The organism is Marinoscillum sp. HNIBRBA16962 (genome assembly GCF_057801515.1).
The window spans coordinates 4,520,697-5,443,442 of sequence record NZ_CM173603.1 but is presented as its reverse complement, the minus strand read 5'-3'; the positions used below and the strand labels follow the sequence as shown (position 1 = coordinate 5,443,442).

At 43.5% G+C, this 922,746-nt stretch carries 761 protein-coding genes, 4 tRNA genes, 2 pseudogenes and 2 riboswitches (2 of these 769 running past the window's edge); of the genes and pseudogenes, 428 read left to right on the top strand and 339 right to left on the bottom strand.

Annotated elements, in window-relative coordinates; translation table 11 throughout:
• Together AC3E9V_RS22610 and AC3E9V_RS22605 are read left to right on the top strand one after the other, a co-directional pair.
• Positions 1-342: the end of a carboxylesterase/lipase family protein gene (locus AC3E9V_RS22610; RefSeq protein ID WP_488750443.1), read on the top strand. It extends 1,224 nt beyond the left edge of the window; 342 of the gene's 1,566 nt are visible here — the last part of the coding sequence; its start codon lies off the left edge, out of view; the stop codon is at positions 340-342.
• A gap of 316 nt (positions 343-658) precedes the next feature.
• Positions 659-1,693: a glycoside hydrolase family 53 protein gene (locus AC3E9V_RS22605; protein WP_488750442.1), complete on the top strand. Its 1,035-nt coding sequence runs from the start codon at positions 659-661 to the stop codon at positions 1,691-1,693.
• A 130-nt stretch (positions 1,694-1,823) separates the two neighbouring features.
• Here AC3E9V_RS22605 and AC3E9V_RS22600 read toward each other — a convergent pair whose 3' ends face one another.
• The gene (locus tag AC3E9V_RS22600) at positions 1,824-5,057 is read right to left on the bottom strand and encodes a glycosyl hydrolase (RefSeq protein ID WP_488750441.1); all 3,234 of its coding nucleotides are present in this window, start codon (positions 5,055-5,057) and stop codon (positions 1,824-1,826) included.
• Positions 5,058-5,654: 597 nt separating this feature from the next.
• Between AC3E9V_RS22600 and AC3E9V_RS22595 the strand changes: the two genes are divergently transcribed.
• From AC3E9V_RS22595 to AC3E9V_RS22560, 8 genes are all read left to right on the top strand, one after another.
• Positions 5,655-8,096, top strand: a complete 2,442-nt coding sequence (locus AC3E9V_RS22595) for a glycoside hydrolase family 2 TIM barrel-domain containing protein (RefSeq protein ID WP_488750440.1) — start codon at positions 5,655-5,657, stop codon at positions 8,094-8,096.
• Positions 8,097-8,257: 161 nt separating this feature from the next.
• Complete coding sequence (locus tag AC3E9V_RS22590) at positions 8,258-10,336, top strand: beta-galactosidase (protein WP_488750439.1); 2,079 nt, start codon at positions 8,258-8,260, stop codon at positions 10,334-10,336.
• Between the two features lie 271 nt (positions 10,337-10,607).
• Positions 10,608-13,601 (top strand): glycoside hydrolase family 2 protein, encoded by a 2,994-nt coding sequence (locus AC3E9V_RS22585; protein ID WP_488750438.1) that lies wholly within the window; start codon positions 10,608-10,610, stop codon positions 13,599-13,601.
• Positions 13,602-13,617: 16 nt separating this feature from the next.
• Positions 13,618-15,009 (top strand): glycoside hydrolase family 88/105 protein, encoded by a 1,392-nt coding sequence (locus AC3E9V_RS22580; RefSeq protein WP_488750437.1) that lies wholly within the window; start codon positions 13,618-13,620, stop codon positions 15,007-15,009.
• A 231-nt stretch (positions 15,010-15,240) separates the two neighbouring features.
• The gene (locus AC3E9V_RS22575; protein ID WP_488750436.1) at positions 15,241-16,572 is read left to right on the top strand and encodes a hypothetical protein; all 1,332 of its coding nucleotides are present in this window, start codon (positions 15,241-15,243) and stop codon (positions 16,570-16,572) included.
• Positions 16,573-16,582: 10 nt separating this feature from the next.
• Positions 16,583-17,587, top strand: coding sequence for a glycoside hydrolase family 43 protein (locus tag AC3E9V_RS22570; protein ID WP_488750435.1), 1,005 nt, complete (start codon positions 16,583-16,585; stop codon positions 17,585-17,587).
• Positions 17,588-17,607: 20 nt separating this feature from the next.
• On the top strand, positions 17,608-18,939 hold the full coding sequence (locus AC3E9V_RS22565; RefSeq protein WP_488750434.1) for a serine hydrolase domain-containing protein: 1,332 nt from the start codon (positions 17,608-17,610) through the stop codon (positions 18,937-18,939).
• Between the two features lie 17 nt (positions 18,940-18,956).
• A complete protein-coding gene (locus tag AC3E9V_RS22560) occupies positions 18,957-19,829 on the top strand; it encodes an alpha/beta hydrolase (protein WP_488750433.1) in 873 nt (290 codons plus the stop codon).
• A gap of 207 nt (positions 19,830-20,036) precedes the next feature.
• Here AC3E9V_RS22560 and AC3E9V_RS22555 read toward each other — a convergent pair whose 3' ends face one another.
• The 3 genes from AC3E9V_RS22555 to AC3E9V_RS22545 all read right to left on the bottom strand — a co-directional run bounded on the left by AC3E9V_RS22555 (position 20,037) and on the right by AC3E9V_RS22545 (position 25,809).
• Positions 20,037-23,345: a DUF5107 domain-containing protein gene (locus AC3E9V_RS22555; protein WP_488750432.1), complete on the bottom strand. Its 3,309-nt coding sequence runs from the start codon at positions 23,343-23,345 to the stop codon at positions 20,037-20,039.
• Positions 23,342-24,733 (bottom strand): sugar porter family MFS transporter, encoded by a 1,392-nt coding sequence (locus AC3E9V_RS22550; protein ID WP_488750431.1) that lies wholly within the window; start codon positions 24,731-24,733, stop codon positions 23,342-23,344. The genes AC3E9V_RS22555 and AC3E9V_RS22550 overlap by 4 nt, the downstream gene beginning before the upstream one ends.
• A 152-nt stretch (positions 24,734-24,885) precedes the next feature.
• On the bottom strand, positions 24,886-25,809 hold the full coding sequence (locus tag AC3E9V_RS22545) for an AraC family transcriptional regulator (protein WP_488750430.1): 924 nt from the start codon (positions 25,807-25,809) through the stop codon (positions 24,886-24,888).
• Between the two features lie 408 nt (positions 25,810-26,217).
• Between AC3E9V_RS22545 and AC3E9V_RS22540 the strand changes: the two genes are divergently transcribed.
• The 4 genes from AC3E9V_RS22540 (at position 26,218) to AC3E9V_RS22525 (ending at position 38,273) form a co-directional block, all read left to right on the top strand.
• Positions 26,218-29,637, top strand: a complete 3,420-nt coding sequence (locus tag AC3E9V_RS22540; protein ID WP_488750429.1) for a VCBS repeat-containing protein — start codon at positions 26,218-26,220, stop codon at positions 29,635-29,637.
• 441 nt (positions 29,638-30,078) lie between these two features.
• A complete protein-coding gene (locus tag AC3E9V_RS22535; RefSeq protein WP_488750428.1) occupies positions 30,079-33,162 on the top strand; it encodes a SusC/RagA family TonB-linked outer membrane protein in 3,084 nt (1,027 codons plus the stop codon).
• 24 nt (positions 33,163-33,186) lie between these two features.
• Positions 33,187-34,698 carry a RagB/SusD family nutrient uptake outer membrane protein gene (locus AC3E9V_RS22530; protein WP_488750427.1) on the top strand — a complete coding sequence of 504 codons (1,512 nt, stop codon included), beginning with the start codon at positions 33,187-33,189 and terminating at the stop codon, positions 34,696-34,698.
• Between the two features lie 218 nt (positions 34,699-34,916).
• Positions 34,917-38,273: a glycoside hydrolase family 2 TIM barrel-domain containing protein gene (locus AC3E9V_RS22525; protein WP_488750426.1), complete on the top strand. Its 3,357-nt coding sequence runs from the start codon at positions 34,917-34,919 to the stop codon at positions 38,271-38,273.
• Between the two features lie 43 nt (positions 38,274-38,316).
• On the opposite strand, the gene AC3E9V_RS22520 is transcribed toward AC3E9V_RS22525, so the two are convergent.
• The 7 genes and pseudogenes from AC3E9V_RS22520 to AC3E9V_RS22490 all read right to left on the bottom strand — a co-directional run bounded on the left by AC3E9V_RS22520 (position 38,317) and on the right by AC3E9V_RS22490 (position 42,830).
• Positions 38,317-38,436 carry a hypothetical protein gene (locus tag AC3E9V_RS22520; RefSeq protein ID WP_488753678.1) on the bottom strand — a complete coding sequence of 40 codons (120 nt, stop codon included), beginning with the start codon at positions 38,434-38,436 and terminating at the stop codon, positions 38,317-38,319.
• A gap of 59 nt (positions 38,437-38,495) precedes the next feature.
• Positions 38,496-38,630, bottom strand: a pseudogene (locus AC3E9V_RS22515) (SDR family NAD(P)-dependent oxidoreductase); the annotation flags it as partial.
• A gap of 133 nt (positions 38,631-38,763) precedes the next feature.
• Complete coding sequence (locus AC3E9V_RS22510) at positions 38,764-39,393, bottom strand: LysE family translocator (RefSeq protein ID WP_488750425.1); 630 nt, start codon at positions 39,391-39,393, stop codon at positions 38,764-38,766.
• Positions 39,394-39,418: 25 nt separating this feature from the next.
• Positions 39,419-39,847, bottom strand: a complete 429-nt coding sequence (locus tag AC3E9V_RS22505) for a MoaF-related domain-containing protein (protein ID WP_488750424.1) — start codon at positions 39,845-39,847, stop codon at positions 39,419-39,421.
• Positions 39,844-40,956 (bottom strand): nuclear transport factor 2 family protein, encoded by a 1,113-nt coding sequence (locus AC3E9V_RS22500; protein WP_488750423.1) that lies wholly within the window; start codon positions 40,954-40,956, stop codon positions 39,844-39,846. The genes AC3E9V_RS22505 and AC3E9V_RS22500 overlap by 4 nt, the downstream gene beginning before the upstream one ends.
• Positions 40,956-41,846, bottom strand: coding sequence for an MBL fold metallo-hydrolase (locus AC3E9V_RS22495; protein WP_488750422.1), 891 nt, complete (start codon positions 41,844-41,846; stop codon positions 40,956-40,958). The genes AC3E9V_RS22500 and AC3E9V_RS22495 overlap by 1 nt, the downstream gene beginning before the upstream one ends.
• Before the next feature lie 399 nt (positions 41,847-42,245).
• The gene (locus tag AC3E9V_RS22490) at positions 42,246-42,830 is read right to left on the bottom strand and encodes a Crp/Fnr family transcriptional regulator (RefSeq protein WP_488750421.1); all 585 of its coding nucleotides are present in this window, start codon (positions 42,828-42,830) and stop codon (positions 42,246-42,248) included.
• Positions 42,831-43,170: 340 nt separating this feature from the next.
• On the opposite strand from AC3E9V_RS22490, the gene AC3E9V_RS22485 reads away from it, so the two are divergent.
• From AC3E9V_RS22485 to AC3E9V_RS22470, 4 genes are all read left to right on the top strand, one after another.
• Positions 43,171-46,188, top strand: coding sequence for a SusC/RagA family TonB-linked outer membrane protein (locus AC3E9V_RS22485; protein ID WP_488750420.1), 3,018 nt, complete (start codon positions 43,171-43,173; stop codon positions 46,186-46,188).
• 34 nt (positions 46,189-46,222) lie between these two features.
• Complete coding sequence (locus tag AC3E9V_RS22480; RefSeq protein ID WP_488750419.1) at positions 46,223-47,815, top strand: RagB/SusD family nutrient uptake outer membrane protein; 1,593 nt, start codon at positions 46,223-46,225, stop codon at positions 47,813-47,815.
• Between the two features lie 59 nt (positions 47,816-47,874).
• Positions 47,875-51,153 (top strand): VCBS repeat-containing protein, encoded by a 3,279-nt coding sequence (locus AC3E9V_RS22475; RefSeq protein ID WP_488750418.1) that lies wholly within the window; start codon positions 47,875-47,877, stop codon positions 51,151-51,153.
• Between the two features lie 116 nt (positions 51,154-51,269).
• Complete coding sequence (locus tag AC3E9V_RS22470; protein ID WP_488750417.1) at positions 51,270-54,137, top strand: DUF8487 domain-containing protein; 2,868 nt, start codon at positions 51,270-51,272, stop codon at positions 54,135-54,137.
• Positions 54,138-54,409: 272 nt separating this feature from the next.
• On the opposite strand, the gene tnpA is transcribed toward AC3E9V_RS22470, so the two are convergent.
• Positions 54,410-54,865: an IS200/IS605 family transposase gene (tnpA, locus tag AC3E9V_RS22465; protein ID WP_488750416.1), complete on the bottom strand. Its 456-nt coding sequence runs from the start codon at positions 54,863-54,865 to the stop codon at positions 54,410-54,412.
• A 610-nt stretch (positions 54,866-55,475) separates the two neighbouring features.
• On the opposite strand from tnpA, the gene AC3E9V_RS22460 reads away from it, so the two are divergent.
• Together AC3E9V_RS22460 and AC3E9V_RS22455 are read left to right on the top strand one after the other, a co-directional pair.
• Positions 55,476-55,793 (top strand): type II toxin-antitoxin system HigB family toxin, encoded by a 318-nt coding sequence (locus AC3E9V_RS22460; protein ID WP_488750415.1) that lies wholly within the window; start codon positions 55,476-55,478, stop codon positions 55,791-55,793.
• The gene (locus tag AC3E9V_RS22455; RefSeq protein WP_488750414.1) at positions 55,790-56,170 is read left to right on the top strand and encodes a helix-turn-helix domain-containing protein; all 381 of its coding nucleotides are present in this window, start codon (positions 55,790-55,792) and stop codon (positions 56,168-56,170) included. The genes AC3E9V_RS22460 and AC3E9V_RS22455 overlap by 4 nt, the downstream gene beginning before the upstream one ends.
• 27 nt (positions 56,171-56,197) lie before the next feature.
• Here AC3E9V_RS22455 and AC3E9V_RS22450 read toward each other — a convergent pair whose 3' ends face one another.
• Positions 56,198-57,499: an MFS transporter gene (locus tag AC3E9V_RS22450; protein WP_488750413.1), complete on the bottom strand. Its 1,302-nt coding sequence runs from the start codon at positions 57,497-57,499 to the stop codon at positions 56,198-56,200.
• A 333-nt stretch (positions 57,500-57,832) separates the two neighbouring features.
• On the opposite strand from AC3E9V_RS22450, the gene AC3E9V_RS22445 reads away from it, so the two are divergent.
• The 8 genes from AC3E9V_RS22445 to AC3E9V_RS22410 all read left to right on the top strand — a co-directional run bounded on the left by AC3E9V_RS22445 (position 57,833) and on the right by AC3E9V_RS22410 (position 70,382).
• Entirely contained in the window at positions 57,833-60,229 is a 2,397-nt protein-coding gene (locus AC3E9V_RS22445; RefSeq protein WP_488750412.1) for a beta-galactosidase, read from the top strand.
• Between the two features lie 22 nt (positions 60,230-60,251).
• On the top strand, positions 60,252-61,319 hold the full coding sequence (locus tag AC3E9V_RS22440; protein ID WP_488750411.1) for an aldose epimerase family protein: 1,068 nt from the start codon (positions 60,252-60,254) through the stop codon (positions 61,317-61,319).
• A complete protein-coding gene (locus tag AC3E9V_RS22435) occupies positions 61,312-61,662 on the top strand; it encodes a hypothetical protein (protein ID WP_488750410.1) in 351 nt (116 codons plus the stop codon). Before AC3E9V_RS22440 ends, AC3E9V_RS22435 begins: the two co-directional genes overlap by 8 nt.
• 127 nt (positions 61,663-61,789) lie before the next feature.
• Positions 61,790-62,401, top strand: coding sequence for a type IV toxin-antitoxin system AbiEi family antitoxin domain-containing protein (locus AC3E9V_RS22430; protein ID WP_488750409.1), 612 nt, complete (start codon positions 61,790-61,792; stop codon positions 62,399-62,401).
• Positions 62,394-63,176, top strand: coding sequence for a nucleotidyl transferase AbiEii/AbiGii toxin family protein (locus AC3E9V_RS22425; protein WP_488750408.1), 783 nt, complete (start codon positions 62,394-62,396; stop codon positions 63,174-63,176). The genes AC3E9V_RS22430 and AC3E9V_RS22425 overlap by 8 nt, the downstream gene beginning before the upstream one ends.
• Positions 63,177-63,417: 241 nt before the next feature.
• Entirely contained in the window at positions 63,418-66,285 is a 2,868-nt protein-coding gene (locus AC3E9V_RS22420) for a DUF8487 domain-containing protein (RefSeq protein WP_488750407.1), read from the top strand.
• Between the two features lie 5 nt (positions 66,286-66,290).
• Positions 66,291-68,753 (top strand): glycoside hydrolase family 2 TIM barrel-domain containing protein, encoded by a 2,463-nt coding sequence (locus AC3E9V_RS22415; protein WP_488750406.1) that lies wholly within the window; start codon positions 66,291-66,293, stop codon positions 68,751-68,753.
• Positions 68,754-68,771: 18 nt separating this feature from the next.
• The gene (locus AC3E9V_RS22410; RefSeq protein WP_488750405.1) at positions 68,772-70,382 is read left to right on the top strand and encodes a family 43 glycosylhydrolase; all 1,611 of its coding nucleotides are present in this window, start codon (positions 68,772-68,774) and stop codon (positions 70,380-70,382) included.
• Between the two features lie 123 nt (positions 70,383-70,505).
• On the opposite strand, the gene AC3E9V_RS22405 is transcribed toward AC3E9V_RS22410, so the two are convergent.
• The 6 genes from AC3E9V_RS22405 to AC3E9V_RS22380 form a co-directional block, all read right to left on the bottom strand.
• Positions 70,506-71,180 (bottom strand): tetratricopeptide repeat protein, encoded by a 675-nt coding sequence (locus AC3E9V_RS22405; RefSeq protein WP_488750404.1) that lies wholly within the window; start codon positions 71,178-71,180, stop codon positions 70,506-70,508.
• A 407-nt stretch (positions 71,181-71,587) separates the two neighbouring features.
• Positions 71,588-72,544, bottom strand: a complete 957-nt coding sequence (locus tag AC3E9V_RS22400) for a YihY/virulence factor BrkB family protein (protein WP_488750403.1) — start codon at positions 72,542-72,544, stop codon at positions 71,588-71,590.
• Entirely contained in the window at positions 72,541-72,948 is a 408-nt protein-coding gene (locus tag AC3E9V_RS22395; protein ID WP_488750402.1) for an acyl-CoA thioesterase, read from the bottom strand. Before AC3E9V_RS22395 ends, AC3E9V_RS22400 begins: the two co-directional genes overlap by 4 nt.
• Positions 72,948-73,982: an endolytic transglycosylase MltG gene (gene mltG, locus AC3E9V_RS22390; protein ID WP_488750401.1), complete on the bottom strand. Its 1,035-nt coding sequence runs from the start codon at positions 73,980-73,982 to the stop codon at positions 72,948-72,950. Before mltG ends, AC3E9V_RS22395 begins: the two co-directional genes overlap by 1 nt.
• 174 nt (positions 73,983-74,156) lie before the next feature.
• Positions 74,157-75,707: a capsule assembly Wzi family protein gene (locus AC3E9V_RS22385; RefSeq protein WP_488750400.1), complete on the bottom strand. Its 1,551-nt coding sequence runs from the start codon at positions 75,705-75,707 to the stop codon at positions 74,157-74,159.
• Positions 75,708-75,888: 181 nt separating this feature from the next.
• Entirely contained in the window at positions 75,889-76,281 is a 393-nt protein-coding gene (locus AC3E9V_RS22380) for a hypothetical protein (RefSeq protein ID WP_488750399.1), read from the bottom strand.
• A 183-nt stretch (positions 76,282-76,464) separates the two neighbouring features.
• On the opposite strand from AC3E9V_RS22380, the gene AC3E9V_RS22375 reads away from it, so the two are divergent.
• Both AC3E9V_RS22375 and AC3E9V_RS22370 read left to right on the top strand, forming a co-directional pair.
• The gene (locus AC3E9V_RS22375; protein ID WP_488750398.1) at positions 76,465-78,081 is read left to right on the top strand and encodes an ATP-binding cassette domain-containing protein; all 1,617 of its coding nucleotides are present in this window, start codon (positions 76,465-76,467) and stop codon (positions 78,079-78,081) included.
• Positions 78,078-78,929 (top strand): glycosyltransferase family A protein, encoded by an 852-nt coding sequence (locus AC3E9V_RS22370; RefSeq protein WP_488750397.1) that lies wholly within the window; start codon positions 78,078-78,080, stop codon positions 78,927-78,929. Before AC3E9V_RS22375 ends, AC3E9V_RS22370 begins: the two co-directional genes overlap by 4 nt.
• Positions 78,930-78,933: 4 nt before the next feature.
• Here AC3E9V_RS22370 and AC3E9V_RS22365 read toward each other — a convergent pair whose 3' ends face one another.
• Positions 78,934-79,779, bottom strand: coding sequence for a glycosyltransferase family 2 protein (locus tag AC3E9V_RS22365; protein ID WP_488750396.1), 846 nt, complete (start codon positions 79,777-79,779; stop codon positions 78,934-78,936).
• A 126-nt stretch (positions 79,780-79,905) separates the two neighbouring features.
• A complete protein-coding gene (locus tag AC3E9V_RS22360) occupies positions 79,906-80,583 on the bottom strand; it encodes a rhamnan synthesis F family protein (protein ID WP_488750395.1) in 678 nt (225 codons plus the stop codon).
• Positions 80,584-80,691: 108 nt separating this feature from the next.
• Here AC3E9V_RS22360 and AC3E9V_RS22355 point away from each other — a divergent pair, with 108 nt between their 5' ends.
• The 4 genes from AC3E9V_RS22355 to AC3E9V_RS22340 all read left to right on the top strand — a co-directional run bounded on the left by AC3E9V_RS22355 (position 80,692) and on the right by AC3E9V_RS22340 (position 83,968).
• Positions 80,692-81,432: a hypothetical protein gene (locus AC3E9V_RS22355; protein ID WP_488750394.1), complete on the top strand. Its 741-nt coding sequence runs from the start codon at positions 80,692-80,694 to the stop codon at positions 81,430-81,432.
• Positions 81,425-82,201, top strand: coding sequence for a rhamnan synthesis F family protein (locus AC3E9V_RS22350; RefSeq protein ID WP_488750393.1), 777 nt, complete (start codon positions 81,425-81,427; stop codon positions 82,199-82,201). The genes AC3E9V_RS22355 and AC3E9V_RS22350 overlap by 8 nt, the downstream gene beginning before the upstream one ends.
• A gap of 66 nt (positions 82,202-82,267) precedes the next feature.
• Positions 82,268-82,699: a four helix bundle protein gene (locus AC3E9V_RS22345; protein WP_488750392.1), complete on the top strand. Its 432-nt coding sequence runs from the start codon at positions 82,268-82,270 to the stop codon at positions 82,697-82,699.
• A gap of 108 nt (positions 82,700-82,807) precedes the next feature.
• The gene (locus AC3E9V_RS22340; protein ID WP_488750391.1) at positions 82,808-83,968 is read left to right on the top strand and encodes a glycoside hydrolase family 99-like domain-containing protein; all 1,161 of its coding nucleotides are present in this window, start codon (positions 82,808-82,810) and stop codon (positions 83,966-83,968) included.
• Here AC3E9V_RS22340 and AC3E9V_RS22335 read toward each other — a convergent pair.
• Both AC3E9V_RS22335 and AC3E9V_RS22330 read right to left on the bottom strand, forming a co-directional pair.
• Positions 83,965-84,837, bottom strand: a complete 873-nt coding sequence (locus tag AC3E9V_RS22335) for a hypothetical protein (RefSeq protein ID WP_488750390.1) — start codon at positions 84,835-84,837, stop codon at positions 83,965-83,967. The two genes, AC3E9V_RS22340 and AC3E9V_RS22335, sit on opposite strands and share 4 nt — an antisense overlap.
• Positions 84,791-85,540 carry a glycosyltransferase family 2 protein gene (locus tag AC3E9V_RS22330; protein WP_488750389.1) on the bottom strand — a complete coding sequence of 250 codons (750 nt, stop codon included), beginning with the start codon at positions 85,538-85,540 and terminating at the stop codon, positions 84,791-84,793. The genes AC3E9V_RS22335 and AC3E9V_RS22330 overlap by 47 nt, the downstream gene beginning before the upstream one ends.
• 45 nt (positions 85,541-85,585) lie before the next feature.
• On the opposite strand from AC3E9V_RS22330, the gene AC3E9V_RS22325 reads away from it, so the two are divergent.
• Together AC3E9V_RS22325 and AC3E9V_RS22320 are read left to right on the top strand one after the other, a co-directional pair.
• Positions 85,586-86,332, top strand: coding sequence for an alpha-1,2-fucosyltransferase (locus AC3E9V_RS22325; protein ID WP_488750388.1), 747 nt, complete (start codon positions 85,586-85,588; stop codon positions 86,330-86,332).
• A 50-nt stretch (positions 86,333-86,382) separates the two neighbouring features.
• Entirely contained in the window at positions 86,383-87,108 is a 726-nt protein-coding gene (locus AC3E9V_RS22320) for a glycosyltransferase family 2 protein (protein ID WP_488750387.1), read from the top strand.
• A 61-nt stretch (positions 87,109-87,169) separates the two neighbouring features.
• Here the strand turns inward: AC3E9V_RS22320 and AC3E9V_RS22315 are convergent, their stop codons facing one another.
• Positions 87,170-87,913, bottom strand: a complete 744-nt coding sequence (locus AC3E9V_RS22315; protein ID WP_488750386.1) for a hypothetical protein — start codon at positions 87,911-87,913, stop codon at positions 87,170-87,172.
• A gap of 105 nt (positions 87,914-88,018) precedes the next feature.
• Between AC3E9V_RS22315 and AC3E9V_RS22310 the strand changes: the two genes are divergently transcribed.
• Complete coding sequence (locus AC3E9V_RS22310) at positions 88,019-88,834, top strand: glycosyltransferase family 92 protein (RefSeq protein WP_488750385.1); 816 nt, start codon at positions 88,019-88,021, stop codon at positions 88,832-88,834.
• A gap of 102 nt (positions 88,835-88,936) precedes the next feature.
• Here AC3E9V_RS22310 and AC3E9V_RS22305 read toward each other — a convergent pair whose 3' ends face one another.
• Complete coding sequence (locus AC3E9V_RS22305; protein WP_488750384.1) at positions 88,937-90,598, bottom strand: sulfatase-like hydrolase/transferase; 1,662 nt, start codon at positions 90,596-90,598, stop codon at positions 88,937-88,939.
• A 164-nt stretch (positions 90,599-90,762) separates the two neighbouring features.
• Complete coding sequence (locus tag AC3E9V_RS22300) at positions 90,763-91,668, bottom strand: stealth conserved region 3 domain-containing protein (protein WP_488750383.1); 906 nt, start codon at positions 91,666-91,668, stop codon at positions 90,763-90,765.
• A 23-nt stretch (positions 91,669-91,691) separates the two neighbouring features.
• Here AC3E9V_RS22300 and AC3E9V_RS22295 point away from each other — a divergent pair, with 23 nt between their 5' ends.
• Positions 91,692-92,288, top strand: coding sequence for a LicD family protein (locus AC3E9V_RS22295; protein ID WP_488750382.1), 597 nt, complete (start codon positions 91,692-91,694; stop codon positions 92,286-92,288).
• On the top strand, positions 92,285-93,076 hold the full coding sequence (locus AC3E9V_RS22290) for a phytanoyl-CoA dioxygenase family protein (protein WP_488750381.1): 792 nt from the start codon (positions 92,285-92,287) through the stop codon (positions 93,074-93,076). The genes AC3E9V_RS22295 and AC3E9V_RS22290 overlap by 4 nt, the downstream gene beginning before the upstream one ends.
• On the opposite strand, the gene AC3E9V_RS22285 is transcribed toward AC3E9V_RS22290, so the two are convergent.
• The gene (locus tag AC3E9V_RS22285; protein ID WP_488750380.1) at positions 93,077-93,793 is read right to left on the bottom strand and encodes a phosphocholine cytidylyltransferase family protein; all 717 of its coding nucleotides are present in this window, start codon (positions 93,791-93,793) and stop codon (positions 93,077-93,079) included.
• Positions 93,786-94,367, bottom strand: a complete 582-nt coding sequence (locus tag AC3E9V_RS22280; protein ID WP_488750379.1) for a class I SAM-dependent methyltransferase — start codon at positions 94,365-94,367, stop codon at positions 93,786-93,788. The genes AC3E9V_RS22285 and AC3E9V_RS22280 overlap by 8 nt, the downstream gene beginning before the upstream one ends.
• Before the next feature lie 61 nt (positions 94,368-94,428).
• Between AC3E9V_RS22280 and aepX the strand changes: the two genes are divergently transcribed.
• From aepX to AC3E9V_RS22265, 3 genes are read left to right on the top strand one after another with little or no spacing between them, the layout of a single operon-like run.
• Entirely contained in the window at positions 94,429-95,721 is a 1,293-nt protein-coding gene (gene aepX / locus AC3E9V_RS22275; RefSeq protein WP_488750378.1) for a phosphoenolpyruvate mutase, read from the top strand.
• Between the two features lies 1 nt (position 95,722).
• Positions 95,723-96,841, top strand: coding sequence for a phosphonopyruvate decarboxylase (aepY, locus tag AC3E9V_RS22270; protein WP_488750377.1), 1,119 nt, complete (start codon positions 95,723-95,725; stop codon positions 96,839-96,841).
• A 1-nt stretch (position 96,842) separates the two neighbouring features.
• Complete coding sequence (locus AC3E9V_RS22265) at positions 96,843-97,952, top strand: 2-aminoethylphosphonate aminotransferase (protein ID WP_488750376.1); 1,110 nt, start codon at positions 96,843-96,845, stop codon at positions 97,950-97,952.
• Here AC3E9V_RS22265 and AC3E9V_RS22260 read toward each other — a convergent pair.
• Positions 97,942-99,048, bottom strand: coding sequence for a glycosyltransferase family 4 protein (locus tag AC3E9V_RS22260; RefSeq protein ID WP_488750375.1), 1,107 nt, complete (start codon positions 99,046-99,048; stop codon positions 97,942-97,944). The two genes, AC3E9V_RS22265 and AC3E9V_RS22260, sit on opposite strands and share 11 nt — an antisense overlap.
• A 95-nt stretch (positions 99,049-99,143) precedes the next feature.
• Here AC3E9V_RS22260 and AC3E9V_RS22255 point away from each other — a divergent pair, with 95 nt between their 5' ends.
• The 4 genes from AC3E9V_RS22255 to AC3E9V_RS22240 all read left to right on the top strand — a co-directional run bounded on the left by AC3E9V_RS22255 (position 99,144) and on the right by AC3E9V_RS22240 (position 102,804).
• On the top strand, positions 99,144-99,827 hold the full coding sequence (locus AC3E9V_RS22255) for a DUF3108 domain-containing protein (protein WP_488750374.1): 684 nt from the start codon (positions 99,144-99,146) through the stop codon (positions 99,825-99,827).
• A 105-nt stretch (positions 99,828-99,932) separates the two neighbouring features.
• Positions 99,933-101,024 carry a phospholipase D-like domain-containing protein gene (locus tag AC3E9V_RS22250; protein ID WP_488750373.1) on the top strand — a complete coding sequence of 364 codons (1,092 nt, stop codon included), beginning with the start codon at positions 99,933-99,935 and terminating at the stop codon, positions 101,022-101,024.
• Between the two features lie 74 nt (positions 101,025-101,098).
• On the top strand, positions 101,099-102,046 hold the full coding sequence (locus AC3E9V_RS22245) for a CDP-alcohol phosphatidyltransferase family protein (RefSeq protein WP_488750372.1): 948 nt from the start codon (positions 101,099-101,101) through the stop codon (positions 102,044-102,046).
• A gap of 29 nt (positions 102,047-102,075) precedes the next feature.
• Positions 102,076-102,804: a phosphocholine cytidylyltransferase family protein gene (locus AC3E9V_RS22240; protein ID WP_488750371.1), complete on the top strand. Its 729-nt coding sequence runs from the start codon at positions 102,076-102,078 to the stop codon at positions 102,802-102,804.
• Here the strand turns inward: AC3E9V_RS22240 and AC3E9V_RS22235 are convergent.
• Positions 102,791-103,846, bottom strand: a complete 1,056-nt coding sequence (locus tag AC3E9V_RS22235) for an inositol-3-phosphate synthase (RefSeq protein ID WP_488750370.1) — start codon at positions 103,844-103,846, stop codon at positions 102,791-102,793. The genes AC3E9V_RS22240 and AC3E9V_RS22235 overlap by 14 nt on opposite strands.
• Before the next feature lie 120 nt (positions 103,847-103,966).
• Between AC3E9V_RS22235 and AC3E9V_RS22230 the strand changes: the two genes are divergently transcribed.
• The 7 genes from AC3E9V_RS22230 (at position 103,967) to AC3E9V_RS22200 (ending at position 111,925) form a co-directional block, all read left to right on the top strand.
• On the top strand, positions 103,967-104,593 hold the full coding sequence (locus tag AC3E9V_RS22230) for an L-threonylcarbamoyladenylate synthase (protein WP_488750369.1): 627 nt from the start codon (positions 103,967-103,969) through the stop codon (positions 104,591-104,593).
• A 1-nt stretch (position 104,594) separates the two neighbouring features.
• Complete coding sequence (locus AC3E9V_RS22225) at positions 104,595-105,233, top strand: WbqC family protein (RefSeq protein ID WP_488750368.1); 639 nt, start codon at positions 104,595-104,597, stop codon at positions 105,231-105,233.
• A 95-nt stretch (positions 105,234-105,328) separates the two neighbouring features.
• Positions 105,329-107,866 carry an ATP-dependent Clp protease ATP-binding subunit gene (locus tag AC3E9V_RS22220; protein WP_488750367.1) on the top strand — a complete coding sequence of 846 codons (2,538 nt, stop codon included), beginning with the start codon at positions 105,329-105,331 and terminating at the stop codon, positions 107,864-107,866.
• Positions 107,867-108,194: 328 nt separating this feature from the next.
• Positions 108,195-108,767 (top strand): hypothetical protein, encoded by a 573-nt coding sequence (locus AC3E9V_RS22215; RefSeq protein ID WP_488750366.1) that lies wholly within the window; start codon positions 108,195-108,197, stop codon positions 108,765-108,767.
• On the top strand, positions 108,764-109,051 hold the full coding sequence (locus tag AC3E9V_RS22210; protein WP_488750365.1) for a winged helix-turn-helix domain-containing protein: 288 nt from the start codon (positions 108,764-108,766) through the stop codon (positions 109,049-109,051). Before AC3E9V_RS22215 ends, AC3E9V_RS22210 begins: the two co-directional genes overlap by 4 nt.
• Positions 109,052-109,106: 55 nt before the next feature.
• A complete protein-coding gene (locus tag AC3E9V_RS22205) occupies positions 109,107-109,832 on the top strand; it encodes a tetratricopeptide repeat protein (RefSeq protein WP_488750364.1) in 726 nt (241 codons plus the stop codon).
• A complete protein-coding gene (locus AC3E9V_RS22200; protein WP_488750363.1) occupies positions 109,829-111,925 on the top strand; it encodes a TonB-dependent receptor in 2,097 nt (698 codons plus the stop codon). The genes AC3E9V_RS22205 and AC3E9V_RS22200 overlap by 4 nt, the downstream gene beginning before the upstream one ends.
• A gap of 4 nt (positions 111,926-111,929) precedes the next feature.
• Here AC3E9V_RS22200 and AC3E9V_RS22195 read toward each other — a convergent pair whose 3' ends face one another.
• Together AC3E9V_RS22195 and fabG are read right to left on the bottom strand one after the other, a co-directional pair.
• Positions 111,930-113,978 (bottom strand): vWA domain-containing protein, encoded by a 2,049-nt coding sequence (locus AC3E9V_RS22195; protein WP_488750362.1) that lies wholly within the window; start codon positions 113,976-113,978, stop codon positions 111,930-111,932.
• Between the two features lie 71 nt (positions 113,979-114,049).
• Complete coding sequence (gene fabG / locus AC3E9V_RS22190; protein WP_488750361.1) at positions 114,050-114,796, bottom strand: 3-oxoacyl-[acyl-carrier-protein] reductase; 747 nt, start codon at positions 114,794-114,796, stop codon at positions 114,050-114,052.
• 200 nt (positions 114,797-114,996) lie between these two features.
• Between fabG and lpdA (AC3E9V_RS22185) the strand changes: the two genes are divergently transcribed.
• The 5 genes from lpdA (AC3E9V_RS22185) to AC3E9V_RS22165 all read left to right on the top strand — a co-directional run bounded on the left by lpdA (AC3E9V_RS22185) (position 114,997) and on the right by AC3E9V_RS22165 (position 128,085).
• A complete protein-coding gene (gene lpdA / locus AC3E9V_RS22185) occupies positions 114,997-116,391 on the top strand; it encodes a dihydrolipoyl dehydrogenase (RefSeq protein ID WP_488750360.1) in 1,395 nt (464 codons plus the stop codon).
• A gap of 162 nt (positions 116,392-116,553) precedes the next feature.
• Complete coding sequence (locus AC3E9V_RS22180) at positions 116,554-118,602, top strand: T9SS type A sorting domain-containing protein (protein ID WP_488750359.1); 2,049 nt, start codon at positions 116,554-116,556, stop codon at positions 118,600-118,602.
• Positions 118,603-118,840: 238 nt separating this feature from the next.
• Complete coding sequence (locus tag AC3E9V_RS22175; RefSeq protein ID WP_488750358.1) at positions 118,841-120,727, top strand: tetratricopeptide repeat-containing sensor histidine kinase; 1,887 nt, start codon at positions 118,841-118,843, stop codon at positions 120,725-120,727.
• Positions 120,724-121,479, top strand: a complete 756-nt coding sequence (locus AC3E9V_RS22170) for a LytR/AlgR family response regulator transcription factor (protein WP_488750357.1) — start codon at positions 120,724-120,726, stop codon at positions 121,477-121,479. Before AC3E9V_RS22175 ends, AC3E9V_RS22170 begins: the two co-directional genes overlap by 4 nt.
• A gap of 120 nt (positions 121,480-121,599) precedes the next feature.
• Positions 121,600-128,085: a LamG-like jellyroll fold domain-containing protein gene (locus AC3E9V_RS22165; RefSeq protein WP_488750356.1), complete on the top strand. Its 6,486-nt coding sequence runs from the start codon at positions 121,600-121,602 to the stop codon at positions 128,083-128,085.
• Between the two features lie 458 nt (positions 128,086-128,543).
• Here AC3E9V_RS22165 and AC3E9V_RS22160 read toward each other — a convergent pair.
• The 6 genes and pseudogenes from AC3E9V_RS22160 to sucD form a co-directional block, all read right to left on the bottom strand.
• A pseudogene (locus AC3E9V_RS22160) lies at positions 128,544-128,699 on the bottom strand (OmpA/MotB family protein); the annotation flags it as partial.
• Positions 128,700-128,793: 94 nt separating this feature from the next.
• The gene (locus AC3E9V_RS22155) at positions 128,794-129,075 is read right to left on the bottom strand and encodes a hypothetical protein (RefSeq protein ID WP_488750355.1); all 282 of its coding nucleotides are present in this window, start codon (positions 129,073-129,075) and stop codon (positions 128,794-128,796) included.
• Between the two features lie 172 nt (positions 129,076-129,247).
• Complete coding sequence (locus tag AC3E9V_RS22150) at positions 129,248-130,219, bottom strand: homoserine O-acetyltransferase family protein (RefSeq protein ID WP_488750354.1); 972 nt, start codon at positions 130,217-130,219, stop codon at positions 129,248-129,250.
• A 7-nt stretch (positions 130,220-130,226) separates the two neighbouring features.
• Positions 130,227-131,552 (bottom strand): O-acetylhomoserine aminocarboxypropyltransferase/cysteine synthase family protein, encoded by a 1,326-nt coding sequence (locus AC3E9V_RS22145; protein WP_488750353.1) that lies wholly within the window; start codon positions 131,550-131,552, stop codon positions 130,227-130,229.
• A 244-nt stretch (positions 131,553-131,796) separates the two neighbouring features.
• Positions 131,797-131,909: riboswitch (SAM riboswitch) on the bottom strand.
• Between the two features lie 62 nt (positions 131,910-131,971).
• Positions 131,972-133,390 carry a S41 family peptidase gene (locus AC3E9V_RS22140; protein ID WP_488750352.1) on the bottom strand — a complete coding sequence of 473 codons (1,419 nt, stop codon included), beginning with the start codon at positions 133,388-133,390 and terminating at the stop codon, positions 131,972-131,974.
• Positions 133,391-133,503: 113 nt separating this feature from the next.
• A complete protein-coding gene (sucD, locus tag AC3E9V_RS22135; RefSeq protein ID WP_488750351.1) occupies positions 133,504-134,376 on the bottom strand; it encodes a succinate--CoA ligase subunit alpha in 873 nt (290 codons plus the stop codon).
• Positions 134,377-134,643: 267 nt separating this feature from the next.
• Between sucD and AC3E9V_RS22130 the strand changes: the two genes are divergently transcribed.
• On the top strand, positions 134,644-135,513 hold the full coding sequence (locus AC3E9V_RS22130; protein WP_488750350.1) for an alpha/beta hydrolase family protein: 870 nt from the start codon (positions 134,644-134,646) through the stop codon (positions 135,511-135,513).
• Here AC3E9V_RS22130 and AC3E9V_RS22125 read toward each other — a convergent pair.
• The 3 genes from AC3E9V_RS22125 to AC3E9V_RS22115 are packed head-to-tail and all read right to left on the bottom strand — an operon-like array spanning position 135,510 to position 137,013.
• Complete coding sequence (locus AC3E9V_RS22125) at positions 135,510-135,995, bottom strand: KdsC family phosphatase (RefSeq protein WP_488750349.1); 486 nt, start codon at positions 135,993-135,995, stop codon at positions 135,510-135,512. The genes AC3E9V_RS22130 and AC3E9V_RS22125 overlap by 4 nt on opposite strands.
• A 5-nt stretch (positions 135,996-136,000) precedes the next feature.
• Positions 136,001-136,780, bottom strand: a complete 780-nt coding sequence (gene kdsA / locus AC3E9V_RS22120; RefSeq protein WP_488750348.1) for a 3-deoxy-8-phosphooctulonate synthase — start codon at positions 136,778-136,780, stop codon at positions 136,001-136,003.
• A 59-nt stretch (positions 136,781-136,839) separates the two neighbouring features.
• Positions 136,840-137,013, bottom strand: coding sequence for a hypothetical protein (locus tag AC3E9V_RS22115; RefSeq protein WP_488750347.1), 174 nt, complete (start codon positions 137,011-137,013; stop codon positions 136,840-136,842).
• A 190-nt stretch (positions 137,014-137,203) separates the two neighbouring features.
• On the opposite strand from AC3E9V_RS22115, the gene AC3E9V_RS22110 reads away from it, so the two are divergent.
• From AC3E9V_RS22110 to AC3E9V_RS22095, 4 genes are all read left to right on the top strand, one after another.
• Complete coding sequence (locus AC3E9V_RS22110) at positions 137,204-138,226, top strand: threonine aldolase family protein (RefSeq protein ID WP_488750346.1); 1,023 nt, start codon at positions 137,204-137,206, stop codon at positions 138,224-138,226.
• 7 nt (positions 138,227-138,233) lie between these two features.
• Positions 138,234-138,626: a hypothetical protein gene (locus tag AC3E9V_RS22105; RefSeq protein ID WP_488750345.1), complete on the top strand. Its 393-nt coding sequence runs from the start codon at positions 138,234-138,236 to the stop codon at positions 138,624-138,626.
• Positions 138,627-138,866: 240 nt separating this feature from the next.
• Positions 138,867-139,187: a hypothetical protein gene (locus AC3E9V_RS22100; protein ID WP_488750344.1), complete on the top strand. Its 321-nt coding sequence runs from the start codon at positions 138,867-138,869 to the stop codon at positions 139,185-139,187.
• A gap of 257 nt (positions 139,188-139,444) precedes the next feature.
• Complete coding sequence (locus AC3E9V_RS22095; protein WP_488750343.1) at positions 139,445-140,551, top strand: DUF2911 domain-containing protein; 1,107 nt, start codon at positions 139,445-139,447, stop codon at positions 140,549-140,551.
• Between the two features lie 384 nt (positions 140,552-140,935).
• Here the strand turns inward: AC3E9V_RS22095 and rfbD are convergent, their stop codons facing one another.
• The gene (rfbD, locus tag AC3E9V_RS22090; protein ID WP_488750342.1) at positions 140,936-141,787 is read right to left on the bottom strand and encodes a dTDP-4-dehydrorhamnose reductase; all 852 of its coding nucleotides are present in this window, start codon (positions 141,785-141,787) and stop codon (positions 140,936-140,938) included.
• On the bottom strand, positions 141,784-142,998 hold the full coding sequence (locus AC3E9V_RS22085) for an NAD(P)-dependent oxidoreductase (RefSeq protein ID WP_488750341.1): 1,215 nt from the start codon (positions 142,996-142,998) through the stop codon (positions 141,784-141,786). The genes rfbD and AC3E9V_RS22085 overlap by 4 nt, the downstream gene beginning before the upstream one ends.
• 53 nt (positions 142,999-143,051) lie before the next feature.
• Between AC3E9V_RS22085 and AC3E9V_RS22080 the strand changes: the two genes are divergently transcribed.
• The gene (locus AC3E9V_RS22080) at positions 143,052-143,624 is read left to right on the top strand and encodes a methyltransferase family protein (protein WP_488750340.1); all 573 of its coding nucleotides are present in this window, start codon (positions 143,052-143,054) and stop codon (positions 143,622-143,624) included.
• Here the strand turns inward: AC3E9V_RS22080 and AC3E9V_RS22075 are convergent.
• The 7 genes from AC3E9V_RS22075 to AC3E9V_RS22045 form a co-directional block, all read right to left on the bottom strand.
• On the bottom strand, positions 143,616-143,840 hold the full coding sequence (locus tag AC3E9V_RS22075; protein ID WP_488750339.1) for a hypothetical protein: 225 nt from the start codon (positions 143,838-143,840) through the stop codon (positions 143,616-143,618). The genes AC3E9V_RS22080 and AC3E9V_RS22075 overlap by 9 nt on opposite strands.
• Positions 143,841-143,858: 18 nt before the next feature.
• Positions 143,859-145,385, bottom strand: a complete 1,527-nt coding sequence (gene gltX, locus AC3E9V_RS22070) for a glutamate--tRNA ligase (protein ID WP_488750338.1) — start codon at positions 145,383-145,385, stop codon at positions 143,859-143,861.
• 138 nt (positions 145,386-145,523) lie between these two features.
• Positions 145,524-145,991 (bottom strand): hypothetical protein, encoded by a 468-nt coding sequence (locus tag AC3E9V_RS22065; protein WP_488750337.1) that lies wholly within the window; start codon positions 145,989-145,991, stop codon positions 145,524-145,526.
• On the bottom strand, positions 145,991-146,368 hold the full coding sequence (locus tag AC3E9V_RS22060) for a RidA family protein (RefSeq protein ID WP_488750336.1): 378 nt from the start codon (positions 146,366-146,368) through the stop codon (positions 145,991-145,993). The genes AC3E9V_RS22065 and AC3E9V_RS22060 overlap by 1 nt, the downstream gene beginning before the upstream one ends.
• Before the next feature lie 74 nt (positions 146,369-146,442).
• A complete protein-coding gene (glmS, locus tag AC3E9V_RS22055) occupies positions 146,443-148,281 on the bottom strand; it encodes a glutamine--fructose-6-phosphate transaminase (isomerizing) (RefSeq protein WP_488750335.1) in 1,839 nt (612 codons plus the stop codon).
• Positions 148,282-148,284: 3 nt separating this feature from the next.
• Positions 148,285-149,649 (bottom strand): DUF4270 family protein, encoded by a 1,365-nt coding sequence (locus AC3E9V_RS22050; protein WP_488750334.1) that lies wholly within the window; start codon positions 149,647-149,649, stop codon positions 148,285-148,287.
• On the bottom strand, positions 149,642-150,454 hold the full coding sequence (locus AC3E9V_RS22045) for a glycogen/starch synthase (protein WP_488750333.1): 813 nt from the start codon (positions 150,452-150,454) through the stop codon (positions 149,642-149,644). The genes AC3E9V_RS22050 and AC3E9V_RS22045 overlap by 8 nt, the downstream gene beginning before the upstream one ends.
• 107 nt (positions 150,455-150,561) lie before the next feature.
• Here AC3E9V_RS22045 and panC point away from each other — a divergent pair, with 107 nt between their 5' ends.
• From panC to AC3E9V_RS22010, 7 genes are all read left to right on the top strand, one after another.
• Complete coding sequence (panC, locus tag AC3E9V_RS22040; protein ID WP_488750332.1) at positions 150,562-151,410, top strand: pantoate--beta-alanine ligase; 849 nt, start codon at positions 150,562-150,564, stop codon at positions 151,408-151,410.
• Positions 151,411-151,417: 7 nt separating this feature from the next.
• Positions 151,418-151,768 (top strand): aspartate 1-decarboxylase, encoded by a 351-nt coding sequence (gene panD, locus AC3E9V_RS22035; RefSeq protein ID WP_488750331.1) that lies wholly within the window; start codon positions 151,418-151,420, stop codon positions 151,766-151,768.
• Between the two features lie 7 nt (positions 151,769-151,775).
• The gene (locus tag AC3E9V_RS22030) at positions 151,776-152,783 is read left to right on the top strand and encodes a lysylphosphatidylglycerol synthase transmembrane domain-containing protein (protein ID WP_488750330.1); all 1,008 of its coding nucleotides are present in this window, start codon (positions 151,776-151,778) and stop codon (positions 152,781-152,783) included.
• On the top strand, positions 152,746-153,234 hold the full coding sequence (gene rfaE2, locus AC3E9V_RS22025; protein WP_488750329.1) for a D-glycero-beta-D-manno-heptose 1-phosphate adenylyltransferase: 489 nt from the start codon (positions 152,746-152,748) through the stop codon (positions 153,232-153,234). Before AC3E9V_RS22030 ends, rfaE2 begins: the two co-directional genes overlap by 38 nt.
• 3 nt (positions 153,235-153,237) lie before the next feature.
• Positions 153,238-153,936 carry a zinc metallopeptidase gene (locus tag AC3E9V_RS22020; protein WP_488750328.1) on the top strand — a complete coding sequence of 233 codons (699 nt, stop codon included), beginning with the start codon at positions 153,238-153,240 and terminating at the stop codon, positions 153,934-153,936.
• Between the two features lie 143 nt (positions 153,937-154,079).
• Positions 154,080-155,219, top strand: a complete 1,140-nt coding sequence (locus AC3E9V_RS22015) for an acyl-CoA dehydrogenase (RefSeq protein WP_488750327.1) — start codon at positions 154,080-154,082, stop codon at positions 155,217-155,219.
• A gap of 124 nt (positions 155,220-155,343) precedes the next feature.
• Positions 155,344-156,258 carry an AraC family transcriptional regulator gene (locus tag AC3E9V_RS22010; protein ID WP_488750326.1) on the top strand — a complete coding sequence of 305 codons (915 nt, stop codon included), beginning with the start codon at positions 155,344-155,346 and terminating at the stop codon, positions 156,256-156,258.
• 7 nt (positions 156,259-156,265) lie between these two features.
• Here AC3E9V_RS22010 and AC3E9V_RS22005 read toward each other — a convergent pair whose 3' ends face one another.
• The 3 genes from AC3E9V_RS22005 to AC3E9V_RS21995 form a co-directional block, all read right to left on the bottom strand.
• Positions 156,266-156,661 (bottom strand): hypothetical protein, encoded by a 396-nt coding sequence (locus AC3E9V_RS22005; RefSeq protein WP_488750325.1) that lies wholly within the window; start codon positions 156,659-156,661, stop codon positions 156,266-156,268.
• Positions 156,654-157,007 (bottom strand): phage holin family protein, encoded by a 354-nt coding sequence (locus AC3E9V_RS22000; RefSeq protein ID WP_488750324.1) that lies wholly within the window; start codon positions 157,005-157,007, stop codon positions 156,654-156,656. The genes AC3E9V_RS22005 and AC3E9V_RS22000 overlap by 8 nt, the downstream gene beginning before the upstream one ends.
• Positions 157,008-157,076: 69 nt before the next feature.
• Positions 157,077-158,201 (bottom strand): Na/Pi symporter, encoded by a 1,125-nt coding sequence (locus AC3E9V_RS21995; protein ID WP_488750323.1) that lies wholly within the window; start codon positions 158,199-158,201, stop codon positions 157,077-157,079.
• A gap of 513 nt (positions 158,202-158,714) precedes the next feature.
• Between AC3E9V_RS21995 and AC3E9V_RS21990 the strand changes: the two genes are divergently transcribed.
• On the top strand, positions 158,715-159,710 hold the full coding sequence (locus tag AC3E9V_RS21990; protein WP_488750322.1) for a hypothetical protein: 996 nt from the start codon (positions 158,715-158,717) through the stop codon (positions 159,708-159,710).
• Positions 159,711-159,834: 124 nt separating this feature from the next.
• Here AC3E9V_RS21990 and AC3E9V_RS21985 read toward each other — a convergent pair whose 3' ends face one another.
• From AC3E9V_RS21985 to AC3E9V_RS21950, 8 genes are all read right to left on the bottom strand, one after another.
• A complete protein-coding gene (locus tag AC3E9V_RS21985) occupies positions 159,835-161,034 on the bottom strand; it encodes a M20 metallopeptidase family protein (protein WP_488750321.1) in 1,200 nt (399 codons plus the stop codon).
• Positions 161,027-161,533, bottom strand: a complete 507-nt coding sequence (locus tag AC3E9V_RS21980) for an SPOR domain-containing protein (RefSeq protein ID WP_488750320.1) — start codon at positions 161,531-161,533, stop codon at positions 161,027-161,029. The genes AC3E9V_RS21985 and AC3E9V_RS21980 overlap by 8 nt, the downstream gene beginning before the upstream one ends.
• Positions 161,512-164,853 (bottom strand): preprotein translocase subunit SecA, encoded by a 3,342-nt coding sequence (gene secA, locus AC3E9V_RS21975; protein ID WP_488750319.1) that lies wholly within the window; start codon positions 164,851-164,853, stop codon positions 161,512-161,514. The genes AC3E9V_RS21980 and secA overlap by 22 nt, the downstream gene beginning before the upstream one ends.
• 44 nt (positions 164,854-164,897) lie before the next feature.
• Positions 164,898-165,674: a diaminopimelate epimerase gene (locus tag AC3E9V_RS21970; RefSeq protein WP_488750318.1), complete on the bottom strand. Its 777-nt coding sequence runs from the start codon at positions 165,672-165,674 to the stop codon at positions 164,898-164,900.
• A 204-nt stretch (positions 165,675-165,878) separates the two neighbouring features.
• Positions 165,879-166,232: a 50S ribosomal protein L19 gene (gene rplS / locus AC3E9V_RS21965; protein ID WP_488750317.1), complete on the bottom strand. Its 354-nt coding sequence runs from the start codon at positions 166,230-166,232 to the stop codon at positions 165,879-165,881.
• Positions 166,233-166,325: 93 nt separating this feature from the next.
• Complete coding sequence (gene trmD, locus AC3E9V_RS21960; RefSeq protein ID WP_488750316.1) at positions 166,326-167,000, bottom strand: tRNA (guanosine(37)-N1)-methyltransferase TrmD; 675 nt, start codon at positions 166,998-167,000, stop codon at positions 166,326-166,328.
• Positions 166,997-167,521 carry a ribosome maturation factor RimM gene (gene rimM / locus AC3E9V_RS21955; protein WP_488750315.1) on the bottom strand — a complete coding sequence of 175 codons (525 nt, stop codon included), beginning with the start codon at positions 167,519-167,521 and terminating at the stop codon, positions 166,997-166,999. Before rimM ends, trmD begins: the two co-directional genes overlap by 4 nt.
• Before the next feature lie 11 nt (positions 167,522-167,532).
• Complete coding sequence (locus AC3E9V_RS21950; protein ID WP_488750314.1) at positions 167,533-168,363, bottom strand: 30S ribosomal protein S16; 831 nt, start codon at positions 168,361-168,363, stop codon at positions 167,533-167,535.
• 200 nt (positions 168,364-168,563) lie between these two features.
• On the opposite strand from AC3E9V_RS21950, the gene AC3E9V_RS21945 reads away from it, so the two are divergent.
• Genes AC3E9V_RS21945 through lpdA (AC3E9V_RS21935) form a run of 3 tightly spaced genes read left to right on the top strand, consistent with a single transcriptional unit; the run spans position 168,564 to position 174,299 of the window.
• The gene (locus AC3E9V_RS21945; RefSeq protein ID WP_488750313.1) at positions 168,564-171,278 is read left to right on the top strand and encodes a 2-oxoglutarate dehydrogenase E1 component; all 2,715 of its coding nucleotides are present in this window, start codon (positions 168,564-168,566) and stop codon (positions 171,276-171,278) included.
• A gap of 11 nt (positions 171,279-171,289) precedes the next feature.
• The gene (gene odhB / locus AC3E9V_RS21940) at positions 171,290-172,849 is read left to right on the top strand and encodes a 2-oxoglutarate dehydrogenase complex dihydrolipoyllysine-residue succinyltransferase (RefSeq protein WP_488750312.1); all 1,560 of its coding nucleotides are present in this window, start codon (positions 171,290-171,292) and stop codon (positions 172,847-172,849) included.
• 52 nt (positions 172,850-172,901) lie between these two features.
• Positions 172,902-174,299, top strand: coding sequence for a dihydrolipoyl dehydrogenase (lpdA, locus tag AC3E9V_RS21935; RefSeq protein WP_488750311.1), 1,398 nt, complete (start codon positions 172,902-172,904; stop codon positions 174,297-174,299).
• 87 nt (positions 174,300-174,386) lie between these two features.
• Here the strand turns inward: lpdA (AC3E9V_RS21935) and AC3E9V_RS21930 are convergent, their stop codons facing one another.
• Positions 174,387-175,196, bottom strand: a complete 810-nt coding sequence (locus AC3E9V_RS21930; RefSeq protein ID WP_488750310.1) for a hypothetical protein — start codon at positions 175,194-175,196, stop codon at positions 174,387-174,389.
• Between the two features lie 52 nt (positions 175,197-175,248).
• On the bottom strand, positions 175,249-175,818 hold the full coding sequence (locus AC3E9V_RS21925; RefSeq protein WP_488750309.1) for a hypothetical protein: 570 nt from the start codon (positions 175,816-175,818) through the stop codon (positions 175,249-175,251).
• 88 nt (positions 175,819-175,906) lie between these two features.
• Here AC3E9V_RS21925 and aspS point away from each other — a divergent pair, with 88 nt between their 5' ends.
• Both aspS and AC3E9V_RS21915 read left to right on the top strand, forming a co-directional pair.
• A complete protein-coding gene (gene aspS / locus AC3E9V_RS21920; protein WP_488750308.1) occupies positions 175,907-177,661 on the top strand; it encodes an aspartate--tRNA ligase in 1,755 nt (584 codons plus the stop codon).
• A gap of 217 nt (positions 177,662-177,878) precedes the next feature.
• Positions 177,879-178,781 carry a glycerophosphodiester phosphodiesterase gene (locus AC3E9V_RS21915; RefSeq protein WP_488750307.1) on the top strand — a complete coding sequence of 301 codons (903 nt, stop codon included), beginning with the start codon at positions 177,879-177,881 and terminating at the stop codon, positions 178,779-178,781.
• Here AC3E9V_RS21915 and AC3E9V_RS21910 read toward each other — a convergent pair.
• Positions 178,776-179,753 (bottom strand): tetratricopeptide repeat protein, encoded by a 978-nt coding sequence (locus AC3E9V_RS21910; RefSeq protein ID WP_488750306.1) that lies wholly within the window; start codon positions 179,751-179,753, stop codon positions 178,776-178,778. The genes AC3E9V_RS21915 and AC3E9V_RS21910 overlap by 6 nt on opposite strands.
• 39 nt (positions 179,754-179,792) lie before the next feature.
• Entirely contained in the window at positions 179,793-181,367 is a 1,575-nt protein-coding gene (locus AC3E9V_RS21905; RefSeq protein WP_488750305.1) for an amidohydrolase family protein, read from the bottom strand.
• A gap of 74 nt (positions 181,368-181,441) precedes the next feature.
• Between AC3E9V_RS21905 and AC3E9V_RS21900 the strand changes: the two genes are divergently transcribed.
• The 3 genes from AC3E9V_RS21900 (at position 181,442) to AC3E9V_RS21890 (ending at position 185,158) form a co-directional block, all read left to right on the top strand.
• Positions 181,442-181,975: a thioredoxin family protein gene (locus AC3E9V_RS21900; protein WP_488750304.1), complete on the top strand. Its 534-nt coding sequence runs from the start codon at positions 181,442-181,444 to the stop codon at positions 181,973-181,975.
• A 75-nt stretch (positions 181,976-182,050) separates the two neighbouring features.
• Positions 182,051-182,869: a 3-methyl-2-oxobutanoate hydroxymethyltransferase gene (gene panB / locus AC3E9V_RS21895; RefSeq protein WP_488750303.1), complete on the top strand. Its 819-nt coding sequence runs from the start codon at positions 182,051-182,053 to the stop codon at positions 182,867-182,869.
• Positions 182,870-182,929: 60 nt separating this feature from the next.
• Positions 182,930-185,158 carry an NADP-dependent isocitrate dehydrogenase gene (locus AC3E9V_RS21890; RefSeq protein WP_488750302.1) on the top strand — a complete coding sequence of 743 codons (2,229 nt, stop codon included), beginning with the start codon at positions 182,930-182,932 and terminating at the stop codon, positions 185,156-185,158.
• A gap of 188 nt (positions 185,159-185,346) precedes the next feature.
• Here AC3E9V_RS21890 and AC3E9V_RS21885 read toward each other — a convergent pair whose 3' ends face one another.
• Positions 185,347-186,216 (bottom strand): hydroxypyruvate isomerase family protein, encoded by an 870-nt coding sequence (locus tag AC3E9V_RS21885; RefSeq protein ID WP_488750301.1) that lies wholly within the window; start codon positions 186,214-186,216, stop codon positions 185,347-185,349.
• A 147-nt stretch (positions 186,217-186,363) separates the two neighbouring features.
• On the opposite strand from AC3E9V_RS21885, the gene AC3E9V_RS21880 reads away from it, so the two are divergent.
• Positions 186,364-188,064: a GMC oxidoreductase gene (locus AC3E9V_RS21880; protein WP_488750300.1), complete on the top strand. Its 1,701-nt coding sequence runs from the start codon at positions 186,364-186,366 to the stop codon at positions 188,062-188,064.
• A gap of 1 nt (position 188,065) precedes the next feature.
• Positions 188,066-188,671 carry a gluconate 2-dehydrogenase subunit 3 family protein gene (locus AC3E9V_RS21875; protein ID WP_488750299.1) on the top strand — a complete coding sequence of 202 codons (606 nt, stop codon included), beginning with the start codon at positions 188,066-188,068 and terminating at the stop codon, positions 188,669-188,671.
• Here the strand turns inward: AC3E9V_RS21875 and AC3E9V_RS21870 are convergent.
• Entirely contained in the window at positions 188,668-189,156 is a 489-nt protein-coding gene (locus AC3E9V_RS21870; RefSeq protein WP_488750298.1) for a hypothetical protein, read from the bottom strand. The two genes, AC3E9V_RS21875 and AC3E9V_RS21870, sit on opposite strands and share 4 nt — an antisense overlap.
• Positions 189,157-189,222: 66 nt before the next feature.
• Between AC3E9V_RS21870 and AC3E9V_RS21865 the strand changes: the two genes are divergently transcribed.
• The 5 genes from AC3E9V_RS21865 (at position 189,223) to AC3E9V_RS21845 (ending at position 193,059) form a co-directional block, all read left to right on the top strand.
• A complete protein-coding gene (locus AC3E9V_RS21865; protein WP_488750297.1) occupies positions 189,223-189,852 on the top strand; it encodes an LON peptidase substrate-binding domain-containing protein in 630 nt (209 codons plus the stop codon).
• Positions 189,853-189,872: 20 nt separating this feature from the next.
• On the top strand, positions 189,873-190,355 hold the full coding sequence (locus AC3E9V_RS21860) for an NADH-quinone oxidoreductase subunit A (protein ID WP_488750296.1): 483 nt from the start codon (positions 189,873-189,875) through the stop codon (positions 190,353-190,355).
• Complete coding sequence (gene nuoB, locus AC3E9V_RS21855) at positions 190,355-190,888, top strand: NADH-quinone oxidoreductase subunit NuoB (RefSeq protein ID WP_488750295.1); 534 nt, start codon at positions 190,355-190,357, stop codon at positions 190,886-190,888. Before AC3E9V_RS21860 ends, nuoB begins: the two co-directional genes overlap by 1 nt.
• Positions 190,889-191,044: 156 nt before the next feature.
• Positions 191,045-191,572 carry an NADH-quinone oxidoreductase subunit C gene (locus AC3E9V_RS21850; RefSeq protein WP_488750294.1) on the top strand — a complete coding sequence of 176 codons (528 nt, stop codon included), beginning with the start codon at positions 191,045-191,047 and terminating at the stop codon, positions 191,570-191,572.
• A 275-nt stretch (positions 191,573-191,847) separates the two neighbouring features.
• Positions 191,848-193,059: an NADH-quinone oxidoreductase subunit D gene (locus AC3E9V_RS21845; protein WP_488750293.1), complete on the top strand. Its 1,212-nt coding sequence runs from the start codon at positions 191,848-191,850 to the stop codon at positions 193,057-193,059.
• A gap of 15 nt (positions 193,060-193,074) precedes the next feature.
• Here AC3E9V_RS21845 and AC3E9V_RS21840 read toward each other — a convergent pair whose 3' ends face one another.
• Both AC3E9V_RS21840 and AC3E9V_RS21835 read right to left on the bottom strand, forming a co-directional pair.
• On the bottom strand, positions 193,075-194,973 hold the full coding sequence (locus AC3E9V_RS21840) for a DUF3857 domain-containing protein (RefSeq protein ID WP_488750292.1): 1,899 nt from the start codon (positions 194,971-194,973) through the stop codon (positions 193,075-193,077).
• Positions 194,974-194,978: 5 nt separating this feature from the next.
• Entirely contained in the window at positions 194,979-196,913 is a 1,935-nt protein-coding gene (locus AC3E9V_RS21835) for a DUF3858 domain-containing protein (protein ID WP_488750291.1), read from the bottom strand.
• A gap of 163 nt (positions 196,914-197,076) precedes the next feature.
• Between AC3E9V_RS21835 and AC3E9V_RS21830 the strand changes: the two genes are divergently transcribed.
• Together AC3E9V_RS21830 and AC3E9V_RS21825 are read left to right on the top strand one after the other, a co-directional pair.
• Positions 197,077-198,576 (top strand): NAD(P)H-hydrate dehydratase, encoded by a 1,500-nt coding sequence (locus AC3E9V_RS21830; protein ID WP_488750290.1) that lies wholly within the window; start codon positions 197,077-197,079, stop codon positions 198,574-198,576.
• A gap of 110 nt (positions 198,577-198,686) precedes the next feature.
• Positions 198,687-199,067 (top strand): T9SS type A sorting domain-containing protein, encoded by a 381-nt coding sequence (locus tag AC3E9V_RS21825; protein ID WP_488750289.1) that lies wholly within the window; start codon positions 198,687-198,689, stop codon positions 199,065-199,067.
• Between the two features lie 354 nt (positions 199,068-199,421).
• On the opposite strand, the gene AC3E9V_RS21820 is transcribed toward AC3E9V_RS21825, so the two are convergent.
• Entirely contained in the window at positions 199,422-202,436 is a 3,015-nt protein-coding gene (locus AC3E9V_RS21820) for a glycosyltransferase family 117 protein (RefSeq protein WP_488750288.1), read from the bottom strand.
• 271 nt (positions 202,437-202,707) lie between these two features.
• Between AC3E9V_RS21820 and AC3E9V_RS21815 the strand changes: the two genes are divergently transcribed.
• Both AC3E9V_RS21815 and AC3E9V_RS21810 read left to right on the top strand, forming a co-directional pair.
• On the top strand, positions 202,708-203,490 hold the full coding sequence (locus AC3E9V_RS21815; protein ID WP_488750287.1) for a hypothetical protein: 783 nt from the start codon (positions 202,708-202,710) through the stop codon (positions 203,488-203,490).
• Between the two features lie 16 nt (positions 203,491-203,506).
• Positions 203,507-204,694, top strand: coding sequence for a hypothetical protein (locus AC3E9V_RS21810; RefSeq protein ID WP_488750286.1), 1,188 nt, complete (start codon positions 203,507-203,509; stop codon positions 204,692-204,694).
• Between the two features lie 100 nt (positions 204,695-204,794).
• On the opposite strand, the gene AC3E9V_RS21805 is transcribed toward AC3E9V_RS21810, so the two are convergent.
• A complete protein-coding gene (locus AC3E9V_RS21805) occupies positions 204,795-205,442 on the bottom strand; it encodes a sulfate ABC transporter permease (protein ID WP_488750285.1) in 648 nt (215 codons plus the stop codon).
• A 160-nt stretch (positions 205,443-205,602) separates the two neighbouring features.
• Between AC3E9V_RS21805 and AC3E9V_RS21800 the strand changes: the two genes are divergently transcribed.
• Positions 205,603-206,778 (top strand): tetratricopeptide repeat protein, encoded by a 1,176-nt coding sequence (locus AC3E9V_RS21800; RefSeq protein ID WP_488750284.1) that lies wholly within the window; start codon positions 205,603-205,605, stop codon positions 206,776-206,778.
• On the opposite strand, the gene AC3E9V_RS21795 is transcribed toward AC3E9V_RS21800, so the two are convergent.
• Positions 206,773-207,894 (bottom strand): glycosyltransferase, encoded by a 1,122-nt coding sequence (locus tag AC3E9V_RS21795; RefSeq protein WP_488750283.1) that lies wholly within the window; start codon positions 207,892-207,894, stop codon positions 206,773-206,775. The genes AC3E9V_RS21800 and AC3E9V_RS21795 overlap by 6 nt on opposite strands.
• A gap of 248 nt (positions 207,895-208,142) precedes the next feature.
• Between AC3E9V_RS21795 and AC3E9V_RS21790 the strand changes: the two genes are divergently transcribed.
• The 11 genes from AC3E9V_RS21790 (at position 208,143) to AC3E9V_RS21740 (ending at position 219,074) form a co-directional block, all read left to right on the top strand.
• Positions 208,143-209,210, top strand: coding sequence for a hypothetical protein (locus AC3E9V_RS21790; protein WP_488750282.1), 1,068 nt, complete (start codon positions 208,143-208,145; stop codon positions 209,208-209,210).
• Positions 209,207-210,037 (top strand): alpha-1,2-fucosyltransferase, encoded by an 831-nt coding sequence (locus AC3E9V_RS21785; RefSeq protein ID WP_488750281.1) that lies wholly within the window; start codon positions 209,207-209,209, stop codon positions 210,035-210,037. The genes AC3E9V_RS21790 and AC3E9V_RS21785 overlap by 4 nt, the downstream gene beginning before the upstream one ends.
• The gene (locus AC3E9V_RS21780) at positions 210,022-210,846 is read left to right on the top strand and encodes a putative nucleotide-diphospho-sugar transferase (RefSeq protein WP_488750280.1); all 825 of its coding nucleotides are present in this window, start codon (positions 210,022-210,024) and stop codon (positions 210,844-210,846) included. Before AC3E9V_RS21785 ends, AC3E9V_RS21780 begins: the two co-directional genes overlap by 16 nt.
• 12 nt (positions 210,847-210,858) lie before the next feature.
• Positions 210,859-211,782 (top strand): nucleotide-diphospho-sugar transferase, encoded by a 924-nt coding sequence (locus tag AC3E9V_RS21775; protein WP_488750279.1) that lies wholly within the window; start codon positions 210,859-210,861, stop codon positions 211,780-211,782.
• Positions 211,772-212,524 (top strand): sulfotransferase family protein, encoded by a 753-nt coding sequence (locus AC3E9V_RS21770; RefSeq protein ID WP_488750278.1) that lies wholly within the window; start codon positions 211,772-211,774, stop codon positions 212,522-212,524. The genes AC3E9V_RS21775 and AC3E9V_RS21770 overlap by 11 nt, the downstream gene beginning before the upstream one ends.
• Entirely contained in the window at positions 212,521-213,750 is a 1,230-nt protein-coding gene (locus AC3E9V_RS21765) for a glycosyltransferase (RefSeq protein ID WP_488750277.1), read from the top strand. The genes AC3E9V_RS21770 and AC3E9V_RS21765 overlap by 4 nt, the downstream gene beginning before the upstream one ends.
• A 97-nt stretch (positions 213,751-213,847) precedes the next feature.
• Complete coding sequence (locus tag AC3E9V_RS21760) at positions 213,848-214,825, top strand: glycosyltransferase family 10 domain-containing protein (protein WP_488750276.1); 978 nt, start codon at positions 213,848-213,850, stop codon at positions 214,823-214,825.
• Positions 214,825-215,976, top strand: coding sequence for a glycosyltransferase family 2 protein (locus tag AC3E9V_RS21755; RefSeq protein WP_488750275.1), 1,152 nt, complete (start codon positions 214,825-214,827; stop codon positions 215,974-215,976). The genes AC3E9V_RS21760 and AC3E9V_RS21755 overlap by 1 nt, the downstream gene beginning before the upstream one ends.
• Positions 215,976-217,040 carry a glycosyltransferase gene (locus AC3E9V_RS21750; protein ID WP_488750274.1) on the top strand — a complete coding sequence of 355 codons (1,065 nt, stop codon included), beginning with the start codon at positions 215,976-215,978 and terminating at the stop codon, positions 217,038-217,040. Before AC3E9V_RS21755 ends, AC3E9V_RS21750 begins: the two co-directional genes overlap by 1 nt.
• Positions 217,033-217,863 carry a glycosyltransferase family 2 protein gene (locus AC3E9V_RS21745; protein WP_488750273.1) on the top strand — a complete coding sequence of 277 codons (831 nt, stop codon included), beginning with the start codon at positions 217,033-217,035 and terminating at the stop codon, positions 217,861-217,863. The genes AC3E9V_RS21750 and AC3E9V_RS21745 overlap by 8 nt, the downstream gene beginning before the upstream one ends.
• Positions 217,860-219,074 carry a glycosyltransferase family protein gene (locus tag AC3E9V_RS21740; protein ID WP_488750272.1) on the top strand — a complete coding sequence of 405 codons (1,215 nt, stop codon included), beginning with the start codon at positions 217,860-217,862 and terminating at the stop codon, positions 219,072-219,074. The genes AC3E9V_RS21745 and AC3E9V_RS21740 overlap by 4 nt, the downstream gene beginning before the upstream one ends.
• Here the strand turns inward: AC3E9V_RS21740 and AC3E9V_RS21735 are convergent.
• Positions 219,071-219,892 carry an FkbM family methyltransferase gene (locus AC3E9V_RS21735; RefSeq protein WP_488750271.1) on the bottom strand — a complete coding sequence of 274 codons (822 nt, stop codon included), beginning with the start codon at positions 219,890-219,892 and terminating at the stop codon, positions 219,071-219,073. The genes AC3E9V_RS21740 and AC3E9V_RS21735 overlap by 4 nt on opposite strands.
• An 89-nt stretch (positions 219,893-219,981) precedes the next feature.
• Between AC3E9V_RS21735 and AC3E9V_RS21730 the strand changes: the two genes are divergently transcribed.
• The 4 genes from AC3E9V_RS21730 to AC3E9V_RS21715 all read left to right on the top strand — a co-directional run bounded on the left by AC3E9V_RS21730 (position 219,982) and on the right by AC3E9V_RS21715 (position 228,364).
• Positions 219,982-221,361 (top strand): lipopolysaccharide biosynthesis protein, encoded by a 1,380-nt coding sequence (locus AC3E9V_RS21730; RefSeq protein ID WP_488750270.1) that lies wholly within the window; start codon positions 219,982-219,984, stop codon positions 221,359-221,361.
• Positions 221,362-221,546: 185 nt separating this feature from the next.
• Positions 221,547-227,261 carry a PKD domain-containing protein gene (locus tag AC3E9V_RS21725; protein ID WP_488750269.1) on the top strand — a complete coding sequence of 1,905 codons (5,715 nt, stop codon included), beginning with the start codon at positions 221,547-221,549 and terminating at the stop codon, positions 227,259-227,261.
• Positions 227,262-227,372: 111 nt separating this feature from the next.
• On the top strand, positions 227,373-227,861 hold the full coding sequence (locus AC3E9V_RS21720) for an Lrp/AsnC family transcriptional regulator (RefSeq protein ID WP_488750268.1): 489 nt from the start codon (positions 227,373-227,375) through the stop codon (positions 227,859-227,861).
• The gene (locus AC3E9V_RS21715; protein WP_488750267.1) at positions 227,858-228,364 is read left to right on the top strand and encodes a phosphoribosyltransferase family protein; all 507 of its coding nucleotides are present in this window, start codon (positions 227,858-227,860) and stop codon (positions 228,362-228,364) included. The genes AC3E9V_RS21720 and AC3E9V_RS21715 overlap by 4 nt, the downstream gene beginning before the upstream one ends.
• A gap of 528 nt (positions 228,365-228,892) precedes the next feature.
• On the opposite strand, the gene AC3E9V_RS21710 is transcribed toward AC3E9V_RS21715, so the two are convergent.
• From AC3E9V_RS21710 to AC3E9V_RS21650, 13 genes are all read right to left on the bottom strand, one after another.
• Entirely contained in the window at positions 228,893-229,948 is a 1,056-nt protein-coding gene (locus AC3E9V_RS21710) for a hypothetical protein (RefSeq protein ID WP_488750266.1), read from the bottom strand.
• On the bottom strand, positions 229,948-231,024 hold the full coding sequence (locus AC3E9V_RS21705) for a glycosyltransferase family protein (RefSeq protein ID WP_488750265.1): 1,077 nt from the start codon (positions 231,022-231,024) through the stop codon (positions 229,948-229,950). The genes AC3E9V_RS21710 and AC3E9V_RS21705 overlap by 1 nt, the downstream gene beginning before the upstream one ends.
• A gap of 102 nt (positions 231,025-231,126) precedes the next feature.
• Positions 231,127-231,402, bottom strand: coding sequence for a type II toxin-antitoxin system HicB family antitoxin (locus tag AC3E9V_RS21700; RefSeq protein WP_488750264.1), 276 nt, complete (start codon positions 231,400-231,402; stop codon positions 231,127-231,129).
• Between the two features lie 275 nt (positions 231,403-231,677).
• On the bottom strand, positions 231,678-233,051 hold the full coding sequence (locus AC3E9V_RS21695) for a sensor histidine kinase (protein ID WP_488750263.1): 1,374 nt from the start codon (positions 233,049-233,051) through the stop codon (positions 231,678-231,680).
• Complete coding sequence (locus AC3E9V_RS21690) at positions 233,041-234,420, bottom strand: sigma-54-dependent transcriptional regulator (protein ID WP_488750262.1); 1,380 nt, start codon at positions 234,418-234,420, stop codon at positions 233,041-233,043. Before AC3E9V_RS21690 ends, AC3E9V_RS21695 begins: the two co-directional genes overlap by 11 nt.
• Before the next feature lie 132 nt (positions 234,421-234,552).
• Positions 234,553-235,995: a TolC family protein gene (locus tag AC3E9V_RS21685; RefSeq protein WP_488750261.1), complete on the bottom strand. Its 1,443-nt coding sequence runs from the start codon at positions 235,993-235,995 to the stop codon at positions 234,553-234,555.
• Positions 235,995-237,344 (bottom strand): HlyD family secretion protein, encoded by a 1,350-nt coding sequence (locus tag AC3E9V_RS21680; protein ID WP_488750260.1) that lies wholly within the window; start codon positions 237,342-237,344, stop codon positions 235,995-235,997. The genes AC3E9V_RS21685 and AC3E9V_RS21680 overlap by 1 nt, the downstream gene beginning before the upstream one ends.
• A gap of 7 nt (positions 237,345-237,351) precedes the next feature.
• On the bottom strand, positions 237,352-239,526 hold the full coding sequence (locus AC3E9V_RS21675) for a peptidase domain-containing ABC transporter (RefSeq protein ID WP_488750259.1): 2,175 nt from the start codon (positions 239,524-239,526) through the stop codon (positions 237,352-237,354).
• Positions 239,523-240,203, bottom strand: a complete 681-nt coding sequence (locus tag AC3E9V_RS21670; RefSeq protein WP_488750258.1) for a TetR/AcrR family transcriptional regulator — start codon at positions 240,201-240,203, stop codon at positions 239,523-239,525. Before AC3E9V_RS21670 ends, AC3E9V_RS21675 begins: the two co-directional genes overlap by 4 nt.
• 260 nt (positions 240,204-240,463) lie before the next feature.
• Positions 240,464-257,845 (bottom strand): T9SS type A sorting domain-containing protein, encoded by a 17,382-nt coding sequence (locus AC3E9V_RS21665; protein WP_488750257.1) that lies wholly within the window; start codon positions 257,843-257,845, stop codon positions 240,464-240,466.
• A 208-nt stretch (positions 257,846-258,053) separates the two neighbouring features.
• Complete coding sequence (locus tag AC3E9V_RS21660) at positions 258,054-259,280, bottom strand: hypothetical protein (RefSeq protein WP_488750256.1); 1,227 nt, start codon at positions 259,278-259,280, stop codon at positions 258,054-258,056.
• A 19-nt stretch (positions 259,281-259,299) separates the two neighbouring features.
• A complete protein-coding gene (locus AC3E9V_RS21655; protein ID WP_488750255.1) occupies positions 259,300-260,283 on the bottom strand; it encodes a PorP/SprF family type IX secretion system membrane protein in 984 nt (327 codons plus the stop codon).
• A gap of 76 nt (positions 260,284-260,359) precedes the next feature.
• On the bottom strand, positions 260,360-267,808 hold the full coding sequence (locus AC3E9V_RS21650) for an Ig-like domain-containing protein (RefSeq protein WP_488750254.1): 7,449 nt from the start codon (positions 267,806-267,808) through the stop codon (positions 260,360-260,362).
• Between the two features lie 456 nt (positions 267,809-268,264).
• Here AC3E9V_RS21650 and AC3E9V_RS21645 point away from each other — a divergent pair, with 456 nt between their 5' ends.
• The 3 genes from AC3E9V_RS21645 (at position 268,265) to AC3E9V_RS21635 (ending at position 271,694) form a co-directional block, all read left to right on the top strand.
• Positions 268,265-269,515: an efflux RND transporter periplasmic adaptor subunit gene (locus AC3E9V_RS21645; RefSeq protein WP_488750253.1), complete on the top strand. Its 1,251-nt coding sequence runs from the start codon at positions 268,265-268,267 to the stop codon at positions 269,513-269,515.
• 28 nt (positions 269,516-269,543) lie between these two features.
• A complete protein-coding gene (locus AC3E9V_RS21640) occupies positions 269,544-270,257 on the top strand; it encodes an ABC transporter ATP-binding protein (protein ID WP_488750252.1) in 714 nt (237 codons plus the stop codon).
• Between the two features lie 90 nt (positions 270,258-270,347).
• A complete protein-coding gene (locus AC3E9V_RS21635) occupies positions 270,348-271,694 on the top strand; it encodes a TolC family protein (protein WP_488750251.1) in 1,347 nt (448 codons plus the stop codon).
• Here the strand turns inward: AC3E9V_RS21635 and AC3E9V_RS21630 are convergent.
• The 4 genes from AC3E9V_RS21630 to rsfS are packed head-to-tail and all read right to left on the bottom strand — an operon-like array spanning position 271,689 to position 275,833.
• Entirely contained in the window at positions 271,689-272,483 is a 795-nt protein-coding gene (locus AC3E9V_RS21630) for a hypothetical protein (RefSeq protein ID WP_488750250.1), read from the bottom strand. The two genes, AC3E9V_RS21635 and AC3E9V_RS21630, sit on opposite strands and share 6 nt — an antisense overlap.
• Positions 272,473-273,237 (bottom strand): UDP-2,3-diacylglucosamine diphosphatase, encoded by a 765-nt coding sequence (locus AC3E9V_RS21625; protein ID WP_488750249.1) that lies wholly within the window; start codon positions 273,235-273,237, stop codon positions 272,473-272,475. Before AC3E9V_RS21625 ends, AC3E9V_RS21630 begins: the two co-directional genes overlap by 11 nt.
• A 58-nt stretch (positions 273,238-273,295) precedes the next feature.
• Positions 273,296-275,410, bottom strand: a complete 2,115-nt coding sequence (gene ftsH / locus AC3E9V_RS21620; protein ID WP_488750248.1) for an ATP-dependent zinc metalloprotease FtsH — start codon at positions 275,408-275,410, stop codon at positions 273,296-273,298.
• A gap of 42 nt (positions 275,411-275,452) precedes the next feature.
• Positions 275,453-275,833 carry a ribosome silencing factor gene (gene rsfS, locus AC3E9V_RS21615; protein WP_488750247.1) on the bottom strand — a complete coding sequence of 127 codons (381 nt, stop codon included), beginning with the start codon at positions 275,831-275,833 and terminating at the stop codon, positions 275,453-275,455.
• 47 nt (positions 275,834-275,880) lie between these two features.
• Between rsfS and AC3E9V_RS21610 the strand changes: the two genes are divergently transcribed.
• The 3 genes from AC3E9V_RS21610 to AC3E9V_RS21600 all read left to right on the top strand — a co-directional run bounded on the left by AC3E9V_RS21610 (position 275,881) and on the right by AC3E9V_RS21600 (position 279,454).
• Entirely contained in the window at positions 275,881-276,642 is a 762-nt protein-coding gene (locus AC3E9V_RS21610) for a biotin--[acetyl-CoA-carboxylase] ligase (RefSeq protein WP_488750246.1), read from the top strand.
• 50 nt (positions 276,643-276,692) lie between these two features.
• Positions 276,693-278,000, top strand: coding sequence for an adenosylhomocysteinase (ahcY, locus tag AC3E9V_RS21605; RefSeq protein ID WP_488750245.1), 1,308 nt, complete (start codon positions 276,693-276,695; stop codon positions 277,998-278,000).
• A gap of 383 nt (positions 278,001-278,383) precedes the next feature.
• A complete protein-coding gene (locus tag AC3E9V_RS21600) occupies positions 278,384-279,454 on the top strand; it encodes a glycosyltransferase family 4 protein (protein ID WP_488750244.1) in 1,071 nt (356 codons plus the stop codon).
• Positions 279,455-279,662: 208 nt separating this feature from the next.
• Here AC3E9V_RS21600 and AC3E9V_RS21595 read toward each other — a convergent pair whose 3' ends face one another.
• Positions 279,663-280,427 carry a glycosyltransferase family 2 protein gene (locus tag AC3E9V_RS21595; RefSeq protein ID WP_488750243.1) on the bottom strand — a complete coding sequence of 255 codons (765 nt, stop codon included), beginning with the start codon at positions 280,425-280,427 and terminating at the stop codon, positions 279,663-279,665.
• 188 nt (positions 280,428-280,615) lie between these two features.
• Here AC3E9V_RS21595 and AC3E9V_RS21590 point away from each other — a divergent pair, with 188 nt between their 5' ends.
• Genes AC3E9V_RS21590 through nadD form a run of 4 tightly spaced genes read left to right on the top strand, consistent with a single transcriptional unit; the run spans position 280,616 to position 282,644 of the window.
• Entirely contained in the window at positions 280,616-281,200 is a 585-nt protein-coding gene (locus AC3E9V_RS21590) for a sigma-70 family RNA polymerase sigma factor (RefSeq protein ID WP_488750242.1), read from the top strand.
• A 41-nt stretch (positions 281,201-281,241) separates the two neighbouring features.
• The gene (rsrA, locus tag AC3E9V_RS21585) at positions 281,242-281,508 is read left to right on the top strand and encodes a mycothiol system anti-sigma-R factor (RefSeq protein ID WP_488750241.1); all 267 of its coding nucleotides are present in this window, start codon (positions 281,242-281,244) and stop codon (positions 281,506-281,508) included.
• 3 nt (positions 281,509-281,511) lie between these two features.
• Complete coding sequence (gene gmk / locus AC3E9V_RS21580; protein ID WP_488750240.1) at positions 281,512-282,075, top strand: guanylate kinase; 564 nt, start codon at positions 281,512-281,514, stop codon at positions 282,073-282,075.
• Positions 282,072-282,644 carry a nicotinate (nicotinamide) nucleotide adenylyltransferase gene (nadD, locus tag AC3E9V_RS21575; RefSeq protein ID WP_488750239.1) on the top strand — a complete coding sequence of 191 codons (573 nt, stop codon included), beginning with the start codon at positions 282,072-282,074 and terminating at the stop codon, positions 282,642-282,644. The genes gmk and nadD overlap by 4 nt, the downstream gene beginning before the upstream one ends.
• 1 nt (position 282,645) lies before the next feature.
• Here nadD and frr read toward each other — a convergent pair whose 3' ends face one another.
• The 3 genes from frr to AC3E9V_RS21560 form a co-directional block, all read right to left on the bottom strand.
• Positions 282,646-283,206, bottom strand: coding sequence for a ribosome recycling factor (gene frr, locus AC3E9V_RS21570; protein ID WP_488750238.1), 561 nt, complete (start codon positions 283,204-283,206; stop codon positions 282,646-282,648).
• A 19-nt stretch (positions 283,207-283,225) separates the two neighbouring features.
• Positions 283,226-283,930, bottom strand: coding sequence for a UMP kinase (pyrH, locus tag AC3E9V_RS21565; RefSeq protein ID WP_488750237.1), 705 nt, complete (start codon positions 283,928-283,930; stop codon positions 283,226-283,228).
• 75 nt (positions 283,931-284,005) lie between these two features.
• Positions 284,006-284,500, bottom strand: a complete 495-nt coding sequence (locus tag AC3E9V_RS21560; protein WP_488750236.1) for an acyl-CoA carboxylase biotin carboxyl carrier protein subunit — start codon at positions 284,498-284,500, stop codon at positions 284,006-284,008.
• Between the two features lie 224 nt (positions 284,501-284,724).
• Between AC3E9V_RS21560 and AC3E9V_RS21555 the strand changes: the two genes are divergently transcribed.
• The 48 genes from AC3E9V_RS21555 to eno all read left to right on the top strand — a co-directional run bounded on the left by AC3E9V_RS21555 (position 284,725) and on the right by eno (position 318,092).
• Positions 284,725-284,807 (top strand) — tRNA-Tyr (locus AC3E9V_RS21555).
• 86 nt (positions 284,808-284,893) lie between these two features.
• Positions 284,894-284,966: transfer RNA gene (locus tag AC3E9V_RS21550), tRNA-Gly, on the top strand.
• 117 nt (positions 284,967-285,083) lie between these two features.
• Positions 285,084-285,155 (top strand) — tRNA-Thr (locus AC3E9V_RS21545).
• A 248-nt stretch (positions 285,156-285,403) separates the two neighbouring features.
• Entirely contained in the window at positions 285,404-286,591 is a 1,188-nt protein-coding gene (gene tuf / locus AC3E9V_RS21540; protein WP_488750235.1) for an elongation factor Tu, read from the top strand.
• Between the two features lie 100 nt (positions 286,592-286,691).
• Positions 286,692-286,764, top strand: a tRNA-Trp gene (locus AC3E9V_RS21535).
• Positions 286,765-286,779: 15 nt separating this feature from the next.
• A complete protein-coding gene (secE, locus tag AC3E9V_RS21530; RefSeq protein WP_488750234.1) occupies positions 286,780-286,971 on the top strand; it encodes a preprotein translocase subunit SecE in 192 nt (63 codons plus the stop codon).
• 3 nt (positions 286,972-286,974) lie between these two features.
• A complete protein-coding gene (nusG, locus tag AC3E9V_RS21525; protein ID WP_488750233.1) occupies positions 286,975-287,532 on the top strand; it encodes a transcription termination/antitermination protein NusG in 558 nt (185 codons plus the stop codon).
• A gap of 4 nt (positions 287,533-287,536) precedes the next feature.
• On the top strand, positions 287,537-287,977 hold the full coding sequence (gene rplK / locus AC3E9V_RS21520; protein ID WP_488750232.1) for a 50S ribosomal protein L11: 441 nt from the start codon (positions 287,537-287,539) through the stop codon (positions 287,975-287,977).
• A 13-nt stretch (positions 287,978-287,990) separates the two neighbouring features.
• The gene (rplA, locus tag AC3E9V_RS21515; RefSeq protein WP_488750231.1) at positions 287,991-288,689 is read left to right on the top strand and encodes a 50S ribosomal protein L1; all 699 of its coding nucleotides are present in this window, start codon (positions 287,991-287,993) and stop codon (positions 288,687-288,689) included.
• 5 nt (positions 288,690-288,694) lie between these two features.
• Entirely contained in the window at positions 288,695-289,222 is a 528-nt protein-coding gene (gene rplJ, locus AC3E9V_RS21510; RefSeq protein WP_488750230.1) for a 50S ribosomal protein L10, read from the top strand.
• Positions 289,223-289,253: 31 nt separating this feature from the next.
• Positions 289,254-289,634: a 50S ribosomal protein L7/L12 gene (gene rplL / locus AC3E9V_RS21505; protein ID WP_488750229.1), complete on the top strand. Its 381-nt coding sequence runs from the start codon at positions 289,254-289,256 to the stop codon at positions 289,632-289,634.
• Positions 289,635-289,760: 126 nt separating this feature from the next.
• Positions 289,761-293,630: a DNA-directed RNA polymerase subunit beta gene (rpoB, locus tag AC3E9V_RS21500; RefSeq protein WP_488750228.1), complete on the top strand. Its 3,870-nt coding sequence runs from the start codon at positions 289,761-289,763 to the stop codon at positions 293,628-293,630.
• Between the two features lie 58 nt (positions 293,631-293,688).
• Positions 293,689-297,993: a DNA-directed RNA polymerase subunit beta' gene (rpoC, locus tag AC3E9V_RS21495; protein ID WP_488750227.1), complete on the top strand. Its 4,305-nt coding sequence runs from the start codon at positions 293,689-293,691 to the stop codon at positions 297,991-297,993.
• Between the two features lies 1 nt (position 297,994).
• A complete protein-coding gene (locus AC3E9V_RS21490; protein WP_488750226.1) occupies positions 297,995-298,327 on the top strand; it encodes a DUF3467 domain-containing protein in 333 nt (110 codons plus the stop codon).
• A gap of 110 nt (positions 298,328-298,437) precedes the next feature.
• Entirely contained in the window at positions 298,438-298,818 is a 381-nt protein-coding gene (gene rpsL, locus AC3E9V_RS21485; protein ID WP_488750225.1) for a 30S ribosomal protein S12, read from the top strand.
• 8 nt (positions 298,819-298,826) lie between these two features.
• A complete protein-coding gene (rpsG, locus tag AC3E9V_RS21480) occupies positions 298,827-299,294 on the top strand; it encodes a 30S ribosomal protein S7 (RefSeq protein WP_488750224.1) in 468 nt (155 codons plus the stop codon).
• Between the two features lie 16 nt (positions 299,295-299,310).
• Positions 299,311-301,416, top strand: a complete 2,106-nt coding sequence (gene fusA, locus AC3E9V_RS21475; protein WP_488750223.1) for an elongation factor G — start codon at positions 299,311-299,313, stop codon at positions 301,414-301,416.
• Positions 301,417-301,428: 12 nt separating this feature from the next.
• On the top strand, positions 301,429-301,734 hold the full coding sequence (gene rpsJ, locus AC3E9V_RS21470; RefSeq protein WP_159585194.1) for a 30S ribosomal protein S10: 306 nt from the start codon (positions 301,429-301,431) through the stop codon (positions 301,732-301,734).
• Between the two features lie 167 nt (positions 301,735-301,901).
• Complete coding sequence (rplC, locus tag AC3E9V_RS21465) at positions 301,902-302,534, top strand: 50S ribosomal protein L3 (RefSeq protein ID WP_488750222.1); 633 nt, start codon at positions 301,902-301,904, stop codon at positions 302,532-302,534.
• A 1-nt stretch (position 302,535) separates the two neighbouring features.
• Positions 302,536-303,162, top strand: coding sequence for a 50S ribosomal protein L4 (gene rplD, locus AC3E9V_RS21460; RefSeq protein WP_488750221.1), 627 nt, complete (start codon positions 302,536-302,538; stop codon positions 303,160-303,162).
• Position 303,163: 1 nt separating this feature from the next.
• Complete coding sequence (gene rplW / locus AC3E9V_RS21455; RefSeq protein ID WP_488750220.1) at positions 303,164-303,451, top strand: 50S ribosomal protein L23; 288 nt, start codon at positions 303,164-303,166, stop codon at positions 303,449-303,451.
• 12 nt (positions 303,452-303,463) lie between these two features.
• Positions 303,464-304,285: a 50S ribosomal protein L2 gene (gene rplB / locus AC3E9V_RS21450; RefSeq protein ID WP_488750219.1), complete on the top strand. Its 822-nt coding sequence runs from the start codon at positions 303,464-303,466 to the stop codon at positions 304,283-304,285.
• Complete coding sequence (gene rpsS, locus AC3E9V_RS21445) at positions 304,285-304,563, top strand: 30S ribosomal protein S19 (protein WP_488750218.1); 279 nt, start codon at positions 304,285-304,287, stop codon at positions 304,561-304,563. The genes rplB and rpsS overlap by 1 nt, the downstream gene beginning before the upstream one ends.
• Positions 304,564-304,567: 4 nt before the next feature.
• Entirely contained in the window at positions 304,568-305,044 is a 477-nt protein-coding gene (rplV, locus tag AC3E9V_RS21440; RefSeq protein WP_488750217.1) for a 50S ribosomal protein L22, read from the top strand.
• 3 nt (positions 305,045-305,047) lie between these two features.
• Positions 305,048-305,791 carry a 30S ribosomal protein S3 gene (rpsC, locus tag AC3E9V_RS21435; RefSeq protein WP_488750216.1) on the top strand — a complete coding sequence of 248 codons (744 nt, stop codon included), beginning with the start codon at positions 305,048-305,050 and terminating at the stop codon, positions 305,789-305,791.
• Between the two features lie 22 nt (positions 305,792-305,813).
• On the top strand, positions 305,814-306,236 hold the full coding sequence (gene rplP / locus AC3E9V_RS21430; RefSeq protein ID WP_488750215.1) for a 50S ribosomal protein L16: 423 nt from the start codon (positions 305,814-305,816) through the stop codon (positions 306,234-306,236).
• Positions 306,233-306,427: a 50S ribosomal protein L29 gene (gene rpmC, locus AC3E9V_RS21425; RefSeq protein WP_488750214.1), complete on the top strand. Its 195-nt coding sequence runs from the start codon at positions 306,233-306,235 to the stop codon at positions 306,425-306,427. The genes rplP and rpmC overlap by 4 nt, the downstream gene beginning before the upstream one ends.
• Before the next feature lie 8 nt (positions 306,428-306,435).
• On the top strand, positions 306,436-306,690 hold the full coding sequence (gene rpsQ, locus AC3E9V_RS21420) for a 30S ribosomal protein S17 (RefSeq protein WP_488750213.1): 255 nt from the start codon (positions 306,436-306,438) through the stop codon (positions 306,688-306,690).
• Between the two features lies 1 nt (position 306,691).
• Positions 306,692-307,060: a 50S ribosomal protein L14 gene (rplN, locus tag AC3E9V_RS21415; protein ID WP_488750212.1), complete on the top strand. Its 369-nt coding sequence runs from the start codon at positions 306,692-306,694 to the stop codon at positions 307,058-307,060.
• 2 nt (positions 307,061-307,062) lie between these two features.
• Complete coding sequence (gene rplX / locus AC3E9V_RS21410; RefSeq protein ID WP_488750211.1) at positions 307,063-307,404, top strand: 50S ribosomal protein L24; 342 nt, start codon at positions 307,063-307,065, stop codon at positions 307,402-307,404.
• Positions 307,397-307,951, top strand: coding sequence for a 50S ribosomal protein L5 (gene rplE, locus AC3E9V_RS21405; protein WP_488750210.1), 555 nt, complete (start codon positions 307,397-307,399; stop codon positions 307,949-307,951). Before rplX ends, rplE begins: the two co-directional genes overlap by 8 nt.
• Positions 307,952-307,959: 8 nt before the next feature.
• Positions 307,960-308,229: a 30S ribosomal protein S14 gene (gene rpsN / locus AC3E9V_RS21400; RefSeq protein WP_488750209.1), complete on the top strand. Its 270-nt coding sequence runs from the start codon at positions 307,960-307,962 to the stop codon at positions 308,227-308,229.
• A gap of 85 nt (positions 308,230-308,314) precedes the next feature.
• Positions 308,315-308,713: a 30S ribosomal protein S8 gene (gene rpsH / locus AC3E9V_RS21395; protein ID WP_488750208.1), complete on the top strand. Its 399-nt coding sequence runs from the start codon at positions 308,315-308,317 to the stop codon at positions 308,711-308,713.
• A 13-nt stretch (positions 308,714-308,726) separates the two neighbouring features.
• Positions 308,727-309,278 (top strand): 50S ribosomal protein L6, encoded by a 552-nt coding sequence (rplF, locus tag AC3E9V_RS21390; protein ID WP_488750207.1) that lies wholly within the window; start codon positions 308,727-308,729, stop codon positions 309,276-309,278.
• A gap of 10 nt (positions 309,279-309,288) precedes the next feature.
• Positions 309,289-309,636: a 50S ribosomal protein L18 gene (gene rplR, locus AC3E9V_RS21385; RefSeq protein WP_488750206.1), complete on the top strand. Its 348-nt coding sequence runs from the start codon at positions 309,289-309,291 to the stop codon at positions 309,634-309,636.
• A gap of 9 nt (positions 309,637-309,645) precedes the next feature.
• On the top strand, positions 309,646-310,164 hold the full coding sequence (rpsE, locus tag AC3E9V_RS21380; protein WP_488750205.1) for a 30S ribosomal protein S5: 519 nt from the start codon (positions 309,646-309,648) through the stop codon (positions 310,162-310,164).
• A 4-nt stretch (positions 310,165-310,168) separates the two neighbouring features.
• Positions 310,169-310,348 carry a 50S ribosomal protein L30 gene (gene rpmD / locus AC3E9V_RS21375; RefSeq protein ID WP_488750204.1) on the top strand — a complete coding sequence of 60 codons (180 nt, stop codon included), beginning with the start codon at positions 310,169-310,171 and terminating at the stop codon, positions 310,346-310,348.
• Between the two features lies 1 nt (position 310,349).
• Positions 310,350-310,799, top strand: a complete 450-nt coding sequence (gene rplO, locus AC3E9V_RS21370; protein ID WP_488750203.1) for a 50S ribosomal protein L15 — start codon at positions 310,350-310,352, stop codon at positions 310,797-310,799.
• 3 nt (positions 310,800-310,802) lie between these two features.
• The gene (gene secY, locus AC3E9V_RS21365) at positions 310,803-312,128 is read left to right on the top strand and encodes a preprotein translocase subunit SecY (RefSeq protein ID WP_488750202.1); all 1,326 of its coding nucleotides are present in this window, start codon (positions 310,803-310,805) and stop codon (positions 312,126-312,128) included.
• Positions 312,128-312,346 carry a translation initiation factor IF-1 gene (gene infA, locus AC3E9V_RS21360; RefSeq protein WP_115868006.1) on the top strand — a complete coding sequence of 73 codons (219 nt, stop codon included), beginning with the start codon at positions 312,128-312,130 and terminating at the stop codon, positions 312,344-312,346. The genes secY and infA overlap by 1 nt, the downstream gene beginning before the upstream one ends.
• A gap of 6 nt (positions 312,347-312,352) precedes the next feature.
• The gene (gene rpmJ / locus AC3E9V_RS21355; protein WP_009034194.1) at positions 312,353-312,469 is read left to right on the top strand and encodes a 50S ribosomal protein L36; all 117 of its coding nucleotides are present in this window, start codon (positions 312,353-312,355) and stop codon (positions 312,467-312,469) included.
• Between the two features lie 3 nt (positions 312,470-312,472).
• Positions 312,473-312,850: a 30S ribosomal protein S13 gene (rpsM, locus tag AC3E9V_RS21350; RefSeq protein WP_488750201.1), complete on the top strand. Its 378-nt coding sequence runs from the start codon at positions 312,473-312,475 to the stop codon at positions 312,848-312,850.
• Between the two features lie 9 nt (positions 312,851-312,859).
• Complete coding sequence (rpsK, locus tag AC3E9V_RS21345; protein ID WP_488750200.1) at positions 312,860-313,252, top strand: 30S ribosomal protein S11; 393 nt, start codon at positions 312,860-312,862, stop codon at positions 313,250-313,252.
• Positions 313,253-313,274: 22 nt separating this feature from the next.
• The gene (gene rpsD / locus AC3E9V_RS21340) at positions 313,275-313,877 is read left to right on the top strand and encodes a 30S ribosomal protein S4 (protein WP_488750199.1); all 603 of its coding nucleotides are present in this window, start codon (positions 313,275-313,277) and stop codon (positions 313,875-313,877) included.
• Between the two features lie 27 nt (positions 313,878-313,904).
• The gene (locus AC3E9V_RS21335; protein ID WP_488750198.1) at positions 313,905-314,894 is read left to right on the top strand and encodes a DNA-directed RNA polymerase subunit alpha; all 990 of its coding nucleotides are present in this window, start codon (positions 313,905-313,907) and stop codon (positions 314,892-314,894) included.
• A 26-nt stretch (positions 314,895-314,920) separates the two neighbouring features.
• Positions 314,921-315,604, top strand: coding sequence for a 50S ribosomal protein L17 (rplQ, locus tag AC3E9V_RS21330; protein ID WP_488750197.1), 684 nt, complete (start codon positions 314,921-314,923; stop codon positions 315,602-315,604).
• Between the two features lie 98 nt (positions 315,605-315,702).
• A complete protein-coding gene (gene carA / locus AC3E9V_RS21325; protein ID WP_488750196.1) occupies positions 315,703-316,812 on the top strand; it encodes a glutamine-hydrolyzing carbamoyl-phosphate synthase small subunit in 1,110 nt (369 codons plus the stop codon).
• Positions 316,809-318,092, top strand: a complete 1,284-nt coding sequence (gene eno, locus AC3E9V_RS21320) for a phosphopyruvate hydratase (RefSeq protein WP_488750195.1) — start codon at positions 316,809-316,811, stop codon at positions 318,090-318,092. Before carA ends, eno begins: the two co-directional genes overlap by 4 nt.
• A 90-nt stretch (positions 318,093-318,182) precedes the next feature.
• Here the strand turns inward: eno and AC3E9V_RS21315 are convergent, their stop codons facing one another.
• Positions 318,183-320,057, bottom strand: coding sequence for a cation:proton antiporter domain-containing protein (locus AC3E9V_RS21315; RefSeq protein ID WP_488750194.1), 1,875 nt, complete (start codon positions 320,055-320,057; stop codon positions 318,183-318,185).
• 821 nt (positions 320,058-320,878) lie between these two features.
• Here AC3E9V_RS21315 and AC3E9V_RS21310 point away from each other — a divergent pair.
• The gene (locus tag AC3E9V_RS21310) at positions 320,879-321,181 is read left to right on the top strand and encodes an FtsB family cell division protein (protein ID WP_488750193.1); all 303 of its coding nucleotides are present in this window, start codon (positions 320,879-320,881) and stop codon (positions 321,179-321,181) included.
• On the top strand, positions 321,178-321,720 hold the full coding sequence (locus AC3E9V_RS21305; RefSeq protein WP_488750192.1) for a hypothetical protein: 543 nt from the start codon (positions 321,178-321,180) through the stop codon (positions 321,718-321,720). The genes AC3E9V_RS21310 and AC3E9V_RS21305 overlap by 4 nt, the downstream gene beginning before the upstream one ends.
• 392 nt (positions 321,721-322,112) lie before the next feature.
• Here the strand turns inward: AC3E9V_RS21305 and AC3E9V_RS21300 are convergent, their stop codons facing one another.
• The 3 genes from AC3E9V_RS21300 to AC3E9V_RS21290 form a co-directional block, all read right to left on the bottom strand.
• Positions 322,113-323,840, bottom strand: coding sequence for an AAA family ATPase (locus tag AC3E9V_RS21300; protein ID WP_488750191.1), 1,728 nt, complete (start codon positions 323,838-323,840; stop codon positions 322,113-322,115).
• A 2-nt stretch (positions 323,841-323,842) separates the two neighbouring features.
• Positions 323,843-324,919, bottom strand: coding sequence for an Ldh family oxidoreductase (locus tag AC3E9V_RS21295; RefSeq protein WP_488750190.1), 1,077 nt, complete (start codon positions 324,917-324,919; stop codon positions 323,843-323,845).
• Positions 324,920-325,044: 125 nt separating this feature from the next.
• Entirely contained in the window at positions 325,045-325,986 is a 942-nt protein-coding gene (locus tag AC3E9V_RS21290; protein ID WP_488750189.1) for a Ppx/GppA phosphatase family protein, read from the bottom strand.
• A 171-nt stretch (positions 325,987-326,157) separates the two neighbouring features.
• Here AC3E9V_RS21290 and AC3E9V_RS21285 point away from each other — a divergent pair, with 171 nt between their 5' ends.
• From AC3E9V_RS21285 to AC3E9V_RS21265, 5 genes are all read left to right on the top strand, one after another.
• On the top strand, positions 326,158-327,744 hold the full coding sequence (locus AC3E9V_RS21285) for an acyl-CoA carboxylase subunit beta (protein ID WP_488750188.1): 1,587 nt from the start codon (positions 326,158-326,160) through the stop codon (positions 327,742-327,744).
• A complete protein-coding gene (locus AC3E9V_RS21280) occupies positions 327,744-328,352 on the top strand; it encodes an SDR family oxidoreductase (protein ID WP_488750187.1) in 609 nt (202 codons plus the stop codon). The genes AC3E9V_RS21285 and AC3E9V_RS21280 overlap by 1 nt, the downstream gene beginning before the upstream one ends.
• Positions 328,353-328,373: 21 nt before the next feature.
• Complete coding sequence (locus AC3E9V_RS21275; RefSeq protein WP_488750186.1) at positions 328,374-329,444, top strand: M42 family metallopeptidase; 1,071 nt, start codon at positions 328,374-328,376, stop codon at positions 329,442-329,444.
• The gene (locus AC3E9V_RS21270; RefSeq protein WP_488750185.1) at positions 329,444-330,175 is read left to right on the top strand and encodes a helical backbone metal receptor; all 732 of its coding nucleotides are present in this window, start codon (positions 329,444-329,446) and stop codon (positions 330,173-330,175) included. The genes AC3E9V_RS21275 and AC3E9V_RS21270 overlap by 1 nt, the downstream gene beginning before the upstream one ends.
• A gap of 104 nt (positions 330,176-330,279) precedes the next feature.
• On the top strand, positions 330,280-330,657 hold the full coding sequence (locus tag AC3E9V_RS21265) for a response regulator (protein ID WP_488750184.1): 378 nt from the start codon (positions 330,280-330,282) through the stop codon (positions 330,655-330,657).
• 223 nt (positions 330,658-330,880) lie between these two features.
• On the opposite strand, the gene AC3E9V_RS21260 is transcribed toward AC3E9V_RS21265, so the two are convergent.
• The 6 genes from AC3E9V_RS21260 to AC3E9V_RS21235 form a co-directional block, all read right to left on the bottom strand.
• Positions 330,881-331,708, bottom strand: coding sequence for a DUF2705 family protein (locus tag AC3E9V_RS21260; RefSeq protein WP_488750183.1), 828 nt, complete (start codon positions 331,706-331,708; stop codon positions 330,881-330,883).
• Complete coding sequence (locus AC3E9V_RS21255) at positions 331,701-332,594, bottom strand: ABC transporter ATP-binding protein (protein WP_488750182.1); 894 nt, start codon at positions 332,592-332,594, stop codon at positions 331,701-331,703. Before AC3E9V_RS21255 ends, AC3E9V_RS21260 begins: the two co-directional genes overlap by 8 nt.
• 15 nt (positions 332,595-332,609) lie before the next feature.
• Positions 332,610-333,104, bottom strand: a complete 495-nt coding sequence (locus tag AC3E9V_RS21250; protein WP_488750181.1) for a hypothetical protein — start codon at positions 333,102-333,104, stop codon at positions 332,610-332,612.
• Between the two features lie 191 nt (positions 333,105-333,295).
• Complete coding sequence (locus tag AC3E9V_RS21245) at positions 333,296-333,817, bottom strand: DUF4252 domain-containing protein (RefSeq protein ID WP_488750180.1); 522 nt, start codon at positions 333,815-333,817, stop codon at positions 333,296-333,298.
• A complete protein-coding gene (locus tag AC3E9V_RS21240; RefSeq protein WP_488750179.1) occupies positions 333,814-334,251 on the bottom strand; it encodes a hypothetical protein in 438 nt (145 codons plus the stop codon). Before AC3E9V_RS21240 ends, AC3E9V_RS21245 begins: the two co-directional genes overlap by 4 nt.
• Positions 334,235-334,744, bottom strand: a complete 510-nt coding sequence (locus AC3E9V_RS21235) for an RNA polymerase sigma factor (RefSeq protein WP_488750178.1) — start codon at positions 334,742-334,744, stop codon at positions 334,235-334,237. Before AC3E9V_RS21235 ends, AC3E9V_RS21240 begins: the two co-directional genes overlap by 17 nt.
• 457 nt (positions 334,745-335,201) lie before the next feature.
• Here AC3E9V_RS21235 and AC3E9V_RS21230 point away from each other — a divergent pair, with 457 nt between their 5' ends.
• From AC3E9V_RS21230 to AC3E9V_RS21215, 4 genes are all read left to right on the top strand, one after another.
• Positions 335,202-335,543: a type II toxin-antitoxin system HigB family toxin gene (locus AC3E9V_RS21230; protein ID WP_488750177.1), complete on the top strand. Its 342-nt coding sequence runs from the start codon at positions 335,202-335,204 to the stop codon at positions 335,541-335,543.
• Between the two features lie 2 nt (positions 335,544-335,545).
• Positions 335,546-336,106: a helix-turn-helix domain-containing protein gene (locus tag AC3E9V_RS21225; protein WP_488750176.1), complete on the top strand. Its 561-nt coding sequence runs from the start codon at positions 335,546-335,548 to the stop codon at positions 336,104-336,106.
• Positions 336,107-336,623: 517 nt separating this feature from the next.
• A complete protein-coding gene (locus AC3E9V_RS21220; protein ID WP_488750175.1) occupies positions 336,624-336,905 on the top strand; it encodes a hypothetical protein in 282 nt (93 codons plus the stop codon).
• 316 nt (positions 336,906-337,221) lie between these two features.
• Positions 337,222-337,647, top strand: coding sequence for a hypothetical protein (locus tag AC3E9V_RS21215; RefSeq protein ID WP_488750174.1), 426 nt, complete (start codon positions 337,222-337,224; stop codon positions 337,645-337,647).
• Here the strand turns inward: AC3E9V_RS21215 and AC3E9V_RS21210 are convergent.
• Positions 337,604-338,086, bottom strand: coding sequence for a hypothetical protein (locus AC3E9V_RS21210; protein WP_488750173.1), 483 nt, complete (start codon positions 338,084-338,086; stop codon positions 337,604-337,606). The genes AC3E9V_RS21215 and AC3E9V_RS21210 overlap by 44 nt on opposite strands.
• Before the next feature lie 112 nt (positions 338,087-338,198).
• Here AC3E9V_RS21210 and AC3E9V_RS21205 point away from each other — a divergent pair, with 112 nt between their 5' ends.
• Both AC3E9V_RS21205 and AC3E9V_RS21200 read left to right on the top strand, forming a co-directional pair.
• Positions 338,199-339,146: a hypothetical protein gene (locus AC3E9V_RS21205; RefSeq protein ID WP_488750172.1), complete on the top strand. Its 948-nt coding sequence runs from the start codon at positions 338,199-338,201 to the stop codon at positions 339,144-339,146.
• A gap of 91 nt (positions 339,147-339,237) precedes the next feature.
• Complete coding sequence (locus AC3E9V_RS21200) at positions 339,238-339,576, top strand: hypothetical protein (protein ID WP_488750171.1); 339 nt, start codon at positions 339,238-339,240, stop codon at positions 339,574-339,576.
• 417 nt (positions 339,577-339,993) lie between these two features.
• Here the strand turns inward: AC3E9V_RS21200 and AC3E9V_RS21195 are convergent, their stop codons facing one another.
• Positions 339,994-340,230 carry a hypothetical protein gene (locus tag AC3E9V_RS21195; protein ID WP_488750170.1) on the bottom strand — a complete coding sequence of 79 codons (237 nt, stop codon included), beginning with the start codon at positions 340,228-340,230 and terminating at the stop codon, positions 339,994-339,996.
• Between the two features lie 654 nt (positions 340,231-340,884).
• Here AC3E9V_RS21195 and AC3E9V_RS21190 point away from each other — a divergent pair.
• Entirely contained in the window at positions 340,885-341,307 is a 423-nt protein-coding gene (locus AC3E9V_RS21190) for a hypothetical protein (RefSeq protein WP_488750169.1), read from the top strand.
• Positions 341,308-341,310: 3 nt separating this feature from the next.
• On the opposite strand, the gene AC3E9V_RS21185 is transcribed toward AC3E9V_RS21190, so the two are convergent.
• Complete coding sequence (locus AC3E9V_RS21185; protein WP_488750168.1) at positions 341,311-343,722, bottom strand: TonB-dependent receptor; 2,412 nt, start codon at positions 343,720-343,722, stop codon at positions 341,311-341,313.
• Positions 343,723-344,166: 444 nt separating this feature from the next.
• Between AC3E9V_RS21185 and AC3E9V_RS21180 the strand changes: the two genes are divergently transcribed.
• Positions 344,167-345,210, top strand: coding sequence for a sensor histidine kinase (locus AC3E9V_RS21180; protein WP_488750167.1), 1,044 nt, complete (start codon positions 344,167-344,169; stop codon positions 345,208-345,210).
• A gap of 18 nt (positions 345,211-345,228) precedes the next feature.
• A complete protein-coding gene (locus tag AC3E9V_RS21175; protein WP_488750166.1) occupies positions 345,229-345,990 on the top strand; it encodes a LytR/AlgR family response regulator transcription factor in 762 nt (253 codons plus the stop codon).
• Here the strand turns inward: AC3E9V_RS21175 and AC3E9V_RS21170 are convergent, their stop codons facing one another.
• From AC3E9V_RS21170 to AC3E9V_RS21145, 6 genes are all read right to left on the bottom strand, one after another.
• The gene (locus AC3E9V_RS21170) at positions 345,991-348,063 is read right to left on the bottom strand and encodes a PrsW family intramembrane metalloprotease (protein ID WP_488750165.1); all 2,073 of its coding nucleotides are present in this window, start codon (positions 348,061-348,063) and stop codon (positions 345,991-345,993) included. It abuts the gene before it with no gap.
• A 433-nt stretch (positions 348,064-348,496) separates the two neighbouring features.
• Positions 348,497-349,267 (bottom strand): 3-ketoacyl-ACP reductase, encoded by a 771-nt coding sequence (locus AC3E9V_RS21165; protein ID WP_488750164.1) that lies wholly within the window; start codon positions 349,265-349,267, stop codon positions 348,497-348,499.
• Positions 349,268-349,352: 85 nt separating this feature from the next.
• Entirely contained in the window at positions 349,353-350,798 is a 1,446-nt protein-coding gene (locus tag AC3E9V_RS21160; protein WP_488750163.1) for an oxidoreductase, read from the bottom strand.
• A gap of 9 nt (positions 350,799-350,807) precedes the next feature.
• Positions 350,808-352,193 (bottom strand): glycosyl hydrolase, encoded by a 1,386-nt coding sequence (locus tag AC3E9V_RS21155; RefSeq protein ID WP_488750162.1) that lies wholly within the window; start codon positions 352,191-352,193, stop codon positions 350,808-350,810.
• Positions 352,190-353,593 (bottom strand): sodium:solute symporter family transporter, encoded by a 1,404-nt coding sequence (locus tag AC3E9V_RS21150; protein WP_488750161.1) that lies wholly within the window; start codon positions 353,591-353,593, stop codon positions 352,190-352,192. The genes AC3E9V_RS21155 and AC3E9V_RS21150 overlap by 4 nt, the downstream gene beginning before the upstream one ends.
• On the bottom strand, positions 353,590-353,799 hold the full coding sequence (locus AC3E9V_RS21145; protein WP_488750160.1) for a hypothetical protein: 210 nt from the start codon (positions 353,797-353,799) through the stop codon (positions 353,590-353,592). Before AC3E9V_RS21145 ends, AC3E9V_RS21150 begins: the two co-directional genes overlap by 4 nt.
• A 467-nt stretch (positions 353,800-354,266) precedes the next feature.
• Here AC3E9V_RS21145 and AC3E9V_RS21140 point away from each other — a divergent pair, with 467 nt between their 5' ends.
• From AC3E9V_RS21140 to AC3E9V_RS21130, 3 genes are read left to right on the top strand one after another with little or no spacing between them, the layout of a single operon-like run.
• A complete protein-coding gene (locus AC3E9V_RS21140) occupies positions 354,267-354,605 on the top strand; it encodes a PadR family transcriptional regulator (protein WP_488750159.1) in 339 nt (112 codons plus the stop codon).
• A complete protein-coding gene (locus AC3E9V_RS21135; protein WP_488750158.1) occupies positions 354,602-357,232 on the top strand; it encodes an ABC transporter permease in 2,631 nt (876 codons plus the stop codon). The genes AC3E9V_RS21140 and AC3E9V_RS21135 overlap by 4 nt, the downstream gene beginning before the upstream one ends.
• A complete protein-coding gene (locus AC3E9V_RS21130) occupies positions 357,225-358,484 on the top strand; it encodes a hypothetical protein (protein WP_488750157.1) in 1,260 nt (419 codons plus the stop codon). Before AC3E9V_RS21135 ends, AC3E9V_RS21130 begins: the two co-directional genes overlap by 8 nt.
• Before the next feature lie 100 nt (positions 358,485-358,584).
• Here the strand turns inward: AC3E9V_RS21130 and AC3E9V_RS21125 are convergent, their stop codons facing one another.
• From AC3E9V_RS21125 to AC3E9V_RS21100, 6 genes are all read right to left on the bottom strand, one after another.
• A complete protein-coding gene (locus tag AC3E9V_RS21125; protein ID WP_488750156.1) occupies positions 358,585-359,217 on the bottom strand; it encodes a hypothetical protein in 633 nt (210 codons plus the stop codon).
• Positions 359,218-359,253: 36 nt separating this feature from the next.
• The gene (locus AC3E9V_RS21120; protein WP_488750155.1) at positions 359,254-360,003 is read right to left on the bottom strand and encodes a MerR family transcriptional regulator; all 750 of its coding nucleotides are present in this window, start codon (positions 360,001-360,003) and stop codon (positions 359,254-359,256) included.
• Positions 360,004-360,075: 72 nt separating this feature from the next.
• Positions 360,076-360,528 carry a GNAT family N-acetyltransferase gene (locus AC3E9V_RS21115; protein ID WP_488750154.1) on the bottom strand — a complete coding sequence of 151 codons (453 nt, stop codon included), beginning with the start codon at positions 360,526-360,528 and terminating at the stop codon, positions 360,076-360,078.
• 8 nt (positions 360,529-360,536) lie between these two features.
• Complete coding sequence (locus AC3E9V_RS21110; RefSeq protein ID WP_488750153.1) at positions 360,537-360,950, bottom strand: hypothetical protein; 414 nt, start codon at positions 360,948-360,950, stop codon at positions 360,537-360,539.
• A 133-nt stretch (positions 360,951-361,083) separates the two neighbouring features.
• A complete protein-coding gene (locus tag AC3E9V_RS21105) occupies positions 361,084-361,449 on the bottom strand; it encodes a hypothetical protein (RefSeq protein WP_488750152.1) in 366 nt (121 codons plus the stop codon).
• Positions 361,450-361,680: 231 nt separating this feature from the next.
• On the bottom strand, positions 361,681-362,016 hold the full coding sequence (locus tag AC3E9V_RS21100) for a single-stranded DNA-binding protein (RefSeq protein ID WP_488750151.1): 336 nt from the start codon (positions 362,014-362,016) through the stop codon (positions 361,681-361,683).
• A 734-nt stretch (positions 362,017-362,750) separates the two neighbouring features.
• On the opposite strand from AC3E9V_RS21100, the gene AC3E9V_RS21095 reads away from it, so the two are divergent.
• Entirely contained in the window at positions 362,751-363,128 is a 378-nt protein-coding gene (locus AC3E9V_RS21095; protein ID WP_488750150.1) for a hypothetical protein, read from the top strand.
• A 30-nt stretch (positions 363,129-363,158) separates the two neighbouring features.
• On the opposite strand, the gene AC3E9V_RS21090 is transcribed toward AC3E9V_RS21095, so the two are convergent.
• The 3 genes from AC3E9V_RS21090 to AC3E9V_RS21080 are packed head-to-tail and all read right to left on the bottom strand — an operon-like array spanning position 363,159 to position 370,414.
• Positions 363,159-365,528, bottom strand: a complete 2,370-nt coding sequence (locus AC3E9V_RS21090; RefSeq protein WP_488750149.1) for an ABC transporter permease — start codon at positions 365,526-365,528, stop codon at positions 363,159-363,161.
• Positions 365,529-365,544: 16 nt separating this feature from the next.
• Entirely contained in the window at positions 365,545-368,004 is a 2,460-nt protein-coding gene (locus AC3E9V_RS21085) for an ABC transporter permease (RefSeq protein WP_488750148.1), read from the bottom strand.
• A gap of 1 nt (position 368,005) precedes the next feature.
• Positions 368,006-370,414, bottom strand: a complete 2,409-nt coding sequence (locus AC3E9V_RS21080) for an ABC transporter permease (RefSeq protein WP_488750147.1) — start codon at positions 370,412-370,414, stop codon at positions 368,006-368,008.
• Positions 370,415-370,530: 116 nt separating this feature from the next.
• Here AC3E9V_RS21080 and AC3E9V_RS21075 point away from each other — a divergent pair, with 116 nt between their 5' ends.
• From AC3E9V_RS21075 to AC3E9V_RS20870, 42 genes are all read left to right on the top strand, one after another.
• Positions 370,531-370,701 (top strand): hypothetical protein, encoded by a 171-nt coding sequence (locus tag AC3E9V_RS21075; protein ID WP_488750146.1) that lies wholly within the window; start codon positions 370,531-370,533, stop codon positions 370,699-370,701.
• 35 nt (positions 370,702-370,736) lie between these two features.
• Positions 370,737-371,111: a four helix bundle protein gene (locus AC3E9V_RS21070; protein ID WP_488750145.1), complete on the top strand. Its 375-nt coding sequence runs from the start codon at positions 370,737-370,739 to the stop codon at positions 371,109-371,111.
• Between the two features lie 343 nt (positions 371,112-371,454).
• Positions 371,455-372,816, top strand: a complete 1,362-nt coding sequence (locus AC3E9V_RS21065) for a sigma-54-dependent transcriptional regulator (RefSeq protein WP_488750144.1) — start codon at positions 371,455-371,457, stop codon at positions 372,814-372,816.
• Positions 372,806-374,170, top strand: coding sequence for a sensor histidine kinase (locus AC3E9V_RS21060; RefSeq protein ID WP_488750143.1), 1,365 nt, complete (start codon positions 372,806-372,808; stop codon positions 374,168-374,170). The genes AC3E9V_RS21065 and AC3E9V_RS21060 overlap by 11 nt, the downstream gene beginning before the upstream one ends.
• Positions 374,171-374,415: 245 nt before the next feature.
• Positions 374,416-374,994, top strand: coding sequence for an RNA polymerase sigma factor (locus tag AC3E9V_RS21055; protein ID WP_488750142.1), 579 nt, complete (start codon positions 374,416-374,418; stop codon positions 374,992-374,994).
• Positions 374,995-375,153: 159 nt separating this feature from the next.
• Positions 375,154-376,179, top strand: coding sequence for a FecR family protein (locus AC3E9V_RS21050; protein WP_488750141.1), 1,026 nt, complete (start codon positions 375,154-375,156; stop codon positions 376,177-376,179).
• Positions 376,180-376,372: 193 nt separating this feature from the next.
• Positions 376,373-379,549 carry a SusC/RagA family TonB-linked outer membrane protein gene (locus AC3E9V_RS21045; protein WP_488750140.1) on the top strand — a complete coding sequence of 1,059 codons (3,177 nt, stop codon included), beginning with the start codon at positions 376,373-376,375 and terminating at the stop codon, positions 379,547-379,549.
• Positions 379,550-379,571: 22 nt separating this feature from the next.
• Entirely contained in the window at positions 379,572-381,101 is a 1,530-nt protein-coding gene (locus tag AC3E9V_RS21040) for a RagB/SusD family nutrient uptake outer membrane protein (protein ID WP_488750139.1), read from the top strand.
• Between the two features lie 90 nt (positions 381,102-381,191).
• Positions 381,192-381,779 carry a hypothetical protein gene (locus AC3E9V_RS21035; protein ID WP_488750138.1) on the top strand — a complete coding sequence of 196 codons (588 nt, stop codon included), beginning with the start codon at positions 381,192-381,194 and terminating at the stop codon, positions 381,777-381,779.
• A gap of 162 nt (positions 381,780-381,941) precedes the next feature.
• A complete protein-coding gene (locus AC3E9V_RS21030; protein ID WP_488750137.1) occupies positions 381,942-385,148 on the top strand; it encodes a VCBS repeat-containing protein in 3,207 nt (1,068 codons plus the stop codon).
• A gap of 5 nt (positions 385,149-385,153) precedes the next feature.
• Complete coding sequence (locus tag AC3E9V_RS21025) at positions 385,154-387,163, top strand: glycoside hydrolase family 127 protein (RefSeq protein ID WP_488750136.1); 2,010 nt, start codon at positions 385,154-385,156, stop codon at positions 387,161-387,163.
• Between the two features lie 20 nt (positions 387,164-387,183).
• On the top strand, positions 387,184-389,529 hold the full coding sequence (locus AC3E9V_RS21020) for a beta-L-arabinofuranosidase domain-containing protein (RefSeq protein ID WP_488750135.1): 2,346 nt from the start codon (positions 387,184-387,186) through the stop codon (positions 389,527-389,529).
• Between the two features lie 106 nt (positions 389,530-389,635).
• Positions 389,636-389,920, top strand: a complete 285-nt coding sequence (locus AC3E9V_RS21015; protein WP_488750134.1) for a type II toxin-antitoxin system TacA family antitoxin — start codon at positions 389,636-389,638, stop codon at positions 389,918-389,920.
• Between the two features lie 3 nt (positions 389,921-389,923).
• Complete coding sequence (locus AC3E9V_RS21010; RefSeq protein WP_488750133.1) at positions 389,924-390,415, top strand: GNAT family N-acetyltransferase; 492 nt, start codon at positions 389,924-389,926, stop codon at positions 390,413-390,415.
• A gap of 319 nt (positions 390,416-390,734) precedes the next feature.
• Positions 390,735-395,168: a hybrid sensor histidine kinase/response regulator transcription factor gene (locus AC3E9V_RS21005; RefSeq protein WP_488750132.1), complete on the top strand. Its 4,434-nt coding sequence runs from the start codon at positions 390,735-390,737 to the stop codon at positions 395,166-395,168.
• 342 nt (positions 395,169-395,510) lie between these two features.
• Positions 395,511-395,654, top strand: coding sequence for a hypothetical protein (locus AC3E9V_RS21000; RefSeq protein ID WP_488750131.1), 144 nt, complete (start codon positions 395,511-395,513; stop codon positions 395,652-395,654).
• 109 nt (positions 395,655-395,763) lie between these two features.
• The gene (locus tag AC3E9V_RS20995) at positions 395,764-397,473 is read left to right on the top strand and encodes a hypothetical protein (RefSeq protein WP_488750130.1); all 1,710 of its coding nucleotides are present in this window, start codon (positions 395,764-395,766) and stop codon (positions 397,471-397,473) included.
• Positions 397,474-397,501: 28 nt separating this feature from the next.
• Positions 397,502-400,684, top strand: coding sequence for a SusC/RagA family TonB-linked outer membrane protein (locus tag AC3E9V_RS20990; RefSeq protein ID WP_488750129.1), 3,183 nt, complete (start codon positions 397,502-397,504; stop codon positions 400,682-400,684).
• Between the two features lie 28 nt (positions 400,685-400,712).
• Entirely contained in the window at positions 400,713-402,467 is a 1,755-nt protein-coding gene (locus AC3E9V_RS20985; protein WP_488750128.1) for a RagB/SusD family nutrient uptake outer membrane protein, read from the top strand.
• 157 nt (positions 402,468-402,624) lie between these two features.
• Positions 402,625-404,253 (top strand): arabinan endo-1,5-alpha-L-arabinosidase, encoded by a 1,629-nt coding sequence (locus AC3E9V_RS20980; protein ID WP_488750127.1) that lies wholly within the window; start codon positions 402,625-402,627, stop codon positions 404,251-404,253.
• Positions 404,254-404,394: 141 nt separating this feature from the next.
• Positions 404,395-406,434, top strand: a complete 2,040-nt coding sequence (locus AC3E9V_RS20975; RefSeq protein WP_488750126.1) for an alpha-L-arabinofuranosidase C-terminal domain-containing protein — start codon at positions 404,395-404,397, stop codon at positions 406,432-406,434.
• A 19-nt stretch (positions 406,435-406,453) separates the two neighbouring features.
• Positions 406,454-408,034, top strand: coding sequence for an alpha-N-arabinofuranosidase (locus tag AC3E9V_RS20970; protein WP_488750125.1), 1,581 nt, complete (start codon positions 406,454-406,456; stop codon positions 408,032-408,034).
• 86 nt (positions 408,035-408,120) lie between these two features.
• Positions 408,121-409,668, top strand: coding sequence for an alpha-N-arabinofuranosidase (locus AC3E9V_RS20965; RefSeq protein WP_488750124.1), 1,548 nt, complete (start codon positions 408,121-408,123; stop codon positions 409,666-409,668).
• A 23-nt stretch (positions 409,669-409,691) separates the two neighbouring features.
• Positions 409,692-411,206: an arabinan endo-1,5-alpha-L-arabinosidase gene (locus AC3E9V_RS20960; RefSeq protein WP_488750123.1), complete on the top strand. Its 1,515-nt coding sequence runs from the start codon at positions 409,692-409,694 to the stop codon at positions 411,204-411,206.
• A gap of 1 nt (position 411,207) precedes the next feature.
• Positions 411,208-412,314 carry an arabinan endo-1,5-alpha-L-arabinosidase gene (locus AC3E9V_RS20955; RefSeq protein ID WP_488750122.1) on the top strand — a complete coding sequence of 369 codons (1,107 nt, stop codon included), beginning with the start codon at positions 411,208-411,210 and terminating at the stop codon, positions 412,312-412,314.
• 30 nt (positions 412,315-412,344) lie between these two features.
• Positions 412,345-412,545, top strand: a complete 201-nt coding sequence (locus AC3E9V_RS20950; RefSeq protein ID WP_488750121.1) for an HTH domain-containing protein — start codon at positions 412,345-412,347, stop codon at positions 412,543-412,545.
• Positions 412,546-412,648: 103 nt separating this feature from the next.
• On the top strand, positions 412,649-414,280 hold the full coding sequence (locus AC3E9V_RS20945; RefSeq protein WP_488750120.1) for a family 43 glycosylhydrolase: 1,632 nt from the start codon (positions 412,649-412,651) through the stop codon (positions 414,278-414,280).
• Between the two features lie 31 nt (positions 414,281-414,311).
• Positions 414,312-415,940, top strand: coding sequence for a family 43 glycosylhydrolase (locus AC3E9V_RS20940; protein WP_488750119.1), 1,629 nt, complete (start codon positions 414,312-414,314; stop codon positions 415,938-415,940).
• Between the two features lie 36 nt (positions 415,941-415,976).
• Positions 415,977-416,102: a hypothetical protein gene (locus tag AC3E9V_RS20935; protein ID WP_488750118.1), complete on the top strand. Its 126-nt coding sequence runs from the start codon at positions 415,977-415,979 to the stop codon at positions 416,100-416,102.
• A 46-nt stretch (positions 416,103-416,148) separates the two neighbouring features.
• Positions 416,149-417,138, top strand: coding sequence for a site-specific tyrosine recombinase/integron integrase (gene xerA, locus AC3E9V_RS20930; protein ID WP_488750117.1), 990 nt, complete (start codon positions 416,149-416,151; stop codon positions 417,136-417,138).
• 69 nt (positions 417,139-417,207) lie between these two features.
• On the top strand, positions 417,208-417,939 hold the full coding sequence (locus AC3E9V_RS20925) for a hypothetical protein (protein ID WP_258105898.1): 732 nt from the start codon (positions 417,208-417,210) through the stop codon (positions 417,937-417,939).
• Between the two features lie 246 nt (positions 417,940-418,185).
• Positions 418,186-418,740, top strand: a complete 555-nt coding sequence (locus AC3E9V_RS20920) for a hypothetical protein (RefSeq protein ID WP_488750116.1) — start codon at positions 418,186-418,188, stop codon at positions 418,738-418,740.
• Positions 418,737-419,822 (top strand): hypothetical protein, encoded by a 1,086-nt coding sequence (locus AC3E9V_RS20915; RefSeq protein WP_488750115.1) that lies wholly within the window; start codon positions 418,737-418,739, stop codon positions 419,820-419,822. Before AC3E9V_RS20920 ends, AC3E9V_RS20915 begins: the two co-directional genes overlap by 4 nt.
• A gap of 139 nt (positions 419,823-419,961) precedes the next feature.
• Positions 419,962-422,196, top strand: a complete 2,235-nt coding sequence (locus AC3E9V_RS20910) for a T9SS type A sorting domain-containing protein (RefSeq protein ID WP_488750114.1) — start codon at positions 419,962-419,964, stop codon at positions 422,194-422,196.
• Between the two features lies 1 nt (position 422,197).
• Positions 422,198-422,518, top strand: coding sequence for a hypothetical protein (locus AC3E9V_RS20905; protein ID WP_488750113.1), 321 nt, complete (start codon positions 422,198-422,200; stop codon positions 422,516-422,518).
• Between the two features lie 177 nt (positions 422,519-422,695).
• Positions 422,696-423,919: a hypothetical protein gene (locus tag AC3E9V_RS20900; protein ID WP_488750112.1), complete on the top strand. Its 1,224-nt coding sequence runs from the start codon at positions 422,696-422,698 to the stop codon at positions 423,917-423,919.
• Between the two features lie 132 nt (positions 423,920-424,051).
• Positions 424,052-424,729 (top strand): hypothetical protein, encoded by a 678-nt coding sequence (locus AC3E9V_RS20895; RefSeq protein WP_488750111.1) that lies wholly within the window; start codon positions 424,052-424,054, stop codon positions 424,727-424,729.
• 285 nt (positions 424,730-425,014) lie between these two features.
• Positions 425,015-425,533, top strand: a complete 519-nt coding sequence (locus AC3E9V_RS20890; RefSeq protein WP_488750110.1) for a HEAT repeat domain-containing protein — start codon at positions 425,015-425,017, stop codon at positions 425,531-425,533.
• A gap of 3 nt (positions 425,534-425,536) precedes the next feature.
• Positions 425,537-426,259: a DNA alkylation repair protein gene (locus AC3E9V_RS20885; protein WP_488750109.1), complete on the top strand. Its 723-nt coding sequence runs from the start codon at positions 425,537-425,539 to the stop codon at positions 426,257-426,259.
• A complete protein-coding gene (locus AC3E9V_RS20880) occupies positions 426,243-427,148 on the top strand; it encodes an SPL family radical SAM protein (protein WP_488750108.1) in 906 nt (301 codons plus the stop codon). Before AC3E9V_RS20885 ends, AC3E9V_RS20880 begins: the two co-directional genes overlap by 17 nt.
• Before the next feature lie 178 nt (positions 427,149-427,326).
• Positions 427,327-428,445: an alpha/beta hydrolase family protein gene (locus AC3E9V_RS20875; protein WP_488750107.1), complete on the top strand. Its 1,119-nt coding sequence runs from the start codon at positions 427,327-427,329 to the stop codon at positions 428,443-428,445.
• Between the two features lie 136 nt (positions 428,446-428,581).
• Complete coding sequence (locus tag AC3E9V_RS20870; RefSeq protein ID WP_488750106.1) at positions 428,582-430,069, top strand: gamma-glutamylcyclotransferase family protein; 1,488 nt, start codon at positions 428,582-428,584, stop codon at positions 430,067-430,069.
• Positions 430,070-430,550: 481 nt separating this feature from the next.
• Here the strand turns inward: AC3E9V_RS20870 and AC3E9V_RS20865 are convergent, their stop codons facing one another.
• Positions 430,551-431,168 (bottom strand): DDE-type integrase/transposase/recombinase, encoded by a 618-nt coding sequence (locus AC3E9V_RS20865; RefSeq protein ID WP_488750105.1) that lies wholly within the window; start codon positions 431,166-431,168, stop codon positions 430,551-430,553.
• A 73-nt stretch (positions 431,169-431,241) separates the two neighbouring features.
• On the opposite strand from AC3E9V_RS20865, the gene AC3E9V_RS20860 reads away from it, so the two are divergent.
• The 11 genes from AC3E9V_RS20860 (at position 431,242) to AC3E9V_RS20810 (ending at position 442,587) form a co-directional block, all read left to right on the top strand.
• Positions 431,242-431,916 carry a DUF4332 domain-containing protein gene (locus tag AC3E9V_RS20860; protein ID WP_488750104.1) on the top strand — a complete coding sequence of 225 codons (675 nt, stop codon included), beginning with the start codon at positions 431,242-431,244 and terminating at the stop codon, positions 431,914-431,916.
• 381 nt (positions 431,917-432,297) lie between these two features.
• Complete coding sequence (locus tag AC3E9V_RS20855) at positions 432,298-433,431, top strand: serine hydrolase domain-containing protein (protein WP_488750103.1); 1,134 nt, start codon at positions 432,298-432,300, stop codon at positions 433,429-433,431.
• 362 nt (positions 433,432-433,793) lie between these two features.
• Complete coding sequence (locus tag AC3E9V_RS20850; protein WP_488750102.1) at positions 433,794-435,920, top strand: SBBP repeat-containing protein; 2,127 nt, start codon at positions 433,794-433,796, stop codon at positions 435,918-435,920.
• Between the two features lie 83 nt (positions 435,921-436,003).
• The gene (locus AC3E9V_RS20845; RefSeq protein WP_488753677.1) at positions 436,004-436,162 is read left to right on the top strand and encodes an ATP-binding protein; all 159 of its coding nucleotides are present in this window, start codon (positions 436,004-436,006) and stop codon (positions 436,160-436,162) included.
• 96 nt (positions 436,163-436,258) lie between these two features.
• A complete protein-coding gene (locus AC3E9V_RS20840; protein WP_488750101.1) occupies positions 436,259-436,996 on the top strand; it encodes a helix-turn-helix domain-containing protein in 738 nt (245 codons plus the stop codon).
• 130 nt (positions 436,997-437,126) lie between these two features.
• Complete coding sequence (locus AC3E9V_RS20835) at positions 437,127-438,065, top strand: NAD(P)-dependent alcohol dehydrogenase (protein WP_488750100.1); 939 nt, start codon at positions 437,127-437,129, stop codon at positions 438,063-438,065.
• A gap of 82 nt (positions 438,066-438,147) precedes the next feature.
• The gene (locus AC3E9V_RS20830; RefSeq protein WP_488750099.1) at positions 438,148-438,924 is read left to right on the top strand and encodes a pirin family protein; all 777 of its coding nucleotides are present in this window, start codon (positions 438,148-438,150) and stop codon (positions 438,922-438,924) included.
• 16 nt (positions 438,925-438,940) lie between these two features.
• Positions 438,941-439,186, top strand: coding sequence for an oxidoreductase (locus AC3E9V_RS20825; protein ID WP_488753676.1), 246 nt, complete (start codon positions 438,941-438,943; stop codon positions 439,184-439,186).
• A gap of 117 nt (positions 439,187-439,303) precedes the next feature.
• Entirely contained in the window at positions 439,304-439,888 is a 585-nt protein-coding gene (locus tag AC3E9V_RS20820; RefSeq protein WP_488750098.1) for a helix-turn-helix domain-containing protein, read from the top strand.
• A gap of 80 nt (positions 439,889-439,968) precedes the next feature.
• On the top strand, positions 439,969-441,636 hold the full coding sequence (locus tag AC3E9V_RS20815; protein ID WP_488750097.1) for a serine hydrolase: 1,668 nt from the start codon (positions 439,969-439,971) through the stop codon (positions 441,634-441,636).
• 300 nt (positions 441,637-441,936) lie between these two features.
• The gene (locus AC3E9V_RS20810; protein ID WP_488750096.1) at positions 441,937-442,587 is read left to right on the top strand and encodes a hypothetical protein; all 651 of its coding nucleotides are present in this window, start codon (positions 441,937-441,939) and stop codon (positions 442,585-442,587) included.
• Positions 442,588-442,732: 145 nt separating this feature from the next.
• Here AC3E9V_RS20810 and AC3E9V_RS20805 read toward each other — a convergent pair whose 3' ends face one another.
• Both AC3E9V_RS20805 and AC3E9V_RS20800 read right to left on the bottom strand, forming a co-directional pair.
• Positions 442,733-444,577 carry a tetratricopeptide repeat protein gene (locus tag AC3E9V_RS20805; protein ID WP_488750095.1) on the bottom strand — a complete coding sequence of 615 codons (1,845 nt, stop codon included), beginning with the start codon at positions 444,575-444,577 and terminating at the stop codon, positions 442,733-442,735.
• A gap of 390 nt (positions 444,578-444,967) precedes the next feature.
• Positions 444,968-445,306, bottom strand: coding sequence for an L-rhamnose mutarotase (locus AC3E9V_RS20800; protein WP_488750094.1), 339 nt, complete (start codon positions 445,304-445,306; stop codon positions 444,968-444,970).
• A gap of 134 nt (positions 445,307-445,440) precedes the next feature.
• Here AC3E9V_RS20800 and AC3E9V_RS20795 point away from each other — a divergent pair, with 134 nt between their 5' ends.
• Both AC3E9V_RS20795 and AC3E9V_RS20790 read left to right on the top strand, forming a co-directional pair.
• Positions 445,441-447,879 (top strand): glycoside hydrolase family 2 TIM barrel-domain containing protein, encoded by a 2,439-nt coding sequence (locus tag AC3E9V_RS20795; RefSeq protein WP_488750093.1) that lies wholly within the window; start codon positions 445,441-445,443, stop codon positions 447,877-447,879.
• A 156-nt stretch (positions 447,880-448,035) separates the two neighbouring features.
• Entirely contained in the window at positions 448,036-449,364 is a 1,329-nt protein-coding gene (locus AC3E9V_RS20790; protein WP_488750092.1) for a hypothetical protein, read from the top strand.
• Positions 449,365-449,449: 85 nt separating this feature from the next.
• On the opposite strand, the gene AC3E9V_RS20785 is transcribed toward AC3E9V_RS20790, so the two are convergent.
• Positions 449,450-451,000, bottom strand: a complete 1,551-nt coding sequence (locus AC3E9V_RS20785) for an IS1182 family transposase (protein WP_488750091.1) — start codon at positions 450,998-451,000, stop codon at positions 449,450-449,452.
• 432 nt (positions 451,001-451,432) lie between these two features.
• On the opposite strand from AC3E9V_RS20785, the gene AC3E9V_RS20780 reads away from it, so the two are divergent.
• The 4 genes from AC3E9V_RS20780 (at position 451,433) to AC3E9V_RS20765 (ending at position 455,654) form a co-directional block, all read left to right on the top strand.
• Positions 451,433-452,182, top strand: a complete 750-nt coding sequence (locus tag AC3E9V_RS20780; RefSeq protein ID WP_488750090.1) for a hypothetical protein — start codon at positions 451,433-451,435, stop codon at positions 452,180-452,182.
• Positions 452,183-452,469: 287 nt separating this feature from the next.
• Positions 452,470-453,816 (top strand): hypothetical protein, encoded by a 1,347-nt coding sequence (locus tag AC3E9V_RS20775; RefSeq protein ID WP_488750089.1) that lies wholly within the window; start codon positions 452,470-452,472, stop codon positions 453,814-453,816.
• Between the two features lie 452 nt (positions 453,817-454,268).
• On the top strand, positions 454,269-455,168 hold the full coding sequence (locus tag AC3E9V_RS20770) for an LEA type 2 family protein (RefSeq protein WP_488750088.1): 900 nt from the start codon (positions 454,269-454,271) through the stop codon (positions 455,166-455,168).
• Between the two features lie 78 nt (positions 455,169-455,246).
• Positions 455,247-455,654 (top strand): hypothetical protein, encoded by a 408-nt coding sequence (locus AC3E9V_RS20765; RefSeq protein WP_488750087.1) that lies wholly within the window; start codon positions 455,247-455,249, stop codon positions 455,652-455,654.
• Positions 455,655-455,895: 241 nt separating this feature from the next.
• On the opposite strand, the gene AC3E9V_RS20760 is transcribed toward AC3E9V_RS20765, so the two are convergent.
• The 4 genes from AC3E9V_RS20760 to AC3E9V_RS20745 all read right to left on the bottom strand — a co-directional run bounded on the left by AC3E9V_RS20760 (position 455,896) and on the right by AC3E9V_RS20745 (position 461,850).
• Positions 455,896-458,790 (bottom strand): glycosyl hydrolase, encoded by a 2,895-nt coding sequence (locus AC3E9V_RS20760; protein ID WP_488750086.1) that lies wholly within the window; start codon positions 458,788-458,790, stop codon positions 455,896-455,898.
• Between the two features lie 416 nt (positions 458,791-459,206).
• The gene (locus AC3E9V_RS20755) at positions 459,207-459,758 is read right to left on the bottom strand and encodes a LutC/YkgG family protein (RefSeq protein ID WP_488750085.1); all 552 of its coding nucleotides are present in this window, start codon (positions 459,756-459,758) and stop codon (positions 459,207-459,209) included.
• The gene (locus AC3E9V_RS20750) at positions 459,755-461,116 is read right to left on the bottom strand and encodes a lactate utilization protein B (RefSeq protein ID WP_488750084.1); all 1,362 of its coding nucleotides are present in this window, start codon (positions 461,114-461,116) and stop codon (positions 459,755-459,757) included. Before AC3E9V_RS20750 ends, AC3E9V_RS20755 begins: the two co-directional genes overlap by 4 nt.
• Positions 461,113-461,850 (bottom strand): (Fe-S)-binding protein, encoded by a 738-nt coding sequence (locus AC3E9V_RS20745; protein ID WP_488753675.1) that lies wholly within the window; start codon positions 461,848-461,850, stop codon positions 461,113-461,115. The genes AC3E9V_RS20750 and AC3E9V_RS20745 overlap by 4 nt, the downstream gene beginning before the upstream one ends.
• Positions 461,851-462,019: 169 nt before the next feature.
• On the opposite strand from AC3E9V_RS20745, the gene AC3E9V_RS20740 reads away from it, so the two are divergent.
• Together AC3E9V_RS20740 and AC3E9V_RS20735 are read left to right on the top strand one after the other, a co-directional pair.
• Positions 462,020-463,183 (top strand): glycoside hydrolase family 88/105 protein, encoded by a 1,164-nt coding sequence (locus AC3E9V_RS20740; RefSeq protein WP_488750083.1) that lies wholly within the window; start codon positions 462,020-462,022, stop codon positions 463,181-463,183.
• A gap of 74 nt (positions 463,184-463,257) precedes the next feature.
• A complete protein-coding gene (locus tag AC3E9V_RS20735) occupies positions 463,258-464,511 on the top strand; it encodes an oligogalacturonate lyase family protein (RefSeq protein ID WP_488750082.1) in 1,254 nt (417 codons plus the stop codon).
• 153 nt (positions 464,512-464,664) lie between these two features.
• On the opposite strand, the gene AC3E9V_RS20730 is transcribed toward AC3E9V_RS20735, so the two are convergent.
• Genes AC3E9V_RS20730 through AC3E9V_RS20720 form a run of 3 tightly spaced genes read right to left on the bottom strand, consistent with a single transcriptional unit; the run spans position 464,665 to position 469,317 of the window.
• A complete protein-coding gene (locus AC3E9V_RS20730; RefSeq protein ID WP_488750081.1) occupies positions 464,665-465,540 on the bottom strand; it encodes an alpha/beta hydrolase in 876 nt (291 codons plus the stop codon).
• 30 nt (positions 465,541-465,570) lie between these two features.
• Positions 465,571-466,881, bottom strand: coding sequence for a rhamnogalacturonan acetylesterase (locus AC3E9V_RS20725; protein ID WP_488750080.1), 1,311 nt, complete (start codon positions 466,879-466,881; stop codon positions 465,571-465,573).
• Positions 466,882-469,317 (bottom strand): glycoside hydrolase family 31 protein, encoded by a 2,436-nt coding sequence (locus tag AC3E9V_RS20720; RefSeq protein WP_488750079.1) that lies wholly within the window; start codon positions 469,315-469,317, stop codon positions 466,882-466,884.
• Between the two features lie 329 nt (positions 469,318-469,646).
• On the opposite strand from AC3E9V_RS20720, the gene AC3E9V_RS20715 reads away from it, so the two are divergent.
• The 13 genes from AC3E9V_RS20715 to AC3E9V_RS20655 all read left to right on the top strand — a co-directional run bounded on the left by AC3E9V_RS20715 (position 469,647) and on the right by AC3E9V_RS20655 (position 487,355).
• Positions 469,647-472,703, top strand: coding sequence for a SusC/RagA family TonB-linked outer membrane protein (locus tag AC3E9V_RS20715; RefSeq protein WP_488750078.1), 3,057 nt, complete (start codon positions 469,647-469,649; stop codon positions 472,701-472,703).
• A 20-nt stretch (positions 472,704-472,723) separates the two neighbouring features.
• Complete coding sequence (locus AC3E9V_RS20710; RefSeq protein ID WP_488750077.1) at positions 472,724-474,400, top strand: RagB/SusD family nutrient uptake outer membrane protein; 1,677 nt, start codon at positions 472,724-472,726, stop codon at positions 474,398-474,400.
• Between the two features lie 85 nt (positions 474,401-474,485).
• The gene (locus AC3E9V_RS20705; RefSeq protein ID WP_488750076.1) at positions 474,486-474,764 is read left to right on the top strand and encodes a hypothetical protein; all 279 of its coding nucleotides are present in this window, start codon (positions 474,486-474,488) and stop codon (positions 474,762-474,764) included.
• A gap of 386 nt (positions 474,765-475,150) precedes the next feature.
• Positions 475,151-478,312: a SusC/RagA family TonB-linked outer membrane protein gene (locus AC3E9V_RS20700; protein WP_488750075.1), complete on the top strand. Its 3,162-nt coding sequence runs from the start codon at positions 475,151-475,153 to the stop codon at positions 478,310-478,312.
• Positions 478,313-478,332: 20 nt separating this feature from the next.
• Positions 478,333-479,838 (top strand): RagB/SusD family nutrient uptake outer membrane protein, encoded by a 1,506-nt coding sequence (locus AC3E9V_RS20695; protein ID WP_488750074.1) that lies wholly within the window; start codon positions 478,333-478,335, stop codon positions 479,836-479,838.
• A gap of 162 nt (positions 479,839-480,000) precedes the next feature.
• Positions 480,001-481,071 carry a glycoside hydrolase family protein gene (locus AC3E9V_RS20690; RefSeq protein WP_488750073.1) on the top strand — a complete coding sequence of 357 codons (1,071 nt, stop codon included), beginning with the start codon at positions 480,001-480,003 and terminating at the stop codon, positions 481,069-481,071.
• 232 nt (positions 481,072-481,303) lie between these two features.
• Positions 481,304-481,531 (top strand): antitoxin, encoded by a 228-nt coding sequence (locus AC3E9V_RS20685; RefSeq protein WP_488750072.1) that lies wholly within the window; start codon positions 481,304-481,306, stop codon positions 481,529-481,531.
• A 77-nt stretch (positions 481,532-481,608) separates the two neighbouring features.
• The gene (locus AC3E9V_RS20680) at positions 481,609-483,738 is read left to right on the top strand and encodes a hypothetical protein (RefSeq protein ID WP_488750071.1); all 2,130 of its coding nucleotides are present in this window, start codon (positions 481,609-481,611) and stop codon (positions 483,736-483,738) included.
• 349 nt (positions 483,739-484,087) lie between these two features.
• The gene (locus tag AC3E9V_RS20675) at positions 484,088-484,990 is read left to right on the top strand and encodes an NAD-dependent epimerase/dehydratase family protein (protein WP_488750070.1); all 903 of its coding nucleotides are present in this window, start codon (positions 484,088-484,090) and stop codon (positions 484,988-484,990) included.
• Positions 484,991-485,098: 108 nt separating this feature from the next.
• The gene (locus AC3E9V_RS20670) at positions 485,099-485,677 is read left to right on the top strand and encodes a helix-turn-helix domain-containing protein (RefSeq protein WP_488753674.1); all 579 of its coding nucleotides are present in this window, start codon (positions 485,099-485,101) and stop codon (positions 485,675-485,677) included.
• 88 nt (positions 485,678-485,765) lie between these two features.
• Positions 485,766-486,791, top strand: a complete 1,026-nt coding sequence (locus AC3E9V_RS20665) for a DUF998 domain-containing protein (protein WP_488750069.1) — start codon at positions 485,766-485,768, stop codon at positions 486,789-486,791.
• 46 nt (positions 486,792-486,837) lie between these two features.
• On the top strand, positions 486,838-487,074 hold the full coding sequence (locus tag AC3E9V_RS20660; protein WP_488750068.1) for a hypothetical protein: 237 nt from the start codon (positions 486,838-486,840) through the stop codon (positions 487,072-487,074).
• Positions 487,059-487,355 (top strand): type II toxin-antitoxin system RelE/ParE family toxin, encoded by a 297-nt coding sequence (locus tag AC3E9V_RS20655; protein ID WP_488750067.1) that lies wholly within the window; start codon positions 487,059-487,061, stop codon positions 487,353-487,355. The genes AC3E9V_RS20660 and AC3E9V_RS20655 overlap by 16 nt, the downstream gene beginning before the upstream one ends.
• Positions 487,356-487,871: 516 nt before the next feature.
• Here the strand turns inward: AC3E9V_RS20655 and AC3E9V_RS20650 are convergent.
• From AC3E9V_RS20650 to AC3E9V_RS20640, 3 genes are all read right to left on the bottom strand, one after another.
• On the bottom strand, positions 487,872-489,284 hold the full coding sequence (locus AC3E9V_RS20650; RefSeq protein ID WP_488750066.1) for an FGGY-family carbohydrate kinase: 1,413 nt from the start codon (positions 489,282-489,284) through the stop codon (positions 487,872-487,874).
• Between the two features lies 1 nt (position 489,285).
• Complete coding sequence (locus tag AC3E9V_RS20645) at positions 489,286-490,560, bottom strand: sugar isomerase (RefSeq protein ID WP_488750065.1); 1,275 nt, start codon at positions 490,558-490,560, stop codon at positions 489,286-489,288.
• Positions 490,561-490,893: 333 nt separating this feature from the next.
• Positions 490,894-492,996 carry a bifunctional aldolase/short-chain dehydrogenase gene (locus tag AC3E9V_RS20640; RefSeq protein ID WP_488750064.1) on the bottom strand — a complete coding sequence of 701 codons (2,103 nt, stop codon included), beginning with the start codon at positions 492,994-492,996 and terminating at the stop codon, positions 490,894-490,896.
• 328 nt (positions 492,997-493,324) lie between these two features.
• On the opposite strand from AC3E9V_RS20640, the gene AC3E9V_RS20635 reads away from it, so the two are divergent.
• The 12 genes from AC3E9V_RS20635 to AC3E9V_RS20580 all read left to right on the top strand — a co-directional run bounded on the left by AC3E9V_RS20635 (position 493,325) and on the right by AC3E9V_RS20580 (position 506,826).
• Positions 493,325-494,362 carry a GntR family transcriptional regulator gene (locus tag AC3E9V_RS20635; protein ID WP_488750063.1) on the top strand — a complete coding sequence of 346 codons (1,038 nt, stop codon included), beginning with the start codon at positions 493,325-493,327 and terminating at the stop codon, positions 494,360-494,362.
• Between the two features lie 112 nt (positions 494,363-494,474).
• Positions 494,475-495,875 carry a purine-cytosine permease family protein gene (locus AC3E9V_RS20630; protein ID WP_488750062.1) on the top strand — a complete coding sequence of 467 codons (1,401 nt, stop codon included), beginning with the start codon at positions 494,475-494,477 and terminating at the stop codon, positions 495,873-495,875.
• A complete protein-coding gene (locus AC3E9V_RS20625) occupies positions 495,872-496,051 on the top strand; it encodes a hypothetical protein (protein ID WP_488750061.1) in 180 nt (59 codons plus the stop codon). Before AC3E9V_RS20630 ends, AC3E9V_RS20625 begins: the two co-directional genes overlap by 4 nt.
• A gap of 253 nt (positions 496,052-496,304) precedes the next feature.
• Positions 496,305-497,699, top strand: a complete 1,395-nt coding sequence (locus tag AC3E9V_RS20620; protein WP_488750060.1) for a Gfo/Idh/MocA family oxidoreductase — start codon at positions 496,305-496,307, stop codon at positions 497,697-497,699.
• Between the two features lie 290 nt (positions 497,700-497,989).
• On the top strand, positions 497,990-499,078 hold the full coding sequence (locus AC3E9V_RS20615; RefSeq protein WP_488750059.1) for a Gfo/Idh/MocA family oxidoreductase: 1,089 nt from the start codon (positions 497,990-497,992) through the stop codon (positions 499,076-499,078).
• A gap of 1,191 nt (positions 499,079-500,269) precedes the next feature.
• Positions 500,270-501,391, top strand: coding sequence for a hypothetical protein (locus tag AC3E9V_RS20610; RefSeq protein WP_488750058.1), 1,122 nt, complete (start codon positions 500,270-500,272; stop codon positions 501,389-501,391).
• Entirely contained in the window at positions 501,391-502,491 is a 1,101-nt protein-coding gene (locus tag AC3E9V_RS20605; RefSeq protein WP_488750057.1) for a S8 family peptidase, read from the top strand. Before AC3E9V_RS20610 ends, AC3E9V_RS20605 begins: the two co-directional genes overlap by 1 nt.
• Positions 502,492-502,497: 6 nt before the next feature.
• On the top strand, positions 502,498-504,960 hold the full coding sequence (locus AC3E9V_RS20600) for a hypothetical protein (protein WP_488750056.1): 2,463 nt from the start codon (positions 502,498-502,500) through the stop codon (positions 504,958-504,960).
• Positions 504,957-505,739, top strand: coding sequence for a hypothetical protein (locus AC3E9V_RS20595; RefSeq protein WP_488750055.1), 783 nt, complete (start codon positions 504,957-504,959; stop codon positions 505,737-505,739). The genes AC3E9V_RS20600 and AC3E9V_RS20595 overlap by 4 nt, the downstream gene beginning before the upstream one ends.
• Positions 505,740-505,943, top strand: a complete 204-nt coding sequence (locus AC3E9V_RS20590) for a hypothetical protein (protein ID WP_488750054.1) — start codon at positions 505,740-505,742, stop codon at positions 505,941-505,943.
• Positions 505,909-506,526 carry a hypothetical protein gene (locus AC3E9V_RS20585; RefSeq protein WP_488750053.1) on the top strand — a complete coding sequence of 206 codons (618 nt, stop codon included), beginning with the start codon at positions 505,909-505,911 and terminating at the stop codon, positions 506,524-506,526. Before AC3E9V_RS20590 ends, AC3E9V_RS20585 begins: the two co-directional genes overlap by 35 nt.
• 12 nt (positions 506,527-506,538) lie before the next feature.
• Positions 506,539-506,826: a hypothetical protein gene (locus AC3E9V_RS20580; RefSeq protein ID WP_488750052.1), complete on the top strand. Its 288-nt coding sequence runs from the start codon at positions 506,539-506,541 to the stop codon at positions 506,824-506,826.
• Positions 506,827-507,716: 890 nt separating this feature from the next.
• On the opposite strand, the gene AC3E9V_RS20575 is transcribed toward AC3E9V_RS20580, so the two are convergent.
• The gene (locus AC3E9V_RS20575) at positions 507,717-507,959 is read right to left on the bottom strand and encodes a hypothetical protein (protein ID WP_488750051.1); all 243 of its coding nucleotides are present in this window, start codon (positions 507,957-507,959) and stop codon (positions 507,717-507,719) included.
• 93 nt (positions 507,960-508,052) lie between these two features.
• Here AC3E9V_RS20575 and AC3E9V_RS20570 point away from each other — a divergent pair, with 93 nt between their 5' ends.
• The 3 genes from AC3E9V_RS20570 (at position 508,053) to AC3E9V_RS20560 (ending at position 512,551) form a co-directional block, all read left to right on the top strand.
• Positions 508,053-508,277, top strand: a complete 225-nt coding sequence (locus tag AC3E9V_RS20570; RefSeq protein ID WP_488750050.1) for a helix-turn-helix domain-containing protein — start codon at positions 508,053-508,055, stop codon at positions 508,275-508,277.
• Positions 508,278-508,602: 325 nt separating this feature from the next.
• Positions 508,603-511,767 carry a KAP family P-loop NTPase fold protein gene (locus tag AC3E9V_RS20565; RefSeq protein WP_488750049.1) on the top strand — a complete coding sequence of 1,055 codons (3,165 nt, stop codon included), beginning with the start codon at positions 508,603-508,605 and terminating at the stop codon, positions 511,765-511,767.
• Positions 511,768-511,891: 124 nt separating this feature from the next.
• Positions 511,892-512,551: a DUF4145 domain-containing protein gene (locus AC3E9V_RS20560; protein WP_488750048.1), complete on the top strand. Its 660-nt coding sequence runs from the start codon at positions 511,892-511,894 to the stop codon at positions 512,549-512,551.
• Positions 512,552-513,004: 453 nt separating this feature from the next.
• On the opposite strand, the gene AC3E9V_RS20555 is transcribed toward AC3E9V_RS20560, so the two are convergent.
• Both AC3E9V_RS20555 and AC3E9V_RS20550 read right to left on the bottom strand, forming a co-directional pair.
• Positions 513,005-515,452: a T9SS type A sorting domain-containing protein gene (locus tag AC3E9V_RS20555; protein ID WP_488750047.1), complete on the bottom strand. Its 2,448-nt coding sequence runs from the start codon at positions 515,450-515,452 to the stop codon at positions 513,005-513,007.
• Positions 515,452-516,390, bottom strand: coding sequence for an MSCRAMM family protein (locus AC3E9V_RS20550; RefSeq protein WP_488750046.1), 939 nt, complete (start codon positions 516,388-516,390; stop codon positions 515,452-515,454). The genes AC3E9V_RS20555 and AC3E9V_RS20550 overlap by 1 nt, the downstream gene beginning before the upstream one ends.
• 630 nt (positions 516,391-517,020) lie before the next feature.
• On the opposite strand from AC3E9V_RS20550, the gene AC3E9V_RS20545 reads away from it, so the two are divergent.
• Positions 517,021-517,911 (top strand): hypothetical protein, encoded by an 891-nt coding sequence (locus tag AC3E9V_RS20545; RefSeq protein WP_488750045.1) that lies wholly within the window; start codon positions 517,021-517,023, stop codon positions 517,909-517,911.
• Positions 517,912-518,038: 127 nt separating this feature from the next.
• On the opposite strand, the gene AC3E9V_RS20540 is transcribed toward AC3E9V_RS20545, so the two are convergent.
• Positions 518,039-518,536: a lipocalin family protein gene (locus AC3E9V_RS20540; protein ID WP_488750044.1), complete on the bottom strand. Its 498-nt coding sequence runs from the start codon at positions 518,534-518,536 to the stop codon at positions 518,039-518,041.
• A 41-nt stretch (positions 518,537-518,577) separates the two neighbouring features.
• Complete coding sequence (locus AC3E9V_RS20535; RefSeq protein ID WP_488750043.1) at positions 518,578-518,985, bottom strand: Dabb family protein; 408 nt, start codon at positions 518,983-518,985, stop codon at positions 518,578-518,580.
• Positions 518,986-519,683: 698 nt separating this feature from the next.
• Here AC3E9V_RS20535 and AC3E9V_RS20530 point away from each other — a divergent pair.
• Both AC3E9V_RS20530 and AC3E9V_RS20525 read left to right on the top strand, forming a co-directional pair.
• Positions 519,684-520,430, top strand: a complete 747-nt coding sequence (locus AC3E9V_RS20530; protein WP_488750042.1) for an OmpA family protein — start codon at positions 519,684-519,686, stop codon at positions 520,428-520,430.
• A gap of 82 nt (positions 520,431-520,512) precedes the next feature.
• Positions 520,513-522,585, top strand: a complete 2,073-nt coding sequence (locus tag AC3E9V_RS20525; protein WP_488750041.1) for a M13 family metallopeptidase — start codon at positions 520,513-520,515, stop codon at positions 522,583-522,585.
• A 276-nt stretch (positions 522,586-522,861) separates the two neighbouring features.
• Here the strand turns inward: AC3E9V_RS20525 and AC3E9V_RS20520 are convergent, their stop codons facing one another.
• The 4 genes from AC3E9V_RS20520 to AC3E9V_RS20505 all read right to left on the bottom strand — a co-directional run bounded on the left by AC3E9V_RS20520 (position 522,862) and on the right by AC3E9V_RS20505 (position 526,519).
• Positions 522,862-523,503, bottom strand: coding sequence for a hypothetical protein (locus tag AC3E9V_RS20520; RefSeq protein ID WP_488750040.1), 642 nt, complete (start codon positions 523,501-523,503; stop codon positions 522,862-522,864).
• A 1-nt stretch (position 523,504) separates the two neighbouring features.
• The gene (locus AC3E9V_RS20515; RefSeq protein ID WP_488750039.1) at positions 523,505-523,708 is read right to left on the bottom strand and encodes a hypothetical protein; all 204 of its coding nucleotides are present in this window, start codon (positions 523,706-523,708) and stop codon (positions 523,505-523,507) included.
• Positions 523,709-524,291: 583 nt separating this feature from the next.
• Positions 524,292-525,245 carry a hypothetical protein gene (locus AC3E9V_RS20510; protein ID WP_488750038.1) on the bottom strand — a complete coding sequence of 318 codons (954 nt, stop codon included), beginning with the start codon at positions 525,243-525,245 and terminating at the stop codon, positions 524,292-524,294.
• Positions 525,246-525,514: 269 nt separating this feature from the next.
• Positions 525,515-526,519, bottom strand: coding sequence for a hypothetical protein (locus AC3E9V_RS20505; protein WP_488750037.1), 1,005 nt, complete (start codon positions 526,517-526,519; stop codon positions 525,515-525,517).
• A gap of 180 nt (positions 526,520-526,699) precedes the next feature.
• Here AC3E9V_RS20505 and AC3E9V_RS20500 point away from each other — a divergent pair, with 180 nt between their 5' ends.
• Positions 526,700-527,338, top strand: a complete 639-nt coding sequence (locus tag AC3E9V_RS20500; RefSeq protein ID WP_488750036.1) for a 2OG-Fe(II) oxygenase — start codon at positions 526,700-526,702, stop codon at positions 527,336-527,338.
• On the opposite strand, the gene msrA is transcribed toward AC3E9V_RS20500, so the two are convergent.
• On the bottom strand, positions 527,339-527,989 hold the full coding sequence (gene msrA, locus AC3E9V_RS20495) for a peptide-methionine (S)-S-oxide reductase MsrA (RefSeq protein WP_488750035.1): 651 nt from the start codon (positions 527,987-527,989) through the stop codon (positions 527,339-527,341).
• Positions 527,990-528,379: 390 nt separating this feature from the next.
• Between msrA and AC3E9V_RS20490 the strand changes: the two genes are divergently transcribed.
• The 5 genes from AC3E9V_RS20490 (at position 528,380) to AC3E9V_RS20470 (ending at position 533,621) form a co-directional block, all read left to right on the top strand.
• On the top strand, positions 528,380-530,530 hold the full coding sequence (locus tag AC3E9V_RS20490; protein WP_488750034.1) for a cadherin domain-containing protein: 2,151 nt from the start codon (positions 528,380-528,382) through the stop codon (positions 530,528-530,530).
• Positions 530,531-530,583: 53 nt separating this feature from the next.
• On the top strand, positions 530,584-531,138 hold the full coding sequence (locus AC3E9V_RS20485) for an RNA polymerase sigma factor (RefSeq protein WP_488750033.1): 555 nt from the start codon (positions 530,584-530,586) through the stop codon (positions 531,136-531,138).
• The gene (locus AC3E9V_RS20480; protein WP_488750032.1) at positions 531,135-532,370 is read left to right on the top strand and encodes a porin family protein; all 1,236 of its coding nucleotides are present in this window, start codon (positions 531,135-531,137) and stop codon (positions 532,368-532,370) included. Before AC3E9V_RS20485 ends, AC3E9V_RS20480 begins: the two co-directional genes overlap by 4 nt.
• A 45-nt stretch (positions 532,371-532,415) precedes the next feature.
• Positions 532,416-533,201 carry a hypothetical protein gene (locus AC3E9V_RS20475; RefSeq protein WP_488750031.1) on the top strand — a complete coding sequence of 262 codons (786 nt, stop codon included), beginning with the start codon at positions 532,416-532,418 and terminating at the stop codon, positions 533,199-533,201.
• A gap of 69 nt (positions 533,202-533,270) precedes the next feature.
• Positions 533,271-533,621, top strand: coding sequence for a DoxX family protein (locus AC3E9V_RS20470; protein WP_488750030.1), 351 nt, complete (start codon positions 533,271-533,273; stop codon positions 533,619-533,621).
• Positions 533,622-533,702: 81 nt separating this feature from the next.
• Here the strand turns inward: AC3E9V_RS20470 and AC3E9V_RS20465 are convergent, their stop codons facing one another.
• On the bottom strand, positions 533,703-535,499 hold the full coding sequence (locus AC3E9V_RS20465; RefSeq protein WP_488750029.1) for a M61 family metallopeptidase: 1,797 nt from the start codon (positions 535,497-535,499) through the stop codon (positions 533,703-533,705).
• A gap of 139 nt (positions 535,500-535,638) precedes the next feature.
• Here AC3E9V_RS20465 and AC3E9V_RS20460 point away from each other — a divergent pair, with 139 nt between their 5' ends.
• A complete protein-coding gene (locus AC3E9V_RS20460) occupies positions 535,639-537,513 on the top strand; it encodes an ABC-F family ATP-binding cassette domain-containing protein (protein WP_488750028.1) in 1,875 nt (624 codons plus the stop codon).
• Between the two features lie 10 nt (positions 537,514-537,523).
• Here the strand turns inward: AC3E9V_RS20460 and AC3E9V_RS20455 are convergent, their stop codons facing one another.
• Positions 537,524-537,946 carry a SiaC family regulatory phosphoprotein gene (locus tag AC3E9V_RS20455; protein WP_488750027.1) on the bottom strand — a complete coding sequence of 141 codons (423 nt, stop codon included), beginning with the start codon at positions 537,944-537,946 and terminating at the stop codon, positions 537,524-537,526.
• Between the two features lie 274 nt (positions 537,947-538,220).
• On the opposite strand from AC3E9V_RS20455, the gene AC3E9V_RS20450 reads away from it, so the two are divergent.
• Positions 538,221-538,691, top strand: coding sequence for a hypothetical protein (locus AC3E9V_RS20450; protein WP_488750026.1), 471 nt, complete (start codon positions 538,221-538,223; stop codon positions 538,689-538,691).
• Between the two features lie 7 nt (positions 538,692-538,698).
• On the opposite strand, the gene AC3E9V_RS20445 is transcribed toward AC3E9V_RS20450, so the two are convergent.
• Positions 538,699-539,613 (bottom strand): sialate O-acetylesterase, encoded by a 915-nt coding sequence (locus AC3E9V_RS20445; RefSeq protein WP_488750025.1) that lies wholly within the window; start codon positions 539,611-539,613, stop codon positions 538,699-538,701.
• Positions 539,610-540,392, bottom strand: a complete 783-nt coding sequence (locus AC3E9V_RS20440; RefSeq protein WP_488750024.1) for a hypothetical protein — start codon at positions 540,390-540,392, stop codon at positions 539,610-539,612. The genes AC3E9V_RS20445 and AC3E9V_RS20440 overlap by 4 nt, the downstream gene beginning before the upstream one ends.
• A gap of 340 nt (positions 540,393-540,732) precedes the next feature.
• Here AC3E9V_RS20440 and AC3E9V_RS20435 point away from each other — a divergent pair, with 340 nt between their 5' ends.
• Complete coding sequence (locus AC3E9V_RS20435; protein ID WP_488750023.1) at positions 540,733-541,494, top strand: DUF6503 family protein; 762 nt, start codon at positions 540,733-540,735, stop codon at positions 541,492-541,494.
• Between the two features lie 5 nt (positions 541,495-541,499).
• Here the strand turns inward: AC3E9V_RS20435 and AC3E9V_RS20430 are convergent, their stop codons facing one another.
• Positions 541,500-542,630, bottom strand: coding sequence for a THUMP domain-containing class I SAM-dependent RNA methyltransferase (locus AC3E9V_RS20430; protein ID WP_488750022.1), 1,131 nt, complete (start codon positions 542,628-542,630; stop codon positions 541,500-541,502).
• A 178-nt stretch (positions 542,631-542,808) separates the two neighbouring features.
• Positions 542,809-543,408: a DUF1684 domain-containing protein gene (locus AC3E9V_RS20425; RefSeq protein WP_488750021.1), complete on the bottom strand. Its 600-nt coding sequence runs from the start codon at positions 543,406-543,408 to the stop codon at positions 542,809-542,811.
• A gap of 31 nt (positions 543,409-543,439) precedes the next feature.
• Between AC3E9V_RS20425 and AC3E9V_RS20420 the strand changes: the two genes are divergently transcribed.
• Positions 543,440-544,621, top strand: coding sequence for a DUF255 domain-containing protein (locus AC3E9V_RS20420; RefSeq protein WP_488750020.1), 1,182 nt, complete (start codon positions 543,440-543,442; stop codon positions 544,619-544,621).
• Positions 544,622-544,841: 220 nt separating this feature from the next.
• Here the strand turns inward: AC3E9V_RS20420 and AC3E9V_RS20415 are convergent, their stop codons facing one another.
• From AC3E9V_RS20415 to AC3E9V_RS20405, 3 genes are read right to left on the bottom strand one after another with little or no spacing between them, the layout of a single operon-like run.
• A complete protein-coding gene (locus AC3E9V_RS20415; protein WP_488750019.1) occupies positions 544,842-545,360 on the bottom strand; it encodes a GNAT family N-acetyltransferase in 519 nt (172 codons plus the stop codon).
• Positions 545,361-545,376: 16 nt separating this feature from the next.
• Complete coding sequence (locus AC3E9V_RS20410) at positions 545,377-546,261, bottom strand: RluA family pseudouridine synthase (protein WP_488750018.1); 885 nt, start codon at positions 546,259-546,261, stop codon at positions 545,377-545,379.
• A complete protein-coding gene (locus AC3E9V_RS20405; protein WP_488750017.1) occupies positions 546,258-546,809 on the bottom strand; it encodes a DUF1572 family protein in 552 nt (183 codons plus the stop codon). The genes AC3E9V_RS20410 and AC3E9V_RS20405 overlap by 4 nt, the downstream gene beginning before the upstream one ends.
• Before the next feature lie 66 nt (positions 546,810-546,875).
• On the opposite strand from AC3E9V_RS20405, the gene AC3E9V_RS20400 reads away from it, so the two are divergent.
• A complete protein-coding gene (locus tag AC3E9V_RS20400; protein WP_488750016.1) occupies positions 546,876-547,466 on the top strand; it encodes a DUF2179 domain-containing protein in 591 nt (196 codons plus the stop codon).
• A 205-nt stretch (positions 547,467-547,671) separates the two neighbouring features.
• Here the strand turns inward: AC3E9V_RS20400 and AC3E9V_RS20395 are convergent, their stop codons facing one another.
• From AC3E9V_RS20395 to AC3E9V_RS20380, 4 genes are all read right to left on the bottom strand, one after another.
• Positions 547,672-548,025, bottom strand: a complete 354-nt coding sequence (locus AC3E9V_RS20395; protein WP_488750015.1) for a hypothetical protein — start codon at positions 548,023-548,025, stop codon at positions 547,672-547,674.
• A gap of 117 nt (positions 548,026-548,142) precedes the next feature.
• Positions 548,143-548,937 carry an SDR family NAD(P)-dependent oxidoreductase gene (locus AC3E9V_RS20390; protein ID WP_488750014.1) on the bottom strand — a complete coding sequence of 265 codons (795 nt, stop codon included), beginning with the start codon at positions 548,935-548,937 and terminating at the stop codon, positions 548,143-548,145.
• A 42-nt stretch (positions 548,938-548,979) separates the two neighbouring features.
• Positions 548,980-549,426: a DinB family protein gene (locus AC3E9V_RS20385; RefSeq protein ID WP_488750013.1), complete on the bottom strand. Its 447-nt coding sequence runs from the start codon at positions 549,424-549,426 to the stop codon at positions 548,980-548,982.
• Positions 549,426-550,565 carry a cystathionine gamma-synthase gene (locus AC3E9V_RS20380; protein WP_488750012.1) on the bottom strand — a complete coding sequence of 380 codons (1,140 nt, stop codon included), beginning with the start codon at positions 550,563-550,565 and terminating at the stop codon, positions 549,426-549,428. The genes AC3E9V_RS20385 and AC3E9V_RS20380 overlap by 1 nt, the downstream gene beginning before the upstream one ends.
• A gap of 217 nt (positions 550,566-550,782) precedes the next feature.
• On the opposite strand from AC3E9V_RS20380, the gene AC3E9V_RS20375 reads away from it, so the two are divergent.
• The 3 genes from AC3E9V_RS20375 to AC3E9V_RS20365 all read left to right on the top strand — a co-directional run bounded on the left by AC3E9V_RS20375 (position 550,783) and on the right by AC3E9V_RS20365 (position 558,539).
• On the top strand, positions 550,783-552,672 hold the full coding sequence (locus tag AC3E9V_RS20375; RefSeq protein WP_488750011.1) for a tetratricopeptide repeat protein: 1,890 nt from the start codon (positions 550,783-550,785) through the stop codon (positions 552,670-552,672).
• Positions 552,669-553,370, top strand: coding sequence for a LytR/AlgR family response regulator transcription factor (locus AC3E9V_RS20370; protein ID WP_488750010.1), 702 nt, complete (start codon positions 552,669-552,671; stop codon positions 553,368-553,370). The genes AC3E9V_RS20375 and AC3E9V_RS20370 overlap by 4 nt, the downstream gene beginning before the upstream one ends.
• Positions 553,371-553,571: 201 nt before the next feature.
• Positions 553,572-558,539 carry an MBG domain-containing protein gene (locus AC3E9V_RS20365; protein WP_488750009.1) on the top strand — a complete coding sequence of 1,656 codons (4,968 nt, stop codon included), beginning with the start codon at positions 553,572-553,574 and terminating at the stop codon, positions 558,537-558,539.
• A gap of 507 nt (positions 558,540-559,046) precedes the next feature.
• Here the strand turns inward: AC3E9V_RS20365 and AC3E9V_RS20360 are convergent.
• The 8 genes from AC3E9V_RS20360 to AC3E9V_RS20325 form a co-directional block, all read right to left on the bottom strand.
• Positions 559,047-560,171: an ABC transporter permease gene (locus tag AC3E9V_RS20360; RefSeq protein ID WP_488750008.1), complete on the bottom strand. Its 1,125-nt coding sequence runs from the start codon at positions 560,169-560,171 to the stop codon at positions 559,047-559,049.
• A complete protein-coding gene (locus AC3E9V_RS20355) occupies positions 560,168-561,274 on the bottom strand; it encodes an ABC transporter permease (protein ID WP_488750007.1) in 1,107 nt (368 codons plus the stop codon). The genes AC3E9V_RS20360 and AC3E9V_RS20355 overlap by 4 nt, the downstream gene beginning before the upstream one ends.
• A gap of 383 nt (positions 561,275-561,657) precedes the next feature.
• A complete protein-coding gene (locus tag AC3E9V_RS20350; RefSeq protein ID WP_488750006.1) occupies positions 561,658-562,410 on the bottom strand; it encodes an ABC transporter ATP-binding protein in 753 nt (250 codons plus the stop codon).
• Positions 562,400-563,317, bottom strand: coding sequence for an ABC transporter ATP-binding protein (locus AC3E9V_RS20345; protein WP_488750005.1), 918 nt, complete (start codon positions 563,315-563,317; stop codon positions 562,400-562,402). Before AC3E9V_RS20345 ends, AC3E9V_RS20350 begins: the two co-directional genes overlap by 11 nt.
• Before the next feature lie 377 nt (positions 563,318-563,694).
• Positions 563,695-564,600 (bottom strand): HlyD family secretion protein, encoded by a 906-nt coding sequence (locus tag AC3E9V_RS20340; RefSeq protein ID WP_488750004.1) that lies wholly within the window; start codon positions 564,598-564,600, stop codon positions 563,695-563,697.
• A 38-nt stretch (positions 564,601-564,638) separates the two neighbouring features.
• Complete coding sequence (locus tag AC3E9V_RS20335) at positions 564,639-565,931, bottom strand: TolC family protein (protein WP_488750003.1); 1,293 nt, start codon at positions 565,929-565,931, stop codon at positions 564,639-564,641.
• Between the two features lie 11 nt (positions 565,932-565,942).
• Entirely contained in the window at positions 565,943-566,542 is a 600-nt protein-coding gene (locus AC3E9V_RS20330) for a TetR/AcrR family transcriptional regulator (protein WP_488750002.1), read from the bottom strand.
• 267 nt (positions 566,543-566,809) lie between these two features.
• Positions 566,810-567,745 carry a glycosyl hydrolase gene (locus AC3E9V_RS20325; protein ID WP_488750001.1) on the bottom strand — a complete coding sequence of 312 codons (936 nt, stop codon included), beginning with the start codon at positions 567,743-567,745 and terminating at the stop codon, positions 566,810-566,812.
• 596 nt (positions 567,746-568,341) lie between these two features.
• On the opposite strand from AC3E9V_RS20325, the gene AC3E9V_RS20320 reads away from it, so the two are divergent.
• Both AC3E9V_RS20320 and AC3E9V_RS20315 read left to right on the top strand, forming a co-directional pair.
• Positions 568,342-568,833, top strand: a complete 492-nt coding sequence (locus AC3E9V_RS20320) for an energy transducer TonB (protein ID WP_488750000.1) — start codon at positions 568,342-568,344, stop codon at positions 568,831-568,833.
• A 92-nt stretch (positions 568,834-568,925) separates the two neighbouring features.
• Positions 568,926-570,203, top strand: coding sequence for a serine hydrolase domain-containing protein (locus AC3E9V_RS20315; RefSeq protein WP_488749999.1), 1,278 nt, complete (start codon positions 568,926-568,928; stop codon positions 570,201-570,203).
• A gap of 50 nt (positions 570,204-570,253) precedes the next feature.
• Here AC3E9V_RS20315 and AC3E9V_RS20310 read toward each other — a convergent pair whose 3' ends face one another.
• The 6 genes from AC3E9V_RS20310 to AC3E9V_RS20285 all read right to left on the bottom strand — a co-directional run bounded on the left by AC3E9V_RS20310 (position 570,254) and on the right by AC3E9V_RS20285 (position 577,623).
• The gene (locus AC3E9V_RS20310) at positions 570,254-572,938 is read right to left on the bottom strand and encodes an ABC transporter permease (protein WP_488749998.1); all 2,685 of its coding nucleotides are present in this window, start codon (positions 572,936-572,938) and stop codon (positions 570,254-570,256) included.
• Positions 572,938-573,276: a PadR family transcriptional regulator gene (locus AC3E9V_RS20305; protein ID WP_488749997.1), complete on the bottom strand. Its 339-nt coding sequence runs from the start codon at positions 573,274-573,276 to the stop codon at positions 572,938-572,940. Before AC3E9V_RS20305 ends, AC3E9V_RS20310 begins: the two co-directional genes overlap by 1 nt.
• 447 nt (positions 573,277-573,723) lie before the next feature.
• The gene (locus tag AC3E9V_RS20300; RefSeq protein ID WP_488749996.1) at positions 573,724-574,449 is read right to left on the bottom strand and encodes a DUF547 domain-containing protein; all 726 of its coding nucleotides are present in this window, start codon (positions 574,447-574,449) and stop codon (positions 573,724-573,726) included.
• 47 nt (positions 574,450-574,496) lie between these two features.
• On the bottom strand, positions 574,497-575,495 hold the full coding sequence (locus AC3E9V_RS20295; protein ID WP_488749995.1) for an ABC transporter ATP-binding protein: 999 nt from the start codon (positions 575,493-575,495) through the stop codon (positions 574,497-574,499).
• On the bottom strand, positions 575,492-576,556 hold the full coding sequence (locus tag AC3E9V_RS20290) for an iron chelate uptake ABC transporter family permease subunit (RefSeq protein WP_488749994.1): 1,065 nt from the start codon (positions 576,554-576,556) through the stop codon (positions 575,492-575,494). The genes AC3E9V_RS20295 and AC3E9V_RS20290 overlap by 4 nt, the downstream gene beginning before the upstream one ends.
• Positions 576,553-577,623: an ABC transporter substrate-binding protein gene (locus tag AC3E9V_RS20285; RefSeq protein ID WP_488749993.1), complete on the bottom strand. Its 1,071-nt coding sequence runs from the start codon at positions 577,621-577,623 to the stop codon at positions 576,553-576,555. The genes AC3E9V_RS20290 and AC3E9V_RS20285 overlap by 4 nt, the downstream gene beginning before the upstream one ends.
• A 54-nt stretch (positions 577,624-577,677) precedes the next feature.
• Positions 577,678-577,901: riboswitch (cobalamin riboswitch) on the top strand.
• A gap of 108 nt (positions 577,902-578,009) precedes the next feature.
• On the opposite strand from AC3E9V_RS20285, the gene AC3E9V_RS20280 reads away from it, so the two are divergent.
• A complete protein-coding gene (locus tag AC3E9V_RS20280; RefSeq protein ID WP_488749992.1) occupies positions 578,010-579,860 on the top strand; it encodes a TonB-dependent receptor in 1,851 nt (616 codons plus the stop codon).
• A gap of 7 nt (positions 579,861-579,867) precedes the next feature.
• Complete coding sequence (locus AC3E9V_RS20275; RefSeq protein WP_488749991.1) at positions 579,868-580,917, top strand: DUF5074 domain-containing protein; 1,050 nt, start codon at positions 579,868-579,870, stop codon at positions 580,915-580,917.
• Here the strand turns inward: AC3E9V_RS20275 and meaB are convergent.
• Positions 580,910-581,893 carry a methylmalonyl Co-A mutase-associated GTPase MeaB gene (gene meaB / locus AC3E9V_RS20270; RefSeq protein WP_488749990.1) on the bottom strand — a complete coding sequence of 328 codons (984 nt, stop codon included), beginning with the start codon at positions 581,891-581,893 and terminating at the stop codon, positions 580,910-580,912. The two genes, AC3E9V_RS20275 and meaB, sit on opposite strands and share 8 nt — an antisense overlap.
• A 141-nt stretch (positions 581,894-582,034) precedes the next feature.
• On the opposite strand from meaB, the gene AC3E9V_RS20265 reads away from it, so the two are divergent.
• Together AC3E9V_RS20265 and AC3E9V_RS20260 are read left to right on the top strand one after the other, a co-directional pair.
• Entirely contained in the window at positions 582,035-583,282 is a 1,248-nt protein-coding gene (locus AC3E9V_RS20265; protein ID WP_488749989.1) for a CHASE2 domain-containing protein, read from the top strand.
• 34 nt (positions 583,283-583,316) lie between these two features.
• A complete protein-coding gene (locus AC3E9V_RS20260; RefSeq protein WP_488749988.1) occupies positions 583,317-584,249 on the top strand; it encodes a hypothetical protein in 933 nt (310 codons plus the stop codon).
• Positions 584,250-584,301: 52 nt separating this feature from the next.
• Here AC3E9V_RS20260 and scpA read toward each other — a convergent pair whose 3' ends face one another.
• Positions 584,302-586,365, bottom strand: a complete 2,064-nt coding sequence (gene scpA / locus AC3E9V_RS20255) for a methylmalonyl-CoA mutase (RefSeq protein ID WP_488749987.1) — start codon at positions 586,363-586,365, stop codon at positions 584,302-584,304.
• A gap of 4 nt (positions 586,366-586,369) precedes the next feature.
• A complete protein-coding gene (locus AC3E9V_RS20250; RefSeq protein ID WP_488749986.1) occupies positions 586,370-587,368 on the bottom strand; it encodes a methylmalonyl-CoA mutase family protein in 999 nt (332 codons plus the stop codon).
• A 325-nt stretch (positions 587,369-587,693) separates the two neighbouring features.
• On the opposite strand from AC3E9V_RS20250, the gene dnaA reads away from it, so the two are divergent.
• Positions 587,694-589,100, top strand: a complete 1,407-nt coding sequence (gene dnaA / locus AC3E9V_RS20245) for a chromosomal replication initiator protein DnaA (RefSeq protein ID WP_488749985.1) — start codon at positions 587,694-587,696, stop codon at positions 589,098-589,100.
• Positions 589,101-589,182: 82 nt separating this feature from the next.
• Here dnaA and AC3E9V_RS20240 read toward each other — a convergent pair whose 3' ends face one another.
• Complete coding sequence (locus tag AC3E9V_RS20240; protein WP_488749984.1) at positions 589,183-590,643, bottom strand: trypsin-like peptidase domain-containing protein; 1,461 nt, start codon at positions 590,641-590,643, stop codon at positions 589,183-589,185.
• Between the two features lie 258 nt (positions 590,644-590,901).
• On the opposite strand from AC3E9V_RS20240, the gene AC3E9V_RS20235 reads away from it, so the two are divergent.
• The 3 genes from AC3E9V_RS20235 to rseP are packed head-to-tail and all read left to right on the top strand — an operon-like array spanning position 590,902 to position 594,870.
• Positions 590,902-592,398: a GH3 auxin-responsive promoter family protein gene (locus AC3E9V_RS20235; protein ID WP_488749983.1), complete on the top strand. Its 1,497-nt coding sequence runs from the start codon at positions 590,902-590,904 to the stop codon at positions 592,396-592,398.
• On the top strand, positions 592,398-593,558 hold the full coding sequence (locus AC3E9V_RS20230) for a 1-deoxy-D-xylulose-5-phosphate reductoisomerase (protein WP_488749982.1): 1,161 nt from the start codon (positions 592,398-592,400) through the stop codon (positions 593,556-593,558). Before AC3E9V_RS20235 ends, AC3E9V_RS20230 begins: the two co-directional genes overlap by 1 nt.
• A gap of 4 nt (positions 593,559-593,562) precedes the next feature.
• Entirely contained in the window at positions 593,563-594,870 is a 1,308-nt protein-coding gene (rseP, locus tag AC3E9V_RS20225; protein ID WP_488749981.1) for an RIP metalloprotease RseP, read from the top strand.
• On the opposite strand, the gene AC3E9V_RS20220 is transcribed toward rseP, so the two are convergent.
• The 3 genes from AC3E9V_RS20220 to AC3E9V_RS20210 form a co-directional block, all read right to left on the bottom strand.
• On the bottom strand, positions 594,867-595,310 hold the full coding sequence (locus AC3E9V_RS20220) for an OmpA family protein (protein WP_488749980.1): 444 nt from the start codon (positions 595,308-595,310) through the stop codon (positions 594,867-594,869). The two genes, rseP and AC3E9V_RS20220, sit on opposite strands and share 4 nt — an antisense overlap.
• Position 595,311: 1 nt before the next feature.
• Positions 595,312-596,847, bottom strand: a complete 1,536-nt coding sequence (locus tag AC3E9V_RS20215; RefSeq protein WP_488749979.1) for a TolB family protein — start codon at positions 596,845-596,847, stop codon at positions 595,312-595,314.
• A gap of 218 nt (positions 596,848-597,065) precedes the next feature.
• Positions 597,066-599,045 (bottom strand): OmpA family protein, encoded by a 1,980-nt coding sequence (locus AC3E9V_RS20210; RefSeq protein WP_488749978.1) that lies wholly within the window; start codon positions 599,043-599,045, stop codon positions 597,066-597,068.
• Positions 599,046-599,362: 317 nt separating this feature from the next.
• On the opposite strand from AC3E9V_RS20210, the gene lon reads away from it, so the two are divergent.
• The 3 genes from lon to hslU are packed head-to-tail and all read left to right on the top strand — an operon-like array spanning position 599,363 to position 604,224.
• A complete protein-coding gene (gene lon, locus AC3E9V_RS20205; protein WP_488749977.1) occupies positions 599,363-601,834 on the top strand; it encodes an endopeptidase La in 2,472 nt (823 codons plus the stop codon).
• 1 nt (position 601,835) lies between these two features.
• A complete protein-coding gene (gene porQ, locus AC3E9V_RS20200) occupies positions 601,836-602,831 on the top strand; it encodes a type IX secretion system protein PorQ (protein WP_488749976.1) in 996 nt (331 codons plus the stop codon).
• Positions 602,832-602,841: 10 nt separating this feature from the next.
• Positions 602,842-604,224, top strand: a complete 1,383-nt coding sequence (hslU, locus tag AC3E9V_RS20195) for an ATP-dependent protease ATPase subunit HslU (RefSeq protein ID WP_488749975.1) — start codon at positions 602,842-602,844, stop codon at positions 604,222-604,224.
• A gap of 514 nt (positions 604,225-604,738) precedes the next feature.
• On the opposite strand, the gene AC3E9V_RS20190 is transcribed toward hslU, so the two are convergent.
• Together AC3E9V_RS20190 and AC3E9V_RS20185 are read right to left on the bottom strand one after the other, a co-directional pair.
• Positions 604,739-605,224 carry a SixA phosphatase family protein gene (locus tag AC3E9V_RS20190; protein WP_488749974.1) on the bottom strand — a complete coding sequence of 162 codons (486 nt, stop codon included), beginning with the start codon at positions 605,222-605,224 and terminating at the stop codon, positions 604,739-604,741.
• Between the two features lie 27 nt (positions 605,225-605,251).
• A complete protein-coding gene (locus AC3E9V_RS20185; protein ID WP_488749973.1) occupies positions 605,252-606,262 on the bottom strand; it encodes a glycosyltransferase family 9 protein in 1,011 nt (336 codons plus the stop codon).
• Between the two features lie 260 nt (positions 606,263-606,522).
• Here AC3E9V_RS20185 and AC3E9V_RS20180 point away from each other — a divergent pair, with 260 nt between their 5' ends.
• The 4 genes from AC3E9V_RS20180 to AC3E9V_RS20165 are packed head-to-tail and all read left to right on the top strand — an operon-like array spanning position 606,523 to position 609,732.
• Complete coding sequence (locus tag AC3E9V_RS20180) at positions 606,523-606,666, top strand: EVE domain-containing protein (RefSeq protein ID WP_488753673.1); 144 nt, start codon at positions 606,523-606,525, stop codon at positions 606,664-606,666.
• A 15-nt stretch (positions 606,667-606,681) separates the two neighbouring features.
• The gene (locus tag AC3E9V_RS20175; RefSeq protein WP_488749972.1) at positions 606,682-608,235 is read left to right on the top strand and encodes a hypothetical protein; all 1,554 of its coding nucleotides are present in this window, start codon (positions 606,682-606,684) and stop codon (positions 608,233-608,235) included.
• Positions 608,236-608,269: 34 nt separating this feature from the next.
• Positions 608,270-608,812, top strand: coding sequence for a bifunctional pyr operon transcriptional regulator/uracil phosphoribosyltransferase PyrR (gene pyrR / locus AC3E9V_RS20170; protein WP_488749971.1), 543 nt, complete (start codon positions 608,270-608,272; stop codon positions 608,810-608,812).
• Positions 608,809-609,732, top strand: coding sequence for an aspartate carbamoyltransferase catalytic subunit (locus tag AC3E9V_RS20165; RefSeq protein ID WP_488749970.1), 924 nt, complete (start codon positions 608,809-608,811; stop codon positions 609,730-609,732). Before pyrR ends, AC3E9V_RS20165 begins: the two co-directional genes overlap by 4 nt.
• A 3-nt stretch (positions 609,733-609,735) precedes the next feature.
• Here the strand turns inward: AC3E9V_RS20165 and AC3E9V_RS20160 are convergent, their stop codons facing one another.
• The 10 genes from AC3E9V_RS20160 to purB form a co-directional block, all read right to left on the bottom strand.
• A complete protein-coding gene (locus tag AC3E9V_RS20160; protein ID WP_488749969.1) occupies positions 609,736-610,029 on the bottom strand; it encodes a HigA family addiction module antitoxin in 294 nt (97 codons plus the stop codon).
• Between the two features lie 58 nt (positions 610,030-610,087).
• Positions 610,088-611,029 carry a hypothetical protein gene (locus AC3E9V_RS20155; protein ID WP_488749968.1) on the bottom strand — a complete coding sequence of 314 codons (942 nt, stop codon included), beginning with the start codon at positions 611,027-611,029 and terminating at the stop codon, positions 610,088-610,090.
• A gap of 89 nt (positions 611,030-611,118) precedes the next feature.
• On the bottom strand, positions 611,119-611,706 hold the full coding sequence (locus tag AC3E9V_RS20150; protein ID WP_488749967.1) for a helix-turn-helix domain-containing protein: 588 nt from the start codon (positions 611,704-611,706) through the stop codon (positions 611,119-611,121).
• Positions 611,707-611,910: 204 nt separating this feature from the next.
• A complete protein-coding gene (locus AC3E9V_RS20145; protein ID WP_488749966.1) occupies positions 611,911-612,111 on the bottom strand; it encodes a DUF899 family protein in 201 nt (66 codons plus the stop codon).
• Positions 612,101-612,331, bottom strand: a complete 231-nt coding sequence (locus tag AC3E9V_RS20140) for a ribbon-helix-helix domain-containing protein (RefSeq protein ID WP_488749965.1) — start codon at positions 612,329-612,331, stop codon at positions 612,101-612,103. The genes AC3E9V_RS20145 and AC3E9V_RS20140 overlap by 11 nt, the downstream gene beginning before the upstream one ends.
• A gap of 95 nt (positions 612,332-612,426) precedes the next feature.
• Positions 612,427-612,861, bottom strand: a complete 435-nt coding sequence (locus AC3E9V_RS20135) for a DUF1330 domain-containing protein (RefSeq protein ID WP_488749964.1) — start codon at positions 612,859-612,861, stop codon at positions 612,427-612,429.
• Between the two features lie 53 nt (positions 612,862-612,914).
• A complete protein-coding gene (locus AC3E9V_RS20130) occupies positions 612,915-613,481 on the bottom strand; it encodes a Crp/Fnr family transcriptional regulator (protein WP_488749963.1) in 567 nt (188 codons plus the stop codon).
• Between the two features lie 95 nt (positions 613,482-613,576).
• Entirely contained in the window at positions 613,577-614,461 is an 885-nt protein-coding gene (locus AC3E9V_RS20125) for a lysophospholipid acyltransferase family protein (protein WP_488749962.1), read from the bottom strand.
• A 78-nt stretch (positions 614,462-614,539) separates the two neighbouring features.
• The gene (locus tag AC3E9V_RS20120; protein ID WP_488749961.1) at positions 614,540-616,396 is read right to left on the bottom strand and encodes a serine hydrolase; all 1,857 of its coding nucleotides are present in this window, start codon (positions 616,394-616,396) and stop codon (positions 614,540-614,542) included.
• 215 nt (positions 616,397-616,611) lie between these two features.
• The gene (gene purB, locus AC3E9V_RS20115) at positions 616,612-617,955 is read right to left on the bottom strand and encodes an adenylosuccinate lyase (RefSeq protein ID WP_488749960.1); all 1,344 of its coding nucleotides are present in this window, start codon (positions 617,953-617,955) and stop codon (positions 616,612-616,614) included.
• Positions 617,956-618,055: 100 nt separating this feature from the next.
• Between purB and AC3E9V_RS20110 the strand changes: the two genes are divergently transcribed.
• Both AC3E9V_RS20110 and AC3E9V_RS20105 read left to right on the top strand, forming a co-directional pair.
• Complete coding sequence (locus AC3E9V_RS20110; protein WP_488749959.1) at positions 618,056-619,165, top strand: 2Fe-2S iron-sulfur cluster-binding protein; 1,110 nt, start codon at positions 618,056-618,058, stop codon at positions 619,163-619,165.
• Positions 619,166-619,283: 118 nt separating this feature from the next.
• Entirely contained in the window at positions 619,284-620,813 is a 1,530-nt protein-coding gene (locus tag AC3E9V_RS20105; protein WP_488749958.1) for an alkaline phosphatase D family protein, read from the top strand.
• A 7-nt stretch (positions 620,814-620,820) separates the two neighbouring features.
• On the opposite strand, the gene AC3E9V_RS20100 is transcribed toward AC3E9V_RS20105, so the two are convergent.
• Genes AC3E9V_RS20100 through AC3E9V_RS20085 form a run of 4 tightly spaced genes read right to left on the bottom strand, consistent with a single transcriptional unit; the run spans position 620,821 to position 623,344 of the window.
• The gene (locus tag AC3E9V_RS20100; RefSeq protein WP_488749957.1) at positions 620,821-620,979 is read right to left on the bottom strand and encodes a type II toxin-antitoxin system antitoxin; all 159 of its coding nucleotides are present in this window, start codon (positions 620,977-620,979) and stop codon (positions 620,821-620,823) included.
• 1 nt (position 620,980) lies between these two features.
• Positions 620,981-621,523: a hypothetical protein gene (locus AC3E9V_RS20095; protein WP_488749956.1), complete on the bottom strand. Its 543-nt coding sequence runs from the start codon at positions 621,521-621,523 to the stop codon at positions 620,981-620,983.
• A gap of 5 nt (positions 621,524-621,528) precedes the next feature.
• Positions 621,529-622,386, bottom strand: a complete 858-nt coding sequence (locus AC3E9V_RS20090; RefSeq protein ID WP_488749955.1) for an SPFH domain-containing protein — start codon at positions 622,384-622,386, stop codon at positions 621,529-621,531.
• Positions 622,387-622,390: 4 nt separating this feature from the next.
• Positions 622,391-623,344, bottom strand: a complete 954-nt coding sequence (locus tag AC3E9V_RS20085) for an alpha/beta hydrolase (RefSeq protein WP_488749954.1) — start codon at positions 623,342-623,344, stop codon at positions 622,391-622,393.
• A 101-nt stretch (positions 623,345-623,445) separates the two neighbouring features.
• On the opposite strand from AC3E9V_RS20085, the gene AC3E9V_RS20080 reads away from it, so the two are divergent.
• On the top strand, positions 623,446-623,931 hold the full coding sequence (locus tag AC3E9V_RS20080) for a hypothetical protein (RefSeq protein ID WP_488749953.1): 486 nt from the start codon (positions 623,446-623,448) through the stop codon (positions 623,929-623,931).
• A gap of 206 nt (positions 623,932-624,137) precedes the next feature.
• Here AC3E9V_RS20080 and AC3E9V_RS20075 read toward each other — a convergent pair whose 3' ends face one another.
• The 3 genes from AC3E9V_RS20075 to AC3E9V_RS20065 are packed head-to-tail and all read right to left on the bottom strand — an operon-like array spanning position 624,138 to position 626,494.
• Entirely contained in the window at positions 624,138-625,238 is a 1,101-nt protein-coding gene (locus AC3E9V_RS20075) for a hypothetical protein (protein ID WP_488749952.1), read from the bottom strand.
• 22 nt (positions 625,239-625,260) lie between these two features.
• Positions 625,261-625,905 (bottom strand): hypothetical protein, encoded by a 645-nt coding sequence (locus tag AC3E9V_RS20070; protein ID WP_488749951.1) that lies wholly within the window; start codon positions 625,903-625,905, stop codon positions 625,261-625,263.
• On the bottom strand, positions 625,895-626,494 hold the full coding sequence (locus tag AC3E9V_RS20065; RefSeq protein WP_488749950.1) for an RNA polymerase sigma factor: 600 nt from the start codon (positions 626,492-626,494) through the stop codon (positions 625,895-625,897). Before AC3E9V_RS20065 ends, AC3E9V_RS20070 begins: the two co-directional genes overlap by 11 nt.
• A gap of 333 nt (positions 626,495-626,827) precedes the next feature.
• Between AC3E9V_RS20065 and AC3E9V_RS20060 the strand changes: the two genes are divergently transcribed.
• The 7 genes from AC3E9V_RS20060 to AC3E9V_RS20030 all read left to right on the top strand — a co-directional run bounded on the left by AC3E9V_RS20060 (position 626,828) and on the right by AC3E9V_RS20030 (position 632,018).
• Positions 626,828-627,040 (top strand): cold-shock protein, encoded by a 213-nt coding sequence (locus AC3E9V_RS20060; RefSeq protein WP_488749949.1) that lies wholly within the window; start codon positions 626,828-626,830, stop codon positions 627,038-627,040.
• Between the two features lie 345 nt (positions 627,041-627,385).
• A complete protein-coding gene (dnaX, locus tag AC3E9V_RS20055; RefSeq protein WP_488749948.1) occupies positions 627,386-628,522 on the top strand; it encodes a DNA polymerase III subunit gamma/tau in 1,137 nt (378 codons plus the stop codon).
• Between the two features lie 206 nt (positions 628,523-628,728).
• Positions 628,729-629,130, top strand: a complete 402-nt coding sequence (locus AC3E9V_RS20050; protein WP_488749947.1) for a DUF8493 domain-containing protein — start codon at positions 628,729-628,731, stop codon at positions 629,128-629,130.
• Between the two features lie 69 nt (positions 629,131-629,199).
• On the top strand, positions 629,200-629,769 hold the full coding sequence (locus tag AC3E9V_RS20045) for a hypothetical protein (RefSeq protein ID WP_488749946.1): 570 nt from the start codon (positions 629,200-629,202) through the stop codon (positions 629,767-629,769).
• A 2-nt stretch (positions 629,770-629,771) separates the two neighbouring features.
• Positions 629,772-630,269: a hypothetical protein gene (locus AC3E9V_RS20040; protein WP_488749945.1), complete on the top strand. Its 498-nt coding sequence runs from the start codon at positions 629,772-629,774 to the stop codon at positions 630,267-630,269.
• A 2-nt stretch (positions 630,270-630,271) separates the two neighbouring features.
• Positions 630,272-630,706: a hypothetical protein gene (locus AC3E9V_RS20035; RefSeq protein WP_488749944.1), complete on the top strand. Its 435-nt coding sequence runs from the start codon at positions 630,272-630,274 to the stop codon at positions 630,704-630,706.
• On the top strand, positions 630,672-632,018 hold the full coding sequence (locus AC3E9V_RS20030) for a hypothetical protein (RefSeq protein ID WP_488749943.1): 1,347 nt from the start codon (positions 630,672-630,674) through the stop codon (positions 632,016-632,018). Before AC3E9V_RS20035 ends, AC3E9V_RS20030 begins: the two co-directional genes overlap by 35 nt.
• Positions 632,019-632,029: 11 nt before the next feature.
• Here AC3E9V_RS20030 and AC3E9V_RS20025 read toward each other — a convergent pair whose 3' ends face one another.
• The 3 genes from AC3E9V_RS20025 to AC3E9V_RS20015 all read right to left on the bottom strand — a co-directional run bounded on the left by AC3E9V_RS20025 (position 632,030) and on the right by AC3E9V_RS20015 (position 636,261).
• Complete coding sequence (locus AC3E9V_RS20025) at positions 632,030-634,255, bottom strand: LysM peptidoglycan-binding domain-containing protein (protein ID WP_488749942.1); 2,226 nt, start codon at positions 634,253-634,255, stop codon at positions 632,030-632,032.
• A complete protein-coding gene (locus AC3E9V_RS20020; protein WP_488749941.1) occupies positions 634,252-634,890 on the bottom strand; it encodes an O-methyltransferase in 639 nt (212 codons plus the stop codon). The genes AC3E9V_RS20025 and AC3E9V_RS20020 overlap by 4 nt, the downstream gene beginning before the upstream one ends.
• A 138-nt stretch (positions 634,891-635,028) precedes the next feature.
• Entirely contained in the window at positions 635,029-636,261 is a 1,233-nt protein-coding gene (locus AC3E9V_RS20015) for a M16 family metallopeptidase (protein WP_488749940.1), read from the bottom strand.
• A 310-nt stretch (positions 636,262-636,571) separates the two neighbouring features.
• On the opposite strand from AC3E9V_RS20015, the gene AC3E9V_RS20010 reads away from it, so the two are divergent.
• A complete protein-coding gene (locus AC3E9V_RS20010; protein WP_488749939.1) occupies positions 636,572-637,399 on the top strand; it encodes a helix-turn-helix domain-containing protein in 828 nt (275 codons plus the stop codon).
• A gap of 128 nt (positions 637,400-637,527) precedes the next feature.
• Here AC3E9V_RS20010 and AC3E9V_RS20005 read toward each other — a convergent pair whose 3' ends face one another.
• The 3 genes from AC3E9V_RS20005 to AC3E9V_RS19995 all read right to left on the bottom strand — a co-directional run bounded on the left by AC3E9V_RS20005 (position 637,528) and on the right by AC3E9V_RS19995 (position 641,164).
• Entirely contained in the window at positions 637,528-638,763 is a 1,236-nt protein-coding gene (locus AC3E9V_RS20005; RefSeq protein ID WP_488749938.1) for an RNA polymerase sigma factor, read from the bottom strand.
• A gap of 488 nt (positions 638,764-639,251) precedes the next feature.
• Positions 639,252-639,596 carry a YciI family protein gene (locus tag AC3E9V_RS20000; RefSeq protein WP_488749937.1) on the bottom strand — a complete coding sequence of 115 codons (345 nt, stop codon included), beginning with the start codon at positions 639,594-639,596 and terminating at the stop codon, positions 639,252-639,254.
• Between the two features lie 104 nt (positions 639,597-639,700).
• Positions 639,701-641,164 (bottom strand): vWA domain-containing protein, encoded by a 1,464-nt coding sequence (locus AC3E9V_RS19995; RefSeq protein ID WP_488749936.1) that lies wholly within the window; start codon positions 641,162-641,164, stop codon positions 639,701-639,703.
• 160 nt (positions 641,165-641,324) lie between these two features.
• Between AC3E9V_RS19995 and AC3E9V_RS19990 the strand changes: the two genes are divergently transcribed.
• Positions 641,325-641,942: a hypothetical protein gene (locus tag AC3E9V_RS19990; RefSeq protein ID WP_488749935.1), complete on the top strand. Its 618-nt coding sequence runs from the start codon at positions 641,325-641,327 to the stop codon at positions 641,940-641,942.
• 248 nt (positions 641,943-642,190) lie between these two features.
• Here AC3E9V_RS19990 and AC3E9V_RS19985 read toward each other — a convergent pair whose 3' ends face one another.
• Positions 642,191-643,660, bottom strand: a complete 1,470-nt coding sequence (locus AC3E9V_RS19985; protein ID WP_488749934.1) for a S8 family serine peptidase — start codon at positions 643,658-643,660, stop codon at positions 642,191-642,193.
• A gap of 23 nt (positions 643,661-643,683) precedes the next feature.
• Here AC3E9V_RS19985 and AC3E9V_RS19980 point away from each other — a divergent pair, with 23 nt between their 5' ends.
• The 5 genes from AC3E9V_RS19980 to murA all read left to right on the top strand — a co-directional run bounded on the left by AC3E9V_RS19980 (position 643,684) and on the right by murA (position 647,881).
• A complete protein-coding gene (locus AC3E9V_RS19980; protein WP_488749933.1) occupies positions 643,684-644,979 on the top strand; it encodes an aminopeptidase P N-terminal domain-containing protein in 1,296 nt (431 codons plus the stop codon).
• A 9-nt stretch (positions 644,980-644,988) separates the two neighbouring features.
• Positions 644,989-645,426 (top strand): GNAT family N-acetyltransferase, encoded by a 438-nt coding sequence (locus tag AC3E9V_RS19975; RefSeq protein ID WP_488749932.1) that lies wholly within the window; start codon positions 644,989-644,991, stop codon positions 645,424-645,426.
• Positions 645,423-645,839 (top strand): RidA family protein, encoded by a 417-nt coding sequence (locus AC3E9V_RS19970; RefSeq protein ID WP_488749931.1) that lies wholly within the window; start codon positions 645,423-645,425, stop codon positions 645,837-645,839. The genes AC3E9V_RS19975 and AC3E9V_RS19970 overlap by 4 nt, the downstream gene beginning before the upstream one ends.
• A gap of 66 nt (positions 645,840-645,905) precedes the next feature.
• Positions 645,906-646,574 (top strand): DUF4290 domain-containing protein, encoded by a 669-nt coding sequence (locus AC3E9V_RS19965; protein WP_488749930.1) that lies wholly within the window; start codon positions 645,906-645,908, stop codon positions 646,572-646,574.
• Positions 646,574-647,881 (top strand): UDP-N-acetylglucosamine 1-carboxyvinyltransferase, encoded by a 1,308-nt coding sequence (murA, locus tag AC3E9V_RS19960; protein WP_488749929.1) that lies wholly within the window; start codon positions 646,574-646,576, stop codon positions 647,879-647,881. Before AC3E9V_RS19965 ends, murA begins: the two co-directional genes overlap by 1 nt.
• Before the next feature lie 94 nt (positions 647,882-647,975).
• Here the strand turns inward: murA and AC3E9V_RS19955 are convergent, their stop codons facing one another.
• Positions 647,976-648,758, bottom strand: coding sequence for an anti-sigma factor (locus AC3E9V_RS19955; protein WP_488749928.1), 783 nt, complete (start codon positions 648,756-648,758; stop codon positions 647,976-647,978).
• A complete protein-coding gene (locus tag AC3E9V_RS19950) occupies positions 648,751-649,296 on the bottom strand; it encodes an RNA polymerase sigma factor (RefSeq protein ID WP_488749927.1) in 546 nt (181 codons plus the stop codon). Before AC3E9V_RS19950 ends, AC3E9V_RS19955 begins: the two co-directional genes overlap by 8 nt.
• A gap of 435 nt (positions 649,297-649,731) precedes the next feature.
• On the opposite strand from AC3E9V_RS19950, the gene AC3E9V_RS19945 reads away from it, so the two are divergent.
• Positions 649,732-650,772 (top strand): glycoside hydrolase family 113, encoded by a 1,041-nt coding sequence (locus AC3E9V_RS19945; protein ID WP_488749926.1) that lies wholly within the window; start codon positions 649,732-649,734, stop codon positions 650,770-650,772.
• On the opposite strand, the gene AC3E9V_RS19940 is transcribed toward AC3E9V_RS19945, so the two are convergent.
• From AC3E9V_RS19940 to AC3E9V_RS19920, 5 genes are all read right to left on the bottom strand, one after another.
• Positions 650,755-651,753, bottom strand: coding sequence for a beta galactosidase jelly roll domain-containing protein (locus AC3E9V_RS19940; RefSeq protein WP_488749925.1), 999 nt, complete (start codon positions 651,751-651,753; stop codon positions 650,755-650,757). The two genes, AC3E9V_RS19945 and AC3E9V_RS19940, sit on opposite strands and share 18 nt — an antisense overlap.
• A 143-nt stretch (positions 651,754-651,896) precedes the next feature.
• The gene (locus AC3E9V_RS19935) at positions 651,897-652,466 is read right to left on the bottom strand and encodes a T9SS type A sorting domain-containing protein (RefSeq protein WP_488749924.1); all 570 of its coding nucleotides are present in this window, start codon (positions 652,464-652,466) and stop codon (positions 651,897-651,899) included.
• A 323-nt stretch (positions 652,467-652,789) separates the two neighbouring features.
• A complete protein-coding gene (locus AC3E9V_RS19930) occupies positions 652,790-653,137 on the bottom strand; it encodes a hypothetical protein (RefSeq protein ID WP_488749923.1) in 348 nt (115 codons plus the stop codon).
• Positions 653,138-653,221: 84 nt separating this feature from the next.
• Entirely contained in the window at positions 653,222-653,911 is a 690-nt protein-coding gene (locus AC3E9V_RS19925) for a response regulator transcription factor (RefSeq protein WP_488749922.1), read from the bottom strand.
• Entirely contained in the window at positions 653,889-655,421 is a 1,533-nt protein-coding gene (locus AC3E9V_RS19920; protein ID WP_488749921.1) for a sensor histidine kinase, read from the bottom strand. The genes AC3E9V_RS19925 and AC3E9V_RS19920 overlap by 23 nt, the downstream gene beginning before the upstream one ends.
• A gap of 126 nt (positions 655,422-655,547) precedes the next feature.
• On the opposite strand from AC3E9V_RS19920, the gene AC3E9V_RS19915 reads away from it, so the two are divergent.
• Positions 655,548-655,841, top strand: a complete 294-nt coding sequence (locus AC3E9V_RS19915; protein ID WP_488749920.1) for a sll1863 family stress response protein — start codon at positions 655,548-655,550, stop codon at positions 655,839-655,841.
• Between the two features lie 84 nt (positions 655,842-655,925).
• Here AC3E9V_RS19915 and AC3E9V_RS19910 read toward each other — a convergent pair whose 3' ends face one another.
• From AC3E9V_RS19910 to xerD, 10 genes are all read right to left on the bottom strand, one after another.
• Positions 655,926-656,789, bottom strand: coding sequence for a nucleoside phosphorylase (locus AC3E9V_RS19910; RefSeq protein WP_488749919.1), 864 nt, complete (start codon positions 656,787-656,789; stop codon positions 655,926-655,928).
• A 20-nt stretch (positions 656,790-656,809) separates the two neighbouring features.
• The gene (trhO, locus tag AC3E9V_RS19905; protein ID WP_488749918.1) at positions 656,810-657,778 is read right to left on the bottom strand and encodes an oxygen-dependent tRNA uridine(34) hydroxylase TrhO; all 969 of its coding nucleotides are present in this window, start codon (positions 657,776-657,778) and stop codon (positions 656,810-656,812) included.
• A 74-nt stretch (positions 657,779-657,852) separates the two neighbouring features.
• A complete protein-coding gene (locus AC3E9V_RS19900; RefSeq protein WP_488749917.1) occupies positions 657,853-658,491 on the bottom strand; it encodes an acetyltransferase in 639 nt (212 codons plus the stop codon).
• A gap of 28 nt (positions 658,492-658,519) precedes the next feature.
• Positions 658,520-659,731: a hypothetical protein gene (locus AC3E9V_RS19895; RefSeq protein ID WP_488749916.1), complete on the bottom strand. Its 1,212-nt coding sequence runs from the start codon at positions 659,729-659,731 to the stop codon at positions 658,520-658,522.
• On the bottom strand, positions 659,728-660,996 hold the full coding sequence (locus AC3E9V_RS19890) for a DUF2851 family protein (RefSeq protein ID WP_488749915.1): 1,269 nt from the start codon (positions 660,994-660,996) through the stop codon (positions 659,728-659,730). The genes AC3E9V_RS19895 and AC3E9V_RS19890 overlap by 4 nt, the downstream gene beginning before the upstream one ends.
• A 46-nt stretch (positions 660,997-661,042) precedes the next feature.
• Positions 661,043-661,861 (bottom strand): orotidine-5'-phosphate decarboxylase, encoded by an 819-nt coding sequence (gene pyrF / locus AC3E9V_RS19885; RefSeq protein ID WP_488749914.1) that lies wholly within the window; start codon positions 661,859-661,861, stop codon positions 661,043-661,045.
• A gap of 102 nt (positions 661,862-661,963) precedes the next feature.
• Positions 661,964-662,593 carry an outer membrane lipoprotein periplasmic chaperone LolA1 gene (gene lolA1 / locus AC3E9V_RS19880; protein WP_488749913.1) on the bottom strand — a complete coding sequence of 210 codons (630 nt, stop codon included), beginning with the start codon at positions 662,591-662,593 and terminating at the stop codon, positions 661,964-661,966.
• Positions 662,594-662,667: 74 nt separating this feature from the next.
• Positions 662,668-665,193, bottom strand: a complete 2,526-nt coding sequence (locus tag AC3E9V_RS19875) for an FtsK/SpoIIIE family DNA translocase (RefSeq protein ID WP_488749912.1) — start codon at positions 665,191-665,193, stop codon at positions 662,668-662,670.
• 43 nt (positions 665,194-665,236) lie between these two features.
• On the bottom strand, positions 665,237-666,265 hold the full coding sequence (locus AC3E9V_RS19870) for a quinone-dependent dihydroorotate dehydrogenase (protein ID WP_488749911.1): 1,029 nt from the start codon (positions 666,263-666,265) through the stop codon (positions 665,237-665,239).
• A gap of 69 nt (positions 666,266-666,334) precedes the next feature.
• The gene (gene xerD / locus AC3E9V_RS19865) at positions 666,335-667,234 is read right to left on the bottom strand and encodes a site-specific tyrosine recombinase XerD (protein ID WP_488749910.1); all 900 of its coding nucleotides are present in this window, start codon (positions 667,232-667,234) and stop codon (positions 666,335-666,337) included.
• Positions 667,235-667,373: 139 nt separating this feature from the next.
• Between xerD and aroQ the strand changes: the two genes are divergently transcribed.
• Complete coding sequence (gene aroQ / locus AC3E9V_RS19860) at positions 667,374-667,793, top strand: type II 3-dehydroquinate dehydratase (RefSeq protein WP_488749909.1); 420 nt, start codon at positions 667,374-667,376, stop codon at positions 667,791-667,793.
• A 64-nt stretch (positions 667,794-667,857) separates the two neighbouring features.
• Complete coding sequence (locus AC3E9V_RS19855; protein WP_488749908.1) at positions 667,858-668,901, top strand: aminotransferase class V-fold PLP-dependent enzyme; 1,044 nt, start codon at positions 667,858-667,860, stop codon at positions 668,899-668,901.
• On the opposite strand, the gene AC3E9V_RS19850 is transcribed toward AC3E9V_RS19855, so the two are convergent.
• Entirely contained in the window at positions 668,898-670,205 is a 1,308-nt protein-coding gene (locus tag AC3E9V_RS19850) for a tetratricopeptide repeat protein (protein ID WP_488749907.1), read from the bottom strand. The two genes, AC3E9V_RS19855 and AC3E9V_RS19850, sit on opposite strands and share 4 nt — an antisense overlap.
• 90 nt (positions 670,206-670,295) lie before the next feature.
• Here AC3E9V_RS19850 and AC3E9V_RS19845 point away from each other — a divergent pair, with 90 nt between their 5' ends.
• Both AC3E9V_RS19845 and rnhA read left to right on the top strand, forming a co-directional pair.
• Positions 670,296-670,865 carry a MarC family protein gene (locus AC3E9V_RS19845; protein ID WP_488749906.1) on the top strand — a complete coding sequence of 190 codons (570 nt, stop codon included), beginning with the start codon at positions 670,296-670,298 and terminating at the stop codon, positions 670,863-670,865.
• Complete coding sequence (rnhA, locus tag AC3E9V_RS19840; protein ID WP_488749905.1) at positions 670,865-671,320, top strand: ribonuclease HI; 456 nt, start codon at positions 670,865-670,867, stop codon at positions 671,318-671,320. The genes AC3E9V_RS19845 and rnhA overlap by 1 nt, the downstream gene beginning before the upstream one ends.
• A 229-nt stretch (positions 671,321-671,549) precedes the next feature.
• On the opposite strand, the gene AC3E9V_RS19835 is transcribed toward rnhA, so the two are convergent.
• Together AC3E9V_RS19835 and vapB are read right to left on the bottom strand one after the other, a co-directional pair.
• Positions 671,550-671,933 carry a type II toxin-antitoxin system VapC family toxin gene (locus AC3E9V_RS19835; protein WP_488749904.1) on the bottom strand — a complete coding sequence of 128 codons (384 nt, stop codon included), beginning with the start codon at positions 671,931-671,933 and terminating at the stop codon, positions 671,550-671,552.
• Positions 671,930-672,136, bottom strand: a complete 207-nt coding sequence (gene vapB, locus AC3E9V_RS19830) for a type II toxin-antitoxin system VapB family antitoxin (protein ID WP_488749903.1) — start codon at positions 672,134-672,136, stop codon at positions 671,930-671,932. Before vapB ends, AC3E9V_RS19835 begins: the two co-directional genes overlap by 4 nt.
• 101 nt (positions 672,137-672,237) lie before the next feature.
• Here vapB and AC3E9V_RS19825 point away from each other — a divergent pair, with 101 nt between their 5' ends.
• Positions 672,238-672,957: a tRNA1(Val) (adenine(37)-N6)-methyltransferase gene (locus AC3E9V_RS19825; RefSeq protein WP_488749902.1), complete on the top strand. Its 720-nt coding sequence runs from the start codon at positions 672,238-672,240 to the stop codon at positions 672,955-672,957.
• Positions 672,958-673,123: 166 nt separating this feature from the next.
• On the opposite strand, the gene AC3E9V_RS19820 is transcribed toward AC3E9V_RS19825, so the two are convergent.
• From AC3E9V_RS19820 to AC3E9V_RS19810, 3 genes are all read right to left on the bottom strand, one after another.
• The gene (locus AC3E9V_RS19820; RefSeq protein ID WP_488749901.1) at positions 673,124-673,285 is read right to left on the bottom strand and encodes a hypothetical protein; all 162 of its coding nucleotides are present in this window, start codon (positions 673,283-673,285) and stop codon (positions 673,124-673,126) included.
• 153 nt (positions 673,286-673,438) lie between these two features.
• Positions 673,439-674,887, bottom strand: coding sequence for a hypothetical protein (locus tag AC3E9V_RS19815; protein WP_488749900.1), 1,449 nt, complete (start codon positions 674,885-674,887; stop codon positions 673,439-673,441).
• A gap of 121 nt (positions 674,888-675,008) precedes the next feature.
• Positions 675,009-676,463, bottom strand: a complete 1,455-nt coding sequence (locus AC3E9V_RS19810; protein WP_488749899.1) for a hypothetical protein — start codon at positions 676,461-676,463, stop codon at positions 675,009-675,011.
• Between the two features lie 178 nt (positions 676,464-676,641).
• Here AC3E9V_RS19810 and AC3E9V_RS19805 point away from each other — a divergent pair, with 178 nt between their 5' ends.
• The 3 genes from AC3E9V_RS19805 (at position 676,642) to AC3E9V_RS19795 (ending at position 680,923) form a co-directional block, all read left to right on the top strand.
• On the top strand, positions 676,642-677,163 hold the full coding sequence (locus AC3E9V_RS19805; protein WP_488749898.1) for an RNA polymerase sigma factor: 522 nt from the start codon (positions 676,642-676,644) through the stop codon (positions 677,161-677,163).
• 314 nt (positions 677,164-677,477) lie between these two features.
• Positions 677,478-678,389 carry a FecR family protein gene (locus tag AC3E9V_RS19800; RefSeq protein ID WP_488749897.1) on the top strand — a complete coding sequence of 304 codons (912 nt, stop codon included), beginning with the start codon at positions 677,478-677,480 and terminating at the stop codon, positions 678,387-678,389.
• Positions 678,386-680,923 carry a TonB-dependent receptor domain-containing protein gene (locus tag AC3E9V_RS19795; RefSeq protein WP_488749896.1) on the top strand — a complete coding sequence of 846 codons (2,538 nt, stop codon included), beginning with the start codon at positions 678,386-678,388 and terminating at the stop codon, positions 680,921-680,923. Before AC3E9V_RS19800 ends, AC3E9V_RS19795 begins: the two co-directional genes overlap by 4 nt.
• Before the next feature lie 571 nt (positions 680,924-681,494).
• On the opposite strand, the gene AC3E9V_RS19790 is transcribed toward AC3E9V_RS19795, so the two are convergent.
• The 4 genes from AC3E9V_RS19790 to AC3E9V_RS19775 all read right to left on the bottom strand — a co-directional run bounded on the left by AC3E9V_RS19790 (position 681,495) and on the right by AC3E9V_RS19775 (position 689,529).
• A complete protein-coding gene (locus tag AC3E9V_RS19790) occupies positions 681,495-683,081 on the bottom strand; it encodes a DUF2147 domain-containing protein (protein WP_488749895.1) in 1,587 nt (528 codons plus the stop codon).
• A gap of 95 nt (positions 683,082-683,176) precedes the next feature.
• Positions 683,177-684,181: a helix-turn-helix domain-containing protein gene (locus AC3E9V_RS19785; protein WP_488749894.1), complete on the bottom strand. Its 1,005-nt coding sequence runs from the start codon at positions 684,179-684,181 to the stop codon at positions 683,177-683,179.
• 355 nt (positions 684,182-684,536) lie between these two features.
• The gene (locus AC3E9V_RS19780) at positions 684,537-687,644 is read right to left on the bottom strand and encodes an ATP-binding protein (RefSeq protein ID WP_488749893.1); all 3,108 of its coding nucleotides are present in this window, start codon (positions 687,642-687,644) and stop codon (positions 684,537-684,539) included.
• A 553-nt stretch (positions 687,645-688,197) separates the two neighbouring features.
• Positions 688,198-689,529: a saccharopine dehydrogenase family protein gene (locus AC3E9V_RS19775; RefSeq protein ID WP_488749892.1), complete on the bottom strand. Its 1,332-nt coding sequence runs from the start codon at positions 689,527-689,529 to the stop codon at positions 688,198-688,200.
• A gap of 456 nt (positions 689,530-689,985) precedes the next feature.
• Here AC3E9V_RS19775 and AC3E9V_RS19770 point away from each other — a divergent pair, with 456 nt between their 5' ends.
• Complete coding sequence (locus tag AC3E9V_RS19770; protein WP_488749891.1) at positions 689,986-690,654, top strand: NYN domain-containing protein; 669 nt, start codon at positions 689,986-689,988, stop codon at positions 690,652-690,654.
• Here the strand turns inward: AC3E9V_RS19770 and AC3E9V_RS19765 are convergent, their stop codons facing one another.
• Genes AC3E9V_RS19765 through ubiE form a run of 3 tightly spaced genes read right to left on the bottom strand, consistent with a single transcriptional unit; the run spans position 690,655 to position 692,854 of the window.
• Positions 690,655-691,413, bottom strand: coding sequence for an SDR family NAD(P)-dependent oxidoreductase (locus AC3E9V_RS19765; protein WP_488749890.1), 759 nt, complete (start codon positions 691,411-691,413; stop codon positions 690,655-690,657).
• On the bottom strand, positions 691,410-692,183 hold the full coding sequence (gene porT, locus AC3E9V_RS19760) for a type IX secretion/gliding motility protein PorT/SprT (RefSeq protein WP_488749889.1): 774 nt from the start codon (positions 692,181-692,183) through the stop codon (positions 691,410-691,412). The genes AC3E9V_RS19765 and porT overlap by 4 nt, the downstream gene beginning before the upstream one ends.
• Positions 692,132-692,854, bottom strand: a complete 723-nt coding sequence (ubiE, locus tag AC3E9V_RS19755) for a bifunctional demethylmenaquinone methyltransferase/2-methoxy-6-polyprenyl-1,4-benzoquinol methylase UbiE (RefSeq protein WP_488749888.1) — start codon at positions 692,852-692,854, stop codon at positions 692,132-692,134. The genes porT and ubiE overlap by 52 nt, the downstream gene beginning before the upstream one ends.
• A 136-nt stretch (positions 692,855-692,990) precedes the next feature.
• On the opposite strand from ubiE, the gene yihA reads away from it, so the two are divergent.
• The 3 genes from yihA to AC3E9V_RS19740 are packed head-to-tail and all read left to right on the top strand — an operon-like array spanning position 692,991 to position 694,558.
• On the top strand, positions 692,991-693,590 hold the full coding sequence (yihA, locus tag AC3E9V_RS19750; RefSeq protein ID WP_488749887.1) for a ribosome biogenesis GTP-binding protein YihA/YsxC: 600 nt from the start codon (positions 692,991-692,993) through the stop codon (positions 693,588-693,590).
• 60 nt (positions 693,591-693,650) lie between these two features.
• Positions 693,651-694,118, top strand: coding sequence for a DUF5606 family protein (locus tag AC3E9V_RS19745; RefSeq protein ID WP_488749886.1), 468 nt, complete (start codon positions 693,651-693,653; stop codon positions 694,116-694,118).
• Positions 694,118-694,558 carry an acyl-CoA thioesterase gene (locus AC3E9V_RS19740; protein ID WP_488749885.1) on the top strand — a complete coding sequence of 147 codons (441 nt, stop codon included), beginning with the start codon at positions 694,118-694,120 and terminating at the stop codon, positions 694,556-694,558. Before AC3E9V_RS19745 ends, AC3E9V_RS19740 begins: the two co-directional genes overlap by 1 nt.
• Before the next feature lie 13 nt (positions 694,559-694,571).
• Here AC3E9V_RS19740 and AC3E9V_RS19735 read toward each other — a convergent pair whose 3' ends face one another.
• From AC3E9V_RS19735 to AC3E9V_RS19725, 3 genes are read right to left on the bottom strand one after another with little or no spacing between them, the layout of a single operon-like run.
• On the bottom strand, positions 694,572-696,428 hold the full coding sequence (locus AC3E9V_RS19735; RefSeq protein WP_488749884.1) for a DUF4974 domain-containing protein: 1,857 nt from the start codon (positions 696,426-696,428) through the stop codon (positions 694,572-694,574).
• Between the two features lie 7 nt (positions 696,429-696,435).
• Positions 696,436-697,416, bottom strand: coding sequence for a FecR family protein (locus tag AC3E9V_RS19730; RefSeq protein ID WP_488749883.1), 981 nt, complete (start codon positions 697,414-697,416; stop codon positions 696,436-696,438).
• A gap of 59 nt (positions 697,417-697,475) precedes the next feature.
• Positions 697,476-698,024 (bottom strand): RNA polymerase sigma-70 factor, encoded by a 549-nt coding sequence (locus tag AC3E9V_RS19725; RefSeq protein ID WP_488749882.1) that lies wholly within the window; start codon positions 698,022-698,024, stop codon positions 697,476-697,478.
• 95 nt (positions 698,025-698,119) lie between these two features.
• On the opposite strand from AC3E9V_RS19725, the gene AC3E9V_RS19720 reads away from it, so the two are divergent.
• Positions 698,120-698,437 (top strand): hypothetical protein, encoded by a 318-nt coding sequence (locus tag AC3E9V_RS19720; protein WP_488749881.1) that lies wholly within the window; start codon positions 698,120-698,122, stop codon positions 698,435-698,437.
• 136 nt (positions 698,438-698,573) lie between these two features.
• On the opposite strand, the gene fbp is transcribed toward AC3E9V_RS19720, so the two are convergent.
• A complete protein-coding gene (fbp, locus tag AC3E9V_RS19715; protein WP_488749880.1) occupies positions 698,574-699,584 on the bottom strand; it encodes a class 1 fructose-bisphosphatase in 1,011 nt (336 codons plus the stop codon).
• Between the two features lie 67 nt (positions 699,585-699,651).
• On the opposite strand from fbp, the gene AC3E9V_RS19710 reads away from it, so the two are divergent.
• Positions 699,652-700,899 carry an aspartate kinase gene (locus AC3E9V_RS19710; protein ID WP_488749879.1) on the top strand — a complete coding sequence of 416 codons (1,248 nt, stop codon included), beginning with the start codon at positions 699,652-699,654 and terminating at the stop codon, positions 700,897-700,899.
• A 335-nt stretch (positions 700,900-701,234) separates the two neighbouring features.
• Here AC3E9V_RS19710 and AC3E9V_RS19705 read toward each other — a convergent pair whose 3' ends face one another.
• From AC3E9V_RS19705 to AC3E9V_RS19690, 4 genes are all read right to left on the bottom strand, one after another.
• Positions 701,235-702,116: a fructosamine kinase family protein gene (locus tag AC3E9V_RS19705; RefSeq protein WP_488749878.1), complete on the bottom strand. Its 882-nt coding sequence runs from the start codon at positions 702,114-702,116 to the stop codon at positions 701,235-701,237.
• 3 nt (positions 702,117-702,119) lie between these two features.
• Positions 702,120-702,590 carry a low molecular weight protein-tyrosine-phosphatase gene (locus tag AC3E9V_RS19700; RefSeq protein ID WP_488749877.1) on the bottom strand — a complete coding sequence of 157 codons (471 nt, stop codon included), beginning with the start codon at positions 702,588-702,590 and terminating at the stop codon, positions 702,120-702,122.
• Positions 702,591-702,726: 136 nt separating this feature from the next.
• Entirely contained in the window at positions 702,727-704,628 is a 1,902-nt protein-coding gene (locus AC3E9V_RS19695; protein ID WP_488749876.1) for a hypothetical protein, read from the bottom strand.
• A gap of 88 nt (positions 704,629-704,716) precedes the next feature.
• Positions 704,717-705,820, bottom strand: coding sequence for a DUF6588 family protein (locus AC3E9V_RS19690; RefSeq protein WP_488749875.1), 1,104 nt, complete (start codon positions 705,818-705,820; stop codon positions 704,717-704,719).
• Between the two features lie 162 nt (positions 705,821-705,982).
• On the opposite strand from AC3E9V_RS19690, the gene AC3E9V_RS19685 reads away from it, so the two are divergent.
• The 4 genes from AC3E9V_RS19685 (at position 705,983) to rsgA (ending at position 709,305) form a co-directional block, all read left to right on the top strand.
• Positions 705,983-706,432: a Fur family transcriptional regulator gene (locus tag AC3E9V_RS19685; RefSeq protein WP_488749874.1), complete on the top strand. Its 450-nt coding sequence runs from the start codon at positions 705,983-705,985 to the stop codon at positions 706,430-706,432.
• A 23-nt stretch (positions 706,433-706,455) separates the two neighbouring features.
• Positions 706,456-707,085 carry a peroxiredoxin gene (locus tag AC3E9V_RS19680; protein ID WP_488749873.1) on the top strand — a complete coding sequence of 210 codons (630 nt, stop codon included), beginning with the start codon at positions 706,456-706,458 and terminating at the stop codon, positions 707,083-707,085.
• Between the two features lie 70 nt (positions 707,086-707,155).
• On the top strand, positions 707,156-708,394 hold the full coding sequence (locus AC3E9V_RS19675; protein ID WP_488749872.1) for a 3-deoxy-D-manno-octulosonic acid transferase: 1,239 nt from the start codon (positions 707,156-707,158) through the stop codon (positions 708,392-708,394).
• On the top strand, positions 708,391-709,305 hold the full coding sequence (gene rsgA / locus AC3E9V_RS19670; protein ID WP_488749871.1) for a ribosome small subunit-dependent GTPase A: 915 nt from the start codon (positions 708,391-708,393) through the stop codon (positions 709,303-709,305). The genes AC3E9V_RS19675 and rsgA overlap by 4 nt, the downstream gene beginning before the upstream one ends.
• Here the strand turns inward: rsgA and AC3E9V_RS19665 are convergent.
• Positions 709,266-710,156 (bottom strand): glycosyltransferase family 2 protein, encoded by an 891-nt coding sequence (locus tag AC3E9V_RS19665; RefSeq protein ID WP_488749870.1) that lies wholly within the window; start codon positions 710,154-710,156, stop codon positions 709,266-709,268. The genes rsgA and AC3E9V_RS19665 overlap by 40 nt on opposite strands.
• On the bottom strand, positions 710,153-710,959 hold the full coding sequence (locus AC3E9V_RS19660) for a sulfotransferase family protein (protein ID WP_488749869.1): 807 nt from the start codon (positions 710,957-710,959) through the stop codon (positions 710,153-710,155). Before AC3E9V_RS19660 ends, AC3E9V_RS19665 begins: the two co-directional genes overlap by 4 nt.
• Before the next feature lie 75 nt (positions 710,960-711,034).
• On the opposite strand from AC3E9V_RS19660, the gene AC3E9V_RS19655 reads away from it, so the two are divergent.
• Positions 711,035-712,219 (top strand): glycosyltransferase, encoded by a 1,185-nt coding sequence (locus tag AC3E9V_RS19655; protein ID WP_488749868.1) that lies wholly within the window; start codon positions 711,035-711,037, stop codon positions 712,217-712,219.
• On the opposite strand, the gene AC3E9V_RS19650 is transcribed toward AC3E9V_RS19655, so the two are convergent.
• The gene (locus tag AC3E9V_RS19650; protein WP_488749867.1) at positions 712,211-713,050 is read right to left on the bottom strand and encodes a GNAT family N-acetyltransferase; all 840 of its coding nucleotides are present in this window, start codon (positions 713,048-713,050) and stop codon (positions 712,211-712,213) included. The genes AC3E9V_RS19655 and AC3E9V_RS19650 overlap by 9 nt on opposite strands.
• A gap of 156 nt (positions 713,051-713,206) precedes the next feature.
• Between AC3E9V_RS19650 and AC3E9V_RS19645 the strand changes: the two genes are divergently transcribed.
• Together AC3E9V_RS19645 and AC3E9V_RS19640 are read left to right on the top strand one after the other, a co-directional pair.
• The gene (locus AC3E9V_RS19645; RefSeq protein ID WP_488749866.1) at positions 713,207-714,331 is read left to right on the top strand and encodes a tetratricopeptide repeat protein; all 1,125 of its coding nucleotides are present in this window, start codon (positions 713,207-713,209) and stop codon (positions 714,329-714,331) included.
• Positions 714,328-714,927, top strand: a complete 600-nt coding sequence (locus tag AC3E9V_RS19640) for an IMPACT family protein (protein WP_488749865.1) — start codon at positions 714,328-714,330, stop codon at positions 714,925-714,927. The genes AC3E9V_RS19645 and AC3E9V_RS19640 overlap by 4 nt, the downstream gene beginning before the upstream one ends.
• A gap of 153 nt (positions 714,928-715,080) precedes the next feature.
• On the opposite strand, the gene AC3E9V_RS19635 is transcribed toward AC3E9V_RS19640, so the two are convergent.
• The 3 genes from AC3E9V_RS19635 to AC3E9V_RS19625 form a co-directional block, all read right to left on the bottom strand.
• Complete coding sequence (locus AC3E9V_RS19635; protein WP_488749864.1) at positions 715,081-715,662, bottom strand: 3'-5' exonuclease; 582 nt, start codon at positions 715,660-715,662, stop codon at positions 715,081-715,083.
• A gap of 1 nt (position 715,663) precedes the next feature.
• Complete coding sequence (nhaC, locus tag AC3E9V_RS19630; RefSeq protein ID WP_488749863.1) at positions 715,664-717,109, bottom strand: Na+/H+ antiporter NhaC; 1,446 nt, start codon at positions 717,107-717,109, stop codon at positions 715,664-715,666.
• A gap of 92 nt (positions 717,110-717,201) precedes the next feature.
• Positions 717,202-718,323: an NAD(P)/FAD-dependent oxidoreductase gene (locus tag AC3E9V_RS19625; protein WP_488749862.1), complete on the bottom strand. Its 1,122-nt coding sequence runs from the start codon at positions 718,321-718,323 to the stop codon at positions 717,202-717,204.
• A gap of 40 nt (positions 718,324-718,363) precedes the next feature.
• Here AC3E9V_RS19625 and AC3E9V_RS19620 point away from each other — a divergent pair, with 40 nt between their 5' ends.
• Positions 718,364-718,840: an Mpo1 family 2-hydroxy fatty acid dioxygenase gene (locus AC3E9V_RS19620; RefSeq protein WP_488749861.1), complete on the top strand. Its 477-nt coding sequence runs from the start codon at positions 718,364-718,366 to the stop codon at positions 718,838-718,840.
• A gap of 8 nt (positions 718,841-718,848) precedes the next feature.
• On the opposite strand, the gene AC3E9V_RS19615 is transcribed toward AC3E9V_RS19620, so the two are convergent.
• Complete coding sequence (locus AC3E9V_RS19615) at positions 718,849-720,126, bottom strand: glycosyltransferase family 4 protein (RefSeq protein WP_488749860.1); 1,278 nt, start codon at positions 720,124-720,126, stop codon at positions 718,849-718,851.
• A 192-nt stretch (positions 720,127-720,318) separates the two neighbouring features.
• A complete protein-coding gene (locus AC3E9V_RS19610; protein WP_488749859.1) occupies positions 720,319-721,956 on the bottom strand; it encodes a VRR-NUC domain-containing protein in 1,638 nt (545 codons plus the stop codon).
• Positions 721,957-722,033: 77 nt separating this feature from the next.
• Between AC3E9V_RS19610 and AC3E9V_RS19605 the strand changes: the two genes are divergently transcribed.
• From AC3E9V_RS19605 to AC3E9V_RS19565, 9 genes are all read left to right on the top strand, one after another.
• Positions 722,034-722,915: a glycosyltransferase family 2 protein gene (locus AC3E9V_RS19605; RefSeq protein ID WP_488749858.1), complete on the top strand. Its 882-nt coding sequence runs from the start codon at positions 722,034-722,036 to the stop codon at positions 722,913-722,915.
• A 247-nt stretch (positions 722,916-723,162) separates the two neighbouring features.
• A complete protein-coding gene (locus AC3E9V_RS19600; protein ID WP_488749857.1) occupies positions 723,163-725,031 on the top strand; it encodes a DUF3857 domain-containing protein in 1,869 nt (622 codons plus the stop codon).
• Positions 725,028-726,998, top strand: coding sequence for a DUF3857 domain-containing protein (locus tag AC3E9V_RS19595; RefSeq protein ID WP_488749856.1), 1,971 nt, complete (start codon positions 725,028-725,030; stop codon positions 726,996-726,998). Before AC3E9V_RS19600 ends, AC3E9V_RS19595 begins: the two co-directional genes overlap by 4 nt.
• A gap of 92 nt (positions 726,999-727,090) precedes the next feature.
• Positions 727,091-727,678, top strand: a complete 588-nt coding sequence (locus AC3E9V_RS19590) for a transposase (protein ID WP_488749855.1) — start codon at positions 727,091-727,093, stop codon at positions 727,676-727,678.
• A gap of 362 nt (positions 727,679-728,040) precedes the next feature.
• Complete coding sequence (locus tag AC3E9V_RS19585; RefSeq protein ID WP_488749854.1) at positions 728,041-729,762, top strand: hypothetical protein; 1,722 nt, start codon at positions 728,041-728,043, stop codon at positions 729,760-729,762.
• A 308-nt stretch (positions 729,763-730,070) separates the two neighbouring features.
• Positions 730,071-730,922 (top strand): sulfurtransferase, encoded by an 852-nt coding sequence (locus AC3E9V_RS19580; RefSeq protein WP_488749853.1) that lies wholly within the window; start codon positions 730,071-730,073, stop codon positions 730,920-730,922.
• Between the two features lie 269 nt (positions 730,923-731,191).
• Positions 731,192-731,965 (top strand): YHYH protein, encoded by a 774-nt coding sequence (locus AC3E9V_RS19575; protein WP_488749852.1) that lies wholly within the window; start codon positions 731,192-731,194, stop codon positions 731,963-731,965.
• Positions 731,962-732,558 carry a toxin-antitoxin system YwqK family antitoxin gene (locus AC3E9V_RS19570; RefSeq protein ID WP_488749851.1) on the top strand — a complete coding sequence of 199 codons (597 nt, stop codon included), beginning with the start codon at positions 731,962-731,964 and terminating at the stop codon, positions 732,556-732,558. The genes AC3E9V_RS19575 and AC3E9V_RS19570 overlap by 4 nt, the downstream gene beginning before the upstream one ends.
• Positions 732,548-733,201, top strand: a complete 654-nt coding sequence (locus tag AC3E9V_RS19565) for an SCO family protein (protein WP_488749850.1) — start codon at positions 732,548-732,550, stop codon at positions 733,199-733,201. Before AC3E9V_RS19570 ends, AC3E9V_RS19565 begins: the two co-directional genes overlap by 11 nt.
• A 5-nt stretch (positions 733,202-733,206) precedes the next feature.
• Here AC3E9V_RS19565 and AC3E9V_RS19560 read toward each other — a convergent pair whose 3' ends face one another.
• Positions 733,207-735,477: an ATP-dependent helicase gene (locus tag AC3E9V_RS19560; RefSeq protein ID WP_488749849.1), complete on the bottom strand. Its 2,271-nt coding sequence runs from the start codon at positions 735,475-735,477 to the stop codon at positions 733,207-733,209.
• A 116-nt stretch (positions 735,478-735,593) separates the two neighbouring features.
• On the opposite strand from AC3E9V_RS19560, the gene AC3E9V_RS19555 reads away from it, so the two are divergent.
• Entirely contained in the window at positions 735,594-736,313 is a 720-nt protein-coding gene (locus AC3E9V_RS19555; protein WP_488749848.1) for an L-type lectin-domain containing protein, read from the top strand.
• A 217-nt stretch (positions 736,314-736,530) separates the two neighbouring features.
• On the top strand, positions 736,531-737,349 hold the full coding sequence (locus AC3E9V_RS19550; RefSeq protein ID WP_488749847.1) for a sulfotransferase domain-containing protein: 819 nt from the start codon (positions 736,531-736,533) through the stop codon (positions 737,347-737,349).
• 3 nt (positions 737,350-737,352) lie between these two features.
• Here AC3E9V_RS19550 and AC3E9V_RS19545 read toward each other — a convergent pair whose 3' ends face one another.
• A complete protein-coding gene (locus AC3E9V_RS19545; RefSeq protein ID WP_488749846.1) occupies positions 737,353-737,889 on the bottom strand; it encodes an LOG family protein in 537 nt (178 codons plus the stop codon).
• A gap of 47 nt (positions 737,890-737,936) precedes the next feature.
• Between AC3E9V_RS19545 and AC3E9V_RS19540 the strand changes: the two genes are divergently transcribed.
• Both AC3E9V_RS19540 and AC3E9V_RS19535 read left to right on the top strand, forming a co-directional pair.
• A complete protein-coding gene (locus AC3E9V_RS19540; protein ID WP_488749845.1) occupies positions 737,937-739,595 on the top strand; it encodes a tetratricopeptide repeat protein in 1,659 nt (552 codons plus the stop codon).
• A 499-nt stretch (positions 739,596-740,094) separates the two neighbouring features.
• Positions 740,095-741,078 (top strand): aldo/keto reductase, encoded by a 984-nt coding sequence (locus AC3E9V_RS19535; protein WP_488749844.1) that lies wholly within the window; start codon positions 740,095-740,097, stop codon positions 741,076-741,078.
• 137 nt (positions 741,079-741,215) lie between these two features.
• Here AC3E9V_RS19535 and AC3E9V_RS19530 read toward each other — a convergent pair whose 3' ends face one another.
• Positions 741,216-742,763 (bottom strand): GNAT family N-acetyltransferase, encoded by a 1,548-nt coding sequence (locus AC3E9V_RS19530; RefSeq protein WP_488749843.1) that lies wholly within the window; start codon positions 742,761-742,763, stop codon positions 741,216-741,218.
• Between the two features lie 118 nt (positions 742,764-742,881).
• Between AC3E9V_RS19530 and AC3E9V_RS19525 the strand changes: the two genes are divergently transcribed.
• A complete protein-coding gene (locus AC3E9V_RS19525; protein WP_488749842.1) occupies positions 742,882-744,255 on the top strand; it encodes a cystathionine beta-synthase in 1,374 nt (457 codons plus the stop codon).
• A gap of 83 nt (positions 744,256-744,338) precedes the next feature.
• Here the strand turns inward: AC3E9V_RS19525 and AC3E9V_RS19520 are convergent, their stop codons facing one another.
• On the bottom strand, positions 744,339-744,731 hold the full coding sequence (locus tag AC3E9V_RS19520) for a response regulator transcription factor (protein ID WP_488749841.1): 393 nt from the start codon (positions 744,729-744,731) through the stop codon (positions 744,339-744,341).
• Positions 744,732-744,783: 52 nt separating this feature from the next.
• Between AC3E9V_RS19520 and AC3E9V_RS19515 the strand changes: the two genes are divergently transcribed.
• Positions 744,784-745,737, top strand: coding sequence for an aldo/keto reductase (locus AC3E9V_RS19515; RefSeq protein WP_488749840.1), 954 nt, complete (start codon positions 744,784-744,786; stop codon positions 745,735-745,737).
• On the opposite strand, the gene AC3E9V_RS19510 is transcribed toward AC3E9V_RS19515, so the two are convergent.
• Positions 745,717-746,418: a pseudouridine synthase gene (locus AC3E9V_RS19510; protein WP_488749839.1), complete on the bottom strand. Its 702-nt coding sequence runs from the start codon at positions 746,416-746,418 to the stop codon at positions 745,717-745,719. The genes AC3E9V_RS19515 and AC3E9V_RS19510 overlap by 21 nt on opposite strands.
• A gap of 110 nt (positions 746,419-746,528) precedes the next feature.
• On the opposite strand from AC3E9V_RS19510, the gene AC3E9V_RS19505 reads away from it, so the two are divergent.
• Positions 746,529-747,128, top strand: coding sequence for a sigma-70 family RNA polymerase sigma factor (locus AC3E9V_RS19505; protein ID WP_488749838.1), 600 nt, complete (start codon positions 746,529-746,531; stop codon positions 747,126-747,128).
• A 115-nt stretch (positions 747,129-747,243) separates the two neighbouring features.
• Positions 747,244-748,023, top strand: coding sequence for an acyl-CoA desaturase (locus AC3E9V_RS19500; RefSeq protein ID WP_488749837.1), 780 nt, complete (start codon positions 747,244-747,246; stop codon positions 748,021-748,023).
• Between the two features lie 90 nt (positions 748,024-748,113).
• Here the strand turns inward: AC3E9V_RS19500 and AC3E9V_RS19495 are convergent, their stop codons facing one another.
• The 3 genes from AC3E9V_RS19495 to AC3E9V_RS19485 form a co-directional block, all read right to left on the bottom strand.
• The gene (locus AC3E9V_RS19495) at positions 748,114-748,665 is read right to left on the bottom strand and encodes a DinB family protein (protein ID WP_488749836.1); all 552 of its coding nucleotides are present in this window, start codon (positions 748,663-748,665) and stop codon (positions 748,114-748,116) included.
• A gap of 174 nt (positions 748,666-748,839) precedes the next feature.
• On the bottom strand, positions 748,840-751,992 hold the full coding sequence (locus AC3E9V_RS19490) for an Ig-like domain-containing protein (protein ID WP_488749835.1): 3,153 nt from the start codon (positions 751,990-751,992) through the stop codon (positions 748,840-748,842).
• A gap of 216 nt (positions 751,993-752,208) precedes the next feature.
• Positions 752,209-752,451 carry a hypothetical protein gene (locus AC3E9V_RS19485; protein ID WP_488749834.1) on the bottom strand — a complete coding sequence of 81 codons (243 nt, stop codon included), beginning with the start codon at positions 752,449-752,451 and terminating at the stop codon, positions 752,209-752,211.
• A 207-nt stretch (positions 752,452-752,658) separates the two neighbouring features.
• Here AC3E9V_RS19485 and AC3E9V_RS19480 point away from each other — a divergent pair, with 207 nt between their 5' ends.
• The gene (locus tag AC3E9V_RS19480) at positions 752,659-753,015 is read left to right on the top strand and encodes a hypothetical protein (RefSeq protein ID WP_488749833.1); all 357 of its coding nucleotides are present in this window, start codon (positions 752,659-752,661) and stop codon (positions 753,013-753,015) included.
• 425 nt (positions 753,016-753,440) lie between these two features.
• On the top strand, positions 753,441-753,584 hold the full coding sequence (locus AC3E9V_RS19475; protein ID WP_488749832.1) for a hypothetical protein: 144 nt from the start codon (positions 753,441-753,443) through the stop codon (positions 753,582-753,584).
• On the opposite strand, the gene AC3E9V_RS19470 is transcribed toward AC3E9V_RS19475, so the two are convergent.
• The 3 genes from AC3E9V_RS19470 to AC3E9V_RS19460 all read right to left on the bottom strand — a co-directional run bounded on the left by AC3E9V_RS19470 (position 753,581) and on the right by AC3E9V_RS19460 (position 755,452).
• Complete coding sequence (locus tag AC3E9V_RS19470) at positions 753,581-754,498, bottom strand: mechanosensitive ion channel family protein (RefSeq protein WP_488749831.1); 918 nt, start codon at positions 754,496-754,498, stop codon at positions 753,581-753,583. The two genes, AC3E9V_RS19475 and AC3E9V_RS19470, sit on opposite strands and share 4 nt — an antisense overlap.
• Positions 754,499-754,552: 54 nt before the next feature.
• On the bottom strand, positions 754,553-754,894 hold the full coding sequence (locus AC3E9V_RS19465; RefSeq protein WP_488749830.1) for an HIRAN domain-containing protein: 342 nt from the start codon (positions 754,892-754,894) through the stop codon (positions 754,553-754,555).
• A 72-nt stretch (positions 754,895-754,966) separates the two neighbouring features.
• Positions 754,967-755,452 carry a hypothetical protein gene (locus AC3E9V_RS19460; protein WP_488749829.1) on the bottom strand — a complete coding sequence of 162 codons (486 nt, stop codon included), beginning with the start codon at positions 755,450-755,452 and terminating at the stop codon, positions 754,967-754,969.
• A 186-nt stretch (positions 755,453-755,638) separates the two neighbouring features.
• On the opposite strand from AC3E9V_RS19460, the gene AC3E9V_RS19455 reads away from it, so the two are divergent.
• The gene (locus tag AC3E9V_RS19455) at positions 755,639-755,770 is read left to right on the top strand and encodes a hypothetical protein (RefSeq protein WP_488749828.1); all 132 of its coding nucleotides are present in this window, start codon (positions 755,639-755,641) and stop codon (positions 755,768-755,770) included.
• Positions 755,771-755,786: 16 nt separating this feature from the next.
• On the opposite strand, the gene AC3E9V_RS19450 is transcribed toward AC3E9V_RS19455, so the two are convergent.
• Together AC3E9V_RS19450 and AC3E9V_RS19445 are read right to left on the bottom strand one after the other, a co-directional pair.
• Complete coding sequence (locus AC3E9V_RS19450) at positions 755,787-758,474, bottom strand: calcium-translocating P-type ATPase, PMCA-type (RefSeq protein ID WP_488749827.1); 2,688 nt, start codon at positions 758,472-758,474, stop codon at positions 755,787-755,789.
• A 263-nt stretch (positions 758,475-758,737) separates the two neighbouring features.
• Positions 758,738-759,115, bottom strand: coding sequence for a SnoaL-like domain-containing protein (locus AC3E9V_RS19445; protein WP_488749826.1), 378 nt, complete (start codon positions 759,113-759,115; stop codon positions 758,738-758,740).
• Positions 759,116-759,427: 312 nt separating this feature from the next.
• Here AC3E9V_RS19445 and AC3E9V_RS19440 point away from each other — a divergent pair, with 312 nt between their 5' ends.
• Entirely contained in the window at positions 759,428-759,625 is a 198-nt protein-coding gene (locus AC3E9V_RS19440) for a hypothetical protein (protein ID WP_488749825.1), read from the top strand.
• Positions 759,626-759,683: 58 nt separating this feature from the next.
• Here AC3E9V_RS19440 and fabF read toward each other — a convergent pair whose 3' ends face one another.
• Positions 759,684-760,931, bottom strand: a complete 1,248-nt coding sequence (gene fabF / locus AC3E9V_RS19435) for a beta-ketoacyl-ACP synthase II (RefSeq protein ID WP_488749824.1) — start codon at positions 760,929-760,931, stop codon at positions 759,684-759,686.
• Positions 760,928-761,482 carry a TetR/AcrR family transcriptional regulator gene (locus AC3E9V_RS19430; RefSeq protein ID WP_488749823.1) on the bottom strand — a complete coding sequence of 185 codons (555 nt, stop codon included), beginning with the start codon at positions 761,480-761,482 and terminating at the stop codon, positions 760,928-760,930. The genes fabF and AC3E9V_RS19430 overlap by 4 nt, the downstream gene beginning before the upstream one ends.
• Before the next feature lie 134 nt (positions 761,483-761,616).
• Here AC3E9V_RS19430 and AC3E9V_RS19425 point away from each other — a divergent pair, with 134 nt between their 5' ends.
• From AC3E9V_RS19425 to AC3E9V_RS19415, 3 genes are all read left to right on the top strand, one after another.
• Positions 761,617-761,913 carry a hypothetical protein gene (locus tag AC3E9V_RS19425; RefSeq protein WP_488749822.1) on the top strand — a complete coding sequence of 99 codons (297 nt, stop codon included), beginning with the start codon at positions 761,617-761,619 and terminating at the stop codon, positions 761,911-761,913.
• Positions 761,914-762,307: 394 nt separating this feature from the next.
• A complete protein-coding gene (locus tag AC3E9V_RS19420; protein WP_488749821.1) occupies positions 762,308-762,850 on the top strand; it encodes a dihydrofolate reductase family protein in 543 nt (180 codons plus the stop codon).
• 124 nt (positions 762,851-762,974) lie between these two features.
• The gene (locus AC3E9V_RS19415; RefSeq protein ID WP_488749820.1) at positions 762,975-763,544 is read left to right on the top strand and encodes a hypothetical protein; all 570 of its coding nucleotides are present in this window, start codon (positions 762,975-762,977) and stop codon (positions 763,542-763,544) included.
• Positions 763,545-763,592: 48 nt separating this feature from the next.
• Here the strand turns inward: AC3E9V_RS19415 and AC3E9V_RS19410 are convergent, their stop codons facing one another.
• The 4 genes from AC3E9V_RS19410 to AC3E9V_RS19395 form a co-directional block, all read right to left on the bottom strand.
• On the bottom strand, positions 763,593-765,026 hold the full coding sequence (locus AC3E9V_RS19410) for an MATE family efflux transporter (RefSeq protein ID WP_488749819.1): 1,434 nt from the start codon (positions 765,024-765,026) through the stop codon (positions 763,593-763,595).
• 209 nt (positions 765,027-765,235) lie between these two features.
• Positions 765,236-766,369: a Fic family protein gene (locus AC3E9V_RS19405; RefSeq protein ID WP_488749818.1), complete on the bottom strand. Its 1,134-nt coding sequence runs from the start codon at positions 766,367-766,369 to the stop codon at positions 765,236-765,238.
• Positions 766,370-766,687: 318 nt separating this feature from the next.
• Positions 766,688-767,779, bottom strand: a complete 1,092-nt coding sequence (locus tag AC3E9V_RS19400) for a cytochrome-c peroxidase (RefSeq protein ID WP_488749817.1) — start codon at positions 767,777-767,779, stop codon at positions 766,688-766,690.
• A gap of 185 nt (positions 767,780-767,964) precedes the next feature.
• Positions 767,965-768,405, bottom strand: coding sequence for a VOC family protein (locus AC3E9V_RS19395; protein WP_488749816.1), 441 nt, complete (start codon positions 768,403-768,405; stop codon positions 767,965-767,967).
• Positions 768,406-768,669: 264 nt separating this feature from the next.
• Here AC3E9V_RS19395 and AC3E9V_RS19390 point away from each other — a divergent pair, with 264 nt between their 5' ends.
• The 3 genes from AC3E9V_RS19390 to AC3E9V_RS19380 are packed head-to-tail and all read left to right on the top strand — an operon-like array spanning position 768,670 to position 770,107.
• A complete protein-coding gene (locus AC3E9V_RS19390; RefSeq protein ID WP_488749815.1) occupies positions 768,670-769,164 on the top strand; it encodes an RNA polymerase sigma factor in 495 nt (164 codons plus the stop codon).
• The gene (locus tag AC3E9V_RS19385; protein WP_488749814.1) at positions 769,145-769,621 is read left to right on the top strand and encodes a hypothetical protein; all 477 of its coding nucleotides are present in this window, start codon (positions 769,145-769,147) and stop codon (positions 769,619-769,621) included. Before AC3E9V_RS19390 ends, AC3E9V_RS19385 begins: the two co-directional genes overlap by 20 nt.
• 12 nt (positions 769,622-769,633) lie before the next feature.
• On the top strand, positions 769,634-770,107 hold the full coding sequence (locus AC3E9V_RS19380; protein WP_488749813.1) for a hypothetical protein: 474 nt from the start codon (positions 769,634-769,636) through the stop codon (positions 770,105-770,107).
• Positions 770,108-770,123: 16 nt separating this feature from the next.
• On the opposite strand, the gene AC3E9V_RS19375 is transcribed toward AC3E9V_RS19380, so the two are convergent.
• Positions 770,124-770,525 (bottom strand): DUF6146 family protein, encoded by a 402-nt coding sequence (locus AC3E9V_RS19375; protein ID WP_488749812.1) that lies wholly within the window; start codon positions 770,523-770,525, stop codon positions 770,124-770,126.
• A gap of 237 nt (positions 770,526-770,762) precedes the next feature.
• Here AC3E9V_RS19375 and AC3E9V_RS19370 point away from each other — a divergent pair, with 237 nt between their 5' ends.
• Positions 770,763-773,309 carry a glycogen/starch/alpha-glucan phosphorylase gene (locus AC3E9V_RS19370; RefSeq protein ID WP_488749811.1) on the top strand — a complete coding sequence of 849 codons (2,547 nt, stop codon included), beginning with the start codon at positions 770,763-770,765 and terminating at the stop codon, positions 773,307-773,309.
• A 43-nt stretch (positions 773,310-773,352) separates the two neighbouring features.
• Here AC3E9V_RS19370 and AC3E9V_RS19365 read toward each other — a convergent pair whose 3' ends face one another.
• Both AC3E9V_RS19365 and AC3E9V_RS19360 read right to left on the bottom strand, forming a co-directional pair.
• The gene (locus tag AC3E9V_RS19365; protein WP_488749810.1) at positions 773,353-773,790 is read right to left on the bottom strand and encodes a GNAT family N-acetyltransferase; all 438 of its coding nucleotides are present in this window, start codon (positions 773,788-773,790) and stop codon (positions 773,353-773,355) included.
• A gap of 194 nt (positions 773,791-773,984) precedes the next feature.
• Positions 773,985-774,170: a hypothetical protein gene (locus tag AC3E9V_RS19360; RefSeq protein WP_488749809.1), complete on the bottom strand. Its 186-nt coding sequence runs from the start codon at positions 774,168-774,170 to the stop codon at positions 773,985-773,987.
• A 154-nt stretch (positions 774,171-774,324) separates the two neighbouring features.
• On the opposite strand from AC3E9V_RS19360, the gene AC3E9V_RS19355 reads away from it, so the two are divergent.
• The 3 genes from AC3E9V_RS19355 (at position 774,325) to AC3E9V_RS19345 (ending at position 776,473) form a co-directional block, all read left to right on the top strand.
• Entirely contained in the window at positions 774,325-775,785 is a 1,461-nt protein-coding gene (locus AC3E9V_RS19355; RefSeq protein ID WP_488749808.1) for a glycoside hydrolase family 130 protein, read from the top strand.
• A gap of 162 nt (positions 775,786-775,947) precedes the next feature.
• On the top strand, positions 775,948-776,220 hold the full coding sequence (locus AC3E9V_RS19350) for a type II toxin-antitoxin system Phd/YefM family antitoxin (RefSeq protein WP_488749807.1): 273 nt from the start codon (positions 775,948-775,950) through the stop codon (positions 776,218-776,220).
• Positions 776,201-776,473 carry a Txe/YoeB family addiction module toxin gene (locus tag AC3E9V_RS19345; RefSeq protein WP_488749806.1) on the top strand — a complete coding sequence of 91 codons (273 nt, stop codon included), beginning with the start codon at positions 776,201-776,203 and terminating at the stop codon, positions 776,471-776,473. The genes AC3E9V_RS19350 and AC3E9V_RS19345 overlap by 20 nt, the downstream gene beginning before the upstream one ends.
• 527 nt (positions 776,474-777,000) lie before the next feature.
• On the opposite strand, the gene AC3E9V_RS19340 is transcribed toward AC3E9V_RS19345, so the two are convergent.
• The 31 genes from AC3E9V_RS19340 to AC3E9V_RS19190 form a co-directional block, all read right to left on the bottom strand.
• Entirely contained in the window at positions 777,001-777,516 is a 516-nt protein-coding gene (locus AC3E9V_RS19340; RefSeq protein WP_488749805.1) for an REP-associated tyrosine transposase, read from the bottom strand.
• 293 nt (positions 777,517-777,809) lie between these two features.
• Positions 777,810-778,400 carry a hypothetical protein gene (locus AC3E9V_RS19335; protein ID WP_488749804.1) on the bottom strand — a complete coding sequence of 197 codons (591 nt, stop codon included), beginning with the start codon at positions 778,398-778,400 and terminating at the stop codon, positions 777,810-777,812.
• Between the two features lie 381 nt (positions 778,401-778,781).
• Complete coding sequence (locus tag AC3E9V_RS19330) at positions 778,782-788,753, bottom strand: BspA family leucine-rich repeat surface protein (protein ID WP_488749803.1); 9,972 nt, start codon at positions 788,751-788,753, stop codon at positions 778,782-778,784.
• Between the two features lie 509 nt (positions 788,754-789,262).
• Positions 789,263-789,853 (bottom strand): transposase, encoded by a 591-nt coding sequence (locus AC3E9V_RS19325; RefSeq protein WP_488749802.1) that lies wholly within the window; start codon positions 789,851-789,853, stop codon positions 789,263-789,265.
• Positions 789,854-789,950: 97 nt separating this feature from the next.
• Positions 789,951-792,608: a response regulator gene (locus tag AC3E9V_RS19320; protein ID WP_488749801.1), complete on the bottom strand. Its 2,658-nt coding sequence runs from the start codon at positions 792,606-792,608 to the stop codon at positions 789,951-789,953.
• Between the two features lie 362 nt (positions 792,609-792,970).
• The gene (locus AC3E9V_RS19315) at positions 792,971-794,002 is read right to left on the bottom strand and encodes a glycosyltransferase family 4 protein (RefSeq protein ID WP_488749800.1); all 1,032 of its coding nucleotides are present in this window, start codon (positions 794,000-794,002) and stop codon (positions 792,971-792,973) included.
• Complete coding sequence (locus AC3E9V_RS19310; RefSeq protein WP_488749799.1) at positions 793,999-796,326, bottom strand: glycosyltransferase family 4 protein; 2,328 nt, start codon at positions 796,324-796,326, stop codon at positions 793,999-794,001. The genes AC3E9V_RS19315 and AC3E9V_RS19310 overlap by 4 nt, the downstream gene beginning before the upstream one ends.
• 10 nt (positions 796,327-796,336) lie before the next feature.
• Positions 796,337-796,543 carry a hypothetical protein gene (locus AC3E9V_RS19305; protein WP_488749798.1) on the bottom strand — a complete coding sequence of 69 codons (207 nt, stop codon included), beginning with the start codon at positions 796,541-796,543 and terminating at the stop codon, positions 796,337-796,339.
• A 329-nt stretch (positions 796,544-796,872) separates the two neighbouring features.
• A complete protein-coding gene (locus AC3E9V_RS19300) occupies positions 796,873-797,091 on the bottom strand; it encodes a hypothetical protein (protein ID WP_488749797.1) in 219 nt (72 codons plus the stop codon).
• Positions 797,092-797,099: 8 nt separating this feature from the next.
• Positions 797,100-797,657 (bottom strand): DUF4142 domain-containing protein, encoded by a 558-nt coding sequence (locus tag AC3E9V_RS19295; protein WP_488749796.1) that lies wholly within the window; start codon positions 797,655-797,657, stop codon positions 797,100-797,102.
• A gap of 451 nt (positions 797,658-798,108) precedes the next feature.
• The gene (locus tag AC3E9V_RS19290) at positions 798,109-798,351 is read right to left on the bottom strand and encodes a hypothetical protein (protein ID WP_488749795.1); all 243 of its coding nucleotides are present in this window, start codon (positions 798,349-798,351) and stop codon (positions 798,109-798,111) included.
• A 52-nt stretch (positions 798,352-798,403) separates the two neighbouring features.
• Positions 798,404-798,847, bottom strand: coding sequence for a sll1863 family stress response protein (locus AC3E9V_RS19285; protein ID WP_488749794.1), 444 nt, complete (start codon positions 798,845-798,847; stop codon positions 798,404-798,406).
• A 92-nt stretch (positions 798,848-798,939) separates the two neighbouring features.
• Positions 798,940-799,371 (bottom strand): response regulator, encoded by a 432-nt coding sequence (locus tag AC3E9V_RS19280; RefSeq protein WP_488749793.1) that lies wholly within the window; start codon positions 799,369-799,371, stop codon positions 798,940-798,942.
• 853 nt (positions 799,372-800,224) lie between these two features.
• A complete protein-coding gene (locus AC3E9V_RS19275) occupies positions 800,225-800,881 on the bottom strand; it encodes a PIG-L family deacetylase (RefSeq protein WP_488749792.1) in 657 nt (218 codons plus the stop codon).
• A 60-nt stretch (positions 800,882-800,941) separates the two neighbouring features.
• Positions 800,942-801,364 carry a PRC-barrel domain-containing protein gene (locus tag AC3E9V_RS19270; RefSeq protein WP_488749791.1) on the bottom strand — a complete coding sequence of 141 codons (423 nt, stop codon included), beginning with the start codon at positions 801,362-801,364 and terminating at the stop codon, positions 800,942-800,944.
• 269 nt (positions 801,365-801,633) lie between these two features.
• Complete coding sequence (locus AC3E9V_RS19265) at positions 801,634-801,858, bottom strand: hypothetical protein (RefSeq protein WP_488749790.1); 225 nt, start codon at positions 801,856-801,858, stop codon at positions 801,634-801,636.
• 26 nt (positions 801,859-801,884) lie between these two features.
• Positions 801,885-802,193 carry a cupin domain-containing protein gene (locus tag AC3E9V_RS19260; protein WP_488749789.1) on the bottom strand — a complete coding sequence of 103 codons (309 nt, stop codon included), beginning with the start codon at positions 802,191-802,193 and terminating at the stop codon, positions 801,885-801,887.
• 494 nt (positions 802,194-802,687) lie between these two features.
• The gene (locus tag AC3E9V_RS19255; protein ID WP_488749788.1) at positions 802,688-802,840 is read right to left on the bottom strand and encodes a lmo0937 family membrane protein; all 153 of its coding nucleotides are present in this window, start codon (positions 802,838-802,840) and stop codon (positions 802,688-802,690) included.
• Between the two features lie 81 nt (positions 802,841-802,921).
• Positions 802,922-803,239, bottom strand: coding sequence for a hypothetical protein (locus AC3E9V_RS19250; RefSeq protein ID WP_488749787.1), 318 nt, complete (start codon positions 803,237-803,239; stop codon positions 802,922-802,924).
• Between the two features lie 147 nt (positions 803,240-803,386).
• The gene (locus tag AC3E9V_RS19245; protein WP_488749786.1) at positions 803,387-804,619 is read right to left on the bottom strand and encodes a cation:proton antiporter domain-containing protein; all 1,233 of its coding nucleotides are present in this window, start codon (positions 804,617-804,619) and stop codon (positions 803,387-803,389) included.
• A gap of 127 nt (positions 804,620-804,746) precedes the next feature.
• A complete protein-coding gene (locus tag AC3E9V_RS19240) occupies positions 804,747-804,914 on the bottom strand; it encodes a lmo0937 family membrane protein (RefSeq protein WP_488749785.1) in 168 nt (55 codons plus the stop codon).
• Positions 804,915-804,932: 18 nt separating this feature from the next.
• Positions 804,933-805,175: a hypothetical protein gene (locus AC3E9V_RS19235; RefSeq protein ID WP_488749784.1), complete on the bottom strand. Its 243-nt coding sequence runs from the start codon at positions 805,173-805,175 to the stop codon at positions 804,933-804,935.
• A gap of 119 nt (positions 805,176-805,294) precedes the next feature.
• Positions 805,295-806,779 carry a B12-binding domain-containing radical SAM protein gene (locus AC3E9V_RS19230; RefSeq protein WP_488749783.1) on the bottom strand — a complete coding sequence of 495 codons (1,485 nt, stop codon included), beginning with the start codon at positions 806,777-806,779 and terminating at the stop codon, positions 805,295-805,297.
• A 380-nt stretch (positions 806,780-807,159) separates the two neighbouring features.
• Positions 807,160-808,131 carry an MlaD family protein gene (locus AC3E9V_RS19225; protein ID WP_488749782.1) on the bottom strand — a complete coding sequence of 324 codons (972 nt, stop codon included), beginning with the start codon at positions 808,129-808,131 and terminating at the stop codon, positions 807,160-807,162.
• Positions 808,132-808,134: 3 nt separating this feature from the next.
• Positions 808,135-808,914 (bottom strand): ABC transporter ATP-binding protein, encoded by a 780-nt coding sequence (locus tag AC3E9V_RS19220; RefSeq protein ID WP_488749781.1) that lies wholly within the window; start codon positions 808,912-808,914, stop codon positions 808,135-808,137.
• Between the two features lies 1 nt (position 808,915).
• Complete coding sequence (locus tag AC3E9V_RS19215; RefSeq protein WP_488749780.1) at positions 808,916-809,710, bottom strand: MlaE family ABC transporter permease; 795 nt, start codon at positions 809,708-809,710, stop codon at positions 808,916-808,918.
• A gap of 166 nt (positions 809,711-809,876) precedes the next feature.
• Positions 809,877-810,029 carry a lmo0937 family membrane protein gene (locus AC3E9V_RS19210; RefSeq protein ID WP_488749779.1) on the bottom strand — a complete coding sequence of 51 codons (153 nt, stop codon included), beginning with the start codon at positions 810,027-810,029 and terminating at the stop codon, positions 809,877-809,879.
• A gap of 39 nt (positions 810,030-810,068) precedes the next feature.
• Positions 810,069-810,509 carry a sll1863 family stress response protein gene (locus tag AC3E9V_RS19205; RefSeq protein WP_488749778.1) on the bottom strand — a complete coding sequence of 147 codons (441 nt, stop codon included), beginning with the start codon at positions 810,507-810,509 and terminating at the stop codon, positions 810,069-810,071.
• A 386-nt stretch (positions 810,510-810,895) separates the two neighbouring features.
• On the bottom strand, positions 810,896-811,180 hold the full coding sequence (locus AC3E9V_RS19200) for a YtxH domain-containing protein (protein ID WP_488749777.1): 285 nt from the start codon (positions 811,178-811,180) through the stop codon (positions 810,896-810,898).
• Positions 811,181-811,923: 743 nt separating this feature from the next.
• The gene (locus tag AC3E9V_RS19195) at positions 811,924-813,441 is read right to left on the bottom strand and encodes an OmpA family protein (RefSeq protein ID WP_488749776.1); all 1,518 of its coding nucleotides are present in this window, start codon (positions 813,439-813,441) and stop codon (positions 811,924-811,926) included.
• 195 nt (positions 813,442-813,636) lie between these two features.
• On the bottom strand, positions 813,637-814,803 hold the full coding sequence (locus tag AC3E9V_RS19190) for a glycosyltransferase family 2 protein (RefSeq protein ID WP_488749775.1): 1,167 nt from the start codon (positions 814,801-814,803) through the stop codon (positions 813,637-813,639).
• A 218-nt stretch (positions 814,804-815,021) separates the two neighbouring features.
• On the opposite strand from AC3E9V_RS19190, the gene AC3E9V_RS19185 reads away from it, so the two are divergent.
• From AC3E9V_RS19185 to AC3E9V_RS19165, 5 genes are all read left to right on the top strand, one after another.
• The gene (locus tag AC3E9V_RS19185) at positions 815,022-817,949 is read left to right on the top strand and encodes a chemotaxis protein CheB (RefSeq protein WP_488749774.1); all 2,928 of its coding nucleotides are present in this window, start codon (positions 815,022-815,024) and stop codon (positions 817,947-817,949) included.
• Positions 817,930-818,481 (top strand): hypothetical protein, encoded by a 552-nt coding sequence (locus tag AC3E9V_RS19180; RefSeq protein ID WP_488749773.1) that lies wholly within the window; start codon positions 817,930-817,932, stop codon positions 818,479-818,481. Before AC3E9V_RS19185 ends, AC3E9V_RS19180 begins: the two co-directional genes overlap by 20 nt.
• 96 nt (positions 818,482-818,577) lie before the next feature.
• Positions 818,578-819,138: a helix-turn-helix domain-containing protein gene (locus AC3E9V_RS19175; protein WP_488749772.1), complete on the top strand. Its 561-nt coding sequence runs from the start codon at positions 818,578-818,580 to the stop codon at positions 819,136-819,138.
• Positions 819,139-819,642: 504 nt separating this feature from the next.
• On the top strand, positions 819,643-820,347 hold the full coding sequence (locus AC3E9V_RS19170) for a hypothetical protein (protein WP_488749771.1): 705 nt from the start codon (positions 819,643-819,645) through the stop codon (positions 820,345-820,347).
• 729 nt (positions 820,348-821,076) lie between these two features.
• Positions 821,077-821,247 carry a hypothetical protein gene (locus tag AC3E9V_RS19165; protein ID WP_488749770.1) on the top strand — a complete coding sequence of 57 codons (171 nt, stop codon included), beginning with the start codon at positions 821,077-821,079 and terminating at the stop codon, positions 821,245-821,247.
• A 186-nt stretch (positions 821,248-821,433) separates the two neighbouring features.
• On the opposite strand, the gene AC3E9V_RS19160 is transcribed toward AC3E9V_RS19165, so the two are convergent.
• From AC3E9V_RS19160 to AC3E9V_RS19140, 5 genes are all read right to left on the bottom strand, one after another.
• Positions 821,434-821,976, bottom strand: a complete 543-nt coding sequence (locus tag AC3E9V_RS19160; RefSeq protein WP_488749769.1) for a hypothetical protein — start codon at positions 821,974-821,976, stop codon at positions 821,434-821,436.
• A 248-nt stretch (positions 821,977-822,224) separates the two neighbouring features.
• On the bottom strand, positions 822,225-822,815 hold the full coding sequence (locus tag AC3E9V_RS19155) for a hypothetical protein (RefSeq protein WP_488749768.1): 591 nt from the start codon (positions 822,813-822,815) through the stop codon (positions 822,225-822,227).
• A gap of 397 nt (positions 822,816-823,212) precedes the next feature.
• Positions 823,213-824,625 carry a hypothetical protein gene (locus AC3E9V_RS19150; protein ID WP_488749767.1) on the bottom strand — a complete coding sequence of 471 codons (1,413 nt, stop codon included), beginning with the start codon at positions 824,623-824,625 and terminating at the stop codon, positions 823,213-823,215.
• A gap of 194 nt (positions 824,626-824,819) precedes the next feature.
• The gene (locus AC3E9V_RS19145) at positions 824,820-825,884 is read right to left on the bottom strand and encodes a DNA-binding response regulator (protein ID WP_488749766.1); all 1,065 of its coding nucleotides are present in this window, start codon (positions 825,882-825,884) and stop codon (positions 824,820-824,822) included.
• 372 nt (positions 825,885-826,256) lie between these two features.
• Positions 826,257-828,614: a sensor histidine kinase gene (locus tag AC3E9V_RS19140; protein WP_488749765.1), complete on the bottom strand. Its 2,358-nt coding sequence runs from the start codon at positions 828,612-828,614 to the stop codon at positions 826,257-826,259.
• Positions 828,615-829,113: 499 nt separating this feature from the next.
• On the opposite strand from AC3E9V_RS19140, the gene AC3E9V_RS19135 reads away from it, so the two are divergent.
• The 8 genes from AC3E9V_RS19135 to AC3E9V_RS19100 all read left to right on the top strand — a co-directional run bounded on the left by AC3E9V_RS19135 (position 829,114) and on the right by AC3E9V_RS19100 (position 847,475).
• On the top strand, positions 829,114-830,289 hold the full coding sequence (locus AC3E9V_RS19135; RefSeq protein ID WP_488749764.1) for a glycosyltransferase family 2 protein: 1,176 nt from the start codon (positions 829,114-829,116) through the stop codon (positions 830,287-830,289).
• Positions 830,279-831,202 carry a glycosyltransferase family 2 protein gene (locus AC3E9V_RS19130; protein WP_488749763.1) on the top strand — a complete coding sequence of 308 codons (924 nt, stop codon included), beginning with the start codon at positions 830,279-830,281 and terminating at the stop codon, positions 831,200-831,202. The genes AC3E9V_RS19135 and AC3E9V_RS19130 overlap by 11 nt, the downstream gene beginning before the upstream one ends.
• Positions 831,199-832,191, top strand: a complete 993-nt coding sequence (locus tag AC3E9V_RS19125) for an NAD-dependent epimerase/dehydratase family protein (protein WP_488749762.1) — start codon at positions 831,199-831,201, stop codon at positions 832,189-832,191. Before AC3E9V_RS19130 ends, AC3E9V_RS19125 begins: the two co-directional genes overlap by 4 nt.
• A 300-nt stretch (positions 832,192-832,491) precedes the next feature.
• On the top strand, positions 832,492-833,418 hold the full coding sequence (locus AC3E9V_RS19120) for an alpha/beta fold hydrolase (protein ID WP_488749761.1): 927 nt from the start codon (positions 832,492-832,494) through the stop codon (positions 833,416-833,418).
• Between the two features lie 174 nt (positions 833,419-833,592).
• On the top strand, positions 833,593-834,546 hold the full coding sequence (locus tag AC3E9V_RS19115) for a glycosyltransferase family 2 protein (RefSeq protein WP_488749760.1): 954 nt from the start codon (positions 833,593-833,595) through the stop codon (positions 834,544-834,546).
• Between the two features lies 1 nt (position 834,547).
• Entirely contained in the window at positions 834,548-835,222 is a 675-nt protein-coding gene (locus AC3E9V_RS19110; protein WP_488749759.1) for an acyltransferase, read from the top strand.
• A gap of 240 nt (positions 835,223-835,462) precedes the next feature.
• On the top strand, positions 835,463-842,824 hold the full coding sequence (locus tag AC3E9V_RS19105) for a tandem-95 repeat protein (protein WP_488749758.1): 7,362 nt from the start codon (positions 835,463-835,465) through the stop codon (positions 842,822-842,824).
• A gap of 355 nt (positions 842,825-843,179) precedes the next feature.
• Positions 843,180-847,475, top strand: a complete 4,296-nt coding sequence (locus AC3E9V_RS19100; protein ID WP_488749757.1) for a T9SS type A sorting domain-containing protein — start codon at positions 843,180-843,182, stop codon at positions 847,473-847,475.
• Positions 847,476-847,694: 219 nt separating this feature from the next.
• On the opposite strand, the gene AC3E9V_RS19095 is transcribed toward AC3E9V_RS19100, so the two are convergent.
• Genes AC3E9V_RS19095 through AC3E9V_RS19075 form a run of 5 tightly spaced genes read right to left on the bottom strand, consistent with a single transcriptional unit; the run spans position 847,695 to position 852,261 of the window.
• On the bottom strand, positions 847,695-848,687 hold the full coding sequence (locus tag AC3E9V_RS19095) for a hypothetical protein (protein ID WP_488749756.1): 993 nt from the start codon (positions 848,685-848,687) through the stop codon (positions 847,695-847,697).
• Positions 848,684-849,310, bottom strand: a complete 627-nt coding sequence (locus AC3E9V_RS19090; protein WP_488749755.1) for an HAD-IB family hydrolase — start codon at positions 849,308-849,310, stop codon at positions 848,684-848,686. Before AC3E9V_RS19090 ends, AC3E9V_RS19095 begins: the two co-directional genes overlap by 4 nt.
• On the bottom strand, positions 849,307-850,053 hold the full coding sequence (locus tag AC3E9V_RS19085; RefSeq protein WP_488749754.1) for an SDR family oxidoreductase: 747 nt from the start codon (positions 850,051-850,053) through the stop codon (positions 849,307-849,309). The genes AC3E9V_RS19090 and AC3E9V_RS19085 overlap by 4 nt, the downstream gene beginning before the upstream one ends.
• Complete coding sequence (locus AC3E9V_RS19080) at positions 850,043-851,392, bottom strand: FAD-binding oxidoreductase (protein WP_488749753.1); 1,350 nt, start codon at positions 851,390-851,392, stop codon at positions 850,043-850,045. The genes AC3E9V_RS19085 and AC3E9V_RS19080 overlap by 11 nt, the downstream gene beginning before the upstream one ends.
• 5 nt (positions 851,393-851,397) lie before the next feature.
• Positions 851,398-852,261, bottom strand: coding sequence for a UbiA prenyltransferase family protein (locus AC3E9V_RS19075; RefSeq protein WP_488749752.1), 864 nt, complete (start codon positions 852,259-852,261; stop codon positions 851,398-851,400).
• A 71-nt stretch (positions 852,262-852,332) separates the two neighbouring features.
• On the opposite strand from AC3E9V_RS19075, the gene AC3E9V_RS19070 reads away from it, so the two are divergent.
• On the top strand, positions 852,333-853,883 hold the full coding sequence (locus AC3E9V_RS19070; protein ID WP_488749751.1) for a hypothetical protein: 1,551 nt from the start codon (positions 852,333-852,335) through the stop codon (positions 853,881-853,883).
• 198 nt (positions 853,884-854,081) lie between these two features.
• Positions 854,082-854,939: a sensor histidine kinase gene (locus tag AC3E9V_RS19065; RefSeq protein WP_488749750.1), complete on the top strand. Its 858-nt coding sequence runs from the start codon at positions 854,082-854,084 to the stop codon at positions 854,937-854,939.
• 72 nt (positions 854,940-855,011) lie between these two features.
• On the opposite strand, the gene AC3E9V_RS19060 is transcribed toward AC3E9V_RS19065, so the two are convergent.
• The 4 genes from AC3E9V_RS19060 to AC3E9V_RS19045 all read right to left on the bottom strand — a co-directional run bounded on the left by AC3E9V_RS19060 (position 855,012) and on the right by AC3E9V_RS19045 (position 860,005).
• Complete coding sequence (locus tag AC3E9V_RS19060) at positions 855,012-856,430, bottom strand: choice-of-anchor Q domain-containing protein (RefSeq protein ID WP_488749749.1); 1,419 nt, start codon at positions 856,428-856,430, stop codon at positions 855,012-855,014.
• A 799-nt stretch (positions 856,431-857,229) separates the two neighbouring features.
• Positions 857,230-858,534, bottom strand: coding sequence for a right-handed parallel beta-helix repeat-containing protein (locus tag AC3E9V_RS19055; protein WP_488749748.1), 1,305 nt, complete (start codon positions 858,532-858,534; stop codon positions 857,230-857,232).
• Between the two features lie 9 nt (positions 858,535-858,543).
• Positions 858,544-859,629 (bottom strand): sugar transferase, encoded by a 1,086-nt coding sequence (locus AC3E9V_RS19050; protein ID WP_488749747.1) that lies wholly within the window; start codon positions 859,627-859,629, stop codon positions 858,544-858,546.
• Positions 859,616-860,005 carry a response regulator gene (locus AC3E9V_RS19045; RefSeq protein WP_488749746.1) on the bottom strand — a complete coding sequence of 130 codons (390 nt, stop codon included), beginning with the start codon at positions 860,003-860,005 and terminating at the stop codon, positions 859,616-859,618. Before AC3E9V_RS19045 ends, AC3E9V_RS19050 begins: the two co-directional genes overlap by 14 nt.
• A 198-nt stretch (positions 860,006-860,203) precedes the next feature.
• Between AC3E9V_RS19045 and AC3E9V_RS19040 the strand changes: the two genes are divergently transcribed.
• A complete protein-coding gene (locus tag AC3E9V_RS19040) occupies positions 860,204-862,528 on the top strand; it encodes an exopolysaccharide transport family protein (protein ID WP_488749745.1) in 2,325 nt (774 codons plus the stop codon).
• A 127-nt stretch (positions 862,529-862,655) separates the two neighbouring features.
• Here the strand turns inward: AC3E9V_RS19040 and AC3E9V_RS19035 are convergent, their stop codons facing one another.
• Positions 862,656-863,567 carry a sulfotransferase family protein gene (locus AC3E9V_RS19035; RefSeq protein ID WP_488749744.1) on the bottom strand — a complete coding sequence of 304 codons (912 nt, stop codon included), beginning with the start codon at positions 863,565-863,567 and terminating at the stop codon, positions 862,656-862,658.
• A gap of 185 nt (positions 863,568-863,752) precedes the next feature.
• On the opposite strand from AC3E9V_RS19035, the gene AC3E9V_RS19030 reads away from it, so the two are divergent.
• The 5 genes from AC3E9V_RS19030 (at position 863,753) to AC3E9V_RS19010 (ending at position 870,282) form a co-directional block, all read left to right on the top strand.
• Positions 863,753-865,087, top strand: coding sequence for a flippase (locus AC3E9V_RS19030; protein WP_488749743.1), 1,335 nt, complete (start codon positions 863,753-863,755; stop codon positions 865,085-865,087).
• A gap of 75 nt (positions 865,088-865,162) precedes the next feature.
• Positions 865,163-866,401: a glycosyltransferase gene (locus AC3E9V_RS19025; RefSeq protein ID WP_488749742.1), complete on the top strand. Its 1,239-nt coding sequence runs from the start codon at positions 865,163-865,165 to the stop codon at positions 866,399-866,401.
• 120 nt (positions 866,402-866,521) lie between these two features.
• Entirely contained in the window at positions 866,522-867,940 is a 1,419-nt protein-coding gene (locus tag AC3E9V_RS19020; RefSeq protein WP_488749741.1) for an O-antigen ligase family protein, read from the top strand.
• A 30-nt stretch (positions 867,941-867,970) separates the two neighbouring features.
• Complete coding sequence (locus AC3E9V_RS19015; RefSeq protein WP_488749740.1) at positions 867,971-868,675, top strand: TolC family protein; 705 nt, start codon at positions 867,971-867,973, stop codon at positions 868,673-868,675.
• 161 nt (positions 868,676-868,836) lie between these two features.
• On the top strand, positions 868,837-870,282 hold the full coding sequence (locus tag AC3E9V_RS19010; protein ID WP_488749739.1) for a M48 family metalloprotease: 1,446 nt from the start codon (positions 868,837-868,839) through the stop codon (positions 870,280-870,282).
• Between the two features lie 128 nt (positions 870,283-870,410).
• Here the strand turns inward: AC3E9V_RS19010 and AC3E9V_RS19005 are convergent, their stop codons facing one another.
• Together AC3E9V_RS19005 and AC3E9V_RS19000 are read right to left on the bottom strand one after the other, a co-directional pair.
• Positions 870,411-871,442 (bottom strand): chemotaxis protein CheB, encoded by a 1,032-nt coding sequence (locus AC3E9V_RS19005; protein WP_488749738.1) that lies wholly within the window; start codon positions 871,440-871,442, stop codon positions 870,411-870,413.
• Positions 871,443-871,507: 65 nt separating this feature from the next.
• Positions 871,508-871,654, bottom strand: coding sequence for a Na+/H+ antiporter NhaA (locus AC3E9V_RS19000; protein ID WP_488749737.1), 147 nt, complete (start codon positions 871,652-871,654; stop codon positions 871,508-871,510).
• A 402-nt stretch (positions 871,655-872,056) separates the two neighbouring features.
• Between AC3E9V_RS19000 and AC3E9V_RS18995 the strand changes: the two genes are divergently transcribed.
• Positions 872,057-872,269, top strand: coding sequence for a hypothetical protein (locus AC3E9V_RS18995; protein WP_488749736.1), 213 nt, complete (start codon positions 872,057-872,059; stop codon positions 872,267-872,269).
• Positions 872,270-872,811: 542 nt separating this feature from the next.
• Here the strand turns inward: AC3E9V_RS18995 and AC3E9V_RS18990 are convergent.
• The 3 genes from AC3E9V_RS18990 to AC3E9V_RS18980 form a co-directional block, all read right to left on the bottom strand.
• Entirely contained in the window at positions 872,812-873,255 is a 444-nt protein-coding gene (locus tag AC3E9V_RS18990) for a hypothetical protein (protein ID WP_488749735.1), read from the bottom strand.
• A gap of 177 nt (positions 873,256-873,432) precedes the next feature.
• The gene (locus AC3E9V_RS18985) at positions 873,433-873,657 is read right to left on the bottom strand and encodes a hypothetical protein (protein WP_488749734.1); all 225 of its coding nucleotides are present in this window, start codon (positions 873,655-873,657) and stop codon (positions 873,433-873,435) included.
• Positions 873,658-874,102: 445 nt separating this feature from the next.
• The gene (locus tag AC3E9V_RS18980) at positions 874,103-874,339 is read right to left on the bottom strand and encodes a hypothetical protein (RefSeq protein ID WP_488749733.1); all 237 of its coding nucleotides are present in this window, start codon (positions 874,337-874,339) and stop codon (positions 874,103-874,105) included.
• Between the two features lie 389 nt (positions 874,340-874,728).
• Here AC3E9V_RS18980 and AC3E9V_RS18975 point away from each other — a divergent pair, with 389 nt between their 5' ends.
• Positions 874,729-874,956, top strand: coding sequence for a hypothetical protein (locus AC3E9V_RS18975; RefSeq protein ID WP_488749732.1), 228 nt, complete (start codon positions 874,729-874,731; stop codon positions 874,954-874,956).
• Positions 874,957-874,959: 3 nt separating this feature from the next.
• On the opposite strand, the gene AC3E9V_RS18970 is transcribed toward AC3E9V_RS18975, so the two are convergent.
• Together AC3E9V_RS18970 and AC3E9V_RS18965 are read right to left on the bottom strand one after the other, a co-directional pair.
• Positions 874,960-875,520 (bottom strand): helix-turn-helix domain-containing protein, encoded by a 561-nt coding sequence (locus AC3E9V_RS18970; protein WP_488749731.1) that lies wholly within the window; start codon positions 875,518-875,520, stop codon positions 874,960-874,962.
• Positions 875,521-875,541: 21 nt separating this feature from the next.
• A complete protein-coding gene (locus AC3E9V_RS18965; protein ID WP_488749730.1) occupies positions 875,542-876,612 on the bottom strand; it encodes a fatty acid desaturase family protein in 1,071 nt (356 codons plus the stop codon).
• 319 nt (positions 876,613-876,931) lie between these two features.
• Between AC3E9V_RS18965 and AC3E9V_RS18960 the strand changes: the two genes are divergently transcribed.
• The 5 genes from AC3E9V_RS18960 (at position 876,932) to chrA (ending at position 882,765) form a co-directional block, all read left to right on the top strand.
• Complete coding sequence (locus AC3E9V_RS18960; RefSeq protein ID WP_488749729.1) at positions 876,932-878,041, top strand: fatty acid desaturase family protein; 1,110 nt, start codon at positions 876,932-876,934, stop codon at positions 878,039-878,041.
• A 23-nt stretch (positions 878,042-878,064) separates the two neighbouring features.
• Positions 878,065-878,646, top strand: a complete 582-nt coding sequence (locus tag AC3E9V_RS18955) for a Crp/Fnr family transcriptional regulator (RefSeq protein WP_488749728.1) — start codon at positions 878,065-878,067, stop codon at positions 878,644-878,646.
• 419 nt (positions 878,647-879,065) lie between these two features.
• Positions 879,066-880,169 (top strand): MBL fold metallo-hydrolase, encoded by a 1,104-nt coding sequence (locus tag AC3E9V_RS18950; protein ID WP_488749727.1) that lies wholly within the window; start codon positions 879,066-879,068, stop codon positions 880,167-880,169.
• A 3-nt stretch (positions 880,170-880,172) separates the two neighbouring features.
• Entirely contained in the window at positions 880,173-881,399 is a 1,227-nt protein-coding gene (locus AC3E9V_RS18945; protein WP_488749726.1) for an MFS transporter, read from the top strand.
• A 226-nt stretch (positions 881,400-881,625) separates the two neighbouring features.
• Positions 881,626-882,765, top strand: coding sequence for a chromate efflux transporter (gene chrA / locus AC3E9V_RS18940; RefSeq protein ID WP_488749725.1), 1,140 nt, complete (start codon positions 881,626-881,628; stop codon positions 882,763-882,765).
• A gap of 85 nt (positions 882,766-882,850) precedes the next feature.
• Here chrA and AC3E9V_RS18935 read toward each other — a convergent pair whose 3' ends face one another.
• From AC3E9V_RS18935 to AC3E9V_RS18895, 9 genes are all read right to left on the bottom strand, one after another.
• The gene (locus AC3E9V_RS18935) at positions 882,851-883,084 is read right to left on the bottom strand and encodes a hypothetical protein (RefSeq protein WP_488749724.1); all 234 of its coding nucleotides are present in this window, start codon (positions 883,082-883,084) and stop codon (positions 882,851-882,853) included.
• Positions 883,085-883,619: 535 nt separating this feature from the next.
• Positions 883,620-885,812, bottom strand: a complete 2,193-nt coding sequence (locus AC3E9V_RS18930; RefSeq protein WP_488749723.1) for an amylo-alpha-1,6-glucosidase — start codon at positions 885,810-885,812, stop codon at positions 883,620-883,622.
• A 6-nt stretch (positions 885,813-885,818) separates the two neighbouring features.
• Positions 885,819-886,901 (bottom strand): glycosyltransferase family 4 protein, encoded by a 1,083-nt coding sequence (locus AC3E9V_RS18925; protein WP_488749722.1) that lies wholly within the window; start codon positions 886,899-886,901, stop codon positions 885,819-885,821.
• Between the two features lie 6 nt (positions 886,902-886,907).
• Entirely contained in the window at positions 886,908-887,120 is a 213-nt protein-coding gene (locus tag AC3E9V_RS18920) for a hypothetical protein (RefSeq protein WP_488749721.1), read from the bottom strand.
• Positions 887,121-887,280: 160 nt separating this feature from the next.
• Entirely contained in the window at positions 887,281-887,529 is a 249-nt protein-coding gene (locus AC3E9V_RS18915) for a hypothetical protein (protein ID WP_488749720.1), read from the bottom strand.
• A gap of 2 nt (positions 887,530-887,531) precedes the next feature.
• On the bottom strand, positions 887,532-887,810 hold the full coding sequence (locus AC3E9V_RS18910) for a DUF2158 domain-containing protein (RefSeq protein ID WP_488749719.1): 279 nt from the start codon (positions 887,808-887,810) through the stop codon (positions 887,532-887,534).
• A gap of 79 nt (positions 887,811-887,889) precedes the next feature.
• Positions 887,890-888,342, bottom strand: coding sequence for an Hsp20/alpha crystallin family protein (locus tag AC3E9V_RS18905; protein ID WP_488749718.1), 453 nt, complete (start codon positions 888,340-888,342; stop codon positions 887,890-887,892).
• A gap of 378 nt (positions 888,343-888,720) precedes the next feature.
• Positions 888,721-889,668 (bottom strand): DnaJ C-terminal domain-containing protein, encoded by a 948-nt coding sequence (locus tag AC3E9V_RS18900; RefSeq protein ID WP_488749717.1) that lies wholly within the window; start codon positions 889,666-889,668, stop codon positions 888,721-888,723.
• A 78-nt stretch (positions 889,669-889,746) separates the two neighbouring features.
• Entirely contained in the window at positions 889,747-891,255 is a 1,509-nt protein-coding gene (locus tag AC3E9V_RS18895; protein ID WP_488749716.1) for a Do family serine endopeptidase, read from the bottom strand.
• 345 nt (positions 891,256-891,600) lie between these two features.
• Here AC3E9V_RS18895 and AC3E9V_RS18890 point away from each other — a divergent pair, with 345 nt between their 5' ends.
• The 16 genes from AC3E9V_RS18890 (at position 891,601) to AC3E9V_RS18815 (ending at position 912,063) form a co-directional block, all read left to right on the top strand.
• On the top strand, positions 891,601-892,767 hold the full coding sequence (locus AC3E9V_RS18890; RefSeq protein WP_488749715.1) for a COG1470 family protein: 1,167 nt from the start codon (positions 891,601-891,603) through the stop codon (positions 892,765-892,767).
• Positions 892,754-893,728, top strand: coding sequence for an ABC transporter ATP-binding protein (locus AC3E9V_RS18885; protein WP_488749714.1), 975 nt, complete (start codon positions 892,754-892,756; stop codon positions 893,726-893,728). Before AC3E9V_RS18890 ends, AC3E9V_RS18885 begins: the two co-directional genes overlap by 14 nt.
• A complete protein-coding gene (locus tag AC3E9V_RS18880) occupies positions 893,721-894,779 on the top strand; it encodes an ABC transporter permease (RefSeq protein ID WP_488749713.1) in 1,059 nt (352 codons plus the stop codon). Before AC3E9V_RS18885 ends, AC3E9V_RS18880 begins: the two co-directional genes overlap by 8 nt.
• A 578-nt stretch (positions 894,780-895,357) precedes the next feature.
• Positions 895,358-895,930 carry an RNA polymerase sigma factor gene (locus AC3E9V_RS18875; protein WP_488749712.1) on the top strand — a complete coding sequence of 191 codons (573 nt, stop codon included), beginning with the start codon at positions 895,358-895,360 and terminating at the stop codon, positions 895,928-895,930.
• A gap of 45 nt (positions 895,931-895,975) precedes the next feature.
• Positions 895,976-896,374 (top strand): hypothetical protein, encoded by a 399-nt coding sequence (locus tag AC3E9V_RS18870; protein ID WP_488749711.1) that lies wholly within the window; start codon positions 895,976-895,978, stop codon positions 896,372-896,374.
• Positions 896,375-896,938: 564 nt separating this feature from the next.
• The gene (locus AC3E9V_RS18865; protein WP_488749710.1) at positions 896,939-899,395 is read left to right on the top strand and encodes a TonB-dependent siderophore receptor; all 2,457 of its coding nucleotides are present in this window, start codon (positions 896,939-896,941) and stop codon (positions 899,393-899,395) included.
• 7 nt (positions 899,396-899,402) lie between these two features.
• Positions 899,403-900,704 (top strand): PepSY-associated TM helix domain-containing protein, encoded by a 1,302-nt coding sequence (locus AC3E9V_RS18860; protein WP_488749709.1) that lies wholly within the window; start codon positions 899,403-899,405, stop codon positions 900,702-900,704.
• 344 nt (positions 900,705-901,048) lie between these two features.
• On the top strand, positions 901,049-902,167 hold the full coding sequence (locus AC3E9V_RS18855; protein ID WP_488749708.1) for a helix-turn-helix domain-containing protein: 1,119 nt from the start codon (positions 901,049-901,051) through the stop codon (positions 902,165-902,167).
• A gap of 67 nt (positions 902,168-902,234) precedes the next feature.
• On the top strand, positions 902,235-902,930 hold the full coding sequence (locus AC3E9V_RS18850) for an ABC transporter ATP-binding protein (protein ID WP_488749707.1): 696 nt from the start codon (positions 902,235-902,237) through the stop codon (positions 902,928-902,930).
• Between the two features lie 3 nt (positions 902,931-902,933).
• Positions 902,934-905,339 carry an FtsX-like permease family protein gene (locus AC3E9V_RS18845; RefSeq protein WP_488749706.1) on the top strand — a complete coding sequence of 802 codons (2,406 nt, stop codon included), beginning with the start codon at positions 902,934-902,936 and terminating at the stop codon, positions 905,337-905,339.
• A gap of 113 nt (positions 905,340-905,452) precedes the next feature.
• Entirely contained in the window at positions 905,453-906,607 is a 1,155-nt protein-coding gene (locus tag AC3E9V_RS18840; protein WP_488749705.1) for a PAS domain-containing sensor histidine kinase, read from the top strand.
• A gap of 177 nt (positions 906,608-906,784) precedes the next feature.
• Positions 906,785-906,943 carry a hypothetical protein gene (locus AC3E9V_RS18835; RefSeq protein WP_488749704.1) on the top strand — a complete coding sequence of 53 codons (159 nt, stop codon included), beginning with the start codon at positions 906,785-906,787 and terminating at the stop codon, positions 906,941-906,943.
• A 292-nt stretch (positions 906,944-907,235) separates the two neighbouring features.
• On the top strand, positions 907,236-908,201 hold the full coding sequence (locus AC3E9V_RS18830; protein ID WP_488749703.1) for a response regulator transcription factor: 966 nt from the start codon (positions 907,236-907,238) through the stop codon (positions 908,199-908,201).
• Positions 908,202-908,421: 220 nt separating this feature from the next.
• The gene (locus AC3E9V_RS18825) at positions 908,422-909,747 is read left to right on the top strand and encodes a glycoside hydrolase family 11 protein (protein ID WP_488749702.1); all 1,326 of its coding nucleotides are present in this window, start codon (positions 908,422-908,424) and stop codon (positions 909,745-909,747) included.
• A gap of 207 nt (positions 909,748-909,954) precedes the next feature.
• Positions 909,955-911,496, top strand: coding sequence for a 3-keto-disaccharide hydrolase (locus AC3E9V_RS18820; RefSeq protein WP_488749701.1), 1,542 nt, complete (start codon positions 909,955-909,957; stop codon positions 911,494-911,496).
• A gap of 234 nt (positions 911,497-911,730) precedes the next feature.
• Positions 911,731-912,063 carry a hypothetical protein gene (locus tag AC3E9V_RS18815; protein ID WP_488749700.1) on the top strand — a complete coding sequence of 111 codons (333 nt, stop codon included), beginning with the start codon at positions 911,731-911,733 and terminating at the stop codon, positions 912,061-912,063.
• A 17-nt stretch (positions 912,064-912,080) separates the two neighbouring features.
• On the opposite strand, the gene AC3E9V_RS18810 is transcribed toward AC3E9V_RS18815, so the two are convergent.
• On the bottom strand, positions 912,081-912,929 hold the full coding sequence (locus tag AC3E9V_RS18810) for a winged helix-turn-helix domain-containing protein (RefSeq protein WP_488749699.1): 849 nt from the start codon (positions 912,927-912,929) through the stop codon (positions 912,081-912,083).
• Between the two features lie 187 nt (positions 912,930-913,116).
• On the opposite strand from AC3E9V_RS18810, the gene AC3E9V_RS18805 reads away from it, so the two are divergent.
• Entirely contained in the window at positions 913,117-916,131 is a 3,015-nt protein-coding gene (locus AC3E9V_RS18805) for a glycosyltransferase family 117 protein (RefSeq protein WP_488749698.1), read from the top strand.
• 3 nt (positions 916,132-916,134) lie between these two features.
• On the opposite strand, the gene AC3E9V_RS18800 is transcribed toward AC3E9V_RS18805, so the two are convergent.
• Entirely contained in the window at positions 916,135-917,409 is a 1,275-nt protein-coding gene (locus AC3E9V_RS18800; protein WP_488749697.1) for an IPT/TIG domain-containing protein, read from the bottom strand.
• 125 nt (positions 917,410-917,534) lie between these two features.
• A complete protein-coding gene (locus tag AC3E9V_RS18795; RefSeq protein ID WP_488749696.1) occupies positions 917,535-918,233 on the bottom strand; it encodes a hypothetical protein in 699 nt (232 codons plus the stop codon).
• Between the two features lie 412 nt (positions 918,234-918,645).
• On the opposite strand from AC3E9V_RS18795, the gene AC3E9V_RS18790 reads away from it, so the two are divergent.
• The 3 genes in view from AC3E9V_RS18790 to AC3E9V_RS18780 are tightly spaced (at most 3 nt apart) and all read left to right on the top strand, a layout consistent with a single transcriptional unit that may run on beyond the window.
• Positions 918,646-920,481 carry a TOL_0244 family TonB-dependent receptor gene (locus AC3E9V_RS18790; RefSeq protein WP_488749695.1) on the top strand — a complete coding sequence of 612 codons (1,836 nt, stop codon included), beginning with the start codon at positions 918,646-918,648 and terminating at the stop codon, positions 920,479-920,481.
• Positions 920,481-921,041, top strand: coding sequence for a TOL_0243 family YfiR-like periplasmic protein (locus tag AC3E9V_RS18785; RefSeq protein ID WP_488749694.1), 561 nt, complete (start codon positions 920,481-920,483; stop codon positions 921,039-921,041). The genes AC3E9V_RS18790 and AC3E9V_RS18785 overlap by 1 nt, the downstream gene beginning before the upstream one ends.
• 3 nt (positions 921,042-921,044) lie before the next feature.
• Positions 921,045-922,746, top strand: partial view of a sensor histidine kinase, YfiR-like protein-associated gene (locus tag AC3E9V_RS18780; protein ID WP_488749693.1) — the 5' portion only. It continues 1,103 nt past the right edge of the window; 1,702 of the gene's 2,805 nt are visible here — the first part of the coding sequence; the start codon lies at positions 921,045-921,047; the stop codon falls past the right edge of the window.

Here is a 922,746-nt window from a genome sequence, read left to right as displayed (position 1 = left end):
TACCCCGAAGATTCTCCAAAGCATGGTATGGGATCACCTCACGGACAGGAGGTCGCTTATGCCTTTATGACGCTGGACACCCTAAAGCCTGACGGTCTCACCCAATCAGATCTGGATCTTTCTGAAACCATGGGTACCTATTGGACCAACTTTGCCAAATATGGCGACCCAAATGGAGAAGGGGTACCGGAATGGCCGCCATTCAGTGATGCGAATCCTGAAGTAATGTATTTAGATGCAGACCCTCATGTGGGGCCTGTTCCGGATGAGAAATCGATGAAAGTCCTGGATGCCTATTTCAAATGGAGACTTACTCCCGAAGGTAAAGCCTGGGCCAACTGATGTTAAGTTGCAGAAATAAACTACATTAAAATGCAGAACAAATAGTTGATTTCCACCTGATTGTCTCTATTGATTATTGGTGCCATTAGGCACTAATCTTTAGAAATCAGGGAGCAACAATTTTCCATCAATTGTTTAACGAAAATCCAACTTGATTTTAAAATGACAAATAATCTTCCAATGCCATTTAGTTAAGCTCCTTTTTGTCCTCCGCCAACTGGCGGAAGGGTGAAGGGGTGTCCGACAAGGGAGAGGAGGTATGAAAATATGCTTAACTAGAATGGCATTAAAATATCAATTAATAACCTCGTTTAAAATGAAATATAAACACTACTTATTCATCGTTTTAATCTTAATGACGGGGCTTCTTCCGACCCAGGCCCAGGATTATGCGATTGGCGCAGACCTTTCATTTTTAAAAATGTCAGAAGACAATGGTTCTGAATTTAAAGAAAATGGAGTAACCAAACCCGGCCTTGAAATTTTCAAAGAACACGGGTATAAGTGGATACGTCTGCGTTTGTTTCATTCACCGGACAGGCTTCCAAACGATCTGGAGTACACCATAGCATTGGCTAAGGAAGCCAAACAAATGGGCTACAAATTTTTGTTGGATTTTCACTACTCTGATACGTGGGCTGATCCCGCCAAGCAATATCTACCTGCGGCATGGGACAGCTTGTCTTATGAGCAACTCGTAGATGAGGTTTACCGGTATACACTGGAAACAATGATCGCATTCAGGGATTCAGCAGTATATCCTGATATGGTACAGGTTGGAAATGAAATCAGCAATGGCTTTTTGTGGCCTCATGGCAAATTACCCGATAACTGGGACAACTTTGCCCAACTCATGCAGGCCGGCATCAACGGTGTTTTGGCAAGTTGTGGTGACCAGCCATGTCCACGATTAATGGTCCATATTGACAGAGGGGGAAATAAAGAGTTTACCAAAAACTGGTACGACACATTTCATACGTATAATATCCGGTACGATATAATCGGTCAGTCGTATTACCCCTGGTGGCATGGTTCATTACTTGATTTGAAGGAAAACATGCATTTTATGGCTACTGAATATAAAAAGGATATCATTTTAGTAGAGGTAGCATATAATTGGGCACCGGCGGAGTATAATGAAAAGGCGCCACCCTTCGAAGAGTCCCCGGAAGGACAAAAAGAGTTCCTGGAGGAGGTTAACCGAATTGTCCTGAACACGCCTGATAACAGAGGCAAAGGCATTTTTTGGTGGGAGCCTGCTGTTGGCCGATGGGGTACCAGGGGCTTCTTTGATAAAGAGGGAAATGTCCTGCCTGTTATTACTGTTTTTGACAAATACACCCGTCATTGACCGGATTGGATGATCAGAACATTTTGTGGAATAATGATGTGCTAAAGTTAGAGAAGTAGGATAGGCATATAGAAAAAAGAGCCCACTAAATCAGCAGGCTCTTTTGTTCTGTTAAAAAATTACTTCTATTCTAATTAATTTTAATGAACCTTTTCATGAGGTTCTGTTGGTCGTTAAACTTCACTTTCAGGAAATAAACCCCCGGAGCTAAGCCTCCTACTTCCACCACATGGTCATCAAGTGAAAAGTGCCCTTTCATATTTTTTCCAGCTAGCGAAAAAATATTCAAGTCTACAACTTCTTCAATTCCCGAAAGGTGTAGCTGATCTTTTACCGGATTAGGGTATACCGTTACCATCACCTTTTCGCCGGAAAGCTCCTCTTCTATTGCTTGTCTTGATGATGAACCTGTACATGTAATTTGATTTTGAGAAGGATCGTATGTCAGGTTACTATGAGTCACATCATCCACGCAAAAGTTGACAGTCACACCCCCTTTGGCCGTGCCGGTCGTTTGGAAATTGACGACTCCATCAGCTCCGGTTACTCCGGATACTGTCTCATTATAAGTACCGCTAAATGTACCATTGACGGTAGCGCCAGCCACCTGACCATCCTGATCATCTGAGATAGATACCTGCGCAGTTCCAACTTTGTTGCCTTTTCCAACATTTGAAGTACTTGTTACAATGGACTCTACGTAAATCAGGCTGGCCGGGCCACCTGATACCGAAACCACCTGCTGATCCGTACCCGTAGCACTTGAATCATCGGTTACAGTGAGGGTTACTGTATAATCACCGCTTGCTGTGTAAGTATGGCCAGTCGTTTGACCGGTCCCAACATTTCCGTCTCCGAAATCCCAGTCGTAGCTCACAATACTACCGTCACTGTCGGAGCTTCCTGAGGCATCAAAATTGGCCGTCAGATCGGTTGTGGTAAAAGTAAAGGAAGCCACAGGGGCAGCATTGTTCTCCGAAGAGCCTACTGTAACATTATAAGTGACACTACTCTGTGCACCACAAACAGTGGTATGAGTAGCTGTAGCAGAACAAGAACTGGTAGGATAAATAACCTGTTCTCGTGAGGAGCCTGATGTACCGCATCCGCTCCAGCTCCATGTTCCGTCAAGTGGTTGAGGTCCGAATCTGATTTCATCTCCGGCATTTACGGTTACATCAGTTGATGCAGTCCAGGAACCTCCGTTTATCTGAAACCAGGGAGTAATGGTTGCAGGTTCGCAATTATTGTAGTAATCCGCAGAATACGCCATTGTAGACACCTGATCCCGGTAGACAACACCGGCAGGTTTCAGAGTGCCATCGTAATTGGTCATTCGTAGGGATTCGTTACAACCATCCCACACATAATACCTTTCGACAAAAGGTGCATCCTCAAGCATGGCGATAAATTCTGCAATAACCTGAGCATTTTCTTCCTCTGATGGTTCATTACCATTGTAGGTCCAGTTACAACCGTTATTAAACTCGGTAATCCATAATGGGCGACCTGTTCTGTTGTGAACCGCTAATAGCTGATCATAAAGCTGCTGTGCTGTGTATCCTGCCCTGTAAAAATGCCATGCCACAAAATCAACACGATAGCCCAGTGCATCACATTGGTCTATAAAATCATAGGTCCAGCTCAATCCTCCGTCTGTGGTGGCAGGTGACCCCAGGCGTAACCCGGATGCCATCATATTTGGCCAGGCAGCAATAGCATCCGCTACTGTACTATATCCATCATCTACGGGATTATCAGGCTCATTATAGCCCAGCGCATGGGTACTGCCAAATTTATCCAGGAAGTTGCCATAGGCATTCCAGTTTGGATTATGTCGCATAGGCACATACTCAACATCCAAAGTGCCATAAGAAGTGTTGTTATAGTCGTAGTGTGAACCGGCATTGAACCTGTCAGCATCTGATGAACTGCCTCTCCAACCTTTTTTGGTCGTCCATCTCCATTGTCTTACCACCACCATGGAGGCCGTATTGGACAAGCCTGTCGGCATGAGGTTTACGATGATGTCTTCATCATCAGCAATATATACCCTACTGGTACCGGTGCCATCTTCATTACTGGCAAATGTGGCCATATACCCTCTTTTTAAAACAAATGACTCAATATTGTCATTCATAGATCCGAGCTCGGTTGTTTTATAGTACTGATTGATCAAAAGATCCATGGAAGAACCACTTTGACTTGCTCCATCAAACACCGTTGCTGCTGCGTAAGTGCTTGAGTGAGCAATAACCATCGCTCCATTCAAATAATTAGTTACTCTGATATTCGTACCTGGTACTGCATCTTCACCATTCGCTTTTATACTTGTTAAATAGGAATTAACAACCTCGGCTGGTCGCATATTTTCAAAATAAACCCAGGCATCGGGAGATGCCAGATCTATAGCGCTATTAATCATCGGGTCTGTAGATGAGGTTAGCGTAACCTGGCCTGTACCTGTCAACTGCATGTTTTCGTCGGTCAGGCTGGTATATGTGGCTGTGTGATTATCATACACCGTTAGACTGGCTTCAAAAATGGCCGCATGAACATCAGCAATTGCCGCTTTCATATCGTCCTCAGTAGCAAGTATGGTCTCGGTAGTTGCCGATTGATCATCTAATACAGCCTGTGCATTCGTAACTGCCGTATTGAGATCTGCATAAACCGTTGACCCTTCTGGTACTGGTTCCGGATTGGCCAGCATAACATTTGCTGAATCTACCAACGCCTGCAATTCCACCTTATCCACAGGCATACTAATCAGCTTAACGTAATCAACGAATACTCTGGCATTTGAAGTAGACCCCGATTGATACGGTCGCATACCTACCTGAATGGTTCCGGTTGTTTCAGTAACTAATCGAAGAGGTACCGTATCTGTATACCAGGAACCCAATGTTGCGGCCGAGTTGAATGCTGATAATACAACATTTCCATCATTGCCAATCCACCCGGTAAGATTTGCCGCAATATCATTAGCTCCCAGAAAAGCGCTGGTTATTTCAATAGTATACCGCCCGGCAGGTAAAGTTACTTGTTGGCTGTAGGCTAAATCAACACCCCATCCGGCAGTTAAACCTATTGCTCCCTGTCCTGATCCCTGAGATCCGTCCGAACCAGAAGCTGGTGTAGTAACACCATTAAAAGTACCATTCCAGCCAAATTCGAAAGTTGCTGCTGCACTCCAGGCACCAGCAGCGGCTACTGACCAGCCGGTTATTGTATGGGCATTGGATGGATCAGTTGTAGCAACTGTTCCACTGTCACCACTGATATAGTTACAGTTGGTATTAAACCCCGCATTTGTTAAATAAAGGTCGGTTACATCATTCTGTGCAAAAGATTCAATTTGCATAAAACATAAAAGCAAAACGATTAAAAATTTGCATCGCTTTAAAAACGTCACGTCCCCAATGGAACTCAGTTTTTTAAGATAGAAATGGATCATATGGTTAAAGATTTGGTTACACATGAGATTTAGTCAATTCACGTCACCAAACACAAAATCAATCGTCACCACTATCAACCCTCCTTATGATTTCATTGAATGGAGATTTATGGTCAACTTTTTAGAAGGTTTAGTTATCAAGACATTCTTTATATATCATTCAATATGAAAAGGGATGTTTTGCGAAAATGATACCGAATCAAGGAAATTTATATCTTGGATTAACATATTTATATTTTTACAATCCTTGATTTGAAAACAGCTCATACGGTTCTTGGCACCAGGGACAAACTTTCAGTCTTAGGGGTTGAATCACCTGACTTCATCAAGTGCATTTGGTCTGGCGAAGCCTCTGGAAGCAAAGCACCTGTTCTCTTCACTCTAAATTATCAAAATGTGGTACCGTTTTTCATAAAATGACACCTATTGGAAAGTTACTTTCATGTACATTTGACATAGAAGATAGCTGCCAGGACGTATGAAGATCTAAATTTGAAAAAACTAATGGAATATAAATATCGATTGTTTTTTTTAGTAACTGCCTTGCTGTTTTCCTGCCCGTCTGTTGCCCAGGTTTCTTTTGGTGAGCCGGTTAACATCAATGATCAATGGAAGTTCGAACTCAATGATGAGGAGGGGGCGCAGGAGGTAGGTTTTGATGATGAAAAATGGCAAACGGTAGACTTACCGCATGACTGGAGCGTAGAGCAGCCTTTAAGTCCCACAAAAGCCAGCGCTATGGGTTATCTTTCGGGAGGCATAGGCTGGTACAGAAAATCCATTAACATTCCTGAAGAAAGGCGGGGAGAAAAGGTGTTTTTATATTTTGAAGGAGTCTATAATCGTAGTGAAGTTTATATCAATGGTCAGCTCTTAGGGAAACGGCCCAATGGATACATCTCCTTTATGTATGATGCCACTCCCTATCTAAAACCGGACGAGGATAATATCATTGCAGTTCGGGTAGACCATAGCCGTGAGGCAGACTCACGATGGTATACCGGATCAGGCATTTACCGGGATGTATGGCTGGTTTATGCCACTCCCGTTCACATCAAACATTGGGGCGTTTTTGCTTATCCCGAAAATGTTGATACCAAGCAGGGAACCCTGAAGATATCGGTTGAGATAAAAAATGAGTCAGAGCAAAACGGCAACCTGATCGTGAGGCATGAACTCGTTTCTCCGAAAGGAAAAGTAGTAGGCAAAAGCGATGATAAACTTTCAGTGCAGGCAGGGCAGGAAGGTAAGGTTTCGCTAGATATAAAAGTAAGAAATCCACAATTGTGGAGTATCGATAGGCCTGACCTTTACCGACTGAAAACATCGTTGCTCAGTGATGGAAAAGTGATTGATGAGACGATCACTACGACCGGTTTCCGATCACTCACGTTCGATCCTGATAAAGGTTTTGCCCTTAATGGAAACCGGATGAAGGTAAAAGGAGTATGTCTTCATCACGATGCAGGGGTGTTAGGCTCGGCTGTACCACGCGAGGTGTGGAAAAGAAGACTTCTCACCTTAAAGGAAATAGGAGTAAATGCCATCCGCACCAGCCATAATCCGCAGGCGCCGGACCTTTATGAGCTGTGTGATGAGCTTGGAATGCTTGTTTTAAATGAAGCCTTTGATGAATGGAAATTTCCGAAACGGAAATGGCTTGAAGGTTGGAATGTTGGCACACCAGGATTTGAGGGCTCTTTTGATTTTTTTGAAGAATGGGCAGAGCAGGACCTTGCGGACATGGTCCGGAGAGACCGCAATCACATTTCCATTTTTGCCTGGAGCATCGGCAATGAAGTAGATTACCCAAATGATCCTTATTCTCACCCCATACTGGATGGCAGTGCAGAAGACGGTTTTACGCAACCCATTTTTGGCGGCTATAAAAAGGATGCGCCGGACGCCATGCAATTGGGGACAATTGCCAAAAAACTGGTAGCCGTAGTGAAAAGCCATGATACTTCCCGCCCCGTTACAGCTGGTTTGGCGGGTGTAGCCATGTCAAATGAAACCGAATATCCTTCCGCATTGGATATTACCGGCTACAATTACACGGAAAAGCGGTATGCGTCTGATCACGAGAAGTATCCCGGGCGAGTGATCTTTGGAAGTGAAAACAGGCACGATATGGGAGCATGGAAAGCGGTGATAGAGAATGATCACATTTTTGGTCAGTTTCTCTGGACAGGAATCGACTACCTGGGAGAGTCGGGAAGGTGGCCATCCAGAGGATTTTATTCCGGGTTACTGGATTTTGGCGGCTTTATTAAGCCACGGGGCTACTTCCGCCAGTCTTTGTGGTCAGCTAAACCAATGGCCTACATAGGTACTTATCCGGCTAGTGCCGCAACAGGAAGGAACAGGCTTTCAATCGATGCATGGCCCATCTGGAATTATGAAGAAGATCAAACCATACGGGTAGTATGTTATACAAATGCAGCCAGGGCAAGACTGGAGTTAAATGGTGAGGTGGTCGGAGAAACCAAAAATTATGATCAGCAAACGGGAGTGATCCATTGGGATATACCTTTCCGCAAGGGAAAACTGGAAGTAATCGGTCTTGATGAAAGTAACAATGAAATAGCACGATACGCCATACAGACTTCACAAGCTCCTCATGCAGTTTCCATTATCAGTGGAGAGAATGCGATTAGCAAAGATGGAGGCCTGGCGCAAATAGTGATCCAGGTAGTAGACGAGAATGGCATTCCTGTGATGCTGTCGGATAATAAAGTTACCTGTCAGATCGATGGGCCTGCAGCGTTGCTTGGTCTTGAAGCCAGCAACAACCGGGATATGAGTGACTACACCGATAATGAACATCGGGTTTATCACGGAAGAATGCTTGCCTACATCAAAGCTACCGGAGAAGAAGGAAAGGTGAATGTGAAGTTTACTTCCCCCTGGCTTGAGCCGGTGGAAATGACTATTGATGTCCGATAACTTCTGTTGTATGTAAAATTCAGTGGTTGCAGAAAAGGTGGCATCTAACTTTCGAAAAACAAAGCTCAATGTCTTAAAATCCGGGTTAGATCGGTAGGGTACATGATAGATCATAGAAATAAAGGCCTTTTATTTACACGATAATTATTTTTTAAGTTTTTATGATAAGAAAACTAATCACCCTGCTATTGCTTTTTCCCTTTTGCAGCAGTTTTGCCCAGCAGCTTGAAAATGCTTTTCCAACAAAACAGCTTACGAGTGTAGGAGCTTACTACTATCCGGAGCATTGGGATGAGAGCCAATGGGACAGGGATCTAAAGAAAATTGCAGAGATGGGCTTTGAATTCACTCATTTCGCTGAATTTGCCTGGGCCCAGCTCGAACCGGAAGAAGGCGTTTACGATTTTGAATGGCTCGATAAAGCCGTTGATCTTGCCGCAAAATATGACCTCAAAGTGATCATGTGTACGTCCACTGCCACACCTCCTGTATGGCTGGTCCGCAAACATCCGGATGTTTTGATTACACGGGAAGACGGCACTACCATGGACCATGGCGCCCGCCAGCACGCTTCTTTTTCTAATAACTACTACCGGGAATATTCCCAGAAAATGATCGCTGAGTTGGCTAAACATTACGGTCAGGATGAGCGGATTATGGGATGGCAACTGGATAATGAACCCCGTCCGTCAGTTGATTATAGCGAGGATGCGCAGGATCGATTCCGGGAATGGTTAAGAGAAAAATACAAGACCATTGATAAATTGAATGAAGCCTGGGGAACGAACTTCTGGAGTGGTACCTACAGTGAATTTTCCGAAATTAACCTCCCCAAACATTCACAATGGGGAATGAACCTTTATCAGCGGTTGGATCACAACCGGTTTTGCAATGAAGAAACAGCAACTTTTCTGGATGAACAAGCCAAAACCATCCGAAAGTATGCATCTGCTGACCAGTGGATAACGACCAACTACATTCCTATGTATGATGCCAGTTTTATTGGAATGAGTAAAGAATTAGACTTCATTACTTATACCCGCTATATGGTTTACGGCGAACACAAAGGGATTGGGCCAAAAGGGTATCGGGTAGGCGAGTATTCCAGGATCGCTATGGCCAATGACTACTTCCGGCCGATTTCACCCATTTATGGGGTGATGGAACTACAGCCGGGACAGGTAAACTGGGGCAGCATCAACTCCCAGCCGCTGCCTGGCGCAGTACGGCTATGGCTATGGCATGTCTTTGCCGGAGGAAGTAAATTCACCTGTACTTACCGGTTTCGAGCGCCAATCTATGGATATGAACAGTATCACTATGGTATCGTCGGACCTGATGGCGTCACCCCCACAGGAGGTGGCCTGGAATATCAACAATTCATCGATGAGGTTCAGCTTTTGCGAAAGAATTATAATCCTGTATCCGAAGATCCGGAAGATTACCTGAAAAGAAGGACAGCCATATTGTACGATCCTGATAATACGGTGGCCATCAATCAGAACAAACAGACCACCGTCTGGAACACCGAAGAGCATGTATTGAAATACTACAAAGCTTTAAAATCCTTTGGAGCTCCGGTCGATTTTATCCGGGATACGATGGATTTCGCTCAATATCCGGTATTGGTACTGCCTGCCTATCAGCAGATGAGCCGGGCTCTGATACAAAAATTGACTGAGTATGTAAAGAATGGGGGTAATCTGGTGATGTCGTGCCGGACAGGCCATCAGGATGAAAGGGGACACTTGTGGGAAGCCAGGCATGCCGAACCTATTTATGAACTCATTGGCGGCGAGATAGAATTTTATGACTTGCTGAGATCATATGATTCCAATGATATAGAATTTGAGGATCAAAGTTTCTCCTGGACGAGCTGGGGAGATGTCTTAAAACCTGAGAAGGACACCAAGACCTGGGGAGTCTATACGGACGATTTCTATGCAGGCAAACCTGCGGTTACCTTCAATCAACTAGGCAAGGGAAGTGTCACTTATGTCGGAGCTGACAGTAAAGAGGGTGATTTGGAATATGCTGTTTTAGAAAAACTCTATAATCAGTTAGGGATCGAAATAGAAAATTACCCGGAAGGGATCATTGTGGAGTATAGAGATGGGTTTGGAATGGCCTTAAACTATTCGGACGAAGAATACAACATGGAACTTTCACCTGAAGAGGAAGTCCTGATCGGCGATCAGCGTATCCCGACAGCCGGAGTGCTTGTTTGGAAAAGGAAATAGCAGTTGGCAGTTGGCAAAAGGTAGTTTATAAAAATGGCAGTTGGCAAAATAGAATAGGATATTGAAACGTGGTTAAAAAACCAAATTAGTAAACTATGGCAGGTAGTTTTCTGAATTTAACAGTTTATCAAAAGGCATTCATATGATTGAAAACCCTGAGAAGTATATGCCCAGGAAGTGATTTATTCTGGCATATTATCGCATTTTGGATTTTGCTAACTGCCAACTTTGATGTTAAAAATATCGCTCTAAACCTAAAATTTAATTTGCTATGAGAATCCAATTCATACTACTATTTACCTGTTTCTTTATTATGGAGGGCATATCACAGGCCAGTCAGGAAGCGCGTAAAAAGTATAATTTCAATTCAGAATGGAAAGTCTACGTTGGCGATCCTGAAGGAGCAGAATCAATCGATTTTGACGACAGCCAGTGGGAAAACGTAACGCTTCCTTACGCCTGGAATGAAGACGAGGCATTTAAAATAGATATCCACCACCTCAGTACCGGGATTGCATGGTATCGCAAAGCATTTACCATACCTGAACACTATAGTGGACAGAAGGTTTTCCTGGAATTTGAAGGCATCAGGCAGGGAGGCGATTTTTATCTTAACGGCAAGTTCATAGGCCATCATGACAATGGCGTCATGGCTTTTGGTTTTGATGTGAGTGAATTGATACAGGTCGGTCCGGAAGAAAACACCATTGCCGTCCGCATCGACAATTCCTGGGACTATCGCGAGCTTCACACCAACACAGAGTACCAGTGGAACAATGATAATTTCAATGCCAACTATGGCGGAATACCCAAAAATGTGTACCTACATGTTTCAGACAGGCTTTACCAAACGCTTCCTCTTTATGCTACACTAGGGACAACCGGGGTATATGTTTATGCCCGGGATTTTGATATTCCCGGAAAGAAAGCGCTGATAACGGCGGAATCGCAGGTGAAAAATGAGCATCTGGAAGCCAAAACGTTTCAATACGAAGTGGAGATACGCGACATGGAGGGGCAGGTCATCAAGGTCATGGAAGGAAACAATGTCACCGTTTCACCCGGAGGGATGGCAACAGCCAGGGCTGAAGCTGAAGTCGAAGGGCTCAACTTCTGGAGCTGGGGATATGGATATTTGTATGATGTATATACCCGGTTAAAGATCGACGGAAAAGTGGTCGACGAGGTAAAGACGCGGACAGGTTTTAGGAAAACGGAATTTGCCGATGGAATGATCAAGCTGAACGACCGGGTGCTCATGATGAAAGGCTATGCCCAGCGTACCAGCAATGAATGGCCTGCCGTGGGCTTGAGTGTGCCTGCCTGGCTGAGTGATTTCAGCAATAAGTTCATGGTGGAAAGCAATGCCAACCTCGTGCGATGGATGCATGTAACACCCTGGAAGCAGGATATAGAATCATGCGATAGGGTAGGCCTTCTACAAGCAATGCCTGCGGGAGATGCAGAAAAGGACATCGGTGGAAGACAATGGGAACAAAGAGTTGAGCTGATGAGAGATGCCATCATCTATAACAGGAATAATCCAAGTATTATTTTTTACGAGGGAGGCAATGAAAATATCAGCGAAACACATATGCAGGACCTTAAAAACATTCGGGATCAGTATGATCCGTATGGAGGCCGGGCGGCTGGTTGTCGTGAAATGCTGGACAGTGAAGTAGCAGAGTACGGTGGGGAGATGTTGTACATCAACAAAAGTGCGGATATACCTATGTGGGCTATGGAATATTCCAGGGATGAGGGATTGAGAAAATACTGGGATGAATACAGCCCACCCTATCACAAAGATGGAGATGGCGGAACAGCCCATAAAAACCTTGACGGAAGCAAAGTAGCCGATGCCAGCCCGTATAACCGCAACCAGGACTCACATGCTATCGAAAATATTATCCGCTGGTACGATTACTGGCGGGAAAGACCCGGTACCGGAAAAAGGGTCAGCTCCGGCGGAGTGAACATCGTCTTTACAGATACCAATACTCATTATCGGGGCGCTGAAAACTACCGGAGAAGTGGTGAAGCCGACCCGATGAGGATTCCAAAAGATGGTTTTTTCGCGCATCAGGTGATGTGGGATGGCTGGGTGGATACCAAAAAACCGGCTACTCATCTCCTGGGGCATTGGAACTATAAGAAGGGAACAGTGAAAGACATATATGCCGTGTCCAGTGCTGAGAAGGTAGAGCTTTTCGTCAATGGTCAGTCGCAGGGTTTCGGTGAGCGGAGTTACCATTTTCTTTTTACGTTCAAAGACATCCAGTGGGAAGCCGGTTCGGTTAAAGCTGTTGGCTATGATGAATCTGGCAAAGTAATCTGCGAGGATGAAAATATCACAGCAGGTGAACCAGTGGCTATTCGCTTAAAATCTATAACGGATCCTAATGGATTCAAAGCTGACGGTTCGGATATGGCGCTAATTGAGGTTGAGGTAGTGGATGAAGGAGGCCGCAGAAATCCTGTTGCTTTTAATAAAATAGATTTTACTTTAGAAGGCCCTGCAGAATGGCGGGGAGGCATTGCCCAGGGGCCGGACAACTACATCCTGGCCAAAAACCTTCCGGTAGAGCTGGGGGTGAACAGAGCCCTGATCCGGTCCACAACAAACGCCGGTAAAATAACCCTTACGGCAAAATCCAAAGGCCTGAAACCTGCATCGATAGAGCTGGAGACCGTTCCCGTAGACGTGAAAGGAGGACTCGCTGAAATGCTTCCCGGAGCAGACCTGCCATCTAATCTGAAAAAGGGACCAACACCATTAACTCCTTCATTTACAATTAGCCGGAATCCGGTTAAGATCGTTTCAGCGACAGCCGGACTAAACAGTGATCAGGCTCACATGAGTTTCGATGACAATGAAATGACCAATTGGTCCAATAATAGCATTGTTGAAAAAGGATGGATAAAATATGATTTTGACTCCACCTATCAGGTAAGCGAGGTGGTCATGAAATTGAATTCCTGGAGGCGCAGAAGCTATCCCGTCGAAATAAAAGTAGATGATAAAGTAGTATTCAAAGGAAAAACCCCGAGAAGCCTGGGCTACGTAACTTTCCCTTTCGAACCTGTCTCAGGTAAAAGCCTTACCGTGAAATTGATAGGGACTGCGATCAATGAAGACGCCTATAACATTGTGGAAATAACCGGGCAGAAAGATTTTGTAAAGGATGGTTTTCGAGAAAAGGAAACGCCTGAAGGCATATTGAGCATTGTTGAAATTGAAGTGTATCAAAAAACTAATCTATAGATTAAAACGATCTGTTATGACCATTAAAAAATACAAGCACCTTTTAGCAACTTTTATGATCGCTGTGTGCACCCTGGCGCAGGCTCAAAAAGCGAATGACGTCAATACACCATTGCACTTGTCAAAGCCGGATTATGAGACTCCCTATGGCATACCCACCGAAGCGTCAGTCATCCGTACGCTGGACAAAGTCCATCAGTACCTGGAAAGCACTACACCACCGGCAATTGTGGATGTAGCGTCAGGAGAGGAGATCACCAATTTCGATCGTTTAAACAGGTCAGCGGAAATTGCCTTTAAGCAGGGTGATTTCAGGCTGGTCAGTTACGAATGGGGGGTTACCTATGCCGGTATGTTACTGGCGTCTCAGCACACCAACGATCCGAAATATGCAAAGTACACGTTTGACAGACTGAACTTGCTGGCGGAGCTTTATCCGCGGTTTGTGGAAATCGAGAAAAAGCAGACCGATTTTCGTCATCCGATGAAGTCCGTTCTGCATCCCGACGCGTTGGATGATGCCGGGGCGGTCTGTGCGGCAATGATCAAGGCAACGCATTCTGGTTTTGAAGGAGATGTTGATCCCATGATCCAAAATTTTATGGATTACATCAGCAATAAACAACTCCGCCTTGAAGACGGGACCCTGGCCAGGAACCGGCCTATGAAAAATTCCCTTTGGCTGGATGATTTGTTTATGAGCGTACCGGCGCTTGCCCAGATGGGTAAATATTCCGGTGAAACCAAATATTATGATGATGCGGTGAAACAGGTATTGCAGTTTTCTGACCGCATGTTTAACCAGGAAAAAGGATTGTACATGCATGCCTATATCATGGATATGGAAGAGCATCCCCAATTTCACTGGGGTAGAGCAAATGGATGGGCCATCATGACCCTGGTGGAGCTGCTGGAGGTATTGCCCGAAGCCCACCCTGGGCGTGAAGAAGTCCTGAAGTATCTGCAAAAACATATTTACGGGCTGTCCCAATATCAATCCGGCCAGGGCTTCTGGCATCAGCTTATCGACAGGAACGACTCCTATCTCGAAACATCTGCAACGGCCATTTTCACCTACTCAATTGCCCGGGCGATAAACCGGGGATATGTTGATGCTAAAGCGTACGGCCCGATGGTTTGCCTGGCCTGGAATGCCGTGGCATCAAAAGTGAATGAGAAGGGGCAGGTGGAAGGAACCTGTGTTGGAACAGGAATGGGCTTTGATGCGGCGTTTTATTACTATCGTCCGGTAAATGTCTATGCAGCACATGGCTATGGTCCTGTTTTGCTGGCAGGTGCAGAGATGATTGCATTGCTGAAGAAAAATTATCCGAAAATGAATGATAGCGCGGTACAGTTTTATTCTGAAGAAATCAATACAGACCAACCTATTTTTGAGGAGAAATGAGAGGATGTTAAATACCAGCGTTCGACTGAAATTGAATATAATCAAAAACATGCATTTAGACGAAATGAGAAAAGATTTTTTCGATTCCTAAAACTACTCGTTCCACGTCGGCCCGACCCCTAAAGGGGTGATCCGAAAGCCCCCTTCAGGGGATTTAGGGGTAGATTTGGCGAATTTTCTTTGAAAACAAAATCTTTTCTCTAACTCCAATAGATGTTAAATAAAAGAAAGATGAAAATCACCCTTAAACTATTGATCATTCAAATCGCCTTTATTGCGATTATTACGCCCGTTCATGGTCAGATCGGTACGCGCTTTCCATCAGAGAGGAAAGTGATCAATGACCCTGTTACGGGTCATAAGCTGATATTTCTGACCAGTACTCCGGCTGGAGATTCGAAGATCTATCCTACCCATAACCAATGGACATCTGATGGAAAATGGGTAGTCTTTCGGTCAGGCAGGGTCAAGGGGGAAGCAATGGCAGTGAATGAGGTGACAGGAGATATTGTTCAGGTTACCGAGGGGGGTTATACAGGGATGCTCTGTGTGGCACGGAAGTCCATGAAACTTTATTTCATGAGAAAACCTTCGGGCGCTTCGAATGAAGATATAGTGGAAGTAATCGAAGTTGATTTGAAAAAACTATTTGAGGATAGCGAATCGGAAAATCTGAAATCCGCCTCAGAATATCAACGTATTTGTGGAAGTACCCCGCCGGAACTTGGCGCCGGTGGAGACATGGCCCTTGATGCAGATGAAGAATGGGTCTGGTTTAGAGCAGGACGTGAGGCTGCCATGAAGCGCCTGCCGGAGGGAACAGAAATTGAAGAAGATTTTGGCCCCAGGAATATGGGCGAAGGCCCCGGAGGTATTGCCGGAATGAATATCAAAACAGGAGAAATAAAATATGTGATTTCTGTGCCGTTCCAGGTAGGTCATATACAAACAAATCCCTGGGTTCCCGGCCAGATTGTCTTTTGTTGGGAAACAGGTGGGAAATCGCCTCAACGAACCTGGATTGTTAATGCTGATGGAACAGGTCTCCGGCCTTTATATCCCGAGGCCCCTTACGAGTGGGTAACCCACGAAGCTGTTATTGGTCCTGAGGAAGTAGCTTTTGCCATCATGGGGCATCGAAAAATACCCGGTACCGACGGTGAGGAAGCACCAGCTACCGGTGTGCATGGTGCAAATCCGGGACAGGAAGCAGCATGGGGCCCCTCCGGAACCAGGGAAAAGCCAACTGGTCTGGGCATCGTCAATATCAAAACAAGGGAAATGATCATCGTCGGCCAGACAAAAGAAGGGAGCGGTCTTTGGCACGTACATGGCTCGTCTGATGTCAGGTATGCGGTTGGAGATGATTTTGACAGAAATATTTACCTCATCGACAGAAAGACAAGAGAGATGATCCTCCTGTCTGCAGGACATAAAGCTACTGCGGCAGATCATCCCCATCCAACTTTTAGTCCTGATGGAACAAAAATCGAGATTCAATCCGCCATGTTATCCGAGGATGGCAGATCCATGAACATTTGTGTTATCCCAATTCCAAAATGAGTTTAAAAGTATGAGTTTCAACAGCATTTTTATAGCAGTAACAATCCTCGTTACTTTTTCCAATCCGGTTTTTTCACAATCCATTGAATTCGACAATCCCATAGCGGAACAACGAGCGGACCCCTGGGTGTATAAAGCAAACGATGGGACTTACTATCTGATTGCTACGGTACCGGAATATGACAGAATAGTGCTACGAAAGGCGAATAGTATAAATGGCCTGAAGGATGCCGAAGAAAAGGTGCTTTGGCGAAAGCATGAAACAGGGGTAATGGGACATCATATATGGGCGCCGGAATTGCACAGGATAGACGGGAAATGGTATATCTATTTTGCCGCGGGGGAAGCGGAGAAAATCTGGAACATCAGGATGTGGACCTTATCTAATTCTTCCGAAGATCCCATGGAAGGAGAGTGGAAAGAAGAAGGGCAGATCAAAACGGATATAGAATCCTTTTCGCTTGATGCGACGACCTTTGAGCACCAGGGAAAACGGTACCTGATATGGGCACAAAACGTAAGAGGAGGAGAAAATGGCACGGCCCTGGTTATATCAGAAATGGAAGATGCCACTACCCTAACTGGTCCGGAGGTAGTGATCACGGAGCCCGAATTTAACTGGGAAAGGGTTAAATACAATGTGAACGAGGGCGCGGCTGTATTAAAGAGGAACGGAAAGATCTTCGTGACCTATTCTGCCAGCGCCACCAATCACAACTACTGTATGGGGCTACTGTGGATCGATGAAAAGGCTGACTTGCTGGAAGCCTCCAACTGGAACAAATCTCCGGGGCCGGTTTTTTATACCAATGAAGAATTAGACCGATATGGTCCTGGTCATAATTCATTTACGACTGCTGAAGATGGAGAAACAGTGGTCATGATCTACCATGCTCGTGATTATAAAGAAATTCAGGGGTATGAATTAGCTGATCCCAACAGAGCCACCCGGGCCAGGGTAGTGCGCTGGACAGACAGCGGATTCCCGGATTTCATGCAAAAGGAAGGAGATTGAATTGTAAATAAAACATGCAGATGAAAACAATATACTTAAGCGCCGTATTGCTAGTTGCCATTTTGGCATCAGGGTGCAATGCGAAAAAGGAGAATTTCGGCGGACCGCAAAATTTAAATCATGAAGTTGATCTGCAGGAAGCAGGTACCACAAAGGAAAAAATCGGTGGTATCGATTCGCTGTTTCAGTCATTAGTTAACGAGCAGAAAGTGAGCAGTGTGGTTGGCTTTGTGGCCAAAGGCGGTAATGTTGTGTACCATAAAGCGTTCGGTTGGAAAGATATCGAAAACAAGGTCCCCGCTACGGTAGATGACTATTACATCCTCTTTTCACAGACCAAAGCAGTTACAACCGTTGCTTTCATGACGCTGGTTGAGCAAGGATTGGTAGCCATCGACGATCCGGTTTCTAAGTATTTCCCTGAAATTCCGGATCAGGTAGTGACGGCTGTCAACGAAGACGGAACCTACGAGACAAGGCCTGTGGCATCACCAATGACCTTTGTTCATTTGATGTCTCACAGTTCGGGACTTGGCGCCGGGCTGGTGAGGGAAATTCGTAGTGCCGAAAGGCAAAACGCTGATACCATAGCAGGTCCTGAAAGTATGAGGCCGGAACAAACTCCAAGCGGTCAGCATAGTTTCGGTGGTGATCCCAATGCAAAATACCTGGAAGACGAAATGCTCGATTTGGTGAAATATCCACTCGGCTTTGATCCGGGAACGGAATGGAGCTACCACGTCAGCACCAATATGCTTGGGTACATGATTGAGCGTATTTCCGGGAAAACGTTACAGGAATATGTGAAAGAAACGGTACTTGAACCCCTCGGAATGGATGAGACGGATTGGTACTATGAACCGGAAGCGCTAAGCCGATTTGTAAAGGCTTATAACTATGTGGACGGAAACCTGGAGCCTGCTTCCAACATGTTTAGCGAAGGAACCATCAGTGAGCAACAGACCTATGCCGAAGGCGCCATCGGACTGAATGGCCCCATTGAAGACTATGCCAAATTCTGCCAGATGATGCTCAACAAAGGGACATTTAATGGACATCAAATCTTAAAACCTGAAACCGTAGAACGGATGACGACCATCAACCGGCTACCTGAAGAAAATGCTGGCGGAGAGGGTTTCCAGTTCGGACTCGGATTTGAGTTGTACAATGAGCAGAAGAAACCGGTTCCCGAAGTATCGAATACAGCATATGCCTGGGGTGGCCTGTATGGCACATCGTATACCATCGATCCTGAGAACGACATGATTGCCTTGGTTTACCTGAATATGCCTCGCCATGAGCCGGTAAATCCTTTGTTCCTCAGTAAAGCGTATGAACTGTTTGAAGAATAGCTTAACCCGTTTAAATCATGAACAATTATAAATACAAGTTGACTTTCGTTTTCGTTCTGACAGCGCTTTGCGTGTCTCACGCTCAACAACCTCAATCCATTTCGCTGTGGCCAGACGGAGCGTCCGGGGCCAAATCCGGGGGTGGTGAAGAGAGCGTGAGGATTTATGAACCGACCGGGGATCATGTGATCTCAAATGTCCACAACCCTTCGGTAACACCTTACCTGCCCTCCAAAGAAAAAGCTACCGGCATTGCGGTTGTCATTGCACCTGGAGGCGGGCACCGTGAAATATGGATCGACCATGAAGGGCATAACGTTGCGAAGAAACTGAGTGAAAACGGAATAGCGGCTTTTATAGTTAAGTATCGCCTGGCAAGAGCTGAAAACTCAACCTATACCATTGAAGATCATTCGGTAAAGGATATGCTCAGAGCCATCAGACTGGTAAGGAGCCGGGCGTCCGAATGGAACATCGATCCGGATAAAATCGGCGTTATGGGATTTTCTGCCGGTGGACAGATTGCCGCTATGGCGGACATTTATGCCGACAGTGGACGTGTGGACGCAGATGGTCAGGTTGAAACATTCAGCAGCAAGCCGAATTTTCAGGCCCTCATTTATCCTGCCTGGGTAAACGAGATCACCCTCTCCGGTCAGTCGTCACCAGCGTTTATCCTGGGTGGATTTCAGGACATGGAGAGCATTTCCACAGGCATGGCCAGGCTCTATTTAAAATTCAAAGAGCAAAACATACCCGCGGAGCTTCACATTTACGCTAATGCTGGCCACGGATTTGGCATTCGCGAAGGAGATTCGGGTCCCAGCTCCAAATGGCCGACTGCTTTGATCGCCTGGCTTTATGAGGTTAATGGGGTCAAAAGCGATTGATTAACATTAGAGCGGCTTTGTCAAGTTATATTGAATGATCATAGCGGAGTACGGGTTTGATACAAATATTCCCCCTTTTTTCATCAAAGGGGGCGATGGGGGTTGTGGAAAAATTTATCAAACCCATACTTCCTTACTGCTTAGCCGCAACTTGAGAAAGTAGAATTAGTCATTTTTCATGAAGGAAGAATAACATTCTTTATGGTTTTACACCACTTGACCTTCAATCACCTTTTTATGGGCAATTGCCCCAAGGTGAGCCTGTTCTATTTCCAAAACCTTGCTTAGCTTGATTTCGGATTCATTGAAGTTTTTCAAACCAAGCTGACCCAGGCCGATCAAGTAAAGACAATGAATTTGATTTCTTTTATTCAGATCGTCTTCCCATATCATCAGGTCAGGCAGTGAAACGGCGAAGTAATCAATCTTAATAGTATCATTTAAGTGTTCCTCGCCATATCTGATCAGTTTTTTAAATTTCATATTGGCCTTCTCGGTTTCATTCAACTGGAGTAATGCCAATCCCTGGTAGAAGATCTTATCCGGGTGTTGATCATTGTAAAAAACAGCAGCGTTTGGTTCATCATTTCCCAGGCTTGCTTTTTTCCAGCATTCTTTTGCTTCGTTAGTTTTGCCCATTTTATTGAGTATAACTCCCATCCAATAGTAGATGTCGTTTTCCTGTGCTCCGTATAGTTTGCCTTCTCCTAAGTTATGAGGGTAGTCTAGGGATTGCTTGATAAAGTCCATTGCCTCATTATATTTTGAGCTTTTCAGCGCTTCCTTTGCAAGAAAAATTAAGGTTGCCACATATTGGCCTGTCACCTTGCCTTCTCCTCCCTCCCAGGGATGGAATTTTCGGTTTTTTAAAAGGTCGAATGCTCTTTCATGGTCGCCCCGAATGTTGTATAAAGCAATCCTCTCCAGGTAAACATCATCCCGGCTTTCAACCAGTTCCGGATGCTTTTCCAGAAATTCTAAACGGCAGGAAATATCTTTATTCATTCGTTTATACAATTGATCCAGCTCCATAAAGATCCGGGCATCCTTTTGATCCAGCGAAAATGCTTTTTCAAGGTGTTCTAATGCTAATTCTTCCTGGTTGAGTTTATTAAAATATCCAAGCGCCAGGTTTCTGAATGCTGTGGGGAATTGAGGATCTATTTTTACCGAATCCTCCCAGCAGGAGATGGCATCCTGGTATTGTTTGGTATAATACCAATAGTTGCCCAGGTAGTAATATGCTTTAGCATCGGAAGCGTTAAGCTTAATGGCCTCTCTTAAAGCAATTACAGATTCTACCTGGTTTGGAAAACAATAGGACGGATCTGCACCAGAAGCTTTTTGAAAATAGTTGAGCGCTTCTTCCTTTTTGTTTAAGCTGGATAAGAACCAACCTATATAATATAATGCCATTGGATAATTGGATTCGGATAGTTTTAATCCTAATTCCAACAATCCAATCCCTTCTTCATAAAACCCGGCGCCAGCGTAATCCAACGCGTATTCTATATAGTTATGGATATTGTTCCGAATAAGGTCTGTAAGCCCCTGTCTGTCTTCTTCAGAATCAGTAATCAGATATTTCTCATATAAAATACCAAAATTAAATGCGTCACCTGAAATAGATTCATCAGCCAATTGTAAAGCCTCAGTGTTTTTATCCAGTTTTCTCAGGGTAATGGTTTTCAGATGCAAGGCTTTTTGATCATGGATATTTCTTGCCAGTGATTTGTTGACATGTTCCAGGGCCAAAGACCAGTTTTTGTTTATGCAATCAATCTGGGCTACTGAAAAGTATGCCGGATTTTGCCAGCCGGCATTCCATGCGGCTTTGTAGAAGTAGTCGTATGCTTCATCAATTCTTCCCTGGTATTTTAAACACAAACCCAGGTTGTACAATGGCTCTCCGTCGTATGGATTAGGGTTTTTTTCTATTAACCTCTCAACTGCTTGCCTAAAGTATTTTTCAGCCTCTTTAAATTTTGCTCGCCTCAGCAACCAAAGCCCCATTGCATTGTTGCTTCGAATATCCTGAGGATCTCTGCGCAAGGCTTCCCCGTAATAATCTACCGGATTGTAGGTAGCATGTCTGTATTGCTCAATGTGCTGACCGGTCAGGAATAATTGTTCAGTCAATTTGATGTCTGATGGTTCTAATGCAGGTTTGGCTGGTTCGGGAATATCACTTCCATTCGGCCCTTCCCATTGCCAGGCGACCAGCTCCGCATTGTTTTTGTCAGAGACAATAACTTTTAATGATTCAATGGAGATGCCATTAGAAAATTCAATTTTTTTGCAGAATGAGTTGCCGGGAGAAGCATCATATCTTTCGTTGAATAATGTGTTTTCCCCACTCATTAACATTACCTGGCAATCCGGATAAATACCAGTTGTATAAGCTTTTATGATGATTGAATTTCTATCTACCTCCATGTTTACCATGGCATTTTTTGTAGCGTTTTTCACTACTCCCAAATCCCGGTACGGCATAAAATACTGGACAAATTCCCGCTGCTCATTGGGCATTATCCACGAAAAATCAGGCTGATTATCCGTATATACGCCACACATCAATTCGATATACGGGCCATCTTCATCGGTAAGGTTTCTATCCCATGCATGACCGAAATCACCATTGCCCCAGGTCCACTGCTTTTTCCCGGGTGACACATGGTGATTGGCAACATGAAGAACTCCTCCCTTGGTGTCATTTTCATATCCACCGACAAAATCATATTTAGAAGCAACCGCCATATAGGAAGTAGGTACCGGAATGTTTTTATATCGTGAAATGTCGGTACCCGGTGAATAGTCAACCTTATAATAGGTTCCTTTCGCGATGGGAAATGTTGAGACATCCCTTTTTCCATGGTCAAATACGGCATTCACATCCGGAGGAAAAACCGACTGATACTCATCATTGACTTTTACTGCAGGGTTTGCCCACCAGAGAAAAGTCTGAGGGAAAGGCGTGCGGTTATACAGCTTCACCTTAATCTCCAGGTATGATCTGTCAGGGTATAGCGTAAAGCCGGCCATCCCTTTCGTACGGAACATTCGTTCCAACTCGCTGCACCAAACCGTAGCGCTTCCGTCCTCATTTTCCTCTAAACAGAAATCTACCGGATCAAATGTGGTGGGACGATGGTGTTGGGGCCAGTTAAACTCAATCCCTCCCGAAATCCAAGGGCCTGTAAGTCCTACAAGGGCGGGTTTTATTACCTGGTTATAATAAACAAAATGCCTTTGCTTGGTCTTATCATAAGCCATTTGTACCCTGCCGCCGATTTCCGGGAGGATCATGATCTTGACAAAATCGTTTTCCAGGTAAACAGCGGTATATTCTTTATCGATTTTTTCGTCATGTATTTTTTCAATGACCGGGTAGGGATACACGGAACCACTGCTTCCCTGGTACACTCGTTTTTCAATGAAAACAGGATTTTTCTCAGGCTCTCCAATTGTGTAAGTGGGAATAACTATTTTCTCTTGCCAGATACTTACTTTTTTCATTTTTCTTGCATTAAGATCTCCTCGATTTCTTCCAGTGTTTTATTCTTCGTTTCGGGCAGTTTTTTAAGGATGAAAATAAACCCAACCAGGCAGATCCCGCTGTAGACCCAGAAGGTGCCCGATGTATTAAGCGTCTTATTAAGATACGGGAATGTCAACACCAAAAGTGAAGATGATATCCAAAGGGCCAGTGTAGAAATTGACATGGCCACACCCCTGATCTTATTGGGGAAGATCTCTGATAATACCACCCATGTTACGGGCGCCAGCGACATGGCATAAACGGCTATGGCTGTAACCACCAGGATTAACATAGGCCACCCGTTAAAATTTATGAAATAAAACCCGCCCAATACGATATAAATAATTGTCAGGCCTCCTGCGCCAATGAGCATCAATTTTTTTCTGCCCAGTTTGTCAACATACCGCATAGCTACAATAGTGAAAACAAGATTTACGCTTCCCGTTAACACGATATTAAAAAACATGTCATTGATAGAATATCCGGCAGATTGAAAAACTTCCTGGGCATAGTTGAATATGATGTTTATCCCGCACCATTGCTGGAAAGATGCCAGGACGATACCGATGATGAGTATGGACAAAAATCTTTTATTTGTGAACTGTTCCTTTGATAACTTTATTCGATCGGATGAAAGCGTTTTTCGTATTCCGGCCAAAGTATTTTCAGCGTAAATTTGACCGCCTATCTTCCTTAAGATTTTTGTTCCCATTTCATCATTTCCCACTTTTAATAAAAACCGCGGGCTTTCAGGAACTAAGAGCATAAAGATGAAAAACAGGAATGCTGGAGCTAATTCTGCCCAAAACATCCACCTCCAGCCGTATTGTCCGTTCCAACTTGTCAATATTTCGTTATTTGAAGATAGCTCGGGGATTTTTTCGGCAATGAGCATGTTGGTTATCTGGGCAGCCAAAATCCCCACGACGATGGTCAATTGATTGATAGAAACAAACATGCCCCTTATTTTAGCCGGGGTCACTTCTGCAATGTACATCGGAGACAGCGTGGATGCTATGCCGATCCCTATCCCTCCGACTATTCTGTAAAGGATAAACATGGAAAAGCCTGTAGCGGCACCTGTCCCGTATGCCGATATGATAAAGAGCACGGATGCGGCAATTAGTAGCTTTTTTCTTCCATAGCGATCCGAAAAAGTGCCTGCAATAATCGCCCCGGCAATACATCCTACCAGCGCACTGCTCATCGCCCATCCTTGCAGTCCCGGACTTTTGGAAATCCCAAAATACAATTCATAGAAAGGTTTTGCTCCGCCGATCACTACCCAGTCATATCCAAAGAGAAACCCTCCCAGAGCTGCCACTGAGCATATCGACAATAAAAAAGTGTAATTATATTCTTTCATGTGAAATACAAAAATAGAAGTAATGATAGCTTTAATACATGGATATTTTTTTTGAATGAATGGATTATAATATGATATACCAGTGTATTGTTGTATTGCTGGTTGCTAACTACCGGAACACCGATTACAGATCATCGATTACCAAATACCCGTTAATGCTTGTACTCTGAACGATATTGGAGCGGTGAAATATTCATTGTTTTTTTAAACAGCCTGGAAAAATACAGCGGGTCTTCATAGCCCAGAGAAAAGCTAATTTCTTTTACGCTCATATCCGTAAAACTCAAATACTGGCAAGCTTTCTGTATTTTGAGGTGATTGAAATAGTGAATGGGTGAGTATCCGGTTTTCTTTTTAAAAAGTGAAAAGAAATGAGAATTGGAGTAGTTAAAATGGCGAGCAATTGCATCCACTTTGAGAGGCTGATCCAGGAGTCCTTTCATGTATTTAATGGAGCGGGTAACAACATCTTCCTCAGCTTTTTCTTTTCCTATTTCTCTGAAATAGTCATTGAAAATGAAGGACCCGATTAGTTGCCATAGAGATATATTTACAAATTCCATGTTACCAGAACTGTACCCATCTTCCAGCACATCCATTAAATTCTCAAATAAATTAACACGTCTTTCTTCAAATGAAATAGATCTTGCGTCAATCGCATTTTTTTTATTGAATTTTCTGAATAAATTTTCAGCTTGTGGACCTGTGAAATGTAGCCAATAAATGCTCCAGGGGTCTTTTTGAACGGCATAATAAGCGTGTCTTACTTCCGGTGGAATGATGTAAAATGAGTTAGGCTTTAGCTCAATTTTAGTATCCATTACATTGATGACACCATGACCTTCCATGCAGTATATCAATATATATTGCTTGCTTCCGTTTTTCCTTTCCCGAAAATGAAATTTGGCATGGGGAAAAAAGCCAATGTCGGTCACATATAATTGATTGATCAGACTGTTTTTTTTTATGGAAGTCAGGATTTTTCGGGGAAGAACGATCATTCGCTGACCAAGGAAACCGGCCTTTAATCTGGCTTCAAAATCGTTATGGTCATTTTGTATGCCTGAGTGAATCATTTTTTGTCATTTATAGCAAGTGCGTGTGCAGAATTCGTGAAAGGAAAATATACCGTAACTTGATTGTATAAATCATACTATTATCCATAAGATCAAAAATTATGTCCATAAACTCAAGTCAAACTAATTGGTACTTTTGAATCGTAGCTAATATAATAAATGAAATATAATAAGTAAAACACCAGCTATTTTCGTGTATTTCGAGAAATTTCTCGTGATACTTGATGATTTCAAAAATACTTGATCTTATGGTTACTTCGAAAATCGAGCAATATGATACAATAACAGAATAGTAGAATAAGCTATAATAAACTATAATAAACATAACCCCGTATCAGGGATCTTTACAGTTTAAGACATTGAGTTTCATAAAAAAAGAATCCTAACTTCACCAAGTCCATGAGATACATGAGGTACATCGAAAGAAAAACTCAACTCCTGACTGCTATTTGTAGTGTGGTGATTTTTTCGAGGTGTACCGACGGCAATGAAGAATTACAGCTTTTTACATTATTACCTTCTACACATACCCAGGTGACTTTTTCAAATCAGCTTCCGGAAAAAGCTGAATTTAACATTGCGGAGTATCTGTATTATTATAACGGAGGGGGAGTGGCAGTAGGTGACGTAAACAATGATGGGCTTAAAGATATTTTTTTTACGGCCAACCTGTTACCTAATAAGCTTTACCTCAACAAGGGAAACTTTGTTTTTGAAGATATTTCCAAAGCCGCGGGAGTAGAAGGAATAGAAGGCTGGTCTACCGGGGTGGCTATGGCAGACGTAAATGGTGATGGCTATCTGGATATCTATGTATCCCAGCTTGCAGGTTATAAGGACTTCCAGGGAAACAATCAATTGTTTATAAATAGTGGTTCATTGGAAGAAGGAAAGGTAAGATTCACCGAAAAGGCAGAAGAATATGGGGTGGACTTTAGCGGTTTTGCTACACAGGCTAGTTTTTTTGATTATGATAACGATGGTGACCTGGATCTTTACCTTCTCAATCACAGTGTCCACCACTCCCGAAACTTTGGCCCTTCAACAAAAAGATATCAGCATGATCCTAAAGCTGGTGATAAACTTTTACGAAATGATCTGAGTGAGAAAGCCGGTCGTTTTGTGGACGTTACGCATGAGGCAGGGATTTACGATAGCCCGATTGGCTACGGACTGGCTGTCATGCCAGGAGACTTTAATAACGACGGGTGTATCGACCTGTTTGTTTCCAATGATTTTCATGAGAACGATTACCTCTACATCAACAATTGTGACGGGACCTTTAAGGAAACCCTGGAACAGTCTATGGGGCACACCAGCCATTCCTCCATGGGCAACGATGTGGCCGACTTTAACAATGACGGCCTGCTGGACATAGTGGTGTTGGATATGCTGCCAGAAAAGGAGGAAATACTCAAGAAGTCCGTTGGCGAGGAGCCTGAGAATGTTTACGATATCAAGATCCGTAACGGATATCATCCACAGCTAGCCAGAAATACACTACAACTCAATCAGGGCAACGGATTGTTTTCGGATATAGCCCCGTTATCGGGGGTTTATGCGACAGACTGGAGTTGGGCCCCTTTGCTATGTGATCTTGATAACGATGGCCATAAGGATATGTACATCACCAATGGCATTGTAAGAAGGCCGAACGATAAGGATTATATCAAATTCAAGTGGCAGCTGGTTTACTCGGAGACTCAAAATAAAAGCGACAAAGAAATCAATGAATTCATTGAGAACAAGCCCGAATTAAGCCCTACGCTAATAGATAAAATGCCGTCGGAGAAAATTCCAAACAAGGTTTATCAAAACAATGGTGATCTTACTTTTACTGATAAAGGTGAGGAATGGGGAATGAACCAACCTGTGTTTTCCAATGGAGTGGCTTATGCTGATCTCGATAATGATGGCGATCTGGACATGGTTATGAACAACATTAATCAGGAGGCATTCATTTACCGGAATAATGCGGACTCCATCACTCAGAATAACTATCTGCAGGTACAACTGATCGGAGCAGGAAAGAACACAAGGGGTATTGGTGCAAAAGTGATCCTCAAGGTGGACGGGCAGTTGTTATACCAGGAGCAAATGCCCGTTAGAGGGTTTCTTTCTACCGTAGATGAAGTTCTTCATTTTGGTGTTGGTAAGCACGAAATGGTTGATACACTGAAAGTCATCTGGCCTGACAGAAAAATGCAAATTCTGACCAATATCCAGTCCGGAAAATTGGTAAAGCTTAATCAAAAGGAAGCCTCACTTGAATATCACTATCCGGTGCCCGAAAAAGAGTCACTTTTTTTTGAGGACATAACCGAAGACTTTGAAATTGATTACCGGCATAAGGAAAATGAATTTGTGGATTACGACTGGCAGTTCCTTATGCCGCATAAGCTGTCCACCGAGGGCCCTAAATTAGCGATAGGTGATGTCAATGGAGACATGCTTGAAGATGTTTACTGCGGTGGGGCAGCTTACCAGGCTGGTCAGCTTTTCTTGCAGAATTTAAGCGGGAAGTTTGTTAAGAGCTACCAGATTGATTTTGAAAGGGATTCATTGCACGAAGATGTTGGGGTGGCGCTTTTTGATGCGGATGGAGATGGGGATCTTGACCTCTATGTGGCCAGCGGTGGAAATGAATGGAGTATTACTTCCGAACACCTTGAAGACCGGCTGTATATCAATGATGGAAAAGGCAATTACCTTAAATCTGCAGGCCAGATACCCAGAGGGTTGATCTCTAACGGTTCTTGTGTCAAACCAGCAGATTTTGACAGAGATGGGGATCTTGACCTTTTTGTGGGTAGTCGCTCAGTGATAAATCATTATGGGATAAGTCCCAAAAGCCATCTTTTGCAAAACAATGGGGAAGGTGTTTTTGAGGATGTAATCGAGGCAGTCGCTCCCCAGCTGACACGTATCGGAATGGTGACCGATGCGGTATGGATTGACATAGATCAGGATCAACTGCAGGATCTTGTCGTGGTGGGAGAGTGGATGCCTGTATCTATATTTAAAAACACCGGAGAGAAACTGACCGAGATCACGAATTCGGCTGGGCTGGCCAAAACCAACGGATGGTGGAATTGTGTCACTGCTGTTGATATGGATGGTGATGGAGATCAGGATCTCATAGTAGGGAATCTGGGATTAAATGCAAAAATAAAGGCTTCTCCAAAGGAGCCGGCTTCCATTTATATCAAGGACTTTGATCACAATAATGCACTGGATCAGATTTTATGTTTTTATAAAGATGGAGTCAGTACACCATTTGCTACTTTAGATGAACTGGTGAAGCAACTTCCATCCTTGCGGAAGAAATTTCCAAGCTATAATGCTTATTCTAAGGTGCAGACCATCAATGATATTTTTACTGACGAACAACTGAAAGGCGCTACAGTCAAAAAGGCGTATACGTTTGAGTCATCATACATTGAAAACCTTGGTGATGGGACCTTTCAAATGCATCCGCTCCCTTTAGAGGCCCAGTTTTCACCGGTATTTAGTATACATCCGGAGGATTTTGATCGGGACCATTATCCAGACCTGCTACTCGGTGGAAATTTTCATGGAGCTACTGTAAATCTTGGGCAATACGACGCTGGTTATGGAGTGATGCTAAAGGGCAATGGTGACGGGAGTTTTGACCTGATTCCTCTCATGGAAAGCGGATGGATGGTAAAAGGTGAGATCAGGGACATTAAGAAGATCAGATTAGCGGATAGAAGTGTACTGCTGTTAGTGAGTTGCAATAATTCGGGTATGAAGATTTTTGAATGGAAGACAGAGGGGTTGCCCAAATCTCGTGTGGATCCATTTTAGTTAGCACATTTTTTACCCTTACGGGTTACTACTATATCAGCCCGACTGATGTCTTACCAGTTGCCTAATTTCTTTAGCCTTCCAGGTGTTTTGGTTTTCATAAGATAGCTGGTTTTATCAGAAATCTAATTAATCAAAAACATGCAGAGCCTCTTCCGGGTAAATCTCTCAATTAAATCATACTATTGTCCATAAATACAAAAAATATGTCCATCCTATTCATCTCACCTATGTGTACTTTTGAATAGGGTCTTTGTGAATTGCATAATTTGATACTTCTATGTGTTTATCGTATTTAATTGATCATCTGATAATGTCACAATAATTATGACTTTTAGAAATATACGGATTGAATTCAGTATTGCAGCGAATAGTTTGGATGTTGTAGTGTGGATAATAGAATAAACCATAATAATATTTAAAGTTTAAAATTTACAGCCTATGAAGAAGAATTATTTACTAATCATTTTTGGTCTCTTTAGTGCGATGACTTTGAGTGCGCAACAAAGAGTTACCGGAACAGTAGCTTCATCAGAAGATGGGTCAGGGTTACCAGGGGTTAGTGTCCTGCAGAAAGGAACGACCAATGGGACTATAACGGATGTGGACGGGAATTACTCTCTCGAGGTACCTGAGGATGCCACGTTGGCATACAGTTCCATAGGGTATCTGTCTCAGGAGATACCCGTAAATGGCCGTTCTGTTATTGATGTAACGATGGAATATGATGTGACGGAGCTTGGAGAAGTTGTAGTAGTGGGATATGGAACGACGACCCGTAAGGATTTAACAACTTCTATATCCAAAGTGGATCCGGCTCAGGTATCAAAAGCAGCCAATGCCAACATAAATGATCTGCTGGTGGGGCGAGCACCAGGTCTGCGGGTAACTCAGGAGAGCGCTCAGCCAGGCGGGAATATCAATCTTACTATAAGAGGGCGGACCGAAGACCCGCTGATAGTAGTTGATGGCGTACTTGTTCCTTATAGCGGACTTGAGCCAGGAGTTAATTTTTCGGAGATTAATAATGTAAACCGTGGTGGGTTGGCCGGTCTGAACCCGAGTGATATTGAATCCATTGAAGTATTAAAAGACGGTGCGGCATCCATGTACGGTATTGGTGCTGCCGGTGGAGTTATTTTGATCACTACCAAGAAAGGGAAAAAAGGCGAGCGGATAAACGTAGGCTATAATGCCAGCCATTCCTTCCAACGCAACTACCCTTATATTGAGCCTCTGGGCCCGGTGGAATACATGCAGCATTTCAACCGGTATACTCAAGACCTGTATTTGTCAGACAGTTCGATGGTTCCATTTGGCCCCAGGCCGGCCGTTGGCGTTCCTATGCCATTTAGCCAGGCAGACATGGATGCCGCAGCTGCGGCGGGAGCCACAGACTGGGTAGATTTTGTTCTTAGAGATGGAAGTGTAGACAACCATTCAGTGAGCATTAGCGGAGGTACTGAAAAGGTCACATATTATTTTTCAGGTAATTACTTCAACCAGGTGGGTACGGTAGAAAACTCAGAGATGAGAAAATTCAATGGGAGAGCGGATCTGTCCTTTCAATTGGCTGATTTTCTGAAAGTAAGTACCAATATCATAGCCAACAGAAACAATTTTCTAAATACGGTTGCCGGTTGGCAGACAGGTGGAGCCGGAGCTAATGGGTTTACCGCCCTGCAAGCTGCTCTTTCCTACCCTACATATTTGCCAGTCAGAGATCCGAATACAGGCGAACTTACACGTTTCCAACTGAGAGGCAATCCCATAGGCTTGCTTGATATGGATGATGAAACGGAGTATAACTCGCTATATGCCAATCTTTCGTTGGACTTTACGATCATACCCGGGAAGTTAACGGCAAAAGTGCTGTATGGGAATAATTATGAAAATTCCCTCCGGAATTTTTTCATTCCTTCCACCACTAACTGGTTTGACGATTACCGTGCCCGGGCTTCCCTGGACTGGAGAAAAAGACAACAGCAAACGATGGAAGCCTATGCCACATTTACAGATGATGTCTCAGACTTCCTTAATGTTAGCGTAGTAGCTGGGGTAGGTCAGTACATCAATGATCAGTTTGGTTTTGGCCTTCAGGCCACAGAGATGCTGGATGCCATTAACACCACCAATGTGGGGGCGGGTCAGGGAGCACCTATAGTGAACTCCGATAAGGACAAAAATAAGAAAAGATCCTATTTTACTCGAGGTACCTTTTCGATCTTGGACCGATACATTTTGTCAGGATCTTATCGTTATGATGGGTACAGTCAGTTTTTCCCGGACCAAAAGTATAACGGGTTTCCAAGTGCTTCTTTGGCATGGAAGGTATCCAATGAGCCGTTTTTCAGTGACTTATCGGTGTTTAACCTGTTGAAACTTCGTGCGAGTATAGGGACGTTGGGCAATGCAAATTATAATGCCTATGGCGCATACACACCGGATGGTGATCAGGTGGGCTTTGACGGAGGCCAAACCACCTTTGTTCCATACCTGATTACCCGGCTGGATAATCCTGATCTTAAGTGGCAGAAAACTGTGAATAAAACCATAGGATTGGACTTTGGTCTTGTCAATAACCGTATTTCCGGATCATTGGATTATTTCAGGGAAGATGTTACGCGTATGCTGGTGGTGGTAAATGCTCCTGCCTTGTCTTTTCTGGGCACCCAGTTTGTAAACGGCCGACATCAGGTGCGTGATGGGATAGAATTTGGGCTTAATGCTGAGCTCATCAGCAATTCTGATTTTACCTGGAATGCTACGGCCAATCTTTATAACTATACCCACAGGTGGGAAGAGCGACATGAAGAGGATGATCTGCGTGCTCATGAAGGGATTAAGGATCCTGTCAATGTGATCTATGCTTTTGAGACCGATGGTATCCTGCAGCTAGGCGAAGAAGCTCCTGCCTGGCAGCCGGAAAATGCTACGGTAGCAGGTTCGCCGATATTTGTTGATCAGAACGCTGATGGTACGATAGATTCTGCTGATGTGAAGAAATTCAATCAGCTACCCAAGCTATCATTGGGCTTTGGTAGTAACTTCAGGTACAAGAATTTTGACCTTTCCATATTCCTTTACGGACAGTTTGGCGCTTACCGCAATAACTTCAGTTTGGGCTGGACGAGTTCCAGGGGAATAATCAATTCCGAATCAGCGGGTACACAGGATATGGATTTGATCTGGAATTCTGAAAATCCTGATGGGACTTTGCCAGGGATTTCCTATCAGGAGTCGACCGTGGCTATAGTGAATGAACTCGGAGTAGGAACCGATGTACGTGTTACCAAGGCCGATTTTGTCAGAGCAAGAAACATTACGCTGGGTTATACTTTTACTTCTCCTGCCGTGAGAAATATAGTCAGTGATCTTAGGGTTTATATTGATTTCCAGAACCCGTTCATTTTCACAAAATACAAAGGGGCGGACCCTGAAGTGGCGGCTCGTGGTGTAAAAGGAGCACCAGCACCTTATCCGATGATAAGGACCTATTCTGTTGGTATCAATGCAAATTTTTAAATAAGGATTTTAAAAAGTATCGCAATGAAAAAGATAATATTTATAGGAGGAATTTTAGTGTTACTCCTTACAGTGTATAGTTGTAAGGAAGGTCTGGAATCTGAGATATTTGGAGAGTTGAATCCTACCACGTTTCCATCGACAGAAAGCGAATATGAACTATATACCATGGAAGTGTATGTGCCATTTTCTGTAAAATGGCCGTACAATGATGGAGGAACAAAGTATCATTTTTTTGGGCTTGAGGAAGGGCATGTCCAGCTATTTGATGCACCCACGGACCTGATGGCCATCTTCACTGACTGGGGAGATGGAGGCGTGTTATGGGATGCGAAGAGCCGGGGCAATTTTGCACCTTTTGTAGGGCAGGGAAGAAACCGTGCTCATTTTGAGAAAGTCCGGTTTATCACCCGTACTACTACGATTATTGGCGACCTTGAGGCAGCTCCAGATGACATTTTCATAAGTGTAGACAAGGGGCAATTGATCGGGGAGGCCCGTCTGGCAAGGGGTTGGGCCATGTTGCTTTTGTTGCAAATGTATGGTCCCGTTCCCGTGATCCTGGATCCGGAGAAGGTCGGTGATGCAGAAGCAGAGGCAAACCTTGTTCGACCTTCCAGAGATGAATATGTAAGTGCAGTTGAAGCTGATCTTCAGTTTGCTGCGGATAACCTGCCGGTGAGCCCGGAACAATACGGAAGGTTTAACAGGGGGCTGGCGCTGACTGTATTGATGCGACTCCACATGAATGAGAAAAACTTTGCAGATGCTGAAACTGCCGGAAGAGCGATCCTGAATATGGGGGTTTACGACCTTGTGGATAATTATGCAAGTCTTTTCAGGGAAGCTACCGACCAGAATAGTGAAACGATCTGGGCGGTCACTAATGACCCATCATCACAGGGTAGAGGTTCAAATGGTAACTTTAATGCTTATCAATACTATTGCCGTCCGAGTAATTATCCCGGCAAAGGAGGCTGGGGAAGGGTCTTCGTAGCTGATTGGGGCTTTTATGATTCCTTTGATCCTGCGGATGAGAGGCGGTCTCTGCTGGTGGACAGTTATATAACCGTCAATGGGGATGGTGATACCACTGTACATGACCGGAACTCGTCTCTGGCAAGAGGTGCTATCTTCGATAAATATCCCCCTGAAGGAGACGGAGCTTATCAGGCTGCTGATGTGGTCATTGCCCGTTATGCGGATGTACTGTTAATGCTTGCTGAGGCGATCAATGAGAATAATGACGGCCCTACAACAGAAGCTGTAGATCTGATCAATGAAGTGCGCGACCGGGCTGGTATAAGCTTGTATGCACTTACAGATTTCTCCTCCAAAGATGAGTTTAATGATGCCATCCTTCAGGAGCGGGCATGGGAACTTTATTTTGAAGGGGTGAGGCTTCCGGACCTGGTCAGGCATGGTGAATGGCCGGATGCGCTTACAGGAGTGCCGGGAAAAACACCTGGACCGCCTACTTTCCCCATTCCTCAATACGCTGTAAATGATGGCGTTGCTCAGAATCCGGAATATTGAAATTGATCTATTGCGGATTCAGTTGAGCTTTAAGTTGTTTATATAGGATTATTTTAGCCCGGATCTGCTGTGGATCCGGGCTATTTTATATAATCTTCAAGGCTCTAAGGACGCTAGAGTCAAGTCAACGTTTAAATGACGGGTAAGGCGGCGGTAGGTTTTAAGATAGGGCGGGATCATTCTTTTGTAGTATCATTCAATAATAATAAATCTTTGTAGTGAAGCACTTTCTCTTTGGTATAACTATTCTCCTCACCTTCACTAATCACCCCCTTCTAAGCCAATCCGGTTCAATTGAAATCCCGGACCACGACTTTTGGCCCAGACCTGAAATTATTCCCATACCAACCAGGATAAGCGATGTTGAAGATCCCGTGATATCCTTAAATGGAACATGGTTTATAAATACAAAGCCTGCTGACCAATATTGGAAAGAAGATATTAACTCAAAGGACTGGAAAGAAGTAATTATTCCTTCATCCATTGAAAAACAGGGAATAAATATCAGAAGAGGCCAGGAATATGCCTATAAAAAGAGCATCACCATCCCACAAGACTTCAAAAACAAAAGGATCATCGTTCGCTTTGAAGGAGTGACCGGCACTGCTAAAGCATGGATCAACGGAAATTTCCTCAAAGAGCACTACGGTGGTTTCAACGTCTGGACATGTGACATCACGGATTATGTAACGCCGGGCCAGGGAGCTTTGCTGACCGTAGGAATAGTGGATGAAGAACGCGAGCTTTCCACCTCGTCATTTAACCATGGTGGCATCATTCGAAGCGTGAAATTGATGGCGGTCCCGCAGAATTATTTTACGAGGTTCAATGTGGAAACGGATCTTGATGATAATTATAAAAATGCGGAAATGAAGGTCTGGATCAGAGTTGCATTTAATGAAGGGAAAAAGGCTAAGGCCAGATTGATTCTAACAGATCCTGCTGGAAATAATGTTGACATGAATGAAAATCAAATCAATCTAACGAAAGAACGGCCGGAAAAAATTACGTCTTTTCATGTCAATGACCCTTTGAAATGGGATGCCGAACACCCCAATCTTTACACACTAAGATTGGAACTAATTGAGAACGCTGAGGTCGTTGAGGTGCTCACCAAAAAAATCGGCTTTAGAGAGGTTGAGATCCAGGGTAGAAAAATGCTGGCTAATGGCCGGGAAGTGAAACTGCGAGGGGCCGGACGATTCGATAGTGATCCTGATTATGGAAAATACCTTTCGGATGAAAAGGCATGGGAAGAAGTGAAGATGTTGAAAGATGCGAATCTCAACTTTGTCCGACCGTCTTGTTACCCCGCCACCAATGCCTACCTTGATGCCTGTGACAGCCTGGGCTTGTACGTTCAGGTGGAGAATTCTGTCACTTTTACGCGGGGTACCCAGAAAGACACTGCACATACAGCACAATACTTGGATCAAATGGCCGAAATGATCGAGGAAGTGAGGAGCCATCCCAGTATTATCATTTATGAATTGGCCAATGAAACCTACTGGGGCATCAACATTACCAAAACCTACGAGTATGCCAGGGCAGAAGACCCTACTCGCCCGGTGATCTATAGCTGGTCCCAGAGTGTGCCTTCGGGGGTGGATTGGCCCTATGAGATCTTTAGTTATCACTATCCGGATTGGGATGCTGATCTGGGCTCACCGGGAGTGGCGGTTTTCAACAGCGAGGCAGTCCGGCCCCTGCCGGAAGGTATGCCCGTGCTCCATGACGAGTTTGCCCACGGATCTTCCTATTATCAGGAGTCTCTGGCCCGTGATCCGGGAATGAGAAATTTTTGGGGCGAGAGCATCAAAGTATTTTGGGAGCGAATGTTTGCGACGGAGGGATGCCTGGGCGGGGCGATGTGGGCCATTGTGGATGAAAATGCATTTGGGTCATGGGCATTTGAGTGGGGAGCCATCGACCTATGGAGGCGCACCCGTCCTGAGTATTGGCATATGAAAAAAGCATATTCACCGGTCAGGATCACTGAAAAAGCATTTGAAAATCCCGGTGCAGGTAATACACTGATCATCCCGATTAAAAACTGGTACGATCACACCAATTTGAATGAACTGGATGTTTCGTGGAAAGTGAGAGATGCTTCTGGCCAGTTGAAAGGGCCAGACATCATGCCTCACACTGAAGGGTCGCTGGAAATTCCCTATACCAATTGGCAGGACGATGACCGGCTGGAATTGACATTCACAGATCAGTATGGTCAATCCATTGATCAGTATCTGCTGGCAATTTCTCCAAGTGAAGTTTCCTTTCCCGGACCCTCTGGCTCAGCTCCAAAGATTAAGCAGAATAAGGACGAAATAACGATTAGCGGAAAAGACTTTGAGATTGTATTTGACAAAAAGAACGGCTTGATAAAGAGCGGGATTTATAACAGTCAGCTCCTTCTAAAAGGAGGGCCATATTTTCACCTAACCGGTGGTGAAGAAACAGGGGAATGGGTTCTGAAAGACATTGAAGTGCGCAAAGAAAAAGATGAGGCGGTCATAAAAATCTCAGGTTTTAATGATCCTGTAGAAATAAACTTTGAAGTAGGGATCGATGGTGCGGGTTTGATCACGACTAACTATGAACTTGTCAGGTTTGGAGTTGATGCTCCGGAACCCAGAAAGAAACCCTGGAACGATCAGGATGCCGGAGGTTTTCAGGAAGTTGGTATTTCCTACTTGTTGACAGCAGATATCAACCAGTTGGAATGGAATAGAAACGGATTGTGGACATATTATCCGGAAGATCATATTGGTAGAAATGCAGGAAACGCAAAGCGGACACATGCAGGAAATGAAAAGGTGTTTGGTGAAAAACCTGAAAGGCCATGGTCTCAGGATGAAAGGGATTTTAGTGTGTTTGGTCAGTACGACATTGGCGGCAGAGGAACGAACGATTTCAGGAGCATGAAAGAATATATCAATGATGCTACTGCGATCAGTTCTAGTGAAAACGTAAGAATAAGAGTAGAGTCCGATGGAACTGAAGCCGTAAGACTGGAAGTTCAGGAAGACAAAAAGAATATCATTACGATGGGCAGTGATGCGATAACATTAAAAGGGAACTGGGCCATTTCTGCGGATAGTATATCCTATTTTGGGTCACAGGAACTGATGAGTACCTCGGAAGGTGATGAAATGACTTTTTCATTTCGGGGAAATGGTTTTGCCTGGATCGGAACAAACGACAGGGGGTTGTCCGCTGCACAGATCTATATTGATGGGAATTTAGTTGAGGAGAATTTGAGCTTTTTCAGCAGAGGAAAATCCCCCAATTCCATTTTATATAGCAAAGAAGGTCTCGAAGCTGGTTTGCATACGGTAAGGATTGTGGCCCAAAAACGATCCTTTGGCCGCACTGAGGAAGATAAGGTAGCCATTCCCGTTGGCGCTTTCAAAATACTGGATGGCAATTCGGGCGGAGAAGTGTTGTTGATCATCAACAATCAATGGAATTACACAAAAATGGGGCTTGGGAATTACATGAAACCTCCGATATACCTGGAGCCTGGTTATAAAAATCAGGTGCGCATGAGAATGATTGGTGAAGTAAAGAGATAAAACTAACGATATTTGAGATTCATTCGATTGGGTAGTTCGGACTTCATTTCAGGTTCAATTCAGTGATTGATTTTTGAACTCTGTTGGGTCCCACTTTTTTCTTAAAAAGTCTTAAAAAGTATGGTGGGTTCTCAAAACCTAAGCTATATGCAGCTTCTGCTATCGTGGTGTTTGTGCTTCTTAATATATTCTTTGCTTCATCAATGAGAAAGAAATGAATACCAATTGGTTAAGTTCGGTTTCTTTCTCAGGGGACCGCATGGTCGCGATAACGTTCCATCCTTTTTGTTGAAAGTGGATGGCCGTTTCTCTGCCAAAGCCTGAAGAGGCTCCTGTAATTAAAATGGTCTGTGTCATATTTTTGTTATTTAGATATGACACAAAATTATTTTAGAGTTATCGCTGGAATCTTATACAGATGTTGGTAAGGCTGATACAATTCAGCGATCGCTATCTGGGAATGAATCCGCATTGTGGGTACAGCATGGACTTATCTCCTTGATATAGCCAACGTGAGCCCTAAGCCCGCCAAAACGCTGACTTTACTCCATTTTGTGATTTTCCAGAACCTTGTGCTATTCACAAACCGGGTTAACCTACCCGACAATAATGAAATGGCTGAAAAAATCGCTACCGCCTGAGCCATAAAAACGACCCCAAGAAATAGCATCTGAAAGGGTACGGCAAATCCCGTCTTACTTACAAACTGGGGAAGAAATGCAATAAAAAATAAGGAGACTTTAGGGTTTAAAACATTCATGAAAAACCCTTTTCTCACCAATTGTAGAAAGCTCCTCTCTTCCCCCTTTCTTTTGACATCAAATCCTGCCATAGGTTTTTTATCCTTGATGGATAGGAATGCCAAATAAAAAAGATATCCGGCCCCCAGATACTTTATGATTGTAAATGCAATGGCAGAGTTTTGAATGATTATTGACAGGCCGGTAGCGGCCGCCACGGTATGGATCAAGATCCCGGAGCATAGACCCAAAGAGATCGCTATTCCGTTCCGATGCCCTCTGGTCAGGCTTTCTGTTAACACGAAAATATTGTCTGGCCCGGGCATGACCGTCAAAAGGACCGATGCCCCAAGAAATGATAGTAAAAGTTCAAACTCCATTGATCCGTTTTTTCAGGCTGTCATTTTATTCTACAAATTCCAGTTTCCCTTCCAGCAAATCCCCACTTCGTTGGCCTCTTTCGCTTTCTTCGTCTTGCCAGCTGCCAAAGCCGGTTACCGTCATTCGGTTTAGGTCGATGACCTGACTTACGGTAAACCCATCCTGCTCAATCCAGCTAAGGAAAAACAAGCCATTTCCCAAGGATTTGCAAGCCATTTTTTCGTCTCCTGTGACCACAATTCCGGTTTTGCTATCGGAGGTTCTCCAATGCAGGGTACTATCATTCACATATTCAGTTTCGGCCGTAAACTCCGGATAGATGATTTTTGCTTTTTTGCCGATCAGTGTACGATCGTGATTGCTGTCCGTTGCTTCACGCTGTTTGGTCTTTTCGGTATTGGAGTTGCAGGAAAAAAAGAGACAGGCAAATACTATCAAACATGCATTTTTCATTGCTGCCCCATTATGTCGTTTATCTCAGTTTCAATACTTTCGTACGGGGCATAACCCTGTTCCAGAACATGGATATCTCCGTTTGCCTCCAATAACAATGTAGGGTAAGATTGTGCATATTGCCTGGCTTTGGTAAAAGTCTCTTGTGTCTTTTTCTTAATGGCCTCTGATCGAAAAAGCGACAGGAAGGCTTCTTCATCCACCCCTAACTGCTGGCAAATGGTAGTATATGTGCTTTCCTGGTTTAGATCTTTTCCATGATAATACCTGGCCTTTTGCACTTCTACCATAAACGGAACGGTTTGATGTTGATCCATTTCTGCCATAGCCATTATGGCCCTCGAGGGTACTTCGCTATTCAGGTTTACTTCTTCGTTCTGAATGAACTGGAAGTATGCCTCTCCAAACGAGGTCCCGGTTCTTTGAGCTATGGCAGCATCATGATTGATAAAATACCGGGCCATTTGCGGGGTTTGTTTTCTGGCGTTTGTGCCACTCCACATTCCACCGGGTAAAATTTCAAAATCGAATTCCTCTTTATAAGCTTGATACAATCTTTCGATCGTTTGATGGTTGCCATAGCACCAGCCACAAAGCGGATCCATTACGTAGATCAATTTCATTTTCGGGGAAGTATTTTTTTTCATTGCTTCTACCACGGTCTTGCTGTCCACAAACTGCTCGAAACTGATAATCTTACCTTCGTTGAGTTTCCAGACATGGGCTACCCTAGCTTCGAAATAGTTGCCTGTTTCTTTATACGTCCCGGAGTAGGTGCCATACGCCACCACTTTGTCTCCCTGGGCCACATAGTCTTCGGGTACAAATTTATAGTCGATCCATTCGCTACCCAACCTGCTGAAAACGTTTTTGGCAATATCTTCAAATCCGGTATACGTTCCGCCATAGGGGAACCCTGTGGCCTCTGTCCAGGTAGCATTTGCAGCCAGGTGCTGTTGGAGGTTCTTACCATTTTCCTCTGAGTTCTTACCCTCATAAGTGCTTTTTATGATTTCGAGATTAGTCATATTTGCATAACGATTGTTACACCCTGCCAATATCCCCAGGAGGAGTATTGGCAGGATGAGTTGTAGATTCAAGCTTTTCATTACCATTTCATTTCCCCGGTATTTACTTTAGCCCCAAGCTGCAGGGCTATCTCAAATGTCAGGTCCGGGTATTTTTCTTTTATCGCACTTATCAATGCTTCGGATGTTTTATTGGTTTTAAGTGCCTCTTCGTAAAACTGAATGTACGCTTTGGTGTGTCTTACGGATGCAAGGTCAAATGCTGCTCCTTCACCCGAATGGGCCGGTATAACTACCTCCGGTTGTAAATCTGTGATTTTATCCAGAATAGCGATCCAGTTTTTGCGTGCTTCGGGGGTTTGCGCGTCAGCCATCCACAGGTGGAAGGTATTGCCAAAGACATTGATGCCACCTACCACAGCTTTGATGGAAGGTATCCAAACAAATGTCTTTTTGGGAAATTCATCCAGCCCCACAATCTCCAGCTTTTGTCCTTCCAGCTCTATGCTGTTGCCTTGCAGGACTTGTGGCAGCACAACATTGGAGGTAATTGCATCACCCAGTCGACCGCCCCATACTTCTAATTTCTTTTGTGCTGTGGCTTTGATATGCTCAATAGTGGCCGGTGTAGCATAGGCTGTTACCCCCGGAAAGTGCTTTTTGAACACTTCCAACCCGAAATAAAAATCAGGGTCTCCGTGGCTTACATAAATGGTCGTAAGTTTTTTGCCTGATTTTTTGATTTGCTGAGCTACGGTTTCGGCATCAGCCAAAGTGAATTGTGCATCGATCAATACCGCATCTGTTTTGCCTGAAACGATTACGGATGCTACTCCAAAACTATTTTCGGATGCGTTGAACACGTCAAGAGTCAACTGGTCTGTTTCGATTTTTTTAAAATCCTGTGCCTGTACTTCCATTTTTACTAAGATTAAAGTTGTAAGAATTGCTAATAAGAAAATTCGTTTCATCTGTATTATTGTTTTAATGATGAAGCAAAGTACGGGCAGGTGTTGCCGAAAAACATTGAACAAGTTCAATAAATGATAATGAACATGATGCCTGGATGCGTAATCTCAATCCAATTATTGCGCAATGGCAATAGGATCAAGGCAGGATACCAAACCACCACTTTCCCACCTTTGAAAACATGAAATAAGCATGATGCTTAACCCATTTATTGAGCAACACCAACTGCGGATGAACAAAATTGGGAAGGCGCACGGCTAGTGCAAACCGCTTATTTTGGAATTTATATACATATGAAATGAGCATAAACCGGAGGCATACCAACCGTGAATGATTAAAGTTCAGGGCCAAAAGCCAAGTGCCAAAGGTCAAGTGCCAATTTTAAACACATGAAAAATGAATTATTTTCTTAAAGAGAGCTTCTTTCTGATCTTGCTTACAAACTCATGGGTGATACCGAGGTAGGCTGCAATCTGGCGGTTGGTTAGCTTCTGTGCAATTTCGGGATAGGTAGAGATAAAATGATCATATCGTTCTTCTGCAGTAAAGCTGTGGTTCCGGATCAATCTGCGCTGGAGGGCGACCAGGGTCTTTTGAGTCATTATTCGAAATAACTTCTCAACCTTTGGCATTTTATCATAGAGACGCTCTTTGTCTGTTTTGCTGATCAGCAGCACTTCACTGTCTTCCAGTGCCTGTATGGACAAATGTGCGGGGGTCTGATTGGTAAAGCTATCTATATCGGTTACCCACCAGTCTTTTTCGGCAAAGTAAAGAACGTGCTCATTTCCTTCTGGATCAATCGTAAACAACCTGAAACATCCCTTCGTGACAAACCCTTCAAACCGGCAAAGCTCCCCTTGTCTAAGCAAAAATTCCTTTTTCGAAATACTTTTAGGTTTAAAATAGCTACAGTATGTCTTCAGTTCTTCAGCTGAAAACGGTACGTGCTTTTTGATATTTTGCTCGAGTAGTTCGTGTGACATTTGGGAAAGTGGTCAGGGATTTTAAAACACGTTGTAAATATAGTTTTGCTGATTTGAAATATTTAGAATGGTGAGCCATACTATTGTCCATAAAAACAAATAATATGTCCATTTCATTCGTTTCGCCAATTTGTACTTTTGAAATGGATGTCTTATAAAACAGGAAAATAATGCCTTAATACATCTTTTCTGATTAATAATTTATTAGATAAGCTCATATATAACTACGATTATTTGAAAATATAGGAGTGAGTTTAGGTAGGGCAATGAGTATTAGGTATTACAGGATAGATAGTAGAATAAACCATGAATCATTTTTAATTATTAAAATGTATAGCCTATGAAGAAGAATTATTTACTAATTATTTTTGGTTTCTTTAGCGTGTTGGCATTGAGTGCACAGCAGCGAGTGACCGGGACAGTGATCTCATCAGAAGATAGGATGGGATTACCTGGCGTTAGTGTTTTGGAAAAAGGGACTACTAATGGGACGATAACCGATAATGACGGAAAATACTCCCTTGAAATACCCCAGGAAAGTACACTGGTTTTTAGCTTTATTGGTTTTGCCACTCTAGAGGTGCCGGTAAACAATCGCTCTGTTATTGATGTCGAAATGGAAGAGGATGTAAAAAGTCTGGATGAGGTTGTCGTGGTTGGGTACGGAACGGTAAAGAAGAGTGATCTCACGGGATCAGTGGTATCAGTTAAAGCTGCTGAGTTTAAGGACATGCCCATTACATCTGTCGATCAGGCTTTACAGGGACGTGCAGCAGGCGTGCAGGTTGTTCAGAGTTCCGCTGCTCCTGGTGGAGGGTTGTCAGTTCGCGTGCGCGGGGCAAACTCCCTGATCAGTGGTAGTGAGCCTCTTTATGTTATTGACGGACTGCCCATCTATCCAGACAACCAGCAATTTGGTACCAACGGATCTCGTCAAGCGAACAACGCGCTGGCTGCCCTGAACCCAGGTGACATTGAATCGATTGAAGTGTTGAAGGATGCATCGGCCACTTCCATCTATGGTTCACGCGGCGCTAATGGTGTTGTGCTTATCACCACAAAAAGGGGAAAGCAAGGTGAAACCTTCGTTAGCTTTGAAAGCTCTTATGCAGTGCAGGACATTTCAAATAGCATAGACGTGTTAAGTGCATCGGATTTTGCTCGGTATCTGAACAAACTTGATGTGAGCCAAGGCGGTGCCCCACGCTATACTGACAGTCAGGTTAATGGTTTTGGACAAGGAACAAATTGGCTTGATGAAATTACGCGAGTTGGTAGCATCTCCACAAATCAGGTCTCCATCACCGGAGGAGATGGGCATAACCGTTTCGCGGTGACCGGGAATTTTCAAGACAACCAGGGGATAATCATCAACACATACTTCAAGCGTTATGGCCTTCGTCTCAACCTTGACAATGATCTGTTTGGAGGACGTGCAACATTTTCAAATAGTTGGGCGTTGACCCGTACAACAGGTAATAGTGTGCCGACTGACCGGGGAGGCCCGGGTGGGATAATAATTACGGCGTTAGGCCTGGATCCTACCGTTCCGGTATATGATGCGACCGGAAACTACAATTATCCTTTATATGACGGCCGGTTCACTATCAACCCTGTGGCGGAAGCCAAAGAAGGTGTCGACAGAGATGGAACAAACCGAATCTTTGGTACCACGGCCTTGACAGTCTCCATTACTGATGATATAAAATTTCGCACGAGTGTGGGACTTGATCTGCTAAACGCAACCAGGAATACGTTTTACAACAGCAAGACACGATTAGGAAGGCAGTTCAATCGCCAACTTGAACGATTTGACCGAAATCTGATTAACGTGCTGAATGAGAATATCCTCACCTACAATAAATCATTCTCTGGTGGTCATAACCTTGAAGTGACGGCTGGCTATACCGTACAACATGAAAACAATTCCTCAGCCCTTCAAAGAGTTAGAGGGCTCGATTCGGATGATTTTGAGTCACTTAATTTTGAGAATGGCACCTCACCGCAGATAGGTGAGTCATCTCGTGTAGAGTGGGCGCTTGAATCATTTCTCGGGCGTGTTAACTATAATTTCAAGGATCGCTATTTGGTGACACTCACAACCCGGCGCGATGGTTCAACTAAGTTTGGGCCCAATAATAAATGGGCCACATTTCCCTCGGTAGCAATTGGATGGCGTCTGGTAAATGAGAACTTCTTTGCAGGTTCAGGGTTGAGCAATGTTTTTGACGATCTTAAAATTCGTGCAAGCTACGGAATCACCGGAAATTCCCAGATCCCGGCCTATCAGTCGACCTCCGACTTGAATCCACGTAACTACGTCTTTAATGGGGAGCTTGTCTCAGGTTATGCGGCAACACGTTTGGCTAACCCTGACCTCAAATGGGAGCAGACCCGGATGATGAATGTTGGGATGGATATGAGTTTTCTAAATAGCCGACTAAACGTCTCCGCCGACTATTTCAGGAACCGGACTACCGATCTGCTCCTCAACGTCTCCATCCCACAAAGTACAGGTTTTGGTACACTGCTACAAAACACCGGTTCACTCACGAACCGTGGCTTTGAACTTGCTGTTAACGCAAAGCCCGTTGTCTCCAGTGGCCTTACCTGGGATATCAATGCAAACATCTCAATTCTTCGGAACAAAATCGAAGACCTTGGAAGCAGCGCACCGTTCTTTGCTGGTAGTCCAAGCGGTCATCTTGGTGTTGATGGAAGTTGGGTTGACGCTGGTTATCCGATAGGGGTATGGAGAGGGTACAATTTTATTGGCATTAGTTCGACCGGCGATCCCATCTATGAAGACCTGGATGGCAATGAAAGCTATTCAGCTGCAGATTATAAGATCATTGGGGATCCCAATCCGGATTTCACGTGGGGCTTCAATTCAACCTTACAGTACAAGGGCTTCGAACTTGCATTCTTCCTGCGTGGCGTGCAAGGATCGGAGGTTCGTAATCTGCAGCAGTCGGAGATTGGTGATGGCGCTCAAAAGATCAATCAAATCAGCAATATCCTGACCGATTCCTGGACACCTGAAAATCCCGGTGCTTCACGGCCTGAAGTCGAAGCTACTCGCGATTTTGCTTCCTACAGACGCTCGTCATTCTTTATTGAAGATGGGTCATTCATACGGCTTCAAAACATCTCACTAGGTTACAATATACCTGTCACCAAGGTTTTGCGAAGTGTACGCGTTTACGTTAGCGCACAAAATCTATTTGTAATTACCGACTATACTGGTTTTGATCCCGAGGTGAATAACCAGGGACAAAATAACCTGAACAGGGGAGACGACTATGATGCTTATCCACGCGCAAGAACATTTACGTTCGGGATAAATGTCGGCTTATAGTAGTGGTTTTAAATTTCTAGCTAAAACATACAATATGAATCTGAATAAAAAAACTGAAACAAAAAGCCTGCAATTCATTCTTGTAGTCTTTCTGATATACCTTGGCGCAGCTTGCACCGATTTGGAAGAAACACCTGATTACATTAACCCCAGTAGTTTTTACAAATCAGCAAACGAACTTGAGCTTGGTGTGAATGCAATCTATGACGACCTTACTATGGGCAATGGGGACTGGTTCAACTTTTTTTACAACCGATATGTGTTTGAATGTATTATAGGTTATCAAATCGGATGGGAAAAGCAGCCTTTGCAGTACAACCTTGGCAATGTAACAGCGCAGGATGACGTGATCGAAGCCTACTGGGGCCAATGCTACCGGTCAATCTATCGGGCGAATGCAATCCTTGAAATAGCCGACGACATAAATGACCCTGCAAATGCTGACAGGATTGCTCGTCTAAAGGGAGAAGCTCATTTCCTTCGTGGCTTTTACTACTATTCCCTACTGAGCTACTTTGACAATGTTCCACTGGTCACGAGTACTTCAGGTGGTCTCGAAAGCCTGCCGTCGAATAGCGGAGGTATTGAGGCGATTATCAATCAGATTTACGAAGACTGCGACGCTGCAATTGACGTTTTGCCAACGTCTTATACAGGAGCCAATCTTGGTCGTGCTACAAGCTGGGCGGCGAAAACACTACTTATGAAAACCCAATTGTGGGACAAGGACTGGGCCGGTGCCAAAGTTACAGCCGAGGATATCATGGGTGGCGGTATTGAACTGTTTGGAGACTTCAGCTTTAATTTTGACATTGACCATGAAAACATGGGGGAACGGATTTTTGAAGGACAAGTTTCAGCGAGCGCCAATGCCAATGAATATAGTAATCATTCCGCGCATTTCAATCCTGAAGATCTTCCAACAAGTTTAGGTGGCGCTGGTTGGAGCTGGTTAAGTGCAAGTCAGGAGTTCAGGGCCTCGTACGATGACAACGATGAACGAATCGCAGGGACATTCATGGAATCATATCCAACCGGTAGAACTGCTCTTAACTCAGCAGGTGAATTCCCAATTGTGCGTTGGAGTGCAGATGCTCCATACAATCTGTCGCGATTTGGCGGTGTCGTTGATCCAAATGCCGACCCGGATGATCCAGCCGAGCTTATATTTGGAAAAGCCTGGTCGGCTAAGATCACTGAGATTAATCCGGGAGGAAGTTGGACCAACACCGAAAAGAACACGGTATACATGCGGTATGCTGATGTATTACTCGGACATTCCGAAGCCTGTAACGAGAGCCAAACCGGTGATCCTTATCTGGGTATTAATGAAGTCAGGGATCGGGCGGGTCTGGCACCCCTCGCCGGTTTATCTCAGGCTGAACTTCGTGATGCAATCGTAGATGAACGGATATACGAGTTTGCTTTCGAGCAAGTCCTGTATCCTGAGCTGCGACGCAAGAGCACATTCGGTGGTACACCCGACTATCTCGGTGATCGGATCAATCGGTTTATTGAAACTTATGGCGTGAGTAGAACACTTAAAGCGAAGGACTATGTGCTGCCAATCCCACTTAAAGAAATATTAGGAAACCCAAATGTGACACAGAATCCCGTGTGGCAATAAAAATAAGAAACGGGGTCGCTTTAGACCCCGTTTCTGTTTAACCTTGAGTTTTTAGCGACATGAAGCATTCAGTTTTTGCAAGCTTAGTGATTGTGGCAGTAACGATGCTGATGTCCTGCCAACATAAGGAAGATCACTTGTTTTCAAATGTCTCGGCAGGCCACTCGGGAATTACCTTTATTAATAGAATAGAAGAGGACTCCCGGTCTAATCTGATCGACTACTACTATGTCTACAATGGCGGTGGTGTCGCCATCGGTGATATTAACAACGATCAATTGCCGGATGTCTATTTCACCGGTAATCAGTCTGGCGACCGCTTATATTTGAATAAAGGCAACTTCTATTTTGAAGACATTACGGAAAGTGCTGGCATTACTGGTGGAGGCTGGAGCACGGGAGTGACGTTGGCTGATATAAATGGCGATGGCCTTTTAGATATTTATGTCTGTAAGTCCGGAAACTATCCTGCAGATGAGAGAGCCAACCGTTTATATATCAACACAGGCAACTTAACTTTCGAAGATCAGGCCGAGATGTTTGGCTTAGCGGATACTTCATACACTAACCAGGCAGCCTTCTTTGACTATGATAAGGATGGGGACCTGGATGTGTACCTGATGACCAGTACCAATACCGTCAGGAATCCTAATATGATCGTGAAGATTCGTACTGACGGCAAAGGGCCATCATGTGACAAGCTATTGCAGAATAACGATGGTAAATTTGTCGATGTGTCTATCGAAGCTGGAATCACCCAGGATGGATTTGGCTTAGGGTTGGCAATTTGCGACCTAAATGATGACGGATGGGAAGACGTCTTAGTCTCCAATGACTTTCTGGCAAATGATCACTTATATATCAATCGAGGAGACGGGACATTCTCAGAGTCGGCTAAGAAATACTTCAAGCACCATAGCCATTTTTCCATGGGAAATGATGTGAGTGATTTCAACAACGACGGACGGTTCGACGTGGTTGTCGTAGACATGCTCCCGGCCGATCATGAGCAGCGAGCACGAATGGCCGGACCCCCGAATCCCAACGTATTTGAAGCCATGAAGCGTGCCGGCTATCATCCACAATATATGCGTAACATGCTATTTGTAAACCTGGGTGTCAACCGCGACCAACCTGTTTTCGCCGAGATTGGTCAGCAGACAGGTATTCATAGTACGGACTGGAGTTGGGCACCTCTCTGGATTGATGCAGATTTGGATGGATGGCAGGACCTGTTTATTACAAATGGATACCTACGCGATATTACAGACATGGATTTCGTTGTCCACAACAATGTGATCGCAGGCTCAGGCGACATGGTGCGAACAAATCAGTCAATGCGAGATCGTGCAAAACAAATGCCTTCAATCCGAAGAAATAATATGTTTTATCGGAATGACAATGGTGGTCTTAAAGACATCTCAACAAGCTGGCTGCCAGACCTCCCATCACTTTCCAACGGGGCAGCATATGCGGACCTGGATAATGATGGTGACCTTGATGTTATTGTCAGTAACATTAATGAAAAACCTTTTGTTCTTCGAAACAACACCAGCGGTAAACACTACGTAAAGGTTAAACTTCTTGGGAAGACACCGAATACAATGGGACTCGGAAGTCGGGTTACCGTTTACGCGGGCGAGATTAGACAGACACGATATTTATCTGTCACTCGTGGATATCAATCGTCTGTAGACTATGTCCTGACCTTTGGTCTTGGTACAACTGAGAAGATTGATTCCGTCGTAGTTACTTGGCCAGATGGAGCTATACAAACTGAAACATCTGTTCAGATAAACAAAACGATTGCCTTAAATCAGCGAGACGCCAAACCAGGAGAGACCGTGATATCTGAGATGCCAACTTTCCTGGAGGACATTACGGGGATGCGCGGCCTTGACTTCTTCCATGAAGAGGAGTTTTATATGGACTACGATGTAGAGTCGTTGTTGCCACACAAGCTGTCTGAACAGGGGCCTTGTCTGGCAGTAGCTGATGTAGACGGCAATGGTCTTGATGATTTCTTTGTGGGAGGCTCGTATCGTCATTCAGGCGTATTGTTCTTGCAAAACGCCGCAGGGAACTTTAAACAACGCCCCCTCATTAACGGGAAGAAGTCGGAGGAAGATGTTGATGCTATATTTTTTGATGCGGACAGTGATGGAGATATGGATTTGTATATCGTAAGCGGATCTAACGAATTTTCTGATGGATCTCCGTACTATCAAGATAGGTTGGGCATTAATGATGGCACTGGTCACTTTTCGTTCGAGAATGACCTGCTGCCGTCCATTAGACATAGTGGGTCTTCTGTCGCGGTAGCTGATTTCGACCATGATGGCGATCTGGACCTCGTTCGCGGTGGTCGGCTCCTACCACTCGGATTTCCACAGCCCGGTATTTCTTATATGCTTCTCAACGACAAGGGAACGTTCAAAGACGTGACGGATAGTCTGGCTCCCGGCCTGAGAAACATCGGCATGGTCACAAGTTTGGTATGGGTTGACTTGGATGGAGATAACTGGGAGGACCTTGTACTGGCTGGCGAATACATGCCTGTTACTGTTTTCCTGAATAAACAAGGTGTGTTGTCGGTGTCTTCCGACACATCCCTGCGTTCAACCGCAGGTCTCTGGTATTCCTTGGCTGCCGTCGATATTGATGCTGATGGCGACATGGACATCGTAGGAGGAAACCTTGGTCTTAACACAAGATATCGTATGGATCAGCAACACCCTATGTCAGTCTATGGCGGTGATTTTGATAATAATGGTGCGTGGGATGCTATTCCGGCATGCTATTTTGGTGATACAGAGTATCCCACTCCGGCACTGTTTGACCTTTTGCGGCAGGTCCCCACGTTCAAACAGCGTTACCAAACTTTCGATGCCTACTCGAGAACTACCCTCAACGAGCTGCTCTCGCCTGTGCAGCACCGCATCGGGTACGTAGCACGTGCTTTCGAACAACGAAGCATGATCCTGGAAAATACCGACCGTGGTTTTGCGTTACGTCCACTTCCCGACATGGTGCAAAGGTCACCAGTGACATCCATCGTCCCGCATGATGTTAACGGCGATGGACACACTGATCTTATCCTTACCGGCAATGACTATGCATCCGAACCCGTGGCAGGCCAATACGATGCTGGCGTAGGTGTCATTCTAATAGGAAATGAGCAGGGCGGATTTGAACTCATCAACCCTGACGTGAGCGGGTTCTGGGCAGATGGCAATACACGCAAGGCAGCCGTGATCCGAACCCCCAAAGGAAAGCTCATCATCGTAACACGGAACAATGGATCGTTGCTTGCCTTTCAGCTCCGAGCAGGAATCTAATGCACGGAAACTTTTCTGCCAAGGTTTGTGCTTCCACGAAACTTTATGTGCAGACAAGGTGGGTCGTGAGGACACGACCCACGGCGGCCAGAAATTTGATCACAATGAGTAGAAGAATGAAAAGATCACTTAAATCCAGTAATGGCGTTCGAATAATAATGCTTGCTTTTTCAGTCATATTCGTCAGCTGCAGCGATCCTGCACCTGTTAACCTGGCTGGCCAATGGCAATACCGTTTGGATGCAAATGAAGTGGGTGAACAGGAAAAATGGTTTTCTCAAAAATTTGAAGAAAATGGCCTGAAGCTTCCTGCAGCCCTTCGAGATCGTAACATTGGCAATACCCCATCGGTGGAAACGCAATGGACCGGTGGCATTTATGACAGCTCCTGGTATTTTACACCGGAAATGGCCAAATATCGAGAAGCAGATCCACCGAAATTTCCTTTCTGGCTGACACCAGCGAAGCGATATGCAGGAAAAGCCTGGTATCAAAAAGAAATATCCATACCGGGAGAATGGAAAGACCAAGATTTAGAGCTATTCCTTGAACGGCCCCATTGGCAAACCAAGGTCTGGTTTGATGATGAATTGGTCGGAAGCCAGAACAGCTTATCCACACCGCACATCTACACCGTCCCTTCAAAACTCGTCACAAAAGGGGAGCATCGTATCACCATCTCAGTGGACAATGCCATCAGGGAAATAGATCCCGGAATCAATTCACATAGCATCTCTGACCACACCCAGGGCAACTGGAATGGGATAGTGGGAGAGATGGAACTTAGACCTCTGGAACGAGTCTCTATCGAGAAAGTACGGATCACTCCGCATGTTCATAAGAATCTCGTTAGCGCTGAAATATTTTTATCCGGTGAAATCGAAAATGGTACGTCTGAGATTACGCTCGAGGCGGTCGGTACTAATCATGAATATCAAGTGGGTCCTGTAACCAGAGAATATCAGATAAGTGATGGAAAGGTTACGGTTCAGCTTGACATGGGAGATGGCTTTAAGACCTGGAGTGAATTTGACCCTAACCTCTACCAGTTGAAAATCTCCTTCAATGGTCCGGAAGGGAATCTGCCAGAACGAACCGAAATGTTTGGCATGCGCGAATTTTCCATCGATCAAAAGCATTTTGAGATCAACGGTATTCCTGTTTTTCTCAGGGGCACAACAGACTGCAGTGTGTTTCCGTTGACAGGCTATCCTCCAACAGACACTCAATCCTGGGAGAGTGTCTTTGAAGTGTGCCGGTCTTTTGGTTTGAACCACGTTCGCTTTCATTCTTATTGTCCACCGGAGGCGGCTTTTGTTGCCGCAGACAAAGCCGGCGTATACTTGCAGGTAGAGGGTCCCAGCTGGGCTAAGTATTCGGTTACATTGGGAGACGGCCTGCCAATTGACCAATATTTAATGGATGAAACCAGACGTATCATTGATACCTATGGCAACCACCCATCATTTGTAATGATGGCTTATGGAAATGAACCCTCGGGCAATTATGTCCCTTATCTCGAAAACTGGGTGGATCACTTCAGGGAATATGATCCGCAGCGTGTTTTTACAGGTGCTTCTACGGGACGTAGTTGGTCGATCATAGAAAACAGTGACTTCATCGTTCGCTCTCCACCACGCGGATTGGAATGGGACAAAAAGCAACCTGAAAGCGAATTTGATTATCATGATAAAACGGAGAATCAAAACCGTCCTTATGTGACCTTCGAAATGGGACAATGGTGTGCGTTTCCGAATTTCAATGAAATAGATAAATATACAGGTTCGTTAAAAGCCCTGAATTTTGAACTTTTTCGGGAAGATCTCGGCGATAATCATATGGGCGATCAGGCCCATGATTTCCTGATGGCATCCGGGAAGTTGCAGGCTTCCTGCTACAAGCAGGAAATTGAGGCCACCTTACGAACTCCCAATCTTGCAGGGTTTCAGTTGCTGAGCCTTAATGATTTTTCCGGCCAGGGAACTGCACTGGTGGGCGTGTTGGATGCCTTTTGGGATGAAAAAGGGTATGTCACTGGAAAGGAGTTCCGGCAATTCTGCAGTGAGGTAGTACCCCTCGTTCGCCTGCCTAAGTACACCTTTTCAAACGCTGAGCAACTGGATGTTACGGTAGAAGTGGCCAATTTCAGTGGTAAAATATTGAAGAATACAATAAGTGAATGGCGGCTTTTGGCGGCCGATAGTTCTGTTGTGCTGTCTGGTAAATTTAATGCGATGGATATTCCTGTGGGACATGGACAGGTTATAGGCAAAATAAAAACGTCCCTTGAGCCAGTGAAAAAAGCTCAAAAACTTGTTCTGGAAGTACGAATAGGTGAATACCTCAATAGCTGGAACATCTGGGTGTATCCTCCACCTCCTGAACGTGTGGACAACGATGGTATTTATATTACCAAAACCATTGATGATAAGGTAAAGCAGATCCTGGAAGAAGGGGGTAAGGTACTGTTAATGACAGCCGGAAATGTTGAAAATGGAAAAGACGTAGTGCAGCATTATACGCCTGCATTCTGGAATACCTCATGGTTCAGGATGCGTCCACCTCATACGACCGGATTATTGATTGACGATAAACATCCTGTTTTTGATCAATTCCCAACCGATTATTACAGTGACCTGCAATGGTGGGAGTTGGCAAACAGGCAACAAGTGATGAATCTTGAATACTTCCCTCCGGAATTCAAGCCCATTATTCAGCCCATTGACACCTGGTTTTTAAACCGAAGGCTGGCAATGCTTTTCGAAGCAAAAGTAGGAGGTGGACGTCTGATGGTTTGCAGTATCGATTTGGATAAGAAAGAAACATCTGGAATTGTATCAAAGCAATTTTACCATAGTCTACTGTCCTATATGACTTCCGAAGACTTCAATCCTGAAAATGAGATTGACCTTTCGACCATTGCGGAGTTATTTGAAGAAAAGGATCGGGAAAAATGGAATTCTTATGTGAATGAGAATCCGTGAGTGTAGTTCTGCTCTTTGTCTCAGGCTTTCAGCCTGTCGTTTCGTGCTTGGGGCGATGCCCCAAGTTAAAGTCTCGTAGCCTTTCAGGCTAACCTCACTCTTTGTCATATCAGACAATTAGTTGGTTTTCGGTTTTAGCCTGAAAGGCTAAGAAAACATAACCTGGAGCGATGCTCCAGGGCGAGAACTGTCCCTCAGTACCTTCACCCTGAAAGGGTGAGACAAATTTCCTCCAGAAGCCCAATGGTGATTGGAGCACTATCGATTTATCATCATTGCCAGAAATATGTCGGGTCATATTCAATGATATCATATTGTGTTACAAATTGCTCAACCTCTTCCTGATATGAAATCTTCCTGTGATGTTCTTTCTGATTAAGAATATATTTTCTTACCACATCGAGTTTTGAGCTGCTCACAGAAAAAGCTCCATAACCTGTTTGCCAGGAAAATTTTGGATTTCCGTGTTCAATTTCTTTGAACCATTTAGAAGATTGCTTTTTTACTTCTTCCACGACTTTAGCAAGGGCATAATTTTTTGATAAACGAAATAAAACATGTACATGGTCAGGAACTGAGTTTATTATCAATGCAGGGCTTTCGTATTTTTTCAAAGTTCCTGCCATATATGAATGCAACCTTTCTTCACATTCCTTTTTAATAAAAGGTTGGCGAAATTTTGTGCCGAAAGTCAGGTGTATATACAGTTGTGAAAGTGATTGTCCCATGGGGTTTTTTGTCTCAGGCTTTCAGCCTGTGGTCGTGCAGTTTTTTTCTTGGGGCGATGCCCCAAGTTGAAACCTCTTAGCCTTTCAGGCTAAACATATATCTATCTCATTTTACTTTGTCCCATTAAACTAAGAAATTTTTGGAAAGAAAATCCTGATAGCGAGGAAACATTAAAAACTTGGTACAAAGTTGCAATGAAAGCTGGATGGAAATTAAGTAATGAAGTGAAATCTCAGCATCGAAATGCCAGTGTTGTTGTAGTCTTTCCCGAAACCACACATGAGTGACCGGAGTTGGTTCACGGTTGATTTCGATTTAGCCTGAAAGGCTAAGAAAACATAACCTGGAGCATCGCTCCAGGGTTAGAACTGCCCCTCAGTACTTCACCCTGAAAGGGTGAGACAGATTTTCCCCGAAAGCTCGATTGTGGTCGGAGACTGTCGGATTATTATTTATCCATAGGAATAAAATCACCGTTCTGCACAAACATAATCATTAACGAGATAATATTGTGATGACTTATAGTCTTAACTTTTGGTCATTAGAAACAAAAAATGCTTGACTTTGTTTTCAATTTGAAAACATTCTTCATACTTTAATATACAGTAAATGAAGAACATTGTATCAAGGAAGAAATTAATGGTTTTTTGGGAAGAAAATCCTGATAGCGAAGGAACATTAAAAACTTGGTACAAAGTTGCAATGAAAGCTGGATGGCAATCAAGTAATGAAGTGAAATCCCAGTATCGAAATGCTAGTGTTGTTGGTAATAATAGAATAGTCTTCAATATATGTGAAAACAAGTATAGATTAATTGTGAAATTCAATTATGAAATGCAATGGTGTTGGATTCGCTTTATTGGCACACATTCCGAATACGATACCGTGCCTGCCGGCAGGCAGGAAATTGATGCCTCAAACATATGAAAACAGAAATAAAACCAATTAGGACTGACACAGACTATGAAAATGCTTTAAAAATGTTGGAGGATATTTTCGATGCTCCTAAAGGAACACCTGAAAATGACCTGGCCGAAGTGTTAGTCACTCTAATTGACAAATATGAATCTGAACATTATCCAATAGATCCCCCGGATCCGATTGAGGCAATTAAAATTAGAATGGCTGAAATGGATTTGCATCAAAAGGATCTGATGAAAATGATTGGGACAAAAAGCAGAGGTATTATTTCAAATATTTTAAACAAAAGAAGGCCTCTAACTCTTCCAATAATCAGGGCACTAGGCCCTAAGTTGGGTTTATCCTTTGATGTGTTAATCAAAGAATATAAAATGGAATTTTAACTCTTTTTAACTCTTTTTACCATAGCATTATCCATCAATGGTGATGCGTTCAATTTTACCAACTAAAAATATATAGCTAAGCGCTCCCGTCACTGTCACACATCCAATGAAAATCAATGCCGGAGAAAAATCTCCTCCTTCAACTAAATATCCAATGACGATGGGGACGATGATTGTCGCCAGACCTCCAATAAAGTTAAACGTGCCACCGGTCAATCCCACTAAGTTTTTAGGAGCCAGTAAAGAGACGAAGACCCATGTGATTGAGGCCAGACCATTTCCAAAAAAGGCCACAGACATAAAAAAGATCACTGCTCCGGGTTGCGTAACATAATTTGCACCAATAATAGCAACAGATAAAAGCAACCCGATTATTACAGGGGCCTTTCTTGCTGCGCCTACGGACACATTTTTCCGTACAAGAAAGTCAGATAGAAAGCCCGAAAACAAAACACCAACAAAGGCACAAAGAAAAGGAACGGAAGCCATAAATCCTGACTGCAGAAAATCCATGTTCTTGTATTCCACAAGATACTTGGGAAACCATGTCAGGAAAAAAATAACCGTCGCACCTACACCAAACTGGCCAATATAAATTCCCCAAAGTTTCCTTTTGGACAAGACAAGCGCAATGTTTTGCCATTTAAACCTTTCACCATCTGCCAGACCCGTAGGTTCCGCTAATCCACCTCCGCGCTCAATGTGTTGTAATTCGGCCTTATTTATTTTTTTATGTTCAGCGGGTGTTCGATAAAAGAAAAACCAGACTATACCCCACGCTATTCCAATAAGTCCTGAGATGATGAAGAGAGCCCGCCATCCAGCATACAATTCAATAGCAGTCAATACGGGCGTGAGAAATGCTAATCCGATAAATTGGCCAGATGTATATAACGCAATGGCGCCAGCTCTTTCGTTATCCGGAAACCAACTCGTCACAATACGATTGTTCATAGGATAAGATGGAGCCTCGAAAGCACCAATCAAAACACGCATGGCAAAAAGGGTAACAAAGCCAGCCACAAAACCCTGGGCAAGCGTAGCCAAAGACCACATAATCAAACATATGGCATACAAATTTCGAATTCCAAACCGATCAGCCATTACACCACCGGGGATTTGAAGTGTGGCATAAGTCCACCCAAAGGCAGAGAAGATGTAGCCCATTTGAATGGTACTTAGGTTAAGCTCTTTGCTGATAAGAGGTCCTACCACCGAGATATTGCTTCGGTCCATGTAATTGATCACTACATTTACAAAAACAGCAGCAAGAACGGAGTATCGGACTTTGGTAGCCCTGGATGTGTCCGTTTTATTCAGGTATAGCATTAGAAAAATTAAAAGTATAAAGTGCTTTACCACTCGGCAACGCTACCATCATTCTGTTACTGCACTTTTTCTGCTAAAATAAATGACTTTATTGGTTGTCAATGGATTCCATAGCATTATCCATTAATGACGTATTAATGTCCATTAAATAATCCTGAAACCTGACATGAAATTGTCGATAATTTATTTCTTTTCGGGAGTAAAAAATGCGTGCGAACGATGGGTGTTGGAAATATTTACTATAGAGTGATTGTATTACTAAATAGGGTGTCCTAAATAGAAAAATCCATAGTGAAAAATTAAGCACGGATTGAAAGTATTGGACTAACAAAAATGAAAAAACTACTTTTTACCTCATGCCTCTGTTTAGCGGCCTTTGCAGCAAGTTTTGGCCAAAGCAACTACTCAATTAATATAGATGTTCCTGAAAAGGAAATTGTAAGGGGTCATTTGGACCTGGGGGGTACTAATCCGGATGGAGATTCGATCGACGTAAACAGTTACTACATTACCTACAATGACAAGCCGTTCTTTCCGGTCATCGGCGAACTTCATTATTCGAGATATCCGGCGCAATATTGGGAGGAATCCATTCAGAAGATGAAGGCCGGCGGGATTAATGTAATCGCCACCTATGTGTTTTGGAACGTTCATGAACGAGAGGAGGGCGTATTCGATTGGTCCGGAAACCTCAACCTGCGCCGTTTTGCCGAGTTATGTAAAAAAAACGATGTATTCCTGATCGTTCGGATGGGCCCTTTTTGCCATGGGGAAATGCGAAACGGAGGCATTCCTGACTGGCTATACGGCCGCACCTTTGAGATCAGGTCAAACGATGAGGAATATTTAGCCTATGTTGACAGGCTGTATGGTGAAATAGGCAGGCAATGTGACGGCTTGCTTTTCAAAGATGGAGGGCCAATAGTGGGCGTTCAGTTGGAAAACGAGTTTCAGCACTCGGCAGCCCCCTGGGAAGTTACCTATCCGGGCGCTAAGAAAGAATATACGGTGGCAAACATCAATGTCAGTGTCACACACGAGCAAATTTCAGAAACCGATGGACGAAATCCTTATGCGGAAATGGGTAAAGATCACATGGCGAAGCTTAAAAATATTGCTATCAAAAACGGCATGGACGTCCCCCTATATACAGCTACCGGATGGGGAAATGCAGCGATTGTTGAAAAAGGAAGCATTCCTGTTACTGCCGGGTATGCCTACCCATTTTGGGCGCCACCAAGTCCTTCTCCATTTTATTTATTTAAAGACATTCACCAGTTTCCGGATTATAGTCCGATAAGCTATGAAGCTGAATTGTATCCATCTATCCCGGCGGAAATAGGCCCGGGAATCCAGGTGAAGTATAGCCGAAGGCCTGTAGTGGATCCCGCAAGTGTATTGCCGCTCATGGTACGTATCATTGGTAGCGGATCCAACGGAATCGGGTACTATATGTATCACGGCGGGTCCACGCCGGTTTTCGATGGCAAGTTTTACAATGAAGACGTTAACGGGATGCCCAAGATCAATTACGATTTTCAGGCTCCGATCGGCCAGTTCGGGCAGACCCGTCCGCACCACAGCAGTTTAAAGACGCTTCATATGTTTTTGGAGGAATATTCGGACGAACTCGCCCCAATGAAGACAGTCCTCCCGAAAGGGAATGAGGAGATTGGCCCTGAGAATACTACGACTTTGCGCTATGCCGTACGGTCACAGGGCGAGAAAGGATTTCTCTTTATGATCAACTTTCAGGACGATGTTGAGATCGCCGATATCAATGAGGTAAGTATTGACGTGAAAACAGGGAATGAGACGATCCGTTTTCCATCCTCCGGTACTTTCGACCTGAAGAAATCTACCTCTGCTATTTTCCCCTTCAACTTGAAGCTGGGCCAGACCGTAATCAAATCGGCAACCGTTCAACCGCTTACCACTTTGCATACCGGCCAGGGAGATTGTTATGTCTTTTACTCAGTGGATGGGATTGCCCCCGAGTTAGTGATTAATGGGGATCCAGACTTGACGGAAATTCAGAATGTCAGGAAAAGTCAAAAAAGCGATCTTACCCTTGTGCGGGGAAAAAATGATGAAGTACTTTCTTTCAAAAACGGCAAGGATCAGTTCCTCATTATTCCGCGTCAAATGGCATTGAATTCCTATAAGATAGATGATCGTCTCATCATATCTGACGGGTTAATTTTGAACGATGAGGATCAAGTGAGTTTGATAACGCGATCCCTCAATTCTACCATGCACATTTATCCGGCTGTCAATAAAAAACCTCAAGTATCATTCGCATTGCTTAGTAGTACAAAGCCTCACTTTAAAGGAGCCTCTTCCTATCAATTGACATTTGAAGACAAGGATCCTCGTGTGACTGTTAAAAAGGTTGCTGATCGAAAGTACTCAGTTGCGACTGAAGGCGGACTTGATGAGCTGAATGATGTCTTTATTGAAATAGATTATGTAGGAGACCGGGGCATGGCTTTTATCGATGGACTTTTGGTTACGGATCATTTTTATCATGAAAAGAAATGGGAGATTGGCTTGAAAAGTTTTATTCCGGAAATGGACGGAAAAGAAATGGTGTTGATCTTTCATCCGCTGTACAGTGATCAGGAGACGCTCATAGATTTCACCCAGCCACCAAAATTTACAGATGGAAAATACCTGGACATTAAAGATATCAATGTGGTCAATGAGTACAAGGCCATTATTTCCTTTTAACCGGGGTAAATCCACATACACAATGTTAACTACAAATACAGTCGATTTGAAGGAGGAGTATTTTGGCTCAATTGATAGTCAACCCATTTATTTGTATACACTCAAGGCCGGTTTCATAACCTTACGGGTGATGAATTATGGTGCAACGATCACCGCGATCGAGATGCCAGACAGAAACTTGCACATGCACAATATTGTCGCAGGGTTCTCTACACTGGACGAATATCTTAAACCACATCCGTACCTGGGTGCGGTAATCGGTCGCTTTGCAAATCGCATAACCCAAGGACAATTCACGCTTGACGGAAACAATTATCAATTGTCAATCAATGATTCCCCGAATCATCTGCATGGTGGCGTCACTGGGTTTGATAAAAAAGTTTGGCATCCTGAGACTCAGACCATAGGCGATGATCATTGCTCACTTTCACTTACCACCTTTTCAAAGGACGGCGAAGAGGGCTATCCGGGCAACCTGAAAGTAACGGTTAAGTTCACGGTAAATGTGCGCAATGAAATTGAAATTGCTTACCATGCCAGTACCGACAAGGCGACACCAGTGAATTTAACCAGCCATTCGTATTTTAATCTTTCAGGATTTTTAAAGCCCACCATCGAAGATCACGAGTTGATGATCAATAGTACTTTTTTTACTGAGAAAAATGAAAATAATACGGCTACCGGAAAACTTCTTTTGTGTGCTGAAACTCCACATGATTTCAGGCAGGCGAAAAAGATCGGCAGGGACATAAAGCAGCTTCATCGGGATCGCGGGTATGATCATAACCATGTGATTGATCATTTTGGACAGGGTGTGCGACCGGTGGCAAAACTGATGGATGCGTTTTCCGGGCGCGTGTTGGAAGTACAAAGTGATATGCCTGGAGTGCAGGTTTATACAGCAAACTGGTGGGATGGATCTTTGACAGGTTCGCAAGGCGTACCCTATAGAAAACATGGGGCAATTGCGCTGGAAACGCAGCGATTTCCCGATTCGCCTAATCATCCCGAGTTCCCAAATTCCATACTGAGGCCTGGTGACGATTTTTCCTCACGGACAATCTACAAGTTTTCATTGCTTAGTGGTTGATATTTTTCCCGAACCAACCATTGAAGAAGTGGCAGGCGGCATACAGATAACGTTCCTGAAAGACCTCTTTTCTGAAGGCTATTTCAAACGGTTGGGGTTGAATGAGAGGCAGCTTAAAGCTGTTGAGTATGTGAAGAAGAATGGAAGTATCAACAATTCGGTTTATCAGCAAATAAATGATGTTGGAAAAACTACTGCTACAGAAGATCTTCAAATGCTAGTAGAAAAGGGGATTTTGAAGCAACAGGTGGTAAAGGAAGAGGAACAAAATATGAGCTTGGATAATTGGCCGGTAATCGGCCAGCAATTGCACAAATTGCACCACGCACCAGTTGCATCATGAGGTGAAGAGAAATTGAAAATGACGGATTGGTGGTTATATAACGGATAAATAGAATTGGCTCAGAAAATCCTTTGCGAACATATTTTATATTAGATAATTGTTATATTTAACAAGTAGTTAATATAAAATGAAGTATCTGGTATTCGAAAAGGCATTTAGGGAGTTCCCCGTATTTTCCATCAGGGATATTCAAAAACGTTTTCCTGATTTTGACAACAGGAGATTGGTGGAGTGGCAACGAAAAGGTTATATCCTAAAGGTAAGAAGAGGATTTTATTGTTTTGAGGAACGTGGAAAGGATGAACGTTTCTTATACTTCACCGCCAATAAAATATATGCTCCTTCTTATGTGTCTTTTGAAAGTGGGCTTGCTTACTACAGCTTCATACCTGAGGGTGTATTCATAACCACATCTTCCACAACCCGTAATACGGCGAGCTATGAAACCCTTGTTGGAAACTTTGTTTACAGGCACCTTAAACCCGTACTTTTTTTCGGGTACAAGCTCATCCGGGATGAAGGGTTTCCTGTGAAAATAGCAGAGCCTGAAAAGGTGATCCTGGATTATTTTTATCTCAATAAACTCAACACCATTGATGAAATGAGAGAATTGCGGCTTAATGAAATACAGATCAAAGAAATCATTGACTTTGAAAAACTGTCGGAGTATCAAAAAGCCTTTGGTTCTAAAACATTGGACAAAAGAATGCGGCAATTTAAAAAAGTGATCAATGCTTAGTTTAGAAGAAATAAAACATCACTATTCGGAATCCTTGCAACGTCACGAACGCTTCATCATTCGGGAATACCTGCAATACAAAATATTGGAAATCATTTTTGAAAGCCCTTATGAAAGCAAGTTAGCATTTCTTGGAGGCACCTGCCTTCGCATTGTTCATGGTAGCCGCAGATTTTCTGAAGACCTTGATTTTGATAACTTCAACCTTTCCGGAGAGGAATTTGACCGAATTACTAAAATTGTTAAAACGGAGTTGGGAAGATTGGGGTATGATGTTGAAATACGAAATGTGAAAAGGAGGGCTTATCATTGCTACATTCGTTTCCCTGAGTTGTTGTATAAAGAAGGCTTGACCAATCACAGGGAAGAGAAGATACTGATTCAGCTTGATACTGAGCCACATGAATTTGATTACAAACCGGATCAACCTTTGCTTAATAAATTTGACGTCTTTACGCAAATTAACGTTGTACCCAAAGGCATACTCCTGGCTCAAAAGTTTTACGCGGTAATCAACCGAAATAGAAATAAAGGGAGAGATTTTTTTGATATTGTATTCTTACTTGGTCAGGGGCAGGTACCTAACTATGAATACCTCCACGCTAAAATTGGGGTACAAACACCGGACGAACTTCGAAAGAGAATTGTAGAGAAATGTACGGAGCTAAACATGAAAGCAATGGCAGCAGATGTAAAGCCGTTTCTATTCGATCTTAAAGACGAGAAAAAAATAACCCTGTTTGCTAAGTACATAGAACAGGTGAAACTGGTGTGAAAATGACGAAAGAATCAATTCCGCCAAAGCGGACCACTGACACCTTAAAAAATCATGAAGTGGGTAAATGAAAATTTCCCTTTGCTATAACAGAGGGATATATATACAACAGCCCCATTCACAGATCATACTATTGTCCATATAAATAAAAAATATGTCCATTTCACCTCACAAACCAAGTGGTAGTTTTGAACCAATGCCTGATTTTTACTAATAAGTCTAACCTCTGATTGATTAGAAAATGAACCGATTAAAAAAATATAAAACCCTGTTGTTTTCGGGGTTAGTGCTTGGGATCCTTTTTATTTCCTGTAAGTCAAACACTAAGAATGAGATAGATCTTAGCGGGGAATGGGCTTTTAAAATGGATTCTCTGGATCAGGGCATAGACCAGGAATGGTTTAAGGCAGAATTTAATGAAACGGTGGGTTTACCCGGTTCGATGAACTCCAATGGGAAGGGATTTGACATCAGCCTCGAAACAAAATGGATCGGGTCAATATTTGATTCATCCTATTTCTATAAACCGGAATACGCCAAATACCGGGAGCCGGGCAATATCAAAGTGCCATTCTGGCTCCAGCCGTTGAAACACTATGTGGGCGCTGCCTGGTATAAAAAAGAAGTGGAGATTCCTGATGATTGGGAAGGGCAACACATCGAACTTTTCCTGGAAAGGTGTCATTGGGAAACGCAGGTCTGGGTGGATGACCAAAGCATCGGATCACAAAATTTATTGGGCTCTCCCCATGCTTATGATCTTTCAAAAGTCATAACGCCCGGAAAGCACACAATCAGCATCAGGGTCGATAACCGGATTAAAGAGGTAAATGTGGGTCAAAATTCTCATAGTATCTCTGATCACACCCAGACGAATTGGAATGGAATTGTTGGAGATCTGTCGCTTCGGAAAAAAGGACCGGTCCATATCGATCGGGTTAAGATTCATCCTGATGTAAAAGGTAAAAAAGCCTGGGTAACAGTGGTTTTCGAAAATCAGACCGATGCAGCCTCGGAGGTGGAGGTTACAGTGTATGCGGTCTCGTATAATGCTCAAGCAAGTCAACAGATATCCTCACATAAAGTGACACTACAACTGGAAGAAGGTGTAACCGAACATACGATTGAATACAGCATGGGGGAGAATCCCCTGCTTTGGGATGAATTTGATCCTAATCTGTACAAACTAAACGTCACAGTCTCGGATACTAAGGGACAAAAGCTTGATACCAGGGAAACCATTTTTGGAATGAGGGAAGTTGAAGTAAAGGATCAACATCTCTATGTGAATGGAAGAAGGGTATTTCTTCGAGGGACATTGGAATGTGCCATATTCCCCAGGACCGGTTTTCCTCCCACAGATAAAAAGGAGTGGGAACGGATCTATACCGTTATCAAAGCACACGGGCTAAACCACGTGAGATTTCATTCCTGGTGCCCTCCGGAGGCGGCATTTGCAGCTGCTGATGAAATGGGGATTTACCTTCAGGCGGAAAATTCCTCCTGGGCAAATTGGGGCACGAGCCTGGGCGATTCTCTTCCCATTGACCAGTTTCTATATAAAGAGACAGCACATAATCTGGAGAATTATGGCAACCACCCTTCATTTTGTTTGATGGCTTATGGCAATGAACCTTACGGAGAGGATCATGTGCAATATCTCGCAAAGTATGTTTCATACTGGAAAGCGAGGGATTCGTCCAGGGTTCATACGTCGGGAGCAGGAAGGCCGGCGATTCCGGAAAATGATTTTCATGTCATTCCTGAGCCAAGGATCCAGTTTTGGGGGGCTGGTTTATCTAGTATCATCAACAGCGAGCCTCCCAACACCCTGTTTGACTTTGAGGAAATTATCGATGACTATGACCGGCCTGTCATATCCCACGAGATAGGCCAGTGGTGCGTATACCCGAATTTTAAAGAGATAGATAAGTATGACGGGGTATTAAGGGCCAGAAATTTTGAGATCTTCAGGGAGACATTGGAAGAAAACAATATGCTGCATTTGGCGGATAGCTTTCTGCTCGCTTCCGGTAAACTTCAGACGCTTTGCTATAAGGCAGACATAGAAGCGGCGCTTCGCACGAAAGGCCAGGCGGGTTTTCAGTTGCTGGATCTCCACGATTTTCCAGGCCAGGGTACTGCCCTGGTGGGCGTACTCGACCCTTTCTGGGACGAAAAAGGGTATGTGACTGCCGCAGAATATAGTCGGTTTTGTAGCGAGACCGTTCCGCTGGTTCGCCTTCCGAAACGAATTTATGTGAATGACGAGACTTTAAAAGCAACCGTGGAAGTGGCCCATTATGGCAAAGAAATGATCCGAAATCCTGATGTCATCTGGACCTTATCAGACACAGACGGGTATACGGTTAAAGAAGGCAAGTTCCAGGTAGATGAAATACCTATTGGAAATGGAACGATAATAGGATCCATAGAAGCAGGGTTGAGCGAAATAAAGGAACCGGAAAAACTAGCGTTGGCCATAAAGATCGGCCAATATGAAAACAGTTGGGATATCTGGGTTTATCCTTCAGCCCAACAAAGAACACCTATAATAGCAGACGATGTAAAAGTGGTCCAACAATTGGATCAAAAAACTGCCGAATTTCTCCAAAATGGGGGCAAAGTCTTACTTACAGTAAAAAAAGGCAGTGTCAAAGATGAAAAAGGAGGAGCTATTGCCGTAGGGTTTTCAAGCATTTTCTGGAATACTGCCTGGACAAATGGTCAGCCCCCTCATACGCTTGGCATTTTATGTAATCCCGACCACCCGGCATTCAATTCGTTTCCAACAGAATACCATAGCAACTGGCAGTGGTGGGACGCTATGACCCATTCAGATGCAATCATCCTTTCTGATTTTGATAAAGATTTAAAACCTATTGTCAGGATAATTGACGATTGGGTGACGAACAGGCCGCTGGGGCTTATCTTTGAAGTTAACGTTGGAAAAGGAAAATTACTGATAAGTGGAATAGATCTTTTGTCGGCTACCGATTCCCGCCCGGAGGCGCGGCAGCTTTTATTTAGTTTGACCAACTACATGAAAAGTGACCGTTTTGATCCGGGAACTTCAACTAATATCGAAATTGTAAAATCCTTATTTTGAGACTAATGAGAAAATATATTTTCACCCTACTCACGCTGGCAATAAGCTCAGCGCTTTTTGCTCAACAAACATCAAGCAGCAGGATTACAACTAATTTTGATCCGGATTGGAAGTTTTTCCTTGGTGATCCTCCTAATGCCAGCCAGGCGAATTTCAATGACGATAATTGGCGATCTCTGGATGTTCCTCACGACTGGAGCATAGAACTGGAAAATGACAAAGACGCCCCGGGAGGTGGAGGCGTTGGTTTTTTTCCTACCGGAATAGGCTGGTACCGCAAAACCTTTGATGTTCCGAAATTCGATCCTGAAAAAAAATATACCATTGAATTTGATGGTGTATACATGAACAGTGAAGTATGGGTCAATGATGTTTATCTTGGTAAATATCCCTATGGATATTCAAGTTTTTCTTACGATCTCACGGGTTTGCTGAAAAATACGAACAATGTTATTGCGGTGCGGGTTGATAATTCACAGCAACCAAACTCCCGGTGGTATACAGGATCAGGCATTTATCGGCATGTTCGATTGATTGCCACAGAAAAGCTTCATTTTGAGAAATGGGGCATATTCTACTACACCAAATCCATTGACAAGGATACGGCTACTTTATACCTCAAAGCATCTGTTATAAACGAAGCTGCAAAAGCAATTCAGGATATAAAAATTCGAAACTCCATCTTGGATAAGAATGGTAGGGAAGTAGCTTCATTAGAGAAACAGGTCAGCGTCAACGCAAAAAGCAACTATACGGTCGAGCAGGAAATGGAAGTTCCGTCCCCAGAATTATGGTCAGTAGAATCCCCGTATCTATACACACTCAAATCAACCATTTCGGTAAATGGAAAAGAGATAGATGGTGTAAACACAAATATGGGAATTCGAACCATTGAGTACCACGTGGACAATGGGTTTCTGCTGAATGGTAAACAGGTGAAGATGAAAGGGGTGAATCTGCACCACGATGGAGGAGCTGTAGGAGCCGCTGTTCCTGAAAGGGTTTGGGAACGTCGCCTTGAGATTTTAAAGGATGGCGGTTGCAACGCCATTCGTACCGCTCATAACCCCATGGCGCCTGAGTTTTATGACCTTTGCGATGAAATGGGCTTCCTGGTGATGGATGAAGCTTTTGATGAGTGGATGCGTGGAAAAAGGCCATTTACCTACCAACTCTATTTTAAGGATTGGTATGAAAAAGATCTGAAGGCTATGGTCTACAGAGACCGAAACCATCCGTCGATAGTGATGTGGAGCATCGGTAATGAAGTGCCTGATCAGTCCAGCGAGGAGGGACCCGATATAGCCCGAACCCTCATCAATATTTGCAAAGAGGCTGACCCCACCCGGTTGGTCACCGCCGGTAATGACCGAATTGTGGCCGATGGTAACCCGGCATCAGAAGAATATCTTGCCGAATTTAAAGATGAAATAGTGGGGTACAACTATCCCGATCGCTGGCACGAACGGCGTGAGCTATATTACCACGAGGATAAATTAAACAATCCCAATCGCCGGGTGGTTGCTACTGAATCGTCAGGTATGGGTGGTTATCGTGGGGTTTATGACTTGGGTGATGACCCGGATAAGGTGAATGCCCGATATGCCTATGGAAGGACAATAGATGTTGAGCAACGCTGGAAATTCACGCTTTTATACGATTATGTGATTGGCGATTTTATGTGGACGGGCATTGACTATTATGGTGAATCGTGGAGGTGGCCTTCGCGTGGCGCATCTTCCGGTTATCTGGATAACTGTGGTTTTAAGAAAGATGGCTACTACTTTTTCAAAAGCATCTGGACAGAAGATCCTACGCTTCATCTTTTGCCTCATTGGAACCTGCCTGTCCGGCAGGCAGGCCTGGAAGGCCGTGAAGGACAGATTGTTCCTGTGATTGCCTATACCAATTGTGATACCGTAGAGCTGTTTTTAAATGGAAAATCTTATGGAGTGAAATACCTGGAGTTTCCCCGAAAAGGGAATGCAGAAAGATGGAATAAACCAGAAGATGGAAAAGTTTATACAACTACCGGGGACTTGCATCTGTCGTGGGATGTGCCCTATGAACCCGGAGAATTGGTGGCGAAGGGCAAAAAGGATGGTAAGGAATATACCTGCCGTGTCGTAACTGCTGGTGAACCTTCCCAAATCCGTCTATCAGTGGATCGTGACATCATCAAAGCCGACCCCACCGATGTGGCACATTTTACAGTAGAGATCCTGGATAAAGATGGAAACTTAGTACAGACCGCTGATAATTTGGTTAAATTCCAGGTGGAGGGGGCTAAAATTATAGGTGTTGAAAGTGGCAACATGCGGGACTTATCATCACCCAAGGGCAAAGAAAGAAAAGCTTTTAATGGTTTGTGCCTGGCAATTGTGCAAGCTGAAAAACCAGGAAAAATTACCGTAAGGGCTCTTTCAGAAGGATTGACCAGCGCTTCTTTAACCATTAAAGCGGAATAAGCTAAAATCTTATAAATCATGAGTACAACACAATGCTCTTTTGCTCTTAAAATTATCACCGGTGTATTTTTATTTGCTATTTCATTAAGCGAGCCTGCATTTGCACAGTCGTTCAACATCAAGAACGATAGTTTTTGGGACACCAAAAACGGAAAACCCATTTATAGTCAGGGAGGTGGTATTTTCAAATTTTCAGACCCGGACACAGGAGAAGAAAAATACTATTGGTACGGTGTGCATTATAAAGGGGCAGAAACATACAGAGAAGACCCTTCCTCTACAAAACGCGGAATTGGCTTTGAGGGCGTATCCTGTTACTCATCTACCGACCTGGTCAATTGGGAGTATGAAGCACATGTACTGACTCCTGACGAGGTGTTCGAGGATGGACGGAGACGGGGGTGGCTTGGGCGCATGGGAGTGGCTTATGTGAAAGAAGCAAACAAATATGTACTTATAATCCAATACAACCGTCGAGTACTTTTTGCTGTTTCCGACTCACATCTGGGCCCTTTTAAATACCAGCATGAGAAGAGCATGATGGATTGGATTGGCACTTCAAATACGGGCGACCAGACCGTATTTACCGATGAGGACACGGGCAAATCGTATCTGGTGTATAGCTACGGACAAGGCCGTCATAAAATTTACATCTCAGAAATAGGTGTGAAAAATGATACCCTTACCCTGCTAAATTATAAGCAGGTTTTTGAGGGCGCAGGGCGCGAGGGCAATTGCATGTTTAAATACAAAGGCAAGTATTACCTGGCAGCATCTCAGCTTTACGGATGGGATGGCTCCCTGGCCTACTATCTCGTTGCAGATGATATCTGGGGGCCTTATCTCCCGGAGAACGATATGCAGGTATTTCCGGGCTGTGAAGATGATTATGCCCATATTTCCCAAACAGGCTTTTTTTATACAGTCCGTGGGAGCAAACAGGAAACGGTCATCTTCTGCGGCGACCGATGGTCTGATTTTGCAGGTAATGGATTAGGGTATAATCAATGGTGCCCCTTGTCATTCGATGGTTACGATCCATACTTTAATTCGCTTAATTCATGGAATCTCAACGAAGAGACCGGTGAATGGGAAGTGGCCGATGACAACAATTGGGTGAAAAACCCCAGCTTTGATGCTGACAGAAAGCCAATGCCCAGTTCGGTAAAACCGGTGCAAACCAGACTCTTGGGGTGGGAGACGACAGTAATCAAAGGAACTGAGATTTCGCTCGATTCACTTTCTCCTGTTTTAAACCACGAAAACACAGAAGAAGAACGTAAGCTGGTGATTGGTGAAAGAAGCATGAATATGAGTGACAGGGTAGACTTTATACGAAAAGTTCATCAAAAGATCGACTCATCTCCTTATGTGACATTTGAAAATGGAAATTATACCCTGACAGCAAAAGTTAAAAACAGCGAGGGATTCAATCAGCTCGAAATGTATGCCAAATCAGGTGAAAAGCGTTTTGATGTAAGCATTAATGATGAAAACGAAACATGGACGACCATCAATATTGAAAATATTGAAGTAAAAAACAATGAAGTTGAGGTAGGCTTCCTTGCTGATGGTAAAGCGGATGCCTATTGCCTGGTTGACGATGTTTCTTTGGTGAAGAGCAAATAACCCATTAACCGGTTGCCGGAAGGAAGAAAAATGCTGGCGGAATGCTTCTTAAGCATCCTTTTGGCTAAAGAAGGACAACACAAACCAGAATCCTGACCTCATTTATTTTAATTGAATAGCCTACTAATTTTTCACCATCACAATCCGGGATCCGTAGCAGTATTTTTCCAAAAAAGATTTGGCCCGGTCATTGCCACGCCTGGCTGACCGGGTGAAATCTGAGCAGGCACGATCCAGTTTATTTTCCATAGCCAGGGATATTCCCCGGTTTAGGAGGGCCTTGTGATTGGAGGGGTCTTCTTCCAGTATTTCAGAGAAAACATCTATGGCGTCCCAGTGATGGTTCAGTTTCATATGACAAACGCCAATGTGGAATTTGGTATTCAAAACATCTATTTTGATATCAGATTTCGGGTTTACTTCCAGGGCTTTTATGTAGGCACCGCTTGAGTTTCTGTAATTCTGTAGTTTGTAAAATACAGCTCCCGTGTAATAGTGATAATTGGCCTGGTTTGGATCTAGTGCAATACTTTTTTTCAACATGTGGTATGCTGAGTCCAACTCTTCCAGATAGAAATGAGCGAGTCCTAATCCATAATAATAGTCAGAGTTTTTAGCGTAGTAAGCTATGGCTTCCTTAAAATTTTTCTTAGCACAGATAAAATCATTCATTTCCAGGCAGAAAGAGCCTTCTCCATAAAGAGCGCTGCTTTTAGATGTTTGGCTGAGATCCACAACCTCCTGTGCATTCAGCTGTATGGTTAAAACGATCAAAATGATGGGTAAAAAGGTCTTCATGGCGGGGATAGTTTTTGGGTTATAAAACAAAAGACTATATATAAGCTCTCGAAAACCTCCTGGAATAAAAAGAATTTTACGATTAAGGAGGCGATTTTATAGATAGACTGCTGAATTGAAGCTTATTGATTATAAAGGAATTTTAACTATTTGACAGTCAGTTGTTTGAAAGTGAATTCCATTCAATACCTAGGAGTTTTTGTGGATTTATCTACCCATGAGTTATTTTAGGCACATTGGTAATTTTTTTTAGTTGAGTAGACAAAATCATATCATTCAAATCAAAATGAATCGAGAAGAAATGAAAAAATCAGTTGTACCAGCCTTTAAATTAACAGGACTCAAACTTGACAAAAAGACTTCCAATTATAGATGGACAGTCAGGTATTGATTGAAGAGTACGTCAATCAGTCCTCATCTAGGTCATATACTTCACTCGACATGGCCCGGTCAATACTGGCATTAAATTCAAAGCCGAGTAACAATATGGCAGACATCAGGTACTGCCAGACCATAAGAGCTATAAGCATCCCGATGGAGCCGTATACTTTATTGTAGGTGCCAAAACTGGCTATGTAGAAGGTGAATCCGAAAGAGACGGCTATGCAAAGGAGTGTAGCGATTACTGACCCCAGAGAGAAGAAGCGCCACTTATCGTGAATAGCAGGTCCCCAATAGTAGATACAAGCTATGGCCAGGTAGAAGGCTACGAAAATCACCAGAAACCGCAGCACAATGATCAGGTAATACAAAAAGTTTTCATTGAGTATGCCAAAATCCAGCAACCAGGAGAGCACAATCTGACCAACCACCAGCAGGAGAATGGACAAAATAAAGGCAAATGCAAGAAAAATGGTGAGCAGCAGGGCAATCCACCTGGTTTTGATAAAAGTACGGTTTTCTACCGTTTTGTAGCTACTGTTAAATGCCTTCATAAGGGAGTTTACACCGTTTGTTGCCAGAAACAAGGCAAATAATACCCCAAACGAGATCAGTCCTTCCCGTCGGATCCGGATAAGGTCAAAGATGGTTTCAGCTGTAGCTTCAAAGATGCTTTTTGGCAATACATCTTCTAAGAAATGCATGATCTCTCCCTGGCTGATGCTGGGAATAAGGGAATGAACAAACGGGATCAGGGCAAACAGGAAAATAATACTGGGGAAGAGCGCCAGGGTAAAATTGAATGCAACACCATAGGCCTTTTCGAAAATCTGATTATCACCAACTTTATCTACAAAAATGATCAGTATCCTGTAAAGAGAGGCCTTACCACCCCTGATTCGGATGGCCTTTAGGAAAGATACCAGCCGAATATACCATCCGGTGTACCGAAGGTGCCTGTGTATGATCGTTCGCTTTCTCAAGAAAAGTAAGGTTCAAGAAGCTCTCCCATTTTTTCAGGTAAACGGGTAGGTCTTCCTGTATCCATTTTTATAAATACGAGTTCTGTTTCTCCACTATTAATCAATTTTCCATCCTGATTGGTAACCTCATAGTGAAATTTTATTCGAGCACGTGGTTTCTCCGGGATACTTACCTTTACCGTCAACAGGTCGTCGTATTTTGCCGGTTGATGGTATTTGACATTGAGCGAAAGTACTGGCATCCCGATGCCTTCAGCTTCCAGGTTTTTGTACGGATAACCAAGTGCGCGAAACGCTTCTACTCTGGCTACTTCAAAGTAGGTCGCATAGTTTCCGTAATATACATAACCCATCTGATCAGTTTCCGCGTAACGGACCCTGATTTTTACATCTTGCTTATACACTATCGATAGATTCGTTCCCGGTTTAGTGCCTGCTGAAATTTACGGGCATTTATATTGTGTTCGCTTAACGTTTTTGCGAACACATGATAACCCGAAAAATCCGACTTAGCACACATATAAAGATAACGATGGTCTTCATAATTCAAAACTGCCTCTATGGCAGTAATGGATGGCATCTTAATCGGACCTGGGGGTAACCCTGCATTTAGGTAGGTGTTGTATGGAGAAGGAAAATCCTTGTCTTTATTCAGAATGCGGCGTATGGTGTACTCCCCCATGGCAAATTTGAGGGTAGGGTCAGCTTGAAGTGGGATGCCACGCTTCAGCCGGTTGATATATAATCCGGCAATGGTCGGAGCCTCGTCCATCTTATTGGTTTCACTGCCTACTATGGAGGCAAGTGTAGCTACTTCTATTGGAGTGAGCCCGGCTTTTTCGGCTTTTTCTTTCCTGGAGTCATCCCAATACGCATCGTATTCTCGCTTCATCCGGTCCAGCAGTTCTTTCGGAGAGATCGTCCAGTAGACCTCATACGTATTGGGAAGAAACATACTGATGAAGGTGAGCGAGTCAAACCCATAACTTTTTGCCACACTATCTGAAAGAAGCAACGGAGCCAACTCCGCAGAGTCTATTGCCAGCCCCTCTGTCAGCTTTGGCGTAAGGTCTTCCAGTTTTCTGGCAGAGTTAAATGTAAGCTTTACAGGTGTTTGGAGGCCTGCCCGCAGCAGGTTGATGGCTTCATTATTACTCATGTTTTCTTTGAGCAGGTACATCCCCGGCTTGATCTGCGTATCAAAATCCTTTAACCTCGCAAGAAAGCTGAAAGAAACCAGATCATTGACGACCCCTTCTTTTACCAATCGGTTCTGAAGCTCTTTAAAGGTGGTTCCTTCAGGGATCGCAAAACGCTGATCTGGTTTATCCACAAGGATATTTGGAGTGAATATTATCTGGTAAGAATAAAATGTAAATGACGAGAGCATGACAGTAAACACGATCATTACTGCAGCTATTATCTTTTTCTTTTTCATTTCGGGAGGTCAAAAATTTGGGCAAAAGTAATGAAGTGTGAAAATTGATGCTTTAAAGTTGAGAATGTTTTGTCTGAGCCTGATCGAACCAAATGACTTCTGATCTCTCTAAAATCTGTTTTAAGATTGATCCGAGAGGACCATATGACTTCTTAACAATTCAAATTACGATATCTAGAATATCCTGCTTTTCACACTAAGGCTAAAATAGTCGTTTATTTCGTCTATGAATGGATCAAAATGCTGATTGAACATTTTACTATGGTACCATTCAATCCCCAGTATAAATTTTTCCAATTCTCTGGAAGCTTTCAATCCAAAAGTATATTCAACGTTATGTACCGTGAGTGCTCTCGATTTTCTGACATAATAATCTTCATTAAATTGGATTCGTTGGCCAAAAACACCAAACTTATACTTCGTGATATTCATCTCAATATTGATTTGGTCACTATTACTTCCAGGCCCTATACCAGCACCAAGCAACTGCCCTTTATTTGTATACCCTTGTCTGTTTATATGGTGTACATAAAAAGTTGGTGCGGGTCTCCATAGGTAGGTGTGATTCTGGGTTAGATTCGTGTGTTCATAGGCTGCTTTAAGAGAAATGTTTTGAGTAATTTGGCTTATTTTTTCGAATCCCAGCGAATATGCTCTCGAATGTTCGGGTTCTACGAGTGTCCACCTAAACCATCCATCACTGCCGAAATCATTTTTTGCAAATTCACCATATGCTCTAAAACCAATTTGAGGGAAATTCCAGTTGATCGTTAGTGATGCTATTTGGTCAAAGGTGTCATTGGTGTTAATGGAATCCCCTCTGACGCCATCATCAAAAATATGAATTGGCGAAACAATATCTTTGGTTTCGAAGTATTGAGCATCTTTATACATAAACCGATGAAATCCAATGGTCAAATTGGGGAAGAAAGCCGGGCTCAGGCTTATGGACAATCCATTCAGATAACGTTTATTGTTAGATTCGATTTGGTCATAATATTTTGATTCATATACTAATCCATAGTAAGCATAGGTTTCCAACCTGAACAGGTTAAACTTTTTGATATGTATTGTAGTGGGAGAAATGCCAAGCCTCAAATGAGGGAAACCAGCTCCCTGATTGCTCATGATGATGGGATTAAAGATGGAGGGGCCAAGGGTGAAATTCTGAGTCGACAAGCTGGTTACAAATGAACCCAGGGTTAATTTAATCTCACTTTGTCCTGGATGAAACTTAGCAAAAGGGCTGCTTCCATATCTTTGAACCCAATCAATACCTCTGTCGAGTTGATATGCATAAGGGGAGAGATTAGCGAAATTTTGAGAGTCAAGAGGGAATCGAGCATTCTGTGAATAATATACTACAGGATGAAAAGTAATACTGAGAGCATTATTTTTATATTGAAAACCGCCATGCAATTCCGTTGTGACTCCTTTTCCTTTCCAGACCGGCCCATCATTATAACCTCGGGGGTATGCGGTATTGACTGAAGTTTTAAAGTAAGGATTTAAAAACTGAAAACCTTTGGTATTCACTTCTTTAATAGAGGCGTAATAGCCTAATTCAAGAGTGTCATTAAGTTTTGAAGGAATGAACCTCTCCCCAGGAATGACTACCTGGGCATTTGAAATTCCTGGTGCGAATAGCACGCCAAATAGTAAACATGCTTTCAGAATAATAGATTGCCGTGAGGGGCTTAAACTTACAATGAGGAATCGGTTCATGAACACAGAGGTATATGGTTTTAGGGTAAGTTAGTTTTTCTTGAAACAGTTAGCAGATGAGAAATTGTATAAGGTGGATTTTCTCACCGGATCCAGATGATATCCTGGATTATGATACGGAATGGGAGGCTGTAAAGCTTAAGTGAAGGGGATTTACGTCTCAAAATTTTTGTTGTATTTTCTATAAATAATAGACCTCTTCAAAAACTTTTCCAATTCTGTTGTCATCTGCTTCATTCCACATAATATCGTATACTTTATCACCTTTCATCATTTCGTACTCGATTTCCCAGTGGACATCCTCCATTCCTTCGTGGTATGGTTCATATCCATTAAACAATCTTACAATAACCTCGTCTTTTTGCGGTGTTAAAACGGATGACAGATCAAACCCCACGAAATCCTTAACATTCGGGTTATGATGGATTACCCCACTATCAAACACAACAGAATCATTAACGATGATTTCAACTCTATTGTCAATTTTAATAAAAGAGATTACATAATTGTTGTCAGAATAGTCTTCCCGAAGAGGGATTAAGACGCTGAATATTTGGAAAAGCCACGCTAACATGTTGGTTCATTTTTAAATGAAACGTAAAATTAACTGAAAATTGTTTCAAGAAAAATTCGGCAAAAGAGGAGAGACTGTGTAGGTCTGGGTTTTATCATAAAATTGCTCTGAACTATGTATGATTTACACTAACCTTGCACCAAGGTATTGTTTATGAATCAGATTTGTTAAAGCAAATTGTAGATGCTCGAGATTGTAAATTTTTTCTTTAAGACATCCTGGAAAGTTATTATCATAACCTCGATTACCTCCGGAATTACTGCAGTTCTCAATCTGCTTGTTATCAGGTATTTAACGGAGATGGTTACTGATGCTGATAATGTAAATGGAGAGACGATTGGTTTAATAATCGTGATGACAGTGGTGTCAGCCATTATTTCTGTTTATATGGGAAAGTATATTACGAAGTACTACTCCTTAAAAGTGACTGATTATCGCAAAATGCTCTCCGAGGAGGTAATCAAGGGGGATTTTCAGAACAATGAGACAAAACTGGGAAATTTCGTGTCAGTTTTATTGTATGAAGTCAATACAATTGGGAATTTTGGCAGGTCTATTTCAGGAGTACTATCAGCATTTTTTCAATTGCTGGTGGTAATCATCTATCTCTTCACTATGTCCTGGCAACTAACGTTATTAATAGTTTCTGTTTTTGCGATCATGAATGTCCTTAACTTCAAGGTGCTACCCATGATGAGGGCAATGGAAAATGATATTTCCAAAAAAAGATATGCGCTTTATTGTAGTTTAGAAAGGTTTGTAAATGGCTTAAAGGATTTGAGTGTACACAGTATGCACGCTAGAAAGTACGTGGATAACTCTGTGCATTTACCAAGTTACAAGCTTGTATTTAGAGAATTAGACCTGTTTGTGTTAAGGTCCAAGATGGAGTCTTTTCGTCACGTAATTGCGATGATTGGTATTACTGCTGCTATCGTAATATTTATTAGTTATTTTGAGATGGAGCAAGAAATGCTCTTTAAGTACCTGACACTTGTTTTGTTTATTGCGCCGTCAGCAGCTACATTATTTAATTTCCTCAAAGACATTAAAGGTGTCCAGAATGCCATGGATCAGGTTCAGGAATTTGATGTAAACATTATGAAAGGTGGAGATACTACCTATCATGATATTGAAATGAAGCCCAATGAAAAGCCACTAATTTCTCTAAAGGATGTAGAATTCTCTTATGGGGCCAGATCTGGCTTTAAACTTGGCCCCATTTCATTTGACATTATGTCCAACGAAATTGTGATCATCAGAGGTAATAATGGGAGTGGGAAATCCACTCTTTTTCGGATTATAGTTGGTTTGTTCTGGCCTGATCGAGGTAAGGTCTATTTTCAGGGAGAACCGCTAACAAAAGAAATATTGCAATCGTATCGGGACTACTTTGGGTGTTATTTTACCGATTCGCCGGTTTTTGATGATTTGACCTATTTGGATCAAGACAAAATATCCCAATGTGCTGATGAGTTGATCCATAAGTTGCAACTCAATGGTAAAATAGCATTCAATAAAATCGGGCATGTTACTACACCTGGCCTTTCTCATGGTCAGAGGGGAAGGCTTAACCTGCTTAGGTTATTGCTTCAGGATAATGATATTTATTTCTTTGATGAATGGGCAGCAAATCAGGATATTCATTTTAAAAGATACTTCTACGAGGAAATAGTGCCTTCACTGAAGGAGAAGGGGAAAACGGTTATTATCATTTCGCATGATGATGCTTTTTACCATGTGGCAGATAGGATTATTAGTTTGAGAAATGGTCAACTTGGAGAACAGGTAAAATCATGATAATCAATAATCTGGATAGTCTGTCTTATTCGGAAAATAGGGCAGTGATCATAAATTACAATACAAAGTTGGTGTCCACCCTGAGCCTCTTTTCTGCTTTGAAGTATTCCGGAATGCCTGTATTGTTGATTGATTGTGAGTCAACTGATGGCAGCTTTTCTCATTTTCAGTCACTGTCAGACCAGTACAATTTTGATTTGGTAAGTGCCCCACTTCGTAACCATGGTCTCACCTTAGATTGGCTGTTTCCTCAAATCAAGTCGGATTTTGTTTTACTGGTAGATTCTGATCTTGAGATTCTGGACAATCAGATTATTGAATTTTTTAAAAAATACACGTCTGATCCAAATGTGTTTGGTGCGGGGTTTATGAATGGGCCGGGGATTCTGGATGCTAAAGAATTTGAAGGTACGCCTATTTACCGGGGGTTATACTTTGAGCGGCCCTGGATGCCCCTCGTTTATTTTAGGACTTCTGCTGTAATGGAGGCATTGTACAGCGAGAGATCATTCACGGAGGTGACGCTGAAGAAGAAATCATTTTGGAAGAGGCTGGTGGGGAAATCGCTCGATAATTATTTGGCAAAGGCTCACCGGGAAATGCTAAATACCCATAAGATCATATTTTACGATACCGGATCATTGATTTATGACTTTCTTAGATATCATAAGCATTACTTTTTCGCCTCGATTCCTGAACCGTTGCATCATTTACACACCAGGCATTTTTTTGGAACCACAAGAAAGGTGGTGAGTAAGAATGACATAAATAATGGTGGAGGTATAGAATCAATTCAGCAAGAGGTAAGGCAAAGGCTTCTTGAGAAGTATGATTATTCTGGATTGTAATGGATTAAATCAATGTTTTTTTGGCAGCTAACTCAGTATCCTCAATATCATTGCATTCACGCTCAAACGTCTCAAAGTACTCAAGGTTTCTCACAAACTCATGAGCCTCCACGTCGGCTGCTCCACGCGTACACTTCACTTCCAAAAACCAACGCTTCGACTGTAGGGCATAGTGATTCAGGTGTAAGTAAGAGGCTTTTAAAAGCTCTTCATTAATGGGTTGATAAAATTTATCTTCTAAGGTTATGGGTGCCCCGGAAGAGTCTTCAATTTTACAATTTTGTTTTACTTCGCAGAAATGAGTATTTAAACGTTTCAGGTATCGCGACTTCACGATCACTTTGCTGGTCATCCTACTGGTGTCAGTCATACCTGGATTTTGTTTTCCCTCATAAAGGCTTCTTTTATTGAAAGATTGAATGATGGAGGATGGTTGAGATTCGTGCCCGGCAGATCCAAACATTTTCCAGGGAATTCTGATAAGCCCAACGGTAGAAGCGCGGGATTTCAAATAATCAGCGACTGACTTGAATCCATTTCTGGCATAGATGAACTCATCAAGGTCGCAAACAAGCAGCCACTCACTTTCTTTCTTTTTTGTCAAAAAATACTTGTTGTATAGCTCCACCTGAGACCACTTTTTATCATCCTGAGCCAAGGTGATTAAGCCTCGGTCAATGTATTGCTGAAGCCTGCTTACAGTGTCATCGGTGCTGCCATTGTCGATCATATAAAAGTGATCAACCCCCTCAGCCAGATAGTGCTCAATCCACTCAGCAATAGCGACAGACTCATTTTTGAATATGCAGACTATCGATAGGAAATGCTTGTACTTCGATTTGAAAAACATAGTGCAAAATATTTTATGAGGGGCTTTCAATCAAAATGTAACACCATTTAGTTAAGCTTGCTTTCTTACATCCTCTCCCTTCACCCTCTCCCGGAGAGGGACAAAAGGAGCTTAACTAAATGGCCTTTAATCAAAATGACTTTGAGTTAGTTCGGGGTTTGTTTCCAGTATTAATTGTTTTAGTTGGTGTGAGTCAATCACAAGACCATATTTCGCAAAGAAAATCAGGTCGGATCTGGTGTATCCACCTACAAGTAGTTTTCTTTTAATCAAGGGGAAGCCAGCCCTGATGAGCTGATGTATTTGAAAAATTGCAGGATTCAGGCCGGGTTTTACTGAATAATCTTTTGACTGAAAATAGCTGCCAAGCTTTAATCCCGCAGCTGAAAAGGAGGTGGAGAGCCCCACTTCATAGGTATTGATGACGGCTGACTTATTACGTATAATTTTATTTTGTTTCAGGTACTCTCTTAGGTGTGTTACGCCCGGACCTTTGAAGGATAAGAAATAGGATTGGATGTGATAGTCCCCCTGGGTTGAATCTAAGAGTCCGGCCATTTGCAGGTCACTTTTTCTAAACCATTCAAAAAACGGGTCAAGTCTGTTAATCAAATAGCAGGAATCATTGGCCAATATAATCTCGTCATATCCGGATACTTCAAATTCTTGCAGGGCCTGATAATACATGCCAAAGTCATACCCCTTATTTTTGACGAACAAAATGCGAATACTGTGGCTATTGAGCCATTCAATTTCGGATGGCAACAGGCTTTTTTTGTTGGTAACAAAAATGACATCATCCACATGTCTCTTTATCTCAAAGAGATAATATTTAATGAATGATGGAATGGTTTTTTGGTTAAAATAACTACAAAAAAGACAGAGCGACATAATGTATAGATCACTGAATAAATGATTACGTCAAAGATTCATATTTTTTTTCATTGTTATGCCGGTAATCATTGGGAAGGGATCACTCAGGCATTATTACCTTTTGTACATTATCAGCGGATCCATTGTACGATGATCGGGGAAGACTTCCATGAAAGGAAACTCCTACAAATCGCCGGGGATTATAATATAGAGCTGGAAATCCGCCGTTTTGCTGATCCCCACACCTATGAGCATGAAGTCATGAAATGGATCAAAAGCCGTGCGACGCTATATCCGGAGGACTGGACGCTTTACTTTCATACTAAAGGAGCTGCTAATCCAACGAATCTTAATGACCGGTGGAGGAGTTTTATGATTGCTCATTTTTTATCTAAATGGAAGACCATCTTGAAAAAGATGATCAAATCCAACCACGATGCTGCGGGGCTCTGGTATGGATTTGATGATGCTGATGAGGAGTTGCAGGGAATTGAATCTAAATTTTTCGCTGGAAATTTTTGGATGGCAAAGAACACTTACCTGGCAGGTTTGCCGGAGTACGACTTGCTCATGGACAAATTCGATGGATCCCGGTACTTGCCTGAACGGTACATAGGATTTGAAAATCCGAGCGTGTTATTCCTTAACCAGCGGTCCGTTTTACCAGTAAAAGGTAAAAACGGAATTCAATGGCAAATAATAAAACAGTGCACTGAGGACAAAGAAACACTAATGAGTTCATTTATATCGAAAATCAAACGAAGGTTCCTCAATGGTTAGGATAAAAGATTTTTTCAGATCGTTCATTGATGCATCCAAAAGTAAACCGATCAGAATCAATGATTTGAATATTGCAGTGGTTATCCACGTGTTCTATACCGATATATTAGGAAGGATTATCGACCTTTTAAAAGACAGTGGATATCACGCAGATTTGCTCATTACATGCCCCTCTTCACTCCAGGGGGAAATAGAGGAGTTAGCTAAATGTCTGAAAGATCAATTTCAAAATATTTCAGTTTTTCCAGTGGAGAATAAAGGACGGGATATTCTGCCGTTTATTAAACTTGGAGAGCAGATCAGCAACTATGATCTGGTATGTAAACTGCATACCAAAAAGAGTGATTACTCTAAAGAACTAAATAACTGGAGTGACTACTTGTATTCCAGGTTGATTGGAAACAGGGAAGTTCTCGAGAGAAATATTTCTTACTTTCTGGAGAATGATAAACTAGGTGTTGTATCACCCGGATGGTTTCCACAGTATCCTGGTAAGAAATATAATTGGGGTTCGAATCGGGAACGTGTCGATGAGTTGATCAGGACACTAAATATTGGTAAACCGGCACCGAATAAAATTACTTTTCCGGCAGGATCAATGCTATGGTTTAGACCATTATCATTGCAGCCTGTATTTTCCAATCAGGAGCTATTCGATCAGTTCGAGGAAGAGAGAGGTCAACTTGATGGCACACTTGCTCATGCTATCGAGCGAATGTTTCACCTGATTGCCGAGCGACAGGGTTACCGGGTTAAAATTCTGGGTTAACTATCAAGCTTGTGTTTGTACTAACTTAGTATCATAAGATTTCAAACCTTAACATAATTAGGTAGAATGTTTTCTTGGAATAATAAACAGTGGCAGGAGCAGTTGGCAGTTAATAAAAGACATATGGATAGTAGAGGATATAAAGATTTAAAAGTTTATCAACTTGCATATAAGCGGGCAATGGAAATTTTCGAAATTTCAAAACCGTTTCCTAAAGAGGAAAAATATTCATTAACTGATCAAATTAGAAGATCATCACGTTCAGTTTCTGTAAATATTGGAGAAGGGTATAGAAAAAGAAAGTATCCGAAACACTTTTCAAGTAAGATGACCGATGCTGATGGAGAATGTACGGAAACACAGATCTGGCTCGATTTTGCAATGGATTGTAAATATATTGATGAAGCCATCAGGAATAAACTTTACAAAGAATATGAGGAAGTAGGACGAATGTTGGGAAGTATGGCCAATAATCCTGATAAATTTTTACCAAAATAACCTGTACCCCCCCTGCCGACTGCTCCTGCCAACTGCTGCTGAGTTGCTTGGTTCTGGCTAGGCGAGGCTAGGTATTTCAGGTGTAGATAATTAACCATTATAAAAAGAATGTTCTCCTTCATTAAAAAGGCTTTCAGTAAAATCAATAAGGCAGATACGGATAAGGGTTTAGAATTGGAAAATCCATTTGAAGCTGAGTTTGAGCCGAGATTATTCGATATCAGCTCAGATCCTGCTCCATCTAAAAAGATTAAAACTGTTGCTTTTCACTTGCCGCAGTTTTATGAGTTTCAAGAGAACAATGAATGGTGGGGCAAAGGGTTCACGGAATGGACGAACGTTACCAAAGCTGAGCCACTTTTCCCTGGGCATTTTCAGCCAAGGTTACCTCATGATGATATTGGGCTTTACAAGCTTGACAATCTTGCTTCGGTTGAGAAGCAAGCCAACCTTGCCCTGGCTGCCGGTATTGACGCATTTTGTTTTTATTATTATTACTTGTCAGGCAAGAAACTACTTCGGAAGCCAGTTGATCTTTTCACTCAAATAGATTCAGAACTTGAATTTTGTTTTTGTTGGGCCAATGAAAACTGGACACGTCGCTGGGATGCAGCGGAACACGAGATGCTCACAAGGCAATTGTATGATGATGACGAGGTGGAAAAGATCATCGAGGATGTCTCCTGCTACATGCGCGAGCCAAACTATCTAAAAGTAGTAGAAAGACCATTTTTGATTCTCTACGAACCAGCAAGGGTTCCGGATTTGGAAAAACTGGTTGCTAAGGTAAGAGAAGGGATCATATCCAGAATTGGTGTTAATCCGTATTTCGGCTATATCTGGAGAGGCGAGAAGAAAAATTTTTATGGTGATCTCTTTGATATCGCTGTATCATTTCCAATCCATTATCCTGGTCAGGAGGCTTTTTATGAGCAAAAGATGAATGGTAAGGTACTTAATAGCTATCCGAAGATGTTGGAAAAATCCATCAAGAGGTCAGGTAAAAGGAGCGACGTACTCAAATGCTGTATTCCGTCATGGGACAATACAGCAAGACTAAAAGATCGATCCAGTGTTTTTTATGGATCTGAACCCAATCTGTTTGGGAAATGGTATGCTCAATGTTTGAAGGGTGCAAAGGAGCATGATCATCCCATGGTGTTTATTAACGCCTGGAATGAATGGGCAGAAGGAAATTATCTGGAGCCCGATCAAACATATGGATATGCGAACCTCAATAGGGTTTGGCAGATTCAAAACAAGGTTTAGTTATCCTTTGCTATCTCCATCATTCTTTTTTTATAATAAGGCTGGTTGGAGATGTATTGCCAGAGTTCCTTGCGATTGAATCTTTGAATTTTTTCCCATTCGGCATTATTTGCCACCATGTGCGGGTTAGAGGTCGATGAATTGATCGATCGTGAATGCTCCAGGTGGTATAAGGTATCCTTGATCCTTTTTACCTTATATCCGAGTTTTTTGTACCGGTAGTACCGCTCAAAATCTTCCGGAGCATACGAGACGAAGTTCTCATTTTCCAGTCCACCTTCTATATAGGCATTGCGTTCAAAAAATTGGCAAAACCCATATTTGGCTGTTTTTTTATTCATATGACCCTTAAACGTTTCAAGGCCAAATCCCGAGCTCAGAAACGCTTCAGTCAGTGCATCATTGGCAAATACCTGAGACTGATACATTCCATCACCATATGGGTATACCAGGTCAGCCTTGCCATTGATGATTAATTCATAAGCTTTTTTGTAAGAGGATAGTGGCAGCAGGACATCACAATCATAATTGACGACTACTGGAGAGGTTGTTTGCAAGATCATATCATTAAGTAATCTTTGTCTGTGAAACGCCGGGCCGGTAGCGTGCTCAAATACGTAGCTTAAGTTTGATTGTGAATTGGCCCTGATATTTTCAATAAAGGGGAGTACCTGTGCTTCAAATTGAGGCTTATTGTCACATTCCTTTATCAAGATATTGGTTTTCAACACCCCTAAGAGATAAGAAAGAGAGGTTCTCAGATTTCTTATTCGATCCGGTGATTCCAGTCTTATTGGGATGATGAAGGTGGCCTGCGACAGGTCAATCCGGCCTGAAGGCAAATGTTTCCTTGTGTTTTTCCAGAACATAATCGAACTCCTTTTTATCCACTTTCCAGCAGCGTTCATTTGTTTTCACTTCAAAATTATAGTCCACGGTCGAAGAGCTTGTTCTCCTTTTGTGCTCTCTGTTAGCAATGAGAATGTCTGGCAATATCCCCGGCATACCATGAGTTAATTGCATCCGATAGTATAATTCAGCATCCACCAGGAGTTTTAGACGATCGTCCATGTAAAGTCCGGCAGAATTGAGGAAGGCCATGCAACTTGGGCTGCCCAGCAGGTTGTTACCAATCAGAAGATTGGTGGTCCATTCCGGAACCATCGGCCTGGTTATCCTCCAGGTGTTTTTTGCATGAGCAAAGCCATGAAACATCCACTTAATATCATGCTGGTGAAAGAAATTGGCAATCTTCTCCAATGCGTCTTTACTGATAAAGAAGTCATCCTGGTACATGATTTTAACAATTTTTCCAGAACTATTTTCTATTGCAAAATTTGTGTTGGCCGCTATCGATCCTCTTTTATGATTATTTCTGAAGTACCTGACGTCAAACTTCTTCTGTCTGTCGCACAATATCCGGATATCATCATTGAGGCTGTGATCAGATATGATTACTTCATAGTCCTTGAATTTTTGAGCCCGAATGGACTTAAATAAGGTTTTCAGGAATGCAACTCCTTTGCCGCTATATTCATAGGTGGGGATACAAATGGAAATTGTTTTGGGCATCTAGACTATTAGGAGCTTTAACTAAAAAATTGTTTATTTCGCAGTATGATCACATTTCCAAAATTAGGTCGAAATGGCCAGTTTGGCAATCAGCTGTTCCAGATTGCCTCCACGATAGGGCTGGCGCGTACGCATGGTTTGGAATATGCTTTTCCTAAGTGGAAAAATCATGACGGAGGTCGGCGATTGTTCAAAGAAGAGATGCAAAAATATTTTGTAAATCGTCTGCCGAGGTTGCCGAGGGGTTTCCGGGCGAAACATGAACTTGACATCCCATGGGGCTATCATGATGTGGCGGTGGAAGATGAAACAAACGTACATGGATACCTGCAGAGCCATCGTTATTTTGAGAACCATGAGGAGGAAGTACGGCATTACTTCAAGTTAAAAAAACTGACACCTGAAATTCCGAAAAAGAATACCGTTGCCATTCACGTTAGACGCGGTGATTATGATGGTGACTATCATCTGTTGCTGGGGCGGGAATACTATCAAAAGGCCATGAAGCACTTTCCCTCTTCTTATAATTTTCTTGTTTTTAGTGATGACATAGTCAAGAGCAGAGAGTTATTGGGTGGCGATTTCGCTTTTGTGAGAAACGGTAGTTTTATGAAAGATTTCTACCTGATGAGTCAATGTGATCATCTTATCACGGCTAATAGTACCTTTTCCTGGTGGGCCGCTTTCCTGGGAAAGAATAAGGAGAAGCAGGTAATTGTGCCGGAAAAGTGGTTTGGTGATAAGGGAGAGACGGAGTCCCCTGATTCCCCTCCAGGTTGGATAAAGATGTAATGTTGTTCACATTTGTCGTGTAAGAGGATTTGGGCTTTTAAAATGATATTGTGTCTGTAAAAATTTTCCTGTACTTCATCAATTGGAACGATTCATTTTATCTTCCCTTCCTTAGAGCACACTATGGCTCCTTTTGTGAAAGAATGGTCATGTACGATAACTATTCCACTGATAATTCTGTCGATTTGGCTCGTTCTCTTGGAATGGAGGTTCGTACTTTCGGGAAACAGGGAGAATTAAACGATGCTGAGTATATACGGGTAAAAGACAATTGTTGGAAGGAAGCAAGAGGTGAAGCTGATTTTGTGATTGTATGTGATGCTGACGAGTTTTTATATCACAAAGACCTTTTGAGGAAACTTCAAGAGTATAAGGAAAATGGAATTACACTACCGCGCACCAAAGGATACGAAATGGTCAGTGAAATTTTGCCTTCGCAGGATATTTTTGATATTACCACTGGATTCAAACAGTCAAAGTTCAGCAAGTCCCTAATTTTTGATCCCAATAAAATTGAGGAGATCAACTATAATTATGGCAGCCACAATCATAAAGCAAGAGGTCTGATCAAGAAAAGTTGGTCCAGGCTTTGGGTTCTTCATTATCGAAACATTGGTGGATTTGAGCGCATTCGAAAACGACATGAAGAATACCAAAAACGTCTATCTCAATTTAATAAAGACATGAGGTTTGGCAAAGAATATCTGATGGATTTGGATGAAAAGTATTCCGTATGGAAAACGATGATAAGAAAATCAAAAGAGATATTGAGGTAGTGTTGGCTCCGGATCACCTGATCGTTTTGATGTTTACCTGAGTAACGCAGGGTGGTAGGTATTACCAAGGCAGGCTATTGATAATTGAGGCACCTGTCTGGTTTTTGAGGAGTTCGATGGAGGTGAGCGCACGAAATCTGTCAGCGCCCTTTTCCAGGCTTTTGAACCAGTTAGCCCGTTGCAACTTTGCTGCATTGACAAATTCCCGTGGGTTGGGATGATTGTTGGGCCCTACGTAATGTTCCACCTCCACCGCATCATCTACCACTGTGACCATCTTTCCCTTCAGGGCCAAATAGGAAAGGTAAACATCCACGCCCCAGCCGATCCTGTTCAACTCCACGTCGATCGGATAGAGTTTTCTAAGGATGCTTGTCCTCACAGCAAAGCAGAACCCGTCTGCAAAAGCAGCCTTACGCAGCCCTCCCGTACCCTTTTGATGCATTTGTGGGTGGTTTGACCCTTCTTTGTTGACACTTGGAGCGTAAATACCAACCCTGGGATCTTCAAATGCATCTTCGAGTCGTTGTAGAAGTTGGTGGGCGTCTTTCACCTTAACATCAGAAGCGACAAAACAGATCACCTTGCACTGATCCTGCATCATACCGATGATCTCGTTGATCATGCCACAATAAAATACATTGGGCAGCAGTTTGTCGAACTGACCTTTTTGATGATTATTCTCGAAATCCGACCCACTATCAACCAGATAGGTTGGGGAAGACAGTCTGAACTCTTCCCCCAGTTTTACTGCATTGTCGTTACAGTTGTAATTAAAAACACCAAATCCAATCGATCTATTCATATTGCTCTCCAAAAGTATAAGGAAATGATTAATTCATTTTTAACGAATTCAAAAGACTAGGACTTATTTTTGAGATTGATATTTTTGATCCCTTTATCCCAGTTCATGAAAAAACATCTACTTTCTACCGTCTCAGTTTTTAAGAATGAAAACGACTACTTACACGAGTGGCTGGAGTATCACCTGATGATGGGAGTGGATCATATGTATCTGTATGATCAGGATGGCGGACTCGATGCAATGGAACTGCTGAGGCCATATGAAAGGGCAGGATTGGTGACACGGCATCCCTGGACGCACTTTGATGGCACAAAATACGACAAAACAACCCAGTTTTGGGAGCGAGACAAAAGCCACATTGCCTATGCGCACTGTGCTAAAAACTATCGCAAGGAGAGTCAGTGGATACAGAAACTGGATATAGACGAGTACCTGGTGCTGAATGATGGAGGCAATAATCTCAAGGAGTGGGTAAAAACATTGGATATCAACAAAATAAAAGGGTATAGGGTCTATCGGTACAACTTTGGTAACAATGGTCACCTGGAAAGACCTCCGGGACTGATCACTGAAAATTACACGCGCAGAGAGGCGGAATATTCGGACTATAAAGACGCCGGAAACGGAGATTTTCTCTCCAACAACAGATACCACTATAATTCACACAAGTGGGGGTATAAATTGGCTAAATCGGGGAAAGTCCTTACCCGGCCGGAAGATGTCAATATTCATATCAATCACTACTACACCAAGTCCTATACAGAGTATAAAAACAGACAAAATGTAATGAGGTCTCGCGATACCTCCCTGGCTGCATTTGAGCGAATGAACGCGGCATGTAACCTGGTAGAAGATGCCGGAATGCTACGCCACAGAGATACTTTGAAGGCACGTATTGACCAGCGCCTCAGCCATTTATAACTTACAATAGATAAACAAAAAGGAATGGTGGGGTAGGAAGATCGGGAAATGGTCAATTACCTATCAAATCTCAATCTAACTTTCATCAGATTCCAGATTTCGCTACTCTTCGGAAGAGCGGATTTCATAAATCTCAGGATTGAAGACTTTATTTTCATTGACCAAATAGCTCCAGGTATCTACAATGTTAAGCAACTCTGATTCTGATACTGGAGAACGCTTACTGGTAGGTGCTATACCCATACTCGGGATGCTCAGATACTTAGTCGGATGATTCCTGTCCAAAGTATAGCTTTGATGGTTAATATCTAACTTTACCCCGGCAGGGCGTACACTTACAGATAGATTTTTTTCAAGGTTAGGAGCAAAAAGGTTTCGTCCCAAAAGCAATCTTGGCACATTATGAGTGAACAGATCGTGCACTGTGGCGTGGATGTCTACCTGACTAGCATGATCGTGGTTTTTTTCACCCTGCGGGACAAGTGTTTCCGGGCCAGCAAATATGGCTCCAATCCAAACCGTTTCATCCGTAGGAAGGCTGGTCGTGTGAAGTTTGTCAAGGTAATTGGCATGATCGCCCGTAATGATGACCAATGAATTTTCGAAAATGTGATGCTCAATGAAAAAGTGGTACAGGTCCACTAAATGTTTATCTATGACCTTCATGCTTGCAAAGTAGTTCTCAGCAGGACTTCCTATGGTATAGAATTGCTTTAGGCTATCATCAGCTATTTGATAGGGATAATGCGGATTTCGCGTCTTTAGGTGAACAAAAAAGGGCTGTTGAGTGGAATCGTATTCATGGACAATCCCCCTCAGTTCATCAAACATCACTTTAGCGGATGCAAATTTTCCCTGGTCTTCATACGTATAATGTCGGTCATAGGTCTTTTGCACCCAGTAACTTTCTTCCTCAAGATCACTTTTGTCTTCCAGTGCATGGGTTAAATACCCATTGGATTTTAGTGCCATGGCTAAGCTTGGCATGATTTTATCCTGATGTGAAAGCAATATCCGGTCCTTGGAATGCGGCCAAATCCCCATAGTCAGTGCAGAGAAACCCTCTACACTTGGAAAGCCATTTGATACCATGTAGGGGTACACAATTCCCTTATTGGCGAATAATTCGAAAGACTTCATCTTGAAATTCGCTTTTGGGTTAAATGTCTGATATTCAGCGGCCCTTAACGATTCTATGACGATCATGATGACGTTTAGCCTGGATGGAGACCGATCATTTGTTGTTATGACTTCCAGGGGATAATTTTCATCTATCAGTTGCTCATTTTCGTCCAATAATAAATCATAGAGATTAACAAAATCCTTCTGGCTGGGCTGGATTTGATCCCAACTTAAATAGTTTCTAATGAAGTTAACTTCAGGAGGATAAATGAGGAACCTTCCTTCTATTAACAACGGCAGACAAAGAAATACCATGGAAGCTAAAAAGATATACAGGAGCCTTTTTGAGGAAAATTCTACCTGTTGCAGGATTGCCTTTCTGGAAAAATAGAAAGCAGTTATCAATACTGCAAGCAATCCTAAAACTCCCAGGATTACAAGAACTGCATGTTCCTTGATTGGCAGCCAAAGTTCATCCGTAAGGAATATATGAAAGCCAGCAAAATGAGCAAGCAATGATGGTGTAAGGTGATCTCCGGCGAGCGCCACTACAATCGGGTCAGCAATAGTCCACATGCTCATCACTATCGTAATCAGGAACAATAGCGAAATGGTACCAAACCTAAATGGTAACTTCCTCAAGAGAAAAAACACTAAATATAAGAGACAGAGCTCACCGGCAAGCCACATTGTAGAGGTAAGAAATTCCCCAAGAAAAAAAGCTGATTGGAAAACGAAGAAAAGTATTATGCTAACAATTACTCTAAACAAATAAAGCGCAAGAAATACTCTGAATAGCGGATCTTTCATTTTTTAATTTCAAAATTAGAAGGGCAATTATAGGTGATTGTTAAGAAGTGTTTCCAGATTTTCACTACTTCCGGATTAGGATTGTCTCTTTGATCATCATTGAGGCAGTAAAATTTGGGTCGTTTGACTTCCAGTTTTCTTAGAGCCTTTTGCTGGAAGGCCAGTTTGTTGGTGATTTTGTGAAAAGTATTTAGTTTGAGTAAATTCGGCAGGTTTATGGGTTTACTGACCGCTTTTTGGTATCTAAGCATGTAGTACCTGTACAATTTATAAGTCATCAAGTCCTGCGGCTGACGAAATTTGTTACTCCGGGTTGTATGTTGCTTTTCTGGAAATAATTTGGTCATGGCTTCCCAAAATCCCTTGTTGATAAATAGAGGGGTGTGTTCTATAATCCCCAGCCCAATGACATCATTTTTACCATCATAGATTCTCCAGCTTAAGTTCTCTCCTAATAAGGTATTAAAAATCCTATACTTTCCATTTGGCATGAAGTCTTCCAGGTTGGTCTGGCTGCCAAATAGGAAGTCATCATTGATATACAGGAAATGATCCGCCAGGTCGGGGATTTTGTGCAGGAAGCTTTCAATACAGTTGGGGTTAAATGTTGGGAGGTATTTTTTATCAATAATTTCGTCATGGTGGACCAGCTTGATCCTGGGGTGGTCAGTATTCAGCCAATCCGGAACCTGTGGGCGAGCGGTTACGATGTAGATATAGCGGTACCAGTCGAGATATTTTTCTACTGAACGCAGGCTATATTTAAGAAACTGGTAAGTGTCGCGGTACCTTTCCGGGTTCACGTCCACAGGGTTGTCGGCATAGCTCATCCATTTTTGAATGTGTCCAACATCTGCCCCATCTACCCATGTATATACCAAATCAACCTCTATCTTCGCCATGTAGTTAATTTATATGCGATAATATGAACCTTTTGCGTGTCAGCCAATACATTCAGCGATTTATCCATGTATATGTCTTTGTGATATTCGGCACCCATCAGGAGCGAAAGATTAAGTTGCTTACAGAACTCTATCAACTCAGTGTGGATTTTCTCAATGAGGTAGGTGAGGAGTACTGGGTTGATTTTGGCACGTTGCTAGGCTATCATCGAGAGAAGGGGATCATCCCTCATGACATTGATGTAGACTTTGGTATGCATGAGAAGTCATATGATAATATCCTGTCCAAAAAGCATCTTTTGTCACCCAAGGTAAAGTTTTATGACTCGTCTCACAGGCATCACGGCCCAAAGCTTTATTTCAGCTATAAGGGGTTTGATGTGGATATATATTTTTATGAAGATCTCGGTGAGGCTGTAAGAAGCTATGAGAATACTAGCTGGCCCAATGAACGCAGGGCCATACCGAAAGATTTGGTCTATCCTTTAACCCCTGTAAACTTTTTAGATAGGAGAAGCTTAATTCCCAATCAACCAAAGGGATACTTAGAATACATTTACGGATATTTGGGGACTGATTCGAAGCGACACCAGGAAACAGGTTTTTGGGAGAAGATATGAGCTTAAGTACTGTACAAAAAGAATTTTGGAGAGACCATTCTTATGTGGTTTTCAAAGGGTTGTTTGCCGACCGTATTAACGAGATCACCAACTGGATAGGAGAGATTGCATCCTGGCCGGAAGACATGTCCAAGTGGCTTTCTTTTTATGAAATGGATGACCCAGCCAAGCTATCAAGAATTGAGAATTTTATCCCTTATCATCCTGAGCTTGCGGAAGTAATCAATGGGCCGGAGGTACTGGCAATAGTAGAAGTGCTCATGGGTGAAAAACCTGTCTTGTACAAAGAGCGCATCAATTTTAAGCCACCGGGAGGAGGCGCCCACGCAGCGCACCAGGATGGTGTGGCTTATGAGAGTGGCGGATTGAGACAGTTTGATCCAAACTCCACTCCTTATATTTCGGTACTGATCAGTGTAGATACTGCGACCAAGACCAACGGTTGTTTTGAGGTGGTAGAGCCATGGTCTACAGATAAGCTGGAAATACTGCCAATGGAAAAGCCTTACGCTCATGCACCGAATTTTTCAAAGATCTCTCAAAAGGTGGAAGATGAACTCAACTGGGTGCAGCTGGAAACCGAGCCTGGAGATGTGATTTTCTTTACAGAAAGACTGCCTCATCGATCCAAAACCAATCGGTCGGATAAGTCCCGAAGAATTCTGTACGGAGTATATAACCCGCTCAAGGAGGGAGATAAGCGAGAACAGTATTACGCTGATAAGCGAGCGAATATTAACGATGCCAGGTACATGGTAGGTAATCCACACGCGCCTAGCAAGCCCTAGTCAGAGCCTAGGCAGTATTTCGTTAATTGCTCTGTTGAGGTGATGTTCATCATCTATTTCGCACCACACCAGGGACTCATCTTTTGTCATTTTGACTTTCGCTGCTTGTTGGTATTTGAGCACAGCAAACTCGTATTTGATTTTCTTCAAGTCATCTTCATTGGTTGTGATTGCAATCAAATCTTTAAAAAAACCCAGAGAAAACCTACTGATGCCCACTAGTTCCCCATTGGCATCATGCCTGGCCGATGGTTCTTGCGACATACCTATTACCTCATTATTTTCGTTGGCTTTTAAGTAAACTTCATCCCCTGAGTTGGTAAACCCACTTGCCAGGAAACTATTGACATACGGAGATTTTTGAATGCTTTCCAGAGCTTGTGAATTATACAACAGGTCTGATTCCAACAATAGGAAGTCCGAATCGATCAAGTCTTTAGCCAGGAATAAGGTATAGTAACTTTCACTAGACGCAAATTCAGCGTTATAATAAAGTTCTATATCGAGTTCATTGGCTATGGCTTCATACAGCTCAGCTTTATAACCTACACCTACAAGGATCCTACGAATGCCGGCATTTTTCAGCAGACGCACACTTCTGGCGATAAGTGTTTCTTCATTAATAGTTACAAATCCTTTCGGGTAGTCATTAGTATATGGCTTTAGACGAGCCCCTCTGCCAGCTGCTAGTATCACCGCTGTGTCTGTTTTAGTCATTTTCAATAATATAGATTTTTCTTGCGATTGGGTAAACCGGGTATATGCTCCTGGGTATGGTTAATTCATCGACTAGTTTCAGGTTCAACTCTTCGAACAGTGCTTTCCATCCAGCGTCAGTCCGGAACCCATTTTCTGACTTGGCCCACGGAGATGTGCCCAGGTGAATTCTCCCCATTACCTTGTCAAAACCATTTTCTATTATATCCTCTCCAATGATCATTTTACCTGATACGACTCTCTTGCATTCTTTTAATAGTTGCACTTGATCATCTGTATGATGTAGCACAAAGAACAACATCAAAGTGTCCACCGAATTGCCTTCAGCAGGAATGTTGATCCCGTCGAATAACTCGAAAGGCAGGTCAAATTCAATTTTATTGACAATGTCAATGGTGCGAATAGTTTTTCCGTTTTCAAAAAGAAATTGAGCGAATCTACCAGTTCCAGTACCAATATCTAGGCAATTTTGTCCGTAATGATCCTTGATCATCGTAAACTTGTGGTGCAGGAAAAAATCGGTCTTTCTTAGGAGTATTTTATGAGACAAAACCTTGAATAGGTTGTAGATCATTCGTGTTTCGATAAGTCGGTTTTTTCACGAAATTAGAATTAATCTTTTTAAAACAAGATACATGAAGCTAGTATATGTGGGAATGGGCACTGACCTCATTCATCACGGCCATATCAATATCATAGAGATTGCCAGGGAGTTGGGAGAAGTGACTGTAGGGTTGCTGTCCGATAGGGCAGTTTCCAAATACAGTCGGATGCCGTTTTTGTCCTATGGTGAAAGAAAGAAAATCCTTGAAAACCTAAAAGGTGTGAAGGAGGTGATTCCTCAGTATGAGTTGGATTATGAGGAAAACCTGCGGAAGCTTAAACCTGATTACGTGGTGCATGGAAGTGATTGGAAGACAGGCCCTCAGCGGCATGTCAGACAAAGAGTGATTGATCTTTTGAAAGAGTGGGGGGGTGAGCTGATAGAGCCTGAATATACACATGGAATTTCATCTACAGGCCTGAGGAACGCCCTAAAGGAGGTTGGTACCACACCAGATATCCGCCGAAGATTACTGAGAAGATTGCTTGATTCCAAAGATATTGTTCGTGTCCTCGAAGCTCACAATGGCATTTCTGCATTGATCGTGGAGGAAACCCGGTTTGAAGCCGAGGGTGAGATCAGGGAGTTTGATGCGATGTGGGTAAGTAGTTTAACTGACTCCACTGCGAAAGGAAAACCTGATACTGAGTATGTAGACAGAACTTCCAGGTTCCAAACGATCAATGACATTCTTGATGTAACAACCAAGCCAATCATATTGGATGGCGACACAGGTGGTATTCCTGAGCACTTTGAATTATTGGTGAAAAATCTGGATCGACTTGGGGTTTCAGCCATCGTTATAGAGGATAAAACAGGCGTAAAGCGAAACTCACTTTTCGGAACTGATGTGGAACAAACCCTGGATAGTATTGAGGGATTCTCGGAAAAGATTTCCAGAGGTAAGAAAGCCCAGATGACGGATGATTTCATGATTTTCGCCCGCCTGGAAAGTTTAATTGCTGAAAAAGGAATGGATGATGCTCTAACCAGAGCCAAGGCCTACATTGAGGCTGGAGCTGATGGGATTATGATCCATAGCCGTCATAAAGATGGGAATGAAATTTTGGAGTTTATGAGGAGATATCAGGAGTTTGAGGTGAAAGTGCCGGTGATCTCAGTGCCTTCGTCTTATAATCAGTTCACCGAAGACGAACTGCAAGCCGCTGGATTCAATATTGTGATCTATGCCAATCACTTGTTGAGAAGTGCATTCCCTGCTATGCAAAACACCGCTCAGTCCATTCTGGAGCATAAGCGGTCATTGGAAGCAGATAAATTCTGCATGTCGATCAAAGAAATTTTGACCATTTTACCGAACTAATATGCTAGATCCCAAAGCTTTTTTGGACCAGGTCAAATCGCAAGGAATCAATTTTAGTACGGGTGTGCCAGATTCCTTGTTAAAAGATTTTTGTGGCTGTATTGCAGATTCTGGTTCAGATATCATTGCAGCGAATGAAGGCGGGGCTATTGCACTGGCTGCAGGTCACCATTTGGCCACCGGGGAGATTCCCTTCGTTTATATGCAAAATTCCGGGTTTGGAAACACCATCAATCCGCTGATGTCCCTGGTAGACCCGGAAGTTTATAGCATCCCCATGCTCATTATGATAGGCTGGCGTGGTGAGCCTGGAGTAAAAGATGAGCCGCAGCATGTGAAGCAGGGTAGGATCAATGAAGCTTTGTTGAGTGCCTTGGAAATACGGTATGATATTTTATCATCTGACATGGAGGAGGCAAAAACTCAACTGGAAACGGCTGTTCATTTCATGCAAACACACAATGCGCCTTATGTACTGCTGGTTAGAAAGGACACCTTTGCGCCGTATAAAATGCAGAATCTTCCTGTGGTGCCTGATTATGAAATGAATCGTGAAGATGCTATCAAAGAAATAATTGATCAGCTTAGCGAAGAAGATATAGTTGTATCTACAACTGGTAAAACGTCAAGGGAGGTGTTCGAAAAAAGAGCCGCCGATCAATCAGGACATCAAAGAGACTTTCTGACAGTAGGCTGTATGGGGCATGCATCACAGATAGCTTTGGGCATCGCTCTGGCCAAGCCGGATAGAAAAATATTTTGCTTGGATGGAGATGGAGCATTCATCATGCATATGGGGAGTGCGGGTATTGTGGCTGACCAAAACCCCAAAAACTACTTTCACATAGTAATCAACAATGGAAGTCACGATTCAGTAGGTGGACAGCCCACAGTTGGATTCGATATGGATTTTGGGAAAATAGCCGAAGGCAGTGGCTATAAAAAATCATTTAGCGTGTCATCCAGATCAGAATTAGCCGAGGCTTGGGAAGATTTCACCTCGGCAGAAGGTCCGGTTTTCCTGGAAATCAGAACAAGAAAAGGAGCCAGAAAGGATTTGGGGAGACCCACCATCAAACCAATAGATAATAAGAAGGATTTCATGAAAAACCTGAGATAATATGTTAGGTAAAATCACACATCAAAAAGCCATCAAGAGGAATATCCTTCTGAATCCGGGGCCTGCTACTACCTCCCAGCGAGTGAAGGAAGCAATGATCGTGGAAGACATCTGTCCTCGTGAAGAAGAATTTGGAAACCTAATGCATGAGATCTGTGATGGGATCCTGGAGATCGGAAATGCTCAGGGATCGCATGAGGTTGGTCTTTTTGTGGCGAGTGGTACGGGTGCTATGGAGGCTACACTGGTTTCAGCTATTGGAGATGAAGATGTGGTGTTGATTTTGACCAATGGAGCTTATGGCCTGAGAATGGAATCAATCTGCAAAAGCTACGGCCTTGAATACGATACGGCCTTTAGTTTTGGAGACTATCCGGAGCCAGCCAAGGTTCGAAAAGCCCTGGAGGGTGGTGAGTTCACGCATTTGGCGATGATCCATCACGAGACTTCTACAGGGATGATGAATCCACTTGAGGAGATTTCCACACTATGCAAGGATCTGGGTGTAAAGCTGATCGTGGATGCTATGAGCTCATACGGTGCTTATCCGATTGATCTACAGAAAACACCAATAGACTATATTTTTTCGTCCAGCAATAAGTGCATTCAGGGAATGGCTGGTTTGTCCTTTGTAGTGTTTCATAAGGACAGGATAGAAGAATTAAAGAAAAATCAGCGGGCTTTTTATTTTGACCTGTACAGCCAGTGGAATAACCTGCAGCAAAAGAACCAACTAAGGTTTACTCCGCCAGTTCAAATCTGTTATGCATTCATGGAGGCCATCAAAGAAACCCTGGATGAGGGATTGAAGGCACGCTGGAAACGCTATCAGGATAACTGGCAGGTACTCTATGATGGATTCAAGGAGCTGGGCTTTCATTTTTATTTGCCCGACGAATACCAATCCAAAATCCTGTTGGCCCTCGATCTCAATAGCAAGCCGGAGTTGGACTTCAATGATTTACATGACTTTCTTTATCAACATCAAATCACAATCTACCCCGGGGTGATTCCCGAAAGCAATACCTTCCGGGTTGCCATCATTGGTGATCTGACTTTGGAGGATGTTCGCTATGTTATAAATAAAATGAGGGAGTACTTTATGGTTTAAACAAGCGATGGTATATTTCCTCAACACTCTTAGCGTGAATTTTCCAGTCGTATTTTTTCACCATTTCCCGTCCATGATCTGACAAAGACTTTAATAGGTGATTAGAATGTATTAATTTCCGGATGCACTGAGTGAGTCCCTTCAAATCTCCCGGTTCAGCAAAGAATTTTTGTTGATCACTTGAAATCACATTTAAATAACCCTTGTTCGCAAATCCTGCAATAGGGGTACCCATGGCCATGGCTTCCAGCAAGACAATGCCAAAGCTCTCTCCAAACAATGCAGGAGCAATATAAAGGTCACTAGTTTTCAATAATCTTAGCTTATCCTCTTCAGACACAAATCCGAGTATCTCTATATCCGTCAGAGCGTGTTCCTTAATAAACTCCTCAGCCATAGCCCGTTGATTACCATCACCGGCAATAACCAGCCGTATATTGTCATTTTGTTCCTTGATCGAGCGGAAACTTTTGAGGGCATAGATCAATCCTTTACGCTCTTCCAGCCGGCCGAGAAAAAGGAGGTTGAATTTTCCATCCTTATACTTTTCAATAGCAGTAACAGGTTTCAGGCATTCTTCCAGGTCTATTCCATTTGGGATTATGGATATCTCTCTCTTCGAGAACCGGTTGATGTATGAAGCTTGTGTCTCACTCACAGAAATGATAGCATCCATCAGTTTGAAGACACCCTTGGCAGCAATAGGCATGATGTTTTTGCCAATAAACTTATTTTTTGGAGTATCATGAAAAGTTGTGACATGTTTGGCCTTGCTAAACCGTCTGATCTGAAATGGGAGCACAGGATTCCAAAACGTGTGGAAGTGGATAATGTCAAATTTTTCTTCCTTAAGGAAGTTTTTGAGAGCCTTACGGTCATCTCCCAGCGCAATGTTGATATCAATTTTGGTGCCTCCCAGGTTTAGACTTCTGTTCGATCCAAAATGATGTACATTGAGTTGACCTGTGTCTGGCAGAGGAGTAATTATCTTTACGTCATGACCACCAAGTATGAGGTATTTAGTCAGGCTTTCAATATGGTTTTTGACACCACCTGGTCTTGAGAAATCATATGGACAAACCTGTGCGATTTTCATTTGGAGGAATTCCTGTTTCTATGGCAAGATTAACAATAATGTGGGTAATTCTGATTGGGAGTTGGTGCGTTAATGCTCAAAATAATAGCCGAAGTTTGAATCATCATTTCGAACCCGGAGAAGAATTCACCTACTCCATGAACTATGGTTGGTTCAATATCGGGAGAGCGGAAGTTTTTATGGACAAAGAAGTTTGGGATATAGGAGGCCGTCCTCATTATTACATTCAATGCCGGGTGCAGACTACAGGATTTTTCGACTTTTTTGCGTCCACAGATATTTGCCTTGAGTCATGGATTGATACGGCTTCTTTAAGACCAGAGGTGTCTTATCGTCATGTTTTCTTTGGGCGCAAGATAGATATCCGTACCGACAAGTATGACTATGCAGACTCCGTTACTATATCAACATTTGTAGAGGATGTTGATCGGCATCAAACCAAAAAGGTCAATTTGTCTGATACCCTGGTTTTGGATTTGCTTAGCACTTATTTAAATCTCAGGGATGTCATTTATCTGCATGAGCCGTCAGACACTACGCTTGTCAAAACACATTTTTCTAATGACATCTACCTTTTTGGGATAGTTCATTCAGGTGTTGTAGGGGATAGTTTGTATAAGTTCGATTTGATATTTCCAGAGTCGGATCAATATAAAAAAGGGAGTAGTGCGTATGTGTTGGCATCAAAGGAGGAGACTATGATTCCTGTGAAAATGGTGATTGAACTAACTCTGGGTAAGTTAATTTTTATACTGAAAAAGCAGCGTTATATCAAGTGATCTGGAGTTGCTTGAGTCTGATGAAGTTTAATCTTCATAGGCACTTTTGTTTTGTGTTAGTGCTTTTGCTTAACCTTGTACGCTTTAAATTAGAATACTTCCTAAATGAAATCTCGAGTCCTGGTCGGTGCACAAGAATTTATGCAAGCTTTATCTGAAAGAGCACAGGAGGCGAAGCATTCTCTTTATGTACAAGCCATGACTTTTGAGGGGGATGCGGCAGGTGAGGAACTAATTGATTTGATGATAGCCAGTCCTGCGAAAGATAAGAGACTCATTGTGGATTCCTTCTCAAAGGTGGTGGTCAGTGATCACTTTGTTTTTGGTCCCAGGTATTTTCTGGATAAATATTTTCGAAACGAGATAAAGAACACCAAGGCACTTATCAAGAAAGCTCGGGAGGCTGGTATTCAGGTGAAATTTACAAACCCTGTTGGTCCACTGATGGTGAAGTACCCACTGAGGAATCATAAAAAGATGATGATCGTGGACGAGGAGGTGTGCTATCTGGGAGGCATTAATTTTAGTGACCATAATTTTGAATGGCACGATATGATGGTAGAGCTTTCGGATAAGGGTATTTCCGGATGTCTCACCGAAGATTTCAGGAAAACCTGGGAAGGAGAGAATCAGTCGGGTTCTCATGACTTTGACGACGCACAGGTTTTCCTTTTAAATGGAATCAAAAGCGAAAACATTTATCAAAAACTTTGGGATAAGCTCAGAAATGCAAAGAAATCAGTGGAAGTGATCTCTCCTTATGTATCAGAACCACTTTTGGGGGTTCTGAAAGAGGTGCCTGCCAGAGGAGTAACCATATCCATTATATCTCCTGAAGAAAACAACAAATCCATCTTTAAGGACCTCATACAGTCTGAGGCACGAAAAGGTTATTTCCAACTATTTCACTACCAGGGGATGTCTCACTTGAAAGCGATCCTGATTGATGGTGAGGAGTTGGTTTTTGGTAGTAGTAACTATGATCTTGTTAGTTATTATTTTGAACAGGAGGTGGTTGTAACTACGCGCAAATCTGAACTGATAAACCAATTTAAGGAGAGGGTTTTGGAATCTATGCTTGCTGAATCCAGGACACCGGATGTTTTGAACAATCCCGGAAGAATTGCACATTTACTGACCAAAGGGCTCCGGATTTTTTGTAGTGTGGCTTCTAATTCTTTGTTAAGACCACATTGATTAAATTCGCGAATTGTAAACAAGCGGGATGAAAAAGGTTTTACGGATATTGATGTTGGGTGATTTCTAAATGTATGTTTGCTAGATTCAGAAAAAGAATTGAAACCGATTTTGATGCAGCTTACCAGTCTATAAAGCTCCCTGAGATTGAAGAGTGGTTTGACATCTATTTCAGCAGATTCTTTGGATATTATCTGGCTATTACCTGTAAGAAGCTACATCTCACACCCAATCAGGTTTCATTGCTAAGTTTATTTACTGGTATCATCGCTGGTTATTTTTTCTACTTTCAGGATCAAGTATTCATGGTGCTAATTGCATGTTTCTTCGTGACCTTTTCAGGACTTCTGGATTCAGCGGATGGACAACTGGCTAGGATGACAGGCAAGTCGAGTGATCTTGGGCGAAAAATAGATGCCATCATAGACACTTTTGTGTTTGTGGCTTGCTACGCAGGTGGAGCTCTCTATTTTTTTCAAACGGATTACAGTTGGTGGATTTTCCTTATTGCAGGTCTTGGAGGGTACCTTCATAGTGCAAAATCAGCAGCTTATGAATATTACAAGACGGAGTTTATCTACTATATCAAAGGTGACAGAAGTCAACGAATACCCTATGTAGAGGAACTGGGAAAGCCTTCGAAGAAATCGGGGATCTGGTATACTATACTTTATTATTTGGAAGTGGATTACCTCCGAAAGCAAGCTATGTTTCACGGAAGAAAGCGTGAGACCAGAGAGCTTTTTGAACAATACGCCTTTGGTGGAGAGGTTGATCATTTCCGGAATCAATACACCAGGGTTAACGAGTCGATAATGACTTGGTGGGCATTGGTTTGTGGTACAAACACCCACAGGACATTGCTGATGATCTGTAGTGTGTTTGGTCGAATGGATATCTACTTTTTTATTTCAATGATTACCTTCCTGCCCATGCTCTGGATAAATTATGAACAAAGACAGAACGACAAAAAGTTAATAGAAGCTATGGAGGGTGCTCCACAGCGAGCTATAACTCACTGATTTCTTCTTTATAATTCGAAATTCCAAAAATGTACTGTATCATCCTTTCAGCTGGCAAAAACTCAAGACTTGATACGGGAATTCCCAAGTCATTATTGGAGATTGACGGGGTTTCCCTGTTGGAAAGGCATATCAGGATCTTTCACCAGGCAGGAGTGGATCATTTTTGTATAGTTACAGGCCACAACCCATCCGGGATCAGGACTTTCGCTCCAGAGCTGGCAGAAAAATATTCAGTGACAATTGATTTGATGCACAATGAGCGCTATGACCTGGAAAATGGCTATTCGGTAAGTTCTGCAAGATCCTGGATAGAAGAAAAGCAAGCAGACTCTTTTTATCTTACGATGGGTGATCACTTCTTTCAGCAGGAGTTGGTTGAAAGTTTTATCCGGAAATCAGGAGATTCATTGAGTATATTACAGCTTGCCGTGGATATCCCAGGACCTGAAAATTCCCATATTGACCTGGAGGACGCAACCAAAGTATCTGCTGACAGTGAAGGCAACATCCGGCACATTGGCAAGAACATTCCTGATTACAATTGCTACGATACCGGGTTGTTTTGCCTGAAGAAAATCGTTTTTGAAGTGCTGGATTCCTGCTTCAGTCATGAGGAATACACCATTTCACACATGGTCCAAAGATTGGCCAAAACCGATGACGCAAAGATTGTGGAAGTGCCAGGTTATTTTTGGAATGACGTGGACAATCCCACAGATCTTAAAAACACGATTAAGCTAATTAAGAACCGCTAACGAACTCGTCAAGTAGAGGGAGTATTTTTGTTTCGGCCATTTTATCTGCAGGTGATTTAAATCCAAATGCCGACACCACCGGTATATTACCAGCCATACCCTTGTCTTTGGCCAGCTTAGCTAGGCGAACCACGTCAATCATGACCCCCGCACTGTTTGGACTGTCCTCCACTTTAAGCTTTAGCTCCAGCTCAAAGTGCTGGTTTCCAAACTGGGTGCCGTTTATATTGATGTAGCAGATCTTGGAATCTTTAAGGTGTGGGACAAAGTCACTTGGCCCGATACGAAGTGCCGGCTCATCCTTACCTTTGAATAAAACATTGACCGCTGATGTTTTTGAAATACGCTTTGACTGAAGCCTGGACTCATCGATCATGTTTTCAAAGTCTGTGTTTCCACCGACGTTAAGTTGATACAGGTCATCAATCTTAAATCCACGGGCCATCAGGCTTTCTACAAGGACCCGGTTGAGGTAAGTAGCTCCAAATTGCGATTTGATATCATCGCCTGCGCATACAAGACCCGCATTCTTGAACTTATCGCTCCACTCAGGTCTGGAGCAGATAAAGACCGGAATCGCGTTTAGAAAACCAACTCCTGCTTTGATAGCTTCTTCAGCATAAAACTTGGCGGCTTCTTCACTACCTACCGGTAAGTAGCAAATGAGAAATTCTGCACCAGTTTCCTTTAAATATGCAGCAATGTCAACTGGGGGCTCTGTATCATCCACCTGGAAGGATTCGGTCATGTGTTTTGCAACTCCATCCAGGACAGGACCTTTGACCACAGGAACGTTGAGGCCTGGGACATCAGAGAACTTTCTTGCACAATTTGGTTGTGTGAAGATGGCTTCAGACAGGTCTTTCCCAACCTTGCGCTTATCTACATCGATGGCTCCAACTACCTGCACATCTCCTATGAGGTATCCACCGATCTCTTTTCTTACAAATCCCGTTCTTTCGTTTTGATTTTTGTAGAACTCAATGCCCTGAATGAATGAGGAGGCACAATTCCCAACTCCTGCAATCGCTACTTTTACCATAGTACTATTGAAAATTAACCGCAAAGTAAATAAAAAAATTAAAGCAACACGGATCAGTCGGGTTATCTACTTTCGTTTGTTATAATTACTTTTGATTTAGAATCAGGGAGTAATCAAAATATGCCAGCAGAATTTATAAAACTATATCCTGAAAACCCGGAAGAGGAGAAGATCCGGAAGATCGCAGAGGTGCTTAGAGACGGTGGTTTAGTGATTTACCCCACTGATACGATTTACGGGTTGGGTTGTGATTTGTTTAATAGTCGGGCTCTTGATCGTCTTCGGTTAGTTAAGGGGATCAAAGGGAAACAACTGGACCTCTCATTTATTTGCTACGATCTGAGCCAGATCTCCGAATATGCACGTCATGTCAGCAATCCTGTTTTCAAGCTCATGAAGAAAGCATTGCCCGGTCCTTTTACATTTATTCTGGAATCCTCAAGCAAAACACCCAAAATATTAAATATCAAAAAGAAAACAGTGGGTATTCGTGTACCGGACAACAATATACCCCGTGAAATAGTACGTGTCCTGGGCAACCCTATTATCACTACCTCAGTACATGATGATGAGATTCACGAGTATGCCACTGATCCTACGCTGATGTACGAGGAGTTTGAAAATCAGGTGGACATTATTGTGGATGGAGGATATGGAGATGTGCAGCCCAGTACGGTTATTGATTGTACAGGAGACATGCCCACCGTGGTCAGGGAAGGCAAAGGAGATATTACACCGTTTCTGTAGCATGCAGACATTGCTGATCGAGCCCCATTATCTGGGGAGTATTGAGTATTTTGTTTTGCTGCGCCAGTTCCGGAACATCCGGCTGGAGGTGAGTGCACATTACACAAAGCAGACTTACAAGAACCGAACGGAGTTTTTGTCAGCAGACGGGAAGCAGCAGCTGTCTGTTCCAGTAAAGTATGGGAACAGAACACCCATAAAAGAGGTAAGAATAGATCATGGATTAAGCTGGTTAAGAGATCATTGGGGAGCGTTTTATTCTGCTTACGGCAAAGCCCCGTTCTATGAATATTTTGCTGATGAATTCAGAGCTGTTTGGGAAAGGAAGCATCGATTTTTGGTAGACCTGAATATGGACATGATGTCATTATGTCTGCATTTATTACAATTTGACAGGTCGTTTTCGTTTACGGATACTTACCAAAAATCGACAAAAAATGACGTTTATGACCTCAGAGAGGAAATACATCCAAAAAAGCCTTTTGAAGAACGGAAAATATATCTACCTTTTCGCTACACACAGATCTTTGGCAACAATTTTGCCCCTAACCTCAGTATTGTTGACCTGCTTATGTGTGAGGGAAATGGTGCCGGTGAGGTGCTACGAAAGTCTACTTCGCAGGCCAGTGAACATTTATGAATTTCCTGGTGTTTTCAAAACTGATCCTCTTACGAGGTTTTGTCTTTAATTACACTTAAATTTACCATTACACTCATTATCATATAATCCATTTTATGGAAGCTAAATTTTCAAACAGAGTAAAAGAAGTAATCTCTCTCAGTCGTGAAGAAGCTTTGCGTTTGGGCCATGATTACATTGGTACTGAGCACTTGCTGTTGGGGATGATCCGCGAAGGTGAGGGAGTAGCTGTCAGTCTGCTGAAAAAACTGGGAGTTTCTCTGGAGGAACTGAGGTCGGCCATTGAGCAAGCCACTAAAGGCACTGCTACCAGCAACGTGAAAAACCTTGCGAATATTCCACTGACCAGACAATCTGAGAAGGTACTGAAAATTACCTATCTGGAAGCAAAAATATTTAAAAGCCAGCTGATAGGAACAGAACATTTGTTACTCTCTATCCTGAGAGATGAGGATAATCTTGCCACCCAGATTCTTGATAAGTTTGATGTGAGCTATGATGTGGTAAAGGAGCTGCTGGAGTATCAGACAGAGAACCCGCTGGCTCAGTCTGATACCGATGATGGAGACGAAGATACAGGAAAGATTTTTGGGGCTTCCTCAGGAGGAGGTAAAGAGACCGGCAAGGGAAGTGAGAAATCACGTACTCCCGTACTCGATAATTTCGGTCGTGATCTGACCAGGCTGGCTGAAGATGATAAGCTGGATCCTATTGTAGGACGAGAGAAAGAAATTGAGCGGGTTGCACAGATATTGAGTAGAAGAAAGAAAAACAACCCCATCCTCATCGGTGAACCCGGTGTGGGTAAAACAGCTATTGCAGAAGGTTTGGCCCTGCGAATTGTGCAGAAAAAAGTTTCCAGGATTCTTTTTGGCAAGCGTGTAGTGACGCTTGATCTTGCTTCGTTGGTAGCCGGCACAAAATACAGGGGACAGTTTGAAGAGCGGATGAAAGCTGTGATGAATGAGATCGAAAAGTCACCGGACGTCATCCTGTTTATAGATGAGCTGCACACCATAGTGGGCGCCGGAGGAGCTTCCGGCTCTTTGGATGCTTCCAATATGTTTAAGCCCGCTCTTGCCAGAGGTGAGATCCAATGCATAGGCGCTACAACACTGGACGAATACAGACAGTATATTGAGAAGGACGGGGCGTTGGCCAGACGTTTCCAGATGGTGATGGTAGATGCTACCACTCCTGAAGAAACCTTAATGATCCTTAATAATATTAAAGATAAGTACCAGGATCACCATCACGTCAATTATACTGATGAAGCTATTGACGCATGTGTAACTCTTTCTGACAGATACATCAGTGACAGATACCTTCCGGACAAAGCCATAGATGTGCTGGATGAAGCCGGGGCTCGTGTGCATATTAACAACATAAATGTACCCAGGCAGGTGGTGGAGTTGGAAGAGCAGATTGAAGAGATCAAGAAAGAAAAAAACCGGGTTGTAAAGAGTCAGAAATACGAAGAGGCGGCACAGCTTCGGGACAAAGAGAAAAAGCTCTTGGCCCAACTGGAGGAAGAGAAAAACAAATGGGAGGAGGAAACCCGGACCAAGCGCTATGAAGTGGGTGAAGAAAATGTAGCTGAAGTCATTGCAATGATGACGGGTATCCCTACCAAGCGGATCGCTCAAAATGAGAGCGTGAAACTTCTGGCTATGAAAGAAGAGCTTGGCAAGAAAGTGATTGGTCAGGACGATGCGATCAAAAAACTTACCAAGGCGATCCAGCGGACCAGAGTAGGATTGAAAGATCCAAGAAAACCAATAGGATCATTCATATTCTTAGGACCGACAGGAGTTGGTAAAACGGAGATGGCCAAGATGCTTTCTACATTCCTCTTCGATAAGGATGATTCCCTTATCCGAATCGATATGAGTGAGTATATGGAAAAATTCTCCGTATCCCGACTTGTAGGAGCGCCTCCGGGATATGTAGGGTATGAAGAAGGTGGCCAGCTTACTGAAAAGGTAAGAAGAAAGCCTTATTCTGTTGTTCTGCTTGATGAGATCGAGAAAGCGCATCCTGATGTGTTTAATATTCTCTTACAGGTGCTGGATGACGGTATTCTTACGGATGGTTTGGGTAGAAGGGTGGACTTCAGAAATACTATCATCATCATGACCTCTAACATCGGTGTCAGAGACCTGAAAGACTTTGGTGCAGGGATTGGTTTTGCCACAGCATCTAAGCGAGATAGTGCAGAAGAAGTGATGAAATCCACGATCCATAATGCTTTGAAGAAAGCATTTAGCCCGGAATTTTTGAACAGACTGGATGATGTGATCGTGTTTAACTCGCTTGAACGACAGCACATACATCAGATCATTGATATTACCCTTGGAAAACTTTTCGCCCGAATCGATACGCTCGGTTACAAGGTGGAGCTTACCAAAAAAGCAAAGGACTTCCTGTCAGACAAAGGATATGACCCTCAGTACGGGGCGCGACCTCTTAACAGAGCCATCCAGAAATACCTGGAAGATCCGGTGGCGGAAGAAATCCTGAAAGGAGAGATCCAGGAAGGTGATACGATAGTCGCTGACTGGGATGGAAAGAAAGATGAGCTTAATCTCAAGCTCAAAAAGAAAAAAGTGAAACAAGAAGATAAAGAGAAATAGGAAAAGGGCCGAACGGCCCTTTTCTTTTTTAGCGGTAATTCAAACAAGATCCTCGAAACTCAGCTTAGTTACCTCATCAAATTTCATTCTCCCAGAATCCCTTAAGCCGGGGATTGTTCTTCATCCGCTGTACCATATGCAAGTAGTTTTCTTGCTGAGGTTTAAAGAAAGGCACACCTTCGCTTTTACTTAAGAATATTTCGATTTTTGGTAGAGTAGAATAGATTTTTGGCTGAGATTCAAAAAAATCTGAAAGAATTGTAACTTTTCAGTTTATAAACCAGTTTATAATATAAACTTATTTATATTCGAATAAATATCTTCTATTATGTCTGAAAAGGAGTTAAATCAAACGGAAAGCCTGAAGTTGATCACAGAGATGATCCACCGGGCTAAGAGTAACTATCAGAAAGGAGGTAGTTTTTATTTCCTGCTATGGGGTTGGGTGGTTATGCTGGCTAACTTTGGCCAATATATTTTGGATGTGTATTTCGACTACCCTTACCATTATATTGTATGGTCGGCCACCATTCCAGCTGCGATAATTTCTGTCGTATATGGTTTCCGCCAGGGTAAAAAAGCCCGGGTAATAAGTCACTACGACCGATTATATGGCCAACTTTGGTTAGCCCTCGGTATTGGGATTGTGATCGTTCTGGTCTTTATGTCCAACCTCTCATTTAATCATGGTGCCATTATCTTGCTTTTTGCTGGTGTGGGAACCTATATGTCCGGTAAGCTACTGAAGTTTAACCCATTGGTGTACGGAGGCCTGGCTTTGGAAATCGCAAGTATCATTAGCTTTAATGTTTCGCCAATTGATCAGACGCTGGTAGGAGGAATAGCAATTTTTGTAGGATATATTATTCCTGGCTACCTTTTAAAAAGACAGGAAAAATGAGCGGTTTCAAACCACTGGACCCCCTTTTACATTCTCAGTTAAGGCTGGCTGTAGTAAGCCTCCTGTTGAGTGTTGAGTCAGCTGAGTTTACTTTTATCAAAGAAAAAACGGAAGCTACTGCAGGTAACCTGAGTGTTCAGTTAGACAAGCTTTCGCATGCCGGGTATATCACAGTGGAGAAATCCTTTAAAGGAAAGAAGCCCGTGACTACCTGTAAAATCACAAAGAAGGGCGTGGAGGCATTTGAGGCATACGTAAATGCGCTCAAAGGATACATCGATTAAGTTTTTTTGATCATTTAGTTTATAAAATAAAGTAGTTTATAAAAACAATAACATTATGAGACGTTTAAGAAAATTATTGACAATCACAGGAGTAGTTATCCTGTTGATGGCTTTTCTGCCAGCTAATGCACAAGGTGATCAGGTCACTTATCAGGCCTATGTTGGCAGCAGCGAAGCGCTGTGGGACCGGGCGATCTCCAGGTCTTTTGAAGATGAATTTAGTAAAGCCATGAGCTACTATGGCCTGCTGAATGGTACCATGACCGAAAAAGATGAAGACCGCTTTGAGGAGTATTATGATCAGACCCTCAATCTGTTTGAAAAGCTTATCGAGGATGGGAAAAGAGTGCCTGAGTCACAGGCCGTACTGTCATCCATTTACGGTTTAGCGATAGCATATGATAGTTGGAAAGGAATGTTTTTGGGGCCTAAAAGCGGTTCATTCATTGAAAATGCGTATGGGGCGGGCTCATATATTCCTCTGGTGCGGAAGCTTTATGCCAGCTCCAAACTCTATACGCCGGAGATGTTTGGGGGAGATATACAAAAAGCGCTCGAGAATTTTGAGGTGGCAGTGGTGCTTTATGAGAGTGAGGGGGATACGGTAAATAACTGGCTCTATCTGGATGCTATTGCTCACCTTGGTATCACCTATAGCAAGGTCGGTAAGCTGGAAAAAGCCATTGAAACCTATGAGAAAGCTTTAGCGATTGAGCCAAAATTTGGCTGGGTAAAGTATGGTTTGCTCCCTTCCGCACAAAAAGCAATTGAGGTGAAATGAAAATTATCACTCTAATTTTCTTTTTTATCATCCATTTACCGGTTTGTGGACAGGTGCTGAAAACCGGTAGTGTTTTGGATGGTGCAACAGGTGAGCCCCTGGTAGGGGCAAACATTTACCTGCTCAGAGATCTCTCCATCGGTACCACTTCGGATCAAAACGGCAGGTTTGTGCTGCAAATGCCTTTAGAAGCTCAAAAAGATTCGGTTCTTATTTCATTTATTGGCTACAATGAGCAGGTTTTGATAAGCTCAAAACTTGATGGGAAAATATTCCTGATGCCGAAGGACCAGGAAATGATGGAGGTTGAAATTGTAGCAGCTCCGTTGATCTCAGAGGAGTTTAAAATGACTAGTATCAATAAGCTGGAAATTTACACCAGTCCTGCTGCTAAAGCTGACCCTTTACTGGCAGTGAATGCTTTGCCTGCTTCTACCACTACTGACGAGTCTGCTGCTATCAGTTTACGTGGCAGCAGTTCCATAGAAACAGGGATATTTTTAAACAATGTACCCATGTATGACGCAGTAAGGTATACGCAACTGAATGGTATTGGAACCTTTAGTTTATTTAATACCTCGCTTGTGCAGGATGTGACTGTTTTTCCAGGCAATCCACCGCTGGAGTTTGGCAATACAACATCAGGGGTTATTTCTATCACGTCAGATGAATCTGAAATCACTGATAATAGTAATTCTCTGATCGTAAGCCCGGCTAACATTGGCTACCAGCGAAATCAGAATCTGGGAAGATTTAGCCTGAAGACATTTACCAACTTTCAGCCTTCTTCAGTACTGAAAGGTCTCAATAGAAATGCGCTTGAGCAGATCAAATCTTTCCAATCGATAGATGCGGGGCTTTATGTATACGGTCCTGTCACGAAAAACCTGACGGTGAAATCTTATAATTATGGGCTCAGGGAGACTTATGTGTATGATTACATTCACCCTACCTTTCGAGGCGATTTTGACCAGAAAAAGAAGCGTGCATTCAATGTGACTAATTTGTTGCTTAAAAGTGAGCTTGGTGTATTTGAATGGAACCAGGGGTACGCTATTAGTGATGCGGACTATACTTACAGTATTTCCGGTTTTTCCGTAAAGAACCAATCGCTTTTTCAGGGGCTTAATTTCTACCGAAGAATGGAGAAGTATCATGTCAAAGCTGGGGTCTCCTTTGATCATCGATCATCAGATGTAGAGGGGAGCTTTTTTGACTATGAATATGCTATCGGTTCAGACTACCCGACTGTGGTTTTCTCTGATGATGTATCTGCTACAACACTTGAGCTCTTTGCTTACTCAAAGTACTACTTGTCAGACCAGTGGATTCTTGGGGGTGGTTTGCGGAAAAACGTGAATGAGCTGAATGAAAGAAATTACTTAAGCAAACAGGCTAATCTTACTTACTTGTTTGACAAAAAATGGAAAGTTATTTTGGGCGCAGGTGAGTACAACAAGCACGGCATATTTGAAAATCAGGGGGAGCTTGTCACCATTAATAGCAGGCAGCTATCTTTTGACCTCTTTTATGAAAGACCAGACTTTAAGGCTTCACTTTCAATATTCAATAAAGCGAACAGATGGAATGACGAAGATAACCGGGGCATAATTGGGGCTGAGTTCTATTTGGAAACCAACATCGGAGATCGTTTTTCAGGAAATGCTTCCTACACCTTTTTGGATGCCGAATCGGATAATTCATTGAATCAGTACGATATCGGATATTTTGTCCGAGGAAACCTGAGCTACAAGCCAGGAGGTTACTGGACCCTATCACTCAATGGAATTTACAGGGAGGGATTGCAGTATTACCCTGTTTCTCAAGCATCTTTTGACAATAGTCTGCAGGTTTATGAGCCGTTTTACATAGAAGATCCTGAGAGGTATCCCGATTACTTTATTCTAAACCTTGCAGTGAGCAAGCTCTTCAGTTTAGGCGATGAGCTTGGGCTGGTAACTTTTGCCTCTGTAAATAATGTTACCGACCATGAGAATGTCAGGAACTACCGCTACAGTTTTGACTACTCCGGTAAAACTTCAGAAGTGTACAGCAGAAGACTTATATATTTTGGTTTTCAGCTTAGCTTTTAAAAACTCAAAAAGCGCCAAGGTATTTCCTGAAAAACCATTCTGTGCTCAGCAGAAACGCAATCAGGAGTATTATCCATAAACTGTTGATCAGTGGAATGTAAGTCTCTGAAGTACGGATAATGTTCTTAAAGTCCTGGTTAATTAGATCATCATCAATCTGACTTCTTTCACTGAAGGGATAAAACTGACCACCTGTATTTTTTGAGAGGGTCCTGAGTAGGTTGTGATTAGCAGTAAGCTCGATGCTTTCCAGCTGAATATCGCGGACGGCAAAAGATCCCCTTTCAGTAAAAGTTTTACCTCCAAGTGAGGTTGTAGCCTCAAAATTGTAAATACCGGTAGGTCTTGTGCCCAGATTAAAGCTGCTGTTTGTTTTGCTGTCTATCATTTCAAAGGATTCTGAGTTGCCCTGCTCGTTAGTTATACTCAGGTGAATGGTATTCCCATAGGCTCTTTCATAGATTTCATCATATACTTCGGTATCCAGGAATATGCGATCGCTCACCCGGTAATCATTGTGTCTGGGTTTTATGATAAACCGGTCCTTATTGGCTTTGATGCTGAGAAACTGGACCGTTTTCAAGACATATTCGTTAAAAAGTTTTGCTTCTTCTTCAGCGCTGGCTTCCTGAAGTCTCCACTGCCAAAAGCCTGTACCTATCTGGACGGCCTGTTTTCTGGTGCCATCATCAAAGAATACCATCATTGGGCGATCGGTGCCAATGGTTCCTACTTGCTGGTAGAACAGAATCTCAGTGGGGCCGGTAACCTCATAGCTTCCGAATGGTACGGACACAGGCGGGTAGTTTTGCATGCGGCTGAGAAGTTCGTTTGAAAGCACAAACTTTGAAAAAGTGGAATTGTAACTGGGTTTTACCAGGTCTTTTTGAGAGGCATTTGGTTTGATACTCAGATAATTTATCTCTCCACCCATACGGCCATAGTTGATCTGGTTTCCGAGAATAAACCATTTACCATTGGAGGCGTATTGGTCAAATGTCTGGTTAGAAAATGCCTGATGTTCGATGATCACATCAAAGTTTTTTGTGGTAGGTGGTTGCTTGCTTACCCCCGGAATGTAGAGTTCTGTTTCATAGTTGGCCGCTTCAGTCAGTACACTTCGAATAGCTTTAATGTCAGGGTGAGGAGCCGGAGCCAGGATCAGGACTTTTTCTTTGCCTTCTATGATATTCACAAAAATATCTTGCTGGTTGTTGTCCGTGGAGGATTCTCCCGCTTTGGTCTGAACTGCAACGGTAAGCCGTTTTAGCCCCGGTGATTCGGCGGGCATATAAAAAGCTGTGTTTTGGTTGGCATTATTTAATGAGATTGTTTTTTGGGTTAACTGTTTTCCTCCTTCCAAAACACGAACATTGACCTGTTCGCCATCATAACCTTTTTGATATAAGTTTACCTGAATTGGATACTGATTGCCCTGGTAGGCTACCCGGTTACTCCTTACATCGCGAATGGCTATATCCTTCGGAGGGATCGTATCACCCACACCCAGTGTATAAACCGGAAATGGATACTGCCGGTAAGCGGGTGACTGGCCCTCATTTACGATACCGTCTGTTGCCAGCACTACTGCCTTAAGGTTTTTGCCCTCATATACATTTTCTATATATCGAAGCTGCTGGTCCAGGTTAGTGGTTTTACCATTGAAGCTTACTGAGTCTTCTGTTTGGCTTAAAAAGACAACTTCGGTCTCATAACTACCGGAGAGCGATTCATTGGTCTGCTCTATCCACCGAGTCAATTCGCCAATAGACTCAGCGCTGTTACGCATAGGAATTGACATGGAGTTATCCACCGCCATCACAACGATCGGTGTTTCTGCCTGATTTTGATTGAACTGAAGGAGTGGGTTAAGAATCAGAAGGACTATCAAAAAGATAGAACTGAACCGTAAAAACCCCATCAGGATGTTAGAGTTTCTGGTCCAGGGCATTCCCTTTTTTGAGTAAAGGAGTACGGAAAGAGCAAGAGCTAGTCCAAAAGCTCCGGCTACCCATCCCGGCGACACATCAAATGAATACCAAGTATTTTCCATATACAATAAGAAGGATCAAAAAGGCCGTTTGTTACTAAACGGCCTTTTTGGTAACACCGTTTAAGATTTTATCAGGTTAGCATGCCGCCATCTACCTGCAGCACTTGTCCGGTGATATAGCTGGACATTTCAGATCCCAGGTAGACGCACGCATCAGCAACATCATCCGGACTACCGCCTCTTTTTAGTGGAATGGCATCCCTCCAGGTTTGAATAGTTTTTTCATCAAGCGCATCTGTCATTTCCGTTTCTATAAACCCGGGAGCAATTGCATTGCAACGGATATTTCTTGAGCCAAGCTCCAGCGCTATGGATTTGGTAAAGCCTATGATTCCGGCTTTAGATGCGGCATAGTTTCCTTGTCCCGGGTTCCCTTTGACACCCACCACAGATGACATATTGATAATGGATCCGCTTCGTTGCTTCATGAATGTTCGCGCTGAGGCTTTTACGGTATTAAAACATGACTTTAGGTTTACATTCATGATCTCATCCCAGTGCTCTTCAGACATTCTCATCAGGAGGTTGTCTCTGGTGATCCCGGCATTGTTTATAAGAATATCTAAAGAACCAAAATCCGATACCACGGAGTTGATCAGTTCTTCGGCAGCTTTAAAGTCCGAAGCGTCAGAACGGTAGCCTTTTGCTTTCACACCAAACTTCTCAAGTTCTTTTTCGAGGGCCTGTCCCTTCTCTACACTGGACAAATAGGTGAAAGCCACGTTGGCTCCATGTTCGGCATATTTCAGGGCTATTGCGCGGCCTATTCCTTTCGATGCGCCAGTGATCAACGCATTTTTTCCTTCGAGTAATTTCATAGTTTATTTAGTTCTCAAATTGATTGAAACGGGCGTGAACTATTTTTTGCCAAATAGGATAAATAGCTCATTTCCGAGTTGTCATTATTAGTGTATTTTCGCGTAAGCTTAAGGGTAAAGCTAATGAGTTCTCTGTCAACTGGACTCATTAACTTGCTGTGCCTTAAATTTGCGGACCAAAACTATTAAAATATAAGAATATGGCATCACAATATGACTTGATAGTAATCGGTAGTGGACCCGGAGGATACGTAGCAGCGATCAGAGCTTCACAATTAGGGATGAAAGTAGGGGTAGTAGAAAAAGCTGAGCTGGGTGGTATCTGTTTGAATTGGGGCTGTATTCCGACCAAAGCATTGCTTAAAAGCGCTCAGGTATTTGAATATATCAATCATGCAAAAGATTATGGTGTGGATGTAAAATCCGCATCAGCTGATTTTGCTGGTATGGTGAAGAGAAGCCGTGATGTGGCAGACAGCAATAGTAAAGGGATCCAATTCCTTTTTAAGAAAAATAAAATCGATGTGATCAATGGCTTTGCCAAGCTGAAGAAAGGCAAGAAAGTGGAAGTCACTGATGACAAAGGCAAGAAGACAGAATATTCACCCAAGAATATCATTGTGGCGACCGGAGCTCGTTCACGGGAACTTCCTGCCCTAAAAATAGATAATGAAAAAATCATAGGCTACCGGAAGGCAATGGTGCTGGAAAAGCAGCCAAAGAAGATGGTAGTTGTGGGGTCAGGTGCCATAGGTGTTGAGTTTGCATATTTTTATAACGCGCTGGGTACGGAAGTTACCATTGTGGAGTTTATGGATCGGGTAGTGCCAGTGGAAGATGAAGAGGTTAGCAAAGCGCTTGAGCGAAATTTCAAGAAAAATGGCATGAAGGTCATGACCAGCAGTGAGGTGACGAAAGTGGATACCAAAGGAAAAGGCTGCAAAGTGACGGTAAAAACCAAGAAAGGTGAGGAGCAGCTGGAATGTGATATAGTGCTTTCCGCTGTAGGTATTACTGCTAACCTGGAGGGCATTGGCCTGGAAGATGTGGGTGTAAAAACAGATAAAGGAAAGGTTGTTGTGGATGATTATTATAAAACCAGCGTAGATGGTGTTTATGCAATCGGTGACATTGTACATGGGCCTGCTCTTGCTCATGTAGCTTCCGCTGAAGGCATTATCTGTGTAGAGAAACTTGCCGGGCAGAATCCTCATCCACTGGATTACAACAATGTACCGGGGTGTACTTACTGCTCACCTGAAATTGCCTCGGTGGGTTATACTGAGAAAGCTGCTAAAGAAGCTGGCTATGAGATCAAAGTGGGTAAATTCCCATTCTCAGCTTCAGGAAAAGCAAAAGCGGCCGGTGCGACTGATGGATTTGTGAAGGTCATATTTGATGCGAAATATGGAGAATGGCTTGGATGCCATATGATCGGTGCCAACGTGACCGAAATAATCGCTGAGGCCGTAGCAGCCAGAAAGCTGGAAACAACCGGGCATGAGATCATTAAATCAGTTCATCCTCACCCTACTATGTCTGAAGCAGTGATGGAAGCTGCTGCAGATGCGTATGGAGAGGTGATACATATGTAAAAAGGCCTTTCTAAGACCTAAATAGATAGAAAACCGGCTTATGCCGGTTTTTTTGTTTAGGGGGGTGGGGTATCCAAAACCCATATGCGTTTTACCACTGAACACTCAAAAGAAGCTTTCATTATTGCGAAACTTCTGATGATTGTAAAACCATAAAGCCCGATGAGGAAACTTATTCAAATTCGCCTGACATTTTTCTTAGCTGTCACAGCTATTTCGCAAAGCTCGCTGGCTGAAACCATTCTTATGTTCGTATCACATGAAGACACCTATTATTCAGAGTACATAGTAATGAAAGGTGCTTTGGAAGCTGCCGGATATACGGTAGAAGTAAGAAGTGCAAGTTCGATGGATTTTTCGATTTATATGGTCCCGTCAAACACGGATATAGAAGAAACGGCCAATACCTTATCGGGAAGCAACTATTCCCAATTTCAACAACAGTTTAATAGTCAGTTTGGGCAGGCCTGGGATGAATCATTGAATGCGATGCCTTCTGCTCTACCTGTAGATGGATCCATTCTGGAAGTGGAAAGTATGGAAAGCTACTCCGGACTTGTTGTAGTAGGAGGTACCGGAGCTCTGGATTTCCGGGTGGATGGGGACTATCCATCACAGGGTGAGGGTGATAGATTGCTGTCTTCAGAAGTGATCCAAAGTGTCGCGGAAAAACTTAATGAGTTAGCGCTTTCTGCATTATCCACTGGTAAGCCAGTCATGGCGCAGTGTCATGGAGCGAGCATTCCAGCTTTCTGGAGAATACCTGGTACATCCGGAGAAGGTGCAGAAGCATTGGGTTTTAGTTTGCTAAAGGGCCAATACGCAACTGGCTTTCCGGAAGAGGGTACGGAATCCACTCTCACGGATTTAAATGTTTCATTTCGATCTACAGACAGAGTCACAGTGACTGGTGCTCATGAGTCTTTTGAGGGATCAGATGCTGCACAATATAAAGTTATAACTACGAGGGATTGGTACCCTCAGACAGTAGCATATGCGGCCAGAACGTTTGTGAATATTTTGGAATCCTACCCGACAGAAACCGAGCTAAATAGTGAAATCCCTGTCCTTGTATTGCACGGGGGAGCTGTAGATGAAGGCAACTGCTCAGCCGGGAACAAAGAAAATGATGTGCCATGCAATTACGGTGGAGGTGATAATCTGCCAGCTGATTATTCAGATCTTGTGTCTTTACTGGAGGCAGGTGGGTTTAATATTTCTGTTACAGATGTAGATCTATCCGATGAGGCAAACCTGCCGTTTGATACGAATGATGAAGAGTCTGTCAGGGCTTACCTGGCGAACTATGATGTCACTATCTTTTTTAAGCATTGGTCTAATTACCTCACTGATGAGCTACAGTTGGCTTTAACAGATTACGTGGATGATGGAAGTGGGCTGATCGGGCTGCATCATGCGCTTTACAATGACATCCACAATGGTCAGTCCAAGGATATTCTGGTTGACCTTTTTGGGGCTGAGTCATCGCAAAGTGGTTGGTCTGCTAATTTGACATCATACCAGGTATACAATACGAGTTACGGTCATTTCATTTCCACGTATCAGGTAGATTATCCTACCTCCTCAGGCGATCCATCAGTTTGGTCTGAAAATGCCCTGCCCAATGGGGCAAGCACCGGGTTTTCAACACTTCCTGTACTGGAGTTGTATGATGAGATTTACAATAACATGGTCTTCAATGCAGGGGTTGAATTTGGCAGAGGAGTAAATCAGATCACCCCATTGTTCTCAAACGGAATGTCCCCTGCCTCCCAGAGTCATACTACTGGTTTTACAAGACTGTACAATGAAAATGGCGATGATCAGACTGGAAAGGTTGTATTCATGCAAATAGGAGAGAGAAGAGAAAATATTAATGGGGAAAGCGTGTTTGGCCAGATTGTTCGAAATGCAGTAATGTGGGCCTCCGGTGACCAGGAAGGTCCTACTAGCGGAGGCAATGAAAATGTTTTGAGCGTTCAGTCTATAAATGGACCAATCAAGGTTTACCCTAATCCTTCATATGACTTTATATCAATACACGGAGATGAGATACATGAGGTAAGGATCTACGATCTTTTGGGAAATCTGTTGAATGCCACTAATGATCATGAGCATATAAGCATAGAACATCTGGATGCAGGAATTTACATAGCCAATATCCATAAACTGGATGGTGAGCATTTCACCAGAAAATTTGTAAAGCAATAGCTATAAAAAGACTAGGGCTGGCCTATCCAACCAGGTAGGTTTTAGAGCTGACCCCAAGGGGGTCGGCTCTTTTTTATACCAGCGTTTCTCGCAAAGGCCTTTAGACTTGAATATTAATATTCCCTAAAGAGTAAGAATGCTTTTGTAGGGTTGTTATACCTCTTTTGATAGGTGGATATGCGATCTATTAGAAACTTTGTTAATTTTAGTTGATAAACTCTTTCTGCTAAAAGAAGCAATGAAACAATTACCAGCCATTTGCGCCTTCTTGTTTTGCGGTTTTTCCCTGATCGCGCAGACTGATAAAGTTGAGGAAATAAAGCAAAAGCTTGAAGGAGCACAGTCAGCTAGCAAACGTGTCGAACTGTTGCTTCGGTTGGCCTCCACCTACGATTCCAAAGATTGGGAACAGTCCGTCATATATGCAAGGCAAGCATTGGATCTGGCAAAGAAAACCGCGCATGATTCACTGCTTTTTGAAAGCTATTTTCGACTTTCCTCCAGCTATCGTGGATTGGGCCACTATGATTCAGCGTTGGTTTTGGGAAAAAAGGCCTTAACTACTGCTTTCAATGACAGGGCGCGTGCAGATGCCTATCATCACCTGGGTGATATTTATGAGCTCTTATCTGAATATGAAAAGTCTCTGAATGCTTTTTTGCAGGCAATTGAGATTAAAAAATCTATGAATGATGACCAAAGCCTGGCCAATACGCTCAATTTGGTGGCCTTTGTATATAAAGGAATGAGCCAATACGAAAAGGCGATCGATGTGCTGAATGAAGCCGGAGATATTTACGAAAAAATGCAGGATGCAACAGGAAAGGCCCGAGTTACCTTTAACATTGGTCTTATGATGATGGAGATGGATAAACATGCTGAATCTATCCCGTACTTTCGCAAAGCTGTTCAGGTTGGCAAGATCACAGAAGAAAACAATCCGTACGTGTACAGTTTGTTTTGCAACAACATGACCAACGCCTTTGCTCATATGCTGGAAGAGGATGTATTATATTATGATTCTGCCGTTTTTTATGGAAAGAAAAACCTAAGACTAAAACAAGCGCTTAAGGACAATCGCGGTATAGCCAACGCACACAATAATCTGGCAGGTGCCTACGACAAAAGCCACGAATATGACGGATCATATTTTCATGCTGGTGAAGCTTTAAAGCTATCCGACAGTCTGGGATTCAAAACCATCAAAAGAAATGCGTTGCGTTACCTTATCAATGCGGCAACTGGTCTGGCCGGACAGAGGGAATTAAATAACTATTTTTCCGACTATATTGAGGTAGTCGAAGATCTGAGTAAAGCTGCACAGTCTGAAATGCTCAACAACATGGCTGCCAAATACGAAACAGAGAAGAAAGAACAACAAATCGCCATGCACCAGGCTGCTTTGACTCAGCAGACAAATCAGCGCAATATGCTTATTGCAGGAATAGTACTTATGCTGCTGATCGTGGGACTGGTATACCGAAGTGAGCGGCTCAAGACACGTAAGAATAAGCAGATCGAGGCCTTATTGAAGGAAATTCATCATCGGGTAAAAAACAACTTGCAGGTGATCTCCAGCCTGCTCAACATGCAGTCGCGAAATGTGGAAGATGAAGGAATGCTGGGAGCTATTCGTGAAGGGCAAAATCGTGTTAAAGCCATGTCGCTTATTCACCAAAAGCTTTATCAGAATGATAATATCACTGAGATTGATTTTCAGGAGTACGCCAGTGAGCTTTCAAAGCAGCTTGCAGCAGTATTTAACCAGTCTCAGCAGAAGATCCAAAGCGAAGTAAAGGGTGATGTCCGGCTGGATATTGATACGGCCATTCCTCTGGGGCTTATTTTAAATGAGCTGATCTCCAATGCCTACAAATATGCTTTTGATGGGAAGGAGGAAGGAACCATTCAGATCATGCTTGATCGAATTGATAAAGGAGAGCTGGAGCTGAAAGTCAAAGATGATGGAAAAGGTATACCAGCTGATTTTGACCTCAAAAAAGTCAAGTCGCTCGGTCTGAAGCTGGTGAATATTTTGACCAAACAGCTAAAAGGTAGCTGGGAATACAGCAACAATAATGGGACGGAGTTTTTAATCAGGTTTAAAGAGGTTGCTGTAGTATGATGAAAGTAAGGATACTGATCGTAGAAGATGAGCTGATCATTGCCGAAGATATGCGGGACATGCTGGAAGACCTTGGTTATGAAGTGGTAGGTGTAACTGGAGATGTGGATGAAGCCAAACGTATTCTTTCAGCAACAAATCCGGACTTGATCATGGTGGACATCACATTAGGGACGGAACAGTTGGGTCTTTCTCTGGCCCTGGATATTACAGAGAAATTCAAAACGCCTTTTATTTTCTGTACCTCGCATGCCGACCCTACTACTATCAGCAAAGCCACCAAACTACACCCCAGCGGATATTTGGTCAAACCATTTGATCAAAATGATCTCTTTTCAGCTATAGAGGTTGCACTGGCCAATTTCTCCAAACACCGAACCCCAACCAAAGTAGAAAGGAAAGAGGAGCCAGCAGAATCCTCAAACATAATCATTAAAGATGCACTTTTCATTAAAGAGGGCCACCTCTACGTGAAGGTGAGGATCAGAGACATTCGGTGGCTAAATCCTGACGGCAATTACACCACTATTCATGAAAAAGATGATAAAAAGCATTTGGTCCGCATGCCACTCAAAGATCTGCACGAGCAGCTGCCTAAAGACAAGTTTTTCCGGACCCATCGGTCTTATGTGGTGAATCTGGATTACCTCGAAGCGATTAACAACCAAACGATCTACATAGAAGACCAACCGATCCCCCTGGGGAAAAACTTCCGGGAAGAGTTACTCATGCAAGTCAGAAAAATGCAGTAGCATATTCGAAAAATCAAATCACCAAAATCCGGTCGTTCATATACACCAATCTGACGTTCGTCCCTCAAAATTGAGATAAAATGAGCTCATTGGTAGCTTGGATGAAAAATTCAAGTTGCCATGGAAAAGACATTAACCTGTAGAATCAATAAAGACTTCAATGGAAAGCGGTCGGTCAAACTGATTATTCTCCTGGTGTCTTTAGTAGGGATCAGTAGTCATCAAGTTTTAGGACAGACCCCTGCTTTGAGCTATACTGCATCTCCTTATGACCTTTCCTACGTAGAATATACGGGTAACAGCTATAACTTTAGTGCGATTGAAAGCACTCCCAGGGATATCGCTTTCAATGCAGATGGCACAAAGCTGTATATTCTCGGTCAGGATGGAGGTGGTTGGGTTCGGCAGTTCAATCTTTCTGCACCCTATGATATTGCCAGCCTTAGCGGACAGTCTACATCCATTTCAATGCTTTCTTATGACCCGGAACCTGAAGGAGTTTCTTTCAATTCTGATGGAAGCAAGTTGTATTACCTGGGGCGTTCCAGCACTAAAGAAGTGTTTCAGTTTCAGGTCAACTGGGGAGATTACAACATTGCCGGAAACCTGACTCCACAGGGTGATCCTTTTTCTTTCTCCTACCTGGAAGAATCTTATCCATCAGACCTCACTTTTAATGAGGAAGGTACCAAAATGTATATCCTGGGCTATGATAAAGACAGTGTAAAGCAATACAGCCTGTCCACGCCCTACATTGTCAATAGCGGGGTGACCGACGATGGGAATGCCCTGTATGTAGGTGATATGGAATTCCATGCGCAGGGGTTGGAATTTAGTGCAGATGGGCAATATTTATACCTGCTGGGGTTTCATCGGGACAGGTTTATTCAATATAAACTCAACGGTCCTTTTGACCTGACCCAGGGATATGAATCCGTAAATCTGAATACCAGCATGGAAGTGCTGGATTACAAACCCATGGGCTTCACATTTGATCATACCGGTGAATATGTGTACCTCCTGGGGGAGGAAACAAAAACCATTTACGAGTATAAGGTAAAACCGGAATTCTCTGAATCCACAAACAATGATGGCTCCGTTTCCGGTGTGTTGCTCATCAAACTTGAAAATGAAACCTTCACCCATATCGGCGGTGTATTGCAACCTGGGGTTGATTATGTTATTCACCAATTACCGGCTGGGCTTGAGCCACAGATTACCGTAGCTGCAGACGGACAATCAGCACAATTGGTACTGAATGGCCAAGCCCAGTTGCATCAACCTGAAGATGATTTTCCGAACCTTCGTATTTCTTTTTTTAACTCTGCTTTTACAGGAGGTGATGCTTCAGTAGTAGCCCAGGCAACTAATGCTTCTACAGGCTCGAATATTAATTTCTTAAAGAATGAAGCTACCACATTTGCTCATGCAACTAATGGAAGCATAAGTCTGCATTGGCCGGGTCATCCGGACCCGAATGTTACTCAATACCAGGTCATGCAATTGATAGAAGGGAGCGATGAAGTAATTGCGAATATAGATCGTACGGATGATGGCTCTGACACCACATTGGTCATTCAGGACCTGGAAAACAATGAGTCTTACCAGTACAGAGTGCTTGCATTGAATGATGCGGATAGTGTCTTCAACTACACCGACATTAATGGTCAATATTTAGGAGGTTACGAAACAGCTATTCCGAATGATGATCTGGGCAATGTAGCCTCCTTTGATGGAGATGAAGACTACATCCGTGTTCAGGATGATCCTTTATTAAAGCAAAACAGGGGCACCGTTGAGTTTTGGATGCGAATGGAAAAGCTACCGGGAGGGGCCAATCAACATTATGCAATAGCCAATAAGCACGATCCGAATGGGAGCAATAACGGTTGGAATTTCTATCATAATCTGGAGGAGTTTGTATTTGTAGTAAGAGACGCTTCCAGTCCCTATAGAATTTTGTCAGGACAAAACCTGATCGACTCTACCTGGCATCATATAGCGTTTACCTATGATTTGACTGGATCTACTCCTTCGGTAGGATACATTGATGGGGATAGTATAGGGGCTATCACACTGGGGACGATCAATATCAGTGCGCAGCCTGTCACGATTGGTCGTAGTTTTGGAACCTGGTGGACGCAGTTTGAAGGACAAATTGATGAGTTTCGGATCTGGGATCATCAGCGCACCGAGGAAGAGATTACCAGCATGATGAGAAACCGGTCGGATGGGTCTGACGAAGGACTGGTGATGGTTTTAAACATGGATGAGCCGGATGGAAGCACTACCGTAAACGATGGTAGTAAAAATAACCTGAACGGCACGGTAACCGGAGATGTGAAATTTTCAGAGAGTACTGATTATTCCCGCAATCCGTTTTTAACTATCCAGGCTATCCCGGACCTGAAAACGGCAACCCCCGTTCTAAATGAATCCATTAACATCCCTAACGAGTACCCGACCAGTATTACGTTTTCACCGGATGGCAATAGAATGTATACGGTGGGTGAACTCACTTTCAAACGAGCCTATCAGTATGAGCTGGATACGGCCTTTGATATTACTTCGGCCAGTAACGCAGGGTCCCTGGACATTGTGCAACCTGGAAGTCCCCAGGGTATTCAGCTTTCTGCCGATGGCAGTAAAATGTATTTGATAACAACCCAGGATTCGATCTATCAATTTGAGCTGTCCACTCATTTTGATATCACCACGGCCGTCTATCAGGGCAATTCTTTTTACCTGGGAAATGAAACAATCGGGGGTTTTGATTTTGTCTTTGGTGACGAAGGTAAAAAGCTGTTCGTCGTAGACTTGCAAAATGTTTATCAGTATTCTTTAGATGTAGCTTATGATATTACCTCTGCTACTTATGACGGCATTTCATTCTGGATAGGTGATGAAGACAATTCAAACAGAGGATTGACTTTTTCGAAGGAAGGCACACGAATGTTTATAGCGGGGACTGGTACGGATCAGATTAACCAGTATGATCTCACCACTCCATTTGATCTTTCAACGGTTACCTTTTCCGGCTCTTCATTTGATGTTTCCGGAGATGGAGATGTGGTAAGAGGATTGGTTTTTAACAACAAAAATGATCAGCTCTATACCATAGCTCAGGATAGCAATAAGGTTTCTGCTTATAATTGGGAGTCTGTTAGTTTTCTGGAGTCAGCTGCGGATGATGGTTCAGTTCAGGGGGGAGCCCGTCTGTTTGCATATGGAGATCTGTTTACCAAAGCTGGAGGTGCCCTTATTTATGGTGTTGATTATACCGTAACCAATTTACCATCTGGGCTTACTCCCACACTGAATGTTTATTCGGGTGGTAGCTATGCCGTTCTGACATTAGGTGGGAATGCCACCAGTCACAAAGCCATCCATAGTATTGATGAGTTACAGTTTTCTTTTGAAAATTCCGCTTTTCAAGGAGATAGTTCGTCATTAGTAGACATTTCAAGTATCGGGGTTGGTATTCAGTTTTCTGGCAGTGATGCACCGGTATTTACTTCGACCAATTCAGTTACAGTAGAAGAAAACAGCACCGGACAACTGCTGGATGTCCAGGCAAATGATGGGGATGGTGGTGTGGAAGATGAGGGGATCACGTATACCCTGGATTCTGGGGATGGAGCTCATTTTACCATCGATGAAAATACCGGAGTGCTTTCGTTTACTAGTAGCCCGGATGCAGAAAACCCACTGGATGCGGATGAAAATAATGTCTATGAAATTACAGTCACTGCTGATGATGGGACTCTTACAAGCAATCAAACCATTACAATAACAGTCACTAATTTGAATGACAACATCCCGGTGATTGAACCCGATCAGGTTTTTTCACTTGATGAAAATTCAGCTGCAAGCACTGTAGTAGGTACGGTGGCAGTAAGTGACGCGGATGCTGGTACAACCTTCTCAGGTTGGAATATAATAGAAGGGGGACCCGGGTTCAAGTTTAGCATAGATGCTGATGGTCAAATCATCCTGGAAGGAACTGTTGACTATGAGGCCACGTCTGGTTACCAGTTTTATGTGGAGGTCAGCGATGGTGAAAACGATGCTTTGTCTGAGGAAATAACCATTGAAATCAATGATCTGAATGAAGACCCTGTGCTCAAAACCCCTCTTCTTGATGTGGAGTTGGATGAAGGGTTTGAAGAATATGGATTTAATATTGCCGGGTTTTTTGAAGATCCGGATGGCGATGAGCTCACCATTTCAGCAGTTTCAAGTGACCCTTCTGTGGGGGATGTTTCAGTAGTAAATGGAGACCTGTTTTTCCATGAAGTAGGAACAGGAAATACCACGATAACAGTTACCGCTGATGATGGCCTGGTGGAGGTCCAAACAGACTTTGCTGTAGTTGTTAATAACCTCAATGATGCCCCGGTAGTCACAGACCCACTTAGCAATCAGGAATTTTTAGTAGGCTTTTCCACCAATACAACCAACCTCGAGTTTGTATTTGATGACCCGGACAATGATGAACTTACCTACAGTGCCGCTTCATCAAATACTTCGGTGGTAACTGTAGAAATCGATGGGACAAGTCTGATCATACATGAGGGAACGAGTACAGGTTCAGCCACTGTGGAGGTCACAGCGACCGACCCTTCTGATAGCAGTGTGACTGAATCTTTCTCAGTTACTGTTTCCGATCAGTCCAAGACCGATCAAACCATTGATTTTCCTCCCATTCCGGACAAAACCTTTGGAGATGAAAGTTTTGATTTGCATGCCTCAGCCAGCTCCGGACTGCCGGTAAGCTTCAGTGTTGTCAGTGGTGATGCGGTGATCCAGGGCAGTACTGTAACGCTTACTGGTACCGGTAGTGTGGTGATCCTTGCCACACAAGCCGGTGATGAAACCTTTAATCCGGCTACTTTTCAGCGAGGGTTTGAAGTAGCCAAAGCTGATCAGTCAATCACGATCGATCCGATTGGTGATAAACTGGTAACTGATCCCGACTTTGATGTAACAGCCAGCACTACTTCCGGTCTGGACCTGACTTACAAAGTGAGTGGGCCAGCCAGTATCTCCGGAACGACAATTTCCTTAAACGGCAGTACAGGAACAGTTACAATTACGGTAAGTCAGGCTGGTAATGACAACTACAATGCGGCCAGTATTACAACAAGCTTTTCGGTCACTGATCCAGGTAAAACCAACCAGACAATCACTTTCGAACCTCTTGAAACCAAAACTTACGGTGGTGCGAATTTTGACCTGACTGCTACAGCCTCTTCAGGACTAGCCGTAAGCTACAGCAGCTCCGATGAGAGTGTTGCGACCATCAGTGGAAGCACCGTCACAATAGTGGGAGCCGGGACTACCACGATCACCGCCTCGCAGGCCGGGGATGCGGATTACAATCCCGCTACCAGCGTGGAGCAAACTTTGACAGTAGATAAAGCTGTTCAATCGATCACTTTTGATGCCATAGCCGATCAGGAATTATTGACTGGCTCAGTGGAATTGACTGCCACAGCATCGTCAGGTCTGGATGTAAGCTTCGTGCTTGATGCAGGTGATGGAAGTATTGAAGGAAATACACTGACCTTCAACAGCATAGGCACTTTCACGGTAACAGCCTCTCAGAGTGGCAACAATAACTATGAAGCAGCAGAGACTATAACCCAAAGCTTTGAAGTGACTGAACAAGTGAAGGAAACCCAGACGATCACCTTTGAGGCTATAGCCGACCAGACGTACGGAGACCAGCTGACACTTACAGCTTCAGCTACCAGTAGTCTGCCTGTGAGCTATGAAGTAACAAGCGGACCAGCTACCCTGTCCGGAGAAGCACTAAGCTTCACAGGGATTGGTACAGTAACCATAGAAGCTACCCAGGCTGGAGATGACAGCTATGAAGCAGCAGCTCCGGTATCACAGAGCTTTAAGGTGTTACCTGCAAGCCTTACGGTAACAGCCGATGACCAGGAAATAGCTTTTGGAGAAGCCCTACCAACGCTTACCTACCAGGTCACAGGCTTTGTGAATGGAGAAGATGCCTCCGTACTAACAACGGAGCCTACTGTAAGCACAGCTGCAACAGCAATAAGTGATGCAGGAACTTATGCCATCACAGTAAGCGGAGGTGAGGCGGCTAACTACAACTTTACCTACACAGAAGGTATCCTGACCATCAGCAAAGCGCAGGCAACCATAACTATCACCGACCTGGAACAGGAAACGGATGGTACCGCAAAGGAGCCAACGGTCATCACAGAACCAGCTGATCTTAACTACACGATCACCTACGATGGATCAGCGGATGCACCTACAAGTGCTGGCACATACGAGGTAGTGGTAACAATAGATGAGGCAAACTATGAGGGTGAACAGACAGCAACCTTCACGCTGACAGAGGCCAGTCCACTGGGAGTAGAGAAAATAATAGTCACAGTCTATCCAAATCCAACCACAGATTATTTGATCGTGATGAGCCAAAAAAGGGAAGATGTATCCATCTATGATCTGGAGGGTAGGCTTCAGCTTACTGGTCAGACTGGAAGACAACTAGATTTGACTCAATTGACTTCAGGGACTTATTTGCTAATAAGTGGCGAGCAAAAGATACGAGTCATCAAAAAATAAACTCAGGCAGCTTGAACCCTAAGTGAACAAGCATAAACCCGGTCTCCAGGAGGTCGGGTTTTTTTAATTTGGCAAGTTTCTGAAAGATGTTGGCAGGATTGTGAATGCCAGCTAACCTACCTTTATCCCAAAGAAACACTGAAATGACTTTGCTTCGAAAGAAAGATAAAACTCACCCTTTGGCTAAATATATCAGTCATTGGAACGCATATAACTCGGAAGTAAGCAGATCTGTTTATCAGTTTTTGTTTAGAACATTTGTGGGCTGGCTGGCCCTCACCACGATTGCTTCCTTTTGGTTATCCTGATAGAGTACCTTTATTTTCCACCGCGATCGAAAAAAGGGCGCTGTTGGGTGCCCTTTTGTTTTACAGTAGTTATGCAATTTGGATTCTATAGGTCAGAAGATCCCGGCAGCAAACTTGGGAATACCTGGATAGCTCTTTAATGAATGCGGTTTAATTTTTGATAAAGACGATTTCGATCCTTCTGTTAAGCTCTCTGTGCTCCTCCGTGTCATTTTTGTAAAGCGGCCGTGTTTCTCCATAGCCTGTGACTTTCATTTTTTCTTCTGCGACACCACGACTTATCAAATAATTATAAACAGTCAAAGCCCTTCTGTATGATTAAAAAACGAATTGCAGATAATGTAAAATAAAAAGGGCACCACATAGATGCCCTTGACCTTTTTTCAATCTGTTTACTAAGCTATTTGCTATTACTTGTTTTTACATTTTTTTTAGCATCGTCTACTAATCCCTTAGCATTTTCGATCAGGTCTTTTGACGTGTTAGCATATTTTTCTACAAGGTTGTTATAGTACCCTTTATACTCAGTAAGCTTTTTATCAAAGACCTTCCTGTTTTTCTTAAGCTCTTTCTCAATTTTTTTGAGCTTTTGCTGGCTTCCTTTTGGGTCAGCATAGTATGCCAATGCCAATCCCGAAGCTACTCCGGTGATAAATGTGAATAATGTTCTTGCGCCACTCATAATATTGTTATTTTAATACTTAAAACCAAATGTTTCTATACTAAACTAACGAGTAGGGTGGGTAATTGTTCGATATCCCGGTTTAGGCAGTTTTCCTGAAAATGGTCTTTTGGGTATTTCGGCGGTATCTGAATCCACTTAGTAAAAGAGCCAGGTCATTGATAACGGCTGATCATGCTAAAATTTTCCTTAAAAGGTTACCGATCTGTTCTGCTTCTATTAAAAATCCGTCATGTCCGTAATCAGAATGAATGGTTTCGAAGGTGGCATTCGGAATGTGCTCGGCAATAAATTTTTGTTCCGATGGCGGGAACAATACATCCGTATCAATGCCTATAACCAGCGCTTTAGATTTGATCCTTTTTAGGGCAGCCTCAGCTGAACCGAAGTTTCGGCCAATATGGTGGCTGTCCATAGCTTTAGAAAGGTAGTAGTAGCTTTCTGCCGTGAATCGCTTTCTTAATTTCTCTCCCTGGTATCGTTGATAAGAGGATGCTGAGAAATGATCCCAGCGGTGATCCACATCCTTTTGGGTTTTATCAAATCCGTTATAGTGCCGGTAAGAAAGCATAGCTATAGCCCGTGCTGTTTCCAGACCTCTGGCTGTATCGATGTTGTCCAGGGCCATTCGCTGAGCTTCGTTAAAAGCAATACCCCAGGGAGAATGAAAGGCATTGGTGGCCAATGGGACGATGTTATCGAATAATTCACCTTCTTGAACTGCCCACTCCAGGAGCTGCTGGCCGCCCATTGACCCGCCAATGCCAAGGAAAATTCTTTTTATACCCAAATGGTCCTTTAGCACCTTGTGCAGTTCGACCATGTCGTGAATGGTTACCAGCGGAAAGTTCCTGTCCTTTGGGCCGGTAGTGCCATAACAGGACCCAAGCATATTGGCACAAACAATGAATTTATCTTTTGGGTCAATGGTGAGCCCTTCTCCAATAAGCTGTGGCCACCACTCAGAAGGGTCACTGTTTGCAGTCAATGCATGGAAAACCCACACTACATTGGTTTTATCCTTGTTGAGTTTACCAATGGTAGTGTACCGAATTTTTACATCCTCAAGCGTGGCTCCGCATTCCAACACTAAAGGTCCGGGAACCTTTAGTGTGGAAGTTTTAGGAGAAATCTGCTTTTCCAAGGTCGTATCAGGAGTTAATGGGGTTGTCTGCATATATTTTTTCAAAAGCTTTTTGAAAGTCTTCTTTGATATCATCGATGTGTTCTATGCCCACAGACACTCGCAACAAATTGGGTAAAACTCCGGCTGTGAGTTGCTCCTCATTGTTGAGCTGCTGATGAGTAGTGGCTGCTGGTTGTATGATCAGTGTCTTTGCATCACCTACGTTAGCCACGTGACTAACCAGTTCCAAATTGTCCACAAGGCTGGTAGCGTGTTCTTTTTCCCCTTTGAGGACAAACGAGAGCACTCCGCCAAAGCCATTTTTCAGGTATTTTTTAGCCAGTTTGTGATAGCTGCTGCTTTCCAGTCCCGGATAGTTTACAGATTCCACCAGCGGATGCTCCTCCAGCCATTGGGCCAGCTCCAGTGCATTATCTACGGTTCGTTGTACCCTGAGCGAAAGTGTTTCAAGTCCCTGCAGAAGCAAGAAACTGTTGAAAGGGCTCAGTGCAGGTCCGAAATCCCGTAACCCTTCTACTCTGGCCCTTATCGCAAAGGCAATATTGGGCAATCCAAGTGGATTTTTTTCACCAAACACATCCCAGAAAACCAGTCCGTGATAACCCTCTGAAGGTTCTGTGAACTGTGGGAACTTACCATTGGCCCAGTTAAATTTTCCGCTATCTACTATCACTCCTCCTATGCTGTTTCCATGCCCGCCTATCCATTTGGTGGCTGAGGAGGTTACTACAGCTGCTCCGTGCTCAATGGGTCTGAAAAGATATCCGGCAGCACCAAAGGTGTTGTCCACAATAAGTGGGATTTCGTACTTATCAGCTAAAGCAGCCAATGCATCAAAATCCGGAACATTAAACCCGGGATTACCGATGGTTTCCAGGTAGAGCGCTTTGGTATTTTCATCAATCAGTTGCTCAAAGGCATCTACAGTGTCACTCTCTGCAAACCGCACATCAACTCCCAGTCGTTTAAACGCAACTTTAAATTGATTGTAAGTGCCGCCATAGAGAAATGAAGTGGAGACAAAATTATCTCCTGCCTGTAAAATATTGTTGAGCGCAATAAACTGCGCCGCCTGACCTGACCCTACAGCCACTGCCGCAACTCCTCCTTCCAGAGCAGCAATACGCTTTTCAAAAACATCATTGGTTGGATTCATGATCCGGGTGTAGATGTTTCCAAACTCTTTCAACGCAAAAAGATTAGCTCCGTGCTCTGAGTTTTTGAAAGTGTATGAGGTGGTTTGATAAATAGGCACGACACGAGCTCCTGTAGCAGGGTCTGCTTCCTGGCCGGCATGTAATTGTAAAGTTTCGAATTTAAGGTCTGACATTGTTGTATATGTTTTAGTGCTGTGAAAAAATGTAAGGGGGCTTTTCTGATCCCGATGGTAACCGTCGGGGCGGGCTGATGCATTCACATGCGTTTGGAATGGCCTGCAGTACTAACAACAGCAACACATACAACAGCAATCCTGATCGCTGATATCAAACTGATCAATAAACTGCTCTGCTTCAGATTCTAAAAATGAAGCGAGTTCCTTGAGGATGCTTTGGATGTTGATTTTCATACTTATCAATTTATATTTCCCAACAGAATATCTATCAGGACAGGAATTAGCACCTTCCCGTTTAGGGTGGGGGTTGCTAGCGCTTCACAGAGCCTGTCTCTCAGCGCTTCTTTATAAATCGATCATTTACCGATTTGAGAAGGCAAACCTAGCACGGAATTTTTTGTTTGCAAAAAGAAATTTTAAAAATCCTTCAAATGGAGATTCTTTGGAAAGGAATTTTTATCCAAAATAAACCGCCTGTTCCATGCTTTTTTATCAATGGACTGCAGGATTGGACTTCTTTCTAAAGTTTCATATTGAGGAATGATACGGGCAGTTTGTACGCCAATTGCACTTAGAGCCGCATTTAAAAGTGGTTCTTCTGTGTCTCCCAGGGGATTGAGAACAAGGAAATTGTCTTCAATGAGAACATTCGGAATAAATCCATCCGGATAATCCTGATTATCCGCATTTACAATTCTCACTATTATTGGTTGAATAGCCCACTCGTTTTCAGGATTATCCTCCTCATTGATGGTGATACTACCTACATCTTTTCCTACCGTGGTGTCACCTACGATGAATACATCCATGTAAGGTTTTAGTGAGTTAATAACCACCTCAGAGGCCGAGGCGCTGCGACCGGAGGTGATGATGTGGACCATATTCCCAATATTGGCCCCTATGTTTTCCGATTTATCGAAGAAGGGAAGGTTCAGAAAATCCTCACCCAGGTCATCATCATTCAGAATAAGGTCCTGTACCTCATCATTGTATTGTTTTTTAAACATCAGGTCTTCGCTGGTGGCGTTTTTTACAATCAGGCTGGAAAGATTTCTTGCGGACAACTCACTTCCTCCGCTATTGAATCTTAAGTCCAGGATGAAATCTGTGATGCCCTGACTTTTAAACTCATTAAATACCATATCTACCTGCTCATCGTATACGGTACTGCCCTGAGATGGGCCGGTGGAAAAGAATGTATAGACCAAGTAGCCTATCTTCTTTCCGGAGATCTCATACACAGTATCGAGCAGGATCGGGTTTTCAGCAAACGTGGTTGGGTTGATAGTTACTGAGCCCTGATCTACAAACTCTTCATTATCAAAATCATACCTTCTGTATTGGGCTGTGTATTCAGCATTTGTTTCTCCTAGCAGCTCTTTATAATTGGAAGTGGTCAATTGTGCGCCATTAATCGTATAGATGATATCTCCACGTTTCATTCCGAGGAGGTCGGCAGGAGCTCCGTCTTTGATATAGGTGAGCTGCATGATCACATTTTCGCTCCCATCTGATTCCAGGTACAGCTTGTATTCAAAGCCAGATTCCAGGCTCACTCCATTGAGAAGGTCTATTAATTCTTCATAGTTATCATGTATAAAAGAAAATCTGTCTTGAGGCACTAAGAGGCTTTTATAGAAAGTTTCCGGGTTAAGGTTTGTGCCTGGTTTTTTTGGCAGGTCGGTGGTCCAATAGTACCAAAAGTCCATTTCGCTGTAAATCCAGTTGTTGACCTTGTCGAATGCCGTTTTGGGCTCGTTATCTTTATTGCAACCCGACCATAAAAGTAAGCTTGCGAATAGGACTATTAATATGGGGTATTTTATGTTTTTCATAATGCTGCTATCTCAACGTTAAAGATATTTAATGATTATTGTTCCCTGCCATTAAATACAAAAAGTCGGCTAAAATAATTTAACCGACTTTTCATTTCTGTATTTTGTCTTCCTTATGCCAGGGCCTTTTTCATGACTTCTCCTATGTCTGCAGGTGATTTCACCACATGCACACCATTTTCAGCCATAATTTTCATTTTAGCTTCTGCTGTGTCATCTTTTCCGCCGATGATAGCTCCGGCATGTCCCATTCTTCGGCCCGGAGGGGCTGTTTGTCCGGCAATAAATCCAACAACCGGCTTTTTATTTCCATTTTCCTTGATCCATTGTGCGGCTTCCGCTTCATAGTTACCGCCTATTTCTCCGATCATTACGATGCCTTTAGTTTCAGGGTCATCCATCAGCAGTTGCACGGCTTCTTTAGTAGATGTTCCGATGATCGGGTCTCCACCTATTCCTATAGCGGTGGTAATACCCAGTCCTGCTTTCACTACCTGATCGGCAGCCTCATATGTCAGCGTTCCTGATTTGGAAACAATTCCTATATTCCCTTTCTTAAAAACAAATCCAGGCATGATGCCAACCTTCGCTTCTTCCGGAGTGATTACTCCCGGGCAGTTAGGACCTACGAGAATGGCACCCCTTTTCTTAGCATACGGCTTGGCCTTCATCATATCTTTTACCGGGATACCTTCTGTGATGGTGATAATCACTTTGATGCCGGCATCCGCAGCTTCCATGATAGCATCCGCAGCAAATGCAGGTGGTACAAAGATGATGGATACGTCTGCTCCTGTTTGGTCTACAGCGTCCTTTACGGTATTGAAAACAGGCTTATCAAGGTGAGTCTGTCCGCCTTTCCCCGGAGTAACACCACCTACTACATTACTACCATACTCGATCATTTGAGAGGCATGAAAGGTACCTTCTGAACCGGTAAACCCCTGCACGATGATCTTGGAATCTTTATTTACTAGAACGCTCATTTCGGACTTGTTTCGTATTGAGTTGCAAAAATATTTGAAATGGACACATTGCCAAACGGATTGCGAATTTAAACCCATTTAAGCTACTTCGGAATAAAGGCTAAATGTTTTTGGGCTTTTGAGTAAGATTTTTCTGAAATGAGCCTGGTTATTCTATCTGATTTTAAATTACAAGGTCAAGATATTAATTGGATTTGAGGATTGTATACATTTGCGACAGCCATGTGTTTAACCGCCTTTCAGTACATCAATTTTTAATGGACAAGCATGCAAAAGGCTGAAGCGATTGAGATTGCTACAGATGACCAGGTAAACATAAGCGCCACGGTGTTTGGCTCTCAGAAGAAAAGTCCCCATTTAATAATTATCGGACCCGCTACAGCTGCCCCTCAGGGATACTACAGACGGTTTGCAGAATATGCCAGCAATTACGACGATTTTGATGTCATTACTTTCGATTACAGGGGTGTTGGAGAGTCACTTCACGATCCCGTGACCATTTGCCAGGCAAAGATGAGTGAATGGGGGGAGTATGATCTAAAAGCTGTCATTGAATGGGCGGACCAAAGGTATGACAAGATTTTTTTGATAGGTCATAGTGTGGCTGGCCAGCTTTTTCCCAAGGCTTCTAATCATGACCGGATTGCTGCAGCTTATTTTGTAGGATCTCAGTCAGCTTATTTTGGGCACTGGAAAGGATTGCCGCTTATTCAGGTAATGATCTTCTGGTTGATCAATATTCCACTCACTACATTTCTTTTTGGCTACATGCCCGGATGGGTAATGGGTGGTAAAGTACCGCTCCCAAGCAGGATAGCATTGGAATGGAGAAAGTGGGGGCTACATCCGCAGGGTGTTTTGCAGGGAAACAGGATTCTGATCAGGGAATTTGAGTCTGTCAAAATACCGTTGCATTTTGTGAATATAGAGGATGATAAGGTACTCGCTCCCGTTGCGGCGACTCAGGCATTAATGCATTGCTATAAAAATGCCAGCACCTCCTATCAGTATATAAGGCCGTCTGATCTTGGGATCAAAAAAATAGGTCATTTCGGTTTTTTCAAAAGCGGATCAGAAAGGAAACTCTGGTCGATGCCTATGCTCTTCTTTACTCAATTTGTGAGAAAGCTGAGCTAAAGAACAAACCGATCAATAAACTCTCTGACCGCTCCTTTTCCTCCGCCTTTGGTGAGGGTAATGTCAGCAAGGTTTTTCACTTGTATGGTGGCATCAACCGGGCAGGCACTAAATCCCACCTTTTCCATAACCTCCAGATCATTTACATCATCACCAATGAAAGCTACTTCTTCATACGTAAGGTTAAGCTCTTTTAGCCACCTGTCTAAAATCTCAAGTTTTGGATCCTGACCGATGTAGATGTACTTCATGCCGAGCATATTGGCCCGGGCGCTGACCATCTCAGTCACCAGGCTGTGACTAATGATGCCCACTTCCATGCCTGACTTCAGCGCCAGTTTTATACCCATGCCATCTTTTACATCAAATTTTTTAAACTGATTGCCGTCTTCCATCATATAAATCCCCCCATCGGTGAGGGTGCCGTCTACATCGAGGATCAGTAGTTTGATCTTTCTAGCTTTTTCTTCCAGTGTTTGCAAAATGCTTATATGTTAAGAGCAGTTCTTATCTTGATTACTTTTTCCAGTATCGGTTTCAGCTTATGCAGCGGCAGCATAGTTGCACCATCGCTCAAAGCTTTAGCCGGGTCAGGATGGGTTTCAATAAAAAGCCCGTCAGCCCCTGTAGCCGCGGCTGACAAAGCCAGGGTTTCTATGAGTTCCGGATTTCCGCCGGTTACCCCTGATGATTGATTGGGTTGTTGTAGGGCGTGTGTACAGTCCATAATCACAGGAATATTGTGTTTTTTTAACCGGGTAATGGAAGTGGCATCCACTACGAGGTTTTCATAACCAAAAGAAAAGCCACGTTCACAGAGCCACACGTTTTGATTTCCTGTAGATCGGACCTTTTCCAGCGGAAACTTCATGGCTTCCGGCGACATAAACTGACCCTTTTTTATATTAATCTGTTTTCCGGTCTGACCGGCAGCAAGCAGTAAATCAGTTTGTCTGCATAAAAATGCCGGTATTTGCAAAATGTCTACAAAGGGGGCCACTTTGTCCGGGTCTTTGCTTTCATGGATATCCGTAAGCGTTTTCACAACAAAAGCCTTCCCCACCTCCTGAATAATCTTCAGCGAATGGTCCTCTTCCAGTCCTGTGAAACTGTTTATACTTGTCCTGTTTGCTTTCAGGTAGCTGGCTTTAAAGACAAACTCTATATCCAGATCATCACACACTTTTTGTACCTCTTCTGCTATTTCAAAGGGGGTGGTATCATTTTCTACCACACATGGGCCGGCGATTAGAAAGAGTTTATCCATAGTCTGAAATGTGTCAGCCTGCCAAAGATAAATGAAAGACTTTGACTTAAAAGTGGACACTAAAGTGTACGGTTGTGAACCAAAAATGTATTTTTTACAGTTATTCCTTTCAGAAACCGAAATGGTACGACTTTTGCCCTGAAAATAGAGCGGTTAAAGAATGTTAATTCCGTAACTCTTTTTTTGGAGAGTAGCGTAACCGTAGCATAGGTAGAATTAGCAAATCTCTTCATATTATGCTAATTAAATTAAGGGGGTCAGAGTAGTAGCTGGCTCCCTTTTTTATTACCTCTATGCAAGCTTAATCACATCCACTCCCATTATTTATGAAAAACATTTATAAACAGCGGATTAAGGGTTCTCAATAAAATTATACCGCTTCGCGTCGGTCCGGATTTCCGGCTAAATCCATATTTTAGTGTCATGGAGTTAAAGCCGATAGATTTAAGAAGTGATACCGTTACCAGGCCCACTAAAGAGATGCTGGAAGCTATGATGGGTGCGGAAGTGGGGGACGATGTGTTTGATAATGATCCCACGGTCAATGCCCTGCAGGAAAAGGTAGCTGACCTATTTGGTATGGAGGCTGCTTTGTATTGCCCGTCTGGCACGATGACCAACCAGATTGCTTTGCGGATATCTACTGAGCCACAGGATGAGGTAATTTGTGACAAGCGATCTCACATTTTCTTGTATGAAGGCGGCGGTCTTGCTTATAACTCCATGCTTTCTCCCAAACTTTTAGATGGGAACCGGGGGCGGATTACTGCAGAGATGGTTAAAGCGAGTATTAACCCCAGGGAGGACATCCACTTTCCCAGAACCAGGCTGGTAGGGCTGGAAAACACGATGAACAAAGGAGGTGGAAGTATATATGATTTAGCCGATATGCGTGAGATCCATAAGGTATGCAAGGAAAACAACCTCAATCTGCACCTGGATGGAGCACGGCTTTTCAATGCATTAGTGGAGACCGGAGAAGATCCAAAGGTATACGGTGAGCTTTTTGATACTATTTCGATCTGTTTTTCGAAAGGGCTTGGTGCCCCGGTAGGGTCAGTATTGCTGAGTAGTGCAGAAAACATAAGAAAAGCCAAACGTGTTCGAAAGGTTTTTGGAGGAGGAATGCGCCAGGCTGGATATCTGGCAGCTGCCTGCATTTATGCATTGGATCATCATGTCGATCGCCTGAAAGAAGATCACAAAAGAGCGAGAATCATAGGAGAGGAAGCAGGAAGGTGTACGGGTGTGAGGGAGGTAATGCCTGTGGATACCAATATTGTTATAGTAGAACTGGAAGCTGCTGCTCAATCATTTTTAGAGAAGTTAAATGCAAAAGGTATTCTGGCGGTGCCTTTCGGACCAACAGCTGTTCGTTTTGTGACCCACCTTAACTTTACAGATGCTCATCTGGAAGAAGTGGTGAATATTTTTAAAAAAATCTAAAGCGAGAATGAAAAACAGAACCCTGTATTTTTTAGGAGTATTGCTTTTAACAAGCTGCTCGGAAAAGCTCAATACTTCAAGATCTGCCGAGGACTTTGAGCAGTTTTATGATCGATTTCATACGGATCGGTCATTTCAGCTGGAGCGTGTGAAGTTTCCGCTGGAAGGCACCTATGAGGATGCTGACGGAGAGATCATCTGGAACAGATCTAACTGGATGATGCATCAGCAAAAGGTTACTGAAATTACCGAGCCCAACTATGATACGGAGATCATCCAAAAAGATCAGCTGGTAATAGATAAAGTCAACCTGAGAGGTTCAGGGTACAATAGTGAACGGCACTTTCGGCTGATAGATGGGAAGTGGTACCTGGTGTATTACGATTCTTCTAACCTATAACTGTTTTCGGATCACCATTCCCACTCCGGCAAAAACCAAAAAAGAGGCTTAAGTAATTGGGTCTAAAGCAGTTATTTTAAATGAACCTGAAGATTCTAAAACGGATTGCTGAGTGGTGATCATGAACGAATAAAATTTTCAGAAAAAAATTAAACCAAAATTTCTTGCAATCGTTTGCAATTAGTACTTTTACACCTCCAGCCTGAGAGTTTTTTACGGACAATTTAAATTTTTAAGATCATGGTATTCACAGAAACAGATAAGCACACGATGCGGATACTTTGCACTTTGGTAAAGCTATCTCAGGATACGGACGCAAGCCCGGATGACATTATAAAAGTAGGACAGCACCTGGGTGTGCCAAAGGATGAGACTGAAGAGTTGTTTGATGAAATTGAAGAGCATGATGTTATGAATCTTTCTTCTTATGAGGAAAAACAAAAATTTGTGAAAAACTGTTTCTCTTATATGGATCGGGGCTTTGACCCTACGAGTTCCGAACTAAAGTTTTATAACCAGGTGCTGGATCACTTGGGGCTGGAAACCGGATCAAATAATTAACCGCTGAATTGAGTGTTTAATACAGCTCAGTTCTGAGTTAAACCATAATTACGCATTAAAGTCAGATGTGTAATAGAGTGCTTCGCAGCGGTTAAAAACAACAATAATCAGCAACAACGTTACCCCAACGAGTAGTCCTCACTAAATGAGGACTACTTTTTTGTGCCCTCTCATGGACGGTATTTGCCGATAACATAAAAAAACCTCGGTGACCGTAGTTCTGATTTGTTTTAGAATAAAATCAAACTATGTGTGACATGATCAAATCAATATCAAAGCCAATTTTTAGTTTGTGCTTTCTTCTGGTTTTTACCGGGGGCATACTTGCACAGGTTACAACTCCACGTCCGAGTCCTTCAGCTACGCTTACTCAAAAAGTTGGGTTAACTGACGTTACCGTGGAGTATTCACGCCCTATAGTGATTCGTGGAAAGAACGATCGTACCGGACAAATATGGGGAGGACAGGTCCCCTGGGGACTTGCCAATAATAATTTTGGGAACCGGCAGCCTATGCCCTGGCGAGCCGGAGCTAACGAAAACACGGTAATATCATTCTCAACACCTGTGATGATCGAAGGGAAGGAACTTGGGGCCGGGAGCTATGGCCTGCATATGATACCTTATGAAGATGGAAAAGTGACCGTTATTTTTTCTGAAAACACTTCCTCCTGGGGTAGCTTTTGGTATGACAAAGAAGAGGATGCATTGCGGATAGATGTAAAAATGGAAGAAGCTCCCTTTACCAATGTGCTTACTTACGACTTTATTGACGTTGGCCAAAACTCAGGAACGCTGGCACTGAAGTGGGAGAAGAAGCAAATACCTTTTGAAATAGCGGTAAGTCAGAATGAGGTTTTGGCAAGTATCCGGGACGAACTGCGAGGTGTGCAGGGATTTGGTTGGCAGGGGCCTTTATCTGCAGCCAGTTACTGTTTGAATAACAACGTCAATCATGATGAAGCCATTCAATGGGCAGACCGGGCGATAGCTGCAAACCGTAGTGGACAGACTTTAGGAGTAAAGGCAGCCCTGCTATTTCAAAAGGGGGACAATGAAAAAGCTGTAGAAGTTGCTGAGGAGGCAAAGGAAATTGCTACCATAAATGAGCTAAATACGTTGGGGTACCAGCTCATGGGAGCCAATCAGATGGAAAAGGCCGAAGAGTATTTTAAACTGAATATTAAACGAAACCCGGAAGTGGCTAACTGCTATGACAGTATGGGTGAATGCTACGTAGCAATGGGTAAAAAAGAAGAGGCTATAAAAATGTTTAAGAAATCACTTTCTATGAACCCTCCTGCCAACGTAAAGGCTAATTCAATTGCGAACCTGAAGAGATTGGGGGTGGAATATTCGGAGTAAAAAAGAATAGAAACTTATAAGAGAAAGCCCCGTTGAACCGGGGTTTCTTTTATTGTTCTCTGAGGTGCTAGTGCCAGTGGCGAAGAAATTTCATCTGGTAAGATCTTTTTACATTCCAACCAGATAACTTATTAAATCCCAGCATTATACCTGATGACTTTTTACTCCCTGACCCCCACTTACCTATGTACCCCTCCCCACTTCAGATATGAACTACTTCGCCAAAAAGAGAAAATGACTCACCTCCGATATGAACTATTTCATCTAAAAGGTGAACTGGTTTGGTGAAAACATGAAATGGGTCACCTCAGATATAAGTTAGTTCAGTAAAAAGTTGAACTAGTTTGGCTTTTATATGAATCGGTTTGGTGAATTGCTTACTGTTCAGAGCTGCGAGAGACACTTCTTCAAACTTTCTCTCCAGTGCGGTATGTTGATCTTAAAGGTTTCCCGGATTTTGGTTTTATCCATCACGGTGTAGGATGGTCTGCTGGCAGGAGTAGGGTATTGAGAAGCAGGGATGGGGTTTACCTCCGTCTTAATATGAGCATACTCAAAAATGGCTGAGGAAAAATCATACCAGGAGGCTACACCCTCATTGCTGTAATGGTAAACTCCGAAAGCGGTACTTTTTTCTGATATTATTTTTAAGATGGTCTCAGCCAGGTCCCTGGCATAAGTAGGAGTGCCGACCTGGTCTGCTATGACATTTAGCTCGGCTCGTTCTTCCCCGAGGCGGAGCATGGTTTTCGCGAAGTTGCCTCCAAAGGTGGAATAAAGCCATGAGGTTCTGATGATAAAGTATTCATCTAAATGCTCCTGTATAGCTTTTTCTCCTTTTAGTTTTGATGTGCCGTAATAGTTTACCGGATTGGTATCCTGATCCTCTTTTAATGGCCGGGATGATAAACCATCAAAGACAAAATCAGTGGATATATGAAATAGTCTGGCATCTGTGCTTTTACAACCTTTAGCTAAGTTCTCACTCCCCAGGACGTTAATTTTATCACAAAGTTCTCTTTCGGTTTCTGCTTTATCTACTGCAGTATAAGCGGCACAGTTGATGCAGTATTCGATTTGATTTTGTCTGAAAAAACGGATCACCTCTTTTTCATTGGTAATATCCAGCTCCCCAACATCAGTAAATATGAAATCCAGATGTTTGGCCTTTTTTGCCAGGGCTTTTAACTCAGAACCTAGTTGACCATTTGATCCTGTAACAAGTATTTTAGTCATTTTCCTTCAGCGTAATCAGTCAGGTAATTATAACGATCAGTTAGTTTGCCGCCTTCCGTAATGGTAGCTCGTCTAATAATATTCTTTTCATCTTTACCTAAGAGATGAGGTAAAATATTGTTTAAGAATTCATTCCCAAAGCTCTCAGATGCATCTCGAGGCAACTCACATGGCAGGTTGTCAACTGCCATTACCGTAAGATTACCTTCATCTGTCAGCGGAGCCTCTACCAGGTCATCCGATGGATTGTAATCATAAATGGGCTCCTCGATTGTGCTGGCCTTTTTAGTAGAGGGGATAGACCCCTCAATATCACAGGTGATGTCTGCAATGATACGGATCTTGAAATCGTCTTTCACGATATCATCACGCTTAAACAGAACCGGTGCATGAGGATCCCAAAAGGCTGCAGCAATGAGGATGTCAGAGACTTTTGCATACTTCAGAAAGTTTCCGTCATATTTTTCGGGAGATTTGTAAAACTCATTGCGACTAAACTCTCCGCCATCTTTTTTTACATGGTAATCGCGGGTGTTGAGCTGAGTGAAAACCGGGTATTCAAATCGTTCATTGACGAAAACTGCCGGAGTGACTTTGCGTATGTTCATGCCATGCAATACTTCCATGGCTCCCTTAGCAACTCTACCTCCCCCGGTTACAGCTATTTTCACGGCAGGAAGTTTCATTTTCTGAAACTCGGTCTTTAGATCTTCCAGATCAAAGCACTGATTAGCTCTCCGCAGGTGAAATAAGTTGTAGCGTTTGCCAAACGTCCATATACCATTATAAGCCCCCACAATACCGGCCCACCGGCCAAATGCAATGACCCTTTTGCCAGCCTCGTCCGTAAGGGTCTCATAGTCTATCAGTCGAATCTTTTTCTTCAGTATTTCCTGGAGAAGCCTTTGGTTGTAGGGTTGTTTTTTGATCGTATGCGAAAAGAAGAAGTAGGTTTTTCCCTCCATCAGGTCAGGAATGGGAACTTCCTTGATGCCCAGGATTACATCACAATCTTCGATGGAATCCACTACCTCGATGCCTTCATTTTCATAATCTTCATCAGAAAAGCATCGGATGTCTGACGATTGTACCACCAACTCAACATTTGTAAATCGTTCTTTTACCTGCTTTGCCTGAAAAGGAGATAAAGCCACCCGGCGGTCCAGAGGTACCTTTCCTTCTTTAATAATGCCGATTTTTACTTTTGTCATGTATTTGGTATTATATTGACGGGCGCAAATTTAGTGTTTTTAACGAGGGAGAAATGAACTATTTGATAATAGCAGGTAGCTGGGCAGTTTATCTTGCACTTCATAGCGTTTTTGCTTCAAATCCGGTGAAGCTTTTCTTTGAGAAAGAGGCAGGGCTGGGCACACAAGGCTATCGGTTTATTTATTCGGTACTCAGTGGTATTGGAGTATTGGGCTTGTTTTTTCTGATGGCCCTCCAGGATTCCAAAGAGCTGTTCCCCTCTTCACAGACAACCCGGTACATAGGAATGGTTTTGGCGGTATGGGGGGTGATAATTGTGGTGGCTTCATTTCGAAAGATATCCGGCCTGGTTTTTCTTGGGTTGAAAAAACAAGAAGGTAAAAAGCTTGACAGAGAAGGTATCCATGAGAAGATCCGTCACCCCATTTACTCGGGAACCATTCTGATTTTTCTTGGTATGCTGCTCTATACCCCCACCGATGTGGTGCTGGTTTCGGTTTTGGTAATCTTTAGTTACCTGCCCATAGGTATTTACTATGAGGAGCAAAAGCTCATAGAAGAATTTGGGCAGGAGTACCTGGACTATAAGAAAGAGGTTCCGGCCCTTATACCCGGATTATTCTGAGCCTTTCTTTTTCTTCTCTTTTTTCAACTCTTCCAGGTCTTCCCGGTCACGGAGCTTTTTATCCTCTACATTCCTGTTTAGAAAGGTATTGATCTCATCGATCTTAATACTAGACCGGATCTCTCCAAAAGAATCGATCCGAATATCAAAACCCTCCAGGTCCTTGTTCACTTTTGGCTTTTGATTGGGGTCGGTATTGTCTTTCTTCTTACTCATAATTCAGTGTAGTTGTACCTACTTTAACTGATTTATCGAGTATTTGATTCGTTCGCTCACCGCTTTTCCTCCCATAATGGAGATAATATCCATAAGATCGGGACCTGACCCCGCTCCTGTGATGGAAAGACGGAGGGCCTGCATATTTTTGCCGGCTTTGATATCGTTTTGCTCCATCAGCGAAAAGAAAAGCTCTTTAGCCTCTTCAGGAGAGATATTTTCTTTTTGAGCGAGTGCATCAGCGTAAATTGATACTGCCTTTTGTGCTTCCTCGTTCCATTTTTTGCTGACTACCTTATCATCATATTCTTTAGGATGGTCAAAGAGATAAAGGGCATTTGGCGCCATTTCATGTGTGAATGTTACCCGTTCTTTTAGCAGGTGAACGATCGATTTTGCCAGGTCCGAAGAGCAATCAATGGAATGATTTGACTTCAGGTCATTTTTCACCACCTCGGCAAGAATATTTGGATCTGTGGATTTCAGGTATTGCTGGTTAAACCACTTAGCTTTCTCAATATCGAATTTGGTGCCTGCCTTGTTTACCCTTTCCATAGAAAAGGAGCTGGTCAGATCCTTCATGGAAAATAATTCCTGCTCCGTGCCCGGGTTCCATCCCAGGAAGGCCAGAAAGTTGATCATAGCATCCGAAAGAAATCCCTCTTCTCTGAATCCGGCAGAGAGCTCCCCGGTCTCCGGATCTTTCCACTCAAGTGGGAAAATGGGAAATCCTGCTTTCTCGGCAGCTCGTTTGCTTAGCTTGCCATTGCCATCCGGCTTCAGGATAAGCGGCAGATGAGCAAACTGGGGCATAGTGTCTTCCCAGCCCAAAAATTTATAAAGCAATACATGGAGTGGGGCGGAAGGGAGCCACTCCTCACCTCTGATCACATGGGTGATCTTCATGAGGTGGTCATCCACAATATTGGCCAGGTGGTAGGTTGGCATCCCATCAGATTTCATCAGCACTTTATCATCCAGGGTGGAGCCATGTACCATTACCCAGCCACGGATCATATCGTTGAGCCGTACCTCTTCTTTGGGCGGTACTTTTATGCGAATGACATAGGGTTCTCCGGCATCCAGCTTAGCTTTTACTTCCTCCTCACTAAGTGTGAGGGAGTTTTTCATGGTCATGCGCACGGCAGAGTTGTACTGCGGTGTGGCAACACCCGCTTCTTTGAGACGCTCACGCATGGTGTCAAGCTCTTCAGCCGTGTCAAAAGCGTAGTAAGCGTTTCCGTCATCCAGTAGTTTTTGAGCATACTGCTGGTATATTTCTTTGCGCTCAGACTGTCGATATGGGCCGTATTCGCCTCCTGTCCACGGGCTTTCATCAGGAGCAATTTTGCACCAATCCAGGGCTTTGCGTATATACTCTTCGGCTCCCTGCACAAACCGGGTCTGGTCTGTATCTTCTATTCTGAGTATAAAGGTTCCGTTATTTTTTTTTGCAAAGAGATAGTTGAACAAGGCCGTTCTTACACCGCCTATGTGCAGAGCTCCCGTTGGGCTGGGAGCAAATCGTACGCGTACGTTATCCATATCTTAATTTTTCCAGTCGTTTGGACCGCAAAACTATCAAATACAAAATACTTTGATCCAGGATAATTGTTTTTAACCCGAATAATACGAATCCACGCCGGGACAAATAATTTCTCCTTTAGAAATTTTTGTCAGGGTTTAATTATCAGGAGACAGAATTTCTTTAAAGGCGTCTACGGTCTCATTCGCTTTTCTATGAAAATTTATATTGAGGATGAGGTAATTCACCAGGGCAACCAGGATGGATATGATGCCACCGGTAGCTGATTTGGAAGACAAAAGGAAGATCAGGCTGATCAAAAGAGCTAAAGCGGTAAAAAAGATGAGATAAAGTGTAGCAGCTGGAAAGAGCTTGAGGTGAAGGAAGATAATGGAACCACGAGAGGTATCTTCTACACTTCCGCAGGTTAAAGGAATTGCATTTTGAGAATAGGTTACTGCCAGAGACAATCGAAAATTATCGTCCTCGATATGACCGTTAAAAACCGGCTGTATGGTTTTTTCTTCACTTGTAACCAATTGTGTTTTGCTCCTGATCCGGTTGAGGACCTCCTTTTTTGAAAAGGAGGACACTAGCGTTTGCTTCACGTAAGGAGCAAGGTTCATCAGATATAGGCAATGCAGCTTATTTCTACATTTACACCTTTCGGGAGTGCGCTGACCTCTACCGTTTCGCGGGCAGGGGGATCTTCTTTGAAGTATGTACCGTAAACTTCGTTGATCTTCGAAAAGTTACCCATATCCTTTACGAAAATGCTGCATTTCAGCACTCTGCTGAATTCGGTTCCCGCTTCTTTTAGAATCAAGCCTAAGTTTTTCATTACCTGGTGGGTTTCTTCTTCAATAGACCCCTGCACCAGGTTTCCGGAAGCCGGATCAATGGCTATCTGTCCGGATACATATAGCGTGTTTCCGTGAATGACTGCCTGGCTGTAAGGTCCTATTGGGGCCGGAGCGTCTTTGGAGTGAATGAGTTTTTTCATAAAAAAGATTTAATCTTCGTGTGCTATTTCTAAATGTGAAAGATACTAAATCCTCCCTGTCTCAAAAAAAGGAGTTACTCCACAGTAACCGATTTAGCCAGATTTCTTGGCTGGTCCACATTACACCCTCGCATCACCGCGATATGATAGGAGAGAAGCTGCAAAGGAATAACTGATACCAATGGCATCAACGCCTCATGTGCAGCAGGTACCTCAATAGTGTAATCAGCCATGTCAGGAATCAGTGCATCACCTTCTGTGACGATGGCGATTACTTTTCCTTTTCTGGATTTAACCTCCTGAATATTGGAAATGATCTTATCGTATGAGCTGTCCCCGGTTGCAATAAAGACAACCGGCATGTTTTCATCAATCAAAGCAATAGGACCGTGTTTCATTTCTGCAGCAGGGTAACCTTCCGCATGGATGTAGGAGATTTCTTTCAGCTTCAGGGCTCCTTCCAGGGCTACCGGGAAATTGTAGCCGCGGCCCAGGTAAAGGAAGTTTGTAGCATCTTTGAAGGTGTATGATATTTCCCTGATCTTTTCATCGCTTTCCAAGGCTTTTTTCACCTTCCCTGGGATACTCTCCAGCTCCACTAGCAGCTCCCGGTATTTTTGATCAGCTATTGTTCCTTTGCGGTCTGCTATTCGCAGGGCAATCATAATTAACACAGTAAGCTGAGCTGTAAACGCCTTTGTAGAAGCCACACCGATCTCAGGCCCGGCATGTAAATATGCCCCCTCATGTGTGGCACGTGAAATAGAAGATCCCACAGTATTTACTACACCAAACACGATAGTTCCCTTTGATTTTGCCAGCTCGATGGCTGCAAGCGTATCAGCTGTTTCCCCGGATTGAGAGATTGCTATAACTATATCGCCTTCTCTGATAACCGGGTTTCGGTAACGAAACTCTGAGGCATACTCCACCTCAACAGGTATGCGACAGATGTCTTCAAAGATATATTCAGCCACCAAACCGGCATGCCAGGAGGTGCCGCATCCCACAATGACGATTTTTTCGGCGTTGACAAGCGCATTTGCATAGTTTCTGATACCACCCAGCAGGAGCCGTCCTTCCTGGGCATTGAGCCTTCCGCGCATGCAGTCTGCGATAGAGGTAGGTTGTTCAAAGATTTCTTTGAGCATAAAATGCTCATAGCCGCTTTTTTCTATCGACTCCAGCTTGAGATCCAGAGTGTGGATCTCGGGTGCCTGAGGCACCTCACCCAGGCTGATGATCTCAAACTTATCCTTATGGATAATGGCGATCTCTTCGTCTTTTAAGTAAACGACCTCATTGGTGTACTCTACGATAGGAGTGGCATCAGAAGCAACGAAAAATTCACCCTTACCAAGGCCCAGAACCATCGGGCTGCCTTTTCGGGCAGCGATGAGTTTCTCCGGCTCATCCTGAGACATAATTACGATGGCATAAGCGCCGATCACTTTTGTGAGGGCTACCCGTACCGCATCTTCCAGACTAAGATCCAGTGTTTTTTTGAGGTCTTCTATAAAGGTGATAAAGACTTCCGTGTCTGTATCACTGGAAAACGAATAGCCTTTTTCGGTCAGCTCTTTTTTTAATGATCCGTAATTTTCGATAATGCCATTATGAATAATGGCCAGTTTCTGGTCATGTGAAAAATGCGGATGAGCATTTCTGTCGCTGGGTTCGCCGTGAGTAGCCCACCGGGTGTGACCAATACCAATGTGGCTGTCAAATTGCTTGTTGGAAGTAATGGCTTCCAGGTCATTAACCTTTCCCTGTTTCTTTTGGATGGTTAAAGAGCCATTTTCAAAGAGGGCTACGCCGGCACTGTCGTATCCACGGTATTCCAGCCTTTTCAGCCCATTGAGCAAAATGGGTAAAGCAGGCTTATTGCCGAGGTAAGCGACTATTCCACACATAATTTATTTTTTGAGTAACGTGTAATAAACAATGACTTTTATTCCGGTCTTTGGTAAAATCGTTTGACCGGTCCCGATTCCTGCCGGGCTGAGGGCTATGAGCTCATTGGTTAGGTAAAGTCCTGTCTCTTCATCCTTGCTATCTCCCAAAACCTGGGAGAAGAGTGTAATATTTCCGGAGTAACTCATGTTATCCGAATTGAAGTTGGTTACAAATAGTGCGTGATTACTTGGATTGGGTGTGGTATATGAGAGTTCTGTGACTAATGCATTATCCCTCAGGTTACCATTTAAGACCGCAGTGGCATCTATGGTGCCGTATTCATCAGAGTCAGGATCATTTTCCGCAAAATAAAACCTCAGCTGATTGACCTGACTGGTATATACTGAATTAGAAGGTGCAGCTTCCAGGATCAACTTAGCTGAGTTGAAGATGAGGTCCTCATCCAGCTCGGAAAGCCCAATCAAGGGAGTCACATCTATTTTTGTATGTACTCCGGCAAGCATATCCAGGTATACGTTTTCAGAAGCAGATGTTTCTGCATAATCGCTTGTAAGTTCGTTTAATATGCTCCCACTTTTGTCACGAGTAATGCTTGTGAATCGTGTAGTGTTATTGAAATCAAACGTGAAGTTGTAAGTAGTATCTGGCTTATCCGGATGCTTCATCTGAATATAAATGGCCGTAGTGTCATCCTGCAGATCAAATAAATAAAGCGCCTGGTTAGACTCGCCTGGTTCCTGGATCAGCGGCTTAAAAAACAGTTGGCTTCTCAGTAGCGAATCTTCAAAATCATCATCAGAGTTGGCTTTTACAAGCAGGTTGAAAAGGGACTGTCCGAAAGCTTCGTTCAATGGCACTGAAATCACTGAATCTATCTCCGGATCAAAAGAAAATGAATGTTCTGCAATGGGCGACCCGGATTTGGAAAGGGTACGCTTTGCCAGGTAGATACCTGTACTGAAAATGGTATCGGCTGCTTCATAGATGGTGATGCTTTCATTGCTGGCAATAGACTGTGCCCTGACAGAAGCTACCTTCATGCGTAGCACCGCAGATTCAAAATCCAGAGAATCTCCCGGGAATGTGCCACCACCCACATTGTACTGGTTGTTTGAGGTAGCCGTAACTTCACCAAAAGTAGCGTCAAAATACCTTCCAAAAACAGTAGAAGTGTATTGGTCAGTTCTAAGACTGTCTATATAAACGGTAGATGTGGGCAGGATGAGTGTGGTGTCTTTTACAATGACATTTTCATCTCCGCGATCCAGTTCCAGTCCGAGCTCTGTAGGGTCATCACAGGCAAAAAAAAACGGGATCAGCAAAAATGCCAATCCCGGTTTAAGAAAGTATGTTAAGTTATCCAACAAGTTCATTGTATAAGTTGTAGTAAGATTCTTCGAAATTTTCATCTTTCTCAATGGTGTCAATACGTTTGTTTTCTGACATTTCGGCCATGAGCTTTTTGAAACTTTCAGTTGATTCTTCATTTGCATTGATTACAGCGTCAGCATATTCCACACCCATTTTTACAAAGCCATCATAATCGGCGGTTTTTAGCGGATGCAGCATACTGTCGTCAATATCGATCATTTTCACTTTGTCAAGCAGGTCTTTACCAAACTTGTGCGTAAACTTATTATTATAAAATGTGAAAACCGTTTTTGACTCCTTAAAAATTGGATCGTTTCTGTACGTGGTTTTTACATACAGAGGAATCAAACTTGTCATCCAGTCATTGCAGTGAATGATATCCGGGGACCAACCCAGTTTTTTCACTGTTTCTAAAACGCCTTTGCAGAAAAATATTGCGCGTTCGTCATTGTCTTCATAAAAATTATCTTCTTTATCGAAAAAGACTGATTTTCGGTGGAAGTAATCTTCATTATCAATGAAATACACCTGAAGCTTCGCATTAGGTATGGAAGCTACCTTAATCACAAGTGGCTTTTCTTCGTCACCAACGGCGATATTGATACCAGACAACCTGACTACTTCGTGAAGCCTGTTTTTTCGCTCATTGATGAGCCCAAACCGCGGCACTAAAATCCTGATCTCCATCCCTCTTTCCTGCATCGCCTGCGGAAGTCTTCTGACAAAATCAGCTACTTCCGTAGTTTTCAGGAAAGGATTGATCTCACTAGCCACATAAAGGATTCTTAAATTTGACATAGATATGCTATTTTATTGAGGATTGTCTAAAATGACCTCAAAATTACCATATTTTTGCCATATAATCAACGTTTTCAATAAGTTAGACAACTTTAATTCCCGAATTGATGCAGGTCATTCATAGCCCCGATGACATTTTCAGGTTTTCTCATGACTTCAGGCTTCAGCAAAAAAGTATTGGTTTAGTGCCAACTATGGGTGCGTTACACGCTGGTCATCTGACGCTCGTTGAGCGCTCGGTGTCTGATAATGATGTAACCATTGTAAGTATTTTTGTAAATCCGCTCCAGTTTAATAACCCGGAAGACCTGGATAATTACCCCAGAGATCTGGAATCTGACCTTTCTTATCTGGAAAAAGCCGGGGTAGACCTGGTCTACGTGCCATCAGAATCAGATATGTATAAAGATAAGCCTTTGGCGACCATTGATTTTGGGGAGGTGGCTTCCAGGCTGGAGGGAAAGTATCGGCCCGGTCACTTTACGGGAGTAGGTGTGGTAGTTTCAAAGCTATTTCATCATTGCAATCCGCACAAGGCTTACTTTGGGTTAAAAGACCTGCAGCAGTACCTTTTAATAGAGCGGATGGTGAATGACCTTTCTTTTCCGGTAAAGGTTATTGGGTTGCCGATAGTCCGGGAGCGGTCAGGTTTGGCTATGTCTTCAAGAAATAAGCGGTTGTCCTCCAATGGGTTAAAGATAGCTGAAAAAATCCATGAAGGATTAGAGCTAGCCAGGATGACCTGGGAAAAGGAAAAGTCCCCGAATGAAACTATATCAGCCGTAATTGATTTCTATAATAGAGTTGAAGGGTTGGAAATAGAGTATTTCCACATAGTAGATCCGGAAACGCTGAAAGATGTTAAGAAAAACCTCTTTCAACCGGTTGCGTTTTGTGTTGCCGGCTATGTAGAGGGTATAAGATTAATTGATAACTTATATTTGCGGCAAGATTGACCTAGAGATGTTTATAGAAGTATTAAAATCGAAAATTCACCGGGTAAAAGTTACGGAAGCGGAGCTACATTATGTAGGGTCTATCGAGATTGATGAAGATCTGATGGATGCTGCTGATATTGTGGTTAATGAAAAAGTGCAGATCGTAAATATCAATAATGGGGAGAGATTGGAAACTTATGTAATCAAAGGTGAAAGAGGCACTGGTAAGATCTGCATCAATGGCCCTGCAGCCCGTAAAGCCCAGGTTGGGGATATTGTGATTATTATTTCTTATTGCTCAATCGAAAAAGAAAAGGCAAAAGATCATAAGCCAGTGGTTATTTTCCCGGATGAAAAAAACCGGGTGACCTCCTGATCAGCCTATGTCTAGAAAGACTTTATCTTTTCTTAAATACCTGATTTCGCTCGCGCTGGCACTTGCACTTCTCTATTTTGCTTTTAGAAATGTTGATTTTAATGCTTTTTGGTTAAAAGCCAGGACGGTTGATTATACCTGGGTAATAGTTTCCATTGCTTTATCCCTGATATCTTATTATGCCCGGGCCTACCGGTGGAATATTTTGCTGAAGCCGCTCGGGTACCAGCACTTAAATGTTCATCGGACTACTTTGGCTATCCTGGTTGGATACCTGGCCAATCTTGCTCTCCCGCGCCTGGGAGAAGTGACCCGGTGCGGGATGCTTAAGCGAAGTGACAATGTGGCCGTATCTACTTCCTTCGGTACGGTGATTACCGAACGCATCATTGACCTGCTCACATTGATTTTGCTGATTATTGTTGTTTTGCTGGCCGAATACGAGCGGTTTGTTGCATTTCTGAAAGGTGCGGTTTCCGGACTGGATCACGTGGAGGGACTTTTCTGGAAAGCCGGATTGTTGTTGGTGGGGTTGGGAGTTTTGGGGGCTTTTTTTCTGTATATCTTAATCAGAAAGAGTGCGAAAGTCCGTGAGTTCTTCCGTCAGCTGATAGAGGGAGTGTTGTCTTTGAGGAAAATTGATAACCTTGCCGGATTTATCATTTCCACAGTGGTGCTGTGGGTAGTTTACTACTTCATGTCTTATGTTATCGTATTCTCGATTCCGGAGACATCAGGCCTTACCTGGATGGTGGGGATAATGTTGCTCGTTACCAGTGGGATTGCTTTGGCGATTCCGGTACAGGGAGGTATCGGTACTTACCATGCCCTGGTTAGCAGTATGTTCGTTTTATATAGTGTAGAACAAACCACGGGTGTATTCCTGGCCACATTATTGCACACCTCGCAGGTGATAGCAATGGCAGTTTTTGGTGGTTCGGCCTTATTGATTTCATTGTTTATTAAACAAAGAGTTCATGAACCCGACGAGGTTGAAGATCCTCACCATGCATGAAGCAGAAGTGCTGATCAAAAAATGGAAGGCAGCAGGTGAAAAAATTGTTTTTACCAATGGCTGTTTTGATATCTTGCACCTCGGTCATGTGGATAACCTGGAGAAGGCCAGAAACCTGGGAGACCGGCTGATTGTTGGAGTAAACTCAGATAATTCTGTGAAGCGAATCAAAGGGGAGTCCAGGCCGTTTTATGATGAAGAGGCCAGAACACGCATGTTAGCTGCTTTGGATTTTGTAGACGCAGTTATTCTCTTTGAAGAAGATACTCCTGAAATGCTAATTAAAATGATTTTACCGGATGTTTTGGTAAAAGGGGGCGACTATAAAACAAGCAACATTGCAGGGGCAAATGTCGTAATTGAAAATGGAGGAAGAGTAGCTACTATAGCGTTATTAAAGGGATATTCAACCACCTCGTTAATTGAAAAAATAACACAAAAAAGGAGTTAGACAATGGGAATATTTGTAATCATTATCGTATTTATGGTCGCGAGCCTGATCGTAAGTACAAGACTTAAAAATAAATTCAAGAAGTATTCAAAAATTTCACTTTCCAGCGGGCTTTCAGGGCGAGAGGTTGCTGAGCTGATGCTTGCTGACAATGGAATTCATGATGTCACTGTCACGTCTGTGGAAGGACAACTGACGGACCACTATAATCCGGCTAATAAGACGGTAAACCTGAGCCCGGATGTGTACCATGGTCGATCTGCAGCTGCAGCGGCTATAGCAGCTCACGAATGCGGCCATGCAGTGCAGCATGCCACGGCGTACAGTTTTCTGGAGTTTAGATCGGCGATGGTGCCTATTCAAAATGTAAGTGCCAGAATAATCAATATCGTCTTTATGATGATGTTTTTTGGAACGCTCGTTCTTCCCCAGGTAATACCAATGAACCTTGCCATTCTGGTAATCATCGGTTGCTATGGAGTTTTCACACTGTTCGCATTTATTACATTGCCGGTAGAGTATGATGCCAGCAATCGGGCATTGGCCTGGGTAGAAAACAGAAATATTGTGACTCCCGAAGAACATGACATGGCTAAAGATGCGCTTAATACAGCGGCTCAAACTTACCTGATTGCCGCCTTGTCATCGTTGGCTATGCTCTTATACTGGGTTATGATATTCTTAGGTGGCAGTGATGATTAATTGTTAGCCAAATAATATTTTATAAAAAGCCTTCTTTTCGAGGGCTTTTTTTGTTTTGAAGTGGTATGCATGCATAACAAAATTCCTTATTTTTGCCTTATATAAACAACTAAACATTAACCCAAGAAGAAAGATTTTACATTATGGAATTCACCTTAACAGAAGAACAGCTGGCGGTAAGGGATGCAGCCAGGGATTTCGCGCAGAAAGAATTGCTGCCCGGGGTAATTGAGCGAGACACGGAACAGAAGTTTCCCAAAGAACAAGTGAAAATGATGGGGGAGCTTGGCTTCCTGGGGATGATGGTGGATCCCAAATATGGGGGAGGTGGAATGGACACCGTTTCCTATGTGCTGGCTATGGAGGAAATATCCAAAGTGGATGCTTCTGCTTCTGTGGTAATGTCGGTGAATAATAGTTTGGTTTGCTGGGGCATCGAAACATTCGGTACGGAGGAGCAGAAACAAAAATATTTGCCTAAGCTGGCTACCGGAAAGGTTACCGGAGGCTTTTGTCTTTCAGAACCGGAGGCCGGTTCAGATGCTACTTCACAGAGAACAACAGCCGAAGACAAAGGTGATCACTACCTGCTCAATGGAACTAAAAACTGGATAACCAATGGTAACACCGGGTCTGTGTTTCTGGTAATGGCCCAAACTGATCCTGAGAAGCGGCATAAAGGCATTAATTGCCTTATTGTGGAGAAGGGTATGGATGGTTTCACAGTAGGAAAGAAGGAGGATAAGCTGGGGATCAGGGGATCCGATACACATTCTCTCATGTTTTCTGATGTGAAAGTGCCTAAGGAGAATCGAATTGGTGAAGATGGGTTTGGGTTCTCATTTGCTATGAAAACACTAAACGGAGGCAGAATAGGTATCGCCTCTCAGGCTCTGGGGATTGCGTCGGGCTCTTTGGAGTTATCCCTCAAATATGCCCAGGAGCGAAAAGCTTTTGGAGTGGAGATTGCCAAACATCAGGCAATCCAGTTTAAGCTGGCCGAAATGGCTACTAAAGTGGAGGCAGCCAGGCTTTTATGCCTGAAAGCGGCTCAGCTGAAAGACAAAAAGCAGGATTATGCTCAGGCGAGTGCAATGGCTAAACTGTATGCTTCACAGGTAGCTATGGAAAACTCAGTGGAGGCTGTTCAGGTCCATGGTGGGTACGGTTATGTGAAAGAGTATCATGTAGAGCGATTCATGAGAGACGCTAAAATCACTCAGATCTATGAAGGCACCAGTGAAATCCAGAAAATTGTAATAGCGCGTGAATTATTGAAATAATATAAGTTCTTTCCTTGGGTTATGGTCGATTAATTTGGATTATTCCAATTAATAATATTAGATTTATACAATATTTCTCTGGATTTGGAGAATAAAATCAGCATCAGACCATACTATAAGACAAGTGGAAGATTATAATAAGATCATTGAGTCGCTTAGTGTCCGGTTTATCAAAGCTAAGAATATTAATATTTTGAAACCGGTCACTATAGAAAACAACTATGATATCGAGAATTCGCTTATTCTGGTTAATAGCGGCTCATTGAAATTTGGTAAAGAAAAAGAAGCGTGTGAAGAGGGAGAGGTGTTTTTTGTGCCCGGAGGGCGCCAGGTATCTATTACCTATGGGACAGATAACCCGGTCAGCCTTTCTAAAGATGACTTTTTGAATAATAAGGAGCTTTATTTCCAGGCATATGCAGAGCAACCTGAGGCAGATGAAAGCTACAGCTATGTATCTTTTGAAGCTAAAGCATTTGATTCGGTGAATTTTTTCGCTTCTTTAGACATTCCTCCATTCAAAATTCAGGATGACGGAAGAATAGGTGAAATAATTCAGGGCATCAATGATGAGGTTGTTGCAAATGCACCGGGAAGAGGCCGCATTGTGAAAGTGATGACCGAACAGCTGGTGGTAGAGCTGATTCGTTATATTCTACGGCAGGGCCTGTTTGTGGAGCAGTTTGCAACTAATAGCACCTACTTCAAGGATCCTCGACTCATAGATATTTTCACCTTCATTAAGGAGAACCTGGGCTCAGACCTTTCTAATAAAGTGTTGGCAAACGTAGCTAATGTATCAGAAGACTATGTGGGCCAGTATTTTAAGATGCTAACAGGCATTAATCCGCAAGACTATATAGAATACCAGCGAATGGAGGAAGCTGTAAATCTCCTGCGTACCTCCAAGAAAAGTATCCGTGAGATCGGTAAAGATGTGGGGTATAAGGATACGGCTTACTTCTGCAGGAGGTTTAAGATGATGTTTGGAATACCGGCAGGAAAAATGAGGAGAAGAGAGTCGCTGATCAACGTCTAGTGTGACACTAGTTTTCCGTTTCATCTTCGTTCTCATCCAGCCTGGAATTCAAAAATGACGCAAGTAGGCTACCGATGAATTTAACCGCCACAAATGCCAGCCGTTCCAAAAGGATGTATTTCAGGTTAAAGCCTGATTTAACATTCGCCTCCGGGGCTTTTTGTTTGTCCGTATCCTGTTTTTGTGAACCTGACCGTTCCACTTCCTCCTCAGAGGAGGAAAGCATTTTGTACAGACCGTATCCGGCTAAAAATACTCCCCCGGTAATTAAGGAAATTTTCAAAACCGTCTTCACCCTTTCCTCCACATTGGTAGAAGCATCCTCTAATTCACTCTTTATGCGTTTCTCCCTTAAGTCTAGTTGACTCTTTTTTTCCTGCCAGGCTTTGGATCTTTCACTCATCGCTTTCATCATTTAATCCTTCCCCAAAACGAATGAACAATGCTTCGAGCCATTGTTGCATTTTACCTGATTTCAATACTATCATTAAAATAATCAGTGTCAGCAGATAAAAACCAGCTACAATCAGATAACCGTAATGGGTGCTTTCCAAAAGATAGTTTAGATATGCTCCTGCTGCCAGTGATAAAAATGTGAACATAAAAAGCCCGATCAGCCCAATCAGCATAAAAACCACGAAGTGTGCCAGCAATCGGGACACCTGGGCTATAATGTCCAGTTTGAGCTTTTCTCCTTTCAGTCGGATATACTCGGTGAGTTTATCTACCAGCTTGTTGATTAAAGACATGTTAGTCAGTTCTTTGTATATGTTGATTCCAATATATACAATCTGATTCAATGTACAGATGTTTCCAATTTATTTGTGAAATGCTTCTATCTGCTTTTTATCGTGACTATACTTTGCGGGGTTGGTAGATTTGCTAAAGTAGATCAGCGTAAATGGTAATATAAAAAAGATTACCAGAATGTAAGCGAAAGCCGTAAGACGATATTTCAATGAAATACTTCCCAGCTTATCCGCCAGGTACAGCGGTAAACGGCTAAGAATTGGTACAGTGAGGAAGATAGTAACGCCCATAAGGTTAAACAGGAAGTGAGCCATCGCCAGGCTGATTGCAGCCTCACTCTTAAACATCGCGGCTATGAGAGCAGTGATGGTTGTGCCAAGATTAGCTCCCATGATAAACTGGAAAGCCCGTTTTAGCTTTACCTGACCTGTTGCTGCCAGTGGAACGATCAGGGAGGTAGTCAGTGAGCTGCTCTGAATGGCTGAAGTCAAAAGAAATCCCCATCCGAAGGACTTAAAGGTATTTTTGAATATAACCGTGTGAAACCGGTCCCGGACACTTCCGACAAGTTTTTTATACAGGATGTTAGAAATAAATTTCACTGTAGCAAAAAGTAAAACGACAGCTATTAGCAGAACTATATAAGGCCCAAACCAGGATATGAGGAGCGAGGCGGTCTCATTGAAAAACCGGTAAATAAAAAAACTATCGGAAATAGGTGTACCTCCTTCGTTAAAGTTAACAAGTGATGCCACCCAGTGACTCAGGTTGGAAAGAAGGCCATACCTGATCTCAAGAGGGAACAGGAGGATTACCGTAAGCAGGTTAAATATGTCATGCACTGTCCCAGAGGCTATTGCTTTCTTAAACTCAGCGCTCTTAGTCACATAGCTCATGGAAACAAGGGTGCTGGTAAGGGTAGTACCCACATTGGCACCCATAATTATAGGGATGGCGTTCTCAAGTGATAATGAACCTGCTGCCACAGCTGCTACAGCCAGTGAGGTGGTAGTGGAGCTGCTTTGTAATATGGCGGTAGAGAGCAACCCAATGAAAAGGGCTATTGAGGGATTGCTTGTGGCATCTACTATGTACTGTGCATAATCTTTTCCGATCAGACCAAAAGCATTACCCAGTAGCTGAATGGCTAATAGAAAAAGAAAAATGGATCCACCTATTATTAATGTATTCAAATAGATAGGTTTGGATCGAGTACCAATTTTGTCCCTCAAATTTTCCAATGCAATCATTTAGCCTGGATAATCCAGGTATTATTTATTGAGAACCATAAACGTACTGATAATCAGCAAATTGACTGTTTTTCATTTACAGAATTTAGTCAAAAATTTTACTGGCTGCATGTTGCATTAACTTACTGTTAGTCAATTCTTTAAGCCAACAGGAACTGTGGTTTATGAATTAAGCAAGTTAGAGATGCCGGTTCTAATAGTCCGCAAATTTATAAAGAACTTTCACACATCTTAAATAAAGGCTATAAAGTGAATATTATCCTTTTTTTCATCAGAAAACGTCAAATTACCTGAATGCCTTCATTTTAAGCGGTCCCTGAGTTGCAGGGTTCTCTTAATGATAAGAATGTATTACCTAAATGTTAACTTTTCTGGTGATCTTTCTTTTCGAAAATAACTAACCTTATTTTGTGGCAAATGTTAGTTCTGTAATGAGTCAATATATACCGGGGCCCCATGAGTGAGATTCAGATCGTAATGTATGTGGGGTTTCTGCTAGCTGCTTATTCGGTGGTTGGAAATGACGTAATCCAGACACTCGGAACCTTCCTTACCTCTAATGAAAAACGCCCCTGGTGGATGCTGGCACTGTTTGCGGGAACGATCCTTACCTTAGTGTTGATATATGGCTGGTATTTCAACAATGGTGATGTAACATACGGGCGGTTGATCGGGGACCCAGACACGAATGGTTTCGATAACCCCAAATACAAAAACCCGGAAGATATCCGCGGGTTCGGGTGGCCATTTCTTATACCGCCTATTATTTTGCTTATCATTACCCGGCTGGGCATCCCTGTCAGCACGTCTTTTTTGATCCTTACATTCTTCAATCCCAAAAACCTGTATGACATGGTGGTGAAATCCATGTCCGGATACCTGGTGGCATTTGGAGTGGCTATTGTTGTCTATGCAATCATAGCTAAATCCCTGGAGAAGAAGTTTTCCAAAACCAGCCCAACGAAAAAAGAACAGCGCTACTGGACCATTGCACAATGGATATCTACCGGCTTTCTCTGGTCGCAGTGGCTTATTCAGGATTTTGCGAATATCTATGTTTACCTGCCAAGGCAAATCAGCATTACAACCCTGGCAGTCACAATTTTTGTCTTTTTGACCTTGATCGCTTTCATTTTTTACACGAAAGGTGGAGCAATCCAGTCCATTGTAAAAGCAAAAACCAATACAACCGATGTTAGGTCCGCTACTTTGATTGACCTGGCGTATGGGCTGGTACTTTACTTCTTTAAAGAATTAAATAATGTGCCGATGAGCACCACCTGGGTATTCATAGGACTCCTGGCAGGCCGGGAGATCGGCATCAAGTATTTTGCTTATGGGGGAGTTAAAAATCCTGTTTTGCTGGATCTGGGGAAGGACCTTGCAAAAGTCTTCTTTGGGTTGGTAGTAAGTATCGGGCTTGTGTTTCTTATTCGCTGGATTACCGTATAGACCACTCCCTGCTGGAGAAAAGTTGAATGGGAGTGAAAGATAAAGCCAGAAATGGAGACCTCTACGTGACAGGATGTAGGGGTTCGTTTTCAACTTCTTAACGACCAGTAATCTCCTTTCTGTACTACTCCATTCTATTCAGCTCCGCCACCGTCAGCCAGGCAAAGAGACCCATTCCAATCTTGAGCGCGGGTTCATCAATGTCAAAGGTAGGTGTGTGGACGCCCGAGTCAATGCCTTTGGCGGTGTTGCGCGTTCCCAGCCGGTAAAAACAAGCATCTACATGATGCGAATAAAAGGCGAAATCTTCACCAGCCAGCCAAAGGTCAAGTTCCTCTACATTTTCTTCTCCCAGGTACTCTTTGGCAGCCTGCATGTTAAGCTCCGTATACTCCGGATGATTTTTGAGATGAGGATAGCCTTTTACCACTTCAAAATCCACTGACGCACCCATGGATTCGGCTATGCCTTCTGCCATTTTTTTCATGCGTACATGGGCATCTGCCCTCCACTCTTCATCATAAGTACGGAATGTACCTTCTACTTTCACTTCATTGGGGATCACATTGGTGGCGCCTTTTGCTTCGACTTTTCCAAAAGAAAGCACTGAAGGAATTTTCGGACTGCAGTTTCGGCTGATTATCTGTTGGAGCGCTACGATTATGTGGCTGGTAATCAGCACAGGGTCTATGGTGTTTTCCGGCATTGCGGCATGCCCTCCTTTACCTCTGACCGTAAAGTATATTTCATCTGCACTGGCCATGTACATGCCTTTCCTAAAACCCACTTTTCCGGAATCAATAAGCGGCATTACATGTTGGCCAAGGATCCTGTTGGGTTTGGGGTTTTCCAGGATCCCTTCATCAATCAGAATGGATGCACCACCGGGCAGCTTTTCCTCTCCCGGCTGAAAGATCACCTTGATGCTTCCTGCAAACTCTGATTTCAGCTCATTCAAAATACGTACTGCACCCAGCAATGAAGAGGTGTGCACGTCATGCCCGCAGGCATGCATTACGCCTTCATTTTTGGACTTATACGGCACATCATTGGCTTCTGTGATAGGCAGTGCATCGATATCCGCCCGCATGGCCACTACCTTGTCACTATTTCCTTTGCCTTTTATGGTAAAGGTAATTCCGGTATTGGCCTTCCGCTCAAGATCAGTGATCCCGATCTTTTTAAGCTCCTGCTCTATAAAATCAGCGGTTTTATATTCATGGAAAGAGAGCTCAGGGTAGCTGTGCAGATGTCTTCGTATAGCTAATGTATCCTCAAAAAATTGTTCCGAAAGTTCTTTAATTCTTGAAATTAGATCAGTCATAGTCTACAACGATTCGCTCGGGGATAAGCAATGCAAGGGGAAATTCTTTTTTGATTTTCGAAAATACTTCGTGGGCTTCAAGTCGGTTGGTGTATTGACCTGCTTTTACCTTATAACTCGGCTGATGATAAGATATCTTTGGATTTAGCGTAGGGTCAACCTGAATAGCCCTGTCCCGGGCCTCATCTGCAGCCTGACGGTCATTTCCTGTATAGATCTGGATGGTATAGCCATCTACGTATTTTTGATCTTTATTTTTTTGGATGATGCGCTGATTGACACTGTCCAGCTCGGTTTTAATATGGTTGTTAAATACCACGGGTTCTGTTGAGGAAACACCTTCACCGACCTCTGGCTCTACCAGCTTTTCATCTTTAAGCTCCGGACGCAAAACAGACAGGTCTTCGCTGTATTCCGTAGCGGAGGTGCTGGTAACAGAGGCTGTTTTACAGCCTGCTAAAATGGCGATACTTAGTATTATGATTCCAGAATAACGCATTTATTGTGTTTTAGATCGTCTTCTATCGTTTTGTACTTCACATCTTTCTTCACCGTGCCATCAGCATATTGCACAGTGACTCGTTGATTTCTGCTGGCTATTTTTGTGGTTTTAGCCGGCTCTACCTTATCTACAGGAGGTCGATTTGCCTGTCCCCGGTTGAGCAGAGAACCACTGTCTTCCTTGGACTCCTTGTAATTGCGTGAAGCGTCACGTTGTTGACGAGCTTCCTGTACCTCATTCGGATCCTGAACGGGGATCTGCGCTTTCATCAGGAAGGAGACGCTCTCTTCATTTACTTTACCAAGGAATGCTTTAAAAAGCTCAAACCCTTCAAACTTGTAAATGATCAAAGGATCTTTTTGTTCATAAACAGCATTTTGGACGGACTGTTTCAGGTCATCCATTTCCCGTAGATGTTCTTTCCAGGTCTGGTCTATGATCGCCAGGGTGATCATTTTTTCCATTTCCCGGATCATTTCCTTACCTGCAGTGTTTACTGATTTTTCGAGGTTTGCAGAAACTCCTATCTGTTTTTTGCCATCAGTAAACGGAACCAGTACATTCTGAACAGTAGCCCCTTTGGCTTTTTGTATTTGTTTCAGAAGAGGTAAAGCCCTCTCAGCTATGAGTTTGTTTTTGTTTTGATAATGTTTGAAAGCTTCCTGGTAGAGTTTTTCAGTTAATTCATTTTCACCAAGCTTATCAAACTCGTCTTTTTCTAGCTGGAAGTCCAGACCCAGTACACTAATGGCATTGAGCTTAAGGCTGTCAAGGTCCAGACCGGCTTTGGCATTGATGGCAATGTCCTCAGTGGTATCGTACATCATGTTCATGATGTCCAGCTCCAGTCGCTCACCGTAAAGAGCATTTTTCCGGCGTTTGTAGATCACCTCCCGCTGAGAGTTCATCACATCATCATATTCCAGCAGTCGTTTTCGGATAGCAAAGTTGTTCTCTTCCACCTTTTTCTGAGCTCGCTCGATAGACTTGGTGATCATGCTGTGCTGGATCACTTCACCTTCCTGAAGTCCAAGCCGGTCCATGATCTTTGCTACGCGATCTGACATGAACAGACGCATCAGGTTATCCTCCAGACTCACATAAAACTGAGAAGACCCGGGATCTCCCTGACGTCCCGAACGACCTCTTAGCTGCCTGTCCACTCGTCGGGATTCATGTCTTTCCGTACCTATGATCGCCAGTCCGCCAGCAGCTTTGGCTTCAGGGGTTAGCTTGATGTCCGTACCTCGTCCCGCCATATTGGTGGCAATGGTCACCGTTCCCGGCTTACCCGCCTCAGCTACCACATCTGCTTCTTTGGCGTGCTGTTTTGCATTGAGTACCTGATGATTGATGTTTTTGATCTTCAGCATGCGGCTCAGGATCTCGGAGATCTCTACGGAGGTGGTACCCACCAGAATTGGTCGTCCTTTTTCCCTGAGTTCTACGATCTCTTCCACCACGGCATTGAACTTCTCGCGGATGGTTTTGTAAACTTTATCATTGCGGTCATCACGGACGATAGGCCGATTGGTAGGGATGACCACTACATCCAGCTTGTAGATATCCCAAAACTCGCCTGCTTCCGTCTCGGCCGTTCCGGTCATACCTGCCAGCTTGTGGTACATCCGGAAGTAGTTTTGGAGGGTGATGGTGGCATAGGTCTGTGTAGCATCCTCCACCTTCACATTTTCTTTTGCCTCGATCGCCTGGTGAAGACCATCAGAGTAACGCCGACCTTCCATTACACGACCTGTTTGCTCATCCACGATTTTCACTTTGTCCTCTACGACGATGTATTCCGTGTCCTTTTCATAAAGGCAGTATGCTCTCAAAAGCTGATTTACACTGTGGATTCGCTGTGCTTTTATGCTGTAGTCCTGGATCACTTCTTCTTTCTTTTTCAGGCGATCACCTTCATCCAGTTCACTATTGTTTTCCAGCTTAGCCACCTCATCACCAATATCCGGCAGTATGAAGAAGCTTGGATCTTCACCTGAGCCGGTGATCAGGTCAATACCTTTCTCCGTGAGGTCAATACTGTTGTGTTTTTCATCGATCGTGAAATACAGTGGCTCATCTGCCTCAGGCATCATCTTTTGATTGTCCTGCAGGTAGTAGTTTTCTGTCTTCTGCAGGATGGCCCTGATGCCCGTTTCACTTAAGAATTTGATCAAAGGCTTATACTTGGGTAATCCACGATAAGCTCTGAAAAGTGGTAAACCACCTTCAGACTCCTTACCTTCCCTGATGAGTTTTTTGGCTTCATTCAGGTAGTCTGAAGCCAGTTTTTTCTGAGCTTCTACCAGTCTGGAGATCCTGGGTTTAAGTTCATAGAATTCATGCTCGTCGCCTTTTGGTACGGGCCCGGAAATGATCAAAGGAGTACGCGCATCATCTACGAGGACAGAATCAACCTCATCGACCATAGCAAAGTGGTGTTTTTGCTGTACCAGCTCTTCAGGGCTCCTGGCCATGTTGTCACGCAGGTAGTCAAAGCCAAATTCATTATTGGTACCATAGATGATATCCGCCTTGTAGGCTGTTTTTCTTTCCGGAGAGTTTGGCTGATGCTTGTCAATGCAGTCTATTTTGAGACCGTGGAATTCAAAAATGGGGGCATTCCATTCCGCATCACGCTTTGCCAGGTAATCGTTAACTGTGACCACATGGACGCCTCTTTCCGCGAGTGCATTTAAGTAGGCCGGGAGTGTGGCCACAAGTGTTTTACCTTCCCCGGTAGCCATTTCGGCTATTTTTCCCTGGTGGAGTACCACACCACCGATCAGCTGTACATCGTAATGGACCATGTTCCACTCTACGTCTGTTCCGGCAGCTTTCCATTTATTAGCCCAGATGGCTTTGTCACCATCTATCTTTATATTTTCTTTTTTGGATGCAAGCTCTTTATCCCACGTATTGGCCGTTACCACCAGCTGTTTGTTTTCAGCTAATCGTCTGGCTGTTTCCTTTACTACTGCAAAGGCGGAGGGAAGTAAGTCCAGGAGGATATCTTCCAGTTCGGTATCCCTGTTTTCTTCCAGTTTATCAATTCTGGAGAAAATATCCTCTTTCTGGTTAATGTCCAGGTCTTCATTTTCATCGATTTGCTGATGCAGAGCAGCAAGCTCATCATCAATGTGCTTAAGTTTCTCTGAGATAATGCCTTTGAGCTCAGCGGTCTTGTTTCGCAGCTCATCATCACTAATCCCGCTTAGCTTAGAAAATTCTTCGTTGATCCGGCCAACGTATGGGTTAATTTGCTTGAGGTCTCTGTCTGCTTTGGTTCCAAAAACCTTTGTTAATACATTAAGCATATATCTATTTCTTAAATTGGGCTTAAAGTTATAATGTAATTCATTTAATAGGTCACCTCGATGGCCCCTTCAAAAACTTTTTTAGCTGGTCCGGCAAGGTAAATATTTTCAAACGTATGATCCGAAATTCTATCAAAGGATACGGTGAGATGACCTCCTTTTGTTTCGATATGGACCGGACTTTCATAATCCATAAAACTGGCTGCCAATGCACAGGCAGTCACACCTGTTCCGCATGAAAGCGTTTCATTTTCCACTCCTCGCTCATAAGTCCTTACTTTGATTCCGTCGGGTCTTTTTTCTATGAAATTGACATTAGTGCCTGCTGGCTTGTATAGGTCGCTATAGCGAATTTCAGCACCGATTTTCACGATATCCGTATCATCTACACTATCTACTACCTGAATGTGGTGTGGGGATCCGGTATTGATAAACAGGTCTCCGTCTAGCTGCTTCACTTCATTTACATCATGTAGGTGAAAGTGATAGGTATCTCCATCAATAAATGCGTCGTGAACTCCGTCTGTCGTTTCAAATGTGGTTTTACCACTTATGATACCCAGGGATTCTGCAAAAGCAATTGCACACCGGCTGCCGTTTCCGCAAAGGCTTTTGCTTCCGTCAGGGTTGAAGTAGATCATCCGAAAGTCCAGGTCCGGGTGGTTTTGGATTAAAATTACCCCATCAGCACCCACACCCATCTTGCGGTCGCATAAAAATGAAATTAATTGACTGTTGTTAACAGGGAAGGATCCGGACCGATCATCGATCATCACAAAATCATTGCCTGTGCCCTGATATTTATGAAAGTGTATTTGCATTTGCGTTCAGCTTTCGTTTTTTGGTTACAAAAACCATACATTCATTCCGGATCGGGAATGATCCTTAAGAAACAGTGCAAAATAATGGATAAATCTGCCAAATAGTCAGGGCATACGGCAAAGATTGTCGGATTAGCAGAAAAAAAGAGCCACCCGGACGAAATGCCTGGGTGGCTCTTTTTAGAAAAATATTTTTATCTGCTATTAAAGCTTTTCTTTGATTCTTGCAGCTTTTCCTTTTCTTCCTCTCAGGTAGAACAGACGAGCTCTTCTTACGCGGCCTTTTCTCAGAAGCTCAATCTTATCAATATTGGGAGAAAGGATAGGAATGATTCGTTCTACCCCGATACCACTGGATATTTTCCTTACAGTAAATGTTTCACCACTTCCACCACGGTTTCTGATTTGAATAACAGTACCCTGAAATTGCTGGATTCGTTCCTTGTTTCCCTCCTTAATTTTATAGTGTACGTTGATTGTATCTCCAGGGCCGAATGCAGGGTATTTATCCTTTACCGCTTTATTTTCTTCCTCTACAAATTTTAATAGCTCGCTCATGTCTTTACTCACTTGAGTGTTTCTCAAAAAGGAGTGCAAATATAGATAAATAATCGAGAATGAAGAATTGACTACTAAGAATTATTCAAGTTTTTATTCCAATAAATCAGGTCTTCTTTTTTTTGTCCGTTTTACTGCCTGATCATGGCGCCATTTATCAATGTTGGCCTCATGGCCTGAGGTGAGTACATCGGGTATTTTCCAGCCTTTGTATTCGGCGGGCCTGGTATATACCGGAGGGGCAAGCAGGTTATCCTGAAATGAATCTGTCAGCGCGGAGGACTCATCATTTAAAACACCCGGAACCAACCGGATCAATGCATCTGAAAGGACCATAGCTGCCAGCTCACCACCGGAAAGCACATAATCACCGATCGTTATTTCCCTTGTGATCAGGTGATCCCTGACTCGTTGATCTACGCCCTTATAATGACCGCAGAGGAGGATCATGTTTTTATTTAACGACAGCTGATTTGCCATGCCCTGGTCCAGCTTTTCACCATCCGGAGTAAGATAGATCACCTCGTCATATTCTCTTTGCTCCTTTAGTTTCCGGATGCACTTGTCTATGGGCTCAATCATGAGGACCATACCGGCACCACCACCGTATGCATAGTCATCCACATTTTTATGTTTATTTGTTGAGTAGTCACGAAGGTTGTGGATGGCAATCTCAACCAAACCCTTTTGCTGAGCCCGTTTGACGATACTCTGATTTAGTGGTCCGTCAAATAACTCAGGTAAGCATGTAATGATATCTAACCTCATTCTTCAAGATATACGTCAAGCAATCCATCGGGAAGCCGGGTAATTACCTTTTTGTTAACCAGGTCCACTTCCAGTATGATCTTATCTTCCAGCGGGATTAAAACTTCTTTTCCGTTACAATTTACCCCTAAAAGCTGATTGTTGGGCAGCTGAAAAATCTCAGATACTGTCCCAATCACCTTTTGATCGTTCAATACCTCAAATCCGATGAGTTCATGGTAGTAATATTTTCCTTTTGGGAGTTTCGGTAGCTTACTGAGTGGAAGGTAAAGGTCTTTTCCGACAAGTTCGCTTGCAGTAGTTACGTCATCTACGTCTTCCAGAACTACCAGCGCCCGGTCACCCTGAAGTTGGATAGCCTCAATAAAAAAAGGAATCAATTTTCCATTGAATTCAATGAAAACTGATTCCATTTCTTTATAAGGGGAAGGATCGTCTACATCGAGGAAAAAAACCAGTTCTCCTCTCAATCCATGAGTCTTGACCACATTACCAAGATGGTAGCAATCATCAAAACCCATTTTCTAGCGAATTATCCCTCTTTCTTTTCTTCGTCTGAAGATTCGTCCTTGGAAGCTTCTTCTTTTTTAGCTTCTTCAGCCTTGGCCTCAGCTTTAGGCTCCTCTTTTTCTTCCTTAGCTTCTTCGGCTTTAGGCTCTTCTTTGGCTTCAGGTTCTTCCTTAGTTTCTTCAGCTTTAGGTTCTTGCTTAGCTTCAGCAGTTGGAGCTTCCTCCTTAGCCTCATCTTTCGGCTCTTCAGCTTTTTCTTCTTTCGGAGCTTCTTCAGTTTGAGTTTCTACTTTAGCTTCTGCCTCGGCTACAGCTTCAGCTCCTTCTTCTTCCAGAGCTTTTTCTTTTTCATCTGCATTTGCTTCGGCTACTTCAGCAGCAAGGGTTTCATCAGCAACTTTCTTTCTCTTGGCGATTGCTTCAGCCCTGGCCTGAGATACTTTCTTCTCAGCTTCAAGTCTTTCTTTCGCCTTAGCTGCTTTGTCTTTGGATAGCTGGTCAACTTTTCCCTGGATCTTGGCTTCTTTCTCATTCAGCCAGTCCTCGAATTTTTTGTCAGCTTCTTCCTGTGTTAAGGCTCCTTTCACCACACCGATCTGCAGGTGTTTTTTCATAAGGATACCTCTGTAAGAAAGGATCGCTCTTACGGTGTCCGTAGGTTGTGCTCCTTTCATAGCCCAGTCAAATGCTCTTTCTTCATTTAGAACAATTGTTGCCGGGTCGGTATTAGGATTGTACGTCCCTAACTTCTCAATAAATCTACCATCTCGTGGTGCTCTTGAGTCTGCCACTACTACATCGTACATGGCTTGCTTTTTGCGTCCTCGACGCGCTAGTCTGATTTTTACAGGCATAAATTGTTTTGTTTATGGAACTCGTCCATTCAAAATTTATTAAAGGACCGCAAAGATAAGGTTAAAATATGTATTTTGAAACCCGGAGATAAAATGTGAGAATTAATATAGATATTTGTTTAAGCGAATATGCGGTTTTCATATTAAATAATTGCGCCATATATTTGTTCCACCAAACAAAAAACAAACGCCCATATATAATGGACAAATATTCTTACATCTCCAATGCCGATGTGGGCTACATCGACGAACTCTATCAGTCTTACAAAAATAATCCCGAAAGTGTAGATGATTCCTGGAAGAAGTTTTTTGAGGGATTTGAATTTTCTCTGAAGAAGTATGGGGAAAACGGCGCTGGTGAAGAGCTTGAGGGTTCCAGGGAGATAAAGGTCAGAAATCTGATCTACGCTCACAGGTCCCGGGCACATTTAAAATCCGACACAAATCCGGTAAGGCAGCGCAGACAACATATGGTTCGCCTTGAGCTGGATAACTTCGGTCTTACTGAGGATGATCTGAATGAGGAATTTGAAGTAGGTAAGGAGATAGGCCTTGGTAAAGCCACATTAAAGGAAATACGCGATCGTCTGGAAAAGGTCTACCTGGGGCATATAGGATATGAGTACAACCACCTTCGTAACTCAGACATTTTTGAATGGATGAAATCCAAGGTGGAGACTGAGGGTGTGGATATCAATCCCGCTACTGATGAGAAGAAAAGAATATTGTCCAAGCTGAATGAAGCAGTGGTATTCGAGAATTTTCTTCACACGAAATTCCTGGGGCAAAAGCGCTTTTCCCTTGAAGGGGGTGAGAATACCATTCCTGCTTTGGATAAGATCATTCGAAAGGCTGCTGAGCTGGATGCTGAGGAGGTTGTTATCGGGATGGCTCACAGAGGACGACTCAATGTGCTGGCTAACATCATGGGGAAAACCTATGAGGAGATATTTTCCGAATTTGAGGGAAATACTGATCCTGACCTGACCATGGGTGATGGTGATGTGAAATATCATTTGGGGTATTCCAGTTATGTCCAGACAAACGGATCAAGAAAGATCTACGTGAAGCTGGCGCCAAACCCTTCCCACCTGGAGGCTGTAGACCCGGTTGTTTTAGGTTATACGCGTGCTCAGATCGATGACGAATACCGTGGGGATGTTCGAAAGGCAGTCCCCATCCTTATCCATGGAGATGCAGCAGTTGCTGGTCAGGGTATTGTGTATGAATGCATTCAAATGTCATTGCTGAGTGGCTACAGGACAGGGGGTACTATACATTTTGTAATCAATAATCAGGTTGGGTTTACTACAGATTATGATGATGCACGGTCAAGCATTTACTGTACTGATCTGGCAAAGATCGTGGATGCGCCGGTTCTTCACGTAAACGGAGATGATCCGGAGGCTGTGGCCTTTGCAGCAAATATGGCCGTGGAATATCGACAGAAATTCAACAAAGACTTTTTTATAGACCTGCTTTGCTACCGGCGACATGGGCATAATGAAAGTGATGAGCCCAAGTTTACTCAGCCTAAACTTTACAATATCATTGCCAAACACCCAAATCCTCGTGACCTGTATGTTAAAACTCTTATAGAGCGGGGAGACATTAGTGAGGAGCGGGCGGACAGTCTGGACAAGGAGTTTAAGAAACAACTTCAGGACAGGCTGGATGAAGTAAAGCAAAAACCGCTGCCATATAAGCCTCAAAAGATTGAAGAAGAATGGCATTTTCTGAGACGTTCCAAACCGGAAGACTTTGATCAGTCACCTGATACCAGTGTGGATGAAAAAGTATATCAGAGCGTGGCAAAAGCTTTAACTACCATGCCAAAAGGGTTTAAACCCCTACGACAGATAGACAAGCTTTTAAAAGAGCGCAAGGCGCATTTCTTTGAAACCGAAGAACTGAGCTGGGCAGATGCAGAGCTTTTGGCTTATGGGTCGGTACTCGCTGAGGGTAAAATTGTGAGGATGTCTGGTCAGGATGTGAAGCGAGGTACTTTTTCTCACCGTCATTCGGTTTTATTTGATTCTAATACCAATGAACCCTATAGTAATCTGAACCATATCCAGGAAAAACAGGAGCCTTTCAGGATCTATAACTCTTTGCTATCCGAGTACGGGGTACTTGGCTTTGAATATGGTTACGCCATGGCTACACCTAATGCTCTCGTGCTGTGGGAAGCACAGTTCGGCGACTTTTCCAATGGTGCCCAGGTGATGATCGATCAGTTCATTACCAGCGCTGAGACCAAGTGGCAACGCATGAACGGCTTAGTGATGTTGCTTCCTCATGGATATGAAGGTCAGGGTCCTGAGCACTCCAGTGCAAGAATGGAGCGCTTCCTCCAGATGACCGCTCAGGAAAATATGGTGATCGCGGACATTACCACACCGGCTAATTTCTTTCACCTGTTGAGAAGGCAGGTTACCTGGGAATTCAGAAAACCGTGTGTGGTCTTTTCTCCCAAGTCTTTATTGAGACATCCTAAAGTGATTTCACCAAAGGCTGAGTTTTTGAAAGGCTCTTTCCAGGAGGTGCTGGATGACGATTATGCAACTAAGAAGAATGTGAAAAAGGTACTCCTCTGTACAGGAAAGGTTTTTTATGATCTTCAGGAAGAGCAGCAAAAGAAAAAGATCAAGGATGTGGCGATCGTTCGTTTGGAGCAGCTGTATCCTTTTCCGAAAAAACAACTGGACAAAATACTGAAGAAATATAGTAACCCTAAATTGGTATGGGTGCAGGAGGAGCCGGAAAATATGGGAGCGTGGGGATTTATGCTTCGTATTTCAAATTTGAACCTGAAGCTGGTGGCCCGAAAAGCGATGGCTTCACCAGCTACGGGATACTCGAAAGTTCACAAGAGTGAGCAAGCAGAAATTGTTAAAAAAGCATTTGAAATATAACTAATCAATTTATGAGCCTTGAAATGAAAGTACCGGCGGTCGGTGAATCGATTACCGAAGTTACTGTGGCACAATGGACTAAAAAGGATGGTGATATCGTGGAAATGGACGAAATCATCTGTGAGTTGGAATCCGACAAGGCCACCTTTGAAGTAACTGCGGAAGCAGCTGGTGAATTACACATAAAAGCTGAAGAAGGTGAGAGTCTGGAAATCGGGGCAGTGCTCTGCGAGATTGATGAGTCAAAGGCGAGTTCCAACGGAAAAGCTGATTCTTCTAAGGAGGACAAAAAGGAAGAAAAATCTGAAGCGAAACCAACAGGAGAAGTGAAGGAAATGCATGTACCTGCTGTAGGTGAATCCATCAATGAAGTAACCATTTCTGCCTGGACTAAGCAAGATGGTGATTTTGTGGAGTTGGATGAGGTAATAGCTGAGATCGAATCAGATAAGGCCACGTTTGAGCTTACGGCAGAGGCCAGTGGTACTTTGAGGATAGAAGCAGAAGAGGGAGCCACATTAGAGATCGGGGCTTTGATCTGTAAAATCGAGGTAGCTGAGGGAGGAAAATCCACTTCTGAGTCTAAACCAGCCGAAGGTAGCTCTTCAGCATCTGCAAGTCCTGATAAGGGATCATCTAAAGAGACATATGCTACAGGTCATGCTTCGCCGGCAGCTGCTAAAATTCTGGAGGAAAAAGGTATATCGCCTGACCAGGTGAAGGGTACTGGCAAGGATGGACGTATCACCAAGGAGGATGCGATGAATGCTGAGAAGCAGGCTCCGAAAAAAGAGGAGAAGAAAGAAACTCCTAAAGAAGAGAAAGCATCCAGGCCTTCTTATGAGGCTCCCGATATCAAATCTGGGGTGAGTCGGGAAGAAAACCGACAAAAAATGACGTCTTTGCGTAAGACCATTTCCAGGCGATTGGTTTCCGTGAAGAATGAAACGGCGATGCTCACCACTTTTAATGAGGTGAATATGCAGCCGATCATGGATATCCGTAAGAAGTACAAAGAATCATTTAAAGAAAAGCATGAGGTAGGACTGGGATTCATGTCCTTCTTCACCAAGGCAGTTTGCATGGCTTTGCAGGATTGGCCGGCTGTTAATGCAGCTATCGATGGAGAAGAGTTGGTTTATCATGATTATTGTGACGTGTCTATTGCTGTATCTACTCCTAAGGGACTTGTGGTGCCGGTGATCAGAAATGCAGAGTCACTGAGGTTTGATCAGGTGGAGAAAGAGGTCATTCGCTTAGCTACCAAGGCCAGAGATGGCAAGCTCAGTATTGAGGAAATGCAAGGCGGTACATTTACCATTACCAATGGTGGAATTTTCGGTTCTATGCTTTCCACTCCGATAATAAATGCTCCTCAGTCTGCCATCCTGGGGATGCATAATATTGTGGAACGTCCGGTAGTGGAGAATGGAGAGATTGTGGTAAGGCCTATTATGTATGTGGCCTTGTCCTATGATCACCGGATAATTGACGGTAGAGAATCTGTAAGCTTCCTGGTGAGGGTGAAAGAGCTTCTGGAGGATCCAACCAGACTTTTACTTGGTGTATAAACAGATCATTCATGTGCTTGCGTTGGATTGCAGGCTTAAAAAATAAACTACAATGGATTACGATGTAACCGTAATAGGCTCAGGGCCCGGTGGATATGTTGCGGCTATTCGAGCTGCTCAGCTTGGATTTAAAACAGCTATTATTGAGAAATATCCTACCCTTGGTGGGACTTGTCTAAATGTGGGGTGCATTCCGTCTAAGGCGCTTCTTGATTCTTCGGAGCATTATCACAGTGCTGAGACCACTTTTAAGGAACATGGGATTGATATCAATAAACCCAGGGTAAACCTGAAGCAGATGATCAGCCGAAAGGCCGAGGTTGTGAAGCAAAATGTAGATGGTATCGCTTTTCTGATGAAGAAAAATAAAATTGATGTGCATCAGGGGGTGGGATCTTTTAAAGACAAGAATACCATCGTTATCAAATCTGATAAGGACGAAAAGACGGTTACCTCCGAAAAGGTGATTATAGCTACCGGCTCTAAACCTGCTTCATTACCCTTTATTGACATTGATAAAAAGCGGGTGATCACGAGTACCGAAGCCCTTGAGTTGAAGGAAGTGCCAAAGCACATGATCGTGATTGGTGGAGGTGTTATCGGTTTGGAGCTGGGGTCAGTCTACGCACGCTTGGGATCTAAGATCACGGTAGTAGAGTATTTGGATAGCCTTATTCCTACTATGGACCGTACGATGGGTAAAGAGCTGCAAAAATCCTTAAAGGGACTTGGTTTTGAAAATCATCTGAGCCATAAGGTGACTGAAGTGAAGAGTACGGCGAAGCAGGTCACAGTAAAAGCTGAAAACCCAAAAGGGGAAACCGTAGAGTTTAAAGGAGATTATTGCCTCGTTTCTATAGGCCGCAGACCTTATACTGAAGGCCTCGGGCTTGAAAATGTAGGAATCGAAACGGACAAACAAGGACGGATCGAGGTAGATGGGCACCTGAAAACCAATGTGGATAATATCTGGGCGATAGGAGATGTAGTGAAAGGCGCAATGCTGGCTCATAAAGCGGAGGAAGAAGGCGTTTTTGTGGCTGAGCAGTTTGCCGGACAAAAGCCACATATCAATTATAACCTGATCCCGGGTGTGGTGTATACCTGGCCCGAGGTAGCAAGTGTTGGGTTTACCGAGGAGCAATTGAAGGAGCAGGGCAGAGCCTATAAAACAGGCAAATTTCCTTATAAAGCACTTGGAAGAGCCCGGGCTTCTATGGACCTGGAAGGGCTTGTGAAAGTACTCGCAGACAAAGAAACCGATGAAATACTGGGCATGCACATCATAGGAGCCAGGGCAGCGGATATGATCGCTGCAGGAGTTACTGCGATGGAATACAGAGCCTCAGCTGAGGATGTGGCACGCATGTCGCATGCACACCCTACCTATATGGAGGCAGTGAAAGAAGCTTGTTTAGCAGCTACTGAAAACAGGCCCATACACATATAAGAGGATGGATCGAGTTTAACCAAAAATTGTTATCCCTGGGAAAATTAAGGAAGAAACCCAATGGATCCAGGCTGGAATCTTAAAAATTTAAAGCCTTAAGCCGGGTATCGATACACACCCAATGTACCAAAAGCCCAATGTATGAACAAAATCGAAGGTTGCTTCGTCAGTGATATGGGTAGAAACAGCCGAGGTTTTGTTTGCTTTCTGGTAAGATAGTTGACATTTCACTACAGCTTTGTCTTCATTTATTTGAACGGAGGTAATTTGTATTTCCTCAAAGTGTACTTCCAGCGTATCAAAATGGCGGCTCAACCACTCTGCGAACTGTTTGCTGGGAATCGTCTCACCCTGATGGGTAATTTCGGAGGATAAAGTAGCGTCTATAAATTCAAAACTTTTCTTTCCCAGCATTTCAAGAAATTCCGTCGCGTACCTTTTAAGGTCTTCTTCATCATTAGGGTGAAACTCCTCGTAAGTTAAGTGTGTAACCATACCAGGAACGTTTATCACCTGGATTTCATGCTCCAAAAGTTCTTCATAAATGAATCGATAGACCTCTTGTTCCGGAACTTCATAAATGACATCCAGGGCCATGTTGTTTTTTGCCAGTAAGTCCAATACCTTTTCAAGAGCTGCTGATAGTTCTCCATCTTTAAGGTTCTCTGGAGAAGGTAGATCAGGATTATTGAGTATGTCTTTGATTTTACGGGTTTCAGGATGCTCGGATGCTTTTTCAAAAGCCATGATGTGATCCAGCCATTGTGATTCTATTTCTGCCGGGATCTTACCTTCTCCGCTAAAAAACTCTGCACCCTTTTCTGCTTTGAGTTTGAGTTTTTTAAGCTCGTTTTCGAACGTTAGCCTGTCTTTTTCCGGGTCATTTTCATTCTTCATAACGAAAAGATAATAAAAAGACTCGTATTTGGAAGTCGCTACAAATATCGCTTTATCCTTTGATCCTCACACTCTCCATCATTTTCTTCACGGTGTCTTTCCATTCAGATCGCATACGGGCTGGGGCAGTAAAGTTGAATAGCAGGACTTTGTTGTTTCGGATGGTGTACATGATGTAGGTGTATTTACTTATGGACTCACGTTCACCGAAAGTACTTTCTTCACCGGTCATTTTGGAGATAAATTCATACACCACAAATTTGCGCCCGCCTATTTCCTGAATATCTTCCTGAATAAATTCCACCTGATCAAACAGGTTTAGTATGTTGGATTTGTGAAAGTCTTTCAGGATCTCATAATCTGAGGCTGCCCAGGTACTGCTGTTTTCATTAATGCCCAGGTCTATTCTTCTGTCCATACTGGTAAACATGGCAATCGGCATCCTGGAAGAAACATACTTGCTGTAAAGTTCTGCCTGATCCATTGGCACAAAAGAACTCGGAATTTCCATGGAAATGTAATTGTTGACCTTTACACGTTCCAGTGGGATTTGGGAATGTGTCTGAGAACTCGCAACCATAATAACAATTAAAAGTATCCAAAGCTTATTGTATGACTTCATCAGGTTTCAGGATTTATTTATTTCAAAGCTAAAACTATTGTTAAATTTGCCGCTGTTTTATCAGGTATTGTAGCGAAAAAATATAAAAATGTTAAGAACTCACACTTGTGGCGAACTACGAAATGAGCACATTGGCCAGGAAGTAACACTTTGCGGATGGGTCCAAAAACTAAGAGATAAAGGCGGAATGGTCTGGATAGATGTTCGCGATAAGTATGGCATCACCCAGCTGATCTTTGAGGAAGGTCAGACAAGTGAGGAGGTGATCTCCCAGGCACGAGAGGTGGGTAGGGAGTTTGTAATATCCGCATCCGGTGCAGTAGTAGAGCGTGTTTCTAAAAATGATAAAATACCAACCGGAGATATTGAAGTAAAGGTAAAATCCCTGTCTGTTCTCAATAAATCCAAGGTTCCTCCATTTATCATCGGAGACGATACTGACGGAGGAGAGGATCTGCGGATGAAATACAGATACCTGGATCTCAGGAGAAATGTGGTCAGGAAAAATCTGGAGATGCGCCATCAACTCCTGCAGAAGACAAGAGCTTATCTTTCTGAGCATCTTTTTACAGAGGTGGAAACACCCTACCTGATAAAATCCACACCTGAGGGAGCCAGGGACTTTGTGGTGCCCTCACGCATGAACCCAAATCAGTTCTATGCGCTACCACAATCCCCCCAGACCTTTAAGCAGCTGCTGATGGTCTCAGGATTTGACAGGTATTTTCAGATTGTAAAATGCTTCAGAGATGAAGATTTGCGAGCAGACCGACAGCCTGAATTTACACAAATAGACTGTGAGATGTCTTTCGTGACCAGGGAAGATATTTTAGAGACTTTTGAAGGCCTCATTCGTCATCTTTACAAAGAAATAAAAGACATTGAGTTAGGAGCACTTCCACATATACCTTACTCTGAGGCGATTTCAAAGTACGGATCTGATAAGCCTGATCTACGGTTTGGCATGGAATTCACAGAGCTGAATGACCTGGCTCAGGGCAAAGGATTTATGGTCTTTGACAGTGTAGAGCTGGTTGTTGGGATCAACGCGGAGGGGTGTGCTGAGTATACCCGAAAACAATTGGATGAGCTTACGGAATTTGTGAAAAAGCCCCAGGTGGGAGCTAAGGGTCTCGTCTATGTAAAATGCAATGAGGACGGAAGCTTTAAAAGCTCTGTTGACAAATTTTTTGATCAGGAAGCATTGAAGGGCTGGGCTCAGAAGTTTGGGGCTAAACCGGGCGACCTGCTTCTGGTCCTTGCCGGCGATACAGCGAAAACCAGAAGGGCGTTGTCTGACCTGAGATTGGAGATGGGATCCAGACTTGGTCTCAGAGATAAAAATAAAGTAGCAGCGGCATGGGTCGTGGACTTCCCATTACTTGAGTGGGATGAAGAGACCGAACGATATCATGCGATGCACCATCCTTTTACGTCCCCAAAAATAGAGGACCTGGATAAGCTTCAGTCTGACCCTGGAAGTGTGCGGGCAAACGCTTATGATATGGTGGTAAATGGTGTTGAGCTCGGTGGTGGCTCCATCAGGATACATGACCGGGAGATCCAGTCACAGATGTTTGACGCATTAGGTTTTACTAAAGAAGAGGCGCAGGCCCAGTTTGGTTTTCTGCTGAGTGCATTTGAATACGGAGCACCACCACATGGAGGTATTGCTTTTGGTTTTGACCGTCTTTGTGCTTTATTCGGCGGTCAGGACAGTATTCGTGATTTCATTGCATTCCCTAAAAATACTTCCGGAAGGGACGTAATGATCGATTCGCCATCAGCCATTGATCAGGATCAATTGCAGGAGCTGCATCTGAAGCTTACCAAGCCGGAATAATGGCTAAAAAAATGCCGGGTGATTATTCAGAAATGATGCGGTATTTTCGTAATTTCATGTGTTCAAAGTTTCCAAAATAAGCGGTTTGCTGCCCAACTTTGATTGCGGCCGGCCAGGCATACCTGGTTGGACTTGGCGTCCCCGTATTCTCAATGTTTGGGTCGGACCGCGTAGGTTGAGCATCATGCTCATTTTATGTAATCATTGCACTAATGAAATGACTAAGAAGTTTCTTATTTATTCCACTCCGTTTATCATTCTCTTTCTCTGCTTTGCAGTGTTTGAACCATGGATCTATCTGCATATTGTTGCCAGTGGAGAGATCGATAAGGATCTAAAAGGGAAAAAGTTTGAGGTGATTGCTCACAAGGGAGCCTCAGGCACTGCGCCTGAAAATACCATAGCTGCTTTCAAAAAAGCCATTGATCTGGGAGTGGATATGATCGAGCTGGATGTCAGGAACACGAAAGATGAGGAGATCATTGTCTTTCATGACGAAACCCTGAACCGAACCACAAACGGTACGGGACTTGTGCACGACCATACATTAGCCGAAATCAAGGAGCTTGATGCCGGATCGTGGTTTGATCCTGCTTTTCGAGATCAGAAAGTACCTACGCTGAAGGAGGCCCTTGATTTTATAAACGGCAGATGCAAGGTTTTGATTGAGATCAAGCATATGGATCATCCTCATTATCATGATTTTGCTGAAAAATTGATTGATGTTATCAGGCAGGAAAAGAATGGTTACGACTGGATTATTTTACAGTCTTATGAGACGGCTTATCTGGAGGCTGCACATGAGTATGATGATCACGTACAAACCAAGAAGCTTATGATTGGAGAGGATTCGGCGCCTTTGATTTCTTTTTATGTAGAGACGAAACTCCACCTTGGCCGGGCAAAGGAAGATGACCGAATGAAAGCACTGAATCCGGAATACCATACTTTATCTACCAGAAGGGTCTTTAGAATGCATGCTCGAGGATTTGAGGTTTACACTTATGCAGTCAACAATAAGGAAGATATGATCAAGATGCTTCATATGGGTGTAGACGGAATTATTACAGATTACCCGGAGAGGCTTATGGAGGTTAAGCGAGAGATTGAAGCGCTATAGGTCTTTCAGAGACAGCAGATCTACCTCCGCAGCAATATATCCAAATGCATCCCATCGGGGACTTACGGTGATGCGAAATAGAATTTCTCGTGCTTTGTCCAGGCTGCCATTGTATGCGTACCAGTTTCCCACACCATATGCGAGGGTCGGCTCCAGGGCTTCTTCTGGCATTCCCTGTTTTGCTTCATTCAGGAGTGTTTCGGCATCATATATGCCCTTATACATCAGCAGACGTTTATGATAGGAAGTGTTTTCGATAATAGTCATATCCCTGCTGATGGGTTTCAGTAGTTCTTTTGCAGCATTATTATTCCCAATTTTTTTGTAGGTCATATAAAACCAATCTGTTGTCGCAACCAGCAGATCATCATTGTCACAAAACTCCATGCATTTTTTGTAAGCAGAAATAGCTTTGTCATAATTGCCTTTCAGGTAGTAAGCCAGCCCCAGATGGTACCAAATATTGAACTTAGTATTGGACAATGGCTTATTCAGGCGGTTAGGTATCCCGTCCGGTTCTGTCTGATTTTCATGAGGTCTGGCATAAAAGGCGGCTCGCTGCAGGTCCTGGATGGCATCATCAAATTTTCTTAGCGTAATGTATCTGTGTCCCCTGTGGCGTAACAGCCGGTACGAATTAGGGAACTTATCCAGGCCAACCGAATAGATCCTGATAGCTTCTTTGTAGTGACCGAGGTAGGCCAGCCTGCGACCATACCAGATAATATTTGCCAGGTTATCAGGTTCCTGTTCGTAATTTGCCTGAGCGGTAGCCAGCTCTCTTTGTCCTTTTTCCTTCACCTCGTCTGACAGGGGAATTTCGTCGAGTACTTTACCAAGCAGGGAAATGACCTTATCAGAATTTTCCACGACCCTTGCCGGAGGTTCAGCTTCATCTTTCCTGGATTGGGTTTCTATACATCCGGAAAGTATGAAAATGAATGAGTTTAAGATTAAAAAATGATGTTTCATCGCCTGGTTACTGATTAATAAATTTATCAAATATTGACGTTAATCCCAATTGGGGTAACCAGGCTGTATGATATCACCTTCTGCCTCTTTGGCTTCTTTCACCATCTCCCTGATGTCTTTGAGCAAAGCCCTGGCATCATAAATGATCCCATCTTTGATGGTATAGCTTACTCCTCCAACGCGGGTTACTTTATTGTCTTCCGTGAGCTTAATTGCCCCGGTTCCGTAAAGAGACTTGAGATTAGCAAGCGGATTCTCTTCCAGTAGTAGTAGATCGGCATATTTTCCAGGCTCCACAGTACCGATTTTATCATCCATCCCCAGGGCTTCGGCTCCCATCAAAGTTGCCGACCGGATAACCTCTAGCGGATGAAAGCCTGCCTCCCGCAAAAGCTCAAGCTCACGGATATAAGCAAAACCAAACAATTGAAAGATATATCCTGAATCAGAGCCGGTAGTGACTCTTCCACCCCGGTTTTTGTATTCGTTTACAAAGGTCATCCAGAGCTGGTAATTTTTCTTCCAGGCCACTTCCTGCTCAGTACCCCAGTAGTGCCAGTAAGATCCGTGAGAGACCTTGCTCGGCTGATAAAATTCCCAGAGAGAGGGGAGTGTATAGTCCTTGTGCCAATCTGCCTGACGGGCGCGCATCAGGTCACGGTTTGCTTCATAGATGTTAAAAGTGGGGTCCAGTGTGAAATCTCGATCGAGTAAGGTATTCATCACCTCATTCCACTTTTCAGAATAGGGCTCAGCAGCCTGCTCCCATAACTTACCTGCTTCTTCAAACCGGTGCTGCTCGTTTTGGTAGTTATAGTCTACCGGGTAATTCTGAACAATACGATCTTCAAACATAGCTTCTGGAAGCCCATACCAATGCTCCATGGTAGTAAGTCCCCATTCGGACGAGTTGAGCACATTAAGCCATGTCACGTTCACTTGTGCATGGTGACAGGCTGATCCCAGACCCAATCTTTTGTTTTCTTCCAGGGCAGCCTTCATGATATCCGGACGAGCTCCAAAAAACTTGATACCATCAGATCCCGCATCTGCATTTTCACGCACCCATTTCACAGCATCTTCAGGAGTATTTATCTCACTACCCATTCCAAATCCTGTATAGGAAACAATGCGCGGAGCTGTAATCTCATTCTCAGCACTTCTTTTTTTATGAGCTAGTGTCCAATCCCTTCCCCTGAAGCTACCTGGCTCACGAATGGTGGTTATGCCGTGTGCCAGCCAGAGTTTAAAAACGTATTCAGCAGGAGTACTTTTGATTGAGCCTATATGACCATGCATGTCTATAAATCCCGGAAGTACGTACATGCCTGCAGCGTCTATTTCTTTAGCTCCGGCTTTTGCCTGGGGTCTTGATGATGAGCTTATCTCTACCCCGGGATGACCAACGGTAGCCACTTTTACGATCTTATTTTTCTCAATGACAATATCCACAGGTCCGATAGGTGGAGCTCCGTTACCGTTGATCAGAGTGGCGCCCCTGATGATCAGTTGGTCAAAAGGTCCTTCACCTTCTGTTCGGCCTGGCGCGGGTGTTTGAGAAAAGACATTTAATGACAGCCCTAAAACAAAAGCAAGAACTAATGAGTATTTCATTTCAGTTGGGTTAATATTGATGAAGTTTTTTAAAGCAAAAAGATAACTGATTTATGGCACTCACACCATCTGGAATGTTACCATTAGGAACAAAAGCACCGGATTTTGAACTCATAGATGTTGTTTCCGGAAAAAAGATAACTCCTCATGAGGTATTGAGAGAAAAGGGGCTGCTGGTGATGTTTATATGCAGGCACTGTCCTTATGTGGTCCATATTCAGGATGAGCTGGCCCGTGTGGTTGATGATTATATGCCAAAAGGTTTTGGAGTCGTGGCAATCTCTTCAAACGATATAGAGAACTACCCTGACGACTCCCCGGAGAATATGATAAAGCAAGCTCACGAGGTGGGTTTTCATTTTCCATATCTGTATGACGAAACTCAGGAGGTAGCCAAAGCTTTTCAGGCTGAGTGCACACCCGATCTGTTCCTTTTTGATCATGAACTCAGTCTGGTCTACAGAGGCCGGTTGGATGAGGCTAGCCCGGGTAATGATAAGCCCGTGAATGGTAAAGATTTAAGGGGAGCATTGGACCTTCTGTTAGCTGGTAAGGCTATACCTGAAGAGCAATATCCGAGCATGGGTTGCAATATCAAATGGAAGTAGGCCAATCCATTTATTATAAGCGGGGATTTTATTAATTTGCGGCTCCTTACACAGGTAAGCACTCCAAAAAGAACTATGAGTAAAGCTCAGGGAAAATTCAGGAAAATAACCACACATCGGCTGCAGGAGATGAAGGCCTCCGGAGAGAAGATCGCGATGCTTACTGCTTATGATTATTCGATGGCCAGAATCCTGGATGGTGCCGGGATTGATGTATTGCTCGTAGGAGATTCCGCTTCCAATGTCATGGCCGGCAATGAGACCACACTGCCCATCACTCTTGATCACATGATCTGGCACGCCACTTCTGTGGTAAAAGCAGTGGACCGTGCACTGGTTGTGGTGGATGTACCATTTGGCAGCTACCAGGGAAATAGCTCAGAGGCTTTGCGTTCCTGTATCCGTATTATGAAGGAGTCAGAAGCGCATGCCGTGAAAATGGAAGGCGGAATTGAAATAAAGGAGAGCATCAGCAGGGTATTGTCTGCGGGCATACCTGTGATGGGACACCTTGGGCTCACCCCTCAGTCCATTTACAAATTTGGTACATATACTGTACGGGCAAAAGAAGAAGAGGAGGCCGAAAAGCTAAAATCCGATGCCCGGTTATTACAGGAAATCGGCTGCTTTGGGATTGTGCTGGAAAAGATCCCCGCTGCTCTGGCTAAGGAAGTGGCAGAGTCCGTAGACATTCCGGTCATAGGTATAGGCGCTGGTGCGGACGTAGATGGTCAGGTTTTGGTCGTTCACGATATGCTTGGCATTACTCAGGATTTTAAACCCCGTTTTTTGCGTCAGTACGCAGATCTAAATAAAATTATTGGTGAGGCTACTACTAATTACATAAACGACATCAAATCCAAAGATTTTCCAAATAAGGAAGAAAGTTATTGATAATTGATAGATAGATTAATCACCACGGCCGGATATGTGGCCTAAATTTTAGACGTAAATATGACAAAACAAGCATCAAAGATCGTTTACACGAAAACGGACGAGGCTCCGGCATTGGCAACCTATTCTCTGCTGCCTATTCTTGAAGCATTTGCAGCTCCTGCCGGAGTTTCATTTGAAACGAAAGATATTTCCCTGGCGGGCCGAATTATCGCCAGCTTTCCTGAGAGATTGACAAATGAACAGCGGATTTCTGATGCTTTAGCAGAACTGGGTGAACTGGCTAAAACGCCGGTAGCCAATATCATCAAATTGCCAAATATCAGTGCTTCTATTCCTCAATTGGTAGCTGCAATTAAGGAGCTCCAGTCTCAGGGCTATGATCTGCCCGATTATCCTGCTGAACCTAAAACCGAGGAGGAAAAAGCGATCAAATCTAAATACGATAAAGTAAAGGGGAGTGCTGTAAACCCGGTATTGAGGGAAGGTAACTCAGACAGAAGGGCACCCAGGGCCGTAAAGGAATATGCTAAGAAAAACCCACACTCTATGGGTGAATGGGCTTCTGATTCCAGGTCTCATGTGGCAAGCATGAGCGAGGGGGATTTTTATGGAAGTGAGAAATCAGTGACTGTAACTAAAGCCGGACACGTCCAAATACAGCATGTAGGCTCTGACGGAAAGAAAACAGTACTCAAAGAAAAGGTAGCTCTGCTGGAGGGAGAAGTGATAGATTCCGCAGTTATGCGAAGAAAAGCTTTGAGGTCTTTTCTTGAAAATGAAGTGGAAGATGCGAAAAAACAGGGAGTTTTATTTTCAGTTCACCTGAAAGCCACTATGATGAAGGTGTCAGACCCGATCATTTTTGGGCATGTGGTTTCAGTCTTCTTTGCACCTGTTTTTGAAAAACATGCCACTACTTTCAGAGAGCTGGGCGTAGATACGACTAATGGACTTGGTGACTTATATTCCAAACTTCAGTCACTGGATGATACAAAGAAAAAAGAGATAGAAGCGGATATTGAGGCATGCTATCAGGAGCGTCCCGAGCTGGCGATGGTTAATTCTGATAAAGGCATTACGAACCTCCATGTACCAAGTGATGTCATCATTGATGCTTCTATGCCGGCAGCTATCCGTACCAGTGGTAAGATGTGGGGACCCGATGGGAATCCCAAAGATGCCAAGGCCGTGATTCCTGACAGATCATATTCAGGGGTCTACCAGGAAGTGATCGATGACTGTAAGAAAAACGGAGCATATGATCCTACCACAATGGGTAGCGTGTCAAATGTAGGCCTGATGGCGCAAAAGGCCGAGGAATACGGTTCTCATGACAAGACTTTTGAAATCCCGGCTGACGGAGCAGTGCAAGTGGTAGATCAGGATGGAAACGTGGTTATGGAGCATCAGGTGGAAGCTGGTGATATCTGGAGAATGTGCCAGGTAAAAGATGCTCCTATTCAGGACTGGGTAAAGCTGGCTGTAAATCGCGCTAAGGAAACCGGGTCTCCGGCAGTGTTTTGGCTGGATAAAAATCGTGCTCATGATGCACAGCTGATAGAAAAGGTAAACAGGTACCTGAAGGATCACGATACTTCTGATATAGAGATCCACATTATGTCTCCTGTGGAGGCCACCCGGTTTTCTGTTGAGCGAATCAGAAAAGGATTGGATACCATATCAGTAACCGGTAATGTTTTGCGAGACTATTTGACAGACCTCTTTCCGATCCTGGAAGTAGGAACGAGCGCCAAAATGCTCTCTATTGTACCGCTTATGAACGGAGGAGGTTTGTTTGAAACGGGTGCCGGAGGGTCTGCTCCCAAACACGTGCAGCAGTTTGTAGAAGAGGGTCACCTAAGGTGGGACTCACTGGGTGAGTTTCTGGCTTTAGCTGCTTCTCTGGAACATATGAGTAATAAAAATGATAATCCACGAGCCAAAATTCTGGCTGAAACATTGGATCAGGCTACAGGTAAGCTTCTGGATAATGGCAAGTCACCATCAAGAAAAGTCAATGAACTGGATAACAGAGGTAGTCATTTTTACCTGGCTCTTTACTGGGCAGAAGCACTGGCTAACCAAACTCAGGACTCAGAGCTGAAAGCGCGGTTTGAGAAAGTGGCTAAGGAGCTTGCAGACAATGAAAAGCAAATAGTAGACGAGCTAAATGGAGCTCAGGGCTCCCCGGTAGATATAGGAGGTTATTACAATCCTACTATAGAAAAAGTAAGTAATGCTATGCGACCTAGCAAAACGCTAAATGATATTATTGCAAGCGTTTAAGAAATAATATTTGCATCAAAGGAGAAAAGGCTGTTCATTTTTTGGCAGCCTTTTCTCTTTTTGATATCTGGCATTTAGCTATTCAACAATTCCATCTGTTGAAATGAATAAATTAAGCTGGAAAATCATTTCTTTATTTGTGAACCTTTCTAGCTATTTTATTAGCCCAGTCAAAAAGTGATGGGCCTTTAAACATCACAGATTTCTACACCTTCTCTCAATGACGCAAAGACATCCTCATTTTTAGGGATAAACTCCTGAGCTACATGACCGGTGAAACCGGTTTCTACAATTGCTTCCATAATTGCCTTGTAATTTAGCTCCTGGGTTTCATCTATTTCATTTCTGCCGGGCACACCGCCTGTATGATAATGTGCGATGTATGGGTGGTATTTACGAATGGTAGCTATGATATCACCTTCCATGATCTGCATATGATAGATATCATAAAGGAGTTTGAAATTTTCATTGCCTACTTTTTCACATAGTTCTACTCCCCAGGGAGTGTGGTCGCACTGATAGTCCGGGTGATTTACCTTGGAGTTCAGGAGCTCCATGCAGATGGTTATATCATATTCAGCTGCTTTCTTCACTACAGGGTCCAGTCCTTTTGCACAATTTTCCAGCCCAACCTTATCGTCCATCCCTCTGCGGTTTCCTGAAAAGCAGATAATGTTTTTCAGACCGGCATCAGCGGCTTTTGGAATCAGATCAAAGTAGTCTTTTTTTAGCTGTTCATGGTTTTCAGGATCATTAAATCCATCAGTAAGACTAAGGGGTACGCAATTGGACATAGCACACGTTAGTCCATATTTCTGCACGACTGGCCACTCATCCGGGTTGAGCAGGTCGATAGAAGAAATGCCTATATCCACAGCTGCTTCACAAAGTTCCTCGAGAGATTTGTCATTATAGCACCACCGGCATACAGAGTGATTTATTTTGTTGCCGACAGTGACCTTTTTATTTTTTTTCTGAGAAAAAGTTGGGATTCCCATAAATCCCATGGCAGTAACCCCCAAAATATTTTTCAAAGCAGCTTTTCGCGTAATTTTCATAGTCTTTTCTTTAGTGAATAACAAAATACTTATTCAATTGTCAATTGGAAACGTTTTCATTAAAAAATCTACAATAAGTGCCCGGAAAGTTGACTTATTATTGTTTAGATTGGAAATTCAAAAAATTTACCCAATGACAATTATTCAATGAACCTCAATACTAAAGCAAAAAATCAAAATACGTACGATGCTATTGTTGTCGGTACAGGAATCAGCGGCGGATGGGCAGCCAAGGAACTTACAGAGAAAGGACTGAAAACGTTGGTGCTGGAGCGAGGCAGAATGGTAGAGCATCTAAAGGACTACCCTACAATGAACAAACATCCCTGGGAGCTACCACATGATGATCAGGTAACTGACAAGGAGATGGAAGATTATAAAGTGCAAAGCAGAACAGGCTATACAATCAAAGAGTCTACGAAGCACTGGTGGGTTAAGGATACGGAGCATCCGTATACTGAAGTGAAACGATTTGACTGGATCAGAGGATATCATGTAGGAGGGAGATCCTTGCTATGGGGGCGTCAGTCTTACCGATTGAGTCCCATGGACTTTGAAGCCAATGGCAAAGAAGGGATTGGTGTAGACTGGCCGATCCGATACGAAGATATGGCACCGTGGTATGACTATGTGGAGTCTCATGCCGGCATTAGCGGCCAGGCAGAAGGACTCCCTCAGCTTCCGGATGGTAAATTCTTACCCCCCATGGATCTCAATTGCCTGGAGACGCATGTGAGAGAAAGCATCGCTAAAAATTATGATGACCGGATCCTTACCATTGGCAGGGTAGCTAACCTTACTCAGAACCATAATGGTCGGTCGCATTGTCACTTCAGGAATTTATGCATGCGTGGATGTCCGTTTGGCGCTTATTTCAGTAGTCAGTCCAGTACGCTGCCTGCAGCTGCGGCCACTGGTAATATGACTTTACGACCAAACTCTATTGTTACGGAAGTGCTTTACAATCCTGAAACACGTAAGGCTTCCGGCGTTCGTGTACAGGATGCGGAGACAGGTGAAACTCAGGAATTTTATTCAAAAATTGTCTTTTTAAATGCCTCAGCATTAGGGTCAACATGGATTCTCATGCATTCAAAAAGTGAGTATTTCCCTGAAGGAATGGGTAATGCTTCTGGTGAGCTTGGTCATAACCTGATGGACCATCACTTTAAAGCAGGAGCTGAAGGTGAATATGAAGGTTTTGAGGATCAATACTATACAGGTAGGCGGGCTAATGGTATTTATGTCCCACGGTTTCGCAACATCGGGGAAAAGCACCCGGATTTTATCAGAGGATACGGCTATCAGGGAGGCGGCAGTCGTGGAAACTGGCGGTCTGCAATCAGGGAGCTGGGAATAGGTGAGGAGCTGAAGGAAGAGATCAAAACACCTGGCCCATGGAGAATGGGACTTATGGGTTTTGGTGAGATGTTGCCTTATCATGACAATAAAGTCTCTCTCAACTACGACATGCTGGATAAGCATGGGTTGCCCACTTTCATTTTTGATTGTGAGTTTAAAGAAAATGAGCTGGAGATGAGAAAGGATATGCAGGCTTCAGCAGCCGAAATGCTGGATAAAGCAGGTCTTAAAAACGTACGTACTTATGATGATATTGGTGGACCGGGACTGGGCATTCATGAGATGGGGACTGCTCGTATGGGGCGTGACCCAAAAACCTCGGTTTTAAACAAATGGAATCAATTACATGAGGTAAAAAATGTTTTTGTGACGGATGGAGCAGCAATGACCTCATCTGCTTGTCAGAATCCGTCCCTCACATATATGGCTTTGACGGCAAGAGCTGCAGATTATGCAGTAAAAGAGTTAAAAAGTAGAAATCTGTAACATGGAAAATATTAAGAGAAGAGAAGCTCTGAGAAGGGCCGCATGGATCATGGGAGGAGCCCTGACAGCTCCTACTGTTGCCGGATTGATAAACGGGTGTACTCCGAGTCCTGAGCTCACATGGAACCCTACGTTCTTTTCTGAGGATCAGGCTAAGCTGGTGATGGAAGTGGCAGAACGAATACTGCCTGAGACGGATACACCCGGAGCAAAGTCTTTAGGCGTTCCTGGCTTTATTGAAGAAATGGTAAGTCTTTGTTATGATCCGGCTGAAAGAACCAGGTTTATGGAAGGACTTGAAGAGTTTTCGAAACTGTGCAAAGAAAATTACGGTGGTCCTTTTGTTGAGTTGGGGAAGGAAGATCAATCAACGGTGCTGACGAAACTCAACCAGGCAATACGAGAAATTGAGACTGTAAGAGGTAAGCCGGGAAGGCTCTCGGGCAGTGAGGGCTTTTTCTGGAAAATGAAGGAGCTGACGCTGGTAGGTTACTACACTACGGAATATGGAGCTACCCAGGCATTACAATATGTGGCTGTGCCTGTGGAATACAATGGGTGTGTACCCATTGAGGAGGCAGGGAATGGAAAGACCTGGGCTACTTAATCAAAGTTCTCAACCAGTTTACAACCTAGTTTTTCGATTATAGGTTTTAATCTTTCTTTGAGCTTATCAGGGTTATCACCGATGAGCTCAAATTTGTTCTCCGGTTCTACCTTAAGAAAAGCAGTATACTCCACAGATTGTGCATTATGTACATGACCACTGTATGAGGTTATTCTCTGGCCCATTTTAACTTTATTGATGAAGATTCTGTCAATCTTTTGATAGGTTGTAACTGTTCCTTTTTTCAGTCCTACTATCCAGTACAGGTCAGCTATTTGCTTTTTATCCGTGTTGATTTCCAATACATAGTAGGAAGACCAGAGTGTAGGGAGTAAAAAAGAAATAAGGATGGCTAGCGGCACGGCATACATTTCGGGTAGTTTTAAAAATGCAGCCATGATGAGCATAAAAACCAGAACGGTTCCGGCCAGCCTGAACTGCCACGGAACAATGCGACCTTGATTTATGCGTATAGGAATTGCCATAGTTTTTGGAAGTGATTTTTTCCAAAACTAATTCAAACTCTATAAAAGTTTTGATGTTATCACAATATGGAAAAGCAATTGGCATTGTTTCCTTTAAATCTTGTGGCATTCCCCGGAGAGAAACTCAATCTCCACATTTTTGAGCCACGCTACAAAAAGCTTGTGAATGATTGCTTGAGGGAAAAAACAACCTTTGGTATCCCTTCTTATGTATTGACTAAAATTGAGTATGGTACAGAGGTGAAAATTGTGGAAGTGACAAAAGCCTATGAGGACGGGAGAATGGATATCAAGACTGAGGGAATTAGGGTATTTAAGGTGAAAGATTACCAAAACCCCTGGGAGAATAAAGAATATGCGGGGGGCGTAGTGGAGCTTGTGAAGCCGAAAGATGAGCCGGACCCACAACTGAACCTTAAAGTGGTGGAGTTGGTCAACATCCTTTTTGAGTGGTTGCACGCAGAAGAGGATATTACTGTACAGGAGGAAAATGTACTCTATGATATCATTCATAAGATCGGTCTAAAGCCGGACGAAGAATATCTGATCTTAAAGATGGAGTCTGAGGTGAAGCGACAGAAATACGTCATTGAACACCTTGAAAAACTGATTCCGGCCCTTGAGAGAGCTGAAAAGGCCAGAGAAAAAATCAGGATGAATGGACACTTCAAGCATTTAGATCCTTTGAAATTCTGAGCATTGTGTAATTTTCAGGCATGATTGAGATATCCGGATTTGGAGTGGCCTTATTGTTTATCATTGGCGGGGTAGGATTTGTATTGATTACCTTGTTAGTTGGTAAAATACTACGGCCGGTAAGACCTAATGAGGAAAAAGAAACGACTTATGAATCGGGTGAAGAACCCGTCAAATCAGCCTGGAATATTTTTAATGTCAGGTTTTATGTGATTGCACTGATTTTTTTACTGTTTGAAACAGAATTGGTTTTTCTTTTTCCATGGGCGACAGTTTTTGCTGATAAAGAGATGAACGCAGGAACGGAAGGCCTCTGGGGGACGTTTTCGCTGGTAGAGACTTTCATTTTTGTGGGTATTTTACTACTGGGGCTGATTTATGTCTGGGCTAATGGCATGCTGGACTGGGCAAAACCCCGTCCCACTGAATCGGATTACAGGTCCAAAATACCTCAGTCTGTTTACGAAAAAGTCAATAAGCGATCCTTTAAACAAGAGAAGTAATGGGGCTATTAGATCAGCAATTTGGACAGGGTGGCATCATAGTTACCAAAGCGGATGATCTGTTAAACTGGGCCAGGCTTTCCAGCCTGTGGCCGATGGGTTTTGGACTGGCTTGTTGCGCTATTGAGATGATGGGTGCTTATGCCTCAGGGTACGATATGGACCGGTTTGGTGTGTTACCCAGGGCTTCTCCCAGACAGTCAGATGTGATGGTAGTAGCGGGTACGGTTACCTTTAAGATGGCTGATCGAGTACGCAGGCTTTATGAGCAGATGGCTGAGCCTCGTTACGTCATTTCCATGGGTAGCTGCTCCAACTGTGGAGGTCCTTACTGGGATCATGGGTATCATGTGGTAAAAGGCGTGGATAAGATCATACCTGTGGATGTGTATGTGCCCGGATGTCCGCCACGGCCGGAAGCCCTGATCGGCGGCTTTATGAAGCTCCAGGAGAAAATCAGAGGTGAGTCATTGATGAAACCTGACGCGCTGGAAAAATTGATGGCAAAACGAAAAGCTAAAGAGACTGCCTGATACTATACCTGATTTGAAAACGAAGATATTTGCCTATTCTGAGATCATTACCGGCTCAGGTAACGAGAAGAGCCGGGATTATTTGAATAAGGAAGTTGGGAACCTGGATCATGAGAGCTTAAGACCTCTCTTAGCATTTTTAAAGATGCATTTACAATGACATTTCAAGATATCAAAGCTTTAGTAGAGGATAATTTACCTGGAGCAGTAGTAGGAGAAGACCTGAATGCCACTCCCAACGCACTACTGATCTCAAAGGATCATATTCATTCGGTCTGTGAGTTTTTGCACGCTCATGAAAAGACATACTTTGATAGCCTTTCATGCCTGACTGGTCTGGATAACGGACCAGAGGCTGATACAATGGAAGTGATCTATAACCTGTACAGCATCCCCTATGACCTGCACCTGATGTTAAAGGTGACTTTAAACAGGTCTGATCCTGAAGTGAAAAGCGTTTCGGATATCTGGCGAACAGCCAACTGGCACGAACGAGAGGCGTATGATTTGCTGGGGATCAGGTTTCCTGATCATCCGGACCCAAGGAGGATTTTGTTGCCTAATGATTGGGAAGGGCATCCGCTGAGAAAGGATTACGAAGAGCAGAAGGAGTATCATGGAATGACCGTGGTATATGATCGGAAAGAAAAGCCGGGAGACTTGGAAAACCTGGAAAGGAATTGAGAATGGTAATTGAAAATTAATAATTGAAAATGAGGAATTTTTAATGTTTAGTTATGAGAAAGGAGGGGAGTACTAATGACTGAGTTTTGCTACAAAGAGTTTATCGGATTCATGCAGTTGATTTGGAGTGGCCTAAGAGCCTTATCCGAAAAATCTCAGCAGGTAAAGTCAAAAGTTGATTTTATTTGTGGTTTCGCTGCAACAAAGAGGTTAGCGGATCTCACCTGAGGCTGTTAAAGTAATTTCTTAATTAACCATTATCAATTATCAATTAATTGGAAATACAATATAAATATCATCCGGATCATCATAAAAACTCAGAACCTACAGTACATACTGCTGCGTCGCTGAAGAGTGGTGAAATGCTCATCAACGTGGGGCCCCAGCATCCATCCACTCATGGGGTGCTTCGCCTGGAGGTTATTTCAGATGGTGAAATCGTAAAGGATGTGATTCCCCATTTAGGATATCTACACCGGTGTTTTGAGAAGCATGCAGAGTCAGTTCCTTATAACCAGGTGATCCCCTATGTAGATCGAATGGATTATGTGGCAGCTATGAACTCTGAGCATGCCTATGCGATAGGAGTGGAACGCATGCTGGGAATTGAGGATAAAATACCGAAACGGGTAGAGTATATCAGGGTATTGGTAGCGGAGTTAAACAGGTTGGCATCCCACTTTATAGCTATCGGTACATATGGAATGGATATTGGCGCTTTTACCCCCTTCCTGTGGATGATGCGTGACCGGGAGCATATTCTGCGTCTTTTAGAATGGGCATCCGGAGCCAGGATGCTCTATAATTATATCTGGATAGGTGGTTTGTTTTATGACTTACCGGTTGGTTTTGAGGAGCGCTGCAAGGAGTTTTCTGCATACCTGAACCCGAAGCTTCAGGATCTGGAGGATCTTTTGATCTCCAACAAGATATTTATAGACCGGACGGCAAAGGTGGGAACACTACCTATGGATCTGGCCATTAACTACGGAGTGACTGGCCCAATGCTTAGAGCTTCAGGTTTGAAGTTTGATTTGAGAAGAGTAGATGGTTACAGCGTTTACCCCGAGTTGGATTTTGAAATCCCGATAGGGAAGGGAGAGCAGGGAGAGACTGGTGACTGCTGGGACCGAACCTGGGTGCGCATGAGGGAATGCCAGGAGTCTGTAAAAATTATAGATCAATGTCTTGAACGACTGACTACTGACCTCAAAAGAACGAGAGACTTTGATCCCCGTGAGGCAGTCCCCAAGAAAATACGGCCAAAAGCGCAGGACCTGTATGTTCGCGCTGAAAACCCCAAAGGTGAATTGGGATTCTTTTTCCGTACGGATGGCAGAGCTGATCAGGCATTCAGGTGCAAAGCCCGCTCCTGCTGCTTTTCTAATCTTTCGGTGATTCCGGAGATCAGTCGTGGATACATGATTGCTGACCTCATTGCCATTGCCGGGTCAATAGATTTTGTGCTAGGCGAGGTGGATCGGTAATTCGATGTAGTCAGATCAGGTTTTACTCACCAATGAAATCCTTTTTTTATCAGCTAGCGAAATGCTTTTGAAAAATTCGTATAGTTCCTGGTAAGTTTCAGCGGCGTACTCCCCTTCATAAAATTCAAACCTACGGACGTAAGCTATGTTACGCTCATCTGTTTTTATGATTGAGGCATAGTACTTTCCAAATTGACTCTCAAAAGTTACAGAATCGAAACTAGCTTCTACCACAACATTTTCAGGCAGCTCAAACTTAATGGTATCATATTCTGCCCAGGAATTGTTGATTAATACAGGTTGGGTCCTGTCATCATTTTTTTCCGGGATAAAAGTGGTTTTGTTTAATATGTTTGGTTGTAGAAAAAAACGATTCCCTGACTTACTTACAATCTTCCTGGCAGCAAGATCAGCTTTTACTTTCGCTGAGGGGATCATCTCTTTGTGATTCGTAAATTCAAAGGCTCTAACAGAAAAAGATGGAATATTAACATTTCGCTCTACCCACTTTTTTTGCTCTTCAGCACTGTAGTTTACATAAAAATCTAAGCCCTGACTTTCATACTCTAAACCCTGATAGTTTAGGAGTACTTCTACATCAGCATTGCCATGTTGATCAAGTTTAAAATCTGCGGAGATTATTTTTTTATTGTTATCCAGTGAATAGCTCGTGGTTTTGACGATGGTTCCTTTATTTCCGTCTATAACCAAAGCTTTTCGGTTACCGGTAAATGTGCCTAGATAACCAAAAGGGTTGGTTTGGTTTGTGCATTCAAGCCACACAGTATCCTGCTCAACAGGTACACATAAGATAATGTGGTTAAACGTATCGTTTGGAAAGTTCTCATTTACAGGGGGAGGAGAATCTCCGGCGCTTATCCATGTATAGTAGGATTTTATCCCAATGTTTTTTAAAAGTGATTGGGTGTAAAAAGTAAGGGCTTTACAGTCTCCATAGCCCACCTCATTTACCACACTGGCAGGAAAAGGCTGGAAGCCGCCTATGCCTAATTGGATACTTACATATCTGGTAGAGTTTTGGACATACTCATACACGGCTTTTACTTTTTCCATATCAGATTTGCCCTCTGTCAGTGATTTTATTTTACTGATTGTTTCATCCGGCAGATCATCTCTTCCGTCATTCAGAAGTGTTTGCCATTTCGCCAGTCCATCCCAGGTAGACATATTACCTTCATAACCGTCATAGTCAAATTTGCCGGGGGCTATTCTTACTGACGGCGCTAAGTCTGTAAAGGAAGGCCCATAAGGTTCTCGTTCAAAAGAGGGCAGATTTTCCATTTTCCAGCTTATTGTAACCAGGTTTTCATTAAATGTACTATCTGTCTTGCCTTCAAATTTGTTGGTGTAATATCTTGGTGCCAGCTCCGTAGGAAACGTAATTTTATAATCACTTTCCGTTACACTGACTTTTTCGTCTGGTAAAAACAGCCAATCCGGTATGGAGTACAGGTATTTAAACTTGACCTCATATTCAAACTCTACGGTATAAGGATAAGTTTCCTGACGCAGATCGGCCCACATTATACGATCATCTTCGTACAGGGAATAACCCGAAACACTGCTTTCATCATGAATATCGGCATTTTTCGCCCTGGTTATCTTATCTCCTTTGCTGTCGTATACCGTAGCCTTAAAAGAAGAAATTTTTCTTAGCTTATCGTAATTCACATTTGGGAGTCCGTAATAATCACCCTCCTTGCTCAATATTGTTATTGCCTGATGTACTTTATATCTCGCTTTGTCCACCTTTCCTATTTCAAATTCACCATGCTTGAAACGCACGACAGCATAGGCTTCTTTTTTAAGATCTTCAGGTATTTGGTCAGCATTAAACTGTCCGTAGACACAAATGGCAAAGGCCATAAAAATGATGGAAATAAATGACTTCATGCTCCTTATTTTCTTTTGAGGACTATTTGTTGGCCCTGTTTCTCTACTAATTGGGCATAAAATTCCTTTAAGTATGGATACTCTTCCGAGAGGTATTCACTTTTTGCAATATTATATTTGCAGGTCACGGATATTTTATTTCCCATCTGAGTAGCCTGATATAATATTGTGCCTCCATTATCTGGCAATGCAATAGAGAAGGGCTGTGGTACTGATTCTATAGCAAGGTCATCACTCACTGTATAAGTATAAACATGACTGATAGTATAGGGGGCACCAAAGTTTACAGGAAATACTCTTTCGTCAGTTTTGAAAGGGTTTTCTGTCAGCCGTCCGGTAGCAATTGGGTTTAGGTATAAAATATCGCCAAGGTCATCAATCAGATCCTCCGCGGTTATAGATAGTTTTTGCTTCAGGGCAACATGATCATCCAGGTCTGTTATTTCATGGCCTTCTATAAGCCACAGATCTTTTCGGTTAGCAAAGTCTTTTTTGTACTTCTCTGACCCATCATCTCCCAGTACCTCATTGAAATCCAGTGCTTCATAGCCACTTCGGACAATTTGTAACTGACCAGTTACCATGGCGTTTTCATCCACATTAAACATACCAAAGTAGGTAATATCGTTTTTGTGAAAAGGAGCTAGGTCAACCCAGCCCGGATTCTCTTCACTTATCACCAACCCCTGGCCATTTGTGCACCTCTTCGGGATTATCCCAAATTTCAGGTTAGGTTCGGAGGCATCCAGCAGGTAATAAGAATCTCCAATGTTGAGTTTGCAGATTGTGTAATTGAACTTACTCGCTATGGGAAACACAGGATGGATCTTTCCATTTTTCCGGGTACTCAATCTCACCGGGTCGGCCGAGAGTCCTGCTTCACGATACATAGCGGTTAAAATAAGGTTGATATCCGAAATGGATCCTTTCCCTTCTTTAAGGACCTTTCGCAATGTTGTATAATCCACATCTCCGTCCTTTTCCAGATGGTCCTGCACATAAGAGAATATACTCCTGGCGAGCGCTTCATCTCCTGAAACAGAATCTTTTATTTGTTGCACTTCACCTTTGACAAAATTAGTATTTTTAATTTTCCCTCCGAAATATTCACTTTCGGCCAGTCCCCGGCTTAATGCATGGTAATTAGAAGGCAGATAATTCTTTACTACCTCTCCGGGAATATTTACATAATCCAGTTCAAATTCTATTTTAGAAATGTAATTTGACCTGGAAGTCATGTAAGGCTCATCTTTAAAGGCAGGTACATTTTCCGCCACGTAGTTGTGACGTTGAAATCTAACATTAGAATTTCCAACATGACCGTTTGTTATATCCACGGTGGCATCACTCAATCGGATAAAGCCTGTTTGCAGACGCTTGTAATGAAAAAATTCAGGAATTTCAAGATGGTACTGGCTATACAATGTAGGGATGGATGACTGGAAGTACCAGGTATTTAAACGGGTCCAGCTACCGTAATTCACCATATATGTGTATTCAATGATGGAACCCTCCTTTACTTTTGGGAAAGTAAAATTCATTACTCCTACGTACTCATTACGATCCTCCTTGTAGATCTGATCTTTAGTGACTTCAGATTCTTCTATTTTCCCGTCTACCATGTTATAGGTAGAAGCCTTTAGTTTTCGCACACGATCTCCTTTATAATAGGGTATTGATATGTCTGCTCTTTCAAATTCCGATTTGTCCAGAATTTTTATTCGACCGTGATAGAGAAACAAAACCTCGTAATTGTGATCTATGGTGGATTCACCATATTCCTGAAGTACAATAGCTCCCGCAGAGGAGTCATACGGGCAATGCGACATCTCAAAATACTTTGTGTCAATTTCTCCGAAATCAAATGGACTTTTCTGAGCATTAAGGCTGTAAGAGAAGACACATAGAACAACTGGCAGGCTAATTAAAACTTTGATCATTTGGTTAGTTGGCTAAGTGAAAAAATGGTTTACAATGTAATATTTAATGAAATAAGTAGCAACTGTTTTTTTAAATTAACGAGTAAAATTGGACTATTTACCACCAACGATATCCCTGATCAGTTGGTAAATACTATGGCAGGGAATACTTAAGCTTTATTTTATGATACCAGTACTTTCAGCAAAGGAGATCAGAGAGGCTGATGAGCATACCATCAAGCATGAACCGATAGCTTCCATTGACCTTATGGAGCGTGCATCCCGTGCGTTCGTCACAAAATTTCTTGAATTGGAACGTCAGGGGGGACCGATATGTGTCTTTGCAGGACGTGGAAATAATGGGGGAGATGCACTGGCCATTGCAAGGATCCTGAAAGCAGCAGGGAAGCGAACAGAGGTTTACTTTCTTGGGAATCCTGAAAAAGCTTCTCCGGATTTTCAGAAAAATTATGAACGCCTCAGTCAGCATTTGACTCTGAACCACATAGCCAACGAATCCAACATTCCCAACCTTGATGCAGACAAGATCGTGATTGAAGGGCTTTTCGGTTCAGGGCTTTCACGGCCTGTGGAGGGCCTTTTTGGGAAAGTCATCGATCAGATAAATGCTTCTGGCGCAACTATCTTTTCTATTGACATTCCATCCGGATTATTTGCTGATCGTTCTATTCCAGCTGGCGCAATCATCGAAGCGGACCACACGATTTCATTTCAGGTGCCAAAGCTTGCGTTCTTTCACCCCTCATCCAGTCGTTTTGTTGGTGATTGGCACATAGTAGATATCGGTTTAGACAAGCAGTTTATAAGCTCTTTGCAACCCCCTTACTTTCTGACAGAGGCGGGTGATATACAATTGCCGGTAAGAAGTAAATTTGATCACAAGGGCAATGCAGGGCGAATGCTACTGATCTCCGGAAGTAAAGGAAAAATTGGTGCAACTGTCCTTTCGGCAAGGGCTGCAATCAGAGCCGGTGCAGGTTTACTCTTTATTCATAGTCCCAGCTGTGCAACGGGTATCTTACAAACTTCCGTACCTGAAGCTATGGTAATAGAGGATGAACATATGGAAGTTATCACTGAGGTGGAGCTGGAAGACTCGTATGATTGTATTGCTATCGGGCCAGGCATTGGGACCAATCAGCTGACCGTAAAAGCTGTCGAGAAGCTGATTCTCAACGCACAAGCTCCGCTAGTATTGGATGCTGATGCCATAAATATTCTCTCTCAAAATTCGAACTTGATCGAGGCATTGCCTGAAGGGAGCATACTTACTCCTCATCCCGGGGAGTTTAGGCGACTAGTCGGTGATTGGGAGGATGATTTCCAAAAGCTTGAGTTATTGAAGTCCTTCTCTAAAAGACACAAAGTAAATGTGGTATTAAAGGGAGCTTACTCGGCCATTTGTAATACGTCTGGTATCATACATTTTAATGGCACTGGGAATCCGGGTATGGCTACCGGAGGAAGTGGCGATGTGCTTACCGGAGTGGCGGGAGCTTTCCTGGGACAAGATATTGAGCCGTTTGAGGCAATTAAATCTGCCGTGTACATTCATGGGGCCGCTGGTGACCTGGCGGTAATCGAGAAAAATGAAATTTCTTTAATTGCTTCTGATATCATTGAAAAAATCCCCTCAGCGATCAAAAACGCACAAAATGGCTGATCTCTTTTTCACAAAATTTGTTAAAAAATGGAGTTAACGAATAATTAATGTAAAAATTTCATGCCTTTGTGCGAACAATTGGTCTTTTTTTGCGTATTTTGTACATAAGTATGAACAATAAACTCATTATATACGCGTTTGCACTTCTTTTTTCCCTGAGCAGTTTTGCTCAGAATGGAGATGGTGAGGATGTGATGGTGAGTGCTGAAAACACGTTCTACAACCAAAAGATCGATCCAAGTAACCGGATCGAGATCTACCCTAACCCTGCTGTTGAGTATGTAATCGTAGAGATTCAAAACAGCACACTTGAGAATACTGAGTTTGAACTGCACAGTATCATCGGGAATGAAATAAAGATCAATGCTGAAGAAATTGGCACTGGTCGATACCGCATTCCGGTAAAAGATTTTGCTACCGGGTATTACTTTCTGGTAGTGAAAGATGAGGTTTCTCGATTTAAGAAAGCTTACAAATTCCTTAAGAATTAATTCTAAAGCTGCTCAATTTAGTTTTTTTGTATTTCTTTTCTTTGTGCCTTTTAGGAGCAAGGGAGATGCATCGTAGTTAGAAAAGCTAAGCTTGATTTCTATACCACAGTTAATACCACCAGTGTTAAATAATTGGAACATGCGTTCGCACTCTTAATGGTTTTGCTGAGTGTCGGTTCCCTCCTGATTTTAAGTTAGAAATTTCATCAAGTTAATTTTTACCCTCCACCCTTACAATGTATTTAGGTAGAAAAGTCACGATACATTTTTCGGATAACGTAAAAGGGATAATAAAAAAAGGCTGCAAAACACGCAGCCCTTAGATCTATAAGCATTCGCCTGGTCTGTAACAACCTACTGACCCTGGAAGGATCTGTAGAATCTGTCAAACATTTCTTCGTACTTTGCCGCGTTTTCTGTGTCTCCCACAGACCTGTAGGCTCTGGTAATAGCATTCAGGATCAGGAGTTTTTGTTGAAGGTCTGATCGATCATAGGCACCTTTAGAAATGTAGTACTCCAACATCTCTACAGCATCCTTGGAGGCTACTTCAGCAATATGATTGGCCAGGTCTTTCATAGGAGTGGTAGACACTTCACTTCCGCCCACCGTATCCTCTGCAACCAGCATTTTATCAAGCTCAAGTAGGATGCCTATTTGCTGTACATTGAAGTAATCAAACGGAATTGACTCATTAGGCATTACTTCAAGTGATTTTACCATCACATCTTTTGCTTTTTCATATTGACCTCCATCCATTAGCGATATAGCCAGGGTATTGAAAGCAGACCTGTGATTCAGGCAGAAGTTTCTATAATCCTCAGAATAATAAACGTCAGGGTTGTCAAGCTCTCTCCACTTATAGTCGTTCATGATGTTATCATACATCACCTCATTATTTACCTGGTATTCCTGAGGATTTGGATTCTGTACCGGCAATAGACGGTAGGCTATACCTTCCTGCACAGCATATTTTCTGATGTCAATGTTTAAAGAAGCCAGGGAGGTGGTGTTAAAGTAAAGCGGACGCTCCCAGTTGCTATTCACGATCAGGTCTATCACAGCAAGGTCATTTTTCTCAAGTCCTCTACCTTTAATACTCCATTGCATACGATTTACCAGACGGTTTTCGAGATTTTCAGGGACGATCCCCAGACTCTTTACCCAGGCAGTATCCACAGCGACGGACATGGTTCTGGAAGGCACAGAATTATAGTAAGATCCGGTACTCAGCGGAATCCTCAGGCCGGAATGCTCTTTTTCAACAGCGTCAAGATATTTTCCGGCATCTATGGCTCCCGTGATTCCCTGGTTTTCCACTACCGGCAGGTAGTCATTATATCCTCCTTGCTGGTAGTTTTTCAATGACAGCTGAAATGGCAGTGGTTCTGACTCGTAAGCATCACGCATCATTTGCGCGATGTACCAATCAGTATTGAAATATGAAAGCACAACTACTCTGACATCCGTTCGGTAACCTTCTACCTCTTGCACATACCAAAGCGGGAATGTGTCATTATCTCCACCGGTGAAAAGCACTGCATTTGGCGCACATGTGTCGAGGTAGTTTTTAGCAGCATCTACTGAAAAATACCGATCCGAACGATCGTGATCGTCCCAGTTTTCTTTTGCCATCACTCCAGGTATAATTAACCCGATGAGTGTTGCGGCAACTGCCACTACTTTTCCATTTTTAACTACTGATTTAAGCAGGTCATAAATTGCCAGCACGCCAAATCCGATCCATATCGCAAACACATAATAAGAGCCGGAATATATATAGTCACGCTCCCTCGGTTCTATTGGGGGCGAGTTCAGGTACAGAACAAGCGCAACTCCTGTAAGAAAAAACAGCAATAATGTAACCGAGAAGTATTTTTTGTCTTTTTTATACTGTATGAATACTCCCAGCAGACCGAGCAGAAGCGGTAGAGAATAATAGATATTTCTACCCTTGTTTTCTTCCAGTGGTGATGGCAACTCTTCAAATGCTCCTCGTATTCCTACCCAATTGGCATCCTGAATGTCCGAAGAACGACCGGAGAAATTCCACATGAAATACCTCATGTACATGTGACCTATCTGGTGCTGGATCATAAAGCTGATATTGTCCACAAAGTTTGGTTTCTCCCCTTGCTTAAGTCCCGTGATCTCACGGTATCTTTTTACATGGTTGGGGTCGGAACTGTACATCCGTGGAAGGATAGTGGTGTGCTTAGGGTCATATACATACTCAATCTTGTAATCTTTCACCACATACTTGTCTTCTCCTCTCATGTATACAGCATCTCCCTGCTTTTGGCTTTGCAGCTCAGCGGTAAAGTACTGGCCGTGAAATAACGGACGACTTCCGTATTGCTCACGCTTCAGATATGAAACGAACGAAAGAATATCTTCCGGGTTGTTTTCGTCTATCGGAGGGTTGTAGCTACTTCTGATAGGTACTAGTGTATAAGAAGAATACCCTATAATAATGAATGTAAAGCAGAGTAAAATGGTATTTAAGGTAAGCTTTTGCTTTTTTACGGAATAGTATAACCCGTAGATCAGAGCTCCCAGGAAAGCCAGCCCAAAGAATATAGCGCCAGATCCGAATGGAAGGCCAAGCCCGTTTACAAAGAAGATCTCAAGGGTGCCGGCGACAGATGGCAGGCCAGGGATAATCCCGATCATAATGAGGATAATAGCTACTCCCGCAGCAGCCATGGTCACAAAAATGCCTCTTTTGGTGATTTTCTCGTTGTATTTGAAATAGATGATAAGCCCCATTGCAGGAATGGTCACGAGGTTCAAAAGGTGAACCCCAATGGAAAGACCCATCATGTAGGCAATGAGTATGATCCATTTATTTCGGTCAGACTCATTTTCAATATTCTCCCACTTAAGGATAGCCCAGAACACAAAAGCTGTGAAGAAGGCTGACATACCGTACACCTCAGCTTCCACGGCGCTAAACCAGAATGAATCAGCGAAGGTGCAGGATAAAGCACCCACAAGACCAGCTCCTAAGATCAAAATAGTTTGTTCCAGGGTTTCTTCGCCTTTCTTGATTTTTAAAACTCTTTTAACGAGGTGGACGATTGACCAGAATAGAAATTGGATAGAAAATGCACTAGCTAGAACACTTATCATCGTCACCCAGTAAGCGACACTTTCCACATCACTACCGGCAAACATTGAAAAGATCCGGCCTATCAACAGGAAAAATGGAGCACCTGGTGGATGTGGTACTTCCAGCTTATACGAACACGCGATAAATTCCCCACAATCCCAGAAACTGGCAGTAGGCTCTATCGTCAGCGTGTATACAACCATCGCTATAAGAAAGGCTATCCAGCCTGTGATCACATTAATTTTTTGAAATCCCATTTTAATTCTTTTGAGTCAACTTGGCGAAATTAGTAATAATGGTTTATAATACTCAGGATAAACTTCTATAACTCTCCATAACTTCCTGCCGTATTGAATTTTATTTTGCGATAACGGATATTTTCCTCAGTCAAATGATAAAAAGTTGTTAAAAAATAAATTTAGTTGTATCGCAACTCATTGATCCGCCTATTTCCTTATTTGAACGATAAAAGGTCAATCGTTTTTCAAATTTATTTATCTTTCTGCTGTAACCATAAAAAGTAATTTAATGAGATTCACCGTTTTCTATCTCCTCTTATTCTTTGCTGTAAGCAATGGCCGGGCTCAAACGTATTCTGTAATCCATGTAAGTGGAAAGATCTATCTCCCAGCAAAAGACACCTATCTGACCCGGGGTTTGAGACTGGATGCTGAAACGAAACTGGATTTTCAATCTGCTGATGCCAAAGCAGCTGTTTTGAGTAGTGACAGGGGGCGCTATGTGATCAGGAAGAACCAAAATTCAACCGGGGGAAGCGATATGAGCTATGTGCTAGCCTCAGTTTTAACACCTGCACGGGGTAGAATGAGTACTAGATCCGGGAGTATAAATAACCTTGTGGATTTTCAGAAAAAGTTTGAAACCCCGAAAGCCTGGCTCAGTGATACGATGAAGGTAGCTGTTTCTTCACAGGCGTATCCCATGGATGATCAAAAGTTCTTTTTTGTGCGATATAAGTATAAAGGGGAAGAGGTAAATAAGAAGCTCAGCTCGATTGACGATACCATTCTATTTATTAAAGGTGATTTTTACACGGTAGATGATGAGCAGGTAGCTCCTGGAGAAGTAAGTGATATGAAGCTTTTTTACTACAATTCTGACGAGCAAACTTCTACATTAATTACTTCTATTGATCTGGTCAACGTGGATCAATCAGAGGTTGTAGGCCTGGCAGAGTCTCTGAGTGAGCTTACCGGCGATAAACTTGTAACCGCTGTACATGAGCTGGTCTCTTCATTGTATGGAGAGTGCAATCCGGAGCAGGTTGAAGCTATTATTCGTAAGGGCTAGTTGAGGAATCTTAAAGTTGAGGAATCTTAAAAAAATAGGGGTAGGACTGGCAGTAGTAGCCAATGTCCTGGCTATGGGTGTGCTGACGTTTTACCTGATGTCCTTACCCTGGCTGGCTGGTGATGAGAAATTTTTAATCTGGTCCACGTCTGCGGTGAAAGTGCAGACTCGCGAGCTTCCGGACCCATCAGAGTTTGCATTCATCAATACCTCCTATGATCTGCAGCTAATAGACCGTTTTGACGAGTTTGGTTTTCCTGTGGGGAATCAGGTAATAACAGACCGTCAAAAGCTGGCTACTTTATTTGAGATTATAAACCGGTCGGAAATACCTCCAAAATATATTCTCTGCGATATTCACTTTGTGGACTCCACGGAGTATGATGATCAGTTGGGAAGTGCTCTGAATGTAGCTCAAAATGTATTGATTTCTGCTCATTTAAATGAGAATGGTGATTTGGAAAAACCCATTTTTGATCAGATGGAATATGGTATTTCTGATTATGTAATTGGAAATATTTTTGAAGGAGTCTATAAGTATCAGCTTTTCTACCATGATTCCCTGGAGCTGACCCCGCTACAGATGCATGAGTACCTTCAGGGAATGGAAGCTGAAAAGAAGGGGTTTTTAGTAGATATTGGAACCTATACCATGCCTAACAATTTCATCATCAATTATCGCCTCCTTCAAAAGGATATACAGGATCAGGAAGCAGGTTTTAATCCAGTAAACCTTGGAGAGTTGCTCTATCTGCCGGATGAATCCATACATGAGTTTGTGGGTGATAAGGTAGTGGTCATTGGAGACTTCTTTGAGAACGACATGCATGAGACTTTGTATGAAATGAGTGCTGGTCCGATCATTTTGTTGAATGCATTTCTATCCATTCAGAATCAGGATGTTTATGTCAATGCTTGGTTTTTTATTCTGTTGGCTCTCTTTTATGGTTATTTAAGCTACATGGTCATCTACGAGGGAGATTTTATAGAGATGCAGATCAAGCGGCGTTTCAAACATTTCAAAGGTATACGATTGGTTGCAGGATTTATGAGCTACCTGATTTTACTCTCACTGTTTTCGATCCTTACTTTTTTCATTTTTGGGGTTCACCTGAATGTATTTTTTCTGGCTTGTGCTTTTTACGTATTGGATCGCATTGTACAGGGGGTTTACAGACTTAAGTGGTCGCGGGGTCTATCCTGAAATTGGATCATGAGTGTAAAGTCAGAGTCAAAACCCGGAGGACAATCATTGCCAGCTGTGTATTTAGCTTTTCATTTTGAAAATCGGCTTCCTGAATAATCTATTTATAAACGATCAGGTAATACACCAACCAAAGGAGAAAAAATAAGATGTAGGAGCTGGAAACGATGTAAACAGAAACTTTTAGCTTCTTATTGCTAAGCCAAAACACGCCTGCTATTAACAATCCCCAGTAAATGATTTCAAAGATATTAAATGCTTTTAAAGGGTAATGCCAGCGTAATGAAAGTGTCTCATAATCAAAGAAATTAATCAGGCTGAGGGGATAAAAAGCCACCACATCGTGATAATTGGGGTCTGTTTCAAATAGGGTAAACCATAATACTTTCAAAAGCTCCGGAATAATAAAAACAACTTCCATGATCATGACCATTTTCCAAAGCTGGGCGTAGGTAACTCGATAGCCAAACATGAAGCAGCCTACCCATAGGATGAAAGCAGTCAGGGTAAATTTCCAGGCCAGAAAGAAAGGTACGCTGAGATATTGGAGTCCGAAGAATAGATTCATGATCCACATCTCCCCGCGGTCCTGCAAAACTTCAAAGGCAGCTATACCATCAATGATAAATGTGCGTTTGATAAAGAAGGAAGCAAAATAAAGCAGACATAACACTATGAAGAAAGCTATGCCATTCTGGTTATACCAATCCTCTATAAAACGTTCTCTACTTCTGATTAACCATTTCATTTTCCAATGACGATTTTACTTTTCTTGTACGGTTTACCTGATCTATTTACGATCTTTGCGCCTCCGAAGCTAACAAAAAAATTGAATGCTCGTTTTGGCATAGATGAAATAAGTGATCGTTTGGAACAATAATTGTCTAAACCTCTGCCGGAGGAAACAAATGCGGAAATATTTTTTTTACATAGTGTTCATTTTAAGCTTTTCTGTGGCCGGAGCCCAGGGGAGCTTACCTAAGGTTCCGATCGATAGTAATTACAGCTTGCTCTCAAATCCATTTATCCAAATGGAGGCCACCCAGGCGATCAATGACATGTACAATTTTAAGTTTGAGCGATCCATGTCTCATTTCAGGTATCTCAAAAACGAGTATGGCTGGCATCCCCTTCCTTATTTTCTGATGGGTTTAAACTACTGGTGGCGTATACTGCCAAACTTTGATAATGAGCAGTACGATGAGAAATTTCTGGCCTACATGGATACCTCTATGTTGCTGGCAGAGCGCATGTATAAGGAGCTGAATACTGTAGAGGGGGCCTTTTTTCTGGCTGCTACGCATGCTTTTCAGGGGCGATTGTATTCAGAACGGAGAGACTGGACCAAAGCTGCTTTTGCGGGAAAGAATGCCATGAACTATCTGGAAGAGTGCAGGGGAAATGGGGACCTGAGTCCGGAGTTGCTTTTTGGAGATGCATTATTCAATTATTACAGGGAATGGGTTCCTGAGAATTATCCGATCCTGAAGCCTTTAATGATGATGTTTCCCGATGGGGATAAGGAGAGAGGCATCCATCAGTTGAAGATTGTGGCGAGAAATGCTTTTTATACAAGGACTGAAGCACAGTATTACCTGATGCGTATTTCTTATTATGAAGAAAATGATCTGATGGGGTCCTTGCAGCTGGGCGAATACCTTCACAAAACCTTCCCGGATAATGCTTACTTTCACCGATTTTATACCCGGCTGCTTTACCAGAGTGGGAGGTACAACGATGCTATTAAAGAAAGTAATTCTATTCTGAACCGTATAGATAGCGCTTATGCCGGATATGAGTACAATTCCGGTCGCTATGCTTCTTTTTTTCTTGGTCACATCAATGAAATCCGCCGTAATTATGAGCCGGCTAAGAAGTACTTTAAGCTTGCCATGGAGTTTGGTGAAGCGGCAGATGCCACGGATATGGGTTATTACATTTATTCAGTCCTTCACCTGGGCCGGATAGCAGAAAAGGAAGACAGGAATGAAGAGGCCAAAGAGTACTATAAGCAGGTAAGAAAACTTACAAAAAGGAAGCACAGCGCTAACCAGGAGGCCCGTGAAAGGCTGAAGGAGTTATGAGAAAAGTCTGAGAAATTTTTCTTTTTGGCTCGCTACCGAATAATTGGTTTCGATCAGTTTTCTTCCGTTTTCCCCCAGTTCTTTTCTGAGGTCCGGATTTAAGATTAGTTTTTTAAGGCTTTTAATCCATTGATCTTTGTTTCCTGCCAGGAAACCCGTTTTCCTGTCAATTATAATTTCAGGGTTCACCCCAACCGGTGATGCTACTGCAGGTTTGCCCAAAGCGAGATATTGGATCAGCTTAAAGCCGCATTTTCCTTTAGCCCATTCATTGTCCTGCAGGGGCATAATGCCTATATCTATTTGATTCAGGTCTTCAATTTCGGATTCTTTATTCCAGGGCACAAACCGGAAATTTTTCAGTGGGAGTTGAGGATCACGGTTAGCAATTACCAAAAACTCAAAATCATGGTCTTTCTCCAGATCTTGCAGTACCGGGATAACTTCATCCAGGTAAAACAGGGTAGAGTGGGAGCCTGTCCAGCCTATCACTGGCTTTTGGCTTTTGGCTTTTGACACCCCCCCTCCTTCCCCCTTTGAGGGATTGAACACCCCCCTGTCTCCCCCCTTGAGGGGGGATAGGGGGGTGTGTATCGCAGTATCTACAACTGTAGTTAAAATCTCTACTTGATCACAGTATCTCCTGGCAAAGTCAGCTAAGTATTCATTTCCGGCTGAAACCTTCCAGCTCCATTTACAGATTGAGCTGATTTTCGAACGCCACTTCAGCCACTTCCAGATAAGATTTTCTTGCTGGTCCGGCAGCCAGATAGCATCGTCAAAGTCATAGATGATCTTTTTCTTGAGGATCCTGGCTATAATCCATTCAAATATTGGAGGCCCTAACGGAGTGGCTTCTCTGTGCAGGAATATGAAATCATACTTTTTTGCTTTGAATAGAATTTTAAACCGCCTCAAAAAACCCTTAAAAACTCCAATTAGCTTATCGGCATTTTTTTTCTTTTGGTAGAGGATTTTCCACTCATCAGCTAAAACAAAGGGGTAGAAGTCCCACATTATGCTATTTTGTTCCATAAATTTGAGAAAGAGCTCAAACCTAAAGCGTTGCGATGGCGCTTCGTTTAGGGGGTATGGAGCAAGAATGAGGATTTTCATCTATGGGTATTAAAGACCTTTTTGTCACGCCAATTTATATTATTCTACTGTCATTTTTGGCGTATTGGGTGAGACCTTATGTGACCACCCGGCAGACCAGAAAGTATTTTTTGCCTGCATTATGGGTGAGATTTTTTGGTGCTATTTCCTTGGGGTTGATCTATCAGTTTTATTACGACGGAGGAGATACTTTCAACTACTTTACCCATGGCAGTCGATGGATCTGGGAGGCTTTTTGGGATAGTCCGGTGAAAGGGTTATCATTATTGTTTTCTTCTGGAGGAGAGCGAGTCCCAGAAACGTTTGAGTTCAGTCAGCACATCTGGTATTTTCGGGACCCTAATTCTTATTTTGTAGTTCGAATAGCTGCTTTTTTTGATCTATTTACTTTTCATACCTATACAGCTACAGCCCTGTTATTTGCAACTTTCAGCTTTAGTGGTATATGGGCATTTTACTTTGGCGTGCAGAAGAAGTATCCATCTAATGCTAAATGGTTGGCCGTTGGAATTTTATTTGTTCCGTCTGTAGTTTTCTGGGGTTCAGGAATTCTAAAAGACACCATTACTTTAGGTGCGTTGGGGTGGTTGACCTGGAGCCTCATCCAGGTAATCGATTTTAAAAAGCGCACAGTAATTTACTGGCTAATAATGCTCTTTTCAGCATGGTTGATATATTCTATCAAGGTCTATATCATTCTCTGTTATGTTCCGATGATCTTCTTATGGATCTATTGGAAGAGGATATTAGCCATAAAGAATTGGTTTTTGAGAGTGTCTGTTGCCCCTGTTTTGCTGCTTCTATTTGGCAGTGTAGGTTTCTTAACCATGAGACAAATTGGAGATACCAATGAAAAGTATGCTTTAGATAACATTGCAGAAAGAGCTGCTATTACTGCTTATGATATCCGGTATGGCTGGGGTGCGAGAACTGGTGGTGAAGGCGGTTATGATCTGGGTGAACTGGATGGAACCTGGCAAAGTATGATTCGACTAATGCCAGCTGCAATTAATGTAAGCCTTTTCAGACCTTACTTGTGGGAGGTTAAGAATCCACTGATGTTATTGTCTGCTTTGGAAAGTTTGGTTGTTCTTGTATTATCAGTTTGGCTACTTATCTATAAAGGGGGCTTTACTAACGTTTTCAAAGATCCTTTTTTAACGTTTTGTTTTTTGTTTGCTTTATTATTTGCATTTGCTGTTGGTGTTAGTACGTTCAACTTTGGGACATTGATGAGGTATAAGATACCTATGGTGCCGTTTTACATGGTTGTGATTTTTTTATGTAGAAAAACTTTAGTTACTGGAGATTCATGATAATTATTCAAGCCAGAGGTGGATTGGGAAATCAAATGTTTCAATACGCTTATGGGCTATCTTTAAAATGTGAGAAAGAAAAGTTATTTGTTATGAGCAGAAATGATCTCACAGAAGTAAAAACTTTTTATTTACCTTATTATTTTCAACTAGATCTGACTCATAGGATAATGACTTCTGGTTCATTTTTGCTTGGAAAAATCTATGATGGTATGATAGCTCGATTGGTACCTCTACTTAAAGTTTGGAATGAAGGAGATCCCTATTCAAATACAAGTAATCTTTTTATCAAAGGGTTTTTCCAGTCTGATATGTATTTTCACTCCTGTAAAGAAAAAGTTTTTAAGGCCTTTGAGGTCAAGCCAAGGATAGTGGATAGGTATTTAGAAAGGTTTGGTAGGCCATCAAATAATTGCGCGGTAATCCACATACGGCGCGGTGACTACAAAGAGTTTGGATCGGAGAATTTAGGTGGTGTTGATGTAACACTTCCAAAAGCATATTACGAAGAAAATATGCAAAGATTGAATGAGATAGGGGTGAAGGAGTTTCTTTTTATAAGTGACGATATCAAGGAGGTACGAAATTTATTTGGTGATAAAAAGGAGTATACTTACAGTAAGGGTTCAGTTATTGATGACTTTTTACATTTAAAATATGCAAAGTTTGCGATAATTTCTAACAGTACCTTTGCTTGGTGGGCCTGTTATCTAAATCAAGTTTCAAATAAGTTAATCATAGCTCCTAAATATTGGTTGGGGTTTAAGGTCGGTAAAGAGTACCCAGAAGGTATAATGACAAAGGAATTTGAATGGAAGGAAGTTTGAGTAAAGGATATCTTTATGTCGCTACGGGTGAAAAATATTTATCAGAGGCTGAGTTTTCTGCTAAATCATTAAAAAGAATTCACTCAGAGGCAAGTGTTTGTTTGGTTACGGATGGAGACTATAAATCCGAAGTATTTGACCAAATGATTAGAGTTCAGTTTGATCAAGATACTGAAATACATTGGAAATCAAAGCTAGTGTTTAAGATCATTGGTATGAGACACTCTCCATATGACTGTACAATGTTTGTTGATACGGATACCTATTTTATTAATCCTGTGGATGAAGTTTTCAGGCTTCTTGATTTTTTTGACGTACTGGCCTGCTTAGATTATTATGATAGAAGTATAGTTCAGGATGAGAAAGGAAATATCCCGGTGTATTCTCCATATAATACTGGGGTCTTGGTTTTTAGGAAAAATAGAAGGGTAGTTGATTTCTTAGTAGATTGGGAAAAGTGTTACCTAGCTAAAATAGAAAGTTATTGGAGTGATCAGCCAGCATTTATGGAGGCATTGTTGTCTCATCAAATTAAAATGTACATACTTCATTCAGTTTACAACTTTAGGTTTTTGTTTAATGTTGGTTTTCTAGAGAAAGAAGCAGTCAAAGTTATTCATGGCAGGGCTTCAGAAAAGGATTTTGAAATAATAGCTGACCGTGTTAATAAAAATCTAGAGCAAAGAGTGTGGGTTGCACCTATGAGAAAGTGCTTTAGTTGGAAGTTAAGAGGATGGTCAAAGTTGATCCGAGTTATTTACTCCTTTTTTCCGGATTCGATCAGAACTTTTTTCCGAAAGTTAATCTAAAGGCTGCACTGCATGAAATCAGTTCCCATACTTCTGTTAATATTTAATCGTCCTGAGAATACTAAGAGGGTGCTAAATCAGATAGTAAAAGCGCAGCCTTCCGTACTTTATGTTTCATCCGACGGTCCAAGAGCGAATCACCCAAAAGATAAGGACAAATGTGAAGAGACAAGGGAGCTAATAAATACATTGGATATAGACTGCCCAGTTAGAAAGCTATTTAGAGCTGATAATTTAGGGTGCGGATTGGCAGTTAGCCAAGGGGTAAGTTGGTTTTTCAAGAATGTTAACGCTGGTATTATTCTTGAGGATGACTGCTTACCGGACCTAACCTTTTTTAGGTTTTGCAGCGAACTTCTTGATCGATTTAAGGATAAGCCAGAAATAATGCATATTTCTGGTCTTAACTTGCAAAGGGGTACGATCAGGGGTAACTCATCCTATTATTTTTCCCGATACCCCTCTATTTGGGGCTGGGCAACTTGGAAGGATCGTTGGGAAAATTATGATTTTGGCATTAGAGATTGGCCAAAGGAAAAGAAATACATAAAAGAATATTTGGAGACTAATAAATATGAGTGGTATTATCATGCTATGAACTTTGAAAGAGCTTTTAATGGTCAGCTGGATACTTGGGATTTCCAATGGGTTTACCAGGCTTTCAAGCATAGATTACTCAACGTTACCCCAAATAAAAATTTGATTTCAAATGTAGGTGTAGGTCCAGATGCTACGCATACTGAGGAAGAAACTGAACAACATTTCTTAGAAATAACACCGATGGAATTTCCACTAGTTCATCCTGAGGAAATTCTTGCAGACTCGGATGCGGATTCCTTCCTTTCAAAACACAAGTTTTCTCCTAAAGGCAGATATTTTAAGACCAAAAACTCTTTTAAGGAAAAGATAAAACTCTTTTTTTCAGGTGAGCAGTAAAGTACTTATTATTACCGGGATGCACAGAAGTGGAACTTCTTTAATTTCTAATTACCTGTTTGAGATGGGTGTTTACATGCATGAACAAAAATTGCTTAAGGGAGATCCCTCAAACCCAAAAGGGTATTTTGAAGACGAAGATTTTGTGGATTTTCATAATGATCTATTATTTGAAAATGGTCGTTTTCCTTTTTTGTCAAAAGGTATAAAAAAGGTTAAGGTTAGTGAAAGGCTAAAGCAACGAACCGTGGGAATAATCAATAAATATGACAAGCAGAAATTATGGGGATTCAAGGATCCTAGAACAAGTCTTTTTTTGAATTACTGGAATGACCAACTATGCTCACAAAAGAGACATTATATATTTCTATTCCGTGATCCATATTCGGTTGCGGATTCTCTCTTGAGACGCAATCCGATTTTTTTTGAGGGGCGTGAGGGACTAACACTTAAATCTTGGCTAATCTACAATGAAAGTATTTTGCGTTTCCTAAAGACTTGCCACTCATTTTTTTTGATCAATATTTATGATTTCATAAAGGACCCTAAGAGATATTTGTTTCATCTAAATGAAAGGTTTGATCTAGGCTTGTCAGGTGCTGTTCCGGATATATTTGAACAACAATACCTTAATTCTCACCCTCAATTGATTAATTCGTCTAGATTTAAAGAATCTTGGTTGCTGAAAAGGAGAATTGCCACTTGTTTTAAACAGTTGACAAATAACTCCTTAAAGCTGTGAAAGTAGTACACATTTCTACGTTGGATTCTGGTGGAGCTGCGAATGCGGCCCTAAATCTCCATAAAGGCTTAATTAAGATAGGTATGGATTCTTCTTTTTTATCCCTTTATAAGAGTAGAAGTGATATACCGAATCATCTTCAGTTTAGATTACGGCAAATGAATATCTTTGATAGGGCCATTAATTCTTTCCGGTACAGAATGAATCTGACCAAAAGAGAAAGACTCCAATCCAAATTTCCAGGTGGCCAAAAGTTTTCAGATTTTCGAAATATTTACCGTGTTGATCAGCATGAAGTTGTCGGAGCAGCTGATATCATCAATCTTCACTGGGTAGCAGATTTTTTAGATTATCCAACATTTTTTGAGAACTTAAGAAAACCTGTTGTTTGGACCTTGCATGATATGTTTCCTTTCTCAGCAGGATACCATTACAGGACAAACATTAGCCTTTCCGAACAAGGACATATTGTGACCGCCTATCAATCTCGTAAAAAGAAAATCATTGGAGACTTTGAATTTCCTATGGAAGTTGTGTCACCGTCTGGATGGTTATTAAAAGAGTCAATGGCTAGTGAAGTCTTAGGAAAATTACCTCATCACCAAATACCTTACGGTATTGATAATAAGGTTTTTAGACCTATCTCTAGAAGTAAGGCGAGAGAGTTTTTTGATATCAAATCAAATGATACTGTATTACTTTTTCTAGCAAATCAAATCGACAATCCATTAAAAGGTTTTGATTTACTAATTTCAGCACTTAAGAAAGTGGATTTCACTCGGATACCAAATACTACTATCTTAATTGTTGGTAAGGCGGGAAAAATAGAAATGGAGAAAATGGATTTGGGTGGAGTTCATATGGTATATACTGGCCATTTGAGTAATGCAGAGGAGCTTTCAAAGGCTTACAATGCAGCAGATTTATTCCTTATGCCAAGTGTTGAGGATAATTTTCCAAATGTAGTATTGGAGTCTCTTTGTTGTGGTCTGCCGGTTATATCATTTGCTGTGGGAGGAATGCTGGATTTGATTGATGATAATTTTAATGGCTTTCTAGTTCCAGAAACTAATTCAAATGTTTTTGCTAGAAACCTACAGAAAATATTAATTCATCAGGAGTGGAAGACTTTGTCAAGGAAGTCGATAGCAGGGGCTTCTAGAGCCGAATATTCCTTAGAAAAACAAGCGGGTAAATATAAGTCAATTTATAAATCTATGATTTAAGTTGTTTTTGATTGATGTCTATGCCTCATTTTGACCACTCATGTCTTCTTGAGAATAAAAAGTAAAAATAGATAACTCGGTTTCTTAACATAAAACATTGAATAAGCCATTGACTGTTAGAATTATTAAAGATTGGGATAAATCGGATGATTTACTCCGGCAAACACCTGAGGGGAGTGGAGTTTGGGGGAATGTAAAATTTACTCTAGAGGATATTTACAATTGTGATATCGTGGTATTCACTAATAGAGTAAAGGAGAATGTAAACATTGAATGTAGAGAGGGCGGCAGATGGTTAATTCAGATGGAACCTCCTACTCCAGCTCATCGATGGTATAGAAGATCAGATAAGTTTTTTGATCATATTGTATCACCGGATAAGAAGATACGTTCTTCAAAACTTATACTTTCTCATGGTGGACTCCCTTGGCATGTGAATCGAACATATGATCAACTTAAGTCCTTGGAAATCCCTCGAAAGGAGAGATTACTTTCAATGATAACAAGTAAGGCTAATGTTACGGATGGCCATGCTTTACGTTTGAAATTGGTAGAGCTTTTGACCGATCGGAGTTACGGAGAATTTGATTTATTTGGCAGAGGGTTCAATGAGGTTGAGGATAAAATGGATGCACTTTACCCATATCGGTATAGCCTCGTAGTTGAAAATAGCTTTTATCCTCACTACTGGACGGAGAAGATAGCTGACTGTTTGCTTTCATTTACAGTTCCGATTTATGTTGGGGCTCCAAATATCTTGGAGTACTTTCCTGGAAAGTCAATAATTCAAGTAGAACCTCGACTTCATAAAATCCTTGAGGCCATTGATAAACTTCCTGAAGATGATTGGTTCAGTCGTTTAGATGACCTTAAAATAGCTAGAGATAAAATTCTAGAAGAGTATCAGTTTTTTCCTTACTTGGCTAGTTTAATGCATAAGTTTTCTCCGACCAACTCTCATTCACATCTTTACCACTTTGAGAAGAACCTGGCACCATGGGAAGGTGGTCATGTAAGTTTTGGTCGGAAAATAGAGTATCAGTTCAGACAACTTTTTGACAAAAAGCCTTTTTGATGATGGAGTCCCTTGCTCTAATACTTGGATATAGAAACCGTGAATTAATTCGTGTTAGAAGGTGCTTAGATTCATTATCATTACAAGATGATCTTGATTTCGAAGTAATATTTATTGATTATGGCAGTAAGCCAGAAATGGCTAGAGAAGTTAAAAAGTTGACGTCTCAATATTCGTTTGTCAATTATTATTATTCATACACAGAAGGTTGGTTTTGGAATAGATCTCATGCTTTAAACACTGGGGTTAAGCTGGCACAAAATGCAAAATATATAATTACAACGGATATTGATCTTATTTTCCCTAAGGGATTTATAAGACAAATAAAGTCTGAACTCTCAGATGATTTAGAGATTCACGCTACAGCTAATAACTTACCAAGGAGGTTCAACAAATGGCAAAAACTTGGGAATTCCTCAAAATCTTACGGGAAGGCAAGAAATAACACTGCATTAGGGCTTGTGCAGGGGGTAAAAAGAAAAGTGTTTGAGACATTAAAGGGATTTGATGAGTATTATTGTATTTGGGGAGCCGAGGATGAGGATCTCAATGAGCGGATGAAGATAAGTGGAATTAAAACAAAGTGGATAGATTTCAAGTCTGGGCCTATTTATCATCAGTGGCATGAGGTAAGTGGCCCTCGATCATTTAATCTTCCTTCCAGATGGCAGGAAGTTTTAGTTACCTACAAAAATATGATGAAGGGCGAAATGGTTAGAAACAAAAGGAGAGATTGGGGTAGGCTTATTACAATAGAAAACAGACCACTACTTAAGTTTTTACAGAAACTAAACGACATAAAGCAAATTGAGCTTCAAAAGTTCCCCGCTTCGATGGCACTTTTGATCATTTCGGATAAACTCAATCAATCCAAAGATGGAGAAATTCTTAGATTTACCTTCAATGACCCTATGTATGAGAAATTTCGACAGTCAAAATTGTTAATGTACATTGAAAGGGTTAACCTATTTCTGGACCGAATGAATTTGCCATTTTTACTGACTAATGATCTAAATTTTTATAAACGCTATCAAAATGTTTTTGATTATCGGGATGTCATTGCATACTACCTACTTGATCGGAGATATAAAATAAAAGATTATTTTCTGAAGTTTCATGAAGGTTATCTTGAATTCATAGTTATGAAATAATGAATCCGGAGAATTCAAATATTTTGTTGGTTTCACCTGAAAACTGGAATCATTTATTTGTTTCAAAACATCATTATGCAATTCACCTAGCTCGTAGAGGATATCGAGTTGTTTTTCTAAACCCTCCTTCAAATAGGTGGGCTTATACAGACTCTGATATTCCCAATTTATCCATTTTAGATTATCCAGGATTTGTGGTTGGTGTAAGGCTAATGCCCAAGATCATAGCAAAAAGATTTGTATCACGAGTCTTTAGAAAAATAATAAAACTCACGGGTATAAATATAAATGTAATATGGCAGTTTGATTCCACTACTTTTTTTGATTTTGAATATCTAGAGAAGAGTATCTATAAAATAATGCATGTGGTCGACCTTAACCAAACACGAAATATTCGGAAACTTGCTGCATCAGCAGATGTATGTTTTTATTGTACGAAGGCAATTGGGGATGTCCTGTCGGCCTATAATGGAAACTGTCATTTCATCAACCATGGATATTCGGAGGTTACACCTGAATCTTTTGTTTTTAATTGGACCCATAAACTCAACATAGGATATGCTGGAAATCTGGATATTAAATACATTGATTGGGGCTTAATGGAAAAGGCAATTGAAAGATATCCAAATATCGGATTCCAGTTTGTTGGTGATTGTTCAGTTCAAAAAGTTAAAGTTTTTTTCAAGCGTTTTCCAAATGTTCATTGGTTGGGAAGAGTTGATCAGGCAAGGTTGCATGCCTTTTACCATCAGGTAGATGCTTTAATGATTTGCTATGATGTAAAAAACTACTTAGATCAATTAGCCAATCCTCATAAGATACTTGAATATTTAAGTAGTGGTAAACCTATTATTGCTACCAAAACTCTTCAATACCAGGATATTGAAAATGAAGTAATACTTCTAGGCGAGAGTGATGAGGATTGGTTAGTTAAATTTGATTTTATGGTTGAACAAATAGATTATCTTTCCAAACCTCAGTTTAAGAACAAAAGGATTCAACTTGCGCTATCTAGCACTTACGACCAGCAAATTGCTAAAATAGAAAACTTAGTTAATGGATAGACCATTAGTATCAATTATTATAGCAGCTTTCAATGCTGAAAGATATGTTGAGGCCGCAATAAACTCCGCACGGAATCAAAATTATGGTAATGTTGAGATAATTGTTGTAAATGATGGAAGTCAAGATAATACACTCCAGATAGTACAAGGTATTTCGGATAGGCGATTAGTGGTAATTTCTAAAGAGAACGGCGGAGTAAGTTCAGCTAGAAACCAGGCTTTAGGAATAATGAGAGGAGAGTTATTTTGTTTTTTGGATGCAGACGATATATTCCTGCCTGATTCTATCAGTTCTCGAGTTGAGCTTTTTAAAAGTGACCCGAACCTTACTTTTGTTGACGGCTCTGTAATTTATACTGATGAAGAGCTACATCCTACTGGAAACCTGTACGAGCCCAAATTTGAGGGGAACCCAAAGGGCCGATTGCTGAGGTTGGACAGGGCTTGCTTATTTGGCCCTACCTGGATGATTAGGAGGGAAAAACAAATTTCTTACGCATTTGATGAAGGCATGAGTCATGCTGAAGACCTGTTCTTTTATTTAAGTATTTGCTTTCAGAAGGAAACAAAATATGCTTACGTTAAAGAGCCAATCCTCTATTATCGACAACATTCTGGATCAGCAATGGCAAATCTAACAGGATTGGAAAACGGATATATTAGGCTACTCAAAAACCTAAGTAGAAGTAAAAATGAAGTTAATAAGTCTCAATTAGCTTTTCTTCGATTAAAGATTATCAAAATTATGTTCTTATCGTATTTGTTTAATGGCAAAGATCCCATCAACGCCGTAAAATGTATCTTTAGAATATCCATTGTATGAAAAATACCCTTGTATTTATTTACAATAGTTTTAAAGACCCTTTATTTCAAAATCTTGTACTATCCTATGTTAAGACCTTATCAATGCAAGCGGGGGGGGAGTTTCATGTAGTTACTTTCGAACAGGCAGCATATAAGGTAAGCCCTTCTGAACAGAAAGAGATTCAGAAAGAGCTGAGAAATCTCAATATCTTTTGGCATCCATTGAAGTTTCATACAGGTAAATTTCTTCTTATAAAAAAAGCATACGATTTTGTAGCCTCCTTTTTTTTTATTGGCTGGCTTAGAGTAAGGTATAAGCTTGGTTTTATCTTTTGCTTTGCTAATGTTTCTGCTAGCATGGGTATCCTGTTAGCAAAAGTTTTTAGAATGAAAATGGTCATTTATTCCTATGAGCCACACAGCGATTTTTTAGTTGAATTAGGTCTTTGGGGAATAAAAAGCATTAAATATAAAGTTCTGAAAAAACTGGAAACATATGCTGGCAGAAACGCTGATTTTGTGATGACAGGGACCATTCATATGGTAAGATATTTGAAAAGGATGAATGCAAAAGGTGAGATTTTCCGAGCACCAACTGCAGTTGACTCTAAAGAATTTTACTTTAGAAAAAAAGGAAGGGTAAGAATAAGGAATAAGTATCAATTAGGAGATAAAAAGGTAGTTATATATGTTGGGAAGTTTGGGGGGTTATACTACCGATCAGAAATCCCCAAACTCTTCAGGGAGCTAAAGAAATATTTTGACAACCTATTTTTTCTCGTCGTAACATCAAATGATCTGGTCGAAATTAATGAGCTTTTTAGTAGGAATTTAGAACCCTCAGATTATTTTGTGACGGGTAATTTAACATATGATGATCTAAAAGACCATCTTAGTGCTGCTGATCTCGGAGTTAGTGGTGTACCTCCTTCTTTATCTCAAAAATATAGATCCCCAACTAAAGTTGCAGAATATCTGCTCTCGGGTCTCCCTTATATTACGACAAAAGGTGTCTCAGAAGACGATTTGGTTGCGACAGAATATGATGTAGGTGTAGTATTACAAAGTTTTGGAAAAATTAAAATTTCTAGCGAAGCACGAAATCGTTTAGCAAGATATTTTTCAGAAGATCCGGATGCTCTTAGAGCGAGATGCAGAAAGGTGGGGTTGGATTATAGATCCAAAAAAAGAATTGATGATATTCTATTAAAAATATATAATCAAAATTAACTGGATGTGAACCAACCTGAAGGAAGATCAACTCTGGGGCTCTTTTCAACACAATCGGAATCAAGAGGATGTGGAAAAATCGAAGCCCAGGACTTTTCAGTTATTCTATCATTTCTTAAAAATGTGAACTCAGCAAACCGTGGGATAGATATCCCATTTCTCTTGTCAATCCCTTCACAATTGTTGGGGTGGATATGCACACAAGTATGATCCTTTAGTAATTTTTTAAATGTCCAATTAATGAACTCAAATACGTCTCTTTTCCACATTTTCTGTAAGTCATGGAATTCAATGATGATGATTCTGAATCTTTTAAGTGTTTCATCGGAAGCATTAAGTATACTCAAATATTCGTATCCCTCAATATCCATTTGGAGCAACAGGTCTGAATCATGGTCAGAAGATGAATCATTAATCCAATTATCCAGTGTTATAAAGTTTTCGGAATTTGCAGGACCGACAAATTTTTTAACAAAATGAAATTTTTTTTCTTGAATTTGAGGAGCGTTAACAGAAGCATCGGCCAAGAAAACTTCCATGCCATATTTACTACACTCTAATTCGAAACCACTGATTTCACCTACTCCAGGAGAAAAACATGCACTTATACCTCCTAGATCATCTGGTACCAGATAACCCCCATCCCGGTTGGGACCTAGACGGATCAATTTATGCTGTGTTTGTATAGGATGAAGACTTTTTATAAGCTCAGAAACTTTTGCTTTTGGCATTAGCCTCTCAATTCCCCTGCCTTTCGAAGCAAGATAGCGCATAATTAACCTGTTAATTTTTCCTGTCACAGCCTTTAATGATAACATGTTTATAGTTCAAAAAAAGCAAATTAACGAAAATGGTGATATGCTTCACAAATCGTCGATACATTTGGTGGACCAAAAAGCATGGTCAAATGATCAAAAAACGAGAGATACGAGAACATATAAGCAACATTTTTAACAAGGGTTCATTTGTTCAGAATGTATCCATTGTTTTCTCTGGGAATGTATTGCATTTTTTAATTCAGTTTGCTGTTACTCCAATTATTAGTCGGCTTTTTGGACCTGAAGCCTATGGTGAATATTCTTATTACAACTTGATCATAACCAACATTCTTTTTATAGGCGGGCTCTCACTTCCAGAGGTTTACTTAATACCTAAAGAAAGGTATAAATTTTTGGCCCTTGGAAAATTTGTGGTTTGTTCAGTTGGTCTGATTACATTTTTGACCCTGATTCTTTATTTCTTTCTTCAACAGGGGGATAAGTTACAGATACCAATTTTATTTCTAATTATCATAGTTCTCAGGTTACTCATAGGCCCAATTAATGCTGTTTTGGGCTCTATGAATACACGGAGGAAACGCTTTAAAAAAAATGTTTTAGTACATATATCTGGGACTGTGCTTTCAAAGGGTAGTGTTATTTTGTCTGGATTACTGGGGTATGTATCTGGATTGGGGTTGCTGTTGGGTGATATGCTCAGAACATTGTATAACCTGTTGGTTCAAGTGGAATTAAAAAATATGCTTCTTTTCAAGAGATACCTCTTTGGTGATAACTGGAGTGAAGTGAAAAATGTGATTAAGGAATACCGAGGCGTAATCACCTATTTGTTTCCCACTCAGATGTTAAATAAATGGACTAGTGATTTTGTGATTTTAGGTATTGGTTTAGCATTTAGTAATGAGATGCTTGGGGTTTATGTCTTTTCAATTACAATTTTGAATATCCCCACAATGTTAATCGAAAATTCGTTGAAACCTGTAATGTTTCAAAAAGCGGTTGAAGTTTATCAAAAAGATCCAAAACAACTTGGAAAATACTTTGTTAAAAGTTTGCAGGTAATTCCTTTTCTAAGTGGTTCTTTGTTGTTTTTTCTAGCAGCATTTTCAAATATTATATTTCCATTAGTTTTTGGTGTGCAGTGGATAGAAGCTGGTCATATAGTGCCTCTTTTGTCCATTCAGTTTTTTGCTTCTGCACTTATAACTCCATATGAAAGTTTTTGGCGTATCCTTAAAAAGGAAAAGACGTTATTGCAAAATAACTTCATTTCATTGGTGCTGAGATTCTCACCATTACTGCTGTTAATTCTTCCAACTACAGATTATAGCTTTTTTATAGTGGCAATAGCAATTGGGTCTGGTGCTGGATATCTCATATTATTGAGTAATCTGTCAGCGATTTTATTAGGCTCGTACAAAAGAAATGTCATACTGGCAACTGCCTTAATCACTCTAACAGTGATATATCTTCTGGTTAATTTAATTTCCACTAATATTTCACTTTGATAACCAGCAATATAGAGAACAATTCGCTCTGACGATTATTTTTATGCTTCCAACGATTAATTTAACTACGTCACTTTATTATTACTCAAATTTGTCAAATTAATTTCAATCAAATTATATCAATTTATTGTATTGAATCGAGTGGTATATGAGGACAATAACATACATAATACAAGTTTTTGAAAGTGGGTAAACTGCTAGTAATATATATCCTTGGTTGGAGTTTTTTATCAGTTTCCAATGCTCAGGACCCTGTTAGTTCATTTACTTTCGGGGAAGCTGATTATTGTCTCAATGAATCCGTAGAGGTTACGAATACATCTGTTGGTGCTACGTCTTACTTATGGGATTTTTGTTTTGAGTCCCTTTCTAATTCACCTTCTTTTTCTAATGTAGGTAGTTTGGGAGTTTCCAGTGCCGAAGGAATAGAGGTTGTTTACTCTGAGGGAAATTGGTATGGGTTCCTTAGCAATCGTGGCAATGGCGAATTAATAAAGTTAAATTTTGGGGAGTCTCTAGATAATACACCTAATAAGGAGGTTGTTAGTTGCTCTGGTGAAACCATCACAGACCTGAACGATATCAGAATAGTTAAGGAAAATGGAAATTGGTATGGTTTGGCAATAGGTTACAAAACCGAAAAAGTTTATCGACTGGTTTTCTCTAATAATTTTGCTAATGCTGTTGTCGAGGATTTAGGGAATTTTGGTAAATCCTGGGTGGATTTGAGAGGAATTGAACTTAAGCAGGATGGAGAAGACTGGATTCTTGGAGTAAGTAGTGATGGTAGCGACTTGGTAAACCTATTAATGTTCCAGGATAGTATTACAAATAATACTATTCAAACCTTGGATATCAGCCATGCTGATATTTCTAGACCCAGAGGGATTGATTTTTTAAAAATTGATGGAAATTGGTATGGCGTTTTAACGTCATTTGGTAATGGCAAAGTGATACTTTTAAACTTTGGTACAAGCTTATTTACCTTACCTGGTATTTCGGAAATTTACAGCACTATAAACCCCACCGACGTTGAGTTTGTCTTTGAGGGATTTAATTACTACGCCTTTGTTATGACCAGAGATAATGGTGTTGATCGGGTTTCTTTTGGGTCAAACATTACGGATAGTAGCGATGATGACGTAGATCCTCTAGGTACCTTTGGAGGCAATTTTACTGAGAACTTTGGAATAAAATTAGTTCAGGATAGTATTACCTGGAGACTATTATCACATGATTATTTTGATGCTTTGTATAAACTTGATTTTCCTCAAGGCTGTGAAGAAATGGGGGATAGCTATTCAACAGATTTTGAACCATTTTTCAGCTACGAGACCGATGGAGATAAGTTGGTTGAGCTAATAGTCCAAGGAGAAAATGGAAATGTATCAAGGTTTTCAAATCAGATTACCATCACTACCGAAATTGCACCCGATGTTGATTTTACCACATCAAATCAATGTATTGAAACAGGAAATATTTTTACATCTATAAATACATCTGATGATATTATATCCTATTCGTGGGATTTTAATAATGATGGATTGGAAGACAGCTCAGATCCAAATCCAATTGTAAGTTTAGCAGATACATATGGACTTACAACGGGGAATCATTTAATTTCTTTAGTAGTTTCGAATGGTTCTTGTAATAGTAGAATTGAGAAGTTGGTGTCAATTTATAATCCCCCAATTAGCTCGTTTGATCCCCCTCTAGAAAATCTGTGTACCAATTCTGAGTTGACATTTACTAACACATCTACATATAGCCTAACAAGTGATATTTCTTGGGAATGGGATTTTGACGGAGATGGATCGATAGATAGTAATGAAGAATCCCCAATCTATATCTTTGATCAACCTGGAGAGTATGAGATTTTTTTAATAGCTACTATTCCTGAGGGTTGTGCAGATACCACGACTCACACTTTAGAAGTCCAAAGTGGTCCTGTTGTAGATTTTTCTTGGGTAAATAACTGTTTTGGGGATTCTGTTAGATTTATAAATAATTCTGAAACAGGAATATATCAGTGGGATTTTGGAGATGGCTCACCTGCTAATTTTGAGATGAACCCACAACACTTATACACAAGCCCAGACACTTTTGATGTAGAACTAAAGATTGATGATGGATCTTGTTTATCTGTTTTACAAAAGCAAATTATTGTGACTGATCAACCCGTTATAGGTCTTAGTTATGAGGAATTTCAGACAGTGAATATTGTCACCCAGTTTGAGGGCTTTGATTTTACAGGGGATGATGATAGCTTAGATTACTGGCAATGGAATTTTGATGGGCTAGGCTTTTCAAATGAAAGAAACACTTCCTTCACATTTATAAATCCAGGAGATTATTCAGTTGAGGTTCAAGCTGAAACTTATCAGGGATGTGTCGTTGATTCTTCCTTTTCAGTGAAAGTTTTCGACGCACAAAAACCCTTGATTTCATTTTCAGTGCCATCTGTTTGTAAAAATGAAAGATTTACTATTCAAAATACAACCAAAAATGCGACTTCATATTTATGGGATTTTTGTTTTGAATCATTTCATACCATTCCTGAAATTTATACCTATAACCCTCAAGAGGATATAAATAGTTCTGAAGGTATTGAAGTAGTTTATCATGATGGTAAGTGGTACGGTTTTGTTTCTTCAAGATCTGATGGCGCAATATGGAGGCTTGACTTTGGTAATTCCCTTAAAAATGAACCGGTTTTTCAAGAAATTACACTAAGTGGTGATTCAATTATTGATTTTGCTGAGATAAGAATGATCGAAGAGGATAGTACATGGTATGGAATTGGTATGGGGTATGATACTGAAAACCTTTACAGGCTGTCCTTTCCAGAAGGTCCTGGAGGTGATGCAATAGTAGAATCGTTAGGGATTCTTGGTGATTGGGATAAGTTGAGAGGGATGGAATTAGTAAGAGACGGAGAGGATTGGTTTCTGTTTATAGCTAGTGATGGAACAAATTTACTTTCTGTTATTTCATTTGAAGGTACAATCACCTCACCACCTGTTTCAGTAAATGACATTTCAAGTCCTCTGATTGACAAGCCTAGAGGAATGGGACTTGTAAAAGAAGGACCCAACTGGTATGGTGTTTTGGCGTCATTTGGTAATTCTAAAACTTTATTACTTGACTTTGGGCCTGAATTAAGGAATACTCCCTCCATTAATGAATTAGCATCAGTAATTAACCCGACTGACGTTGAATTAGTCAAGTATGGCTTAAGTTATTATGCCCAAGTTCTCAGAAGAGATGATGGCATACTACAAATAGATTTTGAAGAATCTATATCTGATAATCTTAACGATCAAATAACGAATTATGGGAATTTTGAAAATGAGATTATTGAGAATTTTGGATTTAAAATGGTTAAGGATAGCACAACATGGCGAATATTAACAACTGATGCTTTAGGTGGTATATTTAGGGTTGATTTTCCAGACGGCTGTACTCAAGAAATTATTTATACAGAATTAGAGCCAATACTTAGCATTGATTCTGCAGGAAAAACTCCATTTGAATTGACTGCCTTTTCCCGAAATCGTAATATCTCCCGATCTACAGGGATTATTGACGTAATGGATAACTCTGCCCCATCCATCTCCTTCACCCCCTCCACAAATCGCTGCATCACCAACCCTGTTGACTTTACTTCCACCAACCCATCAGCTAACATCACCTCCTACTCCTGGGACTTCAATGCTGACGGCATAGAAGACAGCTCTGACCCTAATCCAACCTATCAATTCCCATCGGCCGGAACGTACACTGTAAGACTGGATGTGCAGAGTGATGAGGGCTGCGGAAACTTTGTAGAAGAAGAAATCACAATATACCCGGAACCGCCTGTACCTGTGTTTTCAGTATCAGCTACCACCTATTGTGTGGGAAGCGAGATACTTTTTACCAATGAGACGAATGACTCTGCTTATGATGGGTTGGTGGATTACCATTGGTCGGTTACGGACCTGAGTGACACCACGACAAACGGGGACCTATCTGCTGCATTTGAGACGTCAGGACAGAAAATTATCTCCGTCTACAGCTCCATTCCAGGGTGTGAGTCAGAGGTAACTCGCGACACGATTACAATCCAGGCCTCTCCGAATGTCGATTTTTCTACTACGCCTGTATGCCATGGCGACCTTACCACTTTTACCAATGGTTCTGATACTGGTGACTACTTATGGGATTTTGGAGACGATTTTACCAGCACCACCAGAGACCCTGATCACCTTTATTCAGAACCGGGTACTTACAATGTTACATTAACGGTCACCAATGCCAATGGCTGCTCTACAACCCAACAAAAGCAAGTAGTTGTTTCAGCTTTGCCTGATCCGGGATTTGAGTACACCTTACTATGCGAGGGAGATAGCACGGTACTTCAGGATGTTTCCATCGTTGATAACTCCAATGTGGTGGCCTGGGAGTGGTATGTAGAGGACCAACTGGTGTCACAGGTCCAGAGTCCTGAGGTCACCTTCAGCTCGGAAGGCACCCAGACAGTACGTCTGGTGGTTTACGCAGACAATGGCTGTGAAGCCTCCTATAGTCAATCCGTGCAGGTGCTTGCTATGCCGGATGTGGACTTTGATGCTTCTTTGGCATGCCAGGGTGAAGTCTCCACATTTACAGATGCCACAGCTAATCCCGATCAGATAGCAGGCCGCAGTTGGATGGTGGATGGTGAACTGATAGATGCTACCGGAGAGGAGACTTTGTTCTATGCCTTTGCCGAACCAGGACCTCATGAGGTTACCCTGATCATCGATAACCAGAATTTATGTTCCGGCACCTACACAAGGACGGTGGAGATCCCTGAGCCACCTGGTATGGATGTAGAAATAGACGGCAGTTGTAAAAATGATGTCATTACCGCACGGGACCTGTCCTCGGTTGCAGATGATGAGATTTCATCAAGGAAGTGGTTGCTCGATGGCGTGTTGGTTGGCAATGGAAATCAAATTTTACTACCTGTTACAGATGCTGGCCAGCATGAGGTGGTTTTAGAGGTTGAGACAGCTTTCGGATGCACCTATCAGCTCAGCAGGCTCTTTGAGTCGCATGCGGCACCATTGGTTGATTTTTGGGCTTCTAATGACTATGGTGTGCCGCCTTTTGCTATTTCTTTCACAAACTACACTCAGAATGGTTCAGTGTACCGCTGGTTTGTAGATGATACTGAAGTTTCATCAGCAGCTGAGCCCACACTTTCTTTTACAGAAACAGGTGAGAAGGTCGTCAGGCTGGTGGCTGAGAATGCTAATGGATGTGTAGACAGTGCTTCAATGGCCATTAGTTCCGTACTGCCGGAAATAGATGTCTCACTCAATCAGCTTCAGTTGGTAGATAATGGGGGTGTACAGCAGATCCTCATGAATATCAGTAATCAAAGTAATCTCCCCATTGAGCAAATGCAAGCCACTATCACGCTTGATAATAACCTGACTATTACGGAAAATATTACCAGGAGGATCAATGTGGGACAGGAAACGGTAATTAGTTTGAATTTGGGGCTTCCTGCTCAGCAGAGCAACATCAATTACCTGTGCGTTACCCTTGCAACCACCTATGCCGTAGCAGATAAAAATGCAACCGACAATGAGAATTGTATTAGCATCGAGCCTGATCTGGTTGTAGAGCCCCCATATCCCAATCCGGCTCGGGACCATACCACTTTAAGAGCGGTTTTGCCAACTCAGAGTGATGTAAAGTTAACCGTAATTGACATGACTGGTCAGATTCGGTATGAAACGCTCCTCAGAGACCTTCCTGCCGGCTTAAATGCCTTTACGTACGACCTTTTGAGGCTGGAGGCCGGAACTTATTTCATTAGTATACAATATCAAGGTGGTGCTTACCGTTCCCGGATCATTAAACAATAGCCCCAATTCATAAGGGTTTTTAGCGAATTGATTGTTCTCTGCGAGAGATTATTGGGAAGTAATCAAAATATTTCTATTTATTATTACTTTTGCAGCAAATAAAATTTGGGAATGAAATTAAATTCACTACACTTAAAGTTAGACGAAATTGATAGGAAGATCCTGGAGATTTTGCAGTCAAATGCAAAGATCACCAATGCGCAGCTTTCTAAAGATATCGGACTATCTCCAGCACCAACTTTAGAGCGGGTAAAGAAGCTGGAAAACTCAGGAATCATTAAGAGCTATCATGCCAAGCTGGATACTGAAAAGATCGGCTTGGGTGTCCACACTTTTGTACAGGTTACCCTGAAAGGGCACAACAAAAAGAACATTGACCTTTTCCTTGGCGAGATCAATCAAATTCCGGAAGTGATCGAGTGTCACCACATTACCGGTTCAGGTGACTTTATCCTGAAGATCATTTCTAAGGACATCACCACCTATCAGCGTTTGATGTTGGAGAAGGTCAGTGAGATTGAGGTGGTAGATAGCTTGCAATCTATGGTGATACTATCCACATTTAAGGACAGCAAAGTGATGCCGGTGCCACAATCATGACAACAGTTCAGAATCTGATCCTAAAGGAAGCACAAATCAGGCAGATCATTCGGCGGATAGCTTTTGAGGTCTACGAGAATAACTTTGAAGAGAAACACATCGTTCTGGTTGGAGTCTACGATAAGGGTTATTTGCTGGCGGAGATGCTGCATGCGGAACTGAACGCTATTGTTGAGAAAGCAAAAATTTCTTTAGTCAGGCTGGACATCAATAAGGAAAATCCTCTTTCTTCTGAAGTAAAACTGGATGTGGACCTCAAGGAGCTGAAGGGAAAGACCGTGGTGCTCGTAGATGATGTTTTGAACACAGGCCGTACGATGGCTCACAGCCTCAAAGCCCTTTTAGACACCAGCCTTAAGCGAGTGGAAATTGCCGTTTTGGTAAACAGGAGTCATAAGGCCTTTCCACTTTCAGCTAAATACAAAGGCTACGAGCTATCCACGACTATAGATGAGCATGTGGATGTACGGCTTGGCAAGGATGCGGGTGTTTACCTGTATTAGCCTTTGATCATTGGTAGACTAAGAAGGTAAGCTGTCAGAACCGGGAGGAGAAGTGCGTCTTCTCCGGGGTACGAAAGACAAAGAACGAAACATGAAATGAGCATAAACCTGAGGCATACCGAGACGCGTAGTCCGAGACGCGTAGTCCGAGACGCGTAGTCCAACCTGCCTGCAGTAGCCACTTTCGGACTCTTACGCTAAAGCTTCAGCGCCAGCGTGCAAAGGCAGGCCGTGAATACCTGGCCTGCCGCGCCTCAATGCTCTTAAGTTAAGGTCACTCCAGAATGGAGTCTTTGGTAAAAAGAGCATTCCCGCTTCAATAATTGATAGATTCTATCCGGATGGAATCACTGGAATGACTGATTTGTGAAGTTACAACCTTAACTTAATAGCATTGGGCCGCCCCTAGTTGGCCACAATTAAAATTCCGGGCCAAAAGCCAAAAACCAAAGGCTAAAAGCAAATTTTCAAACACATAAAAGGGGAAGGGATGGTATATAGTAACCTGGACAAAGGCTCATTTATGTTTCAGGGTTCCCGACTTCTCTCTTTATAGATCTCCGGTTTTTTTACCAGCATCTCTAGGCTCAGGGCCACGAGTTCACCCATATTTTTGCAACTAAAAAATTGATCTTCATCATAGAAATCCGCTAAATCTTTTTTTAGCTGATTGACGTTTTCAGAGGTGGATAATGTTTCTTTCTTCATGGCATCCATCAGTGCATTGGTTCTGATCTTTTCCATTTTCACCCGGTTGGCTACCAGTGACCGTTCCTCCCGTTGATATTGCCGCACAGTCTCATGCGTCATGGATTTGATGCCCAGCTGAATGATCGGATTGTTTTGTTTAAAGTACTGAGGCAAATAAACAGACTTTCTCCCTTCATAAGACTGCTGATCAAAGTCGATAGCCCTTAACCTATACTCCACATCTTCAAAATCAGGGGTCACATCAATTACAAAGTTGCTACTGTGCATATCACCCAGAAGACGAATAAAACACCGCTCGTTAAATTTCACAAACTCCTTTGCAAGACGTGTTTGATTGAGGTTGGGGTCATTCAGGTGGTTTTTAATGAACTGCTCTGCAGGGATACCCACAATATGCTCCTCAATTAATGTATTTTTGTGTACCAGGTAGCTGATACGGTTAGGGGATAGCAGGTGCTCCAACTCCAGCCCGTAGATCCGGGAGGCATCGGCATGTTTGATGTAGAAATAATCAAAGTTGTCGTTGATCTTGTTGACTATTCTCACCCGGAAAGGCTGCGTATTTCCATAAGTACAGACATCCACCCGGTCTACAAAAAGATGATCCATAACACCCACATCACCATCCGCTTTCATGATGGAATAGATCTTTTTCAGAGCGAAATAAATGTCTTCCATATCATCTTGAGGGTAGAATACTGTTTCCCACAGGGTATCGTTTCCTTTGCGGTCATACAGTGGTATGGAGTTATCATATCTCAGTAATGAGGAGTAGTCAATGGGTAATTCGATCTCCCGGTCGTATTTGATGAGATACGATCTTAAATGTTCGCTTATTGGGTAGGGGATCTTCTTTTTACTGATCAAAGCCATCAATCTGCAAGTTGTTTTAGAAAGTACTCAGGTGCCTGATCCGCCCATTTTCGAAACCAGGCAGATACATCCTTATAATTCGGAACAAATTCCTGTAGCTTTTCGATCGCAAACCGATCGTTTGAGATTCCAGCTCCGGCTTTTACGGCATCTACCGCATTGCATGCCTGCTCGTAATGCCCCTCCACCGGAACCATGAGCACCGGTTTGCCCAAATACATCGCTTCGCATACTGACTCAAATCCAGCGGTAGTTACGTACCCTTTTGCAGAAGCCATCATCTGAATGAATTTTTTGTCATCTAACTGGTGAAAAGTCAATGTTTTATCTACCATGTGTTCTGTAGGCATATCCTGCTTATCCCAGAAGCAATGTAATGGTTGCTGAGGGTATTTCTGATGAAAGCCTTCTACTTCTTTGCTATAGCCTGGATTAACCATGTATACCAGAAAATAATCTTGATTGGAAATCTCAAGATGCTTGATCTCTTCTCGCAGAAGTGGAGGAACCACAAAGAGCTTCTTTTCAGGGAGGTTGCGAAAAGCCTGAAAAGAAAGAGCCATGACCTTATCTGCTCCGACGCTGGTAATTTTATTTCCGATCCTCATGGCAGCTTTATCAATAGGTCGTTTAGGGGGAAAATCAAACTCAGGATGAGCCGTTAAGTACTGATGTGCAAGACAGATAAATCTGACTTTTGGTCGTTTTGAAAAGTTATACAGCCCTCCCAGAAAATCGTAAAAGTTGATGATCACATCCGGTCTTTGTTCTTTTACAATATCGTCAATCTTATTGATGGATTTTTGATAAACAGGAGCTTTTAGTATTGAGTGCACAACTGTTTGAAAGAGCTTTACGGATTTTTGATCTTTATCCGTTACAAAGTTGGGACTCTCAAGGTGGGAAATCGGGGTGTTGATTTTCCGGGTAAAAAAGGAGGGGAGTTCCCTTCGTTTACTTTTACCAACAATCACATGGCAGATTTCATGGCCTGCATTTTTCAGGATCTGTGCCAGTGAAAGGGCCTGTGTCATGTGGCCTCTGCCTTCTCCCTGTACGATAAAGAGGTATCGCATTTTTGCTTGGAAAGTTAACCCGGAATCTATGAATTTTTCCGCCGGATGAGCCGATATTTAGCAAAATATTACCCCAAACGCAGGGTTCGATCGGTAAGGTTCTTAGTGATTTTCGTGGCTTGTGTTAATTAATTTATCATTTATAGCTTGCTCTACAAACTGATTTAAAGACAACCCTAATTCGACTGATTTATAAGCAGCCTGTTTATGTAAAGTTGGTTTGATCCTAACGTTAAAAGTTCCTTTGTAGGATTTATAAGGCTGCTTATCGAGTGATTCACATATCTCCAGGTAATCCTCTACAGCTTCCTGAAATGATTTTTTTAGTTGATCAACATCTGTTCCTTCAAAAGTTACCAGATCATCGATCCCTTCCAATTTGCCAAAAAACACCTCGTCATCCGTACTACAGTGAACAGTGCCAATAAAATCTTTATATTTTAGTAGGTCTTTATAGTCCCTGGTCTTTGAATTCTTTAATTATATAATCAATCGCGTACATCTTAAGGATATTGCCAGGATGAGGTTTGTGGAGTCTAATAATGTGGTTAGTTGCTCCCCTTACAAATGCTCTCCTGGATACTGCGGTTTTGTCTTTTTTAAGTTGCAAAGATCTTTTTTAGGGGACTACCCATATAGCTAAGCTGGTAATCCTACTGGATAAACTTAAGCGTAAATTCGGTTCCGTCATTCACGACAGATTTCACTGAAATAGAACCTTTGTGGTTACGCATGATCTGCTTGGAAAGACTAAGCCCGATTCCGGAACCACTCTTTTTAGTGGTAAAGAAAGGAATGAAAATCTTTTTGAGTGCTTCTTCTTCTATTCCGGGGCCATTGTCCCTGATGGTGATGAAAGCCCCTTCTTCTTCCCGTACCATAGCTTTGATCTGTAGTACTTTCTCTTCCTCTTTTTCATCATCTTCAGCTAAAGCCTGGATAGCATTTTTCACGATATTGATCAGGACCTGTTCGATCTGTTGCTCATCAATGTGAATGCACAAAGATTCGGGGATATCTATTTCCAGCCTTATCTGAGCCTCTTGAATGTCGTTTTTGAGCAGTGCCAAAACATGGCTCATCATTTCTTTTACACAAACCTTACTCACCTGAGGAAGGGCAATACGGGTCATGTTTCTGAAATCACTGACAAACTTGATCAGATGCTCGCTGCGTTTATGAATGGTGTGTAAAGCAGTGTGAAAATCTTCAACCTGATCGTTAGTTATGGTGTTGATATCCTGTCCGTTAGAAAGCCAGTCTTCCATTTCAGACTCTATGGTGCGCGCCAGGGAGGAGATTGGCGTTACGGAATTCATGATCTCATGTGTAAGTACACGGATCAGGTTTTGCCAGGCTTCCATCTCTTTTTCTTCCAGCTCACTCTGGATGTTTTGCAGGGAAATAAGCTTAAACTCCTTATCACGAAGTGAGAGCTCAATGGCATAAATAGCCAACTGGATCTCATCATCGTTGTTTTTGGCTATTCTGATCAGGTCCCGTCCACCAGTCCTCAGCTCTTTAAGGGTATCCACCAACTGCTCATTCACTACTTTTAGTTGCTTGATGTTTTTCAGGTGTTTGATACCAAGTAATGTTTTAGCTGCATAGTTTACGATCTGGACCTCTCCATTTTTCTCGAAAGTTATAATACCTATTCCCACATGTTGTACGATGGTTTTGAGGTACTGATATTGAGCTTCCTTATCAGCTCGGATTTCACGAAACTTTCGAATAACATTGTTAAACTCCAGATACAGCTCATCAAGGCTTGTTCCGCTTTTTTTATCCGGATAGGTATGTGAAAAGTCATCCCATTTGATACTTTCCAAAAAACCAATGATCTCCCGGTTTGACTTTTCAAGAAAATAGTACAGGTAATAGCTCTGAAGTACTATCAGGAGGAAGATCAGAATTTTCGTAAAGGTGTAGGAATCAGTGTAAAAGAGATTCGTAAATAAGAAAATAGTGATTCCCAAAAGGGCTATACGCCCGATGAGCTGATATCTGAAATTTCTATAACCCATACTTTTCCAGCCTTCTGTACAGCGACGCTCTCGTTAGCCCTAGCTCCTTTGCAGCCTTGGAAATGTTACCATTGTGCTTATTTACTGCTCGCTGGATTACATTTTTTTCTACCTCGTCCAGGTTAAAATTGTCAGATTCTACCGGGGTATTGTTCTCGGGTTTTTGAGCCAGGAAGAAAAAGTCATCCGGATTAAGTGTATCTGTATCGCTCATAATAATAGCTCGCTCTATAGCATGCTGAAGCTCTCGTATATTCCCTGGCCAGCTGTACTTTTGAAGTTTTTTGATAGTGCTGGGAGCGATTTTTTTGATGTTTTTACGATACTTATTACTATACGTATGCATAAAGTGATCAGCGAGAAGAGGGATATCGTCCAATCGATCCCGTAGTGGCGGCAGGTGAATCTCGACTGTATTGACCCTGTATAAGAGGTCTTGCCTGAAGGTGTTGTCAGCTACCATTTCATAGATCGGCATATTCGTCGCACAAATGAGTCGGATGTCTATGGGTACAGACTGGTTGGAGCCGATCCTGGTGATTTCCCTGTTTTGCAAAGCCGTGAGCAGCTTAGACTGGAGGGGCATGCTCAGGTTGCCGATCTCATCCAGAAACAATGAGCCTTTATTAGCCACTTCAAATCGACCGGGACGGTCTTCCTTAGCATCAGTAAAAGAGCCTTTCTTATGACCGAAAAGCTCACTTTCAAACAGGCTTTCGGTAATGGCTCCCATGTCTACACCGATGAACACATTGTCTTTTCTGAGGGATTTTTGATGGATCGCCCGGGCGATGAGTTCCTTCCCCGTGCCGTTTTCACCTAGTATGAGTACATTAGCATCCGTACCCGCCACTTTGTCTATTACTTTGAAGACTTCTTTGATCAGGTCACTTTCACCTATGATGTTTTTAAATGCCAGGTTACTGTCTTCCTGCAGCTGCTTGCTGGTTTGCTTGAGCTGGGTTACCTCTTTGTAAGACTCTTTGAGTTTTGCAGCGCTATTGAGTGTGGCTATGAGCTTTTCATTTTGCCACGGTTTCAGCACAAAGTCCGTAGCGCCGGCTTTTAATGCTTTGACAGCCATCTCCACATCCCCAAAAGCCGTAATCAATACCACCACAGCCTGAGGGTCTTTATCCAGAATCTGTTCCAGCCAGTAAAATCCCTCTTTTCCACTGGTGATATCCTTACTGAAATTCATATCCAGCAGAATGAGGTCATAAGAGTCGTTATTGAGAAGGAAAGGTATCTTCTTTGGGTTTTTCTCGATAAGAACCTCCTTAGCATGCTTTTTCAAAAGCATTTTTGCGGCTAGCAAGACATCTTCATCGTCATCGATGATCAATATTTTTCCTAATTCTTTATCCACGGTTCAGTCTATTTTTTGTCTCTTAATTTCAGAAATAGTGCCAACAGTAAAAATGTGGACTTTCAGTGCTCTAAGCCGGTTATAACTATTTCACGTGTCCGTAAATGTACACTTAAAACAAGAGAAGTGTTCTTATTCGTACAGGTTTTCGTAAGCTAAATTTGGTAAGCCGATGGTATAAGGGAGGGAAGCCTTAAGTTTTTCAAATTTTACCAAGGCATTTAAATATTTCTTTTGTGCTTCGATGTATTTGTCTTGCTGGATATTGAGTTTGAAAAGGTCACTTTCTCCATTTTCCAGGTTAAAAATCTCCGCTTCGAGGAGTCTGCGGTAATTTTCGGCCATAGATTCATATTCGTCTACCAGTACCTGGTTGGTGGTTAATTCAGCATAAGTACTTTGTACAGAGGCTGTAATTTCCTGCTGAAGCTGCACTTTGTCAAAATCTATCTGCTCAATGTAGAGCTGACTCTTCTGCAGCTTTCCTCGTTCTTTTCTCAGAAAAAGGGGAAAGGTGAAGTCTATACCCAGCTTGTAATTATCTTCCCACTGAGGAGCCTCCACTTCATCCCTGCCGAATGGAGCGTCAATCAACGAATAGCGGAGGTTGATTTCCGGCTTCAGGCTTTCCCTGTACCATTGTTGCTCTACGGTTATTTGGTTCTTTTTTGCTTCTAGCTTTTGTACTTCCGGATGGTTAGTTCGTGCCCAGCTATAGAGCTCATGGATTAAAGAATCTGCGGGGACAAGACCTATCTTTTCATCTTCGGTGGGGATTACATTGTTTGTGAGCTCAAGTGGGATATCATCAGGACCCCATAGATGGATTTCCATGGCCAGCTTTGCTTGCGTATAGACGAGTTTCGCCTTTTGAAAGTCAATTTTTCTTGACTGATAGGTGATTTTAGACTGAACCGTGTCCACCACTGCAGCTTCACCAAAACTGTAATCCATTTTTACCCGATCAAAAAGTGTTTCAGCTATACTAACGCTTTGTTGCATAAGCTGATATTCGCGATATGCAAGATACCAGTCCCAGTATGTTTTGATGATCGTGAAAAGGATTTTATTGGTTAGTTTGATTTGTTCGGCCTCTGCCAGATCACCAAAGTATCTCGCCTGTTTTACCAGTGCTCGTCTTTCATCTATGAATAGCCCTTTACCGATAGGCAGACTTACACCTGTGGTGACCTGCCAGTAATCAGCTGAGGAAGAGACATAATTTTCCGGATTCAAATAGGCCCCTTCATTTCTGTACACCTCCACCTTTGGATCCAGGGGAAACCATGTAGGTAGTTTCAGGCTGTTGTGAAACTTACTATAATAGTTTGTGCCTTTAAGGTCTTTTGATGAAAACTGTGAACTAAGCTTAGGGTCAAATGTTCCTTTGGCTGCTCTGAGTTCAGCCTCAGCAAATCCTTGTTGGAGCTGTGCCTGCTTTATGATGGGATGATTTTCCCCAGCTAACGCTAATACATCGCTGATAGATAGAATCTTCATGGAATCACCTGTCTGACCGTGAATGTTAGCAACAAAGACAAACGATGCTAAAACCCATGAAATGTAGATTTTCATCACTTTTTCTTTACGTTTACTCTTTCACCATTTTCATAAATAGCAGGTGGAAATCCATTGAGCTGCCTCCATAGTTCGAACCAGATTGGTACATTATTGAGCATTACCCAGCCTTTTACACCAGACCCCATTCTTACTTCTTCCGGCCAGGGTTCAGCCTCCGGATCGGGTTTTACCAGTATTCGAAACAGACCAGGCTTGCTTTCTACACGATCGATCACCTGCACCACGCCACCGAAAGTCCCAACAGATACATTTGGCCACCCTGAAAACTGTAAAGCCGGCCAGCCATCAAATTCTATTCGTACTTTCCTGCCCTGGTTAATGAAGGGCAGATCCATTGCTTTGATAAACATTTCTGCCGCTTTGTCATTTGTTTCAGGCATAATAGTAGATACTGCTTCCCCTTCCTTTATGATTTCGCCAATACCTGCCTTTAGGGCTTTTACTATATATCCTGACTGTGGAGCGGTGATCTGGTACTGCTCATTTCGGATACTCATGTTGGTATATTCATTTTTCATTTTTGCCAATGACCCTTCAGTATCATAGAGGTCCGCTAAAGTAGCACTGAGATCAGACTGGGCTTTGCTGATTTTGTCGGTGTATTCAGCTTGTAGTCCTGATATGTCTACTGTGGCTATAATAAGCTCTGACCTGGATTGTAAAAACTTATTTTCAGTGGCATTTAGTTTGGCCATGCTCTGCTGAAACTTTGTTTCTATCTCCTGAAACTTTGTTAATGGAATGTTCCCGGCTTCATATCGTTTTTTGTTTCGTTCAAATAGGTTTTTAGCGTTCTGATATTGGATCTTTTCAGCCTCAAAGGCAATGCTGTCACTCTCTAATTTCAAGTGTGTTTGCCTCAGTTTGTTTTGAGCTTGCTGTATTTTGATATTCCTGGCTTCTTTTAAAGCAGCAATTTGCGTTCTAAGTGCATTGCTCTTTTCCTCTTTGGCAATGAGACTCCCTTCTTTAGCTTCAATCTGCTGCACGAGACGTAGCAGAAGGTTTGGGTCAAAAAACTTCTCTTTGACTTCTGAAAGAGAAAGAATGGTATCACCCTTATTCACATATTGTCCTTCCTGTATTTTCCAGTCTTTTATCCTTCCAGCGATTGTGGTTTCTATCGTTTGGGGGCGGTTTTTGGGATTTAAGGCGGTGAGATTGCCTGTTCCGCGAATATTTTGCTGCCAGGGCAGGAAAAGCACAAGGATACTCACGCCAATAATAGCCAAAAGCACCCGGGCCAGCTGTCTGCCCAGTCTTGGTGTTTTCAGGGTTCGTAGCGAGTGATAATCTCCTTCTTCCAGAATATTATCAACCTTATCATCAGATATATTGAGCATCTCCTATCTAATAAATGTTTTTGACGATGTTTTCATTTTTTATTACTTCCTCAAAGGACCCATCTGCTATGATCCTGCCTTCTTCCAGGTACAAAACCCGATCAGCTGCTGCCATGACCAGCGGATCATTGCTGACAACGATCAATGTCCATTTGTTTTCATCGTTTGTCAGCATTTCAATAAGCTTAAGCCGTTCCTGCTTTTGGAAATTATTAAAGAAGTCATTGAGAATGAGCAGAGAGGGGTGTTTTGCCAGACACCTTGCGAGAATAAGCTTATTGATAAAAGAGCTGCTAAATCCTTTGCCGGCACTTAGCAACTCAGTGTTCAGTCCATCTTTTAATCTATAGATATCATCTGCAAGTCCAACTTTTTCTATAGCCTCTATGGCAAGCTCTGCGCTGGCGAATGGTTTCCCCACCAGGATGTTATCGAGGATGGAGCCTTCAAAAATGTCTTCAGTGGAAACATTTTTTCCGATCTTGTCTCTGAGAAATGTACGGTCCAGGTCTTTCAAGCTATAGTTATTGTATGTGATGATGCCTTCATACGCTGTATGAATACCGGATATGATGTTGGTCAGTGTGGTTTTTCCGGAGCCCCCTCGTCCGCTGATGCATATTCGTTCACCAGCATTTATTTTGAGGGTTACATCCTCCAGTGATTTGTATGTATTGTTGGCGTACTCATAGCTGAGCTTTTTCATCTGTACGGAGAGGCCTTTTTCCAGGCTCTCTCTAGGTATATCAATTCCTCCGGTTGGTTCGAGCGGCAGGTCTGTAACATGCGAAATTTTGTCTACAGCTGTTAACATATCGTAGACCACATCCATATACATAATGATCTTTTCTACTGAACCAAGTATCAGAATGATGATTACCTCTGCAGCCACGAACTGTCCGAGTGTAATTTCCCTGCCAACAACCAGTATTGTGCCCAAAATGAGCAAGCCACCGGTTACTACGGTTTTGAATAACAGAACATATGCATACTGACTGATTAACACATTGAAATGGGTGGCCCTGTTTTTCAGGTAGTTATTGACATTATAATCGGTTTTTTTAATGGGAAGCATTGTATTACCCGATAGCTTGAAGGAGTAAAGCGTCCGTGCCATTTCCTCAAGCCAGTAGACTACCTTGTATTTATATTTAGATTCTGTGATGGAGGACTTCAGGCCTTTTGGGCCTGTGAGGTAAAAAATCCCGAATAGAATAGAAACTAAAACCAAACCAAAAAACACAAAAAATGGGTGGTAGAAGGAGAGGAGCAATAACCCAAATAGAATTTGGATAACCCCTGTGGAAAGATCTATCAAGAGCTTGGGCAAACCTTTCTGTAGGGTGAGCACATCAAAAAAGCGATTCATCAGCTCTGGCATGTGCAGGTTTAGTACGGATTCCATACGAATACGAGGTACCCTGAATGCAAACTCAAAAGCAGCTTTAGTAAACACCCGGCGCTGTAAGTACTCTACTATGGTGATTTGGAAAACCTGAAGTACTCCGGTTCCCATAACTGCCACGATTACAAAAGCAATAAGTAGATAAACAGAACTGAAAACAACACCCCCGCTGATTAACTCTACGGCCGCCTGTATCCCCAGAGGCAAGCTCAAACTCAGCAGACCAATAAGCAATGCGTAGACATACACATACATGATGTCCTTTTTCTCTGAGGCCAGGAGTTTGTAAAGTCTTTTGATCGGGGACAGTGCATTTGATCTTTCGGAGGTCCCTGGCTGGTCGCTCACCAGACTCTGATAGTTAAAAACTGAAAGGAATATCACTTCCAAACTATCCGTACAAGCCAGGTCCAGATCATTCAGGTTTTCAGCTACGGATCTTTCTACACGCCTGCTTTTTACTTTGATGATGTGAAATAGTTTTTTCTCTTTTTTGATCAGAACCGGCGCCAACTCATCGTCTTTCGCAAAAACGATCACTGGAGATTCATAGGTCTTCATAAATTCCTTGAATCGCTGCTCAACCAGGTGCTTTTCGAGCATGATCATTCCACAATCGCTACTTGATTCTACCAGGTCTCGAATAAATTCTACAAGCTCATCTCCTTCATACTCTCGATGTGTTTGGTCCAGAGCAGCAAGCGAGTAGCTCTCCAGGTCCATTTTTAGTATATCTGCAGATTCCTGGAGTGTTTTTATGATCTGATGATTATTCATATATCGCTTGATACAGTTTTAAAAACCATTGTTTTCAGAAATTCATAGTTGGCTTCAAATGGGTCATCTTCCCGACTCACTTCAGTTAAAGAAGGCAGGTGGCTTGCGAAAAATATCTGCTGATTTGAAGCTTCCAATGCTGTACTTATCAGGGCATGAGCATACTGAAAGTTGGGATTGATCTTATGGATCATTTGACTGATCGTATCACATAGAGATTTATATCCTCTAAACAAGCCTTCTTTATTATCTGCATCGACCTGTTTGGTCAGATATGTTTTATCCGATTCAGCTATCACAATCCGCTGTAGTGCACTCTCGTTTATATCCGGGAAATTTTCGTCCGGGAGTTTCTTTTCACTGATAATTTTCAGTGCCTTATCGAGCTGTTCCTTTGGGTCCGCCAGGTTATGTGTCTCAAAAGTGATGCGGTATTCAGTCCATGCCCAATACCAGGTAATCAGGTACATTAACAAGCGGTGCTTGTTTTCAAAATACCTGTATACTGAAGCCTCCGTTGATTCAATTTCGTGAGACAATTTTTTGAATGTAAAAGCCTCGAAACCAAGTACGTCTATCAGCATGATGCTGTGCTTTATAATCTTCTTTCCCAGGGGAGTACTCTGAGGGTTTTTCAGGAAGAAATTATCATTAAGCTGTAATTGTAAAACTGTCATTTAAATAAGTATTACTAAAAAATATAATAGTAATACTATCAACGATAACATTCTTTAATTTGTTCAGTATTTCTTTTATTTTTTGCGAAAAATGTTATATTTGATATTCTATTAGTCCTTTTATTTTGAGTTTTTGACCTTTAGGTTCAAGTCGGGAGCGGCTTGAACCTTTTTTTATGTCCTCCTGAACATTCAGTAAAAAGAGAAAGCCATTGATCCGATACCAGATCAATGGCTTTCTTTATTCAGACAGGTAAATCTTACTTGGTGATCATGATCCTGTTTTTAATCACATTATGCTCAGACCGGATCAGGTAGTAGTAGATACCAGATGGCACTTTTCTATTTTCGTTGAAGGGTGCTGTATATCGGGTGCCTTTTTCCACCCATCCGTCAAAGACAGTTTCGACAAGCGACCCGGTCATGTCATAGATCTCTACTCTCACATTTCCTTTTGCCGGGCTCCTGAATGAAATGTTGATCATACTCTCAGACGGGTTAGGAGAAGCAGAGTATTCCCATGACTCTTCGGCGGAGATACTGGTGTTGCTGACTTCTCTGGTAGAAGTACTTTGTACACTAGTCGTAGAAGTAGAAGCATCCAGGGTCACTGAGCATGGAGATATAGTAGAACATCCATTGGTAATATCAGTGACTTCTACACTGATCGAAACTGAGCTTCCACTACTTCCGGCCACATAAGTGAGGGTGTTCGTGTTTTGTCCCGAAGTGATCCCCCACCCATTGTCATTCGGAGAGATGGTCCACTGGTAGCTGTAATCTGCATCGAAAGTCGTACTGATTGTATTACTGGAACCCCCTGCAACAGAAGTATTGTTTTCCACATTCAGGCTGCAGGCAGGCGTGGTCTGGTCAAAGCCTATGGTCACCTCCTGCGGACTGCTTTCACATCCGTTGATGGTGTTTTTGGCAATGACGCTGTAGACTCCCGGGGTGGTGATGGTCACCGGATTTTCCCCTTCGGTAAACCCATCCCATGTGAAGATGGTGTTTGCTGTCGTGGAGCTGGCCGTAAGTATGACTTCCTCGTTTTCACAGGTTATGGTGCTGTGGTTGGCCACCGCTGTGAGGTTAGGTGTGGTCTGGTCAAAGCCTATGGTCACCTCCTGCGGACTGCTTTCACATCCGTTGATGGTGTTTTTGGCAATGACGCTGTAGACTCCCGGGGTGGTGATGGTCACCGGATTTTCCCCTTCGGTAAACCCATCCCATGTGAAGATGGTGTTTGCTGTCGTGGAGCTGGCCGTAAGTATGACTTCCTCGTTTTCACAGGTTATGGTGCTGTGGTTGGCCACCGCTGTGAGGTTAGGTGTGGTCTGGTCAAAGCCTATGGTCACCTCCTGCGGACTGCTTTCACATCCGTTGATGGTGTTTTTGGCAATGACGCTGTAGACTCCCGGGGTGGTGATGGTCACCGGATTTTCCCCTTCGGTAAACCCATCCCATGTGAAGATGGTGTTTGCTGTCGTGGAGCTGGCCGTAAGTATGACTTCCTCGTTTTCACAGGTTATGGTGCTGTGGTTGGCCACCGCTGTGAGGTTAGGTGTGGTCTGGTCAAAGCCTATGGTCACCTCCTGCGGGCTGCTTTCACACCCGTTGATGGTGTTTTTGGCAATGACGCTGTAGACTCCCGGGGTGGTGATGGTCACCGGATTTTCCCCTTCGGTAAACCCATCCCATGTGAAGATGGTGTTTGCTGTCGTGGAGCTGGCCGTAAGTATGACTTCCTCGTTTTCACAGGTTATGGTGCTGTGGTTGGCCACCGCTGTGAGGTTAGGAGTGGTCTGATCAAAGCCTATGGTCACCTCCTGCGGACTGCTTTCACACCCGTTGATGGTGTTTTTGGCAATGACGCTGTATACTCCCGGGGTGGTGATGGTCACCGGATTTTCCCCTTCGGTAAACCCATCCCAGGTGAAGATGGTGTTTGCTGTCGTGGAGCTGGCCGTAAGTATGACTTCCTCGTTTTCACAGGTTATGGTGCTGTGGTTGGCCACCGCTGTGAGGTTAGGTGTGGTCTGGTCAAAGCCTATGGTCACCTCCTGCGGGCTGCTTTCACACCCGTTGATGGTGTTTTTGGCAATGACGCTGTATACTCCCGGGGTGGTGATGGTCACCGGATTTTCCCCTTCGGTAAACCCATCCCATGTGAAGATGGTGTTTGCTGTCGTGGAGCTGGCCGTAAGTATGACTTCCTCGTTTTCACAGGTTATGGTGCTGTGGTTGGCCACCGCTGTGAGGTTAGGAGTGGTCTGGTCAAAGCCTATGGTCACCTCCTGCGGGCTGCTTTCACACCCGTTGATGGTGTTTTTGGCAATGACGCTGTATACTCCCGGGGTGGTGATGGTCACCGGATTTTCCCCTTCGGTAAACCCATCCCATGTGAAGATGGTGTTTGCTGTCGTGGAGCTGGCCGTAAGTATGACTTCCTCGTTTTCACAGGTTATGGTGCTGTGGTTGGCCACCGCTGTGAGGTTAGGTGTGGTCTGGTCAAAGCCTATGGTCACCTCCTGCGGGCTGCTTTCACACCCGTTGATGGTGTTTTTGGCAATGACGCTGTATACTCCCGGGGTGGTGATGGTCACCGGATTTTCCCCTTCGGTAAACCCATCCCATGTGAAGATGGTGTTTGCTGTCGTGGAGCTGGCCGTAAGTATGACTTCCTCGTTTTCACAGGTTATGGTGCTGTGGTTGGCCACCGCTGTGAGGTTAGGTGTGGTCTGGTCAAAGCCTATGGTCACCTCCTGCGGGCTGCTTTCACATCCGTTGATGGTGTTTTTGGCAATGACGCTGTAGACTCCCGGGGTGGTGATGGTCACCGGATTTTCCCCTTCGGTAAACCCATCCCATGTGAAGATGGTGTTTGCTGTCGTGGAGCTGGCCGTAAGTATGACTTCCTCGTTTTCACAGGTTATGGTGCTGTGGTTGGCCACCGCTGTGAGGTTAGGAGTGGTCTGGTCAAAGCCTATGGTCACCTCCTGCGGACTGCTTTCACACCCGTTGATGGTGTTTTTGGCAATGACGCTGTAGACTCCCGGGGTGGTGATGGTCACCGGATTTTCCCCTTCGGTAAACCCATCCCATGTGAAGATGGTGTTTGCTGTCGTGGAGCTGGCCGTAAGTATGACTTCCTCGTTTTCACAGGTTATGGTGCTGTGGTTGGCCACCGCTGTGAGGTTAGGTGTGGTCTGGTCAAAGCCTATGGTCACCTCCTGCGGACTGCTTTCACATCCGTTGATGGTGTTTTTGGCAATGACGCTGTAGACTCCCGGGGTGGTGATGGTCACCGGATTTTCCCCTTCGGTAAACCCATCCCATGTGAAGATGGTGTTTGCTGTCGTGGAGCTGGCCGTAAGTATGACTTCCTCGTTTTCACAGGTTATGGTGCTGTGGTTGGCCACCGCTGTGAGGTTAGGTGTGGTCTGGTCAAAGCCTATGGTCACCTCCTGCGGGCTGCTTTCACACCCGTTGATGGTGTTTTTGGCAATGACGCTGTAGACTCCCGGGGTGGTGATGGTCACCGGATTTTCCCCTTCGGTAAACCCATCCCATGTGAAGATGGTGTTTGCTGTCGTGGAGCTGGCCGTAAGTATGACTTCCTCGTTTTCACAGGTTATGGTGCTGTGGTTGGCCACCGCTGTGAGGTTAGGAGTGGTCTGATCAAAGCCTATGGTCACCTCCTGCGGACTGCTTTCACACCCGTTGATGGTGTTTTTGGCAATGACGCTGTATACTCCCGGGGTGGTGATGGTCACCGGATTTTCCCCTTCGGTAAACCCATCCCAGGTGAAGATGGTGTTTGCTGTCGTGGAGCTGGCCGTAAGTATGACTTCCTCGTTTTCACAGGTTATGGTGCTGTGGTTGGCCACCGCTGTGAGGTTAGGTGTGGTCTGGTCAAAGCCTATGGTCACCTCCTGCGGGCTGCTTTCACACCCGTTGATGGTGTTTTTGGCAATGACGCTGTATACTCCCGGGGTGGTGATGGTCACCGGATTTTCCCCTTCGGTAAACCCATCCCATGTGAAGATGGTGTTTGCTGTCGTGGAGCTGGCCGTAAGTATGACTTCCTCGTTTTCACAGGTTATGGTGCTGTGGTTGGCCACCGCTGTGAGGTTAGGAGTGGTCTGGTCAAAGCCTATGGTCACCTCCTGCGGGCTGCTTTCACACCCGTTGATGGTGTTTTTGGCAATGACGCTGTATACTCCCGGGGTGGTGATGGTCACCGGATTTTCCCCTTCGGTAAACCCATCCCATGTGAAGATGGTGTTTGCTGTCGTGGAGCTGGCCGTAAGTATGACTTCCTCGTTTTCACAGGTTATGGTGCTGTGGTTGGCCACCGCTGTGAGGTTAGGTGTGGTCTGGTCAAAGCCTATGGTCACCTCCTGCGGGCTGCTTTCACACCCGTTGATGGTGTTTTTGGCAATGACGCTGTATACTCCCGGGGTGGTGATGGTCACCGGATTTTCCCCTTCGGTAAACCCATCCCATGTGAAGATGGTGTTTGCTGTCGTGGAGCTGGCCGTAAGTATGACTTCCTCGTTTTCACAGGTTATGGTGCTGTGGTTGGCCACCGCTGTGAGGTTAGGTGTGGTCTGGTCAAAGCCTATGGTCACCTCCTGCGGGCTGCTTTCACATCCGTTGATGGTGTTTTTGGCAATGACGCTGTAGACTCCCGGGGTGGTGATGGTCACCGGATTTTCCCCTTCGGTAAACCCATCCCATGTGAAGATGGTGTTTGCTGTCGTGGAGCTGGCCGTAAGTATGACTTCCTCGTTTTCACAGGTTATGGTGCTGTGGTTGGCCACCGCTGTGAGGTTAGGAGTGGTCTGGTCAAAGCCTATGGTCACCTCCTGCGGACTGCTTTCACACCCGTTGATGGTGTTTTTGGCAATGACGCTGTAGACTCCCGGGGTGGTGATGGTCACCGGATTTTCCCCTTCGGTAAACCCATCCCATGTGAAGATGGTGTTTGCTGTCGTGGAGCTGGCCGTAAGTATGACTTCCTCGTTTTCACAGGTTATGGTGCTGTGGTTGGCCACCGCTGTGAGGTTAGGTGTGGTCTGGTCAAAGCCTATGGTCACCTCCTGCGGACTGCTTTCACATCCGTTGATGGTGTTTTTGGCAATGACGCTGTAGACTCCCGGGGTGGTGATGGTCACCGGATTTTCCCCTTCGGTAAACCCATCCCATGTGAAGATGGTGTTTGCTGTCGTGGAGCTGGCCGTAAGTATGACTTCCTCGTTTTCACAGGTTATGGTGCTGTGGTTGGCCACCGCTGTGAGGTTAGGTGTGGTCTGGTCAAAGCCTATGGTCACCTCCTGCGGGCTGCTTTCACACCCGTTGATGGTGTTTTTGGCAATGACGCTGTAGACTCCCGGGGTGGTGATGGTCACCGGATTTTCCCCTTCGGTAAACCCATCCCATGTGAAGATGGTGTTTGCTGTCGTGGAGCTGGCCGTAAGTATGACTTCCTCGTTTTCACAGGTTATGGTGCTGTGGTTGGCCACCGCTGTGAGGTTAGGAGTGGTCTGATCAAAGCCTATGGTCACCTCCTGCGGACTGCTTTCACACCCGTTGATGGTGTTTTTGGCAATGACGCTGTATACTCCCGGGGTGGTGATGGTCACCGGATTTTCCCCTTCGGTAAACCCATCCCAGGTGAAGATGGTGTTTGCTGTCGTGGAGCTGGCCGTAAGTATGACTTCCTCGTTTTCACAGGTTATGGTGCTGTGGTTGGCCACCGCTGTGAGGTTAGGTGTGGTCTGGTCAAAGCCTATGGTCACCTCCTGCGGGCTGCTTTCACACCCGTTGATGGTGTTTTTGGCAATGACGCTGTATACTCCCGGGGTGGTGATGGTCACCGGATTTTCCCCTTCGGTAAACCCATCCCATGTGAAGATGGTGTTTGCTGTCGTGGAGCTGGCCGTAAGTATGACTTCCTCGTTTTCACAGGTTATGGTGCTGTGGTTGGCCACCGCTGTGAGGTTAGGAGTAGTCTGATCAAAGCCTATGGTCACCTCCTGCGGGCTGCTTTCACATCCGTTGACGGTGTTTTTGGCAACGACGCTGTATACCCCTGGTGTGGTGATGGTCACCGGATTTTCCCCTTCGGTAAACCCATCCCATGTGAAGATGGTGTTTGCTGTCGTGGAGCTGGCCGTAAGTATGACTTCCTCGTTTTCACAGGTTATGGTGCTGTGGTTGGCCACCGCTGTGAGGTTAGGAGTGGTCTGGTCAAAGCCTATGGTCACCTCCTGCGGACTGCTTTCACATCCGTTGATGGTGTTTTTGGCAATGACGCTGTAGACTCCCGGGGTGGTGATGGTCACCGGATTTTCCCCTTCGGTAAACCCATCCCATGTGAAGATGGTGTTTGCTGTCGTGGAGCTGGCCGTAAGTATGACTTCCTCGTTTTCACAGGTTATGGTGCTGTGGTTGGCCACCGCTGTGAGGTTAGGTGTGGTCTGGTCAAAGCCTATGGTCACCTCCTGCGGGCTGCTTTCACACCCGTTGATGGTGTTTTTGGCAATGACGCTGTAGACTCCCGGGGTGGTGATGGTCACCGGATTTTCCCCTTCGGTAAACCCATCCCATGTGAAGATGGTGTTTGCTGTCGTGGAGCTGGCCGTAAGTATGACTTCCTCGTTTTCACAGGTTATGGTGCTGTGGTTGGCCACCGCTGTGAGGTTAGGAGTGGTCTGATCAAAGCCTATGGTCACCTCCTGCGGACTGCTTTCACACCCGTTGATGGTGTTTTTGGCAATGACGCTGTATACTCCCGGGGTGGTGATGGTCACCGGATTTTCCCCTTCGGTAAACCCATCCCAGGTGAAGATGGTGTTTGCTGTCGTGGAGCTGGCCGTAAGTATGACTTCCTCGTTTTCACAGGTTATGGTGCTGTGGTTGGCCACCGCTGTGAGGTTAGGTGTGGTCTGGTCAAAGCCTATGGTCACCTCCTGCGGGCTGCTTTCACACCCGTTGATGGTGTTTTTGGCAATGACGCTGTATACTCCCGGGGTGGTGATGGTCACCGGATTTTCCCCTTCGGTAAACCCATCCCATGTGAAGATGGTGTTTGCTGTCGTGGAGCTGGCCGTAAGTATGACTTCCTCGTTTTCACAGGTTATGGTGCTGTGGTTGGCCACCGCTGTGAGGTTAGGTGTGGTCTGGTCAAAGCCTATGGTCACCTCCTGCGGGCTGCTTTCACACCCGTTGATGGTGTTTTTGGCAATGACGCTGTATACTCCCGGGGTGGTGATGGTCACCGGATTTTCCCCTTCGGTAAACCCATCCCATGTGAAGATGGTGTTTGCTGTCGTGGAGCTGGCCGTAAGTATGACTTCCTCGTTTTCACAGGTTATGGTGCTGTGGTTGGCCACCGCTGTGAGGTTAGGTGTGGTCTGGTCAAAGCCTATGGTCACCTCCTGCGGACTGCTTTCACATCCGTTGATGGTGTTTTTGGCAATGACGCTGTATACTCCCGGGGTGGTGATGGTCACCGGATTTTCCCCTTCGGTAAACCCATCCCATGTGAAGATGGTGTTTGCTGTCGTGGAGCTGGCCGTAAGTATGACTTCCTCGTTTTCACAGGTTATGGTGCTGTGGTTGGCCACCGCTGTGAGGTTAGGTGTGGTCTGGTCAAAGCCTATGGTCACCTCCTGCGGGCTGCTTTCACACCCGTTGATGGTGTTTTTGGCAATGACGCTGTATACTCCCGGGGTGGTGATGGTCACCGGATTTTCCCCTTCGGTAAACCCATCCCATGTGAAGATGGTGTTTGCTGTCGTGGAGCTGGCCGTAAGTATGACTTCCTCGTTTTCACAGGTTATGGTGCTGTGGTTGGCCACCGCTGTGAGGTTAGGTGTGGTCTGGTCAAAGCCTATGGTCACCTCCTGCGGACTGCTTTCACATCCGTTGATGGTGTTTTTGGCAATGACGCTGTAGACTCCCGGGGTGGTGATGGTCACCGGATTTTCCCCTTCGGCAAACCCATCCCATGTGAAGATGGTGTTTGCTGTCGTGGAGCTGGCCGTAAGTATGACTTCCTCGTTTTCACAGGTTATGGTGCTGTGGTTGGCCACCGCTGTGAGGTTAGGTGTGGTCTGGTCAAAGCCTATGGTCACCTCCTGCGGGCTGCTTTCACATCCGTTGACGGTGTTTTTGGCAACGACGCTGTATACCCCTGGTGTGGTGATGGTCACCGGATTTTCCCCTTCGGTAAACCCATCCCATGTGAAGATGGTGTTTGCAGTCGTGGAGCTGGCCGTAAGTATGACTTCCTCGTTTTCACAGGTTATGGTGCTGTGGTTGGCCACCGCTGTGAGGTTAGGAGTAGTCTGATCAAAGCCTATGGTCACCTCCTGCGGACTGCTTTCACATCCGTTGACGGTGTTTTTGGCAATGACGCTGTATACCCCTGGTGTGGTGATGGTCACCGGATTTTCCCCTTCGGTAAACCCATCCCATGTGAAGATGGTGTTTGCAGTCGTGGAGCTGGCCGTGAGAATGACTTCCTCGTTTTCACAGGTTATGGTGCTGTGGTTGGCCACCGCTGTGAGGTTAGGAGTAGTCTGATCAAAGCCTATGGTCACCTCCTGCGGGCTGCTTTCACATCCGTTGACGGTGTTTTTGGCAATGACGCTGTATACCCCTGGTGTGGTGATGGTCACCGGATTTTCCCCTTCGGTAAACCCATCCCATGTGAAGATGGTGTTTGCAGTCGTGGAGCTGGCCGTAAGTATGACTTCCTCGTTTTCACAGGTTATGGTGCTGTGGTTGGCCACCGCTGTGAGGTTAGGAGTAGTCTGATCAAAGCCTATGGTCACCTCCTGCGGACTGCTTTCACATCCGTTGACGGTGTTTTTGGCAATGACGCTGTATACCCCTGGTGTGGTGATGGTCACCGGATTTTCCCCTTCGGTAAACCCATCCCATGTGAAGATGGTGTTTGCAGTCGTGGAGCTGGCCGTGAGAATGACTTCCTCGTTTTCACAGGTTATGGTGCTGTGGTTGGCCACCGCTGTGAGGTTAGGAGTAGTCTGATCAAAGCCTATGGTCACCTCCTGCGGGCTGCTTTCACATCCGTTGACGGTGTTTTTGGCAACGACGCTGTATACCCCTGGTGTGGTGATGGTCACCGGATTTTCCCCTTCGGTAAACCCATCCCATGTGAAGATGGTGTTTGCAGTCGTGGAGCTGGCCGTAAGTATGACTTCCTCGTTTTCACAGGTTATGGTGCTGTGGTTGGCCACCGCTGTGAGGTTAGGAGTGGTCTGGTCAAAGCCTATGGTCACCTCCTGCGGGCTGCTTTCACATCCGTTGACGGTGTTTTTGGCAACGACGCTGTATACCCCTGGTGTGGTGATGGTCACCGGATTTTCCCCTTCGGTAAACCCATCCCATGTGAAGATGGTGTTTGCAGTCGTGGAGCTGGCCGTGAGAATGACTTCCTCGTTTTCACAGGTTATGGTGCTGTGGTTGGCCACCGCTGTGAGGTTAGGAGTAGTCTGATCAAAGCCTATGGTCACCTCCTGCGGGCTGCTTTCACATCCGTTGACGGTGTTTTTGGCAACGACGCTGTATACCCCTGGTGTGGTGATGGTCACCGGATTTTCCCCTTCGGTAAACCCATCCCATGTGAAGATGGTGTTTGCTGTCGTGGAGCTGGCCGTAAGTATGACTTCCTCGTTTTCACAGGTTATGGTGCTGTGGTTGGCCACCGCTGTGAGGTTAGGAGTGGTCTGATCAAAGCCTATGGTCACCTCCTGCGGGCTGCTTTCACATCCGTTGACGGTGTTTTTGGCAACGACGCTGTATACCCCTGGTGTGGTGATGGTCACCGGATTTTCCCCTTCGGTAAACCCATCCCATGTGAAGATGGTGTTTGCTGTCGTGGAGCTGGCCGTAAGTATGACTTCCTCGTTTTCACAGGTTATGGTGCTGTGGTTGGCCACCGCTGTGAGGTTAGGAGTGGTCTGATCAAAGCCTATGGTCACCTCCTGCGGGCTGCTTTCACACCCGTTGATGGTGTTTTTGGCAATGACGCTGTATACTCCCGGGGTGGTGATGGTCACCGGATTTTCCCCTTCGGTAAACCCATCCCATGTGAAGATGGTGTTTGCTGTCGTGGAGCTGGCCGTAAGTATGACTTCCTCGTTTTCACAGGTTATGGTGCTGTGGTTGGCCACCGCTGTGAGGTTAGGTGTGGTCTGGTCAAAGCCTATGGTCACCTCCTGCGGGCTGCTTTCACATCCGTTGATGGTGTTTTTGGCAATGACGCTGTAGACTCCCGGGGTGGTGATGGTCACCGGATTTTCCCCTTCGGTAAACCCATCCCATGTGAAGATGGTGTTTGCTGTCGTGGAGCTGGCCGTAAGTATGACTTCCTCGTTTTCACAGGTTATGGTGCTGTGGTTGGCCACCGCTGTGAGGTTAGGAGTGGTCTGGTCAAAGCCTATGGTCACCTCCTGCGGACTGCTTTCACACCCGTTGATGGTGTTTTTGGCAATGACGCTGTAGACTCCCGGGGTGGTGATGGTCACCGGATTTTCCCCTTCGGTAAACCCATCCCATGTGAAGATGGTGTTTGCTGTCGTGGAGCTGGCCGTAAGTATGACTTCCTCGTTTTCACAGGTTATGGTGCTGTGGTTGGCCACCGCTGTGAGGTTAGGTGTGGTCTGGTCAAAGCCTATGGTCACCTCCTGCGGACTGCTTTCACATCCGTTGATGGTGTTTTTGGCAATGACGCTGTAGACTCCCGGGGTGGTGATGGTCACCGGATTTTCCCCTTCGGTAAACCCATCCCATGTGAAGATGGTGTTTGCTGTCGTGGAGCTGGCCGTAAGTATGACTTCCTCGTTTTCACAGGTTATGGTGCTGTGGTTGGCCACCGCTGTGAGGTTAGGTGTGGTCTGGTCAAAGCCTATGGTCACCTCCTGCGGGCTGCTTTCACACCCGTTGATGGTGTTTTTGGCAATGACGCTGTAGACTCCCGGGGTGGTGATGGTCACCGGATTTTCCCCTTCGGTAAACCCATCCCATGTGAAGATGGTGTTTGCTGTCGTGGAGCTGGCCGTAAGTATGACTTCCTCGTTTTCACAGGTTATGGTGCTGTGGTTGGCCACCGCTGTGAGGTTAGGAGTGGTCTGATCAAAGCCTATGGTCACCTCCTGCGGACTGCTTTCACACCCGTTGATGGTGTTTTTGGCAATGACGCTGTATACTCCCGGGGTGGTGATGGTCACCGGATTTTCCCCTTCGGTAAACCCATCCCAGGTGAAGATGGTGTTTGCTGTCGTGGAGCTGGCCGTAAGTATGACTTCCTCGTTTTCACAGGTTATGGTGCTGTGGTTGGCCACCGCTGTGAGGTTAGGTGTGGTCTGGTCAAAGCCTATGGTCACCTCCTGCGGGCTGCTTTCACACCCGTTGATGGTGTTTTTGGCAATGACGCTGTATACTCCCGGGGTGGTGATGGTCACCGGATTTTCCCCTTCGGTAAACCCATCCCATGTGAAGATGGTGTTTGCTGTCGTGGAGCTGGCCGTAAGTATGACTTCCTCGTTTTCACAGGTTATGGTGCTGTGGTTGGCCACCGCTGTGAGGTTAGGAGTAGTCTGATCAAAGCCTATGGTCACCTCCTGCGGGCTGCTTTCACATCCGTTGACGGTGTTTTTGGCAACGACGCTGTATACCCCTGGTGTGGTGATGGTCACCGGATTTTCCCCTTCGGTAAACCCATCCCATGTGAAGATGGTGTTTGCTGTCGTGGAGCTGGCCGTAAGTATGACTTCCTCGTTTTCACAGGTTATGGTGCTGTGGTTGGCCACCGCTGTGAGGTTAGGAGTGGTCTGGTCAAAGCCTATGGTCACCTCCTGCGGACTGCTTTCACACCCGTTGATGGTGTTTTTGGCAATGACGCTGTAGACTCCCGGTGTGGTGATGGTCACCGGATTTTCCCCTTCGGTAAACCCATCCCATGTGAAGATGGTGTTTGCAGTCGTGGAGCTGGCCGTAAGTATGACTTCCTCGTTTTCACAGGTTATGGTGCTGTGGTTGGCCACCGCTGTGAGGTTAGGAGTAGTCTGATCAAAGCCTATGGTCACCTCCTGCGGGCTGCTTTCACATCCGTTGACGGTGTTTTTGGCAACGACGCTGTATACCCCTGGTGTGGTGATGGTCACCGGATTTTCCCCTTCGGTAAACCCATCCCATGTGAAGATGGTGTTTGCAGTCGTGGAGCTGGCCGTAAGTATGACTTCCTCGTTTTCACAGGTTATGGTGCTGTGGTTGGCCACCGCTGTGAGGTTAGGAGTAGTCTGATCAAAGCCTATGGTCACCTCCTGCGGACTGCTTTCACATCCGTTGACGGTGTTTTTGGCAACGACGCTGTATACCCCTGGTGTGGTGATGGTCACCGGATTTTCCCCTTCGGTAAACCCATCCCATGTGAAGATGGTGTTTGCAGTCGTGGAGCTGGCCGTAAGTATGACTTCCTCGTTTTCACAGGTTATGGTGCTGTGGTTGGCCACCGCTGTGAGGTTGGGAGTGGTGATATTTTCATATACTTCGACAGTAGTATCTGCAACACATCCGTTGAGTGGGTTGGTTACCTCCAATAAGTAAGTTCCACCTGAGGTTATTTCCGGGGAAGATACTGTAGAACTAAAACCTGCTGGGCCGGTCCAATAGAAGGTTGCATCTAATAGGAGGGAAGAAGCATTCAGCGTCACCACTGGATTAGCACAAGTAATAATATCAGGAACGGACACATCCACGTTGGGTGGTAGTGTGTTTTGTTCTACCGTTACATTCGCTTCAGCGCTACAGCTACCGGAGGTTACAGTCAGTGTATAATCACCTGGCGTGTCTACTACTGGGTTTTGTAATGTTGAAACGAACCCCTCCGGGCCTTCCCAACTGTAGGTTGCTCCTGGAGCATCGGAACTACCAGAAAGTGTTACCGAAGTAGCAGCACATGTAATGTCCCCACTCACTGAGGCGGAAAGTGTCATGGCTTCATCGACCGATGTGCCGGTTAGTGTCACATCCTCTACATAATATCGCTCATCATCCCAAGTGTTTCGCAGGCGTATGATTACCTGAAGCGTACTACCGTTAAGGGTAGGAGACAATGCCGTCGCATATCCGGTAGCGGCCGTGTTGGCGTCATCCAGGCCGTAATAATCCTCAAAGAACAGCGTTTCCGTTCCCCCGTCCAGTACATAAGACACTCGAATGTAGTCATCACTATCAAAATCGCCGAGCACCTCACTTCGCAATGAAGCCGAAACAGATACATCTGTCTTGTCTGAAATGTCAATCACCTCAGAGAGCCAGATCCCTTCGTTGGCCGCATCAAAGGAAGCCTTAAATTCATTGTTTTGCACAGAGAAGATGCCCGTGCCCGGGTTTTGGATCGACCAGGCCGTGTTGCCATTGTCAACAATAGTTCCATCTGGATGTGAAAAGTCCTCCACCCAAAAATCACTGGCAGTATCCGTCCCGGCAATTACCTCCACTGACTGGGAGGCTACACATCCATTGACCGGGTTGGTGACAGTAACCGTGTAAGTGCCCGCAGTACTGATTTCTGGATTTTGAGAGGTGCTGGTAAATCCAGCAGGCCCAGTCCATTCGTAAGTTACACCTGCTGTGGAAGACGTAGCGTCGAGTGTGACACTTGAAGTGGTGCAAGACAAGGCTCCAGACACAGAAGCACTCACCCCAGGTTGCAAGGTGTTGGACTCAACCGTCACGCTTGTTTCAGCATTACAGCTGCCTGAACTTACTGTTAATGTATATTCACCAGGCACACTTACCTGCGGGTTTTGGGAGCTTGAAGAATATCCCCCCGGGCCTTCCCAACTGTAGGTTGCTCCTGGGGCATCGGAACTTCCTGAAAGCGTAACAGATGTGGTAGTACATGTCAATGGTCCGCTTACTGATGCAGACGCAGATATGGAACCCGCCGAGCTTCCGGATACGGTCATATTGTCTACAAAATAATATTCATTGCTGCCGGTGGCTCGTGATCTGATGATGACTTGTAGGTTGGAACCACTGAGCGACCCACTCGTTACGGTGGTATATGTGGTGTTGTGACTGTTGATGGCAGCCAGTTTCTCTTTCAACAGTACTTCAGGGCCACCATCGATTTTATAATAGATACGCAGGTAATCCATATAGGTGCCGGAAGCATTCATAACACCCGACCCGTCCACTGCACTTCTTATGCCCATTGATATATGTACATTAGTTTGGCCGGAAATATCAATGCTCTCGGAAGTAAAAGTCCCTTCTCCACTGGTTCCGATAGCGGTGATTCTAAGGGAGTTGTTATTCACGGATATACTTCCAGAACCCGAATTACTGGTTGACCAGGAGGTGCTGCCATTATCAGTTGTAGTTCCATTACTATGTGTAAAATTTTCTTCCCAGAAATTTGTAGAAGAGACACTGATCCCTGTAACGGCCACATTGTCAAGTCGATATATTTCACTACTACCTGTATTGTACTGTCTTACAACTAGCTGGAGTGTACTCCCATTTAATGCCGGGGAGGTGGTGGTTGTCACTGAGAAAGGCCCATCATTATTGTGGTCTATAAAAGGGATCTCGCTCCCTCCGTCCAGGATATAATAAGCCCTGAAATAATCTGAATTGAGGTCCAGACTTCCTTCCCCGAGAACATCCATGGAAATGGTAACATCCGAAAATGCCAAAATATCAATCACTTCAGAAGTCCAAACCGATTCAGACCCGAGATTATTACTTACCAGTTTATTGGAATGTACCCAGGAGCTACCAGAGCCACTATAAGAAAGAGTCCAGGCTGTAGGCCCATTGTCCACCATGTCCCGCTCGTTCAATGCAAACCCTTCTACCCAGATATCTGTCAGGGAACTGCTTGTTCCGGTTACATCAATTGTTTGGGATGACATACAGCCATTGTTTGGATTAGTGGCTGTTACCGTATAAGTGCCCGCTGTGCTGGCCTCTGGATTCTGGGAAGTGCTTGTGAATCCATCGGGTCCGGTCCACTCGTAAGTTACACCTGCTGTGGGGGAGGATGCATTCAGCGTCACACTGGAGGTGATGCAGGACAAGGTTCCTGATGCGGTGGCATCTACCTCAGGTTGCAGGATATCTGCTTCTACCGTTACATTCGCTTCAGCGCTACAGTTACCAGAAGTTACGGTCACTGTATACTCGCCAGGTGTGCCTACTTCAGGGTTTTGTAATGTTGAAGTAAAACCTCCCGGACCAGACCAACTGTAAGTGGCATCTGCGGCATCTGAGCTTCCTGAAAGTGTAACGGATGTAGTGGTGCAGGTTAATGATCCACTTACTGAAGCGGAAACGTACACGATCTCGGCGGTTACTTCCACAGTATCTGTGGCTGTATTTCCATTATTCGGATTTGTAGCAGTTACCACGTAAGTTCCCGCCTCAGTAATTGTGGGGTTTTGCGTAGTTGATGTAAATCCATTGGGTCCCGACCATGACCAGGTAACTCCACTTATGGAAGCTGTTGCTGTCAGGGTCACTTCAGGGTCAGAGCAAGTTATTTCCCCACCTGTAGCGGTAACCAGGAAGGCTTCTCCATTTGACTTGACCAGGATATTGTCAAGCATGTGATGTTCATCTTCCCAGGTATTGAGCATCCGTGCCACTAACTGGATGGTGCTGCCTGATAACCCGTTTTCATAAGCGGTTACAAGGTCACTGGCGGAACCGGTGATTTCTCCGTTAGTAAGCAACGTTTCTGTGCCCCCATCAAGTTTGTAATAAACCCTGATATAATCACTGTTTTCCAGTGCTCCGTAGCTGTATATGTCTGTGGAGATGTCCACACTTTGATGCTGCGATATATCTATCACCTCACTGGTCCAAACAGCTTCTCCTTTGAGGTCCCTTCCCAGTAATCTGGACTGGCGTACATCAAAGTAGCCATTACTACCCATAGAAGTGGCTGATATATCCCTGGACCAGGCAGAACTGCCATTGTCTGAGGTGGCCTGATCACCCAGATCGTTGAATGTCTCATACCATACCAGATCACTGGGCAAGGTGCCTGGTTCACCGGTCACATATACATTATCCAAAGTGTGTTTCTCACCATCAGCACCATTCCTGAAGTGAGCGATGATCTGTAGCTTCTCGCCGGAGATACCTGATGCAGTGGCTGTTACTGGAGAAAAATCGTTGATATTTTTAGCATCATGCAGTGGTATGGGTGGTCCACCATCTACCTGGTAATAAACATTTATCGAGTCGGAAGATTCTAGTTCTCCATCCTCTGCAAGGTCCACCAGCACCCCTACATTTTGATAGTATTTGATATTGATAAGCTCAGAAACCCATAACACTTCGCTGTTTACATGGTGGGCTTCGTATTTGTTATTAATAACTTCAAAATGACCAGAAATACTGGCACCCTGAAGATCCTGGCCCCAACCGGCTTCACCTGCGTGCATGGTGATGCCATCTGGCAAATTATCAAAATCTTCATACCAGATCACATTGAGCAAGCCGTTTGATTTGATCAGGATATTATCCAGTACGTGATGCTCATCTTCCCAGGTATTGAGCATTCGTGCCACCAACTGGATCGTACTGCCTGATAGCCCGTTTCCATAAGCGGTTACAATGTCACTGGCTGAACCAGTGATCTCTCCATTGGTAAGCAATGTTTCTGTTCCTCCGTCGAGTTTGTAGTATAATCTGATGTAATCGCTGCTTTCCAGCGCTCCGTAGCTGTATAGATCTGCAGAGATATCTACACTCTGATGATGAGAGATATCGATAACTTCACTGGTCCACACGGCTTCTCCCTTGAGATCCCATGCCAGTAGCCTGGACTGCCGTATGTCAAATAAACCAGTGCTGCCAACTGAAGTAGCTGATATGTCTCTAGTCCAGGATGAATTGTCATTGTCCACCGTTGTGTTATCCGCCAGGTCATTGAAGGTCTCGTACCATACTACCTGATCACTGGGCCAGGAAACAGATTCTGCGGTGACATTGATGTTGTCAATGGAATGCTTCTCTCCATCAGCACCATTTCTAAAATGAGCAATGATCTGTAATTTTTCTCCGGAGATACCTGATGCTGTGGCAGTCACAGGAGCAAAATCATTCGTATGTTTTGCATTTTGAAGAGGAATAGGTTGCCCTCCATCTACCCGGTAGTATACATTGATAGAGTCTGAAGATTCCAGATCTCCTTCTTCTGCAAGGTCTATTGAAATTCCTACATTCTGGTAGTATTTGATGTTGATGATCTCTGAGACCCACAATACCTCATCGTTTACATGATGAGCTTCATACTTGTTGTTAGTAACCTCAAAATGCCCCGAAACACTGGCGCCCTGAAGGTCCTGGTCCCAGCCTGCTTCACCCGCGTATCTGGTAACACCATCTGGCAGATTATTAAAATCTTCATGCCATATTGTGGTTTGTCCGGTTACGGGAATTGTTTGAAATACCAGGACCGGAATAAATATTGATAAAACATAAAAACGATTCAGGATGCTTGTCTTTAAATAATTTGAAAAGGATAGGATGAGTATCCGGTTCAGAAAAGGCCGGAGTAATCCACTTGCGATAATTGAATTCATCATGTTTCTATTTTGGTGATTAATAAAGTGTGGATCGTTATATCGGTGGGTGGGATATATAACTAATGGTAATAAGTGAGATGGGTATTAGGAGTCATCTATATCACTTACCTAAAGAGTATTTCGTTCTGTCTAATAGTTCATTCTGCTTGTGTTTGGTGGTTTATATTTCTTTAGCTATTCTTTGATATATACACATTGTAGTGGGTATCTATAATCTGGAATATTCTTCCATGTTTCTGATAAAAGCATCGTAATAGCCTATATTTTTAAGTGAGTCCATTACTTTCATAGCATCAGGAAGGGAGAGGTATTCCCCCATGTAAAAGCGGGTCCAACCATCTTTTCCTTCTATTTTATTGATAGCAGAGGTGTCTAATTTGTTGAAATAAGAATGATCAGGTTTTTCCTGCTTTGATAAGGCCAGAATCTGTACTGTATAGACTACTGCATTTTTCTCAGGGCGCTCATTTTTTTCGACCTTCACTTCTTCTACAGGAGTCGGAGGCGCTGGATCCTGCTTTGCAACTAACTCTACAGTATCTTTTTCCGGTTTTTCCTTAATACTGAGGTTAGTTGTATAGATATTCGTTGATTTTCCGTCCTTATTGCTGACAAAAAATGTTTCTCCACCAGGGTAGGTAGACATATATGCTTCGAATCCCGGTGTATTTATAGTGGATCCAAGATTTACCGGAACGGACCAGTTTTCCCAGGTATCATCGAGACGCTTTGTCATAAAAATATCGAAGCTGCCAAATCCACCATGTCCGTTGCTGGAAAAGAACATGGTTTTATGGTCTGCAGAAAGAAAAGGGGACATTTCTACTTCAGCCGTATTAATGTTTTCGTCAAAATGAATAGGTCCGGTCCATCCTTCGCTTGTTTTTAGATATAGGTACAGGTCTTCTTTTCCGTAGGAGTCGGGTCTTGCTGAAGACCATAAAATAACATCTTCATCGGGTGTTACATAGTATCCGCGCAGGTCACTACCATTATCAAATTTAAGGTTAACCTCCCGGGGCTTGTTCCATTTGCTATCTTTAAATACTGAAAACGCTATGCCATAATCCCATCGTAGTGGATTGGAATAAGTGTTTAACAGGTATAAAACGTCATTGTCACGTCCTACGCCAACTGCCACATTGTTTTCAGCTGTGTTAAGTGCGGTGAGGTTAACAGGTAACCCCCACACTCCATTTTCGTCCCTTTCTGTATACCAGATGTCCTGGCCTGCAAGCTGGCCGCCGATATTTCCTTTATAGAATGCTCGTGCAAAATATAAGCCTGTGCTATCCGCACTTAAAAGTGGATAGACCTCTTCTGAATTAGTATTAATAATGTTATCTAACGGCTTTGTATTAGTGAAGACTAATTCCTGTCCAAAAGCTTTTGAAAGCAAAACAACAGAAATCAGAAGTGACTTAACATGCTTCATTTATTGAAAATGATCCTACCTACCAGATCGGAGTGTATTTTTTATGATTAAATAATTGGATACCTAATATGACTTCATGACTGCTATTATCCGGGCCGCCATATTCCATCATTTTATGTTCATAGGCATACCCAAAGTTGTACGTATCGTTTATATTGAAACCGATCATACTTATAAGGGATTTATCGTTGCGATAAGACAGCCCTAAATAGAGATTTTGCATATATCTTGCCCGGACGCCTGCATCAAACAGTATAGGCAATACTTCTGAATACCTGATGTATGCATTAGGTATAACTTCAATTTTCGAGTTTAAATTAAACAGGTAGCCTCCCAGAATATTGTGTAGAATAGTAGGGGAGTACTCCGCTATATTTAAGTTGCCATCGATCAATACATTGGCAAGATTTACTGCTGAATAGCTGATATAAAATCGGTTGGAATAAGCTGAGATGCCTGAATTTAGTTTGAAATAATTGCTCTTGGCCCCGTTTTCGATAAAATCCTGATAGGTATCATCGTTTTGTGGACGCAAGACGTAAACACCGGATAAGTCCACCCGTGTGTTGTAAAAACCAGTAGATATGCCCAGGGACAGGTATATTTTGCTTGAAACCGGGACGTGGATCGCTGCGGACGCCATGGTTTCGAGTTGTTCAAACTCGCCTACTATATCACTGAAAACATAAGCTCCAAAACCAAGTTTTGCTCCTTTGGTGGTGTAAGGGGACATGTCACTGACCCTGACCGAGTTGTATTTATGAGGGTTGGCCTGATTTACCAATACTGAACCAGTCCCGCTGAAAAAATAAGTTCTGGGTGCTCCTTCATAACCTACCCACTGATGTCTCATCCCTGTTCGGATGTCCATGTAGTCATTCGCACCAGTCAGGCCGGGAGCAAACACTGGCATTAACTGAAAGTACTGTCCAATCAACACATTACTCTGCCCATAAGAATGCAATGTGATTAGTAAAAAAAGGGCCGGTAATAGCTTTCTCATGATAATTCGGTTATATGTGTTCCGTCTTTTATTTGTTCATACTCATGGTTTTTCGCGGCAGTGTTTGCTTAACTATTTATAAAAGGATCATTACAAATCCCCTGTGATCTTTAGTAGTACTCTCCCTGAATTCACGAATAAAATAATAGTAAGTGCCAGCAGGGAGCGGTTTCCCATGATACCTTCCATCCCATGGTTTTTCATACCCTTCTGATTCGAAAATCACCTTTCCTCCACGGTCATAGACCACCACCCTGCAGTTCTCTGCCAGATCCAGGTTTAATATTTCCCAGGTGTCATTTTCATGGTCTCCGTTTGGAGTGATAGCTGTAGGGATGACCAGACCTGATTCAGTGTCATGCACGATATTGATCCGGATATCCTTTGATATCATTTCGCCACCTTGATCTTCAGCTTCTACCGTAATAGTATAAGTAGTCTGGTCTGACACGAAGAAGACTTCATTAGTAACCAGTTCATTATTGTTAATTGTAAAATACCTGGTGTCTCCCCCTGTGATCCTGTAGGTGTGATTGTCATCAGCATCTTCATCAACTGGAATAAGTTCTCCAATCAACGTGCCTGCCGGTTTATTTTCGGCGACTTCATTATTGGATAGCAATATATCTGTCAGAGGGTCATTTGCGTCTTCAATGAGGATTTCAAGATCTTTTTCATGGGACAGACCCTCTGAATCCGTCGTGGTGATGGTGATGTCATAGCTGTTTCGGTTCTCATAGTCAAAGCTCACTGCTGATTCCAGCCGATCCCCGTTTAGAACGAAAAAGGAAGCATCAGTACCTGACAGGTTGTAAGTATGGCTGTCTCCCACATCGTCATCTTCGGTATTTAATATTCCAACCAGCGTCCCCGTGGCTTCATTTTCAGCTATAGTATTTTTGGTCATAGAGATATCAGATGGAGCGTTACTTCCGTCGGTTATGGTAATGGTAAATGTTTGGTGAGCACTTGAGTCTACTCCATTATTCGTAGTGCCCCCATCATCTTTCAGGACTACAGTTACTGTTGCACTGCCGGTAATGTCCGGTATTGGAGTAAACGTCAGAGTCCCGGAAGGATCTATAGCTGGCTGGTCAGAGAACAGGTTGTTATTATCATTGGTCAGGGTAAATGTCAGGTTCTGGCTGCTTTCGTTGGCCGGCCCCTTACTCAAAGCTGTTGCCCACCCTGTTACGGTTTGGGGTCCGTCATCTTCGTTAGCAGTCTGGTCAGCTCCTTTTGTAAATGAGGGAGCGTCATTTACTGAGTTTATTGTAATTGTAAAGGTTTCATGGGCGGTTGAATCTATGCCATTGTCTGCTGTCCCCCCATCGTCTTTAAGCACTACATCAATGGTAGCGCTACCAAAAGCATCGGAGGCTGGCGTATAAGCCAGCTCTCCTGATGCATCTATAGTTGGCTGGATTAAGAATAGAGAAGGGTTGTCATTTATTAATATAAAGGTTAATGTCTGGCTGTTTTCGTCATCCGGCCCTTTGCTAAAGTCAGTTGCCCAGTTTGGGATGGTTTGAGCACCATCGTCTTCATTTACTTCATGATCTGTACCTGCAGTAAATGCTGGTGCATCGTTGACCGGATCAACGGTGATAGCAAAGGTGATGTGTGATGTGGAATCTACTCCATTGTTGGTGGTACCCCCATCATCTTTCAGGACCACATTTACGGTGGCACTCCCGTTTGCATTGTTGGCAAGTTCATAGGTTAGAGCCCCTGAAGGGTCAATGTTAGGCTGAACAGCAAACAAACTGTTGTTATCGTTGATAACTGTGAATGTGAGACTCTGGCTATTCTCATTGGCACCTGTACTTAAAGCTGTTGCCCAGCCTGTGATAGTTTGAGGTCCATCATCTTCATTAGCCATTTGATCCGGTCCTTTGGTAAATGAAGGTGCATCGTTAACCGGATTGATGGTAATTGTAAAGGTTTCATGTGCTGTAGAGTCTATTCCGTTGTCCTCCGTACCTCCGTCATCTTTGAGCACTACATCTATGGTAGCACTACCAAAAGCATCGGAGGCTGGTGTATAGGCCAGCTCTCCGGATGCATCTATGGTTGGCTGGATTAAGAAAAGAGAAGGATTGTCATTTATTAGTATAAAGGTCAATGTTTGGCTGCTTTCGTCATCCGGTCCTTTGCTAATGTCAGTTGCCCAGTTTGGAACGGTTTGAGCACCATCGTCTTCATTTACAGTCTGATCAGATCCTATTGTGAAGGAAGGGGGATTGTTAACCGGCCCTACCGAAATGGAGAATGTTTGGTGAGCGGTGGAATCTACACCGTTGTTATCCGTTCCCCCATTGTCTTTTAATACTATATCTACTATGGCGCTTCCATTGACTGAAGCGGCAGGAGTGTAGGTTAGCATTCCTGTTTCATCAATGGTTGGTTGTACAGAAAACAGCCCGTTATTGTTATTGGTCAGTATAAAAGTAAGAGACTGTCCGTCTTCATTCGCTGGCCCTTTACTAATGCCGGTTGCCCAGTTAGCTATGCTTTGAGCTCCGGCACCTTCTTCAAGGGACTGGTCTGGCCCCTTGGTAAATGATGGCGCATCGTTTACCGGGTCTACGGTTATGGTGAATGTCTGGGTGGTGTAAGTGTCGTCTCCACCATCCGTTGTTCCACCATCGTCACTGAGTACCACATCCACGGTAGCTGTTCCTGTGGAGTCACTGGCCGGGGTATAGGTCAGGTTTCCAGCATCATCGATTGCCGGTTGAATGCTGAACAGGTCATTGTTGTCATTGGTCAGAGTAAAGGTGAGGTCCTGAGTGCTTTCATTGTCCGGTCCTTTTCTGATGTCAGTAGCCCAGCTATTGACCGTTTGTGTTCCTGCATCTTCCAGGACCACCTGATCTGCTCCCGGAGTGAATGAGGGTTCATCGTTTACCGGGTCTACGGTTATGGTGAATGTCTGGGTGGTGTAAGTATCGTCTCCACCATCCGTTGTTCCACCATCGTCACTGAGTACCACATCTACGGTAGCTGTTCCTGTGGAGTCACTGGCCGGGGTATAGGTCAGGTTTCCAGCATCATCGATTGCCGGTTGAATGCTGAACAGGTCATTGTTGTCATTGGTCAGAGTAAAGGTGAGGTCCTGAGTGCTTTCATTGTCCGGTCCTTTTCTGATGTCAGTAGCCCAGCTATTGACCGTTTGTGTTCCTGCATCTTCCAGGACCACCTGATCTGCTCCCGGAGTGAATGAGGGTTCATCGTTTACCGGGTCTACGGTTATGGTGAATGTCTGGGTGGTGTAAGTGTCGTCTCCACCATCCGTTGTTCCACCATCGTCACTGAGTACCACATCCACGGTAGCTGTTCCTGTGGAGTCACTGGCCGGGGTATAGGTCAGGTTTCCAGCATCATCGATTGCCGGTTGAATACTGAACAGGTCATTGTTGTCATTGGTCAGAGTAAAGGTGAGGTCCTGAGTGCTTTCATTGTCCGGTCCTTTTCTGATGTCAGTAGCCCAGCTATTGACCGTTTGTGTTCCTGCATCTTCCAGGACCACCTGATCTGCTCCCGGAGTGAATGAGGGTTCATCGTTTACCGGGTCTACGGTTATGGTGAATGTCTGGGTGGTGTAAGTATCGTCTCCACCATCCGTTGTTCCACCATCGTCACTGAGTACCACATCTACGGTAGCTGTTCCTGTGGAGTCACTGGCCGGGGTATAGGTCAGGTTTCCAGCATCATCGATTGCCGGTTGAATGCTGAACAGGTCATTGTTGTCATTGGTCAGAGTAAAGGTGAGGTCCTGAGTGCTTTCATTGTCCGGTCCTTTTCTGATGTCAGTAGCCCAGCTATTGACCGTTTGTGTTCCTGCATCTTCCAGGACCACCTGATCTGCTCCCGGAGTGAATGAGGGTTCATCGTTTACCGGGTCTACGGTTATGGTGAATGTCTGGGTGGTGTAAGTGTCGTCTCCACCATCCGTTGTTCCACCATCGTCACTGAGTACCACATCTACGGTAGCTGTTCCTGTGGAGTCACTGGCCGGGGTATAGGTCAGGTTTCCAGCATCATCGATTGCCGGTTGAATGCTGAAAAGGTCATTGTTGTCGTTGGTCAGAGTAAAGGTGAGGTCCTGAGTGCTTTCATTGTCCGGACCTTTTCTGATGTCAGTAGCCCAGCTATTGACTGTTTGTGCTCCGGCATCTTCCAGGACCACCTGATCTGCTCCCGGGGTGAATGAGGGTTCATCGTTTACCGGGTCTACGGTGATGGTGAATGTCTGGGTGGTGTAAGTGTCGTCTCCACCATCCGTTGTTCCACCATCGTCACTGAGTACCACATCTACGGTAGCTGTTCCTGTGGAGTCACTGGCCGGGGTATAGGTCAGGTTTCCAGCATCATCGATTGCCGGTTGAATGCTGAACAGGTCATTGTTGTCGTTGGTCAGAGTAAAGGTGAGGTCCTGAGTGCTTTCATTGTCCGGACCTTTTCTGATATCAGTAGCCCAGCTATTGACTGTTTGTGTTCCTGCATCTTCCAGGACCACCTGATCTGCTCCCGGAGTGAATGAGGGTTCATCGTTTACCGGGTCTACGGTTATGGTGAATGTCTGGGTGGTGTAAGTGTCGTCTCCACCATCCGTTGTTCCACCATCGTCACTGAGTACCACATCCACGGTAGCTGTTCCTGTGGAGTCACTGGCCGGGGTATAGGTCAGGTTTCCAGCATCATCGATTGCCGGTTGAATGCTGAACAGGTCATTGTTGTCATTGGTCAGAGTAAAGGTGAGGTCCTGAGTGCTTTCATTGTCCGGTCCTTTTCTGATGTCAGTAGCCCAGCTATTGACCGTTTGTGTTCCTGCATCTTCCAGGACCACCTGATCTGCTCCCGGAGTGAATGAGGGTTCATCGTTTACCGGGTCTACGGTGATGGTGAATGTCTGGGTGGTGTAAGTATCGTCTCCACCATCCGTTGTTCCACCATCGTCACTGAGTACCACATCTACGGTAGCTGTTCCTGTGGAGTCACTGGCCGGGGTATAGGTCAGGTTTCCAGCATCATCGATTGCCGGTTGAATGCTGAACAGGTCATTGTTGTCATTGGTCAGAGTAAAGGTGAGGTCCTGAGTGCTTTCATTGTCCGGACCTTTTCTGATGTCAGTAGCCCAGCTATTGACTGTTTGTGTTCCTGCATCTTCCAGGACCACCTGATCTGCTCCCGGAGTGAATGAGGGTTCATCGTTTACCGGGTCTACGGTTATGGTGAATGTCTGGGTGGTGTAAGTGTCGTCTCCACCATCCGTTGTTCCACCATCGTCACTGAGTACCACATCCACGGTAGCTGTTCCTGTGGAGTCACTGGCCGGGGTATAGGTCAGGTTTCCAGCATCATCGATTGCCGGTTGAATGCTGAACAGGTCATTGTTGTCATTGGTCAGAGTAAAGGTGAGGTCCTGAGTGCTTTCATTGTCCGGTCCTTTTCTGATGTCAGTAGCCCAGCTATTGACCGTTTGTGTTCCTGCATCTTCCAGGACCACCTGATCTGCTCCCGGAGTGAATGAGGGTTCATCGTTTACCGGGTCTACGGTTATGGTGAATGTCTGGGTGGTGTAAGTATCGTCTCCACCATCCGTTGTTCCACCATCGTCACTGAGTACCACATCTACGGTAGCTGTTCCTGTGGAGTCACTGGCCGGGGTATAGGTCAGGTTTCCAGCATCATCGATTGCCGGTTGAATGCTGAACAGGTCATTGTTGTCATTGGTCAGAGTAAAGGTGAGGTCCTGAGTGCTTTCATTGTCCGGACCTTTTCTGATGTCAGTAGCCCAGCTATTGACTGTTTGTGTTCCTGCATCTTCCAGGACCACCTGATCTGCTCCCGGAGTGAATGAGGGTTCATCGTTTACCGGGTCTACGGTTATGGTGAATGTCTGGGTGGTGTAAGTGTCGTCTCCACCATCCGTTGTTCCACCATCGTCACTGAGTACCACATCTACGGTAGCTGTTCCTGTGGAGTCACTGGCCGGGGTATAGGTCAGGTTTCCAGCATCATCGATTGCCGGTTGAATGCTGAACAGGTCATTGTTGTCATTGGTCAGAGTAAAGGTGAGGTCCTGAGTGCTTTCATTGTCCGGACCTTTTCTGATGTCAGTAGCCCAGCTATTGACCGTTTGTGTTCCTGCATCTTCCAGGACTACCTGATCGGCTCCCGGGGTGAATGAGGGTTCATCGTTGACCGGGTCTACGGTGATATAAACAAATGCTGTATCGGCAAAGTCGTAGGGGTCCCCTATAACAGTAGTGTCGGCGATGAGGTATTTGATGGTGTCCTGTCCGAAATAGTCAGCATCCGGTGTGTAGGCTATGCTGTCCCTGTTGACCACTGAGGCTGTTCCATGATCTGGTTCAGTAACGATTTCAACTTTCACTTTGCTTGAGTTGGTAACTACATCATTTTGTTTGACTTTGAAATGGGCATCTGTAGCATCCTCAAGGATGAATTTCGTGTCATCATTGGCAGTTACATGCGGGTCGTATGCCACCGGACTGCCCACAGCCTGGGCATTTCGTAGTACAGGGGTATAATTGTATGCGGTAGTATTGTAGTAATCATCCAGGTGAAAGAGGGCAAGAAGATCATCTTCATCACCCCGGAGCTGGATATTCATGTTGTCTGTAATATCTGTAGGGGTCAAGGTTTTTCTCCATAGCCTTACCTCTAAAATTTGTCCGTCAAAGAAGCTTTCGTAAGTTCCGTCATTATTGTAGGCACCAATCACAAATAATGACGGGTTACCATTTTCAGTAGAAAAAGTGTAACCAATATCTGAACCTGAATTAGAATTTACCTCCGCTCCATTTAAATAAACCTTCACTACATCACTGGCTACATCAAAAGTTATGGCCAGGTGATACCAGGTATCAGTGACGATAGACGGTGAAATCATGGTTTTAGAGTTCGAATATGAATTTCGATAGAAAAGTGTATCGTTTTTAAGCCATACTTGATATGCGTGTGTGTTGCTTGTCTTATATTTCCTGTCAATAAGCTGCTTTATACCTGTCGGTCCATCTAGAATTGTATCTGTTTTAAACCATAACTCCAGGGAGGCATTATCAACCCAGGATTTGATTTCAAAATCTAAAGAATCATTGGCGACAAAATAATCATCCACCCCATCAAATTCGATATAGTTGCTTAGTGATGCCTGGGGTGTAGAAGCATCCACATTAGTCGGATCGCTCTCCTGAGGAGTATCATCTGCGTCCACCGCAATTACATAGTAGAAGTAAAAAGTGCCGTTAGTGAGGCCTGTATCGGTATAGAAAGTATCTGATACCGTAGCGATAGGGGTAGGATTAAAATTCGAAGAATCGTTAGGGGCAGAGCGGTATACTTTATAATTGTCAACTCCTGCTGTTGGGCTGGCGGTCCAGAATAATTCATTGGCCTCATCCTGTGAAATCACATACAGATCACCAGGAGGATCTGGCTGAGCCATACCCTGAAAGCCAAACAGGAAAATAATTACAGAAAATAAACATTGCAAATAATACTTTTTTGCAATTGATTTTTTTATCCATAGCCTGCGATATGGATGTAAACCCAAGCATTCCATCTCCTTTGATAGGTAAAAAGTTCTGAAAAATTACGGTGGAGTTGAAAATACGGTGGAGAATAACCCCTTAACAAAAGGGGAAATTTGAATTAAATGTAAGTACATTATAGAAGAAAAAGAAAATTATTGTATTAAAATTTTTAAATTTTTTAGTTGATTAGTCCTATTTTTTCTTCGAATGCGATTTAAATGGCTCATAATTAACTTGTTAGAGCGCATTCCTTTTGCAGGAAAGGAGTTGGTGTGCGATTCCGAACATTAATTTGTACCATTCTGTACAAGCTCATCACTCATCCACCTTTTCATTATTTTTAAGTAATTGATAACCAGTACCTTACAATCATTGGCATCTTAATTGGCACATGGGAATGAGACTAGATAATAACTATGGACCGAAAGATTAAAAAGAAAAAGTGGACGTTTAAGCGTATAGCGACCTGGGGTGGAGCAGGTTTATTTGTACTGTTTGTATTGTACAGCTTCATTTTTGCAGAAGGGGGGTCAAGACTCAACGTAGAAAAAGAGAAGGTTAACATTGCGACGGTAATGAAAGGGGAGTTTCGCGAGTTTATCCCGGTAGATGGAACTGTGCTGCCAATCAAAACAATCAGGCTGGACGCGATAGAGGGTGGTGTGGTAGAACGAAAGTATTATGACGGAGGTATTTTAGTCGACGAGGGAGACAGCATTCTTAAACTATCTAATAATGATCTGCTACAAAATTTTGTACGAGAAGAAACACAGGCTTTTATCCTGATGAATAACCTGGAAAATACAAAACTAAGTCTTAAACGAAATCAGTTTGATCTCAAGCGAGCTTTGGTGGAGTTGGATTACCAGATAGACCAGGCAAAGGATGCTTATGAGCGTGGAAAAGAACTTTTTGCGGAGAAGATCATTTCCGAGCAGGAGTTTTTAAATCTCAAGCGTGAATATGACCGGCTAATCGATGGCAGAAAAATTCAGATCGAATCAGCAAAATTTGACTCGTTAAATGCCCGGTTACAGATAGCACAGGCAGAAGTTACGCTAAAACGGACCAGAGATAACCTGGAGATGATCAAGAAAAACCTGGATAACCTTTATATCAAAGCGCCTATTTCCGGGCGACTTAGTACTGTAGACGTGGAGGTAGGAGAGTCCATATCTCCTGGCCAGAATATAGGACAGATAGATGACTTAAACGGATTTAGAGTAAGGGCACAGATTGATGAGCACTATATCGCAAGGATCTATGAGGGGCTGAAGGGTTCATTTCCTTTTGCCGGGAATGACTATGATCTGGAGATCACAAAAGTATATCCCGAAGTTTCGGGTGGCCTTTTCTCTGTTGACATGTCCTTTACCGGGGAGGTACCTGATGGGATCCGCAGGGGGCAAACTTTACAGATCAGACTGCAGCTTAGTGAAAACATAACTGCGATTCAGATACCCCGAGGTTCTTTTTATCAAACCACCGGAGGCAACTGGATTTTTGTGTTGACCAGTGATGAATCGGAAGCTGTGAGGCGGGAGATAAGACTGGGAAGGCAAAACCCTCGTTTTTATGAAGTTACTGAAGGGTTGCAACCCGGAGAGAAAGTTGTTGTCTCTTCTTACGAAGGATATGATGATAAAGACAAACTAGTATTTAAATAACCAATAGCATACACTAAACAATTATCAAATGGAAAACTCAAAAGCGTTAATCAAAACAGTAGGGTTGAAGAAATTCTACTACACCGATGAGATTGAAACCACAGCTCTGGCAGGCGTGAACCTGGAGGTCAAAGCGGGTGAATTTGTTGCAATCATGGGACCATCCGGTTGCGGTAAGTCTACCCTACTCAACATAATAGGACTATTAGATAATCCCTCAGAAGGGGAGTTTCATTTTACTGATCAGGAGATATCCGGACATTCTGAACGAAAAAGAGCTGAATTAAGAAAAGCCAATATCGGATTCGTATTCCAGAGTTTCAATCTTATCGATGAACTCACTGTGTATGAAAACATTGAGCTTCCTTTGATTTACTTAAAGTACTCTTCCTCAGAGCGAAAAAAGAGAGTTGAAGAGGTGATGGAGCAAATGAAGATCATGCACAGAAGAAATCACTTTCCGCAGCAACTCTCCGGAGGTCAGCAGCAGCGCGTGGCTATTTCGAGGGCGGTCATAGCAAAACCTAAGCTGATACTTGCCGATGAGCCTACCGGTAATCTGGACTCTGCTAATGGCCAGGAAGTAATGAATTTGCTTACCGAACTGAATGAGAATGGTACTACTGTTGTGATGGTGACGCACTCACCGATAGATGCGGAATACGCACATAGGATCATTCACTTATTTGATGGCCAGATCGTATCTGAAAACATCAATGCGAAAGATAACGCTTTAGTTTAACGTTTATTCACTCTCATGTATGCTTGACTTCCTCATTTTGCTTTCAGCAAGTGAGGAGGTCTTACTTACAAAATTCAAAACCTAAAACTCATGAGGACTTTTACAGCCGGTTTATTATTAATCCTGTCTCTGTCTGCTACGGCTCAGGAAGCAGATACCGTAGTACTTACATTGGATGATTGTATCCGGACGGCTCTGGATCGGAATATCCAGCTTAAGCGTGCAAAGAATAATCAGCTTGCCGCAGAATCAAACCGGTTTCAGGCAATCATGAACTTTTTCCCGAGCCTGTCAGCCGGTATTAATTATGATTTTTTCTTTGGTACCTTCTTTGACACAAATGCGGCCCGACAGGTGTCAACAACTACGAAAAGCTCGAACCCAAACTTGTCATCAAATATTGTCTTATTTAATGGTTTTTCTAATCATTATAATCTTTCACAACGTAAGAATGAGTTATTAGCCGCACAGGAAAATGTGAAAAGCACAGAACAATCAGTGGAATCAGCCATTCTTGTTAATTATCTGAATGTTATACTTGATTTGGAAAATATCGAAATTGAGAAAGAGCGAGTGCAATTATTAGAAGCACAATTGGAGCGAGAAAAGAAACGAGAGTCCGTCGGTGTGGGCAGCATGGAGTCTGTTTATAATTTCCAATCCCAGCTAGCCAATCAACGGTTAACTCTTAACAACCTTGAGGTACAATTTAAGCGGGATCACCTGACATTGATTCAGTCAATGCAACTGGATATTACTGAAAATGAATATGAAGTCCAGCCATATGAAATTGACGAAGGTCAGTTGCTGCTGGATATGGGGTCTTTTGATGAACTCCTGGATGAAACTCTGGCATCTAACCCTACTATTGCATCGGCAAAATATTCGCTAGATGCATCCATGTACCAATTGAAAGTGGCAAGAGCTAACAGGCTGCCGACAATCTCGGCATTTGGCCGACTGGGTTCTAATTATTCATCGAATGGTGCAAGAAATCCCAGTACTGGGGAATATGAAGCTGAAGCATCGCTGACCGATCAGCTGGAGTATAATAAGTTTGAATATTTCAACTTCTCATTAAACATACCCATATTCACTCGATACAACACCGGCAATCAAATCCAGCAGGCAAAAGTGTCTTATGCCAATGCCGAGCTGGGTGTGTACGAAGCTGTAAATAATATTACCAACCTTGTCCAGACCGCGTATCTGGATTTAGTTTCAGCCCAAAACACCTATGTTACCGCAAAAGAAAACCTGGAAGCAGCTCAGCAGTCGTTTGAATTTATGAAGAAACGATTCGAGACGGGGAATACTGATTTCTATACGTATTCAGAAAGCCTTAATAATAAAAACCGCGCTCAAGTTGAGTTGGTTAATGCTAAATACAATATTATTTTCAGACAGAAGATACTTGAGCTTTACAAAGGATCATAAGTTGATCTTGTAGACATAAACCTTTGTGTCTCCAATAAAAAAATAAAGATCTTTCACGGTCAAAACTCCTTTAAAGGCTCCCTCGGGAGCTTTTATTGTTTTATAAGTGGCCAGCGGATTAAATGGATCCAGGGTAATTACCTCTGATCCCGCTAACCCAACAAGCTGCTTTTTCACGATATGAAAATGGGATAACCCGTTTACTTTCAGTTTTTCCAGCAGGTTACCGTACTGATCAAAAAAATAGAGCCCCTCTACCTCATCACTTATGATAGTGAGGTTTTGCCAGGCTCTCATAAAGCTGGCTTTTTTCAAATCCACTGCAAGTGGTGTGGTGAGTATAAGAGATTTGCTTTGAATATTGAACTTACGAAGCTCATTATACACTGTGGATAGCACCCAAATGCTATTATCCATCCCGGGAGTAACCAGCCAGGCCAGATCCGATTGAAAATTTCGGACTTCATAATCTGCCGGAGTGGTAGAAAAGCGGTCTAAAAACGAAAACTTTTGGATGTCCCGGTAAAAAAGAAAGATTTTAAGCCTGTTCCAGGCCTCTGTTGAGGTAAGCGGTGAGTTGGCAATTCCTGAAAAGTGAAGATCTTCCTCACCATTTGATAAGTAGCGGTATAAATCTCCTGATGCGGTACCTAAATAAATCTCTCCCTCATTATCTATAGAGAACGAAGTAATGGGCTTATTTAACTCGATAGTATGAATATGTTGCCAGTTTTGACAGTATCCCGCAAGCGGAAAAGCCAGTAGTATGATTATCAGCTTAGTCTTCAAAACGTCTAACCTTTACCTCTTTCTGAGAAACTTCTAAGTAATGCCATCCTGCCACCCACTCTCCTAAGTTAATATACTTGGAAGTCTCATTAATTTTTTTCTCCAGCACTAAATGCCGATGACCAAAGACATAGTAATCATGGTGCAAATGGCTTTCCACTTCTTTGCAGTATTGCACGATCCTCTCTTTATCACCGAGGTAGGGGTCATTATCATTCCCCAGACTGCTGTTATAGGACCAATATTTGGCAATTTTGATCCCCAGGTCAGGATGGATCCATCGAAAAGCCCACTGTGCCAGCTTGTTGGTGAAAACTTTCCTGAAAACCTTAAATTTATGATCACCCGGACCAAGTCCGTCTCCATGACCAATATGAAATGTGAAGGTTCCCATTTCGTATGAGGTTGGGTTCCTGACTATTCTTACTCCGAGCTCCTTTTCGAAGTAGTCCAGCATCCACAGGTCGTGATTGCCCGTAAAGAAGCAGACCTCAATTCCCTCATCAGTCAACTCGATTATTTTACTTTGGAATCGAACAAAGCCTTTAGGGATGACTTCTTTGTACTCAAACCAAAAGTCAAATATATCTCCCAGCAGGAAAATTGCTTTGGCATCTTTTTGAATAGTGGATAGCCAACGAACTATTTTTTGTTCGCGCATACGACTTTCCACCTCATTTGGGGCTCCGAGATGGAAATCGCTCGCCATGTAAACCTTTTTGGTTTTGGGAAGTGACTTGTATTTCGACTGCATAAAAAAAGGAGTCGGTTTAGCGACTCCTCAATTATAAGTGAATGTGAATTAATTGTCTTTATTTTTTATCCTCAACCTCTTCTTCTTTTTCAGATTCAGAATCTTCCTTTTGAGGCTTTTCTTCTTTCTCTACTTCACTTTTCACGCTTTTCTTGATCTTTTCGATATCTTCCTTTTCTTCACCACTGGTTTTGTCCTCTTTTTCCTTTTCATCTGAGCCGTTAGTGAATCGCTGATAGGTTGTCTGATGCTCGAATGGGCGTTTGCCTATGAGTCTCTCCAGATCGTTTTGGAAGATGATCTCTTTTTCAAGAAGCTCTTTGGCAATAACCTCAAGCTCCTTTAACCGCTCTTTCAGGAGGGATTTGGTGCGTTCATAAGCCTGATCGACCAAAGCTTTTACCTCCTTATCGATTAGTTCAGCTGTGGCTTCCGAATAAGGCTTGGTGAAGTTGTACTCGGATTGCTTACTGTCATAGAAAGAGATATTGCCTATCTTATTATTCATTCCATAGACTGTCACAATACTATAAGCAAGCTTAGTAATACGCTCCAGGTCACTTAGTGCGCCGGTAGAGATTTTACCAAAAATCAGGTCCTCAGCGGCTCTTCCTCCGAGCGCCATACACATTTCATCCAATAGCTGTTCGGTCTGATAGAGAAACTGCTCTTTTGGCAGATACTGAGCATAACCGAGAGCTGCTACTCCTCGAGGCACGATACTTACTTTTACCAGAGGGTCGGCATGCTCCAGGAACCAGCCTGCTACAGCGTGGCCTGCCTCATGGTAAGCCACGATTTTCTTCTCTTCCGGAGAAATCAGTTTGTTCTTTTTCTCAAGTCCACCTATCACCCGGTCAATGGCATCCTGGAAGTCAGCCATATCTACCTGCTTCTTATTTCTTCTTGCAGCAATCAATGCAGCCTCGTTGCAAACATTGGCTATTTCAGCTCCGGCAAAACCTGGGGTTTGTGCAGCCAGTTTTTTTGGATCCACGTTCTCATGCAGCTTGATGGGCTTAAGGTGTACTTTAAAGATAGCTTCACGCCCTACAATGTCCGGCTTGTCAATACTGATCTGCCGGTCAAATCTTCCCGGACGGAGTAATGCGGTATCCAGTACATCAGGACGGTTAGTAGCTGCAAGGATAATTACACCCGAATCTGTAGAGAAACCGTCCATCTCTACCAGCAATGAGTTCAATGTATTTTCTCGTTCATCATTGGAGCCGGGCATCTGTCCCCTTCCCCGGGAACGGCCTATCGCATCTATCTCATCAATGAAAACAATACAAGGCGCTTTTTCTTTGGCTTGCTTGAATAAGTCACGTACACGAGCAGCTCCTACCCCTACAAACATTTCCACAAAGTCAGATCCGGACAGGGTAAAGAACGGTACTCCTGCTTCTCCTGCCACCGCCTTGGCAAGTAATGTTTTTCCTGTACCCGGAGGTCCTACCAGTAATGCACCTTTAGGGATTTTACCTCCTAGTTTTGTAAACTTACCAGGGTTTTTAAGAAATTCTACAATCTCTTTAATTTCCTCTTTAGCTTCTTCGAGTCCTGCAGCGTCAGCGAAGGTGATTTTCACTTTGTTTTCAGCGTCAAATAATGCGGCCCGCGATTTTCCAATGTTAAAGATCTGTCCGCCGGGACCACCGCCTCCGGTCATTCTCCGCATCAGAAACCAAAACCCGAAAATGATCAGGAATAAAAAGCCCCAGTTAAAGAAAATAGTGGTAAAATCAGACCGCTCCTCTACCTCGTAACCAATTCGCTGGTCTTCAGGCAGACTCTCATTGATATCTTCAAAGTTTCTGATAAAGGTATCAGTACTTGCGATGTTGAAGTAATACTGAGGGCCACCTCCGCCAAGTGAAAATGGTGACTGCTCTTCAAGCTCAATCTTATACTTGGTGTTTTGAAGAGCTTCTTCTTTCAGAGTTACTTCTACCATGTCCTGGTTTTTGATCAGAACCACGCGCTTCACGTCATTAGCGAGCACCATTTGCTCGAAACGCTTATCGGTGATTTTGATCGCAGAGTTGCTTCTGCTGAAATACGTAAATCCAAATACGATGGTAATCAGGGCTACGATAATCAGTAGCTGGTAATTAGGTCTGTTTGGCTTGCCACCCATAATGGGTTTTTTCTGTCTAGGTTTATCCGCCATTATTTTTTTCTAAGTTTACTTCCTTAACGCTTACAGATGGATTTAGTTCTCTTCAGAAATGCTTGTCATTTTAGCATCGCCCCAGAGCTCTTCCAGGCCATAAAACGTCCTTTTTTCTTTATTAAATACATGGGCTACTACATCTACATAGTCTATTAAGACCCATTCTTTATTTTGTTTTCCTTCGGTTTTCCAGGGATTTTGTTTTGAGTGTTTAAAGACCTGCTCTTCTATGGAGTCGGATATCGCGTCGATCTGAGTGTCAGAATTTCCGGAGCAAACTACAAAATAGTCAGCAATAGCACTTTGTACCCCCCTCATATCCATCACCACTACACTGGAAGCTTTCTTCTCCAACATCCCTTGCACCACAAGATCACTTAATTCACTGGAATTTATTGCTTCCTTTGCCTTAGTCTGCATTCATTGATAGTTTATGATAATTTTATCCACAAAAATACGAATATAAGTTGCATAAATACTTTGCCAAACCCCTATTTCTGGGTAAAAACGTTGAATTCCTGCCAGAATGTCATTCAACAAATGACGAGCTGAACAAAAGAGTCAAAAATAGTGACATTTCCGAAGGGTTTTTAATTTATGCCGATCATCAGGTGAAAGGTAAAGGCCAGCGGGGAAATGTATGGGTGAGCGAGCCTGGGAAAAATCTATTGTTTTCCTTTCTTCTTAAGCCCACCTTTCTGATTCCCAAACAATCCTTTTTTTTAAACATCATTGCGGGTTTGGCTGTGGTGAAGGCTCTGAGCCAATTTGTAAATAGAAACAGGTTAACACTTAAGTGGCCCAATGATACATTTATAGATGACAGAAAGGTGGCTGGTATCCTGGTGGAAACATCCATTGAGCCTTTACAGATTTCTACGGCTGCTGTGGGTATAGGCATCAATGTCAATCAGGATTTTTTTCCGCTTCCGTCAGCTACTTCTCTTAAAATGGAGCTTAATCGGTCATTCGACCGGGAATCTTTACTGGAAGACCTCCTGGTGGCTTTTGAGGGATATTACCTCTCTCTAAGAGGAGGGAGGAAGGATCGAATTATCGCTGAGTACTATGAGAACATGAGATGGAGAGGGGAGAACCGTTCGTTTCAGTCAAAGGATGGAGTATTTGAAGGGGAAATTATCGGGATTGATGAAGTTGGTAAATTGGTTGTGAAAACAAACAATCGTACACGAAGTTTCGACATGAAAGAGATTAAATTTCTTCACTGAAATTCCATCCGAATAATTTAACTAATTTTGCGCTGTTAAAAACATAAGACATGATTGAGGAAAAGCTAAACTACAAGGTAAAAGATATTAATCTGGCAGAATGGGGCCGAAATGAAATCAGACTGGCAGAGGCCGAAATGCCCGGTTTGATGTCACTGAGAGAAGAATATGGTGCCTCTAAGCCATTAAAAGGGGCACGTATTGCAGGGTGTCTGCATATGACCATCCAGACCGCAGTATTGATTGAGACATTGGAGGAGCTGGGAGCTGAAGTTACCTGGTCGTCATGTAATATTTTCTCTACACAGGATCATGCGGCAGCAGCGATTGCCAAAGCAGGCATCCCCGTATATGCGTGGAAAGGCATGAATGCCGAGGAATTCAACTGGTGCATTGAGCAGACGCTTTTTGCTTTTGAAGGAGGTAAACCATTAAACATGATCCTGGATGATGGAGGAGACCTTACCAATATGGTTTTGGATAACTATCCGGAGCTGGTAAAAGACATTAAAGGCCTTTCTGAAGAGACCACCACAGGAGTTCACAGGCTATATGAACGCATGAAGAAAGGCACCTTGCCCCTTCCTGCAATCAATGTGAATGATTCAGTAACCAAGTCAAAATTTGACAACAAATACGGATGTAAAGAATCACTTGTAGATGCAATCAGAAGGGCCACTGATATTATGCTTGCGGGTAAGGTGGCAGTTGTAGCAGGATATGGTGATGTAGGAAAAGGTTCGGCAGCTTCTCTGAGAGGCGCTGGCGTACGAGTCATCGTTACGGAGATTGATCCTATTTGTGCGCTTCAGGCAGCTATGGATGGCTATGAGGTGAAAAAGATGGTGGATGCAATCCCAAGAGCAGATATTGTGGTCACAGCTACAGGTAATAAGGACATTATTACAGGGGAGCATTTCAAGCTGATGCATGATAAAACGATCGTCTGCAACATCGGTCATTTTGACAATGAAATAGATATTGCATGGCTGAATAAAAATTATGGAGACAGCAAAGTAGAGATCAAGCCTCAGGTGGATCTTTATAATGTAGAAGGAAATGAGCTTATTGTGCTGGCGGAAGGAAGATTAGTGAATTTAGGTTGTGCTACCGGTCACCCTTCATTCGTAATGTCCAACTCATTTACTAACCAGACGCTGGCCCAGATTGAGTTGTGGAACAACAGTGATAAGTATGAAAATGCTGTGTATACATTACCCAAGCATTTGGATGAAAAAGTTGCTGCTTTACACTTAGCCAAAATCGGTGTTGAGTTGGATACGCTTACTGCTGACCAGGCAGAATATATTGGTGTAACAGTGGAAGGACCATTTAAGCCTGAACATTACAGGTATTAATCCTACTTTGCCAACTTTTGTTACACAATCATAATGGAGTATTGGGTTGATACAAATATTCCCTCTTCTGTAAAAGGGGCCGATGGGGGTTATAGAAAATTCATCAATCCCATTCTCCATTACCGGCTTAATCGCAACTTGACAAAACCGCTAATAGATACGAATTTTATGTTGAAAGCTGTTCCTGGTAACTTAAAAGGAGCAGTTTTTTTTTGTTTTAGAACGGAGCAGTTTCCCCATGACATTTTCTTGGGCTGTTGCTGTACCAATGACGTGTTTGTGAAAGGTGCTGTATTTCAGGAATTTACAGATTAGTCATTAGCCAATTTGTGGCCTCATCTAAAGAGGATGGCCTCTTGAAACATCTATGATTGTCATGATTCATGAAAGTACTTTTGACCACATATCAGGGTGGCATAGCCGGATCCACTTTTTCGATTTTTTACCTGGCGAAAGGTCTGGCGGCAAAAGGTCATGAAGTACATGTAGCAGGAAAGCTCGATACGGAATTACACAGAAAAGTCTCACAAGAGCCTGCACTACGTTTTCATCACATTCCTTTTAATAGCTATGTCGATTTACAGTCTGTAGCTACGCTGGCTACTTTGGTGAAAGCATACCAGATAGAAATAATAAATGCTCAGTCGGGTTTAGATCGCACAGCTGTCATTCTGACGAGATGGTTTTATAAAATTCCAGGCACCATAGTTTTTACCAGAAGGCAGCGACCCAGAGATGAACCCTGGCTAAAAAGATGGTTTCATCTGAGTGCGGTAAAGAGGATCGTTTTAGTAAGTGAGGGAGTGAGGGAGTTATTTATTAAGAAAGGTTATCCTGCTGAGAAGCTGATCACCATTAATAATGGCGTGTCGCCGGAGATCGTTTCCTCAGTAGAGGATCACCGGATAAGTGCTCTTAAGGAAGAGTTGAAACTAACCGGTCCGGTCATAGGATGTGTTTCACGACTGAAAAAACAGGCTCAGCTGGTAGCAGCACTATCATTTCTTCCCGAAAACTTAACGGTTCTCTTTGTGGGTATTGAACGTTCACAATTGAAGGCAGCTATTCATACACACAAGCCAAAGCAACGTTTGATTTTTACAGGAAGGCTACCAAGGCATGAAGCTTTGGCATATTACCGCCTAATGGATGTGAAAGTTCTTCCATCCGAAGATGGTTTTGGGCTGGTGCTGGTAGAGGCTATGCTTTTTGGGGTACCAGTCATCGGCACCAATAAGGCAGGGATAAAATATGTTATTGAAGACAGAGTGTCCGGACTCCTCTACAAAGATGGTGACGTGAAGCACCTGGCGGAAAATATCAGAAAAGTACTCGATGATCCCGACCTACGCAATCGACTTATTAAAAACGGGCATCAGAGAGCTAAATATTTTTCAATGGATCAAACAGTCAACAACTATGAGAAGTTGTTTCATGCATTGTTGACTAAATAGTGTTTGTTCATAAAGTAAGCTTAGTGAGAAAAAGAGAAACAAAAATACCAATATTCCCCTTTTGCCGAAGGCATCCCTTTCGGGGAAGAAAAAGGGGTGAAGGGGAATGTTAGTATGAAATTCATTTTTTGTTTCTCTTTTTTGGACTTTATAGACAACCTTTAAATAGCCTTTAAAGGGTTTTATGCCAGGGTTAAATTTTTTGTTATCAGGCGTCCATACCTTCCCCTCTTTGTAATCTCCAGATTTTTAATGAGCGGAGGAATACCGTGTAAGCTCCAAATACAGACACTATAAAACCTACTTTGCCATCCAAGAATCCAAGCGAAAGAAAATAATGTTTGAAAAACCGGAAAGCAGGTTTTATCAGAAGATGGTACATGGTGATAGTATGCACTTTGGATAATCGGTCACGGGCTCCCCAGGTGGTGTATCGATCAATCTTCTCCAGGTATCTCTGTAGACCATTATTGTAAGTATTGTGGATGATAGGTGCTTTTAGCCAGCCTACAGACCCGTTTGTTTGAATCTCTGCGTGGACATGCCGGTCCTCGTACCTGCAGGAGTCTTTGCGAAACAGACGAATTACCTTATCCCTGCCCAAAACATGTTTGAGCTTTTTCTCCATAAAGTAGTTTTCACGCCTTATCCAATAGGCATCGTGTGCTGGTTTACCTTCTACAGTTTCCTGTACTTCTAATTTTAGCTCGGGAGTGGCTATTTCATCCGCATCCAGTAGAAAGACCCATTTGTGTGTGGCTTGAGGTATTGCCCGATTTTTTTGATTAGCAGAATTTATATACTCATGCTGCAGGATTTTTACCGGATATTCCCGAGCTATTTCAAGGGTGCCATCCGTACTGAACGAATCAATCAGAATGATTTCATCAGCCCATGTTACGGATTTTAAGGCCGTTTCTATGTTCTTTTCCTCGTTGAAGGTAGGGATAATGACTGATATTGGCGTTTTCATATTAGGGAAACAGCAAAACTAAGGTATTAGAAATACGTTTCACCCAGGACATTTTGCTTATTTAGAATAATTATAAACAAACTTCCTGCATCATCGTAAATATCTGTAGATACACAGGAAGTATATTAAAACAAATCCGGTAGTATTTTAATTTCGTTATATATAGCATGCAGGAGGTAATAAATAAAATGAGTGAAGATAAGCCCATAAAACACGAGTACTCCGATAGAGAGCGTATGAGCATCTTTGATAATGAGTTTCTCCCTCATTTGGATGCAATGTACAATTTCGCTTATCGGCTTACTTTTGACCAGGACGATGCAAAGGACCTGGTACAGGACACCTATATGAAGGCATACCGCTTTATTAATTCTTTTCAGCAAGGAACTAATGCGAAAGCCTGGCTCTACAGGATCCTTAAAAACAGTTTCATCAACGATTTTCGAAAGAGGAGTAAGGAGCCCTCAAAAGTAGATTATCAGGAAGTAGAGAACTTCTACAATTCCGATAGTGTTGATGAAAGCAGAACAGTTGACTTACGGGTTGACACTGTAAAGGATATGATAGGGGACGAGGTTACAAATGCCTTAAATTCCCTTGCAATTGATTTCAGAACAGTTATTATCTTGTGTGATCTGGAAGGCTTTACTTACGAGGAAATGGCCAAGATCCTGGATATTCCTATCGGTACAGTAAGGTCACGATTACACAGGGCAAGAAATCTTTTAAAAGAAAAACTCTCAACATACGCTGAAAGTATGGGGTATAAATAAATTTTTTAGTTACTTCGTTTTTTGGAAACATTAGCATCACAATGACAGATACCTCGGAAAAGAACGGAAAAGACGGTTGTGCAGAATTTGACAAATGTTTGGAGATTTTATACCTAATGCTGGATAATGAGGCCAGTAAGGAGCAGGAAGCATACCTAAACAATCATTTGGATCATTGTATGGTATGCTTTGAGCAGTACAAGGTAGAAAAGCAGATAAGAGAGCTGCTTCGTACCAAATGTGCCAACCTGCCGGTACCCAGGGATCTGGAGCAAACCATTCGTACCAAGGTATTTCAATCCGCCTGACCTATGGGCAAAGCAATTATTTTCTGTGCACCATCCGGTGCTGGAAAAACAACTATCGTAAAGCATCTCATAAAACAAATCCCCAGCCTGAAGTTTTCCATCTCGGCAACTACCCGTAAACGGAGAGAAGGTATCGAAGAAGATGGAAAAGATTATTATTTTCTTACCCGTGAAGAATTTGAAAACCGTTTGGCAAAGAATGAGTTGTACGAGTGGCAGGAGGTATACACAGGTACATTTTATGGAACCCTGAGGTCAGAAGTAGACCGGATATGGTCTTCGGGAAACCACGTGATTTTTGATGTGGATGTAATAGGGGGGATCAATCTGAAAAAATCCCTGGGGGATAAAGCTCTTGCAGTCTTCGTAAGTGTGGAAAATGTAGACGTACTCAGAGAAAGGTTGGAAAAACGAAACACCGAAACCAGCGAATCCCTGGAAAAGCGTGTAGGAAAAGCAGCCGAAGAAATGAAGTATGCAGACTCCTTTGATTATGTCCTGATCAACCGGGATCTGGAATCTGCTTTTCAGGAAGCAGAAGAAGTAGTAAAATCATTTTTGTCATGAAGGTTGGGTTGTTTTTTGGTTCTTTTAACCCTATTCATATCGGGCATTTGATCATAGCCAATATTGTCCACGAGGTTGCCGGTGTAGATGAGGTTTGGTTCATCGTCTCTCCGCAGAATCCACTCAAGAAAAACAAAAACTTGCTGCATGAATTTGACCGGATGGATCTGGTGGAGGCCGCAATTGCCGATGATTATCATTTTAAAGCCAGCGATGTTGAGTTTCACATGCCAAGGCCCAGCTATACAGTAGACACACTTGCAGTACTTTCTGAGAAATACCCTGATCATCAATTCAAGCTGATAATAGGAGAGGACAACCTTTCCTCTTTTCCAAAATGGAAGAACCATCACGTGATCCTGGAGCAATATGGGCTGATCGTGTATCCCCGCCCCGATGCAAAACCCAGTTCACTGAAGGAGCACACCCATGTTAAAATGATCGATGCACCGAAAATGGACATTTCAGCCACACTGATCAGAAAAATGATCCGCGCCAATAAGTCTGTTAAATACCTTGTGCCGACTGCCGTGGAGGAAATGATCCGGTCCAGAAAATTATTTTTTTGAGTTATATCGTCATGATATCCTTCTCCTTCTTTGCGAGAAGATCATCAAGTTTTGTAGTATGACTGTCTGTGATTTTCTGCACTTCATCTTCAGCTCCTTTTACGGCATCTTCAGACACCCCGTCTTTCAAAAGCTTCTTTAGCGAGTCATTCACTTCCTTTCGGACATTGCGGATACTCACCTTGCCGTTTTCGATCTCAGCTTTTGCCTGCTTTACAAGAGTCAGCCTTCTTTCCTCGGTTAGAGGCGGTATGTTGATGCGGATAAGCTCGCCATCATTTTGTGGTGTAAATCCAAGGTTGGCGTTGATGATGGCCCGTTCAATATCCGCTATGATCTTCTTTTCGAATGGCTTGATACTGATTGTTCGGGCATCCGGTGCAGTAACTGATGATACTTGATTCAGAGGGGTCATAGCACCATAATATTCTATTTCCAGACCATCCAGCATATTTGGCATGGCTTTACCAGCCCGTATTTTAGACAATTCACTGTTTGTATGACTGACAGCTTTGTCCATCATTTCTTTGGCGTGCTCCAGATAAAAATCAATATCGTCCATTTTTATATTGTTTTTTAAATCAATTGATTAAAGTTCCAACTTCTTTACCTTCCATTATGTTGAGCAGGTTGCCTGCCTTATTCATATCAAAGACAATAATAGGCAGTCCATTCTCCATACAAAGTGTGAAAGCAGTCATATCCATGATGCTCAACCCCTTTTCATAGGCTTCCTGGAAGGTGACATTTTCATATTTGGTAGCATCAGGGTCTTTTTCCGGGTCAGATGTATATACACCGTCTACCCTTGTACCTTTCAGGACTACATCTGCTTCTATTTCAATAGCCCTGAGGCTCGCTGTAGAATCTGTCGTAAAATAAGGATTGCCTATACCTGCGCCGAAAATGACGATCCTGCCTTTCTCCAGGTGTCTTATAGCTCTGCGTCGGATAAATGGTTCGCACACCTGCTCCATTTTCAGGCCGGACATCAATCTTGTGTACATCCCATGTTTTTCCAGGGCACTTTGTAGTGCCATCGCGTTGATAACTGTGGCAAGCATACCCATGTAATCACCCTGAACACGATCAATGCCTGATTTTTCGCCATCCACACCTCTGAATATATTTCCTCCGCCAATTACAATGGCGAGTTCAAGACCTTTTTCATGTACTCTCTTTATTTCCTCAGCGTATTGTTCCAGTCTGTTTGAATCAATTCCATGTTGCTTATCGCCCATCAGCGCTTCGCCGCTAAGTTTCAGGAGTACTCTTTTATACTTCATAGAGGTTTACAGGTGTTTCTGGTTAAAATTTCACAAAAATATAAACATTATACTACCATTTAAATTTTGAGCATTTTAAAATGACAGCAGGGAGAAATTTTTTTCCACGTTGTCTCCTGGTTTTACATGAACAGCTGTTACAGTTCCATCCACTGGAGACTTGATCACATTTTCCATTTTCATTGCTTCCAGAATGATAAGTTTATCCCCCTTTTTCACTTCATCACCTTCCTTTACAGCTACCTCCAGTATTGCACCGGGCATTGGAGCGATGATCTCATCTATGGTATCTTCAGCTTCCATATCCATGCCCAGTTCTTCCAGGATTTGAGAGATATGGTCCTTCACGGTTAGGTCCATATCCTGCCCATTGATGTTTACCCGGAGGTTGGGAGGGTTATCTTCCAGAACCTTTACTTCGTAAACACTGCTATTGTAATAGAGGAGGTAATTATTGTCATTTATTTTTCTCAGCGAGTAGGATAGAGAATCTTTGCCGATCGAAACAACCTTTTCTTTTTCGGTGATCTCAAATTCTTCCGTTTCGTTTACGACTACTTTTAATTGCATCAGGGGTGCTAAATTTTATGAGATGCTATTATAAGTAAAATAATCTGAAACCCCGTTTAAAAGGTGAATTACGCCCTTTAAAGACGTGTTTTTATTTCCCGGAAAAATCATTTCCATATTTACTGGTAAAAATTTGATAAAAATAAAAAAGCGTATAATTTTGCATTCCCTTTTTCGGGGATATACCGGCAAAGGGAAGTACTTTGATACGATTGAGATCAGTTGGGGGGATACCAAAGCGGCCAACTGGGACGGACTGTAAATCCGTTGACTTATGTCTTCGCAGGTTCGAATCCTGCTCCCCCCACAGTGTACTCCGAAGCTTTAGCGAAGGAGTGCATGTTGCCGAAGTTTGAGCTGGTTGTATACCTTCGCTAAAGTTTCGGTGCACAAGCGGGTGTAGCTCAGTTGGTAGAGCGACAGCCTTCCAAGCTGTAGGTCGCGGGTTCGAGCCTCGTCACCCGCTCTGAATATCAGAGCGGATCAATTGTCTCTGATACTCAATCCTGGCATCACTCTGAGTCACTCAGAGACTTGCCACTCAATGAATGTATCAAAGTATATTGATATCTTGTCCCAAGAAGCCGATGTAGCTCAGGGGTAGAGTGCTTCCTTGGTAAGGAAGAGGTCACGGGTTCAAATCCCGTCATTGGCTCTGGTTTTTGAGAAGGGTCGAGAAAACCGGGAGGTAATGAAAAGAGGGTTCTGCCACAGGCATCCCTTTATCCAAAGGACGCCTTTGGAGTGGGAAAATCCCGTCATTGGCTCTGGTTTTTTGACAGGCGTCGGAAGCTGGGGAACTTGATATGTCACAGTAACTGGATGTCAGTTGGCATCCATTAGTTGTATTTACTGACACATTATAAAATTATTATTTAGAAATTAAACCGAGGATTATCAGACATGGCTAAAGAAACCTATGATCGTTCAAAACCGCACGTTAATATCGGTACAATTGGTCACGTTGACCATGGTAAGACCACATTGACTGCAGCAATCTCTGCGGTTCTTTCAGGAAAAGGACTTGCAGAACTTAAAGACTTTTCAGCTATTGATAACGCTCCTGAGGAAAAAGAAAGGGGTATCACTATCAATAGTTCACACATTGAGTACCAAACAGAGAAAAGACACTACGCTCACGTAGACTGTCCTGGTCACGCTGACTATGTAAAGAACATGGTAACTGGTGCGGCTCAGATGGACGGTGCTATCATAGTGGTAGCTGCTACTGACGGACCTATGCCTCAGACTCGAGAGCACATCCTTCTTTCTCGTCAGGTAGGTGTACCTGCACTTGTGGTATTCATGAACAAGGTTGACCTGGTTGATGATCCTGAGCTACTTGAGCTTGTTGAGATGGAGATCAGAGAGCTTCTCTCTGATTATGATTTCCCAGGTGATGACATTCCTGTCATCCAGGGTTCTGCTCTTGGTGCACTTAATGGTGAAGCTAAGTGGGTAGAAAAAGTAGAAGAGCTGATGACGGCTGTGGATGAGTATATCCCACTTCCTGAGCGAGCTATAGATAAAGATTTCCTTATGCCGGTTGAGGATGTGTTCTCAATCACAGGTCGAGGTACTGTTGCTACAGGTAGAATTGAGAGAGGAGTGATCAATACCGGAGATGCAGTAGATATCATCGGTATGGGTGCTGAAGGAATGAAGTCTACAATCACTGGAGTAGAGATGTTCCGTAAAATATTGGACCGAGGTGAAGCTGGAGATAACGTAGGTCTTCTTCTTAGAGGAATTGAGAAGTCTGAAATCAGAAGAGGTATGATTATCTGTAAGCCTGGTTCAGTGACTCCTCACGCTCACTTCAAAGCAGAGGTATACGTACTTTCAAAAGAAGAAGGTGGTCGACACACTCCTTTCTTCAACAAGTACAGACCTCAGTTCTATCTTCGAACTACTGACGTAACTGGTGAGATCAAACTTCCTGAAAACGTGGAAATGGTTATGCCAGGTGATAACGTAACTATCGAAGTGAACCTGATCAGCAAAGTAGCCCTTGAAAAAGGTCTTCGATTTGCGATCAGAGAAGGTGGCCGTACTGTTGGTTCAGGGCAGGTTACAGAAATACTTGACTAATACGATTCAACGTGCGATCTGGAATTAGTTTCAGATCGCATTTGTTTATACAATCTAATTAATCTAACTTTGCAGTCCTTTTTGGGCTGCATGCTTTTTTACGGGTGTAGCTCAATTGGTAGAGTAGTGGTCTCCAAAACCATTGGTTGGGGGTTCGAGTCCCTCCTCCCGTGCAACTGAAAATAACGATGAAGAAAGTTATTACATTCTTTAAAGAAGCATACGACGAGCTCTTGCACAAAGTGACATGGCCGAAGTACGCTGACTTGCAAAACAGCAGTGTTTTGGTTTTAGTAGCTTCTTTGATTTTTGCTCTGATGATTGGGCTTTTCGACTATGGTTTCGAAAATGCCATGAAATGGTTTTATAACGAATTTTAGAGGATGTCTGAGTTCAAGTGGTACGTGGTTCGGGCTATCAGTGGCCGGGAAAAGAAGGTAAAAAATTACCTGGAGCAGGAGATTGCCAGAAATGGTATCGAACAACTCGTTCCTCAGGTGCTTATTCCATCAGAGAAAGTATACGAAATGAGAAACGGGAAGAAGCGAGTTCGTGAGCGCAACTTTTTCCCCGGGTATATACTCATACAGGCTGATTTGAGCAATGGCGAAACTCAGCATATTATAACCAATACACCAGATGTGATTGGTTTCCTTGGTGAAGGCTCTACCAGTGCTTCCAAGGATCCTGTTCCACTTCGCCAAAATGAAGTAAACAGAATTCTAGGTAGAGTAGACGAAGCTGAGGAATACGAAGAGAAACTTGACACACCTTATATAGTAGGTGAAACGGTGAAAGTAATGGATGGTCCATTTAGCGGTTTTACCGGCACTGTAGAAGAGGTGTTTGAGGATCGTAAAAAGTTAAACGTAACAGTTAAAATATTCGGAAGGAATACGCCTGTAGAGTTGAATTACATACAGGTGGAAAAACAAGAGTAATCGAATGGCAAAAGAAATCACAGGTTATTTGAAACTCCAGGTACGGGGAGGAGCGGCGAATCCTTCTCCACCGGTGGGGCCGGCACTTGGTGCTAAAGGTCTTAACATCATGGAGTTTTGTAAACAGTTTAACGCCAGGACACAAGATAAGCAAGGCCAATTGATTCCAGTAGTAGTTACAATCTACTCTGATAAGTCTTTTGATTTTGTCATCAAAACTCCTCCGGCTCCTGTTTTGATAATGCAAGCAGCAAAACTCAAAAAAGGATCTCCAGAACCAAACAGAAATAAGGTCGGAAGCATAAGCTGGGATCAGATTAAGGATATTGCAGAAACTAAAATGCCGGATTTAAATGCATTTAAAATTGAGTCTGCAATGAGACAGGTCGCTGGTACAGCCAGAAGTATGGGAGTAAAAGTTTCAGGAAAAGCACCTTGGTCTTAACTAATAGAGTACAATGGGAAAGTTGACAAAAAATCAGAAAAAAGCAATAGAACTACTTGATCCGGAAAAAGAGTATTCTATGGAGGAAGCTGCTCAATTAGTAAAAGATATCACCTTCACTAAGTTTGATGCATCTGTAGATTTGGATGTACGTCTTGGGGTAGACCCCAGAAAGGCCGACCAGATGGTTCGGGGCGTAGTTGCTCTGCCAAATGGTATAGGTAAAGAAGTGAAGGTTTTGGTACTGTGTACTCCTGATAAAGAGGAGGATGCAAAATCAGCCGGAGCAGATCACGTAGGATTGGATGATTACATCGAGAAGATCGAAGGAGGTTGGACAGATATAGATGTAATTATTACTATGCCGACGGTAATGGCCAAAGTTGGTAAGCTTGGACGGGTTTTAGGACCAAGAGGTTTGATGCCTAACCCTAAGTCCGGTACAGTAACGATGGATATCGCTCAGGCGGTACAAGAAGTGAAGGCAGGTAAAATAGACTTTAAAGTAGACAAAACCGGTATCATTCATACAAGCATTGGAAAGGTATCTTTTGATGCACAGAAGATCAAAGAAAATGCTATAGAGATGATACAAACAATCTCGAAGCTCAAGCCTGCTTCATCAAAAGGAACGTATTTCAAGTCAATTTCGCTTTCCAGCACCATGAGTAAAGGAATCGCAATTGATAAAAGTAGCATAGCTGGACTATAAACGTTATGACTAGAGAAGAAAAAGCACAAGTAATAGCTGGACTTACTGAAAAATTCCAGCAAAATACCCATTTCTACATCACCGACACATCCGGACTTTCAGTTGCCGAGATCAACAAATTCCGTGGAATGTGTTATAAAAAAGGTGTGGAATATAAAGTGGTAAAAAATACTTTGATCAAAAAAGCACTAAGTGCTTTGGATGGTGATTATTCTCAGCTGGATGATGTACTGAAAGGATTCTCAGGAATCATGTTCATCAATGAAGGAGCAAGCATCCCTGCGAGAGTCATTAAAGACTTCAAGAAAGAAGATTCTGATCAAAGACCCAAGTTTAAGGCTGCTTCCATAGATTCAGATATTTTCATTGGTGAGGATCAATTAGACGCGTTAAGCAAGCTTAAGTCTAAGCAGGAACTTATCGGTGAAGTCATCACATTATTGCAATCACCTGCTAAAAATGTTATCTCTTCTCTTCAGAGTGGAGGCGACAAGTTGGCTGGTATTGTTAAAACATTATCAGAAAGAGAATAAAGATTATTAACAAAATTAATTATTGACTAAAATGGCAGATTTAAAAGAGTTCGCTGAACAACTAGTTAACCTTTCAGTAAAAGAGGTAAATGAATTAGCCACTATACTTAAGGATGAGTACGGTATCGAGCCAGCTGCAGCTGCTGCACCTGTAATGGTAGCCGGTGGTGGCGGTGAAGGTGACGGTGGTGCTGAGGAAAAATCAGCATTCGACGTGGTTCTTAAGTCACCAGGTGGAGCTAAACTAGCTGTTGTGAAATTAGTAAAAGAACTTACCGGACTAGGACTGAAAGAAGCTAAAGAAATGGTAGATGGATCTCCTAGTACTGTAAAAGAAGGTGTTGCTAAAGACGAAGCTGAAGCACTGAAAAAGCAACTTGAAGAAGCTGGTGCTGAAGTTGAATTAAAATAATTTGATTACATCTTATTAGGGTAATAGGCCTGGCCCCCGATGGCAGCATCGGGGTCAGGTCTTTTCCTGTTTGTACATACTACACATTGTTCTTGATCCTTATTTTGAACTAAAACAGATAAAGCTTTGGCTAAAAATATAACAGAGAGAATTAATTTCTCTTCCATTAAATCTGTAATCGACTACCCTGATTTCCTTGATGTCCAATTGAAGTCTTTCGTAGATTTCTTCCAATTGGACACTCCTTCTGAGAAGAGAGAAGAGGAGGGTCTTTACAAAGTTTTCATGGAGAATTTTCCAATAACCGATTCCCGGGAAAACTTTGTACTCGAATTTGTTGATTACACCGTTGATCCACCCAAATACGCTGTAGACGAGAGTATAGAAAGGGGATTGACATATTCCGTACCGCTAAAAGCGAAACTTCGACTCCTTTGTAATGACGAAGAAAACGAAGATTTTGAAACCATAGAGCAAGAAGTATTCCTTGGGAATATTCCTTACATGACTATGAAAGGATCATTTGTGATCAATGGAGCGGAACGAGTGATTGTTTCCCAGCTTCACAGATCACCGGGTGTGTTCTTTGCTCAAAGTAAACACACCAATGGTACACTTCTTTATTCCGCCAGGATTATCCCATTCAAAGGTTCCTGGATAGAATTTGCGACTGATGTTAATAATGTAATGTATGCCTACATCGATCGTAAGAAGAAGTTTCCGATCACAACCTTGCTCAGGTCTATCGGTTATGGTTCTGATAAGGAAATTCTTGACCTGTTCGGTCTTTCTGAAGAAATAGAAGCCACAGATAAAGAACTCAAGAAAGTAGTAGGCCGAAGATTAGCCGCAAGGGTTTTGAGAACGTGGACTGAAGATTTTGTGGATGAGGATACCGGAGAAGTAGTTTCCATTGATAGAAATGAGGTAGTACTTGAGCGTGATAGCATCCTGAGCGAAGATGATATTGAAACAATCCTCGAAGCTGGAGTAAAGTCTATTATACTCCACAGAAAAGATGTTAATATCACGGATTACTCTATTATATATAACACGCTTCAGAAAGATAACTCAAACTCAGAGAAAGAAGCAGTAGAGCAGATCTACCGACAATTGAGAAATACGGATGCTCCGGATGAGCAGACTGCTCGTGATATTATCCAAAGCCTGTTTTTCAGCGACAAGCGATACGATCTTGGCGAAGTAGGAAGATATCGTATCAATAAAAAGCTGGGGCTTGATATTGGATATGATAAACGAACACTTACTACCGAAGATATTATCCTTATTGTTAAATACCTTATTGGACTGATCAACAGTAAGGCGGTTGTAGATGATATCGACCACTTGAGTAACAGGAGAGTAAGAACGGTTGGTGAACAGCTTTATGCGCAGTTTGGAGTAGGACTTGCTCGAATGGCAAGAACTATTCGCGAGCGAATGAATGTTCGTGATAATGAAGATTTCAAGCCCGTTGATCTTATCAACGCTCGCACACTATCTTCAGTAATCAACTCATTCTTCGGGACAAACCAGCTGTCTCAGTTCATGGACCAAACCAACCCACTTGCTGAGATTACGCATAAGCGAAGGATGTCAGCTTTGGGACCAGGAGGTCTTTCACGAGAGCGAGCCGGATTTGAGGTGCGGGATGTACACTATACTCACTATGGTCGTCTATGTACCATCGAAACACCGGAAGGTCCGAATATTGGTTTGATATCTTCCCTTTGCGTTCATGCTAAAGTGAACCAGATGGGATTTATCGAAACACCTTATCGAGATGTAAATGAGGGGGTGGTTGATATGTCTGGAAATGTCCGGTATTTGACCGCTGAGGAAGAGGACACACACAATATAGCTCAGGCCAATGCGCCATTGGAAGACAATGGGAATTTCCTGAATGATCGGGTAAAAGCTCGTTTCGAAGGTGACTTCCCGGTTGTGGAGCCTAAGGAATTAAAGTATATGGACGTTGCTCCAAACCAGATTGTATCGGTAGCAGCTTCTATGATCCCATTCCTGGAGCATGATGATGCTAACCGTGCTTTGATGGGGTCTAACATGCAGCGCCAGGCTGTTCCGTTACTTCGTCCGGAAGCTCCTATTGTAGGTACTGGATTGGAAGGACGCGTAGCAATAGATTCACGTGCCCTGGTAGTAGCGGAAGGACCAGGTGAAATTGAATATGTAGACGCTAAGAAGATTGTAGTAAGATATGATAAGTCTGAGGAAGACCTTCTTATTTCATTTAATAGCCAAAGTGTCACTTATGAGCTGACCAAGTTCCGACGAACTAACCAGGATACCTGTGTAAACCTGAAGCCAATTGTTACTAAAGGGCAAAAGGTTGAGAAAGGACAGCCGCTTTGTGAAGGGTTTGCTACTGAAAAAGGAGAGCTTGCTTTGGGTAGAAACCTGCAGGTTGCTTACATGCCATGGCAAGGATACAACTTTGAGGATGCAATCGTAATATCAGAAAAAGTGGTGAGAGAGGATATTTTCACCTCTATTCACATCGATGAGTACGAACTTGAAGTCAGGGATACAAAACGAGGTGAAGAGGAGTTGACTTCTGAGATTCCTAACGTAAGTGAGGAAGCTGTGAAGAACCTTGATGAAAATGGTATTATTCGAATTGGCGCTGAGATCAAAGAAGGTGATATCCTGATTGGTAAGATCACACCAAAAGGAGAGACAGACCCTACTCCTGAAGAGAAGCTGTTGAGAGCAATCTTCGGTGATAAAGCCGGGGATGTAAAAGATGCTTCGTTAAAAGCATCTCCATCACTAAGAGGAGTGGTGATAGACACCAAATTATTCTCCAGACCGAAAAAGGATAAAGACCTGCGGGCAAGGACGAAAAAAGAAGTTGAGATGCTTAAATCCCGGTACAGCCATGATCTTACGGAGGTCCGGGAGCAGATGATCGAGAAGTTGAGCAAACTTCTTGAGGGAAAAACCTGTCAGGGTATAAAGCATAAGTTTGGAGATGAGGTTATGTCTAAGGGCACCAAGTTTTCCAAGAAAAACATTGATGCGAATCTTTTCCCTCCTAAGAATATTTACAGGGATGAGAGTAACTACAATGTTCCGGAAGAAGCTAATCTTATTTCTGACCTGATTATTGAAGATTGGACCGCGGATCAGCATACCAATGATCTGATCTTTAGAATGGTGAAAAACTACATCAACAAGCGAAACGAGATCTCCGGAATTTTCAAGAGAGAACGTTTCACACTTGAAGTTGGTGATGAATTACCGGCTGGTATTGTACAACTTGCCAAAGTTTATGTAGCTAAGAAACGTAAACTTAAAGTAGGTGATAAGATGGCCGGACGTCACGGTAACAAGGGTGTAGTTGCGAAGATCGTCCGGGAAGAAGACATGCCATTCATGGAAGATGGTACTCCGGTTGATATTGTACTTAACCCACTTGGTGTACCATCCCGAATGAACATCGGCCAGATCTATGAGACTGTATTAGGCTGGGCCGGGTTGAAACTAGGTAGAAAATACGCTACACCAATTTTTGATGGAGCAACTGAAGAAGAAGTTCAAAATGAACTAAAAGAAGCAGGATTGCCTTCATTCGGTAGAGCGTTCTTATACGATGGTCTGACCGGACAGCGATTTGACCAGCCTGTAACCGTAGGTATAGCTTACATGCTGAAGCTGGGTCACCTGGTGGATGACAAAATGCACGCCAGAAGTATCGGACCTTACTCACTCATCACACAGCAACCACTCGGAGGTAAAGCACAGTTCGGTGGTCAGCGATTTGGTGAGATGGAGGTTTGGGCTCTTGAAGCATTCGGTGCGGCTAATGTCCTTCAGGAGATACTGACCATCAAGTCTGATGATGTAATAGGAAGAGCGAAAGCTTATGAAGCTATTGTGAAAGGTGAAAATATGCAAAAACCTAACATTCCTGAATCTTTCAATGTATTGGTTCATGAGCTTCGAGGCCTGGCACTTGAAATTACCTTAGACTAAAATAATTTGAAAAACATCCCGGCATTTATCGCCGGGATAACCTATAGATCATTTAATTATGGCATTCAGAAAAAATAAAAAACTGACTAACGACTTTTCTAAAGTTACGATTAGCTTGGCTTCTCCTGAGTCGATACTTGAAAGCTCTCACGGTGAAGTTACTCAGCCTGAAACGATCAACTATCGTACTTACAAGCCAGAAATGGGAGGCTTGTTTTGTGAGCGAATATTTGGTCCTGTAAAAGACTGGGAATGTCATTGCGGAAAATATAAGAGAATTCGATATAAAGGGATCATCTGTGACCGGTGTGGGGTTGAAGTGACTGAGAAGAAGGTTCGTAGAGAGCGTATGGGGCATATCGAGTTGGTGGTGCCTGTGGCACATATATGGTACTTCCGCTCTTTACCGAATAAAATTGGCTACCTGCTCGGCTTGCCAACAAAAAAGCTTGACCAAATTATTTACTACGAGCGTTATGTTGTGATCCAGCAGGGGATCAAGGAGGAAGATGGCATCAACCAGATGGATTTCCTCACTGAGGAAGAATACCTGGATATAATGGATAAGCTGCCCAGGGAAAACCAGATGCTGGATGATGAAGACCCTCAGAAATTCATTGCTAAAATGGGTGCTGAGGCTCTTGAAATGCTTTTGTCAAGAATTCAGTTGGATGACCTTTCATACGAGCTCCGTCATCAGGCTGCAACAGATACCTCACAACAACGAAAAGCAGAAGCGCTTAAGCGTCTTCGGGTGGTAGAGGCCTTTAGAGATGCCCGAACCAGGATCGAGAACAAGCCGGAGTGGATGGTTATTAAAATGGTGCCTGTTATTCCACCAGAGCTGCGTCCATTAGTGCCTTTAGATGGTGGCCGTTTTGCTACTTCTGACTTGAACGACCTTTACAGACGTGTCATCATTAGAAATAACCGTCTGAAGAGACTAATTGATATCAAAGCTCCGGAAGTGATCCTTCGTAATGAGAAAAGGATGCTTCAGGAGGCGGTAGATTCACTTTTCGATAACTCCCGAAAAGTAAATGCCGTGAGATCAGATGGAAACCGCGCGCTTAAGTCTTTGAGTGATATGCTTAAAGGTAAGCAGGGACGTTTCCGTCAAAACCTGCTTGGTAAAAGGGTAGATTATTCAGGCCGATCTGTCATTGTGGTAGGTCCTGAGTTGAAAATGCATGAGTGTGGTCTTCCTAAAGATATGGCGGCAGAGTTGTTTAAGCCATTCATCATCAGGAAGCTTATAGAGCGGGGCATTGTGAAGACCGTTAAGTCTGCCAAGAAAATTGTGGATCGAAAAGATCCGGTGGTCTGGGATATTTTGGAAAATGTATTGAAAGGACACCCGGTTCTGCTTAACCGTGCTCCTACATTGCACCGGTTAGGTATCCAGGCTTTCCAGCCAAAACTTATTGAAGGAAAAGCTATTCAGCTCCACCCGCTGGTATGTACTGCGTTTAACGCTGACTTTGATGGTGACCAGATGGCGGTACATGTGCCACTTGGACATGAGGCCATTTTGGAAGCTTCACTATTGATGCTTTCTACGCATAACATCCTTAACCCTGCCAATGGAGCGCCGATAGCCGTGCCATCGCAGGATATGGTTCTTGGGCTTTATTACATCACAAAAGGGCGTAATAGTACGAAAGAAAAACCCGTTTTAGGTGAAGGAATGACTTTCTACAGCGCTGAAGAAGTTGTAATAGCCATGAACGAAGGAAGAATTTCTCAGCATGCTCATATAAAGGTTAGAACTAAAATTCGAAACGAAAAGGGAGAGCTTGAAACGAAAGTTATTGAGACTGTAGCCGGACGAGTATTGTTCAACCTTCATGTACCTGAAGAAGTAGGTTTTGTTAATGAACTTTTGACCAAGAAAAAGCTTCAGAAAATCATTTCTAATGTCTTCAAGATCTCAGGCATGGCCAGAACGGCACACTTCCTTGATGATATTAAAGAGCTTGGTTTCCAAATGGCCTATAAAGGCGGACTTTCTATGGGTCTTGACAACATTCAGATCCCGGATGAAAAAGAACCTTTGGTAGCTCAGGCAAAAGAAGAAGTAGAAGCAGTTTGGAATAATTACCTAATGGGTCTCATTACTGATAATGAGCGGTACAATCAGGTAATTGATATCTGGACTCGAACCAATACCTTGCTGACCAACACCTTGATGCAGCAGTTGGAGGAGGATGATCAGGGATTTAACTCTATCTACATGATGATGCACTCCGGGGCACGAGGTTCGCGAGAGCAGATTCGTCAGCTTGGAGGAATGAGAGGATTGATGGCCAAGCCACAGAAAAACCTACAGGGCTCTGTTGGTGAGATCATTGAGAACCCTATCCTTTCCAACTTTAAAGAGGGATTGGATGTAATCGAGTACTTCATTTCTACACACGGTGCGCGGAAAGGACTTGCAGATACAGCGCTTAAAACCGCTGATGCAGGGTATCTGACTCGTCGATTGGTCGACGTAGCTCAGGATATGGTTGTCAATGAAGACGACTGTGGTACACTTCGTGGACTGGCCGTTCAGGCATTAAAAGACAATGAAGAAATCGTTGAGGCCTTAAGTGAGCGAGTTCTCGGACGAGTTTCCGTACATAATATTTATGATCCGATTACCGATGAGCTTCTGGTAGAGTCCGGAAGTGAGATTACTGAAGAAGTTGCTGACAGAATTGAAGCAACCAGTATTGAGGAAGTTGAGATCAGATCAGTACTTACCTGTGAAACGAAGCAGGGTGTATGTGCGAAGTGTTACGGACGTAACCTTGCCACCGGCAATATGGCCCATATGGGAGAATCTGTCGGTGTAATTGCTGCACAGTCTATTGGTGAGCCGGGCACTCAGCTTACTTTGAGAACCTTCCACGTGGGTGGTACAGCTTCAAACATTGCAGTAGATGCCAATATCAAAGCGAAGTTTGATGGTGTTATCGAATTTGATGAGCTTAGAACTGTAGACTCTACGGATGAGGATGGCAACAAAGTAAAAGTGGTCATGGGACGATCAGGAGAGATCAAGATCCTTGATGCCAAGAAAGAGCGTGTGTTGATCAATAATCACGTGCCTTACGGGGCTATCCTTAAAGTAAAAGAAGGAGATAAGGTATCAAAAGGTGATGAGATCTGCTACTGGGATCCTTATAACGCGGTAATCATTGCTGAGTTTGATGGTAAAGCACAGTTTGATTCAATCATTGAAGGTGTCACTTTCAAAGAGGAGTCAGACGAGCAGACCGGTCACAGGGAGAAAGTGATTATTGACACAAAAGATAAGTCGAAAAACCCTGCGGTAGTTGTTGTAGGTAAGAATGACGAGAAAGGATACAACATTCCGGTAGGAGCACACCTTGCAGTAGACGAGGGAGATACAATTAAAGCGGGTCAGGTACTGGCCAAGATCCCAAGAAAGACTGGTAAATCACGCGATATTACCGGAGGTCTTCCACGGGTAACTGAGCTTTTTGAAGCCCGTAATCCATCTAATCCTGCTGTAGTTAGTGAGATTGATGGTGTGGTTACCTACGGAGGTATCAAACGAGGTAATCGAGAGATTTACATCGAGTCTAAAGATGGTGTGAAGAAAAGGTATCTTGTACCACTTTCTAAGCACATCCTGGTTCAGGACAATGATTTCGTAAGGGCAGGAGATGCGCTGTCAGATGGAGCAATCACCCCTGCAGATATCCTTTCGATCAAAGGTCCTACAGCTGTACAGGAATACCTGGTAAATGAGATACAGGAAGTATATCGACTTCAGGGAGTGAAGATCAACGATAAGCACATTGAAGTGATCGTACGTCAAATGATGCAGAAGGTGATCATCATCGATGCTGGAGATACAAGCTTCCTGACCAATCAAACCGTAGACAGGTTTGCTTTCATGGAAGAAAACGACAGTATTCTGGACAAGAAAGTAGTCGTAGATCCGGGAGATTCCCCGACGCTTAAAGCCGGTCAGATCATCACCAGCAGAAAGCTGAGAGATGAAAACTCAAACCTGAAAAGAAGAGATATGAAAATTGTGGAGGTAAGAAACGCTGAAGCTGCAGTTTCCAGACCTATTCTTCAGGGTATTACTCAGGCGTCACTTGGAACAGAGAGCTTTATTTCAGCTGCATCTTTCCAGGAAACCACCAAAGTACTGAGTGAAGCATCTATCAAAGGAAAAACAGATTACCTTGCAGGCTTGAAGGAAAATGTAATCGTAGGGCACCTGATCCCGGCTGGTACCGGAAACAGGCAATTCCACGGGCACATAGTGACTTCAAATGAGGATTACGAAAACCTTTTAGCCGCTAAAGAGGAGTTTGCAAGATCCAAAGAAGTAGAATCTTAATATGGATCCAAAAGAAGAAAAACAAGACAAAAAGTCTTCCAATCAAATCAATATAGAGTTGTCTGAAGAGACAGCTGAAGGAGTGTATGCAAATCTGGCTATGATTGCTCATTCCAGCAGTGAGTTTGTGATTGATTTCATAAGACTCATGCCAGGAGTGCCAAAAGCAAAGGTGAAATCCCGGATTGTAATCACTCCCGAGCATGCCAAACGCCTTCTGAAAGCATTGGAGGAAAACGTCCATAAATACGAAAAAAGCTTCGGGGAAATCAAATCTGTTGATGAAGCCCCGAAGTTTCCAATGAATTTTGGGGGTACAATGGGAGAAGCTTAAAATTCTCCTATTTTATTTTCCACTTTGGATTGTGATAATAACCCAATATTTCTATCTTTGCGTCCCGATTATTCGGGACCTAAAAATTGGATAATAAGAAATAAAGCATAATGCCAACTATTCAACAATTAGTAAGGAAGGGCAGAAAGAAGTTGACTTCTAAATCAAAGTCTCCAGCATTGGACTCTTGTCCTCAGCGGAGAGGGGTGTGCACCAGGGTTTATACCACTACACCTAAGAAGCCTAACTCTGCCATGAGGAAAGTAGCCAGGGTAAGACTTACCAATGGAAAAGAGGTTAACGCCTACATTCCGGGAGAAGGTCACAACCTGCAGGAGCACTCGATTGTATTGATAAGAGGAGGAAGAGTAAAAGACCTGCCGGGTGTAAGGTACCACATCATCAGAGGTGCATTGGATACCGCTGGTGTGAATGGCAGACTTCAAAGAAGATCAAAATACGGAGCTAAAAAGCCAAAAGATAAAAAATAAGCTAAGAAATGAGAAAAGCTAAGCCAAAGAATAGATATGTCCTACCTGATCCAATTTATCAGGACACCTTGGTTACCAAGTTTGTAAACAACTTGATGCTTAAAGGCAAAAAAAGTACAGCTTACAACATCTTTTATGATGCCATTAAATTGGTTGAAGAAAAAACCAAAGAAAATGGTGTTGAAACCTGGAAGACTGCATTGAACAATGTGTGCCCTGCAGTTGAGGTAAAGAGTAGAAGGGTGGGGGGAGCCACTTTTCAGGTTCCGGTAGAAGTAAGACCTGAGCGTAAACTTTCGCTTGGAATCAAGTGGATGATAAAATATGCGCGTTTACGAGGAGAAAAAACCATGATGGAGCGGTTGGCAGGTGAAATCATCGCAGCTTCTAAAGGCGAAGGTGCTTCTATCAAAAAGAAGGATGATACTCACCGAATGGCAGAAGCAAACAAAGCGTTTTCTCATTTCAGATTCTAAAAAATAAAAATCACTAATGGCTAGAGATTTAAAGTACACCAGAAATATTGGTATTGCAGCACACATTGATGCAGGTAAAACCACTACGACTGAGCGTATCCTATTTTATACTGGAGTAAACCATAAGTTAGGAGAGGTTCACGATGGTGCTGCTACCATGGACTGGATGGAGCAGGAGCAAGAGAGAGGTATTACCATTACATCTGCTGCCACTACGGTATTCTGGAACTATAAAGACGAGAAATATCACATCAACATCATCGATACACCGGGTCACGTGGACTTTACTGTTGAAGTAAACCGTTCTCTGCGTGTACTTGACGGACTTGTATTCTTGTTTAGTGCTGTGGATGGTGTTGAACCACAATCTGAAACCAACTGGCGACTGGCAGATAACTATAATGTAGCCCGAATCGGTTTCGTAAATAAAATGGACCGACAAGGTGCTGATTTCCTTGCTGTGTGTAAGCAGGTTAAAGAAATGCTTGGTACCAAGGCCGTTCCTTTACAGCTACCTATTGGTGCGGAAGACAACTTCAAAGGTGTCGTTGACCTGGTTTCAAACCACGCGATGGTTTGGAATGATGATGACATGGGAATGACCTGGGAAGAGGTGCCTATTCCTGAGGACATGCTGGATGAAGTGGCTGAGTACAGAGGGCATCTTCTGGAAGCTGTAGCGGATTATGACGATACCCTTTTGGAAAAATATTTTGAAGACCCGGCTTCAATATCTGAAGATGAGATCATAGCTGCACTCAGAAAAGCAACCATTGATTTGGCATTCGTTCCGATGCTTTGCGGTTCTGCTTTCAAAAATAAAGGTGTGCAAACTATGCTTAACTATGTGATGGAGCTTCTTCCCTCACCGCTGGATAGAGATCACATCACAGGCAAAGATCCTGTAACCGAAGAAAAGATCGAAAGAAAGCCATCTTTAGAAGAGCCCTTCTCTGCGCTGGCATTTAAAATCGCTACGGACCCGTTTGTAGGTAGACTGTGTTTTGTAAGGTCATATTCAGGAAAGCTGGATTCCGGTTCTTATGTTCACAATATGAGAACAGATAAGAAAGAGCGGATCTCCAGGATATTCCAGATGCATGCCAATAAGCAAAACCAGATCGATACACTTCATTGTGGAGATATAGGTGCGGTAGTTGGTTTCAAAGACATTAAGACAGGAGATACATTGTGTGATGAAAAGCACAGGATCATTCTTGAATCCATGGTATTCCCTGAACCGGTGATCGGTTATGCTATAGAGCCTAGGCAACAGGCTGATGTAGACAAGCTTGGAATGGCCATTTCAAAACTTGTAGAGGAGGATCCTACCCTTCAGGTAGAGACGGACCACGATACTGGTCAGACTATTCTGCGGGGTATGGGTGAGCTTCACCTGGATATTATCATTGATCGCCTTAAGCGAGAGTTTAAAGTAGAGATCAACCAGGGTGCGCCGCAGGTGGCTTACAAAGAGACCATCAATTCAAGCGTTGAGCATAAAGAAGTTTACAAAAAGCAAACTGGTGGACGTGGTAAGTTCGCAGATATTGTTTTTGAACTGAGTCCCGCTGATGAAGACTGGGAAGGAGAAGGATTACAGTTCGTTAACCAGATTGTTGGTGGTGTGATTCCGAAGGAATTTATTCCGGCAATCGAAAAAGGCTTCAAAGAAGCTATGAAAAACGGACCGTTGGCTGGTTTCCCAATAGATTCAATGAAAGTGAGGCTGTATCATGGATCATTCCACGATGTGGACTCTGATGCACTTTCATTCGAACTGGCCGCAAAAGCTGGTTTCAGAGCGGCTGCACAGAAAGCTAAGCCTGCGTTGATGGAGCCTGTAATGTCTGTGGATGTTGTGACTCCTGATGAGTATACCGGTGCTATTACCGGTGACCTTAACCGACGAAGAGGTATTATGAAAGGAATGGATACAAAAGGTAATTCACAGGTAGTGAAGGCCTCCGTACCACTCTCCGAACTCTTTGGTTATGTGACGGACCTGAGAACAATGAGTTCCGGACGAGCTACCGCATCGTTAACGTTCTCACATTATGACCAGGTACCTCAGAATATCGCAGAAAATGTGATTTCTAAAGTAAAAGGAGAAGCGGTTTAATAAGATAAGATCATGAACCAAAAAATTAGAATAAAACTAAAATCATACGATCACAACTTGGTAGATAAGTCTTCCGAGAAGATTGTGAGAGCTGTCAAGACAACCGGAGCTGTTGTTAGTGGTCCGATTCCGCTTCCCACAGTTAAGGAAAAGTTTACGGTGCTCAGATCTCCACACGTAAATAAAAAGGCGCGAGAGCAATTTCAGCTTTGTACCTATAAACGGTTGGTGGATATTTACTCCAATAGCGCGAAGACAGTCGATGCTTTGATGAAGCTAGAGCTACCAAGTGGAGTTGATGTAGAGATTAAAGTCTAAGGACTGGTTAAGTAATCGGAAAAGAACCAATAACAGTTGATTATTGGTTCTTTTTTTATGCCAAAAGTTTATATAAATCTTTTGTTCGAATCTGGGAATTGCTATCTTTGCAGTCCTTTTTACGAAAATTTCATCCGGTAACGGAAAAAGAATAAATATCAAGCAAAATGCCTGGAATAATTGGTAGAAAAATAGGGATGACCAGCGTGTACAATACTGACGGTAAAAATGTCGCTTGTACGCTTATTGAGGCTGGTCCTTGTGTTGTGACACAAGTTAAAGACGTAAACTCTGACGGATATCGTGCCGTCCAGTTAGCTTATGGTGAGCGAAAGGAAAAAAATACACCGAAAGCATTGAAAGGACATTTTGCGAAAGCTAAAGCGACACCTAAGAGTAAAGTAGTTGAGTTTAGAGATTTCAGATCTGAGTTTGAAGATAAAGTTAAGCTTGGAAATGAAATTTCAATTAGTGATGTCTTTGCAGAGGAGGATTTTCTTGATGCTATAGGAACATCAAAAGGTAAAGGCTTTCAAGGTGTCGTAAAAAGACATGGGTTTGGTGGAGTCGGTCAGGCAACACACGGTCAGCACAATAGACTTAGAGCTCCTGGTTCTATTGGAGCCTGCTCTTTTCCATCCCGGGTATTCAAAGGATTGAAAATGGCCGGACGCACAGGAGGTGACAGGGTAAAAGTGTTGAACCTACGAGTGATGAAAATCTACCCGGAGAAGAATCTGATCTTAGTTAGTGGTTCAGTACCAGGTGCTAAAAATTCTTACGTAATACTAGAGAAATAAGATGAAACTTTCAGTTTTCAATACAAAAGGAGAAGAGACTGGCAGGGAAGTAAACCTTGACAAGAAAGTTTTTGGTATTGAGCCAAACGAACATGCTGTTTACCTTGAAGTGAAGCAGTACCTGGCCAATCAAAGACAAGGTACTCACAAGGTGAAAACCCGAAACGAAATTTCAGGATCTACTAAAAAGATCAAAAAGCAAAAAGGTACAGGTACGGCTCGAGCCGGGAGTATCAAATCTCCTATTTTCAGAGGAGGAGGAACAGTTTTCGGGCCTGAGCCAAGGGATTACAGCTTTAAGTTAAACAAAAAGGTTAAAGCTTTAGCCAAGCGATCAGTTCTTTCTGCTAAGGCTAAAGATAAGCAGATCAAGGTTCTGGAAGATTTGAACCTGGAGGCTCCTAAAACAAAGGATATTGTTGCTTTGCTTTCCGGTCTGGCTGTTAGCGATAAGAAGTCACTTCTTATTCTTGCTGATGTTAATAACAACATCTATCTAAGCGCAAGAAATCTTAAAAATGCGAAGGTATCCACTGCTGATGAAATGAGCACTTATGATTTGGTAAATGCTGAGCAGTTGATCCTCACCGAAAGTTCAATCGAAAAGATCAAAAACAGATTAGGCTAACATGGGAGTATTGATAAAACCTTTAGTGACTGAGAAAGTATCTGCCATGAATGAGCAGGGTAAGTATGGATTCGTTGTTGCCGGAAGCGCAAACAAGGTAACTATTAAGAAAGAAGTAGAGAAGACATACGGTGTTACCGTTGAAAGCGTAAATACTATGGTTCAGCCCGGTAAGGCTAAATCCAGGTATACAAAATCAGGTATTATAGAAGGAAAGACACCAGCATATAAGAAGGCTATTGTTAAGGTAGCTGATGGTGATATTATTGATTTTTATAGCGGAATATAAATAGACAGATAGATGGCTGTTAAGAAACTTAGACCCGTAACTCCAGGACAACGATATAGGATGGCGCCTGTCTTTGACGGCATCACCAAGTCCAAGCCTGAAAAAGGCCTCCTTACCTCTAAAGGTAAAAAAGGTGGTCGGAATAGTCAGGGTCGGATGACCGTGAGAAATGTCGGAGGAGGTCATAAGCAAAGACTCAGAGACATAGATTTCAAGAGGGATAAGCATGGAGTGCCTGCAGTAGTAAAAGCAATCGAATATGATCCGGTAAGAACGGCAAGAATTGCTCTGTTATTCTATGCTGATGGTGAGAAAAGGTACATCATAGCACCAGCCAACCTTTCTGTTGGGACAGAAATCATCTCCGGTCCCGGAGTTGCTCCTGAAGTAGGGAATGCACTGCCTTTATCAGATATTCCACTTGGTACGATTGTACATAATATAGAATTGAAGCCGGGCAAGGGTGGAGCAATCACCAGAAGTGCCGGCACGTATGCTCAGCTGGTTGCAAGAGAAGGTAAATACTCTACCGTAAAACTTCCTTCAGGTGAGATGAGAATGATCCTGAATACTTGCTACGCCACTGTAGGAACTGTATCAAACAGTGACTACATGAATGTGAAGCTTGGAAAAGCTGGTAGAAACAGGTGGTTAGGCAAGCGACCTAGAGTAAGAGGTGTCGCCATGAACCCGGTAGATCACCCGATGGGTGGAGGTGAAGGTAAAGCTTCAGGAGGTCACCCACGATCCCGAAATGGACTTTACACGAAAGGTAAGAAAACCAGAAAGCCTAATAAATATTCTGATAAGCTGATTATAACTAAGAGAAAATAATGGCAAGATCACTAAAAAAAGGCCCTTATATAGATTTCCGACTGGAGAAGAAAGTGGATACCATGACTGAGTCTGGAAAGAAGTCAGTTATCAAGACATGGTCCAGACGCTCGATGATCTCTCCGGATTTTGTAGGTCATACGTTTGCAGTTCATAACGGGAATAAATTTATACCGGTATTTGTAACTGAAAACATGGTAGGACATAAGCTTGGAGAATTTGCACCTACGCGAAATTTCAGAGGGCACATTGCTAAAAAAGATAAAGGCAAAAGATAATTAGATGGAAACTGCAGAAAAGAAATTAAAGAAGTCGGTCAGGATTCGTCTCCAAAAAGAAGAACTCAAAAAGCACAAGGAGGAAAATTCCGGAAAGCTTGGTGCGGTAAAAGCTTCTTTGAGGAACATTCCCACAGCTCCCAGAAAGATGCGTCTCGTAGCAGATATGATTCGGGGTCAAAGAGTGAGTCTTGCTTTAAACATTTTGCGATTTGACAATAAGCATGCCTCTAAAACGCTTGAGAAGCTTTTGATGACGGCTATTGCTGACTGGCAGGCACAAAATGAGGATGTTAGTATTGAAGATGCAGATCTGATTGTCAAAGAGATTTACGTTGATGGCGGCAAAATACTTAAGAGGTTGCGACCTGCTCCTCAGGGTAGAGCTCACAGGATCAGAAAGAGATCCAATCACGTCACCATAGTAGTAGCTGACGCGAATGAAAACAATACTAAAGCTGAAGAAAAAGAAACTAAATAATCAATGGGACAGAAGGTAAATCCAGTAGGTTTAAGATTAGGAATCGTCAAAGGATGGGATTCTGCCTGGTTTGGTGGAAAAGATTTTTCTGACAAGATCGTAGAAGATCATAAGATCAGGAAATACATCGATGCACGTATCCCTAAAGGAGGAATCTCAAGAGTAATCATTGAGCGTACTCTGAAGAGAATAACATTGACGATTCATACCGCTCGTCCCGGTGTTGTGATCGGAAAAGGAGGATCTGAAGTAGATAAGATCAAAGAAGAGCTTAAAAAGCTTACAGGCAAAGATCTTCAGATCAACATCTTTGAGATCAAGCGACCAGAGTTGGATGCCAAGCTTGTTGGCGAATCTATTGCACAGCAGCTTCAGGCACGTATTTCTTACAGAAGAGCTATGAAGCAGGCAATTGCCTCCGCAATGCGGGTAGGAGCTCAGGGAATCAAGATCAAAGTTTCAGGTCGTCTGGGTGGTGCAGAGATGGCACGTTCCGAGCAATACAAAGAAGGTAGAATTCCACTGCATACCCTTCGTGCAGATATCGATTACGCCATTTCAGAAGCCAATACCGTTTACGGAAAGATTGGCATCAAAGTATGGATCTTTAAAGGTGAAGTATTCGGTAAAAGAGATCTGTCGCCAAACGTAGGACTTACCAGCAATGCCGGACCAGGTCAGGGAGGACCTAGACGAAGAAGAGGTGGCGAAGGCGGCGGACCGAAAAGAAGACGTGATCGTAAATAATCTCATTAACGCGTAAAGGAAAATGTTACAGCCAAAGAGAACGAAATTCAGGAAAAGACAAAAAGGTAGAGTAAAAGGCATTGCCCAGAGAGGTCATAGATTAGCTTTTGGAAACTTCGGCATCAAGTCGATGGAGCCAGGCTGGATTACTTCTCGTCAAATAGAGTCAGCTCGTATCGCCGTTACCAGAGCGATGAAAAGAGAGGGGCAGGTATGGATCCGAATCTTTCCTGACAAGCCGGTCACTAAAAAACCTGCTGAAGTACGGATGGGTAAGGGTAAAGGTGCTCCTGAATATTGGGTAGCAGTGATAAAGCCCGGAACTATACTTTTCGAAGCATCCGGTGTACCAGCAGCTATGGCTGATGAGGCCCTGAGACTGGCCGCTCAGAAGCTTCCTGTTAAAACAAAATTTGTTGTTAGAAGAGATTACGTAGGAGAATGAAAAATTCAGAACTAAGAGGTTTAAGTCTTGACGAGCTGATGAATAAGCTCGCGGCTGAAAAAGAGAACTACAGCAAGCTGAAGTTCGCGCATAGCATTACTCCGATAGAGAATCCTATGAAGATCAAAGAAGCCAGAAAGCTGGTGGCCAGGATTCAGACTGAAATCAGAGCTAAAGAATTAAGTAAATAAACGCATCGATGGAAAGAAATTTGCGAAAAGAGCGTATCGGACATGTCGTCAGCAATAAAATGCAGAAGACCATTACCATCGCGGTGAATCGAAAAGAAAAGCACCCGATCTATGGTAAGTTTATCCGAAAAACGACAAAGTTCACAGCTCATGACGAAAAGAACGAATGCAACATTGGAGACACTGTTCGCATCATGGAAACTCGTCCGCTGAGTAAGAACAAAAGATGGAGATTAATAGAAATTATCGAACGAGCTAAGTAAGATGATACAGCAGGAATCAAGGCTAAATGTAGCAGATAACAGCGGAGCGAAGGAAGTACTTTGTATCCGTGTTTTAGGAGGTACTAAAAAGAGGTATGCTTCAGTTGGAGACACCATTGTAGTTTCAGTAAAAACTGCCCTGTCTTCAAGCGCTCTTAAGAAAGGCACGGTTTCCAAGGCTGTGATCGTTCGTACCAAAAAAGAGGTCAGAAGAAAAGACGGATCTTACATTCGATTCGAGGATAATGCTGCAGTTCTCCTGACAGCAAATAACGAACCTCGGGGAACACGGATTTTCGGCCCTGTGGCACGAGAGCTCAGAGAGCGTCAATACATGAAAATTGTTTCATTAGCACCAGAAGTACTATAGAGATGAGTAATCGTAAAGTAAATAAATTTCATATCAGGAAAGGTGACACTGTGAAGATCATTGCCGGGAATGACAAAGGGAAGACCGGTAAGGTACTGGAGGTGATCCCTGATAAATACCGAGCAATTGTGGAAGGTGCTAATTTGGTTACTAAACACACCAAACCTTCTGCTGCTAAACCAGAAGGAGGCAGAGAAGAGACTGAAGCCGCTATGCATATGAGTAATCTTATGTTGGTTGATCCGGCTTCAGGTGAGGCTACTCGTATCGGAAGAAAGAAAAACGATAGCGGAAAATTACAGCGATATTCTAAAAAAACCGGAGAATTTATCACGAATGGCTAGACCAAGACTAAAAGAGCAATACATCAAGGAAATCGTTCCTGCACTGAAAGAGAAGTTTCAGTACAGCTCCATTATGGAAGTACCTAAGCTGATCAAAATCTCAGTCAATAAAGGTATCGGGGCTGCTGTAGCAGATAAGAAACTCGTCGATGTTGGAGTGGAGGAGCTTAGCATGATCACCGGTCAGAAAGCTGTTCCTACAAAGGCCAAAAATTCTATCTCCAACTTTAAGCTGAGAGAAGGAATGCCTATCGGAGCTCGTGTGACATTGCGAGGTGACAAAATGTATGAGTTCCTGGATCGTCTTACTACTGTGGCGTTGCCTAGAGTAAGAGACTTCAGAGGTATAAAGGAAAAAGGATTTGATGGCCGGGGTAACTACACTCTTGGTATAGAGGAGCAAATCATTTTCCCTGAGATCAGCATTGATAAAGTGAATCGTATCACCGGAATGGATATCACTTTCGTTACTACTGCTAAAACAGATGAAGAAAGTTTAGCATTACTGAAGGCGTTTGGCATGCCATTCGTATCAGCAAAAAAATAGATAGAATTATGGCTAAAGAAGCAATAAAAGCAAGAGAAAGAAAGAGAGAAAAAATGGTTGCAAGATATGCTGAAAAACGAGCTGCTTTAAAAGCTGCTGGTGATTATGAAGCATTGGATAAGTTACCACGTAATTCCTCTAAAGTAAGGCTTCATAACCGGTGCAAATTAACCGGAAGACCTAAAGGATACATGAGAAAGTTTGGTGTCTCAAGGGTTACGTTTCGTGAGATGGCAAATGAAGGGAAAATCCCGGGAGTGACTAAAGCAAGCTGGTAATCTTTATTTCTTTCTTTACTTAGATATTTAAAAATATTCATTAATTTTGCACCCCTTTTTGGGGTATTTAATTGTATAAAAGATAATGGTAACAGATCCGATTGCAGATTATTTGACCAGGGTCCGGAATGCGATCAAAGCAAATCATCGCATTGTTGAGATTCCTGCTTCAAACCTTAAGCGTGAGGTGACGAAGGTATTGCATAATAAGGGGTTTATCACAAATTACAAGTTTGTGAAAGATGACAAGCAGGGGATTATCAAAATAGCCCTGAAATATAACCCTCAGACAAAGCAATCCGCGATCACAAGTCTGGAGAGGGCTAGTAAGCCCGGGCTCAGGAAGTATGCTGATGCGGAGAATCTTCCCAGGGTACTTAATGGTCTTGGAATCGCTATTCTGTCAACCTCCAAAGGTGTGATTTCGGACAAAGAGGCGAGAAGAGAGCATATCGGAGGCGAAGTGCTGTGTTACGTATATTAATAAAGAATTAGAAATGTCAAGGATAGGCAAAGCACCCATATCAGTACCTTCAGGAGTTTCAGTATCAGTAAGTAAGTCTTCTGTTACTGTGAAAGGTCCTAAAGGTGAACTAACTCAAGAGATTCATCCGGATATCCAGGTGAAAGTAGATGGCGATGTTGTGACATTGGCCAGACCCACTGAGCAAAAGCGACACAAAGCAATGCACGGGCTATATCGTTCTTTGATAAACAATATGGTGATAGGTGTCAACGAAGGTTATAAGAAGGAGTTGGAACTTGTAGGAGTGGGGTATAAAGCCACTGTGCAGGGGAAAGTTCTGGAACTAAACCTGGGGTATTCACACGCTATTTATTTTGCCGTACCAGAGGAGATCAATGTGGGTGCGGAAACGGCTAAAGGTCAAAACCCCAAAGTCTCTGTCGAAGGCATAGATAAGCAATTGGTAGGGCAGGTAGCTGCCAAAATTAAATCACTCAGAAAAGTTGAACCTTACAAAGGAAAAGGTATCCGATTCTTTGGTGAACATGTGAGAAGAAAAGCTGGTAAAACTGCTGCTAAATAATTAGAAAGACATGCCTGTAACTAAATTACAAAGGAGAAGACGCATAAAGCTTGGTATCCGCAGAAAGATAAGCGGTACCAGCACAAGACCACGAATTTCTGTTTTCAGAAGTAACAAGGGAATCTACGGTCAGATCATTGATGATATCAAGGGAGTAACTCTGGCAGCAGCTTCCTCTTTTGAAATAGGGAAAGAGAGAAACAATGTGGATGTTTCTAAGGAAGTAGGAAAAAAACTTGCTGAGAAAGCAAAAGCGGCTGGTGTGGAAACAGTGATCTTTGACAGAAGCGGGTATCCATATCACGGTAAAGTAAAAGCATTTGCAGAAGGCGCTAGAGAGGGTGGCCTTAAATTTTAAGATATTATTATGTCACAAAGCAATATAAAATCAGTAAAAGCCAGCGAAATAGATCTTAAAGAAAGGGTCGTTGCGATTAAGCGTGTAGCTAAAGTGGTGAAGGGTGGTCGTCGATTCAGTTTTTCTGCTATAGTGGTAGTTGGAGATAGTAATGGTGTCGTTGGTTACGGTCTTGGAAAGGCAAATGAGGTCACTGATGCTATCACCAAGGGTGTGGATGATGCTAAGAAAAACCTGGTACGTGTACCTCTTTTCAAGGCTACTGTACCTCACGAGTCAATCGGGAAATTCGGTGGTGGACTTGTATTGCTAAAACCTGCTGCGCCTGGTACCGGAGTTATAGCTGGTGGTGCGATGCGTGCAGTACTGGAGAGTGCAGGAATTCATGACGTTTTGGCCAAATCCAAAGGATCATCTAATCCACACAACGTGGTTAAAGCAACCTTTGATGCTTTGAATAAGATGAGAGATCCTTATGCAGTGGCTAAACAACGAGGAGTCGAGTTAGATAAAGTTTTCAACGGTTAAGAAGATGGCGAAAGTAGTAATCACACAGACCAAAAGTATTATTAAGCGTCCTAAGACCCAGACTAAGACAATCCAGGCTTTAGGACTTGGTAAGATCAATAAAAGTGTTAAAAAAGAATTGACGCCTCAGATTGCTGGCATGATCCAGAAGGTGAGTCATTTAGTTGATGTAAAAGAGCTTTAAGATGAGATTAGATTCATTAAAACCTGCAAGCGGGTCAACAAAAAATAGAAAAAGAATAGCCAGAGGTCAGGGTTCCGGAAAAGGTGGAACAGCGACAAGAGGACATAAAGGTGCCAAGTCACGATCCGGTTATTCAAAGAAGATAGGATTTGAAGGAGGACAAATGCCACTTCAAAGGAGGGTTCCTAAGTTTGGTTTTAAGAACAACAACAAAGTTGTGATGAAGCCGATTAATCTGGATGACCTTCAGAAATTAAGTGAAGACAAAAAACTGAAAGAGATAACTCCGGCTGTACTTCGTGAAAATGGAATGGCAGGTAAGAACGATACCATTAAGGTATTGGGTCGTGGTGAGTTATCAGCGAAGTTGACAGTGAAAGCACATAAGTTCTCAAAAACTGCTCAGGAAGCCATTGAGAAAGCCGGAGGTTCAATTTCGATAGAAGAGTAAACTATGAAAAAGTTTATACAGACCATAAAGAACATTTTTTCCATTGAAGAACTCAGAATAAGAATCCTAAATACCATAGGATTTCTTATCATTTTCAGATTGGGCTCTTTTGTGGTATTGCCTGGTGTAGATCCATCACAGTTGACTCAGGATGCCGGAGGTATATTTGGTTTGCTGAACACCTTCCTTGGAGGAGCTTTCAGCAGGGCATCTGTTTTTGGTCTGGGTATTATGCCTTACATCTCTGCTTCTATCGTATTGCAGCTGATGACGGTGGCAGTTCCATATTTTCAGAAACTTCAGAAGGAAGGAGACAGTGGCCGTAAGAAGATCAACCAGATCACTCGCGTGCTAACCATTTTTATCTGTCTGGCACAATCCGTAGGTTACATCAACGCAACGATTCCTGCAGAGGCAGTCAGTTCTCAGTTGAACCCATTCCTTTTCCAACTATCTTCAATGGTGATCCTCACAGCCGGTACGATTTTCTGTATGTGGCTGGGTGAACGAATTACTGATAAGGGAATCGGTAATGGTATCTCCATGTTGATAATGATTGGTATCATTTCAAGACTACCAGCATCGCTTTACTATGAAGTATTTGAGCTTAGAGGCTTGAGTGGTGCGTTGCTTTCTATTCTTGAGCTGGTGGCACTATTTTTAGTGGTAATGGCCACGGTAGCTTTAGTGCAGGCAACTCGTAGAATTCCCGTACAATATGCCAAGCAGGTAGTGGGAAATAAGGTGTATGGTGGTCAGCGACAGTATATTCCATTGAAGGTAAACTCCTCCGGAGTAATGCCCATTATCTTTGCGCAGTCCCTCATGTTCCTTCCGGCGCTTATAGCAGGTATCTGGCGAGAAGAGAGTGATATTGCTCAGTATATAGGAACGACCTTTTCAGATATTCAATCCTGGGAGTACAACTTATTGTTTGCAGTGCTGATTATCCTGTTTACCTTCTTTTATACAGCTATTACCATTAACCCGAATCAGATAGCTGACGATATGAAACGTAACGGAGGCTTTGTTCCTGGAATTAAGCCAGGCAAACAAACCTCTGAATTTATAGACAGTGTTTTAACTCGTATCACACTTCCAGGATCCTTCTTTTTGGCAGTGATTGCAATCCTTCCGGCTTTCGCAATGATGGCTGGCGTGAGTACAACTTTTGCTCAGTTTTATGGTGGCACTTCATTGCTGATTATGGTAGGAGTAATTCTTGATACTCTACAGCAGATCGAAAGTTACTTGCTGATGAGACACTACGAAGGAATGATGAAATCCGGAAGAGTAAAAGGTAGAACACAAAACGCAGCAGTAGCATAATGGCAAAGCAATCATCCATAGAACAAGACGGAACAATTGTAGAAGCATTATCTAACGCAATGTTTAGGGTAGAGCTTGAAAACGGCCATCAGGTTGTAGCTCATATCTCTGGCAAAATGCGTATGAACTATATTAAAATATTACCTGGTGACAAAGTGAAGTTGGAGATGTCACCTTACGATTTAACAAAAGGAAGAATCGTTTATCGCTATAAATAAGAAATTATGAAAGTTAAAGCATCCATAAAGAAGCGAAGCGTTGATTGCAAAGTGATCCGAAGAAAAGGAAAGCTTTACGTGATCAATAAGAAGAACCCTAAGTTTAAACAAAGACAAGGATAAGAAATGGCTAGAATTGCAGGAGTTGATATACCCGACAATAAGCGAGGTGAGATAGGACTTACCTACATATTTGGTATTGGAAAAAGTTCGGCACAAAAGATTTTAGCCGAAGCAGGGGTAGACCCTAACAAAAAAGTGCAGGACTGGTCAGACGATGAGTCCGGAAGCATTCGAACCATCATCAGTGAGCAATACAAAGTAGAGGGTGTATTGAAGTCTGAGGTGCAGCTTAGTATCAAAAGGCTTTTGGATATTGGATGTTACAGAGGGCTACGGCATAGAAAAGGTCTTCCTGTGAGGGGCCAAAAGACCAAAAATAATGCACGTACCAGAAAAGGTAAGCGAAAAACTGTTGCGAATAAGAAAAAAGCTGTTAAGTAATCAATAGAGATGGCGCAAAAGAGAAAAGATAAGGCAAAAAAGAGAGTAGTTGCGGTTGATGCCAATGGACAGGCACATATTCAGGCTACTTTCAATAACATCATTATTTCAATAACCAATAGCCAGGGTCAGGTTATTTCCTGGGCTTCTGCAGGCAAGATGGGCTTCAAAGGTTCTAAAAAGAACACTCCATATGCTGCCCAGGTTGCTGCTCAAAACTGCGCTTCAGCGGCTTATGAGCAAGGGTTGAGAAAAGTTGAGGTGTTTGTAAAGGGACCTGGTGCTGGTAGAGAATCAGCTATAAGAACCATCCAGAATACGGGGATTGAGGTGACATTGATAAAGGATGTAACCCCTTTGCCTCACAATGGATGTCGTCCACCAAAAAGAAGAAGAGTTTAATAGCAAAATACTGTAGAATAAAATGGCAAGATATACAGGGCCTAAAACCAAGATATCAAGGAAATTCGGGGAGCCGATCTTCGGAGCTAACAAAGCGCTGCAGAAAAAAAGCTACCCTCCGGGACAACACGGGCGAGGTAGAAGAAGAAAGCAGTCCGAATATGCTATTCAGCTTGCTGAAAAGCAAAAAGCAAAATACACCTATGGTGTACTTGAAAAGCAGTTCTCTAACATCTTTGTGAAAGCTTCGAGAAAGAGTGGTATTACCGGAGAGATCCTTTTACAACTTCTGGAGTCCAGACTGGACAATACAGTATTTCGTCTGGGTATTGCGCCGACCCGAAGAGCTGCCAGACAACTCGTTTCGCATAAGCATATCACTGTAAACGGTGAGATTGTTAATATTCCTTCCTTTACCCTAAAGGACAATGACCTTATAGGTGTACGGGAAAAGTCTAAATCACTAGAGGCAATCACAGATAGCCTTGCATCTAATTCAAGAAGGTACTCTTGGTTAGAGTGGGACGCTACAGGCATGGTAGGTAAATTTTTGAATGCTCCTACCAGAGAGGAAATTCCTGAAAATATCAAGGAACAACTCATCGTAGAATTGTACTCTAAGTAAGATTTTAAAAAACTTAAAGATAAAAATATGTCAATTCTAGCATTTCAAATGCCGGAGAAAGTGGTGATGGAGAAAGCCGATGATTTTCACGGCTTGTTCACCTTTAAACCACTTGAAAAGGGTTACGGCGTAACGATAGGTAATGCGCTAAGACGAATACTTTTGTCTTCACTGGAAGGCTATGCAATAACCAGTGTAAAAATACCTGGGGTATTGCATGAGTTCTCTACCATAGAGGGGGTCGTAGAAGATGTTAGTGAGATTATTTTGAACCTGAAAATGGTTCGGTTCAAGAAAATTTCTGACGTGGTAGAGAATAATATCACCATATCTGTCTCGAATCAAAAGCAGTTTACAGCAGGAGATCTCGGAAAAGCAACAAACTCTTTTGAGATCCTTAATCCGGACCATGTAATATGTAACCTGGACGAGAAAGCTCAGTTTGAGATTGAGCTGACTGTGGAAAAAGGGAGAGGTTATGTGACGGCTGAAGAGAATAAACCAGCAGATCAAAACTTTGGTCACATTGCCATCGATTCTATTTTTACCCCGATCAAAAACGTTAAGTACAGCGTTGAAAACACGCGGGTGGAGCAGAAGACTGACTATGAGCAGTTGATCATAGATATTGAGACTGATGGATCTATCCATCCTGAAAATGCACTGAAAGGAGCAGCAAACATCCTGATCCAGCATTTCATGTTGTTCTCTGATCAAAACATGATCCTTGAGTCACAAGAGAAGGGTGAGCCTGAGCAGGTTGATGAAGAACTTCTGCATATGAGAAAGCTTCTGAAAACTTCGCTTAATGATCTGGATCTTTCAGTACGGGCTTATAATTGCCTGAAAGCAGCAGACGTTCGCACTTTAGGAGATCTTGTAAACCTTGAGATCTCAGATATGATGAAGTTTAGAAATTTCGGTAAGAAATCGCTGGCAGAGCTGGAGCAGCTTGTAGCCGACAAAGGTCTGACTTTTGGAATGGATCTTTCTAAGTATAAATTGGACGAGGAATAATGAGACACGGTAAGAAATTTAACCATTTGAGCAGAACAGCATCACATAGAAGTGCGATGCTTTCCAATATGGCTTCTTCATTGATTCTCCACAAAAGGATCAATACTACTGTAGCTAAAGCAAAAGCTTTAAGAAAGTATGTAGAGCCACTGATCACTAAGGCTAAAACCGATACTACACACTCTCGACGAGTAGCTTTTTCTTACCTGCAGAATAAGGAATCCGTACATGAACTTTTCGGACCTGTTGCAGAAAAGATTACGGCCAGACCTGGAGGATACACCAGGATCATTAAGACAGGTATCCGTTTAGGTGATAACGCCGAGATGTGCATGATGGAGCTGGTTGATTTCAATGAGCTGCTTATACAGGAAGCTGATTCCTCCAAGTCCAAGACAAGAAGGTCTCGAAGAGGAGGAAAGAAAAAGGCAGATTCTACACCAAAAGCTGAAGCAACTGAGGCCAAGGTAGAGGAAGCGCAGGTAGTGGAAGAGAAAGAAGAGGAGACTCCTGAAGCTTCAGGAGAAGCAGAAGCTGCTCCTGCCGAAAAGGGGGAAGCTAAGAAAGAAGAGGTAGAGGCTAAGAAAGAAGAAAAAGCGGAAGCTAAAGCTGAAGAGAAAGAGGAGTCTAAAGAATCTAAAAAGGACCAAAAAGCTGATGAAGGATCAGCAGATGCAGATTCTTCTGAAGAGAAGAAGAAAGATGAGTAATTCATTCCAAAATAATATTTCAAAAAAGGGGTTAAGGTTGACTTAATCCCTTTTTTTATATCTAAATACTGAACGATTATTTCTTATTTTTGCAAGCCATGAAACAACCTCAAAAAAAGAAAGCAATACTCTTACTGGCTGACGGATCTTTGTTTGAAGGATACTCTATAGGTAAACAGGGTACCTCAGGTGGCGAGATCTGTTTTAATACCGGGATGACTGGTTACCAGGAGATCTATACTGACCCGTCTTATTATGGTCAAATTATTGTAAACACTACAGCTCATATTGGGAACTATGGGGTGCATAAGGATGAGGATGAATCAGCACACCCAATGATCAAAGGGATTGTAGTTAATGACTTTACGTACCAGTATAGCCGGAATACCGCTTCAGACGGCTTGCATGAGTACCTGGAAAAACACAATACGGTTGGCATAACAGGCGTAGATACACGCAAAATAGTTCGTCATATTCGTACCAAAGGTGCAATGAATGCGATCATCTCTTCGGAGATATTTGATATTGACGAACTAAAGGCTAAGCTGGATGAAGTTCCGAGTATGGAATCGCTTGAACTCTCCAGCGAGGTAACTACGAAAGAACCCTATGAACTGGGGAATGGAAATACAGGCTACCGGGTAGCTGTTCTGGATTATGGGATAAAGCGTTCTATTCTGAAGAACCTGGATATACGAAATTGCCAGCTCAAGGTATTCCCGGCGAGAACTTCATTAAAAGAGCTTAAAGAATGGAATCCTGATGGCTACTTTCTTTCCAATGGTCCGGGAGATCCTGCAGCTATGGATTATGCGGTAGATACAGTAAAGGAATTGCTCAACGAAGGGCAGCCAGTGTTTGGCATATGCCTGGGTAATCAGCTTCTGGCGCGGGCCGTAGGTATTGATACATTTAAAATGCACCATGGACACCGAGGACTTAACCATCCGGTGAAAAATCTTGGAACCGGAAAGAGTGAGGTAACTTCGCAGAATCACGGTTTTGCAGTAAAACTCGACTCTCTTAAAGGGTCCAAAGTAGCAGAATTAACCCATCTGGACTTAAATGATAATACCGTAGAAGGACTAAGACTTAAAGGAAAGCCGGCCTTTTCGGTACAATATCACCCGGAATCATCTCCAGGACCCCATGATTCCACCTATTTATTTGACGATTTTATTCAACTAATTAAAGATCAAAAATCATGAGTATTATTGAGAGCGTACATGCCAGACAAATTTTAGACTCAAGGGGTAATCCTACTATAGAAGTAGATGTAATTACTGAAAACGGATTTCTGGGACGTGCTGCTGTACCTTCCGGAGCTTCTACAGGTGAAAATGAAGCTGTTGAGCTGAGAGATGGAGATAAGAGTAAGTATTTGGGAAAGGGAGTTCTCAAAGCAGTGGACAATGTCAACGAGGTTATTGCTCCTGAAATTGTAGGTTATTCAGTGTTTGATCAGAAACTGATCGATGACCTGATGATCGACCTGGACGGTACCGAAAATAAATCCAAGCTTGGAGCGAATGCAATTTTGGGTGTGTCTCTGGCTGTAGCTAAAGCGGCGGCAGATGAATCCGCTCAACCTCTTTTCAGGTATCTGGGTGGAGTAAATGCCCATATTCTACCGGTTCCAATGATGAATATTATCAACGGTGGATCACACTCTGATGCTCCTATTGCATTTCAGGAGTTTATGATCCGTCCTGTAGGTGCACCTACTTTCAGCGAAGCATTAAGGATGGGAGCTGAGGTTTTCCATAACCTCAAAAGCATTATCAAAGAAAAGGGACTTAGCACTGCTGTTGGAGATGAAGGTGGTTTTGCACCGAATTTTTCAGGGGGTACTGAAGAGGCTTTGGATAGCGTGTTGAAGGCGATTGACAAGGCCGGATATAAGGCAGGTGATGACATCACCATTGCTATGGATTGTGCATCGTCAGAATTCTACGAAGATGGGAAGTACAATTATGCCAAGTTTGAAGGCGATGGTGGTAAAGTGAGAACAAGAGAAGAGCAAGTGGCTTACCTGGCTGAGTTGGTAGAAAAGTATCCGATAGATAGTATTGAAGATGGATGCGATGAGAACGACTGGGAGGGATGGAAGCTGCTGACAGAAAAGATCGGCTCCAAATGTCAACTTGTAGGTGATGACTTACTGGTAACAAACGTAAAATTCCTCAAAAGAGGAATCGATGAGAAAGCAGCTAACTCTATTTTGATCAAGGTGAATCAGATAGGCACACTTTCTGAAACCTTTGCAGCCATCGAAATGGCTCACAAAGCCGGGTGGACCGCTGTGGTTTCTCACAGAAGTGGTGAGACTGAGGACAGCACCATTGCAGATATAGCCGTGGCGCTCAACACAGGTCAGATCAAAACCGGCTCCATGTCAAGGTCAGATAGAATGGCTAAATACAATCAGCTGCTTAGAATTGAAGAAGAGCTGGCCGATACAGCAGTGTATCCTTCTAAGAAGAAGTAGCCCTTAAAAAACATAAATTTTATATACTGAAAAGCCGAGGTGACATTTCACTTCGGCTTTTTGCATGTTATAGGCAATACAGGTAAAAGCCTAAATTACCTTTTTCCTTTCTTCAAGAATTTCTCTAAACTGAGCTAATGCTGTACTGTTTCCAATGACCGTGATCACATCACCAATGAGGAGCCTGGTATCACCGTGAGGAATGAAGATCTCTTTTCTTCTGCGATGCATAACCAGTGATCCCGTGGGAGGGAAAGCTACTTCCTTGACTAACTTTCGGTGGAGAGATTGTTTTGTCACCTGAATCTCTTCTATACGATACATACCAAAGCTCTCTGAAAGTGAGGCAACTGAATCCGGTCGCACTATTAGTTCCTCCACATGGTTAGCGAGGATTTCGTCATTATCGATCAGCTCTATTTCAGAATTTGGATCTATTAACTCGCGCGTTGCTGATTGTTTTCTCGTAATCAATTTACTGTGATTCAGCTCTTTCTTTATAAAGGTGGCTAGCTTATTATTCAGTGTCTTTGACTCTGTAAGCACTATAACCAGATCAGGGGTTCGGATATCAAGCCCATTGATCACCTCTTCGTTTAGATTCTCTACGTGTCTGAAAGGCAAACTTTTACGCTCAAATTCACGGGCTATATTTCCATTCTGTAAGAGAGTAAGACATGGCAGGTCATGTATTTTGATCCGCTCTGCCAGCAATAGACTTGCCCTACTTCCCCCCAGTAAGTAAATGTTATGATATTGATCTCCTGAATGATGGAGTAGTTTATATAACAAAGGGGAGATAAGACTAGTAACAATGGCAGCCGAAACTATACCCGCATTATCAGCCGGGCTGATCACTTCTAATGAAAGACCGATCTGGGCGGTTGCAATTGCCAGTCCCATCCTTGCTGTAAGTAACACACCCCCTGCAAGAGCTTTTTTGGCTCCGAAAACTTTTATCATGATCAATGCTGGTATCACCTGAGTTATAAAGAAACCTGCAATTAATGTAAGAATAAAAGGGATTGACTCTCTAAACTGACTCAAAGCAGACACCTCGAGGTTTACTCCCACCATAATGAAGAAGATGGGGATGAAGAATCCATAGCTCATGCCATCCAGTTTAAACAGGAGTGCCGACCGTTCCTTATTGATAAAAAGACTTAGTAGGGTGCCGGCAAAGAAAGCTCCCATGACCAACTCTGTATTGATCAGGTGAGCAATAATGACAAAAAACATTAACAGGGCTACTGTTCCCCGGACTCTTATCTGACTTGCCGCATGCTCCAGGGTATAAAGTAGGTTTTGAAAAGTTCTGACCTTGATCAGTCGCTTACCCACATAATAGGTGATAACAAATACAATAAAGATGACTGTAAAGAGTAGCAGCTCGAATTGAAACCCTTGTTTCAGGACACCTGAGTAAACTGATATCAGAATGATACTCATAATGGTGGCAATGGCCCCTTCCATTAGCATGATCTGCCCAAATTTCCTGGTCATCTCCCCATCAGCTTTGAGTATAGGTACAATTACGCTTAAAGCTACCGTAGGTAGCAGCAAGGTAAAGAAAACGATATCAACACCCAGGAAGTGGTTGGCTAACCAGGCAAATGGCAGTGCCAGCAAGAGAGAGCCTGCGTAGATAAATATGGCCAGCAGTAATGAATTACTGACCAGGTCAATCATTTTGATCCTGCCGCGTGGTAGAGAAGAAATGATCTTGTTGATATCAATCTCTAAACCTGCAAGGAAAATCAGAAATAAAAAGCCGGTGGAGGCAAGAAAGTCTATATAGGGCGCTTTATCTACCCAGTCGAGCACAAAGGGGCCGATAATTACTCCCATTATGATCTCTACTATTACGGCGGGAACTTTAGATATTTCCAGCCAGGAGAGTATAAGGGGAACGATCCATGCTACGATGAAAATAATAAACAGTGGCCAATAATTGATACTATCCATAGTCGGTTTTTGTGGTACGGTTGTGGTTTATCTCTAAAATAGTAAAGAAATTTTATATCGTTTTAGGGTAGCCTTTTTTACAATTAAGGTTAAGATTTGTTGACTTATCTGATCCTAGAATGTTCAGCTTCAGACTTCCACTCTTTACTGATCTTATAAAGGTTCAAAATCATCATGAAAACACTAATTCCAATTAGAAAACTAAAAAGAATTTCAGGAGAAGGCGGGGAGATGGGTTTGCTGAGTCGGCCAATATATGTGACTAAAAAGAGGATCAGGAGGGTTTGTAGATAAAGGTGGATTCCCCAATAAAGTGATTTGGTTGCTTTTCTTTTTCCTGACCATAAATAAACGGGGATTAAGATGATAGCTATATAACCAATTGTTCCAAATACAAACTTTATTTCCAGAAGTGAAAGCTGGTTGACTTGAAAGTTTGAAAATAGAAAGAAAAAATGGATGAGGTGATTTAGCCCAAACAGCGAAATGGTTAGTGCAAAGTTCAATTTAGATTTTTCACTATTGAAAATATTCTTCAGTCCTGTGAAACCAACCCACCCGAGTATAACAACCAGTATTACAAATGATGTCCGGGCAGAATATCGGGCGGCCAGCTGATACATAATTGCGGTATCCCACAGGCTTAAATAACCAGACAAGTATAATATGCCTAGTTCCCAGCCGATGAGAAATACGCTTGCAAGAAGGGCTTTTTTCCACATTTTAGTAAATTAGTTGATAATGTTACCAGGTCCAAGCTTTGGCAGTTGCAGTAGCCTCTTTTAGTAAAGAATACAGGATATTGCTTATCTTTATGCTCAATGAAGAACTTATATCACAGAATCCCTCCGATTTTCAGGAATTTTTATTTCCTCTCAGGGTTATTTTTCCTTGTGTGGATGCTGTTCTTTGATTCCAATGATCTGATCACCCAGGTGAAGCTGAGCAATAAGCTTTCAGAGCTTGAAGCTACAAAGGAGTTTTACGAAAATAAAATCGTAGAAGTGAAGAATGATCGAGAAGCACTGCTAAATGATAAAGAGCTCCTGGAGAAGCTGGCCCGCGAAAAGTACCTGATGAAAAAAGAATCTGAAGACCTGTTTATCGTTGTAGAAGAGGAATGAAAGCTAAGTATCTAATCACAACACTGCTTCTCATTGCAGTGACACTCCCTGCATTATCTCAGTACCGTCAGTCTTCCGGGCGGAGCGGTGGCAGCAACAACTTTACTGATCGTATCTACTTTGGAGGAGGTGGTGGATTTAGTGGGGGTACAAATTATGTCAACCTGAGTGTGTCCCCTTTAGTGGGTTATAAAATAACAGAGCGATTTTCTGCCGGAATGCAGCTCACCTACCAGTATGTAAAGTTTTTTGACGCTAAAATCAACAATTACGGTGGAGGACCTTTTTTACGTTTTAACGTAACGGAGAAGCTGTTTGCTTACTCTCAGTATGAGTACATGAATTTTGGCACCAATGCTTCTGAAGAGCGATTTGATTTTAGTAGTCTCTTTGTAGGTTTGGGATACTCAGAACCTATTAGTGACAGGGTTGCATTCAATATAACTGCTCTTTATAATTTACTTTATCGGGATGGCACTAAAAGTCCCTACCAAAGCCCTTTGGTATTCAGAGTGGGGATTGTAGCCGGGCTTTTCTAACAAAATCACTTTAAAACACTCCACGCTCCCCGCGGTTTCTTCCTAAAGAGAGGCATGCAGATTTCTGAAGCCATTATTTTACTGGTGATTTCAACTGCAGCCCTGAGGAAGGGAATAAAAAGTTGAGTTTGAAAAAAGTGGTTATAAAATTCACCATTTTGGCCATACTTGTTGGCTAATGGATTTCTGGTTTTTGGCTAGTGTGATGATTTGTAAGAAAGGTGACTGAATTTTTGATGTTATTTTTTCTTCAGACCGGTTCGCGTAGACACGCGGTTCCCCGCCGGGACAAAATTTGAGGGCATAGCAGGGTTATGGCAGAAAATTTTAACACAGTATGACGGAAAAAGAGCGCAAAAATAGTTGGCTTTTTTACGAGTCAGCACACTAAGTCAATCTGAAATGTACAATCGGGCCATTTTGATGGTGTCATAGTCCAGGCTGCCATTCATGGCATTGTAGATGTACCCCAGCTTTATGCGTCCTTCTTTGTCCATAAACTCCTCATTCCCCTGCTGCTTGAGGCCGGTAATTACTTTTTCCACCTTGTCAATATCCTTTTGGTTAGGTTTAAACGGCTCCAGGTCGATCTCCGGATGACTTGTTTTAATGGTTTCCAGGTGGCCGATGATGGTTCCCAGCGAGAGGTCTCTTTCGAAAGCTATCTCATCCAGCTTTTTTCCATCTTCCAGGAGTTTTCTGGTTTTTTCGTAGGTGCTCTCTTTTTTCTCTTTTTTGTAATACGTTTTCTCCCGATCCTGATTTGACTGGATAATGTCCGGGTCGTTTGTACCACCACACTTTTCTATAAAGGTTTTGAAAGCAATGTCCCGGTCCTTTTCAGGAAATACATTGAGCCAGTCTTCACTTTCTTCAGAAAGTTCCTGAAACCGTTTATCCGCTTTTACAGAGAGCGGATCTAATGCCATGGATACGCGATTAATCCCTTTCAGATAAAGTCCGTCCCAGTTTTTGAGCCGGGAGAGGGCCACATATCCCTGCCCTGCCTCAAAGGTTTTGGAGAGATCCATCTCTGCCGCATCCAGGGTCATGCCCTGGCTTTTGTGAACGGTAATAGCCCATGCCAGCCGGAGGGGTATTTGCTTGTAAGAAGCCAGAATCGCTTCTTTTTCATCAGTTACGGTCCACTCTTCCGGTCTTACGGCAACCACCCTTCCGTAATCGCTATCCAGCTTTACCAGGGGGTAACCTTCCTCATCATCAAACCCGATGATGGTTCCTAAGGTACCATTGAAGTAACCTTTTTCAGCGTTGTTTCTGACAAACATGACCCGGGCGTCCAGTTTGAGCTCAAGTTCCGGCCCGGCTAAAACAGACTGCTTCAGTCCTTCCAGAATTTTGGCATTTCCTTTTGTTTCAGCATAGAAAACTCTGAGCGGGTTGTCATTTTCTTCCAGCCTTTTTTTGTTCATGGCGTCTACATCCGCATTATGCGTGTAGAGTTTCAGCGCTTTTTCATCTACATGTTCGTCTTCCAGCTTTTCCCTTAACCTGTCCAGGGAGTCATCCGAGATATCCTGCGAACGTATTTCAGATAAAACAATGGATAACATGTCACGTCCCTGTCGGTATTGCTGGTGCAAATAGCAAATTTTCAGGTGAGCTTCCACCCATACAGGGGCCATGAAGGCAAACTTCTCCCGGTTGGTCATCGGCTCTCTGGAAACCGGTGGGAGCTGAAAGAAATCTCCGGATAAAATGACCTGGAGGCCTCCAAAGGCTTCGCTGCTTTTTCGAAAATGCTTTAAAATATCACTGATCCCGGTCAGCACCATTCCCGAGAGCATGGAGATCTCGTCGATGATGAGCACTTTCGTTTTGACCAGGCGAGAAACTGTTTGCTTGTTTTTGGCAATACGGTCAAGGTCTTTTTTTGAGATGGATTTACTTATACCGATCCCTGACCAGGAGTGAATGGTCTGCCCCCCGATATGGGTGGCTGCTATGCCTGTAGATGCGGTGATGGCTATTGGAACCTCACGCCTTCTCAGGTATTCGATGTACTGATTGAGCAGATAAGTCTTACCCGTCCCGGCAGACCCTGTCAGATAGACATTCTGACCAGATTTGAGGATGGAAAGTGCAGTTTGCTGATCCAAAACTATTCGGGAAAATCTATTCCAAATCGGTTACCAAGCTCTTTGAGATCTTCTGCTACCGGATCAAGCAGGGGAATACCTTCTCTTTTCCGTTCTTGTTCCAGTTTGCGTTCCGGGTCACCGGGGATCAACACATCGTGCCCTTTCATGACCGGCTCAGCGCTCCTGAACCGGGTTATCCAGTTGTCCATGTGGGATTTAAATTCGCCAGCCGGCCTGAATCCATCGATCCTCAAGGCTCCGAAGAAGTGGCCTATTCCCTTACCCACCGGGTCAGCAGGGGGATCCAGAAAAGCTACAAACGGCGGTACCCAGGGACCATAATTAGCTCCGGAAAGAACCGCTGAGAAAATATCGACCACCGATGATAAGCCATAGCCTTTGTGTGATCCGTGTTCGCGATCTCCACCTAAGGGAAGTAATGCTCCGCCGTTTTTCACCCCAAACGGATCTGTAGTAGGTTCGCCATTTTCATCCTGTACCCATCCTGTAGGCGTTTTTTGCTGTTTACGCTGCAAGATCTCCAGCTTTCCATTCGCAGCTGTGGTGGTGGCCATATCCAGGACAAAAGGCGGCTCTTTATCGGCAGGGATGGCGACTGCAATAGGGTTGGTACCCAGGAGCCTTTCCCTGGAAAAGGTAGGAGCTACCAGCGGACTGGCATTGGTCATCGCAATACCAATACAGTCCTCTTCCAGTGCCATCATGGCATAGTACCCTGCAATCCCGTAATGATTTGAGTTTCTTACGGAGACCCATCCGGAGCCTACGTTTTTAGCCTTCTCAATGGCCAGCTTCATAGCCTCGGGTCCCACGACAAGCCCCAAACCCGAATCCCCATCGATGACACCTGTGCTTGGTGTTTCATGGATGGTTTTTATCACCGGTTCAGTGTTTACCCTGTCTTTGTCAATTAATCGGATGTATCCGGAAAGCCTGGCCACCCCATGGGAGTCTACACCCCGCAGATCTGCACTTAGCAATACACCTGCAGCTTTTCTTGCTTCCTTCTCGCTACAACCAGCAGCCTCTAAAACGGATTTTGTAAACTGAAAAAGTTGGTCGTGAGGTACTACCATTCGGTAAAAATTTTTTTAAGCGTTAGTTAATCACCTGACGAAAAAGTCGGATGGCAAATTACATAAGAAAGTACGAAAGGATGAAATACTGCAATGGATTATTCCAATTAATCAGAGCATGCTGATCACAATAAGGATTCTTTTTTCAGAGAGTGAAGGGTGCCAAGTAAAACCCCTTCTTTCAGCGCGTAGGCAGAAACCCTGATTTGACTGAGGTGCAGGCGTGAGATGACAAAATTTATAAGGACGCCGGCCACAACGATCATATCTACCCTCAGTGGGATCATTCCGGGAATAGCCAGCCGCTCTTTTTTACTTTTTACTAAAAGGTCCTCATAGATCTCTTTAAAAGCATCCAGGGTCAATGGAAGTTCCGTCTGGTCCTGAGAGCGTTCCAGCTCATTCTTTAACCCGTAGATATCACTGAGGGTGTCAAAAGTACCTGAGGATCCGATCAGGGTTTTTGGTTTATATTCAGACCAAACCTGGAAAAGTTCCTGTAGGTTTTCTTCCAGGTAATCCTCTACCTGGCGGATCTCATCTTCCAGAATGGGATCATGACGGTGAAATTTTTCGACCATTCTCAGTCCGCCGATCTCAAAGCTTTGCTTCCACAGGATCTCGTGACTGGTGCCTATAATAAACTCTATACTCCCTCCGCCAATGTCCATAATGAGACTCGGGGCGTCACCTATTTCCATGGCTTTCTTCACCCCATAGTAGATGTATTCAGCTTCCTGCATTCCCGAGATTACGCGGGTAGAGATCCCGGTTTCCTTTTGGATGATATCCACCAGTTCCAAACCGTTTTTGGCATTGCGGATAGCACTGGTAGCCGTTGCAAAGACATCCTCAGTCTGGTGAGTTTCTATGATCTCTTTGAAGTTTTTCAGGGTGGTTAGCGCTCGCTGACTGGCTTCCTCAGTGATCATTCCCTGGTTGATGCCATTCTCACCGATTTTCACTGCGGCTTTTTCACGATAAATAATATGGAAATCATCCTTCATCGCCTCCACTATGAGGAGGTGAAAGGTGTTGGTGCCCATATCAATTATTGCGATTCTCATATTCGCCCTGTTATTCCCGCCGCAAGATAACGTATTCTTGAAATATTACATTCCTATCCTTTTATTAACAAATATTTACTGTTTTTCATCCATGACCCGGGCTTCCTTTAGTTGGAAACAGTTCATTTATTAACTTACCCGATTATTGACCAAATATGAATAACACCCCGTATGAGTAAGGAAAAGCCAAAAACCGCTTCGTTCGTAAAATCTACCCATGAAAAAATAAAGGAGCTTGAAGAGCTGAATGAAAAGGCTTTATTAGGAGGCGGAAAGTCGAGAATTGCCAAACAACACCAAAAAGGAAAGCTCACAGCCCGGGAACGAATTGATCTCTTGCTTGATCCGGGTTCATTTCAGGAGATTGGCAAGTTTGTAGTCCATCGGGGGAGAGATTTTGGTATCGACAAGCAGAAGATACTCGGTGATGGTGTAGTTACAGGGTATGGTACTGTAAATGGTCGACTGGTTTATGTGTTCAGCCAGGATTTCACGGTTTTTGGAGGGTCATTGTCTGAGACTTTTGCAGAAAAGATCGTGAAGATAATGGACATGGCCATGAAAAACGGTGCTCCGGTGATCGGTCTCAATGATTCCGGTGGTGCCCGGATACAGGAAGGAGTGATGTCTCTGGCGGGCTATGCTGATATTTTTTACAGAAATACCCTGGCTTCCGGGGTTGTCCCTCAGATTTCAGCCATTATGGGACCATGTGCGGGTGGGGCAGTTTATTCCCCTGCTATCACGGACTTTATTTTTATGGTGGAGCAGACCAGCTACATGTTTGTCACCGGCCCCAACGTGGTGAAAACCGTAACCCAGGAAGAGGTAACTTCTGAAGAGCTGGGTGGCGCCAGTGCGCACAGTGTAAAGAGTGGGGTGACCCATTTTACTGCTAAAAATGAGGCCGCCTGTATTTTAGACCTTAAAAGACTCCTCAGCTATATACCGTCTAACTGCGAGGAGACTCCTCCCGTGGTAGATTATAAGATACAGGGGAATGAGGTCCGGCAAGAGCTGGATGAGGTCCTGCCGGATAATCCCAACCAGCCTTATGATATGAAGGATGTGATCCGCGGAATTGCGGACAGGGACTCCTTCTTCGAAGTGCATGAGAAATATGCTGATAACATTGTGGTAGGTTTTTCGAGGATTGCCGGAAAAAGTGTGGGGATAGTGGCTAACCAGCCAATGAGTCTGGCAGGGGTACTGGACAATGATTGTAGCAAGAAGGCCGCCCGGTTTGTGCGGTTTTGTGATGCTTTTAATATTCCTCTGCTGGTATTGGTAGATGTGCCGGGATTCCTTCCGGGCACAGACCAGGAGTGGAACGGAATCATTATGAACGGCGCCAAGCTCCTGTATGCATTCAGTGAAGCTACAGTGCCGCGTATCAGTGTGATTACCCGCAAAGCCTACGGTGGCGCTTATGACGTGATGAATTCCAAACATATCGGCGCGGATATGAATTTTGCCTGGCCTACCGCTGAGATTGCTGTGATGGGCGCTCAGGGAGCTTCTGAGATTATTTTTAAGAAAGAGATTGCCGAGGCTGATGATCCGTATGAAAAGCTTCAGGAAAAGATTGATGAATACACGCGGAAATTTGCGAATCCTTACAAAGCGGCGGAGCGAGGCTTTATTGACGAAGTGATCTTACCTCACAACACCCGTGCGAAACTAATACGTGCCTTTGGCATGTTGGAGAACAAAGTGGATAAGCTTCCACGAAAGAAACACGGAAATATACCATTATAATGCCTGCCAGGGGAGAGGAAGTTTTCGTGCTTGCCAAAGAGCTGAAGGCTGTGCCCGTACAGGGTTCTGTAGACAATGCTGAAGACCTGGAGCGTGTGATCAGGAAGACCCGGGAGGAGTTTGGTAAAATAGATGTAGTAGTGAATAATACGGGGCACGCTGCTAAAGGGGAGCTGCTGAACTTAACAGATAAAGAATGGCATGAAGGGATAGATCTTCTGCTAATGAACGTGATCAGGATGTCGCGGCTGATCACCCCTGTTTTTGAGCGACAGGGTAATGGGGTTATTGTAAATATCTCCACATTCGCGGCAAAGGAACCTTCGTTGGCTTTTCCGGTCAGTTCCATTGCGCGTTCTGCCCTGAGCAGCTTTTGTAAACTTTACAGTGAAAGGTATGGTCCAAAAGGAATTCGAATGAATAATATCCTTCCGGGGTATATAGATAGTTACTCAGTGGATCAGGAGGTATTGCAATCCATCCCCATGCGACGGCAGGGTACTACCGGAGAAGTAGCTGATCTGGTAGCCTTTCTTGCCTCTGAGAAGGCCTCTTATATTACAGGTCAAAACATTCCGGTAGACGGAGGTTTTATTAGAAGTGTTTAATGTAAAACTGAAATAAATTTAATGGATACGAAAAGTAAAGACTTTTTATTCAAATACTTAAATAATGCAGCTCCTACAGGCTTTGAGTCCAGCGGACAGAAGATCTGGCTGGAGTATGTCAGGCCCTATATCGATGATTACTTTACAGACACCTACGGATCGGTTGCTGGTGTCATCAATCCGGAGGCGGAGTACAAAGTAGTCATAGAAGCCCATGCTGACGAGATCAGCTGGTTTGTTAATTACATCACGGATCAGGGCTATATCTATGTGATCCGGAATGGAGGATCTGATCATCAGATAGCCCCTTCCAAACGTGTAAATATTCACACTAAGAAAGGCGTGATAAAGGGCATCTTTGGGTGGCCTGCTATTCATGTAAGGGACAAATCGAAAGAGGAGGCTCCATCTTTGAAAAATATTTTCATCGATGTGGGGGCCAGCTCTAAAGAGGAGGTAGAGAAAATGGGTATACACGTAGGAACGGTGATCACATTTGATGATGACCTGATGGAGCTGAACGAAAAATACCTGGTAGGGCGTGCCCTGGATAACCGTATCGGCGGATATATGATAGCAGAGGTGGCACGCAGAATTAAGGAAAACAATGTCAAGCTGCCATTTGGATTGTATGTGGTCAATGCTGTGCAGGAAGAAGTAGGTCTGCGTGGTGCGGAGATGATAGCTGAACGGATCAAGCCCAACCTGGCTATCGTTACGGATGTGACGCATGATACCAACTCGCCTATGTATGATAAGCAGGTAAGCGGCGATGTGTCCTGTGGCGGAGGTCCGGCCGTGTGCTACGGACCGGCGGTGCAAAACAATGTGCTGGATATGATCATCGACACTGCCCAGAAGAAAAAAATACCTTTTCAGCGAAGGGCGGCATCCAGAGCAACGGGTACGGACACCGATGCTTTTGCCTATTCCAATGAAGGAGTGGCTTCAGCCTTGATATCGATTCCCCTGAAATACATGCATACCACTGTGGAAACCTGTGCGAAAGACGATCTGGAGAATACGATCAAACTGATCTATGAAACGGCGATACAGGTAAAAGACGGTCAGGATTTCCGGTACATTAAGTAATGCTGACCTATCGGGACCAGATGGGCCGGGAAGTTATTCTGGAGGACCACCCGACACGGGTGGTTTCCCTGGTTCCTTCCATTACTGAGTATCTCATAGATCTGGGCGCAGTGGTGGTGGGAAGGACTAAGTTTTGTATTCACCCAAAGGACCAGGTTCAGGGTATTCCGATCATTGGCGGTACAAAAAACTTCCGTTTGGAGCGAATAAGAGAGCTAAACCCTGACCTTATTATCGGGAATAAGGAAGAAAACTACGAAGAGGGTATTCATCGGCTGGAGGGGGTGTTTCCCGTGTGGATGAGTGATGTCCTTACGATCAGGGATGCACGAGACATGATGCGATCACTGGGTGAGGTCTTGCAAAAACAGGCAAAAGGTCTGATCAGGTCGTTTGATGAAAAAATGGACTCCATCAAGGGAACAGTTGAGGGAAGGGCCTTGTATCTGATCTGGAAAAACCCGTGGATGGCTGCAGGGCAGGGAACTTTTATAAATGCTGTCCTGGAACATGTGGGGTATACGAATGTGGTCGAAGCGGAAAGGTATCCGTCATTTTCACTTGAGGAGCTGGTTGCCCTTAATCCCGATCACCTTTTGCTTAGCTCAGAGCCCTATCCCTTTAAGGTTAAGGACCTTACGGAAATCGAAGAGTATTTTGAGAAGACGAAAGTAAAGCTGGTAAATGGAGAAGCATATAGCTGGTATGGATCCAGAATGGGGAAATTATAACTATCCTTGGAATCTAACCATATAACTCCCTAAACCTTCCAGTAAGCTAAATAAATAAAATGGATGAAACATGCTATTTACTTTTGTTTTAAATACTAATAGGCATGAGAGAAGGTATTTTATTTCTTGAGGACGACCGGGCGCAGCTTACACTGTATAAGCACCTTTCTAAGAAGCACTTAGAAGGTTACCGGGTATTTTTTTCGGAGAGTGTACCTGAGGCAGAAGCTATTTTGGCTGAACACAAAATTGACCTGGCTGTGCTGGATATTATGCTTCCTACAGAAAATGGCGCTGACCTTATAATGAAAATGAAAGGCAACCCTTTATATGACAATACCAAGATCGTGGTGGTTAGTTCTGCTGGAAAGAATTCCCTCATTTATGATTCTCTGGCTGATTATATCGATCATTATGTCACTAAACCCGTGAATCAGGAAGAGTTTGCCAAAATGGTCAAAGAAATCCTGGACAAAAGCTAATGGGCTTTTGCTTTTCAATTAAGATTTTAAAAGCATTGTTGATACCTACAGTCTGGCCAGTAGCTCCAGATGCTCCCCGCTCACAAAAAATGCCGCTGTAACCAGGGCAAAAATCAAAATAGTCAGATTCCTGATTAAGATCCTTGATTGTCTGCTCATCTCGCTTAAAGTTGGTAATTGGTACCCACTAAAATAACAAAGATTCAGATGAAATTAAAATGGGTTATTTCAGGTCCCGACGATTCAGTATGTATGTGATACTCAGTAAGAAGACGACAAACCATCCCGTGCTAATCAGCAATGAATCGATAGGCACGTTATCCTCTATTTCCATAAAAACGTACTTGGGAAAAGGTACCGGAATCAGGTTATTTAGCGCGTTTATCGGCAAAAAGGGTGCTAAATGCGGCCAGATGGTTCCTCTTAAAAAGGGTGCATTTTCCAGTATCGCTGCCAGGATGGGCTCAAACATGATGGTGTAAAGAAACAGGAGAATGATAACGAACCCTGATTTTTTGATAAGCAAGGATAACAGGAAGGCAAGCGTGCAATAGACGATGATATCATAGAGATAGGAGGCCAGAAATTCCCATTCGTCGAAAATGTACTCAAAACCCCATACGTGGGAGTAAATAGAGCCATTTATAAAGCCCGAAACAAATAAAAAGAAGGTGCTGATCAGCCCCAAAGCAGCTATGAAAGTCAGCTTACTGACCAGGTATTCTCGCTTGCTGATACCGTCGATTACATTTTGCCTGAGTGTATTGTATGACTGGTCATTGTTGATGGAGATGATCACAATAAAGGCCAGTAGTATCTTCAAAAATGATCCCAGGTAAGTAGTGTTCTGCCATACGTCCGGGAAATCATAGATCGGTACAATGGTAGGGTCTATTCCATTGAAATCCGCTCCTTTGGATTTCAGCCACTCCAGGAAAAAGGTACCTCCGAAGCAGATAACCAGCAGCGCCAGCAGGTAGAGTCCCAGCAGGATCCAGAACACCCGGTAATTTCTGATTTTTAGCCATTCCAGTTTTAAAGCTCTAATCATTTTCATCAAGAATTTTGAGAAACTCCTTCTCCAGGGAGTTGGTGCGTGTAAAAAGTTTTTTTAAGGTGATGCTTTGCTCAAAGCAGTATTTGTTCAGGTCCTGGGCGGTGGACCCGTCTGCCAGTGTGACGATCAGGTTGTATTGTTCATGGGATACGGCTTTTGCGCCTTTGAAATCCTTCAATGCCTTCTCAAGCGCATTCATATTGTCGCCCTGCACTTCCACCTGGTCTGTGTCTCCCAGGATCTCTTCAACGGACCCTTCGTGCAGCTTTACACCACGCTTCAACACACAAAAATGGGTACATACCTTTTGCACTTCGTCCAGCAGGTGGCTGGCCATGATGATGGTTTTTCCCTGGGCTGCAATGTCACGGATGAGCTGCCGGATCTCAGCTATTCCCTGGGGGTCAAGGCCATTGGTCGGCTCGTCCAGAATCAGCACCGGAGGGTCAGCGAGAAGGGCTGCTGCGATGGAAAGCCGCTGTTTCATCCCCAGGCTGTAGGTCTTAAACTTGTCATCTTTTCGCTCGTGCAGGCTGACCTGTTGGAGTACGGGCTCTATCCGGTCGGGTGAGCACTCTTTGATGTGGGCAGTGATCCTCAGGTTTTGTACGGCAGTGAGGTAGGGGTAAAAGCAGGGTGTTTCCAGAATGGCTCCTATCTTTTTACGGGCTTCAATAGCCGGTTTTCCATCAAACCACCTGTAGTTTCCGCCTGTAGGGGCTACTACATCCAGAATCATACCCAGTGTGGTGGTTTTTCCGCTTCCGTTTGGTCCCAATATGCCATAAACCTGGCCATTGGTGACGGTCAGGTTGAGGTTTTGTACGGCTTGCAGCTTCCCAAACCGCTTGGATAGTCCTTTAGTTTCGAGTGTTATCAATCTCCTTTTTGTTTTTTAAAATTCGAAAAGGTCCAGCATTTCATCTTTTCTGATGGTATTTATCAGCGTCGGAATTTTTCCCCAGGCAACCCGACCGTGCATATAAAAGGCTATTACTACCTCTTTTTCGCCAAAATAACCTACGAACTGGTTGTCTTTGCCCTCTTTTCCCAGGAGTACCAGGTCCCATGCTCCACCAAAAGCCTTGGCATACTCCTCATACCCTTCATTCAGGTAGGCCTCTTCAATAGCCTGGTAGGACTTGTCCGCCCGGGTGGCTGAGTCGAGCTTGTATACCAGTACTTTTTCGATACCATTGACCAGCTCGTTGTAGTCGGGGTTTTGTGTGAGGTTTATCATCCGCAGCGTGCTTGGATAAAATGCAAACTTCCGTTCGCGCTTATCTTCTACGAGCGCCTTCAGCGGGGCCTCCTGCGCAAAAAGGGGCTGAAAGCTCAGCCCCAAAAGCATTAGAATCAGTATTTGTAGATATCGAATGTTTGATTGCATAAGTTTATTATAGTCACTTTTATCTGTCTAGTGCTGTGTAAATTCTATTATGATGCATCTCTGTCGCACCCCTATCCCCTAGGGGCAATCTTGCGCGCGGACTTCCCCTTCAGGGGGAAAGAGGCCCCGCTTGCGACAAGCCTTTGACGACCGAAGGGTAAACGTGGACAAACACAACTTTAAACTCAACACTAGTTGTCTTCATCCAGCTTGCCCAGGTTTTCCAGTCCGTCCACTTTCATAGCTCGGGCTATTTTTGAAATGTTTTTCAGGTCAATTTCGCCATAAAGGCTTAACAAGACAAACTTCTTTTTACCTCCCACTACCATCAGCAGCTCGGTGATGACGCCTCCTTTTTCTTTGATGGAGAAGTTCATGTTTTCACCGGCATCCACTACGGACATCAGCTCGTCATAGCCTGAGCTTTTTACGTCATTCAATGCCCTGCTGTATATTTTGTCTGCATTGCCTGCGCTATCTGCCACGATCACCTTCAACCCTTTGAGCTTGCTGACTGCTTTGAGAAACTCTTCTTCGGCTTCACTGCCTGCTTCCAGCTCGGTGAAGAGTGAAAACATCTTACTGCTCACAGATACTTTGGTATAAGCATCGTTATCCGATAGTTCGTTGAAGTATTTGTTTACTACCTCGCCCTGTGCCATCAGGCTTAAGGCAAAGGCCATCATGCTTAGTGTTATTATAATTCGCTTCATTGTTCTTGATTTTCGTCCTTTAATATTTCTTCTGCTTTGTTGATCCTGGTTAGCTCTTTCGAGTAATCCTTTCCCTCATTGAGGCCAGAGGAGATCATCAGCAGCGCTTTTCTGGTGATCTCATAAGCTTCCTGAGGGTCTTCCACTGCATATTCACGCTGTTTTTTGGCGTCTTGTATGACGAGCACAGCTGCCATGAGGCCGATGGTCACTGCTGCAGCCACTGACCACTGAGCCTTCCTTTTTGACTTACCCGGGTGTCTGAACTTCGCGGGCGCCTGTGCTTTTTGTTTTTTAGCCAGCGCGTAGAAGTACTTTCCGTCATTGGTCAGCGCAGGATTTTTTGTGAAATAGGTTTTGATTTCCTGCTCTTCGTCAATGGAGGTCTCTCCCTTCCAGTATTTTGCTATCAGCTCTTCAATTCGCGACTCCATAAGCGTCAATTTTTTCAATAGAAGACTTGATCTTAGTCCTTGCGCGGTGCAGGTAGACCTTTACCTCGCTCAAACTCAGCGACAGGATCTCAGCTATGTCCTGGTAGGGCATGTCTTCCACCTCCCGGAGGTGGTAGATCTCCTGCTGCTTTTCGGGCAGCGTTTTCAGGATGGTGTCCAGCCATTTCATATGATCGTTGACCAGCATCTGCTGATCAGCGCTCTGCGTATCTGATCGATCCATGTCTTTGTCTGATAAAACCATATATCGGTTCGTCTTTACCCAGTCATAACACTGGTTGCGGGTGATGCGCATCGCCCATGCTTCCGTGCTCCGGATCCCGGTAAGCTTCTGCCGGGCATTCCAGATCTTCACCAAACACTCCTGAACTACATCCTGCGCAGACTCCGGGTCTTTGAGAATGGAGAATGCGTACCGAAACATCTTATCGGCCAGTGGGATGATCTGCTCTTCAAAAAGTGTTTTTCCCATTGGGAGGCGGCTTTGCCGTTGGTGTCTTTTCATCCGGTAGACGACCGGGTAGGGTGGAAGTTACAGCTTGTTTGAAAAAAAATTAAGATAAGGTCAAAAATAGGTGTTGGTGCATGTGGCAATGATCTCTGAATTTGTATTTTCTATTCATCTAACGAAGGTAGCAGTATCAATGAAAGAGCACAAGCGGACGCTTGCGCTAGGAGGGGGAAAATAACTGTAGAGTCACTCCCGCAGGGAGTCTATGAAGATGCCTGGAACGTATCCTGAAAGATAGATTCCCTTCGGGAATGACTTTGAAGTTTGAATTGGGTTGCAATTTTCTTCCCCACAGTCGGAATATCCCAGGAAGTGGATTTTGGAAAGTATTTTAGCTTTGCTACGGTCTGCTGGTTATAAAACGATTGTTTAAGTTCGGTTATTTTCCGAACTTCATTGGTATATTTGTGTTACAGAGATGAGGCTAATAGGTAAAAGAGCTTTAGAGAAAGTTAAACGAAAGAATAAAGGGAATAAAAAGCTTTGCGATGCTATAGATGAACTTATAGAAACTATTGAAACTAATAATTGGAATAATGCAATTGAATTAAAGGAGACTAGAATTGATGCTGATTGTGTTCATAGTGATGGATTCTATTTCTTTAACATAGAAATTCATCGGACGATGATTATGATAGAATTTGAAGATGAGGAGGCAACTGTTGTTTGGATAGGAAATCATCAAGATTATGAATCTACATTCAAAAACAATAAAAGCACTATTAAAAAATGGTTAAAATCTCATAATTGGATTGAATAGATATGGAAACTCAATTTGACGTGCAAGGATTAATTGACAAGGGGAAAATCGAAAGTGAGTTAGAACTTGAAAGGGCTTTTATTGCTGACAGAAAGCTTAAACTCCTATCAAAAAAGAACCCTCATTATAAGGCGGTCAGGAAAAAACTAAGGGACCTGATTGCCGCATACGAGTCTGTGAACTGGAATAAGGGTTCACAAATTACTCCTTCTAAAATCCGCGAAAGCAACATTGCAGAATTGATTGCAGAAAAAGAAAGGTTATTCATTGCCAGAAGGAAAGAATTGATTAAGAAAAAGCTAAAATCATTTAATTTGACTCAGCAACAACTTGGTTTGATTTTAGGGCATCGAAGCAAAACTTATATGTCCGAACTTATAAACGGTGTGAGCCCTTTTTCATTAAGAGATTTAATCATTATTAATAAGCTTCTAAAAATTGAATTATCTGATTTAATTCCTACTATTTTATCCCAAAAGGACAGAGTCAAAATAAAGACTTCAATTTCTAAGTTGAATAATGATAAGTTAAAATTCAGTAAAGAGGACCTGGAGTATGTCTAAAGCATTGTTAACAGGCCTGTCAGTAGATCCAAAGTAGAAAATATTTGGTGTAAAAGGTTATTTCTCCCCCCAGGCCTGTGGCTCACAGGCCGGAATATCACAAGGAGTGGACCACCGAAACATATCCCCATGTAGCTACTAACGTTTTGGAGGGCAAAAAAAGGCCTTTAGAGAAAATAACTGTAGAGTCACTCCCGCAGGGAGTCTATGGAGATGTTTAGAAGCGTATCCTGAAAGATAGATTCCCTTCGGGAATGACTTTTGAGGTTTGAATTAGAATTAATCCCGGAATACCTCAAGGAGTGTGAGGTTACAGTCCGAGTGGAGTGGAAACCACCGAAACATATCCCCATGTAGCTACTAACTTTTTGGAGGGCATTAAAAATCCGTTAGATTAGTCAGACCAATGAATATCTAAATATTGTTGATTTTGACGAACTCAGTGAACAGCATTATGAACCGGTAGACATTGAACAGACAAACAAGATTAAGTTTCAAGAGCTTGAAAACTTAGCAAATGAATAGATTAAAGGTGATCATAATAGGAATTGCCCTAATCATTTTTGATCTGGGAGTCTATATCTTATTTGGGTTGTTGCTCATGAATTATGACGATTTCTACGATGAAGGCAAGGGTGAATATTGGAGTTGGTCGAGCATGAACACTAACGAACAACTGACCGTTATTGGTCTGAACATTTGGAATCTGATTAACATATTGGCCGCCTTTTACCTCATCTATCGAACTTACAAACTGATAAGATCAAGAAGAAGAAACGTGCTGCAACAATACATATAGCTTATGGCGGATAAAATGCTAAATTCAAGGCTTTTGGCTCTTAGCCGAATTTGTCTGGGGCGGACAGGAAAGTGCTTCTAAAACCGCCACAAGCCATATGCAAACCATTTAGGGGGAAACTATTGTTTAAATGACACTTAAATTTCAAACTTTTAGATATCATGATAACTTCTGGGTTTACTACCCAATTGCAGTATTTTTAACCGTATTCTGGTTATTCCTCTGTGGAGCTTTAGTTAATTTGTTTTCGGACATTAGCAATTTTGTGCATTTCGCCATACCCTTTTTTATCGGTAACTATTTAATCGTAGTAGGCTTGGCAAAATTTAGATATAAGAATAAGGGATTTTTATATTTTGATGAAAGAGGAATTACTTACAAACATAAAAACACAAAATTTCTGGACTATTCATCCATTAAGGCAGTAACTGTATATTATTACTATAATAATTACTGGGTAGAAAACTGGGGGAGATTAGGAGGTTTCTTTAGATATCACCACTTAAGGTTCATGTACAAACGAAGCGAAGAATCGTTGGATAAATTAATTATTGACGGTCAAAAATTTTTTATCAAAGTCCGGTCCAACCTGGAGGCTAAATATTATGAAGAAATGATAGAGATGCTATACAATGAAGTGAAAAACATCTCAGTCTATAGTACAAGTTCTGAACGACTAGACAATCATGACGATGGTGCTATTTGGGACCTGAAGGCAAAAAAGCAATCAGGTGTAGAATAAAAAGAACCCCGGAATCACCTGCAAAGACCCCGGAACCGGTTGCAAGAACCTCGTAGTGGTCTGCATAAAGGTCGGAGTGGTCTGCAAGGCCCCCGTAACGGTCTGCAAGGCCCCCGTAATGGTCTGCATAAAGCCCGTAGTGGTCTGCAAAGGCCCCGGAATCACCTGCAAAGACCCCGGAACCGGTTGCAAGAACCTCGTAGTGGTCTGCATAAAGGTCGGAGTGGTCTGCAAGGCCCCCGTAATGGTCTGCATAAAGCCCGTAGTGGTCTGCAAAGGCCCCGGAATCACCTGCAAAGACCCCGGAACCGGTTGCAAGAACCTCGTAGTGGTCTGCATAAAGCCCGTAGTGGTCTGCAAAGGCCCCGGAATCACCTGCAAAGACCCCGGAATGGTCTGCAAGAACCTCGGAATGGGCTGAGAGGTTGACTTTTGTCATATGCCCGGTTATGTATTTTTTCAGAAAAAAGAGCGATATTTAGTAAGGCTACACCAGCGGCCGGAAAATGATCCTGAGTCCAGGCATATCTATCACTAAATTTTTAAGGGTCATGAAAGCTTTTATGTTATTAGCCGGGTTTTTAGCATGTTACTGCGGATACTGTCAGGATCTTATCCTCACTAAAAATGGAGATACGATCAGAGCAGAGGTTCTTGAGGTAGGAACCGAAGTTGTGAAGTATAAAAAATATGATACGAGGGAGACCAGTCCGGTCTACGAGCTATTTAAGTATGAGATCAATGAGATCAGGTATGAGGATGGGTCAAGAGACAGCTTCCTAAAACCAGCTGAGCAGCAGGTAGGAAACTCTGCTGAAAAGCCCGATGAGTCTCCTCAGCTGGTTTCAAAGCTTTTCCTGGGAGGTGGGCTTAGCCTCATAAACAGCTACCAGATGGGTAACGTGCTTGATTTCTGGAGAAACATAAACAGTGATAACTCTGAGAAGATCGATCAGTCTACAGGTTTTTTCGTAGTTCGCGCAGGGATGCTAAATCAGGTGAGTCAAAAAAGCTGGATCGGTACCGATGTCCAGGTTATAATCACCCCTTCGCATGCCCTGTGGGGGACCAACATCTTTTTCGGGGGCAGGAATGAGATTTATTTCAGTGCCTTGCTCATGAATGTGACGTTATCCTATTCTCATGCGTTGGGTCCAAAGGGGAATGTCCTGCTTACCATAGAGCCCGGGCTGGATATTGGCACAATGAACGGGTCCATCACAATAGATAATGAGTTTTATGATCAATCCCTGACAATGGGTCTGGGTGGACATGGCGCTGTAGGTTTGGATATCCTGATGGGGAAAAGTATGATCCTTAATTCGCGTATCGGGTTTAGGGGCATTTCTATGGATGAGATACATGAGGACAGCACAAGTGACACCGGTTATAGTTCATTTTATGTAAATGGGAATGATGGTGAGACGGTTAAAGTAAACTGGAGCGGCATTTATATGACCATAGGTGTTTCCTTTGCAATAAATAAAACGAGGGAGTAAACAGGCCGTTGTTAGTCCCCCGCTGCCAATTCGTTTTCTCCAACTTTTTCCATAATAGGAGTGTCTCATAAAAAAACAACTGAAGAAAAAAATGAAACCACACCTTTTACTGCTTGTCATTTCCACCTTGCTAATCTTCTCATGTGACGATGATACATCCTGCGAAGAGCTGGATTGGTTGGATTTAGAAACTCAGACTATGAGGGAATCCGAGCTCTCCCAATATTTTTATGTGTCTCAGGCAGAATATAAGTTTATGACCGTATTCATTTTCGATAATTGCTGCCATGTTTGCAACACAACACCTCCATCGGTTTATACCTGTTCAGGTGACCATATTGGATACGTTGGAGATGATATTGATCCTGATGATCTGAAGCATAGCACCATATTTTGGAAACCAGATAATTTTGCGTGTACTGTCCAATAAGCAGGAAGCATCATACGGTTCTAAACCGTCAGATGTCTGCTTCCCGCCAGGTCAGGAGACTCTCCGATTCATGCATCTTTTAAGTTTGTGTTATCTCAAAAGGTTATTCATCGGATGACTCTTTCTACCGCGCTATAGTCATCCTTCCCCCCGGCCTGTGGCTCACAGGCCGGAATCTCACAAGGGTCTGTGGGCTAAAGATCTTGGAGTGGGGTGGGAGTGGATTAAGCGATCTAAATTCTATTAGGCATCTGAGGGTTTTGAACCTTCTGATGTCTGATCAGGTGGGTTTAAGTTGTGTTATCACCTCCTTTTCGCATTCAGCCACTGTAATTGTCACATTCACACCGCAAATATCGCCGCATTGTTATTGAGATTTGTCGAGTTCACGTTAGCCTAAGATCGTATTCAATCCATTTAGTCGTACTCACTCTCAATATCATCCGTATTGATATCCTGAATTTCTCGTATAAATCCTTCCAGCTTATACAGGTAATCCTGCCATTCCTGACCGGTTTCAGACTCAAGGTACTGATCACTTTGTCGGTCCAGCCAGTTTTGTTTTTCGGCTATTTTATCAGTTACCTTTTCTACTTTTAGCTTAAGCTCGTTGACTTGTTTTATGAGGTGCTTAACTCCCGCAATATTTGGCATGGTAAGAAAATTTAAAATACGACAACTGTCAGGTAGCTGGAGGGGTAAGGGGATCAAAGTTATAAATTAAGCCGAAATGTGGGCTTAGTTTTTTATGGATCTGCGTTTATCTTTTTTGGACGGTTAAATTTTGTTCATAAACCTCTATTGAATTTAAAAAAACCATAGCGAAAAGGCCTTAAGCTGGCGCAGCGTTTCCTGCGTCCCTAACCATGTGTAATAATTGAAAAGGAGTGGTATTGCTGCATAAAAAGCGACTTTCCCGGTAGCTATAATAGCTAGTCATCCGATGATTTCTTTAAAACCGTATCCCCTGTACATCACATCGGGGAAACTCCGATCTGGGTGATGGTGTTTACCTTATCGGTCACTTTATTGTACCGCTGGACAAATAAAATCACCGAGGAAAACAGGGCGTTATTGGTCAGTTAAATAGCAGATAATCAGTACGTTAAAAATCGTATTGAGGAGTGGAAGTTAGCAGATTTATTGGGTATATTTAGAAAGACGCTATAAACAAGACCACATGAAATGAGCATGATCCGGGACGCGCAGTCCAATCGTGAATGCCTGGTCGGCCACAATTAAAATTCCGAGCCAAAAGCCAAAAGCCAAAGGCTAAGAGCTAAAAGCTAAAAGCTAATTTTTAAAAATATGAAACAAGCAGAATTAGTCAAACAATCCGTTCTTGAAAACGAGTATGCCACTATGTGGTATTATCCTCAAATCAACATCGTACACCATAAAGTTCATAAGTTTATTTATGGTGAAAAGCTTCGGGAAATCCTCACAAAAGGGGCCGACATTTTTGAAGAGCATAGCTGCATAAAATGGTTATCTGACGATAGGAATAATTCAGCTCTTCCCGCTAAGGATATAGAGTGGGCATCGCAGGAATGGTCACCGCGAATGGTGAAGGCAAACTGGAAATATTGGGCAATTATCTTACCGGACAAAACCGTAGGGAAACTTAATATGAAACGCATTATAAGCACGTATGCAGAAGTAGGTGTAACGGTTGAAATTTTTGATGATGAACAAGATGCCTTGACCTGGCTTTCCAGTTTACCTGATTAATTTTCAAAACTGGATGCGATACATCACATCCGGGAAAAATCCGATCTGGGTGATGGTGTTCACCTCATCGGTCACTTCATTGTACCGCTGGATAAATTCATTTTCCCGATTCGTAACATTCTGTAGATCCACGAAAAACTGGTGAGAAACATTTCTTTTTCCACTGTTTAATCGTACCCCAAACTTCACGTCCCAGCGGATGTAGTCTTCATAGCGTTCACTGAAAGCAATTTCACTTTGACGGATCTCTCGTCCGGCATTAGCCCGGGTGGCTGCCAGGTCTACCGGCGTATAAGGCTTGCCGCCGCTGGTGGTAAATTTGGTGTCAAACGTCCAGACATGGCGCTGATCCTTCCCAAACTTCCATTCTTTCCCAAAGAGAATGTTGCCGACATAGTTGTTGTTAAATGCGGTGCTGCGCTCTATGCCGTCTCCTCCCTTGTATTTGGATTCGTAGAGCGATCCGGTAGCGAGAACGTAGTATCCATTACTGAAAAATTTCTCCAGGGTAAGCTCCAGTCCGTAGTTCCTGCCTGTTCCTTCATTGACGAGGTAGTCCCGCTCATCAAAGATAAAGTCAGCGCCTTCATTGGTGATGGAGTAGGAGGTCTCTGCATCTTCCACAGGGATGTCATACAGGCTTTGGTAATATACCTCCGCTTTGAGCCTCCAGTCCTGACCGAGATTGCGGTCGTATCCCAGTATATAGTGATGTGATTTCATAAAGCCCAGATCCGCGTTGGTACGCTCGTGCTCACCAGGCGCCACTTCCGTTTCCAAAAACAGAATAGGAGGAGGCAGGGTCTGGGCATGCAGACCGTATGCAAAGCTTAATCGCTGATTGGGCGTGACCTGATAGCTTACAGCAGCTCTTGGTTCCAGGCTGATTTTATCAGTGAAATCAAAGTACTGACTATGAAGGCCTGCGGTAATGCTCAGGTCATCGGTAAATTTATATTCGACCTGTCCGAAAACCTGTGATAAGGTGTAATACTCATTTACATCCGTTGCTGTCAGGAAGTAGTCGGGGATCTGGTCGTTGTTTTCGTCAGGAATGGACACCCGGTTATCCCGGTCCCGGGTGCTGAAGTTAGCGTCATAGAGCTCTCCCAGGTAGCCGAGCTTCATGTTCCAGCGGGCATTGAATTTTTTAGTGAGCGCGGTAGTAAAGGTGTACCGGTATTCTTTGTTTTCCACCTCTACAGCCCGGTACTTGCCTATGGTTGCTTCATTTCCGTCTTTTAAGAGATTGTCCTGCAGGTAATCATTTTGGTTAGTGGATACGGCAAATGCAGACTTTATGTACGTCTTTTTATCCAGGCGAAGCAGGTGGGTTAATCCCACTACGCCAATCCTGGTATCTACATAAGCATCCTCTGCAGGATTGGCAAAAAGGTCATTTTCCTCTACTTCATCCCCTTTGAAATCAATGGAGCTTAGTCCCCCCAGACCAAAAAGTTCAAATCTTCCAAGCCTGCTCTCACCCAGGTTTACCTTAAAGGAAAAATCCTGGTAGTAGGGGATGGCGCTGGTGCCGGTGGCGGCCAGGCTGGCGATCCCGTACCGGTAAGATGCCACGAAGGAGGAGCCGTTTTCCCGGCTGATGGGTCCCTCTGCCATAAATTCAGCTCCTGAGTAAGCGCTGACCTGACCGGTAAATTCGTATTTGTCAGCGTTCCCGTTTCGGAAATTGATATCAAATACGGCGGAGTTGGCATTTCCGTATTCAGCGGGGAAAGCCCCGGTCAGGAAGTCTGAAGTGCGAAGCAGGTTGGTATTGAGGGCATTGACCGGGCCGCCGGTTACGCCCAGTGTAGCAAAATGATTGGTAGTGGCGACAGGCACACCCTCTATCCTCCACAGCAGTCCGACAGGCGAGTTGCCACGCACTACGATATCGTTTCTTGAGTCATTGGGTGCACTGACTCCTGCGAATGAGGTGGCCAACCTGGCAACATCATTTCTGCCTCCCGAAAAGCGAGTGGTTTCCTCCAGGTTAAAGGTACGTGCACTGACTTTGGCCAGCTCATTGATCGGCAGGTCTTTGTCTGAGTCAGCAGTGACTACTACCTCCTGCAGGTTTTCCACGGATTCCTCCAGCTGTACATTCAGGATCACTTCTTTGCCGGCGGTTACGAGTACGTTGGGTAAGGTAATGCTTTTGTACCCGATGTACTGGATGGCAAAAGACTGGCGGCCTACGGGTACATTTTCGATGCGGAAGTTTCCTTCGGCATCAGTCACCGACCCGATGACCGGATCTGATCCGGCGAGCAAGATCGTAGCGCCAATAAGGGCATAATCGGCCTGAGCGTCCACTATTTTTCCCTTGACTACCTGCGTCTGTGCAAAAGCAGCAAAGGAAAGTATGGCGGTTACAATTCCCAGTAAGATCTTTAGTACTTGATTTTTCATTTTCTTGCGGTTTAGTCCGTTAGTGTTTTGGTTTTCCTGGCCGAATGTACGAGTGTGATTATCCTTTTAGAATGCAATTCACGGTAACGCCGGGATTTTGGGTGATGAAGTAGGGGAAACACGCTTTTAAGCCGGGTAATGATATTCAGAGGTGGCTTTTCCGGCTTCACCGGCGATATTTCCGGTTTCACAGGGATAGTTTTTGGATTCAGGGCTAATGCCGAAATCGTAGCAATGAGTTTTGGTTAAATTTAGCTTTAATTTGAAGCGATGAAGGAGCGTGTACGACGGTTTCGCAAAATTACCATCGTATTTCAAGGTCAGGCTTTTAGCCAGACCGGTCTGACTAAAGTCCGACCTTGAGGGCTCCTTGAAGTATCTGAAGGAGGGTGTAAAAGGTTCAGGGCAACGCATTTAAAATTTGCAGCCTGAAATTTGAGGATTATGAGAAAGCTTAGAAAAGAGGTTTACGTACGCTGGGTCGGTATTGCTTTTGTGGCGGTGATCGTGATGATGGTGGAGAAAGATAACCACATGAAAGGGGAATCTGTCTGGATGCGGTACTTTATTTCGTGGTGCTTTACGGCCCTGTACTGGAACGGAGCCTACCTGATCTTCATGCTTTTTCGAAAACTGTTTCCGGAGATCCGGCAAACGACACGGCGTATTGTCATCACCTACCTGGTGCTATTTGCCTGGATGACGGTGGGCGGGGTTCCGCTCAGACTCCTTTTTGGCTTTATGTCGGTTACCGAGATTTTTATGATGCATACTTATGAGGGGTATTTTGTACTGAATCTCGTTCTGGCTTTGATCATCGGGACTATTTATGAGACGGTCTTTTTCTTTGAGAAGTGGAAAGAAGCCATCCGGCAAAACGAAGAGCTCAAAAACCAGCAGGTCAGGACGCAGTTTGAGGTTTTGCAAAACCAGATGAGCCCTCATTTTCTTTTTAACAGCCTGAATACGCTGACCACCCTGATCTCCGAAAATCAAAATATCGCCATTGATTTCACGCAGAAGCTTTCGGATGTGTATCGCTATATCCTGCAGAATAAGGAGCGGGAGCTGGTGACGCTTAGCGATGAGCTGACGTTTGCCAGGGATTATCTTTTTTTGCTGAAAATGCGCTACCCGGATAACCTGGAGGCTGACTTTAAGGTGGATCGGCAGTATGAGCACCTGCACATAGCGCCGCTGACCATTCAAATGCTCATAGAAAATGCCATCAAGCATAATGTAGTCTCAAAGACGCATCCGTTAAATGTGGAGATCTATGTAGAAAATGGTCAGTCGATAGTGGTCAAGAACAACCTGCAGCCAAAACCGGCCATTGAGAAGTCTACCAAAACCGGGCTGGCCAATATCCGGAAAAGGTACGAATACCTCGGTAACCGGAAAATTGATATCATTACTACGGCAAAGAACTTTATGGTAGCTGTACCGCTCATCGAAGTACTGGAAGAGCGAAGTAAAGCTGCTGTCTGACTTTTGATTAATTCTTATATGAAAGTACTGATCGTAGAAGATGAAGCTCCGGCCTTTCGCCGACTGCAAAAGATCCTGGAGGAGGTAGATCCCGAGGTGGAGATCGTGGAGGTGATCGACAGTGTGGAGGACAGTGTCAAGTGGCTCAAAAACCACAACCTGCCGGACCTGATCTTTATGGACATCCAGCTGAGTGACGGGATCAGTTTTGAGATCTTTGAGCAGGTGAAGATCATGCAGCCGGTGATCTTTACTACGGCGTTTGACGAGTATATGCTGCGGGCTTTTAAGGTCAACAGCATTGATTACCTGCTCAAACCCATCAAAAAGGAAGACCTGCAGCAAAGCCTGCAAAAACTTAACGCATTAAAAAGTCAGCTTTCCGGTAACGGGCTGGATATCGGGCAGGTGGTGAGGCAGATCAGGCTGGACGAGAAGCAATATAAAAATCGTTTTCTGGTGAAGCAGGGGGATAAAATGATCTCGGTGGAGACTGAGCGGATTGCATACTTTCAGCTGCGGCATGGAGTAGTACACCTGGTGACGGAGGAGGGGAAAAAGTACCTGATGGACTTCTCCCTGGATGAGCTCGGCAGTCAGCTGGATCCGGGCAGGTTTTACCGGGCCAACCGGCAAGTTATCATCCACTTTAAGGCCATCAAAACGGTACATAAATACCATAAGGGCAAACTCCTGGTAGAGCTGGACCCTGACTCTGATGAGGATATTATTGTATCAGCAGAGAAGGCGACTGATTTTAAAGGCTGGCTGGGGGACTGATCAGGTGTCTGGAGTTTTCAGGAATGTCCATCCAAGTGATGTGAAATTTCTCCTCATTCGTTTTGGCTCCGGGATTTCTTTAGGGATCAATAACAATAAGACCAAAAAGAACTTTTTGGCATTCAGTGAGGAATGAGCCTCTTTAAACTTGATCAACACCTGCTGTGACTTAAAATCGTTGCCTGGTAGCGGATTATCCAGCTTGACCATAAACCATTCAGAGTCTTCATGGGACCTGAAAAATGTTGGTTTTTTGTTTAGCAGGACCACCCGTTTGACGATGGTGCCCGTCACTCCTTCAGGAAAATACTCAATCAGCCCCCTGTCCGCATAATAGCTCGAAAGCAAGACTTTGTTTCCAATGAAGTTTTGCGAAACAACATCATCTGTAAAGGGATTGATGGAGAAATTGACCCTGGCCCAATATCCCTTGATCAGATTCAGAGAAGTGAGTTTTGAGCCCAAAAACATGATCAAAAAACTTCCCGAAAAAGCGGCCCCTGTTATGCTTTGATTAGCGATTTCGGCACCATCCATATAAGCTACTATGAGGTACTCAAACATGAGTATTGCGGTAAGCCAAAATGTCAGAAAAAACTGGATCGGTTTTGTTTTGAACCTGCTTGTGTATTTAAAGTTTGCACTGTTGTTGATACAATTGTTCAGGAGCGTATTCCAAACACGCGCTATCAGGAAGAAAAACAAGATAAAGATTAAAATCAGCTGGGTAAATAGCCAGAAGTCATAGAGTCCATGGACCAGCGACGCTAAAAACCAAAACAGGAAAAACACCCCAACAGCACTGCTTTTCTTTTTCTTGAATTTAACCAGGACGAGCCCATATGCAAAGATCGAGCTGTCGATCATATGTCCCACCGCTGCAGTGAGTGCCCTGCCATGAATTATATGCCCGTATGATCCGTCAAAGTAGATGAGGTTTTCTACAAAAGCAAACCCCATGGCAGACATGCTGGCAAGTAAAATGTACTCGTAGGGTTGTAGTCTTTTACTGGTAAAAAGAAGAATGATCAGCAGCGGGATCACTTTGACCAGCTCTTCAACGGCACCAATACCAAAAACGCTGTATAAAAAGAGCTTGAAAACATTATTAGGTCCGTCCCACATTTTTAACGTATAGTGGAAAAAATCACCTATTAGCAGTGTGAAAAAACTGAAAACCATACCAAGGATCAGGATGCTCAGCAGGAGGGTCCAGTTGACCTTCTCGAAAAATGCCAGTTTGACCATGTAAGTACTCCATACTATCAAAATGAAAAGGGCAGCGAAAAAACCAACGGTATCAATGTTATTGATGAACCAGCCTATCACCTCATTGTAATAGTCAATAATGTGGTTGTTCACAAAGAAGATCTTTCGTGCCAGACTGGTATCTATATAGTTTGATGATTCAGGTATGGATTTTAACTCAAGTAGTAGTCCAAGGTCCTCGGTAAGCTGAAGTTTATTTACCAGTGGAGGCAGTACGAGGTTTTTGGCTCCATGAGATAATTTGGCTTCCTGAAGCCAGTAATGGATGGAAAGGCTATCCTTTTTTTGCAGTTTGAAATAATCACCGATTGCCAGGTTCTGATACTTCATTTTTTGGTTTTGAACCAAATGAAGGTGAGTAAGAACGGAATCCGGCTTTCTATTCTTAAGATAAAAGTATCCAAGCCCCCAGTGTCCAAGATCAGGTAAACCCAGTTCAATAAACCCCCGATAGTAGTCAATGATATCCTTCTTTAATGAAAGGGGCCGGTCCTTTTCGCAAAACCTGGTGATGTATTTGTAGTGGAAGTCAATATTTTGAGAATCCAGTCTTGCCTCCTGATAATCTGCTAATGACATGGTGTCAATATCCGGAATGCGATCGACCGGAACAGAAGACGATTTCCAGAAAAGGTTCACAAAACATAAAGGAACCACAATCAACAGTATAATCCACAGTGTAGACCTGTAGAGGTTCTCCCTTAAAAACTGTTTTTTATCCTTGCTCTTTTGATAGCGTTGTCTGAAATAAAGAAGATACGGGAGAATAACAACGAGTGAGAAGATAATGATCGCTCCAAGCATTAGTAATCCAGGGTTATGGTCGGTGATTTTTATGAGACACTATAATAGTAGAATTTTCAGTGAATTCGAAAGACTTAACCCGCTTTATTCATGAAATGAGCATGAATTCTAAAATTGTCAGAAAACGTCAAATGAGGTCCTGGGTTATGATTTGTCAGATCGCACTGTATTCTGAATACTGATTTTCAGTATAAACTACTATTCCTTCTTTATTCTTTTGTCAATTTCCCATGATGTTTGAGAAAAGTCTCAAATGACATGAACACCAGGATGCTTAATGGTAATACTGGAGTTTTATTGCTCATACCTTTCTTTAGGCTATATTATAAAATTCAGGCTTTTTAAAGATTACTTTTCCATTTTTTGCAATTAAAACTGCTCTGGAAAAGGGCTACCAATTTTTCGTCGGCCATACATACAAAAAGCAATTCCTCTAAAGCCTCCGGATCATTAGCCCTCCGTCCGGGGTAAGCACCTGCCCGGTTGAATACGGAATATCCCCATTTACCAGCGCTACTACAATCTTTCCGATATCCTGCGGCTTGCCCAGTCGCTTTTGGAGGGTCAGCCCCTCGTCAATAAGTTGCTTATACTTATCTCTGACCCTTTCAATCATGTCCGTCTCGATGACACCAGGTTGAATTTCATATACGGGAATATCAACCTCTGCCATTTTGATGGCCAATAATTTGGTCAGCATGGATACTCCGGTCTTGGAAATGCAGTATTCAGGTCGGTTGACTGATGCGACTACTGATGATATGGAAGAAACATTGACAATACACCCTTCATAGTTTTCATGGTCCCTCTTATTTTCTACCATGAGCCTGGCAATGGCCTGGGACAAAAAGAAGGTGCCTTTCAGGTTGATGTTTAGGACATGATCATAATCTTCTTCGCTGATTTCCAATATATCCTTGCGGCGAGATGCCACCCCTGCATTGTTGATCAGCACATTTATCATCCCCAGATCCTTAATGAAATCAACAATTTTGTTCCTTCCTTCAGTCGTCCCGATATCACCCTGGCAATACATGATTTTACCTCCGATCTTTCTTAACTTTTCCAATTGATCCTCCACTTCGCTTTCATCCCGGACGCCATTGATCACCACTCCATAGCCGTTTTGCAACAGTTTCTCCGTGATCCCCAGACCGATACCCCTGCTGCCACCCGTGACCAGTGCGATTTTTTCTTCCTTCATTTGTTTATAATAGGTTAAGTTTCTGTTTATCAATAAATTATTTTTATATCGGTTGGCGTCCTAAAATTGCTTCGGCCATGCCGATTCATGATTTTAATTGTTTAAGTTTTTCAAATTCAGGCAATTGCTTATAGAAAGGATCCAACGGATAACACCCCGAGCGAATCCCATTTCGTGGCGCTGTGGTACAATCTGAAAATGTCCTGCAAAGTTTCCCCCTTTTCAAAGGCAAACCACCCAGCACATCTGCCGGTAGTTCCGGGTAAGAAAGGACCATCCTTCCCAGACCAATAAAGTCACTCATGTGATGGCGAAGCACATATTGACCCACATGAGGAAGCCATTCCTGCAAATACGAGTAAGCAGATCCAACCACTGCCATGTTGGGGAATGCCTTCTTAATTTCATTCGTCACTTTGATCTGACGTGCCACACCTGCCAACGGATCTTCGGGAGGCAGGTAACCATCCGATGGCGGGAATAGCGCGGGCCGTTGGATATGCGGATTGTAATACGGACTCCCCACTGTGACGCACAATAGTTCTATATCCAGTGTTTCCATCAACCTCAGAAACTTAAATGGCTCAGTGAGGTCGGCACCCCATCCCGAACCATCCCCTCCAAAGGCGAAAGGGTAATTTTCGTCTTCGTAGTGGACGGGCACTCCCATATCATTTTCTCCTTTGGTAAAGGGTATCCAATCAAATGCACTTAACCGTACCCCTATATCCAGTCCTGGCGCCTGGGCTCTTATACCTGCAACGATCTCTCTCAAAAACCGGGTTCTGTTCTCAAAACTCCCCCCATATTTACCCGGACGGTTAAAGCTGCTCAGGATCTCATGTCCAAGATAGCCATGACAGTGCTTGATGTCCACAAAATCAAAACCGGCTTTTTTGGCCAGGACAGCCGCACTGACAAAGTCATCAATCAAGCGATCCAGTTCTTCGTCTGGTATCGTGGGATAATCATCCGGAACACCGAATTTTTTATCCAGCAATGGATGGTGATAGGCAATTTTTGGCTCAAAAGTTTTGTTGTCCTTTGGCTTGCAAAACCGCCCGGAATGCGTCAGCTGAAGACCGATGTACAGGTCACCACTGTTGCCGTGAACTTTTTCATGTTCGGTAATGAGCAGGTTGTGCAGGTCTTCCAATTCTTTTTGGTTATTGGGTTTCACCACAAGTTGATTGGGATTGGCGCGTCCATCATCCCGCACAGCAAATGCTTCACAACCCCAAAGCAGTTTGGCGCCACTATGAGCAAAATTCCTCCAGCGATGTTTGGTAAATTCAGTCGGTTTGCCGTCAGTCGTACCATCCCAGCCTTCCATCGGCAGGATGCAAAAGCGGTTTCCTATCACATGACCAGACCCTAACTTATAGGGTTTTTGGTAGGGCGATTGATCACCCTGTATTAATTCCTCATCAAAACGGAGATCAATGTTTTGTTCCTCCAGGTGACTCCTGAAATCGCCCGGTGTTTTCAGTTGTGCAATACGCTTGAATCGTGGTTTCGTCTTTTGTGCCATAGAACACAATTAAGGTAAATCTTCGATGCAATCAAAGAAGGCATAATACGGCTGGTCGTTGATCATCCGCGAAAGTAAGATAACGAGCTCCCGCATATGATAATCCCCCCACATGGCAGACTCGCCGGACGGTATTTTCCTGCCTTCAGGAATAGCATCCCATCCATTGGGGCGATGATAAATGGCATGTAGGATTAACCCCTGGTGTGCATCGTCGATTGATAAGTAAGGTTGAGACAACAACGTGTTGGCGATGGTCAATCCGGCCTGGGTATATTTTTTGCCGTCCGTATCACCTTTGGCACCGAGATAGTGACCCAGTCTCAACAATCCCTGCGCCGCAATGATCGCGGCAGAACTATCTATCGGCTCAAAATCATTAAAAGGATCGGATGGTCTTTCGCGGTAATCGCCCATGCTTTCCAGCCCGGGCGCACCAGTATCCCAGTAAGGAATGCCATCTGCTGGTGTATTCCGGATATAAAAATCACAGGTAGCCCTTGCAGCTTCCAGCATTTTGGACATGAGGTCATCTTTTGAAATAATGCTTTCATAAGAATCAGCCGGAAGTTTTTCAAACAGTTCGATCTCTTCGGCAAACCCGCACATAGCCCATGCCAGGCCTCGTGTCCATGTAGTAAAGCCACTGAAGCCCTGCTGTGTACCCGGACATCTGAAATTGCCATCGTTGGAATTGAATATACATTCGTGCGCTGTCCGGCCTTTCACATCGTAAATGTCACGTCCTTTTCCGTAATAGATGTTATATTTTGCAGTCGTTAGGAGGTGTTCTACTGTCCGTTGCATCAGGTCAACAGATATATCCTGCTCACCCATAAGCCGGTGCCCGAGGAGGTGACTGAGCATCAATATCCTGCATGACCGAATGGTGTCAATGAAAAGGGAATGTGGCCCGTTAAACGAGTACATAAATCCGCCTCCCGGTGTGGTGCTCCACCGGTTGGCCTGAACAGCTCCACTCACTTTTAGCGCAAGCTGATAAAAAGCCTTTTCCTCATCATTTGGAGCAACCCTGCCCTCAATCATCAATCTAAGCAGGTTGCTGTAGGTGCTTATGTTGTTGAATCCATGGTCATGCACACCGAAATGCGTTAAATGAGGAGCCATTTTCGCAATGGTATTTTTTCTACCAATATCGAGAAAGGCTTCATCTCCACTGGCTTCAAACTGAAGGATGGCCGAGCCAAATTGAAACCCCTGCGTCCACTCCGTCCATCCCTGCGGCACATATTCTCCGTTCCTGGTAATGACAGGTGTGCCTTTGTTTTGCCCAAAATGCTTTTCTATGGAAAGGATCTTTTTGCCTGACAATAGCCAGAAATCATCTATCCCTGAGCTTAAATCAAGCGGTTTAATATCAAAATCTATTTTCATGCAGTACGGTTTTGATAGTGATGTGAAACCATGATCAACGTGCTAGCCAGGCCATGGATCCCGTATAGGATAAAGTCCATCCTGAAATCACCCAACCGATCGGGAAGGACACCTACAATTGAAGCCAGAAATATGAAAAAAGCAATCGCGGAAGTGATGAGCAAGATTTTTGGAGGACGTTCGAAAAGCAAAGCTCCGAATACGACAGGAGCGATCATGGAAGTACCAGTGAAACTCACTCGCGCCAGCAACGCCAATTCATCTCCCATTACCAGGGAAAAAAGCAATACAACCAATGAAAAGACCAGCAGTGACACTCTGGTGATGGACATTACTTTTTTTTCACCTCCGGCAAGTAGTGATCGAAGTTCTGTTCCCAATGCAAAGATCTGGGCGTTTGTCGTCGATAAGCAGGCAGCAAACAACCCTACCACTGCCAGAGCAGCCACCGGGTTTGCCTGGTCAAACAGCAAAGCGGATGACAGGAAATCGGAAGTAGATGCGTCCGGATATTTGATGGCGCCATACATCCCGACAAAGGCGGTGGGGAGAATAACCAGAATGGCGAAAAAACCCACTGCAAAGGCCATGATATGTACAGATTTCAGACTTTTCATCACCACAAGGCGTGTTGTAAATTGAGGTTGTGTAGCCGGGATCATCAATATGGCAATGGCGGAGGTGATCAGAAACTGGGGTCCAAACAGCTTATTCGGGCCAGGTAGTGATAACAGGGCAGGATTCGCTTCACGCACTTCGGTAAATACGGCGCGCATTCCACCACCAATGTCAAGGCAGGAAATGCCTATGATCCAGATGACGACTAGTAAAAGAAGTCCTTGTATGGCATCACTGTACATAATAGCTTTCAGTCCACCGATCTCTGCGTAAACGATCATCATTACCACGATCAAAGCGGCCCAGGTCCACGATGGAAGGGCGATGGGGACCGCAGCCTCCAGGAAAATGGAAATGCCACGGATCTGGATGGCGACATAAGGGATCAGAAAAATAAACGAACTCAGGAATACGAGGTAGCCAGCCCATTTGATGCCATAACATTGGGACATCATCCCTGCGACTCCATTGTATCCTACGGCCTTTGCTTTTTTTCTCAATTTATAGCCAAACCACAAGATGAAGAATACCATAAATCCATCGGAAAAAGCAAGGAAGATCCAGGCACCAACCCCATGATTTCTGAAAAAATCGGGCATGCCCATGAAGGTGAAAGCGCTGAACAAGGCGGCGGCAAATGTGAGGAAACCCAGGATTGCTCCTATGTTAGAGCCTGCAAAAATGAATTCGTTTGCCGTTCGGTTTTTGTTATACGACTTATAAGATGCCAAAAACAACAATCCGATGAATATGGCAAAGAATACAGCAATCCAGGTGATCATTGCTGATCTTCTTTATAGGGAAAGATCCGGGCGCCTATATAGGTGAGGATCACCAGTACACCGGTCATTCCTATTCCTGACCAAAAAATAAACGGCAATGACAAAAATGAAGGTTCTGTTTGGCCCTGACTGAAAATGAACAAGTAGGAAATAAGCGCGATGACAATGACAGACCCAACCAATATCTTCCAATAGGCAGTTTTCATAGTATGAGTTGAGGTTGTGATTAAATGTACAATATAAATATATTTCTGTAACTGACATTTTTAATCAAATTCATCTTCATGATAACCAACCCCCAACGCTAATCACTTATTGATATGATTCTATGGAGCCAATATGAAAAACCATTTTATCAATACTACATTTAGGATATTGCAACCTTTTTGCTTTAACTTTCGTCAATACTACAAATAGGAGATTCATTTTATCAGTAGGCAGCTTGCAATATGCAAATAGTCAAGGGTAAGAGGCTTATGATGTAATTTGAATCTCTGTAGCGAAAGAAATTATGATGTTCCAAAAGCCCTAAGATACTGTCATTCCAGATAAGAAATCTTTCTCAATATGGAAATCAATCTTTGGTTTCCGGAAAGATTTCTTCAGGGGTTTGCCAAAGGCATCCGGTTAGAAGAAATGACAACTTTGAGACGGCATTGGTTAAGATGAGGTCATGAAAAAATACCAACTAGGAGAATTTGAAGAGATCGTACTGCTCACAGTGGGCGTGCTCTACGACGAAGCTTACGGTGTAGCCGTAAAAGATGAGATCGAAAATAGGCTCGGTCGCAAGGTTAGCGTCGGGGCGTTGCAATCTGCCCTCCGGCGAATGGAGAAGAAAGGATTTTTGGATTCCCGTCGGGGAGAGGCGGATGAACAGCGTGGAGGAAAACCAAAACGGTTTTTTACCATCACGGCATTGGGCAAAAAAGCACTGGAATATTCCAAAGACGTCCGGCTGGACCTTTGGAAGGCTATTCCGGAAGTGGCACTGGACGTGAAGTTTACATGATCCGTCGCCTTGCTGATCGGCTGTTGTCCTGGTACTGTCACCCGGATTTTTATCCCGATATATCGGGAGATCTGGAGGAGCTGTACCGGAGAAATCAGGAGCAGAATCCGCGTTTTGCCGGATGGCGATATCTCCTGCAGGTGATCATGCTTTTCAGGGTCTCATTACTCAAGCCTTTAGGTCAAAACAAAGTCATAAATAATACAGGCATGTTTAGAAACTATTTCAAAATCAGCATCAGGACTCTGCTTAAACATAAGGCCTACACCTTTATCAACGTGATGGGGCTGGCCGTAGGTCTGGCAGCTTTTCTGCTCATCAATCATTTCATCCGCTTTGAAAAGAGCTATGATCGTTTCCACAAGGATGCCGACCAGCTTTACAGGCTTACCACGGACCAGATCGTGGATGGCCAGTTGGGTACCAGGGATGCCATGTCTTTTAATCCATCAGGAAAAGTCATCACCGATGAGATCCCTGAGGTGACTGATTATACCACCACCTATAATGTCAGTAGCGTCACGGTCAGGAAAGGCGAAGACCTGGTTTCGGAGCAACAGGTCATCATGGTAGATGAGCATTTTTTGCCACTGTTCGGCTATGAGGTTATTAACGGGAAAACGAATGCTCTTTTAAGCGAACCCAACACGATTGTGCTGACTAAAGACAAGGCAGCGTTTTATTTCGGTGATGAGAATCCGATGGGTAAGACCCTGCATTTGTATTCAGGGTTTGATAAAAGCTTTGAAGTAGTAGGTGTGATCGAAAACGTGCCCGGGAACACGCACTACAAGTTTGATTTTCTGATCTCGATCAGCACAGTCAAAGAGCGGATGGAAAGAGAGGGTTGGAATGCATTTAATTACTACACCTATCTGAAAATTAGGCCAGGTACAGATATAAAAGAACTCGAGAAGCGGCTCATTCCCATCAAAAACAAATACCTGAGTGAAGAGAGTACGCTTTTTTTTAATATTCAGCCAGTTACAGATATCCACTTGCATTCGAATTTCACCTTTGAGCCTGAAGAGCACGGCAGTGCTAAGTCAGTTAGCTTTCTTACGATCATTTCCATTTTCATCGTGCTGATCGCCTGGGTCAATTACATTAACCTTTCTACCGCCAAAGCAGTGGACCGGGCCAAAGAAGTAGGCTTGCGCAAAGTAATTGGAGCACGAAAAGGACAAATAAGAACCCAATTTCTTACAGAAGCTTTTCTGATCAATCTGATGGGTGCTTTGCTGGCCCTGGGAATTGCGGAACTGGCTGCACCGTATTTCAATGGATTGATCGAAATGGATGTGATCGGGAGTCTGTGGAACAATCCTGACTTTTTGATTAGACTTGGATTCTTCCTGCTTCTGGGTACACTGGTCTCGGGGTTTTATCCCGCACTGTTCTTATCCAATTTCAGGATCGTTTCGGTGCTCAAAGGCAAATTCAGAAACTCCAAAGGTGGAGTGGTCCTTCGAAAAGGATTGGTAGTAGCTCAATTTGCTGCCTCTCTGGTGCTGATAGCTGGGACATTCATAGTGGCGCGTCAGGTAAACTATATGCGTTCCCAGGATCTTGGGATGAATACGGATCAGGTGGTGGGTTTTCGTAATCCACGCTTCAGCGGAAACAACTGGGATGAGCAGCGTGCACGGATGAGGACCTTCCGGGAAGAGCTACTGAAAAGTGGGGCCATTTCAGAGGTAGCCAGTACTACTGCCTTGCCAGGTGGGGCCAGTGATGAGATCTGGTCCAGTGCTGGTGGCATTAAGGTAGTAGGTGAAACGGAAGTGCTGGATGCTACCATTTACATCACCAATGTGGATGAGAACTACTTTGATCTACTGGATATGGAGTTACTGACCGGTCGCAATTTTTCGCAGCAGCTTGCTTCAGATTCAGCTGCAACGATTGTCAATGAGGCTTTTCTGGACCGGATGGGTTTGCCAGCTGAGGAAGCGTTACTCAATGAAAAGATCCAGTTTGGACGGGATCCCGAAAATGATAAGTACCACATCGTTGGTATCGTCAGAAATGCCAACCGGAGCTCGCTTAAAAATGCCGTAGAGCCAACCCTTTATTTTTATACGGAAGCTTCACAGCGATCTTTAGTTAAGCTGGCTGCTGAAAATTACAAGGAGGGCTTACAGCACCTGGAGGAAACCTGGACCAGCTTTTTCCCCACTGCTCCGCTGGAGTATGCCTTTCTGAATGACAGGTTCGACAGGCTTTACAAAGAAGACAAACGTTTTGGTGCGGTTTTCGGAGCATTTTCGGTGCTGGCGCTAATTGTGGCGATCATGGGGCTTTTTGGTCTTTCTTCTTTCATTGCTTCCCAGCGAACCAAAGAAGTGGGAGTCCGAAAAGTGCTGGGAGCTTCCGTTCCACACATCATCAGTTTGTTTTATAAAGAGTTTATGATCCTGATCGGGATCTCCGCCCTGATTGGAGGACCAGTGGTCTATTTCAGTATGGTTGACTGGCTGGCTAACTACGCGTACAGGATTGATTTTCCTTGGATCTTTATGGTCATTTCGGTAGCGATTGTGCTTGTCTGTGCTTTTGTCACGGTGGGGTACCAGGTGTACAAGGTAGCTATTCTCAATCCAGCCAGGACCCTGAAATATGAGTAAAGCGTTATTGATATTCATGGTTACTGTTCCGGGAATTATTCACTGTCAGGGGCTTTCCGAGAAGGAGCTTTTACAAATGGCTAAAAGCAATCCTGAGCAGGCTATCGGTTATCTGGATTCTTTGGCTGCAGCTTCCGGTTTTACTGAGGATCACCCGATGTTTTATAGAATTTCCGGAATTGCTTACTTAGGTCTTAAAAATTCAGAAAGGGCTACGGAGCAATTTCAATCATCGCTAAAGAAGGCTCGCTTAATCTATGATCGGTCAGCTCAGGCAAAAGCGTTATATCACCTTGCTCGACTGGAAGCACAGGCAGGAAATTTTGATGGAGCAATTGTAAAAGCGGACTCCGGTGCTGTGTTGGCTCGAGGGTTGGATGACCCCTTGTTGGAGTATCGGTTAAATAACCTGCTGAGCTGGGGATACTTCTCTACGGAGCGAGATTTTCACCAGGTGCTGAGGCATGAGGCACGACAGGTGGAGCTTGTAAAACAGCTGGACGAATCATCTTACAAGGCTCATGTTTATAACAATCTCGGCTATGACCTGACAGTGGCAGGTACAGTTCATCTGGATAGTGCAATCAGCCTCATGCAGTTTGCAAATGCTTTTTATTCGGAAGGTGAGGGAAGCTGTGGACGCTGGTACACGCTCATGAACCTTATGTGGCAGCATCGGCTTAAAGGTGAGCTGAAGCGTTCTGAAGAGTACGGGAATCTGGCCCTGGAAGCAGCCCGGTCCATTGAGGACCGGCATGCGATTGTTGAGACCTGTTTTCAGCTGGGAGAAACACTCGTGGCTTTGAAAATGACGGATTCTGCGGCAAGTTGCTATGAGTTGGGAAAAAGATGGGCCAACCAGACTGAGGACCGTGATAAATATGTGTTTGATGTCTATTATGCCAGCTACCTGAAATATATTGGTCAGGCAGAAGAGGCCATCGCCCTTTTAGAGTCAGCAGTCCGGTTTCTTGAAAACAGTGAAGTGTTTTACGAAATGCATGGCCGGGCCATTCTGGCGAGTCTCTACTTTGATCAGGGGGATGAAAAGAAATCATGGCAGCAGGTTAACGCCATCCGGGACCCGCGGCATAATTACATTGCTATGGAGACACGATTGCTGGCTGCTTTAGTTACTTCGAAGCTATTGCTCTCGGAAGGGGAAACGGAAGTGGCCAAAATCCTTTTGGATAACTGGCAGGCGCATGCGGAGGAAATTGGGGCGGGGTATTTGGTGGAGTTTTTTGATTGATGTGTGGATGTTTCAACGATTATTCAGTAACCACCAACAATGAGATAGGATGTGAGGAAACAGATAGCTGGACACACCCCAACCAATTCAGGCCACCAGTTTAAATAATCTCCCTTTCCGCAGCATCCAGGAGGTTTTTATAGGCGGAGAGCTCTTCCATCAGGTAGATCTTACTGCTTAGAGAATCCTTTTCCAGGTTGTAGCGGATCAGGACTTCCTCCTCATCCCACTTCATCTCAAACCGGTCAAGCTTTTCATTGAGAACATTACCGTCATCAGTTTTTTGTACGATGTACTCGGATTTGGCAAAGTCCCGGGTCCGGTGATTCAAGGGAATGAATTTAAACCCTCCATAAGACCTGATCAGCTCTTTGCTAATGTCTTCATTCAGCAGGTATTTCTTTTTACATAGCATCCCATCTATGAAGTAAAGGGTAAGCTCCCCCACTTCAGCATTGGAGATGTACAACTCCGGTTCTTCCACTACATAAAACTCAGCCCGGTCCTGGAAGAATCTGCCATGAAGGTGCTCCTCTGTAACCTGGATCTGCTCACGTGGAGTCCCGATCTCCACAGTGATCAGGCTGTAGGTCTTTGCCTTGTCCATGTTGGCTTTTTTGCCTTTTGGAGTCAGGCCTTTATGGTGAGCATGTTCTCCTTGCTCTTTGGTGTCATTACAAGATGTGACCAAAAGGACCAGGGCGAAGGAGAAAATGCTCATCAAATACTTCATAAAAATAAATATACAGGTAATTTAGTTAATGGCCGGTTAGCCACTTTTATCACAATAAATACTTATTGCTTTGCAAAGGAAGTTGGCTAATCCTGCTTTATATTTTTCGTAATAACTAGTAAAACGTTCGTCCTGTACATACATTTCACCCAGTGCCCGGTATTCTTTCAGGCCGATCTGTCTGAAAGCATTCATGTGCCTGAAGTGAAGGTCAATGGTTTTCTGCACCCGCTTATCCGCAGGATCTAAATGTGTCAGCATGGCCAACGTTCGGTTGATTTCTTCACCTTCTGCTTCCAGGTTTTTGAATCCCTGTTTGCCCAGTTTCCTTAGTTGGTCTTCGGATTCCTGTACAGCTTCTTCGCCCCACCGTTCAGTTGCTTCCTTTCGGTAGTTTTTTCTTTCCTCGGTTGTGAATCCGGCATAAAGTTCTTCGTCTTTCATCGCTTCTTTGTTTGTTAGTTTTTCTACTGTTTTATCGATCGTTTTGATCAGTTTTTCCAGGCGATGAGACTTTTGTTGCAGTGCACTTCGGTGTTCTCTCAGGGCTTTGACCAGGTCAAACTGTGGATCATCCAGTATGGCCTTGATCTCCCGAAGAGAAAACCCCAGCTCTTTGTAAAAGAGAATTTGCTGGAGTCGCATCAGCTGCGGCTCCTGGTAATAGCGGTATCCCTTGTCCGTACGATCTGCCGGCATCAGCAGACCGATCCGGTCATAGTGATGGAGCGTGCGCACACTCACATTGGAGAGTTGGGCCAGTTTTCGTACACTGTAGGTTCTCATGCCTTTTCCAGCAAATGAAAGCTATGACGTAACGTAAGAGTCAAGAGAAGAGGTAACTTTTTCTGAAAAAAGTCAGAAATGAAGCTTAAAGCCTTCGTGGCTCGCATTAAAGCCAAGACTTTCGTAAAAGCGAATGGCATCCGGGCGTTTTTTATCAGAAGTGAGCTGCAGCATTTTTACGTTGCGTTTTTTTACGTGCTCTATCGCCCACTCAAACATTTTCCTGCCCAGACCCTTACCACGAAGATCCTCGCGAACTCTGACCGACTCGATCTGCGCGCGGGAGCCTCCCTGGTAGTTGAGGTACTGGATATAAGTAAGCTGGAATGTACCTGCCACATCCCCGGCTGCATCATCTACCACGATCAGCTCCTGGTTAGGATCTGCATCGATATTATGAAATGCAAGCACATAGGAGTTTGGTAGTGGATCCTGAAAATCCTCTCGTAACTGTCCGATAGGATCATTTGCCAGGAGGTCTATGATAGCTGGTAAGTCTTCTAGCTTCGCTTCTCTAAAATTCATTTGTTATGCTAAAATGCAGCCAGGTCGGGTTCCAGGTAATGTGATCTGGCTTTAGTGTCATTAAAGATATCAAAGGAATAATGTGTGTCAATCAGGGATTTGAAATTATTTTTCAAATCAGGAAATTCCTGGATGAAGTCCTGAAAGTTATCCGACCCGGATTTACTAATGAAGTGGTTGACCGCATATGTTGAGGCCATTGTTAATGTCTTGTTGAACTTGGTACCCGAGCCAAAGGTGGCATCATAGCGCTTGATTTGCTTACAAAGGTTTTCTGCCGCCTGCTTCACACCATATTTGGTCACGTGGATCCAGGCGAGCCGCAAATGGGCTTCATGGTTAAAAAATTTTGGGTTTAAAATGCAGTTTTCAAAATGGATTTCAAACTGGCGATCATTAAGAATGTAGTGAAACTGGGTCATTTGTTTAATTAGTTAATCTTTCAAAAAAAACACTAAATACCTTTCGATTTGAACGCAAAAAATGCATTTAAGTATGATTTTATTGAATTTTCAGGGTATACATGAGGTGAACACGTCCGAAATTGGCATAAAATCAATCTTTTTTTGGATGCTCAAAAGGTGGAATTGGTGCCAGTGGAACCATGAGCAATGAATGATCCACGGAAGGATCAGGCTTATAAACCGGCATTTGGTATCCTTCCAGCTCGGGATGTAGGATGGGCATTGCAGGTTGATAGACCGGTGATTCAGCGATATCCTGAACGAAGGGGTTATTTTTGAGAATTCCTTCGGGAGGGTTAAATTTTGGAACCTCCAGATCAAATGGGGAGGGGATTTCCAGACTGTCAAACTTATATTCTTTTCTAATCGAACTTATAAAGTCCTGGTAAGGGTTTATTTGTGATTGAGCTGACAGGGTAATGCACAAAAAGCAAAAAACGAAAGGGATTTTAAGCATAGCTAAGAGTTAATTGTTGAATGCAATAACGTGAAACCGGAAGAAATGGATATGGTTGGAATGGTAAAAAAACAGAAACGGATAAAAAAAAGAGCCCGCCAAGGTGGCACGCTCTTTTTTTAGTTCTTATAAGCCCTAGTGCCTAATGGCACAAATAATCAAGGGAAACAGTAAACTGGCAATCAACTATTTGTGACACATTTTAATGTAGTACAATTTTGCAACTTAACACTAGTTTTTTCGGTCCAGCATATAAAACTCGTTCACATTGATCTCGGTGATGTATTTCTTTTCACCGTCCTTTTCATAGCTTCGGTTTACAAGCTTCCCTTCCAGGGCTATTTCACTTCCTTTTTTGAAATAGTTCTCTACTACATCAGCTTTTTTACCCCAAACCACAATATTGTGCCACTGAGTGTCCTCTACACGCTCGCCTTTATTATTGGTATAGGTATCGTTTGTCGCGAGTGAGAAAGTGGCCATTTTTTTACCACTGTCAAAGCTTCTTACCTGAGGGTCGTTACCTAATCTGCCGATTAATTGAACTGAATTTTTTAATGATGTCATGATAATAAAAAGTTTAATTGAATAATGAAGTCTTCCTTATCGGCGGATGACTTGTGTCGTTCGACAGGTACAAAGGTTGGGGAAATGGGAAAACCTAATCGTGTGGTAGCCGGATACACCCGTTTATATCCGTTTGTAACCGTTTACAAACGGGTAATATGATGGTAGTCAATTATTTAATTTGTAATGTTTTTTGTAATGAAAATGAGAATTGGTTTGTATAAACGGTTATACCAGCCATCAAAGGGTATCAAAATGCTACAAACTATTGGGAAATTAAGTGAATGGCTAATAGTGTTAATACCGGAAGGAAAATGTATGTGAGCCTTGAGACTGACATGAGGGATTTGAAATCGCTAACTAAAAATAAAGGGATGTAGAAATCTAATGATAACCCTAAAAGAAGGGTTATGGAAAGTCAATACGTGCATTTATGCACGGACTATTTGTGCTCAAACATTCCGAAGCGTTTTTGTCTTCTCAAGACAAACTTCCACATGCTTTGGATGAGGTCATCAAAAGCATAATGAAGAATGTTTTTAAGGTTCCTAATGTGATTCGGCTTTCCCATAACCTGAATTATTAATACCAGCTTTTAATTACAAAAAGGTAACCCAATTTACGTAAGGAATACGTTAAAGTGTTACAATATTTCGTTGAACAGGTATTTTTCGTTGATGAATAAGGTGCTTTTATCAGTTGTTAATCATAAAAATGCTTTTTATTTTAGGAGCATGAATCATGTAATGACTGCCGAAGAAAAACGATGCCAGGAGTGCGGACGAGAACTTTTTGGCCGAGCTGATAAGAAGTTTTGCACAGATGCCTGCCGTAGTGCCTATAACAACAAAGCCTCGAGCGGATCTGATAAGTACATCCGAAAAGTTAACAGAAAGCTAAAGAGAAACCGCTCTATCCTGGAGTCGCTGAACCCGGAAGGTAAGACAACTACACATCGGGAGCGCCTGTTAAAAGAAGGATTTGATTTTGATTTTTTTACCAATACTTACGTCACTAAAGATCAGAAAGAGTATAGGTTTTGTTACGACCAGGGGTACCTGATACTGAACAATGATTTTATTCTTCTGGTTAAGCGAGACCACACGAACTAGTATAAATAGAATTAAACACCAGGTCAGGTATTATTCATCTCGCAAAAGTTTCGAAGGGTTGGTCCGTGTAGAGATGCTGATCTGAATCACAATCACAAAAAAAGAAAGCATGACCCCTGTAACTAAAGGAAAGATAAGCCATGCATTACTAAAATCGGGAGTAAAAGCATACATCCCGAATAGTTTGTTTTTCAGTAAAACAGAGAGGGGGAAGGTAATTAAGGTGGCCACCCCCAGAATATACAGGATCTCTTTGCCGAATAATTTAATTAGATCCAGAGTATGTGCTCCCAGTACTTTTCGAATACCGATTTCATATAGCCTTCTCTTAAGCATGTATGCCATAATCCCAAACAGCCCGAGCGTAGCAATAAATATGCTTAAAAAAGTAAAATACTGAATCATGGAAATTGCCTCCTGTTCCTGGGTGTAGTTGTCCATAAGTTTTTGATCGAGCATCTGTAGCTCAAAATTTTGCGGAGACCAATGGTTATTCAGGATGGCCCGGATTTCTTCCGCTTTTCCCAGTGGTGACTTGATCATGATATGATTAATCTGGCGTTGGGTCATTTCCTGCGGATAGACCATTAGTGGTCCTATTTTATTGTGCAGAGACAAATAGTGATAATCAGGGATGATTCCTGTTACATGACCCTTCATCCAGCCTCCTGAATTTAATGATTGCTGTATTGGATTATCAAGCATGTTAGCCAGGGTCTGGTTAATGAGGACACCTCTGGAAGGTCTTTCGTTTATGTCTGATTTAGCTTGAAAAACCTCCCGGGATAATTTTGCAGGATACTCACCCTGAAGAATCGGGAGGCCCAAAATCTCTAAAAAATTATCATCAAACCCTATTGTGTTAACATTGATCTCAGTGTGTGATTCATTAAATTTCACAGTACTGAATCCAATTTCGGATCCCGGGAGGGCTCCCCAGGATGCCAGACTGATTTTTTCTTCACCTACAAAATTTCTCAAATCATGAAGTATCGGCTCCAAATCCAGGTCATCATTCTTTAAGCTGATAACAATAACATCTTTGGTCGAAAAGCCCAGGTCCTTGTTCTTAATGTAACTCCATTGACTAAGTAAAACGGCCAACCCTGATATTAGTACTCCACTGATGATAAATTGGAAAGTTAATAGTGCTTTACGCAATTGATTACCCGGGATTTTAAAAGTGAAGCGTTTTTTAAGGCTATCGGCGACAGGAATACTAACCAGCAGAAAAACCGGATAGGATCCGGCCAGCAGGACCAATAAATAAAAGGCCAAAGAAAGGAAAATGAGCATGCCGGTAAATTCATGGAACTCAATCGTAATGCCTGATAATTGAGTAAAGTAATCTGATGTCAGCTGAAATAAGGTTGCACTAATGATCCATGAGGTCCAATAGACAAGGGAGAGTTCCATTAAATACTGGATCACAAGCTGTATTCTATCAGCTCCGAGGATTTTTCGAATACTTGTTTTCGGAGCATCGTCCACCGACTTGATCATACTCATATTGGAGACATTGATCAGGATGATGAATAAAAGGATAATTCCTGAGGCCAGAAAAAGGTACACAAAGACCTTATTTCCTTTTGGCGTATCCATAGTGATGCTTTCGTCAAAATGGAGTCCGGACAGGGCCTGCGCTTTGTGAAGGATAAAGGTTCCCTCCGGGTTTAATCCGGACATTTTCTGATGCACATTTTCTGATATCTCTTGCAGTGCCCCTATTAACTGTGACTGATTGTTGGCTTTAACGTAGGTATAATATGCATATTGGGGCTCAAGGTCAGGGCTATCCGGAAATTGCCCGGCAATGACCCCATTGACAGGCAAATCGATGTTTTGTGGCCAGTCTTTATACACTCCGGTAACAATCCGTCTCTTGCCATCGACTGAAAAGTTTTCATGGAGACAATCAGTAGAGCCAAATATTTTCTGCGCTAAGGACTCATTGATAACGATGGCTTCTGGCTGGAATAATGGATTTTCTCCTGTTGTTTCGATCCAGTCAAACCGAAAAACTTTCAGTATAGCCGGGTCAGCAATTCGGATGTTTTTGGTGAAGAATTTTTCCTCACCTCTGGCCACTTCATGTACTTTGTTAATGAGAGAAATTCGAGCTGCGGCTGTAACGAACGAGTACTCATTTTCCAGGGAAGGCGCCACATATTGTGGTGTGACTGCAATGGTATTGTCCGAGTCCTGGCTGACCCATTCCGAGTTGACCCGGAAGATCTGATCAATATCATGGTGATACTGATCAAAAGTTAATGAATGATATACGTAAAGGAAAATGAAGCTACAGCTCATCATTCCAAGCGACAGGCCGATTATATTGATAAGGGTAAATGACCTCTGTCGCTTCAGGGATCGAGTTATGAATTTTAGATTACTAAGCATAGGACTTTAGGTTCGGTTATTCATATCTGAGAGAATCCACCGGATTCAGCCGTGCAGCTTTCAGCATTCTGGAAAGAATGGTGGCTGCTGCAACCAGCACGACAAAGACCAGTGGGATGATCAAAAGCCACCAATCCAGGCTAATGCGGAAAGTATAGTTTTCCAGCCAATGGTTTAGAAATATCCACGCGACGGGCATAGAGGTCGCATAAGATATCAGAATGATGATCAGGTAATTTTTTGAAAGCAGCAATATGAGGCTTGAGAAGCCTGCTCCCAGTACTTTTCTGATCCCGATTTCTTTGGTGCGTTGCTTTAATGTGAAAGAGGTCAGCCCAAATAATCCCAGACAGGCAATAAAAATGGCTAAAATGGAAAAAGAGCTGAAGATCCTGCCAAATCGTTCATCTTCCCTGTACTGGATGTTGTAGTATTCGTCCAGAAAGAAGTAGTCCATTTCGAAAGCAAATGCTTTATTCCACTCAGCTTCTATAGTATTGATGGTCTGTGTGAAGTGGTCATATCGCTCCCGGCCTGTCAGTGAATTGCTCACATCAAATTTGATAAAATAGTATTCTGTCCAGCTGCTGAGGACAAATATGGTAGGGGCATAATCATTATGCAGGGAAGTGTGGTGATGGTTGTTTACCACTCCGCGTACTTCGATGGGTGCATAAAATCCTTCCAGTTTAGCTCCTATAGCATCTTCAGGTTTTTCAAACCCCAGTTCCATTGCGAGCTTTTCATTTATGATCACGTCTCCTTTTGTCCAGGGGCTGTCACCTTCTTTCAGTCCTCTACCCGCGATCACTTCCAGTCCAAGGAAATCGGGAAACTGTAAACCCATGGAAATGAGTGAAGTATTTATGGCTTCATCGTTTCTCATGGTGGGCAGTTTGATGCCCGTACGCCAGGATACCGGTTCGCCGGGGATTTCGCCGGCGTTGGTTACCATTTCGATACCGGGCTTTTTAAGCAGTTCCGTACGGAAAGCATTGTATGCAGCAAGGTCTTCCCGCTCCTCAGCATTGATGTCTCCCGGTGGGGATTTGATCACCATCACATTGTTTTTATCAAATCCAAGCTCGGCATTTTTCATATAAGTGATCTGCTGATATACTACCAGTGTGGCACAGACGAGTAAAAATGTGACTACAAACTGCAATGTTACCAACACCTGCCGGATGGCAATGCCCCCGACTTTTTGTTGCCGACCCCCAACAAGGACTTTGGTCAGTGAAACTGTATTAGAAATGACTGCAGGATAGAATCCGATTAAGAGACTTCCTGCTAGGATGATCAAAAACAAAATTCCCGTGATGGGTAAATACTGGAAGATATCAAACCGTATTTCAGTAACCTGCTCCACCCATGGCCCTATTAGCTGAGCGATGGTCAGAGCTATCAGGAAGGAAATAATGTTGATCGTAATGGCTTCAATGATGAAAAGGGCATTGATCTGACTTGCCGACGATCCGAGTGTTTTCCTAATACCTACTTCTTTTAGCCGGTCGAGGGTTTTGACCAGAGAGAGGTTTAGGTAATTGATCCAGGCAATAATTAATATAAAAACAGCTATTAGAGTCAGGGCATAGACCAGCCTGTAATCCAGGTTTTGTTTGAAGTCACCACGCCCTTTCGAATACAGGTGTATGTCCGTAAGAGGCATGAGTTTAAAATCCATTTTATAGCCGTATTCCTTGAGCTTTGCCGCAGAGTTTTTTTCATTGATTTCCTTAACTTCAGCAAGGACTTTTTCCAGTGGGGCACCTTCCTGCAATTTCACATAGGTCAAGAAATCAAAAGCAGTCCAACTCTTATGGCTGCCCGTATATTCATCCAATGAAGGGATGGAGATCAATAATTGGAAGCCTAAATGTGTGTTTTGTGGGAGATCCTCTATGATAGCGATCAGCTCAAATTCTTTGGCTCCATTATTTCCACTCAATGTAAATGCCTTTCCAATAGCCTCTTCAGGTGATTCAAAGTATTTCAGGGCGGTGGAGGTTGTCATAATAGCTTTCTGAGGTGCATCAAAGCTTTCGATTGATCCACTAATGATGGGTAATTGAAAGACGTCAAATACTCCCTTATTTGTAGCAAAAACACCGGGTTGTTCAAAATTGATCACCCCCTTTTCGTTTTTCACAATAACAGAGTTGTTGGGGTAATTATAGTCGTAAAATCGAGCGGTTGCCTGGACTTCAGCCAGGTTTTGATCCAGTTTTTCACCTATGAGGTTGGCTATCTTGTTACCGGTAAAAGCCTCCTGGTTGCTTTTATTTACTTCCGCATGAATACGAAAGATCCGCTTACTGTCAGGGTGATAATCATCAAATGTATGATGAAAATAGATGTATTGAGCAATGATCAGGCAAGCGGCCATACTTATGGCCAGGCCCACAACATTGATAAAAGAGAAATCCCGGTTTTTGCGGATCTGTCGGACAATGGTAAGGATATAATTTCGTATCATGCTATTCGTATCTTAAGGATTGTATAGGATTGGCGTTGGCTGCTCTGAATGAACGATATCCTACTGTGATTACCGCGATTGAAAATGAGATCGTAAAAGCCAACAAAAAGTAGATCCAGGAGAGGTCTATACGGAACGCAAACTCATTGATCCACAGCTGCATCAGCCAGTAAGCTGCGGGAGCAGCCACGATAAACGCAATAACCAGAAGTTTACTGTATTCTTTGGCAAAAATCCGCAGTATAGCCCCGGTAGAAGCACCAAAGACCTTTCGTATGCCGATATCTTTTGAGTTTTTGTTGGCCATAAAAGACACCAGGCCATACAGCCCCATAATGCTCAGCAGTATGGCAAGAACGGAAACAAACCGAATGATGGTGTGTAGCATGTCTTCCAGCATATAGTGGTCCTGGATCTGTGCTTCCAACACTTCAAATTCAAACAGGTCATTTGGGTAAAATTCCCTGAAAGTACCTTCAATATCTGCTACGATATCCTGGTCAGGCTCTGACTTAATCCGGATGGATAATTGCTCCATCTGATCAGGTTTGTACAAAAACATTGACGGTCGCAGACCTTGCTGAAGGGTATGGACATTATAATCTTCAATAATCCCGATGATCTTGCCCTTCATATACCCCATGTCGATCCACTGACCTATGGCTTCTTCATGGGTATTCCATCCCAGTGAAGCAATCAGTTTTTCGTTAACCAGCACATGGTAGGTTGAGTCGTTGATTACGCTTTCATTCACATTCTGACCTGAAAGTAATTCGATATCATAAAAGTCCAGATAATTAGCATCGCCAAATTTCATGTTGGCATTATTGCCATCAATGTATTCTCCCCCTTTGACATAATAGGAATTGTTCCAGTTGGATCCTGAAATGGGGGTGGTGTACCCACGGGTAACGTCTTCCACATAACTTTTGCTTTTGTAGGCTCCTGCTATGGTTTCCAGCTTTTCCCATGCACCATCCGGAAAATTGACAGTTACAACGCGATCATAGTTAAATCCCAGATCTTCGTTTTTTACATAGTTCATTTGTGCCGCAATGATCACCGTAGATATGAGCATCAGGTTGGTAAAAGCAAATTGAGTGATAACCAGTACTCGACGCAGGTTGAAGTTTCCGCTTCCTTTCCGGATGTTGATCTTGTGGTTCAGGGCATCTACCGGCCGGTATCCTGACAGGATCATGGCCGGATAAAATCCTGCCAAAAATGTAACAAAAAGGGTAAGAATTAGGGCGAAACCAATGATCTCGGGCGAATAGGAAAGATTGTACTGAATGTCTTCCAGGAATGCATTGAACCTGGTAATGAGTACCTGACCCAAGGTGAAACTGACGATCATTGCTGCCAGAACGATCACAAATGTTTCCATCATAAACTGCCACACCAGCTGAGATTTCATAGAGCCCAGGGCTTTGCGCACACCTACCTCTTTAGCACGCTGTATTGCCTGGGCCGTAGAGAGGTTGATGAAGTTCAGACATGCAGTGCCGAGGAGGAGTAGTCCCAGGATAATAAATGCCCAGATCATCAGAGAGGGGGTTACATAATTTTGGCCATCGCCATACCGCTCGTCATTATGGATTTCGGAGAGTGGCTGGAGCTGCATCAGAAGCTTTTCAGCCTCTTCCTCATCATCTATATACTTATCCATCATCTGGTCCAGCTTGGCTTCTAGTTGGGTTTTTTCTGCATTTTCAGGGGCCAATACATAACAAGAATAAGCCCAGGTCATGCCCCAGTTATCACGGAAGGCTTCTGGCATCCGATCCCGCATCGTGGGGAGGGAGATGATCACTTCAAAGGGGAGGTTGGTGTTATTGGGAGGGGTTTCTACAATCCCCACAATTTCCAGATCCTTGTCATTATTCAGCTTAATGATTTTGCCTATTGGATTTTCTTCCCCATAATATTTATTAGCTACTTTCTCTGTAAGGTAAATTTTGAACGGTTCAGCTAATACCTCAGCAGAAGCTCCCTCCAAAATTTTAAAATCCAGTACATCAAAGAAGTTTTCGTCGGTGTACAAAACGCGATTTTGTCGGAAAATCTCGTAATTTCCATTTGCATCTGTCAATGATATTTTAGCGTCATCCGGTCCATGAAACTGTACTACTTTTCCGAAATCCGGTAAATCCCGACTGATAGCGTCACCGGTGGGGTAGGGTATACTTCCTGAATAGCTGACCATATTATCCCCATAGTAGTGCCTGACTACCCGATAGATCCGGTCCTTTTTTTTGTGCCAGTTATCAAAGGAGTTTTCGTATCTGATGATCGTAAAGACGAAAAGACAGGAAGCTAAACCAATAGCAAGTCCAAGGATATTTAAAAGTGAATAGGCTTTGTTCTTTTTGAAATTACGGAGCGCTGTGATAAAATAATTCTTGAACATGATGAATCTGTTTGATGCTAAATAGTCAAGGGGTATGCCAATATTATAAGAAATTGGTATTCAGGATGTTAAGTCTTGTTTGGTTTTAAAAAATTGTTTCATATCGAAACATTCATTTGTTTTACAATGAAACAGTGGGGTTTTGGTGGATTGGTGGATTGGTGGATTGGTGGATTGGTGGATTGGTGATTGGTGGATTTGGTGGATTTGTGATTAGTGGATTAGTGATTAGTGGATTAGTGATTAGTGGATTAGTGATTGGTGGATTGGTGATTAGTGATTGGTGATTAGTGAATTAGTGATTAAGATAAATTAGTAACAAATGAGCGAGTATGCACTCAAGGATCTAAAGGTGTGGCAGGAGGCAAGGAAGTTTAGGAATGAGATATCAAAAATGGTAAAGCATTTACCAAAGGAGGAAAAATACAGGTTAGCTGATCAGCTGATTCGAGCTTCCAGGTCAGTATCAGCCAATATTGCTGAGGGGCATGGGCGATTTCACTATCAGGAAAATATACAATTCTGCAGACAAGCCCGAGGTAGCCTGGTTGAAGTTTATGACCACCTGACTTGTGCCCTGGATGAAGAATACATTGATAACCCAACATTTGAAAAACACATTGCTCGAAACAGTACAGTTCACAGGATGATAAATGGATATATTACCTATTTGTTAAAGCGGAAGAGAGAAGGATAGATTTTTTGGTGAATTCGTTATTAGTGAAATAGTGATTGGTGGGTTAGTGATTAGTGATTAGTGGATTGGTGATTGGTGGATTGGTGGATTGGTGGATTGGTGATTAGTGATTGGTGGATTGGTGATTAGTGATTGGTGGATTGGTGATTAGTGGATTAGTGATTAGTGGTGGATTGGTGATTAGTGGATTAGTGATTGGTGGGTTAGTGATGGATTATTTGAAAAAATTTAATAATAAATAAACCAATAAACCAATAAACCAATAAACCAATAAACCAATAAACCAATAAACCAATAAACCAATAAACCAATAAACCAATAAACCAATAAACCAACTTCCCAAATGAAAAAGGGACATATACTTATAATTGATGACGATCCGGATGTACTGCACACGGCAAAGATGATCCTGAAACGAGAGTATAGTCAGGTAAGCGCAGAGAGTTCGCCGGTAAGGTTGGATACATTATTACAGAAGGAAAATATTGATATCATCCTGCTTGATATGAATTTTAAAGTAGGGGCTACTACCGGGAATGAGGGACTGTTTTGGCTCCAAAAGATCAAGAAGGTTGCTCCGGAGGTTTACGTCATCATGAACACGGCTTATGGAGACATTCAACTGGCTGTGGAATCTATGAAGCTTGGTGCCGTTGACTTCCTGGTAAAACCCTGGGAGAAAGAAAAGCTGCTTTCGACAGTAAACACGGTTTTTCAGCTTTCCCAGGCCGACAAAAAGGTACAGAAACTAGAAGGAAGAACCACAGCTCTATCTGAAGATATCAACTCAGATTACGGGATTATCATTACCCAGAGCCCGTCTATGAAGCCTGTCCTCAATATGATCAGAAAAGTGGCCGGCACGGATGCTTCGGTACTTATCCTGGGAGAAAACGGAACAGGAAAGGAGTTGGTAGCAAGGGAGCTACATCGTCAATCAGAGCGGGTGAAAGAAAGCCTGATCAAAGTGGATCTGGGGGCATTACCAGAAAGTTTATTTGAATCTGAGCTTTTCGGACACGTAAAGGGTGCTTTTACGGATGCAAAAGAGGAGCGAGCAGGCCGGTTTGAGGTGGCCGATGGAGGTACACTTTTTCTGGATGAGATCGGAAATGTGAGACCAATGATGCAAATGAAGTTATTATCTGCTCTTCAGAACCGGGCTGTTTCTCGCATTGGATCAAGCAAAATGACTCCTATTGATGTACGACTGGTCAGTGCCACAAATCAACCTCTTTACGAAATGGTTGATAAGGGAACATTCAGGCAAGACTTACTCTACAGGATCAATACAGTGGAGATCGAATTGCCTTCGTTAAGGGAACGAAAGGAAGACATCAGGTTACTGACCGGCCACTTTTTGGATCACTTTGGTGAAAAGTACCAGAAAAAGGGATTGAAAATAGATGAGCGTACTTTCAGGCTGCTTGAAAATTATCCCTGGCCGGGCAATATTCGCGAATTGAGACATGCAGTGGAACGAGCTGTTATCATGGTGGATGGGAGTAAAATTGATGCCCATCAGCTGATGCCGGGAACTAAAAGTAAACAATCACCTTCAAATTCTCTGAGAGTTGAGGATTTGGAAAAAGATGCAATCTTAAAGGCTATTGAGCAAAGTCAGGGAAATCTGAGTCATGCGTCAGAAGCACTGGGTATTGGAAGGACCACTTTGTACCGGAAAATGAAGAAATATGGAATTTAAAGCTGAGGCTATGTCGTTTAGGTTAAAGGTTGTTATCCGAATCTTTTTGGCCATTGGTTTTGGCATTTCCGCTTATTATTTTGCGTTTGAGACTCCATTTTGGCTCGTTTCGGGTTGGATGCTTCTATTTTTTGTTTTGACTGTTATATCCCTGATCAGGCTGGTGGAAAAATCTGATCGCGAGCTTTCTAATTTCCTGATGGCCATCCGGCAAAATGATTTTACGAACACCTATCCACAGAGTAATAGAAAGACCAAACAGCTATACCGAGCTTTTAATGTGATTACCTCGGAGTTTATCCGCATGCGTAGTGAAAAAGAATCCAATTTTCATTTTCTCAAAACCGTAGTGGAACACAGTGGAGTTCCTTTGATTGCGTACACAGTTCAGGATGAGCGAGTAAACCTGGTTAATAAGGCTGCCAAGGAGCTTTTTGGGATTCCGCACTTCTCTTTGCTGAGTTCGTTAACCAGAGTTAGTACAGAGCTCGTAGAAACTGTAAAATCCTTGCATACAGATGATAAAGTTTTGTTGAAGTTGCCGATCCGGGATGAGGTGATCTACCTGTCAGTTGTTGTGCGGGAGCTGGTTTTGCAGGAAAAAAGGAATAAGGTTATTGCTTTCCATAACATCAACTCCGAGCTGGATCAGAAAGAAGTAGAGTCCTGGCAAAAGCTTATTCGGGTGATGACTCATGAGATCAAAAACTCAGTGATTCCGATTGCTACCCTGGCTGAGGTGGTGAATGAAATGTTTAGGGATAAACAGGCAGGCAAAAGTCTTGGAGACTTCAATGAGGAGGATATTGAAGACCTGGTTATGAGCATCAAAACCATTGAAAAGCGAAGCAAGGGGTTGGTAAAATTTGTGACGAATTATGGCGATTTGGCTAAAGTTCCTCATCCTCAATTCCAGGAGGTAGATCTTTGTGAATTACTGAAGCATATCGAGGCGCTGCAGCTAAAGACATTAAAAAAGGATGAAATTACTTTTCGTCTGTATACCCCTAAAAAACCGATTTTGATCAGGGCGGACCCTGAAATGATCGAACAGGTCTTGATAAACCTTATAAAAAATGCCAGAGAAGCGCTCATTAGTAGCAAAGTAGCGCACCCGGTAATAACTATCGAACTGGCTGAAAATGCTTCAGGAGTAATACTCACAGTGCAGGATAACGCCTCAGGGATGGACGGAGAAACCCTGGAAAATATATTTGTGCCTTTTTTCACTACTAAAAAAGAGGGGTCTGGAATCGGATTGAGCTATTCAAAGCAAATCATGCGTGCACATAATGGAAATATCAGAGTCAGGTCATCATCAGATCAGGGGACAACATTTGAGCTAAGGTTCTGAAGTAGAACCGCTTTTATTCCAAGTGACATTGATTAAAAGGTGTTGCTTGAGTGGGCTACCGGTTTGAATAATGATGTTCAAAAAAGATTGATTGTTAGATAATAGAATTTTTTCGTAAATAAAGGTTACCTAGTGAGGTGGTAAATAAGATATTTTCAAAAATGACTAGCTTTATTAAGATATTTTGATTTTATTTATAAATGTAAATTGTACATTTATAAATTTGGTTTAATTTCTGTCTTAAAATGGCTTCCGGTTCTGAACATATTGGTAAGTCCCCTTCAGGTCATACAGCTCTAACTGATCGCGAGAAAAGCTTGCTGGAACAGTTTAAGGAAGGGAAACCTAATGCCTTTGAGGAAATTTATGAAGCCTATTCCAGTTTAGTTTTCAAATATGGGCAATCACTTACAACCGACCTCCAGCTTCTGGAAGATGCGCTTCAGGATTTATTTGTACACTTGTGGAATAAGCGTTGCGAGTTGGAGATCCAGTATTCCATATCCTTCTATCTGATTAGATCATTCAGGAGGTTGGTCATAAGAAGGCTCAAAGAATCTAAAGGTAAGCAGGTGCAACTCAGAGACTATTTTCATACGCTTGAAGATATGAATCCCCCTTTATTACCAACAGATGAATTACCTGAAATAGACTCCATAAAGGAAATCGTTAAGACCCTGCCTGCAAAGCAATATGAGGCGATTATGCTTAAGTATTTTTATGGTTATTCCAATGATCGCATTGCTGACATTATGGAGATAACCATTGAGTCTACTTACAATTTAGTAGCCCGTGCTTTGGCGAAGCTCAGACAGACTGTTTAATGTATTGAGTAACTTCTAATTAATCCTTCATTTTTTTAGTTAAATGTTATGTTTTTCCAGGTTTCGTTAAATTCTCTCTAAAAAACCAATTCTTTTTAAGTACCACCTATTAGAAATATCCAGGTCGTCCCTCTTTACATATACAAGGAGAGAAACACGATGAAAAATAGATATTCTTTTAGGCTGTTGATTGAAAATCCTGAATTCAGAAAGTGGGTCTATGATCAGGGTTCCGATCAGGAGTGGAAATCGATTTATGAAAATGATCCTGAGAGCAGGCATGCAATAGATGCGGCCCGGGAATATTTACTGGCAATAGCTGAAAGACCAAAAGAGCTTTCCGAATTGAATAAGAAGCGGGTCTGGTCTCAGATTCGTAATGAGGTGAGGCTCAAGTCCGACCCTAAAATCCTCCCCCTGCACGAGGGAGTAAAATCAAGAAGGTTGGTAAGACAGAAATGGTCGATTTTGGCTGTAGCTTGTATGGTGATCCTGGTAGTTGGCGCATTTCTTTTCATGATGAGCAACCCGCCTCATTCAGCGCCTCAAATGATAGTCAAATCTACAGCTACAGGGCAGAAATCAAAGATCCATCTGCCGGATGGTTCAGTGGTTTATCTTAATGCAGAAAGTGAACTGATGTATGATGAGTTTTTTTCTAAAGAACACCGGTATGTAACTTTAAAAGGAGAAGGGTATTTTGATGTAGCTAAAAACCCTAACCTGCCATTCACAGTCAAATCCCACAATGTGCTTACCACTGCCCTGGGCACTATTTTCAATATTGATGCGGAAAGTGAAAGTGATATTTCTATTCACCTGGTGGAAGGAAGAATCAAAGTAAAGGATGAAAGCCATGAAGCGGCGAATTTTTTAGAAAAAGGTGAAAAGATCGGTTATCAAAAAGACATTGGTTTTACAGAAGTCAGTAAAGCTGAAGATCTCAGGGAAATAGCCTGGAAGGATGGAATACTTGTTTTTGAAAATGCACCATTGATGGAAGTGGAGCGGGAGCTGGAAAAGTGGTATGGTGTAGAGATAAATATTGCTGGAAATGCCGGAGGACGACTTACTTTTTCCGGAACCTATGATAATGAATACTTATCAAACGTCTTAAAGTCCATGTCTTTTTCCATGGGCTTTCAATATGAAATAGATGGAAAGGATGTAAAACTTAAATTCTAAATGTATATGAAAACCTAAACCTTAAAAGAATTCAAAAGAAAAAACTAGCGATCAGGTAATGCCTAACACGACCAAATGCCCGGCATTACACCTGATCACTTCATCAAACACTATGGTTTAACGCAATCGCAAAGATATGAAATGCACTATTACTAATGCAATCATCAACATGCTCAAATTCTCTTTTAAACTGATGTTGATTCTGACGATTTCTCTCAATATTGCTCTGGCAAATGAGGGAAATGCCCAGGTGAAAAGCATCAAAGAAGTGGTTATTGATATTAACCTTCAAAACACATCACTTCGAGATGTTTTTAAAGAAATAGAGCGGAAGACAGACTATAACTTTACATTTAGTAAAGAGCGAATAGATCTCCGCCAGCAACTTACTCTTTCTCATCATAATGTTACTGTTGAGACAGTCCTACTTGATGTTTCAAAGCAAGCCAGTCTCAAATTTAGGCAGGTTAATAAAAACATAGGAGTTTACAATTACACGTCATCTGATGCTCCTGTAACCAAAATAGAAATTGCAGAGGCGTTTCCCATCACAGGTACTGTGACCGATGATGAGGGTAATCCCTTACCAGGAGCTTCAGTCTTGAAAAAAGGAACTACCGATGGTACCATCACTGATGTTGATGGAAACTTCACCCTTGATGTGAATGAAGGAGAGGTACTTGTAGTGAGTTTTGTTGGATATAAGCCAATGGAAATCACAGTAGGTTCGGAACGTACCTTAAATATATCTCTTGAAACGGATGTATCTGCTTTGGATGAGATAGTCGTTATTGGTTATGGTCAGGCTGAGAAAAAAGAGATCACCAGCTCTGTGGTGAGCGTAGATGCTGAAGAGTTTAACAAAGGTAATGTCAATGATCCTGTACAGTTATTGCAGGGAAAGGTAGCCGGATTATCCATTGCCCGGCCTGGAGGAGACCCAAATGGCGGGTTTAATGTGCGTCTGAGAGGACTATCCACTTTTGGAGCAAACTCCTCACCTTTGATTGTTATTGATGGCGTACTGGGTGGATCTCTCCAGCAGGTGGACCCCAATGATATCGAATCGATTGAAGTGTTGAAGGATGGTTCGGCAGCTGCAATCTATGGTACAAGAGGAGCTTCAGGGGTGATTATCGTTACCACCAAAAGTGCTAAGGGACAGAATACCTCCAGCATTGATTATAATGGATATGTGGCTTTTGAAGAAGTTGCAAAATTTGTGGAGAACTCTACACCTGCGCAATATATAGAAGCTGGTGGAACTGATAATGGGTTTGAGACAGATTGGTTAGACTTGTTGACACAAACAGGTGTGACACATGTTCACAACCTATCTGCATCCAATGGTATGGGTAATGGAAGCTACCGTGTGTCGGTAAACTACAGAGATGTAGAAGGGATTGCTATTGGTAGTGGTTTTGAACAGATCAATGCCCGGCTAAACCTTAATCAGTTAGCAATAAATGATAAGTTGCAGATGAACTTCAATGTTGGTATTACTAACAGGAAGGCCGATTTTGTAAATTATGAAAGTCTCCGGTTTGCAATTATAGCGGATCCTACAGCCCCGATTTATAATAATGACGATCCTGAGCAGGGTTATTGGGAGCCAAATACGCCTGAATATCACAATCCTTATGCGATAGCAAACGATGTGACACTGAATGGCACCTATAAAACCATGATTGGTAATCTGAAAGTAGATTATGAGATCCTGGAAGGTCTTAATGTAAACGCCTTTTATTCAATGCAGCACCAAAGTGATTTGTATTCAGAATACTTTAGTTCTGCTGCACGTTTTGCATCGGGTGCTGGACAAAGTGGAAGGGCTCGTAAGTTTACCGAAGACCGAAATAATGAGTTGTTTGAATTTACCGGGTCTTTTGTGCGGAATTTCGGAGATCTGAAAGTAAACCTTGTGGGAGGGTACTCCTGGCAGCAGTTTACCTTCGAAAATTTTGATGCTTTTAATACAAACTTTATTACTGATGACCTATCATATAACTCCCTGGAGTTAGGTCTGGGTTTGTCTACGGGTAATAGTGCTTTGGCTGGAATGTCCAGTCAAAAAGAGGAGTCTCAATTAATATCCTTCTTTGGAAGGACCATGTTCAATTATAACGACAGGTATTTTCTTTCACTTTCATACAGAAAAGAAGGATCATCAAAGTTTGGACCGAACAATCGTTGGGGAGATTTCTATGCAGTAAGTGGTGGAGCAGATATTGCCAAAATAGCTAACCTGCCAATGGATGTATTAAAGCTAAGAGCAGGGTATGGTATAACGGGTAATTTACCCAATGAAAACTATGCCTATAGAACTCGTTTGACCGGCGGTGATATTATTTATTTTAATAATAGTAGATATGTTCGAGGTGTAAATTATGCATCCAACCCCAATCCGAATTTGAAATGGGAGCAAAAAGCAGAAACAAACTTAGGCTTGGATTATGCATTGTTAGAGTCACGTATTACAGGTGCTGTTGATTATTATATTAGAAATACTACAGATTTACTGTCATCAATTAGCGTACCTGTTCCACCAAATTTCTTTTCATCTACGCTGTTAAATGTCGGTGAACTTAAAAGCAGCGGGTTTGAATTTGCGATCAACTATGCAGCTGTTCAAAATACGGATTTCAATGTAACTACCGGACTGGTCTTTTCTACTTACAATACTGAACTGGTGACATTTGATGGTGAACGAGATGAAATCTTCATTGGCAACCTGGGACCTCCCGGCCTGAATGGAGTAAATGTAATCCGGGTGGCTGAAGGAGAAGATATAGGAGATATCATGGCTCCAATTTACGAAGGCCTTGCTGAGGATGGCACCCGGATTATACGCGATCAAAACGAGGATGGGAATATTACTCAAGAGGATGATGCAGTGGTTGTTGGTAACGGATTACCCGATTTTGAACTGTCCTGGAACAATGCCATCAACTACAAAAACTTTGATCTGAATTTTGTTTTGCGAGGGGCATTTGGTCATAGTCTGGTAAATATCAACCGAGCTTATTATGAGTCTCCTGCCGCGGCTAATAATTACAACCCTGTAAGAACCAGATATTATCTTCCGGAGCTTACTGAAAGTGAAAACTGGAATAGCTATTATGTAGAAAAAGCTGACTTTGTAAAACTGGATAACATCACATTAGGCTATAGTCTCAATGTTGAGAATACCTTTTTCAGAAAGGTACGCTTTTACGTAACTGGTCAGAACGTATTTGTGATTACTGACTACACTGGAGTAGACCCTGAGGTTCACTATAGCTATGGATCACCATTAGCGCCAGGAGTGGATGATCGGAATTCCTATTTTAGAACAAGGACATTCACTTTCGGTGTAAATGTTGGATTTTAAAAAACTGCTAAAAGACTTAATCATGAACTATCTAATAAAATCAAGAATAATCTTATTTGTACTGCTGACATTAAGCATTTCATGTACGGATTTGGATAGCGAACTCTATAGCGAACTGACACCTGAAACGGAGTATACTACAACGGATAATCAATTGGCAGCACTGCTAACAGCCTATGCACCCTTAAAGGTTAGTTATGGGAACAATGGTCTCTTTGAGGTTCAGGAACTTTCTTCAGAGACCAGTGCGGCTCCAGCTAAGTTCGGCCCCTGGGATGATGGTGGTATTTGGAAACGTCTTCATGAGCACAATTGGGAGAATAATGCATGGTTTATCAACAACACCTGGAACATGTGCTTTAGTGGAGTTTCGGTATGTAATCGACTAATTGAGGAGTTTCAGTCATTGAGTGGTGATGTCACTAATGCAGTCAATGAGCTACGAGCTCTCAGGGCATTGTACATCTATACAGCGATGGATCTTTGGGGGGATATTCCCCTTGTGACATCATTTTCAGATGCTGTGACAAACCCCTCTCAAACATCTAAGGAGGAAATTTATGATTTCCTGGTTGATGAATTGACAGAGTTGATCACTGTACTCCCGGAGGATCTGGGCGGAGAATACTATGGTAGAATGAATAAATGGGCGGCTATGGCTTTGCTGTCCAGGTTATATTTAAATGCTGAAGTCTACACCGGGACTCCCCAATGGCAAGCTGCAGCTGATATGGCTGGACAAGTTATTGATGGAGGACTTTACACATTGCAGCCCAATTACTTAGATAATTTCAAGACGGATAACTCAGGGTCTGTGGAGAATATTTTTGTAATTACTCATTCAGTAAGTAGTGGTGGCGCATTTAATATGCATATGCGAACATTGCATCCGTTGAATAAGGAAACTTACAATTTAACCGATGGACCATGGAATGGATATACTGCTCTGGAGGAGTTTTATAACTCATTTGATGATAGCGACGCCCGGAAAGATATGTTCATAGTTGGCCAACAGTATACTATCAATGGAGATAGCATCCATGATCCAAATGGAGCAATTGAGGTAGATTCAGATGGAGATGTTGACCCGGATGGGACTCCTTTGATCTTTACTCCTGAAATTAATGAACTATGGCCAAAAGCTTTTAGTCAGTCGGGAGCGAGAATAGGAAAGTTTGAAATAGCTACAGGACTTGCTCTGGCAATGGATAATGACTTCCCGGTGTTCCGTTTTGCGGAGATCCTCCTGATACGAGCGGAAGCTCTTTGGAGAATGGATCCTAACAGTTCGGAAGCTGTGGAGTTGGTCCGTCAGGTGCGTGAAAGGGCTGGATTGGAAGCTATTGATCCGCTTACCGAAGATGAATTGTATCATGAGATCCAACGCGAACTGGCTTTTGAAGCACAGTCTCGAACCATCATGATCCGGTTTGACAGATTCAATAACCCCTGGTGGGAAAAAACGGTTCAAGACCCTGATAAAAACCTGTTTCCGATCCCTACCGCGCAGCTAAATGGTAACCCGAATCTGGTTCAGAATCCGGGCTATTAATTGGAAGGTTAGCACTGATTTTAACGAAAGGCACTTTGGTGTCTTTCGTTATTTTGAATGTCTTAAATACGTATTCGAAGGAGACAAATTATGAAAATGCTGATGTCGGGACTGAGGAGTTTGCTGTTTGTGATTATACTATTATTAGTCATCATAGGATGCGAACTAACTCCCGCAGAGCGTTACAAAAAGCTGGAAAAAGCCGAGCTTTCTACCGGGAAACGGTATGATAGTCTTTTTATGGGACTTTATTTCAGCATGCCGAGAAAAACCTTTAGAGAATATTGTTACGATCAGCATTTAAGAGGCCGCTTCTATCAGGGGGGGCAGCGAAGTTCCATTTGGGTGGAAGCCAGTATCAATGATATGGATTATCCGGCAGTCATCAACTTCTATCCGGAATTCAAGGATGATAAAATTACTGAAATGAATGCATCAATATATTACAGAAATGCAAAATTCAAGGATGGCATTTTTGAAACGGACAGTTTGTTATTGGATGTGCTCAATTTAATGGACAAATGGTATGGACCTGGCCAAAGTAAAATTCCCAGTCCTTTTTTCTATAAAGAAGATGTATATGTAAAAATAAACGGAAACCGAAGAATAACCATTTATCCCGATCAAAGTGGTCAGATGATAAACCTGTGGTACGTAGACCTGATGGCTCTTCAATAAGAAGGGATATATTCAAATGTGACGAGGGACTTATAGCTAAAAAATCCTAACCCTGGAAGTAGTAATAGAAGGAGTGGTAATAACTATCAAGTGAAGGAAAAATATAAATGCATACTGCTTGCTATTATGGTGTGTTTCTCTGGGTGCACAGAGGAGAGAAGAATGTTTTCTCAACTCTCTTCTACAAAGACTGGAATTTCCTTTGAAAATTCAATCATAGAGAGTGAGGAGGTAAATATCGATAGTTATCTCTATGCTCATAATGGTGGCGGTGTGGCTATAGGAGATATTAATAACGATGGATTTCCGGATATTTATTTTACTGCTAACCAGCTACCAAATAAGCTGTATTTGAATCAGGGAAATTTTGAGTTTGAGGATATCTCAGGGCCAGCTGGTGTAACCGGCGATTACGGAGAAGAGAGCTGGACTACAGGAGTATGTATGGTTGACATAAATGGTGATGGATTACTGGACATTTATGTGAGTCAGGTTTCAAGCTATGGCGTATTCAAAGGAAAAAACAAGCTATTTGTAAATAATGGCGATCTGACATTTGATGAGAAAGCAGCTGACTATGGTCTTGATTTTAGTAGCTATTCACAGCAGGCTGCATTTTTTGATTATGATCTTGATGGAGATCTGGATATGTTTCAGTTGAACCATGCCGTACATACTCCTGAAGTTTACCAGGACATATCTATAAGGGCTAAAAGGGACCCCCTGGCAGGCGACAGACTCTTGAGAAATGATGGAAATACGTTTACAGATGTGAGTGCAACTGCTGGTATTTACGGGAGTTCTACAGGTTATGGTTTAGCAGTGGCTGTTGGTGATCTTGATAATAATGGCTGCCCGGACATCTACGTTTCTAATGATTTTCATGAAAATGACTATGTGTATTATAATAATTGTGACGGTACTTTCAGAGAAGATGTCAAGGGGACTTTAGGACACAGCAGCACATTTTCCATGGGGAGTGACATAGCAGATTTTAATAATGACGGACTGCTGGATATACTAACGCTGGATATGAAACCGGAGGATGAAGTAGTCCGGAAGAGGTCAGCCGGACCGGACACCTACGATATCTATAATTATAAGCTCAGTTTTGGGTATTTCTATCAGTTTCCCAGGAATATGCTCCAGCTGAATCGGGGCAATCTCTTTGCAGACAATGTTCAGTTTAGTGATGTGGGAGAGCTTGTTGGCATTGATGCTACTGATTGGAGTTGGTCAGGCTTGATGGTGGATATGGACAATGATGGGATGAAAGATATTTTCATCACTAATGGCATTATGCGGCGTCCGATAGATCTGGATTATATCAACTTCACATATAATAAAGGGTTACGTGAAAATGAATCATCCCTGGATCTTGCTTTTCAAATGCCAGAGGGTGAAGTGCCAAACTATGCGTACCGGAATACGGGAGCCCTGAAGTTTGAAGATGTATCAAAAACCTGGGGGCTGGATGAAGTGGGGGCTTCCATGGGTGCAGCCTATGGGGACCTGGACAATGATGGTGATCAGGACCTTGTTGTCAATAATCTGAATGCAAAAGCATCTGTATTCAGAAACAATACTGATCAGCTTAATAAAAATCACTTCCTTAAAATCAAATTAGAAGGAAACAGTGGGAACAGGTATGGGATCGGAGCGAGAGTGGAAGTCATATCCTCTGCTGGCAGGGCGGTTCAGGAAGTAAGTCCCGTGAGAGGCTGGCTGTCCTCTGTGGAGCCCTTGATAACGGTAGGGCTGGGACAATCTACTCAGGTAGAGAGGCTGAAAGTGACCTGGCCTGGTGGTAAAACTCAGGAAGTCTATGATATTTCGGTGGATCAACAAATTACCGTTTACGAAAGTGAGGCACGCTCTGTATCAGTTGAGAATGTTGAGCATAAAACCAGGTTATTTGAAGAAATAACGGAGCGTACCGGCCTGGACTTTTCGCATAATGAAAATCAGTATAGCGACTTCAATTATGAAAGACTTATCCCTCACAAACTGTCAACTGAAGGGCCACGCATGGCTGTAGGTGATGTGAATGGAGACGGGCGACAGGATTTGTTTATCAGTGGATCCATAGGTCAGGCAGGAGCCCTGTACATTCAAAAAGGCACGGATTCAGCTTATTTCGAGAAACAAAGGGTAAATGCATTTGAACTGGATAAAGAAATGGAAGATGCCGAGTCGGTCTTTTTTGATGCTGACGCGGATGGTGATCCTGACCTGTTTGTGGTAAGTGGTGGAGGGCAGGAGCACATAAAACATCAGGATAGACTTTACCTGAATGATGGAAATGGAGGATTCCAGAGGGTTCGGGAGTTTTTACCCGGGATAGAGGGAAACGGCTCTTGTGTGGTGGCTGCTGATTTTAACAGTGATAAAGCCATTGACCTGTTTATTGGTGTTCGTTCACTTGTTGGTCAGTATGGTATATCTCCTGACAGCTATTTTCTGTGGAACGATGGTAAAGGACATTTCATTCTGGATTCATCATCGGATGCTTTGAAGGGGCTGGGGATGGTGTCTGATGCAGTATGGGATGAGCGTAATAATACGCTGCTGGTAGTAGGTGAATGGATGCCGGTAACCATGCTTCGAATTGGTAAAGATGGTACCGTCAGCAAACGATCTATCGAGGGTACCTCCGGCTGGTGGAATACCATACATGGGACGGACCTGGATAATGATGGGGATATGGACTATTTATTAGGTAATTTGGGTCTCAATACCCATTTAAAAGCAAGTACAGAGCAGCCAGTAAGCCTATATGTGAATGATTATGACAATAATCAGAGCACGGATCCGATCCTGACCTATTACAACCAGAGCAAAGAGTGGGTCTATTTTGGGCTGGACGACTTAAAAAAGCAAATGCCATCCATTCGGTCAAAGTACAATAGGTATGAACAGTTTGCTTCCCATACCTTTTCTGAGGTTTTCCCCAGGAAGGAGGTCGTCCAGTCAGAACATAAAAAAGCAGAGCTGTTTGAGTCAGTATGCCTTTTAAACAAAGGGAATGCAACATTCGAAATCAAAAAGCTACCAACTGAAACCCAGTTTTCACCAATCTACGGATTTGCAGTCAGTGATTTTACAAATGACGGAATTCCTGATGTATTAGCAGTTGGTAACTTCTATGGAAACTCACCTACTATTGGCAAGTTTGATGCATCGTATGGCCACTTCTTAGTGGGTGATGGAAATGCATTTCATGCTATGGAGCCCAGGGAAAGTGGATTTCGGGTCTATGGCGAGGCCCGGGATATAAAAATATTGAATACAGGACAAGAAGATTGGATAGTTGTAAGCCGAAATAATGTCCCGCTGAGAATTTTTAAATGCAACCAATCAAAATATTGACAGATATGAAGAACTTGAACAACTATTGTTTTTTTATGGTGGTTTTTGTGCTTTTTGGATGTGATCAAAAGGTCAAAGATACCGGAGGGGATAAAGAAACGGTCCAATCGGATTACCCCATTCAGCCAGTAGCGTTTACTGAAGTAATCATAAAAGATGGCTTTTGGAAAGGACGTATAGATACTGCCACCAGGGTAACCATACCTTATTCTTTTGCTAAATGCGAAGAAACCGGCAGAGTTGATAACTTCATCTTTGCCGGAGGACTGAAAGAGGGAAAGTTCAAAGGAGGCTATGGGTTTGATGATACGGATGTATATAAAATCATTGAAGGGGCTTCTTACAGCCTGATGAACAACCCTGACCAAAAGATGAAACGGTACCTGGATACGCTGGTGAGTTACATAGCTGCAGCTCAGGAAGATGATGGTTACCTGTACACGCCCTGGACACTGAGGGCAAATGATTACGCTGATATGATTTGCTGTTCTTACAGTGAGGAAGGTCGGTTCCTTAACTCAAGATGGAGCCATGAGCTGTATAACGCGGGTCATATGTATGAGGCAGCGGTAGCCCATTATCAGGCTACCGGTGAGCGTAGTTTTCTGGATGTTGCCATCAAAAATGCGGATTTGATCTATCAGCTCTGTGTGGATGAAGGTCAGACCTTTTATCCCGGTCACCAGGAAATCGAGCTGGGTCTCATAAAGCTTTATCGGATTACCGGAAAAGAAAAATATTTGGAACTTGCACGTCTCTTTTTAGACAGGCGTGGAAAAGGGCTTACCGTGTATTCCAATGAAGGTCCGCATTTGCATGAATATGATATCTACTCCCAGGATCATAAACCGGTAACTGAACAAAGTGAAGCTGTAGGGCACTCCGTGCGGGCTGGTTACATGTACGCCGCTATGGCGGATATTGCCGCAATCATGGACGATAAAGATTATCTGGATGCCATAGACCGGATCTGGGAGAATATAGTGAGCAAGAAGATGTACGTAACTGGTGGATTAGGAGCTGGCAATGGGATTGAAGGCTTTGACGAAGCGTATAAACTTCCAAACGATGCCTATGCGGAGACTTGTGCTGCAATTGCAAATGTTTACTGGAATCACAGGATGTTTCTGCTTCATGGTGATTCTAAATACATTGACGTTTTAGAACGGACTCTTTATAACGGCCTGATCGTTGGCTTATCCTTAGAAGGAGATAAGTTCTTTTATCCAAATCCCCTGGAGTTTGATGGAGAGCGAAAATTCAATCAGGGAGCTGTTTGTAGAAGTGCGTGGTTTGATTGTTCTTGTTGCCCTTCAAATCTTTCCAGGTTCGTTCCTTCCGTTTCGGGGTATGCGTATGCTGTTTCAGGGAAGGATGCTTATGTGAATCTTTTTTTGGAAAGTTCCGCGACATTGCCAATAAATGATAAAATACTTGAGCTGGATCAGAGTACTAATTACCCCTGGAGTGGGGATGTGACTTTGAGCGTTAAAAATGAAGAAGCTGTAAATGCTACACTTCGGATCAGAATACCTGGATGGCTTAAAAATGAAGCTGTTCCAAGTGACCTGTATACCTTTACAGGAGCTTCAGAGGCCTCTGCAGAAATATCGGTAAACGGCCAGCCAATTGATGTAGTTGAAGAAAGTGGATACGCTGTGGTTGAAGGTGAATGGAATGCAGGAGATAAGATAGAGGTAAGTTTTCCCATGGAAGTCAAAACTATTCAGAGTCACCCGAATATTGTAGATAATCAAGGAAAAGTAGCTTTGCAAAGAGGACCACTTGTTTATTGTGCTGAAGGGGTTGATAATAATGGCCATGCGTTGGATATTAGCATAGGTGGAGCTGAATCTTTTGCGGCCAATTACCAAAGTGATTTGCTGAACGGAGTAACAGTAATCAATGGACCGGGGATGATTGGCACACAAGAAGTGTCTGTTCAGCTAATTCCATACTATGCATGGAGCCATAGAGAGGTCAGTCCTATGTCAGTTTGGTTAAAAAGTAATTGAAAAGTTAAGTAGTAAGAAAAATGAAAAGATCAATTGTATACGGGTTTATACTAATCGTTTTTATTTCTGGTATAAATGCTCAGGAAAGCTTACAACCCTTCCCTTTACCAGCAGTCAGGCTGCTGGAAAGTCCGTTTTACAAAGCTCAGAATACGGATATGGACTATATCCTGGAAATGAATGTAGACCGGTTGCTGGCTCCTTACCTGATCGATGCAGGGCTGGAGCCCAAAGCAAAACGCTATGGCAACTGGGAAAATACCGGGCTGGATGGACATATAGGTGGTCATTACCTGTCTGCTCTGTCGCTCATGTATGCTTCTACAGGTGATGATCGTATGCTACAGCGCATCAATTACATGCTGGACGAACTTCAGAAATGTCAGGAAGCAAATGGAAACGGATACCTTGGGGGAATCCCCAACGGAAAGCAGGCTTGGGCTGAAATAGCCGAGGGGAAGATCGATGCAGGTAATTTCTCTTTAAATGGGCGCTGGGTACCACTTTATAATATCCATAAGATCTATGCAGGCTTGAGAGATGCCTATTGGTATACCGGTAATGACCTGGCTAAAGATATGCTGGTCCAATTAACAGACTGGATGATTGAGACCACTAAAGACCTTAGCGACGTGCAGATACAGGAGATGCTGCAAAGTGAACACGGGGGACTCAATGAAGTGTTTGCTGATGTAGCAGAGTTGGCCGGAAATAAAAAGTACCTGGACCTGGCTAAACGCTTTTCTCATCAAAAGATCCTGCAGCCACTTTTGGAAGAGAAAGACGAGCTGACCGGACTCCATGCCAACACCCAGATCCCAAAAGTTATTGGTTACAAGCGTATTGCAGACCTGGCATTTGAAGATAGCTGGTCTGATGCCGCTGATTTTTTCTGGAAAACCGTAACGGAGAATCGTTCTGTAGCCATAGGAGGGAACAGCGTGAGGGAACACTTCAACCCTGTAGATGATTTTTCCTCAGTGATAGCCTCCAATCAGGGGCCGGAGACGTGCAATACCTACAATATGCTTCGGCTTACAAAGTTTCTCTTTTTAAGTGATCCTTCAAATAAATACATGGATTACTATGAGCGTGCGCTTTATAATCATATTCTTTCTACCCAGCATCCTGAGGGTGGTTTTGTTTATTTCACTCCTATGCGGCCACAGCATTACCGGGTCTACTCCCGACCGCACGAGAGCTTTTGGTGCTGTGTGGGGTCTGGGTTGGAGAATCATGCTAAATACGGGGAAATGATCTATGCCCACAGAGGAGAAGATATGTATGTGAACCTGTTTATCCCTTCAGAACTGAACTGGATCGATCAAGGATTAAAACTCACTCAGCGAACCCGTTTTCCATACGAAGAATCTTCAAAACTCACTCTGGAAATTGAGAAGAAAGCAAACTTTAGCATATACATAAGGAAGCCGGCCTGGGTAGGTGAGTTTTCAATCACGGTAAATGGAAAGAAGCAGGAGTTTTATGAAACAGGCGGATATGCCAGGGTGGATAGGAAATGGAAAGACGGAGATGAAATAAGTATTGTGCTTCCTATGCAAACTAAGATAGAACACCTGCCGGATGATTCACCATGGGTCTCATTCATTCATGGACCAGTTGTGCTGGCGGCAGTTACTGACACCACAAATCTTGGAGGTATGTGGTCTGATGACAGTCGGATGGGCCATGTGGCGAGTGATAAATTTTATCCACTGGACGAGGCTCCTATGATAGTTGCAGCTTCTGGTGAAGAGGTGCTGAATGGGATTGAAAAAGAGCGTTCACCGCTTACTTTCAACGTGAGTGAGATTGTCTATCCAGATGCCTATAAAAACCTCAAGCTTGTTCCCTTTTTCGATATCCATGAGGCACGCTACGTGATTTACTGGTCGCTGGTAGATCCTGATGAACTGGATGAGAAACTGGCGGCTTTAAAGGTAAAAGAGAAACGGATGCTTGAGCTGGAAGCAATCACTGTGGATCAGGTAGCCACGGGAGAGCAGCAGCCGGAGACAGAACATGGTTTCAAGGGGGAGAAAACACAATCCGGAGTACACGAAGGCTCCTACTGGCGGGCAGCTTCCGGCTGGTTTAGCTACGAACTGGACAATTCAGAACGAGAGGGTAGAGAATTACAGATAACCTACTTTGGAGGAGATAGGGATCGGTATTTTGATATCTTTCTGAATGAAGAGAAAATTGCGACCGTAGAAATGAACGAGCCCCAGGGAGAGGGCTTTTACACTGTGAACTACAAGGTTCCTGAATCCTTGCAAAAGGAAGAAGCACTTACGATCAGGTTTGCAGCTAAGGAGGACTCCTATACTGCCGGAGTTTATTACATCAGGCTGATTAAAGAATAGTTCTGTTAAACGATGCTCAAGCTGAATTTACAGTTGACGTTGTGGTACATTTTAAATAAGCTTGTTTTGTACGGTTTTTTAACGTACATTTGTATAAAACAAAATCATGATGGAAGCACAAATAAACAAGGATGAACGTATCGAACTAAGAGTATCATCTGCTGATAAGAGAATTTTCAAAAGGGCTCAAAAATTAAGTGGGGATAAATCGTTCAGCAGTTTCATTGTAAGAGTAGTTAAAAAACAAGCGGAAAAAATAGTAGCAAAGAATGACAGAATCATAGCGACTGAAAAAGACCGGGAAATATTTTTCAATGCTGTATATGGCAATAGTAAACCAAATCAAAATCTAATTGAAGCTGCAAAAAGATATAAATCGAAAATATCTTAAAAAGTGGAAATAACCTTACTAGAGAAATCACACAACAGGAAAAATTTTGAATGCGAAGAGGAATCATTAACTAATTACATGCATAAGCAAGTTAGTCAAGACATCAAAAAAAGATTAGCTACTTGTTTTGTTTCTGTTGATAAACACAAAAATGTAATTGGATATTATACTTTAACAAGCGAAAGTCTGGGAAGAGATTTAATTCCGGAAAAGTTTATAAAGAAAGTACCGAAAAATTATAACGCTCCCGTAATTTTATTGGGTAGGTTAGTCAGAGATATTAAAACTAAAGGAACCGGGCTAGGTGAACATCTTCTCTTAGATGCATTATTCAGAGCTTATACGCTATCAGAACAAAGTCTCGGAGCAATGGCTGTAGTTGTTGATCCAATTAACGAAAACGCTGTAAAATTTTATACAAAATATGGTTTTGAACTATTGCCAGATAGCGAAAAAATGTTTCTGCCTATGAATGTAATTAGACAATTAATATAAGAATGCACCACAACACTATGTGTAAAATGCATTAAAGTGCATTTACACATAACATTATATGGAATAAATCCCCTAACAAAACACAACAACTCTTTTAAGGTAAGTTGACAGTCTGTCGCAACAATTCATAACAGAGTGCTTAGCGCTTTTTCATTTTATAGCCTCCAATTCTTTCCACAAAATAAACTTTCGAGCAATCAACCGTGGTTTTTGAATAATTCATTACATTTATAATTGTATATTATACACTTATAATCTTAAATTGACTGATAAGTTTAGTATATTTAGAAAGAAGAAGTATTAATCATGGGAGGTGTGTATGTATTTGGTCAGAAAGCCAGTTATCTGTAGTTACCTGTATCTCAAATGGTGGTTAACCTTCCTGTTTGCGATGTTCGCTGCGGGGCTATTTGCTCAGCATCGAAGTGTTCGTTTTCAGCATCTCACCACAGAAGATGGTCTTGCTCAAAACATGGTAGACTGCATGTTGCAGGACAGCCAGGGGTTTATGTGGTTTGGGACCTGGAATGGATTATGCCGGTATGATGGATATAATTTTGAGGTATTCAATAATGAAAATGACCGCAGTAACTCATTAAAGAATAATTTTATCTACGCGCTCAATGAAGATGCTTTTGGCAATATTTGGATTGGTACGGCAGAGGGGCTGTATACCTATCTGTATAACAAAGGTCAATTCATTCATGCGGAAAATCTACAGACTGAGAACTATAGTTACCTGAAAGGTATCATTCGGGTTATTAGCCCCTGGAAGGAAAACTCCATATTGATAGGTACTTCCTCCGGATTATTTGCAATGAAGGTTATTGACGCGGATGGCAGGTTCGAGATGATGACATATTTTCCTTATGGGGATGGGGAGGATGAGATTCCAGCAACTGCTATCAATTCGATAACCCTGGATTCTCACCAAAGAATATGGGTTGGAACGGATAATGGCTTATTGTTATTCGATGATAAATTGGCTAAGATTTCAACTTTTCGTAATCAGGATGATGATCCTGGCAGTATTTCAAATGATGTCGTTCTTGATGTTTACGAGTCTGAACCCGGAACAATCTGGATAGGGACCGAGTTTGGATTGAATTTTTATCAACCGAACTCAAATGGGTTTTTGAAATATTTTAATGAACCTGAAAATCCTGCCAGCTTGCTGCACAATACCGTCATGGATATTTCGGAAGATGAGACCGGAGATCTTCTGGTGGCTACATTGGGTGGGCTGAGTGTATTAGAAAAAGGGAAAAATACGTTTAAAAACTATGTTAATGAAACCAATTCTGAACATAGTTTAAGTAACGATTTTGTTAACTGTCTTTTAAAAGATAATAAAGGCAATATCTGGATTGGGACTGAACGTGGAGGGATTAATTTCTACAGCTCTAACCAAAATACTATCGAACACTATGAGTTTGATGTAAGTGATGAAAATAGCCTGAGCAGCAATACGGTCAATTCCATATACGAAGACGAAAAATTCCTGTGGATAGGCACTGCCGGGGGTGGACTAAACCGGTATCATAAACAAAGGAGAACCTTCCGCCATTACCAGTTTGACCCCAATGATATCAGCAGTTTGTCCAACGATTTTGTAACATCAATTATCCGGGATCAGAAAGGAAGGTTATGGGTCGGTACGTGGGGTATGGGCTTAAATATGGTTGTAAATGAGGGAACTTCCAGTGAATATTTCAGGAGGTATGAAGGACCGGATCAGAACCCGAATTTAATCAGTGGTTTCATCTCCTCAATTATAAAAGGTAAGGATAACTGTCTCTGGATCGGAACGTTAGGTGGCCTGGTCAAATATGACATCAAAACCGAAACTTTTGAAACCCTGTTCAGAGACTTTAAAGAGGGTAGGGTCACAGGTGTGGGATGTTTATTACTGGATGAAAATGAAGATCTGTGGGTAGGAACCCGTACAGGACTTTTTCATGTACAAATGAATAATACAAAAACAAAGCCCGGATACATTCTGACCGAATACAAATTTGACCCGAATGATAAATCCTCCATAAGTGGAAATTATGTGATATCGGCCATTCAGGATTGGGAAGGAAATCTGTGGTTTGGAACTTACGGGCAGGGTATCAATAAACTTGTGCGTGAAAATGGCCAGGTAAAGTTTGAGCGTTATGGCACAGCCAATGGGATCAGCAATAATATTATCTACGGGATCGAAGAAGATGCGGAAAAAAACCTGTGGTTAAGTACTGATTACGGTCTGTCCAGATTCAACCCGACAACCGGGAAAGTGAGAAACTTTTACGTTTCTGACGGGCTTCAGAATAACCAGTATTACTGGTCCGCCTCCTATAAAAATAAGAATGGGAAACTATACTTTGGGGGAATGAATGGCCTGGATAGCTTTTATCCGGAATGGATCAATGAAATCATCATCAGTCCTGAGGTGGTTTTGACCGACATTAAATTACTGAACGAGTCTGTAGTTCCCGGTAAAGAGTATAACGGAATAGAAGTACTCCATAACAGTATTTCAAAGACGAAGGCCATTGATCTTTCTTACAAGGAAAAGATCTTTGCTGTAGAGTTTTCTTCTTTCAATTATCAGGAACCGGGCATGATCCGTTATGCTTATACGCTGGAAGGATTTGAGGAGGACTGGAACTTCGTCCCCTCTAACAGACGATATGCGAATTACACAAATCTGAAGCCTGGAGATTATGTGTTTAAGGTAAAGGCCTCAGGTTCAAATGGAGAGTTTACCTCTGAGCCCACTACTTTAGCCATTCACATAGCACCTCCATTCTGGGAGACTAACTGGTTCAGAGTCCTTTGTCTTTTAGCTCTGACAGGTATGGTTTTTGGGTATATCCGGTTGAGAACCTACTCACTTAAAAGACAGAAAATGATCCTGGAGCGACAGGTAAGGGAGCGTACTGAGCGGATCAATCAGCAAAAGGAAGCTTTGTCCTACCAGGCCGTCCAGCTGCAGGATAACAACCGGGAGCTTGAGGCAAATCAAAAGCTGATAGAAGGACAAAACAAAAAGCTGGAAGTACAGAACAGGGAGATCCTGAAACAACGGGATAAGCTAATTGAGCTGAATAAAAAGTTAAAGCTGGTCAGCCAGTTAAAGCTGAGTTTTTTCACCAATATTTCCCATGAGTTTAGAACTCCTCTTACGCTCATCATCAGCCCCCTTGAGAAATTGCTGAAGGAAAATAAGCTAAGCATTGATGCCAGGAACACTTTGGCGATTATCAACAGAAATGCCCAGAGATTGCTCCACCTGATCAACCAGATAATGGATTTCAGGAAAATAGAAAAAGGCCGGATGGAGCTAAAAGTTACCAGAGGCAATATCAGGGAGTTTTGTCAGAAGGTGTATGATGCATTTAAACCGCTCTCTGAAATAAAGGAGATTTCCTTTGACTACAAGGAAAAAGACATTCCAAAGGAAGTCTGGTTTGACGCTCAGAAGGTCGAAAACATCTTGTATAATTTACTGAGCAATGCCTTTAAATACACCCCCAACAAAGGGAGAGTCAGCATGGAGGTAACAGGCCTCACATTTGAAGAGTCAAAGCTTAATTACCGGGAGACCCTCTCAGAAGAAGACAAAACAGTGATCAGTATTAAAATAAACGATACCGGACTGGGCATAAGCAAAGAAAACCTACCATTAGTTTTTAAGCGGTTTTACCGGATTGAGTCAGAGGAGGCATTTAAAATCAGCGGATCGGGCATTGGTCTGGCACTGACGGAGGAACTGATCAAAACGCATCACGGAGAAATTTTTGTTGAGAGCGAGTTAGGTCATGGATCGACCTTTGAGGTTCAGTTCCCCTGCTTAAAAGCATCTTATGGTACCGATGAAGTGACGGAAGGCGATAGGGGCGGTCTGAATATCTTTCAGCAGGTAGAGATCCTGAAGAATGAACTTTTCCTAACGGAAGAATCTGCTTCAGAGGATGAAGAACAGTATGTTTTTGAGAAGTCTCGTGAAACCGTACTTGTTGTGGAGGACAATGCAGACTTGCGAAAATTTATCACTCACCAGTTCAACAAAACCTATAACATACTGGAAGCAGGTGACGGTGAAGAAGGTATTCAACTTGCCGAAAAATGGAATCCTGATCTTATCATAAGTGATGTGATGATGCCAAAAAAAGATGGTTTGGAGCTTTGCGCCACGGTAAAAAACAACCTGGCAACCAGCCATATTCCTGTGATCCTGCTTACAGCCAAAAGTGCGATAGAAGATCAGGTTGAAGGGCTAGAGATCGGGGCGGATGACTACCTGCCAAAGCCATTTAACTTTGATATTCTGGCCGCCAGGGTCCGGAATCTGATCGAATCCAGGGCGAGGCTGCGTCATCAGTTTCTTGAATCTGCTGATTTTGATGTAAATACCGCCACATCCAATACCAAAGATCAGAAGTTCCTTGAACATGCAGTTCGAACGGCTGAAGACCATCTCAGCAATTCTGATTTTGGCGTCAGTGAGTTTGTTAAAGCAATGGGTATCAGCAGAAGCTTACTTCACAAAAAACTATCTTCTCTCACAGATCAGTCAGCTACTGAGTTTATCAACAGACTCAGAATGAAAAAGGCACTTTTACTCTTAAAGCAAAATGAGCTGAATATATCTGAAGTCGCCTATGCTGTGGGGTATAATGACCCGAAATATTTTACCCGGCTTTTCACCAGGCAGTACGGACAATCGCCGAAAGAGTTCATGAAGCGGGAAGCAGAGGTTACATAATAAGACCTGCTCACCCCAGGTGGACTGGTGTTCTATAAATAGGTGGATAAATGTCTAAACACTTTTTCTCAGCACTCAAAGTGCAGAGTTTTCACCGCTACCTTCATTACTGAATTTTTAATATAAGAACTATTTCATTAAATGAGTTGATGATATAGATCAATTTTACGGGTATATATTTCATTTCATTCAATGAGTACTCATTCGTCCACTTATAAAAGACATGAGTCCACCCCTTCATACCACACTTTAAACACTTTTGAGAAATGAAGTAATGGTTTGATGCTTCTGTGAAGGAGCATCAGATGATTAAGAACTAACTCGAAACGTAACGAATACTTTATGAGAAATTTTACTACGCTTAAAAGTTACATTTTCGGTTGCATGTTCCCACTTATAGGAGGGTGGTCTTATGCACAATCCTTTACAGTGAGCGGAACAGTGACTGATGGAGAGTCTGGCGAATCTCTGCCAGGTGCGACTTAATTGGAGAAAGGTAGCCGGTCGGTATAAACCCTTATAGGCTTAAACCGACAAAATATAATGATTTACATGTCTATTATTAAAAAATATGAACTCAATCAAATTTAATTTTATGAAAACAACTATACTGATAAGACACGCCTTGTGGGCAGTCGTTTTGATAGTATTCAGCTTAGTTGGATGCGAGGAGGTGGATATTTATTCAATTGATGCACCCTCTGACCTACAGGCCAGAATTGACTCCATTGCAGCTGCAAAAGCTGCTCGGGATACAGGTGATACCACCTTCCTGGATATCTCTACAGCGATAGTCGGGGCTGAAGACAACAGCACCGGTTGGAACGGTGCACATTCTGATTACTTCACCATTCCCCCGGACAGGCTATTGATTCTAAAGTTTGTTAACCATGGTACCGGTGTCAACAATTGGAACAACTGGAACCTGGCTGTCACTAATGTAGAAGAAAACAGTGAAGACTACAGTCCGGAAAATGGCGAGGTAGGGTACTTTACGCTCCGTGCTGATGCATGGGGCTGGGGTAATGATGATTTCAGTCTCCCCCTGATCTCTCAGAACTATCCTGACCTTGACGGAGATGAGGATATCTGGAACGACTTCCGCATGATTATGCAGGGTGCTGATGTTACACTCAAAATTGACCACTCCGCTACTGGTAATGTATTTGTGACTGCCACTGCCGTTGGAACAGATGATACGGAGCTGGAAATGACCTATCAGCAACCGGTTTCTGCCACGGAGGATATTGTGGCCTTCTTGGTTGTCGATGGCAGCCATTTCGAGATGAAAGAAGCTTATCTTTTACCATCTGAAGTAACTGTTGTAGAAGATGTTGAGCCGACTTCAATAGAAATCTCAGGAGCTCCTGATTTTGTTGAAATAGGCAATGAAAACTTCTGGGGTGATGCCACAGCCACTGTGACTTTCGCTGACGGATCTTCCACTGAAGTTGACTCTGCAGATCTATCATTCAACGTCATCCCTGATATGACTACAATCGGAGAAAAGACCGTGATCGTGGCTTATAACAAAACCAAGCAAGGCGAATTCACTCAGGCTGTATCAACCTTTTACAGCCTGGAAGTAGCTAATGCTGTTACAAGCCTTGAGATTACTACAATGCCAGACATTACCACATACTATTTCTTCGATAGTGATCCTGTCATATTCAATCCGAAAGGTTTGGTGGTGACAGCAACGTATTCGGATGAGTCCACCGGGGTCATCGCAAACGCCAATCTTGACTTTGGTACAATCCCAGCAGCGGCAGGTGCTCAGACCATTGATGTTTCTTACGAAGGTGCCACAACCACAGTGACCACAACAGTCCCATTAACCCTTGTGCAGGGTACTGGTCAGGTAGGTGCTACTGATTTCTCGACCGCATGGTGGACAGAATTCTCGGATGATTATCCCATTGCTTCAGGGGAGAGCGTAACGCTTATAATGTACACTTACTCCAATGGTGTAAACAACTGGCATAGTCCCAGTACAATTCTTCGCAAAGCTGACCTTACTGAATATGCGGTAGTTCGAATGGACAACTTCGGATGGGGTGACGGCTATGGCACTGCCACTCTCACAAATGACTGGAATTTTGATGTATTCGCAGCAAACATAAGTGGCTCCAGGGTAGAGATCACAGTTACAAACAACGGTGATGATACCGCTGATATACGTTATGATGTTACATATGCAACTGGGGAAACACACTTCCAGGAGTATGCGGGTATAACGGTAGACAGTTCAGATCTGAATTGCGCGCTCGTAATAGAAGGAGCTTATCTCGTACTAGTCGAATAATCACTACTTAAGCTAAAAATACTAAACTATGAAATATTTATATTTAATCCTGTTGGGATTGCTGGTATTCGCGCCGACAGCATACGCGCAAGACACCAGCACGACTCAAGCAGAAGGCATAACAGTGCAGGGTAGAGTCATTGACGAAAGCGGAGAACCGCTTCCGGGCGCAACCGTACAACAGAAAGATGAAAACAATGGTACTATTACCGATATTGATGGTAACTTCTCACTTTCTGTTCCTTCAGATGCAACCCTAATAATATCGTTTATAGGATACAAAAGTGTTGAAGTAGCCGTTGGTGAAAGGACCGAACTCGGTGACATCACAATGGCTCTGGATTTAACCGAACTCGGTGAAGTGGTTGTAGTCGGTTACGGTACGCAACGCAAGGTTGATCTTACCGGTTCAGTGGCCATTGTTGACTCTGAAGAGATGAAGAAAATATCAAATTCAAACATCTCAACAACGCTCCAGGGTAAAGTGGCAGGTGTTCAGGTTACTACGGATGGGCAACCGGGAGCAGACCCTACAATACGGATTCGTGGTATCGGTTCGTTTGGCAATACCTCACCACTCTATGTGGTAGATGGTGTAATCATTGGAACAACCATTCGTGACTTTTCGCCAAATGATATCGAATCAGTTCAGGTACTTAAGGATGCCTCTGCTGCCGCTATTTACGGTGCGCGTGCTGCTAACGGCGTAGTGATCATCACCACAAAGCGAGGGAGGAAGAACCAACCTGTGAAGATAGACTACAGCGGCTACTATGGGGTTGATCAGGTGCCGGATGGAGTGTACGAGGTAATGGATTCCGAGCAGTATAGTCAATACCTCACCATGGCATATAACAACAGCGGCCTGGATGTTCCAAATGGGTACGATCCTGCGCATGAAGATTATATTGATCCAAACGAGGTGAACACTAACTGGCAGGATGAGGCGTTCAAAACAGGTATTCGTCAGAATCACCACATCAACCTCTCAGGAGGAGGCGAAAACAATACTTACAACCTTTCGCTTGATTACTTTAGCCAGGAAGGGACCATTGAAGGAGCCGGTCCTAACCTGGAGCGTTACACAGCCCGGTTAAATAACACCATGGATGTGAAGTTTATTACATTCAAAACAGGCATTGTGTATAGTCGAAGTGATCAGGACAATATGGCGCTCAGCAACGCCAATGAGTTCGTACAGGGTCTGTATGGTGCCCAGTATCCGGTGATGGCTTCAGCTCTGATTACACCGCCTACCATCAAGGCTTACGATGAATCGACCTGGGTGCTGGATGACAGGATTTCGGCTGCATCAGAATATAGTTATGACTCTTATGGTTATGGCACTTACTATGACGACATCCATGGAGACTTGCGTGTAACGAACGTACTGCTCACGAATAACCTGCTTGAGCGTAACTTTAAGGTTGACCGGATTTTAGGTTCAGGTTCAGCAGATGTGGACTTCCTGGATATGTTTGATGTACAGAGTAGCAATCACAAGTTGAATTACAACCTCAACGTGTCGTACAACAGGACCTATGTAAAAGGCTCCACGTTCGTACCCGCATTTATACAGAGTACTACGAACTACTTGCCAAAGGGGAGTGAGACCCTGACAAAGGAGTATCGTGACTTTAGCACGTCACTGTTAGAAAACTTTATAACCTACGATGGTAACTTTGGACGCAATCACCTCAATTTGGTAGGGGGTACATCATTCCAGCGCAACCTCCAGCAGATAGTCACATCCAGGGGAACTAACCTAACTGAACCATACTTTCTGCAGGTAGACAACGCATTGGAGACAGATTCAGAAAGCTACGAAGAAGAAAGCGTATTGTGGTCATATTTTGGTCGTATCAACTACGATTTCGATGAGAAATACCTACTGTCTGCCACCGTACGCTACGATGGTTCAAGCCGCCTTTCGCCCGATGACAACCAGGATTTGTTCCCAGCTGCTTCAGCGGGTTGGCGTATTGACCGTGAAAGCTTTTTCCCTGTACCTGAATCGGTGATCAACTTATTCAAGGTTCGGGGTAGCTATGGTGAACTGGGAAATATTTCGAACCTTGGTCCCTACGATTACATGGACGTGATGGCGAGACTTGATTACACCTATAGCTTTGCAAATGAAAAGGTGAACGGTTCAGCCATATCAAACTTTGTAAACGAACGCCTTATTTGGGAAAAGAAGAAAACTCTTGATGTTGGGCTGGACGTTGCTATGTTCCAGGGGCAGTTGGAATTTACCTTTGATTGGTATAGGGCTGAATCAGAAGGACTTCATTATCAAGTAGAAGTTCCAACCCAGGCAGGTTTTACTAACCCGGATGTAAGAATGAATGCTGCCTCCATGACCAACTCAGGCCTTGAATTTATGCTTGCCTATCATCATGATCAGGGCCCTGTGATATTTGACATTTCTGCCAACTTATCTACGCTCAATAATGAGGTGACCAAGCTGGGTGTAACAGACCTGCCTCGCGGTGATGCTTTCTCCCGTACGGAGGTAGGTCGTGAAGTGGGTCGATTATATGGCTATGTCTACCAGGGCATATTTCAGTCACAGGATGAGATTGATAACCGTGTCAATTCTGAAGGTAATTTAGTAGTTCAGAACGGAGCACAACCGGGCGATGTGGCCTATGCCGACATCAACAATGATGGTCAAATCACCAATGAAGACCAAACCTTTTTGGGTAGTGGTATACCAGATGTTAATTACGGCTTGAATGTGCGGGCTGAATGGAAGGGTATCGACCTGAGCATATTCACATTTGGAGCGGCTGGTTTCAAAGTGGTGGATTTTGTTGACATGACATTACGAAGCTCATACGGAGCGCTCAACAAGAACGTAGATCTATTGAATGCCTGGACACCTGAGAACCCAAGCACCACAGTGCCCCGGGTGGCAAACAGACCTGATGGTGATATCACCAATGATGCATTCAGTGACCGGTTCATTCAGGACGCGTCCTATCTGAGAATTGCCAACATCCAATTAGGCTATAACTTCCCTAATGAATGGTTTGGAGATTATATTCAAAGTGCTCGTATCTACGTAACGGGACAAAATTTGGCTACATTTTCTAAGTATGTGGGTTATAACGTAGACTTTGCAGGAGGGACATTCACTCCGGGTTACAACTATGCTTCGTATCCTACACCACGAACCTTAACGGTTGGAGCACAATTCTCATTCTAAATAAACGATCTGAAAAATGAGTATTAATATGAAAACTTTAAAAATAATTCTGATACTGTTGGTGCTGGTCGCAGGTTCAGCCTGCGAAGACCAGCTTGAAGTTCAGAACCCGAACAATCAGACTACCTTCGATTTTGGCGATTCGGAATCAGAACTTCAGGAGGCTATTATTGCGTGTTACAATCGTATACGCCTTGAAGGTACATTTTCCCGCGTTGGCTACACTATGGATGCTGTACGTGGTGATGAAGTTTGGAACTCTTCTCAACAGTGGTACATAGCGTATGACAACCTCAATTCACCAGGTACCATTGATATAGGTGATATGTGGATATGGCGTGACAACTACCATGTGGTAAACCGCACAAACTTTGTATTATCGAATATCGATGACGTGGAGATGTCTGATGATACCTATAATGAGATCGCAGGGCAGGCGCTCTTCCTCAGGTCTCTGGCCTACTATCATTTGGCTACTTATTACCAGGATGTTCCGTTGATCACAGACTATGAATCGTATTCAGACCTCAACTCCTTGTATGCACCCAACAATACACAAGACGAGGTATTTGATCAAATAGAGGCTGACCTTACCTTGGCTATGGATATGTTGCCATCACGAGACGATGGGGGTGAATGGGCTCAGGGTCGTGCCACCAGCGGTGCCGCTGCGGGGTATTTGGCCAGAGCCTTGATGTTTCGTCATAAATTTGATGAAGCTTATACTGTGCTGCAGGATATCATAGCTGGGAACTATGGAACTTACCGACTGATGGACGATTTTGGTGACAACTTCAGAGAGAGTACTGAAAACAATGCTGAGAGCCTCTTCGAAGTTCAATTCATGGATTTTGGTACTGGCGGTACTGTCGAAGAGTGGGTTCCGGGACTTATAAGCAGGGAGGCAACTCAAGGTCATGCGGTAGAAAGCAATTTTGCTTCTCAGACGTTAGGTAGCTGGGGTGACCTGGCTGGCTCACCTTGGTTGTATAATCTCTTTAAAGATGAGAACTGCACAGATGGTCGTCTTGATCCTCGTTTATACTGGACATTGGTTACATACGAGGATGAATATAACGCCTATACAGACGTGTCCACTGCCGCGTATCCTGATGGAGATCCTCGTAATAACATCGTTTACCAGCAAGAGATCACCGAGACTCCGCTATCAAATAATGACTGGGGTGGAATATCGATCGCTAAGTTTACAAATGCAAGAAACAACATCTACAGTTCTATTACTACCGGATTGAATTGTGGAGTTAATCTGCGCCTCATGCGTTATAGTGATGTTTTATTACGTGCAGCAGAATGCGAAAATGAAATCAACGGTCCTACACAGGTTGCTATCGATTACATCAACGAAGTGCGTCAACGGGTTGCTCTTCCGGACCTTCAACTGTCAGACTTTCCTACTGCTGATCATCTTTTTGAACAAATTGCAAACGTGGAACGTCCCAAAGAATTTGGTTGTGAAAACGGTCGGGGTATTGATTTACTTCGGTGGGGATTTTTCTATGATGCAGGTCGTCGGCAGCAGTTGGTTGAGCATGGTTATTATGTGACAGACGGTACGGCCAACACCGATGAGCTTACTGAAGCTACTGCTAGTAATTCATCATTCAATACCTATACCCCGGGAAATGAATATTTTCCAATATTTCAGGGTACCCTTAATGCCAACCCGAATCTGGAAGGTAATTCAGCAAACAGGAATGAAGATAATGGACCTGCTTTCTTTGAAAAAGGGTATAGTGTTCGTCCTGTTGTAGATTTAGATTAAGAGAAGAGAATCATTAGTTAAAATGAGAGACTCCTTATCAACGTATTTTGTACGTTGATAAGGAAGTTTTCTCAATATTAAACTGACGGGGCTGAAACGATAGGAAATAATAATTGAAATACTGATTTATCCGTCGGGTTAATAAAAATCATATTAGATGAAACTAAAGTATTTACTGATTTTATCTGTCACCATAACTGCTCTATTGTTTGTGGGGTGTAAAGACGATGGTTTAGGACCTACAGGCATCAAAACAAAAGACCCTACAGATCAAGAGACTGACACCGATACATCTTATTCCATTCCAACTTACGCTGACGACTATTCGTCGATAGCTTCGTGGAGTAACCGTTCTGATTGGAACCTGGCAAATGTGCACGACCCGAGTGTAATTTTTGATGGTGAGTATTATTACATGTATGCTACCAATGCCTCATATGGAAACGCACATGGTGGACATGGACATTTTCATGGTCGGCGATCTAAGGATTTAGTAAACTGGACTTATATGGGGGCATCTATGCCAGAAACACCTGCCTGGGTGAAAGATACGCTAAACAGTATGCGAGCTACAGTCGGTTTGGACCCTATTGATAATCCCGGATATGGTCACTGGGCACCTGCTGTGCATAAAGTAGGTAGTGTCTATCGCATGTATTACAGTATTATTATTGATAACTACATTGGCAATGGCCTGCCAAATACTGAAGAAAATTTTGATAATACCTGGACAGAAAGGGCTTTCATTGGTCTAATGGAAACTTCAGACCCTTTACTTAACTCCTGGGAAGACAAGGGGATGGTAATTTGCTCTGTTTCCGACAAGGGAACAGATTGGTACAGATCTTCAAGGACTGATGATTGGAGTGGTTATTTTAAATACAATGCTATCGATCCTTCTTACGTCATTACTCCGGAAGGAGAACACTGGCTATTTTATGGCTCATGGCATAGTGGCATAGCTGCTATTCAAATTGATCCGGATACAGGCCTGCCATTAAATGAATTTGATATTAATGATGAAGCAACCTGGGGAACACATATTTATACCCGCACAGACGGATCCAGGTGGCAAGCATCAGAAGGTCCTGAAATAATCTATAATGCTGAAACCGGCTACTATTATATGTTCCTGGCCTACGATGAACTGTCGGTAGCTTACAACACCAGAGTTTGCCGGGCTACAAATGTCACCGGACCTTACTATGCATATGGTGGAACGAATATCACAAACGGAGGAAACGTGTACCCGATCATAACACATCCTTATGAATTTGATGATCATTCCGGATGGGTTGGATTTTCTCATAATGCCATGTTTAAGAATGAAGAGACCGGAGATTGGTTTTATGCTTCACAAGCCCGTCTACCGGCAAATACTGGTGGAAATGCCTATAGTAATGCCATTATGATGGGGCATGTTCGAAAGGTTAGATGGACAGAAGACGGTTGGCCGGTTGTAATGCCCGAAAGATATACCGCAGTTCCGGAGAAAGAAATTAGTGAAGATGGGCTTGTAGGGGACTGGGAACAAATTACACTGAATTACGAATACCGGACACAGCAAACGTCAGTAGCTCTAACACTTTCAGCAGAGTATGAAGCTACAGGCGCTTTAACGGGAACATGGTCATTTGATGCGACAAACAATGTCCTAACGATTGGTAGTACAAAATTGTATGTGGAACGGGAAGTTGACTGGGAAGCGTCGCCAAGAGAGGTGACCATTGTTTTTTCCGGTTTGAATGCTTCCGGAGTTTCTATTTGGGGAAAGAAAAAAAGTTGATTCGGAGTGCGATACTGGTCGCAGAGTAGTAGAAAATTAATGGTTCCGACTGGAGCTTGTAAGGGTAGTTTTCCTCGACAAAAGAAGTCAGGAAATTAGAAAAGTAGACGTTTGAATTTGATAGGTTAAAAAAATAAAGGAATGAATAAACTGTATAAATCTATTAGGATTATAGTTGCTGGTGTTTTGATCCTAATGATAGGTGTCTCGTGTAGTGAAAATAGGGCGGCTGAGGCCAAAAAGGAAACCGGAACAACACCTCTTTCTTCTAACATCAATGTGGATGTAACTGATGTGGTTGCCGAAATCCAGCCAACCATGTACGGAATCTTTTTTGAAGACATCAACTTCGCCATTGATGGTGGACTCTATGCCGAATTGGTAAAAAACCGGTCATTTGAATTCGATAAGCCTTTGCGGGGATGGACTGTGCTGAAAAATGAAGGTTTGGGTGTTCGGACATTACCAATGAATACGGGCAATTCTCGAAATCCCCGATATCTGAGAGTCCAGATTGATGATGCGGGTTCAGGAGCCGGCCTCAAAAATGAAGGTTTTAGAGGAATGGGTATCAAGAAAAGCGTACCGCACGATTTTAGCATTCAGGTAAGGAGCGTTGAGGGGGATGTTTCAGCAATCCGAATTGAATTGATCGATTCACAAGATGAGGTGATCGCGGAAGGTCGTGTCGATGGTATAACTAACGACTGGAAGACGCTTGAAACTACATTTACTCCTACCAGGACCGAGGCAGAAGCCACAATGAATATTTGGTTCGAAGGTGAAGGAGTCGTTGATATTGACATGGTTTCTCTATTCCCAACAGATACGTGGAAAGGACGAGAGAAAGGCTTAAGAGCTGATCTTGTTCAGATGCTCGCAGATATGGAACCGGGATTCTTACGTTTTCCGGGTGGATGTATTGTAGAAGGTTTTGACCTTTCACAGCGTTATCAATGGAAAAATACTGTAGGAGATATAGATGAGCGAGTAGTAACCATCAACCGGTGGAATTTTGAATTTGACCACAGACCGGCTCCCGACTACTACCAAAGCTTCGGTGTGGGATTCTACGAATATTTTTTGCTTGCTGAGGATTTGGGTGCAGAACCAATGCCTATTATCAATTGTGGGATGGCATGCCAGTTTAACACCGGGGAGCTGGTGCCGCTGGATGACCTGGATCCGTATATTCAGGATGCACTGGATCTTATAGAATTTGCTAACGGGTCAGTTGACACCAGGTGGGGCGGTTTACGAGCAGAGATGGGACATCCGGAACCATTCAATATGAAGATGCTGGGGGTAGGAAATGAGCAATGGGGACCCCAATATATAGAACGGTATGTACCTATTGTGGAAGCTGTAAAAAGCAAATATCCTGATATGCAAATAATAGCTGCAACAGGGTCTGATGGTTCTATCTTTCCAAATGGCGAAGAAGAGATTGATTACCTCTGGGAGCAATGGCGTAAGCTGTCGCCGGAAATCGTTGACGAGCATTTTTACCGTAATCCGGATTGGTTTAGAGAGAGTGCAGATTGGTACGATGATTATGACCGCAATGGCCCTAAACTCTTCGTAGGTGAGTATGCCTCACAAAGTGTAGGAGTTGCCAGCCCTGAGAATGAAAACAATTGGGAGACAGCAATTTCAGAGGCAGCTTTTATCACAGGATTAGAAAGAAATGCAGGAGTAGTGACCATGACTTCTTACGCTCCATTATTTGCACATGCTGAGGGCTGGCAGTGGACGCCTGATTTGATTTGGTTTGACAACCTGGAAGTTTACGCTACACCAAACTACTACGTGCAGAAACTTTTCTCTACCAACAGAGGAACACATGTGGTAAGCATGAAGGAAGATGGCGAAGAGCTTATTGGTCAAAACGGTGTTTACGCTACTGCTTCCAAGGACGAAGAGACTGGAGAGTTGATCTTAAAAGTTGTGAATGTAAATGACAACAAGCACTCCCTGGAAGTCCAGGTAGATGGCGCCAATTCAGTAGGTTCATCAGGTAAGATGATGGTTCTGAGTCATAATGATCCGGCAAGTGAAAATTCTTTTGACCAGCCTGGAAACATCAGTCCAAAAGAAAGAACAATCGAAATTGGTGCCGAAAGTTTTACGATTTCAGTGGACCCATATTCATTATCTGTAATCAGAATTCCATACCAGTGATAATCTAACTATAGTAGTTATGACAATTAGAAAGCTATCAGGAATCTTAATCATACTGCTCACCATTCAGATGGTGGGCAGAGCCCAGCAGGCCAGGATCAAGATCGATCCGGAGCGAACTATAGGAGAAATAGACAAAATGATCTACGGCAATTTTGTAGAACATCTTGGCAGGTGCGTTTACGGAGGCATATACGACCCGGATTCTCCTCTGGCTGACGAAGATGGGTTTAGAAAAGATGTACTGGAAGCAGTAGAAGGCTTGAATGTGCCTTTGATTCGGTATCCAGGGGGAAACTTCGTGTCTAACTATCATTGGCAGGATGGGGTAGGTCCGGAAAGGGTGCCCAGAATGGAGCTAGCCTGGTACAGGCTCGAGACGAATGAATTTGGTACTAATGAGTTTATGGAGTTTGCCAATAAGCTGGATACTGAACCATACTTCGCGGTAAATCTTGGAACGGGGACTATTGAAGAAGCGCGGAGGTGGGTTGAATATACGAATATTAAAGAGGGGCCTTACTATGCCGAACTGCGCAAAGAGCACGGGTATCCTGAACCACATAACATTAAATACTGGAGTCTGGGAAATGAAATGGATGGCCCCTGGCAAATGGGACATCTCAATGCAGAGGATTATGCGAAAAAAGCCCGAGAGGCAGCTAAGCTGATGAAGCGTACTTCTCCGGAGATCAAACTTATTGCGGCAGGGTCTTCAAACTATCGTCCGGGGGCCGAACCGGATGAATGGAATGCTACCATATTACATGAACTCAGAGATGTAGTGGATTATCTGGCACTTCATATCTATGTTGGAAATCCTGCTGATGACTATTACAATTTCGTTTCTACACCGTTAGTTCTGGATCAAAGGACACAAGTAGTTAAAGGTATGATCGCTCGTGAGATGCAACATGCTAACAGAGGGGACCGGCCTCCTGTTTACATTGCCTGGGATGAGTACAATGTCTGGTATCGTGCAAGACGCGGAGATTCAGCTCGGGGAGACCGGGCACTGGAGGAACATTATAACCTGGAAGATGCATTGGTAATTGCAGGTTTTCTCAATGCATTTGTACGGAATGCAGATGTGGTGAAAATGGCTAATATGGCTCAGTTGGTTAATGTTATTGCCCCGATTTTCACCAATGAAGATGACATGTTCAAACAAACAATTTACTATCCGCTTCAGCTCTTTTCAGAACATATGTACGGCACTTCCCTGGATGTTTTTGTTGATTGTGAGACTTATGATACTCAACCGTTCAACATTGGATTGGGGGAAACCATGACACAGCAGTCAGATGTGCCATACCTTGATGTTTCTGCATCAGTGAACGGTGATGAAGTCATTGTTGCAGTGGTCAACAGGCATAAAGATCAGGCAATAGAAACAAGCATTCAGACACAGGAAGGGAGCTTCAAAGGCAAATTCTCTGTTTTTGAAGTAAATGGAAGCGATATAAAAGATCAAAATGATTTTGGTGTGGAGAAAGTCAAAACAGCAGAAAAACCTCAAATCGACACAAAAGGTAAGGAGTTTACTTACAATTTTCCACCACACTCTTTTACCTTGCTGAAAGGAAAATTAAATTACTAAACAAATAAAAAAAATACGCTTCATACAACTGGGAATTTGCTGGGGGATAAACCCCCCGCCTTTTCTTTCAAAAAAAGAAAAACGAAATGAAAAAAAGATTTATTATTATTTTATTGACTCTGCTGTCATTTACGGTCTTCTCTCAAGATAAAGCTACCATTTACATTGGGGCTGATCAGGGAGAGCACACTATTAGCAAACATATTTATGGACACTTTGCGGAGCACCTGGGTCGCTGTGTATACGGAGGGTTTTATGTTGGCGAGGACAATGAAGTCATTCCGCATACAAATGGAGTAAGGAATGATGTTATTGAAGCATTAAAAGAGCTGAAGATCCCTAACCTTCGATGGCCCGGAGGTTGTTTCGCAGATACCTACCACTGGAAAGATGGTATTGGGCCTAAAGAAGACAGACCAACTATCGTCAACAGATGGTGGGGAGGAGTAACGGAAGATAACAGTTTTGGTACTCACGATTTCCTAAACATGTGTGAAATGCTGGATACGGAGCCCTACCTGGCTGCCAATGTCGCAAGTGGTGAGGTTCAGGAGCTGATCGACTGGGTCCAGTATGTAAACCACGATGGTGTTAGCCCGATGGCTGACTTGAGAAAAGAGAATGGGCGTGAAGAGCCATGGAATGTGAAATACTGGGGAGTTGGAAATGAAGCCTGGGGTTGTGGTGGAAATATGAGGCCTGAATACTATGCAGATGTCTACCGTCGCTACGCAACCTTTATGGCGGGCTGGTCCAATCAAAGCGGGATTTTTAGAATTGCATCAGGCGCTTCTTCTGATGACTACAACTGGACTGAAGTTTTGATGCAAAAAGTTCCGGGAAATCTTATTGAAGGTGTGGCTTTACACCATTATTCAGTTATTAACTGGGGTGCAAAAGGACCAGCTACAGGCTTTTCTGAGGAGCAATATTTCACTACCATGCAGCGAGCACTTCACATGGAAGAACTTGTAGAGCGTCACTCTACTATCATGGATAAGTATGATCCGCAGAAACGAATTGCTCTCGTCGTAGATGAGTGGGGAGGGTGGTACGATGTAGAGCCTGGCACCAACCCTGGTTTCCTTTACCAGCAAAATACCATGCGTGATGCCATGATTGCCGGAACCACTCTGAATATTTTCCATAACCATGCGGACAGAGTGAGAATGGCCAATCTGGCTCAGACGATCAATGTACTGCAGGCGGTAATTCTGACAGACGAGGAGAAGATGATATTAACTCCTACATATCATGTAATGAAGATGTACAATGTACATCAGGACGCTACGCTTCTTCCTTTGAATCTGATGAATAACCCAACATATGAGTATGATGGTAAGAAGTTGCCTGCAATTTCCGCTTCAGCTTCTATGGATGATACGGGAGCAATCCACATTTCGCTGGTCAATATCGATGCATCAAACGCCAGGGAGATTGAGTTGAGTCTGAGAGGTACTGACAAAAAGAAAATAACAGGAACAGTTTTGAAATCAGGAGACCTGAATGACTACAACTCCTTTGATAATCCGGATAACGTAGTTCCTCAGAATTTTGAAGGTTTTAGCAAAAAAGGAGAAAACATAACTGTCAAATTGCCGCCATTTTCTGTGGTCGTTTTAGAGGTGAAATAAAAGTTTAGAAGGAAGGAGAGGACATGAGTAAACCAGCGTGGACGAGATTAATTGTATTGCTGACCGTATTGGGTGGGCTTGAACTGTTGGTGTCTTGCAAAGATGAACCGCTGAAAGGTGGTCCAATTATGGTGGATACTACTCGTACCGATACTACCACTCTGGATGATGGACCCATAGACTTCACACAGTTAAATGATACCTATGGTGAATTGGCCACTGAAGATCAGGTGTACCAATGGCGACATTACAATACGCATGATCCTTCTGTGCTGGTGGATGATAAGTTTGTTTATTCCTACAGTACGGACGTAGCCTTTGGGCATGCCATCAGGCCTGGCCTGCAGATCAGGAGGAGTATCAATCTGGTGGAATGGGAGTTTGTAGGCTGGGTATTCAATGGGATACCAGGCTTGGGGGCTTCGCACATTACAGACAATGGAGGTACGCCTAACAATGGGTTATGGGCACCTTACGCAATGAAGGTGGGAGATGAGTACCGGGTGTACTATTCACTGGCTTCTAATATTGGTCGACTGAGCGCTATAGGCCTGGCCACTTCAGATGATCCTCGCGGACCATTCGAAGAGCAGGGTGTGGTGGTAACCTCACTGGGTGGCAACTCCACCCATACCAATGCGATCGATCCTAGTGTAATTGTGGATAAAAGCGGAAATTTTTGGATGTACTATGGTTCGTCGTGGGATGGTATCTATATAATGGAACTTGATGGAGAAACCGGTCTGGCCAGACAAGCAGGAGACAAAGGGGTACGTATAGCCCATCGGGGCGGGTTTGACCAGGGCAATCCGGATGGTAATATAGAAGGTCCTGAAATCATTTACAATGAAGATCAGGGCATGTACTACCTGTTTATTGCTTACGATTGGTTAGAAACCAAATACAATGTGAGGGTGGGAAGGTCTGAAAATGCCGATGGTCCTTTCCTTGATTATTTCGGAGAAAATATGAATGAATTTTCGGATAATTACCCGATGATACTTGCTCCGTACCGGTTTGACGGGCACTCCGGATGGCAGGGTGTTTCCCACCCGGGAGTTTTTGAGAAAGATGGTAAATTCTATATGGCTCATCAGGGGCGTCCCGGAGTTAACAAATACTACATGGTTATGCATACCCGGCAGATCTTCTGGACAGAAGACGGGTGGCCAATTACCAGCTCTCAGCGTTTTGCCGGAGAGGAGGAGACGGGTGTGGAAGAAAGCGAACTTATCGGAAGCTGGGAGGTCATCGATTTTGATTACACTGTTGTTCCCGGATTTGCTGAAACGCAAACAAATCCAGGGTTCCAGACTTCATCCGATATCACATTGGATGCTGAAGGAACAATTGACGGTGAAGCAGGCAGTTCCTGGACTTACGAGGCTCCCTGGCTTACGATCAATTGGGTAGATGGCGATACAGATAAAGTATTGATCGAAAGGGGACGAGATTGGGAGAATGAAGTGGGGTCCACTATTCTTTTTACGGGCATTAACGCGGAAGGCCTGGCTATTTGGGGTAAAAAAGTTAATTGACATGAAACAGGCCATGCCTGAGATAATTACTGAGACACACAGGCAGGAGGATGGTTCAACCTCTGCCACCAGACATCAGGGCATTGTTGCAAAATTTAAACAGATGAAAGGATTACTACAATTATTATACGTTATGGCCGGGTTGCTTTTTGCTTCTCCTGCCTCAGCACAAGAAACAGACATTAGTGTTCATGATCCGGTGATGATCAAACAGGATGATACCTGGTACCTGTTTTGCACCGGCTGGGGTATTTCTGTTTATTCTTCAAAGGACATGAAGACATGGAGGGAGGAAGAATCCGTGTTTGGGAGAAGACCTCCTGAGTGGACAGATCAGGTAGTTTCCGGTTTCAGAGGCCATATCTGGGCGCCGGATATTTCCTATTACAACGGAAAGTACTACCTCTATTATTCGGTTTCTGCTTTTGCTAAAAATACCTCAGCTATTGGTCTGGTCACTAATGTTACCCTGCATCCGGATGATCCGGAGTTCAAATGGGAAGATCAGGGCATTATCGTTCAGTCTGTTCCAAACAGAGACCTTTGGAATGCTATAGATCCCAATATTATAACTGATGAAGATGGATATCCCTGGATGTCATTCGGCTCTTTTTGGGAGGGGTTGAAGCTGGTCAAACTGGTCCCGAACAGGAACAGGCTGGCTGAACCCCAGGAATGGCATACTATCGCTAAAAGGAAACGAACCCACTTTACAGATGATAAGAATCCGGGCGATGCAGCTCTGGAAGCTCCCTTTATTTTCAAAAAAGATACCATGTATTACCTGTTTGTCTCGTGGGATTATTGCTGCCGGGGAGAAAACAGCACTTACAAAGTAGTAGTGGGCAGGTCTGAAAATGTAACCGGTCCGTACCTCGATAAAGAAGGCAAATCCATGGCCGAAGGAGGAGGCTCACTGGTCATCGAGGGAGATAAACGATGGGCCGGAGTAGGACATAATAGTGCGTATACTTTCGATGGGAAAGACTACTTTGTTTTCCATGCATACGATTCTGAAGATGACGGGCATTCCAAATTGAAAATTGCCGATATGACCTGGGACAGCAATGGGTGGCCTGTGGTAGATAAAAGTGTATTAAACGAATAAACATAATCACCGCCATTTACCGAGTGGTTTATGGATTATTTTACCTACGGAAAAAGACTGGATTATTTGCTGGAGCTCATTCGCAAAGGAGCACTCAGTTCTCCCAGGGATCTGGAAGATAAGTTTGATTGTACGGAGCGAACCATCCGCAAGATGATCAATGACCTGCGAAGGGATGGATACGAAATCAAATACTCCAGAAGTAATGCTAAATATACCTTAGAAGAGTAGCAAACGGAAATTAAATTTCCGTGTAACTGATTATAATTGTTTTAGTGTAAATAGGTCTTCTAACTATCAGGAGATCAATCAACTAACTAAAAGATAATCTATTATGGAAACACTAAAACAAACTGAGAGATCGGGGCTTGTCCGCTCTTTAGTGGTCATGCTCTTTTTACTCATTTCTTTTATTTCTAAAGCACAGTATCCGCCCAGTCATGATCCCGCTACGATGATCCAAAATACCGATGGCAGGTACTGGATTTTCACCACCGGGCAGGGGATCTGGGCCATGTCTTCCAGTAATGCTGATTTTACAGATTGGCGGGTCGAGCCAACACCTTTTCCGGAGAATTCCTGGCCCGGATGGATCAGCAATTACGTAGATGGGTTCACCGGTTTTTTCTGGGCACCTGATATCATTAAAATTGACAATACCTTTTTCCTCTATTATTCCTGTGCAGGAGAGGGAGCACCAGCAGCCATTGGTTTAGCAACAGCCACCAATTTGGCAGGCCCCTGGACTGATCAGGGAATGGTAGTAGCTGGAAATAATGCCATTGATCCGGCTTTGCTTTTAGACAATGGCAGGCTCTGGATGAGCTGGGGAAACTGGCAAAGTGGTATCGACATTATAGAACTAAGCACGCAGACCGGTAAGCCTGTTTCGGGAACCACCCATCTCGTGGGTGGAAATGTAGAAGGTCCTGGTTTGATGAAAGATGGAGGTTACTATTACCTGTTTTATCAGCGAGGGCTCTGCTGTGATGGCTTGAATAGTACTTACTATGTGGTCGTTGCTCGTTCTACAAATATTATCGGACCATACACAGGAGAAAGAGTTTTCTTACCCAATCAGAGCGGAAATGTCGTTGGACCTGGTCATGTAGGATACAGGTATGGAAGACTAACATACCATTTCTATGATGGCAATGACAATGGCAATGCAAAGCTCATGGTCCGGACGGATTTTGGCTTTGCCAATGGATGGCCGTATGTTGGGAGTCCACCATCCAGTGGAGGTCCGGTCACATCAGGTGGTACGTATCGAATCACTCCCCGGCATAGCGGGAAAGCAATTGACGTAGAAAACTGTGGATCCTCAACAGGTACCAATGTACGTCAGTGGTCCTGGTTGAATAACGATTGCCAAAAATGGATCTTCACAGATGTTGGTAGTGGCCAGTGGAGGATTTCACCAGCCAATGCAACCGGAATGGCCCTGGATATGACCGGATGCAGTGGCTCCAACCTTGCTAATGCCCAGCTATGGGATTGGTTAAACAATGACTGCCAGAAGTGGGAGCTGGTAGACCGGGGAGGGGGCTATTACTCCATCCGGTCAGTGGCTAGTGGAAAGTGTCTGGATATAGAAGGAGTATCTACTTCAGACGGAGCTAATCTGGTCCAGTACACCTGTTACAGCGGTAGTTACAATCAGCAGTTTCAATTTCAACCTGTAAGTGGTAGTCGTGTTGCCGATGTAGAAGAAGATAACATTGAAAAGAGCTTCCAGGTATTCCCTAATCCCACTCAGGATTTTGTAGAGATAAAGTTGGGTAAGCCGGAAGTGGATGGACCCACCACCATTCAGCTGATTAACAGTGCTGGTCAGCTCATTCAAAAAGAAGCCTTTGAAGGTTCAGAATATCAGATGGACATAAAAAGTATAACCCCGGGTCTATACATCCTTCAGGTAGAAAATGCAGCTGGTTCACGCACCGTGAAAATTCAGAAGCAGTAATTTCCAACGTATAACATTAAATAAAAATAATATGAATACTCTAACTAAACATATTAAATATGTTCAAGGCTTATTTATGGTCGCCTTGATCTTGCTTTCAGGTTTTGATTTACTGGCACAGTATCCACCCAGCCATGACCCTACCAAAGTGGTTAGGAATACGGACGGTAGGTATTGGATATTTACTACAGGTAGTGGAGTTTGGGCCATGTCTTCCAGTAATGCTGATTTTACCAACTGGCAGGCTGAGTCTACACCATTTTCACCAGGCACCTGGCCTTCATGGATCAACAATTATGTACCTGGATTCAGTGGTGATTTTTGGGCTCCGGGGGTTATCCAAATGAACGGATATTACTACCTGTATTATTCAGCCTCCACGTTTGGGTCATCTACTTCGGCTATTGGAGTGACACGTGCAAGTAACTTGAACGGTCCGTGGACCGACCTTGGTATAGTGGTTTCTTCCAATGGAAATAATGACATCAATGCCATTGACCCGGCGCTATTTAGGGATGATAATGGCGATGTATGGATGACCTATGGTTCCTGGTTTGGAGGCATTGGTGTTGTCCGGATCAATCCATCTACTGGCAAAACAACAGGAGGAGTCACTCATATCGCTGGTGGAAATCATCAGGATCGTGAAGCACCTTTTATCATGAAAAATGGAGGATACTACTACCTGTTTTCCAATCGGGGTTCCTGCTGCAATGGATTAAGCAGTTCGTATTATATCGTGGTATCACGTTCTTCAAGCATTACCGGACCTTATAGCGGAGAACGTACTTTTATCTCCAATCAAAATGGCAATGTAGTAGGGCCTGGTCATTTCGGGTATGGCGAAGGTCGCCTGACCTATCATTTCTACGATGGCAATGACAATGGCAATGCAAAGCTCATGGTCCGTACGGATTTTGGCTTTGCCAATGGATGGCCTTACCTGGGATCGCCACCATCGTCAGGCGGAAGCTCAGTGGTTCAACTGCGAAACCGTGGCACCGGACTATACCTGGACGGCATGGGACGTACTGGTAATGGAGATGCCTGTGGGCAATGGGGAAACACCACCCATCCCAATTCACAGTGGGAACGAATAGATGTAGGCAGTGGGTATTACCAGCTTCGGAATGTAGGAACCGGATTGTACCTGGATGGAATGGGCCGCACTTCCAACGGATCAGATGTCGGCCAGTGGGCGAACACCACGCATTATAATTCTCACTGGACCATGCAGCAGTATTCTGGTAGCTACTATCAGCTGCGCAATCGTGGCACTGGACTCTACCTGGACGGTATGGGTCGTACTGCCAATGGAAGTGCCTGTGGCCAGTGGGCTAATACCACACATGTTAATTCCCAGTGGGAATTGATAAATATTTCCGGATCGAGGATCGACCTGGCAGCGGAAGAAGAGCCGAAAGCTGTGTCAGTGTTGTGTTACCCTAATCCCGTGAAAGATGTGCTGAATATACGTCTGGAGGATGATAGCGAGTTGGTTAGCGCCCGGATTGTCAATCTTTCAGGGCAGCTTATGCATGAGGAAGATCTGGTAGGATTAGACAACATGATAGATATGAAGGACTTGTCGGGTGGAGTTTATTTCCTGGAGCTGCAAATGCTTTCAGGCACCAAACGCATGAAGTTGATTAAGCAATGAGGCCGAACCATTTTGCCAAACTAAAATCCAAATATCATGAGTACAAACAAACGAAAATTCATTTTTCAGTTATTGGCTGCCGGGTTCATGCTGGCAGCTGTTGTCCGGGCTTTTGCCCAGTATCCTCCGGCTGGAAAATGCTACGGGTATACTGAATCATAAGGTTCGGGTAAGGTAAAGCAGATCTTTTTACATTCGTCTGGCTGCTGTGGGTGGTCAGACGAATGTTTTAGTTTACGCTATTTTTGATACCTTCAAAGGTGTGGCCTGGGTCAATACGCGGTACTTTTTTGTAAACAGGCCGGTCAATGAAGGCGGTGAGGCATTGTCAGTAGACAGTTTTAGAGAGCGAAAAGTTCGAAAGGGCGTCAAATATGTACCTGAGGAATTTCTTCAGAAGCTGGAGACGAGACGCTATTCAATGAATACTGCGAGATCGTATATTCATCATTTTGAGCGGTTTATAAATGATTTTGTGAAACAAAGAAGCCTTATGGAGATCTCGGAATTGGAGATAAATGACTATTTAGGCAGACTGGTAAGAGCCGGACGGTCAGAGTCATATGTACGAATGACTATATGTGCGGTCAAATTTTACTACGAGGTAGTGAAGGAAATGCCCAACAGGTTTTACACCATTAATGTCCCTAAGCGAGCAGAAACACTTCCCAAAGTAATTGCAAAGGAAGATGTGGTCAGGATGATCAAGGGGATTCTAAATATCAAGCACCGGTGCATTGTGGCCCTGCTCTATTCGGCGGGTCTTCGCAGGCAGGAACTCCTGGATTTAAAAATAAGTGATATTGACAGCAAGAGAATGACTATCACCATCCGGCAAGGCAAAGGGAGGAAAGACCGGATCAGCATACTGAGTAACAATTTGCTCTCGGATCTGAGGGCATATTACCAGGAATACAGGCCCAGTACGTACTTGTTTGAAGGGAAATTGGGAGAGCAATACACGGCATCCAGTGTAAGACAGATAGTAGCGCGTGCGGCACGAAGAGCCAGGATCAATCAGCATGTGACTCCACATATGCTACGGCATTCCTTCGCTACCCATCTATTGGAGAATGGTACAGATTTAAGATATGTTCAGGTTTTATTGGGTCATTCAAGTACGAAAACAACGGAGATCTATACACATGTGGCAGTTAAGGGTTTCAATCAAATTAAAAATCCATTAGATTTGGACTGATGGATGTCGGATATGTGCAATGGGTGTTGCACATAGACATTCGTTACATACCATAGAGCACTACGCAAATTGAACAGGTTCAACATATCCAAAGAGAAGAAGACGACAATTGACGAAAGTCCTGAACTCAGACGAGGAGAATTCAAGAAACTTGTAATTGAACGAATGAATGAGGCTTTACCGGACTTTGGATTTGATCAGTATAAAAATTCAACATACTATTTCGCACGAACTCTCAACTTTGAAAAATATCCAATCTATGAGGATTTGCATGTCAACTTCTCACTAAAGGAAGGAATAATTAGTTGTTCGGTATCTTCTTGTTTCAACCCTACATACCGCTTTACAGGTAGCTACCAATCCGGAATCTTGAATAATCATTTCGACTTATTAACTCTTAAACGTGGAACAGGAATTGCACCTATCGTGCAAGCTTACTATTTTCATAACGGCCGAGTTAACACAACAGCTGAGACTATCAAGACATTGGTTAACGACTTCTCAACAGTTGGAATGGAGTTTCTAGAATCTAGGTTTGCTTCACTTTCATCCAACCTACTACTAAATTTTGGCTTGGCTTTCATTGAGAACATTTCTACTAACAAGGAACAACTGAAGGAAGAATTCCAAGAAGAATTAAAATCAGCTGAGTACGTAACATCAAGAATCAAACACCCAATGTATCTTGAACTAAAGGAAAAGCTTCAATCAATACCTAACCAAACGAAGGAACTTCGACAATTAATACCAGGATTTGCGTTCTCGCTCATCGAAATGTATTACGAAAATAACGGTATGTAACAGACGCTGATCGGGCATATGTCAAAGTGATTTCTGGCTGGTTTCGGAGAAACTCGACCGTGATATCTGCCGCTGAGAAATGGCAGTGCTTTCTACTGACTTCTGCTCGAAGGATTTTAAGACTTTCGGAACGCAGTGCTATTTGGAACCGTTGTGAGCTTCGGCAGATTTCACTACTTTAGTGCTATTCACTAGCTGCGGACATACGCCCGATAGCTGGTCGTTAGCGACAATAAGAAGGCTTATATGAATTTACCTGACTCACCACTTAAACCCGAAGCTCAAAAGCTTTTTGAAAGGCTGAAACCTCAGATTTCGGAGGAATTGTCTAAAATTAATAGTATACCTGTATCGGTTTTGATTTGGGGTCCAAGCCCTTCTTCAACATCACCAATTGCTGAATTGAGAGTGAAGCTAAGAACAGTTTTAAGAGAACAGGGACATCTTGCTTTATTCAGTGAGGAAATAATTGAGAGTAACCAAGGTTCCGTAAGAATTCAACAGCTAGTTCAAGCTCAGAAATTTGATATGATAGTTTCAATTCCAGAGACACCAGGATCAATTGGGGAAATTCATGATTTTGCGAGCGATTCCAGAGTAAATGGGAAACTTCTGGTTTTTTTAAACAATGAATATCTAGAGGGATATTCTCACCAAAGTCTACAGGCTCTTTCATCAATTCTAACATATGAGGTGGTATACTATAATGGGTATCCTGAGCTACCGATAGTTCAAGATGGTATTTTCGATCATGTCAAAAGGGTGCGAGAAGTAAAATATTTTTATCAAGGAAGATTATGAAAGAGAACATCAAATATTCCATGGAGCTTCTTGATCATCCAAATTCTCTTTTTGATGATGAAAGAAATTTGCTTCTGCTTGCATGGATCGAAAAGTCTGGAGCAACCTCCGACATAGAAGTACAAGAGGGAACTGGATGGAGTAAACATCTCTGCAATAGTTTATTAATGAATCTGTACCAAAATAAGCTTATCGATTATGAACGTAATTACATAAAAACATCCAACAAGGGGAAATTCACATTAGAAAGATTGAATCTAAGCGAAACTTTAATCTCAGATTTAATTGACTCTCTGAAACTCTCTAAAAGTATAGGAGATGAATTAGATATTTATCTTAAAACTTATCGTAAGACATATTATGAACAGTATCTAGATACTTTGAAAGCCCTTCAAGTTTGGGATAAATATGCTTCTCTAAATAAAGAGTCTTTATTAAATAGCTCTGCACTTTCATTCACCAGATTAGTGATTGTTTTATTTGATCTTATCAATATTCCAATGCTGGTAACTGATGCAGTCGGTAAACTACTTTCAACATCAATATCTAAATATGAAAATTTTGCCACGAAGGACATCAAGGAAACTAGTGTTCTTCAATTAACAACAAAAAGAAAAAGGTTTGATTTAAAAGATGCCATTGGATTCATTAATAATACATCAGAATCAAGGTCATTTGGTGATCAATTGGACAATGTTGACCAGAAGATTTGGAGCTTCATTGTTGTTAGAAACCATCTAGCCCATGATAACTTTTCAAGTAAATGGTATGAAGTTTTCTCCTCATACAAAACCAAAGGCTATGAAAAGAGCTTTGAAAAAGCTTTTAATTCCTTTCTTGAGCTTAATATCAACAGCTATAGAAAAGACAAAATACAATTCAAAAAGTATTTCAACCCAAAAATTGAGGCTTCCACAAGTTTACTCGGAAAAATATTAGAGGTAAACTATCACCTTGGTAATTATGAACACCTTGACAAGTTATCCTTAGATCTAGGTCAAAACAAAGAATCATTGCTTACAATATTAAACGAACTCAATATGAATCTGCAAAGAATAACCAATGTCGCTAACAAGCGATAAGCTCAATGAGCAAATGGAGCTATGAGCAAAATTCAGACTCAAACTGTAACTATAAAATCAACTTTAAACGGATTTGCTCACTGAGCTTATCTAGACGTTATGTGTAATCACTAAACTTAACAGAAAAAACAGAAATAAAATGAAACAAATATTCACCTTTTTATTGGTAATCGCTTGTTTAAGTAACCAAGCCCAAGATAATGCTCGGATGATTGAGGCGAATGACCCAAACAGTGACCCAAATTGGATATGGTATCAAGAATATGCTGGTGGTCTTGACATGTACTATGAGGTTGTTGGTCAGCCTAACCCTGTTAAAGTACCCTCAGGCAAGCAAACACCATTTTTCACTTCCGGACATCCGCTTAATACCATAGCTTCGAAAAAAGATATGTGGCCAGAAGATGGATGGGTCCTGGTCTACAGAGATTTTGGAACGGCAACAAGTGCTCCTTCCCAGCCCTTCTTTATACTTTATAACAAGTACCGGGGAATACTAAGATACTTGTTCTACAATGCTCAAAATATCTCCTACACTTATTATAGAGCGGAACTTTCTTTTGTTGATCCCGAATTTTCAGGTGCCCTAATGACCTTTTCGGATGATGATAAAGTATTTTTAAATGATTATGACGCTGATAATACATTAAACTTCATGGGGAAAGTAGCTGTGTTTCAAGGCTGGGGATATGCTGATTTTCAACTTTTTGGCTACGACCCTACTATGGATTTGGATTCCAGAATGCGCATTCAAATTTGGGGCATTGATGAGTCGGTTTTAGATGTAGAATCTACAGAGTTTACGCTTGATCAAGTGATGGATGATGCTAACCTTGAAGGATCAAAAGGTTCTGGTGGAAATCTAAAGGAAGCGTTTGATAAAGGTCAAAAATTTTACAAGTCGGCCGAGAAAGCTACTAAGGGATTGAATGATAGAGTAAATGCAGAACAAAAGAAAATAGATGCTGGTGAAAGTGAACCTTGGTGGTTTGAAAATTTATCTGCACTTGCAAGTTCTCCATTAGCAAATGCAGCGCCTTTGATTGGAGGGGTTGCTGGCTTTGTGAAAACATTTTTCTTCAGTAATGACGCTACTCCCAAACCCTTAAAATTTTCTGGCTCGTTGAAATTGTCTGGTACAATTTCGAATACGAATCTTTTAATTAGTGATGATTTTATTTTAAATCCAAATAAATCACCTACTTCTCAATATTACATTCCTGTGAATGACCTCAATCCAATTGGAGTTTTCAATTTGGTTGAAAAACCTGTGGTTCAATACGACGAAAAAAAAGAAGAACCTGTATTGTTGACCACCGTAGTTGATTATTATGGATTTAAGTTAAAGAATAGTTTAAACTATGTATTTAATTCTGCTTCCGGTTTGGAAATCACAAGTATGAAAGCTGCTTATACATTCGATTATAGAGAACCTACACGTTTTGAAAATCCTGTGTTATTGGAGAGTCATGTCTTTGGTGGTATCTCTGATCTTCGTGCAAGCTATCATAGTAGTAATCCAGTACTTCCCCTACTCCCGACCGGCATTGCTCTAGAACTCAAATTTAAATTTGAAGATGCTAGAAACAATGGGAGCGAAATAACTGTAATTAAAAATTTCCCTGTGAGTATTGAATTTGCTGAGGGTTCTATTTTTGATATAGAAACGCCTATCTATAATCAAAATATATGGTTAGGTAGCGCTTATGAGAACCCGTATGGATTATTCCCTATTCCTATTGACCTAACTTTGGACGAACAAAGTGATTATAAAACCTACGCATATGGAAATGTTGCAATTGCAGAAAACAGCATTACTGTGGGAAATAATTTTAATGTTGGAGGTAGCTTAAATTCAGTGTCGCTATTAGCTGGAAATATAATAACATTGACAAATGGTTTTCATGCAACAAACGGAAGTAGCTTTGTAGCAGTTGTTCCAAGTTTTGAAAGTTTGGAAAATGGAAGAGCAATCAATGAAGAAGGTAGTTTGCAGCGAATAGTCTTTGACAATTTTTATATCAGAGATCCTAATGAGGATGTAGATTTTCGATCATTAGAAGTGAAACTACAAAATGATGAGATTAGTGAAATGAATAATGATCTGATCAAAGAAAGTTCAATAATGGTTTATCCCAACCCAAACAGTGGTAACATGACTATTGAGTATTTCATTAACTCTAAAAACAGCAACCTTAATATTGAGGTAATTGATCAGCAGGGAGCACGTGTTTACTTGGAAGAAAGAGAATCTCTAAATGAAGGGACTCATCAAATTCCACTATCACTTAACAAACTCTCAAAGGGTGTTTATTTTCTTCGGATTAGATCAGATAATGGTTATAAAACTGGTCGAATTTTAATTCTTGATTGATATGAGAATTTTATTTTTAATAATTGCTTTCACTCTAATCAGTTGTAATGATGATGAGCTAACAGGAAATGCGAGATTGATTTTCAACAGTGATAATTTGGAAAGCTTAGAAATAGACGTTTACCCAGAAGGGGTATTTACAGTTTCTGAACTTATAAACACGCAACCTATTTTGAAAAATCTCTTACCTAATAATAAAGGAGAAGTGTTCATTTCAAACATGAACGCAGGTAACTACACATGGTACGATGGCGGAAGCAATATTGGATTTTTTCAGATATCTGCTGGGCAAACTAAAACTTATGAAATATCAATTAGATAATTTTAAATACACATAACAAACGCTCATCGGGCATATGACTAGCCGTCCGCGTCCACTGCTTTTCGGAAACTGTAGTGAGGATTTGCTACTTTAGTGTTATTCACTGACCGTGGGACATCCGATAGCTATGCGTTATGACCAATCAATACCCATTAAAAATCGCTTAATCTTTAAATCATGAAAAAACTACACTTATTCATTGGCATTCTTTTGCTGACAACCACTGTATCCGCTCAATGGTCTGATAATGACAGCAACCTTACTACAACTGATAATGTTGGAATTGGTACATCCAGTCCAAAATCAACTCTTTCTGTCGGATCGAGTCTTTCTACGATTACATCTACAAGTGGCATTACGCTAGGGAATGATCAAAAATCGATTGAAATTTTGCATTCCCCATCTTCAAGTGGTTATGGTTCAAGGATTTACGGGGTTGATGAAGGTAATGGTGTCACTAGTCTTCGATTTGCTGTTCGTGGAAACACCGCATCATGGACTGATGCCTTGTACATCAGGGCGGCAACCTCCAGTTCTGGAAGAGTTGGAATTGGTACGACATCTCCAAACAAGAAATTGCATGTTAATTCATCAGGAGCTAATGATATTGCTATTTTTGAAAGTACAGATTCATATGCTTTACTACACCTAAAAGATAATACATCTAGTGATTCGGAACTTGTAAGAAGACTTGGTGATAATACAACTTTTTATAGTGGAGGGAACTCACATATAAAATTGGATGGTATGGGAAATGTTGGAATTGGTGAAGCCAATCCAAAATCTCGACTTTCTATTGGGTCAAACCTTAACACGATTACATCAACAATTGGCATGACCTTGGGGAGTGATCAAAAATCGATTGAAATTTTGCATTCTTCATCCTCAAGTGGATATGGTTCGAAAATTTATGGGGTTGATGAAGGTAACGGAGTAACTAGTCTTCGATTTGCTGTCCGAGGTAACACTGCCTCCTGGACCGATGCATTATATGTTAGAGCAGCAACTTCTCATTCCGGAAGAGTCGGAATTGGAACAACAGACCCTGATCATGAATTGGATGTGAATGGAACAATTCATTCAAAAGAAGTTAAGGTAGACCTCCTAGATTGGCCTGATTTTATTTTTGAAGAAAACTACAAACTCCCAACTCTTGAAGAAGTGGAAAACTTTATTTCAGCAAACAGACACCTTCCAGAAATCCCAAGTGAGGCTGAGGTAACTGAGAATGGAATCAACCTTGGTGAGATGGACGCTAAACTGCTAATGAAGATTGAGGAACTGACTCTCTATATGATCGATATGAACAAGCGTATGGGACAACTCGAAGCAGAAAACGCTGAATTGAAAACGAGTAATCAAGAACTTAGTAAAAAAGTTCAACTCCTTGAAAATCAATAACATGATCATAACAGATGCTAAGGTGAATGTGTCATAATGCTTCTGGAAAAGGACGTGCTCACAGATACTTCAGTGCTACTCATAAGTGGCAGACACACTCACCTTAGCTGATCGTTGGCATCAATTAGAACCATGATAGCAAATCAACCTTACATTCTTTATTCTTTGCCGGATCAAAGACCTAATCAATCATTAAAAGCCCGAAAAATTGAAAAAGCGGTTTCAAAGGTTGAAAGTTTTTTATCTGCGATGGGGCTTTCTTTAATTGAGGATGCTCAAACACCAGAACTTATAGCTATCGAGCCCTTTTATGAGGATGAACCCAAGGATTTCTATGCTAACCTAATAATTAACTTAAATCATAAGTTTGGCAATGGAAAGACTACTTCAATGGGTTTCATGTATCCTTCTGGGAAGCCAACCGAACAAAAAAAAACAGAATGGTCAATAAACGTTAACCAACTCCAAACTGCAATCGACTATTTAATCGAGGAGCAGCCTTGGCCCAAATTAAGTATGCCTGCCTTAGAGCTAGTCATTTCATACAATATTCTGCTTAAGGACTTTCGAACAAAGGAAGTCTTACCTAATCAACAGTATAAATCATCGTTATTGGTCTGGTTTAGTCAAAATTCACAATGCAATCTGAGCTTGTCATTTCCATTTTCAGAGCCAGATGAAAGATTTTGGCAGTATTATGACCAGATGAACGAAATTTCACCTGTATTTCTCGAAAAGAAACATTTAAGGCTAGGGCGAGCAAATAAGAAACGAACTGGAAATATTTTCTCGAAGATCAAAGGTAACTGATGCCAACATTCGTGGCTGTTGCACAACCCCTCAATAGTTGGTAAATACCTAATACTGTTAAGCATTACCTGTCTCTAAGCTTTGTAATCGAGGTTTTCAGATAGGAAAATTTGACCATTTCGGGGAATTTGAGTTGTGCAACGGGCACATTAGATAAAAATGAATGCGCCTACTTTCTTCGTAGAAAGTCGGAAGTAAAACTGAGACTTCTAAGCCTTTAGAAAGTGTGGGCGCACTCATTTTATAAAGGCGTTTGGAGTAATATAAAAAGCGACACAGATAATAATGACATTAGAAAATCTTTTTGAAGACAAATCCATAAAAGCCAAAGCAAAGGCAAAACAAATTGCTGAATGGTTATTGAACAACGAGTTACCACTAGACGAACTATTGGCTTATACCGAAAAACAAATAGCAAAAGACAAAGCAACTTGTATTGAGGCTGTTGAATCTGCCACAAAAAAATTACCAACAATTGCGGATGAAGATTTACTTTCCTTTGTAACTAAGACATTAACAGATGAAGAACCGAGAGTAAAATGGGAAAGTGCAAAAGTCATAGGGAATATCGCCAAACAATTCCCAACTCAATTGGACGAATCAATACACAATCTTTTACAAAATATTGAAAATAGGGGAACAGTTGTTCGTTGGGCAACAGCTTACGCATTGGCAGAGATATTAAAATTAAAAACCGAAAGCAACAAAACATTATTACCCAAGATTGAAAGGCTTTGCGAAAAAGAAGAAGACAATGGTGTGAAGAAAAAATACCTTGATGCTTTAAAGAAAGTTAAAAAGTAAGGTATGCGAACAATAAGCCGTAAAGGAGACATTCAAATTGAATGGGAAGCATGTAAGAAAGTTTTTAATGTTGAAAAAATGGGATTGTTTATTGATACAGTCCATGAGCGTATTCTTTCACAGAAAGTTAAATTCCCTTTGCTCGAATATTGTGCAGAAGAGATTTACAAACTCCTATCGACAGACACTCAAATTCCTTTTTGTGATGCCATTGAAAAGCTGAAAACTGAAGGTGGAAATGTCATCCTCGGCAAAATACTGCAATTGAGATTGCCACAACATTTTAACCAGTCATTGGAAAAAGCGACTGAATACATTTCTAAAGCAGACATTTGGTATGTATGCGACATCATTGGAGAACGGGTTTTCGGATATGCTTTATTACACTTTCCTAATAAAATGCTTCCAGAGTACCAGAAACTTTCTTCGCATTCCACAAATTGGGTGGTAAGGTCATTGGGTGCAGGTGGTCATTACGCAATTAAGAAAGGATTAGCGGAAAAGGAAGTTCAACAACTATTTGAAGTACTTCTGACAATGGCAAATACAAATGATAAGGAAGTGAGGCAAGGTGCAGGTTGGGCAGCTAAAACAACGGCTAAATTTCATCCTAACCTTATTACTTATTATCAAGATGAAATTGAAAATAAGGATAAAGTAGCCAATTGGTTCAGAAAGAAGATTGAAATCGGATTAAACAGGAACAACTATGCCAAGGGAAGTTGAAGTGAAATCCGTATTGAACAAAACCAAACGGAGAGACCCTTGGTTTTTGGATGATTATACCTTGAACTTGTACAGCAGTTGTTCTTTCAATTGCTTGTACTGTTATATCAGAGGAAGCAAATACGGAACAAATCTCGAAGAAAGTTTAAGTGTAAAAACCAATGCCATTGAGATTCTCGACAGGCAACTTTTTAACCGAGCTAAAAAACAGCAACACGGGTTTATTGTACTTTCTTCTGCTACCGACCCTTATTTGCAAGTCGAGAAAAAATACGAAATGACCCGACAAGCATTAGAAGTCATTACAAAACATAAATTTCCTGTTCATATCCTTACAAAGTCCGACTTAATTGAACGAGATTTTGACCTACTTCATCAGATTGACCAAAACGCCATTTTACCTAACGACTTAAACAAAACATTGGGAAGAGGTGTAATCGTTTCATTTTCCTTTTCCACCCTTGATGATGCAGTGGCTAACATATTTGAAAAAGGAGCGACACCACCTTCTTTGAGACTAAAAGCAGTAGAAAAAACCATAAGTGAAAAATTTCATACAGGTATCAGTTTAATGCCATTATTGCCATTCATTTCAGACACAACCGAACATTTGGAACGCTTATTTAAGACGTTTACAGCTTTAAATGTCAATTACATACTTCCTGCGAGTTTAACTTTGTTTGGAAGTGGAAGAGCAGACAGTAAAACGTTGGTTATGAATGCTATTAGAACCCATTTTCCTGAACTGGAAACAAAGTATCAAAAGTACTTTCAAAGTGGTTATCAAATGCCAGAATATTACAAAAAAGCATTTACCAAAAAGATGAAAGAATTGAGTTTAGAACATAAAATACAGGACAAAATAGAAAAGACTACCGCCAACAATTAGGCTCTAATGATGCGTGGTAAGGCCACGGTTCAACAATCACTATCATTCATAAGCTAACGGAGCTATTTGCAAAGGCAAGTGCGATAAGATACTTTTATAGATAATTGAAAAGTCTACGCGACTCGGTCCAGCTTACGGATGATAGTTGGACGTTAGTCAGTATAACCAAGTTTAAAATTTGAAGAAATCTATACTTTATGTCAACTTGGGACTTCTGATCTTTTCCATTAGCTTAATTCGATGCAATGATCAGAAAGCTTCCAGCAGACCACAAGAACCATCAAAACCGTATCCATATTATTCTGAGGATGTCGAGTTTCTAAATAACCTTGCTGGTATAAAATTGGCGGGAACTCTTACTACACCAAAGGATAATGACAATTCACCTGTCGTGATACTTGTATCGGGCAGTGGCCCACATGATCGAAACTCAGATCGTCTAGGGCACAAAACATTTTTGGTTCTTTCAGATTTCCTAACCCGAAATGGTATTTCGGTATTGAGATATGATGATCGAGGAGTCGGCAAATCCGAAGGAAAATTCGAATCTGCAACGACATTTGATTTTGCTCAAGATGCTGAAAGTGCCATTACTTTCTTGAAAACTAGAAAAGAAATAGATAAGAATCGAATTGGAGTTATAGGATTAAGCGAAGGAGCTATTGTAGCTCAGATAGTTGCTGCAAGATCTGAAAATGTAGATTTTGTGGTTATGTTGGCGGGGATTGGTGTAAAAATGTTCGATACATGGAACAGAGGACAAACAAAAATCATGGCGGGTATGGGAATGGATTCACAAAACATTGAAATCGTAATGCAACAGAGACAACAGATTTTCAAAAGCATCACAAACCTGAGTAATAAAGATTCCCTTCGAATTGAATTAGAAAAAATTATTAGGGAAGGAATAAAATTGTTTGAAGAAAGTCCTATTCCTAAAGGTATGACAGAAGATCAATACGTGGAAGCCGAATTGGCTATGTGGGGAAGCCCCTGGATGATTAATCTCATGCAATATAATCCCGAACCATTTCTTGAGAAAATAAATTGCCCTGTTCTTGCTCTAAACGGGGAGAAAGATGTTCAGGTGTTGCCTGAAGAAAATTTAAATGGGATCCAGGTTGCTCTTCAGCGAGGTGGAAACAATCATGTAACCATTGAGAAGTTGCCAGGAATCAATCATGTATTTCAGGAATGTACAACTGGTCTGCCAGACGAATATGAGAAAATAGAACAGACATTTTCCCCAGTTGCAATGGAAAAAATTGCAAATTGGATTTTAAGCGTTGAGCAATAAATACGTTGGTTAACAAACGCACTATCATCCATAAGCTTACTGAGCTATTTGCAAAGGAAATTTGAATAAGATACTTTTAAGGATATTTACAGTAGTTAAGCCTACGGATTTTAGCTTGACGTTAGCAGTAACACACATGAGTGAAGTATTCGAAAAATTCAAAAGAAAAAACAAGATAGTCTTTCAAATTGGACTAATAATAGCTGGAATTCTTTTCGCCTTTCTTTCTTCCGTAAAGCCTTTCAGCGAATTAGACTCTACAGTAAGTTTCAATGATTATAATTCCATTTATAATGCAATTCTTACAAGCATATCAGCTGCTCTGATTTTGACAGGGTTCTTAACTATTTTCAATGATTGGCTCAATAAGGAAATCTCTGAAAATGAAAAACATGAGGACATTATGTTTCGCCAAAATCAACTCAACAGCAGCAAAGCAACTGAACGTCTATTAAATGAACTGAAATTATCCTTTAGTAAATCGGAAAACTATGGCATAGGTTATCCGAATAGTAGGGATTACTATGATAGTTACTATGAACTAATCAAAAGTGCCCAAAAGAATGTGATCTCAATTGGAGATGGCTTTTCCTGTCATAACCCTGAAAATGAAGCAAAAGCACAAAATCTTATAGACGCATTTTCAGTAGCTCTAAAGAATGGAGTTTCAATAAAACGATTCCAATTCAGTAATACTTTAAGTATTAAATGGATGAATAAATTAATTGAGACCAAAGAACTATATGGTGATAAGTTCAGGATTTATATGAACAACATAAAAGATCCTCCAGTTCTGCCATATGTTATGTGCCTCGTAGATACAAAAGGATCTAATAGTTCCTTTAACATTATGTTTACTGTCCAAGAAGACTCTGAACTTGAGCAGAACGTAGCTGGACCAGCATTTGAATTCAGGAACAATAATAAAATTGGAAAGTCTGTTGAGAATACCGTGAAAGGTTATTTTGTAGGCGAAAGAAGTTTGTCTGTTGGAGAACTTAGAGATTTCAAGAGTAGAATGATTGAAGAAAATGAGGGGTCCATAAATCAGTACTTGAGTCAGTGTACGGAAATAATTCCAGATGAAACTTTCTTATTTCGTGTTGCAAAAACACTTAAAATACTTGAAATTGATTTAATTAGAAGAAAATCACTGCTTGAGTTAAGCAAAAGAGGTGAACTCTATTTTTCCTATGGATCAAACATGAACACTGAAAGGATTCGAAGAAGATGCCCTTCTTCGATCAAAATATCCGAAGGAACTCTTGAAAACTACAAAGTCCTTTTTAATCTAGAATGTAAAAACAGCAAATATGACGGATATGGCGGTGGAATAGCAAATCTTGTGATGGACAAAAACAAAATTACCTGGGGGGTGCTTTTTCGCATATCTAAACCCGAACTGGAAAAACTTTCAATAATTGAAAGTGAAATGGACTATGGAGCTAAAGAAGTGGAGATAAAGGTAAATGGAAGTTATTTCAAAGCTCTTACATTCATTGCTAAAACAAGCAATACAAAAAGAATAAAAGCTACTGAAAAATATAAAAATCACATTGAGGTTGGTTTAAATAGCAATTCTTTCCCGAACGATTACATAGAATATATAGAGGGAATAATGTAGAATACTGCTAACATTTAGCTGAATAGCCAAAACCGGAGCAAAAAAGAAGCCTCAATGACACAATCGATCCATTGAGGCTTTTCGGTTTTTATCAGCGATGATGTTGCCGGCAGTTTTGGTTATTCGGTGTTGACCAATTATAAGTGAATAAATCTGGTCCTCCTATGATTTAAGCCTCTGGCTTCCATATCATCATAATTGTCTCCGCTACTGTAGCCTGCATCCGTTAAGATGTTTACACCTCCAGTCGTTTGTATCCGTCCTATAAAGCTCATCTTTCAAAAACAGCCTAATACCGGTAACCTTGTGTGATGAAGAGACATGACCATGAGCAGATGCTTGGCCTCTATGAGCAATGGCAGGTGTCTGGAGAGAGCAAGACCGATTTTGCAGTAAGTCAGGGAATCCGCCCTGGTTGTACCAGTGCATGTACTTTTCGATGTGTTGTTTGGCCTCATAATAGCTGGTAAAACTGAACCGGTCAATGAGCTCCCGTTGCTGGATGGAATGGAACGCTTCTTATGTAAGCGTTTTCTTCCGGCGTTGCTACATGGGTGAACTCCTGCTGGGCCTCCAGCTCCCGGAGGGCTTCACGGACCTTGCGGGCGATGAACTGTGAGCCGTTATCGTTGCGGATGATCACACCTTTCAACCCAAATCGAAGGTCGAGGTTTCTCATCAAGGCCACCACGTCAGTTTGTCGGATGCTGCGCTGAAAGATCCAGCACAGGATCCTGCGGCTGTACACATCCATCACAGCCAGTTGATAGTACCATCTGCTTTCTCCACACACCCAAATCTGAAAGTGGGCTTCCCCTTTTTTTAGCAGCTCATCCTTTACTTCGATCTCTAATGCTTGCTTGGCTATGATCTTCTTCAGCCGGATATTCTCTTCTTCCAGATTACGAACTTGCGGATCTACCTTCCGGTAACCAGCCTTTAGACCTTCCTTCCCATTGGACAGGTACTTCTTCCTCCAATAACTGAGTGCCGAATGTGCCAGGTTGTATTTACGGCAGGACTCTGTCGAACCTTCTCGTTCTGCTTCCTGCAGGATACTGTACTTCTCCTCAGGTGTGAATTGTCTACGCTTTTTCATTTCTCCCTAAATTTCATAATGACTAAATTGATTTTAAAATTTAGTCCAGTCTTTTAGGGGGCTAAGACATGAAATGGGGTATTATATTGATTTGAAAAGTATAAGTATTGATAAATACAAGGAGGTTTTAAAAACTGCCGAATTAATTCCAAGTTGGAAAATTTTGGAAAGGGATGTGGGTAAAAATCTAGATATTATTAAAAAATGTAATATAAAGGATCTTGATGAATTACTAATGGCCCTTAAGGACAAAGACAGGGTTCAGGAGTTTTCGAAACGGAGCGGATTGCAAGAGGATTATTTAGCTGTTCTTAAAAGAGTGGTGAATGGTTATCGACAAAAACCAAATAGGATAAAAGATTTCTCATGTGTCACTGAAGACATTGTTGTTAAACTGGAAGAAGCAGGAATAACAAATACGCTTAAGTTATATGATATGATACTGACTGATGAAAAAAGAGAAGCGCTTTCAAATAAAACAGGAATTAGCAAAGATGAAATAACGAAGCTTGCGAAATTGACCGACCTTTCCAGAATAAGGTGGGTAAACCACACATTTGCATATGTGTTATTAGAAGCTGGATATGATACTGCAGAAAAAGTAGCAAATGCTGATTACCAAGAGTTATACAAAGTAGTTAAACAACTTAACGAAGAGAGGAAAATATATAATGCACATATAGGAGTTCGAGACATGAAAATGGTAGTTGAGGCTGCTAAAGATTTAAATTTTGAAATAGAATACTAAGGTATTGAGAAAGCACGAACGCACAACATTTTGTATAAGTAATGGCAGGTAAAGTGCTAAATATCAAGGTTTGTAGCCCGCTCAAACTGTGTCGCGGTTTGATGGGAAAGTGCCACGCAATCTGCCACTACTCATAAAATTTACCATTGTATGTTATTATCAACATCTAAGCATTTTTGGGGAAGGCTACAAAATTAAAAAAGCGTACCTGGCACACCGTGAAACACATTGCACTGACAGTCAAATTTGAATAATACACACAATAAACAGCATAGCGGCTTGATGGATATGAAATTTCAAAAGCGTAGCGATTTCTCACATCCACCCGTCGTAACTAACTACTTTTGAAACGCAACTTTATAAACCTTTTAAGGATAAAACATGAAAATATTTAATGTGTCCCGCTTACTATTTACGCTTTCGATTTCAGTACTAATCTCTTGTAAATCAGAGGTTGAAATTGATTTTAATTCTTTTGGTCCAAACCCCTCAAGTAATGCTGGCAAAGGCGTAAGTCTAATTGAAAGAATGAACCATTATAAAGTGCCAGGAGTAAGTATTGCAGTGGTTGATGGTGAAGGAGAAATGTGGGCTAAGGGGTTCGGAATTGCTCATACCCTTAATGGCGATAAAGTTGGTACAGAAACACGCTTTCAGGCTGGTTCTATTAGTAAACCCATAGCTGCGTTAGCCATCCTAAAGCTTTATGAGGAAGGGAAAGTGGATCTTGATAAAGATGTAAATATCTATCTCAAGGATTGGAAAATTCCTGAGAATGAATTTACCGTAGATCAAAAAGTGACAGTAAGGAGATTGTTGACACATACAGCAGGAGTTACAGTTCACGGTTTCCCCGGGTATCTTCAGAGAGACTCTATTCCATCCATACAAATGATTCTAAATGGAGAGGGAAATACAGGTCCCATTTACGTGGACACAATTCCAGGAAATATATGGCGGTATTCAGGAGGAGGTTATACCATTATTGAAAAATTGGTTGAAGATATCAGCAGTTTGTCTTTTGAAGAATATTTGGCTGTAAATATTTTGCAGCCAATTGGAATGAGCAATAGTACCTATGAACAGCCTCTCCCAGCTGATTTACATTCTATGGCAAGTGCCGCCTATAAAGATAATGGTGAAATTATAGAAGGACTGTGGCATAATTATCCAGAACAAGCGGCTGCAGGATTATGGACAACCCCTACTGATTTAGTCAAATATTGTACTGAGATTCAGAAAATACTTGCTGGAAAAACAAATGGAGTGCTTTCCAGGGAAACAGTAGCATTAATGCTAACCAAGCACATGAACAATTGGGGACTTGGCGTTTCATTAGGAAATGACCATGAGTCTTTAACATTTGGTCATCGAGGTAAAAATGCAGGGTTTACAAATTATATGGTTTCATTCGTACACAAAGGCCATACACTTGTTATCATGACCAATGGAGACAATGGCGGTAGACTTATTGATGAAATACAAAAATCAGTTTTTAATCACTATCACTGGTAATGTAAAAACAAGCGGCTTTTGAATCAAAACTACCCAACCCCAATCAATCTCTAAATAAATATCTCCTGCATAAGCTAGCACTCTGGCCACATTGGTCCGGGTTTGGTGGCTATGTCATAAAATCAAAAGAGACTTCTCATACGCAGTAAGTAAAAGTGCTCGGCCAGAGGTTTCCAGCTTGCTTTTTCCATCTAAAAGGTGTTATTTACCCGAGATATATTTTGAATAACACGCAGAGTGAGTGTTAGTAGGATGTTATATTCCTCTGCTTCAAAGCAAGACAATACGTGATAAAAAAATAGTATAACCTAATCAAAGTAAATAATGCAATTCCGACCTTGATCCGGATAAAAACAAATACTATGAATCTAGTGAAAAATATAACAGGAGTAATGTTTCTTCTAATTAGTACAACCTTATTTAGTCAAATAAATGACTGGTCCGCAAATATTGGAGGATCGGAAAACATATTTGTGACCTCCATTGATTTAGACAATTCTGGCAATATTTATAGCGCAGGTTACTTTGCGGGAACAGCAGACTTTGATCCTGGAGAGGGATTAGTCCTTTTATCCGCTCCTTCAGCTGTAGGATTTAATAAACCTACCGATATTTTTATTCAAAAAACGGATGCTGATGGAAAGTTGCTATGGGTAAAACAATTAGGGGGTACAAGTACCAATAAGGCTCAATCACTAGCTGTTGATAGCCAGGGAAATGTCTATATAACCGGGACATTTTGGGATACGGTCGATTTTGATCCTGGACCCGATTCAACCTTTCTCACATCAACAGGCTTTACCGATATGTTCATTCTCAAACTGGATACGGATGGCAACTTTATTTGGGCAAAAAATGCCGGGCTCATTGGTAATGGCCTTGCTTTGGACACTCTGAATAATGTATACGTGACTGGCTGGTATGAAGACACAGTTGATTTCGATTTTAGTGAAAACGTTTTCAATTTAGTTTCTAATGGTTCTTTTGAGGTTTTTGTCCTTAAGCTGGATACTGATGGAAACTTTGCCTGGGCCAAATCAATGGGCGGTTCGGGTGCGGATTTTGCTCATGCCATAGCTGTTGATCAATCAGGCAATGTCTACACCACGGGTACCTTTCGGGGTAATGTAGATTTTGATCCTGGAGAGTTTGTGACTAGCCTTACCTCGGTGAATGGCCCTGGAATAAAAGGGCCTTCAGAAGATATTTTTGTACAAAAACTGGATACTGATGGCAATTTTATATGGGCTAAATCAATGGGCGGTTCAGAAAGCGATATTGGCATGACCATAGCAGTGAATGCTGATCAACAAGTTTTTGTTTCAGGCAAATTTGCCGGCACCTCTACTTTTGGTTCAGATGGAGGTTCTCCTGTTACACTTATCTCCAGCGGATCCATAATCGGTAGCTCAGAGGGCACAGATGCCTTCATTCAAAAATTAAACGAGAATGGTTCCTTAGCTTGGGTAAAGCAGATAAAAGGTATAGGGGATTCAGAGGGAAGATCGGTGAAAGTAGATCCTGATGGAAGTAGTTATGTGGTAGGAACCTTCAAGATATCTTCAGACTTTGACCCTGGCACTGATACATTGGAATTTGTGTCAGGGGGCGAAGGAGGAATTCCTAATGGCTTCTACATTAAGTTAGCAGAGAACGGAATCCTTCAGGAGGCTAAACATTTTAAAGCATCTCAATTGGCTAATGTTAACTCACTTGCGCTGGACGGATCAAACAACATTTATTTAACTGGTGACTTTACCAACTCATTATCAACTAACCCCTGTGACGAGGCAGATTTGCTAAATGCAGAAGGGTCTAGAATTAATATCTTTGTACAAAAGTGGAGTGCCTGCATCACAACTTCCAGCAATTTAACCCAAGTATCGTGCGATAGTCAGCTTTCGCCTAGTGGTAAATATCTATGGAAAGAAAGTGGAATATATTTAGATACCATTCCCAATTCTTTGTGCTGTGATTCTGTAATTACAGTTGACTTAACAATAATCAAAGTTGATAATTCCATTTCCATTGACGAGACATCCCTATCCGCTTCATCGATGGAAGGCGCAACTTATCAATGGAAGAATTGTGAAAGCAACGAAGTACTTGATGGGGAAACAAATCATACCTTTACCGCATTATCTTCAGGCTCATATGCCGTAGAAATTAGCCAAAATGGATGTGTATCTACTTCTGAGTGTGTAGAGGTAGAGGTGTCTATCCCTGTTTTACACACCAAAAATCCTGAAAATGACATTTCCATTTATCCCAACCCAGTGTCGTCCGCTGGAAAGTTTTTTATTGAGTTAGGATCAGTAAGGGCGCAGATCGCTATAAAACTTTATAAGATAAGTGGGGAGCTCATTTATGAGACCAATACCACTCCTGATCAAAGGATCATGATGGATATTAAAGGTTTGCCTGGGATTTATATTTTGAAAGTATCAACAACTGATCGAGAATTCACCATGAAGCTCATCAAAATGTAAGTATACATTTATGTCAAATTTAATAATAAAGGACACCTTAGCATTTTGGGAGAACAATATATAGGAGGATTGTTGGAAGATAACTGATTATCACAATAAACAAAGAACCTAAAGAATGGGCAGAAGTACTACAAGATAAGGTTTTAACAACAGCTCTACTAGACAGAATTCTTTACAGATGTGAGATTGTAAAACTTGAAGGAGGTAGTTACCGTATGCAGAACCGAAAAACCATCTTTTAGGCTAATTTTAAACCCGGAAAATGTACATCCCTATTTTCCTTTTCTGTACATTTCAACTTGCCAAAAAATGTACATTGTTGCTTGCTGGTAACAAATATGATCAAACAATCATTAAGCCCCTTTATTCTTGCCTTAAAGGCACGAAATCTTACTGTAGAAATACACCACCATTCGGCCTTTCAAATGGTTTTGTCAAATGACACGCCATTCGATTCCACCATTAATGGGCAGTTGTGCGAAAAAATACATGGTTTCATAATCAGACCACAGGTAAAACATCATTGTGTGGCAGAAAATGGGACGTTAAATGTGGTGAATATTGAACCTTATTCTAACATTGGGCTAGAACTATCAAGCAGGCTTCAGCCCAGTCAGGATTGTTTGGTTTTCAATTCGCCAACAGAGACCAGTTCTTTCTTTCATTTGGAAAAAGAAACCCTTGACATTTACACCATCGTCAATGCCATATTATCAAAAATCCCTGATTTGGATTACGATGAAAGAATTTCCCAAATTATAGAATACATTCATGCCAACTTTGCTAACCAAGGCATCACACCCCAAACATTTGCCGACATTGTTTTTCTCTCACCTTCGAGACTAGCCGCATTATTTAAGGAACAAACCGGCAGTAGCCTGTCAAAGTATTTATTGTGGACAAGGTTGCGTCAAGCAATCATTCTGACGCTTTCAGACAAAAACAGGAGCCTAACGGATATCGCTTATGCCACTGGTTTCTACGACCAGTCCCAATTCAATAAGTATATGTACGAAATGTTTGGAATGCCTCCCAAAGCATTAAAGCTCAATAGTGATTTAATACAACTGTATTAATCGATCTTATTCCGCTGAGGAATTAGAATTAATACATCAGCGTCCCGATCACATCAATACAGTGATTTGATACAAGTTTGAGGACCTTGAGCTCTGCACCTTTGTACTATAAACTAAAAAAAACAGTACAATGAAAGCAATAGCGTATCAAAAGTTTGGCAATACAGAGGTGTTACAAACGGTAGAAGAAATCAGACCTTCTATTCAATCAAATCAAGTTTTAATAAAGGTCAAAGCCGTTTCTATCAATCCCATGGATTGGAAAATCAGAAAGGGTGAAATGAAACTGATGTCTGGCTCCAAATTCCCTAAACATACAGGAGTAGATTTTTCCGGGATCATTGAAGATCCAGGGACGTCTAACTTCAAAAAGGGCGATGAAGTTTTTGGTGTAGTAAAAAACAACATGAAAGATGGCGCATTGGCTGAATATGTGGCTGTTCCATCATCTTTAGTTTGGAAAAAACCTGCAACACTGAGTTTTTCAGAAGCCGCTTCTATTCCTATTGTAGGTGTAGCTGCCGTAACAGCCCTGCAGAAAATGGGTACCATCAATCCGCAAACCAAAATTCTTGTTAATGGCGCAACAGGTGGTTTTGGAATGTTTTTACTTCAGCTGTTAAAACAAGAAGCTGCTGATATCACAGCCGTTACCAGTACCAAAGGCTTGGAGTATGCGCAAAAATGGGGAGCCAATAGCGTGATAGACTACACCAAAGTAGATGTACTTACTCAAGCTACCACTTATGATATCATCATTGACCTATCGGGTAAAATGGGTTATGCAAATGCAAAACGAATAATGAACCCGAAATCATTATTCTTAAACCCGGTACCACAGCCCATTGACATCCCTGCTTCACTGCTCAAGAATTTATTCACAGGTAAAAAACACGTCGTAATTCTATCCAGTCCATCCTCAAAAATCATGGACGTACTTCTTTCAGCAATCGACAATGGCTTGCAAATAGAAGTGAATAAAGTGCTTCCCTTTGAGCAAACCGTGGAAGCCTACCAATATGCAGAAAAGGGCGGTTATGTCGGCAAGGTAGTCGTTGAAATCGACTAATTGCTCTCACAGAACGGTGATTTGATACAAGTTTTCAGCCTTGCGGCAAACCACCTTTACATCATAGATAAAATCAAAGAAAATGATAACGAAGATTGATAATTCCATAAAATATGGTAAACAAAGAGGTGGATTTGGGATACAGATTTTGTGTCCTGGTCTTATCCGCCCCCAGCTAAACGATACGGGTTTTGCCACCATTGGCAGAATAGACCAGGCTATCATTACCCCCGGTACATTGATACCCATGCACCCACATCAGGATGATGAAATACTTACCTACCTGCGAAGTGGAAAAGTAAAGCACCTTGACTCAGAAGGTTTCACCGACACTATTTCCAATCAGAAACTCATGATGATGAATGCTGGTGCACGCTTTTATCATGAAGAGAAAACCTTGATAGAAGGAGGTACACTGGAAGGCTTGCAAATATTCATCAGGCCGGAAGCGGGTGGATTAAAACCCATGGTTCAATTTCATGACCTACAAGAAATATACAGCATCAATCAGTGGCGGAAAATTGCTGGTAAAGGTGATGACTATCCGCTGCAAATAAGAAGCAACACCTGGCTGATGGATACACGCCTGAAGCAAGGCATTCAAATCGAACTTCCAAATGACAATTCCTATAACATCGCTTCCCTATTCTATGTGTTGACCGGTAAAATACAGGTAAATGAAGATACGATTATCACATCAGGCGAAAGCGTTTTGATAGAAAATGAAAGTCCCGTTTTCAAGGCTTTAGAGACAAGCGATATCGTACTCTTCACCACACAAACGGACGCTGCTTACTTTGAAGAAGGCATGTACAGTGGCAATCAAAAACAATTAGCGAGTCAAAGGTCAGTGATCTGACACAAGTTTAAGGCGAATAATCAAACTTACCCCTGGTATTTATACACAGGAGCAAATTGATGCCTGGAAGAAAGTTACAGATGCCGTTTATTCCCAGGGAGGTAAAATCATTGCATCTAATGGATATTTACCCAATCAGTTCCTGGCAGAAAGTGCAAATCAAAGAACAGATGAGTATGGGGGAAGTTTTGAAAAAAAGGCAAGGTTCATTTTAGAAATCATGCAGGAGTTAATCGCTGCAGTAGGTAGACACATTCGCTAAAAATCCATAGGCTTACTTCGCTACTTGTAAAGTGTTTTGATATCAGATAGTTTTAAAGAAATTAACAGAGGCCAATCCTACGGTTTTTAGCTTGCTGTTAGCAGTTATAAAAGTAGAATGAATAAAGAAGTTTCCAGGGAGATTATAAAAGAAGCCCGAACCAATAAAGGGTTGTCGCAGGAGGCTCTTGCTGAGCTATCCAATATTTCACTTCGAACCATTCAGCGTATTGAAAAAGGCGATGTAGTTCCTCGTGCCTCAACTCTGAAAATACTTGCTGATAAACTTGATTTGAACATTAGCGAACTGACAAATAAGAAGCCTGATGTATTGAATACGGAATCCGGCATCATCAAAAAGATGAATTTATCCATTATTATTTCATGTTTAATTCCCTTGTGCAACATTATTTTACCCATGGCTATTTGGAAGTATAACACGAGGAAACTTAATGAAATGCAATATTTGGCTGGTAAAGTACTCAGCTTTCAAATTATCTGGACAATAGTGGCGCTTTGTATTTTGTTTATGTCCGTTTTACTTTCAAACCTAATTACAGGAGAAGCCGGAAATAGCCTGTTTGTGTCATTAATCACCTATCTTATATGGGTGCTTTTTAATATCATTTTTGCATTGAAACATATGCATGAATTAAGTCATGGGAAGATTCAGACGCTTTCCTTTGTTCCTAATTTTTTCTAAAAACATTCTTTTATGCAAATGGCGTAAAAGTGTCGCAGGTGTGTCATAAGCTTCTTACCATCTACTCCATACATTTGATCATGTTAAATTTTAAAACAACTAACATGAATATAATGGTTAAGAATGCGACAAACATAATACTGATAATTGTTATATGTTTATCCCAAACTGCTTGTACAAATAACCCGAAATCACTTGATGAGCTCATGCAGGGCTACGCTGATAATGGAAGAAGAGAAATAAATAGTCCTTTTTCCGGAGCAGTATTAGTTGCAAAAAACGGACAGGTGATATTTAAAGAATCATACGGCTTTAAAGACAGAAAAAACAATACACCCAATTCTGTAGATACGAAATTTCCAATAGCCTCAATAACCAAGCAATTTACGGCCATGCTGATCATGCAAATGGTAGAAGAAGGAAAATTAAAATTGTCTGATCGGGTCTCCACAGTACTACCTTTCATACCTTCAGCCTTTGGTGACCAAATTACCATACATCAATTGCTGTCGCATACTTCTGGCTTACCTCATTATGAGGGGCTCATAAAATTGGGCATAAACAGGGATACTTTTGTCTCCAGTGCCTATACCCCAAAGGAGCTGGCACTGCTAGTAAGCAAGGTTGAACTTATTTACCAACCCGGAAGCACCTTTCACTATAGTAGCCTGGGATATCTGCTTTTAGGAGCCATCCTTGAAGAGGTTTCAGGTCAATCTTTTGCCACATTATTGAAAAACAAAATCACCAGACCACTGGATTTAAAAAACACTGGATTTGAGTCTAATGAATTTATGAAAAAAGAAACAGCCAAAGGCTTTGACTTTATTGAAGATGAGACATTCTGGATGATATTCTCTAAATATGGGGGCGATTTTCAACAGGCAGCTTATAGAGATCAATCAAGTAAATATAGTACCGGAGGCATGTATTCTACTGTTGAAGACCTGTTTATCTGGAGTGAGGCGGTAAGAAAAAATACATTATTGAGTAAACAAGCAATGAAAAGAATGTTCACTCCTAACCGGCAGGGCTATTGCTATGGCTGGTTCAGAAATTCAGATGATCTGATTGAAAGAAACACATCTGTTAAAATGTACTCACATGGAGGTGCACTGGATGGTTATCGTTCATCTATTAATTTATTTGATGATGGTACAACTATAATATTTCTGAGCAATGTTGCCCCTGTTAAAGAACCAGAGCTGGTGCATCAGTTATATTTATCAGTACATGGTCGCGAGGATAATTACAGAATGAAAGGTTATCCCGACAGAGGTTCCTTAGCTGAATTTGAAGAGCAAGGAGGTATGAATGCATTGAATCATTATTTCAGCAAATTATCAGACCTATGTGGTTATAAGGTGTTACCATCCGAATCCTCCATTGGACATCTTATGTATCTTTATTACAAAGATGGAAACGAACATAGGGGTGATAGTTTAAAACAGGTTTATTTTTCTTCTTACAAACCTACAGAGTCAGCTATCAATAGACTTGGATATGATTTTATGGATAATAATTGTGAAACTGCTTTGGTGTTTTTTAAAGAAAATACCAAACGTCACCCGCAATCTCCAAATGTCTGGGATAGCCTGGGAGAAGGATTTCTAAAGTGTGGGAATTACAAGGAGGCGGTTAGTAGTTATTCCAAAGCGGTAGCCATTGCTAAAGAGATAAGTGACAAAGATCTGAAAGTCTATCAAAGGAATTTGGACTATGCCACAAAGAGTCTAAACTCTCTTTAATATTATAAAAATGACAAAACTGCTGACAAATGCTTTTCATGAATCATGCCGAATGCAACCATGCCCGAATTTGGAGGAATTGACGGAGGAGATGGAATTGGAGGGCTAATAATGTCGATTCTCCTTTGGATATCTATAACGATTGCGATAATTGTATTTCTATTCCTATTCGAAGCACTTTTCTGGCTTTCATTGTTCATAATAAAGGCTGTATATCAACTGTAGCTACTGCACTAACCCACACAGAAAGAACCGCTTTTTAGTATATTGGGGCAATATTGACTTTTTTATTGAGGAGTTATGGAAAATTATAAGTCACTAAGCTCCAGCGGACTTTTTGGGCTGTTTTTCTCACTTCAGGCTCTTGGCTATTTGCACGGCAGTGAAATATTTGGGTCAGCAAGGCTTGAAAATACAGTTGCTTTCGGGATTTACCACCTGGCTAATGTTTTTGAACCTCATGGGCCATTTGCGTGGCCTTTATCCCCTTTGCTCTGTGGGCTACTTTTAATTGTAACACCATTTCTGGAATCAGGATCAAAAAACACTGATAAACGGTTTAATGATATCTACATATGCCTCATGATCCCATTATCCCTTTCGATCCTCGAGGTTTCTATAATCGGACCGGCAGAAGCTGCTGACATGGTGCATGGTTTGCATGAATTTCTAGGCTCGCCTGTTCTTGTAGCCATACTTTACCTGGGAGTTTACTTGCTGCTGACAGGGCTTTGCTGGAGATACATTCATGTGATCAAATACAGGACAGAAAGCCTGACAAAGATGGTTCCACGGGAGTTATTAGGGACAATTGTCATTATATGGCTGCTCTATGGCTGCTATGAGGGTGCGCGGTTTGACGGAGCGTTAGATAAACTTACGGTACCTCACGAAAGGTCCCTGATCCATAAGTTCTTTCCGGAAGAAGATGTGGTAGATGGTGGTAACTAGTGGCAAGTCAATGCTTAAATGACGGGTAATCCGGATGTAGATTTTGAACCGGATCAAGGCAAAAATTTTGAGCATAGCCATAGCTATGTGATGATTTTTAACGATGACTAGCCTTGCCACTGTTTTTTACAAGTGATATTTTTTATCAATAGATAACGCTCAGTGGAAGTTTATTGTCAAACCTTCCTTTGAGTTCAGGGTGCTGTTTCCCCTGGGTATCAGTGGATACCTGCCGGTATACATATTCATAAAGTTCCCTGATCTCCACCAGGCCGTTGCTATCCTGGTCCCCGGCACCTTTCAGCCCCTCCAGGAAGTAATGGGTAAATACGCCGTGTCCACCTCCCCAACGCGCGTTTTCATAGCTGTATTCGCTACTTGACGAGGCGGTAAACATCGCCATACCATCAGTAGCCAGTGCCATACCCAGCAGGAGCTTATTGATCATGGAAGCTTCAGCTTCTCCCCGCATGCCACCTACACTTAGTCCTGCTCCACCGGAATGACACGCATCGGCCACCCAGATCTTTTTCTTAGCCCGTGATCGGCCAAATATCTTTTCAATATCAATCTGCGAAACACCGGTTCCGCTCAGGTTGGTTTTGTCCGTATCATAACCCAGAAAATACACTTCATTGCCTACCGGATCCGGCTGTCCGTGACTTGCGATAAAGAGCAAAACCATATCACTTTCAAAGGCCCGGTAAAATTTATCAGTTAGTGCTTTGATGATATCGGCACGTTTAGCCTGTTCATTGGTAAGCAGCACCACATGATCACCGTCCAGGGCTCCGCCGGACGGGCTTCTGAAAAACTCATACACAGATTGGGCGTCTTCATCTGCATAGCTTAGGTTCAGGCTTTCATCCTGGTACTCCGAGATCCCTACGATCACCGCCCATATCTGGGGCAACCTTTTTGCTACAGGTTTCACGGTGTTGCCTTGCGCTGAGGGGCTGATGTTGGGTGCTACCAGGGCAAGCTCACGTTTGGCGTTTTCATAGCCGGGGTTGATCTCCAGGGCTTTTTTGTAGTCAGCAGCGCTGGCTGAATAATTTTCCATATAGTAATAAGCCAGTCCGCGTCGGTAATAAGCCTCATAATCAGAGGGTGCGAGCTCGATCACCCGGTTAAAATCCTCAATGGCGCCCAGGTACTCTTGCAGGTAGTGCTTGGAAAGTCCGCGATTATAGATGGCATCCCGGTAGTCCGGGCTAAGCGCTATTACCTTATCAAAGTCCTCCAGGCTGCTGGCGTATTCTCCCAGGTAATATTTGCAGAGTCCTCGTTGGTAATAGCCATTGGTATAATTGGGGTCTATTTCCACCGTTTTATCAGCGTCCGAAATGGCGCCCTCATAGTCTCCCAGGTCGTATTTGATCAGTGAGCGTTGGTAGTAAGCATTGGTGTGTGTCGGGTCCAGCTCTATTTTTTTGGTCACATCCACTAAAGCCCCCGTGTAATCACCCAAATAGTATTTAGCCAATGACCTGTTGTAAAAGGCTGTGTGGTAGGTTGGGTCCAGCTCCAGGCATTTCGTGTATTCCTCGATCGCTCCAATGTAGTCCTGAAGGTAATATTTAGTTAGCCCAAGGTTGTAATAACTTAAGTGATCGGTGGGATTCAGCTCGGTCACCTTCCTGAAATCCAGCAGAGCATCCTCGTATTCCTTATTTTCCAGCCGGATAAACCCGCGCTCAAAGTAAGCTTTCTCAAACTTATCATCCGCCTTTATGGCATTGGTATACTCCTCCACAGCCTTATCATCCTTGTAGAGCCAGTAGTAAGTAAGTCCCCGTTGATAGTAGGCTTCCGGTTTGTTGGGCCGAGCTTCAATGGCCAGGGTAAAATCAACCAGAGCTCCAGAATAATCCTTGTTGCTGAATTTGGCCTTTCCGCTGGTCAGGTAGTCTTCGTACTTCTTTTTCTGTGCGAGTACAAGACTGAGGGTTATAAAACCCAAAACAATGGTAAAGATCACCCGTTTCATTTGAGGTCAATTTGGGTAAAACCTACCTTTAAGTTAAACCTGAAAGGGCAAAAAATTAGCGATCCGGAAGATAAAATTTCAGGACCTAACCAATATTCTGTTTAGAAACCCATGTACGAGCTACTTTATATAACAAATTCAACCACAGAGTCTTCATTATTCGGAAACCGGCCTTTTTCCAGCAGATCTCGCTGAGTTTCGCAGAATTACATAGTTTGTTAGTATTAAATCTGCGTCAATCCGTTAAATACGAAGTATTCATGAACATAGATGAATTATAGAGTACTCCGTGAATAAATCAGCGGGAAATTAGAATATAAACGCTTTGCTTTCTCAGCGCTCCTCTGTGGTTAAAAAACCCTTCAGTGAAAGTGGGATCAATCGTAGCAACTATTCCAGAAAAAACACCCTTTCTCCGGGTATCCATTTCAGCTCTTTTTCCCACGGAAGCGCCTGCTGAAACTTGCTTTGCATAAGCGCTTCCCATTCCTGTACTTTCTCATTGGCTGCATCCATTTTGGCTTTTCGCTCCAGCGAAAAAGATTCATCCACTTCCAGGATCATAAACAGCCGATTGCCTAAAAGGTAGATCTCCATGTCTTTTATCCCGGAATCATAAAGGCTTTGGATAACCTCCGGCCATACATTGCCCGGCTCGTGGTATTTTTTGTATTCGGCGATCAGTTTCGGATCATCTTTCAGGTCCAGACCTAAGCAAATTCGATTCATTTCTTTTGATTTTGTTTTTTGTATATTCAAACGGATTTTTCCTCACAAACGCCCCCGCTTTTCAGGACGGGTCAGGACAACAATTGACCATAAAACTACTAGCTTTTCCGCTCACTGGAAATTAACCCTGAATTATGCGAAAAACACTTTTTCTTAACGCTTTCATTTTATTCCTTTCTTTATCCGTTTTTAGTCAGCCTCGTGAGGATCTGCGGATAAATTTCGTCTGGAAATTTAAGCAAAAGGATGTGGAAAACGCGCATCTTTTCACCTTTGACGACAGTGGCTGGCAGACAGTCCACCTGCCGCATGACGCTTCTATTTATGGTCCCTTTGTTCAGGACAGCCTGAATAGTGACCGCAAAAATGGCTTCCGTCCGCGGTTAAAGGGCTGGTACAGGAAAATTTTGGTCCTGAATGAGGTGGAGGCAACAAAAAGGTATTTCCTGGATTTTGAAGGGATCTATCGTGATGCCAAAGTCTATTTCAACGAGAAAGAAGTAGCCCATCGCCTGAACGGTTACGAAGGTTTTGAAGTGGAAGTCACCGACCTGATCAGGAATGGTGAAAACCTGATAGCAGTAAGCTATGACAACACAGACATGGAAAGCTCCCGTTGGTACAATGGCGAGGGTATCTACCGCGATGTTTGGTTTAAAGTGCGGAATGACAGCTATGTGGTGGATGATGGCACTTACATCACGACACCTTTTGTAAGTGATGAGCGGGCCACAGTACGCATTCAGACAGAGGTGCTCAATGATGCTGATGGGTCAAGAGAGATTGAGCTTGTATCTGAGATCTACGATCCACACGGAGTGGTGGTCGCCAGGACCCAAAGCATAGTCCCCGTAGCAGCTGGTGAACTATATGTTTTTGACCAGCAGGCAGACCTTTCTGCTCCGGAGCGCTGGGATTTGATAAACCCGGATCTCTACACCGTCAAAAGCATTGTTTCAGCAGACGAAAAGACCCTGGATCTGCTGCAGACTTCATTTGGGATAAGGACCGTAGCATTTGATCCGGATAAAGGTCTGCTGCTCAACGGTGAAAAAGTATTGGCGAAGGGGGTGAATATTCACCATGACCTGGGTCCGCTGGGCGCTGCAGCTTTTGAGCGCGGCTTTGAGCGGCGGCTGGAGGGATTGAAAAAGCTGGGGTGTAATGCCATTCGTCTGGCTCATAACCCACATGATGAGTTTATCCTGGACTGGTGTGATCGCAATGGAATGCTGGTATTTGACGAGGCCTTTGACAAGTGGGACAGCCAGTTTTTCGGACAGGGAAGTGACTTTGAAGATCACTGGCACTCCAGCCTGGAAGCCTTTATTCGCAGAGATCGCAATCATCCGTCTGTTTTTCTCTGGAGTGTAGGCAACGAAACCCGGCAGCAGCGGGACCCGAAGGCCAACTTTGGGATACCCCTGATGAAGGAAATGGCAGATTTTGTGCATAAGCTGGAACCATCGCGGGAGGTAACCTGTGGGTTGCATCCATCACGAAAGAGTGGAGCTTACCGAACCGAAAACTATTACCGCGAAGGTCCGCCGGAGATGGAATTTTACATGGATGTGGTCAGCACCAACTACCGGGAAGAGTTTTGGCCGGTGGACCGGGCCAACTACCCGCAGCTTACATTCATCCTCAGCGAGGCTCAGGCCGGGAACCTGGGGAACGAATGGTTCAATTTCAATCATGACTATGGTGTTGGTTTGTTTTACTGGGGAGGTACAGACTACATAGGCGAGTCGTTTGGTTGGCCTGCTAAGGGCTGGCCCAACGGGATCATTGACTGGAATGATCACTGGAAACCTTTCAGCTATTACATCCATAGTTTGTACAGCGAGGAGCCGATGGTGCACATCACTGCTTATGACCCCAGTGATGAAACGGATAAATACTGGAATGAAGTAAACCTCCGATTTCAGCCCATGTTTTCGCATTGGACATGGGAGGGGAAAGACTCTGTACGCATGATCACTTTTTCCAATGCCCAGGAAGTAGAGCTGTTTATCAATGGAAGGTCCATGGGGACAAAACAGGTTCCCGAGGAGTATTATACCAAAGACATCAAGGCCTACACTGCGGATGAGTATGACCCGGATAACCCGATCAATACCGGTCCGGAGATCCACAAAAAGCTGGAATGGGTAGTTCCCTATTCCGCCGGGACGGTAAAAGCTGTAGCTAAAATAGATGGTAAGGTGGTAGCCGAGCATGAGTTAAAGACGGCAGGGGAGCCGGATCGCATTGTGCTGGAGCCGGACAGGGAAGTGATCGATGCTGACGGACTGGATCTCTCATACCTTACCGTAAAAGTGGTAGATAAGAATGGGGTTCTGGTGCCGGATGCCTCTCACCAGATCACCTTTGAAGTGTCAGGCGCAGGAACCAATGCCGGGGTAGGCAATGCAGATGTCATCAGCCATGAACCCTTCCAGGCGGATAAGCGAAAGGTCTTTCAGGGGAAAGCGCTGCTGGTGGTGCGAGCTGGCAGAGAGACTGGCACTATAAAGGTAAAAGCCAGTGCAGCGGGCCTAAAATCTGCGAAAGCAACGATCATGGTAGAGTAGGAGAAGGGTGAGAGGTGGAGGTAATCCATATATGCCTGTAGCCAAGAGTGACTTTGCGAGTATAAAAAACTATTAGATTAGTGTAACTATAGCGGAAATAACCCAAGTTTTTATTGGGTTATCCGGTTGTTATAGCCAATAATCGAATCTGAAAGAATGAATCCTATAGACGAAAAGGGAAATATTGGAGAAGAATTCGTAAATGAAATAGCTTACAAATCTTTCTTAGAATATTGGTGTTATCCAAGTCCAAAAGATGAGAAAGGCGATAAGAAAGAAATAGCCGACCTACTCATAATATTTGGAGATAATTTGATAATTGTCTCTGTAAAAAACTATGAGTTCAAAGATTTATATCCCAGATACTTCAGAAGAACCATTGAAAAGGCAGTAAAACAGATTTATGGTGCAGAGAGAAAACTTTTAAAGAATGATCGGGAAATTTTTATTAAACACACTAATAGAGGTACTGAAAAATTTCCAAGAGAAAGGATCAAAAACATTTATCGAGTAATAGTGAATCTAGGTGAAGGATTAAAATTTTATCCCTTTAATGAAGAAACTGCTGATGAAAAGTTTATTACAATACTTGATAAAGCTGCTTTTCAAACCATTGTAAGAGAGCTAGATACTATTCCTGATTTTCTCCAATATTTAAAAGAGAGGGAAGTATTTTTCTCAGATAAAACGGTAACTATTATGCCCGGAGAAGAGCAAGACTTCTCTATTGATACCGCTAAACAGTTCTTTGAATATGAAGGTAAAAAAGTATCAACAAACGAAGGTGATAAGCAAAACATATTACTGTCTGGAACTGAACATGATTTACTTGCCAGTTACATTGAACATGGACGAACTTTTTCTAAACATATCAGCTCTAAAGAGTATAACCAGATGTTCTTGCAACTAGATGGGAGCTGGGACACTTTCCAGAAAAGTGAGAAAGTGAAAATGAAGAAGGAACTTGACAAGAATAGCTATTTTCTTGATGAATTGGTTAAAAGAGAGGTACTAACAAATATAAATGAAGGTTCAATTAACCTTGCCACGGCATTAATGTCTTTTAATCGATTTGACAGAAGGGTTATTGGTAATAATATTATGCAATTCTATGGCGCATATGAAAATACCGAAGGTGATTTCTTTGCAAGACGATATTTCGATTTTGATGGCAGAGGAGTAGTTTTTGCATATTACACGAAAGAAATGCCTCAAGACTTGGTGAATAAACTTCTCAGTCTTACGATGGACAGTTTTTGTGTGTACTCGAATTATAAGAGTAATTCCATGATTATGATAGCTACAACGCATAAATTTAGCCAGTTCAAAATGGGATTAATGGACAAAGTTGAACCATTTTCTAAAGAGCAGGAAACGCAGATTAGAAAGAATGTGGAATTACTGGGGTGGTTTACAAAAGTGGAAGAATATAGAATGAATGAACAGGAATATCCCGAAAACAAAAAAGGCTATAACAAATGTTGACGTTGCACAACCCTAATTTTCCAGAGTAAGAATTGGCTAACTGGGATCCATTTTAGATTAAGATAACTTCAGTGGGTTTTCATTATCAGACCATTTTGACTCTTTGGCCGGAGTAAATAAGCATCAATGATGTAACAAGCCAAAGAATAGCTGTTTTAAGGGTATAATGGAGCTCTTTGACCCCTGATTGACCCCTTTTCTGCTCAAACTTCAGGTACTTTTTCAAATTATAGGCAATGGCGGCCATGATAAACTGTTTGTTGGCGTTAAGGATACCCTTGGTGTAGACCTTTCGCATGCCCATAAATTGGGTTAGTACACCGAAAACAGGCTCGACAGTGGCATGCCTCTTTTTCTTGTAGTATTTCCCTTTCTTACTGTTGACCCTGGCAATAGCCCGTTGGTATTCTTCCCTGTGGTAAATCACGCTAAATCGTTTTTGGGTAAGTTTTCCCAGGCATTCGTCCTTAAATAGACAATCTCTGCAGTCTGCTGTGCGTGTGGCATAGAACTTTTTCAAGGTACCATTCTCTTCTTTTATTTTCCTAAATCGAGCTGTTTTCTTGTTAGGACATAGGTAATAGTCTCCTTCCTTGTCATAAATGAATCCATCCGGCCCACCTTTGAAAGTGCCATGAGGCGGAATGTATGCATTGAGGTCCCTGGACTCCATATCAGCGTAGTTCTCACCACTGCTGTAGCCTGCATCAGCCAGTATATTTTCTACCTTCAAGCCTTGCTTCTTTAACCTTCTGACAAGTGGATCAACAATCCCTACGAGGCTCCTGCTGTCGTGTTTGTCAGCAAAATCAGCTTCTATGCCAGTGATAACATGATGAGAGGTATCCACGGCAACTTGCGCATGGTAATTGAGCTTTCGAGCTTTACCTGGCTTTACTGATATCCTTGCATCGGGATCACTGGGACTATAATGGGTGTGATTGGAAGTATATTTGGAACTTTTACTTTTAGCACCTGGTCGGGTTTCCTGCTTGCTACTCCAATTTTTCGTTCGGCTATCCAGTGCCTTGAGCTCCTTTTCAGTGGCTTGTAAAGTTTGTTGCTCTTTACTTGCTTTATTCTCCTTGAGTTTCTTCTTATCTGCCTGGTTCATAGCCCTGACCTTTCTAAGATGATCTTCCAGCTCTTCTTCCGGCACTTTCAATTCAAGGCTCTCCATACTCGCATTGGCCTTTATTGGGGCAGAATCAATGGCTTGGGATTTACCTGACACCATCCCTTTGCTTACACACATGGCCAATACGCGTTCAAACAACTCAGTGAAGACTGCATCGGGGATCAAACCCCTGGTGCGGCTGATGGTCGAATGCCAGGGCAGCTCATCATCGATATCATGGTCGATGAAATAGAGCAAATCCAGTCGCATGGATACGTGTTGTATGAGTTGCCTGTCCGAGATGATATTCTCCAGATATCCGATCAGGCATAACCTGAAGAAAACTGAAGGGTCTATGCTTTTCTGCCCACAGTCTCCATAGAGAGGTTTGGTTTCTCTGTAGACAAAATCCAGGTCAAGCACGGACTTGAGCCTTCGATAGAAGTTGTGCTCAGGGATACGGTCAGCCAGGTTAAAGGAGCTGAAAAGCTTGGGTGCGTATTGTTTATGGCCTTGCATATATAAATATAGCACATAGCTCAATAAATAACAGAATGTTTCATTTTTTAATTATCTTGAGTTGTGCAACAGGCACAAACACTAAAAATGAATATGCGAACTGAGCACTTTGATAAGCAAATGCGAACAAGAAACTTCAGTGCTACTAGCAACTGGGGCGCATACTCATTTTAGTTAGACGTTGTAGGTAATTTGGGAGATTTGGAGCTGAAATTGACCCTTTAAAATATACCAATCTCATCTTTTCCAAATTGATTTCAGAGACTAACGTCAAATTGAACTGCTAGAATATGATAAAAATACACCCGAAAAAGCACTTTTGTAACTACCTGATAATCAACACTTAATTTGACGTTAGTCAGAATTATGCGAACTCTATTTATATTGTTTTTCACTATCACTTATGCCTCCAGCTTCGGACAACAAATGATTTTGGATTCATTGAACCTGAACTCAGGCGAATACAAATTTTACTTTGTTGAAAAACGGGGTGTTGAGGAAGAAGTTGAGCCAATATCTCCAGTTGAACGAGGTCTGCGCAAACTCCCATTTCAATTTGAAATAGATTCAACTAGAAGCTTTCTTGTATCCAACCAGCAAGAACTTCTGAATTTGAGGTTTAATTGGCTCGGTATTGAAACTAACGAAATGTTATTATGTTGGTATGATTACTTTGTTTACGTGGTGAAAGACAACCAGATAGAACATGAATTACGAGTCAATCTCGAATGTGGACAGGTAGTTTCAGATTTTGGCATTTTTAATTTTGAAGGGAATCCATTTGAACAATTACTTAACAGGATTCCTCTTTGGGTTATGTCATCAAAGCATGAAACGATTGAAGGAGGAAGAAAATTTATTGCCTCTTTGAACCCGAAAATAATACTTACTGAAAGGGATGAATGGCTTGAATTTGATGGTCACTTTTGGGTTGATCGGGAAATTAATAATGGGTCAATTGATGAGTTTGAACGTCTAGTCCACGAAACTTATAAGAACAGAAGATATAAACTTAAATTGAGCGGTGGTGGACCTGGGTCTTTCACCTTTACGGTATATTCCGATTCAACTTTCTACAGAAACTTTGAATTTGAAAAGAAGGGTAAATGGTATTACGAAAAACCTAATTGGATAACATACTTTTCGGAAGACTCGGAACTGATAAAACAATTGATAGAATAGACTACCCACAACAGGCACAGGCACTATCATCCATAAGCTTACTTAGTTATTTGCAAAGGCTAGTGGGAAACGATACTTTTATAGATATTTGAATGCTTAATTTTATATTGTTCAGTATACTTATGCACAAGCAAATTATTTTACTAGCCCTGTTATGCATTGGCTTTATATCCCTGAAAGCCCAATTTTTAATCCATCCGAATGCTTGAGGCCTTTTCCTGCTAAGCCGAGATGGCATTATCTTTGATGTTTATTTTTATTATGAAAAATTGAGATTTATTTAATTTATGAAAAAGATCACCCTCCGGCTCACTGCCTTTTTTATTTGTGCATTTGCTTGCTTTTTTTTGATCTCCTGCAATAATGATGGACCGGAAGATATCACCACCCCTCCAAATTTTGAAATCGTTTCTTCTGAAACTTTTGAAGTGCTGGAGACCTATGAAAACGGATGGATCAAAGAGGCTGTCCAATATAACCTGGACAAGCAACCGATACTGGAATTTTCTTATTATCCAAATGGCCACCTGAAAAGCTACCAGCTGTACAACCTCCATCTGTCGTCAGATCCGAGCCTTTATCTGGAGCATGAGCGAAGTGATGCAGATCTCCCGCTACGTTCAAAATACTATGATCTGGAAGGCAACCTGTATGCTGATCTGGCGTACGAAAACGGCTTACTTTCCTCAAAAGTTACCCACTACAAAACCACACAAACGATTTTTACATATGAAAACGGTATCATCCAAAGCATAACAAAAACAGACAGCGACACTGGTCAGGAAACGCTTATTACTTATGATTACCTGAATGGCAAGCGGACGCTTCAGGTGGAAGCTCCAGGTGCAGAAAGCTACACAATGGAAACATCTCTGGAATCAGCGCCAGGTAGTGGGTTTGACGTCACCAACGACTTACCACTTCTCAACCTGATGGAAGGCAACAATGACTTTGTCGAGCACTCTGTTCACACTTCTTTCTCCACATCTCTGACTGGTAAAACTTCGGTAGATATCCAGGATCTTTGCTTTGCTCCGATTGAGTATCGTTCTACTGCTTATTTCGAAGAGGAGCTGGTAAGTAAGTTTGGATACAAGTCAGAGCTCACGAAAATCAAAGGCCTTATAAACAGTGACTTCAATCGCGGCATCATGGAGCAGTATCCATTTGTGGAAGGGGTAGCCTATATTTCCAAATTTTATACAGTGCAGAAACAGCATACACTTAAAGCAAATCTCGAAGATATTATTGCCAAAACCGAAGCGCTCAAAGCACAGTACGCTGGAGACTTTGAGTTGCTGTATGGCACCGGGTACTTCGGAACGTATTTTACAGGAAAAAACCTGCTATTAGTTGCGACCATCCGCAACCTGCCCTCTGACCTGACCTTAAGAAGCCAGATAACGGATATAGCCGGAAAGTATGCCGAAGGCTTGCTGACAGGCACAGAGACAGTGACTGCTGCGGAAAGCGAGTTGCTGTCGCATGTCTTTTTCCAGCTAAAAGCGCACTCCAATGTCCTGGGTGTGGCTGGACAGGTTATCAACAGTTATGAAGACTATCAGCAAATAGTGGAGCAGGTGGATGCAGCAGACCCGGCCGTGATAACGCTGGTACTGAGTCGCCATTTTTAAAAGTTTACATCCCACTGCCAGTAGCCAAGTCATAGATGGATGCGACTTTAGTTATCATTGAAGACCCCACGGGTATTAATTCATGCATACAGGTGACAACACCGACATGAAGCATGGAAAGATGTAAAAGCGGAAAAAGATGTAGTTGGATTTGATGGCCTTAAATGTCCGGGAGCTGATACACAGAAACAGAAACCCTCCGCTGTATTGATTTTTACCCACCACACATTTTCTAGAGTGAGAATTTTGCAACTCTTATCACTAATTGTGTAATACAACTAATCAACAATATCTATACTTTGCTCAAGCTCAGAAAGTCATTCAGCAAATTTTGGCTTAGCCATTCCGAGCTATAAAATTGAACCGAAATTATGCAATAGATTCCTATTGCATAGGAATGGCAGCCACAGTTCATTTTAGCCAATGGGGTGAAACGTTCAGTTGATAAAGTCATGACAAAGAAAATACTATTGACGGTTTTGCTATTAATCATAGCAAGTCTGGCTGTGTTTTTTAGTTGGCGATTTGTAGGCTATAGCCAAGATAAGAGCCCTCATAAAACATTTTTGCTTCCCCGTGTTGAGCTTTCCATTGTAGAAATAACATCACTTACTGCAGAGAAAACAGAAATGACAGTAAATGTGCATTTAAAAAATCACCTGCCTTTCTCATTCACTGCAGATAGTCTACAATACCGTGTTTTCATCAATGACGTAGAAGTAATTAAGAATCATCACAAAAAGACCATTACACTGGAGAGCAATGACACCAGTTGGATTTCACTTCCGCTAACCATTCAAAACCATCACCTTAAGTCAGTCCTAAAAGCCAGTGAGCAAAAGGACCTTGATTCGGTTGAATATAGATTACACGTAATCTTCTTCACAGATATTGTTTTTAGAAAGAAATTTGACATGGACATCAAACGACTTCTTCCGTTGTATCATCTCCCCGAACTTACTTCGAAACATATTCAGGTTGATTCCCTTAACTTCTCGAGAGCGGCTATCCTTCTTTATGTTTCTATAAAAAATCAAAACGTTTTTTCAATCAAAGCAGAGAACATTGCTTATAAGTTTGCAATTGAGGACAATGAATGGATAGAAGGAATAATACCCGGTGCAACCGAAATTAAAGAGCAAAGCGTCACTGAACTCCAAATACCCATAAGCCTATCTTTCAAAGAGGTAAGTAGAACACTATTCGATTTGCTAAAGAATGGCAAGAATGTAAAATATAAGCTTGATCTCAGGTTTAGGATTGACTCTGAAAACCATTCTGTGATGAACAGTAAAGTGATTCTTAATAGTTCGGGATCACTAAAATCTTTAATGAAAACAGTGAAAGAATAGCGAAACGATTGTGAGAGAATTCTAAAAAAACAGTTAAACAAAATAAATGTTCAACCAAAATTTTAAAAACTATTAAATATGAAAAGATCACTAATTACTTCAATGCTTATAGCTACTGCTATATTCCTGTTTACGGCATGCGAGACCAAACAACCCGTAGATCAATTGCTGAAAAATGAGTCGCAGCGTTCCGAAATCATCTCCTCATTCATCAATCACCAACCATATAGAATGGAGATGATGAATGCCATGATGCAAAATGACAGTTGCCGGAGATTGATGGGGCAAAAAATGATGGAAAAGCCCGAAATGATGGGTATGATGATGAGCAACCCTAAAAAAATGAAGGGTACAATGGACCATATGGTCAATATGGCGGCTAATGATACCGTAATGTTTAATGACATGATCCAAATGATGAAAGAAAAACCGGAAATGTGGAACAAGGTCATGAAAATGAAAACCTCTACAACTAAAACCAACTAACATCATGCACGATAGCGCCTGGAATTGGGGAATGGGAATGGGCTGGGGAATGTGGATTATTCCAATCCTTATTATAATAGTAATCCTCTATTTTGTGAGATTTAGAAGAAGATGAACGGTAAGACCGATGTTGTCATTGCAACTGATCCAGTCAATTAAGTATAATGCAACCAAAAAAAGCGATCGTCTAAAAGACGACCGCTTTCAACCAACAAAGCAACAACCTATCGCTTATTTTATCCTAAAATTCTTTGTCCTTAAGTGCGGTTAAGGTCACAGGCCCTAAGAGTCCGGAAGGTTTTGGCTCCCAGCCGGAGGCATCAAACAAGCCCCTTGTCCGGTTCTCTGCCAGGCGTGCCGGGAAATTGACATTGTAAAATTTCTTCCAGAAAACACCTTGTTTATCCAGATAGGCGATGCGATTGGCCATCAGGTTGGAAACGCGGATCTCTAGCGTGTTTTCCTCCTGTAGCAACAGTTCCGTCTGATCTATAAAAATCCGGTAATTCGGACCTGTCAGTGTACCGATCCATCTGTCGTTGAGATATACAGTGGCACTCTGCTCTACCTCTCCGAGGTTCAGGTACCAGCCGTCAGCGTTTTCTTCGGGACTGCTGAACGAAGCGGTATAGGAAGCCGTACCCGAAAAAACTTTCACTTTATCTCCACCAAAATTGGTCCAGGAGGTGAGGGAATCTACCACCAGACTGTCCGGAAGCTCTGGTCCGCCTTTGACAAATTGCACCTTCCATGGTCCTTCCAGATTGATGGGCTCATCCAGGGGTTGGTAGTACTTGTAAGGCGTTCCTGTTACTTCATTCGTAGAAGTCAAAAGAATGACTGACTCACCGGCTAACAGTTGAAGATAAACCTCAGTAACCCCCTGACCGGATTTTGTTTTACCAGCTCCTTTCTCTCCCGTCATCGGGTCATAGACCGCAATGGATTTTGCCTCAACGGAAACGGGGACAAACTGATCGATGGCTTCCGTTCCCCGGTTTACAATGAAGTAATAGTTTCCATCATCGTGTTTCCTTCGGACAAATTCCAAATCCAGGTCTGTCATAGGTTCTCGTCTCAGGGCTCCCAGGTCTGTAGCGGCAGGGTCTATAATTTTCAAGGTTTCCTGAGCGGAAAGCTCGTTGATCTCGTTCTTAAAGGCGACTTTACGGTTTTCCAGATCAAACAGACCAGGAGGGCTTTTTGGTAAGCTGTTCATCACCATCACCGGGACACCTTGACTGGCCAGTTCGTTAATCCGTTGTAATGTTTTTAGAGGCATGTACTCCGTAGAAGGAATGATCACCGCTGAGTAGGTCAATCCCCCGGACTGCACACCTGGGTCATTGGATTGTACCTCCTGAAGTTGGTTATCCGAAATAAAATCAAAGGAATAGCCTTTGGTTTTTAACCAGGTTGCTGTTTTATAGGCATTAGAGGCTTCAAATTCACCGCGTCCCAGGTCAAAATGCACAATGCTTTCGCCTTCCGAAGCATACAGATCGTACATTGGAAGGTACACTAAAAGGTCGTTAGCAGATTCTCCGGCCTGCATGAAAGACTGGACCCGAGCCACATATTGATTCAAAGCGGCAAAATCATCCCACCACGAATTCCGGTCATTGGCATGAATAGCCGCGTAAAACAGCCGTCCGGGCCACTCTTCATCTTCAGGACTGTAGGTCGTTCCATGATAAAGGACATGATTGATCCCACCCAGCAAGTACCACTCAAGGTTAACTTTCACGTCCGCCAGTGTAGAGAGAAAATGCTCATTGAGCCAGGTCGCTGATTCGGAGGAAGCCAGGTTTTTCCCGGTAACGTGTGCAGCGGAGGAGGCTAATTTTATCGAAACAGCATCGGTGCCTTCCGTTTCCGGAATATCACTGGCTCCATAGAGGTCAAGGATATTCCCCGGGGAGCCATGAGCCTGATTTCGTATGATCGCATCGTTGGATTTTGCCCATTTTCTCCATTCTATGGTAAACCGCTCCAGGATCAGGTCTCCGATCGTTTCCCGATAGTCACTAAGTACCCTTTTAGTGGTTTCTTCATCTGCTTTTCCAAATAAGGCCGGAAGGTATTCTTTCAGGTCGTAGCCTCGTCGGTTCTTGAATTCCTCCAATAGCTGAGGCGTCCAATCGGCGTTACCACGAGCGTCATCCACCTCGTAGGAGTCATTAAAGAAAGCCCTCAGGTAAGAAATATCCTGGCCTGAAAATGCACTATCAAATCTGCTGAGATAGGTCCGGATCGCTTCCTGGGAAAAATGATCAATGGTGTTGCCTTCACCACCGGGAGCTGCTCGCTCCACCATTTTGCCATGCCAGCCCTGGAAAACAGCGTACAAAGTCCAGTCACCGGCAGGAGCTGTCCAGTCCAGCTGACCGTTTTCGGATACTTTATCAGTCAGGTCTATTTTTTCACCTTCATTGGAATAAGCAACAAGCGCCTGAAGAGGCAGGGGCTTTTCAAACCTTACCTGGTCGAGCGCAAGTGCCTGGAGATTGTCATTGGCTGAAATAGGTTCTTTGATGTCATTGATATTTAGTCGATCCACTTTTTCCAGCAGTTCAGGTTCTTTCAGCGATCCGGTTATTTTCTCTCCGGGTACTCTATAGATGCCATAGAGCTGATAAACCATATTGGTCACCGATCGCAACATAGGCTCCTGAGTGTATGAAATGGGCTCAGCCAATGTCTCGCCTTCTTTTAGATGGTAGGTTTTGTAACGAACTGTTTTTGGGGCGTCATCCTGTCCGATCCATGGACCACCAAAAGGCCATCCGGTACCTGTAGCCATATCCACACCCAGTCCCAGCCGTTTGGCTTCACTGAGCGTATGAGTGAACATTTCCATCCACTGGGGTGATAAATAATCAATGAATGCTTCTTCTTTTCCGATCACTCCGAAAATGGGAGTGAGCTCAACGCCTCCGATGCCCGCTTCTTTAAGGGATTCCAGGTCGCGGCTGATGCCAGCTTTTGTCACCGCATTTCCATGCCACCACCAGCGGGTCCAGGGTTTGGTTTCTTGCGATATTTCAGGCCACTCAGGGATTTGTTTTGTAGTTTGTTGTTGGCAGCTCATGTGAATCGCCAACGTAAACAGGAGCAGGATCAGGTGGTTTTTCATTCTTCAGTCAAATGAGATATTAACATGGGTTTAACCAATAAGGTCTGGCTAATTTGCTCCAAAAAGCTCAAGATACCGTCATGAAGTGTCTTGGTTGTTCGAGGGACACCTTGCCCACATCCTGTTTTAGGTTAGTCAATGCAAGCATCTTTAATAAAGTAATTGGAGGCCCAGTATGGGCCGCATATCTCTGGAAGCGGGGTTTCAAATCTCACGATTTTTAGTTAGACAATTTTTATCCGTAAGCATTCCCCCTTAACAAAGGGGGATTAAAGGGGGTTGTTAATTCTACTTTGTCAAGTTTTAATTAAGCAGCAAAAGGGGTATGGGTTTGATCAATTTCATATAACCCCCATCAGCCCCCTTTGAAAAGGGGGAATATTTGTATCAAACCCATACCCCACAATGATCATTCGTCATAACTTGACAAAGTCTTCCACAATTACCGTCATCTCCTTAGGGCCGTGAGCCCCGATAACGAGTGACTGCTCTATATCAGCTGTTTTGGATGGACCGGCAATAAACACCCCAAAACCGGCTTCAGGACGAATCCTTTCATATGCCTGGTGCATGTTGCCGATCAGATCTTCTTTTTTGACAATGATCACCAGATGCAAGGTAATAAATGGAAGCACTCGTTCCTGGATCATGGAATCATCCACCCAAATGGCGCCATTCTCCGCTACACCGATTTTGCCAGGTGCAATGAAAACCTCCGTTTGAGCCAATAGCTTTCTTTCCGGCAGCTCTTCGTTATCACCGGAAATGGTCTTTTTACCGGCTGATAGTTTTTGGAGGAACTGATCCGTATCCGTTGTTTGGACTACAGTTACATGATTGGCTTCAAGTGATTCGGTAAATTGTTTCAATAGATCCTCTGCAATATCAAAATCAGGGATGTTGGGCAAAGTGCCCGAAGCAGGTTTGACCTGTTTGATTCTCTCCAGGATGTTTGATCTGCTGCTCATGATCGGTTCTTTTTATACCATTCACTAAAACTTTCCTTTGGAGCTTCAGGCAGCTCTCTGTTCTTTCCCCAGGCATTGAGGCCATTGTAAATAAAGAAGCGAGGCAAAGTTCGTAGCGATCTTCTGGCGATCTTGCCCCATCGTTTGAGCTTTTTAGGATTGGCCAAAATACTACCGGCCATTTTCATGGACATCCGTTTGAAAAAGCCGTCTTCTTTTTGATCAGCAACCACCTGCCGCCATTCGTAAAGCTGCTCGTGGATGTTGATCTTGACGGGACATACATCGCTGCACGAGCCGCACAGCGTGGAGGCAAAGGGCAAAGACTTATGTTTTTTCAGGTCCAGGCCTGGTGAAAGAATGGAGCCGATAGGTCCGGGCACAGTAGAACCATAGCTATATCCGCCGCTCCGTCGGTAGATCGGACAGGTATTCATGCAGGCTCCACATCGGATGCATTTCAGGCTGTTTTTGAATTTTTCCCTACTGAGTTGCTCAGTGCGTCCGTTGTCCACTAACACAACGTGCATTTCCTGACCTGGACGGGGCTTGAAAAAGTGCGAGGTATAGTTAGTGATGGGCTGACCGGTGGCGCTTCTGGCGAGCAGCCGGGTAAATACCCCAAGATGTTCCCATTTGGGAATGATCTTTTCGATACCCATGCAAGCAATGTGAACAGGGGCGAGGTGAACGCCCATATCGGCATTTCCCTCATTGGTGCATACCACAAAACCGCCGGAATCGGCAATCCCGAAATTCACCCCGGTGATTGCAATGTCCGCCTGTAAGAAGCGCTCCCTCAGATGAATTCGTGCAGCTTCTGTAAGATATTGCGGATCATTATTTCCCTCTTCGGTTCCCAGGTGCTCATGAAAAAGTGTAGAGATCTCCTGCTTTTTCATGTGAATGGCCGGCAGTACGATGTGGCTGGGCGGCTGTTTGGCAAACTGGACAATCCGCTCGCCCAGGTCAGTATCCACCACCTCAAAGCCATTTTTACTGAGGTGATCATTGAGGTGGCACTCCTCGGTCAGGATCGACTTGCTTTTGACGATGTTTCTGGCTTTGTGCCGCTCAATGATCTCACTTACTATTTGGTTATGCTCAGTTGCATCTTGTGCCCAGTGTACATGGATTCCATTGGCTTTGGCTTTGGTTTCAAACGCTATGAGGTAATCATCCAGGTTCGCCAGCACATGGTCTTTGATGTCTGAGGCAAGCTGTCTTAGCTGTTCCCATTCCGGGATGCCTTTGGAGGAGCGATCCCTTTTTTCACGAACCCACGAAAGCGTTTCATTGTGCCAGTCGGTCTTGGCCTCATCTTTCAGGAAAACGGCTGCATTTTCGGCGTGGCTCATAGTTGATTTCCATTTAGGATTTCAGCAATGTGCATAACTCTGGTCTTGCTTTTATTTCGTCTTAAGATACCCTCCAGGTGCATCAGGCAGGACATATCGTTTCCGGTGATCACCTCTGCTCCATGCGTTTCATGGTCCCGGATGCGGTCTTTTCCCATCTTGACCGAAAGGGCTTCTTCTAAAACGGCAAATGTGCCGCCAAACCCACAGCATTCGTCAGCATGATCCAGGTCTACCAGCTTCAAACCTTTCACTTTACTGAGGAGGGAAGTGGTTTTGTTAAAAGAAGGAATGTTGAGTTCTGACTGGCTGGCCAGGTGAAGTCCGCGCAGCCCGTGGCAGGAGGCATGCAGGCCTACCATGTGGTCAAATGAAGCATCAACATGCTCTATCTTTAATATATCATGAAGAAATTCCACCAGCTCATAGGTTTTGGAGCGGATGGATTTAACCTTTTTAGCATCAGAAACATGGAGGTGTTCTTTTATGTGTAAAGTGCAGCTTCCGGACGGGCACACGATATAATCATACCCGATAAATGTCTCCGTAAAATGCTCCATAATATCTTTTGTGCCAGCTTCATAGCCTGAATTGGCTAATGGCTGTCCGCAGCAGGTTTGGTCGGTTGGGTAATCAACCTCACAGCCGTACTTCTCTAAAAGCTCAAGGGAAGCAATGCCCACTTTCGGATAAAATTGATCTATGTAACATGGAATAAAAAGTCCTACTTTCATCGTTGCTTTCTGATGTATTTTATACCCTAAACCATGGATTTTAACGGCAAGGTAACCCATTTTGGTTAGTCAGGCAACAGGTGGCTACAGGACGGATCTTTCTGAAAAAATGGGTTTATTTCAAAAGTAAATAGTAAAATCAATAAACCTGACAAACACGATTGAACCTATGAAGATAAAGCGAAATTTTTTGCTCCTGGGGGCTCTTCCACTGCTTTTTTTTAGTTGTGAAAATGAACCGACAGAGTTGCCGGCGAAATCTGAGACCCTGGAGACTATGCGATTGACCAATCAGTATTTCATGGACAAATGGCCGGACACCGGGGCTCCGATAGTGGGTCGTAAAACCTGGCCAAGTCATATATGGACCAGAGGGGTTTATTATGAAGGCCTGATGGCTTTATATGCCATTGATCGGCAAGAGGAGTATTATGATTATGCTGTTTCGTGGGGGAATGCTCATGACTGGAGCTTTAGGGATGGCATTACTACACGCAATGCTGATAATCAGTGCGCCGGACAAACTTACATTGATCTCTATGAGATTGATCCACAGCCTCAGCGAATAGACAGCGTAAAAGCATCCATTGACAGTATGCTGGCAACCAGTAAGGTAGATGACTGGGACTGGATCGATGCGATACAGATGGCCATGCCGGTTTTTTCCCGCTTAGGAAGGATCTATGATGACACTGCATATTTTGAAAGGATGTATGCCATGTACAACCATACCAAAAATATAGAAGGGGAAAATGGGTTATTTAACCCTGAAGACGGTCTTTGGTGGCGTGATGCCGACTATGATCCACCCTACACGGAACCAAACGGTGAGGATTGCTACTGGTCCAGAGGCAATGGCTGGGTAGTGGCTGCCCTGGTCAGAGTGTTGCAGGATATTCCTCAGGATGAACCACACCGTGATGAGTATATCGCTGATCTGAAAACGATGCTTGCTGCTTTGATAAAAATACAACGCGAAGATGGATTCTGGAATGCCAGCCTGCATGATCCGGATAACTATGGCGGACCCGAGACAACAGGTACTTCACTTTTTGTCTACGGTATGGCCTGGGGGTTGAATAACGATCTCCTGGATTCAGCTACTTATCACCCGGTAGTGACTAAAGCCTGGAATGCATTGCTGGATGATGCAGTGCATCCGAACGGATTTTTAGGATATGTACAAAGCACCGGGAAGGAGCCATCTACCGGTCAGCCGGTGACTTATGATAAAGTGCCTGATTTTGAGGACTATGGACTGGGATGCTTTCTGCTGGCAGGAAGTGAGGTCTATAACCTGAGTGAAGGTGCAATTTCTACAAAAATGGATTAGTCCATCATTTTTCTTCATAATCGGAGAGCCTCACAAACACAGTGGGGTTCTCTTTTCTAAAAAAATGCTCGAAGATGAAATTCAATTATACCCGAATGCTTACAGTGGCTTTACTTATAGTTACATGTCTTTTCGCATGTAATCAAAAACCAGAAGCGCCAGGAGAATCGGATATTCCTGTGCTAAAAACCGGAAGTCGGCAACCCATGCCAGACGCATGGATCGATGAGGATACCGGCCATAAGATCATTCGACTTACGCGGAGAGAAAAAGGTGGCAGAAGCTTTTACTTTCATAACAATCCGTTTGTGAAAGGGGAAAACGGGGCGGATCTGATGGTCTTTTACGGTGAAGCTGAAGAAGGATCTCGCCAACTTTTTTCAGTTGATCTTTCCACTTTTGAAATAGAACAACTCACTGATCATCCATCAGGTTTTCGGGGTGAAATTGTTGCTGAAAAGAGTAAAAAGGTCTTTTATCAAAGCAGTGACAGTGTCTTTGCTACCGACATCCTCACTAAAGAAACCGAACTGGTCTACGTTTTTCCTGAAGACTTTAAGGCTGGGATCACTACGATCAATTCAGATGAGACTTTACTGGCAGGCAGCTATGCCGATCCTGTTAAGGATTCCATCTATAGAGCAAACCCCAAAAAAGGAGATTATTTCACTTTGATCTATGAGGCAAAGATCCCGCATACACTATTCACAGTTAATATTGAGACAGGTGAGTTGAAGAAACTTTACAGCGAAAAAGCCTGGCTCAATCATGTTCAGTTTTCACCTACCGATCCTGACCTGCTGATGTATGACCATGAAGGACCCTGGCATCTGGTGGACCGGATCTGGACGATCAATGTAAAAACCGGGGGAAATCAGCTGATGCATGAGCGTACGGTGCACCGTGAGATTGCCGGGCATGAGTTTTTCAGCCGGGATGGGGAAACGATCTGGTATGACCTCCAAAAGCCAAGAGGGGAGACCTTCTACCTGGCGGGAGTGGATGTGGAAACCCTGGAGAAAACCATTTATGCGATGGATCGAAATGAATGGTCCATTCATTTCAATATTTCACCGGATCAAAAGCGCTTTGCTGGTGATGGAGGCGACTCTACTCAGGTGGCGCATGCTCCTGATGGTAGATGGATCTACCTGTTTACCCCCGATGGTGACTCGCTGAAGTCAGAAAAGCTGGTGAATATGGAGAAGCATGGATATCGCCCACTTGAGCCGAATGTTCACTTTTCGCCGGATGGCAAGTGGATCATTTTCCGCTCGGACCTGGATGGTACGGTGCACAGCTATGCCGCGGAGATTGAGGGGTCATGAGTTCTTTGCTATAAAAAACTGCCATATCGCAATGCAATGAAGATATCTTTCTTGACTTAAAGAGAGCTTTTAAATATTTCAGTTCACTGTTGACATTTAGAAGGATTTCTCCTCACGTCGAAATGACAGTTTTTTATTAGTCAGATAGTAAAATCACTCCAGCCCCCTCAACCAATCGATCAACCGCTCCGGCCAGGTAGCAAGCCTGCCGCGACCGATGGCCAAACCATAGCCATGACCACCATACGGATAGATGTGCATTTCCACGGGAATGTCCTGGTCTTTTATAGCCTGGTAAAGTCTCAGGCTGTTTTCTACGGGGACAGCTCCATCATCGGAGGAGTGTATGATAAAGGTTGGAGGTGTGTTAGGTTTCACCTGGAGTTCATTGGAGTACAGAGTGATCATTTCCTGGGAAGGGTCTTCCCCGATCAGGTTCGTTCGCGAGCCCATGTGAGTGATTTCCTTATCCATAGAGACCACCGGGTAGATCAAAGCCATAAAATCAGGCCGGGACGCTTCATCAAAATGAGTGCCGAGAGTGGATGCCAGGTGACCACCGGCTGAGAAGCCCATTACCCCTATTTTATCAGGATCGATGTTCCACTTTTCCGCATTCGCCCGTATGACTTTCATAGCTTGCTGAGCATCCATCAAAGCGGATTTATGCGGTTCGATGTTGCTTTTTGCTCCGGGCAGGCGATACTTTAAAACGATTCCCGCTATACCTTTTCCATTGAGCATTTTAGCTACATCTGTACCTTCTTTGTCATATGCTAAGATCCAATACCCTCCTCCCGGGCAGATCAGTACCGCCTGCTTTGTGGCATGACTTTTACTTGGAAGGTATACTTCAATTGTAGGATTTTGTACATCTGAGATACGGACCACATCTGAGGAGTCGCTTTTTTCTGTTTCCCCAACATTCTTATAGTTGGGTACTCCATCTGGCCAAAGGGGCACTAAATAATCCTGAGCACTTGTGGATAGAAAAATAAGGAAAGCACAGAGGCTAAAAAGTAATCGCATAATAGTATCTGGTTTTTTGGACTAAGTTAATCAATAACCGGCTGGTTTGGATGATGAGCCTTGTTGGCTTGATGGCCACTTCCAGTTTTCAAAATCGTCGGGTTGTTTAGGGTTATAGGCCCCAAAATCTTCAATGATAAACGCTTTCAGGGGAAGTTCGCTTTCCAGGATCGACTGTGTTACTGCTTTTGCCAGCTGCCAGGCTCCGTAGGTGTTGAAGTGCGTATTATCAGCCAGGGCTTCTTTCTGCCAGGGGAAGCTGTTGGCCGGATAATGCACAAATGCTTTTTTAGACTCCTCCGGACCCAGGGCTTCATACAGGTCTTTGCTCATGGCATTCAGATCGATCAAAGCAATATTCTCACTTTTAGCCAGCTGTCGCATGGCTTCAGGGTATTCTTCCAGTGTATTAACGATCTTGCCGTTTTCATCAAATACTCGCCGGTTGGTGGAGGTGACCAATACGGGAGTTGCATCGTTTTCTCTGGCCAGCTTCACAAACTTCATAAGGTATTCCTGGTAGCTCGTGAAAGGTTCCACATGGTTTCCTCCCGGTTTTTGATCATTGTGGGCAAACTCCATAAACAGGTAATCACCCGGCTTAATGAGTGTAGAGATTTTCTGCAAACGCTTTTCGTGTATAAAGGCTTTAAGTGTTTCCCCGGACTCAGCGAAGTTTGCAACTGCCACTTCCGGTTTAAAGAAGAGGGGAAACATCTGACCCCAGGAGGCCCAGGGCTCTTTATCCTGGTCTACTACTGTGCTATTGCCAGTGAGAAAGATCGTAGGGATATCTGAAACCGGTTCTATGACCAATGCTCCTATACATGGACGGCTCCCACCAAATTCTAGCGTAAGCCACTCGTCCCAGTTCAGGTAGTCAAACTCCCGCTTTTTTAAGCGAATGCTGTCGGTTTCGTTGATCCTCGCGGACCGGACATTTACGATGAAAGACACCGTATCAATGGATCTCGTTGTGGTGTGATCGTAAAGCATCAGCCGCCTTGACTCAGCTTTGATGGTGGTGTTTGAAACACTATCAGGATCTCCCAATAGCGCAGTGATCCTGTAATTACCTTCTGGGATTTTTACGGAAAAATAAAAAGAAGCGTCAGCAGTTAAGAAGTCACGTTCAGCCGAATCCCCCTCCCTTTTTACAATTTGAACTTTAGGGTCGGTTAACCGGTAGATCGTTCTATCCTTCTCCTGATTTTCCTTCGTAGGCACAACGGAGTAGTACCCTATCTCTTTTCCTCCAAAATCAAACTTGAGGATGGGATTTTCCTGGGCCAAAGCCCAGGAAAATCCCATTAGAAGAACAACTATCAGTACAATTCTCATTTACAAAAGTGTAATTTCCAGATCCTTACCAGCTTCTTTCAGAATATCGAAAGATAAGATGCCTTTCTGTTTATCAAACGTCCATGATTTAATGGCTTTATCTTTTTTACCTGATCCCATTTTGATTTCAGCAGGCTCATCACTGGTTCTTAAACGAATGGTGTAAGTCCGGTCGGGGAGTTCATAGCCAGCTCTTGTCTCCTCAATGGTTATTTTTCGGTCATTATCACTTTCAGAATAGCTAATATTGGTCAGCGTATATTCCCCGGACTGATAATCCAATGAACGGCCATCGTCTTCGTAGAGTTCAAATGAAGCTGCACTTCCCGGATAAATATCCAATACCAGTTTTTTAAGTGGTTCTTTGTCGATGTACTGCACCGGGTATTGCGTAGGGATGATCGAACCTGCTTTATAGAAAATGGGCATTTGCTCCAGTGGTGTGACTACATGTACATACTGGCCACCTTCGTAAGTTTCACCATTCCAGTGGCTGTACCATTTGCCCTCAGGCAGGTAGAGTGATCGTGTTTTGGCTTCTTTGGTGGTGACCGGGCAGACCAGAATGGATTCACCCAGGAGGTATTGATCCGTAATGTTGTAAGTGTTTGCATCATCCTGATACTCCAAAACGAGTGCCCGCATGATCGGATTGCCGGTCTGATACATATCCCACCCCTGGGTATAGAGGTAGGGGATCAGGCTATATCGCAGGCTGTCGTAGGTTTTGAAAATGCGGAGTGCTTCATCTCCATAGTTCCAGGGCTCTTTGTAGCCAGGATGATCCATACCAAACAGATGAGCTACCGGGCTCATTAATCCAAATTGTGTCCATCGGATGTAAAGTTCAGGATCGGCATCATGCTCAAAACCACCCATGCAATGTGCCCAGTATCCAACACCAGACATTCCGATATTCAGTCCTGCTTTGATCACCGGTTCGAAATACTGCCACTCGCTTGGCCAGTCTCCGGCAAAGATGAACGGATAGCGCTGAATGCCTGCATACCCTTCGCGGGTGTGATTCATGCCTCGCAGGTTATTGTATTCCTGAAATTTCTCGTAAGGGGCTTTTGCATAGGCTAGTGGAAAAACGTTATGGAGTCGCTTTACCTCTTCTCCCTCAGGCCCTACCTTATCACTTTCATTGGCTTTTCGTCCGAAGGCGCTTCCTTCATCAGTCTTCAGGAACATAGCCCCCTGCTCTGCCACACGCATGACACCATTTTCCCACCACCAGTCTACAGCATCCTGATCAAAGAAATTGACAAACTCTCCGGGGTTGCCCTGTTCAGGATATACGTAACCTTTTTCACGGGCAGCATCCAATAATCTCAGGGTATTTCCATTATCAAACCGCGGCCTTAAATGGACGCCCACCATGTTGAGATTAAGGTCGTACAGACTGTCAAACATGGCCTTCGGATTTTTGAAGGTTTCTCTCCACTCAAAGGTTGTAGCTCCCTTTCCTCCGTTTTCACCAAATATACGCCAGGTGGAGTCCAGGTGCAGGATGTCTATTGGGATTCCCAGCTCTCGAAATTTTTTAGCCAGTGCAACTACATATTCGGTAGAGGTCATTTCCTCATGGCCCCAGGTGCCTCCGCTGTAGGTTCCTACATGCAGGCCAAAGGCAAAACGGTTCATCATGGGGGATTTTCCTGTGATGTCGGTATATCCGCTGAGTATCTTCCCGAAATCAGGACCGGAGATAAAGTAGTAATCCAGCTCTCCTCCATCAGCGCTAAACGAATAAGAATCGTTGGAAGTAGCGCCCATGTCCCAGTGGGTAGCATAAGAGTTGTGCAGAAAAATCCCGTAACCTCTTGTGCTCATGAAAAAAGGTACCGGTGAGTAATTGGCTTCAAGTACATTATAGGCGCCAATGATATGTGGACGCTTTTCTCCGCGACCTACATTCAGATCCACCTTTTTCCCTCTGCGATCCAGAAAGTCCATTCGCTCTCCAAATCCGAAAAAATGCTCCCCGGCTATTAATTTTTTTTCACTTTTTATTTTGTCTCCATTTTTTTGATTTCCAAGTCCCTGGGAAAGGAGGTCTCCTTCGCTATTGTAAATGCTGACTCCAAAAGGGGCCTTTTTTACTGCCACTGATATTTCACTAGTGGATAAAGTGAAAGCATCAGGAGTTTCTTCAGAAGTAAAGTCTACTATAGGCCAATCATACTTTACGACCATGTAGGGCTCAGGGTCTTCAAAATCTCGATCCCAGCTGGTCCGCAATCGAACGATATTTTCATCGCAAAACTCAACACGTACGTCAGCATTTTCAAAAGAAAATTCGATGGTGTTTCCATTCGTTGAAAAATTCGAAATATAGTTTCCGACAGATTGTTGTCCATTCAGTGTGGTCAGGCAAACCATGCAAAATGTCAGTAAATAAAGAGCCCTGTATATCATAGTCTTTGCTTTCATTAAATACAATTATCAAGAGCTAAATCTAAAGTGGACATAGCTAAATGCCGTCATGTACCCTCCTTACTGGCCTGGATTTATCACAAATGAATTTTGTGCAAAATATTCAGAATCTGTCAGGACCCTGCAGGATACTTTCTGTATGTAAATCTCATATATTTCAATATTATATTTTATGAAAAGCTAATTATCCTTATTGATAGGTAGGCTAAATCAAGGACTTGGCAAACTTTAATTAAGGGTGCTGATGTGCCGGAGGTCAGCCTGCATTTTAATAGTACAATAGTGCAAACGATTACACAATTTTCGAAATTAAACCTAAATAACATATGAAGCGAAAATTACGAATGAAAAAACTCGCCAGATCACTTGGTCTGGTGATGTTGTTGAGTGTGCTGGGGATTAGTCCCCTTTTTGCACAGCAAACTGTAAGCGGGACGGTGACATCCTCCGAAGATGGATCCGGACTTCCCGGAGTAAACATCCTGGTACAGGGGACTACTCAGGGCACCATTTCAGGAATTGACGGAAGCTATACTGTTTCTGTACCTGATGATGGGACTTTAGTATTTAGTGCCATTGGGTTTGCCACTCAGGAAATAGAAGTTGGTGGTAGGTCCACGGTCGATGTATCGATGGAAACCGATATTCAACAGCTGGGTGAAGTGGTTGTAGTAGGATATGGTACCCAGGACAAGCGGGATGTAACCGCTTCCATTGCGTCACTGGATGCCGACCAGATCAAGCAAATACCCACCGCGAATCCATTAGATGCTATGAAAGGTCAGGTGGCTGGGGTGGACATCCTGCAAGCCGGTGGTCGACCAGGACAGTATCCTACGGTCAATATTCGTGGACGTCGGTCACTGACTGCATCTAACGAGCCTCTGTTTGTTGTGGATGGAGTCCCGATGACTTCCGGAACCGGAACTATTTACGACTTTAACCCACAGGATATAGAGTCTGTTGAGATCCTGAAAGATGCCGCAGCAACGGCCATCTACGGGTCACGTGGTGCTAATGGAGTAATTCTGGTAACTACCAAACGAGGGAAAGCTGGTAAAACCGTCATTCAGTACGATGGATACCACGGAGTGACCAGCGCGATTCGTACCGTAGATATGATGACTGGTGAGGAATTTGCCGACCTAAAGCGGGAATCCCGCCGAATTGATGCGGATGGTAACACCGGGCGTCAGGCCTGGGGACCTGGCAGTAGCCTCCAGCCAGACAATATTGTCTTTGAAGATCCGGCAGAACTGGAGTCCATTGCCACTGGACGGTCCACGGATTACCAGGACCTGGTACTGGGCAATGGCTGGCAAGCCAATCATCAGCTTGGCGTAACCGGAGGTAACCTTAATACGCAATTTAACGTGTCCCTCGGTTACTTTAAGGAGCAGGGGATCATCGAAAATCAGGATTACGAACGTTACACGGGGCGACTGAATCTGGATCACCAGGTCAGCGATCGGCTCAAAGTCGGGATGTCTTCATTTCTGTCCGTATCTACCCAAAACTGGGGCTCTGATGCCACCTTGGGTGAGGCAATCAATAACAACCCGCTGGGGCAGCCTTACAATGAAGACGGTACACCGAAGTTCCTGCCAATTGCCGATGGAATCCGTACCAACCCGCTGAACGAGTTGGTTGATGGAGCATATGTTGATGAGCGTGACTTTACCCGAATCTTTACCTCAATGTACCTGGAAGCCAAGATCATTGATGGATTACAATACAAGCTTTTGTTTGGTCCGGACATTCGTTATCGGCGACAAGGGGTTTTCCAGGGGAGCCTGACTAACGCCCGTCGTGGTGCTGATCCTGCTGCTGAATATGAAAATGAGAAAACCTTTGGGTATACCCTGGAAAATATCCTAACGTACAACAAAAGCCTTGGTGAGAAGCACAATCTGGGGCTGACGTTTCTGCAATCAGTACAGGAATCTAAATTTGAGCGGCAATTTAACCGGGTGGTAAACCTGCCTTACGAATCGCAAAAGTGGTACAACCTGGAAACTGCAGGTACCATTGAAAGTATAGAGTCCCGTCTGGAAGAATGGCAGTTGGCATCCTTTATGGGCCGACTTAACTATAGTTTTGATGGAAAATACCTCTTCCAGTTCACTTATAGAGCAGATGGTTCTTCCCGATTGGCAGAAAGCAACAAGTGGGCGTTCTTCCCGGGTGTTTCACTGGGATGGCGCGTGATTGATGAAGCCTTTATGTCCGGCGCGGGCAACTGGCTTGGTGAACTGAAACTTCGGGCATCGTACGGTGAAGTAGGAAACACTTCAGTGGATCCTTATCAGACTGCGGGACGACTTACCCGTACGGTATACGACTGGAATGATGCCAATGCGGCTGGGTTCCGGCTCAATGAGATCCCTAACGCGGATCTGGGCTGGGAGATATCAAAAACCAGCAACATCGGTGTTGACTTTGGTTTTTTTAATAATCGATTGTTTGGAAGTGTAGATGTTTACCGAACCAATACCGAGGACTTGCTTCTGGAGCGTCAGCTTCCATTCACCTCAGGGTACGAGCAAGTCCTGCAGAATGTGGGAGCTACCGAAACCAATGGGGTAGAAGTCGTATTGGGAGCGACCATTTTCGATAACCCGGATGGGTTTCAATGGAATATGAATGTGAACCTGACTCATTATAATGAGAAAATCACCGAACTGGCGCTGAAAGATGCAGATGGTAACCCTATTGATGATATTGGTAACAGGTGGTTCATAGGACAGCCGATCCGCGTATTCTATGACTACAAAAAGATCGGCATATGGCAAGCGGATGAAGAAGACCTGGCTCAGCAGATGGATGGTGCTTACCCTGGAGAGATCAAGGTGGCCGATGTTGATGGCGACAATGTGATCACCCCGGATGACCGAACCATTCTCGGATCTGATGTTCCCGATGTGCTTGGAGGGATCAATAACACACTGAGGTACAAAGGGTTTGACTTTGCAATCTTTTTCTATTACCGTCTTGGTCATATGATCGATAGCCGGTTCAATTCTGACCAGACCACCATGCAGGGACGTTACAACAACCTGGATGTAGACTATTGGACTCCGGATAATCCAACCAACTCTTATCCAAGACCAAACATTAACCAGGAACGACCTCAGAAATTCGAGACCCTACGGTATTTTGACGGGAGTTATTGGAAGCTTCGAAATGTCACGCTGGGTTACAATTTTCCTCAGAGTGTAGCGGAGACATTGCGTATGAGCAGTCTGAGAATTTATGCAACGGCTCAAAATCCCTGGTTTGCCGCTAAGTTCGACACCTATGATCCGGAAAATGCCGACGCTATCGGGACCGGAGATGTGCCTTCATCGAAGCTATTATTGTTAGGTGTAAACTTCCAGTTTTAATTCTTAAAAGACTTTAGATTATGAAAACTAGATTTATAATATTTCTATTGATTACAGGCTTCTTTAGTCAATCTTGTGAAGATTTTCTTCAGGAGGACATCATTTCGGATGTATCCGGATCCTCTTACTATACCACACCGGCAGGCTTTGAAGATGCTGTGGATGGAACTTATGCGTGGCTGAAAACAACATATGGTCCTCCGGAAAGAGGGTTTACGGTAACGGTTTTCGGGACAGATATCCATACAAATGGCGCGGATGGAAGTCACAAAGTTTGGAATTGGTACGATAACAACTTCAACTCCAGCCAGGCCTATGCACGTGAGATATGGAGAGACTGGTACAAAGGGATCAACCAGGCCAATGCCGTGATCAACCGTTCTGCAGAAATTGAAGGGCTTGATGCTGATCTGGTGGAACAACGAATTGCCGAAGTGCGGTTTCTGCGGGCCTTTTTCTACTTCAACCTCGTGCAGCACTTTGGTGATGTGCACCTGACCCTGGAAGAAACCGAAGGGATTGAAATCGAAGCTAACAGGACGGCTGCTTCTGAGATTTACTCCAGCGCCATTATTCCTGACCTGGAAAACGCCATCACTGTATTGCCGGATGCACAGGGTGATTACGGCCGTATCACCAAACCAGCAGCACAATTTATGCTGGCCAAAGTATACATGACCCGCTCTTATAAGTCATATGGAGAGGCGAACGATGCATCTATGGCAGAGTCGTTGATGACTTCAGTGATTGATGATTACAATTTTGCTTTGGTGGATGATTTCGAAGACTTGTGGGACATTGAAAATCAGCTAAATAGTGAGGTGATATGGGCGGTACAAAACACCCAGGATCTCATCCTTAACGGCGGAGATGGAAACCGGGGCCACCTGTATTTTCTGATGGAATATGATAAACTGCCTGGAATGCAGCGTGACACCGAAAACGGTCGTCCATGGAAACGTTTCCGTCCTACGGATTTCTTGCTGGGACTATGGGATCGCAGTGTAGATGCACGATATGAAAAAAGCTACAAGCACGTATGGTATGCCAACAATGCGGAGAGCATTCCGGAATGGACCGCTGAGGATGCGACCAATGGCTATGGTGTGGAAGGCGAGCCTAAGTTTCAATTAGGGGATACTGCGTTGTTCATTCCTGGTCCGGGAAGAGATGCTGATTGGCCAGCCGATAAAGAAGCAGCCACCCCGTACACAGTATACACTACAGATGAATATTCTGAGCGTCTGTTCCCAACGCTAAAGAAATTTCTGGATCCATTGCGACCTGACCGTCAATGGACACAAGGATCACGAGACTTTGTGGTAGCTCGTCTGGCTGATGCCTACCTGATCCGTGCAGAAGCACGATTTATGCAGGGAGACAATCCGGGTGCTGCTGATGATATCAATGAGGTGCGTCGTCGTGCTGCATGGCCTGGTCAGGAAACGGCCATGGAAATCACTTCCGGAGATGTGACCATCGACTTTATTTTGGATGAGCGGGCACGAGAGCTGGCTGGTGAGATGCATCGCTGGTTTGACCTGGTACGTACAGGAAAACTCGTGGAGCGGGTGCGTCTGCACAATGAGGAGGCAGCACCAAATATTCAGGACTACCACGTGTTGCGTCCGATCCCTCAGGACCAGATCGACCGTACACTGGGTGGCTATCAGCAAAACCCTGGATATGCCCAATAGTTATTGTTATTGATGCATTGATCAGAATGAAGGACTTCATAGTCAAAACCCAGGTTACTAAATCTCATACATTCACCTGGTAGTTGTGGTAACCCTGAATCGGGGTTGCCACTTTTTCTTCACAGTTATTCTGGACAGGAGAACGTTTCATCACTTTTTGGAAGCTCACTTTTATGGTTTGGTTTTAATGGACCCGGACTGGATGAAATGCCCCCAGGATAATGTTTCGGAGTTGGCAAAACGACTGAAGCCAATTGGACGAAAGCTGGAAACCCAGGGATACTATGTATGGGGAGGAAGCCCCATCTATGGGCCGGATGGCAAAGTCCACTTGTTGTACTCTCGCCGGACGGACCTATATTGACTTATACGAAATTGACCCATAACCTTAGCGAATAGGCAGTGTAAAAGCATCTATCTACAGCATGATAGCAACCAGTAATATAATAACCGTGACTGGATCTAGGAAGGAGCTATCCTCCTTATTGTTGGGATTTATAGCAAATAAATATTGTGCAAAATGAGAGAATCTGTCAGGACCCTGCAGGATGCTTTCAGTATGTAAATCTCATATATTTCAATATTCTATTTTATGAAAATACTAATTATACCTATCAAGAGGCAGGTTAAATCAAGGACTTGGCAGAATTTAATTAAGCGCGCCAGATGCACCGAGGGCGAGCCTGTATTTTAATAGTACAATTAGTGCAAACGATTACACACTGTTTTGAAATTTTAACTATATCACATATGAAGCGAAAATTACTCATGGTAATGAAGGGGCTCACCAGGTCGGTGGGGCTCGTGATTCTGCTAGGTATTATGGGGACAGGTTCCCTGTTTGCACAGCAGACCGTCCGCGGAACGGTAACGTCCGCTGAAGATGGGTCCGGACTTCCCGGGGTTAATATCCTGGTTCAGGGTACAACCCAGGGAACGATTTCCGGAATTGACGGAAGTTATAGCATTTCTGTCCCTGATGATGCCACACTGGTGTTCAGCGCCATTGGCTTAACCACTCAGGAAATTGCTGTAAGTGGCCAATCCACCATCAATGTTACGATGGTGGAAGACATTCAACAGTTAGGGGAAGTAGTGGTTGTAGGATATGGTACGCAGAAGAAATCAGATCTTACAGGGGCTGTTTCTATATTTGGAGCTGAGAACCTTAAAGAGAGGCCAGTTCAACGGATAGATCAGGCCATGGTCGGTCAAATGGCCGGGGTGCGTGTGGTACAATCCAGTGGTGTTCCAGGCAAAGGTTTTAGTGTTCAGGTTCGTGGCACCGGGTCAATCAGCGGAAACAACGAGCCACTCTATGTCATTGATGGATTCCCTCTGGAGGTGTCTTACAGGGATGGGAATGGCAATTTCGGCCAGGGAAGTCCGCTGGATAACATCAATCCAAATGATATAGAGTCCATTCAGGTATTGAAAGATGCTTCGGCAGCAGCTATTTACGGTTCCCGTGCTTCGAATGGCGTGGTAATTATAACCACAAAGTCAGGAAGATCGGGAAAACCTACCATAAATTTTAACTATTATACCGGGTGGAGTGAAACAGCCAAGAAGTTGGATGTTCTGAGCGCTGAAGAGTGGGTAGAAAGAGCCACTGAAATGATTAATGATGCTTACATTAGTAGAGATAATGGTACTCAAAACCGTCAGGCCTCTGATGATAACGCCACAAGATTAGCTAATGAACTCGCCATTGATCCGGGTGCAACATTTAACAGTAGGTATTATTTGGATGAAAGATGGGCCATGCCAGGCCATCCGGGACTTGTTTACATTGACTGGCAGGATGAAATGTTTAGGAAAGGTTTTGTACAAAACTATCAGCTGTCGGCAAACGGGGGAACTGATGCGGTTAAATATTTTATTTCCGGTGATTATCTTGATCAGGACGGTATAGCCTGGGGTGTTGGCTATAAACGGTTTTCAGGAAGAGCCAACTTGCAGGTAAATGCCAGCGAAAAGTTGTCGTTCGGGCTAAACCTTAACCCTTCTTATTCGATTGCAAGTGATCCAGGGGTGGAGGGTAAGGATCGACAAATGCACCTGACTGTTTCTGTATCGCCAGTTTCCGAGGAAGATGTAGGGATCGATATTAATGTGGGTGACAATACTCAATATTTTTGGGGGACTTCAAGGTCAAGCCCTGTACGGGTAGCGCAAAACAGCGTCGGAGATCAGAAAATATTCAGAACGCTTGCAACTTCATTTGTCAACTATGAAATCATCAGCGGACTTAATTTGAAGACAACCTTTAATCTGGACAATGCAGATCAAACCCAAAAGGACTACACACCTGCTTTTGTTACTCGAAACAGAACTGCTTCGGGTCGTTTCAGAAGCTATCAGCGACAGACCTATGTCAATGAAAACACACTTTCGTATTCCAAAAGTTTTGGAGGGAGTAATGTGTCGGCAGTGGTAGGTCAATCGTATAGCAGCACTACTTATAACAATCAGGATATACGGGTTTCGGGGGACTTCAACATTGAAGGGATCCAAACGCTGAATCAGGCGACAGTAAATCCTTCAGGTACCTTCACAAGGGAAAGCAAACATGTCCTGATATCTTATTTTGGACGGCTTCAGTATTCCCTGAAGGACAAATACCTGCTAACGGGGTCTATTCGAAGAGATGGTTCATCAAAGTTCGGACCGGATACGAAGTGGGGTGTATTCCCGGCAGTGTCAGCAGGATGGATACTTTCTGAGGAGGGTTTTCTGCCCTCAGTGATCAATTTTTCGAAGTTGAGAGCGAGTTGGGGTAAAACCGGTAATACACCTATTAATGATTATGAGCATGTGGCGGTCCTGGATATCAATCATTATACTTTAGGAGACCAGCAGGCAACAGGTTTAAGACCGGGAAATTATGCAAACAGCAACCTTAAATGGGAAGAAGCAACGACAATTGATGTCGGTCTGGATATTGGGTTGTTTGAAAACAGGGTATTTGCGTCTTTTGATGTTTATAACCGCGTTACATCAGACTTGCTGCTGGAAGTAGGTGTACCTTCAGCCACTGGATTTACCACGGCATTTACAAATATCGGAGAAGTTGAAAATAAAGGATGGGAGTGGGAACTTACAACGCGCAATTTAGTGGGCGATTTTACATGGTCTACTTCATTAAACTTAAGTCACAACACCAATGAAGTTGTCCATCTCGGTCCTGAAGATGCCGATATTCTCGGTGGTGCTTTTGATATTCAGCACAACATTTTACGTGTTGGCGAACCCATGTATAGCATTTACGTGGTGCAAGTTGATGGTATATTGAGCCAGGCGGATATTGACGGAGGGGCGGCTATGCTTAATACGCAGGAAGTAGGAGACGCTAAATATGTAGATCAAAATGATGATGGTGTCATAGATGGTGATGACCGGGTGCTTTCCGGACATCCTAACCCGGATTATCTCTATGGGATAACCAATAACTTTTCTTTTAAAGGGTTTGACCTGTCAGTCTTTATTCAGGGTCAGTCCGGAGGATCCATTTATTCTACATTTGGACGTGCCATGGACCGGACCGGTCAAGGGTATAATGACAACAAAATTGGGATTGATCGTGAAAGATGGACTGCTGAAAATCAAAACTTCGACGCTCCCCGTGGTAAAGCGGCCTCTTCATTCGGACGTATCAAGAGTACTGACTGGCTCTACTCCAGTAATTATATTAGAGTAAGAAACATAACGCTTGGATACAACTTAGACAATGTGCTCCAAAACTTGAAGTATATTGATGGGGGCAGGGTATACATTACGGCAGAAAACTGGTTTGGGAAGGACTCTTATGACGGAGGGTTCAATCCGGAAGCTGTAAATAATAATGGTGATGATTACGGAGCATTCCCATTGTATAAGTCAATGGTTTTTGGGCTGAATCTCAAGTTTTAGTCAATCGTAAATTGAAAAAAATGAAAAAGATTTTTATAATATTAATTTCGGTTCTTGCCATAACCTCTTGTGAGGATGACTTGGATCAGGCTCCACTTTCTGAGGTTGGGAGTAACGGGTTTTATAAAAATGCAGCTGATATAGAAGTTGCATTAAACGGTGTTTATGAGCGGTTGGATGCCTATCCGGTCAGAGCGCTTTATATGTCCGAGATCAGATCGGATAATGTGTGGGGAGTTTCGCAAGGGGGTGTACGGCCTTGGGATCCCATCAACAATTTTTCCACAAATCTTCCTACAAGTGACGTTGTTCGCGATGCCTGGAGCATCAACTATAATGCCATCATGGGAGCCAATGCAATCCTTGATGCTATGCAAGACCAAAGTTTGGTGGATGATGCAGCGCTTCGGGGAAGACTGGAGGCCGAAGCTCGATTTTTGAGGGCGTTCTACTATTTTGACCTTGTAAGGTATTTTGGGAGAGTCCCGCTAATTACCACGCTGGTCACGCCTGAACAGTCTCTTGAAATTCCAAGATCGGCCGTTACAGACGTGTATGCGGTTATCCTTGAAGACCTACAGTTTGCAATTGACAATTTGGATGAGTCGTACACGGGTTCAGATGTGGGTCGGCCGACGAAAGATGCCGCCAGAGCTTATAAAGCGCTGGTGCACCTGACGCGTTCAGGACCGACGTATGGTATTGATGGTCCGGGACTGGCTGCAAATGAATATGACGATGCACTTACATTATTGGATGCCGTAATAGATGGTGGGCGTCATGCTATGGAGCCTGTTTATGCGGATATTTTTAGTTACGATAATGAACTGAATGATGGTAACACCGAAATCATTTTTGATATCCAATACATCGGGGGAGGCCTCGGTTTAGGCGGTCAATGGCCTGGTGAATTTGTCCCGGAATCCTTTCCAACTGCTACAGGAGGAGCTGTTTCCGGTGGATTGGATGTGAAGCGGATATCCCTGGATTTTATCGCAAACATGGATACTGTTAATGATGTACGTTGGGTTGCCAGTGTACAGAGAGGCTGGACAGATCTTACGGGTAATTTTAGGAATGATCTGTTTTATAACAAATGGATCGATTTTTCTCGTTATCCAACTGATCGCTTCGAATATGAACTCAACTATCCCTTGATGCGGTATACGGATGTGCTTATGATGAAAGCAGAAGCCATATTGCAGGGAGCATCGGGGACGCAGGCAGAAGTTGATCAAATCATCAATGATGTCAGGACCAGGGCAGGTATTCCGACAATCTCTAACGCTACATTAGATGACCTTATAGCCGAACGACGAAGGGAGTTTATGGGTGAAGGTCTGCGTTGGCACACGCTGGTAAGAACTGGAGAAGTAATAGATGTGATGAATGCATGGTTACGACCAGCCGAGCCAGGCAGTGATGTTATGCCTACTGAAATGAGTGCAAATTTTATTATTTATCCTCTTAATCAGGCTCAGATTGACATTAAGCCTGGATTATATGATCAAAACCCAGGTTACTAGTGCCTATGGCACAAATAATCAATAGTGACAATCAGGTGGAAATCAACTATTTGCGCCGTATTTTAATGTAGATTTTTTCTGCAATTTCACTAGATCTCATACATTCACCTGGTAATTGTGGCAACCCTGATTCAGGGTTGCCACTTTTTCTTAACAGTTATTATGGACAGAAGAACGTTTTCATCACTCTTTGGAAGCTCACTTTTATGGTTTGGATTTAATGGACCCGGAATGGGTGAAATACCCCAGGATAACGTTTCGGAGTTGGCAAAACGATTGAAACCTCTTGGACGAAGGTTGGAAACCAAAGGATACTATGTATGGGGAGGAAGCCCCATCTATGGACCGGATGGCAAAGTTCACCTGTTTTACTCTCGCTGGCCAGCAAAATACGGAATGGGTGGCTGGCTCCATCAATCTGAGATAGCCCATGCTATAGCTGAGAGTCCCGATGAGGAGTTTAGATATGTTGAAACAATCCTAACACCGAGAGGTGGAGACCTCTGGGATGCGACAACCTGCCACAACCCGCATATCAAAGAAATCGATGGGAAGTATTACCTGTTTTACATGGGAAACTCCAACAAACGAACCAATACCAAACGGATCGGACTGGCTACTGCCAAAAGTTTGAGTGGTCCCTGGAAGAGGTCTGATGAGCCGCTCTTACTTCCTTCAGAAGACCCTAAAGCCTGGGACGATCATTGCACGACCAATCCTTCGTTTGTCCGGCATCCAAATGGACAGTACTGGCTATACTATAAGTCCTGGAATACTTACGATTATGAAAATTATACCAACCCTAAGATCCGTGGAAATCGAAAATACGGTCTGGCGATAGCTGATAAGCCAGAGGGACCCTACCAAAAATATAAAGGTAATCCGATCATTGACTATTCTGGCCGGGGAGACAACATCCAGGCTGAAGATGGTTTTGTATGGTATGAAAACGGAATGTTTAAAATGCTACTACGGGATATGGGGATTTTCAATCATCAGTATGGACTGTATATTGAGTCAAAAGACGGGATCAACTGGTCCGAACCAAAGATCAGCTATTACAACACCGATCACTATTTCGATCAGCCACCCAAGCCGAAACACCTTTCAAAGTATGGCCGGTTTGAGCGCCCACAGATCCTTTTCAAAGACAGGGAGCCGACTCATTTATTTCTAACCACACAAGGTGGAAAATACGAAACCTCAAGTACATACATTTTTGAAATCAGCTGAAAAAAGAACTTAAAAGCCTTAAATTAAAGACAACTGCAAACGATGTGGTTATTGGGTTGATGGGAATAAGTTTGATGAGGTGATTGTTTGAAACCTGATGTAATCCCCAAAAAGTGATGGGATTAGTATGGAAGTCTATGGGTAGGTGCTGACAAAAAGCTGATTTTTTGGATTTATTGGATTTAATAAACTATCTATTTAGTTTATTTTATATATACAAACGTATATACCTATGCAATCCACAAAAATCTTTAAAAGCGGAAACAGGCAGGCAATACGCTTGCCCAAAAGCCTTCAAACCACTGATACTGAATTTTTGATCAGAAAGATAGGTAGCGCTATCATACTTAGTCCAATAAATGATCCCTGGAAACCCTTTGAGGAAAGCCGTGATGATTTTTCAGATGATTACTTATCGCAGGGCCGTCAGCAGCCCCCTAATACTGAAAGGAGTCTATGATGAATCCCGGACGCACCCGGATGGTTTCTCCACTGTCTCTTTTTAAAATTACCTTACAAAAACACCTGTGACCGGACATGTCTAAATTTCTCTACTTAGTTCTATTTTTTGGCTTGGTACTGACTCAATGTGGACCAAAATCACCAAAAAAGATCGACCGAAAAGCACTGGTCACCAGACATATTGTAAAGCTGGATCAATCAGACACATTGGCGTCCCTGTCTGTAGGCAATGGAGATTTTGCTTTTACTGTAGATGTATCGGGCTTGCAGACCTTTTACAAGGAGTATGAAAAAGGAGTTTCCCTGGGCACGCAATCGCAGTGGGCGTGGCATTCCATTCCTACCGAGGAGCATTTTACTTTTGAAGATGTAGCACAATATGACACTTCTTGCACCGGCCAGGTGATCCCTTTTGCAGTACAGCATAACGAAGGGCGAAAAGGCAGGGCAACCCACGCACTTCGCACCAATCCCCATCGATTACATATGGGCATCATTGGGCTGGAGTTGCTCAAAGAAAATGGTGAAAAAGTAGTTCTCGAAGACTTGAAAGCCATCAATCAGACCTTAGATCCGTGGACGGGAAAGATTGAAAGCACTTACGAAATAGCAGGTGTCCCGGTCAAAGTAGAACTCTTTGGTCACCAGGAAGAAGATGCCATTGCAGCCAACATCACTTCGCCATTGATCGATCAGGGCAGGCTTAAGGTGTTTATGAAATTCCCTTACGGTTCGGACTGTCACGTTTGTCCGGGCTATGATTGGGATGCTGAGGATAAGCACCAAACGACCCTGGAATCGGAAAGCGAGAATGGAGTGGTTTTAAGAAGGTCGCTTGATACGACCACTTATTTCACAGCCGTTAACTGGACCGGAACAGCAGAGTTTACTGAGCGAGCAAAACACGACTGGGTATTGAGTCCAACCGGAGATAGCTTTTCGTTTTCTGTTGGTTTTGCTCCGGAGGAGCAGGAGTCCATTCCGGACTTTGAACAAACAGCTGAAAACAGCATCGCCTCCTGGAAGGATTTTTGGGAGTCCGGTGCAGCCATTGATTTTTCTGAATGCACGGATCCACGAGCCTTTGAGCTGGAGCGCAGAGTTGTGCTCAGCCAGTACCTGACGAAGATCCAATGCGCCGGAGAGCTGCCGCCGCAGGAAACCGGCCTGACGATGAACAGCTGGTATGGAAAGTTCCACCTGGAAATGCATTGGTGGCACGGGGTTCACTTTGCATTGTGGGATCGCCTGCCACTCCTGGAAAAAAGCATGAACTGGTATACGGAAGTCATGCCTCGAGCCAGAGAAATTGCCGAATGGCAGGGGTTTGAGGGCGTGAGGTGGGTAAAAATGACCGGACCGTACGGCCAGGGCAGCCCGTCCGGAGTGGGCGAATACCTTGTTTGGCAGCAGCCTCATCCGATCTATTATGCCGAGCTGATCTACCGGCAAAAGCAGGACCAGGAAACACTTGAGAAATACAAAGACCGCATCTTTCAAACAGCAGATTTTATGGCGGATTATGCACAGCAGCAGGCTGATGGGTTTTATCACCTGTGTGCTCCGCTGAAGCCCGCTCAAGAGCTTTTCCCGGCGATGGAAACCAATGATCCGCCGTTTGAGCTTTCCTACTGGCATTATGCGCTTTCGGTAGCACAAAAGTGGCGGGAGCGATTAGGTCTGGAACCCAATGAGAAATGGCAGGAGGTGATCGATAAGCTGGCTCCGCTGGCAATAAAGGATGGCCTGTACCTACCGACCGCTTCCCATACCATGGCGTATGAGGATGATTTTTATCGTAGGGATCACCCGGTGGTGCTGGGGGCACTGGGCATGCTGCCCGGGAGTGACCGGATCGATCCGGAGATCATGCAGGCCACTTACGACGAGATCCAGCGTAGCTGGCAATGGCAAACCACCTGGGGTTGGGACTATCCCATGCTGGCGATGTGTGCCGCCCGACTGGAGAACCCGGAGCAGGCAGTAGATGCGCTTTTTATGGATCTGCAGAAAAACACTTACTTACCCAATGGCCACAACTACCAGGACGATCGCTTGCGAATTTACCTGCCCGGAAATGGTGGCTTACTAACTGCTGTAGCGATGATGGCTGCTGGCTGGGACGGATCAGCAGGAGAGACCCCCGGCTTCCCGGATGATGGAACCTGGGAGGTGAAGTGGGAAGGGCTGAGGAAAATGCCTTGATTCAGTAGGCAATAAGCAATAGGCAGTAGACAAATAAAAAATGTGCGTATGGCTTCCCTTTAGGGATACAAGGTGTCGGTTTCATTATGACTAACAGTAATCTCCCTTTGGCTTAAGTTCTTTATTTGATTTGCAATTCGCGAATTAATTATTCATTTACTTCCATTTTGTAGATATCCATGAAACAGCATAGTGGAATGCGCCCTCACGATGAGGAGTAAAATCACCTTCCACAACACAAGCGTACGCTGTGCTTAACTCACAATTTCAAAGCTATTTATTACCTGCAAACCTTGGCTTTATTTCCTCCTGTGCGTAAGTTGCTTTCGGTTATTAAACGGGAGAATGCATGACTAAAAAGAGAATCTTTTTTACGGGAGGCTCGGGGAAAGCAGGAAAACACGTGGTATCCTACTTGCTCGATCAGGGACATAGAGTGTTGAATGTGGATCTAAAACCTTTGGATCATCCAGGGGTGGATAATCTGGTGGCAGACATTACGGATTCCGGACAGATGTTTAATGCCATGAGTTCGTATGCCGGATTGGATGAGCTGGAAGCAGGCAGTGGCGCGCCAACATTTGATGCGGTAGTTCATTTTGCGGCCGTGCCCAGGATTCTGATCAAGCCTGATAATGAGACGTTTCGTGTCAACACCATGGGCACCTACAATGTGATTGAAGCGGCTGTTAAGTTGGGGATAAAGAAGATCATTATTGCTTCGTCAGAGACCACCTACGGTATCTGTTTTTCAGATGGCAAAACCGACCCCAAATGTTTGCCTTTGGAGGAGGACTATGACGTTGATCCCATGGATAGCTACGGACTATCGAAGGTTGTGAATGAAAAAACGGCACGCAGCTTCCAGCGACGGTCAGGCTTTGATATTTATGCTCTTCGTATTGGAAATGTGATTGAGCCTCATGAATACGCCGAACTGTTTCCACATTATTTCGAAAACCCAGAAGTGCGGCGCAGGAATGCGTTCTGTTATATTGATGCGCGTGATTTGGGACAGATTGTGGATCTGTGTTTGAAAAAAGATGGTCTGGGTTACCAGGTTTTCAATGCAGGAAACGATCACAATGGTGCGGTTGTCCCAACTAAACAATTGACTGAACGGTTTTTTCCTGGTGTGCCCATTACTCGCGAATTGGGAGAGCATGAAGCCTTGTTTTCAAATCGTAAAATCCGTGAAGTGCTGGGATTCAAAGAAGAGCATAACTGGCGGAAATATGTGAAATGGAAGTGATTGGCGCTTGCTAACTCTTTGTGCTTGGACGTTTTTCATTGTGATTGAAATAAATGGTTATTATCTTCATAGCCACTAGCTGACATGCCTAACACGCTAGAAAATTGAATTTCAATTATAAATAAGTTAAAAAAATATCGAAAGCACAGTGGATTAACTCAGCAAGGATTAGCTGAGACTTCAGGGATTTCAATCAGAACGATTCAGAGGATTGAAAAAAATCTTACGAATGGAAGTCCTTATACGGTCAAAATGTTAGCAAGAGCTTTAGATGTAGAAATAGCGGACTTGACCAATGGAGGTTTAAGCAATACTTTCAGTGAAGATGATTTGAATTTAGCAAGGATGATGAATCTAAGTTCCTTAGCCGTTTTAATTATTCCATTTGGTAACCTTATTCTACCAGCGTATATTTTTTATAAACAAAAAAGCAAAGCCAAGTTCTACAGGCCTGCCAAGGCAATATTGAGTTTTCAACTATTATGGTCATTTGCTACAATTCTCATGATGGTGTTAATTTCTTTGATCTTATCGATTCTATTTCAACAATTGAATGGAGCAAGAGTGCCATTATTTGTGGTTGTTTATGCCTTTTTAGCTATGGTTAATGCTATGATTTCTATGTGGGTAGCCATTGGCCTTAGTAAAAAACGGTTTCTTTTGGAATTCACTCCTCAAATAATCTAAGTAATTGGTGTCACCCAAAATGGCATAAAAATGACATAGGGCTTTAGGTCATTTTTATTAAGGATTCAGGCATTTTGCCGTCAAAAAAATGAATCCGAAAAGTTATCTGTACACAGTTTTTTTATTCCTTGGTATTACCACTTTTGCCCAGGAAAAGCTGCCAACAATTAGAGCCACTTCAAAATCAGTTGACATTAGAGTTGGTGACGACTATTATGCAAAAGGAGGGTGGCATCTAAACCCTGAAGCCAATCCGGATGTATTTTCAATTGGCAGTAAATGGAATTATGATTCTCTACGTGTTTCGTTTATTACTGACATTGATTCAATCTCATACGATGTTCAACCAGGTCATAAGTATGATTTCATCGTACTATTAAATGAAGAGACACCCTGTTACATTCAAATTGCCACTGTGCCTAATCCAGTATTTATGAGAAGACAAATAATCATACCAGTCTTTTCTTTTCTATTGGTCATGCTTATTTTTTTGTTGATCAAACCAAACTATTTACCTGCCAAATTTTTGCTCTTAGCAGGAGTTGTAACTCCGATTATCTTTTGGGTTATCACTTTTGTAGGAGGATATATTCATGGTAACTACAATCATGCTACAAACGTCATAAGTGGATTGGGAGCAATAGGATCAAAAGCCGAAACATTTATCTCATCGTCCTTTGTTGTTCTTTCGGTATTTTCTCTCCTGTTTTCACATGGATTTTACAGAGCTTCAAGAAAATTGAATATTTCACCCATTCCAACTATTTTATCCTTCAGCATGCCGCTACTTTTCCTTTGGGCTGCAGTGTTTCCTTTGGGCAATGAGTTTCATCGCCTAATAGGGCCTACGCCATTATTTCTAATTCTTGGAACCTTTTTGTCATTTATTTTATGGAGGAATAAGGTCGATTTTCTGAGATTGAGATGGTTATCCATGGCCAGTTGCTTGTTAATGATGTTATTGTTTCTGCGTTTTATCAGGCCGTTTGGATTTAATTATGAAGGAATGATACAGAGGTTTTTCTATCTGGGCTGGTCACTATGGAATGTTTCATTAGGTATTTTACTGTCAAGTAAAATTGAAGCTCCAAAAACGAACTTGCAAAAAAACTAGCCTTTTCTTTGTGAACCAGATTATTCGATTTTTTGTATATTGAAATATGATTGAGGCAGAACATAAAAACGAACTTCTAAAACGAATCAAGTCCATTGATGATAAGGATATCCTGGACGAAATATACAGACTTCTCGAAGTAGATTTTGATGACGATTCCATCTATCAATTAAATGAACAGCAAAAAGCCGAAATTGACCAGGCAAGGGAAGAACTAAAACAGGGGAGAGGAATAGAATCAAATCAGGCAGACAGAGATATTGACGAATGGCTAGAACAGTAATCTGGACTCCTCTGGCTCAGCAAAAACGCAAAGAGATCCTACAGTTCTGGATCGATAGAAATAAATCAACCACTTACAGTAAAAAACTAAATAAGCTATTTAAAGAAGCAGCTAAACTGCTTTCCGTTCATCCCAATATTGGTCGCCGAACAGATTATCAAAATGTGAGAGTTAAAATTGTAAGGGATTATTTGCTCTTTTACGAATACACTGATACAAATATTTTTATCTTAACAGTTTGGGATAGCAGACAGGATCCGGATGAATTGAAAATAAGGTAGTTAGGTTTAGCTTTTCATCTTATTGGGATTTTTAGTTTTGCAGTTTTGGTCTGTTTTTTAAGGTCTTCTGATGAACACAGTTTTTCTAATCAAACTACTCGCTATTGTAGTTACTAGCTACTTCATTATTCAGAATAATGAACGAACTTCAAATTACATTGGCTGGCTGTTTAGCGCTGTTTTGATCTTAACACTTTTTGAGAACAGCTCAATAATTACAATAGGATTTATAGGTTACCTTTTGATTTTATTGATCGCTCTTTTTCTCATAATTAGGGAAAAGATATCTACTGAAAACAGATCTCTTTTGATATTTTTTCCCCTAGTTATTTCTATCAATGGAATTTGGAGTCTGTTGCGGCTTCCAGGTTATGGTTTTTCCTTCCTGCTATCACTGATAGCATTAGTAGTCTTTGTCTATTTATTGTTTAAAAGCAGGAAAGCCAATTTTTTTGTTGTGAGTCTCATCCCGGTAGCCGACTGTATATTAAAATCTTTCAAAACTCATTTGAAACCCTAAGAATTCGCCTTTACCTCACTCTTTACTGCCTTATGCAGCTTCAGGTTGTAGTGCTTGTGTAGATAGTCTTTTGGTAAAGCTGTTTTATTGATCAGGAGAGCAGCACCCAGCGCTGTTCCCTTGGCGAAAGAGGAGCCATAGACTTTATACTCAGGCAACTTATTGGCCAGCAGCTGCATAAAAACCTCATTGCTGCTGAAGCCGCCATCTACGTAAACCGTTTTCAGGTCCGTTTTACCAATTGCCAGCTTTAGTGAAGCGATCTGCAGATCCGTCAGCTCGTCGATCAGGTGATGGTAGGCCTCTTTGTAGGATTTGAAGTTGCTGAGCTGATCGTTTGACCCGTTTTTAAACCCAAATCGCTCCGGCTCCAGCGTGCTGTGGTCCAGCTGTAGGTGAGCCGGGTCTCTGCGTCGTTCAAAGCAAGATGCATCAAACGACATGGTTTTATAGGTACTGTAATCCACCCCAAAATGGTGGGCAAGCCTTTTCGCCTGTTCGCTGATGTGCTTACCCAGGAATAGCCGGGAAGCTTTGATGTTGGTTCCTTTTGTGCTGAGAAAATTCAGGCAGTCCTTCTTCAGATGCTCGATGGAGAGTTCTTCTTCATTAAAGTAGTTCATGCAGATGCTCCAGGTACCCGTAGAAACCAATACAAAAGGTTCGGTAGATGCCTGAATATATGGGACCAGGGCAGAAGAACTGTCATGCACGCCTACACCCACTTCTACCGGTTGACCATTGATCTCCACATGAAAGGAATAGTCAGACGACACGATCTTCGGGAAGATAGAGGTAAATCCCTCAGCTTCAATCCACGGATGGTAGTGGTTTTGGTGGTAGTGCCATAAGGCTGTATGGCTTCCGATGCTTGTAAACTCCGAGCAAAGCTTTTTGGTAAACGCAAAGCTCAGGTACTGCGGAAAATGCAATGAATCCCGAATGGTTTTGAAAAGCTCGGGCTTTTCCTGCTTCAGATAATACAACTGCAGACCGGAATTAAGGAAGCCCATCAGTGGGCTGGAGGTCTCCGCCTCAAACTGCTCCCGATCCAGGCCATGTTTTCTTAGAAAATCCTCCATCAGGGAGGCTTCCATAGGTTTCAGGTAATTGTAAAATGGTGTAGCCTGCTCCCCGTTTCCATCCAGGTGCACCATGGAAGCGCCGTAAGTGGAAAAGTTCAGCCGTTTCAGCTCGTATTCCTTGCTTTTAGTCAACGCTACGACGCATTCTTTCATCCAGTTGACCACAGCCTCCAGGTTTTCAGATGGAAAACCATCATCATCCTGAATTTCGTCAAAGCGGACATACTCATGGGTGATCTCATCCATGTGCTCATCAAACAGGAAGAACTTCTTATTGGTCTTCCCAATATCCACTATGGCCGTTACTGGAGTTTTTTGTCCCATATCACAGGCCGGTTGCTACGGTTTTGGCACCCCGGGACTGGATCAATTGCTTGCGTACATTTTTTTTACGGTACACTGCCACCGGGTCCAGCGCCGCTCCGGCTCTTCTTCTGGCTTCCGCCAAAAGCGGGCGTACGTCCGTTCGGTAGGCTTTCTGCAAAATCTCCTGGGCTGCAGTTACATCGTTTGAAGCCTGTGCTTTTTTGAGGGCGTTGGTGTCTACAATCAGCGCCTGAGCATAGGCCAGCTTAATGGCTTCTACTGATTGCAGCAGGTCTTCCATCGGGTCTTTCAGGTTATGGCTTGCATCGATCATCCAGGCCAGATCCCGATTGTTGGTGTTTTGCATGCCATCCACCAGCTCATTGAAGATCAAAAACAGTTGATAAGGCTTTATACTGCCTACCGTCAGATCGTCATCACCATATTTGCTGTCATTGAAATGAAAACCGCCCAGCTTTTCCTCCATCATCAGCGTAGCTACGATCTGCTCGATGTTGGTATTAGGGAGATGGTGCCCCAGATCTACCAGCGTAGTGGCCTTTTTTCCCAGCTTATTGGCCAGCAGGAAAGAAGTGCCCCAATCCTGGATCACCATAGAATAGAAATTCGGCTCGTACGGTTTGTACTCTATGAGCATGGTCCAGTCATCCGGCAGGTGACTGTATATGTCTTTCAGTGATTCATGGGTCCGCTGCAACGCTTCCCGGAAGTTGTTTTGGCCGGGGAAAGACGCCCCATCCGCCAGCCAAACGGTCAGCGCTTTGGAGCCAAGCTGCACACCATAGTCGATCACTTTTTTGTTGTGACTTATGGCCAGCTTTCGAACGGCCGGATCTGCGTGGGACAATGACCCGAACTTATACGAAACCTCCTGATCTTCCTGGTCCTGGAAGGTGTTGGAGTTTACCGCATCAAACTTCAGGTTCACTGATTCGGCAAGCTCCATGATGCTTGCCGCATCTTCCGGAATGTCCCAGGGGATATGCAGGCTGATCGAATCGCTGGAGGCATTGAGCTGATGCAGAAGTCCTACATCCCGGATCTTTTCTTCGAGCGAGCGTGGCTCTCCACCTCCCGGAAAACGACCAAACCGTGTCCCACCGGTGCCCAGCGCCCAGCTGGGGATGGCTATCTGGAACTGATGGAGTTTGGAGAGGATCTCTTCCGTTTTATGTCCCTGCTTCTCCAGACTTTCCTGCAAAAACCGGAAATCCCGCTCATGTGATTTTACCTGCTGATCGTTTAGCTCAGCAATATCTGATGCTGTTATCATTACTTCGTCTTTCTTCTTATTTGGTATTCAGAAACGATTTCACTTTAATTCTACTTTTTCAAGTTATAATTAAGCAGCAAAAGGGGTATGGGTTTGATGAATTTTATATAACCCCCATCAGCCCCCTTTGAAAAAGAAAAGGGGAAATATTTGTATCAAACCCATACCCCACAATGATCATTCGTCATAACTTGACAAAGTAGGGTTAACTAAAATTCGCCTTTGAATTACCTTCAAAATATCTTCGGACTATTAAGTTAAGGTTTTTGTTTGACCAGACCTTACCCTTTCCCCTCTGATCGTCTGATTGAGCCTTTGCCAATGCAAAACTTCCTATCGTACAAATGCGGCTGCTACTCCACCGTCCACATTCAGGATGTTGCCGGTACTTTTGCTGAGCTTGCCACCCACAAAAGCCAGGACACCATTGGCGATATCCTCCGTAGAAATGATTTCGTTTAGCAGGGTCCTTTTTGCATAATGTGCAGGAAGTTCTTCTACTGAAATGCCATAAGCTTTTGCCCGGCCTTCAGCCCATTTTCCTTCCCAGATCTTGCTGCCTTCAATTACTGCATCAGGATTGACCACATTCACGCGGATCTTGTCTTTTCCAAGCTCTGCGGCCAACAGTCGCGACATGTGTTGCTGGGCAGCTTTGGCGGTACCATATACCACGTTATTTGGTCCGGAAACCAGGCCGTTTTTGCTGGCGATGTTGACGATATCTCCGCCAAGTCCCTGTGCTCGGAGGATCTCCACACCTTTTTTCGAAACGGTAAATTGTCCTTTCGTGAGAACATCCATCAGTAGATCGTAATCTTTTTCCGAAGTATCCTCGATCGGCTTGGAGATGGCCAGACCAGCAGAGTTGACAATGATATCCACTCCACCAAATGCCAGGGAAGCAGTTTTGAAAGCGTTGACAATGCTTTCCTCATTGGTCACATCCAGTGTAGCGTAAGTGGATACGTCCCTTCCGAAATCTTCATTGGCTTCTTTGAGGCGGTCGGCATCTATGTCCGTCAGTACTACACAGGCTCCTTCTTCAGCCAGCACATCCGCTACCGCCTTGCCAATTCCACCGGCACTTCCGGTGATCAATGCCACTTTGCGTGAAAGCGGCTTTTCTTTTGGCATACGCTTCAGCTTGGCCTCTTCCAGCAGCCAGTACTCAATATCAAAAGCTTCCTGAAGGGGAAGTGAAACGTACTCTGATACCGCTTCAGCGCCACGCATCACGTTGATCGCATTGATGTAAAATTCGCTGGCTACCCGGGCAGTTTGTTTGTTTTTAGCAAATGAGAATAAGCCAACTCCCGGCCACAGAATGATCACGGGATTGGGGTCCCGCATAGCCGGGCTGTTGGATCGCTTGTGGTCTTCGTAATATTTCTTATAATACTCCCTGTAGTCTTCAAAGGCTGGCTCCAGCTTGGCTTTGATGGCAGCCTTGTCAGACAAGTCTATATCTTTTGGCAGGTCCAAAACCAGAGGCCTGATCTTCGTTCTCAGGAAGTGGTCCGGGCAGCTGGTACCCATCGGGGCAAGTCGGGTCAGGTCATTGCTGTTGATAAACTCCAGCACACGCTCGCTATCCGTGAAATGACCCACCATGCGAGCATAGCTTGATGCCAAACCACGGAGTACCGGAGCTAATTGCGCTGCCTGATCTTTGCGATCGGTCTCTGGTAATGATTCCACTTTTTGGCCGCCAAATACCGGGCGGTCTTTGCCGGCACGCTTTTCGATGTAAAGACTTGCTTTTTCGATAGCCTCCAGACTATTAACATAGCATTCATAAGCTGTTTCTCCCCAGGTGAAGAGTCCGTGCCCACCCAGGTAAAGGCCTTTAAGGTTCGGATTTTTCTCAATGGCAGCTTCCAGTTTAAGCGAGAGATCAAAGCCGGGTCTCTGCCAGGGTATCCATGCGAAATCATCACCATAAATTTCATGCATTAGCTTTTCGCCATCCCTGGAAGCAGCAATAGCGATGGCTGCATCCGGGTGCAGGTGGTCAATATGCTTATATGGAAGTAAAGCATGTAACGGCGTATCAATGGATGGAGCCCGTGAGTCCAGATCATAGATACAGTGATTGAACAGTTCAACCATTTCGTCTTCATGCTCCAGCCCCCGGTATACATTTTTCAGTGCACGTAGCTTGTCCACGTAGAGTCCTGCCAGGCCATCCCGCTTCAGCGTTCCGATATCTCCCCCGGAACCTTTCACCCACATGATCTCTACTTCTTCACCGGTCAGCGGATCTTTTTCGATGGTTTTGCAGCTGGTATTGCCCCCACCATAGTTGGTGATCCGAAGGTCAGCTCCAAGTATATTTGATCGATACAGGAGTAAAGCGACTTCATCACCTTTCAGCTCGGCGGCCTTGCTTTCGTCCCACAAATAATCTACATGTTTAAATGTCAATGTGCTCATCAATGATAATATTTTTGCAATTTTATGTGTTTAAAGTTTCTGAAATCAGCGGTTTGCCACCCAACTTTGATTGCGGCCGACCAGGCATACCCAGTTGGACTTGGCGTCCCCGTGTTCTCAATGTTTGGGTCGGACCGCGTAGGTTGAGCATCATGCTCATTTCATGAATTTGATGTTGCTAAAATGGCCATGGCAAGAGGTAATTCCATCCTGTACTGTGCCGAATTATTCTTGTGAAATCGATTACATTGCGAAAAAATCAAGAGATATCGTTTATTTGTTCTGTCGCAAAGAGTAAATTATCAAAATGAGATTGAATAGTTGAAAGATGATGGAAGAGTTTCTAAGCCTGGAGATCCGTGACGATTCCAGCACGCCTAAGTACAAGCAGATAGTTAATAGCATTATTAGTAAGATTGAGGTAGGTTCAATAAAATATGGACAAAAGCTTCCTTCCATTAATAAGCTTAGTATTCATTATGTTTTAGCTCGTGATACGGTGGAAAGGGCCTACAATGAGCTTAAGAATCAGGGGATTATAGAATCCGTTATGGGGAAAGGCTATTATGTGATCAATGCCAATCCTCAGAGTCGGCTGAAGGTCCTGGTTCTTTTTAACAAACTCAGTTCATACAAAAAGGTCATTTTTAATTCATTGTCTCATGAGCTTTCTGTTAAAGCGCATATTGATCTTTTCATATATCACTGCAATTATGACCTTTTCGAAAAGATCCTGACAGAGCGAATGTCAGCTTATAACTACTATGTGATCATGCCTCACTTCATTGACTATGATCTGAGGGATTTTGCTGGGGTCTTGAAGAAGCTGCCAAAAGAAAAGGTGATTTTGCTGGATAACAACATCGAGAGTATTAACCATTATCAGGGATTGATCTATCAGGATTTTAAGATGGATATCTATGATGCTTTGGTTCAGGGGCTGGATCAGATAAAAAAGTACAAGCAGTTGATCCTGGTTTTTCCTGAAACAGAAAATTATCCTTATCCCAAGGAGATTGTTGCCGGATTCCAGAGGTTCTGTACTTTTAATCAGGTCAATAGTGAGGTCATTAGTGAGATCGGACCGGATGCAAGTATCAAGAAAGATGTGGCCTATGTGGTTATTGAAGAGAATGACCTCATTAATTTAATCAAGCAAACCCGGGTTGCTGATTATAAGCTGGGGGTCGATGTGGGGGTCATTTCGTATAATGATACTCCATTGAAAGAGGTGCTTACCGGAGGGATTTCAGTGATCACGACTGATTTTGAAAAGATGGGGAGGCTGGCTGCTGAGGTGATACTGAAAAATGAGCCGATTAAAGTGAAAAATGACTTCAAACTCATCCCGAGAAATACGCTCTGACAGGAGGGTTCAGGACGCTTGGGAGTAAAAGGTTTCCTAATTTTTTCCGATATTTTTAAAGGAAACGCAAATCCTGATTTCAAAATCAGGCTCAAATTAGATTTTTATTTCTATGGCAGAATCAAGTAAGGCCCCGGTTGTTGACGAGTTTGAAAGAGAACCGGTACCGGAAAAATCCTTAAAAGGGTGGAAGAGTTTTTTAGGCATGTATGCCGGAGAGCATACGGCGGGCACGGAGTTGATAATAGGGCCTTTGTTCCTGGCAGCGGGCGTCAGCGCCTTTGATTTGATTGTAGGACTCTTGCTGGGGAATTTACTGGCTGTAGCCAGCTGGCGATATATCCTCGTCCCCATTGCTATGAAATCCAGGCTTACTTTATACTACCAGCTGGAAAAGATCTGTGGCAGGTACCTGGTGACCATTTACAACCTGGCAAATGGAGTGCTTTTTTGCTTTTTGGCAGGAGCCATGATCACTGTTTCTGCTACTGCGGTTGGTATCCCGTTTGACATGGAGATGCCGGCACTCACGGATATGTATCCGACCAATGTACTTTGGGTAGTCATTGTCCTCGCTGTAGGTGTTGTTATAGCCTTTGTCGCAGCCCGTGGGTACGATTCCGTATCTCGCTTTGCGAATGTAGCGGCTCCCTGGATGATCATATTATTTGTGGCCTTTGGGCTTGTTGCTGCAAAAAGACTGGAGATCGGTTCCTTTGGAGACCTGTGGGCGCTGTGGGGGGAGGGTAGTGATCCATTGCCCGGACAGATCAAGTTTACCTTCTGGCATGTGCTGTTTTTCAGCTGGTTTTGTAACGCTGCTATGCATGTGGGGATGTCTGACTTGTCCGTATTTCGCTATGCCAAACACAAATCATCTGGCTGGACCCCGGCAAGCGGTATGTATCTCGGACACTTCATTGCCTGGATCGCTGCAGGGTTGCTTTATGCTCTTTACCTGAAGTCTCCGGATGCGCAAGCCTCCCTGGCTAATGGCGAGGCACCCGCTGTATCTCCGGGACCAATGGCCTATGATGTCATCGGGATTTCCGGGCTGATTGTGGTGATCATAGCCGGGTGGACGACTGCCAACCCAACCATTTACAGAGCTGGTTTAGCCTTTCAGGCAATCATGCCAAAAGCGTCTCGCTTTACAGTGACGCTGGTGGCTGGCGGAGTGGCTACTTTGGCAGGTGTATTTCCAGCTTTTGCGATGAAGCTACTCGATTTTGTGGCTTTATACGGCTTTATTCTGGCACCGATAGGAGCGGTGATCTTCTTTGATTTTTACTTTTCTAATAAGGCAGGAATACTTAGTGATTATGCTGAGAAAAGTGGCATTAAATTTAACTGGGCAGTAATCCTGGCCTGGGGTGGAAGTATGGCTTTGTGCTATTACCTGGCGGAGGCTAATGGGATCTTTCTTTCCTTTTTCACTGCACCGGCATGGATACTGTGTGGTATCCTGTATCTCCTGATCAGTAAATTCTCACAAAAAGGAATTCAATCATGAAAATCCTCGCGAAATATTTTTCCTACGCAGTTTTAGCTGCTTTGATCATTGTTTCACTAATGGTTTTTGCCGGACAGGTCGATGTGGAGACCAACAAAGTGATCACACTGGTGCTTACCATTTGCTGGTTTGTGAGCGCTCCTGTATGGATGCTCTCCAAAGATGATACTAACTAGTGTTGTGTCACATCTATTTTGACGCATTCTCCATCGCACCCCTATCCCCTAAAGGGGCAATCTTGCGCGCTGCCATCCCCTTCAGCTTACTGAGGGCCTCGCTTGCGGCAAGCCTTTGGCCACCGAAGGGTGAGCGAGAGTAAACGCCATTTTACGGTTAACATGACACTAGTTTGTAAGATCACTCGGAATGTGTGGAGAAAATGTTTAAATTAAAGCAAACGATTGCACAACCCTTAAATCTTCTAAACAAATGAATCAGTCCCGAAGGAAATTTCTCACCTCGATCAGTATGTTAGCGGCTGCTTCCGCTACTATTCCCTCATTTGGATTTGGCTTTGCTGACCGCAAACTTAAAGTGGCTCTTGTCGGAACAGGTATTCGGGGGATCACTTTTTGGGGTAAACGGCTGGTGGAGAAATACAGTGACATCCTGGAGTTTGTTGGTCTTTCGGATATCAACCCGGGACGTCTGGAATACGGACGCTCTTACATTGGCGTAAAATGTCCTACTTTTTTGGACTTTGAAGAAATGGTTCGGGAGACTAAACCCGACCTGGTGATCGTCACCACCAAAGACTCTACGCACCATGAGTTTATTATTAAAGGACTAAAGATGGGGTGTGATGTGCTAACGGAAAAGCCTCTCACCACTGATGAAGATAAGTGCCAGGCGATTTTGGATGCCGAGAAAGCTTCTAATAAAAACCTGATCGTAGGGTTCAATTATCGATGGAGCCCATACGCCACCAAGATCAAGGAGCTTTTGATGAACAACGAGATCGGGAAGGTGACCTCAGCAGAGTTTAGCTGGTATTTGAACACCTATCATGGTGCTTCATACTTCAGAAGGTGGCATGGGGAGCGAGAGTCGGGCGGTACGCTGTGGGTGCATAAGGCCACGCACCATTTTGATCTGCTCAACTGGTGGCTGGACTCTGATCCGGCGGAGGTTTTTGCTTATGGGGACCTGGAGCATTACGGTAATAACGGGCCTTTCCAGGGGGGTAACTGCCGGTCATGTCCGCATACTAAAGAATGTGACTTTTACTGGGATATGACTAAGAGCGATTTTATGATGAGGCTTTATGCTGACCATGAAAAGCACGATGGCTACATCCGGGACAATTGCCTCTACAGGGATGAGGTGAACATTTATGATAAAATGTCTGCGCAGGTTAGGTATCAAAACAACGTGATCCTGAACTATAACCTTACGACTTACTCTCCTTATGAAGGGTGGAAAGTGGCATTTAATGGAACCAAGGGTAGGATAGAGGCCTGGCTGGACATCCCACATTTCAAAAACACCTCCGTGGGTCAGGCGGAGCTCCATGCGACAGAAATGGACCAGTCCGGGGAAGGAGAGGTTTCGCAGGAACCTATCGTGGTGCATAAGCTCTGGGAGGAGTATGATCTGGTCAAAGTAGCTATGAGCCGTGAAGGGCATGGCGGAGGTGATGTAAAGCTCCATGAAAAGATCTTTGTGAACCCTGAAAAAGAGGATCCCTATGCACGAGCTGCCGGCGTTAGAGATGGCGCTATGTCGATACTTATCGGAGTAGCGGCGAGAAAAAGTATAGAGCGCAATGAGCCTATACGCATTGCTGAGCTGACCACACTGGAGCCCAGGGCTAAGCGGATATAGTAAAAAAAATCCGAAATCCGAAGCATGAAATTCGAAGCAAATTCAAAATGAAAAAAATCAGGAAACTGGGATCAGGCCCATTTTGAATTTTGGGCTTTTGGATTTGTGTTATTTTTTCGGATTTCGATATTCAGTTTTAATCCAGGCCTTCGCCCTTTTCCTAAAGGGGAGTATTGGTATTTTTTGTTTCTCTTTTTCTCACTAAGCTTACTTTATAGATAAACGCTATTCAATTGCCTGACGAATCAATATTTGTTAACTTTTACAAAGAAAGCTAAAACAAATTCGTTATGTCCATTTCAAGGAGACACTTCATCAAATCCACCGGAGCTGCAGCATTGCTGGCCAGCTCACCGGGTTTTGCCAATATTATCATCCCAAAGCAAAAGAAAAAGCTGGGAGTAGCCCTGGTAGGGCTGGGTTATTACAGTACCGATCTGCTTGCTCCGGCTCTCCGGCAGACGGAGGAATGTGAGCTGAAAGGGATCGTGACGGGGAGTCCATGGAAGATCCCTGTCTGGCAGGAAAAGTATGGCATCAAAGATAAAAATGTCTATAACTACCAGACCATGCGTGAGGTGGCCAATAATCCGGATATCGATGTGATCTACATTGTGCTGCCGCCAAGCATGCATAGTGCATACGGCATCATAGGAGCGGAAGCCGGCAAGCACGTATGGTGTGAGAAGCCGATGGCCATGAATGAGCAGGAATGCCAGGCGCTGATAGATGCCTGTAAGAAAAATGACCGGCAGCTGACCATCGGGTATCGCATGCAGCATGAACCCAATACTCAGACCATTATTAAGTTTGGCGAACGGAAAGCTTATGGAAAGATCCGGGAGGTGGAGGCGCGTGCCGGGTACTTCGATCCGAGATCCGATCACTGGAAACAAAACTGGGATATGGGAGGAGGAGCCATGTATGATATGGGAGTCTATCCGTTGAATGCTGCGCGGTATGTCACCGGTGAAGAGCCCATTGCGGTAACTGCCCGCCATGAGACCAACCGCCCGGAGATCTATGACAATGCGGATGAGTTCACTTATTTCAAGCTGGAATTTCCTTCCGGCGCTGTAGCTGACTGTGCTACCAGCCTGGGCAAAGGAATGAACGAGCTGCGGGCTGACTGTGCGGATGGCTGGTACATGTTGTCTCCTTTCCAGTCATATAGTGGCATCAAAGGCAAAACCAGTGATGGTAAGCTGCTGAATAAAACGATACCCAATCAGCAGGCCAGGCAGATGGATGACGACTCCAGGGCTATAAAGGAAAACACCCAGCCGATCGTGCCGGGAGAGGAGGGATTGCTGGATATACGGGTAGTGGAGGCTGTTTTTAAGTCGGCTAAGGCAGGGAAGCGAGTGGAGATCGGGTGATATTTCAGGGCCTGGTTGACCACATCCCGATTAAAATGTTTCTTAAATGTTTTGCTAAATGCAATTTTCGATTTAAGTTGCCGTCAGATCATTAAGATCGGCGGTGAAAATAGAGGCCTCACGTAAATGTGTGGCCTTTTTTTAGTCTCTATGGTATTACCAACCAGCCTGGATCTGCTACGCTCCGTTTACCCGACCTGCCGTGAAACCCCTCAGACTTTTTTATGCACCGTGGCTTCAGGTGCAGGTGTACCTGGCACTCCCCATGTGGACCCCTCAGTCCTCCGGACAGCTTCCCTGCGAGGGGAGCAGCATTCACTCAAAAATTATAAACCTTCTGAAAATTGATAGCGTGCACCTTGAATCAGATTCTCCCCCGCTGGCGGGGGACTAAGGGGGTGGATTCATCCTCAATCCTTTGTATGCATCCGTAGCTTGCCTCTTCGCTGGAGCTTCGAGGCACGTGGTTAGCGAAGGTGTACGGGCACCTCCCCTTGTCTTGTGGACCCCTTCGCCTTTTCTTATGTACCGTAGCCTCAGGCGTAGGTGTACCAGGCACCTCCCCATGTGGACCCCTCAGTCCTCCGGACAGCTCCCCTGCGAGGGGAGCAGCATTCACTGCAAAAATTATAAACCTTCTGAAAATTTGACAGTAAACTACCAACATAACGCTAACCAGTCCCCTCCTTAGGAAAGGAGGGGTGGCCGGAGGCCGGGGTGGTTTTACACGATTTAAGAGGGCGCCCGGTTGGGGTAATAAGACATCTGTATACCTCGGTCACCTGCATTTGTACTTAGAATTATAAGTCGGCTATAGATCACTGATGCGGAAATGGTAAGTGTAAGACCACCACTACCCGTTATTTCCGTTATGCCAGAAATCACTCATAAAGGAATATAGGGCATTCACAAACTTCCAGCCGTCACTTATAAAGATCATTTCCTTTTTTCAGAGCGTTCATCGAGCTTTATAAGGTACATGACGGAAGAAGGGCTTTGGGAGTAAGCCCTCAGAGCCGGAGACAGTAAGAGAAAATGGCACTAAACCGTTATGAAAATGCACCGGGAATATCTATAACACAAATTAATCTTGATATAGTGATACCGGTGAGTGAAAAATACCTAAAAGTGGGTATTGACTGAATCTATAAATATTTTGAAATTGTACCGACTAACCTAAGCACTTATATAATGACTGGTTTTGTTGCACTGGATGTTTTCATTGGCCTGGCTTTCATTTTCCTTCTTTACAGCCTCCTGTCCTCTGTAGTTGCAGAGCTGATTGCATCCATGATCGGATTACGTGCTCAAGTGTTGAAGTGGACAATCGCAAGAATGCTTACTGATACTCAAGCTAAAACAGGTTTTTTACAACGGTTTTTCTTCTTCCTTGGTGGAATGTTTGGATGGGTTTTGGTCTATTTTCAAACATGGTTTATTCGATCTGGAAAAAGTCTTCTTGTTATTTTTTATAACCAGCCTCAAATAAAGTTCTTGAGTGAGGGAGGTTCTCATAATAAGCCTTCTTACATGAGAGCAGAGATCTTTTCCCTAGGGCTAGTAGAGGCGCTAAAGGAAATGGGAAAGGATGCTGTGGATAGTTCTGACAAGGGAAAGATCGACGAAGCTCTTAAGGGAAATAGCCTGGCCTCCAAGGATGGTACAGCCTCTGATTCTAAGAAAAAGGATAAAATAGGTAATGAAACCAGAAAGCAGATAGGTACTTACTGGGATCAATCTTCCAGTGATATTGCCAAATTCAGGTCGCTGCTGGAAGACTGGTTTGATCACATGAATGAACGGGCTACGGGTTGGTATAAGAGGAAGGTCCAGGGGTTGCTGCTGTTGATTGGATTAGGTTTGGCTATTGGATTCAGGATAGATGCCATAGAGATAGGGAAAAGGCTTGCTGTGGACAAGGACCTTAGAGAGCAGTCGGTTCAGCTTGCCATAGCCTATATGGAACAACACGAAAATAATACTGATTCTTTGTATAAAGCAATGAAAGACAGTCTGGCCAGTGACCTGCAAAAAGCAAATTCCGTGTATGGCTTAGGGTGGGACAATGCGAGTTTCAGGTGTGTATTCTGCACGATGTGGAATTCTTATTATACCCTGGGGTATTGGATCACGGCATTTGCCATTTCGATGGGTGCACCCTTTTGGTTTGACTTGTTGAACAAACTTGTCAAATTAAGAACCTCTGTTCCGCAGCCTACCTCTGGCCAACAGGAAGGAAGAAATCAGTCTTCCGGCTCCTCTGGTAAAGGGACGGGAAATGATGTGGTACCTGCAAGAAAACGAGTAGGGTGATGAAGGGGGTTGTAAATACATACCTGAACGAACGGATAAGACAACCGAGCTTGACTGCCGAGAATAAGGTTTATTATGAAAAAGGGGATGTAGTGGAAATTGTTGATATCGTTTATGGTGATAAAATTGAGGGTAATTCAGTCTGGTATAAGCTTAAAAATGATACATATGTATGGAGTGGTGGGACCAATTGGTACTTTCCTTACGATCATGATAAGATCGGTTGGTGGCAAAACGACCTTATGATACCAGCATTGTGGCAATTTAGCCGTGGTGACGGTGCTAAGGTGGCGATTCTTGATACTGGAATTGACACTACTCACGAATTTCTAAGGAATAGTAAAATAAGTGGTGGGGATTTTACCCGAATGACTTCAAAGGCTGATATTCCAGGGACTAATTTTAATGATACTGATACTGCAGAAAGTCATGGTACTAGAAATGCCGGGGTAATATTTGGGAAAAAGGGAGATGATATCATTGGGATAGCACCTGAGGCCGAAATATTTATCGCTAAAATGGCAAGTGATAGTAACCTTAAAGATTTCACTCCATTTAGCCTAGTTAATGCTTTGCGATGGTCAGCTTATGAATTTGAAGCCGATATTATTTCGATAAGCTATGAGTTTGAAAACTGGGGTTTACTCAGGGATGCGATTTTTGAGATCAAGAAGAATAGAGAAGTCTTTATTTCTGCGGCAGTTGGTAACGGAGGTAAGTCTGGAATTATAAAAAATGTGTATCCTGCTTCTTACGAACAATGTATTTCAGTAGGTGCAATGGGACCAGACAGAAAAAGAATTCCTCTATCTAATAGGAGCAAATACTTGGAATTATTATGTCCAGGAAAGGATATTAACTCGACAATCATAGGATCAAGAAAGCTCATCAGCGACACGAGCATTGCTACTGCATATTGTTCTGGATTTCTTGCCCTATTGGTAGGTATTTTAAAGAAGAATAATATTTCGATCAGTTATGATCAATTAGGATTAATTATCAGGGAGGAGTCTGGTTCTGGAACAATGGATAGAAATCTAGAAAGTGGTTTTGGCTCGATTAATCCTAAAAAAATTCTACAACGAGTATTAAACAAATGACTAACCATGAAATTAATCAATACACTATTTTTCGTTTTAACCTTTGTATCATGTCTGAATGCTCAAACTCAGTACTATGATGCAATTAACCTTAGCACATTTATCAAGAAAGATTCTTTGGTTATAGATCCAAATACTGGAAATCAGATTAAAAAGGATTTATTCAAAAACAATAAAATTGATAGCGTGTATCAAATTTTAAAGAATTATATACCTGAACCACAAAAAACTGATCCAACCACAACAAAGGCTGATGTACATAATTTTTATGAGTCAAACATTTTCATTAATAGATACTTACCTTCAGGAGCAGGAGCCGCCGGTCAGAATCCAATTAAATCGCTGACTAGCAGTTCATTAAATAAACTTAAAGGCCTTAACGTCACCAACTTTGCTGATGGTCTCTCTCAGTTTCTTATCGATAGGGCAAATGAAGAAATAAATGTTGTTTTTTTTAGAAGACTGAAAAAATTCCTTGAAAAATATCCAGAGGCAGAAGTATTGTTCCAGACAACACAGGACTTTCTTCAGGAATTTTCACCAGATGAGTATTCTACGTTTATCCCTAGCTTACGGAAAGCATTTCATGATGACTTAAAGCAGCTTATCTATAATGTTGATGATGTGTTCCTGCTTCCGAAATACAAAGAGCTGATAGATGAATTCCCAGAAATACTTATAAGCATCAACATGATGCAATTGACCATTGATTTGGAGGAGGGGATGCACCCTGTTGACGTAATTGAAAAGTTTAAGGACCTACCGGTATGGAAAGATCGAGATGATGCTATTAATTCAAATGATAAATATGCTCTTCGTAATCTCCATAATGCGTTCAAGACTTCTCATCTTTTAAGCAATTCAGTCAGATACAGTGATAAACTCATTCTGATTTCAGAGTCTTCTTCTGATACATCAATTGCAATCAAGAAAAAAACTTGTCAGACCAAACCGATTAATGATTCAATCATAACCTTGGTTAAGAAGGTTGAAAAGATTTATGAGACTTACTTTAAAGGAGATACTAACAGGTACATCATTGTTGAGAAAAAGAACACATTATTTAGTTGCGATGGGGAAAATTTAAAACTCGATACAAGTACAATAAGTATCGATACTACTTTGATCAAAAAGTACGATTCCCCGAGTTGGGTTGAAGTTAAAGATTTCAAAAACCAGATTCTGAAGAACGAAACCACATTCAAAATTTTTCTTGGATTAATCTACCAAGAAAGCATAAAGGAAGACCTATATTTCATCACTGACTGGAAAGTAAAAAAGGATACTACTTTAAGTAAAAAACGATATGTTGGGAAAAATAGCTTTCTAAATGGGGATCTTTTTGGTAAGACGTTAAAAGAAGGTAAAACCTTAAGTGTAGGAGAAATAATTAAGAAAAAATCAATAATAAAGAATGATACCATTAAAGTTCATACTTATCTGGCAGACAACAAAGATCGGTTAATTACACTTCAAAGCTTGTTTGTAGAACTATTGCAAAAAGGCAAAGCCGTCCAGGAGGCTATCGATGAGGTAAAAACCAAAGGTAAAGAAAGCTCAAAGGAAGATTATTATCAATACATCAATACGTCAATTGATGTCATAGAGTTCGGAGTAAAAATTGTCAAACAAATTAATCCAAATGTTTCTGCTGATTCTTATTTCAAAATAGCCAGAAATGGAAACGATTTGTATAAAAACATTTATGAAAAGCAATATTCTGCTGCGATCATGAATGCTTCCAGTATTTATGCTGAGACATTTGATTTGATTAAAAAATCAAAGAAAAATGATAAAATGAACGAACCCCTTTTCTCAGCTTCAAGAAAAGGAAAAAGTAAGGGTCTGGACGCGATAAGGAAAGATAGCGAGACTATTCCTAAAATTCTCCGATATGGAACTTTCATGGCAAATATGATTAATGCGGATGATCCTAATGAAGTCAAATCTGCCATTGAATCAGCAGCGCTACCGGTAGGGAGTTCTTCAGTAAAGAAATATTATAGTCATAACATATCAGTCAATGGGTATTTAGGCGCATTCATTCGGACCGAATCGGAAGTTACTGTTGAACAAACTTGGGATCAAAGAGCCGGTTTAACTGCTCCTGTGGGGATATCTTACACACCAATTTCTTTAAAAAGTGCAGGTTCTATATCCGCATTCGTTCCAATCTTAGATGTAGGAGCAATAGCTCAACTTCGCTTGTCAAATGATGATGCTGAGATTCAAGAAGACATCACACTTGGGAATATATTCTCCCCTGGAGTCTTTTTGGTGTATGGTTTCGGATGGGACTTACCCTTATCTGTTGGTTTTGGTCGACAATTCGGGCCTGGCCTTTTCAATATTGGCGTTGATGATGATGGAATTGCAGCAACTCCAAACGTTCTGAAACCTAGTTGGAGATGGAACGCTTTCATCACAATAGATATTCCAATAATTAATATTTATAAGGGAGGAAGATGATGAAGGGCTTATCAGCGATTTTTATTGTTTGCTTTTTTTTCAACTGCTCCAAGTACTGCGATCCTGAAAAAGTAGCTGAGTCCTGTAAAGTGGTTCCTTCAGATCCCTACCTCGATTCCCTCTTTCAACTCGCCGTTCAGGATGCCAGGGTTATTGAAGAAGGAGAGAATTATCACCTGACGGTTGTTTCAGATGATAATGCCAGATTGCATTTCAGAATTATTAAGGATACCACGTATGTTAAATGCATGACCTGGTTATCTAGAGAAAAGGAATCCTCGTTTGAGAATGCATTAAAAAAGAAGGATAAAAAATGGATTATTCCTTTGGATGAAGCTATTTGGTTAACAATAGTTCCCGAACTGAAAGACTTCTGCAATAGTCACGTTTTCGAGAGTAATGAAAGTCTTTTATTGCGTCTAAAGCAGAAACTCGGAATTTCTCATGGAGTTGATAAAACACTTCTGGCGGAAGTATGGGTGCCGCTAAATGTGCTAAAACGGCCTTGCCTTGATAATGAAATAAATGATCGAACCTGTCTGGCAAAAATGGAAGTAACTGTTGATTCAGATTACCATGAATGGTATTTTGAACAAAGGAGTAAGGTGAAAGGCAAAGACGCCTCTCCATTTACCGGGCTTGGCTATACCTACGACTGGGGTTCCCGACAGTCAGAATTTGGCTTTAGTGAATTTGTAGTGATTGGAAATGGGAAGGATACGATTATCATTGACAACCTTTTCACTCCAGTGGAATACTGTGTCCAAAAAACTTTGTAAATGAAACAAAAAGCAGAAGCCTACGGGTTGGATGATTTTTACTCAATCACGGAATCTTTAATTAAAGAGGAAAGGAAACCAGAAAATAGCTCTGATAGGACAAGATCACCAGGAAATTGCATCGGAGAAACTATTGTACAAATTAATCTTGATCCGGTGATTCCGAAGGGTGAAAAAATATCTGGAAGTAAGTATTGTCTTTAATAATGGCTTTGTTGTATATCATACAGATGAAATTCAAATTTTAAATAAAATATCAATGATTATAGAATTTATTGCTTGGACTTGTGCGATTTTATTTGTCCTGACAGGAATAATCACAATCTTATCTCTTATCGGTATTATCAATATTCAGGAAGAGTATAAAAGGAAATTGTTCTATACGTGTTTAGTTGAAATTATCGGCATCTCGATTTGGGGATTTAACACTTATTTGCAAGATTTCTCTAATACAGAAAAGTGGAACTTTATTGCAATTACAACTCCTGACTTTATTTACAAAAACACTGATACTTTAGACGTAAAAGGATTTGATGAGTACTTGGTTAATGGAGTTGCGCAATACGACCCTTCAAATGATTACCACATTGAACTGACACTTATCCAGAATGGTAAAGAGTCCTTTCGTAAGAATCTCAAAACCAACGATAACGGGATTTTTAATTATTCTATACCTAATGCCATTTTCGTTAATTACTCTAATTTTGAGTTAGTTGCTAAAATAAAAGATGAAAGGAGTACAGATATAAAAGTTAGAAAAATAGCTGGTATAATTAAAAGCGAATGAAGATAATAGGCTTTGCTTATTGGTGGTAAGATCTCACCAGACTTCAAAGCCATCTACAACGAACGGCTGGAAGAAGATGCAAAGCAAAACTACCCCACATTGAAAGAAGCCAGGAAAGCTCTCTCACCACTGGTGGCTGACCTGATCCCCACGCTGCGCAACGTGGCCCGCACCGCAGAGGAGGGCGCCAACATGGAGTGGACCGGCCTGGTCAACGAGCAGACCAGCCGTGTAATGACCCAGGTGGCAGCTCGCAGGACCCGGAGAGATGCAAGTGAGGAAGAAGAAGCAGCCGAATAAAAGGATGATTTTAGTCGTCTGACGACTCTTTCAGTGCGTAGATAGTCGTCATACGACTTCTTAATAGAGAAATAAAACAAACCCGTCGTTGATCCCCAGCGGCGGGTTTTTGTTTTCAACCATTACGGGAGCCAAATCCATTTCACTTCCTCTAGCCGCCGTTTCAGTTCAAAGTTAAGGCTCCATGAGGAGCAGACAACAACCACTGGGTCAATACAAACGAGCATATCACATGTGATAAGAATGGGTGCAGGAGTGAAGAGGCCTTGGGCTTACCTGGGAGACTTAGTGGTGGATTGGGAGCACAAGGGGACCGGGTCGCGCAGACGCTTGCGCCAGGGGGGCATAAATACGCGCTTGTCACTGCCAGGTTTTCCGTCCGATATGGAAGTATGATTGCACTACTGCCGGGTTTTCTGTTCAGTATGGAAGTATGATTGCACTACTGCCGGGTTTTTCGTTCGATATGGAAGCATGATTGCACTACTGCCGGGTTTTTCGTTCGATACGGAAGTATGATTGCACTGCTGCCGGGTTTTCCGTTCAATATGGAAGTATGATTGCACTACTGCCAGGTTTTCTGTTCGATATGGAAGTGCGATTGAACTACTGCCGGGTTTTTTGTTCGATATAGAAGTATGATTGCACTGCTGCCGGATTTTCTGTTCGATATGGAAGTATGATTGCATTACTGCCAGGTTTTCCGTTCGATATAGAAGTATGATTGCACTACTGCCAGGTTTTCACGCCAGATGAGGTTATTGACCTTTTCTGGCGTTCATCTTTTTCTCCCCACCTACGCTAAAGCTTCGGTCGGCAGGCCCACTACGCTAAAGCTTTGGTGGGCAAGCCCACTTATGCTAAAGCTTCGGCGGGCGAGCTCACTTACGCTAAAGCTTCAGTGGGCAAGCATTATTTATCGATTCTACCTCATTTAGGAAGTTGATCAGGTAGTAAAAGTGCAGGTTAAGCTCTTCATGATTTGGCAGGTCTGGTGTCTCACTGGTGGTCATACAGTGAAAATACAGGTCCAGCAGGCTACGCCGCAGATCTCCGGGCGAGGCAAATTCAAAGAGCTCATTGAGTTCGGAGAGGATGTGGTGGTCTGTTTCGGGGATGTTTGATGGGTTCATAGGATTTAATAGCGATTAAAGCGTGTTATAATAGTATTGAGGATTATAGTCCTCAAATATATTGAAAAATGTCCAATAGTTTCACTCTTAGTTATGAAGAGTGACCTTAACATCCGTGTTGGAAAGCTGCTGTCTGTATTACGGACGGAAAAGGGGCTCAGCCAGGAAAAACTTGGTAACCAGGCTAACCTGGACAGATCTTACATTTCACGCATCGAGCGGGGCGTGCTCTCACCCTCTGTTACCAATCTCTACAAGATCTGCAAAGTACTGGAGATCACTCCGGGTACCTTTCTGAATAAAGTGGATAAGCAATAATTTGATAAAATACCCCATTTAGGGTATTTACAAGGGTGGGGAGTTTTGTAATTTGTAGGATTGCTTAAAAACTGCCTTTTATGAAAAGAATGACCTTAACCCTCTTGCTGTTTTCCGCCCTTGCATTTTATTCCTGCTCGGATGATGGTACCTGCTGCAAAACCTGCTCTACCGGTAAAGCCTGTGGGGACTCTTGTATTTCTAAAAGTAAAGATTGTAATGAGGGGCCTGGGTGTGCTTGTGATGGGTAATGGTTGATTAGTTTTATGATGGAAGATTTGTTAAGTTGTATGCCAGCACCTGATATACTACTCAAAATTTAGAAATGGGAAAAGAATCTAATAGGAACACCCTTTTGAATACATACCTGAAGGAAATCGGAATCGACCGGGATAGTCTAAGACCTGAAAATCTTAACCTGAAGATTCTTGTATGGACTATTAATTTCGCAATCATAATTTCCCTTTACCTGTTAGTTCGTTATGCTTTTATGGGCATGAGGAAAACCCACCTGATCATTGAAAGTGCTTACAGCCAATACTGGCTTGAAACTATTTTTCTTCTCTTATTGATATCCTTTTCAGTTTCTTTGGTTTTAAGGCTAATAATTAAAGGCAGGATTAGCTTTAGAGTGTTGAGAGTATTCTTTCTGGCTTTTCTGTTATATGTTGTTGAGGGTTTTCTCTTGGATGATTTTGTGTTCCTTAAATCCAAACTTCTGAAAATTGACTATGCCATCTTTCTGGGTATTCCCTTTGTCCTTGAACTATTCATAAGGTCTGGATATGTCCTTTTTTTAGCGTCCAAAAAGAATGAGTCACAATTTATTGAAAATCACCCTATTGATTCTGAAGACGATGACAAGACCACAAGGAAGCTAACAATTGAAAAACTGGCGGATGACCTAAATAAATCTCACTTTGATCATACATTTTCTATCGGTATTGTTGGTAAATGGGGAATAGGGAAGACTTCATTTATCAAGACTTTGGAAAAGAAATTAGAGGGTTCGATAATCGTCCATTTTAGTCCCTGGCTTTTTACTGAAAGAGAATCTTTAGTAAAAAGCTTCATTAACTCCCTCAAAGCTGAGTTAAGTAAATATGACACCTCTTTGAGCTCCAAATTGGATGTCTACTTGAAATCTCTGATTCAGGTAGATAAAAGCTTTAAAACGAGTTTCAGCGAGGCACTTGGCGGAGTACTAAGCAGGCCAAGATCTACTCATGATGAGTTCAGAAAGGTGAATGAAGCAATAAAAAAACTCAGCAAAAGATTGGTAATATTCATTGATGATTTTGATCGACTTGATTCTCGGGAGATTGCTGATGTACTGAAACTAATAAGAAACACAGGGGACTTTGCTAACACAGTTTACGTTTCCTGCTACGATAAAATCTACCTATTACATGCCCTCCAGGATTTTAATAAAAGGAATCTTGATGTTGCCTTGGATAAGTTTTTTGATCTTGAAATACCCTTAACCCCGGTTCCACGAGATCAATTGTTAGAGCTGTTGAATGATAAATTTTTTGGATCAAATGACATCAGGCTCTTAGAAAGAGATATTGACGAAATTAAGGATCATTTAAATGATCTTAATCCATTTATTCAGTTTCGAGAAGTTAAGAAATTTCTTAATTCACTAATCTCAAATTATAATTTATACGGGTACAGGTTATATCCTTCTGATTTTTTTCTTTTTGAAATTTTGAAAGTGAAGTATTCATTTCTTCCGGATATCTTATGGGATAAAAGAGTTGAAATATTTGGTAGTATTGAAGGACTCCAATTGAAAACACTTCTAAAGAGAAGCACGAAGGGTTCAACGGATTATGTGATAATTGATCATTTGAAAGAATTGGAAGGAAAGGAATCTTATAAGAATTTCCTGTCTGATACTGACTTTGCCCAAATAACCAAGATTTTGGAGATACTATTTCCAGAAAAACCAACTTATTTTCCTGGAAAAATAAATACAACTGATCATTTTGATTCCTACTTCTATCACAGTATCCCTGCTTCCACATTATTAGGATCCGAGCTTTTGCCCCTAATTAAGAATGGTGAGTATCGTTCTCATGAATTTTTCAATCAGCCATATGATTTCCGATTTGGTGATTACCTACGAGATAGTTTGAAAAGGAATTCAAAAGAACTTAAATCTCAAACGAAATCTGATGGAAAGGAGGTTTTTGAATTTCTTCTTTTTCTTATCAATTGGTCAAAAGGTGATGGTGGTGAGTTGTTTTTATTTGTTGATACTTATGAGATATTCGATGAAATTGAAAGCAAGAAAAATCATTTCAGACAATTAGTTCTTTCTAAAACAGATTCATTATTGGAACTTTTGAACAGGTCAAATTTTTTAGTTAAAATCATAAGAAGTTATCTATATCAGGAGAAAGAGTTTAAGGTTAGTTTTTTGTCATTGTTCGATGCCCAGGAAATTAACCTGAAACTTTTCGAGAAGTATCTTGAAGCCTCGGAAATATTTGATGATAGTTCGTTTAACATTTTTTATAATCAAATAAAAAATATTGAAGAGGATACAAAGCAGAGATGGCTTGTGCCAAAAGCTATTAAACAGTTCAAAGAGTTTATTAAGGATGACCCCTCTGGATATTTGGATCTTAATATAAGATCAGCCAGCTCTCCAAACCCGGATTTAAAGTTTGTTTTTGAACCTTTCATTCTTCAGGTTTTTGAATCTAAGGAGAAATTGAGGGAGTTTATTTCAGAAGCCGACTATCCTAAATTTAAAAAGTCTTCACTACTCGAGTATTTGGACTTATCGGTAAAGAATGAACACAGGGCACTCGAATTTCAATTGAATCAAGATCAGCTAAAAAACTTGTGGGTCAATTTTGAGAACGCTTGGGTCGGAATCCCTGAGACCATAAAGGAGACAGTTAGGTTTGCCAGAAAGCATAATCGGTTTTCATTCAAAAATCAACCTTCCCCCAAGAATGATCCTAATAGAAATGATGACTTACGGTATCCTGAATTGTTCCATTTAGATCATGCGACTGAAATTCATATAACTCCTGTCAATGGTATTTACTGGAGGTTTGGGCTAAAATTTGCTGATAAAGTAGATATAAAAGAATTCCCCGATATAGAGGGGCCAAGGCATGGACTTCCCGGGTTTCCTGATATTAATGTTGTAGTGGGAAAGCTCAATGGAACGTGGCATGATCCAAATGTCCTCGAAATAACTGAATATGTAGTTAAACCTCAAACCACAAGCGATCCGGAAAGATACCTTTCTTATGGAGGGGATAGAATCAGGTTAGTCTTTGGCCCTGATGCTAAAACAGGAAATCATAAAATAGAAGTTTTTAATAATCGAGATAAACCAGAAATCTACAAAACCTTCGACCTGACTAAGTATAGTAGGTTCCGGATTAGTGCATGGTGTGAACATCGAGAATTTGAACTCGATACTGAGATTGTAAGTATGAAACCTGTTATTGACAGGATGAAGTAGAGATAAATAGCCCTACCTATATATCGTCCTTTGAGGCTTAAACTTGCTATTTTTCTAAATGTGAAATCATTGGATTATCCCCAAAGAGGAGGGTAATCAGAATAGTCGAATAACTTTTTGAGTTATGAAAATAGAAGGTGAGATAATTAAAATACACTGTACATCATGTAATATACCAACGAATCAGTTGGTAAAAGCTAAGTTTAAGCCAAAGGAACAAGCAGAATATGAAAGCTTTAAACACAATGAGTACTGTATTATCGAGTGTCTGGGGTGTAATCATATAGCTTTCATTCATCAAAAATGGGATGACGATGAAGAAGCTGTGGATGAAAATGGAGAACCAGTAAAGTGGGCTTCCCATTTCATGGAAGATGAACGGTGGTTTGAAGATTATGAGTTCTTGCACGAGGAGGACAGGGATGAGCTGCCAGCAATGATTTATTATCTGTATGAGGAACTTACGGAGGCATTGCAGCACCAGTCTAGGGTACTTGCCGGAGTAGGGCTAAGAATGTTGGTTGAAGCCGTTTGTATTCAACAAAAGATACCGGGAAGGAACTTGCATTTGAAGATCGAGAATCTTTTCAGTAAAGGAGTGATTTCCAGAAATGAGTATGAAGTGCTGGATAAGCTCCGAGAGATTGGGAACGTGAGTGCTCATCAGATTAAGGGGCCTTCCGATTCAATTCTAGAGGCCGCATTATTAGCAGTAAATCACCTATTAAGGTCTATTTATGTGGTTCATAAGCGAACTAAACGGTTGAGGGGAAAGAGGAAGTAGTCTTCACCGCAGTCTGTGACCCACAGAACATGGAGGGGAGGAAATGGTCTAAAGTGGGTTGGATTGATTATTCAGGTAAGGCGAAAGGGCTGGTAAACGTTTGTGTTATCTGAAGACGTTATACAAACGCCAATTCCGGAAAGTCCTCGTTACAAACGAAGACTATCTTCCGTTGGCACACATCCTGAACACATGACCCATCTATTTTAAAGATCTAGGCGTCTGACGACTATATCCGCTACGCAAGAGTCGTCTGATGACTCTCACTGAAAAGATCAACCAGACCCCCCGCCAGTTCGCGAGTGTCGCTCGGACTTTTACCTTCAGAAGAAATGCCTTCTACATCTGGGCGGGCATGCGTGCACCAGCTGGGGTTGATCCATTTGGCTGTTTAACGCCTATAATGAGTATTTTGGATAGTGTCCTTTGTCTGGGGGCGGAGAAATCCGTGCCTCAATTTTTCTGTATCTTAAATGAATGCATTCCATTTATCAGCAAAATATAGGTGCCTTTCGTCAAGTGACCCAGGCGAATGTTTTCGTTGTTTCCTTTTTTGCTGAGCACACGCCTGCCGGATAGATCATAGAGATCAACTGAATGGACTTTTATTCCCTGTATGGACACATGGCTGGCTACCGGGTTTGGGTAAACCCGGATGGTTTGACTATCATCGCTTCCCAGTGGCTCTGGCACCTTTTTCACTTCTATGACCATTTGATCTTCACCATAGCACATTTGGGTGCTATTGATTCTCAAAATGATCCTGAAAATGCCCGATATGGCAGGCTTAAAATAGAAATCCCTGGTAGTAAACCCGCCACTCCAGTTATAGTTATCATATCCAGGCGGACCTTCAATTATCAACGAGTCACCTAAATATATACTGGTATCAGCTGGTAGCTGAAATTCGGGAACATCTATTTCCTGCACCACGAGGGTGTCCAGTTCAGAAGGGCAGCCATAGTAGCTATCCATACTATAGGCATAATACACTCCTGGCTCATCAATCTGCCTGTTGCCCTCTTCTCCATCTGTCCAATAAACCCAAGCATTACTTGAATAATTTGGGGAAGCGGAATTGCCCTCACAAAACTCAATGGTATCAGCGTAGAATTGGAAATGGGCCTTAGGAGAAACGTACCAATATGGTAAATTAAGATATTGGCTACATCCCTCTTCCGTGGTAAACGTCACTTTGGATGGACGATCATCCTGCATGATGACATATGGCAGATCATTGAATTTATCATATTCGTCAGTGTAGTAGCTTTCCCATTGGATGGATACGTCCATTGTCGGTTCTTTCAGCCAGATGGTATCCCCTACACAGATATAATCGTCGGATGAATTGTCCTGTAATTCCGGTGTTTCGGTAGGATGGATCGTAAAGTCAAAGGTATCACTCCAGGCAGATTCCATGTTGCAGTTGAACGCCTGTAGTTGATACACTCCTGATTGTGTTATCTCTACTGACCTGTTCGTTTCTCCCTCTATAGCATCGCCATCGAAGTACCATTGGAAGGTTTGATCACGATTTTGGAGGTAGGGGCCATATAGGAGGACGTAATCATTATCGCAGATCTCAAGCGAACCGGAGTAATTAACAGTGGCATCTACATCATCGTTATAGGTGAAGTCGGCCACATCCACGGTATCCGTAAAGTGACAGTTACTCACGGCCAGTTGATAAAAACCATGGTTACCGGCTCTATAATAGTAATTGGTTTCACCTTCCAGTATTTCACCGTTTCTAAACCACTGAAAGTCGAAATTGATGGTTCTCATGGGGCTTAGGCCAACAGTATCCCCCTCACACCATGAATATTCTTGTAATTGAATATCTCGGGTATACTTGGGGTCCATGCCATGTACTTTGAGCTGCATCAAGCCACTTTCCGTAGCCAGCCACACGGATTCATCACAGGAAATATCTTTGAAACTAACCTTGTTGATCACGGTATTTCCAAGAGTATCTATTTTCAGGACTTCCAGGTCGTTGGTTTGGCTCGCATCTGGGATGTAGTAAAGTCCCTCGTCGGTACCAATAAAAATGAAATTCGGAATGTTCATGGTATTATCCAGTGCCATCATTTGTATATCATTTATGGAGATACCATCGATTAAGGTTTGAATGTTGGGATAACACGAGGATAAACTATAAAACCGAAGCCCCAGGTTGCTTCCCTGAAGCATATGAGAGTAGTCGAAAATGATGTTCCAAACGCCATACACCGGAAGTAGCAGTGCAGTTTTGATTTTTTCATCATTTACATGTGCAGCCAGCGTATGAAAGCCACGCTCATGGGTTCCACTGGTTGCCAGATTGATTACCCTGCTGCCATCGATATTTCCACAGTACGGATCACCTCCAAGTGAATACATAAATGTTGCCCGGTTTCGTGGCATTAACAGGACGGAATCCTTAAAATCTGAATACCTATAGTAGTCACTCGCTTCTTCGAAAGGAGGCCGCAAAGAGTAGAGTCCGGTGGTGGTTCCTACGGTGGCTCCATACTTATTGGCCAGGATGGACGTGACGTGGTCTGCGTCCAACCCCTTCTGACCTCCTATCTGGCGAACAGATCCATAATCATATACCAGTAGAGAATCACCAGCCGTCCCGATCAAAAAAAGATCTTCATGGATAAAACCGATCGCTGTATACGCGCTTTCCCGGTAACCTTCAAAAGCGTCGGTCAAATTGACCACTTCATTGTTTTCACGGATCAGGAAAACATCGTTTTGGTCAGTAATTACCGCTCCCTGTGTGCTAGAAAAATCCATCTGAGTGATATTGTAATCACTCAACAGCGTGGTATCTATGGAAAGGCTCTCCTGTCCAGGAGAGGAAAAGGGAATTCCTGCCAGGGCTAGAGCGAATATACAGACCCTAATGAACATTACTCAAAAGTTACAGTGACCTCCTGACCTAAATAATAGTCGTAACAGCTCAGGTTAAATCCTCCGGGTATGATTTCAACTTGATAGGCATACCAAATACTTGAACCGTACCAGTTTAGATCAATCCGATCATTGTAGAAATAATAGCTACCATTGGCCTCAGTCTCATCTTCAAATACTAACCTGAATTCATTATCCTCATCCAGGACGAAAGTTTGGTAAGTGTGGTCGATGGTTGCCGAGTTGTACGTGTTTATTACAGAGGTAATGCTGTAAGTATTCTTTGCCCTTACCCTGAACTCTATTTCATTTACACTAATGTAGAATTCTGAAGGTTCATATTGCTCTACGTATGCATAATCCTGAGTAATTGGTTCATTTTCCTTGTTAATGATTTCTACCTTGTAATGGCCTGTCGGCAAGGATTCGAAAGTAAGGTCTGAACCGGTAAAAGCAAGCGAGGAGCTCAGGTCTTCTTCACCGTTGTAGGCAGCAGGAGTTACCCTGAGAGAATATCCGGTACCATCTACAGGTTCCCCGTTCCGGCTGTTGAGCAGGTGCACGGTGAGTGATGAAATGTATTCACTTAGATCTATTTCGTAAGTTTTATTCACACCGGAGACCACCTGGATAATTTTGGTGATACTGTAAAAGTTTCCGGCATTTGTCACTTCAATATTGAGGAGGTAGTTTCCTGAATTGAAAGCGCCAAAATTTACCTTGCCGCTATCGTCGGTTTTATTTCTTTCGTATCGAAAATCACCGTTTTCACTCTTCAAGTCAATGATTCCGTCTGAAACTGGCGATCCGTTGGAATCTATTATAACCACACTCACTTCCCCACTGTCTTTTAGGGTAAGCGTGTCGAGTTGATTGTTACATCCAATCAAAAAAAGGAAAATTGAAAGGTAGGTGGAGGTTAGCTTTATCTGTTTCATTAATTAATTTATGGTCGATTAAAGAGCGGCAAAGTAAATAAAATATTCGGATGAAAATGATGAAAAACAGGGAAATGATAAGCCTTATCCGGGAATAGTGCTATTTGATTCATGGTTGTTTCTCTGCAACTGCGGCGGAACTAGTTCTGTGATAAATGAGATGGAGCGGGGCACGAAACCAACCCTCCTACATTTATTCCGGAGGGCGGGCTTTCGGGTCAGATTAGGGAAAAAACAAACCCGAGGGGTTGACACGAGTATACAAGAGTGAAACACTGGAATGGAAACCCTGAAAGGGTGATATATGGCTCCACTTCTCAGGATAACCAGATGAGGCTGTAGGTATTAGAAGGCTTAGACAAGTGCGATACGAGAGGCACAAAAGCATTTTCGCGGCAGGTTAGCAAAGGAAGTGAGGGGGGAAGAAGGCACGCGTAATAAATAATCAAAGCGGTTGATGTTATTTATTTTTGTTATTGCTATATTACGCATAACTTCTAATATTTAAATAATTCTAATTACTATGAAAAAGCTTAATTTCACTACATTATTCTTAGGTATTGTGCTTATACCTTTTTTTCATGTCAGGAAGAAGAGACTCCAAGTCGCTTGCAAAGTGATGGGATAAAAATGGAAAATGGGTATTTGAATTTTAATGACAAATCGGATTTCCAAGCGGGAATATCATTTCTGAATTCGATGACCTCATCTGAGTTCAGGAACTGGGAGAAAGAAAACGGATTTTTATCTATGGAAGGGGAATTTTACAACTTAATTCTTTCTTTAGAGGCCAAAGATAGAATCCCGGCAAATTTTTTAGAAAATGACATTTTCTATTATGATTCTGCCTCTAATAATCTGATGGCTAATATTTCAAACAATGCCCTTTTAAGAGTTGTAAACCCTTCAGGATTAGTCAAAATCAATGGCGCTATTTATTCTTATGGACGTGAATCTTTGAAAATAATATCTGATGGGGACCCCAATAAAATTGATGATCTTAAATGTACTCCTAGGACTAATTCTGAATTGGGGGTTTTAGTTAGTCCAGTAAAAACATATAGTCAGAAACGTGTCTTGAATGAGAATAATCGAGTTATGGATTTTGAAAAAAATTGTACAGGTGATGATGATATTGATGGAGACGATAAGTATAGAATTAGCTTGAGGGAGGAATATACTGAAACATATGATTCATTTTATGATGGCTATGACTTATATCACTCAGTTAGTGTTATTGGAGTAAGACTTGTCAAATACGGTCCATTTTATTTGCCTATTCCCATACCGAGCGATGAATTGGAACTCCAGTACTATGGAGAATGGGACCAAGGAGGTTGGCCAAATAATACCATTGTAGACCAAGATGCTTTGATTATTAGTGTTGATTGGGAGTGGTTTGATGTTGATGACTCCCTTATTCCTATTGAATTTTATTTCGGTGACTATGCAGGCAGGGGAGAAACAAGTATAGATGGCATTGATTATGAAGCTGAGTGCTCAATTTACTACTACAACTAAGGTGATAAATGAAGGCAAATTTTAAAATTTGCCTTCATTTCTTATAGTGCCTATAGTCATAGATCTGTACTTGGTCCACAAGTAATCGCGTGCCAGTTGGGTCTCTTCGCTTTTTTTGATTTTAAGCTTACTTTGTAAAGGTCAAAACGAATTTTATACTAACTTCTTCTAAGGCTTCATCCTCATCCAGATTTTGATTAAGGCTCTGATCTAAACCTATCGATAACTTGTGATCGGTTAATTCAAATATCTGCAAAGCCGATTCGTTTTCAGTGCCTTCATTAAATATAAGTTCAGACTCATCACTGCTTAGCGACCAGGTACCAGCCTCCTGACCAAATACCTCATAGGTTCCATCAGAATTGAAAGTAAAATCAATATCTTTAAATGCCTCCCCAAAACTTTTGTATATGTCTGCTTGAGCTGCTGCTTCCTTTTCAGTATAACCAAGTTCTTGAGTATAATAATCTATAAAGTCAGTCCCATCTACGAGAATTTCAAATTCAATTGATTCATAAACCCACTCTCCAACAATCGATTTCTCGTCATCATCATCCGAGCAGGAAGTGAAAATAAAGAGTGATAAAACGGTTAATAGCGCGGTTGAAAGAAATTTTTGTTTCATAATAGTAAATATGTAAGTAAAATATTGGTTTCAGTAATTTTTTAAAGCGCTCCCCAGGAGTCATAGATCTGCACTTTGGTCCACTTGTCTTTATTATCTTCCACATACTGCACATGGACCGGGTGCTCCTGGTAGGCGTCCTGATCTTCTTTGCTATCGAAAGTAACCACCAGACTGACTCCATAAGAGTTGTCCACCACCTCGCGAGGAGTACCTGCCGGTTTGCCCAGGTGATATCCTTTGATCACCTCCACCTGCCTGATAAACGCCTCAGTGGTTTTGATAAACTCGTCTGCATCTGTAGTGTCTTTCAGCCAAAAAAACACCATATGAATAAATCGACCTTTAATGATCTTGCTTTTTGGTTTTGCTAAAGCGGGTATGGAAACGAGCCCCAACGCTCCGGCCGTACCCAGCGCTTTTCTGAAAAATGATCTCCTTTTGAGCATATCCTTTTTTTAATAGTTAAATATACTATATAATCCTACTTTATCAAGTTCACCCTGTTTACTCGGATCACAATAGCCCCCGCTATGCGGCGCGGACCTCACTCTGTACCTGAAATCAGATAGAAGTAACTGCAAATCATAACGCTCACCAACTCCCCTCCTTTCCCAAGGAGGGGTGGCCGGAGGCCGGGGTGGTTTTACACACACAGGCAAACCCCTCCGCCCTTTCTTATGCACCGTAGCCTCAGGCGGAGGTGTACAGGCGCTGCAAAAAATTAAAATCTTCTGAAAATGGATAGAATCACAACTTAGTAAAGCCAAAGTTAGGTCAGGCTTTAGCAAGACTGGATCACAATAGCTTCAGCTATGCGGCGCGGACCTCACTCTGTTTTTCCCTATTCTGTGGCTCATAGGCCAGGGGCGTAGGAGTAAATGATCATAGTGGGGTATGGGTTTGATACAAATATTCCCCCTTTATTCTTTCAAAGGGGGCAATGGGGGTTATAGAAAAAATTCATCAAACCCATACTTCCTTAGCCAGACCGAGGCGCAGTGAAAAGAAAGACCGACATATTGCTAACGTTCTGATAGTCTATTGTTTATAAGTCCTCCCCAATTGTGGAAAAACTTAATGTGACATGCTTTGGTATCTCAGGACAAGATCCTACTTTTGAAGGATAAACCACCTAAAACGTACGATGAACCACCACCTTTGCCCGATCAACGCGAAAAGCGCATTCGCTTTCCTGTTTGTTTTATTGTTTTTCCAAAACGGGTTCTCAGGCCCGTTAGCAGATCACGCCTTTAAAGTGCCGTGGGCACTGGAAACATACAAGCGCAGCACACTGCCCAAGATAGAGATCCAGGAAGATGGGATCCTTTTTCAGATCAACACAGCTACTCTTATCAATGAAAAATACATGCATTCGTTTTTAGAAAGCGTGAAGCAGGAAGTGGGCGACCGTCTCATCAACATCACCATAGAAGGACACACCTGTGACCTGGGTACTGCCAGCTACAATCAATCACTGGGGGAGAAGAGGGCTTACAAAATGATGGATATCATCGTTATGGAAGGCTTGAATATCAACATGCTGGAGGTAGCTTCCAAAGGGGAAGGTTCTCCAAAAGTAGTAAATGCAAACGAGCAAAATCGTCAGAAGAACAGACGGGTGGTGGTGACGGTAGAGTCCGTAGATTCGGAAGCCATTTCTGCTGACAAGACTTTGTTTGATGCAGCTCCGGCCACAGAGACTATTGGTCAAAATACCTCCCGGTTTAGTGATCCGTTTGTGATAGCTTATTTTCCGGCATTGGAATATCTCCCGGTAGCTCCTGGCCGCATTTATCGATACCAGCCAAAGGCCACCGAGTGGGTTCCGCGTACATTTTGGAAGGAAAAAATCTCTCATATTACAAAACCACAGGTCTTACCACCTACCTGATTCAAAAACCTTTTACACCGCTTATAAGAAACGATAAATACCTTCTGATTAAAGGATGGTAAATTGATTTTCTAATTCAAAAATGAAAGTCATTACTACCATGAAAATTTTTAACAACGTATTGATTGCACTATTGTCTGTTTGGATAATAGCATGCACCACCTCCATTGATGCTGAGTCTGATAAAGTGCCTGGCATAGATATCAATAACATGGATCTTACCGAGGATCCGAAGGCTGATTTTTATCGTTTTGCAAATGGAAACTGGCTGGATAAGACCGAGATACCTGCTGACGAAGGCAGGTGGGGAGGTTTTCCCGAGCTAAGAGAGAAGAATGATAAGATCGTACTGGACGTCCTGGAGCGAGCCGGTGAAAATCCTGAGTATAAAGAAGGCAGTGATGAGCGTAAGGCCATCAGCTTTTTTTCTGTAGGAATGGACTCACTATTGGCTGAGAAAGTAGGCGCTGCTGCACTCGACAACTGGTTTTCGCAGATCGATGGGATTCAGAACCTGACGGATGTACAGACCGTGATGGCGCAGCTTCATAAAAGCGGATACTCATCGTTCAGCAGTGTTTTTGTCATTGGTGATCTGATGAACAGTGAGATCAACGCGTTTTACTTTGATGCCGGCGGGCTGGGGCTCCCAAACAGGGATTACTACACCAAAGAGGATAACAAATCAAAAGAGATCAGGGAAAAGTATGTAAAACACCTTAGTAAAATGCTCACCCTCTCAGGAGCCCTGGAAAATGGAGATGAAGCAGCGCAAAAGATCATGGATATTGAGATGAGCCTTGCCGAGGCTTCAAAGACTCCTATTGAAAGAAGAAATATCCCTGCTTTGTACAATCCAAAAACGGTTGCGGAAGTTCAGGAGCTGGCTCCTGCTGTTGACTGGGCTACCTACCTGAAGGACATCGGTGTAAAGAGCGTTGATACCATTATCGTTGCTGAACCTAAGTTCTATCAGGCTATGAATGATGTCCTGAAAGAAACACCTCTGAGTGATATCAAGGCTTACATGAAGTGGCATGTGGTAAACCGGGCCGCTCCATACCTGAATTATGAGCTGGTGAAGGCAGATTTTGATTTTTACGGCAAAGTGATCCGCGGTACTGAAGAAATGAGAAACCGATGGGAGCGGGTGCTGGCCAATACAAACGGCGCTTTGGGAGAAGCCCTGGGTAAAGTGTATGTTTCGGAGACTTTTCCTCCTGAGGCGAAAGCTGCTGCTGAGGAAATGGTGGGTAATATTCTCAAAGCCTTTGAAGGCAGGATCAAAAACCTGGACTGGATGTCTGATTCTACCAAACAGCAGGCACTGAAGAAGCTGAGCACCTTTACGGTAAAGATCGGGTATCCGAATAAATGGAAAGACTACAGTGACCTGGAAGTGGGAGCTGAGGGAGAATCTTACAGCTATCTCAATAATGTAGAGAATGCCAGCAGATGGAACTTCAGCAAAGACATAGCTAAAATAGGCGAACCGGTAGATAAAGAGGAGTGGAACATGACCCCTCAGACCGTAAACGCTTATTACAATCCCTTGAATAATGAGATCGTATTTCCGGCGGCCATTCTTCAGCCACCATTTTTCAACTTCAATGCCGATCCGGCAGTAAACTATGGTGGAATAGGCGCTGTGATCGGGCATGAGATCTCCCATGGGTTTGATGATCAGGGGTCAAGGTTTGATTCAGAAGGGAATATGGTCAACTGGTGGTCTGCAACTGATAAGGAGCAATTTGATGCGAGAACAAAGAGGCTCGTGGAGCAATTTGACGCTTATGAACCCCTGGATAGTGTATTCGTACAGGGAGAGCTCACTTTAGGTGAAAATATCGGTGACTTAGGCGGACTGAGCGCTGCTTATGATGGCCTGCAAATACATTTTAAGAAAAATGGCAAGCCCGAACCAATCGATGGGTTTACCCAGGAGCAGCGCTTTTTTATATCCTGGGCTACCATCTGGAGAACAAAGTATCGTGATGAAACACTGAGAAATCAGATCATGACGGATCCGCATAGCCCCGGCATGTACAGAGCCATTGGTCCGCTGATCAATATAGATCAGTTTTATTCAGCTTTTGACATAAAGGAGGGCGATCCGCTTTTCAAACCTGAGAGTGAACGGGTAAGGATCTGGTAAACTCGAATTTATAGTTTATGATATAGAAAGAGCGACCCGATCTCCCATTGCCGTCAAGTTAGGAAAAAATGAGTTTTGCTGTCAAATAGAACCACCAATATTCCCTCTTCCGAAGAGGGTGCAGGGAGATGTTATGATAAAACACCGTTTCTATTTTACAGCAAATCCCTAATGGATCACTTAGCTTGACGGCTATGCCCGGTCTCCGGGTCGCTCTTTTATAAAGACTGCTTATTTTCTTTCTTTTGGTTCGTTTTCCTGGTTTAGTCAAGATCGTTACTGAACGTCCACTGAATCCTTTTCATCCTCAGTTTCTTCTTCCTTTTTCTCCTGCTCCTCCAGCAGTTTTTTCTTCTCCTCAATTCTGGCTTTCAGGGTTTCCAGGCGCTCCTCTGCCCGCGTGAGGGCTGCTTCCTTTTTAGAAAGCTCTTCTTCAGAGAGTTCGCCTTTTTCCTTTTGTGCGGCTACTTTTTCTTTAGCCGCTGCTAACCGTTCTTCCCGCTCAGCTACAGCTCTTTCACTTGCATTGATTTCCGCAGCCAGGTCTGACTCTTTTTCCAATACCTTTGATCTGGCTTCTTCGGATCGTAAGCGACCAAAATCCCTGCCACTCATATCCCCTTTATTTTTCCCAAAGGCTTCTCCACGAGGTGCCCGGTCAGGGTTGTTTTTTGATTCAGGCTTGCCTTTTTGAGCTGCAGGCTCCTCAGACTCTTTTCCTTCTTCCAGTTCAACCTCATCTTCGCTCTCTTTCTCATCTTCAGCTTTTTCTTTTCTATCCTTGTCTTTTTCCTTTTTCTCCTTTCCTTTTTCTTTGGCTTCCTGCTTCTTATCCTGGCCGTTTCCCTGAGCGCAGAGGGTATCCGTACCCCAAAATATGATTGTAAATAGTAATAGGATGTTTAGTATCTTTTTCATGTTATAGAGTTTCAAGTAATGAATCAATTTCCTGTATGGATTCTTCTGTAGTTTCCGAAAGTTCGGTTTTTTCAGCATCCAATGCACTGACAATGGAGTCAGCAATTGCATTTTCTTCTTCCATAGTAAGTTTTTGTGTTTCACTTGTTTGCCCTCCACAGCTTGCTAAAAGCAAAAGCGTGAGGATCATTAGTAAGTTTTTCATAATGAGTTGGTTAGTTTCTATAAAGTTAACCAAATCAATCTGTTTTATGAGGATGTCTTCAGGTAACCTGAGAGGAGAGAAATGTGATTTCAATGAAATCCAGGAGCCCTCTCGAAAAGTCATTCCTTTATTAGTTCTACTTTGTCAAGTTATAATTAAGCAGCAAAAGGGGTATGGGTTTGATCAATTTCATATAACCCCCATCAGCCCCCTTTGAAAAGAAAAGGGGGAATATTTGTATCAAACCCATACCCCACAATGATCATTCGTCATAACTTGACAAAGTAGGGTTAGTCTTCAAAATATGATAGACCTTTCAGGATGACTTCAAGGGAATGCTTTGCGCCACAGTGCCGTGGTTGGTGTTGTGCCAACAACCATGCTAGGAGTGGAGGGGAAAAAAGGTAAAGGTCCTCAAGCCTTATTAGATTTCAGGCCTGGGGACCTTATAATTCAATGCCATTAAGATAAGGTCACTCCAGTGGAGTCTTTGATCAAAGTGAGCATTTCTCGTTTTTGCGTCGTTGTTGCGCCGTTGTTGGTGTTGTCACCAACCACAATGCAAACCTTATCTAAATGGCATTTATTCACAATTTGAGTAACTAAATACAACTTCCGACTCATCCCCATCACTATCATCCCCGCTCGCGGTGACAGGGTAACCCTGATCATTATAAGTGTAACTTATCGAAGTAGTGAAGTAAGGGTCCGTTTCATCAACGGATTTAAAGTTGGCTGAAATCGGATTGTTCTTACTTAAAACCCACGAAAAATCTATAGTACCTGTAAACATCAGGAATACCGAGCCTGAGAAAGGGTTGGATTGGTCGTCATAGGTGAAGGTTACTTCTTCCGCCAGCACTTCCTCAGCTTTCCTTTGGTTAGATGAACCTTTAGCGAGAGTTTGCAGTAGTTTTTTCCGGGTAGACCGTCCACCACCATCTGCCTCATCATTATAGTACATTTCGGCTTTGGTCACATTTCCGTTTGTGTATGTGAATGCAATTGCCGCATACAGGTGGAATCCGCTCTCATCGAAAGAATAATTGTCCCAGTTTTCGATTCTCACGATCATGTCATCATCGTAGACCAGCCGGTATTCATCTGTGTAGTCTTCTACATCGCCTTCTGTTAATTTGGAAATCTGGTCCCCGGCATACGCTACCGAGATCGAATATTCATATCCTTCGTCATCAGCGTAGGAAATATTGCTGATCCGTTCATCATTGTAGGTGAGTTGAAAGTCATAAGTTTCCGAGTAACTATCACACGTACTAGTGTTATTTTCCGGATAGCAGTATTCCTCCTCATAGGACACAGACAATAAAGTCAATTTTCCGGTTTCATCATATGTAAAAGTATTCGTTACGGTTTCGTCTGATGAGTAACCGTCTTCATCCTCGTACTGGTAATTGTTGGCAAATTCAGATATCGTGCAGGAAACCTCTCCTACATCTTCTTTGTCCTTATTGCAACCTATGGCAAAAAGAAGTGTCACAAAGAATAAAACAAGGCCATACTTCTTAAAAGTTTTCATTTTTTTAAGCGTTTAGTTAGAATAATGAGGTGAAATACGAGAGGTTTTAGTTGCTGCACAAACTGTATTTTGCTATTGCCAATTGGGGTTTAGCAGGAAATGCAACTTTCAGCAGATCAGGATAGGGGAATTAGTAAATAGTGCTTTTTTGAATGCCTTTTCAGCATCGTTTGGTATACAATACGAAAATAATCCGGACAGCCTGAAAGTCAGATGGTGGTAAACTCATTTGATATCGTATGACCGGACATTTGAAATTTCCGGAAGCTTTAGTTGTGCGAAATGTTGTCCAGAAGGGTGGAAATTTTGGATTCCATCTGATGAAAGAATCGATTTCTTTCCTTTTCGGAGGAAGCGCTGAGAGGGATGGACTTCTGCAGCAGGTTGTTGATAAACTTTTCCGACTCACGGCAGAAAGCATCATCTGAAGTTTTAAGGATATTCAGCACATTGTAGGTAATGAAGACCAGTCGTTCGTCATTTAGTAAAAAGGAAATGGTATTGTCTCCGATAGCTATTTCATTGTTGTATATGAGGAGGTCAGCGCCCTGAAGGGAGGAAGATCCCCGGAGGCTGATTTTCTTACCGATGGTGGCTTCCTGACGGATGTGATGGATCACCTCTAAAAATTCTTCAATAAGCTCAATGGTCAGGTTTTTACTGATAAAGCCACACTCATGGTAAAAACCGATCTGCCTCAGGGTGATATTGATTGTTTCTTCACTCCAGATCTCCACGGAAGGGATCATGCTATACTCCCGCCAGATAGAGCTGGCGATCTCCCGGATTTCCGGGTCCACAGAATCCGGATCATATTTTCCTATGTGCTGATCCATCGTGTTCATGATGGTGCGTTGCCAAAAATAGGATTTGAAACCTGTGAGTTTCGGAAACTGAAAATAATGCAAGATCGGTACATCCTTTGCGAGCCATGTCAGCTTTTTTGTTTCGCATTGATTGACACGCTTTAAAATATCCTGGATGGAGCGCAGGTATTCTTTGAAAGTAAATTCTTCTGTAAACGGGTCGTTGGAAAAGACTACCGCATTGTTACCCAGATTCAGAAAAGCGTCAACAGATACTTTGTAATGATGCGCTATACGGCCAATTTCGGTGAATGATAAAAACGTTTCACCCCTGAGTCGTCTGTAGGCGCTGTCCCGGCTGATATTGAGGAGCTCGCCTATTTCATCTACGAAAGAGATATTTTCCGGATTCCTTTTGTCTTTCACCCATTTAAGAAAGGAAACCTGGATCTCAGAATCTAAAGCCATGTTGATCTAAGGTCGGTAATTGCAATTAAAACCAGATCAAATTAAGGTTATTTTTCGAGATATAAAAGCCTGTTTGTTTCTGTAAATCCCTAATTTTCAACTTTTTGGAGAGAATATATTTAAACGTAGCAAGCATTAGCTTTTCAGTCTCACTATATTCGCAAACTTTTTTCAAATGAAATGCTAGTAGACATTAATAATGAAGAGAGCTGGGTCCACTGGGTAGACCGGTTGTCAGAGGATAATTACCTGGTCATTGATGACTTTATTTCTGAGGATGAGTTACGCCGCTTCAGGTCTTACTTTCATAAGCAGCTTGATGATGAGCAGCTGAAAAAAGCTGGTATCGGAACCCTGGACCAATTCCAGGTGAAAAAGGAAATACGGGGAGACTATATCAAATGGCTCGACCCTGCTAAAGATGAAGACCTGAAGGCTTTCTTTTCGCGAGTTGATGTGATGATCAGCCAGCTTAACCGCTATTGCTTTCTGAGCCTTTCGGGAGCAGAGTTTCACCTGGCCCACTATCCGAAGGGCACTTTTTATAAGCGCCACCTCGATCAGTTTCAGCAGCGAAACAACCGCCTGATCTCTGTCATTCTTTATTTAAATGACGACTGGAAGCCGGGAGATGGCGGTGAGCTAAAAGTATATCTGGAGCAAAAAGAGGAGACTATAGCTCCCATTGCCCGAAGAGTGGTATTGCTCCGAAGCAATTTGGTAGAGCATGAGGTGTTAGTAACGCATAAAGATCGGTACAGCATTACCGGCTGGTTACTTCATCAGCCTGTGGGGCTTGGTTTCTTACCCACTACATGATTATTCCTCCTTCAGGCGGTCGGCAAATTTTTCTCTGACCCGATCGATCTTTGGTCTGGAAACATTTTGGATATACGGATTATAGGGATGTTTTTCCTCATAGTCCTGGTGATACTCTTCAGCGATGTAAAATGCCTCATAGGGGTTTAATTCCGTGGCTATGGGATTTCTATAGTTTGGCTGTATCTCTTCCATCTTAGCCTTTGCCTGAGCCTTTTGGTTTTCATTATGATAAAAGATGGCCGTCCTGTATTGTGTGCCTACGTCCGGACCCTGCCGGTTTACCTGGGTGGGGTCATGTGCCGTGAAAAATATATCCAATAGCGTTTCGTAATCTATTATTTCAGGATCGTAATAAATTTGGACCGTTTCCGTATGCTTCGTCTTGCCTGAGCTTACCAGCTGATAATTAGCGTTACTCTTTTCACCCCCGGCATATCCGGATATGGCTTCTGCCACTCCTTTTATCTGGTCAAAAGAGGCTTCAATACACCAGAAGCACCCACCGGCAAACGTGGCTGTGTCCAGTTTCGAATAGTCCTGACTTACCGCGCTATTACTTTCCTCAGCCCTGGTATTAGCTGCGTTATTTCCCTGTGTTTGACAACTCGAAAGAAAGAAGAGCGAAAATGCCAGATATAAATATTTCATCTTGATGTGTTTGTAATTAAAATGTAATGCTTTGCAATAATTCGTGTTTTAAGTCATTAAAACTAACCAATACATCTACGTATTGGCTGTTAATGGGTTCTATTCATAACTAGCTTATGCTCAAAGTGTAAGATAGCTTACGCTAATAAAAATATTTTTCCTGAAAAAGTGAACCAAAATCGCTGCATTCAGTTATATGAGTGTCTGGCATCCTTGCCAGGCAAGGTTAGGCGGTGATAGAGGCGCGACTACCGAGTAGTCGCGCTTTCTTTTTTCTATGACATCTTGCTTTGATCCGAAGCAACCAAACGGTGTTTCACCGCAGTACTCCTAAAGAGTAATTACCTATTTTCTAATTCTAATTTAAAGTATTTAGATCACCTTCTAATCATGAAAAACTTTTTTATACTGATTGGCGGCCTTATATGCGGATTACAGGTTGCAAATTGTCAGACCACTTTAGAAATTGTTTCGACAAAGGATAATACCATTGCGGATGCTACACCGGATAATAGCAATGGTAGTGGAATTCATTTTTTTACAGGCAAAGCTGGCATTTCAAGTGGCGGCAAAATATTTCGTGGGCTCCTGCAGTTTGATCTTTCCTCTATTCCTGACAATGCTACAATTACGGATGTTAGTTTACGTTTAAACCTGTCCAAAACGAACACGGGATCGTCTACGGTTTCTTTGCATAAGCTGCAAAGCAACTGGGGGGAATCCACTTCGGATGCTCCAGCAAATGAAGGGGCTCTTGCTCCGGCAGCTGAGGGAGATGCCACCTGGAATGAACGCTTTTTCGGATCTCTCAGCTGGACTGCTCCCGGAGGAGACTATTCAGCTACCCCCTCAGCAAGCACAAGTGTGTCCGGAGTGGGTGTCTACAACTGGACCTCAGAAACCATGGTTTCTGAAGTGGCGAGTTGGTATGGGGATCCGTCATCAAATTTTGGATGGATTGTTATAGGTGCAGAAGGTGGTGGTTCTTCATCTAAACGATTTGATACCAGGGAAAATACTGTTGCCTCAAATCGCCCTGTCCTTACAGTTACCTATACCGTTCCAAATTCACCTCCAACGTTAGATGATGTTACATTCTCCATAGATGAGGAGAGCCCTGCGACTACTGTTGTTGGAACTTTGTCGGCAGAGGACCCGGATGGTGACGCCCTTACTTATGAGATTGTATCGGGTAATACCGGTGACGCTTTTGCGATTAGCAGTACCGGTGAGCTGACAGTCAACAATTCATCAGCATTGGATTATGAGACTACCCCTGCATTTTCGCTGACGGTGGAGGTGAGTGACGGCAATGGCGGTAGTGACCAGGCTACGGTGACAGTCAACCTGAATGATGTGGCAGAAAACACCCCTCCTGAGGTAAGCACCGCAGAATTCACACTGGATGAGAACAGCAGCAACGGGACGGTTGTAGGAATGGTAACTGCTACGGATGCGGATGGTGATGTGCTTACTTATGAGATTGTATCGGGGAATACCGATGACGCTTTTGCGATCAGCAGTACCGGTGAGCTGACAGTCAACAATTCATCAGCATTGGATTATGAGACTACCCCTGCATTTTCCCTGACGGTGGAGGTGAGTGACGGCAATGGCGGAAGTGACCAGGCTACGGTGACAGTCAACCTGAATGATGTGGCAGAAAACACACCTCCTGAGATCAGCACAGCAGAATTTGCACTGGATGAGAACAGCAGCAACGGGACGGTTGTCGGAATGGTAACTGCTACGGATGCGGATGGTGATGTGCTTACTTATGGGATCGTATCGGGGAATACCGGTGACGCTTTTGCGATTAGCAGTACCGGTGAGCTAACAGTCAACAATTCATCGGCATTGGATTATGAGACTACCCCTGCATTTTCCCTGACCGTAGAGGTGAGTGACGGCAATGGCGGTAGTGATCAGGCTACGGTGACAGTCAACCTGAATGATGTGGTAGAAAACACACCTCCTGAGATCAGCACAGCAGAATTTGCACTGGATGAGAACAGCAGCAACGGGACGGTTGTAGGAATGGTAACTGCTACGGATGCGGATGGTGATGCCCTTACTTACGGGATTGTATCGGGGAATACCGGTGACGCTTTTGCGATCAGCAGTACAGGCGAGCTGACAGTCAACAATTCATCGGCGCTGGATTATGAGACCACCCCAGTATTTTCTCTTGTAGTAGAGGTGAGTGACGGCAATGACGGTAAAGCTCAGGGTGATGTTATCGTTAATTTGGTTGAAAATCCGGTAGTTTTAGCATCAAATCGTGAGACAGATAAGGCTTTGATTTACCCAAACCCTGCCTGGGGATACTTTAACCTACGGATGCCTGTGGGACAAAGGAGACCCCTTTCAGTCAAAATATTCTCTTTATCAGGGTCAATGGCAGGGGAGGCAAGCCCTGTGCAAAATACCTGCACAGATGGATGCGTATATGATGTAAGCACATTAAATTCTGGTACTTATATTTTGATAATAGAGACTGATAATGTTAATGCACAAAAATTACTGCTGGTAAAACATTGAGGCAACCCTCAATCATTTTCAGCGGTATTATTAGGTAAAACCCGGGCAAATAGTTGAATCCTCAGAACCAAGATATTACAAGACTTCTGAAAGAATGTATCAGGAATAAGCGTTCTGCTCAGAAAGAGCTGTATATGCAGTACTACAGCTTTGGGATGAGTATATGTATGAGGTATGCTTCTTCCAGGGAGGATGCGGTTGAAATTTTGAATGATGGCTTCATGAAAGTTTTTACCTACTTAAGAAAATTTGATCGAAAAATGCCATTTCAGCCCTGGCTGAGAAGGATTTTAATCAATGCATCGATCGATCATTTCAAAAAGCAAAATAAGCATAGTGCACAGGTAGCTCTGGAGGCTGCTCATGGCAAAGGAACTGCTGAGACTCAGCTTGATTCGATCAGTTACGATGAAATATTAGCGTTGGTAAGAGAATTACCCCCGGCTTATCGAGCAGTGTTTAATTTGTATGCTATCGAGGGATTTAAGCATGAGGAAATTGCTGAAAAACTTGGGATTTCCGTAGGCACATCTAAGTCAAATTACTTTAAAGCCAAACGAAAGCTCCAGGAAAGTTTGAACGTCTTTTTTGAGGTTGAGGATCGATGAAGGAAAACCGGAACATAGAAGATTTCTTTAAGAAGCGACTGGAAAACAGTGACTTTTCCTACCAGGAATCAGATTGGGTGATGCTGGAGCAGCGGTTAGATGCCGCTGCAATTCCTGGTAGCAGTGCCGGATGGCTAACTCCGGTAAAGCTTGCTGTTCTGGGCGTTGTACTGGTGGCGATCACATTTATTGCGGGGTGGTTTACACATGCTTATTTAACCGAAAATGAGCAGCAGAGCACCGGAGATCAGGACCTGGTGGCTGTTTTGTACCCTCAGGCTGAAAAGGCCTATCCCATCAATATTCCTGAAATCAGCATGGTTGGCCCTGTTTCAAAGCTTTCAGACACCCCTGATACGGGCGAAACCCTGCCGGAAAAGGCTTCGTCTGTGAAGTCCGGACAGGAGGCTGCTTCTGATGGAAACCTGGTACTGCTCGATACGGAAGAAAAAACAGAACCAGCTCCTGTAAGTGACCAGGTCGGGGAAGCAGCATCTATTGAGTCCTGGCAGGTAGAGCCTAAATCTCCTGATGTTCAAATTCCGGTATCCGACCGGGAGTTTCACAAGAAAGCATTCGCAGAGCCTCGTCCACTATATGCTGAAGAGTCGTCAGCAACTGAGAATAGGTCATTCTGGAGCCGATGGTCAGTAGGGGCGTCTTTAGCTCCTGATTTTAACAGTGTGGGAATTTCGAACGCCAAGACGGCTTCAGCATTGCTCGGCGGGCAGCTTTATTTTGACCTGGCCAAAAGATGGACATTATCCAGTGGTGTCATGATAAATCGTAAAAAATATACTGCTGACGGAGCAGAATACAACCCACCATCCGGGTGGTCATACCAGGGGGGATCTGCACCTCAGGAAATAGATGGGTCCTGTAAAGTAATTGATATTCCGGTAATGATCTCGTACCAGTGGACCAACCTTCCAAAGGTGAATTTTTCTACGGCTGTTGGTATAAGCAACTATGTGCTGCTGGATGAAAAATATGACTTCCTCTATGGGGGATATGGAAGTAGTTCAGGGGGCGGATGGTCAACCGAGGAGAACTCCAGGGTTATGTGGGGGGTGGCCAATGTGGCGATTGCGGTAACCTTCCGGCTCAGCGATCATTTTGACTTCCGATTGGAACCCTATGTGAAAAAGCCTTTAAAGGAAGTGGGATGGGGAAATATTGACCTGGTAAGTACCGGTACCCTACTGACACTCAGGTACAAATTTGATCAGTAAGGGACCATGACAGGTTCGAATTTGGTCCCAAAAACTTAATGGAGGATGATGAGCAGAGTTATAGTATTGATCATATCGATCGGGATTTTAGTTGGTTGTAAGCAAGATAATGTAGATCCCCGGGTTGATTGCTCGGTAGAGGGGCCGACCCTGGAGCTATCGGAGACAACACCAGCCACCTGTGGAGAGTCTGATGGTGGTTTTGCTGTTCTGGGGTCAGGAGGTGATGAGCAATATCAATTTGAGCTTTCAAACGGAACTACCCAGGACAATGGGAATTTTAGCAACTTACCTGCAGGCAACTATGTGGTGACCCTCACTGATGGTAATGAATGTAATGTCAGCATGAGTGTGACTATTACAAACCCTAATGGGGTGGTCATTTCTCAGGTCACTACCAGCTCATCAGGTTGCGAAAGTGCAAATGGTTCAATCCAGGTTACAGCTTCACAGGGAACTCCCCCTTATGAATACCGCATTGGTTCGGGAGGTTATAAATCAGAAAGTAGCTTTAGCGGGCTTTCTTCGGGAAAGCACGTAGTTGCAGTCAGAGATAGTGAGGGGTGTGAATTCACTGAGCGCGTGGAGATTTCGACCGGTGTAAGTCTACAAGACCGAATAGCGCCCATAATATCCGCTAACTGCGCTGTCTCCGGCTGCCACAATGGTTCCCAGTCTCCAAATCTTACCACATCAGGCAGTATAATTTCGAATGCAGACCGGATCAAATCCCTAACGCAATCCGGAGTTATGCCCAAAGAGGGATCCCTTTCTCAGGAGGAAATTGATTTGATCGCCTGTTGGGTAGATGATGGGGCAAATGATAATTAAGTTTTCAGAACAACCTGCTCTTACCAATTTTTTTTAGCAGGAAAAGTATTTCTCATGTAACTTACTTCTATGAGTGATACACTGGGACTTTATGCTATGGCGGTATTTTACATACTGGCCGGCCTAAACCACTTCATCTATCCCAATTTTTATAAGCGGATCATCCCACCTTCATTAGAGTACCTGGATCTGATCAACTGGACCAGCGGAGCTGCAGAAGTGGCTTTGGGAGTTTTGTTGATTACTCCTTTTCAGTCCTATGCAGCGTGGGGAATCATTGTACTTCTGATCCTTGTTTTTCCGGCAAACGTATATCATCTGCAACAGAAAGGAGCTGGCATGAAAGTCCCGCTATGGGTCCTCTGGTTGCGACTCCCTGTGCAGTTTTTACTGATTTGGTGGGCTTATCAATATGTGTGAGTACTGGTGTCGTGTCAATCCTTGATTGACGTTATAGTTTACAAAAAACTCCTTTATTCCATCCTTTCAGGTGGTCCGGCACTAGTTCTCAATCTCCAGCCATTTTCTTCTTCTGACCAGTTGTTCTTCACTACACACTTCTTCGGGCAGATAGCTCACCTTTACGGAAGGGTCCTGTTTAGCTAAAAAAGTCCCCGTTTTTTCTTCTCCCAGCTGGTTGTAAACCACTTTGTATTCCTGTCCAACGACCAGGCTATCTCGTATAGCCCGGAAGGATGCATCTGAGGTAACAGACTTGCCATCAACGGAGATCAATACATCCCCTCTTTCTACTCCGGCCTCATAAAGTGCCGTTCCTCTCAAAACAGTGGATACCAGGACATTTTGTTCATTAAGCTTTGTGTAGCCAAAATAAGCTTCACCGGGAGCAGCCAATTCCATGCCCACCCCAAATTCCCTGAAGAGCTCTTCAAAATCAGGAAGGTTACTTTGATAAATAAACTCATTGAAAAACTGTTTTGCGAATTTCTTTCGTGTCAGGTCTCCCAGAGTGGATTGCAGGTCTTCAATTGTATAGGGCACCTCAGGCTCACCATATGTTTCCCAGACCAGCTTCATGTAGTCATCCAGTGTTACCTCTTCAAATTTTTCTCTGAGCATCAGATCCAGCGCCAGACCGAGGACAGAACCGTAGCTGTAGTAGCTTATAAAATTATTGGAGTAGTTCGTCTCATCATTTGCAGTGGCTGCATCCACAAAAGGGGCATTATGGCTCATCTGGATCGGGTTTCTAATGGATCGGCCCGGGCTGTTTAAGACATAATTCATAGTGCCGGTAAGACCGCTCACATACGCTTCAGGGCTTTGAATTCCGGCCCGACACAGTACCAGGTCGTCGTAGTAGCTGGTAAAACCTTCAGCAAACCACAGCTCTCCGGATAGATTTGCTTCATCAAAATCGAATGGCTCCAGGGATGCAGGCCGGATCCGCTCCACGTTCCAAGCATGGAAAAACTCATGAGACACTGTGCCAATGAGCCGTTGGGCGTTTCCTGCGAGGCTTCCGCTACTTGAGCAGATGGTAGAGTTGCGGTGCTCCATACCATCACCGTGTACCCAGGGGTTGTACGACATTAGAAAAGTATATCGTCCGTAATCAAAGTCTGGTAGTTCTCCATAGATCTCCTGCTCTTCCAGCACAATGCTTTTGACCCATTGTGTATAACTATCCAGCTCTGCTTCAGTGCCATCATGCATCATGGCGATTTCTATAGTCTGATCATCCACATCCCATCTTCGCCAGGAGATATCGCCTACCATCGTAGGGCTGTCATAGAAGTAATAATAGTTAGGAGCGTAATAGGTGCTTTCATCTTTTTGAACGAGCTGTGTGGCGACTGACCAATCCGGGTAGTTATCCAGGTCAACAGCTAAATGAACCGGCCGCTCCCGGAGCCCCACTCCGTACACAAAAGATGCCGGCATGTTCAGGTGGAGTCGTTTAGCGTCTATCCCGGTGTAAGTTCCGTCCGCATGGTTTCCAAACAGTGTGTAATCAAACCTTACATAACCGTTTTTAGCTTTCACAGTCCATGCAAACGGAGATATCCTCCTGATTTCCAGCGCATTCCCTTTTTTGTCAAATGCCTGCTCCTCATAGACATTCTTGACAAAGTTGTGTTCGGCATAGCGACCGGGGGAGGAGTTTGGCATCCGTATTTCCAGAACGTTTTGGTTAAGGTCTTCAAAAACGACACTGATCCTGAGCTCGTGATGGTGAATGTTTGCCAGGTCCAGTGAATAGACTACAGGGTTTTGGGCATGAAGGACACTCGCTGAAATTAGGATCAGGATCAGGATTAATGTTTTTTTGATCATTTTGATTTTGAGTATAGTTGAGTTTATACGGGTTTAGGACCGTTCTAAGATAGTAAAATGCATCACTACCGGTAAAGCTAAGTACGCAAATAAAAACTATTCTTCTTTTTAGTTCTCCTACCTGCATAACTTTGCGGTCATGAACTATTTGTCGGTAGAGGGTCTGGCTAAAAGCTTTGACGAGCGTCAGCTGTTTGAGGACCTTACTTTTGGTCTGGATCAGGGTCAAAAGGCAGCCCTTGTGGGTGTAAACGGGTGTGGTAAATCAACCTTGCTAAAAATTATTGCCGGACTGGAGCCCACGGATCGGGGCGAAGTTTCTTTTAGAAAGGGTGTTAGGGTTTCCATGCTTCCGCAAAATCCCGAATTTGATGATGAGGATAATGTGGTGCAGGCAGTCTTTGCAGAAGATACTGAGGAGCTGAATGTGATCAGGGACTATGAAATGGCGCTACATAAGGCAACGATTGATCCGGATCATGCCCCGGACATCACTCCTTTGCTTGAAAAGATGGATCAGCTGAGTGCGTGGGATTACGAAAGTCAGGTAAAGCAGATCCTCGGACAGCTGGGTATTCATCAGCTGGAGCAAAAGATGGGTGAGCTCTCCGGAGGTCAGCGAAAACGGGTGGCTCTGGCTCGTGCACTTATTGTGAATCCGGATTTTTTGATCCTCGATGAACCAACAAACCACCTGGATCTGGAAGTGATCGAATGGCTGGAAAACTATTTAGCTACAGCTAACCTGACATTACTAATGGTGACGCACGACCGGTACTTCCTGGATAAGGTGACGAATGAAATTCTGGAAATAGATAATGGAAAGGTCTTCAGGTACAAGGGGAACTATAAAAATTTTCTTGAGAAGAAGGCCGAAAGGGAATCACAGGATGCAGCCAGTGTGGATAAAGCAAAGAATCTGCTGAGAAAAGAGCTGGACTGGATGCGCAGGCAGCCGAAAGCGCGTGGGACCAAAGCGAAGTACAGAGTAGAAGCATTTTACGATACGAAAGAAAAGGCCGGCAAGAATGTGCAGCGTCAGGAGATGGATATCAACCTCAGAGGAGACCGGCAGGGGAAAAAGATCCTGATCCTGGAGCAGATATCCAAAACCTACGGTGATCTGAAGATCCTGGAACACTTCAATCATACCTTCCAGCGCAAAGAAAGAGTAGGAGTAATAGGTCCCAATGGCGTTGGTAAATCTACTTTTCTGAACATGATCATAGGTGAGATCAAACCGGACAATGGCAAAAGAGAGGTTGGCCAGACAACTAATTTCGGTTATTATACGCAGGAAGAGCAGGTATTTGACCCCAACAAGCGTGTGATCGATATTGTAAAAGAGGTTGCAGAGGTGATCAAGCTGGATAATGGATCAGAAGTTACAGCCTCTCAGTTGCTCAATCAGTTTTTATTTCCACCAAAAATGCAATTCAACCTTGTGGGTAAGCTAAGTGGTGGTGAGCGGCGTAGGTTACAGCTGTTGAGGGTGCTGATGAAAAACCCTAACTTCCTGATCCTTGATGAGCCAACCAACGACCTGGACCTGATGACCCTGAATGTTTTGGAGGACTACCTGGAAACCTTTGACGGATGCCTGATGATCGTCTCTCACGACCGGTACTTTATGGATCGGCTGACCGATCATTTGTTTGTTTTTGAAGGGAATGGGAAGGTGCGTGATTTCCCCGGAAATTACACAGACCTGAGGGAACAGGGAGGAATGCCTGTAATGATGGTCCAGGATGAAAAAAAGAAGCCTGAGAAAGAAGTATCAAAGGCTCCAAAAGAGGAGAAAAAGCGTCTTTCTTACAATGAGCAGCGTGAGTACGGTGAGTTAGAAGGTGTCATAGCAGAGCTGGAGCGGGAAAAGGATCGTATCGCCGGGGAAATGAATTCAAAAACGGATTATGAAGAGCTCCGGCAACTGGCTGAGCGGCTCGAAGAAGTAAAAGCTGAGCTGGAAGAGAAAGAAATGCGCTGGTTGGAGTTAAGTGAGCGAGCCGAATAGTCATGATGGACTAAGCGGCCTGATGTAAAGAGCGTAAATTAAATTCCAATCCCGTGAATTTTGCATAATCCATAGCAGTTTCTGCCATTTCAGGAGTATTCGCTTTCCAGAATACACTGACATCACAACCGTTGGTTTTTTGCGTACTCAGAAAGTTGAAAAGATTGAACAGGATTTTTGCTGTACTGGTATTTAGGTCATCCAGGTCAAAGTACAGATCCAGCTTTTGGCTTTTTACCACCTCTTTTTTGATCCGGGTGATGATCGGGTCGTAGAATTTATGTATATCTACTTCTAAAGAAAACCCTCTAATGATAAGGATTCCTTTGGACGCTTTATACTTCACAAAGGGAGTATGTGCAGTGGCTGAGATCAGGATGTCGTTTTGATTTGACTTTAAATTGATTTCGTTTCTTTTTTTAGTTGGTTCCATAAAGTTATTTAGTCGGTGATGCAAATTTCACAACTAATTGTGCGCTGTGTTAGAGTGATTCACCGATTTTAAAAATTTAGGTATAAGGCGAAGAAGGATGATGAAATGAATTAAGGTAAAACCTTATGCTTCAGGTAAGTGAAATTGGGTCGATTTTAGGTAAAACACTTAGAAGTCGGGGTTCGTTAATTAATATAAGTTCAAGTAACTTTGGCATAGCGATAAACGGTAGATACCTTTGGGAACAAATAACTAACCGTCAACAAACCATATAATGAAAATAACTAAAATCATCATTGGCCTATTGGCTTTTTTCTGCATAGTATTTACTAATTGCTCTTCTACTCAGGAAAAAGAAGAATCCGAACAGGCAAGCGAAACGAGCACCGCACCAGAAAATAAGGAGGCTACTCCTGTACAAGCGGATACTGAGCCTCAGCCTGATAACAGTAAATTACTCGAGGAGTACGCTGATGCTAAAATAGGCTGGTTTGAGACCATCAGTGAGAATGAGAAGCTTATCGCCGGGCTTAAGTCTGCCGTCCTTGCGGAAAAGGGCAATATTCAAGCTGATCATCAGAAAAAACTGACCGTACTGGAGCAGCTTAATAACAAGCAAAAAACAAAAATCGCTCTATACAAGCCTCAGAAAGAGGAGAATTGGAAGCGGTTTAAAGAGCTGGTATCCAATGACCTAACTAAGATCAACGAAGATCTCAAAACGTTACGAAAAGAGGTGCTTTAATCCAATTTTAGTCTTTGTCCTTTATAAGCTGGTAATAAGCATTGGCAAACTGTGTGCCCAGGTCAATATAACCCGGGCTATCATAGTGCCAGGGGTCTGAGTATTTGTAGTATCGGGTGGTTCTTACGATAGCTGCATTATTATCTCTCCGGGCAAATTCTTCCTGGGCATGCTGAACCAGCTCGCCATAGTCCCATACCTTGCCATCGTTCTTGTCATTCCACGAGTCAGATATCTTGCCAATGACTACAGGCAGATCATCCGTACGAAATGCAGCCCGGATCAGATCCATAAGCCGTTTCAGGTTATCATAATACTTATTGGCAATGGCAATGGTTTTGTTTGAGTCACTTTCTCCCTGCATCCACAGAATACCTGATGGGATGAGTTCGTCCGGCTTACCATCCCCATTGATATCCTGGTTTTGAAAGGCATTTTTTACCGTTTGCAGGAAATGGTCGTATTGATTAATTCCGTTTTCCCCATTGAAGTCCGGCTCCCAACAACCAAAATTGTCTGCTGCCAGACTGTCAATAGATGTTCCACCCCTTGAGTACTTTATGAAAGCAATTTTTTCCCCGGGAAACAGCTCCTGTAGCCGGTCGGCAAATGCCAGCTCCACTCCAAATCGATCAGAATAATCATTTTTAGCGCCATCAGAACTGAAACCAACACCATGCCCTGGTTTTAAGGGTGACCAGATACCATCTCCCCCGGTTTTAGCATTATCGGGAAGCGTATTCCCATGAAATATCATCACATTTTCAAACGTCCTGTTGAGAGAATCGGGTAGCTCTTTTACATAGCCATAACCATCCATATTGGATTGTCCGCCCAGGTAAAAAAGTAGATAGCGATCACCGTTTTGGGAATAAGCGGTTAGTATGATGCACGCAAAAAATAAGCTAAAAAATACTTTCATCTTGAGGTTGTTTTTGGAATTCCCGCAAGATATAAAATTATTCCGGGGCCGGATTTTAGTCTGTCAGTTTTCCACTCAAAATTTTCCTTTCCTTCCAGATTTTCAATCAAAAGCTGCATTTCTGCTACAGAGTAGGTACGCAAACAGGACACCATCCCATCCCACCATACAAAAAGCGGAACGATAGGAATAATGTAAGTGAAAATAATCCTGCCAAAATTAAATGGTCGGATAAACGGAGTGGTTAGCAGTACGGTAACAGGCGAAAAGAACATAGCCAGGAAGCTTGGTATACTGCGTTCCTGTGCTTCGAAGATGGCGATAGGGCTGTTACTATTTACTGCATTTTGTAATATTTTGCTGGCTTCTGAGGGGCGGAAATGGTGTAGCGCCAGAAATTGGGTTCGGATTCCCTGGAGTTTTTCGGGTACATCTTTTGCATCCACGGGAGTTTCCTGAAAGCTGATAATATCCGATTGCTTTGATGCATAGGTAAATGCATTCATGTTAGGATAGATATCTGTCAGGGTGATCTTCAGGGTGCTAACCCTGCTCTTAAGTTCTCTGGCCAGCCAAAGCCATCCTCCGCCACCTCCTGACCCAAGATCTACAATATGGTACATTTGAGTTTTGGTAATGAGCTCTTCCAATATAGGCACTACAGGTCTGTACATTTTAGTGGCATTGGCCAGAAACTGTAAGAAATCCGTTCCATAATTTCTCAGAAAACCGGGAAACCATTTCTGGTCTTCAAACTCGAAGAGATGAATGCGAGCCATAAAAGAGATGTTGATGACTCAATGAATTTACGAATTTTCGTAAAAAAGCGACAACTCTCCATTGTCGCTTTCCTGACTTTATTTTCAATATGTGTATGCGTCTCATCTTTACCTCTTTTTCTATTATGTATTACATATAACTATGTGTTTGAAGTAGATGCTAACATTGAGTTTGATCTATGAGATTCATTTTAAGTATCCGCTGATCAAATAGTTATGTTGGATTATGTTTTGAGCTTTGTGCTAAGGTAATTTACGCGGAGTGTTAGGCAGACTACTTTTCAGCTACTAAGTGATCCATTTTAAGGATGGTATTGCGGACAGACGCTTATTTAGTGGTATGAAAAACATAAGCTTACTATTTACAATCCTTTTGGCTTCCTCCTGTACGTCGACCTCAACTAATGATCGTGAGGGAAAAGAGGAAGCCCCGGTGCATCACTCAGCCTCTATTTCCAAAGTGTTTCAGGCTCATGGGGGATACAGGCTTTGGGATAAAATGAATCGATTGGCGTATGATATGGAAAGTGGAGAACACCAGCTCATATCCCTGGAAGACCGGAAAACACTAATAGAAAGTACAAACCGGACTATTGGGTTTGATGGCAAAAATGTGTGGGTCTCACCAGATACTGTCAAAGCAGACAATGCGCGATTTTATCATAATCTGTATTTCTACTTTTTTGCCATGCCTTTTGTGTTGGGAGATCCGGGTATCCGGTATGAAGATCTGGAGCCTAAAGAAATTATGGGAAAGAAATACGGCGCTGTAAAGGTATCTTTTGAGTCCGGGGTAGGCGATTCCCCAAAGGACAACTACATCCTGTATTATGATCAGGAAACCAACCAGATGGAGTGGTTAATGTATACGGTTACCTATTTTAGTAAGAAGTCCGCCGATAGCTATAATTTGATCAGGTATTCCGACTGGGCGGAGTACAATGGACTCAGGCTTCCGGTAAATCTGCAGTGGTATCAATACAAAGATGGGGAAGTGGGTGATCCGAGTGGGGCTGCTACTTTTAGTAATGTAGTCATTTCGGATAAGCAGCCGGACGATGCGCTTTTTGAAATGCCGGACAATGCCCGGATAGCAGAGTAACCAGATCATTCCCGGCTGCCTTTGTACATCTCGTACTTCTGGAATTTACACTCCAGCGGACCATTGAAGAGGACAATTTTCTTTGAGGCTTTCAAACGGACATGTTTGAAAGCCTCCATATTGGAGCTCAACAGCCAGGCGTCAAACCCTGTGAAATTGTTTTTCAAAGCATCGCCAATAGACGTGTAAAACTCATTGGTGGAATCTCTGCCAATACGCTCGCCATAGGGAGGATTACTAATCAGCATTCCACCTGTCGTGCCGGGTAGGTGCTCAGCAAGAGCCACTGTCCTAATGCTTACGACATCATTCAGCTTAAATTTCCTGAGGGATTTATTGGCATTGAGGACTGTTTCAGGGTCAATGTCTCCGCCGGTGATGTTGAGTTTGGATTTCCTGACCTGAGCTCTGGCCTCAGTGACCACCTTATTCCAGATGGTTGGTTGGTAGTTTTTCCAGTTTTTAAAACTAAAATCGGATCTGTTTATTTGAGGAGGGATATTTTGCCCCAGCATCGCCGCTTCTATCAGTATGGTTCCCGTACCACACATGGGATCTACGAGGGGAATGTCTTTGTTCCAGCCTGCAAGCTGTAGCAGGCCTGCCGCTAAAACTTCGTTTAGAGGAGCTTTATGCCCGGGTCCACGGTAACCTCTCTGGTTTAAAGTGCCTCCCGAGCTATCCAGTGAAATGGTAAACTGATCTTTGTAGGCATAAAGGTCAAACTGAATGTCCGGTTTTTTAATATCCACTGAAGGACGTTTGCCATATTTCTTTCTAAACTGGTCAACAATAGCGTCTTTTGTTTTCAGCGCTGCGTATTTTGAATGTTTGAAAAACTCAGAAAAGATTGTGTTATCGATAGCAAACGTCTGATAGATGCTTAAATACCTGGACCAGTCATGGTTGTATACCTCTTTGTAAAGCTGATCTTCAGTTGTGGCCTGAAACTGGTGAACAGGCACAAGTACTTTGAGAGCAGTCCGGAGGTGCATGTTGGCTTTGTAGAGAAACTCCAGATCGCCTTCACAAGCTACTGAGCGCTTATGGGGCTTAACAGATTTTGCACCAAGCTCGGTCAGTTCCTTAGCTAAAATCTCTTCTAATCCATGCAGGGTTTTGATATGCAGCTTCACGCTTTTTCTTTTTGTGCGAAGTTAGTCATCTGCTTGTTTTTGTGAATTAGAAAATACCGATTTCCCGTTTCCGGAAGGAAAACGACATTTAATAGAACGACTTTGAAAATCGTTTTGCCAGACTTTGGCTATTTAGCCTTAGAGCGACTTTTTAAAGTCGTTTTACTCTGGTGAAAAATCATTTTTCCCAGGCCATGACGCCTGCTTTGATGGGTACAGGTATATCATTTTCTTTCGGAGGGATGGGGCATGAGTAATTGGCATTATAGGCACAGGTAGGGTTATAGGCCTTATTGAAATCAATAACAATGGTATCATCCTCCGGAATGGTCAGGTCCAGATATCTCCCGCCACCGTATGTGTCAAATCCATTTGTTGGGTCTGTAAAGGGCATGAAAAGATAGTCTTCGTAACCTTCCTGCTCTTTCAGTCGATGGTTTTGGTAAATGGGAATTACTATTTCCTGACTGTCAAGAGTGAAATGAGCCTCACCATATTTTTCATAGACCTGCACCTGCTGCTGAGTGGTAGGCATGGTAAATGGCAGCTCATTGGGAGTACGAATAAATTTCGCTTTAATACGGTACGTTTCATTTATCGGATAAAAATCCAGTCCTTCAAACTTCCTTATGGTTTTTTTGTCCAGGGGACTTTCTTCCTTGTTTGAAAAGGTCTGATTGAGCTCTTCCTGCCATACTACAATCTCTTTGACATAATCCGATTGACTAAAGGAGGAGATAGAAATAATGATCAATAAAAGAGTAATACTTATCTTCATGGAAACTTTGTTGACCAACTGCATTAAACTCATGAGTAAGATACCGATTTTCGCTGCTTTTAGTTGCCTCATATCGTTTTGGGGATATGCTCAGTCAGGAATAGACTTCCAGGAGCTGGAGTGGACTGACGCACTCGAGAAAGCAAAGGAAGAAGAAAAATTGGTTTTTTTATCTGCCTATGTGGACTGGAGTGAGCCTTGCGAGGAGATTGAGAAATATACTTATACCGACCAGGAAGTTGGGAGTTTTTTCAACAAAAAGTTTATCAATATTCGAATGGATATGGAAGTGTTTCCGGGGGTTGAGCTTACGGAATACTACGAGATCTATGCCTTTCCTGCTCTTTTGTTTGTAAACGGAGCAGGAGTAGCGGTACACCGGGGATGTGGGGCTCTGGAGAGTGGTGAGCTGATCGAGTTGGGTAAAGAAGCATTGAGTGAAAACCGGCTCCTTGACTTTCAGAAAAGGTTTGAATCCGGTGAGCGATCCAGGGATTTCCTGGTGGAGTACTCCTACAAGCTGGAGGATGCCTGCATGAGCAAAGATGATTTTGTTGAAGGATATTTTTCCAGTGTTCCCCAGAAAGAATGGGTCAATGAGGCCTCATGGGCAATGATTAACCTCAATGTGGATGACCCTTACAGTGAGCAGTTTCAGTACCTCATGTCTTACCACGATATGTTTGCTCTTAAGTATGGAAAAGATACGGTTGACCAGAAAGTTTACGATGTACTGTTGGATCAGTTTATAGACATCTATGAAGAGGCGGATTATACGCTTTTTGCTGTGCAGGCACTTAAGAGCCTGGTTTCACGAATCGACTTCAAACAAAAAGAGGAGCTGTCCTCCATGGTGAACTTAAAATATGCAGATCTGAAGGAAGACTGGCCCCTCTATGCCGAAAGTGCCGTAAAAGTGGTTAATGAGCAGGAAGTTACGGACCCGGAGCAGCTGAATGAGTTTGCGTGGAAGTTTTACCTGTTTGTAGATAATGCTGAGCAGTTGACAGCCGCCAGGGAGTGGATGGAGCAGGTGCTGGATGACTATGCAGATGCCTCATATCTGGATACTTATGCTTCTTTGCTTTATAAGCTGGGAGAGCAGAAGGAAGCTATAAAATATGCTAAAAAAGCCCTGCAGGCCGCTGAGTTTGAGCAGCAGGACCTCATGCATTATGAGGCACAGCTGGACAAGTTTGAGTCAGGGTATTAATCCTACTTCTACGTCAACTTAGCCGATAAGCAGCAATGGAGTATGGGTTTGATAAATTTTTCTATAACCCCCATCGCCCCCTTTACAAGAAAAAGGGGGAATATTTGTTCAAACCCATACTCCATTATAATCATTCAATATAATTTATCAAAGTAGGTTTAACCCGCTTTTCATTTTAATGTAGATGATGTTGGCGTGACTCTGCAGTGAATAAAGCGAGTTAATCAAAATCATACCTGAGGAGAAGGTCGGTCTGTGCCTCATCTCCCAACTGGAAAATGTGGGTGCCGATTTTTTTCATCCCTAATCGCTGATAAAAGGCGATAGCTTTGGTGTTTTTTTCCCATACGCCCAGCCACAGGTAATCGGTGCCCTGGTTTTTGGCGAATTCTACTGCGGTTTCAAAGAGTTTCCGTCCTATTCCCTGACCTTTGTGTTCAGGCCTGACATAGATCCGCTCAACCTCACAGCTATTAGGCTGATCTGGTTCTGTTTGTGCTCCACCTAAGTTCACTTTGAAGTAGCCCATTATTTCATCCTGATTACTGGCAATGAAAAATTCAGATTCGGGATGCGAGAACTCATTTGAAAAAGCGCTTTCCGTGAAATTGCTTCGAAGGTAGTTCTCCATATTTTCTTTCGTGTTTAAGTGTGCATATGTGGCTATGAAATTGGCTTTAGCAAACTCCAGCAATTCGGGAATATGGTCTGTATTGGCTTTTTGAATTTTTAATTTCATCTATACTTGTTTACCATCAATTCTGGTGTTTTTCCCACCTTTTTTGTTCGTTTTTCATTCTGGACAAGAAATTGGGCGGGATGTCAATACAAATATTCAGACGATCTTCTGATATGGGGTGATCGAATGAAAGGCCTGTAGCCGCTAAAAACAGGCCTTTATGTTGAATGGTTTTTCCTGCATATATTTTGTCCCCATAGATCGGAAATCCCGCACGGGCACAGTGGATCCGGATCTGGTGGGTACGACCTGTTTTGGGCGCTAATTTTAACAGCGTCAGGCATTTGTTTTTGATTGATCTCACTTCCTTTATTCTCCGGTAGTCTGTCCTGGAGGGTTTGTTGCAGATGTGATCATCCATAGTTCCATGTGCTGGCGTACGCCCCATGACCAATGCGTGATAGGTCTTTTGTATCATACGATTTTCAAATGCCTGCCCGAGTAAATATCGTGCATCGATGGTTTTTGCGACGATTACCAGACCGCTGGTTGCACTGTCCAGTCTGTGTACAGGTTTTGGCCATTTCAGGTATTCGGGATTATCCGGAAGAGTTATCTGATTAACCATGATGTTTTCCAGGGTTCTGAACTGGTTTCCCGAAGTGGGCAGGCCGGAAGGCTTGTTTGCAATAGCTAGGTCGGGGTCTTCATAAATGATATCGAGATGTTCATGATAAGGTTTCGGTGGATTTTGCTGTAAATCGTACAATTCCAGAATCATCCCTTTTTCTATAAGTGTCCCGGTTGCCGCTGAGGTATCCTTCAGCCGTAGAGATCCATTTTTGAGTGCCTTTTTTACACTGTTTTTCGTAGGAAGCTCCGCAAATAAGTTGATGGCGTAATCCACCAGTCTGATGTCTTTTTCATAGTTATCTACTTTATACTGCTTTATCAGGATCATACATTATCTGTAAAGTGCTGATCTCTTTTTTCGGAGGCGAATTTTTCTGCGTTGTATTTCACTGATCCTCCTTTGGGGATCGACAGGCTTTCCCAGGCATCTCCTTTTAACAGTTTGCCTATAAAAATGATCTGCCCCACATGGTAGGGGTAATGGGCTATTTGTCGCTGAATGGCATCTGCAACGGTGTGGCTTTCATTTCTTATGTACACAATCTTTTCCAAGTCATTATCAGTCAGGGATTCAAGGGCTTTAGTGAAGCAATCCCACCCTTCGTTCCATTTGCTGAGCACTTCCTCTTTGTCTGCCAGGTCATTATCAAATTCCGCTTCTCGCTGTCTCCAGGGTTTTTCACCATCTTCGGTAAGGAAATTGGTCCAGCGGGAAAGCATGTTGCCCCAGAGATGCTTCACAATCACTGCTACGCTATTAGATGAGGGACCGGCACTCCACTTGAGTTCCTCATCCGTAAGACGCGATATCGTTTTTTCTCCCAATGTGCGGTAGTACTTTGAGAGTTTTATGGTATTGTCTAAAAATGATTCCATACCTAAAATTAAGTATAGCTGAATCTTTATCAGCTCCTCCGTAAGGATATTTGTACTTTTGTCAGCATGAGTTCATTAGCAGAAACCCTGGGGCTGGATCCCTTCATGTTTCAGTATGTGGTATTGCCGGTTTTGATTTTCGCTGCACGCATATTGGATGTGTCTATCAATACCGTCAGGATTATTTTTATGCTTCACAGCAAAAAGTTGCTGTCTACCTTTTTGGGTTTTTTCGAAGCGCTGATCTGGCTTCTGGCCATCAGCCAGATATTTCAGAACCTCTCCAGCTGGCCAACCTATGTTGCTTATGCGGGAGGTTTTGCTTTCGGTATACTGGTGGGTATGCTGATAGAAGAAAAGCTGGCTATTGGTAGAGTAGTGGTACGAGTGATAACCCGGATGCCGGCCGATGAGCTGGTGGCGTATTTTACTGATCAGGGTTACCGCTACTCAAGTGTGGACGCTATGTCTGCAGAAGGAAATGTCAATATTTTATTTACAGTGATCAAGCGGGAAGATCTCAAGGCCACCATTGGGGCAATAAAACGCTATAATCCCAAAGCGTTTTACACGGTGGAAGGAGTGAAACGTGTTAGTGATGAGGATATTTCAGATGAAAAAGGGTTCGGCTTCAGGAAAAGATTTGTGGGATCTTAACAGGATGTGTCATAAAATTTTATATGCCGACTATTTTATTATGGCCATTAGTCCTGGACTGGGCTATCGAATACATGATCGCATTTTAATAACACTGAGAACCTCAGGGGTCTCATACAACTTTCAAGACAATGACTTTAACCTGGATTTAAGTCCGGCTAATATTGGAATAAGTGCTTACTTCAGAATAGGTAACTGAATGGTCCTAAGCTGCCCGCCAAACGACCTCATGGTTTCCTCGTGCTTTGTTTTCCATTTCAAAGCGTAGTGGGAACGGCTTAAGTTTTAGTCGGTATTTTACACCCGGAAAATCATCGGCTTCTACAGGTACGCCTTCGGGGGTCAAATACTTCTCAATGTTTTGGATCTCGTTATCCTCGCAGTATTCATCATACACATCGAACAGTAAGTCATTGAGGTAGATGCCATATCGGGTATTTATAGTACTTAGATGGTTTTGAAGGGACTCAGTTAATAGCGGATCACCTTCATTCTTTTGTAAATGGCTTTGTATGGTTGCCACACGTTCTATTAGTCTGTTTAGTTCGTACATATCCATAATACCATGTGTTTAAAGTCTAATGAAATGTACGTATTCCATTCAGAATCGAACAAATGCTTTCGATAAAAGACAAATTACGATCGGTGGAAGTACAAAAGAAATAGTTGTTGTAGCTTACATAGCACGGTGGTTTTTGGTCCGTTCGCGTAAAGCTTCAAATTGGCCTTCCATTTTCTTATCAATTTGAGCCGGATCCTTAAAATTTGTTTTGATATCTTCAACTCTCTGTGGACCACCAAATATCACATTATGCTCTTTCCTGAGTAGTCCTTTGATGGACTCTGTGGCCACCATCTTTGGATCATCCATCTCTTTGGATACCACAGCATTAGTCATCATCGGTGTGTCTGTGGCAGTAGGATAGATGGTCATTACATGGATAGGGTATTGAAATAGCTCACGGCGCATGGCTTCTGAGAGCTGTCTTATGCCAGCTTTGGTTGTAGCATACACACTGTAAAATGGTCTGGCAATATAGCCCAGGCCAGAGGACACATTGATTAAAGCTCCTTCCTTGCTTTTCTTTAGTAAAGGGAGGGCTCGTTTGGTGGTTAATAATACACCTGTGAGGTTAACATGAACCTGGTCGATGATATCTTCATCGGTCATTTCATCCAGCAAACCTGCACTTACCACTCCGGCATTATTGATAAGGATGTCCAGCTCCCCCCATTCGTTTTGGATCAGGCTAAATGCCCTGTCAAGATCTTCCGGCTTGCCTATATCGCCCTGAATGAGGAGAAAATTGACTTCAGGGTATTCAATTTTCAGCTGATCCAAGGCACCCTTCCTTCTTCCGATCACCGCCAGATCCCTTACCCGGTAATTGCTCACTAATTCGTCAAGCAGAGCCTTTCCAATGCCGGCGCTACCTCCCGTAATGAAAACTTTCTTATCTGATAAAAGCATTAGTCTCTCTTTTGTGAGTTAACCAATGAGGTATTTTACTGTTTACTTATCCAGCAGTCTTCTGTGATAATTGACCTGTCCCAGGTGGTAGCCAAGGTGGCTTAGTAAATGCAAGACGAAATATTCCACGGTCATTGGCTTGCCGAAAACCTCTATCGGGTATTTTTCACTTAGTGTTTTTTCGTTGAGGCTTCCGAGGACTTTAGCAACCATCTCTATGGTCTCATTGATTTCGCTGATCATCTTGTCTGCCGGAATATCCCTGTCAGAAAATTCAGCTTCCCGGTCCCGCACATATCCGGTTTCGCCCAGGACTGCTCCTATGAAATGATTGATGTTCCCAAGGAGGTGGAGTGTCAGGTTTCCGCCGGAATTTTTAATGTCTCCGCCTGTCACCCACAGTTTTTGTTCACTCTTATAAAGCCTGACCTCTTCAGCCAGCTTTTTCAGGTCCCGTACAAACAGGTCGATAAGGTTTTGTGTGTTCATTATCCTATTGCCTCGTCTAGATCGTTTATTAAATCGTCCACGTCTTCTATGCCTACTGAGATCCTGATCAGAGAATCCGTAAGCCCTGCTTCCAGACGCTGCTCTCGTGGAATACTTGCGTGCGTCATGCTGGCAGGATGCCCTACAAGCGATTCTACGCCACCCAGTGATTCTGCAAGGCTGAATACTTTAAACTTTTCCAGCACCTTAAATGCCGCTTCCTGGCTGTCATCTTTCAGAATAAAAGAAAGCATTCCACCAAATCTCTTCATTTGCTTTTTAGCTACCTCATGGTTAGGGTGGTCCTCAAACCCCGGCCAGTAGACGTGCTTCACCTTGCTGTGGTTTTTCAGGTGATGGGCAATTTTCTCTCCGTTATCGCAATGCCGATCCATGCGCACATGCAATGTTTTAATACCTCTTAAAACCAGGAAGCAATCCTGTGGTCCGGGCACTGCGCCGGCAGAATTCTGAAAAAAACCAAGCTGTTCATCAAGTACGGGGTCTTTTGTCCCTACAAAACCCATAACCACATCTGAATGGCCGGCAATGTATTTGGTAACAGAATGCATTACCATATCTGCACCCAGGTCAATGGGGTTTTGCAGGTAGGGACTGGCAAACGTATTGTCCACTACAGTCAGGGCGTTGGCCTCCCTGGCCAGTTTTGCGATGGCCGCAATGTCAACGATGCTCATCATGGGGTTGGTAGGTGTTTCTACCCAGACCAGTTTGGTTTTGGCTGTGAAGGCATTTTTCACAGCTTCCAGGTTTTTCATATCTACGAAAGTGAACTTTATCCCGTATTTCTGATAGATCCTGGTGAAAAGCCGGTAAGTACCTCCATATAAGTCATTGGTACAGATGATCTCATCTCCGGGCTCAAACATTTTCATAATCGCATCTGTGGCGCCCATCCCGGAGCTGAAGCACCGCCCGAAAGTAGCATTTTCCAATGCAGCCAGGTTAGCTTCCAAAGCGTGTCGTGTGGGGTTTTGGGTTCGGGCATATTCGTACCCTTTATGCTTGCCGGGGGACTCTTGTGTGTAAGTGGAGGTCTGATATATTGGGGTCATGATAGCTCCCGTAGTAGGATCAGGTTCCTGCCCGGCGTGGATGGCTTTTGTTCCAAATTTCATGGTATAATGTATGTTAACGATGTTGTGAATTTCAGGAACAGCAAAGGTAGAAGATTGCTCCAATTGGCAGGCAAGTGCGAGACTAATTCTGTATGACTTAAAGGATGCCCGACAAATTGGCAATATCTTTCGTATTTTTATCCAGATGAAACTGCTGCCTGGTATTTATTTGAGACGGATTTTTGTGCTGATCGCTTTTTTTTGTTCCCCAACAGTGATGAGCCAATCCTCCGTGCAGATTGATAGTTTACGAAAAGCGCTGGAAATCAGTACATCTGATGAAGATAGAATTTCCATTCTTGGGAATCTGGCCGAGGAATGGGCCGCATTAAATTTTGACTCGGCCATGGCATATGCCACCAGGCTTCAATTGGTATCGCAGCAGTATAATAATCCAAAATATGAGATCCTGGCAAACCGGATGATCGGTTTCGCTTATGATTACAGCTATCAAGCAGACTCGGCCCGGCACTATTACCTGAAAGCGCTGGACCTGGCTTACACATCTAATGATACGGTTAATATTGCAGCCTCCAGTTTTAACCTGGGGACCCTCGAGCTTTTTAATGGAAATTACCTGAAGGTACTGCCATGGTATGAGCAGGCTCTTGAGTTTTTTAAAGATCACCCGGAAAACAGGGAAAGCCTGGTAAAGCTGTACAACAATCTGGGTATTGTGTATCGAAGAATAGACCGGCCGGATGAAGCCATATCCATCTATCGCAGAGCTCTGGAGGTTCTGGATAAAGAAAAAGACAAAAAGCAGATCATCAACATCTACATCAATATGGGCAATGCACAGACCTCTGTGGAGCAGTATGATAGTGCCGAGATGTATTTCCGAATGGTGCATGACTATTCGATTGCTGCGGAGGATGATCTCAGTTTCTATTTTGCAAATAATGGACTTGGAATCATCGCTGAAGCCCAAAAGAAACCGGAAGAAGCACTTACATATTTTAAGAGAGCTCTGACAAAAAAAGTAGAGGATAAGTATGTTCTGTTTACTGCTCTGAGGTTTATAGGGAGTACCTATTCACAGTTGGGGCGGTATGATTCGGCGGAATACTTTTTTCAACAAGCCATACCCATCTACAGCGAATCAGACTATCCACACCAGGTAAAAGAGCTTTACCTTCAAATGGCTGATCACTATGAACGATTGGGGAGGGCTGAGGAGGCTTTATCCTTTTACAAGAAATATTACACCCTTAAAGATGAGCTGATCAGTCAGAAAGTCATAGATCGTACGGCCGAGTGGGAGGAGCGGTTTAAAGCTCAGGAGAAAGAAAATGAGATCATCAACCTGAAGCTGAGGAATGAGGAAGCCTCTCTTCTTGCACAGCAGCAAACCAACCAAAGAAATATCTTTATCTCCATTTCCATTGTTCTGGGGTTGATCGGGGGCTTTTCGTTTTACCTGTATAAAGCAAAACAGAAAGTTTCGCTGCGCCTTGCAGAGAAAAACAAGCTAATCAACCAGGCCCTGGCCGATAAGGAACTTTTAATGAAGGAAGTCCATCATCGGGTTAAAAACAACCTACAGGTCATTAGCAGCTTACTCAATCTCCAATCCAATTTCATTGCAGATGAAAAAGCCAATGCGGCTGTCATGGAAAGTAAAAACCGGGTACATAGTATGGCGCTTATTCATCAGCGGCTTTATCAGCATGAAGGTATCACGACTATCAATCTGGAGGAGTATCTGGACCAACTTATCGGAAACCTTGAACAATCCTATTGCGGTTCAGAAAGAGACATTGTAATAAACCTGGAGGCAGATGATATCTCCCTGGATGTAGACAAGGTTATTTTACTGGGATTGATAGTAAATGAGTTGGTAACAAACTCCATCAAGTACGCTTTTGATCAGGGCGTCCGCAGCGGTGTTATTGATGTTTCTGTTTGTGATCTTGATGGAAAAATAAGGCTCAGTGTGGCCGATAATGGCAAAGGAATGGAAGCGCCTCCTGAAGTAAGACATGGCAGTCTGGGGACCTTGTTGATCAAAGACCTGTCTAAGAAACTAAATGCAGATCTGAAATATGAGTTCGGTAGCGGGACTAAGGTTATCTTAGTGTTCGAACATCAAAGTGCTTTTGCATGACGAACATTCTCATCGTGGAAGATGAAGCCATTATTGCTGCCGATCTCAAAGTGATTTTGGATAAGCTTGGTTATAGCTATCAACATACGGATAATGGGAGGGAGGCCTTAGCATTAATCAAGGAAAACACTTTTGATCTTTTTTTACTGGATATCTCTATTTCAGGTGATATGGATGGGGTAGATCTGGCTGGTTCAATCAGGAAAGGTTCAGATAGTCCGTTACTCTTCATTACATCCTACTTTGATAAACAAACGCTTGACAGGGTCCGTGATATAAAGCCTGAAGCATATATCGTAAAACCATTCGAAGAGCGGAACCTGGCGGCAAATATTGAGTTGGCATTATACCATCACCGAAAGCCCTCTGAAATGAAGACTGTCAAATCAGAAAAGCTTTTTGTGAAAGATCAGGGCGAATTAATTGGGCTGAAGCCGAAGGACATTTTATACATTGAAGCGGATGACAGTTATTCAAAAGTTTATACCACAGGCAAATTTTACCTTCTGTCACACCCTATAAAACGCATTGAGGAAAAACTGCTCGCTCAGCCATTCATTCGTGTACACAAATCCTACATTGTAAATCTGGAAAAAGTTACGTCCATACAGGAAGGTTATATTTTTTTGAATGAGGTCCAAATTCCGTTGGGTCGCACCTACCGAAATGATTTCATGAAAGCACTTACCATATTGTGATCCTGCCGATGACGCTTCGGGAATGAAAGTGTTTCTATTCGTTTCTCCAAATATCGTCATAGTCATTTTGTGCCCATAGATTACCAGGGTTTAACCCTTGACATGGATTAATTGTCGTTCCCTAAAGGAATATGTCGTTCCCGAAAAGGTACTGGTAAATGAGGGGATAAGGTGAGAAGTTTAAGGCTTAAACCATAAGCTATGAATTTGCTGCCTAGATTATTTCTTGCCATTTGCTTATTATGTGTGAGCTCAGTTCTTCTTGCTCAGCAGGATTATTATTGGATAGGAGGAAGCGGAAACTGGTCGGATGTTTCACATTGGGCAACCACCAGTGGAGGTACTACCACACATTCGGTAGTTCCCACCTCAGCGGATAATGTATATTTTGATAGCCAGTCTTTTACAGCCAGTGGTCAGAGCGTAACCATCGATGTGGAGGCCAACTGTCATGATTTCATCTGGACAGGGGTTTCTAATTTTCCTGCTTTAAATGCTAATGCATACATCTATATTTCCGGTTCTGTCTCTTTAAATACAGATACCGATTACAACCTGGACCGTGTCTATTTTACTTCATCAGATATCGGGGAAACCATAACTACGGAGGGAAGCTCCTTTGGGTCTTCCTGTTGGCTGTTTTTTGATGGGACAGGGGAGTACACCTTTGCCGGGGCAATAGATGCTAGGTATATCTATTTTAATAAGGGGACGATTGTTACGGATGGATTTGATCTCACTGCTGACAATAACATTTACCTTTCTAACCAGACAGGAGATGTATTGGATGTTTCCCTTGGAGCAAGTACGCTTACAGCCTCTCAATTTATCAATAGCGGATCTGCTGACCTGACCCTTAATTCAGGGACTTCCACTATAGAAGTAAGTAATACGTTTACCGGTGATGCGGATGGTACAGGCCCCTACACTTACTACAATGTATCTTTTGACGGAAGTGGAACCATCAAAGATTCCAATATTTTTAACAGTATTCAAGCTAGTGCCGGAACAGATATCTCAGTAGAGTCAGGAACCACTCAAACAGTATCCTCACTAGGTATAGACGGAACAAAGTATGCACTTTCCGCTTTGCACGGGACCACAGAAGACACGGAAGCCACTATAAGTATCGGTTCGGGTACGGTCACTGTAGATTATTTGGAGCTTCAGGACATTCATGCGACCGGAGGCGCTACCTTTAATGCCACCAATTCCATTGACAATGGAAATACTACGGGCTGGTCCATCACTGCCCCTACAGGAGCGGATTACTATTGGATAGGTGACGGTGGCAACTGGACCGACCCGGCACATTGGGCTACCACCTCAGGAGGAACGACCACACACGGGGACTATCCGGGAAGATATGATGATGTGTACTTTGATGCTAATTCATTTACCCTGGCAGACCAAACGGTGACCGTGGATGTGAAAAATACAGTTTGCCATCATATGGACTGGACCGCGGTAACCAATACACCTACAATATATTCTGCTTACCAATATGATATGACCATCTATGGAAGTGCATATTTTAAGGATGGCGTTCTTGCTGATCTGTATGGGTTAAAAATGGCAGGAGAAGAAACTGGTCTGGAGTTTTTTTATGGTACCGCGGATATTGCTTACCTGACTTTCAGTGGTACTGGGGAATATACGCTTTTAGATGATATAGATGTAGCCGGATTTACGATCTTCGGAGGTACCATTAATTTCGGTACTATTACCATTACAAGTGCTTACAGAATTACTTTACAGCAAAACGACCCTGTAACCCTGAACCTTCAGGATGCCACCATCATCACCAGGGATTTGACGCAATACAGTACACCAGTGACCATCAATCCTGGTAATTCCACATTGGAGATTTCAAGGGATTTTAAATCGGGCGGAAATACTTTTAACACCGTTTCACTCACCGGAACAGGTACTGTTACAGGGTCCAACACCTTTGATACCTTAGAGCTTTCGCCCGGAGCTGTCATCTCTTTTGATGATGCTGAGACACAGACCATCACCAGTCTTCTGCTGAATGGAGAAAAATCCTCCCCTATCAGTTTGCTTTCGACCTCCACAGGTGTTCAGACCACACTTTCCGTAGCCTCGGGTACCGTAGATGCCATATATCTTATTTTACAGGATATAGCTGCTACCGGAGGTGCTACCTTCAATGCGGACCAGACAGTGGATAATGGGAATAATGCCGGCTGGAACATCACGGGGATCACCAGTCAGGATTATTACTGGGTAGGCGGTTCAGGAAACTGGTCCGATTATGAAAACCACTGGGCAACAACCAGCGGAGGGACGACTTACCATACTGGCGTTCCGGGGGTATTGGATAATGTCTTTTTTGATGCCAATTCTTTTACTTCGTCCACGGATGAGGTAGTGATTGACTATGAGGCCATCAGTATTCACGATTTGGATCTATCCGGAGTGGATGAGGCCGGGTTAGTTTCCGGAACAGGATCGCTTAATATTTATGGGTCGCTCACTTTTTCTGATATCATTCAATTCGGACCCGCTGAGTTTCATTTCTTATCTACAGATTCAGTTACAATGAGTGCAAATAACGATGATTTGGGTGGTGCTTCTTTTTACCTGGAGGGTACTGGTACATGGATGCTTTCGGACTCATTGACTATCAAAAACCTTTACATGACTGATGGAACATTGAATTTTGATGGACAATATGTGTATGTCAATCAAGATACCCAAATTTCAGGCAGCACCGGAATAAACCTCACATTAGGAGATGCTACCTATTTTACCCGTTCATACAATGCTGCTAATGCGTTTAACTATACGTTAGATGCTTCAGCTGCCACCATTACTTTTAGTAGTCAGTTTTTGCCGGGCACTTATGATCCGGATAATACCATCCTGATTGATGATGTGGTCATTGATCAGGTAAATGAAACCGACAAGGGTCTGCTGGAAGGTACCTTAAGCCTCGATTCCCTGACTGTTACACCCGGGTCAAAGTTTACAGTAAGCTCAGGTCAAACCATTACCGCCAATCAGTTTGTTTTCGTGGGTACGGCTGATGAGTCGATTACCATAGTGGCTTCCACGGAAGGAGAAGCAGGTACAATAAGTCAGGAAACGGGCACTGTGAGTGGGGAATTTCTTGAAATCATGGACAATATTGCTACCGGTGGAGCTACGTTTAATGCCGAAGGTTCCCTGAGTCTGGGGAATGTGAGTGGGTGGACTTTCTTTAAAGCCGAACAGTCCATAGACTTTCCTGCACCTGAAGATAAATTTTACGGTGATGCACCGTTTGAACTGTCTGCCACTGCTACTTCAGGACTGGAGGTGGTTTTTGAAATACTTTCAGGTCCGGCAACCGTGGAAGGAACCACACTGACCCTCACCGGTAGCATTGGTACGGTCCAGGTGAAAGCCAGTCAGGCCGGAGATGTGCAGTATTTTCCAGCAACCTCTGTCATAAATGAATTTGAAGTAACCGGCTATACACAGGAAATAACTTATGAAACACCTGGGACTTTGACCTATGGAGATGCAGCAACAAGTATCACAGCCTCATCTACACAAGACCTTACATTGGAGTACAGTTCAAGCGATGAAACTGTGGGGACTGTGTCTGAAGGCGTTTTTACTATAACCGGTACCGGAGAGACAACCGTCACTCTTTCTCAACCGGGAAATGATACCGTCAGCGCTGCTACTCCTGTGGAGTTTGTGGTCACAGTCAGTAAAGCGGCTTTAACACTCACAGCAGACGATCAGGAAATAACGTATGGTGACGTACTCCCAGGCCTGACTTTTAGTTCTTCCGGATTTGTTTACGGTGAAACGGACGCAGTACTTAACACCCAGCCGATACTCACAACGTCAGCCACAGCTGAGTCTGATGCGGGAACTTATCCGATAGAGATCAGTGGGGCTGAAGCCTCCAATTATGAGATTACCCATGTGAATGGTTCTCTGACCATTAATCAAGCTGAGCAGGTGATCACATTTGACCCTCCGACTGAAGTTGATGTAACGAGTGGGTCAGTGGTTTTGGAGGCTTCATCAAGTTCCGGTCTGGCGGTTAGTTTTTCTCTGATCTCAGGGCCTGCGACACTTGAAGGAAATACCCTCACCCTGACAGGTTCGGGTGAGATAGTAGTAGAAGCATCGCAGGCTGGAAATACCAATTTTTTGGCTGCCAGCGAAAGCCGGTCCATATTGGTAGTAGATGCAAGCAAGACGAGCCAGACCATTACATTTGAAGAGATCCCGGCAAAAACGTATGGAGATGTTTTTGAAATCAGTGCATCGGCTTCATCGGGCTTAGATGTGACACTGGAAGTAGTGAGTGGTCCTGCGGTTTTGAATAGTACTTCAGTAGAGATAACCGGGGCAGGGGAGGTGAGTATCAAAGTAAGCCAGGTCGGTGATGAGACGTATAATCCCGCCAGTCCGGTTACCAGGGTGTTTACCGCCAATAAAGCAGCTCTGACAATCACCGCTAATGATCAAAGTAAAACTTACGGAGAGGAAAACCCGGAGTTGACGATGAGCTTTGATGGGTTTATTAGCGGTGATACGGAGTCTGACATAACAACCCCGAACATTTCAACGGACGCTACTCCGGAAAGTGATGTAGGAGAGTATCCGATCTCATTATCAGACGGTCTGGCTGATAACTATGCGCTTACGTTAGTGCCCGGCACTTTAACCATCAATAAAGCTACGGCGGTGATCTCCTTTGATGATCTGGAACAGCAAGCTGACGGAAGCGAGAAGAGTCCGACTATAACTACCGACCCCACAGGCCTGAACTTGATAGTTACCTATGATGGCTCGGAAACTCTACCGACAGCTGCGGGCACCTATGAAGTAGTAGCTACTATAAATGAGGTTAATTATGAAGGATCAGCTTCTGCCACCTTTGTGATCGTCGGCACAGTTACCTCATTGGTCAGTAAGTCTAAAGTGAGCATTTACCCTAATCCCGTTGCTGATTGGTTGGCCATAGCCGGAGCAGAAAAAGGTTACGTAGAGATCCATGACCTGGGGGGCAGAAAAGTTTTCGAAGATAAGGTTGGTGAAAAAATAGATGTCAAACAGGTGTCAGGAGGAACTTACCTGATAGTAATTAAAAATGAGCAGCAAGAAATAATCTACCGGTCTCTAATGATCAAAGCGAACTAGGCAGAGTGTCTGTTTGACTTGGAGTCAAATCGGCAAGGCCGTTCCAATCTTTTGGAGCGGCTTTTTTCTTTTAAACTCCGGATTATTCATTAGAAAATGAAATGGATGCCAGGATCCGGTCCGCAGTGATTTCTTGATGGTTGTTAGTCATTTTTACCCGGTCGGAAACGATTTTTTGGTGGTCGTCAGCCATTTTTAGGTGGTGATTTAATATCTTGAAACCCACTTTACAGAAAAGAAATCCGCAAGTTTGTTCGTCAATCGTATGAATTTTTTGAGTTGCTTAGCCAGTATCCTGAGATGCTTGAGGGTACCAAAAAACAAAAACATGTTCGGCGTGGGCCGATGAATAAGTATACCATTTTGACTTATCGAATTAAGCCTCGAAAAAAACAAATTGAACTGATCAACATCCGATCTTCCAGGCAAAAGCCTCTGAAGTAATCTATTGATCACTCGGCTAAGCTGAGCGATTGCGTGGGGTTCACCAACAACTACATTGTTGTGCTAAGCCACCTTTCTGTAATTCCAAACGGCCAGTGCATTGATCAGCAATGCATAAGCCCCAATGATCAAAAACTGCCAGCGAATGTCCCAGAATGAAGCGCCTTTGAGCATCACCAGCCGTACGACTTCTATGAAATAACGGACCGGATTGATCAGAGTGATCTTTTGTGCCCAGACCGGCATATTTTCAATGGCTGTAAACAAACCACTCATCAACAGGAAGATCACCAGGAAAAACCAGGAGACAAACATGGCCTGCTGCTGGGTCTCTGTAAAGGTGGAGATAAACATGCCCATCCCCAGGATCATGATCAGGTAGATCGCAGCAAATGTATACAGTAACCCCAGGCTGCCAGCTGTGGTAATCCCAAAAACCAGCCAGGCAATGATCAGACCAATGGAAAACTCCACCAGTCCAAGCAGCCATAGAGGAAGCAACTTGCCGATGATAAACTGATGTTTTTTGATAGGCGTGACATTAAGCTGCTCGATGGTGCCGATCTCCCGCTCACGGACAATGTTCATCGCAGAAATGAATGCCCCGATCATGGTCACGAGCATGACCAGTATGCCGGGCACCATAAAGGTTTTGTAGTTGAGGTCCTCATTAAACCAAAAGGAATAGGTAGTATCGATCCGTTTCAGGCTGATTGGTTTCATCCCGACACGGGGGCCAAATTCACTTCGGAGCTCTGCGGCCAGGTCCTGCACGATATTGTTGGCATAGAAAGTGCCCAGGCCGGCTTTAGTCCCGTCAATAGCATTGACCAGTAGCTGAAGCTGATTGTTGCCTTCCGTGATCAACTCTTTTTCAAAGTTTTGAGGGATCTCAAAAACCATGTCCGTTTTTCCCTTATTGAGGGCCTCAAACCCGTCTTTTGAGTCGAATGAAGCCCCGGATAAAACGAAATACCCGGACCCTTCCAGCTTCGTGCGCAGTAGTCGGCTGGTTTCTGACTGATCTTTATCAACCCAGTAAAATTTCAGGTTACGGATCTCAAAATCAGCCGCATAAGAGAGCACCAGCAGCTGTACAATAGGCATCACCAGGATGATCGGCAGCATTCCTTTGTTGCGAAAGATCTGCAAAAACTCTTTTCTGACAAGGTATAGGATCGTTCTCATTCCAGTCTGACTTTAAATTTTTTGACACTGAGGAGGATGAAAAAGGTGATAAACCCACAGATGATCAGGGTTTCTTTCCAGATCAGTTCTATTCCGGAGCCCTTTAGCATGATGGATTTCACAATAGTGATAAACCACCTGGCCGGGACAATATTTGATAGCCACTGAAGGATCAGGGGCATGTTTTCAATGGGGAAGATGAACCCTGAAAGCAAGATCGTAGGCAGCATGAGTGCCATCAGCGATAATAACAAGGCAGTTTGCTGAGTCTCTGCTACCGTGGAAATAAGGATTCCCAGGGAGAGCGCCAACAGGATAAACAGGAAGGTTTCAAGCAATAAAAGAACAAGACTTCCCTGTATTGGGACACCGAAAACGTATTTTCCTAAGGCCAGAATGACTATAGCATCTGCCAGGGAAAGGAGCACATACGGCACTACTTTGGCCAGGATGATCTGACCGGGCTGCATGGGAGAAGCGAGGAGGACTTCCATGGTGCCAAGCTCTTTTTCTCTGGCGATGGAAATGGAGGTCATCATCGCAGAAACCAGCATCAATAAAATAGCGATGATCCCCGGCACGAAGTAATAGACGCCCTTGAGCTCGGGGTTGTACCACATTCGTGAAGCCACTTCGATGGAAAAAGGCACTTCAGTTTCCTGATTGATAACCATGGTGTGATTGCCGATAATGGCCTGCAGGTAGTTGATGAGCGTGTTGGCAGTATTGGGATCAGTGGCATCTGCCAGTAGCTGAACGGAGGCAGCACCCTCTCGTTGCAGCTTCTCTGTAAAGTCATTTTCAAAGACCAGGATTACTTTGGTCGTGCCATCTCTGAATGTTTCTTCAATTTCAGCTTCACTGGTTAGGTTTTTTGATAGATCAAAATAACTACTCGCCAGTATCTTGTCTCTCAATAGCCGGGTTTCAGCATCTTTGGAGTGATCCAGGATGGCGATTTTAGCTTCCCGGATCTCTGTGGTGATGGCATAGCCAAAAAGCAGGATCTGTACCACAGGCATGCCGAAGAGAATAAGCAGTGTCCGCTTATCCCGCAGGATGTGGTAAAACTCTTTTTTGACAAATGATACAAATCTTTTCATACGTTTATTATTTGGCTTTTGGCTGTTAGCTATTAGCTATTGACTTCTTTACTTTTAAATCTTTCATCTCTTGCCAATTGGTCATTGCCTATTGCGTTTAAATCACCCCTTCGGGGTTGTTTTTTATGTGCCAAGAGCTATAATTCTTTCATCCCTTCGGGATTTCTTTTTTGCGTATTGCATTTTGCCTACTGACCATTTGATTTCATTATGTTTTAATCTTTAATCTTTAATCTTTTATCTCTTGTCCCTTGTCTCTCGTCTCTTGTCTTTTTTGCCTATTGCAAATTGCCTACTGCCTACCGCTTACTGCCTACCGCCTACTGCTTGCTGCTTACTGCCTACCGCCTACCGCCTACCGCCTACCGCCTACTGCTTACTGCCTACTGCCCTACCTTCTGTGTTTTTCCTTCCCGGGCAATACCAACAAAAACTTCGTCCATGTTTTTCGCTTTAAAATCTCTTTTCAGTTCATCCGGAGACCCCAGACCGGCGATCTTCCCGGCTACCATCATGGAAATCCGGTCACAATACTCTGCCTCATCCATGTAGTGGGTGGTCACGAAAATTGTGGTGCCTTTGGCCGCTGCCTCGTAGATCATCTCCCAGAACTGTCGGCGGGTAACAGGATCTACTCCTCCGGTAGGCTCATCTAAGAAAATGACCCTGGGATCATGGATCATGGCTACCGAAAAAGCCAGCTTTTGTTTCCAGCCAAGGGGTAGCGAATCGATCATGGAATCGGCGGCTGAATCCATGTTTAGCCGTTGAAGCATTTCCATGGTTTTCTCGTTGATCTTTTTTTTCGACAATCCATAGATCCCTCCAAAAAGTTGGATGTTTTCGCGAACGGTGAGGTCACCATAGAGTGAGAATCGCTGACTCATGTAGCCGATCGTTCGCTTGATCTTTTCTGTTTCTTTATACACATCGTAGCCTGCAACAGTAGCCTGCCCGCTGGTCGGGCGCAACAGTCCGGTCAGCATTTTTATGGCGGTTGTTTTCCCAGCTCCATTGGCACCCAGGAAGCCAAATATCTCCCCGGTTTTCACCTCAAAAGAGATGTGATCTACCGCGTGAAAAGCACCAAATGCTTTGACCAGGTCTTTGACCGATATGATCGTTTCAGTGCTCATGAGTTGTCATTAATTCCATAAAAGTGTCTTCAATACCCGGATTAATAAGTTCTGTTTTAATGTCTTGATGTCCCTTTTCATCCAAATAGCTATCCAGTTCGTCCACATCAATTTTTCCACGCTGATCGGTGAAATGAATCTCCGATCCAAACGAAAACACGGAGTTAGCAGTAGGAAAGGCTTTCAGGTCCTGCATGATCCGGTACTTGTTTTCGCCCTTTATCGAATAAAGAGGATGCGGGAATTCGCTCACAATCTCCTGAGGTGTGTTCAGCGCCATGATGCTCCCCTGCTGCATCAGAGCGATCCGGTGGCACTGGTCCGCTTCATCCATATAGGGTGTAGATACCAGGATGGTCAAACCGTCTTTATTCAGTTTTTTCAGCATATCCCAAAACTCTCTTCGGGAAACAGGATCCACACCGGTGGTGGGCTCGTCGAGGAACAGGATTTTCGGCTTATGGATCATGGCGCAGCTTAGGGCAAGTTTTTGCTTCATTCCTCCCGAAAGGGCTCCGGCCTTCCGGGTTTTGAATGGTTCGATCTGGCCGTAGATGTCCCGGATCAGGTGGTAGTTTTCTTCAATGGTCGTTTCAAAAAGGCTGGCAAAAAGGGTCAGGTTTTCTTCTACGGTCAGGTCCTGATACAGGGAAAATTTACCGGGCATGTAGCCCAAAACCTTTCGGATGGCTTTATAATCCTTTACCGGATCGAGTCCCAGAACCGAAGCGCTTCCGGAATCCGGATAGATCAGCGAAGTGAGGATTCGGATCAGGGTCGTTTTGCCGGCACCATCCGGCCCGATGAGTCCGAAGATCTCGCCTTCCTGCACTTCCAGGTCTATGCCTTTCAGGGCGGGAACCTCGCCGTAGGACTTTTTGAGATTATGTGTAGTTATTGCTGTCATTTTACTTGATTAACCGCAGAGAGAACGGAGGAACACAGAGTTGTTTCTTTGCTGGCAATTGCATGTTAGAGTTGAGGCTACCTGCGAAGATCAACGGTATCTGCGGGACAGGCCTTATACTTTTTTGCCCGCAGAAGGCGCAGATTTAACGCAGAAGTGATTCAAATTATCCTGTCAATTTTCAATTCATACAATATGTAATCGCTCTGTTTTCCCTTTAGCTTATTTTAGTCATAAATTCATTTTTAATTTTTTATCGCGGAGTACATAGAGTTCCGCAGAAATTTATTTTTCCAAGTCATCTTATCTGCGAAGATCAGCGGTATATGCGGGACACCTTATCAATCGCTCTGTGTATCTCAGCGTCCTCAGTGGTTTCATTTTTTAAACTTCACCTCGCCAGGCATTCCTATCTTCAAAAAACCATCGTTTTTCACTCTGAATTTGACGGCATACACGAGGTTGACTCGCTCTTCTTTCGTTTGGATTATTTTTGGAGTAAACTCTGCCTCAGAAGCTATCCAGGAAACCTTGGCCGTGTATTCCTTCAGGGTTCCGTCCGGTTGATCTGCCCGTATTTTCACCTCCTGACCAAGCGTGAGTGTTCCCAGCTGATCTTCGGAAACAAATGCTCTTAGTGTCATCTCGCTCAGATCCGCCATTTTAACCAGTGGTTGTCCGGTCATGATCAGTTCGGCCGGTTCTTTAAACTTTTCCAGGATTGTACCTTTTACGGGTGCGGTGATCATACTCTTGTCCAGCTGATCTTCCAGTTGCCGGACCTGCCAGTTGAGTGGCTCTATCTGAGCAAGGATACTCCTGTTAGCTGTGGAGAGCTGGCTTTTCGTGGCGTTGATTTGTTTTTCAGTGACTCGTAGTTCGCCGGTCAGATCGTCCAGCTGTTTTTGCGTAGCGGCACTATCAGCAAGTAGTGATCGGGTCCGGTTGATCTCGCGTTCCAGGATGGCTTTGCGTTCGTATAGACTACCGAGCTGAACAGGCACATCCTGTAGCTGGCTTCTCAGCGCTTCTACATTGGCTTTGAGCTGATTTTTCTTCAGGTAAAGCTGAGTAGTGTCGATCGCAGCGATGAGCTGTCCTTTTTTCAGCATGTCACCTTCCTCTGCTGAAAAATGATTGATTTTTCCACTGACTTCTGCAGAAATGTAGCGGGTATCAGCCTCAAAATTTCCAAAAGCGTCAGCCTCGTCGTTACCATTGCCACATCCTGATAAAATCAGGATCAGAAATGAAAGGGTTATAAGTTTTATAGAATGCTTCATAACAGATGCATGGATTATGGTTTTATTTTTCGATTGGCTCATGGGGTATCTCCGGTTAGGGTTTGTAATGTCACTTTAGCCTTAGTCAGTTGAATCTGATGTAAACTGTGCTGAAGCTCTGCTTGTGTCATGGCATGTAGTTCAGACAAGTAGTCCGATGCTGAAATAACTCCTTCTGCAAACCTGGAATCTGCGGTTTGGAGGATATCTTTCTGTAGGTTGATCAGCTCCTGATCGGTCGCTAAAGACGATTCCAACAGCTTAATTTCACTCTGTTGTCTGATGATCTCATTTCGAACATTTTTCTCAAAATTTTCCTTTTCAGAAAAAATAATCTGCTGGTTGAGGCCAAGGATCTCGCGTTGTTTTTTGGTACGGTTCCAGTTCCAAAGATTCCATTCCAGCCGTCCGCCGATCATGTAAAAGGTGTTCCAGTCCACTTCAAAAAAATTGTAAGGATTTGGGCTACCGTACCCGGCGGTGGCAAAGGCAGAAAGCTTAGGACGGGATTTGGCTGAGATCAAAGACTCTTCTGCCTGAAGCTGATTGATCTGATTGGCAAATACATTGAGCTCAGGCCGGTCAATCTCATAATCAGGCTCTTTGATCTCAGGATGCACAAATTCACTTTCCGGGGAGATCTCCTTACCTGTCCAATCACTCAGAATAAGTACTAAGGCCTGCTTTCTCATTTTGAGCTCATTTAGTTGCTGCCGGGCAGAAAGCTTTTCTTTTTTCAGTGATTTGATCTCGCTGGGTAGCAAAACGCCATTTTGCAAAGCAGACTGGGCACGGTTAAGCTGATTATCCAATTCACGGATCAGCGTACCAAGGATCTTTTGATTTTTGTCCAGGGTGAGAATATTGAAATACAGCTCGTTGATGATCTTTTCTGCCTGGTAAAGCGATACTTCCATCTGAGCATTTTTTACCTCATGCTTTACCTCATTTACCTTTTGGGAGGCTTTGGTGAGTCCTCCGTCGTAGATTGGTTGAGAAAGATTAAGAGTGAGCTGGTATTGGTCTTTGGGGATTTGCGGGAAGTCCCCGCCGGGCGGTGGGCTGAATGGTAGCGAAAACACGTCGGACTGATAGCCTGCTCTGCCCTGAAGGTTTAGGCTGGGAAGTAGCTGCGCCTGCGTGACGCCCCGGTTGAGTGCATCAATGGAGCGGAGATACTGCTCCTGCCTTTTCAGCGGGCTCAGTTCCCGGGCAAGATCCTGACAGGTTTGCAGATCGACCGTTTGTCCGATTACAGGACCGGGTAAACTTAGTACTCCACCCAGGAGTGTTAATTTTACTAAATAGTTTAACCTTTTAGTTAATTTCATTGCAAAAAAATTTAAGGTTTCAATGCATTCATGATGAATTTTGGTACTTCTTTTTTTCGGGCTTCCAGAAAAGCTTTGAAATCTTCATCACTCATACCCATCGCATTTTTAAATAATGGACCTCCGACAAACTGAAAAACCAGTAGCGATATCATGTTCATGACAAACATTTCCACGCTGATTGGTTTGATGTTGCCTTTTTCTGCTTCACTGGAAAGCTGAGCTTCGAGCGCCGCAAAATTTTTTCGGCCTACATCCATCCTTTTGGCTAGTCTTCCCGGGTTTCTCTGGATCTCTCCAAGAACAAAAATGGGTAACTCAGGATACTGAGAGAGAAAAGAAATGTACTTATCAGATACCTGGTATACTTTTACTTCCAGTGGCAGTTCGCTGTTTAAAACCGCAAAAAGCTGGGGAATAAACGCCTGCAGGATCTCCTCGAAAACGGCATTAAAAAGCTGTTCCTTATTTCGGTAATAATAGTGGAGCAGGGCTTTATTAATTCCTGCTTTATCAGCAATTTCCTGCATTCGTGATCCTGTCATGCCTTTTTGGATAAATACTGCGCGGGCAGCTTCTTTGATCTTTGCTTCTGTACTGATTTCGTTCATTATTACAAACTTACGAAGTGTTAACTAAAAGGTTTAACTATTTGGTTAAAATTTTATTTTAAAAAAGCAGTGCACTAAGTATTGGTTGATTCAGGCTCGGTTATGGGGTGAAGGACCAAGTGTCGTGTCAACGCTTGATTAACGGTGAGGGTTTACAAAAAACACCACTATTCCTCCATTGAGGGAGGTGTAGGAGGGTATTTTAATAAAAAATAGTTTTTTTGTAAACCCGTCAATGTAGATGTGACACTAGCTAAAAGGCGCTACTCACAGGTTTCCTTTCTTATTAACTTCAGGGTTCAAATCCACGAATGTGTCGGCATTTCGATCACATTCAAGTGCACCATTTTTAAAAAGTAGTTCTGTTACCTGGATCGAGCTTCTTCTTCGGGGATACCCATCACATTCTTCTTCACGCATGAAATGACCAGGGTGAGTGAAATAAAACAAATAGGCTTTTTCTCCACTTACTACCACATCTGCATGTCTGCCTATGACCTGATCATCCAGTCCGGTTCCGGGTTTTTCAACCAGATTGTTCTCCTGTCTGGTCCAGTTCAGGAGGTCATCAGAATAGTAAACACCCAGCCCTCTCCAGACATCTACGATCATCCAGTATTTTTCTTTCCAGTAGAAAACCACAGGTCCTTCGCCTGGCCGGTCTCCCAAAGCTTTGCCCTTATCAGTCCATTGATAAAGATCTGGGCTATCGGCATAATAGATGGATTTAGCATCTTTTTCATTGTTATACCACATTCTCCAGGTCCCATCCTCTAACTGGAATACGCAGGCATCAATGACTTTGTCCGAACTTAACTCAAGAGTAGATTCATAATCCCAATTAATAAGGTCAGAACTTGTCAGGTGCACAATATCCCTTGGGTGACTCCAGCTCTCGAAGATTCCCGGAACGAAAGTCAAATACATGTGATAAGTATCCTTGTAGGCGATCACTTCAGGAGCCCAGTGGGTGTAATCAGATACTTCCCTGAAATTAATGTTAGCAGTATCCAGGTATTTCCAGGTAGAGCCTCTGTCAAGTGATTCCGCAATGCCAATACGCGTACCATGGACCCAACCTACACCTGAGGTATTTTCCACATTTGCTCTCCGGTTGGTATAGAACATCCACCATTTATTTTTTTGCTTATTGAAACAAAGTACCGGATCAGCAGCTCCGTCATGAATGGGATCTCGATACAAAGGCTTTGGTGAAGGGTCTTTTTCCCTAGTATTTGGGAGATCTGCTTTTTGAGGGCTTGAACACTGAAAAAGTAGTGCCCAAATTAATGTAACAAGAAGTAAATGGTTGAAGTACATTGTGTTGTCGTTGGGTTATTTAGCAAGACAAATATAACAGTACACTGCTTTGTAGAATGAGCCTGATGTTTCAAGGGTTTCGCCGTTGTTGGTCTTGCGACCAACAACTCATTTTATCATGCATGTTGGTGAACACCAACATGGGCAAAGGGTTATCGATATTACATCCCTTGCGGGATTTGCTCCGTCTTTTTCCGACATGGGTGTCTTTGATTCTTTCTCTGACATCGTTTTGGAATGTGACTTTTTATATCTGATGGATTATATAATAAAAATCGATCATGCGACCCATCAAAAATGTTCAACTCGGCTTCAATTGCCCAAAAACCAGAGAAACGCTAACTCCATGTGGTACTGATTTTCATTGTGAGGATTGTTCAAAAAAAGTAATAGACTTTACAAACCGGTCAGAAGAAGAGCTTAATGCCATAATTCAATCTTCAGATCAGCAGATTTGCGGCATATTCAAAAAATCGCAGATGAGTAGAGATTTTTTAAAGTACGCTGCGGCCACTCTTTTATTCAGTGCCACGTTTGCGGCATGTGAGGAACCATCCATTGATTCTGATCCGGTTAAAAGCCCTGCAGTTCCGAAGGATGCAGTTCCGAAGGAGGTCCCAAACCACTTGGTGGGGGATATACCGATGGACATAGCGACTACTGGTATTTTAGTTGATCCCATGATTATGGCCAAACCTGTTGGCGGGATGAAAAAGTTTTATGAAGCACTAAAAGCAGAAACCATTTTTCCTGAAGGGATGAAAGTGTCAGGAAAAGTGTTTGTGAAGATCACAATAGATAAAGAGGGGGAAATATTTGATATGACCATTTTAAAAGGATTAAATGAGCATGCTGATCAGGAGGCTCTGAGAGCATTAAAGGCATTGAATTTCCCCTTCAAACCGGGGACTATGGATGGCAAACCTGTAGATTCTCAATTGGTGTTACCAATTGTTTTTAAGGCTGACTGAAAATGGATCAAAAAAGAGGCTAAGATTAGAAATACACAGTCAAAGTAGTAGTTTTACGTAAAAACCTATCTTTATCTGAAATTTTAAAACCTATGTTACGACTTAGCCTTTATTTTTTAATTGGACTGGTACTTTTTTCATGTCAAAACCCATCGACTGAGACCAGGACTTCTGACCTTCCGAAGGTCGTTAAGCCTGAAACGGTTGGCTTGATATCGGATTCTTTACAGCAAATTGATGCCTTGATCCGGCAGCACGTAGATAGTCAGTTCATAGCTGGTGGTGTGGCTCTTGTTGCCCGGGAGAACCAGATTGCCTATTACAAGTCCATTGGTTTTAGTGACCGGGAAAAATCCGATAGCCTGGAGAAAGATGATATTTTCCGGATCGCATCGATGACCAAGCCGATTACTTCCACAGCCATCATGCAGCTCTACGAGGAAGGAAAGCTGGATGTGAATGATCCGGTTTCCACTTACATTCCGGAATTTACAAACTCAGTAGTTGTTGAATCTTTTAACGAGGAGGATTCCAGCTATACCACCCGACCGGCCTCTCGTGAAGTGACCTTGCACGATCTTTTGACCCATACTTCCGGTTTGGCCTACGGGGCATTCTCGCAAAAGGCCGGGGCTGTTTATTCGGAGTTTGAGCCTGTGGAAGCCTGGACCATGGACTCTGTTCTCCTGAAAGACAATGCGAAAGTATTCGCCAAATTACCATTGTTGCATGATCCGGGTGCCCAATGGACATACAGTACCTCCATCGATGTTTTGGGTCGGGTAGTGGAGGTAGCCAGTGGTCAGCCACTGGATGAATATTTTCAGAAAAAAATCTTTGAGCCTTTAGAGATGAACGACACCTATTTTTACCTGCCGGAAGCAAAGTATGACCGATTGGTAGATGTGTGGCTAGATGAGGAATTAGAAGCCGGTGAGGGATTGAATGCTATTCAGTTGGATTACCCCATTAGTGGGGCTAAGACTTACTTCTCAGGCGGAGCAGGTCTTTCTTCGACTGTTCCGGACTACTACAAATTTACACGTGCGCTGCTAAATGGTGGTGAATGGGACGGCAAGCGGATCCTCAAACCGGAAACCGTGGATATGATGACCTCCAATCAGATCGATAGTCTCACGCTTAGTCCCGGAGAGCAGTTTGGTTATGGTTTTTCCGTGTATACTGAGGATGGGCCTTATGGAAGAAAAGCTGGCAGGTATCACTGGGGTGGATACTGGCGAACGCTTTTCTGGGTAGATCCTTCCAGGGACCTGATCGGCATATTGTTTACCAATGCTTATGGTACGGATGGTTGGGGCGACCTTCAGACAGATTTTGAAAGTACAGTGAATGGTTCGGTGGTGGAGTGAAGGATATTATCAAACTTTTGGAAAGTTTAAAACTTTCCAAAAGTTACTTTTCACTCATTCCTCAACGAATGCACCGGATTGATCCGGGCAGCTTTCATGGCATGATAGCTAATGACCAGGATCGCCAGGATGAACGAGATTACTGTGCTGAGCAAAAACATATCCGCACCGATCGAAATGCGATAAGCAAAGTTATCAAGCCAGTCTTGCATCAGCCAGATAGTAAGAGGTACCGATAGGATTATAGCTATTACCAGTTGTATCGAAAAGATCCTGGCCAGCATGGAGAAGATCTGAGATGGAGAGGCGCCCATGACTTTGCGGATGCCGATCTCTTTTTCTCGGCTATTGACAACCAAAACTGTCAGGCCAAGTAAGCCAATGCCTGCAATGATCATGGAAATAATCGTAGCAATGGCAATGAGCTTGTTCATTCGCGCTTCACTTTCATATTGCAGCTTCAACTGCTGATTCACAAAGTTAAAATTTAGGCCTCGGTTCGGAAATGTGCTTTCCCAGGTTTCCTCAAGTAGCTCCACACCTCTGGTGATCTGTGAACCTGTGTAGTTGAAAGTAAGCTTTGGGATGACAGAATCAACCACATCTCCATCGGAAATTCCCTGATAAATAATGACCGGGTTCATCGCGATCACCAGTGGTTCTACTTTTTCATGCAGTGAGGCAAAGTGAAAATCTTCGGTCACACCGACAATTCGGTGATCTCCAAACTCCTTATTTGGTAGTTTTTTCCCGATCGGGCTTTCCAGCCCAAAGTATTCTACAGCCGCCTGATTCAAAATGATAGACTGGCGACTATCTATGCCACTTTCCTCTTCAAAATCACGGCCTTCTATGATCTTGATATCAAATGATTTCAGGTAGTGGGCATCTACATTGAGAAAACGAAATCGCCTGAAAACTCCCTGGTCGTCTGTAAAAGCCAGGTTGGCCCAGCCAGAAGTACCGAAAACATGCGAGCCCATACCTATATCGGTGATCTCCGGATACTGCTCCAGTTTTGATTTCAAAAGCTCTCCATTCTCAAAGGCACTCATAATCTGGAATTGGAATCTATCTGCCGAGGGGTCAGCATGAAGGGGAACTGATATCTTATTTTTGGGCTGATAGCCCAGGTCTTTTTCCTGGAGGTAATTAAGCTGCTTTCGCATAATGAGGGTGCTGCTGATCAGAAACACGGTGATCAGAAACTGAAAGACCACCATGCCTTTTCGGAGTGCGTGTTTGCCTTTGGAGGCATTGGTCTCTTGCATAATGGCCATAACCCGCGTGCTGGAAAGCACAAGGACCGGATACAGTCCTGCCAGTATTCCAATTAGTATCCCGACAGCTAAAAATACCAACAGGTGCCACCATTCAAAAGCGTACACCAGCTCCGTACCTGTTAGCCGGTTGAATGTGGGAATCAATAAAATGGCCAGCACTGCGCCGGTGGCCATAGCAGATAAGGAAATCAGCAAACTTTCACTTAGATATTGTCCGACCAGGGTACTTCGCCTTGCGCCCAAAACCTTTCGCATCCCGACTTCCCGAGCTCGCTTAAGCGACTGACCGATGGATAGGGTAGTGTAGTTTATACAGGCTATGATTAGAACAAGCGCTCCGATGAGTCCCAGGATGTAAACGTATTTTGGATTACTGACTGGCGCATTTCCTACCGGGATTTCGGGGTTGAGGTGGATGTCAGTCAGTGGCTGGAGTCCGATGTTGTATTCATCGCGGTTCATTTCTTCACCCAGGTAGCTCATGACCACATCCTGTGTTTTGGCTTCCACCGACTCAACTGTAGAGTTATCCTTAATGAGCACGTAGGTTTCGGGTGCCACTGTAAACCACCCGGTCATTGCCCGATCTCCAAAGAGCTCCCGGTTGTTCTCATTGGATATGGCCAGGTCAAACTGTATGCTGCTGGCTTTTCGAATATTTTTAACTACTGCCGTGATGGTAAAGTCTCTAATGTTTTCGCCGAACTGGATGCCAAGGGTTTTCCCAATTGGATTTTCAGCACCGAAGTACTTGGTGGCATACGCCTGAGAAATGATCAGTGAGTTGCGATCTGGCAGCGGATTTTGGGTGTTACCATCAACTAATTGAAAATCAAACACCTCAAAAAATTCCGGGCTCATGATCCCAACAGGCTCATTGATGGTGCTTTCTGTGGTTCCTACCGGGTAATTTCTTACCAGGAACTGGACAGCCGTTTCAATCTCCGGAAATTCTCCTTCGAAGAGCTCCTCAAAACGAAAAGGAGTGACTGAGTTAAAAAAGGTCTTGCCATCTCCATAGTCTTCATAAAGCCAGGAGCGATAGATCCGGTCCTTTTTAGCATGAAACTGGTCGTAAGAGACCTCCTGTTTTACATAAAGCCCCATCAGGAGAAAGCAGATGATCCCGATGCACAAACCGAGTATATTCAGCGTGCTGTTGAATTTGTCCCGTTTCAGTACACGAAAAGCCACTTTAAAGTTTTGAGTAAGCATAACGGATGAGTTTTGAAATTTTTTGGGTTTTTTGATAGCAGAGAGTCGAAAAGAACGGAGTACCAGCCAGACAAATTGCCATTTTGCTTTTTTGACATTTCCTTCCTGAATCTGATGCTCAAAGATCTCGTGCAGATCACCCTGCAGGTCTTCAAGAAGGTCCGGATGACAGTACCATTCCAGAAATCGATCCGCCCAGGCAGGTGGTTTTGGTTGTTGGTCTTTTTTGGTTTCCATCAATTAGAAATTCCTGAAAAGGTCAGTTTTGGGATTTTATTGTAAAGCTCCGTCCTCAATGCTATATTCTCTTCGAGGACCTTGTGACCAGCGTGTGTTAGTGTGAAAAAACGCTTTCTTCGACCACCACGATCACTCGTAGCGCCTCCCATATTGGATTTAACAAAGCCCTTCTTTTCCAGTCTTCTCAATACCGAGTGGATGGCCGTTACATCCATGGAGCGGTTTGCATTTGTCTTGAGCTCCTCCATTATCGCTACAGCGTAGGCCCCTTCATAGAGACTGCCTACAGTTAGTAAAACCAGCTCTTCCAGCTCACCAATGTGTTCTCCTTTCATATTATCATGTTTTTAAATATGAATATGACCAGCATAGCTGGTTTCTTGTACAAACGTACAAGTTATAAATTAGTTGTATCTTTGTACAAGAAATATTTCCATGTTTTTCATGAGACTTTTAAGGTGATCGGCTTTGTTAAGTTATGTTGAATGAAATGATCAAGGAGAGTATGGGTTTGATACAAATATTCCCCCTTTTCTGTAAGTGGCTCTAATGCCATCAAGATAAGGTTGAAATTTCAAAGAATCAGTCATTCCAGCGATTCCATCCGGATGGAATCTATGTATTATAAAACGGAAATGCTCAATTTGATCAAAGACTTCCCGGCCGGGTAGGCATGACTGGAGTGACCTTATCTTGATGGCATTGAAGGGAGCCCGATGTGGGTTATAGAAAATTCATCAAGCCTATACTCCATTACTGGTTTAATCGCACTTGACAAAGGATTAATACCGAAAACTATTCTCAGAATCGTTCAGGGACCAGTTGTATTGATAGGTATCTATTTCGTGGCTCTCAGGTATCTGCGTTTCCCGGTAGCGATTGATGTAGGCCTTGATAGAGGTGGTATCATTTAGAAAGTCCTGCTCATACCATTCGAACACCTGAGATACACTTGTTTTATCTTTATACACCCGTACATACCAGTTGATATTAAGCACTTCTCGGGTTTTACGCTCAATCTGGATATCCAGTGAATCGGGTAGGTAGGCATAATTGGCAATAGGAGGGCAGCCAACTGCAGCGCATACCAATATAAAGTGTAGTCTTGCATCAGGAAATTCTTCAAATAAAAGATCTTTTTCCAGAAAATCCAGAGTCATTTGGGTTCCGGCTACCAGGTAAGTTTTGGTATCAAAGAAACCCTGGATGTTCATGGGACCTTTGGTCGGGTAGTTTTCTAAAACTTGCTTGATTACCAGAATGTTATAGGCATTTGTATAGAAGGCTTTGCGAACGGTGGGCTGTACACTGTTTACCCTGTATTCTGCAATCATTCGTATCAGCCTGTTTAGCGAATGCGGATTCTCCTGAATTTCCTGATAATTAACCAGTCCGCTTTCCACAAATGTCTCAAAGAAATAATCAGCTTCAGTAAAAAAATCTGTTGGCTGGGCGGTATTTGGAAGAGTCACCGCTTGAAGAAGCAGAATCAATAGAGTAGATCTCATTTTGGCGATAATTTGACGTTTCCTTTAAGGTACGACCAAAAAAGCAATTATGGATGCCTGTCGGAAATCAATTCTGATAATTTTTTCAAAAGGTTCTCTATGGTTTTTACTTTTTCTGTCCCATATTCCCCGCTGATTTTCCACTCGTTATTAGCTACCTCTACTTGAATTTTAGCCCCCGAATCTAATTTATAATTATTTCGTTTGAGGGCTTGTTCGGTCCAGAACTTCACCTCTGTCGGCCCTGCTACACAAACCTGTGGCCCTTTTTGTGGAAGCTTTATGGATCCATGGATCATGTCATAGCCATAATCCTGCAGGTAGAGTGTTTTTTCCAAAGTACCATTGAGGATCAGGTCTTCCGGTAACCCTTCTTTGACTTCCTCCATAAAGTTGAAAAGCCACAATCGATCTGAAAGCTGAGTACATATCTGCATGTCATGCGTTGAGATCAGTACACCTTTGCCGGTTTGTGAAATGTGCCTGAGTAGCATCATGACCTCTATTTTATTGTGAAGGTCCAGGTGCGCGGTAGGCTCATCCAGGATGATCAGATCAGTTTCCTGTGCCAGGGCTCGTGCGATCATGACCTTTTGTAATTGACCATCACTGAGTTCGTAGAGTTTTTTATTGGCCAGGTAGTTGGTATGTGTTTCCTCAAAAGCCCACTCTATCATGTCCTTATCCTTCTGGCTGAGTATCCCCATCCAGTTGCTGTATGGGTGGCGACCTATGGCTATTAACTCGAGCACCGAGATGTTAAAAGAAAAAGGTTTTTCGGTCAGCACGAGACTGACGCGCTTTGATAGATCCTTATTACTCAGCGTCCGCAGGTTCTGATTTTCAAAGAGCACCTCTCCTCCCAGTACTGGCAGCAGACCGGTAATGGATTTGATAAAGGTGGTTTTCCCAACCCCATTTTGTCCCATCAGAGATACAATCTCTCCGGGGCGGACCTGCACATTAATGTCTTTTTGCAGAGTCCTGTCTTCCCCCTTGTGCTGAGGATACCCGATAGTCAATGATCTGGTTTCAAGTAAGCTCATGACTTAAACGAGTAATTAAGATTTTTCTTTCGAAGCAAAATATAGATCACAAACGGAGCTCCAAACAGCGCCGTAACAGCATTGATCGGCAGGGTGCTCTCTGAACCGGGCAGCTGGGCAATGACATCAAAAATTAGTAGGAGAGCTGAGCCAAAAAGGATAATTAGCGGGGTAAGGAAAAGGTGATTGGAAGTGTTAAACAGCATCCTGGTCAGGTGTGGTAATGCCACCCCAAAGAATGCGATCGGTCCGCAAAATGCAGTGACGGTACCTGCAAGTACCGCTGTATTAATGATGATCAGCAGTCGGGTTTTCTTCAGGTTAAGACCTAGGCTGGCAGCATAACTTTCTCCCAGTAACAGGGTATTCAGGGGTTTTGACAATAATACAGAGGCTCCTAACCCGATCAGAATGATGGGGATGAAGACCGATAGTTCTGCCCAGCTCAGGGTTCCGAGGCTTCCAAAAGACCAAATGACGTATGCCTGTATGTTTTCTGCCTGACTAAAAAACTGTAGAATGCTGACCAGAGCGCTGGTGGCTGCACCAAACATCAACCCAATAATGAGGAGGGTTACGCTGTCCTTCAGCCGGGCCGCAGCCACAGAGATGATCAACAAGACCAAAAATGACCCCAGTCCTGCAGAGGCCACCAACAACCAGCTTCTTCCAATACCTGTGAGCTCTAAAAAGCCCCCGAGATAGAACCCTAAAAAAATGGCGATTGCCACGCCGAGACCAGCTCCCGAACTGATCCCAAGAATGTAAGGTCCTGCCAGAGGATTACGAAACAATGTCTGCATCTGTAAACCACTAATGCCCAGAGCGCTGCCTACAAGAATGGCTGTTATGGCTTTAGGAAGTCTGAAGTTTGTTAGAATAAGATCCCAGCTTTCACTACCGGTGGACTGCCCCGAGAGGAATTGTAGGAGTCCACCAAAAGAGATCTGTACCGAACCAAGGCCGATGTTAGCCATGAAGCACAGCAATAGCAAAAAGGCCAGTATGACAAGTACCCGGACCCATTTCTTCTTTGACTCTTCAAGCTGCTGGTGGATCATGGTACTTTCCGGAAATAGTAAGTTTCGTATGCAGGCAACAATTCAGGGTGTAATATTTTGATTAGATCGGCTAATACAATATCCGGACGCGCATATCCTGACTCAAAGAAATCATAGCCTCCGGATGGGCTGATCCGCTTATTGTAGTTGTAAACCCGGTTGTTTTGAAACGCTTCAAATTCCATGTAGCGCTCATCCTGCCCGGCAAGCTCTTCCTTCGTGTTGAAGGTGCTGATACCGATCCAGTATTCTGCAGTATGGGCTTTGTCAAACACCGATTCAAAGCTGATCTCCAGCCAGCCACTGGTGGAGTCCTCTTCCCAAATATATTTGCCACCGGCATGATGGTAGAATTCTGCAGCCCAGTTTTGTCCGCCAGGCAGAAACCACGCATCCCCATACATCACCCCGCTTAAGATTGTGGGACGTTTGTTTGCCGATGAAGCAAGTGTTTTAAGTGAGTCGTAAGTATTTTCAATGCGTTGGAAGATAGAGTCTGCCCGCTCTTCCTTTCCATAAAAAGCCCCGAAAAATTTTATCCACTCCGCGCGGCCCAGGGCTGAGGTTTCAAGGTAGTCAGCATTATAGATGACAGGAATCCCAGACTCAGTGATTTTATCCAGTGATTTTGATTCATTACCCATATCAAAGGCGAACACTACATCCGGCTGAAGGGATAAAAGAAGCTCCAGGTTGAGGTTTCCATCAGGGCCCAGGTCAGTGATCTCACCATCCTCCACGCGTTTTCTGATCTTTTCGGAGCTGATGTAGTTTGTGTTAGGAAAACCTACCAGTGTGTGGTCCACCTCAAGCATCTCCAGATAAGGAAGGTGAGTGGTTGATGTTACTACTACTCGTTTTGGCACTTCTTTTAATGGGTATTCTATAGGATTTACAGCTCCTGGCCAGGGTTCAGTGACAGTAAGTTTGGTTTCATCAATTGTAAACTTTTTCGCATAATCCAGTTCCAGACTGACTGTTCGGGTATTGTCCTGATTGGTTTCTTTTTCAGGTGAACAGCCAGGTAGAACCATAATGATCAGTGCGAGGAGAGTGATATTTTTCATAGGTCCAAAATTGTTTAAAAAAAATCAGACGATGTAATTCATCCGATCATTCATTAGCTTTGCAGCGATTATGGTTACCGACGAAGTTTCGCTTGTTCGGTATTAAAAGGGAATCCGGTGCGATTGGCAAAGTGCTGATCCAGTCCGGAGCTGTCCCCGCAACTGTAATTCCGAAAAAATGTCTATCACATCTTGCCACTGTCCTGACGATAAATGTCACGATGGGAAGGCGATAGACAAGGAAAAGCCAGGAGACCTGCCACAATCATTTAATTTTTTCTAAGCTTCGGGCGAAAGCTATAGGAACTTGATAGACTTTAAGTTTACCATACTTCCTGTTTCTTTTCCGATGGCTTTGAATTGACTTTAAAGTTTGATTCATGGTCATGAGAATATACGTTTTTTTCCTTTCATGGGCACTGACTTTTGTAGTTGTTGCACAGCAGGATTCTGTGCTCTTAGACGAAATCACGGTTTCTGGCAACCACTTTCAGCGATTTTCCGCTGGTGGTAACTTCCAGCAGATAACCTTGCAGCCCGGTGACTTTTCATTGGAAGAGGCACTAAATGATAAAAGCTCGATTTATTTCAAGTCGTACGGCAATCAGCAGTTGGCTACTATTTCTTTTCGAGGAACTTCAGCAAGCCAAACCAATGTGCTATGGCACGGTATACCTGCCAATTACCCCACCTTAGGTCAGATGGATTTTTCTCAATGGCCGGTTTGGTTTATGGAGTCGCTGGACCTTCAGTCAGGTGGGGATGGAGCACTTTATGGGAGTGGGGCAATTGGGGGGACGGTAATGATAGATTCTAATCCTTCGGCCAGAGAAAACCCCGTCGCTCAAGTGAAGATGGGGATTGGGAGTTTTGGTCGGAACTTCATTGGAGTAAAAAGTGCGTATAAAAGTGGGAATCTAACCGGTGATACACGCCTTTTCCGAAGCTATATCGAAAATGATTTTGATTACACTTTGAATGGTGAAGAATTCACTCAGGAAAACGCCTCAGTTTTAAATTTTGGACTTCAGCAAAAGCTAAACCTGGAAATATCTCAGTATTCCCATCTTTTTGCAGATGCTCAGCTTACGCTAAATGATCGTGATATCCAGCCATCAAAGCTAAGTCCGGATCAGAATGATCACTTAGAAACTGAAAATATAAGAGTAGCAGCAGGCTATGAGTTTAACGGTAAAAGTAGCAACTTCAGTAGTACGCTGGCTTTTCTGCGTAATGATCAGATCTATAATGAAACGGATCAAACTTTTTCTAATCAGTATTCAGCTTTAATAACCTATTGGCTTGAAGTAAATGACAAACTGGCTCTAAGAGTTGGCTCAAATGTGAATTTATCTACAGCTAAAGCAGAAAATTATACGGAGAATTTCACGGATTTTCGATCAGATATTTTTGGGTCTATTGAGTACCAATTTTTGCCGTGGTGGAAAAGCACTCTAAATCTCAGGCAGTCTTTTTACCAGGATCATTTTCCGTTTACCCCTTCATTGGGTACCCAGCTAAGCATTTACCAGGATGACGATGATCATATGGTAGCAAACCATAAACTATCCGTTGCTTTTCGTTTTCCAACACTAAACGATCGTTATTGGCAACCTGGTGGAAATCCGGATCTGAAGCCAGAAACAGGTTTTACACACGAAGGCGGCTTTACGTGGAAAAGAAAAAAGGGGAACTGGGGGAATACATTTTCATTCACTACTTATCAGACCTGGTATGAAGACTGGATTATCTGGCTTCCAACTACAGCTGGCTTCTGGGCACCGCAAAATTTCCGCTCTGTTAATATTTACGGTTTTGAAGCTGGTAACACATTTAAGATCAGTATTTTAGGAAATCCACTTAAAATAGCTGGTGGATATGCCTTTACCAGATCTTTGAATGGGGCGGGTACCAATTCAGGCAACCAGTTACCATATTCACCACTCCACAATGCAAATTTTCAGGTTCAGAAAAACTTTCAGAAAAAGATCTCTGCAACTGTTAGGAGTCAGCTTACAGGAAAAAGGTATACCACCCTGGATAACACAGAAATTCAGTCTGTGGCTTCATTTTTTCTGGTGGATTTAAGAATTGATAAGGAATTTCATATGGGAAAGCTAACCTTAATAGCAGACGGAAGCATAAAAAATCTATTTGACCAGGACTATGAAAACCTGATCAATCGAGCTATGCCCGGAAGAAACTATCAATTAAATCTTTTAATCAAATACAAATAGTTATAACATGAGAAATTACTTTTTTAAATGCTTTTTATTTTTTCTGCCATTGCTATGGATCTCTTGTGACAGCAATGATCCCGAGCCTGAGAATACAGGTCAGTTTGAAGGCGGAGTTTTTGTTGCCAATGAGGGGAACTATGGTGAGGGAGACGGATCCTTGAGTTTTATAAATGCAGAGGGTACAGTAACCAATAATCTTTTCAGTTCTGTTAATGACAAATTGCTCGGAGATGTAGTCCAGTCTATTCATATTGGTGATAATGATCTTTTATATACAGTGGTTAACAATTCCAATAAGGTAGAAGCAGCGAGTATAGATAGCCTTAAATTAGAGTTTACCATTGAAAATGTTTCGTTACCCAGATATATGACTTCTTTAGATGGGAAAGGATACCTGACAGAATGGGTGAGTTTTACAGATCCTGGGCAGGTAACAATTTTTGATCTTGAAACGGGTTCAATAGAAAAGTCCATCACTACGGATTTTGGTGCTGAAGGAGTCATTATTTCTGATGGTAAACTTTTCGTGTCAAATAACTTTTCTACTACTGTGTCAATTGTTGATTTGAATGCAGAAGAAAAGACCGGAGATATCCAGGCCGGAAATAGTCCTTCGCAAATGGTTTTGGATGCTGATGGAGATGTGTGGGTAGTCTGTTCCGGGGGGTCTGATGCTAATTATAACCCACTTAATGATGGCAAGCTTATTGAAATAGATCCTGAAAGTGAGGCTGTTAAAAAGGAAATAGAGTTGAATACAAATCTGTCTGGCAAAATAGCTATAAATGCTGCAGGCACAACAATATTTTACTTGATAGGAAATTCGATATATACTATTGAAACTTCAGCTACTGCTCCTCCGGAATCCTCCTGGGTGACTGAGTCTGAGGCAGTCTCTTTTTATGGCATTGGTGTTGGTCCGGATGACAAAGTGTATGCTGCAGATGCTAAAGGATTTGCTGAAAACGGTGAAGTCTTCCAGTATTCTACAACGGGTAACCTTGAAACTACTTACAAGGTAGGCCGGGGGCCAAATGGATTTGCCTTCAATTAAATAACTGATCCACTGCATGGCGGACAGATAGTTCGCCTGCAGTTACTTTTCCTTTCAAGTCTTTCAGTTTTTCTTTAGAGACTTTGTTTGAATAGAAATCCTCTTCCAGTCGGTCCTTGATCAGGCTGTGAAACCATTTGATCTTCTGCTGCTCGCGTTGCTTTTGGAAGTAGCCGTTTTCAGTGGTCTTCTGTTGAAATTCATTAATGGTCGAAGCGATGTTTTCAAGCCCGGAATTTTCAATGGAAGAACAAATTTCCACCGGTACCGTCCAACCTGACTCGTGGGGTGGAAATAAATGCAAAGCATTAGCGTAAGCTTTTTTGGCTTGTTTTGCGGGTTTCAGGTTTTCACCATCTGCTTTGTTGATGACCACAGCATCTGCCATTTCCATAATTCCTCTTTTGATACCTTGTAATTCATCCCCTCCACCGGCTAGCATTAGTAGCAGGAAAAAGTCAACCATATCTTTTACGGCAGTCTCAGATTGTCCTACTCCCACCGTTTCCACTATAATGATGTCATACCCTGCAGCTTCGCAAATAGCGATTGTTTCTCGGGTTTTTTGTGCCACTCCTCCCAGGGAGGTTCCGGAAGGGGAGGGCCTGATGAAAGCATTGGGGTCAGTAGAGAGCTTGGTCATTCGTGTTTTGTCTCCCAAAATGCTTCCCCTGGAGATCGTACTGCTGGGGTCTATGGAGAGCACCGCTACTTTTTTACCCTTAGCGGTGAGGTAGCTCCCAAATGCATCGATGAAAGTACTTTTACCAACTCCCGGAACACCTGTTATACCAATACGTATACTATTACCTGTTTTTGGGGTAATTTTGTCCAACAATCTGGCCGAAAGTACTTTATCCTCAAAAAGTCGACTTTCGACGATACTTATGGCTTTACCAAGTATGATTCGGCTTTGTTGGTCGATTCCCTCTAGGAGTTGATCTAAAGATGGACGATTTTTGAAGTGATCTTTCATAAAAAACTTGCGAATTGCAGGTAAAATTGTTTAATTTCAATAAAAAATTGAATTTTACCTATTTTTGATTGGTCGAATGGTTTAATGAGTTTTAATTGCGAAGGCAAATTAATTCTTTTTAATCACCGCTAAAAAAACGACATGTTTAGAAAATTTTGGTTAGACGTAATACTTGGGACAGTATTCATCTTCGGTTTGATGGGCCTTTTCCAAAGTGTAACTGCCTTCAAGATCTTTGACATATTTGACCCGATTGGGCAAGCCTTTGAAGACATGGAATTTACCGATGTAGTGTTTTCTCAGCTTCGGGAAGATCCGGTAGGTGAAGAACGCATTGTATTGGTAAATTTAAGTTCACTACAGAGGGCTGAAATCGGGATGATGCTGCAGATTATCAGCCAGTATAACCCTGCTGTGATCGGTATTGATTCTTTCTTCTACTTTCCTAAAGAAGATACGCTGGGAGATCAGATGCTGATGGAGGGGATGGCTAGTGTGGAAAACCTGGTGCTTGCATCTAAATGGCATCCTCATGAAGATGATCCGCTACAGGATTCGGTGGCTTACTCATGGGAGGGTTTTAATCAGCATGCCACCTCTACCGGCTTTGTGAACCTGGTTACGGATGCTGAAAATCAAGAGGATCTGAAAATGTGCCGAACCTTCGTACCAAAAACAACTATCAGGGAAGAGCAGCACCTGGCTTTTGCCGTGGAGCTGGCAAAGTATTATGACCCTGCTCTGGCACAAAAGTTTATTGACAGAGGGTACGAAGAAGAGGCTATTAACTTTAGAGGAAACGTACTTGATTACGGAGCTACCAAGTTTGGTACGAAGTACTTTGCATTGGATGTACCGGATGTCTTTCAGGAAAATTTTGTGCCTGAAATGATTGAAGGAAATATCGTCATATTTTGTTATCTGGGTGAGTACCTGGGAGATCGTGAGTCATTGGAGGATAAGTTCTTTACACCGCTAAACAAAAAATATATCGGCCGGACGTTCCCCGATATGTATGGCGGAGTGATCCACGCCAACATCATTTCCCAGATATTGAATGAAGATTACATTAATGACATGACGGATAATCAGGGAATTGTACTTGCAATAATTCTTTTGTTTCTCAATGTTGCCTGGTTTTCTGTCATATATAAACGAGTACCGAAATGGTATGATGGTCTTACCAAGCTGTTTCAATTACTTGAAATCGGGGTATTGATATACGGCATGATTTATGTCCTGGATAAGTTCAGCTATAAACTAGAATTGGGTATTGCCCTCTTTGCCGTAGCGCTTGCAGGAGACGCTTTGGAAGTTTACTATGGTGTAGTGAAAAACTCACTCACCAGGGAAGGTAGAAAATCACTATTTAAAGTTGATAAATTATAAACTAAAAACACACATTCAATAAACGCTAATGATTATGAGAAAGTTAATTTCTTACGCCTTTGCTACAGCGATGCTATTTTCAAGTATAATGGCTTTTGCACAAGCTGATTACGCTTTTAGAGTACTGGCTAACAAAGGAGCAAACAAAGTGAAAAAAGCTAATAGCAGTGAGGCAGTCTCTTTGAAGACTGGTTCTAAACTATATGCTGGAGATGAGATTATTGCCGGTGAAGGAGCATACATCGGATTAATGCATAATTCCGGTAAGACCACTGAGATCAGAGGTTCCGGTGTGAAAAAGGTATCTGAATTGGAGAAGACGATCAATACTGCAAGCAGTAGTGTATCCAGCAGATATGCAAAATTTGTAATGAACAAGTTAAATGAGGAGGATGAAACGACAAATTACCGTGCCAGACTGAATGCAACGGGAGCGGTATCCCGGGCTACAGGTTCTGCAGCGATCAATGTGGTTGCTCCTAACCAGGCCGACCTCATGGGTGATGTAGCCATCCTTAGATGGAATGCTCCAAAAGGAATGGAAGAAGGTGGAACTTATTTGGTTAAGATCGAAAACATCTTCAACGAGGAGATCTATACAGAAGAGACTGACAAAACGTCAATCGAGCTAAATTTCGCTGACGAGGAGTTGGCTTACGATATGGGTCTTTACCTGGTAAAAGTATACAAAAAAGGAGATGAAGAAATCGCTTCTAATGAAGTTGGCATCAAAAAAGTGAAAGCCAATGATAAAGTAGAAGTTCAGGAAAGCCTGGCCAGCCTGAAAAGCGAAGTTTCTGAAGATTCTCCATTGAACAAGATCATCTATGCTTCTTTCTATGAGGAAAACGGATTGATCCTGGATGCACTGACCAAATATGAGGAAGCCATCAAAATGTCTCCGGATGTAGATGACTTCCAGGAGCTATATGCAAGCTTCCTGATCAAAAACGGTCTTGCTGAATAAGTAAAGGATATAAATTGTCATAAACCCTTTCACTCCCGGTGGAAGGGTTTTTTTATGTCTGAAGGAATTTATTCAGAATTTCCGTAGCAGCTTTAGCGATAACTGTGCCCGGACCAAATATGAAAGCAACACCCTTTTCCCGAAGAAACTTATGATCCACTTCCGGGATAATTCCTCCTGCGACAACCATGATGTCCCCTCTTCCTATTTTCTTTAGCTCTTGGATCAGTTCGGGGACCAGCGTCTTATGTCCTCCGGCTAATGAAGATGCCCCTACAATATGTACATCATTTTCAGCAGCCTGCAGTGCTGCTTCAGCGGGAGTTTGAAAAAGCGGACCAATATCCACGTCAAAACCCAGGTCAGCAAATGCTGTGGCAATTACCCGGGCGCCTCTGTCATGACCATCCTGTCCCATTTTAGCCACCAGGATCCGCGGTCTGCGCCCGGCCAGCTCCTCAAACTTATCAGCCAGTGAAATGGCTTTTTTAAAATCATCGTTCTGTTTTATCTCTGATGAATACACTCCTGAAATGGTTTGGTTCCTGGCCTGATATCGCCCAAATACTTTTTCCATAGCCAGTGAAATTTCTCCGAGTGTTGCCCGGTTTCTGGCTGCATCTATAGCTAAAGATAACAGGTTGCCTTCATTCGTTTCTGCACATGTGGTGATTTTTGAAAGACTTTCAGAGGCAAGCTGTTCATCTCTTTGTGCTTTCACCTGATTGATTCGTTCTATTTGCTTTCTACGCACCTCAACATTATCCACCTCAAGCAACTCGATCTCCACCTTTTCATCATACTGGTAGCGGTTTACCCCCACGATGGTTTCTTTTCCTACATCTATTTTGGCTTGTTTTCGTGCAGCTGCCTCTTCGATTTTCATTTTCGGGTAGCCCTGTTCAATAGCCCTGGCCATACCACCCATCTCCTCGATTTCATTGATCAGCTGCCATGCCTCCTTAACCAGTTCATCAGTGCGTTTTTCTACTTCCAGTGATCCTCCCCAGGGATCTACTGTCTGGGTAATGTTGATTTCGTTTTGCAGGTATTTTTGAGTTTCACGGGCGATAGCAGCTGAATAGTCCGTAGGCAGGGCAATGGCTTCATCCAGCGCATTGGTATGGAGTGACTGGGTGTGCCCGAAGGCTGATGCCAGCGCTTCAATGCAGGTTCTGGCTACATTGTTATACGGATCCTGAGCAGTGAGACTATACCCCGAGGTTTGGCAGTGAGTACGCAGGGCCATGGATTTGGGGTTTTCAGGATTAAACTGTTTTACCAGTTTAGCCCATAAGACCCTGCCAGCCCTCATTTTGGCGATTTCAGTAAAGAAATCCATGCCTATACCCCAGAAGAAGGAGAGCCGGGGAGCAAACGAATCGATGGAAATGCCAGCATTAAGTCCGGTCCTGATGTACTCCAGGCCATCTGCAAGTGTAAAGGCTAGCTCAATAGCGGCTGTCGCTCCAGCTTCATGCATATGATAACCACTGATGCTGATCGAGTTGAATCGGGGCATGTTTTGGGAGGTATACCTGAAAATATCTGCAATGATCCGCATCGATGGAGCTGGAGGGTAGATGTAAGTGTTCCTTACCATAAATTCCTTCAGGATGTCATTCTGGATAGTTCCAATCAGTTGCTCGGGCTTTACACCCTGCTCTTCAGCAGCTACAATGTAAAAAGCCATGACTGGCAATACCGCACCATTCATGGTCATGGAGACCGACATCTTGTCCAGAGGGATTCCATCAAAGAGGATTTTCATATCCTCTACTGTATCAATGGCTACACCTGCTTTTCCTACATCACCAGCTACTCGTGGGTGGTCACTGTCATATCCTCTATGCGTGGGCAAATCAAATGCTACAGACAATCCTTTCTGTCCCGCAGCAAGGTTTCTCCTGTAGAATGCGTTGGATTCTTTAGCGGTGGAAAAGCCCGCATACTGCCTGATGGTCCAGGGCCTGATAGCATACATAGTAGCATAAGGACCTCTGAGGAAGGGAGGGGTGCCAGCAGTAAAACCCTCGTGCGGGTAAGTGATTCTGGTCTGACCCGATTCAGGCTCGCCAATAAGTTCGTCAAATGATAAATCCAGTAGTTTTTTCATGACTTTATTTAGTTACCTGATCCCAGATTGCTTTAGCTACCTGATCTGTTAATGCCTCAATAAAATAGGACCCGCTGCTAAAATCTTTTACGATATCCAGCTTTGCTTCGTGCCTGATGAGGTTACCAATGTTTCGACTTATCCGATGGGCTCCATTTCCTGCCCAGCCTGATTCACCGGGATGGAAGGTGATGCTGTCCGTTCCGCCTATGAGACAGGCTAGCCCTGTTGTTGTTTGCTTAAGTAAATGATCACTTTCGGTAGTTCCCGGCAGAGGTTCTGAATGGATGTGAATTTTATGATACTCAGAACCACAGTGGCTGGCAAGCTTGCTGAGCAATAGACGAAGTGCTCTGAACCGTGCGATCTCGGGAAAGAAATTATTCCCGGGCCTGAGAAAGATAACCAGGTTACTAAAAACGGTAGTAGGATTTCCTTTCTCTATGTGGGTGATTACTGATCGAATTATACCTGCAGATTGTGTGATGATGTTTTCCCCGTCAGAAGGTTCGATCACCAGGTTTTTAAATGAAGGAAAACTGGCAATAATATTTTTGCCAAAGCCTTTTAGGTTTTCAGGAAGGGAACCAATAGAGACCGGTTCTCCCTCATGCTCCAGTGCGATGTAGCAATGCTTTAGTAAAATCCCGTCAAACAGCTTATCGGTATTGATGTTTTTTAGGTTTCCCTTAAACAGTATTCCATTGCAGCCATTCATTAATGCTGCCCTGGCATGCTGGTTGGCTTCAGTCTCATTTTGTATTACCACACGTTCATATTGCGTCCAGCTTTCCCCGGTCAGCGTTTGCGACATATTTTTCAAATAACCCGTGTGGCGAAGGTCAGACTGGTCGTAATAAGCTTTCAGATCAAGTCCCGGCAGGGCTGACCACTTAAGCCTTTCTTCGGGATCTTCACCCTTCAGGAGCTCAGATGCAGCTTCTTTCCAGGCCTCGTAATCTGCCCGGGGAAATTCATCAAAGTTGGGTTCCTGTTTTTTCATGCTGTTCAAAGGTTTCGAAATCAGCTGGGACGCGTAAGTTGAGCCTACGCTGTGTCCCGGCATTGCTCATTTCATGGGTGATGTAAAAATAATTTTTTAAATGCACAATTTTGTTTGGTCCGGGAAAACTTCAAAAAAAGATTTTTTGTATTTTTCGAAGAATTTTGATTTCAAATGCAGCATTGGTTAGAGAATAAAAGGATTATAAAAAGTCAAGGTCAAAAGTCATTTTTTTCTTAAAGAATTATTCAGCAAATTTGATGTCCCTCTTTCACTAGGGTATCCTTTTTTGGTATTTTTTCCAAATTAAAAATATAAATCGCCGATGCATGGAATTACATGGGAAAAGTGCCTTCTTTTCATAAAGGAGCGCATCCCAGCACAAAGTTTTGCGACTTGGTTTGAGCCTATTGTCCCGATTAAACTGGTAGAGGACGTTTTAACCATTCAGGTTCCAAGTCAATTTTTTTACGAATGGTTAGAGGAAAACTATGTGCACTTATTAAAACAGGCTATCAAATCTGTAATAGGTGAAAATGGGCGATTGGAATATTCTGTTGTGGTAGATCGAGGGGACGAACAGGTAAAACCAGTAACTGTAAATGTATCTGGTTCCAGTAACAGTCAAAACAAGAACCGGGTGAACGGATTTGATGCGTACAAAAATCCGGACTTTTATCTGGAGCTTAAGGAAAATTCCAATCTGAACCCGAATTATCGTTTTGATAATTTTGTAGAAGGGGACTGCAACCGTCTGGCAAGATCTGCAGGGTTTGCAGTAGCAAAAAAACCGGGTGTTACTTCATTCAATCCATTGATGTTTTACGGGGGAGTTGGTTTGGGTAAAACTCACCTGGTACAAGCCATAGGAAATGAAATAACCAGTGAGGACTCGAGCAAGCGGATCATCTATGTGGCCTCCGAAAAGTTTACTAATCAGTTCATCGATGCGCTCAAGAACAACAACATTCAGGACTTTATCAATTACTACAAAGAGGTAGATGTTCTTATTCTGGATGATGTTCAGTTTTTGAGAGACAAAGAGAAGACGCAGGAGATTTTCTTCCATATTTTCAACCATCTGCATCAGGGAGGCAAACAGATTGTGATGACCTCTGATTGTGCGCCCAAGGACCTGAAAGGATTACAGGAGCGATTGGTTTCACGATTTAAATGGGGACTTACAGCAGACCTGCAGGCTCCTGACTTTGAAACGAGGATGGCTATTATCCAGAAAAAAATGCAGGCAGATGGCATTGATATCCCGGATGATGTGCTGGAGTATATTGCCTACACAGTAGACACAAATATTCGTGAGCTGGAAGGTGTGATCATCTCTTTGATTGCCCATGCTTCTCTGACGCGCTCCGAGATGAATCTTGAGCTGGCTAAGCAGATCCTTAAGAATATTGTGACTGATATTGATTCGGAAGTGGGTATCGATTACATCCAGAAGACTGTGTCAGAATACTTCAATGTGCCCCAGGATGATCTGAAAGCTAAAACGCGAAAGAAGGAAATTGTAATTGCCCGTCAGGTAGCCATGTATTTCTCCAAAGACTACACAAATCACTCACTTAAGTCCATAGGTTACCACTTTGGTGGGCGGGATCATTCCACAGTGATTCATGCAGTGCAGTCTGTAAATGACATGATAGATACCAATGCAAAGTTTCGGTACTCAGTAGATGAGTTGAAGAAAAAGCTGAAGATCAGGACGGCAGTGGCCTGATGAAACTGACAAAAACATTTAAAGAAAAGGGCAGATCAAAACCAAATGATCTGCCCTTTTTTAATATTCTGAAGAAAGGCAATTAGAAGTAATAAGGGTAGTAAACTTTACGGCCTCTCTTATCTATGCCTGAGATGATTACCCGTCCTTTGATCTTTTCCAGGATCTCGGAAAACTCTTTGGGGCTTTCAATAGCCCGGTTGTTAATACTGGTCACAATGAACCCTTCAGGAATCCCCAGCTCAGCGAAGATGCCGTTTGATCTGTAATCGACCACTTTGACTCCATTAGGGATGCCCAGGAGATCGCGTTCCACCTTGGGAACGGACTCAAAAGTAGCAGCAAGCCATTCTGAAGTAAAAGTATCTTTTCGAATGATACCCGTAGTCCCTTCTCTGTTGGTCAGGGTAATTGTTTTAGTTAATTTTCGACCATCTCGCTCTATTTCCAGATCAATTTTGTCACCAGGGTACAGGTTACCGATATATTCCTCCAGATACGCTTTGCTGTCAATACGCTTACCATTCACAGATCGGATTACGTCTCCTTTTTGAAGCTTATCAGTAGAGGCTCCCTCACGCTGTACATTTGCTACGATCACTCCGGAGAGGTTCTCCAGGTTCATCTTTCGGGCAAGCTCACTATCGATATCCACAAATTCCGCTCCTGTAAATGCCTTCTGTACCTCACCATAGTTTTTAATATCTTCAAACACCTTCCTCACAATGTTTGAAGGGATAGCAAAACCATATCCTGCATAAGAGCCGGTGCGCGATAGTATAGCCGTATTGATTCCGATAAGCTCGCCTTCCATGTTTACCAAAGCTCCCCCACTGTTTCCGGGATTGATTGCCGCATCAGTTTGTATGAATGATTCTATGGGGAATTTATCTCGCAGAATATTGATATTCCGACCTTTGGCACTAACAATCCCTGCTGTGACAGTAGAGGTCAGGTTAAACGGGTTCCCCACGGCCAAAACCCACTCACCTACATTTACCTCATTGGAGTTTCCAAAGGAAATGGCCGGTAGTCCCTGCTCCTCCACTTTGATCACAGCCAGATCCGTACTCGGGTCTGTGCCTACCAATTTGGCGTCCATTGTCCTTTTACCATAGATCACCCGGATTTTATCCGCATCATCCACCACGTGATTATTGGTGACAATGTATCCCTCCTCAGACAGGATAACTCCTGATCCACTGCCTATTTGCTGAGATGACCTTGGCTCAAAGAACCAATCCAGCCAGTTGCCGGTACGATATTCGTATTCGCTCAGCGTTTGTATAAATACCACACTGCCTTTGCTATTATTGGAAGCGAACACAAAGTCATTATCAGCATCGGCAGGTAGTGGCTCATTGTTGCTCACAGGTTGTGCCGTAAAAGCTTTGTTTTCTTCATATTCACTCAAAGCTGCTAGTATCCGTTCTGTTTTTACCGGCTTATCCGCCTGAGAGACGAGGTAAAAGGTGAACAAGCTGCCTGTAATGCCAGCCAGCACTGCTATGAAAGTGGTTCTTAAAAATGTAGATTTGATCATTTACTTATGCATTTAGCCAATTAAAGTTATATGAAATGAGCATAGATGTCCGGCCTGTGCGGCCCAGCCTGTGCGGCCCAGCCTGCGCGGCCCGGCCTATTTTATCAACTTTAAACATATGAATAAGTTGCTTTTGGTTTTGTTAAAAATTATTAAATCCTCCCTTACTCATTTCTTTCAAAATTTATGCCGGACGAAAGTTACTGACAGTTAGGATTTAGAGGACTCATTTCTTTTCTTTGAGTGTTTTTATGGATTATGGGAATACGATCAGTACTTAGCAAACCTTTTGCTGCATACATTAACTATGAGACCAAAAAGTGGGCTCTCAATGCTGGAAAATACCAGGATAATATCCTGATGTCTATTGTCTCGAAAGCCTCAAAAACGGTTTTTGGCAGTGATCATCATTTTGAGGAAATCAAAACTTACGAAGATTTTAAAGAGCGTGTTCCTATACGGGATTATGAGGCGCTTTCGCCTTACGTAAAGAAAATTCTGGACGGAGCATCTGATGTTCTATGGCCGGGAAAGCCAGCATATTTTGCCAAAACTTCCGGAACCACCAGTGGAACGAAATACATTCCTATTACTAAGGACTCCATCCCAAACCATATTAATTCAGCCAGAAATGCCATTTTGTCATATGTTTATGAAACAGGAAATAGTCGGTTTTTGGATGGAAAGCTTATTTTCCTGTCAGGTGCACCCACGCTGGATCAAAAAGCAGGCATTCATACCGGTCGGTTATCCGGTATAGTCAATCATCATGTGCCGGGATATTTAAGATCTAACCAGATGCCTTCCTATGAGACAAATTGTATTGAGGATTGGGAAGAAAAGGTAGACCAGATCGTGGAGGAAACCCTCAAGGAAGATATGACCCTGATCTCAGGCATACCGCCATGGGTTCAGATGTATTTTGACCGCTTAAAGGCGAAAACAGGGAAACCCATTAAAGATGTTTTTCCGAATTTTGAGATGTTCATTTATGGTGGTGTGAATTTTGAACCCTACCGGGCTAAGCTTTTCGAAACCATTGGAAAGCAGATAGACTCGATAGAAACCTACCCGGCTTCCGAAGGTTTTATCGCTTACCAGGATTCTCAAAAAGAAGAAGGGCTGCTTCTGCTTGCTAACAGTGGGATCTTTTTTGAGTTTATCCCGGCAGATGAGTATTTCGATGAGAACCCCACCCGTCTGAAGATCGATCAGGTGGAGCTGGGAGTCAATTATGCCCTGATCATCAATAGCAATGCCGGCCTTTGGGGCTATTCTATAGGGGATACAATCAAGTTTGTGAGCAAAGATCCATATCGATTGCTGGTCACCGGACGCATCAAGCACTTTATCTCCGCTTTTGGAGAGCACGTAATAGGCCAGGAAGTGGAAAAGGCAATGCGAGCTACCTGTGCGAAGTTTCCTGAAACAGAGTTGATTGAATTTACAGTAGCACCCAATGTGACTCCTGAATCAGGGTTACCACTTCATGAGTGGTATATATCCTTTGCGGCGGAACCAAATGACCTTGCTGAATTTGAAAAAGAGTTAGATTTGCAACTTCGCGATCTCAATGCCTACTATGATGACCTGATCAGTGGCTCAATTTTGAGACCTTTACAGATAATCAGACTGACAAAAACTGCATTCATTGATTACATGAAATCAATTGGTAAGCTTGGCGGACAAAATAAGGTGCCCCGGCTTGCTAATGACAGGAAGATTGCAGAGGCTATGCAGGATTTTAAAGTGTGATGGAAGATTCGAATCGTAAAAAAATTGCCCTACTGGGATCCACAGGGTCCATTGGCACTCAAACGCTGGACGTTATCTCCCGTCATCCGGATCGTTTTCAGGTGGAAGTACTTACAGCGCAAAACAACGCTGACCTTCTTATAGAGCAGGCCTGTAAGTTCAGGCCAAACACGGTTGTGATCGGGGATGATCAAAAATATGATCAGGTATTTGACGCCCTGGATCCGATGGATATTAAAGTTTATGCCGGCGAGAATGCTTTGGCATCTGTTGTTGAGATGGAAACGGTAGACCTGGTGGTGACAGCCCTGGTAGGATATTCAGGTCTTGTTCCTACGATCAGAGCCATCAAAGCAGGCAAAGATATTGCATTGGCTAATAAAGAAACCATGGTAGTTGCGGGCCAGCTGGTGACGGAACTTGCTCAGAAACACAAGGCCAATATCTTACCCATTGACTCTGAGCACTCTGCCATTTTTCAGTGTATTGTGGGGGAGTTTGATAACCCTATCGAGAAGTTGATACTGACTGCATCCGGTGGTCCTTTTCGGGGCAAAAAACGTGATGAGCTATCGAAGATCACAAAGCACGAGGCTCTGAAACATCCTAACTGGGATATGGGTGCCAAGATCACCGTAGATTCTGCCAGCCTAATGAACAAAGGACTGGAAGTGATCGAGGCTAAGTGGTTGTATGGAGTGGTTTTGGACAGGATTGAGGTGGTTGTTCATCCTCAGTCTATCATTCATTCTATGGTGCAGTTTGAAGACGGGTCCATAAAGGCACAACTTGGACTGCCCGACATGCGTATTCCTATTCAGTACGCACTCACTTATCCGGAGCGGTTTAAGGCGGATTTTCCGAGATTTGATTTTGCAAACTACCCTCAACTGACATTTGAAAAGCCAGATCTGGAAACTTTTCGTAATTTGCAGCTTGCTTACGATGCTATCAGTAAAGGTGGGAATCATCCCTGCATCCTCAATGCGGCAAATGAAGTGGCTGTAGCGGAATTTTTAAAAGACCGTATTGGTTTCTTAGAGATGTCGGATGTCATAGCTGAGTGTATGAGCAGAGTTAGCTTTGTAAAGCACCCTGAATTAGAAGATTATATAAATACAGATAAAGAGACAAGAATACTAGCGACAGAATTAATATAAGTAAATGGAAGGAATTATTATGACTGCCCAGCTGCTGCTCGGGCTATCGATATTAGTGGGATTGCATGAGTTGGGGCACCTTTTGGCAGCTAAGGCATTTGGGATGCGCGTGGAGAAATACTCTATCGGATTCCCACCAAAGATCTGGGGAAAGAAATTTGGAGAGACGGAATATTCAATTGGAGCTATCCCGCTGGGGGGCTTTGTGAAAATATCGGGGATGATTGATGAATCGCTCGATACTAAAAATTTAACGGCCGAACCAGAACCCTGGGAGTTTAGAGCTAAGCCTGCCTGGCAGCGACTGATCGTGATGCTGGGGGGGATCATTGTGAATGTGATCACAGGGATTGTCATTTTTGTCTGTATGGTTTATGTAAATGGTGAATCATACCTTACTAAAGAGCAGCTCAACGAGCACGGGATAGTAGCCTACGACCTGGGGCAGCAGCTTGGATTACAAACCGGAGACAGGATCATCAACATCAACGGACAAGATTTTGAGAAGGAAAGTGACCTGAGAAGTCCTGATGTATTGCTTGGCACAAATGGGTATTATACTGTGGAAAGAGGCGGAGAACAAATCCGCATTGATATCCCAAATGATTTCATAGACAAGTTTTCTGATAATAAAGCTTCATTTTTCGCGCCACGAATGCCTTTTGAGGTGGGGCGGGTTGTGAAAGGTAGTCCTGCCGATGAAGGAGGACTCGAGGTAGGGGACGTCTTTGTGTCTTTAAACGGGACTAAAATCACGTACTTTGATGAGCTAAGGGCAGCCTTAGATACGCTGAAAAATGAGGTTATTTCAGCTGTGGTACAGCGGAGTGAGCGACGAGTGCCTTTGAACTTTGAAGTGGATGAAGATGGTACCCTTGGTTTTTATCAGTCACCTACCCTCGACTATACACATCGGGATTTCGGTCTGGGTGAGTCTGTCGCAAAAGGCACCCAACAGGCTTTCAATGTGGTTTTTTATAATATCCGGGCTTTTGGTAAAATGTTTTCCGGTGATGTGTCGCCTTCCAAATCCCTTTCCGGTCCTATTGGTATTGCTCAGTTTTTCGGTGGTACCTGGGATTGGCAAAACTTCTGGAGGATTACCGGACTGCTTTCTATGGTACTGGCATTTATGAACTTACTCCCGATACCTGCATTGGACGGAGGACATGTGATGTTTCTGACCTGGGAAATTGTCACAGGCCGCAAACCGAGCGACAAATTTCTGGAGAATGCTCAGAAGATAGGCATGATCTTGTTATTAGGACTTATGAGCTATGCGATCTTTAATGACGTGTATAAGTTGTTTTAAAGAACTGTAATAGATTCATATAATTGTTCTGGCTTTGCCGGGTTGTACAAGTGAAACTCCACCCGGCGGTTGATCGCGCGATTACGAGAAGATTTCCCCTCCATCAGGGGTTCTTTTTCTCCAAACCCCTCGGAGCTTACTCTTAGGGGGTCTATACCAGCAGAAATAATGTATTGGCGGATGTTTTTAGCTCTTCTAGCCGACAAATCCAGATTATATTCGTGAGATCCTTCTTCATCGGTATGACCTTCAATTTGGAGTTGGTATTCCGGATTATCGAAAAGGAATTTCACTACTTTTTTTAAATCACTGTACATTGACTCTTTTACAGTGGCGCTATCAAAATCAAAGTTTATGCTCTTAAATGTTATGTTATTGGAGATTTTATGTGTTTTGATGTCCAAACTGGAAGGGCCATTTAGTCTGAATTTTTTCTCCACTCTAAAAAAAATCCTTACCACGAACCACCAGCATGTAGTTTTTTTGGTCAATAAGATCAAAGGCATATTCCCCTGACTTGGTAGTGTATTTGGGGAGTACTTCTATTCCACTATCAATATCTATTACCGAAACTATTCCATTCATGTCCTGCCCGCTGATAGAGTCGGTAAGGGTACCTTTTACCGTAGTTGTACTGGCTGGATGGGCTTCCATGGGCAATGGGAAAGAGTAGATGTCTTGTTTATTAAGTTGATGGTTGGTTGATCGTGCGAAATATAAACGATTGGTTTTAGGGTTTATAGTAAAATACATTTCGCTTCCTTCATGATTTACATGCGGGCCTACATTTTCTACGTTTCCCCATATGTGATTTGCTTTGGGCACTTTATAAATATCAAATAGTCCAAATGTATTAGGTTGTCCATTAGAGCTAAAATAAAGCACATTATGGGTAGGGTGATAAAACGGACTAAGGTCGTGCTCTTTAGTGTTTATGGCTGGTCCCAGATTACGGGGTTCAATCCATTTACCAAATTGATTTTTGAAAGTGAAGTAAATATCTGTTTTACCAAAACCGCCCTCTCGATCGGAAGCAAAATAGAGCGTATCTCCGCTGTGAGATAAGGTGGGGTGTGATTCCCATTTAACGCTGTTTACCAGTGACCCCAGGTTTTTAGCAGGCCCCCAGGAGCCGTCTTTTTGTAATGAACTTACAAACAGGTCACAGTTTCCATAAGAATCGGGGCTATTGCATCTGGAAAAGTACAGGGTGCTTCCGTCCGGACTCAGGCATCCGGATCCTTCATTGTACCGAGAGTTTATTTCTTTGATTTCCGTTGCTCGTGACCAGTTACCGGTACTGTCTCTCGTGCTTATATACAGGTTTTCGTTTACGTTTTGTGAGGGAAGACCTAAATGGTTTCGCTGTGAGGTGAAAAGCAGGGACTGTGATTGCGCGTGAAATACCGGCCCATAATCCGGCCCATCACTGTTTATCTTGCTTCCCAGGTTGATCGCTTTACTGTGTGGAGCAACTACTTTATCTACTTTATTTGAATGATCGGAAATTTGATAGTAATAGTCCAGAGAAACGTAGCTGCCGTTTTCCATCTGGTTGAGTGAATCTTTTACTTTCCTTATTTCACTAAATTCGATCATCGAATGATGATGTTTGAAAACCAGCTTGTAGAGGGAAACTGCCCCCTCATTATACCCCAGAGATGCTGTAATTTTTGCTAATTGCCAGATCAAATAAGTATCCTTCTTAAAATTTCCCATGCCAAACTGACCAATGTAGGTACATAATGCATTATACAGCTCAATCGTGTCCTTTTTTTTGCTTAGGAGGCGAATTTCCTTTAACAGGTCTTCGTCATGAAAATAATATTGTTCGTTAATTTTAGAAAAGCTCAAAGCTTCCTGTAGTCTTATTGCACTTGCACTGTTAAAAGAAATCTTTTCCTCAGGGTCAGTTTTAGAAGCTTTTGCACCGAAGCTCCCCAGGCAGGCCAGCCAGATCATTAAAATCGTTTTCATAAGACAGCAGTTGTTGGATCATTACAAAGATCAGTTGCTGAATGGATGATTGTTAGGGTGAAAAACCTAATGTGAGAAATAGGGGAGACCACCAATCCTGTACCAGGAAAGCTTTTAAGCGCTTGTGGTAAGAGAATTAACAGAGATTGTCTAAAGAATCAATATGGATTCAACTTAGGAATTGTACTTAGGTAAATTTCTATTTCGTTGTATGCTATTTACTCCTGATCGCCTGCATCCTGAGCTGACCTGTAGATCTCAAACTCCACTCTGCGGTTGAGGGCTTTGGCTTCTTCAGTGTCTTCCTCCATAATAGGCATGGTGCTTCCGTACCCTTCCCATTCTACACGCCCGGAGGCTACTCCGGCAAACTCTACAATGTAATCCCGAATATTTTTAGCTCGCTCCTTTGAAAGCTGCAGGTTGAAGTCAGCACTCCCAAAGGAGTCTGTATGGCCGGAAATTTTAAGCTTGAATTCGGGATTGTCATAAAGGAAATTAACGATCTTATTCAGGTCTGCATACATTTCTTTTTTCAGTCTGGCTTCCCCGTTATCAAACTCAATTGACTCAAACTTTACACGGCTTGCCAGTGGTTCTGTCACTTTTTTCAGCTCCGTAGGTCCGTCCAGAAAGAAAGCATCTTCAATGCGAAAAAAGTCATCACCCTGGATTACGAGCAGGTAATTTCTATTATTGATCAGGTTGAATTCAAAAGTTCCGTCATCTTTTAGAAATCTCGGCGCTACCTCTACTCCCTCATCCAGGTCGATAATCGAAACAATTCCTTTAAAAGGTTTACCGGTCAAAGAGTCTGTCAGGGAACCCGATACCTGAGTAGTAGCCAGAGGCTGTGCCTCCATGGGCAGGGGGAATGAGTAAATATCCTGCTTGTTAAGATCGCGGGAAATGGATCTTGCATAAAAAAGTAACTCCGAATCAGAATCTATTGTAAAGTAGAATTCACTTCCTCTCCCATTAACCAGCGGTCCGATATTGTAGGGCTCAGACCATAACCCATCTATTCTATGGGACTTATAGATATCAAATTCCCCAAAATTGTACAGCTGGCCGTTTGAGCTGAAGTAAAGCACATCAAAGATCGGATGATAAAAGGGGCTTACATCATTGTTGCGGGTATTGATCACAGGACCCAGGTTTTGGGCGGGAGCCCACCGGCCATTCTCTGATTTATAAGTAAAATAAATATCAGAAAGCCCAAAGCCGCCCAGCCGGTCAGAAGCGAAGTATAAGGTGTCTTCTCCATGTGACAGAGAAGGGTGTGAGTCCCAGCTGAGGCTATTGACATTTGATCCCAGGTTTTCGATCTCTCCCCAGGTACTGTCAGGTTGGAGTTTTGCGGTAAATAAGTCACAATCTCCGTAGCAATCCCTGCAGTCACAGCGGGAAAAGTATAGCCGCTTACCATCTCTTGTCAGATAAGCTGATCCCTCATTATACCTTGAGTTGATCTGACTTAATTCCTTAGCGTCTGACCAGTTTCCATAATCATCCTTTTTGCTGAAGAAAAGGTCTTCATTATCCATGCGCTTAATGGTCAGGTCCATTTCATTTCTTTTTGAAGTAAAAAGCAACACATTGTTTTGCACATTCAATGTTGGCGCATAATCTGCCTTAGGACTATTGATTTCCGCCCCCATGTTTAGAAGCACGCCGCGGGGTGGCCTCAGGGTGTCTATCAGGTTTCTGTACTCGACCAATTCATAATAATAGTCCAGGGGCACGTACTGTGCGGCCTCCTGAGTGTTTAGAGAATCATAGTACAACTCAATCTCCTTGAGATTGATACCGGTATGGTGATGCCTTAAAACCAGTCTGTAGAGACTTTTGGCCTTTTCAGGATCATCAAAAAGCTCTGTAAGCTTGGCTAGCTGCCATATCAGCCGGGTGTCCTTGTAAAAATTCTGAACACCAAAACGGCTCACATAGTCCTGGAGTTGGGTGTATAATGTTTCCCAGTTTTTTGCATCCCAGTTTTCTCGAATAGATTTTAGCTTCGATTCGTTATAGTAGTCAGGTATGCGATTAATGTTTTTGAAATCATAAATATTGAGGGTGACATTCGAAGGGACAGAGTCCGTCTGAATCTGCCTGGAGGCAAGTCTTTGAGCGTTCAGTGAGTAAATGATAAGGGTCAGCCCGAAAGCGGTGAAAATGCGGATTCTAAGTCCTCTCATAAAAAAACCATGTCTTAGCGACAGTCACTTTTCAGAATTCGGTTAAAGATAACATGATTTATAGCATCAAAAGCTAATTTGGCATACCTATTGACAATATAAAGCAATATACTTCTGCACGAGACCTTTCGAAAAAAAGGACCAATAAGCAGGAGTTGGTAAAAAAGCTGAAAATCAGTGGTTTGTTAACGATCAAATTGAACTAAAAATCGAAAAACACCGGCAAATTGGTCTTGTAAAAGTAGCTTGCTTACTGTTAGGAGTAGACAAAAGTGGTAAAAAAGCAGGCTTTTTCTGACAAATTGACACATAAGTTTATGCAAGAAGATAAATTAAATTACCCTTTAAATTTCACAGATTTTTTAGAAGATGAGTCCGGAGAGCTGATTGAGCTGGTGGCTGATGACGAAGGAGCGGAGCTCAGTGATGACCACCTCCCGGATGAACTTCCGATCCTCCCGATCAAAAATACCGTCCTCTTTCCCGGAGTTGTGCTTCCGATTACTGTAGGCAGGACCAAGTCTATCAGACTGGTAAAAAAAGCCTATAAAGGCAATCGTATCATTGGTGTTTTGGCGCAAAAAAACACCAAAAAAGAAGAGCCTGGTTTTAATGATTTGTATGAAGTAGGTACAGTTGCTAAAATCCTGAAGATGCTGGTTTTGCCAGATGGAAATACGACTATTATCATTCAGGGACAGCAGCGGTTCAACATTGTGAAAGGACTTCAGGAGGATCCGTTTTTGAAGGCAGCTTTTGAGATTATCAAAGAGCGGGATGATGTGTCTGAAGAAGAGATAAAATCCATCACATCTTCTCTGAAGGAAGCTGCATACAAAGTACTTAAGCTAAATCCGGAGATTCCAAAGGAGGCACAGGTAGCTTTGGAAAATATAGAGAGCTATACGTTTCTGACGCACTTCCTCTCCTCCAATATCAACGCGGAGGTTTCGGATAAGCAAAAGCTGCTTGAAACCAATGACTCCAAGAGGCGGGCAGAACTGTTGCTCAAGTACATGCTGAAGGATATTCAGATCCTGGAGCTGAAGCAGGAGATTGCCAATAAGGTACATTCGGATATTGATCAGCAACAGCGTGATTACTACCTGCGCCAGCAGATGAAAGTTTTGCAGGATGAGCTTGGGCAGGATGGACCGGATCAGGAAATCAATGAACTCCGGAAAAGAGCCGCCGATAAGAAATGGCCCGAAGAAGTAAAAGCTCACTTTTTCAAGGAGCTGGATAAAATAGGCCGGATGAACCCGGCAGCTGCAGAATACCCCGTGGCGATGAGCTATGTAGAGTTGTTGGTAGACTTGCCCTGGGATGAGGTGACACTGGATAATTTTGACCTGAAGCATGCCAAAAAGATCCTGGATAGAGATCATTTTGGTTTGGATAAAGTCAAAGACAGGATCCTTGAATACCTGGCCGTTCGCAAACTCAAAAATGATCTTAAAGGCCCGATCCTTTGCCTTTATGGACCTCCCGGAGTTGGTAAGACTTCATTAGGACGGTCTATAGCTGATGCACTGGGTCGGAAGTATGTGAGGATGTCCCTGGGAGGTGTTCATGATGAAGCTGAAATACGAGGACACAGAAAGACTTATATTGGAGCAATGCCCGGTAAGATCATTCAGAACATCAATAGAGCCAAGACCTCTAACCCGGTATTTATCCTGGATGAGATCGATAAAGTTAGCTCTGACTTCCGGGGCGATCCTTCTTCAGCATTGCTTGAGGTACTGGATCCTGAGCAAAATAATGCGTTTAAGGACAACTATCTGGAGGTTGAGTATGACTTATCCAAGGTCTTATTTATAGCAACGGCAAACTCCCTGGATACGATCCAGCCACCTCTGAGGGATCGGATGGAGATCATAGATATTACCGGGTATACTCTGGAAGAAAAGGTTGAAATAGCAAAGAAGCACCTGATTCCCAAGCAAAGAGAGGAGCATGGCTTAAAAGCTGAGGATATATTGTTTGATAAGAAGGCGCTTGCTAAACTGATCAATGATTACACGAGAGAATCCGGTGTGAGGAATCTGGAACGTAAAATAGCTTCAGTGATCAGAAATACAGCCAAGTCCATAGCCATGGAAGAGGAGTATTCCAAAAAGATCAATGACACTGAAGTACGTAAGATCCTTGGACCGGAGGATTTTGATAAAGAAACCTACGAAGACAATAAGTTGCCGGGAGTAGCTACGGGCCTTGCATGGACCCCTTCCGGAGGAGATATTTTGTTTATAGAAGCCAGCCTGAGTCGGGGTAAGGGTAAGCTGACGCTTTCAGGACAACTGGGTGATATAATGAAAGAGTCTGCTATGACGGCATTATCCTTCCTGAAAACGAATGCGGAGGATCTCGGTATTGACTACCGGGTTTTTGAGCACTATGATCTGCATGTGCACGTGCCTGCAGGAGCCATCCCAAAAGATGGACCCTCAGCAGGCATCACGATGCTGACAGCTCTGGCATCTGTCTTTACTCAAAGGCTGATCAAAAAGAAGCTGGCCATGACCGGGGAAATAACCTTGCGAGGCAAGGTACTGCCTGTAGGAGGTATCAAAGAGAAAATCCTGGCAGCACGCAGAGCGGGTATTAAAGAGATCCTCATGTGTCATAAAAATGCCAAGGATCTGGAAGAGATCAATGATGATTATATTAGGGGGCTGAATATTCATTTTGTAGAATCTGTGCAAGATGTTTTGAAAATTGCGTTATTGAAGGATAAACCGAAACACCCAATGGAGTTTATTATTCCTGAAACCAGCACAAAATAACTTGAGGATTCTGTGCTTCATATTGCTCCTGGCCACTTTTGAGGCCCACTCGCAGTTCAGTGGCAGTCAATCGGTCAACGCGCCTTTTGGAGCTCGAAATGCAGCGCTTGGAGGTAAGGTTGTTTCTCTTGCAGATGGGGACCTGATGCAATTTGCCCACAACCCGGCAGTCCTTGATTCCGTGAAAGCTGGTGAAGCGACTCTGAATTTCAGTCCGTATTTTGCAGGCATTTATTCTTTTTCAGGAGCATACCATGCGGAGTTTAATAAAATTGGTAAGCTGGCTATCGGGATGACATACCTCAACTACGGGGATTTTGAAGAGACTGCAGATAATGGGGATGCTATAGGTGGATTTCAGGCACAGGATTATGTGCTGATGGTCGGCAAAAGTCATCGGATCAGTGCATTTACACTTGGCGCCAATATGAAGTTTGCTTACTCCGGAGCTGCCGGATATGGGGCCTCTATGCTTATGATGGACCTTGGCGGAGTTTACAGTGCTCCTGATATGGATTTTTCTGTTGGCCTGGTCTTTAAAAACCTCGGAGTGGTTTTGAACGATTATAGTGGAACTTCTCTGACAAGGGTCCCTTTTGATGTGCAGATAAGCTCATCAGTGAAACCGGAACACATGCCTTTTCGGTTTAGTATTTCGGCTCATAGTCTGGTGGTGAATGACTTGTATTTTGAAGATGAAGGTGATTTAAGTACCTCACGTGCCGTAGAAATAGCTGATAAGTTGCTTAGGCATGTTAATATTGGCACGGAGTTGATTATCCATGAAAACATTCAGCTCTTATTTGGGTATAGTCATGTAAGGAGACAAGAGTTGCGAAAAGATGAGGCTGCGTATGGAGCAGGATTTAGCTATGGATTTTTAATTGGGGTCAAAAAAATCAAAATCAGGTATGCTCATGCGACTTATCATGCAGCCGGAGGTACTGATTTTTTCACGCTTCAAGCCAACTTAAACGCATTTAGAAAGATTTTGTAACGAAAGAGATATGAATAAGAACTTAACACCAAGACAGATAGTCGCTGAATTGGATAAATATATAATTGGTCAGAATGATGCAAAGCGCAATGTCGCCATTGCGCTACGAAATCGCTGGCGAAGAATGAACGTGAAGGAAGATATTCAGGGTGAAATTGTTCCGAACAATATTCTGATGATAGGGGCTACGGGTGTTGGTAAAACAGAGATTGCCCGCAGGCTGGCTCACCTTGCTGAAGCTCCTTTTACCAAAGTAGAAGCCTCCAAGTTTACTGAGGTAGGCTATGTGGGGCGAGATGTCGAAAGCATGGTGCGGGACCTTGTGGAGCAGTCTGTCAATATGGTCAAGATTGCTAAAAAAGAGGAGGTCAAAGAAAAGGCTAAAGAAATTGTTGAGGGGATCATTCTGGATGCTCTGATTCCTCCACTGAAGGGTACTCCCACACCCCATGCATCAGGAGTAGGTAAAGATCAGCCCGAGGATGAGCGGGAGCTCAATGAAAAAACCCGTGAGCGTTTTCGTGAGAAGATCAAGAACGGTGAGATGGATGAACGGAAGATCGAGATCAACGTGAAGCAAACCGCCAACCCTGGCATTGGTATGGTGGGAGGAGGTATGGATGAAGCTTCCATGATCAACCTGCAGGAAATGCTGGGAAATATGCTCCCTAAGAAGACCAAAAAACGGAAGGTGACTATTGAGGAGGCCCGCAAGCTTCTCATGGAGGAAGAGACCAGTAAACTCATCGATATGGATGAGGTAAAAGAAGAGGCAATGCAGAAGGCTGAGAATACAGGGATTATTTTCATAGATGAGGTTGATAAGATTGCCGGAGGAGGCCGAAATGGCCAAAAGGGTGGTCCTGATGTAAGTAGAGAGGGTGTTCAGCGTGATCTGCTACCAATAGTGGAAGGCAGTGCCGTGAATACGAAATATGGTATCGTGCATACGGACCATATCCTTTTTATAGCTGCGGGAGCATTTCATTTCAGCAAACCTTCGGACCTGATTCCGGAACTTCAGGGCCGGTTTCCTATCCGCGTGGAGCTGGATAACCTCACCAAGGGAGATTTCCTGAGTATCCTCAAAGAGCCAAAAAATGCTCTGACAAAGCAATACATAGCGCTGATAGGGGCGGAAGATGTGAACCTGACCTTCCAGGATGATGCTTTGGAGGAACTGGCAGAGATAGCATTTCAGATCAACGAGGAGGTGGAGAACATCGGTGCGCGTAGGTTGCATACAGTCATGAGCAAGCTGCTTAACGATATACTTTTTGAGATACCGGATAAAATTGGGCCGAATGCCCAGATCGTTGTGGATAAAAACATGGTGCAGGAAAGACTGCAGGGCCTTGTGAAGGATAAAGACCTTAGTCAGTATATTCTATAATCCACCTGAAAACACATGAAATGAGCATAAGGCTAAATGGCAATCCGCGACGCGTAGTCCGCGACGCGTAGTCCGGGACGTTTTCAGCCAAAAGCCATAGGCAGTAGGCAGTAAGCGGTAGGCAGTAGCAGTAAGCAATGACCAATGGGCAATAGGCAAAAAGATGATAGACAATACCTTAAAAACAGCCAAATAAAGGCTAATAGCCAACAGCTAAAGACTAAAAGCCAATTTTTAAACACATGAAAAGGTTTCCTGGTTTGTAAGTCTTTTTTATGTCAGGGCTTATCTAGTGCTGCGTTAAGTATAAATTGTCGGAACAAACTCCCGCTGACCCGCCTGCCAGAGTAGTACGGCGGCCAAGTGTCGCAGAAAAACGCAGAAATGAATTGAGAATCAGCGAAGACCTGCCTTTGCCGGAAGTGGCTACTGCAGGCAGGTCAGCGTAATCTGCGGGAAATGAAGAGTGCTGTTACACTATGCCTGAGACATTATATCGTTAACATTACACTAGCTATTTAAGCTTTTTGGGAGAAATGAAAAAATTCTTTCTGGCAACAGATGAATTTATTTCTTTCCACGAATCACACCTGAAAGAGATGCTGAAAACCCCACAAGTCGGCAGGTTATCCAGATATTCTTCCTGCAGGTGATTGATAAATGCAGTGAAGCCCGGATTGTGCCCGAATATGGCCAGAGTATTAACTCCCAAATCCTCAATTATTCCCATGATCTCTTTTGTGCCAGCCATGTAAAGCCCGTTTGAAAGTTGGATTTGATCTTCCGGATAGCCCCATTCGTCAGCAATAAATAGCGCCGTATAAAGAGCCCGGCTGGCAGTGCTTGTAATCATCAGCTCAGGGGTAGGAGCATTTGCACTCAGGTGTTTAGCTATTTTTCGGACATCACTTCTTCCGCGTATGCCCAAAGGCCGGTCGTGATCATCCAGATCAAAACTCCAGGAAGATTTGCCATGACGTATGATGTAAAGGGTTTTCATTTTTTGAAGTTAATGGTTTTTATTTGATCAGTCCGGCAGGTAAAAATCAAATATATTTTCCTTCATGCATTTGAAGTGTCCCCTGGGACATTTGTTGTACCCGATCTTGCTGCATGGTCTGCAGTTGAGCTTTTTGTTTTCGAAAATGGAAAACTTCGTCCTGTAAGGGTACATGCCGAACTCCGGTATGGTATTTCCCCAGATAGTGAAGGTTTCTTTTTTGAAAGCTGCCGCAATGTGCATAAGCCCTGTATCGTGGGTAAAGACCCAGCGGGCCTGTCGGATAAGGGATGCTGATTGGTTGAGGTTAAACCTGCCACATCCATTGTAAACGATCGCTTTCTTTCCGAGTTTTCTTAACCCCTCATCAAATTTGTCAAAACCAACTTTTCGCTTAAAAAAAGACTCAATTTCTGCACCTGTCTGGTGATCCTCTTTTCCTCCAACGAGAATGACAGGCTTATTGATTCGGTCACACAGCTCGATCAGCCGTCCTTTAGGAAGGCGTTTTGTAGCCCATTTTCCGCCTATAGCCAGCGCTACAAATCCTTTTCTGAAAGGTTCCGGAAGCCACTCCGGGTCCACCTCATCTTTTTCAGGGATAAAATAATCCAGCCCCAGGCTGTCCATTTTGATGTTAAGCGGTTTTACAGTTTCCATGTATCGATCCACAATGTGTGTGTTGGGCATCAGGTTGATCTTGAGGTTGGTGAAAATCCACTTTTTCAAATTGAGCTTGTGGTAACTATACGATCTTGTGCGAAGTGCAAACTTTATTTTCCAGGTTCGCAGGTTGTGGTGCAGATCGATGATCAGGTCAAACTTCTCTTTTTTCAACTCCCGGATCAGTTCACCAGTACTTGCTTTCAAGAGGTGAATGCTGTCCAGGTATGGGTTCTCCTTCAGGATGGGGTGATATTCAGCTTTTGTAGCATAGTGCAATGTAGTATTTTCCAATTGCGTTTTCAGGGCTCTGATAACGGGTGTGGTAAGAACAATATCTCCTATGGAAGAAAACCGGAGGATTAGTATTTTCATGCGTATATAATTTGACTTTTAGCTCTTAGCCTTTGGCTTTTGGCCGAAAACTTATATTCATATTCAGTAGGACTACGCGTCCCGGACTACGCGTCCCGGACTACGCGTCTCGACATCATGCTCATTTCATTGGCAGAAATTTAATCCATTAAAAATGGATGTCATGTGATGAATATGTTTAACGGGATAAATTGTACATTTAACTAAGGTTTAGGGGGAAGCTTAACCTAATTGTTTAAAATAAATTTGAGAATTACAAAATTAAAAAAAAACCAGTGACGCTGGAAATGGTTAAATCAGATGAGCGACTTAGTGATATGGTTCTTGTCAGAAACTCCCGGCAGCCTGTAAAGCAAGAGGAGTTTGACCTGATCGTAGCTATGGCAATACCTAAGGGAAAATGAGCTAAAGACTGTTTAATGACTGTGCGAATATTCATAGGAATCTACTTTTTACTGACGGTTATTACCGGGTTTTCTCAGCGGAAGAAAGAAAAAGATACCAGTGATTACATCTACCAGCCAAACCGTGTAGAGTTTGAAATAGCGGACTTTGATATGGATTACCGGATCATACCCGGTGAGGATGAAGGGCTGCTGGTGGTGGTAGAAACCACTGACAGATCTGGCGATGGGTATAACTGGACCTTTCACTACCTGGATACATTGCTTAAAGTACAGTGGACGAGGATCTATACCATCCCTTTTGATAGCTACCTGACCGGTTATGAGTATTACGACGGTATGTTTTACCTCTTGTTTAATGCTTCCCGGTACCACAATGAGGATCTGCTGCTGTACGAGATTGATATCTCGGCGGCCACTTTTCGGGAAATAGAAGTAAATACGGTTTTCCCGATTCAGTTAACATTTTTTGAAGTAATTGGGCCTAATGTGCTGCTGGCAGGGTATACCAACTATCGACCGGTTCTCCTCAGGTTTGACCTGGAAGAGCAGCGGCCGCAGGTTGTGCCCGGCTTTTATGATAATAAGAGTGATATTCTGGATATCATCATCGACGATGAGGCGGGTATGTTTTCAGTGATCCAGTCAGAAAAGATGAATAATAAAAAATATACCGTTCGGTCAAAAACCTTTACCGCTTCAGCCGATCTTATCCAGAATAATGTCATCAGTCCGGGTGACCGCAAAAATCTTGTGGATGGTGCCAGCACCATATTCTATGGAGGATTTCAATACCTGGCGGGTACTTATTCTAAAAAAGCATCACAGTATAGCCGTGGCCTGTACCTCGCCAAATTCATCAACGGCAGACAGCAGTTTGTAAAATATCACGAATATGCTGATCTCAACAATTTTTTCGGATACATGAATGAACGCCGCGAACAACGTATTAAAGAGCGTATCGAGCGCCGCAGGGCAAAAGGCAAGCGGGTAAAATTCAGCTACCGGCTTTTAGTCCATGATATCATACAGAGAGAAGATGAGTATATTCTGCTCGGAGAAGCTTACTACCCCAGATACTCCAGTTATAGCACCGGCGCCCCGTATGCTGGTTACGGTGGTTTCAACAGACTGAATCCCAGCTTTATGGGCTATAATTATACCCATGCCGTAGTAGTAGCCTTTGACCGTAATGGGAATATACTGTGGGATAACAGCTTTGAGATCAATGATGTGGAGACGTTTGCTCTGGAAGAATACGTCACGGTCAGCACTTACAAGGATAAGATCGTACTGATGTATTTGCAGGAAAATGAGATCCGGTCAAAAGTTATTCAGGGCAATGAAATATTAGAAGGGAAGTCCTTCAGTCCGGTAAGGCTGGCACATGAAAATGATGAAGTGAAAACCAGGAATCCGGAAATAGAAGGACTGAAGTACTGGTACGGTAACACAATGTATGCATTCGGTGAGCAGCGAATCAAAAACACAATAATAGACGGTGATAGGACGCGTAAGGTATTTTATGTGAATAAAATCCAATATCATCTGGAGGAGAATCCAAATTAAGTAAGATGCTACTATATTTGCATGCAGTTTGATCATGCAAAAACGACTCCTGTTCAACAGCAAACTACTGAATGTCACAATCAGCCGATTGTGCCAGCATCTCATTGAAAATCATAGCGATTTTTCCGACTCTGTAATCCTGGGCATGCAGCCCCGAGGGATCTACCTTGCGGAGCGGATTAAAAAACAACTGGAAGCCAGCCTGGATAAAAAGATACAACTGGGCTACCTGGACACCACGTTTCACAGAGATGATTTCAGAAGGCGTGATCAGCCACTTTCTCCTAACCAGACCAAGGTTCCATTTATCATTGAAGATAAAAAGGTCATATTGATCGATGACGTTTTGTATACGGGCAGGTCTGTTCGTGCTGCGCTGGATGCCATGACGATGTTTGGGCGACCGGCCAAGGTAGAACTGCTGGTGCTTATTGATCGGATGTACAGCAGGCACATTCCAGTAGAGGCCAACTACATAGGGAGAAAAGTAAATACCATGCCCTCACAAAGGGTGCTTGTAGAGCTTGAAGAGCAAGGTAAGAAAGACAATATATGGTTAATGAACGAGACTGAATGAGCCAGTTAAAAACAAAGCATCTCTTAGGTATCAAAAACCTCGACCCGGAGGAAATCCATCTGATTTTTGAAACTGCGGATAATTTTAAAGATGTTTTGAATCGGCCCATCAAGAAGGTTCCTTCCCTCCGTGATGTTACAGTTGCCAATGTTTTTTTTGAAAACTCTACCCGGACGAGGTTATCCTTTGAGTTGGCAGAAAAACGTCTTTCGGCGGATGTGATCAACTTTTCTTCTTCATCCTCCTCAGTAAAAAAGGGCGAAACACTGCTGGATACCGTCAATAATATCCTGGCGATGAAGGTGGATATGATTGTAATGCGTCACAGCAGTCCCGGAGCGCCACACTTCCTGTCGCGCCATATCAAGGCTAATATTATCAATGCTGGCGACGGTACTCACGAACACCCTACTCAGGCGCTGCTGGACAGCTACAGCATACGCGAGAAAACCGGCGATGTAGCCGGGAAAAAAGTGGTGATCGTCGGGGATATCCTGCATTCAAGAGTGGCATTGTCTAACATCTTTGCGCTTCAGAAGCTCGGTGCGGAGGTGATGGTTTGCGGGCCAGCTACTTTATTGCCCAAGCATATTGATTCGCTGGGCGTAAAAGTGGAGCTAGACATCAAAAAAGCCCTGGAGTGGTGTGATATAGCCAATGTACTTCGTATCCAGCTGGAGCGGCAAAAGATGCGGTACTTCCCATCACTGCGTGAATACTCGATCTATTACGGGATCAATAAAAAACTCCTCGATACGCTGGATAAAGAAATTGTGATCATGCATCCGGGCCCGATCAACCGGGGAGTGGAGCTGACCAGCGACGTGGCAGACTCTGAGCACTCCATCATACTGGGTCAGGTAGAAAATGGCGTGGCAATTCGGATGGCAGTGTTGTATCTGCTGGCAGGGCAGCAGTAGGTGTTAGGCTGGGGTCATTCTCCGAATAGCTGCTAATTCCTCAGCTTTAGCATGGGATTCTTCCTCAATATCAAAGTCATCTTGAAGTCCCAACCAGAATTTGGGAGTTGTACCGAAATATTGACTCAGTCTTAGTGCCGTGTCAGCTGTAATGCGTCGGTTCTTTTTTAAAATTTCACTTATTCTGGTTTGAGGAATTCCTAGTTCCTTTGATAACTTGTAAGCTGAAATCCCCTTAGGTTTTAGAAATTCTTCCGAAAGGATCTCGCCTGGATGTATGTTTGGTAGTTTTTCCATTTAGTGATAATCTATAATTTCAACTTCTTTAGCATTCCCCAACAGATCAGAGGGAGATTTAAAAAACCAAAAACTCCTCGCGCTCAGCATCAAGGAAAATCATTCTGTCTCTGAAAAGGTTATTGCCGATCATCCCTTCCATTCCTGAAAAGTAAAACGCGGCATGAATATACCAGGGAAAACCTTCTACATAGGTAACGCTATTCAGTAAGAGTTCCCCCTTTCCGATAGCCATTTTTTTGTTCGACTTTGCGGAATATACTTTGAGTTTCCGGTCAAGCTGGTTGGTTTCGTGGACAATGACATCTTTTGGGTTAGCAGCCAGCTCATGGAAATTGTCCTTTGACGTAATCAGGTCGTATGAGCTTGCCCCGGTATCCCACATAAGCTTTTTCTGATCACCATCTACAACTGCCGGTATCAGCACCCTTCTTTCCTTAAATTCAAATTTCGCCTTTTCCATGGTTCGAATGGAGTCAGGGACTTCTTTGAAGAAAAAAGCCGTGGAGTGCCTGAAATCCAGTATGGTTTTTGTTCTTTCGAGAAAATCCGCTCCCAGGGTTCCGATGATGATTTTAGCTTCTTTGTTATTCCATTCAATTGGTCGTCCAAAGTTTATGTTTTTCACTGAGTCGTAAGTCAGGTGAAATTTATCCAACTGCACATCAAATGAATTGAGATAGGGGATGTTTGCCTGAACTATGTCAGGATATCTTTGAGCCAGGTCTGCCAGAGGCCGGTTGTAAAGGACGGATCGTATTGCTCCAATATCAAACTGCATGTATAGTGTGTCGGGTATTTCCCCGATTCTGACCGGTACCAGCATAGCAGCCCGGTCACTGTACTCATTTTTGGTCCAGGATATACTTATTGATGCTGAGCTTCCTTTTACCTGTAGTAAATTGGCCGGGGCTTTCATCAGGTTTTTGAAATAAAAAGTGCCAGCAACAGCAGAAATGATTATCAGTGCAATTACAGTCAGGAGTACTTTCTTTACCATAGTTTTTTGATGCAAAGTACGCCTCCTGAGGAATGGATATCTACGTCATTTGTATGTCAATTATTGGACATTTTGTGGTCAATAGCTATTCAAACCAGGGTGGGCACCCTGGAGTAAATTTTATCCCAGTCCTCATGTCGGATATGTGTGGCAGCAATGATCGTCATCACAATATTAAACAGCCAGAAGCCCAGGTAGGTAAAGATGACCGCACCGGATACAGTAATAGCCGGCTTTTCGAATAGCAACAGAGCAAAGGGAGCTGCAATTAATGAAAAAGAGGTCACGATCATCCAGATTATTTGGAAGCTAACCACCTGACTTCCAATCTGTTTAATGAGCGGCATGTGCCGGTACTTCCACCATAAGATTAATGGGGCAACTACATTGGATAGAGGCAGAAATAGAATGAGCAACGCCGATAAATTAATCCATTTCAAAGCTTGTGCTTCATCATCCGGGGATTGGTAGGTCCCATGGTTATTCAGTGAGTTGATGTCCAGTTCCAGTGCCCGGGCAATTTGATTTAAGGTGTAGCCCCGGGGGGTTGATGCACCCGTTTCTACTCGCTGGATGGTGCGAAGGGTTATGCCGGACCTATCGGCCAGGGCCTCCATAGACAGCCCTTTTTGTGTTCTTAAGCTTCTTATTTTAGTTCCTATAGAATCGGCTTTCATGATTTTACACTGATCAGAAACTAATCTAGTGAAATCCGATGAAGCTGGCAATCGTTCTGACTTTTCGAGAGGCCAGCCTCTTTAGCTGAGGCCACAAATTGGCTGATGACGAATCTGTAAAACCCTGTAATACAGTGTCTTTCGCAACCAGCCCGGATAAACTTCCGGGCTGGTGGTAGTAACCATCAAAGTATTTCTACTTCCTCAGGTACCATGAGAAACAACACATAGCCCGTAATTGAAGTCACTGCCAAAGGAGGAGTACCACGGAATTTCCCAACCCATCCTTTTTTTGTACTTCATTAATTTGGCTAATGGCGCTAAAGAGACCAAAACCAGGCTGGTGTTACGTGCATGGAGGTGCGAAAGATCAGCAATCCAGATTTCGAATTGTTTAATCGGCATAATCAATCTCCTCGAACTCATTTAGTACTGACAATGAATCTGCTTTAACTATCCTGGATTCCTTTTTCAATTTCTTCTCAAGAATCTGTTTACGTTGAAATTTATTATAAAATTCAATTGCCTCGTTAATGTATCGATTACGAGGTTTTTTTATTCGAGCTAGTATTTTTTCAGTCTCTCCGAAAATCGAATCGTCTATTTTTAGTGATACTGTTTTCATGACATCCTCATTTTCATATCACAAAAGTAGATCTTATTTAGTGTATCAATCAAGTATATTCAATGTGCTACACTAGCAAAAAGAATTACAAGGTTTTACTGACTTTGTACTATGTCGCTTTCAGTTATGGGGAGTAGCCGTGAATCCTCTAAAGAAGCAATCCGGTGGCCAGCGTATTTAAGGTACTCTTCATTCTGAGCAAATTCCATAAACCTGGATACTGACTCATGCTGAACGATCAATACAGCGTCCCATTTCTCACTTTCAGGACCAATTAAGAAACTGTAACTTTTGCCATAAAAGACTACGGCACTTCCTGCTTTTTTTAGTAAGGGTAATGTGTGCTTCATATAGAGACCGTAAGCTTCTTCTCCGGGTATTTCATTTTCTGGTTTCAGGTTTTCCAGGTTGGAGTAGTCGGCCACTTCCCTGAATCGAAGTAAATTCAGCATGATTACCTTCCCTTTTTGGATGAAGTTTTGGTAAAACTCTTTTCCAGCATCCGGAGTTGCTTCAATATATCTTGTCATATTTCTTTTTACTCAAAGATCGATTTGTTCAAACTCCCATGCATTGATATAGATCAAGATCTTATGGTGAGGTTTTTTCTGATTCTACTGACCGTTTCGGGGCTTACGTTCAGAAAGGATGCGATTTCATACTGTGGCACTTTGTCCATTATTTCACGATGTGAGTTTAGCAGGTCCAAATATCTCTCTTCTGCGGTTTGGAGTCTTAGCGCTTCCAGTTTTTGATGTATTGATATAAACAAGGTCTCAGCAACCTTTCGTGCTATCTGTTCAATAAACAGGTGGTCACGGGATAGTTCCTGAAGTTTTTCTCTGCTTATTATTTTTAAAGTGGAATCTTCCAGGCAGGTTATATTTTTTGTGGATTCCTGTTGGGTTAAAAAACTATAGTAATTTGAAACAAACTGATTTTCGAAAACAAAATCATCGATAACTTCTCGTTCATTCCCTGTTAAAACACATTTCAGAAGGCCTTTTTCCACAAAACCGATCTTATTGCAGACCCTTCCGGCTTCAATGAATTTTTCATTTTTGGTATATTTTTTTACCATAAAACCAGCTGAAAAAATTTCGGCTTCTTCCGGGGTAATCTCGAATGTATTGATCAGGAATTCGTTCATGTAAATCTAAATTCGACATAATATTACTAAACCTTTAGTGAAAGGCTTATAGGTGCAGGATAAGGCTCAGGTGTTATGCTGTGGAAACCTTAGTATCAAGTCAACTCATGCAGCACTTCACCTTCTCTTCGCTTTCGCTTCCAGCGCTTATGGGTCCAGATCCATTTGGTGGGGTCTTCCAGGATCTGTTGCTGTAGTCGGAGGGTATGCTGCTGGGTGATCTTCCCATAAGGGGATTTGTCGGCATTTTCTTCCAGCACTTCGTAAGTCACTTCGTAGTAGCCGCGCCTTAGCTTATTGATGTAGCCGTAGATCACGGGGCAGTCATATTCCCGGGCGTATTTCTCCACGCCATAGAAAACGGCCGTTTCCTGGTTAAGGAAGGGCATCCAGTAAACTTTTTTAGCGGTAGTGGGAGACTGGTCTGCACCAAATATGGCCCCAAAAGGCTTTTCATGGCTAGCAGAGTAGATCTCTTTGACTTTTTTCGCCGGGTGGAGGATCATGCCGTATTTTCCACGGGATTGATTGACCTTCCGGTCCATGAATTTGTTTTTCAGGGGCTTGTACAGACCGTAGACCTGGTGGGGAACCTGTGCATCGATCGAGACGGCCATCAGCTCCCAGTTGTTGTAGTGCCCGCCGACCAGCACAAGGTTTCTGTTCTTTTCGTATAGTTTTTGCCATCGCTCCGGGTCTTTCAGGGTGCATCGCCGGATCGCCTCTTCCTTACTGATGCTAAAAAGTTTTATAGACTCCACGAGAAGGTCACAAAAATGTCTGTAAAAACCTGAGGCTATTTGCCTGATTTCTGTTTCCTTTTTGTCCGGGAAAGCATTTCTGAGATTTGTGAACACCACCTTTTTCCGGTAACCTGCGAGCCTGTACATCAACAGGTACAAACCGTCTGAAAGGATGTAAAGAACTCGAAAGGGCAGGTAAGAAAGTGGCTTTAAAAATAAGTAGTATATAAGTGCCATAAAAGGGGGCAAATATAGGGATTAGCCGGGTTTATGATATATTAAACCGTTAGATAAGTGAATCTTTTAGCATATTCTTTAAGCCCACGTCCGCACCCCGATCACTCCATACCATGCCAGATAGGTCATTATAAAAAAGTGGAAAATAGCGAGTGCTGCATAAAACCAGAAGGCAGGTCGGCTCATGTGTTTGTTGGCTTTCCAGGCCTGGAAAACGGACCATAGCACAGTAACGGCAAAAAGGATGGACAGGACAAACAATGTGATGGAGAATAGCCCTGGTTCAGCAAGCAGGTCAAATGCATTGTTTCCTCCGATGATCAGCATGATAGTAAAAACAAAAATGATAAAGCTGGCAATGGTGGTGAAAAGCCGTAATTGCTTTTCACTCTTCGGATGGTTTTTGCGTGATTTCAATACAAACCAAAAAAAGCTTACAATACCACAAATGATCATGGTGAGCAACCAGACCAGTATAAATACGATCTGGCCATTGGCTATAAACCCTGAGACAGGTTTCAAAACTCTCGTCCCCCGGTGAAGTACCGGACCGGCCAGAGGGTCTTCTACGGAGATCAGGGTCACCTCGCCTGATTTGGAATTCACGAATTCAGTACCCGAAACGGGTTGAAATTCCGTACCCCGGTTATTCATCAGGCTTTTCAGGCGAACCTTTCCATTTCCATAATCCACCAGACGCTGTATTTCAATGAGTCGGGTAAAGAAATAAGGCCCCTGGGATCGGGGGTTTATGGGCATATAATAACCCTCCAGATCAGCTATGGTTTCTTTGGTCACTGCTGAAGTATCTACTGGTGGGGTTTCTTTTTTGGTGAGCCCTTCGATCTCAAAGTCCCGGATGAGGTTAGTGATTTCATTTAGTCCATTTCCACTGCTACAGTTAATCATTACAATGTGACCAATGCCATGCTCTGGCAGGTATCCCATGTCAGTGAGGCCTCCGTTTACGCCTCCATTATGTCCATGAAAAACAAAACCCTCATAATCGGTGGTATAGTTATGGAGGCCGTATCCGATTTTCATTCCGGCTTGTCCTGCAGGGGTCGTTTGAGGGAGTTCCATCCTTCGGATCGAGGCTTCGCTAACTATTTGAATGCTATCCATCTTGCCGCCATTGAGCAAGAGTTGAATGAAAGATGCCATCTCACTGGCGGATGAATTGATAGACCCGGACGGCCGCTGTAAAATGTGCCAGTATTCCTGAGGCTCATTCCCCTGGTAGAGGGCAGCGCCGTGTGCATCGTAGTATGCTGTTTTGAAGTAGGTGGTGTGCTCCATCCCCAGTGGGTCAAAGAAGTTTTCCTGTACATAATCTTCAAAGCGCATCCCCGTTACCTTCTCAACAATATACGCCGCTACAGGTGGACCGGAGTTGCAGTAGGCCATTCGGGATCCGGGGATCCATCGCGATTTTCTGGAATGCGGGTGGTAATCCAGTCCTTCCTTCAGAGTGAGTGGTTTTGGATTATTACTGGCATATTCGGTCAGGTGAAAATCATCCCAACCTGTGGTATGCTCCAGCAGGTGTACGATGCGGACAGGGTTGGTTTCTTCCCACTTGTTTTCAAAGGCTATTTCAGGCACCAACTCACGAACTTTGTCCTGTAACGTAAGCTTACCTTCTTCCTGTAATTTCAGGATGGAAAGCGCCACAAACATCTTGGATACTGAGCCAATACGAAAGAGTGTGTTGGAGTCAGCTTTGATTTCCTTCTCCCGGTCCGCCATGCCCAGATTTTCTATCCACACCGGGCCTTCTTTTCGCACAATAGCCACACCAACAGCCGGAACGTTGTGATAATCCATTTTTTCCTCTATTGCAGTCCTGAGTTTTGCTAATTTGGTAGAATCGGGTTGTCCTGAAGAAGAAAAAGCCAGGCCCAGGAGGGCGGCAAAAAATGTAAGGCGAATCATAGTTTTAGAGGTTTACAATAAAACTACAAAAAAATGAGCTGAAAGGGTGGACTTACTTTCCCTGCCTTTCGCTCAGAGTCTCTCAACGCGGACTCTGAGATTGTAAGGCGAGGGGGACGCATATCTCAATTATTGTAAGGATTTCGTGAGAATGTTTCTCAGAGCCCCTTCAAGAGACTCTGAGTGGAACGAAAAAATGGAAGTTAAATGCCTGATTACCTTCCTGTGTAGTTAAATGGAGTGATTTCCATCAATTCTGCCTTCACTTCATCGGAAACATCCAGTCCGCTGATGAAGATGTGAAGCGTTTCTTTCGTGATCTTCTTCCCGGTTCGGGTCAGATCTTTCAGAGCTTCATAAGGGTTTGGATAGCCTTCTCGTCGGAGGATGGTCTGTATGGCCTCAGCTGCCACGGCCCAGTTTTCATCCAGGTCTTTTCGTATCGCTTCCTCATTCACCTCCAGTTTTTTGATGCCTTTCTCCAGGGAAGTCAGCGCCAACAACGAGTGAGCAATGGGCATTCCTACATTTCTCAGGACAGTGGAGTCTGTCAGATCACGTTGCAGTCTGGAGATTGGAAGTTTTGCACTTAAATGTTCGCAGAGGGCATTGGCTATCCCAAAGTTCCCTTCAGCATTTTCAAAATCGATCGGATTGACTTTGTGCGGCATGGCCGAAGACCCCACCTCGTCTTTCTTGATTTTCTGTTTGAAGTAGTTCATGGCTACATACTGCCATACATCTTTGCTAAAATCCATAAGAATGGTATGGATACGCTTCAGTACATCAAAAAGTGCCGCAAAGTGGTCATAATGCTCGATCTGAGTCGTGGGATAGCTTCGCTTCAGTCCCAGCTTTCCGGATACAAACCGATCCCCAAACGCATGCCAGTCCTGATCAGGATACGCTACGGTATGGGCATTGAAGTTGCCTGTAGCGCCTCCGAATTTTGCTGCATAAGCCGTAGATTCCAGCGTGTTTAGCTGCTCTTTCAGCCGTGCCACAAATACGTCCATTTCTTTCCCCAACCGGGTGGGAGAAGCTGGCTGACCGTGAGTACGGGCCAGCATGGGGATGTCTTTCCAGTCGCCCGCTACTTTGCTGATCAGGTCAATGATATTTTTTAACCAGGGAATGAACACTTCCTGCAGGGCATCTTTGGTGGAGAGTGGGATCGCCGTATTGTTGATGTCTTGCGAGGTGAGCCCAAAGTGGATAAACTCTTTGCTTTTGCTGAGACCCAGGGCATCAAACTTTTCTTTCAGGAAATATTCAACGGCTTTTACATCGTGGTTTGTCACCTTTTCGATCTCCTTGATCTTTTGAGCATCCTGCTCTGAGAAATTTTCATAAATAGCCCTCAGGTCAGTAAACTTTCCGTGATCTACTTCGGTTAATTGCGGTAAAGGGAGCTCACAAAGTGCAATGAAGTAAAGCACTTCCACCTTGACTCTATAGCGAATGAGGGCAAACTCAGAGAAATACGGTGCCAGGGCTTCTACTTTAGATCGGTACCTGCCGTCAATGGGTGAAATGGCTGTAAGTTGGTTGAGCTCCATTTATTTTGATTTTTGAAGGTGCAAAAATAGCCCATTAAGATAAACTTGTGGGTCAATCTCATGAGTTTTACCTTTGCCCGAATTTTAATCAGCAGGAAACATGGCGTTTGGAATATTTAAGCGAAAGAAGAACAAGAAAAAAGGCAACGAGCGGTATATGACGCTCAAGATTAAAGAGGTTGTAAGCACAGCTAAGGATGCAGTGAATCTGGTATTTGAACAACCTGAATCTCCATTTAATTATAAACCCGGACAATTTATTACCATCATCCATGAAGTGGCAGGGAAAAAGCTCAGAAGAGCCTATTCGCTTTGTACCACGCCTTTTGAAGATGAATTTCCTGCTGTGACAGTGAAACGAGTGCCGGGTGGTCTTATGTCTAATCAGATCAATGATGAATTTAAGGCGGGTGACGAAGTGCAGATCATGGAGCCTATGGGGATGTTTACCACAGAATACAATGCCTGGGAGCCTCGTCATGCCGTGTTTATTGGTGGTGGAAGTGGGATCACACCGCTCTATTCGCTGCTGCGATCTGTTTTGCTCAAAGAGCCTAAGAGTAAAGTAGCGCTTGTTTACGGCAACCGCAGAGAGGAATTTATCATCTTCAAGGACCAGCTGGACGAGCTGAAAAAGCAATTTCCCGAGCAATTTGAGTTGGTTCATATCCTGGAGGAAGATCCGAATAATCTGGCCGAATTTCACGGGCGCCCCACACCAGAGATGATTGGAGCCATTATTGATCATTTGAATTTCCCCGTGGAGTCAGAATTTTATATCTGCGGACCTGCGCCTATGATGAACGTGACTTATGAGGGCCTTAGTCAGATTGGCATTAAGCCTGACCAGATCCGGATGGAATCGTTTGAAGCCGGAAAGACTTCTCCTGAGGAAATCATTGCAGATGAATCAGCTCCCACCAAAGGAGAATCAAAAACAAGCGAAGTAACCATTCTCATGGATGGGGAACAGTACGTGATCCAGGTGCCAATGGATGAAAGTATCCTTGACGTTGGTTTGGATCAGGATCTGGACATGCCTTACAGCTGTCAGAGTGGTCTGTGTACGGCCTGTCGCGGTAAATGCCTGGAAGGTGAGATCAGTCTGGATGAAGCTGAAGGCATCAGCCAGGATGAGATTGACGAGGGCTACAGGCTCCTTTGTGTAGGTAAACCCCTGACGGATAAGATCAAGGTAGAGATCGGTTAATGGTCTCTTGATGATCTGGTAATCAGATTTTCGTTTCTCTTTTTTAACCCGTCTGCCCTTCGGGCAAATTCTGCTTTGTTGTAGAATTGGGGTTAACTTGTCAGTAAAAGTTTAAGCCATGAGAAACCTGACCCTGATTGCTCTGATTTTTTGCCTCTTTGCCTGCAATACTGAAAGGAAACCCGACTATTCTCCTTTAGAGGAACCCGTCGCACATCTTTATGACTCGCTGCTGAAGCCATTTTACCACGGTGTGGCTTCAGGAGATCCGATGCAGGATCGTGTGATCATCTGGACCCGGATTACTCCGGAGGATTCTTTGCCGGAGGTATCGGGCACCTGGCAGGTGTCAGAAAGCGAAGATTTTGGTGAGCCCATACAAGAAGGAACTTTCACTACTAATCCTGCTCGTGACTATACGGTGAAGGTGGATGTAGAAGGCCTGGCGTCCGGGACCATTTACTATTATCGTTTTTCAGCCCTTGGCGAAAACTCCATTACCGGCCGTACCAAAACCACATCGGAAAATGCAGGATCACTCCGGTTTGCTGTAGTCAGCTGCTCAAACTACGAATGGGGATACTTCAGTGCCTACGGACGCATTGGTGATTACGATATCCTGGATGCGGTCATTCACCTGGGAGATTATATTTATGAATATGCTCCGGGCGGTTATGGAGACACTACGATTGGCCGAAAACACATTCCGGCAAAAGAAATTATCACTTTGCAGGATTACCGAACCCGATACTCACAATATCGTTTAGACCCGGATTTGCAATCTGCCCATGCGAATCATCCGTTTATTACTATCTGGGATGATCATGAGATAGCCAATGACACCTACAAAACAGGAGCCCAAAACCATCAGGAAGGGGAGGGGTCGTTTGATGAGCGAAAGAAAGCAGCAATCCAAACCTACTACGAGTGGATGCCCATACGAGAAGATGAAGATCTTTATCGAGCGTTTGATTTTGGGAAACTGGCAGATCTTTTTATGCTGGATGAGCGGATCGTGGGCCGAAGTAAACAACTGGACAGCATCACGGATCCGGCTTACAAAAGTGAAGACCGCTCAATGCTGGGGCAAAAGCAGTTGAGCTGGTTAAAGGGTCAGCTGGCAAACAGTGACTCAAAATGGAAGATCATTGGCAATCAGGTGATTTACTCAGATCTGGATCAAAGTGCTGTTTTCCCCAATAACCCCAGAAACCTGGATAGCTGGGATGGCTATCCTGCGGAGAAAAATGCTATAGCCTCATTTATCAAAGAGAATGCTCTTGAGAACGTCATCTTCATTACCGGTGATACACATTCTTCCTGGGCTTTTGAATCTGTGGTAGGGGAGGTTTCGGAAGAGCCTGTAGCCGTGGAGTTTGGCACTACCAGTATCAACTCGGCCAATTATGATGAATACTCCGACCTGGATACAGTGCGAATGGCTGAAAAGCTTTATAAGGAGTCAAACCCTCATCTGAAGTATTCAAACCTGGCAGATCATGGGTATTTGCTGCTGACTTTGACTCCCGACCGTGCAAAGGCAGATTATTTTTATATGGAGACACTCAGAAAACCGGATGCCAGTCGGGTCGCAGGACCTTCTTTTGAGGTTTTAGGTGCTAATAAGGTTCAGCAGGTGGGAGAATAATAGTTCTTTACTCTTTTTTCTTTTTGCGCCCTGCTTCCCGCAACGCTTTATCTATGATCCATTCGAGTTGACCATTGGTGCTGCGGAACTCGTCCGCAGCCCACTTTTCGATGGCTTTCATTGTATCTTCATTTATCCTCAGCGCAAATGCTTTCTTCTTTGTCATATCAATCGGTCATTCCCCAGTTTTCTTTTAACTGCTTTATTGCCTGATCCAGTTCTTCTGGCTTTTGTGTTCCGAGTAAAAGTTTTTTTCCAGTGGGAAAGATCAACTGTAAGCCCCACTTACCGGAGACATTTATTGCTTTCCCTTTTTTCCACCTGGTTCGATAACCCCAGCCTCCATATTCACCTATAGGGTCGTATTTTCTTATGTACATTTCAGCTACATCGCCTTTGTGGAGGTTTTTCATAGACCTGATAAATGGGAAAAAAGAGTAAGAAAGCGTCCCTTCATCCACTTTGATCACCAGCTTCATGACCTGAAACAGCCAGATAATCCCTCCAAGAAGAACAAAAGTGGAAGAGGTAACCAGTACCATAGTCAGGTCACTCATGGGGTTATTACCCCAGGGGTCACCCAGCAGGATCTGCTGATAAAAACCATAAGTCAGGCTCCCGAAAACCGGGAGCGTGACTATGATGAGTACCCACCAGGACCAGGTGTATTTAAAGGTCTGCTCTTCCTGAAATAAAAGCCTTCCTTTCATTTTTTCTAATGATGTAAAGTTCCTGAATTGACCACAGGAGTGATGTCTTTATCTGCACACAATACCACCATTAAATTACTCACCATGGCAGCTTTGCGTTCATCATCCAACTCCACAATGGCTTTTTTACCAATATCGTCAATGGCCATCTCTACCATGCTTACGGCTCCTTCTACGATCTTATGGCGAGCAGCAACGATGGCAGTAGCCTGTTGTCTTCTTAGCATTGCTCCTGCAATCTCCTCCGCATATGCCAGATAGCCGATCCGCGCTTCCAGGATCTCTATTCCGGCAATGGCCAGACGTTCCTCAATTTCTTTTTCAAGGTTTTCATTGACCTCATCCAGGCCTGAGCGTAAAGTGATTTCAGCCTGCTCATCATCAAAATTATCATACGGATAACTTCCTGCCAGCTTTCTCACAGCAGCATCTGTCTGGACGCGCACAAAATTCTCGTAATCGTCTACCTCAAACGCAGCTGCATAGGTGTCCTTTACCCGCCAGACCAGGATTACAGAAATCAGGATCGGATTACCGATCTTATCATTCACTTTCACACGTTCACTGTCAAAGTTTCTGGCTCTCAGAGAGATCTTCTTCTTAACGTAAAATGGGTTTACCCAGAAAAAGCCGTTTTTCTTGACAGTGCCTATATACTCACCAAAGAGAACAAGTACGCGTGAGCCATTTGGGTTGACATAGAAAAATCCGGGGACCAGAAACACTGCTATGAGAAACGGGATGATCAGCAGTGGCATTTTTGTAATTACTATCATACCTATGGACCCGAAAAAGAGGATCAAAAAGATGACCAGCATGACATAGCCGGATATTGGGGTATGGAGTTTTTCATTCTCATTCATGATCTTATTGGTTTAAGTTTTTGATGAAATTGGTAATAGCTGGCATCAGTTCTTTTGCTAGCGGCAGGTCTGGTTGATTATATGTTGCTCCATTTTTGGCCATATCTTCCGGAGCGGTCTTCAGTACATGGTTCATTTGATCGATAATAACGAGGCTGCTCTCAGTGGCGGCGCTATCCAGTGCTCGTGCGTCATCTGTTGGTACCTGCATGTCGGTAGTTCCAGTGATGATCAGAGTAGGGATATTAAGCCTGGCAATTTCCTCCACCGGGTTGAATTGCATATAGTTTATCAGAAAAGGCTGCACAGAAGGGCGAAAGATGGAAATCAACAAGGGATTGACTTCATTTACCCGGTGGCCTTTTCTAAGCGAATCCAGGATCACTTCTGTTTCGTCCAGTAATACAGGTGCCTGTTTTTTAATTTGTTTTAACAATGTTTGGTCAATGGGTTCGGAAACCCCTGCCATACTGATGAAAGCAGAGACTTTTTCATTGCTTTTAGCCGCAAGCATTCCTGCCAGCGAGCCCTGACTATGTCCAATGATTACTATCGACTGGTGATTCAAGCTGTCCGCTAAGAGGTCTATCCAGCTTTTGGCATCCTTAACAAAGGCATCGAATGTCAAGTCAGATTCCTTTAATGCCGCTGACTTGCTGGCAGCAATCCCGCGCTTATCAATCCTCAAGCTAGAGATACCAGCATTTGCCAGGGCATCGGCTACCATCTTCAGGGAGTTATTGGTAAAGCCCATTGCGCTGTTGCCATCCCTGTCGGTGGGACCTGACCCCGGTATGATCAGTGCGGCTATCGGTGATTTGGGTTTGGTCTGAATATAAGACCCTTTTAGCGTTCCGGGATTTCCGGGTATGGAAACCTCCATTTCTGTATAGTCGCTTTGTGCGTTAGCATACCAGCCAGCGATAAAGGATAAGGCGATAATTATAAGGTGTTTCATTTCGATATGATATTAAAATGATATCATTATAAATATACGATCATTTTTTATAAAGGTTTTGAAAGCAGATCACTTTACTTTTGTGTTTTGAACAGATCGCTATGGCACAGTACAATAATTGGGAGAAGTTTTATCAGAGGTTGAATATCATTTTTCATGGCATTATCGCTACGACTATGATCCCATTTGCCTGGATTTTTCTGGAGACTCAGAAGGAGTTTCCGGACGGCCCTATGGTGACTGGCACTCCCGGGATGGTCATAAATGTGATGCTGGTTTCAGTTTGTGCAGTATTGATTGGTTTAGCTCATTTTAAGAACAGAAAGAGCATTCATGATATTCATGCGATTGCTGAAATAAAGCCTAAACTGGATGCTTACTTAAAGCGAAAGGTAATCCTCTATTCGATTTTGGAAAGCGCTGCCTTGCTGTCTATGGTGGGACTCTACCTCAGCAAGGAGCACATTTTTACAGTGATCTACTTGCTGGTTTTATTTTTCTTTTCGCTACAGCGGCCTTCGTTTGACCGGGTGAGTAGAGAAACCGGTATAACACAGGGTGATTTGAAAAAGTGGGGAGCGGAGTAGTCCAAAAAAGAATGCCCCTCAAAATTGAGCGGCATTCCAAAAAATTACCTGACTAGTGCATAATGGCACAAATAATCAACCAGGACGAAAAATTTCTCTTCAAGGAAATTTTTGTCAGGGTAAATAGAAACAACGAACTGACAATCAACTATTTGTGACACATATTAATGTAGTTTAATTCTGCAACTTAACACTAGATAAACTTTTTACAGGGTGATCCCGAACGTGATGGCATTTAGCCCGTTGCTTCCTGCAGGCCCGCGATCTTTTGAAAACACCTCATTCAGGTCGTACATGGCAAAAAGGTCGAGTCCTTTGTAGCCGATTTGTGCCCGGATACCGTATCGGAAGTTTTCCAGATAGAAACTGCCTCGCTCAATGTCTTTTTCTTTCTTTCCGTCTTCACGGTACACAAACTTAGACCTGCCGCCCAATCGGTAACCGGCATATCCACCTACACCTATTCTCAGTCCCTGCTTTTTGTAGGTTCGGAAGCTCACACTGCCCCGGTCCAGGCTTTTGACCTTCCTCCGACCTTTAGCAAAGTCCAGCATAGGCACGAAGGACAGGTTTACATAGGGAACTGAAAGTTTGCTTTTCACCGTGTTGAATCCAGTGGTGTCTATAAACTCGGTACGTTCCGATCCCTGGGTAATAAATACATCAGTATCCTGCATCTTCCAGTTGTACCAGCTGACACCACCACCCCACTCCACGAAGAGTGGTCCGGCCAGCCAGGTTTTATTTACACTGTTGAATGCGAGATACCAGCTGCCCCAGGGTTTTACGGTGTGGTTTTGACCTGTAGCATCCGGAAAATTTGAGCCTTCCATCCAGTTATTGGTACCCAGATCAACGTTAAAATAGTTTCTTGTTCGATCTATGCGGCGCTCCTGATAACTGTGTTTGGTTACAGGTATGTCATCATCCCATTCTTCTTCCAGCTCGTCCCAATCATCTGCATCTACCAACAGCTCCATGTTGCCTACCTTGATGCTGGTTTTTGCTTTACCATCTCCGATGATGATGGTGGTATCACGCATGTATTTGTTACCATCTTCGTCTTCCAGCTCTATTTTTTCTATTTTTTTGGAGCTTAAGGCGCTATTGAGGTCTTTGATCATCTTGTTGAGATCGTACTGCTGGAGGTTTTCCAGCTCGGTTCTGTCAGCAGTGTAGATCAGGATCTTGCTTTTGTTATTGAGCTCGATCACCACTGTATCACCTTCATTACCAGTATTGGCCTTGCCAACTTCAGGGCGCATCCAGAGTGTGAATGCCATCAGGGTTGCTATTACCGTTTTCATGATTCCTTTAATTTTGAGTCTGTTAGTTTTTACTGAATAAGTTGTCCTTTACGTCACGTATATCAGCCAGCAGGTCTGAGTTTGTCATTTCTTTGGCAAACGCAAATACTTTGCTGAGTTTACCCGCTTTGGTACTGTCACCAGCCATGGGCTGTTCAGAAGCGATGTACGTGATCTTGATTTTTGGCTGATCGGCCGTTGTTTTCCCATCGATGAGGACAGGTTTCGCGAAGGTTTTATTTATATCCAGCAATGGAGAATCCAGTCCTGCAATAATTAATGTAGGCATAGGTTCTTCATTGATTGCGGATTCTATTTCTTGCTTAGTTTCTGTTGCTACAGTCTGATTAGTATTTAAGATCGGGTCCTGAGATTCAGGCCTGGCTGAGGCTTTGGTCGAATACTCAATGGTCCATTTCATAGCTGGTGCCTGTACAGGGTGATCTATGGCTGAGATCAGTTGCTGATCACCCGGAGTTTCGTAGTTGAAAATAACCAGTGAAACGGTGATCAAAAGGGCAACTGCTGCTGCTATACGCATTGGGATTACCCAAACCGGTCGCTTCTTAGCCAGCTGGCTTTTCACCTGGCTCCAACTATCAGCAGAGGGAGTGACCTCCAGCTGGTCCAGATTTTCTCTAAAAAGTCGATCTAAATTAGTTGCCATTGCTATTATCTTTTTTCAATTCTTTTTCCTGTAATTCATGTAGCCGGTTTTGTAAATATTTTCTGGCCCGGCTTAGCTGAGATTTGGAGGTGTTTTCATTGATCTCCAGCATGTCAGCTATTTCTTTATGGTTGTATCCCTCTATAGCATAGAGGTTAAAAACTGTACGGTATCCTACGGGGAGTTCCGTGATCAGTGCAAGCAGGTCGGATGCTTCCAGTGTTTTCTCCAGGCTATGATAGTCCGGCTCATATTCGGCTTTTTCTACCTCCACCTCCAGTGACATGTTTTTGTTTTTCCGGATGTACATCAGGCTTTCGTTGACCATGATCCGTCTGATCCATCCTTCGAAGCTGCCTTCCCCGTGATACTGACTCAGTTTTTCAAAGACCTTTACCATGCCTCCGATCATTACATGCTCGGCTTCTTCCCGGTCATGAATGTACCGAAAGCACACTCCCAACATTTTTGGTGCGAACCGCTCGTAGAGTTCTTGCTGAGCACTGGGTTTGCCTTTCTGGCAATCCTTTAAAAGCGCTTCTTCAGAGTTCGATTTATTGATCCGCAACATGTTTAAGTTGGTATTCATAAGGGAGATGCAGGAATTTGCCCGCAGGTTGCGTGAGGGTCAAAAAAAATCTAAAAATGGTAATTTTTAAGCTAAAATTAGGAATATATATTCTGAAGGGCTCTGTTGACAGGAGATTCTTGCTATATGAGATTCGCTATGGGGCTGTCAGATTATTATTACCTTTGTGCTGGGATTAATAAATATCTTCCTTCTCTTATCCTTCTCTGGCACTGATTGATTTTTGATCTTTATTACTTCTCATCACTTGTGTGCAGATGATGATCATTACGCAAGTGATTTATATATTTCTTATTTAAATTAAATTCTATGGGCAGATCGCAGAATAGCTTCATGAAGAAGCAACGTGAAAAGAAGAAACAAAAGAAGAAAGAAGAAAAAATGGAGCGGAAGAAGGAGCGTCAGGAAAATTCTACCGGAGGTAGCCTGGACGAGATGATCGCCTATGTAGACGAATTTGGTAATATTTCAGATACTCCGCCGGAACCTCCAAAGGAGAAGAAAGAGAAAAAGAAAAATGGCAATGAAGGCGATGTAAATGAATAGGAGCATATGCTTCTATTCTATCTATTTGTCAAGGTTTCGGGATCTATGAAAACTTTATTACACTGAGCTCTTTGAAATTTTCTTTTTACTATCAAATAAAAAAGGATAGTATGATCAAAATAATCAGTAATCGAAAAATTATGCGTTTAATCATGATGCTTGTAAGGTCAACTTGTTTTTAAGTTGGCCATAATTTTACTGATAACCAGAAATTTTTCGATATTCATGGTAAATCCTTCGAAGTTTGGGTCTCAACCGAACACGAGAAAATCAGATTTGATAATCTTCTGAGAATTTGTTTACTCAATCTGCTCCTAAGTGGATCAATTATTATAATTTTCCGTTGTGGAAAGTTTTGTAGTATCGGCACGGAAATACAGACCACTCGGGTTTGATGAAGTAGTAGGGCAAAGTCATATTACTACCACTTTAAAAAATGCGATCGATAACGATCATTTGGCTCAGGCCCTCCTGTTTTGTGGCCCCAGAGGTGTAGGTAAGACCACTTGTGCGCGTATTCTGGCGCGGATGGTCAATGGCTTTGAAGCTGAATCCGGCGATGCTGCTACCAGTAACTTCAACATCTATGAGTTGGATGCGGCATCAAACAACTCTGTTGATGATATCAGGAACCTGATTGATCAGGTGCGCTATCCGCCTCAGCAGGGGAAATTCAAGGTGTACATCATTGATGAGGTTCACATGCTTTCCACCGCAGCTTTTAATGCTTTTCTGAAAACGCTGGAAGAGCCACCTTCTTATGCTATTTTTATTTTAGCCACTACAGAGAAGCATAAGGTGATCCCTACGATCCTGTCCAGGTGCCAGATCTTTGATTTTAACCGGATTGAGATCAATGATATGGTGGTGCAGCTGCAAAAAATTGCAGAGAAGGAGGGAGTTGACGCTGAGCCGGAAGCTTTGCACCTGATCTCACAGAAGGCTGATGGTGCCATGCGGGATGCGCTGTCTATTTTTGACCTGATTGTTACCTTCTCATCTGATAACAAGGTCACTTATCAAAATACCATTAAAAACCTCCACATCCTGGATTACGATTACTACTTTAAGGTTGGTGATTATTTCAGGGATGAGAACATGTCGGGTGCGCTTTTGCTTTTTGATGAAGTACTAAGGAGCGGTTTTGACGGGCACAACTTCCTGGTAGGTCTCCAGGAGCATTTTCGTAACCTGCTGGTTTGTAAAAATCCCGATACACTTTCACTGATGGAGGTACCGGAAAATCTGAAAGCCAAATATAAGGAGCAGGCGGAGGTATTGAGCTCTTCTTATTTGCTTACGGGATTAAACCTCATGAACCAGTTTGACCTGAATTATAAGCAAAGCAAAAATCAGCGGCTGCATGTGGAGCTTTGTCTGATGAAGCTTTCCCAGCTCAATCGTGCCATTCGCCTGAGTCATTCCGAGGGTTCGGGAGCCAGCTCCGATAATGGAGCAAAAAAAAAAGTAGCAGCAGGGTAGAGGAAGATACTAGCCCCGTACCTGCTGAAAGGTCTTCTGAGCAAGGTCCACCAAAACCGATCCCTCAGGCAGAAAATAAAACCGTCAGCTCCGGTCCCGCTCCACATACTCCAAAGATCAAAATTCCGGCAACCGGCGGAAACCCTGAAAATAAGGAAACTCCCAGCTTACTTCGAAGAAAAACTCAGGAGAAGACTGCAGAGGAAGTGGAAAAACCAACCCCTGTACTGGAGGAAAAGGACTCTCCTTACACAGAAGAGCAGCTGACAGAGGTCTGGAAAGGTTTTAAGGAAGAGCGGATGGATCGCGCATCAGATACCGAGAAGCTGGTGCTGGGCCGCAAGCTCATCAAGTCAGAAGATCATAATGTGAAGCTGCTTCTGGAAAGTCAGCTGGAAACCAGCATTTTGGAGAAATTTGAAGCGGACCTGATCCAATACTTACGGAAAAACCTGAACAACACGCTGATTAACATTGAGAAAGAGGTCAGCGAGCAGGAGCAGTCCAAAAACCTCTATACTTCGAAGGAGAAATTTGAATACATGGCTCAGCAAAATCCCGAGCTGAGGAAGCTGAAAGACCGGTTGGGGCTGGATTTTGAGTATTGATTTTGTGATTAAATAGTTTTTTGCTAAAAAAAATAGTTTTTGCTAAAAAAATAAGCTAAATTTATTAGTATGAGTACTGGTAAAATTAACAATCGAAAAGATCTTCTATTACTTGTTTTATTTTCTCCAGGAATAGATTCAGTTCCTAATCAACCGATTGAAGGAAGGACAAAACTTATAAAGGCTATTTTTCTATTTAAGAAAGAAGTGTGGAAAAAATTCAAAAAAGACATTGAAATTGAAGATGAAAAAATGTACGAGTTTTTTCCTTGGAATTATGGGCCATTTTCTAAAGAAATTTACGAAGACATCAATTTTTTTATTCTTCATAAATTCATCGAAGTTGAGATAGGAGGGGAAATGGTTATTGAAGAAGCTGCTGAATGGAACCATTGGAGACAGACTACTGGAGTAGATGATGATGATAATGAATTTTTAAAGGAAAATATTAGGCTAACCGAAAGAGGTGTTAAGTTTGCTGAAGAGTTGTATGAAACGTTAAGCCAAAATCAAAAAGAAATATTAAAAGAGTTCAAATCTAGAATTCAAACGATAAGTTTGAGAGCACTTTTAAAATATGTCTATCGAACTTATCCTGATCAAATAACCAAATCTACCATTAAGGACCAAGTGTTATAGAAATGGATTTTCCCTTCGAATTAAACTATATAAATTCCCTTTTAGCTATTTTGCAATTTTCCCTTGGCTTGACTGGAAAAATGCAAGCATTCGTTAATATTGATAAGGTGAAATTAAATATAGTAGAAATAGAGGAAAGGCTTAAATCGAACCTGAGGGAAAGATTAAATTATCTTCTCACACTTCAATTTGATTACGGTCCTACTCGAATTAATGGCATGGAAAATGATCATCCAGATCTTATTTATGAGTTTATTGAAAGATCTTTAATTCAACACCGACAGTATCAAAGAATAAGATTGTGGAAGAACTTGATTACAGTTATGAATAAAATTTTATTCTATATTAGCCTACTGGCAATTTTAATTCTGCTGACTGGATCAATTCCTGTTTTCGAGAAACATATTTTTGGTTTGTCTATCTTTTTGATAGGCCTGGAAGTTTTAATTATAGCTATAGTATTTAATCTCAAGGAGATGATCGAGAAAGTTGAAATATAGAAATGAGTGAGAAAGATTTAGTTGAGAGATTGATTAATCAAATTAAGCATGACCATTTTGACTGTGTATATCGGGAGGTCCCCAATGGTGGACAAAGTGTAGATATCGTATATAGTAATGAGGAAGATCTGGTATTTATAGAAGTAAAGTTAGCTAATTGGAGAAGAGCCCTCAAACAGTGTGAAAAGCACTTTTTAGTAGCGGATGAAATATATATAGCAATAGCTACAAAATCAATTAATCAGGAGTTTCTGGAACTCGCAAAGAAAAAAGGGATAGGAATTTGGCAATATGAAGATGGTTCATTTAGGAAAGTTGTTGATTCTAGAAAGAACCAAGATGTTTGGCGAGCACAGAAAGATGTTATCCTGAACTATTTGGATAAAATTAAGAATAGTCAAAATGCAACATTGGATGACTTTCGGTACGTTTGCTGAACAAAGTTACTTTGCGTATCCTAATAAAGATACTTATGATGGAACGATAATAAACGGGAATATGGCTAGTTATGCTCCAGATGGAATAGCTGGTTTTATACTCGAAAAGAATCGAGAAAATTTCCCTTATATAATTGATCCATATACACATTCTTTTCAGCATGATTTAAGGCATATCACAACTGATCAAAATGAGTTGAAAAGTTCAATTAGAAGTCTTGCTGATAATTTGGGAAGTGTAATTAGTGAAAAGGCAGGAGTTCGTCCCTTAGTCCCAGATGATTTTTCAAGTTCTGAAGCGCAAAAGGATTTAGTAAATGCATGTTTAAGCTTTCAAAATAATATTCTTGCTTCTAAAATTAAGTCAAATGAAAATCAAAAGTATTTGCTTTTTGAAGCGGAAAATGATTCTACTGATAACCCCCCCTATTGTTTAATTGCCCCTTATTTTTACCTCAAAGAGGCCACTATTGATAAGTGGCTACCGTTAAATATTAATTTAGCTAAGCTTGCAATTGAAGACAAGTCAGAATATAACAATAAGATATTCGTAAGTATAGTGATTACAAAAGGTATTTTGACTAACCCTGTAGAAACAGATAAGATAGTTGATTCATTTAAAGACTTAGAGGTTGACGGTTTTTTATTGTGGATAGATAATCTCCAGGAGCAAACGGCTACCCAATTGGAATTAAGGTCATTAAAGGATTTTTCATCAAAGTTATTATTAGCGTCTTCAGATAAAGAGGTAATAAATCTTCATGGAGGCTATTTTTCCGTTACTCTTTCAAATAAAAATCTAAAAGCTCCTTCATTTAGTGGGATTGCGCATGGCCCTGAGTTTGGAGAAACTAGGGCTGTTGTACCTGTTGGAGGTGGGATACCAATTTCAAGGTATTACATTTATGGTTTGCATGACAGGATTAAGTATTCAGAAGCAGCTTTGATTTTGCAAAGGCTTGGTTACTTGAATGATTTGGATGCCTTTTATAAGAATATTTGTGATTGTCAAGAATGTAAAAATGTAATAGGTGGAAATGTTGATAATTTTACTTTGTTTGGTGATTCAAACACAAAATATGTAAAAAGAGGGGCTGGTTTTGTGACAATGGAATTTCCTAAAACTGAAACTAAAGAACGGTGTTTAAGACATTATTTAAATATGAAGGTCAGAGAGTATTCTTTCGTAAATGAGTCCTCCATAGATGATGTGATCAGTGAACTCAATGAGTCATCTAGAAAATATCAAGAGATTTTGGGTGACTCTGTGACCTATTTGGATAATTGGTCAACTATTTTGGCCCTGGGTTAATTTAATTGGTACTATTTTTTTATTACCTTCAGCTCCTGTCCCACAGAAAGACTGGTGGATTCCAGGTCGTTAAGCTCCATGAGTTCTTCCACGGTCATATCAAACTCCCGGGCAATCTTGTAGAGACTATCTCCTCCCTTCACAATGAACGTAGCATATTCTGACGCTGGCTTAGTTTCATTTTCTGAGTCATTTGAGATGGCAAGTGATATCCTCTGACCAATAGCAAGGGCTTCTCCTGGTTTCAGGTCATTCCACTTTTGAAGGTCTTCTACGGTTATTCCGTATTTTTGTGCAAGCTCCCAAAGGGACTCACCAGCCTGCACAATATGGTTCTTTGCAGTCTGGCTGGTTTCCTCCATGGTCTCTTCTCGCGGTTGAGTTTCATCCGCTTTATTTCCCAGACTGACCTTCAGTTTTTGTCCTGGGCTGATAGTCCCGCCTTCCAGGTCGTTCCATGAAGTCAGGTCTTCCACGGTTACGTTATACTGCCGGGATATGCCCCATAAAGTTTCACCAGCCTGGACTATGTGATGACCAGAGGAGGTCTTTGCGCTTTCTTTTGAATGTGTCGATATATCAGGTTGTGATTCATCTTCTTCTGTTGCCTGAATGGGTTGGATATCCTTATCTGTTTTTAATCTAAGGTTCAGGCCCGGTTTTATTTCCTCAGCAGTATTCAGTTCGTTCCATTCAAGGATCTGAGCCGTGCTGAGTCCGTAAAATGCAGCAATACCTGCCAGTGTTTCTCCTTCTTTTACCGGATGGTATTTGAAAAGGGTTACTTTCTCCAAAGGCTGATTGGTGGGCACCCCTGGGGGAGTGGAACCGGAAACCCTTTCCTGATTTGTTGCAGGTTGTTTTTGAGAAGGCTCATTATTTGGATCTTCTTTTACTATCGGTCTTACAGGTTCTTTGCGAACCGGCCTGGGTTTAGGCTTTGGTATATCCTCATATTGGATGGGTTCATCTGCGTCCCTGTTTTTTCTCAGCCAAACCACTCTTCCCGGCTTCACCGGATCGCTCATTTCCATCCGGTTTTTCTTGGCCAGTTTCTTCAGTTTTACGCCGTACTTTTGGGATATGTCCCAAAGAGATTCCCCGTACTGAGCCACATGAAACCGTATAGGAGACCGGTTTCGCTTTCGCTGGGTGTAGTAGATCCCACCTGCTTTGAGTTCTTGCCCTGGTCTGAGATCGTTAAATTTCTCCAGCTTGCTGCCTGAGACCCGGGTTTTCAAGGCAAGTTTATCCAGGTTGTCTCCCGGAGCGGCAATGACCGCATCCTTGCCATTTATCTCTATCTCCATTGCCTTTTCATTGATGATTTCCCCTGTAAGCACTTTTGGGTAAAGGACTTGTTGTTCCTCTTTGGTTCTGGTAAGAGGTGCAGTTATGTCATCATCTTTTATTTTGGGCACCTTCCCTTTTATTGGCAGGATGACAGTGTAAACTTTGTCGTCAGGGATTTTGCCATGCCTGAGCCACTTGTTATAATCTTTTACGATTTCTCTGTCTACATTATACTTATCTGCAATGTCATCCAGGTGCTTATTGGCTCCTTTAGTGTACTCCACAAGTTTAAGACCTTCTGAGTGAGGCTGGCCTATTTCGTCACGGAAGGCAATCACATGAGCAATGAATCGAAGCACATACCAGTGCGTGTGCTTATCTATGGTCATTTTGTCTTTCCCATAATTGGATTTGTCAACAAACCGCTGAGCGCCTCCAGGACCAGTCATATACGCATTTACAGCATAGATCCAGTTGTTGAAAAACATGTTGTTTCGCTTGAAATACTGAGCAGCTCCATGAGAAGCAGAGACGATATTTTTACGCTCATCCACTTTATTGTCCACCCGCAGCCCTACTTCTCTCGCTGTGAAGTCTTTGAACTGCCAGTAACCTACCGCATCGGAGGTGGATACTGCATCGGAAATCAATGCGCTTTCCTGTACTGAAAGAAACTTGAGGTCATCCGGCACACCTTCTTCCTTAAATACCCGCTCGATGATGGGAAAATAGAGGTTGACGCGATCCAGCTTGATCCTGAAGTATTTGTCAGACGCTCTTAATGCATTGACATCTTTCTGGATCTCCTTCCGGGCATCATCCGTGATTTTGAGCTTCATTCCTGCGATCTCTATGGAGGAAGGAACCTGGGGGATTTCATTGGATTGCCAGGCATGGGCAGACCCTGCGAGAAAGATTAAAAGACTTACAAACGCTTTTCTCATCTTTTTCTTAAGATCATAAGTCCATCCCGGATCGGGAAAAGTACATTTTCAACCTCACTACTTTCGTGAACCATTTTATTAAATGCCCTCATGGATTCTGTGGCCTTATCTTTTGTTGAAGGATCGGTTACTTTTCCGCTCCACAACACATTGTCTACTATAATAAAGCCGCCTTTTCTTACCTGTAGGAGGGTTTGCTCAAAGTATTTTGGGTAGGACTCTTTGTCAGCATCGATAAAAACCATATCCCAGGTATAACTCAGGGTAGGAATGATTTCTTGTGCATTGCCCAGAATAAATTCGATCTTTTTACCATGTTCGGAGGAATTGAAATAACCTCTCACTTTTGGCTCCAGCTCCTCGTTTACATCGATAGTAACCAGCTTTCCATCATCTTTTAGCCCCTCAGCAAGGCAAAGTGCCGAGTATCCGGTATAGGTGCCTATCTCCAGGATAGCCTTAGGCTGTACCATGTGAGATAGCATAGCCAAAACCCTGCCCTGCAGGTGGCCGGAAAGCATTCTTGGTTTTAAGACGTGAAGATGAGTATCCCGATTAATCTTCTTCAGAAGATCTGACTCTTCCTGGGTATGTGCAGTGACGTAAGCTTCCAGCTCCTCAGGTAAAAAATCCATAGGGTAAAATTATAGAAAATTGAAGACGTTTCTGTACGGTCTGAGGTATTGGTGCACGACAGTTTTGCATTCTTGAATGTTCCCGACAATTTTCACACAAAAACAAACTTGCTTATAAACATTCCCCTGCACCCCTTTTCATTGAGGCAGGAAAGTAAGCTGACTCAACTGATCTGTGTCAAAATTTTCACGTGCCAGTTCTACAAGCTGTTCGGAAGTTATAGCGTCTATTTTTTTGAAAAGCTCATTCAGGTCAGGGACCTTGTCCAGGTCAAGGATGCTTTTGGCTATCATGAGCATTACTGCATTATTGTTCTCTTCTGACATGGCCAGCTGTCCCTTTAGCTGCTGTTTGGCCCGGTGCAATGAAAGTGAAGTAAGCGGTTTGTTTTTAAAGCTGTCAAGTTCTTTATGGATCAGGCTCAGGCTTTTTTTAAGGTTTTTAGGATCGGTGGCGAAGTAGATGTTCAGCGCTCCGATTTCATAATACGGGGTATAGCTTGCATCAATGCCATAAACAAAGCCATGTTTTTCTCGCAGCGATAAGTTTAGCCGGGAGTTCATACCAGGTCCTCCCAGAATGTTTACAAGCAGGAAAAATGGTATTCGATTTTCGTCTTTTAATCCGTAGGAGGTCCGCCCCAACACCATGTGAGCCTGGGTAATAGGCCTGGAAACTTCATAAATGGAAGGTATGTACTTTTTGAAGTAGTTTCTTTTCGGGGTGTGATTTTTATGAGGAACAGGAGCGATGTACTTCTCAGCCAGTTTGACCAGTTTTTTGGCTGGGTAGCTTCCTACGCTGGAAAGGATGATCTTTTCAGTGTTCAGGTTTCTCTCTAAAAAGGACCGGAAGTGCTCTTGTTTAAAGGAGCTAACCGTTTCCTGAGTACCTAAAATGTTTTTGCCGAGTGGGTGATTATGGAATACCAGCTCGTCAAAATCATCCTGAATGGCATCCTCAGGGGTATCCCTGTACATAGCCATCTCTTCCAGAATAACCATCCGTTCCTTTTCGATCTCTTTCGTTGGGAACACGGAATGAAAAGTGATGTCTGCAAGCAGCTCTACAGCTTTTTCCAGGTGGTTATCCAACAGCGAGGCATAAAAACAGATCTTTTCGCGAGTGGTATACGCATTTAACTCGCCACCAAGGGAGTCCAGACGGTTGATGATATGAAATGCTTTTCGCTTCTCCGTCCCTTTAAAGGCCATGTGCTCCCAGAAATGGGCCAGTCCTTGTTCCGCTGGTGTCTCATCTCTACTTCCGATATCGAGCATAATACCGACATGAGCTATTTTTGTGTGACTTATTTGCTTGTGAATCACCCGGATCCCATTCGACAATTCGATCAACTCATAATCCTCCATAGGGCCGCAAATTTACTACTTTTGCATCGGTTATTCGCATGTGCTTGTAACCTAAACAACTGTAACCGGTGAACTGGTTCTCAATGCTGCTTTTAACAGTTCTCACAGGTCGTTTTCGGGAAGCGACAACCCGGGAAACCTTTAAATGATCATTTATAGACCTGTAAGTTTTGGAATTTAACCGGTTTCAAGGTTTCCTGATGCTTATATTTGAAAAGTGAAGGTATGTTGAAGGCGATTTAGTTCATGAGCTTTGATTTTAATGTTTTGACCGGATGGTTGCTGATGTGTTGGGGTGAAAAAATGAGTTATGTCCCTGAAGTTTGAAGAGATATTGCCTGACGAAAGTCTTTCGAATATAGTGAGGCGTTTTTTTGTGATAGAGTACTCTGGTGACGGGGAACGAAAGGACTTTTTACTGCCGGATGGTACACCTTCTTTTTTTTATATCAATCCTGTTTCCGGCAGTTTCAAAGCAGCCTTTCACAACAGTGACAAGATATATGACCTGGCTGAAGGAGTCTATGCGGGGTTTGGAAATACGCTGATGGAATATCAGCATCAAAAACTCCGTATAATCGGGGTAAATATCTACCCTGTTTATCTCAGTATTTTATTAGGGATCACTCCGGAAGAGATTATGAACCACTTTTTAAGGTTGGAGGATCTGAAGTTACCAATTACAATAGACTGGTCTGAAATGGGAGTGATCAGCAAAACTCAGGTGGTTAAGATTTTTGAGGAGTTTCTTCATGCCAGGATTCAGCAAAATACATTTAGTGACAAATTTCTTACCCTTTACAAAAGGTTGATTGAGCCAAGGGGACATCAGGCCAAAGTAGAAGATCTGGCAAAATGGTTAGGCTATTCCAGTCGATATTTAGGGGATATTTTCCGAAAGCACCTGGGGATGTCTCCTAAAAAATTTCTGGAGCTGGCACGGTTTAATCATGCATTAAAGGTGATGGATGAGCTGGGGGAAAAACCAAATTTGAGCCGCGTGGCACATGAGGTAGGTTACCATGATCAGGCTCATTTCATCAGGGATTTTAAAAGGGTTTGCGGAAAGACTCCCGGTGAGCTGGCAATAGACCCAAATTCTCTGGCCCACAGGTTCCGTTTTTTTAATTCTGATTAATTGCCTGTACTCAGCAGCAAAACAGGTTTCTTCAGCCCTGGGATAGTTATATCAAGTGAAACGGACTTCCGAATTGTACAATCCTTTTTTTCTAATTGGTGTTTTCTTTGGTTTGATAATTCGCTTAATTAATCCCGTATCTGCGTAAGTTTTTTACGCAGAAATGCTTGTTCAATTTTATTCACCGCCATTCTTAAGGCCATTTCCAGTTGGGATTTGGCCTTTTCTTTTTCACCGAGCTGCAGATGTAGGTCTGCCTTTATTGCCGGGAGGAGATAGTTTTTTCCGATACTCTCCTGATCCAGCTCTTCCAGGCATTGCATGGCTTTTTTTGCACCGTGCACTTTGCTTAGCGGTATGAGTCTGTTTAATGCTACGATTGGGTTTGGCTGGATATTGTACAATGCATCATACAGGTTTAATATATACTCCCAGTTCGTTTTTTCGTAAGTGGGTGCTGCAGCATGCAGGCCGCTGATAGCTGCCTGAATAAAATATGGATTCCCTAAACCGTTTTTGATGGTTGTCAGGTATTTGTTGCCCATAGTGATGTGGTCCTGGTCCCAGCCTGAACGGTCCTGATGCATGAGGGATATGATTTCTCCTTCACTGTTCATCCTGGAGCTAAACCGGGAAGCATGGAAATGCATGAGGGCCATCAATGACCTGCTCCATTCATTGTTGGTTTCTTTTTTGCCAAGAAGAAGATGATTGAGTCGCATGGCCTCTTCACAAAGGTCCATCCTAATCAGCTGATCTCCTTCGGTACTTTTATAACCTTCATTAAAGATCAGATAAATGGTTTTTAAGACCGTTTTCAGTCGATTTTGGATTTCCTGTTTCGTTGGTATCTCCAGTTTCAGGTTTTCTTCCCTGAATTTCTTTTTGGCCCGGGTATAGGACTTGGCAACAGTATCTTCTTTTTTGAGCAGGGCTGCAGCAATTTCTCTGATGGAAAGTCCGCCCAGGATCTTCAATGTAAGGATAAGCTGGTATTCGGTACTCAGTTTTGGGTTACAGCATGCAAACATCATTTTGATCATTTCGTCTGCAAACAGATCTTCGGAGATATCCTGCTGATTGTAGGCTGTTTCAGGGACTTGTGTGGTGTAGTAGACTTTTTGCTGTTTGCGCAAGTAATCGATGAGCTTATTATTGGCTACCCGAATGATCCAGGCGGAAGGGTTGTCGGGTACCTGGTTAAATGACCAGGTCTGGACCGCTTTAGCGAGAGCTTCCTGTACAGCGTCTTCAGCTGCTTCGAGGTAGGAGGGACCAAATTTAGCCGTAAGCCAGGATACAGCTTTCCCAAATTCATTTCTGAAAAAGTGATCTACCAGCTTGGAAGGAGATGAATTGGTCATTGGAAGCGCTAAGTAGTGCCTAATGGCGCAAATAATCAACCAGGACGAAAAATTCCTCTTCAAGGAAATTTTTGTCAGGGTAAATAGAAACAAATGAACCGGCAATCAACTATTTGCGACACATTTTAATGTAGTTTAATTCTGCAACTTGACAGCAGGATATAAGTAAAAAACTTAGGTTACCCGAAAAAATACCCATTTTATCCAAATAGGTTTTTTACTCAGGTTTAACTCCACAGGTGATAATAACTTCACATAGTATAAAAATAAAAGAAAAACAGTTATGTTGATTTTTTACAGAGTTAAACGGGTCATTTATATGGCTGGTTTGGTGTTTTCGGTACTGATCCTTGCTTCACTATTTGCTTAGTTGAATGATCACTTACGGCGATTAACCAGGTGAACAATGGGTTTTTGGATTGCGAATAGAATAGCTCAGCGTTTTCGTACTTAGCGAAAACCCTGAGCTTTCTTTTGAAGGCAGAAATTTAGTTCATTTCGACAGCTTCCCTTACCTCTACTGTTCCTCCATATTCAAAAATGGGACAGCCTTTGGAGAGCTCAACGGCGTGGTCCAGATCATTGGCCTCTACAAGCAAATAGCCACCTACAATTTCTTTTCCTTCAGTAAAGGGGCCATCTGTGATCACTTCACCTCGATTTGCTACTACTTTTCCTTCCTTTTGCAGGGGAAGGCCTGGTACGGGTTCGTCTGTCTGGCTGATCTTCAGCATCCACTCGCCCCACCTGGTCATATGGGCCTGCATTTCTTCCGGAGATTGATTTTCATAACCTTCGTCACCGCCTCTGAATAAGTACAAAAATTGTTTCATCGTTTTTTAAGCGTTTAAGATTGAAAAATATAAGACATTTTCTGTCTTGTTTCCTCTATGACGATAAACACTTTTGAAAATGGACAATCGGAAGCAGAATAATTTTACATTTTTTCAGCCTGACTGACCAGTTCTCTGAACTCTTCCTTGAACCCATGGTTATCAGGAAGGTTTGACTGGTTAAGCCAATTGCGGATCTTGCTGTAAGTCGTATTTCCTTTGTATTCAGAGTCTAGCAGGAGCATAGAGAACCCTGCTATACCGGAGACAAACTTCATTTGATCACTCGACTCGTCAAAGGTTTTCCCGCTATCAAATATTTCCAAAGAGAGGGGAGTGCTGGTGTCCTCATCGGGCAATTTATACCTGAAATCAATTGTAAAAGTGGGCACAGATCTTAATTGTGGGTCAGTTGTTTGTGCAGGCACTATTTCATAGAGCGCAGTGATGTTTTGGTTAGCGCCAATCTCTCCCGCATCTTTTTTATCATTTTCAAAATCAGCATTTGGGAGGACACGGTTTTCATAACCGATCAGGCGGTATGCACTCACCAGTGAGGGGTTAAATTTCACCTGGACTTTCACATCTTTAGCTACAGTGTAAAACTTCTGGTAATCGTAGATGAAAACCTTTTGGAGCTGTTTGGTATTATCGATGTATTCAAAAGTTCCATTGCCTTTGTTGGCTATTTGTTCCAGCCGGTGGTCATACAGATTTCCACGACCTACCCCCAGTACCGTAAGGAAGATGCCACTTTCTCTCTTTTCTTCTATCAGCTCTATCAGCTCATCATTATTGGAGACTCCTACATTAAAGTCGCCATCCGTACCCATAATGATGCGATTATTTCCGCCTTCTATAAAATGCTCTTCTGCAATTTCATAAGCCGTTAAAATTCCGTCTGCTCCGGCAGTGCTTCCTCCGGACCCCAGCTTATCGATTGCTTTTTTAATTTTATCTCTTTCAGACCCTGGGGTGGATTTCAGTACTACACCTGCACTACCAGCGTAGGTGACAATGGCTATCTGGTCCTCGTCGCGCATTTCATCTGCGAAAGCTTTGAAACCTTTCTTAAGCAGGTCCAGCTTGTCATCACCGGACATGGAGCCGGAAACGTCTATGAGGAATACGAAATTGGAATTGGGCAGTTCTGTAGTCACAATTGGCCTGCCCTGGATGCCTATTCTGATCAGCTTGTTTTCAGGTGTCCAGGGGCAGGCGCTCACTTCACCATTGAGGGCAATGGGACGATTTGTTACACCAAAGGGATAGTCCAGGTCAAAGTAATTGATCAGTTCTTCCGTACGGATGGCACCCTTTGGGGGCAATGATTGATCCTGCTGGATAAACCGGCGAACGTTTGCATAAGATGCTCCATCTGCGTCAATCGAAAAGGTAGAAACAGGCTCTTCAGATACATCCACGAAGGGGTTTTCCGTGTATTCTAAATACTGATCCCCGGATAGTGCCAGGTCAATGTAGCTGGTGGAGAGACCATCCTTATCTTCGTAATGGCAGGAAAACAGACCTATGATCAATATAGGTAAGAGGAGACGAGCGTTTTTCATAGTAAAGGCGTTTTAGGTTTTAGTGTATTTTAAATACCATGACACCTTTTTAGCATTTTGCGTTGTAAAAAGTGGGAAAGCCTTAAAAATTCACAGCATAATAGAGACTGAGAGATAATGCTATATTTAACATTTGTTCATTAGGATACTCCAAAGGGATATGGTTTTTCGACGTACGTTTACTCTTCTCATTTTTACCTGGGTTACCACTGCAAGTACTTTCTCACAAGATAGTAAGTATGCACTCAAGGCAGGTGCCACCTTATCCTATCAGAGCGTTTTTACGAATCTTAAGAGCCCTACCGTCACCTACCTTTGGATGAACGAGCAGAAGAACCGGCATGAGATCTCTATAGATCAGGTTAGTTATGTCAGGAGAGACAGTAGAGATAGTGATAATAAGCAATTTCGGGTGGCTCTGTCGTACCAGTACGATATCCACTTTTTCAGGTCTGCTCCTGTGCAGCCGTATTTAGCTTTACGTTCTCAGTTATCATATGAATGTGTAAAAATGGATTACACATCGTCACAAACATTCGACCGGACTACTCATGCCATTCCGGTTGATTTCATTATTTCCCCGTCGGTTCATTTTAAGATTTCATCCAAGATCTTTTCAGATATTGGGTTTTATTATCCCATTTTTTCTCTATTGCATTTAGGTCATCATGTAAAAAATTCTAATCTTTCCCGTAGGCAGCAACGAAATTGGGGTACAGAGACGGAGCTTTTTCCAGACTTTTATTCCTTTCAGTTAGGATTTGGGATATGGATTTGAATTGTGAGGTCCGGTCTTCTGATTTCAGGATGATATACCGGTAGGCCTCAAAGTTATTTTAGGACCTCCAGGAGACCGTCCAGAATTAATGTAAAACCTGTCAAGTAATTTTAGGACGCCTCAAAGTTATTTTAGGACGCCTCACAAAATGGCTCAGTACCACTCAAAAACCACTGAGGACCGGTTGAAAATCATTCAGGACCACTTAAAAATGACAGCTATGGGGATCATAAGTCGCAGATTGGTAGCTACTCCCAAAAGATCTCCACAAACTCTTTTCCGATCAGCAAAGAGGTTTGCGTAGCTCCTTCCAGTCGTTTTACTTTCACTTTTTTACCGAAAGGTCTGTAAACTACCCGCCCGATGACATTTCTGGCTCCCTTTTTATGAAAGGCTATCAGATAGTTCACCTCAAAATCTCTGCGGTATTTCAGAACTTTCTTTTTTGTGTGAATGACCTCCGGTTCAGCGGGCTCTTCCCCATCCAGCAGCCCGAGAATGTTGGTGCAGGTAGGTACGCCATAGCCCAGGTAGTTATTTGGGTAGGGATAAAAGTGCCCGGCCTTTTTAAAGAGCTCAATGACTTCAAGGTTGTTGAGCTCAGGCTTCATCTCCCAGATGCAGGCGGCCATACCCGTTACCACGGGTGTGGAAAATGAAGTGCCTGAAGTAGAATGGACTGCTACATCCGGTTTTACATAATCCACAAAGTCAGGACCTATCGAGCTGAAGTTCATTTTGTCCCAGATCTTAAACTTGCTGGAGCCGACTGTCAGCGCATGCTCTGCATCACCAGGGGTGGAAAGGATCTGCCAGTGATTTACCGTTCCTTCATTTCCTGCGGCCACTACGATCAGCATTCCTTTTTCAGTTGCCGCTATTTCTACTGCCTTAGCTATTGCGGTCGTTTTGCCATCCATTTCATGAACCTTGTAGTTTTCCTTTTTATCCGTAAATCCCAGGTTATAACCAAGGGATGCATTGATCAGCCTTACCCCGAGGCTGTCCATCCATTCTAGCGCCTCGATAAAGTAGTCTTCCTCTATCCGCCGTTCATAACCGCCGTGGTCTGTTCTGGCCAGGTAATATTCGGCCTGTGTGGCTAAGCCAAACCGGATATTTTTCTCCCGGTCCAGTCCACCGATGAGGTTCCATACCTCTGCACCGTGCTGGTCATCCAGTGCCCTGGTGCCGCCGTACTTTTCCATATCCGGCGTAGCATAATCCCTGTAGGCTTTTACCAGTCCGTTTTCGAAGAAATGGGCCAGGTTTTCTTCTTCGTCAGCATCAAGAAATCCCCCATCAATGATGCCGATCTTTATTCCTTTTCCGGTCAGGCCTTTTGCGATGAAAGCTCCGGCATCCACTTGCTCCAGAGCGAAACCAAGTGTTTTATCATTCGATTTTCTGACAGGCTCATATGAAAGTACCGGGGTTATTTCCGTGCCTGCATTATGAAGCTGATCCAGTGCTTCTTCACCCAGGTAATAGGTGCACGCATCAAGCCAATCTGAGCAATTTTCCGGAGCTGGCATAATGCTTTTTAGATCTTCAGTCAGTTCATGAGGATGATATACCCAATACTTATCCTGGGCCTCACAGATGGGGGCTAAGAATAAAAGAAATACTAACTTTAAGGCAAAAGAGTAACGCATTTTACACCATTGAATATAGCCAGTTTTTAGCTTTGCTGAACCACCCTGGGCTATGTATTTCAAATAAAGCGACTTAATCCATCAATATGAAGTATCGACCGATTGATAATCAATTATTTATAGAAAACAGGAAGCGTCTCGTTTCACACCTGAAGCCAAACTCCATCGTGATAGTTCATGCCAATGACATCATGCCTACCAATGCGGATGGTACGATGAGCTTTCGCCAAAACTCTGATCTGTTTTACCTGACCGGGGTGGATCAGGAAGAGACGATTTTGATTTTGGCTCCTGATTTTCCGGACGAAAAAATGAGGGAGATCCTGTTTTTGAGGGAGACCAATGAGAAGATCGCCATTTGGGAAGGGCATAAACTCACCAAGAAGGAAGGTACTCAAACTTCGGGGATAAAAAATATCAGGTGGAATACGGAGTTTGAGCGAACTCTGTATCTCCTGCTTGCAGAAACAGAGCATATCTACCTGCCCAGCAACGAGCATATACGAAATGCTTCCAGGGTAGAAACTGCCAATGACCGTTTTACCAGGGATTGCATAGCCAAATACCCCCTCTATAAATATGAGCGACTGGCGCCGATCATTTATGACCTGAGAACAGTAAAGTCCCGGGAGGAGATCGCACTTATAGAACACGCCTGCCACATCACAGAGCAGGGTTTCAGGAGGATTTTGGAGACGGTAGAGCCCGGAGTATGGGAATATGAGGTGGAAGCTGAATACGCTCATGCATTTCTTTCAAACCGGTCGAGGGGATTTGCATACCAGCCCATAGTGGCCGGTGGCTTCAACTCGTGTGTGCTTCATTACATAGAGAATAACCAGCAGCTAAAAGATGGGGATCTCCTGCTAATGGATGTAGGAGCAGAGTATGCTAACTACAATGCCGATATGACCCGGACTATTCCTGTAAGTGGCCGCTATACCAAGCGTCAAAGGCAGATCTATGATGCGGTCTTACGAGTAAAAAATCAGGCAACAGATCTATTAAAACCGGGCAATTCCATACCTGAGTATCATAAGGCTGTGGGCGAGCTGATGACAGAGGAGCTGCTGGAGCTGGGTCTGCTGGATAAGACTGATGTGAAAAATCAGGATCCGGAATGGCCCGCTTATAAAAAATACTTCATGCATGGGACCTCTCATCACCTTGGGCTGGATGTGCACGATGTGGCTTCTGTTTATGCCAAATTTAAGACAGGAATGGTCTTTACTGTGGAGCCGGGAATTTACATCCGGGAAGAGAACATAGGTATACGGATTGAGGATGATGTGGTGATCACCGATAAAGGACATAAAAACCTGATGCGCAATATCCCGATTCATGCCGAGGAAATAGAAGATCTGATGAATACAAATAAATAATATCAGCCGGTGAAAATAACCGTAAGAACCGGAACCATCCAAGAAGCTGCTGATCTGTCCGGTGAGATCCCGGAATTTGAAAACCCTTACACCGAGCGGGAATATCTGGAGCGGTTACACGGTGTTTTTCTAATTTTGATTGCTGAGGTGGCCGGAGTACCTATCGGTTTTAAAGTTGGCTATGACCGGTTTAAAGACGGAAGCACATTTTACGGCTGGATGGGAGGGGTTCATCCTGCGTACAGGAAGATGGGTGTTGCCAGGCTCCTGTTGCAGAAAATGGAGATCTGGTGTAAGCTGAAGGGGTATCGATACCTTCAGTTTAAGACGTTGAATAAGCACAGGGCCATGATCCATTTTGCTGTGGATCAGGGATTTGAAATGGTGGATTTCAAGAGAATGGATCCGTTGAGCATGTCAAAAATTTATTTTGAAAAGAAGTTATGAGTATTTTCCAGTCAGATGACGCTCCGGACCCTGTAGGGCTATATCCTCATGCCCGAAAGGTTGGCAACCTGATCTTTCTCTCCGGGGTAGGACCCAGAACTAAAGGTAAAAAGGAAATACCTGGAGTCACACTGAACGAAAAAGGTGAAATAGTTGATTATGATATAGAGGCACAGTGTCATGCTGTGTTTAATAATGTGAAGGCTATTCTGGAAGCTTCCGGAGTATCGTGGAAACACCTGGTAGATGTCACCGTGTTTCTTACCAACATGAAAGATGATTTTCAGAAGTTTAATGAAATATACGCGGAGTATTTTCGTGATGTGCAGCCATGCCGTACTACGGTGGAGGTCAATGCACTGCCCACACCCATCGCTATAGAGCTGAAATGCATAGCTGTGGCCGAAATTTAGTCGAGTATTCAGCAGACAATGCTGTACCTTATCGTGTTTTAGTTATTTTTGAGCAAAATCTACATTATGAGTTTGGAATACAATACGCAACGTGAGCATTTGACTTTGAGGGAGTACGGTAGAAATGTACAAAACCTGGTGAAGCACATCAAGACCATTGATGACAAGGAGAAACGAAATAAATATGCCGGATTATTGGTCGATCTGATGAAAATGATCAATCCGGAGTTTAATAAGGACGCAAATGAATATACCCAAAAGGTTTGGGATGACCTGTTCATTATTTCCAAATTCGACCTGGATGTAGAGAGTCCTTTTCCGATCCCGGAGGCTACTATTCTGGATCGTAAGCCAGACAGACTGACTTATTCGTCTAACTCGATCCGGTTCAGGCATTATGGTAAAAACATTGAGATCCTTATAAAAAATGCCATTGAGCTGGAAGATCCCAAGGAAAAGGAAGCCGCAGTAATTGCCATTGGTAAGCTGATGAAGTCCTTCTACCTGACCTGGAACAAAGACACCATTGAGGATGAGCAAGTCCTTAAAAATATCCGCCAGCTTTCTAATGACCAGCTGGATATTGATATCAATAAAGTAAAAGAATTTAACCTCTTCGATTCAGAAAGATCAGAAAGAAAAGAACGAAACTACGAAAACAGAGGAGGTCACCGCAGCAGAAAGGGTGGCGGAAAAAGAAACTTCAGCAACAAAAGAAGAAGAAACAACAACTAATGACTTCATTCCGTGTGAAGGGAGGGGCCAGGCTGTCTGGCTCAATTGTCCCTCAGGGAGCAAAAAACGAGGCGCTTCAAATCATTTCGGCAGTACTGTTAACGTCCGAAACAGTACATATCCATAAGATTCCAAACATTCGCGATGTTATCAAGCTGATTGATCTTCTGGCGGATATGGGTGTTCAGGTTGAGAAAACCGACGAAGAATCTTACAAATTCACAGCAAATAACGTAGATCTCGATTTTCTAGATACCGAAGATTTTAAGGAGAAAGCGGCTGCCTTAAGGGGATCCATAATGATCCTGGGTCCGCTTCTGGCCAGGTATGGCCGGGGCAAGATACCAAAGCCGGGTGGCGATAAAATTGGCCGCAGACGACTTGATACGCATTTTGTTGGCTTTCAAAAGCTTGGGGCCAGGTTTCATTTTGATCCGAAAACGTCTTTTTATACCGTAGATGGATCAAAACTTCGTGGTGCATATATGCACCTGGATGAGGCTTCCGTAACAGGCACTGCCAATATCGTTATGGCAGCGGTACTTGCAGAAGGGGAAACCACGATTTACAATGCTGCCTGCGAACCTTATATCCAGCAACTCTGCAAAATGCTGGTGCGAATGGGTGCCAAAATAGATGGGATAGGAAGCAACCTGCTTAAGATCCAGGGCGTGGATGCACTGACAGGAACAGAGCACACCATGCTGCCGGATATGATCGAGATCGGTAGCTTTATTGGCCTTGCTGCCATGACCCGATCTGAGATTACCATTAAAGATGCCAGGATCGACATGCTCGGGATCATCCCGGATACCTTCAGGAGACTGGGAATTAAAATGGACTTTCGTGGCGATGATATTCATATACCTGCCCAGGAGCATTACGAAATTGAATCCTTCATAGATGGTTCCATCCTGACCATCGCAGATGCCATCTGGCCGGGATTTACCCCCGATCTGCTTAGCGTGGTGTTGGTCACAGCCACACAGGCTAAGGGCACTGTTTTGATACACCAAAAGATGTTTGAAAGCCGGCTTTTCTTTGTGGATAAACTTATTGATATGGGGGCACAGATTATCTTATGTGACCCGCACAGAGCTACAGTCATAGGTCTGGACAGAGCGTTTGAGCTGAGAGGTATCAGTATGACTTCTCCTGACATCAGGGCCGGAGTATCGTTGCTTATTGCGGCGCTTTCAGCAGAAGGTGTCAGTACCATTCATAATGTAGAACAAATAGACCGGGGGTACCAGGATATTGATAAGCGTTTGCAGGCTCTGGGAGCTGATATAGAACGCTTTTCGTAAACCATTGGATTGAGTATTTCTGAAAAATTTTAGTGAACCGGATTTTGGGCCGGGAATAGTGGATTTTGATCTCCTCGTGAGAAATAAAAGATCTTTACGTTTCTCCGTAAACCTGCATGGTTTCCAGGGTAGGAGATTCACTGCCTCCGGTCTTCTCAACCGTCACTGCAAAGGCGTCCGCTCTGGCTATGTTTTTCATAATTTGAAAGGTGCCGTCTGATGCATCGAAGACTCCGGCATCTACCGGATTTCCATCTATAAGCGCCCAAAGCTGATATTGTTTGTCTTCTGTAAGCTGGGCAAGATTAGCTGAGTTTAAGTACACTTCGGCCTGTTCTGCATTCCAGTAAATCACTGCCTTGGCATCAGGGGAATTGTCTGTACCATCTAAGATAATCCGGCTAAACTCCGGGCTCACGAGGACAGCCAGGTCCTGACGGATGTCGGAAAGTTCCTCATTTACGATGTGGTAACTTTCTACGAGTTCAATATTGCGAGCTGTGAGTTCGGCAAGCCTGGAGTCTGTTGTTTGCCATTGATTCCAGAAATAAAAGGCAGCGAGAGCAGACAGCAAAGTAATAATTACACTTGCTGCCATCATTAGTTTCAGAACATTGCCCGACCCGGTATCTTCCGGAAGGTGGGCACTATTCATTACTGACGGGTTTTCCATGATCTTTCTTTTCACGGACGGAGAAGGAGCTATCGAGTGATGAAATGAGAGCAGTTCCAGGGTTTTTTGTAAATCAAAATATTCTGATCGGATATCCCGGTCCTTTGAAAGGTAAGATTCTATTTCTTTAGAATCAGTCTCCGAAAGCTCGTCGGTAAGGTAAGCCGCCAGGTACCCTTCTGATATGATTTCTTCCTTATTCAAAGTCTCCCTTTAGTTTATTTTTTACGTCTTTGAGACAATTTCTCAGGCGTGTTTTTACAGTGCCGAGGGCCATGTCCTCTTTTTTGCTGATCTCAGCGTGAGAGTATCCCATAAAAAAATTGAGCTGGATGAGTTTTTTGCATATTTTGCCGATCTCACTCAAAACCTTTGATAAGCCAATATAATCTTCGTTGGTGTCAGAGGTTTCAAACATATCTACGAAACCCTCTATGTCATCAGATTTTTCGGATCGTTTAAAATCCTTTGACCTGCGCGCATCGAGTGCTTTATTTCTCGCTATGCGATACATCCAGGTAAATAATGTGCCTTTTTTGGAGTCGTATTGGTCTATCTGATCCCAGATTTTGATAAAAACATCATGGAGTGTTTCTTCTGCAATTTCCTGGTGGTTGGTGGTGCGGTATATGACACCATAAAGTGCTTCGGAATAGTGTTCGTAGAGATAATCCAGGGCTTTGGTATCTCGCTCTTTCAGGCGTTTGGCCAGTAGGACCGTAAAATCGATGCTTTCAGTCAAGGTGTTGGTTTAGATTATCAGGGACCACTCAGGGCTAAAATATTTAACATAATTCTACTTTATCAAGTTGCAATTAAGCCGTAAGGAGTATGGGTTTGATAAATTTTTCTATAACCCCCATCGTGCTCCTTCAATGCTATCAAGATAAGGTTACTCCATTCATGCCTACCCGGCCGGGAAGTCTTTGATCAAATTGAGCATTTTCGTTTTATAATACATAGATTCCATTGCTGGAATGACTGATTCTGTGAAAATTTCAACCTTATCTTGATGGCATTTGAGCCATCTTTACAGAAAAAGGGAGTATTTGTATCAAACCCATACTCCACATGATCCTTTAATATAGTTAATAAAGTAGATTAACTTAGGCTGCTTTATATTCTCACAAAATACTAAAACGTTTGAAGATATCAATATAAGGCTGAATGATCAAAAATGAGAAGGTTTGTTTTTTGGAGTTTAATTCTAATCGTATCAGGGGGTGTCTTAAGCTGCCACTTGCCACCATCTGAGTATTCTGCTGATACTGGTTTTGAAAGTAAGATCGATGGGGTAAGCCTGGTGAATCCTCCCAGGGAGATTGATTCCTTGCAGATGGCTAAGCTAAGGCGGGTAAATGCGGAGTGGGTGGCATTAATTCCATTTGGTTTTTCGAAAGCCAACGAACCGGAGGTTTACTTTAATCATCAGAGGTGGTGGGGTGAACGGCTGGATGGGACCGCAGAGCTGGTACGGCTGGCAAAAAAGAATGATCTGAAGGTGATGATCAAACCGCATGTATGGCTCAGGGGTCAGTGGATTGGAGAGTATGACCTGGATAGTGAAGAAAAGTGGAAGAAATGGGAAAGGGAGTATACACAATATATTCTTGCATTTGCCAGGCTGGCGGATAGTCTTGAGGCGCCGATATTTTGTGTGGGAACTGAATATAAGATAGCCGCTGTAAAGCGCCCGGATTTTTGGAAAGGCTTGATTAAAGAAATCCGGTCCTTTTACTCCGGTAAGCTCACTTATGCAGCTAACTGGGATAATTACCAGAATATTGAATTTTGGGAGGAGCTGGACTATATTGGTGTGGACAGCTATTTCCCACTGGACTCCAACCTGAATCCTGATAAAGCGACTTTGAATAAAGCCTGGATGCCGATCAAAAAAGAGTTGGAGCGCTTTAGCTTAAGCACAAACCGGCAGATACTATTCACAGAGTACGGTTATCAAAGCTTTAACCGTGCGGCTGGAAATCACTGGGAGGTGATTGAGGCTAAGGAAGAGCTGAATCATGAACTGCAGGCGCGGGCGTACGAATCTTTGTTTAAAACTTATTGGGATGAGCCGTGGTTTGCCGGAGGATTTTTTTGGAAGTGGCATTTTCACCCTGAGGCCGGTGGTCTGGCAGACGGTAGTTTTACCCCTCAGGGTAAACCTGCTGAAAAAGTAATTGCAAGGTGGTATGGGAAGTCATCGCGATCGGATTAGCTGCTCGGCATACCTCCCGGGGATAATCGCGAGTGGGCCTTCATAAATCCCCGCATTTCCACCAATGTCTCGTACCCTTACACTCAATACGTTTGTTCCCTGTTTCTTTAATAGTTCCTTTGGTATGGAATAGATCCGGTACTCCCGGTATGAAAATGACCAACCAAATCCTCTTCCGTCATTTGTGGAGCCGATCAGTTTTCCGTTGAGGTACGTTTCGTCAAAATCATCGATCAGGCCCAGTACGATGACCAGGTCCTGATCTAATGATAAATAATCGGGTAATTCAAACTCTTTTCGGTACCAGGCGGTGCCTGTTCTTATTTCTTTGTCTTTCAGACTTCTCCAAAAGCCGGGAACCATGATGTCATCCCAGGAGCTGTCATTGTAAGTCACTTCTTTCCACCATTGGTTATCGCCTTCTCTGAATTTCCATATGCCTTCCAGTCGGTAGGTCTGGGAGGGTTCGGAGCGTTTGGTATATATGCCGATATTTCCTTTTATGATTCCCCCTTCCAATACCGTATCATAGACTCGAACAGCAATGGTGTTTTTTCCATTTTTGTTGAGCAGGTCCGGAGGCAGGTAGTACTGTCTGTGCGATTGGAATGCGGTATAAAAATTTGGAGGGAAGGAGCCTGAAAAACCAATGAGGTAGCCATTAAGGTATACCTCGTCTACATCATCTATATAACCGAGAACCAGGTACAGGTTGCTCTTCGGTGGGTTGCCTGATAGTTGAAACTCTTTGCGGTACCATGCGAACCCGTCAAAGCCACTGAACCCCTCGTCTTCCCATGCGGCCGGAACAAATATCTCCTCCCATCTGCTGTCATCAAAATCTTCTGCAGCCCACCTGGGGTTATCCCCAATGGAGAATTTCCACTGACCTCTTAGGTCCAGCACTCTACCCAGCTGGTTAGCGCCGTAGGTTACATAACCTGCCCAAAGAAGGGCTAAAAGAAGTAAAACAGCTCTCATGTATCTTTCAATTCACCTATTCAATTATACGACCTTTCCGCTGAACAGACGAACCAATTTGGTAAATGATTGTCACAGTTTGTAAAAAACAAAAGCCTCCCCGAAACGGGAAGGCCTTTTGTAATAGTATAAAGAAGTAATCTTTAGTTCACGGAAACTACTCTTTTTGAAGTATCGTCCATCAACTCAAAGGTGAAGTTCTTTGAATCAAATTTGGACAGGTCATAGACCCTGGTGAACCCTTTCATGTCTTTGTATTTTTCCTGATGGATAATGTCATTGTTGCTATCATAAATAGTCAGGGTAAGCGGCATCTTTTGTTTTTGGTCTACCACCAACCTGTACCTTTGATCACTAAGCGACTTTACTTCCATCAGCTTAGTTTCTTTTTCACTTGCGATATCAAATGATTGCTCTACTACTCCGTACTTATCAGTTACTTCAACAGTGTAAGTTCCCTCCTGAAGTTTTTCGGTATTGTAAGGCTTCATGAATCCACCTTCACTTTTGATTCGATCTGTTCGAAGTAGCTTCCCTTGCTCATCTCTGATTCGAACTTTGACGATTGTTTCATCTTCACCGGTGTAGATCAGTTTATACCTGTTTTCCCCGGGAAGCAGTCTTACCCTGGAGTCCTTGTTATCATTTCCGGTAGCGAATGCTGTGCTGATAACTGTTAAAAGTACAGCAAATGTTAAGGTTAATCTTTTCATAAGTTTTGAGTTTTTAGACCTTTAGGCTCTGTTGCCTGTTGCTGTACAATTGTACGGGGACTACCAGGGAAGTTTGTCACTCATCAGTAAACGATTGTCATAAGATGTCATCATTTTATTGATATCCTTCAATAAAGTGGGCAATATATTAAAAAAATAGTTTATGAAAACGTTTGTCAATCGATATAATCGATAATTCTACAGGCTACCTTCGGGTTGAAGTGGGGGTGGTTGCCTACATGGTTGGGGGAGCACTCCGTACTGAAATCTTCCGGGGAGTCATGTATGATCAGAGCCCTGCCGATAATACTTTTATTGCTACATCAAATATCTTCTTCATCACCTCCATCGTCAGCGAGGTAGTCGGTCATATAATCCAGATCTCCGTACTTGTTCTCATAGTCATCTTTGATTTCTTCTTTGAGATTGCCATCATTGTCAAAGTCTTCATCATCTTTGATGATAGCTTTGGCTTCTTCACGGGTCATGCGGACCATATAGTATTTTTCATCGGTCTCAAAAGGCAGAGCCGATACTTTCTTTCCCTCTTTATCGTAAAAATGGATCAGTGAATCATAAAATCCATAAGGGTAGGCTAACTTGATTTGCTCCTGCAGTTCACTATCAAGTTTTTCAAAGTCTTTAATTACGCGTGGTTTAGAGGGTTGCATGATTGTTTTTTTTGGAAAAGTAAAAAACGAATTGAATTAATCAAATGTTACTGCTTTTTTAGGTGTATTTTTTTGATAGTTTATTCAGATAACCATTTTATAACCGGCACCATGTACGGTAAGAATGTATTTAGGTTCATTGTGATTTTCTTCTATTTTTTGACGTAGCTTCAAAATGAAGTTATCTACGGTCCTTGTGGTGGGCTGTGATTCATATCCCCATACTTCCTCCAGGAGCTGGTACCTGCTTACGATCTCATTTTTATGTTTAAATAAGTATAACAACACCTCAAACTCCTTATGGGACATTTTTACCTTGTGTTCGTTCTTATCCTTTGCCTCGTAGTGGACAAAGTCTACCTTAAGATTTCCGATTGCAAGGTTTGAGGGAGAAGCATCACCCGGTTTATCGTTGGTCCGTCGGAGAACGGCCTTTACACGAGCCACCAACTCTCTGATGCTGAAGGGTTTTGTGATGTAATCATCTGCTCCCAGCTCTAAGCCAAGTACTTTGTCGATTTCTTCTCCTTTGGCCGTAAGGAAAATAATAGGGGTTGTTACTCCCTGCTTTCGTGCGGCTTTGCATACATCAAATCCTGACATCTTTGGCATCATGACATCCAGCAGGATAAGGTCATAGGATTCACTCATGATTTTATCTAAGCCTTCCTGACCGTCCTTAGCCACTGTGACATCAAATTGCTCAAACTCCAGGTTATCCCGTAGCCCGATTTGCATGTTGGGTTCGTCTTCAACTATTAGAATCCTTGCCATGAGTATCTGTATAAAAAACCAATCTAAATATACTTCCTTTTCCCAGTGTGCTTTTCACTTCAATATCGCCACCGTGGGCATTGACAATGTGGTTTACCAAAGTCAAGCCCAGGCCAGCGCCCCTGGTCGTTTGAACGTTGCCCTCCGAAACGCGGTAAAACTTATCAAAAATCTGTCTGACCTTATCAGAGGCAATGCCGATGCCTCTATCCTGCACTTCGATGGATACACGATCATCAGTCTTTTCTGTTTTAATGACAATATGCTTTTCGTTCGGGCTGTATTTCATCGCATTGTCAATGAGGTTAACCAAAGCTTCGTAAAGCCCATCCCGGTCGAGTTGTAAAACCGGGAGATCGTTCGCCAGAGCGACTTCATATGAAAAGCCATTTCGCTCCAGGTGAAAAGCATAGTCATGTATAAGTTCATTTACTAATTCATTCAGGTCCAAAGCTACAGGGTGATACGTTCTTTTGTTGGCCTCTATCTGTGAAAAATTCAGGATCTTATTTACAATATTGGTCAGCCTGTGAGTTTCTTTAAAAATGATTTTCTCGTATTCCTTTCTTTTTTCCCGGTTAGGAACCCGATCAAGCATAAGGGTTTCTGCAAACATACTTATTAGCGATAGGGGAGTTCTTAGTTCATGAGATACGTTAGATACGAAATCAGACTTTGTTTGTGCCAGCTGAATTTCTCTCCGTAAGTTTCTTACAACAAGCGCAAAGCCTAGCCCCAGTAGTAAAATCAGCATAAATGCCGCAATGAGGTTGTACTCAGTTCGTTCGTCCACCAGCTCCTTTACCGTTTTGTTTTTTGAGCTGATGCCAATTTCCATTTCAGGGAATATCCACATGGGTTTACGAAACATCACCTCCTTACTTAAGGAGTCGGTGACATAAATGAATTCTTCTTTGCCTTGTTCGCCTAGCGTGATCACCAGCTCTTCACCAGCTATTTGCTGAAGCTTGGGACCCAGTACGTTTTCTGAGAACCCCGTGATACTTAAAATTCCCGTAAATAATACGGACTTTTCATTTCCGGTTTCTAGTACGGTATGTATAGTCTGATAATTTACACCATTCAGTGAGAAACGTTCTCGCGGCTCTATTTTTCGGTACCCGCCCTTTTTGTACCGAAGCAGCTGATCAGCCAGGTGAGGATTTTTTACAAAAAGCGAATCCTGAATGCTTTTCCAGTCTATATTCCGGCTATTGGGACCGATAGCTATAACGGACTGATTTCCGGCCTTTGGAACCTTAAGAACAATTGCTTCGAAGTTGCTGAATTTTAAATAAGGTTCCAGTGAATCGATTTCCAGGGATTTTTCGATCTGGTTTTCCAGCTTATTCAGGATCCCATTGATAACATCATCGGAATATTGGTTGGCTGAGAAAAGTATAGCGTCAAGCTGATCTTTGTAGACCTTCTCAATAACCTCTTCACTTTCTTTCAGGGAAGTTATTTCGTACACTGCATAGATAATAAGCGGCAAAATGATGGTTGCCACAATAATTATAATCAGTTTGTTGGTAGCGGATTTCATAAAGGAGTCAGTGCGTAAGTTACAATTGTGTCACCTTCGTTGGAAATAATACGTTAAATCTTTAATTTCCGATAAAATAATCCAGAAGAAATGGCAAACGATACTAAAGGACAAGTAGAGAATATTCTGGCAGAGCTGGGTAAAAAAATTGACCACCTTATAGAGGAAACTAAGGGAGCAAGAGAAGATGTACGAAAAGACGTAGAGAAGAAAATCAAGGAGCTCAAAAAGAAGAAAGCTAAAATAGAGGAGGATTTTGAAGGGTACAAACAAAAGAACGGCAGCAAATGGGATGAAGCCAGAAACCACTTTCTGGCAGCTGTAAAGGAACTAAAAAAAGCTGCGGAAACTGTTTTTAAGGATAGCAACCAAACCAAATTTTAGGCTTACAGACGCCTGATTCTGCTTCGATAAGCATTTGAATATCATTTTCCTGCCAGTAAAGTATATCTTGTGAGTAAAGCACGGTCAGATCACTTCCAGGACTTTTCGAATCAGTGAATCAATGACTTTGTTGGGGTTTTTGGAAAACCTGTTTCTTACTCTATTAGCTACAATCGCATTCAGGCTGATCATTTCGTGTTCCAGCAGATTACTTAATGCATAATACCCGGCAGTCTCCATTTCCAGGTTAGTCAGCCAGAAATTATCCAGGTGGAAATAGGTAAGCTGATCGACCAGCTTTGGATACCGGATGGGTATACGTATTTGCCTGCCCTGAGGAGCATAAAATCCGTGGCACGTAACCGTGTTTCCGATGATCATGTTCATATTATCCTTAAAGAGGTCGAGTAATTCACTGGAAGCCTTCACACAGTAAGGTGGAAAAGGAAAACCAATCTCCTTTTGTAGCTTGTCACAAACTTTCTTTTCAAAACCTTTCATTTCCAGCTGGTAGAAGTGGACCATAGGGTCCAAGCCAATGGCATATTCGCTGATGATGTGGCTACCCAGCCTTATATCTTCCTGGATGCTCGCAGATGTGCCTATACGTACGATCCTTAGTTTCTTTCTTTTAGCTTTAGGCTCGCGTTTTTTGAGGTCAATGTTTACGATTGCGTCGAGCTCATTCATCAGGATCTCCACATTGTCGGTCCCCATGCCCGTGCTGATCACGGTGAGACGCTTACCTTTATAGGTGCCTGTGTGCGTGATGAACTCACGCTTATTCATTTCAAAGTCTACCTTATCAAAGTGGCTGGACACCCGGTGTACCCTGCCGGGATCGCCTACGGTTATGATCTTGTCAGCAACATGCTCCGGCAAAAGGTTTAGGTGGTAAATGCTCCCGTCCGGATTTAGAATTAGGTCAGTTTCTGAAAATTTTGGCATGGGAGCATATTTAGTTTTGTCTATTCCGTCGAAGTAATTTTTTTGCGTTTCAGACCCCGGTAAGGATTGTACCCGTTCATTTCTTTCTGATAATACCCCGTACCGTCGTAAGGCCTCACATCCGGGTTTTTCATACACTCTTCTGAGCAGCAACCATTATAAATTTCTGCTCCCTCCTCACTCATCGGGATGTGTTTGTTACAGTGCGGGTTAGCACAATTGACCATCCGGTCAGAAGGTTTACCCGTTACATAACACTTAGAAATCACTTTAGGGTTGATTTTGTTTAGATCTTTTACAATTCTGTTGTCAAAAACATAACATTTACCTTCAAAATCCTCTCCGTCAGCCTCGATACCGTACTTGATGATCCCGCCATGGAGCTGATGGACATCCTTAAAGCCTTGCTCCAGGAGGAATGCACTGGCTTTTTCACATTTGATACCCCCTGTACAATAGGTGATCACCTTTTTGTCCTTTAAGTTTTCCAGGTCTTTAACTTTTTCGGGAAAATCCCTGAAATTTTCAATGTCCAGGGTAACGGCATTTTTAAACTTACCAACCTCGTGTTCATATTTGGAGCGTACGTCCAGTATGACCGTATCTTCCGGTTGCTCTTTGAGGATTTTTCTAAATTCATCAGGCTCTACATAGCCGCCTGTCTTTTTTCGCGGATCTATATGAGGCAGGCTGGCATGCACAATTTCCGGTTTTACCCGTACATGAAGCTTGGCAAAAGTATGACCGTCTACCGGCTCTGCCTTGAATTCGATATCTGCGAACCTTGGATCTGCCTTCACATCCTCCATATATTGTTCACAGTCCTCCTTAAGGCCGGATACGGTTCCGTTCAGGCCTTCTTCTGCTATAATGATCCTGCCTTTTAGGTTTAGCTCAAGACAAAGCAGGTGGTGTTGCTCACGAAATGCCTCCGGATCCTCGATCCTGGAGTAACAATAGTAAAGAAGTACTAAATAATCCTTATTCATAACTTAAAGCCTTGTTTCAAGCAAGGTGTTTTGAATGAATCATCAATGTTTAAACCGCAAAAGTAAACTAAAATCTATTTTTCAATTGCGGTGGCCGGGTTACCAAAAACAGTTTCTCCGTCTTTTACATCCGATATAACTACTGATCCGGCGCCTATCCGAGCTTTTTTACCAATTTTCACTCCTGAAACGATCAGAGAACCGGAACCAATGAATGCCTCTGAGCCGATCTCTACCCCCGGGTTGATGATTGCTCCGGCACCTATCTGCACATAATCACCAATTTTTGCTGTGTGTTCTATGATAGCGCCGGAGTGTAGGAGGCAATGCTGACCAACTTCGACATCCGGTCCTAACGCCACTCGTGCATTGATGAAATTACCGTGACCTATGACTGCAGAATCAGAGATCAACGCCTGCCTGTGCACAGCGTTGGTGGGCATTACTTTTCTGGAGTCCATTAGCATCTTCACCTGCTTCTTGCGAAGGGAATTATCATCGGTTGCTACAAAGGCTTCACACTTCTGACCAATAAGTTTTATGAACCCATGGTCATCGGTTTTGCCAAGTACGGGCACATCGTCTATTTCCGTGCCATGTAAGTCAGCTGCATCATCCAGCAGGCCATACACCACTATGCCGTTACTCTTAAATATTTCAAGGGCTGCTTTTCCGATCCCTTTTGCGCCAAATATGATAACTGGTTTATCCATAGTCTTGAAAATCAGGCTGCAAAGGTAGCTAAACAATCCTTCTTTTGTCAACGAATGCTCTGAATGGCGTGATCATCAGAAGGAGCAGCAGAAAGGGCAGGTAAGCCACCTTGTATCTGACCAGAGAGCCAAAATTTGGAGAAACAAGTGGTAAAAATGAAGCCAGGACCAGAATGAATAGCATAATGAGCCAGCCGGGTAGGGTTGACTGAATTTGCCGGGCATAGCGAATATTTAGGAGAAATAGCAAGAGAACTAAAAGGCTCTCTATTCCAAAAGGAAGTAACGAAACAGTTCCTTCCCATGGTAAAGGCCTGAAAAGTCCGGTAAAGAGGCTTTTCGGCATATGAGACAGGATGCTCCACCAGGAAGGTTTCAGGTTCGGGAACAATACAGTTAAAGTTTCAGACCTTTCCAGCATGGTCTGATAGTTTGCTACCACAGTTTGTGGAAGCTCCTGCAGGTTAAGTTTTGGATTTACGAGAGAAGCCAATAGTACAACCCCGATCATTAATGTAAATCCTGTCAGAATTTTGGTGAGCTTTGATTGGAGCAGGGGAAGGATCTGGTGGAACCAGATCAGCATACTGAGCACTACCAAAGTAACTGCAAACAGGTAGTGTTTCAGGTAGAAGAGGAGTAAACAAGCAACAGCAAAAAGCAAGACCTCCAACCAGTGAAAGGAGCGCTTTTTAAGGTATCGTACGGAGATGCCGCTTATGAAGAATACAGAAGCGTTGATAATTGAGTCTTTCAGCACTCCTGAGGACCAAAAAACAACAGAAGGCCAGAATAAGAAAGCTACAATAGCCGGTAATTTAAGTTTAGGGTAGCTGCTCTGGATGCCTAAAACAAAATACCAGCTGGCTAAGAAACTTATAAATGAAAAATATAGAGAAGCTACCCAGTAGCTTCCTCCGGAGATGAGGTAAAATATGCTTGTGATTTTAATGAAAAGCTCATTTCTAGCTTCTCCTTTGTAAATGTGATACTCCCTGGTAAAAAGCTGAGCCAGGTAATCGGAAAAACTATGGCGAGACAGTTCGTACAGTTCTGATGCCTGCTTGTGAAAGAAGACCGTATCCCCTCCATGAACAAAATCAAAATAGACCACGCCCAACAGGACCCCCATCGTCAGCTTTAGTATCAGGCCTGGCCAGTATGCCCACTGCAGCTCTTTTGGACGGATTAGATAGGCAATGGCCAGAATGAGGATACTATGTATGGCTACTGCAATCATGCCTGCAGGATCTGAAGGCCAATATTACATTGCAGGCATCGCTTTTTCTGACAAAATTGTCTGTATTGATATAAAAGAGCTTGGGTATCTTTTGCACTTTTTGGAGAAAGGCCTGCTGATTCCCATTTTTTGATAAAGCGGTTTTTTTCGGGCTTCATTGTATCCAGAAGGTCTTCTGCTTTTTCGATGAATGCTCGATTATCCGTATGCCGGGAATAAGCTGTAAGAAGTGGTACCACTGAGTTGATGATGACATTTTCTACTGAGGTTTCTCCAATTTCTTGCTTTCGTTTTGATGTTTTTTTGAAATCATAGTGTTCACTCCAGTAAGTTGATAACGGCTTTCTGATCATTTCTACAGCACTTTTCAAATCGGAAACTGAAATTAAACCGGAGAAGAGGTTTTTAGTGCTTATGATCATAGCCGCAAATTGCGCAATTCTTACCGTCGGGAAGTTTGCCGGTCTCAGTTTGGAGAATTTCCAGTGGTGCCTGGAGAGCTTTTGTGTCAGGTTATATTTATTTTTTAAGAAGTTGTATTCAGCCAAGAGGTTTTCGCCATAAGGATCTGTGATATCATCAAGGAAACCAGCCTGTCCAAACAGCATGGCTTCTATCTGAAGCGGGTGATCCAGGTGTTTTTTGAGCAATTTATAGGGCAGGGATATGGCCAGCCTCTCGAAAGGCTCTGCATTGGTTTTGAACCCAAAATTTCGGGAGAGGACTCGATAAGCCGTTTCTTCCCAGTCGTTTCTTGATGTTTTCAAAATATCCAGGACGATTTCAGATTTTTCCAGTAACCTTCCTGCAAAAGCTTTGTCCAGGAGGGTGTTGATGTGGATAGAAGTTATATCAGGTAACTGATGGGTGCAGCGTATCACCTGGGGCTGATTGATGTATTTTCGATATTCTCTTTCAAGATCTTTGGGAGCATATTGAGAAAGGGATAGAGTAGGGATAGGCTGTCCATCTGTGTTCAGGATCTCCTTATCATGGTTCCAGACTACATGAAGAATGACATTCTCATATTTCGGGTCCTTATGGTGGTTATGCTGGTGCCAGCCTGAGGATTTGTAATGGACCTCCACAGAGCCGGACCAGATCATTTCATTGATTTTTAGTTTGGCCTCTGAAAAATCGGGCCCTGCATCTTCATTTTGATAGCCGGGATCAAATACCACAAGCTGTTCGCCGGAGGTCAGCTGGATATTTTGTGTATGGAATTTTTGGAATTTCCAGAGAAACTGAAGAAAGTATTCATCCATAGGTTTGACGGTGAATCATTCCTAAGATAATTTAATAGTTGAGAAGTTAAAAATGCTGCTGCAGTCTGGCGGCCATTTGCTGCTGTATTTTTTTGGCTGCTTGCTCAGCTGATTTAGAGAAATTTTTACCTTCACCGGCATAGAGAATGCCACGAGAAGAGTTGACGATCAGCCCGACCTGCTTGTTCATGCCATACTTACATACCAGATCGAGACTGCCTCCCTGTGCGCCTACACCAGGGATGAGAAGAAAATGATCGGGAATAACCGTCCTGATGGATAAAAGGGATTCCGGTCTGGTAGCCCCTACTACATACATCAGGTTGTTAGGATTTCCCCATTCCGAGCTTTTTTTGATGACCGTTTCGTATAGTTTCTCACTGGTATTTTCAATCATCAGCTCCTGAAAATCAAATGAGCCTTTATTGGAAGTAGCAGCAAGCAGGATCACCCATTTTCTCGAGTATTCGAAAAAAGGAGTGACTGAATCCTCGCCCATATATGGGGCTACTGTCACAGCATCAAAATCCATTATTTCAAAAAAGGAACGTGCATACATGGCTGATGTATTCCCAATATCTCCTCGCTTAGCATCGGCTATGCGAAACACATCCTTTGGCATATACTCCATGGTCTTTTCCAAAGCCTCCCAGCCTTTGCTCCCATGTGCTTCATAAAAGGCGAGGTTTGGTTTATAGGCCAGGGCATAATCATAGGTAGCATCTATTATCTGCTTGTTAAACTCAAAAATCGGGTCTTCTTCTTTAAGGAGGTGTTTGGGGATCTTTTGGATATCAGTATCTAAACCAACGCAAAGGAATGTCTCTTTTTCCTTTATTTTATCAAATAATTGTTGACGGGTCATTGCTAAAAAATCGTTTAAGCAATTTAATGATAAATTGAAAAGGGCAAAATAAAAAAGCCCTTGACAGGTTCTGATCAAGGGCTTTATATAGATTTTCAATGGTTACCTGAAATCAATCACTTCTACATCCGGGTACTCACTGGGATCAAAAGTGAAGTATGAATCACTGATGTCCGGCTTTTTTTGAAAGTCTTTGATTGTATAAACATACTGGTTGCCTGACCGCTCAAACACGGTAAATTTTTCCAGGTCATCGCTTTTATTGATAACCATCCGTATTTTGTAGTAGCTCTTATCCTTATCTTCAGGATCCAGCTCAATGATTCGGTCACCGGCTCTGTTTACAGACATCAGGGCGTATTTGAAACCGTCTTTATACAGGTCCCAGATATTACCCAGGCTGATTTCCTGATCTTCCGGTACATAAGTATCTACCGTAACCTCGTTGACTTCAGGGTTGAAGCTATATACGTCTTCACCATTATTGTAGATCTCCTGGCCAGATATTTTCAACACATACATGTCGCCTTTTACAGTGATCTCTCCATTTATCTTTTCATTTATATCTGCATCCTTATTGATCAGCTCCTGAGCAAAATTAGCTGTGAAGGCATTGATGCTTTGATATTTGGAGCTCATTGCATTTAGCACCTCCAATGCATCAGGGTCATATTGAGCCTGAACACCGAATGCCAAACAAGCTCCTAAGATTGAATAGATTATTTTTTTCATTTCTCTAAGATTTACAAGTCACGGAATAAACCAAGTGTTTTACAAAAGGTCTATTCGCCTTTTATTTTAAGTTTTTAATGTTTCTGAGCGATCTCATTCAATAACTGTTCCAAAGCATATTCGTCCTTGATTAAAACTTCTCTGGCTTTACTTCCTTCAAAGGCCCCAACGATACCTGCGGCTTCTAATTGATCAATTAAACGGCCTGCACGGTTATATCCGAGCTTCATCTTTCTCTGTATGAGTGAGGTGCTCCCCTGCTGATGGATTACAATGAGTCGCGCCGCATCATCAAACAGGGCATCGCGCTCGGCCAGGTCCACTACCCCCACTTCGCTTCCTTCATCATCACCCACATATTCCGGCAGGAGGTAAGCATCATCATAGCCTCGCTGGTCACCCACAAACTCGCAGATCCGGTCTACCTCCGGCGTATCCACAAAAGCACACTGGAGGCGGATCAGGTCTGACCCCATGGAGAGCAGCATGTCTCCCATACCAATGAGCTGGTCAGCTCCACCGGTATCCAAAATGGTGCGGCTATCGATTTTAGAAGTTACCCTAAATGAAAGTCTGGCCGGGAAGTTGGCTTTGATGATCCCTGTGATTACATTAACGGACGGCCGCTGAGTCGCTACGATCAGGTGGATACCAATAGCCCGGGCCAACTGTGCTAAACGAGCAATAGGTGTTTCGATTTCTTTGCCTGCAGTCATCATCAGGTCTGCCAGCTCATCGATGATCAGCACGATATAAGGCAGGTACCGATGACCTTTTTTAGGATTGAGGCGTCGGGCTACAAATTTCTTGTTGTACTCTTTCAGGTTACGGCAACCGGCATCCTTCAGCAGGTCATAACGCCGGTCCATTTCTATGCACAGTGAGTTGAGGGTATTTACCACCTTGCTTGTTTCTGTGATGATTGCTTCTTCGCTATCCGGAAGCTTAGCGAGGAAGTGACGCTCAAGCTTGTTGAAAAGCGTTAGCTCCACCTTTTTCGGGTCCACCATCACAAACTTAAGTTGAGAAGGATGTTTCTTGTAGATCAACGAGGTGATGATCATGTTTAGCCCTACTGATTTACCCTGTCCGGTAGCTCCCGCCATCAGCAAGTGTGGCATTTTGGCCAGATCGGTAACAAAAACCTCGTTGGAAATGGTTTTTCCTAAAACGATAGGGAGGTCCTTGTCGCTCTTCATGAATTTTTCGGTGGTGATAACCGATTTCACATCCACCATTTCCCTGTTTTTGTTTGGAACCTCAATACCTATGGTACCACGACCGGGGATAGGAGCGATGATCCGAATGCCAAGCGCTGCAAGACTTAGTGCAATGTCATCCTCCAGGTTTTTGATCTTTGAGATCTTGACCCCAGCCTCAGGCACAATTTCGTAAAGGGTGACGGTGGGGCCGATGGTAGCTTTAATGCTCGAAATGCCGATCTTAAAGTTGATCAGCGTCTCTATAATCTTATCCTTGTTTTGCTCCAGTTCATCTTTTGATACCTGTACATCCCTCTGGGGATAGTCTATGAGCAATTCAGGCGTAGGGTATTGATACCTTGGCAGATCCAGGGTGGGGTCATAATTTTCAGTATGGTCAGCCCGCACCTCTTCATGTTTGGGAATCTCCACTTCCAGATCCAGATCTTCTTCACTTTCGGAGCTGGCTTTTGGTGCCGGCTCTTCTATATCCAGTTCAATCTCATCTTTGGGCTGAGCTTTCCTGGGTTCAGGTTTTTCCTCTAGCGTCCAGGATTCTACGTTTGTTTCATCCTCCTCTTCAGTTTTTGGCTCCTGATGTGGATTGTCTTCCAGTTCCAGCTCAGGGTTTGCAGAATCTTCTTTTTCAACTTCCTCCTTTACCTGCTTTAATATAAAATCCAGCGAGTTGTCGGATTTCTTACCATTGTTATCACCAGGGATCTCCGTATCCACGGGTTGACCTGCCAGGCTGCCACTCAGTCTATCACGGATCCCGTGGATCATGTCGTCAATTACTGCCAGCTGAGTAATATTGAAGAAGTACATGTTGAAGACAAGGAAGAGAAATACCAGAAATAGTAAAGCTCCCCAGCCCATCAGGCTCTCAAGAATGATGGCCATCTCAAACCCTACACCACCGCTGAGAAAACCCCATTCGCTGATTTCATCGGAGCTTATCATAAAATATCCAATGAAAATAGAAATCCAGAGCAGGTAGAAAATGGTGAATGAAAAACTTTTTGTGATGGATGCTATGCGCGTCCTCCAGATAATTCTGTGACCTAATAAAAACACAAAAGGAGGGATCAATAGGGCCGCTATTCCAAACCACAGGAAGATAAAGTAATGTGCAGTGATGGCGCCAAATGCCCCAAACCAGTTTTGTACCTCCTGGCCGGAATCTTTGATATTGGTTTGAGCAAAAGCTTCTACTACACTCTGGTCTGCTTTACCGGTGTTCAGGTAGGAGACGAAAGAAACGGCCAGGAAGAGAGAGGCAAGCAATAAGAACATCCCGATGGCGATGTGGAGCTTTCGTTCATTGAAAAAGTCAAACTTGAATTTGAAAGACTTTGCCGTAGATCTCTTTTGCTTTTTATAAGTGTTCTGTGCCATAAATTTATCTAACTCACAAAAGTAATGGAGTTTTGCCCCTTCTTCAAGCAGTATTTAGTATTGTCTTATTGATTTCTTTGACCAATGCAGGGCCTCGGTATACCAGTCCGGTGTATACCTGCACCAGGTTAGCTCCGGCGTTGAGTTTCTCCAGGGCATCATTTCCGCTCATGATACCTCCCACTGCAATGATAGGTATATCACGATTTTGATTGCGTAGATATTGTATGATTTCTGTAGATCTTTTCAGCAATGGAGTACCGCTTAGCCCTCCATTCCCAAAGGAGTCTAATGCAGCGCTATCTGCTTTCAATCCACTCCTTTCTATAGTTGTGTTAGTAGCTATGAGGCCATCCAGCCCGGTACTTTTTGCAATATCCAGAATGTCATCCAGCTGGCTGTTACTAAGGTCCGGAGCGATCTTTAGTAAGATAGGTCTGGTCCGGGGTTTTGCATTGTTAGCTTTCTGAAGGGCAGTGATGAGCTGCTTTAAGGGTTCTTTTTCCTGCAGCGCTCTTAGTCCCGGTGTATTTGGTGAGCTTACATTGATGACAAAATAATCCACCAGATCGTAGAGACCTTCGAAGGCCTTGAGGTAGTCACTTGTAGCTTCATCATTGGGGGTCACCTTGTTTTTGCCGATGTTCCCACCAATGATCACTCCGGCGGGTTTATGCTGAAGGTTTTTCCGGGCTGCTTCAATTCCATGATTATTAAACCCCATTCGGTTGATGAGTGCTTTATCTTTTTTCAGGCGAAACAGTCTGGGTTTATCATTTCCGGGCTGCGGAAGGGGAGTTACCGTACCAATCTCAATGAAACCGAAACCCATCGCCGCAAATTCATGAATAAACTCAGCGTTCTTATCAAAACCTGCCGCCAGTCCTACCGGATTTTTGAAGGTAAGTCCGAAAAGATGTTGTTCGAGCTTTGGGTGCTGTATCCGGAATGCGGATTGAAATATGGATTTTATGAAAGGGATCCTAAAAATGAGCCTTAGGGCTTTGGTAGTGAAGTGGTGAGCAGACTCAGCAGGCAACAGGAATAAAAAGGACTTGATTAAAGAATACATCGGCGAATGTTGGATTCAAATACTGTCAGCAAAAATAACTGAAAGTATGAGTCTGTCGGCGTTTACCTATCAACTTCTAGGGTGGAACTCAGTAATTATCTGCTTTAAGTAGTCCCTGTCCAGATGCGTATAGATCTCCGTTGTGGTAATGGATTCGTGACCGAGCATTTCCTGTACGGCCCTCAAATCTGCACCACCCTCAATCAGATGTGTCGCAAAAGAGTGCCTGAATGTATGCGGGCTGATTTTTTTTTGAATTCCAGCCATTTTTGCCAGGTCTTTTATGATCATGAAAACCATGACCCTGGAAATTTTGCTGCCCCGCCTGTTTAGAAATAAATAATCCTCCTGGCCTTTTTTGATATCCAGGTGTACACGTACCTCATTTTTATAGATTTTCATGTGCTTTCTGGCTTCCCGTCCCACAGGCACTAACCGCTCTTTACTGCCTTTTCCCACAATGCGAAGAAAACCTTCCTCAAAATAAATGTTGCTGATCCTGAGCTCAATTAATTCTGAAACACGTAGCCCGGAGCTATACAGAGTTTCCAGCATAGCACGGTTGCGTGTGCCCTCCGGACGAGACATGTCTATCGCAGACAGGATCTTTTCTATCTCATGGTACTCAAGTGTGTCGGGCAGTTTGCGTCCCAGTTTTGGACTTTCCAATAGCTCTGAAGGGTCTTTTTCTATCAGCTGCTCGTACAGCAGGTACTTGTAAAACGACTTTATTCCTGAAAGCATGCGGGACTGCGTGTATGGAGACATGCCGAGTTCATTGATAAACTCAATGAAGTCTATAAGCTCTTTCTGAGAGACTTTAAGAGGGGAGAGGGTGAGGTTTTTGATTTCGAAAAACTCCTTTAATTTAGCGATATCTCGCAAATAAGCTTCTATGGAATTGTCAGCAAGGGACCTTTCCAGCTTGAGGTAGCTTCGATACTGTTTGATATAAATTTCCCAACTCACGACGGGCTAATTTACGTGCTGCCTGATCAACATAGAATGAGTTTAGCTAATTTATTCAGTAAAATGTGAGCGTACTTGCTAATCTTTTTAAGTACATGTTGTTTGTTTGCAACAGTAATACCAATTAAGTCAGAGCATTATGAAGCTAATCATTATCAACGGACCTAACCTGAACCTCCTGGGGACCAGGGAGGTGGATGTCTATGGCAATCAGCGATTTGAGGATTACTTTGATGGGTTGAAGAAATTGTTTTCCGGTCATTCACTTGAATACTTCCAGTCGAATCATGAGGGAGCTCTGGTCGATAAGCTTCATGAGGTGGGTTTTGACTATGATGGCATAGTGGTAAACCTGGCCGGGTATACGCATACCTCTGTGGCTCTGGCTGATGCCATTGCCGCTATCAAATCGCCGGTAGTAGAGGTCCATATTTCAAATATTCATGCCAGGGAAACTTTCAGACATCATACTTACACCGGAGCAAAGGCCAGGGGAATTATCTCAGGGCTTGGAATGAAAGGTTACGAGCTGGCGCTGAGATACCTCACTGGAGAGTAATAAAGATTTTTGAGAATGTGCCGGTGAAAATTTAAGACATAGACTGATAATCGATTAACTTTAAATGAAACACGCCAATTTCTATCCCGGCCCATCAAGGGTATATTCCAACATCACCGAATATATCTATGAAGCATATATGGATGGAATAATGTCCATCAATCACCGGAGTGAGGAGTTTATGAAACTGATGGAGGAAACCAAAGGTGCATTACGAGAAAAATTGCTTATTCCTTCAGATTATGAAATTGTTTTTACCTCCTCAGCCACTGAATGTTGGGAGATCATTGCTCAATCACTGATCCGGAATAAAAGCCAGCATTTCTTCAATGGAGCTTTTGGTGAAAAATGGGCAGATTATACCAGCAAGCTTAAGGAGAACGAGCGAACTCAGTTTGGAATCAATGAGGTACTACCAACAGGTGAGGTGAAGAAAGCAGATGTATATTGTGTAACTCAAAATGAGACGTCTAATGCGACGCAGGTAGGGATGAGTTATCTCAAAATGCTGCGAGAGGAGGTAGATGGGTTGATAGCTGTGGATGCCACTTCTTCTTTTGGGGGTATTATGCTGGATTATCAGCTGGCGGATGTGTGGTATGGGTCGGTGCAAAAGTGCCTGGGGTTACCCGCTGGTATGGGATTTATGATCTTGTCTCCACTGGCTGTGAATGTGGCTGAGAAAATTGGGGAAAATAAACATTATAACAGCCTGCTCAGGATACTGGAAAATGCCAGAAAAAATCAAACCTCCTATACACCGAATGTTCTGAATATCTATCTTCTCAACAGAACCCAGCAAGCATCGAGGGGAATTAAATACAGCGATGAAAAGCTGACAGCCAGGTATCAGGAATATGAAAGGCTTTTCGGTAATCTGGAGGGGATTGATTTTCTCATAGAGAATCAGAAAGTACGATCCACCACTGTACTGGCGCTTAAAGCCAATTCACCGGAAAAGATCAAAGCGAAGGCCAGAGATCGGGGTATTATCCTGGGTAATGGCTATGGCCCCTGGAAGAGTTCCTCGTTCCGGATTGCCAACTTTCCGGCGATTAAAACGAAAGAAGTTGAAAAGCTTATAGATTTCTTTCTGAAGTATTATTAACGACGCTGTATTACTACAGACTCATTGATCCAGCAATCCACCGTTATTTTCTGCCCTTCCTCATAGCTTTCGTTGAAGATTTCTTCAATAGACGGAAACTGTGCTTTCGAAGCTTCCATTTGCTCGGCGTTTCCGGCTTTTTGATACATTTCATAAGCAGCAATAAAAACGGCTCTGTCTTTTACCCTACTCTCTCCACCTTTACACTCTTCATAGCTGGTGAAATACAGGTTCCCAATCAGGTTAAAGGCTTCGCTGGCGCCGGGTTTTACACTTAGAGCCTCGTAAGCAAAAGACCGGGCTTTGCTCTTGAGCCCTTTTTTAGCGTATGTGCTGGCTTGCCCCATATACGCATCAAATTTCATGTCAGTATCCTGGGTCATCTCCTGTGCCCTGTTGTAGTATTCCAGTGCTTTATCATAATTTTCAGCGGCGTACGATTTGTCACCTAAAGCTTTGGCTAGTTGAAAGGAAGGCTCGGATTTAAAAAGCGTTTCGCCGGCGTTGGTAAAGTATGACTCATCCGTGCATTTGGCTTTGAGTGAATAGGAGAATATTTTTTTGGCGATGTTTAGGTTTTCAGGGTCGGCATTAAATTTTGGAACAAGGTTTTGCTTAATAAAATCGCAGCTCAGGATATCGCCAATTGCACTGAGGAATGCATCTATTTTGTCCTGCTCTTTCTGAAGCTTCTCAGCGTTTCCACCTCCGGATATTTTTGCATCAATGACTGATGTGATGGTTTGATGAATATCGAGCACATCCTCAGCGGATAGTTCTTCCGGATTTGATTTGTAATAGTAGTTAGCAAGGGTCATGTATGGGGTGAGGTTAAAATCTGATATATACTTTGCATCTAATGCAAAAAGGTCCTGGTACAGCTTTCTTAAAAGAGGATATTTAGACGGATCTTTATAGTATCTTTTAAAAGCTGTGTACGCTTTTCTGTCAATCGCAGCTTCATCATTGTCAAAATATTTTACTCTCATATCAAATGTCCACAGCAGCGAATCCTCCAGTTTTTTTTCTCTGGTAGCTGAGATTTTACCGTCGAGGATCTTATCTATCACTTTGGCTCCATCGATATAGATCGATTCATTCAGGTTTGGCACTTCAGTGTACAGGTAGTTCAGCGTGTTGAAAGCTCCGTTGTAATTATCCAGCTCTATCTGCACCTTGTAGTATGCTTGTTTTTCTTTTGCCATTTTCTCTGCTTCAGGATCTTCTGGCCAGTTCCACCCAGGCTGGGATACGGCTGTGAAGCAAATAACTAGACAGGAAATAAAGAGAAAATATTTGGTCATCTTATTCAAGATTATTTTTCTGCAAATTGACTAAAAAACATTTACGGTAGCTATAAACCAAGTTAGTTTTGCGCTAAAATTTATGAGCGGATGTTCAATTTTAAAGAAATAATTTCAGTTACGCTGATTCTTTTTTCAGTTATTGATATACTGGGTAGCGTTCCGATTATAATTGACTTACGGAAAAAGGCCGGGCATGTTCAGTCAGAAAAGGCTACGGTAGTTTCCGGTGTTATCATGATTGCTTTCCTTTTTCTGGGGGAAAGTATTTTGAAACTTTTCGGAATTGATATCGGGTCTTTTGCTATAGCAGGTGCCCTGATCATGTTTTTCATTGGTCTGGAGATGGTGCTGGGCATTCACTTTTTTAAAACCGATTCTGAGGATTTATCCTCTTCATCGATAGTGCCGTTGGCATTTCCCCTAATAGCCGGTGCGGGGACCATCACCACACTGATCTCTTTAAAATCACTGTATCAAACCCCTAATATTCTCGTAGGTGTGGTGGTTAATCTTCTTTTTGTGTATATCGTCTTAAAGACCAGCAATTGGCTGGAGCGGAAGATCGGGAATGCCGGATTTAATATCCTCAGAAAAGTATTTGGTATTATCTTGCTGTCTATCGCAATCAAGATCTTTAAAACTTACTTACTGGCTTAATGATCAAAATATACACGGATGGAGCAGCAAAAGGAAATCCCGGTCCGGGTGGGTATGGAGCAATACTGGACTACCGGGGAAAGCGAAAAGAATTATCAGAAGGCTTTCGGCGGACCACAAACAACCGAATGGAACTGCTGGCTGTGATCAAAGCGCTTGAGCTGATCAAAAAGCCGGGATGGGAAGTGCTGGTATACTCAGACTCCAAATATGTAGTGGATGCGGTGGAAAAAGGCTGGGTGAAAAACTGGGTAGCCAAGGGCTTTAAAGGAAAAAAGAATGCAGACCTCTGGGAGCGCTTTTTGAAGGTGTACTATAAGCACCGGGTTCGGTTTGAGTGGGTGAAGGGCCATGCAGGACACCCGGAAAACGAACGGTGCGACCAGCTGGCTGTACAGGCTGCAGAAGGCGATCGCTTAAAGGTTGATAAAGTTTTTGAGGAGGGGAATGGGTAGACTATTCATAGGGTGTCCACATGCGAATGATTTTCACTGTTTTTTCTCCCTCCAAAACTTGATAAACCAGGCGATGCTGAATATTTCACTTACCCTTCGGTCGCCAAAGGCTTGCCGCAGGCAAGCCCTCAGCAAAAGGAGATGTCAGCGCGATGCGTGCCCTTTAGCTTTAGGCAATGCTATTGAGCTAAGGTCGCTCCAGTACCGATACTCCGGTGGGAGTCTTTGTTCACCACATAATTTTCACATCATATTTTCCAATGTGTTCATCTTTGCTCATAATTGTCAATTCCTCAGTTATAGCCTGGGCGACGATTAACCTATCGAATGGATCTCGATGGATAAATTTTAAATTCGATAATGTAATCACATGTCCAAATGAAATGGGAAGTGTCTCAAATCCATTTTCTTCTATCAATTCGAGAAAATTTTTAAACCCTTTTTTAAACCTGAATTTGTCTAAACTAATTTTTATAGCGATTTCCCAAATCGACGCAATGCTGACCATTTTTAGATTATCAGGATCTTCGATGGCCTCTTTTGTATTACTTGAAAGTTTGTCATCACCGTTAAGAAACCAAATAAGGGCATGAGTATCTAAAAGGCAATTCATTGCATATAATCATTAAAGTCGTCCAGTAGATCGTCAAAATCCGGCGACATGTATATCTGTCCTTTCGCACATCCAAATTTCGGCTTCTTTTTTCCCATCTCTTTTTTTCTTTTTGTCATTAAGAAATCAATAAAGTCATTTACCTCTGACTTTAAGTCATTTGGTAATACACTTATTTTGGAATATAAATGTGCATGCTCCATTTGCGTCACTCTTTTTTACTTTTCGGTCTGATAACAATTGAATCCACAGTGTAAATATACGGAAGCTCAGAGTTTTTTGATTACTGTACCTTGCAAGGGTTATGCCTAACAACTACTTCCAATTCAAGCAGTTCCGGATTGAGCAGGAGGGTGTGGGGATGAAAGTCACTACAGAGGGGTGCATTCTTGGAGGGTGGGTAGATCCACGTTTACAGCCGAAACGGATTTTGGATATTGGGGCTGGTACGGGTTTGTTGGCCCTGATGATGGCTCAGAAATTTCCTGAAGCGTATATCGATGCTGTAGAGTTCGATGGTCATGCCGGTAAAATGGCTGCAAACAACTTTGAGAATAGCCCCTGGACTGATCGGCTGTGTTTGCATGAAGCAAAGATCCAGGAATTCTACCCTGGAAAACACTATGACCTGATCGTCTGTAACCCACCATTTTACAATCGTTCTTTAAAGACCGAAAAATCACACATCAATAAGGCTCGCCATGATAGCAGCTTAAGTCAGGGAGAGCTGGTTGAAGCAATCGCCCGGCTTCTTTCCGATGATGGGGTAGCGTACATTTTATATCCACCAAAAGAGGCGGATCGACTGACCGCATTATTAGAAAAAGGAGAGCTAAAAGTGAATCATCAGTTGAGTATTTATAACCGTAAGTTCGATATTCCTCAAAAGCTCTTCAGAAAGATTATCAGGTGTTCTTTTCAAAGCGGCGAAGCTCAGGAAGAGCAATTTATTATCCGTGATCCTGCGGGAGGCTATACTGAGCAGTTCAGGGAGTTGTTAACAAATTACTACCTGCACCTTTAGTTTACTGGATGGAGAATTGTTTGCTAGTGTCATGACTCTTAAATAAGGATACTAATTCATGCCATCACTAAGTTGGTGAAATCCTTGTTTTCTAAGTAAGAAGCTGAGTGATGGCATGAATAATTAGTTTGCTTTCTAGTAATCGCGATACCGGGCAAGCCTGAAGTCAATTTGAACGAATCCCAACCTCATCCGGACGACCAGCGAGTTCATCCGGCCGCGCCTGAACCTTATCCGGCCGACCCTGAACCTCATCCGGACGCGCCGGGAGTTCATTCGGGCCACGGGCGAGTTCATTCTGGCGACCGGCAACCTTATCCGGCCTCACCTGAAGTTCATTTGGACAACCGTCGAGTTCGTCCGGCCGATCGGTGAGGGCATTCTGACGAGCCGCTGGATCATTCTGGCAAGCGTGAAGTTTATCCGGCCAACCGGTGAGTATATCCAGTGAGGCAGTTGTTTATTTGTACTACTTACACCGTTACTGGATGAAGAATTGTCTGCATACTTGTTGCTCTAGGCAAGGTCCGTCTTGTTTCAGGCATATCTCATAAACTACACCTGGTTCCATCATAGACTTTTGGAATACATATTTATGATCATCTCCCGATCCCGGGAATCGAACTTCATCTTCAACAACTTTCACATCGTTTACTTTCACACTCCATATATATGTGATCAGTTCTTTTCCCTCAAAGTCTGCAGTAAATTCAAACCAGGTTGATTCTTCTTCAGTGATAAGATCAAGCGGCAAACACCCAAAAGCTACAGGCTCACAATACTCCGTACCGCCAGGGCAGAAATCTGTAGTCGTTTTAATACATACAGTATATACACCAGGAGTTTCTATAAGTACATTCTTTAAGGAATCATCCGATCCGGGTAGCTCCTCTTCAAAGAATTCTCCATTGATATACCATTTATAGGATTCCAATAGATCCCTGCCTTCGAAAAAAGCTCCAAAATCATAAAGATTTGGATTTTGTTCATTTTGAAAAGGCTCAAAATGTAACACCGGACACCGCTCTGCTACAGTAATCGTCTCACAATAAAGCTCCCCAACGACACAGTCTTCAGAATAGCCTTTCAGACAAACTTCGTATGATCCGGGCAAAAGCATCGTGTCCAGAATGGAGCCGTGGGTAGGATCTCCACTTTGCACTTTGGTGCCGTTAATGTACCAGTCAAAGGTGGTAGTGATGTCAGAAAGGCTGGCGGTAAAATGATATTGAAAGTCTTCTACAGGTAAATATTCAAAACCAACCTCCGGACATCCGCCGCATCCGTTCAGCTCCTGGTAGAGGTCGTAATAGTTGTTAATCGTTACTTTTTGTCCTTCCGAAAAAACCTCCAGCTCTATCGGGAATTTGAATGTCGGCTGGTAATCCGGACCTTCCTCGTCATAGAGGATGAAGTAATCATCTTTATTTTCTATCAAAACTTCCTCACCGGCGCGATTGATCATCTTGATAGGATAAATCAGGTTAAAGCACTGCTTGTGTACCTCATCAAAAGCATTTCGTAAGGTAGGGATGAAGCATAAACCAAGTGCATTCAGCAGGTCCTCTTCGTTTTCGATGGAAAGGAGCCGGTCTTTGCTGGTCATTAGAAAAGGAAACGAGATACTGTTTACATGAAAGCCTGAGCTCTGGCTTCTAACCGCTTCCAGCAGCCCGGTTTCGTTTTCTACGGTAATGGTGATTCCGTTATTAAAACCCAGGTCGATAGGATAAACAAACCTGAGGCATGCATTTTCAGGTCTTAGAAACTGAGTTTCCAGTGCATTAGAAAGCGAAACAATAGCAATACTCTCTGTAACCACAATATCTTCCCCATCGTCATCAGGAAAATCAAGACCGCCATCATCCAGGCAGGCTTGAAATGCCAAAAGAGTAAATAGGGCTAAGAAAAGTATTGTGTTACGGATCATTCGTTCACGCTTAAGCTTAATTTTAGTTATAGTTGATCATAGTTTCAAATCAAACCCCGGTTAAAGTAAAAAGAAGCCACCCGCGGGGGCGGGCAGCTTCGGGCAGTGAAGCGGATTTACATCAGTTAATCGAGTAAGTATTACAGGTGATCGTCTCATCACAGCCGTCCTGCTTCAGACAAACTTCATACTCTACACCTGGCTCCATGCCATCCAGGATAAACTCATGATCGTCATGAGTACTTCCGGCAAGTCTCACCTCTTCTTCCTGGAAGTCATCATTGATAAACACCTTCCAGATATAAGTTACATGGTCTTTGTGCTCAAAGTCAGCCGTGAATTTGTATCCACCTTCTATTTCGTCAGCAGTGTAAGAGAGGTCTACACAGTCCGTAATGACCGCTTCTACGGTAACAGAGTGGCAATACTCCGCCGCTGCACAATTATCGGTTCCTACGGTTATCAGGCACATAGAATAGGTGCCAGGCTCAAGCACCTGGATGTATTTATGGTCTGTATCAGTACCTTCAGAATTTTCAACATCCACTTCTTCACCATCTAAGAACCACTTATATTGTGTGCTTTCCTGTCCTTCAAATTCTGCGTAGAATTTGTACTCATTCTCACCCAGATTTTTATACTCAAAGTGAGGCTCAGGACAGCCTGTGTGTTCTCCTTCTATAGTAATAGTCTTGCAATACTCCCTGGCTTCACAATGATCGTTGGCCACTGTTTCTATACAGATGGTATAGGTACCAGGATCAAATTGCCAGTACAAGTTGTGATTGGTATCGTGACCTTCGAAATTTTCCTTATCCACAAATTCGCCATTGATATACCACTTGTACTGCGTGGTGTCTTTTCCATCAAATGTGGCAGTAAACATGTAGGCAAAATCGCCATCTGCTTCTTTGGTAAACTCAGGAGTAGGGCAGTCATCTGACCATTCCTCTACTACAAATTCTTTACAGAATACAAGTTCGCCACACCGGTCAGTATTTGCGATGATACATACTTTGTGCTCACCAGGTTCGAACGTGTAGTCAAATTTGTGGTGACGATCTCCATCCATGGATTCGGATTCTACAGAATCACCGTCCACATACCATACATAGAAAAGCGTGTCTTTGCCATGGAAGTTTGCTTCAAAAAGATATTTGTAAGCTTCATCCGCGATCTTTTCCTTTTCAAAACTTAGCTCAGGACAATCATTTTCATCACCATGACGTTTGACAACAACCTCCTGACAGAACTCAATACTACCGCCGCACTCGGCTGATTCGGCTTTGATACATACCGTATATGTGCCGGCCTGGAAACTAAAATCAAAGGTATTATTACGCTCTTCATCCAGATCTTCCGTCTCTACCAGGTCGTTATTTACATACCAACCGTAAACGAGGTCTTCGATTCCTTCAAAATCGGCTGTGATGGTGTATTCGGTAGAGTCACCATTCACGTTAACAGTAAACTGAGCATCAGGGCAGGCTTCAGGTAGGTCGGTCTCACAGGCGGCTAGCATCAGCAGCATTACCGAGAGTGTGACAATCAGGTTAAAAAGCTTAATAGATTTCATAATTTGTTAAAAGTTAAATTTGAGTTTGTTTTGGCGGGGAGGTTTATCCTCCGAGCGATGGTGAAACGCAAGCCGGACTCCGATACCCTACCCCCTCACTGAAAAGAATTTCCTGAAGATTTTTTCGAAAATTTGAGATGTAGCAAAAAACCAATACTTTTAGCCTACCGTCTTTGCTATGCCAAAAACCAGTAACTCCATATGTGACGAAAGTCTGTTTGAATCGTTCTTCAGGGAGCATTCCCGGCTATTGAGGAATTACCTGTTTTATAAGTTTGGAGATGCTGACGAGGCAGAAGATGTGACACAGGAGACTTTTGTGAAGCTCTGGAATAATTGTGCGAAGGTTCCCCTGGAAAAAGCTAAAAGCTATATCTATACGGTTGCTACTAATCTGAGTACAAGTATCAAGCGGCATGATAAGGTTAAGCTTAAATATGAGGCTCAATTCTCAAGTGATAATAAGGACCGAACGAATGAGTCCCCTGAGTTTGTGGCGATAGAGAAGGAATACCTGGAGCAGCTGACAGATGCTATTGCTTCTTTGCCGGAACGTCAACGTGAAGCTTATCTACTGAATAGAGTGGAGAAAAAGACCTATGGAGAGGTGGCAGAAGTAATGGGGGTTTCCGTAAAAGCAATTGAAAAGCTGATGCATAAGGCGCTTTTGAAGTTGAGGGAAAAGATTGGAGATATTTAGCTTCTGTAGCTGTTGGCTTTTAGCTGTTAGCCTTTAGCTTTTGGCTATTAGCTGGCTGCTTTGACAAAGAAATCAGATGAAGGATTTTAGACAAATGAAAATTTGGGAACGAGGAATGGGTATTTTAATTGAAGAATTACATGAAGAACAACACATGATCAATGGTTTCATTAAAACTTTGGTGAAGTAAATGATCACTCATTATTAACTAATGGGCTAAAAGCTTTAAAAAGCTAGAGGCCAAAAGCTAATAGCTAGCTTAGGGGTAGGGTGTGATCACCTTACAAGCGTTACCTTTATAACGACGCAAAAAAATGATTGAAAATAAAGACGATACTTTCCTGGCCAGATGGCTGAATGATGAACTGACCGAAGAGGAGCTCAAATCTTTTCAGGCAGATCCGGATTATCCTCGATATCAAAAGATTATCCAGGGTTCCGAAGCGATTCAGTCTGCGTCCTTTGATGAGGGTCGGCTCCTTCAGCGAGTGAAGGAAGCGCATGGGAAAAAATCGTCCGGGAAAACCATCACCCGATCACTCTGGACTTATGCTGTGGCCGCTGTGTTGGCCCTTCTTGTTGGCGTGTATGTGGTTTTGAACTGGGAGACCACCCGGGAAACCGGCTATGGTGATCAATTAGCTTTTAACCTGCCTGACGACTCAGAGGTGACTTTAAATGCTAATTCGTCCATTAGCTATAAAAAACACGGATGGGAAGATGATAGAATTCTGCAGCTGAAAGGAGAGGCTTTCTTTAAAGTCACCAAAGGAAGTACCTTTACTGTAAAGACAGAAACAGGTCAGGTAAAGGTGTTGGGCACTCAGTTTAATGTAAGAGTTTCAGACGGTCTCTTTGAAGTAACCTGCTATGAAGGAAGGGTGGAGGTTAGTAGTCCGGGGAAAGAGTCTGCGCAGTTAGTGCCAGGCAAAACATACAGAAATGTCAGGGATGAAGTGAACTTCTTTGAAGAGAAGGGTGTGACCGGACCCGGATGGATGGATGGGGAGAGTACGTTCAGAAGCATGCCGATCGGTTATGTGCTGATAGCTCTTGAGAACCAATACGACGTAGAAATAAAAAATAAACCGACAAATAACAACCTGCTATTTAGCGGAAGTTTTCCGCATGATGACCTTGAGGTCGCTTTAAGAATTGTGTTAGGATCTTTACAGATAGATTATACCATAAAAGGCGAAACAGTCATCCTTGAAAGCAGATCATGAAGTCAATAGGGTCGACCATTTTAGTGATACTGTGCATGTGTCGTGCGTTTGCGCAGGACGAGGCTAAAGAACGTCCTTTGGCTGATTTGCTTGATTCCCTCCAGAGTGTTTATGATGTAAAGTTTTCCTACGCGGATGAGGTGGTCAGTGATAAGTACCTTGATGTACATTTCGTAAGGGAGTCTTCACTCCCTGCCGTTTTAAAAGAGCTCGAGGGCATCACAAAGATTCGTTTCGAGCAGGTCAGTAATCAATACATTTTAGTACGGCCATTTATGGCTGAAGATCAGATAACCATTTGTGGGTATGTGATGGATGAGTCAGGAGATCCAGTGGCTGATCTGGTCGTACAGACCGAGAGCGAGGATCAGGGAGCCATTACAGATCGAAAGGGTTTTTTTGAACTCACCGTCCCTTACGGACAGGTCCTTGGTTTTCGGCATATCGGCTATGTGACGAAAAAGGAGGAGGCTGGAAATTATCTTTCTTCGGAGTGTGAAAAGGTCATTGTGAAATCTGCTTTTTCATTCCTGGAGGAGCTGACGATAGAGGATTACCTCACGGTGGGCATCACCAAGCAACGAAAGGATATGGAGATCCTGCCTGAGGACCTGAAAATTCTTCCGGGCCTCATTGAGCCTGATATTTTACAAAGCATACAGCAGGCTCCCGGCGTGAGTAGTCCGTATGAAACTGCGTCGGGTATTCACGTGAGAGGAGGGGCTCCGGATCAAAACCTGGTGCTATGGAATGGTATCAAAACCTATCATCAGGCACACTTCTTTGGAATGCTGTCAGCATTCAATCCCTACATTACTGATAAGGTAAAGTTTATCAAAAACGGCACCAGTCCCCGGTATGGCGGAAGGGTGTCCAGCGTGATAGATATCCAAAGCAGCGGAGAGGTGCCCAGCCGACTCACAGGAGGAGCAGGTTTTAACATGATCTATGGAGACGCATACATCAATGCACCGGTAGTCAAAGACAAGGTATCTGTTCTGGTTTCGGGGAGGAGATCGTTTACCGATTTATTAGAGACGTTTACTTATAAGCAGTTTTCTGACAGGGTTTTTCAAAACACCAAGATCACCAATGAAGTAACCACGAAGACCGAGTCTACCGAAAATGATTTTTACTTCAATGATTTTAATACGAGTGTTGTGTTCAAGCCTACAGAGAAAGATAATTTTCGGATCAATACCCTTTATAATAAAAATGACCTGGATTTTTCTTCGGTAGACGGGGACACTGGCCAGGAGTTTAACGATAAGCTGAGGACGGAAAACGAAGGTTATAATCTGCAATGGACTCATAAAAGTGACAGGCTTTCCTTTAGCACAGCTATCAACTATGCTAAATACCTTCTGCTGTATCGCTTTTCGAATACTTCCCAGGACACAACTGAAATTTCTTCCAAGAAAAACCTTATTCGTGATCTGGGGCTGAGGTCTGAGTTAACTTACCAGTTCAATGATAAGCACCAGCTACTGACAGGATATGAGTATTCGGATAACAATACCCGGTATGCTTTTGAGGACATGAGCCCCTTGTACCATCTTGTTTTGGATGAGGATAACCGCACAGTGAAAACACATAGCGGGTACACAGAGTACCAATTTGAAGGAGATCGTACTTATGTAGCTGCCGGCGCCAGGGTAAATCATTACAGTGGCCTGGACAAATGGTATGTGGAGCCACGGCTCTATTTCCAGCAAAAAATTGTCGATCCGCTTTATCTGAGTGTGTCAGGGGAATACCGAACGCAGGTGATCAGTCAGATCAAAGAGTCTGTAGTGAGTGACCTGTCGCTGGAAAATCAATTATGGAAGCTGGCTTCAAAAGATCGGTTTCCCATTATAGATAGTTATCAGCTCACCACCGGAGCCACATTTAGCTATAATGACTGGTATCTCGATGCAGAGGCATACTACAAGAAAATTGATGGGGTTACTTCTTTGACATTCGGTTTTTTAAACCCCCTGGATAATGAGTATCGTACCGGAAACAGCACAATCCGCGGGACGGATCTTTTTATTAAGAAGGAATTTGAACACTATAAAAGCTGGGTGGGCTACACCTATATCTATAGTGAAAACAAGTTTTTTGGCCTGAATAACGACGAGCCTTTCCCTGGGAACTGGAACATTGAGCATCAGGTGAAATGGTCTCACTTTTACAACATCAAAAACCTGCAGTTTTCCCTTGGCTGGACCTGGCACACAGGGAAGGCGTTTACACAAGTCACCGAAGTAGCCACGGAAGGCGGACCTGTGATTGTAGAATACGGTGGTATTAATGAAGAGAATCTGCCGGTCTATCACCGGTTGGATTTTTCAGCCGTATACGATTTTACCCTTGGTCAAAATAACCGGGTCAATTACCGGCTTGGCTTATCCGTGCTCAATATCTACAACCGCAAAAACCTGCTGAATCGTGAGTTCCGTACTACGCCTAGTCTGGAAAATGAACTGATCGATACCCGGATCTACTCTCTGGGGATTACTCCCAATCTTGTTTTCAGGGTGTTTTGGTGATCGGAAATGGCTAGTCTTTTGTCAGGTTATGTTGCATAATCATAGTGTAGGATGGGTTTGATACAAATATTCCCCCTTTTCTTCTCCCATGGGGATGCCTTTGGCAAAAGGGGGCGATGGGGGTTATGGAAAAATTCATCAAACCCATCCTCCATTACTGGCTTAATCTCAACTTGATAAAGTAGGATCAGGTAGATTGGAAATGTAACGCGGGCGACAATTCGGAGAGCGAGACCTTCTTCCCGAACAGCGCAGGTTGCTTCCCGTGGAACGCAGCTTATCACACGGAGAGCGCAGGTTTCTTCTACTGCACCGCAGGATACAACTCGGAGGCCTCAGGCATTAGCAACCAGACCTCAGCCTTCTCCTCATTCAGCGCAGTTATCTCCACGTATGCCTCGGCTTTCTACTCTTGCTCCTCCACCTTCTTCTACCGAAGCGCGGCTATTATTACGGAGACCTCAGCCTTCTTTCCCGGTAGCGCGACCTTTATCTCTGGACCCTTTCAAACAGCTCGGTAGAGACATGTGTTATATCATTTGTTACAGGGCTGTTATCCCCGATATCTTATTCATTCATACCGTTTCCATTCCTGTGTTCGATAAAATGGCCCCCAATAGCCACGGATCATCAGTGTATCTTTATCTTCAAGCCAGAACTTCGCCCAATATTTTATGCCGTTGGCAGGATCAAGTATATAGCCGTTGCTCCAGTCTTCACCTGTATCCTCGAATCCATACATAAATTTCATCCCCACTATGGGTTTATCCTTGAGATCGCCATCGCATTCCACACATATTGGGTAGTTACCTTCATAAGGGAGCAGGAATATTTTTTGAATACTTCCAACCAATTCATTTCCTTTCTCCTGCAATTTGACATGCGCTTTTACCTGGTTGTATCTGTCATCAATGGTTTCCCACAATCCGTTAATGCCGCTGCCTTGCAGTCTTCTCCAGGTTTGTGTCCGATAAAAGAGATCAAAAAGACCCCCGTAACCTCTTACTTTTATTTCATTGTCACTTTCAAACCAAATCTTGCTGTTATAGATATTTCCACTCTCAGGATCAAGAATTCTCCCTCCCGACCATTCGTTTCCGGATTTTTGAAAATTCCATAGGAATTGCAAGCCAATCACAGGTTGGTTGTTAAAATTCCCCGGACAATTGATGCAAATAGGGTTTTCACCTTGATTAGGTTGGAGGATCACACTGTCAATCTTACCCTCCCATGAGTTGGTTTGAGCGTTTTGGTAAATGTGTATCACTGACAAAGGCGCACCTGTCGCTTCGTTAAAAGTCACCCACTTTCCTGCAGGAGATTGGGCATTGGCTGAAACGGTGAAAAGAAGTAACAGAGTCAAGACTTTGAGATTCACCGGGCAGGACTTTTTTCGAGACGTTACCTCCTGAAATTTTTCTTCATATTGCTCGTCATTGGTTTTCATCAATTTGTCCCACCACAGGAAGTACAACCCATAGTTGCAGTTGAAGTAGCGATGATGCATGTTATGATGTGTAGTCGTGGTGTGCCAATTGACCAATTTGTTTCGTATAAATCCTTTTGGAAACAACTCAAACCCTAAATGTCCATGCACATTTCTGAGGATCATATAAGTCAGGAAAATGAACAATATGAGACCATGCACAGGCATGAATGCCAGCATTATTGGTAACACCAATGCTTGAACAATGGCTTCCAAAGGATGGAAGGAATAAGCTGCCCATGGAGATGGGTTCGTGCTCATGTGGTGCACCTTGTGAATATATTTGTAAACCTTTGGTAGATGCATCCACCGATGAGTCCAGTAGAAATAGGTATCATGAAATACGATCATGATGACCAGACTTAATAAAAAGTAGACCCCTCCATATTCCTGAATATCATGGTAAATATGGAAGTAGCCCTTTTGATTGGCCAGATGAACGCCTGTGCCAATGGTTGCAAAAATGAGTACGGTGCTTAGTGAATATCGAAACTCAAACCATAGTTTGGAGGTTTTAGGCCATTTGGACTGGATAAATCGGTGATTCAGAACCTTTTTTAGTAATATCCAAAAGAGCAAAAAGGCTGCACTTGCCGGGATGAAATAGCGAAAGAAATCAATAATAATAATCTTGCCGTAGGCCGATAAGAACTCGTTGAGAAGTGTGTCCATAAATTCGAGAATTTTTTTTGGCCAAACTAGTGATGGACATGTTGGGATTCTCTCTGGTGATGAACAATGCTGACCGATTTTGAAATCGGCTAGTATTAATTGGCTAAGTGCTTTCTTCTATAGTCGGTAGGCGTGAGCCCTGTCGCCTGTTTAAATGCACGATTGAATGGGCCTATTGAGTTGAAACCTATTTTGTAAGCAATTTCCAGTATGGTGAGATTGGATTTAGTTTTGTCCTTCAAAAGTTCGGTAGCTTCCCTGATCCGGTAAGAATTGATAAAGTCAATGAAATTGCGGTAACCCATTTCCTGGTTGATTACCCTTCTTGTTTTGTACTCCTGTTCGCCAACTGCTTCAGCCAGTTGGCCTATCGTCAATTTTTCTCTCCGGTAAAGTTCCTGTTCGAGCATAATCTGCTGGACCTTGTCGATCAAGTCAGGGTGCCTTACTTCCGTATTTTTCTTGCGGGCATCAAACAAGTGACTTTTAATGGAAACATTTAATCCAACAAAAAGTGTGTTGAATATCAAAATTGCGCTTCGCTGTACCAGTTTGGGTAATTCCTGCTCTTCTTTCGACAATCCCAACTCTGATAGGATGGTAATAAATACCACCAATCCTATGAAGTAGGTGAAGTACTTCCTCAAACGAATCCTTTGCTCGTCCAGGTCAGCACGTCTCCCCGATTGTGCTTCGATCATTGCCATCACAATGAAAAAGATCGAAAGTGCCCTTCCTGCAATTGACGAAATTTTATCCCATCCGGTAAGGTCTCCCAAGAAGTACAAAACATAGTAAACGAAAGCGGCAGCTAATACATAAATCAACACCCGTTTGTTAGATAATGGCTCGTCGTTAAAGAGCGTTCGTGCCATCATCCAAAAGGAGAATGGAAGTAGGAACGGGCCTACTACGAGTATCCACCTGAGCAATGGATGAGTTATGAAATCAATTATGAGATACAAGAAAACACATGTGATAAAGCCTAAAACAGCATACGCTCCCATCATCTTGTTTCTGTCCTTAACAACCAGGATGGCAGAAATGATCAAGCTATAGGCTGCTAGTGCATTAATCTGGGAATAGAGGGATTCAATCACTGATTTTTCTAAAGGTTTATTTGCCGTATACCTTTCTGAATTTAACTTAATGAAAAACAGGAAATTAATTTAATAACCTTGCTTCTAGCCGTATTTATCCCCGAGTTAAGCAATAGATTTTCCACTAAACAATATAAAAATCGTTTAAAAATACGGGTAGCTAACCTCATGAAAAGCCTTTTATTCATTACAACCTACAAAAAATTACCATTTATCCTGACAAAAAAGTCCTTTTTTGTTATGGATTAGATGCAACTACCTTTGCTAGTGGTGTCTCGTGCATCTTCAGGGTCAGGTCCGTATGAAATCCGAATGTTCGGAAACCTTCTCGCAGCCTACACGATGAGACCCCATGTCAATTTATCGAGACAGGCCATTGTAGTTTGACACGACAACCACCGGTCTTCCTGTTTTCTATTGAAAGTGTACCATTATGCTCAAGTAAAATGTTGTACGAAATAGATAGTCCTATTCCCGTGCCTTCGCCAGGTGGTTTAGTGGTATAAAACAAGTCCATCACTTTTTTGATCTTTTCGGGAGGGATTCCGGGGCCATCATCTTCTATAGTAATTATAATATGTCCGTTTTTGCTACAAGTTGCTATTCTGATATTTCCGGATTCTTTAACTGACAGGATTGCTGAGCTGGCGTTATCTATTAGATTAACAAAGACCTGATTCATTTTTCCGGGGTATGCCATTACCGGATCCTGATGGTTGAAGTCAAAGGTTACATGAATGTTCTCTAACTTCATTTTTAGCAGTTTCATGGTGATCAAGAGGTTCTCACGAATATCAAATACGGATTTTTGTTCGTTCACTCTGCCAAAAAACTGAAGCGCCTTAACAATCCTGTTCATGCGGTCAGCTCCATTACGAATGGTACTGATCAATTCATTTATTTCATTGATCAGGCCGGATCTGTCCTTTGAAGTATTGCTGAGTGTAGTTAGGCGCTTAATGTCTTTTTTAAGGACTGTAATTCCATTAAAAATAAAATTTAGCGGGTTATTGATCTCATGAGCTACACCGGCAGTTAGTAGACCAAGTGATGCCATTTTTTCGGAATGGATCAATTGGGCTTGTGCATTCCGAAGCTTACGTTTTGCGTGTTTTCGGTACCAAAAAACATAAATAATCAGTAGAACCACCACTACCATATATGACATCAGTGCTACAGGATGGATGTACCAGATCACAGGTGATGCTGATCTGATTCGAAATGATACGGGATCACTCCATACAAAACCTCCCCTGAGTAACGCCCGGACCTGAAAATCAAAATTTCCTTCAGGGATCCGGACAATGGTATTCGTACCTGTGGGGGTAGTCATTTTCCATTCTTCGCTTAGTCCGCGTATTCGATATTCAAAAAAAACTGATTGCAGCTTATACGGTGGTAGCGACATGCTGATTTCTATGGTTTCTCCGCTAGTCACTTCTAATATCCCCTTTTTACATTTAAAAATGCTATCATTAAGGTGATACTCACCGTTAATTTTAATTTCTGTGATCACCGGTCTTGGGGTTGGGTATATATTGTCCAGATTGGAACAGAAAGCTTCTCCACCGATCGTCCCCACTCGCATTTTGTTGCCTTCAATGGTGATCATTCTGTGACCTAGATTACTATGTGGAAGCCCGTTTCGTTCATCAAACAATGAAATATGTTTCCCTTCAATTCGCATTAGCCCTTCATAGTAAGGCGAAAGCCATATGGGACCATCCGGTTGTTGTACGATTGATTTTATTTCCATCTGGCTCGGTACCAATTCCAACTCAACTTGCACGGCTGTGTCCTTTTCCGGATCCAATACGAGCACCCCATGTGTAGTAGCCAACCAGTAGTTCCCATCATTTCCCTTTGCCATTTGATGCACTTCAAACAATCCCTCAAATACCTCGAAAGGCAGCTTTTTACTGATGTTGACAAATGTATCCGCTGCATGGTCAAAATAATACAGGTAAGAACTGCTGCCTATACCGGTCGCAAACAAAGTATCATCGGCCAGTGTCACTGAAATGATCCTGTTTTCAATTCCATGGTCCGGTCCATAGTAGGAGACCTCCCCCCGTGGTGTCATCCTGGTAATGCCGACCAGCGTGGTATCGCTTGGGGCCTGGCAAATCCATACATTCTCATACTTATCCTTATTGATATAAAAAACACTCCCACCAATATCACTATAGTCCCAGACATCAATGACCCTGTCACGCACTACCTTAACTACTTTGCCACTTAAAGTACCAAGCCACAGTGCATCACCTGCCATTGCCATACTCGCGACATTAGCTAAAATGGATGCAGATTCAGGTAAATAAGGAGACACATCTTCAGGTGATTTTACAGGGTATGTATATAGGTTTCCTGAGATGGCAATAATCACTCTTTCATTGGGTCGATCCACCGCTCTGCCTGTAACCGTATAGAATGGTAATTCGCGTAGTACCTGAAAGAAATTAGGCTGCAACCGGAATATACCTTCCGGATAAACCCCCAATAGTTCACCAAACCTGTTTTGAAACACCGCTTGGGTGCGGGGTATTTGCACTTGTTTTATCTGTTGCCTGAGGGTGGAAAAAATGGGCTCAACCTCCAACCTTCTCGAAGCATCATACGCTGCCCGAAAAAGTGTTTGTTCCTTTTTATGGAGGAGTAAAATTCCGGAATCACTGTTGCCGACCGGGGTAAATTCAGAAAACTTTCGCTCTACTCCGGATATCACTTTTGGATCGTTTTTATCACGGGCAAGGATCGTCAGGGAATCTCCCCATAGAGTGATAGCCTCCGGGTTCACTGACATGAATGTTACTTTTTTCATAGCTGCCGGATGCGCAACGTTGGTCAGTTCATTTTTCTGAGGGTCAATAAAAGCAACTTCGCCTTTATTGGTTGAGATCCAGACGAGTCCATCTGAATCTTCAGTAAACAGGATTGACTCCTTTTCAGGAAATTCCCAACTACTGATATTTTTAGCAGAATCTATGCAGAGGATTTTTTCCGGAATCTTAATCCAGAGCAGGCCAGAAGTATCCATAAAGATATTGCTGATCTTTTGAGGTACCTGGATCCATAGGGTGGGTTTAGGCAAACCAAGTTCAATCGCATTGCCCTGCGGAAGCTTGTAAACAGAATGCCCTGCGGCAAAAAACAGCTCACCATTTTTCCGCAAAACAATGCCATTAATTTCACCATAAATAGATTCATCATATACCTGCCAGGTGCGGCCATCAAACCGCACTAATTTATGATCAGAAGCTATCCAAATAAAACCAGAGGAATCCTGGAGAAAGCTATGTGTATGATTTAAAGCAATGGGTGTTTTCAAGGCCCTTTCCAACGTGTAATGCTGAGAAAAAGACGGATATCTTATAACAGAAAGAATCAATAGCAATGATATTCTCAGTGTTAAGCCCATGGGTTCACGCCACTTTTTCAGATTCTGTTTTATGCTTGAGTACATCTATTTTATCACAGCCTTCCTTATAATTGATGTCAAATTGGAAGGTATTAAGCTGTCACGCAGTTTGAATGATTGAGAGGCCTTTCTGTGTCACGTCTAACCCATTTACACAAAGCGATCTGCCCTGGCGAACAGGGGCCAATTTTAAATTCCATGCTATTACACTTCGGTAGCTCGTTAACTAATTTAGCGATTGTTGTGGGATATTTTCGCACTTTGTACCTGTTGTTTTTCTGTTCATCTACTGAGTATCTGCTATTTCATCGGTTCAATGAATTCTTTTAGCAGGTTGACGTCAGCATGAAAATCACTCATATAACAATTTCAATAAACGGATAGACCCGATTATCATACAAATCCCTAATGTATGGGTAGCATGGAAGGTTAGTATATCAAAAAGTGGTAACATATACTTGAATCTTGTCGGATTGCTATAAAAGATGTGTGTGCCCAAGCTAAAAATACCAAATTATCCCCAAAGGGTGAGGCACACACTCCACAGACCATGTGATATCCGGCCACAGGCCGGGGAAGAGGGGACACAATCTCGCATCTAAGAGGAAGTAGTTTCTCTTTCGGAAAACTCAAACCCCATGCTTTCCAATTCACTCAAAACAGGGTCATAAATTGCTTTGACGGTAGGTATCTGTACACCATTAACCTTAATCTTTCCTTGCAGAAGCAGTTTTGCAGCGATGGCCAGAGGTAAGCCTACAGTCTTAGACATAGCTGTATTTACCGCATCATCTCCGACTGCCACCATGTGGGACTGGATCTCCTTTGGCTGGCCATTATCGATATAGTTAAACTTATGCCACATGACGATCATGTCCTTATCGGCCTTATCCAGCGTCCACTTTTTCTTAAGGATGTGCTCCAGTACCTGGGCAGGTGTACCCTGGTTCAGCCCTACCAGCTCATCATCAAAAATATCCAGCCAGTGCAGCTTATACATTTCTTCAGACTCCAGGCCGAGGTTCATGTAATGGGCTAGTTTCAGCTCTACGGAATCATGTGGGTTATAAGACAGAAAAGAGTTGATAAACTGTCTGTGGGTCATTTCCGACACATTTTCCATCTGGTAGGTATCATCTGTTGCTCCCAGTTGAACGAAAATATCCCATGCCTTGCAAAAACCTGTACGGCGCAAGGTGCCGCGGTAGAGGGTTTTGATGCCTCTGAGGTCGTAGAGGTCAAGGTACTTCAGTGAGTCACGGTTGGCATAGCCCTCAAAGTATCCATAGCCCGGAATGTGGATCACTTCGGTACGTCTGAACAACCGGTGATAAGGGATGTATTTGTACTTGCCTTCCTGGATGAACTTCACGTTTCCGGTACCGGCCAGGACTACATTTCGAGGGTTCCAGGTAAATTTGTACTGCCAGGGGTTGTCTTTAAGACCGTCATCGGCCAGTAGTCCCCCGGTAAAGGTTTCAAAAGCTGTAAGTTCATGCCCTGCTGATTTGATCCGGTCCAGCACCCTCATGGCAGACATGTGGTCAATACCCGGGTCCAGGCCCAGCTCCATGATGCAGGTTGCTCCGTTGGATTTAAATTGGCTCTCTAATGCTTTTACCTCTTCAGAAACATAAGATGCCGTGAGCATGTTTTTTCCAAGCTCAGCACAGATCTTAGCTACATGGATGTGGAGGTGAGCCGGTACCATGCTGACTACCAGGTCTGCTTTTTGGATTTCTGAGGTTGCTTTTTTCCTGTCAAAAATATCGAATGGGATGACGGTGGCTTCCGGAAACTTTTTCCTGGCCAGGTCGGTATCCATTTCACCGATAACGATTTGCCAGCTTTCTTTGGTGGCATTTTCCAGTAAGTAGCTGATCAGTGAAGTGGAAGAACGACCAGCACCCAGCACTAAAATGGTCTTCATAAAAAATGATTAATCAGGGGTTGAATGATGTTTTCGCAAACCTAATTGTTTGAGGAGCGATTCCAATGATTTTTTTGGAGGATGTTTTTCAACCACTAAGAATGCTGAAGTTTAACCACTGAGAAAATAGAGATAGAGATAGATAGATAAGTCCTACATGTTTAGAAACCGTACCTTCTTTTTTGCTCCTTGTAGTAAGCCTTTATCAAATCCTTTTTGATGTCAAGGTTTGGTTGAGGAAGTGATTCGACTAGAGTGATAGTATTTGAAGTGGTTTTTTGGAGTTGTTTCGGTTTGGGGGTTCCCATAAATCTTAGTGTTTTTGCAATCTTTTTATTGTTTCGTATGTTTGTATGTATATAGCGCCTTTGGCCAAGTATCTTCAATTGATTCTAATTTAGTGAATAGCGAAGATACCGACCCAAAGGCATTTGTTTTATTAGCCAATTTAGAAACATGAGACCTGGTGTCAAGGTTGCTATCCTTGTTGATGGAGGTTTTTTCATAAAACGGTACAGGAAGCTTTATAATGGGTGGGATCATACCCCGGAGCAGGTTGCCAAAGAACTTGTTAAAATGTGTAATTATCACATAGCTGAAAACGATTATTTATATAGAATTTTTTATTATGACTGCCAACCTCTTGAAAAGAAAGCCCATAATCCAATAAATAGTAAAGCGGTTGACTTTTCTAAGTCTGAAGCGGCAAAGTTTCGTTTGCAATTATTCGAAGAATTAAAAAAGAAAAGAAAAATTGCCCTGAGACTTGGTTATTTAAAGAGTTTCAATCATTGGATAATTTCACCGGATAAGACTAAAGGTTTATTGAAAGGCTCTTTGTTAGTTTCTGACTTGGTTGAGGATGATGTTACCTATCAGATTCAGCAAAAGAGTGTTGATATGAAAATTGGACTTGATATCGCTTCATTGTCGTATAAGGATTATGTGGATAAGATAATCCTTATTTCAGGGGATGGGGATTTTGTTCCAGCTGCGAAATTGGCAAGAAGAGAAGGAGTGGATTTTGTTCTTGACCCAATGTGGAATAATATCGATGCTTCATTGTTTGAACACATTGATGGTTTAAAATCGACTAGCCCCCGTCCGAAAAGAAGAGGTATATAACTATGGTTTAGACCTCCTGTTCACCATCGTAGCTGTAGCCTGCACACCAGCCAGCACCAGCATGTCAGCTATATTGACATTGGGTGGCCGGCTAAGGATAAAGTCTACCGTTTCTGCGATGTCTTTAGCCTGCAGCGGATCAAAACCAGCGTAGACTTTCTGCGCTTTATCTTTATCACCCTTAAACCGCACCTCTGAAAATTCCGTCTCTACCAAACCCGGTTTGATCTCTGAGACTTTGATCCCGTGAGCGATGAGGTCTTGCCGCATACCTTTGGAGATAGCGTCTACAGCATATTTGGAAGCATTGTATACATTCCCACGAGGGTATACTTCAATACCTGCTACTGAGCCAATATTGATGATGTGACCTTTTTTCCGCTTCACCATTTGTGGGAGTATGGCTTTGCTTACATACAGAAGCCCTTTTACATTGATATCGATCATGGCTTCCCAGTCGTCCACATCCCCTTCATGGATCAGGCTAAGACCATGAGCATTTCCGGCATTGTTGATGAGTACATCTATTTGCTGCCATTTTTTGGGCAAGCTTCCAATTTTCCGGAAGACAGCTTCCCGGTCGCTTATATCAAATGTCAGAGTCATTACATCGGTAACCGAACTTAGTTCATCAGCAAGCTCTGTGAGTCGAGCTTCCCGGCGGCCACAGATAATCAGTGAATAATTTCTGGCAATGAGCTGAGCAGTTGCTTTTCCTATGCCGCTGGTTGCACCGGTGATCAGGGCAATGGGTTTCATCTTCTTCTTCGGTTTCGGTCGGTAAGGTAGGATGGACCTCCTTCAAATGTGATGTAAAATGTGATGTTATGATAGGTTAATTTATCAAGGGCAACATCAAAGCTGTTGGGTTCGTCAGTGAGCATATTTCTCAGCCCCCAGCTGTACCGCACTTCAGGTGAAAACTTGAAAAGCGGAAAGTACAGGTCAAACCCTACGCCCGCATCGATGCTGAAGTTCCAGTTTCTGAGCGCCAGTTGATCCTGAGAGTCCTGCTCATCACCTTTTCCTGAGGCTTCCAGTGCCGGACTGAACCCGCCTACTACATACATGGCTACATTTCCTCTGCGGGCAGACTTGTATTTCAGCATTAAAGGCATTTCTACAAGAGTGGCATCTTTGAGTTCGTTTTTGGAAGTGCCATCTACATATCGGTATGTGAGGTCCTGTTCATAAAATCCAACTGTGGGTAATACACGAAAGCTGAGGTGCTTCCACAAGTACATATCCACCACAAAACCCACCTTCCAGCCGGGAAGCTTGCCCGGAACAATGGAGTGAAGTGAATCCAGTGCCGGAGACGAGTAGGCTTCTGAATACTGGATTCGGTACTTGGAAGAGTGCACCCCTATCAAAAACCCGTAATGGATCCACTGGTTGTCATAGTCCAGCAGGTTTTCCGATACATCATTTTGTGCCTCGCTACTGAAACAGATTCCCAGCGAGAGCATCAGGACAACTATTTTGTGCCGATGTATATGGAGCTGATGCCTAAGGTTAATGGTTTGCATTGAGTGTTTTTAAAGCCAATTTTCTCTAAGATCCGCAAAAAATTCTGGCCATCAGGAAACTCTCTTACAGACTCAGGCAGGTACGTATAAGCTGCCCGGTCTTTGGAGATGGTATTGCCTATTCCAGGTAAAATCCACTTAAAATAAAAATGATATAGTTGTTTGAACGGGAATGACTTAGGTTTGGAAAATTCCAGAATCACCGTTTTTCCTCCGGGTTTTAATACCCTGTACATGTCTGCCAGTCCTTTCTCCAGATTTTCAAAATTCCTTACGCCAAAAGAAACGATCACTGCATCAAACTTATTGTCTTCAAACTGGAGTCCTTCTGAGTCGCCTTTTTGTAAATCTATGACGTGGTCCAGGCCTTTTTTCTTCATTTTTTCACGACCTACGTTTAGCATGCCTTCCGAAATGTCCACTCCAATGACCTTGTCGGGCTTAAGTACCAGAGCTTCAATGGCAAAATCACCAGTGCCTGTTGCTATATCCAGGATCTGCTTAGGTTGATCTTTTTTGAGCTGTCGGATGGCCTTTTTCCTCCAGGCTATGTCTATTCCCAGGCTCAGGAAATGATTCAAAAAATCATATTTGCCACTAATGTTATCAAACATGGTGGCAACCTGCTCTTTCTTACTTCCCTGCTTATCTTTGTACGGTACTACGGTCATATCGTTTGCAATATTAACCCATTTGAGTTAACCCATGAACAGTCCGTATTCCGGGATTGTTAAAAAAACTTTGAATCTGATCGCCATCTCTACTGGTTTTGGATGGTAATCCTCAAATTATTTTACAAGAGATTAAATGAAACCTGTCAAATCAGCCCAGTTTATAAAAAGTAGCAGCAAGTTGGATGAATGCCCGCCTGCAGATCGTCCTGAGTATGCATTTATCGGACGCTCTAATGTGGGTAAGTCTTCTCTGATCAACTTGCTGACTAATCATGGCAAACTGGCTAAGGTTTCTTCCAAGCCGGGGAAGACCAAGCTGATCAATCACTTTTTGATTGACGATAGCTGGTACCTGGTAGATCTGCCTGGGTACGGCTGGGCTAAAGTGAGTAAGTCCGAACAGGCAAAATGGAAACGAATGATCGATGAATATTTCAGCAAGCGGGAGAACCTAACCAATGTTTTTGTCCTGGTGGATTCGAGGCACGAGCCTCAAAAAAATGATCTGCAATTCATCAATCAGCTGGGGCTTTCAGGGATTCCGATTTCACTGGTGTTTACCAAGGTTGATAAGCAGAGCATCAATAAAGCACAATCAAACATTGCCAAATACCGCAAGATCCTGAAGAAAGACTGGGTAGAGCTCCCTCCATGTTTTGCTACCTCCACGGTGACCGGTTTGGGGAAAGACGAGCTGATCAAATACATTGATGACGTAAATCAGGCCCTTTGATCATTAGGATTTCTTCGGTGAATAGCTATTTTTGCCACACTTTTAAACCACGTAATATTTATGGATTTCAGCGACATAGCAGCGGTTTCAGGTAAAGGGGGGTTATTCAGAGTAGTATCTCCTACACGTACCGGGGTGATTTTGGAAGCCCTTGACGGAACCAATAAAAAAATGGTGGCCAATATGCAGAGTAAGGTTTCCATCCTTTCAGATATCTCCATATACACTACGGATCAGGAGGGTGCTGTCCCTCTGTCAGATGTCATGCAAAAGATCCACAAGGAGTTTGATGGGGATACCGGACTCACTGCAGGCTCGGATCCTGATGAGCTCAAGGCATTCCTTAAGTTTGTTTTGCCAGAGTATGATGAGTCGCGTGTGTATGTGTCTGATATCAAAAAACTGGTAACATGGTACGGTATTATCACCGAGAAATTTCCTGAAGTGCTGACGCAGAAAAAAGAAGAAAAAAAGGAAGGTAAAAAGGAAAAGCCATCTAAAAAGAATTCCGAAGAGGATAAAAAGTAGTGGAACCGTTTAAGCAACACTTTCAGGTGATCTGGGCAGATCTGGACCCCAATGCACACATGAGACATACGGCCTATAATGATTATGCAGCCCAGGTGCGGGTAGGACTTTTTGATGAATTAGGGTTGCCGCTAAACAGGCTGGTGGCCTCCGGATATGGTCCCGTTCTTTTTCAGGAAGATACCACCTTCAAAAAAGAAGTCTTCATGAATGAGCACATCGCCGTGGACTGTGCTGCCCTGGCTTTTCGGAAGGACCTGAAGATATGGAAATTCAGGCATCAGGTCTTCAAGGAAAATGGCGATCTGGCTTGTGTGATCCTCGCTACCGGCGCATTTATAGACCTACGCCAGCGTAAAGTTGTCGTTCCTCCCAAAGAGATCATCGACATGCTGGAGAAGATCCCTAAAGCTGAGGGATTTCACTGGTTGGAGAAGTAACTCCTCAGAATGATCAGAACCTAATCCCCACATTATACCCAACCCACATTTTGACATTGAGTCCGCGACTATCAGTATGATTATAGAATGGGCTCGGTGCGATATCTGATCCTACTTCTTCCGTACCCGCCTGGTAGCGAGATGTCATCACATTGAATACAGGACCTCCAAACACGCCAAAGTCACCGACGTGCATGCTTAGCAGAAACCTGAACCTGGATAATATATTCAACTGGTAGTCTTTAAACGCTCCGTTAGGAAATTCCTTCTCCACTACATAGTAGGCAATGGCATCTGTATTCAGGCGAATGGCCCGGTCTCCCCATTGACTGCCAAACCCGTAACCATAAGCCCAACGCTTCTTGTGGTCCACTTCATGTGAAAAGCCAAAAATGTTATGAAAGTGCCTGGAACCTATTTTGATTACAGCGTTTGCTTTAAAATCATCTGCATAGAACAGCTCCAGGTCGAAATACCCGTTCCTTTTCACTAAACTGAACAACCCGATGGACACCCCATCCAAACTATCTGCAATATTGATTACGCCTAATTGAATGCCGTTTACTTTGCTGGCTTTATTGATAAAACCGCCGATCTGGGCGCCATTGATTTTATAGGTCTGGTTCATAAAGCCAGCCAGCTGAAATCCGTTTATTACTCCTCCCTTATTCATAAAACCGGCCACCTGAATGCCATTTCCTTTATCTGAATATCCGCGTTGGATATTAATGAGGCCGGCCAGCTGAGGCCCGTCTACCTTTTTTGCGATATTGACTCCAAGGGAAGCCTGCCCGAATTTTGTGCTTCCCTGGGATACATTCACTACACCACTTGCCTGGAAACCATTTGCACTTCCCAATGCCACATTGGAGACTCCTGCTAATTGTGCGCCAGTGTGGTTATCATGTGTAACATTTGTGATGCCTGCGATTTGAGCACCCTTTACAGGTCCTCGAGCAGTGTTTACCACTCCCGCCAGCTGTATTCCCGTCAACTCATCGCCCACCACATTGGCGATTCCGGTTACCTGCATGCCTCGTACATGCGACCGGGTCACGTTGGTTATGGATGAAAACTCAAAACCATTCAGACCCCTGGAATATCCGGCAAAAAGATGCATGGAAAACTTATTGATATACTGTCCGGCATCAGGCCCATTGGTACTGAATGGATAAAAAACTCCAAAGTGATAAGGTTTATATTTTACCACTTCGGATGAAAGATCCCCTATGCTATCATTACTCAAAGTTTCTGCTCCAGGAATATAAGTGATGGTTATACTATTATTTTCAGTTGCAGAAGCAGGAATGGAATCTTTTTTGGTGAGTAGGGGAGCAGGTTCCGCATTGAAGTCATGCATGGTTGTCGTATCTGCTGCTATTGTTTTCACCGTATCTTCAGCTTTGGCGGAAGCCTGAACCAAAGAGTCAATGGTAGCTGTAATGACGCTGTCCCGGGTGACCAGGCTGTCACGCAGGGCCAGTGTAATGGCATTCAAACTATCGGTTATGCTCATTTTATGAGGCTGAGCGGGTTTTTTAGCAGCAGCAGGATTTTGATTTTTCAAAATCTGTCCATTCCGCTTAATGATGATTTGACTGTCATGTTGTATAAAGCTCAGTTGAGTATCAAAAAGCAACCCGTCCAATACTTCCCCTAAAGTAGCTTCTTTGAAATTTACCGTGAGAGGTTTTTCAGGTAGTTCATTATTAATATAAGAAAACGAAACATCGTATTTGTCTGTGATCAGGCTTAGGATCTCTTCAATGGAATTATCTTTTACATCCAGACTGATCTTTTTGTCTAGCTGCTGACTAAACACTGTGGCAACTGTTAAAACAAAGGCGGCAAGGAGTAAATATCTTTTCATAGGTGCATCATTTAGGCGGTTCTACTTTACACGGTTTTCCGGTTATCCGGTAGCCGGTTTTGGTTTCTGTTATTTCAAAATCGCCGGTTAAGGCAAGTACTTTCAGGACCTCATCCAGTTGTGGGTCTTTGAAAGATGAGGTGAATCTGCAGTTTTTAAGCGCTTCATCTACCTGCACCGACTTGTCAAAGTATTCTTCAAGTGTTTTTGCCAACTCAGGAATGTTCGTGTTCGTAAAAAAGAGTTGCTTAGTTTGCCAGGCGCGATAGTTTTGATCAGCTATTGGTTTAGTGACTACCTTTTCATCCTGATTTTTGGCTATTTCGGCTTCTTCACCGGGATTCAGGACTACAGTGGCCTTACTTTTTATAGGAGTAACTGCCACCTTTCCTGTGGCTACCTGCACTTTAGCTGGCTCCCCCGGCCTGGCAACTACGTTGAAAGATGTTCCTAAAACCTCGGTTTTGGATGTCTCTGTTAACACAGTAAACCGCTTTCCGTTCATTTTAACCACTTCAAAAAACGCCTCCCCAGTAAGTTTTACCTTGCGATTATCTATGCTGAAAGTCTCGCTATACGCAATGTGAGAGCCTTCGTTCAGCCATACTTTGCTGCCATCAGGTAATTCTATTTCCCGAACTTCTTTTTCTGCAATTACCTGGATTTCGCCGGACAGTTTATTTTCGACAGGGTAGGTGTACTGGTATATGACAAAGGAAACAGCTAACAGTATCAGTATGGCAGCTGCTGCACGAAACCAGGGAAATGACGTGCTTTGCTCTGGAGTTCTCATCCGAACCTTAAACTGGAATTGCTCCCATCCGGCATTCACGTCAGGAGAGAAATTGTCATCTTTCAGCTGAGTTTTATGCCAGATCTCCTCGCCATCTCTTAAGGCTTCTTCATCCATTAATGAATCAGAATCAGGCCGTTCACGAGAAAGTCGAGCGGCTACCTGTCTCCATATGTTTTTATCTTTTTTCATCATCCTACATATTTATTAATAGAAACCTGAAGGAGTACCCTACCTTTTTTCTCAGAAAAATTTTAGAAAAAAATGAGGAGTATTAGGATTAGATGTTCTTTGAGTGATTCCCGAAGTAGCCGGAGCGCTTTTCCCATGTGTTTTTCGACAGCTTTTACCGAAAGGCTCAGCTGGTTTGCTATTTCACGATAACTCATTTCCTCGTACCTGCTCAGTGTAAAGATCAGCCTGGTTTTTTCCGGAAGGTGATTAATTGCTGTGCGCACAGATACCTCCAGTTCGTCAGATAGTAAACTGGTGTCAGCGCCATCTCTCTCAGGTGTTTCTGCCAGTTGGTCCTTTAGGTGCGTTTGGGAAAGGTGAGCCAAAGTGGCATGATAGCATGCTTTTTTCAGGTAGTAAATAAACCGTTCATCAAAAGTGAGCTGATCTTTTTTGTTCCATACTTTGATAAAGACCTCCTGGACCAGGTCTTCAGAAAGAGACCGGTCCTTTAAAAGCCGGTTAACCCCACGACACAGTTCTACATAATATTTCCTGAAAAAGAACTCGATCGCTTTCTCAGGATCTTTGTGAAAGGGGACGGCATTATGCGCGGCATTTTTATTCATCGGGCATACAAATCTATCCCTAATCAATCAGTATTTTGGTTTAAAAAGACCTGTGAGGTCCGGAGAGTCTGTTAAGTTTGTATAAAAATCTTCAAATGGAGCCATTAGAACTTGCAAGCGAGAGCCTTCAGCTAATCAAAAAAGATCTGGGTTTAAAGGAGGAGATTGAGCTAAAAAATGCTGATGAACCTTTCGACGAACTCCACCTGTTTCTTACCAAACAAATCCAGTATCTTCTTAATAATGACTTTGGTTATTTGCTCAATGCGATGTACCGAATCGATATTTCAGAAAAAAAATTGAAAGAAATTTTAGAACTATCTGAGCCGGGTAAAATAGCTAGAAACCTGGCATCCAGTGTTATAGAACGGGAGAAGTCGAAGGTGATTACCCGGAGACGCTACTCTTTGTAAATAACGCGATGAATTTTTCTGCCTAAAATTGGGTATTTTCAAATTAAAGGTTAAATTTGGAGTATTAGTTAATCATTATGGCGGTGAATGCCCTGCAATCCGAAAGGTTGTGGGGCTTTTTTTATTATTAACCAATTTATTTTTGGATTTCCTGCTCTTGTGCCACAAAATCCAGCACCCTTTTTACCATATTAGCTGACCCTATGTAGAAGGGTGTTCTCTGGTGAAAATCCCGAGGAGTAATTTCCAGGATCCTTTGTGTTCCATCGGTAGCCATACCTCCTGCCTGCTCAGCAATAAAAGCTAAAGCATTACACTCATAAAGCAACCTGAGCTTGCCGTTTGGGTTCCTGGCAGTGTTGGGATATAAATACACACCTCCTTTGAGCATGTTTCGGTGGTAGTCAGCTACGAGTGAGCCGATGTATCGGGCAGTAAGACCGCAATCTTTGCACCATTGTGTATAGTCCTGAATGCTTTTGTCAAACTGCAGCCAGCTACCTTCATTGATGGAGTAGATCTTTCCGTCTTGCGGGCAGGTCATATTAGTGTGTGAAAGCACAAATTCGCCCAGGGAAGGTTCCAGTGTAAACCCATTCACCCCATGGCCGGTAGTGTAAACCAGCATAGTTGATGAACCATATAAAATATAACCGGCCGCTATTTGATTGATACCGGGTTGCAATACATCCTCTTCCTGTACAGGTCCGCCTACTGGTGAAAGCCTCCGGTAGATGGAAAAGATGGTACCGATAGAGACATTTACATCAATATTTGATGAACCATCTAACGGGTCTATAGCAACCACATATCGGCAATTTTGATCCAGGTGAATGATCTCCTCATCCTCTTCGCTAATGACAGCACAGACCTGGCCGCCATTTTTTAGTGCCCTGGTAAAACGGATATTTGCGATTACATCCAGTTTTTGCTGGTCTTCACCCTGTACATTTTTAGATCCGTAGGCACCAGCTATGTCGAGGAGGCCGGATTTGTTTACTTCACGGTTGATTATCTTTCCGGCAAGTGCTATATCCCGTAGAAGTTGGGAGAGTTCTCCCGTTGCAAATTCAAACTCGTCCTGCTTTTTCTTTATAAACCTATCGAGCGTTGTGCCAATTGGGAGTCCTAAGCTATTTTTGTTCATCTTTGAAAATGTAAGGGTTGATAAACAACAAAAATAGCCCTTTTTATTCATTTAAATCGTTTGCAAGATGCGAATTTTCAAATTTGGTGGAGCGTCAGTAAAAGATGCAAATGGGGTCCGAAACCTGGCTGAGATTGTAAGCGGACATCTGGACAGACCGCTTGTGATTGTCGTTTCAGCCATGGGAAAAACCACCAATGCACTGGAAGAGATTGCTGAGCTGGCTTTTTATAAGAAAGACTATGAGAAACCATTGAAATCAGTGGTGACTTATCATCACGAAATTTGCATCGATTTGTTTGGGTCAGTACCGGAGGATCTGGAAAACTGGGAAGTAGTGCTGACCGATACTTTGAAAAAGCCACTGACGAGCTGGGAGCAGTTTTATGATGAGGTGGTTCCCTTCGGAGAAATGTTTTCTACCGTGATTACTTATCACCTTGTGAATGAATCCACACCATGTACATGGCTGGATGCTCGAAAATATGTAAAGACGAATAGTTTTTTTACTGAAGCAAACGTAGAGTGGCAGCTTACCGAACACTTCATCAGCAGGGACTTACCTCAAATGCTCAGGAATGGTCCGATTGTAACCCAGGGATTTATTGGTTCGGACCTGACCGGCAAAACCACTACCCTGGGAAGGGAGGGGTCTGATTACACGGGAGCAATTTTCGCGTATTGTTTGCAGGCAGAAAGCCTCACGGTGTGGAAGGATGTACCGGGACTATTAAATGCTGACCCTAAAATTTTTGAGGCTGCTGAGCTCTTTGATGAGTTATCTTTTCAGGAGGTGACGGAGCTAACCTACTACGGAGCTAAAGTGATCCACCCCAAGACGATAAAGCCTCTGGCCCAGCGGGGGATCCCATTGCTGGTTAAATCCTTTCTGGATCCGTCCGGGGACGGCACCCGGATATACGAACATGAGAAGGTAGGGGGAAGGGCCTGCTATGTCTTTAAAGAAAATCAGTTGCTGGTGACCTTACGTGTCAGGGATAACAGTTTTATGGATGAGAAAAAGCTTGGGAAGATCTTTCAGGCGCTGGATCATGTAAATGTAAAAGTAAACCTGATGCATAACTCCGCACTGACTTTTACTTTTTGTATGGATTTTAATAAAAACAAGCTGGAAAAGCTGCACGAGTATCTTCAAACTCAGTTTTCACTGCTGTACAATGAGGGGCTTCATTTGGCAACCATCAAAAATTATAAGGAGGATTCATTTGCCCTGTTACCCCGGCAGGGAGAGTTTATTATGGAGCAGAAGACCAGGAATAATTATCAGGTGGTTTATAAGCCTCTGGTTCAATAGGCAATAGGCATAAAGCAGTAGACATACACAAAAGGCAAAAAAGACAAAAGACAATAGACCTTGAAAGCAGCTAAAGGCTATGGTAGACAAAAGATTAAGGATTAAAAACATAATGAAGACAATGGTCGTAGTCAACAGTCAGGCAGTGGCAGTAAGCAATAGGCAAAAAGACAATAGACGTGAGACGAAAGATTAAAGAATAGAAAGGGAATCAATAGGAAATGAAAATTATGAATTAGAATTAAGTCAAATGTTAATAGTTAACGGCAGGTAAGTAGGCAAAATGGTGAATGGTCAGTGAAGCAGCTAAGAGCTAAAACCATAAAAGCCAAGGTTTATCCAAGTCGGTTGATGGTGCGCTCTATGCCTGCGAGATAGGAAGTGCCGAAAAGATTAACATGCACAAGTAAGGGATAAAGGTTATAAATGTCGACACGCTCTTCAAATCCGGGTTCCAGTGGATAAGCCTTATTGTAGCTGATATAAAATTGCGGATCAAAGCCTCCGAAGAGCCTGGTAAATGCCAGTTCGATCTCCCGGTTTCCATAGTATACTGCCGGGTCAAAAATGTACGGATTCCCTTCCGGACCTACCATGAAGTTTCCACTCCACAGGTCTCCGTGTAGTAGGGAGGGAGGTTCATCGGGAAGCAAGCCAGGTAAGCGGGAATAGAGTGTTCTGAATTTTTTGGCAAATGGCTGATCTATGTAATGGTTGTAAATAGCGAGTCCAAGCTGAACTTCCAGTCGGTTTTCAATGAAGAAGTCTATCCAATTTTCTTTAGGCTGATTTTTCTGCGGAAGTCTCCCGATATGATTGTCATGATCCAGACCATATTCCTGAGATGTATGCTTATGCTGCCTGGCCAGCTTAGTTCCAAAATCATCCCAAAAGTTGGGTTTGGGAGCGCTCTTTTCAATGAACTCCAGTAGCAGAAAGTTTTTCATTTCTACCTGACCTCTTCCAAGCACTCTGGGTACCCCAAGGCATTGACTGGCCTTGAGTATTTCCAGCCCCATTTCTTCTTTTTCGAAAAGGCCTTCGGCCTCCGGGCTTTCGTTCCACTTAAGAAAAAATACTCCATTATTCGTTTCAAGCTTGACAGTATTGTTGATGCACCCACCGGAAACAAACCGCATAGCTTTTACGTGCAGTTCATATCCAAGGCTTTGGAAAAGGGCAGATTCGAAAAATTGGTTTTCGTTGGTGTTGAACATGATCTACAGATCGTGTTTTTCTTTCAGAAAGTCAAGGAAATTATCAATAGATCTATCCAGGATCCGGTACACTTTTTCGAAACCATCTTCTCCACCGTAGTATGGGTCCGGAACGTTTGCACCTTTTTTCGAATTATCAAAATCCCGCATCAGATAGAGTCCATCATGCTTATCTGCCAGTTCATGAATAATGTCAGTAAGGTTAGTAGCATCCATGGCCAGTATATAGTCAAAGTTTTCTCCATCCAGATAGTGAAACTGCCTTCCTTTATGGGAAATAGGCGTATCATGTTTTACGGCTATCTGTATAGTTCTGTGGTCAGGATCTTCGCCTATGTGATAGTTGGCAGTTCCGGCAGAATCAGCTTCAATTTTACCTGATAGTCCTTTTTCATTTAATTTTCGATTGAAGATAGCCTCAGCCAGTGGAGACCTGCAGATGTTACCCAGGCAGACAAAAAGAACTTTTATCATTTTTTTTGAATTCAGTGGTTACCTTTTGCAAAGGTAGCGTATATACAAGTGCATAACACAAATTTATATTCATACACCTGTTTGACATCTTGAAGAGTCCCGGCTTTGCCGGGACTTTTCTTTTATACCCCTTTTTTTACCTAAAGGGGATCATAGTGGGCTTATAGCGGAAGATATCATTGAATGAAAGGGGAGCTGAAAGTAACACGGAAAACCGGGTGGGATTCACATCTTCCGGTTTTGACAGAAAATGAGATACCCGAAACTCAAATGTATTGAATACCAGGCTTTCATTTTTGATCCTTATACCACCTCCAAGGCTTGCATAGCCAAAGGAAAGCCCCTGTTGAAACCGGTTGTCCCATACTTCGCCTATGCTATAGTAGCCAAAAGGTGCAAACCTGAAACCATAAAAATACCATGGAGTAAACAGCACTGACTCCACAGACAGATAAAAAATACTGTTTCCGGTTAGGTTTTTCCCACGGATATCCCGCATGCGATCCTCCAGTGTGATGGTCTTTCGGATGGGTTGATTTCTGCCAAACGTGAACTGTGTGGTGAGGAAGTTGCGGATCTTATATCTATCCATAGTAAGCATTGGGCTAAAGTAAGTGACCTCTGTGTTAATGGATGCCTCATTTATCTCACTGTGTTTAAATCCTCCAGCCTCGTGGGTTATATATACATAGCCAAGACGGGTAAAATAATAAGACCAGAAAAACTGAAAGCCAAGGTACTTTTGCTGGAAGTATTCGTTGAAATCTCCTCCAAATATTAATGAGTAGCGATAGCCTATCGGAATGTCTTCAGAAATTCCGAAGGAAAAGATATAGTTGCTTTTGAAAAACTTCTGACTGGAAAGGGTTAGTTCACCGAGCACAATTTTCCTGTTGTAGTACAGTGAGTTGCTATCCCGGCTGGTAAGTGGCCGGGTTTTAAACTGATGATTCAGTAAGCGTCCTGTTATGGTGATATTTTTTCGCTTATTTTCCGAGGGGAGTTTAAATGAACGACCTACCCATAAGTCCTGGTAGTTCAGATGATAAAAGGCGTTTTTTGCCACCTCCCCGTCCAGTGAAATTGTGGAGTCCTGTATGGTACGCACATCCAGACCTCCTCCGTATTTGATATCCGGGGAGACAAATTCCTTTTGCAGGTTGACACCCCATGATTCCCGGGTTGCGTGATTGGTATGATCCAGCTCCCAGTTAGTAATAGTGCGATCTATATTTTGTCCGCCAATACGTATCTCATATCCGTGCTCAGGTGCAGAGTTAGCATTATAAAACCAGGTTCCCGCCGTATATTTACCCCATCCTCCTATGTTTCTGTTGTACAACTCTACCTGATAATTATTCAATCCGTCAGCTTCGCCATCCAGTCCCCAGGATAGCCTGTCTTTTACCACGACATGGATTTCGGCCATGTTTTCATTGATGGGTTTTACATAGATCTTTGCATCTTCTATAAACCTCAACCTCCGCAGGATCCGCTCATTATCAGCCAGCTTAAATGAATTGATCTCCTCGCCCTGGTTTATAATCAGGTTGTTCCTGATCACCGTGTTCCAGGTTTTGATATGGAGCTTGTTAGTTAACCTCGCAATATCAGAAGAAGCATACCTGGAAGTATCGTACACACTTCCCTCCAGTATGTCCACATGCTTTATCCGGATAGAAGAGATAATAAGGTTTTCGTACGGCACAAACTGGCTGTTGCTTGACCTCCGCTTTCGGGATGGGACATTTTCTGTTCCCAGGTCTTTATTTACAAACAGCAGACCAAAAATTTGAGCTGTTACTTTATTTGAGCCTGATTTCTCCTTTACTTTCTGGTAAAAGGTTTCGGAGGTTTTATAAGGATTTTTCCTGATTTTGTATTTCTGATCTATCGAGATCTCTATTAGGGTGTCTGCTTTAGGAGCGAAGATGGTGTCTTTGAGGATGAGGATCTCTGATTTGGAAACCTTGATTTGTCGTTGCGCAAAAAGGCCATGGGACAAACTAAACAGGATGACTAAACTGACAATTCTCATAAATCCGGACACAGCTTCAAAAATACCGGTCAGAAATGAAAAAAGCGGACAATGCCCGCTTTTAATATAAGTTTATTGGTCTTGGACCTTATCTGACACTTATTCCAACACCTACAGAGAGGTTGTTGTATTTCTGTAAAGTATATGCTCCATGGAAAGTGAAAATAGCCAATTTCAATCTTGCTCCGATAGTAGCTCTTGGACCACCTCCGCCTGTGACTTCCAGTCCTATAGGGTCTGTGACGGTGGTTGTTTGCGGTTCACCAAGAGTAGGGTTTACAGTGTACTCATAATCACCGTCTATATCAAGTGTAGTTTTGACCGCATTGAAACCTAATGCTGCATACGGAGTGAAGAACAAAAGTTTTTTAGAGATGATAGCCTGAATGGTGGTAGCATTGGTTTTGAATGTTGCCAAACCCTCACCTTGAAAGCTGGTTCCTCCTTCAGGAGCAGATGTCTCTTCTTCGAATGATATAGCATATTCAGAAGTCAAAGCTGTGGTTCCAAAAAATCCGGAAAGATCAAATGGAAGATTTTTAATACCCGGAATCCATTGCTTTACGTCGTGTAGTACACCGATCCCAAACATCTTTACACTATAAGGGCCAAAATTTTGCTCCGGAACCAGGCGAATTTTTAAATCCGTATTTTTATAAATGCCTATACCTAAATTAAATGTTGGGGTTGGTACTCCGGTAATTACCGGTGCATCTTCCAGGTCAAATCCAGGAGGAACCGGAAGAGTAAGTTCTTCATCAAATTCTACTTCCTGACCGCCTGGATATTCTACAGTAGTACTGGCTGGAACTACTAATTCTGCACCAGGAGTTGGGGCACCACCAACCAAAGTTGGGAGTATACCATCACCACCATTTCTAAGCTGTAGATTCACATAATCCGACTGAAGGAATTCAAACATCCTTTCGGATTCATCTATTGTAGCAACATTTAGCGACACAGTCAAATCGAAACCGAGTGTCTTATGGGCTTTTGCTGTATTATACCAACCATCTGCCATGCCATTTCCAAAGGAATTCACTGCCGGGGCAATGTAATGCTCCAGGTAGGTTTCAGCATCTTCTGCACCTACTCTCAGTAGGTCTTCAAATTCCTGTGCGGAGGCCTGATGTGTACTGATTCCACCAATAAAAAGGATGGATAGAGTAAAAATTTTAACGAGTGATTTCATTTTGAATGCGATTTTGAACATTTTCAAATTTGATAGCAATATAGTGAAAACGCAAACCAAATAGGTAAACCCTACCCTTGCTATTATTTTTCGACGAGACTTTTGGATTCGTTGATCGCTTTACTAGTTTCGCGTCCAGATAGGAATAATTCTTATTTAGGAGTGATTGATCATTCGTTTGAAGATATCAAAGATCTGCTTGCTGATGCAGGGTTGAAGAGTACTCATCCACGGATGGCAGTGCTGAAAGAGTTGCTCAATAGGGGAGGGCATCCCAGTGCGGAGCAGCTATATGACACAGTCAGAAAGGAGAACCCAAGTATTTCTCTGGGGACCGTCTATCGGGTATTGGAAAAGCTCGTGGAGGTGAATCTTGTAAACCTGGTGGCTACAAAGAATGGTGCCAAAAAATATGATGCCAATCTGAAGCCACACATTCACATTTATAGTTCCAATACGGATCAGATAGAGGACTATCATGATGATGAGCTGAATACCCTGCTTGCTCAATACTTTGAGCGGAAACAGATCAAAAACTTCAAAATCCAGGACATTAAGCTGCAGATCAATGGAGTGAAAGATGATCCTGACGAAAAAGTAAACATTGTATAACCAAATAAATTAACGCAAACAGTATGTCATTAGTAGGAAAAAAGGCGCCTTTGTTTGACGCGCCAGCTGTAATCAACGGTGAAGAAATTGTAGAAAACTTCTCACTGGAAGATTATGTGGGTAAAAAGGAAGTGATCTTTTTCTTTTATCCAAAAGATTTCACTTTCGTATGCCCAACAGAAATCCACGCATTTCAGGAAAAGCTAGCTGAGTTTGAGAAAAGAGGAGTGCAGGTAGTAGGTGCTTCTTGCGATACGGAAGAGACTCACCTTGCGTGGTTGATGACAGAGAGAGATAAGGGAGGTATCGAGGGAGTAACTTATCCTTTGGTAGCTGATAGCACAAAAACCATCGCTAATAACTACGGTGTTCTGGCTGGCGAATGGGTTTATGATGATGAAGGTAATCTTGGTTTTGAAGGAGCGCCTGTAGCTTACCGGGGTACATTCTTTATTGACAAGGAAGGTATCGTGAGACACGAAACCATCAATGACCTCCCTCTGGGAAGAAATATAGATGAAATGCTTCGAATCATAGATGCATGGCATCACGTACAGGAGCATGGTGAAGTATGCCCTGCTAACTGGGAAGAAGGAAAAGATGCGATGCAGGCTACCAGAGAGGGTGTTTCTTCCTATCTGGCAAGTAAGTAACTCTAAATAGTATTATTTTCACAAAGCCTTTTCGGGTTTCCGGAAAGGCTTTTGTTTTTTACATTCGCCCATGCTTTTTCTATATCGCACCGCAATATGGATGTATGGCCTGATCATTTATGGATTTTCTCCATTTCGATTCAAGGCAGACCTTTTTAGCAAGGGGAGAGCTAATCTGTTTGATGAAATCGAATTTGATTTTAAAAACAATCAGGACAAGCCTGTATGGTTCCATGCAGCCTCGGTAGGAGAGTTTGAGCAGGCAAGGCCTATTATAGAGTTGCTCAAAAATGAAAAGCCCGAACTTAAAATTCTGATTACATTCTTTTCCCCTTCAGGCTATGAATTGAGAAAAGGATATCCCCTGGCTGATTATATCTATTATCTGCCTTTGGATACCCGCAGCAATGCAAAACGATTTCTGGAAATAACGAATCCATCCGTGGCTGTTTTCATAAAGTACGAGTTCTGGTATTTCTTTTTAGAGCAGCTGCAGGAAAAGAAGATACCTACTTACGTAGCTTCAGCAGTTTTCAGGTCCAATCAGTGGTTTTTTCACTCTACAGGACGATTTCTATGGAAGAAGATCCGGAACATTGACTGGTTTTTTGTTCAGGATCAGCGCTCATTTGATCTGCTGGAGCAAAAAGGGATCAATCAGAAAGAACTCGCAGGTGATACAAGGTGTGACCGGGTGATTCAGGTTAGAGCTAAGAGCGAGGAGGTGCCTGGTCTGGAGACTTTTAAAGGAGACAATCGTTTGATGATCCTGGGTAGCATCTGGCCGGAGGATATTAGAATACTGGAATCATTTATTCGCTCTAACAGCTATGGCCTGAAATGGATCATTGCTTCGCATGAAATGAATGAAAGCTTCTTGAAAAAACTCAATGATTTGCCTGGTTCTGTGAGGTATTCGCACTACTTAAATGAGCAAAAAGAAGGAACTTCCATTTTGATCCTGGATACTGTGGGACAGCTCGCTGCATGCTATCGATACAGTGATTTTGCCTATGTAGGCGGTGGTTTTCGGGGAGCGCTCCACAACCTGTTAGAGCCCGCCGTTTTTGGACAGCCCATATTTTTTGGTGATCATGCCAACAACCAAAAATTTATTGAGGCAAGTGAATTAATTAACTGCGGCGGAGGTTTTTCTTTTTCAGCGATTGAAGCCTTTGAAGCCAAATTTGACCATCTTTGGAGGGATGAGGAAGCCTACAGGCAAGCGGCGAGAGCGAGCAGGAAATTTGTAGAGGCTAAAAGCGGGGCAACCAAAATCGTTGTGAATAAGATTATAGAGAGTCTATGAAGGGGATAGTGATCAAGTCAACAGGCTCCTGGTACAGGGTTTTGTTGGAAGACAACAATGAGGTGGATGCGCGCCTCAGAGGCAAACAAAAGCTGGAAGATAAAAAGATCACCAATCCGATTGCCGTGGGTGATCGGGTGCATCTGAGTCAAATAGGCTCAGAATGGATGATTGAGGAAATAGAAGACCGCACGAATTACATTATCAGGAAATCTCCCAGGAAAAAGCACCATGATCACCTGATAGCTGCCAACATAGATCAGGCGGTAATGATTGCTACTCCAAAGATGCCTAAGACCTCTCTGGGTTTTATTGATCGGTTTTTGGTGACATTGGAGACGTTCAGAATTCCCGGGGTGATCATCTTCAACAAAATGGATTTACTGGATGCTGAGGAGCTGAAGGAGGTCGGTTACCTGAAGTTTATTTACGAACAGAAGGTTGGTTATAAGTGCTTAAGTACATCCTTTATTAAGGAACTCTCAGCAGATGTGAAAGACTTGTTTAAAGGAAAGCTAACGTTGCTTTCGGGCCACTCCGGCGCTGGTAAGTCCACCCTGATCAACCTTCTGGTCCCGGATGCTGACCAGAAGATATCGGAGGTTTCCAATTTCGCCAATAAGGGAGTGCATACCACCACCTTTGCAGAGATGTTTACTTTGGATAAGGATTCTTACATTATTGATACTCCGGGCATAAAAGAGCTGGGCCTGGCAGAGATAGATGAAGAAGAGCTTGCTCATTATTTTCCTGAGATGAGGCAGTACCTTGGGGAGTGTAAGTTTCATAATTGTCTGCACGTGAATGAACCTGGCTGCAAGGTGAAAGAAGCCCTGGATACCGGCGACATTACTATGGAGAGGTATGCCAGCTACCTGTCTATGCTGGAAGGGGAGGATAACCGGCGGTGAACTGCTTTTTTTAACTTCTGGTATTTTGGGATCAGCCCAAAATTGAAAGTTCTCAGGCACTGACGCATTTCATAGCCGATACGATTGAGCAGTGGCCGATCTTCCTCCGGAGATTCGTTGAGCTCAAAGATCTTTTTACAAACCGTAAAAGTTGAGTAAAGGTGCTTGCTCCTGAAAGCAAATTGAGAAGTACCGTGCGAGTTTTCTACAATGCGTTTCTTTACGAGAGGCGCCTTGTTGAAGAGGTATTTGTAAGTACGTGAAGAACGTATCCAGAAGTCAAAATCCTCATATTCGAGTTGTTCATCGTATCCACCCAACGATTCCAGAACCTCTCGCCTGATCATCATGGTAGGAGGACAAATGAAATATCGCTCAATCAATTCTTTATAGATCTCACCGGAAGGGACTTGTTCCTCCAGATGTCCATCTTTATTTCTTCTGTAATGTGTTTGAAGAGGCTGGCCTTCTGCATTCATCAGAAATGCATCACTAAAGTGAACCCCAAAACTTGTATCTGCATTTGCAAAATCGTTAATGCCTTCCTCAATTCTTTTAGGTAAGAGTACGTCATCAGCCGCCAGGTCGATGATGTATTGACCTTTGCTTTCTCTGAACCCAAGGTTGAATGCAGCGCAATTTCCAATGTTCTTCTGCAGGTCAATGAACCGAATATCCTTTCCTTTTAGCAGTTCCCGGATGACTTCCTTACTTTCATCCGTACTTGCATCATCTACTACAATCAGTTCAATGTTTTCATATGTCTGGGTCCATACTGATTCTACAGCAGCTTTTACGAAAGGAGCCTGATTGTAGCAAAGGCAGATGACGGATACAAGGGGAGTTTTCATCTCGAATTCCAGTCAAAGGTATGATTTATAAGCTCAAAAAGCTCCTTATTAAAAGGCTTGTAATATGATCTAAGCTTGTTTAAAGTGTCTTCATAGTCAAGGTGGTTTTGCACTATTCGTTCATTTGTCATTGTTGGTGCGAGGTGGATAGGTGATAGTTCTAAAAAGTCCCAGACTTTTCTTAGCAATAAGTCCTGGGAAGTTTGTAGCTCCTGAAAATCCAGAATCAGTATCTGACCCTCAGGGAAAAAATTCAGATACCTCATTACCTGCTCAAAATAAAGTCCTCTTTTTATATAGCTACGCTCATCGCTGTAAAAGTTTACCTCATCAATTATGGCTATCTCTTCATTAATAGCTTCACTAAAAGACCTGGGATCATAAAGATTCTCAAAGTTTCCGGGGCCAAACTCATAATGATGCATCGTCCATGAGGATAAAGCTCTCTCCGCAGGCTCTCTGAGGATCATTATAATTTTTAGCTCAGGATTATACTGGTGCATTCGCTTTGGTGCGTGAGGATGATAAAGATAATTGGGTGTGCATTCAAAGTAGTGTTTGGTTTCGGCAGGAGCTTCAAATGGCAAGGGAAAGAATTGATGGTATTTATACTTTTTCTGAGGGGAATAGATTGCATCATTGTCAAAATAATTCACCTCTTTCCAAAGGGAGCCTGAAACTTTGGGGTGCTGACGTATTAGCTCAAAGAGTGTAGTGGAACCACCTTTCTGAGTCCCTGCAACAATGAAATCAGGACTGGAACAGATGCCGAGTTTTGCTAGTTGTCTACGAATGAAGCTCATAAGAAGGATGAAATCTACCTATAATAATTTTATGTACTTTGCAGGAAAAAGATAGTCAATACTTCATTTTGTCTGATGAATATTTTTGTGATACCTTCCTGGTACCCCACAAGCTCACATCCAAGTACAGGTATCTTTTATCAGGAGCAAACCAAACTCCTTGCTAAAGAAAAAGAACGATGGAATTTTGGGATAAGTCTGTGGGGTTCTCATGAACCTAAGCTTTGGGTAAAAGTGACAAAGCCTTTTCATGCGTTGATTCAACTTACTTTTAAACTTCCTCTGAAACGAAAAGACAGGGTTTTAAGTCCAAACCTTATTGAACTATTCACTCCGGCTTATACATGGACAAGAAGGATTTTCAGGGGAAACATCAATGGAATCATCAGGGCCAATGAAGAGAACCTTCAACGGTACATCCAGGTATTTGGCAAGCCTGATGTCATACACGCTCATATTTCTCACCCTGCCGGATTAATAGCTATGAAGTTGAGTGAGAAATACAATATTCCCTATGTGATTACAGAACAAATGAGCCCTTTCCCACTACCCAATTACCGGAAGGACTTCCGGAAGTATCTGTTGCCACAACTGAAACAGGCCGACAAAGTCCTTTCGGTTGGTAAGAATTTGTCAGCAGAGCTGGAACATCATGGGGTAAACTCCTATCAGGTTGTTAATTTCATTGATTTCGAGCGATTTGCAGTTACTGAACCTCCAAATAATAACCCACCCATTTTATTTTCACTTGGGCGTCTGGAGAAGCAAAAGGGCTTTGATCTACTCCTCAATGCACTTGGTAAGCTTCCAACGAGGCAATGGAAGCTGGTTTTAGGAGGAGAGGGCTCGCAGTGCCGGGCTTTGCAGAAGATATGCTCCAGATCAGGTCTGTCAGACCAGGTAATTTTTACAGGTGAAATGTCACAGGAGAAAGTCATCCAACACATGCAGGCCTGTGATTTTTTTGTTTTATCCAGTCGTCATGAATCATTTGGTATTGTATTGCTGGAGGCAATGGCCTGTGGGAAACCAGTACTTTATACCAAATGTGGCGGTATCACATTAGAGTTGCCGCCTTTCGTGGGAAGAGCCTGCCAGGTGTCCGAAGAAGGCTTGATTTATGGACTTGACCAAATGCTAGGTAGCTACCAGGAGTACAAGGCTGATCAGATCAGGAACTATGCATTATCGAATTATTCGGTTCATAAAGCAGCAGAACAACTTGAGGGTGTTTATAATGAGGTAATACAGTCAAAGTAACTTTTTAAACGTATTCCGTTCAAATACCTCGGCTCCCATCCTCTCCTTAAACTTAAAAAGTGAGGACTGAAGCTTTCCCCGGATGGAAGAAATGCCCAGATCAAAATACCGAAAACCTTCTTCCCTATAGACCTCATACAGGTAAACCATCAGTTTCACCATAGGACTTTCCTTTTTAAATTCCTGGTCAGTAGCCGGCAGGTAATAGTAAACTACCTCACTGGTGGGCTTGGCGGTCAGTACTGCAACAGCAAGCTGCTTTCCCATATATCCTGCATAACAGTCGTATGCATCCCGTATCCTGCCGGTCAGTTCCAGGTATTTTTTCTTCGGGATATTTACTTCCAGCCCCTGCTGTGCCCGGCATTTGGCAATGAAGTCATAACATTCACCCAGCTCATTTCCTTTAAGCTTCCGGATTTTCAGGTCGGCACATCGCTTTAGCTTTCTCTTCTCCATATCATGGATCTCATAACTGGTCAAATCCACTACCTGATTGCTTTCCGTTACCTGAGGCTGAAATCCATTTGAAAGCAGCCATTCATCAGCTACGAAATGCTTATAGTAGGAAGGCGGCTGGGTGATCACTAGCGAAGAAATACCTCTTGCGACCAGCGTAGATTCCAGTTTTTGTAAAAAAGCAGAAAATGTTGGCCCATCAGGGGCCATTTTGCATAAAAAACCTCCAAAAGGGCTGTTAGGTAAGCTCAGGGCTACTCCATCCTTTAGTTCCAGGCAAATGATGTAATGATCATCCTGGTAGACCAAAAGGTTGCCATAACGCTGAATATCCAGATAGGCAGGAGTGTAGTAAAGTAAATCGTTAGCCATGACTTACCAGGCGATTTTATAATTTTTTGTTGACAGATACATCTTTTTCAGAAAATGTTGTGTCACTAAGATAGCAAGTGTTAGCTTTCGGTTGTCAGATAATTGAGTTAAATTGCTTCTTCATTTTATGCAAAAAAATCTAAATAAAAGACAATCTTGAGAATAGGATTCACCGCACTGATTTTCTTTCTCTCCACCCATTTCGGATATGGTCAGTTATTCGGAAATGAGGAAAACATAGCCTTGGTCCGCAAGGGAGTTGATCACATATACAATGTACGACACGATTCCGCCCGGATCTACATCGACAAGGTAGCCAAGAGATTACCCAATCATCCCGCAGTACCTATGATGAGAGCACTCAACGTGCTTTGGGAAAACATACCCGTAGTGACTGTGGATTCGGTCTTTAAGGTCTTTAGCGGGCACCTGCAGGATGCCATCAGACTTTCGGCAAGGCTGGATGGGGGGCGACAGGAAGATCCCGAGGCTATATTCTTTGAGATGTCTGCACGGGGCTTGCTGGCTGAGTATTATGCGGATGCCGGATATTATATGAAGGCATTGAATGAGGCCTCCAAGGCTTATTACCTCGTGAAAGCAGGGTTTAAACTTTCAGATGAAGTACCTGAATTTTTACTGACCACAGGCATCTATAACTATTTTCGGGAAAAGTATCCGGAGAAGCATCCTATTTATAAGCCATTGCTTTGGTTTTTCAAAGGCGGAGATATAGAGCTGGGGCTCCGGCAGATCCAGGCTGCTACTGAAAAGGCTGTATTGTCAAAGGTGGAGGCATACGTATATCTTGCTTATATCTACCTGAGGTATGAAAACGACCCCAGAAAAGCTCAATCGTATCTTAAGGAGCTTAACAGGGTTTATCCCCGAAATCCGTACATTCAGGCCAAGTATCTTGAATCCCTCACACCTGGAGAGGATTTTAAGCATGCGCCACTGGACATGATCAAAAAGTTGTCCCGGTCTGATCGCCCATACTACGAAATGGCCGGTAAAGTCTTTTGGGGATTACATTATGAGAAGGTGGAGAAAGACACGGAAGAAGCGATTCGACTTTACCGTGAAAGCGTAGCGGCTGGCAGTGTGATCCTGGACCATGGTGAATATTACCGCAGCCTGGCTTACCTGGGGCTGGGCCGTATCTATACGAATCGGGGCAAAGCAGATCAGGCCATCTACAATCTCAACAAAGCTCTGACATACGCCGAAACTGAAGATGTAGCTACCGAAGCTAAGCAATTGCTGCAAAAATTTGAATGAACGAATACTTTACAATTCAGTCGTCAACAGAAAGCCTGTACAAGGAGAAGGGCAGTAAATTTTTAGGCTTTACATACCATGTGGAGTCAGAGGAAGAGGTGAAAGGTTACCTGGATCACCTGAAAAAGCAATATCATGATGCCAGGCATCACTGTTATGCCTACATCACAGGGCTTAAGGAGCAGAGCTATCGTGCAAATGATGATGGTGAACCTAACCACTCGGCCGGCGATCCGATTTTAGGACAGATCCGTTCCAGGGAGCTGACCAATTGCCTGGTGGTGGTCGTCAGATACTTCGGCGGAACTAAACTTGGTGTAAGCGGACTGATCAATGCCTACAAAACCGCAGCGGAAGAAGCATTAAGCAAAGCAAAGATCCTGAAGGTACACTCTAAAACCCCTTTTCGGCTGACGTTTGATTATGATGCCACCTCGGACGTGGAGCGGGCGCTAAGTGAGTTTGAAATTGATTATCATGAGAAAAAGTACACGGTAAACTGTGAGTTTGTAGGTGAGCTGAAAGATGAAGATGCTCCGGTTTTAGCAGGTAAGCTGGAGCTGGTCAAAGGAGCAAACTTTGAAATCTCCGATTGATCCTTTGTCAGGTTATACTGATTGATCATAATGGAGTATGGGTTTGATACAACTATTCCCCCTTTTCCTTTTAAAGGGGGCGATGGGGGTTATAGAAAAATTTATCTAACCCATACTCCCTTACTGCTTAATTGTAACTTGAAGCAGGATTAATCACATATATCCTTTCTTCTCCAGCATTCGGTAGATCTTTATACACACCCAGGCATCAGTAGCAGCATACATTTGTTGTCCTTTGGTTAGCTCCTGGGCTTCCCAGTTTGAGGTTTGCTGGCTTTTAGAAACTCTGCTTTTCAGAAAAATTCCCGTGAGGCTTTTCATGCCGATTTGTGTGATGCCAAATTCCTTTGCCACATCGTTGAGGTCGATGAATCCTTTTGGTTTAAATGGCCGGTTAAGCTGTAGGTCTTTGAGGTCATCGCCAATGCTGATCCCTACTTTTAAGACTTCCCTGTTTTCAAATAACCGCTTCAGGCGAGGAGGGATCCCCAGTTTTTTGATCCGTATCAGGTAGGCATTTTCCAACGTTGCGAGCTGAATGATCGCTGTGGCGTTGTATTCGCCCTTGTTAAACGTGGGCTTGGTTTCTGTATCAAATCCCAGTACAGGTTCTTTTTCCAGCGTCTTGAACGCTTCTTTCAATGACTCCTCATCTTCTATCACATGGATTTTGCCATCAAACCTGATCAATGGGAGGTTTCTAACGTCTTCTTTTGGTATGGAGGTACGGAACATATTACGCTGTTTCGTTTTCAGGTTTAAGTTTTTTGATCTTGTACCCAATAAAACCAAACAGCATGGTCATCAGAGGGCTTAAAATGTTGAAAAAGCAGTAGGGAGCATAAGCCAGGGTAGAGACACCCAGCACACTGGAGTGATAAGCTCCGCAGGTGTTCCACGGAATGAGGACGGAAGTAACTGTGCCGGAGTCTTCCAGTGTTCTGCTTAGGTTTTCCGGGGCCAGTCCTTTTCGCTTATAGATATCTGCATACATGCGTCCCGGTACGACAATGGCCAGGTACTGGTCAGAGGCTGTAACGTTGAAAAACACGCAGGTGCCTACTGTGGAGGCAATCAACGCGCCAGTGGAATTTACCATGCTGATAATGGCTTTTGCGATACGTTTTAGCATGCCGGAACCTTCCATGACGCCACCAAAGATCATGGCCGACAAAATGAGCCAGATGGTGCCCAGCATCCCGGCCATCCCGCCGGAGCTCAGCAGGTCATTTACCATCAGGTTACTGGTTTCTATAGCAATATCTCCATAGAGGGAGGTCATAATACCCACAAATAAGCCTTTGGCGGAAAAGGCTCCTCCAATTTCAGCTACCAGATCAGGCTGGAAAATCAAGGCGAACAACCCTCCCAGTAGTGTTCCCAGCAAAAGTGCAGGAATAGCCGGCACCTTTCTGACAATGAGGATCACAACTATGGCTGGAACTACAAACAGCCAGCCTGAAATGAAAAACCTGTCGTCAATAGCTGAAAGAATAGCCTGAGTCTCTGTAACCGATCCGGTTGCCTCATTGGTGAGGCCTATGATCAAAAAGATGATCAGGGCTATTGAGATGGAAGGAACGGTGGTGATGGTCATGTACCGGATGTGTGTAAAGAGGTCTGTCCCGGCCATGGCTGGTGCCAGGTTGGTCGTATCTGATAAAGGTGACATTTTATCACCAAAATAGGCTCCTGAAAGTATAGATCCGGCGACCAGACCCTCCGATACTCCCAGTGCCTTTCCAATACCGATGAGAGCAATACCCACTGTAGCCGCTGTGGTCCATGAGCTTCCCGTAGCAATGGATACTACGGAGCAAACGACACAGGCTGCAAAAAGGAAAATGGTAGGATTGAGGATCTGAAGTCCGTAATAGATCATGGCGGGGACTATCCCGCTCAGCAGCCAGGTACCAGCAAGAGAACCGATAAGCAGGAGGATCAGCATGGAGCTCATCGCCGAACTGATGCTCCTGATAATGCCATCCTGGATTTCACTCCATCTATACCCGAGCCGCACCGCTACCAGAGCTGCCACGGAGGCAGACAGGATCAAAACAATCTGGTTTGATCCGTCTAACGAAGCATCTCCGAATATTCCTACATTGATTGAAAGCAGGATGATAAGAAAAATAACAGGAATAAACGCCTCAAATAAGGTAGGTTCTCTCTTAATCGCCATCTGTAAATGTATTTCCGGGTCCTAATCTGATTATAAAATCCCCGGACGGTTCCAAAATAAGGTTCAAGCTGATGAAAAGATAATACAAATTTTCAAAAGCGCTTCTGCAGGATCATATCGGCCAGTTCCTCTCCTACCAAACTACCGATGGCTACACCCATTCCTCCCAGCCTGATTCCCAGAAAGATCCTTTCATCTATTTCTTCCAAAATAGGTTTTTTATTAGCTCCAAAGGCCATGATCCCGGACCATACCAGCTCTGTGGTATAGGTCTTCCCGGGCAGGATGCGTTCCTGAAGGTCCTGGTGAAGGTGGGCAAGAATTTTTTCATTGATCTCAAATTTGGTAGTGGCCTCTTCATCAAATGCCAGGTTTCGCCCGCCACCAAAGATGAGTTTGTCCTTGAAGTCACGGAAATAATAATAGCCCTCGTCATAGTGGAAAGTCCCCTCAAATGGAAGGTTTTTATGAGGCTTTATCACCATCACCAGTCCGCGACCGGGCTTTACATCCATTTCTTTTTTGATCAACCGGGGAGTGAATGCATTGGTGCAGACGGCTACAGCTTTGGCTGTAAAAGATTGGCTGGCGGATTGCGCCAGCACATGTCCTTTGTCAACTTCCAGGTTGGTTACCTCCAGACCAGTAATGATATGGACTCCCTTTTCCCCACAGTACTGCCATAAGGATTTCATCAGTTTGCCTGTGTGCAGTTGCCCTTCGAATTGGTTGTAGATAAGTTTTGAAGTCTTTTGGAAGCCGAAATCCTTGATCAGTCCATCGGCGCTGCAGAATACCTGATTTCCGAATAAAGGATTTAATAACTCGTTGACATCATCCAGCTGATCAGCAAAATGTTCGTTTTCTTTAGTCAGGAGTTCATAACCGCCCTTTTGCTCAAAGTCTATCTTGTCAGCTCCCAGTCTGCCAATGGTTTTTTGCAATCCTTTCCATCTGCGGTTGACCAGTCTTACCATCCCCTCATCCCCGAGGTTTGTACGGTCGTTAGCCAGCTCGGATATACTGCCGAAGCACGCAAAACCGGCATTTTTTGTGCTTGCGCCTGTAGGCAATGCACCGCGCTCGATAACCAGGATGTTCAGCTTCGGAGATCTTTCTTTCAAGGATGCGGCAGTAGATAATCCGGATATGCCAGCACCTATGACAATGATGTCATAGCTCAGAAAAGATTCCTGTTCCCATAAACTTACCATGCCTGTGAGTAGTTAATATTCAGGTTGTAAAACTAATGGAATGAGAAGAATAGAACGTCTGCTAAAGGAATATGGTGAAAGCCATCAAAACCCTGTGAACAAGGTTATCCACTGGGTATGCGTACCGCTTATTTTCATGAGCATTGTCGGGCTGATATGGGAAATACCTGCTGACGGTCTTCGGTTTGTGCTGGGGAGCGGGGCTTTCAATAACTGGGCCACAGTTGCTTTGGTGATTGTCACCATCTATTATTTATTTCTTTCCATACCGCTGGGGCTTGGGATGGCTGTTTTTGCGTTTATCTGCCTGAGAGTGATCTGGTTAGTGGAGGTTTATATCCATATCCCTGTCTGGCAGTTGAGTCTAGGCGTGTTTGTGCTGGCCTGGGTCGGTCAGTTTTACGGGCACAAAGTAGAGGGTAAGAAACCGTCTTTTTTCAAAGACCTGCAATTTTTACTGATCGGTCCTGCATGGCTGATGCACTTTGTGATGCGAGCGATTGGGGTGAGGTATTGAGTGAGTATTTAAGGTTGATTCTTGTACACTTCACTAACCAATTTTGCAGATTTTTCCCAGCTGAGTTGTTTTGCTTCCTTATAGCATTTTTCTACAACTTCCGAACGGTAATTCGCATCAGTCATTAGTTTTTCGACGAGCTGGCCGTAGCTATAAATATCCCAGCGCTCTGCCTGGGGCAGAGAGGGGATAAACTCCGAAATCCCTGTATTTCTGGCTGCTGCCACGGGTATTTTCTTCAGCACTGCCTCCAGAATGACTAACCCAAAAGGCTCGGAAAGTGACGGGACTACCAACAGGTCTATTTCGCTTAGCTTTTTCAGCAAAGCCGATCGCTCCAGGAAGCCGGTAAATGTAAACCGGCCCGTAAGGTTGACACGTCTGGTGTTTTGTTCCACCTCACCTCGCAGAAACCCATCTCCGAAAATGGTGTACCGGAAGTCATAGCCTCTTGATGTCAGATCTCTGGCCAGGTCTACCACGGTAGTGGGGCTCTTTTGATGGGTGAGACGACCGACAAAAGCAATGTGTCCTGTTTTAGCCCTTCCGTTTTTTTTCGAGGGAAGTACTTCTGCAGCGTTTGGAACCACTGATATTTTTTTGCCGGGGATATTATATTGCTCTTCCAAAGTTGCTTTCACTTGCGAACTCACACAGAAGATATGCTGTGCCCCTGTTAAGCCTTTTTTTTCTTCATCAATCACCAGCTGCTGAGTATGCATGCCGTTTCTGTCATATTCGGTGCTGTGCACATGCGCAAAGAGTGGTTTTTGGGTAAGCTGACTGGCCATCACTCCGGCCTTGAATGTGACCCAGTCATGGGCATGGATCACATCAAACTTTTTCGTCTTCGCTATCTGCACTGCCAGCAGTGCATACTTCATGAGTTCGGCATGGAGGCTCCCGTTATAGGTTCCCGTCAGGGTGATCCTGTCCAGTAGCTTTGATTGGTCAGTTTCTTCCAGTGTTTTGATGACTTTTTGTTTTTTACGGGCACTTACGAAAGTTTCTGCAGGCAGGTACGGCATCAGGAATCGCCCTATTTCCACTTCTTTGAGCACTTCAATGTGCTGTTTCTCTTTTTTCCACAGGTCAAAATTGGGTTTGATGGCAGAGGCATCCATCAACTTTACATTTTTGCTGATCTGCTTTTTACTTTTCCTGGGCAAGAGAAAAGTCACATCATGGCCTGCATCGGCCAGCGCTTCTGCCAGACCCTGGCTGGCAATGCCGAGTCCGCCGGTAATTTGAGGTGGGTATTCCCAGCCGAGCATGAGTATTTTCATAGAATTTGAATGTTGTGGGTGTCTGATTCTTTTGTTTTTTGGAAATTACTAAACAAATCCCGGATTAGACAGGACGAATGTCAGGATTGTTGAAAGAGTTGGAAAATAATTTTAGAATTTTTTCGAGTTTATGTATTCTATATTCGAAATTAATCAATCGGTCTTTTCAAATCTACGCACCTGATATTGATTTTATTCCACAAAATTCACCCTGAGGATATCTGCCCTGATCCTTTGTTCATTGAAAAAATCAATCCAGAAGAGCTGCTGGGCTGACAGGTGATCGTTTGGCGACTTGATCTCAAAGAAGTAATAGGAGCGTTCGGTCCAGATAAAGAGGTCCGGAAATCCGGAGCTGTTGTCTTTTACATTTTTGGCCATCTCCAGGAGGACATTTTTTATAGCCTTCAGAGGCACGTGCCTGATGCAGCTGACCAGGCTGGGCAGGAGTGATTCGTGCCAGCTGACCAGGGGGTTGCTGATGTCTTCTTTGATGTCGTGGACCTCCTGGATGTAGCTGATGAGCTGGCGCTTCGTTTTAAATGCTTTGGTTTTTTGGTGAAGCAGGTTCTTGCGGTTTTCGTAAAAGGATTCATTGTACAGGTCGCTGGGCATGCGCTGCAAAGGATGATGAAACGAAGACTGACTATGATCAAACAGCTCGTCCCAAAAGAACAACCCAAACATTCCTCTCCAAAGGTAATTTTCAGCATGCAGGCCGTCGTATCCTTTTTGCCGGTAGTGATCCAGGGCCAGCTCTTCCACCCTAGTGCCGGGTAGATTGAACACGGTGATCTCCGGGCTGGTTTTGATCTTTGCTGTAGTGCTTCTGTAATTCCGGACGGAGGTTTTTGCTAAAAAGTCTTTTGCAAAGATCTTCTCAGAAGCATTGAAGGGATGTTTAAGGGCTACCTCGGCGATTTCTCTGGCTTCCTGCCCTTCTCCAAGCTTTTCGAGGATGCGGATCCTTCGCTCGCGGGCGGGGTGTTTTCTGGCAAGACTGTAATAATTAAGCGCTTCTGACAGGAACCCGGATTTTTCGAAGTATTCGCCGAGCCGCAGCATAAACCGGTCCCCCACCTTTCGGGACTTTGGGTAATTCAAAAAGTTGCTCCAGTTTACCGGACTGATGAGCTCCAGGATCTCCTCGGGCAGCAATACCTGCATGGCTTTTTTGATCGTATAGTTCCATTTAGAAAGCTCAAAAACAGCCAGGGCTTCGTTTCGGCTGTCAAACCAGGGGGTAAACTCATGGTTGTCCAGGTTTTCCAGCTTTACATTGCCGATATCCCGGATCACAAACTCGGTCATCATGCCATGGTAATGCCCAAAAAACAGCAGCTTGAAAAACTCCACCTGGTCCTGTTCAAGAAAATGAATGACTGTGTGCTGCTCCTTTAAAGTCTGGTAATCCTCCGCTACGGCCTCTTCGGCCAGCTCCAGCAGGATGTCCTCTTTGTATTTGGACTTCAGGTTGCGTTCGGGGTAGAGCTTGTCCAGCTCCGCTTTGGTAAACAGGTTGAACAGCAGGTAATCATCCGGGGGATCAAGGCTGGCCAGCTCTGTCTCCACCAGCTCCTCCGCTGCGGCAGGCGTGGAGCTTATTTCTTCATAGACCAGCTTATCCAGCCGGAAGTACTCGCCTTTGCGGTTGGCCATACGGATCATCAGACACTGAGCATCTTCTGAGAGCTGTTGGAAGGTATCAATAAATACCCGATCCGTTTCACCGAGACAATGCCCTGAGCCCTGCTGAATAAAGTCCAGCAGGTACCGGAAGTAGTCCAGGTAGTATTTCGGGGGGAGTATGATCTTTTCTTTTTCAGACATGCCACTAAGCGCAACGGAATATCCCTACTTTTGTCCACAGGGCGTTATGCAAATTTAGCACCTGTATCATAAGAAATATGACTCAATCTACTGAGAAAATATCCGTGATCATCCCCGTGCATAACCGCACAACCTATCTGGGGGATACGCTGCAGTCAGTGGCTGACCAGACTCATACCACGGTGGAGGTGATCCTTGTCAATGATGGTTCCGGGTCTGAAGTGGGCCCTGTCCTGCTAGCGCTTTGTGAAAAATACCCCTTTGCGCAAATGCTGGAGCTGGATAAGCAGTTTGGTGTATCCCATGCCCGTAATCGGGGGATTGAGCAGGCCACGGGCAGTTATTTCCATTTCCTGGACGATGATGACCGGATCGCGCCGGATTTTTACGAACGGAGCCTGGCTGTGCTGAAAAAGTCTGCTGATGTTTCCATTGCTGTGGCAGAGCTTTTATCGGATGACACTACTACTTCGACCTTTCAGAAGCAAAAGAAGATCTATGCACATTTTTATAGATCCTCCGGGACAAAACCGATTGATCACTGGTCGTATTTCCTAATGTATTCGCCACCCATTCATGCCATGTTGTTTAAAAAGGAAGTTTTCAAAGAGTCGAAATTCAATGAAAATCTGGTGTATGGGGAAGATCGATATTTATGGCTTCAGCTAAGGGAAAAGGGAGTCAAGTTTCAAAAGCTGGACTATACAGGAGCTTTTTATCGAGTAGGGGAGAGCGTTGCAAAAGGGAAGCGCTATAAACAACAGGCCGTTTTTTTTGAAAAGCTTCTCTCGTCGGGAATGGTACTGGAGCGAAAAGGTCAAAATTATGTTTATACTTTTCTGTTTCTTTTGGCTGTGAAGACCAGGTCCGTTTTGAAAGCGGTTCGTTTTGCATCGAGAGCCTTGCAAGCTCCGGTTCAGTTTTTAAAGCATGTACAGTTTTTGAGGAGGTATAGGTAACCTCAGTCTCTTAGAGAAGGACGTTTTTGGTAGTTTTTTAGCCTCTTTCCGGAATCGGGCAATGGTATCAATTTTTAGTTTTTCTAAGTAATTAGATCAAAATCGAAGATCATAGAATTTACATGCCCTATGCTTAATTTACTTAACTTTTGATTTTACCTCTTTATTGATTCACTACACAAGGCTGGCATTTGAGCTAATAAATGCTTTATTTTAGCTGGAAGTAGTGTGTTAGATTTTTTTGCCTGTGATTAACAACCGTGTAGTATCCTTTTGCCTTTCATTGATCCTGCAATTAGCTATTTGTCATTTCTCCTCAGGACAAGATGGGAATATGATCATAGATTATTCTACTGATATTCTTATCAAGAATGGTAAGCGCATTGAAGAAAAGAGCTTTTACATCCAGGTTAATTCAAAAAGTGCAGACTGGATATCTGATGTAAGCATACCCTATAGTGAAGATGATGATCTGGACATTCTTGAGGCCGAGGTGGTAGATCTCAACGGTAATGTCTTAAGGAAGCTTAAAAAGAAAGAGATCACCACCAGGAGCCACATTTCCAGGATATCTTTTTTTGAAGATGATTATGTCAAAACCTTTAAACTGAAATGGCATAAGTTTCCATACCGAATTCGGTATAGCTATCGAATCACCTCCAAACAGTATATCTGGGTTGCTCACTGGTCGCCAGTGATCGATACGGACATTTTCACCCTGAGATCCACCCTCAATATTTCCGTACCTGCAGATTATCCGGTTCGGGTGAAAACTTACGGAGCATTGGGTTTTAGTGCTGACACTTTAGAGAGTGCTATATCTTTTCGCTGGGAAGCAGATACGATAAAACCCATAAAAACCGAATCTTATGCCCCACCACTAGAGGAGCTCGTGCCAATTGTGTCGGTAGTGCCGGAAGCATTTGAATACGGGCACCAGGGAAGTTTTAAGTCGTGGGCAGATTATGGTTTATGGCAGGCAAAGATGAATAGCGGACTTGATGATCTGCCTTTGTCAGAAAGACAAAAAGTGGATCAGCTTTTACAGGGTGTTACTTCAACAAAAGAAAAGATCAGCAAGCTTTATCAATACATGCAGGATAATACCAGGTATATCAATGTCTCAATAGACGTTGGAGGCCTTAAGCCCTATCCTGCTTCTTATGTTGCAGACAATAAGTATGGGGATTGTAAGGCCCTGACGGTATACATGAAAGCGCTCCTAAAATATGTAGGGATTGACTCTTACTATACCAAGATCTATGCAGGTGAAAACCCCAGAAGGCTTGACACCACATTGCCCTGCCAGCAGTTTAACCATGTGATCTTATGCGTTCCTAATGACGGGGATACCATTTGGCTTGAAAACACGGCCTCCTATTTGCCTGCAGGATATCTGGGCACCTTTACACAAAACAGGAAAGGCCTTCTGGTAAATGGGGCGAACAGCCAGCTTGTGCAAACACCTTCTTTAAAAGAAACGAATGTCACGGAGTATTCTACATATGTTTTTGATATAAATGAAGAAGAGGGAACGCCCGTTAGTATCTCTAAGAGCGTGCAGGGAGATGCCTTTGAGACGTACCGATATTACCAGGTAGAAGGGAGCGAAGACGATCAGCAGAAAAGGGTAGAAAAAGACATTCCTCTTAAAAAATTTGATATAAAAGATTGGTCATTTGATTATCAGGATAGAGATGCTCAGGAAGTGGGACTGAAGGTTGACCTCATTTGTAGAGAGTCGGTCAGGGAGATTGCAGGGAGTAAGATCATCAACGTTCCCCAGCTGGCTTTAGATGACCTGGACAAGCCGGAAGATCGCGACTATCCACTCAGGATCAACTATCCGGTGAGAAAAGTGGATTCGATTGTTTTTAAAATACCTTCTCTGGAAAAATATGAGCCGAAGATCCCTAAGGGAGTAAGTATTGGCTCTTCATTTGGTCGATATGAGCTTCAGTCTTATCGTGAAAAAGATCGAATCATCATCGTGCGGGATTACCGTTTGATTTCCGGAACTTTTCCTAAAGAAGATTATAAGGATCTGTATAATTACTTTGAAGATATAAATAACTCTCAAAGAGAATTATTAATTGTTTTAAAGCCCAAGTCATGAGAATATCAACCTTACCGCTTATTGCTTTGCTGCTTGCTTTTTGCACGGAGTTAAGTGCCCAGAAAATGCTCAGAAAATTTGGTGCAGTCACCAAAGAAGATATGGACTACCAGTCATTTCCGGATGAGCCGGATGCCGAGGCTGTAGTCATGTTTGATATGGGGGAGTCTGTCTTTTTTGAGTCTTCCAGTGGAGGTTTTGATATAAGGTTTACAAGGACAAGGCGAATAAAAGTGCTGAACAAGCAGGGGGTTAAATATGCGGAAGTAGAAATACCCTTTTATGTGGATGGTTATGGAAAAACGGAACGAGTTACCTCCATAGAGGCACATACCATCAATTTTGAGACAGGGATAGTCCGGAAGAAAGAGGTTGACATAAACGAGATCTATGAGGAGCAGATCAATAATAACTGGTATGTGAAAAAGTTTGTTTTCCCTGATGTTAAGGAAGGATCCATTATCGAGTATCGGTATAAGTTAGAAACCCCATTTCATTTTAATCTGCCTGACTGGAAGTTTCAGGATTTCATACCCACGTTATTTAGCCAGTACACAGTGAAAATGGTACCCTTTTATGGCTACATATTTTTACTCAGCGGGACTGATCACTTTGACATACAGAATTCTGAAGTGGATAAGGGCATTTCCAGAAGGTTTGCAGGAATAGAGTACAATGATTATGTCCATACCTATGGAATGAAGAACGTGCCCTCGTTTAAAGATGAGTCATACATGACCTCCACGGATGATTACATCATGAAAATGGATTTTCAGCTAGCGAGTGTTCACCGGCCAAATGGCACATCTAATGAGATCATTTCCAACTGGCCGGAGCTGATAAAAGACCTGATCAAGCACGAAAACTTTGGAAAGTATATCAAAAAGAGTGAAAAAATAGCTCGTAAAGTTTTAGAAGAAGAGCTGGGTGTTTTGGCTGAAAATAATGAGGAAAAAAGCCGGCAGATCATCGATTATGTGAAGCAGGGATACGACTGGAATGGCCGCTATGGTAAGTACACTTCACAAAAAGCAAAAGATTTTCACAAAACAAAGTCGGGCAGCGTAGCAGAGATCAACCTGTTTACAACAGGGGTACTGCAGGCGGCTGGTATCAATGCCAAACCTGTTATTCTTAGTACAAGAAATCATGGCAAGGTCTGGAAAGATTATCCATTCTCTCATTTTTTCAATTATGTTGTGGTCCTGGTAGAATTAGAAGAGACATTGTATTTAGCAGATGCCACGGATCAAATGACTTCATTTAACCGGTTGCCGATCAGGTGCCTTAATGATAATGGCCTGATAGTAGAGGAGGGTAATCCAAAATGGGTAGGTCTTGGTGTGAATACCTTATCACTCAACAGTAAGGCATTGGGGATAAAGCTGGATGTGGAAAAGGCCACCTCAGAAGTGACTTTATCTGTATTAGCTACTGAATACGAAGCCTGGTGGCTCAAAAACTCATATGATGATCAGAAGGAGTCCCTGACTGAATACCTGGAGAAGAAAGGATTCGATGACGTGAATGATATTAGCACCACCAACTTTGATTCCTCTCAGAAACCGTACAGGATCAAGGCTCTGGGGACAGCAGATATTGAAAAGATTGATGATAAAATCATTGTCAATCCGTTTTTAGGGTTTCCTTTAGCCGAAAATAAGCTGAAGCAGAAGAAGCGTTCTTACCCCGTAGACTTTATGTATCCCTGGCAGGATCAGTTTTCCTCTGTCATAGAGATCCCGGAAAACTATAAGGTACTTGAGCTACCTGAGAACTATGAGATAAAAAGCGATCTGGCCGAGATCGTATTTACCTGCCAGGAGAATGGCGGCATGGTCTATGTAAAAGGGACCTGTAACTTTAAAAAGTCCATTTATCAGCCAAATGAATATGCGAGGATCAAGTCCTATCTCGATAACATGGTAGAGAAGTTTAATCAGCAGGTGATCTTTCAAAAGATATGATTATAGGTTTATTGAAAATAGAGCTACTTCTCCTCAGAGTCTCCGTCAGGGACTCTGAGGCAACTTGGGTAACGCCTGATAAAAGAAGAAAAATGAGTGTAAAGACACAGATACTTGAAAATGACGGGATGTTTTTTATTACCATCACTTGCTATAAGTGGTTGTCATTGTTTGGGATCACAGATGGTTATCAGGTGGTATATGATTGGTTTGATTACCTAAAAGGACGAAACCATTACATCAATGGTTATGTCATCATGCCGAACCATTTGCATGCGTTGATCTCATTTTCCAATACCGGAAAATCAATCAATAGCATTGTTGGTAATGGGAAGCGATTTATGGCCTATGATCTGGTGAAGCGACTCAAAGTGCTCGGTCAGGAGAAGGTACTGGCTCAATTGAGGACAGGAGTGAAAGAGCAGGAAAGGAAGAGAGGAAAGCTACATGAAGTCTTTGAATCATCGTTTGATTGGAAGTCATGTGATAGCCATTATTTCATTGAACAAAAACTGGATTATATTCATAATAACCCATGCCAGGGAAAGTGGAGTTTGGCAGAGAATCCTAATGATTATGTACATAGCTCAGCGATGTACTACGATACGGGCATCCAGGGAGTTTATGAAATAATGAATTACAGAGAGATGGAGGATATCGATTTAACCATTGAGAAATGATAGTGTTTCTGGTTATGGAAACGTAGGAGATAGCAGAGTCCCTTACGGAGACTCTGCTGGGACCTTATAGAGGAGGCACAAGTTACAAACTTGCGCCAGGACCTGGTTTCTGGTTATGGAAACGTAGGAGATAGCAGAGTCCCCCGACGATGTTGTCGGGACAGGCCTTACGGAGACTCTGCTGGGACCTAAGACAAGCATGATGCCTACCTGGCACCTTTCCCTGTCTCAAAAAAGAACACCACTGACCGCCAGCGATCACTCTAAAGTGCCATTTTAAGGAAAATACATCCTTCCTTAGTTCCATGCACTCCGGCACTATTATTGATTATGCTTTTATACAAAACCAAACCTGCAAAGTCATGAAATTCGCCTTTACTTTTTTCTGTACTTTATTTTTAGTTTTCAGTGCTGTTTCGCAATCCCTTCGCATTGATGAAGTAAATCCTGAAGGGGTAGAAATCAAAGCTTTTTCCCTTTCGTCTGATCAACCGGTGAAGATCACCGGAACCGGTGGAGTCTTTCGCGACGAGTACCGGCTGATGATCTTTTATGGCTGGATACTTGATGCCAATTCGCGAAAGGTCGTCTGGCACCTGTTTGATGAGTTTAAAGGAAGGGACTTTAAAGAAGAAAACGGACTTTACGATTTTAAAGCCGAGGCAGAGCTTCCCGTAGGTGATTATGAGTTGTATTTCACGGGCGCTTACAGCAACGAGGGCTGGAATGATGGCAACTGGACGCTCCACTCTTTTGGTGACCTGCTGGAGGAGATCTTTGACTCCCGAAACAAAGAGAAGTATCGCTGGAGTCTTCAAGACGATCTTTTCATTGAAGTGAAAGCAGCAGGTTTGAACGAGGCGGACCCGGAGCTTTTCCTGGAAAAGACATTGGCCAATGCCGCTATCTATTTTATTAAAGCCAAAGATGATGAGCGATTTGAGGATGGGTTTACCATAAAAGATAAAACCACCATAAGACTGTATGCCCTGGGTGAGGGGCGCAGCGACGAGATCTTTGATTACCTGTGGATCTATGAGGCAGGCACAGGTAAGCGGGTTTATGAAATGAATTACCGCAACACCTCTTTTGCGGGAGGAGCAAAGAAGAATTTAAAGGCGGATGAGGAGATCACCCTGGAGGCGGGCAGCTATCTGGTGAACTATGTGACGGATGATTCACACTCATTCGAAGCATGGAATGCTCTGCCCCCGGACGACCCTCAGTTCTGGGGTGTGACCATTTTTCCAGCCACCGGGAGCGACAAGGCCAACTTCGTGCCTTTTGATCCGCCGAAAACCATAAAGCCAATAGCCCAGGTGACACGGGTACGGAACAATGAACTGCTGGCTATGGGTTTCACTGTAAAGAAAGAGATGGACGTGCGCGTATTGTGTCTGGGTGAGCAGACGCTGAATGATGACATGGTTGACTATGGCTGGATTGTAGATGCCAAAACCCGGGAAACCGTATGGCGAATGCGCAAGTACCGCTCAGAGCATGCCGGTGGCGCCAGCAAAAACCGCAGAGCAGAGGAGGTGATCACTTTACCTGTCGGTGAGTACATTGCTTATTACACTACGGATGGTTCGCATGCCTACCGGGACTGGAATGCCGCCCGGCCGCTGGAAGAAGAGCTTTGGGGTATTTCCGTTTATGCCACAAAAGAGGCTGATCTGGATTATATAGAACCTTTTAACCCTAAAGAATACAAACCGGAAAATGTCATCACTGAGATCGTGATGGTGGAAGATCATGAATATTACCGGGAGTATTTTACACTGGAGGAAGAGACCAGGGTCATCATCATGGCGATAGGTGAGGGCAGGGATGGCAGGATGTATGACTTTGGGTGGATCAAAAGTATGGATACCGGACGCATGGTTTGGGAGATGGACTTTTATGATACCGAGCACGCCGGAGGTTCTAGTAAAAATCGAATGATCCGTGAGGAGATCACTTTACCTGCAGGTGAATACAGAGTTTATTATGAGACGGACGGTTCTCACTCCTTTAATGACTGGAATGCTGACCCACCGGCAGATCCGGAAAGCTATGGGATCAGAGTGTTGAGGGCGGATTGAGCTAGTAAGAAACCAACCCCTTACCCGCCAGCTAGCGGGAACTCCCTTTGAAAAAACCCCTCCGCCTTTTTTATGCATCGTAGCTTCTGGTGTAGGTGTACCAGGCAAACCCCTCAGTCCTGAGGACAGCTCCCCTGCGAAGGGGAGCAGCAGGCGCTGCAAAAAATATAAACTCTCTGAAAATGGATAGAGTGGATTAAAATTAAGTACGCTAACCAACTCCCCTCCGGTTTAAGATAACCATCTGACTTTCCGCAGGTCTGTGTCCTTACAGGTCTTTTCTTTAATTTTATACAAAACCCTATTGTATGAACGGACAGGACTCACCTATCATTTCCGCTCAGGAATTAGATGCTATTTTTAATGATGATGACCTGATCATTGTAGATGCCAGTGGTGGCCCGAATGGCAAAGCAGATTATGAGGCCAGTCATTTGGAAGGAGCTGTTTTCGTTGATCCGGAGACAGAGCTGGCAGATGTTAAAGATCCGGCTAATGGGGGAAGGCATCCGTTGCCCTCCCTTATTGCATTTGCGGAGACATTAAGTGATCTGGCTATATCCAATGATAGTCATGTGGTAGTTTACGACCACATGAATGGTGCCAATGCAGCTTCCAGGTTTTGGTGGATGCTGAGAGCCATCGGTCATGAAAAAGTACAGGTACTTGACGGAGGATTTCAGGCAGCCATTGATGCGGGATTACCAGAACAATCTGAAAAGGTAAATCCTGCTAAAACAATATACCAGCTTAAGACCAACCGGTGGCAGCTTTACCTTTCGGATATGGATGAGGTGGAGCAAGCATCAAAAGGTGGGGACAAGCTGATCATTGACGTTCGTGCTGCTGAGCGCTATGCTGGCCTGACGGAGCCAGTCGATCTGATTGCAGGCCATATCCCCAATGCTGTAAACATTCCTTTTGCTACCAATCTGGATGAGCAGGGGCATTTCAAATCGCCTTATGAGTTAAAAAGTAAATACACTGAAGTATTTGGCGGTCGAAATAGTGACGAGGTGATCGTGCATTGTGGTTCGGGCGTTACAGCATGTCATACGTTGCTGGCAGTTGCCCATGCCGGTCTTGAGATCCCAAAGCTCTATGTAGGATCGTGGAGTGAATGGTCCCGGAATGATAAGGAGATGGTACTGAAGAAGTAGAGATGGCTGTTGTCTTCTGAACCCATTCCTCTACCTGGCCGGTTTCTTATGCTAATACTTAGCGACAGTGTGGCGCCCCATATCTCTCTCCGCTCAAATTGGAAAAGAGATTTCCCCCGCTGGCGGGGGATAAAAGGGGGTGGAGTCATCTGCTTTTTTGCTATGTTGCCAGCCATAACCACCTTCTTTCTCTATAAGAATATTTCTAAAGTAGGGTTTTTCACAACCCCCCCGTTTCAGGTATAAAGATTTTTAAAACGACAAGATTTATGAAGAAATCAATCAATTACCTGATGCTACTTGCTTTGGCGATAGCAGTATCTTTTGTTTCCTGTGAAAGTGAGGAGGAGCCGGGAACGGATGAAGATGTTTCTGAAACCGGAGCTCCTGATGTCAGTGTTTTAGCTGAAAAATTTTATAACAATGATGCGCTTACGGTTACTGTAGGTGAGGAATTTATAACCATCACCTCAAAGAATGAGCCGGATCATGTGAGCATGTACTATTCTCAAAACCATCAGCTATATGAGGCTTACGATGAGCCAAACAATCCGGACTTTCACAAAAATCCGAATAGCATCATTACTCAGAACTTTGAATACAAGATCCCGAGGTTTCCGGAGGAGGCTACAACAAAGGAATCAACTTCTTTGGGTCCGATGGGCATTTCCGTTAATAGCGTGGCTTTCTATAACCAGAATGCCGGTCCGGGCGACGATATCCTGGAGGAGTTAAACACCTTTGACCAGTACGAAGGTCATCCGGCGCAGGGAGGAGATTACCACTACCACATTGAGCCGGTATGGCTGACGGAAACACTGGGAGACGATGCTTTCCTGGGGCTTTTGCTGGATGGTTTCCCGGTTTATGGACCGGTAGAAGACGGCAAAACCATCACCAATGACGACCTGGATGATTACCATGGACACTTCTCTGCTACGGCGGATTTTCCTGACGGGATCTATCATTACCACATTACAGCTGATCTCCCGTGGATCAATGGGGATGGATTCTATGGCACTCCCGGAACAATAACACAATGAAGCAAAGGTTCATTATAGTGGTTTGTGTTTTGGTATTGGCCGGGTGCTCCCGGTCAATACCTGACTTCCGGGTTTCAGCCGATGATTCTGCAGTCCTCATAGACCTGAAGGGACGGGTGCTCTACCAGGGAAAACTGTTTTCAGGCTACCTGGAAGAATATTATCCGGATGGATCTCTTAAAAGCAGCCAGTCCCACTACAATGGCAAAAAGCACGGCGAATTTTTAGGATACTATCCTTCGGGAGCGCTTATGTTTTCCAGGCCTTATGAGGATGGAGAAAAAGAAGGTGTCCACCGGGGGTTCTATCCGGATGGAAGCAGGAAATTCATCTATCATTTTGAAAATGGCTTAAGTGAGGGACACCATCAGGACTGGTATGCTGATGGACAGCCAGCTAAGTCCTTTCGATATGTAAATGGAAAACCTTTCGGTGCGCAAAAAGTGTGGCGGTCTGATGGCAAGCTTCGGGCCAACTATGTGATCCGGGAGGATGGAAGAAAGTATGGGTTAGCCGGCATGAAACGCTGTAAAAACCTGGATACGGAAAATGAAGTTATAGCCCCGTTAACAGCTGAAATTTATGAGAAATAGTCTTTTTGTAATCGGTTTAATGTTGTTTTTGTACGGATGTGGAGGAAAGGAGCCTAAAGAAATGACCCTTCCTTTTTATTCTCAGGCTGACTTCACGCCAGAGTGGGTTGAACCTGCATCAGACCAATACTCCAAAATACACACCATTGCTCCCTTTGAGCTGCTTAGCCAGGACGGCGATACCATCACCAATGAAAGCCTTGACGGAAAGATCTATGTGGCTAACTTTTTCTTCACTATCTGTCCCACGGTCTGCCCGAAAATGACCAACAATCTTCAGCGTATTCAGAAAGCTTTTGCAGGGGATGATTCGGTGATGCTCGTATCTCATTCGGTGATGCCCTGGTTGGATTCAGTGGCTGTTCTTAGTGAGTTTGCAGAACGCAATGACATCAATAGCGATAAATGGCTACTGCTAACAGGGGAGAAGGATGATATCTATAAGCTGGGTAGAGAATCCTATTTTGCTGATGAAGGCTTTGGGAAGTCCGTGACCTCCAGTGCAGACTTTCTGCATACGGAAAATGTGGTTTTGATAGATAGTAAGTCCAGAATACGGGGGATTTACAATGGTACATTGCCACTGGAGATGACCCGGCTGGCTGAGGATATCGAACGGCTGAAAAAAGAAGAGAACACCTGAGTGCGCTACTCCACGATCCTTAGCTTTGCATAGCTAAGCAGCAGGGTTTTTTCTCCGGCACTTTCAAAATCCACTTTGGCTTTTTTGTTAGCTCCCTCTGCATCAATGTGAGTGACATTTCCAAAACCAAATTTCGGGTGCTCTACACGCATTCCTTCAGCGAGGTTGCTGGTGTCGCTGGGTTTAAAATCCGGGCTGGGTTTGTGCTGTGGAGCAGAAGCAAACTTGCGATTGGCCCGGTCTTTCTTCAGGTTGTTAACAAAGTTTTTGGTCACATAGCTCTCTGCAGAGGAGAGCGGAGCAGTAGTAGAAAACTTCTTATTGATTTTGATAAACTGCGGGTCTACCTCCTCCAGGAACCGGCTGGGTTCACAGTTTTTTAACCTGCCAAAGCGATACCTGTTCAGTGCATAGCTCATGTGCAGTTTCTTTTTTGCCCGTGTGATGGCCACATAAAACAAGCGTCGTTCTTCTTCCAGGTCGGCACGGCTGCTAAGCATCATTTGCGAAGGAAAAAGCTCCTCTTCCATCCCCACGATATATACGTAGTTAAATTCCAGCCCCTTGGCCATGTGAATGGTCATGAGAGTGACAGCTTCGTCAGGATCACTGTTTCGATCCTCATCGGTCAGCAGGGTTACTTCCTGGAGGAAGGCACTCAGGCTTTTATCCTCTCTTTCCTGGTCATCGGTAAACTCTTTGATGGCGTTGAGGAGCTCCTGCACGTTTTCATACCGGCTCATCCCTTCGATGGTTTTGTCTTCGTACAGCTCCTTTAGCAAGCCGGAATTTTTAGCCACATGTGCGGCTGCATCGTAGGCATCTTTTTTCTCAGCGGTCAGCCTAAAGCTTTTGATCAGGGCCACAAACTCCTCTACCTGGTTGCCACCCCGGCCGCCAATGTAGCTGGTAGCATTTTCCATGATCTCCCATAGTGGCTTATTTTCCTCGGATGAGGCCACCACCAGTTTTTCAATAGTGCCTGGTCCGATGCCTCGCTTAGGCAGGTTGATGCACCGGCGCATGGCCTGCTCGTCATTGGCATTGACAATGAAACGCAAGTAGGAGATCAGGTCTTTGATCTCTTTTCGCTGGTAGAACGAGACACCACCGACCACCCGGTATTTCAGGTTATTGCGACGCAGGGCTTCTTCCATAGCCCGGGACTGGCTGTTGGTACGGTAGAGGATGGCAAACTCACTGTTTTTGGCCTGTGTCTGCATTTTTGTTTCGAAAATGGCAGAGGCAATGAGCTTCCCTTCTTCATTGTCTGAGGTGGCTTTGATCAGGTCGATCAGGTCACCATCCTCATTGTCTGTCCAGACACTTTTTTTGAGTTGGGCTTTGTTTTTGTTGATTACTGAGTTGGCTGCATTTACAATGTTTTTGGTAGAGCGGTAGTTTTGCTCCAGCTTGATCACTTTCAGGTCCGGATAGTCCCGCTCAAAATTCAGGATGTTTTTAATATCAGCTCCCCGAAACGCATAGATACTCTGTGCATCGTCTCCCACTACCGCAATATTTTGTCGTACTGCTGCCAGTCGCTTGGCAATGAGGTACTGTGAGATGTTTGTATCCTGAAACTCGTCGATCAGGAGATAATGAAAGCGTTGCTGGTATTTGTTAAGGACATCCGGATTTTCCTGGAAAAGAACGTTCGTATTGAAAAGCAGATCATCAAAGTCCATGGCGTCTGCATTGAAGCAGCGCATTACATAAGTTTGATACAGCCGACCCATCTCCGGCCGCATGTTGGCGGTATCATCCTCGGCATAGATGGGGTTGTTTACATATTCCTGCCACGAGACCAGGCGGTTTTTGGCGGCTGAAATCCGGTTGAGAACCAGGTTTGGCTTATAGAGCTTATCGTCCAGGTTCAATTGCTTGACGATCTGTCGGATCAGCGTTTTTGAGTCATCTGTGTCGTAGATGGTGAAGTTGCTGGGATAGCCTAAACGAGAAGCTTCAGCCCGCAGGATCCTTGCAAAAACGGAGTGGAAGGTCCCCATCCAAAGGTTTTTGGCTTCATTCCCTACGATCTTCTCAATTCGCTCTCGCATTTCGCGGGCTGCCTTATTGGTAAAGGTCAGCGCCATGATGTTAAAAGGATCTACATCGTGATACCTGATAAGGTGAGCGATCCGGTATGTAAGCACGCGGGTTTTACCAGAGCCGGCGCCTGCTATAAGCATGGTAGGGCCTTCAGTATTTACTACGCCTTCACGTTGAGGAGGATTGAGTTCTTTGAGATAGTCTGCCTGCACTTCACTTGCCATTTGGCAAATCTAATTTAATCATATCAACTAGGTAAGTCAAAATAACATCCTTCGTGGAATTTAGGTTTTTTCTCTCAGAAAAAATCAAAATCCTGATTCGGTCGTTATAAATGTTGATGCGGTTCATTATTTTCCTTTTGCTCATAGGCCATTTCACCACTTCACAAGCTCAGTATTATTTCCTGGGAACTGCCGGTAAGATGTCCAATGGGTGTATTCAGCTCACTCCGGACCAGCCCTATGCTGAAGGTCTGGCATACAATTACACCAAGCTAAATCTGACCCGGTATTTTGAAATCCAGTTTGATGTATACCTGGGCGACAAGGAAGAGGGGGCTGATGGTATCACTTTTGTTGTGCACAATGATATTCGAGGCTTTGATGCATTTGGTCAGTGGGGCGAATGTATGGGCTATGGCCGGTTTAATCCACTGCGTCCAGGCAACTCCATAGACCCTTCTGTGGCTGTAGAGTTTGATACCTATCAGAACCTCTTTCAGAATGATCCCACTTGTGACCATGTAGCCTACCTGGAAAATGGAGTAAGCCGACACGAAACTTACTGGAATGGGGGAGACTCTACTTACAACATGGAAGATGATCTGCTACATGACTTCAGGTTTCGGTGGGACCCTGAGAAACAACTCATCGAAGTTTTTTGGGATGGAGTACGGGTGGTCGCGGTGGAGCGTGACCTGATTAATGATGTCTTTGAAGGGGAAGTGGAAGTCATATGGGGATTTACCGCTTCCACCGGTAGAGCACATAACCTACAGTACTTCTGCCTGAGGCGGTTAGTACATAATCTTACAGAACAAAATGATAAAAGTGGTTAAGTACTACTAAGAGAAGGAAACCTGCGAAAGCAAAGATCTCGCAAAGGAGAATAATGGTTTTCCAGTTGGTCTTGGTTCGTTTCACAAAGCTTCTGGTATAAGTAGCCAATCTGTATTTTGGTGACTTGTAATCACGGCTAAATTAATAAAACATCACTCAAATATTATTCGATTATTAAAAAAGGCTGAAATCCCTGATCGGTTTATCTTAGCACCCATGAGTGAAGTAAGGGAGATCTATTTTCATGTTGGTCTGGGTAAAGTGGCCTCTACCTTTCTGCAAAAGCGATTTTTCCCAAGACTAAAACATATACAATATCTCCCTTCCACAAAGTACAGGAAAAGTAAATCCCTCATTCCCACAGGTCAGGGTCGGATACTGGTATCTCGTGAGTTTGATCGTCAGCTTGAGCGAGAAGTGCGTTGGTTTAGTGAGGATTTTCCAAGTGCGAAAGTTATCATTCTACTACGGAGGCATGATGAGTGGATTGCTTCTCAATACCGGAGGCATGTAAAAAATGGATGGTTTGGCTCTTTTGAAGAGTTCATTGACCTGGAAAACGACAAGGGGTTCTGGAAACAAAAAGACCTGTATTTCCTGCCGATGCTAAAAACCATTGAGCAACATTTTGATCACCCTCCTCTGGTGCTGTTTTATGAAGATCTGAAAGGTGATCCGGTAGCTTTTTTGAGAAAGATAGCGGATTATACAGGGACTGATTTTGACGAAAGTGAAATTTCTCTGAAACCGGTTCATGCTTCTTTTTCCGATAAGCAGTTGTTATTTCTGAGGACTTTCTGCAGAAGGTTTGTAAAGAGGACTCCAAAGGGGTATAAAAACAAAGTCAAACACTGGCTTTTGTTCAGACCCGTTTGGGCCTTTTATCATTTGATTTTGTATGCCGCAATAATGATACCTGAGTGGCTGACTCGTGAAAAGCAGTTGATACACGAAGAAAGCCTCGAAAAAGTCAAAGTGTTTTATAAAAAGGATTGGAAAGCTGTAAGGGACTATGCGATTCAGAAGAACCCGTAGAATTTACATCATCTTATGAATTAGGTTATTCGGATCTTCCTCAATAATCAGCGTGTCTCTGTGGTCTTTGGTAAAAAAACCTTCATCAACCATCTGATCAAGGAATTCAAAAAATTTATTGAAGTAGCCATTGACATTTAGAAATCCACAGGGTTTGTTGTGATATCCAAGCTGATGCCATGTAAACACCTCGATGATCTCTTCCATGGTGCCTATCCCTCCCGGCATGGCAATAAATCCATCTGACTTTTCGGCCATCATTGCTTTACGCTCATGCATGGTATCTACTACATGCAGCTCCGTAATCCCGGTATGGGCTACTTCCATGTCTTTGATCTTTTTGGGAATGATCCCAATGACCTCTCCGCCGAGCTCCAACATCTTTTCAGCTAAAACACCCATCAACCCAACGCGCCCTCCTCCGTAAACAACACCGATAGCATTTTTATGGAGTGTTTCGGATAATTCCTTTGCTTTTTCGATGTAAATTGGGTGATCTCCACTTTTTGAACCGCAGAAAATAGCTAATCGCCTGGTCATGATCGAAAGGTTATGTCGTGAATAAAGACAAGTGATAAAATTACCGTATGAGAAGCATATTTTTATCCATTTTGCTTTACATCTTCAGTTTAGCCGCATTCTCACAGAAGATTGACAGCCTTAAGCGATTGCTTGAGGTCTATACGGAAACATCGAGTGAAAGAGCAGATGTACTCAATCAGCTAGGTTATGAGTACTGGATTGTGAATCCTGTAGAGTCGATCTATTATGGCCAGAAGGCTAAGACGATGGCAGAATTACTGCATGATTCATCAGCTCTGGCTTTTTCGAATCGTGTAATTGGCGTGGCTTACTGGGCCAGGGGTATGTATGATCAGGCGCTGACCAATCTATATGATGGCCTCCGATTGTACCAGCTGCTTGGTAATTCCCTTGGAGAGGCCAACTGTAAGATGAACATTGGGTTGGTTTATGCTGACCAGAAAGATCATCACCGCGCTCTGGATCAATACAAAGGCGCATTGGACCTATTTAAAGCTGTGGGTGCCAGGGACCGGATCGGTACCACTTACAACAAAATGGGGACAGTTTTTCTTGAGCTGGAAAATCTTGATCAGGCCAAAAGCTATTTAGACCAGGCGCTCAGGTTTCATCAAGACATTGGCTTTGTCTACGGTATATCAAAATCGCTAAACAGGTTGGGGCTTTATTACACCGCCAAAAAAGATTACGGGAAAGCTATAGAGCTTTTCCAGGAATCAATAAACCTCTGTAAACAAAACAATGATCAGGAAGGGCTGACGAAAAATTATGAAAACCTGGCGGTAGCTCATTTGGCAATGGGAGATATTCAGGAAGCGGAAAGTTACCTGCTGGACGGAGTGCGTATAGCAAAATCGATCGGGTCGGAAAAGCGCCTTAAGGAACTGTTTTATGATCTGAAAAACATCTACCAGGAGCGGGGTAACTATGAGCAGGCTATTTATTATTATGATAATTATGTCAAACTAAGGGACTCGATCTTTAATGAACAGACAGCCCGCAATATTGCTGACTTTGAGGCTCGCCTGGTAGCGGTAGAGAAGGAGCGACTCATCAGTCAAAAAGAGCAGGAAATTACCCTGCTGGAGCAGCAAGCCAGGTTTGATTTTATCTTACGGATTGTACTGGTGGTATTGTTTGTTTTAATCCTGGTTATCGGTTATTTATTGTTTCAGCGTCAGCGTCTGAAAATGAGGCAACGGCAGGAGCGCGCTGAGCTAAAAGCTCGTGAAATGGATCGTGAGCTGGAAATGAAAAACAGGGAGATCACCTCCTACACGGTGAATTTTGTTCAAAAAAATCAACTCTTCGAAGAGCTGAAAGAAGTTTTGGAATCAGTCAGGCAAAACCCGGAACTGGAGCCCGGTTTGAAAAAGCGATTTAAGGAGATAGATCGCCTCATCAATAGTCAGCAGCAGGTAGATAAAGACTGGGAAGATTTCAAACTCAGGTTTCAAAGCCTGCATCAGGACTTTTTTGATCAGTTGATTGCTCAAAATCCATCTTTGACCAATAATGAATTAAGGCTGAGTGCGCTTATCCGGTTAAATATGTCCATGAAAGAGGTAGCTAATATTCTGGGAATATCTGCTGAGAGCGTCAAAACAGCGAGGTACCGGCTAAAGAAGAAGCTTAACCTCCCATCTGATGTTAATCTCAATGATTTTCTGAATGAGATAGGCGCTTCAGTGAAAAAGGTCTAGCATGTTCACCTCTTGTATACCCTGTTTCTTTTGATTAGTTAGACTTACAGCCAATTTTTGCAGCGGTTTTGATTAGTACATTTTAGACATCACTATGGAGCGAAAGAGATTTTTTGAAGGGACAATGCTGCTTGTTGGCATGGTTGTCTGTTTGATCATTGTGGTTTGGATATTGGATGAACCTAACTTGATTTTTTTCTGATCTCTGCCTCCAGTTAGCAGATGTCTAAGTGCCTGGTCCGAAAGGGCCAGAGTCTATTTTTTTGAAAGCAGCTCTTTCGGGAGCTGCTTTTTTATTGTGTGCCGCGCATATTATTTCCACTTTGTCAAGCTATATTGAATGATCATGGCGGGGTATGGGGTTATAGAAAAATTCATCAAGCCATACTCCATACTGCTTAATTGCAACCTGACAATGCAGGATTATTCTTCATTCAGGGTAAGCAAACAAATCGGGTTCAATCTGATTAATTTAGTAACAAGGAGAAAAACGGAATATATGAATTACAGAATACTTGGAAGTACAGGCATGAAGGTCTCTGAAATATCTCTGGGAACCTGGCAGGTAGGTGGTGGCTGGGGAGGAGATTTTGATCAGAAAATTGCCCGGAATATTATAAAAACAGCTCTTGATGAGGGCATTAACTTTCTGGATACTGCAGATGTGTACGATGCACAGCAAAGTGAGCGAACGGTCGGAGAGTTTGTAAAGGCAGATCGGGATAACCTTTACATTGCCACTAAAATAGGAAGGCGGCTGGATCCTCATACTACGGAGGCCTATACTCCGGGAGCAATGGAGAAATTCGTGGATGAAGCGCTGAAAAACACCGGGCTTGACGAGCTCGACCTGGTTCAGCTACACTGTCCTCCTACTCCCGTATATGAAAAGGGTGAAATATTTGATCTCTTAGCAGAGATCAAGAAAAAAGGAAAAGTAAAACACTTCGGTGTGAGTGTAGAAAAAGTGGAGGAGGCGCTCACCGCTTCTCAACATGATGTGGTAGAGACTGTACAGATTATTTTTAATATGTTTAGGCAAAAGCCGGCAGAAGAAGCATTTAAAAAGCTGGCTGAAAGGAACGTAGGCATTATAGCGCGCGTTCCGCTGGCAAGTGGGCTGCTGAGTGGAAAAATGACCGCTAGCCAGACTTTTCATAAGGAGGACCACCGAAACTTTAACCGCAACGGCGAATTTTTTGATAAGGGTGAGACGTTTTCCGGTGTGCCATTAGACCTTGGCTTAAAGGCGGTAGATGAGTTGAAGCAATATTTTGGAGACGGACCACTCTTCCAGTATGCTTTGAAATGGATATTGATGTTTTCTGAGGTCAGTACGGTCATTCCCGGAGCGAGCAACCCGGACCAGATCAAGGCAAATGTGAAGGCCATACGGTTGCCGGATTTTAATGAAGATCAGATGAAAGCTGTCAAAAAAGTCTATGATGAATACATCAGGGAGGAAGTTCACCACCAATGGTAAAAAAAATTACGCGCCAAAAATCGGCGCGTAATCTGAAGAGGAATGAAGAGATATTTACTAATTACTCAATCTAATAGCTAAGATCGGTAATTCACACCCCAAAATCAATACCCTAAATAGGGTATTTATTATATTTATTATTTCTTTAGCTTAATGTTATACAGGTCCAGCCTTCGGTCTTTGAGGTTTCTCACACTTCCAAATTCATGAAGCTCCTTTAAGAGTTCAAGGTCCACGTCACCTATGATGGTCATCTCCGTATTTGGGGTGGCTTCCGCCTTGATGGCATTGGTGGGAAAAGCAAAGTCCGAAGGGGTGAATATGGCGCTTTGCGCGTATTGAATGTCCATATTGTTAACTTTTGGGAGGTTGCCTACACATCCTGCGATGGCTACATAGCATTCATTTTCTATAGCTCTTGACTGAGCACAATACCTCACCCGGTTAAAGCCATTTTGAGTGTCTGTAAGGAAAGGTACAAACAAGATCTGCATGCCCTGCTCAGCGTAAAGCCGTGCGATTTCCGGAAACTCCACATCATAGCAGATGGTAATTCCTATTTTTCCGGCATCCGTATCAAAAACCTTTACCTTATCACCGCCGCTCATTCCCCAGGAGCTTTGCTCTGAAGGGGTGATCTGGATTTTCTCATAGCTATCCCACGAACCATCCCTTCTGCACAGGTAAGACACGTTATACAGTTTTTCATCCCGCAGTACCGGCATGCTGCCGGCAATGATGTTCACATTGTAAGCCACGGCATACTCCGTGAATTTTTCCCGGAGGGGTTCGGTATATTTGGCTAACCCCCGTATAGCTTCCGGAGCTCCAAGATGGTTGTATTCAGCCATAAGCGGAGCATTGAAAAGCTCGGGAAATAAAATGAAATCAGACTGGTAGTCGCCAAAAGCATCAATGAAGTATTCCATCTGCTCAACCAGTGAATCAAAATCTTTAAACGGCCGCATTTGCCACTGCACCAGACCAATACGCACGTAAGTTCTGGGAGCGTTGATAAGCTTTTCTTCCTCCTGGTAATAAATGTTATTCCATTCCAGGAGGGTAGCAAAGTCTTTGGACCGGGCATCTCCAGGGAGATAGTTTTTCAGGATCTTTTTAACGTGAAAATCATTGCTTAGCTGAAAATTAAGAATGGGATCGTGGATCTCCCGGTTTTTTACCGCATCGATGTACTGACGAGGGGTCATCTTTTTTGCATGCTTTACATAGTTTGGAATGCGTCCACCAGCCACAACTGATTTCAGGTTCAGATTTTCGCAAAGTTCCTTACGCCCGTCATACAGCCGTCTGCCCAGACGAAGCCCCCTGTAATCGGGGTGAACAAACACATCGATACCATACAGGACATCCCCTTCTTCATTGTGTGTGCTAAAAGTTTCATCCCCTGTTATTTGACTGTATGTATGGTTATCACCAAATTTTTTGTAGTCCACGATGATTGCCAGAGCAGCTGCCACCATCTTACCTTCTACTTCCACACATAGCTGTCCGTCAGGAAAGATCTTTAAAAGCCTTTTTATGTCCATTTTCTCCCAGTAAGGGTCATCTACGTCTTCATAGACCTTTTCCATGATTTCCCGTAAGTTGGGGTAATCCGAAAGTTGTAAATTCCTGAGCCGCACATTGAGGCCGGCGGCATTTTCAATTGATTTATTCTTTTCCATACAGAGTAATTAACCAGTCCCTGACAATTTTGATTATTGATCACCTAAAAAGTAACCCCTTTCACAGACAGTCGTGTACATATTCCGTAAATTTGCAAAAAAGTCTAAGTTAAAAAGCATGCGCTATTATAATACGCTAATTGATGCGATAGGAGATACCCCGCTCGTTAAACTAAACAGTGTGAATAAAGGGGTGAAAGGAACGATCCTTGTGAAAGTGGAATATTTCAATCCCGGCAATTCCGTAAAGGATCGAATTGCACTGACAATGGTCGAAGATGCTGAGAAAGAAGGTATTTTAAAGCCGGGCGGGACGATCATTGAAGGTACCTCGGGAAATACCGGCATGGGACTGGCGCTGGTAGCCCAGGCAAAGGGCTATAAATGTATCTTCACATTGGCTGATAAGCAGTCTCAGGAGAAGATAGATATCCTTCGGGCGGTGGGAGCAGAGGTGATCGTTTGTCCTACCAATGTGCCACCGGATGACCCAAGATCATACTATTCCGTAGCTAAAAAGCTAAATCAGGACATCCCAAATTCCTTTTACCCAAATCAGTATGATAATATATCCAACACCAGGGCACATTATGAGACTACCGGCCCTGAGATTTGGCAGGATACTGATGGAAAAGTAACTCACTATGCTGCCGGTATGGGTACTGGTGGTACCATAAGTGGCGCATCAAAATATCTGAAAGAGCAGAATGCGGATGTGATTACGGTAGGAATCGACTCGTATGGTTCTGTATTCAAGAAGTATAAGGAGACGGGCATCTTCGATGAAAAAGAGATCTACCCGTACCTGACGGAAGGTATCGGGGAAGACATTCTTCCCGGGAATGTAGATTTTTCAGTAGTTGACCACATCGTAAAAGTAACTGATAAAGATGGAGCCATTATGGCCAGGAGACTGGCTCGTGAGGAGGGACTTTTCATAGGCTGGTCCTGTGGCTCAGCAGTACATGGAGCACTGGAATATGCCCGGGAAAACCTAAAGGACGAGGATGTCATGGTGATCCTGCTTCCCGACCATGGGACACGTTACCTTGGCAAGGTCTATAATGACAACTGGATGAAGGACCACGGCTTTCTGGAAGCCAGGAAGTTTGCCACAGCAAAGGATATCGTTGCCAGTAGAAATGGAAGCAGCAAACTGAAAACCATAGATAAGACCACTAAGGTAGGGGAGGCCATACTGATGATGAACCAGCATGGCATAGATCAGATACCGGTAGTGGACGGAACTGATTTTGTGGGTAGTCTGAACGATACTAGAGTTCTCAAAAGCCTTATTGATGATCCATCAGTAAAGGACAAAGCTGTCAGTGAGATTATGGATCCTCCATTCCAGTTTGTGGGGATGGACAATACCGTGGACGTGCTTTCTTCCCTGATCAATAAAGATGCCCGGGCTTTGCTGGTACGGGATCAGAAAGATGATGTGCATATCATCACTCAAAGTGACTTATTGCTTGCAATAAGTAATTGATTTTGGTATATTCGAGTAATTGTAGAACAAATAATCTTTAACTCTTTGCTTGCAAATCCCTTGCCATCCGGTGAGGGATTTTTTTATACAAAAAGTTTGTGGAGCTCCTCACAGAGGATGTGGGGGGTGGCTGCCAGGTCTGGTTTATGAATAAAGGCATCCACTTTGAGGTTTTTGTTATTAAAGGTACTGTGTCCGGAGATGACAATGATCTTTGGGAGTTTGTCCAGTGTCTCTATAGCTTCCAGACCATCCAGATAAGGCATTTCCAGGTCAAGCAGGATCACATCCGGCTTTACCTTTACAATGGCCATGACTCCCTCTACCGGATTTGTGTAAGCGTTGGTTAATTCTACACCTTCCTCTTTCTCCAGCATGATCTTCAGAGTCTTCAAAAATAAAGGGTCATCGTCTATAGCTACACACCTGATCATTCCGTTGGTTTTTTCTTCAAGTATATCAAATTTTTCATTCACGATGTGTTAAATTCTGCGTAGAAAAATGATGAAATAAAACGGGACAGACTCTATGAAATACCTAAAGTATAAAAACGGAGATGAAATGCCCATCCTGGGTCTGGGAACTTGGAAATCTGAGTCAGGCGAAGCTTACAAGGCTGTTTCAGCTGCCTTGGAGTGTGGTCACCGCCATATAGATTGTGCCTTTATTTATGGTAATCAGGATGAGATTGGAGCGGCTTTTCGGGATGCTTTTGATCGGGGTATTTTAAAAAGAGAAGAGCTATGGGTGACCTCCAAGCTTTGGAATGCCTCACATAAGAAAGAACATGTGAAAAGGGAGTTGCAGAAAACTTTAAGGGATCTGCAACTCGACTATTTGGATCTGTTTCTGATGCACTGGCCGGTGGCTTTAAAGCCGGGAGTGCTCTATCCCAGGGAGGGTAGTGACTTTTTATCCTATGAGGAAGCGCCACTGACAGAAACATGGATGGAAATGGAGGATTGTGTGACTTCCGGATTAGCAGGGCATATCGGAGTGAGCAATTTTAATATCGCTAAACTGAAAGAAATCGGTGCAAATGCTGCCATCAAACCGGAGATGAACCAGGTGGAGCTGCATCCTTTTCTTCCTCAGCAAAAGCTGGTGGATTATTGTAGTGCTGAAGGGATCCTTATGACAGCATATTCTCCATTGGGTTCTAATGACCGTCCATCGCGAGTCAGAAAAGAAAATGATCCTGTGCTGATGGAGCATCCGGTGATTAAAAACATTGCAGAAAATCATGAGGCCTCGACTGCACAGGTATTGATAGCCTGGTCGATCAGACGTGGTATAGCTGTGATCCCCAAATCATCAAATCCGCAAAGGATAAAGCAGAACCTTGAGGCTTCTACATTGGATCTTACGAATGAGGAATTTATAAGAGTGAATGAAATAAGGGAGTCATTCCGCTATATTGATGGCAGCCTCTGGACCTTCGAAGGTACGCCATATGAGCAATCAGACCTGTGGGAGTATTAGCGTATCAAAGCTCATTAGTTCAGCCATTCTGGCAAATTCCGAAGGGATATCTGCTGTGATTTTGATTTTTTCACCCCTTTCAGGGTGATCAAATTCCAGGGACTGTGCATGGAGCAGCATCTGGGTCATATCCCACTTTTCTTTAAATAACTTATTCTGTTTGTTGCACCCATGAGGTCTGTCCCCGATTATCGGGTGAAGGATATGCGAGAAGTGCTTACGTAGCTGGTGCATTCGGCCTGTTTCAGGAGTAGCTTCGACCAGGGAGTACCTGGATGTTTCATGTTTCCCGGATGGTATCGGCAGTTCAGATCTTCTTAAGGTTTTATAGTGGGTTATTGCTTCTTGTATCTTTCCTTTTTTGTTTTCGAGTGGATAATCGATGATGCCCTTATCCTCAGTGTATCCCCTCACGATTGCCCAGTAGGTTTTTTTGATGTTTCTGGAAGCAAACTGGTCCATGACCCTTTTATTGACGGATGCGTCGAAAGCGAAGAGTAAAACACCAGAGGTTTTGCGATCAAGACGATGCACAGGGTTGACCCATTTACCTACCTGGTTTCTAAGGAGTTGGACAGCAAATTCATCTACGTCACTGGCCATTGGTGACCGGTGAACTAACAGCCCCGGGGGTTTGTTGATGGCTATAAGGTGATTATCCTGGTATAAAATTTCTAACATTTCACTACAAAGATTGTAAAATAACTACCATTTGTCGGGTTATCTTGAGTGTTTAAACAAAATTGTTGCAATATATCGCCCGGGTATAGTTAATTTTACGCTTTTATATTTTGACACAGACTGCAACCATAACGCTTTATCAACCTCTGCTGCAAGCCATTGCTTATCGCATAGTGGGGTGTATACACGATGCTGAAGATATTGTTCAGGATACCTTTCTGAAATACCTCAGTGCAGACAGGTCCAAAATTGAGAATATCAAGGCTTATTTGATCAGGTCTGTGACCAACAATAGTCTGAATCACCTCAACTCGATCAAGCAGAAGAAAAAGGACTATCTGGAATCGGTTAAAGTTCCGGAGTTTTTCGAAAAGATAGACTTTTCCCATCTTGATCTTAAGCATGAGGTTGGTGCGGCTCTTAGTGTACTCCATAAGAAACTTGGTCCGCTTGAGCGAGGCTTGTTTCTATTAAGAGAAGGCTTTGATTTTGACTATGACGAGCTTCAGGAGATTTTCAATAAGAAAAAAGACCACTGCCGCCAGTTGGTATGCCGGGCTAAAGAAAAGCTCGCTAAAGAAAGTGAGCGATTTACCTTTTCTTTTGATGTGGATAAATATTTTGAAGCGATCAATAAAGCCTCTCAAAAGGGTGATTTTCAGCAGCTTATGGATCATATCTTTGAAAGAGGCCCTTCCGAAGAGGAATAATTTTCAAAAGCTTTTTTGTATTTCTGTCACAAACGGAGATTGACTTTGTCTTAACCAATAGTAATAAGGGGAAGAAGCCCCTGAATTGTGTTGAAGACTAATTAAAACAAACCGAATGGAAGTAATTATTTTGTTTTTTATAGCGCATTGGTACTTGTCGCTATTCTTTCAAACGTTCTTTTTGCATCGATATGCTGCACATAAGGCGTTTACCATGAATCGATTCACCGAAAAGGTGTTTTTCGTTTTAACCTGGCTATTTCAAGGATCCAATTATTTGAGTCCGTATGGTTATGGTGTGATGCACAGAATGCACCATGCTTATGCCGATACCCCTGAAGATCCGCACTCACCAAAATACGATGAGAGCATCTTCAAAATGATGTGGAAAACCAAAACCATCTATTCTGCGATCACCAGCAGAAAAGTGGATGTAGATAAACGATTTACAGAAGGGGTGCCTGCGTGGCACAGCTTTGACAAGTTTGCCCGCTCATGGGTAAGTAGAGTAGGCTGGGGAGCAGCGTATTTCTTTGTTTACTGGCAGTTTGTAGATGTTTGGTGGTTGTGGCTACTGCTTCCTTTGCAGTGGATGCTTTCTCCAATTCACGGTGCTATCATTAACTGGTTTGCCCATGTCTATGGATACAGAAACTTCGAAGTGGGTGACACCTCCAGAAATTTCTTGCCGTTTGATTTTCTGATGATGGGCGAAAGCTATCATAACAATCACCATAAGTACGGCTCAAGAGCCAACTTTGGAGGCATTCGTTGGCATGAAATAGACCCTACTTATCAGGTTATCAAATTGTTTAACAAAGTAGGCATCATACATATGCCTAAACAAAAAGAAGTGAGGCTCGAGAAAAAGACTGAGAAGAAGGTAGCAGCTTAGCTTAGTTTGTATAAATGATTTCGACATTAAAAGGTCATCTTTGAAAAGGGGTGACCTTTTTTTGGCTTTTCATGCAATTGAAGATGTTAGTCAGTTGTAATCCATTGCTGCTTTGACCTCCCTTGCCTGCTTAAGATGCCGTTGTTCGTGGGTCACGATAATATCAAAAGCCGTCCTGAGTCTGTAGACGATGTTTACGTTAGCCGGTGAAGAAATGATGATGTCTTTTTCAATTAAGTCAGCGGATGCTGTTATCAGTTTTTTGAGTTCTTCCTGATGCCTGGAGAACCGGAGCAGAATGTCTTCTGAAATGTTGCTTTCCGATGGTTTCCAGATCGGGAAAGTCTTCATTTTTCTCATCCTGTCCGGCTGGACGGATTTCAGGATGGTCTTCCCGAAAAAGGCTACTATAAAATTGAGTTTACCCCAAACAGGAAGCTTGTAACTCCCCGAACGACAGGCTTCTATTACCGGGCGGTAGCTCTCATTGATGATTATAAGATGCTCTATATTCTGGCCTATGCTCCATTTATCCGCGGCAGGCTTCCAGTTGAGCTCATCATGAGTGAGGTTGCTGCATACTGCTTTGAAAGCACTGGTAGTATCATCGATCTGATTGAGCCAATTACTGTCAGGTTGCATAACCCAAAGATATCTAAATCAGCGGTTAATGCTTCTCAGCATGGTCAGATCGGCGGGCTATTTTTATCCATATCAGATTATTTGAAAGCCATACGGAGTAATTTTCAGGTTGTCTGAAAAAGGAAAGGCCCGCCGTAAAGCGAGCCTTTCTTTTAGACCAGCGGTTAGATGATTTTAATCCTTGATCAGGATCTTTCTTTTCAATATCACTTTACTATTTAAGTAGACTTGTGCAAAATAGATGCCCGGGTTTATATTCCCCGGTATTCGGATGGTATTTTCAGTAGAAATAAGTCTTGAGCTCAAGACCATTCTTCCCTGCATATCATTCATTGTGAAATGAATGGGTTTTTCTGGTGGTTCATTCAGAGTAACACTCAACCTTCTGTTAGTGACCGGATTTGGATAAATGATCAGGGCTATATTTTGATTGAGTTCATTTGTAAAGCTTCCTGAGATCCTGGCCCCGGCACCTGTACAAGTGATCAGGTTTTGTGTGTCATCGTAAGTTAGAGTGGAATGTGTGATGTTATCTACACAAAAATTCACACTTACATTCCCTTTTTGAGCAGTGGAGGTCTGGATGGTAACGGAACCATCGGAATTTGTAACTCCTGAGCCGGATTCATTCCAGCTTCCTGAGAATGTCCCGGATACTGTGGCATTGGCCACCGGTGAGCCAGTGTCGTCCTGGATGGTAACCACGGCTTGTCCGCGCTTATTTCCACGTCCTTCACTTACAGCACTGGCTGTGATGGATTCCACATACATGAAGGTAGCATTGCTTGGTGACTCCCCTGTTACTGTAATATCCATAGCTGATCCTACTGCACCCTGATCATCTACTGCTGTAGCTGATAATGTAGTTATTCCGGATAGCACCACCCACTCAATACTGTAAGGGCTTGAGCTGTCTGTCCCGATCGAATTTCCGTTAGCGAAAAACTCTACCTGGGTAACGGAGCCATTCGCATCAGACGCGGATGCCGTGATGGTAATGGTATCGTTTTCCTGATAGGTTGCTCCATCTGCAGGGCTGGTGATGGCAACTGTTGGTGCAGTATTACCTCCACTGTCTATGTCGCCATAGATGATCCCCCGTCCATTTGTAGCCACATATACGCGACCATAGACCCGTGGATCACCGGTAATGGCTTTCCCAGTCCAGGCATATTGATGCTGATCATCATTGACCCTGACCCAGGAAGCACCCTCATCAGTCGATCGGTAGATACCCCTTACTCCGTTTACTTTAGCACTGGTGTAGATAGCTACATAGCTTTGGCTCGGAGCTGCTTTGCCAAAGCCTACATTATCTGCCTCTTCTACATTTCCCAGATTAACGAATGAGCTTCCGGAGTTGGTAGACCGCAACATGCCGGAATCATAAGCGGCCATCCAGATATGCCCCTCTTGCCCGTGAGCGGCTTTAAACTGTGCATCATTAGGAAGGCCCGTCGCTGTAGCTGCGAATGAAGCTCCTCCGTCGGTACTTACATAGAAAGTCCCGTTGGAGAAACCGTAGAATTTGTTGGGGTTTACGCGATCAGACTCTACTGCCGCACCGCCAGGTATGCCCGATGAAGCAGTCCATTGCTGACCATTGTTTGTAGAATAATGTACACCAGCATCTTCAGGGCTCCAGACTACCGTATTACCGCTGGCATTTACCGCACAGGTACCTTTACCTGAAACCACTCCTGTAGGTTGTCCCATCACAGGCGACCAGGTGTTCCCTCCATCTGTGCTGTAGCCGGCAGCAACAGTTTCCTCGTCCCCATCACCCACACGGAAAATGTAGGCAGGGTTATTTTCAGCATAGTCAATGCTTACCGTCGCTATGCTGGGATTGGAAAAGAACTCATTTGGTACCACACTTAAATCATTGTGAGTAAACCCATACACATCGTACATTCCGCTGAGCAGCTGGGGACCGGCCGGCGGACTTACCAACTCCTGGATAGCGGTTTCTTCCAGTCCCATGGCTTTGACAGTGATCAGGATCTGATTTCCATTGTCCCACTCGGTCAGGTTGTCGGTACCGTAGATCGTGGCTCCTGTGCCGTACATCATTTTGTTGGAATTAAACGGATCTATCTCCAGCGTTTCGGTCATCCATCCCAGCATAGGCCGAACCTCTGCTCCGGGACGGCCTCCGCCGGTTGGTAGACCACCCCAGTCGAGCCAGGGAGCTTCCGAGATGTCCTGGGTGTATCTGAACGAGCGATTTGGATACCTCGTCCAGTCCCATATCCGTGTCCATGTGATCCCAAAGTCCAGGCTTCTCCATATGTGTGTATCAGGCCACCAGGAGCTGTATCCCGTCACCATGATGATGTTCGGATTTTGGCGGTCGATGGTGAGCCCGCTATAGCCGAAGTAGTTATCGCCGCTGGACGAAGGGTAAGGACTGATCTGCAGCCACTCGCCGGTGGCGGTGTTGTAGCGATATACATCTCCCTTATCCCCGGCATAGGGGCCTCCGTCATTGCTGTATGCGACATACAAGTAGCCATTTACCGGATCCAGCTTTCCCTTATGAGGGATAAACCCTGTAGATGTAGGCTGGCCGGGTACAGCCGACCAGGTGGCTCCTCCGTCAGTTGTCTGGTAGATGCTGGTAATGGTATCAGCTACTCCCACATAGACGGTAGAGGAGCCGGTACCCTGACTCCCGGAAGATTCGTCGAACGTCACCCAGACGATCCCGTGTTCCATACTCAGGTAGTTAAAAGGATCATCCGGGTCATCTGCATAGTGGCCAAGGTTTGGGAAGTTAGAGACCTGTGACCAGGTGGCTCCGAAATCCGTACTTTTCCATAACCCGTTTCCTTCAGGTGTTCCAAGGTAAAGGATACTGTTGTCATTGGGGTCAATGGCCAGCCGTTCGCCCATTCCACGACCGGGCATGTTTCCCCCCATTTTGAAGGGCATGGGTGTTACTGCAAATGTGGCTCCTCTATCCGTTGACCGGAGGATGGCCCCATTGTTTGGGTCCCAATCATTGGTGTATGTCCCAACAGCCAGGTAGAGATTGTTTGGATCTACGGGATCAGTCGCTAAACTAACAACACCCGTATAACCCCATTCATCCCATCCTACCCAGTCGAGGAGTGGTTCCCATCGATCGGTGGCATTGTTCATGATATACGCACCTCCAATATCAGTTCGTGCGTATACCAGCCCCGGCTCTGAATCATTGTAAATGATACCAGGCACAAATCCTCCTCCGACAATTTCGGCATTTTTCCATGTGTAATTCTCCTGGGCAGGAGAATACATTAGCATGCAAAGCATACTAACAAACAATAATAAAACCTTTTTCATAGCATATGGTTTAGGTTGAAATTATTTTAATTATTGTCAAGTTATTTTTAATAAATAATAAATAGGGGTATATATTGTGAGGAATGAATGCAATAAATGTAATATGTTAAGGTTTGACCTAAGGATGTGGGATTCCTGGTTTATGATCCAAAATTAGCTCATAAAGGTCGGGGAGAAGTACTTAAGTAGCATATAAGGTGGTAGGGTATAGGCTGATTAATGTAAATTAAATACAATGTGGTTAACGGGAATGTCACAGGGAGATGTATGTTCAGGTCCCTCTAACTTCTGCACATGGACCACTTCGTCATCGGGCAGCATGTAGATACTTTCATGATAGAAATGGACCAAGTCTATGATGTGCGTGTAGGTCTTTTGATCGATTAGATACTCTTTGCTATCATACCGGTCTTTGGCGAGGTAGTGTCTGGACAACAGGTTTTCTGATATATTTTCCATGAAGGTGGTTTGTCCTCTTTAATCTATTGCATTACTTAAACATTAACCATGTCAGAAATCATATGATCTTATGATTAATATCATAGCAAATAATTTGCTAAACTTAAAAAACTGATATTGGGTGGTAATTTTGTGAAGCCGGTGCGAGTATTGCAATAGACTTTTTTCTATTTTAGCTGCTCACTTGCTTTAATCATTGATTTAACTATGTCCGGATTTCAAAAATTAAACTACAAAGGGAAGGAAATCATTTATGTAAACTATCAGGGGCGGACGGAAGCAGAAATGCTCCAAACCGCAGAGGATCTGAGAAACTGGTTGCTTAAAGAAGAAAAGCCCCACTTGCGCCTGGTGAATATTAGTGATGCATTTGCCACAACTAAGTTTACAGACTATATCCGAAAGCTTGGAAAAGAGACGAAGCATATTCCCGTAAAGGCAGCAATCGTAGGGATCACCGGAGCTAAAAAAGTATTGCTGATGGGGTATAACAGGATCCTTGGTGGTAAGATGCGACCCTTTGACAATGAGGAGGAAGCAAAGGAATATTTGGTAGAGGATTAATATTTGTCCAGCTCTTTTTGATGAGCTGGTTGTAATAATTTGCTCAAGCTTGCATCAAAGGGTAAAAAGACCCTACTTAAAAATGAATACAACTACCCTGAGCATCTGAAACTTGATCTTTCTGTAAAGCAAAAAGTGGGTTGGATTTTCTTTGCTACAATGGTTATCTGGTTTTTCATTGCTTACATATGTTACAGAGCATCCGGCGGAAATCAGCGGGAAAGAGACCTGAGACGATCCAAAATGTATCCAGACGATTTTACCGGGTTTGTGCACAATATTAGATCGATTCATAGTCCTGCCGGGAGAGCAAATGTTTTTGCCACAGTGCCATTGGATAGTTGATCAGAAAGGAAAACTGATGGTAGACCACATTTGCAATTTTGAAACCTTACTAACGGATTGCGAAAAAGTAGCCAAGAAGGTTGGTAAACGGTTTTTCAGATTACCTCACAAAAACAAATCAAACCACAGGCATTATTCTGATTAATTACTATACAGATGAAACCAGAGCTATTGTGGAGCGTGTTTATGAAGAGGATATCCGTACCTTCGGCTATACGTTTTAGTTTTCTTCCCTATTGAGTTTCAGATGCAGAGGTAAAATCTCCTGGCCCCAGTAGATGGTACGGTGAGGGAACGGTATTTCAATACCTTTGCTGTCAAATGCGCTTTTTAGACGCTTATTAAATTCTCTTCCTACCACCCACTGTTGGATGGGGAGCGTTTTGATCCGTGCTTTGATCACCACTGCGCTATCGCCAAACTTATCCAGACCAAAGATCTCTATTGGTTCTATTATTTTGTTCGAAAACTCCTTATCAGCCTTTAGCTGTTCCCCTACATCTTTGATGATCTCTATCACATGATCCACTTCTTCTTTGTAAGCCACTCCGATATCAAAGACCATGGCTGACCAGTCTTTGGTCATATTGGCCAGCGTATTGATCTTGCCATTTTGGAATGTATGCACTACACCGGACAGGTCGCGAAGGGTTATCGTCCTTAGGTTAACAGATTCTACAAGGCCGCCGGTACCATTTACAATGGCCACGTCTCCCGTTCTGATCCGGTTTTCCAAAAGCAGGAAAAAACCTGATATCGCATCCCTGACAAGCTCCTGAGCTCCAAAACCTATTGCCAGGCCTACAATTCCCGCACCTGCCAGTATGGGAGCTATATCCATCCCCAGCTGGCGGAGAAAAATCAGGATAAATACCGACCATAGTGATATCATTATGATCCCTCTGGTGATACCCATAAGAGTGGTCGCCCTTTTTTCTTTTTCCATCTGGTTGTCACTATCACCCTGAACATGGGTAAGGATCGCTTTTTTCAGCTTTCTTAGCGATGCCCTCAGCAACCATAACGTAATAAGAAAAACAACCACTATCAGCAGCAACATCGGAACGGTTTCTACGGCCCAGTTTACAGCTTTCTGGAATAGCGAAGTGTAAAAATCCTCGTTTAAAAACTTATCCATAAAAGTATGTTTTCCCAGCTAAAAACAGCTTTGAGGACTAATTGTTAGAAAAAATCAGCTTACCAGCTCTATCCTTATTCCTACGCCGAGCATCTTATCTCCATTGACCCACAAGGCTTTGGCGTATATCCTGGTTTGGTTTATCAGTGCCGGCTTTACCTGCTCTGCCAGATCTTTTTTCAGAAAACCTATTTGATGCCTGTATTTTGACAGGACCTTTATGGCATTGGGGTCATAATCATTTTTTGGGTCTGGTTCGAGAAAAAGGGGGTCATCTTCGGCCACTTCTTTTCGGATGATCTCCTGTCTGGAGGTGCCATCAGGATTTTCATGTGAGACACCTACTACTTTGGATTCATAGACAAAAGCCGATGGTATGTTGATGATTTTACCCACAACTGAAAGTTACAAATATTGGCTTTAACCATACTAAATAAAATACATATAAAGGTTTACTGCCTGTAATAATTAAGCGGCTTTAGATCTTTTGGTGGGATTGGCTGAAAGTTCCCTAATGTAGTTTGACCATTTTTTTGCCAGGAGCAGGTGATACCCTGACTCTACCGGATCATCAATTGCGACATTAAAAAGCGTAAGTACTCCTCTTGAAAAAGCATTCTTATCCTTGCATTCTATAATCAGTTGGATTACGTCATCAAGGTGCAAAACATTTGTAGTGATCTGACCGGATAGTTTGATTAATTGGCGTTTCTTTTCATTGTTACTATGATCTATAAAAATCAGCGATTTGCTCCTTGTGTCCAGACCCAGCGCCTTATCATTCCAGACTTCACGCTGTTCGATGTGAAGACGATAAAAAATACTCATCTCATCCAGTGCCTTTTTCATTTTGTTGGTTCGGGCTTTACCTTTCCACACCAGGAACCCGAGTGTGCCAAATATGAATACGAAGAATCCTATTCCTGTAATCACACTAAAAGTATCAATCTCCATTTTAAGTTAGCTGATTATTTACGGCAGCTTAAGCATTAAACGGATTTTACTAGTGATAGATAACAGGTCTCGAAATATTTTTTTTGTATTCTGAAAGGGTGATTTAATTCAATTTCCCACCTGATCTACAGCATGAAATTGTCCTGAATTCTTATTAAATTTAGTATACAACAAAACCCAAAAGCCATGTTGATACGAAAATACGATATCGTCGACTGGGCTATTGTTCTTTTCATCTTTGGATTGTTATCTATAGCTGCCAAAGTAAGCATTGACGCAATTATTAAAATGGCAGGTGAGTTTCATTTGCCGTTCTAAATGGTGCTTTATGTACTTACTTTGAGCCAGTCAGTTTCCCGGAAAGGAACTTCCTGCTCAGGTCTATGGGTATGATGAGTAAGGATAGGCCGGTAATGATCAGCCATTCCTGCAGATTCAGAGCGGTGGTTCTGAGTATCTGTCCTCCTATGTATGTAAAAAGGATCTGAAGCCCGAAAATCAATCCCATCACTCTTAAAAATCCCGGGTTCTTATTCAAATTCTCAAAGAGGTTCAGGTTTTCTGTTCTTACGTTGAATGCATTAAAAAGAATCAGAAAAATGAAAACATTGAAAAATGCTGAGAGAAACACAGCTTCGTTAGCCTGTCCGCCGCGGTAAAACAACTGCCGCATAGGTTCAAAAGTCAGGAAGAAAATGGAGAAAGCGGTAATAAACAGCCCGCTGGTGAGAATTGAAGAACGCATACTTTTAGTAAGGATGTTTTCTTCACGGTTTACCGGAGGTTCGTACATGTACCGGTGCAATGCCGGCTCACCCCCAAAAGCAATGGCTGCTAAGGTGTCCATGATCATATTGATCCAGAGCAGCTGGATGATGGTGAGCGGAAAATCAACCCCAAACAGAGGTCCCAGAAAGGCGGTCGTGACCGCAGCTACGTTAACGGTAAGCTGGAAAACAATAAATTTCCGTATGGACTTAAAAATTGTTCTGCCATAGCGAATAGCGTTGCTTATTGAATTGAAGTTATCATCCAGGATGACAATGTCTCCTGCTTCCTTTGATACTTCCGATCCGCTTCCCATTGCTACGCCCACGTCGGATTGTTTCAGGGCAGCAGAATCATTCACCCCATCGCCTGTCATCCCTACTACCAGACCCATACTTTTGGATATTCGTACCATTCTGCTCTTATCAGAGGGGAGCGCCCGCGCAATTACGTGCAAACGAGGCAGGATCTCTTTGATTTCATCATCACTCATTTTGTTGAGTTCAGAAGAAACCAGGATCACGTCATCAGGGTCTTTGAGTAGACCTACTTCGGTGGCTATGGCCCTGGCGGTTTCTTTCCTGTCACCGGTGATCATCACCACCTGGACCCCGGCCTTTTGTACAGCTTCTATCGAGCTACGGGACTCGCTACGTACCTCGTCACGTATGCCTATGAGTCCAATAAGTACAGCATCACCAGGAAGCTGGTGATCACTTCCTATTTCATTTTCAGAAACAGCAAGCGCTATAAGCCGCATTCCTGCATCAGCCAGCTTCTCCATCCGGCTATTGATCTCTTCTTTGCTGGCCAGCTTCTCAATCCTGCCTTCTTCATGATAAAACTGGTCACAGAGATTCAGAATGACTTCAGGAGCGCCTTTGATCAGGGTAAGTCTGTCAGACTGAAAACCCTCCGGGATAAAATCGGACTTGATCTGTGTGGCTGAAAATTTACGCTCACTGTTAAATAGAATTTCTTTCTGATGTTCGATGTTATGCTTCTCCAGTCCGGGAACTTCCTCTTTCACAAAAGAAAGTAGCGCCTGTTCGGATATATTTCCACCGGCTATTTCACCATCAGGTGAAATAAAGCTTGCCGAATTTTCAAGGACCGAAAAGGTCAGCAGCCTCCTGGAGATATCCGGAATTTCACTAAGCCCCTCGTACATGTTGTTTGAGCCGGTGATGAACAGCTTTGCTTCGAGCTTACCTTTGGTTATCGTTCCGGTTTTGTCAGAAAAAAGAATGTTAAGACTACCGGCAGTCTCGATACCCAGCAGCTTCCTTACCAGCACTTTTTCCCTTAGCAGCTTTTGCATGTTGAGGGAAAGAACAATAGCAATCATCATAGGCAATCCCTCCGGTACGGCAGCCACCACGATAATAATAGCAAGGACCATGGCGCTCATAACATCTGCCAGTAGCTGCTGCCAGTTCTGAAAATAAGCCAGGATCGCTTCCCATTCAAAGCCATTCGCAGTTACTGACTTCTGAAACATAAAGGTGATGAAAATAAGGATAGCGGCGATATAACCAAACCTGCTGATCAGATCTGCTAAACCTTTGAGTTTTAGCTGTAAAGGAGAAAGACGGTCATCAGATTCTGCCAGTTCTTTGGCAAGCACACCGTAAAAAGTGTTGTCTCCGACGCTTTCTATAAGCAAAACGGCTTCTCCGTCTTCGATGACGGAACCCCTGAAAATGCTGAAAGCGTTTCCCAGGTCCTTGTCTTGAGCGGAATCATTTTCACCTATTTTTCTTTTAGTGACTGCTTCCGCTTCTCCTGTCATAGAAGCCTGGTTTACTTTCACCTCACCTTCTATCAGGTAGCCATCTGCAGGTACTTTATCACCAGCCTGTAGCAGGATATGATCCCCTTTGACGACTTCCTGAACGGGGATCTGTATCACGTGCCCGTCTCGAAAGACGTTTGTTTTTATTTTTGAAGCCTCCTCCTGCAGTTTTTGAAAAGAAGACTCATTTTTAAATTCCGAATAGGTAGATACAAGCGTGGCCAGAACTACTGCTGCTCCTATCGCCAGGGCTTCGTACCATTCTGTAAGGCCTAGCAATGACAGCCCGAAAATGATCAGCAGGGCTACACTTAGTATGATAATGATAGGGTCTTTGAAGTTGGACCTTAGCTTATCCCAAAACCCTTCTATTTTAGCAGGTGAAAGTTCGTTATCACCAAACTCTTTTCTGGATGCCTCTACTTCCTGTGGGGTAAGTCCTTTAAAATAATATCTCATAGTTGCGGTGTGAGGCTGTTAATATACCATTTTTTGCACTCAGTGAACGGACTTTACGGCGAAAAGTTGGTCAACCCTGAAATATTATTTTTTGGAGAAAGAAAAGCTCATATATCAATAAAAAGAAGCGGGATTTTTTTCATAGATGCTTCCATTTTGTGAGATGTTTTTTCAGTCAATGCAAAAAAACTAAGTGAGAAAATAAAGTCCCGAATCCATCAGGATACGGGACTTGTGGTTATTTATTGATTAGAACGATCAACTTATGCATTTTGTGGCACAGGTGTATAGAAAAATTGTTCCTTTATAATTTTTCCATCTTCTACCTGGTAAACACAAACCTCATCCATATTGAATGGCTCAGGACTGTTTTTCATTTTGATCTTTGTTTTCATCGTGCAAGCGAAGAAGTTCTCAGCCACAATGGGGTCAGAAATTTCGCTGGAATAAACTTTTTCTACCATTTCACTCCATTCCTGTCCTTTCTTGCGGATGGCTTCCAGGCCTTTTGCAGGTTCCCAGCCACCTCCTTCAGGTTCCACACTTACTATTTCCGGTGAGAACAGTTCCTGATATACCTCTTCATATTTACCTTCTCTGCATAGAGTGATCAGTTTGTTTGCTACTTCTTGTGTTGTCATGATTTTATGGTTTTAGGTTTCTTTTACTCAAAGAAATCCGCCTCAGTGACAACCCTATGTCACCATAAGTATGAAAAATCGAACTTTTTTAGATTTGGTGAGAAATACAGAAATTATAAAAGGCGTGTCCCAAAGATTATACCCTTTATAAAGTGATGGAGCTAATGAATTGCCTGTGAGTGGGAGATTTTTTGGAAATTCAATGCGTTTTTTTAGTAATTATTTTTGGTTTCGTGGTTACCTATCACTTACATTGCGTATGTAAAGTACAATTAATTCTTTAATTAATTACATTTTATAACCACTACAGCTATGAGAATTTGTTCACTGAGAAGCCTTGTGATAGCGGCTTCACTTTCACTATTTATGATTGGTTCACTTGGGTCTTGCAAAAGCCAGAAGACCAATCATTCGTTTACTGATCTCCAACATGCACGCGAGCTGGATAAGAAAAAGGGCAAGCGATTGAAGAAGCTACAGAAAAATGTAGCCAGACAAGATGATTATTGATTAAATCGGGAGGTGGCATGCCTTAGCATGCCACCTCCCATTAATAATTTCTTTTAGATTATCCGTCAAATTTCTTGAATAAAGAGATCGCATTATGACCACCAAACCCAAAGGTGTTATTAATGGCCACATTGACGCGTGTTTCTACTGCTTCGTTTGCTATAATTTTGAGTGAGCCAGGTATCACAGGATCTACTTCATCCAGGTTGATAGTAGGAGGGATCACACCATCGTTAATGGCTTTCACACAAAAGATACTTTCTATAGCGCCTGCAGCCCCCAGGAGATGTCCGGTCATGGACTTGGTCGCACTGATGTGCAGGCTGGACGGGTTTGAGCCAAACAAAGAAGTGATGGCTTTGATTTCACTTGGATCACCTACAGGTGTAGACGTGGCATGAGCATTGAGATAATCAACATCCTGTGGAGTTAGTCCGGCCTCATCCAGGGCATTCTTCATGGCTCTGGTAGCTCCGATACCCTCCGGATGAGTGGCGGTCATGTGATAGGCATCAGCAGTCATGGAGCACCCCGCCACCTCGGCGTAGATCTTAGCTCCACGCTTTTTCGCATGCTCATATTCTTCCAGGACCAAAGCGCCTGCTCCTTCGCCCATTACAAATCCGTCCCGGTTTACGTCAAAAGGTCTGGAGGCTTTTGCAGGGTCATCATTGCGGGTAGACATGGCCTTGATGGCATTGAAACCTCCCATAGAAGCTTCGGAAACGGGAGCTTCCGAGCCTCCTGTAATAAAAACTTTCGCTTTGCCAAGCCGGATGTAGTTATAGGCATCCATTATCGCGGAATTAGCTGTGGCACATGCAGCTACAGTGGTATAGTTGATCCCCATCAGCCTAAACTTCATAGAGATCATACCTGAGGCCATGTTAGTGATCAGTTTGGGGATAAAGAAAGGACTAAATCGGGGTACGGAATCATTCAGTGCATACTCTTTCACTTCTTTTTCGAATGTATCCATTCCACCTTGTCCGGAACCCCAGATGACCCCAATATCGAACGGGTCAATGGTCTCCAGGTTCAGCCCACTATCATTCAAAGCTTCCGTGGATGCATACAGGGCATACTGCGTGAATAGGTCTGACCGCTTGATCTCATTTCTGTCTAGGTAGACTGAGGGGTCGAAATCCCGGACCTGACAAGCAAATCTGGTTTTGAATTTTTCAGTGTTGAACCGGGTGATTTCCCGTGCGCCTGACACCCCATTTTTAGCTTGCTCCCATGTATCATTTACATTGTTGCCTAATGGCGAAACAGCACCTAATCCAGTAATTACTACTCGTTTCATTCTTTAGTTATGGTTTGAAAAACAGTTTTCTTAATAATGTCAAAATCCTCATCTCCAGTGAGTCTGGATACCTGCAAAGCGGCAAGCAGATTAGTGATGATCATCAGGGCTCTTGTCCTGGGCTCTTCTTCAAAGTAAAAGGAACCCGCTTCCTTTCCGAGCTTTAAGATACAGGTCAATCCTTCCAGAACAAGGTTGGCCAGCATTTTTAATTCATTTTGTAAGGTTTCGTCCACAGTAAAGAAATCTGTAGCCAAAGAGCCCACCATGCAAACCTGGTTTTTTACTTTGCGATGTTCGTAAATTGTAAAGAACGCTTTTAATTGCTCTTCAGGAGGAGAACTTTTAATTTCCTCAAACAGCTTTTTTGTCAAAAGGATGTGTTTGTTTATAAGGGCCTTCCCAAGTTCAGTTTTAGAGGGAAAATGATAATGAATGGATGCGTTTCTGATATTCAATTTCTGAGAGATATCGGCAAAGCTAAAGGCATTATAACCCCTGGAAAGAATTAGTCCTTCGGCAATTTCTAATATTTCATCACGCTTAGACATACACCCTATCTATCAGTAGGTAGGCAAACCTAAATAGAAATCCGTAAAACCCAGGGAATTGCTCCAAACTTCTTTTATGATAGTACGTTAAATAATTATAACACAGATAGTTAACCCATAAATAATAAAAAATTATGAACACCCTTGAATTGAAAAATAAAACGAAAGAAACAATTGATGAAATAGTCAATGAAGTCAATGAATTCAAAGTAAGATCTGAGCAGGTTGAGAAGCAAATGAAAGATGAATGGGAAAATGAGATCAGAGATCTGGAAAAAACCAGGGATTCATTACAAGATGTCTACAGTAAGATATCCCAGGCCAATGAGAACTCTGTAAAGGAATTAGCTCAGGTCTTTGAGGAGCAAAAGATATCTGCTCAAAAGCAGATAGATCATCTGCGTGAGGTTTATTCCAAGACGCTCAACTGATCTGTTTCTTAAATTAACTCCTTATTTAAGGCAGCCCGAACGGCTGCCTTTCTTTTTAGTGGATGAAACCACTGGTTTGTCAAAAAAAATCAACGGTTTGCCATTATTTGCTAATAGTATATCTTTGTAATGTCTCTGGAATCAAAATCGAGGGATTTTCAAACATGATCAAATAAAAAAACACATCTTAAAAAAACCTCATCTCAGAGGTATCCGGTTGTTTGATCCATTCAACCCGCTACAGGGTTGACATCCTTGCAGACCTCTCGGTCTGATATTTTCGCGGTTATTCTTCATATAAATTTTTTCAATCATGAGCACTTTATGCTGCTGATCGGTTATGGCCGTTTATCCCGCCTTATTTGATTTTGTTAAAACCTTAAACGCGTATTTGATGAGAAATTTGATATATCACGTAGCAGTTACAATCGATGGTTTCATTGCACATTCTGATGGCAGCACCACAGGGTTTCTGGAAGAAGGAGACCATGTGGCTGATTATCTAAATCACTTAAAGGACTATGATACGGTCATCATGGGCAGGAAAACCTATGAATATGGTTACAGGTACGGGCTGAAACCAGGTCAGCCAGCCTATCCTCACATGCAGCATTATCTGTTTTCTGAAAGTTTAAGCCTGGATGATCAGCATGATCAGGTAGAGATAGTAAGCGAAGATCCTGTTGGCTTTGTAAGAGAACTCAAGCAATCGGTAGGGTCGCCGATCTATCTCTGTGGGGGTGCACAGCTGGCTGGGTTGATGCTGAAGCATGGTTTGATAGATGAACTGTGGCTAAAGGTTAACCCTGTATTATTCGGAGCTGGTATACCCCTATTTGGAGGACACCCTACCAGACATGGTTTGAAGCCTCTAAATAGCGTGTCTTATTCCAATGGCGTCAGACTGCTCCAGTATCAGATAATGTATGACTTTTAGATAACAAAAGCTCATCCTGGTATCGGGGTGGGCTTTTTTATTTTTATGTTAGAGTTAATTGAGCTTTATGGAATATTTAAAAGAACAGTTTATCTTGCGCTGTAAAATTCAAAATCTCTAAAAAATGAAATCTATTACCGCCATTTTACCTTTCTGTTTAATTTTTGTTTTTTCTCATCAATCTTTTAGTCAGGCACGTCCCGAGGTTTTCGGTCAGGAATATGAGAACCCCATCAACAAAGAAGGATTTGGTTCTTTCGGAGTGGGGATAGGGCTCCCTTATGGAGGGCTTGGAGCCCGGATCGGTTATAATGTAGCTGACAAGCTTAATTTATTTACAGGCCTGGGCTATAACCTTGCTGGTTTTGGTTTTAACCTGGGGCTACAATATGATTTTGCAGAAATAAACCGTACGGTATTTTACCTGTCCGGAATGGGAGGCTACAATGCCGTCACGTATGTTGACGGGGCTCCCGAATATACCGAAACTTTTTACGGACCATCTTTCGGAGTAGGCATAAAAATGGACAGCAAAAGGGCTTCCGGTAACTTCTGGCAGTTTGGGATCATAGTCCCCGTGAAAAGTCCCGCCTATGAAGAAATGATGAATGACATCAAAAATGATCCAAGAATTGATGGAGTTATAGAACCTTTACCCATACTTATAACCGTGGGTTATAATATGGGATTTTAAATAAAAAAGAAGGCTGCAAATTGTCACAGCCTTCTTCATGCTAAATCGTTATACCTCCACCGTTTTCCATTTCCCCCTGGTAAATAACCAGAGTGTAAATAAGCCAACAGCTGTTTCTGAAAAGAATACCGCCCAAAATACTCCTGTGTGAGCCCAATCGAAGTGGATAGCCAGTAGATAAGCCAGCGGAATTTGGATCAACCAGAAAAACACCAGGTTGATCTTGGTAGGAGTTTGTGTATCTCCGGATCCATTAAAGGCCTGTACGGAAACCATCCACCAGCCATAGACAAAGTAAGCGTAAGATAAGATCTGCAGCCATTCTCCACCGATCGCAATTACACGCGGATTATCTGTAAATATGCGCATTAAAGGTTCATTGAAGAAGAAGTAAACGATGGAGACCCCGATCAGGAAGAGCATATTGTAGATCCCGATCTTCCAGACAGAAGCTTCAGCACGCTCCGGGTTGTTGGCTCCCAGATTCTGCCCTACCAGGGTGGCTGCTGCATTGGACAGTCCCCAGGCGGGCATCAGGGTAAAAAGCATTACCCTCAGTGCTATAGTTGCACCAGCAACGGCCTCACTGCCTACGCTAGCCAATATTCGCATGAGAAATATCCAGGAGGTCATGGCTACAATCATCTGTCCCACTCCACCAAGCGACGTACGGACGATATTAAGGATCACTTTTGCATCCCAGTAGATTTGAGCAAGGGTGACACGTATGTGCTTTCCACCTTTAGCCAGTATCCAGAGCTGTATGACCACAGCAAAACCCCGGCCTGTTGTTGTAGCTATAGCAGCTCCCTGAATGCCCATTTCCGGGATGGGCCCCCAACCAAAGATCAGAATTGGATCGAGTATCATGTTTAAGCCGTTGGCAATCCAAAGCACCCACATGGCAATGGATGCGTCACCGGCTCCCCGGAAGATGGCATTGATCACAAACAATAAGATGATAACCCCATTAGCTCCGAGCATCCACTGCGTATAGCGAAACCCGGTGTCAAGACTCCATTGATCCGCACCCATAAGTGCCAGTAACTCTTTTGCGAAAAATATTCCAGCAAAAGCAAAAGGAAGCGATATGAGTAAAGCCAGGAAAATGGCCTGTATGGCAGATTTGCCAGCTTCCCCTTTCTTTTTTTCTCCCACTCTGCGAGCGATGATGGCTGTAACGGCCATAGAAAGCCCCATGGCGATCGAATAGAGAAGGAATAAGTATGTTTCAGTAAGCCCAACTGTTGCTACTGCTGATGATCCCAGCTGGCCCACGAAGTAAATATCCACCACGGCAAAGGTGGATTCCATTACCAGCTCCAGGATCATGGGGACTGCAAGAAGAAAAATCGCTTTTTTCAGATCAATCTGTGTGTAGTCAGCATCTGTGCCGCGAATGGCGTCACTGAGCGCTTTCCATAGTGATCTTTTAGGAGCAGGTGGTAATTCAGTGGCTGTTGTTTCATTATGAGTTTCCATAGGTCAAAGGTGCTTGTGTTTTTATTAATTTTTAAGGTGTGAAAACGGCACAATAAGAGGTTGTTTACGACAAAAAATAATGAGCGGATCGTTTTCACTGCAAAGAGAAAGCCTGGAGTGACAATCCTATGTCACCGACTCTGTACTTTTTTTTAAAAAATCAAACCGGTAGCATTTGAATGTATACGGAAAACTAAAATTTGCGGGTTTTAATCAGACAGGATTCTGTATAGTTCCAGATTTAGATAGTAGTGATGACCAGAGATGGTTTTTCTTTCGAGTATTCCCAGATCGCAAAGCTCGTTGAGGTAGTTTCTGGCAGTACCCTCTGCATAGATCTTTGCATCGGTGAGGTGACTGACCTTGGTTAGAGGTTGGGTAAAGATCATTTGGAGCAGCTGATCAGGTTTCCGAATTTTCGTTTCTGCTCCTATAGCCTCAATAATTCCATCTTTGGCATCAAGGATGTCATTGATCTTATTGAAAGTGAGATTTGCTGTAGCTTCTACTGCTTTTAGCATAAAGAGTATCCAGGCTTCCCAAAGGCCTCTTTGAGTAACCCCGGCCAATAGCGAGTAGTATTCGCTTTTGTGATCAATGATGTATTTACTCAGGAATAAAATAGGTAAGTCCATTAATCCTTTTTGGGTCAGTATGTTGATGTTGAAGATCCTCCCCGTCCGGCCATTCCCATCCCTGAAAGGGTGTATGACCTCAAACTGATAATGTGCAACAGCCATTTTGATCAACGGGTCTACAGGGTATTTTTGATCATCATTTACAAACTCCGCCAGGTTGAGTAGTTTCTTTTCAAGTATTCCTTTCCCTCTGGGAGGTGTATAGATGGCTTTGCCGGCATTCGGGCCGGAGCCTCCCTGTCGAATGTAAACCCGTGCGCTCGGAGGGCGCAGACCATCATTGGTTTGTTTGACAAGGCGGTAGATAGTGATGAAATAGTCAAGATCAAAGCTTTCTCTTTCACTGAGGTATTCATGACCTGCCCATAAGGCTTCCCGGTATCTTAAAACTTCTTTAGGTGGACCTTTGATGGCATGATCATCTCGCTGTTCGCTATATGCCTGATAGAGTTCATCATCCGTAGTAAAGATGTTTTCTATCTCACTGGATGCCTTTGCTTCCTGCAAGCTGATGGTATTGATAAAGATGGCCTGATTGGGAATGGCTATTGAGCGGCCATGAAGTCTGCCCAAAGCAGATTTAGTATTGCCTAGTTGTTCCAGTATATCAACTGTTTTGTAGAGTTCCGGTTCAATTGGTAAGTCCGGGAGCTCATTCCAGGGTGTGTTACGATCAGGGTTGATCTTGAATAAGGGTGACTTCATGTTTTGATGTCTGTTTTTAAGTAAACATCAAAATACTAATTTTTTGATGTCTAGTCAAAAGTAGGCAGATTTTTTGATGTCTGCAAGCGGGTAGACATTGAATAATGGTTTTTTTGATGTTTACTCCCTGAGGGCTTTACATCATCTTGTATCTAATCCTGCTTCAAGTTGCAATTAAGTTGTAAGGAGTATGGGTTTGATAAATTTTTCTATAACCCCCATCGCCCCCTTTAAAAGAAAAAGGGGGAATATTTGTATCAAACCCATACTCCACCACGATCATTCAACATAACCTGACAAAGACTAATATCTAAAACTTCATTCCTCAAAAGGGTTGCTATAGGAGGGGTCTTCAAGTAATAATTCATCTGTTAGCGTTCCCAAAAATGCAATGATGGCTTCTCTTTCTTCTCCGGAGATATTGAGGACAAGTGGGTCACCATTCTCATCCTGAAGGAGGGTATCAAGGTTAGGGTCTGCAAATAGTCGGGTGCTGTAATGCTCAATGACACTATCCAGCGATTGAAATCTCCCATCATGCATATAAGGGGCCGTATGTACTACATTTCGGAGAGAAGGGATCTTAAATTTTCTGGCATCAGAAGTCAGTCCCGTTACCTCCTGCCTGCCCTGATCATCGGTAAGCAGCTCTAATCCAATATTAGAAAAACCATTGCTGACCGCCAGATAGCCAGAAGGGTTTTCTACCTGGTGACACGCATTGCAGTCATATTTTTCAAAAAACAACGCTTTCCCCTCAAGCTCCTGTTCAGAGAGGCCTCCACCAGTAGCCAGGTAAGCATCAAAACGGGTCTCAGAAGTGTGGATGTTAGTGACAAATGTCACTAGTGACTGGGCGATAATGTCCTCGTCAATTTCCACATGCGGACCAAACACATTTTCGAAAGCTTGCTGATAATAAGGTAATTCTCTTACTTTTTGTACCAGAGCAGAAACATCCTTCAGAGCATGTTCATTTGAGTCGGTGAATGGTAACAGGACCATGGTGAATAAGTCTTTTTCCCGGCCGTCCCAAAAAAGCGGGGTGGGAGGAATGGTATCTTCCATCATATCTGCAGAGTCAAAGACAAAAGTGACATCCGTATTGATGTTTTGCAGGGGCATACTGTTGCGCGAGGTTAGCCGACCTCCTGTCCCCTCGCTTAGTGCTACATTATCAGCAAAGGCGAACTCCTGTTTGTGGCATGAGGCACAGGATATATCATTATTTGCTGAGAGGTTTTTATCATAAAATAGCACTCTGCCCAGTTGGAAGTCATCGAAAACCTCCTCGAAAGGCGGCGCAAATTCCTGTGGTTCCGGTTCGCGGATGATATCTTCAATACAAGCAGTGAGCAGGGCGGTAAAAAGTATCAAAATGAGCAGGAGGAAGGTGTTTAGGCTTTTCATAGGAGACGGTTTTTGTACTTAAGAAACTTGATCTGACAAAATGGTTGTAAAGTTTTTTGAATAAAACGCTCATTGTGAGGGGTTTAGTATGAGCTCATGAGAGGTGACTGAATGGTGTTTACTCTGAGAAGGGAATGTTCAGGTAAATCCCTGATCGGGAGTTTCTGATCAGGGATAATTTATTTTTATGATTTTTCAGAACAGTTGAACATCCAGTTGATACCAAACTTATCTATACAGCTACCGAAATAATCTCCCCAAAACATGTCCTGGAGCTCCATGGTCACTTTGCCACCTGCGGATAGGGCGTTAAAGAGTCGCCTGGTTTCTTCCCGGGTATCTGGTTCCAGGTTGATGTGGACATTATCACCCTGAGTAAGGTTAAACCCCATACTTTCCGGCACATCGGTTCCCATGAGTGCGTGACCTCCCAAAATGGTAAGCTCTACATGCATAACAAGATTTTGATCTTCTTCCGGGAGTGGTGGCATACCTTCCTGGGGAGGGACGTCCTTCATACGCATGATCCCGTCCCCATAAAACTCTCCTCCGAAAATCGATTTGTAAAAGTTAAATGCTTCTTCCGTTTCCCGGACAAAATTCAGATAGGTGCTTACTTTAGCCATGATTTTTAAAGTTTTGAAGTGTGAAAATGATAGATCAAAGCTCTGCATTTTGATGTTGTAAAGGAGGGTGTGAATCTGACATTCTTAAGGGTGGAATGCGGCGGCATGTGTGAGTTACAAATAAATAATCAAAAAAAAACGATTTGAAAAAGGCTCGGGTCTTGTAATTTTTTATAATGATGTTATGAATTTGGATTTTATTCGTCATTTCTAAAAAGTGTCAGCTGTTCGAGTCACAACTTGAAGTCATAACTACTAAGATTAATGGATAAAGAGACTTTTTGGAACCTTGTCAATAGGTTACAAACACCGATTTACAGATTTGCTTTATCTATTTTAAAAAACAAAGAGGAAGCTGAAGATACAGTACATGATATGATGGTCAAACTTTGGCATATAAGGAAAAATTTGCCACTTGGTGAGGAGGCTAGGGCAAGGTTTGTTTTCAAAGCCACTAAAAATTTCTGCATCGATAAGTTGAGGAAAAGGAAAGATATAGTGACTTTGAAGGCTGATCATTCAACGATTAAAGGTGAGCCTTTAATTGAGCGAAAAGATTTAATGGATATTATAGAAATCAGGTTGTTAGATCTTCCCCTGCAGCAGCGTATGGTAATTGAACTGAAGGATTTTCAAGGGTATGGATATGAAGAGATTAGTGAGATGTTGGATACACCAATCCCTACACTCAGGGTGACCTTAAGTAGAGCAAGAAAACACATTGTAAATGCATTAGAAAATGAGAGAGCAAATAAATAATCTTAAAAAACGCTTTTTTGAAGGAGAACTCTCTGATTCTGAAATGGGGAAACTTCAGGGGTTGCTGAGTGAAGATCCGGACCCAGTGCATGATCCACTCAAAGCTTATCTTCAATTGGTAAAAAGTGCCAGGAAGGAGAGTGCCTCTTTGGTATCAAAGGCTGAATTTTTTGATGAAGTTGAAGATAATAGGGGTTTTCGGAGGAGCTTTTTGTATGCGGCAGCAATTATAGCAGGGCTGGTTTTTGGATCCATTATTTTAACTACCAGCCGCACGGAGTTTGATGAAAACCGTATAACCCAACAAGAAGTTGATCAGTCACTTGAAGTTACCTACCGTGCACTTTCATCTTTTTCATTCCATTATAAGCAGGGGATACACGGACTTAACCAGGGAATGGACCTTACAAAACCCTTTGATCCGTTATCAAATTTTAAATCAATAGAAAGTAATTAAATTTTTAGAGCTATGAAATCATTTTTAATCGTTGTAAGTTTCATTCTTTGTTCTCAAATGATAAATGCCCAGAGCAAAGATCTCATCAAAAAAATCCATAATATACTTGAGGGCTGTTCATATTATGAGGTTACCGAGGAAATGTTTCAGGCAATCAGTGAAGATGAAAGGTTTAAAAATAGCCCTGAAATTCGTCCTATTAGTGAGATCAGGTTCCTCATTTTCGTAGAGTGTCCGGAAGACCGTGAGAGTTTTTATGAAGATTTTGAGTCCGGATCTGATTTGGATCAGTTTAAAATCATGATGAGGAGCAAAAATCCGCGGGAACAATTTTCTTTTTTTAGGAGAAAAGACGGGGACTTAAATGAGTACTTACTTCTACATGATAAAGGACTTACATATTTGGTTACTACACTTAATATATCCACAATAAATGAACTGCAAAGTTATATCCAGATGGCCGGAGCAATTGGAGGTGGTAATTGAACTTCAATAAAATCCACTAACCTGGAAACGGATACCTACTTCCGTAAATCGACTCAATGTATTTGAAATACCAGAAGAGCTGATAGTTCAGCTTAAGCCCGTAATTAATGCTGAAGTCATAATTGATATAATTCTCAAAGGGGCCTCTTCCTCCATATTGGTTGTACAGGCTGTTCCATGAGCTTACGTATCGTTGATTTTTAGCTTCATAGTAGCTAAGTGAGTAGAAGGCGACAGGTTTGGCATTGGTGAGGAACCAGCTGTGGAAGCCATTGTCAAGGATGATCAGCTCATACTCCTCTTCTTCATCCTCCAGCACTACATTTTCACCAACCATGCGAGGCGCATAGGATTGGTGAACTGCACAACTTGTGAGTAACACTCCTGCCACTACTAAAAAATTGATTACGGTTCTCATAACTTCAATGGACTGTTAAACTGGTTTGAGTTACAGCCACTTATGAAACTGCAATGTTCTTTCGATGGTTCCCTTTTTATAAAGATATAAATGCACTGAATGATGTGACATGGTGGCCATTGTTTGCTATGGTTATAAACAGGTTTGGCCAGAAGCCAAAGTCTGTTTACATGACATTTGTCATAGATTTTTTGAGGATTTTACCGTAATATCCGTCATTCCAAACCCAATAATGTTATGCCCACTATATCTAAAAGGTCGACCATTCCTGTGCAGGTAGAAGATGACCGCACAGGATTAGATCCTGCTACCCTGAAAAGAGCTTTTCTGGATAACCTCTTTTACATCCAGGGCAAGCGATTGGAGGGCGCTACAAAGAACGACCTTTATATGGCTCTTGCGCAAACGGTTCGTGACCGAATCATGCATCGATGGCTGCACTCGCAAAAAGCATTCAATGATCACAATGCCCGGGTCGTCGGTTATTTGTCGTCGGAGTTTCTAATGGGACCCCATCTGGGTAACAATCTGGTTAACCTGGATCTATATGAACGTGTAAAGCAAAGCCTGAGTGGTCTTGGAGTAAACCTGGAGGAGCTCCTTGATCAGGAAGAAGAACCCGGGCTGGGTAATGGTGGATTGGGGAGACTTGCAGCCTGTTTTCTGGACTCTATGGCCACTCTGAATATTCCGGCCATCGGCTATGGCATCCGGTATGAGTTTGGCATTTTTGACCAGGAGATCCGTGATGGCTGGCAAGTGGAGATTACAGACAAATGGCTGAAGTTTGGTAATCCCTGGGAAATCCCGCGAAATGACCTCTGTGTGGAAGTGAAATTTGGAGGCTATACCAGATCATGGACCGATGACAATGACAAATACAGGGTGGAATGGTGCCCCGATCGGGTCGTACTGGCTATTCCGTATGATACACCTGTACTAGGCTACCTGACAGATAATGCTGCTACCTTGCGTCTGTGGAAAGCTGAAGCTACCGAATCATTTGACTTCCAGTCTTTCAATCGTGGGGATTTTTTTGGAGCTGTGGAGGAAAAAGTACATTCGGAAAATATCACCAAGGTACTATATCCCAATGATGAGCAGGTCAGTGGCAAGGAGCTACGGCTTATGCAGCAGTTTTTCTTTGTGTCGGCCACACTGCAGGACGCTCTCCGGTTTCATCTGGAAGTAAGAAAGCAACCTTTTCGCACTTTCCATAAGAAAATGACCTTTCAGCTCAATGATACGCATCCCTCGATTGCTGTGGCCGAACTGATGCGCTTACTTGTGGACGAGCATCATATGGACTGGGATACTGCCTGGGACATTACCCGTCATACCTTTGCTTACACCAACCATACATTGCTGCCGGAGGCCCTCGAAAGGTGGCCTATGCCAATGATGGGGCGCATACTTCCTCGTCATCTGGAGATCATCATGGAGATCAACTACCATTTTCTGGAAGAAGTGAGAAATCACTTTCCTACGGATGAGTCCCGGATAGCCCGTATGTCCATCGTTGATGAAAGTGGCCAGAAGTTTATCCGCATGGCTCACCTGGCCATCGTAGGTAGCTATGCAGTAAATGGTGTGGCGGAGTTGCACTCTGAGCTGCTTATAAAGCAGGTGCTCCATGACTTTTATGAGATGTGGCCGAAGAAGTTTAGTAATAAAACCAACGGGGTAGCACCAAGACGGTGGATGGTGCTGAGCAATCCTGATCTCACAGCCCTGATCACTGAAAAGATAGGGGATGGCTGGACCAAACAGCTCATACACCTGAAGCTCCTGGAAATGCATGTAGATGATCCCGACTTTTGCCAGAAGTGGTGGGGCGCCAAACAGCAAGCCAAGCAGCGTCTTGCCAGGTATATTCTTACCACTCAGGGCGTCAGGCTAGATGTTGATTCACTATTTGATGTTCAGGTGAAGCGGATTCATGAATACAAGCGGCAGCACCTTAATCTCCTGCATATTATTACACTTTTTAACCGGATAAAAGCCAATCCTGATGGTGAATTTGTTCCACGCACCTTTATATTCGGAGGGAAAGCCGCACCTGGTTATTATATGGCCAAGCTCATTATCAAACTGATCAATTCCGTAGCAGCCATTGTCAATAATGACCCTGTTGTGGATGGAAGGATAAAAGTGATTTTTTTACAGAATTATAATGTAAAGAACAGCCAGATAGTGTATCCGGCGGCAGATCTTTCTGAGCAGATATCAACAGCCGGAAAGGAAGCTTCAGGTACGGGGAATATGAAATTCACCATGAATGGAGCACTAACCATTGGCACTTTGGATGGTGCAAATGTGGAGATTCGCGAGGAGGTGGGCGAAGAGAATTTTTTCTTGTTTGGTCTTTCAGCGCAAGAGGTAAATGAAAGGAAAGCATCCGGTTATCATCCATATGAATTGTACAAGCAAAACCATAAGCTGAAACAATGTCTGGATATGATTGCCGGCGGCTATTTCTCGCCTCCTGACCAGAAAGATCTGTTCCGTCCGTTGACAGATCACCTTATCCATAATGATGAGTATATGTTGCTTGCTGATTATCAGAGTTATATTGAATGCCAGGAACGAGTTAGTAAGTCCTTTACGGATAAGGATAATTGGATTAGGATGTCTATTCTTAATACGACCCGTTCCGGAAAGTTTTCAAGTGACCGCTCTATTATGGAATACTGCGATGAAATATGGAAGATCAAGCCAATTGAGGTGAAGTTGCCGGCATATGATCCTGTTGATGGGGCTTTCAGTCACACAGAGGAAACTTAAAATTTAACGGAAACTCTTTTAAAATTGATTTGACAAGGTTGGTTTAGAACTCAATCAGAACTACCCCTTCATCGTCTTTCTTTCCTCCGGCAGCCAGGTAAGCGTTTTGAGCTGTGACATTTGAATTTTCTGTAGCTACCCAGACTTCTCTGCAGTCCAGGTGTTGCCTTCCATAATCCACCATAAATCTAACAAGGTTTTGCCCTATACCCTGGCCCTGACAGGTTTTGATTACCGAAGCTTCATTGATAAAAAGAGTCGGGTCTTTATCCGGGTGCACGTAGTGAAATGCCGACACCATACCCACTGCTTTGTTTCCATCAAGGGCGAGGACAAGGTGATGGCGGGGATCAGCGAAAAATTCTCTGGCCCGGTCTGGCTTTACCGGGAAGTCAAATAGGTTATCTCCTGCAGCTACTAACGCTGGTATATCCTCACGTGTTGCCACTTTGAGTTGTATGGATGCGGGAAGTGGACGCATCGGTTAAATTTAATGCAAACCGGGTTAATCGCTATTGGCCGTCCGGAAATCCCGACGATTTACTTGTGGTTGGAATGCTATTAAATTAAGAAATTTCCATGCGCACCCCTAACCCGCCAGGCAGAGCAATCCATCAATAGCGGGCGGTTTCACCTTAGGAAATAAAAGGCGCCCACGGTGAGCTTGACAAAGGATTAATATAACTGCAACTCGGCAAATAAAGCTTCCAGCTCCTCTCTGGTTTTCTTTAGTTTAGCGGCAAGCCGGGTAAGCATATTTTCTTTATGACCTTCTTTATATTCAAAATCCTCATCCTCCAGGATTGGGAATCTCCGCTTGAGCATTATTTTTTGCTCTCTCCAACTTCTTACTATATTCATTTTAATACAATTTACGACATGGTGTTTTGCTTATAACAAATCTATTTGGGAAAGCGTGCCATACTCGCAGGGTCTATGAGTAGAGAATCGATATTATGTTGTACCTTCCAGGTTGTACCCCTGAAAAATTGGATTTAAATTTTTTTCCCAAAAAATGAGCATTCCCGTCACCAGAAAAAACATCCATTTCCTACCCGATTCCAGCAGGGTGATCGCCCGGTTTTTCATGAACGGTGATCAGCGAACGATCGAGTTGGTGAAAAGGCTTCAGCTTCTGGATGATAAGCAGGTCCATACGACGCTGGAGCATACGCTCATGGGGTTTGCTAACCGTCATCGGAATATTTCACGGTTGTTTTTCAGGCATTGTGAGTATATCCGCGGGATCATCGAATCGATGGGGATCAGCTATACTGATCTGTCAGACGAACGAAAGATGCTTATCGGCTCCTACCTCACCATGGAGTATTCCGTTGAATCCGCTGCCTTTTTTAACCCCTCCATATTTGAAGATATGGACCAATCCAATCTGCACCGTGGAGAAAAACGCGTGATCCTTTCTTTCAGGGCCACTGGTGAAGGACACATCTCCTCCGTTGTATTTCGCAGGGGAATATTAAATAAAAACAATGACCTCACCATGATGCCCGTAGGCGATCATGTAGATATGGCTGATATCCTGCATAAAAAAATGTATGATAAAAGTCGGTTTGTAAAGAAGCTGGGGGAAATGCGGATACCAAATAAATATTCCAAAACCATTATGGAGGGGTTGCCTGAAAAGTTTGAGTATTACTCACTGAAAGTGGCGGTTGATAAAGTATTAGCGGATAGTACCATCAGTGCGGAAAGAAGAATGGCCCTGGAGGAGCTGACCTGGCTGGCTGATTCTTTTTATGATGTAGCATTTCACCGGGATTCGGACATATCAGAGCGGGTGATCTTTCCTGTATCTGATTCGGAGAGCAAGGGCATAGAAGATGCCCGGTTTGTGCGCTTTACCGAAGATGATCAAACGGAAAAAATATATGCCACCTACACGGCCTTCAACGGACATACCATCCTGCCCAAACTGCTGACCACAGAGGATTTTTACACGTTCCGCATCATGCCACTGCATGGTAAAGGGGCATTGAATAAGGGCCTGGCTCTTTTTCCCAAAAAGATTAACGGAAAGTATGCCATGCTCGCCCGGATAGACGGAGTGAACAACTACCTGATGTACTCGGACAGAACTAATGTGTGGAATGACCCGGTCCGGATCCAGGAGCCCAGGTTTCCGTGGGAGTTTACCCAGATCGGAAATTGTGGGTCACCACTATGGACGGAAGAAGGCTGGCTGGTCATCTCACATGGGGTGGGCCCGATGCGGCGTTATTGCCTGGGGGCGTCATTGTTTGATCTGGACGATCCGTCCAAAGAGATCGGCAGGTTGGAGGAGCCCTTGTTGGTGCCAGCCGAAAACGAGCGGGAAGGCTATGTGCCTAATGTGGTTTACTCTTGCGGTTCGATGATCCATAACAACAGTCTTATCCTGCCTTACGCGGTTTCGGACTACTCCTCCACCTATGCGGTAGTGGATTTGGCAGAGCTGTTTGATGCGCTGAGGAGATAGTAGAATCACCGAACATTATCCTGTCCTGCCGCAGTTGGTGTTCGTGCCGCTGTTGGTGTTGTCACCAACAGCCTTTAAATGACAACACCAACAAAGGTGGCGACAAAGGCGGATTTCTAAATTTTATCTTACTTTTGTACGGAAATCCCGTACATTTAAATTATGGACAGTGTTAGTGTAAATCGTTTCAGGGAAAAGCTAAAGTTTTTTGTAGAGGAAGTCATCAATACGCATATTCCCATCAAGGTTACCAGGAGGTCAGGGAAAGATTTTGTAGTACTAAGCGCGGAGGATTGGGAGCGGGAGCAGGAGACATTATATGTCTTGCAAAACAGCAGCCTGATGAAACAAATCCTTGAATCTTTGTCCACCCACCATAAAAATAAGGGGTATGCGCCGACAAAAGACCAGATGAATGAGATCACTGGTTTTTGAAGGAAATACCTGGCAAGCTTATGAACAGTTAAGAGACAAGGATAAAAAGCTGCATAGATCCCTCTGCAAATTACTGAAGGAAATGCTGCGCTCAGATCCTTCGTCCGGATTGGGGAAACCGGAACCGCTAAAGCATAATTTATCCGGACTTTGGTCCAAAAGAATTTCACAAAAAGACAGGCTCATCTATAAGTTTGATGATGAGTACATATACATTTTTGCAATAGGAGGTCATTATGATCAGTTAGTGTAAGCTGATTGGTCTGTGCCTTGAGCCGCAGTTGGTGTTTCGCGCCGCTGTTGGTGTTGTCACCAACAGCCTTTTAAGTGGAAGAAGGTTCTTTGTTGGTGACAATGCCAACAAAAGCAGAGAAATAGAACTCCATGCTGGCACTACTACACTCCATGCCGATACCAGCCCCTCCATGTTGGTACTATCACCCTCCATGTTGGTAATATAACCCTTCATGTTGGTACTACCACCCTTCATGTCGGTACTACAACCCTCCATGTCGGTACTCCCACCCTCCATGTAGACCATGGAGGGTCATCGATGCAACATAACAGAATAATATTCTGCATGAAGGGTGATTAATACGATATGATAGAATAATATTTGGTATGTGGACTTGTCTGCCGACATGAAGGGTAAAAGTCCGGCTGATTCTTTGTTGGTGACAACACCAACAAAGGCGGAAGAGGTAGCAGAACTGATCATCCTATAACCATCAGACGGTTCCTTGCCGCTGTTGGTGTTGTCACCAACAGCCTTTAAGGGGACTAATCGTAGGCATAAGTCAGGAAGGAATATTTTGTTTGACCAGTGAAGTAGAAAGAGGCAGATGAGAATTCATATTCTTCCGGTAACAGGCACAGCCCTGCCTTCACGGGATTATCATGAATATATTCCAATTTCTGATCAAAAACTGCCGGACTATACAAATCAACAGACAATGGATTCCTTTGCCAGAATTGATATTCCCGGTCTTTTAGGTTTACTCGGAATTTGTTTAGCAGGGGATTTTGACTATCAAGAAGTGAGTATTTCATTTTTTGTGCGGTAAATTTTAAGAAATCCCTTTGAACATCTTTAAGTGCATGGTTTTTCCGCATTTGCCAGATCAGATGGATATGATCATTCATAATAACAAAGGCATAAAGGATGATACGTTCACGTTTTACGAGAAATTCAAGACTGTCCGTGATGACGCGCTTGTGAGAGTCATCTTTCATGATTGGGATCCAATCGAGGATAGAGGCGGTGAAGAATTGTGGATGTTCATTCAGCAGTTCCATTGGTTAAAGCTACGAAAAGATTTTTTTCCACCGCTGTTGGTGTTTTCACCGACAGTCTTTAGTGGAAGGAGATTTCTTTGTTGGTGACAACACCAACAAAGGCGGTAGTCATCTTTCATGATTGGGATCCAATCGAGGATAGAGGTGGTGAAGAATTGTGGATGTTCATTCAGCAGTTCCATTGGTTAAAGCTACGAAAAGATTCTTTTCCACCGCTGTAGGTGTTTTCACCGACAGCCTTTAGTGGAAGGAGTTCTTTGTTGGTGACAACACCAACAAAGGCGGTAAAGTCTTTATCTGCCAGCAAGTTTATTAGAGATCTTATTTCTGATGTAGATCCCAAGAGTGAATAACCACAAGATCACCGTCTCCAGAACGTAGACCATGGGAGGCCAGAGGTCGTGAAAAGCCAGGAAATAAACGATTAATATACTCAGCACAACCCAGATCCAGATACCGATCTTAGACAACATCGAAAATCCCGGAGGCAGATTAAGGGTATCACGAATAACCCAACCCAGCAATGCAAAAAAGAGAACAGAGCATACCAGATGGGAATTCCCGATCATGGCATGGCTCATGTTATCCGGAGCATGTGTAGGGATCAGTGCAGACAACATACTCAGTATTCCGGTAACTATGAGTATCCATCCATTTCGTCTTGAGATCATGCCATACAGGATAAGGATAAGTCCGAAAGGGATTATTAAGATCAAAAACAAAAGCTTTACTTCCGTGTAGTAGTAGGCGCTGATAGATCGCTGAAATATGTGGTCAGCGCCGAGGAGCCACATTCCCAGGGGAAGCACAAGTGGCAGGATTAAGGTCAGAACGCCGAGGATGAGTCTGAGTACTTGTTTTGGTATGGGAATGTCGATGGTCATGGTCACTAAAGAAAAACAGTGACCCAACAAATACAGTTTGAAGATATTAAAGATGTAAGGTTCTTGTTACCACATGTAAGGTTCTTGTTATGACGAGATGCTTCGTAAACGACCGATGACGCATTTTTAAAACATGCTGTATTTCAAAGCTTTACAATCTCGTCATCAGTGATTTTGTGGCCCTATCTAAAAGGGCTTAGCCCTCAGCATGACGGAATACAAATTGATTCCCGCTATTGGTGTTCCTCGACGCTTCGGTCACGACATCAACAAAGGTGACAGTCGTCCTGCCACTTTGAGTGGGTGACGACCAGATCTTCAAAAAAGGGCGATCCGCCCGCTGGCGGACCGCCCATTGCAATAGCCTTAGCTATTGCTGCCTTAGTTTGCCTTTATGATTCGCTTTTTGAGTATCTGTTCCCCATTTTGAATGATGACCAGGTACATACCCGGGGAAAGAGATGATAAGTTCATCCTGATTTCCCGGCCATTTGATCTAAGGAGCTCCCTGCCATTAAGATCTGCTAACCTTACATCAACGGACTTTACCGCATCAATGCGTAAGTAATCCGCAACCGGGTTGGGATAAACTGCCACCTCTAACTCCTGACCCAGGCCAAGAGGTGATGCTTCATTTACCGTGAAGATGAATTCATCAGAAACCGTTCCTCCATTACCATCATTGGCTGTCACGGTGATCGTGCTTGTACCTATCCCAATTTCATTGATCTGTAGATGATCATTGGCAATCAGCTCAACAGTTACCACACTTTCAGCGCTGCTGCTTACCGTGATGGTTAGTGCATCACCATCTTCATCTTCAAACACATCTGCATAGCTAAACTGAGCAGATCCGAATCCTTCCGTAGCGGATGTTTGATCCTCTAATGGGTTTACCACTACCGGAGCATTATTCGGGACCTTATTTACCGTTAAAACCTGCTCTACCGGAGTAGCTGCTGCGTAATTTGTATTGCCAGACTGGTTGGCCGTGATCGTTGTGGTGCCTGCACCAACGATTGATACGGTGTTTCCTGAGATGGTCGCTACACTTTCATCAGAACTGGTAAAAGTCACGGCATTGCCGCTTGCTCCGCCGGTAGCGGTGAGGTCAAAGTTTGCATCGCCAAAGGTTTTGGCTTCAATCACTCCAAAAGTGATCGTTTGGCTGGCCTGGTTGACGGTCAAAACCTGCTCAACCGGAGTAGCTGCTATGTAATTTGTATTACCCGCCTGGCTGGCTGTGATCGTTGTGGTTCCTGCACCAACGATCGTTACGGTGCTTCCACCTGTCCCGCCCGAAGCGGGAGAGATGGTTGCCACAGTTTCGTCCGAACTGGTAAAAGTCACGGCATTGCCGCTTGCTCCGCCTGTTGCTGCCAGATCAAAGTCAGCATCACCATAGGTTTTATCTACAAGGGCCTCAAAAGTGATCGTCTGGCTGGCCTGGTTGACGGTCAAAACCTGCTCAACCGAAGTAGCTACTATATAATTTGCATTACCCGCCTGAGAGGCCGTGATCGTAGTGGTGCCTGCGCCAACGATTGTCACTGTGCTTCCTGATATCGTTGCTACATTTTCATCCGAGCTCATGTAACTCACCACTAATCCTGAACTGGCTGTTGCGGTCAGGTCAAAGTCAGCATCACCATAGGTTTTATCTACAAGGGCCGCAAAGGTGATCGTTTGGCTCGCTTGGTTGACCGTTAATGTCTGATCAACTGGACTAGCTGCGGTATAGTTGGCATTCCCCGCCTGGCTGGCGGTGATCGTGGTACTCCCCACACCTGTTATGGTCACGGTGCTTCCTGAGATGGTTGCTACAGTCTCATCTGAACTGGTAAAAGTCACGGCATTGCCGCTTGCTCCGCCTGTAGCCGTCAGATCAAAGTCTGCATTCCCATAGGTTTTATCTGCCAGCGCTTCAAAGGTGATCGTTTGGCTCGCTTGGTTGACCGTTAATGTCTGATCAACTGGACTAGCTGCGGTATAGTTGGCATTCCCCGCCTGGCTGGCGGTGATCGTGGTACTCCCCACACCTGTTATGGTCACGGTGCTTCCTGAGATGGTTGCTACACTTTCATCCGAACTGGTGTAAGTTACTGCATTGCCGCTTGCTCCGCCGGTTGCTGCCAGATCAAAAGCTGCATCGCCATAAGTTTTGGCTGCAAGCGCTTCAAAGGTGATCGTTTGGCTCGCTTGGTTGACCATTAATGTCTGATCAACTGGACTAGCTGCGGTATAGTTGGCATTCCCCGCCTGGCTGGCGGTGATCGTGGTACTCCCCACACCTGTTATGGTCACGGTGCTTCCTGAGATGGTTGCCACGGTCTCATCCGAACTGGCATAAGTCACGTCCAGTCCTGAACTGGCCGTAGCGGTGAAGTCAAAATCCGCATCACCATAAGTTTTGGCCGCAAGCGCTTCAAAGGTGATCGTCTGACTCGCTTGGTTGACCGTTAATGTCTGATCAACTGGACTAGCTGCGGTATAGTTGGCATTCCCCGCCTGGCTGGCGGTGATCGTGGTACTCCCCACACCTATTATGGTCACCGTACTGCCTGAAATGGTTGCCACAGTTTCATCCGAACTGATATAAGTCACTCCCAGCCCTGAACTGGCCGTTGCTGCCAGATCAAAAGCTGCATCGCCATAGGTTTTTGCTGCAAGTGCTTCAAAGGTGATCGTCTGGGCAGCCTGGTTGACCATCAATGTTTGATCTACCGAAGTAGCCGCTGTGTAATTTGCATTACCTGCCTGGCTGGCGGTGATCGTGGTGGTGCCTGTGCCAACGATCATTACGGTGCTACCTGAAATAGTTGCCACGGTTTCATCCGAACTGGTATAAGTCACTCCCAGCCCTGAACTGGCCGTAGCGGTGAAGTCAAAATCCGCATCGTCATAAGTTTTTGCTGCAAGCGCTTCAAAGGTGATCGTTTGGCTGGCCTGGTTGACGGTTAAAACCTGCTCTACTGAAGTAGCCGCTGTGTAATTTGCATTACCCGCTTGACTGGCCGTAATAGTGGCCGTACCTCCGCCTACTATTGTCACCGTGCTGCCTGAAATAGTTGCCACGGTTTCATCCGAACTGGCATAAGTCACGTCCAGTCCTGAACTGGCCGTAGCGGTCAGGTCGAAAGCTGCATCGCCATAAGTTTTAGCTGCCAGCGCTTCAAAGGTGATCGTTTGGCTGGCCTGGTTGACCGTTAAAACCTGCTCTACTGAAGGAGCCGCTGCATAATGATCATTACCAGCCTGGCTGGCCGTAATAGTGGCCGTACCTCCGCCTACTATTGTCACCGTGCTGCCGGAGATGGTCGCAACGTTTTCGTCTGAGCTGGAAAAAGTCACCGGATTTCCGCTTGCTCCGCCCGTGGCGGTCAGCTCAAAGTCTGCATCGCCATAGCTTTTTACTTCAAGTGGCCCAAAAGTAATTGCCTGGCTGCACTTTGCTATTTGATCCCCGGTGATGGTCCAGCCATAGCCGCCACTCCCGGTGGCGGTGGTGAGCAGGTCACGGGCCGGAGCTCCTTCACAGGAATAGGTAAGGCCAGTAGCACCAAGAGATACGCCGGTGGGGATTGCTGTTTCACCTACATCGAGGGTAGCCCAACCTGTCAGGGTGGCATCATAGTTTTGTGTGGAAAGGCCGCTACCATTGAACATACCGCTCATGCTGGTCACCTTGCTTACGTCCCATGCACTCAGTCCCGATCCTTCGGGATTAAAGGAAGAGGCACCATTGAACATATAGTTCATTTTGGTCACCTTGCTTACGTCCCATGCACTCAAGTCGCCATTAAAGGAAGTGGCATTATAGAACATACCCCACATGTGGGTCACACTGCTCACGTCCCATTCGCTGAGTCCCGCACCTGCGGGATTAAAAGAAGTGGCTCCAGAGAACATAAAGTTCATATTGGTCACATTGCTTACATTCCAGCCGCTCAAGTCACCATTGAAAGCGGAGGCTCCAGAGAACATATAGCTCATGTCGGTCACCTTGCTTACGTCCCATGCGCTCAGTCCCGATCCTTCGGGATTAAAAGAAGTGGCTCCAGAGAACATATTGCTCATATTCGTCACATTGCTTACATTCCAGCCGCTCAAATCGCCATTGAAAGCGGAGGCTCCAAAGAACATATTGCTCATGTTGGTCACATTGCTTACGTCCCATGCGCTCAGTCCCGATCCTTCGGGATTAAAGGAAGTGGCTCCAGAGAACATACGAAACATATTCGTCACATTGCTGACATTCCAGCCGCTCAAGTCGCCATTGAAAGCGGAGGCTCCAAAGAACATATTGCTCATGTTGGTCACATTGCTTACGTTCCATTCGCTCAGTCCCGAACCTTCGGGATTAAAGGAAGTGGCACCATCGAACATATAGCTCATGTCGGTCACCTTGCTGAGGTTGGGTGCATCGGTGGCAGTCAGGGTGAGGTTGCTACACCCATAGAAGGCACCATGCATAGAGGTCCAAGCCTGGGTGCCCCATTGTTCGATGGTCAGTATTTTTTCTTTGTTGTTGTTGGTGTTGTTGAAATAAATGCGGGGGAAGTCGCCTGAAATGGATACGGTGTAGGTACCGGCCTCTGCATATTGATGGGTGGCATCACCGGTATAGAAGTTTTCGTCCACAGTGCCATCGCCCCAGTCTACGGTGTAGCTGTAGCCGGTGCTTGTAGTAGGGATGGTGATGGATTCGCTGGCAGAGTTGGTCTGCCAGGTGGTGATGAAGGGCAGGCACTCCTGGGTATCCCCGGATATGGACCAGCCGTAGGTGCTAATCAAGGAAGTGCGTGCGGCAGCTCCGTTGCAATAAGTAAGGCCGGTGGCACCAAAACTCACATTGTCAGGGATCACTGTTTCACCTGCTTCGGTATCCAGGGTGGCCCAACCGCTCAATGTAGCATCGTAGTTTTTGGTGGATAATCCGCTGCTGACGAGCATACTCGTCATATCCGTCACACTACTGATGTCCCAGCTGCCGAGGGACTGGTTAAATGCTGTGGCGTTACCGAACATATCGTACATCACCGTCACCTTGCCCACATCCCAATTGCTGATGTTTTGGTCAAATGCTGAGGCACCAAAGAACATATAACTCATATCTGTCACGTTGTTTACGTCCCATTGGCCAATGTCCTGGTTAAAAGCCGCGGCATCAAGGAACATGTAGCTCATATCCGTCACATTACTCACATCCCAATTACTTATGTCCTGATTAAATGCCGTGGCTTTACGGAACATACTTTGCATGTTTGTGACACTGCTCACGTCCCAGTCACTCAGTCCCGATCCTTCGCCATTGAAGGATGACGCTCCATTGAACATAAAGCTCATATCGGTGATCAGCTTGAGGTAGGGAGCTTCGATGGTGGAAACGGTGAGGTTGCTACATCCGGAGAAGGCATGTGCCATGGAGGCCCAGCCCTTGGTGCCCCACTGCTCCACGGTCAGTATCTTGTCTTTGTCTCCGGTGTTGTTGAAATAGATGCGGGGGAAGTCTCCGGATATGGATACGGTGTAGGTGCTGCCATTTTCTAGCCCTGTAATGGTGTAGTCCCCGGTTTGTCCGCTTGCGGAGCCTTCACCTGTACCGGAGTTGGTCAGGTTGGTCCAGCTAATATCATAATTGTACGTTTCGCCCGAGTTTGTAGGGATGGTAAGTTCCCCGTCATTTGTTACCCAGGTGGTGATAAATGGCTCGCATTCCTGGGTATCTTCGGATATGCCCCAGCTATAGGTGCTAATCAGGGTGGCACGTGCTACAGCCCCATTGCAGTAGGTAAGCCCCGAGGCGTCAAAAGGTAGGCCGGTAGGGATTGCCGTTTCACCTGCATCAAGTGTAGCCCAGCCTATCAGGGTAGCATCGTAGTTTTTGGTAGACAGGCCGCTATTCTCTAGCATTGATCTTATATTAGTGACACTGCTTATGTCCCATGCACCCAGGTTGCCATTAAAGGCGGAGGCATTATAGAACATTTCCCTCATGTCGGTAACACTGCTTACGTTCCATGCGCTCAGTCCCGATCCTTCGGGATTAAAGGAAGTGGCTTCATTGAACATACGAAACATATCCGTCACATTGCTTACGTCCCATGCGCCCAGGTCGCCATTGAAGGCGGAGGCACCATTGAACATATCGTTCATGCTGGTCACCTTGCTTACGTCCCATTCGCTCAGTCCCGATCCTTCGGGATTGAAGGCAGTCGCAACAGAGAACATAGCGCTCATGTTGGTCACACTGCCCACATTCCACCCGCTCAGGTCGCCATTAAAGGCGGAGGCAACATTGAACATACCGCTCATGTCGGTCACACTGCCCACATTCCACCCACTCAGGTCGCCATTGAAGGCGGAGGCACCATTGAACATATCGTTCATGCTGGTCACACTGCTGACGTCCCATCCGCTCAGTCCCGAACCTTCGGGATTGAAGGAAGTGGCGCCAAAGAACATACCGCTCATGCTGGTCACACTGCTGACGTCCCATTCGCTCAGTCCCGAACCTTCGGGATTGAAGGAAGTGGCACCAGAGAACATATAGCTCATATTGGTTGCACTGCTTACATCCCATGCGCTTAGGTCGCCATTGAATACACTGGCTCCATTGAACATATCTGACATGTCGGTCACCTGCTGAAGATTTGGTGCATCGGTGGCGGTCATGGTCAGGTTGATACAACCTCTAAAAGCGGATTGCATGCTCTGCCAGGCGATATCGCCCCATTGTTCTATGGTAAGGAGTTTTCTTCTGTCGTCTCCGAATGGAGTAAAATAGCTGCGTGGGAAGTCCCCGGAGATCTCCACCCGGTACGTGCCCGCCGCACCAAAGTCGATGGTGTGAGGGGTGTTGGTATCATCGAAAGTGATCTCGGCTCCTTCATTGTTGTTCGTTTCATTGCCTACTTCTTCCCAATAGACCGTATAGTTGTAGCCAGTACCTTCAGTCCTGATGCTGATGGATTGGTCATCTGACGAACCGGGGTTGTCGGTCTTCCAGGTGGTGATGAAGGGGGCCGGATCGAAAACTATGCCGAGACCACTGGAAGGGCCGGTAGCGTTGAGCACTATGGCGGCTGATGAAGAGGTGAAGGCTGCATCGGTAAACTCAAGGGTGATATCGGCCACATCATTGGCGCTTTGGTGATCTGTGGCATTCCCGCTTAGGGTCAGTACCGCTTCGGCGCTGCTGTTTAAAGTCAGGATAGGGGTAAGCCCGTCGGGGATGTTATTGACGGTGACTTCAGTGCCAATATCCAAAAAGCCATTTTCGTTAGCATCCTGAAAGGTGTCTCCTGTGAGGGTGATCGTAGCAGACCCAGTCACTGAGCCGTCGTTGGCAGTTGTCTCCCAAAAGTTCGAGCTGGAGTAGGTAAGGAAAGGGTTGTCGGTAAAGGCTATACCTAAATCACTGCTGGCCGGGCCGGTGGCGTTTTCTACTTCGGAGGCTATCCTAGTTGCAAATGCTGCATCGGTAAATTCGAAGGTGATGTCTGCCACGCCATCAGCATTTTGATGGATAGTAGCGTTTCCTGTGAGGCTGAGTTCTGCCACTGTGCTGCTAGTGAGGGCAATGATTGGGAACAGCCCGGCAGGGATATTTTGGATACTTACTTCACTCCCCACATCCAACAAGCCGTCTGCATCGTCATCCTGAAAGGTATCTCCGGTCAGCGTGATGGTGATCGAGCCTGTGACCGAACCATCGTTGGAAGAGGATTCAGAAAAGCCATCGCCACCATACTGTACGTCCAGCAGGTTCTTCAAGGAATAGAGCACTTCACCACCCGAGGCCTGAAGGGCCATGTACAGTTTACTCTGATAGGCTTCCATACCAAATCCTTCTTCCGTGCTATAGCCTTCTGGCAAGTCAATAGCCAAAAACTCCGACCCGTCATATTGGTAAAGCGCTCCGTATATACCACTTGATCCATCATCGAGAACCACATAAAGTTTATTGTCATAAACCTCCATATCGTAGTTTGAGGCCATGCTGTGATTTTCCGGTAAGGTGACCTGGGTAAAGGAACTTCCGTTGTATTGGTATAGTGCTCCGTAAATACCACTGGAACCATTTTCCAGAACTATGAATAGATTGCCTTCATATACCTTCATATTGAACTCCGAGGCTACTGTCAGATCATTGGGCACAGACACTTGTGTTAGTACCGATCCATTGTAAGAATAGAGTGCCCCATAGATCCCGTTTGAGCCGTCTTCCAGTGCCATATATAGCAATCCATCAAAAACAACCATGCCTTTATCTGAACTTGTTTTATAGCCTTCAGGTAAACTAACAGCCAAAAGCTCCGCCCCGTCATATTCATAAAGCGCCCCATATGTACCGCTTGATCCATCCTCGAGAACCACGTAAAGCTTATTGTTATAAACCTCCATTTCGTAGTTTGAGGCCAATCTATGGTTTTCCGGTAAGGTGACCTGGGTAAACGAAGCTCCATCGTATTGGTACAGTGCCCCGTAAATGCCGCTGGAACCATCTTCCAGGGCCATGTATAGATCACCATCATATACCTTCATGTCGAATGCCGAAGCTACTTCCAATCCATCTGGTAGCGTTACTTGTGTAAAAGTTGTTCCATTGTAAGAATAGAGTGCCCCATAGATACCATTGGAACCATCTTCCAGTATTACATAAAGATTGTCATTATAAGCGATCATTGGATGGTCAGACGCCATTTCATAGCCTTCAGGCATAGTGGCAGTGTTAAATTCTCCCGATGACGGACTGTCCGGTTCGGTGACTGTGACACTGGCCTCCGAAGTGGCACTATTGTCGTCGGTAACTGTAACCGTATATTCTCCGGCTGTGAGACCAGTGATAGTAGCCGTATTACCTCCATTATTCCAGGAGAAGGTGTAGGGCCCCACTCCTCCTGTGGCCGATGCTGTAACCTCTCCATCATTTCCCCCAATTGCTGTGACATCTGAATCCACATTGATAGAGACAACTAATTCATCGGGCTGGGTGATGGCGGCAGCAGCCTCAACTGAAGCACCTAGTGCATCGGTCACCACCACTGAATAGTCGCCAGCGGTCAATCCAGTGACTGTGGCCGTGGTTGCCGTATTGCTCCATTGATAGATATAAGGCTCTGTTCCTCCGGTGGCCGAAACGGTAAGCTGACCTGTCGACTCGCCATAGATCAACACATGCGCATCTACGCTGATGGATGCTTCCAGCGTTCTGCCAATACCTGTAATATTAAAGGTATAAGGATCTGAACATCCTGAAACATTGGCAAAGCTGAACACTGCATTTTTTTCACCATCAGTGGTAGGAGAAAATGTGATGGAAAAAGTAGTCGATTCACCGGCAGCAAGCTCAGTGGCCGTAGCTGTCAGATCAAGCTCAAACTCAGCAGCGTTATCACCAGCTAGTTCGGATATTGGGTTGGTTGAAAGATCAATAGAAGTGGATCCATGATTGGTAATGGTGAAAACACTGGCTTCAGAACTTTGATTGATCACTTGTGTGCCAAAATCGTAAGTATCGCCACTTAAAATCAGGTTTCCAGATTCCTGAACCTCCAAAGGGAAGCCTCTCCAGCCAGATGCATCCAGATAATTGACAGTACCGTCTGATCCCCCACTTACCGCATTCGTTGCTACCGTACTACCATTTGCTTCATTCAAGGGCCAGTAAGCCACCAGGCCACTTTCACTACCGGTAAGCAAGCTATTTCTGTTATCAGCAATTTGCTGTTCGGTTCTGACCACATTCCAAACCCTAACCTCAGCCATTTCTCCGTTATTAAATTTGTATGAGCCGTCTTTTCCTCCAATGTAAAAGGTGGAACCAACATCAAAAGTGGAAGTAGAAGTGATGCTGCCTGCAGCTACTCCGTCAATAAAGATAGAGGTTGTGACGGTCCCTCCGGACTCACTCCATGTAGCTGCAAAATGATGCCAGGAGTTGGCTGTAAACCCGAATGTGGAAGTATTGGAGATATAAGACCCATTGGTATATCCCGTACGAAAATGCATCCCTACTGCGCTATGAAGCGAAATATAAAATGCCGATTCCGAAGGATAATCATAGTCATTCGCAAAGAGTTTTTCATCACCACCATAACTACTCCAGTTTTCCTTTTTTATCCAGGCTTCCCAGGTACCTGACCCTTGAGTGACCCCGGACAATTCGGTGATCGTAGTGCTGACGTTCGTTGCACTACTGAAATAAAGTGTAGTTCTTCCACAATCCCCGCTAGCCACCGGGGGCTGGGCGAATGCCGAAATGGTAATAAACATAAACAATATGGTGAGGGCTACATTAAGGAAGCTTTGTGATGCTGACATCTTGTTTCGGTATAAATAGGTGATCATGTCTTTTGCGGTTTTAAAAGCGGTTAAAATCAAGTGGTTTTTCATGTGTTCAAGCTTGCGAAATAAGCGGTTTGCTGCCCAAGCTTGATCGTACCGGTTGGTGTTGCTCAATAATTGGGTTGAGCATCATGCTCATTTCATCCTGAATAAAAATTAAAATGATGGGCTAAGGACTCCAATAGCTCACGGGAACAAAGCAAGTCTATAATGGTGGCCTGATCCTGACATAAGAGGCCACTGATGCGCCACCAGAAGCCCCAAACCGGACATATCATGCCCCAATCCTGACATACACACAGAAGATCATGGAAAGGCAGTAGGTCGGACTTTAGTCAGACCGGTTCCGTGCCAGTTTGCCAACCCCGATCCGACTGAAGTCTGATCTGTATCCAAGGTTAGGCTTCAGCCGGACCGGCCGAAGGTCTGATCATATCTATTAAATCGGTCTGACTAACCTGCCTGCGAGGCAGGTCTGATCTCATCTAATCGGTCTGACTGTCCGACCTTAATTACAGAAAAAGTTTTTTGATCCTGTCTTCATCAATTACCTGATAAGACTCTTCATGAAAATCTTTATCACTAACACCAACAAGACTATAGGCAAGGTCTTTGTCAGCCAGCGATCCGTTTCTCAGTCCACAGTAATCCCTAAATGAGCTAAACTCCCAGTCTTCCATTTTTTCGCATAAGCCTGCCCTAACCGGGTTTTGGTGGATGTAGTGAAAACAAATGAATGGATAATGTATATCACACGTTTCTAATAGTTTGGCCTTCGTTTTTTGCCTGAAAAGTGAGCCTGTCCTGTTGTACTTTTTATTAAACTCATGAGCATAGGCACCACAGAGCATTCTAAACCCATTGGCCAATGCTGTACTTTTAACTTGTCCCAGCATGACTGGTTTTGCGGATTCTTCTCTGGAATTGATCAGAAAATGGAAATGGTTAGGCATAAGACAGTAGTTTACCACCTCACAGTGAAGCGCCACTTTTTCACGAAAATGGTTTAGAAAAGACAGGTAGTCTTCCCTTTGTCTGAAAATGGTTTCCCTGTTGTTGCCCTGGTTGTAGATGTGGTACAGTTGATCTGCCTGTATTTGCATGGTATGAATGTATCAAAAATAGTTATCCGATCCGACTGAAGTCTGATCTGTATCCAAGGTCAGGCTTCAGCCGGACCGGCCGAAGAGCGAGCACCTGCTACAAATAGTCACCAGGGGATTTTCCGAAGCGCTGTGAATAGATCTTGCTGAAATAGCCAGGCTTTTCAAAACCAACGGCATAACAAACTTCTGCAACCGTGGAAAATGACCTGGTCTCCAAAAACTTCCTGGCCTTGTTCAACCGGATTTCCTTCACAAAATTTGCAGGGGTCAACCCGGTCAGTTTTTGGATCACTCTGTGAAGCTGTCGTTCACTTAGGGCTACTTCATGAGCCAGGTCATCCACTTTTAGCGAAGAATTGAACAGTTGACCCTCTACTATTTCCTTCAACCGTTGGATCATTTTTTGATCTACCGAAAGGTTTTCGTCCGTATCCTGACTATCCACATTTTTCAGTCTATTGGATCGGTTTGTCAACAGGTTTTTGATTCTGGCTATTAATTCGTTTTCGCTAAATGGCTTTGTCATATAATCGTCCACACCTATCGTAAGCCCTAATAGCTTATCATCTTCGGCTGTCCGGGCAGTGAGCAGGACAATGCAAATGTCCCTATAATCCGGGTTTTCCCGTATTTTGGAAGCGAGTTCGATCCCGTTCATTCTGGGCATCATCACATCAGACAAGATCAGGTCTGGCTTGATCGCTTCCAGTTGGTTCCAGGCTTCCATTCCATCCGAAACTTCTATGACGTCATACCCACGACCTTCAAGCAGGCTTCCGATGAACTGCCTCATATCGTTGTTATCATCAGCGATCATGATTCTTGGGCGATCTGTAAGTGATACTGATGGCAGGATCGCTGAAGAAGAGGTTGGTGCATTGATGACAATCGTCTCAACTACCGGCCTGCTTTCCATGGTGGCTTTGAGGGGTAAATGCACCTCAAAGAGGCTTCCTTTACCATATTCGCTGGAAACCGTCACCTTTCCATTCATCAGCTCTGTCAGTTCCCTGACCATCGCCAGACCAATCCCCGTACCTCCCTGCAACTGTTCCCGCTTCTCGGTACCCTGATAGTACCTGTCAAATACCTGACTAATTTCCTCCTGGCTTATCCCTGAGCCCGTATCCGTCACTTTTACAATGGTATGAAGGGCCTTATCCATATCCTCTTCCTGAGAGACGTCCAGGGTAATTTTTCCATGGGGTGGTGTGAACTTAATGGCGTTTGAAATCAGGTTGTTCAAAATCTTTTCAAACTTGCCCGTATCCAGCACGACGTTGGGGTGGGTCAGCTGCAAATGGAGGCAATAGTCAATTTCCTGCTGCTTGGCTGTAGACTCAAAGGCCGAAAAAATCCGCTTGACTACCTGATGTAGGTCCGAGGGCTTTTCATCCAAATCCAGGTTACCAGTTTCCAACTTGCTCAAGTCGAGTATTTCCTCTACAAGGTTGAGAAGCTGCTCGCTATTGCGTACTGACAGTGCCAGTTTCCCTTTGCCTTCCTTGCTGATCGACTCCTTATCATCATTGAGCAATGACTCTATGGGCGTTTTGATCAGGGTGATCGGCGTGCGCAGTTCATGAGAGATATTGATAAAGAAGCGTGACTTGGCTTTATCCAGCTCTCTTAGCATTTCAGCCTGTTCGGAAATCTCCTGAGTCCTTTGATTTTCTATCTGCAGTTCAAGGTTTTCCTTTTGTAAAATCCGCATGCGATGCACCACGGCGTAACTGATCACCAGGATTTCAAATAAGCTTCCTATCTTGAGGGCAGCGGTCGTGATGCCAATATTGGGCACCCCCAGGAGCGGGAAAATATAAAAATCAAACGCCATGACAAGAATGATGCTGTAGGCAACCGTAAAGAAGCTATAAAAAGTACCCTTTCGGAATAAAAATATACTGGAGACCCAATAGATCGTCAGCACGATAATACTGGCCAGCTCTGCCGCTACGAACCACTCAAATGTGCCCGAGATCATATACATACTATTGGCCAGCAGCACAACGAGGTTCAGCGCAATGACCGGGTACTTCAACCTGGGAAAATGTATTTCGTGCCTTAAGTAAGAAGAGGCAAACAATGAACCTATAATAGAACCTATGGTGTGAAAAACGGGTTCTGCATTATTTATAATCCATTGCCAATCGAAAAGTAAATGTGTTAGCCCATCCCTGTGAAACAGGCTAAGTACTATGGCCATCAGGAATGTAGCATAGTATAAAAAGGTTTTTTCACGGAAATTGAAGAAGTAAAACAGGTTAAAAACAACGATCATCAGGGCAAAACCATAATAAAAACCATTCCTGAAAACCAGGTTCTGATCCTGTTCCACAAAATCGGTTTTGCGAACGCTTTTGACTGGAATATGAGCTTCGTTTGGGCACTCAACCTTTAACAACAACACCTCGTTTTCGCTGATTTCAAAGGAAGGAAAAGCAAATCCATTTAACTGTGGAGCTTCCGCATCATTTATGTATCCAAGGATTGTCCCTAAGCGGACGGATGGGATTTGAATAATTCTGGAAGAAGCGTCATTTTGAATTTTGATCCAATAAATCCCATTATCCAGCCCCCTGCTTATTTTGCCTTCAAAAGGCTTAAAGTTTTGTTGATCTATAGTATGTACACTTTCGTTGGCATTTAGGTCGTGGTAGTAGCTCGTTTTTACCTCACTAAAAACCTGAAGAAAGAAGCCTAAATAAAGAAGAGGGAGAAAGACTATTTTTAATACCACGTGCCTGGTCACTAGCGAATTTTAAAATCTGCTCAGAAAGATAGTTTCTTCTTATCAATAAAAGGGAAATGAACCTTTAGAAATATGCAGGCAGTTTCCAAATGCAGCAGTGGAGCGATGTTGAAAATTGTCATAAAAACAGAAGAAAAACGCTATTATAACCAATGGTTCTGTCTTGGGAGGTCAGTCAATGCGCGGGATTGTTTTCGGTGATAAGAATTTTCGCGCCGCGCCTTTAGTGCGAAAATATTAATACCCGCTGTTGGTGTTTTCACCGACAGCCCTTTTAGGTGGAAGAGGATTCATTGTTGGTAACAACCTGCCTCGCCGGACAGGCAGGCACCAAACAATGGCGGTTAGGTAACCCATAACCATCATACGACTAGTTGGTTACTTGCAGCCACCACCTCCTTATACACCTCAACATACTCATCCACCATGCGTTCCTGATTGAAATGTTTGAATGCATGATCGTGGCAGTCTTGCGGGGAAAGACTTTTTATTTTACCTACTGCAGCCACTGCTTCCGTGACATCTTTCACCAGGTAGCCTGTTTTTCCGTGCACGATCAGCTCGGGCATGCTGCCGCGGGAAAAAGCGATCACCGGCGTACCTGACATCATGGACTCAGCCACACTCAGGCCAAACGGCTCTTCAAAACACACCGGGTGTAGCAAAGCCATGGCATTGCCCAACAACCTGGTCCGGATAACCGGACCGGCATTGCCTGCATAGGTTACCTCACCGCTATCCACCCAGGGTTTGATCTCGGTATTGAAGTAGGTTTCGTCCTGGATGAGCCCGGCGATCTTCAGCGGCAATCCCGAAGCTTTGGCTATTTCGATGGCCAGGTGCGTGCCTTTATCCGGGTGGATCCTCCCAAAGCACAGCAGGTAGTCTTCCTTATGACTTTTGAAAGGAAAGTCTTCCGGATTGAGTCCGTGATAGATTGTCCGATGGTAGGTCAGCTCCTTATTTCTGTCGGCATTCGAGATGGAGACATAAGTGGAGGTTTTGTTGTACTTCTTGTAAACCGGCAGGATCTGTGGGGAGGAAAACCCGTGAATGGTGGTGATCATCGGCGTTTTGATGAGCCGTGAATAGGTGAGGGGCAGGAAGTCGAAATGGTTGTGGATGATGTCAAATTCATCGGCTTTTTCCATCAGGTGACTGATATGCAGGCACTCCCATACTTTTGGGTCCAGGCTGTGGTCTTCTCCCAGCGGGACTTTGCATACGGATTCCAGTTTTCCCTGCGTCATGGAATCTCCCGTGGCAAATAATGTGACGCTCACGCCCCGTTCCATCAGGCCCTCGGCAAGTGCAGAAGCAACCTGCTCCCATGGGCCATATTTTCTCGGGGGCGTTCGCCAGGAGATCGGGGATAATATCGCTATTTTCATCATGCTTCCGTTTGGTAAAATTCCTCATAGGCCTGCAGTACGGTCAGGTGAGAGATCAGGTATGCCAGTGAGCTTTCTGCTCCCTGGTTCCGGTTGACCCCATAGCTCTCAAAGCCGTCACAGCAACCTTTCGTTTCAAAATCATACAGACTCATCCGCAGATCATTTTCACCCAGAAACCACATAAATGCAGTGAATAGCTTATTGAGGTATTCTTTGTCTTTGGTGAGGTGAAAGGCCTGATGATACATGAGCACCATGGCCAGCGCATCGATGGGCTGCTGCGCATAGACGGACCGCTTGCCATTCCGCTTGTACCAATTCTTGTTGCCAATGATGGAGAGGTAGCCATCTTTCATGGTGTGGTCAGTGAGAAAATTCATGGTTGTCAGGGCGATTTTGGTTATTTCCTCGTCATTGAGGATCTCCGATGCGTGAAGGAGTGCGAGCGGTAGTATGCCATTGTCATATGCCAGGAGCGCCTCAAACCAGTGCCATTTTTCCGCATGATGGTCCGTGTAATGCTTCGCCAGCTTATGAGCGAGGTTGCGCAACCGTTCGGTCATACCGTCATCGGAGGGGTTGCTCCGTAAATAATAGCTGATCCCGATCATGGTATTGGCGATACTGCGGATAGACTTTAATTTTTCAAAATTCGGCGCGGCATCAAAAAAGACAAGTTTACCGGTCTGATAATAGGCATCATTGGGAGCGTTGCCCAGCAGATAGCCCAGCGCCCAGATGGTGCGGCCAAATGAATCTTCGGAACCTACTTCGTCCAGGAAATTGCGATTGAAACTGAGGAAGTTTCTGAACCGACCGTCCTCACGCTGCATGTAGTGAATGTAGCTCAGGTAAACCGGCATGAAATCCAATGCCATTGGATCTTTCTTTTGCTTGTAAGCCATCAACGCCACCAGTAGTGCACGAGCATTGTCATCCAGGCAGTAGCCTTCTTTCAGGTTGGGGATACCAAATTTGGCATGCTGGATGATGCCGGTATCATCCGTCAGCCGCTTGATATGGGTCAGTAAAAAAGGGGGGAGTAAGAGCAGATCAATTTTGGGTTTTTTCTTTTCTGGTACCTGTCCGGGTTTAGCCAGAACATTCCGGGCAAGCTCCAGGTATTTTGAGCCGGTTTTGGGCCAGGTCATCTGCCTGCCATAGGCATGTGCATTTTTCTTTATCAGTGCAAGTTGCTGCGGATCATTCAGTAATTCTCTCAGGATGGAAGTAAGCCTTTCTGAGTCATTGAAGCCAAAGAGCCGTCCACGATCATCGGCCAGGAGCTCGGCAGCATGCCAGTAAGGGGTGGAGATCGTGGCACAGCCTACACCCAGGGCATAAGAGAGCGTGCCGCTGGTGATCTGTGCTTCATTCAGGTAGGGGGTTATGTAGATGTCACAGGCGGCCAGGTACCTGAAAAGCTCCGTTTCATCCATAAACTCATTGAGAAACAGTACATGGTCTGAGAGATCGAGACTATTGACCAGCATTTGCAGGTAAGTACGATATTCTTCACCAGAGTGTCGCAGTACATTGGGGTGGGTTTTCCCCAATACCATGTAGAGCAGGTTCGGATGTTCTTCAATAAGTGCTGGCAATGACCGGATCACCGTCTCAATCCCCTTGTTTCGCCCCAGGAAACCAAAGGTCAGCAATACTTCCTTATCGGTGAGCTTAAAGTCCTTCCTGGACCGGGCATGATCAAAATGAATATCAGGGACTCCATGAGGTATAAGCTCAACTTTTTCTGAGGGCACTTTATAGATCTCCGTAAGGAACTCAATGGCCTTGAGGCTCATCACCACCACTTTATCAGCCATTTTGCAGATCTCTTTGAGAATGGCCTTTTCATTGTAGGAGGGCGCTTTCAGGATGGTATGTAGCGTTACTATTACCGGGACCTTTAATCGATGTAGTAGAGGAAGGATGTACACCCCGCTCTGTCCGCCAAAAATGCCAAACTCATGCTCGAGTATACATACATCTGCACCACTGAGATTAATGAAATTGGCCGCTTCCAGGTAGTCGGTTTGCTGTTCCTGGGCGATGGTGAGCTTTACTTCAGGAGGGTAGGGATACTCCAGGTTGTGATCGTTTATTGCTATTACATAACTGTCCTCATCCGCAGGATTTGCCTGCATGGACCCTACCAGGCTTTGGGTGAAGGTACCAATACCGCATTCTCTGGGTGGGTAGGTGGCTATATAAGCGATTTTAGTCTTCTGTAAGTTATTCATTGAAGTACCTTCCCTCAGTACAGGAGAATAGATATTCATGCCATTTGGCAAGACGGTTTCAAGCGTTATATTTTCGTAGTTCAAATAGGTGTCTTTAGAATCTCAATTCATCTGTTTCCCCGGGACTTTCCAAAAGTTCTCTTTCAAAATAGACCAGCTCTTTGTGATCCGGGTCATCCTGTACTTTGCAGTAATAGACCTGGTCAATGTACCGTCTGATGACCAGCTTTAATGTGGGATTCTCCTTGGCGCAAACCACTTCACCTGCCTCATACCGGTTTTGTACAAATTGTTTGCTCATGCGCTTATGTAATAATTATTTGGATATAAAGGTCGGGTAATTCGGGAAGGGCTGTGTTACATAGTGCGAGATGATTGTTACACATTTTACATATATAGTCTAATGCCATTAAGATAAGGTTGAAGTTTCAAAGAATCAGTCATTCCAGCAATGGAATCTATGAGCTATAAAACGAAAATGCCAAACTTGACCAAAGACTCCATTCTGGAGTGACCTTATCTTAATGGTATTAATATATAGTCTCTGATTGAGGCGAATTTGGCCCATGCACCTTAAAAGGGCTGGTTCTAGGGACAGGCCACAGATGTAGCTGTTCTATTTGTGAAATATTACATTTCTTTATCAATATGGGGTCCCTCGCGATATAGGTTACTGGTAATAGCCTGTCCTTTCAGGTCTCTCTCAGCATATGCGATGGCTGGTCGGCTCATATTGGCTTCCAGCTTGCAGTAATATAATTTGCCATTGGCTTTTGTAATGACAAGTCTCTGCGTCGGTCGTGTAGCGTCATATACTATTTCCCCAATTCTGAATTTTTGTTCTTCCATAGCGTTGCTTAATTGGTTTTGCGTAACAGTAAGCTGTTTGCGTTCAACTCAGCAGCCATTTTTTCCATCTCAATGAAGGTGTCGGTTGAAAAGGCCACAAGTCGCTCGTTTTTACCTGACTCGGCATACTGCCGCAGGTGCAGGATCAACTCCGAAAGCTGTTTCTGCATTTGATCCATATACAGCATGTCAAAGTGATCGTCTGAGACTTCATAAAGTTTCTGAATGTAACTATCACTGGAAGTACTCAATGCTGATGCCAGTTTGATTCTACGTTTTACCGCTTCCAGTTTATATTTTTCAGTCAGTCGGTCAGTGACCTTGTAGATCTCTTTAGCGTTCAAATAAGTGTCCTTCATTTGTGCCCGTTCCATAGCTGTAGCAGCCATCACTTCAATGAGTCTCATCTGATCATGGGATTCATTCAAAAACTCCGCATCCTTAAGATTCTCTCCACCAAAACGTTGCTGGTTCGTGTTCATTGCCTGGTAATAAGTTTTACTCTGACAGCTGATCAGGAAAATAAGTAAGCCAGGGATGTAGAGCATATATTTTATACGGTTCATTGCACTAGATTATTAATTGAGGGAAAGTTTTTTATATCCACTTTTGACCACCTTCCAGGGTATGAGGTTTTGTCATCATCCAATTTATGAGATAAAGATCCTGATCTCTTAACTGATATGTGTTACACATCTCAATAGATGAATTACACATATCACTGGTTTATCAGGTATCTAAAAGTTGGTGTGCAATGAAAGAGCCTCCCTGGATCCCAGGAGGCTCTTGCCTGGTTTTACTCAGGCTTGATGCAATCTGCAAGTTCTACCCGAATTATTCAGAAGAATATTTTCACCTTTAAAACAAAATATTCTATCGAATAATGCGAATCCACGCCGGGATAAAAAATTTCTCTTTCAGGAATTTTTGTCAGGTGATGACGTTTCAGTCACACCCTGACTTTTCGTCATGGGGTTTAAATACAGGATCACATTATAGAAGTTTTGATTGGCTCGTTTAGCGGATCCTTTTACGAAATACCAGTGCAGTGACAATGCCAATCACAACCAGTGTAACAGCCAAAGCCAAAGACCATGCAAAGGGATGATTCAGAGAGATCTCCCTGAAATTCAAATCACTTATAGGGTCAAATGTCAGGGATTTTATTCCAACAAAAATCAGGATAAGGCTGCCCGAAATGAACAGAAAATAACCTGAAGATTCTATGAGTTTTCGGTAACCATCGCTGAGTTTTTCCATTGTTTTTTTCAAAAAAGTGATATCAGTTAAGGTTATGTTCCGTTCCCCCTAATCAATTTCCGGAGTTATCCACGGTCAAATCCTTGAGGGATTTCCCCAGTGCATCCATATCGTTACTAAATTCTGTTTTGAAGGATTCCCACTGATCTTTTCCAGTGGCCTTATAGTCATCCAGCTTCTTTCTGAGGTCGCTATTTTTTTGCTCCAGCTTGGCAATTTTTTGATTGTACTCTGCATTGATTTCCTTCTTCTCTTTACTTACCCTGGCTTCAAAATCAGCAATACTTTTCTGATTTGCCGCGATCCTTGCATTAGTTTCTTTCTTGTAGTTTTCTACATCGGCCAGGTATTCCTGATTTGCCTTTGCCAGATCAGCATCTGCTTCTATCTCTGCGTCCTGGGCTTTTTTTAATTTTTGGGCCGAGGTGTTACAGCTTGTCATCGCAGAACCACCGATTAACGCAAATGCTATAAATAATACTATTGAATTTCTCATTTTTTTACAAAGGTGGCAGGTATTTGGCATATAGATATTACACTTTGCCGGTAGTGTATTATATAGATCACTGATTTCAGATAGGCTTTTGATTACCTGTGTCGATCACTTCCTGACTTTATCCATTTATTTGACATTACCAATAGTGTTTCAAGTTCGAAAGGTTTAATGATGTAATCATCTGCACCAAGTGCAAGTGCTTCCGTTCTATTAATTTTTTCGGAATTTGAAGAGCTAAAAATAAAGGGTATCTCATACGTTTTCGGGGTGTCTAAAAGCAAACGTAAAACTTCGTACCCATTCATTTCGCTCATTAGAACATCACATATGATTAAGTCGGGAACAAATTCTCTGGCTATCTCAACACCTTCTTTCCCACTATTAGTGAAGAGAACTTTATACCCCTTAAGTTCGAAATATTCAGTAAGGTTCTCCAGAATATCCGGATTGTCTTCAATAAGTAAGATTGTTTTCACCTGGGTAAGTTTAGTTTCAACGGCCGCATGGAAGTCTTTTTTGCACATTCCATGCTCATATTTATTTCCCCATTCTCTACTTTTCCCTATGATTGCCTGCCCGGATGGGGCCAGGGGTTCTCATCGCTTAGGATGGTGCTTGCTCCATTTACAGTTTAGCCCGGTCTGAAACTCGAATACTAAAATCCCAAGAGTAACGGGTAAATGTGTTACACAATTGCGGAATTGTGTTGTATATTTCACACATTTTAATTGCCAGGTGAATACATTCCAATGGCATATCCAGGTACACCGAATATTATCTTATGATCTTGTCTGTGACTTTCCGGAAAGAAACGGGCTCCTACTTTCAAGTTGCAATTAAGCAGTAAGGGAGTACGGGTTTGATAAATTCTCTCTATAAGCGGCTCCCTTGGCAAGCTAGTCTATGCACATAAATTGAAATTTTACCACCCCCAGCTCTTAAGCCGGTCTCTTACTAAAGCTTTAGCGACAGTGTGGTGCCCCTCCCTAAAACAGGACCTAAAACAGGAGGGGAGTCGTTTGCGTTTATGATTGGTTGTTACTTCTATCCCATTTTCAGAGGATTTATAATTTTTTGCAGTGCCTACTGCTCCCCTCGCAGGGTTGGTATAATTTAGGATGCCTATGCGGCCCAGCCTAAAGTTTATGCTCATTTCATGTGTTCAAAGGTTGCTGAAATAAGCGGTTTGCCGCCCAAACTTGATCATACCCGGCCTGCCTTTGCCGAAAGTGGCTACTGCAGGCAGGTTGGTGTTTCTCAATGTTTTGGGTTGAGCATCGGCTTTTGGTATTAGGTATTAGGCTTTTGGGTCTTAGGTTGCATACTGTCTCTTGCATATTTGCCTACTGCTACTGCCTACTGACACAGATGCTCATTTCAGGATATTCGCTTTCCGTTGGCCATCCAGTTTTTTGCATCAAAGGAGCTTTTAAATTGCCAGAATGCTTCTACCGATGGAGTGGTTATAGCTTCCCAACTCTCCCGGCCAAAGCCATAAGTTTCCGTCATAATCGCATACTTTTGGCCCCATGTCTTACTGGTCAGCGGGCGGTAAATATTAGCGGTTTGGACTGCCTTGGGGTACTGTTGTCCTTTATAGTCCTCATAAGCGAATAGCCATAGGTTTTTAGTCCTTATTTTGCCGGATGCCCAAAGGTTAATGACGGCCCTGCCTGTCTCTTCATGGCGAAGATGCCGGGTGTATTCACCAATGGTATTATGCGTGAGGATCAGATCAAAGGAAGTATCGGGTAATAACTTCAAGATGGTTTGCTCTACTTCTTCCGGGTCCAACGGGTGTTGGTCTGGTCCATCATCCAGATCACCTATCACGCCTTCAGCATGGAGATGTGACAGGGCTTTCCTGAACCTGGGCTCGCGGTTTTTATCGCTCTGTCGACATAGGGATACCACCAGCCAATTCCATGTAGAATGCGTCAAAATAGTGCCGCCGGCCCACAGTGTTTCATCATCCGGGTGAGCAATAATTATAGCACACCTTTTTGCCCTTTTACTTCCTGGTATATACTCCAATAGTGTCCATTTTAGAATTTGAGAGATGACAGAAGGTATATTATCAAATATGATTCCTGATCAATAGGGACCACCCGTGCTTACTCCCATAAATCCTCCCCAGTAGGTGTAAGAATTGTCGAATTCATGCGAATTGGTATCGGGCCAGTGCTCCTTGTCAAATCCTGGGGCATTTTTGAGGGTTTCGGGGTCCTGATCCAATATGAAGCTTTCGCTTTTTGCGTCAACGGTCAAAAGAGGATACGGAAAAGCAAAAAACTTTTCCCCAATTCCCAAAAAACCGCCCAATTCGACAATGAAGTACTTGATTTTTCCGGTATCCAGATCGATCATAATGTCCTTGATAGCTCCCATGTGTTCCTCCTTTTTATTGAAAACCTTATCTCCGATAATGGAGGAGGCAGTCAAAAATCTTAAAGGTGTGTTGGGGCTTGCTCCCTCATGGTTTTTACCAGAGGAGTTGTCAGAATTGAAATTTTTCATCTTTTTTATTTTTTTATGAGTAAAGAGTTTCGGTTTGCTGAGGAAGGTGATTAATTCATACTATCATAAGCAGGGCAGGTTATTTGTTTTTCAGGTTTCTCAAAATATTGTTCCAAATGTTGGTCTTTCATCTGAAAAGAGAAGGGCAGGCTTTTACACCATGCCCTTTCTCAATAACTGCTCTGACTGATGTAGCTGTACAATCTTTTAAATACCACATTTTCCATCTCAATCAAAACCAGTTCTCGACGGATTATTTCTTCGAAAAACTACGTGCTGGTAAAAGAGCGAAGAGAACCCTTGAGGTATTGGATCAATAGTTCTTTCTCATTCGAATCCAGCTGGAAGGTTTTCATTTCTTTGGTCTTATGGTTAAGGAAGCTTATCCCAAGCGTAGCCCCGTGTTCAATAGCCAGGATCAATTCATTTTCCGCCTTACGGAGGCCATTGTCAACATGTGTTAAGGTCAGTGAGGTATTATTCGTAAGTTTCATAGAGCATTCTTTAAACAAAATTCACATTATAAGCTAACCTCTTTATATCCACTTTTAATGATGGTAGAGATCATTTTAAGCCGTTTATTGGCTTTTATACTATTGGGAGCATAAGCTGGTATAATGATTGATTGCCCGATTTTAAGTATGTGTAATTTATTTTTGATCACAATTTCTGCTTTACCGTCAATGACCTGGATAAACGTATCGAACGGAGAAGTGCGTTCTGTCAGGATCCCTCCGGAATCAAATGAAACAGCAGTAACATTACTGGTAGTCTTTTTGATAATGGTCTTGATCACTACTGAATTGGGGACATATTCAATGATTTCCACAATAAATAAAGGTTTTTGGCTTTATCGATTTCTAAGTTTTTTCACTTTGATCCTATTCTTCCCGTCTCTTCTCAATTCTTTTGGCAGCCTTTGCTGCCCTTTTTTCCTTCAAGGTTTTGGCCGGAGCCTTTTTATCTGACCTGGCTTTACCCTCTTTTTCTTTAGACATAATGGCTGTTTTAGTTTTCTTTATCACATCAAAGATCATAAAGTGTGGATCCATATGTGTTACAATATTCTGAGGCAGTGTTACACATTTCACTGATGGCCGTGAAGGAGATTACGACCTCACACGGCTACCTGTCAGAATAATATTTTCAGTCTGTGCCTCACTTTCGAGGGTAATTCACCACTGAACTCATCGTATGGACTCCTGAATTTGGAATATCCACACATCATTAGCACCACATCATCAGCCGCCTTAACGGAGAGAAATTTGCGTACAGACTTAATTTGTCAGCGCCCTCAGGTCTGAGGTTTTCTTTACACTTTTGCTAAATGCTTCTGCCCCGTATAAGCCTGAAAAGTATTGCAATTACGGCAATCACAAGGAGAATGTGTATGATCCCACCTGAACCATAACCTAGATAACCCACGGCCCATAAAATGAGTAAAATAACAGCAATAACGTATAGTAGATTTCCCATATTGTTTTTTGATGTGTGGTTTAAAAATGATACTGGTGATGAAAGTGACGGTCATGTGTGCCGCTGCTTTTCATCGGGTTCTTAAAGCAAAAGGATCAGCAGCAAAATAATGATAATGGCGCCACCCACTGAAATATATACGCCGCTGTTTAAGCTTCTGAGTTCTTTACTGATAGCTTTTATTTCCTTTTTGAGTTCTTTTTTTTCCGAACGTTCCAGATCCGACTTGTCCATCGCTTTGATTTCCTCCAGTCTGTTGATCAGTACCTGTGATCTGACTTCAGCAATTGATTTAGGGACTGTTTTTGCTGGAGCGTCTCCTGTATCTGCCTTCAGGCTTACAGGAATAACGGACATAAAAATCACTGCCGCTGCTAGGTAAACTTTCAAATTTTTCATACGGATGGTTTTAGATGATCGAAAATTGGTTGGTTTGGTTGTTCAAAAATGATCATTTAAAAAAAAGAAAGTATTATATTAAAATGTATATATGTTACATATATCACTGATTTTTAACAGATTATAGTGGGTGAAAGTCACTTAGTATCAGGATTCCCTGAGCTTGCTTTCACGCTGGAATATACCCTTGCTTCCCAGTAGGATCATTTTTTTCACCAGAAAAATCCATAAAGGACTGACAATGAGTGTAATTGAAATAGTGGAGATGATCAGCTGGTAGGTAAATTCAGATATCAGCCCTATGGAATAGCTGGTAGCGCCCAGGATAAAGCTGAATTCTCCGATTTGAGCTAAGATGGCTCCCGTATAAAGACTTTCAGACCAGGACTGGCCCAAAAAGCGGATAATTGCCCCGTTAATTAAATTGTTGGTCATGAAGGCCAGGAGCGCTATTATAGAAATAATACCCAGGTTAGCCATCAGAAACTCAAGGTCAATGAGCATTCCGATAGAGACAAAAAATAAGGCTACGAAAACGATCCTAAAGGCATGCAAGCTGTGATGTACCCAGGCAGTTTCTTTGGCTGAGGAAACAATAATACCTGCCACGAAAGCTCCTAATGCCGATGAAAGCCCAAAGAAGGCAGTAAGAATGGAGAAGCCAAAGCAGAAAGCAAATGCCACAAATACCTGTAACTCATGGTCTTTCCTGATATATTTTCCCAGGGGCAGACGGATGTTTTCCTTCCATAAGATCCAAATGATAATTCCCAGGATCAGACACCCTCCGGCCACCTGTTTTATGATATCCAGGGTCTCCGGAACGGCCCCCGAGATATAGTTGAGGGTAATTAGCATGGGCACAACCAGGATATCCTGTACCAGCAATATCCCAATGACATTCTGCCCGATTTTACTGGCTACCTGCCTTTTATGCTCCAGGTAGTTAATGACAATTGCTGAGCTGCTGAGACTAATGACAAATCCCAGAACCATGATGCGATGGACCGGCCACTGAAGAAACACCCCGACCACCCAAACGGCAGCCACGCTAAATATCACCTGAATGATGGTGCCCAACACCGGGACACGCCAATTGGAGAGTAGTTTGGGGAGGGAAAGCTCCATGCCGATAAAAAATAACAACAGGACCAGTCCAAAGGAACCCAGGTTGGTTATTAATGCTTCGTCCGTAATGATCCCGATTCCGTGCGGGCCCATAACTATGCCCACCAGGATATAAGCAATGACATAGGGTTGTTTCAGTATCTTAAAAAGAAAGCTTGTCAAAATGATGCCTATGGAAAGAATGACAAGAATAGAAAGGACCGGGTCGATCTGAATGGCTGTAAGGGTGACGGGTAAGTAAAGATCATTCATACGCAGTACCATTATGTATGCTTTGAGAATAATGTTTACTCCTTACCTGCTTTAGCTTGATGGTTTGGAGGGAATGGGCTGGCTTCAGAGAATATTTTATCCATAAGCCTCTCCTGGTAGCGCCAGTTCACCGCCTCTTGTCGGAGAGTTGTTTCCCAAACAAAACCCGAATGAGTATGAAAATTCCGGCCACTGCCAGCAATAGATGAACATAACCGGAAACCTCAAAACTCAGAAAAACGATAAACCAGATCACAATCAGCAATCCGGCAACCACATAAAATAAATTTTTCATAACCTTGATCGTTTATTTTTAAGTTGACGCTGTTTCGCGTTTATCCTCATGAGTCTGTTTTTCAATTTTTCGGTCAAACCGATTGGTGAAGTCTCGCAGATGGTCATTAAGCTTTTTAACAGTCTCATCCAGATAAGCTTCACCCTGGGTCAGGATTTTTTTTCTCATCGCCACACTTCTGGAGGAAGTAAGCATTATACCTAAAATGGTTCCGGTAGTGAAGCCGGCCATTATCCCAAAAATTAAATTCTTCGCGCTCATGACATTTTAGTTTAATACCTGAAAATCTTTTCAATAACCAAAGGTTTAGTACAAATGTCTGATTCATTTCTCATAAAGGCATTACAGAAGAATGATCAAGTCTTACATATTTCACATATTCAGTCCAGTCTGTACACCTTTCTGAAATGGTGACCGTACACGGCAAAAGTCACTGCTTCTATAAACAAAGACGGTTTTCTGAAGAGGGTCCAAAAAAGTAATTTCCAGTATTCAGATCTTCCTTTATGCATGATGCCGATCACAATGATAGTTTTGACAAATGGAATAAGGTAGGTGAGGTTGGCTTTCCGGGGTCTTCTCGGGGGCTGATAATTTCTGAAAAGCTGCCGTACCCGCTGGTAGTAAGGTTTCGCCGTATAGATGCTGCGAATGATGCGCTTATAGCCATCCAGTAGTTCCTTATGATCCATTGCCGGTTTGAAGTTGAGCGTAAAATCCGTGTTATTTCCCGAAGCCTGGGCGTTAATACGTCCTTCTTTTTCCAGTCGGCGGTAGAGCCTGGTGTTTTTAGGGGCGTTCAATAGCCCCACCATGGCAGAAACAATCCCGCTCCTCTGAATAAAATCGATCTGCTGCTGGAAAACAGAGGGTGTGTCTTTATCGAAACCTACAATAAAACCACCTGAGACCTGCATGCCCGCCTGCTGTATTTTTCTTACACTTTGCAGAAGGTCCCTGTTTTTGTTCTGTAACTTGTGACAGGCCTGAAGCGAGGCTTCCGCCGGGGTCTCTATCCCGATAAAGGTGGAATGAAACCCTGTTTCAACCATCGATTTCAGTAATTCCTGATCATCCGCAAGATCTATAGATGCCTGAGTATTAAAAGTAAAGGGATGCTTATGGGTTTGCATCCATGATTTTATAGCAGGGAGAAGGCTTTGCTTAATGAACTTTCTGCTGCCGATAAAGTTGTCATCCACGATGAAAACAGCCCCCCGCCAATTCAGCTGGTAAAGCGCTTCAAGCTCCTGAATGATCTGCGTTGTGTTTTTTATCCGGACTTTATGCCCCAGCAGTGAGGTGATCTCACAAAAATCACATGAAAAAGGACAACCCCTGGATACCTGGATACTCATGAACGCATACGCATTTCGCTGCAGTAGATGATAGTCCGGTACAGGGGAGATGGTGAGGTCCGCATATACCTTATCCGGAGCCCGGTATATCTTCTCAGGCATGCGGCCTTTATTGAGGTCATCCAGAAACAAAGGGAGTGTAATTTCTGCCTCATTCAGTACAAAATGATCTACCTGGGGATAATTGTTGTATTCTTGGGTGAAAAGAGGTCCTCCGGCTACTACCTTCACCTGGTGAATACGGCAGACCTCCAGAACCTGTGCAACAGATTCTTTTTGAATGTGCATCGCACTGATGAATACATAATCGGCCCATTCCAGATCACTCACATGAAGACGGGATACGTTCATATCCACCAGTTTTTTATTCCAGCGTCCGGGAAGTAAAGCTGATACGGTGATCAGCCCAAGAGGCGGGACCGCTGCCTTTTTGGAAATAAACCGCAAGGCATGGCGGAAACTCCAGAAAGACTCCGGGTATTGGGGATATACAAGCAGGATATTCATTTAGAAAGCCTGGTTGGCCAGATTTACGATGGTATCACTTTTCTAATTCTAAATAGTCTTCTGCGAGCAGTTACTATTTTCCTGTTAAGCTAAAAACCTGAGTGAAAAGATGTGTTACAAATTTCCCTGATTATTTTACAGAATTCCCACATTTGAAGCCGTATGAAAATAAGTTGCTAAGGTCGATTTTCCAGATTGACGTTTCATTTTTTGCCAGCCAATTTCATGTGTTCAAAGGTTGCTAAAACAAGTTGGGCCGCATAGGCAGTTTGCCGCCCAAACTTGATTGCAGCCGGCCAGGCATACCCGGTTGGCCTGCGCGGCCCGGTGTTTTCTCAATGTTTTGGGTTGAGACTACGCGTCCCGACATCATGCTCATTTCATTTCTTATTTTTCTGAACTTCCCTGGCTTTCCTCCTAAAGAAGCCTCTCAAAAGAAAGCTATGCTGGGCTGCCTCCAGGCTCTCATCCAGTTTCAGGGAGCTGCTTTCCAGGTTCTTTATGATTTGTGCCAGGTCAGTGCCGGCTTCCTCATTTTGCAGCAGGACTCCCACGGGCGTATTCGGATTGCTGCTTGCTGATTTGAGGTTTGTCACAAACACAGAAACTGTATCCACCACCTGTTGAAACTGTAGGATCGAATGCTTCAATGAACCAAACATGATCGTATCGGTAAGGAGTTCATGAGTCAATGTGCCCTCTTCGTTGAGGTTTTTGCTGAAGGCGCCAAGCTCTTCCAGCATGAGCTCAGCATTTAAAGAAGCCCTTTGCAATGACAAGGCGGTTCCATTCAGGTTATCATACAGGGCGCTTTCATTCAGGAGCTTCGCTATAGAGCCTTCGCCCTCAGCCATTTTTTTGCTGATGTTTTTGAAATCGGTAGTGATGGCCAACACGTTCTTGTTATTCTCCTGGAGCATATTGATCATATCCTCTGATGAAAAAGTTTTTTCCACAGCAAGTGTGTCCCCCTCCTGTACCTCTTCTGCCATCGGAGTACCATCATAGATCACCAGGATCTTGTTGCCGATCAGCCCGTCGGTGCTTATTTTCACCTTGGCATCCTTTCGAATATACTCCTGGGCCTTGACTTCAATATTCATACGTACCTGCACCTGAGATTTACCGAAAAACCGGATATCGCTCACTGTACCTATTTTCACTCCTGAAAACCAGACATTGTTTCCGGTTTGCAACCCGTTGACGTCATCAAACAGGGAGACAATATTCAGCTTCTTCTTGAAAGTGCCGCGGAGGCTGCCAACCATGAGTACCCCCAGAATAAGTAAAGACACACCTAGAAATACAAAAATACCAACCAGTACTGCACGTTTATTGGATGATTCGATCATGGGCTATTGGATAAAATTGTAACTATGAAAACTTGAAATCCGGGGATCGTCCGAGGCGAATACATCCTCAAAGGTTCCCACTTTTGAAAACTTCCCGTCCAGGAGTATTGCTACCCGGTGGGCAGTCGTTTTGGCACAAGTCAGGTCATGAGTGATGATGATGGCGCTGGTATTGTAGCGCTGCTGCACCTCATTGATCAGCTTGTTTATTTCCGCACTGGTGACGGGATCGAGACCCGATGTAGGCTCGTCATAGAGCATAATTTCCGGTTTCAAAATGAGCGTGCGCGCTATGCCTATTCGCTTTCGCTGGCCTCCGGAAAGATCAGCAGGCATCTGTTTTACCTTCTCACTCAGCCCCACAGCGTCCAGGGCTTCCATTACCTCAGCATCGATCTTTTTTTTCGAAAGGTGTTTTATGTTCATCGTAAGTGGAAATGCGAGATTCTGGTACACATTCATGCTGTCATACAGGGCGCTGCTCTGGAATGAAAAACCTATACGCAACCGGAGGGCATCCAACTCCTTTCGGGAAAGTTTATTCAGATCGTTCCCCAGAATTTTTATCTGGCCCGTATCAGGCTTGAGCAGGCCGACCATAAGTTTGATTAACACGGACTTGCCAGAACCAGACTTGCCCAGTACCGCTATATTTTCACCTTCATTAAGGGTGAAATTGATATCCTTTAGCACCTGCAGATCTTCGAATGACTTAGACAATCCTTTAACATCGACGATCGGCGCTGTTTTTGGTGACTCTTGAGAAACTGTAGGGGTGGTCATATCAGTAGATTCGTATCCAGTTAGTCACCTGCACAATGATCATCTCCTCCAGAAAAATGAGGAACATGGAGAGCACTACCGCCTGGTTGGCGGCCCGGCCCACTCCACGGGTACCCTGGGTGGCGTTGAATCCTTTGTAGCATCCTACCATCCCGATCGTGAACCCATAGAAAATGGTCTTGATCAGGGATGAAAACAAATCCAGGAAGGAGACCGATGAAAAGGCATTTTTGAAATAAGTGGTAAACCCGGTAGCCTCCTCGGCATGCACATTCACATAAGAACCCAACAGCCCCACTCCAATGCAATACATTGCTAAAACCGGGATAGTAATAAGTGTGGCAGTGACCCGTGTGACTACCAGAAATTTGAATGGATTGATGGCTGATACTTCCATTGCTTCGATCTGTTCAGTTACCTTCATCGATCCAAGTTCCGCCCCTATACTGGATCCTATTTTCCCTGCACAGATAAGCGCAGTGACCAATGGTCCTAAGGCGCGTATAATTCCAAGACCCATGAGGGAGGGCAGCCACGAGGTGGCCCCAAAATCTTCCAGCGAAGGACGCGATTGCTTGGTAAAGACAAGCCCGATGATAAAGCCAGTCAGCGTGATAAGCGGAAGAGACTTCAAACCAATCTCAAAACATTGGTTGATCACCTCACGAAAATGATGAGGTGATCTGATGCCTTCCCTGAAAAACCGCAGGGTGAACTGTGCGGCCTCATTTATTCCTGAAAAAAAAGGGTCTATCCCTTTCGATATGACGTGCTTCTTTGGACTATCGGGTTTCATTAGTGGGGCGCAATCATCAAAGCTCCTCGATTACCGGGAAGCTTATCAGGTTTTTTTTTCGATATGTAAGTAAGCCATGGGTAACGTTGAATCTGTTACATTCAAAACGGAATTTGTTGCATGTATCCTACTTTTTCTCCAAAGGAACCCGGAGGTCCCGGGACCTTTAGATTCCTCTCCCCCGTATCACGCGAAACAGAATGGCGATCACCGCGATGACAAGCAGCACATGTATGATGCCGCCTGTGCCGTATCCCAAAAAGCCAACGGCCCAAAGAATTATCAGCACTACGGCAATGATGTAAAGTAAATTTCCCATTTTTTTCTTGTATAGAATGATTGAATATCTTGATTTGCCTTACTTCACATTGTTTTCTGTCATGTCCCGAAAGGCATCGCCAAGGCTTTTCATGTCGCGGTTAAACTCTGCTTTGAAAGATTCCCATTGTTCCTTGCTACTGCCTTCGTATTGGTCCAGCTTCAGCTTCATTTCTCGGTTTTTCTTCTCCAGTTCCGCAATCTTCAGTTCGTATTCGGCCTTGGCTTCCTGCTTGACATTGGAAATTTTCGCATTGAATTCGTCAATGCTTTTGTTATTCTTCTCAATTTGAATATTAGCTTCTTCGCGGTACTTTTTTAGGTCGGCGAGATATTCTTTATTGGCTTCTGAGAGTTCTTTCTTTGCTTCAGTTACCTTATCTTTTGAGTTGTCCAACTTTCTATCAGAGGGGTTGCAGCCTGTTAAGTAAAAAGCCATCATTACTGTGAGGGCGCTAATAAATACCATTGATTTTTTCATTTTTGTAGTTCTTTTTAGTACTGGAAGTAAGTTGAAGTGTTTTAGAAGATAAAGTATTATATAAGTATGGTTGGAATTTGCATGTTTTACTTGCCTCCTGAAGGTGTGCTGGAAGGCATGGTAGCCTAGGGCTACACAACATGAATCACTCGGGCCGGGAGCCGAGCGATTACGGAGGTTGCTCCTAAGAATGATGGGGTTCTGATCCCTAGTGTCATGTCAAGCATGCTTTATCAGGACCAAGCTTTGTTCTTTTTCGTTCATACTGCGTTGAGAAATACTTACATAGCTACAGCTATGCGCATATTCCCCGTCCCGGCGGGGAACCGCTTGTCTGAACAAAAAAATAACTGCAACTTACCCCAAACAGCACACTTGACTTGATACTAGAGTTTGTTTCCATTGGTGGAAATCTCTTCTTTAATTTTTTCTGATTTACGGGCACCAGATTTGGCCTTAAGCGCTGCCTCATGGCTAAGTGACTCATACTTGTCTTTCATTCCGGCTATGAAAGCATGGAATTTTTCCTCCAGATCTCCTGTGATGTTTTCACCACTTTTAAAGATTCTCTTTCTGGTCTTTGAGCCTTTCTCAGGTGCAAACAATACACCTAAAGCGGCCCCTGCCGCCAGAGTTCCTAATATACTTACTATGATTTTTCCTGAGTTCATGATTGTATGTGTTTATACCTGTTGATTTTGAATCAAAGATGGAGCTTCTACCATTGGAATATGTTGTAAATGTCGGACGGATAGTTACATGATTTACATATATGAAATGAGCATCTGTGTCAGTAGGCAGTATGCAGTAAGCAGTAGGCAGTAACGGTAATCAGTGAGCGGCTAGCGGCAGTGAACAATGGGCAATGGGCAAAAATTGAGAATTGAGAATTGAGAATTGAAAAAAGTCAACGGTCAATGGCCAACAGCCAAAGGTCAATAGGCAGTAGGCAGTATGCAGTAAGCAGTCGGCAGTAACGGTAATCAGTGAGCGGCTAGCGGCAGTGAACAATGGGCAATGGGCAGAAATTGAGAATTGAGAATTGAGAATTGAAAAAAGTCAACGGTCAATGGCCAACAGCCAAAGGTCAATAGGCAGTATGCAGTGGCAGTATGCAGTAAGCAGTCGGCAGTAACGGTAATCAGTGAGCGGCTAGCGGCAGTGAACAATGGGCAATGGGCAAAAATTGAGAATTGAGAATTGAGAATTGAGAATTGAAAAAAGTCAACGGTCAATGGCCAACAGCCAAAGGTCAATAGGCAGTAGGCAGTAGGCAGTGGCAGTATGCAGTAAGCAGTCGGCAGTAAGCAGTCGGCAGTAACGGTAATCAGTGAGCGGCTAGCGGCAGGGGATGAATAATAAAGGGGCAAAACGCATTTCGCATGTTGCCCCTTCTCACTGATTTTGGGTTTTACTATTTGGAGCTGCTTACTCTCACTTCACTGCCCGAAAGCACAGGCCGTATGATGATATCAATTCTCCTGTTTTTTGTTCTGCCCAGGGCCGTTTCATTATTTGCTACAGGCTTACTCTCTCCAAAGCCTTCTGTGCTAAACCTGGTCTTATCGATCTTCATATTAGCGCTCAGGTAGCTGAGTACTGCATCGGCCCGCTTTTTTGACAATTCCATATTTGCGTCATCGCCTCCTTGTGAGTCGGTATGGCCTTCTATGACAATGGCGGAATTATCGAATATAGTGAGCGCATTCTGCACCTTAGTGAGAATGGCATAGTCTTCTTGTTTGATGATAGCTGTGCCTATGTCAAAATTGATCCCGATCATACGGATGATCACATCATCTTTTTGGCGAAACACCTGAGCTTCTTCTATGGTGAATAGCTGCTGGATCTTATTGAATTTGTCATCTATCAGGGCTGCATGGTCGATGCGCTGCTGCAAGACTAACTGCCGCTGCTCGGCTTGTAGGGCTTCTTCGGTCATCTCTCCTTCTTTAGCGCTCTGGATCTTACGTTGCTCGGAGAGCAGGGCAGTCAGATTTTCATTTTGCTTTTTAGCATCATAATTGACACCTTTCAGGTTAGCGATCTGCTGCTCGTCCTGATTCAGGCGGTCTACAATCTGAGCCACTGGCTCACTCACCCCTTTGTCAAATCGCATATCCATATCGAGGTTTTCCCCGATTTTTTCAAGAGGCGCAAAAGACAACAACAGGTAGTCTTCCATTTCATAATCCTGCTTTTTGAAGATTTTCTTTTGATTGGCTATATACATAGCCAGTAAGGCTTTATATTCTGCTTCCCTGGCCAGGTGTCGGGCTGCATCCGTGTCGTATCGGTTTTCTGCGAGCTCCCGTTCCGCTCTGTTGATGAGCGTTTTGGCTTCATTCAGGGTTTTTGGAGCTACTTTGTGGACTTTATCATCTTTCGCCTTTTCCAAGAGTTTCCTGGCATTGGCCAGGTAATTGTTCTTGATTGATTCCAGCTCAGATTTCCGGTAGAGGCTTGTCGCTTTTTTGGCTTTTTCTTTGGCATCATCAGCGTCGCCCTTCTCCAGCTCAGTAGCCGCATCTTTCATCTCCTCTTCAGCATCTTTCCAGAGATCTTTGCTGAATTTCTGAGCTTCGGCATTTATGGCATCCTGTCTGGCAGAGAGGACTCCGGCAAACATCACCGAACTCACCCTGGTATTTTCAATGGCCTCTGAAAATTTCTTATCGGCCTTCTTAATGTTACTTTTGATTTCGGCTATTTCTCCCTCGTTTTTATAATCTTTTTGGGCCTCTGTGTAGGCATCCATTGCATCGCCATACATTTTCGGGGAAAGCACATCGGCTTGAGCCCCTTTCGCTTCTTCCATGGTGCGATTTACTTCGTTGAAAAGCGATGCACGCAATTCCTGACCCTGTGCGTAGCTAAAAAGAACGCATATTACGATCAGGGTTCCTGTTGATTTGAACAGATTGTTTTTCATGTTTTTTTATTTTAGATTTTTTGAATCGGATTACTTTATGATTGGCTTCAGTCCCATTTCAATATTGGAAATTGGTAGGGTGACTTCTCAGGCGGGTTTCCCCTACAAAGATGCCTGGTAGCAATGGAGGGCGTGTTACATATAAGTGGTTATTTGTTATATATATTCCATCTTTGGCAGAAGGGATCAGGGGGCTCACGCCCGGTTGGTTTTTTCCCACAGCACCGACTGTTTACCTGATAGAAACCTAAAAAAGCCTGCATAGACTGAGGCATTCATGACTGTGAAGTAAAAAGGGACAAAAAACCCCTTAATAGCAATCTTTTGATTTCGGTACAGGTAACCAGCTCCGGCTAATACATAAAACGAGAGCTGGCAGGCCAGGAACACCTGGTATGCGGCCAGGCCCAGAAAGGCCAGGTAGACATTGCTGATCAGCGCTACCAGAAGCGCCACAGGTGCGAGGGTCCAGCGCAGCACCCGGTGAGAGATGTACTGAAAGGTGACCACCCCAAAGCGAAATGGATTTAGCAGCATGGCAAGCTTAATGATGGCTTGCAGGCCACCCGCCGAGATCCGCACCTTTCGCTTCCATTCATCCTGCACGGTGGCGGAGGCCGTCTCTGTGGCCATCGCGCGAGGCTCGTATGCAAACCGGGAACCATTCGCCACTATCCGCAGGGAAATGAAAAAATCCTCAATGATCATATTTTCAGGCGGTGCTTCGTAAAGCTGGGTTCTGATGGAGAAAAGCTCACCGGCAGATCCTACCATGGAGTACAGCCTGAAGTCCAGCTTTTTCAATAGGGACTCATACTTCCAGTACAGTCCCTCTCCAGCGCCAGCCGCTCCATCTGTGATCAGGTCCACTATCCGCTTTTCTCCGGAAACACCCCCTACATTCGGATCCTGATAATGAGACATCATGTGCTTCAAAGCCGTGGTATTCAAAAGTGTATTGGCATCTGAAAACACCACGATGGGCGTATCTACTTTACTCATCACACGATTTACTGCATGGATCTTGCCCTTTCGCTCGGGCTGATGAAACAGCCGGACGTTATCGAACCGGCTGACCATATCCGGGGTGAGGTCTGTAGAACCATCCGTTACCACAAAAATCTCAAGTTTTTCCCTGGGGTAGTCCAGCTCCAGGGTATTGTAGATCTTCTCCATGATATAGGCCGACTCATTATAAGCCGCGATAATGAAGGTGACAAAGGGCAACTCCGAGTTGGTGGATTCCCGGAGAATAGCCCGCTTTCTCCACGTTGTAATAACGTATATCAATACACCATACCCCAGGTACGTGTAGATGAGGATAAGACTGCTTATCCAAAAAGCATTGATGGCATAGTACATATTCCAAAAGTGCCTATCAGAGCCCCTTATTGAGCAAGGTTTGCTCTTACACTTTGATTACCACCCGAAGAAAGTTTTGAAACGCTTCTAAAATGTGTGAATTATGTAACTTATAGCACAACCGGTGTAATGGTTCTCATCAGAACTTCTTTTATATTACCCGACCATGTTATGATACGTAAAGTAGTGACCCTGACACCACTAACTATTAAATGAAATTGAAAAAGACTAAATCAAAACAGGGGGAATCGGTTAATCGAAAAAGTCCCGCACCAACCAAACCTTCTTTTCGGATTGTCGGTATTGGTGCATCGGCAGGAGGGCTGGAGGCGCTGGAGCTTTTTCTGAGCCATGTGCCAGAAAACAGCGGGATGGCTTTTGTGGTCATTCAGCACCTGGACCCTACCCAAAAAGGGATGCTGCCGGAACTCCTTCAGCGGATCACGAAACTAAAGGTATTTCTTGTCAAAGACCGGATGGCCGTAAAACCGAATAGTATTTATGTAATTCCCCCAAACAAAAGCATGTCCATATTGAACCGGAAGTTGCATCTTTTTGAACCACCGGAGGCCAGGGGGCTTCGGCTGCCTATTGATTTTTTCTTTCATTCCCTGTCGGATGACCTTCGGGATAAGGCCGTGGGAGTGGTCCTTTCAGGCATGGGATCAGACGGGAGCCTGGGACTCAAGGCCATTAAAGAAAAAAACGGAGTTGCGCTGGTGCAGTCGCCCGAAACGGCCAAGTTTGACAGTATGCCGCAGAGCGCTATCGATTCGGTCCTTACAGACGTAGTGGACGAACCGTCTGAGCTGTATACGAAGCTTGCAGAATTCCTGCACCACAGGCCGGCAATGAATGCTAAACAGGATGGTGTAAAAGACGCCAGCGCACTGGAAAAGATCATTATCCTGCTACGCACCCTCACCGGGAATGACTTTTCGATGTACAAGAAAAACACGATGTATCGCCGCATCGAACGTCGGATGGGTGTTCATAAAATTGACAAAATATCTTCCTATGTTCACTTCCTTCAGGAAAACCCAAAAGAAGCTGATATCCTGTTTAAGGAGCTGCTGATCGGTGTGACCAATTTCTTCCGGGATGAACCTGCCTGGAAGCTGCTCAAAGAAGTTACCCTGCCTGGGCTGATCCGTAACCAAAAAAATGGAATGGTTCTCAGGGCATGGGTTACGGGCTGCTCTACCGGTGAAGAAGCCTATTCCCTGGCCATTGTATTTAAAGAGGCCCTGGAATTGGTAAACCCGAAAGAGGATATCACTTTAAGCATTTTTGCTACCGATCTGGACAATGAATCGATTGAAAGAGGCCGAAAAGGCGTATACTCCTCGGCCATAGAAGAGCATGTCTCCCCGAAAAGGATCAAGCGATTTTTTTCCAGGACAGAAGATGGCTATAGAGTCAATACCGAGATCCGGGAGCTGGTCGTCTTCGCCCAGCACAATATCACCCTTCACCCCCCATTTACCAAGATCGACTTTCTTTCCTGTCGTAACTTGCTCATCTATATGAATCCGGAGCTCCAGAAGAAGCTGCTCGGGATCTTTTACTTCAGTTTGAACCCAGACGGCATCCTGTTTCTGGGGGGCTCCGAAACGCTCGGCACCCAAAGCCATCTTTTTAAAGCAGTAGACGCAAAATCGAAAGTGTATAAGCGTTCAGAAGATTCCCTGACCCCGGACTTATCTGACCTTCCTAACTTTACAGCACCCGATAAAATATATTCAGAAGACCCTATGCCCACTAAGCCAGTCCAAAATATCCAGTCGCTTGCAGATCAGCTGCTATTGCAGCAGTTTTCCCCCATCGGGGTTTTGGTGACAGAGAGTGGGGATATCATCTATACCAGCGGACGAACGGGCAAGTACCTGGAGCCGGCAGTCGGAAAAGCAAACCTGAATATCTTCGCGATGCTTCGGGAGGGCCTGCGGCATGAGTTTCCGGTGGTCTTCAGAAGGGTAGTGGCCAAGAAGAATTCAGAAGTACTCCACCACCTCAAAGTTGGCACGGGAGAGGTTCCGCAAACCATTGATCTCCATATCCACTGGATAGACACCCCCGGACTCCTGAAGGGCACTGTGATGGTCATTTTTAAGGATGTGGCGAAGGAGGATGAGACTAAATCAGCGAAAAGACCCCGTAGCAAAGCCGCCCGGCAATCGGAGTTGGAAGATGAACTCCGGAGGTCAAAAGAAGAGATGCAGGCCGTCCTTGAGGACATGCAAACCTCCCAGGAGGAGCTGAAATCTACCAATGAAGAGCTGCAATCCACCAATGAAGAGCTACAGTCTACCAATGAAGAGCTCACCAGCTCAAAGGAGGAAATGCAAAGCCTGAACGAAGAGTTGCAAACACTGAATGCGGAGCTCCAGTCCAAAGTAGACGACTACTCGAGGGTGAATAATGATATGAAAAATCTGCTGAACAGCACCGATATCGCCACGCTGTTTCTGGATAAGCAGATGAATATACGGCGGTTTACCCCACAGGTCACTAAGATCTTTAAGCTCATCAAGAGTGATATCGGCCGCCCCTTTACGGACCAGGTTTCGGATCTGATCTATCCTGAGCTGGCAAAGGATGCACAAGAAGTACTGAAATCGCTTGTGTTTATCCAAAAGCAGATCACCACCAGGGATGGCAGGTGGTTTTCCACACGCATCATGCCCTATCGCACATTTGATGACCGGATCGATGGGCTGGTGATCACCTTTATAAACATCACTGACCTCAAGAAGCTGGAAATGGGGCTTCACCAGACGGAGCAGGTACATAACCTGTTTCTGGACTTCTCATCCGATGTGTTCATCAAACTGTCTGCTGAAGAAGAAATCAGGGAGTTTAACGCCAGGGCCGAAACATTCTTTGGCGTGAAGCGAGAGGACGCGATCGGGCACAATTTCATTGAGCTGTTTGTCCCCAAACCTGATCGGGGAAAGGCCAAAAAAGCGATCAGGAGATTGTCTGTGAAAGGAGCTCCCGGACATTTTGAAACGATGATTATTGCCGCTGACCAAACCCCGTCAAATGTGGAGTGCTCTGTGCAGGCGCTCCTCAACAATTCGGATACACCGGAGGCTATATTGATGATTATAAATAGAAAGAACAATGACAAACGAAGAATTTGATTTTACTAACGGGCCCATGCTCCGCAAAAAAGCAGAAGAGAAGTTGCAAGAGAAAGAGAAATCCATGAAAGGATCGGAGATGGAAGCAGATTTGAAAAAGCTCCTTCATGAGCTACAGGTTCACCAGATTGAGCTTGAGTTGCAAAACGAAGAGTTGGTGCAGGCCTATGAAACAGCCGAAGCTGCCCTGAAGAAATACACCATGGTCTATGATCTGGCGCCGGCGGGTTTTTTCATCCTGGATGCTGAGGGTAGTATTTGCGACCTCAACTTTACCGGAGCTGATTTGCTGGGTGAAAAGCGATTTAGTCTCCTGGATAGCAACTTTAAGCTTTTTGTGGCCGAGGACTCTTTGCCGCAGTTCAATCACTTTTTCAACCAGATCTACTCGGGCAGCGCAAAGGTGTCATGCGAGCTGAACCTGGGATATGACGGGAAGCCGCTTGGCTTTGTCTATATGGAAGGGGTGGTAACCGGAGACGACCGGAAATGCCTCCTATCGGTGATTAACCTTTCTTTGTTAAGAAAATAACTAATAATGGAAATGTAATACGTCTCTCACCGTCAGTACAAGCTGAATAAGTTAGTTTTAATAATGCCTGATCAAAGGCTTAAACACTACTGGAAGATGATATTAAACATCAAGTTTATGGTTAGTCTCCGTTGCAAATTGCTTGTAATGAAGGAGCTGGAAGGGCTTGGCATACCTTACAATTCCGTGGAGCTTGGTGTGATCGATACGGTAGAGGATGTCCCCACAGCACAACTCAAAAAGCTGAAGAAAAACCTGCTCTCCTCCGGGCTGGAGCTGATCGAAGACAGGAGGACCATCCTGATCGAACGCATCAAAGTGGTGATCATAGAAATGGTCCACTATACTGACGTGCTACCCAATGTAAACTTCTCCACCTTCATCGCCGAAAAGCTGGACCTGGACTATAACTACCTGTCCAATATCTTTTCCGAAGAGATGGGTGTGACCATTCAGCGCTTTATCATTATGCACAAGATCGAAAGAGTGAAGGAGCTCTTGCTCTATAACCAGCTGAATCTCTCCGAGATCTCCTACAAGCTTAGCTACAGCAGTGTGGCTCATCTTTCCGGCCAGTTTAAGAAAGTAACAGGCCTTACACCCTCCCAGTATCGTGCGTTAAAGGTCAAACGCGTCCGCGCCCTGGAAAACATCTGAAAGGTCCTGTTTTTTACCCACTTTAGGGTATTGACATTAAAGCGTCAAGTGTATAGTTTTGCTTTTTTTTAACTAAAACCACTTTACACTATTTCCCTCGATTATCCTTTCACCTGCCTACGCTCACCCTTTGTTCCCTAAAGGGACCACCCCTAAAACTAGTGTTAAGTCACATGTAAAATGACGTTTGCCCTCGCTCACCCCTCAGTCCCCTAAAGGGGATGACAGCGCGCAAGACTGCCCCTTTAGGGGATAGGGTGCGATAGAGAATGCGTCAAAGTAGACGTGACTTAACACTAGCTTTTTGAGTATTGCCAAGCCGATCACTGTGTTTCACGCAGAGACACTAACGGAACCGACTTACGGATTTTCTCCAAATTTCCCTGACGGATCACCCCGCAACTTCACAACTCGCAACCAAAAAATACCCACTTTAGGGTATTGACATAAAAGCGTCAGGTGTATAATTTTGGATTTTTTCTAACTAAACATTACATATAATTTATGGCTAAAGAAAATTATGACGCCACGCTACCCGAGATAGAAGCTATCGACGATGCATCCACAAAAACCCCCAACATGCCCATTGATGTTTTTACCCAGGAAGCGGCCAACCTGGAAGTATGGTGTGAGGGTGACCAACCCAAACTCCAGGCCGCAGGAGTACCACAAGCCACCTTTGATGCGCTGCCACAGCGTACCGGAGCCCTGCGCTATGCACAGAGCCTGTGGATGAAAGACCGCTACAGCCAGGACGAGGCCCGGCAGGAGTGGGAGCAGAAAAGCCCGGAAGCTGAGGCGCTGAAGGATGAGCTGGAGCATACCTACCGCTTTGCCTTCCGTAAGCGTCCGGACCTGCTGAGTAAAGTGCAGGCCATAGAAGATGGCACCGGCAATGCCGACCTGGTGCAGGACCTGAGTGACCTCTCGGTGCTGGGCAAAGCCAACCAGCCCCTGCTGGAATCCATCAGCAGCTTTGATCTGAGCAAGCTGGATACTGCCGCGGAAAAGGCTACGGAGATGAGCGTACTGCTGGCCACCATGAACGGCGAACGGGCAGACAATAACAATGCGAAGATCATCCGCGACAAAGCCTATACCCTGCTGAAAGAGGCTGTAGATGAGATCCGGGAGGCCGGTAAGTTTGTCTTCTGGAAGGATGAGAAGCGGCTACAGGGATATAAAAGCGCCTATTTCAGGAACCGCTAAGTTACAGGTCACAAATATCCAGTATAACAAAATAAAATTTTGCAGGAAGGGTGTGTATTCCCGCAGGACAGAATAAAATTCCACAGGAGACCCCAAATACCTCGCAGGAAGGGTAAAAAGTCTTGCAGGAAGCCTCATGAGTGGCGCAGGAAGGGTCCCCATACCCGCAGGACGATGTAAAGCGCTCGCAGGACTAAGAAAAGGTCCCGCAGGGAAGGTGGAAAGTCCCGCAGGAGCGGCTACAGGTCCGCAGGAGCCTAAGAAATTCGATTTTCCATATTTTGAAAACCTCCGGAGCGATGTTTCGGAGGTTTTTTAGATTGTATTTGAGATTTCGGATTGTGTCCCCCTGGGGGGACTATAGGGGGGATTTTAGCTTGCAAATTGAAGATCTAGAAGGGGAGCTCCGATGCCCCTGTTGGAGTTGTCTCCAACAGGCTGATGAGCTTGGCTCAATAAGCATTGGGTGGTGGGCTATAGGGGATTTTGGTTGCCTATTGCATATTGAGGATAACAGCGGAGCGAAAACAGTAAAATATGTAAAAAACCACAGGGATTGTATAAGGGTTAGGTGCTGAATTTTATCAACTTTTACATCTTATTAAAATTAACTAAAAAGAACCAAAGTGCATCAAGTAGTAGAATACCCCGGAAGCGTTTGCTGACTTTATAATTTCAAATGAAGCCGGGAGGTTACACCTAAGAAGTTACACCTAAACAGTATTAATCATGGAGAATATATACAAGTTAGGAGAAGTTGTTTGTGAACGAGTACGGCCGAATCAGAAACTGATCATCATCCGGCAAAATGGGAAAATTTATCACTGTGTTCCACAAGAAAACAGGAAACGAAAACCCCTTGTTTTTCTCGCCAGGGACTTGCGAGGTAACGTCAAATAGAGGAATATAATACACATCAATTCAAGATAGTTAGGTTGGTGATGAGAGAAGGCAGATCCCCCTGTCTTCTCTCTATTTTTATGCCTTCCGTATTTGTGGGTCTGTCTTTTACAAATGCCTTCTGTCTATATCTTCCGTAAATCAGTATTGGCTGGCTGAGCGTTTTTTGACACGGTAGGTCCGGGATTAATGGGTAAGCGTATATATGGGCCAATTCAGGCTTTTGAAAAAGCGATCATCCATCAGGCTCTTAGGCCGAAAACTCAGGAAGATCTGCCCTTTAGAAAGTGTCAGTTCGTATTTTTCCAGTGGACTGAATGGTAATTGTGGCCCGATTATGAATCCCATGACTCCACCCCAGACTGCCCCCACTACCAACCCGAATAACATTGATGACAGAGGTCCGGCCTGAAGCATATGGGGGTTGAACCAGATCAAATATAAGACAACCAGCCCGAGCGTCAGGCAGCCCAGAATGATTCCGACTTTTATACCCCGTATGGCTTTTTGCAAAATGACTTTATCTGAGTCTTCCACACTGTTGGACATGAAGTAGCGTGTTTCAGCTATTTCTTCTTGTGTTTTCACTACAAGGTCATCTTTTGAATATCCGTGAATTAACAGCTCTGAGAGGGCCTTATCAAAAGATAGCTGATTTTGGAACAGGGCCAGGATTCTTTCGGTAGTTATCAGGTTGCGCTTTGTGGGTTCTGTCTCTGAATGGTTCATAGTGGTTCTGAATTAAAAATGATATAATCATTTGATTGTAGTGTATGATTTTTCATAGTGAAATGAGTGTTTGAATCAAGTATAAAGCTGAGCAAATTTGTACTGGGAGTTGTTATGAAAAAGGGGCTAATTCTTATATAAATCACGTCCGTTTCATCAAGGGGTGTAAAAAAGAAAAGCCCGGGGATCCGGGGACCCCTGAGCTTCTACTTTGCTCTATCTACGTCAAGCTTCTTGTGTGTCGCTTACTACACTTTTTTATCTTTCAATAGCTTACCATCAGCCTGGTAATAGAGTACGCGTTTTTCATTTTTCTTTGAAACTTCTATTTTATATACCTTCATAGTGTCGGTCTGCTTGTCTTTGAAGATCTCTTTCTTCTCAGCAGTCATGTCCCAGTACTTGTAGAGACCTCTTGAGAGGGCTTCAGAAACAGGTTTTGGTACATCCTGAGTCAGCGTACAATGCGTGGCTATCTTAGCTCCGTCCGTTGAGTAAATCGACTTGTGGTCCGCTTTATTATTGGTGTATTCGACCACATAGTACTTCTGGGTATTGGTGTCTGCGGGAGCAACAGCTAAGTAGGAGTCATCGTACCATACATTGGTATCTCCATCGACCCGAAATGCGGACCAGGTCTCATTCGATGTGACCGGGTATTGCTTGGCAAACGCATCCGTCACCACCTTGGGAACCTTTGTACTATCGATGCTGGAGCTGCTTACACTGTCTGAATAGGTGCTCTGGGTGTTTAGTGCCACTGGCTGACTGAATACAGTCAGGGTAAAAAACAATAGCAGTGTACCGGGTATGGTGAATTTAATTATTTGATTTTTCATGTTTGATTCATTTAAATGTTTTAAGCCCAACCTGGGATTAATGTGAATACAAAGGTGAGAAGATAAAGGTGAGCCCTGTTATACTCGTCGGTATAAGCTTTATATATATCACAGTCCATTGTCGTTTGGATAAGTTCATTCGTACGACCCTTGGGGTCGAAAGACTATAGAACATTATAATTCCATAAACATACGACCCTGAGAAGGTCGCATTTGAAGGGTGTTGGTGACAACCTGCCTCGCCGGACAGGCAGGCACCAACAGCGGCGGGGAATGACGTTGGTCTCCGGCAGAATCAATTCCTCCGGACTTGATGAGACGCTCACGTCCACGTATTCAACCAGCAGATTGTTTGATAGATCGATGATTTTTGGGCTTAGTACAGGGCTGATGGTTATTAATAGATATCAGGATTAATACTCCAGTGATAATCATGCTCAAGAGCATTGAGCTTAAGGGTGGTTTCAGCAGAGGGAGGACCTGATTGGAGGGAGCTGTCAAAAATAGATACCAGTTCGATAAACCCAGATTCACGGCCAGTAGCAACAACTGAGTTGTACATTGTATCAATGATCAACGCTACGTCTTCGGTTGTCAGGTTGTTGGGAGCCTGTATGCTCAGGGACATGATCTCATTCGTCTCCGGCAGAATCAATTCCTCCAAATCCATGGAGTGGCTCACATCTACATGGGTGAGTAGTGGATTGTTTGACAGGTCAATGACCTTGGGGCTAACACCAGTGCCATTCCAACCACTTCTGAAGTCATTGAGCGCTGGCAGATGGCTCACGTCAATTTCAGACATGGGGCCCTGACCATAATAAGAATAGAACTCGGTGATGTTTTGAATGTTTCCAGTCACACTTACAAAGTAAGAACCAGGATGACTGTATTCATGCATACCGCCATCATACGGAACAACATCTTCTATAGACCCATCGCCCCAATCGATGGTGAGACTTCCGGTGAAAGACACACTGAATTGAAATGTAGGAGGTGTCCCTTCGTCATAGTAAGGTACGGCCACAAACGTAAGCGCGGGATGGAGGGTGACCGGCACGATTCCTCCTTCATTGCCGGAAATGATCCCATCGATGGTGAGATCTTCGGCGTGTTTTCCAAATCCGCCTTTGATCACGATCAGGGTGAATATGCCATCCGGATCCCCTGAGAAGGTAATCGTGTTAATCTTTGCATCAATTTCAATGGTGTTGAGCGTGTCTCCGTTTTGAAGGATATGGCCGGTAGCATCCGTGAGACTCAGGCCACTTTCGGTTGGTTTAAAAACCGAAAGAAAGAAGTGGTTGACGATGGTAAACGGAAAGGAAGCATAGCCGATATCCGCAGGAGTGAGCATCCGGATGTCCAACACCTGCACTGCTACCTGCACGGCTTCATTTCCAACGACTGTAAACGGAATAGGGACAGGCTCATTTACCAGGTCTGCCAGCGGAGAACTCCCCAGGGGAGTGGCGTAGAGTATTTCATTTTCCTGGCTCAGCACCAGAAACTCAGTGAGCAGGTAGTCACCTGCATCCAGCTCCAGCGCTGCACTAACCAGCGCATCGTTGAAGACCAGGATTTCCATTTGGTGCTGAGTGAGCACCTCCGTTCCGTCGGAGGTTTCAATACTTATCTGCAAATAAGCTCCCGGAGGGAGACTCTGTGTGGTGCGGGCATCCGGATCATCGGTCAATGACAAAGGAAATGCAATGGTTCCTTTGATGATCTGATCATGGGTTTCTTTATCTTGATTACATCCTATTAGCAGTGAGAAGGAAATAATGCAAAGAACGTAAAGAGCTTTCATGCTTAACATTTTTAGAGGTAAAAATTATAGTCAAAGCTCCGGGCAAAAAGATCAGAATCTGTTATACTTTATCAGCTGTATTTTATGTAAATCACTTATGCTGTTAGTTTACTTCAAATGCAAAAAAGGCATGACCTTTTCAAGTCATACCTCCGCTACATATTTGCTCAGGGTCGGAATCCTGAAAAGGTAATTCAGGAGACAGGCCGAATCCCTTTTGATGAGGTGTACAGATCGGTAAGAAAAGTCTGAAGTTCCTGGTTGTTTTTCACACCCAGTTTAGTCCTGATTCTTAAAAAGGCCACATTCATGCAGTTTGATGTCCTTCTCATGATCCGGGCAGTGTCTGCAGAAGAGTGGTTGGTTTGAAAATGGGTACACAACCGCTTCTCATATTTAGTCAGATCAGGAGATTTTTCTTCCAGGAGCTGATAAAAGGAATAATTGGATTGGTCCATTTGCTGCTCCAGGTTTAGCTGGTTTTCGTCCTGGATTTCCCACTTCATTTGCTTCTTCATCAAGCTGAGCCTGGATTTTCCTTCCGGATTTAAGTAAGGCTTAAGATCCTGTATTTTTTGTATCAGGGATTCGTTCAATTGCTTTGAATAAACGAGCAACTTCAGATTGGTCTGCGCTTCTCTTTGCTTATTGTCCAATTCATCCCTGAACTGCTCATAGGTCCTCGTCATGTGTTCCTTCTCATCCAGGATTTTTTTCTCCCGTACGATGAAGTCATTGAGCACGGAAGAGAGCGCAAAAGCGGCCCGAATTCTAAAACGGATCTCAGAGGGATCTATCAGCCTGTTCAGGCAGTCGACCGCCCCAATGGAAAGGATAAATTCCTCCTGATCGGGAGAGGGTTTCTGTGGGGTAAAAACAATTACCGGAATGAAGTAGCTGTACGTTTTTCTTCTCATTTCCTCAACCAGGGCCATGCCACTTGCCAGATCTGAGCCCATGTTCATGATGATCAGATCGGGCCTGAGTTCGGTGATCATGTGGCAGGCGATATCGGCCTGTTGCACATTCATCACTTCACAGTTTTCGATGGTGGCGAGATAGCCATTAATCTGGTCTGTGAGGTGTTCGTTATCCATAATCAGGATCGTCCTTTTCTCTTTTTTTAGTTTTGGATTGGGTCTTGAGAAAGATGGCTGGGTATTTGGCTGTACCCTGGGAGGTTTAAGCTTAGGAAAGAGTTGCTCAACTGCATTGGCTGTATCTCCCGGTCTGGTTGTTAATTGTAAGGAAGTTGTCATAAGTCTGTAATTGAAATTTCACTCGATTGTGACTGAAAGAATTAGTACTTATGCAAATGTCCAGGTTGAAAGATTAAATCTGTTATACTTTGTCTAAGGCTTTTTATATATGTTACACATGCTATTCTTGTCTAAAACAGCCCGCAGAGGCACCTGCAAATCGTGAGCCACAGCCTGGGAAAATACCTGAAGTTGTACCGGTTGTCCATCTCACAAACTGATCTTCAGTCGACCTTACTTTATACGGAGTTACTCTGCATGAGTACTGATTTCAGAGATTGAATTTCTTAAGGGATACAAGGTTATACAAGATGTTCAAAGGGATTTTCTGAAATTTACCGCACAAAAAGTGAAACACTTACCGTACTCATTTTAAACTGCAATAAGCATCGATTGAGGAAACTTAATGTCCAGGATACAACCTTTACCGGGTGAGGAGCGGATTCTCATGATTCCTTTATAGGAAGTCACTCTGCTTCTGATATTAGCTAATCCAATGCCTTTACTTTTAATCCGGGGATCAAACCCTACACCGTCATCTTTGATGACCACCTCTATGTTACCATCATCCTGCAGAATGGAAAAACTTACCTGATTTGCTTTGGCATGCTTGACAATATTACTCAGATGTTCCTGGAATATTCTGAAAACATTTATTTTGAAATTTTCATTCACACTTTGCTCTTCAAAGCTGTCTGACTTATTTGTGATTTCCAGGTTCGTTGTTTCTGAAGTGTCCTGAATAAGACTTTCGATGGCCGTACATAAACCAATATGATTGACATGCTCTGTTGTAAGCTTTTTGCTCAATTGTCTGATCTCTTCAATGGCGGCATGTGTATATTCAGAACACCTTACCAGATACCTTTCACTGTTTTCCCCACCACTCTTAGCTAAATTAAGATACATCACGGAGGCACAAAGCAATTGATTGATGTTGTCATGCAGCTCTTTGCCAATATTTGACCTCTCTGAATTTTTTGCTTCCTGCTTTGCTTCTTCAAGCAGTATTTCCCTTTGCTTAATATCCTTCTTCAGGATTTCTTCCAAAATGACTTCCCTACCCATCTCTTGTATAAATCCTATACCTCGGTATGCTTTTCCCCTGAAATTTCTTAAGAAAAGGCCTTTAATTGAAACATGTACAATGGAATCATCCACTTTTAAAAACCGAAAATCATGTGCCCATTCAATATCTGTTGATGCTAATTTGACATTGAATCCATGCAGGAAGGAAGCTATATCATCCTCGTGTATATGGCTGGTAAAATCCTGAAATGTAATCGTGTTTCCGGATAATTTATAGCCAAATTCCTTCTCAAATGTCGCATTAAGCAATACCTTATTGGTGGCTAAATCCAGGTCAAACAAAACATCAGAAGAGGAATCAAATATGAGATTAAAGCCATCTTCATATGCAATGATCGTTCTCTCAACTGATGCGATCCTGCGTTCTAATTGTTTTTCCAGTTCAATTTGTCGCCCCAGCTCATGTAATACCCCAATCATTCTAAAGGCTTCACCATTAGTCTGCCTGAATATGTTAATTTTCACGGCTACATTTGTAACAGTTCCGCCGGGGACCATAAACCTAAAGGCATCTTCCCAGCTATTATGGGTAGAACTTAAGGCTTTATTTAAGCTTGATTCTACCTCTTTCCTGTCATCAGGGTGTATTCGCCCAAACCAGTCTTCTTTGTTGCCCTGATTGATTTTTGTCTTGGTATCGGATCCTTTAAAGCCTTGTGCGATAAAGATCTGATCTCCTGATAGATCCCAATCCAGGATGATATCCCGGTATAGCCTGGCATTGCTGATCATTTTCTTGCCTTCTTTCTGGGTTGGGTTCCTGTTTTCCAGTATCTGCTGTAGCCTGACTAACCTTGTGATATCCTGAGTAGATCCGATCACATGCAGGGCTTTTCCACTGCTGTCCCTGATGATAAATGCCTGGCTTATTACCTGGCGTAATGAACCGTCAGCGTACTGCACTGTATATTGATCATCCCAGTTGGTTTTGGTTGAAGCAATCATTTGCAGCAGTTTACCCTCAGTGACCCCCTCATCCGTCGGTAAAATACGATCAAAAAAGGTTTCAAGGTCTATGATATTGTTTTGGACCTTATACCCAAATGTTTCTTCAAAGGTATCTCCTACATAGATCTGGCCGGATGCCAAATCCCAGTACCATATCACGTCGTAACCGGTTTTAGCTACATATTTTATCCACTCATTATTTTCAACAAACCTTAAATTTGATTTTTTCACGGCAATATCAATGTTTCCATCAACAACCTGCCTTCTTTTAGTTGCATTTTGTTTCCTTCTACGGATACTTTGACTCCTGTCAATCAGGGTCGTAGTGGCCTTTTTGACTCCATTAGGTCCTGTGAAAATGGAGGAATTGATTTCACAGGTGATCCTTTCATCATTATTTCTTATTACTGTTATCAGTGCCCGGGCATTTCCCCTATCATTTCGTTGGTTCAACATCTTTTGATATCTCTTTTCTCCGGTAAGAAAAATATCGGATGTTTTTTTGGAGATTAATTCCTCCCTTGAACAATCAAGAAGCTCACAAACTGCATCATTGACCATTAGTATTGTTCCATCCTTTGTAACGGAAACAATACTAGCCATACCAGAATGATCAAAAGCTAAATGACTAAGAAAATCATCAGAATATGAAGCCTTATGTGTATTGGAAAAAGTGCTGGTTACTTTCCTCATAATACAATAATGTCGTACCAGTAATGTAACGATTATTCAGGACTATTATGTTCTTTTCCACACGATTTCACTGAAGCGCTCAACGAAGGTTAAATCATCTTGGAACGGAGCTAAAGTCCCACTAGGGACGGCCTGCTTGTAGCGCCAAAAGCGCTAACAAGATTGAGCTCCGTAGGAGCGGTCTTAGGTTTCCTCATTCGATCCAATCAAATAAATATCCCTCCAAGGTCTGTGACCCACAGACCTTATGATAGTGATTCCGGCCTGTGACTCACGGGCCGGGGGAAGGTCACCGGGGGAGGTATCCAGATGGAGGCCGGAAAAGCGCTTGTTTTTTTTCGGTTGCGTAAGGAATCTGTTACTTTCCAATTACATCTCACCTACAGGTAGTTGATTACCCGAAAAGTAGTACTAGCTTCACATAAGCTCTTGACAATTTATATTAGTTAAGGTGGTTTTCGGACGTTTTCTTATCTGCAAAATAAAGCTATTTGAAATCATGCTGGTACTTATCGAAATCCTCATTCTCTCTTATTTCATTTACGTGGTGTCCTACACGGCGTTTTTTTCTCTGGCTGCCTGGTTTTACAGGAGTCCTGGTACACGTATACTCCATAATCGAAACGAGTTTCATGAGTTTTGCATTCTTATTCCTGCCTACAAAGAAGATGCGGTAATTGTAGAGACAGCCGCGAATGCTTTGAGGCAATCGTACCCATCCACGTGCTATGATGTAGTAGTCATTGCGGATAAGCTCAAGCCTGAAACCATCGCTCTCTTGAATAAGCTTAGTATCCGGGTAATTGAAGTGTCATTTGAGCATAGTACCAAAGTAAAAGCCATCCGTTATGCTTTTCAGCAGTTATCGAAATCCTATGATTATGCGGTGATCCTGGATGCGGACAATTTAATGGAACAGGGCTTTTTAAATGGCCTGTCAGAGCTCTTGTTTATAGAGAAATTTCAAGCTGTGCAAGGTCAACGGAAGGCTAAAAATACACAAACCACACTAGCCTATCTGGACGGTATAAGCGAGGCAGTAAACAACCGGATCTACCGTCAGGGAACCTCCGCCGCAGGCCTCTCAGCCTCTATCACTGGTTCGGGAGTTGTGGTGGATTTCCCAATCCTAAAGTCTATTATGATGAATATGGATTCTGTAGGCGGGTTTGACCGGGAACTGGAACTTCTGCTGCTCCGGGAAGGCATCAAAGTCCAATACGTAAAAGAAGCAATAGTATATGACGAAAAGGTTTCTAACTCCGGAGCTTTTCAAAACCAAAGGATCAGGTGGATATCCAGCCAGTATTTTTACTTAAGAAAATACTTTTTCACAGGAATGACTTCCCTTTTGAGTGGAAACCTGACCTATTTTAACAGCGCGATACTGAGAAATATTCAATTGCCCCGGTTGCTGAATATCGGGCTGCTCACTGCCCTGACCATCGGGCTGTTTTTCCTTCGCGATGCGCTGTATTTTAGCTACTACTGGTGGCCCGCACTCTTTCTGGTTAATGCACTGGCCATTTTTACAGCTATCCCTAAAGCGTATTACTCCATGAGACTGGTTAAGGCTATTTTGAGTCTGCCAGCTCTGTTTTTCAGGATGTTTTCTATCCTTTTCAGGATGAGAGGCGCCAATAAAAAATTTATTCATACACCCCATGGAGTTTAAAACAGATCCTCAATTTCCCTTAGTTTCTATCATCATCATCAACTATAACCAGTTGAAGGTGACCTGTGAGTTTTTGGAATCAACCAAATCACTGACCTATCCAAACTATGAGATCATCCTGGTAGACAACCACTCCCTGCCAAATCCCTGTGTAGCCATCACCTCGCGGTATCCAAAGGTGCGGTTGATCCTTAACACTCAGAATCTGGGATTTACCGGGGGGAATAACGTGGGTATCCGAGCTGCCAGAGGTGAGTTTTACTTTATTGTAAATAATGATACTGAAGTGACACCTGATTTGCTTGAACGCCTGCTGGAGCCTTTCAGTTTGGATGCCTCAATAGGGGTAGTAAGTCCTAAGATCAGGTATTTCACCAATCAGGATGTCATTCAGTATGCCGGTTTTGAAGAGATGAATTTCTTTACCGGACGAAACAGTACCATAGGGAACAATGAGGTAGATACGGGCCAATATAACGAGGGCCGATACACCTCCTACGCACACGGGGCGGGGATGATGGTGAAGCGGGAAGTGGTGGAAAAAGTAGGGCCTTTGCCTGACATATTTTTCATCTATTACGAAGAGCTGGACTGGTCCGCGCATATACGCCGTGCAGGTTATCAGATCTACTATCAGCCTACCGCTCTGCTTTATCACAAAGAGTCGATGACCACCGGAAAGGACAGCCCGTTCAAAGCCTACTACCATAACCGCAACCGCATTCTTTTTATGCGAAGAAATACCACGAGGGTCCAGTTTCTATATTTCTTCATTTTCCTATTGTTCATCGTCATTCCAAAAAAAACCTTCGAATATGCCACCAAGGGACAGTTTGTCCACCTTCAGAATTTTTTCAAAGCGCTGAAGTGGAACCTATCCAATCCAAAATATAGCTCAATAATAAAAATATGACACAAATCAATTCATTAGTAACAGGAGGCGCAGGATTCATTGGATCGCATGTAGCCAGACATTGCCTGCAGGCCGGACACCACGTCATCGTGCTGGACGATCTGAGCGGAGGCTTTGAAGACCAGGTGCCCGAAGGGGCGGAGTTTGTAAAAGGATCAGTGGCGGATCATGCCCTGATGGGAGTACTATTTACCAAATACAAGTTTGAATACATTTATCATTTGGCAGCTTATGCAGCAGAAGGACTCTCACATTTCATCCGGAGGTTCAACTACACCAACAATCTGATTGGCAGCATTAACCTGATCAATGAGGCCATAAAGCATAAGTGCAAGTGTTTTGTTTTCACTTCCTCCATTGCCGTATACGGGCCCGGACAGGTGCCTATGCAGGAAGACATGATACCCGTACCGGAAGATCCTTATGGCATTGCCAAGTATGCCGTGGAGCTGGACTTGCGTTCAGCGCATGAGATGTTTGGTCTGAACTATGTGATCTTTCGTCCCCACAATGTGTATGGTGAAAACCAGAACATCGGTGACAAGTACCGAAATGTAATCGGTATTTTCATGAATCAGATCATGGAAAAAAAACCGTTGACCATCTTTGGTGATGGAAGCCAGACGAGGGCGTTCAGCTATATCGATGAAGTGGCTATTCCGATCGCCAGGAGTGTGTCGATCCCACAGGCTTATAATCAGGTATTCAACATAGGGGCAGACAAGCCCTATACGGTAAAGGAGCTCGCCCAGGTAGTGGGAAAGCACTTTGATGTGACTCCTGAGATCAACTATCTGAAGGCCCGAAAAGAAGTACTCCATGCCTACTCAGATCATAGCAAAGCACACGAGATACTGGGGCAAAATGGAACGATCTCTATGGACGAGGGCATTCACAAAATGTCGGATTGGGCCAAAAAGGTAGGTTCACGAAAAAGTCAGGAATTTAGCCAGGTGGAAGTACATGAAAATATGCCGGAAGGCTGGTAGCCACATGAAATGAGCATAAACCGGAGGCATACCGAGACGCGTAGTCCGGGACGCGTAGTCCGAGACGCGTAGTCCGACCTGCCTGGTTGGCCAGGCCACGATTAAAATTCCGAGCCAAAAGCCATAGTCAATAGGCAGTGGCAGTAAGCAGTGGGCGGTAGGAAAATTGAAATGGTGAATTGTGAAAGCCTAAGAGCTAAACCATAGACAAAAGGTTAAGGATTTATCATAATGAAAGTCAAATGGTCAATAGCTAACAATCAAAGGTCAACTAAGAGCTAAAAGCTAATTTTTAAACACATGATGAAAATCTTGCTGAAACTGATAATTGCCGTACTGGTGCTGGCGACTGCCTGGTATTTCCTACTTGATCGGCAGCAGGAAGCTATCCAGCTGACGGATGAGATCCGCCAGACTGCCCCGGGACAGTTTGCAGAACTGGAGCACGGGTGGGTTCATTACCAGCTTCGGGGCCCTGACTCAGCTACACTCATCGTGCTGATACACGGAGGAGGGATCACCGGAATGGAAGTATGGCAAAAAAATGTAGATTACTTCCTCAGCCTGGGGTACCGGGTGCTGGCTTTCGATCTTTACGGAAGGGGCTATTCTTCCCGGCCTTATTTGGCGCATACTCCCTGCATGTTTCATGATCAGTTGGCAGAATTATTGGGTAAACTGAAAATCACCGAGCCCTTCCATCTGGTTGCGTTATCCATGGGGGCAATGGTGGCGTTGGACTTTCAAAAGAGCCATACCCGGCTGGTCCAAAAAATGGTGCTGATTGATCCGGCTGCTTCGGGAACCTATCAGGCAAGCCCACTTCTTCGGGTTCCGGTCCTGTCCGATTTTATCATGACGGTCTACTGGTACCCAAGAGCAGTGGAGAAGCAGCGAAAGGAATTTGTGGATCAGGAGCAGTTTGAAGTATATGCCGGGAGGTTGAGGCATTTCATGGCGTTTGAGGGATATAAACACACCAACCACTCCACATGGATGCATATGCTTAATCAAAACAAAATGGAGCTCGTAGCCAGCATGACACCTGCTAGTTTACTGATTATTGCGGGAGCAGAAGATCCTTTTTTCAGGCAAAGTCAACTCGAGCTATATCGAACGAAGCTGGCAGGAATTAACATCGTGCAAATAGATCAATCCGGGCACATGCCACAGTACGAACGACCTGATAAGATAAATCAGCTCGTTGCGACTTTCCTTCAGAAGTGACCATTACGGTAATATGCGATGTATTTCGATAGCTGTAATGCTAATGTAAACTGATTTGCTTCCGGCGGGCTATATCTTCCGCTAGCTTTAATGTGTAATCGCTGAAATCAGCAGGTTACTACTTTCGTACTTTCCGGATTGACCCAGAGCATTATGCACTTAAACGAGAACCAAGTGAATTCCAATCAGTACCCCCTGGTATCGATCATTGTTGTTAACTACAATAATCTCCAGGTTACCATCGATCTGCTCAATTCATTGCGCAAAATCACTTATCCGCGCACAGAAATCATCGTGGTGGACAATGCGTCCACCGACCGAAGTGTAGTAAATATTCCCCTTGATTATCCGGAAGTTCACCTCATTTTGTCAAAAAAGAATCTGGGCTACGCCGGAGGGAACAACCTGGGCATACGCGAATCAAAAGGCTCGCTCATCCTGGTGACCAACAACGACGTGGAGGTGACACCCGGCTTTCTGGAGCCGCTGGTGGAGGTTTTTCGCGACCATCCCAATGCCGGCATGGCCTCCCCGAAGATTGTCTATCATGACAATAAAAAGATCCAATATGCAGGCTCAACGGGCATCAACAACTGGACGGGCCGCGGCAAGAAAGTGGCCCATCTCCAGCCAGATGACGGACAGTACGACTACACCCGTGAAACTGCCCTGGTGCATGGCGCTTGCATGATTTTTCGCAGGAGCCTCATAGACGAGATCGGGTACATTCCCGAGGTTTACTTCGTCTACTACGAGGAGCATGATTGGGCCATACAAGCCAGACGAAGAGGCTATGTGCTTTACTATGTGGGCGCCTCCAAGATCTATCATAAAGCTTCCTCAACTACCGTAAAGGGGTCACCGTTTCAGACCTATCACATGACCCGAAACCGGATCATGTTTCTGCGCAGGAATGTACATCATCCGGCCCTGTTGAGTTCATTGTTATTCTTTGTGCTATTTACCATTCCAAAAAAGATCGCACAGTTCATCTTGAGTGGAGACCGGGCCAACTACCGCGCGTTTATTCGGGGTGTAAGATGGCACTTTCAGCACCGGTCAGGGCAACCGGGTAAGGAAAGTATAGCAGACTCCGGACACCCGATTCATCTCACCAATATCTCATAAAATGATCGCTGAATACAAAAACCTGCTCCATGCAAAATTTCGCGAAATCCGCCAAAGTCATCCCACTAGCGGAGCAATCAACCTGTACTTTCTGCTCCTGATGAAAACCCTCTCTTCACTTGGTCGGATACTCCTGGCTAAATATTACTTGCGCAATTGCCGGAAAGGCCGGTTTGTCTCTGTTAATGGTAAACCATTAATTATCGTTTCAGGCACTATAACACTCGGTAATAACACAGCCATCTGGTCAGTATTTGAACGTACCAAGCTGCTGGTGCATGAAGGTGCGCAACTCACGGTCGGTGATTATTCGCGTATTAACGGGGCGCATATCTCCGTCAAAAAATCTATTTCAATTGGGAAAAATGTCCGTATTGGGCCTTACACGCTCATTATGGATAGTGACTTTCACGATGTGCACGACCGGTACAGGTTAGGAAAAAACGGAGAAGTGATCATTGAGGATGATGTGTGGATTGCTTCCAAAGCTACCATCCTGAAAGGTGTTCATATTGGTCAGGGAGCTATAGTCTCAGCCGGGTCGGTGGTCACCAAAGATGTGCCCCCTTATTCTATGGTGGGGGGCGTACCGGCCAGGGTCATTAAGTTTCTCCAAAGCCCTGACCAAAACGTGAAGTTTCCCGATGAGAACCTGATTAAGGTAAGGAAATTGTAATGATGTGAATCCGTGGAGGTCACTACTTTGTAAGCGTCGATCACATTTTCTACCTGTTTGATCAGGTACTTTTGACTAATGGAATTCCCGGCGGTCGGCTGGAATCTGAAGGCTAAAAAAGCCTCAAGTGGTATATTCATGTGAGTTTGGCCCACTGGGTTGTGGCCCTCCTTGACTTTATTGCTATTCATTTTCCTTCCCGCGTAGCTGGTTTTTTCGATATACCGAACAAATAAACCAGTGAACACTATCAAACAACTTCTCAACATAAGTCTTATTCTGCTTTCTGCTTTTCAGCTGATGGCCCAGTCGGTTCATTATCAGAGTGGCCTTTCCATTAGAAATGGAGCCGAGGGTCACTTTTACAAAATGGTCACCTGGGATGACACCCTATACCAGGAATATGCCTATTCGGAACGCACCATCTCAGGGTCAGTTTCTAAATTTATGAACTGGCGCGTGATCTTCCCTCCCGGATACAATCCCGACGATAATACTAAAAAGTATCCAATGATTGTGATGCTGCATGGTGCCGGAGAGTCTGGTCGTAAGTGGACCGACGAATTTGAGTATTTGCCTACTGATCCGGAGTATGATAACAACGGACATCATTTGCTTCATGGAGGTATTCAGCACCGGGATGCAGTGAACCGGCCGTTGGGAAATGCGCGGGCATTCCCCGGAATAGTTATTTTCCCCCAGGTGAGTTACAATGGAGCCTGGGACACTGAAAACAAGCGCATGGCCATTCTCATTATCGAACGAATGATCAAAAATCACCATGCAGACCCATTCAGGATCCATTTACATGGGTTGTCTAATGGCGCCAAAGGGACCTGGTCGCTTAGTACCGATCGGCCGGACCTGATTTCGTCCATTTTGCCCATGTCTGGTGTAGGTACGCAATTGGCGGCCATGACCGATACGCTTGTGACCATGCCAATTTGGCTCTTTCAGGGCGGGCAGGATATCAATCCCAGCCCTGGGGCAGCCAATCAGTGGATCAATAAACTCGTGGAAAAAGGCGGCCAACCCCGTCTTACAGTCTATCCCGATCTGGGTCATGGCACCTGGAACTCCGCCTACAACGAACCCGATTTCTTCTCATGGATGCTCGTGAAGAGCAAAAGAAAAATTTACATCTTCGGTGATCCGAATGCAAGTACGGCCAGTATTGAACAGCCGTTGAAACTGGGGTTTTCGGCCGGGTTTAAAGGTTACGAATGGAGGCGGAATGGGCTGCCTATCGCCGGGGCAAACGGGCGGTACTATACCGCTACGGAAGCGGGGATTTATACCGTGAGATTCCTTCAGCCCCTTGACAGTACCTGGGCTGAGTCTTACCCGGTAAACCTGACTGGTGAGACCAATCCGGACGATCTGGTCTACATCCCTGATTTTAATTTGAAGTCGGCGCTGATTACCAATTCAGCCATCAATACCAATGGGGATACGGAGATCCAATACGCTGAAGCGGCTGCCTACTCCGGTCAGATCAAGGCCAATGGCCAAAAAATTGTATCCCTGGTTGGCATAGAAGCATTCACTTCATTGACTGATCTGCGCTTACTTAATAACCTGATCACTGTGGCTGACCTGAGCGCCAATACGGCCCTGGTGCAGTTGCACATTCAGCAAAATCGGCTCACCAGTCTGGACCTGAGCCTGAACACCCAACTTACTCATATTCGGGTTTTTGACAATGACCTGTACGAGCTTAACGTACAAAACGGGAATAACGTCAATTTTAACTTGTTTCAAGCCGATCAAAACGACCTGACCTGTATCCAGGTAGATGATATGACTTATGCAGAAGCCAATTTCATGGATGTTGATCCCGGTGTAGCGTTTAGCACCGATTGTAGCGAAGTTAGTAGTGAGCCAAGAGTGACCATCCCGGATACCAACTTCAAAGCGGCATTGCTGGCCGATACCACTGTCAATACCAATGGAGATGGGGAAATCCAGGTGATCGAAGCTGAAGTGGTTACTAACCTGAATGTAGCGTCACAGACCATAGCAGATCTGACTGGGATCAGCGCATTTACTGCACTGACTCACCTCGATGTGAGTGGCAATCAGCTTACTTCGCTGGATGTAACCGAAAACGTAGACCTGCAGGAGCTGCATGCTCAAAACAACCTACTGTCCTCTGTACTTTATCCATCCGGGATGAATACTCTGGACGTTACCTTCAACCTGCTCGCAGCTTTAGACATTAGCGGCACATCGCTAACTACTATACTGGTGAGCAGCAATGCGCTGACATTGCTCAACCTTCAAAATGGCATGGTGATCGAGCAATTTTTTGCCCTGGATAATCCGGATCTGGAATGTGTTCAGGTGGATGATGTAGCATTTGCAGAAGCAAACTGGTCAGCCAATGTGGACGAAGGGGTGAGTTTCAGTACAGATTGTAATGATGCGCCTGAAGATATTTCATTAGATGTCACTTCCATCGATGAAAATAACGCTGTAGATGCAATCATTGGGAGTTTTACCACCACCGATGCAGATACGGGTGATACGCATACTTATTCACTTGTAAGTGGCACAGGAGATGCGGACAATGCTTCCTTTTCTATTTCCGGCAGTGAACTGTTGGCAGGCGAGACTTTTGACCATGAAACAAAATCCGGTTACTCCATCCGTGTGATGACAGATGATGGACTGGGAGGTACTTATGAAGAGTCATTTACTATTACGATCAACGATGTAAATGATGCACCGGGTGATCTTACATTGTCTGCTACTAGTATTAATGAAAATGAACCTTCAGGAACTATGGTATGCACATTGTCAAGCACAGATGATGATGCGGCGTACAGCCTGGTTTCAGGAACAGGAGATACCAGTAATGCCGGTTTCAGTATTTCCAGTGATTCATTGTTTACGGCTGTCTCCTTTGATTTTGAAACACAGTCATCCCATTCGATCAGAATCCAGGTCAGTGATGGAAACGGTGGAACTTACGAGGAAGCGTTTATGATCAGTGTCAATGATGTTTCTGAAACTCCAACGGATGTTATCCTAAGCGCTTCCAATATCAATGAAAATAACGCTGTAAATGATGTCATCGGATCATTTTCTACCACAGATGAAGATGCGGGCGAAACCTACACTTATAGCCTGATCACGGGAGGTACGGATAGTGCTTCCTTTAGTATAAGCGGATCGGATCTACTGGCTTCCGAATCTTTCAATTTTGAGACTAAGAATAGTTACTCCATTCTTGTTCAAACTGATGATGGAAATGGAGGTACCTATTCCGAGACATTTACTATCAATGTGAATGATGTGAATGATGATCCGGTTACATTGATACTAAGCAACGACAGCATTCAGGAAAATAATTTAGCAGGAGCAACCATTGGCTCATTTTCCACGGATGATGAAGATGCAGCTGATTCACATATCTATACTTTTGTTGCTGGTACGGGAGATACCGATAACGCTTCCTTTACCATAAGTGGAAGTGATCTTCAGGCTGGTTCATCTTTTGACTATGAAACCAGGACAGGTTATGAAATCAGGGTGCAGACAGATGATGGAAACGGAGGGTTGCTGGAAAATGCTTTTACCATTAATGTGACCAATGAGGCAGAAGCTCCAACTGATATTACATTAAGCGATAACACTATCAGTGAAAGTGTAGCCGTTGGGACTGTAGTAGGGGTTTTAAGTACAACAGATCCTGACAATGGTGAAACGTACACCTACACTTTAGTTTCAGGTACAGGCGATACAGATAATGCATCTTTCAATATATCGGGTAGCGATCTGGTTTCTGCTGAAGTGTTTGATTTTGAAGCGAAGACATCCTATACAATCAGGATACAAACAAGCGATGGTACCAATACCTATTCAGAGGCATTTACGATCAATATAACAGATGTACCTCCATCTATAACGGATATTGCGCTGGATAATGATCAGGTAAATGAAAATGAAGCTTCAGGAACCCTGGTAGGGAATTTCAGTACACTGGGAGAAGACGTTGCCGGTACCTATACCTATTCATTGATATCAGGAACTGGCGATACAGATAATGCGTCTTTTACTATTTCATCAGGTAAACTATATTCCGCAGCTACTTTTGATTATGAATTAAAAAACAGCTACCATATAAGTGTAGAGACCAATGATGGAGCAGGTAGTACATTTGAAGAAGCAATAGTGATTTCGGTAATTGATATTAATGAATTACCAACTGATATAGCTTTGTCAGGATCTTTAATTGATGAAAATAATAATACAGGAGATCCCGTAGGGACGCTTTCAACTACGGATGAAGACCAGGGACAATCTTACACCTACACTTTGGTAGCTGGTACGGGGGATACGGATAATTCGAGTTTCACCATCTCCGGAGATCAACTTCTTGCTAATGCTGCATTCGACTATGAGTCAGATAATTCATATGTTGTCAGGATCCAAACAGATGATAATGCCGGAGGAGCCTATGAAAAATCGTTTACAATAAGCATTAACGACTTAAATGAAGCTCCTGCCGGGTTAGTACTTTCATCCTCAAATATTGATGAAAATCAAAGTACCGGAACTACTGTAGGTACATTTTCGACAACTGACGAGGATAGTGGCGATACATTTACTTATTCACTGGTAGCAGGAACAGGAGATACAGACAATGCTTCCTTCAGTCTTTCAGGAGATCAGTTGTTGACTGCTGAATCTTTCGACTTTGAAACAAAAGACAGTTATTCAATTCGTTTGAGTGTAGAAGATGGAGGTGCGAATACTTATGAAGAGTCATTTACTATCACGGTAAATGATATAGCAGAAGCGCCAACTGATATAACACTTGACAATGCTTCAATAGATGAGAACAGAGCTACGGGAACATTAGTTGGTACTTTTTCATCCACAGATGAAGATGCAGGGGAAACCCATACCTACTCGCTGGTCAGTGGTACGGGAGATACAGGTAATGCTTCTTTTACAATTTCTGATGATAAGCTCCGGTCCGGTATTGTCTTTGATTATGAAACGCAAAATTCCTACTCAATCCGGGTACAAGTTGATGATGGAAATGGCGGCAGCTACCAGGAAGCCTTTACCATTACCATCAATGATGAGAATGAAAGCATCATAGTAGCCAATCCAATTGCGGATCAGGATTTGAATGAAGGATTTGCGACACTTGAAATTGACCTGACAGCTGTTTTTGAAGATCTGGACGGTGATGCGCTTAGCTACCAGGTTTCCAGTTCAAATACAGGTGTTGTTTCGGTTAGTTATTCGGGTACAGCACTCTCGGTCACCGAAGTTGACTTTGGGACATGCACCATCACAGTAACTGCTGACGATGGGTCAGGAATTACCACTTCAGCCGATTTTGTGGTAACCGTGAATGGTGTCAATGATGCACCTGTAGTGGCCAGCCCAATAGCAGACCTCTCGCTTGCCGAAGGATTTGGTAGCAGTGATGTGGATCTTAGTAGCGCCTTCTCAGATGCAGATGGCGATGCATTGACATTGACTGCCTCAAGTAGTGATGAAGCCGTAGCTACTGTAGCTATTGCCGGAACCACCCTCACTATCACGGAAGCAGGGCTGGGTACAGCTACCCTTACGGTTACGGCCAATGATGGAAATGGGGAAACCGTACCTGACGATTTTGTGGTGACGGTCAATAATGTGAATGACGCACCCGTAGTGGACAGCCCAATAGCGGACCTCTCGCTTAACGAAGGATTTGGCAGCAGCACTGTAGACCTGAGCAGCGCCTTCACTGACGCAGATGGCGATGCATTGACATTGTCCGCCTCAAGTAGTGATGAAGCCGTAGTAACTTTGGCTGTTTCAGGAACCACCCTCACCATCACCGAAGCAGGAACAGGAACAACTGCCATTACGGTTACGGCCAATGATGGAAACGGGGGAACCGTATCCGATGACTTTGTGGTGACTGTCAATGCAGTCAACAACACTGCACCGGTTGTAGCCACTGCTCTTTCAGATCAAACCCTGAACGAAGGATTTGGCAGCAGCACTGTAGACCTGACCAGCGCCTTCACGGATGCAGATGGCGATGCATTGACATTGTCCGCCTCAAGTAGTGATGAAGCCGTGGTGACTGTAACTGTTTCAGGAACCACCCTCACCCTCACCGAAGCAGGATCAGGAACCGCAACCGTCAGCGTAACGGCCAATGATGGAAATGGCGGAACAGTATCCGATGACTTTACAGTGACTGTAAATGAGATCAACACTGCACCGGTTGTAGCCGTTGCTCTTTCAGATCAAGCCCTGAACGAAGGATTTGGCAGCAGCACTGTAGACCTGAGCAGGGCCTTCACGGACGCAGATGGCGATGCATTGACATTGACAGCCTCAAGTAGTGATGAAGCCGTAGCAACTGTGTCTGTTTCAGGAACCACCCTCACCCTCACCGAAGCAGGATCAGGAACCGCAACCGTCAGCGTAACGGCCAATGATGGAAATGGCGGAACAGTATCCGATGACTTTACTGTCTCTGTAAATGAAGTCAACAACACTGCACCGGTTGTAGCCGTTGCTCTTTCAGATCAAGCCCTGAGCGAAGGGTTTGGCAGCAGCCCTGTAGACCTTAGTGGCACCTTCACTGATGCTGATGGCGATGCGTTGACATTGACTGTCTCCAGCAGTGATGAAGCCATGGTGACTGTAGCTGTTTCAGGAACCACCCTCACCCTCACCGAAGCAGGATCAGGAACCGCAACCGTCAGCGTAACGGCCAATGATGGAAATGGCGGAACAGTATCCGATGACTTTACAGTGACTGTAAATGAGATCAACACTGCACCGGTTGTAGCCGTTGCTCTTTCAGATCAAGCCCTGAACGAAGGATTTGGCAGCAGCCCTGTAGACCTGAGCAGGGCCTTCACGGACGCAGATGGCGATGCATTGACATTGACAGCCTCAAGTAGTGATGAAGCCGTAGCAACTGTGTCTGTTTCAGGAACCACCCTCACCCTCACCGAAGCAGGATCAGGAACCGCAACCGTCAGCGTAACGGCCAATGATGGAAATGGCGGAACAGTATCCGATGACTTTACAGTGACTGTAAATGAGATCAACACTGCACCGGTTGTAGCCACAGCTCTTTCAGATCAAGCCCTGAACGAAGGATTTGGCAGCAGCACTGTAGACCTGAGCAGGGCCTTCACGGACGCAGATGGCGATGCATTGACACTGAGTGCAACAAGCAGTGATGAAGCCGTAGCAACTGTGTCTGTTTCAGGAACCACCCTCACCCTCACCGAAGCAGGATCAGGAACCGCAACCGTCACCGTAACAGCCAATGATGGAAATGGTGGTTCGGTAACCGATGGCTTTGTAGTAACTGTTAATGATGCACCACTTGGTCTGGGTCAGGAAATTGAGGTGGTGGTTTATCCCAATCCGGTTTCTAATTATCTCCACATTGACGCTGAGCAGTCTGTGATTGTTCGGTTAGCAGATCTAAACGGAAGAGAGTTGCAAAAGTCAAATGGCCGGAAAATCCAAATGAACCTGTCAACCCTTCCCGAAGGCATGTATCTGATTATCATTCAAAATGGAGAACAGATGCTGAAAAAGCGAATCATAAAGGTAAACTAAGGCAGCTTTAGCTACGGCTATTGCAATGGGCGGCTCCTGGAGCCGCCCTTTTTTTGCTACAGGTTCCATATGTAAGGGAACTGTAATGAAATGAGTCCGTAGAGGTCACTGTTTTGTAAGCACCGATCACATTTTCTACCTGTTTGATCAGGTACTTTTGGCTAATGAAATTTCTGGCGGTCGGCTGGAATCTGAAGGCTAAAGAGCCTCAACTGGTTTTTTTGGTGAGTTTGGGCCCACAAGGATCATAACTCCCCTTCCTGACTCTTTTGGGAGATTGACTTTATCACCATTCATTTTCCTTCCCGAACACCTGTGTTTTCGATATACCAAAACAAACAAACCAGTTAATACCATGAAACAACTTCTCAACATAAGTCTTATTCTGCTTTCCGCTTTTCAGCTGTTGGCCCAGTCGGTTCATTATCAGAGTGGCCTTTCTATTAGAAATGGAGTCGAGGGCCACTTTTACAAAATGGTCACCTGGGATGACACCCTATACCAGGAATACGCCTATTCGGAACGCACCGCCTCAGGGTCAGTTTCTAAATTTATGAACTGGCGCGTGATCTTTCCTCCCGGATACAACCCCGATGATAATACTAAAAAGTATCCAATGATTGTGATGCTGCATGGTTCCGGCGAGTCTGGCCGCAAGTGGACCGACAAATTTGAGTATTTGCCTACTGATCCGGAGTATGATAACAACGGACATCATTTGCATTATGGGGGCATTCAGCACCGGGATGCAGTGAATCGGCCGTTGGGAAATGCGCGGGCATTCCCCGGAATAGTCATTTTCCCCCAGGTGAGTTACAATGGAGCCTGGGACATTGAAAACAAGCGCATGGCTATTCTCATTATCGAACGAATGATCAAAAACCACCATGCAGACCCATTCAGGGTCCATTTACATGGGTTGTCTAATGGCGCCAAAGGGACCTGGTCGCTTAGTACCGATCGGTCAGATCTGATAGCCTCCATCTTGCCCATGTCCGGTGTAGGTACGGACCTGGCGGCCATGACCGATACGCTTGTGACCATGCCAATTTGGCTCTTTCAGGGCGGGCAGGATATCAATCCCAGTCCGGGAGCAGCCAACCAGTGGATTAATAAACTCGTGGAAAAAGGCGCCCAACCCCGTCTTACAGTCTATCCCGATCTGGATCATGGTACCTGGAACTCCGCCTACAACGAGCCCGATTTCTTCTCATGGATGCTCGTGAAGAGCAAAAGAAAAATTTACATCTTCGGTGATCCGAATGCAAGCACGGCCAGCATTGAACAGCCGTTGAAACTGGGGTTTTCGGCCGGGTTTAATGGTTACGAATGGAGGCGGAATGGACTCCCCATCGCCGGTGCAAACGGACGATACTATACCGCTACGGAAGCGGGGATTTATACCGTGAGATTCCTTCAGCCCCTTGACAGTACCTGGGCTGAGTCTTACCCGGTCAACCTGACTGGTGAGACCAATCCGGACGATCTGGTCTACATCCCTGATTTTAATTTGAAGTCGGCTCTGATTACCAATTCAGCCATCAATACCAATGGGGATACGGAGATCCAATACGCTGAAGCGGCTGCCTACTCCGGTCAGATCAAAGCCAATGGCCAAAAAATTGCTTCGCTGGTTGGACTGGAAGCATTCACTTCATTGACTGATCTGCGCTTACTTAATAACCTGATCACTGAGGTTGATCTGAGCGCCAATACGGCCTTGAAGCAATTGCACATTCAGCAAAATCAGCTCACCAGTCTGGACCTGAGCCCGAACACCCAACTTACTCATATTCGGGTTTTTGACAATGACCTCACCGAGTTCAATGTGCAAAATGGGAATAACGCTAATTTTAACTTATTTCATGCCGATCAAAACAACCTGACCTGTATCCAGGTAGATAATGTGACTTATGCAGAAGCCAATTTCACGGATGTTGATCCCGGTGTAGCGTTTAGCACCGATTGTAGCGAATTTAGTAGTGAGCCCATCGTGACTATTCCGGATACCAACTTCAAAGCGGCATTGCTGGCCGATACCACTGTCAATACCAATGGAGATGCAGAAATCCAGGTGATCGAAGCAGAAGTGGTTACTAACCTGAACGTAGCGTCACAGACCATAGCAGATCTGACCGGGATCAGTGCATTTACTGCACTGACTCACCTCGATGTGAGTGGCAATCAGCTTACTTCGCTGGATGTAACCGAAAACGTAGACCTGCAGGAGCTGAATGCTCAAAACAACCAACTGTCCTCTGTACTTTATCCATCCGGGATGATTACTTTGGACGTTACCTTCAACCTGCTCGCAGCTTTAGACATTAGCGGCACATCGCTAACTACTATACTGGTGAGCAGCAATGCGCTGACGTTGCTCAACCTGCAAAACGGCATGGTGATCGAGCAATTTTTTGCCCTGGATAATTCGGATCTGGAATGTGTTCAGGTGGATGATGTAGCTTTTGCGGAAACAAACTGGACGGCCAATGTGGACGATGGGGTAACATTTAGCCCCGACTGTGGTGTTGTTTACATCCCGGATGCCAATTTCAAAGCTGTGCTGTTGGCTGATTCAAGCATTAATACCAATGGCGATGATGAGATCCAGGTGAGTGAGACTGCGGGCATTACATTGATAGATGCAAAGGGGGCAGGCATCTCCGATATTACTGGTGTTGAAGCATTCGATGAATTGTTGACGTTGAACTTAGACTCAAACAATCTCACTTCATTGGATGCAAGCGCAATGGGACTTGACTACCTGGGGTGTCAAAATAACCAGTTGACGTTTTTGGACCTGGGTGGTATAATAGAATACCTGGATGCGTATGGTAATCCTGACCTTTCCTGTATTCAAACCAGCACACCAGATTATTACGAGGACAATGATACGAATGTAACTGTCGACGAAGGAGTTACTTTCAGTACCAACTGCGCGGTACCCGAAGGGGTCGTTTACATCCCGGATGCTGCTTTTAAAGCCGCTTTGCTGGCTATCCCCGCCATCAATACCAACGGAGATTTAGAAATTCAAACCACCGAGGCATCTGCCTATACAGGCGTGATCAACGTAAACTCCCAGGCGATCGCGAGCATCGAAGGGATCGGGGCGTTTACCGAACTGACTGACCTGCGTGTGCACAATAACCTCATTACCGCTATGGATCTGACAGCTAATACCGAATTGATTCAGTTGCATTGTCAGAAAAACAACCTGGTAAGTCTTGATCTCAGCGCCAATACAAAAATCAACAAGCTTCGGGTGTTCCTCAACAGCCTGACCGAGCTGAACATTCAGAATGGGAATAACCACAATTTTGAACTGTTTGATGCACGCGATAATGATCTGACCTGTATCCGAGTTGATAATGTGGTTTATGCAGAAGCCAATTTCACTGATGTTGTGGATCCGGGGGTTAGCTTCGGCACCAATTGCGGTGACAGTGAGCCAATAGTGACCATTCCGGATGCCAATTTCAAAGCTGTGCTGTTGGCTGATTCAAGCATTAATACCAATGGTGATGATGAGATCCAGGTGAGTGAAACTGCGGGCGTTACATTGATAAATGCAGAGGGGGCAGGCATCTCCGATATTACTGGTGTTGAAGCATTCGATGAATTGTTACAGTTAAACCTGGCTTCAAACAACCTCACTTCATTGGATGCAAGCGCTATGGGGCTTGACTACCTGGGGTGTCAAAACAACCAGTTGACTTTTTTGGACCTGGGCGGTATAATAGAATACCTGGATGCGTATGGCAATCCTGACCTGATCTGTATTCAAACCTCCACACCAGGTTATTACGAAGACAATGAGACGAACGTAACCGTGGATGAAGGAGTACCCTTCAGCGCCAACTGTGCCGGAGTACCCGAAGGGGTCGTTTACATCCCGGACGCTAATTTCAAATCGGCGTTACTGGCCAATATAACGATCAACACCAATGGAGATGCAGAAATTCAAACCACCGAAGCAGCTGCCTTTACGGGAATGATCAATGTAAACTCCAAAGCGATCGCGAGCATCGAAGGGATCGGCGCGTTTACCGCACTGACCGACTTGCGTGTGCACAATAACCTCATCACCGCTATGGATCTGACAGCTAATACCGAATTGATTCAATTGCACTGTCAGAAAAACAACCTGACGAGTCTTGATGTTAGCGCCAATACAAAGATCAATAAGCTTCGGGTGTTCCTCAACGACCTGACCGAGCTGAACATGCAGAATGGGAATAACCACAATTTTCAGGTTTTTGATGCACGCGATAATGACCTGACCTGTATCCGGGTAGATGATGTGGCTTATGCAGAAGCCAATTTCACAGCTGTTGTGGATCCGGGGGTTAGCTTCAGTACTGACTGTAGCGCTGGTAGTGCCAGTATAGCAACAGTTGGTGTAGCCAACTATTCTGATGTCAGGGTTTTTCCCAATCCTTCTCCCCGGAAGGTACATGTAACCTGGGACGGCAACAGTGATGCTTTTACGGATGCCATACGCCTTTTCGAGTTGACAAATGGCAGGGAAATTTCACCCCTTGACTATAGGGCAAACGGAAATAAGATCACCATTGATATGGCCCGTCAGGCATCAGGGCAATATATCCTGCAGTTGGGCAATAAGACTTACCGGATTATTAAAAGGTAGGAAGCAATAAATTAAAAGGAAGGAGGGAGCATGTGCAAGCGTGCTCCTTTTTTTGGTAGATCGGGTATTGGAGCTGATCTGGCTGAATCTGCTGGAATTCTAATGTTTGTAGAATGGATCGTGGCGTTGTTAATTTGACCCGCCAGCTGGCGGGTCGTATTTTTCATGTGTCATCATTTCCTATAAACAAGAAATTCCCTTCAGGATTAGGTTCTGAGGTCATTCCGCCCCTGCTTTCACACCATTTTTTAATCCCCATTGCTCCAGCATCCAAAGAAAAGCCGGCACGAAGATCAACACCTGAGGCACCAGGAAAAGCCGGGTTTCCATTGCGTTGCTTTTGAGGAAGTGAATGACAAACCAGGCCGGTACGATCAGCCAAAACCAGGCTTTCAAATGCGGGTGAGTGAGTTTACCCAGATTCAAAATCACCAGGATGGGCACAATGCCCAGGGTCCCGATCAGTAAGGGATAAAGCCTCAAAAAGGTCAGGTTGAACTTCAGGTATTCCAGAGGGGAGGTCATCCCATTTATACCCACGGCAGGCTCATACCCAAAGTACCAGCGGGTTCCCAAAAAGGCGATAGCAAAGGCGAGAACGGACAATCCGAAAGCGATTAGTTTTTGTTTTCTCTCTTTTGATTTCTTCATAGGGAAGGGGATCAGAAGCATCAGGGGAATGAAGGCGCTGGTCTCGCGGTTGAGCGCAGCAAAAAATGCAAGGGGGATCACCCAGAACCAGGCTTTTCGGAGTATCAGGATAGCTGCCAGCAGGTAAAAAGCCACATCAAAATAGGTGTTGAATGACAGGTCGGAGCGGAAGACACTTGCCGCCATGCTGTAGCAGACCAGCATCAGTCCGGCACCAAGCAGGTAGGGATTTTTCAGCCCCAGTAATTGGTAAAAATACAGCGCCAGGTAAAAAAGGAGTACTAGCTGTATAAAATGGAGCATCAGGTAGGGAGCCTCTTTGTACTGACCCGGATAGGCCGAGTTAGTAGCGTCAATGAAGGCTTCCAGCAGGAGGGGAGCAAAGATCCGATACTGCCAGGGGTTGAAAAACTCCGAATCCCCTTCCATGATCCGCTCCTGCCGCTCCATCTGACGAGTCATGTCGATGGCCTGGCAATCGGTCACATGCATGTAGGTGACATAGCCACTCATGAGCAGGATCAGTACCAGCCAACTTACACTTTTCGAATTTCGGTTCATAGTGACACCAATGGATGAAAACAAGCCTCTTCCCTAAAGGGCTTAAAATTTTTGTAGGTACCCAGATGGAGAAATGGCCAGTCGCCACGACTATCTCCATAAGTGTGAATTTTTGTAAACTCGTCCAGGTTCAGGTAGGCGTTCACCCGGCGTACTTTTTCCATACCCTGGCAGTTTTCGCCAAGGATTTTTCCGGTGAGGCGTTCATCCACCACTTCCAGCTGAGTAGCAATGAACTCCAGTCCGTAGGAAGTAGCCCATTCCTTCACCCAGTTTTCCGGAGATGCTGACACCACCACAATCCGGTCGCCTCTGAGCCAATGCTTGCGAAGGCGTACCATCGCCTTTTCCCGAAGCATCCAGCCGATTCGATTCGTGGAAAAATCCTTACAAAGTTCCTGGAATTCCGTTTCTTTCATGCCCCTGAAAAAGTGGGAGAGTACTTGCTCCTTGGCCCTTTTTCGGGAGAGGATTTTGAGTTTGAACAAAATCACCACCGGTGAGAGGAGCACCATCCCCAAGAGAAACCTCACCGGCCCTTTGGTGTGAAGGATGAAGGACGCAAGGGTGTCCTTCTTGGTGATGGTGCCATCAAAGTCGAACATTGCCAGGTCTTTGCTCATAGTTTCAATCGTTTAAAAACACCCTCAGGAATTGACTTGATCACAGCCATTATGGGATTCCAAACACGCAGAGCATAGACTACATTCTTTTTTTTGTGATAGGCTTTGTAGACCATCTTCCCGATATCTTCCGGGCTGGCGGTCAGCATTTCAGGAAGATTTAAGGTTTCGGTCATTCTGGTTTCTACATACCCCGGCTTTACCGTGATCACATGCACGCCGAGTGGATACAGGCGGTTGCGGAGCCCGGAGAGGTAAGCCGTAAAACCCGCCTTGGCACTTCCATAGAGGTAGTTGCTTTGCCTCCCCCGGTCACCTGCTACTGAGCTGATCCCGATGAGTGTGCCGGATCCTCTTTTGGCAAAATCCCTTGCCATGATGTTGAGGATGGAGACCGCTCCCTTATAGTTTACATCGATGATCCTTTCTGTCTCGCTCCAGTCGTGCTCCCCTTTTCGCTGATCTCCCAAATACCCAAAGACACAGACCCCCACATCCGGACTTTCCATTTTGCGGTAAACATCCCTGTGTGTATCAAAATCCTGTGCGTCAAAGTGGTGTACTTTTGTAGGCGCTCCGGTACGGATATTCAGATCATCGGCCACCCGATTCAGGTAGGTGGTGTCTCGCCCCGCCAGGAGTATTCGAAACCCGTTCCTTGCAAATTGTTCTGCAATGTCCATCCCGATATCGGAGTTTCCCCCAAGGATGAGTACGGTTCTTAGTTGATTATTATTGGTCATGTTCGTTCAATTTCAAGCGTTTGGATAGCAGTGATTCAAATTTGGTCGTGGCGCCGTTTGAATCCCTGATTTTTTTGAAAGCAGGCAGTGCCGGATAGCCCTGCGTTAGCATCCGGCTACTCATTCGGGCGTCTTTGGCCATATAAAGCCTCCCTCCGCATTCTGCCACGATGGCGTCCAGTGTTTCCAGCAAAGGGAACAGCCGGGCGGAGACGGGCAGGTCGAGAGAAAGGGTATACCCCGACAAGGGGAATGACATAGTATCTCCATCCCCTTTTAGCAGCTTCAGCACAGCCAGAAAAGAAGCCAGCTTACTTCTGCTGATTTGATGGACAATCTCTGCCAGGGTGTCTTCCCCATGTTCGAAGGGGATCACAAACTGGTATTGCAGAAATCCTTTTTTACCATAAAGCCGATTCCATCCTTTGACGAAATCCAGGGGATAAAAGAACTTATCGTATTCCACGATGCTGCTTTTAGCCGCCAGCCGGTGTTTGGTGAAAAAGAGCTGATTGAATACTTTAATGGACAGGGGATTTAGAAGCAGGGATGGAATAAAACGCGGTACACTCCATTTCGGATCCCCGTGGATCTTCAAAGGGGTAAGACGGTCTGATTTCGGAAGTTCACTTAGCCGGGCATGTTCGCCCAGCATCACTACGCCTCTTCCAAGCTGTTTTCCGGTGGCAAGACAGTCGATCCAGGCTACTGAGTAGGTGGTGTCATGGTGAGCTCTTAGTAAGTCAACCATGGCCTTTAGATTAGGCGCTACGATGTTCCGTTGGCGAATCTGGCTGGTCTCGATGGCTCTGAGCTTTAACTCCACTTCCAGGATCACGCCTGTCAGGCCCATTCCACCAAAGGTGTTTTGAAAGAGGTCTTGCTTTTGTGTGTAGCTACAGGTAATGAGTTCGCCATTCGCCATCATCATTTTCATTTGATGTACAAACGAGCTTATGGACCCGTCTTTGTGGTGGTTTTTTCCGTGCACATCGGCGGCTACCGCACCCCCAATAGTAATGTGCTTGGTTCCCGGGGTCACCGGCAGAAACCATCCTTTAGGCACAATCACTTTTAGGATGGCATCCAAAGTCACTCCTGATTCGCAGCGGATGACGCCTGTTTGGCTGTTGAAGCTTCGTATTTTATTGAATCTGAGCGTAGAAAGAATATGGTCAGCAAGGGAAGCATCTCCATAGGAAAGCCCCGATCCTCTGGGGATCAACCGGGGGATCTCTTCCAAAAGCCTTCTAAGGTCCTCCACCGTACGGAAGGTGTGCACCTGAGCGTGTACGGTAGGGAAACCATTCCAATTAGCGATCTGTTGGTTTTTTCCCACAGCAATCAAATGTAAAGGGTAGTGAAAAATGCCAGCACCCAACCAACCACTGTAAACTGGATGATCCGGTCGGTGAGGAAAACCCGGGTAGGGGAGCCGCTACCGTGATTGACCAGGGTGACCTGGAGGTAGCGGAGGATGCCGATAAAGACAAAAAGCGACGTGATGTAGAGGTAGTTTTCACCAATCCGATCCTGTACATCAGCCGAAAACGTGTACATGAGGTAGGCTACCAGGATCACCCCGGCGATGAGCGAGAGGCTGATATTGATAAAATCCAGGTTGTAGTTTCTGCAGGACTTTCGCAGGGGAGTACCCGGCACCTGGGCGGCTACCAGATCGTCCCTGCGTTTGGCAAAAGACAGCAGAAGAGAGAGCAGGAAGACCATAATGATCAGCCACTGTGAGATGAAGATACTGACCAGTACACCTCCGGCAATCGCCCTGATCAGAAATCCTGATGAGACTAAGAAAACATCGATCAGGGTGATGTTTTTTAGCCCCAGCGAATAACCGATATTGATGATCACATAGAGGAGGAGGAGCAAGAAAAAGGGGACACTCAGGATAAACGCCCAGACCATCCCGATAGTCACAAAGGTGATCATGACGCTCAGGGCAAATGGTACCGAGATTTTCCCGGAGACAAGGGGCCGGTTCTTTTTCACCGGATGGTTCCGGTCTGTTTCCCGGTCAAAATAGTCGTTTAAAATATAGATGGCAGAGGAAACCAGGCAAAAGCAGATGAATCCCTGAAACAGAATGAAAATGAGGGCTGGGTTCAGGATATCTCCTGAAAAAAAGACGGGAAGAAAAATGAAGAGATTCTTAACCCACTGATGTGCCCTTATAAGGAAAATGTAACGCATGAGTTACTTCTAAAATTCTATATTTGACTCCTCAAAGGTTATCTTTATTCCCCATGAAAACAGGCTCAATTGTGTTACAAATCAGTTACAGTAGACTATTAGACCTGTTTATCAGCCTGCCCTTTCTCCTGATCCCACTAATTGTCAGTTTACCCTACAGGGTCAATATTTTTCTATCGTGGGAGGGTGCCTATCGGCTGTACCTTGGGCAGGTGCCTTATCAGGATTTCGGGCTGCCGATGGGTTTTGGTTACTGGATCATCCCGGCCATCTTCTTCAAGCTCCTGGGGCCTTCCTTTCTCTCCCTCATCCATGCGCAGGTTTTCATCAACCTGGTGAGTTTTATCAGCTTGCGAGGTATCCTTTATACGCTGAAAGTGAAGCCCCTTACGGTTTCGCTCGCACTGCTTACCTTCTGCCTCACGTATGTCGTCTTCAATTTCTGGCCGTGGTATAACCACTCGGTGATCGTCTACGAACTGGTAGCACTTTACTTACTGGTCAGGTACATCACCTCTCCCGAATCGGTATTCTCAAAAATTGCCCTGTTGCTCAGCGGCTTTTTCACCTTTCTGTCATTTTTCACCAAGCAGGACGGAGGGGCGATCTGCTTCATGATCTGTGTTGGTCTGCTGGTTTATCAGATCGTCCGTACCAAAGGATACCTTCCGCTTATGGTATATCTGGTGACTTTTTTCACAGTGGCAGCTGCATTTATTATTCCATTCCTGAAACATGACTTTCTGTATTGGTTTAACTACGGTCAGCCCCCGCACAGCTCCCGGGTTGGGATTGGGCTGCTCATGGATGCGTTGTTCAACGGTGAAGCCATTTGGGAGAAGATCTACCTGGCCCTTTTCATAGTGCTGATGCTCACACTCAGTAAAAAGTCGTTCAAATCGACCTTCAACGACCCGAATAAAATGATGCTTTCCATCATTGGGCTTGGACTTCTAGGTCAGGCGCTTATCACCCGGGTATCAAGTCCTTTGCCTACCGATCACATGACGTTTTTTCACGCCACTGCCATTGCGCTTTTACTCACCCTCTCACCGGTAAGTCGGGCAATGGATAAACTTAAAAATGCAGCAGTGCTCGCGGTGGTCATCACGCTACTTTTCTCCACAGGCTACTGGAAATACCTAAAAGGTGTGTTTGGAGATTCCGCAAAGGAAAAGAACTCCACGGTGGCCATTCGCTCTGAGCGATGGATGGAATCTTCCCTGAAGAGCTTTGCAGGAGTGACTATGCCGCAGGAGACCGCCGAAGGACTGAAGAAAATCATGGAGCTGCCCATTACGAAAAAGGAGCAGCTGAGCGTCTTAAATATGTCGGAGCTCACACCGCTTGCTCTGGAGCTTGGTTTCACACCTCCCGTCGATCAGCCTCTGTGGTACCACCTCAACATCGGGATTTTTCAGAAAGAAGTAGATGAGTTGTGTCGCCGGGTGAAAAATGGCGAATACGACCTGGTACTTTTTCAGGACATCCCCGGGCTGGTTCATTTTTACCCTTATCAGGTTCAGGACACCCTGAAAGCCTATTACCAGTTGGATCAGTCGTTTCTGGCTCCCCGCAAGCTCGAAAACTCCGTAGTGGAGGTGTGGGTGCGCAAGGAGTAGTTAAGGGCACCTTCCCTTCTCCATAAAGATGAAGGATAAGCGAATTTTGAGATGTCCTAAAGGCGTTTTCTGGTTTGTTTTGACCGGTAAAACTCGTTCCCCAAGCCTAAACAGTAACATCTATAAGTCTTATGGGGAGTTCTATAATGGACTCACTTGTATTTGGACCATCTTTACATTCTAATCAACCGCTATATTTTGAAAGATACAAATATTATGGATATGACGCAGGGAATAGTGCCGCAGGAGAAACACAATTTTCAGAGGCTTGAAGTTCAAAAGCAAAAGCTTCAAGTCATCAATGAAAATGTGAGAAGTCAAATCAAAGAACGAAATGCTTTTGAGAAGACGGTGAGCAAGCTCAACCGCGAGCTGGACATACGACACAACGAGCTTGAAGCGCTCAACGCATTCTCGTACTCCATTGCCCACGACATCAGAAGCCCGCTGAACAGTATCTCTATGATCGCCCATCTGATCAGGTCCCTTGATAATGAAAACAAAACCGTTGAAATAGCCGATCATGCAGATAAAATCGAAAAGCAGGTTTCAAAGCTCAATAGCCTCATTGATGATCTGCTCCTTTTTTCCCATCAGGACATCATCCTCGAAAAGGAAAATGTGGATATGCATGGGGTGGTGAATGAAGTGGTGGAGGATCTTAAATTTAGCTACAACCTCACAAACGAGCACAAGCTATTGGTGTACACATTGCCCACTGTAAGCTGTAACCCGGGACTGATCCGCCAGGTATGGACCAACCTGATCTCCAATGCCATCAAGTATAGTCAGCGTACGGAAAAACCCGTTGTGAAGATTGGCTGTCAAACTTCGAGGAAGCAACCGGAGTTTTGGGTGAAAGATAATGGGATCGGGTTCAAGGAATCCGGCTCCACAAAACTGTTTGATCTTTTCGGCCGCATGGAGTCTGCTAAAGACTATGATGGTACAGGTATCGGACTCACGCTGTGCAAGCGGATCATTGAAAAGCATGGAGGCAGGATCAATGCCCGGTCGGTTCCGGGAAAGGAAACGATATTTAAATTTAGCTTATAAAGGATAAAGAGCCGGTCAACAGTGACCGGCTCTCTTTCCATCTGAAGGATTAATTAAAAACCCTTACGGAACTTAATATTCGTAGGCACCGATATCGTAGGCGGTTCCCCTTGGCCGGGACTTCCCGTCAAAGTCAGTCGTGATCCCATAGCCGGATAAATTTGCTCCGGCATCAATGCCGGGAGACCCTACTTTCAGGTGTAAGTTTTTGTTTGTTACATTTGAAAACAGCATACTTGCGGCATCATCTGTGAGCATATTGTTTATCGTCTCTACATCATCAGATTCCTTCATGAGGATGCCGGCTTTCACGACCAGGTTGTTAGCAAAGTGTTTGGCCCCGCCCAGCGTATTGTGAAAGACAAAGCCATACTGCTCTGAGTTATAGATGGTGTTATTAAAAATATTGAAAAACCCATCGTCGAGGCGAACGGCAAACTCACCATAGGCTGCATAGATCCCATTTTCTCCGGAATTGATAAACACATTATTAAACAGCGTGAGGTTTCCCAGGCCTTGTATCTGACAACCGTTACCGCTTCCCGTATCAACAATATTTTTAAAGAACTTCCCGGTGGTTCCCTCGCCGATAAATAATCCCTCGTTGTGTGGGTTGGTATTTTTGGTGCCGAAGTTGCGGATCGTGTTTCGATAGACTTCCACATCATGATCGGCATTTTTTATCTGGATGCCGTCATAGCCTACATTTTCAATCAGGTTGTTGTGTATTCGAACTCCCTGTATCGAGTGTGAGTAGGTCATACTGCCGCATTTTGACTCCTTCCGCCCTTTGTAAAATCCATGCCCCATATAGATCCCTTCACCTCCGGTATCATGTATGTAGTTGTCATGTATATTGATATTTCGCATGATCCAGGCCTGGCGTGTAGGATCTGTAAAAAGATCACAATCCTGATAAGGACTTGTCTTCACACCTATTGCGGCAAACCCACTACGGTCACCAAGTCCGTTGGCAAATGCCCCCGCTACTTCAATTTTTGAAACTTCAAAATCGGTGCTAAACTTCTCCATCGTTACATAAAACCCTTTTTCGGTGGTTACCTTGATGCCGTATTTATCAGAAGTACCATCACCGGAAAGTTTGAAGTTTTTGCTGTATTCAAATTTTAACCCAAAGGCTTCCGCTGAGTAAATTCTGGCAACTCCTCCTTTGTTCCGGATGATTACAGGTTGACTTTTTGTTCCTACAATATTCCTGAAGACCAGCCGATCGTAGGTAACTCCGCTCTCCAGGCAGATGACATCTCCGGGCTGCACATTAAGCGCTTCACCATCTGTGATGTACCCATCCACGGTAAAATCACAATCGCATGCTTTATTTTCAGTCTCCTCAGTCAGTTCTGTCTCCAATGATTCTTGCGAATCCACCTCTTCTAACTCTACTTCTTCTAACCCCATTTCACATTGGCTGGTAAGACCAAACACAATGATACTAATCAGCATTACTGCTGTAAAATTCTGTCCCCTCATTATTCAATAGTTAAGTTGTTATTAATTATATTTATTACATATAACTGATATTTTATCAGCATATACATTGGCTCTGCGCCAACAATCGCTTATTACCGGAACCAGGATAAATCCGTTGTTCGGTCACATTTCAAAAAAAGCGGTAATTAATCTAATTTGATTCGCCTATTATGTAATCATCCCCATTATGGGAGTACTCAGTTGCGTCTACTGATTGTAACCGGGAAAGGTGTGCTGAGCGAAAAAAGGAACGGTAAGAGTTGATTTGTATTACTTCTTTCCCCTGAGTACCAAATCCAACAAAATCAGCTTTCGTTAAACCACTTTAAATAGTGGTGACATCCTGAATTTTATTGGAATAATTTTCAAACGTATAAATTGTAATTTAGAAATACTAACTTATTCCGAAAAAACAATTGACGAGTTCTTAGTGCCAATCTTTGAAATCAAGTGCTGCTATTGATTGCGGCAACTGATTTGAGTCACAAAACTACATCATTGTCATCAATACAACTACAGGCGACTCCAGGGTGAAAGCTTAATATTTATTAACGGTATTGCTGCTCATATTTACACATAAGTGACATGATATCAGCTGTTTATATTTGAGTTTGATTTATAAGAATAGAGACAAAAGCAGGTTATGAATTTCGGTGTAAAACCTAGAAAAATGGGTATATTACTTAACCTCTTTTTGATGGCAAAAGTGATTTTTTACCTGAAATTTCCTTTAGAATTGGAAAGGAAGGGCAAAAAATTGAGATAAATTTTTGATATAACGAAGTAGACTTAACGACAATTATTCTTCGGTGATATGGTTTGAAAACCCCTTGTAGGAATCCAATCGTTTCAGGAGTGCCTCGTCAGAAATGCCAATATGGCCACCGTCCGGAAGGGGTTTTTGCACCATGTTTGTGTGCATGGGATCATTTGAATAGTAATTGTCCTGATAAGCTGTGAGAGCTCCTTTTTTCATCTGTATGCCGACATTTAGAACCATGTTTTGTGTGAATTTTTTCAATCCGCCATCGTTGTTGTAAAACACAAATCCAGCCTTTGTTGCGTGGCTGATTACATTATGGTGGATGTCAAAATAGCCATCAGGCAAGCGCACTACAAATGGCCCATGGGATGCGTAGATCCCATTTTCACCGGAACGATTAAAAACATTGTGGTGAATGTTCAAATTACCAAGTCCCTGGATCTGACATCCGTTTCCAGTGCCATAGTCGATGATATTTCCATAAAACTCGCCGGTGGTTCCCTCGCCTATAAACAGGCCTTCATTGTGAACTGGATTGTCTTTAGTTCCGTAGTTTCGGATGATGTTGTTGTATACCTCCACGTCCTCGTCGGCATTTTTAATCTGGATGCCATCATAGCCCGTGTTTTCTATGAGATTTTCATAGATACGTACTCCCTTGATGGCGTGCGAATATCGCTTGCCGAGACCCTGGCACTTGGTTTCCTCCTTACCTTTATAAAACCCATGGCCGATGTACAAACCCTCGCCTCCGGTATTGTGGATGTAGTTGTGATGAATGCGGATATCCCGCATGATCCAGGCCTGGCGGGTAGAGTCTCCAAACAGTTCACAATCCTCATAAGGACTGGTTTTGATGCCAATGCCGGCAAACCCGTCACGTCCCTCCTGGGGTGATATAGGTCCGGCTATTTCGATTTGACTGATTTCAAAATTGGTAGTAAAGGACTCTAGCGTAAGGTAAAAGCCTTTTTCGGTGGTAATTTGGATCCCAAAGGAATCTGAACTACCATCACCGACTAACTTGAAAAAAGCGCTGTTTTGAAACTTCAAACCAAATGCTTCGGTGGAATAAATGCGGGCTTTTCCTCCGCAATTTCGGATGATGACCGGCTGGTCCGGGGTTCCGCGAATGTTTTTAAACGTAACGCGCTGATAATTCCGGTCACTCGCCAGACAGATGATATCTCCCGGTTTCACCTTTAGCTGATCACCATCTACCGGAAATGCACCCACCAGAAAATCACAGTCCTCGCAGGAGTATACTGGCTCTGTCTGAACCGGTGCGGGCAATGTATTAACCGTTATAAATAATAAATAAAACAGGAAGTAGCATTTCATACAAATGACTTATACAGGTTCTCTTTGCCACATAGCTGGTATGGTACTGATCAGCAGCTTCATGTCGTACAAAAAGGATGTTTTGCGCGCATAGACAATATCCAGATGAATGCGCTCCTTCGCCGACATATCTTCTTTGCCTCTTTTGGTGATTTGCCACAACCCGGTAATGCCTGCGGGGGCAAGAAAGCGACGGGCAGACTGATCTTTGGTGAGTTCAATGGCTTCATAAAGGGGCAATGGTCGATTGCCCACCAGGTACATATCACCTTTAATTACATTGATCAGTTGCGGTATTTCGTCCAGGCTTGTCTTTCGGAGAAATGCTCCAAAACGGGTTACCCGGGGGTCGCTTTTTATCTTCACAAAAGCCCCGGAAGCATATTGATTTTCGCTCATGAGGGTTTCTAAATGTGCATCAGCTCCATCATTCATCGATCGGAACTTATAAAAATCAAAAATTTGGTAGTTTTTGCCGGCACGCTTGGAGATATAGAAGACGGGGCCTTTTGACTCGATCTTGATGATGAGTGCAATAAGAATCAGGAGCGGGGAGAGCATCGCCAAAATCAGAACTGAAACGCTCACATCCAGTATTCGCTTGAGTGGGAGTGAAACTGCCTTAGCCGTTTTCTGATTCTTGTACTGACGAGGCGCCATCTTCCGGTTGCGTTGTACTTTGGTTTGGTTGATGATGCGAAACTTCTTCCTGATACTTTCAGTAAACAAACCAAAGCAATAGTCATCAAAACCAAACTCACGGGACATCTCACGTGCCTTGAGACTAAATGTCCTGGAATAGAGTAAAAGAGGGATCGATTGCCTGTCCAGGTGAGTCTTGAGATTCTGAAATGCCGAAGTGTGATGAAAATACGGATGGAACACCACCATAACGGCCAGAGGTCGAACCTTGTAAGTTGCCTCTAGTGCCATTGCCAGTGAGACTGATTTAAACTCCATTTCAACAAGCCGTGCGTCAGCAATTGGGTCCGGGTGGATAGCCAACAATACCTGATGAAAGCCTAGTCCCAGATGGTAAACAGGTGTGTCCTGGTTCAGATAATTACTAATACGGGTTTCATTATGCATCAACATACTTCTCTATATTTAATACCTCTCTTATGGCTGAGACTAGTTTTACAGGGCTAAAGGGTTTTGTGAAAAAGGCATTTACACCTATTTTTTCACACCTTTCTTTAAGGCTGGGATCTTTTTTTCCGGAGATGATAAAAATGGGAATATCCCCGAAAACACCACTGGTCTTAATGTTTTCCGCCAGCTCCAGCCCATCGATACGGGGCATTTTAAAATCGGATAGAATCAATGCCGGATAATTGCCGTCAGACAGCCAGCGCCAGGCCTCTACAGAGCCGTGCATGGCCGTTACGTTATATGCGGGCTTCAGGATGTTTTCCAGCAGGCTGCACAATGACCGATCATCTTCTACAATTAATACTTTTCTTTTTTCCATTTTGGTTTAAAATAAGCTGTATTTTCAAAGGGAATACTGAACCCTTTCCCAAAAATAAAGCGGTTATCAATGGTAAGATTGGTGTTGAAATTACAATGAGGTTACACTGTCCGTTACAAAACTATTACAACGACCGGTTGGCCACATAAAGGGGAAACACGCAGGGTATCTTTGGATAAAAATCAAAGGGTTATAATCATGCAACTTCAAGATCTCTTCCGAGTAATTTGGCGCAAAAAATGGATTGTCATTTTAGTCCCACTGTTCACCTGCCTGTTAGCTATTCAATTTCTCTCAAACAAAGAGGATAGCTATGAATCAAGAGCTAAAATCGCCACAGGATTTACCGATGTGAATGCGGTAGGGCTATCCAATGAAACGAAGGCGCTCAAGGATGCTGAAGTCCAATTCAGCAATCTGTTTGATGCGATGAACACCTCATTGGTTTTTAATCTGGTTTCTTACAGGCTCCTTCTCAATGATCTGGATACGGCTCATGAAAATTTCAGGGTTCCCTCGGACGTGTCTCTGCTTTATGAAGATAATCTGCTATTTAGAGTTAAAGGGTTTATCGTGAATAATTTCAAAAACCTAATAGGGGTTAACCGGTATAACGGGGAGGATAAGCTGCATACACTACACACTGCTGAAGAAATAGCGAAAGTGCGGGAGTTTGTCTCATACCGGTATGCTCACATGAAAGCTTTAACCGCAGACGACAGGGATTTTCCACTTATTCAAAAATTTCATCTGGAGTTTGGCTATGGATATAATGGCATTAGAGACAATCTGACCATCAAACGCCTGTCAGGTTCCGATTTTATTCAGGTGGAGTTTATTTCTGAAAACCCAGAGCTTTCAGCTTTTGTGGCAAATGCTTACTGTGAGGAATTTATCCGTTACTATACCTCCCTCAAAAGTGAAAACTCTATGGAGTCTGTAGCTTTTCTTGAAAAAGCCGTTAATGAAAAAAGAGATGCTCTTGATGACAAGTTTGCCTTGCTAACCGGATTTAAATCCAGTGAAAACATACATAATTCGGAGGAGTCGAGTTCAAGTAGGATGTTCCAACTGGTTTCATTAGAAAACCTGCGCATGGAGATCCTGGCCTCCAATCAAAAGCTGGACCTGACAATCGATAGACTTAGAGCAGATGCTGAATCACTGAACAGCCCCAACTTGCGAAACCGCGAGATTGTGGAACTCCAGGAAAAAGTCAAAAGGCTCAATTCCCGGTACATTTTGAGTGGATCTTCGGACAATTTGCTGTTGGATTCACTTACCCGGGCCCAAATACAGCTTAGTAGGTTAGTGGCCAATGTGGAGGATGGAGTCTCCCCGATCGGCTCTGCCCAGGATGTGAAAGAGCGGCTGAAGGATGCCATTATTAACAAGGAAGTAGAAAACAACCGACTCTTGCTGGTGGAGTCCAAAATAAACGGACTGAAGTATGGCCTTTACAATCAAAACTCGAAGGAGGGAAGGGTAACCACCATACAAAATGAGATTGATGTAGCTACAGCGGAATACGTGGAGGTGGTGAATAAATACAATGAGGCCCGAAACAGGCAGGTATCTGAAAGTCCGGTAAGGCAAGTGCTGATGGCATCCCCGGCTATAACTTCCAGTTCGCCCAGGAAAATTTACCTCCTGGGAGGAGCGCTGGTAAGTAGTCTGGCATTTGTCCTCTTCTTTATTATCATTCATGCAGTCACCGATCACTCGATCCGAACTCCTTCGCGGTTCAGTGAGATCGTAAAGCTTCCACTTACAGGTACACTGAACCATCTAAAGTTTAAAGAGCCGCTAAATCTCTCCGAACTATTTGCCCGCCCCTCTAAAGACGCGAGAGATGAGCTTTTCAAGTCATCTCTCAGGAAGCTACGCCACCAAATAGAGGCGCTTGACGCTAAGGTGATCCTTTTCACCAGTTCCAGGTCAGGCGCCGGAAAGTCGTTTGTTATCTTCGCACTTTCCTATGCCATGAGTCTGGTAAATAAGAAAATATTGATCATTGACACCAATTTCTCCAATCGCACCCTTACGCGGATTTATGGACAGGGCCTGAAGGAGATAAAAGTATTGCGGAGAAATATGGTGCCGGAAAGGCTCCAGTTAACAGAGGTCACCTCGAGCCATGCGCTTAAAAAAGAGGAGGAAAAACAAAAGGTGAATTTCAATGACCTGGTGAATCCAACCAATCAGAAAAACGTCTTCTTCATCGGGAATACGGGTATTTTGAACAGCTCCCCGGCTGAGCTGCTTTCAGATAAGGATTTTAGTAAATTCCTCACGATCATGGCCGCCCGCTTTGATTACATCTTTATGGAAGGTGCCTCATTCAAGGACTACTCAGACAGCAAGGAACTGGTGGGCTTTGTAGATAAAGTAGTTACGGTATTTTCGGCAGAGATGACCCTGCAGCCTGTGGATGAAGTGACTATTCAGTTTATCAGATCGCTTAATGGAAAGTCTGGCGGTACTATCCTGAATAACGTGGAGGCACGTGATATGAATCTATGAGGCCAGGGCCATCCGACGTGGTGAGCGCCCTCACGGGACTTTTTCAGCGGGAACTAAAGGTCTGCCTGAAAAAGTTTCAGGGTGACCGATCAGGGGGGCGACCCTAAAATCATCTTTTCCGGTAGCCCTATTTAAGCCAGGTGCTGAGATCACGCCGGAGTAAGTCCTGGAGTTGTCGGATGTCTTCTCCATATACATCGTCAATCAAAAACCTTTCTATATCCGCGTCCATTTTAGGATGATCCAGATTCCGGTTTCGCAGGCGGGTGATCATTTTCTGAAGCAGCAGGTTCTCCCTGGTGGCTCTGTAGACGGAGCCCAGCACAAACTTCGCCAGCTTCTGCATCTGCCCATTTTCCCCAATGATCTTGTGAAGCCATTGGTCTTTAATGAGCCCGGATTGATTGAAACGAACGTCCATCTTCGGTTTCACAGAGGTATCCACTCCTAAAAATTCGAAAATATCATAAAGTACCTGTTCACCGGAGTGATTAAGTTCTTCAAACAAGTAGACCCGGATTTGAGACGCCGGAAATGCCTCGTAAAACCGGGAGAGATTCCTGAAGTAGAAACCTTCAGGGATGAGGTCATTTCGTTTCCACCAGATGGATTTTCTATCCAGGCAATCAGCGAAGTGTTTGGAGGGTACGCGATTATCACGGCAAAGGTGCAGATAGCGTGACCAAAGCCGCCTGGCAGGCTGCCGGAGCACAGCTATCAGTTTTACATCCGGATTGTAATGTTTGATCCGGGCGGGTGCATCCGTATGATAGAGATAGGAGTTGGACGTCTCGCCTTTAAGCTGGCCCCCTTCTGCTGCCTCAAATAAGTGGAGGTATGAGTCCAGGTCTGTGACGGAGTGCCTGTAGTTTTTGAGTTCGGCAGGGTCATCGGAAAAGTCTTCTTCAGTACTTAATTCATACCCGAAAAAATTAGGCTCTTTGACCGGTGCCACGAAAAGGGCCGGGTGCTGCCTGAGGTAGTTGTCCAGCGAGGTAGTGCCCGACTTCCCCGCACCAATGATTAAAAAATCTGGCATAAGTCCAAGTTTGGTAGGGGTTGAAATCTGCGTCATCATTTCACTTTTTGATAAAATTAGACAGATTGGACGGGTACTGTGACCCGGATGCATTACACTTAACTTACATTCTGAAGATTCCCTCCTTAGCGTACCTGATTTGCTCTTTTATAGCCTTTTTTTTGCTTCTCCATTCAAAGAAATCCATGTTGGGTAATCAAAAAAAAACGAATTGGATTAAAGCAGGAAAACATACCCTGATCCAGCGCATGACTAGGCTGCTCTTTGGGGTGGGGACGTTCTATTTGCTGGTGCGCACACTGGAGCAAGAGTTATATGGCACATGGATGCTATTCTTTTCAGTGGCCAGCCTCATTCAGATAGCCCGGGAAGGTATCCTGAAGAAGCCCCTCATTCGCTACCTCAATGGCTTGGAAGGAACTGACCGGCTGAGGCTGCAGGCCTCATCACTTCAGATAAACATGACCTTCTCCCTTATATCGAGTACACTGGTCCTGGTGGCTTCTTCCTTTTTGAGCAGGGTATGGGAGGCTCCCGGACTGGAAGTCCTTTTTACCATCTATTTTTTTACTAATCTGTCCTCGGCGCTGATCTCGCACTGCAACAACCTCATGGAAGCTTGCTACAGATTTAAAGGCCCTATGATCAGCCACATTCTCAAAAGCGCTTCCTTTTTTCTATGTATCGTCTATTTTTTTTGGAGTGAGACTCCCCTGAATATTATGCTGCTGGGTTTATGTGATCTTGGCACAACGCTTTTGGCAACAGGTGTCATGATGGCATTTAGCCGTGACCTGTTTGGCCTGAAATTTTACTTTAGCCGAAGGTGGGTTGCAAAACTACTCGCCTATGGCAAGTACACCCTGGGGACCAACATCGGGGCCACTATCCTGCGAAACACCGACATCTGGATGATCGGCTACTACATCTCTCCGGCTGCAGTAGCGATCTACAATGTAGCGCTACGCATTGCCAATCTATTTGAGATCCCCACGATGGCCATGGCATCCATTCTCTTTCCTCAGGCGGTAAAAAAAGCAGAATCGGAGGGGGAGGGCGCTTTCAGGGAACTGTATGAAAAATCCCTGACGGTCATCCTCCTGTTGGTGGCTCCTTTGGTCATTATTGTGATCATCTTTTCCAATGACATTGTTTACCTGCTTGCCGGCGAGGACTATGCACAGGCCGGTTGGATACTCAACGTCACCATGCTCTACGGGCTGATCGTCCCGTTTAGCAAACAAATGGGGATACTGCTGGATGCGGTAGGTAAAGCCAAACTCAACATGCTCTTTGTCATGAGAAACACGCTTATCAATGTGGTTTTAAATGCGATATACATTCCCTATTTCGGGACTATCGGGGCAGCTTACGCCACGTTGAATTCCCTGCTGATCGTCATGGTGATCAACCAGATTTATCTGAAAAGAACCTTTGGTGTACGTCTTCTAAATTTACTTCACTACACCCGATACTTCTTCCTGAGGGTCAAAAAAATGGTGGGTTTGCAGCGTGGATAATTTCCTTTTTGGGGTGTAACTGTAATGTAAGTTGCTACATGGCTTTTCCACCTCGGTATTACCTAGTTTTAACCCATGGATATACTTGTTTTGGCTTTGTCGAGATGGGACGGAAAATACTCGTCCACCATCCTTTCCTTATCCAGGGTATTTGCGGAAAGCAACCGGGTATTCTATGTCGGAAATCCATTTACGATCCGGGAAGTTTTCTCACGTCTTTTCTCTTTTCATATTCGCAAGCGATTTCTGACCCTATTCTTTGGGAGCCGACCTTTCAGCAGACCCATCAAAGAGCTGCCCAATTTTGTGGCCATTACTCCCCGCATTACCTATTCCATCAATTGGCTGTCAGGCGGCGCACTGTTTTCCTTTTTTCAGCGCCTCAATGACCAGATCGTTTATAAAGCGATCCGGAGGGCTATCAAAAAATACCAGATCAAAGACTTCATTTATGTCAATTCCTTTAACCCCAATTTTGGGAATCACTTTCCGTCCTCCTTTAGGCCGAAGATGACCATTTACCACTGTGTAGATGACATCAGCAAGTCCCCCCACATTTCCAGGCATGGTACCAGGCTGGAGCCTCTGGTAGTGCGGAAGGCTGATCTGGTTTTGACCACCTCCAGTGAGCTTGCCCGATTAAAATCAAAAGAATCGACCCGGGTCCGGATTTTGCGTAATGCTGCCAATGTGCAGCTGTTTCGGACTGCTGCAAACCGCATTCTGATGGTTCCATCGGAGCTGCGAGATATCAGCTCAAAGAAGAAGATCATCACTTATGTGGGCAACATCTGCCATCGGCTGGATTATGCGCTCCTTATGGCCATCTCGGTCCAGCTGCCGGATTATATACTGCTGATGGTAGGGCCATTTGCTAACAGTTCCTATAAAGAGTCCGGCTTATTTGCCCGACCCAACGTGATCTTTACCGGTCAGCGAAAACTGGAAGAACTTCCAGCATATCTGCAGCACAGCCATTGCTGCATCATTCCATTTCTATGCAATACCCTTACCCGTAGCATTTACCCACTCAAGATCAATGAATATTTGTCTGCCGGTAAGCCTGTGGTCACAACTCCCTTCTCCGAAGATATCAAGAGCTTCGAGCAGGTGGCCGGTATTGCCTCCAGCCATCAGGAGTTTATCCATAAAGTGGAAGAAGCCATCGCTACTGACAATCCAACTTTAAGAAAGGCCAGAATGGCCTATGCAGCAAGTAATAGCTGGGAGGAGCGGGCAGCCGAATTTTGGAAAATCATTAATGAGAGTGGATTGAATGAAAAAGAGAAAGGATGCAATGTCAAAGCAAGTTAATAACTCTAAAGTGGTGAAAATGATGATCGTGGGTATTGTAGTGATTGTGTACGTATTGATTTTTATGAAAATAGTTTTTCTTAAGTAAGCATGTTGTCTTCCATCCATCCACAAAAAAATGTGTCGGTAAACATCAGAAATCTGGTGCTTTTAGTGGCCGGTATTTTCGTGATCGCCTGGGTCGCCACGCACGATCCGTTGTTCAGCGGATACGCCATTCTGGTGCTTATTCTTGGCGTGGTGAGCATCTTGCTGGTACTCTACCGGTATATGCTGGGAATCTACTTCATTTTCTTTCTGAGTGTCTTCATGTTCTACATTCAGCGGCTCATTCAAATGGATTTTCCACTGGGCATTGTCTATGATTTCTTTATTATTCTTACCTTCCTTTCGCTGCTGGTTGCTGGTAAAAATTCCATTTGGAAATCCTTCTTAAACCCGATCACCTGGGCTTTTTTCCTCCTTATGTTCTACCAGCTCTTCGAAGTGCTTAACTTGTATGGCACCTTCCTGGCATGGGGGATTTCATTGAGAAAAGGTGTGTATTTCCTGCTATTCATCCTGGCCATGCAATCTGTGGTGGCGGCCAATGGCATCAAAAGAATCACCTATATGTGGATGGGATTTGCTTTAATTGTGGCCTTCTATGGGATTTACCAGCAGGTTTTCGGACTTACAGATGCTGAATGGAACTGGGTTTACAGTGATCCTGAGCGCATAGGGATCTATTTTGTATGGGGCAAGATGCGAAAATTCTCTTTGCTGTCAGACCCTTCTTCCTTTGGCATATTCATGGCGTTTTGTGGGCTGGCCTGTCTGATTCTTGCCATCAGGCACCCCAAGATTAAGAAGAAACTACTCTTCGGAGCTTTTGCACTCATTATGCTGGTTTCCATGAATTTTTCAGGTACCCGGACTGCCTTTGTTATGGTGGGAGTGGGACTCTTGTTTTACATACTGCTCACCATGCGTTCAGCCAAGACGCTGGCTATTACTACGTTTTTGATCGTGCTGGGAGGATTTCTGTTATTTGGACCTGTAAACAACTGGCAAATAAACCGCATCAGGTCGGCGCTCACTCCTTCAGAAGACCCCTCCATGGCCATCCGGGATGTAAAGCGGACGGACCACCAGCCGTACATTCTTTCACACCCCATCGGGGGTGGCCTTTATACCACTTCAGCGTATGGACTGAAGTATGCACCTACTCATAAGTTTGCAGGATTTGATCCTGATAGCGGCTACCTGGAAACAGCCCTGGAAACCGGCTGGATCGGGCTAATCATTCTCCTGGTGTTTGTTTTTACTATCACCTATCAGGGGATACGCCATTTTTTCTCCGTGGATGACCCTATGCTTAAGACGATCGTATTGATGTATTTAATACCGTTTTTCGCTATATCGGTGGCGCATTACTCTCAAAACGCACTCTTTGCAAAGCCTGCAGACTTGCTGGTCATGATCACGATAGGATTGTTGGCCCAGATCCCGCGTATCGGGCAAATGGCAAAGACCAATCCTAATACCCTTATTATTTAGTCTTTAACATCACAAGAAAAAATTTCAATCATGAAAAAATCAACTTTTATCATTCTTTTCCTGCTCAACATTCCTGCTTCCGCACTGATGGCACAATCCTACTCCATCGCCCAGGACCCTTCCATGTCTACAGCTGATAAACTGGTGTACCTGGCCTGGGAAAATGATCCGGCCGGAAGCATCGCCAATAGCCAGGTGGCGATAGCGGATTACAATGTAAAACTTTCCGCATTGGAGTGGCTCAATACGATTACTGTAACCGGTAACCTCAATGAGTTTAACATCGATCCCGAATCAGATAACTTTAACCGTTCGGCCTTTTTCCCAAGGTACAACGTCCGTGGAAGTATCGCCATTGGGAGTTTTTTCACTATTCCCATTACCACAAAAAGGAGTAGGCAAGAGCTGAAAATTGCGCATTCACTGGTAGATAACAGGAGGCAAGAGCTTAGAGCCGCCGTGCTTACCGCATACAACACCTACCTGATGGAGGAGAAAGTGTACCAATTTCGGCTAGAGTCTGCTATTGATGCCGAAAACAAGTTGAAAGCGTCCGAGGAAAAATTCAGGGATGGGTTGGTTTCTTTTGACGAGTACTCAGAAAGCCGCACCAGAAACAATGAGGTTCAGATCTCCCTGGCGCTTGCTGAAGCAGCTTATAAAAATGCCAGGGTACACCTGGAAGGTCTTGTGGGAGTAAACCTGGATGGTTACCTTTCTTCGGCCAGGAGGTAACTTGACCAATTTCGGCCGTATGAACGATGGAGGTATCAGATCCCTCATTAACAAGATACAACCTTAACGTGAGAACAATTCTGGTATAGCCACAGTATTTACGAATTTCGAAACAAAAAGCTGCCAGCTCTGATAGCTCGCGCTGCTAAAATTTATAGATCATGAAAACACTTACTTCAATAACAAATCTTGGTTTTGTATCCTGTCTCCTGTTCGTATTTGGCTGTGCTTTGAATCCAGTAACCGGCAAGAAACAGTTTGTGCTGATGTCTGAAAGGCAGGAAATTGCCATGGGCAAAGAATCCGATCCTCAGATTATGGCGTTTTTCGGATCCTATGACGATCCCCGCTTACAAAGCTTCATCAACAACAAAGGCCAGGAGATGGTAAAAGTTTCACATCGGCCCAAATTAGCCTATGAATTTAAAATCGTTGACTCTCCAGTAGTTAATGCTTTTGCCGTTCCGGGAGGTTATGTGTACTTCACCCGGGGCATCATGGCCACCTTTAACAATGAAGCCGAATTTGCCGGAGTTCTTGGTCATGAAATCGGCCACATCACGGCACGTCACTCCGTCGTTCAACAGAGAAATGCGATGCTGGGTCAACTCGGACTCATTGCCGGCATCATTCTGGTGCCCGAACTATCAGAATTTGTAGAACCCCTTTCGGCAGGCATGCAATTGGCTATGATGAGTTTTGGCAGAGATGCGGAGCGACAATCGGATAAGCTGGGTGTGGAATATTCTTCACGCATTGGGTATGATGCTTCCGAAATGGCTGGCTTCTTTAACACCCTGGAACGTCAGGGCAAGGCTTCCGGCAGGGAGGAAATTCCGGAATTCTTATCCACTCACCCGTCCCCGGAAGAGCGAAATAACACGGTAGCTAAACTGGCTGAAAAGTGGAAAACGAAACTGAAATTGACGAATCCGGAAATCAACCGGGAAAACTATCTAAAAATGGTTGATGGGCTGATTTTTGGTGAGGATCCAAAGCAAGGATTTGTAGAAGGTAATGTATTCTATCATCCATCTATGAAGTTTCGGTTTCCGGTTCCAGGTGATTGGAAACTGCAAAATACTCCTCAACAGGTACAAATGGCTCCGGGTAATGGAGAAGCACTATTGATGCTTACCCTTGCCGGGAAAGGTTCTCCCGAAGAGACGGCCAATAACATGCTGAAGCAATATCAACTTACCCTGGTTGAATCAAATAAAGAAAACATCAATGGCTTAAATGCCATTCTTATGATCGCTGATCAGAAGCAAGAGAACGGCACCATCAGGCTGTTGTCAGCGCTGATTCAATATGAGGGTATCATTTATAGTCTGATGGGAATTTCGGAATTATCAAAATTCCGAAGCTATCAGCCAATTTTCCTTTCAACGATGAGAAATTTCAAGCAACTAACAGATTCGGAGAAGCTAAACAGAAAACCGGAAGTGATCCGGATCAAGACCGTGCCACAACAGATGACCGTTCAATCCGCTTTCCAACAATTCAATATGCCAGCTAACCGGTTTGAAGAGTTGGCCATATTAAATGGTATGATGCTGAGTGATCAACTTGGCAAGGGATCGCTGATCAAAGTGATTGAAAGGTAGCAATTTGGCACACAGCAAAAATCTTCTGCCTCTGTTGGTGTTGTCACCAACAGATTCGCACTAAGCTTATATAGTTGTTGGTCACAAGATCAACAACGGGGGGAAATCATTCATGGCCGTAGTTTTCATCAGGTAGGCATATCGTCCCCACTTTTATTATCAGAGGTTTTCAAAATTGTTCTGATCCGATCTATATGAACCTGTGACATTTTTGCTCTTTCATGGGCTGATTGAGAGCCAACACCTTTTTCCCCTCGTGCCATTTCAGTGAGCAGGTTTTTGCGCTCCTCGAACATTCGCAGTGCAGACCACATCGTTTCTTCTATTTTGCTCGTCTGTTCAGCCAGAAGGTAAGCTGCCGTATAAGAGTGCCCGGTGTGGCAGCGGAACCGCAAATCACTATCCTTTCCTACTTTCCATAATACACCCCCGCATCCCGGACAGTTAAAAGGCGCCTGATGGCCCAGTTTATTGACTGAAGACAAATCGCTAAGCACCCGTTCGGCAATTCTGGCCTCTATTAATACATCTTCAGGAACAGGTTGGCGTTTCGGTAGTTTCTGTGGAATAATCTTATCAAGTAATGTTCCCATTTCAACGATAGGCAGCCGATAATCTACTTTTACGTTATTTAGGGCATTTCTTGGCATATCCGGATACTCCGCTTCGTCAGGGTCCTGTACAATACAGGTTCCTCCGCATCTTTTAATCGCTTTCATTCCTGCTGTTCCGTCATCAAGATAACCGGTCAGCAAAATGCCGATCACACCATTGCCAAAAGCTACGGCAGCTGAGCGAAATAACGGGTCAATGGCAGGACGCGACCTGTTTTCGTGGGCTCCTTTGGTCACCAGCATTTTCAGGTTTTCTCCAACCAGCAGGTGATGATCTGATGGCGCCAGGTATAAATTTCCGGGTTTCAGGTTGTCCCCGCTTTTTGCGTGCTGACATTTTAAAGTATTTAGCTTATTGAGCTCGTCTAAGAGTATATTCCCTGTAGCATCTGGAGAAATATGCAGGACAGTCAATACTGGCAGGGGGAAGTTTTTGGACAGTTGGCCTATTAGCTTCTTTAATGCGTTCAGCCCCCCTGCAGAGGCACCAATTACAACTACCTGGGAAATTTTTTCGGGCTTATCTGTTTTACTGCTTTTTTTCATCTTTTTGATCCATTCAGGCTGCGCATGTTCATTCACCATTGGTGTCTGCCTGAGCCATAGAAAACCTATGCCCCTGCAAGAATGGAAGCCACCATAATGGCGGTTTTTGAATTGTTCACTACCTCTTCATTATCAAACGCAAGAAGTGTAATAAAGATCGACATGGTAAAACCAATACCTGCTAAAAAACCAGTACCGATGATGTTTTCCATTGAGGTTGCGAACTTCGAGTTGGTTGAGAATGAGTAGAAAAACGAATATGGACAATGCAATTAATAAACTTACAAACGTGCTCATTTCATGTTTTTATTTTCGGATACAACATTCGCAGTAGGTTTATTATTTCTCATGAGGTTTAAGCCATAGGTATAATTTGTAGAAAGAATTACATCGTTGCAATCAAAATGTTTGATGCTTTCCTGATGATGTGATTGAAGGGGTAGATCTGAATGAAGTGTTTGTGAGGGACAAGACAGGGAATGTTATTTTTGTGTTGACATTAAACCTGTGAATAATGTTAATTTTCCAATTAACTATATAACACATTCTGGGCTTAGCGTTCTTAGTTTTACATCTCTATCTTTTTTATATTAATAATTTTAGAAGTCAACATTATGAGAATTATAGGAATCGTATTATTGGTTATAGGAATTACAGGTACTTTAGTTTTTGGGATACAGGCTATTCAGGAAACGGAGACGTTCAGTTTTTTTGGGATCGATATAGGTGTATCGAGCGCTAATTGGGGCCCGGTAATAGTAAGTGCAGTAGTTTTGGTGATTGGCGTTATACTGATGAACTTAAACAAGAGGAGGCTTTCTGATTGAAGGAGAAATATAACCGATTATTGGTGTTTACAGTTCTTTCAGTGAGCGGAAATTTTGATAACAGCTCATCCCGAAGGTATTCCATAGGATATTTGACTGAATACGGAAAATCCTCGTCAAGCTGGGTAAAACTGTTTTCTGTAGTATGCTTACGATTTGTCATCTTTTCATAATGGTTATATCGCCTGTTGTTTCCAAGATGATCCTATCGATTCCATCTAAAGTAGAAAAGCCGCGCTATGGACTTCCTCAACGGTTATTCTTTCCTTTTTCATAGCCGGATAAAAAAAGTTGCCCTTGTAGAAGATTAATGATGGCTTGCTGGTGATTAAGGTCTTAACTGCTTTACCCTAACTGATAATCAGGTGAATACGAACTGAAACCCAATAAATACCAAATGTTTCCATTTATTCTTTTAAAAACGTTTGTGAGGTTCCGGCAAATCCTTGATATGATTTTGTGAAACTCAAGTCCGAAGCGGAACTTGAATGAACTATACATGTCTCATGTCGGAACAGGACACTGATGATAAGGGAGAAAAACTATTCATTTTCAATAGTAGCTGTTTTAAGCACCACTGTGCCACCTGGCTGATTTCCAATGGCATTGTTTTCAGCTGTAATTAAGAAACCCGTTGGTTGATGCGGAGTTACTGTTTCTAAAGAACTCGAAAGCATTTTAGAAAGACCCATAGTGGATGTTTTTAGCTGGCCAATATTTTGCACGCCCTGGCTCGTTTCCATCCATACTACGTAAACGCTTTTCGGTGGAGTGAGTCTGCCCGGATCAGCTAATCTTTTAACATTTAAATCGATGTTGTAATTGTCGTTATCACCTTGCTTAATGCTGACTGTACCTTCTGCTGATGGTACAACTGCAGAATTTAAAAAGGTAACTTCTTTGGTAGTTTTTTCTCCGCACGCAGTAACTAAAAACACTAACGTGATCAACAAGAAGAAATTTCTTCCAATCAAATTTGTTTTCATTGCTTCAACTTTAATTGTTTAGGTATTAAGTTGAGCATTTTTGCAATGGAATGGCTTACACATCTTTTAGTATAAGTTGCATACTTTACAGGTAATTATATTAAATGTATGAGGAAAAAATCTCTGTCGTTCTAGAAGCGGGAATTGTGCTTGTACGATGTTCGTATGCAGCGCTTTTCACTTCGTTAAAATCTTTTCTGCTCTTTTGGTAAGGTCATCAAGGTCATTCTTTTCTTTTATGGTATCCTCGCTTAATCTCTTAATCATTTCAGCATGCTTGATCACTGCTTTCTGATGACTTTCTTTTCTAGTAAACAGATCAACATTTTCTTCCTGCTCGTTTTCCTCCTCAGCATTTGTTTTTTCTAAACCTTCCGTATTGTGGTGTATAGAAAGCCGCATTTCAAAGACTGATCATCAAGATCCAGTTGATGGTCTTGTCAGCTGCCTCTTTTAAGCAATGAGGTTCATTTATTTTCAGCTTGAAAATCCCCAGAACCCATTAAAAAACAGGTGAGTGATATCGCTGGCTCAAAGATCATTTTATCATGTACAATAGAAGGAATGTGGCCTCTTTGGGTTTGGTCTTTTGCGAGTGTCATCAGCGTTTTTCCGAAGCAACGATGACCACACAGGATTTGGGGGTTTCATTTTTGGGTTCAGATTAGGTATGTCCATCTTTTTTGGTATTGAAAATAAAGAAGGGTAGGACTTTTAGGTACCTACCCGTCGTTGTTGAATTCCGGTCTGTCTGCGAAAAGCATTTCTTAAATGCCTCGGTTTTCATTCCGGAACTAACATATATATAATTCAAATTTGAATTCGCTTTATATTCCTTTCTGCAACTTCAAGGTCTCATGTTATTTTGTATTTCAGTGACCCTGAGAAGCAGGTCCCGAGTCACCACCGTACACTCAGCAACTTTTTCGAGATTGCCTTCCAGGCGCTGCTTGGCTGCTTCTATGTGAAGCCTTGCTGCCTTCGCCAAAAATGTAGCGGCTTTTCTGTGGTTCAGGATATTGATGCTTTGGTTATTCGGGGATGCTATGTTCCTGTCTGATTCAAGGTTTGAGGTCAATTGCATGCTCTTGCTATTTTAGAATGAATGTTGCGGTTGATGACTCAAAGATGATATTCAATGCGAACCAAACCATTATACTTTTCCTTTAAAATGTTATATAAATTACTGGTTAGACTTTTTTGTTGGTGAAACATTTCCTTCCGGGCGGCCTTCACCCACTTCTCCCAGGGGATCAATGCTATTAAGTCAAGTCCTCTCGAAAGTCATTCCGTAGGAATCTATGTTCATTAGTCTTCAGAATATGATAGATCCTTTTCAGGATGCTTTAAGGAAATGCTATGTCAAAGCCACCTGCGAAAGAAAGATTATATAAGGGTCATTAAGTTTTACATATTTTACATGTGATGCCTCCGGAGCGTAAATTTCTTCCATAATTTGTCGTAAAAGAGCATATGGATAAGCGCATTATTTTATCAATGGGACTGCCGGTGAGGGTAAGAAATGCAGCCGGCAAAGTAGCTGTTATTGAGCTGAATAAGGCCGATTTTGTTGTTTGCCGCTACTTTCCGGACAACCCGGTTTACCTGGGAGACGCCAAATTGCAGGGATGGTTTCCAGTGAATCTGTACACCCGAATGCGGTACCGGCTGAAAAAGATGTTTGGAAGTATCGTATACTGATCTCTATAAGTTTTCCAGGTTGGTGTTTCGTTTTAGTTTCATTTGCTTGTAAAAAGTAGGTGAGAGGCCGGTTACTTTTTTGAATTGGTTGGATAGGTGGGCAACACTGCTGTAATGCAACTTGTAAGAGATCTGTGTAAGGTTCAGCTCGTCGTAGAGCAGGAGCTCCTTTACTTTTTCGATCTTGTGCATGATGATAAACTGCTGAATGGTGGTACCCTTTACTTCTGAAAAAATATTGGACAGGTAGGTATAGTCATAGCCGAGTTGCTCACTGATATAATCCGAGTAATTCACTTTCGGAATCACGTCTGAATAATGGATCATTTCGATGATCACGGATTTGATCTTTTCGATCAGGATGCTTTTCTTATCATCAAGTAACTCTAACCCGGACCTCAGAAGGTTTTTTCCCAGCTGTTCTCTTTGCTCCTGAGTGATGTCTTCAAAGACCTCTACCATACCCAGGTCGAGCGCCACGCAATGCAGCCCCAGTTTTTCCAGCTCCTGTTTTACCAGGAGTTTGCATCTAAGGCTTACCATAAATTTAATGTAGAGCTTCATGTTAAAAAATTGGTACTGGGTTCAGTCAGCCGGTCTTCCCAGTTTACGGAGATGAACCAGGTGGGAGACAATCGCCCGGAACATGGATGAATATTCATGATAAACAATATGGTACTCATTACAGGTTTCTTTTACCAGCTTGCTGATGGCTGGGTAGTGTATGTGGCTTATCCTTGGAAAAAGGTGGTGCTCGACCTGAAAATTCAAACCACCCATCAACCAAAAAAGTAATTTATTGGAGGTTCCAAAATTTGAGGTGGTACCAATCTGATGCACGGCCCATTCCTGGCTGCTTTGGCCCTCCTGCAGGTTGTGGAACTCAGTGCCTTCCACCACATGGGCCAACTGGAATACAATACTAATCGCCAGTCCGCAGGTAAAAGTGATGATGATAAACCCGACCAGCCACGGCAGCCAACCCACCATCAGTATCGGAATGGCCATGTATACACCCATATAGGTTAGCTTGGTAAACCAAAAGACCACATGCTCTTTGAAAGATAGTCTTTTTCTTTTAGAATCCGGAGTGACCTTCCCTGTAAAATATTTTTGAAAATCATCATAAAAGATCCATACAAGGTATGAAATGCCATAAAGTATCACCCAGTAAATGTGCTGGAAGCGGTGGTACCACCTCCAGGGCTGGCCTGCATGCAGCCGCATAAATGGTCTGACATCTATGTCCGAATCCATTCCTTCTACATTGGTGTACGTATGGTGGTTGATGTTGTGCTTGAGGCTCCAGTAATGGGCATTGCCCCCCAGCACATTGAGGAAGTAGGCAGAAACCCTGTTGACCCACCGGTGACGCGAAAAGCTACCGTGCCCGCCTTCGTGCATGACATTAAACCCGATCACCGCCAGGTTTAACCCCAAAAGGATACAGAGTAATATGGCTATGGGAGTGACAGGTGTAAAAAACACAAGGGTCGTGTACAGCAAAGCAGCCGACCCTATCATTAGCAGGCCTTTAAAGTATACTTTTCCTCCTCCGCTCTGTCTTAGTTTGTGATCAGTAAAATAGTTATCGACCTTTTTGCGGAGTATTTTGAAAAACGAGGTGCTGCTTGTATGGAATGAGTATTTGGCCATCACTTATTGTGTTCGGTTTGGTTCTTTATTATCTAAACATCCCAATGGATACCTTTTGTTCAGATAAAAAGATTAAGTTTAACACTCTTAATGTTAGTGGGGGGACAGAAAGTTTTTTTTAAAATTGAAGTTCTTAACCCCTGTATAAGAAACAATGTCACGAGCTGTTTACTTCGTATACCCGTGAATAATGTAAATTTTTCAATTTTCGATGTAAAAGTCTCTAAGGATTAATGAGGACTTTTGTACTTATAGAAGTTCAACTAGTCGTGACCCTTTGATAGTTGATAGTAAATTTCAATAACCAGTTGAATATTTTATGAAAGAATTAGCAAAAATATCATTTGCACCAACCCACCGTGATTTTACAGTAGCACTGAATAGTCGTGTCAATAACTATTTCAAAACCAATAACATCAGGCCATACGCTAACCGGGAAATGATCCTGAAGACCGTTTGCATGTTTGCGCTTTATTTCATCCCTTATGGATTGATCGTGCTGGAAGTGGTTACCGGCGTTTGGGTACTGCCCCTGATTGCTTTAATGGGCCTGGGTGTGGCCGGAATTGGCCTGTCGGTCATGCATGATGCCAATCATGGAGCCTATTCCCCCAGGAAATGGATCAATACGACCATTGGTTATTCACTAAATCTGGTAGGGGCCAATGCCTTCAACTGGAGAATACAGCACAATGTACTACACCATTCTTATACCAATGTACATGAAGCAGATGAGGATATCAGCCCCCGTGGCGCTTTACGACTTTCACCTCATTCGAAATGGAAACGCATGCATAAGTACCAGTTTATTTATGCCTGGGTACTGTACGGCCTGATGACCATAGTATGGTTGTTTTTCAAGGACTTTGAACGAATGCTCAAGTACCAGAGAAACGGGCTCATTAAAAAGCATAAAGCCAATGCAACGAAGGAGTGGGTGATAATGTTTGCAACCAAGGCGGCATTTATCGGGTACATTTTTGTGGTCCCGCTGCTGTTCACTTCTTTTCTTTGGTGGCAGATTATTGTCGGGATTATGATCATGCACTACGTGGCAGGATTTATACTGGCTATTGTCTTTCAGCCTGCCCACGTCATAGAAGCAACGGACTATCCATTGCCAGACGAACAAAACCTGCTCGCAGACACCTGGACTGTTCACCAGCTGCGTACTACGAATAATTATGCCAATAAAAGCCGATGGTTTTCCTGGTTTGTGGGTGGTCTCAATTTTCAGGTGGAGCACCATTTATTCCCAAATATCTGTCATGTGCACTACAGGAAGATCTCAGGCATTGTCCAGTCCACTGCGGCTGAATTTGGGCTGCCTTACCACAGCCAGGATACTTTTGGAGGCGCATTGCAAAGTCACCTGCGACAGTTGAGGGTGCTGGGAGTGAAGCCATCCCGGAAAATGCAGCCGGGTTAACGTAATGCGGACATTTGCCAAATATGATTGTTGACAAAGACAGTCGCTTTGAGTTTTTAAAAGAAATAAGTCCGCTTGCCCCGGAAGCAGAGCAGTCACTGCTCTCAATATCTTCCCTGACTACTACTAAGAAAAACCAGGACCTGCAGCCGATAGGCCGCACCTGCAAAACCATCTATTTTGTCAAAAGAGGTATAGCGCGAATCTATTATTATAAAGACGGGAACGATATTACAGAATACTTTGCTTTCGATCATGACATCATCATTCGAGCAGAGAGTCTCTTTACCGGAAAACCCAGTCAAAAGGCCATACAAGCCCTGGAAGATACGGTGTTTATTTCCATTCCTTCAGAACAACTTTTTGGTTTATTTGAAAAGTACCACGACCTGGAAAGACTCTTTCGAAGGATCGTGGAGAAAGCCTATGTAGACACCATCAACCGGATGGAAAGTATCCAGTTTCATACAGCAGAAGAGCGGTACCATGACCTGCTTGCTGGTACTCCTGATCTATTACAACGCATCCCTCTGAAGCATATCGCATCCTACCTGGGTATTACCCCCGTGAGCCTGAGCAGGATCAGGGCTAACAAGACGAGCTGACGGTTTCGAATGGTCTGACCACTCAATCATGTTCACAGAAATAATACGTTCACGATTAGTGAGCATATGTACAAAGTAAATAAAACGGAAAATGAGTTGTAAGCTTCCCTCGATGCTTTCTCGTTGCCTATTTTTTTTGAATTGGTAAATTGAATACACTGATCTCTTTACCTAAATTTATGTAGCAAACCTACAAGTAGTATGAGTGTAATTTCATGTCAGCCAAGGTTCATTCCACCTCGGCCTGTGGTTTACAGATCAGTGAAGGGATGAAAAGACTGGAGCCCTGATAGCTTGGGCAGGTGTTTTCGCTATCTACTTTGGTCGAGATGTATAGATTCAACTACTCTCTCAATTACTTAACAAATGTAAAGGGAATTGCTCCCCATATCTCCGTCCTTTGTATCAAAAATAAAAGGATGGAACATAAAGAGATCGACACAGCAACGCTAAGAGGATGGCTTGACGCAGGTAAAAAGGTGAATATACTTGATGTCAGGCCTGTGCATGAGCGAGCGGAATGGCATATTCCCGGAAGCATTCATATGGATGTTTATGATAAGCTAAAGAAGAATGATCCGGATGCCCTGGAATCCATTGATCTGGACCGGTCAGCTCCGGTAGTGACCGTTTGCGCAGGAGGCCGCACCAGTGCGATCGCTGCTGACCTCTTGCAAAAAGCAGGCCTTGAAGCCTATAACCTGAAGGGAGGCATGAAGGGCTGGGGCCTGGCCTGGAATACTGCCTCCGTTTCATTTGAGAATTTTGAGATCATCCAGTTCAGGCGAACAGGAAAAGGATGCCTTTCCTACATGATTGCCTCCGGAAGGGATGCCATGGTAGTGGATGCTTCGCTACCCGTGGCAGTTTACCAGGAGTACCTTACTCAAAGAAATCTCTCCCTGAAATATGTGGCCGATACCCACATTCATGCCGATCATTTGAGCCGGTCAAGGGAATTGGCTAAAGCTTGTGGGATTGAGCCTTCCATGCCTTCTACAGATAAACTTGATTATTCCTTCAACCCAATTCAAAAGGGTACAATTCTGTCCCTTGGGGAGATTGAGGTGAAAGCCATGCACACTCCGGGTCATACCCTTGAAAGTACCTGTTACCTTGTAGCTGATAAAGTATTACTAACCGGTGATACTTTATTTACCAATGGGGTGGGCAGGCCAGACCTGAAAGCCAATAAGGAAGAAGCCGCAAAGAAAGCCAGATTGCTTTATCAATCACTCAAAATGCTGCTGACACTGAATGGATCCGTCTTGGTTATGCCAGGCCATACCAGCCAGCCTGTTGCATTTGACCAAAAAGCTATACAGGCCAGTATGGAGGAAGTAAAAGCAAAAACTTCCCTGCTTCGGGAAAAGGAAGCCCGGTTTGTCGAATCCCTCTTGAAGCGGATCCCACCAACCCCGGAGAATTACCTCACCATTGTAGAGAAAAATACTCAGGGGGACTTCTCAGACGTAAATCCAGTGGATCTGGAGGCAGGAGCTAACCGGTGTGCCATTTCATAGGCTATGGAGGTAAAACTGGGATTGAAAGAAAACTGGCGGCAGTTCAGTCTGCTGGTGTTGATCAACGGGTTTGTAGGTGGTATGGTGGGCCTGGAGCGGACCATTCTTCCTCAGATTGCTGAAGCGGACTTTGGTATTGCGGCCAAAACAGCTATACTATCTTTCATTGTGGTCTTCGGTATTTCCAAGGCCATTACCAATTATTACACCGGGGCTTTTGCCAATAAGATAGGACGCAAGAATCTGCTGGTAATTGGCTGGTTGCTTGGCCTTCCGGTCCCGCTTATCCTGATCTATGCATCTAACTGGAACTGGATCATTGCGGCCAACATTCTGCTGGGAATCAACCAGGGACTTACCTGGTCGAGTACGGTCGTGATGAAAATAGATCTGGTGGGGGAGAAAAACAGGGGGTTGGCGATGGGCCTGAATGAATCTGCGGGCTATCTGGCTGTGGGTATTGTAGCCTTCCTGACCGGCTGGATAGCTTCCGAGTATGGCCTTCGTCCATATCCTTTTTATCTGGGGATTGGGTTTGCTTTGATCGGCCTATTTAGCAGCGCTTTTCTGATCAGGGATACGGCACATCATGTGAAGGCAGAGACCAGAGACAGCAAGGTCGCTTTGCTAAAGAGGGTCTTCGCCGAGACTTCCTGGACCAACCCGAATCTTGGTGCGATCACCCAGGCAGGATTGGTGAACAATCTCAATGACGGAATGATCTGGGGCTTGCTACCTATGCTCCTGGCTATGAAAGGTTTTGGATTGACAGAGACTGGTGAAATAGTAGCGATCTACCCGGTGGTCTGGGGTCTGGGGCAGCTTGTCACAGGAAAGCTGGCGGACCATTTGGTAAAAAAATCCATGCTTTTCTGGGGGATGCTGATGCAGGGAGTAGCTATTGTAGCCCTGGTTTATGCGCATTCCCAGCTTCAGTTTGCTGTTTTGGGAATCATTTTGGGCATTGGAACAGCTATTGTTTACCCTACCTTCCTGGCGGCCATTGCTGATTATACGCATCCACAACAAAGAGCACAAAGCATCGGTGTTTTTCGATTATGGCGTGATCTGGGCTATGCCATTGGGGCGATTTTGACGGGAATTGTGGCAGATTTATTTGGGATAGATTATTCTGTTTTTTCCATTGGAGGTCTTACTTTAGCATCTGCTGTAATTATTTTGGTGCGGATGAAGGGGCAGCAGCTACACGGTAATGAAAGCCAAACCTGAGATAAAAGACAGATCGACCCCTGAAGAATTTTTGAATAGAATGCTCGTTGCTCTGGCCACTATAAAATCCGAAATTTTTATAAATGATGGTCTGGTAAGTGATGCAAGTCAGCCAAACGGACCTGGCAATACCGTCAGGGAGCATATTCTATGATCATTCAATATAACTTGACAGTAGGATTAATGGGGTGGTAAATGGTCAATAGATTATTCAATATCAAAACAAATGAGCAATCAAAACAGACTAGCAGAGGTAGTAAAAGTATTCTTTAAGCTGGGGCTCATTGCCTTTGGTGGGCCAGCTGCCCATATAGCCATGATGGAGAAGGAAGTGGTGGAAAAAAGAAAATGGATGGATCGCCAGCACTTCCTTGATCTTGTAGGAGCTACTAACCTGATACCCGGCCCCAACTCCACAGAAATGACCATGCACTGCGGGCATGAAAGGGCTGGCTGGAAAGGGCTTTTCCTGGCCGGGATTTCGTTTATCTTTCCCGCTGTTGTGCTGACAGGCTTATTAGCATGGCTGTATGTAACCTACGGTCAGGTGCCGGCGATAGAACCTTTCTTATATGGAATCAAACCTGCCGTAATAGCCATCATCATTGGCGCCATTCTGAAATTAGGAAAAAAAGCGCTGAAGAGCTGGCAATTGGGAGTTATCGGTGTACTGGTAATTGGTGCCTCTTTAGCAGGAGTGAATGAGATAACAGCTATTTTGGGAGCAGGAGTTATCGGGTTACTATGGTTTGGTGTTATCAATAATGCGGATAAAAGTAGCCTAAAATCAATTTTACCGTTGATGCTCCTCAATGCCGGAACAGCCACCACACAAGCCATATCTACCACAAAGCTCTTCCTGGTGTTCCTGAAAATAGGAGCTGTACTCTTTGGTAGCGGCTATGTATTGGTCGCTTACCTGGACGGTGAATTAGTTGAGAAACTGGGTTGGCTGACCCGACAAGAACTTTTAGATGCGATTGCCATCGGGCAATTTACCCCGGGTCCGGTGCTTTCCACAGCTACATTTATCGGGTACCAGGTAGACGGTATTTGGGGAGCAGTAGCAGCAACAGCAGGCATTTTCCTGCCGTCTTTCTTTTTTGTGCTTCTCTTAAATCCCATCGTGCCAAAACTCCGGAAATCACCCCTGGCTTCTGGTTTTCTGGATGCCGTAAACATAGGTGCAGTAGGGATCATGATAGCCGTGACCTTTAGCCTGTGCCAAAATATCCTGATCGACTGGAGGGCCTGGTTTATAGCCATATTAAGCGTCGCGATCACATTTGCGTTTAAGAAAGTGAGCTCTGTCTGGATTGTAATAGGTGGCGCTTTGATCGGGTATATTCTTCACCTGGTATTCTGATGAGCAATCGCAGCATAAAGCGTATACTGTTTTCACTTGCTGAAGGTTTTAATTTTAACTCGAATATAGTGTTACGATTCTGTTTTTAATTTCTGTAGAGATCAAACAGCTTACCGGCAACATTGATCGTGATGCAGTAGGATATGTCCTGGAATGCCAGATGCGACTTTTCCGTAGATGCAAATTCGAATGTATAGAATATGCCATTTTTTTGTTTGCTGGAGAGTTTTAATGCACGCTGATCCACTCCAAATTTTTCTGCAATGTGGTTTGTCGCTTTATCTATTATATCCTTTTCAGTTTTGACTTTAGCTCTCATAATGGGGATGTTTTTTAAAAAAAATAATCCGGGATTTATTAGTAGTCTACACAGACCTAACGCTTAAACGATAGTAATGAGAGCATGTTGTAAGGCCAGTATCATCTTACTATTAATTTTTCCAGTGCGCACTGTGTTCAGATCGGTAATTTCACCTGAGGATCACTGTATATCTGAACAATCATTGTCTTTAGTTCGGCACCTATCATCTTTCGGGGCTCCAGGTCGAACTCCTGGGCAGCAATGCCACAAATTGCGAAAAGCGCTTTATTGGCTCATTTTATGATGTATAAAATTTATCGTCCTTCCAGTTGGCAAATGAATTGGATAACGGATTGGTGAGGTTCAGCAGGTGGGTTTCACCCGTCTGACGGTTCGGAACCGTCTGACGGGTAGATCCTGGCATCATCTGAGCCGAATTAACCGCCTGGTGGGATTTCGGTTAAAAATGAAGATTAAGTTCTTCATTAGTTTTCAGAGTATGATAGATCCTTTCAGGATGACTTTAAGGGAATGTTATGTGAAAGCAGGTTAACTACTTCACCACACTCAGCTCCCAATCCGTACCTTCATAATCCCAGTTGACACCTATCATACTATCCCTTCCATGGCGGGTAAGTTCCAGATTTACGATTTCACCACTTAAATCAAGGCCTCTGATAGTAAGTGCCTCCAGATAATTTGGCAATAAAGGTTTATGAAAAGAAATTTCTTTTCTGGAATGATTGATGGAAATCTGCAATACTGCCCGCAGGAGCATATAAACTGCTGCCACCGACCAGGCTTGTGGTGAACAAGCTACCGGATAGGCAGTAGGACCTTCGCCAGTACGCCGCTCCATTCCACAGAAAAGCTCAGGGAGCCTTTGCAGGTGGATAAACAAAGAAGCATCAAAGAGGCCCGTCATCAACTGAACCGCCTGACGCTGGAAACCATACTTTCCCATGCCGTAGGCAGTCAATGCCACGTCATGCGGCCAGACCGACCCATTATGATAGGACATGGGATTGTAACGTTTTTCATGGCTTGAGAGTGTTCTGACCCCCCATCCTGAAAACATATCGGGCTGCATCAAAGTGTTGACCACACGTTTCGCTTTACCAGGATCTGCGATACCGGTAAACAGCACCTGTCCGGCATTGGAAGATTTTACCCTGCAGGGTCTTTTTTGCCCATCGAGAGCGAGAACATAACAGCCCAATTCCTTGTCCCAGAAATCCTCATTGAATTGTTCTTTCAACCGCTTGGCTTCATTCCTCCATTTTTCAGCTTTGGCTTTTTCATCAAAGACCAAAGCCAGATTGGCAGCTTGAAGCTTTGCATTGTAAACATACCCCTGCACTTCGCATAGCGCAATTGACGGTTCGGCCAGCTGACCGTTTGCATGCATGACAGAATCATGACTGTCTTTCCAGCCCTGATTGGTCAGCCCGTTTTTTGATTTATGCCGATATTCTACATAACCGTCATCATCCAAATCGCCGTATTTATTGATCCAGTCCATGGCTTTGAGCACATTGGGCCAAATCTTTTTGATGGTGTCCAGGTCTCCTGTTCTTGTATAGTATTCACCCGCCAGCATAACGAAGAGGGGCGTTGCGTCGATAGTCCCATAATACTTTTTAAACGGTACTTCATGGAGGGCGACCATTTCACCACCACGAGTTTCATGAAGTATTTTTCCAGGTTCGGCATCTATGGATTCGTCTAATGCATCTGCCTGATTTTCCGCCAGGAACAAAAGCACGTCACGGGAAAGCTTTGGAGCAACCCATAAGGTTTGCAGGGCTGTGATAATCCCATCACGGCCAAAAGCAGTATTGTACCAGGGAACGCCCGCATAGGGATATTTACCGTTTGGGGTATCAGCCATTAGAGATACCAGATCAGCTCGAGATCGGTTGATCCAATGGCTAAACTGCTCATTAGAGGTTTCAATAGTAGGTAAATAGTCCTTTCCTCTTTCAATGTCGGAAACAATGGCATGACTATCACCACTGTAATCTCTGAATGAGTCGGTCCATTCACCATCCGTAAAGCTTATTGTATAGTCTATACGCTGAACTTTCCCTGGAACTAAGTTGATGCAGAATTCGATCTTTCCAGACTGACCGGTCTTTTTAAATGGCTGATTAAAAGTGATGCGGCATTTTCTTGTAACCTTATCCAGGCCTTTATAGCTAATGATTATGCAGTGGTCATCAGAGTATTCAATGCCCAGGTGTTCCCCTCGCTTATTCCTTCTTTGTCCCCTGACTTCAAAGATGTCCTTAAAATCTCCATTGAAGGTCAGAGACAAAATGCACGAATGGTCCGTAGAATTATGGTTTTGCAGCTCTATTTTTTCATGAAAATGAGCATCTCTCACCAGCTGGCTCCTATGTATATGCACAGTGCCATGACTCAGAGACTGACCGTTATCTTGAGGTATCTGTGGGTTTGTAAGGTCTACCGAAAGAATTTCATTTTCCTCTTTGATATTGGAGCTCAGTAAAGTAGGATATTGGTCGTTAATCTGCAGCTTCAGTTCATTGATGAAGCGTGTATCCTTATGATATATCCCCTGGATCTCCCGTCCCAGGGGCAATATATCTCCGGATCTACTGAGTATCCCAAACGTATCACAGTGATTGAGTACCTGTGTACGATCATCGATATACGAAGCGTCAGTGGTTATCTTGTAATAACCATTTTTCTTTATATCGCTTTCTTTTTGTTTGGCTATCATGCTTGTTTAGCTTAATGATCGAACGGTGTTTTTCAGTTCTGGTGAAACAAAGACGGACTTTCTTGTTGGCAGCGTAAGCGATTCAAACAGCTTTATGTAGTTCTCCGCCATGACTTTAGCGCTGAACCGTCGTTCAAATGTCTCTCTTACCTTGTTTCTATCAATCAGGTCAATATTTTCCAGGGCTCGTACGGACTCTTTTACGCTTTCCACTATAAATCCGCTTTCCCCTTTATCGATCACTTCCGGTACTGATCCGTGATTATAGGCAATCACCGGCGTACCACAGGCCATAGCTTCGATCATCACCATGCCAAATGGTTCCGGCCAGTCAATAGGGAATAACAGCGCTTTAGCATTGCCCAGAAACTCCCCTTTCTTATCTTCTCCAATTTCGCCGATGAATTCGACATGGGGCTGGTCCATAAGTTGTCTGATCATATGCTGATAATAATCCTTGTCAGCTTTGTCGATCTTAGCGGCTATCTTGATTTTTACACCCGCTTCCCTGGCAATCCGGATCGCTCGGTCCGGTCTCTTTTCCGGTGAGATGCGACCGATAAAGGCTACATAATCCCCATTGCCCTCACCTTTTTTATAAAGATTCAATGGCAGCCCATGATAGACTGTGCCGACCCAGTTAACATCTACCGGCATCCCTTTGCGCTGAGAGTTGGAGATAGATACAAGCGGTTGATTTTTGAATTTGTCATAAACATACACCAGGTCGGGGATATCCATTCTTCCGTGCAAGGTGGTCAGGTGGGGGATACCTATAAAATTTGAGACTGGAAAATGCAGGTACTCCGTATGAAAGTGCAATACATCAAACGCTTCGGATAGCTCAATCACTTGCTGCATCTGCGCAATATGATGAGCCAGAGGGTCCTGTACATCTTTTAATCGTAAAGCTTCTTCACTATGGCTTACCAGCTTAGCAGATGTCTGCGAATCACCGGAAGCAAACAGGGTTACATCATGGCCCTGACGAACCAATTCCTCAGTCAGATATGAAACAACACGCTCGGTACCGCCATACATCTTCGGCGGAACCGACTCATATAAGGGTGAAATTTGCGCTATTTTCATCAGTGTTTAATTTAATTTTAGTACTTCCTTATTTGTTTTCAGTTTGTTCATCAATCCACTTTGATACATCCACATATCCAGTAATGCCTGTTCCATTGGAAGCAGTTGATCTTTGGCTTTGTGGTATTCTTTAGTCAGCAGAAAATCATCAAAGCTGACTTTTTCCAGTATGGTCTTATAGTAACTCAGAAATGATCTGTTCTTTACTTTTAAGTTCATCAGTTAATAATCATTAAAAAGAGTAATGTCAATAACAGTGCTAACAGGATGAATCCGCGAGGGGATTTCCAAATGGTGCCTCTGGGAGGGCCCATTTGTTATGAATAAACAGGCCTTCATTTTTTAGTGACTTATCAAATAACAATACGAGAAGGAGTGCTTACTCCTCCTTCTCTGTTTCTTCGCTGCTTGCTTCACTCGAATCATTTTCTTCCTGATCGTCTTTGGTAGATTCTCCGGAGGTGTCAGTTGTCATATCTTCCGCAGATGTGCTTTCAGTGTTGTCTTTCACCTCACTATCAGCCTCAGATGATGAATTAATCCGGTCGCAACTTCCTATTACAGTTATGAGCATTACAGAAAGAAAAGTATTTAGTATCAGGTTTCTTAGTTTCAATAGCGTTTTCATTTTTACCTCCTTTCGGTTTTGATGTGGAAATCATGTCCAGGTCCCGTCTGACCGGATAGAGGATGAAATCGTCCTACTCTCATAAGGCTGTTTTGATGAACAACCTTCTCTTGTCTTCCCTTCAGCCGATCATACCAGGCACACCTTACGCTTGCATTGCTCTCACCGTGTGCCAGCAGGGGATGATCTTTGACCTCATACCGGACCACCCTCATGGAAGGTCCCCCGGTTTTCAACCGTACCCGGTCTCCAGGTTTAAACAATTTTCCATAAAACGGCATTTAGTTTTAAGTTTAACAATTCCATGGGAGAGCGATTACAATCGCTCTCCCCGGATTGCATTTTGATGTCCGAAAAAGATTATGAAATCTTAATGGTTTTAACCGGTTTTTTTCGGGCCTCCACTTTTTTTGGAATAATAAGATTCAGCAAACCGTTTTTGTATGTAGCTTCAATCTTGTCGGCTTCTACAGTGTTTGGCAAATAGAAAGACCGCTTGAATGATCGATAGCTAAATTCTCTGCGTGTGTATTTATGATTTTCGTCGTGGGCTTCATTTCCCACTTCAGATGAAATAGTCAGCATGTCATTATCCAGCTCTACCTGGAAATCATCTTTTTTCATTCCGGGAGCTGCCACTTCCACACGAAAATCATCGTTGGTCTCGACGATGTTCACTCGGGGCACTGACCCGCCACCATTTGTCCAGCCCAGACCACTCGCACCTGACCAGTCAAACAGATCCCTGGTCAGGAAATCGTCAAAAAAAGAGGCAGATGGAAATAAACCGTTTGATTTAATTAAAGTGCTCATTGCTCTTAAATTTTAATAGTTAAACAATTCAACAATTTGGTTAAATCGTAATCCTGACAGTATCGTCAGGACTATCAAAACCAAAACAACAAACTATAGAATCGCGATTCTCAATTTCTGTCTATCAACTCAAATGCCAGATACTGTGATGGTAAATTTTGTCAGTTTTTTTCTGCAAAAATGTCAGTTTAAATCCTGTATAAAGGGGGTTTTAGTCAGCCTGCCTGGCACTTAGGTTCACCAGACTGGTGTAAAGGTTACACCAAACACCCCAAAATCAATATCTTTCCTTTGCCAGGGGATTGGTAATAAAACAAATAACAAAGAGAACAATCTTAGTAAAATACCTACTATGAAACATGGCTCTATTTGTTTGATTCAGACGTATTGTTTTTGAAAACTCTCTTTGAGTTTTTGCGTCAATTCTTTCTGTTTTTGATTCAGGTGTTCGGGTAGTTTTACATCAAGTTTCACATACAAGTCTCCGTAAGTGGACCCGTCGTAAACAGGCATACCCTTACCTTTCAGCCGCAATTGTTTTCCGTTTTGTGTGCCTTCAGGAATCGTAATGTTTACTTTTCCCGAAAGGGTGGTAATTTCCTTCCTGCCACCGAGCAGGGCAGTAAACATGTCTATTGGGGCCTCCATAAAAAGGTCATTGCCTTTTCGCTCATAGACCGGATGCGGCCGTACGTTGATCGTCAGGTAAAGATTACCTGATCTACCCCTGCTTCTTTTCTGGCCTTTCCCTTTGGCACAAAGCTTAAGCCCGTTATAAGCACCTGGTTTGATCCTCAATTTGATCTTTTCCTGTCCCAGGTCCACGATTCGTTCAGTTCCGGTATAGGCTTCCCGGAGAGTAATGGCAACTTCCCCTGCGAGATCACTACCGGCGATATCTTCGTCAATATCGAAACCAGTGAAGCCAGCGCCATGCCACCTGTTTCCTCCAAAAAAGGATTTAAAAAAATTGGAAAAGCCACCATTACCAAAAAAGTCTGAAGGATCTCCTTCAAACTCGTAGCGGTGCTGTCCATGGTGGCCTCCCTGAGAGGCATACCCCCGACCTCCCCACTGCTGGCTAAAGTCAGCGTTCTGATATTGCTTCCAGTTAGCTCCGAGTTCATCGTACCTTTTGCGATTTTCCGGATTGCCCAACACTTCGTAGGCTTCGCTGATTTCCTTAAAGCGCTCCTCGGCAGTTTTGTCTCCCTCATTTCGATCAGGATGGTATTTTACAGCCAGTTTGCGGTACGCTTTTTTAATCTCATCCTGCGAGGCAGATTTGCTTACTCCTAATACTTTATAGTAATCCTTGTACTCCATCCTTTCCCAATCTGTTTAATAAAGATCAAGATATCGACCTGAGAGACCTTCAATCAACGAACGGTCTGAATCACAACGTTACAGCCCGACTGCATAATAGTAGGTGCCTGGTACATCTTCATAAATACCTTCTATGAGCACACCTCCCTTTTTACCCTCAAGGGCTTTTGCAAGTTCATCTGTAGATTTTACCAACTGACCGTCAACTTTGGTGATAATGAAGCCTTCTCTCATTTCAGTATGGTTCATGAGTTTACCTGCATACAGTTTTTTCACCTTCACACCCCCATCAATGTCCAGCTTTTTCGCCAGCTTTTTATCTACATCTTCAAACTCCGCACCGAGGATGTTGAAAATTTCCTTGTTACTCTTTGCCAGAAATTTCGTTTCCCCATACTGGTTCTTGAGTTTTGCGGATACTTCCATTTCCCTGCCGTCCCGATTGATCCTGAGCTTTACTTTATCTCCGGGACGATGACGGGCAATAATCTCCTGAAGCTCAGGCGCAGTGGTCACTTCAGTACCATCTACCTCAAGGATCACATCTCCGGGTTCTATACCGGCTGCAAGTGCCGCACTGTTTTCAGCTACGCTGTCTATATAAACTCCATCCGTAACTTCCAATTCTTTCTCTTTAGCAAGGTTGCCATCCACTCCGCGGATCGTTACTCCCAGGTAGCCTCGCTGAACCACCCCATATTTTAGAAGGTCTTCCACTACCTTGTTTACAATATTGGAGGGAACTGCAAATCCATAGCCTGCATAGGCTCCGGTGGGGCTTGCAATGGCGGTATTGATCCCTATTAGTCCTCCTTGCAAATTGATCAGGGCGCCACCACTGTTCCCCGGGTTGATGGCTGCATCTGTCTGGATGAATGATTCGATCGCATACTGGTCCCGGAGAATATTGATATTGCGGGACTTTGCACTTACGATACCAGCGGTGACCGTTGAGTTAAGGTTAAATGGATTTCCCACTGCCAATACCCATTCGCCGACTTTTACATTGTCGGAATCAACCAGAGGCAGGGTGGGAAGACCTTTTTCCTTGATCCGGATCAAAGCAAGGTCGGTGCTAGGGTCCGTTCCAATGACTGCAGCCTTGTAAGTACGGTTATCATGCAGTGTCACTTCAATGTCATCAGCATTGGCAATGACATGATTATTAGTGATAATATATCCTTCACTGTTGATAATCACACCGGATCCCGTACCCACGCGAACCTGGGGTAGCTGAGGGCGCTCAAAACGATATCCCGGACCGAAAAACCTCTCAAAGAAATCATCTCCGAAGAAGTCTCTGAAAGGGTCCGGTAATTCGTGGTGCTGATTTCTGGCTGAATTGTTGCTGGTCTGTGTGGATTTAATATGCACCACGGCATCCATCACTTTATCTGCCACTGAGGTAAAATCCAGCGGCACAATCTCATTATCTTTATCTACGGTATAAACAGCACCCCGTACGGGAGTGCCGTCTATATGTTCTATTTTGAGTGTTTTGGCACCTGGTACCACTTCAGGGGCCAGCCAGACTACCCCGAGAGAAACACTCAATGCAATAAGTCCGGTTATAACATGATTTTTCATTTTCTTCTCGTCTTTAGGGTTCGACAATCAGATCATTTGCACTCTTAATAAATTGTTTACAAACCATATTCCACACCGAATTTCGAAATTAAGAACTGTCAGAATGACGCATGATTTGTTAAGTGAAATGCCAAAATGACACATACGTCTACTTCATTAAAAAAACCGTCCATTTGATCGGTGGATTTACTGATGAATATACCCTCGCCACACACTGATTTTTGAGGAGAATTCAGGGATCAGTAGACTTAAACATCCTTTTTAACATCTTTTAACCTATCATGGCATTTCTATTTTTTTCCTGATTTTTAATTTGGCTGCCTGTAAGTGAAGTCATCGAAAATTATGAGAAAGTTTTTTATGCCAACACAAACAAAATGGCTGAAGTACCGTCTGCTAGCCGGTCTTATTGGAGTATTGTTTTTCTGCGGTCACGCTGCTTTTGCACAGAGCGTGACATTGTACACACCCTACACAAAAATTTCTGTTCCACCTGGTGAATCCATCAATTACACAATTGATGTGATCAACAAAAGTAGTGTGATCAGGGATGTTGGAATTTCCCTGGCAGGATTGCCCGATGGATGGAAGTACACCTTAAAGTCGGGGGGATGGAGCATTGAGCAAATTGCCGTGCTTCCGGGGGAAAAGAAAAGTTTTTCTTTAGGAGTTGAGGTTCCGCTCAAGATTGAGAAAGGGACCTACCGCTTCCGGGTGGTGGCCTCCGGGTTTGATCAGCTCCCGCTTACTGTCACAGTATCAGAAGAAGGGACCTTCAAAACCGAATTCACAACGGACCAACCCAACATGGAGGGGCATGCCGATGCAACTTTTACTTTCAATGCAGATCTGAAGAACCAGACTGCAGAAAAACAATTGTATGCCTTGAAGGCCCGGACTCCCCGTGGGTGGTCTGTAACTTTCAAAGCGAATTACAAGCAGGTTACATCGGTTAACATAGAACCAGGTAATTCGAAAGATATCACCATCGAAATAGCTCCGCCTGATCAGGTTAAAGCCGGAAGCTACAAGATCCCGATACAGGCTACTACCACTACTACATCAGCCGATCTTGATCTGGAGGTAGTGATCACCGGTTCCTATGATATGGAATTGACCACACCAACGGGGCTTCTGAGTACCCGCATCACGGCTGGAGATGAAAAGCGGATAGCGTTTAAGGTGAGGAATACAGGATCAGCCGGGCTAAGAGATATTAAGCTGAGTGCTTCCACGCCGGTAAACTGGGATGTTGTTTTTGATCCTGACACAGTAGATAAGCTGACTCCCGGGGAATCGGCCAGTGTTTTTGCCACCATCAAGGCAGACCGAAAAGCCATTGCCGGGGACTATGTAACCAATCTGAAAGCCAGGACCCCCGAGGTTACTTCCAAGGCTACTTTCAGGGTTTCTGTGAGGACTCCCATGCTTTGGGGCTGGATTGGTGTGCTGATCATTCTGGGTGTAATTGGAGGTGTGTTTTATCTTTTCCGTAAATATGGAAGGAGGTAAGGTGGACGAAAATATCATCCGATTGTCGGGGTTGACCAAAAGGTATGAGTCGCATACCGCTGTGGATAACCTGAGTCTTACCATCCCTAAAGGCGAGATTTTTGGGCTGCTCGGTCCGAACGGAGCAGGCAAATCTACAACGATCCTGATGCTCCTGGGACTGACGGAACCTGATTCAGGTCTGGCAGAAGTTTGTGGGATCAATTCTACCAGCAACCCGGTAGCAGTCAAAAGGAAGGTTGGCTATTTGCCTGAAGATGTCGGGTTTTATGAAGATATGACCGGCCTGGAAAATCTGATGTATGCGGCCAGGTTGAACCGCCTGCCCAGGAGGGAAGCAAATCGAAAGGCTGAACAGCTGCTTGGCAGGGTGGGTCTGGCTGATGTGGCTGGTAAAAAGGTAGGTACCTATTCACGCGGAATGCGCCAGCGACTGGGACTAGCTGATGTGCTGATCAAAGCCCCTGAAGTGATCATCCTGGACGAACCAACGTTGGGAATCGATCCAAAAGGAGTTCGCGAACTCCTTGGGTTGATAGGACAATTGAGTAGTGAGGATGGGCTTACAGTCCTGCTTTCCTCTCATCACTTGCACCAGGTGCAGCAGGTGTGCGATCGTGTTGGCTTGTTTGTCAAGGGCAAGCTGATAGCCGAGGGTGATGTACAAACACTTTCCCGGCAGTTATTTTCCGGCGAACAGTTTATGATTGAAATACGGGTCTCTGATCAAGAGGCTGTGAACCATGACCGGTTACAAAAGATGATGCTGGGCGTGGAGGGTGTTGATACTATCCGGACAAATGATGATACATTCCATGTTAGCTGCACACGTGACGCATCACCGGAGCTTGCCAGGGTTATTGTAGAATCAGGGCATGGTCTGAACCATCTCCATAAGAAAGAGTACGGATTGGATGATATATATCAACGTTATTTTGAAGGAATTGAAGATCATGAATAGTTCAGTAAAAAGAAATTTTTCCTCAGTGAAGCGATGGCTGACAGCGATCAGTTACCTGAGTAAACGTGTTTTCCGGAAGAGACCTTTCGGGGAAAAGGATAAACCGGAGCATCCATTTTGGACGATTGTTAACAAGGAAATTTCAGATCACGTAAGAAGCTGGCGGTTTATCATATTGATTGCCATTATAGCCCTGGCCTGCATGGGGTCACTCTATACGGGGTTGACTAATTTCAGCGATAACATAAAAGCCAGTGACCCGGAAGACACCTTCTTTTTTTTGCGACTATTTACTGTATCGGATGGTACTATGCCTTCTTTTCTTGTTTTTATAAGTTTTCTTGGTCCTTTGCTTGGTATCAGCCTCGGATTTGATGCCATCAACTCAGAGCAAAACAAGGGAACACTGAGTCGCATTCTCGCTCAGCCGATCCATCGTGATTACCTGATCAACGCCAAGTTTGTGGCAGCCTTGAGCGTAATCAGTGTGATGTTTTTTGCTTTAGGGTTTCTGGTGATGGCGTTTGGACTCATTACGATCGGGATACCGCCTACGCCGGAAGAGTTTTTGAGGTTCGTTTGCTTCATTATCATCAGTATCTTCTACGTGGCCTTTTGGTTAAACTTATCCATCCTGTTTTCGGTCCGGTTTCGTCAGCCGGCTACTTCTGCGCTCTCAGGAATTGCGGTGTGGTTATTTTTTACGGTATTTTATGCACTGATCGTTACCTTCATCGCAAAAGCGGCTACCTCCTCGGAAGTACCAAATGCGTACGATCTGTTCAGATACAGGGAGCTTGTATTGAGCCTGTTGAGCATCTTGCCAAGTCAGCTGTTTAATGATGCCACTACGGTATTGCTGATGCCATCGGTTCGAAGCCTGGGACCACTTACTATGGAACAAATGATTGGGAGTATTCCCAGTCCGCTACCTCTCGGGCAGAGCTTGTTGATTATATGGCCGCAACTCACAGGTCTTATAGCTGCTACCATTATATGTTTTGGCTTGTCTTACCTTTCGTTTATGAGGAAGGAGATCCGTTCCAGGTAGAAGGTGCACATCCCACAGCTCCGGCCCTGTCTGGCCCGGATCTAAATCTCTGTTGGGTTTTATTTACACATACATAGCCACAGCATTTACTATAATACCTGATAAAATCAAAAACTATTTTGACAAGTAATGTTTTATTTCTATTTATGCAGGGATAAATCATTGTGAGCAATGAATTATTACCGGTCTTTGTGAATCAACCAACTGGGAGTGAGGTAATTCCCTGTTTAGTTTGCAAAATAGGGGATGGGTTCAGGAAATAGGGAAATGCTGGTAAGAAATAAGGAAGTGGTGGTGAGAAATGACCATTAGCTTGATTTGTTTTGGTATTTGTCCATGTTTTTGCTCAAATTCATCATACAATACTTCTGGCTTGGGGTTAAGGCCTGGAATCATTATCCAGTGATTTCAATTAAGCCACGGAATTTACCTGTCCAACCTACAAACTACAGTGGGTTTCACCCGTCTGACGGGTAGACGCTATGGGACCTTGCACTCAGGCAAACTTCCGTATTTTCTGCAAAAAGTACTGGACACACCGAGTAGTTTAGCTAACTTTTTGCTCCAATGACCTGTGTATGGTGAAGGTGCATGCAAAAGACTTGTCTGACAATGAGGTAATCGACAGGATTATCGAGGGGGAGGAAACTCATTTTTTCGATATCCTGTATCAGCGGTATTACAGGAAGGTCCTGGACAAGTGTTTTAGCTTTGTGAAAGATCGAAGACAGGCGGAAGAACTTTCAGAAGATATTTTTTCAAAAACTTATGAAAAGCTCGCTATGTTCAGGAAGCATTCGTCTTTTTCTTCATGGTTATATTCTATTACCTACAATCACTGCATAGATTACCTGAGGGAAAAGAAAAAGATGAGCTACCCGGAGTGGAATAGTCAAAATGAGATTCCTGAGATCATCGATGAGAGCGATGAGGACCTGTCTCAGATCACCTACGAGAGGCTTACGGTTATTATGGAGCTGATTCATCCGGAAGAAAAAGCGCTCTTACTCATGAAATACCTGGACAATCTGTCCATAAAGGAGATAAGCCATTCATTAAGGATCAGTGAAAATGCTGCAAAGATGCGGTTAAAAAGAGCACGGTCCAGGGTCTTCTATTTATATCGAAAAAAATATATGACCGATAACTAGCGTTACTTTGGCTGGTTTTTACGTCAGCATTGGAGAGATAGCTCTATGGAAGATTTTCTTAAAAAGGTAATAAATGGAGTTGGGATAAAGCCTCCTGGGGTTTGCCGGCTGGCTTTTAGCAATCATTTCCCGGGTGCTGTAAACCCGGAGTGGTTCCTTGGTTCCGGCAAATACGAAGTGCTGTTTCATCGTGATAGCGTGGAGTATATTGCCATTTTTGATACTGAAGGTAAGCTGGACCTATATAAAGTATACCTGGCTAAAGATCTTCTGCCCTCTGCGATCAGATCATTGCTCGAGAAAGACTGGGAGATCATGAATGTCGTTTTGATCAATCATGGGAATCAGATAACCTACGAGGTTATTGTCAGAAATGAGAAGCTAAACAGGTACCTGGTGATGGTGGATCAGCTTGGGAAGGTCATCGAAGAGCGTGTTCTCTGACTTAGTATCACGATTACTAAGGAAGCAAACTAATTATTCATGCCATCACTCAGCTTCTTTACTTATAAAACAAGGATTTCATCAACTTAGTGATGGCATGAATTAGTATCCTTATTTAAGAGTCACGACACCAGCTCTCACTATTACTAGATATAGCAGTACTAGCTCTCACTATTGTTAGGGGCTTCACGAAGACCTAAATGCCTACCAATGGCGATTGACAACCATCTGGTTCTAGTAGATATTTGCATTATTTAGAACGATTCTAAATAATTTATTCACGGACAAGCAAACAAAAAAATGAAATGAGCATGATGCCGGGACGCGTAGTCTCAACCCAATTATTGAGCCACACTAACCTGCCTGCAGTAGCCACTTTCGGCAAAGGCAGGCTGTGAATGATCAAAGTTGGGCAGCAAACCGCCTACGCGGCGCGGCTTATTTCGGAAACTTTAAACACATGAAATGAGCATAAACTTTAGGCATCCTAAATTATACCAACCAGGGGATGAATAAAGTTTATCGCGAATTCCATGTGACCTATTAGAGATAAACACTATACACATGAAAGGAATTATACTGCTTATTTTAATCGGAATAGTATCCCTGCCACAGGCAAATGCTCAATCTGCGGGAACCATACAAGGGGTAGTAACAGACGTTAATGGCGCTCCTTTAATCGGCGTTAATGTAGGACTAAAGGGTTACCGCTATGGTGCCGCTACCGATGATCAGGGAGAGTATTCGATAGGTGGAGTACCAAAAGGCAGCTATACACTGGTGGTGTCCGGTGTAGGGTATGAAAAGCAATCAGTACAGGTGAACGTTACCGGGGCGAATATTAAACTGGACTTTTCACTGCAGGAGTATACCGAACAGCTTCAAACCGTAGAGGTAACAGGCCGCAGGGAAACGGATTATAAAAACGAAGTATCATACGTGGCTTCCAAGACGGCTACCCCACTCAAAGAAGTGCCTCAGGCTGTTAGTTATGTGACCAAGGAAGTTATTGCCGATCAGCAGGCTTACCGGATAGGGGATATTGCCAAAAATATCAGTGGCGTGAACATGTTTTCCGGATATGATGATTTTACGTTCAGAGGATTCAGAAGTGGCAGCAGCAATAGTAAAATGATTAACGGGTTGCGTACTGTAGGCATCTTTGGGCCACAGCCGATCCTGGCCAATATAGAGCGAGTGGAAGTGATCAAGGGACCAGCATCGGCACTTTTTGCCAATACTACTCCGGGTGGTACTATGAACTATGTGACTAAAAAACCACTGGATGAGGAACGGAAAGCGCTGAGTTTTACCGTTGGGAGTTTCAACACGCTTAGAGCCAACGCAGACTTTACCGGGCCTGTCAACGATGAGGGAACATTGCTTTACCGGCTCAACCTTGGGTATGAAGATGCTGACAGCTACCGGAACTTGCAGCAAAACAAGTCGCTGATGGTAGCGCCATCCATTTCATTTTTACTGACTGAAAATACCCGAATTAATTTTGATCTGATGGTAACACAGTACAAGGGAAAGCTGGATCGCGGGCAGCCGATCTTTGGAGCAGCTTCCGGCACAGACCTTACCAGCACGCCGGTTTCGTTTGCCCTGGGTGAGTCCAGCGACTATCATACTAACAATGTACAAAACTTCACTTTATCGCTGAATCATAAGTTCACCCGGGACTTTTCTTTTAATGCTTCCTATATGCGGTTTGTATGGGATGAAGACCTGTTTGAGCACCGCACATCCAATAGCTTTGCTGTGGATAGTCTGGGCAACCAGGTTCCCACCCTGATGGGGATGCAGGTGATTAACAGGATGAGGAAACAGATTTCGGACAACCTTACTTCATATTTTGTATACCGTGCTAAAACGGGTCCTTTAGCGCATAAGCTTGTGGCAGGTTTTGACTACATCCAGCAGCAGCAGCCCGTAGGAGGCGGGCAGTCCATAGCCAGAGGTTACCGGCTGAAGGATGGATCGGTTACCAGAAATTATGACCCGGAAAACGCGGAGAACTACCTGTTTGAAAATGGAATGCCAGTGCCTAACATCCCTCATTTCGATCTGGAAGATCCACAGTATAATGTGACCTATCCGCATGAGTATATTTTCAACATCAGGCAGAGCTATTCACCTACTAAATATTACACTTATGGATTTTACCTGCAGGATCAGATCAGTTTCAACAGGCTAAGAGTGCTGTTGTCGCTACGGCAGGAAAACTACCGTGACGTGCTCAACTATGACACTCCTGATGAAGAAATAGTACAACAGGAGAAGCTGTTGCCCAGGCTGGGACTGGTATATCAGCTTACAGATGATGTAAACCTTTACGCTACCTATACGGAAAGCTTCCAGCCGCAGACGGCCTCTGTTTTAACGAATCCTAATGCAGGAGGGCCATTTGATCCGCTTTCGGCAAATATGTTGGAGGTGGGTGCGAAAAGCACATTGATCCGAAACCGGCTGGCTGCTAATCTGGCCATCTACAGCATCGAGCAAAACAATATTTTAGTCAATGCCAATGATGCAGGGAACCCTGACCTGCTGGAGCAACGTGGACAGGAGCTTTCAAGAGGGGTGGAGCTGGATGTGATCGGTACGATCACCCCTAATCTGAGTATCACTGCCAACTATGCCTACAACAGGGCCGAGATCACGAAGAGCGATGATGCTGAACAGATCGGTCATATCAAGGAAAACGCTCCTGAACATCAGGGAGGAATCTGGGCAAAGTATTTAATAGACCGTGGAGCGCTGAATGGCCTGGGTATCGCCCTTGGCAGCAACTTTGTGACAGAGCGAGTAACCTTCGATACTTATAGTCTGGGTCTCAAGCTGCCCGGCTATGTGCTGTTTGATGCGGGGATCTTCTATGCTGTAGATAAGTTCAAGATCTCGGCCAATATTAACAACCTGTTTGATAAAACACATTGGACGGGCGGTTATAGCTATACCAGGCTGTTTCCTGGAGCGCCGAGAAACTATCTGCTAAGTGTTGGATATACGTTTTAAACCTTAGATGAAGTTCGACAAAAAGATCTTCTTCCGGATCCATAGCTGGATTGGTATCAAGTTAAGCATACTGTTTTTTATAGTATGCTTTTCTGGTACACTGGCCACGCTCAGCCATGAAATGGACTGGCTGCTTATCCCTGAAATGCGGGCAACTCCGGCAGATATACTTGCTAGCCGTAACATGATCTTACAGAATTTGCGAAAGGAGTTTCCCCATGCCAAAATGCAATACTGGATGGCCACAGAGGAGCCTTACCTGTGTGATATTGTATACATGGTCGATGCAGGGCAGCTTCATTACACTTTTGTAAATCCCTATACCGGTGAGGTGCAGGGGAGCGCCCGGATCACGTTTCAGCGGTTTTTCAGAGATCTGCATTATTACCTTTTTATCCCTTTTCAGGTGGGAAACTTTACGGTGCTCGCCTTTGGCTTTATGCTCTTTGTATCCATGATTACGGCATTGCTTTTTTACAGGAAATGGTACAGAAAGCTATTCGAGTTGAAAGTGGGAAAAGGCCCTGTGGTGTTTTTCAGGAGTTTGCATAGATTGGTGGGGGTATGGTCCGTGCCCATTACACTGATCTTTTCGCTGACAGGTATATGGTACTTTGCAGAGCGAGCCAATGTGGGCGGAGTAGGTACTATTGCCAACCCACCCAGCCCGAAGCTTGAGCGGAAGTTAGCGGCTGACCGGGCCTATGACGATTTTGAGTTTTCTGTAGATTATGACCGGGCAGTACAGGTAGCGAGGAGTGTTATCCCGGGACTGCAGGTAAAGGATATCCTGCCGCCGAAAAGACCCGATCAGGCGATCTATCTGAATGGTCCGGACGGTACTCCCCTGGTTCGTAATCGTGCTAACCGGGTTTACATTGATCCTTTGACCTATGAAGTATTGAAAGTACAAAAAGCAAAGGAGCTGGATGCGGTCACATGGATCAATGACATTGCAGATCCGATTCATTTTGGCTACTGGGGAGGTCTGGCGACCAAAGTGATCTGGTTTGTTTTTGGCCTGGGGATATCATCATTGATATTGACCGGATTGTGGGTGAGTCAGAAGCGTAAAGTAAAATCAGCTGCTAAACTAAAAGCCCAAAAAATGGGCTTTTGGAAGTATGTCAACTGGTTAATGACTGTGGTGATGCTTGGGTTTCTCTACTTTGCACTGTTAGGCAGGTATCACGTTTCACGAACAGCCGTTTTAGTCATTACAACCGGCTTTGCAGCTTTTATATGGGCAGGTTGGTACCTCTTTAGCTACAGGCTGAAAAGGGTGGTAGCGAAGGAGCTCGCAAAATAAATCCCGACTTTCAGATCGGTGTTTTCTGTAAACGGAATGAATCCTCTGGGTTTCTTGTTGGGAAAAAACTTTAACCGAAATTATGCAATAGACTTCTATTGCATAATCAGACGATCCCGACGTTTACTGTCGGGATGTCTGGGTTAACCCTGACAAAAATGTTTTTTGGAGCATTTTTCGTCAATTATTCATTTTGTAATGAATAATCCGGGTTTAAGTCAAATGGATTGCAGGTTCTCTGCCAAATGGGTCCATCAGTATCTGGCCGGACCTTTCCGGGCTCCTTATTCCGTAATTTACTGACCAAAGGGTTACATTTAACAAGCTAAAATTGACAGGTTAATTTGAAAGGAGTAATTCACGAGATTTTTACCATTTTGATCATGGGAGGACTGGTTCAGGGAGTATACCTGGCCTTGCTTCTCAATAACAAAAGTGTCAGGAAGAGCCGGGCAAATCTTTTTCTTTCCCTTCTGCTGATCATGCTGTCCTTTAGTATAGCGCATATTCTTTATGCGGGAAATGTCTTTGATCATTTATCAGCAGAAATTTACTCGCTGGGGGATCCCACTTTTTTACTTATAGCTCCTTTGCTCTGGTTGTATGTGGCGGAGCTTACAGGAAAAAAGGTAGTATTTACAGGGAGGGGAATAATGCATTTTATCCCGTTTATTTTCATAGTTATTTGCTCTTTGAGTTTTCGGAGTGCCAGCTCGGAAGCTTTTTTACATTTCCTTGATTCAAACCATCGCCTGCTCCATATTCTTTTTTGGGGAGCTGTGGTTATGCAGTTTTCACTTTACCTGTATGCAATGCATAAGCGGCTGGATAATTACCAACTGCTCATCCAGCAGGAAGTATCCAATCCGGAGGGGGTTAATATTTCATGGGTCAGGTTTTTCATGTTTGTTTTTCTCTTCATAAATATTTTCTTTCTTTTCAGTCTTTTTGCCGTTATTCACTTTGAAGATCGTGCCTGGCATACGAGCGCTACGGCACTTATTTTTTCGCTTTCCATCTATGCGCTGGGTTTTAAAGGGATGCTGCAACGGGAGGTATTTCACACCCTGGAAAACCCTGCGGAACCTGTTTTACCTACCCCCGCCTCTACTTATGAGCCTGACCAGGACCTGATCAACGAGGTGGTGAGCTATATGAAGGAGAAAAAACCTTACCTGGATCCGGAGTTAACCCTGAGCCAACTGGCTGGTGTTTTAAACATCAGCAGGAGTCAGCTCTCGCAGTTAATTAACAGTGGTATAGGTGATAATTTTTATGACTTTGTCAACAGGTACAGGGTGGAGGAGGTAAAGCAGCTAATGCGGGATGCGAGTAAGGCTCATTTTAGCCTGCTTGGACTTGCGCTTGAGGCTGGTTTTAAATCAAAATCTACATTCAACCTCATCTTCAAACGGTTTACGGGACTGACCCCTTCAGAATACCGCAAAAATCTTTCGGAGTAATAAGTCCATCAGGATTTCTGTAGACGATCCGGGATCCGGACTTGCATAATGTTGCCATAAAAAAACTATGGATCAACAAAATCTGATTGAATTGCGAAATGTGTCAAAAGCCTTTCCTGTGGCAACGGGATATTTTATGGCTTTAAAGGACATTAATTTAAGTATTGGAGGAGGCCAGTTGATAGCAGTGACTGGTAAGTCCGGGAGTGGTAAGTCTACACTTCTCAATATTATATCTGGTATAGACAAGGCGACGCACGGAGAGGTCGAGATCAATGGCGTGCGGGTAGACAGGCTTCCTGAAAGTGAGCTGGCTGCATGGAGAGGAAAGAATATCGGTGTGGTATTTCAGTTTTTCCAGCTTTTGCCCACACTTACGGTCATCGAAAATGTCATGCTCCCCATGGACTTTTGCAATACCTACCCAAAGAAGGAAAGGAGGTCCCGCGCGTTGAATTTATTAAAGCAGGTAGGGATCGGGGAACAAGCCGATAAGTTGCCTTCTACATTGTCCGGAGGTCAGCAGCAGCGAGCAGCTATTGCAAGGGCCCTGGCGAATGATCCACCTTTGATCGTGGCAGATGAGCCCACAGGTAATCTGGATTCACACACTGCCAACGAAATTTTCAACCTGTTTGCCAGGTTGGCAGGTGCTGGGAAAACGGTAGTTGTCGTGACCCATGAAAAAGAATTTACGTCGTTCTTTGAAAATACCTTTTTCATTGCCGACGGAGCTATTGTTGATGAACTGGTAACTGCCTGACCTATGAGAATCAGATATATAAAAGTGATCCGGGATCTTACATCAAGCTATAAGAAAAACCTCATGCTGGCACTGGCTATTGCTTTAGGTGTTTTTGGTGTTGGTACGATCCTGGGAGGGTATAGTGTGATCAAGAGGGAGATGACTGATAATTATCTGGGTACAGTTCCGGCCTCTGCCACTATAGAAGTGGAAGATAGTCTTTCATCTCATTTAACTGAGGAAATCGAGAAGTTGCCGGGGATCCGGGTGGCGGAAAGGCATGCGACCATAAATGCCCGCATGAAGGTTGGTGATAAGTGGCGTCCTTTGCTCCTTTTCGTGATCGATGATTTTAGCAATAAGCGAACAAATAAGGTTGCATACATGGCTGGTGCTAAAAGACCGGGAAAGGCTGGTATGCTGGTGGAGCGTACTGCTCTGGAGGTAATGGAGGCCGACATTGGTGATGAGTTGCTGATCAAAACACCTAATGGAACCCCCAGGTCTATCAAATTAGACGGAGCAGTACATGACCCAAGTCTGGCTCCTGCCTGGCAGGAACAAAGCGGATACGGATACATAACCCTGTCTACCCTACGCTGGCTTGGGGAAACACGGGGCTTTGATCAGTTGCGGATATTGGTTAACGAACGCCCGTATTCGCGACCATTTATCAAAGAGCAAGCCACCACAGTAGCTCACATGCTGACTAACAATGGGCTGCAGGTTCACGAGATCCAGGTACCCCCGACCGGCAGGCATCCCCATCAGAGTCAAATGGATACTGTAATGACAATCTTTGTCATATTCAGCTTCATGATTTTGATTTTGGGATCAGTTCTCGTCTCTACTTCTATAGCCACACTCATGGCCGGGCACATACGGCAGATCGGGATTATGAAGTCTGTTGGCGCCCGCTCTTTTCAGGTAGCAAAGCTTTATCTCTTCATGATGCTTCTAATTTGCATTGTGGCTCTGATGGTTTCTGTGCCGCTGAGTCGGCTTGCTGCTGCAGGGTTTTACCAGCAGATCGCGACTTTACTTAATCTGGAGATCAGGGATACTTCCATTCCTGTATGGGTGCTTTTAGTTCAGGTGGGATCTGGCCTTTTGATTCCGCTGGTAGCTACCATTATCCCGGTAGTACAGGGGAGCAGGGTTTCCGTAAAGCAGGCGTTGGATCATTTTGGTGTGTCCCGAAAGAGCGGCATGAACCTCCGGGTATTCAAACTTTCCTGGCTGAAGGTCTTCGATAAAACCATTGAGCTTTCCTTTCGGAACGTATTCCGCCAGCGTCAGCGATTGTTTCTGACTCTCGGGTTGCTTGCTGCGGGTGGATCGATGTTTATGACGGCTTTAAATGTTTCTGAGGCGTGGGATGAGAATTTGCGGCGGATCTATACTCAGCGACTGTATGATCTGGAAATCCGCTTAAAAAATGGTATTTCCGGCGAGTCGATCATTGATAAAATGAAACAGCTGGATGGAGTGGGTCGTGTGGAGGGATGGAACCTGTATGCTACTTCGCTCGTCACTGAGGATTCATTTGATATTACACAAACTTATCCTGACAAAGGGCATGGAAGCTTCTCGATACAGGCAGTCCCTATACCCACTCAGTTACTCAACCTTACGGTGGTGGATGGCGAGTGGCTTAAGGAAGATCATTCGAATGCGGTAGTTCTTAATCAATTGGCCAGAGGAATGGTACCCGGTGTAAGGCTGGGGGATAACATAGCGCTTTCGGTAGACGGAAAACCCACTAAGTGGCTGGTGACCGGTTTTACGGAAGATGTGGGCGCTCCGGCTACCGCTTACGTGAGCCAGGGGACCTTGCAAAAACAGATCCGTAGTTTGGATGGGGTAAACACGCTACGAGTGGCCTATACTGATCGATCCAAAGAAAATGCCAGGTCCAAAAATCACCTGGTTGAGAAATACCTGCTTCGGGAAAAAGTACCTGTGAGCGGGACTATTCCAGTTTGGCTTTTACACAGCGCAATCGCAGCTCATATGGAAGTGATGGTCAACGCTTTGCTTACAATGGCAGTCCTGATGGCCCTGGTGGGGGCGCTTGGTCTGATGTCTGCCATGAGTATGAATGTAATGGAAAGAACCCGTGAAATAGGGGTCATGAGAGCTATTGGCGCTACACCGCAAAAAATCAGAAAGCTTGTGGTTTGGGAGGGTTTGATTACAGGAGCTATCAGCCTCTTCATTGCTTTTGGATTATCTGTTCTGATCTCTGGTTATTTTGGGAGGTTTTTGGGTAATATGTCCTTTGGGATCCCGCTTTCGCTGAAAATCTCGGTGACCGGGCTTGTCCTGTGGTTTTTTTTGGTGACACTGGGTGCTTATCTGGCTACACTATTTCCCGCTAAGTGGGCCGGCAAAATCACTACGCGCGAAGCTCTGGCGTATGAATAGATCAATTTACCTGCAGGAGGTACCGCCTCCTGCAGGTGTTCTTCATCTGCACAGTATTTGCAATTTGATATTATCGCCTTTTTTTCTATTTTTATTTAGCACCTTTACCCACGATGCAGGCGCAACAACAACCCGGAAAGAACCCCTATCATGTCTTTGATGATATGCTTGAAGGCATACAGGTCATTGATTCAAAATGGCGGTATTATTACGTTAATAAGGTTGTCGCTAAACAGGGCAAGGCCACCATCGATGAGTTGATTGGCAAAACCATGATGGAAAAGTATCCCGGAATAGAGAAGACCGAGATGTTTAAGCTGATCGAACAATGCATGAAGGAACGATCATCGCATCAGCTGCTCAACGAGTTTGAGTTTCCCGATCAATCAAAGGGTTATTTCGAATTGAGGATTCAACCGGTACAGGAGGGGGTGCTGATCATGTCAATGGATATTACCAAACAAAAACGTCTGGAGGACAAACTGCGACAGTTCAATGAGCTCCTGGAAGATATGGTCGATGAACGGACCAGGCAACTTGCAGATTCCCTGGAAAGGGAGAAGAAGCTCAATGAGTTGAAATCCCGCTTTGTTACTACGGCCTCCCATGAATTAAAGACCCCACTGGCGGCCATAGAGATCAGCATGAATGTCCTGGACAAATACAATGTGCCTCCAAAGGATACGGAGCGGAAGAAATTTCACGGGCATATCAGAACCTCCATCAATGATCTGCATCAGATCCTGAATGATTACCTGTCTCTCGACCGGATTAAACAGGGACTTGTCTACCAGGATGGACACCAGAAAATTGATCTGCCGGAATTTATTAATGATCAACTCAAAAAACTGGAATTCACATATAAGCCAGGGCAGTACATAAATTATGAACATTCAGGAGTTAATGAAATATCCATGGAAAGGCATACCCTGGGCAGTATTTTAGTAAACCTTCTTTCAAACGCCATCAAATATTCAGATAAACCTATTGATTTACTAACCTGTGTAAGTCCTGATTCATTTTTCCTGAAAGTCAGTGATAAAGGTATTGGCATACCAAAAGCTGAGCAAAACAGGCTGTTTGAGAAATTTTTCAGAGCAAAGAACACTTCCGATATTCCCGGTACAGGCCTGGGACTCAATATTGTGAAAAGATATGTGGAGCTCTTTGATGGTGAGATAAGTTTTTCAAGTGAGGAAAATAAGGGCACCACCATTGAAGTACAGTTGCCTAACCTGAATAATTCGATCCGACGTGGAACGAAATAGACATAGCGAATCAGTGACTCACTGATTATGAGTGTGATCCTTACCGAAAGAAGTGGCATTTTCAATATTGGTCTCAATGATATCAGCGATATCCTGTTGCTGTCTTTATTGATCCTGATCACCCCATCATCATCTGCAGTTGCCTGACTGAAGTTCACTCCGTCAAATAAACTGTTGATGTCAAATTCTAATGTTACTGATAATCAGTGGTTTGATATTGGTATTTATCTTTTGAGCTTTTTTGGCAGCACATGTTTGATTTTACCGATTTGGGAAAGGGGTGGTCAATTTGGTTTAGGCGAGAAACAGATTTTACCTCCTGCCACGACTCTTTAAAGGATCAAGCCTTTTAATGACCCGGATTTTAGATCGAATAATTTCTACTACAATGGATCCTATCATTAAAAAGTAACGATCCCTTCAGTTGTAAGTATAATTTTCTGTATCTTAAACGACTGATAACTCACCGCCAAGTATCAACTGAATCCAAATTTAAAGCTCGATTAAGCGTATGAATTTCCAGGGCTTGGCTAATGATTCTCACAAACTGCGTGCCTACCAGTCGATAGTACATGGTCATCGAAGAAAGCATTTTTTTGTAAAACGGTGGCGATTAAAGATATTCTTATTGATTCATCGGACTGTTAACAAGTTTAAGGCGAAAGCTGATCTGCTTATTGGCTTTGGAAGGGTTCAGGATAATCCAAGTAAAAATTATCTCTCAAAAGGAAACCAGGTTCAAACGAAGCAGCATCAATTTTATGATCATGAAGCGCAATCGGTTGTTTTAAATACGGATCGGAAGAAGGGTATTTTAGGGCCGCTGCTCACAAAACCAAAAGTTTTGACCATTCACAATAGTCAGGATGCTTTCAATCTACATGAGGTTTTGAGTGATGAGTTTGACGTCATCTGGGAGAAAAATCCATTGAAAGCTTTTGATGTGGTTTTGAGTGAGTTGCCTGATCTTGTTATCAGTGAGGTGAGACTACCGGAAATCAATGGTTTTGATTTGTGTGCCAGGATTAAGAATGACCTGCAAGTATTCCATATTCCGGTCGTCTTGCTTACATCCAAAGAAAGTATAAAGAGTCATATTCTCGGATACCAAAAGGGTGCCGATGATTGTATGTATAAGCCAATTGTAGGGGAGTTATTAATTGAGCGGATTAAGAACCTCATTCGCCAGCGACAGCAAATAAGAAAACATTATATCGGTAGTAAAGAGCTTTTTGAGGGTGATTTGCCTTCCGGCATAGCAAGTAATGACTTTATGGAAGAGGTTTTGAATTTAATAAAAACCAACTACAATGATCCAGGTTTTAATGTCAATACCATTATCCGGGAGTTTGGTATGAGTAGAAGCGTATTCTATAAAAAACTCAAAGCCATTTCAACGCATTCGATCAATGACCTGATCCGAAATTTCAGGCTCAATCGGGCAAAGGAGCATCTGAAGAGCGGCGAGCTGAGTATCAGTGAAATAGCTTACCGGACAGGGTTTAATAACCCCACGTATTTCAGTACAGTGTTTAAGGAGCATTTTAAAGTGTCACCGAAGGAGTATGCATTTTCTGAACGCTGTAAGTCTTGATTCATTGATACATTCGTAAAAAAATTACGGAATTACATTCATCTTTTTAGATAGAACCATTATTCGACCCTCTTTATTGATAATTTATAAGTGTCCGCACAAAATCAAAGGGATTAGAAACAAATCCTAAAGTCCTCGAAACATGACCTTCATAACTTGAGAGGAAGAAAACACAATCGATTGTGTTAAAATGTAAAATTTAACCTAAACCAACTTTGTTATGAGCAACAAGAACAAAAACAGTAAAAAGCTTATCCCGGTGCTGATGGTATTGGTTTGCTTTTTAATGGCAATCAATCTTAGAGCCCAGACGATCTGCAGCAGTCAGACCGGCAATGATGATGGTTATTACTACACCCACTGGACTGATGGAGGCGGGTCAGCTTGCATGACCCTGGGGTCTGACGGTAACTACAGTTACTCATGGTCCAATACCGGAAATTTCGTGGGCGGTAAGGGCTGGAGTACCGGTTCATCCACCCGAGTGATCGGCTACAATGCAGGTAACTATTCACCCAGTGGAAATAGCTATTTGTGCCTATACGGATGGACGACCAGCCCACTGGTAGAGTACTACGTAGTGGACAACTGGGGTAGCTGGAGACCGCCTGGGGCATCGTCCGTAGGGACTGTGACCACTGATGGAGGTACTTATGACTTATACAGAACACAGCGGGTTAACCAACCTTCCATTGAGGGAACCGCTACATTTTACCAGTATTGGAGTGTCAGGAGGTCCAAGCGATCAACAGGAAGCAATAACAACATCACCTTTGCAAACCACGTGAATGCCTGGGCAAGTCAGGGATGGAACCTTGGGAATCACAATTACCAGGTAATGGCTACCGAGGGATACCAAAGTAGCGGGAGCTCTAATGTAACCGTTTGGGATGCTGGTAGCTCTGGCGGAAGCGGCGGTGGAGGCGGTGGCTCCGGAGGGAGCACACCATACCGGTTAAGAGCTCGTAGTACAGATGGTGCCGGGCACGTCAATGTACGGGTCAATAATCAGACAGTAGCTGATTTTACGCTTAGCTCCAGCATGTCGGACTATACTTTTTCCAGCTCGGCATCAGGGGGCATCGTTGTGCAGTTTGATAATGATGCCAGCGGCAGGGATGTGCAGGTAGATTACCTTTCCGTAGATGGTGACTGGAGACAGGCCGAAAATCAGAGTTACAACACCGGAGTATGGCAGGATGGTGATTGTGGTGGATCCAACAGCGAGTGGCTCCACTGCAATGGCTCTATCGGGTTTGGTAATTCCGGTAGCCGGGTAGCCTCTTTCTCTAAAGACCCGGAAGAATCAGTCAGCTTTAGTGCTTATCCAAACCCGATTGTGGATGGACAGTTGTTCATCAACCGCGGCAGTCTCAAAGGAACAGTTACTGCCACCGTGTTGGACCTGGGTGGTAAAAGGCTGCAGTCCAGTCAGTTTGGGGAAACGGATATTCACCAGTTGGACATTAACCTGCCAGACGGCCTGTACCTGCTGGAGGTCAGTGACGGAAATAATCAATTCACGAGAAAACTGGTCATTAAGTAGCTAACCTAACACCCATACAACAAAGAGGCCGTCTCAAAAGCATTTTGAACGGCCTCTGGTTTTTTGTATATATAAGGTATACACTTAAACCTCTTAAGTACAACCTGACATCTTGATAAGGATACTCCATGACGGTTAAATCCGATCAAATGAGGATCTTTGGTTGTTCAATACCTAACCAAATCGGGAATTCAGCCCGGAAAAACGATGAAAAAGACCTATATCATTAGCTGCCTTTACCTGTTGAGCAGTTATATCCTCTTTGCTCAGAGGTATGAAAATCACAGATACTTTTCAGCTGTTCAGGGCCAGACCAGTAAGATGGATTCTGTTTTTGTTAACACCAAAGATGCTGATAAGGTGACTACCAGGATCACAGGGCCACATGCTGATCATTTTGTGGTACTTGGCAAAAAAGTAGAAGATGGGATGCAGGGAGTCACGTTTACACTTCAATACCGCCCAGCCAATGAATTTAGGGGGTTGTCTATAGCAGACCTGAAATTACTGAATTCTTCAGGAAAGCCGATTAATACCTATAAGCTCCGGGGGATGGCATTGACCGGACTGGAGGGGGATCACGAGGCTCCGCTTGAGGAGGTATTCCAAATACTTGACTTGAAGACTTCTCTCGGCTGGAGTAGTCTGGCTAATCACACCCGACCGGAAATGCAGGGAGAAGAAATTCCGTCAGGACTTTTTAAAAGATCAGGTGAAGGTGAGGTGACCATCATGCCAGTCGCCAGGTATTCTCCACCGTGGATTCTTCCTTTTGGCTTTTATACAATTGGTGATGAAGGTCCTGAGATGGAGCAGGTAGGTATCTTGGCCGATAGTGAAAAGTTCCATGAGCAACAAACACTATTTCCTGTACTTACTGCCGGCTCCACTTCTTTTGATCCCGGAGACCAGACTTTTGGTTTTTATGTAGTAAGTCCTACTCATATCAGCTTCTCTGAAGACCATTGGAACCATCTGCGGTATCCAAAGCATGTGGCTCATGCAACGCGCATCTATCCAGCTAAAGACCAGGATGGTGCACTTATTAAAGATACCTATATGGTTTGCTTCGAGGAGGCTCAAAATGGGGATTATAACGACTATGTTTTTATGGTCTCAAACATCGTTCCTGTGGAGTCTGCCTCATTTTTCAGGCCGTTGCTAGGGCAAGACGATCTTACCGGGTGGAAGGTATTTCTGGAATCGAAGGGAGTCAACAATGATCCCGAAAACATATTTACCGTAAATAATGGAGTGCTTCATGATATTGGAAAGGAGCTGGGATATATTATCACCGAGACCTCTTACGACAACTATCATTTCAAACTTCAATTTAAGTGGGGTGAGAAAAAGTGGCCCCCGCGAGACCAGGCCAAAAGAGACAGTGGGATCTGTTATCACATCCCGGAAGATGAAGACGACAAAATATGGCCGCAATCTGTAGAATGTCAGATCCAGGAGGGTGATGTAGGGGATTTCTGGCTGCTGGGTTACAGCACTATAGAAGTAGATGGTAAACAAAACCCACCTCTTCTCCATTCCAGGATGGTAAAATCAAAGGACAATGAGCTTCCAAACGGGGAGTGGAATACCGTAGAAGTGATCACCTTTAATGGTACTTGTGTGCATATCGTCAATGGAGTGGTGGTCAACTATGGGACCAATTCCAGCCTGAGAAAAGGAAGGATACTGTTGCAGTCTGAATATGCTGAGCTCTATTACAGAAATGTAGAGATCAGGGAATTTTAGATAGTAAATAGGAACCATCGATTTTTGGGGCGGTGACTCCTTTCGAAGGGATTCGGTCGGCTTACAGCCCCAATTCCATAAAAACAGATCATAGAGGGAGTGGGGCTTTATTCCGGAATACTTCCTAAACTGAAAGATCCGGATGATCGGTGCGAGGTGGAAATACAATGGCGGATAATGTTTAGTACTTAAGAAAACACCCTGAAAAAACGTTAAAACTCCTATCTTGCCATCATGATACTACCTTCTTTATTTGATTTCGGTTTTCCAACCATCCTTTATTTGTTTTTGTTCTATATCCTCATTAGGGGAGGTTGGCAGACTTACCAGGTAAAAGTTCATAAAATCTCAGCAGGCAAGACCCTGGTACCACTTGGGGCTTCAGCTTTGGTCATCAGCATCATCGCTTATATTCAGAACTATCGGGAGGTTTTTGATGCCATACATGAGGTCGGCGATATAAGTCCCGGGTTAGTTGCCGGTTCTATGCGGGATGCATTTGCCTTCCCAACACTTGGGTTGTTGAGCCTGGCACTTGCTTATCTTTTCAGGTATGTGAACCAATAGACAGGACATTTGTCACTTTACTTAGAAACAAGTAACCGATAACCGATAGACCGAAGGTTTTCGATCTTAATCGTTTCATCCATGCTTAGGTATTTCCTGACTTTGGATATGAAAACGTCCATACTGCGTGCTGCAAAAAAGCCATCCTGCTCCCATATTCGTTCCAGGAAGACTTCACGTTCGATAACCTGATTGGGGTTTTCAAAAAAAAGTTTGAGGATCTTGTTTTCCTTATAGGTCAGTCGATAGTTGAGGTTATTGACTACAAGATATTGGGTATGGAAGTCCAGGCAGGAGTTTCCAAGTCGGATTTGATTCTTTTTGTGGAACAATTGATTGGGCCAATTTTTTACGAAAGTAACTGAATGGAAATACGCCCAGGATAAGAGGATCAGTGCAATTGGAGCAAAGATCCAGAGGTCCATTTTGCTTAGCAAATAGCTTTTCCGTGAGGGAAACAGCACGGCGAAATTTTTATCGATCCCGTCTGGTCCTTTGTAATTATCTGCAGAAGTTGGAGGAACTGTAGACTTCACGTAGTTGCCATGAACTAAAGAATCATCTTCTGCATTGTAAACGCCTATTTCATAATCCAGCTTGAGGTTTCTTGCCGAAAATTCTTTTCGTATCATCGTGTCAATCTTTTGACTGGAGACAGGGCTTTTGGTTGTTACATAAAAATAATTGGAGGATCTTTTCTCAACGCTTGCGTTTTCTGACATGGTATCAGCTACCGTATAGAGGGCTACGGATACCGTATGATCAAACTGTGTGGCATTGGCATCAAAAGCTCTGGAAAACCAATACATCTGGATACATACCAGAAAACCTAAAACGATGCTTCCATAGATAATTAGTTTTTTCACAGGATTTTTGTTTACGTCGTTTAATCCTTTATCAAGTTACAATTGAATGATCATAGTGGAGTTTGAGTTTGATAAAAATAACTTTATCATTTATTAGATGAAAGACTCAGGGCCTTTTTAACATGGATTTAACACTTCTTTACACTGCTTAACCATCATTTTTTAGTCCGCTCGCTATGATTGCCGGATGAAATTATACTCGTTCGACAGAAGCTCGCTTTATTTTATTGTTGCTATCGCCCTTCAGCTTACGGCCTTTCTGCTAATGGCAATGGATCCCTCTGCCTACGGGTTGGGGGTGCTTACTTTATGGGTTGGGCCACTTTTGCTCATTATCGGAATTATACTTCCCATGATTGCGCTTGCTGGTTTCAATTCCCTGCGTGTATGGATAACATACATTAAGAGGGAACCTGTTAAAGCAGCCGGTTTTTTCATCTCCTTTGTAACTCCCTTTGTCACCTACCTGCTCACTTTGGAGCCTACAGCTTCCCTGTGGGATTGTTCTGAGACCATTGCCGCTGCTTATAAGCTGCAGGTACCACATACACCGGGGACGCCACTTACGCTATTGATCGGTCGGTTATTTTCCATGTTGGCTCTGGGTGATGTGGGCCAGGTTGCATGGTTTCTCAATCTCATGTCGGCATTTTTTTCGGCGCTGGCAGTAAGTTTTACCTTTTTGATTACCTGGTATTTTGGAAGCACATTTTTCTCCTCCAGATGGGCATTATTTATTGGAAGTCTTGGAGGAGCGCTGTGTCTGGCTTTTTCGGATTCATTCTGGTTTTCGGCCGTTGAAGCGGAAACCTACGGGCCATCTGTCTTCTTTATGGTATTTCTGATATGGCTTTCCATCCAGGGAGGTAACCTGGATGGAAAAGAGCGAAATCGCAGGATTCTGCTTCTCTCTTATCTGACCGGGTTGTCCTATTGCATCCACCCGATGTGCATCCTAATTCTTCCTGTATGCTTTTTAATCAGGAGATCTAAAACACATGATGGAACATGGAAGCAAATGGCCATGTCTTTTGGTCTGGGTATTATTTACATTTTGTTTATCAGCAAAATTGTAGCTGTTGACCTCTTTGAGTGGGCCTTTCAGATAGATCTGTTTTTGGTCAATCAATGGTCTTTCCCTTTTTACTCCGGAGTATTTGTTTTGTTATTCCTTTTGCTGGGAATAATTTTCCTTATCCGGGTTAAGTATCAAAGATCCGGGTTGATATTGGCTTCTGTCGTTTTGATCATTGCCGGGTTCTCTCCTTACCTAATGCTCTTTATCCGGTCATCCAGGCTTCCGCCCATCAATGAGTTTAGCCCGGGTAATCTCGCAAAGATCAAACCATACATGAACCGGGAATCCTATCCTGGGCGGCCTTTACTATACGGGCCTTACTTTGATGCGAAAATTGATAACGTGTCCACCAAAGCGGAATCATACGTGGTAGAAGAAGGTCATTACAAGTCTGTGGGAGAGATTCCCGAATACCATTATCAGGAAGACAGGATGACCATTCTCCCCAGAATTTACAGTAATGACCCGTCTCATGTAGATACCTATCGCCAGTGGACAGGTTTGGCAGCTGGTGAGAAGCCTCGATTTTCAGATAATTTACGCTTTATGCTGAAGTATCAGCTGGGACATATGTACGGTCGATACCTCATGTGGAATTTTGCAGGCAGGGCCAGTGATGTGCAACATGCCAGCTGGCTGGCTCCATGGCAAGGTTCTTTGGTTAGAACATCCATTGGTTATAACAAAGCCAATAATCAATATTATATGATCCCTTTGTTGCTGGGGCTTTTAGGCATGATCATACAATCTAAACGGGACCGGAAGGGTTTCGTGGCTAACTTGTCATTCTTTCTTATCACGGGGGTCCTGTTGGTTATTTACCTGAACGGCACCCCGAATGAGCCAAGAGAAAGGGATTATATCTATGTGGGCTCTTATACGGCATTTAGTATCTGGATAGGGTTGGGGATGATGAGTATTGCCCAGCTTACCCGAACCGGGAAACTCCCTTACATCTCAGGTTTGGTAGCCCTATGTATACCTGCCTGGATGTTTTATCAGAACCTGGATGATCATGACCGATCGGAGAGGACTTTTCAGATCGATCATGCCAGAAATGTACTTGGCAGCTGTGAAAAGGGAGCCATTCTGTTCACCGGTGGAGACAATGATACATTTCCATTATGGTACCTGCAGGAGGTAGAGGGATACCGGACGGATGTGCGGGTAAAGGTTTTAAGCTATTTCAATGCGGACTGGTACATCAATCAGCTCAGTCGTCCATATTACAATTCTCCCCCGTTTCACTTAACCCTAAAATCCGGAGAGAATCAATATGGTCCCTACGATCCCCTTTACATTCGGGAAACGTTCCAGGCTCCCATCTCCTGGAGCAAGTATATCAATGCTTTGAAAGCCCGAAACCCGCAATTGCTTTTGAAGAGCCCCTCCGGTAGTGAGTACTATTTTTTACCCTCCAGGCAAATAAGTCTCGCTACGACGAAAGGGAGGATGCAGGTTAAAGTGGATGGGTCCTATTTGCCAAAGAGTGAGCTGGCCATCCTTGATTTACTGTACTCCAATGACTGGGAAAGACCGATGTATTTCAATTTCACTTCGCTGAACAGCCTCAATATGAATTTAAAACCTTACCTGAGCCAGGAGGGCCTGGTTTATAAATTAACCTCGGTAAGGAAACCTGGCAATGAACCACAAATCAATCTTGAAAAATCGTATGAAAATCTGGTGCTAAATGCTGATTATACAAACCTGGGCAACCCGGACATTTATTTTAATCATGAAGATTACCAGGCAAGAATGATCACTCCGCTCAGATTTACTTTTAATAGTTTGATAAACAATTTCATGCGAGCAGGGGATATGGAACGAGCTAATGAAATAGCGCTTTTTGCTTATGATAACCTATATTTTGACCATCTGGAACCATCGTATGCTGACCTTCAATTAAGCGGTTTTTTGGATACCCTGGATAGAGCTGAAGAGTCGGAAAAGTTAGTAAATCGGGGTTTTCAGTTTTTTTATAACAAGATTAATAATCAGTTGATCGATGGAGAAATTCCATCAAGAAACGACTTGGTGGTGTTGCAGGAAGCATCAAGGATGCTTAAGAATCCTGATTACTTTAAAAAGTATAAGGCTTTGGTGGCTAAGTTGAGGGACTGAGTATCAATACAATAACTTGACGATAGGGGATGCCTCTTTGTCAAGTCTACAATTACCATCAATAATTTCTTGTTTTGCAGGGTTATATGCATTGCCTTCAACCTCAAACTCACCAGTAAAATCTACATTTTCCAATAAACTTTCTAAGCCACAAAAATCAATTAGGCTTTCATTTTCCTTGATGAAAACACCAATTCCTGCCTGTCTTAGAGAGTGCAGTCCATCAAGATTTGTGAGAGCATTATTAGTTAGATGGAGTCCACCCACAGATTCGAGATTAGATAGGCCATCAATGTTTGTTAGTAAATCAAGATCGTAGATATTTAAGACTCCATTAATATTTTTTAAATGACTTAAGGCATTGATATTTGCGATTGAGGAACTGCCTTCCAGAGATAGCAGCTTTTCAATAGTTTCCAGACCGCTTAATGCGTCTATATTTTGAAGGTTGAAATTTAAAGCTACGGAGAATCGTGCTACTGACTTTAAGCTCTCCAGGCCATCCAGGCTAATTAGGTTACTGTTTCCATAGATTATGGCTGTATCCCTTAATATTCCTAAGCTATTGAGTCCATTAAGGTCCTTGAGACTATGGTTGCCATCTATGAAAAAATCATCTTTTACTTCTTCCAGTGAGTTCAGTCCTTCCAGGCTCTTTAAGGCTTCGTTTTCATGGAGAAAGAGGTCTCCAACTGATGTTAGGTTTTCAATTGCTTCAATTGAGGAAAGAGATGAGTTTGCTATGATGTAAAACTCATTTTCAATGATTTTCAGGCTATCAAGGCCATCGAGAGTTAATAAATTCGGTGCATTATATATTCCAAGATCGTAAAAATCTTTTGCCCCTAATAGAGGCTTAAGGGAATTGACGGATTGGCCGCTAATGTATAATCCGGAAGGATAGTGAGTATAATGCTGTCCGGAAAGGTTGTCTATTTCCTTTTGACTCTCAAGGGCTGTAGGTCCATTGTAAATCCTGATCACTTCAAAATAACCAAGGTTAATAATATCCTCAGCAAAAAGTGTTAGTGGACCTGTGGTTGCCATTTCAGGTACGATTACTGAGATGCTATTTTTACTATCTGCTACAATTTTTGCTTCTATGTTATTGAACTTTATAGTTAACCTGTCAGTTAAGCCTGACCCGTAAATTATGATCGTATCACCTGCTTCTCCAACTCTTGGTTCAAAGGAACGGATAACAGGAACTGGGCTTTCGTCCTTACAACTAATTGAAAAGGTACAGGTTATGAAAAGGAGTATGACTAAAATTCTCAATACCTAATAAGTTAAAAGTTCGGCTCATCAATTTAGAAAAAAACTATCCGTTGATGGTCCTTATGACATGTTTTTAGTGGTAAGTCATTGAGGAACTAACAATTTCTATCACCCCACGCCAAACATCAATAATAGTCAGGCGTTTCCCAAAACATAGCCGTATGGTCCGCATAGCGATAGGGGTAGTTTTCCTTTACCCATTCATTGTATTCCGTAGCGATCCCAATGAAATACTCCTCCTTGACGTCCGTGTAGCCTGGTATGCGCTTTTTTATCTTTCTGGATAGGTTAGTATAGTCTTTTACCAGCCTGGAAGCTTTACCTGCAAAACTCCCCAGATGGAAATTTTCCACAGGTTCACTCATATAGTAAGGCGTTAATGCTGACTCAATGTTATCCCGCTCGATGGGGGAGGTAAAATACTCGCGATACAGGCTAAGAGGTCCTTTCTTGTAAACGATGATAAAATCACCAGCGACCGCATTTCCAATCATCGGGTTTTTCAGCAAAAAACCTTCAAAAACCATATAGGCAATGTCTTCTTTACCAAAGCGTTCAAAGTCACCGGTGAGGAGTGTCGTTTTCTTATCTATGAGCGATTGAAGCCCTTCATATTGCAGGGTGATCTCTTTAGCGGTTCCGTCCCCATAGATGATCAGCAGTGGGTAATCCGTATATTTCACATAGCTATCTGAAACTTTCCAGAAAGTACCATCATTGATCTCAAGCGCTTTTTTCTCGTAGGCTTTTTCAGCAAAAAATGTTTTCCACTTTTCCGTCTCCAGCGGATTGTCCTGCGCAAGCACACAGGACCAATAGCTCATCAATAAGGTCGGTAAAAAATATCGATGCATAGTTCTTCAGTTGCTCTGCTAATTTATATACTTAAAGGCTAAAAGGGAATCAACCCTACCCTGCATAAACTATCCTAAAGAAAAGGATGCCGGGTATGTAATGAACATTTTGCCACTTAGAATTCGATACAAAGAGAGGGCTCATGTTTCTATTTACTAACCGGAATAGTATAATAGTTTTTATTGGAATTGTTTTAAAATATCTGATAAAGTCTCACCTATCTGTAAGAATTAATCTTAAAATTACGTAACTTAGGTTAAAGTAGTTAAGTGTAATCACCAAACAACCAGCCAGATGATCTTATCCGAAAACCTACTTTCCCGATTTTTTAGATTTTCCAGCAATTTTTTTCTATTTATCTTACTTAGCAGTTTGCCATTAGTGGCACTTTTTGCTCAAGAGGATGTAAGCAAGCTGAAAGAGCTTAGTCTTGAGCAACTCCTGGAAGTTAAGGTGACACTGGTATCCAAAAAGCCTGAGCAACTGACCAAAACTGCCTCTGCCATTCAGGTAATTACCTCCGAAGACATTGAGAGGTCCGGTGCTACTTCTCTTGCAGAGGTGCTCAGACTCGCTCCAAACCTGCAGGTGGCTCGTGTCACTTCGCACGGTTGGGCTATCACCTCAAGAGGTTTCAATGGATCACCAATCTCAACAGGTAGTCTGGCGAATAAGCTTCTTGTGATGATTGACGGACGTACGGTATACACGCCTCTCTACGGAGGTGTATTCTGGGATGCCCAACATGTATTGCTGGAAGACATTGACCGGATCGAAGTGATAAGCGGGCCAGGCGGAACGCTTTGGGGAGCAAATGCAGTGAATGGGGTTATTAATATTATCACTAAAAAAGTATCTGAAACCCAGGGACTTTACGTAGCAGGAACCGTAGGGACCTTTTTGAAAAATCAAGAAGCGGTAAGATATGGGGGCAATTTGGGAGATAAACTCTTTTTAAGGGGATATGCCCAGCATTTTGATCAGGGGCATACAGGGTTCAAAGACAGTACAAGCTTTAATGATCAATGGGGAATGACCCAGGGTGGGTTTAGAATGGATTATCTCCCTTCCGATAAAGACAAATTAACAGTTCAGGGAGACCTTTATAAGGTAAAAGAAGGTGATTCGACAACTTCTCGGCTGAACGGTCAGAATGTACTTGGAACCTGGTCACATGCCTTATCCGAAGGCTCTAACCTGCAGGTTAGAGCCTATTTTGACCGAACATGGAGACACATACTTTCCAGTAATTTCAAAGATGAACTTACTACCTATGATATTGATATTCAGCATAATATTTCAGTAGGGGATAAGCAGCAGCTCATCTATGGTATAGGGTACAGATTGAGCAATGACCAGACCAACCAGACCTTTTCTCCCCTTACCCGAAAGATGCCGATATACAGTGGGTTCGTCCAGGATCGGTTCATTCTATTTGATGAAGCGCTGAAGCTAATTGCTGGGGTAAAGTTTGAACATAATGTTTATGTTGGGTTACAAGTCCTGCCAAGTGGTCGGGTTAGCTGGAGTTTAACTGAGAATAATATGATCTGGGGAGCGTACTCTCGTGCTGTTCGATCCCCCACACGATTTGACGTAGACCTGGAATCAGCACCAGGTACAAACTTCACCTCAGAGAAAGTCAATGCCTATGAACTCGGATACCGCCTAAATACCCAGGGGGGCTTGTTTGTATCCTTATCGGGATATTTTAATCAGTATAATGATTTAAGAAGTGTCAATACAGTTGAGAGCCCACCGCCTAATTTTATTTTCGCAAATGATCAGCGAGCCAGATCATGGGGCATAGAAGCCCTGGTAAATTATCGGGTTTCAGATAACTGGAGGTTGAAAGGTGGTTATACCTTTCATGATAAACGGATTACTTCTGTTTCATCGTCTGTTTCTGAAATAAGTGATGAAATAGAAGCCATTGATCCAAAAAATCAGGTTTTGGTCCACTCCATTCTCAATCTCCCTAAAAACATTCAGTTTGATCTGGTAGGTCGCTATGTTGGAGAACTTCAAGCCACAAGTACTCTTCAAGGTGTGCCGGCATACTTCACGTTTGATACCCATATCGCATGGTCCTTTAAGGATTTTAAGTTCTCTGTTGTTGGTCAGAACTTATGGCAGTCGCAGCATATTGAGTTTGCGACTTTGCAGATACCTCGAAATGCATATGTTACGATAGAATGGAGACTAAACGATATATAATGCGCTTTACTAAAAGAATCACAGGTGCCTTCTTCATTGCTGTTATTATTTTGGCAACAGGTTTTTCTACCATGGCCCAGACTACAGGGTCCAGGGAATACCAGGTGAAGGCCGTCTTCCTTTTCAATTTCATTCAGTTTGTAGAATGGCCTCCCGAAACATTCGACGATAATAGTTCTCCATTTGTAATTGGGGTATTGGGGGATGATCCCTTCGGTGCTGTACTTGACAAAACTGTACTCGGGGAGATGATCAAAGGGCGCCCTATAGTGACGGAGAGGTACAAAAGTATCGAAGAAATCAAGGCATGTCACCTGCTTTTCATTTCTCCGTCAGAAAAGAGTAAAATTCCTGAAACTCTCGATAAGTTGAATGGAAATCACATACTTACGGTTGGGGATACCAATGATTTTGCCAGGTTGGGAGGCATAGTCAATTTCACCACAAAAGACGATAAAATACAGTTACTCATTAACCTGGAATCCGCCAAAGCTGCCGGACTGGATATAAGCTCGAAGTTGCTACGGTTGTCAAAAATTGTCTCTACCAAAGAAAGTTAAGCTATGAAATTCAGAGACATACCAATAAAACAAAAACTGACACGGGTCATCCTGATGACCTCTGCAATTATCCTGGTAGTGTCGGGAATTTCATCCATTGTTTTTGACCTCATTACATACCGTAACACAAGCATCCAACAACTGGCGGCCATTGCTAAAATAGTTTCATCAAACAGTACGGCTGCCTTAGCATTTAACAGTAAAGATGAGGCAACAGAAATACTTTCGGCCTTAACATCGGAAGAACGGATAAAGGCCGCAAGCCTGTACGACATAGAAGGGGGGCTCTTCAGTCGGTATGCCGTAGGAGATGACTCCATTGACATCTCCAGTCTTGACCATACAGAAAGCTTTAGCTCACAGGGCCCTTACCTGATCGGGATTCAACCAGTCATGCAGGGAGACAGGCGACTAGGGACACTTTACATAAAATCTGATATGAGTGTGGCCATGATGAAACGCCTTCAATCTTTCGGTGTAGTGTCATTGATTATCATGATTGTCTCTTTCTTGCTAGCTTATTTCCTTTCCAATTGGTTACAGCAACAGGTTTCGAAACCTATCCTGTTGCTGGCCGGGACAGCCACAGCTATTTCCAGGGATAGGGATTATTCAGTAAGAGCGACTAAACAGGGAAATGATGAGCTGGGCATGCTCACGGACGCCTTCAACCAAATGCTCACCGAAATTCAAAATCAAAACCAGGCCATTCGTGAAAACGAGGCTCGCTTAACGGCAGTACTCAATTCATCTCTGACATCTGTAATATTGATGGACCAGGAAGGTAAAATTATTGAGTGGAACAAGATGGCTGAAAAGATGTTTGGATGGAAAAAAGAGGAAATTTTAGGCAAAGAGCTTGCCACGACAGTCATCCCCGAACGATACAGGGACAAGCACCAGAGTGGATTGGAGCGTTACTTGTCTACCCGTAAAAGTTCAATTTTAAACAAGCTCAATGAATTAAGCGCCATAAGGCGTGATAAGACTGAATTTCCCGTTGAGTTTTCCGTGAGCACTATTAAGGTAAATGGAACTGACAGCTTCTGTGGTTTTGTCACGGACATTACTGAAAGAAGGCAGTCTGAGTGGAAAATACAAGCTCAGTTAGCCCGGCTCAACCTGCTAAATCATATAACCAGGGCTATAGGAGAGCGCTTGGATATAGACAGCATCTTTCAGGTGGTTATTCAGCAGTTGGAAGATCAGATGCCAGTAGATCTGGCCTGTGTTGGGGAACATTCGGAAAATTACCAGCTGGAAGTCAAGTGTGCGGGCGTAAAAGGTCAGGCTTTGGGTGATGACCACAAGACCACCCAAATTCGGGTTGACCTGCAGGAAAACAATTTGATGAGGAGCCTTAAGGGGAAGCAGCTGTATGAACCGGACATTACCACATTAGATCTCCCCTTCTTCAAACAGCTGGCAGAGATCGGGTTAAGGTCTGTGGTGATTACACCCCTGACTCTGGAAAGTTCGGTCTTTGGAATCCTGATTGCTGCACGCAAAAAGGCGGAAGGATTCAGCAGTGGGGAGTGTGAGTTTTTGGTACAGCTCAGTGACCATGTGGCCCTTGCATCTAATCAGGCTCAGCTTCATGAGGCCCTGCATAAGGCTTATGAGGAGCTCAAACAAACCCAGCAAACTGTGTTGCAGCAGGAGCGTCTTCGTGCGCTTGGTCAGATGTCAAGCGGCATAGCTCATG

What these genes read in the sequence shown, in the direction of transcription:
- AC3E9V_RS22605 (WP_488750442.1), top strand. Translation starts at nt 659, where the DNA reads ATGAAATATAAACACTACTTATTCATCGTTTTAATCTTAATGACGGGG.
- AC3E9V_RS22600 (WP_488750441.1), bottom strand. Translation starts at nt 5,057, where the DNA reads ATGCAAATTGAATCTTTTGCACAGAATGATGTAACCGACCTTTATTTA.
- AC3E9V_RS22595 (WP_488750440.1), top strand. Translation starts at nt 5,655, where the DNA reads ATGGAATATAAATATCGATTGTTTTTTTTAGTAACTGCCTTGCTGTTT.
- AC3E9V_RS22590 (WP_488750439.1), top strand. Translation starts at nt 8,258, where the DNA reads ATGATAAGAAAACTAATCACCCTGCTATTGCTTTTTCCCTTTTGCAGC.
- AC3E9V_RS22585 (WP_488750438.1), top strand. Translation starts at nt 10,608, where the DNA reads ATGAGAATCCAATTCATACTACTATTTACCTGTTTCTTTATTATGGAG.
- AC3E9V_RS22580 (WP_488750437.1), top strand. Translation starts at nt 13,618, where the DNA reads ATGACCATTAAAAAATACAAGCACCTTTTAGCAACTTTTATGATCGCT.
- AC3E9V_RS22575 (WP_488750436.1), top strand. Translation starts at nt 15,241, where the DNA reads ATGAAAATCACCCTTAAACTATTGATCATTCAAATCGCCTTTATTGCG.
- AC3E9V_RS22570 (WP_488750435.1), top strand. Translation starts at nt 16,583, where the DNA reads ATGAGTTTCAACAGCATTTTTATAGCAGTAACAATCCTCGTTACTTTT.
- AC3E9V_RS22565 (WP_488750434.1), top strand. Translation starts at nt 17,608, where the DNA reads ATGAAAACAATATACTTAAGCGCCGTATTGCTAGTTGCCATTTTGGCA.
- AC3E9V_RS22560 (WP_488750433.1), top strand. Translation starts at nt 18,957, where the DNA reads ATGAACAATTATAAATACAAGTTGACTTTCGTTTTCGTTCTGACAGCG.
- AC3E9V_RS22555 (WP_488750432.1), bottom strand. Translation starts at nt 23,345, where the DNA reads ATGAAAAAAGTAAGTATCTGGCAAGAGAAAATAGTTATTCCCACTTAC.
- AC3E9V_RS22550 (WP_488750431.1), bottom strand. Translation starts at nt 24,733, where the DNA reads ATGAAAGAATATAATTACACTTTTTTATTGTCGATATGCTCAGTGGCA.
- AC3E9V_RS22545 (WP_488750430.1), bottom strand. Translation starts at nt 25,809, where the DNA reads ATGATTCACTCAGGCATACAAAATGACCATAACGATTTTGAAGCCAGA.
- AC3E9V_RS22540 (WP_488750429.1), top strand. Translation starts at nt 26,218, where the DNA reads ATGAGGTACATCGAAAGAAAAACTCAACTCCTGACTGCTATTTGTAGT.
- AC3E9V_RS22535 (WP_488750428.1), top strand. Translation starts at nt 30,079, where the DNA reads ATGAAGAAGAATTATTTACTAATCATTTTTGGTCTCTTTAGTGCGATG.
- AC3E9V_RS22530 (WP_488750427.1), top strand. Translation starts at nt 33,187, where the DNA reads ATGAAAAAGATAATATTTATAGGAGGAATTTTAGTGTTACTCCTTACA.
- AC3E9V_RS22510 (WP_488750425.1), bottom strand. Translation starts at nt 39,393, where the DNA reads ATGGAGTTTGAACTTTTACTATCATTTCTTGGGGCATCGGTCCTTTTG.
- AC3E9V_RS22505 (WP_488750424.1), bottom strand. Translation starts at nt 39,847, where the DNA reads ATGAAAAATGCATGTTTGATAGTATTTGCCTGTCTCTTTTTTTCCTGC.
- AC3E9V_RS22500 (WP_488750423.1), bottom strand. Translation starts at nt 40,956, where the DNA reads ATGAAAAGCTTGAATCTACAACTCATCCTGCCAATACTCCTCCTGGGG.
- AC3E9V_RS22495 (WP_488750422.1), bottom strand. Translation starts at nt 41,846, where the DNA reads ATGAAACGAATTTTCTTATTAGCAATTCTTACAACTTTAATCTTAGTA.
- AC3E9V_RS22490 (WP_488750421.1), bottom strand. Translation starts at nt 42,830, where the DNA reads ATGTCACACGAACTACTCGAGCAAAATATCAAAAAGCACGTACCGTTT.
- AC3E9V_RS22485 (WP_488750420.1), top strand. Translation starts at nt 43,171, where the DNA reads ATGAAGAAGAATTATTTACTAATTATTTTTGGTTTCTTTAGCGTGTTG.
- AC3E9V_RS22480 (WP_488750419.1), top strand. Translation starts at nt 46,223, where the DNA reads ATGAATCTGAATAAAAAAACTGAAACAAAAAGCCTGCAATTCATTCTT.
- AC3E9V_RS22475 (WP_488750418.1), top strand. Translation starts at nt 47,875, where the DNA reads ATGAAGCATTCAGTTTTTGCAAGCTTAGTGATTGTGGCAGTAACGATG.
- AC3E9V_RS22470 (WP_488750417.1), top strand. Translation starts at nt 51,270, where the DNA reads ATGAAAAGATCACTTAAATCCAGTAATGGCGTTCGAATAATAATGCTT.
- tnpA (WP_488750416.1), bottom strand. Translation starts at nt 54,865, where the DNA reads ATGGGACAATCACTTTCACAACTGTATATACACCTGACTTTCGGCACA.
- AC3E9V_RS22460 (WP_488750415.1), top strand. Translation starts at nt 55,476, where the DNA reads ATGAAGAACATTGTATCAAGGAAGAAATTAATGGTTTTTTGGGAAGAA.
- AC3E9V_RS22455 (WP_488750414.1), top strand. Translation starts at nt 55,790, where the DNA reads ATGAAAACAGAAATAAAACCAATTAGGACTGACACAGACTATGAAAAT.
- AC3E9V_RS22450 (WP_488750413.1), bottom strand. Translation starts at nt 57,499, where the DNA reads ATGCTATACCTGAATAAAACGGACACATCCAGGGCTACCAAAGTCCGA.
- AC3E9V_RS22445 (WP_488750412.1), top strand. Translation starts at nt 57,833, where the DNA reads ATGAAAAAACTACTTTTTACCTCATGCCTCTGTTTAGCGGCCTTTGCA.
- AC3E9V_RS22440 (WP_488750411.1), top strand. Translation starts at nt 60,252, where the DNA reads ATGTTAACTACAAATACAGTCGATTTGAAGGAGGAGTATTTTGGCTCA.
- AC3E9V_RS22430 (WP_488750409.1), top strand. Translation starts at nt 61,790, where the DNA reads ATGAAGTATCTGGTATTCGAAAAGGCATTTAGGGAGTTCCCCGTATTT.
- AC3E9V_RS22425 (WP_488750408.1), top strand. Translation starts at nt 62,394, where the DNA reads ATGCTTAGTTTAGAAGAAATAAAACATCACTATTCGGAATCCTTGCAA.
- AC3E9V_RS22420 (WP_488750407.1), top strand. Translation starts at nt 63,418, where the DNA reads ATGAACCGATTAAAAAAATATAAAACCCTGTTGTTTTCGGGGTTAGTG.
- AC3E9V_RS22415 (WP_488750406.1), top strand. Translation starts at nt 66,291, where the DNA reads ATGAGAAAATATATTTTCACCCTACTCACGCTGGCAATAAGCTCAGCG.
- AC3E9V_RS22410 (WP_488750405.1), top strand. Translation starts at nt 68,772, where the DNA reads ATGAGTACAACACAATGCTCTTTTGCTCTTAAAATTATCACCGGTGTA.
- AC3E9V_RS22405 (WP_488750404.1), bottom strand. Translation starts at nt 71,180, where the DNA reads ATGAAGACCTTTTTACCCATCATTTTGATCGTTTTAACCATACAGCTG.
- mltG (WP_488750401.1), bottom strand. Translation starts at nt 73,982, where the DNA reads ATGAAAAAGAAAAAGATAATAGCTGCAGTAATGATCGTGTTTACTGTC.
- AC3E9V_RS22385 (WP_488750400.1), bottom strand. Translation starts at nt 75,707, where the DNA reads ATGAACCGATTCCTCATTGTAAGTTTAAGCCCCTCACGGCAATCTATT.
- AC3E9V_RS22380 (WP_488750399.1), bottom strand. Translation starts at nt 76,281, where the DNA reads ATGTTAGCGTGGCTTTTCCAAATATTCAGCGTCTTAATCCCTCTTCGG.
- AC3E9V_RS22375 (WP_488750398.1), top strand. Translation starts at nt 76,465, where the DNA reads ATGCTCGAGATTGTAAATTTTTTCTTTAAGACATCCTGGAAAGTTATT.
- AC3E9V_RS22370 (WP_488750397.1), top strand. Translation starts at nt 78,078, where the DNA reads ATGATAATCAATAATCTGGATAGTCTGTCTTATTCGGAAAATAGGGCA.
- AC3E9V_RS22365 (WP_488750396.1), bottom strand. Translation starts at nt 79,779, where the DNA reads ATGTTTTTCAAATCGAAGTACAAGCATTTCCTATCGATAGTCTGCATA.
- AC3E9V_RS22355 (WP_488750394.1), top strand. Translation starts at nt 80,692, where the DNA reads ATGATTACGTCAAAGATTCATATTTTTTTTCATTGTTATGCCGGTAAT.
- AC3E9V_RS22350 (WP_488750393.1), top strand. Translation starts at nt 81,425, where the DNA reads ATGGTTAGGATAAAAGATTTTTTCAGATCGTTCATTGATGCATCCAAA.
- AC3E9V_RS22345 (WP_488750392.1), top strand. Translation starts at nt 82,268, where the DNA reads ATGTTTTCTTGGAATAATAAACAGTGGCAGGAGCAGTTGGCAGTTAAT.
- AC3E9V_RS22340 (WP_488750391.1), top strand. Translation starts at nt 82,808, where the DNA reads ATGTTCTCCTTCATTAAAAAGGCTTTCAGTAAAATCAATAAGGCAGAT.
- AC3E9V_RS22335 (WP_488750390.1), bottom strand. Translation starts at nt 84,837, where the DNA reads ATGTTCTGGAAAAACACAAGGAAACATTTGCCTTCAGGCCGGATTGAC.
- AC3E9V_RS22330 (WP_488750389.1), bottom strand. Translation starts at nt 85,540, where the DNA reads ATGCCCAAAACAATTTCCATTTGTATCCCCACCTATGAATATAGCGGC.
- AC3E9V_RS22325 (WP_488750388.1), top strand. Translation starts at nt 85,586, where the DNA reads ATGATCACATTTCCAAAATTAGGTCGAAATGGCCAGTTTGGCAATCAG.
- AC3E9V_RS22315 (WP_488750386.1), bottom strand. Translation starts at nt 87,913, where the DNA reads ATGAATAGATCGATTGGATTTGGTGTTTTTAATTACAACTGTAACGAC.
- AC3E9V_RS22310 (WP_488750385.1), top strand. Translation starts at nt 88,019, where the DNA reads ATGAAAAAACATCTACTTTCTACCGTCTCAGTTTTTAAGAATGAAAAC.
- AC3E9V_RS22300 (WP_488750383.1), bottom strand. Translation starts at nt 91,668, where the DNA reads ATGGCGAAGATAGAGGTTGATTTGGTATATACATGGGTAGATGGGGCA.
- AC3E9V_RS22295 (WP_488750382.1), top strand. Translation starts at nt 91,692, where the DNA reads ATGAACCTTTTGCGTGTCAGCCAATACATTCAGCGATTTATCCATGTA.
- AC3E9V_RS22290 (WP_488750381.1), top strand. Translation starts at nt 92,285, where the DNA reads ATGAGCTTAAGTACTGTACAAAAAGAATTTTGGAGAGACCATTCTTAT.
- AC3E9V_RS22285 (WP_488750380.1), bottom strand. Translation starts at nt 93,793, where the DNA reads ATGACTAAAACAGACACAGCGGTGATACTAGCAGCTGGCAGAGGGGCT.
- AC3E9V_RS22280 (WP_488750379.1), bottom strand. Translation starts at nt 94,367, where the DNA reads ATGATCTACAACCTATTCAAGGTTTTGTCTCATAAAATACTCCTAAGA.
- aepX (WP_488750378.1), top strand. Translation starts at nt 94,429, where the DNA reads ATGAAGCTAGTATATGTGGGAATGGGCACTGACCTCATTCATCACGGC.
- aepY (WP_488750377.1), top strand. Translation starts at nt 95,723, where the DNA reads ATGCTAGATCCCAAAGCTTTTTTGGACCAGGTCAAATCGCAAGGAATC.
- AC3E9V_RS22265 (WP_488750376.1), top strand. Translation starts at nt 96,843, where the DNA reads ATGTTAGGTAAAATCACACATCAAAAAGCCATCAAGAGGAATATCCTT.
- AC3E9V_RS22260 (WP_488750375.1), bottom strand. Translation starts at nt 99,048, where the DNA reads ATGAAAATCGCACAGGTTTGTCCATATGATTTCTCAAGACCAGGTGGT.
- AC3E9V_RS22250 (WP_488750373.1), top strand. Translation starts at nt 99,933, where the DNA reads ATGAAATCTCGAGTCCTGGTCGGTGCACAAGAATTTATGCAAGCTTTA.
- AC3E9V_RS22245 (WP_488750372.1), top strand. Translation starts at nt 101,099, where the DNA reads ATGTTTGCTAGATTCAGAAAAAGAATTGAAACCGATTTTGATGCAGCT.
- AC3E9V_RS22240 (WP_488750371.1), top strand. Translation starts at nt 102,076, where the DNA reads ATGTACTGTATCATCCTTTCAGCTGGCAAAAACTCAAGACTTGATACG.
- AC3E9V_RS22235 (WP_488750370.1), bottom strand. Translation starts at nt 103,846, where the DNA reads ATGGTAAAAGTAGCGATTGCAGGAGTTGGGAATTGTGCCTCCTCATTC.
- AC3E9V_RS22230 (WP_488750369.1), top strand. Translation starts at nt 103,967, where the DNA reads ATGCCAGCAGAATTTATAAAACTATATCCTGAAAACCCGGAAGAGGAG.
- AC3E9V_RS22225 (WP_488750368.1), top strand. Translation starts at nt 104,595, where the DNA reads ATGCAGACATTGCTGATCGAGCCCCATTATCTGGGGAGTATTGAGTAT.
- AC3E9V_RS22220 (WP_488750367.1), top strand. Translation starts at nt 105,329, where the DNA reads ATGGAAGCTAAATTTTCAAACAGAGTAAAAGAAGTAATCTCTCTCAGT.
- AC3E9V_RS22215 (WP_488750366.1), top strand. Translation starts at nt 108,195, where the DNA reads ATGTCTGAAAAGGAGTTAAATCAAACGGAAAGCCTGAAGTTGATCACA.
- AC3E9V_RS22210 (WP_488750365.1), top strand. Translation starts at nt 108,764, where the DNA reads ATGAGCGGTTTCAAACCACTGGACCCCCTTTTACATTCTCAGTTAAGG.
- AC3E9V_RS22205 (WP_488750364.1), top strand. Translation starts at nt 109,107, where the DNA reads ATGAGACGTTTAAGAAAATTATTGACAATCACAGGAGTAGTTATCCTG.
- AC3E9V_RS22200 (WP_488750363.1), top strand. Translation starts at nt 109,829, where the DNA reads ATGAAAATTATCACTCTAATTTTCTTTTTTATCATCCATTTACCGGTT.
- AC3E9V_RS22195 (WP_488750362.1), bottom strand. Translation starts at nt 113,978, where the DNA reads ATGGAAAATACTTGGTATTCATTTGATGTGTCGCCGGGATGGGTAGCC.
- fabG (WP_488750361.1), bottom strand. Translation starts at nt 114,796, where the DNA reads ATGAAATTACTCGAAGGAAAAAATGCGTTGATCACTGGCGCATCGAAA.
- lpdA (WP_488750360.1), top strand. Translation starts at nt 114,997, where the DNA reads ATGGCATCACAATATGACTTGATAGTAATCGGTAGTGGACCCGGAGGA.
- AC3E9V_RS22180 (WP_488750359.1), top strand. Translation starts at nt 116,554, where the DNA reads ATGAGGAAACTTATTCAAATTCGCCTGACATTTTTCTTAGCTGTCACA.
- AC3E9V_RS22175 (WP_488750358.1), top strand. Translation starts at nt 118,841, where the DNA reads ATGAAACAATTACCAGCCATTTGCGCCTTCTTGTTTTGCGGTTTTTCC.
- AC3E9V_RS22170 (WP_488750357.1), top strand. Translation starts at nt 120,724, where the DNA reads ATGATGAAAGTAAGGATACTGATCGTAGAAGATGAGCTGATCATTGCC.
- AC3E9V_RS22165 (WP_488750356.1), top strand. Translation starts at nt 121,600, where the DNA reads ATGGAAAAGACATTAACCTGTAGAATCAATAAAGACTTCAATGGAAAG.
- AC3E9V_RS22155 (WP_488750355.1), bottom strand. Translation starts at nt 129,075, where the DNA reads ATGAGTGGCGCAAGAACATTATTCACATTTATCACCGGAGTAGCTTCG.
- AC3E9V_RS22145 (WP_488750353.1), bottom strand. Translation starts at nt 131,552, where the DNA reads ATGTCAGACCTTAAATTCGAAACTTTACAATTACATGCCGGCCAGGAA.
- AC3E9V_RS22140 (WP_488750352.1), bottom strand. Translation starts at nt 133,390, where the DNA reads ATGAAAAACATAAAATACCCCATATTAATAGTCCTATTCGCAAGCTTA.
- sucD (WP_488750351.1), bottom strand. Translation starts at nt 134,376, where the DNA reads ATGAGCGTTCTAGTAAATAAAGATTCCAAGATCATCGTGCAGGGGTTT.
- AC3E9V_RS22130 (WP_488750350.1), top strand. Translation starts at nt 134,644, where the DNA reads ATGCAAAAGGCTGAAGCGATTGAGATTGCTACAGATGACCAGGTAAAC.
- kdsA (WP_488750348.1), bottom strand. Translation starts at nt 136,780, where the DNA reads ATGGATAAACTCTTTCTAATCGCCGGCCCATGTGTGGTAGAAAATGAT.
- AC3E9V_RS22115 (WP_488750347.1), bottom strand. Translation starts at nt 137,013, where the DNA reads ATGAAGAGATTTGCTAATTCTACCTATGCTACGGTTACGCTACTCTCC.
- AC3E9V_RS22110 (WP_488750346.1), top strand. Translation starts at nt 137,204, where the DNA reads ATGGAGTTAAAGCCGATAGATTTAAGAAGTGATACCGTTACCAGGCCC.
- AC3E9V_RS22105 (WP_488750345.1), top strand. Translation starts at nt 138,234, where the DNA reads ATGAAAAACAGAACCCTGTATTTTTTAGGAGTATTGCTTTTAACAAGC.
- AC3E9V_RS22100 (WP_488750344.1), top strand. Translation starts at nt 138,867, where the DNA reads ATGGTATTCACAGAAACAGATAAGCACACGATGCGGATACTTTGCACT.
- AC3E9V_RS22095 (WP_488750343.1), top strand. Translation starts at nt 139,445, where the DNA reads ATGATCAAATCAATATCAAAGCCAATTTTTAGTTTGTGCTTTCTTCTG.
- rfbD (WP_488750342.1), bottom strand. Translation starts at nt 141,787, where the DNA reads ATGACTAAAATACTTGTTACAGGATCAAATGGTCAACTAGGTTCTGAG.
- AC3E9V_RS22085 (WP_488750341.1), bottom strand. Translation starts at nt 142,998, where the DNA reads ATGACAAAAGTAAAAATCGGCATTATTAAAGAAGGAAAGGTACCTCTG.
- AC3E9V_RS22080 (WP_488750340.1), top strand. Translation starts at nt 143,052, where the DNA reads ATGAACTATTTGATAATAGCAGGTAGCTGGGCAGTTTATCTTGCACTT.
- AC3E9V_RS22075 (WP_488750339.1), bottom strand. Translation starts at nt 143,840, where the DNA reads ATGAGTAAGAAGAAAGACAATACCGACCCCAATCAAAAGCCAAAAGTG.
- gltX (WP_488750338.1), bottom strand. Translation starts at nt 145,385, where the DNA reads ATGGATAACGTACGCGTACGATTTGCTCCCAGCCCAACGGGAGCTCTG.
- AC3E9V_RS22065 (WP_488750337.1), bottom strand. Translation starts at nt 145,991, where the DNA reads ATGAACCTTGCTCCTTACGTGAAGCAAACGCTAGTGTCCTCCTTTTCA.
- AC3E9V_RS22060 (WP_488750336.1), bottom strand. Translation starts at nt 146,368, where the DNA reads ATGAAAAAACTCATTCACTCCAAAGACGCTCCGGCCCCAATAGGACCT.
- glmS (WP_488750335.1), bottom strand. Translation starts at nt 148,281, where the DNA reads ATGTGTGGAATAGTCGCTTACCTCGGCAATAAGCCTGCTTTACCCATT.
- AC3E9V_RS22045 (WP_488750333.1), bottom strand. Translation starts at nt 150,454, where the DNA reads ATGTCAAATTTAAGAATCCTTTATGTGGCTAGTGAGATCAATCCTTTC.
- panC (WP_488750332.1), top strand. Translation starts at nt 150,562, where the DNA reads ATGCAGGTCATTCATAGCCCCGATGACATTTTCAGGTTTTCTCATGAC.
- panD (WP_488750331.1), top strand. Translation starts at nt 151,418, where the DNA reads ATGTTTATAGAAGTATTAAAATCGAAAATTCACCGGGTAAAAGTTACG.
- AC3E9V_RS22030 (WP_488750330.1), top strand. Translation starts at nt 151,776, where the DNA reads ATGTCTAGAAAGACTTTATCTTTTCTTAAATACCTGATTTCGCTCGCG.
- rfaE2 (WP_488750329.1), top strand. Translation starts at nt 152,746, where the DNA reads ATGAACCCGACGAGGTTGAAGATCCTCACCATGCATGAAGCAGAAGTG.
- AC3E9V_RS22020 (WP_488750328.1), top strand. Translation starts at nt 153,238, where the DNA reads ATGGGAATATTTGTAATCATTATCGTATTTATGGTCGCGAGCCTGATC.
- AC3E9V_RS22015 (WP_488750327.1), top strand. Translation starts at nt 154,080, where the DNA reads ATGGAATTCACCTTAACAGAAGAACAGCTGGCGGTAAGGGATGCAGCC.
- AC3E9V_RS22005 (WP_488750325.1), bottom strand. Translation starts at nt 156,661, where the DNA reads ATGAGTGAAAGATCCAAAGCCTGGCAGGAAAAAAAGAGTCAACTAGAC.
- AC3E9V_RS22000 (WP_488750324.1), bottom strand. Translation starts at nt 157,007, where the DNA reads ATGTCTTTAATCAACAAGCTGGTAGATAAACTCACCGAGTATATCCGA.
- AC3E9V_RS21990 (WP_488750322.1), top strand. Translation starts at nt 158,715, where the DNA reads ATGAGTGAGATTCAGATCGTAATGTATGTGGGGTTTCTGCTAGCTGCT.
- AC3E9V_RS21985 (WP_488750321.1), bottom strand. Translation starts at nt 161,034, where the DNA reads ATGACTGATCTAATTTCAAGAATTAAAGAACTTTCGGAACAATTTTTT.
- AC3E9V_RS21980 (WP_488750320.1), bottom strand. Translation starts at nt 161,533, where the DNA reads ATGCGTTATTCTGGAATCATAATACTAAGTATCGCCATTTTAGCAGGC.
- secA (WP_488750319.1), bottom strand. Translation starts at nt 164,853, where the DNA reads ATGCTTAATGTATTAACAAAGGTTTTTGGAACCAAAGCAGACAGAGAC.
- AC3E9V_RS21970 (WP_488750318.1), bottom strand. Translation starts at nt 165,674, where the DNA reads ATGCAAATACACTTTCATAAATATCAGGGCACAGGCAATGATTTTGTG.
- rplS (WP_488750317.1), bottom strand. Translation starts at nt 166,232, where the DNA reads ATGAGCGAGCTATTAAAATTTGTAGAGGAAGAAAATAAAGCGGTAAAG.
- trmD (WP_488750316.1), bottom strand. Translation starts at nt 167,000, where the DNA reads ATGAGGTTAGATATCATTACATGCTTACCTGAGTTATTTGACGGACCA.
- rimM (WP_488750315.1), bottom strand. Translation starts at nt 167,521, where the DNA reads ATGGGTTTTGATGATTGCTACCATCTTGGTAATGTGGTCAAGACTCAT.
- AC3E9V_RS21950 (WP_488750314.1), bottom strand. Translation starts at nt 168,363, where the DNA reads ATGCCTGTAAAAATCAGACTAGCGCGTCGAGGACGCAAAAAGCAAGCC.
- AC3E9V_RS21945 (WP_488750313.1), top strand. Translation starts at nt 168,564, where the DNA reads ATGGACAAATATTCTTACATCTCCAATGCCGATGTGGGCTACATCGAC.
- odhB (WP_488750312.1), top strand. Translation starts at nt 171,290, where the DNA reads ATGAGCCTTGAAATGAAAGTACCGGCGGTCGGTGAATCGATTACCGAA.
- lpdA (WP_488750311.1), top strand. Translation starts at nt 172,902, where the DNA reads ATGGATTACGATGTAACCGTAATAGGCTCAGGGCCCGGTGGATATGTT.
- AC3E9V_RS21930 (WP_488750310.1), bottom strand. Translation starts at nt 175,196, where the DNA reads ATGAAGAATGAAAATGACCCGGAAAAAGACAGGCTAACGTTCGAAAAC.
- AC3E9V_RS21925 (WP_488750309.1), bottom strand. Translation starts at nt 175,818, where the DNA reads ATGAAGTCATACAATAAGCTTTGGATACTTTTAATTGTTATTATGGTT.
- aspS (WP_488750308.1), top strand. Translation starts at nt 175,907, where the DNA reads ATGTTAAGAACTCACACTTGTGGCGAACTACGAAATGAGCACATTGGC.
- AC3E9V_RS21915 (WP_488750307.1), top strand. Translation starts at nt 177,879, where the DNA reads ATGACTAAGAAGTTTCTTATTTATTCCACTCCGTTTATCATTCTCTTT.
- AC3E9V_RS21910 (WP_488750306.1), bottom strand. Translation starts at nt 179,753, where the DNA reads ATGAAACATCATTTTTTAATCTTAAACTCATTCATTTTCATACTTTCC.
- AC3E9V_RS21905 (WP_488750305.1), bottom strand. Translation starts at nt 181,367, where the DNA reads ATGAAATACTCATTAGTTCTTGCTTTTGTTTTAGGGCTGTCATTAAAT.
- AC3E9V_RS21900 (WP_488750304.1), top strand. Translation starts at nt 181,442, where the DNA reads ATGTTACCATTAGGAACAAAAGCACCGGATTTTGAACTCATAGATGTT.
- panB (WP_488750303.1), top strand. Translation starts at nt 182,051, where the DNA reads ATGAGTAAAGCTCAGGGAAAATTCAGGAAAATAACCACACATCGGCTG.
- AC3E9V_RS21890 (WP_488750302.1), top strand. Translation starts at nt 182,930, where the DNA reads ATGACAAAACAAGCATCAAAGATCGTTTACACGAAAACGGACGAGGCT.
- AC3E9V_RS21885 (WP_488750301.1), bottom strand. Translation starts at nt 186,216, where the DNA reads ATGAAAATTACGCGAAAAGCTGCTTTGAAAAATATTTTGGGGGTTACT.
- AC3E9V_RS21880 (WP_488750300.1), top strand. Translation starts at nt 186,364, where the DNA reads ATGAACCTCAATACTAAAGCAAAAAATCAAAATACGTACGATGCTATT.
- AC3E9V_RS21875 (WP_488750299.1), top strand. Translation starts at nt 188,066, where the DNA reads ATGGAAAATATTAAGAGAAGAGAAGCTCTGAGAAGGGCCGCATGGATC.
- AC3E9V_RS21870 (WP_488750298.1), bottom strand. Translation starts at nt 189,156, where the DNA reads ATGGCAATTCCTATACGCATAAATCAAGGTCGCATTGTTCCGTGGCAG.
- AC3E9V_RS21865 (WP_488750297.1), top strand. Translation starts at nt 189,223, where the DNA reads ATGGAAAAGCAATTGGCATTGTTTCCTTTAAATCTTGTGGCATTCCCC.
- AC3E9V_RS21860 (WP_488750296.1), top strand. Translation starts at nt 189,873, where the DNA reads ATGATTGAGATATCCGGATTTGGAGTGGCCTTATTGTTTATCATTGGC.
- nuoB (WP_488750295.1), top strand. Translation starts at nt 190,355, where the DNA reads ATGGGGCTATTAGATCAGCAATTTGGACAGGGTGGCATCATAGTTACC.
- AC3E9V_RS21850 (WP_488750294.1), top strand. Translation starts at nt 191,045, where the DNA reads ATGACATTTCAAGATATCAAAGCTTTAGTAGAGGATAATTTACCTGGA.
- AC3E9V_RS21840 (WP_488750292.1), bottom strand. Translation starts at nt 194,973, where the DNA reads ATGAAGTCATTTATTTCCATCATTTTTATGGCCTTTGCCATTTGTGTC.
- AC3E9V_RS21835 (WP_488750291.1), bottom strand. Translation starts at nt 196,913, where the DNA reads ATGATCAAAGTTTTAATTAGCCTGCCAGTTGTTCTATGTGTCTTCTCT.
- AC3E9V_RS21830 (WP_488750290.1), top strand. Translation starts at nt 197,077, where the DNA reads ATGATACCAGTACTTTCAGCAAAGGAGATCAGAGAGGCTGATGAGCAT.
- AC3E9V_RS21825 (WP_488750289.1), top strand. Translation starts at nt 198,687, where the DNA reads ATGAACAATAAACTCATTATATACGCGTTTGCACTTCTTTTTTCCCTG.
- AC3E9V_RS21820 (WP_488750288.1), bottom strand. Translation starts at nt 202,436, where the DNA reads ATGGGATTTCAAAAAATTAATGTGATCACAGGCTGGATAGCCTTTCTT.
- AC3E9V_RS21815 (WP_488750287.1), top strand. Translation starts at nt 202,708, where the DNA reads ATGAGATTCACCGTTTTCTATCTCCTCTTATTCTTTGCTGTAAGCAAT.
- AC3E9V_RS21805 (WP_488750285.1), bottom strand. Translation starts at nt 205,442, where the DNA reads ATGAAATGGTTAATCAGAAGTAGAGAACGTTTTATAGAGGATTGGTAT.
- AC3E9V_RS21800 (WP_488750284.1), top strand. Translation starts at nt 205,603, where the DNA reads ATGCGGAAATATTTTTTTTACATAGTGTTCATTTTAAGCTTTTCTGTG.
- AC3E9V_RS21795 (WP_488750283.1), bottom strand. Translation starts at nt 207,894, where the DNA reads ATGAAAATCCTCATTCTTGCTCCATACCCCCTAAACGAAGCGCCATCG.
- AC3E9V_RS21785 (WP_488750281.1), top strand. Translation starts at nt 209,207, where the DNA reads ATGATAATTATTCAAGCCAGAGGTGGATTGGGAAATCAAATGTTTCAA.
- AC3E9V_RS21780 (WP_488750280.1), top strand. Translation starts at nt 210,022, where the DNA reads ATGGAAGGAAGTTTGAGTAAAGGATATCTTTATGTCGCTACGGGTGAA.
- AC3E9V_RS21775 (WP_488750279.1), top strand. Translation starts at nt 210,859, where the DNA reads ATGAAATCAGTTCCCATACTTCTGTTAATATTTAATCGTCCTGAGAAT.
- AC3E9V_RS21755 (WP_488750275.1), top strand. Translation starts at nt 214,825, where the DNA reads ATGATGGAGTCCCTTGCTCTAATACTTGGATATAGAAACCGTGAATTA.
- AC3E9V_RS21750 (WP_488750274.1), top strand. Translation starts at nt 215,976, where the DNA reads ATGAATCCGGAGAATTCAAATATTTTGTTGGTTTCACCTGAAAACTGG.
- AC3E9V_RS21745 (WP_488750273.1), top strand. Translation starts at nt 217,033, where the DNA reads ATGGATAGACCATTAGTATCAATTATTATAGCAGCTTTCAATGCTGAA.
- AC3E9V_RS21740 (WP_488750272.1), top strand. Translation starts at nt 217,860, where the DNA reads ATGAAAAATACCCTTGTATTTATTTACAATAGTTTTAAAGACCCTTTA.
- AC3E9V_RS21735 (WP_488750271.1), bottom strand. Translation starts at nt 219,892, where the DNA reads ATGTTATCATTAAAGGCTGTGACAGGAAAAATTAACAGGTTAATTATG.
- AC3E9V_RS21730 (WP_488750270.1), top strand. Translation starts at nt 219,982, where the DNA reads ATGATCAAAAAACGAGAGATACGAGAACATATAAGCAACATTTTTAAC.
- AC3E9V_RS21720 (WP_488750268.1), top strand. Translation starts at nt 227,373, where the DNA reads ATGAAATTAAATTCACTACACTTAAAGTTAGACGAAATTGATAGGAAG.
- AC3E9V_RS21715 (WP_488750267.1), top strand. Translation starts at nt 227,858, where the DNA reads ATGACAACAGTTCAGAATCTGATCCTAAAGGAAGCACAAATCAGGCAG.
- AC3E9V_RS21710 (WP_488750266.1), bottom strand. Translation starts at nt 229,948, where the DNA reads ATGGCTTTGATCAGTAAAAAGAAGATCCCCTACCCAATAAGCGAACAT.
- AC3E9V_RS21705 (WP_488750265.1), bottom strand. Translation starts at nt 231,024, where the DNA reads ATGCGATACCTCTTTATCGTACAGGGAGAAGGCAGAGGCCACATGACA.
- AC3E9V_RS21695 (WP_488750263.1), bottom strand. Translation starts at nt 233,051, where the DNA reads ATGGGTTATAGAAATTTCAGATATCAGCTCATCGGGCGTATAGCCCTT.
- AC3E9V_RS21685 (WP_488750261.1), bottom strand. Translation starts at nt 235,995, where the DNA reads ATGAAAATCTACATTTCATGGGTTTTAGCATCGTTTGTCTTTGTTGCT.
- AC3E9V_RS21680 (WP_488750260.1), bottom strand. Translation starts at nt 237,344, where the DNA reads ATGCTCAATATATCTGATGATAAGGTTGATAATATTCTGGAAGAAGGA.
- AC3E9V_RS21675 (WP_488750259.1), bottom strand. Translation starts at nt 239,526, where the DNA reads ATGAATAATCATCAGATCATAAAAACACTCCAGGAATCTGCAGATATA.
- AC3E9V_RS21670 (WP_488750258.1), bottom strand. Translation starts at nt 240,203, where the DNA reads ATGACAGTTTTACAATTACAGCTTAATGATAATTTCTTCCTGAAAAAC.
- AC3E9V_RS21665 (WP_488750257.1), bottom strand. Translation starts at nt 257,845, where the DNA reads ATGATGAATTCAATTATCGCAAGTGGATTACTCCGGCCTTTTCTGAAC.
- AC3E9V_RS21660 (WP_488750256.1), bottom strand. Translation starts at nt 259,280, where the DNA reads ATGAAGCATGTTAAGTCACTTCTGATTTCTGTTGTTTTGCTTTCAAAA.
- AC3E9V_RS21655 (WP_488750255.1), bottom strand. Translation starts at nt 260,283, where the DNA reads ATGAGAAAGCTATTACCGGCCCTTTTTTTACTAATCACATTGCATTCT.
- AC3E9V_RS21645 (WP_488750253.1), top strand. Translation starts at nt 268,265, where the DNA reads ATGGACCGAAAGATTAAAAAGAAAAAGTGGACGTTTAAGCGTATAGCG.
- AC3E9V_RS21640 (WP_488750252.1), top strand. Translation starts at nt 269,544, where the DNA reads ATGGAAAACTCAAAAGCGTTAATCAAAACAGTAGGGTTGAAGAAATTC.
- AC3E9V_RS21635 (WP_488750251.1), top strand. Translation starts at nt 270,348, where the DNA reads ATGAGGACTTTTACAGCCGGTTTATTATTAATCCTGTCTCTGTCTGCT.
- AC3E9V_RS21625 (WP_488750249.1), bottom strand. Translation starts at nt 273,237, where the DNA reads ATGCAGTCGAAATACAAGTCACTTCCCAAAACCAAAAAGGTTTACATG.
- ftsH (WP_488750248.1), bottom strand. Translation starts at nt 275,410, where the DNA reads ATGGCGGATAAACCTAGACAGAAAAAACCCATTATGGGTGGCAAGCCA.
- rsfS (WP_488750247.1), bottom strand. Translation starts at nt 275,833, where the DNA reads ATGCAGACTAAGGCAAAGGAAGCAATAAATTCCAGTGAATTAAGTGAT.
- ahcY (WP_488750245.1), top strand. Translation starts at nt 276,693, where the DNA reads ATGATTGAGGAAAAGCTAAACTACAAGGTAAAAGATATTAATCTGGCA.
- AC3E9V_RS21600 (WP_488750244.1), top strand. Translation starts at nt 278,384, where the DNA reads ATGAAAGTACTTTTGACCACATATCAGGGTGGCATAGCCGGATCCACT.
- AC3E9V_RS21595 (WP_488750243.1), bottom strand. Translation starts at nt 280,427, where the DNA reads ATGAAAACGCCAATATCAGTCATTATCCCTACCTTCAACGAGGAAAAG.
- AC3E9V_RS21590 (WP_488750242.1), top strand. Translation starts at nt 280,616, where the DNA reads ATGAGTGAAGATAAGCCCATAAAACACGAGTACTCCGATAGAGAGCGT.
- rsrA (WP_488750241.1), top strand. Translation starts at nt 281,242, where the DNA reads ATGACAGATACCTCGGAAAAGAACGGAAAAGACGGTTGTGCAGAATTT.
- gmk (WP_488750240.1), top strand. Translation starts at nt 281,512, where the DNA reads ATGGGCAAAGCAATTATTTTCTGTGCACCATCCGGTGCTGGAAAAACA.
- nadD (WP_488750239.1), top strand. Translation starts at nt 282,072, where the DNA reads ATGAAGGTTGGGTTGTTTTTTGGTTCTTTTAACCCTATTCATATCGGG.
- frr (WP_488750238.1), bottom strand. Translation starts at nt 283,206, where the DNA reads ATGGACGATATTGATTTTTATCTGGAGCACGCCAAAGAAATGATGGAC.
- pyrH (WP_488750237.1), bottom strand. Translation starts at nt 283,930, where the DNA reads ATGAAGTATAAAAGAGTACTCCTGAAACTTAGCGGCGAAGCGCTGATG.
- AC3E9V_RS21560 (WP_488750236.1), bottom strand. Translation starts at nt 284,500, where the DNA reads ATGCAATTAAAAGTAGTCGTAAACGAAACGGAAGAATTTGAGATCACC.
- tuf (WP_488750235.1), top strand. Translation starts at nt 285,404, where the DNA reads ATGGCTAAAGAAACCTATGATCGTTCAAAACCGCACGTTAATATCGGT.
- secE (WP_488750234.1), top strand. Translation starts at nt 286,780, where the DNA reads ATGAAGAAAGTTATTACATTCTTTAAAGAAGCATACGACGAGCTCTTG.
- nusG (WP_488750233.1), top strand. Translation starts at nt 286,975, where the DNA reads ATGTCTGAGTTCAAGTGGTACGTGGTTCGGGCTATCAGTGGCCGGGAA.
- rplK (WP_488750232.1), top strand. Translation starts at nt 287,537, where the DNA reads ATGGCAAAAGAAATCACAGGTTATTTGAAACTCCAGGTACGGGGAGGA.
- rplA (WP_488750231.1), top strand. Translation starts at nt 287,991, where the DNA reads ATGGGAAAGTTGACAAAAAATCAGAAAAAAGCAATAGAACTACTTGAT.
- rplJ (WP_488750230.1), top strand. Translation starts at nt 288,695, where the DNA reads ATGACTAGAGAAGAAAAAGCACAAGTAATAGCTGGACTTACTGAAAAA.
- rplL (WP_488750229.1), top strand. Translation starts at nt 289,254, where the DNA reads ATGGCAGATTTAAAAGAGTTCGCTGAACAACTAGTTAACCTTTCAGTA.
- rpoC (WP_488750227.1), top strand. Translation starts at nt 293,689, where the DNA reads ATGGCATTCAGAAAAAATAAAAAACTGACTAACGACTTTTCTAAAGTT.
- AC3E9V_RS21490 (WP_488750226.1), top strand. Translation starts at nt 297,995, where the DNA reads ATGGATCCAAAAGAAGAAAAACAAGACAAAAAGTCTTCCAATCAAATC.
- rpsL (WP_488750225.1), top strand. Translation starts at nt 298,438, where the DNA reads ATGCCAACTATTCAACAATTAGTAAGGAAGGGCAGAAAGAAGTTGACT.
- rpsG (WP_488750224.1), top strand. Translation starts at nt 298,827, where the DNA reads ATGAGAAAAGCTAAGCCAAAGAATAGATATGTCCTACCTGATCCAATT.
- fusA (WP_488750223.1), top strand. Translation starts at nt 299,311, where the DNA reads ATGGCTAGAGATTTAAAGTACACCAGAAATATTGGTATTGCAGCACAC.
- rpsJ (WP_159585194.1), top strand. Translation starts at nt 301,429, where the DNA reads ATGAACCAAAAAATTAGAATAAAACTAAAATCATACGATCACAACTTG.
- rplC (WP_488750222.1), top strand. Translation starts at nt 301,902, where the DNA reads ATGCCTGGAATAATTGGTAGAAAAATAGGGATGACCAGCGTGTACAAT.
- rplD (WP_488750221.1), top strand. Translation starts at nt 302,536, where the DNA reads ATGAAACTTTCAGTTTTCAATACAAAAGGAGAAGAGACTGGCAGGGAA.
- rplW (WP_488750220.1), top strand. Translation starts at nt 303,164, where the DNA reads ATGGGAGTATTGATAAAACCTTTAGTGACTGAGAAAGTATCTGCCATG.
- rplB (WP_488750219.1), top strand. Translation starts at nt 303,464, where the DNA reads ATGGCTGTTAAGAAACTTAGACCCGTAACTCCAGGACAACGATATAGG.
- rpsS (WP_488750218.1), top strand. Translation starts at nt 304,285, where the DNA reads ATGGCAAGATCACTAAAAAAAGGCCCTTATATAGATTTCCGACTGGAG.
- rplV (WP_488750217.1), top strand. Translation starts at nt 304,568, where the DNA reads ATGGAAACTGCAGAAAAGAAATTAAAGAAGTCGGTCAGGATTCGTCTC.
- rpsC (WP_488750216.1), top strand. Translation starts at nt 305,048, where the DNA reads ATGGGACAGAAGGTAAATCCAGTAGGTTTAAGATTAGGAATCGTCAAA.
- rplP (WP_488750215.1), top strand. Translation starts at nt 305,814, where the DNA reads ATGTTACAGCCAAAGAGAACGAAATTCAGGAAAAGACAAAAAGGTAGA.
- rpmC (WP_488750214.1), top strand. Translation starts at nt 306,233, where the DNA reads ATGAAAAATTCAGAACTAAGAGGTTTAAGTCTTGACGAGCTGATGAAT.
- rpsQ (WP_488750213.1), top strand. Translation starts at nt 306,436, where the DNA reads ATGGAAAGAAATTTGCGAAAAGAGCGTATCGGACATGTCGTCAGCAAT.
- rplN (WP_488750212.1), top strand. Translation starts at nt 306,692, where the DNA reads ATGATACAGCAGGAATCAAGGCTAAATGTAGCAGATAACAGCGGAGCG.
- rplX (WP_488750211.1), top strand. Translation starts at nt 307,063, where the DNA reads ATGAGTAATCGTAAAGTAAATAAATTTCATATCAGGAAAGGTGACACT.
- rplE (WP_488750210.1), top strand. Translation starts at nt 307,397, where the DNA reads ATGGCTAGACCAAGACTAAAAGAGCAATACATCAAGGAAATCGTTCCT.
- rpsN (WP_488750209.1), top strand. Translation starts at nt 307,960, where the DNA reads ATGGCTAAAGAAGCAATAAAAGCAAGAGAAAGAAAGAGAGAAAAAATG.
- rpsH (WP_488750208.1), top strand. Translation starts at nt 308,315, where the DNA reads ATGGTAACAGATCCGATTGCAGATTATTTGACCAGGGTCCGGAATGCG.
- rplF (WP_488750207.1), top strand. Translation starts at nt 308,727, where the DNA reads ATGTCAAGGATAGGCAAAGCACCCATATCAGTACCTTCAGGAGTTTCA.
- rplR (WP_488750206.1), top strand. Translation starts at nt 309,289, where the DNA reads ATGCCTGTAACTAAATTACAAAGGAGAAGACGCATAAAGCTTGGTATC.
- rpsE (WP_488750205.1), top strand. Translation starts at nt 309,646, where the DNA reads ATGTCACAAAGCAATATAAAATCAGTAAAAGCCAGCGAAATAGATCTT.
- rpmD (WP_488750204.1), top strand. Translation starts at nt 310,169, where the DNA reads ATGGCGAAAGTAGTAATCACACAGACCAAAAGTATTATTAAGCGTCCT.
- rplO (WP_488750203.1), top strand. Translation starts at nt 310,350, where the DNA reads ATGAGATTAGATTCATTAAAACCTGCAAGCGGGTCAACAAAAAATAGA.
- secY (WP_488750202.1), top strand. Translation starts at nt 310,803, where the DNA reads ATGAAAAAGTTTATACAGACCATAAAGAACATTTTTTCCATTGAAGAA.
- infA (WP_115868006.1), top strand. Translation starts at nt 312,128, where the DNA reads ATGGCAAAGCAATCATCCATAGAACAAGACGGAACAATTGTAGAAGCA.
- rpmJ (WP_009034194.1), top strand. Translation starts at nt 312,353, where the DNA reads ATGAAAGTTAAAGCATCCATAAAGAAGCGAAGCGTTGATTGCAAAGTG.
- rpsM (WP_488750201.1), top strand. Translation starts at nt 312,473, where the DNA reads ATGGCTAGAATTGCAGGAGTTGATATACCCGACAATAAGCGAGGTGAG.
- rpsK (WP_488750200.1), top strand. Translation starts at nt 312,860, where the DNA reads ATGGCGCAAAAGAGAAAAGATAAGGCAAAAAAGAGAGTAGTTGCGGTT.
- rpsD (WP_488750199.1), top strand. Translation starts at nt 313,275, where the DNA reads ATGGCAAGATATACAGGGCCTAAAACCAAGATATCAAGGAAATTCGGG.
- AC3E9V_RS21335 (WP_488750198.1), top strand. Translation starts at nt 313,905, where the DNA reads ATGTCAATTCTAGCATTTCAAATGCCGGAGAAAGTGGTGATGGAGAAA.
- carA (WP_488750196.1), top strand. Translation starts at nt 315,703, where the DNA reads ATGAAACAACCTCAAAAAAAGAAAGCAATACTCTTACTGGCTGACGGA.
- eno (WP_488750195.1), top strand. Translation starts at nt 316,809, where the DNA reads ATGAGTATTATTGAGAGCGTACATGCCAGACAAATTTTAGACTCAAGG.
- AC3E9V_RS21315 (WP_488750194.1), bottom strand. Translation starts at nt 320,057, where the DNA reads ATGGATAGTATCAATTATTGGCCACTGTTTATTATTTTCATCGTAGCA.
- AC3E9V_RS21310 (WP_488750193.1), top strand. Translation starts at nt 320,879, where the DNA reads ATGAAGAACTTATATCACAGAATCCCTCCGATTTTCAGGAATTTTTAT.
- AC3E9V_RS21305 (WP_488750192.1), top strand. Translation starts at nt 321,178, where the DNA reads ATGAAAGCTAAGTATCTAATCACAACACTGCTTCTCATTGCAGTGACA.
- AC3E9V_RS21295 (WP_488750190.1), bottom strand. Translation starts at nt 324,919, where the DNA reads ATGGTAGTACCTCACGACCAACTTTTTCAGTTTACAAAATCCGTTTTA.
- AC3E9V_RS21290 (WP_488750189.1), bottom strand. Translation starts at nt 325,986, where the DNA reads ATGAGAATCGCAATAATTGATATGGGCACCAACACCTTTCACCTCCTC.
- AC3E9V_RS21285 (WP_488750188.1), top strand. Translation starts at nt 326,158, where the DNA reads ATGAGTAAGGAAAAGCCAAAAACCGCTTCGTTCGTAAAATCTACCCAT.
- AC3E9V_RS21280 (WP_488750187.1), top strand. Translation starts at nt 327,744, where the DNA reads ATGCCTGCCAGGGGAGAGGAAGTTTTCGTGCTTGCCAAAGAGCTGAAG.
- AC3E9V_RS21275 (WP_488750186.1), top strand. Translation starts at nt 328,374, where the DNA reads ATGGATACGAAAAGTAAAGACTTTTTATTCAAATACTTAAATAATGCA.
- AC3E9V_RS21270 (WP_488750185.1), top strand. Translation starts at nt 329,444, where the DNA reads ATGCTGACCTATCGGGACCAGATGGGCCGGGAAGTTATTCTGGAGGAC.
- AC3E9V_RS21265 (WP_488750184.1), top strand. Translation starts at nt 330,280, where the DNA reads ATGAGAGAAGGTATTTTATTTCTTGAGGACGACCGGGCGCAGCTTACA.
- AC3E9V_RS21260 (WP_488750183.1), bottom strand. Translation starts at nt 331,708, where the DNA reads ATGATTAGAGCTTTAAAACTGGAATGGCTAAAAATCAGAAATTACCGG.
- AC3E9V_RS21250 (WP_488750181.1), bottom strand. Translation starts at nt 333,104, where the DNA reads ATGCAATCAAACATTCGATATCTACAAATACTGATTCTAATGCTTTTG.
- AC3E9V_RS21245 (WP_488750180.1), bottom strand. Translation starts at nt 333,817, where the DNA reads ATGAAGCGAATTATAATAACACTAAGCATGATGGCCTTTGCCTTAAGC.
- AC3E9V_RS21240 (WP_488750179.1), bottom strand. Translation starts at nt 334,251, where the DNA reads ATGGAGTCGCGAATTGAAGAGCTGATAGCAAAATACTGGAAGGGAGAG.
- AC3E9V_RS21235 (WP_488750178.1), bottom strand. Translation starts at nt 334,744, where the DNA reads ATGGGAAAAACACTTTTTGAAGAGCAGATCATCCCACTGGCCGATAAG.
- AC3E9V_RS21230 (WP_488750177.1), top strand. Translation starts at nt 335,202, where the DNA reads ATGAGGCTAATAGGTAAAAGAGCTTTAGAGAAAGTTAAACGAAAGAAT.
- AC3E9V_RS21225 (WP_488750176.1), top strand. Translation starts at nt 335,546, where the DNA reads ATGGAAACTCAATTTGACGTGCAAGGATTAATTGACAAGGGGAAAATC.
- AC3E9V_RS21220 (WP_488750175.1), top strand. Translation starts at nt 336,624, where the DNA reads ATGAATAGATTAAAGGTGATCATAATAGGAATTGCCCTAATCATTTTT.
- AC3E9V_RS21210 (WP_488750173.1), bottom strand. Translation starts at nt 338,086, where the DNA reads ATGACAAAAGTCAACCTCTCAGCCCATTCCGAGGTTCTTGCAGACCAT.
- AC3E9V_RS21205 (WP_488750172.1), top strand. Translation starts at nt 338,199, where the DNA reads ATGAAAGCTTTTATGTTATTAGCCGGGTTTTTAGCATGTTACTGCGGA.
- AC3E9V_RS21200 (WP_488750171.1), top strand. Translation starts at nt 339,238, where the DNA reads ATGAAACCACACCTTTTACTGCTTGTCATTTCCACCTTGCTAATCTTC.
- AC3E9V_RS21195 (WP_488750170.1), bottom strand. Translation starts at nt 340,230, where the DNA reads ATGCCAAATATTGCGGGAGTTAAGCACCTCATAAAACAAGTCAACGAG.
- AC3E9V_RS21190 (WP_488750169.1), top strand. Translation starts at nt 340,885, where the DNA reads ATGAAACAAGCAGAATTAGTCAAACAATCCGTTCTTGAAAACGAGTAT.
- AC3E9V_RS21185 (WP_488750168.1), bottom strand. Translation starts at nt 343,722, where the DNA reads ATGAAAAATCAAGTACTAAAGATCTTACTGGGAATTGTAACCGCCATA.
- AC3E9V_RS21180 (WP_488750167.1), top strand. Translation starts at nt 344,167, where the DNA reads ATGAGAAAGCTTAGAAAAGAGGTTTACGTACGCTGGGTCGGTATTGCT.
- AC3E9V_RS21175 (WP_488750166.1), top strand. Translation starts at nt 345,229, where the DNA reads ATGAAAGTACTGATCGTAGAAGATGAAGCTCCGGCCTTTCGCCGACTG.
- AC3E9V_RS21170 (WP_488750165.1), bottom strand. Translation starts at nt 348,063, where the DNA reads ATGCTTGGAGCGATCATTATCTTCTCACTCGTTGTTATTCTCCCGTAT.
- AC3E9V_RS21165 (WP_488750164.1), bottom strand. Translation starts at nt 349,267, where the DNA reads ATGAAGGAAGAAAAAATCGCACTGGTCACGGGTGGCAGCAGGGGTATC.
- AC3E9V_RS21160 (WP_488750163.1), bottom strand. Translation starts at nt 350,798, where the DNA reads ATGGCACAAAAGACGAAACCACGATTCAAGCGTATTGCACAACTGAAA.
- AC3E9V_RS21155 (WP_488750162.1), bottom strand. Translation starts at nt 352,193, where the DNA reads ATGAAAATAGATTTTGATATTAAACCGCTTGATTTAAGCTCAGGGATA.
- AC3E9V_RS21150 (WP_488750161.1), bottom strand. Translation starts at nt 353,593, where the DNA reads ATGATCACCTGGATTGCTGTATTCTTTGCCATATTCATCGGATTGTTG.
- AC3E9V_RS21145 (WP_488750160.1), bottom strand. Translation starts at nt 353,799, where the DNA reads ATGAAAACTGCCTATTGGAAGATATTGGTTGGGTCTGTCATTGTCATC.
- AC3E9V_RS21140 (WP_488750159.1), top strand. Translation starts at nt 354,267, where the DNA reads ATGAAAAAATACCAACTAGGAGAATTTGAAGAGATCGTACTGCTCACA.
- AC3E9V_RS21135 (WP_488750158.1), top strand. Translation starts at nt 354,602, where the DNA reads ATGATCCGTCGCCTTGCTGATCGGCTGTTGTCCTGGTACTGTCACCCG.
- AC3E9V_RS21130 (WP_488750157.1), top strand. Translation starts at nt 357,225, where the DNA reads ATGAGTAAAGCGTTATTGATATTCATGGTTACTGTTCCGGGAATTATT.
- AC3E9V_RS21125 (WP_488750156.1), bottom strand. Translation starts at nt 359,217, where the DNA reads ATGAAGTATTTGATGAGCATTTTCTCCTTCGCCCTGGTCCTTTTGGTC.
- AC3E9V_RS21120 (WP_488750155.1), bottom strand. Translation starts at nt 360,003, where the DNA reads ATGAGAACCTACAGTGTACGAAAACTGGCCCAACTCTCCAATGTGAGT.
- AC3E9V_RS21115 (WP_488750154.1), bottom strand. Translation starts at nt 360,528, where the DNA reads ATGAATTTTAGAGAAGCGAAGCTAGAAGACTTACCAGCTATCATAGAC.
- AC3E9V_RS21110 (WP_488750153.1), bottom strand. Translation starts at nt 360,950, where the DNA reads ATGACCCAGTTTCACTACATTCTTAATGATCGCCAGTTTGAAATCCAT.
- AC3E9V_RS21105 (WP_488750152.1), bottom strand. Translation starts at nt 361,449, where the DNA reads ATGCTTAAAATCCCTTTCGTTTTTTGCTTTTTGTGCATTACCCTGTCA.
- AC3E9V_RS21100 (WP_488750151.1), bottom strand. Translation starts at nt 362,016, where the DNA reads ATGACATCATTAAAAAATTCAGTTCAATTAATCGGCAGATTAGGTAAC.
- AC3E9V_RS21095 (WP_488750150.1), top strand. Translation starts at nt 362,751, where the DNA reads ATGAATCATGTAATGACTGCCGAAGAAAAACGATGCCAGGAGTGCGGA.
- AC3E9V_RS21090 (WP_488750149.1), bottom strand. Translation starts at nt 365,528, where the DNA reads ATGCTTAGTAATCTAAAATTCATAACTCGATCCCTGAAGCGACAGAGG.
- AC3E9V_RS21085 (WP_488750148.1), bottom strand. Translation starts at nt 368,004, where the DNA reads ATGATACGAAATTATATCCTTACCATTGTCCGACAGATCCGCAAAAAC.
- AC3E9V_RS21080 (WP_488750147.1), bottom strand. Translation starts at nt 370,414, where the DNA reads ATGTTCAAGAATTATTTTATCACAGCGCTCCGTAATTTCAAAAAGAAC.
- AC3E9V_RS21070 (WP_488750145.1), top strand. Translation starts at nt 370,737, where the DNA reads ATGAGCGAGTATGCACTCAAGGATCTAAAGGTGTGGCAGGAGGCAAGG.
- AC3E9V_RS21065 (WP_488750144.1), top strand. Translation starts at nt 371,455, where the DNA reads ATGAAAAAGGGACATATACTTATAATTGATGACGATCCGGATGTACTG.
- AC3E9V_RS21060 (WP_488750143.1), top strand. Translation starts at nt 372,806, where the DNA reads ATGGAATTTAAAGCTGAGGCTATGTCGTTTAGGTTAAAGGTTGTTATC.
- AC3E9V_RS21055 (WP_488750142.1), top strand. Translation starts at nt 374,416, where the DNA reads ATGGCTTCCGGTTCTGAACATATTGGTAAGTCCCCTTCAGGTCATACA.
- AC3E9V_RS21050 (WP_488750141.1), top strand. Translation starts at nt 375,154, where the DNA reads ATGAAAAATAGATATTCTTTTAGGCTGTTGATTGAAAATCCTGAATTC.
- AC3E9V_RS21045 (WP_488750140.1), top strand. Translation starts at nt 376,373, where the DNA reads ATGTTGATTCTGACGATTTCTCTCAATATTGCTCTGGCAAATGAGGGA.
- AC3E9V_RS21040 (WP_488750139.1), top strand. Translation starts at nt 379,572, where the DNA reads ATGAACTATCTAATAAAATCAAGAATAATCTTATTTGTACTGCTGACA.
- AC3E9V_RS21035 (WP_488750138.1), top strand. Translation starts at nt 381,192, where the DNA reads ATGAAAATGCTGATGTCGGGACTGAGGAGTTTGCTGTTTGTGATTATA.
- AC3E9V_RS21030 (WP_488750137.1), top strand. Translation starts at nt 381,942, where the DNA reads ATGTTTTCTCAACTCTCTTCTACAAAGACTGGAATTTCCTTTGAAAAT.
- AC3E9V_RS21025 (WP_488750136.1), top strand. Translation starts at nt 385,154, where the DNA reads ATGAAGAACTTGAACAACTATTGTTTTTTTATGGTGGTTTTTGTGCTT.
- AC3E9V_RS21020 (WP_488750135.1), top strand. Translation starts at nt 387,184, where the DNA reads ATGAAAAGATCAATTGTATACGGGTTTATACTAATCGTTTTTATTTCT.
- AC3E9V_RS21015 (WP_488750134.1), top strand. Translation starts at nt 389,636, where the DNA reads ATGATGGAAGCACAAATAAACAAGGATGAACGTATCGAACTAAGAGTA.
- AC3E9V_RS21005 (WP_488750132.1), top strand. Translation starts at nt 390,735, where the DNA reads ATGTATTTGGTCAGAAAGCCAGTTATCTGTAGTTACCTGTATCTCAAA.
- AC3E9V_RS21000 (WP_488750131.1), top strand. Translation starts at nt 395,511, where the DNA reads ATGAGAAATTTTACTACGCTTAAAAGTTACATTTTCGGTTGCATGTTC.
- AC3E9V_RS20995 (WP_488750130.1), top strand. Translation starts at nt 395,764, where the DNA reads ATGAAAACAACTATACTGATAAGACACGCCTTGTGGGCAGTCGTTTTG.
- AC3E9V_RS20990 (WP_488750129.1), top strand. Translation starts at nt 397,502, where the DNA reads ATGAAATATTTATATTTAATCCTGTTGGGATTGCTGGTATTCGCGCCG.
- AC3E9V_RS20985 (WP_488750128.1), top strand. Translation starts at nt 400,713, where the DNA reads ATGAAAACTTTAAAAATAATTCTGATACTGTTGGTGCTGGTCGCAGGT.
- AC3E9V_RS20980 (WP_488750127.1), top strand. Translation starts at nt 402,625, where the DNA reads ATGAAACTAAAGTATTTACTGATTTTATCTGTCACCATAACTGCTCTA.
- AC3E9V_RS20975 (WP_488750126.1), top strand. Translation starts at nt 404,395, where the DNA reads ATGAATAAACTGTATAAATCTATTAGGATTATAGTTGCTGGTGTTTTG.
- AC3E9V_RS20970 (WP_488750125.1), top strand. Translation starts at nt 406,454, where the DNA reads ATGACAATTAGAAAGCTATCAGGAATCTTAATCATACTGCTCACCATT.
- AC3E9V_RS20965 (WP_488750124.1), top strand. Translation starts at nt 408,121, where the DNA reads ATGAAAAAAAGATTTATTATTATTTTATTGACTCTGCTGTCATTTACG.
- AC3E9V_RS20960 (WP_488750123.1), top strand. Translation starts at nt 409,692, where the DNA reads ATGAGTAAACCAGCGTGGACGAGATTAATTGTATTGCTGACCGTATTG.
- AC3E9V_RS20955 (WP_488750122.1), top strand. Translation starts at nt 411,208, where the DNA reads ATGAAACAGGCCATGCCTGAGATAATTACTGAGACACACAGGCAGGAG.
- AC3E9V_RS20950 (WP_488750121.1), top strand. Translation starts at nt 412,345, where the DNA reads ATGGATTATTTTACCTACGGAAAAAGACTGGATTATTTGCTGGAGCTC.
- AC3E9V_RS20945 (WP_488750120.1), top strand. Translation starts at nt 412,649, where the DNA reads ATGGAAACACTAAAACAAACTGAGAGATCGGGGCTTGTCCGCTCTTTA.
- AC3E9V_RS20940 (WP_488750119.1), top strand. Translation starts at nt 414,312, where the DNA reads ATGAATACTCTAACTAAACATATTAAATATGTTCAAGGCTTATTTATG.
- AC3E9V_RS20935 (WP_488750118.1), top strand. Translation starts at nt 415,977, where the DNA reads ATGAGTACAAACAAACGAAAATTCATTTTTCAGTTATTGGCTGCCGGG.
- AC3E9V_RS20920 (WP_488750116.1), top strand. Translation starts at nt 418,186, where the DNA reads ATGAATTTACCTGACTCACCACTTAAACCCGAAGCTCAAAAGCTTTTT.
- AC3E9V_RS20915 (WP_488750115.1), top strand. Translation starts at nt 418,737, where the DNA reads ATGAAAGAGAACATCAAATATTCCATGGAGCTTCTTGATCATCCAAAT.
- AC3E9V_RS20910 (WP_488750114.1), top strand. Translation starts at nt 419,962, where the DNA reads ATGAAACAAATATTCACCTTTTTATTGGTAATCGCTTGTTTAAGTAAC.
- AC3E9V_RS20905 (WP_488750113.1), top strand. Translation starts at nt 422,198, where the DNA reads ATGAGAATTTTATTTTTAATAATTGCTTTCACTCTAATCAGTTGTAAT.
- AC3E9V_RS20900 (WP_488750112.1), top strand. Translation starts at nt 422,696, where the DNA reads ATGAAAAAACTACACTTATTCATTGGCATTCTTTTGCTGACAACCACT.
- AC3E9V_RS20895 (WP_488750111.1), top strand. Translation starts at nt 424,052, where the DNA reads ATGATAGCAAATCAACCTTACATTCTTTATTCTTTGCCGGATCAAAGA.
- AC3E9V_RS20890 (WP_488750110.1), top strand. Translation starts at nt 425,015, where the DNA reads ATGACATTAGAAAATCTTTTTGAAGACAAATCCATAAAAGCCAAAGCA.
- AC3E9V_RS20885 (WP_488750109.1), top strand. Translation starts at nt 425,537, where the DNA reads ATGCGAACAATAAGCCGTAAAGGAGACATTCAAATTGAATGGGAAGCA.
- AC3E9V_RS20880 (WP_488750108.1), top strand. Translation starts at nt 426,243, where the DNA reads ATGCCAAGGGAAGTTGAAGTGAAATCCGTATTGAACAAAACCAAACGG.
- AC3E9V_RS20870 (WP_488750106.1), top strand. Translation starts at nt 428,582, where the DNA reads ATGAGTGAAGTATTCGAAAAATTCAAAAGAAAAAACAAGATAGTCTTT.
- AC3E9V_RS20865 (WP_488750105.1), bottom strand. Translation starts at nt 431,168, where the DNA reads ATGAAAAAGCGTAGACAATTCACACCTGAGGAGAAGTACAGTATCCTG.
- AC3E9V_RS20860 (WP_488750104.1), top strand. Translation starts at nt 431,242, where the DNA reads ATGGGGTATTATATTGATTTGAAAAGTATAAGTATTGATAAATACAAG.
- AC3E9V_RS20855 (WP_488750103.1), top strand. Translation starts at nt 432,298, where the DNA reads ATGAAAATATTTAATGTGTCCCGCTTACTATTTACGCTTTCGATTTCA.
- AC3E9V_RS20850 (WP_488750102.1), top strand. Translation starts at nt 433,794, where the DNA reads ATGAATCTAGTGAAAAATATAACAGGAGTAATGTTTCTTCTAATTAGT.
- AC3E9V_RS20840 (WP_488750101.1), top strand. Translation starts at nt 436,259, where the DNA reads ATGATCAAACAATCATTAAGCCCCTTTATTCTTGCCTTAAAGGCACGA.
- AC3E9V_RS20835 (WP_488750100.1), top strand. Translation starts at nt 437,127, where the DNA reads ATGAAAGCAATAGCGTATCAAAAGTTTGGCAATACAGAGGTGTTACAA.
- AC3E9V_RS20830 (WP_488750099.1), top strand. Translation starts at nt 438,148, where the DNA reads ATGATAACGAAGATTGATAATTCCATAAAATATGGTAAACAAAGAGGT.
- AC3E9V_RS20820 (WP_488750098.1), top strand. Translation starts at nt 439,304, where the DNA reads ATGAATAAAGAAGTTTCCAGGGAGATTATAAAAGAAGCCCGAACCAAT.
- AC3E9V_RS20815 (WP_488750097.1), top strand. Translation starts at nt 439,969, where the DNA reads ATGTTAAATTTTAAAACAACTAACATGAATATAATGGTTAAGAATGCG.
- AC3E9V_RS20810 (WP_488750096.1), top strand. Translation starts at nt 441,937, where the DNA reads ATGGAAAATTATAAGTCACTAAGCTCCAGCGGACTTTTTGGGCTGTTT.
- AC3E9V_RS20805 (WP_488750095.1), bottom strand. Translation starts at nt 444,577, where the DNA reads ATGAAACGGGTGATCTTTACCATTGTTTTGGGTTTTATAACCCTCAGT.
- AC3E9V_RS20800 (WP_488750094.1), bottom strand. Translation starts at nt 445,306, where the DNA reads ATGAATCGAATTTGCTTAGGTCTGGACCTGAAAGATGATCCGAAACTG.
- AC3E9V_RS20795 (WP_488750093.1), top strand. Translation starts at nt 445,441, where the DNA reads ATGCGAAAAACACTTTTTCTTAACGCTTTCATTTTATTCCTTTCTTTA.
- AC3E9V_RS20790 (WP_488750092.1), top strand. Translation starts at nt 448,036, where the DNA reads ATGAATCCTATAGACGAAAAGGGAAATATTGGAGAAGAATTCGTAAAT.
- AC3E9V_RS20785 (WP_488750091.1), bottom strand. Translation starts at nt 451,000, where the DNA reads ATGCAAGGCCATAAACAATACGCACCCAAGCTTTTCAGCTCCTTTAAC.
- AC3E9V_RS20775 (WP_488750089.1), top strand. Translation starts at nt 452,470, where the DNA reads ATGAAAAAGATCACCCTCCGGCTCACTGCCTTTTTTATTTGTGCATTT.
- AC3E9V_RS20770 (WP_488750088.1), top strand. Translation starts at nt 454,269, where the DNA reads ATGACAAAGAAAATACTATTGACGGTTTTGCTATTAATCATAGCAAGT.
- AC3E9V_RS20765 (WP_488750087.1), top strand. Translation starts at nt 455,247, where the DNA reads ATGAAAAGATCACTAATTACTTCAATGCTTATAGCTACTGCTATATTC.
- AC3E9V_RS20760 (WP_488750086.1), bottom strand. Translation starts at nt 458,790, where the DNA reads ATGAAAAACCACCTGATCCTGCTCCTGTTTACGTTGGCGATTCACATG.
- AC3E9V_RS20755 (WP_488750085.1), bottom strand. Translation starts at nt 459,758, where the DNA reads ATGAGCAGCAGATCAAACATCCTGGAGAGAATCAAACAGGTCAAACCT.
- AC3E9V_RS20750 (WP_488750084.1), bottom strand. Translation starts at nt 461,116, where the DNA reads ATGAGCCACGCCGAAAATGCAGCCGTTTTCCTGAAAGATGAGGCCAAG.
- AC3E9V_RS20745 (WP_488753675.1), bottom strand. Translation starts at nt 461,850, where the DNA reads ATGAAAGTAGGACTTTTTATTCCATGTTACATAGATCAATTTTATCCG.
- AC3E9V_RS20740 (WP_488750083.1), top strand. Translation starts at nt 462,020, where the DNA reads ATGAAGATAAAGCGAAATTTTTTGCTCCTGGGGGCTCTTCCACTGCTT.
- AC3E9V_RS20735 (WP_488750082.1), top strand. Translation starts at nt 463,258, where the DNA reads ATGAAATTCAATTATACCCGAATGCTTACAGTGGCTTTACTTATAGTT.
- AC3E9V_RS20730 (WP_488750081.1), bottom strand. Translation starts at nt 465,540, where the DNA reads ATGCGATTACTTTTTAGCCTCTGTGCTTTCCTTATTTTTCTATCCACA.
- AC3E9V_RS20725 (WP_488750080.1), bottom strand. Translation starts at nt 466,881, where the DNA reads ATGAGAATTGTACTGATAGTTGTTCTTCTAATGGGATTTTCCTGGGCT.
- AC3E9V_RS20720 (WP_488750079.1), bottom strand. Translation starts at nt 469,317, where the DNA reads ATGAAAGCAAAGACTATGATATACAGGGCTCTTTATTTACTGACATTT.
- AC3E9V_RS20715 (WP_488750078.1), top strand. Translation starts at nt 469,647, where the DNA reads ATGAAGCGAAAATTACGAATGAAAAAACTCGCCAGATCACTTGGTCTG.
- AC3E9V_RS20710 (WP_488750077.1), top strand. Translation starts at nt 472,724, where the DNA reads ATGAAAACTAGATTTATAATATTTCTATTGATTACAGGCTTCTTTAGT.
- AC3E9V_RS20700 (WP_488750075.1), top strand. Translation starts at nt 475,151, where the DNA reads ATGAAGCGAAAATTACTCATGGTAATGAAGGGGCTCACCAGGTCGGTG.
- AC3E9V_RS20695 (WP_488750074.1), top strand. Translation starts at nt 478,333, where the DNA reads ATGAAAAAGATTTTTATAATATTAATTTCGGTTCTTGCCATAACCTCT.
- AC3E9V_RS20690 (WP_488750073.1), top strand. Translation starts at nt 480,001, where the DNA reads ATGGACAGAAGAACGTTTTCATCACTCTTTGGAAGCTCACTTTTATGG.
- AC3E9V_RS20685 (WP_488750072.1), top strand. Translation starts at nt 481,304, where the DNA reads ATGCAATCCACAAAAATCTTTAAAAGCGGAAACAGGCAGGCAATACGC.
- AC3E9V_RS20680 (WP_488750071.1), top strand. Translation starts at nt 481,609, where the DNA reads ATGTCTAAATTTCTCTACTTAGTTCTATTTTTTGGCTTGGTACTGACT.
- AC3E9V_RS20675 (WP_488750070.1), top strand. Translation starts at nt 484,088, where the DNA reads ATGACTAAAAAGAGAATCTTTTTTACGGGAGGCTCGGGGAAAGCAGGA.
- AC3E9V_RS20665 (WP_488750069.1), top strand. Translation starts at nt 485,766, where the DNA reads ATGAATCCGAAAAGTTATCTGTACACAGTTTTTTTATTCCTTGGTATT.
- AC3E9V_RS20660 (WP_488750068.1), top strand. Translation starts at nt 486,838, where the DNA reads ATGATTGAGGCAGAACATAAAAACGAACTTCTAAAACGAATCAAGTCC.
- AC3E9V_RS20655 (WP_488750067.1), top strand. Translation starts at nt 487,059, where the DNA reads ATGGCTAGAACAGTAATCTGGACTCCTCTGGCTCAGCAAAAACGCAAA.
- AC3E9V_RS20650 (WP_488750066.1), bottom strand. Translation starts at nt 489,284, where the DNA reads ATGGGACAAAAAACTCCAGTAACGGCCATAGTGGATATTGGGAAGACC.
- AC3E9V_RS20645 (WP_488750065.1), bottom strand. Translation starts at nt 490,560, where the DNA reads ATGATAACAGCATCAGATATTGCTGAGCTAAACGATCAGCAGGTAAAA.
- AC3E9V_RS20640 (WP_488750064.1), bottom strand. Translation starts at nt 492,996, where the DNA reads ATGAGCACATTGACATTTAAACATGTAGATTATTTGTGGGACGAAAGC.
- AC3E9V_RS20635 (WP_488750063.1), top strand. Translation starts at nt 493,325, where the DNA reads ATGATGGAAGAGTTTCTAAGCCTGGAGATCCGTGACGATTCCAGCACG.
- AC3E9V_RS20630 (WP_488750062.1), top strand. Translation starts at nt 494,475, where the DNA reads ATGGCAGAATCAAGTAAGGCCCCGGTTGTTGACGAGTTTGAAAGAGAA.
- AC3E9V_RS20625 (WP_488750061.1), top strand. Translation starts at nt 495,872, where the DNA reads ATGAAAATCCTCGCGAAATATTTTTCCTACGCAGTTTTAGCTGCTTTG.
- AC3E9V_RS20620 (WP_488750060.1), top strand. Translation starts at nt 496,305, where the DNA reads ATGAATCAGTCCCGAAGGAAATTTCTCACCTCGATCAGTATGTTAGCG.
- AC3E9V_RS20615 (WP_488750059.1), top strand. Translation starts at nt 497,990, where the DNA reads ATGTCCATTTCAAGGAGACACTTCATCAAATCCACCGGAGCTGCAGCA.
- AC3E9V_RS20610 (WP_488750058.1), top strand. Translation starts at nt 500,270, where the DNA reads ATGACTGGTTTTGTTGCACTGGATGTTTTCATTGGCCTGGCTTTCATT.
- AC3E9V_RS20605 (WP_488750057.1), top strand. Translation starts at nt 501,391, where the DNA reads ATGAAGGGGGTTGTAAATACATACCTGAACGAACGGATAAGACAACCG.
- AC3E9V_RS20600 (WP_488750056.1), top strand. Translation starts at nt 502,498, where the DNA reads ATGAAATTAATCAATACACTATTTTTCGTTTTAACCTTTGTATCATGT.
- AC3E9V_RS20595 (WP_488750055.1), top strand. Translation starts at nt 504,957, where the DNA reads ATGATGAAGGGCTTATCAGCGATTTTTATTGTTTGCTTTTTTTTCAAC.
- AC3E9V_RS20590 (WP_488750054.1), top strand. Translation starts at nt 505,740, where the DNA reads ATGAAACAAAAAGCAGAAGCCTACGGGTTGGATGATTTTTACTCAATC.
- AC3E9V_RS20575 (WP_488750051.1), bottom strand. Translation starts at nt 507,959, where the DNA reads ATGAACCCATCAAACATCCCCGAAACAGACCACCACATCCTCTCCGAA.
- AC3E9V_RS20570 (WP_488750050.1), top strand. Translation starts at nt 508,053, where the DNA reads ATGAAGAGTGACCTTAACATCCGTGTTGGAAAGCTGCTGTCTGTATTA.
- AC3E9V_RS20565 (WP_488750049.1), top strand. Translation starts at nt 508,603, where the DNA reads ATGGGAAAAGAATCTAATAGGAACACCCTTTTGAATACATACCTGAAG.
- AC3E9V_RS20560 (WP_488750048.1), top strand. Translation starts at nt 511,892, where the DNA reads ATGAAAATAGAAGGTGAGATAATTAAAATACACTGTACATCATGTAAT.
- AC3E9V_RS20555 (WP_488750047.1), bottom strand. Translation starts at nt 515,452, where the DNA reads ATGTTCATTAGGGTCTGTATATTCGCTCTAGCCCTGGCAGGAATTCCC.
- AC3E9V_RS20550 (WP_488750046.1), bottom strand. Translation starts at nt 516,390, where the DNA reads ATGAAACAGATAAAGCTAACCTCCACCTACCTTTCAATTTTCCTTTTT.
- AC3E9V_RS20545 (WP_488750045.1), top strand. Translation starts at nt 517,021, where the DNA reads ATGGAAAATGGGTATTTGAATTTTAATGACAAATCGGATTTCCAAGCG.
- AC3E9V_RS20540 (WP_488750044.1), bottom strand. Translation starts at nt 518,536, where the DNA reads ATGAAACAAAAATTTCTTTCAACCGCGCTATTAACCGTTTTATCACTC.
- AC3E9V_RS20535 (WP_488750043.1), bottom strand. Translation starts at nt 518,985, where the DNA reads ATGCTCAAAAGGAGATCATTTTTCAGAAAAGCGCTGGGTACGGCCGGA.
- AC3E9V_RS20530 (WP_488750042.1), top strand. Translation starts at nt 519,684, where the DNA reads ATGAACCACCACCTTTGCCCGATCAACGCGAAAAGCGCATTCGCTTTC.
- AC3E9V_RS20525 (WP_488750041.1), top strand. Translation starts at nt 520,513, where the DNA reads ATGAAAGTCATTACTACCATGAAAATTTTTAACAACGTATTGATTGCA.
- AC3E9V_RS20520 (WP_488750040.1), bottom strand. Translation starts at nt 523,503, where the DNA reads ATGAAAAAGATACTAAACATCCTATTACTATTTACAATCATATTTTGG.
- AC3E9V_RS20515 (WP_488750039.1), bottom strand. Translation starts at nt 523,708, where the DNA reads ATGAAAAACTTACTAATGATCCTCACGCTTTTGCTTTTAGCAAGCTGT.
- AC3E9V_RS20510 (WP_488750038.1), bottom strand. Translation starts at nt 525,245, where the DNA reads ATGAAAACTTTTAAGAAGTATGGCCTTGTTTTATTCTTTGTGACACTT.
- AC3E9V_RS20505 (WP_488750037.1), bottom strand. Translation starts at nt 526,519, where the DNA reads ATGGCTTTAGATTCTGAGATCCAGGTTTCCTTTCTTAAATGGGTGAAA.
- AC3E9V_RS20500 (WP_488750036.1), top strand. Translation starts at nt 526,700, where the DNA reads ATGCTAGTAGACATTAATAATGAAGAGAGCTGGGTCCACTGGGTAGAC.
- msrA (WP_488750035.1), bottom strand. Translation starts at nt 527,989, where the DNA reads ATGAAATATTTATATCTGGCATTTTCGCTCTTCTTTCTTTCGAGTTGT.
- AC3E9V_RS20490 (WP_488750034.1), top strand. Translation starts at nt 528,380, where the DNA reads ATGAAAAACTTTTTTATACTGATTGGCGGCCTTATATGCGGATTACAG.
- AC3E9V_RS20480 (WP_488750032.1), top strand. Translation starts at nt 531,135, where the DNA reads ATGAAGGAAAACCGGAACATAGAAGATTTCTTTAAGAAGCGACTGGAA.
- AC3E9V_RS20475 (WP_488750031.1), top strand. Translation starts at nt 532,416, where the DNA reads ATGATGAGCAGAGTTATAGTATTGATCATATCGATCGGGATTTTAGTT.
- AC3E9V_RS20470 (WP_488750030.1), top strand. Translation starts at nt 533,271, where the DNA reads ATGAGTGATACACTGGGACTTTATGCTATGGCGGTATTTTACATACTG.
- AC3E9V_RS20465 (WP_488750029.1), bottom strand. Translation starts at nt 535,499, where the DNA reads ATGATCAAAAAAACATTAATCCTGATCCTGATCCTAATTTCAGCGAGT.
- AC3E9V_RS20460 (WP_488750028.1), top strand. Translation starts at nt 535,639, where the DNA reads ATGAACTATTTGTCGGTAGAGGGTCTGGCTAAAAGCTTTGACGAGCGT.
- AC3E9V_RS20455 (WP_488750027.1), bottom strand. Translation starts at nt 537,946, where the DNA reads ATGGAACCAACTAAAAAAAGAAACGAAATCAATTTAAAGTCAAATCAA.
- AC3E9V_RS20450 (WP_488750026.1), top strand. Translation starts at nt 538,221, where the DNA reads ATGAAAATAACTAAAATCATCATTGGCCTATTGGCTTTTTTCTGCATA.
- AC3E9V_RS20445 (WP_488750025.1), bottom strand. Translation starts at nt 539,613, where the DNA reads ATGAAAGTATTTTTTAGCTTATTTTTTGCGTGCATCATACTAACCGCT.
- AC3E9V_RS20440 (WP_488750024.1), bottom strand. Translation starts at nt 540,392, where the DNA reads ATGGCTCGCATTCATCTCTTCGAGTTTGAAGACCAGAAATGGTTTCCC.
- AC3E9V_RS20435 (WP_488750023.1), top strand. Translation starts at nt 540,733, where the DNA reads ATGAAAAACATAAGCTTACTATTTACAATCCTTTTGGCTTCCTCCTGT.
- AC3E9V_RS20425 (WP_488750021.1), bottom strand. Translation starts at nt 543,408, where the DNA reads ATGAAGATAAGTATTACTCTTTTATTGATCATTATTTCTATCTCCTCC.
- AC3E9V_RS20420 (WP_488750020.1), top strand. Translation starts at nt 543,440, where the DNA reads ATGAGTAAGATACCGATTTTCGCTGCTTTTAGTTGCCTCATATCGTTT.
- AC3E9V_RS20415 (WP_488750019.1), bottom strand. Translation starts at nt 545,360, where the DNA reads ATGAAATTAAAAATTCAAAAAGCCAATACAGACCATATTCCCGAATTG.
- AC3E9V_RS20410 (WP_488750018.1), bottom strand. Translation starts at nt 546,261, where the DNA reads ATGATCCTGATAAAGCAGTATAAAGTAGATAACTATGAAAAAGACATC.
- AC3E9V_RS20405 (WP_488750017.1), bottom strand. Translation starts at nt 546,809, where the DNA reads ATGGAATCATTTTTAGACAATACCATAAAACTCTCAAAGTACTACCGC.
- AC3E9V_RS20400 (WP_488750016.1), top strand. Translation starts at nt 546,876, where the DNA reads ATGAGTTCATTAGCAGAAACCCTGGGGCTGGATCCCTTCATGTTTCAG.
- AC3E9V_RS20395 (WP_488750015.1), bottom strand. Translation starts at nt 548,025, where the DNA reads ATGGATATGTACGAACTAAACAGACTAATAGAACGTGTGGCAACCATA.
- AC3E9V_RS20390 (WP_488750014.1), bottom strand. Translation starts at nt 548,937, where the DNA reads ATGCTTTTATCAGATAAGAAAGTTTTCATTACGGGAGGTAGCGCCGGC.
- AC3E9V_RS20385 (WP_488750013.1), bottom strand. Translation starts at nt 549,426, where the DNA reads ATGAACACACAAAACCTTATCGACCTGTTTGTACGGGACCTGAAAAAG.
- AC3E9V_RS20380 (WP_488750012.1), bottom strand. Translation starts at nt 550,565, where the DNA reads ATGAAATTTGGAACAAAAGCCATCCACGCCGGGCAGGAACCTGATCCT.
- AC3E9V_RS20375 (WP_488750011.1), top strand. Translation starts at nt 550,783, where the DNA reads ATGAGCCAATCCTCCGTGCAGATTGATAGTTTACGAAAAGCGCTGGAA.
- AC3E9V_RS20370 (WP_488750010.1), top strand. Translation starts at nt 552,669, where the DNA reads ATGACGAACATTCTCATCGTGGAAGATGAAGCCATTATTGCTGCCGAT.
- AC3E9V_RS20365 (WP_488750009.1), top strand. Translation starts at nt 553,572, where the DNA reads ATGAATTTGCTGCCTAGATTATTTCTTGCCATTTGCTTATTATGTGTG.
- AC3E9V_RS20360 (WP_488750008.1), bottom strand. Translation starts at nt 560,171, where the DNA reads ATGAGAACGATCCTATACCTTGTCAGAAAAGAGTTTTTGCAGATCTTT.
- AC3E9V_RS20355 (WP_488750007.1), bottom strand. Translation starts at nt 561,274, where the DNA reads ATGAAAAGATTTGTATCATTTGTCAAAAAAGAGTTTTACCACATCCTG.
- AC3E9V_RS20350 (WP_488750006.1), bottom strand. Translation starts at nt 562,410, where the DNA reads ATGAGCACTGAAACGATCATATCGGTCAAAGACCTGGTCAAAGCATTT.
- AC3E9V_RS20345 (WP_488750005.1), bottom strand. Translation starts at nt 563,317, where the DNA reads ATGACAGCAATAACTACACATAATCTCAAAAAGTCCTACGGCGAGGTT.
- AC3E9V_RS20340 (WP_488750004.1), bottom strand. Translation starts at nt 564,600, where the DNA reads ATGAAGCATTCTATAAAACTTATAACCCTTTCATTTCTGATCCTGATT.
- AC3E9V_RS20335 (WP_488750003.1), bottom strand. Translation starts at nt 565,931, where the DNA reads ATGAAATTAACTAAAAGGTTAAACTATTTAGTAAAATTAACACTCCTG.
- AC3E9V_RS20330 (WP_488750002.1), bottom strand. Translation starts at nt 566,542, where the DNA reads ATGAACGAAATCAGTACAGAAGCAAAGATCAAAGAAGCTGCCCGCGCA.
- AC3E9V_RS20320 (WP_488750000.1), top strand. Translation starts at nt 568,342, where the DNA reads ATGAGTAGAGATTTTTTAAAGTACGCTGCGGCCACTCTTTTATTCAGT.
- AC3E9V_RS20315 (WP_488749999.1), top strand. Translation starts at nt 568,926, where the DNA reads ATGTTACGACTTAGCCTTTATTTTTTAATTGGACTGGTACTTTTTTCA.
- AC3E9V_RS20310 (WP_488749998.1), bottom strand. Translation starts at nt 572,938, where the DNA reads ATGGAAACCAAAAAAGACCAACAACCAAAACCACCTGCCTGGGCGGAT.
- AC3E9V_RS20305 (WP_488749997.1), bottom strand. Translation starts at nt 573,276, where the DNA reads ATGAAAGGAGAACACATTGGTGAGCTGGAAGAGCTGGTTTTACTAACT.
- AC3E9V_RS20300 (WP_488749996.1), bottom strand. Translation starts at nt 574,449, where the DNA reads ATGAGATCTACTCTATTGATTCTGCTTCTTCAAGCGGTGACTCTTCCA.
- AC3E9V_RS20295 (WP_488749995.1), bottom strand. Translation starts at nt 575,495, where the DNA reads ATGAGCTTACTTGAAACCAGATCATTGACTATCGGGTATCCTCAGCAC.
- AC3E9V_RS20290 (WP_488749994.1), bottom strand. Translation starts at nt 576,556, where the DNA reads ATGATCCACCAGCAGCTTGAAGAGTCAAAGAAGAAATGGGTCCGGGTA.
- AC3E9V_RS20285 (WP_488749993.1), bottom strand. Translation starts at nt 577,623, where the DNA reads ATGAAAAATATCACTCTCCTCGCACTGATCATTATGGTTCTACCTGGC.
- AC3E9V_RS20280 (WP_488749992.1), top strand. Translation starts at nt 578,010, where the DNA reads ATGAGAATATACGTTTTTTTCCTTTCATGGGCACTGACTTTTGTAGTT.
- AC3E9V_RS20275 (WP_488749991.1), top strand. Translation starts at nt 579,868, where the DNA reads ATGAGAAATTACTTTTTTAAATGCTTTTTATTTTTTCTGCCATTGCTA.
- meaB (WP_488749990.1), bottom strand. Translation starts at nt 581,893, where the DNA reads ATGAAAGATCACTTCAAAAATCGTCCATCTTTAGATCAACTCCTAGAG.
- AC3E9V_RS20265 (WP_488749989.1), top strand. Translation starts at nt 582,035, where the DNA reads ATGTTTAGAAAATTTTGGTTAGACGTAATACTTGGGACAGTATTCATC.
- AC3E9V_RS20260 (WP_488749988.1), top strand. Translation starts at nt 583,317, where the DNA reads ATGAGAAAGTTAATTTCTTACGCCTTTGCTACAGCGATGCTATTTTCA.
- scpA (WP_488749987.1), bottom strand. Translation starts at nt 586,365, where the DNA reads ATGAAAAAACTACTGGATTTATCATTTGACGAACTTATTGGCGAGCCT.
- AC3E9V_RS20250 (WP_488749986.1), bottom strand. Translation starts at nt 587,368, where the DNA reads ATGAAAAAACAGGAACCCAACTTTGATGAATTTCCCCGGGCAGATTAC.
- dnaA (WP_488749985.1), top strand. Translation starts at nt 587,694, where the DNA reads ATGCATGGAATTACATGGGAAAAGTGCCTTCTTTTCATAAAGGAGCGC.
- AC3E9V_RS20240 (WP_488749984.1), bottom strand. Translation starts at nt 590,643, where the DNA reads ATGATCAAATCTACATTTTTAAGAACCACTTTCATAGCAGTGCTGGCT.
- AC3E9V_RS20235 (WP_488749983.1), top strand. Translation starts at nt 590,902, where the DNA reads ATGGGAATACGATCAGTACTTAGCAAACCTTTTGCTGCATACATTAAC.
- AC3E9V_RS20230 (WP_488749982.1), top strand. Translation starts at nt 592,398, where the DNA reads ATGGAAGATTCGAATCGTAAAAAAATTGCCCTACTGGGATCCACAGGG.
- rseP (WP_488749981.1), top strand. Translation starts at nt 593,563, where the DNA reads ATGGAAGGAATTATTATGACTGCCCAGCTGCTGCTCGGGCTATCGATA.
- AC3E9V_RS20215 (WP_488749979.1), bottom strand. Translation starts at nt 596,847, where the DNA reads ATGAAAACGATTTTAATGATCTGGCTGGCCTGCCTGGGGAGCTTCGGT.
- AC3E9V_RS20210 (WP_488749978.1), bottom strand. Translation starts at nt 599,045, where the DNA reads ATGAGAGGACTTAGAATCCGCATTTTCACCGCTTTCGGGCTGACCCTT.
- lon (WP_488749977.1), top strand. Translation starts at nt 599,363, where the DNA reads ATGCAAGAAGATAAATTAAATTACCCTTTAAATTTCACAGATTTTTTA.
- hslU (WP_488749975.1), top strand. Translation starts at nt 602,842, where the DNA reads ATGAATAAGAACTTAACACCAAGACAGATAGTCGCTGAATTGGATAAA.
- AC3E9V_RS20190 (WP_488749974.1), bottom strand. Translation starts at nt 605,224, where the DNA reads ATGAAAACCCTTTACATCATACGTCATGGCAAATCTTCCTGGAGTTTT.
- AC3E9V_RS20185 (WP_488749973.1), bottom strand. Translation starts at nt 606,262, where the DNA reads ATGAAAATACTAATCCTCCGGTTTTCTTCCATAGGAGATATTGTTCTT.
- AC3E9V_RS20175 (WP_488749972.1), top strand. Translation starts at nt 606,682, where the DNA reads ATGACTGTGCGAATATTCATAGGAATCTACTTTTTACTGACGGTTATT.
- pyrR (WP_488749971.1), top strand. Translation starts at nt 608,270, where the DNA reads ATGCAAAAACGACTCCTGTTCAACAGCAAACTACTGAATGTCACAATC.
- AC3E9V_RS20165 (WP_488749970.1), top strand. Translation starts at nt 608,809, where the DNA reads ATGAGCCAGTTAAAAACAAAGCATCTCTTAGGTATCAAAAACCTCGAC.
- AC3E9V_RS20160 (WP_488749969.1), bottom strand. Translation starts at nt 610,029, where the DNA reads ATGGAAAAACTACCAAACATACATCCAGGCGAGATCCTTTCGGAAGAA.
- AC3E9V_RS20155 (WP_488749968.1), bottom strand. Translation starts at nt 611,029, where the DNA reads ATGGTAAAGAAAGTACTCCTGACTGTAATTGCACTGATAATCATTTCT.
- AC3E9V_RS20150 (WP_488749967.1), bottom strand. Translation starts at nt 611,706, where the DNA reads ATGAAAGCCGATTCTATAGGAACTAAAATAAGAAGCTTAAGAACACAA.
- AC3E9V_RS20145 (WP_488749966.1), bottom strand. Translation starts at nt 612,111, where the DNA reads ATGCCGATTAAACAATTCGAAATCTGGATTGCTGATCTTTCGCACCTC.
- AC3E9V_RS20140 (WP_488749965.1), bottom strand. Translation starts at nt 612,331, where the DNA reads ATGAAAACAGTATCACTAAAAATAGACGATTCGATTTTCGGAGAGACT.
- AC3E9V_RS20135 (WP_488749964.1), bottom strand. Translation starts at nt 612,861, where the DNA reads ATGACAAGATATATTGAAGCAACTCCGGATGCTGGAAAAGAGTTTTAC.
- AC3E9V_RS20130 (WP_488749963.1), bottom strand. Translation starts at nt 613,481, where the DNA reads ATGAACGAATTCCTGATCAATACATTCGAGATTACCCCGGAAGAAGCC.
- AC3E9V_RS20125 (WP_488749962.1), bottom strand. Translation starts at nt 614,461, where the DNA reads ATGGCACTTATATACTACTTATTTTTAAAGCCACTTTCTTACCTGCCC.
- AC3E9V_RS20120 (WP_488749961.1), bottom strand. Translation starts at nt 616,396, where the DNA reads ATGATTCGCCTTACATTTTTTGCCGCCCTCCTGGGCCTGGCTTTTTCT.
- purB (WP_488749960.1), bottom strand. Translation starts at nt 617,955, where the DNA reads ATGGAGCTCAACCAACTTACAGCCATTTCACCCATTGACGGCAGGTAC.
- AC3E9V_RS20110 (WP_488749959.1), top strand. Translation starts at nt 618,056, where the DNA reads ATGGCGTTTGGAATATTTAAGCGAAAGAAGAACAAGAAAAAAGGCAAC.
- AC3E9V_RS20105 (WP_488749958.1), top strand. Translation starts at nt 619,284, where the DNA reads ATGAGAAACCTGACCCTGATTGCTCTGATTTTTTGCCTCTTTGCCTGC.
- AC3E9V_RS20100 (WP_488749957.1), bottom strand. Translation starts at nt 620,979, where the DNA reads ATGACAAAGAAGAAAGCATTTGCGCTGAGGATAAATGAAGATACAATG.
- AC3E9V_RS20095 (WP_488749956.1), bottom strand. Translation starts at nt 621,523, where the DNA reads ATGAAAGGAAGGCTTTTATTTCAGGAAGAGCAGACCTTTAAATACACC.
- AC3E9V_RS20090 (WP_488749955.1), bottom strand. Translation starts at nt 622,386, where the DNA reads ATGAATGAGAATGAAAAACTCCATACCCCAATATCCGGCTATGTCATG.
- AC3E9V_RS20085 (WP_488749954.1), bottom strand. Translation starts at nt 623,344, where the DNA reads ATGAAACACCTTATAATTATCGCCTTATCCTTTATCGCTGGCTGGTAT.
- AC3E9V_RS20080 (WP_488749953.1), top strand. Translation starts at nt 623,446, where the DNA reads ATGGCACAGTACAATAATTGGGAGAAGTTTTATCAGAGGTTGAATATC.
- AC3E9V_RS20075 (WP_488749952.1), bottom strand. Translation starts at nt 625,238, where the DNA reads ATGAAAACGGTAATAGCAACCCTGATGGCATTCACACTCTGGATGCGC.
- AC3E9V_RS20070 (WP_488749951.1), bottom strand. Translation starts at nt 625,905, where the DNA reads ATGGCAACTAATTTAGATCGACTTTTTAGAGAAAATCTGGACCAGCTG.
- AC3E9V_RS20065 (WP_488749950.1), bottom strand. Translation starts at nt 626,494, where the DNA reads ATGAATACCAACTTAAACATGTTGCGGATCAATAAATCGAACTCTGAA.
- AC3E9V_RS20060 (WP_488749949.1), top strand. Translation starts at nt 626,828, where the DNA reads ATGAAGAAGCAACGTGAAAAGAAGAAACAAAAGAAGAAAGAAGAAAAA.
- AC3E9V_RS20045 (WP_488749946.1), top strand. Translation starts at nt 629,200, where the DNA reads ATGAGTACTGGTAAAATTAACAATCGAAAAGATCTTCTATTACTTGTT.
- AC3E9V_RS20040 (WP_488749945.1), top strand. Translation starts at nt 629,772, where the DNA reads ATGGATTTTCCCTTCGAATTAAACTATATAAATTCCCTTTTAGCTATT.
- AC3E9V_RS20035 (WP_488749944.1), top strand. Translation starts at nt 630,272, where the DNA reads ATGAGTGAGAAAGATTTAGTTGAGAGATTGATTAATCAAATTAAGCAT.
- AC3E9V_RS20030 (WP_488749943.1), top strand. Translation starts at nt 630,672, where the DNA reads ATGCAACATTGGATGACTTTCGGTACGTTTGCTGAACAAAGTTACTTT.
- AC3E9V_RS20025 (WP_488749942.1), bottom strand. Translation starts at nt 634,255, where the DNA reads ATGAGAAAAGCGTTTGTAAGTCTTTTAATCTTTCTCGCAGGGTCTGCC.
- AC3E9V_RS20020 (WP_488749941.1), bottom strand. Translation starts at nt 634,890, where the DNA reads ATGGATTTTTTACCTGAGGAGCTGGAAGCTTACGTCACTGCACATACC.
- AC3E9V_RS20015 (WP_488749940.1), bottom strand. Translation starts at nt 636,261, where the DNA reads ATGGAGGATTATGAGTTGATCGAATTGTCGAATGGGATCCGGGTGATT.
- AC3E9V_RS20010 (WP_488749939.1), top strand. Translation starts at nt 636,572, where the DNA reads ATGTCCCTGAAGTTTGAAGAGATATTGCCTGACGAAAGTCTTTCGAAT.
- AC3E9V_RS20005 (WP_488749938.1), bottom strand. Translation starts at nt 638,763, where the DNA reads ATGACCAATTCATCTCCTTCCAAGCTGGTAGATCACTTTTTCAGAAAT.
- AC3E9V_RS20000 (WP_488749937.1), bottom strand. Translation starts at nt 639,596, where the DNA reads ATGAAACAATTTTTGTACTTATTCAGAGGCGGTGACGAAGGTTATGAA.
- AC3E9V_RS19995 (WP_488749936.1), bottom strand. Translation starts at nt 641,164, where the DNA reads ATGAAAAACGCTCGTCTCCTCTTACCTATATTGATCATAGGTCTGTTT.
- AC3E9V_RS19990 (WP_488749935.1), top strand. Translation starts at nt 641,325, where the DNA reads ATGGTTTTTCGACGTACGTTTACTCTTCTCATTTTTACCTGGGTTACC.
- AC3E9V_RS19980 (WP_488749933.1), top strand. Translation starts at nt 643,684, where the DNA reads ATGAAGTATCGACCGATTGATAATCAATTATTTATAGAAAACAGGAAG.
- AC3E9V_RS19970 (WP_488749931.1), top strand. Translation starts at nt 645,423, where the DNA reads ATGAGTATTTTCCAGTCAGATGACGCTCCGGACCCTGTAGGGCTATAT.
- AC3E9V_RS19965 (WP_488749930.1), top strand. Translation starts at nt 645,906, where the DNA reads ATGAGTTTGGAATACAATACGCAACGTGAGCATTTGACTTTGAGGGAG.
- murA (WP_488749929.1), top strand. Translation starts at nt 646,574, where the DNA reads ATGACTTCATTCCGTGTGAAGGGAGGGGCCAGGCTGTCTGGCTCAATT.
- AC3E9V_RS19945 (WP_488749926.1), top strand. Translation starts at nt 649,732, where the DNA reads ATGAGAAGGTTTGTTTTTTGGAGTTTAATTCTAATCGTATCAGGGGGT.
- AC3E9V_RS19940 (WP_488749925.1), bottom strand. Translation starts at nt 651,753, where the DNA reads ATGAGAGCTGTTTTACTTCTTTTAGCCCTTCTTTGGGCAGGTTATGTA.
- AC3E9V_RS19935 (WP_488749924.1), bottom strand. Translation starts at nt 652,466, where the DNA reads ATGAAAAGATTAACCTTAACATTTGCTGTACTTTTAACAGTTATCAGC.
- AC3E9V_RS19930 (WP_488749923.1), bottom strand. Translation starts at nt 653,137, where the DNA reads ATGCAACCCTCTAAACCACGCGTAATTAAAGACTTTGAAAAACTTGAT.
- AC3E9V_RS19925 (WP_488749922.1), bottom strand. Translation starts at nt 653,911, where the DNA reads ATGGCAAGGATTCTAATAGTTGAAGACGAACCCAACATGCAAATCGGG.
- AC3E9V_RS19915 (WP_488749920.1), top strand. Translation starts at nt 655,548, where the DNA reads ATGGCAAACGATACTAAAGGACAAGTAGAGAATATTCTGGCAGAGCTG.
- AC3E9V_RS19910 (WP_488749919.1), bottom strand. Translation starts at nt 656,789, where the DNA reads ATGCCAAAATTTTCAGAAACTGACCTAATTCTAAATCCGGACGGGAGC.
- trhO (WP_488749918.1), bottom strand. Translation starts at nt 657,778, where the DNA reads ATGAATAAGGATTATTTAGTACTTCTTTACTATTGTTACTCCAGGATC.
- AC3E9V_RS19900 (WP_488749917.1), bottom strand. Translation starts at nt 658,491, where the DNA reads ATGGATAAACCAGTTATCATATTTGGCGCAAAAGGGATCGGAAAAGCA.
- AC3E9V_RS19895 (WP_488749916.1), bottom strand. Translation starts at nt 659,731, where the DNA reads ATGATTGCAGTAGCCATACATAGTATCCTCATTCTGGCCATTGCCTAT.
- AC3E9V_RS19890 (WP_488749915.1), bottom strand. Translation starts at nt 660,996, where the DNA reads ATGGATGAATACTTTCTTCAGTTTCTCTGGAAATTCCAAAAATTCCAT.
- pyrF (WP_488749914.1), bottom strand. Translation starts at nt 661,861, where the DNA reads ATGACCCGTCAACAATTATTTGATAAAATAAAGGAAAAAGAGACATTC.
- lolA1 (WP_488749913.1), bottom strand. Translation starts at nt 662,593, where the DNA reads ATGAAAAAAATAATCTATTCAATCTTAGGAGCTTGTTTGGCATTCGGT.
- AC3E9V_RS19875 (WP_488749912.1), bottom strand. Translation starts at nt 665,193, where the DNA reads ATGGCACAGAACACTTATAAAAAGCAAAAGAGATCTACGGCAAAGTCT.
- AC3E9V_RS19870 (WP_488749911.1), bottom strand. Translation starts at nt 666,265, where the DNA reads ATGTATTCTTTAATCAAGTCCTTTTTATTCCTGTTGCCTGCTGAGTCT.
- aroQ (WP_488749909.1), top strand. Translation starts at nt 667,374, where the DNA reads ATGAAGCTAATCATTATCAACGGACCTAACCTGAACCTCCTGGGGACC.
- AC3E9V_RS19855 (WP_488749908.1), top strand. Translation starts at nt 667,858, where the DNA reads ATGAAACACGCCAATTTCTATCCCGGCCCATCAAGGGTATATTCCAAC.
- AC3E9V_RS19850 (WP_488749907.1), bottom strand. Translation starts at nt 670,205, where the DNA reads ATGACCAAATATTTTCTCTTTATTTCCTGTCTAGTTATTTGCTTCACA.
- AC3E9V_RS19845 (WP_488749906.1), top strand. Translation starts at nt 670,296, where the DNA reads ATGTTCAATTTTAAAGAAATAATTTCAGTTACGCTGATTCTTTTTTCA.
- rnhA (WP_488749905.1), top strand. Translation starts at nt 670,865, where the DNA reads ATGATCAAAATATACACGGATGGAGCAGCAAAAGGAAATCCCGGTCCG.
- AC3E9V_RS19835 (WP_488749904.1), bottom strand. Translation starts at nt 671,933, where the DNA reads ATGAATTGCCTTTTAGATACTCATGCCCTTATTTGGTTTCTTAACGGT.
- vapB (WP_488749903.1), bottom strand. Translation starts at nt 672,136, where the DNA reads ATGGAGCATGCACATTTATATTCCAAAATAAGTGTATTACCAAATGAC.
- AC3E9V_RS19825 (WP_488749902.1), top strand. Translation starts at nt 672,238, where the DNA reads ATGCCTAACAACTACTTCCAATTCAAGCAGTTCCGGATTGAGCAGGAG.
- AC3E9V_RS19815 (WP_488749900.1), bottom strand. Translation starts at nt 674,887, where the DNA reads ATGATCCGTAACACAATACTTTTCTTAGCCCTATTTACTCTTTTGGCA.
- AC3E9V_RS19810 (WP_488749899.1), bottom strand. Translation starts at nt 676,463, where the DNA reads ATGAAATCTATTAAGCTTTTTAACCTGATTGTCACACTCTCGGTAATG.
- AC3E9V_RS19805 (WP_488749898.1), top strand. Translation starts at nt 676,642, where the DNA reads ATGCCAAAAACCAGTAACTCCATATGTGACGAAAGTCTGTTTGAATCG.
- AC3E9V_RS19800 (WP_488749897.1), top strand. Translation starts at nt 677,478, where the DNA reads ATGATTGAAAATAAAGACGATACTTTCCTGGCCAGATGGCTGAATGAT.
- AC3E9V_RS19795 (WP_488749896.1), top strand. Translation starts at nt 678,386, where the DNA reads ATGAAGTCAATAGGGTCGACCATTTTAGTGATACTGTGCATGTGTCGT.
- AC3E9V_RS19790 (WP_488749895.1), bottom strand. Translation starts at nt 683,081, where the DNA reads ATGGACACACTTCTCAACGAGTTCTTATCGGCCTACGGCAAGATTATT.
- AC3E9V_RS19780 (WP_488749893.1), bottom strand. Translation starts at nt 687,644, where the DNA reads ATGTACTCAAGCATAAAACAGAATCTGAAAAAGTGGCGTGAACCCATG.
- AC3E9V_RS19775 (WP_488749892.1), bottom strand. Translation starts at nt 689,529, where the DNA reads ATGAAGACCATTTTAGTGCTGGGTGCTGGTCGTTCTTCCACTTCACTG.
- AC3E9V_RS19770 (WP_488749891.1), top strand. Translation starts at nt 689,986, where the DNA reads ATGAGACCTGGTGTCAAGGTTGCTATCCTTGTTGATGGAGGTTTTTTC.
- AC3E9V_RS19765 (WP_488749890.1), bottom strand. Translation starts at nt 691,413, where the DNA reads ATGAAACCCATTGCCCTGATCACCGGTGCAACCAGCGGCATAGGAAAA.
- porT (WP_488749889.1), bottom strand. Translation starts at nt 692,183, where the DNA reads ATGCAAACCATTAACCTTAGGCATCAGCTCCATATACATCGGCACAAA.
- ubiE (WP_488749888.1), bottom strand. Translation starts at nt 692,854, where the DNA reads ATGACCGTAGTACCGTACAAAGATAAGCAGGGAAGTAAGAAAGAGCAG.
- yihA (WP_488749887.1), top strand. Translation starts at nt 692,991, where the DNA reads ATGAAACCTGTCAAATCAGCCCAGTTTATAAAAAGTAGCAGCAAGTTG.
- AC3E9V_RS19745 (WP_488749886.1), top strand. Translation starts at nt 693,651, where the DNA reads ATGGATTTCAGCGACATAGCAGCGGTTTCAGGTAAAGGGGGGTTATTC.
- AC3E9V_RS19735 (WP_488749884.1), bottom strand. Translation starts at nt 696,428, where the DNA reads ATGAAAAGATATTTACTCCTTGCCGCCTTTGTTTTAACAGTTGCCACA.
- AC3E9V_RS19730 (WP_488749883.1), bottom strand. Translation starts at nt 697,416, where the DNA reads ATGATGAAAAAAGATAAAAACATATGGAGACAGGTAGCCGCTCGACTT.
- AC3E9V_RS19725 (WP_488749882.1), bottom strand. Translation starts at nt 698,024, where the DNA reads ATGAATAAAAATGCCGCGCATAATGCCGTCCCCTTTCACAAAGATCCT.
- AC3E9V_RS19720 (WP_488749881.1), top strand. Translation starts at nt 698,120, where the DNA reads ATGGAGCCATTAGAACTTGCAAGCGAGAGCCTTCAGCTAATCAAAAAA.
- fbp (WP_488749880.1), bottom strand. Translation starts at nt 699,584, where the DNA reads ATGAACAAAAATAGCTTAGGACTCCCAATTGGCACAACGCTCGATAGG.
- AC3E9V_RS19710 (WP_488749879.1), top strand. Translation starts at nt 699,652, where the DNA reads ATGCGAATTTTCAAATTTGGTGGAGCGTCAGTAAAAGATGCAAATGGG.
- AC3E9V_RS19705 (WP_488749878.1), bottom strand. Translation starts at nt 702,116, where the DNA reads ATGTTCAACACCAACGAAAACCAATTTTTCGAATCTGCCCTTTTCCAA.
- AC3E9V_RS19700 (WP_488749877.1), bottom strand. Translation starts at nt 702,590, where the DNA reads ATGATAAAAGTTCTTTTTGTCTGCCTGGGTAACATCTGCAGGTCTCCA.
- AC3E9V_RS19695 (WP_488749876.1), bottom strand. Translation starts at nt 704,628, where the DNA reads ATGAGAATTGTCAGTTTAGTCATCCTGTTTAGTTTGTCCCATGGCCTT.
- AC3E9V_RS19690 (WP_488749875.1), bottom strand. Translation starts at nt 705,820, where the DNA reads ATGAAATCACTCGTTAAAATTTTTACTCTATCCATCCTTTTTATTGGT.
- AC3E9V_RS19680 (WP_488749873.1), top strand. Translation starts at nt 706,456, where the DNA reads ATGTCATTAGTAGGAAAAAAGGCGCCTTTGTTTGACGCGCCAGCTGTA.
- AC3E9V_RS19675 (WP_488749872.1), top strand. Translation starts at nt 707,156, where the DNA reads ATGCTTTTTCTATATCGCACCGCAATATGGATGTATGGCCTGATCATT.
- rsgA (WP_488749871.1), top strand. Translation starts at nt 708,391, where the DNA reads ATGAAGGGGATAGTGATCAAGTCAACAGGCTCCTGGTACAGGGTTTTG.
- AC3E9V_RS19665 (WP_488749870.1), bottom strand. Translation starts at nt 710,156, where the DNA reads ATGAAAACTCCCCTTGTATCCGTCATCTGCCTTTGCTACAATCAGGCT.
- AC3E9V_RS19660 (WP_488749869.1), bottom strand. Translation starts at nt 710,959, where the DNA reads ATGAGCTTCATTCGTAGACAACTAGCAAAACTCGGCATCTGTTCCAGT.
- AC3E9V_RS19655 (WP_488749868.1), top strand. Translation starts at nt 711,035, where the DNA reads ATGAATATTTTTGTGATACCTTCCTGGTACCCCACAAGCTCACATCCA.
- AC3E9V_RS19650 (WP_488749867.1), bottom strand. Translation starts at nt 713,050, where the DNA reads ATGGCTAACGATTTACTTTACTACACTCCTGCCTATCTGGATATTCAG.
- AC3E9V_RS19640 (WP_488749865.1), top strand. Translation starts at nt 714,328, where the DNA reads ATGAACGAATACTTTACAATTCAGTCGTCAACAGAAAGCCTGTACAAG.
- AC3E9V_RS19635 (WP_488749864.1), bottom strand. Translation starts at nt 715,662, where the DNA reads ATGTTCCGTACCTCCATACCAAAAGAAGACGTTAGAAACCTCCCATTG.
- nhaC (WP_488749863.1), bottom strand. Translation starts at nt 717,109, where the DNA reads ATGGCGATTAAGAGAGAACCTACCTTATTTGAGGCGTTTATTCCTGTT.
- AC3E9V_RS19625 (WP_488749862.1), bottom strand. Translation starts at nt 718,323, where the DNA reads ATGGTAAGTTTATGGGAACAGGAATCTTTTCTGAGCTATGACATCATT.
- AC3E9V_RS19620 (WP_488749861.1), top strand. Translation starts at nt 718,364, where the DNA reads ATGAGAAGAATAGAACGTCTGCTAAAGGAATATGGTGAAAGCCATCAA.
- AC3E9V_RS19615 (WP_488749860.1), bottom strand. Translation starts at nt 720,126, where the DNA reads ATGAAAATACTCATGCTCGGCTGGGAATACCCACCTCAAATTACCGGC.
- AC3E9V_RS19610 (WP_488749859.1), bottom strand. Translation starts at nt 721,956, where the DNA reads ATGTCTGAAAAAGAAAAGATCATACTCCCCCCGAAATACTACCTGGAC.
- AC3E9V_RS19605 (WP_488749858.1), top strand. Translation starts at nt 722,034, where the DNA reads ATGACTCAATCTACTGAGAAAATATCCGTGATCATCCCCGTGCATAAC.
- AC3E9V_RS19595 (WP_488749856.1), top strand. Translation starts at nt 725,028, where the DNA reads ATGAGAATATCAACCTTACCGCTTATTGCTTTGCTGCTTGCTTTTTGC.
- AC3E9V_RS19590 (WP_488749855.1), top strand. Translation starts at nt 727,091, where the DNA reads ATGAGTGTAAAGACACAGATACTTGAAAATGACGGGATGTTTTTTATT.
- AC3E9V_RS19585 (WP_488749854.1), top strand. Translation starts at nt 728,041, where the DNA reads ATGAAATTCGCCTTTACTTTTTTCTGTACTTTATTTTTAGTTTTCAGT.
- AC3E9V_RS19580 (WP_488749853.1), top strand. Translation starts at nt 730,071, where the DNA reads ATGAACGGACAGGACTCACCTATCATTTCCGCTCAGGAATTAGATGCT.
- AC3E9V_RS19575 (WP_488749852.1), top strand. Translation starts at nt 731,192, where the DNA reads ATGAAGAAATCAATCAATTACCTGATGCTACTTGCTTTGGCGATAGCA.
- AC3E9V_RS19570 (WP_488749851.1), top strand. Translation starts at nt 731,962, where the DNA reads ATGAAGCAAAGGTTCATTATAGTGGTTTGTGTTTTGGTATTGGCCGGG.
- AC3E9V_RS19565 (WP_488749850.1), top strand. Translation starts at nt 732,548, where the DNA reads ATGAGAAATAGTCTTTTTGTAATCGGTTTAATGTTGTTTTTGTACGGA.
- AC3E9V_RS19560 (WP_488749849.1), bottom strand. Translation starts at nt 735,477, where the DNA reads ATGGCAAGTGAAGTGCAGGCAGACTATCTCAAAGAACTCAATCCTCCT.
- AC3E9V_RS19555 (WP_488749848.1), top strand. Translation starts at nt 735,594, where the DNA reads ATGCGGTTCATTATTTTCCTTTTGCTCATAGGCCATTTCACCACTTCA.
- AC3E9V_RS19550 (WP_488749847.1), top strand. Translation starts at nt 736,531, where the DNA reads ATGAGTGAAGTAAGGGAGATCTATTTTCATGTTGGTCTGGGTAAAGTG.
- AC3E9V_RS19545 (WP_488749846.1), bottom strand. Translation starts at nt 737,889, where the DNA reads ATGACCAGGCGATTAGCTATTTTCTGCGGTTCAAAAAGTGGAGATCAC.
- AC3E9V_RS19540 (WP_488749845.1), top strand. Translation starts at nt 737,937, where the DNA reads ATGAGAAGCATATTTTTATCCATTTTGCTTTACATCTTCAGTTTAGCC.
- AC3E9V_RS19535 (WP_488749844.1), top strand. Translation starts at nt 740,095, where the DNA reads ATGAATTACAGAATACTTGGAAGTACAGGCATGAAGGTCTCTGAAATA.
- AC3E9V_RS19530 (WP_488749843.1), bottom strand. Translation starts at nt 742,763, where the DNA reads ATGGAAAAGAATAAATCAATTGAAAATGCCGCCGGCCTCAATGTGCGG.
- AC3E9V_RS19525 (WP_488749842.1), top strand. Translation starts at nt 742,882, where the DNA reads ATGCGCTATTATAATACGCTAATTGATGCGATAGGAGATACCCCGCTC.
- AC3E9V_RS19515 (WP_488749840.1), top strand. Translation starts at nt 744,784, where the DNA reads ATGAAATACCTAAAGTATAAAAACGGAGATGAAATGCCCATCCTGGGT.
- AC3E9V_RS19510 (WP_488749839.1), bottom strand. Translation starts at nt 746,418, where the DNA reads ATGTTAGAAATTTTATACCAGGATAATCACCTTATAGCCATCAACAAA.
- AC3E9V_RS19500 (WP_488749837.1), top strand. Translation starts at nt 747,244, where the DNA reads ATGGAAGTAATTATTTTGTTTTTTATAGCGCATTGGTACTTGTCGCTA.
- AC3E9V_RS19495 (WP_488749836.1), bottom strand. Translation starts at nt 748,665, where the DNA reads ATGCAACCTGACAGTAATTGGCTCAATCAGATCGATGATACTACCAGT.
- AC3E9V_RS19490 (WP_488749835.1), bottom strand. Translation starts at nt 751,992, where the DNA reads ATGAAAAAGGTTTTATTATTGTTTGTTAGTATGCTTTGCATGCTAATG.
- AC3E9V_RS19485 (WP_488749834.1), bottom strand. Translation starts at nt 752,451, where the DNA reads ATGGAAAATATATCAGAAAACCTGTTGTCCAGACACTACCTCGCCAAA.
- AC3E9V_RS19480 (WP_488749833.1), top strand. Translation starts at nt 752,659, where the DNA reads ATGTCCGGATTTCAAAAATTAAACTACAAAGGGAAGGAAATCATTTAT.
- AC3E9V_RS19470 (WP_488749831.1), bottom strand. Translation starts at nt 754,498, where the DNA reads ATGGATAAGTTTTTAAACGAGGATTTTTACACTTCGCTATTCCAGAAA.
- AC3E9V_RS19460 (WP_488749829.1), bottom strand. Translation starts at nt 755,452, where the DNA reads ATGGAGATTGATACTTTTAGTGTGATTACAGGAATAGGATTCTTCGTA.
- AC3E9V_RS19455 (WP_488749828.1), top strand. Translation starts at nt 755,639, where the DNA reads ATGTTGATACGAAAATACGATATCGTCGACTGGGCTATTGTTCTTTTC.
- AC3E9V_RS19450 (WP_488749827.1), bottom strand. Translation starts at nt 758,474, where the DNA reads ATGAGATATTATTTTAAAGGACTTACCCCACAGGAAGTAGAGGCATCC.
- AC3E9V_RS19445 (WP_488749826.1), bottom strand. Translation starts at nt 759,115, where the DNA reads ATGACAACACAAGAAGTAGCAAACAAACTGATCACTCTATGCAGAGAA.
- AC3E9V_RS19440 (WP_488749825.1), top strand. Translation starts at nt 759,428, where the DNA reads ATGAGAATTTGTTCACTGAGAAGCCTTGTGATAGCGGCTTCACTTTCA.
- fabF (WP_488749824.1), bottom strand. Translation starts at nt 760,931, where the DNA reads ATGAAACGAGTAGTAATTACTGGATTAGGTGCTGTTTCGCCATTAGGC.
- AC3E9V_RS19430 (WP_488749823.1), bottom strand. Translation starts at nt 761,482, where the DNA reads ATGTCTAAGCGTGATGAAATATTAGAAATTGCCGAAGGACTAATTCTT.
- AC3E9V_RS19425 (WP_488749822.1), top strand. Translation starts at nt 761,617, where the DNA reads ATGAACACCCTTGAATTGAAAAATAAAACGAAAGAAACAATTGATGAA.
- AC3E9V_RS19420 (WP_488749821.1), top strand. Translation starts at nt 762,308, where the DNA reads ATGAGAAATTTGATATATCACGTAGCAGTTACAATCGATGGTTTCATT.
- AC3E9V_RS19415 (WP_488749820.1), top strand. Translation starts at nt 762,975, where the DNA reads ATGAAATCTATTACCGCCATTTTACCTTTCTGTTTAATTTTTGTTTTT.
- AC3E9V_RS19410 (WP_488749819.1), bottom strand. Translation starts at nt 765,026, where the DNA reads ATGGAAACTCATAATGAAACAACAGCCACTGAATTACCACCTGCTCCT.
- AC3E9V_RS19405 (WP_488749818.1), bottom strand. Translation starts at nt 766,369, where the DNA reads ATGAAGTCACCCTTATTCAAGATCAACCCTGATCGTAACACACCCTGG.
- AC3E9V_RS19400 (WP_488749817.1), bottom strand. Translation starts at nt 767,779, where the DNA reads ATGAAAAGCCTAAACACCTTCCTCCTGCTCATTTTGATACTTTTTACC.
- AC3E9V_RS19395 (WP_488749816.1), bottom strand. Translation starts at nt 768,405, where the DNA reads ATGGCTAAAGTAAGCACCTATCTGAATTTTGTCCGGGAAACGGAAGAA.
- AC3E9V_RS19390 (WP_488749815.1), top strand. Translation starts at nt 768,670, where the DNA reads ATGGATAAAGAGACTTTTTGGAACCTTGTCAATAGGTTACAAACACCG.
- AC3E9V_RS19385 (WP_488749814.1), top strand. Translation starts at nt 769,145, where the DNA reads ATGAGAGAGCAAATAAATAATCTTAAAAAACGCTTTTTTGAAGGAGAA.
- AC3E9V_RS19380 (WP_488749813.1), top strand. Translation starts at nt 769,634, where the DNA reads ATGAAATCATTTTTAATCGTTGTAAGTTTCATTCTTTGTTCTCAAATG.
- AC3E9V_RS19375 (WP_488749812.1), bottom strand. Translation starts at nt 770,525, where the DNA reads ATGAGAACCGTAATCAATTTTTTAGTAGTGGCAGGAGTGTTACTCACA.
- AC3E9V_RS19370 (WP_488749811.1), top strand. Translation starts at nt 770,763, where the DNA reads ATGCCCACTATATCTAAAAGGTCGACCATTCCTGTGCAGGTAGAAGAT.
- AC3E9V_RS19365 (WP_488749810.1), bottom strand. Translation starts at nt 773,790, where the DNA reads ATGCGTCCACTTCCCGCATCCATACAACTCAAAGTGGCAACACGTGAG.
- AC3E9V_RS19360 (WP_488749809.1), bottom strand. Translation starts at nt 774,170, where the DNA reads ATGAATATAGTAAGAAGTTGGAGAGAGCAAAAAATAATGCTCAAGCGG.
- AC3E9V_RS19355 (WP_488749808.1), top strand. Translation starts at nt 774,325, where the DNA reads ATGAGCATTCCCGTCACCAGAAAAAACATCCATTTCCTACCCGATTCC.
- AC3E9V_RS19350 (WP_488749807.1), top strand. Translation starts at nt 775,948, where the DNA reads ATGGACAGTGTTAGTGTAAATCGTTTCAGGGAAAAGCTAAAGTTTTTT.
- AC3E9V_RS19345 (WP_488749806.1), top strand. Translation starts at nt 776,201, where the DNA reads ATGAGATCACTGGTTTTTGAAGGAAATACCTGGCAAGCTTATGAACAG.
- AC3E9V_RS19340 (WP_488749805.1), bottom strand. Translation starts at nt 777,516, where the DNA reads ATGGAACTGCTGAATGAACATCCACAATTCTTCACCGCCTCTATCCTC.
- AC3E9V_RS19335 (WP_488749804.1), bottom strand. Translation starts at nt 778,400, where the DNA reads ATGACCATCGACATTCCCATACCAAAACAAGTACTCAGACTCATCCTC.
- AC3E9V_RS19330 (WP_488749803.1), bottom strand. Translation starts at nt 788,753, where the DNA reads ATGATCACCTATTTATACCGAAACAAGATGTCAGCATCACAAAGCTTC.
- AC3E9V_RS19325 (WP_488749802.1), bottom strand. Translation starts at nt 789,853, where the DNA reads ATGCAAATACAGGCAGATCAACTGTACCACATCTACAACCAGGGCAAC.
- AC3E9V_RS19315 (WP_488749800.1), bottom strand. Translation starts at nt 794,002, where the DNA reads ATGATGAAAATAGCGATATTATCCCCGATCTCCTGGCGAACGCCCCCG.
- AC3E9V_RS19305 (WP_488749798.1), bottom strand. Translation starts at nt 796,543, where the DNA reads ATGAGCAAACAATTTGTACAAAACCGGTATGAGGCAGGTGAAGTGGTT.
- AC3E9V_RS19300 (WP_488749797.1), bottom strand. Translation starts at nt 797,091, where the DNA reads ATGGAAGAACAAAAATTCAGAATTGGGGAAATAGTATATGACGCTACA.
- AC3E9V_RS19295 (WP_488749796.1), bottom strand. Translation starts at nt 797,657, where the DNA reads ATGAACCGTATAAAATATATGCTCTACATCCCTGGCTTACTTATTTTC.
- AC3E9V_RS19290 (WP_488749795.1), bottom strand. Translation starts at nt 798,351, where the DNA reads ATGGAAAAACTCAGCGATGGTTACCGAAAACTCATAGAATCTTCAGGT.
- AC3E9V_RS19285 (WP_488749794.1), bottom strand. Translation starts at nt 798,847, where the DNA reads ATGAGAAATTCAATAGTATTATTTATAGCATTTGCGTTAATCGGTGGT.
- AC3E9V_RS19280 (WP_488749793.1), bottom strand. Translation starts at nt 799,371, where the DNA reads ATGTGCAAAAAAGACTTCCATGCGGCCGTTGAAACTAAACTTACCCAG.
- AC3E9V_RS19270 (WP_488749791.1), bottom strand. Translation starts at nt 801,364, where the DNA reads ATGAAAAATTTCAATTCTGACAACTCCTCTGGTAAAAACCATGAGGGA.
- AC3E9V_RS19265 (WP_488749790.1), bottom strand. Translation starts at nt 801,858, where the DNA reads ATGAAACTTACGAATAATACCTCACTGACCTTAACACATGTTGACAAT.
- AC3E9V_RS19255 (WP_488749788.1), bottom strand. Translation starts at nt 802,840, where the DNA reads ATGGGAAATCTACTATACGTTATTGCTGTTATTTTACTCATTTTATGG.
- AC3E9V_RS19250 (WP_488749787.1), bottom strand. Translation starts at nt 803,239, where the DNA reads ATGAAAAATTTGAAAGTTTACCTAGCAGCGGCAGTGATTTTTATGTCC.
- AC3E9V_RS19245 (WP_488749786.1), bottom strand. Translation starts at nt 804,619, where the DNA reads ATGAATGATCTTTACTTACCCGTCACCCTTACAGCCATTCAGATCGAC.
- AC3E9V_RS19240 (WP_488749785.1), bottom strand. Translation starts at nt 804,914, where the DNA reads ATGAAAAATTTATTTTATGTGGTTGCCGGATTGCTGATTGTGATCTGG.
- AC3E9V_RS19235 (WP_488749784.1), bottom strand. Translation starts at nt 805,175, where the DNA reads ATGAGCGCGAAGAATTTAATTTTTGGGATAATGGCCGGCTTCACTACC.
- AC3E9V_RS19230 (WP_488749783.1), bottom strand. Translation starts at nt 806,779, where the DNA reads ATGAATATCCTGCTTGTATATCCCCAATACCCGGAGTCTTTCTGGAGT.
- AC3E9V_RS19225 (WP_488749782.1), bottom strand. Translation starts at nt 808,131, where the DNA reads ATGATCGAATCATCCAATAAACGTGCAGTACTGGTTGGTATTTTTGTA.
- AC3E9V_RS19220 (WP_488749781.1), bottom strand. Translation starts at nt 808,914, where the DNA reads ATGACCACCCCTACAGTTTCTCAAGAGTCACCAAAAACAGCGCCGATC.
- AC3E9V_RS19215 (WP_488749780.1), bottom strand. Translation starts at nt 809,710, where the DNA reads ATGAAACCCGATAGTCCAAAGAAGCACGTCATATCGAAAGGGATAGAC.
- AC3E9V_RS19210 (WP_488749779.1), bottom strand. Translation starts at nt 810,029, where the DNA reads ATGGGAAATTTACTTTACATCATTGCCGTAGTGCTGATAATTCTTTGG.
- AC3E9V_RS19205 (WP_488749778.1), bottom strand. Translation starts at nt 810,509, where the DNA reads ATGAAAAAATCAATGGTATTTATTAGCGCCCTCACAGTAATGATGGCT.
- AC3E9V_RS19200 (WP_488749777.1), bottom strand. Translation starts at nt 811,180, where the DNA reads ATGAACTCAGGAAAAATCATAGTAAGTATATTAGGAACTCTGGCGGCA.
- AC3E9V_RS19195 (WP_488749776.1), bottom strand. Translation starts at nt 813,441, where the DNA reads ATGAAAAACAATCTGTTCAAATCAACAGGAACCCTGATCGTAATATGC.
- AC3E9V_RS19190 (WP_488749775.1), bottom strand. Translation starts at nt 814,803, where the DNA reads ATGTACTATGCCATCAATGCTTTTTGGATAAGCAGTCTTATCCTCATC.
- AC3E9V_RS19180 (WP_488749773.1), top strand. Translation starts at nt 817,930, where the DNA reads ATGACAAACGAAGAATTTGATTTTACTAACGGGCCCATGCTCCGCAAA.
- AC3E9V_RS19175 (WP_488749772.1), top strand. Translation starts at nt 818,578, where the DNA reads ATGATATTAAACATCAAGTTTATGGTTAGTCTCCGTTGCAAATTGCTT.
- AC3E9V_RS19170 (WP_488749771.1), top strand. Translation starts at nt 819,643, where the DNA reads ATGGCTAAAGAAAATTATGACGCCACGCTACCCGAGATAGAAGCTATC.
- AC3E9V_RS19165 (WP_488749770.1), top strand. Translation starts at nt 821,077, where the DNA reads ATGGAGAATATATACAAGTTAGGAGAAGTTGTTTGTGAACGAGTACGG.
- AC3E9V_RS19160 (WP_488749769.1), bottom strand. Translation starts at nt 821,976, where the DNA reads ATGAACCATTCAGAGACAGAACCCACAAAGCGCAACCTGATAACTACC.
- AC3E9V_RS19155 (WP_488749768.1), bottom strand. Translation starts at nt 822,815, where the DNA reads ATGAAAAATCAAATAATTAAATTCACCATACCCGGTACACTGCTATTG.
- AC3E9V_RS19150 (WP_488749767.1), bottom strand. Translation starts at nt 824,625, where the DNA reads ATGAAAGCTCTTTACGTTCTTTGCATTATTTCCTTCTCACTGCTAATA.
- AC3E9V_RS19145 (WP_488749766.1), bottom strand. Translation starts at nt 825,884, where the DNA reads ATGACAACTTCCTTACAATTAACAACCAGACCGGGAGATACAGCCAAT.
- AC3E9V_RS19140 (WP_488749765.1), bottom strand. Translation starts at nt 828,614, where the DNA reads ATGAGGAAAGTAACCAGCACTTTTTCCAATACACATAAGGCTTCATAT.
- AC3E9V_RS19135 (WP_488749764.1), top strand. Translation starts at nt 829,114, where the DNA reads ATGCTGGTACTTATCGAAATCCTCATTCTCTCTTATTTCATTTACGTG.
- AC3E9V_RS19130 (WP_488749763.1), top strand. Translation starts at nt 830,279, where the DNA reads ATGGAGTTTAAAACAGATCCTCAATTTCCCTTAGTTTCTATCATCATC.
- AC3E9V_RS19125 (WP_488749762.1), top strand. Translation starts at nt 831,199, where the DNA reads ATGACACAAATCAATTCATTAGTAACAGGAGGCGCAGGATTCATTGGA.
- AC3E9V_RS19120 (WP_488749761.1), top strand. Translation starts at nt 832,492, where the DNA reads ATGATGAAAATCTTGCTGAAACTGATAATTGCCGTACTGGTGCTGGCG.
- AC3E9V_RS19110 (WP_488749759.1), top strand. Translation starts at nt 834,548, where the DNA reads ATGATCGCTGAATACAAAAACCTGCTCCATGCAAAATTTCGCGAAATC.
- AC3E9V_RS19100 (WP_488749757.1), top strand. Translation starts at nt 843,180, where the DNA reads ATGAAACAACTTCTCAACATAAGTCTTATTCTGCTTTCCGCTTTTCAG.
- AC3E9V_RS19095 (WP_488749756.1), bottom strand. Translation starts at nt 848,687, where the DNA reads ATGAACCGAAATTCGAAAAGTGTAAGTTGGCTGGTACTGATCCTGCTC.
- AC3E9V_RS19090 (WP_488749755.1), bottom strand. Translation starts at nt 849,310, where the DNA reads ATGAGCAAAGACCTGGCAATGTTCGACTTTGATGGCACCATCACCAAG.
- AC3E9V_RS19085 (WP_488749754.1), bottom strand. Translation starts at nt 850,053, where the DNA reads ATGACCAATAATAATCAACTAAGAACCGTACTCATCCTTGGGGGAAAC.
- AC3E9V_RS19075 (WP_488749752.1), bottom strand. Translation starts at nt 852,261, where the DNA reads ATGCGTTACATTTTCCTTATAAGGGCACATCAGTGGGTTAAGAATCTC.
- AC3E9V_RS19060 (WP_488749749.1), bottom strand. Translation starts at nt 856,430, where the DNA reads ATGAGGGGACAGAATTTTACAGCAGTAATGCTGATTAGTATCATTGTG.
- AC3E9V_RS19055 (WP_488749748.1), bottom strand. Translation starts at nt 858,534, where the DNA reads ATGAAATGCTACTTCCTGTTTTATTTATTATTTATAACGGTTAATACA.
- AC3E9V_RS19050 (WP_488749747.1), bottom strand. Translation starts at nt 859,629, where the DNA reads ATGTTGATGCATAATGAAACCCGTATTAGTAATTATCTGAACCAGGAC.
- AC3E9V_RS19045 (WP_488749746.1), bottom strand. Translation starts at nt 860,005, where the DNA reads ATGGAAAAAAGAAAAGTATTAATTGTAGAAGATGATCGGTCATTGTGC.
- AC3E9V_RS19040 (WP_488749745.1), top strand. Translation starts at nt 860,204, where the DNA reads ATGCAACTTCAAGATCTCTTCCGAGTAATTTGGCGCAAAAAATGGATT.
- AC3E9V_RS19035 (WP_488749744.1), bottom strand. Translation starts at nt 863,567, where the DNA reads ATGCCAGATTTTTTAATCATTGGTGCGGGGAAGTCGGGCACTACCTCG.
- AC3E9V_RS19030 (WP_488749743.1), top strand. Translation starts at nt 863,753, where the DNA reads ATGTTGGGTAATCAAAAAAAAACGAATTGGATTAAAGCAGGAAAACAT.
- AC3E9V_RS19025 (WP_488749742.1), top strand. Translation starts at nt 865,163, where the DNA reads ATGGATATACTTGTTTTGGCTTTGTCGAGATGGGACGGAAAATACTCG.
- AC3E9V_RS19015 (WP_488749740.1), top strand. Translation starts at nt 867,971, where the DNA reads ATGAAAAAATCAACTTTTATCATTCTTTTCCTGCTCAACATTCCTGCT.
- AC3E9V_RS19010 (WP_488749739.1), top strand. Translation starts at nt 868,837, where the DNA reads ATGAAAACACTTACTTCAATAACAAATCTTGGTTTTGTATCCTGTCTC.
- AC3E9V_RS19005 (WP_488749738.1), bottom strand. Translation starts at nt 871,442, where the DNA reads ATGAAAAAAAGCAGTAAAACAGATAAGCCCGAAAAAATTTCCCAGGTA.
- AC3E9V_RS19000 (WP_488749737.1), bottom strand. Translation starts at nt 871,654, where the DNA reads ATGGAAAACATCATCGGTACTGGTTTTTTAGCAGGTATTGGTTTTACC.
- AC3E9V_RS18995 (WP_488749736.1), top strand. Translation starts at nt 872,057, where the DNA reads ATGAGAATTATAGGAATCGTATTATTGGTTATAGGAATTACAGGTACT.
- AC3E9V_RS18990 (WP_488749735.1), bottom strand. Translation starts at nt 873,255, where the DNA reads ATGAAAACAAATTTGATTGGAAGAAATTTCTTCTTGTTGATCACGTTA.
- AC3E9V_RS18985 (WP_488749734.1), bottom strand. Translation starts at nt 873,657, where the DNA reads ATGCGGCTTTCTATACACCACAATACGGAAGGTTTAGAAAAAACAAAT.
- AC3E9V_RS18980 (WP_488749733.1), bottom strand. Translation starts at nt 874,339, where the DNA reads ATGCAATTGACCTCAAACCTTGAATCAGACAGGAACATAGCATCCCCG.
- AC3E9V_RS18975 (WP_488749732.1), top strand. Translation starts at nt 874,729, where the DNA reads ATGGATAAGCGCATTATTTTATCAATGGGACTGCCGGTGAGGGTAAGA.
- AC3E9V_RS18970 (WP_488749731.1), bottom strand. Translation starts at nt 875,520, where the DNA reads ATGAAGCTCTACATTAAATTTATGGTAAGCCTTAGATGCAAACTCCTG.
- AC3E9V_RS18965 (WP_488749730.1), bottom strand. Translation starts at nt 876,612, where the DNA reads ATGGCCAAATACTCATTCCATACAAGCAGCACCTCGTTTTTCAAAATA.
- AC3E9V_RS18960 (WP_488749729.1), top strand. Translation starts at nt 876,932, where the DNA reads ATGAAAGAATTAGCAAAAATATCATTTGCACCAACCCACCGTGATTTT.
- AC3E9V_RS18955 (WP_488749728.1), top strand. Translation starts at nt 878,065, where the DNA reads ATGATTGTTGACAAAGACAGTCGCTTTGAGTTTTTAAAAGAAATAAGT.
- AC3E9V_RS18950 (WP_488749727.1), top strand. Translation starts at nt 879,066, where the DNA reads ATGGAACATAAAGAGATCGACACAGCAACGCTAAGAGGATGGCTTGAC.
- AC3E9V_RS18945 (WP_488749726.1), top strand. Translation starts at nt 880,173, where the DNA reads ATGGAGGTAAAACTGGGATTGAAAGAAAACTGGCGGCAGTTCAGTCTG.
- chrA (WP_488749725.1), top strand. Translation starts at nt 881,626, where the DNA reads ATGAGCAATCAAAACAGACTAGCAGAGGTAGTAAAAGTATTCTTTAAG.
- AC3E9V_RS18935 (WP_488749724.1), bottom strand. Translation starts at nt 883,084, where the DNA reads ATGAGAGCTAAAGTCAAAACTGAAAAGGATATAATAGATAAAGCGACA.
- AC3E9V_RS18930 (WP_488749723.1), bottom strand. Translation starts at nt 885,812, where the DNA reads ATGATAGCCAAACAAAAAGAAAGCGATATAAAGAAAAATGGTTATTAC.
- AC3E9V_RS18925 (WP_488749722.1), bottom strand. Translation starts at nt 886,901, where the DNA reads ATGAAAATAGCGCAAATTTCACCCTTATATGAGTCGGTTCCGCCGAAG.
- AC3E9V_RS18920 (WP_488749721.1), bottom strand. Translation starts at nt 887,120, where the DNA reads ATGAACTTAAAAGTAAAGAACAGATCATTTCTGAGTTACTATAAGACC.
- AC3E9V_RS18915 (WP_488749720.1), bottom strand. Translation starts at nt 887,529, where the DNA reads ATGAAAACGCTATTGAAACTAAGAAACCTGATACTAAATACTTTTCTT.
- AC3E9V_RS18910 (WP_488749719.1), bottom strand. Translation starts at nt 887,810, where the DNA reads ATGCCGTTTTATGGAAAATTGTTTAAACCTGGAGACCGGGTACGGTTG.
- AC3E9V_RS18905 (WP_488749718.1), bottom strand. Translation starts at nt 888,342, where the DNA reads ATGAGCACTTTAATTAAATCAAACGGTTTATTTCCATCTGCCTCTTTT.
- AC3E9V_RS18900 (WP_488749717.1), bottom strand. Translation starts at nt 889,668, where the DNA reads ATGGAGTACAAGGATTACTATAAAGTATTAGGAGTAAGCAAATCTGCC.
- AC3E9V_RS18895 (WP_488749716.1), bottom strand. Translation starts at nt 891,255, where the DNA reads ATGAAAAATCATGTTATAACCGGACTTATTGCATTGAGTGTTTCTCTC.
- AC3E9V_RS18890 (WP_488749715.1), top strand. Translation starts at nt 891,601, where the DNA reads ATGAGAAAGTTTTTTATGCCAACACAAACAAAATGGCTGAAGTACCGT.
- AC3E9V_RS18885 (WP_488749714.1), top strand. Translation starts at nt 892,754, where the DNA reads ATGGAAGGAGGTAAGGTGGACGAAAATATCATCCGATTGTCGGGGTTG.
- AC3E9V_RS18880 (WP_488749713.1), top strand. Translation starts at nt 893,721, where the DNA reads ATGAATAGTTCAGTAAAAAGAAATTTTTCCTCAGTGAAGCGATGGCTG.
- AC3E9V_RS18875 (WP_488749712.1), top strand. Translation starts at nt 895,358, where the DNA reads ATGGTGAAGGTGCATGCAAAAGACTTGTCTGACAATGAGGTAATCGAC.
- AC3E9V_RS18870 (WP_488749711.1), top strand. Translation starts at nt 895,976, where the DNA reads ATGGAAGATTTTCTTAAAAAGGTAATAAATGGAGTTGGGATAAAGCCT.
- AC3E9V_RS18865 (WP_488749710.1), top strand. Translation starts at nt 896,939, where the DNA reads ATGAAAGGAATTATACTGCTTATTTTAATCGGAATAGTATCCCTGCCA.
- AC3E9V_RS18860 (WP_488749709.1), top strand. Translation starts at nt 899,403, where the DNA reads ATGAAGTTCGACAAAAAGATCTTCTTCCGGATCCATAGCTGGATTGGT.
- AC3E9V_RS18850 (WP_488749707.1), top strand. Translation starts at nt 902,235, where the DNA reads ATGGATCAACAAAATCTGATTGAATTGCGAAATGTGTCAAAAGCCTTT.
- AC3E9V_RS18845 (WP_488749706.1), top strand. Translation starts at nt 902,934, where the DNA reads ATGAGAATCAGATATATAAAAGTGATCCGGGATCTTACATCAAGCTAT.
- AC3E9V_RS18840 (WP_488749705.1), top strand. Translation starts at nt 905,453, where the DNA reads ATGCAGGCGCAACAACAACCCGGAAAGAACCCCTATCATGTCTTTGAT.
- AC3E9V_RS18835 (WP_488749704.1), top strand. Translation starts at nt 906,785, where the DNA reads ATGTCAAATTCTAATGTTACTGATAATCAGTGGTTTGATATTGGTATT.
- AC3E9V_RS18825 (WP_488749702.1), top strand. Translation starts at nt 908,422, where the DNA reads ATGAGCAACAAGAACAAAAACAGTAAAAAGCTTATCCCGGTGCTGATG.
- AC3E9V_RS18820 (WP_488749701.1), top strand. Translation starts at nt 909,955, where the DNA reads ATGAAAAAGACCTATATCATTAGCTGCCTTTACCTGTTGAGCAGTTAT.
- AC3E9V_RS18815 (WP_488749700.1), top strand. Translation starts at nt 911,731, where the DNA reads ATGATACTACCTTCTTTATTTGATTTCGGTTTTCCAACCATCCTTTAT.
- AC3E9V_RS18805 (WP_488749698.1), top strand. Translation starts at nt 913,117, where the DNA reads ATGAAATTATACTCGTTCGACAGAAGCTCGCTTTATTTTATTGTTGCT.
- AC3E9V_RS18795 (WP_488749696.1), bottom strand. Translation starts at nt 918,233, where the DNA reads ATGAGCTATTGGTCCTGTGTGCTTGCGCAGGACAATCCGCTGGAGACG.
- AC3E9V_RS18785 (WP_488749694.1), top strand. Translation starts at nt 920,481, where the DNA reads ATGCGCTTTACTAAAAGAATCACAGGTGCCTTCTTCATTGCTGTTATT.